The sequence below is a fragment of the Streptococcus mitis genome (genome assembly GCA_001560895.1).
In the GTDB taxonomy this organism is placed as follows: Bacteria; Bacillota; Bacilli; order Lactobacillales; family Streptococcaceae; genus Streptococcus; species Streptococcus mitis_Q.
In genome coordinates, this window is record CP014326.1 from 1,182,743 (window position 1) to 2,105,488 (window position 922,746).

796 protein-coding genes, 1 tRNA gene, 1 other RNA gene, 18 pseudogenes and 5 other annotated features (2 of these 821 only partly in view) are annotated in these 922,746 nt (G+C 40.4%); of the genes and pseudogenes, 148 read left to right on the forward strand and 668 right to left on the reverse strand.

Annotation, left to right across the window (positions count from 1 at the left end; translation table 11 throughout):
• From AXK38_05720 to AXK38_05760, 9 genes are all read right to left on the reverse strand, one after another.
• On the reverse strand, positions 1-203 hold the beginning of the coding sequence (locus tag AXK38_05720; protein ID AMH88767.1) for a glycogen synthase. It extends 1,231 nt beyond the left edge of the window; 203 of the gene's 1,434 nt are visible here — the first part of the coding sequence; it begins with the start codon at positions 201-203; its stop codon lies off the left edge, out of view.
• Positions 200-1,339 (reverse strand): glucose-1-phosphate adenylyltransferase, encoded by a 1,140-nt coding sequence (locus tag AXK38_05725; protein ID AMH88768.1) that lies wholly within the window; start codon positions 1,337-1,339, stop codon positions 200-202. Before AXK38_05725 ends, AXK38_05720 begins: the two co-directional genes overlap by 4 nt.
• Positions 1,329-2,471: a glucose-1-phosphate adenylyltransferase gene (glgC, locus tag AXK38_05730; protein ID AMH88769.1), complete on the reverse strand. Its 1,143-nt coding sequence runs from the start codon at positions 2,469-2,471 to the stop codon at positions 1,329-1,331. Before glgC ends, AXK38_05725 begins: the two co-directional genes overlap by 11 nt.
• Positions 2,461-4,389, reverse strand: coding sequence for a glycogen-branching enzyme (locus AXK38_05735; protein AMH88770.1), 1,929 nt, complete (start codon positions 4,387-4,389; stop codon positions 2,461-2,463). Before AXK38_05735 ends, glgC begins: the two co-directional genes overlap by 11 nt.
• A 313-nt stretch (positions 4,390-4,702) precedes the next feature.
• Positions 4,703-6,982 (reverse strand): pullulanase, encoded by a 2,280-nt coding sequence (locus tag AXK38_05740; GenBank protein AMH88771.1) that lies wholly within the window; start codon positions 6,980-6,982, stop codon positions 4,703-4,705.
• A gap of 118 nt (positions 6,983-7,100) precedes the next feature.
• A complete protein-coding gene (gene ligA, locus AXK38_05745; GenBank protein AMH88772.1) occupies positions 7,101-9,059 on the reverse strand; it encodes a DNA ligase (NAD(+)) LigA in 1,959 nt (652 codons plus the stop codon).
• A gap of 92 nt (positions 9,060-9,151) precedes the next feature.
• Positions 9,152-10,330 carry an FMN adenylyltransferase gene (locus AXK38_05750; GenBank protein AMH88773.1) on the reverse strand — a complete coding sequence of 393 codons (1,179 nt, stop codon included), beginning with the start codon at positions 10,328-10,330 and terminating at the stop codon, positions 9,152-9,154.
• 79 nt (positions 10,331-10,409) lie between these two features.
• Positions 10,410-11,273 carry a MutR family transcriptional regulator gene (locus tag AXK38_05755; protein AMH88774.1) on the reverse strand — a complete coding sequence of 288 codons (864 nt, stop codon included), beginning with the start codon at positions 11,271-11,273 and terminating at the stop codon, positions 10,410-10,412.
• A 2-nt stretch (positions 11,274-11,275) separates the two neighbouring features.
• Positions 11,276-13,177 (reverse strand): multidrug ABC transporter ATP-binding protein, encoded by a 1,902-nt coding sequence (locus AXK38_05760; protein AMH88775.1) that lies wholly within the window; start codon positions 13,175-13,177, stop codon positions 11,276-11,278.
• 153 nt (positions 13,178-13,330) lie between these two features.
• On the opposite strand from AXK38_05760, the gene AXK38_05765 reads away from it, so the two are divergent.
• The 3 genes from AXK38_05765 (at position 13,331) to AXK38_05775 (ending at position 16,902) form a co-directional block, all read left to right on the forward strand.
• Positions 13,331-15,049, forward strand: coding sequence for a phosphoglucomutase (locus AXK38_05765; GenBank protein AMH88776.1), 1,719 nt, complete (start codon positions 13,331-13,333; stop codon positions 15,047-15,049).
• A 110-nt stretch (positions 15,050-15,159) separates the two neighbouring features.
• Positions 15,160-15,507 carry a bacterocin transport accessory protein gene (locus AXK38_05770; GenBank protein ID AMH88777.1) on the forward strand — a complete coding sequence of 116 codons (348 nt, stop codon included), beginning with the start codon at positions 15,160-15,162 and terminating at the stop codon, positions 15,505-15,507.
• Positions 15,508-15,645: 138 nt separating this feature from the next.
• Positions 15,646-16,902: a transposase gene (locus AXK38_05775; GenBank protein AMH89645.1), complete on the forward strand. Its 1,257-nt coding sequence runs from the start codon at positions 15,646-15,648 to the stop codon at positions 16,900-16,902.
• Positions 16,903-16,962: 60 nt separating this feature from the next.
• On the opposite strand, the gene AXK38_05780 is transcribed toward AXK38_05775, so the two are convergent.
• The 6 genes from AXK38_05780 to AXK38_05805 form a co-directional block, all read right to left on the reverse strand.
• Positions 16,963-17,772, reverse strand: coding sequence for a metallohydrolase (locus tag AXK38_05780; protein AMH88778.1), 810 nt, complete (start codon positions 17,770-17,772; stop codon positions 16,963-16,965).
• A gap of 1 nt (position 17,773) precedes the next feature.
• Positions 17,774-19,123 (reverse strand): PAS domain-containing sensor histidine kinase, encoded by a 1,350-nt coding sequence (locus tag AXK38_05785; GenBank protein AMH88779.1) that lies wholly within the window; start codon positions 19,121-19,123, stop codon positions 17,774-17,776.
• Entirely contained in the window at positions 19,116-19,823 is a 708-nt protein-coding gene (locus AXK38_05790; GenBank protein AMH88780.1) for a PhoP family transcriptional regulator, read from the reverse strand. The genes AXK38_05785 and AXK38_05790 overlap by 8 nt, the downstream gene beginning before the upstream one ends.
• 55 nt (positions 19,824-19,878) lie before the next feature.
• Positions 19,879-21,054, reverse strand: a complete 1,176-nt coding sequence (locus AXK38_05795) for an A/G-specific adenine glycosylase (protein ID AMH88781.1) — start codon at positions 21,052-21,054, stop codon at positions 19,879-19,881.
• Between the two features lie 376 nt (positions 21,055-21,430).
• Positions 21,431-21,706 carry a DNA-binding protein gene (locus tag AXK38_05800; GenBank protein ID AMH88782.1) on the reverse strand — a complete coding sequence of 92 codons (276 nt, stop codon included), beginning with the start codon at positions 21,704-21,706 and terminating at the stop codon, positions 21,431-21,433.
• Positions 21,707-21,813: 107 nt separating this feature from the next.
• Positions 21,814-22,653, reverse strand: a complete 840-nt coding sequence (locus tag AXK38_05805; protein AMH88783.1) for an EDD domain protein — start codon at positions 22,651-22,653, stop codon at positions 21,814-21,816.
• Between the two features lie 141 nt (positions 22,654-22,794).
• Between AXK38_05805 and AXK38_05810 the strand changes: the two genes are divergently transcribed.
• Complete coding sequence (locus AXK38_05810; protein ID AMH88784.1) at positions 22,795-23,643, forward strand: hypothetical protein; 849 nt, start codon at positions 22,795-22,797, stop codon at positions 23,641-23,643.
• Positions 23,644-23,730: 87 nt separating this feature from the next.
• On the opposite strand, the gene AXK38_05815 is transcribed toward AXK38_05810, so the two are convergent.
• The 7 genes from AXK38_05815 to AXK38_05845 form a co-directional block, all read right to left on the reverse strand.
• A complete protein-coding gene (locus tag AXK38_05815) occupies positions 23,731-24,648 on the reverse strand; it encodes a bifunctional riboflavin kinase/FMN adenylyltransferase (GenBank protein ID AMH88785.1) in 918 nt (305 codons plus the stop codon).
• A 349-nt stretch (positions 24,649-24,997) separates the two neighbouring features.
• Positions 24,998-28,174 carry a carbamoyl phosphate synthase large subunit gene (locus AXK38_05820; protein AMH88786.1) on the reverse strand — a complete coding sequence of 1,059 codons (3,177 nt, stop codon included), beginning with the start codon at positions 28,172-28,174 and terminating at the stop codon, positions 24,998-25,000.
• A gap of 447 nt (positions 28,175-28,621) precedes the next feature.
• Positions 28,622-29,701, reverse strand: coding sequence for a carbamoyl-phosphate synthase small subunit (locus AXK38_05825; GenBank protein AMH88787.1), 1,080 nt, complete (start codon positions 29,699-29,701; stop codon positions 28,622-28,624).
• A 49-nt stretch (positions 29,702-29,750) separates the two neighbouring features.
• Positions 29,751-30,674, reverse strand: coding sequence for an aspartate carbamoyltransferase catalytic subunit (locus AXK38_05830; GenBank protein ID AMH88788.1), 924 nt, complete (start codon positions 30,672-30,674; stop codon positions 29,751-29,753).
• Positions 30,675-30,692: 18 nt separating this feature from the next.
• Complete coding sequence (locus AXK38_05835; GenBank protein ID AMH88789.1) at positions 30,693-31,214, reverse strand: phosphoribosyl transferase; 522 nt, start codon at positions 31,212-31,214, stop codon at positions 30,693-30,695.
• Between the two features lie 210 nt (positions 31,215-31,424).
• On the reverse strand, positions 31,425-32,054 hold the full coding sequence (locus AXK38_05840) for an endonuclease III (protein ID AMH88790.1): 630 nt from the start codon (positions 32,052-32,054) through the stop codon (positions 31,425-31,427).
• The gene (locus AXK38_05845) at positions 32,054-32,596 is read right to left on the reverse strand and encodes a DNA-binding protein (GenBank protein ID AMH88791.1); all 543 of its coding nucleotides are present in this window, start codon (positions 32,594-32,596) and stop codon (positions 32,054-32,056) included. Before AXK38_05845 ends, AXK38_05840 begins: the two co-directional genes overlap by 1 nt.
• Before the next feature lie 166 nt (positions 32,597-32,762).
• Here AXK38_05845 and AXK38_05850 point away from each other — a divergent pair.
• Positions 32,763-32,876 (forward strand): annotated as a pseudogene (locus AXK38_05850) (helicase BlpT).
• A gap of 349 nt (positions 32,877-33,225) precedes the next feature.
• Positions 33,226-34,785 carry a multidrug ABC transporter ATP-binding protein gene (locus AXK38_05855; protein AMH88792.1) on the forward strand — a complete coding sequence of 520 codons (1,560 nt, stop codon included), beginning with the start codon at positions 33,226-33,228 and terminating at the stop codon, positions 34,783-34,785.
• 588 nt (positions 34,786-35,373) lie between these two features.
• Here the strand turns inward: AXK38_05855 and AXK38_05860 are convergent.
• The 3 genes from AXK38_05860 to AXK38_05870 all read right to left on the reverse strand — a co-directional run bounded on the left by AXK38_05860 (position 35,374) and on the right by AXK38_05870 (position 43,148).
• Positions 35,374-38,886: an HIT family hydrolase gene (locus AXK38_05860; protein ID AMH88793.1), complete on the reverse strand. Its 3,513-nt coding sequence runs from the start codon at positions 38,884-38,886 to the stop codon at positions 35,374-35,376.
• Between the two features lie 211 nt (positions 38,887-39,097).
• Positions 39,098-42,223: a pneumococcal histidine triad protein B gene (locus AXK38_05865; GenBank protein AMH88794.1), complete on the reverse strand. Its 3,126-nt coding sequence runs from the start codon at positions 42,221-42,223 to the stop codon at positions 39,098-39,100.
• A 7-nt stretch (positions 42,224-42,230) separates the two neighbouring features.
• Positions 42,231-43,148: an adhesion protein gene (locus AXK38_05870; GenBank protein ID AMH88795.1), complete on the reverse strand. Its 918-nt coding sequence runs from the start codon at positions 43,146-43,148 to the stop codon at positions 42,231-42,233.
• 151 nt (positions 43,149-43,299) lie between these two features.
• On the opposite strand from AXK38_05870, the gene AXK38_05875 reads away from it, so the two are divergent.
• Positions 43,300-43,515: a hypothetical protein gene (locus AXK38_05875; GenBank protein AMH88796.1), complete on the forward strand. Its 216-nt coding sequence runs from the start codon at positions 43,300-43,302 to the stop codon at positions 43,513-43,515.
• Here the strand turns inward: AXK38_05875 and AXK38_05880 are convergent.
• From AXK38_05880 to AXK38_05980, 21 genes are all read right to left on the reverse strand, one after another.
• Positions 43,488-44,879, reverse strand: coding sequence for an amino acid permease (locus tag AXK38_05880; GenBank protein ID AMH88797.1), 1,392 nt, complete (start codon positions 44,877-44,879; stop codon positions 43,488-43,490). The two genes, AXK38_05875 and AXK38_05880, sit on opposite strands and share 28 nt — an antisense overlap.
• Before the next feature lie 121 nt (positions 44,880-45,000).
• Positions 45,001-45,567, reverse strand: coding sequence for a thioredoxin (locus tag AXK38_05885; GenBank protein AMH88798.1), 567 nt, complete (start codon positions 45,565-45,567; stop codon positions 45,001-45,003).
• Positions 45,568-45,578: 11 nt separating this feature from the next.
• The gene (locus AXK38_05890; GenBank protein AMH88799.1) at positions 45,579-46,286 is read right to left on the reverse strand and encodes a cytochrome C biogenesis protein; all 708 of its coding nucleotides are present in this window, start codon (positions 46,284-46,286) and stop codon (positions 45,579-45,581) included.
• 267 nt (positions 46,287-46,553) lie between these two features.
• Positions 46,554-47,414, reverse strand: coding sequence for a methionine aminopeptidase (locus tag AXK38_05895; protein AMH88800.1), 861 nt, complete (start codon positions 47,412-47,414; stop codon positions 46,554-46,556).
• Positions 47,415-47,429: 15 nt separating this feature from the next.
• On the reverse strand, positions 47,430-48,707 hold the full coding sequence (locus AXK38_05900) for a hypothetical protein (protein AMH88801.1): 1,278 nt from the start codon (positions 48,705-48,707) through the stop codon (positions 47,430-47,432).
• A complete protein-coding gene (locus AXK38_05905) occupies positions 48,700-49,251 on the reverse strand; it encodes a GNAT family acetyltransferase (protein ID AMH88802.1) in 552 nt (183 codons plus the stop codon). Before AXK38_05905 ends, AXK38_05900 begins: the two co-directional genes overlap by 8 nt.
• Before the next feature lie 15 nt (positions 49,252-49,266).
• Positions 49,267-50,526: a UDP-N-acetylglucosamine 1-carboxyvinyltransferase gene (locus AXK38_05910; GenBank protein AMH88803.1), complete on the reverse strand. Its 1,260-nt coding sequence runs from the start codon at positions 50,524-50,526 to the stop codon at positions 49,267-49,269.
• A gap of 519 nt (positions 50,527-51,045) precedes the next feature.
• Positions 51,046-52,035 (reverse strand): lipoate--protein ligase, encoded by a 990-nt coding sequence (locus AXK38_05915; protein AMH88804.1) that lies wholly within the window; start codon positions 52,033-52,035, stop codon positions 51,046-51,048.
• 59 nt (positions 52,036-52,094) lie between these two features.
• Positions 52,095-53,798, reverse strand: coding sequence for a dihydrolipoyl dehydrogenase (locus tag AXK38_05920; GenBank protein ID AMH88805.1), 1,704 nt, complete (start codon positions 53,796-53,798; stop codon positions 52,095-52,097).
• A 45-nt stretch (positions 53,799-53,843) separates the two neighbouring features.
• The gene (locus AXK38_05925) at positions 53,844-54,887 is read right to left on the reverse strand and encodes a dihydrolipoamide acetyltransferase (GenBank protein AMH88806.1); all 1,044 of its coding nucleotides are present in this window, start codon (positions 54,885-54,887) and stop codon (positions 53,844-53,846) included.
• A gap of 560 nt (positions 54,888-55,447) precedes the next feature.
• Positions 55,448-56,440 carry a pyruvate dehydrogenase gene (locus AXK38_05930; GenBank protein ID AMH88807.1) on the reverse strand — a complete coding sequence of 331 codons (993 nt, stop codon included), beginning with the start codon at positions 56,438-56,440 and terminating at the stop codon, positions 55,448-55,450.
• A 15-nt stretch (positions 56,441-56,455) separates the two neighbouring features.
• A complete protein-coding gene (locus AXK38_05935; GenBank protein ID AMH88808.1) occupies positions 56,456-57,424 on the reverse strand; it encodes a pyruvate dehydrogenase in 969 nt (322 codons plus the stop codon).
• A 153-nt stretch (positions 57,425-57,577) separates the two neighbouring features.
• The gene (locus AXK38_05940) at positions 57,578-58,939 is read right to left on the reverse strand and encodes an MATE family efflux transporter (GenBank protein ID AMH88809.1); all 1,362 of its coding nucleotides are present in this window, start codon (positions 58,937-58,939) and stop codon (positions 57,578-57,580) included.
• Between the two features lie 41 nt (positions 58,940-58,980).
• A complete protein-coding gene (locus AXK38_05945) occupies positions 58,981-60,249 on the reverse strand; it encodes a dihydroorotase (protein ID AMH88810.1) in 1,269 nt (422 codons plus the stop codon).
• A 12-nt stretch (positions 60,250-60,261) separates the two neighbouring features.
• On the reverse strand, positions 60,262-60,726 hold the full coding sequence (locus tag AXK38_05950) for a DNA mismatch repair protein MutT (protein ID AMH88811.1): 465 nt from the start codon (positions 60,724-60,726) through the stop codon (positions 60,262-60,264).
• A gap of 9 nt (positions 60,727-60,735) precedes the next feature.
• Complete coding sequence (locus AXK38_05955) at positions 60,736-61,389, reverse strand: uracil-DNA glycosylase (protein AMH88812.1); 654 nt, start codon at positions 61,387-61,389, stop codon at positions 60,736-60,738.
• A gap of 61 nt (positions 61,390-61,450) precedes the next feature.
• Positions 61,451-62,143: an HAD family hydrolase gene (locus tag AXK38_05960; protein AMH88813.1), complete on the reverse strand. Its 693-nt coding sequence runs from the start codon at positions 62,141-62,143 to the stop codon at positions 61,451-61,453.
• Positions 62,144-62,478: 335 nt separating this feature from the next.
• Positions 62,479-63,024, reverse strand: coding sequence for a hypothetical protein (locus tag AXK38_05965; protein ID AMH88814.1), 546 nt, complete (start codon positions 63,022-63,024; stop codon positions 62,479-62,481).
• Positions 63,025-63,080: 56 nt separating this feature from the next.
• Complete coding sequence (locus AXK38_05970) at positions 63,081-63,575, reverse strand: Fe-S-oxidoreductase (protein AMH88815.1); 495 nt, start codon at positions 63,573-63,575, stop codon at positions 63,081-63,083.
• A 132-nt stretch (positions 63,576-63,707) separates the two neighbouring features.
• Entirely contained in the window at positions 63,708-65,441 is a 1,734-nt protein-coding gene (locus tag AXK38_05975) for a phosphoenolpyruvate--protein phosphotransferase (protein ID AMH88816.1), read from the reverse strand.
• A gap of 5 nt (positions 65,442-65,446) precedes the next feature.
• Positions 65,447-65,710, reverse strand: a complete 264-nt coding sequence (locus tag AXK38_05980; protein ID AMH88817.1) for a phosphocarrier protein HPr — start codon at positions 65,708-65,710, stop codon at positions 65,447-65,449.
• Between the two features lie 350 nt (positions 65,711-66,060).
• Between AXK38_05980 and AXK38_05985 the strand changes: the two genes are divergently transcribed.
• The 4 genes from AXK38_05985 to AXK38_06000 all read left to right on the forward strand — a co-directional run bounded on the left by AXK38_05985 (position 66,061) and on the right by AXK38_06000 (position 70,580).
• Positions 66,061-66,279: an NrdH-redoxin gene (locus tag AXK38_05985; protein AMH88818.1), complete on the forward strand. Its 219-nt coding sequence runs from the start codon at positions 66,061-66,063 to the stop codon at positions 66,277-66,279.
• Positions 66,280-66,359: 80 nt separating this feature from the next.
• A complete protein-coding gene (locus tag AXK38_05990) occupies positions 66,360-68,519 on the forward strand; it encodes a ribonucleotide-diphosphate reductase subunit alpha (GenBank protein AMH88819.1) in 2,160 nt (719 codons plus the stop codon).
• Positions 68,520-68,708: 189 nt separating this feature from the next.
• Entirely contained in the window at positions 68,709-69,671 is a 963-nt protein-coding gene (locus tag AXK38_05995; protein AMH88820.1) for a ribonucleotide-diphosphate reductase subunit beta, read from the forward strand.
• Between the two features lie 141 nt (positions 69,672-69,812).
• Positions 69,813-70,580, forward strand: a complete 768-nt coding sequence (locus AXK38_06000) for a DeoR family transcriptional regulator (protein AMH88821.1) — start codon at positions 69,813-69,815, stop codon at positions 70,578-70,580.
• A gap of 105 nt (positions 70,581-70,685) precedes the next feature.
• Here AXK38_06000 and AXK38_06005 read toward each other — a convergent pair whose 3' ends face one another.
• The 30 genes and pseudogenes from AXK38_06005 to AXK38_06150 form a co-directional block, all read right to left on the reverse strand.
• On the reverse strand, positions 70,686-70,865 hold the full coding sequence (locus tag AXK38_06005) for a tagatose-bisphosphate aldolase (protein ID AMH89646.1): 180 nt from the start codon (positions 70,863-70,865) through the stop codon (positions 70,686-70,688).
• Positions 70,806-70,943, reverse strand: a pseudogene (locus tag AXK38_06010) (tagatose-bisphosphate aldolase). Before AXK38_06010 ends, AXK38_06005 begins: the two are co-directional and overlap by 60 nt.
• Before the next feature lie 42 nt (positions 70,944-70,985).
• Positions 70,986-72,392: a 6-phospho-beta-galactosidase gene (locus AXK38_06015; protein AMH88822.1), complete on the reverse strand. Its 1,407-nt coding sequence runs from the start codon at positions 72,390-72,392 to the stop codon at positions 70,986-70,988.
• 339 nt (positions 72,393-72,731) lie between these two features.
• Entirely contained in the window at positions 72,732-74,423 is a 1,692-nt protein-coding gene (locus AXK38_06020; protein ID AMH88823.1) for a PTS lactose transporter subunit IIBC, read from the reverse strand.
• On the reverse strand, positions 74,423-74,740 hold the full coding sequence (locus tag AXK38_06025) for a PTS lactose transporter subunit IIA (GenBank protein AMH88824.1): 318 nt from the start codon (positions 74,738-74,740) through the stop codon (positions 74,423-74,425). The genes AXK38_06020 and AXK38_06025 overlap by 1 nt, the downstream gene beginning before the upstream one ends.
• 35 nt (positions 74,741-74,775) lie before the next feature.
• Positions 74,776-75,612 carry a transcription antiterminator lact gene (locus AXK38_06030; GenBank protein ID AMH88825.1) on the reverse strand — a complete coding sequence of 279 codons (837 nt, stop codon included), beginning with the start codon at positions 75,610-75,612 and terminating at the stop codon, positions 74,776-74,778.
• 233 nt (positions 75,613-75,845) lie between these two features.
• On the reverse strand, positions 75,846-76,826 hold the full coding sequence (locus AXK38_06035) for a tagatose-bisphosphate aldolase (protein AMH88826.1): 981 nt from the start codon (positions 76,824-76,826) through the stop codon (positions 75,846-75,848).
• Between the two features lies 1 nt (position 76,827).
• The gene (locus tag AXK38_06040) at positions 76,828-77,757 is read right to left on the reverse strand and encodes a 1-phosphofructokinase (GenBank protein AMH88827.1); all 930 of its coding nucleotides are present in this window, start codon (positions 77,755-77,757) and stop codon (positions 76,828-76,830) included.
• Between the two features lie 10 nt (positions 77,758-77,767).
• A complete protein-coding gene (locus AXK38_06045; protein AMH88828.1) occupies positions 77,768-78,283 on the reverse strand; it encodes a galactose-6-phosphate isomerase in 516 nt (171 codons plus the stop codon).
• Between the two features lie 30 nt (positions 78,284-78,313).
• A complete protein-coding gene (locus AXK38_06050) occupies positions 78,314-78,739 on the reverse strand; it encodes a galactose-6-phosphate isomerase (protein ID AMH88829.1) in 426 nt (141 codons plus the stop codon).
• Positions 78,740-79,023: 284 nt separating this feature from the next.
• Positions 79,024-79,368 carry an aldose epimerase gene (locus tag AXK38_06055; protein ID AMH89647.1) on the reverse strand — a complete coding sequence of 115 codons (345 nt, stop codon included), beginning with the start codon at positions 79,366-79,368 and terminating at the stop codon, positions 79,024-79,026.
• 650 nt (positions 79,369-80,018) lie between these two features.
• On the reverse strand, positions 80,019-81,494 hold the full coding sequence (locus AXK38_06060; GenBank protein AMH88830.1) for a PTS galactitol transporter subunit IIC: 1,476 nt from the start codon (positions 81,492-81,494) through the stop codon (positions 80,019-80,021).
• Between the two features lie 46 nt (positions 81,495-81,540).
• On the reverse strand, positions 81,541-81,846 hold the full coding sequence (locus tag AXK38_06065; GenBank protein ID AMH88831.1) for a PTS fructose transporter subunit IIB: 306 nt from the start codon (positions 81,844-81,846) through the stop codon (positions 81,541-81,543).
• 38 nt (positions 81,847-81,884) lie between these two features.
• Entirely contained in the window at positions 81,885-82,361 is a 477-nt protein-coding gene (locus tag AXK38_06070) for a PTS fructose transporter subunit IIA (protein AMH88832.1), read from the reverse strand.
• 262 nt (positions 82,362-82,623) lie between these two features.
• Positions 82,624-84,447, reverse strand: coding sequence for an elongation factor 4 (locus AXK38_06075; protein AMH88833.1), 1,824 nt, complete (start codon positions 84,445-84,447; stop codon positions 82,624-82,626).
• A gap of 78 nt (positions 84,448-84,525) precedes the next feature.
• Positions 84,526-85,254: a phosphoesterase gene (locus tag AXK38_06080; GenBank protein ID AMH88834.1), complete on the reverse strand. Its 729-nt coding sequence runs from the start codon at positions 85,252-85,254 to the stop codon at positions 84,526-84,528.
• A gap of 1 nt (position 85,255) precedes the next feature.
• The gene (locus AXK38_06085; GenBank protein AMH88835.1) at positions 85,256-86,923 is read right to left on the reverse strand and encodes a DNA repair protein RecN; all 1,668 of its coding nucleotides are present in this window, start codon (positions 86,921-86,923) and stop codon (positions 85,256-85,258) included.
• A gap of 6 nt (positions 86,924-86,929) precedes the next feature.
• A complete protein-coding gene (locus AXK38_06090) occupies positions 86,930-87,361 on the reverse strand; it encodes an arginine repressor (protein AMH88836.1) in 432 nt (143 codons plus the stop codon).
• Positions 87,354-88,169 carry a cell division protein FtsJ gene (locus AXK38_06095; protein AMH88837.1) on the reverse strand — a complete coding sequence of 272 codons (816 nt, stop codon included), beginning with the start codon at positions 88,167-88,169 and terminating at the stop codon, positions 87,354-87,356. The genes AXK38_06090 and AXK38_06095 overlap by 8 nt, the downstream gene beginning before the upstream one ends.
• Positions 88,162-89,037 carry a geranyl transferase gene (locus AXK38_06100; GenBank protein ID AMH88838.1) on the reverse strand — a complete coding sequence of 292 codons (876 nt, stop codon included), beginning with the start codon at positions 89,035-89,037 and terminating at the stop codon, positions 88,162-88,164. The genes AXK38_06095 and AXK38_06100 overlap by 8 nt, the downstream gene beginning before the upstream one ends.
• On the reverse strand, positions 89,034-89,246 hold the full coding sequence (locus AXK38_06105; GenBank protein ID AMH88839.1) for an exodeoxyribonuclease VII small subunit: 213 nt from the start codon (positions 89,244-89,246) through the stop codon (positions 89,034-89,036). The genes AXK38_06100 and AXK38_06105 overlap by 4 nt, the downstream gene beginning before the upstream one ends.
• Positions 89,224-90,564, reverse strand: coding sequence for an exodeoxyribonuclease VII large subunit (locus AXK38_06110; GenBank protein ID AMH88840.1), 1,341 nt, complete (start codon positions 90,562-90,564; stop codon positions 89,224-89,226). The genes AXK38_06105 and AXK38_06110 overlap by 23 nt, the downstream gene beginning before the upstream one ends.
• A 127-nt stretch (positions 90,565-90,691) precedes the next feature.
• A complete protein-coding gene (locus AXK38_06115; protein AMH88841.1) occupies positions 90,692-91,330 on the reverse strand; it encodes a uridine kinase in 639 nt (212 codons plus the stop codon).
• A 110-nt stretch (positions 91,331-91,440) separates the two neighbouring features.
• Positions 91,441-92,319, reverse strand: coding sequence for a tRNA pseudouridine synthase B (truB, locus tag AXK38_06120; protein ID AMH88842.1), 879 nt, complete (start codon positions 92,317-92,319; stop codon positions 91,441-91,443).
• Between the two features lie 9 nt (positions 92,320-92,328).
• Positions 92,329-93,603 carry a serine/threonine-protein kinase MRCK beta gene (locus AXK38_06125; GenBank protein AMH88843.1) on the reverse strand — a complete coding sequence of 425 codons (1,275 nt, stop codon included), beginning with the start codon at positions 93,601-93,603 and terminating at the stop codon, positions 92,329-92,331.
• Between the two features lie 94 nt (positions 93,604-93,697).
• Positions 93,698-94,978 carry an O-acetylhomoserine aminocarboxypropyltransferase gene (locus AXK38_06130; protein AMH88844.1) on the reverse strand — a complete coding sequence of 427 codons (1,281 nt, stop codon included), beginning with the start codon at positions 94,976-94,978 and terminating at the stop codon, positions 93,698-93,700.
• Between the two features lie 144 nt (positions 94,979-95,122).
• The gene (locus AXK38_06135; GenBank protein AMH88845.1) at positions 95,123-95,920 is read right to left on the reverse strand and encodes a formate-nitrite transporter; all 798 of its coding nucleotides are present in this window, start codon (positions 95,918-95,920) and stop codon (positions 95,123-95,125) included.
• 292 nt (positions 95,921-96,212) lie between these two features.
• Positions 96,213-97,010, reverse strand: coding sequence for a formate-nitrite transporter (locus tag AXK38_06140; GenBank protein AMH88846.1), 798 nt, complete (start codon positions 97,008-97,010; stop codon positions 96,213-96,215).
• A gap of 485 nt (positions 97,011-97,495) precedes the next feature.
• A complete protein-coding gene (locus AXK38_06145) occupies positions 97,496-98,239 on the reverse strand; it encodes a sortase (protein AMH88847.1) in 744 nt (247 codons plus the stop codon).
• On the reverse strand, positions 98,239-100,707 hold the full coding sequence (locus tag AXK38_06150) for a DNA gyrase subunit A (GenBank protein AMH88848.1): 2,469 nt from the start codon (positions 100,705-100,707) through the stop codon (positions 98,239-98,241). Before AXK38_06150 ends, AXK38_06145 begins: the two co-directional genes overlap by 1 nt.
• A gap of 193 nt (positions 100,708-100,900) precedes the next feature.
• Here AXK38_06150 and AXK38_06155 point away from each other — a divergent pair, with 193 nt between their 5' ends.
• Entirely contained in the window at positions 100,901-101,887 is a 987-nt protein-coding gene (locus tag AXK38_06155) for an L-lactate dehydrogenase (protein AMH88849.1), read from the forward strand.
• A gap of 279 nt (positions 101,888-102,166) precedes the next feature.
• On the opposite strand, the gene AXK38_06160 is transcribed toward AXK38_06155, so the two are convergent.
• The 3 genes from AXK38_06160 to dnaE form a co-directional block, all read right to left on the reverse strand.
• Entirely contained in the window at positions 102,167-103,672 is a 1,506-nt protein-coding gene (locus AXK38_06160) for a pyruvate kinase (protein ID AMH88850.1), read from the reverse strand.
• Positions 103,673-103,730: 58 nt separating this feature from the next.
• Complete coding sequence (locus tag AXK38_06165; GenBank protein ID AMH88851.1) at positions 103,731-104,738, reverse strand: ATP-dependent 6-phosphofructokinase; 1,008 nt, start codon at positions 104,736-104,738, stop codon at positions 103,731-103,733.
• An 81-nt stretch (positions 104,739-104,819) separates the two neighbouring features.
• A complete protein-coding gene (gene dnaE, locus AXK38_06170) occupies positions 104,820-107,921 on the reverse strand; it encodes a DNA polymerase III subunit alpha (protein AMH88852.1) in 3,102 nt (1,033 codons plus the stop codon).
• Positions 107,922-108,301: 380 nt separating this feature from the next.
• Here dnaE and AXK38_06175 point away from each other — a divergent pair, with 380 nt between their 5' ends.
• Both AXK38_06175 and AXK38_06180 read left to right on the forward strand, forming a co-directional pair.
• Positions 108,302-110,584 (forward strand): X-prolyl-dipeptidyl aminopeptidase, encoded by a 2,283-nt coding sequence (locus tag AXK38_06175; GenBank protein ID AMH88853.1) that lies wholly within the window; start codon positions 108,302-108,304, stop codon positions 110,582-110,584.
• Positions 110,585-111,106: 522 nt separating this feature from the next.
• Complete coding sequence (locus AXK38_06180) at positions 111,107-111,577, forward strand: arginine repressor (protein ID AMH88854.1); 471 nt, start codon at positions 111,107-111,109, stop codon at positions 111,575-111,577.
• Positions 111,578-112,203: 626 nt separating this feature from the next.
• Here the strand turns inward: AXK38_06180 and AXK38_06185 are convergent.
• The 4 genes from AXK38_06185 to AXK38_06200 form a co-directional block, all read right to left on the reverse strand.
• Positions 112,204-114,429: a cell division protein FtsK gene (locus AXK38_06185; GenBank protein ID AMH88855.1), complete on the reverse strand. Its 2,226-nt coding sequence runs from the start codon at positions 114,427-114,429 to the stop codon at positions 112,204-112,206.
• Between the two features lie 166 nt (positions 114,430-114,595).
• Positions 114,596-116,548 (reverse strand): PTS fructose transporter subunit IIC, encoded by a 1,953-nt coding sequence (locus AXK38_06190; GenBank protein ID AMH88856.1) that lies wholly within the window; start codon positions 116,546-116,548, stop codon positions 114,596-114,598.
• Positions 116,545-117,456 (reverse strand): 1-phosphofructokinase, encoded by a 912-nt coding sequence (locus tag AXK38_06195; protein AMH88857.1) that lies wholly within the window; start codon positions 117,454-117,456, stop codon positions 116,545-116,547. Before AXK38_06195 ends, AXK38_06190 begins: the two co-directional genes overlap by 4 nt.
• Positions 117,453-118,193: a DeoR family transcriptional regulator gene (locus AXK38_06200; GenBank protein AMH88858.1), complete on the reverse strand. Its 741-nt coding sequence runs from the start codon at positions 118,191-118,193 to the stop codon at positions 117,453-117,455. The genes AXK38_06195 and AXK38_06200 overlap by 4 nt, the downstream gene beginning before the upstream one ends.
• Positions 118,194-118,354: 161 nt before the next feature.
• Between AXK38_06200 and AXK38_06205 the strand changes: the two genes are divergently transcribed.
• A tRNA-Ser gene (locus tag AXK38_06205) sits at positions 118,355-118,442 on the forward strand.
• A gap of 134 nt (positions 118,443-118,576) precedes the next feature.
• On the opposite strand, the gene AXK38_06210 is transcribed toward AXK38_06205, so the two are convergent.
• Together AXK38_06210 and AXK38_06215 are read right to left on the reverse strand one after the other, a co-directional pair.
• Positions 118,577-119,416: an integrase gene (locus AXK38_06210; protein ID AMH88859.1), complete on the reverse strand. Its 840-nt coding sequence runs from the start codon at positions 119,414-119,416 to the stop codon at positions 118,577-118,579.
• Positions 119,392-119,928 carry a transposase gene (locus tag AXK38_06215; protein ID AMH88860.1) on the reverse strand — a complete coding sequence of 179 codons (537 nt, stop codon included), beginning with the start codon at positions 119,926-119,928 and terminating at the stop codon, positions 119,392-119,394. Before AXK38_06215 ends, AXK38_06210 begins: the two co-directional genes overlap by 25 nt.
• A gap of 164 nt (positions 119,929-120,092) precedes the next feature.
• On the opposite strand from AXK38_06215, the gene AXK38_06220 reads away from it, so the two are divergent.
• Complete coding sequence (locus tag AXK38_06220; protein ID AMH89648.1) at positions 120,093-120,224, forward strand: hypothetical protein; 132 nt, start codon at positions 120,093-120,095, stop codon at positions 120,222-120,224.
• 222 nt (positions 120,225-120,446) lie between these two features.
• On the opposite strand, the gene AXK38_06225 is transcribed toward AXK38_06220, so the two are convergent.
• From AXK38_06225 to AXK38_06235, 3 genes are all read right to left on the reverse strand, one after another.
• The gene (locus AXK38_06225) at positions 120,447-121,034 is read right to left on the reverse strand and encodes a glutamine amidotransferase (GenBank protein ID AMH88861.1); all 588 of its coding nucleotides are present in this window, start codon (positions 121,032-121,034) and stop codon (positions 120,447-120,449) included.
• The gene (locus AXK38_06230; protein ID AMH88862.1) at positions 121,035-121,910 is read right to left on the reverse strand and encodes a pyridoxal biosynthesis lyase PdxS; all 876 of its coding nucleotides are present in this window, start codon (positions 121,908-121,910) and stop codon (positions 121,035-121,037) included.
• Between the two features lie 151 nt (positions 121,911-122,061).
• Positions 122,062-123,441 (reverse strand): NADH oxidase, encoded by a 1,380-nt coding sequence (locus AXK38_06235; GenBank protein ID AMH88863.1) that lies wholly within the window; start codon positions 123,439-123,441, stop codon positions 122,062-122,064.
• 308 nt (positions 123,442-123,749) lie between these two features.
• Here AXK38_06235 and AXK38_06240 point away from each other — a divergent pair, with 308 nt between their 5' ends.
• Genes AXK38_06240 through AXK38_06250 form a run of 3 tightly spaced genes read left to right on the forward strand, consistent with a single transcriptional unit; the run spans position 123,750 to position 126,595 of the window.
• Entirely contained in the window at positions 123,750-124,673 is a 924-nt protein-coding gene (locus tag AXK38_06240; GenBank protein AMH88864.1) for a thiamine biosynthesis protein ApbE, read from the forward strand.
• A gap of 59 nt (positions 124,674-124,732) precedes the next feature.
• Positions 124,733-125,338 (forward strand): NADPH-dependent FMN reductase, encoded by a 606-nt coding sequence (locus AXK38_06245; GenBank protein AMH88865.1) that lies wholly within the window; start codon positions 124,733-124,735, stop codon positions 125,336-125,338.
• A gap of 18 nt (positions 125,339-125,356) precedes the next feature.
• Positions 125,357-126,595 carry an NADPH-dependent FMN reductase gene (locus AXK38_06250; protein ID AMH88866.1) on the forward strand — a complete coding sequence of 413 codons (1,239 nt, stop codon included), beginning with the start codon at positions 125,357-125,359 and terminating at the stop codon, positions 126,593-126,595.
• Positions 126,596-126,713: 118 nt separating this feature from the next.
• Here AXK38_06250 and AXK38_06255 read toward each other — a convergent pair whose 3' ends face one another.
• The 7 genes from AXK38_06255 to AXK38_06285 all read right to left on the reverse strand — a co-directional run bounded on the left by AXK38_06255 (position 126,714) and on the right by AXK38_06285 (position 134,596).
• Positions 126,714-126,971: a hypothetical protein gene (locus AXK38_06255; protein ID AMH88867.1), complete on the reverse strand. Its 258-nt coding sequence runs from the start codon at positions 126,969-126,971 to the stop codon at positions 126,714-126,716.
• 41 nt (positions 126,972-127,012) lie between these two features.
• On the reverse strand, positions 127,013-129,049 hold the full coding sequence (locus AXK38_06260) for a glycine--tRNA ligase subunit beta (GenBank protein ID AMH88868.1): 2,037 nt from the start codon (positions 129,047-129,049) through the stop codon (positions 127,013-127,015).
• Positions 129,050-129,414: 365 nt separating this feature from the next.
• A complete protein-coding gene (gene glyQ / locus AXK38_06265) occupies positions 129,415-130,332 on the reverse strand; it encodes a glycine--tRNA ligase subunit alpha (protein AMH88869.1) in 918 nt (305 codons plus the stop codon).
• 35 nt (positions 130,333-130,367) lie between these two features.
• Complete coding sequence (locus AXK38_06270) at positions 130,368-130,739, reverse strand: aldehyde-activating protein (GenBank protein ID AMH88870.1); 372 nt, start codon at positions 130,737-130,739, stop codon at positions 130,368-130,370.
• A 269-nt stretch (positions 130,740-131,008) separates the two neighbouring features.
• Positions 131,009-131,851, reverse strand: a complete 843-nt coding sequence (locus tag AXK38_06275; GenBank protein AMH88871.1) for a 2,5-diketo-D-gluconic acid reductase — start codon at positions 131,849-131,851, stop codon at positions 131,009-131,011.
• A 75-nt stretch (positions 131,852-131,926) separates the two neighbouring features.
• On the reverse strand, positions 131,927-133,318 hold the full coding sequence (locus AXK38_06280) for a peptidoglycan GlcNAc deacetylase (GenBank protein AMH88872.1): 1,392 nt from the start codon (positions 133,316-133,318) through the stop codon (positions 131,927-131,929).
• Positions 133,319-133,405: 87 nt separating this feature from the next.
• Positions 133,406-134,596 carry an S-adenosylmethionine synthetase gene (locus AXK38_06285; protein ID AMH88873.1) on the reverse strand — a complete coding sequence of 397 codons (1,191 nt, stop codon included), beginning with the start codon at positions 134,594-134,596 and terminating at the stop codon, positions 133,406-133,408.
• 540 nt (positions 134,597-135,136) lie between these two features.
• Between AXK38_06285 and AXK38_06290 the strand changes: the two genes are divergently transcribed.
• Both AXK38_06290 and AXK38_06295 read left to right on the forward strand, forming a co-directional pair.
• Entirely contained in the window at positions 135,137-135,673 is a 537-nt protein-coding gene (locus AXK38_06290) for a transposase (protein AMH88874.1), read from the forward strand.
• Positions 135,649-136,488, forward strand: coding sequence for an integrase (locus AXK38_06295; protein AMH88875.1), 840 nt, complete (start codon positions 135,649-135,651; stop codon positions 136,486-136,488). Before AXK38_06290 ends, AXK38_06295 begins: the two co-directional genes overlap by 25 nt.
• A 214-nt stretch (positions 136,489-136,702) precedes the next feature.
• Here the strand turns inward: AXK38_06295 and AXK38_06300 are convergent, their stop codons facing one another.
• Positions 136,703-137,389 (reverse strand): hemin ABC transporter ATP-binding protein, encoded by a 687-nt coding sequence (locus tag AXK38_06300; protein ID AMH88876.1) that lies wholly within the window; start codon positions 137,387-137,389, stop codon positions 136,703-136,705.
• Positions 137,390-137,402: 13 nt separating this feature from the next.
• Positions 137,403-138,458 carry a permease gene (locus AXK38_06305; GenBank protein ID AMH88877.1) on the reverse strand — a complete coding sequence of 352 codons (1,056 nt, stop codon included), beginning with the start codon at positions 138,456-138,458 and terminating at the stop codon, positions 137,403-137,405.
• 346 nt (positions 138,459-138,804) lie between these two features.
• On the opposite strand from AXK38_06305, the gene AXK38_06310 reads away from it, so the two are divergent.
• Positions 138,805-139,092 (forward strand): hypothetical protein, encoded by a 288-nt coding sequence (locus tag AXK38_06310; GenBank protein AMH88878.1) that lies wholly within the window; start codon positions 138,805-138,807, stop codon positions 139,090-139,092.
• Between the two features lie 33 nt (positions 139,093-139,125).
• Here the strand turns inward: AXK38_06310 and AXK38_06315 are convergent, their stop codons facing one another.
• The 10 genes and pseudogenes from AXK38_06315 to AXK38_06360 all read right to left on the reverse strand — a co-directional run bounded on the left by AXK38_06315 (position 139,126) and on the right by AXK38_06360 (position 149,436).
• Positions 139,126-140,460: a histidine kinase gene (locus tag AXK38_06315; GenBank protein AMH88879.1), complete on the reverse strand. Its 1,335-nt coding sequence runs from the start codon at positions 140,458-140,460 to the stop codon at positions 139,126-139,128.
• The gene (locus tag AXK38_06320) at positions 140,450-141,124 is read right to left on the reverse strand and encodes a two-component system response regulator (protein ID AMH88880.1); all 675 of its coding nucleotides are present in this window, start codon (positions 141,122-141,124) and stop codon (positions 140,450-140,452) included. The genes AXK38_06315 and AXK38_06320 overlap by 11 nt, the downstream gene beginning before the upstream one ends.
• 107 nt (positions 141,125-141,231) lie before the next feature.
• Entirely contained in the window at positions 141,232-143,778 is a 2,547-nt protein-coding gene (locus tag AXK38_06325) for an aminopeptidase (GenBank protein AMH88881.1), read from the reverse strand.
• Positions 143,779-143,899: 121 nt separating this feature from the next.
• Positions 143,900-144,340, reverse strand: coding sequence for an RNA-binding protein (locus AXK38_06330; protein AMH88882.1), 441 nt, complete (start codon positions 144,338-144,340; stop codon positions 143,900-143,902).
• The gene (locus AXK38_06335; protein ID AMH89649.1) at positions 144,315-145,184 is read right to left on the reverse strand and encodes a PEP-utilizing enzyme, TIM barrel domain protein; all 870 of its coding nucleotides are present in this window, start codon (positions 145,182-145,184) and stop codon (positions 144,315-144,317) included. The genes AXK38_06330 and AXK38_06335 overlap by 26 nt, the downstream gene beginning before the upstream one ends.
• A pseudogene (locus AXK38_06340) lies at positions 145,162-145,640 on the reverse strand (NUDIX hydrolase). Before AXK38_06340 ends, AXK38_06335 begins: the two are co-directional and overlap by 23 nt.
• Before the next feature lie 10 nt (positions 145,641-145,650).
• A complete protein-coding gene (fabG, locus tag AXK38_06345) occupies positions 145,651-146,349 on the reverse strand; it encodes a 3-ketoacyl-ACP reductase (GenBank protein AMH88883.1) in 699 nt (232 codons plus the stop codon).
• The gene (locus AXK38_06350) at positions 146,342-146,578 is read right to left on the reverse strand and encodes a hypothetical protein (protein ID AMH88884.1); all 237 of its coding nucleotides are present in this window, start codon (positions 146,576-146,578) and stop codon (positions 146,342-146,344) included. Before AXK38_06350 ends, fabG begins: the two co-directional genes overlap by 8 nt.
• A gap of 472 nt (positions 146,579-147,050) precedes the next feature.
• The gene (locus AXK38_06355) at positions 147,051-148,280 is read right to left on the reverse strand and encodes a hypothetical protein (GenBank protein ID AMH88885.1); all 1,230 of its coding nucleotides are present in this window, start codon (positions 148,278-148,280) and stop codon (positions 147,051-147,053) included.
• The gene (locus tag AXK38_06360; protein AMH88886.1) at positions 148,270-149,436 is read right to left on the reverse strand and encodes a hypothetical protein; all 1,167 of its coding nucleotides are present in this window, start codon (positions 149,434-149,436) and stop codon (positions 148,270-148,272) included. The genes AXK38_06355 and AXK38_06360 overlap by 11 nt, the downstream gene beginning before the upstream one ends.
• A gap of 218 nt (positions 149,437-149,654) precedes the next feature.
• On the opposite strand from AXK38_06360, the gene AXK38_06365 reads away from it, so the two are divergent.
• A complete protein-coding gene (locus tag AXK38_06365) occupies positions 149,655-150,911 on the forward strand; it encodes a transposase (protein AMH89650.1) in 1,257 nt (418 codons plus the stop codon).
• Between the two features lie 64 nt (positions 150,912-150,975).
• On the opposite strand, the gene AXK38_06370 is transcribed toward AXK38_06365, so the two are convergent.
• Positions 150,976-152,958 carry a peptide ABC transporter ATP-binding protein gene (locus tag AXK38_06370; GenBank protein ID AMH88887.1) on the reverse strand — a complete coding sequence of 661 codons (1,983 nt, stop codon included), beginning with the start codon at positions 152,956-152,958 and terminating at the stop codon, positions 150,976-150,978.
• Positions 152,959-153,118: 160 nt separating this feature from the next.
• Here AXK38_06370 and AXK38_06375 point away from each other — a divergent pair, with 160 nt between their 5' ends.
• Complete coding sequence (locus AXK38_06375) at positions 153,119-154,132, forward strand: 6-phosphogluconolactonase (protein AMH88888.1); 1,014 nt, start codon at positions 153,119-153,121, stop codon at positions 154,130-154,132.
• A gap of 43 nt (positions 154,133-154,175) precedes the next feature.
• Here the strand turns inward: AXK38_06375 and AXK38_06380 are convergent, their stop codons facing one another.
• The 10 genes from AXK38_06380 to AXK38_06425 form a co-directional block, all read right to left on the reverse strand.
• Positions 154,176-154,595: an ATP synthase F0F1 subunit epsilon gene (locus AXK38_06380; protein AMH88889.1), complete on the reverse strand. Its 420-nt coding sequence runs from the start codon at positions 154,593-154,595 to the stop codon at positions 154,176-154,178.
• Between the two features lie 10 nt (positions 154,596-154,605).
• Positions 154,606-156,012: an ATP synthase subunit beta gene (locus AXK38_06385; protein ID AMH88890.1), complete on the reverse strand. Its 1,407-nt coding sequence runs from the start codon at positions 156,010-156,012 to the stop codon at positions 154,606-154,608.
• Positions 156,013-156,203: 191 nt separating this feature from the next.
• Positions 156,204-157,082 (reverse strand): F0F1 ATP synthase subunit gamma, encoded by an 879-nt coding sequence (locus AXK38_06390; protein ID AMH88891.1) that lies wholly within the window; start codon positions 157,080-157,082, stop codon positions 156,204-156,206.
• 15 nt (positions 157,083-157,097) lie between these two features.
• Positions 157,098-158,603 (reverse strand): ATP synthase subunit alpha, encoded by a 1,506-nt coding sequence (locus tag AXK38_06395; protein AMH88892.1) that lies wholly within the window; start codon positions 158,601-158,603, stop codon positions 157,098-157,100.
• Between the two features lie 14 nt (positions 158,604-158,617).
• Positions 158,618-159,154, reverse strand: a complete 537-nt coding sequence (locus AXK38_06400) for an ATP synthase F0F1 subunit delta (GenBank protein ID AMH88893.1) — start codon at positions 159,152-159,154, stop codon at positions 158,618-158,620.
• Positions 159,154-159,648, reverse strand: a complete 495-nt coding sequence (locus tag AXK38_06405; GenBank protein ID AMH88894.1) for an ATP synthase F0F1 subunit B — start codon at positions 159,646-159,648, stop codon at positions 159,154-159,156. Before AXK38_06405 ends, AXK38_06400 begins: the two co-directional genes overlap by 1 nt.
• Positions 159,649-159,661: 13 nt before the next feature.
• Complete coding sequence (locus AXK38_06410) at positions 159,662-160,375, reverse strand: ATP synthase F0F1 subunit A (GenBank protein ID AMH88895.1); 714 nt, start codon at positions 160,373-160,375, stop codon at positions 159,662-159,664.
• 32 nt (positions 160,376-160,407) lie between these two features.
• Positions 160,408-160,608, reverse strand: coding sequence for an ATP F0F1 synthase subunit C (locus AXK38_06415; GenBank protein AMH88896.1), 201 nt, complete (start codon positions 160,606-160,608; stop codon positions 160,408-160,410).
• Between the two features lie 315 nt (positions 160,609-160,923).
• Positions 160,924-162,210, reverse strand: coding sequence for a protease (locus AXK38_06420; protein AMH88897.1), 1,287 nt, complete (start codon positions 162,208-162,210; stop codon positions 160,924-160,926).
• A 243-nt stretch (positions 162,211-162,453) separates the two neighbouring features.
• On the reverse strand, positions 162,454-164,016 hold the full coding sequence (locus AXK38_06425) for a GMP synthetase (protein AMH88898.1): 1,563 nt from the start codon (positions 164,014-164,016) through the stop codon (positions 162,454-162,456).
• A 246-nt stretch (positions 164,017-164,262) separates the two neighbouring features.
• Between AXK38_06425 and AXK38_06430 the strand changes: the two genes are divergently transcribed.
• Positions 164,263-164,961 carry a GntR family transcriptional regulator gene (locus AXK38_06430; GenBank protein ID AMH88899.1) on the forward strand — a complete coding sequence of 233 codons (699 nt, stop codon included), beginning with the start codon at positions 164,263-164,265 and terminating at the stop codon, positions 164,959-164,961.
• Here the strand turns inward: AXK38_06430 and AXK38_06435 are convergent.
• The 12 genes and pseudogenes from AXK38_06435 to gyrB form a co-directional block, all read right to left on the reverse strand.
• Positions 164,958-165,149: a hypothetical protein gene (locus tag AXK38_06435; protein ID AMH88900.1), complete on the reverse strand. Its 192-nt coding sequence runs from the start codon at positions 165,147-165,149 to the stop codon at positions 164,958-164,960. The genes AXK38_06430 and AXK38_06435 overlap by 4 nt on opposite strands.
• 54 nt (positions 165,150-165,203) lie before the next feature.
• Positions 165,204-166,100 (reverse strand): multidrug DMT transporter, encoded by an 897-nt coding sequence (locus AXK38_06440; protein ID AMH88901.1) that lies wholly within the window; start codon positions 166,098-166,100, stop codon positions 165,204-165,206.
• 11 nt (positions 166,101-166,111) lie between these two features.
• The gene (locus tag AXK38_06445; GenBank protein ID AMH88902.1) at positions 166,112-167,044 is read right to left on the reverse strand and encodes a serine hydrolase; all 933 of its coding nucleotides are present in this window, start codon (positions 167,042-167,044) and stop codon (positions 166,112-166,114) included.
• Positions 167,041-167,766: a proteinase gene (locus tag AXK38_06450; GenBank protein ID AMH88903.1), complete on the reverse strand. Its 726-nt coding sequence runs from the start codon at positions 167,764-167,766 to the stop codon at positions 167,041-167,043. Before AXK38_06450 ends, AXK38_06445 begins: the two co-directional genes overlap by 4 nt.
• Before the next feature lie 469 nt (positions 167,767-168,235).
• On the reverse strand, positions 168,236-169,615 hold the full coding sequence (locus tag AXK38_06455) for a thiol-activated cytolysin (GenBank protein ID AMH89651.1): 1,380 nt from the start codon (positions 169,613-169,615) through the stop codon (positions 168,236-168,238).
• Between the two features lie 981 nt (positions 169,616-170,596).
• Entirely contained in the window at positions 170,597-173,041 is a 2,445-nt protein-coding gene (locus AXK38_06460) for a DNA topoisomerase IV subunit A (GenBank protein AMH88904.1), read from the reverse strand.
• 131 nt (positions 173,042-173,172) lie between these two features.
• Positions 173,173-174,384 carry a hypothetical protein gene (locus tag AXK38_06465; GenBank protein AMH88905.1) on the reverse strand — a complete coding sequence of 404 codons (1,212 nt, stop codon included), beginning with the start codon at positions 174,382-174,384 and terminating at the stop codon, positions 173,173-173,175.
• Positions 174,385-174,437: 53 nt separating this feature from the next.
• Positions 174,438-174,998: a GTP pyrophosphokinase gene (locus AXK38_06470; GenBank protein AMH88906.1), complete on the reverse strand. Its 561-nt coding sequence runs from the start codon at positions 174,996-174,998 to the stop codon at positions 174,438-174,440.
• Positions 174,999-175,027: 29 nt separating this feature from the next.
• A complete protein-coding gene (locus AXK38_06475; GenBank protein AMH88907.1) occupies positions 175,028-175,891 on the reverse strand; it encodes an aminoglycoside adenylyltransferase in 864 nt (287 codons plus the stop codon).
• Positions 175,881-176,389: pseudogene (locus tag AXK38_06480) on the reverse strand (hypothetical protein). Before AXK38_06480 ends, AXK38_06475 begins: the two are co-directional and overlap by 11 nt.
• A 314-nt stretch (positions 176,390-176,703) precedes the next feature.
• Positions 176,704-177,867 (reverse strand): hypothetical protein, encoded by a 1,164-nt coding sequence (locus AXK38_06485; GenBank protein AMH88908.1) that lies wholly within the window; start codon positions 177,865-177,867, stop codon positions 176,704-176,706.
• Between the two features lie 18 nt (positions 177,868-177,885).
• Positions 177,886-179,835: a DNA topoisomerase IV subunit B gene (gene gyrB / locus AXK38_06490; GenBank protein AMH88909.1), complete on the reverse strand. Its 1,950-nt coding sequence runs from the start codon at positions 179,833-179,835 to the stop codon at positions 177,886-177,888.
• A gap of 135 nt (positions 179,836-179,970) precedes the next feature.
• On the opposite strand from gyrB, the gene AXK38_06495 reads away from it, so the two are divergent.
• The 4 genes from AXK38_06495 (at position 179,971) to AXK38_06510 (ending at position 183,370) form a co-directional block, all read left to right on the forward strand.
• On the forward strand, positions 179,971-180,612 hold the full coding sequence (locus AXK38_06495; GenBank protein ID AMH88910.1) for a glycerol-3-phosphate acyltransferase: 642 nt from the start codon (positions 179,971-179,973) through the stop codon (positions 180,610-180,612).
• Positions 180,613-180,679: 67 nt separating this feature from the next.
• A complete protein-coding gene (locus AXK38_06500; protein ID AMH88911.1) occupies positions 180,680-181,216 on the forward strand; it encodes a transposase in 537 nt (178 codons plus the stop codon).
• Positions 181,192-182,016: an integrase gene (locus AXK38_06505; GenBank protein ID AMH88912.1), complete on the forward strand. Its 825-nt coding sequence runs from the start codon at positions 181,192-181,194 to the stop codon at positions 182,014-182,016. The genes AXK38_06500 and AXK38_06505 overlap by 25 nt, the downstream gene beginning before the upstream one ends.
• A 97-nt stretch (positions 182,017-182,113) precedes the next feature.
• Entirely contained in the window at positions 182,114-183,370 is a 1,257-nt protein-coding gene (locus tag AXK38_06510; protein AMH89652.1) for a transposase, read from the forward strand.
• 143 nt (positions 183,371-183,513) lie between these two features.
• On the opposite strand, the gene AXK38_06515 is transcribed toward AXK38_06510, so the two are convergent.
• The 9 genes from AXK38_06515 to AXK38_06555 all read right to left on the reverse strand — a co-directional run bounded on the left by AXK38_06515 (position 183,514) and on the right by AXK38_06555 (position 191,877).
• Positions 183,514-184,470, reverse strand: coding sequence for a sugar ABC transporter permease (locus tag AXK38_06515; GenBank protein ID AMH88913.1), 957 nt, complete (start codon positions 184,468-184,470; stop codon positions 183,514-183,516).
• Between the two features lie 2 nt (positions 184,471-184,472).
• Positions 184,473-185,531 carry a branched-chain amino acid ABC transporter permease gene (locus tag AXK38_06520; protein AMH88914.1) on the reverse strand — a complete coding sequence of 353 codons (1,059 nt, stop codon included), beginning with the start codon at positions 185,529-185,531 and terminating at the stop codon, positions 184,473-184,475.
• A complete protein-coding gene (locus AXK38_06525; GenBank protein AMH88915.1) occupies positions 185,524-187,059 on the reverse strand; it encodes a heme ABC transporter ATP-binding protein in 1,536 nt (511 codons plus the stop codon). Before AXK38_06525 ends, AXK38_06520 begins: the two co-directional genes overlap by 8 nt.
• Before the next feature lie 143 nt (positions 187,060-187,202).
• Positions 187,203-188,255, reverse strand: a complete 1,053-nt coding sequence (locus AXK38_06530; protein AMH88916.1) for a hypothetical protein — start codon at positions 188,253-188,255, stop codon at positions 187,203-187,205.
• Between the two features lie 89 nt (positions 188,256-188,344).
• Positions 188,345-188,734 (reverse strand): cytidine deaminase, encoded by a 390-nt coding sequence (locus AXK38_06535; protein AMH88917.1) that lies wholly within the window; start codon positions 188,732-188,734, stop codon positions 188,345-188,347.
• Positions 188,721-189,383, reverse strand: a complete 663-nt coding sequence (locus AXK38_06540) for a 2-deoxyribose-5-phosphate aldolase (protein ID AMH88918.1) — start codon at positions 189,381-189,383, stop codon at positions 188,721-188,723. The genes AXK38_06535 and AXK38_06540 overlap by 14 nt, the downstream gene beginning before the upstream one ends.
• A gap of 19 nt (positions 189,384-189,402) precedes the next feature.
• A complete protein-coding gene (deoA, locus tag AXK38_06545; GenBank protein AMH88919.1) occupies positions 189,403-190,680 on the reverse strand; it encodes a thymidine phosphorylase in 1,278 nt (425 codons plus the stop codon).
• The gene (locus AXK38_06550) at positions 190,677-191,258 is read right to left on the reverse strand and encodes a 16S rRNA methyltransferase (GenBank protein ID AMH88920.1); all 582 of its coding nucleotides are present in this window, start codon (positions 191,256-191,258) and stop codon (positions 190,677-190,679) included. The genes deoA and AXK38_06550 overlap by 4 nt, the downstream gene beginning before the upstream one ends.
• A gap of 214 nt (positions 191,259-191,472) precedes the next feature.
• Positions 191,473-191,877 (reverse strand): hypothetical protein, encoded by a 405-nt coding sequence (locus AXK38_06555; GenBank protein AMH88921.1) that lies wholly within the window; start codon positions 191,875-191,877, stop codon positions 191,473-191,475.
• A gap of 200 nt (positions 191,878-192,077) precedes the next feature.
• Here AXK38_06555 and AXK38_06560 point away from each other — a divergent pair, with 200 nt between their 5' ends.
• From AXK38_06560 to AXK38_06570, 3 genes are all read left to right on the forward strand, one after another.
• On the forward strand, positions 192,078-192,998 hold the full coding sequence (locus tag AXK38_06560) for a pantothenate kinase (protein AMH88922.1): 921 nt from the start codon (positions 192,078-192,080) through the stop codon (positions 192,996-192,998).
• A 67-nt stretch (positions 192,999-193,065) separates the two neighbouring features.
• Entirely contained in the window at positions 193,066-193,302 is a 237-nt protein-coding gene (locus AXK38_06565; GenBank protein ID AMH88923.1) for a 30S ribosomal protein S20, read from the forward strand.
• Positions 193,303-193,354: 52 nt separating this feature from the next.
• On the forward strand, positions 193,355-193,867 hold the full coding sequence (locus AXK38_06570) for a topology modulation protein (protein ID AMH88924.1): 513 nt from the start codon (positions 193,355-193,357) through the stop codon (positions 193,865-193,867).
• Between the two features lie 230 nt (positions 193,868-194,097).
• On the opposite strand, the gene AXK38_06575 is transcribed toward AXK38_06570, so the two are convergent.
• From AXK38_06575 to AXK38_06615, 9 genes and pseudogenes are all read right to left on the reverse strand, one after another.
• Positions 194,098-194,829 (reverse strand): NAD-dependent deacetylase, encoded by a 732-nt coding sequence (locus AXK38_06575; protein ID AMH88925.1) that lies wholly within the window; start codon positions 194,827-194,829, stop codon positions 194,098-194,100.
• A gap of 229 nt (positions 194,830-195,058) precedes the next feature.
• Positions 195,059-195,769, reverse strand: a complete 711-nt coding sequence (locus tag AXK38_06580; protein AMH88926.1) for a purine-nucleoside phosphorylase — start codon at positions 195,767-195,769, stop codon at positions 195,059-195,061.
• 727 nt (positions 195,770-196,496) lie between these two features.
• The gene (locus AXK38_06585; GenBank protein AMH89653.1) at positions 196,497-196,991 is read right to left on the reverse strand and encodes a hemolysin; all 495 of its coding nucleotides are present in this window, start codon (positions 196,989-196,991) and stop codon (positions 196,497-196,499) included.
• 450 nt (positions 196,992-197,441) lie between these two features.
• Positions 197,442-198,050, reverse strand: a pseudogene (locus AXK38_06590) (hemolysin).
• A pseudogene (locus AXK38_06595) lies at positions 198,027-199,103 on the reverse strand (hemolysin). The pseudogenes AXK38_06590 and AXK38_06595 overlap by 24 nt, the downstream one beginning before the upstream one ends.
• 356 nt (positions 199,104-199,459) lie before the next feature.
• Positions 199,460-200,269, reverse strand: coding sequence for a purine-nucleoside phosphorylase (locus AXK38_06600; protein ID AMH88927.1), 810 nt, complete (start codon positions 200,267-200,269; stop codon positions 199,460-199,462).
• Positions 200,269-200,826 carry a phosphopentomutase gene (locus AXK38_06605; GenBank protein AMH88928.1) on the reverse strand — a complete coding sequence of 186 codons (558 nt, stop codon included), beginning with the start codon at positions 200,824-200,826 and terminating at the stop codon, positions 200,269-200,271. The genes AXK38_06600 and AXK38_06605 overlap by 1 nt, the downstream gene beginning before the upstream one ends.
• Before the next feature lies 1 nt (position 200,827).
• Positions 200,828-202,039: a phosphopentomutase gene (locus tag AXK38_06610; GenBank protein AMH88929.1), complete on the reverse strand. Its 1,212-nt coding sequence runs from the start codon at positions 202,037-202,039 to the stop codon at positions 200,828-200,830.
• 23 nt (positions 202,040-202,062) lie between these two features.
• Entirely contained in the window at positions 202,063-202,746 is a 684-nt protein-coding gene (locus AXK38_06615) for a ribose-5-phosphate isomerase (protein AMH88930.1), read from the reverse strand.
• A gap of 160 nt (positions 202,747-202,906) precedes the next feature.
• Here AXK38_06615 and AXK38_06620 point away from each other — a divergent pair, with 160 nt between their 5' ends.
• Positions 202,907-203,092 (forward strand): hypothetical protein, encoded by a 186-nt coding sequence (locus tag AXK38_06620; protein ID AMH88931.1) that lies wholly within the window; start codon positions 202,907-202,909, stop codon positions 203,090-203,092.
• A 112-nt stretch (positions 203,093-203,204) separates the two neighbouring features.
• Here the strand turns inward: AXK38_06620 and AXK38_06625 are convergent, their stop codons facing one another.
• The 7 genes from AXK38_06625 to AXK38_06655 all read right to left on the reverse strand — a co-directional run bounded on the left by AXK38_06625 (position 203,205) and on the right by AXK38_06655 (position 207,559).
• Entirely contained in the window at positions 203,205-204,116 is a 912-nt protein-coding gene (locus AXK38_06625) for a thioredoxin reductase (GenBank protein AMH88932.1), read from the reverse strand.
• A gap of 65 nt (positions 204,117-204,181) precedes the next feature.
• The gene (locus AXK38_06630) at positions 204,182-204,406 is read right to left on the reverse strand and encodes an amino acid ABC transporter (protein AMH88933.1); all 225 of its coding nucleotides are present in this window, start codon (positions 204,404-204,406) and stop codon (positions 204,182-204,184) included.
• A gap of 77 nt (positions 204,407-204,483) precedes the next feature.
• Positions 204,484-205,227 carry an amino acid ABC transporter ATP-binding protein gene (locus AXK38_06635; GenBank protein AMH88934.1) on the reverse strand — a complete coding sequence of 248 codons (744 nt, stop codon included), beginning with the start codon at positions 205,225-205,227 and terminating at the stop codon, positions 204,484-204,486.
• On the reverse strand, positions 205,227-206,027 hold the full coding sequence (locus tag AXK38_06640; GenBank protein ID AMH88935.1) for an amino acid ABC transporter permease: 801 nt from the start codon (positions 206,025-206,027) through the stop codon (positions 205,227-205,229). Before AXK38_06640 ends, AXK38_06635 begins: the two co-directional genes overlap by 1 nt.
• 157 nt (positions 206,028-206,184) lie before the next feature.
• On the reverse strand, positions 206,185-206,541 hold the full coding sequence (locus tag AXK38_06645) for an arsenate reductase (protein ID AMH88936.1): 357 nt from the start codon (positions 206,539-206,541) through the stop codon (positions 206,185-206,187).
• 5 nt (positions 206,542-206,546) lie between these two features.
• Positions 206,547-207,065: a cysteine methyltransferase gene (locus AXK38_06650; GenBank protein AMH88937.1), complete on the reverse strand. Its 519-nt coding sequence runs from the start codon at positions 207,063-207,065 to the stop codon at positions 206,547-206,549.
• Positions 207,065-207,559: a GNAT family acetyltransferase gene (locus tag AXK38_06655; GenBank protein ID AMH88938.1), complete on the reverse strand. Its 495-nt coding sequence runs from the start codon at positions 207,557-207,559 to the stop codon at positions 207,065-207,067. The genes AXK38_06650 and AXK38_06655 overlap by 1 nt, the downstream gene beginning before the upstream one ends.
• 134 nt (positions 207,560-207,693) lie before the next feature.
• Here AXK38_06655 and AXK38_06660 point away from each other — a divergent pair, with 134 nt between their 5' ends.
• Both AXK38_06660 and AXK38_06665 read left to right on the forward strand, forming a co-directional pair.
• The gene (locus AXK38_06660) at positions 207,694-208,140 is read left to right on the forward strand and encodes a hypothetical protein (protein AMH88939.1); all 447 of its coding nucleotides are present in this window, start codon (positions 207,694-207,696) and stop codon (positions 208,138-208,140) included.
• Entirely contained in the window at positions 208,137-208,784 is a 648-nt protein-coding gene (locus AXK38_06665) for a hemolysin III (protein AMH88940.1), read from the forward strand. The genes AXK38_06660 and AXK38_06665 overlap by 4 nt, the downstream gene beginning before the upstream one ends.
• Before the next feature lie 365 nt (positions 208,785-209,149).
• On the opposite strand, the gene AXK38_06670 is transcribed toward AXK38_06665, so the two are convergent.
• From AXK38_06670 to AXK38_06690, 5 genes are all read right to left on the reverse strand, one after another.
• The gene (locus AXK38_06670; protein AMH88941.1) at positions 209,150-210,076 is read right to left on the reverse strand and encodes an aldo/keto reductase; all 927 of its coding nucleotides are present in this window, start codon (positions 210,074-210,076) and stop codon (positions 209,150-209,152) included.
• Between the two features lie 101 nt (positions 210,077-210,177).
• Entirely contained in the window at positions 210,178-212,175 is a 1,998-nt protein-coding gene (locus AXK38_06675; protein AMH88942.1) for a methionine--tRNA ligase, read from the reverse strand.
• Between the two features lie 123 nt (positions 212,176-212,298).
• The gene (locus AXK38_06680) at positions 212,299-213,558 is read right to left on the reverse strand and encodes a hypothetical protein (protein ID AMH88943.1); all 1,260 of its coding nucleotides are present in this window, start codon (positions 213,556-213,558) and stop codon (positions 212,299-212,301) included.
• A 1-nt stretch (position 213,559) separates the two neighbouring features.
• A complete protein-coding gene (locus tag AXK38_06685) occupies positions 213,560-214,261 on the reverse strand; it encodes a macrolide ABC transporter ATP-binding protein (GenBank protein ID AMH88944.1) in 702 nt (233 codons plus the stop codon).
• A complete protein-coding gene (locus tag AXK38_06690; protein ID AMH89654.1) occupies positions 214,245-215,450 on the reverse strand; it encodes an efflux transporter periplasmic adaptor subunit in 1,206 nt (401 codons plus the stop codon). The genes AXK38_06685 and AXK38_06690 overlap by 17 nt, the downstream gene beginning before the upstream one ends.
• Positions 215,451-215,740: 290 nt before the next feature.
• On the opposite strand from AXK38_06690, the gene AXK38_06695 reads away from it, so the two are divergent.
• Together AXK38_06695 and AXK38_06700 are read left to right on the forward strand one after the other, a co-directional pair.
• Positions 215,741-217,087, forward strand: coding sequence for a glutathione reductase (locus AXK38_06695; GenBank protein AMH88945.1), 1,347 nt, complete (start codon positions 215,741-215,743; stop codon positions 217,085-217,087).
• A gap of 189 nt (positions 217,088-217,276) precedes the next feature.
• The gene (locus AXK38_06700) at positions 217,277-217,813 is read left to right on the forward strand and encodes a BioY family transporter (GenBank protein AMH88946.1); all 537 of its coding nucleotides are present in this window, start codon (positions 217,277-217,279) and stop codon (positions 217,811-217,813) included.
• A gap of 53 nt (positions 217,814-217,866) precedes the next feature.
• Here the strand turns inward: AXK38_06700 and AXK38_06705 are convergent, their stop codons facing one another.
• Positions 217,867-218,082, reverse strand: coding sequence for a hypothetical protein (locus tag AXK38_06705; protein ID AMH88947.1), 216 nt, complete (start codon positions 218,080-218,082; stop codon positions 217,867-217,869).
• A gap of 98 nt (positions 218,083-218,180) precedes the next feature.
• Between AXK38_06705 and AXK38_06710 the strand changes: the two genes are divergently transcribed.
• Positions 218,181-218,501, forward strand: coding sequence for a hypothetical protein (locus AXK38_06710; protein ID AMH88948.1), 321 nt, complete (start codon positions 218,181-218,183; stop codon positions 218,499-218,501).
• Positions 218,502-218,530: 29 nt separating this feature from the next.
• Here AXK38_06710 and AXK38_06715 read toward each other — a convergent pair whose 3' ends face one another.
• The 6 genes from AXK38_06715 to rpsP form a co-directional block, all read right to left on the reverse strand.
• Entirely contained in the window at positions 218,531-218,869 is a 339-nt protein-coding gene (locus AXK38_06715) for a hypothetical protein (GenBank protein ID AMH88949.1), read from the reverse strand.
• A gap of 11 nt (positions 218,870-218,880) precedes the next feature.
• Positions 218,881-219,600 carry a tRNA (guanine-N1)-methyltransferase gene (locus AXK38_06720; protein AMH88950.1) on the reverse strand — a complete coding sequence of 240 codons (720 nt, stop codon included), beginning with the start codon at positions 219,598-219,600 and terminating at the stop codon, positions 218,881-218,883.
• Positions 219,590-220,108, reverse strand: a complete 519-nt coding sequence (locus tag AXK38_06725; GenBank protein ID AMH88951.1) for a ribosome maturation factor RimM — start codon at positions 220,106-220,108, stop codon at positions 219,590-219,592. The genes AXK38_06720 and AXK38_06725 overlap by 11 nt, the downstream gene beginning before the upstream one ends.
• An 86-nt stretch (positions 220,109-220,194) precedes the next feature.
• Positions 220,195-220,746: a hypothetical protein gene (locus AXK38_06730; GenBank protein AMH88952.1), complete on the reverse strand. Its 552-nt coding sequence runs from the start codon at positions 220,744-220,746 to the stop codon at positions 220,195-220,197.
• A 112-nt stretch (positions 220,747-220,858) separates the two neighbouring features.
• On the reverse strand, positions 220,859-221,098 hold the full coding sequence (locus tag AXK38_06735) for an RNA-binding protein (GenBank protein AMH88953.1): 240 nt from the start codon (positions 221,096-221,098) through the stop codon (positions 220,859-220,861).
• A 19-nt stretch (positions 221,099-221,117) separates the two neighbouring features.
• A complete protein-coding gene (gene rpsP, locus AXK38_06740; GenBank protein AMH88954.1) occupies positions 221,118-221,390 on the reverse strand; it encodes a 30S ribosomal protein S16 in 273 nt (90 codons plus the stop codon).
• 176 nt (positions 221,391-221,566) lie between these two features.
• On the opposite strand from rpsP, the gene AXK38_06745 reads away from it, so the two are divergent.
• Together AXK38_06745 and AXK38_06750 are read left to right on the forward strand one after the other, a co-directional pair.
• Positions 221,567-222,100 carry a hypothetical protein gene (locus AXK38_06745; protein AMH88955.1) on the forward strand — a complete coding sequence of 178 codons (534 nt, stop codon included), beginning with the start codon at positions 221,567-221,569 and terminating at the stop codon, positions 222,098-222,100.
• Between the two features lie 108 nt (positions 222,101-222,208).
• Positions 222,209-223,012, forward strand: a complete 804-nt coding sequence (locus AXK38_06750) for a peptidylprolyl isomerase (protein AMH88956.1) — start codon at positions 222,209-222,211, stop codon at positions 223,010-223,012.
• A gap of 54 nt (positions 223,013-223,066) precedes the next feature.
• On the opposite strand, the gene AXK38_06755 is transcribed toward AXK38_06750, so the two are convergent.
• The 7 genes from AXK38_06755 to AXK38_06785 form a co-directional block, all read right to left on the reverse strand.
• On the reverse strand, positions 223,067-224,608 hold the full coding sequence (locus AXK38_06755; GenBank protein AMH88957.1) for a heme ABC transporter ATP-binding protein: 1,542 nt from the start codon (positions 224,606-224,608) through the stop codon (positions 223,067-223,069).
• A 1-nt stretch (position 224,609) separates the two neighbouring features.
• Positions 224,610-225,092, reverse strand: a complete 483-nt coding sequence (locus AXK38_06760; protein ID AMH88958.1) for an antibiotic resistance protein VanZ — start codon at positions 225,090-225,092, stop codon at positions 224,610-224,612.
• Positions 225,092-226,177, reverse strand: a complete 1,086-nt coding sequence (locus AXK38_06765) for a 23S rRNA (adenine(2503)-C2)-methyltransferase (protein AMH88959.1) — start codon at positions 226,175-226,177, stop codon at positions 225,092-225,094. Before AXK38_06765 ends, AXK38_06760 begins: the two co-directional genes overlap by 1 nt.
• Positions 226,178-226,197: 20 nt before the next feature.
• Complete coding sequence (locus AXK38_06770; GenBank protein AMH88960.1) at positions 226,198-226,728, reverse strand: transcriptional regulator; 531 nt, start codon at positions 226,726-226,728, stop codon at positions 226,198-226,200.
• Positions 226,729-226,884: 156 nt separating this feature from the next.
• The gene (locus AXK38_06775; GenBank protein AMH88961.1) at positions 226,885-227,490 is read right to left on the reverse strand and encodes a superoxide dismutase; all 606 of its coding nucleotides are present in this window, start codon (positions 227,488-227,490) and stop codon (positions 226,885-226,887) included.
• A gap of 173 nt (positions 227,491-227,663) precedes the next feature.
• On the reverse strand, positions 227,664-228,701 hold the full coding sequence (locus AXK38_06780; protein AMH88962.1) for a DNA polymerase III subunit delta: 1,038 nt from the start codon (positions 228,699-228,701) through the stop codon (positions 227,664-227,666).
• A gap of 33 nt (positions 228,702-228,734) precedes the next feature.
• Positions 228,735-229,670: a dihydroorotate dehydrogenase gene (locus AXK38_06785; GenBank protein ID AMH88963.1), complete on the reverse strand. Its 936-nt coding sequence runs from the start codon at positions 229,668-229,670 to the stop codon at positions 228,735-228,737.
• A gap of 228 nt (positions 229,671-229,898) precedes the next feature.
• Between AXK38_06785 and AXK38_06790 the strand changes: the two genes are divergently transcribed.
• Together AXK38_06790 and AXK38_06795 are read left to right on the forward strand one after the other, a co-directional pair.
• Positions 229,899-231,245: a glutamate dehydrogenase gene (locus tag AXK38_06790; GenBank protein AMH88964.1), complete on the forward strand. Its 1,347-nt coding sequence runs from the start codon at positions 229,899-229,901 to the stop codon at positions 231,243-231,245.
• 31 nt (positions 231,246-231,276) lie between these two features.
• Positions 231,277-231,762 carry an acetyltransferase gene (locus AXK38_06795; GenBank protein ID AMH88965.1) on the forward strand — a complete coding sequence of 162 codons (486 nt, stop codon included), beginning with the start codon at positions 231,277-231,279 and terminating at the stop codon, positions 231,760-231,762.
• Positions 231,763-231,907: 145 nt separating this feature from the next.
• Here AXK38_06795 and AXK38_06800 read toward each other — a convergent pair whose 3' ends face one another.
• The 12 genes from AXK38_06800 to AXK38_06855 all read right to left on the reverse strand — a co-directional run bounded on the left by AXK38_06800 (position 231,908) and on the right by AXK38_06855 (position 244,201).
• Complete coding sequence (locus tag AXK38_06800) at positions 231,908-232,552, reverse strand: TetR family transcriptional regulator (protein ID AMH88966.1); 645 nt, start codon at positions 232,550-232,552, stop codon at positions 231,908-231,910.
• Between the two features lie 16 nt (positions 232,553-232,568).
• A complete protein-coding gene (locus AXK38_06805) occupies positions 232,569-233,573 on the reverse strand; it encodes an oxidoreductase (protein AMH88967.1) in 1,005 nt (334 codons plus the stop codon).
• Between the two features lie 279 nt (positions 233,574-233,852).
• Entirely contained in the window at positions 233,853-234,221 is a 369-nt protein-coding gene (gene rplL / locus AXK38_06810; GenBank protein AMH88968.1) for a 50S ribosomal protein L7/L12, read from the reverse strand.
• Positions 234,222-234,295: 74 nt separating this feature from the next.
• Complete coding sequence (locus AXK38_06815; GenBank protein AMH88969.1) at positions 234,296-234,796, reverse strand: 50S ribosomal protein L10; 501 nt, start codon at positions 234,794-234,796, stop codon at positions 234,296-234,298.
• A gap of 251 nt (positions 234,797-235,047) precedes the next feature.
• On the reverse strand, positions 235,048-236,307 hold the full coding sequence (locus AXK38_06820; GenBank protein ID AMH88970.1) for a chlorohydrolase: 1,260 nt from the start codon (positions 236,305-236,307) through the stop codon (positions 235,048-235,050).
• 114 nt (positions 236,308-236,421) lie between these two features.
• Entirely contained in the window at positions 236,422-238,170 is a 1,749-nt protein-coding gene (locus AXK38_06825) for a multidrug ABC transporter permease (GenBank protein AMH88971.1), read from the reverse strand.
• A 1-nt stretch (position 238,171) separates the two neighbouring features.
• Positions 238,172-239,896, reverse strand: a complete 1,725-nt coding sequence (locus AXK38_06830; protein ID AMH88972.1) for a multidrug ABC transporter ATP-binding protein — start codon at positions 239,894-239,896, stop codon at positions 238,172-238,174.
• Positions 239,897-239,956: 60 nt separating this feature from the next.
• Positions 239,957-240,895, reverse strand: coding sequence for a peptide methionine sulfoxide reductase (locus AXK38_06835; protein AMH88973.1), 939 nt, complete (start codon positions 240,893-240,895; stop codon positions 239,957-239,959).
• Between the two features lie 60 nt (positions 240,896-240,955).
• Positions 240,956-241,138: a hypothetical protein gene (locus AXK38_06840; protein ID AMH88974.1), complete on the reverse strand. Its 183-nt coding sequence runs from the start codon at positions 241,136-241,138 to the stop codon at positions 240,956-240,958.
• A gap of 16 nt (positions 241,139-241,154) precedes the next feature.
• Complete coding sequence (locus tag AXK38_06845) at positions 241,155-242,024, reverse strand: homoserine kinase (GenBank protein ID AMH88975.1); 870 nt, start codon at positions 242,022-242,024, stop codon at positions 241,155-241,157.
• 1 nt (position 242,025) lies between these two features.
• Positions 242,026-243,312 (reverse strand): homoserine dehydrogenase, encoded by a 1,287-nt coding sequence (locus tag AXK38_06850; protein ID AMH88976.1) that lies wholly within the window; start codon positions 243,310-243,312, stop codon positions 242,026-242,028.
• A 151-nt stretch (positions 243,313-243,463) separates the two neighbouring features.
• A complete protein-coding gene (locus AXK38_06855) occupies positions 243,464-244,201 on the reverse strand; it encodes an adaptor protein MecA (GenBank protein AMH88977.1) in 738 nt (245 codons plus the stop codon).
• A gap of 124 nt (positions 244,202-244,325) precedes the next feature.
• Here AXK38_06855 and AXK38_06860 point away from each other — a divergent pair, with 124 nt between their 5' ends.
• A complete protein-coding gene (locus tag AXK38_06860; GenBank protein AMH88978.1) occupies positions 244,326-245,804 on the forward strand; it encodes a virulence factor MviN in 1,479 nt (492 codons plus the stop codon).
• A 47-nt stretch (positions 245,805-245,851) separates the two neighbouring features.
• A complete protein-coding gene (locus tag AXK38_06865; protein AMH88979.1) occupies positions 245,852-247,324 on the forward strand; it encodes an MBL fold metallo-hydrolase in 1,473 nt (490 codons plus the stop codon).
• A 54-nt stretch (positions 247,325-247,378) separates the two neighbouring features.
• Here AXK38_06865 and AXK38_06870 read toward each other — a convergent pair whose 3' ends face one another.
• The 15 genes from AXK38_06870 to AXK38_06940 all read right to left on the reverse strand — a co-directional run bounded on the left by AXK38_06870 (position 247,379) and on the right by AXK38_06940 (position 262,589).
• On the reverse strand, positions 247,379-248,101 hold the full coding sequence (locus tag AXK38_06870; GenBank protein ID AMH88980.1) for a phosphate ABC transporter permease: 723 nt from the start codon (positions 248,099-248,101) through the stop codon (positions 247,379-247,381).
• Between the two features lie 3 nt (positions 248,102-248,104).
• The gene (locus tag AXK38_06875; protein AMH88981.1) at positions 248,105-250,258 is read right to left on the reverse strand and encodes a lipopolysaccharide cholinephosphotransferase; all 2,154 of its coding nucleotides are present in this window, start codon (positions 250,256-250,258) and stop codon (positions 248,105-248,107) included.
• A gap of 8 nt (positions 250,259-250,266) precedes the next feature.
• The gene (locus AXK38_06880) at positions 250,267-251,232 is read right to left on the reverse strand and encodes a glycosyl transferase family 2 (GenBank protein AMH89656.1); all 966 of its coding nucleotides are present in this window, start codon (positions 251,230-251,232) and stop codon (positions 250,267-250,269) included.
• The gene (locus AXK38_06885) at positions 251,232-252,068 is read right to left on the reverse strand and encodes a 2-C-methyl-D-erythritol 4-phosphate cytidylyltransferase (GenBank protein ID AMH89655.1); all 837 of its coding nucleotides are present in this window, start codon (positions 252,066-252,068) and stop codon (positions 251,232-251,234) included. Before AXK38_06885 ends, AXK38_06880 begins: the two co-directional genes overlap by 1 nt.
• 134 nt (positions 252,069-252,202) lie before the next feature.
• Positions 252,203-253,498 (reverse strand): LytR family transcriptional regulator, encoded by a 1,296-nt coding sequence (locus AXK38_06890; GenBank protein ID AMH88982.1) that lies wholly within the window; start codon positions 253,496-253,498, stop codon positions 252,203-252,205.
• Entirely contained in the window at positions 253,495-254,343 is an 849-nt protein-coding gene (locus tag AXK38_06895) for a prephenate dehydratase (GenBank protein ID AMH88983.1), read from the reverse strand. The genes AXK38_06890 and AXK38_06895 overlap by 4 nt, the downstream gene beginning before the upstream one ends.
• Positions 254,340-254,816, reverse strand: a complete 477-nt coding sequence (locus AXK38_06900; GenBank protein ID AMH88984.1) for a shikimate kinase — start codon at positions 254,814-254,816, stop codon at positions 254,340-254,342. The genes AXK38_06895 and AXK38_06900 overlap by 4 nt, the downstream gene beginning before the upstream one ends.
• Entirely contained in the window at positions 254,809-256,092 is a 1,284-nt protein-coding gene (locus tag AXK38_06905) for a 3-phosphoshikimate 1-carboxyvinyltransferase (GenBank protein AMH88985.1), read from the reverse strand. The genes AXK38_06900 and AXK38_06905 overlap by 8 nt, the downstream gene beginning before the upstream one ends.
• Positions 256,093-256,183: 91 nt before the next feature.
• On the reverse strand, positions 256,184-256,522 hold the full coding sequence (locus tag AXK38_06910) for a hypothetical protein (protein ID AMH88986.1): 339 nt from the start codon (positions 256,520-256,522) through the stop codon (positions 256,184-256,186).
• A gap of 10 nt (positions 256,523-256,532) precedes the next feature.
• Positions 256,533-257,636 (reverse strand): prephenate dehydrogenase, encoded by a 1,104-nt coding sequence (locus AXK38_06915; GenBank protein AMH88987.1) that lies wholly within the window; start codon positions 257,634-257,636, stop codon positions 256,533-256,535.
• A 9-nt stretch (positions 257,637-257,645) separates the two neighbouring features.
• Positions 257,646-258,812 (reverse strand): chorismate synthase, encoded by a 1,167-nt coding sequence (locus AXK38_06920; GenBank protein AMH88988.1) that lies wholly within the window; start codon positions 258,810-258,812, stop codon positions 257,646-257,648.
• A 9-nt stretch (positions 258,813-258,821) separates the two neighbouring features.
• Entirely contained in the window at positions 258,822-259,889 is a 1,068-nt protein-coding gene (locus tag AXK38_06925) for a 3-dehydroquinate synthase (GenBank protein AMH88989.1), read from the reverse strand.
• Positions 259,890-259,907: 18 nt separating this feature from the next.
• Positions 259,908-260,762, reverse strand: coding sequence for a shikimate dehydrogenase (locus AXK38_06930; protein AMH88990.1), 855 nt, complete (start codon positions 260,760-260,762; stop codon positions 259,908-259,910).
• Positions 260,752-261,429, reverse strand: a complete 678-nt coding sequence (gene aroD / locus AXK38_06935; GenBank protein ID AMH88991.1) for a 3-dehydroquinate dehydratase — start codon at positions 261,427-261,429, stop codon at positions 260,752-260,754. Before aroD ends, AXK38_06930 begins: the two co-directional genes overlap by 11 nt.
• Entirely contained in the window at positions 261,426-262,589 is a 1,164-nt protein-coding gene (locus tag AXK38_06940; protein ID AMH89657.1) for an SAM-dependent methyltransferase, read from the reverse strand. Before AXK38_06940 ends, aroD begins: the two co-directional genes overlap by 4 nt.
• A gap of 149 nt (positions 262,590-262,738) precedes the next feature.
• On the opposite strand from AXK38_06940, the gene AXK38_06945 reads away from it, so the two are divergent.
• Positions 262,739-264,856, forward strand: coding sequence for an alkaline phosphatase (locus AXK38_06945; GenBank protein AMH89658.1), 2,118 nt, complete (start codon positions 262,739-262,741; stop codon positions 264,854-264,856).
• Between the two features lie 316 nt (positions 264,857-265,172).
• On the opposite strand, the gene AXK38_06950 is transcribed toward AXK38_06945, so the two are convergent.
• The 18 genes from AXK38_06950 to AXK38_07035 form a co-directional block, all read right to left on the reverse strand.
• Positions 265,173-265,391: a hypothetical protein gene (locus tag AXK38_06950; protein AMH88992.1), complete on the reverse strand. Its 219-nt coding sequence runs from the start codon at positions 265,389-265,391 to the stop codon at positions 265,173-265,175.
• Between the two features lie 536 nt (positions 265,392-265,927).
• Positions 265,928-267,271, reverse strand: a complete 1,344-nt coding sequence (locus tag AXK38_06955; GenBank protein AMH88993.1) for a DEAD/DEAH box helicase — start codon at positions 267,269-267,271, stop codon at positions 265,928-265,930.
• Between the two features lie 140 nt (positions 267,272-267,411).
• Entirely contained in the window at positions 267,412-268,227 is an 816-nt protein-coding gene (locus AXK38_06960) for a hydrolase (GenBank protein AMH88994.1), read from the reverse strand.
• 51 nt (positions 268,228-268,278) lie between these two features.
• Positions 268,279-270,456, reverse strand: a complete 2,178-nt coding sequence (locus AXK38_06965) for a PTS glucose/maltose transporter subunit IIBCA (GenBank protein AMH89659.1) — start codon at positions 270,454-270,456, stop codon at positions 268,279-268,281.
• 188 nt (positions 270,457-270,644) lie between these two features.
• On the reverse strand, positions 270,645-271,571 hold the full coding sequence (locus AXK38_06970) for a cell division protein FtsX (protein ID AMH88995.1): 927 nt from the start codon (positions 271,569-271,571) through the stop codon (positions 270,645-270,647).
• Positions 271,564-272,256: a cell division ATP-binding protein FtsE gene (locus AXK38_06975; protein AMH88996.1), complete on the reverse strand. Its 693-nt coding sequence runs from the start codon at positions 272,254-272,256 to the stop codon at positions 271,564-271,566. Before AXK38_06975 ends, AXK38_06970 begins: the two co-directional genes overlap by 8 nt.
• Positions 272,257-272,273: 17 nt before the next feature.
• The gene (locus tag AXK38_06980) at positions 272,274-273,251 is read right to left on the reverse strand and encodes a peptide chain release factor 2 (protein AMH88997.1); all 978 of its coding nucleotides are present in this window, start codon (positions 273,249-273,251) and stop codon (positions 272,274-272,276) included.
• 225 nt (positions 273,252-273,476) lie between these two features.
• Positions 273,477-274,133 carry an acetoin utilization protein gene (locus AXK38_06985; protein AMH88998.1) on the reverse strand — a complete coding sequence of 219 codons (657 nt, stop codon included), beginning with the start codon at positions 274,131-274,133 and terminating at the stop codon, positions 273,477-273,479.
• A gap of 303 nt (positions 274,134-274,436) precedes the next feature.
• Positions 274,437-275,147, reverse strand: a complete 711-nt coding sequence (locus AXK38_06990; protein ID AMH88999.1) for an ABC transporter ATP-binding protein — start codon at positions 275,145-275,147, stop codon at positions 274,437-274,439.
• Entirely contained in the window at positions 275,147-275,911 is a 765-nt protein-coding gene (locus tag AXK38_06995; protein AMH89000.1) for an ABC transporter ATP-binding protein, read from the reverse strand. The genes AXK38_06990 and AXK38_06995 overlap by 1 nt, the downstream gene beginning before the upstream one ends.
• On the reverse strand, positions 275,911-276,867 hold the full coding sequence (locus AXK38_07000) for a branched-chain amino acid ABC transporter permease (GenBank protein ID AMH89001.1): 957 nt from the start codon (positions 276,865-276,867) through the stop codon (positions 275,911-275,913). The genes AXK38_06995 and AXK38_07000 overlap by 1 nt, the downstream gene beginning before the upstream one ends.
• A 3-nt stretch (positions 276,868-276,870) precedes the next feature.
• Positions 276,871-277,740: an ABC transporter permease gene (locus tag AXK38_07005; protein ID AMH89002.1), complete on the reverse strand. Its 870-nt coding sequence runs from the start codon at positions 277,738-277,740 to the stop codon at positions 276,871-276,873.
• A gap of 116 nt (positions 277,741-277,856) precedes the next feature.
• The gene (locus tag AXK38_07010) at positions 277,857-279,017 is read right to left on the reverse strand and encodes a branched-chain amino acid ABC transporter substrate-binding protein (protein AMH89003.1); all 1,161 of its coding nucleotides are present in this window, start codon (positions 279,015-279,017) and stop codon (positions 277,857-277,859) included.
• Between the two features lie 65 nt (positions 279,018-279,082).
• A complete protein-coding gene (locus AXK38_07015; protein AMH89004.1) occupies positions 279,083-279,370 on the reverse strand; it encodes a hypothetical protein in 288 nt (95 codons plus the stop codon).
• A gap of 78 nt (positions 279,371-279,448) precedes the next feature.
• Entirely contained in the window at positions 279,449-280,039 is a 591-nt protein-coding gene (locus tag AXK38_07020) for an ATP-dependent Clp protease proteolytic subunit (protein AMH89005.1), read from the reverse strand.
• Positions 280,040-280,212: 173 nt separating this feature from the next.
• Positions 280,213-280,842: a uracil phosphoribosyltransferase gene (locus AXK38_07025; protein ID AMH89660.1), complete on the reverse strand. Its 630-nt coding sequence runs from the start codon at positions 280,840-280,842 to the stop codon at positions 280,213-280,215.
• Positions 280,843-280,930: 88 nt separating this feature from the next.
• Positions 280,931-281,398 (reverse strand): deoxycytidylate deaminase, encoded by a 468-nt coding sequence (locus tag AXK38_07030; protein ID AMH89006.1) that lies wholly within the window; start codon positions 281,396-281,398, stop codon positions 280,931-280,933.
• A gap of 18 nt (positions 281,399-281,416) precedes the next feature.
• Positions 281,417-281,974 carry a TetR family transcriptional regulator gene (locus tag AXK38_07035; protein ID AMH89007.1) on the reverse strand — a complete coding sequence of 186 codons (558 nt, stop codon included), beginning with the start codon at positions 281,972-281,974 and terminating at the stop codon, positions 281,417-281,419.
• 124 nt (positions 281,975-282,098) lie between these two features.
• Here AXK38_07035 and AXK38_07040 point away from each other — a divergent pair, with 124 nt between their 5' ends.
• The 3 genes from AXK38_07040 to AXK38_07050 are packed head-to-tail and all read left to right on the forward strand — an operon-like array spanning position 282,099 to position 284,746.
• On the forward strand, positions 282,099-282,944 hold the full coding sequence (locus tag AXK38_07040; GenBank protein ID AMH89008.1) for a fatty acid-binding protein DegV: 846 nt from the start codon (positions 282,099-282,101) through the stop codon (positions 282,942-282,944).
• A gap of 59 nt (positions 282,945-283,003) precedes the next feature.
• A complete protein-coding gene (locus tag AXK38_07045) occupies positions 283,004-284,176 on the forward strand; it encodes a hypothetical protein (protein AMH89661.1) in 1,173 nt (390 codons plus the stop codon).
• Between the two features lie 48 nt (positions 284,177-284,224).
• Positions 284,225-284,746, forward strand: coding sequence for a hypothetical protein (locus tag AXK38_07050; protein ID AMH89009.1), 522 nt, complete (start codon positions 284,225-284,227; stop codon positions 284,744-284,746).
• 41 nt (positions 284,747-284,787) lie between these two features.
• Here AXK38_07050 and AXK38_07055 read toward each other — a convergent pair whose 3' ends face one another.
• Complete coding sequence (locus AXK38_07055) at positions 284,788-285,528, reverse strand: MerR family transcriptional regulator (protein ID AMH89010.1); 741 nt, start codon at positions 285,526-285,528, stop codon at positions 284,788-284,790.
• Positions 285,529-285,775: 247 nt separating this feature from the next.
• On the opposite strand from AXK38_07055, the gene AXK38_07060 reads away from it, so the two are divergent.
• Positions 285,776-287,116, forward strand: coding sequence for a sodium-dependent transporter (locus AXK38_07060; protein AMH89011.1), 1,341 nt, complete (start codon positions 285,776-285,778; stop codon positions 287,114-287,116).
• Positions 287,117-287,157: 41 nt separating this feature from the next.
• Here the strand turns inward: AXK38_07060 and AXK38_07065 are convergent, their stop codons facing one another.
• Entirely contained in the window at positions 287,158-288,102 is a 945-nt protein-coding gene (locus tag AXK38_07065) for a mannose-6-phosphate isomerase (protein AMH89012.1), read from the reverse strand.
• 162 nt (positions 288,103-288,264) lie between these two features.
• Positions 288,265-288,612, reverse strand: coding sequence for a lactoylglutathione lyase (locus tag AXK38_07070; GenBank protein ID AMH89013.1), 348 nt, complete (start codon positions 288,610-288,612; stop codon positions 288,265-288,267).
• 142 nt (positions 288,613-288,754) lie between these two features.
• On the opposite strand from AXK38_07070, the gene AXK38_07075 reads away from it, so the two are divergent.
• The gene (locus AXK38_07075) at positions 288,755-290,011 is read left to right on the forward strand and encodes a transposase (protein AMH89662.1); all 1,257 of its coding nucleotides are present in this window, start codon (positions 288,755-288,757) and stop codon (positions 290,009-290,011) included.
• An 81-nt stretch (positions 290,012-290,092) separates the two neighbouring features.
• On the opposite strand, the gene AXK38_07080 is transcribed toward AXK38_07075, so the two are convergent.
• From AXK38_07080 to AXK38_07095, 4 genes are all read right to left on the reverse strand, one after another.
• Positions 290,093-291,868 carry a pyruvate oxidase gene (locus AXK38_07080; protein ID AMH89014.1) on the reverse strand — a complete coding sequence of 592 codons (1,776 nt, stop codon included), beginning with the start codon at positions 291,866-291,868 and terminating at the stop codon, positions 290,093-290,095.
• A 211-nt stretch (positions 291,869-292,079) separates the two neighbouring features.
• Entirely contained in the window at positions 292,080-294,323 is a 2,244-nt protein-coding gene (locus AXK38_07085) for an ATPase (GenBank protein AMH89015.1), read from the reverse strand.
• A gap of 9 nt (positions 294,324-294,332) precedes the next feature.
• Complete coding sequence (locus AXK38_07090) at positions 294,333-294,704, reverse strand: ATPase (protein ID AMH89016.1); 372 nt, start codon at positions 294,702-294,704, stop codon at positions 294,333-294,335.
• Between the two features lie 10 nt (positions 294,705-294,714).
• The gene (locus AXK38_07095; GenBank protein ID AMH89017.1) at positions 294,715-295,110 is read right to left on the reverse strand and encodes a uracil phosphoribosyltransferase; all 396 of its coding nucleotides are present in this window, start codon (positions 295,108-295,110) and stop codon (positions 294,715-294,717) included.
• Between the two features lie 183 nt (positions 295,111-295,293).
• Positions 295,294-295,391 (forward strand) — a binding site (TPP riboswitch).
• A gap of 82 nt (positions 295,392-295,473) precedes the next feature.
• Here AXK38_07095 and AXK38_07100 point away from each other — a divergent pair.
• Positions 295,474-296,252 (forward strand): annotated as a pseudogene (locus tag AXK38_07100) (hydroxymethylpyrimidine/phosphomethylpyrimidine kinase).
• Between the two features lie 45 nt (positions 296,253-296,297).
• Here the strand turns inward: AXK38_07100 and AXK38_07105 are convergent.
• The 11 genes from AXK38_07105 to AXK38_07155 all read right to left on the reverse strand — a co-directional run bounded on the left by AXK38_07105 (position 296,298) and on the right by AXK38_07155 (position 305,800).
• Positions 296,298-296,930, reverse strand: a complete 633-nt coding sequence (locus tag AXK38_07105) for a thiamine-phosphate diphosphorylase (protein ID AMH89018.1) — start codon at positions 296,928-296,930, stop codon at positions 296,298-296,300.
• Complete coding sequence (locus AXK38_07110) at positions 296,923-297,726, reverse strand: hydroxyethylthiazole kinase (protein ID AMH89019.1); 804 nt, start codon at positions 297,724-297,726, stop codon at positions 296,923-296,925. Before AXK38_07110 ends, AXK38_07105 begins: the two co-directional genes overlap by 8 nt.
• Positions 297,726-298,250 (reverse strand): energy coupling factor transporter S component ThiW, encoded by a 525-nt coding sequence (locus tag AXK38_07115; protein ID AMH89020.1) that lies wholly within the window; start codon positions 298,248-298,250, stop codon positions 297,726-297,728. The genes AXK38_07110 and AXK38_07115 overlap by 1 nt, the downstream gene beginning before the upstream one ends.
• Before the next feature lie 4 nt (positions 298,251-298,254).
• A complete protein-coding gene (locus AXK38_07120) occupies positions 298,255-298,947 on the reverse strand; it encodes a thiaminase II (protein ID AMH89021.1) in 693 nt (230 codons plus the stop codon).
• A 10-nt stretch (positions 298,948-298,957) separates the two neighbouring features.
• Complete coding sequence (locus AXK38_07125) at positions 298,958-299,608, reverse strand: cobalt ABC transporter permease (protein AMH89022.1); 651 nt, start codon at positions 299,606-299,608, stop codon at positions 298,958-298,960.
• A 1-nt stretch (position 299,609) separates the two neighbouring features.
• Positions 299,610-300,995: a sugar ABC transporter ATP-binding protein gene (locus AXK38_07130; protein AMH89023.1), complete on the reverse strand. Its 1,386-nt coding sequence runs from the start codon at positions 300,993-300,995 to the stop codon at positions 299,610-299,612.
• Positions 300,996-301,556 (reverse strand): cobalt ABC transporter permease, encoded by a 561-nt coding sequence (locus AXK38_07135; GenBank protein AMH89024.1) that lies wholly within the window; start codon positions 301,554-301,556, stop codon positions 300,996-300,998.
• 144 nt (positions 301,557-301,700) lie between these two features.
• Positions 301,701-301,789 (reverse strand) — a binding site (TPP riboswitch).
• A gap of 209 nt (positions 301,790-301,998) precedes the next feature.
• Complete coding sequence (gene thiE, locus AXK38_07140; GenBank protein ID AMH89025.1) at positions 301,999-302,628, reverse strand: thiamine-phosphate diphosphorylase; 630 nt, start codon at positions 302,626-302,628, stop codon at positions 301,999-302,001.
• A 1-nt stretch (position 302,629) separates the two neighbouring features.
• Positions 302,630-303,412 (reverse strand): hydroxyethylthiazole kinase, encoded by a 783-nt coding sequence (locus AXK38_07145; GenBank protein AMH89026.1) that lies wholly within the window; start codon positions 303,410-303,412, stop codon positions 302,630-302,632.
• A gap of 129 nt (positions 303,413-303,541) precedes the next feature.
• On the reverse strand, positions 303,542-304,210 hold the full coding sequence (locus AXK38_07150; GenBank protein AMH89027.1) for a transcriptional regulator: 669 nt from the start codon (positions 304,208-304,210) through the stop codon (positions 303,542-303,544).
• Between the two features lie 216 nt (positions 304,211-304,426).
• Positions 304,427-304,515 (reverse strand) — a binding site (TPP riboswitch).
• Positions 304,516-304,663: 148 nt separating this feature from the next.
• On the reverse strand, positions 304,664-305,800 hold the full coding sequence (locus AXK38_07155; GenBank protein AMH89028.1) for a lactate oxidase: 1,137 nt from the start codon (positions 305,798-305,800) through the stop codon (positions 304,664-304,666).
• Between the two features lie 215 nt (positions 305,801-306,015).
• On the opposite strand from AXK38_07155, the gene AXK38_07160 reads away from it, so the two are divergent.
• From AXK38_07160 to AXK38_07175, 4 genes are read left to right on the forward strand one after another with little or no spacing between them, the layout of a single operon-like run.
• Complete coding sequence (locus AXK38_07160; protein AMH89029.1) at positions 306,016-306,696, forward strand: polar amino acid ABC transporter permease; 681 nt, start codon at positions 306,016-306,018, stop codon at positions 306,694-306,696.
• Positions 306,656-307,333: an amino acid ABC transporter permease gene (locus AXK38_07165; protein ID AMH89030.1), complete on the forward strand. Its 678-nt coding sequence runs from the start codon at positions 306,656-306,658 to the stop codon at positions 307,331-307,333. Before AXK38_07160 ends, AXK38_07165 begins: the two co-directional genes overlap by 41 nt.
• Positions 307,334-308,092: a glutamine ABC transporter ATP-binding protein gene (locus AXK38_07170; GenBank protein ID AMH89031.1), complete on the forward strand. Its 759-nt coding sequence runs from the start codon at positions 307,334-307,336 to the stop codon at positions 308,090-308,092.
• Positions 308,093-308,109: 17 nt separating this feature from the next.
• Positions 308,110-308,976: an amino acid ABC transporter substrate-binding protein gene (locus AXK38_07175; protein AMH89032.1), complete on the forward strand. Its 867-nt coding sequence runs from the start codon at positions 308,110-308,112 to the stop codon at positions 308,974-308,976.
• Between the two features lie 61 nt (positions 308,977-309,037).
• Here the strand turns inward: AXK38_07175 and AXK38_07180 are convergent, their stop codons facing one another.
• From AXK38_07180 to AXK38_07210, 7 genes are all read right to left on the reverse strand, one after another.
• A complete protein-coding gene (locus AXK38_07180; GenBank protein AMH89033.1) occupies positions 309,038-309,670 on the reverse strand; it encodes an orotate phosphoribosyltransferase in 633 nt (210 codons plus the stop codon).
• A gap of 33 nt (positions 309,671-309,703) precedes the next feature.
• Positions 309,704-310,405, reverse strand: coding sequence for an orotidine 5'-phosphate decarboxylase (locus AXK38_07185; protein AMH89034.1), 702 nt, complete (start codon positions 310,403-310,405; stop codon positions 309,704-309,706).
• A 359-nt stretch (positions 310,406-310,764) separates the two neighbouring features.
• Positions 310,765-312,009 (reverse strand): cell division protein DivIB, encoded by a 1,245-nt coding sequence (locus AXK38_07190; GenBank protein ID AMH89035.1) that lies wholly within the window; start codon positions 312,007-312,009, stop codon positions 310,765-310,767.
• Between the two features lie 9 nt (positions 312,010-312,018).
• Positions 312,019-313,077 carry a UDP-N-acetylglucosamine--N-acetylmuramyl-(pentapeptide) pyrophosphoryl-undecaprenol N-acetylglucosamine transferase gene (locus tag AXK38_07195; GenBank protein ID AMH89036.1) on the reverse strand — a complete coding sequence of 353 codons (1,059 nt, stop codon included), beginning with the start codon at positions 313,075-313,077 and terminating at the stop codon, positions 312,019-312,021.
• Between the two features lies 1 nt (position 313,078).
• Positions 313,079-314,431 carry a UDP-N-acetylmuramoyl-L-alanine--D-glutamate ligase gene (gene murD / locus AXK38_07200; protein ID AMH89037.1) on the reverse strand — a complete coding sequence of 451 codons (1,353 nt, stop codon included), beginning with the start codon at positions 314,429-314,431 and terminating at the stop codon, positions 313,079-313,081.
• Positions 314,432-314,544: 113 nt separating this feature from the next.
• Positions 314,545-314,799: a hypothetical protein gene (locus AXK38_07205; GenBank protein AMH89038.1), complete on the reverse strand. Its 255-nt coding sequence runs from the start codon at positions 314,797-314,799 to the stop codon at positions 314,545-314,547.
• Between the two features lie 19 nt (positions 314,800-314,818).
• A complete protein-coding gene (locus AXK38_07210) occupies positions 314,819-316,660 on the reverse strand; it encodes a GTP-binding protein TypA (GenBank protein AMH89039.1) in 1,842 nt (613 codons plus the stop codon).
• A 161-nt stretch (positions 316,661-316,821) separates the two neighbouring features.
• Between AXK38_07210 and AXK38_07215 the strand changes: the two genes are divergently transcribed.
• A complete protein-coding gene (locus AXK38_07215) occupies positions 316,822-317,547 on the forward strand; it encodes a 16S rRNA pseudouridine(516) synthase (GenBank protein ID AMH89040.1) in 726 nt (241 codons plus the stop codon).
• A gap of 32 nt (positions 317,548-317,579) precedes the next feature.
• Here AXK38_07215 and AXK38_07220 read toward each other — a convergent pair whose 3' ends face one another.
• Both AXK38_07220 and AXK38_07225 read right to left on the reverse strand, forming a co-directional pair.
• Entirely contained in the window at positions 317,580-317,963 is a 384-nt protein-coding gene (locus AXK38_07220; GenBank protein AMH89041.1) for an NADH dehydrogenase, read from the reverse strand.
• A complete protein-coding gene (locus AXK38_07225; GenBank protein ID AMH89042.1) occupies positions 317,963-318,232 on the reverse strand; it encodes a hypothetical protein in 270 nt (89 codons plus the stop codon). Before AXK38_07225 ends, AXK38_07220 begins: the two co-directional genes overlap by 1 nt.
• Before the next feature lie 63 nt (positions 318,233-318,295).
• Here AXK38_07225 and AXK38_07230 point away from each other — a divergent pair, with 63 nt between their 5' ends.
• The gene (locus AXK38_07230) at positions 318,296-319,204 is read left to right on the forward strand and encodes a LysR family transcriptional regulator (GenBank protein ID AMH89663.1); all 909 of its coding nucleotides are present in this window, start codon (positions 318,296-318,298) and stop codon (positions 319,202-319,204) included.
• Between the two features lie 53 nt (positions 319,205-319,257).
• Here the strand turns inward: AXK38_07230 and AXK38_07235 are convergent, their stop codons facing one another.
• The 5 genes from AXK38_07235 to AXK38_07255 are packed head-to-tail and all read right to left on the reverse strand — an operon-like array spanning position 319,258 to position 323,709.
• Positions 319,258-320,013: a short-chain dehydrogenase gene (locus tag AXK38_07235; GenBank protein AMH89043.1), complete on the reverse strand. Its 756-nt coding sequence runs from the start codon at positions 320,011-320,013 to the stop codon at positions 319,258-319,260.
• A gap of 20 nt (positions 320,014-320,033) precedes the next feature.
• Positions 320,034-320,963 carry a ribonuclease Z gene (locus AXK38_07240; protein AMH89044.1) on the reverse strand — a complete coding sequence of 310 codons (930 nt, stop codon included), beginning with the start codon at positions 320,961-320,963 and terminating at the stop codon, positions 320,034-320,036.
• Between the two features lie 14 nt (positions 320,964-320,977).
• Positions 320,978-321,601, reverse strand: coding sequence for a cystathionine beta-lyase (locus AXK38_07245; protein ID AMH89045.1), 624 nt, complete (start codon positions 321,599-321,601; stop codon positions 320,978-320,980).
• On the reverse strand, positions 321,594-322,832 hold the full coding sequence (locus tag AXK38_07250) for a GTPase HflX (protein AMH89046.1): 1,239 nt from the start codon (positions 322,830-322,832) through the stop codon (positions 321,594-321,596). The genes AXK38_07245 and AXK38_07250 overlap by 8 nt, the downstream gene beginning before the upstream one ends.
• Complete coding sequence (locus AXK38_07255) at positions 322,825-323,709, reverse strand: tRNA dimethylallyltransferase (protein ID AMH89047.1); 885 nt, start codon at positions 323,707-323,709, stop codon at positions 322,825-322,827. The genes AXK38_07250 and AXK38_07255 overlap by 8 nt, the downstream gene beginning before the upstream one ends.
• 120 nt (positions 323,710-323,829) lie before the next feature.
• On the opposite strand from AXK38_07255, the gene AXK38_07260 reads away from it, so the two are divergent.
• Positions 323,830-324,000, forward strand: a complete 171-nt coding sequence (locus tag AXK38_07260; GenBank protein ID AMH89048.1) for a hypothetical protein — start codon at positions 323,830-323,832, stop codon at positions 323,998-324,000.
• Between the two features lie 50 nt (positions 324,001-324,050).
• On the opposite strand, the gene AXK38_07265 is transcribed toward AXK38_07260, so the two are convergent.
• The 28 genes and pseudogenes from AXK38_07265 to AXK38_07400 form a co-directional block, all read right to left on the reverse strand.
• Positions 324,051-324,890, reverse strand: a complete 840-nt coding sequence (locus AXK38_07265) for a thymidylate synthase (protein ID AMH89049.1) — start codon at positions 324,888-324,890, stop codon at positions 324,051-324,053.
• Positions 324,891-324,987: 97 nt separating this feature from the next.
• Positions 324,988-325,947 carry a glucokinase gene (locus tag AXK38_07270; GenBank protein AMH89050.1) on the reverse strand — a complete coding sequence of 320 codons (960 nt, stop codon included), beginning with the start codon at positions 325,945-325,947 and terminating at the stop codon, positions 324,988-324,990.
• Between the two features lie 116 nt (positions 325,948-326,063).
• A pseudogene (locus AXK38_07275) lies at positions 326,064-326,870 on the reverse strand (lysozyme).
• A 157-nt stretch (positions 326,871-327,027) separates the two neighbouring features.
• Entirely contained in the window at positions 327,028-328,749 is a 1,722-nt protein-coding gene (locus tag AXK38_07280; GenBank protein ID AMH89051.1) for an aminobenzoate synthetase, read from the reverse strand.
• Positions 328,750-328,809: 60 nt separating this feature from the next.
• Positions 328,810-335,319 (reverse strand): zinc metalloprotease, encoded by a 6,510-nt coding sequence (locus AXK38_07285; GenBank protein ID AMH89052.1) that lies wholly within the window; start codon positions 335,317-335,319, stop codon positions 328,810-328,812.
• Between the two features lie 2 nt (positions 335,320-335,321).
• Positions 335,322-335,885, reverse strand: coding sequence for a hypothetical protein (locus AXK38_07290; GenBank protein AMH89053.1), 564 nt, complete (start codon positions 335,883-335,885; stop codon positions 335,322-335,324).
• A gap of 114 nt (positions 335,886-335,999) precedes the next feature.
• Positions 336,000-337,691: a histidine kinase gene (locus AXK38_07295; GenBank protein AMH89054.1), complete on the reverse strand. Its 1,692-nt coding sequence runs from the start codon at positions 337,689-337,691 to the stop codon at positions 336,000-336,002.
• Entirely contained in the window at positions 337,688-338,425 is a 738-nt protein-coding gene (locus AXK38_07300) for an AraC family transcriptional regulator (GenBank protein ID AMH89055.1), read from the reverse strand. The genes AXK38_07295 and AXK38_07300 overlap by 4 nt, the downstream gene beginning before the upstream one ends.
• A 283-nt stretch (positions 338,426-338,708) precedes the next feature.
• Positions 338,709-339,821: a peptide methionine sulfoxide reductase gene (locus AXK38_07305; protein ID AMH89056.1), complete on the reverse strand. Its 1,113-nt coding sequence runs from the start codon at positions 339,819-339,821 to the stop codon at positions 338,709-338,711.
• A gap of 9 nt (positions 339,822-339,830) precedes the next feature.
• Positions 339,831-340,394, reverse strand: a complete 564-nt coding sequence (locus tag AXK38_07310) for a thioredoxin family protein (protein AMH89057.1) — start codon at positions 340,392-340,394, stop codon at positions 339,831-339,833.
• A gap of 13 nt (positions 340,395-340,407) precedes the next feature.
• Complete coding sequence (locus AXK38_07315) at positions 340,408-341,118, reverse strand: cytochrome C biogenesis protein (GenBank protein AMH89058.1); 711 nt, start codon at positions 341,116-341,118, stop codon at positions 340,408-340,410.
• A 318-nt stretch (positions 341,119-341,436) separates the two neighbouring features.
• A complete protein-coding gene (locus AXK38_07320; GenBank protein ID AMH89059.1) occupies positions 341,437-342,312 on the reverse strand; it encodes a damage-inducible protein CinA in 876 nt (291 codons plus the stop codon).
• Between the two features lie 237 nt (positions 342,313-342,549).
• Positions 342,550-343,101 (reverse strand): GNAT family acetyltransferase, encoded by a 552-nt coding sequence (locus AXK38_07325; protein AMH89060.1) that lies wholly within the window; start codon positions 343,099-343,101, stop codon positions 342,550-342,552.
• A gap of 445 nt (positions 343,102-343,546) precedes the next feature.
• On the reverse strand, positions 343,547-344,371 hold the full coding sequence (locus AXK38_07330; protein AMH89061.1) for an NAD(+) synthetase: 825 nt from the start codon (positions 344,369-344,371) through the stop codon (positions 343,547-343,549).
• Positions 344,368-345,828, reverse strand: a complete 1,461-nt coding sequence (locus AXK38_07335; protein AMH89062.1) for a nicotinate phosphoribosyltransferase — start codon at positions 345,826-345,828, stop codon at positions 344,368-344,370. Before AXK38_07335 ends, AXK38_07330 begins: the two co-directional genes overlap by 4 nt.
• Positions 345,829-346,291: 463 nt before the next feature.
• Positions 346,292-346,690 carry a GNAT family acetyltransferase gene (locus AXK38_07340; protein AMH89664.1) on the reverse strand — a complete coding sequence of 133 codons (399 nt, stop codon included), beginning with the start codon at positions 346,688-346,690 and terminating at the stop codon, positions 346,292-346,294.
• Positions 346,691-346,802: 112 nt separating this feature from the next.
• Complete coding sequence (locus AXK38_07345) at positions 346,803-348,167, reverse strand: amino acid transporter (GenBank protein ID AMH89063.1); 1,365 nt, start codon at positions 348,165-348,167, stop codon at positions 346,803-346,805.
• Between the two features lie 75 nt (positions 348,168-348,242).
• A complete protein-coding gene (locus AXK38_07350; protein ID AMH89064.1) occupies positions 348,243-348,725 on the reverse strand; it encodes a transcription elongation factor GreA in 483 nt (160 codons plus the stop codon).
• 61 nt (positions 348,726-348,786) lie between these two features.
• On the reverse strand, positions 348,787-350,547 hold the full coding sequence (locus tag AXK38_07355) for an aminodeoxychorismate lyase (GenBank protein AMH89065.1): 1,761 nt from the start codon (positions 350,545-350,547) through the stop codon (positions 348,787-348,789).
• A gap of 122 nt (positions 350,548-350,669) precedes the next feature.
• Positions 350,670-351,227, reverse strand: coding sequence for a GNAT family acetyltransferase (locus AXK38_07360; protein AMH89066.1), 558 nt, complete (start codon positions 351,225-351,227; stop codon positions 350,670-350,672).
• On the reverse strand, positions 351,224-351,685 hold the full coding sequence (locus AXK38_07365; protein AMH89067.1) for a GNAT family acetyltransferase: 462 nt from the start codon (positions 351,683-351,685) through the stop codon (positions 351,224-351,226). Before AXK38_07365 ends, AXK38_07360 begins: the two co-directional genes overlap by 4 nt.
• A gap of 9 nt (positions 351,686-351,694) precedes the next feature.
• Positions 351,695-353,029, reverse strand: coding sequence for a UDP-N-acetylmuramate--alanine ligase (locus AXK38_07370; protein ID AMH89068.1), 1,335 nt, complete (start codon positions 353,027-353,029; stop codon positions 351,695-351,697).
• A gap of 10 nt (positions 353,030-353,039) precedes the next feature.
• Positions 353,040-353,657 (reverse strand): cystathionine gamma-synthase, encoded by a 618-nt coding sequence (locus AXK38_07375; protein ID AMH89069.1) that lies wholly within the window; start codon positions 353,655-353,657, stop codon positions 353,040-353,042.
• Positions 353,658-353,704: 47 nt separating this feature from the next.
• Positions 353,705-356,803, reverse strand: coding sequence for an RNA helicase (locus AXK38_07380; protein AMH89070.1), 3,099 nt, complete (start codon positions 356,801-356,803; stop codon positions 353,705-353,707).
• An 89-nt stretch (positions 356,804-356,892) separates the two neighbouring features.
• Positions 356,893-358,059 carry a cysteine desulfurase gene (locus AXK38_07385; protein ID AMH89071.1) on the reverse strand — a complete coding sequence of 389 codons (1,167 nt, stop codon included), beginning with the start codon at positions 358,057-358,059 and terminating at the stop codon, positions 356,893-356,895.
• A gap of 7 nt (positions 358,060-358,066) precedes the next feature.
• The gene (locus tag AXK38_07390) at positions 358,067-359,161 is read right to left on the reverse strand and encodes a cystathionine gamma-synthase (GenBank protein AMH89072.1); all 1,095 of its coding nucleotides are present in this window, start codon (positions 359,159-359,161) and stop codon (positions 358,067-358,069) included.
• A gap of 141 nt (positions 359,162-359,302) precedes the next feature.
• A complete protein-coding gene (locus AXK38_07395) occupies positions 359,303-361,261 on the reverse strand; it encodes a peptide ABC transporter ATP-binding protein (protein AMH89073.1) in 1,959 nt (652 codons plus the stop codon).
• Between the two features lie 204 nt (positions 361,262-361,465).
• Positions 361,466-363,088 (reverse strand): polysaccharide biosynthesis protein, encoded by a 1,623-nt coding sequence (locus tag AXK38_07400; GenBank protein AMH89074.1) that lies wholly within the window; start codon positions 363,086-363,088, stop codon positions 361,466-361,468.
• Positions 363,089-363,193: 105 nt separating this feature from the next.
• Here AXK38_07400 and AXK38_07405 point away from each other — a divergent pair, with 105 nt between their 5' ends.
• Positions 363,194-364,639: a UDP-N-acetylmuramoyl-L-alanyl-D-glutamate--2,6-diaminopimelate ligase gene (locus AXK38_07405; protein ID AMH89075.1), complete on the forward strand. Its 1,446-nt coding sequence runs from the start codon at positions 363,194-363,196 to the stop codon at positions 364,637-364,639.
• Positions 364,640-364,684: 45 nt separating this feature from the next.
• Here AXK38_07405 and AXK38_07410 read toward each other — a convergent pair whose 3' ends face one another.
• The 19 genes from AXK38_07410 to AXK38_07500 all read right to left on the reverse strand — a co-directional run bounded on the left by AXK38_07410 (position 364,685) and on the right by AXK38_07500 (position 381,563).
• The gene (locus tag AXK38_07410; GenBank protein ID AMH89076.1) at positions 364,685-364,876 is read right to left on the reverse strand and encodes a hypothetical protein; all 192 of its coding nucleotides are present in this window, start codon (positions 364,874-364,876) and stop codon (positions 364,685-364,687) included.
• Positions 364,877-364,977: 101 nt separating this feature from the next.
• Positions 364,978-365,628 carry a hypothetical protein gene (locus tag AXK38_07415; protein AMH89077.1) on the reverse strand — a complete coding sequence of 217 codons (651 nt, stop codon included), beginning with the start codon at positions 365,626-365,628 and terminating at the stop codon, positions 364,978-364,980.
• Positions 365,612-366,124 carry a UDP-N-acetylmuramoylalanyl-D-glutamate--2,6-diaminopimelate ligase gene (locus tag AXK38_07420; protein AMH89078.1) on the reverse strand — a complete coding sequence of 171 codons (513 nt, stop codon included), beginning with the start codon at positions 366,122-366,124 and terminating at the stop codon, positions 365,612-365,614. Before AXK38_07420 ends, AXK38_07415 begins: the two co-directional genes overlap by 17 nt.
• 86 nt (positions 366,125-366,210) lie before the next feature.
• The gene (locus AXK38_07425) at positions 366,211-367,146 is read right to left on the reverse strand and encodes an inorganic pyrophosphatase (GenBank protein AMH89079.1); all 936 of its coding nucleotides are present in this window, start codon (positions 367,144-367,146) and stop codon (positions 366,211-366,213) included.
• Between the two features lie 239 nt (positions 367,147-367,385).
• Positions 367,386-368,615, reverse strand: a complete 1,230-nt coding sequence (locus AXK38_07430; GenBank protein ID AMH89080.1) for a transporter — start codon at positions 368,613-368,615, stop codon at positions 367,386-367,388.
• Positions 368,593-370,926 (reverse strand): oligoendopeptidase F, encoded by a 2,334-nt coding sequence (locus tag AXK38_07435; GenBank protein ID AMH89081.1) that lies wholly within the window; start codon positions 370,924-370,926, stop codon positions 368,593-368,595. Before AXK38_07435 ends, AXK38_07430 begins: the two co-directional genes overlap by 23 nt.
• A gap of 376 nt (positions 370,927-371,302) precedes the next feature.
• The gene (locus AXK38_07440; GenBank protein AMH89082.1) at positions 371,303-372,178 is read right to left on the reverse strand and encodes an XRE family transcriptional regulator; all 876 of its coding nucleotides are present in this window, start codon (positions 372,176-372,178) and stop codon (positions 371,303-371,305) included.
• A 197-nt stretch (positions 372,179-372,375) separates the two neighbouring features.
• Positions 372,376-372,648 carry a hypothetical protein gene (locus AXK38_07445; GenBank protein AMH89083.1) on the reverse strand — a complete coding sequence of 91 codons (273 nt, stop codon included), beginning with the start codon at positions 372,646-372,648 and terminating at the stop codon, positions 372,376-372,378.
• Positions 372,638-373,387, reverse strand: a complete 750-nt coding sequence (locus AXK38_07450) for a methyltransferase (GenBank protein AMH89084.1) — start codon at positions 373,385-373,387, stop codon at positions 372,638-372,640. Before AXK38_07450 ends, AXK38_07445 begins: the two co-directional genes overlap by 11 nt.
• A gap of 52 nt (positions 373,388-373,439) precedes the next feature.
• Positions 373,440-373,802, reverse strand: coding sequence for an RNA-binding protein (locus AXK38_07455; GenBank protein ID AMH89085.1), 363 nt, complete (start codon positions 373,800-373,802; stop codon positions 373,440-373,442).
• 1 nt (position 373,803) lies between these two features.
• Positions 373,804-375,204, reverse strand: coding sequence for a peptidylprolyl isomerase (locus AXK38_07460; protein AMH89086.1), 1,401 nt, complete (start codon positions 375,202-375,204; stop codon positions 373,804-373,806).
• Positions 375,205-375,285: 81 nt separating this feature from the next.
• Entirely contained in the window at positions 375,286-375,789 is a 504-nt protein-coding gene (locus AXK38_07465) for a GNAT family acetyltransferase (GenBank protein AMH89665.1), read from the reverse strand.
• A gap of 171 nt (positions 375,790-375,960) precedes the next feature.
• On the reverse strand, positions 375,961-376,200 hold the full coding sequence (locus AXK38_07470; GenBank protein ID AMH89087.1) for a 30S ribosomal protein S18: 240 nt from the start codon (positions 376,198-376,200) through the stop codon (positions 375,961-375,963).
• Between the two features lie 31 nt (positions 376,201-376,231).
• Positions 376,232-376,702, reverse strand: a complete 471-nt coding sequence (locus AXK38_07475) for a single-stranded DNA-binding protein (GenBank protein ID AMH89088.1) — start codon at positions 376,700-376,702, stop codon at positions 376,232-376,234.
• Between the two features lie 11 nt (positions 376,703-376,713).
• The gene (locus AXK38_07480) at positions 376,714-377,004 is read right to left on the reverse strand and encodes a 30S ribosomal protein S6 (GenBank protein ID AMH89089.1); all 291 of its coding nucleotides are present in this window, start codon (positions 377,002-377,004) and stop codon (positions 376,714-376,716) included.
• Between the two features lie 151 nt (positions 377,005-377,155).
• Entirely contained in the window at positions 377,156-378,499 is a 1,344-nt protein-coding gene (gene asnC, locus AXK38_07485; GenBank protein ID AMH89090.1) for an asparagine--tRNA ligase, read from the reverse strand.
• 16 nt (positions 378,500-378,515) lie between these two features.
• On the reverse strand, positions 378,516-379,694 hold the full coding sequence (locus AXK38_07490; GenBank protein ID AMH89091.1) for an aspartate aminotransferase: 1,179 nt from the start codon (positions 379,692-379,694) through the stop codon (positions 378,516-378,518).
• A complete protein-coding gene (locus AXK38_07495) occupies positions 379,691-380,179 on the reverse strand; it encodes a peptidase (protein AMH89092.1) in 489 nt (162 codons plus the stop codon). Before AXK38_07495 ends, AXK38_07490 begins: the two co-directional genes overlap by 4 nt.
• 187 nt (positions 380,180-380,366) lie before the next feature.
• The gene (locus AXK38_07500) at positions 380,367-381,563 is read right to left on the reverse strand and encodes an MFS transporter (protein ID AMH89093.1); all 1,197 of its coding nucleotides are present in this window, start codon (positions 381,561-381,563) and stop codon (positions 380,367-380,369) included.
• Between the two features lie 387 nt (positions 381,564-381,950).
• On the opposite strand from AXK38_07500, the gene AXK38_07505 reads away from it, so the two are divergent.
• Positions 381,951-382,499 carry an NADPH-dependent FMN reductase gene (locus tag AXK38_07505; GenBank protein ID AMH89094.1) on the forward strand — a complete coding sequence of 183 codons (549 nt, stop codon included), beginning with the start codon at positions 381,951-381,953 and terminating at the stop codon, positions 382,497-382,499.
• A 645-nt stretch (positions 382,500-383,144) separates the two neighbouring features.
• Here AXK38_07505 and AXK38_07510 read toward each other — a convergent pair.
• The 12 genes from AXK38_07510 to AXK38_07565 form a co-directional block, all read right to left on the reverse strand.
• The gene (locus AXK38_07510) at positions 383,145-390,371 is read right to left on the reverse strand and encodes a beta-galactosidase (protein ID AMH89095.1); all 7,227 of its coding nucleotides are present in this window, start codon (positions 390,369-390,371) and stop codon (positions 383,145-383,147) included.
• A gap of 356 nt (positions 390,372-390,727) precedes the next feature.
• A complete protein-coding gene (locus tag AXK38_07515; GenBank protein ID AMH89096.1) occupies positions 390,728-399,028 on the reverse strand; it encodes a hyaluronoglucosaminidase in 8,301 nt (2,766 codons plus the stop codon).
• A gap of 155 nt (positions 399,029-399,183) precedes the next feature.
• A complete protein-coding gene (locus tag AXK38_07520) occupies positions 399,184-404,649 on the reverse strand; it encodes an endo-alpha-N-acetylgalactosaminidase (GenBank protein AMH89666.1) in 5,466 nt (1,821 codons plus the stop codon).
• 1,825 nt (positions 404,650-406,474) lie between these two features.
• Positions 406,475-407,203 (reverse strand): hypothetical protein, encoded by a 729-nt coding sequence (locus AXK38_07525; protein AMH89097.1) that lies wholly within the window; start codon positions 407,201-407,203, stop codon positions 406,475-406,477.
• Positions 407,204-407,281: 78 nt separating this feature from the next.
• Complete coding sequence (locus AXK38_07530; protein AMH89667.1) at positions 407,282-407,446, reverse strand: hypothetical protein; 165 nt, start codon at positions 407,444-407,446, stop codon at positions 407,282-407,284.
• Between the two features lie 65 nt (positions 407,447-407,511).
• Positions 407,512-409,107, reverse strand: coding sequence for a hypothetical protein (locus tag AXK38_07535; GenBank protein ID AMH89098.1), 1,596 nt, complete (start codon positions 409,105-409,107; stop codon positions 407,512-407,514).
• 11 nt (positions 409,108-409,118) lie between these two features.
• Positions 409,119-409,529, reverse strand: a complete 411-nt coding sequence (locus tag AXK38_07540) for a peptide deformylase (GenBank protein ID AMH89099.1) — start codon at positions 409,527-409,529, stop codon at positions 409,119-409,121.
• A 114-nt stretch (positions 409,530-409,643) separates the two neighbouring features.
• On the reverse strand, positions 409,644-410,435 hold the full coding sequence (locus AXK38_07545; protein ID AMH89100.1) for a glutathione-dependent disulfide-bond oxidoreductase: 792 nt from the start codon (positions 410,433-410,435) through the stop codon (positions 409,644-409,646).
• 12 nt (positions 410,436-410,447) lie between these two features.
• Positions 410,448-413,144, reverse strand: a complete 2,697-nt coding sequence (locus tag AXK38_07550) for an ATPase (GenBank protein AMH89101.1) — start codon at positions 413,142-413,144, stop codon at positions 410,448-410,450.
• A 237-nt stretch (positions 413,145-413,381) separates the two neighbouring features.
• The gene (locus AXK38_07555) at positions 413,382-414,353 is read right to left on the reverse strand and encodes a bactoprenol glucosyl transferase (protein AMH89102.1); all 972 of its coding nucleotides are present in this window, start codon (positions 414,351-414,353) and stop codon (positions 413,382-413,384) included.
• Positions 414,353-415,378 (reverse strand): acyltransferase, encoded by a 1,026-nt coding sequence (locus tag AXK38_07560; protein ID AMH89103.1) that lies wholly within the window; start codon positions 415,376-415,378, stop codon positions 414,353-414,355. The genes AXK38_07555 and AXK38_07560 overlap by 1 nt, the downstream gene beginning before the upstream one ends.
• Before the next feature lies 1 nt (position 415,379).
• Positions 415,380-416,990 carry a hypothetical protein gene (locus tag AXK38_07565; protein ID AMH89104.1) on the reverse strand — a complete coding sequence of 537 codons (1,611 nt, stop codon included), beginning with the start codon at positions 416,988-416,990 and terminating at the stop codon, positions 415,380-415,382.
• A gap of 156 nt (positions 416,991-417,146) precedes the next feature.
• Here AXK38_07565 and AXK38_07570 point away from each other — a divergent pair, with 156 nt between their 5' ends.
• A complete protein-coding gene (locus tag AXK38_07570) occupies positions 417,147-418,331 on the forward strand; it encodes a cation transporter (GenBank protein ID AMH89105.1) in 1,185 nt (394 codons plus the stop codon).
• Between the two features lie 36 nt (positions 418,332-418,367).
• Here AXK38_07570 and AXK38_07575 read toward each other — a convergent pair whose 3' ends face one another.
• The 8 genes from AXK38_07575 to AXK38_07610 all read right to left on the reverse strand — a co-directional run bounded on the left by AXK38_07575 (position 418,368) and on the right by AXK38_07610 (position 426,638).
• Positions 418,368-420,239, reverse strand: coding sequence for an antibiotic ABC transporter ATP-binding protein (locus AXK38_07575; protein AMH89106.1), 1,872 nt, complete (start codon positions 420,237-420,239; stop codon positions 418,368-418,370).
• On the reverse strand, positions 420,236-421,420 hold the full coding sequence (locus tag AXK38_07580) for a tRNA CCA-pyrophosphorylase (GenBank protein ID AMH89107.1): 1,185 nt from the start codon (positions 421,418-421,420) through the stop codon (positions 420,236-420,238). Before AXK38_07580 ends, AXK38_07575 begins: the two co-directional genes overlap by 4 nt.
• Positions 421,421-421,431: 11 nt before the next feature.
• On the reverse strand, positions 421,432-422,199 hold the full coding sequence (locus AXK38_07585; GenBank protein AMH89108.1) for a 4-hydroxy-tetrahydrodipicolinate reductase: 768 nt from the start codon (positions 422,197-422,199) through the stop codon (positions 421,432-421,434).
• Between the two features lie 155 nt (positions 422,200-422,354).
• Positions 422,355-423,203, reverse strand: a complete 849-nt coding sequence (locus AXK38_07590; GenBank protein ID AMH89109.1) for an EDD domain protein — start codon at positions 423,201-423,203, stop codon at positions 422,355-422,357.
• Position 423,204: 1 nt separating this feature from the next.
• Positions 423,205-423,579, reverse strand: a complete 375-nt coding sequence (locus AXK38_07595; protein ID AMH89110.1) for a transposase — start codon at positions 423,577-423,579, stop codon at positions 423,205-423,207.
• Between the two features lie 73 nt (positions 423,580-423,652).
• Positions 423,653-425,005 (reverse strand): phosphoglucosamine mutase, encoded by a 1,353-nt coding sequence (glmM, locus tag AXK38_07600; GenBank protein ID AMH89111.1) that lies wholly within the window; start codon positions 425,003-425,005, stop codon positions 423,653-423,655.
• Positions 425,006-425,029: 24 nt separating this feature from the next.
• A complete protein-coding gene (locus AXK38_07605; protein ID AMH89112.1) occupies positions 425,030-425,794 on the reverse strand; it encodes a hypothetical protein in 765 nt (254 codons plus the stop codon).
• The gene (locus AXK38_07610; protein AMH89113.1) at positions 425,781-426,638 is read right to left on the reverse strand and encodes an ABC transporter permease; all 858 of its coding nucleotides are present in this window, start codon (positions 426,636-426,638) and stop codon (positions 425,781-425,783) included. The genes AXK38_07605 and AXK38_07610 overlap by 14 nt, the downstream gene beginning before the upstream one ends.
• Before the next feature lie 138 nt (positions 426,639-426,776).
• Here AXK38_07610 and AXK38_07615 point away from each other — a divergent pair, with 138 nt between their 5' ends.
• Complete coding sequence (locus tag AXK38_07615; GenBank protein ID AMH89114.1) at positions 426,777-427,745, forward strand: ferredoxin--NADP(+) reductase; 969 nt, start codon at positions 426,777-426,779, stop codon at positions 427,743-427,745.
• Positions 427,746-427,778: 33 nt separating this feature from the next.
• Here AXK38_07615 and AXK38_07620 read toward each other — a convergent pair whose 3' ends face one another.
• The 27 genes from AXK38_07620 to AXK38_07750 form a co-directional block, all read right to left on the reverse strand.
• The gene (locus AXK38_07620) at positions 427,779-428,690 is read right to left on the reverse strand and encodes a sporulation protein (protein ID AMH89115.1); all 912 of its coding nucleotides are present in this window, start codon (positions 428,688-428,690) and stop codon (positions 427,779-427,781) included.
• Complete coding sequence (locus AXK38_07625) at positions 428,687-429,664, reverse strand: hypothetical protein (protein ID AMH89116.1); 978 nt, start codon at positions 429,662-429,664, stop codon at positions 428,687-428,689. Before AXK38_07625 ends, AXK38_07620 begins: the two co-directional genes overlap by 4 nt.
• Positions 429,661-430,551 carry an ATPase P gene (locus tag AXK38_07630; GenBank protein ID AMH89117.1) on the reverse strand — a complete coding sequence of 297 codons (891 nt, stop codon included), beginning with the start codon at positions 430,549-430,551 and terminating at the stop codon, positions 429,661-429,663. Before AXK38_07630 ends, AXK38_07625 begins: the two co-directional genes overlap by 4 nt.
• Positions 430,552-430,602: 51 nt before the next feature.
• Positions 430,603-430,983, reverse strand: coding sequence for a regulator (locus tag AXK38_07635; protein AMH89118.1), 381 nt, complete (start codon positions 430,981-430,983; stop codon positions 430,603-430,605).
• A 9-nt stretch (positions 430,984-430,992) separates the two neighbouring features.
• Positions 430,993-431,580 (reverse strand): GTP-binding protein, encoded by a 588-nt coding sequence (gene engB / locus AXK38_07640; protein ID AMH89119.1) that lies wholly within the window; start codon positions 431,578-431,580, stop codon positions 430,993-430,995.
• A gap of 8 nt (positions 431,581-431,588) precedes the next feature.
• Complete coding sequence (locus AXK38_07645) at positions 431,589-432,821, reverse strand: ATP-dependent Clp protease ATP-binding subunit ClpX (protein ID AMH89120.1); 1,233 nt, start codon at positions 432,819-432,821, stop codon at positions 431,589-431,591.
• A 36-nt stretch (positions 432,822-432,857) separates the two neighbouring features.
• The gene (locus AXK38_07650) at positions 432,858-433,028 is read right to left on the reverse strand and encodes a hypothetical protein (protein AMH89121.1); all 171 of its coding nucleotides are present in this window, start codon (positions 433,026-433,028) and stop codon (positions 432,858-432,860) included.
• Entirely contained in the window at positions 433,028-433,534 is a 507-nt protein-coding gene (locus tag AXK38_07655; GenBank protein ID AMH89122.1) for a dihydrofolate reductase, read from the reverse strand. Before AXK38_07655 ends, AXK38_07650 begins: the two co-directional genes overlap by 1 nt.
• 129 nt (positions 433,535-433,663) lie before the next feature.
• Positions 433,664-434,182, reverse strand: coding sequence for a DNA starvation/stationary phase protection protein (locus AXK38_07660; protein AMH89123.1), 519 nt, complete (start codon positions 434,180-434,182; stop codon positions 433,664-433,666).
• 892 nt (positions 434,183-435,074) lie between these two features.
• On the reverse strand, positions 435,075-442,877 hold the full coding sequence (locus AXK38_07665; GenBank protein ID AMH89124.1) for a peptidase M26: 7,803 nt from the start codon (positions 442,875-442,877) through the stop codon (positions 435,075-435,077).
• Positions 442,878-443,315: 438 nt separating this feature from the next.
• Complete coding sequence (locus AXK38_07670) at positions 443,316-443,705, reverse strand: transposase (GenBank protein ID AMH89125.1); 390 nt, start codon at positions 443,703-443,705, stop codon at positions 443,316-443,318.
• Between the two features lie 1,404 nt (positions 443,706-445,109).
• Positions 445,110-446,864, reverse strand: a complete 1,755-nt coding sequence (locus tag AXK38_07675; protein ID AMH89126.1) for a 1,4-beta-N-acetylmuramidase — start codon at positions 446,862-446,864, stop codon at positions 445,110-445,112.
• Positions 446,865-446,934: 70 nt separating this feature from the next.
• Positions 446,935-447,693: a triose-phosphate isomerase gene (locus tag AXK38_07680; protein ID AMH89127.1), complete on the reverse strand. Its 759-nt coding sequence runs from the start codon at positions 447,691-447,693 to the stop codon at positions 446,935-446,937.
• A 97-nt stretch (positions 447,694-447,790) separates the two neighbouring features.
• The gene (locus tag AXK38_07685) at positions 447,791-448,468 is read right to left on the reverse strand and encodes a DNA replication protein DnaD (GenBank protein AMH89128.1); all 678 of its coding nucleotides are present in this window, start codon (positions 448,466-448,468) and stop codon (positions 447,791-447,793) included.
• An 8-nt stretch (positions 448,469-448,476) separates the two neighbouring features.
• On the reverse strand, positions 448,477-449,421 hold the full coding sequence (locus AXK38_07690; GenBank protein ID AMH89129.1) for a homoserine O-succinyltransferase: 945 nt from the start codon (positions 449,419-449,421) through the stop codon (positions 448,477-448,479).
• 182 nt (positions 449,422-449,603) lie between these two features.
• Entirely contained in the window at positions 449,604-450,116 is a 513-nt protein-coding gene (locus AXK38_07695) for an adenine phosphoribosyltransferase (GenBank protein ID AMH89130.1), read from the reverse strand.
• A gap of 186 nt (positions 450,117-450,302) precedes the next feature.
• Positions 450,303-450,992 (reverse strand): 50S ribosomal protein L1, encoded by a 690-nt coding sequence (locus AXK38_07700; GenBank protein AMH89131.1) that lies wholly within the window; start codon positions 450,990-450,992, stop codon positions 450,303-450,305.
• A gap of 97 nt (positions 450,993-451,089) precedes the next feature.
• Positions 451,090-451,515, reverse strand: coding sequence for a 50S ribosomal protein L11 (locus tag AXK38_07705; protein ID AMH89132.1), 426 nt, complete (start codon positions 451,513-451,515; stop codon positions 451,090-451,092).
• A gap of 122 nt (positions 451,516-451,637) precedes the next feature.
• Complete coding sequence (locus AXK38_07710) at positions 451,638-452,354, reverse strand: D-alanyl-D-alanine carboxypeptidase (GenBank protein AMH89133.1); 717 nt, start codon at positions 452,352-452,354, stop codon at positions 451,638-451,640.
• A 2-nt stretch (positions 452,355-452,356) separates the two neighbouring features.
• A complete protein-coding gene (locus tag AXK38_07715; GenBank protein ID AMH89134.1) occupies positions 452,357-452,827 on the reverse strand; it encodes a histidine triad protein in 471 nt (156 codons plus the stop codon).
• A gap of 1 nt (position 452,828) precedes the next feature.
• Complete coding sequence (locus AXK38_07720) at positions 452,829-453,866, reverse strand: peptidase M42 (GenBank protein AMH89135.1); 1,038 nt, start codon at positions 453,864-453,866, stop codon at positions 452,829-452,831.
• Positions 453,867-453,962: 96 nt separating this feature from the next.
• Positions 453,963-455,288 (reverse strand): branched-chain amino acid ABC transporter substrate-binding protein, encoded by a 1,326-nt coding sequence (locus tag AXK38_07725; protein ID AMH89136.1) that lies wholly within the window; start codon positions 455,286-455,288, stop codon positions 453,963-453,965.
• A gap of 170 nt (positions 455,289-455,458) precedes the next feature.
• Positions 455,459-455,746 (reverse strand): rhodanese, encoded by a 288-nt coding sequence (locus tag AXK38_07730; GenBank protein AMH89137.1) that lies wholly within the window; start codon positions 455,744-455,746, stop codon positions 455,459-455,461.
• Positions 455,743-456,333 (reverse strand): uracil-DNA glycosylase, encoded by a 591-nt coding sequence (locus AXK38_07735; GenBank protein ID AMH89138.1) that lies wholly within the window; start codon positions 456,331-456,333, stop codon positions 455,743-455,745. Before AXK38_07735 ends, AXK38_07730 begins: the two co-directional genes overlap by 4 nt.
• A 53-nt stretch (positions 456,334-456,386) precedes the next feature.
• Positions 456,387-457,787 carry a dipeptidase PepV gene (locus tag AXK38_07740; protein ID AMH89139.1) on the reverse strand — a complete coding sequence of 467 codons (1,401 nt, stop codon included), beginning with the start codon at positions 457,785-457,787 and terminating at the stop codon, positions 456,387-456,389.
• Between the two features lie 13 nt (positions 457,788-457,800).
• A complete protein-coding gene (locus AXK38_07745; protein AMH89140.1) occupies positions 457,801-458,406 on the reverse strand; it encodes an NAD(P)H nitroreductase in 606 nt (201 codons plus the stop codon).
• The gene (locus tag AXK38_07750; protein AMH89141.1) at positions 458,384-458,605 is read right to left on the reverse strand and encodes a hypothetical protein; all 222 of its coding nucleotides are present in this window, start codon (positions 458,603-458,605) and stop codon (positions 458,384-458,386) included. The genes AXK38_07745 and AXK38_07750 overlap by 23 nt, the downstream gene beginning before the upstream one ends.
• On the opposite strand from AXK38_07750, the gene AXK38_07755 reads away from it, so the two are divergent.
• A complete protein-coding gene (locus AXK38_07755) occupies positions 458,577-459,377 on the forward strand; it encodes a glutamine ABC transporter substrate-binding protein (protein ID AMH89142.1) in 801 nt (266 codons plus the stop codon). The genes AXK38_07750 and AXK38_07755 overlap by 29 nt on opposite strands.
• A gap of 179 nt (positions 459,378-459,556) precedes the next feature.
• Here the strand turns inward: AXK38_07755 and AXK38_07760 are convergent, their stop codons facing one another.
• The 8 genes from AXK38_07760 to AXK38_07795 all read right to left on the reverse strand — a co-directional run bounded on the left by AXK38_07760 (position 459,557) and on the right by AXK38_07795 (position 470,536).
• On the reverse strand, positions 459,557-460,390 hold the full coding sequence (locus AXK38_07760) for a serine/threonine protein phosphatase (GenBank protein ID AMH89143.1): 834 nt from the start codon (positions 460,388-460,390) through the stop codon (positions 459,557-459,559).
• Positions 460,380-462,227: an excinuclease ABC subunit C gene (locus AXK38_07765; protein AMH89144.1), complete on the reverse strand. Its 1,848-nt coding sequence runs from the start codon at positions 462,225-462,227 to the stop codon at positions 460,380-460,382. Before AXK38_07765 ends, AXK38_07760 begins: the two co-directional genes overlap by 11 nt.
• A gap of 38 nt (positions 462,228-462,265) precedes the next feature.
• Positions 462,266-462,967 carry a peptidase gene (locus tag AXK38_07770; GenBank protein ID AMH89145.1) on the reverse strand — a complete coding sequence of 234 codons (702 nt, stop codon included), beginning with the start codon at positions 462,965-462,967 and terminating at the stop codon, positions 462,266-462,268.
• A 78-nt stretch (positions 462,968-463,045) separates the two neighbouring features.
• Positions 463,046-464,278 (reverse strand): peptidoglycan branched peptide synthesis protein, encoded by a 1,233-nt coding sequence (locus AXK38_07775; GenBank protein ID AMH89146.1) that lies wholly within the window; start codon positions 464,276-464,278, stop codon positions 463,046-463,048.
• 4 nt (positions 464,279-464,282) lie between these two features.
• Entirely contained in the window at positions 464,283-465,503 is a 1,221-nt protein-coding gene (locus AXK38_07780) for a UDP-N-acetylmuramoylpentapeptide-lysine N(6)-alanyltransferase (GenBank protein ID AMH89147.1), read from the reverse strand.
• Between the two features lie 130 nt (positions 465,504-465,633).
• Complete coding sequence (locus AXK38_07785) at positions 465,634-466,413, reverse strand: acetylesterase (GenBank protein AMH89148.1); 780 nt, start codon at positions 466,411-466,413, stop codon at positions 465,634-465,636.
• 68 nt (positions 466,414-466,481) lie between these two features.
• Positions 466,482-468,143 (reverse strand): ribonuclease J, encoded by a 1,662-nt coding sequence (locus AXK38_07790; protein AMH89149.1) that lies wholly within the window; start codon positions 468,141-468,143, stop codon positions 466,482-466,484.
• A 170-nt stretch (positions 468,144-468,313) separates the two neighbouring features.
• Positions 468,314-470,536 (reverse strand): single-stranded-DNA-specific exonuclease RecJ, encoded by a 2,223-nt coding sequence (locus tag AXK38_07795; GenBank protein AMH89668.1) that lies wholly within the window; start codon positions 470,534-470,536, stop codon positions 468,314-468,316.
• Between the two features lie 176 nt (positions 470,537-470,712).
• On the opposite strand from AXK38_07795, the gene AXK38_07800 reads away from it, so the two are divergent.
• The 5 genes from AXK38_07800 to AXK38_07820 all read left to right on the forward strand — a co-directional run bounded on the left by AXK38_07800 (position 470,713) and on the right by AXK38_07820 (position 474,969).
• Complete coding sequence (locus AXK38_07800; GenBank protein ID AMH89150.1) at positions 470,713-471,471, forward strand: ABC transporter; 759 nt, start codon at positions 470,713-470,715, stop codon at positions 471,469-471,471.
• Between the two features lie 40 nt (positions 471,472-471,511).
• On the forward strand, positions 471,512-472,276 hold the full coding sequence (locus AXK38_07805) for a glutamine ABC transporter substrate-binding protein (GenBank protein ID AMH89669.1): 765 nt from the start codon (positions 471,512-471,514) through the stop codon (positions 472,274-472,276).
• Between the two features lie 12 nt (positions 472,277-472,288).
• The gene (locus AXK38_07810; protein AMH89151.1) at positions 472,289-472,966 is read left to right on the forward strand and encodes a glutamine ABC transporter permease; all 678 of its coding nucleotides are present in this window, start codon (positions 472,289-472,291) and stop codon (positions 472,964-472,966) included.
• Positions 472,967-472,975: 9 nt separating this feature from the next.
• A complete protein-coding gene (locus AXK38_07815; protein AMH89152.1) occupies positions 472,976-473,635 on the forward strand; it encodes a glutamine ABC transporter permease in 660 nt (219 codons plus the stop codon).
• Positions 473,636-473,778: 143 nt separating this feature from the next.
• On the forward strand, positions 473,779-474,969 hold the full coding sequence (locus AXK38_07820; protein ID AMH89153.1) for an oxidoreductase: 1,191 nt from the start codon (positions 473,779-473,781) through the stop codon (positions 474,967-474,969).
• Between the two features lie 99 nt (positions 474,970-475,068).
• On the opposite strand, the gene AXK38_07825 is transcribed toward AXK38_07820, so the two are convergent.
• The 19 genes and pseudogenes from AXK38_07825 to AXK38_07915 form a co-directional block, all read right to left on the reverse strand.
• Positions 475,069-476,199: a sugar ABC transporter ATP-binding protein gene (locus tag AXK38_07825; protein ID AMH89154.1), complete on the reverse strand. Its 1,131-nt coding sequence runs from the start codon at positions 476,197-476,199 to the stop codon at positions 475,069-475,071.
• A 112-nt stretch (positions 476,200-476,311) separates the two neighbouring features.
• Positions 476,312-477,181 carry a regulator gene (locus AXK38_07830; protein ID AMH89155.1) on the reverse strand — a complete coding sequence of 290 codons (870 nt, stop codon included), beginning with the start codon at positions 477,179-477,181 and terminating at the stop codon, positions 476,312-476,314.
• A 3-nt stretch (positions 477,182-477,184) separates the two neighbouring features.
• The gene (locus tag AXK38_07835) at positions 477,185-477,571 is read right to left on the reverse strand and encodes a Mini-ribonuclease 3 (GenBank protein ID AMH89156.1); all 387 of its coding nucleotides are present in this window, start codon (positions 477,569-477,571) and stop codon (positions 477,185-477,187) included.
• The gene (locus tag AXK38_07840; protein AMH89157.1) at positions 477,564-478,907 is read right to left on the reverse strand and encodes a cysteine--tRNA ligase; all 1,344 of its coding nucleotides are present in this window, start codon (positions 478,905-478,907) and stop codon (positions 477,564-477,566) included. Before AXK38_07840 ends, AXK38_07835 begins: the two co-directional genes overlap by 8 nt.
• A gap of 17 nt (positions 478,908-478,924) precedes the next feature.
• The gene (locus AXK38_07845; GenBank protein ID AMH89158.1) at positions 478,925-479,446 is read right to left on the reverse strand and encodes a diacylglycerol kinase; all 522 of its coding nucleotides are present in this window, start codon (positions 479,444-479,446) and stop codon (positions 478,925-478,927) included.
• A gap of 445 nt (positions 479,447-479,891) precedes the next feature.
• A complete protein-coding gene (locus tag AXK38_07850; protein ID AMH89159.1) occupies positions 479,892-480,509 on the reverse strand; it encodes a serine acetyltransferase in 618 nt (205 codons plus the stop codon).
• Between the two features lie 15 nt (positions 480,510-480,524).
• Complete coding sequence (locus AXK38_07855) at positions 480,525-482,738, reverse strand: polyribonucleotide nucleotidyltransferase (protein ID AMH89160.1); 2,214 nt, start codon at positions 482,736-482,738, stop codon at positions 480,525-480,527.
• Positions 482,739-483,299: 561 nt separating this feature from the next.
• Positions 483,300-484,166 (reverse strand): 5,10-methylenetetrahydrofolate reductase, encoded by an 867-nt coding sequence (locus AXK38_07860; GenBank protein ID AMH89670.1) that lies wholly within the window; start codon positions 484,164-484,166, stop codon positions 483,300-483,302.
• A 99-nt stretch (positions 484,167-484,265) separates the two neighbouring features.
• Positions 484,266-486,515 (reverse strand): 5-methyltetrahydropteroyltriglutamate--homocysteine methyltransferase, encoded by a 2,250-nt coding sequence (locus AXK38_07865; GenBank protein ID AMH89161.1) that lies wholly within the window; start codon positions 486,513-486,515, stop codon positions 484,266-484,268.
• A gap of 272 nt (positions 486,516-486,787) precedes the next feature.
• Positions 486,788-487,069 carry a transcriptional regulator gene (locus AXK38_07870; GenBank protein AMH89162.1) on the reverse strand — a complete coding sequence of 94 codons (282 nt, stop codon included), beginning with the start codon at positions 487,067-487,069 and terminating at the stop codon, positions 486,788-486,790.
• Positions 487,070-487,231: 162 nt separating this feature from the next.
• Positions 487,232-487,597, reverse strand: coding sequence for a hypothetical protein (locus AXK38_07875; protein AMH89163.1), 366 nt, complete (start codon positions 487,595-487,597; stop codon positions 487,232-487,234).
• Positions 487,581-487,985: a hypothetical protein gene (locus tag AXK38_07880; protein ID AMH89164.1), complete on the reverse strand. Its 405-nt coding sequence runs from the start codon at positions 487,983-487,985 to the stop codon at positions 487,581-487,583. Before AXK38_07880 ends, AXK38_07875 begins: the two co-directional genes overlap by 17 nt.
• Positions 487,986-488,107: 122 nt before the next feature.
• Positions 488,108-491,152, reverse strand: a complete 3,045-nt coding sequence (locus AXK38_07885; protein AMH89165.1) for a DEAD/DEAH box helicase — start codon at positions 491,150-491,152, stop codon at positions 488,108-488,110.
• Between the two features lie 55 nt (positions 491,153-491,207).
• Entirely contained in the window at positions 491,208-491,765 is a 558-nt protein-coding gene (locus AXK38_07890; protein AMH89166.1) for a restriction endonuclease subunit S, read from the reverse strand.
• 59 nt (positions 491,766-491,824) lie between these two features.
• A complete protein-coding gene (locus AXK38_07895; protein AMH89167.1) occupies positions 491,825-493,090 on the reverse strand; it encodes a hypothetical protein in 1,266 nt (421 codons plus the stop codon).
• A complete protein-coding gene (locus AXK38_07900; protein AMH89168.1) occupies positions 493,090-494,085 on the reverse strand; it encodes a cell filamentation protein Fic in 996 nt (331 codons plus the stop codon). Before AXK38_07900 ends, AXK38_07895 begins: the two co-directional genes overlap by 1 nt.
• A complete protein-coding gene (locus AXK38_07905; GenBank protein AMH89169.1) occupies positions 494,075-495,646 on the reverse strand; it encodes a restriction endonuclease in 1,572 nt (523 codons plus the stop codon). Before AXK38_07905 ends, AXK38_07900 begins: the two co-directional genes overlap by 11 nt.
• A 154-nt stretch (positions 495,647-495,800) precedes the next feature.
• Positions 495,801-496,952 carry a phage abortive infection protein gene (locus tag AXK38_07910; protein ID AMH89170.1) on the reverse strand — a complete coding sequence of 384 codons (1,152 nt, stop codon included), beginning with the start codon at positions 496,950-496,952 and terminating at the stop codon, positions 495,801-495,803.
• A 63-nt stretch (positions 496,953-497,015) separates the two neighbouring features.
• Positions 497,016-497,322 (reverse strand): annotated as a pseudogene (locus tag AXK38_07915) (hypothetical protein).
• A gap of 181 nt (positions 497,323-497,503) precedes the next feature.
• On the opposite strand from AXK38_07915, the gene AXK38_07920 reads away from it, so the two are divergent.
• Complete coding sequence (locus AXK38_07920; GenBank protein AMH89171.1) at positions 497,504-498,121, forward strand: hypothetical protein; 618 nt, start codon at positions 497,504-497,506, stop codon at positions 498,119-498,121.
• Between the two features lie 42 nt (positions 498,122-498,163).
• Here AXK38_07920 and AXK38_07925 read toward each other — a convergent pair whose 3' ends face one another.
• Together AXK38_07925 and AXK38_07930 are read right to left on the reverse strand one after the other, a co-directional pair.
• Positions 498,164-499,051 (reverse strand): fructokinase, encoded by an 888-nt coding sequence (locus AXK38_07925; GenBank protein AMH89172.1) that lies wholly within the window; start codon positions 499,049-499,051, stop codon positions 498,164-498,166.
• A 149-nt stretch (positions 499,052-499,200) separates the two neighbouring features.
• On the reverse strand, positions 499,201-501,087 hold the full coding sequence (locus AXK38_07930) for a PTS beta-glucoside transporter subunit EIIBCA (GenBank protein AMH89173.1): 1,887 nt from the start codon (positions 501,085-501,087) through the stop codon (positions 499,201-499,203).
• 378 nt (positions 501,088-501,465) lie between these two features.
• Here AXK38_07930 and AXK38_07935 point away from each other — a divergent pair, with 378 nt between their 5' ends.
• Together AXK38_07935 and AXK38_07940 are read left to right on the forward strand one after the other, a co-directional pair.
• Positions 501,466-502,920 carry a sucrose-6-phosphate hydrolase gene (locus tag AXK38_07935; protein ID AMH89174.1) on the forward strand — a complete coding sequence of 485 codons (1,455 nt, stop codon included), beginning with the start codon at positions 501,466-501,468 and terminating at the stop codon, positions 502,918-502,920.
• Positions 502,901-503,866 carry a LacI family transcriptional regulator gene (locus AXK38_07940; protein AMH89175.1) on the forward strand — a complete coding sequence of 322 codons (966 nt, stop codon included), beginning with the start codon at positions 502,901-502,903 and terminating at the stop codon, positions 503,864-503,866. The genes AXK38_07935 and AXK38_07940 overlap by 20 nt, the downstream gene beginning before the upstream one ends.
• Positions 503,867-504,098: 232 nt before the next feature.
• Here AXK38_07940 and AXK38_07945 read toward each other — a convergent pair whose 3' ends face one another.
• The 24 genes from AXK38_07945 to AXK38_08060 form a co-directional block, all read right to left on the reverse strand.
• Positions 504,099-505,373, reverse strand: a complete 1,275-nt coding sequence (locus tag AXK38_07945; protein AMH89176.1) for a 3-hydroxy-3-methylglutaryl-CoA reductase — start codon at positions 505,371-505,373, stop codon at positions 504,099-504,101.
• Complete coding sequence (locus AXK38_07950; protein ID AMH89177.1) at positions 505,373-506,545, reverse strand: hydroxymethylglutaryl-CoA synthase; 1,173 nt, start codon at positions 506,543-506,545, stop codon at positions 505,373-505,375. Before AXK38_07950 ends, AXK38_07945 begins: the two co-directional genes overlap by 1 nt.
• 112 nt (positions 506,546-506,657) lie before the next feature.
• Positions 506,658-507,107, reverse strand: a complete 450-nt coding sequence (locus tag AXK38_07955) for a hypothetical protein (GenBank protein AMH89178.1) — start codon at positions 507,105-507,107, stop codon at positions 506,658-506,660.
• Between the two features lies 1 nt (position 507,108).
• Positions 507,109-507,867 (reverse strand): hypothetical protein, encoded by a 759-nt coding sequence (locus tag AXK38_07960; protein AMH89179.1) that lies wholly within the window; start codon positions 507,865-507,867, stop codon positions 507,109-507,111.
• Positions 507,868-507,955: 88 nt separating this feature from the next.
• Positions 507,956-509,857: a serine/threonine protein kinase gene (locus tag AXK38_07965; GenBank protein AMH89180.1), complete on the reverse strand. Its 1,902-nt coding sequence runs from the start codon at positions 509,855-509,857 to the stop codon at positions 507,956-507,958.
• Positions 509,854-510,594, reverse strand: coding sequence for a protein phosphatase (locus AXK38_07970; protein ID AMH89181.1), 741 nt, complete (start codon positions 510,592-510,594; stop codon positions 509,854-509,856). The genes AXK38_07965 and AXK38_07970 overlap by 4 nt, the downstream gene beginning before the upstream one ends.
• 14 nt (positions 510,595-510,608) lie before the next feature.
• Complete coding sequence (locus AXK38_07975) at positions 510,609-511,922, reverse strand: 16S rRNA methyltransferase (protein ID AMH89671.1); 1,314 nt, start codon at positions 511,920-511,922, stop codon at positions 510,609-510,611.
• Positions 511,915-512,850 carry a methionyl-tRNA formyltransferase gene (locus AXK38_07980; protein AMH89182.1) on the reverse strand — a complete coding sequence of 312 codons (936 nt, stop codon included), beginning with the start codon at positions 512,848-512,850 and terminating at the stop codon, positions 511,915-511,917. The genes AXK38_07975 and AXK38_07980 overlap by 8 nt, the downstream gene beginning before the upstream one ends.
• Before the next feature lie 12 nt (positions 512,851-512,862).
• Positions 512,863-515,259, reverse strand: a complete 2,397-nt coding sequence (locus tag AXK38_07985) for a primosomal protein N' (GenBank protein ID AMH89183.1) — start codon at positions 515,257-515,259, stop codon at positions 512,863-512,865.
• A gap of 65 nt (positions 515,260-515,324) precedes the next feature.
• Positions 515,325-515,639 carry a DNA-directed RNA polymerase subunit omega gene (locus AXK38_07990; protein ID AMH89184.1) on the reverse strand — a complete coding sequence of 105 codons (315 nt, stop codon included), beginning with the start codon at positions 515,637-515,639 and terminating at the stop codon, positions 515,325-515,327.
• Between the two features lie 24 nt (positions 515,640-515,663).
• Positions 515,664-516,290: a guanylate kinase gene (locus AXK38_07995; protein AMH89185.1), complete on the reverse strand. Its 627-nt coding sequence runs from the start codon at positions 516,288-516,290 to the stop codon at positions 515,664-515,666.
• Positions 516,291-516,427: 137 nt separating this feature from the next.
• A complete protein-coding gene (locus AXK38_08000) occupies positions 516,428-518,041 on the reverse strand; it encodes a ribonuclease Y (GenBank protein ID AMH89186.1) in 1,614 nt (537 codons plus the stop codon).
• A 202-nt stretch (positions 518,042-518,243) separates the two neighbouring features.
• Positions 518,244-518,498, reverse strand: a complete 255-nt coding sequence (locus AXK38_08005; GenBank protein ID AMH89187.1) for a toxin YoeB — start codon at positions 518,496-518,498, stop codon at positions 518,244-518,246.
• A 3-nt stretch (positions 518,499-518,501) separates the two neighbouring features.
• Complete coding sequence (locus AXK38_08010; GenBank protein AMH89188.1) at positions 518,502-518,762, reverse strand: prevent-host-death protein; 261 nt, start codon at positions 518,760-518,762, stop codon at positions 518,502-518,504.
• 229 nt (positions 518,763-518,991) lie between these two features.
• Positions 518,992-520,089 carry a hypothetical protein gene (locus tag AXK38_08015; GenBank protein ID AMH89189.1) on the reverse strand — a complete coding sequence of 366 codons (1,098 nt, stop codon included), beginning with the start codon at positions 520,087-520,089 and terminating at the stop codon, positions 518,992-518,994.
• 9 nt (positions 520,090-520,098) lie between these two features.
• A complete protein-coding gene (locus AXK38_08020; GenBank protein ID AMH89672.1) occupies positions 520,099-520,839 on the reverse strand; it encodes an SAM-dependent methyltransferase in 741 nt (246 codons plus the stop codon).
• Positions 520,840-520,948: 109 nt separating this feature from the next.
• The gene (locus AXK38_08025; protein AMH89190.1) at positions 520,949-521,302 is read right to left on the reverse strand and encodes a ribosomal silencing factor RsfS; all 354 of its coding nucleotides are present in this window, start codon (positions 521,300-521,302) and stop codon (positions 520,949-520,951) included.
• Positions 521,303-521,896: an HAD family hydrolase gene (locus AXK38_08030; GenBank protein AMH89191.1), complete on the reverse strand. Its 594-nt coding sequence runs from the start codon at positions 521,894-521,896 to the stop codon at positions 521,303-521,305.
• Positions 521,896-522,525 carry a nicotinic acid mononucleotide adenylyltransferase gene (gene nadD, locus AXK38_08035; GenBank protein AMH89192.1) on the reverse strand — a complete coding sequence of 210 codons (630 nt, stop codon included), beginning with the start codon at positions 522,523-522,525 and terminating at the stop codon, positions 521,896-521,898. The genes AXK38_08030 and nadD overlap by 1 nt, the downstream gene beginning before the upstream one ends.
• Before the next feature lie 51 nt (positions 522,526-522,576).
• Positions 522,577-522,888, reverse strand: a complete 312-nt coding sequence (locus AXK38_08040; protein AMH89193.1) for an RNA-binding protein — start codon at positions 522,886-522,888, stop codon at positions 522,577-522,579.
• A 212-nt stretch (positions 522,889-523,100) separates the two neighbouring features.
• Complete coding sequence (locus AXK38_08045) at positions 523,101-524,207, reverse strand: ribosome biogenesis GTPase YqeH (protein AMH89194.1); 1,107 nt, start codon at positions 524,205-524,207, stop codon at positions 523,101-523,103.
• A 2-nt stretch (positions 524,208-524,209) separates the two neighbouring features.
• Positions 524,210-524,737, reverse strand: coding sequence for an HAD family hydrolase (locus AXK38_08050; protein ID AMH89195.1), 528 nt, complete (start codon positions 524,735-524,737; stop codon positions 524,210-524,212).
• Between the two features lie 14 nt (positions 524,738-524,751).
• A complete protein-coding gene (locus AXK38_08055) occupies positions 524,752-525,660 on the reverse strand; it encodes a magnesium transporter (GenBank protein AMH89196.1) in 909 nt (302 codons plus the stop codon).
• Positions 525,661-525,711: 51 nt separating this feature from the next.
• Entirely contained in the window at positions 525,712-526,278 is a 567-nt protein-coding gene (locus AXK38_08060; GenBank protein ID AMH89197.1) for a small conductance mechanosensitive ion channel protein, read from the reverse strand.
• A 151-nt stretch (positions 526,279-526,429) separates the two neighbouring features.
• Here AXK38_08060 and AXK38_08065 point away from each other — a divergent pair, with 151 nt between their 5' ends.
• Positions 526,430-527,635: a serine/threonine transporter SstT gene (locus tag AXK38_08065; GenBank protein ID AMH89198.1), complete on the forward strand. Its 1,206-nt coding sequence runs from the start codon at positions 526,430-526,432 to the stop codon at positions 527,633-527,635.
• Positions 527,636-527,701: 66 nt separating this feature from the next.
• Positions 527,702-528,655 carry a hypothetical protein gene (locus tag AXK38_08070; GenBank protein AMH89199.1) on the forward strand — a complete coding sequence of 318 codons (954 nt, stop codon included), beginning with the start codon at positions 527,702-527,704 and terminating at the stop codon, positions 528,653-528,655.
• A gap of 50 nt (positions 528,656-528,705) precedes the next feature.
• On the opposite strand, the gene AXK38_08075 is transcribed toward AXK38_08070, so the two are convergent.
• The 21 genes and pseudogenes from AXK38_08075 to AXK38_08175 all read right to left on the reverse strand — a co-directional run bounded on the left by AXK38_08075 (position 528,706) and on the right by AXK38_08175 (position 554,171).
• The gene (locus tag AXK38_08075) at positions 528,706-528,930 is read right to left on the reverse strand and encodes an accessory secretory protein Asp5 (protein AMH89200.1); all 225 of its coding nucleotides are present in this window, start codon (positions 528,928-528,930) and stop codon (positions 528,706-528,708) included.
• A gap of 4 nt (positions 528,931-528,934) precedes the next feature.
• On the reverse strand, positions 528,935-529,114 hold the full coding sequence (locus AXK38_08080; GenBank protein AMH89201.1) for an Accessory secretory protein Asp4: 180 nt from the start codon (positions 529,112-529,114) through the stop codon (positions 528,935-528,937).
• A 1-nt stretch (position 529,115) separates the two neighbouring features.
• Positions 529,116-530,453, reverse strand: coding sequence for an accessory Sec system glycosylation chaperone GtfB (locus AXK38_08085; protein ID AMH89202.1), 1,338 nt, complete (start codon positions 530,451-530,453; stop codon positions 529,116-529,118).
• The gene (locus tag AXK38_08090) at positions 530,446-531,957 is read right to left on the reverse strand and encodes an accessory Sec system glycosyltransferase GtfA (GenBank protein AMH89203.1); all 1,512 of its coding nucleotides are present in this window, start codon (positions 531,955-531,957) and stop codon (positions 530,446-530,448) included. The genes AXK38_08085 and AXK38_08090 overlap by 8 nt, the downstream gene beginning before the upstream one ends.
• A 12-nt stretch (positions 531,958-531,969) precedes the next feature.
• Entirely contained in the window at positions 531,970-534,342 is a 2,373-nt protein-coding gene (locus tag AXK38_08095) for an accessory Sec system translocase SecA2 (GenBank protein ID AMH89204.1), read from the reverse strand.
• On the reverse strand, positions 534,335-534,775 hold the full coding sequence (locus AXK38_08100; GenBank protein AMH89205.1) for an accessory Sec system protein Asp3: 441 nt from the start codon (positions 534,773-534,775) through the stop codon (positions 534,335-534,337). Before AXK38_08100 ends, AXK38_08095 begins: the two co-directional genes overlap by 8 nt.
• The gene (locus AXK38_08105; protein AMH89206.1) at positions 534,772-536,307 is read right to left on the reverse strand and encodes an accessory Sec system protein Asp2; all 1,536 of its coding nucleotides are present in this window, start codon (positions 536,305-536,307) and stop codon (positions 534,772-534,774) included. Before AXK38_08105 ends, AXK38_08100 begins: the two co-directional genes overlap by 4 nt.
• A complete protein-coding gene (locus AXK38_08110) occupies positions 536,291-537,871 on the reverse strand; it encodes an accessory Sec system protein Asp1 (protein AMH89207.1) in 1,581 nt (526 codons plus the stop codon). Before AXK38_08110 ends, AXK38_08105 begins: the two co-directional genes overlap by 17 nt.
• Positions 537,872-537,880: 9 nt before the next feature.
• The gene (locus tag AXK38_08115) at positions 537,881-539,098 is read right to left on the reverse strand and encodes an accessory Sec system protein translocase subunit SecY2 (protein AMH89208.1); all 1,218 of its coding nucleotides are present in this window, start codon (positions 539,096-539,098) and stop codon (positions 537,881-537,883) included.
• Positions 539,099-539,190: 92 nt separating this feature from the next.
• Positions 539,191-540,384 (reverse strand): glycosyl transferase, encoded by a 1,194-nt coding sequence (locus AXK38_08120; protein AMH89209.1) that lies wholly within the window; start codon positions 540,382-540,384, stop codon positions 539,191-539,193.
• Complete coding sequence (locus AXK38_08125; GenBank protein AMH89210.1) at positions 540,363-541,610, reverse strand: glycosyl hydrolase family 8; 1,248 nt, start codon at positions 541,608-541,610, stop codon at positions 540,363-540,365. The genes AXK38_08120 and AXK38_08125 overlap by 22 nt, the downstream gene beginning before the upstream one ends.
• A gap of 29 nt (positions 541,611-541,639) precedes the next feature.
• Positions 541,640-544,078: an exopolyphosphatase gene (locus AXK38_08130; protein ID AMH89211.1), complete on the reverse strand. Its 2,439-nt coding sequence runs from the start codon at positions 544,076-544,078 to the stop codon at positions 541,640-541,642.
• Between the two features lie 9 nt (positions 544,079-544,087).
• Entirely contained in the window at positions 544,088-545,098 is a 1,011-nt protein-coding gene (locus AXK38_08135) for a beta-1,6-galactofuranosyltransferase (protein ID AMH89212.1), read from the reverse strand.
• Positions 545,099-545,337: 239 nt separating this feature from the next.
• Complete coding sequence (locus tag AXK38_08140; protein ID AMH89213.1) at positions 545,338-546,549, reverse strand: glycosyl hydrolase family 8; 1,212 nt, start codon at positions 546,547-546,549, stop codon at positions 545,338-545,340.
• A gap of 12 nt (positions 546,550-546,561) precedes the next feature.
• Positions 546,562-547,782, reverse strand: coding sequence for a glycosyl hydrolase family 8 (locus AXK38_08145; GenBank protein ID AMH89214.1), 1,221 nt, complete (start codon positions 547,780-547,782; stop codon positions 546,562-546,564).
• 1 nt (position 547,783) lies between these two features.
• Positions 547,784-548,379, reverse strand: a pseudogene (locus AXK38_08150) (hypothetical protein).
• Positions 548,380-548,445: 66 nt separating this feature from the next.
• Positions 548,446-549,312: an exopolysaccharide biosynthesis protein gene (locus AXK38_08155; protein AMH89215.1), complete on the reverse strand. Its 867-nt coding sequence runs from the start codon at positions 549,310-549,312 to the stop codon at positions 548,446-548,448.
• A complete protein-coding gene (locus AXK38_08160) occupies positions 549,302-551,395 on the reverse strand; it encodes a glycosyl transferase (protein AMH89216.1) in 2,094 nt (697 codons plus the stop codon). Before AXK38_08160 ends, AXK38_08155 begins: the two co-directional genes overlap by 11 nt.
• Positions 551,396-551,873: 478 nt before the next feature.
• Entirely contained in the window at positions 551,874-552,758 is an 885-nt protein-coding gene (locus AXK38_08165; protein ID AMH89673.1) for a glycosyl transferase, read from the reverse strand.
• A 116-nt stretch (positions 552,759-552,874) separates the two neighbouring features.
• Entirely contained in the window at positions 552,875-553,576 is a 702-nt protein-coding gene (locus tag AXK38_08170; GenBank protein AMH89217.1) for a chloramphenicol acetyltransferase, read from the reverse strand.
• A 481-nt stretch (positions 553,577-554,057) separates the two neighbouring features.
• A complete protein-coding gene (locus tag AXK38_08175) occupies positions 554,058-554,171 on the reverse strand; it encodes a peptidase (GenBank protein AMH89218.1) in 114 nt (37 codons plus the stop codon).
• A gap of 61 nt (positions 554,172-554,232) precedes the next feature.
• Between AXK38_08175 and AXK38_08180 the strand changes: the two genes are divergently transcribed.
• The 8 genes and pseudogenes from AXK38_08180 (at position 554,233) to AXK38_08215 (ending at position 566,685) form a co-directional block, all read left to right on the forward strand.
• Positions 554,233-555,903 carry a hypothetical protein gene (locus AXK38_08180; GenBank protein ID AMH89219.1) on the forward strand — a complete coding sequence of 557 codons (1,671 nt, stop codon included), beginning with the start codon at positions 554,233-554,235 and terminating at the stop codon, positions 555,901-555,903.
• A 33-nt stretch (positions 555,904-555,936) separates the two neighbouring features.
• Positions 555,937-556,563: pseudogene (locus AXK38_08185) on the forward strand (hypothetical protein).
• Positions 556,564-556,620: 57 nt separating this feature from the next.
• Positions 556,621-560,451 (forward strand): annotated as a pseudogene (locus AXK38_08190) (hypothetical protein).
• Between the two features lie 33 nt (positions 560,452-560,484).
• A pseudogene (locus AXK38_08195) lies at positions 560,485-561,651 on the forward strand (hypothetical protein).
• Positions 561,652-561,876: 225 nt separating this feature from the next.
• A pseudogene (locus AXK38_08200) lies at positions 561,877-562,626 on the forward strand (hypothetical protein).
• A gap of 258 nt (positions 562,627-562,884) precedes the next feature.
• Positions 562,885-563,571 (forward strand): annotated as a pseudogene (locus AXK38_08205) (hypothetical protein).
• Positions 563,572-566,052: 2,481 nt separating this feature from the next.
• Entirely contained in the window at positions 566,053-566,295 is a 243-nt protein-coding gene (locus AXK38_08210) for a hypothetical protein (protein ID AMH89220.1), read from the forward strand.
• A gap of 120 nt (positions 566,296-566,415) precedes the next feature.
• The gene (locus AXK38_08215; protein AMH89221.1) at positions 566,416-566,685 is read left to right on the forward strand and encodes a hypothetical protein; all 270 of its coding nucleotides are present in this window, start codon (positions 566,416-566,418) and stop codon (positions 566,683-566,685) included.
• Positions 566,686-568,096: 1,411 nt separating this feature from the next.
• Here the strand turns inward: AXK38_08215 and AXK38_08220 are convergent.
• Positions 568,097-569,641, reverse strand: a complete 1,545-nt coding sequence (locus tag AXK38_08220; GenBank protein AMH89222.1) for a peptide chain release factor 3 — start codon at positions 569,639-569,641, stop codon at positions 568,097-568,099.
• Positions 569,642-570,415: 774 nt separating this feature from the next.
• On the opposite strand from AXK38_08220, the gene AXK38_08225 reads away from it, so the two are divergent.
• The 6 genes from AXK38_08225 (at position 570,416) to AXK38_08250 (ending at position 575,147) form a co-directional block, all read left to right on the forward strand.
• Entirely contained in the window at positions 570,416-570,718 is a 303-nt protein-coding gene (locus AXK38_08225; protein ID AMH89223.1) for an asparaginyl/glutamyl-tRNA amidotransferase subunit C, read from the forward strand.
• Positions 570,718-572,184, forward strand: coding sequence for an aspartyl/glutamyl-tRNA amidotransferase subunit A (gene gatA / locus AXK38_08230; protein AMH89224.1), 1,467 nt, complete (start codon positions 570,718-570,720; stop codon positions 572,182-572,184). Before AXK38_08225 ends, gatA begins: the two co-directional genes overlap by 1 nt.
• Positions 572,184-573,626, forward strand: coding sequence for a glutamyl-tRNA amidotransferase (locus AXK38_08235; protein AMH89225.1), 1,443 nt, complete (start codon positions 572,184-572,186; stop codon positions 573,624-573,626). Before gatA ends, AXK38_08235 begins: the two co-directional genes overlap by 1 nt.
• Positions 573,627-573,757: 131 nt before the next feature.
• Positions 573,758-574,318: an elongation factor P gene (locus AXK38_08240; protein AMH89226.1), complete on the forward strand. Its 561-nt coding sequence runs from the start codon at positions 573,758-573,760 to the stop codon at positions 574,316-574,318.
• Between the two features lie 21 nt (positions 574,319-574,339).
• Positions 574,340-574,729, forward strand: a complete 390-nt coding sequence (locus tag AXK38_08245; GenBank protein AMH89227.1) for a hypothetical protein — start codon at positions 574,340-574,342, stop codon at positions 574,727-574,729.
• Positions 574,722-575,147: an antitermination protein NusB gene (locus AXK38_08250; GenBank protein ID AMH89228.1), complete on the forward strand. Its 426-nt coding sequence runs from the start codon at positions 574,722-574,724 to the stop codon at positions 575,145-575,147. Before AXK38_08245 ends, AXK38_08250 begins: the two co-directional genes overlap by 8 nt.
• A 306-nt stretch (positions 575,148-575,453) precedes the next feature.
• Here AXK38_08250 and AXK38_08255 read toward each other — a convergent pair whose 3' ends face one another.
• From AXK38_08255 to AXK38_08315, 13 genes are all read right to left on the reverse strand, one after another.
• A complete protein-coding gene (locus AXK38_08255; GenBank protein ID AMH89229.1) occupies positions 575,454-576,221 on the reverse strand; it encodes an acetyl-CoA carboxylase carboxyl transferase subunit alpha in 768 nt (255 codons plus the stop codon).
• Positions 576,218-577,084, reverse strand: coding sequence for an acetyl-CoA carboxylase carboxyl transferase subunit beta (locus tag AXK38_08260; protein AMH89230.1), 867 nt, complete (start codon positions 577,082-577,084; stop codon positions 576,218-576,220). The genes AXK38_08255 and AXK38_08260 overlap by 4 nt, the downstream gene beginning before the upstream one ends.
• A gap of 36 nt (positions 577,085-577,120) precedes the next feature.
• The gene (locus AXK38_08265) at positions 577,121-578,488 is read right to left on the reverse strand and encodes an acetyl-CoA carboxylase biotin carboxylase subunit (protein ID AMH89231.1); all 1,368 of its coding nucleotides are present in this window, start codon (positions 578,486-578,488) and stop codon (positions 577,121-577,123) included.
• Positions 578,489-578,499: 11 nt separating this feature from the next.
• Positions 578,500-578,922, reverse strand: a complete 423-nt coding sequence (locus AXK38_08270) for a 3-hydroxyacyl-[acyl-carrier-protein] dehydratase FabZ (GenBank protein ID AMH89232.1) — start codon at positions 578,920-578,922, stop codon at positions 578,500-578,502.
• Entirely contained in the window at positions 578,919-579,404 is a 486-nt protein-coding gene (locus tag AXK38_08275; GenBank protein ID AMH89233.1) for an acetyl-CoA carboxylase biotin carboxyl carrier protein subunit, read from the reverse strand. The genes AXK38_08270 and AXK38_08275 overlap by 4 nt, the downstream gene beginning before the upstream one ends.
• Positions 579,405-579,406: 2 nt before the next feature.
• The gene (locus AXK38_08280; GenBank protein AMH89234.1) at positions 579,407-580,642 is read right to left on the reverse strand and encodes a beta-ketoacyl-[acyl-carrier-protein] synthase II; all 1,236 of its coding nucleotides are present in this window, start codon (positions 580,640-580,642) and stop codon (positions 579,407-579,409) included.
• A 21-nt stretch (positions 580,643-580,663) separates the two neighbouring features.
• Complete coding sequence (locus AXK38_08285) at positions 580,664-581,395, reverse strand: beta-ketoacyl-ACP reductase (GenBank protein ID AMH89235.1); 732 nt, start codon at positions 581,393-581,395, stop codon at positions 580,664-580,666.
• A gap of 42 nt (positions 581,396-581,437) precedes the next feature.
• The gene (locus AXK38_08290) at positions 581,438-582,358 is read right to left on the reverse strand and encodes an ACP S-malonyltransferase (protein AMH89236.1); all 921 of its coding nucleotides are present in this window, start codon (positions 582,356-582,358) and stop codon (positions 581,438-581,440) included.
• Positions 582,351-583,325 (reverse strand): 2-nitropropane dioxygenase, encoded by a 975-nt coding sequence (locus AXK38_08295; protein AMH89237.1) that lies wholly within the window; start codon positions 583,323-583,325, stop codon positions 582,351-582,353. The genes AXK38_08290 and AXK38_08295 overlap by 8 nt, the downstream gene beginning before the upstream one ends.
• Positions 583,326-583,555: 230 nt before the next feature.
• The gene (locus AXK38_08300) at positions 583,556-583,780 is read right to left on the reverse strand and encodes an acyl carrier protein (protein AMH89238.1); all 225 of its coding nucleotides are present in this window, start codon (positions 583,778-583,780) and stop codon (positions 583,556-583,558) included.
• Between the two features lie 58 nt (positions 583,781-583,838).
• Positions 583,839-584,813: a 3-oxoacyl-ACP synthase gene (locus tag AXK38_08305; protein ID AMH89239.1), complete on the reverse strand. Its 975-nt coding sequence runs from the start codon at positions 584,811-584,813 to the stop codon at positions 583,839-583,841.
• A complete protein-coding gene (locus AXK38_08310) occupies positions 584,813-585,247 on the reverse strand; it encodes a MarR family transcriptional regulator (GenBank protein ID AMH89240.1) in 435 nt (144 codons plus the stop codon). The genes AXK38_08305 and AXK38_08310 overlap by 1 nt, the downstream gene beginning before the upstream one ends.
• Before the next feature lie 91 nt (positions 585,248-585,338).
• Positions 585,339-586,124 (reverse strand): enoyl-CoA hydratase, encoded by a 786-nt coding sequence (locus tag AXK38_08315; GenBank protein ID AMH89241.1) that lies wholly within the window; start codon positions 586,122-586,124, stop codon positions 585,339-585,341.
• A gap of 209 nt (positions 586,125-586,333) precedes the next feature.
• Here AXK38_08315 and AXK38_08320 point away from each other — a divergent pair, with 209 nt between their 5' ends.
• The 3 genes from AXK38_08320 (at position 586,334) to AXK38_08330 (ending at position 589,559) form a co-directional block, all read left to right on the forward strand.
• A complete protein-coding gene (locus tag AXK38_08320; protein AMH89242.1) occupies positions 586,334-587,698 on the forward strand; it encodes an aspartate kinase in 1,365 nt (454 codons plus the stop codon).
• A gap of 2 nt (positions 587,699-587,700) precedes the next feature.
• Positions 587,701-588,072, forward strand: a complete 372-nt coding sequence (locus tag AXK38_08325; protein ID AMH89243.1) for a PTS mannose transporter accessory protein ManO — start codon at positions 587,701-587,703, stop codon at positions 588,070-588,072.
• Between the two features lie 212 nt (positions 588,073-588,284).
• The gene (locus AXK38_08330) at positions 588,285-589,559 is read left to right on the forward strand and encodes a serine--tRNA ligase (protein ID AMH89244.1); all 1,275 of its coding nucleotides are present in this window, start codon (positions 588,285-588,287) and stop codon (positions 589,557-589,559) included.
• Between the two features lie 24 nt (positions 589,560-589,583).
• Here the strand turns inward: AXK38_08330 and AXK38_08335 are convergent, their stop codons facing one another.
• From AXK38_08335 to AXK38_08360, 6 genes are all read right to left on the reverse strand, one after another.
• The gene (locus AXK38_08335; GenBank protein AMH89245.1) at positions 589,584-590,483 is read right to left on the reverse strand and encodes a C4-dicarboxylate ABC transporter; all 900 of its coding nucleotides are present in this window, start codon (positions 590,481-590,483) and stop codon (positions 589,584-589,586) included.
• A gap of 111 nt (positions 590,484-590,594) precedes the next feature.
• Positions 590,595-591,143: an alkylhydroperoxidase gene (locus AXK38_08340; GenBank protein AMH89674.1), complete on the reverse strand. Its 549-nt coding sequence runs from the start codon at positions 591,141-591,143 to the stop codon at positions 590,595-590,597.
• Positions 591,144-591,275: 132 nt separating this feature from the next.
• Positions 591,276-592,598 carry a sodium:alanine symporter gene (locus AXK38_08345; GenBank protein ID AMH89246.1) on the reverse strand — a complete coding sequence of 441 codons (1,323 nt, stop codon included), beginning with the start codon at positions 592,596-592,598 and terminating at the stop codon, positions 591,276-591,278.
• Positions 592,599-592,688: 90 nt separating this feature from the next.
• Positions 592,689-592,777, reverse strand: a binding site (glycine riboswitch).
• A gap of 163 nt (positions 592,778-592,940) precedes the next feature.
• Positions 592,941-595,277, reverse strand: coding sequence for a DNA mismatch repair protein MutS (locus AXK38_08350; protein AMH89247.1), 2,337 nt, complete (start codon positions 595,275-595,277; stop codon positions 592,941-592,943).
• 217 nt (positions 595,278-595,494) lie between these two features.
• Entirely contained in the window at positions 595,495-596,043 is a 549-nt protein-coding gene (locus AXK38_08355) for a colicin V production protein (GenBank protein ID AMH89248.1), read from the reverse strand.
• The gene (locus AXK38_08360; GenBank protein ID AMH89249.1) at positions 596,040-596,342 is read right to left on the reverse strand and encodes a hypothetical protein; all 303 of its coding nucleotides are present in this window, start codon (positions 596,340-596,342) and stop codon (positions 596,040-596,042) included. Before AXK38_08360 ends, AXK38_08355 begins: the two co-directional genes overlap by 4 nt.
• A gap of 86 nt (positions 596,343-596,428) precedes the next feature.
• Here AXK38_08360 and AXK38_08365 point away from each other — a divergent pair, with 86 nt between their 5' ends.
• From AXK38_08365 to AXK38_08375, 3 genes are all read left to right on the forward strand, one after another.
• A complete protein-coding gene (locus AXK38_08365; GenBank protein AMH89250.1) occupies positions 596,429-597,310 on the forward strand; it encodes a ribonuclease HIII in 882 nt (293 codons plus the stop codon).
• A 3-nt stretch (positions 597,311-597,313) separates the two neighbouring features.
• The gene (locus AXK38_08370; protein ID AMH89251.1) at positions 597,314-597,928 is read left to right on the forward strand and encodes a S26 family signal peptidase; all 615 of its coding nucleotides are present in this window, start codon (positions 597,314-597,316) and stop codon (positions 597,926-597,928) included.
• 118 nt (positions 597,929-598,046) lie between these two features.
• Positions 598,047-600,413, forward strand: coding sequence for an exodeoxyribonuclease V subunit alpha (locus tag AXK38_08375; protein ID AMH89252.1), 2,367 nt, complete (start codon positions 598,047-598,049; stop codon positions 600,411-600,413).
• Positions 600,414-600,460: 47 nt separating this feature from the next.
• Here the strand turns inward: AXK38_08375 and tig are convergent, their stop codons facing one another.
• The 19 genes from tig to AXK38_08470 form a co-directional block, all read right to left on the reverse strand.
• A complete protein-coding gene (tig, locus tag AXK38_08380; protein AMH89253.1) occupies positions 600,461-601,744 on the reverse strand; it encodes a trigger factor in 1,284 nt (427 codons plus the stop codon).
• 83 nt (positions 601,745-601,827) lie between these two features.
• Entirely contained in the window at positions 601,828-602,493 is a 666-nt protein-coding gene (locus AXK38_08385) for a DNA alkylation repair protein (GenBank protein AMH89254.1), read from the reverse strand.
• A complete protein-coding gene (locus AXK38_08390) occupies positions 602,494-603,126 on the reverse strand; it encodes a LuxR family transcriptional regulator (protein ID AMH89255.1) in 633 nt (210 codons plus the stop codon).
• Between the two features lie 13 nt (positions 603,127-603,139).
• On the reverse strand, positions 603,140-604,135 hold the full coding sequence (locus AXK38_08395; protein ID AMH89256.1) for a histidine kinase: 996 nt from the start codon (positions 604,133-604,135) through the stop codon (positions 603,140-603,142).
• On the reverse strand, positions 604,132-604,830 hold the full coding sequence (locus AXK38_08400) for a transporter (GenBank protein AMH89257.1): 699 nt from the start codon (positions 604,828-604,830) through the stop codon (positions 604,132-604,134). Before AXK38_08400 ends, AXK38_08395 begins: the two co-directional genes overlap by 4 nt.
• 76 nt (positions 604,831-604,906) lie before the next feature.
• Positions 604,907-605,917: a type 2 isopentenyl-diphosphate Delta-isomerase gene (locus AXK38_08405; protein AMH89258.1), complete on the reverse strand. Its 1,011-nt coding sequence runs from the start codon at positions 605,915-605,917 to the stop codon at positions 604,907-604,909.
• Positions 605,901-606,908: a phosphomevalonate kinase gene (locus tag AXK38_08410; protein AMH89259.1), complete on the reverse strand. Its 1,008-nt coding sequence runs from the start codon at positions 606,906-606,908 to the stop codon at positions 605,901-605,903. Before AXK38_08410 ends, AXK38_08405 begins: the two co-directional genes overlap by 17 nt.
• The gene (locus AXK38_08415) at positions 606,895-607,848 is read right to left on the reverse strand and encodes a diphosphomevalonate decarboxylase (protein ID AMH89260.1); all 954 of its coding nucleotides are present in this window, start codon (positions 607,846-607,848) and stop codon (positions 606,895-606,897) included. Before AXK38_08415 ends, AXK38_08410 begins: the two co-directional genes overlap by 14 nt.
• Entirely contained in the window at positions 607,830-608,708 is an 879-nt protein-coding gene (locus AXK38_08420) for a mevalonate kinase (protein AMH89261.1), read from the reverse strand. Before AXK38_08420 ends, AXK38_08415 begins: the two co-directional genes overlap by 19 nt.
• A gap of 227 nt (positions 608,709-608,935) precedes the next feature.
• Complete coding sequence (locus AXK38_08425) at positions 608,936-609,892, reverse strand: choline-binding protein (GenBank protein AMH89262.1); 957 nt, start codon at positions 609,890-609,892, stop codon at positions 608,936-608,938.
• Positions 609,893-609,909: 17 nt separating this feature from the next.
• On the reverse strand, positions 609,910-610,794 hold the full coding sequence (locus AXK38_08430; protein ID AMH89263.1) for a choline-binding protein: 885 nt from the start codon (positions 610,792-610,794) through the stop codon (positions 609,910-609,912).
• Positions 610,795-611,118: 324 nt separating this feature from the next.
• Positions 611,119-624,318, reverse strand: a complete 13,200-nt coding sequence (locus AXK38_08435; GenBank protein AMH89264.1) for a hypothetical protein — start codon at positions 624,316-624,318, stop codon at positions 611,119-611,121.
• Between the two features lie 680 nt (positions 624,319-624,998).
• The gene (locus tag AXK38_08440) at positions 624,999-625,688 is read right to left on the reverse strand and encodes a two-component system response regulator (protein AMH89265.1); all 690 of its coding nucleotides are present in this window, start codon (positions 625,686-625,688) and stop codon (positions 624,999-625,001) included.
• Positions 625,689-625,699: 11 nt separating this feature from the next.
• The gene (locus tag AXK38_08445) at positions 625,700-627,124 is read right to left on the reverse strand and encodes a phosphogluconate dehydrogenase (NADP(+)-dependent, decarboxylating) (protein ID AMH89266.1); all 1,425 of its coding nucleotides are present in this window, start codon (positions 627,122-627,124) and stop codon (positions 625,700-625,702) included.
• A 75-nt stretch (positions 627,125-627,199) separates the two neighbouring features.
• Positions 627,200-628,591 (reverse strand): Holliday junction resolvase, encoded by a 1,392-nt coding sequence (locus tag AXK38_08450; GenBank protein AMH89267.1) that lies wholly within the window; start codon positions 628,589-628,591, stop codon positions 627,200-627,202.
• A 12-nt stretch (positions 628,592-628,603) separates the two neighbouring features.
• Positions 628,604-629,761, reverse strand: a complete 1,158-nt coding sequence (locus tag AXK38_08455) for an N-6 DNA methylase (protein AMH89268.1) — start codon at positions 629,759-629,761, stop codon at positions 628,604-628,606.
• 84 nt (positions 629,762-629,845) lie between these two features.
• Positions 629,846-630,226, reverse strand: an RNA gene (gene rnpB, locus AXK38_08460) — RNase P RNA component class B.
• A 20-nt stretch (positions 630,227-630,246) separates the two neighbouring features.
• Positions 630,247-630,576 (reverse strand): cell division protein GpsB, encoded by a 330-nt coding sequence (locus tag AXK38_08465; protein ID AMH89269.1) that lies wholly within the window; start codon positions 630,574-630,576, stop codon positions 630,247-630,249.
• Positions 630,577-630,645: 69 nt separating this feature from the next.
• Positions 630,646-631,173 carry a hypothetical protein gene (locus tag AXK38_08470; GenBank protein AMH89270.1) on the reverse strand — a complete coding sequence of 176 codons (528 nt, stop codon included), beginning with the start codon at positions 631,171-631,173 and terminating at the stop codon, positions 630,646-630,648.
• A gap of 66 nt (positions 631,174-631,239) precedes the next feature.
• On the opposite strand from AXK38_08470, the gene AXK38_08475 reads away from it, so the two are divergent.
• Together AXK38_08475 and AXK38_08480 are read left to right on the forward strand one after the other, a co-directional pair.
• A complete protein-coding gene (locus AXK38_08475) occupies positions 631,240-631,839 on the forward strand; it encodes a Holliday junction resolvase RecU (protein ID AMH89271.1) in 600 nt (199 codons plus the stop codon).
• The gene (locus AXK38_08480; GenBank protein ID AMH89272.1) at positions 631,832-634,000 is read left to right on the forward strand and encodes a penicillin-binding protein; all 2,169 of its coding nucleotides are present in this window, start codon (positions 631,832-631,834) and stop codon (positions 633,998-634,000) included. The genes AXK38_08475 and AXK38_08480 overlap by 8 nt, the downstream gene beginning before the upstream one ends.
• 381 nt (positions 634,001-634,381) lie before the next feature.
• Here AXK38_08480 and AXK38_08485 read toward each other — a convergent pair whose 3' ends face one another.
• From AXK38_08485 to AXK38_08605, 25 genes are all read right to left on the reverse strand, one after another.
• The gene (locus AXK38_08485) at positions 634,382-636,361 is read right to left on the reverse strand and encodes a peptide ABC transporter ATP-binding protein (GenBank protein AMH89273.1); all 1,980 of its coding nucleotides are present in this window, start codon (positions 636,359-636,361) and stop codon (positions 634,382-634,384) included.
• 201 nt (positions 636,362-636,562) lie between these two features.
• The gene (locus AXK38_08490) at positions 636,563-637,666 is read right to left on the reverse strand and encodes a UDP-galactopyranose mutase (GenBank protein ID AMH89274.1); all 1,104 of its coding nucleotides are present in this window, start codon (positions 637,664-637,666) and stop codon (positions 636,563-636,565) included.
• Between the two features lie 63 nt (positions 637,667-637,729).
• Positions 637,730-638,581, reverse strand: a complete 852-nt coding sequence (locus AXK38_08495) for an NAD(P)-dependent oxidoreductase (GenBank protein ID AMH89275.1) — start codon at positions 638,579-638,581, stop codon at positions 637,730-637,732.
• A gap of 65 nt (positions 638,582-638,646) precedes the next feature.
• A complete protein-coding gene (locus tag AXK38_08500; protein ID AMH89276.1) occupies positions 638,647-639,696 on the reverse strand; it encodes a dTDP-glucose 4,6-dehydratase in 1,050 nt (349 codons plus the stop codon).
• 12 nt (positions 639,697-639,708) lie between these two features.
• Entirely contained in the window at positions 639,709-640,302 is a 594-nt protein-coding gene (locus AXK38_08505) for a dTDP-4-dehydrorhamnose 3,5-epimerase (GenBank protein AMH89277.1), read from the reverse strand.
• A complete protein-coding gene (locus AXK38_08510) occupies positions 640,303-641,172 on the reverse strand; it encodes a glucose-1-phosphate thymidylyltransferase (protein ID AMH89278.1) in 870 nt (289 codons plus the stop codon).
• Positions 641,173-641,921: 749 nt separating this feature from the next.
• Positions 641,922-643,106: a UDP-N-acetyl glucosamine 2-epimerase gene (locus AXK38_08515; GenBank protein ID AMH89279.1), complete on the reverse strand. Its 1,185-nt coding sequence runs from the start codon at positions 643,104-643,106 to the stop codon at positions 641,922-641,924.
• Positions 643,107-644,336, reverse strand: coding sequence for a capsular biosynthesis protein (locus AXK38_08520; GenBank protein AMH89280.1), 1,230 nt, complete (start codon positions 644,334-644,336; stop codon positions 643,107-643,109).
• Positions 644,337-644,435: 99 nt separating this feature from the next.
• Entirely contained in the window at positions 644,436-645,491 is a 1,056-nt protein-coding gene (locus AXK38_08525) for a UDP-glucose 4-epimerase (GenBank protein ID AMH89281.1), read from the reverse strand.
• 1 nt (position 645,492) lies between these two features.
• The gene (locus tag AXK38_08530; GenBank protein AMH89282.1) at positions 645,493-645,897 is read right to left on the reverse strand and encodes a glycerol-3-phosphate cytidylyltransferase; all 405 of its coding nucleotides are present in this window, start codon (positions 645,895-645,897) and stop codon (positions 645,493-645,495) included.
• Positions 645,894-646,748: a hypothetical protein gene (locus AXK38_08535; GenBank protein AMH89283.1), complete on the reverse strand. Its 855-nt coding sequence runs from the start codon at positions 646,746-646,748 to the stop codon at positions 645,894-645,896. The genes AXK38_08530 and AXK38_08535 overlap by 4 nt, the downstream gene beginning before the upstream one ends.
• A 107-nt stretch (positions 646,749-646,855) precedes the next feature.
• Positions 646,856-647,944 (reverse strand): hypothetical protein, encoded by a 1,089-nt coding sequence (locus AXK38_08540; GenBank protein ID AMH89284.1) that lies wholly within the window; start codon positions 647,942-647,944, stop codon positions 646,856-646,858.
• Entirely contained in the window at positions 647,941-649,380 is a 1,440-nt protein-coding gene (locus AXK38_08545; GenBank protein AMH89285.1) for a polysaccharide biosynthesis protein, read from the reverse strand. Before AXK38_08545 ends, AXK38_08540 begins: the two co-directional genes overlap by 4 nt.
• A gap of 15 nt (positions 649,381-649,395) precedes the next feature.
• A complete protein-coding gene (locus AXK38_08550; protein ID AMH89286.1) occupies positions 649,396-650,316 on the reverse strand; it encodes a glycosyl transferase family 2 in 921 nt (306 codons plus the stop codon).
• Complete coding sequence (locus tag AXK38_08555; GenBank protein ID AMH89287.1) at positions 650,313-651,422, reverse strand: glycosyl transferase family 1; 1,110 nt, start codon at positions 651,420-651,422, stop codon at positions 650,313-650,315. Before AXK38_08555 ends, AXK38_08550 begins: the two co-directional genes overlap by 4 nt.
• Complete coding sequence (locus AXK38_08560) at positions 651,419-652,513, reverse strand: glycosyl transferase family 1 (GenBank protein AMH89288.1); 1,095 nt, start codon at positions 652,511-652,513, stop codon at positions 651,419-651,421. Before AXK38_08560 ends, AXK38_08555 begins: the two co-directional genes overlap by 4 nt.
• Before the next feature lie 16 nt (positions 652,514-652,529).
• A complete protein-coding gene (locus AXK38_08565; GenBank protein ID AMH89289.1) occupies positions 652,530-653,699 on the reverse strand; it encodes a glycosyl transferase in 1,170 nt (389 codons plus the stop codon).
• On the reverse strand, positions 653,699-654,922 hold the full coding sequence (locus AXK38_08570; protein AMH89290.1) for a glycosyltransferase WbuB: 1,224 nt from the start codon (positions 654,920-654,922) through the stop codon (positions 653,699-653,701). Before AXK38_08570 ends, AXK38_08565 begins: the two co-directional genes overlap by 1 nt.
• A 9-nt stretch (positions 654,923-654,931) precedes the next feature.
• Positions 654,932-655,525 (reverse strand): capsular biosynthesis protein, encoded by a 594-nt coding sequence (locus AXK38_08575; protein ID AMH89291.1) that lies wholly within the window; start codon positions 655,523-655,525, stop codon positions 654,932-654,934.
• A gap of 385 nt (positions 655,526-655,910) precedes the next feature.
• On the reverse strand, positions 655,911-656,594 hold the full coding sequence (locus tag AXK38_08580; protein AMH89292.1) for a tyrosine protein kinase: 684 nt from the start codon (positions 656,592-656,594) through the stop codon (positions 655,911-655,913).
• A gap of 10 nt (positions 656,595-656,604) precedes the next feature.
• A complete protein-coding gene (locus AXK38_08585; GenBank protein ID AMH89293.1) occupies positions 656,605-657,297 on the reverse strand; it encodes a capsular biosynthesis protein CpsC in 693 nt (230 codons plus the stop codon).
• An 8-nt stretch (positions 657,298-657,305) separates the two neighbouring features.
• Positions 657,306-658,037, reverse strand: coding sequence for a tyrosine protein phosphatase (locus AXK38_08590; protein AMH89294.1), 732 nt, complete (start codon positions 658,035-658,037; stop codon positions 657,306-657,308).
• A 1-nt stretch (position 658,038) separates the two neighbouring features.
• A complete protein-coding gene (locus tag AXK38_08595) occupies positions 658,039-659,484 on the reverse strand; it encodes a LytR family transcriptional regulator (protein ID AMH89295.1) in 1,446 nt (481 codons plus the stop codon).
• A gap of 427 nt (positions 659,485-659,911) precedes the next feature.
• On the reverse strand, positions 659,912-661,870 hold the full coding sequence (locus tag AXK38_08600; protein AMH89296.1) for a peptide ABC transporter ATP-binding protein: 1,959 nt from the start codon (positions 661,868-661,870) through the stop codon (positions 659,912-659,914).
• A gap of 195 nt (positions 661,871-662,065) precedes the next feature.
• Positions 662,066-663,673, reverse strand: a complete 1,608-nt coding sequence (locus AXK38_08605; protein AMH89297.1) for a glucohydrolase — start codon at positions 663,671-663,673, stop codon at positions 662,066-662,068.
• Positions 663,674-663,825: 152 nt separating this feature from the next.
• On the opposite strand from AXK38_08605, the gene AXK38_08610 reads away from it, so the two are divergent.
• Both AXK38_08610 and AXK38_08615 read left to right on the forward strand, forming a co-directional pair.
• Positions 663,826-665,310 (forward strand): hypothetical protein, encoded by a 1,485-nt coding sequence (locus AXK38_08610; protein AMH89298.1) that lies wholly within the window; start codon positions 663,826-663,828, stop codon positions 665,308-665,310.
• A gap of 94 nt (positions 665,311-665,404) precedes the next feature.
• Positions 665,405-665,887, forward strand: coding sequence for an S-ribosylhomocysteinase (locus AXK38_08615; protein ID AMH89299.1), 483 nt, complete (start codon positions 665,405-665,407; stop codon positions 665,885-665,887).
• Positions 665,888-665,947: 60 nt separating this feature from the next.
• On the opposite strand, the gene AXK38_08620 is transcribed toward AXK38_08615, so the two are convergent.
• From AXK38_08620 to AXK38_08640, 5 genes are all read right to left on the reverse strand, one after another.
• On the reverse strand, positions 665,948-668,053 hold the full coding sequence (locus AXK38_08620; GenBank protein AMH89300.1) for an ATP-dependent Clp protease ATP-binding subunit: 2,106 nt from the start codon (positions 668,051-668,053) through the stop codon (positions 665,948-665,950).
• A gap of 452 nt (positions 668,054-668,505) precedes the next feature.
• Positions 668,506-669,486, reverse strand: a complete 981-nt coding sequence (locus AXK38_08625; GenBank protein AMH89301.1) for a phospho-N-acetylmuramoyl-pentapeptide-transferase — start codon at positions 669,484-669,486, stop codon at positions 668,506-668,508.
• A gap of 1 nt (position 669,487) precedes the next feature.
• Positions 669,488-671,740, reverse strand: coding sequence for a penicillin-binding protein (locus AXK38_08630; GenBank protein ID AMH89302.1), 2,253 nt, complete (start codon positions 671,738-671,740; stop codon positions 669,488-669,490).
• Between the two features lie 3 nt (positions 671,741-671,743).
• Complete coding sequence (locus AXK38_08635; protein ID AMH89303.1) at positions 671,744-672,061, reverse strand: cell division protein FtsL; 318 nt, start codon at positions 672,059-672,061, stop codon at positions 671,744-671,746.
• 9 nt (positions 672,062-672,070) lie between these two features.
• On the reverse strand, positions 672,071-673,021 hold the full coding sequence (locus tag AXK38_08640; GenBank protein ID AMH89304.1) for a ribosomal RNA small subunit methyltransferase H: 951 nt from the start codon (positions 673,019-673,021) through the stop codon (positions 672,071-672,073).
• 166 nt (positions 673,022-673,187) lie between these two features.
• Between AXK38_08640 and AXK38_08645 the strand changes: the two genes are divergently transcribed.
• From AXK38_08645 to AXK38_08660, 4 genes are all read left to right on the forward strand, one after another.
• Positions 673,188-673,382 (forward strand): DNA-binding protein, encoded by a 195-nt coding sequence (locus tag AXK38_08645; GenBank protein AMH89305.1) that lies wholly within the window; start codon positions 673,188-673,190, stop codon positions 673,380-673,382.
• A gap of 15 nt (positions 673,383-673,397) precedes the next feature.
• Positions 673,398-673,940: a hypothetical protein gene (locus AXK38_08650; GenBank protein AMH89306.1), complete on the forward strand. Its 543-nt coding sequence runs from the start codon at positions 673,398-673,400 to the stop codon at positions 673,938-673,940.
• Between the two features lie 363 nt (positions 673,941-674,303).
• Positions 674,304-674,882, forward strand: a complete 579-nt coding sequence (locus AXK38_08655) for a hypothetical protein (protein ID AMH89307.1) — start codon at positions 674,304-674,306, stop codon at positions 674,880-674,882.
• Positions 674,879-675,355, forward strand: coding sequence for a glutathione peroxidase (locus AXK38_08660; GenBank protein AMH89308.1), 477 nt, complete (start codon positions 674,879-674,881; stop codon positions 675,353-675,355). The genes AXK38_08655 and AXK38_08660 overlap by 4 nt, the downstream gene beginning before the upstream one ends.
• Positions 675,356-675,708: 353 nt before the next feature.
• On the opposite strand, the gene AXK38_08665 is transcribed toward AXK38_08660, so the two are convergent.
• A complete protein-coding gene (locus AXK38_08665) occupies positions 675,709-677,181 on the reverse strand; it encodes a peptide ABC transporter permease (GenBank protein ID AMH89309.1) in 1,473 nt (490 codons plus the stop codon).
• A 586-nt stretch (positions 677,182-677,767) separates the two neighbouring features.
• Here AXK38_08665 and AXK38_08670 point away from each other — a divergent pair.
• Positions 677,768-679,024: a transposase gene (locus AXK38_08670; protein AMH89675.1), complete on the forward strand. Its 1,257-nt coding sequence runs from the start codon at positions 677,768-677,770 to the stop codon at positions 679,022-679,024.
• Between the two features lie 618 nt (positions 679,025-679,642).
• Here AXK38_08670 and AXK38_08675 read toward each other — a convergent pair.
• The 5 genes from AXK38_08675 to AXK38_08695 form a co-directional block, all read right to left on the reverse strand.
• A complete protein-coding gene (locus AXK38_08675) occupies positions 679,643-680,650 on the reverse strand; it encodes a hypothetical protein (protein ID AMH89310.1) in 1,008 nt (335 codons plus the stop codon).
• Positions 680,651-680,880: 230 nt separating this feature from the next.
• Positions 680,881-681,435: a hypothetical protein gene (locus tag AXK38_08680; protein AMH89311.1), complete on the reverse strand. Its 555-nt coding sequence runs from the start codon at positions 681,433-681,435 to the stop codon at positions 680,881-680,883.
• A 44-nt stretch (positions 681,436-681,479) separates the two neighbouring features.
• On the reverse strand, positions 681,480-683,306 hold the full coding sequence (locus AXK38_08685; GenBank protein ID AMH89312.1) for a hypothetical protein: 1,827 nt from the start codon (positions 683,304-683,306) through the stop codon (positions 681,480-681,482).
• 8 nt (positions 683,307-683,314) lie between these two features.
• Positions 683,315-685,540, reverse strand: coding sequence for a helicase (locus AXK38_08690; protein AMH89313.1), 2,226 nt, complete (start codon positions 685,538-685,540; stop codon positions 683,315-683,317).
• Positions 685,537-687,216, reverse strand: coding sequence for an adenine methyltransferase (locus tag AXK38_08695; GenBank protein AMH89314.1), 1,680 nt, complete (start codon positions 687,214-687,216; stop codon positions 685,537-685,539). Before AXK38_08695 ends, AXK38_08690 begins: the two co-directional genes overlap by 4 nt.
• 428 nt (positions 687,217-687,644) lie before the next feature.
• Here AXK38_08695 and AXK38_08700 point away from each other — a divergent pair, with 428 nt between their 5' ends.
• The 6 genes from AXK38_08700 to AXK38_08725 all read left to right on the forward strand — a co-directional run bounded on the left by AXK38_08700 (position 687,645) and on the right by AXK38_08725 (position 691,919).
• Positions 687,645-687,965, forward strand: a complete 321-nt coding sequence (locus AXK38_08700; protein AMH89315.1) for a hypothetical protein — start codon at positions 687,645-687,647, stop codon at positions 687,963-687,965.
• Positions 687,965-689,050 (forward strand): cell division protein FtsK, encoded by a 1,086-nt coding sequence (locus AXK38_08705; protein AMH89316.1) that lies wholly within the window; start codon positions 687,965-687,967, stop codon positions 689,048-689,050. The genes AXK38_08700 and AXK38_08705 overlap by 1 nt, the downstream gene beginning before the upstream one ends.
• Positions 689,050-689,661, forward strand: a complete 612-nt coding sequence (locus tag AXK38_08710) for a hypothetical protein (GenBank protein ID AMH89317.1) — start codon at positions 689,050-689,052, stop codon at positions 689,659-689,661. Before AXK38_08705 ends, AXK38_08710 begins: the two co-directional genes overlap by 1 nt.
• Positions 689,662-689,782: 121 nt before the next feature.
• Positions 689,783-690,382, forward strand: a complete 600-nt coding sequence (locus AXK38_08715) for a Replication protein RepB (GenBank protein AMH89318.1) — start codon at positions 689,783-689,785, stop codon at positions 690,380-690,382.
• Complete coding sequence (locus AXK38_08720; GenBank protein AMH89319.1) at positions 690,373-690,636, forward strand: Fis family transcriptional regulator; 264 nt, start codon at positions 690,373-690,375, stop codon at positions 690,634-690,636. The genes AXK38_08715 and AXK38_08720 overlap by 10 nt, the downstream gene beginning before the upstream one ends.
• Before the next feature lie 65 nt (positions 690,637-690,701).
• A complete protein-coding gene (locus AXK38_08725; protein AMH89320.1) occupies positions 690,702-691,919 on the forward strand; it encodes an integrase in 1,218 nt (405 codons plus the stop codon).
• Positions 691,920-692,025: 106 nt separating this feature from the next.
• Here the strand turns inward: AXK38_08725 and AXK38_08730 are convergent, their stop codons facing one another.
• The 15 genes from AXK38_08730 to AXK38_08800 form a co-directional block, all read right to left on the reverse strand.
• Positions 692,026-692,418, reverse strand: coding sequence for a 30S ribosomal protein S9 (locus AXK38_08730; GenBank protein AMH89321.1), 393 nt, complete (start codon positions 692,416-692,418; stop codon positions 692,026-692,028).
• An 18-nt stretch (positions 692,419-692,436) separates the two neighbouring features.
• Positions 692,437-692,883 carry a 50S ribosomal protein L13 gene (locus AXK38_08735; protein ID AMH89322.1) on the reverse strand — a complete coding sequence of 149 codons (447 nt, stop codon included), beginning with the start codon at positions 692,881-692,883 and terminating at the stop codon, positions 692,437-692,439.
• Positions 692,884-693,098: 215 nt separating this feature from the next.
• Positions 693,099-694,298 carry a sodium ABC transporter permease gene (locus AXK38_08740; GenBank protein ID AMH89323.1) on the reverse strand — a complete coding sequence of 400 codons (1,200 nt, stop codon included), beginning with the start codon at positions 694,296-694,298 and terminating at the stop codon, positions 693,099-693,101.
• Positions 694,295-695,188 carry a sodium ABC transporter ATP-binding protein gene (locus AXK38_08745; GenBank protein ID AMH89324.1) on the reverse strand — a complete coding sequence of 298 codons (894 nt, stop codon included), beginning with the start codon at positions 695,186-695,188 and terminating at the stop codon, positions 694,295-694,297. Before AXK38_08745 ends, AXK38_08740 begins: the two co-directional genes overlap by 4 nt.
• Before the next feature lie 237 nt (positions 695,189-695,425).
• A complete protein-coding gene (locus AXK38_08750; GenBank protein AMH89325.1) occupies positions 695,426-697,831 on the reverse strand; it encodes a phenylalanine--tRNA ligase subunit beta in 2,406 nt (801 codons plus the stop codon).
• Positions 697,832-697,939: 108 nt separating this feature from the next.
• Positions 697,940-698,986 carry a phenylalanine--tRNA ligase subunit alpha gene (gene pheS / locus AXK38_08755; GenBank protein AMH89676.1) on the reverse strand — a complete coding sequence of 349 codons (1,047 nt, stop codon included), beginning with the start codon at positions 698,984-698,986 and terminating at the stop codon, positions 697,940-697,942.
• A 311-nt stretch (positions 698,987-699,297) separates the two neighbouring features.
• The gene (locus AXK38_08760) at positions 699,298-699,717 is read right to left on the reverse strand and encodes a chromosome partitioning protein ParB (protein AMH89326.1); all 420 of its coding nucleotides are present in this window, start codon (positions 699,715-699,717) and stop codon (positions 699,298-699,300) included.
• A 27-nt stretch (positions 699,718-699,744) separates the two neighbouring features.
• Positions 699,745-700,395 (reverse strand): phosphatase, encoded by a 651-nt coding sequence (locus tag AXK38_08765; GenBank protein AMH89327.1) that lies wholly within the window; start codon positions 700,393-700,395, stop codon positions 699,745-699,747.
• Complete coding sequence (locus AXK38_08770; GenBank protein AMH89328.1) at positions 700,385-700,948, reverse strand: hypothetical protein; 564 nt, start codon at positions 700,946-700,948, stop codon at positions 700,385-700,387. Before AXK38_08770 ends, AXK38_08765 begins: the two co-directional genes overlap by 11 nt.
• Positions 700,949-701,102: 154 nt before the next feature.
• Positions 701,103-701,240, reverse strand: a binding site (FMN riboswitch).
• A 53-nt stretch (positions 701,241-701,293) separates the two neighbouring features.
• Positions 701,294-701,797, reverse strand: coding sequence for an RNA methyltransferase (locus AXK38_08775; protein AMH89329.1), 504 nt, complete (start codon positions 701,795-701,797; stop codon positions 701,294-701,296).
• Between the two features lie 283 nt (positions 701,798-702,080).
• Positions 702,081-702,593: a GCN5 family acetyltransferase gene (locus AXK38_08780; GenBank protein AMH89677.1), complete on the reverse strand. Its 513-nt coding sequence runs from the start codon at positions 702,591-702,593 to the stop codon at positions 702,081-702,083.
• Positions 702,594-702,909: 316 nt separating this feature from the next.
• On the reverse strand, positions 702,910-703,740 hold the full coding sequence (locus AXK38_08785; GenBank protein AMH89330.1) for a cobalt ABC transporter permease: 831 nt from the start codon (positions 703,738-703,740) through the stop codon (positions 702,910-702,912).
• Entirely contained in the window at positions 703,725-705,407 is a 1,683-nt protein-coding gene (locus tag AXK38_08790; protein AMH89331.1) for a heme ABC transporter ATP-binding protein, read from the reverse strand. Before AXK38_08790 ends, AXK38_08785 begins: the two co-directional genes overlap by 16 nt.
• Before the next feature lie 168 nt (positions 705,408-705,575).
• Positions 705,576-706,121 carry a hypothetical protein gene (locus AXK38_08795; protein ID AMH89332.1) on the reverse strand — a complete coding sequence of 182 codons (546 nt, stop codon included), beginning with the start codon at positions 706,119-706,121 and terminating at the stop codon, positions 705,576-705,578.
• Positions 706,122-706,136: 15 nt separating this feature from the next.
• Positions 706,137-706,985 (reverse strand): DNA-directed RNA polymerase subunit delta, encoded by an 849-nt coding sequence (locus tag AXK38_08800; protein ID AMH89333.1) that lies wholly within the window; start codon positions 706,983-706,985, stop codon positions 706,137-706,139.
• Between the two features lie 187 nt (positions 706,986-707,172).
• Between AXK38_08800 and AXK38_08805 the strand changes: the two genes are divergently transcribed.
• Both AXK38_08805 and AXK38_08810 read left to right on the forward strand, forming a co-directional pair.
• Entirely contained in the window at positions 707,173-708,522 is a 1,350-nt protein-coding gene (locus AXK38_08805) for a potassium transporter TrkA (GenBank protein ID AMH89334.1), read from the forward strand.
• A gap of 3 nt (positions 708,523-708,525) precedes the next feature.
• Positions 708,526-709,965, forward strand: a complete 1,440-nt coding sequence (locus AXK38_08810) for a Trk system potassium transporter TrkH (GenBank protein ID AMH89335.1) — start codon at positions 708,526-708,528, stop codon at positions 709,963-709,965.
• A 273-nt stretch (positions 709,966-710,238) separates the two neighbouring features.
• Here the strand turns inward: AXK38_08810 and AXK38_08815 are convergent, their stop codons facing one another.
• Complete coding sequence (locus tag AXK38_08815; GenBank protein AMH89336.1) at positions 710,239-712,563, reverse strand: formate acetyltransferase; 2,325 nt, start codon at positions 712,561-712,563, stop codon at positions 710,239-710,241.
• 237 nt (positions 712,564-712,800) lie between these two features.
• On the opposite strand from AXK38_08815, the gene AXK38_08820 reads away from it, so the two are divergent.
• Positions 712,801-713,862 (forward strand): DNA polymerase IV, encoded by a 1,062-nt coding sequence (locus AXK38_08820; GenBank protein AMH89337.1) that lies wholly within the window; start codon positions 712,801-712,803, stop codon positions 713,860-713,862.
• A gap of 185 nt (positions 713,863-714,047) precedes the next feature.
• Here the strand turns inward: AXK38_08820 and AXK38_08825 are convergent, their stop codons facing one another.
• Together AXK38_08825 and AXK38_08830 are read right to left on the reverse strand one after the other, a co-directional pair.
• Complete coding sequence (locus AXK38_08825; protein AMH89338.1) at positions 714,048-714,893, reverse strand: undecaprenyl-diphosphatase; 846 nt, start codon at positions 714,891-714,893, stop codon at positions 714,048-714,050.
• Between the two features lie 61 nt (positions 714,894-714,954).
• A complete protein-coding gene (locus tag AXK38_08830) occupies positions 714,955-716,844 on the reverse strand; it encodes a threonine dehydratase (GenBank protein AMH89339.1) in 1,890 nt (629 codons plus the stop codon).
• Between the two features lie 138 nt (positions 716,845-716,982).
• Between AXK38_08830 and AXK38_08835 the strand changes: the two genes are divergently transcribed.
• Together AXK38_08835 and AXK38_08840 are read left to right on the forward strand one after the other, a co-directional pair.
• Positions 716,983-718,548, forward strand: a complete 1,566-nt coding sequence (locus AXK38_08835; protein AMH89340.1) for a glutamine ABC transporter substrate-binding protein — start codon at positions 716,983-716,985, stop codon at positions 718,546-718,548.
• Entirely contained in the window at positions 718,548-719,288 is a 741-nt protein-coding gene (locus AXK38_08840; GenBank protein ID AMH89341.1) for an ABC transporter, read from the forward strand. The genes AXK38_08835 and AXK38_08840 overlap by 1 nt, the downstream gene beginning before the upstream one ends.
• Before the next feature lie 89 nt (positions 719,289-719,377).
• Here AXK38_08840 and AXK38_08845 read toward each other — a convergent pair whose 3' ends face one another.
• From AXK38_08845 to AXK38_08910, 14 genes are all read right to left on the reverse strand, one after another.
• Positions 719,378-719,593 carry a hypothetical protein gene (locus AXK38_08845; protein AMH89342.1) on the reverse strand — a complete coding sequence of 72 codons (216 nt, stop codon included), beginning with the start codon at positions 719,591-719,593 and terminating at the stop codon, positions 719,378-719,380.
• An 822-nt stretch (positions 719,594-720,415) separates the two neighbouring features.
• Positions 720,416-721,666, reverse strand: coding sequence for a threonine dehydratase (locus AXK38_08850; protein AMH89343.1), 1,251 nt, complete (start codon positions 721,664-721,666; stop codon positions 720,416-720,418).
• Between the two features lie 113 nt (positions 721,667-721,779).
• Positions 721,780-722,802 carry a ketol-acid reductoisomerase gene (locus AXK38_08855; GenBank protein ID AMH89344.1) on the reverse strand — a complete coding sequence of 341 codons (1,023 nt, stop codon included), beginning with the start codon at positions 722,800-722,802 and terminating at the stop codon, positions 721,780-721,782.
• Between the two features lie 66 nt (positions 722,803-722,868).
• Positions 722,869-723,345 (reverse strand): acetolactate synthase small subunit, encoded by a 477-nt coding sequence (locus AXK38_08860; GenBank protein AMH89345.1) that lies wholly within the window; start codon positions 723,343-723,345, stop codon positions 722,869-722,871.
• Positions 723,338-725,038, reverse strand: coding sequence for an acetolactate synthase catalytic subunit (locus tag AXK38_08865; protein AMH89346.1), 1,701 nt, complete (start codon positions 725,036-725,038; stop codon positions 723,338-723,340). Before AXK38_08865 ends, AXK38_08860 begins: the two co-directional genes overlap by 8 nt.
• A 200-nt stretch (positions 725,039-725,238) precedes the next feature.
• Positions 725,239-726,906 carry a hypothetical protein gene (locus tag AXK38_08870; GenBank protein ID AMH89347.1) on the reverse strand — a complete coding sequence of 556 codons (1,668 nt, stop codon included), beginning with the start codon at positions 726,904-726,906 and terminating at the stop codon, positions 725,239-725,241.
• Positions 726,907-726,908: 2 nt separating this feature from the next.
• Positions 726,909-727,274, reverse strand: a complete 366-nt coding sequence (locus tag AXK38_08875; GenBank protein ID AMH89348.1) for a hypothetical protein — start codon at positions 727,272-727,274, stop codon at positions 726,909-726,911.
• A 155-nt stretch (positions 727,275-727,429) separates the two neighbouring features.
• Complete coding sequence (locus AXK38_08880) at positions 727,430-727,618, reverse strand: 50S ribosomal protein L28 (GenBank protein AMH89349.1); 189 nt, start codon at positions 727,616-727,618, stop codon at positions 727,430-727,432.
• 105 nt (positions 727,619-727,723) lie between these two features.
• A complete protein-coding gene (locus tag AXK38_08885) occupies positions 727,724-728,398 on the reverse strand; it encodes a hypothetical protein (GenBank protein AMH89350.1) in 675 nt (224 codons plus the stop codon).
• A 4-nt stretch (positions 728,399-728,402) separates the two neighbouring features.
• Positions 728,403-728,849: a DNA-binding protein gene (locus AXK38_08890; GenBank protein ID AMH89351.1), complete on the reverse strand. Its 447-nt coding sequence runs from the start codon at positions 728,847-728,849 to the stop codon at positions 728,403-728,405.
• Positions 728,850-728,962: 113 nt separating this feature from the next.
• A complete protein-coding gene (locus tag AXK38_08895) occupies positions 728,963-729,466 on the reverse strand; it encodes an acid phosphatase (protein AMH89352.1) in 504 nt (167 codons plus the stop codon).
• A gap of 95 nt (positions 729,467-729,561) precedes the next feature.
• Positions 729,562-731,322, reverse strand: coding sequence for an ABC transporter (locus tag AXK38_08900; protein AMH89353.1), 1,761 nt, complete (start codon positions 731,320-731,322; stop codon positions 729,562-729,564).
• On the reverse strand, positions 731,312-733,081 hold the full coding sequence (locus AXK38_08905) for a multidrug ABC transporter ATP-binding protein (GenBank protein ID AMH89354.1): 1,770 nt from the start codon (positions 733,079-733,081) through the stop codon (positions 731,312-731,314). The genes AXK38_08900 and AXK38_08905 overlap by 11 nt, the downstream gene beginning before the upstream one ends.
• On the reverse strand, positions 733,056-733,526 hold the full coding sequence (locus tag AXK38_08910) for a MarR family transcriptional regulator (protein AMH89355.1): 471 nt from the start codon (positions 733,524-733,526) through the stop codon (positions 733,056-733,058). Before AXK38_08910 ends, AXK38_08905 begins: the two co-directional genes overlap by 26 nt.
• 215 nt (positions 733,527-733,741) lie before the next feature.
• Between AXK38_08910 and AXK38_08915 the strand changes: the two genes are divergently transcribed.
• Positions 733,742-734,383, forward strand: coding sequence for a hypothetical protein (locus AXK38_08915; protein ID AMH89356.1), 642 nt, complete (start codon positions 733,742-733,744; stop codon positions 734,381-734,383).
• A 55-nt stretch (positions 734,384-734,438) separates the two neighbouring features.
• On the opposite strand, the gene AXK38_08920 is transcribed toward AXK38_08915, so the two are convergent.
• From AXK38_08920 to AXK38_08960, 9 genes are all read right to left on the reverse strand, one after another.
• Positions 734,439-735,155, reverse strand: coding sequence for a hypothetical protein (locus tag AXK38_08920; protein ID AMH89357.1), 717 nt, complete (start codon positions 735,153-735,155; stop codon positions 734,439-734,441).
• Between the two features lie 96 nt (positions 735,156-735,251).
• Positions 735,252-736,622, reverse strand: coding sequence for an MATE family efflux transporter (locus AXK38_08925; protein ID AMH89358.1), 1,371 nt, complete (start codon positions 736,620-736,622; stop codon positions 735,252-735,254).
• A 114-nt stretch (positions 736,623-736,736) separates the two neighbouring features.
• Positions 736,737-737,903, reverse strand: a complete 1,167-nt coding sequence (locus AXK38_08930) for a DNA recombination/repair protein RecA (GenBank protein ID AMH89359.1) — start codon at positions 737,901-737,903, stop codon at positions 736,737-736,739.
• 42 nt (positions 737,904-737,945) lie between these two features.
• Complete coding sequence (locus AXK38_08935; GenBank protein ID AMH89360.1) at positions 737,946-739,214, reverse strand: competence/damage-inducible protein A; 1,269 nt, start codon at positions 739,212-739,214, stop codon at positions 737,946-737,948.
• Between the two features lie 85 nt (positions 739,215-739,299).
• Positions 739,300-740,316 (reverse strand): LytR family transcriptional regulator, encoded by a 1,017-nt coding sequence (locus tag AXK38_08940; GenBank protein AMH89361.1) that lies wholly within the window; start codon positions 740,314-740,316, stop codon positions 739,300-739,302.
• A 7-nt stretch (positions 740,317-740,323) separates the two neighbouring features.
• The gene (locus AXK38_08945; GenBank protein AMH89362.1) at positions 740,324-740,842 is read right to left on the reverse strand and encodes a GNAT family acetyltransferase; all 519 of its coding nucleotides are present in this window, start codon (positions 740,840-740,842) and stop codon (positions 740,324-740,326) included.
• Positions 740,832-741,275, reverse strand: a complete 444-nt coding sequence (locus AXK38_08950) for a tRNA threonylcarbamoyladenosine biosynthesis protein TsaE (GenBank protein ID AMH89363.1) — start codon at positions 741,273-741,275, stop codon at positions 740,832-740,834. Before AXK38_08950 ends, AXK38_08945 begins: the two co-directional genes overlap by 11 nt.
• 84 nt (positions 741,276-741,359) lie before the next feature.
• Positions 741,360-741,980, reverse strand: a complete 621-nt coding sequence (locus AXK38_08955) for a hypothetical protein (protein ID AMH89364.1) — start codon at positions 741,978-741,980, stop codon at positions 741,360-741,362.
• A gap of 304 nt (positions 741,981-742,284) precedes the next feature.
• Positions 742,285-743,148: an XRE family transcriptional regulator gene (locus AXK38_08960; GenBank protein ID AMH89365.1), complete on the reverse strand. Its 864-nt coding sequence runs from the start codon at positions 743,146-743,148 to the stop codon at positions 742,285-742,287.
• Between the two features lie 191 nt (positions 743,149-743,339).
• Between AXK38_08960 and AXK38_08965 the strand changes: the two genes are divergently transcribed.
• Positions 743,340-743,510, forward strand: coding sequence for a hypothetical protein (locus AXK38_08965; protein ID AMH89366.1), 171 nt, complete (start codon positions 743,340-743,342; stop codon positions 743,508-743,510).
• Between the two features lie 154 nt (positions 743,511-743,664).
• On the opposite strand, the gene AXK38_08970 is transcribed toward AXK38_08965, so the two are convergent.
• Together AXK38_08970 and AXK38_08975 are read right to left on the reverse strand one after the other, a co-directional pair.
• Entirely contained in the window at positions 743,665-743,913 is a 249-nt protein-coding gene (locus AXK38_08970) for a hypothetical protein (GenBank protein ID AMH89678.1), read from the reverse strand.
• A gap of 623 nt (positions 743,914-744,536) precedes the next feature.
• Positions 744,537-744,911: pseudogene (locus AXK38_08975) on the reverse strand (transposase).
• 240 nt (positions 744,912-745,151) lie between these two features.
• Here AXK38_08975 and AXK38_08980 point away from each other — a divergent pair.
• Together AXK38_08980 and AXK38_08985 are read left to right on the forward strand one after the other, a co-directional pair.
• Positions 745,152-746,423: a choline-binding protein G gene (locus AXK38_08980; protein AMH89367.1), complete on the forward strand. Its 1,272-nt coding sequence runs from the start codon at positions 745,152-745,154 to the stop codon at positions 746,421-746,423.
• A gap of 18 nt (positions 746,424-746,441) precedes the next feature.
• Complete coding sequence (locus AXK38_08985; GenBank protein AMH89368.1) at positions 746,442-747,437, forward strand: choline-binding protein; 996 nt, start codon at positions 746,442-746,444, stop codon at positions 747,435-747,437.
• Positions 747,438-747,778: 341 nt separating this feature from the next.
• Here the strand turns inward: AXK38_08985 and AXK38_08990 are convergent, their stop codons facing one another.
• The 3 genes from AXK38_08990 to AXK38_09000 form a co-directional block, all read right to left on the reverse strand.
• A complete protein-coding gene (locus AXK38_08990; GenBank protein ID AMH89369.1) occupies positions 747,779-748,192 on the reverse strand; it encodes a nucleoside-diphosphate kinase in 414 nt (137 codons plus the stop codon).
• Between the two features lie 109 nt (positions 748,193-748,301).
• Entirely contained in the window at positions 748,302-751,979 is a 3,678-nt protein-coding gene (locus AXK38_08995; GenBank protein ID AMH89370.1) for a DNA-directed RNA polymerase subunit beta', read from the reverse strand.
• 38 nt (positions 751,980-752,017) lie between these two features.
• Positions 752,018-755,623, reverse strand: coding sequence for a DNA-directed RNA polymerase subunit beta (locus AXK38_09000; protein ID AMH89371.1), 3,606 nt, complete (start codon positions 755,621-755,623; stop codon positions 752,018-752,020).
• A 481-nt stretch (positions 755,624-756,104) separates the two neighbouring features.
• Between AXK38_09000 and AXK38_09005 the strand changes: the two genes are divergently transcribed.
• Both AXK38_09005 and AXK38_09010 read left to right on the forward strand, forming a co-directional pair.
• Positions 756,105-757,589 carry a hypothetical protein gene (locus AXK38_09005; protein AMH89372.1) on the forward strand — a complete coding sequence of 495 codons (1,485 nt, stop codon included), beginning with the start codon at positions 756,105-756,107 and terminating at the stop codon, positions 757,587-757,589.
• A 108-nt stretch (positions 757,590-757,697) separates the two neighbouring features.
• Positions 757,698-761,579 carry an amylopullulanase gene (locus AXK38_09010; protein ID AMH89373.1) on the forward strand — a complete coding sequence of 1,294 codons (3,882 nt, stop codon included), beginning with the start codon at positions 757,698-757,700 and terminating at the stop codon, positions 761,577-761,579.
• 99 nt (positions 761,580-761,678) lie between these two features.
• On the opposite strand, the gene AXK38_09015 is transcribed toward AXK38_09010, so the two are convergent.
• From AXK38_09015 to AXK38_09070, 12 genes are all read right to left on the reverse strand, one after another.
• Positions 761,679-762,728 (reverse strand): 5,10-methylene tetrahydromethanopterin reductase, encoded by a 1,050-nt coding sequence (locus AXK38_09015; GenBank protein ID AMH89374.1) that lies wholly within the window; start codon positions 762,726-762,728, stop codon positions 761,679-761,681.
• Between the two features lie 234 nt (positions 762,729-762,962).
• Positions 762,963-764,771 carry a glutamine--fructose-6-phosphate aminotransferase gene (locus AXK38_09020; GenBank protein AMH89375.1) on the reverse strand — a complete coding sequence of 603 codons (1,809 nt, stop codon included), beginning with the start codon at positions 764,769-764,771 and terminating at the stop codon, positions 762,963-762,965.
• A gap of 190 nt (positions 764,772-764,961) precedes the next feature.
• Positions 764,962-766,341: a 6-phospho-beta-glucosidase gene (locus tag AXK38_09025; protein AMH89376.1), complete on the reverse strand. Its 1,380-nt coding sequence runs from the start codon at positions 766,339-766,341 to the stop codon at positions 764,962-764,964.
• Positions 766,342-766,439: 98 nt separating this feature from the next.
• Positions 766,440-768,293, reverse strand: a complete 1,854-nt coding sequence (locus tag AXK38_09030; protein AMH89377.1) for a proline--tRNA ligase — start codon at positions 768,291-768,293, stop codon at positions 766,440-766,442.
• A 12-nt stretch (positions 768,294-768,305) separates the two neighbouring features.
• The gene (locus tag AXK38_09035) at positions 768,306-769,565 is read right to left on the reverse strand and encodes a metalloprotease RseP (GenBank protein AMH89378.1); all 1,260 of its coding nucleotides are present in this window, start codon (positions 769,563-769,565) and stop codon (positions 768,306-768,308) included.
• Positions 769,566-769,586: 21 nt separating this feature from the next.
• Positions 769,587-770,390: a phosphatidate cytidylyltransferase gene (locus AXK38_09040; protein ID AMH89379.1), complete on the reverse strand. Its 804-nt coding sequence runs from the start codon at positions 770,388-770,390 to the stop codon at positions 769,587-769,589.
• 8 nt (positions 770,391-770,398) lie between these two features.
• Positions 770,399-771,157 (reverse strand): isoprenyl transferase, encoded by a 759-nt coding sequence (locus AXK38_09045; protein AMH89380.1) that lies wholly within the window; start codon positions 771,155-771,157, stop codon positions 770,399-770,401.
• Positions 771,158-771,387: 230 nt separating this feature from the next.
• Entirely contained in the window at positions 771,388-771,960 is a 573-nt protein-coding gene (locus AXK38_09050) for a hypothetical protein (protein ID AMH89381.1), read from the reverse strand.
• Positions 771,941-772,912 (reverse strand): ATP-dependent DNA helicase RuvB, encoded by a 972-nt coding sequence (locus tag AXK38_09055; protein AMH89382.1) that lies wholly within the window; start codon positions 772,910-772,912, stop codon positions 771,941-771,943. Before AXK38_09055 ends, AXK38_09050 begins: the two co-directional genes overlap by 20 nt.
• Positions 772,913-773,998: 1,086 nt before the next feature.
• Positions 773,999-774,415 carry a GNAT family acetyltransferase gene (locus AXK38_09060; GenBank protein AMH89383.1) on the reverse strand — a complete coding sequence of 139 codons (417 nt, stop codon included), beginning with the start codon at positions 774,413-774,415 and terminating at the stop codon, positions 773,999-774,001.
• 11 nt (positions 774,416-774,426) lie between these two features.
• Complete coding sequence (locus tag AXK38_09065) at positions 774,427-775,122, reverse strand: GNAT family acetyltransferase (GenBank protein ID AMH89384.1); 696 nt, start codon at positions 775,120-775,122, stop codon at positions 774,427-774,429.
• A gap of 110 nt (positions 775,123-775,232) precedes the next feature.
• Positions 775,233-777,734 (reverse strand): leucine--tRNA ligase, encoded by a 2,502-nt coding sequence (locus AXK38_09070; protein AMH89385.1) that lies wholly within the window; start codon positions 777,732-777,734, stop codon positions 775,233-775,235.
• A gap of 319 nt (positions 777,735-778,053) precedes the next feature.
• On the opposite strand from AXK38_09070, the gene AXK38_09075 reads away from it, so the two are divergent.
• The 3 genes from AXK38_09075 to AXK38_09085 are packed head-to-tail and all read left to right on the forward strand — an operon-like array spanning position 778,054 to position 781,846.
• Positions 778,054-779,094, forward strand: coding sequence for an iron ABC transporter substrate-binding protein (locus AXK38_09075; GenBank protein AMH89386.1), 1,041 nt, complete (start codon positions 778,054-778,056; stop codon positions 779,092-779,094).
• 12 nt (positions 779,095-779,106) lie between these two features.
• A complete protein-coding gene (locus AXK38_09080) occupies positions 779,107-780,198 on the forward strand; it encodes a peptide ABC transporter substrate-binding protein (GenBank protein AMH89387.1) in 1,092 nt (363 codons plus the stop codon).
• Complete coding sequence (locus tag AXK38_09085; GenBank protein AMH89388.1) at positions 780,188-781,846, forward strand: iron ABC transporter permease; 1,659 nt, start codon at positions 780,188-780,190, stop codon at positions 781,844-781,846. Before AXK38_09080 ends, AXK38_09085 begins: the two co-directional genes overlap by 11 nt.
• 298 nt (positions 781,847-782,144) lie before the next feature.
• On the opposite strand, the gene AXK38_09090 is transcribed toward AXK38_09085, so the two are convergent.
• The 48 genes from AXK38_09090 to AXK38_09325 form a co-directional block, all read right to left on the reverse strand.
• Entirely contained in the window at positions 782,145-782,837 is a 693-nt protein-coding gene (locus AXK38_09090) for a phosphoglycerate mutase (GenBank protein AMH89389.1), read from the reverse strand.
• 244 nt (positions 782,838-783,081) lie between these two features.
• Positions 783,082-784,419: a hypothetical protein gene (locus tag AXK38_09095; GenBank protein ID AMH89390.1), complete on the reverse strand. Its 1,338-nt coding sequence runs from the start codon at positions 784,417-784,419 to the stop codon at positions 783,082-783,084.
• 9 nt (positions 784,420-784,428) lie between these two features.
• Positions 784,429-784,695 (reverse strand): hypothetical protein, encoded by a 267-nt coding sequence (locus AXK38_09100; GenBank protein AMH89391.1) that lies wholly within the window; start codon positions 784,693-784,695, stop codon positions 784,429-784,431.
• A gap of 264 nt (positions 784,696-784,959) precedes the next feature.
• Positions 784,960-785,346 (reverse strand): 50S ribosomal protein L17, encoded by a 387-nt coding sequence (locus AXK38_09105; protein ID AMH89392.1) that lies wholly within the window; start codon positions 785,344-785,346, stop codon positions 784,960-784,962.
• Between the two features lie 11 nt (positions 785,347-785,357).
• Positions 785,358-786,293, reverse strand: a complete 936-nt coding sequence (locus AXK38_09110; protein AMH89393.1) for a DNA-directed RNA polymerase subunit alpha — start codon at positions 786,291-786,293, stop codon at positions 785,358-785,360.
• Between the two features lie 42 nt (positions 786,294-786,335).
• A complete protein-coding gene (locus AXK38_09115; GenBank protein AMH89394.1) occupies positions 786,336-786,719 on the reverse strand; it encodes a 30S ribosomal protein S11 in 384 nt (127 codons plus the stop codon).
• A 17-nt stretch (positions 786,720-786,736) separates the two neighbouring features.
• The gene (locus tag AXK38_09120; GenBank protein ID AMH89395.1) at positions 786,737-787,102 is read right to left on the reverse strand and encodes a 30S ribosomal protein S13; all 366 of its coding nucleotides are present in this window, start codon (positions 787,100-787,102) and stop codon (positions 786,737-786,739) included.
• Positions 787,103-787,119: 17 nt separating this feature from the next.
• Positions 787,120-787,236, reverse strand: coding sequence for a 50S ribosomal protein L36 (locus AXK38_09125; protein AMH89396.1), 117 nt, complete (start codon positions 787,234-787,236; stop codon positions 787,120-787,122).
• A 24-nt stretch (positions 787,237-787,260) separates the two neighbouring features.
• Positions 787,261-787,479 carry a translation initiation factor IF-1 gene (locus AXK38_09130; protein AMH89397.1) on the reverse strand — a complete coding sequence of 73 codons (219 nt, stop codon included), beginning with the start codon at positions 787,477-787,479 and terminating at the stop codon, positions 787,261-787,263.
• 116 nt (positions 787,480-787,595) lie between these two features.
• Complete coding sequence (locus AXK38_09135) at positions 787,596-788,234, reverse strand: adenylate kinase (GenBank protein AMH89398.1); 639 nt, start codon at positions 788,232-788,234, stop codon at positions 787,596-787,598.
• Positions 788,235-788,384: 150 nt separating this feature from the next.
• On the reverse strand, positions 788,385-789,695 hold the full coding sequence (locus tag AXK38_09140; GenBank protein ID AMH89399.1) for a preprotein translocase subunit SecY: 1,311 nt from the start codon (positions 789,693-789,695) through the stop codon (positions 788,385-788,387).
• 12 nt (positions 789,696-789,707) lie between these two features.
• On the reverse strand, positions 789,708-790,148 hold the full coding sequence (locus AXK38_09145; GenBank protein ID AMH89400.1) for a 50S ribosomal protein L15: 441 nt from the start codon (positions 790,146-790,148) through the stop codon (positions 789,708-789,710).
• 144 nt (positions 790,149-790,292) lie between these two features.
• Positions 790,293-790,475, reverse strand: coding sequence for a 50S ribosomal protein L30 (locus AXK38_09150; protein AMH89401.1), 183 nt, complete (start codon positions 790,473-790,475; stop codon positions 790,293-790,295).
• 13 nt (positions 790,476-790,488) lie between these two features.
• Positions 790,489-790,983 carry a 30S ribosomal protein S5 gene (locus tag AXK38_09155; GenBank protein ID AMH89402.1) on the reverse strand — a complete coding sequence of 165 codons (495 nt, stop codon included), beginning with the start codon at positions 790,981-790,983 and terminating at the stop codon, positions 790,489-790,491.
• Positions 790,984-791,000: 17 nt separating this feature from the next.
• The gene (locus AXK38_09160; GenBank protein AMH89403.1) at positions 791,001-791,357 is read right to left on the reverse strand and encodes a 50S ribosomal protein L18; all 357 of its coding nucleotides are present in this window, start codon (positions 791,355-791,357) and stop codon (positions 791,001-791,003) included.
• A gap of 83 nt (positions 791,358-791,440) precedes the next feature.
• Positions 791,441-791,977 carry a 50S ribosomal protein L6 gene (locus AXK38_09165; protein ID AMH89404.1) on the reverse strand — a complete coding sequence of 179 codons (537 nt, stop codon included), beginning with the start codon at positions 791,975-791,977 and terminating at the stop codon, positions 791,441-791,443.
• Positions 791,978-792,164: 187 nt separating this feature from the next.
• Complete coding sequence (locus AXK38_09170; GenBank protein ID AMH89405.1) at positions 792,165-792,563, reverse strand: 30S ribosomal protein S8; 399 nt, start codon at positions 792,561-792,563, stop codon at positions 792,165-792,167.
• A 284-nt stretch (positions 792,564-792,847) separates the two neighbouring features.
• Complete coding sequence (gene rpsN, locus AXK38_09175) at positions 792,848-793,033, reverse strand: 30S ribosomal protein S14 (GenBank protein AMH89406.1); 186 nt, start codon at positions 793,031-793,033, stop codon at positions 792,848-792,850.
• 17 nt (positions 793,034-793,050) lie between these two features.
• A complete protein-coding gene (locus tag AXK38_09180; protein ID AMH89407.1) occupies positions 793,051-793,593 on the reverse strand; it encodes a 50S ribosomal protein L5 in 543 nt (180 codons plus the stop codon).
• A gap of 23 nt (positions 793,594-793,616) precedes the next feature.
• Complete coding sequence (locus AXK38_09185) at positions 793,617-793,922, reverse strand: 50S ribosomal protein L24 (GenBank protein AMH89408.1); 306 nt, start codon at positions 793,920-793,922, stop codon at positions 793,617-793,619.
• A gap of 77 nt (positions 793,923-793,999) precedes the next feature.
• Positions 794,000-794,368, reverse strand: coding sequence for a 50S ribosomal protein L14 (locus AXK38_09190; GenBank protein ID AMH89409.1), 369 nt, complete (start codon positions 794,366-794,368; stop codon positions 794,000-794,002).
• Between the two features lie 25 nt (positions 794,369-794,393).
• Positions 794,394-794,654, reverse strand: coding sequence for a 30S ribosomal protein S17 (locus AXK38_09195; GenBank protein AMH89410.1), 261 nt, complete (start codon positions 794,652-794,654; stop codon positions 794,394-794,396).
• A gap of 24 nt (positions 794,655-794,678) precedes the next feature.
• Positions 794,679-794,885, reverse strand: coding sequence for a 50S ribosomal protein L29 (locus AXK38_09200; protein AMH89411.1), 207 nt, complete (start codon positions 794,883-794,885; stop codon positions 794,679-794,681).
• 9 nt (positions 794,886-794,894) lie between these two features.
• Positions 794,895-795,308, reverse strand: coding sequence for a 50S ribosomal protein L16 (locus AXK38_09205; GenBank protein ID AMH89412.1), 414 nt, complete (start codon positions 795,306-795,308; stop codon positions 794,895-794,897).
• A 3-nt stretch (positions 795,309-795,311) separates the two neighbouring features.
• On the reverse strand, positions 795,312-795,965 hold the full coding sequence (locus tag AXK38_09210; GenBank protein AMH89413.1) for a 30S ribosomal protein S3: 654 nt from the start codon (positions 795,963-795,965) through the stop codon (positions 795,312-795,314).
• 12 nt (positions 795,966-795,977) lie between these two features.
• Positions 795,978-796,322 carry a 50S ribosomal protein L22 gene (locus AXK38_09215; GenBank protein ID AMH89414.1) on the reverse strand — a complete coding sequence of 115 codons (345 nt, stop codon included), beginning with the start codon at positions 796,320-796,322 and terminating at the stop codon, positions 795,978-795,980.
• Positions 796,323-796,333: 11 nt separating this feature from the next.
• A complete protein-coding gene (locus AXK38_09220; protein ID AMH89415.1) occupies positions 796,334-796,615 on the reverse strand; it encodes a 30S ribosomal protein S19 in 282 nt (93 codons plus the stop codon).
• A gap of 103 nt (positions 796,616-796,718) precedes the next feature.
• Positions 796,719-797,552, reverse strand: coding sequence for a 50S ribosomal protein L2 (gene rplB / locus AXK38_09225; protein ID AMH89416.1), 834 nt, complete (start codon positions 797,550-797,552; stop codon positions 796,719-796,721).
• 17 nt (positions 797,553-797,569) lie between these two features.
• On the reverse strand, positions 797,570-797,866 hold the full coding sequence (locus AXK38_09230; GenBank protein AMH89417.1) for a 50S ribosomal protein L23: 297 nt from the start codon (positions 797,864-797,866) through the stop codon (positions 797,570-797,572).
• Complete coding sequence (locus AXK38_09235) at positions 797,866-798,489, reverse strand: 50S ribosomal protein L4 (protein AMH89418.1); 624 nt, start codon at positions 798,487-798,489, stop codon at positions 797,866-797,868. The genes AXK38_09230 and AXK38_09235 overlap by 1 nt, the downstream gene beginning before the upstream one ends.
• Before the next feature lie 24 nt (positions 798,490-798,513).
• Positions 798,514-799,140 (reverse strand): 50S ribosomal protein L3, encoded by a 627-nt coding sequence (locus AXK38_09240; protein AMH89419.1) that lies wholly within the window; start codon positions 799,138-799,140, stop codon positions 798,514-798,516.
• An 82-nt stretch (positions 799,141-799,222) separates the two neighbouring features.
• Positions 799,223-799,531, reverse strand: a complete 309-nt coding sequence (locus AXK38_09245; GenBank protein AMH89420.1) for a 30S ribosomal protein S10 — start codon at positions 799,529-799,531, stop codon at positions 799,223-799,225.
• 253 nt (positions 799,532-799,784) lie between these two features.
• A complete protein-coding gene (locus AXK38_09250) occupies positions 799,785-800,375 on the reverse strand; it encodes a ribonucleoside-triphosphate reductase activating protein (GenBank protein ID AMH89421.1) in 591 nt (196 codons plus the stop codon).
• The gene (locus AXK38_09255; protein AMH89422.1) at positions 800,368-800,874 is read right to left on the reverse strand and encodes a GNAT family acetyltransferase; all 507 of its coding nucleotides are present in this window, start codon (positions 800,872-800,874) and stop codon (positions 800,368-800,370) included. The genes AXK38_09250 and AXK38_09255 overlap by 8 nt, the downstream gene beginning before the upstream one ends.
• A gap of 43 nt (positions 800,875-800,917) precedes the next feature.
• Positions 800,918-801,058 carry a hypothetical protein gene (locus AXK38_09260; protein ID AMH89423.1) on the reverse strand — a complete coding sequence of 47 codons (141 nt, stop codon included), beginning with the start codon at positions 801,056-801,058 and terminating at the stop codon, positions 800,918-800,920.
• 11 nt (positions 801,059-801,069) lie between these two features.
• Complete coding sequence (locus AXK38_09265) at positions 801,070-803,277, reverse strand: anaerobic ribonucleoside triphosphate reductase (GenBank protein AMH89679.1); 2,208 nt, start codon at positions 803,275-803,277, stop codon at positions 801,070-801,072.
• A gap of 119 nt (positions 803,278-803,396) precedes the next feature.
• Positions 803,397-804,950: a damage-inducible protein CinA gene (locus AXK38_09270; protein AMH89424.1), complete on the reverse strand. Its 1,554-nt coding sequence runs from the start codon at positions 804,948-804,950 to the stop codon at positions 803,397-803,399.
• Positions 804,951-804,986: 36 nt separating this feature from the next.
• Positions 804,987-805,130, reverse strand: a complete 144-nt coding sequence (locus AXK38_09275; protein AMH89425.1) for a hypothetical protein — start codon at positions 805,128-805,130, stop codon at positions 804,987-804,989.
• A 74-nt stretch (positions 805,131-805,204) separates the two neighbouring features.
• The gene (locus AXK38_09280; GenBank protein ID AMH89426.1) at positions 805,205-806,737 is read right to left on the reverse strand and encodes a cardiolipin synthase; all 1,533 of its coding nucleotides are present in this window, start codon (positions 806,735-806,737) and stop codon (positions 805,205-805,207) included.
• A gap of 139 nt (positions 806,738-806,876) precedes the next feature.
• Complete coding sequence (locus tag AXK38_09285; GenBank protein AMH89427.1) at positions 806,877-807,341, reverse strand: hypothetical protein; 465 nt, start codon at positions 807,339-807,341, stop codon at positions 806,877-806,879.
• 84 nt (positions 807,342-807,425) lie between these two features.
• Complete coding sequence (locus AXK38_09290; protein ID AMH89428.1) at positions 807,426-808,676, reverse strand: dihydrofolate synthase; 1,251 nt, start codon at positions 808,674-808,676, stop codon at positions 807,426-807,428.
• 353 nt (positions 808,677-809,029) lie between these two features.
• The gene (locus AXK38_09295; protein AMH89429.1) at positions 809,030-809,335 is read right to left on the reverse strand and encodes a hypothetical protein; all 306 of its coding nucleotides are present in this window, start codon (positions 809,333-809,335) and stop codon (positions 809,030-809,032) included.
• 15 nt (positions 809,336-809,350) lie between these two features.
• Positions 809,351-809,770 carry a crossover junction endodeoxyribonuclease RuvA gene (locus AXK38_09300; GenBank protein ID AMH89430.1) on the reverse strand — a complete coding sequence of 140 codons (420 nt, stop codon included), beginning with the start codon at positions 809,768-809,770 and terminating at the stop codon, positions 809,351-809,353.
• Between the two features lie 3 nt (positions 809,771-809,773).
• On the reverse strand, positions 809,774-810,040 hold the full coding sequence (locus AXK38_09305) for a hypothetical protein (GenBank protein ID AMH89431.1): 267 nt from the start codon (positions 810,038-810,040) through the stop codon (positions 809,774-809,776).
• 86 nt (positions 810,041-810,126) lie between these two features.
• Positions 810,127-810,696, reverse strand: a complete 570-nt coding sequence (locus AXK38_09310; GenBank protein AMH89432.1) for a transcriptional regulator — start codon at positions 810,694-810,696, stop codon at positions 810,127-810,129.
• 65 nt (positions 810,697-810,761) lie between these two features.
• Positions 810,762-811,160: an ArsR family transcriptional regulator gene (locus AXK38_09315; protein ID AMH89433.1), complete on the reverse strand. Its 399-nt coding sequence runs from the start codon at positions 811,158-811,160 to the stop codon at positions 810,762-810,764.
• A 131-nt stretch (positions 811,161-811,291) separates the two neighbouring features.
• Positions 811,292-812,353, reverse strand: a complete 1,062-nt coding sequence (locus AXK38_09320) for an X-Pro aminopeptidase (protein AMH89434.1) — start codon at positions 812,351-812,353, stop codon at positions 811,292-811,294.
• Complete coding sequence (locus tag AXK38_09325) at positions 812,346-815,177, reverse strand: ABC-ATPase UvrA (GenBank protein ID AMH89435.1); 2,832 nt, start codon at positions 815,175-815,177, stop codon at positions 812,346-812,348. Before AXK38_09325 ends, AXK38_09320 begins: the two co-directional genes overlap by 8 nt.
• Before the next feature lie 132 nt (positions 815,178-815,309).
• On the opposite strand from AXK38_09325, the gene AXK38_09330 reads away from it, so the two are divergent.
• From AXK38_09330 to AXK38_09350, 5 genes are all read left to right on the forward strand, one after another.
• Complete coding sequence (locus AXK38_09330; protein ID AMH89436.1) at positions 815,310-816,254, forward strand: magnesium transporter; 945 nt, start codon at positions 815,310-815,312, stop codon at positions 816,252-816,254.
• 11 nt (positions 816,255-816,265) lie between these two features.
• Positions 816,266-816,943: a hypothetical protein gene (locus tag AXK38_09335; GenBank protein ID AMH89437.1), complete on the forward strand. Its 678-nt coding sequence runs from the start codon at positions 816,266-816,268 to the stop codon at positions 816,941-816,943.
• A 15-nt stretch (positions 816,944-816,958) separates the two neighbouring features.
• The gene (locus tag AXK38_09340; GenBank protein AMH89438.1) at positions 816,959-817,306 is read left to right on the forward strand and encodes a hypothetical protein; all 348 of its coding nucleotides are present in this window, start codon (positions 816,959-816,961) and stop codon (positions 817,304-817,306) included.
• Positions 817,307-817,467: 161 nt separating this feature from the next.
• A complete protein-coding gene (locus AXK38_09345) occupies positions 817,468-818,502 on the forward strand; it encodes a carboxypeptidase (protein ID AMH89439.1) in 1,035 nt (344 codons plus the stop codon).
• A 105-nt stretch (positions 818,503-818,607) separates the two neighbouring features.
• A complete protein-coding gene (locus AXK38_09350) occupies positions 818,608-818,871 on the forward strand; it encodes a hypothetical protein (GenBank protein AMH89440.1) in 264 nt (87 codons plus the stop codon).
• A gap of 84 nt (positions 818,872-818,955) precedes the next feature.
• Here the strand turns inward: AXK38_09350 and AXK38_09355 are convergent, their stop codons facing one another.
• From AXK38_09355 to AXK38_09365, 3 genes are read right to left on the reverse strand one after another with little or no spacing between them, the layout of a single operon-like run.
• Positions 818,956-819,519: a 3-methyladenine DNA glycosylase gene (locus AXK38_09355; GenBank protein AMH89441.1), complete on the reverse strand. Its 564-nt coding sequence runs from the start codon at positions 819,517-819,519 to the stop codon at positions 818,956-818,958.
• Between the two features lie 9 nt (positions 819,520-819,528).
• Positions 819,529-820,122 carry a Holliday junction ATP-dependent DNA helicase RuvA gene (locus AXK38_09360; GenBank protein ID AMH89442.1) on the reverse strand — a complete coding sequence of 198 codons (594 nt, stop codon included), beginning with the start codon at positions 820,120-820,122 and terminating at the stop codon, positions 819,529-819,531.
• 15 nt (positions 820,123-820,137) lie between these two features.
• Entirely contained in the window at positions 820,138-822,087 is a 1,950-nt protein-coding gene (locus AXK38_09365; GenBank protein AMH89443.1) for a DNA mismatch repair protein MutL, read from the reverse strand.
• Positions 822,088-822,292: 205 nt separating this feature from the next.
• Between AXK38_09365 and AXK38_09370 the strand changes: the two genes are divergently transcribed.
• Together AXK38_09370 and AXK38_09375 are read left to right on the forward strand one after the other, a co-directional pair.
• Positions 822,293-822,733, forward strand: coding sequence for a DNA-binding protein (locus AXK38_09370; protein AMH89444.1), 441 nt, complete (start codon positions 822,293-822,295; stop codon positions 822,731-822,733).
• A complete protein-coding gene (locus AXK38_09375) occupies positions 822,730-823,188 on the forward strand; it encodes a hypothetical protein (protein AMH89445.1) in 459 nt (152 codons plus the stop codon). The genes AXK38_09370 and AXK38_09375 overlap by 4 nt, the downstream gene beginning before the upstream one ends.
• Positions 823,189-823,224: 36 nt before the next feature.
• Here the strand turns inward: AXK38_09375 and AXK38_09380 are convergent, their stop codons facing one another.
• The 5 genes from AXK38_09380 to AXK38_09400 all read right to left on the reverse strand — a co-directional run bounded on the left by AXK38_09380 (position 823,225) and on the right by AXK38_09400 (position 827,921).
• Positions 823,225-823,689, reverse strand: coding sequence for a flavoprotein (locus AXK38_09380; GenBank protein ID AMH89446.1), 465 nt, complete (start codon positions 823,687-823,689; stop codon positions 823,225-823,227).
• A 77-nt stretch (positions 823,690-823,766) separates the two neighbouring features.
• Positions 823,767-824,300, reverse strand: a complete 534-nt coding sequence (locus tag AXK38_09385; protein ID AMH89447.1) for an ABC transporter permease — start codon at positions 824,298-824,300, stop codon at positions 823,767-823,769.
• Between the two features lie 60 nt (positions 824,301-824,360).
• Positions 824,361-825,647 carry a two-component system response regulator gene (locus AXK38_09390; GenBank protein ID AMH89448.1) on the reverse strand — a complete coding sequence of 429 codons (1,287 nt, stop codon included), beginning with the start codon at positions 825,645-825,647 and terminating at the stop codon, positions 824,361-824,363.
• A gap of 11 nt (positions 825,648-825,658) precedes the next feature.
• Entirely contained in the window at positions 825,659-827,257 is a 1,599-nt protein-coding gene (locus tag AXK38_09395; protein ID AMH89680.1) for a histidine kinase, read from the reverse strand.
• A 49-nt stretch (positions 827,258-827,306) separates the two neighbouring features.
• A complete protein-coding gene (locus AXK38_09400; protein ID AMH89449.1) occupies positions 827,307-827,921 on the reverse strand; it encodes a hypothetical protein in 615 nt (204 codons plus the stop codon).
• A 134-nt stretch (positions 827,922-828,055) separates the two neighbouring features.
• Here AXK38_09400 and AXK38_09405 point away from each other — a divergent pair, with 134 nt between their 5' ends.
• Complete coding sequence (locus AXK38_09405; protein AMH89450.1) at positions 828,056-828,625, forward strand: hypothetical protein; 570 nt, start codon at positions 828,056-828,058, stop codon at positions 828,623-828,625.
• 28 nt (positions 828,626-828,653) lie between these two features.
• On the opposite strand, the gene AXK38_09410 is transcribed toward AXK38_09405, so the two are convergent.
• From AXK38_09410 to AXK38_09490, 17 genes and pseudogenes are all read right to left on the reverse strand, one after another.
• Positions 828,654-829,346, reverse strand: a complete 693-nt coding sequence (locus tag AXK38_09410; protein AMH89451.1) for a methionine ABC transporter permease — start codon at positions 829,344-829,346, stop codon at positions 828,654-828,656.
• Between the two features lies 1 nt (position 829,347).
• Complete coding sequence (locus tag AXK38_09415; protein AMH89452.1) at positions 829,348-830,409, reverse strand: methionine ABC transporter ATP-binding protein; 1,062 nt, start codon at positions 830,407-830,409, stop codon at positions 829,348-829,350.
• Positions 830,402-831,775, reverse strand: coding sequence for a peptidase M20 (locus tag AXK38_09420; GenBank protein ID AMH89453.1), 1,374 nt, complete (start codon positions 831,773-831,775; stop codon positions 830,402-830,404). Before AXK38_09420 ends, AXK38_09415 begins: the two co-directional genes overlap by 8 nt.
• A 96-nt stretch (positions 831,776-831,871) precedes the next feature.
• Positions 831,872-832,726, reverse strand: a complete 855-nt coding sequence (locus tag AXK38_09425) for an O-sialoglycoprotein endopeptidase (protein AMH89454.1) — start codon at positions 832,724-832,726, stop codon at positions 831,872-831,874.
• Between the two features lie 153 nt (positions 832,727-832,879).
• A complete protein-coding gene (locus tag AXK38_09430) occupies positions 832,880-833,710 on the reverse strand; it encodes an amino acid ABC transporter substrate-binding protein (protein ID AMH89455.1) in 831 nt (276 codons plus the stop codon).
• Between the two features lie 103 nt (positions 833,711-833,813).
• Positions 833,814-834,137, reverse strand: coding sequence for a branched-chain amino acid permease (locus AXK38_09435; GenBank protein AMH89456.1), 324 nt, complete (start codon positions 834,135-834,137; stop codon positions 833,814-833,816).
• A complete protein-coding gene (locus AXK38_09440) occupies positions 834,127-834,783 on the reverse strand; it encodes a branched-chain amino acid permease (protein AMH89681.1) in 657 nt (218 codons plus the stop codon). Before AXK38_09440 ends, AXK38_09435 begins: the two co-directional genes overlap by 11 nt.
• Positions 834,784-835,062: 279 nt before the next feature.
• The gene (locus tag AXK38_09445; GenBank protein ID AMH89457.1) at positions 835,063-835,575 is read right to left on the reverse strand and encodes a hypothetical protein; all 513 of its coding nucleotides are present in this window, start codon (positions 835,573-835,575) and stop codon (positions 835,063-835,065) included.
• A pseudogene (locus AXK38_09450) lies at positions 835,575-836,259 on the reverse strand (TetR family transcriptional regulator). Before AXK38_09450 ends, AXK38_09445 begins: the two are co-directional and overlap by 1 nt.
• A 143-nt stretch (positions 836,260-836,402) precedes the next feature.
• Positions 836,403-837,629: a hypothetical protein gene (locus tag AXK38_09455; protein ID AMH89458.1), complete on the reverse strand. Its 1,227-nt coding sequence runs from the start codon at positions 837,627-837,629 to the stop codon at positions 836,403-836,405.
• A gap of 71 nt (positions 837,630-837,700) precedes the next feature.
• Complete coding sequence (locus AXK38_09460) at positions 837,701-838,366, reverse strand: CAAX protease (protein AMH89459.1); 666 nt, start codon at positions 838,364-838,366, stop codon at positions 837,701-837,703.
• A gap of 66 nt (positions 838,367-838,432) precedes the next feature.
• Positions 838,433-838,621, reverse strand: coding sequence for a hypothetical protein (locus AXK38_09465; protein AMH89460.1), 189 nt, complete (start codon positions 838,619-838,621; stop codon positions 838,433-838,435).
• Between the two features lie 286 nt (positions 838,622-838,907).
• A complete protein-coding gene (locus AXK38_09470; GenBank protein ID AMH89461.1) occupies positions 838,908-839,771 on the reverse strand; it encodes a MutR family transcriptional regulator in 864 nt (287 codons plus the stop codon).
• A gap of 103 nt (positions 839,772-839,874) precedes the next feature.
• Positions 839,875-840,885, reverse strand: coding sequence for a tRNA threonylcarbamoyl adenosine modification protein TsaD (locus AXK38_09475; protein ID AMH89462.1), 1,011 nt, complete (start codon positions 840,883-840,885; stop codon positions 839,875-839,877).
• Complete coding sequence (locus tag AXK38_09480; protein ID AMH89463.1) at positions 840,875-841,312, reverse strand: ribosomal-protein-alanine acetyltransferase; 438 nt, start codon at positions 841,310-841,312, stop codon at positions 840,875-840,877. Before AXK38_09480 ends, AXK38_09475 begins: the two co-directional genes overlap by 11 nt.
• Positions 841,309-841,992 carry a tRNA threonylcarbamoyladenosine biosynthesis protein TsaB gene (locus AXK38_09485; GenBank protein AMH89464.1) on the reverse strand — a complete coding sequence of 228 codons (684 nt, stop codon included), beginning with the start codon at positions 841,990-841,992 and terminating at the stop codon, positions 841,309-841,311. Before AXK38_09485 ends, AXK38_09480 begins: the two co-directional genes overlap by 4 nt.
• Before the next feature lie 104 nt (positions 841,993-842,096).
• The gene (locus AXK38_09490) at positions 842,097-842,312 is read right to left on the reverse strand and encodes a hypothetical protein (protein AMH89465.1); all 216 of its coding nucleotides are present in this window, start codon (positions 842,310-842,312) and stop codon (positions 842,097-842,099) included.
• 279 nt (positions 842,313-842,591) lie between these two features.
• Here AXK38_09490 and AXK38_09495 point away from each other — a divergent pair, with 279 nt between their 5' ends.
• The 4 genes from AXK38_09495 to AXK38_09510 all read left to right on the forward strand — a co-directional run bounded on the left by AXK38_09495 (position 842,592) and on the right by AXK38_09510 (position 845,934).
• Entirely contained in the window at positions 842,592-842,825 is a 234-nt protein-coding gene (locus AXK38_09495; protein AMH89466.1) for a hypothetical protein, read from the forward strand.
• Between the two features lies 1 nt (position 842,826).
• Positions 842,827-844,506: a ribonuclease J gene (locus tag AXK38_09500; protein ID AMH89467.1), complete on the forward strand. Its 1,680-nt coding sequence runs from the start codon at positions 842,827-842,829 to the stop codon at positions 844,504-844,506.
• Between the two features lie 76 nt (positions 844,507-844,582).
• Complete coding sequence (locus tag AXK38_09505) at positions 844,583-845,119, forward strand: transposase (GenBank protein AMH89468.1); 537 nt, start codon at positions 844,583-844,585, stop codon at positions 845,117-845,119.
• On the forward strand, positions 845,095-845,934 hold the full coding sequence (locus AXK38_09510) for an integrase (protein AMH89469.1): 840 nt from the start codon (positions 845,095-845,097) through the stop codon (positions 845,932-845,934). The genes AXK38_09505 and AXK38_09510 overlap by 25 nt, the downstream gene beginning before the upstream one ends.
• Before the next feature lie 153 nt (positions 845,935-846,087).
• On the opposite strand, the gene AXK38_09515 is transcribed toward AXK38_09510, so the two are convergent.
• The 12 genes from AXK38_09515 to AXK38_09570 form a co-directional block, all read right to left on the reverse strand.
• Positions 846,088-848,001: a tRNA uridine 5-carboxymethylaminomethyl modification protein gene (locus AXK38_09515; GenBank protein AMH89470.1), complete on the reverse strand. Its 1,914-nt coding sequence runs from the start codon at positions 847,999-848,001 to the stop codon at positions 846,088-846,090.
• Positions 848,002-848,010: 9 nt separating this feature from the next.
• Positions 848,011-848,466 carry an NUDIX hydrolase gene (locus AXK38_09520; GenBank protein AMH89471.1) on the reverse strand — a complete coding sequence of 152 codons (456 nt, stop codon included), beginning with the start codon at positions 848,464-848,466 and terminating at the stop codon, positions 848,011-848,013.
• 140 nt (positions 848,467-848,606) lie between these two features.
• Positions 848,607-849,728 carry a tRNA(5-methylaminomethyl-2-thiouridylate)-methyltransferase gene (locus tag AXK38_09525; protein ID AMH89472.1) on the reverse strand — a complete coding sequence of 374 codons (1,122 nt, stop codon included), beginning with the start codon at positions 849,726-849,728 and terminating at the stop codon, positions 848,607-848,609.
• 455 nt (positions 849,729-850,183) lie between these two features.
• On the reverse strand, positions 850,184-850,375 hold the full coding sequence (locus tag AXK38_09530) for a hypothetical protein (protein ID AMH89473.1): 192 nt from the start codon (positions 850,373-850,375) through the stop codon (positions 850,184-850,186).
• A 2-nt stretch (positions 850,376-850,377) separates the two neighbouring features.
• A complete protein-coding gene (locus AXK38_09535) occupies positions 850,378-850,680 on the reverse strand; it encodes a hypothetical protein (protein AMH89474.1) in 303 nt (100 codons plus the stop codon).
• Positions 850,681-850,825: 145 nt separating this feature from the next.
• On the reverse strand, positions 850,826-851,554 hold the full coding sequence (locus tag AXK38_09540; GenBank protein ID AMH89475.1) for a hypothetical protein: 729 nt from the start codon (positions 851,552-851,554) through the stop codon (positions 850,826-850,828).
• A complete protein-coding gene (locus tag AXK38_09545) occupies positions 851,551-851,904 on the reverse strand; it encodes an argininosuccinate lyase (GenBank protein ID AMH89476.1) in 354 nt (117 codons plus the stop codon). The genes AXK38_09540 and AXK38_09545 overlap by 4 nt, the downstream gene beginning before the upstream one ends.
• 145 nt (positions 851,905-852,049) lie before the next feature.
• Positions 852,050-853,402: a secretion protein HlyD gene (locus tag AXK38_09550; protein ID AMH89477.1), complete on the reverse strand. Its 1,353-nt coding sequence runs from the start codon at positions 853,400-853,402 to the stop codon at positions 852,050-852,052.
• Positions 853,399-853,866 carry a hypothetical protein gene (locus tag AXK38_09555; GenBank protein ID AMH89478.1) on the reverse strand — a complete coding sequence of 156 codons (468 nt, stop codon included), beginning with the start codon at positions 853,864-853,866 and terminating at the stop codon, positions 853,399-853,401. The genes AXK38_09550 and AXK38_09555 overlap by 4 nt, the downstream gene beginning before the upstream one ends.
• Positions 853,859-856,078 carry an ABC transporter permease gene (locus tag AXK38_09560; protein AMH89479.1) on the reverse strand — a complete coding sequence of 740 codons (2,220 nt, stop codon included), beginning with the start codon at positions 856,076-856,078 and terminating at the stop codon, positions 853,859-853,861. Before AXK38_09560 ends, AXK38_09555 begins: the two co-directional genes overlap by 8 nt.
• A 689-nt stretch (positions 856,079-856,767) precedes the next feature.
• Positions 856,768-857,625, reverse strand: a complete 858-nt coding sequence (locus AXK38_09565; protein AMH89480.1) for a transcriptional regulator — start codon at positions 857,623-857,625, stop codon at positions 856,768-856,770.
• A gap of 137 nt (positions 857,626-857,762) precedes the next feature.
• On the reverse strand, positions 857,763-858,413 hold the full coding sequence (locus AXK38_09570; GenBank protein ID AMH89481.1) for a peptidoglycan-binding protein LysM: 651 nt from the start codon (positions 858,411-858,413) through the stop codon (positions 857,763-857,765).
• Between the two features lie 239 nt (positions 858,414-858,652).
• Here AXK38_09570 and AXK38_09575 point away from each other — a divergent pair, with 239 nt between their 5' ends.
• The 5 genes from AXK38_09575 to AXK38_09595 all read left to right on the forward strand — a co-directional run bounded on the left by AXK38_09575 (position 858,653) and on the right by AXK38_09595 (position 862,358).
• Positions 858,653-859,324: a serine dehydratase gene (locus AXK38_09575; GenBank protein ID AMH89482.1), complete on the forward strand. Its 672-nt coding sequence runs from the start codon at positions 858,653-858,655 to the stop codon at positions 859,322-859,324.
• A gap of 8 nt (positions 859,325-859,332) precedes the next feature.
• Positions 859,333-860,202 carry a serine dehydratase gene (locus AXK38_09580; protein ID AMH89483.1) on the forward strand — a complete coding sequence of 290 codons (870 nt, stop codon included), beginning with the start codon at positions 859,333-859,335 and terminating at the stop codon, positions 860,200-860,202.
• A gap of 24 nt (positions 860,203-860,226) precedes the next feature.
• The gene (locus AXK38_09585; GenBank protein ID AMH89484.1) at positions 860,227-860,859 is read left to right on the forward strand and encodes a phosphoglycolate phosphatase; all 633 of its coding nucleotides are present in this window, start codon (positions 860,227-860,229) and stop codon (positions 860,857-860,859) included.
• A gap of 147 nt (positions 860,860-861,006) precedes the next feature.
• Positions 861,007-861,543: a transposase gene (locus AXK38_09590; protein AMH89485.1), complete on the forward strand. Its 537-nt coding sequence runs from the start codon at positions 861,007-861,009 to the stop codon at positions 861,541-861,543.
• On the forward strand, positions 861,519-862,358 hold the full coding sequence (locus AXK38_09595) for an integrase (GenBank protein AMH89486.1): 840 nt from the start codon (positions 861,519-861,521) through the stop codon (positions 862,356-862,358). Before AXK38_09590 ends, AXK38_09595 begins: the two co-directional genes overlap by 25 nt.
• A 50-nt stretch (positions 862,359-862,408) precedes the next feature.
• Here AXK38_09595 and AXK38_09600 read toward each other — a convergent pair whose 3' ends face one another.
• Both AXK38_09600 and AXK38_09605 read right to left on the reverse strand, forming a co-directional pair.
• The gene (locus AXK38_09600; GenBank protein ID AMH89487.1) at positions 862,409-864,259 is read right to left on the reverse strand and encodes a short-chain dehydrogenase; all 1,851 of its coding nucleotides are present in this window, start codon (positions 864,257-864,259) and stop codon (positions 862,409-862,411) included.
• 85 nt (positions 864,260-864,344) lie between these two features.
• Complete coding sequence (locus AXK38_09605) at positions 864,345-865,175, reverse strand: amylovoran biosynthesis protein AmsE (GenBank protein AMH89488.1); 831 nt, start codon at positions 865,173-865,175, stop codon at positions 864,345-864,347.
• Between the two features lie 154 nt (positions 865,176-865,329).
• Between AXK38_09605 and AXK38_09610 the strand changes: the two genes are divergently transcribed.
• The 5 genes from AXK38_09610 to AXK38_09630 all read left to right on the forward strand — a co-directional run bounded on the left by AXK38_09610 (position 865,330) and on the right by AXK38_09630 (position 869,540).
• Entirely contained in the window at positions 865,330-866,496 is a 1,167-nt protein-coding gene (locus tag AXK38_09610) for an MFS transporter (protein AMH89489.1), read from the forward strand.
• Between the two features lie 138 nt (positions 866,497-866,634).
• Positions 866,635-866,961: a PadR family transcriptional regulator gene (locus AXK38_09615; protein ID AMH89490.1), complete on the forward strand. Its 327-nt coding sequence runs from the start codon at positions 866,635-866,637 to the stop codon at positions 866,959-866,961.
• On the forward strand, positions 866,948-867,541 hold the full coding sequence (locus AXK38_09620) for a hypothetical protein (GenBank protein ID AMH89491.1): 594 nt from the start codon (positions 866,948-866,950) through the stop codon (positions 867,539-867,541). Before AXK38_09615 ends, AXK38_09620 begins: the two co-directional genes overlap by 14 nt.
• The gene (locus AXK38_09625) at positions 867,534-868,445 is read left to right on the forward strand and encodes a hypothetical protein (protein ID AMH89492.1); all 912 of its coding nucleotides are present in this window, start codon (positions 867,534-867,536) and stop codon (positions 868,443-868,445) included. The genes AXK38_09620 and AXK38_09625 overlap by 8 nt, the downstream gene beginning before the upstream one ends.
• A gap of 57 nt (positions 868,446-868,502) precedes the next feature.
• Complete coding sequence (locus tag AXK38_09630; protein ID AMH89493.1) at positions 868,503-869,540, forward strand: hypothetical protein; 1,038 nt, start codon at positions 868,503-868,505, stop codon at positions 869,538-869,540.
• A gap of 224 nt (positions 869,541-869,764) precedes the next feature.
• Here AXK38_09630 and AXK38_09635 read toward each other — a convergent pair whose 3' ends face one another.
• From AXK38_09635 to AXK38_09685, 11 genes are all read right to left on the reverse strand, one after another.
• Positions 869,765-870,625 (reverse strand): tRNA (5-methylaminomethyl-2-thiouridylate)-methyltransferase, encoded by an 861-nt coding sequence (locus AXK38_09635; protein AMH89494.1) that lies wholly within the window; start codon positions 870,623-870,625, stop codon positions 869,765-869,767.
• A 121-nt stretch (positions 870,626-870,746) separates the two neighbouring features.
• On the reverse strand, positions 870,747-871,733 hold the full coding sequence (locus AXK38_09640) for a hypothetical protein (GenBank protein AMH89495.1): 987 nt from the start codon (positions 871,731-871,733) through the stop codon (positions 870,747-870,749).
• A gap of 131 nt (positions 871,734-871,864) precedes the next feature.
• A complete protein-coding gene (locus AXK38_09645; protein ID AMH89682.1) occupies positions 871,865-872,161 on the reverse strand; it encodes a bacteriocin immunity protein in 297 nt (98 codons plus the stop codon).
• A gap of 69 nt (positions 872,162-872,230) precedes the next feature.
• Positions 872,231-872,917 (reverse strand): CAAX protease, encoded by a 687-nt coding sequence (locus AXK38_09650; GenBank protein ID AMH89496.1) that lies wholly within the window; start codon positions 872,915-872,917, stop codon positions 872,231-872,233.
• Between the two features lie 235 nt (positions 872,918-873,152).
• Positions 873,153-874,634: a sugar ABC transporter substrate-binding protein gene (locus AXK38_09655; GenBank protein AMH89497.1), complete on the reverse strand. Its 1,482-nt coding sequence runs from the start codon at positions 874,632-874,634 to the stop codon at positions 873,153-873,155.
• 104 nt (positions 874,635-874,738) lie between these two features.
• On the reverse strand, positions 874,739-875,662 hold the full coding sequence (locus tag AXK38_09660) for a sugar ABC transporter permease (GenBank protein ID AMH89498.1): 924 nt from the start codon (positions 875,660-875,662) through the stop codon (positions 874,739-874,741).
• Between the two features lie 13 nt (positions 875,663-875,675).
• Complete coding sequence (locus AXK38_09665) at positions 875,676-876,605, reverse strand: sugar ABC transporter permease (protein ID AMH89499.1); 930 nt, start codon at positions 876,603-876,605, stop codon at positions 875,676-875,678.
• 207 nt (positions 876,606-876,812) lie between these two features.
• Positions 876,813-878,693 (reverse strand): N-acetyl-beta-D-glucosaminidase, encoded by a 1,881-nt coding sequence (locus AXK38_09670; GenBank protein ID AMH89500.1) that lies wholly within the window; start codon positions 878,691-878,693, stop codon positions 876,813-876,815.
• Positions 878,687-879,556 carry a sugar kinase gene (locus tag AXK38_09675; protein AMH89683.1) on the reverse strand — a complete coding sequence of 290 codons (870 nt, stop codon included), beginning with the start codon at positions 879,554-879,556 and terminating at the stop codon, positions 878,687-878,689. Before AXK38_09675 ends, AXK38_09670 begins: the two co-directional genes overlap by 7 nt.
• An 83-nt stretch (positions 879,557-879,639) precedes the next feature.
• Positions 879,640-882,285 carry an alpha-mannosidase gene (locus AXK38_09680; protein AMH89501.1) on the reverse strand — a complete coding sequence of 882 codons (2,646 nt, stop codon included), beginning with the start codon at positions 882,283-882,285 and terminating at the stop codon, positions 879,640-879,642.
• Positions 882,286-882,383: 98 nt separating this feature from the next.
• Positions 882,384-883,664, reverse strand: a complete 1,281-nt coding sequence (locus tag AXK38_09685) for a glycosyl hydrolase (protein ID AMH89502.1) — start codon at positions 883,662-883,664, stop codon at positions 882,384-882,386.
• Between the two features lie 170 nt (positions 883,665-883,834).
• Here AXK38_09685 and AXK38_09690 point away from each other — a divergent pair, with 170 nt between their 5' ends.
• Positions 883,835-885,931, forward strand: a complete 2,097-nt coding sequence (locus tag AXK38_09690) for an alpha-mannosidase (GenBank protein ID AMH89503.1) — start codon at positions 883,835-883,837, stop codon at positions 885,929-885,931.
• A 113-nt stretch (positions 885,932-886,044) separates the two neighbouring features.
• Here the strand turns inward: AXK38_09690 and AXK38_09695 are convergent, their stop codons facing one another.
• From AXK38_09695 to AXK38_09710, 4 genes are all read right to left on the reverse strand, one after another.
• Positions 886,045-899,733 carry a hypothetical protein gene (locus AXK38_09695; protein ID AMH89504.1) on the reverse strand — a complete coding sequence of 4,563 codons (13,689 nt, stop codon included), beginning with the start codon at positions 899,731-899,733 and terminating at the stop codon, positions 886,045-886,047.
• Between the two features lie 404 nt (positions 899,734-900,137).
• Entirely contained in the window at positions 900,138-900,539 is a 402-nt protein-coding gene (locus AXK38_09700; protein AMH89505.1) for a flagellar assembly protein, read from the reverse strand.
• A gap of 37 nt (positions 900,540-900,576) precedes the next feature.
• On the reverse strand, positions 900,577-901,464 hold the full coding sequence (locus AXK38_09705; GenBank protein AMH89506.1) for a damage-inducible protein CinA: 888 nt from the start codon (positions 901,462-901,464) through the stop codon (positions 900,577-900,579).
• A 1,248-nt stretch (positions 901,465-902,712) separates the two neighbouring features.
• Positions 902,713-903,597, reverse strand: a complete 885-nt coding sequence (locus AXK38_09710) for a protease (protein ID AMH89684.1) — start codon at positions 903,595-903,597, stop codon at positions 902,713-902,715.
• Between the two features lie 292 nt (positions 903,598-903,889).
• On the opposite strand from AXK38_09710, the gene AXK38_09715 reads away from it, so the two are divergent.
• The gene (locus tag AXK38_09715; protein AMH89507.1) at positions 903,890-904,747 is read left to right on the forward strand and encodes a 5'-nucleotidase; all 858 of its coding nucleotides are present in this window, start codon (positions 903,890-903,892) and stop codon (positions 904,745-904,747) included.
• A 474-nt stretch (positions 904,748-905,221) separates the two neighbouring features.
• Here the strand turns inward: AXK38_09715 and AXK38_09720 are convergent, their stop codons facing one another.
• From AXK38_09720 to AXK38_09785, 14 genes and pseudogenes are all read right to left on the reverse strand, one after another.
• Positions 905,222-906,478, reverse strand: coding sequence for a transposase (locus tag AXK38_09720; protein AMH89685.1), 1,257 nt, complete (start codon positions 906,476-906,478; stop codon positions 905,222-905,224).
• Between the two features lie 323 nt (positions 906,479-906,801).
• A pseudogene (locus AXK38_09725) lies at positions 906,802-908,307 on the reverse strand (zinc-binding protein).
• Positions 908,308-908,316: 9 nt separating this feature from the next.
• On the reverse strand, positions 908,317-909,123 hold the full coding sequence (locus AXK38_09730; GenBank protein AMH89508.1) for a zinc ABC transporter permease: 807 nt from the start codon (positions 909,121-909,123) through the stop codon (positions 908,317-908,319).
• Positions 909,116-909,820 (reverse strand): zinc ABC transporter ATP-binding protein, encoded by a 705-nt coding sequence (locus tag AXK38_09735; GenBank protein ID AMH89509.1) that lies wholly within the window; start codon positions 909,818-909,820, stop codon positions 909,116-909,118. Before AXK38_09735 ends, AXK38_09730 begins: the two co-directional genes overlap by 8 nt.
• Positions 909,820-910,260, reverse strand: a complete 441-nt coding sequence (locus AXK38_09740) for a MarR family transcriptional regulator (protein ID AMH89510.1) — start codon at positions 910,258-910,260, stop codon at positions 909,820-909,822. The genes AXK38_09735 and AXK38_09740 overlap by 1 nt, the downstream gene beginning before the upstream one ends.
• Before the next feature lie 153 nt (positions 910,261-910,413).
• Entirely contained in the window at positions 910,414-911,682 is a 1,269-nt protein-coding gene (locus tag AXK38_09745; protein ID AMH89511.1) for a D-alanyl-lipoteichoic acid biosynthesis protein DltD, read from the reverse strand.
• The gene (locus AXK38_09750) at positions 911,675-911,914 is read right to left on the reverse strand and encodes a D-alanine--poly(phosphoribitol) ligase subunit 2 (GenBank protein AMH89512.1); all 240 of its coding nucleotides are present in this window, start codon (positions 911,912-911,914) and stop codon (positions 911,675-911,677) included. Before AXK38_09750 ends, AXK38_09745 begins: the two co-directional genes overlap by 8 nt.
• A gap of 12 nt (positions 911,915-911,926) precedes the next feature.
• The gene (locus AXK38_09755; protein AMH89513.1) at positions 911,927-913,171 is read right to left on the reverse strand and encodes a D-alanyl-lipoteichoic acid biosynthesis protein DltB; all 1,245 of its coding nucleotides are present in this window, start codon (positions 913,169-913,171) and stop codon (positions 911,927-911,929) included.
• Positions 913,168-914,718, reverse strand: a complete 1,551-nt coding sequence (locus AXK38_09760; GenBank protein ID AMH89514.1) for a D-alanine--poly(phosphoribitol) ligase — start codon at positions 914,716-914,718, stop codon at positions 913,168-913,170. The genes AXK38_09755 and AXK38_09760 overlap by 4 nt, the downstream gene beginning before the upstream one ends.
• 20 nt (positions 914,719-914,738) lie before the next feature.
• Positions 914,739-914,870: a D-alanyl-lipoteichoic acid biosynthesis protein gene (locus AXK38_09765; protein AMH89515.1), complete on the reverse strand. Its 132-nt coding sequence runs from the start codon at positions 914,868-914,870 to the stop codon at positions 914,739-914,741.
• A 227-nt stretch (positions 914,871-915,097) separates the two neighbouring features.
• Positions 915,098-915,802, reverse strand: coding sequence for an aquaporin (locus tag AXK38_09770; protein AMH89516.1), 705 nt, complete (start codon positions 915,800-915,802; stop codon positions 915,098-915,100).
• Positions 915,803-915,871: 69 nt separating this feature from the next.
• Positions 915,872-917,698 (reverse strand): alpha-glycerophosphate oxidase, encoded by a 1,827-nt coding sequence (locus AXK38_09775; protein ID AMH89517.1) that lies wholly within the window; start codon positions 917,696-917,698, stop codon positions 915,872-915,874.
• 41 nt (positions 917,699-917,739) lie between these two features.
• Positions 917,740-919,248: a glycerol kinase gene (glpK, locus tag AXK38_09780; protein AMH89518.1), complete on the reverse strand. Its 1,509-nt coding sequence runs from the start codon at positions 919,246-919,248 to the stop codon at positions 917,740-917,742.
• 158 nt (positions 919,249-919,406) lie between these two features.
• Complete coding sequence (locus tag AXK38_09785; protein AMH89519.1) at positions 919,407-920,834, reverse strand: hypothetical protein; 1,428 nt, start codon at positions 920,832-920,834, stop codon at positions 919,407-919,409.
• Positions 920,835-920,998: 164 nt separating this feature from the next.
• Between AXK38_09785 and AXK38_09790 the strand changes: the two genes are divergently transcribed.
• A complete protein-coding gene (locus AXK38_09790) occupies positions 920,999-921,871 on the forward strand; it encodes a molecular chaperone Hsp33 (protein ID AMH89520.1) in 873 nt (290 codons plus the stop codon).
• On the forward strand, positions 921,858-922,746 hold the 5' portion of the coding sequence (locus AXK38_09795; protein ID AMH89521.1) for a nitrogen fixation protein NifR. It continues 92 nt past the right edge of the window; the window shows 889 of its 981 coding nt (coding positions 1-889); the start codon lies at positions 921,858-921,860; its stop codon lies beyond the right edge, outside the window. Before AXK38_09790 ends, AXK38_09795 begins: the two co-directional genes overlap by 14 nt.

Here is a 922,746-nt window from a genome sequence, read left to right on the forward strand (position 1 = left end):
CGCCAACCAACACTCACCTCAAAATGAAGAACATCTTCCATCTGATTTCCAAATTTAGCCTCTACCATGTCATAGTAGGGTAAAATCACTGCAACTTCGTGCCCAGCTTTTACCAGTGATTTGGGAAGAGCGCCAATAACGTCTCCCAACCCCCCTGTTTTTGAAAAGGGTGCACCCTCTGCTGCTACAAATAAAATTTTCATGAATGAATATCCTCTGTTACTTTGCTACCTTTCTTAACGACAACTGGATGTTCTGAAGTCCCTCGAATCACAACACCAGGCTCAACTTCAACACCCTTATCCAAGATAGCGTATTCGACCTGAGCACCTTCTCCAATAACAACACGAGGGAAGAGTAGGCTATCTTTAACCAGGCTATCCTTATGGACATGAATATTACGTGATAGAACGGAATTAGCCACTTGACCTTCAATGATACTACCAGAGGCAAACTGAGAAGTACTTACCTTAGATGTATTAGCATAGTAAGTTGGCTCTTCGTTTTTGACCTTTGTATAAATCTTTTGATTTGGTGAGAAGAGAGAGTAGAATTTTTGAGATTCAAGCATATCTTTGTTAGCTTGATAATACGACTCTACAGAGTGAATGTTTGCTAGGTATCCTGTGTATTCGTAGGCAAAAGCTCCTTCTTTTGCAGCCAAATCCCGTAAAACATAGCGCAATTTCTCTGGATGTTCTTTCTTAGCTTCTTCTTCCAAACGTTCAATCAACCAAGGTGTATCAACTACAAAGATATCTGTAGACATATTATAAACTTCATCTGTAGATTTGCTATCAAAGAGTTTATGAGAACGAACATGGTCTGTTTCATCCACTTCCAAGATTGCATTGACTTCTGAAATGTCTTTCTTAGGAAGTTTTTTATAAACAACTGTAATAGGTCCCTTCGTTGTGTTATGAAGGTGGAACACTTGGTTCAAATCAATATTAATTAAGACATCACAGTTGAGTGATACTGTTTGGTTTGACCCAGAGCGTTTCAAATAAGTAAGAAGCTGATGGTAGTATTCTTTTCCAACGGTACTACTTTCCACACGGGTATTGTAAATACCTAGATAATAGTGGCTAAGAAGGGTTGACAAGCCCCACTCACGCCCAGAACGGATATGGTCAAAGACGGAACTGATATTGTCTTGTTGGAAAATACCAAAGATACTACGGACACCTGCATTAGCAAGACTTGAAAGTGGGAAGTCGATTAAACGATATTTACCTCCAAATGGCAAGCTAGCTACTGGACGGTGGTCTGTCAGTGTTGACATATCATGAAAACCAACTGTGTTTCCTAAAATGGCAGAATATTTATCAATCTTCATCTGTTGCTACCCCCACTACTTCATCATATCCTACGACTTGTACTTCTTCTGTTCCATCAATTTCGACACCGTCAGAAATAACTGCACCTTCACCAATAATGGCACGTTTAATTTTAGCTCCCTGACCAACAATTGCACCACTCATGATAACTGAATCTACTACTTCTGCCCCTTCTCGAACTTGCGCCCCTGTTGAAAGGATAGAATGTTTAACAGTTCCATCAACAAAGCATCCATCTACAACTAAGGAGTCTTCCACATGAGCATTGGCACCAAGGAAGTTTGGTGGTGAAATCAAGTTTCTTGAATAAATCTTCCATTGACGGTTACGACTATCCAAGGCATTTTCTGGAGAAATATATTCCATATTAGCTTCCCAAAGTGACTCAATAGTACCAACGTCTTTCCAGTAACCATTAAATTCATAAGCATAGACACTTTCACCAGACTCAAGGTAATTTGGAATGACATTCTTACCAAAGTCTGACATATCGACATTGCTCTTTTCAGCAGCAACAAGCATATTGCGAAGACGTTGCCAATCAAAGATGTAAATACCCATAGAAGCTTTGGTAGATTTAGGTTGAGCTGGTTTTTCTTCAAATTCAACAATGCGGTTATTTGCATCTGTATTCATGATACCAAAACGGCTTGCTTCTTTAAGAGGGACATCTAGAACTGCTACTGTCAAACTGGCATTATTATCCTTGTGAGACTGGAGCATATCATCATAGTCCATTTTGTAGATGTGGTCTCCAGACAGAATCAAAACATACTCAGGATTTACACTGTCGATATAGTCGATATTTTGGTAAATAGCATGACTAGTCCCTTCAAACCAACGATTTCCTTCACTTGCTGAATACGGTTGAAGAATAGAGACACCAGAATTGATACCGTCTAATCCCCAGCTTGAACCATTCCCGATATGGTTGTTGAGAGCAAGTGGTTGGTACTGTGTAATGACTCCAACATTGTGAATCCCTGAGTTGGCACAATTTGAGAGAGCAAAGTCAATGATACGGTAGCGCCCACCAAATTGCACAGCTGGTTTTGCGATGCTTTGAGTGAGTTTACCGAGACGAGTTCCTTGCCCACCAGCAAGAATCAAAGCTAACATTTCATTCTTCATTTTCTACTCCTTTTTGGTTTTTACTTGTGACAGTTTTATCAGATTTCAAGCGACGTTTGATTTTCCATACACTTGCTCCCATAGCAGGTAGGGTAAAGGTCAGGGTCTGCTCATAATCTTTCCATAGTCCTTCTTGCGTTTGAACAGTTTGATTATGTTCTTTCCAGACACCGCCCCACTCTTCTAACTCAGTATTCCAGACTTCTTCGTAAATCCCTGCAACAGGAAGTCCGATTGTAAAATCTTTTCGTTCAACTGGTGCCATATTAAAGACACAGACTAACATGTCGTCCTTCTTCCCCTTACGGATGAAGGAAAGAACACTCTGATCTCTATTATCTGCATCTATAATTTCAATACCATCATAGCTGGTATCGATTTCCCACAGACAGCGATGGTCTTTGTAGAATTGATTAAGCTGAGAAGTGAAATACTTCATCTTAGCATTCATTGGGTCCTCTAGGTTAGACCATTCCAACTGTTCTTCAGATTTCCATTCTAGGAATTGACCGTATTCGCTACCCATGAAGAGCAATTTCTTACCCGGGTGACAAATTTGATAAGTGTAAAGATTGCGCAAGCCTGCGAATTGATTGTAACGATCTCCCCACATCTTATGCATCATACTCTTCTTACCATGAACCACTTCGTCATGTGAGAATGGTAGAAGATAATTCTCCTTGAAGACATACATAAAGCTGAAAGTCACCAGGTTAAAGTCGTATTTACGATAAATCGGATCTTCTTCATAGAAACGGAGAATATCATTCATCCAGCCCATATTCCACTTATAATCAAACCCAAGACCATCTGAATCCTTGGTGTCAGTAATCTGAGTAGCTGATGAACTTTCTTCGGCAATCATCATCACATCTGGATGAGCTTGTTTAATGACATCATTCAAACGTTGAAGGAAATAATAGCCCTCGTAGTTGAGATTTCCGCCATCTTTATTAGGCGTCCATGGTGCATCATCATAATCAAGATAGAGCATATTGCTAACTGCATCCACGCGAATACCGTCCAAATGGTAAAAGTCAATCCAAAACTTGATACTAGAAATCAAGAAGGACTGGACTTCATTTTTTCCAAGGTCAAAATTGAGAGCACCCCAACCGTAGTTATGAGCCTTATTATGGTCTTGGTATTCAAAAGTCGGAGTCCCATCATAATAAGCCAAGGCATCATCATTAATGGTGAAGTGACCAGGCACCCAGTCCACAATAACGCCTATATTGTTTAAATGGCATTCCTCAACAAAATCTTGAAACTCTTCAGGACGACCATAGGCATGCTCTAAAGCAAAGTACCCCATAAGCTGGTAACCCCAACTCAAACCTAGTGGGTGAGACATCAGGGGCATAAACTCAATGTGAGTATAGTTCATCTCAACCAAGTAAGGAATCAGCTCATCCTTCAGTTGAGCAAAACTATAAGGACTTCCATCTAGATTTCTCTTCCAAGAGCCAGCATGAACCTCGTAAATATTGACGGGACGCTCTTCAAAACTCAAGCGTTTTCTACGGGCTAGCCAGAGGCCATCCTTCCATTTCTTTTCTGGAATATCTGTTAAAATAGCACCAGTCCCAGGTCGTGCCTCATACCGTACAGCCAAAGGGTCAATCTTCATCAGCTGATGACCATTTGCACGTGTGATATGATACTTGTAAATTTGGCCTTCATGAGCAAGGCTGGTAAAGACTTCCCAGACCCCAAATTCATTTCGTTCCATTAGGATTTGATTTTCAACCCAATTGGTGAAATCCCCTACCAAGTGAACAGCCTGAGCATTAGGTGCCCACACACGGAAAGTATAGCCATACTCACCATCTTTTTCTTCCCTATGCGCTCCCAGATAATGCTGGAGGTGAAAATTTTCACCTGCTATAAAGGTTTCTAAAGCTTTTTTCTTATTCATACACCCTCCTATTTCTGTAAGCGTTTTCTATAGATTTATTATACTACCTTTTTAGGGAAGATTCAAGTAAATTACGGAATTTGCTAAAAATTCTTTTGAAAGTCTTCAACAAATTCACTTATGTGTTCACTTGTAAATCAAGAAATTTTCAAACAGATTATGAAAACCAATCATTTTATTTACAAGGATATCATAAAGTTCGTTATTTTTCTAATAAAAGTAGTATTTTTAGGTAAAAAACAAATCAGAAAACGAATTTCCTGATTTGTTTTTAAAATATTTATAAAAGAAATACCAAAAAATAAACTAACATTTATAGCACTTTAAAAATGCTAACACTGACACCACCAACTTTGTTTTCCTCATCAGAAGGACTATTGGTCACCAAGAGTTCTAAATTTCCTGCATTTTCAAACTGGAACGCATCTCCTTTTGCATTAAAGACGATCAATAGGTGTTCTTCCCCGTGGATTTCATATACAATCCAACCACTGTGCTCGTGAGCTGAATGAACAAAAACATGATGGTAAATCTCATCATAAGTAGGGTAAGAAAAGGCACTGGTTTCTGTCTTCAATAGAATAATTTGACGGATAAACTCAATACTACCTTGACGCTCATTGATCAAGTCCCAGTTCACTTGGTTCACACTGTCAGGAGCGTTATAGCTATTCATAGCACGCTCTCTATCATCATGAGTCAGCTCACCATTTTCACCTGTCGCAACAAGTTTGGTACGACCGAATTCTTGACCGATTTCCATAAAGGCCATCCCTTGCATGAGCAGATTCATGGCTGTGGCAGTTTCGACTTTACGCATGATTTGCTCTGAACTTTGGTCTGGATGAAGGGTTGCCAACAAATCGTGAAGATTGTAATTGTCATGGGCTTCTACATAGTTAAGCACTTGATTTGGATGTGTATAGGTTCCTAATTCACGACTACCAAGGATTGCTTTAGCAAGAATTGGCTCTGTCGCAGCACCACTGACAAAACCTGACTTGATAGTACCGTAAACTTCTCCACCTTTGACAGCATCACGCTGATTGTCATTAAAGAAACCAATATTTGGCATTTCGTAGGCGTTGTCTTTCTTGGCCTTATCATAAGGGGCAAGACCTGTTCCCATATCCCATCCTTCTCCATAGAGGATAATGTTAGGGTCAATTTCATCCAAACTCTGACGAATCATCTGCATAGTCTTGACATCATGAATCCCCATCAAGTCAAAACGGAAGCCGTCAATATTGTATTCTTGCACCCAGTATAGAAGAGAATCAATCATATACTTACGGAACATTTCATGTTCGCTGGCTGTTTCATTTCCAACACCCGTTCCATTCTGGAAGGTACCATCTGGATTCATACGATAATAGTAATCAGGGACAGTTGTTTGGAAAGGTGCATCAACAACTGAGAATGTATGGTTATAGACCACATCCATAATAACACCAATACCCGCATCATGGTAAGCTTGAACCATGGTCTTCAAATCACGAATAACCTGAGCTGGATCATCTGGGTTTGTTGAAAGGCTGGTTTCTGGTGCGTTATAGTTTTGTGGGTCATAACCCCAGTTGTAGGTTACATTCCCATCCGCATCATACTCTTTATGACGGTCTGCAATTGGTTGCAATTGAACATAATTATATCCTAGCTTCTTGATATAATCAAAACAAGTTGACTGGCCGTACTGGTTAACTGTCCCAGTCTGAGCCGCACCCAAGAAAGTTCCTCGAAGATGTTCATCTACACCTGAGCTCGGTGATTTGGTCAAATCACGAATGTGCATTTCACAGATGACTGCCTTACATGGATTTGTCAAACGCCAAGTAGCCTCTGAACCGTGCTTGACCTCGAAGTTTTCAACTTGCTTTTCTGCATGACTCAGAATAGCTGAACGTTTGCCATCAGGGCTGGTCGCGATGGTATAAGGATCGCGTGTCACCGTTTGGTGATGAGGGAATTGGACTTGATACTGATAAGCCTTACCAGTCAAATCTTCCTCAACATCCAAATTCCAAACACCGATTGTATTGTCTTTATGGTTATAAGAGTAGCTATTGCCTCTCTCCATATCAAAAGTTTTCCAAACAGGTGCATCATTAGTAGCTGATTCATAAACAATAACCTGCACTTCTGTCGCTGTTGGAGCCCAGAGGGCGAAATGAGCCTGATTGTTCTCTACACGGCACCCCAATTCCCCTTGGTAGCCCCAGTGGTGGTCAAAACTAGCACTGTTAATGGCCTTATCAAAGGCAAAAGGATTTTGATTTTTATAGAAAGGACTAGCAATAGCAGGATTTTCAGAGTAATAAATTCTATCATCCCCTTCCAAAATCCAGACCTCTGTTAAAAGAGGATAGTAATTAAAACGGATAGCATACTCTTTACTGGTTTGGCCCGTGTGAACTACAAAATTCAAACTTTCTAAGGCATAAGAACTTGGGTGTTCAAAGTTAAATAAGGCACCAAAATAATCTTCTTTGTAGGTCAGTAAATCAATTCGTTGATCCTGACTTTTTACAAAAGAGCAGGTATCGTATTCACCATTCTTGCGATGGTAATGAATGCGCATAGGGTAGTTATACATTGTTTTTATTTTTCCTTTTTACTTCTTGATTTGTTTCTATTTCACTAATAAATTCTTGACCGATTTTGTCCCGATTAACAAACTAGTTTACTGTCTAAACTCTGGTTTTAAACTATCATTACAGACTTTCTAACCAAGCTTCATCTCGAACTTCAATTCCAAGTTCCTGTGCTTTTTGAAGTTTACTTCCAGCATCTGCACCAGCAACGACAAGGTCGGTCTTTTTAGAAACACTGCCTGTTACCTTGGCACCCAGACTTTCGAGTTTGCTTTTAGCTTCTGAGCGCTTGAGACGTTCCAATTTTCCTGTCAATACAACGGTCAAACCTGACAAGGCTGCATCCGCAACTACTGTCTGTCCTTTATAGTCCAGATTAACCCCGGCTTCTTTCAATTCTCTGAGGAGAATCTCAGAGCCCTCTGTCGCAAAATAAGTCTGAAGACTCTTGGCAATCACACCACCCAAACTTTCAATACTAGCCACTTCCTCTGGATCTGCCTGAGCCAGATTTTCAATTGAGTGGAAATGTTGAAGTAAGAGCTGACTGGCTTTGCTGCCGACATGGCGAATTCCAAAACCAAACAAGAGTTTCTCGGCAGAATTTTCCTTAGATGCTTGGATGGCCTGATACAGTTTACCAGCTGACTTTTCCTTGACACCATCTAAAAGGAGAAAATCATCTTCTTTCAAGCGATAAATGTCCGCCACATCCTTAACCAGATTGGCAGCAAAAAGCTTTTCAACTACTGATGGACCAAGACCTGTAATATTCATGGCATCTCGAGAGGCAAAGTGAATCAAACCTTCCATGATTTGGGCAGGGCAACGTGGATTGATACAACGGAGGGCCACTTCATCTTCAAAGTGCAACAAGTCAGAATCACAACTTGGGCAGTTTTTTGGGATATCTAGTTTTTCTTCAGAAATCCGTTTGGACTCTACCACACGCAAGACTGCAGGGATGATATCTCCAGCCTTATAGACGATAACCGTATCGTCTTTGCGGATATCTTTTTCAGCAATATAATCTACATTGTGCAGAGTCGCACGACTAACTGTTGTCCCAGCAAGCTGAACGGGAGTCAGATTGGCAGTTGGAGTCACAACACCCGTTCGGCCAACTGTCCAGTCAACTGACAGGAGCTGAGCTTCTTTTTCCTCAGCAGGAAACTTGTAGGCTACAGCCCACTTTGGAGCCTTAACGGTAAAGCCAAGTTCTTCTTGACCTGCTAGGTCATTTACCTTGATCACCACCCCATCGATATCATAAGGCAGGTTTTCCCGTTCCTGTCCTACTTCTTGGATAAAATTCCAGATTTCATCTATGGTTTCAGCCAAGATTCGCTTAGGATTAACCACAAAACCTAGTTGTTCAAGGTGCTTCAACACTTTTTCTTGGCTGTCACGAGTTGAAGGACTGGCTTCTTGATATAAGAAAGTCGCAAGATTACGCTTGGCTACTACTGCTGTATCCAGCTGACGTAGTGTTCCTGCTGCCGCATTACGAGGATTGGCAAATTCAGGCTCTCCATTTTCTTGGCGAGTTTGATTAACCTGGTCAAAAGAAGCGCGTGGCATATAACATTCCCCACGAACCGTGATATCTAGTTCTTCTGGTAAAGTCAATGGAATGTCCTTAACACGCTTAAGATTTTCTGTGATATTCTCCCCAATAGAACCATCTCCACGTGTTGCCCCAGCAACCAAAATCCCCTTTTCATAAGTTAGTGAGATAGATAAGCCATCGATTTTCAGCTCACAAATATAGGTTGGATGAGCTAGTTCCTTACGAACACGCGCATCAAAAGCATCAAGCTCCTCACGTGAAAAAGCATCCTGCAAACTATAAAGAGGATACTGATGACTGTATTTTTCAAAACCATCTAAAACCTTGCCACCAACACGATGGGTCGGACTATCTGCTAATACTTTATGTGGATAGGCAGTTTCTAACTCAACCAACTCACGGTAAAGGCGGTCATACTCACTGTCTGAAACCGATGGTTTATCGCTGGTATAGTACTCAGTCGCATATCGATTGAGCAAGGCGACTAACTCATTCATTCTTTTATTCATAAGACCATTTTACCATAAACTAAGCCCTCCTCACAAACGAGAAGGGCGGAAAAAACATTTAGATTGGAATTATTTTTAAAACTCAAATAGACTTATATTTCTTTTTTAAAATGAGTTCGAACATAAATAAACGATATACAAGACAAGATGATAACACCACTCCCAATTATCAGGAAAGAAGAGAGATGGACACTTGGCAGGACTGTCATAAATCCTTTTGCAATAGGCATAAATAGAATAGCCAAGGTAAAAATTGTACTTAGTACTCTCCCAAGAAATTCGCTCTCCACCTTGGTTTGTACTTGAGTAAAAAAGTGAATATTAAAAATCGTCATAAACAATTCACAAACTAAATTTCCAGAAAAGGAAAGCAAATTTGGAAGTGGTAATCCCATTATAAAAACTCCGACACCTGTCAAAGCCAGTAAAATCAAAAGATTATAAACATTAGCTTTAATTTTACTAGCTAAAAGAGCCCCAATGATGGAACCAATAGCCCCCATAGTTAAAATACTTGCATAGGCTCCTTCTATCCCGTAAAGCTGATTTGAAAAGGGGAGTAGAAATTCAAAAGCTGCAAAAAAGAAATTAACGCTGGAAGCTACCAGCAAAAGGAAGAAAATTTCTTGCTGATGCCAGATATAGTGTAACCCATCCTTGATATCTACAAAAATATCTCTCCCAGTAAAAGCTTTTTTCTCTTGAACTTTTGCTTCCTCTTTTGGAAGGAAAGCAACTAGAACAAAAGCAATGAAAAAAGTCAGCGAGTCTAGCAGTAGCGTCATATGGAGACTTGCAAATTGTAAAACAAGGAAGGAAAGAACAGGAGAACTAACACCTACAACCTGCAAAACTAGTTCTAAGCGAGAGTTATAGATCACAATCTCATCTTTCTCCACCACTTCAGTTATAATAGCTTTATTGGCTGTACGAGAAAAGGCAAAAGCAATAGCCTGCACAATATTAGCAACAATCAAAGCCCCAATCATCCAACTGTCATTCCTTATGAACGAAATAGCCAGACAAAGAATCCCACAAACAAGGTCTGTCACCATTAAAATCTTACGACGAGAAAATCGGTCTGATATAACTCCACCAAAAGGATTTACGAGAATAGATGTGACGAGTTCAGAAATCTGATACATTCCTAAAACTGTCTGTCCGATAGTTCCCATGGAAGCCAACCAAACACTATTTCCATAATCATAGAGCATATTTCCTATCTTGTTAACAGCTCCACGACTAATCAACTGTACTGCATAGCGATTCATATAAAAACTCCTCTCAAATTTTGAAACTATTGTATCAAAACCGAAAGGAGCTTTTTTCTTTTTCCCTTATTTGGGAAAATTAATCTTTGACAAATTTTTCGTAGTGTTCTTGATAGTAGGCTACTTGCTCTGGGAGACCTAGCACGTCAAAAATATGCATGGCCTCTTGCATTTGCTTACAACCTTCTTTACACTGTCCTTTTTGGTACAAGGCAAAGCCTTTTAGGTAATGTAAAATATTTCGTTCATAAAGACTAATGTTTTTACCAATGATCTTCTCTGTATAAGTCTCAAAATAGCTTGCATTGTCAAAAGAAAGATGCTCTAAACAATGCTGGTAACAATTGAGGGCCAAAATCAACACCAATCTCTTATGGCGCCCAATTTCTTGGTAAAACTCCTCCCTCTCCATAACTTCTCTACCAATCCGAGTGACATAGTCCACATCGTAGAAACTATAGAGGTTCCCGAAAAGAATCAACTCATACATGGTCCATTCTTCTGTTTTGAAAAGATAATCTGCTACCTTATCCAAATCATCCTGCTTCATATCATAACTCGCATCTCTTTGACAAATCAGACCCTGTAACAAAATCCAGTTCAGCTCAAAATAAAGGGGATTTGTCGAACTCTTAGCCTTTTCAAGTTGTTCTCTTTGAAGCTTTTGAAAACCTGCAATATCATTTGAGTAGTAAAGTGGCACAATTTGTCCCATCATGGCAACATGTTCATGATTATGAAAATTCCTTGCCTTATCCATGAAATTTTCAATCGTTACATGAATGTTATCCAAAATCTCAAAGAAACGCGAGACTGCCAGGTCAGACTCCCCAAGCTCAAAGCGAGATAACTGAGAGGTTGAGCAGGACTCGCCTGCAGCCTCTTTTAAGGAATAATTTCCACTTGTCCGAAATTCACGAAATACTTTTCCAAGATGTTCCATCTTTACACCTGCTCTGATAATTCTTCCCACTCAAGCATAGCTTCTTCCTGACGGTGGATGATTTTGTCCAGTTCAGCCTGCAATTCCATCAGTTTTTCGGCATCGTTTGTTTCCAACATTTGTTCAGAAATGGCTTGGCTTTGACTTTCTAACTCTTCGATTTCAGCTTCTAGACTTTCAATTTGTCGCATAAGTTTACGAACCTCTTTTTGACTTTCTTTCTGAGCTTGATAATCATTAACTGGGCTCGGTTCTTTTGCTTGATTGCTGGTTGAAGCTTCCTCAGCCTGAGTCATTTCTACTTCTGCTTTCTTCTCAACATAGTAGTCATAATCTCCCAGGTAAAGAGTCGAACCATTCTCAGACAATTCCAGTACATGAGTTGCCACACGATTGATAAAGTAACGGTCGTGGCTGACGAATAGAAGAGTTCCATCGAAGTCAATCAAGGCATTTTCCAACACTTCCTTGCTATCAATATCCAAGTGGTTGGTTGGTTCGTCAAGAATCAGGAAGTTGTTGTTTTCCATAGACAATTTAGCCAAAAGCAAACGAGCTTTCTCGCCACCAGACAGCATGCCTACTGATTTTTTAACATCATCTCCTGAGAAAAGGAAGGCACCTAGACGGTTACGAATTTCAACTTCCGGTGTCAGTTTAAAATCATTCCAAAGTTCATCAAGTACCGTATTACTTGGTGTTAGCTTACTTTGGGTTTGGTCATAGTAACCAACCTCAACATTGGCACCAAAGCGTTTTTCTCCCTTGATAAAAGGAATCTGCTCCACGATAGATTTGATAAAGGTTGACTTTCCAATACCATTTGGACCAACAATAGCGACAGCATTCATCTTACGAAGGTCTAGATTGATAGGCTCTGACAATATTTCCCCATCATAGCCAATAGCCACGTTTTCAACAGTCAGAACAACATTGCCCGACGTTTTTTCAGACTGGAAGGTCATATTGGCTGATTTCTTACCAGCTTCAGGTTTGTCCAAACGCTCCATTTTTTCCAATTGTTTACGGCGAGATTGGGCACGTTTGGTCGTTGAAGCTCGGACTAGATTGCGGTTGACAAAATCTTCCAGAGCAGCGATTTCCTTCTGTTGCTTTTCATAGTTTTTTGCTTCAGTAGCTAGTTTTTGCTCCTTCAACTCAACAAAACGAGAGTAATTCCCCACATAGCGATCCAAGGAATGCTTGGTCAAATCCAGCGTAATCGTTGCAACCTTGTCCAAGAAATAACGGTCGTGGCTGACAATAATGAGGGCACCGCTATAGTTTACCAAGTAATTCTCTAGCCAGGCAATGGTTTCAATATCCAAGTGGTTGGTTGGCTCGTCCAAGACCAAGAGGTTTGGCTTTTCAAGGAGCATTTTGGCCAGCGCCAAACGAGTATTTTGACCACCAGAAAGCTCGGCAATTTTCATCTGCCACATAGACTCGTCAAACTTGAATCCATTTAAAATCGCTCGAATATCAGCTTCATAGGTAAAGCCGCCTGCTTGGCGAAAATTTTCAGATAAACGGTCGTAATCTGACATCAGTTTATCCAAATCCTCACCAGATTTTTCACCCATCTCCAACTCCATCTGACGAAGTTGTTTCTCAGTTTGACGCAGGTCATCAAAGACATGAAGCATCTCATCGTAGATGGTATTTTCAGACTCAAAACGGCTATCTTGAGCTAGGTAAGACATAGAAATATCCTTTTTCTTATTGATTTCTCCACTAGTTGGCTCCTCTTCTCCAACCAAAATCTTCAAAAGAGTAGACTTACCTGCTCCATTTTTCCCAACAAGAGCAATCCTGTCTCGTTCATCAACCTGCAGGTTGATATTATCAAAAAGAACCTCTCCAGCAAAAGATCGTTCAATTTTATTAGCTTGTAAAATAATCATACAAGTAGTATAGCATGTTTCTCTAAGGCATTCAAGACTTGATAAACAGGCATATGTCACTACTTTTCTGAAAATTATGCTACCATTTTACTAAAATACTAAAAAGTGCTATAATGTGAACGGTTAAAACAATTTACAAAAAGGAGAATTTTAATGTCTTACCAAAAAAATTACCAGAAATGGGTTGATTTTGCGGAACTTCCTGACTACCTTCGTCAAGATTTGGAAAATATGGACGAAAAAACTAAGGAAGATGCCTTCTATACAAATCTTGAATTTGGTACTGCAGGGATGCGTGGCTTGATTGGTGCTGGTACAAACCGCATCAACATCTACGTTGTTCGCCAAGCTACTGAAGGATTGGCTCGTTTGATTGAATCAAAAGGTGGAAATGAAAAAGAACGTGGTGTCGCAATCGCCTACGATAGCCGTCACTTCTCACCTGAGTTCGCCTTTGAATCTGCGGCAGTTCTTGCTAAACACGGTATCAAATCTTATGTATTTGAAAGCCTTCGTCCAACTCCAGAACTATCATTTGCAGTTCGTCACCTCAACTGTTTCGCTGGTATCATGGTCACAGCCAGCCACAACCCTGCACCATTTAACGGTTACAAGGTTTACGGTGAAGACGGTGGACAAATGCCTCCACACGATGCGGACGCGTTGACTACTTATATCCGTGCTATCGAAAACCCATTTGCAGTTGAAGTTGCTGATGTGGAAGCTGAAAAAGCTTCTGGCTTGATTGAAGTTATCGGCGAAGCTGTCGATGTAGAATACCTCAAAGAAGTCAAAGATGTAAACATCAACCCAGCCTTGATTGAAGAATTCGGTAAAGACATGAAAATTGTCTACACACCACTTCATGGTACTGGTGAAATGTTGGCTCGTCGTGCTCTTGCCCAAGCAGGATTTGACTCTGTTCAAGTCGTTGAAGCGCAAGCAACTGCTGACCCAGACTTCTCAACTGTAAAATCTCCAAACCCAGAAAGCCAAGCAGCCTTTGCACTTGCTGAAGAACTTGGTCGTCAAGTTGGTGCAGATGTTCTTGTCGCAACTGACCCTGATGCTGACCGTGTTGGTGTTGAAGTTCTTCAAAAAGATGGTAGCTACCTCAACCTTTCAGGTAACCAAATCGGTGCTATCATGGCTAAATACATCTTGGAAGCCCACAAAAACGCTGGAACTCTTCCTGAAAATGCAGCCCTATGTAAATCTATCGTATCAACTGACTTGGTAACGAAGATTGCTGAAAGCTACGGCGCAACTATGTTCAACGTTTTGACAGGTTTCAAATTCATCGCTGAAAAAATTCAAGAATTCGAAGAAAAACACAACCACACTTACATGATGGGATTTGAAGAAAGCTTCGGTTACTTGATTAAACCATTCGTACGTGATAAAGATGCTATCCAAGCTGTTCTAGTCGTTGCTGAACTTGCTGCCTACTACCGTTCACGTGGTTTGACCCTTGCTGACGGTATCGAAGAAATCTACAAAGAGTATGGCTACTACGCAGAAAAGACTATCTCTGTAACTCTTTCTGGTGTCGATGGTGCTGAACAAATCAAAGCAATTATGGCTAAATTCCGCAACAATGCTCCAAAAGAATGGAACACAACAGCTATCACTGTCGTAGAGGACTTCAAGGCTCAAACTGCTACTACTGCTGACGGAACTGTTACAAACTTGACAACTCCTCCAAGCGATGTGTTGAAATACACGCTTGCTGATGGTTCATGGATTGCCGTTCGCCCTTCAGGTACAGAACCAAAAATCAAGTTCTACATTGCAGTTGTAGGTGAAACCAACGAAGAATCACAAGCTAAGATTGCTAATATCGAAGCAGAAATCAATGCTTTTGTAAAATAAGGTCCTATAAAAGATGAGACAAACCAATCTCATCTTTTTTCGTATCAAATCTAAGCAATTTTAGAAACTTTATGGCATACTAGACTTATCAACGAAAGCGAGGTAATCTCATGGAACAATTTTTAGATAATATCAAAGACCTTGAAGTCACTACAGTTGCGCGTGCGCAAGAAGCTCTTGATAAAAAAGAAACTGCAACCTTCTTTATCGGTCGTAAAACTTGCCCTTACTGCCGTAAATTTGCTGGTACATTGGCAGGTGTCGTAGCTGAAACCAAAGCCCACATCTACTTCATCAATAGTGAAGAACCAAGCCAACTCAATGAGTTGCAAGAATTCCGCTCACGCTACGGAATCCCAACTGTACCAGGCTTTGTTCACATCGCAGATGGACAAATCAATGTCCGTTGCGACTCGTCAATGTCAGCACAAGAAATCAAAGAATTTGCAGGATTGTAAAAGATATAAAAAAGAGGCTCTATAATATTTGTAGTGGGTAAATCCCCTATGGATATTATGGAGCCTATTTTGTTGTAGAAAAAAAGTCCCATAAGATCTATAATGAAAAGCAACCAAACCATCATTAGAAAGAATCCTATGGAACAATTACATTTTATCACAAAATTACTAGACATTAAAGACCCAAATATCCAAATTATGGATGTCATTAATAGGAATACCCACAAGGAAATCATCGCTAAACTGGACTACGACGCTCCATCTTGTCCTGAGTGTGGAAGTCAAATGAAGAAATATGACTTCCAAAAACCGTCTAAGGTTCCTTACCTTGAAACGACTGGTATGCCTACTAGAATTCTCCTTAGAAAACGTCGATTCAAGTGCTATCATTGCTCGAAAATGATGGTAGCTGAGACTTCTCTCGTCAAGAAGAATCACCAAATCCCTCGTATCATCAACCAAAAGATTGCCCAGAAGCTAATTGAGAAGACTTCTATGACCGATATTGCCCGTCAGCTGTCTATTTCAACTTCAACTGTTATTCGCAAGCTCAATGACTTCTGTTTTAAGTCTGATTTTTCTTACCTCCCTGAGATTATGTCCTGGGACGAATATGCCTTCACTAAGGGAAAGATGAGTTTCATTGCTCAAGATTTTGATAAGCTCAATATTATCACTGTTCTTGAGGGTAGAACACAAACTATCATAAGAAATCATTTTCTGCGCTACAATCGCTCTGTTCGTTGTCAGGTGAAAATCATTACTATGGATATGTTTAGTCCTTACTATGACTTGGCTAAACATCTTTTTCCGTATGCCAAAATCGTTCTAGATCGCTTCCACATTGTACAACATCTTAGCCGTGCTATGAGTCGTGTTCGTGTCCAAATCATGAAGCAATTTGAGCGAAAATCTCATGAATATAAGGCTATCAAGCGCTACTGGAAACTCATTCAACAGGATAGCCGTAAACTGAGTGATAAGCGATTTTATCGCCCTACTTTTCGCATGCACTTAACCAATAAAGAGATTATTGACAAGCTTTTGAGCTATTCAGAAGACTTGAAACACCACTATCATCTCTATCAACTCTTGCTTTTTCACTTTCAGAATAAGGAACCGGAGAAATTTTTCGGACTCATTGAGGAAAATCTAAAGAAAGTTCATCCTCTTTTTAAGACTGTCTTTAAAACCTTTCTAAAGGACAAAGAGAAAATCGTCAATGCCCTTCAGTTACCCTATTCTAATGCCAAATTAGAAGCAACCAATAATCTCATCAAACTTATCAAACGCAATGCCTTTGGTTTTCGGAACTTTGAAAACTTCAAAAAACGGATTTTTATCGCTCTGAATATCAAAAAAGAAAGGACGAAATTTGTCCTTTCTCGAGCTTAGCTTTTCTTCAACCCACTACAGTTGACAAAGAGCCAAAAAAGAAGGCACTCGCCTTCTTTTTTATATCTCTGTTAATGGTGTTGCGGTATCTGGTGAGGTATCATAAACCTTAAAGTCTACTCCAACTCCCAGATCAGCTTGTGCTAGCTGGTTGACCATGGTCATGTGAGCTAGCTCCTTGATATTATTCTCCTTGGACAAATGTCCTAGGTAGATTTTCTTAGTGCGATTTCCTAGCGTCCTAATCATAGCTTCAGCACCATCTTCATTAGAAAGGTGACCAAGATCCGATAGGATTCGTTGTTTGAGTCGCCAAGCGTAAGAACCTGCTCGCAAAATCTCTACATCGTGATTGGACTCAATGAGATAGCCATCCGCATTTTCGACAATTCCTGCCATACGGTCGCTAACATAACCTGTATCAGTCAGCATGACAAAACTCTTATCATCCTTCATAAAGCGATAGAACTGCGGTGCGACTGCATCATGACTTACACCAAAACTCTCAATATCAATATCTCCAAAAGTTTTGGTTTTTCCCATCTCAAAGATGTGCTTTTGCGAAGAATCCACCTTGCCAAGATATTTACTATTTTCCATAGCTTGCCAAGTTTTTTCATTGGCATACAAATCCATACCATACTTGCGAGCTAAAACACCTACTCCATGAATATGGTCAGAATGCTCATGGGTAATCAATATGGCATCTAGGTCTTCTGGTTTGCGGTTAATTTCAGCAAGTAGGCTGGTAATCTTTTTACCAGATAAGCCTGCATCCACTAAAAACTTCTTTTTTGGGGTTTCCAGATAAAAAGAATTTCCACTGGAACCCGACGCTAAAATACTGTATTTAAAGCCTGTTTCACTCATTCTAGTCCTCTACTTCATCCTCCCATACTTCTTCTTTCACTGCATCCTTATCATAAGGGAGCACAATGGTGAAGGTTGATCCCTTACCGTATTCACTCTTGGCCCAAATAAAGCCCTTATGTTGTTTAATAATTTCTTTGGCAATAGCCAGCCCCAGACCCGTACCACCTTGGGCACGACTTCTAGCACGGTCAACGCGATAGAAACGGTCAAAGATACGAGGTAAATCCTGCTTAGGAATACCCAAGCCTTGGTCTGAGATCGATAAAATCATCTGATCATCAGTTGTCTTCATGGTCACTGTGATTTTCCCACCATCTGGAGAATACTTGATGGCATTGTTGAGAATATTATCAATCACCTGCGTCATCTTATCTGTATCAATCTCAATCCAGACTGAAGTAATGGGGTAATCTCTGACTAATTCATATTTTTTCTCTTCATCTGGTCCCCTCATCTTATCAAAACGGTTGAGAATAAAGGTAATAAATGCAGTAAAATTAATCAATTCCACATCCAGGTGGCTGGTTGCATTATCAATTCGTGAAAGATGAAGAAGGTCTGTCACCATCCTCATCATACGGTTGGTTTCGTCTAGAGACACCTTGATAAAGTCTGGTGCAACAGGTTCTGACAAGGCTCCCTCATCCAAGGCTTCAAGATAGGATTTTACACTAGTCAGCGGCGTCCTTAACTCATGACTAACGTTAGAAACAAAGAGTCTCCGTTCCCGTTCTTCCTTCTCCTGCTCTGTCGTATCGTGTAAAACAGCAACCAAACCAGAAATAAAGCCAGACTCTCTACGGATTAAGGCAAAGCGTACACGAAGGCTCAGATACTCACCATTATCATCCTGAGAATCAATGATGAGCTCAGGAATTTGGGTAATCAAATCACGAAGTTCATACTCACCTTCAATCTTAAGCAACTCTAGAATACTTTTGTTGAGAACATCTTCTTTCTGAACACCTAACTGTTTCTTAGCCGTGTCATTAATCATGGTAATCTTCCCACGACGATTAGTCGCAAGAACTCCATCCGTCATGTAAGAGAGGATACTGTGTAACCGTTTACTCTCTTGTTCCAGATTTTCTTGAGTCAAGCGAATTACTTCTGATAAATCATTGAGATTATTGGTAATATTAGTGATTTCAGAGCTTCCCTGCATATCCAATACCTGAGAATAATCTCCTGCAATCAGGTCTTTTACCTTTTGATTGATTTGCTTCAATCGAATATTATCCCGACGATTTTCTAGTAAAAGCAAGGTCACGACTAAAATAAAGCCAAGTAAAATAAGGATAAAGATAAAATCACTGGTTAAAACTGTGTCTTTAATTAGTTTAATCATTATTTCGCATATAATAACCAACACCGCGGCGTGTTAGGATATACTCAGGACGACTTGGTGTGTCTTCAATCTTTTCACGCAAACGTCTGATAGTTACATCAACTGTTCGAACATCTCCAAAATAATCATAACCCCAGACCGTTTCAAGCAAGTGTTCACGCGTAATGACTTGACCGATATGAGAAGCCAAGTGATACAAAAGCTCAAATTCACGGTGAGTTAAGTCTAGTTCTTCACCATATTTTTTAGCCACGTAGGCATCTGGCACAATCTCCAAGTCCCCAATTTGCAAGGGTTGAGTTTTCTTTTCATCAGACTCTTGATTATCTACAGAAGTCAAATCTGTACGACGAAGAAGGGCTTTGACACGCGCCTGAAGCTCACGATTTGAGAAGGGTTTGGTTACATAGTCGTCCGCCCCAAGCTCTAAACCGATAACCTTATCAAATTCGCTATCCTTAGCTGAAAGCATGATAATAGGCACACTACTTGTCTTGCGAATAGTCTTCGCAACTTCTAAACCATCGATTTCTGGAAGCATCAAATCCAGAATAATAATATCTGGCTGCTCTGCTTCAAATTGTTCTAGTGCTTCACGACCATTAAAAGCAGTTACAACCTCGTAACCTTCCTTAGTCATATTAAACTTGATAATATCCGAGATTGGTTTTTCATCATCTACAATTAATATTTTTTTCATTTGTTCACCTTTTTCTCTACTATTATACCAAAAAAATAACAAGACGACACAATAGCTAGTCTTTGCTCCTGTCTAAGTTGGCTTGTGCATAAGCCTGCCAGATTTTTTGTTGGGGTTTGGCAAGTGGGTAATTCTTAAACTCTTCTGGTGAAAGCCAGCGAACTTCCCTATCTGAAAAATTATGGAAATCACTCACCTGACCTGCTACAATTTGAACATGCCATTTACGATGGCTAAAGACATGCTTGACAGTCTCAAAATAACTATCAAGCCAATCAACATCTAGGTCATAGTCCTGCTGGAAACTCTCTTCTGGACTGGGTCCAAAATTCACACTTTCTTCTGCAACCTGATGGAAGAGGTCAAACTGCTCTTCTTGCGAAAACTCATCTACTTCTATCAAGGGGAAATGCCAAAAACCTACCAATAACTTTTCACTTTCATTTTTTTCAAGTAAAAATTGCCCCTGAGCATTTTTCACAACTAGTGCTTTTAGATAAATGGGAACTGGCTTTTTCTTGGGAGCCTTGATTGGATAACGGTCCATTGTGCCATTCTGATATGCCGCACTAAAGTCCTTCACTGGACTGTCTTCTGGCCTAGGATTTACAGGAGCCTCAATATCTGAGCCCAAGTCCATCAAAGCTTGATTAAAGTCACCTGGCCGTTCTGGGTCAATCAAGATTTCCATCATTGCCTGAAAAATTTTGCGATTACTTGGAATGCCAATATCGTGGTTAACTTCAAATAGACGCGCCAAAACCCGCATGACATTACCATCGACCGCCGGCTCAGGCAAGTTAAAAGCAATACTGGAAATCGCTCCTGCAGTATAAGGTCCAATTCCTTTCAAGCTGGAAATTCCTTCATAGTCATTTGGAAATTGACCACCAAAATCAGTCATAATCTGCTGGGCTGCAGCCTGCATGTTGCGTACTCGAGAATAATATCCCAGTCCCTCCCAAGCCTTCAACAAACGCTCTTCAGGCGCAGCTGCCAAACTTTCCACTGTTGGAAACCAGTCCAAGAATCGTTCGTAGTATGGGATAACTGTATCCACCCTGGTCTGCTGGAGCATGATTTCAGATACCCAGATATGATAAGGATTTTTACTTCTACGCCAAGGTAAATCTCGTTTGTTTTCATCATACCAAGCGAGAAGTTTCTCACGGAAAGAACTAATCTTCTCCTCCGGCCACATGACGATACCGTATTCTTTCAAATCTAACATATCTCTAGTATAACACAGAAGATTTCACCTGTCTTTGTATCTGATTTATAATATTTTTAATAGATAGTATATAAGCTTTCTATCTACTTAAATATTTGACATGACTTCAACTGAAAATCAATAAAGTATCGGAGAATGTGATCATCCACTTTCAAGCTTTGATTGTAAAACAAACAAGCTAGAGATATAGGCTTATTTAAAATAGTTGATAATCCTACTAATCAACAATAAAAACTCATCACTCTCAGAAAATAACGAAAATACTGGTTGACATCATCCTAAAACAAGTGAAAAAATAGTGTTTTGCCCCAAAACCAAAAGAAAAGCCTGTCACACAAGCTCAAATGCTTGATATGATAGGCTTTTCAAAGGCTGATTATTTAACAGCGTCTTTAAGAGCTTTACCAGCTTTGAATGCTGGAACTTTAGAAGCTGCAATTGTGATTTCTTTACCAGTTTGTGGGTTGCGACCTTTACGTGCAGCACGCTCACGAACTTCAAAGTTACCAAAACCGATCAATTGAACTTTTTCACCAGCTGCAAGGTAATCAGTTACTGCTGCGAATACAGCTTCAACTGCTGCTGCTGAGTCTTTCTTAGTCAATTCTGTAGCTTCTGCTACTTTAGCGATCAAATCTTGTTTGTTTGCCATGTTAATGATTCCTCCAAATTAATTTCTAATTAACAAATATAATCATATCCTAAAATCCCTTATAGGTCAAGTTAAAAACGCTGTTTATTTGCATTTTCTTTATTTTTTTAGGAATGGTAACGTACCAAAATAGCCCACGCATTCTCGCCTGTATGAGTCTGAATAATAGAACCTGTTTCTAAAACAGAAATTGGTTTTTCAACATAGGCTTGTAAACTTTCTTTCATCTCTTTTGCCCAGTCAGCATTACCAGAATATGAAATTCCAATCTCTGCTACAGAACGTTCAGAGAGAGATGTTGTCAACTCATCTAACCATTTTTTAAAGGTTTTAGCTCCACGACCTTTAACAATTGGCTGTAATTCATGGTCTTTCATTTGCATGACAACACGGATATTGAGAAGGGAGCTCAACAATCCAGTTACACGGCCAATTCGTCCACCTTTTACTAGGTTTTCTAGAGTAGAAACACCAATATAGAGCTCCGTATGATTTTTTACCTCTTCAACGTGAGATAAAATTTCCGCCATATCTTTGCCTTCTTGTGCTAATTTCGCAGCCTCAACAACTTGGAATTTCAAGGCTTGGTCAGTGAAGGAACTATCGATAACTGTCACATCGGCAGTAGACAGGCTGGCACCTTGACGCGCTGCTTCTACAGTCCCTGAAAGAGCATGGGACATATGAATAGCAAGAATCTGGCTACCATCCTTGCATAGGTCTTCAAATACTTCAGCAAAGACACCTACAGGTGGTTGACTTGTTTTCGGAAGATTCTTACTTGCTTGCATCAACTGAAGAAATTTACCCTCTTCTTTCAAATCAGCATCCGAATAAACAACATTATCAATCATTACAGATAATGGAACAATTGTAATATCTAATTGTTTTACGAGTTCTGGTTCAATAGTAACAGATGAATCAGTTACAATCTTAATTTTTGTCATAGTATCAATCTTTCTATTTTAGGATTCAGATTGGTTTTCTTACTTCTAATTATATCAAAAAAAGATTAAAAATCCTAATGGAGTCAATCAAATTTTCCGTAAAAATTTGATATAATCAACTTATAAGAAAAGAGGTGTCCTATGATTAAAAAAATTTACCCCATTTTAACCATTTTACTAGGTGCTGCTATTTATGCTTTTGGCCTGACTTATTTTGTAGTTCCCCATCATCTCTTTGAAGGAGGGGCGACAGGTATTACCCTCATCACCTTTTATCTCTTTAAAATCCCTGTTTCTCTTATGAATTTACTGATTAATATTCCCCTTTTTATCCTAGCTTGGAAAATATTTGGAGCAAAATCCCTCTATTCTAGTTTGCTCGGAACCTTAGCCTTGTCCGCCTGGTTGGCCTTTTTTGAGCGTATTCCCCTTCATATCGATCTTCAAGGTGATTTACTGATTACTGCACTTATAGCGGGAATTCTATTGGGAATTGGCCTTGGAATTATCTTTAATGCTGGTGGTACAACTGGCGGAACTGATATTCTAGCTCGTATTATCAACAAATACACTCATATATCCATGGGGAAACTGCTCTTTATCTTAGATTTTTGTATTCTTATGCACATTCTCCTGATCTTCAAGGATTTGAGATTGGTTTCCTACACGCTTTTGTTTGATTTTATTGTTTCTCGTGTCATTGATTTGATTGGTGAAGGAGGATATGCTGGCAAAGGATTCATGATTATCACAAAACGTCCTGACCAGCTTGCTAAGGCAATCAATGATGACCTAGGAAGAGGTGTTACTTTTATTTCCGGTCAAGGCTACTATAGTCAAAAAGATTTGAAGATTATCTACTGTATTGTCGGCAGAAATGAGATTGTGAAAATGAAGGAAATGATTCATCGAATTGATCCTCAAGCCTTTATAACTATTACAGAAGCCCATGAAATCCTAGGAGAAGGATTCACCTTTGAAAAAGAATAAAAAGAGGTAGTGTAGTGACCTCAAAAGTTAGACTAAATCATCTATCTTTTGGATTACAAACAACCTCTTTTTTAATTACTCAAACTCTTAAGACCAATTCCGAGCTACTTCTTCATCAGTCTTTAACTGATCCACTAATTGGTCAACTGAGTCAAATTTGGTCATATCTCGAATGCGATCAAGCCAATAAACCATGACAGTTTCCCCATAAATATCTTGATTAAAATCAAAAATATTGACTTCAAAACGTGCTTCTTCTCCATCAAAGGTCACATTTTTCCCGACACTAGCCATAGCACGATACTTCTGTCTTTGAATCTCAACATCAACAACATAAACGCCATCTGCTGGCATATAAGTGCGGTCTAAAAGCACCAAATTAGCTGTTGGATAACCAATCGTACGACCACGAGCATTACCATGGACAACCATACCTCTTGATGGAAGCGGTGCCCCCAAAAGTTCTCCTGCTTCTTTCACATTTCCATCTACAATAGCTTGACGGATACGAGTTGAACTGATTTTTCCTTTCTCATCTTCCACAGGTGGAACAATGATAACTTCTCCATCAAAGTAATCCTTTAAATCTTCTGCTGTTTTTTTGTCAGAACCAAATGTATAATCAAAACCTGCAACAATAATTTTGGCATTCATAGCCTTGATATAAGTTGCAAAAAATTCTTCTGCCGTGAGACTAGCGAATCGGCTACTAAAATCAAGGAGATATAATTCTTCTACACCTTCGCGTTTTAATTTTCTTTCACGTTCAGCAGGGTTCAAAATATGTAAAAACAGATCCGGATGATAAGGCTCTAAAGCAATCTTTGGAGATTCATTAAAGGTCATAACGACGATAGGCAATAAATCCTTTCTCGCAGCCTTATTGGCAACACGAAACAATTCTTGATGCCCTTTATGTATACCATCAAAATAGCCGAGAACCACGACTGAATCAGATGGTGTGCCAATATCTTTTTGGTTTTTTATAGGAATAGTAATAATCATAAGATAATTATATCATAGCGATAGCTATTTCTGAACCAGAAAATCTGAAATGTCGTTTTTTTAACCTGAAGTGTAGCATTTTTACAAAAGTAAGTATCCTGCAACAAAAATGAGTGATGGATTATGGAATTAAAATTAATTTCTATAGTATCTTGAAACTGGAACAGTACACTATGGCTGCTAAAAAATTTTAGAAATTCATTTGGCCTTCCTGATCGTTTTGTTCATATTTTATTTCAATCTATTATAACATTTTTTAGAAAGCAAAGCGTATTATCCCAACTTCAATCCACTATAAAAGCCAGCGATTTCTGAGGCTGGCTTTTTAACTATGAAAATTCTTTCTCAACTAGATTGCTTCTGTGACAAAACTACGGCTTTCAAGTACCTTAAGCATGGCATTAGCTGTATCTAGGGCTGTGAAGAGTGGTACACCATGTTCAATGGCTGAACGACGAATTTGCTCACCATCTTCATCAGCAGTACGTTTGGTTCCAACTGTGTTAATGATAGCTTGGATTCTTCCTTTGCGAACAAAGCTTGGGATATCCTGATCATCATCACCTATCTTACCAACAGGTTGTGCTTGCAGGCCATGACTAGCAAAGAAGGTTGCTGTCCCTTCTGTCGCGAGGATTCCATAACCAATATTTTGGAAACGACGAGCCAAGTCCAAGGCTTCTTCTTTGGCATCATCAGCGATGGTAAATACAACGTTACCAAAAGTTGGCAAGTGTAAGTAAGAAGCTTCAAAAGCTTTATAGAGAGCTTTTTCTAGAGTCGTATCAGAGCCCATAACTTCACCTGTTGACTTCATTTCAGGACCGAGCAAGCTGTCTACCTTAGCTAGTTTCGTAAAGGAGAAGACAGGCGCCTTGATATGAACGCGAGTACTTTCAGGATAAAGTCCATCTTGGTAGCCAAGTTCTTCAAGTCTTTGCCCAAGAATGAGCTTGGTCGCTACTTGAGCCATAGGAATATTGGTCACCTTAGAAAGGAATGGAACCGTACGGCTAGCACGTGGATTGACCTCAATAACATAGACTTTTTCATCCTTGATGACAAACTGGATGTTCATCATTCCAAGGCAGTTGAGGCCGATTGCTAGGCGTTTGGTGTAGTCTGCGATGGTTTCTTGCACCTTTTGCGACAAGGTTTGTGGAGGATAAACGGCCATTGAGTCACCTGAGTGAACACCGGCACGTTCGATATGCTCCATGATACCAGGGATGAGAACATTTTCTCCATCTGAGATAGCATCAACTTCACACTCTTGCCCAACGATGTAAGAGTCAACAAGAACTGGGTGATCTGGACTAGCCTTAACAGCTGTACGCATGTAAGAGCGAAGGTCTTCCTCGTTTTCTACGATTTCCATGGCACGTCCACCCAAAACATACGAAGGACGAACGAGGACTGGGAAACCAATCTTGCGAGCTGCAAGCACTGCTTCTTCTTCATTGGTAGCCGTTTGTCCTGGTGGCTGTGGAATATCTAAGTCTTTGAGAGCTTGCTCAAAGAGGTCACGGTCTTCAGCTCGGTCTAAGTCAGCAACCTGTGTACCAAGGATGGTCACACCTGCTTTTGCCAATGGCTCCGCAAGGTTGATGGCTGTTTGACCACCGAACTGAACGATAACACCTTTTGGTTGCTCCAAGTCAATGACGTTCATGACATCTTCGAATGTCAATGGCTCAAAGTAAAGCTTGTCAGACACAGAGAAGTCTGTAGAAACGGTCTCTGGGTTTGAGTTCATGATGATAGCTTCGTAGCCAGCCGCCTGTATAGCCTTAACAGAGTGAACGGTTGCGTAGTCAAACTCAACCCCTTGACCGATACGGATTGGACCTGAACCTAGGACAAGTACAGATTCCTTATCAGACTTGATAGACTCATTTTCCCAGCCATAGGTTGAATAGAAATATGGTGTTTCAGAGTCGAACTCTGCCGCACAAGTATCAACCATCTTGTAAACTGGGACAATCTTATTTTCCAAACGAAGTTGGCGAACTTGGTCTGCTGTCGTTTCCCAAAGTTCCGCAATCTTACGGTCTGAGAAACCATTGAGTTTGGCAGTTTTCAAAACTTCTAGATCTTGTGGATGGGCACCTAACTCCTGCTCGATTTCAAAGATATGCAAGAGTTTATCAAGGTAAAAGATATCAATTTTTGTAAGCTCAGCGATTTCTTCTGGTGTGTAACCACGGCGAATTGCTTCTGACACATAGAAGAGACGATCATCTTGGGCCTTGACAACCTTTTCAATCAAGGAATCATCAGAAACTGCTGCAAGTTCAGGTATTTCATTGTGGTGCACACCAATTTCAAGGGAACGACAAGCTTTAAGAAGTGACTCTTCGATGTTACGACCTATCGCCATGACTTCTCCAGTCGCCTTCATCTGAGTACCCAGGCGGCGCTCACCCTTTTCAAACTTGTCAAATGGGAAACGTGGAATCTTGGCAACGACGTAGTCGAGGGCTGGCTCAAACATGGCATAGGTTGAACCTGTAACTGGGTTGATAACCTCATCCAAGGTCAAACCGACGGCAATCTTAGCAGCTAACTTAGCAATCGGATAACCTGTCGCCTTAGATGCCAGGGCTGACGAACGTGATACACGAGGGTTTACTTCGATGACATAGTACTTGAAGCTGTGGGGATCAAGCGCAAGCTGAACGTTACATCCGCCTTCAATCTTGAGAGCGCGGATAATGCTCAAACTAGCATCACGAAGCATTTGGTTTTCATAGTCGGACATGGTTTGCGCAGGGGCAAATACGATAGAATCTCCTGTGTGAATTCCAACTGGGTCAAAGTTTTCCATGTTACAAACAACCAAAGCATTGTCAGCTGAGTCACGCATCACTTCGTATTCGATTTCCTTGAAGCCAGCAATGGAACGTTCAATCAAACATTGGGTAACAGGTGACAATTTCAACCCATTTTCAGCGATTTCACGCAATTCTTCCTCGTTAGCACACATACCACCACCAGTCCCACCAAGGGTAAAGGCTGGACGAACGATGACTGGGTAACCAATAGTTGCTGCAAAGGCAACAGCTTCTTCAACCGTGTTGACAATTTCTGATTCTGGAATTGGTTGCTTGAGTTCTTCCATCAATTGTTTAAAGAGATCGCGGTCCTCCGCTTGGTCAATGGCAGATAATTTAGTCCCCAGAAGTTCGACACCAAGCTCATCAAGAATACCATTTTTAGACAATTCCATGGCCATATTGAGCCCTGTTTGCCCACCAAGAGTTGGAAGCAAGGCATCTGGACGTTCCTTACGAAGAATACGTGTCACAAACTCAAGTGTAATTGGTTCGATGTAAACCTTGTCTGCAATCTCCTTGTCCGTCATGATGGTGGCAGGGTTTGAGTTAACTAAGACAACCTCATAACCTTCCTCTTTCAACGACAAGCAGGCTTGGGTCCCAGCGTAGTCAAACTCAGCAGCCTGACCAATAATAATCGGACCAGAACCAATCACCATAATTTTTTGAATATCAGTACGTTTAGGCATAGTTTATGATACAAAGCCCGTAAAGAACACAGTGAAAATAGGAAACTCGGTGCCAACGCCTTCAGCGTCAAGACGATGTTTATCTTTTTCACACAGTTCTTAGGGCGTGTTCACTTCCGCGAACAATGTATCTTCTCCTTTCTATTCGGCAACTCTCGGGTTGCCATTAAATAAATTCTCCGACGATTTTTTAGAGAAACGATATTTTTCGATAAAAAATCTAGTGCAGGGAGTTTTTAGTTCGCCTGATAGCGACTAAAAGAAACGACCTGCCTTTCTATTCGTCGCCTCACAGAGCGACATTAAATAAGATACAAAGGACGAATAGAAAGCGATTGAATTTTAGGAAATCAAGGAAGGATTGACAATCCAAGTTGGTTTCTCTAAATTCCGAGCTTTCCGTCCGTGTTCAGTTACATAAATTCTCCGACGAGCTTTTACTCGTTCTTAGTTTGATTGTTTAAAAGCTTCCATCATCTCGATAAACTCGTCAAATAGGTAGCTAGCGTCGTGTGGACCAGGGGCTGCATCTGGATGGTATTGAACAGAGAAAGCAGGTTGGTATCTGTGACGCACACCTTCAACTGACTTGTCATTGATTTCTTCGTGGGTGATAATCAAGTGCTCTGGCAAGTCCTCACGGCTGACTGCATAACCGTGGTTCTGGCTAGTAAAGTCTACACGGCCTGTAGCAATCTCACGTACTGCATGGTTAAAGCCACGGTGACCAAACTTCATCTTGTAAGTCTTAGCTCCGTTTGCCATAGCAAAGAGTTGGTGTCCCATACAAATACCAAAGATTGGAATTTTCCCTTGCACACCGCGAATCATATCCAGTGCTTGTGGAACGTCTTCTGGGTTACCTGGACCATTTGACAACATAACTCCGTCAGGATTGAGATGGAGAATTTCTTCCGCCGTTGTTGAATAAGGAACAACCGTCACGTTACAGTTGCGCTTAGAAAGTTCACGTAGGATTGAGTGCTTGAGACCAAAGTCCACTAGCACTACGCTTAAACCAACTCCTGGAGCTGGATATGAAGTTTTAGTAGAAACCTGCTTGATATTATCTGTCGGCAAGACTGTTGCTTGGAGCTGGTCCGTCACGTGGTCCATACTGTCCCCAACATGGGTCAAGGTTGCACGCATAGTACCATGCTTACGGATAATCTTAGTAAGAGCACGCGTATCAATTCCTGAGATACCAGGAATTTTCTTGGCTTTCAAAAATTCATCCAGCGTCATTTGATTTCGCCAGTTGCTTGCTCTACGTGCTTCTTCGAAAACAACGACTCCCTTACAAGTTGGAATAATGGATTCGTAATCATCACGATTTATTCCATAATTCCCCACCAAAGGATAGGTAAAGGTCAAGATTTGTCCATTATAAGACTGGTCTGTAATGGATTCTTGGTAGCCGGTCATCCCTGTATTAAAGACGATTTCACCTGTTACATCAATATCTGCTCCGAAGGCCTTGCCTTCAAAAACTGTACCATCTTCTAATACTAGAAGTCTTTTTGTCATATTCTCACCTCTCGTGGACGCTCACTGGCGTCTTTTAACGTCTTGTGTTTTAATTGGCGTTTCTACTCGCCAGTACGGATTCTAAGATTGCCATTCGAACAAAGACACCATTGGTCATTTGTTGGACAATCCGTGATTTTGGTGCTTCAACCAAGTGATCTGCGATTTCTACATCACGATTGACTGGAGCTGGGTGCATTAGGATTGCTGTTTCTTTCAAGCGATCGTAACGTTCTTGAGTCAAGCCATGTTGCGCATGGTAGTCTTCTTTTGAAAAGACTGCTCCACTATCATGACGTTCATGTTGCACACGAAGAAACATCATGACATCCACCTGATCAATGATTTCATCAATGGTTACAAACTGTCCATAGTCTGCAAACTCTTGACTTCTCCATTCCTCAGGTCCTGCAAAGAACAGTTCAGCTCCCAAGCGTTTCAAAATCTGCATATTGGATTTGGCAACGCGTGAGTGGTCCAAGTCGCCTGCAATAGCAACCTTGAGACCCTCAAAGTGACCAAATTCCTCATAAATAGTCATCAAATCAAGCAAGCTCTGGCTAGGATGTTGACCCGAACCGTCTCCACCATTGATAATGGAAGTCGTAATCGTCGGACTTGCAATCAACTCTCTATAGTAGTCGACCTCTGGGTGACGAATCACACAGACATCCACTCCTAGTGCAGATATGGTCAAGATGGTATCATAAAGTGTTTCACCCTTATTGACCGAACTAGTCTTCACATCAAAGTCAAGTCGTTCCAGCCCCAGTTTAATCTCTGCTACTTCAAAGGACTTATGCGTCCGTGTAGAATCTTCAAAGAAAAGATTGGAAACAATCGGATGGTCTTCATAAGGAAGCTGGGCTCCGTTTTTAAACTCTATTCCTCGCTTGATCAATTTCATCACTTGATCAACAGTAATGTATTCCATGGACACCACATGGTTCAGTGCTTGTTGATTTTCTGACATGGCTACTCCTTTAGCTTTCTAAGCTTCTTCAGTAATCAGAACTCTGTCTTGGCCATCAAGTTCTGCCATCTCTACGATGATTTCTTCAGAACGACTGGTCGGGATATTTTTCCCAACGTAATCTGGACGGATTGGCAATTCTCTATGTCCACGATCGACTAGAACTGCTAAACTCACGCGCGCAGGACGACCATGACCTACAATATTATCAATAGCAGCGCGGATGGTACGGCCTGTATAAAGAACATCATCCACCAAGATAACTTCACGGTCTGTCACATCAACAGAAACCAAAGAAGTATCTTCTCCACTTTTAACATCGTCACGGAAAGGTTTCGTATCCAATTCCACAACAGGAACTGAAAGGTTTTCTAGCTGCTCCAAACGTTCTTGGATACGGTGGGCGATAAAGACACCACGAGTTTTAATACCAGCCAAGACGATTTTATTCAAATCTTTGTTACGTTCGATAATCTCATAGGTAATACGCGTAATCGCTCGTTTGACGGTCAATTCGTCTACAACTTCTTTTGTCTTCATGACAAACCTCCAAAAAGAAAAGTCTCCTTAAACAAGGAGACTTGAAATGTATAGCCAAGCGAGCCCTACTGCAAACAGTATAGACTTCACCCTTCTACTTTATCACGCTCCTTGCCTGCCTCACGGGACAGGTTTAAAGGAATATTTAATTATCAATTACTATAGCACAAATCATGCTTAAAATCAAGCAAAAACTTTCGATGTTCCATCTTACAAATTGCTAAAATCATATAATTGTGGGTACTGGTCACACTCTGGATTTTTAGGATGACAGATGGCTCTTCCAAAATAAATCATGGCCTGATGGGCTGCCAGCCACTGCTCCGGTGGCAAGATATCCATGACCCGCTTTTCCACCTCAAGTGGCGTAGCTGATTTTTTGACGATATCGTGGTGCTTACAAATACGCTCCACATGAGTATCAACTGCAAAGGCTGGAATCCCAAAGCCCACACTCATAACTACATTGGCTGTCTTGCGACCAACACCTGCTAGACTTTCTAATTCCTCACGTGTCTGAGGAACTTGACCATCAAAATCGTCTAATAGTTGTTGGGCACATTTTTTAAGGAATTTAGCTTTATTCCGATACAATCCCAAACGAGAAATGTGTGAAGCAATTTCACTCTCAGTTGCCACAGACATGGCTTGTGGCGTTGGAAAGGCGGCAAAGAGACCTGGTGTTGCCTTATTTACTGCTGCATCCGTCGTCTGGGCTGACAACATGACCGCAACCAGGAGTTCAAAATGATTGGTAAAGTCAAGACTAGGCTTGGCATCTGGGAAAAGAGCAATGATTTCTTCAAGCACCTTTCGTGCGCGTTTTTTTGACAAGACCATTATTCGTCTCCGTCAAATAGTCCTTGTAAGCCAGCAAAAGGACTGTTTTCTTCTTTCTTGACTGCTTGTTGGGCTTGGTATTCTTCCTCTGTCATGATTTGCCAGTCATTTCCTGACACAAAACCTTGACCCGCTTCTTCTTCAGCTGTCAAGACCTTAATAGGGATATTGAGCAGGATATTGTCTGATACGCTCTCAGCAAGATCTAGCTCTCCATTTTCAATAGGCAAGACCAAGTCATCATCTAAAACCTCTTGATCTAACTGGTTGGTTGCCCCTTCCATGAAAACTTCTGTGACTGGATAAGATTCAGCTAACTCAACTGGCTCCATACTACGACTTGAAGCAAGAACAATGGTGTAAGATAACTGATAATCTAAGAAATACATACGGTCTTCGTACTGTACTTTCCCAACAGCAAGGATATCTTTCACATCTAAAATTTCTTGATTACGTGCACGCAAGTCTGCGACTAGGTCTAAACTTTGTTCAAAGTGCAAGCCTTCAGACTGCTTGCGGATCTCTTGAATATTTAATTTCATACTTCCTCCATAAAGATTTACTCTCTTGATTATACCATGAAAAGGCTACAAATCAGCCCACCAAACTTTGTAATTAGAATTCGAATTACTCAACATATTTATGTTATTTTTGTTTTTTAGTGCTATACTATAGGAAAGAATACATCAGAGCAAGGAGGATGCTCACATGAAAGACAAAGAACTCATTACTAATGCAACCCAACTCCTATCCGAGTTAAATAAAAGTTTCCAAAGCTGCAAACAGGGTAGGGCTGATGATATTCGACTACAAGAGCTGCTTTGGGGATTTTAGAACTTGGAATTTCCAGTTTTCTATTGACAAAATATCCTGAAAGGTATAGGATAGAGGTACTAATACTCGGAGGTAAGGGAGACATGAACAACTAAGTCTATCAAATAAAGAACCTTTATTTAGTAGATCTTGTTTTTGTCTCTTTTTGTGTGCTCTTTTCATACTAGATTTTCTAGTATCTTATCCTCATTGAAAATCAAAAAACTAGAAAGCTAACCATCTGCTCCTCTTGAGTTGGATTAGGCAATCCTAAGCTAGTTTGACGAGCTTTTCAACGATGATAATAGAGTTTTTGATATAAACTTTGGCTCTACTAGGTAAAGTAGAGCTTTTTGTTATGCACAATCGACATTCTAGAAAGGGCAACAATATGATAAAAATCAATCATCTGACCATCACACAAAACAAAGATTTACGAGACCTTGTATCTGACCTAACCATGACTATCCAATACGGGGAAAAGGTTGCTATTATTGGTGAAGAAGGAAATGGTAAATCGACTTTACTACGAGCTTTAATGGGGGAAGCATTACCTGATTTTACTATCAAGGGCGACATCCAGTCTGACCTTCAATCACTGGCATATATTCCTCAAAAACTCCCTGAAATCCTGAAAAATAGAACTCTACACGACTACTTCTTTTTGGATTCTGCTGATTTAGACTACAGTATTCTTTATCGTTTGGCGGAGGAGCTGCACTTTGATAGCGACCGTTTTGCTAGCGACCAAGAAATTAGCAGCCTATCAGGGGGCGAAGCTTTGAAAATTCAGCTCATACACGAGTTAGCAAAACCTTTTGAGATTCTATTTTTAGATGAACCTTCAAATGACCTAGACCTTGAGACGGTTGATTGGCTAAAAAGTCAGATTCAAAAGATTAGACAAACTGTTATTTTCATTTCCCATGATGAAGACTTTCTTTCTCAAACGGCTGATACTATTGTCCACTTGCGACTGGTCAAGCATCGGAAAGAAGCGGAAACACTAGTCGAGCATTTAGACTATGATCGCTATAGCGAGCAGAGAAAGGTTCATTTTGCCAGACAAAGTCAGCAAGCTGCTAACGACCAAAGAGCCTATGATAAAACCATGGAAAAGCATCGCCGAGTCAAGCAAAATGTAGAAACTGCACTTCGAGCAACTAAAGACAGTACTGCCGGTCGCCTATTGGCTAAAAAGATGAAAACTGTTCTCTCTCAAGAAAAACGCTTTGAAAAGGAAGCTCAGTCCATGACCCAAATGCCACTTGAAGAGGAACAAATCCAACTTTTCTTTTCAGACATCCAACCATTACCATCTTCTAAAGTTTTAGTCCAACTGGAAAAAGAAAATTTGTCCATTGGCGAGCGTATTTTAGCTCAGGAGTTACAACTAACGGTCCGTGGCCAAGATAAAATCGGTATCATCGGGCCAAATGGTGTTGGAAAATCAACTCTGTTAGCCAAGTTTCAACAACTGCTCAGCGCCAAAAGAGAAATATCGCTTGGTTTTATGCCACAAGATTACCATAAAAAACTACAATTGGATCTATCTCCAGTAGCCTATCTCAGCAAAACTGGGGAAAAAGAGGAACTACAGAAAATCCAATCTCACCTAGCCAGTCTCAATTTCAGCTATCCAGAGATGCATCACCAAATCCGCTCCTTATCTGGCGGACAACAAGGTAAACTCCTGCTTTTGGATTTAGTGTTGCGCAAACCAAACTTTCTCCTTCTAGATGAACCCACACGAAACTTTTCTCCAACTTCTCAACCCCAAATCAGAAAACTCTTTACCACTTATCCAGGCGGTCTCGTCACTGTTTCGCATGACCGTTGTTTCTTAAAAGAGGTCTGTTCGACCATCTATCGCTTGACAGAACATGGTTTGGAGATAGTTAATTTAGAAGATTTATAAACAAAAAGAAACCTAAAGAATTGTTGGAAAAACAATCTTTAAAATACGACTACAATGTTTATTTTTAATAAATTGATTACTATAGATTAAGTTTGGGACAAATTTTATAATATTCATACTCATGAGGATAATTCTTTGCTTTGGAGCACTATTTAAACATTATAATCAGTGATAAATCTTATGTTCACAGTCAAGTCAATCATTTCTTTCACAGTCATTCATAAGCAACTCTAAGTAATACTCAATGAAAATCAAAGAGCAAACTAGGAAGCTAGCCGCAGGTTGCTCAAAGCACTGCTTTGAGGTTGTAGATAGAACTGACAAAGTCAGTTCAAAACATGTTTTTGAGGTTGCGGATGAAACTGACAAAGTCAGTAACCATATATACGGCAAGGTGAAGCTGACGTGGTTTTGAGAGATTTTCGAAGAGTATAACCAGATAAAAACTCACTTCAAAATAGAAAAAAACGAGCACTTCCTCTTTTGGAAATGCTCGTTTTCTTATGTTGCCACAGTTTATAATTACAATGAGAAATAGGAAACAGCCTTGAATGGCAAAATCTCCTAGATCTCCGACTACCAACTTTTTTACTCTACTGGTTTTTCTTGATTTCCAGTACTTGTTGTAGATTCTGTTGTTCCCTTTTCTGAAGTTGATTCAGCAGGTTTAGAATCTGTTGTGTTGCTTGGTTTGTTTTCGTCATTTGCAGTTTCACTGTTAGATTCCGCAGCTGCTAATATTTCAGTTTCAGTACTGGTCTTCTCAGACTTTGCTGCTGGAGTTGCTTCTTCAGTTACGCTTGATTTTGACTTGATTTCTTGATTCAAGACCAGAATAGCTTTTGTCAATTCAAGTAAAGCAGCCTTATCTTTACTCTTGGCAGAAAGTTGATCTAGTAAAGCATCTACCTTATCAAAGTCCTCATCAGAACCCTTATTGTTTTCTAAGTAAGCGTGAAGCGACATGAGGATATCGTAGAGTTTTTGATAGAGTACAAGTGTCTGAGGATCTTGCTCAGTATTTTCCTTCTCTTGTTGAAGGGTGCTAGCGATACGAGTCAAGACATCTTTTACCTGACTGTTTACTTCATCCAAGTCTGCATCAGCCTTGTTTGTGGCAGCTTTAAGATTTTCTACTTCTTCTGCCAAAGATTGTCTGATTCCTTCTTCTTGGATTTGTTCCAAGAGTTGAGTTGCCTTGTTCAAAAGACTTTCTACTTCTTCCTTGCTGACATGATTGACATGCTCCTCAGGCATAAAGTCTCCGTACAATTCTTTCAAGAAGCCATAAATAGCTGTCTTGGCACTTTGATTATCTACTTTTTCAGTATCTAGAACTGTCTTACTTGATTTCGCAGCAGTTGGTTGAGCTTTCAAAGCTTCTTCCACTTCTTGTTTTGCCTGATAGATACTTGGGAATAATTTGTTCAATTCTGCTGCCTTAAGGAAGGATTGAGATTGATACAAGGTCCAAGTTAACTGAGCTACTTTGTTTCGAAGTTCATCACTCAAACGACCGTCATTGACATGTTCGTAGAAATACTTGATGTATTCTACAGTTGTAACACCTGTTCGATCATTAAAGTCTTGAAGAGCTTGAAGTTGTGATTCAACCGCTGCTAAACCAGCCTCATCTTTAGCCAACTTAGCTTCCTGGAGTCGAACGAGAAGGTCTTTCTTAGGAAGTCCATAAGAATCTGTATCTAGTGTATTGATTTTATCAATCAAGGCCTGATATTTCTTATCTAGAGCGCTTGTTTTAACAGGCTTGACACTTTCATCAATATGGATATATTGCTTATCAAAGAGATCCAGTGTTGCAAGATAACCTGCTGTAGAGTTAGTTGCCAGTTTCTTCATGTTTTCAGTAAACTGACCTAAAGCTAACTCGATCTGTCTTTGTTCGATAGGTTTGTCTTTATAGATGTTTCTGCTTTCAGCTAGAAGTTGATCTACTTTTGCCAAAACTGCCTTCTCATCAAAAGCTCCAGGTTGGTAGTTGGATTGTAGAGCTGGAATTTTATTTTTCAAAGCCACTTCATAGCCCTTGGTTTGAACCTTGATGTAGTGATTGTGGTCACCATGAGGGATCACAAAACTACCATTTTCTACCTGCAAACTATAAGGAGACACACCATCACGTAAGGCAGTCGTATAGAGTTCATTTAGGAAATCAAGTTCTGGATTTCCAGTTTGAAGAGGAATCCGAACGTGTTCCTTACGAACAGCGTAAGGATGAATATGAGTTGGATCGTAGGCTTGGTCTGGATTTCCAAAGACAAAGAATCCGTTGGAAATTCTAATAGCTTCAAGTGGAACTCCGTATGTTTTAGAAATATAAGCAATTTTTTCTTCATCACTAGCATCTCTTGAGAAAGACTCTACCGTTTTAGCAAGAGGTTTTACAGGCTCTGCATCATGATGTGTTTTCAAATGATCCTGAGCTGCCTTAATTTGCTCCGCTGTCAAGTCCTTCTTGAAGAAATAATGATTGTGGTCTCCGTGACTCATGACAAATCCTTGCTCATCCTCACTAATGACGCGATCGGCATCAAATCCATGATCATGGCCTTCATCATGATGGTGTCCATGATGATCTTCGTCGTGATCGGCATCATGTGCTGGTGTTGTTGTATTTGCCCCTTTCAAGTGGTCTTGCGCAGCCTTAATTTGGTCTGCTGTCAAATCCTTCTTGAAGAAGTAATGATTGTGATCACCGTGACTCATGATAAAACCTTGCTCATCTTCAGCAATAATACGATTAGCGTCAAAGCCGTGACCATCTTCTTCATGTTCCTCATGTGAAGTTCCTGGATTGATTGGAAGTGATGGCGAAGGTGTTGCTAGACCGTTGCTCGGAAGAATCGGTTGACCAATTTGATTCGCCTTAAGGATGTAATGGAAATGATCACCATGTCTTACAATATAAGCTGTAGCCGTCTCTTCAACGATATCTTTTGGATTAAAAATATAACCATCAGATGCTGAAGAGAGTTCCTTACTTGTCGTTGAAGAAGAAGGATTACTTGAAAGACTTCCTAGACTAGACGCTACTTTATTAGGTTTTTCATTTGTAGAAACTGTAGAACCAGTTCCACCGATAGGCACCATTCTAGCAATCTTTTCTTCTAAAGCAGAGAGCTTGCTGTAAGGAATAAAATGATAATGGTCGCCATGCGGAATCGCAACTCCATTTGGTGTACGACTGATAATCTTAGCAGGGTCAAAGACTAAGCCATCTGATTCACTGTAACGTTGATCGCTAGGTGAATCGTAGAGTTCTTTCAATAGACTTTGGAGATTGTCAACTTTGCTTTCTGGCTTGCTAGTTGATTCTTTTCCTATAGCTTGATTAGTATTGTCACTAGCTGTTGAAGAATAGCTTAACTGGCTCGGTTTCGTATTTTTGCCTGCTAGATGAGCTTTTGCTGCTGCTAATTCACTGGCAGATAAATCACTTTTTGGAATGTAGTGATAGTGACCTCCATGAGGAACGATATAAGCATCACCCGTATCTTCAATAATATCAGCTGGATTAAAGACATAGCCATCATCTGTCGTATAGCGTCCCTGAGACCTTGCTACAGCAACATCAGAGCTGACCTTCTCCTTATCTTTGACATGTTCTTGTTTTTGACGGTTGATTTCATCTTTGGTTCGAACATTATCAGCATGAGCTACATCTTTCAAATAGACATAATATTTTCCATCGACCTTGATGATATAGCCACCCTTAACCTCGTTGACAATATCTCCATCCTTAAGTTGGTAGTTTGGATCCTTCATCAGAAGTTCTTCACTAAAGAGGGCATCATAAGGAACTTTCCCGTTATAGTAATGATAGTGATCACCGTGTGATGTCACATATCCCTGATCTGTAATCTTAATAACAATTTGCTCGGCCTGAATTCCTTCTTTTTGGCTGACCTGATCTGGTGTCAGGTTTTCAGTTTTCTGACTTGACTGACTGCCATCCACATAAGAGACACGATTATTGTCCTTATCTTCCTGCGAGCGATGCTGATTTAGCGCATAAGCACATAGACTCAAGGACACGATAACAGCTGATCCGACTGCTATATACTTTTTACTGAATTTCATAAATTCCTCATTTCAATAAATGATGAAGCTTTTTCTTAACTTCTTTTTCTCGGTTAAACAATTTTTTCTAAACTGGTTATTTAACCAATTAATTAACCAGTAAATAGTTTACCTTTTTTAAGCTTATCTGTCAAGATTTTTATATCATTTTAAAAAATAAAAGCCAGTATTGCTACTGACTCTTACATCATTTTGATTTAATAGGATAAACTTATGCTTCTGATTTCGTCGTTACTGACTCACTCCCTTTTAACAAAGCAAGTAATTTTTCTACTTCTGCCATGATACCATTATTATCCATGGTTTGGAGGCTCAAGTTATTTCGTAAACCAGATAGGCTCTCTGTCGCATTGGCTTTCAAACCAGCATCCGTTACTTTATCAAGTAAAGTTTCTACTTCTTTGAGCTTGGCTTCTACTTTTTCAGTCTCTACTTGAGGGACTTCATCTTCGTCTGTTTTATCTTTAGACTCCTCCGCTGTCTCTTCTTCATCAGTACTCGGTTTATAAAGATTATCTACTGAAGGATTTAAAGCAGCGTGATTCTCTTTTTCATCAGATTCAGGGCGAGTTGGCTCACTTACTTCATCATGTTCCTTATTTTCATTATGTTTACCGTCTTGGTCTGCCTTATTTTTACGAACATGGTCGCTGGCATTTCCCCAACCATTATCTGAGTGAGGACGTTCTTCAGGATGTTCAACATAATATTTTACAGTCGCAAAGAGATCCTCAAGGCTATAACCCTTAGGTGCTTCATAGAGTCCTTCGTCAAACCAACCAAATTTAATATTATGGTAATGGTCGTAATGAGGTATAATTAAGCTACCATTTTTAACTTCAACAGTATGTTGTAGATTGTAAGGAATATGATCAAGTGGGACCTTCTTAGCTGCTTTCACTTTATTATAGATTGCTTCTACTCCTTTAACCTCAGTATTTCCTGAACCCTTATTCTCTGTTGAAGGAGGTGTCAAACCTTTCTCTTTAGCATAAGCCTGAGCTGCCACTCTTTCAGCTTCAGACAAACTCTCTTTCTTAATCCAGTGACTATGGGTCATATGTGGAGTTACATAAGCATCTCCCTCATCACTGGTAATATCACGAATATCAAAGATATATCCATCTTCTGTTGTATACTTACCTGCTAATTTCGCTAATTTAATTTCATCGTCTGTATAAGCAATTTGAGCATTTGGTTTTCCAAGTCGCTCTGGATGGGTAATTGGTGCTAGGAATGCCAATAAGTCATCTACCAATTTTCCTTTATTAGAAGATTCATCATTCAAGCGTTCTGCTAACTTGTCCAAGGCTTGGAAATCAAAAGTACGACCCTTATTTTCAGACAAGGCTTTATGAGCCTCGGTCAACAATTTATATGCTTTATCATAAAATTCTTGATCACGAGGAGCGACATTTTCTTTCTTCGCAACTAGAGCGTGTGTCTCTTTAGTTTTCTTAGACAAGAGATTTTCAATAACATCAATCTTATCCTTGGTCAAATCTTTAGCTAGAACGTAACGACTGACTCCCTTATCCTCGAAAATATAACCGCCGCCAACTTTTCTAACAACCTGGTTGACATCAAGTTCAGTCTGTTTATTTTCCGCTGGTACTTGAGGTTTGGTAGTAGGGGCTGGCTTCAGAGGAGTAACACTTGGCAAGACACTGCCATTTTGTCCCTTAACAGCTATCATACGAGCCAATTTTTCTTCCAGCGGTGACATTTGCGAATAAGGAATAAAGTGATAATGGTCTCCATGAGGCACTGCGACACCGTTAGCTGTACGTTTGATAATTTGTGCCGGATCAAAGACTAGGCCATCCGATTCCACATGTCGTTCTGACAAAGGTTTGGCATACAATTCACGTAAAAGTGTTGGAATATCTTCCCCTTGATTTTGATGATAAGTTGGAGTGACAGTCAGATTAGGAGTCTCTGGCAAACTTGGTTGAGTTGGTTTAGCATTATCACTACTTGGTTTACTTGAACTTATAGCAGAATGTGAGCCCTGTTTACCATTCCAATAAGCTTGAGCAGCAGCTAATTCTCCTGCTGACAAATCACTCTTAGGAATATAGTGGAAATGATTGCCGTGAGGGACAACAAAAGCATCACCTGTATCTTCAATCACATCTGTCGGACTAAAGACATACCCATCATCCGTTGTATAGGCCCCTCCAGTTCCTCTATTTGGTGCCTGCGTATTGAGATTAAAGTTTGGTTTAATCGTTGAACTTGGTGTTGAACTTGTTTTCTCAGGACTGCTTGGTTTCGTATTGTCAGAATGACTTTGAACTGGCTGACCTCCAATTGGCAAATTTCGAGCCAATTTTTCTTCCAAAGCAGACATTTGTGAATAAGGAATGAAATGGAAATGATCCCCGTGAGGAACTGCCACACCATTGGCAGTTCGTTTTGTAATCTGTGCCGGGTCAAATACCAATCCATCAGACTCCACATGACGTTGGCTAAGTGGCAAAGCGTACAATTCTTGAAGGAGACTAGCTAAATCCTCATTTTGACTCTCAGGAGCTTGGGCAGAATCTTGAGAAGCCTCAGATGGACTCGTTCTCATACTAAATCTTGTTTCAGCTCTGCTTAAACGGTATTCAACCGTACTTAATTGACCGCCTTTTCCAGATAGGAAGGCTTGGGCAGCAGCTAATTCACTGGCAGACAAATCACTCTTAGGAATATAGTGGAAGTGATTACCATGAGGTACGATATAAGCATCACCAGTGTCCTCAATGATATCAGATGCATTAAAGATATAACCATCATCCGTTGTATAACGTCCTTGGGCTCTGGCTGCAACTACTGCCTGATCGTTAGAACCGCCCCCGTGATTACTACTGTGTTCCTGCTTCTGACGTTTAATCTCTTCTTTTGTCCGAATATTATCCGCATGAGCCGCATCCTTGAGGTAAACATAGTATTTTCCGTCTACCTTAATCACATAGCCACCCTTGATTTCATTGACGATGTCTGAATCCTTCAACTGATAATTCGGATCTTTCATGAGGAGTTCTTCACTGATAATAGCATCGTAAGGAACCTTGCCATTATAGTAATGATAATGGTCTCCATGAGAGGTCACATAACCTTGATCCGTAATCTTAATGACGATTTGCTCGGCATTGATCCCCTCTCTCTTACTGACTTCATCTGGTGTTAAATTTTCTGCCTTTTGACCAGCCTGATCAGCATCTATATAAGCAACTCGATTAGACTCTTTCTTAACTTGACCAGCTTGATAACGACCAAGTTCATAGGAACAAACACTTAGGGCAAGAACTGCCACTGAACTTGCTACATATTTTTTATTGATTTTCATTCTTTCCTCATTTCAATTCTTCTGCTAGAACACTCATATTTTCTTCAAGGTTTTCTAGATAAGTCTTGTCATTTTGTGGGTCTGCTTCTAAAGGATTTAGAGTTTTAAGACCCACACCTGTTGATTTGACAAGAGTTCCAGCTACTTTTGAAGAAGCGTTACTTTCTGTAAAAATCGTCTTAACCTTATAAGTTTTAACAAATTCCTGAATTTCAGTTAGTTGTCTTGGACTTGGTTCTTGTTCAGGAGAGATACCTGCAATACCCAATTGATTCAGTCCAAATCGCTTAGCTAGATAAGAAAAGGCTGTATGTTGTGTTACAAAGGTTTTCTGACTCGCTTTTTCAAATTTAGGTTGGAATTTCTTAGTCAATTCCTGAGCTTTTTTGATAAAGGCTTGCGCATTTTTCTGGTAAGTTTCTTTATGCTCACTGTCCACCTCTGAAAGTTTGTCAGCGATAATTTGCGCTTCTTCGCCAGCTTTTTCTGGATCTAGCCATGTGTGAGGGTCATAGAGCGTTTTTTCATCAACTCCATCCCCTGCTTCCACATCTTCTAGCCCTGGGACGCGGTCTAAAGTCATTCCCTCTGAAGCCTCTAAAACCTTGACTTTAGATTTTTTTAGATTGGGATCTAAACTTCCTGCCCAAGATTCGAGCGTATGAGAATGATAAACAAAGACGTCTGCATCATAGATGGCCGCGATGTCATTTGCTGAAGGTTCAAAGGAGTGAATCCCACTACTTGACTGAATCATCCGAACATCATTCAAATCACCAGATATCTCTTTAACCATAGAGTAGATAGGATAAAAACTGGTCACAATTTTCATCCCTTTTCCTGTTTGGCTTTCCTTTTGACCACAGGCCCCTAAACACAAAAGAAAGACACTTAACAATACTAAAAATAAACTTTGTTTTTTCATGGATAACCCCTTAACTATTTAATTAACTGGTAAACATTCTACTCCTAAAAATTTAATCTGTCAAGCTATTTTTAGAAAAATTTTGAAATTTCTTTCACATATAAAAATCTGCTGAGTTTCAACAACTCAACAGATTCTCACTTTATACTCAATGAAAATCAAAGAGCAAATTAGGAAGCTAGCCGTAGGTTGCTCAAAACACTGTTTTGAGGTTGTAGATAAGACTGACGAAGTCAGCTCAAAACATGTTTTTGAGGTTGTAGATGAAACTGACGAAGTCAATAACCATATATACGGCAAGGCGAAGCTGACGTGGTTTGAAGAGATTTTCGAAGAGTATTATTCTTCTATGGTAGAATGCTTATAGCCATAAGTGAAGTAAATCATACTTCCTACTAACAACGCAACTAGGAAAGCAATCCAAGTTTCCATATTATACTGCAACATAAAGGATAAACAAATGATGATTGATAAAATCGGTAACAGAGGTACCAATGGTGTTTTAAATTCGCCCGCTTTGGGCATTCCTTTTTCTTTCCGTAAACGAATCAAGCCGTAAGCAAGCATCATCAAGTAGGCCAAGGTACAAATGTTTAAGAAGGCTGCGATACTGGCTAGTGGGAATATTCCTGCAGCTACTGCTGAAGCTAGACCCGTCAAGATAGTAGCATTCTTGGGTACCTTGCTAGTCTTCGTTAGTTCTTTAAAGGCGGCAGGCATCAATCCGTCACGCGCTAAACTGTAAATCATACGCGATAGGGCATAGGTCATCGAAATACAAACTGTAATCAAGGTCAAGATAGCCACTAATGACACATAGTTGGCTGCCCAACTAATCCCAACACTACGAAGGGCAAAGGCAACGGCATCGTCGACATTTAGATGACTATAGTGAACCACACCAGTCAGGACAAGCGTCACCAAGGCATAGAGAATAGTTACGATAGAAAGCGATAAGACAATCCCTCTAGGAATATTTTTTTGAGGAGTCTTGACTTCATCTACAGCCATAGAGATGGATTCAAATCCCAAAAAACCGAAAAACATCAAGGATGCACCAGCCATAATACCAGTACTAGCACCATAGATTTGTCCAAAACCATAGGGAGCAAAATTACTCCAGTTATCAAGTTTGATATGCCAGATTCCTACTAAAACAAAGAGAGCTAAAGCGGAAAATTTCAAAATCACTAGAATAGAATTAAAGCGTAAGGCTGCTTTAGCATTGAGTAAAACAAGCGAGGTCACCAAGACCAAGACAAGAATAGGCAATAAATCAACAAATGTCCCTGCTTGAGGATTAAAGGTCCCATTTAAAGCCTGAGGAAGGGCTATCCCGTATTGAGAGAGCAAGCCTTTAAAATAAGCTGCCCACCCCGAAGCTACGCCTGATATGGCTGTCATGAACTCCATCATGGTTAACCAACCAGCCAACCAAGCAGGGAATTCTCCTAATATAGCATAGAGATAGCTGTAGGCACCACCTGTAGCAGGTACTCGCGAAGCAAATTCTGCAAAAAAGAGGGCTGATAATCCAACGCACAAGGCAGAAATGACGATTGAAATCACTAGGGCTGGACCAGCAAGCGTTGCAGCTGCAGTACCTGTAATTGTAAAAACACCTGTACCAACCATGGCTCCGATACCCAGCAAAATCAAATCCCATAACTTCAAATGCCTGTGCATCTCTGTTTTATCCAAACTAACATTCTTTGTTCTAAATATATTCATCTTTCTTCTCCAAATAAAATGATGATTCTATTTTACCATAAATATAGGATATTTGTGAATATTTATAAAATGTTTTTCTAAAAAAATCTGATTACATATTGTAATCAGATTTTTATCGATTCTAGTTCATTTCTTTAAAGGCTGCTTCCGCATCCGCATTGCTGATGACACCAAATTGAATCTTTCCAATCTTTCCTTGGCTATCAATTAAATATTCTGTAGGAATGCTTCGAATTTGATAAGCTTGGAAGGTGGTTGCTTTGGTATCATAAAGAACTGGGATATCCTTATAACCTTGATCTTGGAACCATTGTGGGAATTGCTCAACAGTTTTTTCACCTTGAATTCCTGGTGCAATGACACTAAGAATTTCGAAATCACGATCTGGTTTCGCAGCTAATTCCATCAACTCAGGCATACTTTTCTTACATGGACCACACCATGAAGCCCAAAATTTCAAGTAGACTTTTTTACCCTTATAATCAGATAACCTAACTTCTTTACCATCCATGGATTGCAAGGTGAAGTCTGGAGCTTCTTTTCCAACAGCAATTTGTTGTACAGGCGTTTGTTGCTGCTGTTTTGGGGCTTGTTCTGGTGCTTGAGTCTTTTTAGTTTCTTCCTCCCCGCAAGCTATTAAAACGACTAATGACAAGAGGCTTAAGCCAGCAAACATTGCTTTTTTCATCTTTTTCTCCTTTATTCAAAAATTCCAGCTAGAACATTTACTTGTCCTAGTATTAACAAAATTCCCATTAAAATAATGAGGAAACCACCAATTTTCTTCAGTAGCATCATATGACGCTTGATTTTACTAAAATAAGGCATCACTACACCTGAAGCTAGAGCCAAAACCAAGAAAGGAATGGCCATCCCTAGAGTGTAAATAAGAGTATAGATAGCACCTTGCCAAGCTCCATTACCACCAGAAGCCGCAAGAGCTAAAACCGAACTCAAAACTGGACCGATACATGGCGTCCAACCGAAGCTAAAGGTAATACCAAGTAAAAATGCCGACCAATAACGATTGGCTTCTGATTTCTTAAAAGTAAAGCTTTTTTGAACCTCTAATTTCTTAAAATGAAAAATTTCCATCTGGTGAAGGCCTAAAATGATAATAATCGTACCCATAGTATAGCGAAACCAATTGGCATAGAGAATATTACCAAAGTAACCAGCACCAAATCCTAGAATAAAGAAAATAAGAGAAATACCTGCAATAAAGCAAAGCGTTCGAATCAGACCCGACCAAAGAACCTTTCTCCCAAATAAGGAAAAACTTTTTGCACTTTCCTGATCATCCAGCAAAATTCCAGTGTAAACGGGTAACAGAGGAAAAATACAGGGAGAAAAGAAGGACAAGACCCCTGCTAGAAAAACGGAGATTGAAAATACTAGCGTTTCCAATAAAGAACCAACTTTCTTAAGAATTTAAACCTATTGTACTATAAATATTAAAATTTGTATCAAGTTTGCTACGGTTAACTGTTTTTATCATTATATTATATGGAATAAACTCTTTAATAGTACACTATGTTTTCTAAAACATTGTTAGAAATTGATTTGAATTTCTCAATCAAGTTGTTCGGTTTTTTCATTTCACTATAGATAAAAGAAAAAATTGAAGAAAATTGTCCAAAGAGCCACTTTTTCTTCAATCTGTTTTTAATTATTTTAATAAGTTCCTTCTTCACCTTGACTAGTCAAGATAACAGGACCATCTTTCGTAATCACGAATTGGTGTTCATACTGGCATGACAATCCACCGTCGATGGTTTTATGTGCCCAACCAGTTTTCATATCTGTATCGATTTCCCAGTCACCTGTATTGATCATTGGTTCAATTGTCAAGACCATCCCTTCACGGAGACGGAGTCCACGACCTGCAATACCATAGTTAGGAACCATTGGTTCTTCGTGCATAGTTGGTCCAACACCATGACCAACCAAATCACGCACTACCCCGTAACCACGACTTTCAGCGTATTCTTGAATAGCCGCACCGATATCACCGATACGATTTCCAACGACAGCTTGCTCGATTCCCTTGTACATGGCTTCTTTGGTTACATCCATCAAATTTTTCACTTCTTCGGACGGTGTACCTACAGCGTAAGCCCAACATGAGTCTGCTAGACCACCAGAATAGCTCTGAGTGTATTTTTTCATTTGCTCGACATTGTTGAAGTTTAATTTTGAGACATTCAAATCAGATTTGGCAATTGGACCTCCCAAAACCATATCCACTTTGAGCAAATCACCATCTTTCAAGATATAATGACGAGGGAAAGCGTGAGCAACTTCATCATTAAGAGAGCAGCAGGTAGCATAAGGATAATCCATCATGGCACCGTCAACCCCAATCTGAAGTGGAAGGAAATTTTCTTCCTTACAACGACGGCGAACATACTCTTCAACTTCCCACATATCTACGCCAGGCTTAATCAAATCACGTAAGCCGATATGAATACTTGCAAGGAAATCACCGGCTTTATCCATAGCTTCGATTTCACGAGCTGATTTTAATGTTATCATCTTTTCTCCTAGTTTCTAATTAATTTTAACGGTCACATTTGCTTTTGAAACAATCTGATGACCGTGATAAATATCGTAGTCAATAATAGCTGATCGTCTAGTATGATGGATAATGCGTGCTTGAATGCGCAGTATATCATCAATCTGAACAGCCTGCAAAAAGTAGATCAGCATCTGCTCGATAATGAGATTGCGCCCGCTATTCACAACTAAATCTTGGGTCATGTGAGTCAAAATTTCAGCTAATACACCATTAGCCAAAACACCGTTTTTTTCAAGCATAAAAGGTTCCACTGTAATGACTACTTCATCATGGTGATAAGAGAGTTTTTGTCCAATCTGCTCAGAAAAAGTTGGTAGAGCCGAAACTTGGGAACGACTCATTTTCTCCATGACATCTCGTCGTGTCACAACTCCAAGCAAGGTTTGATTATTCCGAACAACCGGTACCATTTCAAAGTCTTCAGCAATCATCCGTTGACTCACATTGGCAATATTTGTCGATAAACCAACTAAAAATAGACTACGCGACATGACCTTGTCAATTGTGGTACTTGGTGACTTATCACCAGCGTCTCTCATGGTTACAACTCCAACAACAACCTGATGTTGGTTAATCACTGGAAAACGACTGCTACGATTCTTACGAACTAAGTCCAAATAATCTTTAACGGTGTCAGTCTCTCTCAGAAAACCATACTCATGACTCGGACGATAAAGTTTCTCAACTGTCAGAATATCCGTCTTAATTTGAACATTTGACAAGGCTTTATTGATCATGGTCGCAACAGTGAAAGTATCATGCTTGCTTCTTAAAACAGGAATTCCTTTTTGATTTGCCAGTTTAAGAACATCATCATGAACATGGAAACCACCTGTAACCAAGACTGCATTTTCATTTTCAAGCGCTAATAATTGGATACGAGTACGATCTCCGACAATCAAGAGCCCCCCATCATGAAGGTAAGACAAGATGTTTTGTTCAGTCATGGCACCGATTGAAAACTTGCTAAATTCTCTCTCTAAACCTTCTTGACCAGCCAGAACCTCCGAAGAAGTCACTTCTGCAATTTCATCAAAAGTTAATCTTTCAATAGCAACTTTCTGGGATTTAACGCGAATAGTACCACTTCTTGGTCGAGTCTCCACAATTCCACGGTTTTCAGCTTCCTTGATAGCGCGATAAGCCGTTCCATCACTGACTCCCAGATGGTTGGAAATACTACGAACACTAACCCTCTTTCCGACAGGTAATTCTTCCAAATAGCTTAGAATTTCCTGATGCTTACTCATTGAATTCTCCTTTTACATACCGAAATTCAAGATAATCCCGCATTTTTCTTGTGTAGCGATCACTTCCCTTAAACTGACGGAACAAACTAAATCCAGCCTTAAGAGCAACCTTTTGACTTGCTTCATTTTCGAGATGGGTAATAATAGATAATTGTTTTAAGCCAAATTCCTCAAAAGAAAGCTGACAAATTTTTCTAACAACCTCTGTCATAAATCCTTGACACCATACATCTTTTCTCAAAAAATAGCCAAGTTCTGCTTCTTTTTTAATTTCATCTAGCTTCTCAAACTTAATTGAACCAATCATTTTTTCAGTTTTCTTATCACAAATAGCCCATACTCCTAAAGGAACCTTCATAAAATAATTGGCCAGTGCATATTGACTCTCTTCAGGACTAGCTTGACTTGGAAAAATGAATTGTAAATTTTCTGGATTTGAAGCTATCTCATGGAAGTCCTTACTATCACTAAAAAAGAAAGGACGCAAATACAAGCGATCCGTTTCAAAAAAAGAAAACATTGCTAATTTGGTCCAAATATTCATAAACACCTCTACGGTTTAATCCTCAACAAGTGTAATATCCGCTCCTAGATTACGTAATTTTTCGATAATATCAGAATAACCACGTAAGATAAACTCGATATTGGTAATTTCAGTTTGTCCCTCGGCCATCAAACCAGCAATAACTAAAGCTGCACCAGCTCTCAGGTCAGTTGCTTTAACACTTGCCCCACGCAAATCACGTCCACCTGTGTACAAAATATGACCATTTGTTGTCGAAATGTCCGCATCCATCTTTGCTAGTTCAAAAACATGATTTACACGTTTTTCGTAAATCGTATCGACAATTGTACCACGACCATTCGCTCTTAGTAAAAGTGGAGTAATCGGTTGTTGCAAGTCAGTAGCAAAACCTGGGTAAGGAGCCGTCTTAATATTGATTGCTTTCAAATTAGACTGCTCTTCGACAAAAATGCTGTCTTCAGATACAGTCATTCTCACTCCCATTTCTTCCAGCTTAGCAATAAATCCTTCTAGGTGTTCGTAAAGAACATTATTTATACGAATCCCCTTGCCGACTGCAGCAGCTAAAGAAATATATGTTCCAGCTTCGATACGGTCTGGAATCACCTGATGACGGGTTCCATGTAATCTTTCAACACCATCAATAATGATGATATTAGTTCCTGCACCGCGGATATGGGCTCCCATATTATTCAAGAGAGTAGCTACATCAATAATCTCAGGCTCACGGGCTGCATTTTCAATAATGGTACGACCATTTGCTTTAACTGCAGCAATCATCGTATTAATCGTCGCACCAACACTAACCGTATCCATGTAAATACTTGCACCATGAAGTCCTGTATCTTTAGCAGATAACTTCATGTTATCTCCCTCGTAGCTAACAGTGGCACCCATAGCTTCAAAAGCCTTAAGGTGTAGGTCAATCGGACGAGGACCAAGATCACATCCTCCCGGCAAACCAACTGTCGCTTCACCAAAGCGGCCTAAGAGGCTCCCATAAAAATAGTAAGATGCACGAAGACTGTTAATTTTACCATAAGGCATTGGAATATTTTGAACACCTCTTGGATCAATCTCCAAGACATCGTCATAACGCTTAACAGTAGCTCCCATCAATTCCATAATTTCGACAAGACTGGCTACATCCGAAATATCTGGAACACAATCCAAAGTCACCACATCATCAGCCAATATAATAGCTGGAATTAAGGCCACAACACTATTTTTAGCACCACTAATAGTGATTTCACCTTGCAGTGGTAATCCACCATTGATAACAATTTTTCTCATTATAAGTTTTTAATACTCTTTCAAGATTTCTAATAAGGTCTTTAAAATAAATTATATCATAAATGTAACCTTTTTTCCATCCTTTTCAATTTTATTGGATAGTAAGCAATAAATAGGATTAAGTTGAAAGGTTGAGTCCATATTTTATGAAACATCTTTTGATACTAAAAAATCCTGAATTAAAAATTATAAAATACCTCAAAAATTAGATTTTCTATGTCTAACTTTTGAGGTATCGTTCAACTATAGAAATAATAGTCTTTTGGTGGTGTCTATACTATATAGAAATCAAAAAGCAACTCGCGCCTGTGTCACCTTACAGTCAATCTAATACTAACTTTCTCATCTCAATATTCAATTGCAAATAGTCGTATTTACTTGACTCAGATCAAACTTCCAAGTTTTTTATTAAGCATTGGAAGTGAGTTCTTTTTGATTCTCGTTCAGCAGATTGCAAGACTTGTCCTATCCAGATAATATCTTTTCTGCAATCCACAATGACTAACCAATAGCTTTTCTTTACTCTACTACCGCTTCAGCGATTTCTTCACGGCTAATACCAGCGAAGTAGCGTGTAATATCAATAGTTTCCAGAGCTTTAAGAACATCTTCACGTTCGTATTTGACGCCACGAAGGACATCTTCTACAGCTGCAACGTCCTCGATACCAAAGAAGTCACCATAAATCTTGATGTCTTGAATTTTTGATTCGACGACATTCGCAAAGACTTCGACTTTACCACTGGTGAATTTTGTCCCACGACGGACGTTAAACTCAGGTGATTTACCATAGTTCCAATCCCAAGTTCCAAACTTAGTATCCTTGATGCGATTGATTTCAGCCAATTCTTCCTCAGAAAAGACGTATTCAGTCATCTCTGGGTACTCTTTTTTCATGTATTCCAATAGCAAATCACGGAATTCTTCAACTGTGATTTTTTCTGGTAGTTCATTGACAATATTGGTTACACGAGCACGAACCGATTTTACACCTTTTGATTCAAATTTATCTTTTGAAACCTTGAGGGCGTTAGCAAGGACTGACAAATCAACGTCAAAGAGCAAGCAGCCGTGGTGCATGATACGGCCATTGATATAGGCTTGGGCATTTCCACAGAATTTCTTGCCATCAATCTCTAGGTCATTACGGCCTGTGAACTCAGCTTTAACCCCAAGTTGAGCTAGTGTATTGATAACTGGAGTTGAGAAGCTCTTAAAGTCAAAAGCCTTGTTTTCATCTTCTTTTGAGATAATCGTGTAGTTGAGATTGTTTAAATCGTGGTAAACAGCTCCACCACCACTGATACGGCGGACTACCTCAATACCATTTTCACGAACATAATCACGGTTGATTTCTTCGATAGTATTCTGGTGACGACCAACAATGATAGATGGTTTGTTAATCCAAAGAAGGAAGATTTGATCCTCATCCAAAAGGTGTTTAAAGGCATATTCTTCCAAGGCAATATTAAAGGCAGTGTCGTTTGAATGATTGATAATATATTTCATGATATCCCTTTATACGATAGAAACTGGAAAGATATTTTCCAGTCTAGTCTATCTTCGTTTTATTTTTTCTTAGGTGAATGGATGGCCATTCCTAGAACATCCGCAAATGCTTCGTACATCACTTCAGAGTAGGTTGGGTGTCCGTGGATAGTCTTCAGCATTTCTTCAACAGTAATTTCCATTTCGATAATGCTTGACGCTTCGTTGATTAACTCTGCGGCTGCAGGACCGATAATGTGTACACCAAGGATTTCTCCGTATTTCTTATCTGCAATAACTTTTACGAAACCTTGAGCAGCATCTGAGGCAATGGCACGACCGTTAGCAGCAAAGTTGAACTTACCGATTTGGACATCGTATTTCTCACGAGCTTGTTCTTCTGTCAAACCTACTGCTGCTACTTCAGGAAGAGTGTAGATGGCTGCAGGAGTCAAGTTCAATTTGGCAACAGCATGATTTCCTTTAAGGGCATTTTCAGCGGCAACTTCACCCATGCGGAAAGCTGCGTGGGCCAACATCTTCGTACCGTTGATGTCACCTGGAGCGTAGATTCCAGGAACAGAAGTTTCCATGTATTCGTTGACCTTGATACGTCCACGATCCAGTTCAAACTCAACATCACCAATTCCTTCAAGGTCTGGCACACGACCGATTGAAAGAAGAGCTTTGCTTGCAATGATATCATCTTTTCCTTCAACCTTGATACGAAGTTGACCATTTTCCTCGATGATTTCTTGGAGCTTAGTGTCAGTTAAGATGGTCATACCTTTGCGCTCAAGGATCAAACGAAGGTTCTTAGAAACTTCAGCATCCATAGCTGGCACGATACGGTCCATCATTTCGATAACAGTTATCTTTGAACCAAATGTCATGAAAGCTTGGCCGAGTTCAATACCGACAACGCCACCACCGATGATAACAAGGCTTTCTGGTACTTCATTCATTTCAAGAATGTCGTCACTGGTCATGACAAGTGATGATTCCATACCAGGGACGTTAATCTTGCTGACTTTTGAACCACCAGCAAGGATAATTTTCTTAGTTTCAAGCAATTCAGAACCATTTACCAAGACATTCTTATCTTTAGTGATGGTACCGATACCCTTATGAACAGTAACTCCGTAGCTACGAAGAAGACCTGCAACACCGCCAACAAGAGTATTAACAACTTTAGATTTAGTTTCTAAAAGTTTTTCCATATCAACAGTGAAGTTAGGATTTTCAATTACGATACCACGATTTGCTGCATGACCGATATTCTCGATAATTTCAGCGTTATGGAGGTAAGTCTTAGTTGGAATACATCCGCGGTTCAAGCAAGTACCACCAAGTTCAGATTTCTCAACAAGAGCAACCTTACCACCTAATTGTGCAGCTTTAATAGCAGAAACATAACCAGCAGGTCCACCACCGATAACAACGATATCGTAAGCGTCATCGCTCTTACCATCATCGTTTGAAGCACTTGCTGTAGGTGCTGGGCTAGCTTCTGGCGCTACTACTCCAGCTGTTGGTATGTTTTCGCCTTCTTCACCGAGGTAACCGATAACTTCCGTTACAGGGACTGTTTCACCGTCCCCTTTAAGGATAGCGATCAAGTAACCGTCTTCTTCTGCTTCCAATTCCATGCTGACTTTGTCAGTCATGATTTCCAAAAGGATTTCTCCTTCTTTTACAAATTCTCCGACTTTTTTATTCCATTGGACAATTTGTCCTTCTGTCATATCCACGCCGGCTTTTGGCATAATTACTTCTAAGGCCATGTCTTCCTTCCTTTATCTATATCTTTAAAATGAATACTCTTGTTCTTAAATCAACATTGAGATTGGATTTTCAATCAATTCTTTCAAGTCTTTCATAAACTTAGCACCTGCCATACCATCTACAACACGGTGGTCAATTGTTAAGCCAAGACTCATGATTGGACGAATGACAATCTCACCATTGACGACAACTGGCTTCTCAATAGTCGAACTGACACCAAGAATAGCTGAGTTTGGTTGGTTGATGATAGGACCAAAGGACTGAACACCAAACATTCCCAGGTTACTGATTGTGAATGTTGAATTTTGCAGTTCACTTGGAGCCAATTTACCATCCAAGGTACGGCCAATAACATCCTTGAAGGCTACGACCAGCTCTGAAAGGCTCATCTTTTCAGCATTGTAAACAACAGGTGTCATCAAACCATTATCCATCCCAACTGCCATCGCAAGGTTGACGTAGTTATGAGTGATAATAGTCTTGCCGTCTTCTGTCAATGAAGCGTTGATGTAAGGGTGTTTCATAAGGGTCTTCACAACAGCAAGTGAAAGAAGGTCTGTTACAGTAGTCTTCTTCCCAGTTGCTTCCATGATTGGCTCAAGAACCTTCTTACGAAGAGCCAGCATTTCAGTCATATCAACTTCATAATTGAGTGTGAAAGTTGGCGCAGTTAGGTATGATTCAACCATACGTTGGGCAATAACCTTACGCATTGGTGTCATTGGAATACGTTCAATTTCACCGTATGGTGTTACGTTATCTGGAACTTCTTCCACTTTTTCAATCTGAGCAGGAGACTTGATAGTGTCGTTTTCGATATTTTCAGGAAGCAAGGCCAAAACATCCTTCTTCATGATTTTACCACGATGACCCGTTCCTTGAATTTCCTGCCAAGCAATGTTATGTTCGAGGGCAATTCGTTTTGCAAGTGGCGAAATGCGAACCACGTTTGTGTCTTTATAAGTTTCCACGTCTTCTTTGTGGACACGACCGTTTGCACCTGAGCCAGAAACATCGTAGAGGTTGATCCCTAAATCATCCGCTAACTTTCTAGCTGCAGGAGTCGCTCTTAGCTTGTCATCAGCCATGACCTCTCCAATTCTATTTATGATACTAAGGGCGTTTAAAAGCGATAGAAAAATAGGAAATCGACGATGGCTTCGATGAAGCCAAGGAGATTTATCTTTTTTCCGAGCTTTTAGCCCGTGTTCGAATATAAGATATTAAGGACGCAGAGGGCAATGAAAAAATAGGAGATTGACGATGTGTTCGATGAACACAAGGAAATCTATCTTTTTTTTCGCAGACCTCCGTCCGAATTCAATTAAATGATACTAAGGGCGTCAAAAGTCAAAGTGAAAATAGGAAACTTGACGAAGAAACTTTAGTTTCTAGGAAAGTTTATCTTTTTCACACAGACTTTAGCCCGTGTTCAACTCTACAAGTAACTTGGACACGAAACGCATCTCAAGTTACTACGGTTGCCGCTATCAGGCGGACAACCTAGTAGACTTACTAATTCATTCGTCGAATATTATCGATTCGACTCACTCATGTCGCAACTCTTCAAATCACTTGAATACAACACGTATCTCAAGTTACTAAAGTTAAAAAATCAAATATTTTACATAATTTAATTTATGTGATTTTATTCTTTGTTATATGTCTTACGGATTGCTTCTTTAATGCTTTCAATGGTTGGAATCATTGCATTCTCTAGGTTTTGTGCATAAGGCATTGGCACATCTTCTCCTGCGCAACGGCGGATTGGTGCATCTAGATAATCAAATGCTTCTGATTCTGAAATAATAGCTGAAATCTCTCCGATATAGCCGCTTGTTTTGTGGGCATCGTTGACCAGAACAACCTTACCAGTCTTCTTAACTGAGTTAATGATGATATCCTTATCAAGCGGAACAAGGGTACGTGGGTCAACAATTTCAACTGAAATGCCTTCTTCTGCTAATTCTTCAGCAGCTTGAACCACACGGCGAAGCATTTTTCCATAAGTAACAACTGTTACATCCGTACCTTCACGTTTGATTTCCCCAACTCCAAGTGGAATCGTGTAGTCTGGATCAACTGGCACTTCCCCTTTTTGGTTAAATTCTGACTTGTACTCAAGAATGATAACAGGGTTATTATCACGGATAGAAGACTTAAGCAATCCTTTCATATCCGCAGGTGTACCTGGTGCCACAACCTTAAGTCCTGGAATGTGAGTAAACCAAGACTCTAGTGATTGCGAGTGCTGGGCTGCAGAACCAACTCCGTTACCTGCTGCACAACGGACAGTCATTGGAACCTGACCTTTACCACCAAACATATAACGTGTTTTGGCAGCTTGGTTGACGATATTGTCCATGGCAATAACCGAGAAATCCATGAAGGTCATATCGACGATTGGACGAAGCCCTGTCATGGCTGCTCCTGCTGCTGCACCTGAGATAGCAGCCTCAGAAATTGGACAGTCACGAACACGTTCTGGACCAAATTCTTCAAGCATTCCAACAGATGTTCCGAAGTCTCCTCCGAAGACACCGACATCTTCTCCCATCAAGAACACATTTTTATCGCGACGCATTTCCTCAGACATAGCAAGGATAATGGTGTCACGGAACGACATTGTTTTTGTTTCCATTTTATCTCTTTCTCCTTAGTCTGCGTAAATATCTTCAAATGCTGATTCAAGCGGTGGGAATGGACTTTCTTCCGCAAATTTAACAGAAGCTTCTACTGCTTCCTTTACTTGCGCTTGGATTTCTTCCAATTCTTCAGCATTTGCAATGTTATTTTCAACAAGGCACTTGCGAAGATTTTCGATTGGATCTTTTTGTTTCCACAATTCCACTTCTTCACGTGTACGATATTTACCAGGGTCAGATGATGAGTGACCGAGCCAGCGATAAGTTACACTTTCAATCAAGACTGGACCATTGCCACCACGAACATGGTCTACAGCTTTCTTAAATCCTTCATAGACATCGATGACGTTGTTGCCATCTTCGATAAACATTCCAGGAATTCCGTAAGCAGCACTACGTTGATGAATGTGCTCTACATTAGTCATTTTCTTGATATCCGCAGAGATTCCATAACCATTGTTGATGCAGTAGAAAATGACTGGGAGTTTCCAGATAGAAGCCATGTTGACTGCTTCGTGGAAGACACCTTCGTTGGTCGCACCATCACCAAAGAAGCAGACGACAATTTTTCCAGTATGTTGCATCTGTTGACTAAGGGCTGCACCAACAGCGATTCCCATACCACCACCTACGATACCATTGGCACCAAGGTTACCAGCATCAAGGTCGGCGATATGCATAGAACCACCTTTCCCTTTACAGGTTCCAGTGTATTTCCCAAGGATTTCTGCCATCATTCCATTGAGATCAATTCCTTTGGCAATAGCTTGTCCGTGACCACGGTGGTTTGATGTGATCAGATCATCTGAATTGAGAGCTAACATAGCCCCCACGTTAGCTGCCTCTTCACCAACAGAAAAGTGCGTCATTCCTGGCACTTTTCCTTTCTTTACTAATTGCGCAATTTTTAAGTCCATACGACGGATTTCTTCCATCTTACGAAACATCTCTAGCAAAAGATTTTTATCTAAAGTTGACATCTTCTTGCCTTTCTAACTTTCTTCTTACCTTACTATTTTACCGTTTTTGGAAAATACTGTCAAAGTTTTTCTTGAGGAAATTTCACAAAATAAAAAAGAAACCCCAATGAGAACAAGGGATTTTCTTATCAAGAATATTTTTTCACAAACTTTTTATTGTTTAGATTTTGCTAAAGATTCAAATCTCTTTATAATCACAGTTAAACGCCAACGGTAGAGGGCCCCACTCACAATCAGACTAATAATCAAGCCAATCCAGTATGAATAAGCACCAAAATCTGTTAGAGTATCAAATACCATAGCGACTGGGATTGCTACACCCCAATAACCAACCAAACCAAGGTAAAAAGGAATAACTGTATCCTTATACCCCCGTAAAATTCCCTGAAGGGGGGCCGCAAAGGTATCTGCTAACTGGAAGAAAAGACTGTAAGTCAAAAAGCGCGCTGTCAAATCGATAAATTCTGGGTCGTTACCATAAAGACTAGCCACATTTCCCCTAAAAATGTAAAGGAAGGATAAGGTGAAGCCTGCAAAGATGAGGGCTGTCCATCTTCCTAAACCAATATAGGTTTTCGCATCATCAAATCGCTTAGCACCCACTTCATAGGAAACGACAATAGCCATAGCCGATGAGATACTCATAGGAAAGGCGTACATGAGACTTGAAAAGTTCATTGCTGATTGATGACTAGCAATAATCAAAGACGAGAACTTAGCCATAATCAAGCCAACCACAGAAAAGATAGCCACTTCCGCAAAGACAGTTCCCCCAATAGGCAGACCTAAGCGAACCCCTTCCTTGATTTTATCCATATTAAGCGGAATGCGTTTCTCAAGATGTAGGGATTTGAGCTTTTCCTGTTTAAATAAAACCAGAATAGAAATCCCCAGTAAGACCCAATAGGCCAAGGAAGTACCTAATCCAGAACCAGCACCTCCCAACTCTGGAACACCAAAGGCCCCGTAAATCAAGAGATAGTTAAATCCACTATTGAGAGGAAGTAACAAAAGCATGAGATACATGGACAGTTTGGTCAACCCCAGCGAATCCAGCAAGGAACGAATAACACTAAAGAGCAACAAGGGGATGATCCCGATAGATAAAAACCAAAGATAGCGAACTGCTACTGCTGCTACTGGCGCTTCTAACCCAATATGATTCAAAACAGGTGGTGCCAGGAAAAGTACCAGTCCCAGCAAGACCACGGATAGACCCAAGGCCAGATAGATGAACTGGTAAAAATCTGATGCCACTTCTTCCTTTTTACCTCGACCAAGATGGTGACCAATGATGGGCACCAAGGCTGAAACAATCCCAGTTAAGAATGTAAAGAAAGGATTCCAGATACTGGTCGCCATAGACACACCAGCCAAGTCTATAGTGCTGTATTGACCTGTCATAGTCGTATCAACAAAGGAGGCAGAATAATTGGCAAATTGATAAATCAGGATAGGGAAAAATATCTTTAAAAATAAGATAAACTTGTCTTTAAAATGATGGGTTTGGTACATATAGGCTCTCTATTCTTTTTATTTACAGAGCAGACTCCAACCTAGTTTTGATAGACAATTTGTCCCTTACAGATGGTATATTTAACCTGCCCTTTTAAGGTTTCACCGATGAATGGTGAATTAGCTGCTTTGGAAGCAAAATGGGAGTCCACAAGGCGGTCAGCCTTAGCATCAAAAATAGTAATATCCGCTGGACCATTCTCAGCCAAGTAACCTGCTTCAAAGTTATAAAGTTTAGCTGGGTTATAGGTCATTTTTTCAAGCAATTCCATCAAGCTCAACTCCCCAGCTTCCACCAAATAAGTCAAACCGAGAGACAGAGAGGTTTCTAAACCAGTCATACCAGATGGCGCTTTGGTAATATCCTCAACATTTTTCTCATCCGCATGGTGAGGCGCGTGGTCTGTCGCGATAACTGTAATGACACCTGATTTGAGACCTTCGATAACGGCACGACGGTCTGATTCCAAACGAAGCGGTGGATTCATCTTAGCATTGCTACCTTGTGTCAAAAGGAGCGCTTCGGTCTTAGAAAAATGCTGTGGTGCTACTTCTGCTGTTACTTGCGCTCCCAATCCTTGAGCAAACTCAACTACTTTGACACTTTCTTCCTTAGACAAATGCTGAATATGAACATGGGCCTTGGTTGCATAGGCAATCATGACATCACGCGCCATCATAGCATACTCAGCCACCCCAGTCGCACCGCATATATGGAAATGTTCTTTAGCGATATTTTCATTAAAGCCAAGAACACCGTTCAAACCTGGATCTTCCTCATGAAGACTAATAAAGGTATTGAGTTTTTTGGCTTCCTCCATGGCTTCCTTGACAACCTTACTGCTTTCAAGAGGAATACCGTCATCAGAAAAACCAACAGCACCTGCTTCTAAGAGTGCCTTAAAGTCAGTCAAATCTTGCCCATTAAAATTCTTAGTTATGGTCGCAACCGTCTTAACATTAATCTTCTCTTTGGCAGCTGACTGGAGAACTTCTTGCAAAGTCTCCACGTCTGAAATGGTTGGACTAGTATTAGCCATCATGACAACCGTTGTAAAACCACCTGCAGCGGCTGCTAGAGCACCTGTATGGATATCTTCCTTGTGGGTTTGACCAGGTTCACGGAAATGAACATGAATATCGACCAAGCCAGGAGCAACTACAAGACCAGTAGCATCTAAGATTTCTGCTCCTTCTTCTTTAATCTCAGGCGCAATTTTGATAATTTTCCCACCTTGAACTAAGACATCACACACTTGATCCAAACCAGACTTGGGATCCATTACACGACCATTTTTGATTAGTAGCATCTGCTTTCTCCTTTATTCATAGAAATCAACTTGAGTATCCAACAATTTATCCCCATCATAAACAAACTTGGCTGAAAAGAAGGGTTTATCTTCTAAAAGCCACCCAACAAAGGTATGATCCCCTTCCCAAGTCGGCTTACTCAAAACCTCATCATAGGGAACCCATTCTAGCGTCCCCTCATTGCAGTCAATCAAGTCCCCCTCAAACTCTGTCACCTTAAAAACATAGGTATACCAGTCTAAATCTGGCGTAAATTCAGGAAAAGTGATTACGCCTTTTAGAACTGGCTTGGCTTTAAGCCCTGTTTCTTCGAGGATTTCACGCGCAGCACATTCCTGAGGTGTCTCTCCTCGCTCTAGCTTACCACCCACACCAATCCATTTCCCTTCATGAACATCATTGGGTTTCTTATTACGGTGGAGCATGAGCAGTTCTTTCCCGTTATCAATGTAGCAAATCGTCGCTAACTGAGGCATATTCTCTCCTTATCTAAGCCAATCTACTGGCTCTTGTCCTGTTTCTGTTAAGAATGTATTAGCCTTGGAAAAAGGCTTGGAACTCCAGAATCCTCTATAAACCGACAAAGGACTGGGATGGGCTGATTCGATAATCAAGTGGTGAGGATTGGTAACCAAGACCTTCTTCTTGCGTGCATAGGCTCCCCAGAGTACAAAAACGACTGGTCTATCTAGATGATTGACCACCTGAATCACAGCATCTGTAAATGACTCCCATATCTGCCCAGCATGACCATTGGCATGACCGGCAGGAACAGTCAGACATGCATTGAGAAGTAAGACTCCTTGCTCAGCCCAAGCCGTCAAATCATGTGATTTCTTAACTCCGATATCATCTGACAATTCTTTCAAGATATTTTGCAAGGATGGCGGAGCTGGGATAGAGTCAGGAACAGAAAAACTCAAGCCCTGCGCCTGACCTGGTCCGTGATAAGGATCCTGCCCCAGAATCACCACCTTAACTTCTTCAAGCCGTGTTGTCAGGAGAGCCTGAAAAACCTTCTCCTTAGGTGGATAAACGGTTCCCTGAGAATAGACCTGGTTCATAAACTGATTGATTTTACCGAAATAACCTTCAGGTAATTGCTCCTTAATCAAAGCATGCCAAGACGAATGTTCCATAGCCAACTCCTTCGTTTTTACTGCCTCTATTATAGCAAAAAGTGGCTATCTAAACCACTTTTTACAGTTTATCTAAACAATCCAGCAAGTCTTGATAAGAATGGACTTCGTAAGTCGGCTGGGCTTGTGTATGATTTTCTAGGTGATGAGGGTTGTACCAAATCGTGTCAATTCCAGCATTATTGCCACCTTGAATGTCGGCGGTTAGGGAATCTCCAATCATCAGCGTCTTTTCTTTGCTAAAACCTTCAATCTGCTGACCAATTTTTTCATAAAAGAGAGCGTCAGGTTTTTGTGTTTGTAGCTGTTCAGAGATAAAGACTTGATTGAAATAAGGTGCCAGACCAGACTGAGCCAAACGCCCTGTCTGAATAGCAGTAATGCCATTTGTCGCAGCATACAAGTCATAATCACGCTCGATGAGACTGTCCAAGAGTTCATGAGCGCCTGAAAAAGTTTGTCCCTGTTGAGCTAAGTAAAATTGGTAACGCTGGGCTAGAAAGCTACCGTCTTTTTCCTGTCCAAAATGGGCAAATAAACGAGAAAAGCGCGTGTTAATCAGCTCTTGTTTACTGATTTTCTTTTGCTCCAAGTCCTTCCAGAGAGCCTTGTTCATAGGAACGTAATAGTCTTTATAAGCCTGAATATCTGCAACCCCTTCTTCCTTTAGAAGTTGCGTCAAAGCCACATTCTCAGCAGCATCGAAATCAAGAAGAGTGTGATCAAGGTCGAAGAGTAGAAATTTGTAGGACAATTTGAGAGTTTCCTTTCTGAAAATTCATTAAGAATATTATAACATAAAGCACCTCACACAATTAACTAATTTAATAACTTGAAAAAATTCGAACACTATCCTATACAATTGACATCCCAAATCTTTCAGAATAGAGCAATTCTAACTATCGAACACCTCGATTTCATAAATATATATGCAATTCTCGGCATAGAATTCCTATAAACTAAATGTTTTCGCACTCTTATAAGACATTGATTGCCTTAAATTTTAGTTTCTGAAGGATTCTAAAGCTAGAATAGCTCTAAAATCACGAGAACTAAGGTATTCGAAACCTAGAAGAACGTATCCACACCTCAACTACTACACTTACAATTCTTCCTATGCGCTTTGAGTTTTTTCAGAGCCCAATCATAGTGGCTTGACGTGCTACTAACAAAGTAGGAACCTAGACTTGTTCCTCCCGTCCACCTATAGATACCTTTGGCAAAGAGTTCGTCATTGCTAAAGCTTTCCATCAACTCTAACACTTCTTTATGTGATTGTTCCAAGAGTCTAGTCGCTTCTTCTAAGGACGTTTTCTGGTGCTTATTCCAAAAAACGACATTCATTTCTCCATAAGTTTTCCAATTATAAGGTTCAGGAAGAAAAGGTCTTTCGTGACCTTTTTGATTAGAATGAACCCAAGTCAAAAGTAACTGATGCCATTCATAGAGATGGATCAAAACATCCCGTAGATTCTTATCCCTTTTCCAGTGGGCTTCTTTTTTCTTTGGGTCTCTTGAAAAATCAAATGGAGTCTGTAGCTCATCTTCACTTAGTTGGGAGATGAAACGATTGAGCTTTTCATAGTTTTCCTTAGAGGCCAGTATTAGCTCCTCTTTTGTTTTTGGTCTAGGCACAGAGTTTCTCCCTTCATATTGCTAGTTATTATGAGAATTTTTTCTCCTTTAAATCTCTATAACTTATCCTTTAATTTCTCAACAAAGAGATAGGCTGCTGGACAGGTCAAGGTATTTTTAATCGTTAAATGGTTGATTTGATGAATTTTTTTACGGTCTGTATGGGGGAACTCTCGACAGGCCTTTGGACGAACGTCATAGATGGAACAGAGATTATCTCCTCCTAAAAAGGGACAGGGCATAGATTTGAAAACCTTGTCCCCATCTTCATCTACCTGCAAAAACTCTGCTTCAAAAGCAGGTAATTTCATCTTAAAATACTTGGCGATTCGTGTAATATCCGCTTCTTTAAAGTCAGGCCCCAATGTCTTGCAACAGTTAGCACAGGCCGTACAATCAATCTCCGCAAAGACTTCTTGGTGAATCTGTTGGGCTATCTTATCTAGATTTTTTGGTGGCTTTTTCTTTAAATTGGCTAAAACTTTTCGATGCTCCTTCTGCTTTTGTAAGGCTAGCTGGTGGTAATACTCAATATCAATTTCTTTAGACATGATTTCTCTCTTATTCTATTTATTTCTCCTATTATATCATGCCTCTGACTCATTGAAAAGTGGACTTTACAAGACTATACTATTCCCGAATGTAGCAAAAAACCTTGCAACTAGGTTACAAGGTTAATGACATTAATCGAAGTTAACGTATTCTTTTTGAAGTTCAAGAACTTCTTCCATTGTTGAACACTCTGTAAGGGCACGGTTAGCGTACTCTTCCATCTTAGCAGTATCCAATTTCTTCATCAAGCTACGTGTACGAAGTACTGATGTTGCTGACATAGAGAACTCATCCAAGCCCATTCCGACAAGAAGTGGAACAGCTTTTTGGTCACCAGCCATCTCACCACACATACCAGCCCATTTACCTTCAGCGTGAGCTGCCTTGATAACGTTGTTGATCAAGCGAAGGATTGATGGGTTATATGGTTGGTAAAGGTATGAAACTTGTTCGTTCATACGGTCTGCTGCCATTGAGTATTGGATCAAGTCGTTTGTACCAATTGACATGAAGTCTACTTCTTTTGCAAATTGGTCTGCAAGCATCGCTGCTGCAGGGATTTCAATCATGATACCAACTTGGATATCATCCGCAACTGCAACACCTTCAGCAAGAAGGTTTGCTTTTTCTTCTTCATAAACTGCTTTAGCTGCACGGAATTCTTTCAAAAGGGCAACCATTGGGAACATGATACGCAATTGACCATGAACAGAAGCACGAAGAAGGGCACGGATTTGTGTACGGAACATTGCATCTCCAGTTTCAGAAATAGAGATACGAAGGGCACGGAATCCAAGGAATGGGTTCATTTCATGTGGCATATCGAAGTAAGGAAGTTCCTTATCTCCACCGATATCCATTGTACGAACAACCACTGGTTTACCATTCATTCCCTCAAGTACAGCCTTATATGCTTCATACTGCTCATCTTCAGTTGGGAAGTCTTGAGAATCCATGTACAAGAATTCTGTACGGTAAAGTCCAACAGCTTCTGCACCGTTGTTGTTAACACCTTCAACGTCTTTTGGAGTACCGATGTTAGCAGCCAACTCGAAGTGTTTACCGTCAGCAGTCACTGTTTGAGCATCTTTCAAAAGTGCCCATTCAGCTTTTTGTTTAGCATAAGCTTCACCAGCTGCTTTAAATTCTGCCGCTTGTCCATCTGTTGGGTTGATAATCACTTCACCAGTAATTCCGTTAACGGCAAGGATATCACCGTCTTTCACTACTTCAGTGATGTTATTTGTTCCCAATACAGCTGCAATTTCAAGTGTACGTGCCATGATAGCTGAGTGGCTTGTACGTCCACCGATATTTGTTACAAAAGCTTTTACAAAGTTTTTGTCCAATTGAGCTGTATCAGATGGTGTCAAGTCATGTGCAATCACGATTACTTCTTCATTGATTGAAGCTGGGTTTGGCAATTTCTTACCAAGAAGGTTTGCCAACACACGTTTTGTCACGTCGCGGATATCCGCTGCACGTTCTTGCATGTATGGGTTGTCTTCCATGCCTTCAAAGATAGTGATGAACATGTCAGTCACTTCTTTAAGACCTGCTTCTGCATTGACTTTCTTGGCACGGATTGTTTCTTTAATCTGACCAATCAATTCTGGGTCAGAAAGAACCATCAAATGAGCGTCAAAAACTTGAGCCGCTTCTTCACCAAGCGTACCTACAGCTTTCTCACGGATAAGAGAAAGCTCGTTTTGGGAAGCTTCAAGAGCTACATCCAAACGAGCCTCTTCTGCGTTTGTATCTTCGACTGAAACAGTCTCGAATGACAAATCCGGTTGAACGAGTAGATATGCTTTTGCAACTGCAACACCGTCAGATGCCGCGATTCCTTTAAGCATTTCTGTCATTTTCCTTATGCCAATCCTTCTTTTTCCATTGTTTCTGAGATTGCAGCGATAGCGTCATCTGCATCTGCACCTTCAGCTGAGATAGTTACGTCAGCACCTTGGCCAACACCAAGACTCATAACACCCATGATTGATTTAAGGTTAACTGATTTACCTTTGTACTCAAGAGTGATATCTGAAGCAAATTTGCTAGCAGTTTGTACCAACAATGTTGCTGGACGTGCGTGAATACCTGTTTCTGCCACTACGTGGAAATCTTTAGAAGCCATAGTTTGACTCTCCTTTTGTTCTTTCTTTTTTGAGTTATATGTGATAACCCTTACAATTTGGTATTATATCATCTTCTCGGATTTTTTTCAAGCATTTTATGGGATTTATTCGATTTCCTTTCAGATAACTTCCTGAAAATCTTCTATTCTAGATAACAAAACACAGGATATAGTTTTCCAAAAAACTACTTGTAGGATAACTATCACTATTTCACAAAACAAACACTACATATTGTGTTTTGTGACCTCGAGTAGAAAAATAGACCACTATATTTAGTTTCAAATCATTGACAAAAATTTATTTTCTGATATACTAAGAAAGTAATCTATTTTGAAAGAGGAGTTACACAATGGTAACCGTTTATTCTAAAAACAACTGTGTCCAATGTAAGATGACCAAACGTTTCTTGGACAGTAATAATGTCGCTTATCGTGAAATCAATCTTGATGAGCAACCTGAGTACATCGATCAAGTTAAAGAGCTCGGTTTCAGCGCAGCTCCTGTTATCCAAACACCAACTGAAGTCTTTTCAGGTTTCCAACCAGGAAAATTGAAACAATTAGCATAATCTTAGTACATCATCCAGAAGAAACTGCTTCTAGGGCTAACTTAGAAGCCTTTCTTTTGTAATTAGATAAGGGAAATTTTATGGGATTAAAACATCTTGAAGACGTGACTTACTTCCGTCTCAATAACGAAATCAACCGTCCTGTTAATGGACAAATCATGCTTCATAAAGATAAGGAAGCCTTGGATGCTTTCTTTAAAGAAAATGTAGTTCCAAATACTATGGTTTTTGATTCAATCAAAGATAAAATCAACTACCTCATTGAACACAACTACATCGAAACAGCCTTTATCAAGAAATACCGTCCAGAATTTTTGGAAGAATTGCATCAATTTATCAAAGAACAAAACTTCCAATTCAAGTCTTTCATGGCAGCCTATAAGTTTTACAATCAATATGCCTTAAAGACTAACGACGGTGAATATTATCTTGAAAGTATGGAAGACCGCGTCTTCTTTAACGCCCTTTATTTCGCTGATGGCAATGAAGCTATTGCAATCGATATTGCCAATGAAATCATCCACCAACGCTACCAACCTGCTACTCCTTCCTTCTTGAATGCTGGACGTGCTCGTCGTGGAGAGTTGGTATCATGTTTTCTGATCCAAGTAACTGATGATATGAACTCTATCGGACGTTCTATCAACTCAGCTCTTCAACTGTCACGTATCGGTGGTGGTGTGGGGATTTCCCTCAGCAACCTTCGTGAAGCTGGTGCACCAATCAAAGGTTATGAAGGAGCAGCTTCTGGTGTCGTACCAGTCATGAAACTCTTCGAAGATAGCTTCTCTTACTCAAACCAATTGGGTCAACGTCAAGGTGCTGGTGTTGTCTACCTCAACGTCTTCCACCCAGATATCATCGCCTTCCTTTCAACTAAGAAAGAAAACGCCGATGAAAAAGTTCGTGTTAAGACCCTTTCACTTGGTGTTGTGGTGCCCGATAAATTCTACGAATTAGCACGTAAAAATGAAGAAATGTACCTCTTCAGCCCATACTCTGTAGAGCTTGAATACGGGGTACCATTCAACTACATCGACATCACTGAGAAATACGATGAACTAGTTGCAAATCCAAATATTCGCAAGACAAAAATCAAGGCGCGTGATTTGGAAACTGAAATCTCTAAATTGCAACAAGAATCTGGCTACCCTTATGTCGTCAACATTGATACGGCTAACCGTGCAAATCCTGTTGATGGTAAGATTATCATGAGTAACTTGTGTTCTGAGATTCTTCAAGTCCAAGAACCAAGCTTGATCAACGATGCTCAAGAATTCCTTCAAATGGGAACAGACGTTTCATGTAACCTTGGTTCAACCAACGTGGTCAACATGATGACTTCACCTGACTTTGGTCGTTCTATCCGTTCTATGGTTCGTGCCTTAACTTTCGTTACAGATAGTTCACACATCGTAGCTGTTCCTACCATCAATCACGGAAATAGCCAAGCCCACACCTTTGGTCTTGGTGCCATGGGACTTCACAGCTACCTTGCACAACAATTGATTGAATATGGATCGCCTGAGTCTGTTGAATTTACAAGCATCTACTTCATGCTCATGAACTACTGGACCTTGGTAGAATCAAACAATATCGCGCGTGAACGTGGTATTACCTTCCATAACTTTGAAAAATCAGACTATGCTAACGGAAGCTACTTCGACAAGTATGTAACTGGAGAATTTGTTCCAAAATCAGACCGTATTAAAGAACTCTTCAAAGATGTCTTTATCCCAAGTGCTGCTGACTGGGCTGAACTTCGCGACAAGGTTCAAGCAGATGGTCTTTACCACCAAAACCGCCTTGCTGTAGCGCCAAATGGTTCTATCAGCTACATCAACGACGTTTCTGCTTCTATCCACCCGATTACACAACGTATCGAAGAACGCCAAGAGAAGAAAATCGGTAAAATCTACTACCCTGCTGCTGGCTTGTCAACAGAAACCATTCCATACTACACTTCTGCCTACGACATGGATATGCGTAAGGTGATTGATGTTTACGCTGCTGCAACTGAGCACGTGGACCAAGGACTTTCACTCACCCTCTTCATGCGTAGTGATATTCCAAAAGGACTTTACGAATGGAAGAAGGAAAATAAACAAACAACACGTGACTTGTCTATTCTTCGTAACTATGCCTTTAACAAGGGTATCAAATCTATCTACTACGTCCGTACCTTTACAGATGATGGTGGAGAAGTCGGTGCTAACCAATGTGAAAGCTGTGTGATTTAATCTTTGCTTGAGGAAACTACATTTACTCAGGCTATCGATTCATTTACCAAGCTAAACTGGAATAAGCATCTACACTATGAAATATCAAAAAGTCGGGCTTCCGACTTTTTGTGCGATACTCCTCTAGATTTATGATAAAATAGAGGTAATTGTGAGTTCGCAATACTAAACACAGAAAGAGATTTCAAAATGGAAACTTACTACAAAGCCATTAACTGGAATGCCATCGAAGATGTCATCGACAAATCAACTTGGGAAAAACTGACGGAGCAATTCTGGCTTGATACACGTATTCCCTTATCAAATGACTTGGATGACTGGAGAAAGCTATCAAATGTAGAAAAAGACTTGGTAGGAAAAGTCTTTGGTGGTTTAACCCTTCTCGACACTATGCAATCTGAAACTGGGGTTCAAGCCCTTCGCGCAGACATCCGTACACCACATGAGGAAGCTGTTTTCAATAATATCCAATTTATGGAATCTGTCCACGCAAAATCTTACTCATCAATCTTTTCTACTTTGAATACTAAGGCTGAGATTGAAGAAATTTTCGAATGGACCAATACCAATCCTTACCTACAAAAGAAGGCTGAGATTGTCAACGAAATCTACCTCAACGGTAGCCCACTTGAAAAGAAAGTTGCCAGTGTCTTCCTCGAAACCTTCCTCTTCTACTCTGGTTTCTTCACGCCGCTCTACTACCTTGGTAATAACAAACTAGCCAACGTTGCGGAAATCATCAAATTAATTATTCGTGATGAGTCTGTTCACGGAACCTACATCGGTTACAAATTCCAACTTGGTTTCAATGAATTGCCTGAAGAAGAGCAAGAAAAACTCAAAGAATGGATGTACGACCTGCTCTACACTCTTTACGAGAACGAAGAAGGTTATACAGAGAGCCTCTATGATGGTGTTGGTTGGACGGAAGAAGTCAAAACCTTCCTTCGCTACAATGCTAACAAGGCACTCATGAACCTGGGGCAAGATCCACTCTTCCCAGATTCAGCAGATGATGTGAACCCAATCGTTATGAACGGTATTTCAACAGGGACATCTAACCACGACTTCTTCTCTCAAGTCGGAAATGGTTACCTTCTTGGTGAAGTTGAAGCCATGCAAGACGATGACTACAACTACGGTTTAGACTAAGTCAACAATTTCAGAAGTGATATAAATATCATGGTTTGTTTAAAACAACCATGATATTTTTGTTTTTGTTTTCTTTTGTTTTTTAAATTGATTGATTTAATACTTTATGATAAAATAGTAATAGAAATAGAGGTGATAACGATGCTAAAGCAGGAAAAACTAGATAATATTCTAGAAACAGTAAATACAAAGGGAACTATTACTGTAAAAGAAATCATGACTCGCTTGGATGTATCAGATATGACTGCTAGACGCTACTTGCAAGAGTTGGCAGACAAGGATCTACTTGTTCGAGTACACGGGGGAGCTGAGAAAATTCGCACAGGTTCTATTTTGAATAATGAACGTTCCAATATTGAAAAACAAAGCTTACAAATCGCAGAAAAACAAGAAATTAGCCGTTTTGCAGGCCATTTAATTGATGAGGGTGAAACTATTTTTATCGGCCCTGGTACGACCTTAGAATCTTTTGCCCGTGAACTTCCAATTGATAATATTCGTGTTGTAACAAACAGTTTACCAGTCTTTCTCATTCTAAACGAACGAAAACTAACAGATTTGATTTTAATCGGTGGAAACTATCGCTCTATCACTGGAGCTTTTGTGGGAACACTAACCTTGCAAAACTTAGCCAATCTCCAATTTTCTAAAGCTTTCGTGAGCTGTAATGGTATTAAGGACAATGCGATTGCGACCTTTAGTGAAGAGGAAGGTGAATCCCAACGCATCGCCCTCAATAATTCCAATAAAAAATACTTACTAGCTGACAATAGTAAGTTCAATAAGTTTGATTTTTACACCTTCTACAATATCTCAGATATTGATACCATCGTTTCAGACTCTAAACTGAGCAAAGAAACCTTTGAACAACTTTCAAAACAAACAAAAATTATTCTTTCTAAACCATAAAAATGAGGATTAATAAAAATATAAAATGCGTCACATCAAGAAAATAAGAATCTTGATATGACGCATTTTTTGATGAAGATTTTTACAAAGAGTTTCCTAGATTCTTTATGATTGTTGAAACGGCATAAAATCTGAATCAAAGGAGATATTATCCCGTTCTTCAGGACTGATAAAATTTAAAAAGATATTTTTAAATTCTTCCAGCTCATAGTCTGAATGGCAAATCCATTCTTTACCGGTAGAGACATACCATTTCCCAAGTTTTTTCAGCTCCTCATTAGTCAAACAAGGTATTTGAGAACATTTATCAAAATTGATAATATAAACTTTTTCATAAATAGATTGGATAAAATCTTTGAACATCTTTTTACCTCATTAGAATTCTATATCTAATTACTCATTCTACTAGTCTATAATCTGACTTTCTGCTACTTTCTTGTACCAGTAAGCTGATTTCTTAGGATAACGTTCTTGCGTTTCAAAGTCTACATAGAAGAGACCGTAACGTTTCTCATAACCATTTGACCATGAGAAGACGTCCATCAATGACCAGATGAAGTAACCTTTTACATTAGCGCCATCTGCAATAGCATCAGACAAGACTTCCAAGTGTTGTTTCACATAATCAATACGACCATCATCGTAAACAGTGTTATCGACAAACTCATCTTTATAACCAAGTCCATTTTCAGTGATGTAAATCTTCCTGTAGTTAGGATAATCTTTCTTCACTCGCATGATTTGGTCATACAAACCTTGAGGGTATATAATCCAATCCCAGTCCGTACGTGGTACATAATCAGGAGCTACACGACGACCAACACCTTTGATTTGGTATTTAGAGCTTCCTTTCTCACCCTTACCATTATGGATGATTTCAGTCTCTCCATCAAAGGCTTCCATCCAGTCACTCATATAGTAGTTAATTCCTAGGAAGTCATTCAAGTCTTTTGCAGCTTCTAATACTTCGAAATCTTCTTCACGAAGATCTAAGCTACCACCATTGGCAGCCAAGATAGCCTCTACCCCTGCCAGAGTCTTTTCAGAGTAGTGACCCAGATAAGTTGCATCCAAGATAAATTTGTTATGGATAATGTCCTCCAACTCTGCCGCAATAACATCTGCAGGATTTTCAGGATCAAGTGGGTACTTGGTTGGGAGAGCGTGCACGACACCGATTTCGCCTTTATAGCCTTTATCTTTGTACAATTTTACCGCGCGCGCATGAGACACCATCATATTGTGGTGCGATTGGAAGACTTTGGCAAGGTCATACTGAATACCTGGAGGGAATTTCCCAACCAAGTATTGACCATCACCGATTGGTCCGATTTCATTGAATGTTGTCCAATAGTTTACTTCTGGAAATTCTTCAAAACAGAAGGCAGCGTAATCTACAAAGTGTTCGATATTTTCACGGTTTAAGAAATCTCCATTTGAGTGGAGAGCTTCTGGCGTGTCAAAGTGATGAAGAGTTACAAATGGCTCAACATGGCGTTTGTGACACTCTGCAAATAAATTATGATAAAACTCGACACCTTTCTGATTTACTTGACCGTAACCAGTTGGGAAAATACGTGACCAAGCAATAGAAATTCGAATACCATTGACACCATACTCTTCTGCTAGCTTGAGGTCAACTGGATATCGATTGTAAAAATCACTGGCTGGTTCTGCAGTGTACCAATAGTTATCTTCAAGATATTTATCCCATGCTACTGGTCCTTTACCATCAGTATGTGTAGCACCTTCTGCTTGATAGGCAGCTGTTGCGCCACCGAAAATAAAGTCTTTTGGAAGTGTTTTTGTCATTTTTTTCACCTATTTCTTGATTTAAAATAAAGTAAAAGTGAGAGGAGAGGAGTCAGTGAGCCATCCTTCTCCATCTCACTTCTTGTACCAAGTCACCGAATTGTGACATGAGGAGGTAAAAACGATATCTTTTTACCGACGAATTAACAAGGCGATTAGGAAATTCGCTATAGCGATTTCCGTAACGATAGGAGACTGTTTTATAGTCCCTATTATTAATCGAATTGTGACATGAGGAGGTAAAAACGATATCTTTTTACCGACGAATTAACAAGGCGATTAGGAAAGTCGCCATAGCGATTTCCGTAACGAGAGGAGACTGTTTCACAGTCCCTATCGTTAATCGAATTGAGCTTGTACAAATGCAAGAGCACCTTTTCCATCACGGGTTAATTTGATGTATTGAGCGCCTTCTGTCTTGGCAAGTTTAATACCGAGTTTATCTGTTTCTGCTTTCATATCTTCAAAGTTTGAGGCAACTTGAGGGGCAAGGATAACTAAATCAAACTCTGGCAACATTTCACGGTGAGCTCCATAGCCACCTGCTGCTGCTTTCACAGGAACATTGTACTCTGCAGCTGCCTTGTTCAAAGCATTTGCAAGAAGTCCACTTGTCCCTCCACCTGCACAGAGAACGAGGACATTTGTTTCTTTTGTAATTGTATTTTGAGCTGCTTCTACACCCGCTTTTTCAAGAATAGCATCTGCTTTTGCAGTGTTGAAGTTTGCAGCAACTTTGTCTTTCAATTCATCATTAGACTTATCTAAACGTTCTTCTTCAAGAATTTGTTCATCATAAACTTTAAGGAATGGATAGTAAATGACTACGTCAACCACGATTAGAAGGGCAGCAAGAATGAATGATAGAACTTGGAAGTTCGTACCAAGAACTAGACCTAGTGGAGCTGGGGTTGTCCATGGTAGATTAGCAGTAAATGAATTCATTCCAAGAGTTTCAATGAAGAATTTAAAGATCCAAACGTTTGCGATAGGAGCAAAGATAAATGGAATGAAGAAGATTGGATTTAATACCAATGGAGCACCGAACAAGATAGGCTCATTTACACCAAAGAAAGTTGGAACTACTGAAGCACGTCCGATTGCACGGTTACGTTTTGATTTTGTTAACCACATGAACATGAATGGAACAACCAGTGTCGCACCAGTACCACCCATGGTAACGATAAACATTTGTGTACCAGAAGTAAGAATCTTGTCAGCGTGCATACCTTGTTGGAGAAGGTTCAAGTTGACTTCGGCATTGGCATAGGTAATAGCTGCGATAGCAGGTTCAACAATAGATGGACCGTGAATCCCAACAAACCAGAAGAAGGCAAAGGCACCAAAGATAATGGTAATACCAAGATAGCCATCAGCTGCAGAGAATAATGGTGCAAAGAATTTACCGATTGATTCAGCTACGCTTGTACCCACAAAATGACGAGCTAATAAATCAAGAGCATAAAGTGAAACAACTGAGAGAGTGAATGGAATCACATCTTTAAAGACTTGTGAGATATTTGGTGGAACTTCGTCAGGCATACGAATAGTGACGTTGTTCTTAACACAAACCTTATAGATGGCTACAGTAACAAAGGCAGCAAGGAAGGCTGAAAGCAAACCTTTTGTTCCAAGGAATCCTGTTGCAAAGCCACCTTCAATCGGATCAGCTGCCAACATTAACAAAGCAACAATCGCTGCTAACAGTGTTGACATATAGTTGATTTGATTTGTTTTCTCCATGCTACGGTTTACTGAGTCGGTCAATGACTTAGCCGTTGTACCAGCTACCAAGAGAGCCAGAATCCCCATTGAATAGCTGTAAGGTTTCATCAGAAAGGCTACAACTTCATCAGACCATTTAAAGCCCCATGAGTTTGGTACAAAGGCAATCAAGATAAAAATACTTGAGAAGAGAATAACAGGCATACCTGCAATGAAACCATCACGAATAGCACGAAGATAGATATTACGAGATAGTTTCTCAAAGAAAGGCTTTCCTTTCTCAATAAATGCAATTAATTTATTCATTATTTAACTCCTCTCTTGTAGAGTTCGATTAAGTGGTGCATCAAATCTTTTAACAAGATAGTTGTCATCAAGTGGTCTTGGCCATGCATCATAGTCACACTATAAGCTAAGTCCTCACCAGAAGCTTCCTTAGTCAATAGACTTGTTTGCGCGTGGTGAGCCTCTGCAATACAGCTACCAGCTTCCTCTACCAGAGCGTCCGCTTTTTCAAAATCACCAGCCTCAGCAGCCTTCAAGGCTTCCAATAGTTTTGAACGAGCATCGCCAGCATAGGCTACGATTTCAAAACCTAACAATGTTACTTCTTCTCTATTCATGATAGAATTCTCCTTATGTATTTTTAATTAAATTTTTATGACAATAAACGTTGGATATGTAGAACTAGATAAACTCGTTCACTTTTATACAAATCAAGACCCGTATGTTGCGTAATCACATCATAGATCTTGGAACCAATCTCGAACGCTTTTGGATAGGATTGTTTAATATGATCTTCCATATCCAGAAGTGATTGGTTATCATCTCTAGATCTGTCTAAATAATCCAAGAAATAATTCAAATGTATCATAAAGCGATCATAGAAATGGTTATTCTTTTTAGTTCGTTGAATTGCATAGTCCGTTAAAACTTCTTCAACATTCCTGAGAATTTCTTTCCTCTTATCAATCGACTCCACAAGTTCCACTTCATTTTCACCTTCGGCATTAATGAAATGATAAGCAATCCGAATAATTTCATCCTCAGGAAAATGATCTGCTAGCTTCTGACGGTAAATTTCAAATGCTTCATTTGCGATTTGAAAAGCGACAGGATACTTAGTGGAAATATCTGGCAGATTACTATCCTTGTACCTTCCTTGTGCTAGAGCTTGGTAAGAACAGTAAATATGATCTGTCAAGGTTACGTAGAGATACTCTTGAATCGGATAATGATATTTCTTTGATAGCTTATCAATGATTTCATAGGTCACTGTGATAAAATCAAGCGGAACATCTTTGAGAAGAGCCATAAAGTTTTCTCTGGACTCTTCGGTCTTCATCCGAAAAATTTTCTCAACCTGATGTTCAGCAATCAAATCCCCCTTCTTCTTTCCAAATGCAATCCCCTTACCAATTACAATCACCTCTTCTCCTTTATCATTTCTGACAAGCGAGACATTGTGATTCATTGGATTTAGAATTCGATACATGTCAACCTCCTTTTATATTTTAAAGGTATATGAGTATAAAAAATGACCACAAATGAACTAGAAAATCAGCCGATTTCTAATTCACCTGTGATCATGCCTAATATTACTTAGTAACACTCACCTTGTATTAACTTGTGATTTAAGTATAGCACAAGTAAGTTTTTTTGTAAACCTTTACATACAACTTTTTTTAAAAATTTTTAGATTCATGTTCCTAAACTAGGAGGACTTTCTTACACGCGTTCTTTCCATGAAGTCGCTGTTGTTTGAAGAACTTTATTGAGCTCATCAATGTTTTCAAATCCAGTTGTGCGAAGCCAGTCGCGAGCTGCTGCTTCACCATCTTTGATATATGCTTCAACTGATCCAGCCCATGTAGCACGGCCACAAAGAACTCCGTTAAAGTTTGCACCTGATTCATGAGCAAATACAAGAGTATCTTGGAAAAGTTTAGCTGATACACCAGCACTCAAGTAGATATATGGCAAGTTAGTTGCTTCATCTTGGGCTTTGAAGAAAGCTGCTGCTTCTTCACGTGTGTAAACCACTTCACCCTCAGCGAATCCTTCAACATATTTAATGTTAACAGGAACTTCTACTTTCAAGACATCAATGTTAAAGCGTGGGTCTGAGAAGACTTTCATAGCACCAATAACTTTGTGTGGTTTTACTTTAGCGTATTCTACAGAACCAGCGTCAGCAATTTTTTCATCGTAAGCAAGGATTTCAAGGAAGAATGGGATATCTTCAGCCACACATTCAGAACCGATACGTTCGATGTAAGCTTGTTTTTCTTGGTTGAGTTCGTCTGAGCTATCTACGTCATAGTAAAGCAAGAATTTAACTGCATCTGCACCTTCTTCTTTAATACGTTTTGCAGACCAAACATCCAAGCAGTCTGGCAAGCGTTTTGTACTTGTTGTGTCATAACCTGTTTTTTCATAAGCAAGGAGAAGACCAGCTTTTTCATCAAGAGCTTTAGTTGCTGGAAGTCCATACTCAGGGTCAAGAAGCATAGATGAAGCGTATTTGGTCAATTCATCTGCTACCAAGACTTTAAGTTCTTCCATTTGAGCCACTGTTGGTTCTTCTGTTTGGTGTTGAGCCATAAGGCGTTTCAAAGCACCACGTTGGTCAAATGCAAGAGCTGAGATGATACCATTTTCATCAGAAAGTTTTTCTAAGCGTGCACGTTTTTGTTCTGTTAAAGCCATTTTATACCTCTTTTACTATTAATTGATCATATAGAGCTTGATAGTTGGCCATGTTGACATGACCAGTCATTTTTTCTTGAGCATTGAGCATACCAAGGACATTTGCCTTGATGAGTAATGCTGCATCCGATTCTTTGTGAAGCAGTCCTGAAGAAATTCCTGCCACAGTAGAGTCTCCAGATCCGACAGGGTTGACCACCTGAATTCTAGGAATATCTACCTTGTAGAAAGTGTCACCATGTTTGGCAAAAGCACCGTTGGCACCAAGTGAAACGATAATCCATTCAATACCTGCAAACAAAGGTTCTTGAAGGACTTCTTTTAATTCATCCAAATCCTCAGAAACTTCTCTTCCTAGAAGTTGAGACAATTCTTCATTATTTGGTTTGATGACTGTTGGTTTATGTGGTGATTCAAGAACCGCCTGAAGTGCTGCACCAGAGCAGTCCAAGACAACAGGCTTGCCAGCTTGATTAGCAAGTTCTACCAAGCTCGCATAGTAATCAACTGGAAGGCCAGCTGGCAGACTACCTGAGATAGCGACTACTTCAACTGACTCCAAGAGTTTTTTGAAATGTTCCAAAAAGTCTTGACCTTCCTGTTCCAATACTTCAGGACCTTTTTCAAGAACTTCTGTTTGGTTATCTCCATGAAGAATAGCGATACAGTTACGAGTTTCCCCCTGAATTGAGAAGAAATCTTTTTTTACTTGATTATCGATATTTTCAACCAAAAACTCACCAAGTTTACCACCCACTAAACCAGTAGCAAGAACAGAATCCCCAAATTCTGAAAGTACTCGGGTAACATTGAGTCCTTTACCACCAGCCGTTTTGGTTACATCCACCACACGATTGACAGTATCAATCTTCAACTCATCCAAGGGATAGGAAATATCGATGGATGGGTTCATTGTGACTGTTAAAATCATAGGTCACCTCTTAGTCGTGGTATTCTCCGCGATCCCATTTTTCAAGGAATTCAGTGAAGAAGTTTGCGTCTGTTTGTTGAGCATTGTGACTTTCAACGTGTTCAATTTTCGCAATCAATTTCTTGTTTTCTTCAGATGGTTTGTATTCAGCATGGATGAAAGCTTCAATGATATCACACATGAGCAATTCTCCAGTAATCTTACCACCAAAACCGATAACGTTAGCATTCAATTGTTCTTTAGCATAAAGTGCTGTTGTCATATCACGAACCAAGGCAGAACGAACACCTGGAACTTTATTTACAGCGTTGTTAATACCAACACCAGTACCACAGATACATACTCCAAGATCAGCTTGACCGCTAGTTACAGCTTCCCCTACTTTTTTACCAAAGATTGGGTAGTGAGTACGTGTATGGTCATATGTACCAAAGTCAATGACTTCATATCCTTTTGATTTCAAAAATTCTGAAACCGCCATTTTTTCATCTGTTACGATGTGATCACATCCAATTGCAATTCTCATTTTTAACTTACCTTTCTTACTGTAATCTAATTAGCACATTTTGTTCAACATATCAACACGAATTTGGTGACGTCCACCATCGTATTTACCGTTAACAAATCCTTTAGCGATGTTTTTAGCTAATTCATCACCAACAAGTTGTGCACCCATAGTGATCATACGTGAGTTGTTGTGACCACGAGTCATATAAGCTGAACGTTCGTCAGATACTTCTGCAGCGACCATTCCTTTGATCTTAGTTGCAACCATAAATGGACCAGCTCCATAAGCATCAATCACGATACCAAGGTTTTGTTCTTCTTTGTTTACTTCTGCAGCAACAGCAAGAGTCACATCGACAAAGTCTTGACCTTCAGCTGTAACATCCACAACGTGGAAGTTTTCTTTTTCCAAGAAGTCTTTCACAACTTCTTTCAATCTCAAACCTGCAGCATCTGCACCGATAACAATAGACATATTGTATACTCCTTTTTATTTTTCTAGGCTAGTAAAACCTCTTATAGTTAGCAGTTTACCTACAAAAGCTTTCTAGCAGTTTATTGACAAATTGGATTGAATGAGATGAATGACACCTTATTCAAGTTTAGGAAACCAGTTCCCTAGAAATAATCTTTCTCCACGCAAGAGAATATAACAAGTGATTGTTTGTTTGTTACAAACATCATTTGTTGCTTACAAACATAATATACTCCTATTTCCTGAAAAAGTCAACAGTTAATGTTTGTTTTTGTGTTTTTTAACTAAAAAATTTCGATATCAAAACCAATTTGATCTACTTGACCAGGTTCTAGGAGACGAACATTCTTCTTATCTTCTAGATGATCTCCTTCTTCAAGAGATGTTGACAAGCCTGACCATGGTTCAAAAGCAATGAAAGGTCCCTTGTTCAAAGTTGACCAGACAATGAGGTTTGGAAACTCTGCAAAGTGCACTTTCAACCCTTTATCATATTTACGAGAACGAAGGGCAATTGTTCTAGATTGTAATTCATCTAAAGTAACTGCATCTGTGCTAAACAAATCATAGCTGAGGTCTACTTCTTTTTGACCTTCTAGCCATGGACTTCTGTCTTGGAAATCCAACATACCTGTTTCTGGGAAAGGACGTGGAACAGAACAAGTTTCTGCTTTCTCAAACTCTAAATAGTAATCTTCATAGTCTTCATCATCAAGTAGAGGACAATTAAAGCCTGGGTGCCCACCAATAAAGTAAGGCATGACCTTGCTACTTTCTTTGTTGAAAATCTTGTATTGAGTTCGTACTGTCTTACCAGTAAGAATATAAATGATTTCTAGGCGGAAATGATAAGGATAGTTTTGATAGCTATTCTCATCGTCTTCAATTGCAAAAGTTACACTCTTGTCTGTCTGTTCAACTAAGTCAAATTCTTTCTTGCGAACCAAACCATGACGAGGAATCTTTCCTTTACTTTCTGGCCCTTTCTCATCTATATAGAGGGCTGTATCCTCTCTCAAAGAACCACAAATGGGGAAGAGAACAGGAGCTTGTCCACTCCAATAAGTAGCATCTCCTTGCCACAAATACTCCAGACCTTCAGCATCTTTTATAGAAGAAAGAGCCCCGCCAAAACTGTTAAATTGAACACTTAATTGTTCTGATTTTAATTCAATTACCATTATTTTCTCCGATTTCTTGATAGTTTATAAAAAACTAGGCTGTCACTCCTAATGGTATGACAACCTAGTTTCAACAATTTACATTTTATAGGAGCGCATTATTTTGCTTTTGCTGCGTACTCTTCGTTACGTTTAATCATTTGTTTTCTGTACCAAGCAAAGATACCGATATAGAATACAAGGAAGACTACAGCACCAAGGATTGCTTTGATATCACCTGTTGTAGTGTTACCAATTGTCCAACCAAGAAGTTTTTCGATTGGTCCTTCAAGAGTTGAGTGAGTAATCAATTGAGTTTGGCTCACACCTTCTGGGAAGGCACCTACACCTTTAGCAAGTTCTGTTGCAAATGGTGCAATAAGTGTACCTGAAAGAAGGAAGAGTGGCAACAAGAGAGTTCCGAAGATAATCATACGGAGCAATTTACCACGTGTTACAACCAAGAGAGCTGGAGTAACACCCATAGCGATGATACCTGCAAGTGGCAAGATACCATTTCCGACTTTTGAAAGAAGTACTGCTTCAACCAACATGATTGGTGCAAGTACGTTGGCACAAGCCCAGATTTCAGCACGACCAGCGATGAATGGCCAGTCAAGACCGATGTTGAATTTACGTCCTTCCAAACGTTTAGTAGCGACGTTTGTAATACCTTGTGAAAGTGGTTCTACGGCAGCGATGAACCAAGAACCGATTAGTGAGAAGAGTTCCAAAGCTACACCGGCTGTCAAACCAAGAGACAACCAACCTTTGATAACTTCTTGCCAGTTTGCAGCATCTTTAAGTCCTTCAACAGGATGTGGAGTCCCCATCAAACCGATGACGATACCAAGGATGAAACCGATGAAGAATTTAGATCCCCAGAAACCGATTTTCTTGTTCAATTTAGCAGCATCAAAGTCATATTTATCAAGACCTGGGAAGAATTTTTCAAAAATCTTATCCAAAACCATGATAACTGGGTTCATCATGTAGTTCATGTGAGTTGAAGTCATTGGTGATGAACTTGGTGCGTTAAGAAGATCGTCGAATGTAGGTTTCATCAAGTCAGAGTTGATAATTTTAAGAACCCCAACAAGAACAACTGCTGCAGTCGCAATGAAGAGTGAAACTCCTTGGCTAACGCCATTGTTGTCTGCATACCATTTAATCAAAAGACCTGTGATAGACAAGTGCCAGATATCGAAGATATCAACGTCAAGTGTATCAGTTTTCTTCATAGCAAGCATCACTACGTTGACAATCAACATGATGAGCAAGAAGTAAAGTGTCCAAGCAGAGCCCCAAGTGATTGTAGCAAGTGGTGCCCAACCAACGTCGGTGATGTTCAATTGAATACCAGTATTTTCAACGAATTTTGCAAGTGATGCTGAGAAAGCACCATTTAGCATACCGATGATAGCACCGATACCAGTAAGAGCGATGGCAAGTTTGATACCACCTTCAAGCGCTTTGGAGAATTTCACTCCAAAAAGTAGAGCCAATACTGTCAAAATGATCAGCATGATGATTGGTCCACCCATGTCCAAGATAGGTTTGAACAGCTTATTGGCTAGTTCGATAATGACATCCATAATAGTTCCTCCCTTTTTATATTATATGAATGTTAACAAATTAGAATTAGCTTAACCCGTGTTCTTTAATGGCTGCTTCAATATTGTCAAATACTGGAGCACTCATAGCTGGGATACGGAATAAGATTGGTCCAGCTTCGATAACTGGAATACCTGGATCAAAACCAAGATCTGTAGCAGCAATTGGTGTGAAGATGTCATAACCTTTGATAAGATCTTCATTAACGTCTTTGACCATGACCGCATCACAGTGAACATCAAAACCGCGGTTTGAAAGTTCTTCTTCAAGAGCACTTTTAATTTGATGGCTTGAGTTAACACCTGCACCGCAGGCAGCAAGAATTTTAATCATATGGATTTCCTCCGATTTAATATTTTTAATAGACAAGATTAAGCGGTTGCTTCAGCTATATAAGCATAGAGAGCTTCTGGTTCTGAAATTTTTGATAGGTCTTCAAGATGACCATTTCCAGTAAAGAAGTCCATCAACTGAGCAAGAATGTTGGTTTGACTTGAACTTGAGTTATTAATGATAAAGAAGAGCAAGGATACCTCTACTTCCTTATCTGGTGCAATCATATTGTGGAAAGTCACCGGTTTCTCTAATCGAACAACCACAACTTTTTCGGCTAGGTTATGAACAATATCTGTGTGAGGAATAGCCACATTCGGCAAATCCTTACCCAAAAATTCCATATCTAAGCCAGTTGGAAATGACTTTTCACGCGTGATCAAGGCTTCACGATAGGTTGGAGTTACGATTTCTCGTTCTTCCAATAAGGTAGCTACCTGATCAAAGAGATGTTCTTGATTATCCGCTTCTAAGCAAAACACAAGGTTTTTGTCAAAGAAATGATCTAATCCCATAAGGTTCTCCCTTCTTTCCATTAACTTTATGCTATAAGTATAACACTATATGAAATCGTTGTCAATATTTTTCTGTTCTTTTTTTGTCTCTTTTTATATATTTTTGTTGTTTTTATAGTTTGTTATATAAAAACAAACATATAAACAAACATCCAAAACATTTCTTATGTGCCAGAATCGAAAAAAGCAGACCATTTTAGTCTGCTTTACTATTGATTCTTATATAAATTTCCTGTAAACAAGGAAAAGTAATTATGATAACTTATTCTTCATCCATACTCAAGACGCTAAGGAAGGCTTCTTGTGGTACTTCAACTGAACCGATAGCTTTCATGCGTTTCTTACCAGCTTTTTGTTTTTCAAGGAGTTTGCGTTTACGAGAAACGTCACCACCGTAACACTTGGCAAGTACATTCTTACGAAGGGCCTTGATATCAGTACGAGCCACGATCTTGTGTCCAATTGCTGCTTGAATTGGCACCTCAAATTGTTGACGAGGGATGATTTTCTTGAGCTTATCAACGATGAGTTTCCCACGTTCGTAGGCAAAGTCCTTGTGAACGATAAAGCTGAGGGCATCAACCTTGTCTCCATTGAGAAGGATATCCATTTTGACTAGTTTAGATGGGCGGTACTCTGACAATTCATAGTCAAAGCTTGCATAACCACGTGTCGAAGATTTAAGTTTATCAAAGAAGTCAAAGACGATTTCAGCAAGAGGAATTTGATAGATAACATTAACACGATTGTCATCAATATAATCCATAGTCACAAAGTCCCCACGCTTGCGCTGAGCCAATTCCATTACTGCTCCGACAAACTCCTGCGGTACCATGATTTGAGCTTTAACATAAGGCTCTTCAATGGTTGCAATCTTAGTTGGGTCTGGAAATTCAGATGGGTTAGAGACGTCCATAGACTCCCCGTCGGTCAAATTAACTTTGTAAATAACAGACGGAGCTGTCATGATGAGGTCGATGTTGAACTCACGCTCCAAACGTTCTTGAATTACATCCATATGGAGAAGCCCAAGGAAACCACAACGGAAACCAAATCCAAGTGCCTGAGATGTTTCTGGTTCAAACTGCAAGCTGGCATCATTCAGTTGCAATTTTTCAAGTGCTTCACGAAGGTCATTATACTTGTTTGATTCGATTGGGTAGAGACCCGCAAAGACCATAGGATTCATCTGCTTGTAACCATGTAATGGTTCTGCCGCAGGGTTGGTCGCCAAGGTAACGGTATCCCCCACACGAGTGTCCTGAACCGTCTTGATAGAAGCCGCAATATAACCAACGTCACCAGTCGCAAGGAAATCACGACCAACTGCTTTTGGTGTGAAAATACCAACTTCCGTAACATCAAAAGTCTTGCCATTGCTCATAAGCTGAATCTTATCACCAGGTTTAACCACTCCATCCATAACACGCACTTGGAGGATAACCCCACGGTAGGCATCGTAAACAGAGTCAAAAATCAAGGCTTTGAGTGGTGCCGTCACATCACCTGTTGGCGCTGGCACTTTTTCTACGATTTGCTCAAGAATTTCTTCGATACCGATACCAGCTTTTGCTGATGCTAAGACTGCTTCGCTGGCATCTAGACCAATGACATCTTCAATCTCTGTACGCACGCGCTCAGGATCCGCTGCTGGCAGGTCAATTTTATTAATGACTGGCATGATTTCCAAATCATTGTCCAAGGCTAGATAAACGTTGGCAAGGGTTTGAGCCTCAATTCCTTGGGCAGCATCAACCACCAAAATAGCACCCTCGCAGGCAGCTAGCGAACGTGAAACTTCATAGGTAAAGTCAACGTGCCCTGGCGTGTCAATCAAGTGGAAAATATAAGTTTCTCCATCTTTTGCAGTATAATTGAGCTCAATGGCATTGAGTTTAATGGTAATCCCACGTTCTCGCTCTAGATCCATGCTATCTAAAAGCTGGGCCTGCATTTCACGACTGGAGACTGTCTCTGTCTTTTCCAAAATGCGGTCTGCTAGAGTTGATTTCCCGTGGTCAATATGAGCGATAATAGAGAAGTTACGAATCTTCTCCTGTCGTTTTTTTAATTCTTCTAAGTTCATGATTCTCTTCCTTTCAGGGTATTTATTTATTATAAATTGTTTTTGATATTTTGACAAGACCATACCCTGCTAGGAGTACTAATCTTCAGCGACAAAGCCGTCATTTTCAATAAAGTGATGTTCTGTCATTCCTTGGTCAGTAAAGACAATCCCATGAAGGGCACCACCATAGACAGCTCCTCCGTCCATGCCAATCTTGCCATCTTCTGTAGTCCAAAGCTCAGCTGTACCACGCTCTTGCTTTAACAAACTATAGACTGGTGTATGACCAAAGACAATGATTTTTCCAGTATGATTTTCGGCTTCGTGGAATGGTTTTCTAAGCCATACTTTTTTATAATCTGTGGTTTCATGCCAGTCATCCAAGGTCAAGTCAATACCTGCGTGAACAAAGATATACTTATCTGTCTCTACCACAAATGGCATTTGACGAATAAATTCGACCAAATCTGCTGCTTCAGTGGCAACACGCTTGGCATCTTCTACTCCATCAACTGGGGCATCCAAGGGACGACCTAGGATAGAGTTAATAGTTGTATCTCCACCATTGCGACGATAGTGGTCATAGCTTTCTTCTGGGTCATCGAGCCAAGTCAAAAACATATACTCGTGATTTCCTGACAAACAGATTGCCCCTTTATTATCAACTAAGTCCTTAACCATCTCTAGAACACGGCGACTATCCTCACCTCGGTCAATCAAATCCCCTAGAAAGAGCAACTGAGTCTGACCGTCCCATGTTTTGAGAAGGTTTTCTAGCATCCCAGCTTTTCCATGAACATCTCCAATTACATAATAGTCTGTCATCTTATTTCTCCCTGTTTCTCAACAATTCTCTGGCTTGCGTTAGGGCTGCTTCCGTCACATCATCACCTGCCAACATCTTGGCAACTTCCTCCACTCGCTCTTCAACCGTCAAGAGTCGAACAGTCGAAACCGTTGAATGCTCATTGCTAATCTTCTCAATAAAGAATTGATAATCCGCAATCGCAATCACTTGTGGCAAATGGGAAATAGCAAGGACCTGGCCATGCTGGCCAATCTTGTGAATCTTCTGCGCAATAGCCTGAGCTACACGACCTGAAACTCCCGTATCCACCTCATCAAAGACAATGCTAGTCTTACCTTCTTTACGTGAAAAGGCAGATTTAATGGCTAGCATGAGACGAGATAATTCCCCACCAGATGCAACCTTGACCAAGGGTTTAAAGTCTTCGCCAGGGTTGGTTGAAATGTAAAACTCAACCGTTTCATTGCCCTCACGACTGAATTTGCTCTTGCTAAAACGAACCTGAAACTGGGCTTTTTCCATATAAAGGTCTTGCAGTTCTTGCTTAATCTCAGCTTCGAGTTGTTGGGCCAAATCATGACGAGCAGATGCAAGCTGACCTGCCAAGTCGACAAGATTGACTTCCAATTTCTTAAGCTCTGCTTCCATGTCTTCAGACGAAAGGTTATTGCCTGTCAAGAGATTGTATTCATCCGTAATCTTGGCAAAATACAGCAAAACATCATCTACAGTCCCACCATACTTACGGGTAATAGTATGAAGGAGATCCAAACGATTCTCGACCTGCATAAGGCGATTACCATCAAAATCAAGATCCTCAATAATAGTTTCCAAACGTTTGCTAATGTCTTCTAAGACATAGTAAGTCTCAGATAGAGAGCTTGAAATTTCACGGTATTCAGGGTCATACTCTTCAACACTTTCCATGTCATTCATAGCCGAACGAACATTGGCCAAACTTGAAAAGTCTTCATTGTCCAACATACTGTAGGCATTGGTCAGCGTATCTGCAATATTTTTATGGTTAAGGAGTTTATCTCGCTCTTGATTGAGAGCCAAGTCTTCTCCAGCCTGCAAGTTTGCTGCCTCAATCTCTGCCATTTGAAATTCCAACATTTCAATACGAGCCTTGTGTTCCTGTTGGTTTTTCTTGACTTCCAGAACCTGCTTGCGCATTTTTCGATAGGCATCAAAACTCGTCTGGTAGGTTTCTTTCAAGTCCCAAAAAGCTGCATCGCCAAATTCATCCAACATCTGGATGTGCAGTTGAGGACGCATTAATTCTTCTTGGTCATGCTGACCATGAATATCTACAAGATGTTGCCCAATAGCACGCAAAACCGACAGATTAACCATCTGACCATTCACACGGCTGATACTACGACCATTTTGCAGAATTTCCCGACGGATGATAATCTCATCACCCAATTCTAAACCTTGCTCATCAAAAATTTCCTGTAAAAGGCGACTATTTTCAACTGAGAAAAGCCCTTCAATCTCTGCCTTTGGTGCACCATGACGAATAACATCTGTCGTCGCACGAGCTCCCAACATCATATTCATGGCATCAATGATAATCGACTTCCCTGCGCCTGTTTCACCAGTCAGGACAGTCATTCCCTTTTCAAAATTGAGGGAAATAGCCTCAATAATGGCAAAGTTTTTTATCGAAATTTCAAGTAACATATAGACCTACCAATTTTTTACTTGTTCAAAGATTTCCTCAGCTAGACTTTCACTTCTGGCAATGACTAAAATCGAGCTATCATCAGCCAAACAGCTGAAAATCTTGTCCGCAAAAGTCTCGATTAACTGAGCTTTTACAAAAGCAGTATTTCCTGGGATAACCTGGAGATTGATCATCTTTTCCATCAATTCAGCAGATTCGATATTGTCTTCAGCCAATTGCAAACTTTTTACGATTGATTTAGGCAATTCATAGACATAAGTATTGTCTCTCAAAGGAATTTTGACAATACCTAGTTCTTTGATATCTCGTGATACCGTTGCCTGAGTGGCAGTGATGCCTGCCTCTTTCAAATGTTCTACGATTTCTTCCTGCGTACCGATTTGATAATCTGTCACAAATCGTCTAATGTTTTCAAGTCTCTCTTTTTTATTCATTTTTAAATTGACTATGCGCCCTCTCTACTACTTCTTCAATCTCAGCAAGAACCTGATTACTTGCTGACTCTTCTTTTTTCAAATACGCTAAAAACTCAATATTTCCATGACCTCCTTGGATAGGAGAAAAGTCCAAACCAAGGACTGCAAAACCTTCCTCTACTGCCATAGATGTGACAGATTCAAGGACATTCTGATGAACCTTAGCATCTCGAATAATTCCATTTTTTCCAATCTGCTCACGTCCTGCTTCAAACTGAGGCTTAACTAGAGCCACGACCTGACCTTGATCTGCCAAGACTCGATGCAAGACTGGCAGAATCAAACTGAGGGAAATGAAACTCACATCAATACTGGCAAAGCTCGGTTCCTTTTCGAAATCAGTCTTTTCGGCATAGCGGAAATTAAACTGCTCCATGCTGACCACTCGTGGGTCTTGGCGTAGTTTCCAAGCCAACTGATTGGTGCCGACATCGACTGCAAATACTAACTCAGCACCATTCTGCAACATGACATCGGTAAAGCCTCCAGTAGAGGCACCGATATCAATCGTTGTTGCCCCTTCTACTGACAAATCAAAGACCTGCAAGGCCTTTTCCAATTTCAAGCCACCACGGCTGACATACTTGAGTTTTTCACCCTTAAGTTTTAGCTCGGTATCGTCTGGGATTTTCTCTCCTGGTTTGTCAAACCGTTCTCCATTCAGGACTGCTACTACTAGTCCAGCCATGACACCGCGCTTGGCCTGTTCTCGCGTTTCAAACAAGCCCTGTTTATAAGCTAGTACATCCACTCTTTCCTTAGCCATTAATTCTCAAACTTTCTACTACACTTACAATCGATTCTATCTCAAAAGGAACCTGCTGGGCAATTTCTTCTAATTTGGCATTAGCTTGATCCAGAGTTTGGTTACAAAAGGCAACAGCCTCTTCCAAGCCCAACAAGGCTGGGTAGGTTGACTTTTCTGCCTGCAAGTCCTTTTGCGGTGTCTTGCCTATTTCCTCAAAACTAGCTGTCACATCTAGCACATCGTCTCTAACTTGAAAAGCCAGTCCAATCAATTCGCCAACAGTTTTCAGTTTTGCCTGTATTTCAGGAGCCAATTCAGCTATAATAGCAGCTGCTTGGAAAGGAAAGGCTAGTAATTTTCCAGTCTTATTGGCATGAATGGTCTGAAGTTCTTTCAAGGACAAATGTTGGTGTTCGCCTTCCATATCCAAAACCTGCCCTGCCACCATACCCAGACTACCTGAAGCAAGGGATAAGTTGGCAATCAAGTCCACCTTGATCTGACTTAGCAAATCTGCCTGCGCTATCAAGGCATAGGGATCTAGGAACAAGGCATCTCCAGCCAAAATCGCCATAGCTTCACCGAACTTCTTATGATTGGTCAAACGTCCCCGACGATAATCATCATCATCCATGGCAGGAAGGTCATCGTGAATCAAGCTCCCTGTATGAATCATTTCCAAGGCCGCAGCCACCTGCGCGTGAGCAGGTTTGATGGCAACTTGCAAGGCTTCCAAAACTTCCAACAAGAGAAAAGGGCGAATACGCTTACCACCAGCATGAATGGAATAGAGAACAGACTCTCGCAAACTAGAGGCAAATTGCTGGTCTCCATAAAAGTCTTCCAAAGCCGACTCAACAAGAGCTAATTTTTCTTGCTTCTTCATTCAAAATCACTTTCTGTTCCGTCTTCTTGCATGACCTTGACCAAGGTCTTTTCAGCCTTGTCCAGCGTCGCTTGGAGCTCCTTTGACAAGACCATTCCCTTTTGAAAGGCCGCAATCGCATCTTCCAAAGCAATTTCACCATTTTCCAAACTTTGGACAATGGTCTCCAGTTCTGCTAGATTTTCCTCAAATTTCTTTTGTTTTGACATCTTTAACCTCTAATTCTACTTGACCATCTCGCATCAAAAGCGTTACTTGGTCTTTCTTCTTCAAATTCTCAACCGAATCGACTACTGACTCTTCTTTTTTGACAATTGCATAACCACGCGCCACGATTCGACTGGTATCCAGCATCAGCAGGGCTTCTGAAAGTCGCTTAACCTCAGAAACCTTGGCATCATAAACCAGCGCCATTTGGCTACGTAAGAGCTTGTCCAACTGACCTAGGCGGTCTTGATAACGCTGGATTTTGGTAACAGGTGATAATTGGACCAGTTGATGCGTCCTTGATTGAACTAGTTGGTTGCTATCAAAAATCCGTGTTCGCAAACTTTGTTTTAAGCGCAGTTGTAGTTGGTCCAAACATTGCAAATAGCCATCATACAAGCGCTCTGGCTGTCTAAAGATGACTGACTGACTGCATTTTTTCAAAGCTTCTTGTTTCTTAGATAGGACATTTCGGACTGCTGTTGCCATCCGTTTTTCTTGATTTTGCAAATGGGCTAATAGATCCAACTTGGTCACTGGTGTTGCTAGTTCAGCTGCAGCTGTCGGCGTTGCAGCCCGTCTATCTGCCACAAAATCCGCCAAGGTCACATCCGTCTCATGCCCCACACTAGAAATAACTGACAGACGAGATTCAAAAATAGCTCGTACCACAATTTCTTCGTTAAAGGCCCAGAGATCCTCGATGGAACCACCACCACGACCAATAATCAGCAAATCCAAATCGTCACGTTGATTAGCACGCGCGATATTTCGAGCAATTTCCTCCGCAGAACCATCACCTTGCACCTTAGTCGGATAGAGGAGAATATCAACACCAGGAAAACGTCTGCTGACGGTCGTGATAATATCTCGAATAACGGCTCCACTACGACTTGTCACTACACCAATTCGCTTAGAAAATTGGGGAAGAGGTTGCTTGAAGCGTTCTTGAAACAGACCTTCTTCCGTCAATTTTTTCTTGAGTTGTTCAAACTGAATCGCAAGCGCCCCAACCCCATCAGGCTCAGCCTTTTCAATGATAATGGAGTAGCTACCACTTGGTTCATAGACCTGTACACGCCCAATCACATTGATCTTCATTCCTTCTTCAAGGTCAAACCCTAATTTCTGATAAATCCCAGACCAAATAGTCGCTTGAATGACTGCATGGTCATCCTTTAGGGAGAAATATTGGTGAGTAGGTCGTTTACGAAAGTTGGAAACTTGACCAGTTAAATAGACCCGTTCCAAGTAAGGGTCTTTATCGAATTTCATTTTCAGATACTTGGTCAAAGTTGTTACCGATAAATACTTTTCCATCTCCACCTACTACTCATTTCCTTGCTCTTTCATGGGTATTATTATACCAAAAATATGCCTAAAAATCTCCATTTATGTACCATTATGAGGGAAAAATAGAAAAAGGAGGCAAGACCTCCTCATCTGATTATTTGCTGTTTCGAGCTTCTTCCAAAATCTTTGCAATCTTGGTCGTCAAAAGGTCAATAGCAACTGTATTGCTGACTCCCTCAGGAATGACGATATCAGCATAACGCTTGGTTGGCTCGATAAACTGGTGATACATAGGTTTAACTACACCTAAGTACTGGTCAATAACGCTATCAAGGCTACGGCCACGCTCCTCCATATCACGCTTGATACGACGAATAATGCGCACATCATCATCCGTATCCACAAAAATCTTGATATCCATCAAATCGCGCAGGCGCTTGTCCTCTAAGACCAAAATCCCCTCAACGATAAAGACATCTTGAGGTTCCTGACGATAGGTCTTGCTGCTTCGTGTATGCTCTGTATAGTCATAAGTCGGAATATCCACCGGGCGCCCTGCCAACAATTCCTTAATTTGCTCAATCATTAAGTCTGTATCAAAGGCAAAAGGATGGTCGTAGTTGGTTTTGACACGCTCTTCAAAAGTCAAATGAGACTGATCCTTGTAGTATGAATCATGCTCAATCATGGAAATCTTTTCATCAGGGAAATGCGATAAAATGGCTCTTGAAACACTGGTTTTTCCTCCACCAGAACCACCTGTCACTCCGATAATGATTGGTCTATTTTGCATGCTATCCTCCGTTTTTTTATCCTCGTCTATTCTATCACAATTTTTGGGAAATTTATAGTCTGATTTGGATAGTCTAAGGAAAACATTTCCAATCCCTACACCCAGTTAGACTAGCTAAAAACCTTTCTTGGCTTATAGAGATTGTCCCGTTTTTCTAAAATTGCTAACAATTTATCGCCTTCAAAAGCAGCCAGTTCTTTGTCTGTTTTGTCTAGCTCTATAAAACGACCAAAGCGCACTTCTGTAGCCTCTTCTGGACTTAGGAAAACTTTGACAAGATCCCCCGTCCCAATCTCTAGAGGATGGAGAAAGTCAAGTTGACCATCCTCCACTTTTGAAGCAATTTCTTCCAATGTAAGAGCATCCTCTAGCTGTAAACCGGCTGCACTAGTACGAGTCAGATGTGACATATGAGCTGCATAACCAAGTTTCTCTCCCAAGTCAACTGACAAGGTACGAATATAAGTTCCTTTGCTACATTTCACACGAAAAGTGAAGCGTGCAAGATGGCTATCATAAGAAATCGGACTTGTTCGATCAAATTGATAAATGGTCACCTGACGTTCTGGACGCTCCACTTCCTGACCAGCACGCGCATACTCATAGAGCTTGCGACCATTGACCTTAACAGCCGAATACATAGGCGGAATCTGTTTGATAAGCCCAGTCAAGCTAGCAATCGCTTCATCGACAAGCCTTTCATCCAAGGGCGACAAAACAGGGGTCTCTGCGACCACTTCTCCACTGGCATCCTCAGTCGTTGTTGAATAGCCGAGAGTAATCTCCCCCTCATAGACCTTGCCCTCATCCTGCATAAACTCTACCATACGGGTCGCCTTGCCAACCGCAATGGGCAAAACACCCACTACAACCGGATCCAAGGTCCCACCATGTCCAATTTTCTTGGTTCCCAAAATCTTACGCAGTTTAAAAACCGCATCATGCGAGGTCATTCCCGCTTCTTTTTTTAAGTTAATAATACCGTTCATTCTTGCTTTCTACTCCCCCTTCAATGCTTCAAATTTTGCTTTCATGGTTGGATTTTTTCGGGTCAATTTTTTAACTGAAACATCTTCTAGTTTATTATTTGCAAGGCGAAGTTGGTTTTCGGATGTGGTTAGGAACTTTTTGACCTCTTCCATCCGTTTGATAGCCTTGTCAATTTCATCAATAGCTTTACCAAAGTTGGTCGAAGCTGAATTATAATTCTTAGCAAAGGCCTGTTTAAAGGCATCCAAATCTTCTTCAAAATGAGTGATATCAATATTTTGCTCCCGAACCAAGGCCAACTCCTGCTTATATTTTAGAGAATTAAGCGCGGCATTACGCAAGAGCCCGATCAACTGGATAAAGAACTGAGGGCGAACCACATACATCTTTTCATACTCGTGGCTGATGTCAACAATCCCTGTGTTAAAATAGTCGTTATCAGCCTCAAGCATGGTCACTAAAACCGCATACTCACAGTTCTTTTCACGACGGTCCTTGTCCAATTCCTTGTAAAAATCCGCGTTCTTATGCTTCTTCTCTGTCCCGTCCGCTTCGTTTTTCATCTCAAACATGATAGAAATGATTTCTACTCCATTTTCATCATTCTCACGGAAGATAAAGTCCCCCTTAGATCCACGCGCAGAGACCTTGTTATCCTTCTCAAAGTAAGCATTTGGAAAGGCAAAACTACGGACCTTGTTAAACTCACTCTCTGCATACTGTTCCAGACTTTCCCCAATCGCTTTTGTAGATTGTTGAGCCTTAAAGTTCTTGTAAAATTCGACTTGTTCACTGGCTGCTTTAAGTTGGGCTTCATAGTTTTGCTTAACAGAAGCTAAAGATAATTCATTTTCTTTTTCTTGCAAGAGGAGTTGATTTTTGACCTGATCTCGTTCTTTTTCAAGGTCAGAAAGGGTCTTTTGCAGTTGATTTTCATGTTCCAAACGCAAGGTCGCCAATTGGTTTTCCAAGGCCTGCACTTCCTTGTCCTTGGCCAAGAGAGCCTGATGGCTTGTCTGTTCAACTTCTTTCTTGGCCAATTCCTTCTCTGTATCAAAGTTTTGGATTTGACTCTGCAATTGCGCGATTTCTTGGTCTTTTTGAGCTAGTTTAGACTGTTGCTCATTCATAGCCTTTTGCTCAGCCAAGGCCAGTTCCTGCTTCATGCGGTCGTGTAATTCCTTGTCAAACTCTGCCGTTCTCACTTGGGACAAAAGTTCGGCATACTGGCTTTCATTTACTGTAAAGACTTCCCCACAATTGGGGCATTTGATTTCGTTCATATCGTTCCTCTTTCTAGACTTCTTTAACCATTATATCATGCCTGAGGGAAAATCAAAAACAGTGAGTCAAAACCCACTGTTTATATCTTTTACTTTAAATTTTTTCCAAGGCCAAGCGCAAGTCTTCAATCAAATCCTCTACATTTTCAAGACCGATTGACAAACGGATTTGGTTTGGTGTGACACCTGCTGCTTCTAGGTCTTTTTCTGACAATTGACCGTGAGTGGTTGTAGCTGGATGAACAACCAGAGACTTAGCGTCTGCCACGTTTGCAAGGTCAGAGAAGATTTCTAAATTATCAATTACCTTGCGTGCTTCTGCCTCCCCACCTTTGACATGGAAGGTAAAGATTGATCCCACACCTTTTGGTAAATATTTCTCAGCCAAGGCATGATAAGGACTATCAGCCAATTTTGGATAGTTAACTTTTTCTACCTTAGGATGATTTACAAGGAATTCAACAATTTTCTCTGCATTTTGTACATGACGTTCCACACGAAGTGAAAGGGTTTCCAGTCCTTGAAGCAAGAGGAAGGCATTAAATGGCGACAAGGCTGCACCTGTATCACGAAGCAATTGAACACGGACAGCGATAATAAAGGCTGCTGCCCCGACATCGCGAGTATAGCTCAAATTGTGGTAGCTTGGGTCTTCCTCAACAAATTGAGGGAATTTTCCTGAAGCCGCCCAGTCAAAACGACCGCTATCGACAATCACTCCACCAATAGTCGTACCATGCCCACCGATAAACTTAGTCGCAGAGTGAATAGCAATATCTACACCGTGAGAGAAGACGTTAATCAAGTATGGTGTAGCAAAAGTATTGTCAGAAACAAGTGGAATCTGGTGTTTATGCGCAATCTCAGCCAATTTTTCCAAGTCAGGAATGTTAATCAGGGGATTCCCCAAGGTTTCAATCAAGACAAGCTTGGTATTGTCATTGATAGCTGCTTCTACTTCCTCCAAATTATCAACATCGACAAAGGTTGTTGTGATCCCATAACGAGGAAGGGTTTCTTTCAAGAGATTGAAAGTCCCACCGTAAATAGTTGATGCTGCTACAACATGGTCACCTGCATGAGCAAGAGCCAAAATCGTATAAGTCACTGCTGCCATACCTGAGGCTGTTGCTAGCGCTCCGACACCACCTTCAAGAGCAGCGATTCTTTCTTCAAAGGCAGCCGTTGTAGGATTTGTAATACGAGTATAGATATTGCCTGGTTTTCTCAAGGCAAACAGATCAGCACCTTCCTGCGTATCGTCAAAAACGAAGGATGTTGTCTGATAAATTGGCACTGCACGAGACTTGGTAGCTGGATCCACAACTTGACCAGCATGTAGTTGCAAAGTTTCAAATTTAAAATCACGAGTCATAAGGCGACCTCCATATAGTTTCATTAAGGATATTGTAGCACTATCGACCTATCTTGACTAATACCTCTTTTCTATATTTTGATATAAGGAGTAGCTATTGCTTCTTACAAAACGAAAAAGCACGATTCAATCGTGCTCATTTCCTTAATCTACATAAGTATCTTCGTTTTTATTGAGGAAGGCATATGGAAGACCCATCAAGAGACCTCCTCCGATAAAGTTTCCGATAAAGGTTACTCCCCAATGACGAAGCATATTTCCAACACCGAAGTTAGCAATTGAATCAGCAGCAACACTGAATTTCACAATCGCGAAAGAAGCAAAGTTCGCCGCAATGTGCTCGTTTGTTAAGAATACAAACATGTAAATTGCTGACAACACAAGCCATAGTTTGGCACTACCATCTTTGACCAAAACAAATGAAAGAATCGCAATATTTACGAAAATATTTGCCAAAATAGCCTCAAGCAAGACTAATTCATTTGAACGGCCTAACTTCATCTCAACAACCCCTGAAATGAAACTATCGTGAGTCAGATGTGCATAGGCTGCCGAATGAGCAAAGCCCCAACCTGCTATCAAAGCCCCGATAAGGTTGAACAAGGTACAGTAAAGTAAAATCTCAGCCGTTTTTCTCCAAGAGATTTTTTTCAAGAAACTACCAGCAGTCAAGAACATCATGTTTGATGTTACCAACTCGGCATTCAAGAAAACAATGTAGGCCAAGCCCCAAGCAAAGACAAATGGGAAGAGGAAGCGTCCACTACCTGGTGCAATTTTATTAATCAAGTCAGCCCCAACTGCACCAGCAGCTGTACTGAAGGTTAAAAATGCACCTGCAAACATAGAACGAATCGCATACTTGAACTTACTTTGATTGAAAAGACTTTCTTTCTTCTTGCAAGCAAATTCAATCTTTGAGATAAATTCTGAAGAAATCATAATAAACTCCTAAAACTTTTATTTGTGATAATTATAACATAAAATAGATATAATGAAAAGCCTTTCCTAATTGTATTTTTTCTAAATTTTAAAATTTGAGAAATCGTTTACATTACTTTAATAACAAACTTTTAGAATTTTTAATTATCAGAATCTAGAGATTGAGTGGAATAACTTTTATCCTATTTAATATATTTTATTGTTACAATTTAAAAACGATTTTCTCTGCAAGCCTATTTTGTAAAAGAAAAAGAGAGAATTGTTCTGATTCTCCCTGATACACTAACTCTTCTTAATCAACATATGTATCTTCATTCTTATTTAGAAAGGCATATGGTAAACCAATCAGAAGTCCTCCACCTATAAAGTTAGCAATGAAGGTTACTCCCCAATGTCTAAGTATATTTACCAAATCAAAATGAGGTACTTGATCAGCAATCATGCTGAATTTCATAATACTAAAGGAAGCAAAATTGGCAGCGATATGCTCATTGGACAGGAAGACAAACATGGAAATAGCTGATAAAATAATCCATAGTTTGGCGGCACCATCTTTAACTAGTATAGATGAAAGAATGGCAATATTTACAAATACATTGGCAAGAATTCCCTCAATCAGGACTAAATCACTTGGACGCGCCAATTTCTTGGCTACAAGCTTAGGAAGGAAACTATCATGGGTCAGATGGGAAAAGGCTGACGAGTTGGCAAAGGCCCATCCAGCTACCAAGGCACCAATTAGATTAAATAGAGTACAGTATAGTAAAATGATTACTGCCTTTTTCCAATCCATCTTTTTTAAAAATGCGCCTGCTGTTAGGTACATCATGTTGGATGTAACTAACTCAGCATTTAGAAAAACGATATAAACAAGTCCCCAAGCAAAAACAAATGGGAAAAGAAAATACCCACTACTTGGAATAATACTGTTTAATAAATCCGCACCAATAGCTCCAGCTGCTGTACTAAAGGTTAAAAAAGCACCTGCAAACATGGAACGAATCGCATACTTGAACTTACTTTGATTGAAAAGACTTTCTTTCTTATGACAATAATAATCTATCTTCGAAATAAACTCTGAAGAACTCATAAACATCCCCTAACTCTTTATATTTGTTATTATAACATAAAAAGTAAAGAAATAATAATTTTTTTAAAATTTAACTATTTATATCTACTTTAAGATTACACACTTTGTATTATTAGTTATGGTATAAAAAGAGTCAACAACCTCCACCTTTGTTTCAATCTATCTTTAAAACATTTCTTAAGGATAAAGCTAAAATCATCACCATCCCTCAATGAGAGTATTCCAAAACCCAAGTAAGATTACTAGTAACATCATTAAACTTAATATTTTTGATTTTCAGAATATTATATTATATCGAATCTAGAATCGCACAATATCTCTTCTAAAATATTTATAGAAATTGCTTTAAATTCCTTAATCAATTTGTTCAGATTCTATTTCAATATACTATAACAACTGCAATAAACAAATTTTCATAGCTCTAAATATAAAATGGAGAAGACATGGATTATCCTCTCCAGATATTATCTTTTCACTGACTTATCTTAACTAAATTGTTTATATGGTTGATTGAAAGCTGTTAGAATTTCATCAGACGTTTGTGAATAATCTTTTGTTTCTTTCAAATCACCTTTTACAATAATACGTTCTGTAGCGGCAAGGTCTTCACAGGTTACCAATGTAATCTCATTGACCCCTTCTCTGTCATCAACCTCATCAACACGATCCGGTGTCACACGTTTGACTTCACGGATTTCATAGGTATAAACTTTATTTTTATCAGTTAGATAAATTTTCATACCATTTTTAGCGTTATCCAAAGGAGAGAATAACATTTTATTAGCATTATTAACACCAAAAATATGATGACTAGCTAGACTATAATTTCCTTCTCCCATCACTTGATCACGCTTCATAGTACCAGCACCATAATATAGATTTACGTTATTCAATCCTTTAAAAATCGGAAGATTCATTTCTAATTCAGGAATAGCAATTCCGCCGATAACTGGTAGTTTTTGAGCATCCCATTGAGAAGCTAGAACCGCTTCAGAAGAGATAGCTTTGACAGAATCAAAATCAAAATTTCCTTCTGTATCCTGATTTTCTTCTATTTTTTCTTTTGATACCTGGCTAACTTGGTACTTATTGGTATTCCAAACTATGAAAATATCACGAATTTTTGAATTGAAAATCAAAGCTACTGACAAAATGATTAAGAATCCTGCCAAAATATTGATTAGTAAATTCTTACGACTTGTTTTCTTTTTGTTCTTTTTATGAGACATTATGCTTCACCTTCTGTTTCGTTTTCTGTCCCAACTTCTTCTTTTTCTGCCGCTGCAACCGTTGTAAAGGTTACAATTTTGGCATCTTGATCCAGGCGCATCACTTTAACTCCCATAGTTGAGCGACCTGTTTGTGAAATATTGGCAACATTGGTTCGAATCATGACACCTGTATCAGTGATAATCATCAAATCTTCATCACCTTTAACTGTCAATAGACCTGATAGAGGACCATTTTTCTCAGCAACATTGGCCGTCTTCATTCCTTTACCACCACGACCTTTTGTTGGGTATTCAGTAGCGACGGTACGCTTACCAAATCCTTTTTCTGTGATGATAAGAACCTCATCTTGATCAGTAATTACGCTAGCACCAACTACTGTGTCTTCCTCACGGAGATTAACACCTTTCACACCAGTGGCGATACGACTCATGCCGCGAACGGCTGATTGATTAAAGCGAACTGCATAACCAAACTTGGTTCCAATGATAATATCCGTATCTTCTTCCGTCAACAAAACATTAATCAACTCATCTTCATCCTTGAGGTTCAGTGCTTTAAGTCCATTTTGACGAATGTTAGCAAATTCCTTGACGCTGGTTCTCTTCACAATACCATGACGGGTTGTGAAGAAGAGATAAGCATCATCACTACGTTCAGATTCAACATTGATGATAGTCTGAATACTTTCGCCTTCATCCAATTTCAAAAGATTGACAATCGGCAATCCCTTGGCAGTACGACCATATTCAGGAATTTCATATCCTTTCAGGCGATAGACACGGCCTTTATTTGTAAAGAAGAGTAGGTGATCATGGGTGCTAGTTGACACTAACTCTCGGACAAAATCATCATCCTTAACGCCAGTTCCTTGAACACCACGACCCCCGCGTTTTTGAGCGGTAAATTCAGCTTGGTCCAGACGTTTGATGTAGCCTTTGTTTGACAGTGTAATCAAGACATCCGATTCTTCAATCAAGTCCTCATCTTCAAGACTCAAGACTTCACCGACCATCAATTCCGTACGACGTTGGTCGCCAAACTTACGCTTAACTTCGTCCAATTCATCCTTGATGATTTGAGAAACACGCTCTGGCTTAGCAAGAATATCCGCCAAATCTGCAATCAAAGCCAAGAGATCATCATACTCAGACTGAATCTTATCGCGTTCCAAACCTGTCAAACGACGAAGACGCATGTCTAGGATAGCCTGACTTTGACGTTCAGAAAGCTTAAACTTACTCATCAACTCGGCTTGCGCTTCCGCATCAGTTTCACTAGCACGGATGATACGAATCACTTCGTCGATATGGTCGAGTGCGATTAAGAGACCTTCTAAGATATGCGCACGCGCTTCCGCTTTTTCCTTATCAAAACGTGTCCGACGAATAACCACTTCTTTTTGGTGTTCAATATAAGCATCCAAAATCTGACGAAGAGATAAAATCTTCGGAACCCCATTTTGAATCGCCAACATATTAAAACCAAAATTGGTTTGCATCTGGGTCATCTTGAAGAGGTTGTTAAGGATAACATTTGCTGAAGCATCTCGTTTAACTTCAATAACGAATCGAACACCTTCACGGTTGGACTCATCACGTACTGCTGTAATCCCCTCAATGCGTTTTTCCTGAACTAAGCGAACAATATGCTCATGCACCTTGGTTTTATTGACCATATAAGGAAATTCCGTTACAACAATGCGCTCACGTCCCGTCTTGGTCATTTCAATCTCTGTACGAGAACGGAGGACAATAGAACCTTTACCTGTTTCATAAGCCTTATGAATGCCTGATTTCCCCATGACAAGGGCACCTGTTGGAAAATCTGGACCAGGCAAGACTTCCATCAAGTCCTTGGTAGTCACTTCAGGATTGTCCATGACGAGCTTGACCGCATCAATGGTCTCACCTAGATTGTGAGGAGGAATGTTGGTAGCCATCCCAACGGCAATACCAGTTGCTCCATTGACCAAAAGATTTGGAAAACGTGCAGGCAAGACCAAGGGTTCACGTTCATTGGCATCATAGTTATCAACGAAATCAACCGTATTCTTATTGATATCTCGAAGCATTTCCAGAGCAATCTTGCTCATGCGTGCCTCAGTATAACGCTGGGCAGCAGCACCATCACCATCCATAGAACCAAAGTTTCCATGCCCATCTACAAGCATGTAACGGTAGCTCCACCATTGAGCCATACGAACCATAGCTTCATAGATAGAGAAATCCCCGTGTGGGTGGTATTTACCCATGACATCCCCTGTAATACGAGCAGATTTTTTATGAGGTTTGTCTGGGGTAACACCTAATTCATTCATTCCATAGAGAATCCGACGGTGAACAGGTTTCAAGCCATCTCGAACATCAGGAAGCGCCCGCGCCACGATAACACTCATGGCGTAATCGATAAAGCTCGTTTTCATCTCCTTTGTCAGATTGACATTCACTAAATTTTTATCCTGCATTAATAAATGCCTCGTTTCACAATTAGTAATCAGTTATATTATACCATATTGTATCCTATATTTCAGCCTTCTACCCCACTAAAACGTTTACATCAAGATCTGCAAGGCATATTCGTGACAAAGCTTTTTAAAAGTGATAGAATGAATTTATCTGGGAAAATCCCTAAATAAAATTAAGGAGATGTTTAGACAAATGACACTAACTAAACAACACAAAAAAGTTATCCTTGTTGGTGATGGTGCCGTAGGTTCATCTTACGCTTTCGCTCTTGTTACTCAAGGAATCGCACAAGAACTTGGTATTATTGAAATTCCTCAATTGTTTGAAAAAGCAGTTGGTGATGCTGAAGACCTTAGCCACGCGCTTGCATTTACTTCACCAAAGAAAATCTACGCTGCTAAGTACGAAGACTGTGCAGACGCTGACCTTGTTGTTATCACTGCTGGTGCTCCCCAAAAACCAGGTGAAACTCGTCTTGACCTTGTAGGTAAAAACCTTGCTATCAACAAATCAATCGTTGAACAAGTCGTTGCTTCAGGTTTCAATGGTATCTTCCTTGTTGCTGCTAACCCAGTAGATGTCTTGACTTATTCAACTTGGAAATTCTCTGGATTCCCTAAAGAACGCGTTATCGGTTCAGGTACTTCACTTGACTCAGCTCGTTTCCGTCAAGCACTTGCTGAAAAAATTGGTGTAGATGCACGTTCAGTTCACGCCTACATCATGGGTGAACACGGTGACTCTGAGTTTGCCGTTTGGTCACATGCTAACGTTGCCGGTGTAAAATTGGAACAATGGTTGCAAGCTAACCGTGACTTGGATGAAGCTGACCTTGTAGAACTCTTCATTTCTGTTCGCGACGCTGCATACTCAATCATTAACAAGAAAGGTGCTACATACTACGGTATCGCTGTAGCCCTTGCTCGTATTACAAAAGCTATCCTTGATGATGAAAATGCTGTTCTTCCACTTTCAGTATTCCAAGAAGGTCAATATGGAGTTGAGAACGTCTTTATCGGTCAACCTGCTATCGTTGGTGCCCACGGTATCGTTCGTCCAGTAAACATCCCATTGAACGACGCAGAAACTCAAAAAATGCAAGCATCTGCAAAAGAATTGCAAGCTATCATTGATGAAGCATGGAAAAATCCTGAATTCCAAGCAGCTTCAAAAAACTAATCTAGCTATAGACAACTCCTTGAATCATCAGGGGGTTGTTTTTTCTGTATTTAAACTTAATATCTGTTTTACGTTCGCTTCTACAAGACAGCGTATCTTGTGTAAGCCATAAAAAACAACTGTAATCTATACTCACATTACAAATGTCATGAAACAAGCAGTTATTGATTCACTTGATACTGTCTCATTAAATATCAAGTAAAAAGTTGTGCCCCATAGACAAAAAATAGCCCATCATACAGGCTATAAGCTTGATATGATAGGCTTTTTCAATTTTGATTAGCGGACTGTACGGATACGCATTGTATTTGTACGAACAGCTTCTCCTACTGGTACACCAGCAACGATAACGATATCATCACCTGATTCAACAAGACCTGCTTCTACCGCTTTACGTTCAGCAATTTCGAACATATCGTCAGTTGATGATGGAGCATCTGTCAACATTGGGATAACACCCCAGTTCAACATCAAGCCACGTTCTGTCAATTCGTCGAATGTCAATGCCAAGATATCAGCATTTGGACGGTATTTAGAAATCAAACGTGCAGTGTGTCCAGTCTTAGTAAGAGTTACAACCAATTTAATGTCCATTGAGTTAGTAGCATCTTTAACAGCTGAAGCCATTACTTCTGTCTTAGAGTTACGTTCGAATGAATCTGAGTTCAAACGTCCGTATTCGTTAAGAAGAGTTTGAGCATTCTTGTCGATAGTAGCCATTGTAGTTACTGACTCAAGTGGGTATTTACCGTTTGCAGACTCACCTGAAAGCATTGTAGCGTCAGTTCCATCGATAACAGCGTTAAATACGTCTGATACTTCTGAACGAGTTGCACGTGGTTTTTCAGTCATTGTTTCAAGCATGTTTGTTGCAGTGATAACAACTTTACCTGCAGCATTGACTTTCTTGATGATCATTTTTTGGTAAACTGGAACCATTTCAAATGGTACTTCGATACCCATGTCACCACGAGCGATCATGATACCATCAGCAGCTTCGATGATTTCATCCAAGTTGTCGATACCTTGTTGGTTTTCGATTTTAGCGAACAATTGAACGTGTCCGTTACCAGTTTCTTTACAGATTGCACGAACTTCGTTAACGTCTTTTGCAGTACGTACGAATGAAATCGCGATGAAGTTGATACCTTGTTCAAGACCAAAGCGGATGTCATCGTTATCACGTTCAGCAAGAGCTGGGAAAGGAATTTTAGTGTTAGGAATGTTAACACCTTTTTGTTTAGCAATTACGCCATCGTTTTCAACTTCAACTTCAAATTCACGAGCCGCATCATCTTTAGCAACCACACGAAGACCAAGTTTACCATCGTCAACCAAAACTTGACGCCCAACTTCAACATCATCATAGATATCAAGAGCACCAGCAACGTTCAATGCAATCACATCACGAGTTGATTTGATTCCTTGCTTAGTAGCAACACGGATTTTTTCACCAGTTGTGTAAGAGTACTCTTTTGCATCTCCTTCAAACAATTCAGTACGGATTTCTGGTCCTTTTGTATCAAGAAGGAAACCAACTTTTTTACCTGCAAGTTTTTCAGCAAGTTTAACAGTTGCCATACGGTCACCTTGCTCTTGGTGGTCACCGTGTGAGAAGTTGAAACGGAATGTGTTAGCACCAGCTTCAATCAATTTAGCAATGTTTTTAGCTGAAGCTTCAACATCAAGTTTTTCACCCCAGTATCCGTCATCACCGAATTTTTTACCACCACGGATTTCTACCGCAGGTCCCAAAGTTGCAACGATTTTTACACGTTTGTTCATGATTTTTGTGACTCCTTTATATATATGACCTTTTTGGTCTTATTAACTAAATTATAAATTATGACAAGCTCTTATTCAAGCTAGATAGTTCAAGATCAGCCTTGTGTGGGTTGTTAACCACAATCTTACCATCTGCAGTCAAGCTGAACAATGCTCCTTCTTCTGCAGTTCCAAGAATTGGGTTTTCAACCATTTTCTCATTACGGATACCAACCGCAACACCACCGATACCTTCTTTAAGAAGTTTAACGGCATGAGCACCCATACGTGATGCTAAAACACGGTCACGCGCAGTTGGAGAACCACCACGTTGAATATGTCCAAGTTCTGTCACACGAAGGTCGCTTGTATCTCCAGCTTCTTTCAGTTTTTGACCAAATTCAGCCGCTGACATCACACCTTCAGCCAAGACGATGATATTGTGTTTTTTACCACACTCATAACCAGCTTTGATACTTGCTACGATATCTTCCATCTTGAAGCCTTCTTCAGGGATGATAATTTCGTCAGCACCAGTTGCGATACCTGCCCAAAGAGCGATATCACCTGCGTTACGTCCCATAACTTCGATAACAAAAGTACGACGGTGACTTGATGATGTATCACGAATCTTATCGATAGCGTCCATAGCAGTAGTAACCGCAGTATCAAAGCCGATTGTGAAGTCAGTACCAACGATATCGTTATCGATTGTACCTGGAAGACCGATAGCTGGGAAGCCATGTTCAGTCAAACGCATAGCACCGTGGTAAGATCCGTCACCACCGATAACAACTACGCCTTCAATCCCGTGTTTTTTCAATTGCTCAATCCCTTTAAGTTGCCCTTCAAGTTGAGCAAACTCTGGGTAACGAGCTGAGTGAAGGAAAGTACCACCACGAGAAATGATGTCTCCTACTGAAGCAGCATCTAGGGGATGAATTTCACCAGCAACCATTCCAGCATATCCATCATAGATACCAAAAACTTCCATTCCTTCTGAAATTGCTTGACGAACAACTGCGCGGATGGCAGCGTTCATACCAGGGGCGTCTCCACCACTAGTCAAAACAGCAATACGTTTCATTTAGTTTATGCTCCTTTTTCTTTTAACATTCCTACTGATTATATCACATTTAAATGGAAAATTCTTCTATTTTCCGTAATTTTAGTGATAAATCGTTTTCATAGCAATTTTATCCAATTTCGCTTCTAATTCATTGGATTTAGTCACAAAATATTGGGAAGAAACAATTGTTTTCTGTTCCTCTTCATACCTTATGATGACTGGGATTGGGCCTTTATACTGGTCTAAGATGTTTGAAATTTCTTTATCATATTCATGATTTTTAACCTGAATCCAAAATCGTTCAGCCACTGCTTCTTTCAAATCTTGTGCAATCATTTGCAGACGGCCATCACGTGACTGGATTTTTCCTTTTATATAGTAGAAGGCTCCCTCTTTTATTTCCTGCCCCACCTGACGATATAAGTCTGAAAAGAGAGTGACATCCAATTTTTTCTTACTATCATCCACCTGTAAGAAAGCCATATTTTCACCCTTTTTGGTACGAATTACTTTTATCTTCTGAACTTCAACCAAAATAATAGCGTAGCTATTTTCTGACAAATTTCCGATTGGGGTAATCGGGTAAATAGCTTTACTTGCAATAGTTTGTAGGGGATGTTTGCTGACACCTATCCCTAAAAGCTCTTGTTCCATATAGAATTTTTCTTGTTCAGTCCAATCTTCCGATTCCTGCCAGCTATAAATTGTATCACCAAACAAGCTTCCCAACTCTTTCACAAATTCAAATAGATTATCTAAATTATTGAATACTTTTTGACGATTTTTTTCAAATGAATCGAAAAGACCAACTTTTACCAAAGGTTCCAGCAAAGGAAGTTTCAGATAATTATCAGGTAATTTAGCTACAAAATCTTCAATGTTCGAATAGGGTCTATTTTCAATTATCCAAAGCGCCAAATCTTTGCTGACTCCCTTAATCGATTTCAGACCTAGATAAATGGACTTATTCGCAATTTTATCGTGATAGGGAATAGTGTTGATGGACAGAGGAGCTACTTCAAAACCTGCTTCTAATGCATCTGTTAGGTAATCACTATTGGCAGAATTCAACATGATCTGATAAAAGATAGCTGGATAATGCGTTTTGAAATAGGCCAACTGGAAGGCCAAGGCTGAGTAAGCATAGGCGTGTGACCTGTTAAAACCATAACCAGCAAACTTCTCCATAACATCAAAGACCTGCTCTGCTTTTTCCACAGTATGACCAGCTTCTAATGCCCCTTGAATAAAGGATTCCCTCATCTCATGCATGGCAGAGGCATCCTTTTTCCCCATAGCACGACGCAAAATATCGGCTTTCCCAAGACTAAATCCAGCAAAACGCTGGGCAACCTGCATAACCTGCTCCTGATAGAGCATAATGCCGTAGGTTGGAGCCAAAATATCCTCCAGTACTTGATCCAGAACAGTCACTTCTTCCTGACCATGCTTTCTTGCCACAAAATTATTGATATAGTCACTTGCACCTGGTCGATTTAGGGAAGTAGTCGCTACGACATCTTCAAAACAGACTGGCTGCACACGCTTAAGCAGGCGAATAGCGCCAGGTTGTTCAAATTGAAAGATACCTTTTGTATTACCAGATGCAAATAAAGCCAGCGTTTCTTTGTCTTCCAAATCGATTTCTTCTATTTTCAGATGAATCCCTTCTGTTTCAGCAAGTAACTCTTGCATTTTTTGGACAAAGGTCAAATTTCGTAGTCCCAGAAAGTCCATTTTCAAAAGTCCACTAGCTTCAACTCCATGGGCATCATACTGAGTCAGTGGAATTTCATCACCATGCTTTAGAGGAATGTAGTCGGTCAAATCTTGGTCACTGATCACAACACCAGCCGCATGGACAGATGTTTGTCTTGGATATCCCTCTATCTTGCAAGCAATTTCAAAGGCTTTTTGGTATTCCAACTTACTATTGATTTGCTGACGAAACTGGAGGTTACCCTCATAGGCTGACTTGAGATTGTCCCGAAAACTGATTTTCTTAGTAATTGCGGATAATTCATACTCGGGCACACCAAAGCGTTTCAAAACATCACGCAGAGCCTGCTTGGCTCCAAAGGTTGAAAAAGTAACGATTTGAGCCGCATGTTTACTACCATATTTATTGCCAACATACCTGATAAAATCTGGACGATAAATATCAGGAATATCGATATCAATATCAGGCATGGTATAGCGTTCACGATTGAGGAAGCGTTCAAAAATCAGATTTTTCTCTACCGGGTCAATCCCTGTAATGTCTAAAGCATAGGAAACCAAGCTACCAACCGCGGAACCCCGTCCCATTCCCATATAGTAGCCATTCGAACGTCCGAAACGCAGCAAATCCCAGACAACCAAGAAATAATCATCAAAGCCCATATCATGAATAACAGCCAATTCTTGGTCTAGACGATCTTGATATTCTTTACTAGTCAACCCCTTCTGAGCAAGTCCCAGCTCAGCACGTTCTCTCAACTCTTCTACTGCTGGTCTCGCTGGATTAAAGCGAGGCAGTTTCAAACTAGTATCCAAATCATAATAAATACCTGAAATAAGTTTTTCTAAATTGTCCAAGGCTTGCGGAAAACGTTCTTGGAATAGTTTCTCTAAAGAACTTGCTGATATAAGGACATCTTGTCGTGAGCGTAAGGGAACTTCTCTGAGTGGTAGATTTTCTTTAATCGCTGTTAACACTTGTAGAACTTCTCTATCCCTGCTTTCAAAAGCATTGACCCGATAAAGGGGCAAGATTGGATGATGAAATTCACTTGCTACTGTTTCTGGATAAACCCCAATATAGTAATCACAGCCTAGTTCCAACGACTCAAATCCATCGAAATAAGGTACAATAACCGCGATATCCTCTAGGTATTGGGACAGGACAGACCAAGTTTTCTCACCCTGCATCTTGGCTGTTGAAAGTTTCATCAACTGCTGATAGCCCACACTAGATAGAGCTAAAAAGCGCAAATTCACTTCCTGCTCATCCACTAAAAGAGTCATTTCAAGCCCTAATAAAGGATGAATGCCGTATTTTTTTGTAACCTCTAGAAAGTCGAAAGCCCCATAAAGATTGTCAATATCCATCATAGCCAAATGAGTGTAGCCATATTCTTTAGCTGCTCTCACATACTTGTCTATTGAAATAACACTCTCCATAAAACTATAGACTGTTTTTGTATCTAGTTGTGCGATCAATTTACACTTCTCCTCTATCCTTCTCACTATATTATACCATTTTTCAAAAAGAGAAAGACAAAAGCATTGAATCCTGTCTATATTTTATCCTTAAAGTAAAATTTTTTGAACGAAAAAAGTAAAAATACATTTAAAGAATCAAATGCTCCGGTAATTTTTTTACTTTTTTATCCCAAGAAATGAATATATCTTTTAAAATAGAAATACATATCCAGTTAATCTATTCATTATGATAACTTGTTTTAGGCTATAGAGTTGTACCTATTTTTCATATAAATCATATTCATTATTATTGAATTAATTTCTTTCTCATTTAACGATTCCCTTTATCCTATTTTTTTGATATAATAACCTTAATTATTGTTTTATAAGGAGGTTATATGCGCTTTAATCAATTCAGCTATTTAGCACTTCCAAGAAATACTATTTTATATGAATTAAAAAAGTATGGATTTGATTTTCCATCTGATATGGCAGATAAAAAGATGTTAGAGGCTTTTTTAAGTCGTTTCTTTTTTACTTATAAAGATAGTACCTATCCTCTATCCAGTTTGGCAGTTGATAAAAAAAATGACTTGCTAACATTTTTTCAATCAGAAGATGAACTGACAGCAGATATTTTTTATACTGTTGCTTTTCAACTTTTAGGCTTTTCTTATTTGGTTGATTTCGAAGATAGTGACGTTTTCCGTAAAGAAACTGGATTTCCCATTATATATGGTGACTTGATTGAAAATCTCTATCAGTTACTCAATACTCGCACCAAAAAGGGAAATACTCTTATCGACCAACTAGTCAGTGACGGTCTTATTCCTGAGGATAATGACTATCACTACTTTAACGGCAAGAGTTTGGCTACTTTTTCTAGCCACGATGTCATTCGAGAAGTGGTCTACGTCGAGTCTCGTGTGGATACTGATCAAAAAGGGCTACCAGACCTAGTCAAGGTCAACATTATTCGTCCTCGTTATAACGGACAAATCCCCGCTGTCATGACAGCCAGTCCCTATCATCAGGGAACCAATGACAGGGCTAGTGACAAGGCTCTCTACAAGATGGAGGGCAAACTTGAAATTAAACCTGCTCATAAGATTGATCTAGAAGAACCTCAACTCAATCTAGTCCAGCCTCAAGGTCAAGCTGAGCTTGTATCAGAAGCGGAGGAAAAGCTAACTCACATCAACGCTAGCTATAGTCTCAACGACTACTTCCTTCCACGAGGTTTTGCTAATCTCTATGTTTCAGGTGTTGGTACCAAAAACTCTACTGGTTTCATGACTAATGGCGACTACCAACAAATTGAGGCTTATAAAAATGTCATCGATTGGCTTAATGGCCGTTGCCGTGCCTTTACCGACCATACGCGCCAGCGTCAAGTCAAGGCTGACTGGTCAAATGGAAAAGTAGCCACAACTGGACTTTCCTATCTAGGAACCATGTCAAATGGTCTTGCTACTACAGGTGTCGATGGCTTAGAGGTTATCATCGCCGAAGCTGGTATCTCCTCATGGTACAACTACTATCGTGAAAACGGTCTGGTGACCAGTCCAGGTGGCTATCCAGGTGAGGACTTTGACTCCCTTGCTGAACTAACCTACTCACGAAATCTCTTGGCTGGCGACTATATCCGAGGTAATGAAGCTCACCAAGCTGACTTAGAAAAAGTAAAGGAACAACTGGATCGCAAGACCGGCGACTATAACCAGTTTTGGCATGACCGCAACTATCTGCTCAATGCCCATAAAGTAAAGGCAGAGGTTGTCTTTACCCACGGTTCTCAGGATTGGAATGTCAAACCACTTCATGTTTACCAGATGTTCCATGCTCTTCCTACTCATATCAACAAGCACCTCTTTTTCCATAATGGTGCCCATGTTTATATGAACAACTGGCAGTCCATTGACTTCCGTGAGTCCATGAATGCCTTATTGACTAAGAAATTACTGGGACAGGAAACAGATTTCCAACTTCCTACTGTCATTTGGCAGGACAATACAACCCCTCAGACTTGGTTATCACTTGATAACTTAGGTGGGCAAGAAAACTTTGAAACCTTCTCACTTGGTCAAGAAGAGCAAGTGATTCAAAACCAGTACTCAGATAAGGATTTTGAGCGTTATGGCAAGACCTACCAGACCTTCAATACGGAACTTTATCAAGGAAAAGCCAATCAAATTACTATTGACCTTCCTGTGACCAAAGATCTCCACCTGAACGGTCGCGCTCTGCTCAATCTTCGTATCAAATCCAGTACAAACAAGGGGCTCTTATCTGCCCAACTGCTAGAATTTGGGCAAAAGAAATACCTACAACCTTATCCAGCTGTTTTAAGTGCTAGAACCATTGACAACGGTCGCTACCACATGTTGGAAAATCTCTGTGAACTGCCATTTAGACCAGATTCACAACGAGTCGTAACCAAGGGCTACCTCAATTTGCAAAATCGAAATAATTTGCTAATAGTTGAGAATATTAATGCAGATGAATGGATGGATATCCAGTTTGAACTGCAACCGACTATTTACAAGTTAAAAGAAGGAGATACTCTCCGTCTAGTCCTCTATACCACTGACTTTGAAATCACCATTCGTGACAATACCGCTTACCACCTGACTGTCGATCTTGAACAGTCTACACTTATCCTACCTTGCCAAAAGGTATAGGCTATCAGACTTTCAATATTGAAATTTTCCAAGGAAGGCTTAATTACGTGACCATTTGCCTTCCTATAATCAATCCCCTCACTTGAATAGACTAACGAAACATAAACTTGGTATCAAATCCTGTCCAAAGAACAGATTATTCTACCCCCGCTGCTGAACCTTGGACAAATGATACTAACACCCCTAACCAACATGTGTGACCCTCTATTATACACGCTACCACACCACATGTTGGACAATTTCTGTGAATTGCCGTTTAGCGTACATTCACAAGAAGCCGTGACAAAATGCTACCATAATTAAATGATTCACTGTCAGTAAAGAACAGTGATGCAGATGAACGGATAGATATCCAAGTCATCTGAACCCAACTAGTGACAAGTTAAAAGAGGGAGACGCTCTCCATCTAGTTCTTTATACTACTGACTTTGAAATCATCATACGTGACAATACCGCTTACCGCCCGACTGACGATTTCGATCAGTCCACGCTTTCTGTACTTTGTACAAGGAGTAACATTTTATGAATAAATCTGAACACCGACACCAACTCATACGAGCTCTTGTAACGAAAAATAAGATTCACACACAAGCTGAATTACAAGCTCTTCTTGCTGACAATGACATTCAAGTTACACAAGCTACACTTTCGAGAGATATTAAAAGCATGAACCTTTCAAAAGTACGTGAAGAAGATAACTCTTACTACGTGCTCAATACAGGTTCTATCTCAAAATGGGAGAAACGTCTCGAAATCTACATGGAAGATGCTCTCGTCTTGATGCGTCCAGTTCAGAACCAAGTTCTACTAAAAACCCTTCCTGGACTGGCTCAATCATTTGGTTCTATCATCGATGCTTTGAGTTTCCCTGACGCTATTGCTACCCTATGTGGTGATGATGTCTGCCTTGTCATCTGTGAAGATGCAGAGGCTGCCCAACATTGCTTTGAAGAATTGAAAAAATTCGCCCCACCATTTTTCTTTGGTGAGTAAACAGAAACTGAACTCAAAATCTGCAGAACTCTCAAATTTTTAAACAGCAGTATATTGATGTCGTACAATATCTGGCGAATACAACGTCTGATTTTACTGAAAAAGTAAGCTATGCAGTTTAATAAAATAAAAAAGAAAAATCTAGCCCATAATGAGTACAAAAACTCCCCTTATAGTGGACAGTGAAAAACAAACATTCACTAGAAACTATAGGGGAGTTTTTGTATATCTAAAAGAAATTCTAAACCTGTTTTAGCTTGATATATAGCAGATTGAAATAAGATGTGAACAAATCTGTTGAGGAATCCAAATCCATGTCATGCTTTAAAAATCATTTTGTACTATTCTAGATTCAATTAATTATACATCATAGATAAATACTCTTCAAACCGCGTCATCGTCGCCTTGCCGTACGTATGTTACTGACTTCGTCAGTTTTATCTGCAACCTCAAAGCTGTACTTTGAGCAACCTGCGACTAGTTTGCTATTTGATTTTTGTGCAGCATCAATCATCAATTTTAGTATAGAAAAAAGCCATCAAATGATGACCTTATAAGTAAACTCCAACGATTGTCCTCTCCAAGTTTGTCTTTTATTAAACTCACTATAGGTGACAGAGAGAAATTTATTGTTGTAACACTTTTCGAGGTTTGGTACCTTCAGCTGGACCGATGACACCTGCCATTTCCAGTTCTTCCATAAGGCGGGTCGCACGGTTAAAGCCAACTGATAAACGACGCTGAATCATGGACGCACTGGCTTTCTGGGTTTCGATAACCAAAGCCTTGGCTTCTTCAAAAAGCGGATCTCCACCAGATTCACCATCTGAAAATTCTCCGTCATTTTCAGAAACCTCACCTGGATCAAAACTCTCATCATAGTCCGCATCTGCCTGAGCCTTGATGAAGTTTACAATGCGTTCGACATCATCATCTGAGATAAAGGATCCTTGCAGACGAACTGGATGATTTTCATCAATCGGTTTAAAGAGCATATCCCCTCGGCCAAGCAGTTTTTCTGCTCCATTTTCATCCAAAATCGTACGAGAGTCTGTACCAGATGAAACTGCAAACGCCACACGAGATGGGACATTGGCCTTGATCAGACCAGAGATGACATCAACGGATGGACGCTGGGTTGCAAGAATCATGTGGATCCCGGCAGCACGCGCCTTCTGTCCAAGACGGATAATAGCATCTTCCACTTCCTTACTGGCTACCATCATGAGGTCAGCCAACTCATCCACAATCACAACAATGAGTGGCAGTGGAACCTGCTTGTATTCGGACTGAGCATTGAACTCTTCTACCTTGGCATTAAAGCCTGCAATATTACGAACCCCCACCTTGGCAAAGAGTTCATAACGGTTTTCCATTTCATCCACAACCTTTTGCAGAGCCTTGCTAGCCTTGCGTGGATTGGTCACAACTGGAATCAAGAGATGGGGAATATCATTGTAAACAGATAACTCAACCATCTTGGGATCGACCATCATAAATTTGACTTGATCTGGTCTCGCCTTCATGAGAATGCTAGCGATAATTCCGTTAACTGCTACTGACTTCCCTGAACCCGTTGAACCTGCGACGAGCAAGTGAGGCATTTTAGAAAGGTCAAAAGCTCTTGCTGTGCCATTAACCGCCTTTCCTAAAGGAATTTCCAAGAGATTTTCTGCTTTCGTTTGAGACTGTTCCCATAGTTCGCGGAAGGACACAGTCGCAATTTCAGAGTTAGGAACCTCGATTCCAACGAGAGATTTCCCTGGGATTGGAGCTTCAATCCGGACATCCTTAGCAGCCAAGGCTAGAGCGAGGTCATCTGCTAGATTGGAAATGCGGTTAACCCGTACACCAACTGCTGGCTTGACTTCATACTTGGTCACTGATGGGCCAATTTCAGCCCGTTCAACTGTCACCTTGATACCAAAGCTGGCAAAAGTTTCTTCTAGGATTTTGATATTTTCCCGGACAATTTTCTTCTCTTTAGACTGGTCTTTGGGTTTATCAGGTGCAAAGAGTTGTAAACTTGGAAGTTTGTATTCAAGAGCCTCCTTAGCTGAAAAATCAACCTGTACCTCTTCATCATCAGAGCTATCTTCCTGATTGGGGAATTCAAGTTCAGCTTGAGGCAGGATGATTTCTGGTTCCACCCACTCTTCTTCAGGCATAGGTGGAAAATCCTGAACGGCTTCCTCTATCAAAATTTCACCCGTTTCCATATCGACAGGAGGCAAATCGAGTAAGGTTTTCTCAGCGACTTCTTTTTCTAATCTAGCCTCTTCCTCAGCCTTTTGACGAGCTTTTTCTTCTTGTTTGACAAAGCGTTCCTCTTTTCGACGCTCATGCCCTTCCCGCCATTTGGCAAAGCCTCTACTGAAAAATTCAGCAATATCGTAAACAGACCAAGGGCTAACTAGGAGAGCACCTGCTAAAATCAAGATAACACCAATAAAGTAAGTACCGATATTTGAAAAGAGAAAGGCTGTTGGCACATAGAGTCCAACACCAATCAAGCCTCCACCAGCAAAACTGGTCGTTCGAAAACCAGTCAAATCAGTCACAACCTGAGCCATGGTTCCTTGTAGAACGGACTTGTCCAAACCATATTTCCAAACTAAATAGGCCTCAAAAATCAAGAGCAAGCCAGCAAATATGGTGAAAAATCCAGATAAGAGTCCTTCCTGTTTTCGTATCCACTTGAAAAAGAAGAGGTAGAGCAGGATACCAAATATTGCCAGATAAGCTAGGCTACCCACCAGCAAGCGAATTAAATTGTAAAGGGTGATACCTGCAGCCCCTAATTTAAAGGCTGCGAAAATCAATAAAATCGTGATTCCAAGCGAAATCAACATTCGTTGAATCGCTTCTTTTCTTTCGAGTTCTGCTTTAGACGGTCTCCGTCTTGTTTTACTTGTATTCTTGTTTGCCATTCTTCTATTATACCATATTTCAAATCCATTTCGGAAAGAGAAAAAGACTGCACCGAACGGTACAATCTTTTCATTTTACATCTAATTTTTATGCTTGTGGTTTGCGTAGGTAACCATAAACCACACCACTTACAATTGCTCCTACCAAGACAGAGGCAAGGTAAAGAAGGGCATTAGAAGTAAGGGCGATAACGAAGATTCCTCCGTGTGGAGCCATGAGTTTGATTCCAGTAAGACCAACGAGTCCGCCTGCTACTGCTGAACCAAGGATGAAGCTTGGAATCGCACGAGCTGGGTCAGCGGCACCAAATGGAATCGCTCCCTCAGTGATAAATGACAAGCCCATGATGATATTTGTCAAACCAGAGTTGCGTTCTTCCTTAGTAAATTTATCTTTGAAAAGAAGCGTTGCGACAAAGATTGCAAGCGGTGGCACCATTCCTCCAGCCATAACTGCTGCCATGGCTACAGAACCACCTGAAGAAACAGTCGCTGCAAGCGTACCTGTACCAAATACATAAGCCGCTTTGTTGACTGGTCCACCCATGTCAACAGCCATCATTCCACCAAGGACGATACCGAGAAGGACAGCTGAACCGCCTCCAAGACCGCCTAGGAAGTCATTCATAGCAGTGTTGATTGCTGCCATTGGAATGTTGACAGCTAGCATGACAAATCCTGTCAAGATTGTTCCAAGAAGTGGCAAGAGAAGGATTGACTTAGCACCTTCAAGGGAACGAGGAACCTTAACGTATTTCTTGATAGCAAGGATCAAGGCACCTGCGATAAATCCACCCACAAGGGCACCTAGGAAACCAGATGAGACACCTGCAAGAGTTGAAGTTGCTTCACCACCTGCAGCATAAGGGATTTTACCAAAGGCAAAGCCTTCTTTTGCAATAGCACCAGCCACGAAACCTGCTACCAAACCTGGTTTTTCAGCGATAGAGTAAGCAACATAACCTGCAAAGACTGGAAGCATCAAACCAAAGGCTGCACCACCGATTTTCATGAACATAGAAGCTAGTTCATGGTAAGAACCAAGATTGCCAAGATTTTCATTTGGAACACCCAAAGCCCCATCAATCAAGAAAGCAAGGGCAATCATGATACCACCACCGATAACGAATGGCAACATTTGAGATACACCACTCATCAAGTGTTTGTAGAAGGCACCACCAAGGCTTTGTTTTTCATTGCTTGCGGTTGTAGCTTTTGCTCCATTAGCAGCACGGTAAACTTCAGCATCCCCAGAAAGAGCCAAGTTGATCAACTCTTCTGTCTTACGGATACCATCAGCCACTGGACGATTGATCAATGGTTTGCCATCGAAGCGATCCATTTCAACAGCCTTGTCTGCTGCGATGATAACAGCTGTAGCCTTGCGGATATCTTCTGCTGTCAATTGGTTACCAACACCACTGGCACCGTTGGTTTCAACCTTGATCCCAACACCCATTTCAGCAGCCACTTTTTGAAGGGCTTCTTGGGCCATGTAAGTGTGGGCAATACCTGTCGTACAAGCTGTAACAGCTACGATAAAGTCACCAGTTTCATTGGCAGGCGCTTGAACAGCCTCCCCAGCTTTTTCTGAAGCTTGGTCAAAAAGTTCGATGACTTGATCAGCTGATGTTGCTTGGCGAAGTTTGTCAGCAAAACCGTCTTTCATCAAGTATTGAGACAATTCTGCCAAGGCAGCCAAGTGAGTGTCATTGGCACCTTCTGGAGCTACAATCATAAAGAAGAGGTCAGTTGCTTGCCCATCCAAGCTCTCATAGTCAACACCCTTGTTTGACTTAGCAAAGAGAACAGTCGCATCTTTGACAGCAGCATTTTTGCTGTGGGGCATAGCGATTCCATCACCCAAACCTGTAGAAGTCAAAGCTTCACGTGCCAAAATACCTTCTTTAAATGTTTCAAAATCTGTCACATAACCGTGATCTACCAAGCTTTTAATCATCTCTTCGATAACAGCTGTTTTTTCAGTTGCTTGCAAATCCAGCAACATGACTTCTTTTCTCAATAGGTCTTGAATTTTCATCGTTTTTCTACCTCAACTTTTTCATATGTTTCTTTAATAAATTCTGCCGTTGCCAAGTCATCTGAGAATGTCGTTGCTGTTCCACAAGCAACTCCCCATTTGAAGGCTTCTACTGCATCTTTGGATTTGACAAATTCACCTGTAAATCCAGCGACCATAGAATCACCAGCCCCAACTGAATTTTTGACTGTTCCTTTGATTGGTTTAGCGAAGTAAGCTCCCTCAGATGTAACAAGAAGGGCACCGTCACCAGCCATAGAGATAATGACGTTTTGAGCACCTTTAGCCAGTAACTCACGAGCGTATTTCTCAATTTCATCTAAACTTTCAAGTTTAACCCCAAAAATCGCTCCAAGTTCATGATTGTTCGGCTTGACCAAAAGTGGCTGGTAGTCCAAACTATCAATTAAGGTCTGTCCTTCAAAGTCACAAACCACTTGCGCATCCGTTTGACGCGTCAAGGCAATCAAATCCTTATAGATGACATTGCCTAGATTTTTAGCACTCGAACCCGCAAAGACAACTGTATCTTCTGCTGTTAAACTAGACAAAATAGCTTTCAACTCTTCTAACTGGGCTGGTTCGACATTTGGACCCGTTCCGTTGATCTCTGTTTCTTGGTTTGCTTTAATCTTGACATTGATGCGAGTATCTTCTGCTACTTGGACAAAACGTGTCTCGATTTCTTCCTCTGCCAGAGTATCTGTGATAAATTTACCAGTAAAACCACCGATAAATCCAGTTGCTGTATTGGGAACATCTAAGCGTTTCAAGACACGACTGACATTGATTCCTTTCCCACCAGCAAACTTATCATCACTATCCATTCGATTGACACTACCGACTTGGACTTGGTCCAAACGAACGATATAGTCAATGGATGGATTGAGTGTGACTGTATAAATCATACTTCTATTACCTCCGTTTTCTCCTTAATAACCTGCAAGAGCTCATGCCCTTGACTTGTGATAACAATAGCTCGTTTGAGTGGTGCCACCTTGGCAAAGCAAGTTTGTCCAATTTTAGACGAATCCACCAAGACATAGGTCTGTTTGGCATTCTCTAAAATAGCACGCTTAACAGCTCCCTCCTCCATATCAGGAGTCGTATAATAACCATCGTCCACACCATTCATCCCGATAAAGGCACGGTCAAAGTGCAATTGATTAATCTGGTTGAGAGCAACGCCACCGATGCTCGCATCTGTCGCCATCTTGACACTTCCTCCAACCATGACAGTTGGAATCTGCTTTTCAACCAGCTGAACCGCATGGTGAATAGAGTTGGTCACAACTGTAACATTCTTATTAACCAATTCATGAATCAAAAAAGCAGTCGTTGTTCCAGCATCGATAAAGATGACATCTTGTTCCTTGATGAGAGAGGCCGCCTTCTGAGCCAGCAACTTCTTCTCTTGAAGGTTTTTGACAGATTTTTCTTGAATGGTTTCTTCTTCCTGCAAAGAATGGGGTAATTCTGCTCCACCATGCACGCGACGAAGCTTGTTTTCTGCTTCCAACTCATCCAAGTCTCTTCGAACCGTTGATTCTGAGGTCTCTAGCAAACTAACTAATTTTTCTAGAGAAACTACATGATGTTGATTTAACTCCTCTAAAATCAGTTGCTTCCGCTCTGTTTTTAACACTGAATTACCTCCTGTTATCGTTTACACTATTCATTCTATCATACTTCCTTTCAAAGTCAAGCATTTTTTATCATTTTCTTTCAAAATCTATCATTTTTCTTATTTCTAGAATTTTTATTGCAAGATAAGAGCCTTTATGGTAGACTATTTGAGTAAGTATTGGAAGATTACTCAAGAGGCTTAAGAGGCCGTGTTGGAAACGCGGTAGGCGTGTAACAGCGTGCGTGGGTTCGAATCCCATGTCTTCCGTGGAAAATTACCAGAAACTGGGCAAAAACTCAATTTCAGTAGAAACTGAAGTAAATCTTCCCACAAAAAATGCATAGTATCAAGTTTTTTCAACACCTGATACTGTACTGACCCCCAAAAGTTAGACAATTAATTTAAGCAAAGGATTTAGTTCTGTATTGGACAGGACTAAGTCCTTTTAGTTTTACCTTAATTCGTTTGTTGTTGTAGTAATCGATATAGTCTATAATGGCTTGTTCCAATTGATTAAGTGATTTAAAGTTTTTCTCATGGCCATAAAACATTTCGGATTTTAAAATGCCAAAGAAAGATTCCATCATACCGTTGTCTGGGCTGTTGCCCTTACGTGACATGGATGCTTGAATTCCCTTACTCTCTAGGAACCGATGATAAGAATCGTGTTGGTATTGCCAACCTTGATCACTATGGAGAATCGTATTCTCGTAGTATTTCTCTGTGAAGGCCTGTTCCAACATCGTTTTTACTTGTTCTAAATTAGGAGAACAAGAAAGATTAAAAGCAATAATTTCGCTGTTAAAGCCATCTAAAACAGGCGATAAATACAATTTCTGCGTGCTATTTGGAATGGCAAACTCTGTCACATCCGTATAACACTTTTCCATTGGTCTCGATGCTTCAAACTGGCGTTGAATGAGATTCTCTGCTTTCTTGCCAATCTCTCCTTGGTAGGAAGAATACTTTCGTTTACGGCGAATTCGAGCACTTAAACCAAGGATTTTCATCAGACGTTGGACCTTCTTATGGTTTACTATATGACCACGATTCCTCAATTCAAGAGTTATTCGGCGATAGCCATAATTTCCTTTGTGCTCAGTAAAAATAGCTTGAATTTCAGCTTTAAGATCTTTATCTTTGTCAAGCCCATCTAGTTCCTTCAACTGATAATAGTAAGTTGAGCGAGGTAAACGAGCCACTTCAAGAAGTAAATCTAGTCGAAATCCTCCTGAAGCCATTTCTCTAATTGTCTCTGCCTTTCTCGCTGTATGGTTTCGTCCCTGTCTTCCAGCTCTTTTAACTTTTTTAAGTAAGCCACCTCAGTACGTAAGCGTTCATTCTCCTCTTGGAGTCGCTCTAGTTCTGTCATTTCATCCCAAGTTTTCTTCCGTTTACGTCCCATTTTAGTTGATCTCCCTCTTGTTTTCTCAACAATAGTATACCCGTTTTTCTTGTATTGTGCTAGCCAATTAAGAAGTATCGTACGACTTGGGAGGCCGTATTCAAGAGAAACTCTATCTTTAGTCCAGCCTTCATGTAAGACTTTATGAATCATTTCTTGCTTTAAATCAGGAGAATAGTAACGATTTTTTCCTTTTTTGACGAACTCTATTCCGTAACGATCAATCAATTTAATCATGTACCTAATATTAGAATTGTTGATCCCAAATTTATTTGAAAGCTTCTCTATGCTATATCCTTGTTTTCTAAGTTCATAGATCTGAACTTTATCATCATAAGTTAATTTCATAATAAAAACACCCCAAAAGTTAGATTTTTTCTGTCTAACTTTTGGGGTGCAGTTCAATACTATGCGTTTTTTTGATTTTAAAGACTTTTTCCAGCCCCGTTTTTTGCTATTTTCGAAGTGATCTTTTTGACCAGTCCTATACATCATTTTTATACTCAACGAAAATCAAAGAGCAAACTAGGAAACTAACCGCAGGTTGCTCAAAACACTGTTTTGAGGTTGTAGATGAAACTAACGAAGTCAGTAACCATACTTACGGCAAGGTGAAGCTGACGTGGTTTGAAGAGATTTTCTAAGAGTATTAAGGAGGATAGAATAGTATTTTAACTCCATCCTCTAAAGTGCCTTTCAATAAAAGACACTTGAACACCATATTCAGTATATAAGCTTTATACCCTAAGTCAAAACGATCATTCTTTTCTAATTTATCGTAAATAAATATAAATTCACAGAATGCTGTCAGATGACTTAAAAATGATTTTTTGGAAAAAGCGAATCGAAACTTGATTTATCACTTTTTATTCCACTATCTTTTCTTTACACATATTGATAAAGTACTGGTGCAAACGCACATCATCAGTCAATTCTGGATGAAAAGAAGTTACCAACATATTTTTTTCTTGGGCTGCAACGATTTGATCTTCAACTGTTGCTAGAATTTCTACACCCTCTCCAACACTGCTGATAATCGGACCACGAATAAAAGTCATTGGAATCTTACCAACTCCCTTACATTCTGCTTCCGTATAGAAACTCCCTAGTTGGCGCCCATAGGCATTGCGCTCGACCACCATATCCATAGTTCCAAGATGACTTTCTTTCTGAGAAATGATTTCCTTAGCCAGCAAAATCAAGCCAGCACAGGTTCCAAACACTGGTAAGCCAGATAGAATTTCTTCTCGGATAGGAATCAACATGTTCTGGTCACGTAAGAGCTTGCCCATGGTTGTAGATTCCCCACCAGGTAATATCAAACCCGACAAGTCACTCTGATCTTGCTGAAAATCATCTAGATTTCTGATTTCAACACTCTCGACACCTAATTGATCTAGTACTTTTGCATGTTCTGCAAAGGCACCTTGCAAAGCCAATATTCCGATTTTCATCTATTTTCCTCGCTCAGCCATGAGAATTTGGATTTCATTTTCATTGATACCAACCATGGCTTCTCCTAAATCTTCAGAGATTTGAGCTAGGATTTGAGGATTACGGAAGTTAGTCACAGCCTTAACAATAGCACTCGCTCGTTTAACAGGATCTCCTGACTTGAAAATACCTGAACCGACAAATACACCTTCTGCCCCTAATTGCATCATTAGCGCAGCATCTGCTGGCGTTGCAACACCTCCAGCCGCAAAGTTTACAACTGGCAATTTTCCATGTTCATGAACATATTGAACCAATTCTACAGGAACTTGCAAGTCCTTAGCAGCAACATAAAGTTCGTCCTCACGTAGATTTTGAATGCGGCGAATTTCCTGATTCATCATTCGCATATGGCGAACAGCTTGGACGATATCTCCTGTACCTGGTTCTCCTTTTGTACGAATCATAGAAGCACCTTCAGCGATACGACGCAAGGCTTCACCCAAATCCTTAGCACCACAGACAAAAGGAACTTGGAATTCTTTCTTGTCCACATGGAAACGGTCATCAGCTGGAGATAGAACTTCACTCTCATCGATATAGTCAATTTCAATAGCCTCTAAAATCTGAGCTTCCACAAAATGCCCGATTCTGACCTTGGCCATTACTGGAATGCTAACCGCTTCTTGGATTTCCTTAATCATCTTTGGATCACTCATACGAGAAACACCACCAGCTGCACGAATATCAGCCGGAATTCGTTCCAAGGCCATAACAGCTGCCGCACCAGCTGCCTCTGCAATACGGGCCTGTTCAGGATTTTGCACATCCATAATAACCCCGCCTTTAAGCATCTGTGCCAAGTTTTTATTTAGTTCATAACGATTTTCAGTCATTTGTTTTATCCTCATCATTTGTATTGGTAGCTACTATTTCATTTTAAGTCAGATTAGAAGGAATCACAAGATAAAAAAAGGATAATTGTGTGGGTACAGATTAGTTAAAAAACTATCTGACCGTTAATCAGGGCCAGATAGTTCATCATTTTTATTTTTCAGCTGTGAGGGCAGCCATTGTGATGTAGTTGTATGGTTTGTTGAAGTGTGGCAAGAAGAATAGGTCTGTCAATGCCAATTTATCAATTGTTACATGCTCTTGGATAGCAAGTGAGAACATGTGGATTCCCATACTGATTGCAGAATCGTGTGAAACCATTTGTGCACCAAGAATTTCACGGCTATCTTTATCAAAGACAATCTTGATTGCTACTTCATGGTTATCATGTTTCATGAATTCTGGTTTTTGAAGATCGTTAAAGCCTGTTTCAGTTGCATTGTAACCTGCTGCTTTAGCTTTTTCAAGAGTCAAACCAGTTGAAACCATGTGAAGACCGTAGATAGAGATACCGTTTGAACCTTGAACACCGATTCCTTCCAATTCATGTCCACAAGCGTTGTATGCACCAACGATACCAGTACGAACAGCATTTGAAGCAAGAGCGATGTAGCTTGTGTCTTTACGAGCGTTGTCATAAACAGTCGCACAGTCACCTACTGCGTAAACACCTGGGATAGATGTTTCTTGTTTCTTGTCTACAAGGAAGGCACCGTTACGGAAGAGTTCAATCTTACCATCAGCAAGGGCAGTGTTTGGACGGAAACCAACTGCAAGAACAACCATATCCACGTCAAAGCTTTCTTTGTCAGTAATCAAGCGTTCAACTTTACCGTCACCCTCGATTGCTTTAACAGTTTGACCAAGTGCCAAGCGGATGTTGTGGTCTTCCAAGTTCTTCGCCATCATTTGTGTGAAGTCTTTGTCATAGTAGCCGTTCAAGACAGTATCAACGATATCAACAAGGACAACTTCTTTTCCAAGACGCTCAAAGGCTTCAGCAAGTTCAACACCGATGTAACCACCACCAACAACGGCGATACGGTCAAGGTGCTTGCTCTTGTCAGCAAGCTTATTGATAACTTCTTCAGCGTTTTGGTACAATTTAACGAATTGTACGTTTTCAAGAGTTGCTTTAAATTCGCGGTTCCCTTTAACAATTTCAACACCTTCGATTGGTGGCAAGATTGGTGTAGAACCTGTAGCGAAAATCAATTTCTCGTATGATTCTTTGTGCTCTTTTCCTTCAACTTCTGCTGTAACTACTTTGTTATCGTAGTCGATTGAAAGAACAGGTGAGTTCATGTAAACTTTAGCACCTTTTGCTTCCAATTTTTCTTTATCAGAATAGAACAAGCCTTCAGCACCATCAATTTGTTCCCCAATCCAAAGGGCCATTCCACATCCTAGGAAAGAGATGTTAGAGTTTTGGTCAAATACAACGATTTCGTTCTCATTTCCAAAATTATCCAACATAGTATTAATACATGCTGTACCAGCGTGGTTAGCACCAACTACAACGATTTTACTCATAGAAAAATTCCTACCTTCAATTTTAAATTTACTCTTCTAGTATAACATTTACTGTTAGCGTTTACAAGAGTTTTGCTAATTTTCCCGATTTTTTTGTAAAAAAATGTAAATAATCTGTATTTTATCAGCCTTTCTTACAATTACTCTTTATTTTCTGAGCATATTTCTTGACATCTTTACAAATTTTATTTGTGAAAACGCTGACTTTATGGTATGCTAGTATCATGGAAAGAAAATGTAAGGGGTTAAATGTAATATAAATTTACTATATTTCAGCCTTCTTTTCACAAGAGAAAGGAGTTGGTAGCTTGCCTCTTAGTTCACATTCCGAACGGCTAATGGGGACTACTATCACTATTTCATTAGTAGATGAGCAAGCAGATAGCTTGCTCCAAAAATCCTTTGATTTGCTCAAAGAGTTAGAATACCGCTTCAATGCCAATAGCCAAGAGTCTGAGTTGATGGAAATCAATCATCAAGCTGGAATAGCTCCAGTCAAAGTTCATCCTGATTTGTTTGAATTGATTTCACTTGGATTAGATCATAGCTTAGCGCCCTCTAGCCACCTAAACATCAGTATTGGTCCACTAATTCAAACTTGGCGCATCGGTTTTTCAGATGCCAAAGTTGCCCAACCTCAGGAAATCGAAGAGGTTCTCCCTTTAATCAATCCTCATTATATCGAGTTAGATTCTTCTACTTCTACTGTGTTTCTAAAACAGAAAGGAATGAAGATAGACCTAGGTTGTTTAGCCAAGGGTTATAGTGCCGATAAGGTTGCCCAATTTCTTAGAGAAGAGGGAGTAACATCTGCCTTGATTAATCTGGGAGGGAATATCCTGACCATTGGAAAAAATCAGGCAAGAGGAAATCAACCTTGGCAAATCGGGATTCAAGACCCAGCTAATCCGAGGGGAAATCACTTAATGACCATCCCTGTTGTCGATAAATCTGTCGTGACTTCAGGCATTTATGAACGTCACCTGACTGTCGATGGAAAAGACTACCATCACATTTTTGACAGCCAAACAGGCTATCCTGTTGAAACGGAACTTGCTAGTCTAACAATCATCTCTGATAAATCAGTCGATGGTGAAATCTGGACAACTCGTCTCTTTGGAGAAAGACCCGCTTCTATCCTCTGGCAAGTCGAAAGTTTGGAGGGTATCGAAGCTATCCTCATCGATAAAGAAGGTCACCTAAGCTGCTCTTCAGGAATTCCTACTCTATAGAAACAAATATTTCAATGGAGTTTTAAAATCGTATTATGTAAAAAGAGAAAGGAAATCTCATGTTAAAACTTATTGCTATTGTTGGAACAAATTCAAAACGTTCTACAAACCGTCAATTGCTTCAATACATGCAAAAACACTTTGCTGACAAAGCTGAAATTGAACTTGTTGAAATCAAGGACATTCCTGTCTTTAACAAGCCAGCTGACAAGCAAGTACCTGCTGAAATTCTGGAAATTGCTGCTAAAATTGAAGAGGCCGATGGCGTTATTATCGGTACTCCTGAGTACGACCACTCTATCCCAGCTGTTTTGATGAGCGCTCTTGCTTGGCTGTCATATGGTATTTACCCACTTTTGAACAAACCAATCATGATTACAGGTGCTTCTTACGGTACACTTGGTTCATCACGCGCCCAATTACAACTTCGTCAAATCTTAAACGCACCAGAAATCAAAGCAAGTGTCCTTCCTGATGAATTCTTGCTTTCACACTCTCTTCAAGCCTTTAATCCAAGTGGAGATCTAGTAGATCTTGATGTTATTAAAAAACTGGATGCCACTTTTGACGACTTCCGTATCTTTGTAAAAATTACAGAAAAATTGCGTAACGCACAAGCACTACTTCGCAAAGATGCTGAAGAATTTGACTGGGAAAATTTGTAAGATAGGAGACCAAAAAGAATGAAATTTGTTGGACTTGTAGGATCAAACTACGATCAATCATACAACCGTAAACTCTTGGAATTCATCCGCCGTCACTTCAAACTCAAATTTGAATTAGAAGTCCTCGAAATTGACGAAGTTCCAATGTTTAACCAAGACGAAAAATGGGATGAAAGCTTCCAATTGCGTCTCTTGTATAACAGAATTACACGTGCTGATGGTGTCATTATTGCGACTCCTGAGCACAACCACACAATCTCAGCTTCTCTTAAATCTGTTCTTGAATGGCTTTCATACGAAGTTCATCCATTTGAAAACAAACCAGTCATGATTGTGGGTGCTTCTTACTACGACCAAGGTACTTCTCGTGCCCAAGTTCACCTTCGTAAGATTCTTGACGCTCCAGGTGTCAATGCCTACACTCTTCCAGGTAACGAATTCCTCCTTGGTAAAGCCAAAGAAGCTTTTGACGCTGAGGGCAATATCACAAATGAAGGAACTATTAATTTCCTTGAAACATGTTTAGACAACTTTGTAAAATATGTGGGAGTCGTTTCAAAATTGAAAAAACCAAAACCAATCGCACCAGAAGATTTATATTGTACAAATCCAATCGCAACTACCATTCAAGGAGTTGACCCTGATGATCCTGAATGGGTAGAAAAAGCAGCTGAGCTTGTTGGAGCTGTTTCCGGAGATACTTACGTTAAATTAGACCACGGTATCTTGACAGTTAACCAAATTGATATGTTCTTGAAGGCAATGCCATTTGAGTTGACATTTGCAGATGATAATAACCAATTCTTGTACTTTAATAACGCACATCAAGATCCAAATACAATGTTTGGTAAACGTGTACGTGCTCAATCAGGAAACCGTTTAGGAACTGTACACGGTTCATTGCCAGACTCTAGAATGAAAAACGTTGAATGGGTTGTCGGCGTATTGCGTAACGGGGATCAAGAATATGTCCGTACAATTGTGCCAGGAACACCAGAAGGCGTTATTAATACCCATAATTACCAAGCAATGTACTATCCAGATGGTTCATATGCCGGAATTAATGAAATCATCTTTAATTTCCAACCATGGCTTGACTGGTACCTCAATACAACTGGTCAACGTCTAGTTGGTGGAAATGCTGCAGCTCCTGCTGGAGGACATGGCGGAGCAGATGCTACATCTGGAGCTTCTGATGCAGGTGATGCTGGAAGTCACGGTGGTAGCGCAGACGCTACATCTGGAGCAAGTAACTAATACTTTTAGGAACCATCTTGGTTCCTTTTTAAGTGACAAAAGACTAGCAATTTGTGTTTGCTAGTCTTTTGGTTATTATTTCATCTATCTTTATTAAAGTTAGATGCAGAAAATTATATTATGAATTTGGGTCATCGAGACTACGACCGTGTAAACCTTTTTCACGTTGGACTTGGCGTAGTTTTTCTGGTGTAACATCGTTTCCTTCTTCGTCCACAATTTTGATTCCCTCAATGTGGTGACGAACAGAGCGACGATAACCTTCGATGTACTCCTCACGTAGTTTAGCTTGTTCCACTTTTTCTTCTGGTGTCAAGCCTTCTGCTTTTTTCTTTTTAGCAAGCTCATTGATACGATCAATTTTTTTCTGATCCATTTCTTCTCCTTTGTGATAAGATAAAGTCCGTTTATCAAATTTTATTTAGTGTTAATTTGGTTAAAACGTGCAAGTTTAGCTGCTTTTTGAGTTAAATGAGACAAGATAGCCAAGCGATTTTGACGAACAGCCTGATCTTCTGCCATTACCATGGTATTTTCAAAGAAAGCATCAATAATTGGGCTAAGCGCAAAGAGTTGTTCTAATTGCTGACTTACAGCACCTGACAAAACGAGTGATTCTACTGCTTCTGCCAAGGCTTTCTCTTCTTCATTTTCAAAGAGAGCTGGATCAACTGTAGCAACTCCTTCTGCCTTCTCAGCCAAATTAAAGGCACGAGAAAGTGATTCAACAGATGGTTTAAAGTCTGCTCCCTTGCTTGCTTCTACGAGAGCACTTGCTGCTTCCAACATATCTGCCACAACAAAGTTTGATCCTGCAAGAACGGCTTCCTTAATATCTTTTGGAGTAGAACCCATCATCTTATCAACACGAGCCTTGATAAAATCCATAACCTCTGCCTTATTTTCATAAGTCAAGCTGTCAAATTTCAATGCATAAAGGCTATCAATCAGCTCATCCATAGCAATATGCCAACCAAAGGCATCCAAGATACGAACTACACCTTGAGTTGCACGACGAAGGGCATAAGGGTCATTAGAACCTGATGGAATCAAACCTACTGAGAAGAAACTCAAAATCGTATCCAATTTATCTGCAATGGCAAGCACTGCACCGACCTTACTCTCTGGAAGTTCTCCTTCGGCTGATGTAGGCATGTAGTGTTCACGAATAGCAGTTGCCACCGCTGGAGTTTCACCAGCAAGAAGGGCATATTTTTCACCCATAATTCCTTGGAGTTCGTCAAACTCACCAACCATACCTGTCAACAAGTCAAACTTGTAAATAGCAGCTGCACGGGCTAGGTCAATCGTTTCATCAGCTGACAAACCAGCTTTTTCTGCCAAGAGAATAGCAATCTGACCCGTACGAATCATGTGTTCACGAAGGGAACCAATTTTCTCATGGAAGGTCACATTGTTTAATTTTTCAACAAGATCAGAAATAACTAATTTTTGATCTTCACGCCAGAAGAATTCACCGTCTTCCAAACGAGCTACCAAAACTTTTTCATTTCCTTTAATGACATTTTCCAAATGCTCTGCATTTCCGTTACGAACAGAAATGAAGTTTGGCAATAGTTTTCCATCTTGATCACGGACAACAAAGTAACGTTGGTGTTCTTTCATCGAAGTCACCAAGACTTCTTCTGGAACTTCAAGGTATTTAGCATCAAAACTTCCCATAAAGGCAGTTGGATATTCAACCAAGTTCAAGACTTCATTAAGCAAATCAGCATCAATTTCGATACGTACACCATGTTCAGCTTCGATTGCTTTGATTTGGTCAACAATCATTTGCTCACGTTCACGTGGATCTGCAATTACAAACTGAGCACGAAGGTCTTCTTCATAGCTCAATGCTGACTGAATCTTAGTTTCTTTCCCCAAGAAACGGTGACCACGGCTCACACGACCTCCCTTGATATCAAGGAAATCCAAATCAAACTCTTCTTCATCTAGAAGAACAGTCAAAGTGTGAACAGGACGAATGTATTCAAAACTATTTCCAGCCCAGTGCATGCTGACAGGGAAAGTCAATGACTTCAAGACATCTACAACACCAGGAACAATGGCTTCAACTGCTTGACCAATTTCTTCCTTGGTAACATAGACATATTCTTCACCCTTGATTTCACGGAATTCGATATCTTCAACCGTCAAGCCTTTTCCACGGACAAATCCTTGAGCTGCTTTAGTGAAGTTTCCATCACTATCCAAGGCAATTTTCTTGGCTGGCCCCTTAAAATCTTCTGTCAAATCAGACTGTTTGTCTGCAAGACCAGTTACACGAACAGCCAAACGACGTGGTGTTGAGAAGGTCTGAATAGCTTCAAAAGACAGGCGGTTTTCCTTGAGAAAGGCTGCCATTTTTTCGCCTAGTTGTTTTTCACTTGGTGTGACAACATAGGCTGGTAATTCTTCAAGACCGAGTTCTACTAATAAGTTTTTTGTCATGTTTTTTCCTTTACATTTTCTTCAATCTTTTTTGATATGCACCTTAGGTACTGGGGACGTCGCTAACTAACTTTGTAAGTCTGTATGGAAATCTAATGCAAAATTGATCAAGATTTCCAACAGTCTCATCAAAGTGGATTTAGCTGACTAATTTTTGAACCTAATGCTCAATGAAAATCAAAGAGCAAACTAGGAAGCTAGCCGCAGGCTGTACTTGAGTACGGCAAGGTGAAGCTGACGTGGTTTGAATTTGATTTTTGAAGAGTATAAGGTTTCAAAAATCCCCACATAACAGTACGGCGGTGCATATCCCTCTAGCAAGTCTACGACTTGCCTCTAACGATTTTAGAGCACAGTATTACTCACTATTCTGCGTCTTCTGCTAGGAGTTTAGCTCGTGTTGCTTCATCCAAAAGTGGGTAACCTAGGCGTTTGCGTTCTGCAACAAAGGTTTTGGCTACGACACGGGCTAAGTTACGGATACGGGCGATATAGCCTGCGCGCTCTGTTACAGATACGGCACCACGCGCATCAAGTAGGTTAAAGGTATGTGAACATTTGAGAACATAGTCATAGGCAGGGTGTACCAAGCCTTCTTCTAATGCACGACCAGCTTCTTTTTCAAACTTGTCAAAGTTTTCAAGCAACATTTCTTGGTCAGAAATTTCAAACGAATATTTTGAGTGTTCATACTCAGGCTGGATAAAGATTTCTCCGTATTTTACACCATCAGCCCACTCAATATCATAGACAGAGTCTACTTCTTGGATATAAGAAGCCAAGCGCTCCAAACCATAGGTAACTTCCGCAGTCACAGGGCCAGTTGCCAATCCACCAACTTGTTGGAAATAAGTGAACTGAGTAATTTCCATCCCATCAAGCCAAACTTCCCAACCAAGACCAGCTGAACCAGTTGATGGGTTTTCCCAGTTGTCCTCAACGAAACGAATATCGTGTTCCAAAGGATTGATTCCCAATTTTTCCAAAGACTCAAGGTAAAGTTCTTGGATATTTGATGGAGAAGGTTTCATGACCACTTGGAATTGGTGGTGTTGGTAGAGACGGTTAGGGTTTTCCCCGTAACGACCATCAGCAGGACGACGTGATGGCTCTACATAAGCCGCATTCCATGGCTCAGGTCCGATAGCGCGAAGGAAAGTGTAAGGACTCATTGTCCCCGCACCTTTTTCATTGTCATAAGCCTGCATGAGCATACAACCTTGGTCATTCCAAAATTGTTGCAAAGTAAGGATGATTTCCTGGAAAGTCAATTTTTTAGACATTATTTACTCCTTTAATTTATATTATCTTCTTAGATTTATTTATCAAGCAACCAAGAAAAGGCTGTGTCCTGAAAAATATGACGTTTGGGAACAGTTTGTAAATTCTGATCGCATTCATCTATTGTACCTAATTTCAAAGCACAGACTTCTGGTATATTTTCTTGAATAGTGAAAATTTGACTATGGCAGTTCTGGCAGTAGTAGCGTTGTTTTCCTGGAGATGAACTATAGGTAATCAACTGTTCTTTTCCATGCAATACTAGGTTTTTACTGCTAACTTTAGCATTAACTGTATAGGCAGACGCAGTTGCTTTCCGACAGAATGAGCAATGGCAAAACACTAATTCAGATAATTCCTCATCTAGAGTGTAGGTTATTGCTTTACATAAACAAGATCCTTTAAGCATTAGGCTCCTTTCTACTTAGGCATTAGACGAAATTCAAAAAGAACCGAATTCCAACACCCAAGCCTTGCGACTAGGGGCGTCAGAAACGCGGTTCCACCCTAATTTATTACTTCATTGTTTTTGAAAATACTACAGAAAGCGCCAGTTCCTTATCTTGCCCTACTTGGCTCCCACTATCCCAAGCTCGCTTGAAGAACGCCATAAGACTTTCTTTCCTGCTGACTATTATATCAAAAATTAGAACAATGTACAATTCTTTTTATGATTTTCTAAAAATCCATATCATCAACTCGTGGAGCACCAGACTGAACAGCAATCGTTTTTAGAGTTTCACGCTCCTCATGACTCAGTTCAATTCCGAAACAATCAAGATTAGCCTGAATACGAGATTCTGTGACAGATTTCGGCAGCGGTAAAAATCCTTCTGCTAAACTCCAGGACAAGGCTATCTGAGCAACAGACTTTCCGTGATTTGTTGCGATTTCTTGGACTTGCTTACTATCAAATAGTTCTCCCTGACCAAAAGGTCCCCAAGCTTCCAATAAAATTCCTTTTTCTCTACAGTAAGCTACGACTTCCTCTTGATACACACCTGGCGCCAAGCGAACTTGATTGACCGCAGGAACAATAGTTGCTGTTTCAAGCAAGGCATCCAAATGATGGGGAAGAAAATTACTAACCCCGATAGCACGTATTTTGCCTTCTTGATAAAGGTCCTCCATCGCTCTCCAGACTTCTGAATTTCGGACTTTCCATTGGTCATTTTCCCTAAGCGGTTTTGGATTTGGCCAATGAATCAAATACAAATCCAAATATTCCAAGCCCAGCTTCTCTAAAGACTCTTCAAAAGCCTGACGAGCTTGCTCATAGTTGTGGTTTGTATTCCAGAGTTTACTGGTAACAAAAATTTCCTCACGCGGAACGCCACTATCTTGAATAGCACAACCAACGCTTTCTTCATTTTTATAGATAGCTGCCGTATCGATATGGCGATAGCCTGCCTTTAAAGCCTCTAGGACAGCTTGGTAAGCAATCTCCCCATTTTCAGCTTTCCAAGTTCCAAAACCCAGAACTGGAATCGTAATGCCATTATTTAAAGTATAAAATTTCATTATTTTTCCTTTCTATGTGAAGAAAATCCAAAGAAACAAATTCTCAATGAAAACTTATCTCTTTAGATTTTTAAATTATTGGTCACGGTCGTAGTAAAGCTGGTGAGCTTTAAGACGAGAATCTAACAAGTCTGGTACGGTTACAAAGTCATAACCTTGCCCTTTCAAATAGTCAATAACCTTCGGTAGAGCATTTACCGTCTCAGCATGGATATCATGCATGAGAATAATAGAACCATTCTTAACTTCACGCTGAATTTCTGTCAAGATAGCTGCTTCATTATGACTCTTCCAGTCCAGACTGTCCACATCCCACATAATAAAACTCAAGTCGAGGCTATTGCGAATGTCGTCTGTAATGGCCCCATAAGGCGGACGCATGAGTTTTGAACTAGAACCTAGCACTTTAGTTAGCGCATCCTCTGTATCAGTAATCTGTTTTTTAGCGTCATCAAGCGAAAGCTTTGAAAGAACGGGATGGCTCCAACTATGGTTTCCAATGACATGACCATCTGCTTTCATGCGTTTCAAAATTTCTTCATTGCCAGAAACATTCTTACCTAAAACGAAGAAAGTTGCCTTAATACCATACTTAGAAAGTGTATCTAATGCTTGATTTGTAGTTGCAGGATTTGGTCCATCATCAAAAGTCAAGGCCACCACTTTACGATTTTTCTTTTCATAATAAGCCTTATATAGCTCGGCATCCTTATCTAATAAATAAGAGGACTGAATAACTTCAAAGAAACTAGATACTGGCAAGGCAATCTCATCCAGATTTTCAACCGCCTGACTTGGGTATAGGATAATTTGACTATCCTTGTAATCAAAGTTCCATGCAGACAAGTCTTGGTCAGACAAGCCTTTAACTATCTGATCAATCTTGTCTTGTTCTAATTTCTTATCTTGTAAGAAAGAGGTAATTTCTTTTAACAGCTTCTCTTTAGCCTTACTAGCATCTGAAAATAATTGATCGAGTGTAAAAGTTTTACCATCTTCTGTCAAATGGACTTTTGCCAGATTAGTTTTTTCAGTCTCTTCAACTTTTGAAGAAGCTAAATCATAGACTTGTTTCACCACACTTCGGTTGACAATCCCTTTTAAAGTCGAATCCTGTTTCTCCGTATAATAAAAAACCAGATTTTCCTTATCCTCTAGATTGTCTTTAATATCCTGTGTCATGATTTCTTTTACAGACGAAATCACTTGCTCCCCTTGGAGAGGATAATAGGCAATCACTTCGGATTGTCCCTTACGAAAATTATCTTTCTTATTTCCCTCACTCAATTGATCATCTTTCTCTTTTTTGAGCGATTCAATCTTTTGTTCAAAACTTTGCTTTGTGTATATTTTGTATCCAATTATTGATCCAAGGACACAAATACTTACTGAAAAGATAGCTACTAGGGCTATTAATCCGATTCTCTTTTTATCGTGCTCAACACGTTTTGCTCTACTTTTATCCATAAGACCATCATATCAAATTCAAGCTATAATTTCAATGATTTTGGAGGAAATAGTATATTAAAAGAGGGGCGAGCCCCTCTTAAGATTTTATTTGACAGCTTCCTTCAAGGATTCTACCTTATCCAAGCGTTCCCATGGAAGATCGATATCTGTACGTCCCATATGTCCATAAGCCGCTGTTTGACGGTAGATTGGACGTTTGAGATCCAGCATTTGGATGATTCCTGCTGGACGAAGATCAAAAATCTGACGTGCTGCAGCTTCCAATTTACTTTCAGCTACTGTTCCTGTACCAAAAGTATCAATACGAACAGATACAGGTTGCGCAACACCGATAGCATAGGCCAATTGTACTTCCGCCTTCTTAGCAAGACCTGCTGCAACAATGTTTTTAGCAATGTAGCGAGCTGCATAAGAAGCTGAACGGTCTACCTTAGTCGCATCCTTACCAGAAAAGGCACCACCACCGTGACGTGAGTAACCACCATAAGTATCTACAATAATCTTACGACCAGTCAAACCTGAGTCCCCTTGAGGACCACCGATTACAAAACGACCTGTCGGATTGATAAAGAATTTTGTCTCATCATCAAGATAAGATGCTGGAATCACTTCTTTGATAACCTTGTTAATCACATCTTCATGAATTTGTTCATTGCTAACTTCTGGATCATGCTGAGTAGAAATAACGACTGTATCCACGCGCACTGGCTGGTCATTTTCATCATATTCAACTGTAACTTGAGATTTAGAATCTGGACGAAGATAGCTGATTTCACCAGACTTACGAAGCTCTGCTAAACGACGAACCAACTTGTGACTGAGTGAGATTGGAAGTGGCATGAGTTCTTCTGTTTCATCTACCGCAAAACCAAACATGAGACCTTGGTCTCCAGCACCAATCAAATCAAGTGGATCTTGATCCGCATTTCCACGAACCTCCAATGCTTCGTTAACACCTTGAGCAATATCTGGCGATTGCTCCACCAAAGATGGGTGTACTCCCACCGTCTCAGCAGAAAATCCATATTCTGTATTGGTATAACCAATCTCTGCAATGGTATCACGAACCACACGGTTAATATCTACATAAGCTGTAGTTGAAATTTCACCAAATACATGAACTGAACCAGTATAAACAGCTGTCTCAGCAGCAACGTGTGCCTCTGGATCCTTTGCTAAAATAGCATCCAAGATAGCATCTGAAATTTGGTCTGCGATCTTATCCGGATGCCCCTCAGATACAGATTCAGACGTGAATAATTTACGTTCTGACATAAAAATGTCCCCCCTTAAAAATAGTGTTATAGAGTTACAAAGTACTGATAGGTATTTTCATTTTCTAAGAGTTACGACGCGAAAGAAATAAAAACGATACTTTTTTATTTCTGAAGCTAGTAAGGCGCATAGGGTGACCGCGTTATAGCGGCAACCGTAGAATGACGAGCGACTACTTTGGAGCCGTCATTCTTTGCGAGTTACAAAGTACTGATAGGTATTTCTTAGTGATAAATGCCTACCATCTTATCGGGACTATATAACTTCACCATTATATCATTTTTTAGCGCAATTTGCAGTCCATATACTCAATAAAAATCAAAGAACAAGCTAGAAAACTAGATGCAGATTGCTCAAAGTAGAGTTTTAAGGTTGGCAATAAAACTGATGAAGTCAGATCAAAACACCGTTTTGAAGTTAGAAATAAGGAGGCTGGGAAAAAGTCTTGAAAATTAAAAAACACATAGTCAAGTCTTGAAAAAACTGAACTGCACCCCAAAAGTTAGACAGAAAAAATCTAACTTTTGGGGTGTTTTTATTATGAAATTAACTTATGATGATAAAGTTCAGATCTATGAACTTAGAAAACAAGGATATAGCATAGAGAAGCTTTCAAATAAATTTGGGATCAACAATTCTAATATTAGGTACATGATTAAATTGATTGATCGTTACGGAATAGAGTTCGTCAAAAAAGGAAAAAATCGTTACTATTCTCCTGATTTAAAGCAAGAAATGATTCATAAAGTCTTACATGAAGGCTGGACTAAAGATAGAGTTTCTCTTGAATACGGCCTCCCAAGTCGTACGATACTTCTTAATTGGCTAGCACAATACAAGAAAAACGGGTATACTATTGTTGAGAAAACAAGAGGGAGATCAACTAAAATGGGACGTAAACGGAAGAAAACTTGGGATGAAATGACAGAACTAGAGCGACTCCAAGAGGAGAATGAACGCTTACGTACTGAGGTGGCTTACTTAAAAAAGTTAAAAGAGCTGGAAGACAGGGACGAAACCATACAGCGAGAAAGGCAGAGACAATTAGAGAAATGGCTTCAGGAGGATTTCAACTAGATTTACTTCTTGAAGTGGCTCGTTTACCTCGCTCAACTTACTATTATCAGTTGAAGGAACTAGATGGGCTTGACAAAGATAAAGATCTTAAAGCTGAAATTCAAGCTATTTTTACTGAGCACAAAGGAAATTATGGCTATCGCCGAATAACTCTTGAATTGAGGAATCGTGGTCATATAGTAAACCATAAGAAGGTCCAACGTCTGATGAAAATCCTTGGTTTAAGTGCTCGAATTCGCCGTAAACGAAAGTATTCTTCCTACCAAGGAGAGATTGGCAAGAAAGCAGAGAATCTCATTCAACGCCAGTTTGAAGCATCGAGACCAATGGAAAAGTGTTATACGGATGTGACAGAGTTTGCCATTCCAAATAGCACGCAGAAATTGTATTTATCGCCTGTTTTAGATGGCTTTAACAGCGAAATTATTGCTTTTAATCTTTCTTGTTCTCCTAATTTAGAACAAGTAAAAACGATGTTGGAACAGGCCTTCACAGAGAAATACTACGAGAATACGATTCTCCATAGTGACCAAGGTTGGCAATACCAACACGATTCTTATCATCGGTTCCTAGAGAGTAAGGGAATTCAAGCATCCATATCACGAAAGGGCAACAGCCCAGACAACGGTATGATGGAATCTTTCTTTGGCATTTTAAAATCCGAAATGTTTTATGGCCATGAGAAAAACTTTAAATCACTTAATCAATTGGAACAAGCCATTATAGACTATATCGATTACTACAACAACAAACGAATTAAGGTAAAACTAAAAGGACTTAGTCCTGTCCAATACAGAACTAAATCCTTTCAATAATTATTTGTCCAACTTTTTGGGGTCAGTACAGTATCAGGTGTTGAAAAAACTTGAGACTATACGTTTTATTGTGGGAATATTTACTTTATTTTTCTTAAAATTGAGTTTTAGTTCAACCTCATCAAAATCTATATAACTTATCAATTTACTACATAGAACCGATGCGTTTTTCAGGTCTAACGTTTTAGCAAAATATCTGTCAATTCACTATATTTTATATTTGTTTACATTTTTCTTCAACCAAGTTTCCATCACTCATTACATAAACTCGGTCAACCTTATCAAGAAGGCGTGTATCATGTGTAATCATGACAACACCTCTTCCTTGTTCATGGGCAATGGAAGCTAACAGTTCCGTTACTTGGTAAGCCCGCTCTGTATCAAGACTAGCTGTAGGCTCATCTGCCAGTACGATGCTAGGATTGTTGTAAAGCGCCCTAGCAATCGCAGCACGTTGACGTTCGCCACCAGATAGAGCCTTAGGATAATGACCTTGAACTTTGTCCAAATCCAACAAGTCAAACAGCTCTTTTCGATCACTTTTACTATTTTTTACCTTATCCAGTCTGTCAATCAAATCCAGCTGTTCCTTAACCGTTAGAAAAGGAATTAAGTTTGAAGCTTGGAGAATGAAGCCAAACTCTCTAAAACGGAGGTCCGTTTTCTCCTTCTCCGTCAGACTGCCTGTTTCCTTCCCCTTGACTAAAATCTTTCCACTCGATGCTTCCTGAAGTTGTCCTAGAGTAGTTAGAAAAGTCGTCTTTCCAGAACCTGAAGGCCCAACGATAGCTACGAACTCTCCCGCATTTAGCTGAAAATTCGTCTCATGCAGAGCTACGACTTTCATCTTTCCTTCCCCGTATGTTTTTGTCACTTGATTCATTTCTATCAATGCTGTCATACTATTCTCCTTATCATTCTGCAATCACAGTAATCGGGTCCACCTTTAGCAAACGTGGGAGGGAAATGATACCACCAAGAAGAGCCATCAAGCAAATAACCGAGCTTAGAATCGAGTAGGCTATCCAACTTGGGTAGAAAAAGAAGGTAGCTGGTAAGAGAAAAATCACTCCTCCGATAGCAAGCAAGGATAAAGCAATCCCCATACCAGATAGAAGCAAGATCTGACAGAACAGAGACCATACAATGGTTTTAATCTGTATCCTCTGAGCCCGCATAATTCCATAAAGTCCTAGCTTTTGTATGGTAATGATATAAACAAATATACCCACAATCAAGCCTGTTATAACAATCATAGCGATAATCATTCCTGAAAATACATTAACTTGAGGTGTGTAACCAGGAATTTTCGAAATCATTTTTGGGATAGAAATCTGTTTCAGTCCATCGCCAGTCACTTCTATGTCATTTTTCAAAACCAAGGCAGATATCGACTTATTAGAGTTCAAGGTTCCTTGCAAAATCCAATAAGTTGTCAAACTTGTAAAGACAACAGGCTCGGTGAAAAATTTATTTCCTTGAGTCAGACCTACAATCTTGTAACTTGCCTCGCTTCCATTAAGCTGAATGGCATCACCTAGCTTAATTCCATAGTTTTCAAAGGACTGATCTACGACAACCTCATCATCGCTTTCAGGATACCGTCCCTCTGTCAAACTAGGAGAGATAAAATCGTCCCACTCCTGAGCAAAGACGGAAACATTGACCTTTTCACTATCATCGACTAGATTGGTCACAGCGAACATATAACCCAGTGGAGCGGCCTCCTCAGATCTCTTTTCCTTATAATCCTTTTCAGGAATAAAAGATGCTGTCAAATTATCATTTGCGTAGTCAGATAAAACCACACCAGTCGCTTGCCAGTTATCAATTGCTGCTCTATTATTTCTAACAAGACCTAGAGCCAGACTCGTCATGAAAAAGACCATAAAAGAAATAAGAAAAATAGTGGTTAAAATCAAACTATATCGAAGTTTGTTACGTAATATTTCTTTGATAGCAAGATACATTGTTATCTCCTTTAACTTTTCCAAGAGGCATCAATTAGACACCCCACTACTATAAAAATAGGAGACAGAAAATCTGTCTCTGTGTGCAAAACAAATATCACTAATCAAATTAAATAAAATCAAGAAAATAAGTAAATATTTTTCGTAAAAATGAATTATTTACTTACAAATATAATTAATTATGAATATTAATAAGCGTTTAGGAATTTATCTATCGTATCATTTTCACAGTATGCTGTCAAGAAAATTGATTTTGAAAAAGCACTTTATTCTTTTTGTAACCTTTCTGTAATAATTCTCTGCTAAAAAAATGATAAAATAGGTATGTACTGTTAAGGAGAGAACCATGTCCGTAAAAAAATTACAATCATATGAGGTAGACTATCAAGACGAATTAAACCAGCAACTTCCTCGCTATCAGGATTATGCGCCCGAATCACAATCTGATACCAGTTTTCAAGAAATCCTATTTTTTGTTAATGTCGCTGTTTTTTGTATCTGTATTGCTATCTTTAGTTTTATCTTTTTGGCGTTAAAATTATCAACTGCTCTTGCTTTTATCGCAGCAATCGGATCCAGCTTACTTGTTCTAAAAATCCAACGCTCTATTATCAAACGAAAACTAAAAAGATAAATCCAAAATATCGCCCCAACTGGAGCGATATTTTTATTTTTTCTTTTTAGATGGTGTCTGAATGGCAATCTTCACTTCAAAGATTGTTCCTTTTGGTTTATTATCTTTAACAGTAATGGTTCCTTTTAAGGCATCTACAATCTGCTTGGCCAGTGATAATCCTAAACCAAAACCTCCTTTTTGACGAGTTCTAGCCTTGTCCACTCGATAAAAACGATCAAAAATTTTCTTCTTATCTTCTGCTGAAATACCGACTCCATTATCAGAAACAAGTAAATACAGATTACGGTCAGTCGCTGAAATCACAAAATCAATTTCACCATCTTCTTCAGTATACTTGACAGCATTATCAAATAGGATGGTCATCAGCTGTTTCAAAAGGAGCTGATCTGTGACAATCGTTCGATGGATACGATTTTCAAAACGGAAGACACGATCATTTTCCGAAGCAATCATCTCATAGTTTGTGAAAGTTGTATTAAAAAAGCTAGTTGGAACTTCTCCAAGTTCAGGCTTAAACCCATCATCTCTTCGAGCTAAATTCAACAAGTTCGTCGTCAAAAACCGCATATTTCGGACTTCTTCCAAACTCGATGCAATACTTTCGCTCACATCCATAATGGTAGCTTCAGGCTTACGGAAAAGGGTCTCTAAGCGATTTTGCAAAACTGCAAGTGGAGTTCGTAACTCATGACTGGCATTTTCCACAAAGGACTGTTGCTTCTGCATGCTCTCAAGCAGAGGACGAACACTGACTCTGGCTAGATAGAGACTGGCAAGTAAAGACAAAATCCAGAAACTAGCCATCACAACGACAATCAATTGCTCATGCTTTTGACTGGCCTGCTCCAACTGACTGGTATTAATCAAGACAGCAGCATACTTGATATTGGTTGAAACCGAACTGATATTCGTTTCCATCAAAATCATGCGATAGATTTCTTCCTGTCCATAGCTATTAAAAACCTGAATCTGATAGATATGGCCTAGTTCTTTTTTCTCTAACTTAATCTTATCCAATCCCAAAAATCGATTTCCAGAAAGGAGCTGGGTAAAATTCTTATCAAAAAGAATGACTTCTGTATTGGAACTGACATTGGGTTTTACATCAGTCTTGCTAGTATCTGTAGCAGCATTCTCCAAATCTTTAATCTCTTCCGTCGCCCTATTTACCGCCAACTGAATAACTGCCTGAGGATTGTTGCTCAAGCCATGAAGCTTATCATCCACCGAAGTATAGAGACTCGAGTGCATGACCTGCAAAATAATCAGAGTCATGGTGGAGAAAATCAGAGTGAAGACACCAAAGTTGCGAATAAAATAACTAAAGTCATCCGCATACCATGTTTTTTTTAGTTTACTGAACATCTTTTAAAATATACCCAACACTACGCAAGGTTTGCAAATTCTCTGCAAAAGTGGTTCCTTTTAATTTCTTACGGACTTTTGAAACATAGACTTCGACAACTGAAATCGTTGTGTCACTATCAAATCCCCATAGACGATCAAAAATCTGAGTCTTAGGCAAAATAACATTTTGATTTTGAAGGAAATAAACCAGTAAATCGAACTCTTTTCCAAGCAATTCGACAGGAGTATCTTCAACTTTAACGGTATTGGTTGACAAATTAACTACAATATTTCCATAAGTCAAGGTGTTTTCATTAAACTTACCTGAACGTTTGAGAAGGGCTTGAATACGCATTTTGAGTTCTTCTAGGTAGAAAGGTTTAGTCAGATAATCATCCGCTCCTAGTTCAAATCCATGCCCCTTGTCATCCAAGCTCTCCTTAGCAGTCATAATCAGAACTGGTGTCGTAATTCCCTTTTCACGCAATTCTTTCAAGACTTGGAAGCCATTTTTTTCAGGTAACATTAAATCGAGCAAAATCAAGTCATAGACGCCACTTTCAGCTTCGTAGAGACCTTCTTCCCCATCAAATACCTGCATGACATCTGCAAAATCGTCTAAAAAGTCAAATACTGAATTTGACAGGCCTAGGTCATCCTCAACCAATAAGATTTTTATCATGAGAAACTCCTCCTTATTAAAACCATTATACCAAATTTGCCTTAAAAAAAACTCAACTCCCTCTTACTTTAAGAGAGAAAGTTGAGTTTTTATTATTTTACGAATGTTTAAGCTTTCCCATATTGAAGAACGACTGCTTCCACTGCAGCTTTTTCACGGTTAATCAAGTCAACACGCGCTGCAATTTCCTTGATTCCCATACCGATATTACGGCTAAGAGCAAGGTCAGAAAGTTGCGATTCAAAGAATTCCTTGTACTCTGCCAAGCGTTGCTGAGTCTTAAATACGTGAGCAGGAAGGATAACAAAGCTATCAAAGCTCATATCTCCACCAAGAGCTGCCTTAATCCAAGCCCAGTTTTCACGCGCCCAAGACCAAGCTGTTTCCTGAGTTGATTGATGAGATAGGAAATGATTATACCAAGCTGACAAGTCTTGTGGTTTGACTACAAATTTGTCCTTCCAAGAAGCAATCAAGGTTTGGATATTGTCCGCATCTGTACTGTAGGCAAGAGCCGCAGCCAACTGACGTTTAAAGACAGCATCTGTTGCGTGAGTATAAGTATTAAGATAAAGTGCTAACAAGTCTTTGGTCTCATGATGTTTCATTTCATTGATGAGAACTTGTGAACGAATAGCTGCTGGAAGTCCTGCAAGCTGATCCTTGTTAGCTTCGAAGATTTGGCTAGCTTCTTGGCTAGCTTCTGAATCATTTGAGCGAATCATCATCGAAACAGCCAGCTGACGAACCAATTCATCCTCATCTGATTCTCCGTCTTTAGCTTCAAAACCAAGACGATCATAGTTATGACGAGCCAATTTAGCAACCAAGGCTTTGAAGTCTCTTTCAGTTTCTGTTCCTTCATCGATAAAGCGCTCAAGGGCAGAAATTACTTGAGAAACAGCTGAAACGACAAGGTAAGATTCTTCCTTAGCAAGTTTATTAAGGACAGGTAGCAAGTCTGCATAAGAAATGTGCCCTGCTTCAGCCAACAAACGACGTTCTTGGACGATTTGCAATTTGCTTGTGTTATCAAGCTCAACTAGGTCAGCAAGAACAGCTTCTAACAAATCTCCTTGGTAATCTGTAATGTAGTGGGCTGTATTTTCAGTGTTGAGACGAAGAGCTCCTTCATTTTCAGCAAGAAGAGCTGCGTAGCCAGGGATTTCGATACTTTCAGTTTCAAGTGTATCAGGCAAGCCTTTCCAGTTGCTATTCAGTGGCACAACCCATAGACGGTTCTTGTCTTCGTGCTCACCGATGAAGAATTGTTTTTGTGAAATCTTCAAAACATCATTTTCAACTTTGACAGTAAGAACTGGGTAACCAGGTTGTTCCAACCAAGAATCCATAAAGGCTGCGACATCACGTCCAGACGCTTGACCAAGAGCATCCCAAAGGTCACGACCAATGGTATTGCTGTATTGATGTTTTTCAAAGTAGGCATGCAAACCTTTGGCAAAATCGGCATCACCTAGCCAACGACGAAGCATGTGCATGAGGCGGCTTCCTTTGGCATAGACGATAGCACCGTCAAATAGTGTATTAATTTCATCTGGATGCTTAACTTCGACGTGAACAGATTGAACACCATCAGTCGCATCACGTTTCAAGGCAGACGGAACACCACCTGTTTGGAAATCTTCAAAGATATTCCAGCTTGGCTCAATGGCATCCACACAGACGTATTCCATCATGTTAGCGAAGCTTTCATTGAGCCAAAGGTCATCCCACCATTTCATAGTAACGAGGTTACCAAACCATTGGTGAGCCAACTCATGTGCCACAACAAGAGCAACTTGTTGACGACTGGCAAAAGTTGAGTTCTCATCCACAACCAAGTAAACTTCACGATAGGTCACAAGACCCCAGTTTTCCATAGCTCCAGCTGAGAAGTCAGGAAGGGCGATGTGGAGAGATTGAGGAATTGGGTACTTAACTCCATAGTAATCTTCGTAAAACTCGATAGAGCGAACAGCGATATCCAGTGAGAAATCAAGGTTTGATAGTGGATGAGCTTTGGTTGAGTAAACACCTACGAGGGTACCGTTTTTAGTTTTAGCCGTTACACCTTGCAAATCACCCGCAACAAAAGCCAACAAGTAAGAAGACATGCGAGGTGTTGTCTCAAACTTCCAGATACCTGTTTCCTTACGGTTTTCAACATCGATTTCTGGCATGTTAGACAAGGCCAATTCACCTTCTACTTGGTCAAAACGTAGAGAGAAGTCAAAAGTTGCTTTGGCTTCTGGCTCATCCACACATGGGAAGGCTTCGCGCGCAAAATGGCTCTCAAATTGAGTAGACAATACTTCCTTCTTGACTCCATCAACTGTGTAGTAAGATGGGTAAATCCCTGTCATGTTGTCTGTAATTTTTCCTGAGAAAGCGATAACCACTTCAACTTGACCTACTTCCGCAAGTTCAATATGAAGGGCTTCATTGTCATGATCAACTGTAAATGGACGAGCTTGACCTGCAACTTCTACAGAAGCGATTTCCAAGTCTTTTTGGTGGAGGGAGATGCGATCACTCTGTGCTTGACCACTAATAGTCACCTTTCCTGAAAAGGTCTTGGTCTCACGACTCAAGTCTAAAAATAAATCATAATGTTCAGGAACAAATTGCTTAATAAAATGTTCAACTGCTTGCATAGTTTTCTCCTATCTAAGTTTAAGAGCTAGAGCTCTTCTTCAAACAAACTTATTATATCATGTTTTGTCTAAGAAAAAAGGATTGGACAGCGATTTCCAAAACTTTCTTCCTTCTAGAAGTCTACAGTGGGTAAACCTTGCGAAATTCTTCTAAAACAACCTTGCTTTCATGTGTAAAAGTCAGTCCTGCTTCTCTCATCCACTCGGCGAAACAATCCTCATGAACCTGACGCCAATAGGCTAGGGATTTGTCACCTTCCCCTTCATTAAAGGCATGTTGCGCAGAAACTTGATTAAAGGGCTGAACGGAAACCCTTGTAATTTCGACAATGCAGACAGCCTGATTTTGACTGTCTAAAATGATGTCAAAGGTGCCTTCTTGCGGAAGAAATTCGCCTTCTAGTGCGTAAAGGTCGTAGGCTGACGCTGTTGCTGTCTTTTCGCCTTTAAACACCAAATCCGCTAAAAGGTCTGGTTCCACTCCAAAAGCCCAAGCATCGATTTCATCTCCGATAGAAGAATTGATTTGCTTGTATTTATTCCACATTTCTTGCGGTGTCATGGGTGCTCCTTTGTAATTTTTTACTTTCTTCTTTTATGTGTTTAAGATGGTCTGGATGGTCAATCTCTAAGTTAAAAATCTCTGGAATAGAACTATAGTGGATAATGCATTCGATACCCATCTGATTCATTTTTTGTAAGAAAGAAACATTCAGATATCCTGCTACAGCAAAGTCAATATTTTTAATCCTTGCTTTATCCTGCATCTGTCTCAGCATATCTAACATTATTGGACTTTCCATATCATGCCATTGACTGTTTCTCACAGTGGCAAAAACAAAGGAAGTCAAATCATTCATTCCAACTACAATCTTTGAAATGCCCGTTTCCATTATTCTGTCCAAGTCAAAATACGCTGACGGTAATTCAATCATAGTGCCGACTTTCCCAGTAAAACCATGCTGACGCAATACTCTAATAGCTTGCTTTAACTGTTCAGCATCATTGACAAAAGGAAAAATAAGAGACAGATTGGGATTATTTTGATAAACCTCTGTAACGACATTTGCCTCAGCCTGAAATTCATCCAGACACGCTAGTAAACGCCTAATTCCTCTATAACCAAACAAGGGATGATTTTCATCAAAATGCTCTTTAGTCCCCTCTAAATAATTGGCTTCTGTATTCGTTAATTCTGAAAAACGATACCAGACTTCTTCATCTGAGTACAGGGAGCAGATAGTCTCTAGATAATCTTTTACAAATTGCTGACAACTTGGTAATAGGATGTTTTGATTGAGCTCTCTCAGTAAGTATTCCCCACGAATCATACCGACGTGGTACAATAGTTGAGGATAAATTTTTTCAAGGATTTTTTCTCCACTAAGAGCCAGTTGATTTCTCATCATTCACCTTCCAATTCATATACAAGATCTTGTCCAATTCTGGAAATCCTAATAATTCTGCTTTGACCTTCAAGACTAATGGCGATGCATTTTCTTCTGTGATTTTTTGAATATCCATCCAAACATATCCAAGAGAATCATTCACACCATCAGAGACAGTTTCAGAAATATTCACTTGAGATGCCTTCTCGTTTATATCAACATCATACAATGCCATGATATGGTGAACTATAAAATTTTTTAACTCTTCCCTGACGAAAACATCGTAGATTCGAGGATTCGTGTATCTTCCAAAACTTCTCTCTTAAGGCTTTCTGTCAGTCCTTCACCAAGTCGCTGACTACCATCAGGAAGGTTTAACCTATTTTTGTAAGGACCAGTGATTTTTTGAATACATAGAAGGTAACCATGTTTATAGCAAACACCATAGACTCCAAAGTGATTTTTGATTTCCATCCAACTACTCCTACTTCAAAGACCAGCCACCATCAATAGTCAGGATTTGTCCTTGCATAGCGCTTGCTTTTCCACTTGCTAAGAAAAGACTAATTTCTGCTACTTCCTCTGGCTCAATCCAGCGCTTGATTGGCGTTTCACTAGCCACCCAGTCAGCCAATCCACCTGGCTCAAAGTCTACAGCGGTCATAGCTGTCTTGACGGCTCCTGGAGCAATTCCAAAGACCTGAATCCCAGCTTCTGCATAGTCTAGAGCCAACTGCTTGGTAAAGCCAGCCAAGGCGTGCTTAGAAGAAGTATAGGCGTGTCCACCGCCACCTGCTAGGCTCGAAGCTATGGAACACATATTGATAATGGTCCCTTTTTTATTCTCCAACATTTGAGTCAAATAATACCGAGTCAACTCAACAGGAGTCACGTAGTTAATTTCAAAAATTTCTTGAATTTCCTGCGCTGTCTGTTCCAAAAGTGGTTTATAATCATCCAAAACTCCCGCAGTATTGCACAAAACATCCACCTGAGGACACCAGTCAAAAATAGGCTCCAAGTCCAAGGTCAAATCTCTCTGTAAAAAGTGGAAATCACCCTGTAAGAGTGGATCTTCACCTTGGTCAACTCCATAAACTTGATAGCCCTTCTCTAAAAAGAGGCTAGCTTGAGCCAATCCAATGCCTGAACTAACGCCTGTAATGAGTACACATTTAGTCATGCACTTCTACCCAATCCGTCGCCAAAACATCACAAGGTGTCGGACTCCACATGGAAAAACCTTCTCCTTCTCCAGACACGTTGATTAGAAAATAGGGCGTAACTTCAAGTGCAATCCCGTTTTGTTCAATAGTATCAAAGAGTTGGACATAGTTTTCAGCGCCTCCCCAACCAGTTCGTACAAATTTTTTCTTAGCCTTTAACCCAGGCAGAATTTCTTCGAAAGTCATATTTTTTCTCCTTTTATATCAATAATTCTTCAATTAATTATAACAAAAAATGCTTTAAAATTCCTTTTGACTCATCCTAATTCAAAATCAATAAACTTTTTATTACCATTTCTAGCAACAATGACCTCAGGTTTTTTAGAGACAAAGTTTAAATCACTATCTGAAACTTATATAAGCTTTTTCTTTTTTAAAACAATTCAATAAAATCATATCTATAAAAAATGATAAGGTAATTTGAATCTAGAATCGTACAATATCGCTTCTGAAATATTTCTAGAATTGCTTTAAATTCCTTAATCAATTTGTTCAGTTTCTATTTCAATATACTATAAGATGAGACTGGATAAAAAGTCTTTGCGATCACAAAAACGCATAGTATCAGGTGTTCAAAAAAAACTTGATATTATGCGTTTTATTGTAGGAAAATTTACTTGATTTTCTATTGAAATTGAGTTTTCTCCCAGACTTAGTGTTATAATCTCTCAATCAATTCTTGCATTTGAACATCATCTGGAACCAGTTTTAAGTAAGATTGAGCATTGACTTTTGCTTCCTCAAAGTATCCCAATTCACGCAAGAGATAGATATAGTGTTCCAGAAACTCTGGATTATCCTTCAAATCTCCTGCCAACTCTTTGTAATGCTCGTAGGCAGTATCCAAATAGTCCATCTCTTGATAGGAACGGGCAATCATCCACTTGGTCAATAGGTTTTCTGGCTCATCACTTTGTAAGTCTAGAATATCCTCATAACGTTCCTGTTCTAGATAAATAGTAGCTAAACGGAGTAAGATTTCTTCCGTATCCTCAGCGTCTTCTTTTGCAGTAAGGAGGTAATTTTCTGCACCACTAGCATCATGCAATTCATAAGAAAATTGTGAAGCAGCCAGTAAGAGACGAGTTTCAAAGGGATTTTTCTCTAGACCTTGCTTAGCGATACGCAGGGCTTCTTGAACTTGATGTTCCTTATGTAAGGCCTGACTATACCCATACTCATATCCCTCAAAATCAGGTGAGATAGTATCGAGCTGCTTAAAGTAGAGGACAGCTTTTTGGTATTCTTCTTGATCAAAGTAAAGACTGGCTAACTCAAAAGCTGTTAGGTCATCATATTCTAACTCCAGGGCTTTTTCTAAAAACTCTGTGGCCGTTTCAAATTTCCCCAACTGGGCATAGGCAAAGCCAATTCGTTGATAGGTAGAAATGCCTGTTTGCTCATAAATAGTACGATTATCTAACTGGGCATAGCCTCGAATAGCTTCTTGGTAATTTTCCAACTCACTATCCAACTCTGCTAATCCCAATATCAAGAGAGGATCCTCTGAATAAGTCAATGCTTCTAACAATTTCTCACGCGCCACATCTGTCAAACCTTCCAGCTGGTAGAGGTCTGCTTTAAGAGCCAAAGACGAGACATACCAGTCACTGTCAGCTTGTATTTCCTCTAGATAAGCAAAGGCTTCTTCGATTTGACCATCCTCACTAGCAATAGCTGCTAGATTAAGATTAACCTCTGGAAATTCCTCTACGATTTTCAGGTAAATTTCCTTGGCCTGAGGATAGAAACCAATTCCTTCAAGATAAGTAGCTAACTCATACAGAAGGTCACTTGGATCATTTTCTAAAGCTTTAGCGAAATAATGCTCAGCCTTAGTTAAATCTTGCTCCTCCAAAGCATGTAACATCTGTTGACTATTGTTCACTCTTGACTTCCTCTCCCTCTAGTTCATATAGACCACTGACTACCTTATACCATTCAAAAATCGCCGAAATGACAACCTTTGCAGAGGCATAAACCGGAATACCGAGCAAGACTCCCCAAATACCAAACATAGATCCTGAAGTTAACAAGACAAAGAGAACATTAATGGGATGAATGTTTAATTGACTTCCCAAAATCAATGGAGAGACAAAACGACCTTCGATTGTTTGTTCTACGATAAAGACAATCACCACTTTTAAAAGCATAACTGGCCCTGCAATCAAGCCCAATACTAGAGCAGGAAGCATGGCTAAAAAGCTACCAAGATAAGGAACCAGATTTAGAATACCAGCAGTAACCCCCAGCGTAACCGCATAGCGTAGATCTATAATCTTAAAGAAGATGATAAACATTACTGCTACAATAATAGCCACTGTTACTTGCCCTCGAACATAGTTGGACAACTGTTGATTCACATCTGATAAAACTTGTCCAACAGGTTCTTTCAATTTCGTCGGCATGAATTGGGTCAAATAGTTACGCAAGCCTTTCCCATCACGCAAGAGATAAAAGAGCATGAAAGGAACGATAATCAAGGCAACAATCACTTGAGAAGTCCCGCTAATAAAGGCACTCACCCAGTTGACTGCCTGAGAAGAAACCTTACTTGCCCAAACTGTAGCCTGGCTAGAAAAATTGGTCAAAACTTGCTCTAATTGAGGTCTGAAATCATCTGGCAAACGCTTGGTGACCAAATCGTCAATAACTCGATCTGCATCTTCAAGGTAGACTGGTACATTTCTTGCAAAAGTTAAAACCTGACGTTGTAGATTTGGAATAGCTACTGCCAAGCCCCAAATTATAAAGAGGGCGATGATGACAAAGACAATACTAATAGCTATGACGCGATTGACTTTGTGTTTTTCCATCCAATCAACAATAGGATTTAACAAATAATATAGCAGGCCAGACAGAATGACTGGTAACATCACAACTGCCAAAAAGTCTAAAACAGGTGAAAATAAAAAACTAATCTTGCTTAAAATAAAAAGATTGAGTCCCAATAATAAGGTGACCAAAAATACCGTAATGGCCTTGTTATCCAAAAACCACTTGAAAAACCAAGATAGGCTAAAATGTTTCTCTTTTTGTTCCATATATAATTCCTTTCTGTCGTTCTCTCATTATACCATTTTTGAATCAAAATAACTCTTTTTTAAAGTGCTTACATAGAGACAGCGACATAAAAAATGGCTCTATAATATTTGTAGTGGGTAAATCCCCTATGGATATTATGGAGCCTATTTTGTTGTAGAAAAAAAGTCCCATAAGATCTATAATGAAAAGCAACCAAACCATCATTAGAAAGAATCCTATGGAACAATTACATTTTATCACAAAATTACTAGACATTAAAGACCCAAATATCCAAATTATGGATGTCATTAATAGGAATACCCACAAGGAAATCATCGCTAAACTGGACTACGACGCTCCATCTTGTCCTGAGTGTGGAAGTCAAATGAAGAAATATGACTTCCAAAAACCGTCTAAGGTTCCTTACCTTGAAACGACTGGTATGCCTACTAGAATTCTCCTTAGAAAACGTCGATTCAAGTGCTATCATTGCTCGAAAATGATGGTAGCTGAGACTTCTCTCGTCAAGAAGAATCACCAAATCCCTCGTATCATCAACCAAAAGATTGCCCAGAAGCTAATTGAGAAGACTTCTATGACCGATATTGCCCGTCAGCTGTCTATTTCAACTTCAACTGTTATTCGCAAGCTCAATGACTTCTGTTTTAAGTCTGATTTTTCTTACCTCCCTGAGATTATGTCCTGGGACGAATATGCCTTCACTAAGGGAAAGATGAGTTTCATTGCTCAAGATTTTGATAAGCTCAATATTATCACTGTTCTTGAGGGTAGAACACAAACTATCATAAGAAATCATTTTCTGCGCTACAATCGCTCTGTTCGTTGTCAGGTGAAAATCATTACTATGGATATGTTTAGTCCTTACTATGACTTGGCTAAACATCTTTTTCCGTATGCCAAAATCGTTCTAGATCGCTTCCACATTGTACAACATCTTAGCCGTGCTATGAGTCGTGTTCGTGTCCAAATCATGAAGCAATTTGAGCGAAAATCTCATGAATATAAGGCTATCAAGCGCTACTGGAAACTCATTCAACAGGATAGCCGTAAACTGAGTGATAAGCGATTTTATCGCCCTACTTTTCGCATGCACTTAACCAATAAAGAGATTATTGACAAGCTTTTGAGCTATTCAGAAGACTTGAAACACCACTATCATCTCTATCAACTCTTGCTTTTTCACTTTCAGAATAAGGAACCGGAGAAATTTTTCGGACTCATTGAGGAAAATCTAAAGAAAGTTCATCCTCTTTTTAAGACTGTCTTTAAAACCTTTCTAAAGGACAAAGAGAAAATCGTCAATGCCCTTCAGTTACCCTATTCTAATGCCAAATTAGAAGCAACCAATAATCTCATCAAACTTATCAAACGCAATGCCTTTGGTTTTCGGAACTTTGAAAACTTCAAAAAACGGATTTTTATCGCTCTGAATATCAAAAAAGAAAGGACGAAATTTGTCCTTTCTCGAGCTTAGCTTTTCTTCAACCCACTACAGTTGACAAAGAGCCTAAAAAATCCCCTCAAAAGAGGAGATTTGATTAGTCTTGAATATGACGGTCTAAGTTCTTCTGATAATCTGCGTTTGATTTGGCTTTTTCATCAGCAAATTTCTTGCGGAACTCATCCATTTCTTTTGTAGTGACAATCTTATCTTGGAGTTTAAGATATTTATAGCTATGTTCACTAGTCTTATCACCTACCCAGCCACCGGCACCAGTACCTAGAACTTTCTTCGTTACTAGCATTTGGGCACCATCTGAGTGTACAGGAATAACCAAGGCACTGTCTGTTAACCAAGCTTGAGCTTTTGCATATTTAGCATATCGTTTTTCAAGATTTGTTTTCTCACCACTAGCATCCGTAATTAACTCTTTAAACTTATCTAAACCAACCGCTTTAATTGCTGAGTTGTCTGTACCTGGTGCTACACCTAAGGAACCAAGAAGATTTGGTCCTGATGTTGGATCGAATATATCCAGGTAAGTTGATGGATCTGCGTAATCAGGTCCCCATCCACTATTTGCATTAATATCCCAGTCAGTATTAGTATTAGAAGTAGCTAGAATTGTCATACTTCCCAATTCATCATCAGAAACTTGTTGAATATCAACTACAACATTATCTGCTCCAAGAGTTTCTTCAACGGATTGTTTATAAGATTGAGCTTGACGCACAAACTCTGGACGAGTAGAAGATACTGGAATATCTAAATGAATAGGGAACTGTACTCCATCAGATTGAAGAGTTTTCTTAGCAGCTTCAAATTTAGCTTTAGCCTTATCTACATTATGAAGTGAATCCTGGGCATCATCAAGATTGACATCTTTCCATACACCATCTAACTTATCCAATTCTGCTTTAGCTACTTGCCCAAATGACTGTTCTCCTACTTGTACAAATGTTGGAGGGGTGAAACTTGTACGTAATTTACGCGGTGCTACTTCGTCCCCAAATACTTGAGAGAGAGCTGCTTTACGATCTGCAGCAAAAGCCAATGCTTGACGGAAATCTTTGTTCAGCAAGGCCTTCTTAGTAGATGTTTTTTCTGCATCACTTGTTTTAGCAGTGTGATTGTAGGCAACACGGTCAATATTTGTCGAAATATAGAAAGTAGTTCCTAATTGTTGACTATAGATAATGTTATCTTTGTATTTTTCTTTTAAGCGTTCATAGTTAGCAGAGTTTTTAAAGAGAGGTGCTGCTGGATAATGACCTTCATCAAAACCACGTCCAAGAGAGTCTGCATCCTGACCATCAAAGTAAGACAATTTAATATCATCAATAAAGACATTTTGTTTATCCCAATAATTTTGGTTTTTAGTCATTTCAATAGAAGACTTAGATGTAAGACCTTTTAGAAGATAAGCCCCATTGTAAAGAATGCTTGTTACATCAGTCGCCTTACCAAAGTCATCTCCTTTAGAAGCTAAAAAGTCTTCGCTAATAGGAGCAAGAACTCCCATTGTTGTCTTCGAATTCCAGAAAGATTCTGGATGATTTAAAGTATAGACTACAGTATAATCATCCGTTGCTTTTACACCAACAGTAGAAAAATCCGTTGTTTTCCCATTTACATAATCATCTAATCCTTTAATAGAATCCTGTACAAGATAAAGTGCCTGTGATTTCTTATCTGCTGCGTGTTTTAGACCAGTCACAAAGTCTTGAGCCTTAACTTCTCCATATTCTTCACCTTCATTGGTATACCACTTGATACCTTGACGAATTTTGTAGGTATAGGTCAAACCATCTTTGGAAACAGTCCAATCTTCTGCAACTGATGGTACTAGATTCCCATATTGATCATTTTCCAGTAGTCCATCAATGACATTACCAGTAATCTGTTTTGTACCCTTAGTCGAAGAAACGGTATAATCCAGAGTCGCGGGATCTGATGAAAATACATAGGCATAAGTAACTGGTTTAGTTGCTTCCTTATTCCCATTACCAGATGAACACGCTGCTAGAACGGCAGTAGACAAAACGGCAATTCCAGCCGCTAAAAAAACTCGTTTTTTCATAGTCAAACTCCTTTGATAATTTGATAGATTTATTATAGCACTTTTTAAAAGGAAATCAAGCTAAATTCAATATTTTATTATACTTATCTATGTGTTAGAGAGTTCCTCCAACTACAATTTTTGTGATATAATAGTCTTATCTTTATATAGAGGTAAAGTTATGAAAGAAACTGTTTATTTTGGAACTTATACACGTCGTACTTCCCAAGGGATTTACAAGGCAGACTTTGATACAGAAACTGGTCAGCTTGCTAATTTAGAACTTTTTGCAGCTGAGCCTAGTCCGACCTACCTTGCCTTTGACCAGCACCAACATTTATACACTGTTGGTAGCCAAGACGATAAGGGGGGGATTGCAGCCTATCAAACTGACGGGACTTTATTAAATCATGTCGTGGAAGAGGGAGCCCCTCACTGTTATGTTTCTGTTGATGAAAAGCGTGATTTGGTTTACGCAGCTAACTACCACAAAGGGCAGGTTCTTGTTTATAAACGTCAGGAAGATGGTCGTCTTATACTTAGTGATGTGGATCAACATAGTGGCCAAGGTCCACACGAAAATCAAGCTTCCCCCCATGTTCACTATACAGATTTAACACCTGACAACTATCTAGTGACCTGTGATTTGGGTACTGACCAAGTCATCACTTATGACCTTGATCAAGAAGGGAAATTATCTAAGCTCTATACCTATCACAGCCAGCCAGGAGCAGGTTCACGCCATATCATTTTCCATAACCACTATAAAATCGCTTATCTGATTTGTGAACTCAATAGTACTATCGAAGTTTTAATCTACGATGGTGTTGGCGAATTTGAACGCATGCAGGTCATTTCAACTCTACCAGAAGGTTACGAAGGTTTTAATGGTACTGCTGCTATTCGTCTCTCTAAAGACGGTAAATACCTCTATGCTTCTAACCGTGGCCATGATTCTATCGCAGTATATACAATCCTTGCGGACGGTAGTCTAGAATTGTTAGAAATCGTTCCTACTCATGGTCAGACTCCACGTGATTTTGATTTGACACCAAACCAAGAATTTGTCATTGCTGTCCATCAAGACTCTGACAATGCAACCGTCTTTAAACGTAATCCTGAAACTGGTCGTCTAGCAGAACTTTCTAACGACTTCCATGTACCAGAAGCAGTCTGCATCAGTTTTGCACCTTAAGAAAACATAAAAAATGAACTTGGTAACTCAAGTTCATTTTTTCTTATAGTCTTTTTCCGACATTGATACGATTAATAGCACGTTGCAAAGCAATCTTAGCACGACGTTCTTGATCAATCAAGTGTTTTTCGTGGGCTTCTTCGATTTCACGCTCTGCTCGAATCTTGGCACGTTCTGCACGGCTAACATCGATATCACGAGCACGTTCTGCAGAATCCGCAACGATTGTAATGATATCATTGGCAATTTCAATAACGCCTCCGTTTACTGCAATCCAGTTCACGTGATCTTCATCATCAATACGTTTTACCTTTACTTCATCAACTGCTAAAACCGCAATCATATTTTCATGTCGTGGCAAGATCCCCATCTCACCATCCAGAGTTCGAACTGATACATAGCTGGCATGGTGATCATAGACGAGACCATCTGGTGTCACGATCTGGACAGTTAACTGAGCCATAGATCACCTCTTAAAATCCCATTTTTTCAGCTTTTGCAATCACATCTTCGATAGAACCTACACCACGGAAGGCATCTTCTGGTAACTGGTCATGTTTACCATCAAGGATTTCCTTAAAGCCACGTACAGTTTCAGCAACTGGAACATAAGAACCTGGCTGACCAGTAAATTGTTCCGCAACGTTGAAGTTTTGTGACAAGAAGAACTGGATACGACGGGCACGTGCAACCAAGGTCTTTTCTTCATCAGAAAGCTCATCCATACCAAGGATAGCAATGATATCTTGCAACTCATGATAACGCTGAAGGACACGTTTTACTTCAGCAGCAACTGCATAGTGCTCTTCTCCAACGATTTCAGGTGCCAAGGCACGTGAGCTTGAAGCAAGTGGGTCAACGGCTGGGTAAATACCCAATTGTACCAACTTACGTTCCAAGTTAGTTGTTGAGTCTAAGTGAGCGAAGGCTGTTGCTGGCGCTGGGTCAGTATAGTCATCCGCTGGCACATAGATAGCCTGGATAGAGGTTACAGAACCCTTCTTAGTTGATGTGATACGCTCTTGCAATTGACCCATTTCCGTAGCAAGTGTTGGTTGGTAACCAACGGCTGATGGCATACGACCCAAAAGGGCAGATACTTCTGAACCGGCCTGAGTGAAACGGAAGATATTATCGATAAAGAGAAGCACGTCTTGGCCTTCCACATCACGGAAGTATTCAGCGATTGTCAAACCAGTAAGGGCAACACGCATACGTGCTCCTGGTGGCTCATTCATCTGACCAAATACCATAGCTGTTTTCTCGATAACGCCTGATTCTTTCATTTCCCAGTAAAGGTCGTTCCCCTCACGAGTACGTTCCCCAACACCAGTAAATACTGAAATACCACCGTGTTCTTGGGCAATGTTGTGAATCAATTCTTGGATCAAGACAGTTTTACCAACTCCGGCACCACCGAAAAGTCCAACTTTACCACCTTTAAGGTAAGGGGCAAGAAGGTCGATAACCTTAATCCCTGTTTCAAGGATTTCAGAAGAGGTAGACAACTCATCAAAAGTTGGAGCTTTTTTATGAATTGGCTGACGCTCTGCGTCTTCTGTAAAAGGAGCTTCCAAGTCAATGGTATCTCCCAAAACGTTGAAGACACGTCCCAAAGTTTCTTTACCTACTGGTACAGAGATTGGACGACCTGTGTCCAATACTTCCATTCCACGAGTCAACCCATCTGTTGATTCCATGGCGATAGTACGGACCATACCATCTCCCAACTCCAAGGCTACTTCAAGGACGATTTTTGTTTTTCTTTCGTCATTTTTGTAGACGACAAGTGCATTGTTAATCTCAGGAAGTTTTTCCCCTGCTGCAAACAAGACGTCTACAACAGGACCGATAACCTGAGCAATTTTACCTGAACTCATCTCCTTCTCCTATTCTATATAAGATACTGTCGGTTCCTAGCTCAACTAGGTCCTAATACTCTTCGAAAATCAAATTCAAACCACGTCAGCGTCGCCTTACCGTACTCAAGTACAGCCTGCGGCTAGCTTCCTACTTTGCTCTTTGATTTTCATTGAGTATAAGTTCATTTTCATACGAGCTGGACCAGAGCCTATTCTAAGGCACTAGCTCCTGCCACGATTTCTGTAATTTCTTGTGTAATCGCCGCCTGTCTGGCACGGTTATACTGAATTGTCAAATCATTGATGACTTTCTTAGCATTATCAGTCGCTGTTTGCATGGCTGTCATACCAGCAGCATTTTCAGCTGTCTTGGCATCGATAATAGCCCCGTAAATCATACTTTCTGCAAACTGAGGCAACAACTGCTCCAAAATTTCTTCTCGGCTGGTCTCCAATTCAAAAGTCAAGCTGTACTCTTCATCCGCTTCATTGGGATCCAAGTCAACAATCGGAAGCATTTGTTCCACACGCATTTGACTAGTTAGCGTGTTAACATGGTGGTTGTAGCAGACATAGAGCTCATCAAAAAGTTCATTTTGATACATTTCAACAGTTTTTGAAATAATCTTTCGAACTTCATCAAAGCTAGGCTGATCCGCCAAGCCACGTAGTTCATAAAGGGGTTGAATACCACGAGCCTTAAAGAAGTCAGCTCCCATCCCACCAATACAGATCATTTCAAAACCTGTACCGTCTGGATGGTATTCTTCCTTCAACTCCATAACGGCTTTCAGAATAGAGGAATTATAACCTCCCACCAAACCGCGGTCTGAAGTAATGACGATATAGCCTGTCTTCTTAACTGGACGGCTAATCAACATGGGATTGGTTGAACCACCAGCTCCATTACCATGAAGAATATCCGTCAAGAGCTTGCGAACCTTCTGAGCGTAAACTTGGAAGTTACGAGCAGCTTCTTCAGAGCGACCTAGCTTAGCAGCCGATACCATTTGCATGGCATTAGTGATTTGACTCGTATTTTTTGTTGAGGCGATTTTTGTTTTAATATCATTTAGAGATACTGCCATCTGACACCTCTATTCTTATTGGAAGCTGGTTTGATTGAGAAACTCTGTAATCGCAGCATCCAAGACTGCTTCTTCTGGCAAGTCTTTTGTATCACGAATGGTTTCCAAAATCTCTGGATGTTGAGCATCAAAGAAGGCATGGAACTCTTCCTCAAAACGAACAATATCATCTACTGGAACAGTATCCAAGAAACCATGTGTCAAAGCATAAAGAATGGTTACTTGTTTCTCAACAGGCAATGGTTTGTGAACAGGTTGTTTCAAGACTTCAACTGTACGACGTCCACGGTTCAACTTAGCCTGTGTTGCTGCATCCAAGTCAGAACCAAACTTAGTGAAGGCTTCCAACTCACGGTATGAAGCAAGGTCGATACGAAGTGTACCAGCAACCTTCTTCATAGCTTTGATTTGCGCAGAACCACCTACACGTGATACAGATGAACCCGCATCGATGGCTGGACGAATACCCGCATTGAAGAGACCATCACCAAGGAAGATTTGTCCATCAGTGATAGAAATCACGTTGGTTGCGATATAGGCAGAGATATCTCCTGCTTGTGTCTCGATAAATGGTAGGGCTGTAATTGATCCACCACCAAGTTCATCAGAAACTTTAGCTGAGCGCTCAAGCAAACGGCTGTGAAGGTAGAAAACATCCCCTGGGAAGGCTTCACGACCTGGAGGACGACGAAGCAAGAGAGACAATTCACGATAAGCTACCGCTTGTTTTGATAAATCATCATAAACGATCAAAACATGCTTACCTTGGTACATAAATTCTTCCGCCATGGCAACCCCAGCATAAGGAGCTAGGAAAAGCAATGGAGATGGTTGTGAAGCAGAGGCAGTCACAACGATTGTGTAGTCCAAGGCACCGTACTGACGAAGTGTTTCTACTTGCGTACGAACTGTTGATTCTTTTTGTCCAATCGCGACATAGATACAGATCATATCTTGACCTTTTTGGTTCAAGATTGTATCAATCGCAATAGTTGTTTTCCCTGTCTGACGGTCACCGATAATCAACTCACGTTGACCACGACCAATCGGTACAAGGGCGTCAATAGCTTTCAAACCAGTTTGCAATGGTTCTGAGACAGACTTACGTTGCATAACACCAGGAGCGGGCGCTTCAACTGGACGAGTTTTATCTGTGTGGATTTCTCCAAGACCGTCAACTGGACGACCAAGTGGGTCCACAACACGACCAATCAAACTTTCACCTACTGGGACTTCCATGATTTTACCTGTACGGCGGATTGTATCGCCTTCACGGATATCTGTAAAGTCACCAAGGATGATAATACCGACATCTGTTGACTCCAAGTTTTGAGCCATACCATAAGAGCCGTTTTCAAAAATCAACAACTCTCCACTCATGGCATTTTCAAGGCCGTGAGCACGCGCGATACCGTCCCCGATATAGGTTACAACACCTGTTTCAGTCACATCAAAATTGGGTTTGAAATTTTCAATTTGTTGCTTAATTAAAGCGCTGATTTCTTGTGCGTTAATTGCCAAAAGAACACCACTTTCTATTTCAAATTTTCTTTAACAACTTTAAGTTGTTGTTTAATACTCACATCAATTGTCTTGTGATTGGCAAAAATGACAAAACCACCAATGAGACTTTCATCGATTTGTTCTTTTACACTCCGCACTTTCAGAGACATTTTTTTCTCAATCAAAGGGAGCAAGCGACTCTTCTGTTCATCAGTTAGAGGATGAGCAGAAGTAATCGTCACTTCAAATCGATTTGTTTCTTTTTCAAGTCGGTTCAAACAATCTACAAGCACATCATAAAAAAGATTTGCTCTGTGATTGTAGATAAGAACCTGGATCAAGTTTTGCAATAAAGGTGACACAGAGTCTTGGAAGAACGCAATTGTTTTTTCTTTATCAGACTCGTCTACGGCCACTTTTTTTAAAAAAGAAGGTAAACCTGTTTCTTCAGCAACTTGCTTGATTTGAGTCAAGTCTGAAAAAATACGGTCTTCTTCTCCTTTTTCAAGTACCAATTGGACAAAAGGCATGCTGTATTTTTCAATTACCTTTACTATTTTCTTGTCCATTAAGCTTCTCCTAGCTGATCGATATACTGATCAATGAGTGCTTTATGGGCATGACCATCAAGGTTTTGTGAGATGATTTTACCAGCCAAGCTGATTGTCAAATCTGCTACCTCACCCTTAACGCTTTGTAAAGCTTCAGCTTTGTTTTGAGCAATTTCTTGGTTTGCTTTTTCTTTTAAGCGTCCTGCTTCTAGTTTAGCATCTGCTAAAATACTAGCCTTACTTTTCTCAGCTGTTTCTTTCGCATTCTCAATGATTGTCTTAGCTTCTTTACGGCTACCAGCCAATTCATCTTCGCGTTTTTGAGCCAATACTTCCGCTTTTTGACGTGCTTCTTCAGCTCTATCAATATCTGAAGCAATTTTTTCAGCTCTTTCTTCGAAAATGCCTGTAATATTAGACCATGCAAATTTTTTAATCAAGACTAGCAAAAGGATAAAAGAGCCAGCGATTAAAATAAAATTACCAATTAATTCACCTACTGTTACGTGCATCAGTTACTCCTTTCTACTCTTCATCATTAATTTTATTTCCTAGGTACATAGAGGATAATAGTGTAAAGACATAGGCCTGTACACAAGAAATGAACACGGAAAATGCAGTCCAAACTAAGTTTGCCCCAAATGCGACTGGATACCAAAAAATAGCCTGATGTGAAAGTAAGATAAGCAAGCTTGTCATTACTTCACCTGCAAAGATATTCCCAAAAATCCGCAAAGCAAGAGAAAGGAAATTCGTGAATTCTTCAAGTAGATTCATCGGTGTCATAAATGCAGGAGTTACAAAACCTTTTAGGTATTGTTTAATCCCACGACGACGAATCCCCTCAATATGCGCCATCACAATAATACAGAAAGACAAGACAAGGTCAAATGAAAGATTTGCAGTTGGCGATGTCCAAAGGTTTGTCCCATCTGTTGTTTGAAGTTTAGCCATCAAACCAAGATTATTGGCGATGACCATAAAAAGAAATAAACATAAGTAAAAGAGTGAGTAATCTTTTATGTAGTGGGAACCAAGGTTAGGTTCTGTAAATCCAATTACAAAATCATAGAGATACTCTAGTACATTTTGTTTACCTTTGGGTCTCAACGTCATATTACGACTTGCCCAATAGATAAATGCAAAAATCAGAAACACAGACAGCAAAGTCAAGGCTGTCAAAGTTAAATCAAAGGTAACAGGACCAATATTGATGGTTGGATTGATACTTTCTTCCATCTAACATTCTCCCTTCTCCAATTTATATTTCGTTATTTAATAATAAATGAGAAGACAAGAGTTATGAAGAAAGTCCCTTCAATAAAGGCAACCCCTAAAAACATCAGACTACGAAACTCAGCGATAATATCTGGTTGGCGAGCTACTGATTTAAGCAAACCGTTCATCAACATACCCTCACCAAGAGACACACCCATACAGGCAAGACATAGACCGAAAAATGTTAAATTCATGACGAATTCTCCTTTTAATTAAAATTTACTTACTTAGTTTAGTCCTAAAAATTGGATTTGTCAACTTTTTACTAACATTGAAAGCGTTTAATGAAAATTATTTACAATTTTACTATTTTTGAGTCTATTATATAGAAAACTTTGTAAAAAACTTGTAATAAATCCGACCATTATCTAGACCTTTCTGAAAAATATTGAAAAAATCCGAGATGTAATCTCGGATGGAAATTAATATATTTTCTTTAACCTAATGTTCTTTTAGTAAGTAGGATTAAAGGGAAAGCAACTAGAAAGCTTTCGTCTCCTACATGTTTATTAAGCACGAACTGTGACGCTGGTTCCATCTTCCTTATAAAGATTGATGAGTCCTTCTTTCAATGCACGAACCATGTCTCCTGCTTGAACGGGTTGAGGCACCTTAATAGTCAAGAGTTCCATTGGATTTGGAGCGCGGTCGATTTTATTGCCTTTGGCATCATGCAAATCTTCGATATACGTTTCAAAATGACGGAAACCTGGGCCGTAAAACTCAACTTGGTCTCCTTCGTTAATAACGTTCCGTTGACGAATAGTTGCTGTTTGTGTCGAATCATCATAAGAAACCACTTCAGCAACAAACTTGTACTCAGGAATTTTACGACGAGCACCAAACAACTGCTCATTTTCAGATGGTGTACCATAGTAGAAACCTGTTGCCAATTCACGTTGAGCAACCTTCCACATCTCATCAATCAAGTCTTGCTTGATTGCTTCAAACTTCTCTGGACTTTCTAGATAAGCATCAACCGCTGCCTTGTAGCAGTTGGTTACTGTTGATACGTAGTGAATAGACTTCATACGTCCTTCGATTTTTAGACTGTCCACACCATTTTCAATCATATCTGGAATATGGTCAATCATAGACATATCAACGGCTGACATTGAAAATTCTTCAGGAATTTCACCTTTGAGGCTCTTACGTTCTTTCCCAAATGGCATATCGTAAAGGTCATACTTCCAACGGCAAGACTGAGAACATCCACCACGGTTGGCATCACGCATACTCATGTGGTTTGAAAGAGTACAACGACCAGAGTAAGAAATACACATAGCTCCATGGACAAAGGCTTCAATCTCAACGTCTGTACGTTTACGAATTTCTGCTAATTCTTCCATGGAAACCTCACGCGCCAAAACAACGCGAGTTAAGCCCAGTTCTTTCCAGAACTCAAGAGTTTCATAGTTAGTCGCACTGGCTTGAGTAGAGAGGTGAATTTCAAGACCTGGTGCTTCTGTCGCTGCAATCATAATCAAGGCTGGGTCAGACACGATCACTGCTGCAATCCCAATATCACGCAGTTTACGGAACCACTCACCAGCTCCCTCTTCATTCCCTTCGTGCATAACCATATTAGCCGCTACATAGACCTTGGCACCGTACTTGGCAGCAAACTGGACGCCTTCTTCCATTTGTTCAAAGGTAAAGTTACCTGCACGGCTACGAAGACCATAGGCCTGACCACCGATAAAGACAGCATCTGCTCCATACTGAACAGCTACTTTTAGCTTCTCTAAAGTCCCTGCAGGTGATAAAACCTCAGGACGTTTTAATGTTTTTGTCATGTTTTCTCCTATTTGCAATATAAAAGTTTGACGTTTTTCCTTCTCATTTTATAGCAAATAAGTTATAAAATCAAGCCTAGACAGATTGTTTTGACAATTCTAATCTTTTAATCTTTACATAATAACTGTTAAACAGTCGAAAATTAACCCAGTTTTAAAAGGTAATCAAAAAGTCTAGGAAAGCAAAAACCAGTATCCAAAGATACTGGCTCGTTAAACTATATAAAATTAGTCCTTGGATGACTATTCCCACTCAACTGTTGCAGGTGGTTTACTTGTGATATCGTAGACGATACGGTTAACATGATCCACTTCATTTACGATACGTACTGAGATTTTTTGAAGTACTTCCCATGGAATTTTGGCAAAATCAGCAGTCATACCATCGATAGAAGTGATAGCGCGGATAGCAATTGTGTAGTCATATGTACGACCGTCACCCATAACTCCAACTGAACGAACGCCTGTATTAACAGTGAAGTATTGCCAGATATCGCGGTCAAGACCTGCTTTAGCAATTTCCTCACGAAGAATAGCGTCTGACTCACGAACTGTTTCTAGCTTTTCTTCAGTGATTTCTCCCATGACACGGATAGCAAGACCTGGACCTGGGAATGGTTGGCGCCATACGATGTGGTCTGGCATGCCAAGCTCTGTACCAAGGGCACGAACTTCATCCTTGTAAAGAGTATTGAGTGGTTCTATCAATTCAAACTGCATGTCTTCTGGAAGACCACCCACGTTGTGGTGTGACTTGATCGTCTGAGCGGTATCCGTACCAGACTCGATAACATCTGTATATAAGGTACCTTGAGCAAGGAATTTCACATCTTTGAGCTTGCTTGCTTCGTCATCAAAGACATAGACAAACTCATTACCGATGATTTTACGTTTTTGTTCAGGGTCAGAAACGCCAGCAAGTTTGTCAAGGAAACGCTTAGCTGCGTCTGCTTTAACAATATTCAAACCAAACTTACCGCCGAGCATGTCCATAACTTGATCCGCTTCTCCTTTACGAAGAAGACCGTGATCCACGAAGATACAGATTAATTGATCGCCAATTGCTTTTTGGAGAAGAACACCAACAACTGAAGAGTCAACTCCACCTGAAAGGCCAAGAAGGACACGTTTATCACCGACTGTTTCACGGATTTTTTGGATCTGCATGTCGATGAAGTTATCCATTGACCAGTCGCCTTTAGCCTTACAGATGTTAAGGGCAAAATTACGAAGGATATCATTACCGTATACAGAATGACGAACTTCTGGGTGAAATTGGATACCGTAAATGTGTTTATCTGGGTTTTCGATGGCCGCGTATGGGCAGTCAGCTGATGTACCTGTACGAACAAAGTCAGCAGGAATTTCAGTAACTGCATCACCATGGCTCATCAATACAGTTTGTTCATCAGGTGTTGATTCAAAAAGAGCTGATGGTGTGTGTGTAAGAGTTGATTGACCGTATTCACGATTTCCAGCGTCACCTGCAGGGACAACTTTTCCTCCAAGTTTATGGGTCAATAACTGCATACCGTAACAAATTCCCAAAATAGGAATTCCGAGTTCGAAGATTTCTGGGTCAATATCAAATGAACCATCTTCATATACAGAATTTGGACCACCTGATAGAATAATTCCTACAGGATTGATTTCACGAACTTCAGCAGCTGAAATTTTATGGCTTTTTAGTTCTGAAAAAACACCAATCTCACGGATACGGCGTGAAATCAGCTGGTTGTATTGGCTACCATAGTCCAATACGATGATTTTTTCTACATCTTGCAAATCAGTTGAAATGTTGCTCATCTTTTTCCTTTCTCAAAAGAAATATCTTTTTCCAATATTCTATCACAAATAAGGCCGAATTACCAACTAATACTCAATGAAAATCAAAGAGCAAATTAGGAAGCTAGCCGCAAGCTGTACTTGAGTACGGTAAGGCGACGCTGACGTGGTTTGAATTTGATTTTCGAAGAGTATAAACAAGGCGAAGTTTGACTTTTTCTTGTTTATTAGGGTACAATAGAGAAAAGATAGAAATGAAGTGAAAACATGCTACCAGCTTATATGAAAATCCATGATCAGATTAAAAAGGATATTGACGAGCACCGTTGGGCTATTGGGGAGAGACTTCCCAGTGAAAGAGATTTAGCAGAGCAGTTTGAGGTCAGTCGTATGACCCTTCGCCAAGCTGTATCTCTATTAGTCGAAGAAGGCGTCTTAGAGCGCCGTGTAGGAAGTGGCACCTTTGTTTCCAGTACTCGAGTACAAGAAAAGATGCGAGGGACAACCAGTTTTACTGAAATTGTTAAGTCTCAAGGCAAAATTCCCTCTAGCCAGCTCATTTCTTACAGAAAAACCATTCCCAATGAGCAAGAAGTTGCTAAGTTAGGAATTTCTCCAACCGAAAACATTATCCGAATGGAACGTGTTCGCTATGCCGACAATGTTCCTCTGGTTTATGAAGTTGCTTCTATTCCTGAAAAATTCATTAAGAACTTTAAAAAAGAAGAAATCACCAGTCACTTCTTCCAGACCCTGCAAAAATATGGCTACCGTATCGGTAAATCACAGCAGACTATTTATGCTCGTCTCGCTAAGGAAAAAATTGCCCACTACTTAGAGGTTGAAAAAGGACACGCTATTCTTGGGCTGACTCAGGTTTCTTACCTAGAAGATGGGACAGCTTTTGAATACGTAAAAAGTCAGTATGTAGGCGAACGTTTTGAATTTTATCTTGAAAACAATTAATACTCTTCGAAAATCTCTTCAAAACGTGTCAACGTCGCCTTGCCGTAGGTATGGTTACTGACTTCGTCAGTTCTATCCACAACCTCAAAACAGTGTTTTGAGCTGACTTCGTCAGCTCTATCTACAACCTTAAAGCAGTGCTTTGAGCAACCTGCGGCTAGTTTCCTATTTTGCTCTTTGATTTTCATTGAGTATAAAATACTACGCAAAAACTCTCTGTCACGGACGACAAAGAGTTTTTTTTATTTTTCTAAGAGTAAATCTTTCAAAGAAATCAGAGTTACAGCAACTAATATCATTGCCATACCAAGAAAATCAATGGGATAAAATTGTTCATTCATGATTAGAAAGGCAAAGAAAACCGCCGATATTGGCTCAATCGAAGCCAACAGGCTTGACTTAACTGGTCCAATCAAACTGGCTCCCTTTAAGAAGGCTGTATAGGCAAAGACAGTCCCGATAAGAATAATACCCGCAAAAGCGAGGAGAAAATCAAGACTAGTCGGGATATCAGCCTGTAGAACTCCTGTAAAAGGAAGGGCGACTAAACCAGATATGACCATTCCCACACCAATGACCAAGCTGCTCCCCCACTTCTTAATCAAGGCTATGGGCAAAATGATATAAAGTGCGTAAGTCAGAGCAGAAAAGAGACCCCAGAACAGACCAGAAGGTGTAATGGATAACTGGTCCAACTGCCCATGAGTGGCGATCAGAAAGGTCCCTCCAATGGCTAATATGATGGAAACAATCTCTCCAAGCGTCGGCGCCACCTTATCCTTGATACAGCTATAAATTAAAATTCCGACAGGACAAACATACTGAAGCACCGTCGCGGTTCCTGCATTAGTTTCCTGAATAGCAGTTAGATAGGCAAATTGATTGAGGAAGAGGCCAATTAGAGCAAAAATAAGAAGAGACAGCAAACTTTTTCTATCCTTTAAAAAGGTCAGCATTCTATCCTTTGCAGTAGCATAAGCCAAGAGCATGAGAATTCCACCAGCGATTAAAAGACGCAAGTTGGTCAAAACCAGAGCCGAAATTCCGTGTGCCATCAGGTATTGGCCACTCGTTCCTGACAAGCCCCAAGCAATACCAGCCACAACTGTTAATAGAGTCCCTTTTAAACTGTTTGACATGGCTCTCCTTACTATTCTTTACGAATCAAGTCCATCACTTGATTGCGGTCTACAATCCATTGAGCTCTCTCATCCTTTTCATAGGTACGATTCGATAGGAAAATAGCCGCTTCTTGCTTCTGACGATTCCACATGATAAAGGTACCTGTATAGCCCGTATGGTCTAGCCAATCTCCTTCCAAATTCCATGCCAAAGAACGTTCCTTGTCATCCAAAGGAGAAAAATTTTGACTCAAATCTCTTGCAAAATCATCTGCTAAATAGTGTTCTAAAAAGATTTGTAAATCCTTTACAGTCGAAAACAAACCAGCACTACCAGCATGTCTGCCCAGGAGACGAGCCTTGGGATCATGTACCAGACCTGCCTCGACACCTCTAACTGTTGGAACAGCAAGTTCAACAGGCCCAAACTGGGTTTCATTCATTCCCCAAGGATTAAAAACTTGTTCTTGTAAAATCACATCCAAGTCTTGATTAAAGATTCTTTCCAAGATAAAACCTAACAGCAAAAAATGGACATCCGAATAAAGAAAGGCTGGCTGACTTCGTCTCTTGAGATGAAACATCGTTTCCTTTAATTCTGAAGCTGTTAAAAGATCACGATTGGGAATAAAAGGATCAAGATCTGTAACATGGGTTAAGAGCTGGCGAATAGTGATGTCTGGATAATCACTCTCAGGTAAAAAATCTATTACCAGTCTATCAATATCTAATTGACCTTTTTCCCACAAGAAGGTACAAACTGTGCCAACTCCAACAACCTTGCTGACACTGGCTAGGTCATAAACTAGTCCTGCCTCAGTCTGCAGGCCATGTTCTGGGTCACTCTGGCCTAAATAGAACTCCGTCCATTGGTTATCCTTAAAATACGCAAAAGAGGCTCCAGGATAAATCCCTGCCTCGATTTGTTCTTCTATTTTTTTAATAATCTGGGTCCACTTCATACTTCTTCAAACCACAATTCAACATTATTTCTATCTTTACCAAGGAAGAATTTTTCAGACTTAGGAATAAAATATTCTGTAGAATCAAACTTCTGGCGAAGACTTGCTATGTCTAATTCATTGACCAAGAACTTGAGCATAGATAAGTCCCAGGTAACCGTATTGTCTACAGTCAAATCCTGCCCCTGTGCTGGGATAAAATCAAGTGATGTCCCAACTTCAGATACTTCCAAGAAACTTTCAATATCAGTTGGAAGATGTAATTCCATAGAAATCTCAAATTTACTCAAAGAAATTGATTCCAAATCTGTTTGAAATTCAGGCTTTTCTTCTACTTCTACTAGACTTGCTCTGTCATCTTCTGCGTGAATCAAAATCAAATCATCTTCTGGAGAGTAAATTTCAAAAGCGTAGCCATTTTGACCTTTATATAATCGATGGATCGAATCTGTTTTAGATAAGAGTCCTTCGATTTCCAAGGGATTTTCCACCTTGATAACCAATCTAGCTAGTTTTTTTCTTCCCTCTACCTTACGAGTACGCATGCTGGGAGCTTCTTCTAAAACCAGTTTTTCAAGACCTGTTTGGTCCCCTAGTGACAGAAAGGCTGACTCTTCTAACAAGGCTTTCATGCCAAGGGTTTCAATATAAAATGTTTCATTTAATTTTCTATTATTAACTTTTAAAGTAGGAATAATCCGTACAATTTGATTTACATTCATAAATTCCTCCGTCACTTTTTATTGTATAGGATTTTAGAATTTTTTACAAGATATTATACTCAAATTTAACAATTTTAACCTCATTAAACATCTTTTTGAAGAGCCTGAGTAAAAAGTCGATTTTATAGAAAAAGGAAACTAATGAGAATTACAAGAAGTTCATTCGGAGATGGTTGCCTAAAGAAACTAGAAAATGATTCCTAAAATAGAGCTCTTCATCGAGAATTAAATTCATATGAATAATTAATATATAGTATGTTGAGTATGGAATAGTACATTGTAGCTGTTCAAATATTTCTAGAAATAAATTTGACTTTCCTAATCAATTTGTTCATATCTTATTTCAATCTACTCTATATGCATCTTGTCTTCCTAAAACAAGACACAGAAAAATACCCCAAGAATTAGAATTGGAGCTAACTTTTGGGGTTCAGTTCATTAATATAACTAATTGTTTTACAATTGAGAATTAATTATTTTCAACTTTTTCTTCGTATTTTGGTCTGATTGTTGTACCTGAATTAATAATGGTACGTTTTTGGACTAGAGGAAGATCGGTACGATTGTAAACAGTACGCCATGGTTCCCAAGCAAGACCTGTTTTTTCTTGAATCTTCACTCGTATATTACGAACGTTTCCTTTAAATTGAAGTTCAGTTTGGAAGCCAGCAGTTCTGTTCTGACCGTTATGCTCCCACTGACGTGAACGAATACTTTCAATACCATCCTTATCGTAAGTCACTTCATCCCAGTAAACATAGTAACGAGCAATATAAGCTCCCTTATGTTGTAAATTGAGGTAACCATTTTTGTATGAAGTCACTTTTGTTTCAATGTAGTCTGTATTACTTTGAATTGTAGCTACTTGATTATCTTTCAAAAATGCAGTTTTGTAAGAAATTGGAACAGCAGGGTTTTGTGTACTAAAAGTAGCTCCTTCTTGAATCAATTTCTTCAAGTCTTCTACCGTACCTGTTACAACGCGTGCAGCACCATCAGCATTGCCACCTACAATTGAAACTGTTACTGTTGTATTTTTCAAGACACGCGCCCATTCAGATTCAGCTTTAATAGGTACTCCCTTGATTACAGCATTGATTGCTGCTTTCAATTCTGTACTCTTGCTTGTTGTTTCAAACTTAACATACATTTGACGTCCGTATGACACGCTTGATACATACACAGGAGGAGTATTTTCGTCAATTCCACGTTCTTTCAATTGATCAACTGTTACTCCTGGAGCAAATACATCTGATGGATTTTTTGGAGCATCAAAGTTTGCAGTATAGTAAATTTGTTTAAAATCAACTACCTCAATTTGTTTTTCACCTTTATTGACAGCTTCAAAGTCAATTTTTAAATTAACCCCAACTTTTTCAAAGTCACTTCCAAATTTCGCTTTCAATTGATTCATGCTGTAAGCAGAAGTTGATTCGTACTGCATACGTGCTGGAGCAGGATTTTTCGCAGCATATTTTTCATGCCAACGATTTAACAGGGTATTTACACCTTCCTGCATACCACTTGCAGTTGGATTAGCATCTACATAGCTATCTCCGCCTACCATTCCTGGTAAATCAACACTGATTCTACCTTTGCTACGATCTAAACTAATTTGTTGTGGTTTATTTTCTAGAAGGTCTTGATTGGCTTTAAACAAAGCACCTAGGAAGATATCTCCGTTGCCATTAATGGCAACATCAGCCGAACCGTTAGAAAGGCTTTTCTTCACTTTTTCTACGACCACAAATTCATTTCCTTGTTGTTTTGTGCTTGTATTCGTGTAATTTTCTATTGCCTCGCCTCTTCTAGTTAAAATATTTGTTTTATCATAATTCAAACCAAACAAATATTTATTTAGTTCTGCAGTATAATCTGTTTTAGCTTTGGTTTCTGTTTTCTTACTTTCTACTACTTTTTCTTCTTTCACAGAACGATATACTTCAACTTCTGCTAAACTAAGTGGAGTTTTAGATTTATTTAATTCAATTTTTACATATCGTGCATTAACTCCTGAGAATTGAACATCAATTGTTGGTTGATTATTTAAGCTATCAACATGTTGACGAGCCGCTTCCTTACCATCTTTATCCAACAAAATAACATCAAAATTAGATAAACGATTTGCTACATTCCCATCTCCACGATTGTAAATACGAACAGTTCCTACTGATTCTTCTTTCTCTAAATCAACTTTCCACCAAGAATGATCTTGAAAATCTGTATGAGTAACTGAACGATTGTTCCAGGCATTATCACGATTGCCGTCAACTGCTCTAGAAGCATCTCCTCCATAAGCAATTGAACTCTGACTCGCTGGTTTATGAGCAGCAATATTTTCACCAGCAACTGCAGCAACGCTTGGCTCTGTTGCTTTTACCACATTTGTTTGAAATACAAGGCCAGAAGCTAGCAAAAATGTTGCAATGGCAACACCACATACTCCAACACTACGTTTACGAATAGAAAAACGAAATCCTTTATCTTGTTTATTGTGAGACATAAAAAACTCCTTTTATATTTGAATAAACTATTTATAGAACGCGCTTTCTTTAAACAACAAAAGTATAACATAAAAATATTATAGATGCAATTGTTTTCTTAAAAATTATTATTTTTTATTAGGAAAACTTGTATAGTTGCTCATATGTTACTAATTTCACATTTAAATATCGGGTGGTCTATACCAATAAAAAACAAGAAAACGAGCAGGATAAGTCCCTATTAGTTGGGAAGTAGCACTGTTCGTTTTTGTATATATAATCAGATTTAACTCTTAAAATCTATAGATTGACAAATTTCTCAATGAAAAGCTTTTCATTGTTTTTTATCATTTCTTAGATTCAAATTCTGTATAAGTTTCCTGAAGATAAGCGTCAAAAACTTCTTCATCTGAAATCGTGTCAGAGATAAAGCTACCGTTGCTTGTGCGTTCTGATAGATTCAAGTCTTGCAATCGGCTTTCATAGATTGTTCCTTTATTGGATTGAACAAGCAGAATTTGATCGTTTTCTTCTACTTCTGTACTAAAGAGATCACCAACGAAACCTTGCTCTGCAACTGCTCCAGCCAAGAAGACACGATGCGGTTTGTTTTTCAACTCACGCAAGACTTGTAGCCCTCGTTTGGCACGGCTGGTTGCTGGAATTTCCTCAATAGAAACACGTTTCAAGCTTCCACGCTGAGTTAAGAGATAGAAGGAGGAGGTATTACAGATAAAGGCCGATTGGAGGACATCATCTTCTTTCAGATTCATAGCCTTGACACCTGCAGCCTTGGCACCGACAACCGGAACCTCTTCGATATTGAAACGAAGGGCATAACCATTTTGGCTAATCAAGAGAACATCATCTAGTTTAATCGGAGCCACTGCTACAATCTTGTCTGTCTCGTCTTTGAGCTTAGCATACTTAACGGACTTAGACTTGTAGGTCCGCCACGGAGTGAATTCTTTTCGTTCTACACGCTTGATTTGACCGAGACGAGTAGCTACAAAATAAGTTGTCGCATCATCAAACTGATCTACTACTTCCACATAAAGGATTTCTTCGTTAGTTTCAAAGTTTGTAATTGTTTGGCTCAGATGCTCTCCGATATCCTTCCAACGAATATCTGCCAATTCATGGATTGGTCGATAGATGACATTTCCCAGACTTGTGAACATCAAGAGGTGCTGGGTTGTCTTAGCAGCTTGAACAAAAATCAGACGGTCGTCATCACGTTTGCCAATTTCTTCTAGCGTTGAAGCCGCAAAGGAACGTGGGCTGGTACGCTTGATGTAACCTGCCTTGGTCACGCTGACGTAGGTATCTTCCTCGGAAATTAGACTAGATGTATCAATCTCGATTACTTTCGCAGTGTCTTCTAAGCTACTCAAACGCGGAGTTGCAAATTTCTTCTTAACCTCACGAAGCTCTTTCTTCATAAGATTGTACATAGTCCGTTCATCACCGATGATAGCCGCAAGCATGGCAATCTTTTCACGAAGTTCTGCTTCTTCCTCCTGCAAGACAACCACATCTGTATTGGTCAAACGGTAAAGTTGCAAGGTAACAATGGCCTCCGCCTGCTCTTCTGTAAAATCATAGCTGACCTTGAGGTTTTCCTTGGCATCAGCTTTATTCTCAGAAGCACGGATAAGGGCAATAACTTCGTCCAAAATCGAAATCACGCGAATCAAACCTTCAACGATATGGAGACGCTTTTCAGCCTTTTCCTTATCATAGCGGGAACGCGCCAAAATCACTTCACGACGGTGAGCAATATAGCTAGATAAGATTGGGACAATCCCAACCTGACGAGGCGTGAAATTGTCAATCGCCACCATGTTAAAATTGTAGTTAATTTGCAGGTCAGTGTATTTGAAGAGATAGTTAAGAACGAGCTCGGTGTTAGAATCTTTCTTGAGTTCGATAGCAATGCGAAGACCATCACGGTCAGACTCATCACGAACCTCAGCAATACCTGCCACCTTGTTATTGACACGAACATCATCAATCTTCTTGACCAGATTGGCCTTATTGATTTCATAAGGAATCTCAGTAACAACGATTTGTTCCTTACCACCTTTTAGCTTTTCAATATCAGTCTTGGAACGAACAACCACGCGCCCTTTCCCAGTTTCATAGGCCTTCTTGATTTCATCACGACCCTGGATAATCCCTCCAGTCGGGAAGTCTGGTCCAGGCAAGAATTCCATGAGTTTATCCACCTTGGCTGTTGGGTGGTCAATCATGTAAACCGCCGCATCGATGACCTCAGCTAAATTATGAGGTGGAATATCTGTCGCATAACCAGCCGAAATACCAGTCGATCCATTTACCAAGAGATTTGGAAATGCTGCTGGTAAAACCGTCGGCTCTTTCTCCGTGTCGTCAAAGTTCCAAGCAAAAGGAACGGTCTTTTTCTCGATATCCTGAAGAAGGTAGCCTGCAATCTCAGACAAACGCGCCTCAGTATAACGCATCGCCGCAGGTGGATCTCCGTCCATAGAACCGTTATTACCGTGCATTTCAACCAAAATCTCACGGTTTTTCCAGTCCTGTGACATACGAACCATGGCATCATAGATAGAAATGTCACCGTGTGGGTGGAAATTCCCCATGATGTTACCGACAGACTTGGCCGACTTACGGTAGCTCTTGTCAAAAGTATTGCCATCCTTATTCATAGAATAAAGGATACGACGCTGAACCGGCTTCAAGCCATCACGAATATCTGGCAAAGCCCGGTCTTGAATAATGTACTTGGAGTAGCGACCAAAGCGCTCTCCCATGATGTCCTCCAGGGACATGTTTTGAATGTTAGACATGGTTATAAACCTTCTTAATTTAATAATTAGAATTATTTTTTAAAATATAAATATACAGTAAATTTTTTTATTTCTAGCTAAAGTTCTTTCCAGTTCTATTGTATTATTGCATTTTCATCTAGTATTTTTTCCACCCTTAGAAAGAAACTTGTCAAATAGACTATAAAGAATATAATCAAAAAAATTATATTAAGACAATTAAGTTTTTCACTAACAAAAAGATAATAAACAATGAAAATGGAAAAAATTAAATATATTATAAAACAAATGATTGAGGGCCATTTTCTCTGGACTGGTACTAGCTTATATTGATATTTTTTAGAAAAATCACTTTTTTCATAAGTTATTCCCTCTGAGTACACATTCATTTGTGAATTAGAAAATAATATAAATAAAAGATAAATGATTACTGATAAAATTTTAATAAAAAGAATATTTATCATGTTAGTCTTTGGTTCTAAAGATAATAACCAAAGACTGCTTATCAGAAATATAGTTGGTAGTATAAAACCTAATAACCAGTCAAATGCACTAGATAAACAAGTAAATACAACCTCAATTTTTTTAAATATGAAAGCAAAATTATCAAAAACTGTTTCACCTACGGCTGCTTCCAACCGCTTATCAAAATTAGATTTTGAAAAATTTATTTTAGTATATACATACTCCTCAGTGTTTCCTTCCCTATGTTTTAACGCACCTTTAGTAGTAGAAATTTCCGTATTTTCTTTATATTCCCAAATTGATTCTAATCTTTTCAACAAAGGGTATCTTTGCCCCTCTTTATTCAAATTATCAAAATTACTGATTATGTACATTGCTCTTAGTGAAAGAATTAATAACAAAAGTATCAAAATAATATTAAATAGATATTCATATTCACTCACACTATTGACTATATTTTTAAACGATTTTTGAATTTGTTCCCAAGTAGTTTCTGGTAATATCTTTGAGATAAATGTATTTGTACTTAAAAAAGTTAGGATTCCTATAATTATGTCCTTAATTGAAAAAGTTAACTGATTACCTTTTTTCTCTACAAATTTAATATAATCTTCAAATTCTTCCTTCGTGATACCATAATCTAATAACTTGGAGCGTAATTCAAATAGAATTCTATCAATCTCAAAAACTGTAGTATATTTTTTGTTTAATATAGTACCATTCATTCTATGCCAGTTCCTGTATTGTTTCTCAATTATAATAAACAACGGTGAATCATTAAATTTTTTACTTCTACGTTTCCTAAATTCGATAAAAGTTAAAAAAGCAATTAAAAACAGAACCATCGTTATCGCTTCAGACATTGAATCCTCCTTTATCTAAACATCACGTTAGTTATTAGTGAGTTTAACTATTTTCATCCCACAAATCCTCGTTTATACTTGATATGACTGGCGATATTGCTATCTACATCTTTCTTATCCCAAAGTTGGAGTTCCCATGGGTAATAAAAATTACTTTTATTTTTAAAATAGATATGAATACCGACATAGCCATCTTTATCACGTAAATACCAGTTTTTTAGTCCGTACAGCTCTTGCCAATCATCTAGTTTCTCCATAACTTGAGCTATCTCTTTGGAACTTAAAATCATACGAGCACCAAAAATATCATTGAGAATGGAATTCACAGAATAGCCCTCTTGACGCTCGGAAAAACGTGTAATTTTATCTAAAATAGACTCCGAAGTTTTGACACGATAAACATAGGCAATATCTTGGACATCCGCTTTCATCAGATAGTCATTAATGGACTCATGTAAATTCAGACGGTAGGCCAAAATCGCTTTAGTCGGAACTTTTGAAAAGGTATGCTTGAGATTGATTTTTTCCACCTTACCCGTTTCAAAATAATCTTTAGAATATTCTCGATGAATACGATTAATCTCTGTAATGAGGCGTTCCACTTTTTCAATCATGAGTCTTCTCCTCTCGCTTTTTCATTTTTCTAGTTATTCCCAAACTTCTTCAATCTTTCCTCAGCATACTGAATCATCTTCTCAGCCACTTCCTTATCGTAGGCAAAGCCCAGCTTTTGAGCAAGAGATTGAGCTTCTTTGTGGAAAAGTTGCATCGTAGCAAACAAAGACTGATTGATTTTATCTATACTTGAAAAATCAATCAAATCTGAGAATTCCTTTTCTTTCTCAGTGGATAAATAGTTAAAAAGATACTTATAGTTCTTGCCGACGTCTACTGTTCCCATATCACTTGCTACCTGCCAAGCTAAGACTTTTAACAACTCTTGCTGACAAATACCATAGAGATGGTCCGTCGCATAGATGACTTGATGGCGACAAATTCCTTTGACCACGTAGGATGACACCCACCAAAATTCATTGCAGGCTTTTTCAAAATCCGTTTCAGTAGCTGGGGTTATCCAGAAAAGCTTTGGACTGGGAGAATAGGACTCAAATAAGCCCTTCTTATCTTCTAAAACTATGAATTCCGCTTCGCTATCTACCCACTCCTTGATATGCTCTTTAGGGCAGAGGGTTAAATCAATGCGGTTACCATCCTCAAAGAGCATGAGATAAAGATGTCGCTGGTCAAGTAGGACATGCTGTTCAATCAGGCGTTTGCCAAACTGGTCTAGCCAAGAAAGGTCACTCGTCAGATTATCTAAATCGTCCACGACATAGACCACGTCATAGTCTTGAAATTCATCTTTTAGGACATTTGGGCAAATCCGTGAACCAGACATGGCGACAGCTTTGACTTGTAAAGTTTTGGCTACCTGTAAAATCAATCTCAGCATTTGCTCTTGACTTCTATATTTTCTGCGCATATCTTTTATAGAGTTATTTTTCATAACTATCTTGCTCCACTTGTTTTTGGAGGATTCTTATTCTTTTCTTCTCTTCTCAAGCTCTCCTACTATCAATTGGATAGTTGAACAAATCCCAAAAACCAACAAAAACAGATAAATATCACTTTTTTGATATATTGTCAGTGCTCGCCATATCACAAATATATTTACTAATGAAAGAAGGAAAAGTAAAATAGCATTGAATCGAAGTATTATAGCGAACTTGCTCTTAAAATACCTATAATGTTTTCCAATCCTATAGAGCGTATATAGTGAGAAAACAATTATCAAAGGGGTGAAAGCAAGTGCATAAAATAAGATAAACCCTATTCCTGAGTATGGTTTACTTTCCATTGGTAAATCTAATAGACAGATACCAATAGTGAGGAGGTTCAATATAAATAAGGATACTGTGCGAGCACACTCTTTTCTACCTTTACTGGTCATTAAATCATATATAATTCCAAAAATGGCTAAGAGAATAAGGAAAAAAGGTATCATTAATAACGTAATCAATCCTGCACCTCCAAGATTATTGAAAGTAGTAAACTTGGAAATAGATTAGCAAACTTTACCTGTATAATTTTTGATACCTGTAATGTAATACCAAATCCAATATTGCTATTTTTTCCCACATTTCAATACCTGTTTAGTTACTATTTTTTTGAGTTTTGTAAAGAATATGTCTATAAAGTAGGCTATCTGCTGGAATTTTTTCATTATCAAATTCTTTAACAACCCCCATACTCAATTGTTGCCTTCCGTATAAGAAATTCTTTCTGTGAAATATTTTGTTTTAGGAAAGAGAGATAAATTCAATCCAAATAATCTAATTTAAACGCGTGTAATTTTGTTTCAGAGTCATACTGAACTACTGCAATCTTTTGATGAATTTTTTCTATATCCTCATTAGTGAGTTGTTCTTTTTTTGCGACATCAATAAATCGATTAATCGTATCTTCATCAGATTCTATAGTACTATTGTAATTATAAATTATCATTTCAGCATCGGTCTTTAAGATAGAATTGAGGATATTATTCCACCACCAAAAATCACTATCGCCGATTGATAAACCATATAATATAAATAGATCAGTATCATTGAAGTACGATTTATATCTTTTATCATTTTGGGCCCAATAAGGTTTTAAAAAATACTTTGCATAGGCTCTATTATAATTATTTGTTATTTGATTTGCGTTATCAAAGCCAAATAACATTGATTTTGGAACATTTTGATAACCATGGGGATGAGTGAGGTTGGTCATCAAATAACTGGAAAAATAAGTAGAACTATCCCAAGAACAATGATCGTTAGTAAAATTATTAGGATTTGCCGCAAAAAAAATTTGTCTATCAGCATGTGCCCAAGGGTGTGGATCATATTGTTCTTTATCCAATACTAAAATATTATCTAACATAGAAGTATAGTTGAAATTTAAAATTTCCCAATTAAATAATTTATAATGGTATAGCTTTGATGGAAAACTCAATTTTCGGAAATTGCTTTCATCTAAATCTGCCAAAAATTTTTGAAATGATGAAATTGCTAGCTCGCTTTTACTGCTATCATTTCCTATTTGAGCTAACATATTTGGACTTATTATATCATTTAGAAAATTAGAAAATTCAACCTGAAAGTGATTAAAATCATCAGTCAATCTCGCTTCATTGATATAATTATTCTCGTTGAAAATTTCAATTAAACTATTCTCAAAATCACTCCAATTTTGCTTAATATCAGGATTGTTTTCATTTTCTTTTTTATCTCTAGTCATTTTTTGAAAAATAATATTATCTTTACTAAAATTCTTATAGCATAGATAATTATAGAAATTTTGATAAGAAGTTCGGTACGGAGATTTAAGATATTCCATTAACTGAATATCTACACCATTTCCAAAGAGAGCCATGATATTAATTTGTCCATCATCAGCCAGTTTCTCAAATTCTTGTTTTGTATATTTTGTATAACTCATTTTTTCTTTATCATCCTTTCAAAACACCATCTCCCCACTCTCTTCCAACGTAAACTTGACATTGTCCTCAATCCACTTACGGCGTGGTTCAACCTTGTCACCCATGAGGACATTGACGCGACGTTCAGCGCGTGCTAGGTCTTCGATGGTGACACGTATGAGGGTACGGGTTTCTGGATTCATGGTTGTTTCCCAGAGCTGGTCGGCGTTCATCTCTCCAAGCCCTTTATAGCGTTGGAGGGTAGCACCTTTACCAAACTGCTTACGGAGTTCTTCTAACTCGCCATCTGTCCAAGCGTAGGCCACTTCTTCTTTCTTGCCCTTACCTTTGGACATCTTGTAAAGAGGCGGAAGGGCAATATAGACATGTCCTGCTTCGACAAGAGGACGCATATAGCGGTAAAAGAAGGTTAAGAGAAGTGTCTGAATGTGAGCACCATCTGTATCCGCATCTGTCATGATAATGATCTTGTCATAGTTGGCATCTTCAAGGGAGAAATCTGCTCCCACACCCGCACCGATGGTATAAATCATGGTGTTGATTTCCTCATTTTTGAGGATATCCGCCATCTTGGCCTTGGCTGTATTGATAACCTTACCACGAAGAGGTAGGATAGCCTGGAACTTGCGGTCACGGCCTTGTTTGGCAGAGCCACCGGCAGAGTCCCCCTCAACAAGATAGAGTTCATTCTTAGCAGGATTCTTAGATTGGGCTGGGGTCAATTTTCCAGACAATAAGCCCTTGTCTTTTTTATTTTTCTTACCATTCCGGCTCTCATAACGCGCTTTGCGAGCCGCCTCTCGAGCGTCACGCGCCTTGATAGCCTTGCGGATGAGGTTAGAAGCCAATTCCCCATTTTCCATAAGGAAGAAGGTCAACTTATCAGCTACAATCCCATCAACAACTGGGCGAGCTAGTGGACTGCCTAGTTTATCCTTAGTCTGACCTTCAAACTGGAGGTGTTCCTCAGGAACCAAGATAGAAAGAACAGCCGCTAGTCCCTCACGATAGTCTGAACCTTCAAGGTTTTTATCTTTTTCCTTGAGAAGCCCCGTCTTACGCGCGTAGTCATTCATAACCTTGGTAATAGCGGACTTGAGTCCTGTCTCGTGCGTTCCACCGTCCTTGGTACGAACGTTATTAACAAAGGATAGAATGTTATCTGAAAATCCATCGTTGTACTGGAGGGCAACTTCCACTTGGAAACCATTGTCTTCCCCTTCAAAGTAAAGGACTGGCGTCAAGGTCTCCTTGTCTTCGTTCAGATAAGAAACAAAGTCTTGTACCCCATTCTCATAGTGGAATTCAATCGCTTCATCTGTTCGCTTATCTGTCAAAGACAAGGTCACATTTTTTAAGAGAAAAGCTGATTCATTGAGCCGCTCTGAAATGGTATTGTACTTGAAGTCTGTCGTAGAAAAGATAGTCGAATCAGGCATAAAAGTAACCTTGGTACCTGTTTTAGACTTGGGCGCTGTACCGATTTTCTTTAAGGTCGTGACAGGTTTTCCACCATTTTCAAAACGTTGCTTGTAAACTGCGCCATCACGGGTAATTTCAACCTCCAGCCAACTAGATAGGGCATTAACAACGGAAGAACCCACCCCGTGAAGTCCACCTGATGTTTTGTAGCCACCTTGACCAAATTTTCCTCCGGCATGAAGGATGGTAAAGATAACCTCAACTGTTGGAATCCCCATAGCGTGCATTCCAGTCGGCATCCCACGACCATGGTCTTGCACAGTCAAACTCCCGTCTTTATTGATGGTGACATCAATACGGTCACCAAATCCAGACAAGGCCTCATCAACTGCATTGTCGACGATTTCCCAGACTAGGTGATGGAGACCTGCCCCATCAGTCGATCCGATATACATCCCTGGACGTTTTCGGACCGCATCCAACCCTTCTAGCACCTGAATGGCATCATCATTATAATTGTTAATATTGATTTCCTTTTTTGACACAAGGAACCTCCTATTCGTTCATCTTTACTATTCTACAAGTTTTCCAAGGATTTTGCAAAATTTTTCTTTCTCCGCTGTGACAATTTCAGAAGAGATTCTCTGCCTTTCTTCTCCATTTCATGATATAATAGGAGTATGATTACAATAGTTTTATTAATCCTAGCTTATCTGCTGGGTTCGATTCCGTCTGGTCTCTGGATTGGACAAGTATTCTTTCAAATCAATCTGCGCGAGCATGGTTCTGGTAACACAGGAACGACCAATACCTTCCGTATTTTAGGAAAAAAAGCGGGAATGGCAACCTTTGTGATTGATTTTTTCAAAGGAACCCTAGCAACGCTTCTTCCAATTATTTTTCATCTGCAAGGCGTTTCTCCTCTCATCTTTGGACTTTTGGCTGTTATTGGCCATACCTTCCCTATCTTTGCAGGATTTAAGGGTGGTAAGGCTGTCGCAACCAGTGCTGGTGTGATTTTCGGATTTGCGCCTATATTCTGCCTCTACCTTGCAGTTATTTTCTTTGGAACCCTCTATCTTGGTAGCATGATTTCACTGTCTAGTGTCACAGCATCTATCGCGGCTGTCATCGGGGTTCTACTCTTTCCGCTTTTTGGTTTTATCCTGAATCACTATGACCCTCTCTTCATAGCTATTATCCTAGCACTTGCTAGCTTGATTATCATTCGGCATAAGGATAATATCACACGCATCCAAAATAAAACTGAAAATCTTGTCCCTTGGGGACTGAACTTAACCCATCAAAATCCTAAAAAATAAAACGCCAGTTGTGAACTGCACCCCAAAAGTTAGACAGAAAAAATCTAACTTTTGGGGTGTTTTTATTATGAAATTAACTTATGATGATAAAGTTCAGATCTATGAACTTAGAAAACAAGGATATAGCATAGAGAAGCTTTCAAATAAATTTGGGATAAACAATTCTAATATTAGGTACATGATTAAATTGATTGATCGTTACGGAATAGAGTTCGTCAAAAAAGGAAAAAATCGTTACTATTCTCCTGATTTAAAGCAAGAAATGATTCATAAAGTCTTACATGAAGGCTGGACTAAAGATAGAGTTTCTCTTGAATACGGCCTCCCAAGTCGTACGATACTTCTTAATTGGCTAGCACAATACAAGAAAAACGGGTATACTATTGTTGAGAAAACAAGAGGGAGATCAACTAAAATGGGACGTAAACGGAAGAAAACTTGGGATGAAATGACAGAACTAGAGCGACTCCAAGAGGAGAATGAACGCTTACGTACTGAGGTGGCTTACTTAAAAAAGTTAAAAGAGCTGGAAGACAGGGACGAAACCATACAGCGAGAAAGGCAGAGACAATTAGAGAAATGGCTTCAGGAGGATTTCAACTAGATTTACTTCTTGAAGTGGCTCGTTTACCTCGCTCAACTTACTATTATCAGTTGAAGGAACTAGATGGGCTTGACAAAGATAAAGATCTTAAAGCTGAAATTCAAGCTATTTTTACTGAGCACAAAGGAAATTATGGCTATCGCCGAATAACTCTTGAATTGAGGAATCGTGGTCATATAGTAAACCATAAGAAGGTCCAACGTCTGATGAAAATCCTTGGTTTAAGTGCTCGAATTCGCCGTAAACGAAAGTATTCTTCCTACCAAGGAGAGATTGGCAAGAAAGCAGAGAATCTCATTCAACGCCAGTTTGAAGCATCGAGACCAATGGAAAAGTGTTATACGGATGTGACAGAGTTTGCCATTCCAAATAGCACGCAGAAATTGTATTTATCGCCTGTTTTAGATGGCTTTAACAGCGAAATTATTGCTTTTAATCTTTCTTGTTCTCCTAATTTAGAACAAGTAAAAACGATGTTGGAACAGGCCTTCACAGAGAAATACTACGAGAATACGATTCTCCATAGTGATCAAGGTTGGCAATACCAACACGATTCTTATCATCGGTTCCTAGAGAGTAAGGGAATTCAAGCATCCATGTCACGTAAGGGCAACAGCCCAGACAACGGTATGATGGAATCTTTCTTTGGCATTTTAAAATCCGAAATGTTTTATGGCCATGAGAAAAACTTTAAATCACTTAATCAATTGGAACAAGCCATTATAGACTATATCGATTACTACAACAACAAACGAATTAAGGTAAAACTAAAAGGGCTCTATAATATTTGTAGTGGGTAAATCCCCTATGGATATTATGGAGCCTATTTTGTTGTAGAAAAAAAGTCCCATAAGATCTATAATGAAAAGCAACCAAACCATCATTAGAAAGAATCCTATGGAACAATTACATTTTATCACAAAATTACTAGACATTAAAGACCCAAATATCCAAATTATGGATGTCATTAATAGGAATACCCACAAGGAAATCATCGCTAAACTGGACTACGACGCTCCATCTTGTCCTGAGTGTGGAAGTCAAATGAAGAAATATGACTTCCAAAAACCGTCTAAGGTTCCTTACCTTGAAACGACTGGTATGCCTACTAGAATTCTCCTTAGAAAACGTCGATTCAAGTGCTATCATTGCTCGAAAATGATGGTAGCTGAGACTTCTCTCGTCAAGAAGAATCACCAAATCCCTCGTATCATCAACCAAAAGATTGCCCAGAAGCTAATTGAGAAGACTTCTATGACCGATATTGCCCGTCAGCTGTCTATTTCAACTTCAACTGTTATTCGCAAGCTCAATGACTTCTGTTTTAAGTCTGATTTTTCTTACCTCCCTGAGATTATGTCCTGGGACGAATATGCCTTCACTAAGGGAAAGATGAGTTTCATTGCTCAAGATTTTGATAAGCTCAATATTATCACTGTTCTTGAGGGTAGAACACAAACTATCATAAGAAATCATTTTCTGCGCTACAATCGCTCTGTTCGTTGTCAGGTGAAAATCATTACTATGGATATGTTTAGTCCTTACTATGACTTGGCTAAACATCTTTTTCCGTATGCCAAAATCGTTCTAGATCGCTTCCACATTGTACAACATCTTAGCCGTGCTATGAGTCGTGTTCGTGTCCAAATCATGAAGCAATTTGAGCGAAAATCTCATGAATATAAGGCTATCAAGCGCTACTGGAAACTCATTCAACAGGATAGCCGTAAACTGAGTGATAAGCGATTTTATCGCCCTACTTTTCGCATGCACTTAACCAATAAAGAGATTATTGACAAGCTTTTGAGCTATTCAGAAGACTTGAAACACCACTATCATCTCTATCAACTCTTGCTTTTTCACTTTCAGAATAAGGAACCGGAGAAATTTTTCGGACTCATTGAGGAAAATCTAAAGAAAGTTCATCCTCTTTTTAAGACTGTCTTTAAAACCTTTCTAAAGGACAAAGAGAAAATCGTCAATGCCCTTCAGTTACCCTATTCTAATGCCAAATTAGAAGCAACCAATAATCTCATCAAACTTATCAAACGCAATGCCTTTGGTTTTCGGAACTTTGAAAACTTCAAAAAACGGATTTTTATCGCTCTGAATATCAAAAAAGAAAGGACGAAATTTGTCCTTTCTCGAGCTTAGCTTTTCTTCAACCCACTACAGTTGACAAAGAGCCACTAAAAGGACTTAGTCCTGTCCAATACAGAACTAAATCCTTTGCTTAAATTAATTGTCTAACTTTTGGGGGTCAGTACATTGAACAGAACTGACGTTTTTTTGTATGCTTATTTTGATTTGATATAGTTGATACCATCTGCTTTTGGTGCAACTGCTTTTCCAAAGAAGGCTGCCAAGACAAGAATTGTCAAGACATAAGGTGCGATTTGAAGATAAACCGCAGGCACTCCTTGTAGAAATGGCAATTGAGAACCGATAACAGCCAAACTTTGTGAAAGACCAAAGAAGAGACTAGAAAGCATGGCTCCGATTGGATTCCATTTTCCGAAGATCATCGCAGCAAGAGCGATAAATCCAGGTCCAACAATAGTTGTCACTGAGAAGTTAACTGAGATTGATTGAGCATAAATCGCTCCGCCAATCCCACCCAAGAAACCTGAAATGATAACCCCTAAATATCTCATCTTGTAGACATTGATTCCCAAGGTATCCGCTGCTTGAGGGTGTTCACCGACAGAGCGGAGACGAAGACCAAAGCGAGTCTTGAAGAGGATAAACCAAGCAAGGAATGAGAAGACAATGGCCAGATAACCAAGTAGACTAGTTGACTTGAAGAAGATATCTCCAATCACTGGGATATTTGCCAAGACTGGAAAGTCAAAGCGTCCAAAAGTCTGACTTAGGTTGTCGGTTTGCCCTTTGTTATAAAGAACTTTCACCAAGAAAACAGCCAAGGCAGGTGCCATCAAGTTCAATACCGTACCACTGACAACATGGTCTGCACGGAAATGAACCGTCGCCGCTGCGTGGATGATAGAGAAGACAGCACCAACCAATCCTGCTACAAGCAAGGATAACCATGGAGTTGCTGCTCCAAATTGTTCTGCAAATTCAAGGTTAAAGACAACTCCAGAAAAGGCACCCATAACCATAATGCCTTCAAGGCCGACGTTTACCACACCACCACGTTCAGAGAAAACACCACCGATACTTGTAAAGATGAGGGGTGCTGAGTAAATCAGCATAGAAGACACCAAGAGGGTGAGCAAGGTTGTAATAGACATCTTTACTTACCTCCTTTAACTTGTTTTTTCGGTTTGACAAAGCGTTCGATAAGGTAATGAACACTGACAAAGAAGATAATAGACGCTGTTACAATGCTGACAAGTTCAGACGGTACCTGCGCCGCATTCATACCTGGGGCTCCAACTTGGAGAACACCAAATAGGAAGGCTGCAAAGAGAATACCAATTGGTGAGTTTGCCGCAAGCAGACTAACCGCCATCCCGTTAAATCCAACAGCCAATGACGCCCCTTGAACATAGACGTTCTGGAAGGTTCCAAGTCCTTCAACAGCACCACCAAGACCAGCCAAGGCACCTGATATAATCATTGATAGGATAATCGTTCGTTTGGCAGAAATACCAGCATATTCTGAAGCATGTGGATTAAGACCAACTGCACGAATTTCAAAACCAAGAGTTGTTTTCTTGAGCAAGAACCAAATCACTGCAACTGCAATGATGGCAAAGAAAATACCAATATTCATCCGTGAATTACCAGTCAACTCAGCCAACCAAGGTGTCTGATAGGTTGCGTTAGCCCCAACACGAATCGTCGAATCTGTACTTTGCATGAAGTCTTTAGGAAAGGCATGGATAAAGGCATTCCCTACATACAAGACAATGTAGTTCATCATGATGGTTACGATAACCTCTGACGTCCCTAGATAGGCTCTAAGAATACCTGGAATCGCTCCAACAATTCCTCCTGCAATCAAGGCAATCACGATAGTTGCTAGAATCATCAAGGGACGTGGCATATCTGGATGCGACAAGGCAAACCAACCACTGAGAATCCAACCAGCCAAAGCCTGACCAGGAAGCCCAACGTTAAAGAAACCAGCACGACTGGCAACAGCAAAGCCAAGACCAATCAAGACCAAAGGCCCCATGGCACGGAAGATTTCCCCAATCCCACGCAGACTACCAAAGGCTGTATAGAACAATTCTTCGTAGCCCCAAATAGCATCATAACCGAAGATCCACATGACAATGGCTCCGAGTAAAATTCCTAGAAAGACAGAAATCAAGGGAACCGAAATTTGTTGTAATTTTTTAGACATCACTCTTCTCCTTTCCCAAGTTTCCACCAGCCATCAAGACACCAAGTTCTTGCTTATTGGTTGTTTCTGGTGACACAATACCTTGAATCTTCCCATCGTGGATAACGGCAATACGGTCTGAGACGTTTAAAATCTCATCCAATTCAAAGCTGACAACAAGGACAGCCTTCCCATTATCACGCTCTTCAATCAAGCGTTTGTGGATATATTCAATGGCACCGACATCCAAACCACGAGTTGGTTGGCTGACGATAAGGAGATCAGGATCTCGATCAATTTCACGAGCAATAATTGCTTTTTGTTGATTTCCTCCTGAGAGTGCAGCTGCAGGCACATATTCACTAGCAGCACGAACATCAAATTCTTCCATTAGCTTTTTAGCATAAGAAGTAATATTTGAATAGTTCAAAATCCCATTTTTACTATGTGGTTCTTTATAGTAGGTTTGAAGGGCAATATTTTCAGAAATCATCATTTCCAAAATCAAACCATCACGGTGACGGTCTTCTGGAACGTGTCCAACACTCAACTCTGTAATCTGACGTGGATGCAAGCCTACAATTGAATCTCCTTTTAGCTCAATGCTACCAGATTCAACCTTGCGAAGACCTGTGATTGCTTGAATGAGTTCAGACTGACCATTTCCATCAATCCCCGCAATACCAACAATCTCTCCGGCACGAACATCCAAGGATAGATTTTTTACAGCTGGGACACCACGGTTTTCATTGACCACCAAATCTTTGATTGACAAGACTACTTCTTTTGGTTGAGAGGCTTGCTTCTCTGTCTTAAAGGAAACAGAACGTCCTACCATCATTTCAGCCAAATCTGCATTGGTAGCTCCTGCAATTTCGACGGTTTCAATAGATTTCCCACGACGGATAACTGTAACGCGGTCAGAAACTGCACGAATCTCATCCAACTTGTGAGTGATCAAGATAATTGATTTTCCTTCTTTGACAAGATTTTTCATAATAGCCATCAACTCATCAATTTCTGATGGAGTCAAAACAGCCGTTGGTTCATCAAAGATCAGGATATCAGCCCCCCGATAAAGGGTTTTTAAAATTTCTACACGTTGTTGGGCTCCAACTGAGATATCTGCTACCTTGGCAGAAGGGTCAACAGCCAAGCCATAACGTTCAGAAAGAGCCTTAATTTCTTTGCTAGCTCCAGCGATATCTAGCACACCATTTTTAGTCAATTCACTACCTAAAATGATGTTTTCAGCCACTGTGAAGGCTTCTACCAACATAAAGTGCTGGTGAACCATTCCGATTCCCAAGCTAGCTGCTTTAGATGGTGAGTCGAGGTTAACAACTTGACCGTTGACCGCAATTTCACCACTGGTTGGTTCAAGAAGCCCTGCTAACATGTTCATTAGCGTGGACTTACCAGCCCCATTTTCTCCTAAAAGTGCATGAATTTCACCTTTTCGTAGGTGAAGGTTGATTTTGTCGTTGGCAACAAATTCACCAAACACCTTGGTAATATCACGCATCTCAATGACATTTTCGTGTGCCATGTGCTCTTCCTTTCAGAGTCTTATTTTATTTCAATAAAACTTGCTAGTTTGTCTAGTAGCAAGCTTTACTGAGACAAAATGACTTTGCCTCAACTCTTAAAAAAGCGGCCGAGGGCCGCTTCCTAAGAAATGACTTCCATCCATTATTTTTCAGGAACTTTTACGCTTCCATCAAGGATTTTAGCTTTAGCATCTTCAACAGCTTTTTTACCTTCTTCTGAAAGGTTTGTTACCGCTAAGTCAACCCCTTTATCTTTCAATGAGTAAACGATCACTTGACCGCCAGGGAATTCACCTTTTTCTGCCTTATTAGCAATATCTTTTACAGTTGTACCAACTTGTTTCAAAGTAGATACAAGAACAAAGTTTGATTCTTTTCCATCTTTAGAAGTGTATTTACCTTCTCCTACTTGGTCACGGTCAACACCGATAACCCAAACTTTTTCACTTTCAGGACGGCTTTCGTTGAGTGATTTAGCTTCTGCAAAGACACCTGCACCTGTTCCACCTGCTGCTTGGTAAACAACGTCTGCACCAGCTGCGTATTGTGCTGCTGCAATTGTTTTACCTTTAGCCGCATCACCAAATGAACCAGCGTAGTCAACTTGTACTTTGATAGATGGGTCTACTGACTCAACACCAGCTTTAAATCCAGCTGCAAAACGTGAGATAACTTCAGACTCGATACCACCTACAAAACCAACTTGTTTTGTTTTAGTTGTTTTAGCTGCTGCAACACCTGCAAGGTAAGCAGCTTCGTTATCAGCAAATGTTACGCTCGCAACATTCTTTTGATCTTTAATCACATCATCAATCAAGACATAGTTCAAGTCAGAGTGGTCTTTGGCTGCTTCTTCAACTGCATTGTGAAGGGCAAAACCAACTCCGAAGATTAGGTTGTAACTTCCAGCCGCTTGTTGCAAGTTGTTAGCGTAGTCAGCTTCACTTGTTGATTGGAAGTAAGTGAAACCTTTATCTTTTGAAAGATTGTGTTCTTTACCCCAGTATTGCAAACCTTCCCAAGCTGATTGGTTGAATGATTTGTCATCAACACCACCAGTATCAGTGACGATTGCTGCTTTTGTCTTCACATCAGAAGATGAAGCTGCGTTACGAGAAGAGCGGTTACCACATGCAGCAAGTCCAACTGCTGCCACTGCAACTAGACCAAGGCCTAGCCATTGTTTCTTGTTCATTACTGAACCTCCTAAATAAGATGTGCAACGATGTTGCAAGTATGGATTGGTTGGCCACAAGGACCGTGCCACTCAGAGAGCGACTCAGACTAGTTTAAGTCTGTAAAAGAGTATGGAAGTAACTCCCCGACCGTCATCTCGACCGTCGATTTATCTTTTGCGACTAAAGTCACTTTTAGATCTTGTTCAAAAAATTCAGCCATCACTTGGCGACAAGCACCACATGGCGAAATTGGTTTTTCAGTCTGTCCATAGATAATCAATTCTGAAAACTCTCTTTGGCCTTCGGAAACTGCTTTAAAAATCGCTGTACGCTCTCCACAGTTGGTCAAAGAATAGCTAGCATTCTCGATATTGACACCTGTATAAATGTTCCCATCTTTCGCCACCAGAACAGCGCTAACAGGAAAGTGAGAATAGGGGACATAGGCATGTTTGCTGGTTTCAATTGCTAGTTCAATCAACTCAGTAGTCGCCATCTGCCAATTCTCCTTTTAAAATGGCTACACCAGCTGACGTTCCGATACGGGTCGCACCTGCTTCAACAAAGGCAAGAGCATCTGCATAAGAACGAGCTCCACCAGCTGCCTTGACTCCCATATCAGGTCCAACAGTTTCACGCATTAATTTGACATCTGCTATCGTAGCTCCACCAGTTGAAAAGCCAGTAGATGTTTTGACAAAATCAGCTTCCGCTTTTTGGGCTAATTGACAAGCCACAACTTTTTCTTGGTCGGTCAATAAGCAAGCTTCAATGATGACTTTCACTAACTTGTCACCACTTGCTTCTACTACTGCGCGAATGTCAGACTCAACCAAATCAAGATTACCTGATTTGAGAGCTCCAACATTGATCACCATATCAATCTCATCTGCACCATTTTGGATAGCTTCTTTGGTTTCAAAAGCTTTCACTGCTGAAGTTGTTGCTCCCAAGGGAAAACCTATTACTGTACAAATCTTGACATCTGTACCTTCAAGCCCTTTTTTAGCATGTTCAACCCAGGTCGGATTGACACAAACACTGGCAAAATCATACTCTCTAGCCTCAGACAACAAACAATCAATTTGTTTTTCTGTCGCTTCCTGCTTCAAAAGCGTATGATCGATATATTTATTTAATTTCATATACGGATTCTCCTGTCGTTTATGAGATAATTTCTATAATTTCTCGTAAACTTCGCACCCTATCATTTATTTTAACATATTTTTGAAAATCTGTAACTAGCTGAGGAGAAATTTTTCCATTTGTGTATACTTTTGCAACAATTTCTCCCTTTTGAACGGAATCTCCAACTTTCTTTTCAAAAACAATTCCAGTTTCATAGTCCAAGTCATCGGACTTGACTGCACGGCCTGCCCCCAGTCTCATAGCATAAAGACCAAATTCCATTGCTGGAAGAGCTGAGATAATACCCGTTTCCTGGGCAGGGATTTCTACCACATGGGCAACATTGACAGGACGGTAGAGGTCTTCCAAGTCCCCACCTTGGGCTTGCACCATTTCCTCAAACTTAGCCAGTGCTTGGCCATTTTCAAGATGTTGGCGAACTTCCTCAACTGTCTTGTTTACATTTGCCAGACCAAGCATAATTTGAGCCAATTCACAAATAAAGTGGGTAATATCCTGACGGCCTTGTCCTTGTAAAATCTCCAGTGCTTCAAGGATTTCCAGACGATTTCCAATCGCTCGTCCCAAGGGCTGACTCATATCCGTAATCACTGCTACCGTCTTTCGACCAACTGCCTTACCAAGATCCACCATGGTTTGAGCCAGTTCACGCGCCTCATCAACAGTTTTCATGAAGGCACCCTCTCCGACAGTTACGTCTAGCAAAATAGCATCCGCTCCTGCCGCGATTTTCTTGCTCATCACCGAACTCGCAATCAGAGGAATCGTGTCAACAGTTGCAGTTACATCACGGAGAGCGTAGAGAAGCTTGTCAGCTTTAACCAGCTGGTCTGATTGCCCAATGACAGATACTCCAATGTCCTGCACCTGACGAATGAAATCTTCTTGACTGCGCTCGACTTGATAGCCCTTAATGGACTCCAATTTATCAATTGTTCCACCAGTATGACCGAGACCACGACCACTCATTTTGGCCACAGGCACACCAAAGCTAGCCACAAGAGGAGCCAAAATCAAGGTTACCTTATCACCAACACCACCCGTAGAATGCTTGTCAACCTTAACCCCATCAATAGCTGATAAATCAAACTCTTGTCCAGTCCTAACCATATTCATAGTTAGGTCAGAGATTTCTCGTGTCGTCATTCCTTTAAAATAAACAGCCATAGCAAAGGCAGACATCTGATAATCCGGAACAGTTCCTGACACATAGCCTTCAACTAGCCACTCAATTTCACTCGAAGTCAGTTCTTGACCATCTCGTTTCTTTTGGATTAAATCAACTGCTCTCATTCGTTCACACTTCTAAGGATATAGTATCCCTTATCTTTTTTGACGATTTCACAATTGCCAAACACTTCCTCCATCTTGGACTTAGCACTTGGGGCCCCTTGTTTTTTCTGAATAACGATTGTTAAATCTCCACCAGTTTCCAAGAAATCTTTACTTTTCTCAATGATTTCATGAACCACTTGCTTGCCTGCACGGATAGGAGGATTAGAAATGACGTGGTCAAAATTCCCTTCAACTTGTTCATAGATGTTAGACTGGAAAATCGTCGCTTCTATTTTATTTCGTTCAGCATTTTGTCGCGCTAAATCCAAGGCACGATTATTAATATCGACCATGGTCGCCTGAGCTCCATAAGCCTTAGCCAAAGACAAGCCCAAAGGCCCGTAACCACAGCCTACATCAAGGACAGTTTCTCCTTGGTTGACCTCTAGACACTTGAGCAAGAGTTGACTTCCAAAGTCAACCATTTTCTTGCTAAAAACACCCGCATCCGTTAAAAAGGTCATTTTTTCTCCCAACAACTCCACTCTCAACTCATGAATATCGTGAGCAGCGTCAGGATTTTCTGCATAATACATTTTACTCATGACACTATTTTACCATAATTTGCCTTAAATTGTAAATCGTTTACAAATTGATAATAAAACGAAAAAGAGTGAAGAAAGCTAGTCAAGAGAACCTTTTCTTCAATCTATTTCAACACTTATAAATAATAAGGAATTTAGAACTAAAAATATCATAGTCAGGATAAGACAATAAATTTAATGTCTATAATCAGTCGCATTTTCATTACTATTGCTTAACCTTAAAATACTTTATTATCAACAAAATTCCCAACAAAATGTTTAGATAAAAGCCCAACTGATAAGTTTGTGTCAGGAATTCCAAACTTGTCCAAAGTCGTATCAAATCTTCTAATGACATACGGAAGAGATACCCTTCTGTAGCAATCCACAAAATCAAAAATAGATAACTTCCAGCAGCAAGCCATTTCGTCCATCGTTTTTTTAGCAGCCAAGCAATCAAGAGCGAACAGATAAAGACAACTGTTACAATGGCATGTTCCATCAAAAAAGTAAAACCGTAATAGATTTCCACAAAGCGTCTACCATTATCCGCATTGACCCCTTTTATAAAAGGTAAGGCAAAACTTAAAATAAAACAGAGTTCCAATATATAAGGTTTTAAGATTTTCATGACACACCTCCTATAAGTTGTGAATCCCAAAGCCCCCTTTATTAGCTTATAAGTCAGGAGAAAGTAGCTCCTACTTCATCAATAAATTGGTCAACCTCTATCTACCTCTATTATACGATATTGGCTTACTATCATCAAGAAACCGCTTTATTTTTTTAGCTTTTTATGGTATGATAGACAAAATATCTAGGGGAAAATAAATGACCAACGAATTTTTACATTTTGAAAAAATCAGCCGCCAGACTTGGCAATCTTTACATCGAAAGACAACACCTCCTTTGACTGAAGAGGAATTAGAATCTATCAAAAGTTTTAATGACCAGATTAGCTTGCAGGATGTTACCGATGTCTATCTCCCCCTAGCTCATCTCATCCAGATTTACAAGCGTACCAAGGATGATTTGGCCTTTTCAAAAGGAATTTTCCTTCAACGTGAAAGTAAATCCCAACCTTTTATCATTGGTGTTTCTGGTAGTGTTGCCGTTGGAAAATCCACAACCAGTCGCCTACTTCAAATCCTACTGTCCCGTACCCTTACAGATGCTACGGTTGAATTGGTAACAACTGATGGTTTTCTCTATCCCAACCAGACCTTGATTGAACAAGGGATTTTAAATCGCAAGGGATTTCCTGAAAGCTATGATATGGAAGCTCTTCTTAACTTCTTGAACCGAATTAAAAATGGACAAGATGTAGATATTCCTGTCTATTCTCATGAAGTCTACGACATCGTACCTGAGGAAAAGCAAAGTGTCAAAGCTGCTGACTTTGTGATTGTCGAGGGGATCAATGTCTTTCAAAATCCACAAAACGAGCGTCTCTACATTACTGACTTCTTTGACTTTTCCATCTATGTTGATGCGGCAGTCGATGACATCGAGAGTTGGTATCTAGACCGTTTCTTGAAAATGCTGAGTCTAGCCCAAAACGACCCCGAAAGCTACTATTATCGTTTTACTCAAATGCCAATCGGGGAAGTGGAGTCCTTTGCCCATCAAGTCTGGACCAGTATCAATCTCACAAATCTACAAAATTACATTGAACCAACCAGAAACCGTGCGGAAGTGATTCTTCATAAAACAAAGAACCATGAAATCGATGAAATTTACTTAAAAAAGTAATTTTCCCTTGTCAAAACGTAAGTTTTCAGATATAATGGTATAGTTAGTAAATATGGAGGTAAGAACATTGGCAAACATTAAATCAGCTATCAAACGCGCTGAATTGAACGTTAAACAAAACGAAAAGAACTCAGCTCAAAAATCAGCTATGCGTACTGCTATCAAAGCTTTCGAAGCAAACCCATCTGAAGAACTTTTCCGTGCTGCTAGCTCAGCTATCGATAAAGCAGAAACTAAAGGTTTGATTCACAAAAACAAAGCAAGCCGCGACAAAGCTCGTCTTTCAGCTAAACTTGCTAAATAAGAAACAGTCCATAGAGGCTGTTTTTTTGTCCTCAAATAGGAAAAGGTAGAAAATGAAAATTGCAATTATCGGATATTCTGGTGCTGGTAAGTCAACTCTAGCAGAAAAGTTGTCTCACTACTACTCCATTCCAAAACTTCACATGGACACACTCCAATTTCAACCTGGTTGGCAAGACAGCGACCGCGAATGGATGTTGACCGAGATGAAAAACTTTCTTACAAAGAATGAATCTTGGGTTATCGATGGAAATTATTCTTGGTGTTTTTATGAGGAAAGAATGCAGGAAGCTGACCAAATCATCTTTCTCAATTTTTCCCCATTAACCTGTCTCTTTCGAGCCTTTAAACGGTATCTCAAATACCGAGGCAAGGTTAGAGAAAGTATGGCTAAGGGATGCCCCGAGCAATTCAACTGGGAATTTATTCGTTGGATTCTCTGGGATGGTCGAACAAAAAATGCTAAGGATAGATACCAATACTTAAACAATACTTACCCAGAAAAGATGTATATTCTCCATTCTCAAGCAGAGATTGATTGTTTTTTGCGATCTTTAAAAAAGTAAACAGTATAGTAGCATTTCATTAAAATCAGCATGCACTGATTGACTAAAAAAGGAAGTTTTTCATCCAGAAAGTCTTCCTTTTTTCCTTTTATTCAACAATTAAAAATAACTCGAGCAATTTATAAATCAACAATAAAATTCCCCTAGAAATGAAGAGAATCTTGTTCATAGTTTCTGAGTTCGTGATACAAAAAAACTGAAGGAAGTATAGTCCTACTTCTTTCAGTTTTTTATTGTCTCAATTTAGAAAAAACTTCTCCAATCTTACCTTCGATAACTAAATCAGCTTGGCTGTCTTGAGGAGTGCTGGACTTGTTGATAACGACAAGATTTGATCCTGAAAAATAATTGATTAGGCTAGCTGCAGGGTAAACAACTAAGGAAGTTCCACCAATGATCAACAAATCTGCTTGCTGAATGGCTCGAGCTGCGCGACTAAATACATCCATATCTAGCGCTTCCTCATAAAGGGTCACGTCAGGTTTGACCACCTTGCCACAATCTAAACAGTAGGGAACTGGACCTTCAAGTTCCAAAAAGGCAGTCAAATCATAAAAGCGATGACAGCCCAAACAATAATTACGATCTGCACTACCATGCAGTTTCAAAACTTTCTGAGATCCTGCTATTTCATGGAGACTATCGATATTTTGCGTCACAATCGCCTTTAATTTACCTGTTTTTTCCAACGACGTTAGATAATCATGTGCTAAATTCGGCTTGGCATCAGGATAGACCAGATACTTTTTGTAGAAATCAAAAAAATCCTCTGGATAGCGCTCAAACATAGTGCGTGAAACCAGTTGCTCGGCAGTAAAATGGCGACCTAGTTTCAGACTATATATACCATCTGAACTACGAAAATCTGGAATATTAGACTCTGTAGAAACCCCTGCACCACCGAAAAAGACAATGCTCTGACTTTGATCAATAATACCTTGTAATTGTTTAATCTTATCCATTTTGTACTCCTAGGAATTTTCAAGTTAAAAAGTTGAAAGTCTTGACTTCTTGTCAACTTGGCTTCCAACTTTATTTGATTATGATTTAGATATTAAACTGACTAGTCTCGGTCCTTTGACACAATTAGGCTTCCTTCAATTTCCTTATTCTTACCTATTTCAGGATTGATTCATTGTTGATAGTTATCATTTTGAGAACAAGAGAAATCATTCTAAATATAGCCTACCTTTAGTCTGCAATCAATGTTTCCAAACCTACCTTCATCATATCAGTGAAGGTGTTTTGACGTTCTTCTGCAGTTGTATCTTCATCTGGATTAACCAAACTATCTGAAATAGTCATAATAGCTAAAGCATCAACATGGTGTTGAGCAGCAAGATAGTAAAGAGCCGCTGCTTCCATTTCCACAGCCTTGACTCCCCATTTACCAAGTTCGATGTTCTTTTCAAAGTAGTTTGAGTAAAAGACATCAGATGATAAAACGTTCCCAACGTGGGTTGTCATACCGAGTTCTTTAGCGATATGGTAGGCCTTATCAAGCAAATCAAAGCTAGCGATTTGTGGAAAATCGTACTGTGGCCAGTCATTACGGACGATGTTTGAGTTAGTTGCAGCTGCCTGCGCCAAAACCAATTCACGGACGTGGACATCTTCATTCAAAGAACCCGCAGTTCCCACACGGATCAATTTCTTCACACCGTAGTCCACAATCAACTCACGCGCATAAATCGAAATCGATGGCATCCCCATCCCAGTTCCCATGACTGATACACGGTGACCTTTGTAAGTACCTGTGTAACCAAACATGTTACGAACTTCGTTAAAGCAAACAGCATCTTCAAGAAAATTCTCAGCGATAAATTTCGCACGAAGAGGATCCCCAGGAAGAAGAATTTTATCAGCAATTTCACCCTGCTTAGCAGCAATATGGATAGACATAATTTATGATACAAAGAGCGAGAAGAAAACGACTCAAAATTAGGAATCTGACAAGAAATCCTGATTTCTCAGTCAGATTATCTATTTTCCGAGTTTTCTGCTTGTGTTCAAATCAAAACACACGCTCTACCTTTCTTTTTTGTATATTTAGGATAACAACAGAGAACAAAGTAAAAATAGGAAATCCGACAAAGATGTAAGGCATCTAGGAGGATTTATCTTTTTTACAAAGCCTCTAGCCCGGGGGCAATTCAAACCCGAACTGCCCTTCCTTTCTGTGAGTATTTTTTTAGAAAAAATTTCCGCTCGTGTTCAAATCAAAACACACGCTCTACCTTTCTTTTTTGTATATTTAGGATAGCAACAGAGAACAAAGTAAAAATAGGAAATCCGACAAAGATATAAGGCATCTAGGAGGATTTATCTTTTTTACAAAGTTCTCCGCTCGTATTCAGTTCAATGAATACAGTTAACCCATCCTTTCTTTATTCTAAAATTTATAATCAGAAAGATACCAAACCCGTCAAAAAGCAAAGGGAAAATAGGAGTTGGGTGCAGTGAGCGATGCTTGCTAGACCAACTATCTTTTTCCCACTGCTTTTAGGGTGGGTTCAATTCCTTTCTTTCTTAATTTTGTTCTTTCACAGAGAGCTACCTAAGTTTCATTAAAACCCAGGTAATTCTTTTCTTATAAGCTAGACAACCTAACTGTCATTGTATCATCAGATTACAAGACATCATCATCACTCACCTTAGAATTCAATGTTGTTCCCCAGTGAGTAATTTTTCGATGTGGTTGGGCGAGAAGAGGTCTGTTGTCATAGATTGTTTGCCATCTATTCCAGATAAGACCGGTTCTCTTTTCGATCTTAATTCGAAGATTACGCATATTAGACTTAATTGGGAGATTGAGGATAGAACCTGCGGTCTGATTGCGCCCATTCCCTTCCCAAGAACGACTTCGGACAACTGATTGCCCATTTTTATCTACTGTAACTTCTTCCCACGATATTGAATAACGTGCAATATAAGCACCACTATGTTGAATAGTTAGGGTTTTATCTTTTACAGGAGTGTAGTTTAACAGTTGTACAGGCTTAGAAGCTTGAGTAGTTACATTATTTTTAGCTACAAATCGAAAAACTTCTACTTCTGCAAGGCTGAGAGCTTGATTTTTTTGACGCAATTGAATGCGAACACGGCGACCTGGTTTACCATTCAACTGGAGATCTAAACTGCTTCCTTCTAAGCGAGAAACATATTGTCTAGTAACTTCTTGCCCTTTTTCATCATATAAAATCACATCAAAGTCTGACAGACGTTTAGAAAGTTCTCCATCCCCACGGTTATGAAGGCGAACAAGCCCTACCTGTTCTGTACGACCTAAATCAACTTCCCACCAAGGCTGGTTTTCAAATTTTGTATGAGTAATTGATTGCTGACTATAACTACTATTGGTATTGCCATCCAAGGCACGACTAGCATCTCCACCAAAATCAGTAGAACTTTGCTGAGCTTGTTTTTTCCAAGCGATATTCTCAGCACGATACACTTGGACTTCTGCAAGACTGAGAGCGTTATATCCATCTAACTCGATGCGTACAAAACGAGCTTTCTTATAATCAATTGAAATCTGAGCGAAACTATCTCGTAAGTATGCAATGCGCTTTCTTTCAATTTCTTTTCCAGAACTATCCAAAAGAATCACATTAAAATTAGTCAGTCTATCTTGAGCAGCATCTGTTCGATTGTAAATATTAATCTGGCGAATCGTTTCTTCCTTATCTAAATCGACTTGCCACCAAGGTTTTGATTGAAAATCTGTATGAGTGACAGAATTATGTCCGTAATTTCCATCTAATTTCCCATCAACTGCTCTTCTAGCATCTCCTCCAAAAGCTGTCGAACTTTGAGTTACTCGTTTCCCTAGAGCTATATTTTCAAGAGGTTCAGGGCTTGGTTGACTAGATGACAGAGGGACTTGTTGTTTCTTAAAGAAATAAACTTTGTCCAATTTTTGATCACGATATCCCTGTTTATCAAGCGTATCACGTTTTCCAATATTAAAATTCGGGATAGCATTCATTCTACTTTCAAAATAACCACGCGAACGGTGTTTGAAACTAGAGTTACCTGTAAAAGTTACAATATCATTATCATTACGAATCAAAGATGTCACAACATTATCATTATCGACCACATAATGTTTTATTTTACCAGATAAAGCCAACTTACGACTTTCTAACCCTACATCCCAGAAACCATTTTTAGCATTCCAAATAGTTCTGGAAGTAATCACTTTAGGAGCACTGAAAGTCGTCACTTTCCTCAATACATGGTTATAAAAATCAGGATATTTTTGGTAAGCTTCAACCGCTGCAATCTGAGCTAGGTAGCCTCCAAGAGAATGACCTGTCATATACAGATTGGTAATGCTGGAATCCTGCGCCAGTTCTTTTACAACATTACGGATATCATCCGCTTGTGCAGGTTTATTTCCTCCAAACAAAACAAAATCTGTACTTAAATCTTTCGCATCATTCAGTCTTGTTCCACGTATAGCCAACATATGCACCGTTCCATCTTTGAGATAAGGGAGATCGCTCTTGGTCTCAAATAAGAAAGCATCCAAGCCACTTGCTGTATGATAAGCCTTTTTCATCTTCCAAAATGGTGCCAGTTCATTGTGCATCATTTTATATTCTTGACGATCAAGGTAAAGACTTGGAAAAGGATTTTTATGATCTAGAATTTTGTCAATGTAATCATCATTACGATAAGCCAACTCCATAAAAAGGAGGGAATCACGATCTGTGACATACCATTGTTTCTTGTTATCATCTTCCCCGTCTTCTAGTCCATCTCCATCACTATCTGCTAGTAAAGGATGGCTATGGTATCCTAAGTAGTCTTTCCCATCTTTATTGTAAATATACAATTCATCCTTATTTTTTATTCCATCATGATCATCATCTCCATCAGGATCTAAAAATTTTCCACCGTATAAAGAATTATCAACAAGTTCCTTCTCTACATGGAGCTCCCCTTTAGAAATTTTGACAAAGTCTGCCTCTGTTACTGGACGAGAATTTTTCGGCTCATCCTTTAGAATTTCCTCTTTCTTCAATTCCTCATGAGGCACAGCAGATTCTTTTTGATATAATTCTTCTCCTGCTTTTTCTTTCTGAGTTTTAACAACTTCTTTTGTTTCTAAAGTTGATTGAGCAGCTGTAGTTTTCTCCTCTGTAATAGATATTTCCTGTTTTTTATCAGGATTTTCTAGTTTTGTCGGACTATCCGTTGCATTTACTACTAAAGGAGTTTCATTTTTCACAACTGGACTTCCTTCATTGGCAGAAATTCCTGTCGGTGCTAAAAAAGCAAATCCAACTGCAACAGATACAACTCCGATACTTAATTTTTTTATACCAAAACGCATAATTCGTTGATCAATTCTCATTTATTCATATATCTTTCTATTATTTTCACCCTCTTTACCAACAATATTCTCCAATCAGCTAATCTCCTTTAGCATCAAGATTTCATTTTTATACTTTGTTAGCAAGAATTTGAAGAGGTTTATAAAAGTAAAGGAACCTCATTCATTTTTCATATCATAATTCTATATGGAAGTTAATTGTTTCATTTATCTTCCAGCTTACAGAAATACTTTCCTACTCATTTTCTTTCTCATAGCTCAGCAAGAATCGCTTTAAGCAATCCTTTAAAGTCGCCTTTAACACGCTCAGTCACTTCTACAACTTCCTCGTGGTTGAGTTCTTCTTGGAAACCAGCCGCAAAGTTAGTAATACATGAAATTCCCAAAACTTTCAAACCTGAGTGGGCTGCCACAATAACTTCAGGAACAGTAGACATACCAACTGCATCTGCCCCCAATGTCTTATAGGCACGAATCTCTGCTGGTGTCTCATAAGTCGGACCAGTTACACCGATATAGACACCTTCATCAAGCTTGATACCAAGTTTCTTAGCCACTTCATGGGCAGTTGCACGGTATTCTGGTGTGTAAGCCTTAGACATATCAGGGAAACGTGGACCAAAGTCATCCAAATTTTCACCCATCAATGGGTTTTGCCCCGTCATATTGATATGGTCTGAGATAGCCATCAAAGTACCAGGACCAAAGCCAATACCACCAGCTGCATTGGTAACAATGACACCTTCACATCCAAGAACTTTCATGACACGTACTGGGAAAGTCACGACTTCAAGAGGATTGCCTTCGTAGAAATGGAAACGACCTTGAAGAGCCAAGACCTTGCGACCTGCCAGTTCACCATATACCAATTTACCAGCGTGACCGACTACTGTTGAACGGCCCCAGTTTGGAATCTCAGCATAATCTACTATAACTGGATTTTCGATTTCTTCTGCCAATTCTCCAAGTCCTGATCCAAGGATTAGACCAAACTCAGGCGCTTGGATTCCCTTGTCTTTCAGGAAAGTAGCCGTTTCATTGATTTTATCTAAAAATGTCATTATACATCTCCTTTATTATTTTTTAGCATTTGACCGATTTTATCAAAGGTTTTTGCGTTGCGAATGGTGATGTTGCGATAAAAAGGCATCTTGAGTAAGTACTTATGATAGGCAGTTGCATAGTAGGATTCCTCAGTGAATTTCCCCCAGAAAATCCCAAGTATTCCAACATGAACCACTTCATCTTTCAGTTCTAAACTGCTCACTTTCTCGATGACTTGATCCACATCCAAGCTCTCCGTGTAAAAGAGGACATCCTTTCGTGCAAGGTCTTTGGTCCACCAATCTGGCAGATTCTTCAGCTCTGCCTCATAGTCTTCATGACTCAGCAAAGAAAAGCTCTGAATAAATGGATAATGGATTTCAAAGAAAGCCTCTAACTTTTCAACCAATTGGGCTTTGGGAGCTGTCGAAGTAAAGAAAATGTTGCCACTGTTGATGTAGGTTTCAACCTTTTCCAGTCCCAACTCTGTCAGTTCTTGACGAAGTTGCGCCATGACAACTTTATTCTTCCCACCGACATTAATGCCCCTAACCAGTAAAGCATAGTGTGTCATCTTATACCAATTTATCTAAGAAACTTTCCCCAATCATGGCAGTTTCCACACCAAAGTTATCCGCAACTGTCGCTGAGATATCTGCAAAATGTCCAACTGGAATGACACCATTTCCCTTAAAGCTAGGGCTGTAAGCTAAAAGTGGGATATATTCGCGAGTGTGGTCTGTTCCTGCGTAAGTTGGGTCATTTCCATGGTCCGCAGTAATCAAGAGAAGGTCGTTCTCTCTCATAGCTGCGATAATTTCAGGCAAGCGCTCATCAAACTCATGCAAGCAATCACGGTAACCGTGAGCATTACGACGGTGGCCGTAAAGGGCATCAAAGTCCACCAAGTTTGTGAAAGAGAATCCTTTTTCAAACTCAGCCAGTCCCATAGTCTTCAATAGTGTATCAATTCCGTGGCTGTTTGACTTGTTGTGTCCCATATCATGGTTGATACCAGCACCGTTAAAGATATCGTTTATTTTTCCAACGGCATAAGTATCGATACCAGCTTCGTTCAATTTATCCAAAACAGTTGGTGCAAATGGAGAAACGGCCAAGTCACGACGGTTAGCTGTACGGGTGAAGTTGCCTGGCTCACCAACATATGGACGAGCAATGATACGACCAAGGAGGGCAGGACGCTCAAGGGTGATCGAACGAGCGTATTCACAGATACGGTACAATTCATCCAAAGGAATGATGTCTTCGTGGGCAGCAATTTGCAAAACAGGGTCAGCTGAAGTATAGATAATCAACTCCCCAGTTTCCATCTGGCGTGGTCCAAAATCATCGATAACAGCTGTACCTGAGTAAGGTTTGTTGGCTTCACGAATGACCTTACGTCCTGAAAATTCTTCGATTTTTGTCAGGATTTCTTCTGGGAATCCGTTCCAGAAAGTATCGAAAGGCTCGGTAATGTTGAGTCCCATGATTTCCCAGTGACCAGTCATGGTATCCTTACCAAGGGAAACTTCTTCCAATTTTGTTGCATAACCTGTTGGATTGCTTTCAGCTGGAACAGTCTTCAGAGGCGTTTCACGAGGAATATTTCCTAGACCGATTTTAGCCATATTTGGCACATTTAAACCAACTGTTTTTGAAATGTGTCCCAGTGTATCAGAAGCGCCGTCTGGAACCCCTGCATTGACAAAGTTATTGGCATCTGGTGCAGCACCGATTCCTACAGAATCCAGTACAACCAAGTGAATACGATTAAATTTTGACATAGTGTATCTCCTTATTATTTTGATTAGTTTGCTTTTGTTGAAGTTAAAATCTGAACTCCATCTCGTCCAGCAACGATGACCTTATCCACCATTTGGTTGAATAAACCGTGCTCTACAACACCAACGATATGGTCCAATTCTTGTCCAAAGGCTATTGGATCTTCGATGACATCCAAGGCTAAGTCAATGATAAAGTTCTGCATATCGGTCACAAAACGTTGGCCATCTTTTTCACGGAAGCTTGGTTTGTAGCCAGCTCGTTCAAAACGACGAAAGACTTGTTCTGCACCATACTGAACCACTTCTACTGGCAATTTAAAAGCACCTAGTTTGTCGACCAGCTTGCTTTCATCCACCACCCAAATATATTCTTTTGAGGGCGTTGCCACAACCTTCTCCATGAGAAGGGCACCACCACCGCCTTTGATTCCGTTAAACTGACTATCCACTTCATCCGCCCCGTCAACCGTCACATCAACCAAATCTACTTGGTCAATAGACTTGAGTGGGATATTAAGACCTTCAGCCTGTTTACTAGTCACACTAGAAGTCGTTACAGCTGTAATCTGCAACCCTTCTTCCTTGATACGACGACCGATTTCTTCGACAAAATAATAGGCAGTAGACCCCGTTCCAAGTCCGACTACCATGCCATCCTTGACAAACTCAGCAGCCTTGATACCTGCCATTTTTTTCAGATTTTCCACTCAAACACCTCCATTAAAGAGCTATTTCTATTATACCATGTAAAGGCTTAATATTCATCTGAAAATTGAAACCGATAACCATTCTCTAAGAAATCTTACTAGAGTTGATTTTTTATCATAAAGATGGTTAAATATTTAAGTATAGAAAAGGAGAAATAAGATGAACCCATTAGATTTGTTTAATCAAGTAAAAGAGTTAATCGAAACAAAAGATTTCGAAGCTGCAAAAACATTTGTTGCAGAAAATCAAGAACAGCTTGGAGAATACTTCTCTCAAGCTCAGCAGTTGATTTCTGGTTCAGAAGGTCTAGATGGCCTCGTTAGCAAGATTAAAGGATTTTTCTAAAAATATAAGAGGCTGGCAAAACTCAATTTCAGTAGAAAATGAGATTAATTTTCCCACAATAAAACGCATAGTGTCAAATTTTTTGTAACTCTGATGCTATGCGTTTTTATGATTAACTATGTTCGGTGATAAACTTGTAGGCTTCTTGACCAGCGATAGCCCCATCTCCAACTGCTGTTGTCACTTGACGAAGGTCTTTCAAGCGAACATCTCCAACTGCAAAGATACCGTCAACTGCAGTCTTCATGTGGCTATCTGTCACAATCCAGCCTGCCTGATCTTGAATATTCAATTCTTTAACAAAATCGCTAAGAGGGTCCAATCCAACATAGATAAAGACGCCACCGAAGGCTTGTTCTGTCACTTGACCTGTTTTCACATTTTCAAATACGACAGATTCTACTCGATTTTCACCTTTGATTTCCTTAACTACAGAATCCCAGATAAAACTGATTTTCTCATTCGCAAAAGCGCGGTCTTGTAAAACCTTTTGGGCACGAAGTTGATCACGACGGTGAACAATGGTAACAGTCTTAGCAAAACGAGTCAAGAAGAGAGCTTCTTCAACAGCTGAATCTCCACCACCGACTACCAACAAATCTTGGTCACGGAAGAAAGCACCATCACACACAGCACAGTAAGAAACACCACGACTGTTCAGTTCTTCTTCTCCAGGCACTCCCAAAGGACGATGTTTAGAACCAGTTGCTACGATAACTGTACGTGTTTCATATGTTTGGTCATCAGTAATCACTTTCTTAAAATCACCATGGTCTTCTACATTTTCAACATAACCATAAATATGCTCAACACCAAGATTTTCAAGTGGTTCAAACATCTTTTCAGCCAATTCTGGGCCACTGATATTAGCGTACCCTGGATAATTTTCAATATCAGATGTATTATTCATCTGACCACCTGGCAGACCACCTTCAATCAAGGCTACTTTCAAATTGCTTCGAGCAGCGTATAAGGCCGCAGTCATCCCTGCAGGTCCAGCACCGATAATAATAGTATCGTACATATAGATTCCTTCTTTCTTGTTGTAACTATCTTTATTCTAACTCTTTCTTGTCAATCAAGCAAGGATTATGCCTTGAAAACAAGAATTAAACTCATAACCGCAAAGGATAATACTGGAACAACCAAGACCCCAATCATAATCATATCATAGAGATGGGCTTGGCGAGCCTTGGCTGTCTTATCAACTCCCGACATGGCTCTTAGTCCAATCCAAATTCCTAAAAAAATCAGGACAAGGATGGTGGTCAAGATCAAACTCTCGAAATATAAAGAAAATAGTTGCAGTAGCATGATTTCTCTCATTTCTATCTTTTTTAAAGAGTAAACTCAGCTAGTCCAGCTAACTGAGTTTTTCTTTATCTATTATATCAAATATAAGTTCGTTTGTAACTAGCGAAGAATTCTTTTGTCCGCTCTTCTTTCGGATGGTGGATAATCTCATCCGGTGTTCCAGACTCGATGATTTTCCCCTTATCTAAGAAGAGAATCTTATCAGCCACTTGGGCTACAAAGGACATATCATGACTGACCAAAATCATGGTCTGACCTGACTTAGCAGCATCTGCAATAGATTTTTCTACTTCACCGACCAATTCTGGGTCAAGAGCTGAAGTTGGTTCATCTAAGAGCAAGACATCTGGTTTCATGGCAAGAGCACGCGCTAGGGCAACCCGTTGCTTCTGACCACCTGATAAATGACGAGGGTAATGATTCTCACGGTCAGAAAGCCCAACCTTAGCCAACTCTTCCTTGGCAATCTTAGTCGCTTCTTGGTCAGATAATTTCTTAACCACAACCAAGCCTTCTTTCACATTATCAAGTGCTGTGCGACGTTCAAACAAATTAAACTGTTGAAAAACCATGGACAGCTTGCGGCGGAGGGCAAGGATTTCTTCCTGAGTAATTTTAGAAAAATCAACTGAGAAATCATCAATCTGAATCGAGCCACTATCAGGTGTTTCAAGATAATTAAGACTGCGAAGGAAGGTTGATTTTCCAGCTCCTGAAGAACCAATCAATGCTACAACTTCCCCTTTTTGAATATCCAAGTCCAGATGATCCAAGACAGTCTGTCCTGAAAATGATTTACTTAAATTCGAAATCTTAATCATTAACGAAGGTCTCCTTTCACATCTGTTTGCACTGTATCAGGTGCAGAAATAGCCATTTTTCTCTCGATGAAACGACCGAGGCTTTCAATTCCGATATTGACTACCCAATAAACAAGGGCAACGGAGATAAAGCGTTCAAAATAGCGGTAATCAGCTCCACCCAAAATCTGAGCTTGTGCAAAGACTTCCACAACACCCGCACTAAAGGCTAGAGAAGTTCCTTTGGTCAAGCCGATTAGGGAATTGATCAAGGTTGGAGTAGCCACAACGGCCGCATTGGGAATAATCACGCGACGATAAACTTGTGCTCGGGTCATACCCAGACTGCGTGCCGCCTCAATCTCACCAGGATTTACTGAGAGAATGGCTGCACGAATGGTTTCACTAGCATAAGCTGCCTCATTAAAGGCAAAGGCAACAATTGCAAAAGCAGCGGCTGGAATCGCATTGATATTGAGACCAGTTCCCCATTGCTGATTGAGGGCTTTCAAAGCTAAAGGAATTCCGTAGTAGGTCAACATGAGTTGCACTAAAATCGGTGTCCCTTTGAGGAAACTAACAAAGAAGGCCTGCAAGGGATATAAAATCTTGACACGATTGATTTTTACAATAGCAAAAAGAAGCGCCAAAACCAAGCCAAAAAGGGCACCACCAATTGTCAACATAATCGTTGTTGGAAGCTGTTGGACAATTCTTGGAATCCCATCAAAGACCGAACGTAGGCTAAACAGCTTACCATCCGGAATCAATTGCATCAAGTTTTGGTACCAATCTGATGCTAAAATCGTTGTAACATTCATAAAAACATCCTCTCCTGATAATGATTCATTCTACCATACTTCTGCCGTCAATGAAATTATTTGCTACGGTCAGATACAGACTTTGTCTACCTACTAGTTTATCATACTTTGAAACAGGGAGGTTATATATTTTATCTATCAAAGAGATAAGTAAAAACTATTTCAGTCCCAGTTCTTCGTAAGCTTTTCGATAACCGATTTGCTTAACAGTTCCATTCTCCACTAAAATCGGTCGTTTCAATAACATACCGTCGCTTGCTAGCAACTCAGCTGCTTCTTGATTTGATAAACTTCCTACCTTATCTTTCAGCCCTAATTCACGGTATTTTATTCCACTAGTGTTGAAAAATTGCTTCAATTCGAAACCTGAGGTTGCTAGCCAGTTTAAAATAACTTCTTGGCTGGGTGTTTCTTCGACGATATGAACGGCTTTATAGTCCACACCGAGTTGGTTTAATTCTTGCTTTGCTTTTTTACAAGTTGAACATTTTGGGTATTCGATAAATTCTAACATGTCTTTCACTTTCTATTGTTTATATCTTTAAAATCTACGCCTTCATGATCCAAGAGCCAAGCTTTCTTTTCCACTCCTGCAGCATAACCTGTCAAACGCTTTCCTGCTCCTAGCACACGATGACAAGGTACTAGAATAGACCACGGATTGCGTCCTACCGCTCCACCAATTGATTGAGCAGAAGCAACTTGCAGGTCTTGGGCTATTTGCCCATAGGTCACTGTCTGACCATAAGGAATTCCCTGTAAATAGGACCAAACTCGCTTTTCAAAATCCGTTCCGATTGGAGCCAAGGGCAAGTTGGATAAATCCTGAGACTTGCCTTTAAAGTAAGCATCTAAGCAAGCAATAACTGAGTCTAAAATGGGATGACTAACAACTACTTCTATCGTTTCAACTCCTATCCCTCTCTCAAAATGCTTCTGCTCCTGCACCCAAATGCCATACAAATACTGGTCATCAGCTACGAGAGAAAGGGAGCCAATTGGCGAAGAATAGAGCATTTTTGCGTACTTCTTTTGCATTATTTCTTCAATTTTTGATAGGCTAAGCGTTCCCCATCAACTGGAACCTTACCGACCTGTTCAAAACCGAGTTTTTCAAAAATATGTTGCATGGCCTTATTTTTAGTATGTGTATCCGAGCGAAAATCCAGATAATCAAAACCTTCAATCAAACCCCCTAAAAAAGTTTGAGCAACTCCCTGTCCCTGGACATCTGCTGCGACAGCAATACGGTGAAAGACCAGATATTCTGACTCTCCAGCTTGCCATCTTCCTTCATAAATGGCTTCATAGGCTGCCTCTGGACCCTTGGTCACAGCAGCATAGGCTAATAGTTCTCCATCCTCCAAGGCTACGTAGGCTTGACCTGAGATAATATCTTCAATAATAATATTAGCATTTGGATAACCATTTTGCCACTGGTCACTACCAGCATCCGCTAAACATTTTTTAGCATCCTCCATCACTTGCATGATGGCATCTACCTCATTTGGAAAAGCTAAACGAATCTCCATCTTTTCTCCTCATTTCTGACTAGTTTCTCCCATCATAGCATAATTTAAGCCTTTTCACAAGCAGTTAAAACTTGACTTTCTGTTTTTGTTATTTTATAATCTAGTTATCAAAACTAGATAAAAAGGAGTTGAAAATGAAAACTACCTTTTCCTACCCAAAATGGGCAGAAATTCCAAACATTGACCTCTATCTGGACCAGGTTTTGCTCTATGTCAATCAGGTCTGCGCCCCTATCTCTCCTGATAAAGACAAGGGTCTGACAGCATCTATGGTCAACAATTATGTCAAACATGGTTACCTGACAAAGCCTGACAAGAAAAAATACCAACGCCAACAGATTGCCCGTTTGATTGCTATCACAACCCTTAAGTCTGTATTTTCTATCCAAGAAATAGCCCAGACACTTAATACTCTACAAAGTCAAGCAAGTTCAGACCAACTCTACGATGCTTTTGTGGACTACATGAACCAAGGAATTGATCCAGCAAACTCTATCATCCAAACTAGCTGCCAAACCGTTAAACTCTATCATCAAACCCTAGCCTTAATCCATTATACACAAGAGGAGGTAATCCAATGAACACTAGTCTTAAACTTAGCAAACAACTCAGTTTTGGAGAGGAGATTGCTAATAGCGTGACCCATGCCGTAGGTGCAGTCATCATGCTCATCTTACTCCCCATTTCATCCACCTATAGCTATGAGGCACACGGATTTTTATCATCTATCGGCGTTTCCATGTTCGTTATCAGCCTCTTTCTCATGTTCCTCTCATCCACCATTTACCACTCTATGGCCTATGGTTCGACCCACAAATATGTCTTGCGAATCATTGACCATTCTATGATTTATGTTGCCATCGCTGGATCTTACACGCCCGTCGTCTTGACCTTAATGAATAACTGGTTTGGCTATCTGATCATTGCCATCCAGTGGGGAACGACCATCTTTGGCATTCTCTATAAAATCTTTGCTAAAAAGGTCAATGAGAAATTCAGCCTTGCTCTTTACCTGATTATGGGCTGGTTGGTTCTAGCTATCATTCCTGCCATTATCAGTCAAACGACACCAATTTTCTGGAGTCTCATGGTAACTGGTGGACTCTGTTATACAGTTGGAGCTGGATTTTATGCCAAGAAAAAACCTTATTTCCACATGATTTGGCATCTCTTTATCCTAGTTGCGTCTGCCCTACAATACATCGCTATTGTTTATTATATGTAAAAGAGGTCGGGACAAATCCTAACCTCGTTTTTATTCTCTATGATGTTTTATACCCAATCAAAAAATTACTCTAGCCCATTTTATAGTACCTACTATCGTGCCGTCAATTATGGGATACTGCTTCCCTGCTAGTATGTAAATCAGAATAGTTATACTAAATTCAAACCACGTCAGCGTCGCCTTACCGTACTCAAGTATAGCTTGCGGCTAGCTTACTGGCTTGCTTTTTGATTTTCATTGAGTATTAAATCATAATCATCCGTTAATAAACCGTACCTAGCGAATCAAGACAGACTAATGGTCACATAAGAAAAAACCATTTTCCAACGTTTTTTTGACTGTGATTTCTTTAGATGCATTTTCTCCTAAGGCAAATCATTCCCTGCAGCGATGTAAATTTCATACCATTCTTTTCGAGTCAAGTTGACTTTACTTGCTTGGCTTGCCTCTATCAAATGCTTAGGATTGGTTGTACCTACGACTGCCTGCATTTTGGCTGGGTAACGTAACACCCAAGCGATAGCAATAGCTGATGGGCTCACACTGTATTTTAATGCTAATCGATTTAGGACTTGGTTTAGTTGTTGGAACTTCTCATTACCAACAAAATTCCCTTTAAAATATCCGAACTGCAAGACTGACCAGGCCTGAATAACCATGTCGTTTAATTGGCAGTATTCAAAGACGCTTCCATCACGCACAGCTGCCTTGTTGCCTTCCATATTGACATGAAATCCTGATTCAAAACCAGGTGTGAAAGCTGCACTCAATTGTAGCTGATTAACAGCTAACGGCTGCTTGACATCTTTTTTAAGCAATTCCATCATCATAGGATTTTGGTTGGACACACCGAAGTCTCGAACTTTACCTGATGTATGTAGAATTTCAAAGGCTTCCGCCACTTGATCAGCTTCCATTAAAGCATCTGGTCGATGGAGAAGTAAGCTATCTAAATAATCAACCTGCAATCTTTTTAAAATTCCATCTACTGATTCTAGAATATACTCTTTTGAAAAATCAAAATAGGTAAATTCTTCTATGCGAATACCACATTTTGACTGAATCCACATCTTTTCTCTTAAATCTGGACGATTTTTTAGGACAAGACCTAACAGTTCTTCACAACGACCACGACCGTATATATCAGCCAAGTCGAAGGCATTGATTCCAACAGAAAGTGCTGTTTCTACAAGCTCTTCAACTTCTTTTACAGACTTATCTTCTATTCTCATCATTCCGAGAACAATTTCTGATAATTCTTTGTCATCTTGACCAAATGGAATGTATTTCATGGCAATTTCCTCCGTTTTTCTTCATTATAAAGCAGAATGACACTTTTATCAACTGCTACCTAAAAAAGAAAAGAACCAGTTCAAACTGGTCCTTTTAAATCTTAGCCAATCACGCTTCCATTTGGTACAGCTGGATCAACTGTGAGAAGGGTTAATTGTCCATCATGTTCAGCTGATAGGATCATACCTTGGCTGACATATTTTTTCATCATCTTACGAGGTTTGAGATTGGCAACGATTTGAACTTTCTTGCCGACCAATTCTTGTTCATTTGGATAGTATTTTGCAATCCCTGAGAGGATTTGACGATCTTCACCATCACCAGCATCCAAGCGGAATTGAAGCAACTTGTCAGAACCTTCTACTTTAGACACTTCTTTGACTTCTGCGACACGGATTTCGACCTTGTCAAAGTCCTCAAACTTGATTTCTTCTTTGTTAAGTTTGAGTTCTACTTCGTCTGGATTCCATTCTTTTGCAACTGCTGGTTTGTTGCCTTCCATTTGTTCCTTGATATAGGCAATCTCTTCTTCCATATCCAGACGTGGGAAAATTGGTGTTCCTTTAGCAACTACAGTCACACCTGCAGGGAAGTCAGCTAAGCTCAAGTTCTCAAGGCTTGCTACTTCTTCCAAGCCAAGTTGATTCAAGACTGCACGACTGGTTTCCATCATAAATGGCTCAATCAAGTGAGCAACGACACGAAGACTGGCTGCCAAGTGGCTCATGACACTTGCTAATTGGTCACGAAGAGCTTCATCCTTAGCCAAGACCCATGGAGCTGTCTCGTCGATGTATTTATTAGTACGAGAGATAAGGGTCCAGACTGCTTCTAAAGCACGTGGGTAGTCAACTGCTTCCATGTGTGTATGGTAGTCAGCGATTGATTGTTCTGCTACTTGAGCAAGAGCATGGTCAAACTCTGTTACACCCTCTACATAGGCTGGAATTTGTCCATCAAAATACTTGTTAATCATAGAAACCGTACGGTTGAGGAGGTTTCCAAGGTCATTGGCCAATTCGTAGTTGATACGGCCAACATAGTCTTCTGGAGTGAAGGTTCCGTCTGAACCAACAGGAAGGCTACGCATGAGGTAGTAGCGAAGTGGATCTAGACCATAGCGTTCTACCAACATTTCAGGGTAAACGACATTTCCTTTAGACTTGGACATCTTGCCGTCTTTCATGACAAACCAACCGTGGGCAATCAAGCGGTCAGGCAATTTAACATCCAACATCATGAGAAGGATTGGCCAGTAGATTGAGTGGAAACGAAGGATGTCTTTTCCTACCATATGGAAGACTGTTCCATTCCAGAATTTGTCAAAGCTACCATGTTCATCTTGACCGTAGCCAAGAGCTGTCGCATAGTTAAGAAGGGCATCAATCCAAACATAGACAACGTGTTTTGGATTTGACGGTACTGGTACTCCCCATGTAAAGGTTGTACGAGAAACTGCCAAATCCTCTAAACCTGGTTCGATGAAGTTGCGAAGCATTTCATTCAGACGACCATCTGGAGTGATAAATTCAGGATGGGACTTGAAAAATTCCACCAAACGATCTTGGTATTTGCTGAGACGAAGGAAGTATGATTCTTCAGAAACCCATTCTACTTCGTGACCTGATGGAGCAATACCCCCAGTTACATTTCCAGCTTCGTCACGGAAAACTTCCGCAAGCTGGCTTTCTGTAAAGAATTCCTCATCTGAGACTGAGTACCAACCAGAATATTCACCCAAATAGATGTCATCTTGAGCAAGTAAGCGTTCAAAGACTTGTGCGACAACTTTTTCATGGTAGTCATCAGTTGTACGGATAAATTTATCGTATGAGATATCTAGTAATTGCCAGAGTTCTTTAACTCCAACTGCCATTCCATCAACATAGGCTTGAGGTGTAATTCCAGCTTCTTCTGCTTTTTGTTGAATCTTTTGACCATGCTCATCAAGACCTGTCAGATAAAAGACATCGTAGCCCATCAAGCGTTTGTAACGTGCTAAGACATCACAGGCGATGGTTGTGTAGGCAGATCCGATATGAAGTTTTCCAGATGGATAGTAAATCGGCGTTGTAATATAAAAATTCTTTTCAGACATAATTTTTCCTTTCCAGGCAAATGAAACCTGTTTTTCTAACACTTCATTATATCACATTTTTAAGAATTTTCGATAGGGAAATCCATACAAAAACAAGATAGACAAGCGTCCATCTTGTTGATCTTATTCATATCGAAGGGCTTCAATTGGATCAAGTTTCGATGCCTTGTTGGCTGGCAAGACTCCAAAAATCATACCAACACTAGCCGAAACTGCAAGACTAAATAGGGCAACCGGGATTGACACTCCCACCTCTATACCCGCAATCAAACCTTGTAATAGTATACCAGCTATAGCGGTTAAGCCTGTCGCAATGGTTAAACCAATGACTCCGCCTAACAAGGTCAAAATCATGGATTCAATCAAAAATTGGATTAAAATATTAGCACGTGTCGCACCCAAAGCCTTACGGAGACCAATCTCACGAGTACGCTCCGTCACCGAAACCAGCATGATGTTCATAACACCAGTCCCTCCAACAAAAAGGGAAATTCCTGCAATGGCACTAATAATCGTAGTTATAAATCCAAAAAGTTGTTGTACTTCTTGGAAGGCTGCAGTCGCATCTGCCACCTGATACTCCCCTTGCTGAAGACCAGCAATCTCGGTCAATTTTCTAGCTAATTCTGGTCCCACAGTTGGTGTCAAACTGGTATCATTGACACGGAAGACAATATCAGAAATCTCATCCATATTGAAGTTGTTGGCAAGAGAAATATTAGTCGTAATCGGAAGTCCACCAATACCAAAAGTCTTGGCAGTCTTGGCCTCATCGCTGGTATAGACACCAATGACACGATAGCTAAAGCCACCAACATCTATAACCTGGTTAACAGCTTCTTGAGCAGATCCAAACAGACTATTAGCAAGTTCTTGGTCTAGTAAAATGACACTGGCAACATCTTTATAATCCTGAGCTATAAGACTTCGGCCTGCAACAATTTCATTTTCAACTGCCTTCATGTAAGTAATATTTCCACCTGTCAAGCTAGCGCGCTCCACTTTTTTGTCTTTATAAGACAAGGTGGTATTAGTCGAGTTGGTTACATAGTAACTGTCCACACCCTTAAGTTTTGCTGCCTCCTTGACCCAAGCTTCTTGCGGTTTTGGTGGTTCAACAGGAACTTCCTCTTCTTTCCCAGAGACTGTCAAAGCTGATTGTTTTTGGGTAAAAGAACCATCTTTACTTTTAATAGGCGAGAAAAAGACATGGATATTCTTCTGTGACTTGGTCATGTTTTTATTGACCTGACGAGACATGGAATCACCTAGAGCCATAATCACAACAACTGATGAAACACCAATGATAATCCCAATCATAGTGAGAAAAGAGCGCATCTTGTGGGCCATGATAGATGAAAAGGCAAATTTCAGATTCTGCATCTTAGTTTTCCTCCCTTTCTAATTGCGCACTGTCAGACGAAATAACTCCATCTCGAATGACAATCTGGCGTTTAGCATAAGCAGCGATTTCAGGCTCATGCGTTACCATGATAATGGTTTTTCCTTCTTTATTTAGTTCAACCAACAGTTGCATAATTTGATTCCCTGTTTTGGTATCCAAGGCTCCTGTCGGTTCATCCGCTAGGATAATAGAAGGATTGTTTACCAAGGCACGCGCGATAGCTACACGTTGCTTTTGACCTCCAGATAATTCCGAAGGTAAATGGTGACTACGTTCTGTCAATTCAACCTTATCTAAATATTCCTCAGCTAACTTGCGACGTTTTGAAGCCGAAACTCCTGCGTAAATCAAAGGCAATTCTACATTTTGCAGAGCATTGAGTTTAGATAGAAGAAAGAACTGCTGAAAGACAAATCCGATTTGTTGGTTACGGACCTTGGCTAACTGTTTTTCACCCAGTCCAGCTACTTCTTGACCTTCAAGATAATACTCTCCACTGCTTGGTGTATCCAACATGCCAATCGTATTCATGAGAGTAGATTTACCAGAACCAGATGGTCCCATGATGGCAACAAATTCACCCTCATTTACTTCTAGGTTGATATTTTTGAGAACCTGCAATTCTTGGTCACCGTTACGGTAGCTTCTGCAGATATTTTTTAGACTAATTAGTTTCTTCATCAGCCTTCACCTCTTTTCCTTCCTCTAGAGAAGACGTTGGGTTACTGATGACCTTGACTCCATTTGTCAGACCTGAAGTGATTTCTTGGTTGTCTGCATCAGCATTTCCCAAACCAACTTCCACTTTCTTGGCCTTTTTCTGCTCGTCAATTACCCAGACATAATTCTTATCATTTTCAGTCACAACACTTGTTAAAGGAACCAGAATAGCTTTACTCTTATTCTTAACCTCAACACTTACTGAGAATCCTTGTTTCAAGTCACCGATTTCACTTGTAACATCGATGGTATATGGATATTTAGAACCAGAGTTACCGCCTGTTGCTGCAGCTGCACTTGGTGCTTCACCATTGTTTTTAGGGTAGTCAGAAATGTAGCTAATCTTACCAGTCCAGCTCTTATCTTGGTAAACTTTAGAAGTAAAGGTTACTTCTTGTCCTACAGAGAGGTTGGCAAGGTTATATTCAGATAGTTCCCCCTTAACTTGCAAGTTTTCATTGCTAACGACATGAACTACCACCTGGCTAGCTCCTGTTGGAGATTTAGAAACATTGCGGTTGACTTCGACCACAGTTCCCTCTAGGGTACTGAGAACCGTCATTGCATCCAACTGACTTTGAGCCTTGCTTAATTGCGCAGCTGCATCTGCACGGGCATCACGGGCATCACCCAATTGAGCATCAATAGAGGATACTGAATTTCCTGCGACTGGAGCTGGAGTTTGCGCTGCAGCTCCTTCGCCTCCTGCTGGTGTTGGCAATTGTAAAGCCGGTGCTGAAGCGGCTTCATTGCGTGCTTGGTTGAGTTCGTTGATATGGCGATCTGCCTTCGCAACTGCTCGACTCGCTGAATCATAGGCCGCCCGTGCTTCTGAACTACTGTACTTAACTAAAGCCTGTCCTTCACTAACCTTATCGCCCACAGAAACAAGGATTTCATCTAAATCTCCTTTGCTAGCATCAAAATAAACATATTGTTCATTTTTTGCTGTTACTGTCCCTGATAACAAAACAGAGGATGCCACGCTTCCTTCCTTAGCAACAACCAGATGAGTAACCTCATCTTTTACAGCAGTCTGAGAAGGTTGTCTAAAGAGTAAAATCCCTCCAGCACCCAATACAACTACACTTGCAGCACCGATTGCTGCATACAATTGCCACTTTTTAGCTTTACCATTCTTTTTCATAATGAAACTCCTTTTTGATTTAAAGTCCTTAACAATATTATACAAAAATTCCCAAATATAAACAATAACAGTTGAGAACGAAATAATGACATTTCAGGATCCACTTATTGTTCGGAATTTATTTTTATTGTTATTGTACTAGATATATAATACACTTTATTTTCCCTTTTTGCAAGCCTTTTCTTTAATTTTTTTGAACGTAGCAGATTTTTGCAATCACATCAAAAAAAAGATAGAATATGACTATCAAAAAATGACACTCTACTATTTAAAAGAGTACAAAGGAGTTTTCAATGAGAGAATATGATATCATTGCTATCGGTGGAGGTAGCGGAGGAATTGCTACCATGAACCGTGCTGGTGAACACGGAGCCAAAGCAGCCGTTATTGAGGAAAAGAAATTAGGTGGAACCTGTGTCAACGTCGGTTGTGTTCCTAAGAAAATCATGTGGTACGGAGCACAAATTGCTGAGACTTTCCATCAATTTGGAGAAGACTACGGTTTTAAAACTACTGATCTTAACTTTGACTTTGCAACTCTACGTCGCAATCGTGAAGCCTACATTGATCGCGCTCGTTCTTCTTATGATGGCAGTTTTAAACGCAACGGTGTAGACTTGATTGAAGGCCATGCTGAATTTGTAGATTCTCATACTGTTAGCGTAAATGGTGAACTCATTCATGCCAAACATATCGTGATTGCGACTGGTGCCCATCCAAGTATTCCTAATATTCCTGGTGCAGAACTAGGTGGCTCTTCTGATGATGTATTTGCTTGGGAAGAACTTCCTGAGTCAGTTGCCATTCTAGGCGCTGGTTATATCGCTGTTGAATTAGCTGGCGTTCTCCACACTTTTGGTGTCAAGACAGACCTCTTTGTTCGCCGTGATCGTCCTTTACGTGGTTTTGATTCTTACATCGTTGAAGGTTTGGTCAAGGAAATGGAAAGAACAAACTTGCCCCTTCATACTCACAAAGTCCCTATCAAATTAGAGAAAACTGCTGAAGGCATTACCATTCATTTCGAAGATGGTACTAGTCACACAGCTAGTCAAGTTATCTGGGCTACGGGTCGCCGTCCAAACGTTAAAGGCTTGCAACTTGAAAAAGCTGGAGTAACTCTGAACGAACGTGGCTTTATCCAAGTGGATGAATACCAAAATACTGTTGTTGAGGGAATCTATGCTCTAGGTGATGTAACGGGTGAAAAAGAGCTGACTCCAGTTGCTATCAAGGCTGGACGTACTTTGTCTGAACGTCTCTTTAACGGCAAAACAACTGCTAAAATGGACTACTCAACTATTCCAACTGTTGTCTTTTCACACCCTGCTATCGGAACTGTTGGATTGACAGAAGAGCAAGCTATTAAAGAATACGGTCAAGACCAAATCAAGGTTTACAAATCAAGCTTTACTTCTATGTACTCTGCTTGCACTTGCAACCGTCAAGAAACACGTTTCAAACTGATTACAGCTGGTTCAGAAGAAAAAGTTGTTGGACTTCATGGAATTGGCTATGGTGTTGATGAAATGATTCAAGGATTTGCTGTTGCTATCAAAATGGGAGCAACCAAGGCTGACTTTGATGCAACTGTGGCGATTCACCCAACTGCATCTGAAGAATTTGTAACTATGCGTTAATCGAAACAAAAGAAGCTGATACAAATGTGTCTGCTTCTTTTTTGATGATTTACGAATAGATGAAAACAACTTACCCCGTCAGGAAAATCGGCTGTTACAGTTTTTGTTACCTTTGTTATAAAAATAGGTTGACAATAATATTAAATTAAGTACAATAGTTACTATACATTAGAAAAGAGGTTAACTATTTTGAAAAAAGCTCACGTTTATGCTATCCCTGCTATTGGGGCTGTTCTTATTGCTGTGTTGGCACAAATCAGTCTTCCAATTGGACCTGTTCCCTTCACTCTACAAAACTTTGCAATCGGCTTGATTGCTACTGTATTTAGACCGAGAGAGGCTGTACTTTCTGTTGGACTCTATCTTCTTCTAGGTGCCATCGGTCTTCCTGTCTTTGCAGGAGGTGGAGCTGGATTTCATGCTTTAGTTGGTCCTACTGCAGGCTATCTTTGGTTTTATCTTGTTTACTCTGGAGTTACTTCATCTCTAACTGACAGCGATAGTGGAGTTGTCAAGATTTTTCTTGCAAACCTCTTAGGAGATACACTTGTCTTTGTCGGAGGGATTCTCAGCTTGCATTTCCTAGCTGGAATGGCATTTGAAAAAGCTCTTATGGTGGGTGTTCTTCCCTTTATCATTCCAGACCTTGGTAAACTTCTTGCTATTAGTTTTATTAGCCGTCCACTACTTCAACGCCTTAAAAATCAGGCTTACTTTACTAACTAAAAAAGGATATCGAGTTGTCATAACTCAATATCCTTTTTTTCCATTTTGAAAACTTAGTTGCCTTTAAAGGCATCCACCATCATTTGAAATTCTTCATTTGAGAGAGTAATTCCCTTGCCCATTTTAGTATGGTCTGGACTCCAAGCACGAATATCAAACTTTGCAGGAGCACCATTAAAGCTCACGCGGTTGATTTCCTTGGTCCAACCTTTTTCGTTTTCAGAAAGAGTCAACAAATGCTCTTCGATTTCAAATGTAAATTCTGCCATTTTCTTCTCCTTTTTTAGCTTTCATTAGTTTATTCGTAAAATCTTGTAGATTTTAGGAAAATTTTATATAATATTGATATAAAAGAAGGGAGGCCAATATGAGACATAAATTCCAGCAAATACTAGATAAAATACATGACTTTTTAAATGGACATGACCAACCTGACCAGACTGAAACCAACTCCCTTACAGCCACTATTGAAGAGGCTGTCCAGAAACAAACTGCTGTTCATCTTATCTTGTCTGAGACAAGTTTTACAGGTGATATCATCAAATACGATCAGCAACGCCAGCAGATTATCGTGAAAAATTTTGCCAAAAATGTTAGCCGTATTATCCGTATAAGCGATATTCAACGCCTGAGATTTGTCCCTTCAACTGTCCAAACAGCCCAAAAAAATAGATTTAAGAAAGAGTGAGATGTAGTTGCTTCATCCCACTCTTTTTCTTAGCGAACTTGTTCAAAATGTAAATGAACGGCGATATGATCTCCATAGCCACTTCTTTCCAAATCACGTTGTAGACGATAGGAAATGTAGTGTTCAGCAATGGTAATGTAACCTGCACCCAATAAACGATGCTCAACCAAAGACTGAATCATGCTGATGGTAGCACGTTCCACCTTGGCTTCTTCCAAATCCAAAACCACTTTCTTAGTAACTTGTGCAAGGTTTTGACGCAAATCATCTGTCAATACATAGACAGTCTGAGCTGCCTTTAAGATAGCCTGGTAAATCTTATCTGGATTAAATTCAGCAATTTCTCCATCACGTTTGATTACTTGCATAGGTTTCTCCTTTATTCTTTGTTTTCTTTGATTTCTGCCAGCATTTTTTCTTCTTCTGCTGTCAGTTGATAATTTTCTAACAAATCTGGTCTGCGCTCGTAGGTTTTCTTTAAACTCTCATACAATCGCCACTGACGAATCTTTTCATGGTGTCCACTCATCAGTACATCTGGGACAACCATGCCTCGATAATCATAGGGACGTGTGTACTGGGGGTATTCAAGAAGGCCTGAAGAAAAACTATCATCTTGGTGGCTGGACTCCTTACCAATCACTTCTGGAATCAGGCGAACCGTCGCATCAATCATGGTCATGGCCGCCAATTCCCCACCAGTCAAGACATAGTCCCCCAAGGAAATCTCATCTGTCACCAAGGTCTTAATGCGCTCATCATAGCCCTCATAGTGACCACAGATAAAGATCAGTTCCTCTTCTTTGGCCAAATCCTCAGCATAGGCCTGATCAAACTGCTTTCCAGCTGGATCTAGGAGAATGACGCGAGGATTTTTCTTTTCAATAGCATCAAAGGCATCGAAAATAGGTTGGGCTCGGAGCAACATCCCCTGACCGCCTCCGTAGGGCTCATCGTCGACATGGCGGGCCTTTTCAGCATATTCTCGAAAATTATGATACTGGATATCCAAGAGCCCTTTTTCACGTGCCTTTCCAACGATTGAGTGCTCTAGCGGAGAAAACATCTCTGGAAAAAGGGTTAAAATATCAATCTTCATCGTCTAACCCTTCTAAGATTTCCACATCGACGCGGTTATTCGGAATATCAACATTGAGAATCACTGGTGGGATGTAAGGCAATAACAAATCACGCTTGCCTTTTCGTTTGACCACCCAGACATCGTTAGCACCTGGTTGCAGGATTTCTTTGATGGTTCCAATCAAGTTATCCCCCTCATAGACTTCCAAACCGATAATCTCATGATAGTAGAACTCACCATCATCTAAATCGTTTAAATCTTCCTCAGCAACCTTGAGACTGTATCCTTTGTACTTTTCGATAGCGTTGATATGGTACATATCTTTGAATTTAATGATGTCAAAGTTCTTCTGTTTACGGTGGCTAGCAATAGTCACTGTTTGAACAAACTGATCTTTTTCATCAAACAAGGCCAGCTCAGCCCCTTTTTTAAACCGTTCTTCTGCAAAATCCGTCACAGACAAGACTCGCATCTCACCCTGTAACCCCTGCGTATTGACGATTTTCCCAACATTAAAGTAGTTCATCTTGTCTCCTGTAGTCTATTTCTATCCTTTATTTTATCACGTTCCAGGGATTTTCTCAAGTTAGAGGAAGATACATAGAGGAGTCGCTATAGTCCAAAAAGTGCTAATAGTTTCCTCTTTAATGTTAATTTATATTTGAAAGATGAGATATTCACATTCCCATTATACATATTACTATAAAATGTATACTCGCCAATTTCACCCTGACTTGTTTTCCATTTCATTCTTAAACTAGGCATATTCTCTGGTAAATTTGTATGAATCAATAAGCATGTATAATTCTTTAAATTTTTAACTATATGCAGTTTATCATTATCAACTAAACGATTACTTTTTGAATCATAGATTAATGAATAAAATTCTATAATTTCAATATCAACTTCCTTTGGATAAAAAATCAAATGGTGATAATGTTTATCATTTTCATCATGTTTAAACTCATATATATGATGAAATCTCGTATGTAAGGAATCAAATTCGATTGGTTTAATTACCTGAATTTCGATATTATTGATATAGGCCTTATTCTGAAAACTAATTTTTAAAATTACACCTATAAAAGTCGAAATCTGTAAAATTCGCAATAACCAATCAATGTACATTGCCCAATCTATGTTTAAAATAAAATCAATGTTCATTCTTTTCCAGTCCCCCTTCAAACATCTTTCCAAATCCCGATTATGCTGTTACTTGATAGATGCTATTTTACACTTCTCCACACAAAAAAGCGAGACATTCATCCCGCCCTTCTTATTTTTCGTCAATAACGATTCTTACTTTTTTGTCTTCAGTTGGGACAGAGTAGACAATCGTTCTTATCGCAGAAATAGTGCGACCCTTACGACCGATTACACGACCCACATCACTTTGATCAAGATCCAAATGATATTCCAAAAATTCTGGTGTATCTTCAATCTTGATAGTTAAGGCATCTGGTTGTGAAATCAAGGGTTTCACAATCGCAATAATGAGATTTTCAATCGTATCCATCTGTCAACCTACTTTAAACTTATTTTGAGAATTTAGAATCGTGGAATTTTTTCAATACGCCTTCTTTTGAAAGGATGTTACGAACTGTATCTGAAGGTTGAGCTCCATCAGCCAACCATGCAAGAACACGGTCTTCTTTCAAAGTTACTTGGTTTTCAGCAACAAGTGGGTTGTAAGTTCCAACTGTTTCGATGAAACGTCCGTCACGTGGTGAACGTGAATCTGCTACGTTGATACGGTAGAAAGGTTTTTTCTTAGAACCCATACGAGTCAAACGGATTTTAACTGCCATTTTTAAAGTCTCTTTTCTTATTTTTTATTTCGGTGAAATAGCTGAGCTATTTAGCACATGTTCTATTATAGCAGATTTCTGACAGGTGTCAAGAAAAAAACTTGACAGACTATAAAATTTTTAAAGCTTTTAGAAATTTGTTAGAATAGAAAATAAAAGTTTGAAAGAGGCTATCCGTGAATACTATTTTAGAAAAATTTTATAAAGACCACCAAGTCAGCCCCTTCATCTCTCCTGAACGAGATTTGGATGCTTGGCTCCTAAATCCCAAGCCCGTTCCCAAACGAAACATGGAACTATTAGCAGATGATTTACTAGCAGGTGATATCATTTTACTATGGAGAATCCAGTTTGGCACTTTTACCACCGAAACCTGGTTTCCTAAATACTTCGAGTACACTTATGGCATTGATGCCCCTAAACATATAAAAACTCTAGTAGAAAAAGGTTATGCTGTCATTGAAACAGCTTTTGATTCACTTGACCATCTGAATGCTACAATGAAAAAGAATATTTTGAAAAGCAAGGGAATTACGGGTCTTTCTAAGATGAAGGCTGCAGATCTAGACCAAGCCCTTCATGACAACTTTTCAGAAGAAGAATTGGCAAGTCACTTTTCAATTCGTGGCTACAAATTGACTCCAAAGGGGGAGCAGCTACTAGAACAGTACCAGGAAATTATCGACCGTCATCCAAAGAAGAATCTCTAGTCAAGAGACATTTTGGTTACTTTACTGTAAAACTACCTTGTCACTAATATTTGAATTCCCCTTCCTTTTAGGGTACAATGGTAGAAATGAATTTTTGAGAGGAACAGAATGAAAAAACTAGCAACCCTTCTTTTACTGTCCACTGTAGCCCTAGCCGGATGTAGCAGCATCCAACGTAGTCTGCGTGGCGATGATTATGTGGATTCCAGCCTTGCTGCTGAAGAAAGTTCTAAGGCTGCCGCCCAATCTGCCAAGGACTTAAACGATGCTTTAACAAATGAGAATGCCAACTTCCCTCAACTTTCTAAGGAAATTTCCGAAGATGAAGCCGAAGTCATTCTCCACACAAGTCAGGGCGACATCCGCATTAAACTCTTTCCTAAACTTGCTCCTCTAGCAGTTGAAAACTTCCTCACTCATGCCAAAGAAGGCTACTATAACGGGATTACCTTCCACCGTGTCATCGATGGCTTTATGGTCCAAACTGGAGATCCAAAAGGAGATGGTACAGGTGGTCAGTCTATCTGGCATGACAAGGATAAGACAAAAGACAAGGGAACTGGTTTCAAAAATGAGATTACTCCTTATCTCTATAACATCCGTGGGGCTCTTGCGATGGCTAATACTGGTCAACCAAACACCAATGGTAGCCAGTTCTTCATCAACCAAAACTCTACAGATACCTCTGCTAAACTCCCTACAAGCAAGTATCCAAAGAAAATCATCGAAGCCTACAAAGAAGGTGGAAACCCTAGTCTAGATGGCAAGCACCCAGTCTTTGGCCAAGTCATTGACGGTATGGATGTTGTAGATAAGATTGCAAAAGCCGAAAAAAATGAGAAAGACAAACCAACTACTGCTATTACTATCGATAGCATCGAAGTGGTGAAAGACTACGATTTTAAATCTTAAAAATCTAAAAAATACAGTACCCACATTCGGTACTGTATTTCTTTTATATTCATTTTAAGTTAGCTTGTTAAAATCCCAGATTTGGTCCATCCAACCTTCATAAAAGTCTGGTTCGTGGCAGACCATAAGAATAGACCCCTTGTATTCTTTAAGAGCGCGTTTGAGTTCATCCTTGGCATCCACATCCAGGTGGTTAGTCGGCTCGTCCAGCACTAAAACGTTGTTTTCACGATTCATCAAGAGACAGAAACGAACCTTGGCTTGTTCCCCACCTGACAAGACCTGAATTTGGCTTTCAATATGCTTGGTTGTCAAACCACAACGGGCAAGGGCTGCACGAACTTCTGCTTGGTTAAGTGCAGGAAAGGCATTCCAGACAGCCTCTAGTGGTGTTTGACGATTGCCTCCTTCTACTTCCTGCTCAAAGTAGCCAAGTTCTAGGTAGTCACCGCGTTCAACTTCCCCAGCGATTGGCGGGATAATTCCCAAAAGAGACTTCAAGAGAGTTGTTTTCCCGATACCATTTGCTCCGATAATGGCAACCTTTTGATTGCGTTCGAAGGTAAGATTTAAAGGCTTAGTAAGAGGTCGGTCATAACCAATCTGCAAATCCTTAGCTTGGAAGATAAAGCGCCCAGGTGTACGAGCTGGTTTAAAATCAAAGGATGGTTTTGGTTTCTCACTTTGCAGTTCGATAATATCCATCTTGTCGAGTTTCTTCTGACGAGACATGGCCATATTTCTGGTTGCAACACGCGCTTTATTACGAGCGACAAAGTCCTTGAGATCTGCAATCTCTTTCTGCTGACGTTCATAAGCTGCCTCCAACTGAGATTTCTTCATGGCATAAACTTCTTGGAACTGGTAGTAGTCACCAGAGTAACGCGTCAACTGTTGATTTTCCACATGATAGACAATATTAATAACATCATTTAGGAATGGAATATCGTGTGAAATGAGGACAAAGGCATTTTCATAGTTTTGGAGATAGCGCTTGAGCCAGTCAATATGCTCAGCATCCAAGTAGTTAGTCGGCTCATCCAAAAGCAAGATATCGGGCTTTTCAAGGAGGAGTTTGGCCAAAAGAACCTTGGTTCTTTGCCCACCTGACAAAGAAGTTACATCCGTATCCATGCCAAAGTCCATGACACCAAGGGCACGCGCCACTTCATCAATCTTAGCATCTAAGGTATAGAAATCACGACTCTCCAGACGGTCTTGGAGTTCGCCAACTTCTTCCATGAGAGCATCAACATCCGCTCCGTCTTCAGCCATTTCCATATAGAGGTCATTGATACGGGCTTCAGCTTTGAATAGCTCATCAAAGGCTGTACGGAGAACATCACGAACAGATTGGCCTTCAGCAAGGACTGAGTGTTGGTCCAGATAGCCAGCAGCCACATATTTAGACCACTCTACCTTTCCTTCATCTGGCAACATCTTACCAGTCACAATACTCATAAAGGTTGATTTCCCTTCACCATTGGCACCGACTAGACCGATATGTTCTCCCTTGAGGAGACGGAAGGACACATCTTCAAAAATTGCACGGTCACCAAAACCGTGACTCAGATTTTTAACTTCTAAAATACTCATTTTAATTCCTTATCTTGTTTTTATGTAATTGTTTATAGAGGAGCCAAGCCAAATAGCCACCCAAGGTATTGGTCCACAAATCATCAATCTCAAAGACGCGATTGAAATCAAAGAAAAAATCTAAGACTAACTGCGTACACTCAATTCCAAGACTCACTAGAAAACTGAAAAAAAGAACTCTTTTTGTTTTCCTTAAATTTGGAAAGAGATAAAGGAGTTGGAAAATCAGAGGAAAAAGCAAGAAGACATTGAGGATATTTTGTAAAAAAATCCAATATAATTGTCCCATATCACCCACTTCACCCAGTTTCCAAAGAGAATTGAAAGGAGTCAAAAGAAAAACCAGGCGATCAAGATGCTGAATACCTGGAGTTTCCACTCCCACGGGAGAATGTTCTTGAGGAGTAAAACAAAAGTAGACGATACAAATGGTATAGAAAATGACTCCCAAGACCAAAATATGATTATGAGTTTTCTTCATCATTAAGGATTGACTGCTGCGACTGCTTTCTGGCGGTCACGTTTCATTGTATTAGAACGCAATTGTCCACAAGCTGCATCAATATCAGTTCCATGCTCTTGACGAACAACACAGTTAACCCCTTTTTTCTTAAGCGTATCATAGAAGGCCATGACGCGCTCTTTAGGACTACGGCTATATTGGTCATGCTCACTAACTGGGTTATAAGGAATCAAATTTACATAAGACAATTTCTTGATGTTTTTGAGCAATTCAGCCAATTCCAAGGCTTGTTCAACACCATCGTTAACTTCATTGAGCATGATATATTCAAAGGTTACACGACGGTTTGTTGTTTCTATATAATACTCAATAGCTGCAAAGAGTTTTTCAATCGGAAAGGCACGGTTAATCTTCATGATGCTTGAGCGCAATTCATTGTTTGGTGCGTGAAGGGAAACGGCAAGATTGACCTGAACTCCTTCATTAGCAAAATCACGAATTTTATGGGCCAAACCTGAAGTTGAAACCGTGATGTGACGAGCTCCGATTGCCATTCCCTTATCATCATTGATAGTACGAACGAAATTCAAGACATTGTTGTAGTTATCAAATGGTTCACCGATTCCCATGACAACAATATGGCTGACACGTTCGTCCTGACCACGCTCATCAAAGTATTTCTGAACCAACATGATTTGCGCTACGATTTCCCCATTATTGAGGTCGCGTTGTTTCTTGATCAAACCAGAGGCACAGAAGGTACAACCGATATTACAGCCGACCTGAGTGGTTACACAGACTGACAAACCATAGTGCTGACGCATGAGTACAGTCTCAATCAACATACCGTCAGGCAATTCAAAGAGATATTTGACAGTACCATCAGCAGACTCTTGAACGATTCGCTGTTTCAAGGGATTGACCACAAACTGGTCATTGAGCTTAGCAATCAAATCCTTGGAAAGGTTGGTCATTTCTTCAAATGACTGCACACGTTTACGGTAGAGCCATTCCCAGATTTGATCTGCACGGAATTTCTTTTCTCCCTGCTCCAATACCCATTCCTGCATGGTTTGACGTGTTAAACTATAAATTGACGGTTTCATTTCTTCTCCTTATTCTCTACTCACTTCTGACGAATGACAAAATGACGTTGTCCCTTGTCCTCTTTCTGAGAATACTGGTCTTTCTGACGACGTCTATTTTTCTTATCTGCATTCGGTTTTCGTTTGGTTTGGGCCTGTTTCTTCCCTTTTCTAGAAGGCGTTTCTTCTTCCTTCTTACGCATTTTCTTGTCAAATGATGCTCGCTTAGGGGCTTCATTTTCTAGAACAAAATAGGCACAACCATAACTACAATACTCTAAAAGATAGTCTTGTAAACGACTGATTTTTTCCAGATTTTCTTCTGTTCGGTCATCCTTGTAAAAACCTCGTAGGCGAAGCTGTTCATTACTCCAGTCCCCAACGATATAATCAAACTTGGTTAAGACTTCTGAAAAACGCTGATTAAAAGCCGTCTCATCAAAGGCATCCTTGATATTTTCAACCAAGGAAAAAGCTATCCCTTCCGTTTCGACCTTGTCCCCATGTAAATGAAACTCAGGACCAGGAAACTTGTTATAGTTGTATAATTCAGGTGCAATTTCTTTTCGCATAGATATCCTTTTTCCACGATTACTTAATACTTTATTCTACCATAATTTCTAGCACTTAGCACGTTTCTCATAAAAATGAAAAAAGTCTGACGATTTTGTCAGACTCGAATCATATAACCTAAAAAAGAGAAGAACAATTCTTCCCTCCATATACCATTATTTAGCAGCTGCGTACAATTCATCTACTTTGTTCCAGTTGATCACTGAGAAGAAAGCTTTGATGTAGTCAGGACGCACGTTGCGGTATTTCACATAGTAAGCATGTTCCCAAACATCCAAGCCCAAGATTGGTTTTTTACCTTCTGAGATTGGTGTGTCTTGGTTTGCTGTTGAAGTCACTTCAAGTTTACCTTCTTTGTTAACAACCAGCCATGCCCATCCAGAACCGAATCGAGTTGTTGCTGCTGCAGTGAAGGCTGCTTGGAAGTCTTCAAATGAACCAAATGTTGCATCGATTGCTGCTGCAAGTTCTGCTGATGGAGCTGTTTTTTCAGGAGTCATCAATTCCCAGAAAAGAGCGTGGTTCAAGTGTCCACCACCATTGTTGATAAGTGCTTGACGGATATCAGCTGGGATAGATTCTACATCAGCAAGCAAGGCTTCAAGGTCTTCACCGATTTCAGGGTGTTTTTCAAGAGCTGCATTAGCATTGTTGACATAAGTTTGATGGTGTTTGTCATGGTGCAAGTGCATTGTTTCTGCATCGATGTATGGTTCCAAAGCGTCGTATGCATATGGAAGATCTGGTAAGATAATAGCCATCTGTAATACCTCTTTTTCTTTCTATATGAAAATGATAACGCAAACATTCACTTTTTTCAAGTTTTTTGCTTATAGATGAAGAAATCACTGAGATACTTTCGAATAGAATAAGCAAATCAACAAGAAACCCACGACAAGATAATCCTGACGCGGGTTGTAGTTTCAAAAAAGTATCAATTGACCTGATTAGCAATCTGTAGGAGTGCCTTTTCAAAAAGGAAACCTTTTTCATAAAGACCTGTCTTAATCTGATAGTCTGTCTCAATCAAATAGGAAATAGCTTGCTTCAAAAAGCTCAAGGAAAGTCCTCGCGAATCTCTCAGCGCAAACTTGATTTGATAGGGATTGGGAGTGCGTCCCAGATAACTACCTAAACTACTTGCAATCTGCGCTTCTGTTTGGCCAGACTCCACCAAAATTTTCACCTGAGTAAAAGTCCGAAATTGTCCTAGCATGACTGCAATCAACTTGATTTCGTCTTCCCCTTGCAAGGTCAAGTCTCTAACCAAGTCGCGCGCCTGGTCCATCTTTTTAGTCAGAATAAACTGAGTTAAATCAAAAATATTGTCCTGCAAGGTCTTGGGAATAGCATTGACAATATCCTCTTCCTCGATAACAGAATCCGCCTTATAGGACTGTAAAAAGAGGAGATTTTTCTGGATTTCGCTAAATTGAAAACCAGATTTGATAAGTAGATTTTCAAAGGATTGCCCCAAAAACTGCAGACCTTGTTTCTGGCTCCACTTTTGGAAATACTGGCGCAGTTCTTGTTCTTTGGCTTCTACTGCATCAAAAACCTTGGCATCACGCTTAAGTAATTTAACCAACCGTCTCTTGCTATCCAGTTTTCCTTCCGCAAAGATCAACAACTTGGTTGTTGGCGAAGGATTGTCAAGGTATTCCTCAAACGACTTAAGCTCATCATCTGTTAAAAAGCGTTTCTTGGCTGTTGTCATATCGACAAAATGATCCAATATCACGATTTTCTCATCCGCAAAGAAAGGAAGACTGACTAACTCCAGCTCCACATCCTTGTAAACTACTTCTTTCATATCAAAGTAGGCAAAGTTGAGGTCAGCAGAATCATAACCAATCTGTTTCAACACTTGACTCTTCATCACTTCAAACTGGCCCTGATCTGTCCCTGTAAAAAGGCTCAGGTTCGATAAATTTGCTAAAGTCAACTTCTGACTTTCTTCAATGGCTAGCATCCTCTCTCCTTTCTTCTGATTTTTCGATTTAATTTAGTCAATATAGCGCAATTTCCCACGGAAATCTTCTAAGCTCTCGTACCCTTTTTCCGCCATGATTGCTTTCAGTTCATTGGTAATGCGGTCAAAAGCACCAACTCCTTCTTTGTGAAGGGTGGTTCCCACCTGCACCATACTTGCTCCACAGAGGATATGTTCAAAGGCATCACGACCAGTCAAAACGCCACCTGTTCCGATGATTTGGATTTGAGGATTTAAGCGTTGATAAAAGGCATGAACATTAGCTAGAGCAGTTGGTTTAATATACTCCCCACCAATGCCCCCAAAACCATTTTTAGGACGGATAACGACAGACTCATCTTCTATATAAAGGCCGTTTCCGATAGAGTTGACGCAGTTGACAAACTTGAGCGGATATTTGTTAAAAATAGTTGCCGCTTGGTCAAAGTGAACAATATCAAAATATGGTGGCAATTTAATTCCAAGAGGTTTGGTGAAGTAGGCAAATACTTCTGTCAAAATCCGGTCTGTTGTCTCAAAATCATAGGCAATCTGAGGTTTACCTGGAACATTGGGGCAGGAGAGGTTTAGCTCCGTCAGACCACGAAACTCACTCTCTTGGACTTTTTTCAAGATAGTATGGGTTTCCTCTGGAGACATGCCGACTAGAGATAAAAAGAAAGTTCGGTTTGGCTCTTTTTCCTGTAAATCCAAAAGGTAGTCCAAATAGTAGTCTAAACCATTATTCGGTAAGCCCATAGAGTTGATAGAACCAAGTGGAACATCCTGATAGCGTGGCTCAGGATTTCCCTGACGAAAGTCCAAGGTCGCTGTCTTAGTGACAAAGGTTCCTGCCGCTGAGTTTTTAACCCCCTCTAGCTCTTCTATCGTCATACAAGCCACACCTGCTGCATTCATCAAGCAGTTGTCAAACTCAAAACCAGCAATTTGTGTTTTCGTTGATACCATGATTCTGATCCTCCAGATTCCTTTTATTGCTAATATTATACCATATTTTCACAATTTCTCTTTTAGAAAGATATTTCAAAGAAAAACGTTCGTATTTTTATAGATTTTCAAAAAGTCCTAAAACTAAATTGATAGAATTTTTAGAAAATTTTTGTTTTTCTCTTTACAGTTAAAAAAAATTCTGCTATAATGACACACATAATTAAATTAGAATTTAAGGAGAACGATATGACATCTGCTAAAGAATATATCCAAAGCGTGTTTGAAACTGTAAAAGCTCGTAACGGGCACGAGGCTGAATTCCTCCAAGCTGTTGAAGAATTTTTCAATACTTTGGAACCTGTATTTGAAAAACACCCTGAGTATATCGAAGAAAATATCTTGGCACGTATCACTGAGCCAGAACGCGTGATTTCTTTCCGTGTTCCTTGGGTTGACCGTGATGGAAACATTCAAGTAAACCGTGGTTACCGTGTTCAATTCAACTCAGCTGTTGGACCATACAAAGGCGGACTTCGTTTCCACCCAACTGTAAACCAAGGGATTTTGAAATTCCTCGGATTTGAACAAATCTTCAAAAACGTCTTGACTGGACTTCCAATCGGTGGAGGTAAAGGTGGATCAGACTTCGATCCTAAAGGTAAAACAGATGCTGAAGTGATGCGCTTCTGCCAAAGCTTCATGACTGAATTACAAAAACACATCGGACCATCACTTGACGTACCTGCTGGTGATATCGGTGTTGGTGGACGTGAAATTGGTTACCTTTATGGTCAATACAAACGCCTTAACCAATTTGATGCTGGTGTCTTGACTGGTAAACCTCTTGGATTTGGTGGTAGCTTGATTCGTCCAGAAGCAACTGGTTACGGTTTGGTTTACTACACTGAAGAAATGCTCAAAGCAAACGGTAACAGCTTTGCTGGTAAGAAAGTGGTTATTTCAGGTTCTGGTAACGTTGCTCAATATGCTCTTCAAAAAGCAACTGAACTTGGTGCAACGGTTATCTCTGTATCTGACTCAAATGGTTATGTCATCGATGAAAACGGAATCGACTTCGATCTTTTAGTAGATGTTAAAGAAAAACGTCGTGCTCGCTTGACTGAGTATGCTGCTGAAAAAGCAACTGCAAGCTACCACGAAGGTTCTGTATGGACTTACGCTGGTAACTATGATATCGCTCTTCCATGTGCTACTCAAAACGAAATCAACGGTGAAGCAGCTAAACGCTTGGTTGCTCAAGGAGTTATCTGTGTATCTGAAGGTGCTAACATGCCAAGCGACCTTGATGCCATCAAAGTTTACAAAGAAAATGGTATCTTCTACGGACCTGCAAAAGCTGCCAACGCTGGTGGTGTAGCCGTTTCAGCCCTTGAAATGAGCCAAAACAGTCTTCGCCTCTCATGGACTCGTGAAGAAGTTGATGGACGTCTCAAAGACATCATGACAAACATCTTCAACACAGCTAAGACAACTTCAGAAACATATGGTCTTGATAAAGACTACCTTGCAGGAGCTAATATTGCTGCCTTTGAAAATGTAGCAAACGCTATGATTGCACAAGGTATTGTTTAATTAGTCGATACATCCTATCGGAGAACAAATGATGAACTTACGGCCGATGGAAGTAAGAGACAATTTAGCTGTAGCGCAGCTCATTCGAGCTAGCCTAGAAGAATTCGGGCTTGACAAACCAGGAACTGTCTACTTTGATTCTCATCTAGATCATTTGGTCGACTATTATCAACAGCAAGAGAGAGCGGCTTACTTTGTTCTGGAAGATGAAGGTCTGCTGGTTGGCTGCGGTGGCTTTGCACCTGTGTCCGATAAGATTGCTGAATTACAAAAACTGTATGTCACTAAAAATAGCCGTGGCAAAGGTTATTCCAGCAGGTTGATAAAGCGGATATTCCGGGAAGCCCACTTAGCTGGTTATGAACAGCTTTATCTAGAGACCTCTACTGAACTGGCTACGGCTGTGGCCATCTATCAACACTATGGTTTTACAGCATTGCAACAACCACTTTCTAACGCCGCCGGCCACCCAGCTATGAATATCTGGATGATAAAATCCCCCTTATCAGATGAATAGATGGCAGTATACTAATGTAGCAAACGCTATGATTGCACAAGGTATTGTTTAAGAGTCATTTGCTTAATCCTCAATCACTATGATTGGGGGTTTTTATGTTGAATTCAAAAAACTCACCATTAACAGTGAGTTTTAACATCAGAATTTATTTTACTTTCATTAGGGCAGATGACAAACATTCAACAATCTCATCAACTGCTTCATCTATGTTTATAGTTCCTTCATCATTCAACATCATGGGAATAAGATAAGAAAAACTCAATGCTAAAATGTATCGAACAATTCTTTCATTTGACCAATTTAGAATAAGTCTTTTTTCTTTAAATTGATTTAAAACAGGGCTAATTGGTTCTATTATAGATTGAACAATAATACTTCCTAACTGGATAGAAAGATTTTTATCAATAAAAGAACGCCCCAAGAGAATTTTAACATGCATTTGATTCTCCTGAATAAAAAAGAGCCTATCTCGAACAATACTTTTTAAAAAGAAGGGAAAAGTTTCTTGATCTACTGTGAATTTTTTTTCTGAGAAATCCGCAATTACTTCTGGAATAACCTGTTCTAGAAAAGTAGATAAAATGGCTTCTAAGATACCTTCCTTTGTTTTAAAGTAACTAAAAACCGTTCCTTCTGACACTCCAGCGCGTTCGGCAATAAGGCTGGACGTTGTATTCTCAAATCCAATTTCTGAGAATAATTTTAAACTTGATAATAATACTCGACGTTGTTTTAAGCTCAAGTTGCTAGCTTCTAACGTCTGAGCATACTTTTGTTCTAAACTTTCCATCGCTAGCACCTCTCTTCTAATCTCTTACTTTTACGACTTTTTTGCCTCGACTGTGTCCCATTTTCAGACTACGATAGGCTTCTCTAACTGACTTTAGAGAAAAGTCATACACTTGATCAATTTTCAGCTGAACATTCCCTTCTGAGACCATTTCAGATAAAGTGCTAAAATCATCGTATGTAGAATGTCTCGGACCAGTAAACTGAGCACCTTTTATCATAACATAGGGTGAAGGTACTAATGTCCCAATAGCTGTTCCCTTCAAACCTAAACTAAAAGCCAATCCAACATAATCAGATCCATAACAATCCAAAAATTTTGTAATAGGCGTTGGACTAGCTGATAGAAGAGCCTTCTTGATGTTCTCTTCGTAACTTACTGGTATGGCACCTAAAGACTTCAGATACTCTGTATTTTTCTTACTTGCTATTCCGATCACTGTCGCACCCTTAGCAACTGCATACTGTACTGCAATACTTCCAATACCTCCTGCTGCAGCTGAAATAACAACAGTATCTCTTGAATTTAAACCGATTCTTCTAAAAGCCCCACCCACAGTTAGAGAAGCTACTCCCATAGTAGCTGCGTGAGTCATGTCGATCATCTCTGGTTTCAATACAATTTCTGATTCATTGACACAAATTTCTGTTGCTAAAACTCCCCTCTTAGTTCCCAAACCAGGATCGCTAATCATTGTTCCAAACACCTTATCTCCTACTGAAAACCTAGTTACTTCATTTCCAACTTCTGTAATAACTCCAGAAAAATCTCTCCCCACACCTCTTGGAAATAAAGATGATTTAGATTCAAACCAACGACTTGGTTTCCTTAATTTCGTTATAAAAGATAGAAATCGAAGAGGTTTCGCTCCCTCAAAAGTTTTATAATCAATAGGATTTAAACCAACAGCATGAACTTCTACTCTCACCTGATTTACATCCAAGGCTGTAGAGTCGATCTTCAGCAAATCCAAGATCTCTTCGTTACCGAAACGACTGTACTCTATTGCTTCAACAACCATTTTCTTTACTCCTTAATTTCACAAAAATTGAGTAAACACTCATTTTTATAAATTATACTCTTAATTTGTAAAAAAATCAATATTATCGTTTGATAACGATTTATGACATGATATAAATATCCATCATTTGGGTTTACCAATATGATTCTTTCAATCTAACTCTCCTCACTTTTAAAGATTCCTTGCCCTTTTTTGCCCCTTCTCGAACAAAAAGAAAAACCGCTACTCCTAAGAATAGCGGTTTAATCATGTTTTTAAGCTACTAATGTAGTTGCCCTATTATTTAAGAGTAACTGAAGCTCCAGCTTCTTCCAATTTAGCTTTGATTTCTTCAGCTTCTGCAGTTGCAACGCCTTCTTTAACAAGTGCTGGTGCACCGTCAACAAGTTCTTTAGCTTCTTTAAGACCAAGACCAGTGATTTCACGTACAACTTTGATAACGCCAACTTTTTTGTCGCCTGCAGATGTCAATTCAACGTCGAATGAATCTTTAGCAGCACCAGCGTCAGCAGCACCAGCTGCAGCAACAGCTACAGGAGCAGCTGCAGTTACACCAAATTCTTCTTCGATAGCTTTTACAAGGTCGTTCAATTCAAGGATTGAAGCTTCTTTAATTTCAGCAATAATGTTTTCAATGTTCAATGCCATTGTTATTTCCTCCAAATATGTTTTTAAATTTATAATAGATTTTTCGTAGCTAGGCTACGCTGCGTAGCTTAAAATTAAGCTGCGTCTTCTTTGTTGTCTGCAACCGCTTTGACTGCAAGAGCAACGTTGCGCACTGGCGCTTGAAGTACAGAAAGGAGCATAGAAAGAAGTCCTTCGCGGTTTGGAAGAGTTGCAAGAGCAAGAATCTCTTCTTTAGATGCGACAGCGCCTTCGATTGCACCACCTTTGATTTCAAGTGCTTCAGCGTTTTTAGAAAAGTCGTTCAAGATTTTCGCTGGTGCGATAACATCTTCGTTAGAAAATGCTACTGCAGATGGTCCAACAAATACTGATGCAAGTTCTTCAAGACCAGCTTTTTCAGCTGCACGACGCAAGATTGAGTTTTTAATGACTTTATACTCAACTTCGTTTCCACGAAGCTCACGACGAAGAACTGTATCTTGCTCAACTGTTAAACCACGAGCGTCTACAACGACGATAGATGCAGCAGCTTTCATTTTCTCAGCTACTACGTCAACTAGTTCCGCTTTTTTAGCAATAATTGCTTCACTCATTAGTGTGTTCACCTCCGTAATTATTTTGCTTGGGGAAATTTTTCCAAAAGAAAAACGCGCCCAAACCTAGACACGAAAGTACAATACGCTTCTTTTTACATGATACGTTTTGTCCTCGGTAGGATACTTATGAGTCGAGCTCCCCTACTGTCTTAGGCAGTTTTTTCAAACCGTATATAAGTATAGCATAGTCAAAAAAAGAATGCAAGATTTTTGCAAACTTTTTTTAAAATTTTTTCGTGATTTTTCTTTTAAAGTTCTACTGTCAGTACTTGACCTTGCTTAACAACCTGTTCTCCGGCAATATAGACATCATCAACATCACTAGATTTGACTGCATAGACAAGGTGAGAAAGCATATTTTCCCGGGGTTGGAGATGGATTTTCCCTTGTGGTTGAATGACTAGGAAATCAGCCTGCTTGCCAACTTCTAGACTACCAATCTCTTCATCCATTCCCAACACCTTAGCTCCTTCGATTGTCAGAGCCTTGAGAACTGTTTCGATAGGAAATTGACTGGCATCTCCACTTTTCATCTTCTGAAGAAGGGCTGCAGTCCTTCCTTCCTCAAACATATCTAGATTGTTATTGGAAGCAACCGAGTCTGTCGCAATTCCGACTGCTACTCCTGCTTTTTGCAGTTGAATGATAGGAGCGATTCCTGAGGCCAGTTTGAGGTTACTGATAGGATTGTGGGCGATAGCCACTTGAGAGGTTGCCAAACGTTCAATTTCTCTCTCGTTTAATTCGACCCCGTGAGCAAAGACAGACGGATGATCTAAGTAACCCAATTCTTCTAGAAAGGCGAGGGGCCGTTTGCCGTAGCGTTTCAGTATAATTCCTGATTCTTCCTTGGTCTCCGCTACATGGATATGGATGGGAATATTCAGCTCTTTTGCCACATCTAAGCTATCTTCCAGCAAGTCTCTACTACAGCTGTAGGGAGAATGTGGGGCTACCATAACCTTGAAATTGGGATTTTCATATCCTATGATTGTCTCGATGATAGCTCGAGTTCTAGTAATAGTCTCAGCAGTCGTTTCTACCTCAGAAGAAAAGAGGGTCGGTGAGAAATAACAACGCATCTTGGAATCTTTCACTGCCTGATAAATTCTCTCAATATCCACTCCATTGGGATTATACATATCATTGAAGGTTGTTGTTCCTGACTGAAGCATTTCTGTCAGAGCTTCTTTGACCGCTTTGGTAGTCATGTCTGGAGTAAACTCAGCTTCTGCAGGCCAGATATAATCATTGAGCCATTCATGGAGATTACTGTCATCTCGGATTCCTCGCAAACCTGTCATGGCAGAATGGGTGTGGCAATTGACCAATCCAGGCATGATCCAGGCTCCCTGATAGTCTATAATCTGCTCAGCTTGCTCTAAAATCTCTGACTTCTCTTGACCGACATAGACGATTTGGGAATCATTAACTGCTAAGATTCCATCCAAATAAACATGGAAATCTTGGTCACAAGTCACGATATTTACATGCTGATAGACTTTCATTCTAGGCTCCTTTTCTATAAGACAATTTACAGTGAATAATTTTTCTAGCTATTGTAACAAAAAAGTCACCCGAAGGCAACTTTTTTCGTCAATAAGATTTTAAAATAAAAAGGCTTATTCTGAGCTAAAAGCTGCAGCTTGTTGCATTTGATAATACTTCCCCTTTCGAGCCATGAGTTCCTGATGATTACCATACTCAACGATGTCACCATCCACTAATACAAGGATTAAATCCGCATCCTGAATGGTTGACAAGCGGTGGGCGATGATAAAGCTAGTACGCCCCTTCATGAGTTTGGCAAAGGCATCCTGAACCAGCACTTCTGTCCGTGTATCGATTGAGGAAGTCGCCTCGTCTAAGATGAGAATCTTGGGAATAGCCAGAAAGACTCGGGCAATGGTCAAGAGCTGGGCTTGACCAACAGAGAGAGATTCTCCTGCATTTTCCAACTTGGTATCGTATCCCTGTGGCAACTGTTGGATGAAAAAGTCTGCATTGGCTGCTTTGGCAGCAGCAATCACTTGCTCCCGACTGGCTTCAGGATTTCCAAAGGCAATATTGTCATGAATAGTCCCTTGCTTGAGCCAGGTTTCTTGAAGCACCATCCCAAACTGCTGTCTCAATGATGTCCGAGTATAATCATAAATAGATTGCCCATCCAGCAAGATATCTCCCGAGTTAATAGGATAGAAACGCATAAGAAGATTGATAAGAGTTGATTTTCCAGCACCTGTCGGACCAACAATAGCTACCTTGCTACCGGCTGGGATATCGATAGATAAGTCCTTAATCAAAATCTTTTCAGGATTGTAGCCAAAAGATACATGTTTAAAGGAAATAGCTCCCTTGACTTGGTCACTGGTCAAGACTTCCTTGCCTGTTTCAGCCACCTCAGGACTTTCTAAGACAGCATAGATGCGCTCTGCACAAGCCAGAGCACTTTGCAACTCAGCTAGCACTGAAGAAATATCGTTAAAGGGCTTGGTATACTGCTGAACATAGTTCAAAAAAGTCACTAAGCGTCCAATGGTCAAGGTAGAGCCTATCATGATACGATAAGCTCCCACTCCAGCTAGAAGGGCATAAATGAGCGCATTTACAAAGCGAGTCGAAGGATTAACCGTTGAGGAATAAAAGATGGCTGACTGAGAATAACCTGCATAGTTATCATTAGCCTCACGCAGCCTTTGGATAAACTCTTCCTGAGCATTGAAAGATTGAATAATAGTCTGCTGGCTCAACGATTCTTCAATCAACTGAGTCTGAATTCCCCTCGTCTCTGTTTGCTTCTGGAAGAGATGATAAGATCTCTTGGCAATAAAGCGTGAGATTACCATAGACAGTGGCGTCAACAACAAGACCAAAAGAGTCATGAGGAGATGAATTTGAAGCATGGCTAGAATACTAACCAATATCATTAAGACGCCAATAAAAAATTGGTTAAAAATCATGGTCAAACCAGCTGCCAACTGTTCTATGTCTGTGGTCACACGACTGACCATCTCGCCACTGCCTTGCCGATCCACAAAAGCAATCGGTAAACGATGGAGCTTATGGATGATTCGCTCTCGCAAGTCTCTGGTATAAGAGAAGATTAGGCGATTATAAAGAAGAGGATTGGCACATTGTACCAGTGTATTTCCTATGACCACCAAAATCATCTGGATGAAAATCTGCCAAAAAACTGGTGAAGAGCCAGCCACTAGGACCTGGTCGATGACCTGCCCAATCAAGATAGGTAGGTAAATCGATAAGCCAACTTGGGCAATGGTTCCTAGAAAGGCTAGGAAAAGAAGGAAAGGATGGCTGGCTAAATCTATGGCCAAACGTTTGAGCGTCTGGTTTGCAGTTTGTCGTCTCATGCTAGTCCTCCTTTCCATGTTGCGATGCATTAATTTCGCGATAGATTTGACTAGTCTTCATCAAATCCTCGTGCTTGCCGATAGCTAGGAGCTCACCTTTTTCCAAGAGGAGAATCTGGTCAGCCATCTGGAGTGTCGAAGTCCGTTGAGAAATCAAGATTAAGTTCGTATTTGGTAGATTTTCTCGAATAGCTTTCAAGAGCTTGGACTCAGTAATGGTATCCAGTGCCGAGGTCGCATCATCTAGGACGAGAAATGGAGCTTGGTGCAAGACTGCACGTGCAATAGACAGCCTTTGTTTTTGTCCACCTGAGAAATTTCGCCCTCCTGCTTCAACTACAGCATCCAAGAGACCTTCCTTTTCACTGACAAAATCCTTGGCTTGCGCGATTTCTAAGGATTGCCAGAGTTCTTGATCAGTCACTACTTGATTGAAACCCAAAGTCAAGTTGGAACGAATAGTTCCTTTAAAGAGTTCGACTTTTTGAGGAACATAGGAAATCCAAGACCGCCACTGCTCAAGATTAAGAGGACTACGTCCATTTCGATAAAGGTCAATGCTCCCCTTGTCTGCTGGATAAAGTCCAAGTAAGACTTGCACCAAGCTTGATTTACCAGAACCCGTCCCTCCGATGATACCAAGGATTTGCCCTTGTTTCATAGCAAAAGAAATGTCTCTCAGAGAAGGCTGGGCCGCATCAGGATAGGTAAAGGTCAGTTCTTGGACTTGTAAAATCTGAGTACTGGTAGCTTGCTTTTGTTCTAACTCTGAATGGATATCCTCTGGAGATTCTGCAAAGACTTCTTCGATTCGCTTGGCTGAGATGTAGGACTGGTTGAGAGAATTGATCAGCATGGCGAGCTTGACTAATTCCACCAAAATCTGTAGGAGATAGTTGATAAGAGCAATCAAGGCTCCTTGACTGAGTACCCCTCCTTGAATTGAAAGATAGCCCTGCCAGATAATAACGAGGAGAGTTCCATTAACAATCAGATAGGTCAGAGGTGTTAATAAACTGGACCAGAAACCTGTTTTTTCTTGTAAACTAGCATAAACTTGATTAAGAGTTTGAAAAATCTGTAATTCTCGTTTTTCTTGTCCAAAAGCACGAACAACTCGCATTCCTTGCAATTGCTGGCGCGTTTCCTGAACCAGCTGATCCGTTTTCTTTCTGAGACTGCTGTAGAGAGGATTGACCAGTCGAGAGAGACCGACAATGACAATCGTCAAAATGACAACCATAACTAAGAACCAGAAAGTCAGCTCAGCTGAGATTCGATAGGCCATAAAAATGGCCCCAAAAACGATAATGGGCGCTCGTAAAAAGAGACGCAGGAATTGATTGATACCAGTCTGAATCTGGTAAGTATCCGAAGTCAAACGAGTCACCAAGCTAGAAGTTGTCAAACGGTCTCTGCTGTCCTTAGGTAAAGAAAGAATATGACGATAAAGGTCGTTTGTCAGTTCTTTGGCAAATCCAACCGCTGCCTTGGCTGAGTAAAACTGGGCCACCAAGGCCACTAAAACGCCAATCACTGCAAAGATAAGGAGCAGGACAATCTGCATCCAGAGGTGTCCTTGATCTCTCTGAGGCAAGGATTGGTCAACAATCCTAGCAATCACCATGGGAACAAGAAGCTCAAACACAGCTTCTAGTAGCTTGAACAGGGGAGCTAAAATCGATTCCTTGATGTAGGATTTAAAGTAAGATAATATGTTTTTCATAAATCCCTTCTATTCGTTTTCTAGAAATGAAGAAAGTGGGAAGCACCCACCCTCTCTGTTTTATTTGTTTAAGTAAGGCAGTAGATAGCCATATCCTTCCTCTTCCATCTCATCCTTGGCCACAAAGCATAAGGAAGCAGAATTGATACAGTAACGAAGTCCACCTAACTCCCGAGGTCCATCCGTGAAAACATGACCCAAGTGAGCATTGCCTGACCGAGAACGAACTTCGATTCGCTCCATTCCATGACTCAGGTCTTTGTAGTAGTGAATCAATTCCTTGGAAATTGGACGACTAAAGCTTGGCCAACCACATCCTGAGGCAAACTTATCCTTAGCAAAAAAGAGTGGCTCACCCGTCGTAATATCTACATAAATCCCTTCTTCAAAGGTTTGGTCATAGGCATTGGTAAATGGAGCCTCTGTAGCAGCTTCTTGGGTAACACGATAGGATTCTTCAGTTAAGCTTTCCTTTAACACCTCTTGACTAGGCTTTTCATAGTTAGAGGCATCAATCAATGGCTTCTCAGCATCGGTCACATCGATATGACAGTAACCGGAAGGATTTTTCTTAAGATAGTCTTGGTGGTAATCTTCAGCTAAAATATAGTGGCGAAGTTTCTCCACCTCCACTGCAATCTTTCGACCCAGCATACGTTCCTGCTCCTGCACTACTGTGTAGATAGCTGGCAAATCTGCTTCATCCTGATAATAAATCCCAGTTCGATATTGGCGACCACGGTCATTCCCTTGTTGATTGATGGATAGAGGATCAATAACACGGAAATAATAAAGTAAAATCTCTCTAAGTGACACTGTATTCTTATCATAAATCACTTGAACCGTCTCTGCATGGTCTGTTTCCTTGAGTAACTGATAATTAGTCGTTTCTACTTGCCCATTAGCGTAGCCAACACTGGTTTCTAACACTCCAGAAATACGTGAAAAATACTCCTCTAGACCCCAAAAACAACCACCTGCTAGATAAATTTCTGCCATCTTTATTTCTCCTTTATCAAGTTTTTAACTAATACTCTTCGAAAATCTCTTCAAACCACGTCACCTTACATCTGCAACCTCAAAACAGTATTTTGAGCTAACTTCGTCAGTTCTATCCACAACCTCAAAACACTGTTTTGAGCAGCCTGCGACTAGCTTCCTAGTTTGCTCTTTGATTTTCATTGAGTATAAACTTCTTTTCAAAAAAAGGATAGGAAGCCCTCTGGTCGAGAGTTTCCCCATCCTATCTCCTATTCTTTTATTTTGCTTGGACACGGACACCTTGGGTATCAACTTTCAAATCATGCAGTTTGCCTTTGAAGGATTGCTTTTCCAATTCTTCTTTAATCATTGGAATCTTGTCATGAGAGGCCAAGACCATCACTGTTGGTCCGGCACCAGAAAGGTAGGTTGCATAGGCACCATTTTCTTTGGCTACTTGCTTAATCGTCGCAAATTCTCTCACCAAGTCCTGACGATAGCGCTCGTGGAAGAGGTCTCCCTCGATTGCTTGCCCAGCTGTTACCATGTCTCCTGCTAACAAGGCTGCAACCGCCACATTGGCAATAGAACTGGCAGCGACAGCTTCTTTGTAGGACAATTTTTTAGGCAAGACACCGCGGCTATCGCGAGTGCGTAATTCATAGTTAGGAATGTAAGCTAGAAAATCACATTCTGGGAAGTCTGCCACAATCGCAGAGACTTGCCCTTCAACGGAACTTGCAATAACGAGATTTCCATAAATGGCTGGAGCCACATTGTCAGGATGCCCTTCAATCTTGGTCGCCAACTGCAATTTTTCATGGTCAGACAAGTTGAGCTGGCCCAATTGGTTGGCTAGTTCAATCCCAGCTACAATAACAGAGCTAGAAGAACCCAAACCACGCGCCAAGGGAACATCACTGGTCATTTTCAAGCGTCTAGGTTTCAAATCTGGTACAATCTGCAGGGCAATTTTGAGCAAGAGATTACGCTCGTCATGAGGAATCCATTTACCAATCTGGTGTTCAATCAGCCACTCATCTCGTTCTTCACAGATCTCAATTTGAAGATACTTGGTTACAGCTACACCGACCGAGTCAAAACCTGGCCCAATATTGGCACTGGTTGCAGGTACGATAATCTTCATCTTATTCTCCTAGCACCTTGAAAGTATTCAAGAGGTCGAATTCTGAAACCTTCTTCAATTCAGCTGAAACATTTTCAAGCTGGGCTTTATTAATCTTATGTGTGATGATAACGACACGTGCCTTATCACCTTCTTTACCATCTTGGAGGATTTGCTTGAAGGAAATATCTTGAGCATTGAAGATTTCAGCCAATTTCAAGACCTGACCTTTTGAGTCTGGAGCCAAGATTGAGAAATAGTAGTTTGCTTTGACATCTTCAGGATTTGCCAAGACCAAATCACGGCTATATTCGTTGAAATCTTTACCGATGGTACCATCATTCAAACGACGAACGATACGGACAATATCCGCCACAACACTTGTTGCTGTTGGTTTTTGACCCGCACCTGGTCCGTAGTACATAGACTCACCGATACCGATAGATTCCACAAAGACAGCGTTCATTACTCCATTCACACTAGCAAGTGGGTGCGCTTTTGGTAGGAAGGTTGGAGTTACTTCTGCAGCAATTCCTGAAGGAGTTTCCTCAATAGAACCAACCAATTTCACTACATAGCCAAGTTCTTGAGCTACAGCTACGTCTTCTGGTGTGATATTACGGATTCCCTTGTGGGCTACATCGTCGAAGGCAACCTTCATGCCAAAGGCAAATTGGCTCAAAATCACCATCTTGTAGGCTGCATCAATCCCATCTACGTCATTTGTAGGGTCGCTTTCTGCAAATCCAAGTCTTTGTGCTTCCGCCAGAGCATCATCGTAAGACCAGCCTTCTTCCACCATTTTGGTCATCATGAAGTTAGAAGTTCCGTTGACTACTCCAAGCACGCGAGTGATTTTATCAGAAGCTAATGAATTTGCTAGAGTACGAAGAATTGGAATCCCACCAGCTACTGCTGCTTCGTAGTAAAGTGCTACCTTGTTGGCTTTAGCAATTTCTAGCAATTCTGCACCATGGACAGCCAAAAGGTCCTTGTTGGCAGTAACAACGTGTTTCCCTGCTTCCAAGGCACGAGTGATAAAGGTTTTAGCAGGCTCGATACGCCCCATCAATTCCACTACGATCGTAATGTCTTGGTCTGCTAAAATATCATCCACATTGGTTACAAAGTTAAAGTCATTCCCTGCTGCAAGTAAGCGATTCTTTTCATCTTCATCTTTGACCAATACCTTAGCAACTTCAATCTCTGAATGTGCTGATTGATTGATTTTTTCTCCATTTTCCTTTAGGAGGAATGGCACGCCACTTGCAACGGTACCAAATCCTAATAAAGCAATTTTAACTGTCATGTTTGTCTCCTCGAAATTTTCTAATATAGCTATTATAACAGAATTTTGTGAAAATTCCTATTATAGTAAATCACTATTTCAATCTAGAAAAGAAAAAACGAATCAGACGATTCGCTCTCCTTAAAATCTAGAAATAGCTTTCCAGAAATGATTATCCAATCTTTTGCAGATTAAGCACTGCATCGTGATTCATCAAGACTTGGCCATACTCTTGCAAAACAGAGCGACTGATGTCACTATCGTCCGCAAACTCGCGCATACGAGCCAAAAGCCAAGCTGGATATGGACTTGGATGATTTTCAATATCCACTAAAATGGTCAAATAATAGCGCTCGTTCATTTTGTAGAGTTCAGAAGTTTCCATCTCAAAAGTCACTGTCTTGGCAAAAGCCACTAAATCAGCCAACTTAGCAAAAGAAAGGATGTAGTAGATGAAAGGCTCTTTCTTGTTCTCAACTTCTTGTTCAGCTTGCTCCTGCTCTTCTTCCCTGGCTTCTACTTGCTCTAGAGATTGAATCGCTTCGATATCATCCTTAGTCTTTTCTGCGATGCTTTTTTCCAAGGTTTTGATAAATTCATCTGGCGACATTTGAGCCAATTCTTCCATATCTGGCAAATCCGATAAGTCTTCAAAATCTAGATTTTGGTCAATCTTTGACTTGGTCACAAAGACGTCCACCTTATCAGGTTTTGGAGTCACACGGAAGCTCAACATGCCTGTATCTAGAAAGCTCTCAGGCATCTCTAACTCATCCAAGATGGCATAAAAGAACTCTTCTGTTTTTTCTTGAGGAACAAGAAAGTCAGCAATCTCCATTCCTCGATCCATCAAATCTTCTAAAGACATCGTGATTTTTAAAGTTGTATCACTAATTTGTTTCATTTTCATCGCTAGTAACCTCATACTTTCAGTTCTATCTATTATACTAGATTTTTACGATTTTATCAAAAGAATGAAGCGAGAATGTGATATAATACTAGAGACCATTTTACAATATAAGAAAGAAAGTACAATGAAAAATATAAAAGTTAATGCACTGGCTAGCTTGCTAGTCAATGTTCTCAATATCGTTTTTCCGCTGATAACTAATCCCTATCTGACGCGGATTCTCAGCAAATCCAACTACGGTTATTTCAATACTGCTAATACTTGGGCCAGCTTTGTCATTCCACTAGCTGCCTTTGGAATATACAACTACGGGATTCGAGCTATCAGTAAAGTCAAAGACGATAAGAATAAAATCAACTATGTTTTCTCTAAATTATTCTATATCTCCATTATTACATCTGTTCTAACAACAAGTATCTATTTCCTATTTATTTACCTGGATAACAGTATCGAAAATTTGAAAGAACTCTACTATATACTTGGTGTCCAGGCTCTCTTCCAATTCCTTTATATCGAGTGGATGAACGAGGCTTATGAAAACTATTCTTTCATCTTATACAAAACATTGGTTATTCGTATAGCTATGTTGGTCGCTATCTTCACCTTTGTAAAAACTCCAAATGATATCGTACCTTATGCAATCATCATGAGTGCAACGACGATTCTAAACTATTTACTCAGTTTTCTCTGGATTAAGCGAGAAGTTTCCTTTGTTAAGATTGGTCTTGTCGAATTAGTCAAAGCATCGAAACCGCTCTTGACTATGCTTCTCCTAGCAAACGCCAATATGCTCTACACATTACTTGATAGAATGTTTATCACCAAAGGGCCTGATGAAAACTATATTTCTTATTATACCATTGCTTCCAGCATCGTCATGTTGATTGCCAGTGTCTTGAGTGGAGCTATCAACGTCAGTATTCCACGTCTAGGTTACTATCTCGGTAAGAAAGACTACGAGTCTTATAAGAATCTTCTAAATCAAGGCGCTGCCCTCTTTTACTTCCTCATCATTCCAACCAGTATTGGGATTATGGTATTGGGGAACTACGCAACTGTCATCTACTCTTCTGAAAAATACCTTGAAGCTGGTATTTTGACTAGTATCTTCGCCTTTCGGACTATCATTTGGGCCATTGAGTTGATTCTCGGTAAGCAGATTATCTTCATCAACGACCACGAAAATCGTTTGACAGCCTTTTACTTTATTGGTGGCGGTGCCAATATCCTACTCAACAGTCTCTTGTATTTCAATAATATTTTTGCACCAGAGTATTACATTGCTACTACTATTATTGCAGAAACTATAGTTGTTCTACTAGAAATTTTCTTTATCAAGAAACATCATCTGCTTGACCTAAAAGAAATCTTTACTACTTTAATACGATATACTATTGTATCGCTCGGATTCATTCCGATCTATTTTGCCTTTAAATTCCTTTTCCAAATCAACTCTTATACAGTCAATCTCAATATGATCCTCATGGTTCTCTCGACTGTTGCAACTTGTGGAATCTACTATCTCCTGATACTTTTTATCACAAAAGATAAAACATTCCACTATGCACTCAATCTTGCTCTTGCTAAGATTAAAAGAAATTAAAAAACTATAATCTACTCATAAGGAGATAATATGATCAAAAAACCAACATATGCATATATATATATATATCGATCCTTATATTCCTTGCTACTTTAATAACACCAATTTTAGCAAATGATAGACTACATATTATAACCGTTGCTGATTGGTCCGATGCCATGATATTAGAAAGCAATGGGCATTTTGCAATGATAGATACTGGAGATGATTTTTCTTATCCAGACGGTTCTAATCCTAGATACCCCGATAGACCAGGAATTGAGAAAGATCCAAAAGCAATTACCGAAGATAGATTGCTGTCTCATATTGAACAATTAGGAATCAAAAGTTTTGATTTCATAATAATAACGCACGCACATTCTGATCATATTGGCGGAGCTCACGACATTCTAAAAACAATACCTACTCAAAAAATATATATTAAAAAATATAGTGATGATCGCCTCACAGATAAAACCGGTCTTTGGGATAATTTGTATGGGTATGAGCGAGCCCTACAAGCTGCTATCGAAACAAATACTACAATAATTCAAGATATATCTGAGGAAGATTCACACTTAACACTTGGAAATATTAAAATTGATTTATTAAATTATGAAAATGAATACGAAAATGATGGTTCATTAAAAAAAGTATATGACGATAATTTGAATTCAATTTTATCAATAGTAAATATTAATAATACAAAAATTTTCTTAGGAGGAGATTTAGAAAATACTGAAAGACATCTAGAAGAGAAATATGCGCCTTTGATTGGACATGTAGATGTCATGAAATTTAATCACCACGTAGAAACAACTAAATCTAATACGAAAGAATTTGTCGACAAACTTAATCCTAAGAAAATTATTAAAACAGGGATTAGACCAGTAGAAGAAAAATACGCTGAATATCTTAAACAAAAAAATATCAGCATTATAAATGCCGGACAACTAGATAGAGCAGCAATTTCTCTTGAATTCAATAATGGAAATGTTACTGATGTATCTGATAAATACCCACATTATGGATTTTATAACGATGGTGATATTCTAAAATTTAAAGATTGGAAAAATGAAGCTCCTGAAGATGGTTGGACACAACACAACGATAATTGGTATTATTTCTTTGATTCTGGTACAGTCGCAGTTGGTTGGAAATATATAGATAAAAACTGGTTTTATTTTAATCAAAACGGAGAACTTCAAACAGGGTTAGTTGATGATGGAAATAATCTATACTATATTGAAAAAAATACAGGTATGTTAACTAACACTTGGAAAGAGATTAACTCCAAAGAAACCTATTACTTTAAAGAAAATGGCAAAGCAGCTAAAGATGAGTGGATGAATCGTTATCATTTTGAAAATGATGGAACCCTTAGTAAAAATAAATGGATTGGTATTTTTCATCTGAATCGTTCTGGAAGAGTTAGTCTTACAGATTATAGAAACTATCTATTTATTATATTTACACTGGCTGTAGCTTTGATTTTTTTGAAACTTAAGAAAAAATATAATGGTAGAGTCATTAAAAAATAATTAAAGATAAAAGAAACGAACTGGATTTGATCTAGCTCGTTTCTTTTATTTATTTTAGTGTCCAAGGGATTTAGTCAAAAGGACTTTTGCCAATTTAGCATCTCTTTGTTTGTAAATTGGATTTTCTTTCCAGTTATAATGGGTATTAGGGATTTCAAAATCCTCCTCATACAAGTAACTGATGTATTCTCTTGTATTTTCTGGAACTTTTACTAGAATCTCTTTAAAACTGTATTCAGTTAATTCTGTAAAGGGCAATTCATAGTGGTAGACTTCATATCTTGTTGGATTTCCCAAGGCATTTGTCATGTAGAAAATAGTATCTGAGGAGATAATATCCTCTTTTTTATCATAGACAATAAAGTCAACATTGAGTCCCTTATAACTATAGGACAACTCTACAAGCTTATCATTGTAATAGAACTCTTTAGTTCTAACAAAGCCTTTCTCAAAAAGAACTTTCTCATCCCTTAAAAAGGCTTCATAGTCTGGGATAATAATCCCAAAATCCATATCTAAATCATGCGGGATCAAATCATTTTCTCTGTAGAAACCAAGTAAAGTCCCAAAATCTAACCAGATATCATAAGATTTTAGATTGGATTGATAGATGGCCTTTAGAATATCTTCAAAGTTTTCTTTGAGCAAATTGCTTCTCTTTGAATCCAAGTCAATATTTGCTTTTTGATTTAAGCTTTTGATAATAGGTAGATTTTTAACCAGATCTTTCTTATCTCCTAAAAGACTGGCTAAACTTCTTTTTAACCATTGTAACACGTCCTATCCCTCCTTTATGTATGCCTGGAAGTCGTCGTGCTTCACTCGTTTTTCCAGAGGAGGAATTTCCATAAAGTCATCCCCGTAGATGGCAGAAAGAATTTGCTGATAAGCCTCAGGAATTTTGTAAACTCTATCTTCAAATGGACTGTCAATCGTAGTATCCAAGAAGGACTTATCAAACTTCGTAGAAACTCTTTTGTTCTCCATGAGGTAGTCAATGAAGTCTCCATCTTTTTCTTTCATAGATAGATTGTTCATCTTTTGGTTCCAAGTTTTGACACGAGTTAGACGGAATACAAGGACAAGTAGATATCTGACAATATTCTTGAGTTTCGCATTCTTATTATGGATTCCATAAAGGGTATAGACTGATAAACGACGGTAAGTATCTAGTTTTAACATATCTTTGTTAACATCAGCATAATAGTCAAATGGGAAAACATCCACACAAATCCCTAAATCAATATCATTTTCGATATAGTTGTTGTCGTAGACTGTTCGCGCGTCATAAACTCGATAAAATGGGTAAGGATAACGTGCGTCATTTTCCCAAGAAACCACTTTGTAGACAGGGTCATTATCTCGCAAAATAGCTTGATACAATTTGTCATATTCATATCGTTTTAGAGAGATATCGATATCGTCATCCCAAGGAATGTAGCCTTTGTGTCTCACTGCTCCCAGCAAGGTTCCATAAGCTAGTGAATAGTTGATATTCTCTTTTTGGCAGAGATTGTGGATATAATCCATGACACCTAGTTCAACTTCTTTGATCTCTGCTTCGTCGAGCTTTCTGTAGCCATCTCTTTTTTTATAGAGAACAGAGAAATAGTAACCTGAAATCACAAACAAGATACAACCTTGTAGTGAAATTCCATAGAAGGTTGAACTCAAGAACAAGTTAGAGATGAGAATAACCACTGTCATCAATAGAATGGTAATCAATTCATGGTTGCGACGTCCTTCTTGAATATCTTTCTTATATTTCTTGAGACTGGAAATGATAAAAGAAAGCATAAAGATGGCCATCGGAATTAAACCAGTTAAACCATCATAAAAGAGTAATTCTAGATATCCATTATGAGTAAGATAATGCTGTTTGATTATATAAGCAGAAGCATCATACTCTTTCCCTAACTCATACCAGTTCCCACCTGAATATCCAAACAGTGGACGTTTAGGGATAAAAGAAGCTGTAGACTGCCAAATAGCAAAACGGTTATTAGAGATATTTTCTTCACTGGTGTCTGTTCTTTCAAGAGAAAAATTCTTGTCCCCTTTTTGAACATTAGCTAAATTCTTTTTAATCTCAGCAGAATTAGCTTTCAAGTAAATATCACTACTATACTTAATACCATTATAGCTAACAAATACTAAACCTACTGTCAGAACTACTGTCAAAATAGATTTCCCTTTTTTTGTCCAGTTAGCAGTCATCAAACTATAAAGCGAAGCAACTACTACTAAACAGATATAGGTTGTTCTTGAACCAGATAAAACAATATAAGCGAAATTAAGCACAATAGATGAAATGGCTAATATTTTAATGATTTTATTATAAAGAGACAGGCGCATCCATAAGTAAATAATCACCATCAAAGAAATAATAGAGAGGTAGTTGGGACTTGCCAAGATCCCGAACAAACGGGATTCTACAAACCCCTGTCGGATTAAAAGTCCTTTATAATCATATACACGGTAACCTTGTAACATTAAAAATTGACCAAGCGATACAAGTACACCTATAGTATTTGCAACAGTTATAATTGAGAAAAACACATCAAAAATAGCACGCGCTTTTTTCTCTGTGAAAGACTGAAAGACTGGATAAACTGCAAAAAAATAAATGAAGAAGACTACTAAATTTTTTATATTTGTTGAAAAACCATACTTGACAACTAGCGCAGCTGTTAGAATATTCATTAGAAAAAAGAGTATTAAATACTCAATTTTTCTGACTGTCAGATAAGCTTTTTTTATAAAAAAATTATAAAGTCCCAACAAAACTCCCATAAGGGTCATGCCAAGAGTAACAAATTTATTGGCTGAAATAGATTGAAGCGGAACAATCAAGCCAGCCATACAATAAAAAGATATAACTGATAAAAATAATAAATTAATCTTAAAATAGTTTTTTTCAATAAATGAAATCATTTTTTCTCCTAACGCTTAGTTTGTTCAAGCAAGATTTTCGTATACAATTTTCGACTCAGACACAATGCTAAAAAGCTCAATTTTCTTGCTCTTGTAAAACGACTATCTGAAAGAATGTTCTTTGTGTTTTTCTTTAGATATGCAATCAAACGGTCTTCTAATACCCTATCCTTAAAATCCGCATCGACCAAGAGCCTATCCAATACATAGAAGTAAGCCCAATTTAAACGCATAGTTGCAGTATCTACTAGATCAAGATAATTCTCTTTGATAATCTTCGCATTTTGTTCATAAGCTTCAATAACATTTAAAAATTTCAAGGAGAATTTTTGAGTCGTAATACTATTCTCACGGTGAACATAGTAGTATTTCTTCTCGTTTGTTGCAACAACTTTGCGACATTGATGAATCAAGGCAATCATGATAAAGGCATCCTCTGCTATTTTGCCAATTTCAAATCGTAGCTGTTCAAAGAGTGCTTTTTTGTACAGTTTATTAACAGCTGTGACGGAGAGGATTTTAGCTTCCATGACCATCTTAATGGCTTCTTGGGGTGTTAATTCCCAGGTCTGAATCATTGCAACCTGCTTTTCCGGAATTTGGTGATAAACATCATAATGTCCACACATAGAAAGATCAGCATTGGATTCTAGCATTTGATGGTAAAGGGTCTCATACATATCTTCATCAATGTAATCATCACTATCGATAAAACCGATCAAATCAGAACTTGCTTCTTCAATCCCTCTATTTCGAGCGTCAGACAAGCCACCATTTTCCTTATGAATGACACGAATCCGTTGATCTCTTTGTGCTAGTTGATCACACAGTTCTCCACTATTATCTGTTGAGCCATCATTGACAAGAAGAATTTCCAAATTGGTATAAGTCTGTTTTAAAATGGATTCTACACACTTCTCAAGATATGCTTCCACATTGTATACCGGAACGATAACGCTTATTTTTTCTCCCATCATGCTCCGTATTCTCCCTTGTATTCTGTATAAGACTTATCCATGTCTGCTATAATAGCATCATGATGCGGTACTTGCTTGTCCACTGGTGGCGGTGTCATATAGTCACCAAAAGCAGTGCTGAGATAAGCATCATAGCCAACTGGAATAGGCATCTCTGTACCTTCAAATGGCAAGAAGAGATTATCTTCAAAGGATGCGATTGGGTACTTGTTTCTCATGTAGCCAGGACCTGAGCATAATTCTGTAATACCATCGCTCTCAGCTAGACTATATTTGGTCATTTCTTTCTCAGATTTTTTCCAAATGCGATAACGGAGAGATTTTGGCGTCATGCCCAGTAAGATGCGACTTCCCCATTTCATAAGAGCACCATGCTTTTCTGGAATAGTTTGTGCACAAAAAAGTGAATAAATCAGGGCCCAGCGAACCTGTTTCTTCCGCTCAGCTGGATTTTTCGGATAATAATCCAAAGGCAAGACATCCAAGGCCAAACCATGTGGCAAATCCAAATCCTGCTGATAAGGTTTGATACAGGTCGTTTCCTTGTCACGAATGGTAATAAAAAGATTGCGGTCGACAAAATCCGCGTTACTCTTTGACAAGAAATAACGTTCATCTGCATAACGAGGCCATAATTCTGCCAATTTTTCATAGTCCTTACGGGGCATAAAAAAGTCTAGGTCATCGTCCCAAGGAATGAAACACTTGTTTCGAAGGGCACCAATAGCACCTCCACCACAAAGATAGCAAAGCAAATCATGTTCTTTACAAAAAGCCACAAAATATTCAGCCATCTCCAGACTACGAGCCTGAATTGCTTTTAAATCAGTCATATTGTTCATTATTCTTTCTATCGTATCGTTTCATTATACCACAAATTAGGACTGAAAATCTATTGCAGACTGTAAAAAATCAAAGCCTGACTACTATCCAAATAGCTATCAAACTTTGATTCTTCTGTATTATCTTATCTCAAACCCATCTGAGACAATTTATTCTGATATTTATTTTGATCGACCAGCAACCCCAAGCCTCCATAGACATCATAGGCATCTACCCAATCACCCAGTTCTGGAACTGTTAATCTCTCAATGCCGTTTTGTGCTCCATTTAGGAAGGATAAACCATTGGTCAATAAGAAACTATAAGGAACATTCGTTGAGGTCATTCCGAAGACCTTGCCAAGTGCCTCTGAGCCTGTAAAGAGCTTGGTTGGATCCTTGATTTGCTGAAGAACTGCTGTCAGCACTTGCTGCTGTCTCTTGGTACGACCATAATCGCCTTCATCATCATCACGGAAACGAGCATAATTAAGCAAAGTCGAACCATTCATCTGCTGTTTCCCGACTTTAATAGTCTGGGTCGGAGACTCTGTTTCCGTAGCATGTAAGTCATCTCCCACCGTAGCTTCAGTTAACGGTTGACCTTCCAAGGTTGAGAATTTAGCATCAATCATCACTCCATCTGGGAACAGCGTATCAATCGCTGTTGCAAAGGCTTGAAAATCAACCAAGGCATAGTACTTAATGTCCAAGTCAAAATTATCTTTCAATACTTGGCGAACCATTTCTGCCCCTTTTTGCCCCTCTTGTTCTCCTAACTCGTAGGCTACGTTTAACTTGTTATCTGTCTGTTTTCTACCGTTAATCACTTGACTATAACCATCTATATAGACCAAATTATCACGCATGAAACTGACCAGCTTCATTTTCTTATCCGAACCTCCGACATTTAATACCATAATAGAGTCCGTCCGCGTCTCAGCACTATTTTGACCGATTCGCCCATCCGTTCCCATGATCAAAATATTAACACCATCTCTGGTATCCTGACCATTAAAGACTTCTACTTGAGCGGCCTTAGCATTGGCAGTTTTGGTTGAATCAGCATTTGAATAACCTTTTAGGAACATAAAAATCATGCCAAGCGCTACACAAGCTAAGATAGCCAGTAAACCTGCGAAAATGTGGCCCCACCGTAGCTTCCGCTTTTTAGTTTTTTTCTTTGGAAGAGAATTGATCTTCTGGTATCTCTCAGAACGACTACGACTATTATAAGGAGGAATTGAAGCGTTAGCACTTGTCTTTCCATAATCCTCGGTCAATTCTTGACTTTCTGAGGTGGCGTCACTACTTTCCCCATTCAATTTATCTTGCAAGTAAGCAAACTCTTCTTTTTCTCGCTCATTGAGATAGTGAATATTCTTAAGTAGATAGTCATAGCGTAACTGCTCATGGTGACTTAAGGGATTTTCTTTACTCATCTTCTCTCCTTTCCATGGTCTGATATTGGATAAATAGGATAAGCTCCCAGAACTTTATACTGGATTCCAATCGCTTCTAATTCTTTTTGGGCAAAGTGGACCAGGTCCTTATCAGCGTAGTCCACATCGATAATGAAAAAGTATTCTCCCAGTGCTGTCTTGAGTGGCCGACTTTCAATTTTTGTTAAGTCAATTCCTCGCCAAGCAAAGGTCGATAGGGCCTTATAAAGTGCACCTGGAAGGTTGTCAGGTAAGGTCAAGGCCAAACTCATTTTCTCAGTTTGTGCTTGCAAGGGAATACTAGGCTTTTCAGCTCCTAAAACCCAGAAACGTGTGAAATTGGCCTCCATTTCCTGAATATCCTCGGCAATCAGTTCTAAGCCATATTCTTCAGCAGAACTTCTAGGTGCAATTGCTGCAAAGGGCTGGTCTGGATGTTCGGAAATAAAGCGGGCCGCATAGGCTGTACTAGCAGTCACCTCGATTTGAGCATCTGGATACTGTTCATCGATAAATTTCTTTCCTTGCGCCAAGGCCTGTGGATGTGAAAAAATCTTTTCAATCTTAGTGTGACCTGGAACCACCATCAACTGCTGATGAATAGGCTGAACGATTTCTGCCACTGCTTGAATGTGAGCCTGATGAAAAAGGTAGTCCAAGGTTTCATGAACACTACCCTCGATAGAATTTTCAACTGGCACCACAGAATAGTCCACCAAGCCTTGCTCATAGGCCTTGATGACATCTGTAATATTGGCAAAGGCCTGCAATTCCTCATGAGGAAAAGCTGTCTGCACAACGTGATGTGAAAATGATCCCTTGGGACCTAGATAAGCAATTTTCATCTCAGTTCCTCTATAATTTCCTCTGGGCTTAGCTTGGTCACATCCAAAATCCGACTAGCCACTTCCTCATACCAAGCCTGTCTTTCCTGGAAAATAGCTGCTAGTTTTTCTTTACTATTATTTAGAAAAAGCGGGCGCTGATTGTCCTTATCAGTTGATATGCGTTGGTAAAGGGTATCAAAATCTGCTTTCAGATAGATGTTATCAGGATTCGTCTTTAGTAAGTCACGATTTCGCTGAGAAATGACTACTCCTCCGCCAGTTGACACAACTTGGTCTCTTTGTAGTAACTCAGCTAGGACTTCTGACTCTATCTGACGAAAGGCCTCTTCTCCCTTTTCAGCGAAAAAATTGGCAATGGACATACCTAAGCGCTTCTCGATTAGAGCATCCATATCAAGGTAATTAGGGTCCAAGCCTCTTGCAATAGTCGATTTTCCAACTCCCATAAAGCCTAGTAACACCTTAGCCATGAATCAAGCTCTCCAAATCATCAAAGAAGCTAGGATAGCTGGTATTGATAGCTTCTGAACGGTCAAGCTCCACCTCTCCATCTGCAACTAAGAGGGCTGCGATGGCTGTCATCATACCGATACGGTGGTCTCCAAAAGTATTGACCCTAGCACCGTGAAGGGCTGATTTGCCTTTGATAATCATTCCATCTGCTGTAGGTGTGATATCTGCTCCCATACTATTCAAGGCGTCTGCCACCACCTGAATGCGATCTGTTTCCTTGACCTTGAGTTCCTCAGCATCCTTGATAACTGTTACACCTTGGGCTTGAGTCGCAAGCAGGGCAATAATAGGCAATTCATCAATCAAGCGTGGAATCAAAGCGCCACCAATCTCTGTTCCTTGCAAGTCAGAAGACTCAACAGTCAAAGTAGCAGATTTAGCGACTGGGTCAATTTCAGTAACTTCTAATTTTCCACCCATAGCGCGAATGACATCGATGATACCTGTACGCGTTTCGTTAATACCAACATTCTGCAATACGACACGAGAGTTTGGAACAATCAAACCTGCGACCAACCAAAAAGCTGCACTGGAAATATCTCCTGGAACAACCACCTTTTGTCCTATCAATTTTTGTGGTCCTTGGACTGTGATTTTCTTGCCGTCCATACTTAAATGACCACCAAATTGTTGCAACATATCTTCAGTATGGTTACGGGTGCACTCTTTTTCGATAATCACTGACTCCCCCTGAGCCTGCAAGGCAGCAAAGATCAAGGCGGACTTGACTTGAGCAGAGGCAATTGGCAACTCATACTGAATAGGTGTAAGATTTTTCGTTCCTTTTAAGTGAAGGGGAGGCAGGTCTCGCTCAGTTTGACCTGAAATGCTGACGCCCATTTTTTTCAATGGAATAGTCACACGGTCCATAGGACGTTTGGAAAGACTATCGTCTCCGAACATTTCTACTTCGAAGTCTGCGCCAGCAAGGACACCTGAAATCAGGCGAATCGAGGTTCCAGAATTTCCCATGTCCAGGGCATTTTGCGGAGCTTTTAAGCCATCCATGCCTACACCTTGAATGGTAATACTCCCATCTTTGTCCTCAATCTCAACACCAAGGTCACGAAAAACCTGCATGGTAGAAAGGACATCTTCACCCCGCAAAATATCATAAACCTTAGTCTCACCCTCGGCCAAACTTCCAAAAATAATGGAACGGTGGCTGATAGACTTATCACCTGGAACGCGGATACTGCCGTGTAAATGGCGAATGTTTGTTTTTAGTTTCATACTGGACCTCATACTTGCAATACTTTTACTTATTTTATCATAAAAAGCCAGAAATTCCTTAAAAATTCCTGACTTTATGATAGTTATTTTCTTATTTTAGCAATTCTGAAACTGGTTCGAAAACAATTTTTTCAATGTCAGAAAGGTAAATGGCCAATTGTTGTTGCTTGGTAAAGAATTCTGACAAGAGGCTGTTCCCTTGAATCTGCTTGCCAAAGCCTTCCATTTTAGCTTGGAAGGAAGCATCAGGTATTTGACCTGTCTGTGCTAGTCTTTGAATTTCCTCTTGGAAGGAAACATATTCTGTAAAGATTTTGCTTGCCTCAACATCTGCTGCAATCGCATCTTTAGCTGCTTTGACAGCCTTATATTCTGGTAATTCGCGTAGACCGCGACTTAGTTCATTTGCACTATCGTAAATATTTGACATGATTTTCTCCTTATTTGACAACGACTGTGTAATCGGTGTTTTCTGTTATGAGGTGCTCGGCTCGTTCTAAATCTTGAGCGTTTTTAAATGAAATTTGTAGAATCCCGTGAATATCCTCACGGTTTTCTTCGTTGATATGGATGTTAACCAAGGAAGTTCCACGTAGCAGTTCCAAAATTCGCAAGATGACATCTTCTTCATCGGGAACATCAACATAGAGGTCATAAGAACTATCCACACCGCCACGCTTATGAATTTCCATGGCCTGACGTTGCTCACGTGCCTGATTGAAAAAGTTCCAAATCTGCTCCTCATCTCCCTTATTGATAGCCTGCCCAATCGCTTCCAAACGGTCCTTGAAATCCTCAATTCGCTCTAGAATGGTCTCACGATTGGACAAGAGGATAGAAGTCCACATACCTGGTTCGCTTTCCGCAATTCGGGTCATATCTCGAAAACCACCGGCCGCAAAGCGTCTTGCCATCTCATGTTCTTGAGCATAGACCGCAGTCTGCTCCATGAGACTGGAAGCCAGAATATGTGGAAAATGGCTAATCTGAGCAGTCACACGATCATGCTCCTTAGCATCAATCTCGATAAAACGAGCATGAAGACCTGAAAGCAGATTCTTCATTTCCTCAAGTGTGTCAGGACTTGTCAGGCTCGAAGGTGTGAAGATATAATAGGCATTTTCAAAGAGATTGACATCTGCAGAGGCAGCCCCAGTCTTGTGACTACCAGCCATGGGATGGGCCCCGACAAAGCGAACAGGCTTACCAGCCAAATACTGCTCCGCCGCATCCACAATAGCTGACTTGGTCGAACCGGCATCTGAAATAATGACGCCTTCTTTTAAATCTATATTAGCCAACTCCTTAATAAAGGAAATGGTTTGTTTGATTGGCAAACTGAGAATAATGATATCTGCCAAAGGAGCAAAACTGGTAAAATCATCTGTTGCACGGTCAATCATGCCTTCCTTCAAGGCGATATCTCTCGAAGCTTGGCTACGATTATAACCCAAAATTTCGTAATCTGGATGATCGCGTTTGATACCAAGGGCCATAGAGGCACCAATCAATCCAAGGCCCGCGATATAGACTGTTTTTGCCATAGGAACTCCTTAATAGTTCTTTGTATAGTCTCGGTGTTTGGCCACTGCTTCTTTTAATTCCTCTAGATTGTCTGATGAGAATTTTTCAAGGATTTCTTGCGCCAGAACCGTTGCTACAACAGCTTCCATGACTACTCCTGCTGCTGGAAGAGCGGTCGGATCACTTCTCTCCACAGTTGCCTTGTAAGGTTCGTGGGTTTCGATATCCACACTCATAAGAGGCTTATAAAGAGTAGGAATAGGTTTCATAACTCCACGAACAACAATCGGTTGCCCATTGGTCATACCACCTTCGAAACCACCTAGATTATTGGTACGGCGAGTATAACCGTCTTCTTTAGACCAGAGAATTTCGTCCATAACTTGGCTGCCTTTGCGGTAACCAGCTTCAAAGCCGAGGCCAAATTCCACTCCTTTAAAGGCATTGATAGAGACGACAGCTTGGGCCAATCGCGCATCCAATTTTCTGTCCCATTGAACATAGGAACCAAGTCCTACTGGTACGCCTCCAACGACTGTCTCGACAACTCCACCGATGGTATCACCGTCACGTTTGATTTGGTCAATATAATCCTTGATCTCCTGTTCTCTTTCTTGGTTGACAATAGAAACTTCAGACTGGGCAGCTCGTTGCTTTATTTCAGCTACTGTCAGATTTTCAGGTACATCGATTTCCTTGCCACCAAAGACCACAACATGGCTGGCAATCTCCATATCCAATTCAGCCAAGAGTCGTTTAGCTACTGCCCCAACTGCCACCCGCATGGTGGTTTCACGAGCTGATGAACGTTCCAAGGAATTTCGCAAATCATCAAAACGGTACTTGATACCCCCAACCAAATCGGCATGACCTGGACGTGGATGGGTGATTTTTCGTTTGCTTTTAAGGCGGTCTTCAATGTCCTCCGCAGACATGATATCCAGCCATTTCTGGTGGTCCTTATTGATGACATCCATGGTAATAGGAGCCCCTGTCGTTTTCCCATGGCGAACGCCCGATGTAAAGACAACCTGGTCACTCTCAATCTTCATACGACCACCACGACCGTAGCCACCCTGACGGCGTTTAAGGTCTCCATTAATATCCTCAGCTGTCAAAGGAAGTCCAGCTGGAATTCCCTCAATGATAGCCGTTAGACGCGGGCCGTGTGATTCTCCTGCAGTTAAATATCTCATACACTCTCCTTATTTTACCAAGTAGTCTTTCATCTCTTCCAGAGAAACTGGGTGAATGGTCGCTGAACCGAGCTCTGGTACCAAGACCAATTTCAAGGTATTGCCACGCGCCTTCTTATCATGAGTCAAAGCCTGATAAAGCTTATCAACATCCCAGTTTTCATAGTCAACAGGTAGCCCAAATTTCTGACACATCTCTGTGATAGACTGGGTAATCCCAGCTGGCATAAGGCCTTTTTCCTCAGCAACCTTGGATATCTGCACCATTCCCATAGCCACAGCTTCACCATGCATGACCTTGCCATAACCGGCAGTCGCTTCAATAGCATGGCCAATAGTATGGCCAAAGTTGAGGTAAAGGCGAACACCGTTATCCAACTCATCCTCAACTACCATCTTACGCTTAACCTGACAAGAATGTTCAATCAAGGTCTCTGCATACTCCAAAATGCTCTCTACAGAACCATCTAGCTCCGTCAAGAGAGCCCACAGTTCTGGGGCCTCAATCAAGCCGTACTTGATAACCTCACCCATCCCTTCAATCAACTCTCTTTTTCCGAGTGTTTCAAGGACAAGCGGGTCAATCAGAACCCCATCTGGTTGGGCAAAGGTCCCCACCATATTCTTAGCAAATGGAGTATTGACGCCTGTCTTTCCACCGATAGAAGAATCCACCTGGGCTGTCAAGCTGGTCGGGATCTGAACAAAGTGAATGCCCCGCATATAGGTAGAGGCTACAAAACCAGCCAGGTCTCCAACGACACCGCCACCAAGAGCCACGATTCCATCGCTACGAGTCAGACCTTGCTTAACTAGAAATTCATAGACTTTCTGGACAGTGGTTAAATTCTTTCTTTCCTCACCCTCTAAAAAGTCAAATACCGCCACCTGAAAACCAGCATCTTCTAGGCTGAGCTTGACCTTCTCTGCATAAAGAGAAGCTACATGGTTGTCTGTTACAATGATCACTTTTTGAGGTTGCCAGAGTTCTCGCAACCATTGACCAGTCTGAGCCAAACAGCCTTTTTCAATCTGAATATCATAAGGATGATGAGGAATATCGATTCTGATTTTCATAGGAGAGTCTCCTTTTCTTTATTGGTATTTTTCTGTTAAAGACTGCCAAATCTCTTCTGTTGGCATTTCCTTTCCTGTCCACAGTTGAAAGGCTTCTGCAGCTTGATAGAGCAACATTCCCAGACCATTGACAGCTGGATTGCCCTGCCTCCTAGCCCATTTCAAAAATGGCGTCTCAAAGGGTTGGTAAATGATATCTGCGACCAAGAGAGTTTCTGGCAAATTAATGCTTTCAGGAACTGGGGATGATTTACCATCCATCCCTACACTGGTCGCATTGACAAGTAAATCCGACTCAGCAATCCTTGCTTGCAGTTCAGAAACATCTTCTAAAGCATACAAGTCCACTTTAAAACCTGTTTGCTCCTGTAACTTGTCTAGATAAGGTCTTGTTTTTTCCATAGAAACTGAACGAACAAAGACTGAAATCTGACTGACGCCATCCAAAATAGCCTGCGCCAAGATTGATTTAGCCGCACCACCTGCACCCAGTAAGGTCATCTTTTTACCTGTAATTGTAAAAGAAGGCAAGCTCTTAAAAAATCCCTTGCCATCTGTATTATATCCAATTAAAGTTCCATTATCATTGACAACCGTATTGACCGCACCGATCAAGCGCGCTTCGTCACTCAACTCATCCAAATAGGAAATCACTTGCTCCTTATAGGGCATGGACAGGTTGATACCAAACATCTGGTAGCGGCGAATATTGGCCACTGTTTCTGCCAAGTCACTCGCTTCAATCTCCCAAGCCACATAAACACCATTGGTAGCTGTAGCCTCAAAGGCCCTATTGTGGATGAAGGGAGAGATAGAATGCTTAATAGGATTGGCAACAACTGCAGCTAAACGTGTATAGCCATCAAGCTTCATCCAAAATCTCCCGAATTTTTTTCATGTTAGCTAAGGAAATTTGACCTGGGGCACTTGCCTCATCTAGACTAGCAAAGGACCAGCTTGAACCAGTCACATCTGCAGTGATACGAGAGACCTTGCCCACCTTGCCCATAGAAATAGTCACATATTCCTGTTCAGGATTAAGGGTTTTAAAACCTCGTGTATAGTTCATCAAGTCTAAAACATCTTGCTCCGTGTGAGCCATCACCGCAACCTTGACCAGTTTTGGATTTAGGCTCGTCAACTCTGACAAGATTTCCATCATATTTTCAGGTGTTTCTTGGAAATTGTGGTAACTTAAAACGAGATTTGGGAAGTCCAGCATTTCCTCAAAGACATCCTTGTAGCTATAGTACTCAAAATCAATATAGTCTGGTTGATAGAGTTGCGCCACTTCCTTGATTAGATGGATATATTCTTCCGGAGAAAGATCAATTTCTCCCCCTTCAGCGCGAGTTCGCAGAGTGAAAACCAACTCACGACCTGCGAATTTTTCAAAAATAGCTGGAGCCACCTGCAAAATCGCTTCTTTAGGCAGATAGTCGGCACGCCATTCAATGATATCAGCATCCTGATACCTCGTAGCATCCAGAGCCTGGGCCTCCTCTAAACTTCTTGGCATTACTGAAACTATTAATTTCATTTACTAACCTTCATACTAATCACCTTGAGGTAATTACTACTTTCATCTTTTTTATTATAGGCGAAATCTGCTGGAAGACCGTATTTATTTAAAATCTGGTAACTTCTTCCTGCAAAGCCTTTATCAATTTGTTCTGTAAATTTCTGGCGGGAAACATTGGCAGCATTGGTACTGGCAATGATAATCCCTCCCGGATTTAAAATCTCAAGACTCTGGGAAATCAACTTGTGATAATCCTTAGCCACAGAGAAAGTCTGTTTTTTGTTCCGAGCAAAGCTAGGCGGATCTAGAACAATCACATCGTAAGTCAAGCCTTTTCGTTTGGCATACTTGAAATACTCAAAGACGTCCATGACTATAAAACGATGGGCATCTGTGCTGAGCCCATTTGCCTGAAAATGCGCTTGAGACAATTCTCGTGAACGCTTGGCTAGGTCAACCGAAGTTGTCTGGCTTGCTCCTCCCATGGCCGCAGCTACTGAAAAAGCTGCTGTATAAGAAAACATATTGAGCAAGGATTTGCCCATAGCCAATCCATCAACCAGACTACCACGAACTTCATGCTGGTCTAGGAAAATCCCTGTCATCAAGCCATCGTTCATAAAGACTTGATACAGGACACCATTTTCCAGAACAGTGAAAAAGTCAGGTGCTTCTTGACCATAAACATGAGCAGATTCATAGTCCAAACCCTTAAAGCGGATCTTCTCATAAGCCCCTAAAACCTCAGGAAAAACCTGTCTAAAGGCTTCTGAGATGATCTGACGAATCTGATAAACATAAGAGTTATACCAAGAAAATACAGCATAGTCGCCATAAAGGTCCACTGTCAGACCGCCAAAGCCATCTCCCTCCTGGTTGAAGAGACGAAAGGCAGTTGTCAAATCATCTTGATAGTAGGCGCTTCTCTTTTCTTTAACTTGTCTAAACAGCATTTCAAAGAAAGCTTGATTGAAGGTCACCTTGTCTGTGCTAACAAACCAGCCCAAGCCCTTGTTTTGCTGAGAAAGGTAGGCAGTCCCAAGAAATTTTCCATCTTGACTATGGACTTCTACTTCCTGATCCTTAAGATTAACATTCTCAAGATCGCTGGCTTCTAGCAAAACTAGCCCTTTGGCAAGCTTTTTTTCAATCCTTTTACTGACTCTTATTCTATTCATGATTACCATTATAACAAACTTTTAGACAATTCTCAAAAAAGAAACTACCCTTGCTTTTTTACTCTAGTTTTAAAAAATGGTATACTAATACTAATAAAAACTTAGGAAGTAATTGTGTGAGAATCAATTTTAACAAAATCCAAAAAGTCATCGGTACCAGACTGGGTTTTGTCCTAACCCTTTTAATCCTCTATTGGATCAAAACCTTATTAGCCTATACCGTTGACTTTAATTTAGATATTCAAGTGGGCAAGTTACAAGGAAATTACCTTGCCTTTATCGCCTTTTTCAACCCCCTTCCTTTGGGACTCCTCCTACTGGCTCTTGCCCTCTATGCTCGATCAACCAAGTCCTTTTATAGTCTTAGTATAGCTATTTATAGCCTTTTATTCATTTGGCTCTACTCCAATGTCTTTTACTATCGAGAATTTAGTGACTTTATCACAGCTAATACCATGAAGGTGGTCAGCAAGGTGTCTGTTGGTACTGCGGAACTAGAGTTACTGCGTCCTTGGGATTTCATCTATTTTATGGATTTCCCACTGCTGGCTTTTCTTTTCTTTAAAAAATTCATCCATTTGGATAGGAGACCTTTCAAATTCCGCTCCAGTGTTGCTATCACTGCTCTCTCAGCCCTGCTCTTTTCAGCTAATCTTTTCTTGGCTGAAATTGAGCGTCCCGATCTCCTGTCACGAGGATTTTCGAATTATTATGTTGTTCGTGCCCTCAGTTTGCCAGCCTTTCTAGGTTATAGTGCCAACCAATCCTATAGCGCCAACAAAGAACGTGCTAAGGCCTCTGAGACTGACCTTCAACCTATTACAGATTATATTCAAGAACATTCGGCTAAGCCCAATCCAGACTATTTTGGCTTGGCCAAAGGAAAAAATGTGATTTATCTCCACTTGGAGAGTTTCCAACAATTCCTGCTTGACTATAAACTCAACCTAGATGGAACTGAGCATGAAGTCACTCCCTTCCTGAATTCCCTCTACCATTCGCAATCTACACTAGCCTTTTCGAATATCTTTAACCAAGTCAAGGCTGGAAAAACCTCAGATGCGGAAACCATGCTAGAAACCGGTTTATTTGGCCTTGATCAAGGTTCCTTCATGGTCAACTACGGAGGTACCAATACCCAGCAAGCTGCCCCTTTTATCCTATCAAAAAATGGCTATCAATCGAGTGCTGTCTTTCACGGTAATATCGGGACCTTCTGGAACCGAAATACGACCTACAAACAATGGGGCTACCAATACTTCTTTGATGCTTCCTATTTTACCAAGCAAGACAGTAGCAATTCTTTCCAATATGGTTTAAATGATAAAATCATGATGAAAGATTCTATCCAATATCTGGATCACTTACAGCAACCTTTTTATGCCAAGTATATCACGGTGTCCAATCACTATCCTTATGCTAGCAATCTGACTGGCGATGAGCTTGGTTTCCCCTTGGCCAAAACCAAAGATGAAACTATCAATGGCTACTTCCAAACCGCCAACTATCTGGACAGTGCCATCAAGGCTTTCTTTGACTATCTCAAAGAAAGTGGCCTCTATGAAAAATCCATCATCGTCATTTATGGAGACCATTATGGCATTTCCAATTCCCGCAACCCTGACCTGGCACCTTTGATTGGCAAGACTTCTGAGAACTGGTCGAATTACGATAATGCCATGTTGCAACGAGTGCCTTTTATGGTGGTCATACCTGGTTATGAAAAGGGACAAATTATCAATACCTACGGTGGACAAATCGATATCTTACCGACTCTCGAACACATCCTTGGTATTGAGTCCAATTCCTTCCTTCAAGTTGGACAAGACCTACTATCACCAGATCATCAAGAAATCGTTGCCTTTCGAACTGCCAATTCATTCGTCACACCTAAATACACCAGTTATGACGGACGAACCTACTATACTGAGAGCGGTCTTGAAATCAGTAATCTTGATGAACAAGCTCAGACTGAACTAGAAATCGTTCGTCAAGCAGCCAGTCAACAGCTGAAAATTAGCGATCAGATCCAAACTGGCGATTTGATACGTTTTTACCAAAAAGATCATCTTGGAGCAGTTGATACAGAAAGTATTTCTTACCTCAATTCTTTACCAATTCTGCAAAAGATTGAGCAGGAAAAAGGTAGTCAATCAACGAGCCTCTTTAGCCAACGACAAGGCAAAACCAGTACTGACCTCTTCAATGCACCAAGTTACCAAGAACTCCACCCAGAGTCGGCAGAAACCGAATCAAAATCACAATAAAAAATGCTCTTCCGTCTTGGAGGAGCATTTCTTTTATCAACGAAAACCAAAGAGCAAACTAAGAAACTAGCCACAGGCTATACTTGAGTACGGCAAGGCAAAGCTGATGTGGTTTGAAGAGATTTTCGAAGAGTATTAACTTTGAGATTGTAGGTAAAGAGGTTGTACCTGCAATATATGTCTGTCAAGTTTAGTGACGTAGATAGTAGAAGAAATATGAGGATATAAATCAGCTTCAGTAGGTATCTGGAAAATTTGATTCTATATAGAAGTCTATAAATCTTCCTAATTTTAAAGACTTTTACTCAGTCTAATGTTACAAACTCAATATACTATCAATAAATAATATTATAGAAGCAACAACAATTATAATTTCACCTATTTGCATAATACTATTACGAACTCTAAATATATGTTCTATCAAAAATACTTGGATCACACACATTATAGGAATTAACGTTTTTGAAATTGAAAAATATCCAAATAAATAAACTATAAACAACAATAATAGAACTATATTATATTTCTTATTCATGACATTTCCCTCTTTATTTTTTGATTACTAATCTTAATCATTTACAACTACATTATAACAAACGACAAAATTCTTGTTAACAAATATTGCCATTTTTTGTGATTCGAATGTGATAAACTACTTTGATATTAATTTTAGATAACATTTCGTCTATACTTAGGGGTGAACACAAAGTGATACTTTGTGTGTAATAAACTATGAGCCTTTTGCGCCATATTTTTCTCCTTTCACTTTACAATTGGCTTGAACACCTTTATTGTATCGCGTTTGGAGTTTTTTGCTATAGTAGATTGAAATAAGAGGTGAACAAATGGATTAGGAAAGTCAAATTAATTTCTAGAAATATTTTTAGCAGTTGTAACGTACTATTCTAGTTCCAATCTACTATATAACCTTCGACGCACGTGACTGAGGAAAAAGTCTTTAAAAGCAGAAAAACGCATAATATCAGATGTGCTAAAATCTTGATATTATACGTTTTATTGTGGAAAGATTTTTTCCGTTTTTTACTAAAATTGAGTTTTTCCCAACCTATTTTAAAATGTTTGGCGTTTTGCTTTACGCTCGGCACGACCGCGAGCGCGATTTTCAGCACGCTTGGTTTTGCGGCGTTTTTCATCAACCGCCCATTTGATTTTCTTCTTATAGCCCGGTTTAACTTTTTTCTTTTTCTTTTTGACCAGACCAATCATTTCAATATCAAGCTTATCTTGTTTTTTCTCACGGTTGGCACGACGATCACGGTCATAGGTATCTTGAAATTCTCCGTCTTTGACCATCTTAGGAGTAAACTTGATTCCCAATTTCTCCAACTCACGGATATCCGAGTCATCACTTGGCTGGTAAAGGGTAATAGCTGTACCAGCTAGGCCATTGCGCCCAGTTCGACCAACACGGTGCACAAAGAAAGATAAGTCTTGCGGAATGGCATCATTGATAACATGACTGACACCTTCAATGTCAATTCCACGCGCTGCCAAATCCGTTGCTACAATATACTCAAAATCTAGATTTTTCACCTGATTCATGATACGCTTGCGCTCACGAGGGGCAATATCTCCATGGATTTTTGCCACCTTCAAACCTTGAGCAGTCAGATATGAATGCAACTCATCAGCACGCGTTTTAGTGTTAACAAAAATCATTGCCAAATAAGGTTGCATCAACTGAGTCAATTGATAAATTTGAGCATTCTTGTCACGTCCCTTAGTAGAAATCAACCAATTATCAATGGTATCAGAAATGACAGTTTTAGTCTTAATTTTCTCCATAACAGGATTTGACAAGTATTTTTTCAAGAATGGTTGCAGTTTTTGTGGGATAGTCGCTGAGAAGACCATGAATTGCAAATCTTTTGGAAGGCTGCCAGCAATCTTATCAACAATTTCTAAGAATCCCATATCCAAGGTCATGTCTGCCTCATCAACCACAAAGGTCTTAGCCTTGTGAATAGCTAAATCACCAGATTTAACCAAGTCGTAGATACGACCTGGAGTACCGATAACAATATGAGGCTGATTGCTTGCCAATTTCTCAATCTGGCGAGCCTTATCCGTACCCCCTACATAATTAACCACACGAACTTCAACATCTGAATGGGCTGAAATTTGACGAGCTGCTTGGTAAATCTGAGTAGCTAATTCACGGCTCGGTGCAGTAATCACTGCCTGTACATTATCGCTAGCTTCATCTAATTGCTGGAAAATCGGTAACAAGAAAGTATGAGTCTTACCTGAACCTGTTTTTGATTCTCCTACTAGGTCACGACCTGCCAAAACAATCGGAATCAACTTATCTTGCACCTCTGTTGGAGTTGTAAATTTTAACTCCTCCAAGGCTTCTCTAATATAGTTTTTAAATTGAAATTTCGTAAATGACATAATATCCTCGATTCTATCTATCCTATCAATTATACCACATTTTATTCCATTTCAGTAGTCTCACTTATTTAGGCTATTTCCAGTACCTTTTCTAGTCAGAAAAAGGCTGGAATTTGAGAATCCCAACCTCTTTTCAGTCATTATTTCCAGTTTAAAGTAGCATTCAAGCCATAGTGATCACTAACTTGCGGACTCTTGTTACCATCAAATACGACATGTAAATTTTCCACCGCTAACTCTTTGGTAATAAAGACATAATCGATTCGAAGGGGTTCTGTGTTCCCTTTCCATCCATCAATTTCAGGTGGAACAGTATAGCTACCACTTTTCTCTTGAGCAACTTCAAATGCGTCTTGTAATCCTAATGGACTAGCTAAAATAGCTTGGTATCCTTCCTGACCAGCTGGGTTGTTGAAATCTCCAGCCAGCAAAAGTGGCTTATTCAATTCTTTCAAGACATCCTCAAATCGTGCCCATTCTTCTTGGAAACCTTTATCCCACCAAGAAAGGTGAACACTGGCAACAGCAAGCTCTTTGCCTTCAACTACTGTTTCTGCTAAAGCAACTCGACGAGTATGATAGTCTGTTGGATCATCCAAATCTGAAACCAAAATTTCTCTGGCTTCAATCGGTGTTTTAGACAAGATAGCCACACCTTCATGATAGCGGTCATAACCAATATGGTTATAGGCCCAAGTCCAATAGTAATTTTTTCCTTGCTCTGACAACTTTTCAACCAAGAGTCTAACATAGTGATCTTGGTGAATAGGCTCAGCTGCTGGCAAAGCTTGATAGAGATCATTAACCTCCACCACTGGCGAAGTGATCTCCTGATTGATTTCTTGGAAACAAATCAAATCATAGTCTTTATCAAGAATATCTTCAAGCAAGAGCTGGAATTTTTCCTCTGCTTCTTTCTCCATCCAACTGTGAGTATTGAGTGTTAAAAATTTCATGCTTTTCTCCCAAAATAAGAGGTTGGAATACAGCTTCCAACCTCAAGTATATTACAATTCTACTTTAGCAACTGCTGTTTTAGCTGCAAGAGAACCTGTTTGTTCTAATTTAACTGATTTAATAGCTTCAGCATTTGTGAAGACAACTACTGTAGAAGTTTCACGTCCTGCTGCACGGATAGCATCCAAGTCAGCTGTGACAAGAAGGTCACCTGCTGCAACTTTTTGTCCTTCAGCTACATGAACTGTAAATGGTTTTCCTTCAAGACTTACTGTGTCCAAACCAATGTGAACCAATACTTCAAGACCTGCTTCAGTCACAAGACCAAGAGCATGTTTTGTAGGGAAGATGCTTGATACAGTACCTGAAACTGGAGATACAATATTTCCATTTGCAGGTTCTACAGCAAATCCATCACCCATCATTTTTTGAGCAAATACTGGATCTTTTACTTGTTCCAAGGCAACAACTTGACCGTCAGCTACTGAGTAAACTTCCTCAGTAAGACCTTTGAATTGAACAGTGTTTTGTTGCGCTTCTGTCATTTGACTTGGAAGAGTTTCAGGAATAATTTCACCTGAATCAAGGATATCTTGGATATCAGATTTCAATACGTCTGCTTTTGGACCATAGATAGCTTGAACCCCTTGTCCTTTCATGACAAGACCCATAGCTCCTTCTGCTTTCCATTGTTCTGCATCACCGACTTTGTCTGCGTCTTTAACAGTTACACGAAGACGAGTCATACATGCATCCACATCAACGATGTTTGCACGTCCACCAAGAAGGTTGATAATGTTTACAGCTTGAGAACCTGCTGCAACTTTCACTGCGCTGCTAGCTTCTTCTGAACCTTCAGCAGTTTCGTAGTTTCCGTTACGTCCTGGGGTTGCGTAGTTGAATTTTTGAATCATGAAGTTTGCGATGAAGTACATGATTACAGCAAAGAGAACAGTTACCCAAATGAAGTTAATGATATCCATACCGATACCAGCACTGATTGCAATAGGTGTACGAGTCAAGAACTCGATTGAACCGAATGAGTGCATACGTAGGTTTACAACGTCAGCCATAGCGAAGGCAGCACCTTGAACAAGTGAGTAAACAAGATACATAGGTGTTGCTACAAACATGAACATGTATTCGATTGGTTCAGTAACCCCTGTCAAGAATGTTGCAAGAGCTGTCGCAATCATCATACCTTTATATTGATGTTTCTTATCAGCATCGACATTACGGTAGATAGCCACGATCACACCCATCAAGATACCGAATGAACCGATCATTTGTCCAACTTTGAAACGAGCTGGGTGAACAGTATCTAACAATTGTTGGTAGTGACTTGCATCTGTACCTTTAAGGTTAACAAGGTCTGTTACCCATGCAAGCCATAGTGGATCTTGACCAAATACTTGACTACCTTTAGCTGCACCAGTTAAGACCTCATAAGTACCACCAAGAGCTGTGTAGTTCATTGGGATAGTCAACATGTGGTGAAGACCAAATGGCAAGAGCAAACGTTCCAATGTACCATACAAGAATGGTGCAAGGATTGGAGCAGTTTCTTGTGAGTTAGCAATCCAGATACCAAAGCTATTGATACCAGTTTGCACAAGTGGCCAGAAAGCTGAAAGTACAATTGCAGCAATTATTGAACGAAGAATAACTACAAATGGTACAAAACGTTTTCCGTTAAAGAATGAAAGTGCATCAGGAAGCTTACGGAAGTTATAGTATTTATTGTAAGCAGTTGCTCCAATAAAACCAGAAATAATCCCTACGAAGACACCCATGTTAAGTGCTGGTGCTTCCATAACGCTAATAAAGTAATCAGCAACTTTGATTGAGCCACCAAAGAGAGTTGTTACCATAGCTTCAGGATTTTTCAACATATCGCCTGATACGCCAAAGATTGTACCAGTGATACGGTTGATTAGGATAAAGGCAAGACCTGCCGCAAACGCACCACCAGCGCGTTCCTTAGCCCAGCTTCCTCCAATAGCGAGGGCGAACAAGATATGAAGGTTAACTATAACTCCCCAACCGATTTGCTCTAGTACACCACCAGTAATGACCAGTGGAGCAAAGTTAGGGTTAATCATCACAAGCGACTTACCGATTGAAATCATCAAACCAGCAGCCGGCATAACGGCGATAACCACCATCAAAGCCTTACCGAATTTTTGCCAAAACTCGAAAGACAAGACATTTTTGAATGTATCTTTCATCATTCAAATCTCCTTTATTTTTATTTAGGCAAACGTTTTACGAAAACGTTTGCACTTAACTATGTATTAATTATACCACTTTAATTTTTTTTGTAAAGGCTTTTATAGAAAAAAGTAGACTTTTTTCTAAAATTTTTGTAGTAAAAGAGGAGATATTAAAATCTCCTCAAATATACATCTATTCAAATTTAAATTTTTAAGAATCGGCGCATTGAAATTCCTGATCCAATTGAACCAATAAAAATTCCAATAACAAACAAGAGGACAATCATCAGTGGACTAAATACTTCTGGTGAAATCATAGAAAGATTTTGACCTACTAATGACTTATTAACCGATTGGTAAACCATTTGATAAACAACGAATACTAAAGCTGATGGAATTGTTGCTCCAAGTAATCCGATGAAAGCACCCTCAAGGAGGAATGGTCCTCGGATATAGCTATTCTTAGCACCAACCAAGCGCATAATTTGAATTTCGCGACTGCGAGAAATAATGGTAATACGAATGGTATTAGAAATCAAGAAGACTGCAATGAAAATCAAGAGTCCTGCTATGACTAATCCCCAAACACGAATGAAGGAAGCAAGTTGGAACAGACGTTGTGTGTTGGCTCCACCATCTTGGACTTCTGACACACCTTCAATTTTCTTAGCTTCTTCAGCTACTTTTTGAACATCACTTGGTGTATTTGTATCAACGATATAGGCATCATAGAGAGGATTAGCGTCACCTTCAAAGATTTTCCAGTTGTCCCCCATTGTCTCGGTCAACTTTTCATATTGTTCTTCTTTACTTGAAAAAGTAACACTCTTAACTGTAGACATCCCCTTCAAGGCATTGTATACCTTGTGGTAGTCATTATTGGTAACAGTTTGACCTTCTTTTTCAATAGTCTCACTATTATCAGCTACGTCCTTACGAATGTAAACCATCACTCGGACATTATTTTCAATATCTGTAGCTAGTTTCGCTGTATTGAAAATAACAGAAGCAAATATTGCCACCAAGGTTAACGTAATCGTGACTGAGCTGACAGCAGCCACTGTCATCCAACCATTTCGTTTCAAACTTTTTAGTGATTCAAATAAATGGCGAAAAAATCTACTAATCATCGTATCCATACTCTCCTTTTGATTCGTCACGAACGACACGACCATTTTCAATGGCAATGACACGGTGGCGCAAGGTATTTACAATCTGGCTATTATGAGTCGCCATCAAAATAGTTGTTCCTTGTAGGTTAATCCGTTCCAAGAGATTCATAATTTCCCATGAATTATCCGGGTCCAAGTTTCCTGTTGGTTCATCGGCTATCAGTACTTTTGGATTGTTTACAATAGCACGCGCAATCGCAATCCGCTGTTGCTCCCCACCTGAGAGCTCATTTGGAAAAGAACGAACCTTATGCTTCAATCCAACCAAGTCCAAAACTTCCATCACCCGTTTTTTGATATTACGGCGATTTTCACCAATTACTTCCATAGCGTATGCAATATTCTCATAAACAGTTTTCTTAGGCAAGAGTTTATAATCCTGGAAGACAACCCCAACACTACGACGGAGAAGCGGGACATCTTTCTTTTTAATCTTAACCAAATTAAAACCAGCAACTGATAGGCTTCCTTTATCGATTTTTACTTCACGATATAGAGAACGAATAAAGGTTGATTTTCCTGCTCCTGAAGGACCTACGATGTAAGCAAATTCCCCCGGTTGAACGCTGACCGAAACACCGCGTAGGGCAGTCGTTCCATTGTCGTATTTTTTGACGACATCTCTCATTTCAATGATTGACATGTGAGTTCCTTTCTATCTTAACTGATGCGCCACTTGAGATAGGCATCGATAAAACCATCTAGGTCTCCATCCATAACCTTATCTACCTGAGCAACCTCAAAGCTAGTTCGGTGATCTTTTACCATAGTATATGGCGTGAAAACATAAGAACGGATTTGGCTTCCCCATGTGATTTCCTTTTTCTCACCCTTGAGAGAATCAACCTCCGCAGCTTTCTTTTCTTGCTCCATTTGATAGAGCTTAGCCTGCAACATCTTCATGGCACGATCTCTATTTCCATATTGGGTACGATCGACCGTTGACTGGACGACAGTTCCCGTAGGAATGTGTGTCAAACGCACACCTGTTGAAACTTTATTGACGTTCTGTCCACCAGCACCACCTGAACGGAAGGTGTCCATCTTGATATCATCTTCACGGATTTCCACTTCAATAGTATCATCCAATTCTGGCATCACTTCTACAGATGTAAAAGATGTATGGCGACGTTTGGCAGAGTCAAATGGTGAGATTCGTACCAAGCGATGAACACCCATTTCTGACTTAAGAAGACCATAGGCATTAGGCCCTTCAAATGATAAAGTTACCGACTTAATACCAGCTTCATCTCCTGCTTGGTAATCCAATACTTCCACTTTAAAGCCTTTAGCATTTCCATAGCGAGTGTACATACGAAGTAACATATCACCCCAGTCTTGAGCCTCTGTACCACCGGATCCTGGATGGATTTCCAAGATGGCATTATTATGGTCATAAGGTTCTGACAAGAGTAGAGTCATCTCATAGTTGGTCATCATCTTATCAAGTTCTGACAACTGCGTTACCAGTTCTTCTTGAACCGACTCGTCTTCTGCTAAGAAGTCCAATAAAATTTCGACTTCATCCTGCAACTCTTCCATTTTGTGGAAAGTGTTATAGGTGTTTTTTAATTCATTTAATTCTTGCGACGTTTTTTGGGCCGCGATATTATCGTTCCAAAAATCAGGTTCTGTCATCTTGTTTTCCAAGATGGCAATCTCTTCCTCTAGACCCTCTAGGTCAAAGAGACCCCCTGAAAGAAGCTAATTTTTCACGATTTGCGTCAATTTTCTGACGAATTACTGAAATGTCCATAAATACTCCTTTTTTGTATCGTTTTATTATACCATATTCTCTCATTTCTTTCCATCTTTTGCTCTAATCTCCCTTTCATGAAAAAAGAAGCCTTTCGGCTTCCATGCTTACAAAATTTTAGCAGAAGTACGACTAATCTCTTCTACTTGAATATTTTCAGCTTCAAATTTTTGCTTTAAGGCTGTCAAATCAACTGATCCATCGATTTGAACTTCGATAATCACCTTACCATCCTTGCGTGGAATATTTACGGTATGGGAGATATTCAAATTTTCTTCTACAATCAAAGAAACAATCTTTCCGAGAACACCAACTTCATCTTCTGTAACAAAGCGCACTCGAATTCCTTCTTCACCATAACCAGCAATTTCAAGAAAGGCTTGGAAAACATCACGGTCAGTAATAACTCCGTATACTTGATGGTTATCTACTACAGGAAGAATACCAATCTTGTTTTTCAGCATCAGATAAGTTGCATCTTCTAGACTAGCATAACCTGAAACAGTGACAACATCACGAATCATGACATCTTTTACTTTGGTCTTATTCAGAAGATAGTTCATCTCATAGATAGAAAGACTTGTGGCTTTTGATGGACTAGCTTGAGCAATGGTTCCCTCAGTTACCAAACCAACCAATTGATCATTTTCGATAACAGGCAAGCGGTGCAACCCTTGCTCTCTCATCAAATCTGCTGCATGAGATACTGTTGTATCTGGACTAATATACACTACCTTGCGGGTCATAAAATCTTTAACTGCCATGAGACTTCTCCTTTTCTATTCTTATCCCTATTATACAATCTTTTTGTAAATCTATCAAACGCTTACATTTCTTTTTCAAAATTCAGAAAAGTATGAATAAGCTAGCAAAAAGAGCTCTGAAATCGAGCTCTGTGAATGAAGATAAAATACCTTTCATTCGATTTTTCAATTATTATAAATTCATCTTTCAAAGTAGATGCAGATTTGTTTCCAATCTAAATATACCGACTAAAACAATCCACTGGATTCGGATGATTGCTTCGCAATCTCTATCCACCGATTAAAAAGGTCCCCCGGACCTTTTTAGCCACCTAGATATGCTTTTCTGACTTCTTCTGATGAGGCGAGTTCTTTTCCTGTTCCGGATAGGACGATTTTTCCTGTTTCCAGTACATAGCCTCGGTCAGAGATTGCGAGTGCTTTATTAGCGTTTTGTTCAATCAAGAGGACGGTCGTTCCTTGTTTCTGGATATCTTGAATGATATCAAAAATTTCTTGGATAAAGATTGGGGCAAGTCCCATTGATGGCTCATCTAAAAGAAGAAGTTTAGGTGTTGACATAAGGGCGCGTCCCATGGCAAGCATTTGTTGTTCCCCTCCTGAAAGAGTGGCTGCATCTTGGTTCTTCCGTTCTTCAAGACGAGGAAAGCGTGAGAAAACCTTCTTCAAGTTAGCTTGATTTTCTTCACGATTTTTCTTTAAGAAAGCTCCCATTTCAAGATTTTCCATCACAGTCAAGCCAGGGAAGACATGGCGTCCTTCTGGAACTTGTGAAAGTCCACCTGCCACGATTTTCTGAGCTGGCATTTTTTGGATTTCTTGACCTAAAAATTCAATTTTTCCTGAACTCGGTCTAACCAAACCAGACAAGGTACGGAGAATAGTTGTCTTACCTGCACCATTGGCACCGATAAGAGAAACAACCTCTCCTTCATTCACTTCAAAGCTTACATCACGGACTGCTTGGATCATACCGTAATGCACAGAAAGATTTTCAACTTTTAACATAGACATTAGGCTTCACCTCCTAGATAAGCTTCGATAACGCGTTTATTGGTCTTAATTTCGTCCGGAGTTCCCTGAGCAATCAAGCGACCGTATTCAAGTACGTAGATACGTTCTGTTACTTCCATGACCAGATTCATATCATGTTCAATCAACATAATCGTAATTTTAAATTCATCTTTGATGCGACGAATTAACTCAGTCAATTCAGCTGTTTCCTGTGGGTTCATACCTGCGGCTGGTTCATCCAAAAAGAGAATTTTAGGTTCCGTAGCGAGGGCACGAACAATTTCCAAACGACGTTGTTGTCCGTAGGCAAGGTTTTTAGCAAGAGTTTCTGCATCTCCATCTAAATCAAAGATTTTCAGCAATTCTAAAGCTTTAGCCTTTAATTCTTTTTCACTCTTGTAAAAAGCTGGTAGGCGTAAGAAACTAGCAAAAACATGTTGTTTATGATGGTTTCCAAAGGCAATCAAAACATTGTCCAAAACGGTTAAATCTTTAAAGAGACGGATATTTTGGAAAGTACGTCCAAGTCCCAAAGAAGCAATCTTATAAGGTGACTTCCCATTTAAAAGGTGACCATCAAGGGTAACAGTTCCCTCACTCGGTTCATAAACACCCGTCAAGAGGTTGAAAAGAGTGGTTTTCCCAGCTCCGTTTGGACCGATTAGTCCAACCAATTCCCCTTCGTTCAATTCAAGAGTCACATCTCCAACAGCTGTTAGACCGCCAAAATGTTTGGTTAACTGTTTTACTTCAAGTAATGCCATTAGTTTTGTTCCTCCTTCTTAGATTTTTTAAAGAAACGTGATAGGCTCAATTCCCATGTTCCAAGGAGTCCACCTGGTCTGAAAATCATTACCAATACCAAGGCCAAAGCGTAGATAATCATACGTACGCTAGCAACATCTTGGAGAAGCATATTCAAAATTCCAAGGACAATAGCTGAAACGATCGCACCCGTAATGGAACCAAGTCCACCAAATACAACAATAATCAAAACGTTGATCGAGTTGATGAAGGTGTAATCTTTCGGTACAACAGAGCCGATAAATCCTGCCTGAAGTGACCCTGCAATACTTGCAGTAATAGCACCAAAGACAAAAGCAATAATTTTAATTTTAGTCGTATTAACCCCAACTGACTCAGCAGCGATTTCATCCTCACGAACGGATAGGGTTGATCGACCAATCGGGCTACGCAAGAAGTTCAATGTTGCAATGGTTGTAATCACAACAAAGAAGTATACCATTTGCCAAGTTGTAAAGTTAGGAATTCCCAAGATACCTGCCGCACCATTTGTAAGGCTTCCGCCATTGATGATAAAGATACGAATAATTTCAGAAACACCTAGAGTCGCTACCGCAAGATAGTCACCCTTCAAACGCAAGGTTGGAATTCCGACAAGCAAGGCAACTGCTCCTGAAATCAAAGCCCCTACAAGCATAGCTCCAAAGAAGGCACCGTAGGTTGGTGATTTAGAACCAATAATAGCTGCTGCATAGGCACCAATCGCCATGAAACCAGCATGCCCAAGTGAAAATTGTCCAGAAAAACCAACGATTAAGTTAAGACCAACAGCCAGAATAATATTAATTCCAATTTGTTGTAAAATCTGTACATAGAATAGGTTGAGTACTCCGACTGAAACCAGTACACTAATCAAGCCATAGCCAGCTAACAAAAGGAGTAACCATAGAATATTAACTTTTAAATTTTCTTTCATCGTTTACACCTTCTCTTTCACATTTTTACCAAGGATACCAGCTGGGCGGACAATCAAGATCAACAACAAGATTCCATAAACAATGGCATCACGGAAATCTGACATTCCAAAAGCTGTCGCAAAGGTTTCCAATAGACCAATTACAAAGCCACCGAGAGCCGCACCAGGAATAATTCCGATACCACCAAGTACTGCGGCAACGAAAGACTTAAGACCTGGAGTAACCCCCATCAAAGGCTCAAGAGAGTTATAATAGAGGGCAATCAGAACACCAGCCGCACCCGCAAGAGCTGAACCCAAAGCGAAGGTAAAGCTGATAGTACGGTTCACATTAATCCCCATCAATTGCGCTGCATCGCTATCTACGGATACTGCACGCATGGCTTTCCCCATCTTAGTCTTTTGAACAATAACTTGTAACAAAATCATCAAGATCAAGGAAATGGCCAAAATCATTAACTGCACGTTTGTTAGGCTAACTGGTCCCAAATCATAGCGAACTGTTTGAATCGCTTGAGGGAAGGCACGGGTATTGGCACCAACCAGATAGACCATGCCATACTCAAGTAGGAAAGAAACCCCAATAGCTGTAATCAAAACAGCAATACGAGTAGAGTGGCGCAAAGGTCGGTAAGCAAGGAACTCAATCACGACACCAAGAATGGCTGTCGCTAGCATAGCTACAATAAGCGCTACAAAGAAATTCATTTGGAAAGAATTAATCAAGAAATAACCGATAAAGGCTCCCATCATATAAATATCACCGTGGGCGAAGTTGATGAGCTTGATAATTCCGTAAACCATGGTATATCCTAGGGCTAACAGCGCATAAACACTACCTAGAATCAAACCATTTACTAGTTGTTGGAGCATAAGATTCACTCTTTCTATTTATAATTTCGAGGGTTTTCCCTCACTTTTTGATAGGTTCTTAAACATCGAAACAGGGAGTGAGTCAACGGCTCATTCCCTATTTCAATATTTTTCTATTATGGTTTTACAACTTCTGCTGCTACAACCTTACCATTATTCATGGTCATCATGTAAGCTGTTTTGACTGTGTTGTGGTCTGCATCGAAGCTTGTTTGACCAGTTACACCTTCAAAATCTTTTGTTTTAGCAAGGTTATCCTTGATTTCACCAGAATTTTTAGCACCTTTTGCTGCGTTTGCTACAAGGTGAACTGAGTCATAAGCCAAGGCTGCAAATGTTGAAGGTTCTTCATTGTACTTAGCACGGTAAGCGTCAAGGAAGGCTTTGGTTTTAGCTGAAACTTCTACGGTAGTTGAGAAACCTGAGATAAAGTAGATATTTGATGCTTTTTCAGCAGTTGCTTGTTGTACAAACTCTTCACCGTTAAATCCATCACCACCAACGATTGGTTTGTCAATTCCCATACCACGCGCTTGGTTTACAATTTTACCAGCTTCAGTGTAGTAACCAGGAACAACGATAGCATCAAAATCTTTCCCTTTCATTTTTGTAAGAGCTGCTTGGAAGTCTGTGTCACCTGCTACGAAAGTTTCATCTGCAACGATTTCACCTTTATAAGCTTCACGGAAGGCTTTGGCAATACCTTTGGCATAGTCACTAGCATTGTCAGTGTAAAGAACAACTTTCTTAGCTTGCAATTTATCAGAAACATAGTTTGAGATAATTTTTCCTTGGAAGCTATCTTGGAAAGTTCCGATAAAGAGGTAATCTTGACCTTTAGTCAATCCATCTTGAGTCGCACTTGGCGAAATCAATGGAACACCTGCTTTTGTAGCGTTCGCTACCGCAGCTGCAGTTGCACCAGATGTCGCAGGTCCTACGATTGCTGATACTTTAGATTGGGTTACAAGGTTAGTTGTTACTGAAGCCGCCTCTGCTGTTTCTGACTTGTTATCTTTATCAACTACTTCGATTTGTTTTCCGTCGATACCACCTGCTGCATTGATTTCATCAACAGCAAGTTGGGCACCTTTTTGTTCAGATGTCCCATAGGCTGCTACAGCACCAGTTTCTTCAAAGTTAAATCCGATTTTGATTGTCTTTTCATCTACTGAGTTACCAGCAGCGTTTGATGCTCCAGACTTCACTTCTCCACAGGCTGCAAGAAGTGCTACACTTGCAAGTGCCACAAACGATAGGGCAAATTTTTTCTTCATTTTTTTGTCTCCTTATTTCTTAAATAAATAGCATGTTAAGAATATACCGAATTATCAGAAAATTGTCAACACTTTTCTTGAACTTTTTCGATGATAACGTTTTCCTCTCGATAAAGATTACCCACAAAGGGTGTTTCCAGCTCTTGAATATGACAAGCTCTAACTTTTTTGATAAATCTTTCCTTACCTAATCTCTCAACTACACCCTCTAGATTCTCTGTTGGAACATAGAGTTGTAAGTAACGATGTTTCTTGGAATGATAGGTAATATCTCCATAATCCTGCAGTTTTTTTGCATCACGATTATAGTAAAGATAGATAATCAAGCCAGATCGATTAACTTTTTCAAACATGATAAATCCTCTTTCTAAGAAATCTCTCCCTATTATACCAAAAAAAGCAAACCCAGTCGAGTTTGCCTTCTTTCATCATTAGTTCAATGAATTGTTGGCCATGATTTCATCAATAAAGCCATATTCAAGTGTTTCTTGGGCGCTCATCCAGTTATCACGTTCTGCATCTGCATGGACTTTTTCGATTGACTGACCTGAATTTTCAGCCAAGATTTTTTCCAAGGTATTACGGGTTTTAAGCAAGTGTTCTGCTGCGATAGCCATATCAGTTTGTTGGGTACCACCACCTGTACCACCCATTGGTTGGTGGATCATGTATTCAGCATTTGGAAGCATGAAACGTTTGCCTTTGGCTCCACTTGATGCGATGACCGTCCCCATAGATGCGGCCATACCCATAACGATGGTTTGGACATCAGCCTTGATAAAGTTCATGGTATCAACGATTGCCAAACCAGCTGAAACGGAACCACCTGGTGTATTGACATAAAGGTAAATATCTTTTGTACTATCTTGGGCATCCAAGAAAAGCAACTGGGCAATAACTGAGTTAGCCATGTTGTCTTCAACTGGACCTGTCAGCATAATGATGCGGTCTTTGAGAAGACGTGAGTAAATATCGTAAGAACGTTCTCCACGGCTTGTTTGTTCAATAACTACAGGAATCATTCATTTCTCCTTTTGAATTTTAATTTTGTTGGTCAAATGACTGAAGATAAGACTATTATAATATCTTGGTCAAAAAAGGTCAAATTTTTGCTCTGTTTTCATCAGACAGAAACAAAAACTCAACCTCCTTTCGTGACTGGAACTTCTTTTCCAAGTCAATCTTCTTTTCGATCTTATTTCGTACCGAACAAGCGGTCCCCAGCATCTCCAAGACCTGGAACGATATAACCGTGTTCGTTCAAGTGGTCATCCAAGGCTGCTGTAAAGATTTCTACATCTGGATGAGCTTCTTGAAGAGCTTTAACACCTTCTGGAGCAGATACAAGGCAGACAAATTTGATATTTGATGCGCCACGTTTTTTAAGGGAGTCAACAGCTAAGATTGCTGAGCCACCTGTTGCCAACATTGGGTCTACTACAAAAATTTGACGTTGGTCAATATCTTCAGGCAATTTCACCAAATACTCAACTGGTTGAAGTGTTTCTTCATCACGGTACATACCGATATGCCCAACTTTAGCGGCTGGAACCAAGCTCAAGAGCCCATCAACCATCCCGATACCTGCGCGCAAGATTGGAACGATGGCCAATTTCTTACCTGCCAATTGTTTTTGAACTGTTTTTGTAATTGGTGTTTCGATTTCCACATCTTCTAGTGGAAGATCACGAAGTACTTCATACCCCATCAACATTGCAATCTCATCTACTAGCTCACGGAAAGCTTTTGTAGAAGTATCTGTACGACGCAAGATTGACAATTTGTGCTGAATCAGTGGATGATTAATAACTTCAATTTTTCCCATTTTTGGAATTCCTTCTTTCAATTTATTCTTCTTATTATACCAAAAAACGGTTTAAAAATCTTTCTAAACCATTTGTTTTTGATAATTTTTACATTAGATCTGCCTCTTTAAGAGCTGTCTGTACTGTCTCAAGTGGTAAATGGGTCAATTCTGTCCCTTTTTCTTGATAAAGGTATTGGGCATAGTCGTCCATTCGATATTGGTTAATATAAACAACGCGCTTGCAGCCGACCTGAAGCAATTGTTTGGTACAGTTTAGACAAGGAAAGTGCGTCACATAGGCTGTAAAACCTTTAGGAACACCACGTTCAGCACCTTGAAGGATAGCATTGACCTCAGCGTGAAGGGTGCGAACACAGTGGCCTTCAATAACCAGACATTCGTGATCAATACAATGCTCGGTTCCTGACACCGAACCATTGTAACCAGTGGAAATCACCTTATTATCCTTTACCAGAATCGCACCCACTTTGGCACGTTTACAAGTGGAACGATTGGCAATTAGTAAGGCTTGGGCTGCAAAATACTCATCCCAGGCTAGTCTTTTTTCTGTCATCTCTTTTCTCCTATTTCTCTATTTTTTAAAAAATGGTAATCGTAAATCCGCAATCTTTTCAGCAGGTACCTTCATTCCATCCTTGATCCATTTTAGAAGGACAGAGACGATGGCTGAACTCCAGAAGGAATGAAGATAAGAGCTGACACCTTTTGATTTTCCATGGTATTTTTCCAAAAATTCCTGCATGGCTTGGACAAAGATTTTTTCCAGATGGTAATCCAAGGCCAATTGAATCACTCTGGCTTCCTTTCTTGCCTCGCGGAAAAGGTGAACCCATACCAGATAAAGGTCTGTCTTTAAATCATAATGATGCAGCTGTTCCATAATATTATGGACACTCCGTTTAAAGACACTCTCTAAAATTTCCTCTTTGGAATCATAATTACGGTAAAAGGCCGCACGCGAAACGCCTGCACGTTTGACCAATTCAGAAATACTAATCTTGGTCAAGTCCTTTTTTTCCAAGAGTTGTAAGAGGGCTGTTTCGATGGCTTCTCTAGTTAATAAATTGGATTCTTGGTTTGATTTTCTGAGATTTTCAAGAGATTTTTCAGAGATTCTACGTTCAGACATAACATTTTCTTTCTACTTGTCACAACAGACGGATGAGGCTTTTGTTTCAAGGGCTTTCATGATATAATTGTAAAAAAAGACAGAACCTTTGTCAATGTATAACTGACAAAGATGGAGAATTTCTATGACTTGGAAGATTATTGCTGACTCTGGTTGTGATTATCGTCAGCTGGCAAAACCAGCTATTGACACAACCTTTGTAAGCGTCCCCTTAACCATTCAAGTAGCTGATCAGGTCTTTGTTGATGATGCTAGTCTTAACATTGACCAAATGATGGAAACCATGTATGCAACCGCAGAAGCTTCAAAATCAGCTTGTCCAAGCCCAGATGATTATTTACGAGCATTTGAAGGAGCCAAAAACATTTTCCTAGTAACCATCACAGGTACTCTTTCTGGCAGTCACAATAGTGCTCAACTAGCAAAGAATATTTATCTGGGAGACCATCCTGACACTAAGATTCATGTGATTGATAGTTTGTCTGCTGGTGGGGAAGTTGACTTGCTCGTAGAAAAATTAAATGACTTGATTGACCAGGGCTTATCTTTTGAAGAAGTGGTTGAAGCCATCACTGCCTATCAAGAAAAAACCAAGTTGCTCTTTGTTCTGGCCAAGGTCGATAACTTGGTGAAGAACGGCCGTTTGAGCAAGCTTATCGGTACGGTCGTTGGCCTTCTCAATATCCGTATGGTCGGAGAAGCTAGTGAAACCGGAACCCTTGAACTACTACAAAAAGCACGAGGACCAAAGAAATCAGTTCAAGCTGCCTATGAAGAGTTGATGAAAGCTGGATATGCTGGTGGCCGTATTGTCATGGCTCAACGCAATAACGAGAAATGTTGCCAACAGCTTTCAGACCGAATCCGAGAAAATTTCCCACAGGCGGATATTAAAATTCTCCCAACATCTGGTCTCTGCAGTTTTTATGCAGAAGATGGTGGTTTGCTGATGGGATATGAAATTGATTAATTGCATTCTTGACAAGAGGTGACTATCATCTCTTGTTTTTTTTGTGGTACAATAGAGCTATGAAACATTTTGATACTATTGTCATCGGTGGAGGTCCTGCTGGTATGATGGCTACGATTTCGAGTAGCTTTTATGGACAGAAAACCCTCCTCATCGAAAAAAATCGGAAACTTGGAAAAAAATTGGCTGGGACTGGTGGGGGACGTTGCAATGTGACCAACAATGGTAGCTTGGACGACCTGCTAGCTGGAATCCCTGGGAACGGACGCTTTCTTTATAGTGTCTTCTCCCAGTTTGATAACCATGATATCATTAACTTTTTTACGGAAAATGGGGTCAAACTCAAGGTCGAGGATCACGGACGCGTCTTTCCTGCCAGCGACAAATCTCGGACCATTATCGAAGCCTTGGATAAGAAAATCGCTGAGCTAGGCGGACAAGTTCTCACTCAAACAGAAATTATTTCGGTTAAAAAGATAGATGACCAATTTGTCCTTAAGTCCGCAGACCAAAGCTTCACTTGTGAGAAACTCATTGTCACAACTGGTGGGAAATCCTATCCTTCTACTGGTTCGACTGGTTTTGGTCACGAGATTGCCCGCCATTTTAAGCATACCATTACCGAGCTTGAAGCAGCTGAAAGTCCTTTGTTGACAGATTTCCCTCACAAGGCCTTGCAGGGAATTTCATTGGATGATGTGACCCTAAGTTATGGCAAGCATGTCATCACTCACGATTTGCTCTTTACCCACTTTGGTTTGTCTGGCCCTGCTGCCCTACGTATGTCTAGCTTTGTCAAGGGTGGGGAGGTTCTCTCACTGGATGTTTTCCCTCAACTTTCTGAGAAGGACTTGGCTGCATTCCTAGAAGAAAATCGTGAAAAATCCTTGAAAAACGCTTTAAAAACTTTGCTTCCAGAACGCTTGGCAGAATTTTTTGTGCAAGCCTATCCAGAAAAAGTCAAACAACTGACTGAAAAGGAACGCGAACAACTTCTCCAGTCTATCAAAGTACTCAAAATCCCTGTGACCGGAAAAATGTCCCTTGCCAAGTCCTTTGTTACCAAAGGGGGCGTCAGTCTCAAGGAAATCAATCCCAAAACTCTAGAAAGTAAGCTGGTACCTGGACTCCACTTTGCTGGCGAGGTACTAGATATCAATGCCCACACTGGTGGCTTTAACATCACTTCTGCCCTCTGCACTGGTTGGGTGGCGGGATCAAACCCAATCTAAATCTGAATTATTTAATGGCTAAATCAACCCCAAAAGAAAGGAAGTCCTTTGGAACATATTATCTTGTTAAGGGGAGTTACTCCTAATGGAAAAAATGCTATCCCTAAAATGTCTTATCTAGTAGATATCTTGACAGAAGCTGGTTTTCAACAAGTTCGAACCTATATTCAAAGTGGGAATATCATTCTTGAAAGTAACTTAGCTCTCGAAGAAATACGAGAACAGGTTCATACTCTAATAAAGGAAAAGATTGGAGCCGATCTCAAAATAATCATTAAGAATAAGGATATTTTTAAAAACATTGTCCAAGAAAATCCGTTTGGAGAACACTATCTTTATGACCGTGTACACGTGATTTTTTATCAAGAACCTATTCAAAGCCTCCCTTTAGACAAATTGAAAATTGATTACGGCGAAGAAGAAATTTGTGTCGGTAACCACTGTCTCTACCTCTATCTCCCTAGAACTGCAAAACAAAAAAAGCTCAATACTAACTATCTTGAAAAGCTTTTTAATGTAGATTTGACCATGCGAAAACTAAATGTAGTAGAAAAATTATTAAGCAAGTAGTGCTTGAATTTAGTAAAAATCGGAAGATCACTCCTCCGATTTTATTTTGTCTGAGTTTGAACATAGTGGGCAATGACATCTGATGTGTACTGGGCTGTTCCAGGTCCAAATTTGTCAATGTTTTCCTTAAACTCTGGGTTATAAACGTAGCCTTTACCGATATAACCGAATACTTCAATAGTACAATCAAATCCATAAGTACGGATGGCTTGCAAGAGCTTGGCTGCTTGCTCTTGGTTTTCGGCTGCTGTTACAGGCAGGTCAGCTTGAAGATTTTGTGCCAAGGCTTGAAAGACTTGGTTAAAAGCAGCCGTAGCCTCATCTTCGTAACCTTTTTGGCGCTCCAGTGCTTGGTCCATCACTTCTTGTCCATACTTCTCTACCGCCTCTTGGTGGTATTTTTGATGGTCTTGGTAGTTAAATCCAGCGAATTTCTCTTGAATGCTCATTTCTCTTTCTCCTTTTTGTTCTTGAATGGTTTTTTGCAAGGTGGAAATCAAGGTATCTAGGTGTTGCCTTTCTCGAGTCAAATAGTCCAACTGCCTGGTCAAGTGAGACAACAAATCTGATCTATCTTCCTTTAACAGCTCTGCTATTTTTTCTAAAGAAAAGCCTAGATATTTATAGTAAAGAATGACCTGAAGTCGCTCCAAATCCTTTTGACTGTAAGTTCGATAACCGTTTTCCGACTTTAAAGGAACCAAAAGTCCTATCTTATCGTAGTGGTGCAGGGTCTTGACAGAGACACCCGAAAGCTGCGCAGCTTCTTTTATATGGTACATGATTTTCTCCTTACATTGATAGTATAACCCCTCCCCTTAGGTCAGAGTCAAGCGTTTTTGCGAAATTTTTAAAAATTTTTGAGAAAGGTGTGAAAACTTGAAAATGGTTTTCTTGACAGACCTTAGAAAACATGATAGGATAGTCAAGTCTATCAATCAAAAGAAAAGCTCATCTTGAGTAATGATGAGGCTATTTGCCAAGAGCAGTAGCTTTTTCTTTTGTAACACTAATTTTAGGAGTTTGACTATGTCTGAAAAATCGCAATGGGGTTCTAAACTGGGCTTTATCCTAGCATCTGCTGGTTCAGCCATCGGACTTGGTGCCGTTTGGAAATTCCCCTACATGACTGCTACTAACGGTGGAGGAGGCTTTTTATTAGTCTTTCTCATTTCCACTATTCTAATCGGTTTCCCCCTATTACTGGCTGAATTTGCCCTCGGCCGAAGTGCTGGTGTCTCTGGGATTAAAACCTTTGGAAAACTGGGCAAGAGTGGCAAGTACAACTTTATCGGTTGGATTGGTGCCTTTGCCCTCTTTATCCTCTTATCTTTCTATAGTGTTATTGGAGGATGGATTCTGGTTTATCTGGGTATTGAGTTTGGAAAATTGTTCCAACTTGGTGGAACGGGTGATTATGCTCAGTTATTTACTTCAATCATTTCCAATCCAGTCATTGCCCTAGGAGCTCAAGCTGCCTTTATCTTGTTGAATATCTTTATTGTATCACGTGGGGTTCAAAAAGGAATTGAAAGAGCTTCTAAGGTCATGATGCCCCTGCTCTTTATCATCTTTGTTGTCATCATTGGACGTTCTCTCAGTTTGCCAAATGCCATGGAAGGGGTTCTTTACTTCCTCAAACCAGACTTTTCTAAGCTGACAAGTGCTGGTCTCCTCTATGCTCTGGGACAATCTTTCTTTGCCCTCTCACTAGGGGTTACAGCCATGCTGACCTATGCTTCTTACTTGGATAAGAAAACCAATCTGGTCCAGTCAGGAATTTCCATCGTAGCAATGAACATCTCGGTATCCATCATGGCAGGTCTAGCCATTTTCCCAGCCATGTCAGCCTTCAATATCCAGTCTGAAGGGGGACCAAGCTTGCTCTTTATCGTCTTGCCTCAACTCTTTAACAAAATGCCTTTTGGAACCATTTTCTACATCCTCTTCCTCTTGCTCTTCCTCTTTGCGACGGTCACTTCTTCTGTCGTTATGTTGGAAATCAATGTAGGCAATATCACCAATCAGGACAATAGTCAGCGTGCTAAATGGAGTGTGATTTTGGGAATCTTGACCTTTGTCTTTGGAATTCCTTCAGCACTTTCTTACGGTGTTATGGCGGATGTTCATATCTTCGGTAAAACCTTCTTTGACGCTATGGACTTCTTGGTTTCCAATCTCCTCATGCCATTTGGAGCTCTCTGCCTTTCACTTTTTACAGGCTATATCTTTAAGAAGGCTCTTGCTATGGAGGAATTCCATCTTGATGAAACAGCATGGAAACAGGGACTGTTCCAAGTCTGGCTCTTCCTTCTTCGCTTTATTATTCCAATCATCATCATCGTGGTCTTTATCGCCCAATTTATGTAATTAAAAAGGACTTGAGTAGTGAACTCAGGCCCTTTCTTTTTTTATGGATGGCTAACAATTACTTCTAAACTTTGCCCTTCCAGAGTCCAAGCTTCAACATCACTTGGTAGGATAAAGTGGCTACCTTTTTGGATTGGATAGTTGTTCCCATCGACAGTCAGTTGACCTTGACCAGCTAAGACACTGAATAAGCTGTAGTCAGCTGTCTTTTCGAAGTCAACTTTTCCAGTAATTTCCCACTTGTAAACTGCAAAGAAATCATTGGATACAAGGAGAGTGGTACGCAAATCATCTGCTTTGACAGTCACAGGTCGGCTGTTAGCAGGCTCACCAATATTCAAAACATCGATGGATTTTTCAAGATGAAGCTCACGCAAGTTGCCATTATCATCCTTGCGGTCAAAGTCATAGACACGGTAGGTTGTATCACTAGACTGTTGGGTTTCAAGAATTAAGATGCCTGCCCCGATAGCGTGCATGGTTCCGCTTGGTACATAGAAGAAATCTCCAGCCTTAACAGGGACTTTGGTCAGCAAGGCATCCCAGTTTTTATCTTCAATTTGCTGACGGAGTTCTTCTTTTGACTTGGCATTGTGACCGTAAATAATCTCTGAGCCTTCATCTGCTGCAATGATGTACCAGCATTCTGTTTTTCCGAGTTCGCCTTCATGCTCCAGTCCATAAGCATCGTCTGGGTGAACTTGAACGCTGAGCCAGTCGTTGGCATCCAGAATTTTGGTCAACAGTGGAAATACAGGCTCAGGACGATTGCCAAACAATTCACGATGTTCCGCATACAAAGTAGCAAGGTCTGTTCCCTCAAAACGACCATTGGCCACCTTTGAAACGCCATTTGGATGGGCTGAGATGGCCCAGTATTCTCCGATTTTTTCACTTGGGATGTCGTAGCCAAACTCATCACGTAGCTTGGTTCCACCCCAGATTTTTTCTTGCATAACTGATTGTAAAAATAATGGTTCTGACATCTTGATCTCCTGTCTGATTTTTCTCCCCTCATTATAGCAAAAAAAGAGTTCCAGTTGAACTCTTTTTCACATCTTATAAAGTAGGGAGAAGATTTTATAAAAATAGTGAATAAATCCCTTCTTATGCTATAACTTTTGTTGGCGATCAAACTCTACTATGTCCTATTTCATACGATAAAAATCAATCACTAGACCAGCAGGGCCTTTAACTAATAAGGACTCTGTTCCCCAATCCGTTTCACAAGGACCGTGTAAAATCTCGACACCGATCTCTTTTAAACGTTGGTAATTCTGATTTAGATCCTCAACCTCAATATGAAGAATGATTCCTGACCGAAAGTTTTCCAAAGGAATCAAATGATTTTGGGACAACATCAGACAGTGACTGCCAATCGTAAACTGAGCAAAACTGTCATCAACATAATCTGACTTTTTATCCAAAATACGCTCCAAGTCAGCACAGACTTGGGGAACATCTGAAACGATAATATCTAATTGATTTAAATTCATTTACTATCCTCCATAAAAAGGCTCTATAATATTTGTAGTGGGTAAATCCCCTATGGATATTATGGAGCCTATTTTGTTGTAGAAAAAAAGTCCCATAAGATCTATAATGAAAAGCAACCAAACCATCATTAGAAAGAATCCTATGGAACAATTACATTTTATCACAAAATTACTAGACATTAAAGACCCAAATATCCAAATTATGGATGTCATTAATAGGAATACCCACAAGGAAATCATCGCTAAACTGGACTACGACGCTCCATCTTGTCCTGAGTGTGGAAGTCAAATGAAGAAATATGACTTCCAAAAACCGTCTAAGGTTCCTTACCTTGAAACGACTGGTATGCCTACTAGAATTCTCCTTAGAAAACGTCGATTCAAGTGCTATCATTGCTCGAAAATGATGGTAGCTGAGACTTCTCTCGTCAAGAAGAATCACCAAATCCCTCGTATCATCAACCAAAAGATTGCCCAGAAGCTAATTGAGAAGACTTCTATGACCGATATTGCCCGTCAGCTGTCTATTTCAACTTCAACTGTTATTCGCAAGCTCAATGACTTCTGTTTTAAGTCTGATTTTTCTTACCTCCCTGAGATTATGTCCTGGGACGAATATGCCTTCACTAAGGGAAAGATGAGTTTCATTGCTCAAGATTTTGATAAGCTCAATATTATCACTGTTCTTGAGGGTAGAACACAAACTATCATAAGAAATCATTTTCTGCGCTACAATCGCTCTGTTCGTTGTCAGGTGAAAATCATTACTATGGATATGTTTAGTCCTTACTATGACTTGGCTAAACATCTTTTTCCGTATGCCAAAATCGTTCTAGATCGCTTCCACATTGTACAACATCTTAGCCGTGCTATGAGTCGTGTTCGTGTCCAAATCATGAAGCAATTTGAGCGAAAATCTCATGAATATAAGGCTATCAAGCGCTACTGGAAACTCATTCAACAGGATAGCCGTAAACTGAGTGATAAGCGATTTTATCGCCCTACTTTTCGCATGCACTTAACCAATAAAGAGATTATTGACAAGCTTTTGAGCTATTCAGAAGACTTGAAACACCACTATCATCTCTATCAACTCTTGCTTTTTCACTTTCAGAATAAGGAACCGGAGAAATTTTTCGGACTCATTGAGGAAAATCTAAAGAAAGTTCATCCTCTTTTTAAGACTGTCTTTAAAACCTTTCTAAAGGACAAAGAGAAAATCGTCAATGCCCTTCAGTTACCCTATTCTAATGCCAAATTAGAAGCAACCAATAATCTCATCAAACTTATCAAACGCAATGCCTTTGGTTTTCGGAACTTTGAAAACTTCAAAAAACGGATTTTTATCGCTCTGAATATCAAAAAAGAAAGGACGAAATTTGTCCTTTCTCGAGCTTAGCTTTTCTTCAACCCACTACAGTTGACAAAGAGCCCATAAAAAGACCGGATTGCTCCGATCTTTTTAAGTTCCACGAAGGAATTATTTAATTGCGCGTGATTGCAATCCTTCTTCTTCCAAGAAGAGACGGAATGGTACGAGTTCTTCTGCTTCGTATTTTTCCTTGAAGGCTTTGATCGCTTCTTCTGAGTGTTGTTTTGGATCCAATTCAAGTACTTCTACTGGAAGTGGACGGTGATGAGTGATGCGAGCATCGATAACAACAGTTTTACCTTCTTTGTTCAATTTAACAGCTTCTGCAACAACTGCATCGATGTCTTCGATACGGTCAACTGTAAATCCAACAGCTCCTTGAGCTTCAGCGATTTTCGCATAGTCAGCATTAGGGAAGTCACAACCAAACAAGTGTTTGTTTGTGTCTTCGTATTTGTCCTTGATGAAGGCATATTTACCATTCGAAAAGACAACGTTGATAACTGGAAGGTCGTATTGAACGTTTGTGATAACGTCTGGGTAGCACATGTTGAATGCACCGTCACCCATGATGTTCCATACTTGGCGATCTGGATTGTCTTTCTTAGCAGCGATACCACCAGGAAGGGCAATACCCATTGTCGCAAAGAGTGGAGATGTACGCCACATGTTCTTAGGTGTCATGTGAAGGTGACGAGTAGATGTTTGAGTAGTGTCACCTACGTCGATTGAATAGATAGCGTCTTGATCAGCATGTTTGTTGATTGCATTGTAAACTTGATACAATTGCAATTCACCCTCAGTTTTACCTTCGAGTTTGTTCATGTAATCACGCCAGTTTTGGTTGTTCTTAACGTTTGCACGCCACCATGGAGTAGATTCAACTGGGTTCACTTTGTCAAGGATAGCTTTAGCTGCTTGACCTGCATCACCAAGGATTGAAGCGTCAAGGGCGTGACGTTTACCAAGTTTGTAAGGGTCGATATCAACTTGGATGAATTTTTCAGTATTCTTGAATGCTTCGTAAACTTCAGCAAATGGGAAGTTTGAACCAAGGAAAAGAACTGTGTCTGCTTCAAAGACCACTTCGTTGGCTGGTTTCCAACCAACACGGTAAGCAGAACCTGTCAAACCTTCATAGTTCCATTCGAAAGCTTCAAAGTTTTTACCAGTTGTGATGATTGGTGCTTTGATTTTACGTGACAATTCAGTAATCACTTCACCAGCTTTAACACCACCGTAACCAGCATAGATAACTGGACGTTCAGCATTGTTCAAGATTTCAACAGCTTTGTCGATTTCAACTTCGTTCAAAGCAGGAGCGATGAATGAACGCTCGTATGAACCTGATCCATAGTATGAGTTTTCGTCGATTTCTTGGAAACCGAAGTTTACTGGGATTTCAACGACAGCTGGACCTTTTTTAGAAACTGCAGCACGGCAAGCTTCGTCGATTACTTTTGGCAATTGCTCAGCGTAAGCTACACGTTTGTTGTATACAGCGATACCGTTGTACATTGGGTTTTGGTTAAGCTCTTGGAAAGCATCCATGTTGAGTTCGTTCACTGGACGTGATCCAAGGATTGCTAGGAATGGAGTGTTATCCATAGCTGCATCGTAAACACCGTTGATCAAGTGAGTCGCACCAGGTCCACCTGAACCAACTGCAACCCCGATTGAGCCGCCGAATTTAGCTTGCATAACCGCTGCAAGAGCACCTGTTTCTTCATGGCGAACTTGCAAGAAGCGGATATCTTTGTCTTCAGCCAAAGCATCCATCAATGAGCTGAGTGTTCCTGATGGGATACCGTAGATTGTGTCTACGCCCCATGTTTTCAATACATTAAGCATTGCTGCAGATGCAGTAATTTTCCCTTGAGTCATAATGATAACTCTCCTTCAAATATTTTTAAATCTACTAAAAAAGGTTTCATATAGCTTTTGAAAACGTTTCAGCAAATTTTTACTCTACTAATTTACCACATTTAGTTCGACTTTTCTAAGAATCTGCTCAGAAGTTTCTATTCTCTATTACAGTACAGTTTGAAAACGTTTTTAATATCTGTTTTATAATAAAAAGCGAGCAAGCCCGCTTTTAATCTATTTTACTAAAGTTTAGTAAGAGTGAACTAGTCAGAACGGATACAGAACTAAAGGCCATAGCTAGACCTGCCAGTTCTGGATTGAGGGCCAGTCCAACACCTGAAAAGACTCCTGCTGCAATCGGAATTCCGGCGACATTGTAGATAAAGGCCCAGAAAAGATTGAGCAAAATTCGATTAAAGGTTTTCTTACTCATGTCGAAGGCACGAACCACTCCTAAAAGATTATTGGTTGTCAAGACCAAATCTGCTGACTCGATAGCGATATCTGTTCCAGCTCCCATAGCAATCCCCACATCTGCTACACTAAGAGCAGGAGCATCATTGATGCCATCACCAACAAAGGCTACTTTTCCTGACTGTTGCAGTTTATGAATTTCATGGGCTTTTTCTTCTGGTAAGACACCTGCAATGACCTCTTCGATTCCAATCTGATCTGCAATAGCACGCGCCACACCTGCATTGTCTCCTGTCAGCATGACTGTTTTAAGACCTCGTTTTTTCAACTGACTGATGGCAAGCTTAGCATTTTCCTTAGGAATATCTTGCAAAGCAAGCAAGCCTTTGATTTCATTGTCAACAGCCAAGAAAACAACTGTCTTAGCTTCTGTTTCCAGTTCTTCTAGTTTTTCTTGATAAGTGCTAGAAATGTTCATGTCATCCAGCATTTTAGCATTTCCAAGCAAAACTTGTCTTCCATTGATTTGCCCTGAGACACCTTTTCCGTGCAAGGCTTGGAAATTTTCAACAGTTTGAAGCTCAAGTCCAGCTTCACTCGCTCGTTTCACAACGGCTTCAGCCAGTGGGTGTTGAGAAGCTTCTTCCAAGGAAGCTGCCAATCCAAGCACTTCTACTTCGTCGCCGATGATATCTGTGACCACAGGTTTCCCTTCAGTCAAAGTCCCGGTCTTATCAAAGACGATAGTTTGAACTTTCTGGATTTCCTGTAGAACCGTTCCATTTTTGAGGAGAACCCCCATCTTGGCACTACGACCTGTCCCTACCATAAGGGCTGTCGGTGTTGCAAGTCCCAAGGCACAAGGGCAGGCGATAATCAAAACCGCCACTCCATAGAGCAGAGAGGACACAAAGCTGGCACCAAGCACGACTACACTATCCCTGAGCAAGACAAACCAGACCCAAAAGGTCACGATTCCTAAAATGACAACTGCTGGGACAAAAATCCCTGAAATCTTATCTGTCAAATCCTGAATCGGTGCGCGACTGGTCTGAGCTTTCTTCACAAAATCCACAATCTGAGCCAAAACAGTCTCTGAACCAACTTTTTCTGCTCTAAAAACAAGTGTTCCACTATTATTGAGGGTTGAGCCAATGACGGTATCTCCAACTGTCTTGTCCACAGGCAGACTCTCACCTGTCACCATAGACTCATCAATACTAGAGATACCTTCTACTACGACACCATCAACCGCAATCTTTTCACCGGGACGCACTCGAATCAGATCACCTACCTTGACTTGCTCCAAAGGAACTTGAACATAGTTATCCTCACGCAAGACTTCTGCAGTTTTAGCCTGCAAGTCAAGTAATTTCTCCACAGCTTGGGAAGTATTTTTCCGCATTTTCTCCTCAAAAACAGCTCCCATAAGAACGAAGAAGAAGATAAATGCAGCACTTTCAAAGTAAACGGGGAGACCAGCGAAGAGGGCAACTAGACTATAGAAATAAGCTACTAGGGTTCCCAGAGCAACCAAGGTATCCATGTTGGCATTGTGCTTTTTAAAACTAGCCCAAGCACTTTGGATATAAGGACCACCTGCTACTAGCATAATCGGTGTTGTGGCTAAAAAGGTGCCCCAACGCATGACTTGGTGACTAATTCCTCCTGTCGACATCCCAATCATGAGGATCACAAGAGGCACAGTAAAGATACTGGTAATCCAAAAACGCTGTAAAAGTGATAGAGATTTTCGAGTCTTCTCAACAACTGTATAACTTCCTTTTTGCATCTTCATACCACAAGAAAATTCATGTTGACCTAATTCTTGAGGTGTAAAACGAATGACTTTCTCCTCATCTACGCCGATTGGTTCCAAGATGCCTTCTTCTTCAAACAGAATTTCCTTGTAACAGTTTGAAGGAGTTGCTCGATGAAAGGTGATCTCAGCTGGAATCCCTTTTTGAAGCTGTATATGAGCTGGATGGTAGCCTTTGTCTGCCGTGATACGGATTTTTTGAACACCATTTTCAAGACTTGCTTTTACAATTTCAGTCATATCATTCTCCTATTCTACAATCATCTTGCCGTGCATCATATTCATGCCACAAGAGAAACCATACTCTCCAGCCTGCTCAGGCGTGATTTCCACTATATACTCTTCCCCCATAGGCAGGTCCGCATGGACACCAAAGTCTGGAAAAACAATTTGGTCCAAACATGGTGAAGGATCCTTGCGGTCAAAGACAATGCGGGCTGGCACTGATTTCTTGAGGATAATCAACTCAGGCGTATAGCCCCCCATGACCTCCACTCGAATCTCTTGGTAGCCCTTTTTTTGCTGGGCTTTTTGTCCAGATTTTTCAGGCTTTTTGAAAAACCAAAACAAGATAAACGCGATAAGGGTAATACAAACAATGGTTACAATACTATTTAACATGACGTCTCCTTTACATACAATTACATCTTACTTCTGTTACAGCACTTGATTTCTTCTTAGAAATCGCAGCTTCCAAGTCAGCCAAGTCAGCCAGAGTAAAATCACATTCCATAATCAAATCAGCCAACAAGTTCTTAATCCTACGGGAACAAACCTTGTCTTTAATATCTTGGACAAGCAAGTCTCGGCTTTGATCTAGAGTTAAAAGGGCTGAATAGACAAAGGACTTGCCTTCTTTTTTCCTTGTCAGACATTCTTTCTCAACCAAACGAGCCAAAAGAGTTTGAATGGTCGACTTGGACCAGTCGAACCGCTCCGCCAGAACCCTGATCAAATCCGTACTGGTCTGTTCCCCCTGCATCCAAATAATCTTCATGACCTGCCATTCTGCATCTGAAATCTGCATAATCACACCTCCAAAATCTACATTTGTCAATTACAATTATCAGTATACTCTTAAAATCTACATTTGTCAACTATAAAATTAATCTTTTCTTTAAAAAATAGAATTTTAATCATTTGATAAAGGATTTCCAATCAAATCTTACTATATAAACTATAAAAATATGCTATACTAAAGAAAAAAGAAAACAACCACTAGGGGTGCGTAAAGCTGAGATTAACGACTGTTAGACCCTTTGACTCAATCTAGGTAATGCTAGCTGATGGAAGTGGAAATGATGATGAGGAATATCGTCTTCTATTATTTTCCTAAAACAGACTTGCTTGTTCTTAAGAATACAAACTTCAGTTGGTTGGGAGATTTTAGATGACTTATTTACCCGTTGCTCTAACCATTGCTGGGACAGATCCTAGTGGCGGTGCTGGCATTATGGCTGACTTAAAGTCTTTCCAAGCTAGAGATGTCTATGGAATGGCTGTTGTGACCAGTCTTGTCGCTCAAAATACCAGAGGCGTTCAATTGATCGAGCACGTTTCTCCTCAAATGTTGAAAGCCCAATTGGACAGTGTCTTTTCAGATATCAAGCCTCAGGCTGTAAAAACAGGGATGTTGGCAACTACTGAAATCATGGAAATCATCCAGCCCTATCTTAAAAATCTGGATTGTCCCTACGTCCTTGACCCTGTTATGGTCGCTACGAGCGGAGACACCCTGATTGATACCAGTGCCAGAACCTACCTAAAAACAAACCTGCTTCCCCTTGCAAGCATTATCACACCCAATCTTCCTGAGGCAGAAGAAATTGTTGGTTTTTCAATCCATGATCCTGAAGACATGCAGCGTGCTGGTCGCCTGATTTTAAAAGAATTTGGTCCTCAGTCTGTGGTCATCTCGAAGGCGGTGCCAAGGATTTCCTCTTTACCAAGGATGAACAATTTGTCTGGGAAAGTCCACGAATTCAAACCTGTCACACCCATGGTACTGGATGTACCTTTGCTGCAGTGATTACGGCTGAACTAGCCAAGGGCAAAAGCCTTTACCAGGCAGTTGATAAAGCCAAGGCCTTTATTACAAAAGCCATTCAAGATGCTCCTCAACTCGGTCATGGTTCTGGCCCAGTCAACCATACAAGCTTTAAAGATTAAAAAAACTCTCTAGTTCCCACTTTAAGGGAATTAGAGAGTTTTTAATTAGAAAATAATATCATCCAACTTTGTTAAAAAGACTTGCGTTTTTGCCTCAATATCTTCTGCCTGCATCAAATCACGCACTACAGCTACACCAGCTATGCCAGTTGCTGCAAGCTGGTCAATGTTCTCTGACGTCAAGCCCCCAATAGCAACTACTGGAATGGTAACCCTTTGGCAAATTGTTTTCAAGGTTGAAATCAGGGTGATAGGCGCATTTTCCTTAGTGGTAGTTGGAAAAATGGCCCCTGTCCCCAAGTAATCTGCTCCCCCTTCTTCTGCTTCGAAGGCTCTTTTTACTGTTTTAGCTGTGACACCGAGGATTTTTTCAGGACCTAGGATTTTGCGGACAACCGAAACGGGTAATTCATCGTCGCCAATATGCAGACCAGCAGCATCAACTGCAAGACAGACATCCAAACGATCATCGATGATCAAGGGTACCTGATAGGCATCTGTTATTTCCTTAACTTGTTTTGCCAGTTGATAATATTGATTGGTTGTGAGATTTTTTTCTCGTAATTGGACTATGGTAACCCCTGAACGGCAGGCCATCTCAACCTTTTCAAGAAATCTTTCCAAGGAATCTTGGTAGCGATTGGTTACCAGATACAGTCTAAGCGCCTCTCTATTCATAAACATCTCCTTTTATGGCTTCTAGCCAATTTTCATCTCTTTTTAGGAGCGAAAGCTGATTGAGTACTTGGTAGCGAAATTCTTCCAATCCCATTCCTTGGACAACTATTCTCTCAGCAGAGATATTGAGATAAGAAACCGCTAGGCAAGAAGCTTCAAAACCAGTCTTTCCTTGGCCGAGAAAAACTGCTGTCAAGGCTCCAACCAAGTCTCCTGTCCCTGTTATCCAGTCTAATTCTGCACAGCCATTCTCCAATACAGCAACCTGATTATCTGAAACGATGAGGTCTTTGGGGCCTGTGACTAAGAATGACATACCTGGATATGTCTGACACCAGTCTTTCAAGACTTGAAGCAAATCCTCAATTTCTTGATCTTTAGCACTCGCATCAACCCCAACTCCGTGGTGTTTTAAGCCAACAAGACTTCGGATTTCCGACATATTTCCTTTAAGGACCGTAGGGCTGTAGTCTAAAAGATCTTTAACTAAGCTCTTACGAATGGATGAAGCTGTTAAGCCAACCGCATCTACTACCATCGGGAGAGAAGATTGATTTGCATACGAAGCTGCCATACGGATTGCTTTTTCCTTCTCAGCAGACAAATGCCCCAAATTGATGAAGAGAGCCTGGCTCTGTTTGGTAAAATCAAGAACCTCACGGGGGTCATCTGCCATAACAGGTTTACATCCCAGAGCCAAAATCCCATTTGCCAGCATCTCACAAGAAATCTCATTGGTAATGCAGTGAATGAGGGAAGTCGTTTCCAGAGGAAAGGGATTTGTCAATTTCTGCATCAGTCTATCCTTTCAGCAAAGAAATATCCCTGCACTTTTTTAAAGAATTCCTGCTTGATTAAAAATCGAAAGGCAATAAAGGAAATCGCTGTACCAATCAAGGTTGCTCCGAAAAATCGAGGAGTGTAGATAAACCAGCTGAGCTTAGCAGCTGATCCTGTAAAAAGTACCATAACAGGATAAGAAACAATAGAACCAATAATACCTGTTCCCAAAATTTCTCCCAAGGCAGAAAAATAAAATTTTCGACCATACTTATAAAAGAGACCTGCAAGGAGGGCTCCAAAAGTCGCTCCTGTGAGAGCTAAAGGCGGAATCCCTTGAGTCGTCATGCGGATAAAGGCTGTGACTGTAGCCATAGCCAAAGCATAAACAGGTCCCATCATGATTCCTGCTAGAATATTGACTACACTGGACATCGGTGCCATTCCCTCAATCCGAAAGATAGGCGTAAGGACTACATCAAGGGCAATCATCATGGATAAAATGGTTAATTTGTGAACTTGCAATTGGTGCTTTCTCATGTTTCTATTCTTCTCCTTTTTCCAAAGAGTGTAAATCACTCTTCCATGTCTGGTGTTGGTAGGCCATTTGCCAAAACTTGGATTCCATGTGAACACTGATGTGGAAGGCATCTAGCATTTTTTTCTTGTCTGTCTCATCACTTTCGCGATAGAGTTGATTGACCAGGGCTCCCTCCTCTCTGATCTGCTGCTCTAACTCATCCGTAATATAAGTTTCAATCCATTGTTGATAGAGAGGATTTGGTGACGGTTTAAGATTAAGTGATTTGCCTATATCATGGTATAACCAAGGACAAGGCAACAAACTTGCAAAGGCAATGCCCAAGTTTGGCTCTGCAAATTGCCGATAAATGTGAGAAATGTAATGATAGCAGGTTGGAGCGATTGGATGTTGCTCCATTTCCTGATCGCTGATTTCCAATTCCTTGAAAAATTGTTGGCGGATAAATAACTCACCCTCCACTAGACTCTGAGCATTTTGTTTCAAGAGTCTTTTCATCTCTTGGTTTGAAGTCTTATCAGCCAAAAGGTGATAGATTTCTGAGAAAGCATTCAGATAGTAGGCATCCTGAATCAGGTAATAGCGGAAAATGGACGGGTCTAAATTTCCCTCTTGTAATTGTAAAATAAAGGGATGATGAAAAGAAGCCTGCCAAGCTTCCTTGGATAATTCCATCGCAATATCTGTAAATTCCATAATAACTCCTTTATAAAAATAGACTGGTTTGAAGCAATAAAAAGAAAAGCAGGTAGATGAATATTGTCCTTTTAGGAATATAAAAAGTCCGATAGCTATTCTTCAACTGTGCATGTTCGTCATATCCATGCGCCGACAGAGCTCTCAGATAAAGATGACGCCACCTAAAGACTGTCATCAGAATCTTGCTGTAAATCAAGGGAGACCAAATATGCAGTTCTTGACCGCGTAATAAGCACGCTTCCTTGAGGGACTTGATTTCTTGCTGAATAAGGGGGAAGGAATTGAATACCACAATCAAGGCATAGGCCCAAGAGCGTGATAACCCCTTTTGAGCCAAGTACAAGAGAAACTCTTTTAGGGAAATAGAGGAAACAAAGACAAGACCAATACAAACGGTCACAAAGGCCCTCGTTCCAAGCATGACTGCCTGCGAAGCATCTCCATGTAACTGAACTGCCCAGTAGTTGGCCAAAGATGGCAAAATGGCGAGTAGAATCATCCAAGCCAACATCTTAAATCGACGGTAATAGAGCATAAAGAGAATACAAAATGCAACTACTGAGAGATTAAGAGCAATAGAAGGAATAAAAGATGTTTCCAAGGATAAAATCAGCAAGAAGAGACTGATAATCGGTGTCTGGGTTGCTACTTTAACCATACTATCTCACCTCCCTTTGAGCATTGCTACTCTGAGATGTGAGTGGTTTGGTAATTGTCACTTCTTTCACATGACTGAGCCCCTGACTAGTCATCTCAATCCAATAATCAACCACAGAGATCAAAGGATCTAAACGATGGCTAATGATCATAAAACTTCTTCCTTGATTTCTCTCCTCCAGAATCCATTGACAAAAATAATAGCAAGCTCTATCATCCAAACCTGCAAAAGGTTCATCCAGCAAGATCACAGAAGCCTTGCTGGTCAAAATGGTCAAGAGCTGAAGAATCTTTTGCTGGCCACCACTTAATTGATAGGGACTCTTATCAAGCGCTTGCTCCAGATCAAAATACCGTAAAGCTTGAAGAATACGCTGATTTCTTTCAGAATCAGGTCCATCTAATTGAAGTTCCTCTCGCAGACTGACTCGAATAAACTGCTTCTCAGCTTCCTGAACAACACCCGTCAGGTCACTATACAAACTCTTTTTCTTTTTCAGGACTGTCCCCATCCAAGTAATTCGTCCTTTATACTTTTGAAATTGAAGAATGGAGCGAAAGAGGGTTGATTTCCCGACACCATTGTCACCCAAGATACAGGAAATTCCTTGGTAGAATGTGAAATCCGCAATCGAAAAGAGGGAGCGCTTATTCAGCTCACAAGTCGTTCTATCCATATGGAATAGTTCCGGGCTAGAAGCAACTTCCTTTGAAGCAACCTGTATCATCTCAGAGGAAGGGATTTGAAACACTTCTCTTAGCTGTCCGTCTCTTAACTCCACCATATGGTCGATATAGGCTTCATAATCAGATAAATCATGGTCGCACAAAATAACTGTCTTCCCATTAGAAGGCAACTCTTTTAGAATCTCCAATATCTCTATCCTACTCTTGCGGTCAATGGAAGCAAAAGGCTCATCCAATAGATAGACCCTAGGATTCATGGCAAAGAGAACAGCTAGCGCAGCCTTTTGCTTTTCCCCACCTGATAGGTGATGGATGGGACGGTGCAAGATCTTCTCACAGCGACATTGTCGAACCACATCTGCTATTTTTGAATCAATTTCCTGAACGGGATGGCCGATATTCTCCAAGGTAAAAATCAGCTCCTCAAACAAGCTCTCCATGGTAAATTGATGATTGGGATTTTGAAAGAGAATACCGACCGTCTGGATACGTTCAACAATTGAAAGCTGACTAACCTCACTCCCATCTATTAGTACTTGACCGCTATAGGGAAGAGAACTGACTTGAGCAATGATTTGAAAGAGGCTGGATTTTCCTGAACCACTGCTCCCAACTAACAAGGTAAATGCCTGCGCATGAAAAGTAAAGTCAATCGGCTCAGAGAAGATTGGGGACTGAATCGCTCGTAGTTCCAGCCCCATCTATGCCTTCCCTCCAGCTGCAAACTGATGATAAAGTTTGACAATGGCACGAACCAAGATAGTACAGAAGAAAAAGACGGAAATAAAACGTACCACTAGCAAGGAAAGTACAAAAGGCACTGAAAAGGCGTAGTAACCTAACTTAATGTATTCATAGACAAAGCTAACAAGCGTAATCCCAATACTATTGGCAGTTAGAGAGAGCCAACTTTCATAGCGATTCTTGGTTACGATAAAACCAAGTTCACTTCCCAAACCTTGAACCAAGCCAGACAAAAGGGCACCTAGACCGAATTGGCTACCATAAAGGACTTCAGCAAGCGCAGCTAGCACTTCTCCAATCGTTGCACTTCCTACTCTTGGAACAAAGATGGCCGCAATAGGCGCAGCCATACACCAGAGACCAAAGAGGATTTCATTGGCAAAGGCCTGTAAACCAAGAGGGGCTAAAATCAGAGTGAGGATATCAAACAGATAACCTGAACCCACAAAAACGCCACCAAAAAAGATAGACAAGAAAGCAAGTAAGATAACATCTTTTAAACGCCACTTTTCAAACATAAAAACTCCTTTTAGACAATTGGGCATTTAAGAGATACTACCATCATACTCTGCATCTAGTCTATCTAGTAAAAACAAAAACTCTAATCACACACAAGAATTAGAGTTTCGCTTACAAAATTAGATGGTTTTTTCTTTCTCAAGAAAAAACTATTCACATTTCCCTTCGCCAGTCTTAACTGTAGCAGGTTCAATGGGTATCATCTCAGCCTAAAGCACCCCAAATGTCTTTATTATTTAATTATATAATTATTTTAACAGACGATTTATTCTAGTTCAAGAAATTGAACTGGAAATACAGCCTTGTACTCAAAAAGACAGCAGATCTTTCTTTTGCAAAAAATAAATGACTTATTTGATGGATTAGCTATTTGAACTGAATCTGGACATATCTTTTTAGAAAAGGAAAACTTCCATTTACTTAGAATCCAAGGATAGATACCTATTGTTCACTCATTTCTAGAACAGTTTTTTCTATATTTTTTGCATACGATATTGCTGAAATGATTGAAACACCGTCAACATTGGTCTTCATAATGTCTTTAACATGTTGCGTCTGTATCCCACCAATTGCAACTAAAGGCATTTGTGGCAATAGTTTTCTCATCAATTTAAGACCTTCATAACCTATAGCACTACCAGCATCATCCTTTGACTGGGTATCAAATACAGGACCAACACCAACATAATCTACATATTCAACTTTTGATTGTTGAAATTCTTCCTCGTTTTTTATAGAAAGACCAATTATTTTATCTGGCATCAATTTTCTAATTTCATCAACTCCAAGGTCATCCTGTCCTACATGTACTCCGTCAGCATCTATCTCTAATGCTAACTCAATATCATCATTAACAATAAATGGAACATTGTATTTTCTACAAAGATCCTGTAGTTTAATTGCTAATTCGACTTTTTCTTTACCTTCTAAGGCTCCCTCACCTTTTTCACGAAATTGAAATAAGGTTATACCACCTTTTAAGGCTTCCTCGACGACTCTATATAAATCTTTTCCTTGGCAAGTAGTCGTTCCACAAATAAAATATAGTTTTAGTAATTCTTTATGAAACATCTTACTTCACTCTTTTGAATTCCTTTACATCTTCATCTGTAATCTCATATAAGGCATTTATAAATTCAACTTTAAATGTTCCAGGAAGATGCCCATTTGGACGTTTTTCTGCCATTTCTCCAGCGATATTGTAAACCAACATTGCTGTTTCTAATGATTTCAATTCTTGACCTTTTTCAAGTCCGATAAAGCTTGCTACTACAGCACCTAATAAACATCCAGTTCCAATAACTTTTGGCATCATGGCACTACCATTATGAATCGTTACCACTTCTCCATTTACCGCAATAGCATCCACTTCACCTGTTACTACTATTGGAATATTGAACTTCTCATTTGCTGCTAGAGCAATTTCGTCAATATTATCTACGCCTGCACTATCTACTCCTTTAGATGCCACATTTATTCCCACTAAAGAAGCAATCTCTCCAGCATTTCCTCTAATCGCTGCGAGTTTGTAATTGTTGATTAGATCATCTGCTACTTTTTTTCTATATTCTCCTGCTCCACAGGCTACAGGATCTAAAACTGCTGGGACATTATATTTCTCTGCAATTTTTAGTGCTTCTTGGTACAACTTCCAATTATCATCCGTTAAGGTCCCAATGTTAATCAATAATCCTCCAGCATACTTTAACAAATCCTCTAAATCTGCTGGAAACTCACTCATGGCTGGTGATGCACCCAGTGCTACTAATCCATTTGCTGTGAAATTTTTTACTACATCATTGGTTATGCAAATGACCAAAGGTGCTTTTTCTTTTAATAATTTTAAACTTGTCATATTGAAATCCTTCCTTTTCACTTTATACAATCTACTGATTTCGATTTATCTCTATCTTTTGTTAAGAAATTTTTTTCATTTACATTGAATGATTTACCTCGTCAAATTTGTCAGTATCCTGAACCTTCTCTAGGCATCATAACCAATATCAAAAAAGGCTAATTCTAAAGCGACTGCTTGATTCCAGCGTTGCTGAAGTTCTGTCAAATCTTCTCGACCTTTCCCAACACGATTAAGTTCGTCAACCAGAAATTGAACCCACTCTGCAAAGAAAGGACCTCTGTGGAGATTGATCCATTCCGAATGAATATAGGATTCAGGTAGAGCCAAATCTTTAGAACCCCAGTCTAAATAGAGGCCTTCTGCAATGACCAGCATGACCAAAAGATGCGCATAGTCTGATGAAGACACAGCAGAATACATAAGCTCCTGAAAGGCTTTTGTTACAGGATGCAAGGTCACTTCCAGATAGTCATTCTCAGATACTTTTAACTCTTTGAAAGCCTTTTGGAAATAACCGTCTTCATCTGCTTCAAGAAAGCCTAGTTGCTTGGCAAAACGAAGCTTGGATTCAAGCTGATCTGCGTGTGCTACGCAAGCACCCAGCATGGATAAGAAGGCATCAAAGAAGTGATAATCTTGAATTAGGTAGTCTTTTAAGACCTTATTCTCAATTGTCCCCGCAAAAAGTTCCTTAACAAAACGATGATTGATTGCAACCTGCCAATCCTTCTGACTGCTTTTTAATAATTCTCCAACAGTCAAACCTGGCTCAAATGCATAGTCTTGTGTTTCCATATTTACTTCTCCTCTCTTTACTCGTTCGTAATCAACAAAATACCAAGAAAATCCTAGTTTTACTTGACCTTTTTAAAGAAAATCAAGGGCGTTCAAGAAGAGCTATCTAAATGCTTTGTATCACATTCATCCAGCTTATATAAACAAAAAAACTCCAATTACAAACGAAAATTAGAGTTTAGGTTACAAGATTAGACGGTTCATTTCTGTATTTGAAAAAACCATTTCACATTTCCCTTCGCCAGTCTTAACTGTAGCAGGTTCAATGGGTATCATCTCAGCCTAAAGCACCCCAAATGTCTTTATTATTTAATTACTGCACCAGTATAGCAAAAAATGAAAGCCTTAGCAAGATATTTGATTAGAAAATATATTTATATAGTTTTTAATGGTGATTTATTCTTCCTATAGACGAAGAAAAACCTCCACATTCAGTGGAGGCAAGCTGTTTTATCAATACAATTTTAAGTCACGAGGATCAACTGGGAAGGTTGGATTATATGGGTTGTGACGGAGTTTGAAGTGTTTGACATCTTCAATAGTCTGAGTTCCAGACAATTGCATAACTGTCTTCAATTCCGCATTCAAGTGTTCAAAGACTTGGCGCACACCGACACTACCACCGAGGGCCAAGCCATAGATAACAGGGCGACCAATAGCTACCAAGTCTGCTCCTGAAGCCAAGGCTTTAAAGACGTGTTGACCACGACGAATACCAGAGTCAAAGACGATTGGCACACGTTTATCAACTGCTTCTGCTACTTCTTGAAGTGAGTCAAAGGCGGCTGGTCCACCGTCGATTTGACGGCCACCATGGTTGGTTACCCAGATACCAGAAGCTCCTGCAGCAAGCGAACGTTCAACGTCCTCACGGCATTGTGGTCCCTTGACATAAACAGGAAGTCCTGAGTATTCAGCGATAAATTCTACGTCACGTGGAGACAAGCGTTGTTTAGCTGATTTGTAAACAAAGTCCATTGATTTACCAGCACCTTCTGGCAGGTATTCTTCAACAATCGGCATGCCAACTGGGAAAACAAAACCATTACGCTTATCAACCTCACGATTACCCCCTACAGTAGCATCTGCTGTCAAGACAATCGCTTTGTAGCCTTCAGCCTTCACACGGTCCATGATGTGGCGGTTAATGCCATCATCTTTACTAAAGTAAAATTGGAACCAATGAGGTGTCCCTTGAAGGGCTTCCGTAATTTCTGGAAGGTCAACAGTAGAGTAAGAGCTGGTTGTATAAAGAGAACCAAACTCATGCACACCACGCGCAGTAGCTACTTCACCTTGTTCATTTGCCAATTTATGAGCTGCAACAGGCGCCATAATGATTGGTGAAGACAATTTTTCACCTGCAAATTCAATCTCTGTACTTGGATTTTCTACATTGCAAAGTGTATGCGGAACGATGAGTTTGTGGTTAAAGGCGCGGATATTCTCGCGTAAAGTGAAAGTATCTTCCGCTCCACTAGCGATATAGCCAAATGCTGCTTTCGGAATCACTTGTTGCGCCATTGGCTCCAAATCGTAGGTATTGATGAAATCTACATGGCCTTCTGCATTGCTTGTTTTGTATGACATAAAATGCCCTCCTTAATAAGTAAGCGTTTACTTTGTATATTACAAAAATATCTTAACTCTTTTTTCAAAACTTTTCAAATATTTTGTTTGGAAATTTCAGAAATTTTATTTCTATGATAAAAAATCCTTATAACGGCAATAAAAAATAGATATTATCCAAAGGAACTTTTCAGTGCTACAATAACTATATTATTTCTAGATGGGAGGTTCTATTTTTGGATTGGTCCATTGTTGAACAATATCTACCACTATATCAAAAGGCTTTTCTCCTAACCTTGCATATTGCAGCTTGGGGAATTTTGGGATCTTTTCTGCTCGGCTTAATCGTTAGTATCATCCGACATTACCGCATCCCTGTTTTGGCGCAAGTAGCGACAGCCTACATTGAATTGTCACGCAACACGCCCCTTTTGATTCAACTCTTCTTTCTCTACTTCGGGCTTCCCCGAATAGGGATTGTCCTATCTTCGGAAGTCTGTGCTACTCTGGGACTAGTCTTTTTAGGAGGCTCCTATATGGCAGAATCTTTCCGAAGTGGATTGGAAGCCGTCAGTCAAACCCAGCATGAGATTGGCCTCGCTATCGGTCTGACGCCTGTACAGGTATTTCGCTATGTGGTTCTTCCGCAAGCAACAGCGGTGGCCCTACCGTCTTTTAGTGCCAATGTCATTTTCCTCATCAAGGAAACCTCTGTTTTCTCAGCAGTGGCTTTGGCCGACCTCATGTACGTCGCCAAGGACTTGATTGGGCTCTACTATGAGACAGACATTGCACTGGCCATGTTGGTAATTGCTTACCTGATTATGCTTCTGCCCATCTCACTGGTCTTTAGCTGGATAGAAAGGAGGTTCCGCCATGCAGGATTCGGGAATCCAAGTACTCTTTCAGGGAAATAATCTCCTGCGTATCTTACAGGGATTGGGCGTTACGATTGGGATTTCGATCCTGTCTGTCATTTTATCCATGATTTTAGGAACAGTCATGGGAATCATCATGACCTCCCATTCTAGAATCGTACGATTTTTAACACGATTGTATCTGGAATTCATCCGTATCATGCCCCAACTGGTGCTACTCTTCATCGTTTATTTCGGATTAGCTCGAAACTTTAATATCAATATCTCTGGAGAGACTTCTGCTATTATCGTTTTTACCCTCTGGGGAACAGCTGAGATGGGGGACTTGGTTCGTGGAGCTATCACTTCCCTTCCTAAGCATCAGTTTGAAAGTGGACAAGCGCTTGGCTTGACCAATGTTCAACTTTACTACCACATCATCATCCCACAAGTCTTGAGAAGATTGCTACCACAAGCCATCAATCTTGTCACTCGGATGATTAAAACCACTTCCTTAGTCGTTTTGATTGGAGTTGTTGAAGTGACCAAGGTTGGACAGCAAATCATCGATAGCAATCGCTTGACTATCCCAACCGCTTCCTTTTGGATTTATGGAACCATTCTAGTCTTGTATTTCGCAGTCTGCTTTCCTATTTCCAAACTATCCACTCACTTAGAAAAACATTGGAGGAACTAAATGTCTGAAACTATTTTAGAAATCAAGGAACTAAAAAAATCCTTCGGAGACAATCCCATCCTCCAAGGTCTTTCCCTGCAAATCAAAAAAGGGGAAGTTGTGGTTATTCTTGGGCCATCTGGTTGTGGGAAAAGTACCCTGCTTCGTTGCCTCAATGGCTTAGAAAGTATTCAAGGTGGAGATATTCTTCTAGATGGCCAGTCCATTATTGGCAATCAGAAAGATTTTCACCTCGTTCGCCAAAAGATTGGCATGGTCTTTCAAAGTTATGAACTCTTTCCCCATCTAGATGTCCTACAAAACCTCATCCTAGGGCCTATCAAGGCTCAGGGAAGAGATAAGAAGGAAGTAACGGAAGAAGCTTTGCAATTACTGGAACGTGTCGGATTGCTGGATAAACAACATAGCTTTGCGCGTCAATTATCTGGTGGACAGAAGCAACGGGTTGCAATTGTCCGTGCCCTGCTCATGCATCCAGAAATCATCCTTTTTGATGAAGTGACTGCTTCGCTGGATCCAGAGATGGTGCGTGAAGTTCTTGAACTCATCAATGATTTGGCCCAAGAAGGTCGTACCATGATTTTAGTAACTCACGAAATGCAGTTTGCTCAAGCTATTGCGGACCGCATTATCTTCCTCGACCAAGGGAAAATTGCGGAAGAAGGAAGGGCTCAGGAATTCTTCACCAATCCACAAACCAAACGAGCACAGGAATTTTTAAACGTCTTTGACTTTAGCCAATTTGGCTCATACTTATAACGAAAAAGGAGATTCTTATGAAACTACTCAAACCACTTTTAACTGTTTTGGCACTTGCCTTTGCCCTTATCTTTGTCACAGCTTGTAGCTCAGGTGGAAATGCAGGTTCATCGTCTGGTAAAACCACTGCAAAGGCTCGCACAATCGATGAAATCAAAAAAAGCGGTGAACTACGAATCGCCGTATTTGGAGACAAAAAACCGTTTGGTTACGTTGACAATGACGGTTCTTACCAAGGTTACGATATTGAACTTGGGAACCAACTGGCACAAGACCTTGGTGTCAAGGTTAAATACGTTTCAGTAGATGCTGCCAACCGTGCTGAATACTTGATTTCAAACAAGGTGGATATCACTCTTGCCAACTTTACGGTGACTGACGAACGTAAGAAACAAGTTGATTTTGCCCTTCCTTACATGAAAGTTTCTCTTGGTGTCGTATCACCTAAGACTGGTCTTATTACAGATGTCAAACAATTAGAAGGTAAAACCTTGATTGTCACAAAAGGAACAACTGCTGAGACTTATTTTGAAAAGAATCATCCAGAAATCAAGCTCCAAAAATACGACCAATACAGTGACTCTTACCAAGCCCTTCTTGACGGACGTGGAGATGCCTTCTCTACTGACAATACGGAAGTCCTAGCTTGGGCGCTTGAAAACAAAGGATTTGAAGTCGGTATTACTTCCCTCGGTGATCCAGATACCATCGCAGCAGCAGTTCAAAAAGACAACCAAGAATTGCTAGACTTCATCAATAAAGATATTGAAAAATTAGGCAAGGAAAACTTCTTCCACAAAGCCTATGAAAAAACACTTCACCCAACCTACGGTGACGCTGCTAAAGCAGATGACCTAGTTGTTGAAGGTGGAAAAGTCAACTAATACTCAATGAAATCACAAAAAGAAATCAGGTAATCCTAGTGACTACCTGATTTTCTATGTCTTAAGCATTTTGCCAATTTTCTTGGTCTTCTTTAAAGCGTTTTAAGAGGTCCAATCCTTCTGGCGTGATGTAACCTTCTTCTTGCGCTAGGTGAATGAGTTCGCTATAGTTAGAAAGTGTCACCAATTTCACACCAGCATCCGCAAAGTTCTTATCTGCCTTTGGCAATTGATAGCTGAAAATCGCTACAACTCCAAGTACATCTGCTCCTTCTCGCTTAGCTGCTACTACGGCTTCAAGAACAGATCCACCAGTTGAAATAAGATCTTCAACCACTACCATTTTTTGACCTTGAGCCACGCGACCTTCGATTTGATTACCAGCTCCGTGGTCTTTTGGTTTGCTACGGATGTAGGCAAATGGCAGGTTCATCTTATCAGCAATAATGGCTCCGTGTGGAATCCCTGCTGTTGCAGTCCCTGCAATCACTTCTACTTCTGGAAATTCTGCTTTAATAGCTTCCACAAAACCATTTTCAATGAGGGTACGAGTTTCTGGATAGGCTAGTGTCACACGGTTATCTGTGTAAATCGGTGACTTGATTCCAGATGCCCAAGTAAAAGGCTCCTCTGGTTTGAGGTAAACTGCTTGAATTTTCAAGAGGTGGCTAGCGATATCTTTAGCAAGTGTCATGGTATTCTCCTTTTGTTTTTATAATCTATTTCCTTAATTCCAGTCCTGTGTCCATTCATCCTTGATGGCATGATAGGCTGCAACAGGATCCTCAGCTTGCGTAATGGGACGTCCCACTACGATATAGTCACTACCGATTTGATAGGCATCTGCTGGCGTCATCACGCGTTTTTGGTCTCCAACAGCAGCTCCCTGAGGGCGAATCCCCGGTGTCAGACAGATAAAATCTGGATTGGTGGCCTGCTTGATGAGTTGAACTTCCTGAGCCGAGCAAACGACACCATCCAAGCCAGCTTCAGCTGTCTTCTTGGCATAGTGAATCACAGACTCTTGTAGGCTTGTTTGGATATTTTGAAAATCCTGCATCTGAGCTTCTGACGTTGATGTCAGCTGAGTGACGGCAATCAATTTGGCTTGGCTTCCAAGACCTTCACGCGCAGCCTTCATCATCTCTACACCACCAGCCGCATGAACATTGGTCATATCGACACCAAGCTGAGACAAGACCTTCATGGCTGACTTGACTGTATTAGGAATGTCATGAAGTTTGAGATCCAAAAAGACACTATGACCCAAACCTTTTAAATAGGACACAATCTCAGGACCCGCTGCGTAATAGAGCTCCATCCCTACTTTTAAATAAAGACTTTCTTCTGCTGGAAAAAGAGCTAAGAATTCCTTGACTGCCTCAAAACTAGGAAAATCAAGAGCAATGACTGGACGATGTTCTCGCATAGGTTTCTCCTTTTACCTTTGCTAGTGAGAGAGTCTGGCCAACAGAAGCCACGAAAAAAGGAACCTGCCAACAGCAAGGTTCCACGAAAAATGGGTAGTCTCCACCCTTTCACCGTCTAACCTTAGCTGCCTCTCTGGACTGCTTTAAAGGTTTTTTACTATTCTATTATTTCTACTAGCACTTGTCAAGTAAAAACATGGCAACGTATGTGTCGCGATTTTTGAGAAACTTCAAAATCCCATATAAATAAATGTAGATACACGAAAGGGCTAAACATATAATTATATGCTTCCTGTATTTCTCAAAACTCTAGACACTTACCATGGTCACTAAAGAACTATAAGAGAAAAGGTAAAACCTAGCGACGCGATGAACGCTGGGGCGTTTGATTTCGGTTGCTTTCTTCCTCCAGCTTTTTCTTCTCTTCTTCCAATTTATTCTGCTGTTCTTCTAGCCTTTTCTTCTCTTCGTCTTTCTGTTTCTTCTCAGCTTCTTCGGCCTCTTTTTTAGCTTTTTCTTCTGCCTCCATAATTAATTTATCCGCTACAGTGTAACTGTAAATTCCAGCTTCCATGTCAATCACACTTGGCTCTGACAATTGAGGCTTAATCTTACTGTAATATGGCAGTTTCTTACTCATTTCAGATAGAGGAACCAAGACTTCGTCCGAATCATTCATGGTCAATCGAATTAAATCTGAGGTCACCTTGCTTGGGGCTAATTCCACCTTCTGGATAGCAGCCTTGAGTTCTGGGCTAATTTGAGAAAGTTCTGAGACAAAAGCCTTGATTTGTTCACTATCATTAAAGAGAACTGACAAATAAGTTTCTGGTAGACTGACCAAGCTCACAGCACTGGTCTCAAGCTGACCACTGGAAAGAATAGGATAATGATTTTCACCAGAAACATAGTAGGCAACAATATCATATTCCTTGACCTTGATAATAAACTTGGTTGGAAATTGATAGACAAGTTGAGCTGATTCAACCCAATAGTTAGACTTGATCTGCTTTTCATATTTTGTCTTGTCTAGCAGAAGGTTAATCGTATAATCCGAATCCTGAATGCCTGAAGCCTGTCGAATATCATCAGCTGTAGTTTGCACCGTTCCCTCAACACGGATATCCTTCATAGTCGCATAAGGACTGAGTAAGTAAACAGAGACAATCAATAAAAGCAGACTTGGAAATAAAATCGTTAAGGCTCGTAAGATATGGAGGCCAGGAATCTTGTCTTTAGCTGGTTTTTCTTTTGTAACCTTTTTAGCAAGCTTTTTATCCTGGTCCTCGTCCTCTTTAGCCCCTGATTCTTCTATCTCTTCTTCCTCTTTATCTCCCTCTGAGGATGCTACTTTTTCTTCAGACTCTTCCATGGCTGATTCTGAGTCTTCATAGTCTGCTTCACTCTCCTGGTCCTCCTTGTCCTCTGACTTCTCAGATTCTTCTCCCATTCGAGCTTGTCTTTCCTTTTCCTTCTCCTCAGCTAGGGCTGCCTCTTCTTCAGCCTTCTTTTTTAGGTATTCTTGGTTTCGTTTCTGCCATTCTGATAACTCTTTAAATTCTTCGAGGATTTCTTTGCCCTCATTTTTCTTATCTTTTGACATTTACTTTCCTTATGATAAATCTTTTTTCAACAATTGATAAAAATCTGCTAGAGATTTCAATTCCTTAGAAGCCTTCATCTTAGCTTGATAGTCTTCCTTGTGGCTTAGTAAGTAAGAAAGTTTCTCTTCCAAACTATCCAAGGTCAAATCGCTTTCTTGAAGCTCTTCTGCATATCCTTTTTTTACAAAGTAAGCTGCATTTTCAATCTGGTCACCACGACTAGCCTCACGACCAAGTGGCACAATGACATGTAATTTCGCCATGGCCAGGAGCTCAAAAATCGTATTGGCACCACCACGTGTCACAACAATATCAGCCAAACCCATCAAGGGTTGATAGAGATTGGTCACATAGTCAACACGAAAGAGATTTTGGCTCAACTCATTCAGGCTAGAATCTCCAGTTAGATTGATAATATTGTAGCGCTCTGTCAGTTCTTTCTTATGGTCTGTCACCAATTGGTTAAAGACACGAGCGCCTGCAGAACCACCGACAAACAATACCGTTGGCAATTTTGGATTAAAGTGGGTTTGAATATCCACCAATTCATCTGGTTCTAGAGTATTTTGGTCTGAAACCTTGGTCACTGCTCCCACATGCTCGACCTTAGCCAAACTTGAAGCTTGCTCAAAGGTTGAATACATCTTGGTCGCAAACTTATAAGCGATTTTATTGGCCAAGCCCATAGACAGGTCAGATTCGTGAATAAAGACAGGCACTCCTGACACACGCGCAGCGATCACAGGCGGTACTGAGACAAAACCTCCCTTTGAAAAAAGGGCCTGTGGACGAAGTCGCAACATGATAAAGAGCGATTGGACAATTCCCCAACCAACTTTGAAGACATCCATCATATTTTGCCAAGAGAAATAACGACGCAATTTTCCAGTCGCAATAGAATGGAAGGTAATATCTAGACCTGACTTGAGGATTTCTTGGTGTTCGATCCCACGCTTGTCCCCGATATAGTGGACTTCCCAGCCATCTTCGATGAACTTGGGCATTAACAAAAGATTGAGGGTGACGTGTCCAACCGTCCCCCCACCTGTAAAGACAATTTTTTTCATATTATTCCTTTAACTCCGCTACTGTGTCGATAAAGAGATCGCCACGTACTTCAAAGTTAGCATACATATCCCAGCTGGCATTGGCAGGACTGAGAAGAACCACATCTCCTTGAGTCGCAATCTCATAGGCCTTGCGGGTCGCATCTGCAATATCAGTCGCATCCACATATGCGACACCAGCCTTGTCTGCTGCCCGTTTGACACGTTCGGCAGACTGACCGAGGATGACCATCTTCTTGAGTCCAGTAATATCTGGAACCAATTCGTCAAACTCATTCCCACGGTCCAAACCACCTGCAATCAAGATGACCTTGCTGTTGTCAAATCCTGACAAGGCTTTTTGAGTAGCCAAGATATTGGTTGACTTGCTATCATTATAGAATTTGACACCCTTAATCTCATCCACAAATTGGAGACGGTGTTTCACCCCACCAAAGGCTGAAAGAGTTTCCTTGATGGTTTGATTGTCCACGCCACGGAGCTTGGCTACTGCAATAGTCGCAAGGGCATTTTCCACATTGTGGCTACCTGGAACTCCAATTTCATTCGCTGCCATGACCACTTCTCCACGGAAGTAGAGCTGATCATCTTCCAGATAAGCACCATCAACCTTTTCCAATGTTGAAAATGGAACAACAGTGGCTTGTGTTTTGCTAGCCAATTCTTTTGCCAAGTCTTGGTTAAAGTTCAAAACAAGGAAATCATCTGCTGTCATCTTGTTCTGGATATTCCACTTAGCTGCCACATACTCTTCAAAAGAACCATGGTAGTCAATATGAGTTGGCATGAGGTTAGTAATAACCGCAATCTCAGGATGGAATTCTTGAACGCCCATGAGTTGGAAAGAAGAAAGTTCCATAACAAGAGTATCCTTATCTGTAGCAGTTTGAGCCACTTGACTAGCTGGATAGCCGATATTTCCTGATAAGAGACCATGTTGACCAGCAGCAGTCAAAACTTCCCCGATCATCGTCGTTGTGGTTGTTTTACCATTTGAACCAGTAATACCAACAATCGGTGCTTCTGAAATCAAGTAAGCCAATTCCACCTCAGTCAAGACTGGAATACCCTTGGCCAAAGCCTTTTCAATCATGGGATTGCTGTAGGGGATACCTGGATTTTTCACCATAAGGGCAAACTCTTCATCCAAGAGTTCCAAAGGATGTCCACCTGTGATAACCTTGATCCCTTCTTCCAACAAACTTTGGGCAGCTGGATTGTCCTCGAAAGGTTTCCCATCATTTACTGTCACAATAGCGCCTAGCTTGTCCAACAAACGAGCTGCAGATTCACCAGACTTGGCCAAACCTAAAACAAGGACTTTCTTATTTTTAAATTGATCTATTACTTTCATGTCTCAAACTCCATTTCTACTCTTACTATTTTACCATTTTTATGGAAATAATTCTAAATGAAAATGCTCAGATTGGGCATTCTAACAAGCAAAAAGAGAGCCGAAACTCTCTTTTATCTTCTTTTACTTTTACTGACCGACATGAGGGTAATATCTCGCAAGCTAAAGTATGCTAGGAAGAGCATAGCGATTGCGATAAAGAATTCTGTCGGTAGCTGAAAAATTTGAAGGATAGACAACATAAGCAAAATCAAAAGTGCTACGAAAGCAAAGACGACAAGGACGATATTGACTGTCCCTTTAATGCTTTCTGGTGTCGCAAATACATAGAGTAGTAATAAGAGGAGTCCTATGATTAAATAAACCATCTTTATCTCTTTCTAGCTCTTATTCAGCTGATTTTTTCTTCTTGTTAGCTTTCTCACGCTCTGCCTTGTTAAGGATTTGTTTACGCAAACGGATAGACTCAGGCGTTACTTCCATGTACTCATCGTCGTTCAAGAACTCAAGAGACTCTTCAAGTGTCAAGATACGAGGCGTCTTGATAACAGCTGTTTGGTCCTTAGTAGCTGAACGAACGTTAGTCATTTGTTTGGCCTTAGTGATGTTAACTGTCAAGTCATTTTCACGAGAGTTTTCACCGATGATCATTCCTTCATAAACCTCAGTACCTGGGTTGACAAAGATTGTTCCACGTTCTTCGATAGACATGATTGAGTAAGTTGTAGCCTTACCAGCATCGATAGAAACAAGGGCACCACGGTGACGACCACCAATTTCACCTGGAATCAATGGCAAGTATTGGTCGAAGGTATGGTTCATGATACCGTAACCACGAGTCATTGACAAGAACTCAGTTGAGTATCCAATCAAACCACGCGCTGGAACAAGGAAGACCAAACGAGTTTGACCATTACCAGTTGAAATCATATCCAACATTTCACCCTTACGTTCAGAAAGGCTTTGGATAACAGATCCTTGGTATTCTTCTGGAGTGTCGATTTGAACACGTTCAAATGGCTCACATTTAACACCATCGATTTCTTTTACGATAACCTCTGGACGAGATACTTGAAGTTCATAACCCTCACGACGCATTGTTTCGATAAGGATTGACAAGTGCAATTCTCCACGTCCTGAAACCGTCCATTTATCTGGTGAATCAGTTGGGTCAACACGAAGGGAAACGTCTGTTTGCAATTCAGCCTGCAAGCGTTCTTCCACCTTACGAGAAGTTACCCATTTACCTTCTTTACCAGCAAATGGTGAGTTGTTTACCAAGAAAGTCATTTGAAGAGTTGGTTCATCGATGTGTAGGATTGGAAGAGCTTCAACTGCATCTGTCGGAGTAATTGTTTCACCGACAAAGATGTCTTCCATACCTGAAACGGCAATCAAGTCACCTGCTTTTGCTTCTTGGATTTCACGACGTTCCAAACCAAAGAAACCGAAGAGTTTTGTAACACGGAAGTTTTTTGTTGTGCCATCCAATTTAGAAAGAGTAACTTGATCCCCAACCTTAACAGTACCACGAAAGACACGACCGATACCGATACGTCCAACGAAGTCATTGTAGTCCAAAAGTGACACTTGGAACTGCAAAGGCTCATCTGAGTTATCTACTGGAGCTGGGATATGGTCGATAATTGTGTCAAAGATTGGTGCCATAGTAGTTTCTTGATCAGCTGGATCATCTGACAATGAAGAAGTTCCGTTGATCGCTGATGCATAGACCACTGGGAAGTCAAGCTGGTCGTCATCTGCACCAAGCTCGATGAAAAGTTCCAAGACTTCGTCCACTACTTCTGCTGGACGAGCTGATGGTTTATCGATTTTGTTAACAACCACGATTGGCACAAGGTCTTGTTCCAAGGCTTTTTTCAATACGAAACGAGTCTGTGGCATTGTTCCTTCGTAGGCATCTACGACCAAAACAACACCGTCAACCATTTTCATGATACGCTCAACTTCTCCACCGAAGTCCGCGTGTCCTGGTGTGTCCATGATGTTGATACGAGTTCCGTTGTAGGCAACGGCTGTATTTTTAGCAAGGATGGTAATTCCACGCTCTTTCTCGATATCATTTGAGTCCATGGCACGCTCTGCCAATTCAGTACGTGCATCAAGCGTTTCTGATTGTTTCAATAATTCGTCAACGAGGGTTGTTTTACCGTGGTCAACGTGGGCGATAATCGCAATGTTACGGATATCTTCTCTTAATTTTGTCATGATTTCCTCTATAATATTCAAAATTTATTTTCTAACTGAACGATTATACCATAATTTCAAGTAAATAACATAATTCAAGCAAGTGTAAATGTTTTCACTCTGCTTTTCTTTTCACGTCAAGTCTTTTCAAAGTAAGAGACTTATGATAAGATAGGCACAGTATGCGTTTAGATAATTTATTAGCTCAAGAAAAAATCAGCCGAAAGGCCATGAAGCAAGCCTTACTCAAAGGGGAAATTCTCGTCGATGGTTGCCCAGCCCGCTCCCTAGCCCAAAATATCGATACAGGACTACAGGAGCTCCTCTTTCGGGGCCGAATCATTCAAGGCTATGATCACACCTATCTTATGCTTCATAAACCTGCTGGTGTCGTTACAGCCAACAAAGACAAGGAACTTCCAACCGTCATGGACCTCCTTCCGCCTGACATCCAGTCTGACAAGCTCTATGCCATCGGTCGACTGGATCGAGATACGACAGGACTCCTCCTCTTGACTGACAATGGCCCCTTGGGCTTCCAGCTCCTCCATCCCCAATATCATGTCAATAAGACTTACCAAGTTGAGGTTAATGGACTTCTGACACCTGACCATATCCAAGCCTTTCAAAAAGGGATTGTCTTTTTAGATGGCACTATCTGTAAACCTGCAAGTCTAGAGATTCTATCTGCAAGTCCTTCCTACAGTCAAGCCTCTATCACCATTTCAGAAGGAAAATTTCATCAAGTCAAGAAAATGTTCCTCTCGGTTGGTGTCAAGGTGACCTCCCTCAAACGCACCCAATTTGGCCCTTGGAGCTTGGATGACAATCTTCAAGAAGGAGACTATCGCCCCCTAAACTCCCAAGAATTAGCAAACATTCGTGACTTTCTAAGAAAAAGTGGTTAAAAAATGAGCTCGGAACATCCAAGCTCGTTTTCTTATTTCTCGACTTTGATTTTCCCTTTCCAAGAATCCAAACCATAAGAAAGGATATAAATCTCAGAAAAACCTTGTTTTTTCAAGTAAAGGGCCGCATTTGTAACCCGTTGCGCACGTTGGTTTTCGTAGAGAAGGACAGGTTTATCCTTACGAAGGGCTGCAAGACTAGTCTTCAACTGACTTGAAGGAATATTGCGGGCACCAAGGATATGTTTTCTATGGAATTCTGCTGGATCGCGCAAATCAATCAATTGACCTGTACGAATCAAGGCTTCAAACTCCTCATTGTCTACAATTTTAGCCGCACGACGAATACGAAGATAGTTAAAGCCCATCCATGCCAACATTGCCAGTATAAGTGCCCACAAAATCCAAGTAACCATTAGTTCTTTTCTCCATTTTTCTCAATATAATCCAATTCTACTTTGTGCTCTCTGCGAAGAACCGCTTCTGCTTCTAGATAGTCTAATTTGTCCATCAACCCTGCATCGTAAATTCGAGAGAGCTCCAACTTCATCAGTTCAATATCATATAAGCGTTTTCCCATATAAACAATAATACCAAATCGTTTGAGGAATTGCTGCACATCATAGAATGTTTTCATAAGACTCATTCTAGCAAAATTTTGTGTTTTTTTCAAGAAGAGACTCACACAATGCTCCTGATTTTCCTATCTTCTTTGGCGATTCTGACGCAAGTGTGGTACAATAAAAACATGAGAATTCAACAATTACACTATATTATCAAAATCGTCGAAACTGGCTCCATGAATGAAGCAGCTAAGCAACTCTTTATCACTCAACCTAGTCTTTCCAATGCAGTGAGAGATTTGGAAAATGAAATGGGCATTGAAATCTTTATCCGCAATCCTAAGGGCATCACCTTGACCCGTGATGGGATGGAGTTCCTCTCTTATGCCCGTCAAGTTGTCGAGCAAACCCAGCTTCTGGAAGAACGCTATAAAAATCCTGTCGCCCACCGCGAACTTTTTAGCGTTTCCTCTCAACACTATGCCTTTGTGGTCAATGCCTTTGTCTCTTTGCTCAAGAAAAGTGATATGGAGAAATACGAGCTTTTCCTTCGTGAAACTCGGACTTGGGAGATTATCGACGATGTCAAGAACTTCCGTAGTGAGGTCGGTGTTCTCTTCTTAAACAGCTACAACCGTGATGTTTTAACAAAAATGCTGGATGACAACCACCTGCTGGCTCACCATCTCTTCACAGCCCAGCCTCATATCTTTGTCAGCAAGACCAATCCTCTGGCAAAGAAAGACAAGGTGAAACTGTCTGATTTGGAAAACTTCCCTTACCTCAGCTATGATCAAGGGACACACAACTCCTTCTACTTTTCAGAGGAAATCCTTTCCCAAGAGCATCACAAGAAATCCATCGTGGTTAGTGACCGTGCCACCCTCTTTAATCTCTTGATTGGTTTGGATGGTTACACCATTGCGACAGGTATTTTGAACAGTAATCTTAACGGAGACAATATTGTTTCCATCCCACTGGACATTGACGACCCCATAGAGCTGGTCTATATCCAGCATGAAAAAACCAGCCTGTCTAAGATGGGCGAACGCTTTATCGACTATCTACTAGAAGAAGTCCAGTTTGATAGTTGAGAAATAATAAGAACCAATATGTAGGCCAGCAACAACCTACGCATTGGTTCTTTTTATTTATAATTAAAAGTCTCCCCTGCCAACTTATCAGCTAGCTTGGGAAAGAGGGTATAAAACTTATGAGCTAGGTTCAACAAAATCGGAAGATTGAGTTCCCGTTTATTTTTTCCTATAATCTTGACAATCTTTTTAGCCACTGCATCTGGTTCTAGCAGGAAGCGGTCAACCGACTTGAGATAGGTTCCATCTGGGTCCGCTTGGTCAAAAAATCCTGTGCGGATTGGTCCTGGATTGACCGTCGTTACATAAACACCGTAGGACATGAGTTCGAGACGCAGAGCATTTGAAAACCCAATGGCCGCAAACTTGGTCGCTGAGTAAAGGCTGGACTTGCCAGTAGCGATCAAGCCTGCCATGCTGACGATATTGATGATATGGCCTTTTCGGCTTTCCTTCATTCGAGCCGCAAGGCGTCGAGATAGATTCATCAGGGCAAAGGTATTGACCTCAAACATCTGGTGAATATCTTGGTCGGAAATCTGCTCAAATTCCTCCAAAATCCCGTAACCAGCGTTGTTTATCAAGACATCAATCTTGCCATAGCGGAGATAGAGGTCTGCTACCAGAGTTTCTAGGGCTGAATCATCGGTAATATCAATTTCAATCCATTCTGCATGGGGATGATTTTCGTAGAGTTGAGCTAATTTTTCCTTATCTCGACCAAGCAAGATGAGTTGGTCATCTGGTAAAAGTTTGACCATTTCTTGAGCTAGACCACCGCTAGCTCCTGTAATAAGAATAGTAGGCATACTTATCCTTTCTCAATCTGTTAGATTTCCACTTCTTCCAAGTCTTTGACCACATGCACATTTTCAAAAATTGTGGCAGCGTCTTTTTTGAGTTTGCTGATATCTTTTGAGAGAAAACGGGCACTGATATGGTTGAGCAGGAGTCGTTTGGCACCTGCTTCTACTGCAACCTCCGCTGCCTGCATATTGGTTGAGTGGCCGTGATTACGGGCAATTTTTTCATCTCCTTTTCCATAAGTGGACTCATGGACAAGAACATCTGCGTTAACAGCTAGACGCACACTGGCATTGGTTTTTCGGGTATCACCAAGTATAGTGATAATCTTACCTGGACGGGGAGCTGAGATATAGTCAGCTGCCTTGATTTCAGTCCCATCTTCGAGAACAACGTTCTGACCGTTTTTGATTTTTCCAAAAAGAGGGCCAAATGGGACACCAGCTGCCTTGAGTTTTTCAGCATCTAGCGTTCCTTCCAAGTCCTTTTGCATGACACGGTAACCAACACAGAAAATAGTGTGATCCAGTTCTTCTGCATACACAGTGAATTTATCGGTCTCAAGGATTTTCCCTAGAGAATCTTGGTCAAACTCATGAAAATGAATCTTATAGGGCAGGCGTGAACCTGACACTCGTAGACTAGTCAATACAAAAGATTTGATTCCTTGAGGTCCATAGATTTCCAAATCTGTCTGCTCTTCATTGGCCTGAAAGGCACGGCTAGAAAGGAAACCTGGTAAGCCAAAAATGTGATCTCCATGCAGGTGGGTGATAAAGATTTTGCTGACCTTACGTGGTCGAATCGTGGTTTCCAAAATGCGATTTTGCGTTCCTTCTCCACAGTCAAAGAGCCAAACTTCGTTAATCTCATCCAAAAGTTTCAGGGCAAGACTTGAAACGTTACGGGCTTTAGAGGGCTGACCAGCCCCCGTTCCTAAAAATTGAATATCCATTCGATACTTTCTAATTAATCAATATATAACATGGCTGTGCGGTTTTCCGATCGGAAATAGCGCTTGCCAGAAAAAGCTGTAGCTTCTTGTAATAACTCCTCTTGGCTGTAACCTTTAAGACGCTTGCGACCATCAGCCAAGCTTTCCAAATCAGTCAAAGCTGTGAGACTCTCCACACTAACAACTTCTTCTTCCCCGACAGCCTTCATGTAAATCTTACCAGACTCCTCAAAGACCAGCTGATGGGGAAAAATTTGCGCAATTTCAAAGAGCAAGTCATCCGAAATCTTCTCCTCATTTTCAGAAAAAATTCGACCAAGACCCTGACTCTCATAGCAAAAACCAAAGGATTTACCAGACAGGTTTAGGCGAATAAAAGGTTTGTTTTCGAGAGTAAAACTTGGCTCAGTATTGTAAAGATTCAGTTCCTGACTGAGTTCCGCAAAATAATCCGTCGCTGCTTCAGGACTCTTTTTCTGGTAGAGCTCTGCAAAGTAGGCATTGACCACACTTGGCGGAGGAGTAATAAGAGCCAGTTGCTCCTGCTCTATTTTACCAGCTAGAAGTTGATCCAGATAGACCTTATCCAGACTTGTATAACCTCCATACTTTAGAGCCAAAGTTTTAATATCAGTCATAAAATTCTTCTAACCTCCATTTGTTTTTCTCAGAAATGTAGCCTGTAATCGCTTCGCCATCCTCCTGATAATCACGTTCTTCCAGAATCGCAACACTTTCCAAATCATGAATCTTGTAAGACTTAGAAAAAGGCACGCGCAGGGTAAATCTCTCAAAAATATCCTTGATTTTCTCTAAAAACAAAGCCTGCAAGTTCTCACGACTATCCTTAGACTTGGCAGAAATGAGAGCATAGGGCGTTTGGGTCGGCGTGAAATCCTCCACCAAATCCGCTTTATTATAAAGGGTTAGGCGAGGAATATCTTCCATATCCAAGTCTTTCATGATGGACAGGACTGTTTTTTCATGCTCCTCGTGGTAAGGATTGCTGGCATCGATAACATGAACCAGAAGATCCACATGCTTGCTTTCTTCCAAGGTTGACTTGAAACTAGACACCAACTCTGTCGGTAAATCTTGGATAAAGCCAACAGTATCTGTCAAAGTTACTTGGAGATTGCCCCCCAGATGAATACTCTTAGTCGTCGCATCTAGAGTCGCAAAGAGCTCGTCCGCCTCATACTGAGTCTTACTTGTCAAGGTGTTCATGATAGTTGATTTCCCAGCATTGGTGTAACCAATCAAACCAATCTTAAAGGTACTCGACTCCAGACGTTTTTCTCTGACAGTGGCCCGATTTTTCTCAACCACCTTGAGCTGGCGCTCGATATCTGTGATTTGATTGCGAACACTACGACGGTTCAACTCCAGCTGGCTTTCACCAGGTCCACGGGAACCAATTCCCCCTGCCTGACGGCTGAGCATAATCCCCTGACCAACCAAGCGAGGCAAGAGATACTTGAGCTGGGCTAGGTGCACTTGGAGTTTTCCTTCATGGCTTCGAGCCCGCATGGCAAAGATATCCAAAATCAACTGCATACGGTCAATGACCTTGACACCCAGAACTTCCTCCAGATTAACATTTTGTCGCGGAGTCAAGCGGTTGTTGACAATGACAGTGGTAATCTCTTCTGCATCCACCATGAGCGCAATTTCTTCCAACTTACCAGAGCCGACAAAGGTCTTGGAGTCATATTTTTCACGTTTTTGCCTGTAGCTATCTACAACGACTGCCCCAGCCGTCTTGGCTAGACTGGCCAATTCTTCCATAGAGAGGTCAAAATTGTCCATGCCCTGCAATTCCACACCGATGAGCAGGACGCGTTCCTCTTTTTTCTCCGTTTCAATCATCTAAAAACTCCTCTATCTGGCTTAAAATGCGGTCTTGCACACCAGATTCTCCAATCTGATAAAAGGTGACCTGCATGCGATTACGGAACCAGGTCAGCTGACGCTTGGCAAAACGACGGGTAGCCTGTTTGAGACTCTCACTAGCTTCCTCCAAGGACTGCTCTCCACGGAAATAAGGAAAGAGTTCCTTGTAGCCAATGCCTTTAGCAGCCTGCACATATGGATAATGGTCAAAGAGCCACTTAGCCTCATCCAAAAGCCCAGCCTCAAACATTAGATCTACTCGGCGATTGATACGCTCATAAAGCTGACTGCGCTCATCGTCCAAGCAGATAATCAGCGGTTCATACAAGGTCTCTCGATTTTCCAAATTCTGACCAAAATGGGCAATTTCCAAGGCACGCATAGCACGACGACGATTAAACTGGGGAATTTCAAGGCCTGCTTGCTCCAGAAGATAGGCTAATTCCTCATCTGTATAAGGCTCCAAACTAGCTCGATAAGCTAAAATCTCCTCATGAGGAGTCTCCCCACCTAGATGATATCCTTCAAGTAAGCTCTGGATATAAAGCCCAGTCCCACCAGCGATAATGGCTAGTTTCCCACGACTGTGAATGTCCTTAATAGCCATCTTAGCTTCTGAAACAAAATCAAAAGCCGAGTAAGACTCGGTTACCTCTCTAACATCGATTAAATGATGGGGAACAGCTGCCTGCTCCTCTGGACTAGCCTTAGCCGTCCCAATATCTAGACCTCGGTAAACTTGCTGGCTATCACCACTCACAACTTCCCCACCAAAGCGCTTAGCCACTTCAATAGCAAGAGCTGTCTTTCCAACTGCAGTCGGTCCAACAATCACAATTATTTTTGTTTTCATCTTTTTTCCTTGAAAAATTCCCATTTTTTCGTTACTATTATTATAACACAAAAAGGTCAGTCAGAAAAATGTGACCTCTTGAAGAGGCTGGCTGATTAAGAAGATAAAGGAGGAAGACTCATGGCTAAAGGATTCGCTAAAGGTCTTGTAACAGGTGTCGCAGGAACTGTCGCTGCACTTGCAGGTGCAGTATACGCATTTAAAAAGAAAGTAATCGAACCAGAAGAGCAAAAAGCAGCTTTCATCGAAGAAAACCGTAAAAAAGCAGCTCGTCGCCGCGTATCACGTTAAGAAACAAAAGAAGTTGGGATTCATTGTCTCAACTTCTTTTTTCTATTCTTTTAAATAGCTAGGTCAAACTTCAACTGCGGCTTAACAGGGTCATAATCCACCAACTCAAAATCTTCTGCTTTGATATCAAAGAAATTAGTCCCAGCAGGAGCATTCAGTACCAAACGAGGTTGGCAGTTTGACGGCTCACGACGAAGCAATTCCTGAGCTTGTTCAAATTGATTGTCATAGATATGGAGGTTGTTGATGAAGTAGAAGAACTTCCCAACCTTCCAGCCGAAATGCTTAGCAATCATCATTTGAAGAGCCACGTACTGCATAGCGTTGATATGGTGGGCTACTAGCATGTCGTTAGAACGCTGGGTCAAGGTCGCATCCAGATAGATTTCTCCATCTATACGACGGACATCAAACATGGTCTGAAAGGCACATGGGAGCAGCCCATCTGTTTCTTCGAAAGCTTGGTAATCCCAGAGCGAAATGATATTGCGGCGGTTCCAAGGGTTGGCTTCCAACTGCTTGAGAAGCTTATTGATGATGTCGTGTTTCTTAACAACAGCCCCATAGCGCTCACCGATGGTCCCTGTATCTCCCACTTCCCAGTCATTCCAATAGTGGACATTGTACTTGTCATTAAGAACTTCTAGGCTGTTGGACTGGTCTTGGTAGATCCAGAGCACTTCCTTGATGGCCGATTTGATAGCGATAGGGCGTAAAGTTGTAATGGGGAATTCCCCCTTGGCCAAGTCATACTCGGCAAAGGCACCCGTTACATATTTAGAGTTGGCAACTGTCCCATCCTTGTACTTAGGACGAGCCTGCTCTGAAAAGACACCGTCTTTGAGGATTCGTTCAATATTTTCTTTAAAAATTGTATCTGCTTTTGTCATTTCGTTTCACCTCATTCATTGTCCTAACTAGTATAGCATAAAAAAGAAAAGAGAAGCATTACTAACTCGAGGTTAGCATTGTTCCTCTTTTTTTATTTTATTGTAATACAAGTGATGCTGCTCCGATTACTCCAGCGTCATTTCCTAGAGTTGCAAGAGCCAATTTTGTTGATGTGCGTACTTGAGGGAAGGTGTTTTCGTCGTAGACTTTTTGAACACCTTGTAGAAGGAATTCTCCCGCAGCTGATACACCACCACCGATGACGATTGTTGATGGGTTTAGGATTGAACCGATGTTGGCACAAGCGATTCCCAAGTAACGTGAGAAGTTACGGTAAACGATCAAGGCAAGGTCGTCTCCTTCTTTTGCAAGGTCAAAGACTGTCTTAGCAGTTACTTCTTCTCCGTTATCAATCAAGCGTTTCAAGGCTGCATCGCCTTCGTACTCATCGGCATAGCGACGAGTCAAGTTGACAATACCTGTTGCTGAAGCAACTGTCTCAAGGCAACCTTTCTTACCGCAAGTACATGCGATTGGTTGATCAAAGTCAACAGTGATGTGACCGAGCTCACCTGCTGCACCAGCAACACCGTGAAGTAATTTGCCTTCTGCAACAATACCGCCACCAACACCTGTACCAAGTGTCATAAAGACAACATCTGGTTGGTTATCTCCAGCCCCCATCCAACGTTCACCAAGAGCTGCTACGTTGGCATCATTATCGATGAAGAATGGGATACCCAAGGCTTTTTCAATTTTCTCTTTAATTGGTTGAAGGGTTTTCCAGTTGAGGTTGTAGGCACCAATAACAGTCCCGTTTTCACGGTCAACCACACCTGGCGAACCCATTCCAATACCTTGGAAGTCTGCTGCTGCCAATCCAAGCAAGTCCAAACGGTGTTGAATAGACTCAATCATATCATCAACGATATGACTTCCCTCATCCAAAATATTGGTCTTGATAGACCATTTTTCTTGTATTTCTCCTGCTGTTGTTAAGATTGCAAATTTGATAGAAGTTCCACCAAGGTCAATCCCAATAATCTTTTGACTCATCATATTCTCCTTTTTCATTGTTTAGTAATTGAAAATGCTTACAGATATAGTATAACAAAAACCAATCGTTTATGCAAAGGTTTGCATTAACTTTCTAAATTTTATCTGATTTATGGTTTCCAGAGACCTGAGGCATCTACATAGTAACGTCCACCATCTACTCTCTCGTTCTTAGCCATTTTACCATCTGATTTCAAATAGTAATTTCCTTGCCATGCATTGCGAGCGTATGAACCATCTGATTTCAAGTAATACCAGGCTTGATAAGAAGAGTCATAAATCCACTCACCTTGTGCCATTTTACCATTTGACTTAAGGTAGTAATTTCCTTGCCATGCATTGCGAGCGTATGAACCATCTGATTTCAAGTAATACCAGGCTTGATAAGAAGAGTCATAAATCCACTCACCTTGTGCCATTTTACCATTTGACTTAAGGTAGTAAGTTCCTTGCCATGCATTCTTTGCATAAAATCCATCTGATTTCAAATAATACCAAGCTTGATAGGAAGAATCATAAATCCATTCGCTCTGTGCCATTTGACCATCTGCTTTCAGGTAATAGCTTCCCTGCCATGCATTTTTCACTGGATTGCCATTTCCATCAAAGTAATACCAAGCACCATCCTGCTTAACCCAGCCACTTGTTGTTGCTGAACTTGTATTGTTTTGAGCCGCAGTTGATTGTTTTGCTTTGAAGGCACCTTTTGGAGCATTTTTCAATTCACAAGCTACACCATCATGATCACGGTCTAACTTGGCAGAATAACCAGGTTCTCCCTCATGAATATCTGAGTATCCATTCGCCCAAGCTTCTTTACAACTAGAAAAATGAATGTTTTCTTCTGCTAACACAGGTTGTGAAAACAAGGCTAAAACTGGCAAGGTAGCCAGACTCATTTTTAAAAATAGACGTTTGTTCATTTCATTCTCCCATAATTATGATATCGATTTCACTATTATTTTATCAAACTTATTTCAGCAATTCAAGAGCTTCTGTGGGCTTATCCTTCAATTGATTCCGAACCTCTTTCCAAGACTCTGCTGACTGCCCTAACCCGTGTAAAAATACCAGCTTCATCTAGTTCTCCTCTAGGCTTAATTCATACAAGCCTCTCACTGCATTACAACCGTAAGTAGCTTCTGCTTGGGCCAAGTCTTTTAAGGTCAAGACTTTCTCTTCTACTTGTCCTGTTTCTAGTAAATACTGACGGTAAATTCCTGGTAAGATTCCAAGTCTGATAGGCGGTGTGTAGAGTTTCCCAGAGATTTTCAAAACCAAATTTCCAATAGATGTTTCAAGAAGTTCTCCAGACTTATTATGGTAAATCTTCTCTTGTTCCCCTAGGTTCAAATGTGGTCGGTGACTCGTTTTGAAGTAGGTAAAAGCTTGATTCAAATCCATTTCCTGCAGGCAAAGTTGAGCCTGACAGAAGCTCGGACTAAGAGGTGTTAATACTTGACGATCGACTTCTATCTCCCCAGATTTTCTAAGGCTAATTCGCAAACGGTAATCTTGATTAGCATCACAAGTCTGACACTCTGCTTCAATCTTTTGCCTCAAAATTTCTGGGTCAAAAGGATAAGCAAAATATCGACTAGCTTTTCTCAGTCTTTCCAAATGTTGATCTTCAAACATCAAGCTCTTCTGACTGATTTTTCCAGTTGTAATCAGTTGGAAACGAGCTTGTTTACGATAGAGAACAGCAGCCTTTTGATGAACCTCGCGGTATTCAGATTCCCATGTGCTATCCCATGTAATGCCACCACCAACTCCATAGATGGCTTTCCCTTGATGCAGTTGAATGGTCCGAATGGCAACATTAAAAATTCGTCGTCCATTTGGAAGCAAGAGACCAATCGTTCCACAGTAGACTCCACGCGGTTGGGGCTCCAAGTCCTTAATGATTTCCATGGTCGCAATTTTGGGTGCACCCGTTATGGAACCACAAGGAAAGAGAGAACGGAAGATTTCAACAAGGTCCACATCCTCTCGCAACTGACTCTTGATGGTCGAAGTCATCTGCCAAACCGTTGAATACTGTTCCACTTGGCACAGACGCTCCACATGCTCGCTCCCCACCTCAGAAATACGATTCATATCATTACGCAAGAGGTCCACAATCATCATGTTTTCAGAGCGATTTTTGGGATCCTGTTCCAACCAACTGGCCTGCTCCAAGTCTTCTTGGTCAGTCATACCACGCTGAGTCGTTCCCTTCATTGGTCGCGTTGTCAACTCGCGGTCATTTTGCTCAAAAAAGAGCTCTGGACTCATGGAAATCACTGCCATGTCATCATGTTCCACATAGGCATTGTAGCCTGCCTCCTGCTCTACTACCATACGATTGTAGATAGCAAAAGGATTGGCGGTTAAGTCCTGCTTGAGTTGGACAGTATAGTTGACCTGATAGGTATCTCCCTGCCGCAAATGATGGTGAATCTGAGCAATCGCCTTTTCATAGTCTGCAGCAGACGTTACTTCCTGCCAATTTGAGGGCAAATCAACCTCATCATAAGTCAGAGGAATAGGGGATGTTTCTACCCTATCATGAACAGTAAAATACAGTAGGTACTCTCCCAGTAGGGGAGTCTTGTGAACTGCTAATTTCTCCTCAAAAGCAGGTGCAGCCTCGTAGCTAACATAGCCCACCACATAATAGCCTTGCTCTTGGTAGCTTTCCACTTGTGCCAATAAGGCTGTTACTTCCGCTAAATCTCTCGTTTTCAACTCTTTGATAGACTGGGTAAAGGTGTATCTCTCCCCCAAAGCCCTAAAATCAATCACTGTTTTTCTATGCATACTTTAAGTATAGCATAAATTAAGAAAACCCTCATCTGCAAAGCAGATGAGAGATTTCGATTATTTAAAGATTGAAGTTTTAAAGCTGTTTGTTTGTTGAAGAAGTTTTTTGTATAGTTTTTCTTTAAGCGTAACAGTATTGTCAAATTTAACTGATCCATTTTTAAGAGTAGCTTTATCTTTTTCAACTGCTTCAGCAAATGCATTCTTCAAGTCATCGTAACTACTGTATGTAGTACCGTCGATTGTAACAGGGTTAAATCCTGCCTTAGCTTTATCCACAACTTCTTTGAAGTATTCTTTCTTCCACTCTTCCAGTGTACTGAATTTACCATCAGAAACTTTCTTAATGATGAAGTCATCACCTAGACTAGCATGACCAGCCTGTTTAGACTCATTTTTCAGCATGTTAGAAGCGTAGTTTAAGAAGCCTTTTTCATATCCAAAGTAACCCCACATACGGAAGGTGTTATGCTTGAATGACATTGCTCCTGGAGCCCCTTCACTTGTATTACCACCGTAAATACCTGCAGTGATAGGCACTGTTACATAGGCAGAGCCAAATCCAGTTGGGTCATAAGTACCATTACCAGGACCATGTTTGGTCATGAAGTTCTTGTCTACTAGATCGTTGACAGAAGTTAAGTTATACTCTTTTTCTTCTGCATTCAAATCACGAACCTCGTCATATTGGTTCTTCGTATTAGCGTTACGTAATTTCTTAGCAACTTTCTTGAACCAAGCGTTGTTTAGTTCTTTATTGTGTTTATCAAGAACAGCTTCACCTTCAAGGTAGTCAAGAAGCATTAGAGTATCGTTGAAACCTTTCATGTAATGATCGATTTCCGCACGAGATGTAAGGTCGTTTGGATTAGTGTTATACCATTGGTTTCCGTCATTTGGACGTTCGTAGGCCATGTTCAATCCTAGTGCTTTAAAATCACCGTTTGGACTTGTTTCAGCAGGAGATTGTAACATACCTTGTGCAAATGCTTCTAGGTCAGTACCTTCACGGTGTCTAGAACCACCTAAGTAAACCATACGGTCGTTTACGTGAGTCGTTTCGTGAGTAAAGGCTGAGATACCGAAGTCACTAATCATATTGGTAACCATGAAGAAGACTGAATCATCTTTATAAGGATTACCGTAGATACGAGCTACAGCTCCCATACGCCAGTCAGTAGCATGGTAACGACCTGTTGGTCCGTATAATTCACGAACTGGAGCGACATCTTTACCGCTATTAGTGCGACCGTATTTATCAGTACCTTCTTTGTAGTTTTGGTTATCAAGTACTGGTGTTGGCACCATGTTGTTGCTCTTAAGTAGTTGATTACGAACTTTATCCAATGATAAACGAGACCAGAAGTCTAGATAATTTTGTTGAGCTTTTGCCACTTTATCGATTTCAGGTTTGAATGCTTCACGCTCTGCTGCTGTGTTCTTACCGTATTTCTCAAATGAACTGTACGCTAGTGTATTGTATGTTGAGATTAGAATCATGTGAGCATCTTTTAAGTTAAGAAGTGGAAGGATCATCTTACCATGTACGTCGTTGTTTAATCCTTCGTATGCTCTGTGTTTCTTATCAGCAAACTCAGGAGTTGTTGTCTTCGGCTCAACGACATATACATTATCTTTAGTTGCTTTTATGAACCAATCGTTTAAGTCTGTGTCACTTGTGAAGAGTTCCATATTGTATTTCAAGAACTCATGTAAATTACCTTTACCAGTAGCACCGGCAATCACTTCACGATAAGCATCGTGAGTACGATCACCCTTAATATAACTTTCTTTAGATCCAATGTTGATGATTCGATCTAGGACACTAACGTTCTTACCGTAGAAGTCAGGTTTGAATAACATTAATTCTTTAATATTAAAGTCATCGAATTTAACTCCGTAGTAACGGTTGAGGTAAGACAAACCAAGAAGAACTGCAGCCTTATTGTCATCGATTTTCTTAATCAAGGCACGTTTTGCAGCTTCATCTGTGTTCAGTTGGTGATCTTCATTTTCCACTAACTTCGTAACAAATTTATTAAGGTTATCTTTAACATACTTGAAGCTTTCTTCTAAGTACAAATCCTTAATTGCATTGACTTTGTTGCCACCAGTTCTACCCAAGTGTTGGTAAATCGGGTCAGATTGTAATTCTACTGGACTCAATTTACTTTCGATAGCACTGATTAAGTCAGCACGATCTTTAACAAGCATGTTTGGCGTGTAAACGACTTCACCAAGTTCAGCTACACTATATTCTTTCACTTGTTTAACTTGAGAATCTTTTGGTGAAATTGTAAAGAATTCTTTTGTCTTATCTGCATAGTGAATCATAATATGGTCAGCATCTGTAAGGTCTGTGACAAAGTCATTTCCTTTCATCGCAGTAACAGACAATACTTCTTTCGTTAACAAGTTTGATCCAGCAGGAATCTTGTTACCTTGGTTAACAATCCACTCTTTATTATAGAACGGTTGAAGTTTTTCAATGTTACGGTAAGCAAGTTCACGAGATGCATCGTAGTCTTGAGTAGATTTGTAAGTGTCAGCTTTTGGCTTAACATTATTTAATGTATCTGAAACAAGAGGCTTGATAAGATAATCATTAGCTGTAATTCCTAATGTTGCAATTTTCTTGTCAGCTTCTTCTTGTGAGACTTCTTTAATTCGGTTGGAAATAGAGAATCTAAATGAACGATTACCTGTACTTACATCTTTTACAACGAAGTTACGTTCCAAAGCGTTATTTGAGAAGTATCCATCCTCAGCATCAATATCTTTAGAGCCATAGAACACTTCACCATTTTCAACTTTCATCATAGACACAGAGTCTGCAACTTTACCCCATGCCCAGTTCTTACTAAGGAAACCACCTACTTCAACAGGTGTATTTACCTTAATAGTTCCTTTCGTAACAGCGTTACGAACAGAACCATATTTACCGATTCCGTTAGGATCAGAACCGTTATCGGATCTAGCGACAAATCCACCGATACGAGCTTTATTAGCAACTATATCAGCTTCTACATATCCTTTATCAACATTACCTTTCCAGATTTCGCCAACCATGCCACCGAAATCCCAACCTCTATCACCTACACCAGTAAGTTTACCAATATAAGCAACATTAGTAAGTTGTCCGCCGTTATCTAATTTGTTAACAAGTCCGGCAATTCCATCTCTACCAGTTATGCTACCAGTTACTTTAATATTCTCAACAGTAGCATTCTTAACAGTTCTAGCAAGAGCAGAAATGTTATCAATCCAAGGCATATTAATATCGATATTAGCCAAGTTGACATCTTTAACCGAACCACCTTCAATACCACCAAATAATTGACGTGTCATATTGTGGATTGAATAACGTTGTCCCTCAACACTTGATAACTTACCTCTAAATGTACCAGGAACATACTCTTTATTTGGAGTTGGTACATTGGCTGCATTAAGGTCTGCACCAAGTTTGAACTCACCGCTAGGATTAGCTTTCATATCTTTTACAAGCTCATTGAAGTTGTAGTAAACATTACCTTCTTTTGCTTTTTGTTTTTCAAAGTAATGTACATACTCTTCGCTAAGTGTGTTATCAGCATTACGTTGAACTAAGTCCGGTGCTTTGGCAGTAACTTTGTATAAAGTTTTTCCATCTTTTTCTACTTCTTCAATCTTGTCAACAGCAAGTCGTGTAACTTTGTTGTCGTGAGTTGTAACTCGTAGGTAAAGTGGGGCAACATCGGCTGGTTTTTCTGTAAGCAAACTAGTATCTGTTTCATTACCGTCAGCGTCCACACTCATCAAGCTTGTTTCTTTGATATTTTTGATTTCAACTTTTTTGAGGTCAATTCTTAGAGGTTCTTCATTCAGAACTACTTCCTCATCGCCTTCACCACGGTCATAAACCATCTTAGTTTCAAGTTTATAATCCTTATAGTATTGCAGATCTGTCAGGCTAGCTGTCAAGTTGTCAGGTGAAACATTTAAAGTTTTCACAATCTCATCACCTTTTTTCAGAGTTAAGGTGATAGATTTAATGGCCGCCTTGCTTGGATTTTCTAGACTGTATTTAACATCTGAAGTCCGTTTCAAATCCTTAGGTTCAACTGCAGTGATGGTCAATACTGGTTTTTCAAAGCTCTTAGTACCACGTTTCAAAATTCGGTCTTGAGGGGCCTCAATAACTTCTTCTGTTACTTTTGGTGCATCCTCAGTCTTAACTCCTTTGATAGTATTAAAGGTCTTAGTGATTTTTTTCTGACCTTCTTTCCCTTCTTGAGCTACGACTTCTAAACCTTTTTTCAGTTGATTATCTTCTTCAATCTTTTCTTTGAATGGAATCTTTTCAAGGCTTTCCTCTACAAGAGTTCCTTCAATTGGTTTTGTACCACGGCTTACCTGTTGATTTACAGGCTCCTTAGTCACTTCCGTACTGGTTGAAAGAACTTGGTCAGTTTTGACACCTTCTACCGTTTTATAGGTTGTTTTGGTAACTTGACTTCCTTTTTCACCATTTCGTAGGACAGTTTCTTCGTCTGTATACTTAGTTGGATCCTCAGTCGTTTCAGTTTTGTAGTCAATTTCTGTAGTTGATTCTTCAACAAGGGTTCCCTCAGTCACCTTATACTCAGGTAACTGATCTTGAACAAGTGCTTGACCTTCCTTGCCTTCCTCTTGAGTTCCTTTTACTTCTACTTGAGCTTCTGGTAGTTCAGGTTGCGTTAAAGATTGGCCTTCCTTACCTTCCTCTTGAGTTCCTTTAGACTCTACTGTAGCCTCTGGTAGTTCTGGCTGTACTAAAGATTGACCTTCCTTACCTGACTCTTGAGTTCCTTTAGACTCTACTGTAGCCTCTGGTAGTTCTGGCTGTACTAAAGATTGACCTTCCTTACCTTCCTCCTGAGTTCCTTTAGACTCTACTGTAGCCTCTGGTAGTTCTGGCTGTACTAAAGATTGACCTTCTTTACCTGCCTCTTGAGTTCCTTTAACTGCGACTGTAGCTTCTGGTAATGCAGGTTGTGTTAAAGATTGGCCTTCCTTACCAAATTCTTGAGTTCCTTTAGACTCTACTGTAGCTTCTGGCAATTCGGGTTGCGTTAAGGATTGGCCTTCCTTACCAGATTCTTGAGTTCCTTTAGACTCTACTGTAGCTTCTGGCAATTCGGGTTGCGTTAAGGAGTGACCTTCCTTACCTACCTCTTGAGTTCCTTTAGACTCTACTGTAGCCTCTGGTAGTTCAGGTTGCGTTAAAGATTGACCTTCCTTACCTACCTCTTGAGTTCCTTTAGACTCTACTGTAGCCTCTGGTAGTTCCGGTTGCGTTAAAGATTGACCTTCCTTACCTACCTCTTGGGTTCCTTTAGATTCTACTATAGCTTCTGGTAGTTCAGGTTGTGTTAAGGATTGACCTTCCTTACCTACCTCTTGGGTTCCTTTAGATTCTACTATAGCTTCTGGTAGTTCAGGTTGTGTTAAGGATTGACCTTCCTTACCTACCTCTTGAGTTCCTTTAGCTACTTGGTGGCTCGGTTCAGTTTGTGGTACTGGAGTTGGGGCAGGTTGTACCTCTTTCTTAGTTCCAACCGCAATGACTTGCGATACAGGATTTTGAACCACTTGGTCTTCAATGACTTCTCTAACTTCTTGACCATTAACTATCGAAACTTTGGTTACAAGGCGACGCTGACCATTGACTCCAGCTGTGACGATACGAGTCTGTCCTTCTGCTAGATTCGCATCTGAACTTGTGACCGTTTCAAAAGGAATTTCTACCAAGCTCTCTTCCTGTTTAGCCTGAAACTTCTCAGAAACTGGTTTTTCTTCAACAGCAGGAGCAACTGAATTCTCTACTACAGGTTTTTCGATGACAGTCTCTGGAGTAACCGCAGCTCTTTCTTGAACAACTTCAGTTTTCTCATTTTCTTTTGAATTTTGCTTCTCTACTGGCAACTGAGGCTGTTCAGCTGAAGCTGGTCTTGATGGATGAAGATCTGCTTCCTTAAAGTATCCAATGTACTCATAACCATCAATGTGGATAATCCCTTCAGCCAAGCCTTCATGTGTAGAAGCTGAAATAGTTTGGTTATAAGAAAGTAATTCTTTATTTTCAAATGCAAATGTCCCATAAGGTACAAAGGTGCTAGCTCCTAAAGAACCAATCAAGAGAACACCTAGAACTTCTTTGCGACCTTTTTTAGACACTAAAAAGACTGCTAACGAGGCGGTTGCCAAGCCAAGGCCTGCTAGAGCTAGCTCCTTACTTCCTGTGTAAGGAAGTTGTTGACTGTTAGTTGCTTTCTTGCGATAAACTACATAAAGAATATCTTCATCTTGAAATTCTGTTGGAACCTCATGATGAATCAGGGCTTTTTCAGACTCGGTCAATTCCTGCTCCGCCAAATAACGGTAATGAACGCTATGAGCACCACCAACTTCATTGGCTTGAACTTTGTCTACTGAAAGGGGACTAGCACCAAAAAGGAAGGCCCCGATGGCTACAGGACCTACCCCAACAGTTAGCTTACGAATCGAATATTTTGTGATTTTTTCTAGTTGCTGTTTTGTTTTTCTCATTTTCACGACTTTCTAATAGAATCTTGCGGATAGTGCGCACGCGCACCTCCGATTAATTTTGGACGACTAGCCAACGCCGTTACGTGGGCATGACCAATCTCTCTCAAAAGAGGACGAATCGGAACCTGAACATGCTTGACATGCATGCCAATAGCAGTGTCTCCGATATCCAATCCAGCATGGGCCTTGATAAATTCAACCTCAACTGGATCCTGCATAAACTTGAAGGCTGCCAATTGACCCGAACCTCCTGCATGAAGGGTAGGAAGGACACTGACCATTTCCAGACTAAACTGCTCTGCAACCTGACGTTCAACAACGAGAGCCCGATTGACATGTTCACAGCCTTGAACAGCTAGATGAATTCCTTTTTCCTCTAGGATATCTAGAATGGTCTTCACAATGATTTCGCCAATTTCTTGGCTGGATTCCTTACCAATCTGGCCACCTATCACCTCACTAGAAGAAAGGCCCAAAACAAAGATAGATCCTTGCTTCAAATTGGCCTTTTCTAATACATCTTTTACAATCTGGCTTGTTTCTCTTTGAATGTCTTTTTCCTTCATACTTGATACCTCTTTTGTCATTATCTATCATATCGTTTTTTCTTGTTTTTAGCAAGATAGACAACCTAGAAAGCTTGCTCAATTACGCATAAAACTCCCAGAATTGACCGGGAGTTAGCTAGTTTCTATTCTATTTATGTATATTTCAACCGTCGTTCCTTTGTCGGGTGTAGAATCAATCTTCATCTGGTAATGTTCTCCAAAATGAAGTTTGAGCCGTTGGTCAACATTTTGAAGACCGACTCCCCCACGTTTGAGTTGACTTTGACTACTATCTCCAGCATCTTGGAAGCCAACTCCATCATCCTCAATACGGATGACCAATCCTGAATCCTGTTTCTGGACAGAAAGTTTAATATGGCCCTGACCTTCCTTTTCCTTAATGCCATGGTAAAGAGCATTTTCTACAAGGGGTTGTAGGACCAGCTTAGGCAAGACTAGATTAGCAAAGGCAGGATTTTCCTCAATCTCGTATTCCAGTTTATCTCCATAGCGTTGTTTCTGGATAAAGAGATACTGGCGGACATGATTGATTTCATCAGACAGGCAAATTAAATCCTTGCCTTGATTAAGTGCCAAGCGGAAATAGGTTGCCAAAGACTTTGTCACCTGCACCACTCGCTGACTATCCTGAAATTCAGCCATCCAAATGATGGTATCCAAGGTGTTATAGAGGAAATGTGGATTAATCTGGCTCGAAAGGGCTTGAAGTTGGTACTGACGGGTCGTTTCTTCCTGGCTACGAATATCTGCCATGAGCTGATCAATCTGATCCAACATGGCATTAAATTGGCGAGTCACTTCTCTCAGTTCATAGGCACCAACTTCCTTGGCACGAAGATTTTGAGCACCAGAAGCAATTTCCAGCATGGTTTCTCTCAAATCCTTCAAAGGAGCAATCCAACGCTTGAGACTGAACCACACCAAGCAGAGGCAGGTAAGAAGAGATGTGACACTAGCCCCAAGCAAGGTCCACAAGAGTTGACTCCGAACCTGGTCTAACTTTTCCAGCGAAGACACTCCTATAACCGTCCAATCAGTTCCAGCAATCTGTTCCTGACTGACGTAGGATTTGTAGCCAGGAGTATAACCCTGTCCCGTCTCAATGTAAGGTTTCATGGCCTCCATTTCGCTAGATGAACTATAAACTGTGTGTTGAGGATGGTAGACAAATTCATGGTTTTCATTGATGATAAAGGCAAAGCCCTGCTGACCCAACTGGAGCTGGTTGAGATAGGCTTCCAGAGTTTCGTAGGAAATATCCAAACGAAGAACGCCAAGATTGGCCCCCTTTGCATCAACCAGTTCTTGAGTGACAGAAATAACCCACTGACTATCCGATTTACGAGCCGGAGTCAAAACGGGCATAGCACCCTGATGAATGGCCTTTTGATACCAATCTTCAGCCATCATATCTGAGGAGGTTTTCATCTGCACACTATCATCTGTAGAAATGACCTGACCAGATTTGGTTACCAGTACCACCGTTTTCAAGTCCTGGTCTGCCTTCAAGATAGTCAAAAATAGATCTCGAATTCCCTTGACCTTGTCTTGACTAGGATTCTCAGCATAGGCTAAGAGATCCATCTGCTGGGTCAAACTGGTCGAGGTTGTTTCTAATTTTTTTATATAAGACTGAATAAAGTGACTAGTCTGGCTGATAGTCGTTTGACTATTGCCCTCAATAGTGGCCTCAATAGCTGATGAACTAGATTGATAGTAGAAAGTCCCAACCAGAGCTAGGAGAATGAGAAAAACCAGAAAGATGGAAATAACCATTCTGACTAGTAGAGAAGAACGCTTCATCGACCTTCCCCCTTCTTAAACTGACGAGGAGTCACACCTGCAATCTGTTTAAAACGTTGGGTAAAGTAGTTCATATCTTCAAAGCCAACCTTTTCGGCTATCTCATAAATCTTTAAATCTGTGGTCAGAAGCAAGAGTTTGGCTTGTTTGACACGCTCTCTTACCAAATAATCCTGAAAAGGCAGCCCCAACTCTTTCTTAATCAAGGAGCTCAGATAAGTCGGACTAAAGCCCAAGTCACTGGCCAAAGACTTTAAACTAAATTGGCTATCAGCCAGATGGGAGTGGATTTTCTGAGCCAGGTTTCCCTCAAACTTATCGGTCAATAAATCTTGTAACTGCTCTTCCTTTTCTTCCTTGTCTAGTTTTTGCTTGATTTTCCCCAACATCTCCTCAATGTCCTGACGGGAAAAGGGCTTGAGCAGGTAGTCATCCACACCGAGTTTGACAGCAGACAAGGCATAATCAAAATCATCGTAGCCTGTCAAAAAAACTAGATGCACCTGAGGATAGGTTTCTCGTACAAGACTGGCCAACTGGATGCCGTTTAGCTGAGGCATGTTGATATCGGTTAAAATGATATCTGGCACCTGCTTTTGAATCAAGTCCCAAGCCTGCCTTCCATTTTCAGCCTGACCGATGATTTCCATATCGTAGGCTGCTACATTGACTAAGTTGGTCAAGCCTTGTCTCACCAGATATTCATCTTCTACGATTAAGATTGTGTAGGTCATGCTCTGCTCCTTTGTCACTTACTAGTATCAGTATAGCAAAATTCTCCTCTAACTGCTTAGGAAAGCCCTCTTATACTCAATGAAAATCAAAAAGAAAACTAGGAAGTTAGCCGCAGTTTGCTCAAAGCACTGCTTTGAGGTTGTAGATAGAGATACTGGGCAAAAAGGCTTTTAAATTAGAAAATTTGCTTTATTTTCTCCTCAAATTGAGTTTTTGCCCAGTCTCAACCCTACCCACGGTAAGGCGACGCTGACGTGGTTTTAATTTGATTTTCGAAGAGTATTAATCGACATAATCTAGTAAATAAGCATAGCCTTTTTCTTCCATTTGATCTTTGGGAATAAATCGAATAGAGAGACTATTGATACAGTAACGTAAGCCACCTTTGTCCTGTGGTCCATCCGTAAAGACATGGCCAAGGTGAGAATCTCCAACTCGACTCCGCACTTCCATGCGTGTCATATTGTAGGACTTATCTTCCTTGTAGGTGGCAACATCTGGGCTGATGGGTTGAGTGAAACTAGGCCAGCCGCAACCAGACTCAAACTTGTCCTTTGATGAAAATAGGGGTTCGCCAGTTGCCACATCCACATAGATACCAGATTCAAATTTATCCCAGTAGCGGTTTGAGAAAGCTCGTTCTGTTTGATTTTTCTGGGTGACTGCATACTCCTCAGGTGACAAGGTCTTTTTCAATTCCTCATCGCTTGGTTTGGGATATTTGCTGGCATCGATGACGGGATAGGCTGCCTGATTAACATTGATATGGCAGTAGCCATTTGGATTTTTCTTGAGATAGTCTTGGTGGTAATCTTCTGCCACTACAAAATTCTTCAAGGTCTCCTTTTCAACTGCTAGAGGTTGATCGTATTTCTTAGCCACCTCATCAAAGACTTGGTTGATTACCTCTAAATCCTTGTCATCTGTGTAATAAACGCCGGTACGATACTGGGTCCCCACATCATTTCCTTGTTTATTTTTGCTAGTTGGATTGATAATGCGGAAGTAATGAAGCAGGATTTCTTTGAGGGAAATTTGCTTGGCATCATAGGTAACATGAACAGTCTCCGCATGACCTGTTTGGTTAATCAATTCGTACTTGGTTGTTTCCCCTCTACCATTTGCATAGCCTGATACGGCATCTGTCACACCGGGAACGCGTGAGAAATATTCCTCAACTCCCCAGAAACAACCTCCAGCCAGATAAATTTCGTGCAAGTCTGCATCTTTACTCACTTCTGTTTTTTTCACTGTTTTTCCTCCTTGGCTAACTGATGCTTTCTCAATTTGCGAGCTATCTGTCTGCCCTGCATTTCGCATCAATAGAAAATAGAAACCGCTTATGGCTAAGAAAAAGATTCCTGCCAAGACAAACAATTTTACTTTATCATTCATGACCTTTCTCTACCCCATTTCTTTCAATGTTTTTAAAATCATATCCTTATCCATAAAACCAGGTTGCGTTTTGACCAGCTTTCCTTCCTTGTCTATAAAGGCTTGAGTTGGGTAAGAACGGACACCATAACTTTCCAAAAGTTTTCCTGATGGGTCAATTAGAACTGGGAAATTTTTATAATCCAAGCCCTTGTACCAGTTCTTAAAGTCCGATTCTGCTTGTTCCCCCTTATGTCCAGGTGACACTACTGTCAAGACCACATAATCATCACCAGCATCCTTAGCAATTTCATCCGTATCTGGAAGACTGGCTAGACAGATGGAACACCAAGAAGCCCAGAATTTGAGATAAACTTTCTTGCCTTTGTAGTCAGATAAACGATAAGTCTTACCATCTACACCTGTCAGTTCAAAATCAGCAACCGCTTGACCTTTAGTAGCAGTTTGTGAACTGACTTGTTCTGTTTTTGTTTGCTCCTTCATAGTAGATTCGTCTGACATATTTTTAGCAGAACAAGCTGCCAAGCAACACATTGAGCCTACTCCAAGGAGACATGTTTGCCATTTTTTCATTTCTTTTTCCTCTCTATTCAAATAATGTAGTCAAAATAGAAGCATTTCCCAAAAGCACCAAGATTCCCATCACGATAATGAGGAAACCACCCACTTTTTTGAGTGTTCCGAGATAAGGATGGAGTTTTCGAAAATGTTTCAAAATATAGCTGGAGGCTAGAGCTAGAACCAAAAATGGTAGCGCCAAACCCAGCGTGTAAATCAACATGAGACCAGCTCCCTGCCAAGCACCTGAACCACCTGAAGCCGCCAAGGCCAAAACAGAACCAAGAACCGGCCCCACACAAGGCGTCCAAGCAAAACTAAAGGTCAACCCCAGTAAAAATGCCTGACTATAGCCGTTATCCTTTTGACCCTGTCTCTTTAATTGTAGCCTTCTTTCCTTGTAGAGTCCCTTCAAATGTAAGATTTCCATCTGGTGCAAGCCCAAGAGAATGATAACCGCACCCGTCATATACTGAAACCAAGAGGCATAAAGCAAATTACCTACAAAACCAGCTCCATAACCTAGTATGATAAAGATAAAAGAAATCCCCGCTATAAAGGCCAGAGTTCGTAACAGACTAACAACTGAGATTGAAAATTTGCCACTAGAAGCCTGAGAACTATCTTTGTCATCCAGTAAGACCCCTGCATAGACCGGTAACAAGGGTAAGATACAAGGAGAAAAGAAGGAAAGAATTCCAGCAAGAAAAACACTGATAAAAAAGATTACATTGTCCATTGCCTTCCTCCATTCTTTGATTTGATAGGACTATTATAGCCCCAAAACTCCAGAAAAAACAGGGACAATGATAGGGAAAAATAGGAATTTAATCAGGTAATACTTCAAAGAAATCAAAAAAACATGAGTAAAAGGGTAAGCTATCTTACGTTTTCGAGCTAACATCTAGTAAACTAAAAAACAGATTCTTCCATCTATCGCGGAAAAATCTGTCATTGATTTATTGATTTACAAAAACTCCAACCACGCTTTGCGAACCTCGTCTTTGCTGGTTTCTCTGTATTTTTTAGTTCCAAGAATGCCATTATTGTGAAGTTCTTACAATAGTGCCTCAAACTCAGCGACGGTCATGCCTAATTGCGCACTCGCAACCTCTGCTGTTAAAAGATGCTGGCGAACAAGATTTACTAACCCTTTTTTTAGTCCCTGTTCAACACCTTCTGCCCTAGCTGTTTCCAAGGCATAGTCCTGCGCTAACAAGGCTTGTTCTTCGCGTCTGCGTTGTTCACTAAACATTTTCCTGTCCTCCTCGGACCAGCTCTTATAGTCCAGCAGTTGGTCTGCTTGGCTGATGGCTCGCTCGGGTTCTTGAGTAAAGGGTTTATTCCCGAAAAACTCCAACCACGGCTTACGAACCTCGTCTTTGCTGGTTTCTCTATATTTTTTTAGTTCTAAGAACGCCATCTTGACTAGATGGTTTTCTTGTCCATTATTGGTGATGGTTAAGACCTCACCTGTCGTGTCCTCTCGCATGCTAAAGCTGTGAAAGGCTAAATCATCTGAAAAGTAATTACTGTCTACGATAGCGATAGCATATACTGGTGCAATATGTTTATAACTCTGGTGAGTATCACCTTCACGTTGACAAATTTTTTCTAGGTTTTGATTGACCTGACTGCAAAGGTAAGCCCACAGACGATTGATGAAAAAATTCTGATGATGGACTTGTATTTCGATAATAACCTGTGTCCCATTGTCCAACTCCGCTAAGACATCTATACTGGTATAGAAATCCTGAGCCGAGTACGGCAGGGAAGGCAAGACGTGAATGTTGCTTCCCTCCAAAATGGTTACATTTTTAGCTGGTAAGTCCAGCATATCGCGAATAAATTGACAAGTGATTTCCGGATTGCTGAAAATTTTCTTAGCTACCAAATCATTGGTCGGGCTAATGCCCGGATGTCTGAGAATCATCCTTTTCCTCCTTTTATTATACCACAGTTTTATACTCAATGAAAATCAAAGAGCAAACTAGGAAACTAGCCGCAGGCTGTACTTGAGTACGGCAAGGCGACGTTGACGTTGTTTGAATTTGATTTTCGAAGAGTATTAAATCTAGTTTTACTAGATTCACTGACTCTATCTATTTATTCGGAAAAGAAAGGATAAATGAAAAAAATAAGAACAGCGGATAAGCAATAAATTTTAAGCTTAACAGTCTTCCCTACTTACCTGATAATAAATAAGATCAGCAAGATAGCCTTTTCTCTCTACACCATTGGTAATAGTCTTGAGATAGGACATTCCAGCCTTCTCCATAACACGACCTGAAGCTGGATTGAGACTGGCATATCGTGCTCTAACTTTTTTAAAGCCTGCTTGAGTAAAACAAAAATCTAAGACAGCTTTTAAGGCCTCTATCATCATCCCAAGTCCCCAGTAAGCCTTGCCTAAAACATAGCCAATTTCACAAGAAGAATCGTTCTCATCCATTTCAACGATGCTGATATCTCCTATCACTTGCTCTGGGTTTTCTTTTAGGCAAATGGCCCATTTGTAATAGTTGGGATTGGTATAGGAGGCAACCCAATTACGAATCGAGTTTCGAGTCACCTCGACATCAGGATGAGGTTCCCAGGTGACGTAGGTTAGATTCTCAGCAGATGAAGCCCAATTCTGAAACATGGCTTCTGCATCACTTTCCACAAATCGTCTCAAAACCAAACGGTCTGTCTGCAAGATTTGCGTACCGATAGCTTTCATGTCACTACCTCGCTTTCTAATAGATGATTCTCTGTCCAGTCAGCATTGAAATTTGTTTTGCTTTTGAATTTCAAGGCTCAAGCTAAAAAGATCCACTGGACCTTCCTCGCTTACTTGTTTACATGCTCGGGGTAAAAATGTCCTCCAGACCTTCTCTCACTTTCTTATTTCAAGGTGAGAGGCTGAAAACCTCCACTGGAGGTTCCTCATTTTCTTATTTCTAAACTCGGGGTAAAAAGGTCCCCCGGACCTTCTTCGCTTTCTCATTTCTAGGCTCAGGGTAAAAAACTAAACTCATTAATAGCTAGAAAACAAGTTTTTCATCTAGTTCCTTAACGCAGTCGCTGTCTGGTTTGAAATGCGCTTTACCAAGCTTTTTCAAACCTAGTCATCGTTGCGGGGGTGAGACAACGAAATCGAACTCTTCGAGTTACCGATTTCTGTCTCACTCCCAAAAGTCATCAAATACGGTGATTGGTAGGTGGCGTTTGTGTTGGCCTTTGTGCCACCAGTTTTCAATTCTTGCTTGTGCTTCTGGGCTGATTGTTTTGCCTTCTAGGTAGTCGTCAATCTCTTCATAAGTGACTCCAAGTGCAACTTCGTCAGCCAGACCTGGTTTGTCTTCTTCTAGGTCTGCTGTTGGGATTTTTTCATAAAGGGCTGGGTCTGCACCAAGTTCCTTCAAAAGTTGTTTTCCCTGGCGTTTATTGAGGCGGAAAAGAGGTAAAATATCCGCACCACCGTCACCAAACTTGGTAAAGAAACCTGTGATATTTTCCGCAGCATGGTCTGTTCCAATGACCGCTCCGCTATGGGAACCTGCAAGGGCATATTGGGCAATCATACGGCAACGAGCCTTGATATTGCCCTTGTTGAAGTCTGAAACAGGGCTTTCTGTCGCTTCAACTGCAGCTGTCATAGCATCTGCAGACTCCTTAATATTCACCACTAAACTGACATCTGGCTGGATGAAGGCTAGTGCTTTTTGAGCATCTGCTTCATCAGCTTGCACTCCATATGGCAGGCGAACAGCGATAAATTTATAGCTGGCATCTCCTGTTTCAGCTCGCAGTTCTTCCATAGCCAGTTGGGTCAAGCGACCTGCCAAGGTTGAGTCCTGACCTCCAGAAATCCCTAGTACAAAGGTTTTTAGGAAGGGATGTTTTTTCAGGTATCTCTTTAAGAAATCAATGGAACGACGGATTTCTTCCTGGGCATCAATCACTGGTTTGACACCCAGTTGCTGAATAATAGTCTCTTGCAAACTCATTCTTCTTCTCCTTCACCAAGGGCTTCCTTGCGCATCTTGTCAATCAAGTCCATCTTGTCTTGCCATACATCACGCGCCAAATCCACTGGATAATGCTGCGGATTCAGCACACGCTTGTACTCATCCCACAACTTGTCAAATTCCTTACGGGCATAAGCCTGAATCTCAGTCAAACTAGGCAGCTTGTAGATCAACTTCCCGTCTTTGAAAATATCCACCAATAGAGGAACAGCGTCAAAATTACGAACGGTCTTCTTGATGTAAGTATAGGTCGGATGGAACATCTTGATTTCTGTCATGTCGCTCACATCCACACCGTCATAAGTGATGTAGTCACCTTCTGACTTGCCTTTTTCACGACTGGTAATGCGCCACACCTGCTTCTTACCTGGCGTAGACACTTTTTCCGCATTATTAGACAGCTTGATGGTATTGCGCATGTTACCATTCTCATCTTCGATCGCCACAATCTTGTAAACTGCACCAAGAGCTGGTTGGTCATAGGCTGTAATCAGCTTGGTTCCCACACCCCAGACATCAATCTTGGCCTTTTGCATCTTGAGGTTGAGGATAGTATTTTCATCTAGGTCATTTGAAGCATAAATCTTAGCCTCTGTAAAGCCAGCCTCGTCCAGTTGCTGACGGACTTTCTTAGAAATATAGGCAATATCCCCAGAGTCAATCCGCACACCCATAAAGTTAATCTTGTCACCCAGCTCACGCGCCACCTGAATGGCAGCTGGCACACCGATACGAAGGGTGTCATAGGTATCCACAAGAAAGACGCAATTTTTATGGGTTGCAGCGTAAGCCTTGAAAGCCTCATAGTCGTTACCATAAACCTGTACCAAAGAATGGGCATGGGTCCCCAAAACAGGAATATTAAAGAGTTTACCAGCACGCACGTTGCTAGTTCCATTGGCACCACCAATCACCGCTGCGCGTGTTCCCCAGATAGCCGCATCCATCTCTTGAGCCCGACGTGTCCCAAACTCCATTAAAGGTTCATCTTCGATGACCGAACGAATACGAGCTGCCTTAGTCGCCACCAAGGTCTGGTAGTTGACGATGTTCAAAAGGGCTGTTTCAACCAACTGGCATTGGGCTAGAGGGCCTTCTACCTGCACAATAGGCTCATTAGCAAAAACCAAATCCCCTTCTTGGGCAGAACGAACCGTCAACTCCAACTTGAAATTGCGGAGATAGTCCAAGAATGCCCCATGATAGCCCAACGACTCCAAATAGGCAATATCACTATCTGAAAAACGCAAATCTTCAAGATAGTTCACAATTCTTTCCAAACCAGCAAAAACCGCATAGCCGTTTTTAAAAGGCTGTTGGCGGAAATAAACCTCAAAAACTGCCTTCTTATTGTGAATCCCTTGGTCAAAGTAAACCTGCATCATGTTAATCTGGTACAAGTCCGTGTGCAATGTCAAACTATCATCTGGATACATACTTTTCCTACTTTCTTAGCTAGAAACACATGAAATTTTTCAAAAACTTTCATGTATTCCAATAAATTAGTACTATTATATCACATTTAGCTGGATTGAGAAAAGAGTAACAAGCTATTCACCACTCTCCAGTTCATCCATATCTTGTTCAAACTTTTTCTGAGCCCATTCGACATAACTTAATGCAATATATAAATGTCATTTTGTAATATTTTGTTAACAAAAAACTCTCTACCACAAAAAATAGAGAGTGTTGAGTTTAAATATAGGATTTTAAAATATCGACGACATCACTTCTTTTCTTAATCTGATAGGACTTAATTCCCAATTTCTCAGCTGCCATTTTATTGTCCTCAATATCGTCTAGAAAGACACAATTTTTAGAATTTAACTGGTATTTATCGAGAATCTCCTTCATACTTATGTCAAGAACCCCTCTCTGCCTTATACTTTCATATTCTCCTTACAAATCCTTTTGGTAATAAAATCTTTTCCCTATGTAGGGATAGTCTTGCAAAGCAAAGACTTCCTTGTATCCATGTTTCTGATAAAAGTCTGGCGCCTGAAACTGGTAAGTATTGACAAAGGCAAAACGACAGTTTCGATTCTTAGCTTCACTTTCTACCTGCCTCAATAGTTTTGAACCGATTCCTTGCCCTCTCAGTTCCTCTTTTACAAATAAATACTCAATTTCTAGCCAATTTCCAAAAGTCTCTGCTATCAAACCTGCCAGGAGATTGCCCTTTTCATCTTCGACATAAAGATTAAGTGGCTCACTTTCAGCCTCTTCTCTTTTTGAACGGTTATAAGCACGAATCAGATTCCCTATTTCTTGTGATTTATGGGATTCCTTATTTTCCAATCTAAAATACATCTAAACCTCCTAAAACACTATTACAGCTTGATTATAGTCTTATTTCAATAGACTGTCAAACTAGCAAAAACCCACCAACCTGAGTTGATGAGTTTTTAATCTATTTTCTAAATTTCCACTGGCTATAAATACCGAAACCGATAATCCAGATAGCTGAGCCGATTGCTCCTACAAATGTAGACTCTTGTAAAAAGAGGGTTACAAAGACAAAGGCAAAGAAGAGCATTGTTAAAGGATTTAAGAAACGATAGTGGGGCATGAGATAGCCATCCGCCATAAAGTCTGCTGACTTGCGGTATTTAAGGTGAGCCACCATAATCAAGATGTAAATGGCGATATAAACACCTGATGATGATGCTGTAATCAAGGCAAAGGCATCCGAAACACCTGGCAAGACATTAATAAAGGCTGCTAGGGCAATCAAGATTGCTGAAGCGATGATGGCATTTTGTGGCACATTGTGGCGAGAAAGAGTATCCGCCTTGATAGCCTTCAAGAATGGATTTGGCGAATCATGGGCAATCTGGTACAAATGACGTCCTGTTGAATAAAGGGTTGAGTTAAGAGCAGATGCTGCTGAGGTCAAAACAACGAAGTTAATCAAGGCTGCTGCCCATTTGATACCTGCCAATTCAAATACTGTAACAAAAGGAGAATCAGCCGATGCAAGTTCACGCCAGGGAATAATAGACATAATGGCCAAGAGAGCTCCACCGTAGAAAAAGACGATTCGCAAAGGAATTTCCTTAACGGCTTTTGGCAAGACCTGGCGTGGATTTTTTGTTTCAGAAGTCGTTACCCCGATAAACTCAATCATGAGGTAGGCAAAGAAAACCATCTGGAAGGCCATGACAAAGTTCACTCCACCATTTGGGAAGAGAGAGAAATTGTCGGCAATATTAGCTAAACTTGCTACTCCATGAGGCGTTTTAAAGCCTGTCAAGACCATAAAGACTCCTGTGGCGATCATGGCTAAAATAGCCACAATCTTGACCATAGCAAACCAAAATTCAACTTCCCCAAAGAGCTTCACCGCAATCAAATTGACCAAGGCTAGAATGGTCAAAAATCCAATCTCAATCATCCAACTTGGCCAGCTAGGGAACCAGAACTGAACATAGTGAGCGATAGCTGTGATTTCCGCCATACCGATAAAGACAACGGATAGCCAGTAAGACCAGACTGAAAAATATCCCCAGCCCTTACCCAAATGGCGCGTGATAAAGTTGATAAAGGTGTGTTGCTCAGGGTCTTGGTAGAGCATTTCCCCAACCGCACGCATCATGAGGAACATAAAAGCCCCAGTAATCATATAAATCAGTACAATGGAAGGACCTGTTAGGCTGATAGAGCGACCTGCTCCCAAAAAGAGCCCTGTTCCGATTGTTCCAGCAATGGCCATAACCTGCACGTGACGATTAGTCAGACCACGCTCCATCTTATTTTTTTTCTTCTTTGAACTCATAACGTCTCCAATTCAATTTAAAATGGAAAAAGGAGTGAGTGAAGCGCATCGCCTCCCCACTCCTTTTTTTTGTTTTTAGGCTGTTTTTTCAACCTTTAAGATTTTTACATCATAGCTACCAACAGGTGTTTCAATGGTTGCTGTATCACCTGTTTTCTTGCCAATCAAGGCTTGTCCAATTGGGCTTTCATTTGAAACTTTACCTGCAAAGGCATCCGCACCAGCTGAACCTACGATAATATAAACTTCTTCTTCATCCTCACCAATTTCTTGGATAGTGACTGTTTTACCAATCGCTACTTCGTCTTGAGCAACTGAATCGCTATTGACGATTTCAGCATAGCGAATTTTTGTTTCCAAGCTAGAGATTTGTCCTTCGACAAAGGCTTGTTCATCCTTAGCTGCTTCATATTCACTGTTTTCAGAAAGGTCACCGTATGAACGGGCAATCTTAATGCGTTCTACCACTTCTGGACGGCGGACCAATTTCAATTCTTCTAATTCTTTTTCAAGTTTTTCCTTTTCCGCTAGGGTCATAGGATATGTTTTTTCTGCCATTTTTCTCAACTTTCTTCTAATGATATTCTCTAAAGAAAATTATGTGAAGCATCACATAATTTTAGTTTGTTTGGTTTAACTTGCTATTGACATGTTCAGCGACATTACGATCATGCTCCTCCTGAGTAGCAGCATAATAGACCTTGCCATCTGTAACATTAGCTACAAAGTATAAGTTATCACTCTTAGTCTGATTAATACTTGCCTCAATGGCATCCAAACTTGGACTATCTACTGGACCTGGCATCAAACCAGCTTTCGTATAAACATTATACGGTGAATTAATTGTCGTATCAATTCCAGCATCATCAGCAAGACTAATCTTCTGACCAAGTTTTCCTTGGGCATACAAGATGGCAATATTGCTTTGAAGTGGCATACCAAGATTCAAGCGATTGTAGAATACACCTGCAATCAACTTACGATCTTCAGTCTTAGCACCTTCTTTTTCAACAAGTGACGCAATTGTTAGCAATTCATTGACTGTCAAATTTTTAGACTTGATTGCACTATAATGAGGTGCCAAAGTCTTATCCATAGCTGCCAGCATCTCATCAATCAAGCTTTCAATAGTTGTGCTTTCCTTGATAGAGTATGTAGCTGGGAAGAGGAAACCTTCTAAACGGTAACGAACGCCACTTTCCTTTGTAGGCAAGCTTTCAAGTAGACTAGGATATTTGGCAACTTCTTGGCTGATAAAGTTCTCATCTTGAACTTTAGCTAGAAAGGCATCAGCTGTCAAAGGCTCTTTGAAGTCACCTTGCAATTGACCTACCGCTTGTGCAATTTGATCAATCGTATAACCTTCTGGAATTGTTAAATTCGCAAGAGCAGGTTCTTGAGCTTCAGCTGTTCCACCTTTTTGTAGTTCGTGGATGATGTCTTCTGTACTCATGCTCTTTTGCAAATTGTAATAGCCAGACTTCAAATCTGAATAATTTTTATATTTCGCATAAAAAGCAAAAATCACTCCATGTTTAATCAAGCCAGACTTTTCAAGAGTTGAACCAATTGTTTGAACATTGGCTCCTTCTGGGATTTGCACTGTCACATATTGTTTAGATGAAGCATCCACAGGCTGTAAAGACGACTGAACATACTGATAACCGAAGTAACCACCTGCTGAAATCAAGCCTAGGAAAATTAGTAAAGAAATAAAGAAGGCCTTGAATCCTGATTTTTTCTTCTTAGTAGGCTGAACTGTCTCACGACGGCTACGACGTGGAGTTACAGGCGTTTCTTCTACAGCTTTCTTTTCCACTACTTTCTTTTCCACTACTGGTTGTGAAGTAGGAACTTCTTTTTTTACTACTTCTTTCTGCCCTTCTGTCTTATAAGAAACAGCTACCCTTGTTGGAATTTCATTAAATTCCTTTTCTACTTTTCTAGGACTAACAGGTCCTGAAACTGGTCTTGATACTCCCTCAGCTGACGGAGCAGAAGGTCCTTCTTGACTCGGATGACTAGGAGCAAGTGGAGCTTGTCTTACAGCCTCTTCTGCGGGAGAAGAAGGAACATCTTGACTTGGATGGCTTGGAGCAGTAAGAGTTTCTCTTTTTATCTCATTTGATGGAGATGCTGATAAATCTTGGCTGGGGTGAGTCGGCACGGTAGGAGCGTTTCTCATAATATCCTCTACAGCTGATAGAGAATCTTCCATCAAATCTTCTATTGACTGATCATTTTTAGAAGAAAGTTGGGGTTTTATTGAAGCTAAATTAACTTCTTCCTGATCTTCTTCATATTTTTTGACGCGTTCTAAATCACGTAAAATCTGCTCTTTAAAGCTTAATTTTTCGTCTTCTCTTGGCTTTTCACTCAAAAGTTTATCCTCCTCGTTGACAATCCATAATATTATATCTTAAAAACGAAAGAAAAGCAACCTAGCATGCTTTTCTAGCTTATTTTTTATACTCAATGAAAATCAAAGAACAAACTAGGAAGCTAGCCGCCAGCTGTACTTGAGTACGGTAAGGCGACGCTGACGTGGTTTGAATTTGATTTTCGAAGAGTATTAGCTTCCCAGACCATATCATACCAAGTTTCCCCTGCAAAGGTTGACTGGGACAGGCCTTCATTGACAAATCCATGTTTTTCATAGTAAGCGATGAGATAGTCATGACAGGTTAGATTAATGCCTTCTCTTTCGTGTTCAAGAGCCAACTCTTTCAAAGCTGTTAGTAATTTCTGACCAAGTCCAAGTCCCTGTGCTTCCTTTGCAATAGACAGACAGGTCACAGAGATATAGCCACCAGGATTATGACTATAATCTTCTATCTCTTCTGTAAAGGACTGGTCTTGCAGATGGCGATGGGGGCCAACTGGCCCTTCTATATAACCTATGATTCTACCCTCTTTTTCTGCAACCAGAAAAGAGGTCTGAATTTCTCGCAAATGCGCTTCAAAAACAGAGTGAGGAATGGCTTCTTCAACCGAGAAATTTTCTAGTTCAATCTCGACAATCCGATCCAAATCTTCTAATCTTGCTTGTCTAATTTTCATTGTGCCTCCAGATAAAAAGGATTAAACCAAATCATACTATAACCCTGACTAGTTGCATAAAGGGAAGTTTCTTCATCAATGAAACCGTTCATTTCAAAATAAGAAAGCAACTCATCAGGACTCTCCAAACGGAGCCCTTTGTAATCCAGCTCAACTGCCACCTCTTTCAAGGCTGCAAGAAGAAGTGTTCCCAAGCCCTGTCTCTGATGGTCAGACTCGATGACTAAAGAATGTATTTTTAGACATTGCGGATTGTCTGACTGAGGCCTTGATAGAATATAGCCTAAAAGTTGATTTTCATCCCTAGCTAGAAGAAAGGTATCCGCACACTTACGGATACTTTCTTCTAAAATATGGGAAGGTTGCTGCTTTTCAGCTGGAAAAGACGAAGTTTGAATTGCCTCTATCTCAGCCAAATCAGACTTACTTGCCTGAATGATCTTAATTGGAATTTCCATGGGAACTTCCTATTGAACATTACTTGTCAGGTTAGACAAGAGACGCTCAAATGAGTATTCATAGGTTTGGATATCTCCTGCTCCCATAAAGACATAAACAGCATTGTCATGGTCTAGGAGTGGAGATACATTTTCAACAGTGATCACTTGATGTTTCTTGTCAATCTTATTGGCTAGGTCTTCTACCTTGACATCACCATGGTCCACTTCACGAGCTGACCCATAAATCTGTGCTAGGTAAACAGCATCTGCTTGGTTTAAAGCATGAGCAAAGTCGTCCAACAAGGCAATGGTTCTTGTAAAGGTATGCGGTTGGAAGATTGCTACGATTTCCTTGCTTGGGTATTTTTGACGAGCCGCATCCAAGGTCGCAATGATTTCTGTTGGATGGTGGGCAAAATCATCGATAATCACTGTGTCATTGACAATTTTCTCAGTGAAACGACGCTTAACACCGGCAAATGTTTTCAAGTGCTCACGCACCAAGTTCAAATCAAATCCTGCTGTGTAAAGAAGACCAATAACTGCTGTCGCATTCATGATATTGTGACGACCAAAGGTTGGAATGTGGAATTGACCCAATTCTTGTCCACGGAAGTGAACTGTGAAGGTTGAACCAGTTGTTGAACGAAGGAGATCGCTAGCTACAAAGTCATTGCCTTCAGCTTCAAAACCATAATAATAAATCGGAGCATCAGACGTAATTTTACGCAATTCCGCATCTTCACCATAGACAAAAAGACCCTTAGTAATTTGTTTGGCATAGTCATTAAAGGCATTGAAAACATCCTCTAGACTTGTGAAATAGTCTGGATGGTCAAAGTCAATGTTAGTGATAATAGAGTATTCTGGATGGTAAGGCATAAAGTGACGCTCATATTCGTCAGATTCAAAGACAAAATATTTGGCATTGGCCGAACCACGACCTGTTCCATCTCCAATCAAGAAGCTGGTGTCTGTGATGTGAGACAAGACGTGAGACAACATGCCTGTCGTTGAAGTTTTTCCATGTGCTCCTGCTACCCCCATGCTAACAAAGTCACGCATAAAGCTACCTAGGAACTCATGGTAACGTTTGTAACTGATGCCATTTTGGTCCGCATAGGCAATTTCGACGTTATTATCTGGACGGAAGGCATTTCCAGCGATAATTTCCATATCACCGTCTAGATTCTTTTCATCAAAAGGAAGAATGGTAATTCCTGCCTGCTCAAGACCACGTTGAGTAAAGTAGTACTTTTCAACATCTGATCCCTGTACCTTATGACCCATTTGGTGCAACATCAAGGCCAAGGCACTCATCCCTGATCCCTTAATTCCGATAAAATGATATGTCTTTGACATGTTTCCTCCCCTATTCTGTAATTCTGGTCAGATTCAACTCTTGGGCAACCCGACGTTCTTGTTCTGTTTGTTTACTTTTTTTATTGTAGATTTGGCTCTTCTTTAGAAAATCATAATTATTTTTCTTTGGGCCTGAAGTTTCTTTTGGCTCAGCTTGAGTCGAAATATTGCTCACTTCTTCCGCCAAGATGTAATGAGACTGGGTCAATTTTTGACTATATTTGACAAATTCACCAGGATTTTCCTTTTGGAAAGGCGCGGTAGGTTGATTGCCCTTTCTAACTAGACTTGGCTGAGAATGGCGTCTTGTAGGAGTGATGTCCTTAGTAAGATAACTTGCTGAGCGTTTCTTCTTCAAATCCGCACGCGCTTCTTCACGCGCCACCTCCGCATAGCTCTTTCCTTCTTTTCTTACCCCTAAAGGAGCCTTTTTAGTTTTCTCTACTTGCTTTTCAATCGGTTTGACTGGTGTTTCTTCAGCAATAGGAGCCCATTCTAAATAATTTTTATCTCGATACTCACCCTTGATATTACTGATCAGATCAGACTCATCATAGAGATTCATGACTGGCATTTCAGTCAACATGACCTCGTCATCTGACACCAATGGAAATCGTTCTTGTTTCATTTTCTATTTCCTTTCAACACTTCATTATAGCGTATTGTCTTGATTTTTCAAGTGCTGACTTCAGAAATTCCCAAAATTTCTCTAATTTCTGCTAGGGTCATGCTGCCACGTGACTCTGTTCCGTCCAATACTTGTGACACCAGATGTTTCTTTTGTTCTTGTAGTTCCTGAATTTTTTCTTCGATAGTTCCTTTAGTTACCAAGCGATAGACCTCAACCATTTCCTCTTGTCCCATCCGATGGGCACGGCCAATGGCTTGCGCTTCCACCGCAGGATTCCACCAAAGGTCAACCAAAATAACCGTATCAGCACCTGTCAGGTTCAGACCGACCCCACCTGCCTTGAGGGAAATCAGAAAGGCATCTCGTTCCCCTTGGTTAAAGGCCTTGGTCATATCTTGTCTTTCCTTGGCTGGGGTCGAACCTGTAATTTTAAAGGAAGTCAAGCCCAAGCCTGGCAATTCTTGTTCAATTTTCTCCAGCATTCCCTTAAACTGGGAGAAAATCAAAACACGGTGTCCGCCGTCTGCCACCTGGACCAGCAGGTCTCGGAGACTATCTAGTTTGCCGCTAGCTCCCTGATAATCTTCCATAAATAGGGCAGGAGTGTCACAGATTTGACGCAAGCGCATCAGACCAGACAAGATTTCCACTCGACTACGCTGAAATTCCTGATCTGACACCTGAGCTAAACGGTCTCGCATCTGTTGCAACTGGGCTAGGTAGATAGCCTTTTGCTGGTCTTCCAGTTCATTCTTATAAACCACTTCAATCAAGTCTGGCAATTCAGTCAGAACTTCATCTTTCTTGCGTCGCATCACGAAAGGCTTGATAAACTGAGCCACTCGCTCTGCTGGCAATTTCATAAATTCTTTCTTGCTTGGCAAAAGTCCTGGCATGACGATTTGGAAAATAGACCACAGCTCACCTAGATGGTTTTCAATAGGAGTCCCTGACAGGGCAAAAACTGACGGCACCACAAACTGTCTCAAGGTCTGAGCAATCTTGGTCTGGGCGTTCTTCATTACCTGAGCCTCATCTAAGAAAAGGAAGTCAAAGGCCATCCCCTGATAAAGATCACTGTCCTGACGGAAGGTAGCATAACTAGTCACATAGATTTGATGGCTCTCGACAAGAATCTCTTCTCGACCAGATTTCAAACCATGAACAACAGCCACATCCAACTGTGGAGCAAATTTCTGAAATTCATCTGCCCAGTTGTAGATTAAACCTGACGGTGCTAAAATCAAAACTCGACTTTCTTTTGTCACTTGACTGGTCAAAAAAGCAATAGTCTGCAGGGTTTTACCAAGTCCCATATCATCAGCCAAAATTCCACCAAAACCATAATGATGGAGCATTTGCAGCCAGCCGATTCCCTTTTCCTGATAATCTCGTAAATCAGCCTGAACCTGAGTTGCCTGTCGAGGAAAATCCTCTGGATGCGTCAAATCCTGGGCCAGATTCTGGAATTCTTGTGAAAAAGAAACACGGTCACGCCCTTCAAAGAGATGAGCTAAACTGTAGGCCAAGGATTTTCGAGCCTGCAAAGCCCCATCTTTTAATTCAAGCTGCCCCAGTTCCTGTAGATTTTGGCGAATTTTCTTAGTTTCTTCATCAAAAAAGTAAACTTGATTGGACGAGTCAATGTAAAAATCCTTGTTGGCAACCAAGGCCTGCATGGCTTGGTCAATTTCCTCTTGGGCAATATCTTGAAAATCAAACTGGATTTCCAAGAGGCCTCCCTTGGAAGCAATCTGCACTTGAGGGCTTGCTAGGCTATAGAGTTCTTCTAACTTGTCTGATAGGTCAACATTCCCGAGTTTTTCAAATACTGGAATGATTTCGTGGAAGAAATGATAAACAGACTCCGCTTTTAGGGCCTGACGCCAAGATTGAAAGTCTGCTTCAAAACCTGCAACCAAACAGACTTGGAAAACTCTTTCTTCTAAATCAGCATCACTCGAAAATGGTAATTCTTCTAGCTCTTGTCTGCTAGATACCTGTCTATTTCCATAATCAAATTGAATTTCTAAACGAATCCGATTATCCTCTTCCCTATCAAAGTAAAAAGAGGGCGCAAAAGTTTTGATTTGTAAGCGTTCTGGAGCTGAAACGGTCCCCATTTGGCTAAAAAGAGTTAAACAAGAAGCTAACTTATCTCGATCACTACTATCAAATTGTAGATACTTCTTTCCATGCTGATCCAAAGGCAGTGCTTTGATTTCCTGGAGAAGACGCGTCTGCTGATCTGTTAGAAAATAAACCTGTCCTTTATGAAACAGCACAGCTCCCTGATAAAAGGCATTGACCCGTGGACTCTCGCTGATTTCCATTTCAAAATAATCCGAGTATTCTGTTACTGTAAAGGCAAATAAATTAGCATCAGCATGCATATCCTGAAAAAAGAAAACCTGATAGCTATCCACTTGGTGGTCAAATTGAAAATGGGACAAGGTCATCAGTAAATTCACACCCTGCTCAAAAAAGGTCAGAGGGAAAAAGAGGTGCCGACCTTGATTTTGGAAAAAGAGGTCTGGAGCCTGTCCTTCCTCCATCAGTCCTCGCAAGAAAGTCAGAAGCTCTTGGCTGGCCTCATCAAAGGATTCCCAAGACAAGGACTCCTCATAGACCTTGCCAATCATATACGACTTTCTCTGCTCGACAACTTTTAAAAAGAGTGGGATATCCCGAATGACATAGTATTTTTGACTATTGATTTGCCCGATTCTCAAGGTCCACAAGATATGATTGGTTCCTGCTTCCACCTGCCCCACAGCCGATAATTCATATGCTCGGTCTGGGCTTGGAGACAAGATTCGATCTAAAAATTTGCCACCCAAGGTCACCTTGGTTTCAACGGCTTCTTTTTCCTCATGACCTTCTTCCAGACTCTGCAAGATTTCCTGACCACGCTCATCATTTTTAAGAAAATGCTCCAACGCTGCCAAATGCACACAGTAGCCCCTCTTTTGGAAAAAATCGCAAGCACAAAAAACCAAATCATCCTCTAAACTATAGCGCAGTTCTTCTTCTGCAACGCGAGCGTAGAGCCGATTATTCTTTTCCTTGATGATGTCAACTTTACCAGTTTCATAAAGGGCAACGCCTTCGATACGGATTTTCCCCGGAATCAATTTAGCCATATTTTTACCTGTACCTTATCTTTTCATTATACCATATTCCCTACGAAAATAGCCTCCTAGGAAGACTTTTCTCCTAGAAGGCTGGATTTTTAAAGTTTAGCAAAAGTTGTCACAATCCGCTGACAAACTTCTTGCAGCAGAGATTTAGGCATAGCTACATTGAGGCGGGCATGGAGACTTCCTTCCTCCCCAAAATCCAAACCACGGTTGAGGATAACCTTAGCTTCATTTCTCAACAGCTCTTGCAATCTTTCATCAGTCAGATCATAGGCTGAAAAATCAAGCCAAATCAAGTAGGTTCCTTGCGGTTTCATGACCTTGATTTTAGTCTCTTTTCCAAATAAATCTACCACATAATTGATATGGTCTTCAAAGACTTGCTTGAGTTCCTCTAACCAATCTTTACCGTATCGATAGGCAGCTTCTGTCGCCAAATAACCCAAGCCTGAAATTTCATGCTGGTTATTGGCCAACTGGCGTTTCTGGTAAGCCAGTCTCAACTTAGGATTTTCAATGACTGCATAGGAATTTTTTGTCCCAGCAATATTAAATGTTTTAGTGGCACTACTCAAGACGATAGCCAATTCTTTAAAGTCAGGATTGATGGTATTGAAGGAATGGTGCTTATGACCAAAGAGGGCCAAATCTTGGTGAATTTCATCTGAAACTAGCAAAACACCGTGTTTTTGGCAGAGTTGACCAATCTTCTCCAAGACTTCTTTTTCCCACACACGTCCACCAGGATTGTGAGGATTGCATAGGATATAAAGTTTAACATTCTCTTCCACCAAATCCTTCTCCAGTTGATCAAAGTCAATCTCAAACAGACCATCCTTTTCCACCAAAGAATTAGTAATCAATCTACGATTATTCAACTTGACACTGCGAGCAAAAGGTGGATAGACAGGTGTGTTAATCAGAACCGCTTCGCCTTCTTTTGTAAAGGCTTGAATAGCTGTTGAGATGGCTGGTACCACACCCTCGATGAAGACAAGGGCCTCTTTATCAAAGTGGTAACCGTGTTGTGTAGCTTCCCACTTTTGAACTTCCTTGATTAACTCTTCACTGGCATAAGTATAACCATAAACCAGTTGATCAGCGTAAGTTTGCACGGCTTGGCGGATTTCAGGCAAGACTACAAAGTCCATATCCGCTATCCAAGCTGGCAAGACTTCACTATCCGTTTCTGCCTCTTTCCATTTATAGGTATGGTGCCCTAAACGATTGGGCAGGCTTGTAAAATCATATTTTCCCATCTTTGTCTTATCCTTCCAAGGCTTGGCGCAAATCTGCAATCAAATCTCTAGCATCCTCAATACCAATAGACAAGCGCAAGAGGTCATCTGTCAAACCATAAGAATGGCGCACTTCTGCTGGAATATCAGCATGAGTTTGCGTCGTTGGATAAGTAATGAGACTTTCTACCCCACCCAAACTTTCCGCAAAAGAGAAGACCTTGAGGCTGTTCAAAATGTGAGGAATGCGTGTTTCATCCGCTACTTTAAAGGAAATCATCCCCCCTCGACCAGTGTAGAGAACTTCCTTGACTGCTGGAGAATCCTTCAAAAAGGCGACCACTTCTTGAGCATTGGCTGTTGAGCGCTCCATACGAAGAGACAAGGTCTTGAGACCACGAATCAATTGATAACTGTCAAATGGAGACAAGACTGCCCCTGTCGTATTGAGATTGTAGAAAAGCTTCTCGTATAGTTCCAAACTATTGGTCACAACCACACCAGCCAAGACATCATTGTGACCTGCTAGATATTTGGTTGCTGAATGAAGAACGATATCCGCTCCATCTTCAATCGGGCGTTGGTAGATAGGGCTGTAGAAGGTATTGTCCACCACCACTTTGGCACCCTTAGCATGAGCCAATTTTGCTAGTTTTTCTATGTCAAATTCCAACATCAAGGGGTTGGTTGGGGTTTCGATATAGAGAACATCCACATCATTTTCCAGCTCAGCAATCAACTCTTCTTCTGTATTGGCATAGGTAAAATGGAAACGGCCTTCCTGCTCCACTTGATTGAACCAGCGGAAAGAACCTCCATAAAGGTCACGGACCGCCAAGACCTTACTTCCTACCGGAAAGACGCTAAAGGCCAGTACAATAGCTGACATACCTGAGCTAGTCGCTAGAGCATAGTCTGCTGACTCAATAGCCGCCAAGACTTCTTCCGCCTTACTGCGAGTTGGGTTTTTAGTGCGCGTATAGTCAAACCCAGTAGATTGACCAAACTCTGGATGCTGATAGGTCGTTGAAAAATGAAGCGGTGTCACCAAAGCTCCTGTCGCTTCATCTGACTTGATACCCGCCTGGGCCAAAATTGTGTTAATGTGTAATTCCTTGCTCATACAATTCCTCCAAATCTATAGTAACTATTGTACCACTTATTTTCATCAACTCATTTTCTTCTTTTCAAGAGCTAGTTATAGTTTCAAACTATATAAAAAACGACAGCTTCTTTCGAAACCATCGTTTTTCTGGAAAAATCCTTATTTGACGTGTTTTGCTAATTCTTCTTGAGCTTTTTTATTAGATTCTTCTTTTTCTTTTAGCCATTTTTCTTTGGCTTTTTCATATTCGTCTTTTGTGACTGTCTTATCTTGTACTTTGAGGTATTTATATGATTCAATACCTTTATTACCAGCTAATGAATATGGTTCTGAGAAAGGAACAGTTTTTCTCAATACTGGTGTTCCACCCTTAGAAACATTTGGAATTGCTAAAGCGCTATCTACCAACCATGCTTGGATCTCAGCATACTTTTCATAGCGTTTTACAAGATCTTGTTCCTTATTAGCTTCCTCCAACATTTGAGTGTAGACATCCAATCCAACAGCCTTGGCCTTGTCATTGGCTTCACCTGGCTCTAAACCTAGATTTTGCAACAAACCACCAGAATTAATGTTTAAGACATCAAGGTAGGTTGAAGGATCTTGATAATCAGGACCCCAACCACCGTTGTAAAGATCATAATCCTTCTGAGCTGCGGTCTGAGCCAAATAGCTTGTATTGTCATAATCTTCAGTAGTGAGTTGTTGAATATCAATTACAACGTTCTCTGCACCTAAGGCTGCTTCAATAGATTGCTTCATAGAATTTGCCTCTTGAACACCCTTTTTAGCAGCTTGGTCAACTGTCATATCCAAGTGGATAGGGAATTGGACTCCTTTTGTTTGGAGTTCTTTCTTAGCTTCTGCAAATTTAGCCTTGGCTTTTTCTGGATTGTAGTATGGATCCTGGGCATCTGCAAAGTTGATTCCTTGCCATTCCTTGCCATAATTCACCATCTTAGAAGCCACTACTTCACCAAAGTCTTTTCCATTGATACTTACGAAGTTTGGAGGAACGACTAGGTTACGTAAAATCTTAGTTGCACCATCCTCTCCTTGAGATTGAGCCCCGTAAGCTGTACGATCATAGGCAAAGTTAATAGCTTGACGGAAGTTTTTATTAAGAACCGCTTCCTGAGTCGATTTCTTTTCAGCATCACTTGTTTTTGAAGTGAATTTATAAGATTTTCTATCCAGGTTAAAGTTTAAGAAGTAAGAAGTAGCATCTTGCAAGCTATAGATGATATTATCCTTATTCTTCTCTTTAATCCCTTCAAAACTTGAACTATTTGGATAGAGACGAGCGTAACTATAGGCTCCCTCTACATAGTTACGAGCCAGTGCATCTTGGTCACTACCATCATAATAGGCCAATTTCACATCATCTACAAAGACATTTTTAGCATCCCAGTAGTTAGGATTTTTCTTGAATTCGATGACAGATTTTGAAACAAAGGATTTCATCAAGAAAGGTCCATTGTACAAAATGCTAGATGGGTCTACCTTACCAAAATCATCCCCTTTTGATTTCAAGAAATCTGCATTGACTGGGAAGAGAATAGTTGATGTTGTTTTTGAGTTCCAGTAAGATTCTGGTCGTGTCAAGGTATATTGAACTGTCTGGTCATCGAGAGCCTTAACTCCGACAGTTGAAAAGTCTGTTGTTTTACCAGTGATATAGTCATCTAAACCAGCAACGGATTCTTGCACTAAGTACAAGGCTTCTGATTTTTTATCAGCCGCATATTTCAAACCAGTGACAAAATCTTGGGCAGTTACAGGTGCGTATTCTTCCCCATCTGCAGTGTACCATTTAGCATCTTTACGTAGTTTGTAGGTATAGGTCAAACCATCTTGAGAAACACTCCAATCCTCTGCCAAGGATGGGATATAGTTCCCATACTGGTCATTTTCCATTAGACCATCTACTAAATTAACCACGATATCATTGGTTGTTGCACGGTTTTCTGCTAGATAGTTCAAACTTGATGGATCACTTACGTAAACATAGTTATATGTTTTTGACCCTGTGCTAGAATTTCCACACGCGCTCAATAAAATACCTGCACTTAACACGACACCTGCAAGTGCTGCATACTTGGCTTTAGACTTTTTCATCTCCAGAACCTCCTGATTTAAATATTTGTCTTATTATACAACTTGAGTTTTATTTAGTCAATAGTTTTTTAAGTAAAAATTAAGAAAAATTAAATTACTATCTACAAACTTTAGTTATTATTCTACAAATTAATAAAAAAGAGAATAATTCAAGCATTTCATGGTAGAAATGTTCAAATTATCCCTTTTATTTATAAATGTTTTTTAAGTTAACTTTAATTTGATTCGTAAGCGATCTGCTTGGGCTTTTCCAATCACCTTATCCAACAAATGGGTACGGAGACTCAAGAATCCATAAACACCGCCACCCATGGCACCAACAAGGGCTACGTATAGGAAACTCCACAAACGTCCACTTGGTTGGAAGACAAATCCTAAAATCCACTGCAATGTCCCAACTACTAGAAACATGAAAAGAGTTAACAAACTGATTAAAATGATTCGCTTCACAATCACCTTGCGCTTAACACCTGTTACCTTACAAATATCCCGATACATCAAGACATTAGGAATGATGAGACCGATAGTTGTGGAAATCAAAGGACCATAACTGTGGAAAAGAGCAATAGTTGGAATTTGCAATACCAACTTGGCAATCGAACCATAGATAAAGTAGAGAACGGCCTTTCGGTTGCGGAACATGGCCTGAAGCATTGGTGACAAAACCATGTACAGGCCTAAAATAGTAGACTGCAAAACTGCAAAGACAAACAAGCCCATGGCCAAACTATCTGGTTTGCCATAGAAGACTGTATAAAGAGGTTCTCCTACCATGACTACTCCAACCGTTGCTGGTAGCAAGAATAGGAAAAACATAGTGATGCTGTCCTGAACTAGACGAGAAGCCGCCTTCAAGTCCCCCTTAACATAGTTTTCAGTCAAAAGCGGCAAGCCGACGCTCCCAATTGAAACTCCAACAGAAATCAAAATCATAGTGATTTTATTAGGATTGGCTGAGAAATAAGAAAACATGACAATTAAGTCTTCATTACTATAGTTGGTAAACCACTTCATGCTATTGATAAAGGTATTTTGGTCCAAGATTTGGAAAAGCTGAATAGCCGAACCAGTCAAGATAAAAGGAATGGCTTCCTTAATGGTGTCGACCAAAAGACGCTTGCTGTTAATCTTATCCCCTGTTTCAAGGACTCTTTTAAGTAAACCTTCTTTGGCAAGGAAATAGATCAAAACTGCAAAACTGGCTACCATGCCGACAAAGGCAGCAAAGGTAGACTGGGTAACTGCTGATAGATAATCTTTTGAACCCAGCTTCATGATGATAAAGGTAGCCAAGAGCATCCAGATAACACGAATGACCTGTTCAGCAATTTGACTCATGGCATAAGGTTTCAGGTTATTCATTCCTTGGAAGAAACCTCGGATAACACTCATAGATGGGAAAATCAAGACCGCCCAAGCCAAGCTTTGCATGATTGGGATCAGGTCTTTGCCCACGCCAGATAAGTCTGCTAGCCAAGGAGCAAAGACATACAAGATTAGGGCAAAAACGAGGCCTAGTCCTGTCATAAAGCCTAAAAAGCTCCGAATCAGGGCAAAGCTATGCTCCTCTTCTCGCATGGTATTGTACTTGGCCACTTGCTTGGCCACCGCAACTGGAATTCCCGCTGTTGAAACCAGCAAGAACCAGGCATAGATATTGTAGCCCATGGTAAAGAGACCATTGGCTGTAGCTGCATAAGATCCCATCCAGATATACCAGGGGATGATGTAAATAGCCCCGAGTAGGCGACTGATAAAGTTACTAGCCGTTAGCCAAGCAGTCCCCCGTAACATCTGGGCCTGCTGGTGATTGTTTTCGTGCGACATAGATTCCTCATTCAATTTTGATAACTAGGAAAAACTCCTCATCTTCCATTATAAACTTTTCCTTGTCACTTGTAAATTTACGACTTTCGGTTTAAAATAGAAAGTATGATAAAGATTGAAACCGTATTAGATATTTTAAAGAAAGATAATCTCTTCCGTGAGATTATCGACCAAGGACATTATCACTACAACTACAGCAAAGTTGTTTTTGATAGCATTAGTTACGACAGCCGAAAAGTAAAAGAAGACACTCTTTTTTTTGCAAAAGGTGCTGCCTTTAAGAAGGAATTTTTGATTTCTGCCGTCTCTCAAGGCCTCGGTTGGTATGTGGCTGAAAAGGACTACGAAGTCGGCATCCCTGTCATCATTGTGAACGATATAAAGAAAGCCATGAGTTTGATTGCCATGGAGTTCTATGGCAATCCACAGGAAAAACTCAAACTCCTTGCCTTTACTGGTACTAAGGGTAAGACAACAGCAGCCTACTTCGCCTATAACATTTTATCTCAAAGTCACCGACCTGCAATGTTGTCAACTATGAACACAACTCTAGATGGCAAGACTTTCTTTAAGTCTGCATTGACAACTCCTGAGAGCATTGACCTCTTTGACATGATGAATCAAGCTGTGCAAAATAACCGCACCCACCTCATCATGGAGGTATCTAGTCAAGCCTATCTTGTCAAACGTGTTTATGGTCTAACCTTTGATGTAGGAGTTTTCCTCAATATCAGCCCAGACCATATTGGCCCGATTGAACACCCTAGCTTTGAAGACTACTTCTACCACAAGCGTCTTTTGATGGAAAATAGCCGAGCAGTCATCATTAACAGTGACATGGACCACTTCTCAGTCTTGAAAGAACAGGTGGAAGATCAAGACCATGATTTCTATGGTAGTCAGTCAAGTAACCAAATCGAGAATTCCAAAGCCTTTAGCTTTTCAGCTACAGGTAAACTCGCTGGTAATTATGATATCCAACTGATTGGTCACTTCAACCAAGAAAATGCCGTTGCTGCTGGACTTGCTTGTCTCCGTCTCGGAGCAAGTCTTGAGGACATCAAAAAAGGAATCGCTGCAACCCGTGTTCCAGGTCGTATGGAAGTCCTCACTCAGAAAAACGGGGCCAAGGTCTTCATCGACTATGCCCACAATGGTGATAGTCTGAAAAAACTCATCAATGTTGTAGAAACTCATCAAACTGGAAAGATTGCACTGGTTCTGGGTTCGACAGGAAACAAGGGAGAAAGCCGTCGTAAGGACTTTGGCCTCCTCCTCAATCAACACCCTGAGATTCAAGTCTTTCTGACTGCTGATGACCCCAACTATGAAGACCCAATGGCCATTGCGGATGAAATTAGTAGCTATATTAGCCATCCTGTTGAAAAGATTGCGGATCGCCAAGAAGCCATCAAAGCAGCTATGGCTATCACAAATCACGAATTAGATGCAGTTATTATTGCTGGTAAGGGAGCCGATTGCTACCAAATCGTCCAAGGAAAAAAAGAAGCCTATCCTGGAGATGCCGCCGTAGCAGAAAATTATTTATAAGATAGTAAAAAATCAAGGGAAATGAATCCCTTGATTTTTTTATCTTTATTTAAAAGCGTTTTTCAAACCTTCAACGGCACCTTCTACAGCACCTTTAGCATCTTCAACTACTTCTTTTGCCTTAGCAACTGTCTTTTCTACAGCGCCTTCTGCTTCAGTCTTGCTATCCCCAGTAACTTTACCAAATCCTTCTTTGATAGCGCCTGTTGCTTGTTCCAATTTGTTTTCAAGTGACATATGATTGTCTCCTTTAGTTTTATTCCGATATGTGTTACCGGTTACATATAGTTTATACCGAATACTAAGGAAAGTCAAACAATGTGCTCAGAAACAAGAAATCATGCCAAGTAGAAAGTTAATCTGTCCTTATCCAAATCGACGGCCAACTCATACTTTCCATCTTCATTTTGGACAATATAACCTAAGACAACTAAACTGTCCACAAAGATATCACGTCGTTTCTGCATCAGTTGATCTTTTTTGAGAAATTTTAGCAAAAAAGTCGTCATATATTTGAGAGCATACTCAGGATTGACATCTCCCAAAATGTCATAGAGTTCCTGCTGTTTTTCTGTCAAAGGATACTGATGTTTGACCTTGTAGAAATAATTGGAAAGGGTCATTTTAGTCCGCGCAAAGTCCGTCTTTTCAACTAAAATAGCTGCATTGGTTTGATTTCGTAATTCCGTCTCAAAAGTCTGCTCCAATAAGGCTTGATAGATCAGACTATCTTCGCTAACAAAAATCTCTTGATCCAGTTCGAGACTATCGAGCGACTCAAGCAAAGGAAGATTGAGATAATAGCGCTTATTTTCCCGTAGAATCAAGCCAGCCTTTATATACTCTTCCATGAGTTTGTCAACTGCTACATCTGGAAATTGAGCCTTGATTTCCCTTAAAATCACATCATCATGCTGGTCCAGATAGCGGATCAATTCTCCAAAAAATGGCTGTCTCGTCAAACGAGATGGATTAAAAATCTGAATCATGAAGATTCCTTTCTTTACATTCTAACAGAGGCGATGCTGCCAACTGACTAGGATTGGTCCCAGCTTGGTTTAGAGGAACAGGCAAACCTAGTTCGCTATAATACTCTCTCCAAAAATCACTAATGTCCTGCTTCCCATCACCAAATTTCATGGGAATGGTTTCAAAAATCGGTAGGGTTTCTGCCATATACTGGGAACAGTAAAAACCAGCTCCATCTGGATAGAAAGAAGCATTGTAGGGTGCCCCAAGATATTTGCAAGCTCTTTCCTTCACAGACTGGATATCCATTTCTGGGTAAACATAGAGGTCGTACAAGTGATTGGACTCAAAGAAGTCTGCAGGTTCTTGACAGACCACACCAGCCTGTCCACTAGCATGGTAAATCATCCCATCCAAATAAATGGCAACATGGTTATAGTTGCCTGTGGAAGTCTGGATAGCCTGTCCCATGTCCGACTCATCTCTCACAAAAATCAAATCGCCATTTTCTAACATACTTCACTCCTAGAAAAAAAGGAGCCGAAACTCCTTTCGATATAAGTCAAACTAGACTTTCCTATTTTGAACTGAAACCCAAAATCTTAAGCATTAAAGCTTTCAGTCAATTGAGGTACCACTTGTTTCTTACGTGAAACAGCACCAGCAAGGAAAGCATGATTGTTGTCAAGTTTGAAGTTGAAGGCTGCTTCAACCTTGTCCATGTTAGCACCAAGTGCTAGGATTTCTGAGTTTGAGTTGACGATATCTGTAATCATCAAGACAAAGTCAGAATAACCATTTGCTGCGTTAGCAGCTTGCATTGCAGCTTCGATTTCTGCTTGACGCTCCAAAACTTCAGCGATATCAACTGTGTTTACTTGAGCAACACGGACATTATTTCCGTTCAATTCAAAAGTTTTAGCATCGATGTCAATCAATTCTTCAGCAGATTTGCTAGCCAAGTTTGTACCAGCTTTCAACATAGCCAAACCATATTCTTCCAAGTTGACACCAGCCAATTCAGCTAATTCTGGAGCAATGACTTTATCTGTTGGGTGTGTTGTTGGTGATTTCAAAAGAAGGGTATCTGAAATCAAACCTGAAAGCATCAAACCAGCAATCTCTTTAGGCACAGTCACACCATGTTCTTTGAACATACGGTAAACGATTGAAGACGCTGAACCAACTGGCTCCAAACGCATGTAGAGTGGGCTTGCAGTTTCAAAGTTAGCCACACGGTGGTGATCTACAACACCATAAACTTCTACTTCAGCGATATCTGATACAGATTGTTGGAATTCATTGTGGTCAGTTAGGATAACTTGCTCTGCGCCTTCAGCTTTAGCAGAAGTGATAACACGCGGTGCTTCCACACCAAAATAGTTCAAGACAAAGGCTGTTTCTTCATTTGGAGTTCCAAGGGCAACAGCTTCCGTATCCAAACCGTAAGCTTCTTTTGCAAGGTAGGCAAAGGCTACAGATGACCCGATGGCATCTGAGTCTGGATTTTGGTGACCAAATACTAGAATCTTAGACATGATAATACCTCATTTTGTTTATTCTCTTTATTGTAGCATTTTTTTCACTTTTTGACAAAAGTAAGAGGAGTCACTTTGGATTAACGTATTTCTATACAATTGTCAAAGAAAACTTAACTCGTTTTGAGTTCTCTTTGACAGGGGAAACCAGTGTTCCATAAGGTGGAATAACAGTGCATGATGAGATTCGCGAGGCACTTTCTAAATCGAATTTGAAATCTAATAAGTAAGGAGTAAATCTATTTTTTCTCATTGGTCAATTTAAATGTTAATAATAAAACTACAAAAGCGCAGATTGAGTATAAAAGCCAAGCTGATTGAATAGCAAATAAACTAAAAATAGTAAAAATAATATTTCCAATTGGCATAGCCAACATGAAAAGCAAAGATAACAATGCACCACTCCTTGCTAAAAGATCGCTAGGAAGTGAAGACATCAAGAGACTATTTATTTTGGGATTAATTTTGCCGCTCAAGTAAAATAAAAACGCTAGTCCAATCATAGATAAAACTTGGGGCCCACCAAGACTATTATTCAGAGATATAGCAAAAATGATAATTGAATCTAAAAATATTATTGAAATGAGACGTAATTTTGAAAAATAATCATGAGGACTTATGGTGCCTATAATACTAAAAAGTATCATTATAATCTGTAATATAAATACTGACTGACTAAATGTTAATCCCAAAAGAGGTACTTTTAAAAAAGATATATTATATATAGCTGAAAAACCACTACCTAAAGCATTAATAAGTAAAATAGATAGTAACATTAATGTGAAATTTGTCTTTTCAGACTTTTGAAAAACTTCTTTTAAACCTAAATAAGTTTCTTTAATTTTTAAAACAAATGATTTTTGATATATCTCCACATTAGTGTGCAATAAAAACTTTTTGTATTTAATTAGTATAAATGATGATGCAAAGAACGATAAAGCATTAAAAACTGCGACAAGGCCAAAATTATCATTTGAAATTGTCAACACATATACGCCTAAGGCTTGACCAGAAAAATTACAAACATATGAGATAAACTGATTTACAGAATGCGCTTCTATTAGATTTTCTTGTTTAACTGTATGTTGAAAAATAGGGAGCTCTAGCCCACCTCTATAGTCACTAATAATATCTGAGACTATATTAATTAAACATATTATAGAAAATGCCAACCAAGTTGTAGTCTGAGTCAATAATCCAACTAATATGAACAAAATAGATTGAACAAATCCCAGTAAAATCAACCACCTCCTTTTTAATTTTGTCTCATCAGCCTTAATTCCTATAAATAATGTAAAAAATACAGGAATTAAGACAATAATATTAGCAATACCTACAGCTAATTTGTTATTAGGCATAGTAGCAGCAAAAGATACAAAAACTAGATTATACATAGATGAACCCAATTTATTAAAAAATGCAGATATAGCTAAAGCTCTAAAAGATTTATTTTCCCTTAAAATATTCATCTTTCATTTCCTCCAAAAAAGAATTATTTAAAAAATTATTTATTTCAGATACATAGGATTCTATTAAACTCTCAATTTCTATATTAAACTCATCCTTTATTGAGTCAATAGTGAATGTTGAAATGGACGCTATAATAGAAATTATTTCTCCAAATGAATAATTAAGTTTTTTGGAATATTTATAAATACCTAAAGCAATAATATCCGAAAACACTGCATCATAAGCATAAAAATGCTTTGAATACAGCATGCTATAGTCAATGAAGTTGTACTGTGTGTATTCTAGTAATTCTGGAAGTAAACCAATTGAGTTAAAAAACTCTGACTTAATCTTCAAAATATCCTCTATAGAAGAATTTTTACTTAAACTCAAAACGTTATAATCAATTTGACAAAATACATATTGGTAAAAAGATTTTCTAAAAAATACTGATAATTTTCCCTGACTATCGGCAACAAATAACTCACCTAATTTTGCAAAAATTTCCCAAAAGCTTTTAGGAATTTTATATAATTCATCTAAATGTAATCGTTCTTTAAACAAATCATAAGAATACGCATGCATCAGCTCATGGGATAATCTCATTACCCCCATAAAATTTTCTTGATATGTCATTATTATTTTCGATGTCTTTGTATATGGGTTATAGAGAGTAAAATTCTTATGAGTTTTATCTGATCTTTTTTCACAATCGATAAATCCATTGTTACGATAATTTTCAACAAAATTGAAAAATTCTTTATCGTCTATAGCTCTTAAAATCATCTCAAAAGCATCAGTAGCTACTATCTTTTCCGATTCTAAAAATTCAAATTCCAAAAAATCATATTTATCAAGATTCTTAGTATTAATAGAAACTCTAAGATTTTTAGAAATCAACTCAATAAAGTCGAAACCGTATCGTGTTTTTAATTGCCGTGATATATTTTCTATAAATATTTTTCTCTTATCTAAGAGACTGTTATATACATCTTTGAATTTAGGAGAGAAGACAAAATTTTTATAATCCAATAAAATATCATCGAATATAGGGATATTACGTCTAAACTTAGAGTAATTTACAATTGGAATCCCATTTTTCTTATAGTAATCAGCTTTTAATGTTTCTAGTTGCAGAATTTCCGACCTAAAGTGGTCTTCAATAGAATCTCCATAAATTCTATTAAAAAGAAAATCTAGATGATTATTGAGATATTTATAATTTTGATTAGTAATATCTGTACAGAAAGTCAGATATGTATAGTAATTAAACTCGAAGACTCTTTTTATTATTTCTTCTTTATCGAAATCTGTTGTATGCTGTAAAATATACTCTATCTTCAATATTTCTTGTTCTATATTCCTAAATATATATCTTTTTTCAAATTCATTAAGATTTAAATATCTCAAATTTTGAGTATAGATAGTGTTTAATCTAAAATTAAAAAATAATATGTCATCAACTTTAAGATAAAAACTTTTAATGAGGGTATTAAAGGCTAAAGATGCACTCATGAGCCCTTTTGCTATCGTTCCTGTATTATGGGATATAAACTGTGTTTCCAAGAGATAAGGTTGTTCATTAAAATAACTCAAAAATACTTGTTGATTCTCTTTAGTTATATGATATACAATTAATTCTTCTTGAGAATATCCTGTCAAAAACAGAGTATAATTATATTTAGATATTTTAGAGATTAATAATTTTATTAAATTACCAGTTGAATCATCAGCACAACTAAATATAATATCTGGTTTTATATCATACAGAATTGTTTCAATATTATCAACCGAAAGATAATCATCAATCGTTTCTTTTATACTACTAATTTTTTCTCGAATTGCCTTAGTTTTTAATTGTCCTACATCAGATGTAGAATACCCTAGTTGTGCAGTAATATTCTTTAATTCAACACTATCACCATCAATAACTACAATATTTTTAAAACCAAATTTATCTAATTCATAAACAAGAGGTGCCCCGACAGTTCCAAGACCAATTATTAATATTTTCTTATCAATTATAGATTTATACTGTAAATTAGGTTCAATATCGTTATGTAATGATAAAAATTGTACATTCCTAGATAATCGTTGATAATCATCCCATTCATCTTCATTAATTTCAAAAACAAGAGAGTTTTCTTTCAGAAGGTTATACATATCAATGTTATTATATGAAAAATTTTTATCTAAATATTTCATTTCCTCCCACAATTCTTTTATACAAGGAGAATGAATCACTTTCTCTCCTCCTTTACATGCAGGATACATAATTATATCTTTTTCTCGCTTGACGAAACCTCTTCCAGATTTTAGTATATATTTCATTTTAAATCAACTGAACACATATGCGAAAATTAAGAAAAAAGTGGTAATAGTTCTATACCACTTTTTTCTTGTTCTTAGATTAACAAGCAATAAAGCAACCGCCATTACATACTTGTTCTTCTACTTCGATATCTTCGATAAACATATGCCTGTTCTCCTTCCGTTATGATATATCAATTATAACTTACTTTTGTCACAAAATTAAAAAATTGAAGATAGGAAATTTTTTTATAAATTAATTTCCTATCTTCAATTTTGTTGAATTGATAAAATTTTATGTTAGTATAACAGTCAAACTATAAATTAGGAGGATACAGCATGAAAAAAGTAATAGCCCTTTTTCTCTCTATACAAGCTGTGGCGGTAATAGATATTATTATCTTCCCCCCTTTTGGTTAGTGCTTAAATATTGTAATAGTCTCCGTTCTAATATCTTAGAGAGACCTGATTGTTCTATTTTAGAAACTTTTAAAATATATTGCTCAACTTCTTCAAGATTAACACTATTTTCTATTAAGTAGGAGTATACTAAGACTAAAAAATTTAACAAAATTATTTCAAACGTATCAAATACATCAAGAATCATTCTTAACTGATTGACAAAAAAGTTGAAATGAGTTGTTAATCTCCGTTCTACTAACTCAGAAATTAAGTTTAAATATGTATACTTTAAAGCCTTTCTAAAATCTAACAAGGGACTATAAATTTCTGAGCGTGATACCAGTTCTTTTCCTAAAAATAACAAATCTGTGTCAGATAGGAAAGGCATAGTATTCCCAAAAAGATGGATTTCATAAGCAGTCCAATCTTCAATATCAAATAAATAATTCGATAAAAATTTGCTATCATCTATAGATAAAGTGAAATCTTTATCAATTAGATGAATGGCATTTTTTATCACTAAAGTATTTAATTTATCATATAACAATTGACTTTCTTTGTATTTGTCAAGTAGCTTAAGCAAGGATTGTTTATCGTTTTCTGCTGATAGCTTCGAAATTTTATTCATAAGTAACTGATGTTGAGTAGGTTTGTAATCTCTAAGAGCAAATCCAAATTCTGAAAATGTTAAATTAATACCTTCAATTACTTCTAACATCTTATCAGCAGAAAGCATAGTTTGGCCAGATTCAAATTTTGATAATTGAGAAACTGATAATTTATTTTTTGCAACATCCTTTTGTTTAACTTTTCTAGCAATTCTCAACTCCTTATAGAATTCACCTAATTTTAATAATTCATTAGAATCCATGTCATTATTCCTCCTTAGCAAATTTCGTATTACAAAATATTATTATTCCTAAAAAGTATATTATTTGTGATTATATCTCAAATTTTAAGATGGATATTTATTAACGACTTTTAGTTTCGTATTATAGGAACCCGATAATTCTTAGAAGTGTTTATATTTTTATAATATTGATCTTTTTTATCCTCTTCAATCTCAAACTACCTTAGTAAATTTTTCTCTCGATTATCATTTAGATAGTCGACCTTTTTCATACGTGTCTTGCGCTTGAAAAGGGCTTCAGCCGACATGGCTTCTTCCTTACTGGCAAAGCCTTGAGCATAGATAAGTTTGACTGGCAAGCGTGCTCGCGTATATTTGGCTCCCTTCCCACTATTGTGGACAGCGAGGCGTTTTCTCACGTCAGTCGTATAACCCGTATAGTAGGAACCATCACGACACTCCAGCACATACATATAAGCCTTATAATCCATAATAAATCTCTTCGAGTTCAGGCGTATAAGAGCCATCATCATTGTGGACAATGAGAGGTGGCAAGACCTTAAAGCCACTTGTCGAGCCATCCTTGATAGCCTCAATCAAAAGCATATTGGCTTCTTTTTCCCGCTTTGGATAAACAAACTGCAGGCGCTTAGGAGCTAGATTATGCCGTTGTAAGCTGTCCAAGATATCTAAAAGTCGATCAGGACGATGAACCATAGCCAAACGCCCATTAGATTTGAGAATACTCTGGGCACTGCGACAGATTTCCTGCAAGTTGGTCGTAATTTCATGGCGCGCCAAGAGATAATGTTCGCTCTCGTTCAGGTTTGAATGAGGATCCACCTTGAAATAGGGCGGATTACACAAAATCATATCCACCTTACTTCCCTGGATGTAAGCAGGCATATTTTTCAAATCGTCGCAGATGACCTCCATCTGCTCTTCCAAACCATTCAAACGGACAGAGCGTTCAGCCATATCTGCCAAACGCTCCTGAATCTCAACAGCCAAAATCTGTGCCTGAGTCCGAGTACTAGCAAATAGCCCAACTGCTCCATTTCCAGCGCAAAAATCCACTATCAAGCCCTTTTTAGGAAAACGCGGAAAACGTGACAAGAGAACACTATCCACCGAATAGCTAAAAACCTCTCTATTTTGAATGATTTTAATATCTGTCGAAAAGAGCTGGTTAATGCGCTCTCCTGATTTTAATAATTGTTCTTCTTCCATGGTCCTATTATAGCAAATTTATATTAACATTACAAAGAATATAGATTTCTAACTAATTCTTCTGCTTCTTCAAATGTTGAAGGGCTTCCTTGGTCCAAATTGGCATCATTCGTTTAAGAGGCGCAAAGCCGTAGTTAAAACGGTCGCTTGAAAAGCGTCTCCGTCTCGGAAACTGGTGTTTTTCTTCCTCCAAAGTGCGAATAGATAGACTAGCTTTCCCTGTAAATTCATCTAAATCCACTACCTGAACCTGAACCTCTTCATCGACTTTCAAGGCGTCATGAATATTTTCAATAAATCCTGTCCGAATCTCTGAAATGTGAATCAGCCCCGTATCACCCGTCTCTAGCTCAACAAAGGCACCATAGGGCTGAATACCTGTAATACGCCCCTTTAGCTTATCACCGATTTTCATCTTAGTCCTCAATTTCAATAGTTTCAATCACAACATCTTCAACTGGCTTGTCCATAGCCCCTGTCTCAACAGCAGCAATGGCATCCAAGACAACGTAAGAAGCTTCATCAGCTAGCTGACCAAAAACAGTATGACGGCGGTCTAGGTGAGGGGTCCCACCTTGGTTGGCATAGATTTCCGCAATCGGTTCTGGCCAACCACCACGAGCAATTTCTTTCTTAGAATAAGGCAGGTGTTGATTTTGAACGATAAAGAACTGGCTGCCGTTGGTATTTGGACCAGCATTAGCCATAGAAAGGGCACCACGGATATTGTAAAGTTCTTCTGAAAACTCATCCTCAAATGATTCGCCGTAGATTGACTCGCCACCCATACCAGTTCCAGTTGGGTCTCCACCTTGAATCATAAAGTCCTTGATAATACGATGGAAAATGACACCATCATAGTAACCATCTTTTGAAAGAGCTACAAAGTTAGCCACTGTTTTAGGAGCATGTTCAGGGAAGAGCTTGATACGCAAGTCTCCGTGATTGGTCTTAATAGTCGCGATAGGACCTTCTACTGTTTCAATGTCTACTTGTGGGAAATGCAATTCTTTTTCTACCATACCAAATCCTTCTAAGGCATCAAAAATGCCATCTTCTTCTAATGTTTTTGTAATGTAATCTGCTTTTTCTTTGATGTTATCATGAGAAATTCCCATTGCAACGCTGATTCCAGCATAATCAAAGAGTTCCAAGTCATTCAGCCCATCTCCAAAAACCATGACGTTCTCTGGTTTCAAGCCAAGGTATTCCACAACCTTTTCCACACCCGTCGCTTTGGAGCCTGAAATCGGCACAATATCAGACGAATGTTGATGCCAACGAACCATGCGAAGTTTGTCTGAGAGACTGTCAGGCAAGTGCAAGTCATCTCCTTTATCTTCAAAAGTCCACATCTGATAGATATTTTCTTTTTCATGGAAATCTGGATCCATATCCAAATCGGGGTAGATTGGATTGATAGCTTCACTAATCATATCGGTGCGAGTCGACAACTTGGCATCATGACTCCCAACCAAGCCATACTCAATTCCTTCTTTCTTGGCCCAAGAGATATATTCCTCAACATCTGACTTCTCGATCTGATGTTGATAAATGATTTGACCTTTTTTATCTTCGATATAAGCTCCATTTAAGGTCACAAAAAAGTCAGGCTTGAGATCACGAATCTCTGGCACGACACCAAAAATCCCTCGTCCAGAAGCAATACCTGTCAAAATTCCTTTCTCACGTAATTGCTTAAAAACAGTTGGGATTGAAGCTGGAATAAAACCTGTCTTTGAATTCCTCAATGTATCATCAATATCAAAAAAGACAATCTTGATTTTCTTTGCCTTGTATCTTAATTTGGCATCCATCTCACTACCTCTTTCAATCTAACTCTTTCCATTATACCATAAAGTATCTAAATCCCACATCCCCAATAAAATCCTTGTCTCTTATCCGAATTCCTTTACTAGATACAAAACCAAATCATCATTATTTTGGCTAGTTGCATTCATTTCCAAGGGTTGATTTCGATACCAGACACCTGTACCATCTGGAATGTAGCCCCGTCTGATATACAATCTCTGGGCAGGGCCATAGCCTAAGTGCAAACCTACACCAAGAGTGATCTTACTCGAAACAAATTTGACTCGTTTTTCTGCTTCTTCTAGCAGTTGATTCCCAATCCCTTGATTTCGAAAAGGCTCAAACACATTAAAATCTGATAATTCTGGATAGACTTCTGCAAAAGGACCATGTTTAGCAGAGGGCAAAATGGTAACGTAGCCCGCTACAGCACCATCAATCTCTGCAACTAAGACTTCTCTCTCCCCACTTTCCTGTTCCAGAAAATATCTAGCCAAAATTTCCTCTCTACCAGGCCAACCTTGATTCATAAATCCATGAGATAAGGATTCAATATCAGACTTAATCATATTTCTAATCGTACAATTCATCTTTGACTTACCCACCTTTACTCTTTCTATTACCATTATAGCACTCCAAGGTCAGAAAAAAACTATCTCGTGAAAAAAGACCCAACCGGGTCTTAATTCGCTTTCTTGTTTTAAAGCTCATGAAAAAGAGGTTCACTGAACCTGAAAAAAAGACCCAACCGGGTCTTTTCTTTAATCTTCGTTTACGAAAGGCATCAAAGCCATTACGCGAGCGCGTTTGATAGCTGTTGTTACTTTACGTTGATTTTTAGCTGAAGTTCCTGTTACACGACGAGGAAGGATTTTCCCACGTTCTGAAACGAAACGGCTAAGAAGCTCAGTATCTTTGTAATCAACATATTCAATTTTGTTTGCTGCGATGTAATCAACTTTTTTACGGCGTTTGAATCCGCCACGACGTTGTTGAGCCATGTTTTTTCTCCTTTATAATCTTAGTTGTCCATTAGAATGGTAAATCATCATCTGAAATATCCAATGGATTTGTTGCTCCAAATGGATTTTCATCACGTGAAAAGTCTGGTACTGAATTTGTAGGTGCTGAATAATTTGCAGTTGGTGCAGAGTAAGCTCCACCTGTATGACCTTCACGCACGCTACGGCTTTCCAACATTTGGAAATTCTCAGCCACGACCTCTGTCACGTAGACACGTTGTCCTTGCTGGTTATCGTAACTACGAGTCTGGATACGACCTGTCACACCTATAAGTGAGCCTTTTTTAGCCCAGTTAGCAAGGTTTTCAGCCTGTTGGCGCCACATAACGACATTGATAAAATCAGCCTCACGTTCGCCATTTTGACTCTTAAATGTACGGTTTACTGCAAGAGTAAAAGTCGCAACTGCTACATTTGATGGGGTATAACGCAACTCCGCGTCACGTGTCATACGCCCTACAAGTACAACATTGTTAATCATAGTTTACCTTCTTACGCGTCAGTTTTGACGATCATGTGACGAAGAATGTCAGCGTTGATTTTTGAAAGACGGTCAAACTCTTTAAGAGCAGCGTCGTCGTTTGCTTCAACGTTAACGATGTGGTAAAGTCCTTCACGGAAATCTTTGATTTCGTATGCAAGACGACGTTTTTCCCAAGTTTTTGATTCAACAACAGTTGCACCGTTGTCAGTCAAAATAGAGTCAAAACGTGCTACCAAAGCGTTTTTAGCTTCTTCTTCAATGTTTGGACGAATGATATAAAGAATTTCGTATTTAGCCATTGATATGTTCCTCCTTTTGGTCTAATGACCCCAAGACTTTGCAAGGGGTAAGTGAGGTTCGCTCACAATAAACTATTATACTAGAAAATAATTTTTTACGCAAGTAAAAACTCTGGAATTCGAAAAACGCCACATGGGCGTTTTCCTATTCTTACGGTTTAATACGGTGCAACATACGTGGGAATGGAATGGCTTCACGGATGTGTTTTGTTCCAGCTGCGAAGGTTACCATACGTTCGATACCGATACCAAATCCTCCGTGTGGAACTGTACCGTATTTACGAAGGTCAAGGTAGAATTCATATTCTGTACGATCCATACCAAGTTCATCCATCTTAGCTACAAGAGCATCGTAGTCTTCCTCACGCATAGAACCACCGATGATTTCTCCATAGCCTTCTGGAGCAAGCAAGTCTGCACAAAGCACGCGCTCTGGATTTCCAGGAACTGGCTTCATGTAGAAGGCCTTGATGGCTGCTGGATAGTTCATGACAAATGTTGGCACACCAAAGTGGTTCGAAATCCAAGTTTCATGTGGTGAACCAAAGTCATCACCATGCTCAAGATGTTCGTAGTCAGCGTCTTCATCATTTTCATGCTCTTGCAAGAGGTCAATAGCTTGATCGTAAGTGATTCGTTTGAATGGCTCTGCAATGTAGCGTTTCAAGAGTTCTGTATCACGTTCCAAGGTTTCCAAGGCTTGAGGCGCACGGTCAAGAACACCTTGTAGAAGAGCTTTTACATAAGCCTCTTGCAAGTCAAGTGACTCATCGTGTGTCAAGTATGAGTACTCTGCATCCATCATCCAGAACTCAGTCAAGTGACGGCGCGTTTTTGATTTTTCAGCACGGAATACGGGACCAAAGTCAAAGACACGACCAAGAGCCATAGCACCTGCTTCAAGGTAAAGCTGACCTGATTGGCTCAAGTAGGCTGGAGTTCCGAAGTAGTCCGTTTCAAAGAGCTCTGTTGAATCTTCAGCCGCATTCCCTGACAAAATTGGGCTATCAAATTTCATGAAGCCGTTCTTGTCAAAGAACTCATAAGTTGCATAGATGATTGCGTTACGGATTTGCATCACAGCTACTTGCTTACGAGAACGAAGCCACAAGTGACGGTTGTCCATCAAGAAGTCTGTCCCGTGTTCTTTTGGTGTGATTGGGTAGTCTTGAGATTCACCGATCACTTCGATGTCTGTAATGTCCAATTCATAGCCAAACTTAGAACGTTCATCTTCTTTGACAATACCTGTCACATAGACAGACGTTTCTTGGCTCAAGCGTTTGATGACATCAAACTTCTCAAGTCCCACTTCTTCACCAAATTTTTCTACAAAGTTTGGTTTAAAGGCCACACCTTGGAAGAAGGCTGTTCCATCACGCAATTGCAAGAAGGCGATTTTCCCTTTTCCTGATTTGTTGGCAACCCAAGCGCCAATCGTCACTTCCTGACCAACATAGTCTTTTACATCAATAATCGTTACACGTTTTGTCATTATTTTTCCTTTTCTTTTATTTTTCCATAAATACTTTCAAGCGTTTAACTGCTTCTTTAAGCGTGTCTAGGTCTGTCGCATAGCTGAGGCGCACATTTTCTGGCGCTCCGAATCCTGCTCCTGTTACCAAGGCCACTTCAGCTTCTTCAAGGATAGCAGTTGTAAAGTCTGTCACATCCATATAGCCTTTCATCTCCATGGCCTTTTTGACATTTGGGAAGAGGTAGAAGGCTCCTTGCGGTTTGACCACTTCAAATCCTGGCACCTCAGCAAGTAGGGGATAGATAGTATTGAGTCGTTCCTCAAAAGCCTGACGCATGCTTTCTACAGTATCTTGCTCACCTGATAGAGCCTCAACTGCTGCATACTGGGCTACTGCTGAAGGGTTGGAGGTTGTTTGACCTGCAATCTTGGACATGGCAGCGATAATGTCTGTTTCTCCGACGGCATAGCCAATCCGCCAACCTGTCATAGCATAGGTTTTAGACACACCATTGATGACCACTGTTTGCTTGCGAATCGCTTCCGATAGGCTAGAAATGGGTGTAAACTCATGACCATTATAGACCAAGCGCCCATATATATCATCTGCTAGGATGAAAATATCCTTTTCTACAGCCCAGTTTCCGATTGCCAAAAGTTCCTCACGGGTATAAATCATACCTGTCGGATTGGATGGTGAATTCAGCACCAAAACCTTGGTCTTGTCTGTTCGAGCTGCTTCTAACTGCTCTACAGTTACCTTAAAGTCATTGTCCTCTTTAGCAGGAACAAAAACTGGAATACCCTCTGCCATCTTGACCTGGTCTCCATAGCTGACCCAGTAGGGTGTTGGGATGATAACTTCATCACCTGGATTGACCACAGCCATAAAGAAGGTATAGAGAGAATATTTAGCTCCAGCAGCGACTGTCACTTGATTCGGCGCTACAGAATAGCCGTAAAAGCGCTCAAAATAGGCATTGACCGCCGCTTTGAGCTCTGGCAGACCTGAGGTTACTGTATAAAAAGAAGCACGCCCATCTTGAATCGATGCAATGGCGGCATCTTGAATATTTTTTGGAGTAGTGAAATCTGGCTCACCCAAAGTTAGAGATAGGATATCCCTTCCCTCAGCCTTCAGTGCTTTGGCACGGGCTCCAGCAGCCAAGGTCACACTTTCTTCCATTTCTAAAACACGGTTGGATAGTTTCATAGGCCCTCCTTATTGACCAATGCTCCTGTTTCAAAATCTACTAGATAAAAATCAGAACCTGACTTAACTTCCCAGATTGGCTTGTCTTGATAGCGACCAAAGGTAATCTTGTCAATCTCGCCAGCTCCTTTTTCCTTAGAAAGAGCTTCAGCTTTTTCTTGTGAAATACCCTGATTTAGCTGATAAACGTAAATCTTATGGTCATCTTTTCCGATCAGGACAGCAAGTGCTTCTTGCTGTTTATTACGACCAAGAACGCTGTAATAGGATTCCAAGCCATTGTATAAATCAACCTGATCAGCCTGCTCTAATCCTGCGTACTGCTGAGCTAATTTTTCTCCTTCACTTTTAGCTATTTGATAGGGTTTCATACTCAGAAACACTAGATACAGAAAGGAAGCACTGATAACCACAAACAAAATCGTCATCCCTAGACCATACTGCCACAGTAGATTATTTTTTGCTTTGTTTTGTCTTTTTTTCACTCGTCTATTTTACCATCTATTGGGCTTTATTACAAGTGAATGCAAAAACAAACCTATATTATTTCTTCCTTCAAACAAAACCGATTTTTCTTGTTTAAAACCGAGCAATAAAAGTAAAGACACAAGCGAAATCACCGTATTAAAAAAACCTGAGTCTGACACTCAAGTTTTTAGAAGTTCTTTTAATCTATGGTATTATTTTATTATCCATTCTTTTAGCCATTTTTCCTAAAAAGACAGGCAGTAGAAGGCTAATCAAGACTAAAAATAATCCTAGATAAAGAAATGTTAGCACAAAGCCTAAATTGTCAATCAACCACCCTGTCAGTGGGAAGAACACAATCATACTTAGGCTAAACATCATAGAGTAAACACTTAGCATGGTTGCCCTTACTTCACTTGGAAGGCGCCCTTGCAAATCATTGTCAAAAATCGGCTGAAAAAGAGCATATAGAGCATTACTAATCAAATAAATCAAAATATAGATTAGAGGTGTTCCAAAGTAGGACAGCAGGTAGGTAATTCCAGTCAGCATGACGAGAATAGGGAAAATCTTCAAGGTGGCATATTTCTTTCCAATCTTACTCGCTAGATAGACTGCGACGATATTCAAGAGACTACCAAGTAGCATAACTGCTGAAATTTGCCAACTACTTAAATCTGGTAACTGATTTTGATAGTAAAAATAAAACATGCACATGATTGTTCCGACAATCTGAGATAAAATCATCCAGTTGAAGAGCATGGGATTTCGCTCCAACTCTTCCTTAACGGTCCAAATAATCTGTTTCATGGTCACACTATCAGTTTTTTCTAGCTTGACAGTGGGTTCTTTCAGCATCCAAATCAGGAAAAGAACTATAATAGAAGCGGCAATCATGATATAGTAGGTCAGATGCAATTGACCATGGACAAAAAATCCCGCCAACACTGTCCCCAAAGACCGAGTTCCTTCTGCTACTCCTGACATAAAACTTGAAATAGATAAGTAACGCTCCTTTAGTCCAGCCTCTACAGCCGAGTCATAGACCATTGCTGCGCTTGTGCCTGAATCAAAATTATAAGACAAGGCACTTACCGCCATCGCTAAGGCATAAATCCAAAAATTTCCCTGCCCAGCCAACATAAAAATAGAAGACACAATCCCTGCTATACGACTTAAATAAAGGTTGGTCTTATAGGAATAGCGGTCAGCTAACATTCCAGATGGAATTTCACAGATAAGACTGGTCGTATGAAAGATACTTTCCAGAAGTCCAATCTGCCAAAGAGACATGCCGTTTTGACTGAGAAAGAGAATCCAAAAACTGGTAATCCCTAAAAATGCAAAAAACTCAACTCCGGCCATCAGACCAATATTTTTCCGATAATTTCTTATTAACATCTTTTCTCCTTAACAAGTGTATTATTATTTCTTTTGTCCGTCACTTGTTAATCTATGCCTTACATGATCTCCACTCCTTTTAGAAGCATTCTTCAATGCCATTATTTTCGTTTAATTGTTTATGAAATGATACCGAAAAAACTGTTCTGTAGTTTCTATTGCAAATTTTCTCGTTTATTTTAACACTTATGTCATCATATTACAAGAGAATATAGGAATGCTCTGCGAAAACCAAGTGCATTCCAGTCACAAGTGGCTTGAGTTTCTGCAATTTTATAGTTTTCAAATAATCTTTGAGCAAATTTCTTGCAAGTTGTTTTGTTTTGTTGTAATATATTTTATAACAACGAGAGAATTCTCGAAAATTTAAGAAAAAGGAGACACATCATGTCTAAAAAAGTTTTATTTATCGTCGGATCCCTACGCCAAGGTTCTTTCAACCACCAAATGGCCCTCGCAGCTGAGAAAGCACTTGCTGGTAAAGCAGAAGTTAGCTACCTCGATTATTCAGCTATTCCTCTCTTCAGCCAAGATTTGGAAGTTCCAACTCACCCAGCTGTAGCTGCTGCTCGTGAAGCGGTTCTAGCTGCTGATGCTATCTGGATTTTCTCTCCAGTCTACAACTTCTCTATCCCTGGTACAGTGAAAAACTTGCTTGACTGGCTATCTCGCGCTCTTGACTTATCTGATACACGTGGCGCTTCTGCCCTTCAAGACAAATTTATCACAGTATCATCTGTAGCCAATGCAGGTCACGATCAACTCTTCGCTATTTACAAAGACCTCTTGCCATTTATCCGTACACAAGTCGTTGGTGATTTCACTGCTGCACGTGTTAATGACTCTGCTTGGGCAGACGGAAAATTGGTTCTTGAAGAAACAGTCCTAAATTCACTTGAAAAACAAGCGGAAGACTTGGTTAATGCTATCAAATAAAGATATTTTATGACTCATTGCCACCCATTTGGGTGGTTTTTTTTCATACCTAATACTCTTCGAAAATCTCTTCAAACCACGTCAGCATCGCCTTACCGTACTCAAGTAAAGCTTGCGTCTAGCTTCCTAGTTTGCTTTGTGATTTTCATTGAGTATAACTTAACAGTCCTGTCTAAAGCATGGAATTCTGGAAGGTCCTTTATAAGATATTTAATCTAGAATAGTACAATGTTGCCTCTAAAACATTTTTATAAATTATAATAGATTAAAACTAGAATAGTGCACTACAACTCCTAAAATATTTATAGAAATTAATTTAATCATGTACCTAATATTAGAATTATTTATCCCAAATTTATTTGAAAGCTTCTCTAAGCTATATCCTTGTTTTCTAAGTTCATAGATCTGAACTTTACCATCATAAGTTAATTTCATAATAAAAACACCCCAAAAGTTAGATTTTTTCTGTCTAACTTTTGGGGTGCAGTTCAATCAAAACTCTAATACGATGCGTTTTATCATGCAGGGATCTACTGTATTTCTCCTCAAATTGAGGTTCTATATCATAGCAGCTCTACTTACTTATAGATTCAAGTTTTAATCCTCGATTAATTTATAAAAATCAGAATGCTTTAGAGATAAAGTCTAATCTTCTTTACGTTTTGCAGTCAATAGTGCTGCTGACAAGGCCAAGCTAACACCTGCTAAGAAGATAGCTGTATCAGATTCTCTCTCACCAGTTTCTGGTAAGCTATTTTGATCTTCTTTGACTGCTGAAGCCTTTCTTTCTGTAGTCTGGTTATTAGCTAAGTTCTGTACTGGATGCTCTGCTTTCTCACGAACTGGTGCTTCATGATTTCCTACTGTTTCTGGAATAGCTTTATCCCCTGGAAGTTTGCTATCTTGAGGAGTTCCTGTGTTTACCTCGTCTTTAAAGTCAGGTTTCTCATCGACTGGTGCTACCTGATTACCAACAGTCGATTGTTTCCCTTTGTATTCTGAAATGTCGTTAACTGCTCCTTCAACAAAGTTAGCACCTCCCTTGAATTCAGGGACTTCGTTGACTGCTGCTTCTACAAAGTTAGCACTGCCTTTAAATTCTGGAACTTCGTTGACTGCTGCTTCTACAAAGTTAGCACCGCCTTTGAATTCTGGAACTTCGTTGACTGGCGCATGTTCCTCACCTTTACTATTTGAAATAGATGGTTTTACTCCTACCTCAATAATGCGATCTTGAGCCTTTCTTTGTTCAGTATGAACCAGAGTTCTAGTAGCTCCTGATACTTGAATATAGTCAACTTTTTCTCCATTTTGTCCTTCAGAAACTACACGACGTTGACCTTGAGCAAGTTCAGGATTTTCACGAATAACTTCTTTAAATGGTAGCGGAGTCTTTTCAATTTCTAAGCTTGGAGTTTCTGCTACTAAGTTCTTAACTCCTTCTGTCGGAGTTGTTTGGAAGGTTGTCTTAAAGCGTAAACGATACTCTTTCACAAGATTTCCATCTTTAGAAACAAGACGTACGAGTGTTGGAAGATTGGTATTTCCAGGATTCACAACTGTAACTACTCCATGTCCACTAGTTGTCGCAGTGACTTTTGGTTGGGAACTCATTGCTGTTAGTGTATAATCTGTCACATTTGGATCAAAGTTTTCCAGTGCTTTTCCATCGATCGAAATAGTCGCTGATGGTGTCTCCACTTCTGCTCCCTTGCCTGCAGAGTAGGCTGTAAATTCTACAACTGCCAAACCATTAGTAGTAGCCTTACGAGTCATACGGGCACGAATAGCTGTCGTTTGAATCGGATCAAAGTTAAACTCTATTGGTTTACCAGCTACGATTTCTCCAGATGCCTTGTAAGGAATTTCTTGCCAGTTTTCTGCCTTGTTAAATGGATGGTCGGCATTTTCCTCGTAACGAGAAATCGTACTTGGTTCTGTAAAGGCAGGACCAATATATCTTTCTAGAACCATTTTCTCTGGAGCATCTGTTCCACTATCTTTAAAGAACTGAATAGCTACTTTTCCAATGGATTGAGAGGCAATTTTTCCATCCTTCTTAAAGAGTAGGCCAACAGAAGTTTCTTGATTTTTCGGAGTACGAGACCAGTTTGTCCAACGTCCATCTTCATTGTATTTTCCATCATTGATATAGAAAATTCTATCATGTGAAGCTGCTTGTGTATCGTTCGTTGTCGAAGCAAAGGCTTTAGAATCCGTTTCATTGTTGCTTGGATTTTCTGACAGAGCTTGGTTACCTTTAGAAACAACTGTTACCTGCATTTTGGTACTTAGATTTGTACCAATGACATGACCAGTTACCTCAAAACTTCCCTCATGTTCCGTTGCATGTTCAGGGACCGCATCCCATTGGACAGCAAGGTTAGATTTAACCCAACCAGCTTGTGAAGGATAGTAAACTGTCACTTCAGCAGGCAATTGAAGTTGATCACCTACATTCAAAGTCTTAGCACTATTTTCTGCAGCTACTGGTTGTGTTGACTCTTTTTCATCATCACGGAAGATGCGATATTCTTTCAGAACAGTTCCATCCTCAGCTTTTAAGATAAGACTTGTCGCACCTTTTTCACTTGTTGCAGGCACAACTGTTACCAGACCATTATTGCTAGCTGTTGCAGTGATTTCCTTGCTAGATTGAGGAATATAATAGTCTGTCTTAGATGGATTGAAATGTTCAAGCTTCTTGCCATCTACTTGGATAGAAATTTCTGAGCTTGTAGAGCTCATTACCTTATTTCCAAGGACAGTTAGCTCTGTCAAACCAACACCAGCAGTTCCATCTGCTTTCTTCATGCGCATACGAACAGCATAGGTTTCTACCTTATCAAATGTAAAGTGGTTGGTTTTACCTGCAGATAATTGTCCTGGAGCTTTGAGGTGTTCCACCTCTTTCCAGTTAGCTGCATTATTGAATGGATGATTGCTATCACGTTGGGCATTATTGACATCATTTGGAAGATCTGGGACTTCTTGACCGACATAGTATTCAATAACATATTCTTTTGGAAGACCAATCGCTCCATCAGTATAGAAATCAACTGAAAGATTATCAACAAAGCGTTTTGTCAAGTCTCCTGAATTACCAAACAAGATAGAAGCCCAGTCATTATCAGTATCTGTTCTCCAAGTAGTCCATCTATTTTTAGTATCTGTCGACGTTCTTGACACAGTCAGGTCGTTCAAGGAATTAGCTGAGTCATCTCCTCCTGTATTGGATACAATGGCAGCTGGCAATTGGGAACCTGTCCATTGTTTAGAGATATTATTTCCAGCAACCACTTGACTAGAAACACGGACATGAGCCTTGGTGGTCAGATTGCTACCAGCTAAATGACCATTGATTTCATACACCCCTTCAGTTTGACTAAAGTTAGCTGGAACCTTATCCCAAACCACATCTTTGTAGATAGTGGTTCCATTAGAATGGTAAGCACGTACACTAGCTGGCAATTGAACTGTCTCACCCTTAGGAAGAGTAAGGCTGATTTCCTCTGCAACTTGTAAGCCTTCTACCGTCACCGTTGCTTGAGCCTCAATATCTGTACCTTCTACATGTCCTTTAAGGGTAAAGCTATGATAGTAGCTCAAATCTTTTGCATCTACCTTGTCCCAAGTTACAGCTACCTTACGAGGCAAGCCTTTATCAAATTCTGCTCCAACTTGACTAGGCAAATTCGGTTGCTGATTGATATCTGTAGAGATAGAAACAGGATGAAGTTTGACAATTTTCTTCTCTACTTTATTTTCTTTAATCACCAATTCAGTTGCGACAGATTGCGTTTTTTCTGTTTGATTGTCAATATGAGGAGTTAAAGTAACACGACCCTTAGTATAGAGCAACAAGTTCTGTCCATTTACTTCAAGATGACCACCATCAGCTGACTTGGCTTCCAAGTGGACATCTGACGCTGCAAATTCTGTCTGTGAACCATCCTCATAATGCCCAATCACATGATAAGGGAGAACTTGATCTTCTGTTGCTTTCTCTTTTCCTTCAACGCTTACTTCCAAACGAGTCAAAGCAGGTGCTTCCTTCACGAATTGAATCAAATAAGTTTGAACCAAGTCACCCTTTTGGTCACTCAAAAAGACAGAAGCCTGATAACCATTATCAGCAGAAGCTTGCTGAACAGTCACTTGATAACCAGTAGTTCGAGCTCCAACACTTGGGATTTTAGCGGTGTAAGGAAGGGATACTCGGTAATAAGTCTTTCCAGGCTCAAAGTTTTCAAGAGTCTTATCTCCAACCGTGAGACCTGTAACAGTACTTTCTGTTTCCTTGTCGCTTGCGATAAAGGTTGCAGTTACTTCACGATCGTCATCTGCCAATTTACCAGTTGCTTCAGTTCGTCCACCTTCTTTAGTCAAGGCGGTAGGATCTTTCAAAGTCCAAGAAACGACATCGGTATCAATTAAGCTACCATCTGACAAAACAGCCGTAACCGTTTTATCCAAATCAGCTGCCGTTGTACCAACTGGAACTGTTGCTACCTTAGGCAACCACTTATCAAGTGCAACTACCTTGATAAGGGCTTCAGCCTTAGCTTCGAGACCTTCGACATTACCAAATACTTTTTTCTCACCTGCACTTGTAAGCAAGTCAGATGGCACTTTCCAAGTCACAGCTTTTTCCTCAACACTGCCGTCGCTATAAATCGCTGTTACTGTTTGTGGTAATTCCGGAGTGGTACTCACATCAGTTGTGGCCTTCACAGGAGCATAGGCTATAAAGTGACGGTTTTCTTTCTTACCAGACACGGTTGCAACTGTTGCACTATCAGATGTTAAACCAGCAGAATCTGCATAAAGAGTAAATTTACCTTCTTTTTCTGTTGATTTTACAATGACAACCCCTTTACCATTGAAGGCTTTTCTTTGCCATGTTCCATCTGCTTGAGCTTTGTAACGCTCACGGCTAGCTTGTTCTCCATTATCCACACCAACAATCTGTCCCTGACCATGAAGATTGAAATGAACAAGATTATTCGCTGTCGGAACAACATTCCCTTCGCCATCAACAATTTCGTAATGGATGTAAGATAAATCTTTACCATCTGCTGTGATAACATGCTCTTCTTTAGTCAGACGAACTCTTGCTGGCTCCCCAGCAGTTGTCACACTATCACGCGCAATTTCGTTGCCATTTTCATCTCGAGCAATCGCAGTCAGTGTACCTGGTTGGTATTTTACAAGCCACTCAAGATACAATTCACTTGGTTTAGCTCCCTCATGATATGGACGCCCATCCTCTGTTCTCTTCTTAGTAAATTCCTTTTTACCAAGCGACTGACCGTTTAAGAATAATTCGACATTTGCTGCATTTGAGAAGGTACGAACTGGAACCTTTCCATCAACCAGCATCTTACGCTCCTTAAGGGTCTCATCAGTCCAGTTCCAATGTGGTAAAATGCGAACAGTTGGCTTTTCTTTAGCACTATACCACTCACTACGGTAAAGGTAAAAATCATTCTTCGGTAAACCAGCCGTATCGATGATACCAAAGTAAGAACTTTTTACAGGTGTATTATCTTGGTTATGCCATGGAGTTGGTTCACCGATATAGTCAATTCCTGTCCAGATAAATTGACCAGCATAGCCAGCATGATCACGGTCAAAAGTCCATGACTCAGTAGCTGTTCTTCCCCATCCAACACGGTCATTACCATAGTCAGATTGTTCATAATGACGATTTGGACGGTTATCGTGTCCAAGGATTTGAGCAGGATTGTAATAAGAATCACGCGTTCTAGTAGCTGAAGAAGTTTCAGAACCATAGATGAGCCAGTCTGGATGAGCTCTACGAACAGCTTCATAATTACGCTCTCCATAGTTCATACCCACAGCATCCATGATTTCTGCAACTTTTAAGAAATCACCTGTCGCTGCACGACTAAATTTATTCTCACCCATAGTAACATAACGCTCGGTATCAATCGCTTTAATGACAGCCTTCAAACGTTTAGCAGTTTCGATAGAACGAGGACTACCATTTGCTTCCTCTACCTCATTTCCAAGAGACCACATCACAATAGACGGATTGTTCTTATCACGCTCTACCATTGTTCTAAGATCAAAATCAGACCATTTCTCTCCCTTCTTAGCCTCTGGATGAGTTGCATCTTGATCAAAGAAGCGTCCATAGTCGTAAGTCTTCTTGCCACCATACCAGGTATCAAAAGCCTCCTCCTGAACCAAAAGTCCTAGACTCGCCGCAGCATCTAGCAATTGAGGGCTCGCTGGGTTGTGGGTTGTACGAATGGAGTTCACTCCCATATCTTTCAGAAGTTTTAATTTACGATAAGTAGCCTTATAATTTTCTTCTGCACCCAAAGCTCCGTTATCATGGTGAATACTTACTCCGTGGAATTTCATGCGTTCACCATTCAGAGAGAAACCATCCTTAGCTGTCCAGTTGAAATAACGGTAACCGAATGTATCTTCTGTTACATCAACTAACTGGCCTTCTTTATAGACTTTTGTTTTAAGAACATAAAGTTGAGGATGGTAACTTTTCATTGTCCAAAGAGTTGGCTGATTGACCAAGATATTCTGATTAAAATGTGCTGTTTCATTTTCTGCCAAACTCTTAGTTGCAGAACGAACTAATTCTGAAACAGGCTTACCTTCCTTGGTGAAAATTTGTTGCTCCACAAAGACATTCGCAGCCTTTTTATCTGTATTTTTAATCTTACTTTGAACTTGTGTTTCAACATTGCTATTTTTTTGTTCAGCTAATTTTGGTGTTGTAATGTGGTTCCCATTTTCCGCAACATGGACTTTATCACGATAACTAAGGGTTACATCACGATAAATCCCACTTCCAGAATACCAACGACTACTTGGTTGCTTATTAGTCACTTGAACGGTAATGGAATTTTCACTGCCATCCTTGTTCAAAAATTCTGTAATATCATAAGAAAAATGATTATAACCACTTGGATAATGGCCTACAAATTTACCATTTACATAAACCTTAGAATCCATGTAAACACCATCAAAATTGATACGAACATCCTTGTTCTTGTCTGCTTCATTCAATGTAAAAGTCTTACGATACCAAGCTGTTCCACCATTTAACTGTCCACCTTCATTACGAGCAGGAGACTTGTGATCGAAGTCAAAATAAATACTCCAATCGTGTGGAAGATTCAATTTAGACCAATCATGAACATCCACATCTTTTTTTGAAAAATCTCCTTGGGCATTTAGTTTAAAATACCAATCTTTATTAAAATCTTGTTTTCGCTCCGATAATAGCTGCTTCTCTTTTTCAACATCCGCTTCACTTAAGTCTTTAGAAAGCGCTTGCGTTTTTTCAGACGAAGGTTTGAGATCTGCAGTCGGTTTTACCTGATCCTTTTCTGAAGTTTTTTTAGCATCCTCTTTTACATCTGTTTCAACTGCTGCTGTAGACTTCGGAGCATCTTCCACAGTCTTTGGATTTATCTCTTCAACTTTTTGCTTCTCTTCAACTTCGTTTTCTTCTCCTACCTTATTTGGAGTTTCAACTTTAGGACTAACCAATTCATGGTTACCTTCATTAACAGGTTTAGCAGACTCTGTATCCTTACTTTCATTGTTTTCTGTTGTCTCAACTTTTGGTTTTACGAACTCACGTCCACCATTCTCATCAGCCTTTGCGATAGCAGCTGCCACATCATCAGGAAGCTTATCTAAAGGTTGGGCTTGATGAATCGTTGTTCCTTCTGTTTGAGTATTGGATGAAGCCACCTCCTCAGCTTGTACAGCTGAAATACCAAATATACTAGCCCCAATCATTACAGATGCCGCACCTATAGCAAATTTACGAATGCTATAATGACAACGTTTGTCGAAAAGTCTTTTGTTCATTAAAATCCTCATTTCTTTTTCTTGATACTAAGTAAGCGTTTACTTTTTAGAAAAAATAACCTCCTTCAGAATACACAACTAAGCATCAAGTTTGTTTTTATATATATTGAATATATCAAAATGAGCAAAAAATTGCAATCTTTTTTATGATTTTAATATAACAAAAAAATATTGAGGCCGCATCCTATAACGAGAAGCTTAACAATGGATAAAGAATCTGGTCCGAAACTATCAACTATTCAAAAACCACACAGTATTGCTTTCAGCTTGATGATTCTCAATACTGAAATCACTGTGTGGTTTTATTGTGACATTAATGTTTATCTAGGATTATTGAATAACTCTTTTTCGAATTCTTAATCCTTTTTCCCTTTTTTGACAAACACGGCAGAGAGAACTAGCCCAAGACCACCTAACAAGGCTAAAGTAGCTGATTCTTCTCCACCTGTTGCTGGAAGTTGATCTTTAACTTTAGCAACCGATGTTTGTGGTTGTTCTTGTTTTTGTGCTTGATCTGTTTTCACTGATGCACTTGCAAATTCATCGAACTTTTCAACAGTAGTTTCAACATCACTATTGCCACTGCTCATCTTATCTCCATCGACTTTATCAACCGAATCTTTCAAGTTTTCCTCTGTTGGAGTGGCTTGAGGGCTTGCTGTTTCTTTATATTCTGGGACTTCATGGACAGCTGCTTCAGTGCCATTTACGCCACCCTTGAAGTCTGGGACTTCTACTACTGGTGATGGTAGCTTGCTTGAGTCTCCCATAGATTCAGTATACTCTGGAACTTCATGGGTAGCTGCCTCAACTGCGTTTACTCCGCCTTTGAATTCTAGCCCTTCTACTACTGGAACCACATCATCACCTGCTGTTCCAATGACTTGAGTATATTCTGGAACTTCATGAACAGCTGCTTCGACACCATTTACGCCACCAGTAAATTCTGGGACTTCTACTACTGGTGATGGTTCGTCACCCTTACTTGTAGTTGGAGCCGGTTTGGCTGGTTCCTCTGGAAGTTCTTGGTGGAATGTCGTCATTTCGTAGAACTCTGGTTTACCTCCTTCCCAAACAAGTTTCACATCCAATAATGGAGATTTATCTCGGACAGCAAATGTTTGGAAGCTTGAGGTAATCTCACCTATTTCTGACCAAGAATCTCTTTTATCTGATTTAAGAGTTCGAGCCAATACTCGAGCCTTCACTCCTTGCGGAAGACTTGAAACAAGTCGGATATGGTTCACATCTGTCGGTTCTGACAAGTGGTAAACAAGCTCACCTTGGTCTTTCTCAGCCTTGTAGCTGGTCAAGACTTTACCATCTACGAGGTTGCTGTAGAGGTTACCTTGGCTTTCACCACTGTTTCCTTGAACAGTTGGATCATTAATCGGTTTCACGAATTCGCCATCATTGATAACCAACTCAGTGAAGCCTACAAAACGAGCATCATAGTTAGCTGTAAATAGAACACGGAGATAATTGGCTTTAACTGGACTTGCAAGTTCACCCTCGATGTAGCGGTTTCCTGGCATCTTAGAATCATGTGTCCAACCATCTGTCAAGGAATCATCACGTGTCTCATTGGCAACACCATCACCAACTGTCACAAGATCTGTCCAAGTCTTGCCATCTTGACTGACTTGAATCTTACCATCACGGAGATAGTTTTGAGTGCCGTCTTGAATGTAAGCTCTAATTTTCTTAATTGCACGTTCACTACCGAGCTTCAAGGTGATATGACCATCTTTACGCGCATAGTCTGAAAACTCTACAAAGTTATTGTAAACTCCGTCGAACAATTGATCCAAGTTCTTAATCTTACGTACATCATTTCTACCGTATGTTGGATGGATGCCCATTGATGTCGAATCAAGTGTGGTTGGTTGAACTTCTTTTGTCTGAACAAGTAGAGAGGTTGCTGTCACTGCTTGTTCTTGGTCAGTCTTGTTGACCAAACGAACATAACGTACCAAAGACTTATCTGTCACTTGATCAGCTGGATACCATTCTTGGGCATTTGGAGAGTATTCCAAATTGAGGGATGGATTTTCTGCACCAACTGCTTGAATGAGTTCAGCTTGGTGAAGACGATCAAGTTTCATACCCAAATAACTCTTAGCTGGAAGTTTTGTTCCGCTCGGAATTTGCATATTATAACGGCCTAGGCTATCATCAACTGGAGTTGACTTCAAGCTTTCAACGTTTGTATCAGTCAATTGGCTATTGCCTGTACGTGTTTCAACTGAGAAGTCAGCGATACGCCACCATAGGTTGATGTTCTTAGTATTGCGAATACGAACATAGCGAGCTGAAATTGGAGTTTCGATTTCTTTGGTTTGTTCACCAGTCAAGCGATCCAATTCTTGCCATGAGTTACCATCTGCAGAATATTCAAGAACACCTTCTGCTAATTTATCTCCTGAACCTTGGTGGAGACGAACCTTAGTCACAGGTTTGACTTCGCCTAAGTCTAGTTGTACCCAACTATTTACTGGAGTTGTATCAGTTCGATCAGCATTCGCAAGCATGGCTTCAGTATTGTCACGACCGTCTGTAATCTGACCAACTGTCGTATTGTACTTGTACATAAGATTTGGACTAATCGTCACAGTAGCTGCCTGTTTAGCACGAGTAACTTCTACAGGGCGGTTAACAGCAATTTCTCTTACAGCAAACCAAGTATTATCACGATCTGAAGTCGCAATCATTCGAACAGCCTTGGCACGAATATTGAGTTTTTCATATTTAATAAGAGATTCATTTCCAGTGTAGCTTGGTTCTGAAAGTGTTACCCACTCATCATTTTCATTAAGATACTCAACCTTAGCATTGTTAAAGGTATCACGAGGATTTGCTTGAGTTCCCATTGCAAAGGTCAAGTTTTGGAGTGGAACAGCTTTGTTAAATTTCAAACCAATGTAATCACCAGTCTTGATACTGTTTGGCGATTTGATTAATGCATGAGTTCCCAAATCTCCATCAGTTACCTCAGCAAGTCCGCCTTCTACACCTGTACGGTTTGTGATAAAGGTACTAATCACTTGATCAGGATGCAAGGCTTTTTGAACTTCTGTTGCCAAGATTTCACGCAGTCCAAGCAAGAATGGACGGATGTGTTGAACACCTAACTCAGCTTTTTCATCATGATCTACATAATGGAAAGTATAAGTTTGTGATTGTTCGTAGAGTTTCAAGCCCTTGTAGTAACTATCCCAAAGTTTTGCAGAATCGTTCTTTTCGATAGCTTCTGTACCATCAAGGAGAGCGCTCAAGGCATCCATTTGGTCAATGGTATTATCCAACCAGTAGTGGATTTGAGCACGCATCTTTTCATCACCAGAGGCTTTATAAAGTTGAGCTGCAGCTTTTAGTTTCGCAAATTCTGCACGCAATCCTTCACGCTCTGCACCAACATCTTGACCAGCTTTCAACTTAGACATGAAGGCCGCCAATTTCGGTGCAAGTTCAACAGACTCTTCCAACTTCACAACACGACCATCCATGTTTTGGTTGATCATATGTTTACCAAGCTCACGGAAGGCAAGAGATGCTTCGCTATCTGTAAACTTACCATTTTCAACAAAGTTGAAGGCAATATCGTTTACTTTCTTAGCTTCTTCTTCTGATTTCCATTGTTTCCATGCATATTGAGCTGCAGAGAAGAGGGCAATCTTAGAAGGCTCAGATTGTTGCATTGGATTCAACATGATACCTGAAAGAAGACTAGGATCAACATTTGGATGAAGGAATTTCTCACCACCACCTAAGATTAAGTGTTGTTTAGAATTATCTGTAACAGGCCAATTGACCCATAGAGAAACTGGACGATAGGTCTTACCACCTGCAGTCAGATTGTTCTTAAGGTTAGAGAGGAAGCTTTCGGATACTTCACCCCATATCTTACCACCAGTAAGGGTCATAGAGGTTGAAGTTGGAAGATTTTCATTGAGTGCTTTCAACTCATCTTCACGGCCATTACCCCAATATTGACCTGGGACAAAGATCATTTCCTTACGAAGGCCACCATAAGTTGCTTGTTTTTCAGTCAACCAGTCTGTCATGTCCTTCATCAAGCGGTTGTAGCTATTGTAGCCACCAACTGGACTTGGTGCATCATCGGCCAAAATACCGAACTCACGAACACCGACATCCATCAATTGAGTGAATTTAGCTTTAATAGTTTCAAGGTCTTTTTGGTAGTCAGCATCGTTGCCAAAACGGATACGGTTATTCATGAATGGGTGGATGGTCCATACATAACGAGTCTTATTTTGATTTCCGACACGCGCCAATTCACGGATTTCAGCTAGTTTTTCTTCTGGATAAAGTTCACGCCATTTCTTGTTGTGATATGGATCATCTTTTGGTGCAAAGAAGTATTGGGTCAACTTCAAGTCACCACCATAACGCATCAACTCAGCACGATCAGCATTGCTCCAAGGGTTACCATAGTATCCTTCGATAAAGCCACGGTTCTTAATTTCAGCATAGTCTTCAACTGTTACGTTACGCAAGACTGGAGCTTCACTTTCATTCAGCATGTGTTTAAGAGTTGTCAAACCGTAGAAGACAGCATCTGTATCTTTACCGACGATAGAGATTGTATTGTTCTTGATTGACAAGGCATAGGCATCAATCTTATCAAAGAGTCCTTGAGAAATTCCAGACACTTCTTTTTCAGCCTGGGAATTTTGACCATGAACACCAAGGTAGATATTGGTAGCACCTGCTACTGCTGATTGACTGCTTGTGTATGAGATTTGATGATCTTGTAAAACACTCTTCAAGCGGTTACGAGTATAGATATCCAAATTATCCCCCATAACAAGATTAACTTGTTTATGGAGTTTTGTAACACCTTCATCGTAAGTTACTTTTTGTGGCGTTGGGAAGACCTTGTACTCTTTCTTAAGGTAATCTTGACTTTTCGATGCTGCAGCAACCGCCTCGTCACTTGTAGGTTTCGTAGCTACAAAGTTATCCGCAAGTTCAGTTGTACCATCGCTTACTTCTTCAACTTTAGGTTTTTCTGGAGTCACAGGTTTCTCTGGACTAACTGGCTTTTCTGCATTGGTAGTAGAAACTGGTTTCAGAAGTTGAATTTCTGCAGCACTACCAAATCCTGCAACACCTGCTAGAACTTTTAACTCTACCTTATCCGTTTCAACTGCATCAAAGTTCACTGTTTTCTCTTTGGCATTGTTTTCCCAAGTTCCTGAAGCAACTTTAACCATTTGACCATCTTTTTGAGCATAGATTTCATAAGATGTCACGACACCATTACCACCACCTGGACGTGGAAGATAAGTCAAACCATTGACTTTTTCACTTGCTTTCAAGTTCATAGCAACTGTGAATGGTGCTTGATGTCCAGACCATTTTGAATGCCAGAAGGTGTTTGGATCATTGTCGAAGGCTTTTTCTACTGGACCTTCTGCATTGGTACCTGGTAATTCTTGACTAGTTGCAGAAACTGTAAAATGATCATTTGGAATCAAACGTGGATTTACAAATGGTTCATTTGACAACTCAGCACTATGCAAGATTCCTTTGAAACCACCGATCGTTTCAAGTGGTAGAACCAAGCTATTATGAGCAAAACGAGGATTAGCTGGATTTGCAATACGTTCAACCTTTTCACCATCTACATAAACTTCTGTAGATTGTGGTTTCGTTACAACAGAGATTTGATAACGTTTGTTCTTTTCAAGTTTCTTGTTGAATTGAATATGGAATTGTTCAAAAGTATAGGCAAGATAGCCATCCTTATCTGCAAGATAAAGTTGATTATTGCCACTTGTTGAGAAGGTTTGTTCACCGTCACCAGTTACAGTAACATCCATTTTCAAGACATGACTTGGTCCTGCGTCACCAACTAGACCTTCGATTGTACTGTCTTTATCGAAATTCAATCCTTTTTCACTTGTCTTCACTTTCTTAGCAAGGTAATCTTTAACAGTATCAGGATTGATCTTAAACAAATCTTCTTCAGCTACGGTCTTATCTGGATTAGATTGTGGTGCATAGACACTTGCTGGTTGAATACGGTCTGCATAGGTCTTAGCTGCACGGTCTGAACCCCAAGTGCGTTCTGCAGTAGACTGCATACTCTTGAAGAAACGTTTAAAGATATCATAAGAAGTAAGTCCAGTTTCATGGAGGTCAATATTATCATTCCAAACCGCATGACCACCACCAATGATATTAGGATTAGAAGCTTCTAGACGTGGGCCACCACCTGTTGAGAAGTCATTTGGTGCCCAACGGTTGTACTGAGTTTCATAGTTAGCATAATCTCCATAAGCAGCTTGACTATTGCTACCACTTGGGACACTATAGGTTGGAACATCTGTGATATTGATAATCTTGGCGCCTTGAGCAATTGCAGCTGCTGGACGTTGCCATCCAAGGCTCCAGATATCCACTTCTACATCTTTCCAATCAACTAGCGTTTTTCCTTGTTTGGCGCTGAGTGATCCCCAAATACGTGGTGTATAACCTTTTCCTTTGATATACTTGATGAGGTCATTGACATAGCGACGATAGCTTTCTGGACTTCCATAATACTCATCTGTACCGATATGAACGGTAGAAACGCCATGAAGGGGTGCATCTGGACCATCAAGAAGTTTATCATAGACTGATTTAACAAAAGCAAGTGTTTCTTCGTACTTGTTATCCAAGTCCAACATAGCTACACGTTCTACATTGTGTTTTCTCGCACTAAGTTGACCCTTGTACATCAAGTCTGGACGAACTTTAACGAATGAAAGGGCGTGACCTGGTGTGTCAATTTCAGGAACAAGGTTAATATGCAAAGCTTTTGCTAACTTGATGATTTCTTGCATTTCTTCCTTGGTATAGTGCTCATCTGATGTTAATTTTTGACCATCCTTACCAACAATATCTGTCTCCACACGGAAGCCTGTCTTGGCATGCTCTAGAACATACTTCAGTTCTTCTTCTGGACTTAAGTTCTTACCTGCCAAGTGCTCTTTTAGGAAGATATAGTTATCATTTAGGTGCAACTGAAGATCGTTCATCTTGTAGTAGGCCATGTTTAGCATGATGTCTACAAGCGTATCATAAGGGATAAACTTACGACCTGTGTCTAGCATAAAGCCACGGTGGCTGAAGCTTGGGAAGTCACGGATCTCACCGTTCTGTAGATCTTTTTCTCCCATTTGAAGAAGTGTACGTGTAGCATAAAAGGCACCTGCATTTGTTGCAGCTTCTACAGTGATAACACCATCTTTTACAGTGATACCATAGCCTTCCTTGCCATATCCCTTGTCTTCAACCTTCTTAAATTCAATTCGTTTTTGAGCTGTCTGATTGCCTGTTGCAATTTCTAAGCCACGACTTTCAAGGTCAGTCTGATAGAATTTGGCTTCTTGACCAAATCCAGAATCTCCGACTGAAATAACAGTAGATGATGTAATAGAAGTTTTTCCTTCAGTTCCATACCATTGTTGAACTGCTGGAGCAACTGCTGGCTTAGTTCCAACACCTTCGTCTGCATGCAAGCCTTTAATAAGAACTTCAAATTCTTTTGTGAAGGTATGAGTATCTTTGACTTGTTGGACCATGACCTTAACAGTTTGATCTGTTAAAGGTTTGTAGATTTTGTTATTGAGATCAACAACACCCTGTTTGTTGCTACCAATTAAGCTTACTTGACCTGGTAATTTAGGTAATACTAGAGATTTTCCATCTTTAGCAACTTCTAGTTCTGTCACCTGACGAATATCTGTTGGTTTGCTTGCATCCGGAATGTTTGAATAGGCACGAATTTCTTGAATACCAACATTTTTCCAGTTCATAGTACCAGCTTGGTAATCTGTGATTTCAAGTTTAAGGTACTTGGCTTGAATAGCCTCTTTCAAATCAACTTTTTCACCAAGAAGTGGAGTGCCTGTTCTTTGATAAGCTAACTTCCATTCTTTAACTCCCGAACCATTCACATCATCCTGGCCAGCGTAATAAAGATTCCATGACTTGATATTTGGATCATTTTTTTCACCACGAACACGGCGATCCCAATCAATCTCCACATGCTTAATCACTGTTGTCTTTTCAAGTGTAAATTCGATGGTTGGTTTTTCAACATTTTGATCAGTAGCCCAGCGAGTATCAGGTTTTCCGTCAATTGCCTTTTCTGCTGTGTACTGTGTGTTTGCTTCATGGTTTGATGCTGTAGCAGAAGCTTTTTCTAAATGATTGACATCTGGAGTTTCGACCAAATCTTTGGCCACTGGCTTTTCAGCAGGTTTAGCTGCTGGAGCTACTTCTTCTTTGGGAGTTTCTGCTGGTTTTGGAGTTGTTTCTTCCTTAGGAGCAGGAGTTTCAGTTGGTTTTGTAACTGTTTCTCCAGTATTTTCAGGCTGACTTTCTGTCTCACTTGGTTGAATTTCAGTATCCTCCGTCGTAGTAGCAGTTTCTACTTTTTCAATTGCTGCTGCTATATCTGCTGGCAGTTTATCCAGAGGATGAGCCTGTGTTATTGTTCCTTCTGTCTCAGCAGGTCCTTCTGTTTCAGCTGCTTGAACCATGCCAGCACCAAAGATACTGGCACCAATCATAACAGAAGCTGCACCAATCGTAAATTTACGAATACTATAATGACACCGTTTCTCAAAAAAATGTTTTCCCATTTTTTCCTATTTCCTTTCATACGCTCACAATCGTAAACGTTCTCATTTCCCTTTAGAAAAAGAGAGGACCTAGAGGTCCTCTCTGGGTATTCTTTTTTCTCCACTAGAACAAGCAGAGAGTTTGAGCTCCCTTTTAATGAAAACTCTTGTATATTCTAATCTTCTTTTCTCTTTGCAAGAAGTAGAGCAGACATTGCTAGACTTAGGCTGGCAAGGAAGAAGAGCTTATCTGACTGACTAGTACCAGTTTCTGGAAGTTTAGCCTTCATTTCTTCTTTTGCTTCTTCTATCTTCATTCCTGGTTTAGAGCCATCAACCGATTGATATTCAAATGCCTGTACTGCTGGATCCTGCTGCTTCTGATTGAATTGATCTGTCGATGGAGTTTGTGCCTTACCTCCAACTTCCTCAGTTGATGAAGTCTGTACCTCACCTCTTGCTTCCCCAGTAGATGAAGTCTGCGCCTTAGCTCCAGGTTCTTCAGTTGATGGTGACTCTTGTTTAGAAACTGGTTTATAAACTACTGCATAATGTCCTAGTTGACTAGTTGTGAATTCAATTGTTCCTTGACCATTTGTAAAGTTTACTGACTCACCTGATGCAGTATAGTATACCCCGGCCACTTCACCAGAAACCGGTAATCTAACAAGGACTGCACCTTTCGGCTGAACTTTATGATTATCCTTATCTACCAAATGAAGAGCATAAGCATCAAATTCCATACCTTGTAGACTTTGGTCTCTTACTTTTTGAACTTGAAGGTGCATATCCTTTGTCAAATCTCTTGATAACCCTGCAACTACAACTCCTGTAGCCTTATCTGATAGGATACGAACATCCTCAGTTGGCTTGTCTACCGTAGGTGCTACTTGGTCACCTGCTGTTCCTATTACACCTGTATACTCTGGAACTTCATGTACAGCTGATTCTACCGCATTTACACTTCCAGTGAACTCTGGAACCTCTTTTACAGCCACTTCATCTCCTGCTGTACCGATTGGTTCTGTATACTCTGGAACTTCATGGATAGCTGATTCGCCACCGTTTACACCACCTGTGAATTCCGGAGTTTCAACGACTGGTGCTACTTGGTCACCCTTGCTTGATGTTGGAGTTTCAGGTTTCGGTTCTGGAGCTGGAGTAGGTGTTTGGTCTTTCAATTGATCAAGATAATCTGCAAAGTATTTAATCATTCTATTTGTTAAGAGATGGTTATCTGTTGCAAATTTCATGCTGGCAACAACACTTGCTACTTCTTCTTGATTGCTCTTATCAGTCAATTTCTGAGCTTTAGCTAAGGCAGCTTCATAGACTGTAGTATCAAGACCTGCTTCAGTCACTTGTGGACGAGTAAAGACCAATTCTGCAGCTGATTGATATTGATTACCACCATCTCCGTAAGTTCGTGTTCCTGTTAGAACAATCTTCTTAGCTTTGATCGTCTTGCCAAAGTTGATATCTTTAGGTTTGTTATTGTCAGCCCAATTTGTTGCATTGAAGGTATGTTCCTTACCTGTTTCATCAGTTACGACAAGAGTCACATCTCTCAAATTACCGTTTGAACCAGAACCACGTGGAACATAATGGAGACCAGTAATTTCAGTCGGTTCTTTCAAGACCATTGTAGCTGGTTTACCAACATCTCCTCCGCCCCATGATGTATGCCATAGACTTGACACGTTGCCATCAAAGGCATTTGCAAGACCTTCACCAGCCTGAGCAGGAGCACTTAGGCTTGCAAAGTCATCCGCCACTAGAGCTGTTTTCTTCATCACTAAAGCATCTTTAAGAGCATTGACCTTAGCGATCTCTGCTTTAGCTTCTTCCACACTAATATCATCGTCTGCTTGACTAAGGTTAAAGACAGCCTCTTTCAAAGCATCCATTGTTTCTTTGGTGTAGTTGGTCATAGCAACAGTTGGAAGATAGTTCTTGACAGCATTTTCTGCCATCATCTTACCTGTCAAGACAATTTCTTCGATTTGAAGTCTGTCCATGATGAAGTCATTGTAGCCACGGAAGTTCGCATTACCACCAGAGTCTCCGCGAGTGTTACTTGCATTGCCTGTAGAGTAGATACCTACCCATGTATCGCCAGTTTCAGCCCCTGTCACAAGGAAGGTTGCTCGTTTCGCTTTCTTAGAATCTGTCCAAGTATTTGGCAATTCATGCACTTCCATATTGCTCGTTTGACCAGATTGGAATTCTCCCTTACCGACTACAAAGGCATAAGTGTTGTCAGAACCAGCTTCATAGTCAAATGTAATACGGTAGGTCTTGCCTGCTTCAAAGCGGAAGTTTTGTGGAATTGTTTGGTAAACCAAGTTTCGACGACTTACGAGACCATTTGTCTTGAGTGACCAATTTCCTTCGATAACGTCATCAACTTTCTTGCCATTCCAATCACGTTGTGTGTATGGACCATGTTTTTCAGACAAGTGAGTACGGTTGTCTTCAACACCTTCGATACCACCGATGACAAATGGGAAGATACCTTGGCCGACATTTTCAAAGTCTTGTTTAAAGACACCTGTTGCAGTGTCGTGACCATCACCATACATGTTTGATTCATTTTCAAAGGTACGAATTTCATCGAAGTAAGTTGCTTCATTGCCTGCTTCACGACTCAAGGTCAAGGTTACATTTGATACATCTGAACCTGTTGTGAAGAATGCATACATGTTTTGGAAGTAACTTGTGTTATCAACTGTTGCATTGCTTCGACGAGTATTGTGAGCATAGGCTTTTACATAGTTAAGTGCTAGTGACTTGTTAGTGTAGTTGGTTACTTCTTTTTCACCAGTATTAACAGTAATACTTGCTTTAGCATTACTACGGTTGTCTACACCGACATAGACTGCGTATTTAGTATTTGGCTTCAAGCCAGTCAATTTTTGAGTGAGACTAACTTTTTCTTTATTACCTTGGATGCGGAGCATTTGGTTTGCACCTTGAGACTTCACGATTTCAGCCTTGGAAGCATCTCCTGAAATCTTCCAATGATCCAAAGATTCACTGTTAAATCCTTGGTCATAGATATGCATTCCTTCACTCCATGACATTTCTGGATTTGTTTGTTTAGAACGATAGAGAACATATGGCTGATTTGCAGTAAGATCAAGGGTAATCTTACCGTCTTTCACGGCAACTTCTTTTTCCTCAGTCTTACCTTGGTCAGTTAGTTTATAAAGGTAAACCTTACCATTTGCCCAGTCGCTAGGAAGTGTCCAAGTTGTTGCACCTGCTTCAGTATTGAAGTAGTACATTTTTTCCTTGTCACTTTCAAGCTTATTACCATTTGCATCCCAGTTCCAAGGAGTCAAGTAAGCTGAACCGTCTTGGATGACACGTCCGTTGAGCGTTACTGTACGTTCACGATATTGTGGACTGTTGACATCATTGGATTTACGAGTTACCACGACCTTGTTATTTGCAGCATCGACCAATTCGACTTTCATTTCTGGAGTCCATTTATAGGTACTACCATTGTCAGTCATGGTTACTGGTTTGCCATCTTCCCATTTGCTGACTGTAAAGTGTTGGAAGTACTTAGTCATAACGTCATGAGCAAACAAGTTTGTTACATAACCGTTATAATCACTACGTCCTTGCCATCCTTCGAAGTCCTTCATGCTATAACCGCCTAGAAGTGGATAGTCAGCTGCACCACCGTAACTTCTGTAGTCACCAACCCAAGAATCTTTTTGGTGGTTACGGATAAAGCGAGTGATGGCACTGTTAATACCTTTATTTGTATAGCCACCGTAGGTCAAGTCAGCTGCCCAGTGTTGGAAGGTAGAATCATATTCACCACCATGGCCCCACTCAATAGCAAATCGCCAACCTTGTTTGTTAATTTCTTTCGCAATAACGTGAGTTGCCCAGGCACCATTGTCACCTGATTGACCGTTACCCCAAACGTCGACGTAGATGAAGTCTAGACCTTCACCCAACTCTTTCTTCAACTCTTCCCAACGAGCTAGACGCCCATGAGCCAAGTCATAACCAGCATCAATATTGATACCTTGATCAAGCCAGTTCCAACCGTAGCTGTAGCTACCATCTGCATTTTTACGAAGAATACTTTCATTAAAATATTTAGACTCAGGATAGGTTTCTGAAGCGTTAACGTGGATACCGAGGTGAGCACCATATTTCTTAGCTTTCGCAATAAGAGTCTTAAAGTCTTCAACACCACCGATACGTTTACCGATGTCTGCATAGTTCAAGTGTCCAGAGTCATGTCCTTCACTTCCGTATCCCTTGAGAAGTACACCTTGACCAAGACCATCTGTATGGAGGTTAATCTTCTTGATACCATCTAAGGTCATAAGGAATGGGTTTTGTGCTTGAGAACCAAAGTTCATCGCAATACGATATGCTGTGATATCCTTAACCTTTTCCCAACCTTGAGGGTTGTTCATGATGCTACGGTATGCGATCGCACCATCTTGCCAGTCTACTTTATTATCAGCATTGGCATCTTCAGTGATGACAACTTTTGCACTTGGAAGTTCCTTTGTATATTCTGGGAAGACAACTCCATTGTGGGCTTTTTCCCATTGCCATTCAGAGCTATGAATTTCCACATAGTTGGCATTGCCAATCGTATTCTTGTAAGCTGTCAAACGTGTCCAGTCGTAAGAACCACCACCGTAGCTGTTTTGTGAGTTGCTCCATACACCTGCTGCAAGCTTATCTGTTGAAACAAATCCGTACATATAACCTTTGGCTAATTCTTTCATTGGATTTGTTACTTCGATATGGTCATCACCACTGACGTGAGTATTGTTTGACATGGTTGCCCCATCAAACTTAGCTCCTGCTTGGTCACTGGAAACAGATACCAAGGCATTTCCTAGGAAGCTGATTGAAGAAAGTAATTTACGTTCATCATCAATCTTCTGTCCTGGTGTTACCTGGTTATGGTTGACAATCTTAGTCACATCAAAGTGAAGTTGGTTATCCACTACTTGCAAACGAACAGTCATATCCGCATTGATGAGATTTTTCTCATCACGGAGTTTCATCTCATATTCAGCAGTCGTTGCATTAACCTTTTTATAGGTAACTTCAGGAGTCACAGCGTGCTTGTTAATCACCACTTGATTAATTGGTTGCACTTGTCCTGAGAGCTTGTTCCCATTTAGAACATATTCTTTCACACGTGGGAAGGCTTGGTCGATAACTGCTTTCAATACTGTGGATTGAATAGTGTCATATTTTACATTGCTATCATCTACTGTATCGCCCTTTTCTTTTTTAGTGGATTCTTGATCGCTTTTAACTCCTTCTTGGTTGTCAGTTTTGACATTGACAATTGTTCTTTCACTACTATTGTAGGTTCCAGCTTTAAGAACAATTTTCTTTTCATCTTTTAATTTGTCATTTACTGCAGATGGCAAGGTCACTGTGTCAAAAAGTTTCACATCATTATTAGTTGCATTCAGTTGTCCATCTGATTTGAGACTAATCGTCAAGTGGTTGGTTGAGCCATTAACAGGAGCTGCAACACGATTACCTTGGTACCAAAGTCCACTTCCACTTGTCTTGTATTCCCAGAACCATCCACCTTGGTCATATCCTACAAAAACGTTGTTATCTGTGTCTTTAAATTTCATGAAGACACCGAAGCGAGACTTACCTGTTTCAGATTCTTCTTTAAAGGTCAAATCAACTGTAGCATTTCCATTAGCATCAACTGTCAAACCATCTTTTTCGAACAAGGCTGGTTTTTTACCATTGTCATTTTGGGCAGTTGAAGCTAGTTGGTTGTAACGAACTCCTTTTTCTTCACGGACAGTTACTGTTCCCTGTTGTTCTTTCTTTTCAACTGTTTTCCATTCTGGAGTGACTTCTTTTGATTCACTCGGTTTAGTTTCTGCTGGCTTGTTTTCTGCTGGTTTGTTTTCTGCCGGCTTATTGTCAGCTGGTTTTTCTTCTTGAGGTTTGTCCTCTTTTGGTTTTTCTTCCTTGCTTTCCACTTGTTTATCGAGAGCATCTAGACCAGCTGGTTTCCTTGTTTCAATACCCTTGATATAGTTTTGAATCCATTCTAGCTGAGCAGGTGAGAAGAGTATACCACCACTACGTTTACCAGAGACACCATTTTGGTGGATACCAATCAATTTCCCATTTTCATCGAAAATACCGCCACCACTGGCACCTGGTTCACTTCCTTGATAGCTAATTCCACGGACACCTTCTCCGTGATTATTAATATCCTCAACGGTAGTATTCAAAATTGGATCAAGCTCTCCTTTTGGATATCCAAATACATGAACCTTATCTCCTACCTTAGTTGTTGCAGGCTTCTCAGTCACTTCAACAGGTGCATTTGCAAGAGGTGTACGAAGCTTAACAATTGCCAGATCATTTTTATATCCTTTGAGGAACCCTTCACGATCCCAGTGTTTCACATCATTCTTACTGAATTTGACGTCCGGTGCCCCTTTGTAAGAAACTGTATAGACATCTCCATCACTCTCAACATTATCAGCTACCTTACGATTATTACCATCTGGAACATCTTTGATAAAGTTATGAGAAACAGATAAAACGAGATTTTCCCCAATAACGATACCACTACCAAGCCCTGCAGCACTTTTAATTTCGACAGTCGCACCGTAGTTTAATACCCCATTTTTTGTTTTAGCAACATCTTCTGGGACTAGGCTTTTATCTTCTTTTTCTAGTTCTTCTTTTGAGGCAGTGTGCCCATTTTCTTCAGCCTTATCAAGTTTTCCACGTAGTTCTTCAGGAAGAGTATCTGAAACTGCTGAGCTTGTTGCAGTTTCTTTTTCTTTTGCCAGCAATTCTTCTTCAGTCTTTGGGCCTTCAGTTACTTCAGGAGAACCTTGGTCTTCACCAGGTTTTGGTGCTTCAAAGTCGCGCCCACCGTCCTCTTTAGCATTAGCAAGAGCGGCTGCCAAATCTTTTGGCATATTTGCTGTAGAACCAGCCTGAGCAGAATCTGCGAGAACAGTACTAGTTCCAAAGAAAGCTGCACCAATCATGACAGAAGCAACCCCTAATGAAAATTTTCGAATACTATATTTACAACGTTTTTCAAACAATCCTTTATCCATTAAGTCCTAAATCCTTTCACTATATACGTAAGCGTTTACATCTGATGTTCAAAAAAATACTCCTTTCTGTCTAAAAAGTGTAACACTTACGTCATTAAATAAAAAATAATTACACTTTTAATATAACAAATGATAACCGATAAAGCAATAGAAAAGATAGGAAATGACTAATTTTTTCTTTCAATCCTAGTAAAATTAAAGTATAAAATCTCCAAAATACTCTAGAAAAATAAAATGCATATCATCAAATTTTTTCAATATCTGATAATATGCATTTTTCTGATTTTAAAGACTCTTTATCCAACCTCATGCGTTTTAGAAACAAAGAAGTTGAGCCTCAATTTGAATTTTTCTCTTTTCATACTTCCTTAACAAAAACCAATTCCTGTTGCTGGGATAGGTCTTCTCGGTAGACAAATTCTGCAAAGTTTAAGTGGCGAGCTTCCTCCACCGTCTGTACTTGATTTTCTATCAGAGCTGTTAGAAAGGCACCACGCGCTTTCTTGGAAATGGTTGAATGAATCTTCAACTGACCGCCTCTATCCTCCATGAATTTAAAGGTCACCATCTTTTCTCTGATTTCCTTAGAAAATACGGTCTCAAACTCTGACGACAGGAGAGAGAAAATCACTTCTTCCTGCGTCACAGCCTCATCATAAGCTGACTTCCAATGGCTCTTCAAAGTCTTACCAGCAACTTTTAACTTCATCAAAAAATCCAAACGGTGAGGAGCCATAGGCGACAAGGCTGGCACAACACCGTACAAAGCCGAGGTAATGAAGACATGATTTTCAAGATAGACTTGTTCTGCCTCGGTCAATTTATCTCGCTTGATATGGCGATACATAAGCCCATCAAAAAGTTTCAGAGCTGGATAGTGTTGAGCAGTTTGGCTTGTTAAAGCTTGGATATTTTGAAATTCTTCCGTAGCCTTCTCGGCTGATACCTTATAAAAACTCTCCAATTGACTAGCAGAATAGAGGGCCAAGGCATCCAGCACAGCCTGACTTTCTGGTTTTAAAGGGGCTACTTCAATACTTGGCAAATCTGTGTTCATTTCTTTTGCTGTTGGGATTAAAATTTTCATATTGATAGTGTAGCATATTTTTTAGTCACAACCAAGAAATTCATCTGAAAAACCTCGGCTTGACCGAGGCTTCTCTATTTATTTTGGCCATCCTAACCAGATAGCCACGAGAACAAGGGCTGTGCCAGCCAAGCTTGTTAAGATAGATAAGAATTTATCTTTTTTCTCCTTGAACTGAGAAAAACCTATCTTCAAATCAAACAATCCAAGTAGCATTGAAGTAAGCATCACATAAAAACCTATTTCTTTGTCCTCCATTAGTCTTAATTTACCTTATTATAACATACACTTCTTAAATAAAACTGTTTTTACTGTAGCTTAAAGGTCTTGAGATAATTGTCTTTTCCTACTTGACCCTCGAAGGTTTTCCCATTTTCGAGGTAAGGCAGGTCATCTGATACAGAGGCCTTAACCTTGTAAATCTTACCATCAACTTTAAAGAAGTAGACGGTGTCTCCCTTGATTACAGCTGATTTGAGGTCTGCTACCACACCCTTGATGCTTTCTGTTGTTGCATTGTCAATTTCAAGGTCATTTTTATTGGCATATTTGCTGAGCAGCTCTTCCACTGTAGTAGCTACAATAACGTTTTGGTACTCAACTGCGTCTACCAGAGCATACTCTTTGACCAGGCCAGCATTGTCCTTCAAGCCCATGATGTAGAGAGGCTTGTCATTGAGGTTGATGAGGATTGGGAAGGTTGCCTTGTAGGATTTCTCCTGAACAGCACCTTCTGCTGACTCACGGGCTGATTCTTCGGTTGCTGAAGCCAAGCTGTACTTAGTGATTTCTCCTGTTCGCATGTTTTCAAGGATGAAACCAAGATTACTCTCATCTGCATTGGCCGACGTCACACCTGTGTAGAGATAAATGTCATTTCCGATAGACAAGTAATTATAGCCCTTGGTAGTCTGGGTCACGTTTTTCTTAGAAATCATGGCATTCCAGAAACCGTCCTTGTACTTGCCATTATAATTGATTTGCTCGATGGTTTCCTCAGCTGGATAAACTCTGTCCACCCATTCTGGAACATCTGCCAAGCTGTATTCTTTGGTTTCTCCATTTGTGGCATCCAAGATAATGACTGAAACAGGACGAGGAACCGCTAAACCAAATTGCTTTTGGTAAACTGTTGCCACATAGAAAGGATTGCCCTCATCGTCCACCTCGAAGGATGGAGTCTTGAATATTTTGGTTGGGTACTTCAAGCGCAGGTGGCGTTTGACATCACGGTTAAAATACTCCGAATCCGAATACTTGATTGGTGTCTTCAAATCCACCAAATCCGCATTTCCAGTTACCATGTCCACCTTGATATACTCGCCGATTCCCTTGGCTTGATTGTTAAACCATTTGATAGGATCTGCATATTCTAGCGGCGTCACTCGATAAGGTTTCCCATCAATCGTCAATTGAGTATAGGTATCTGCCGCCACGTACTGTGACACCTTATCTGTTAGTGAACCCAAGTAGCGGTCCCCAATTTTCTCAGCAGTACTTCTATCTAAGATGGGAACCTTACTGGTGTCACTCTTAGGAAATTCAGTAAAGTCTTTTTCCGTAACCGTAACTACATTGGCATAATTTTTAGCCTGAAAAATGCTGGAAGTCACTAAGGAAACCAAAGCTGCCAGGAGCAGAATTCCTCCAATAAAAGCTACAAGGATTTTCCCTAACCGATTGATTTTGAAACCCTCTAGATTTAAGGCAGCTTCCGCCTTACCGTGACGCACATGAACTGTTTTGACCAGATTGATTCCCTTGCCAAAGCCAAATAAGACTGCCACAACCAGCAAATGTCCACAGAGGAAAAAGAGAAATTCCCAGCTGGTCAGATTAAGAGGCGGTAAAAAGATATACCAGGTCGTTGCGATAAAAATAAGTTCAAAGATTATCCGTTTCATTTACTTTCCTCCTAAATGATTCGTCCTTCCAAATGATCCAGTTCATGCTGGCAAATCTGAGCTGGGAAGCCTGTCAAGGTAATGGTCTGTTCCTGCCATTTGCTGTCACGATAGGAAACAGTTATAGTTTCATAACGCTTAGTTGGTCTCACACCTACCAAGGACAAACAGCCTTCTTCTGTCTCATAATGTCCTGAAAAAGACTTGAGAACAGGATTAAACATAACCACAGGAACCAAGCCCAGATTAAAGATAATCACGCGCTTCTGCACCCCAATCATATTGGCAGCCAGACCAACACAGGTCTCACGATTTGCTAAGAGCGTATCCTGTAAATCTCTAGCAAGATACAGATCTTCCTGACTTGCCGGCTGAGACACCTGAGATAAAAACAAAACATCCTTCACAATTTGCTTTTCCACTTCCTCGCACTCCCCTTACTTTTTACTATATTATAGCAATTATAGCACAAAAGCCGATAACTGCAAGCCCTTTCCCTCAACTGTAGCAAAAAGCCATCCGAAGATGACTTTTTACTACTTAATTTCTTTATAAGTTACTTCCATACCGCGCTTAACAGCTGGACGGTTGGCAATTTTTTCTGCCCAGTTTACTAGATTTTGATAACTTGAGGCATCTAAGAATTTTGCAGAACCTTGATAAAGTTTTCCTTGAACTAACTGTCCATACCAAGACCAGATAGCAATATCTGCAATCGTATAGTCATTGCCTGCAATATAAGGCTTCTTAGCCAATTCCTTATCTAATAAATCCAACTGGCGTTTCACTTCCATCGTAAAACGATTAATTGGATATTCCAATTTTTCAGGGGCATAATTAAAGAAATGTCCAAATCCTCCACCTAGAAAAGGTGCTGCACCTGCTTGCCAGAATAGCCAATTCAAAACTTCTACCTTTTCCACAGGATTGCTTGGTAAAAAGGCTCCAAATTTCTCAGAAAGGTACAGAAGAATATGAGCAGACTCAAAGACTCTTACTTCTTCAGTACCTGACTGGTCCAACAAGGCTGGAATCTTTGAATTTGGATTGAGCTTTACAAAGTCGGAACCGAATTGATCCCCATCCATGATAGCAATCTTATACAAGTCGTAAACCGCTTGCTCAAAACCAGCTTCTAGTAATTCTTCCAATAAGATAGTGACCTTCACACCATTTGGTGTTCCCAGTGAATAAAGCTGAAAAGGTTGTTCTCCTTTTGGTAAGTCTTGTTCGAAACGGGCACCTGCTGTTGGTCTATTTAATCCTGTAAAAGCTCCTTGATTACTAGCTTCATCCTGCCATACGGTCGGTAATTGATAAGCTGACATCAGAAACCTCCCTTAAATCGCATTCTTATCAAAACCGAGTTTGCGTTGAACAAACTTAACAATTTCGACGATAATAATCATTGAGAAACTTCCTGCCATAACAATTGCCCATTGTGATAAGTCTAGTTTGGTTACGTGGAAGATTCCTTCAAGCGGTTCTACAACGATTGTTGCCATGAGAAGGATAAAGGATACCAAGATGGACCAGTTGAAGGTCTTAGACTTGAATGGGCCAACTGTCAAGATGGATTGGTAAACAGATTTGACATTGTAGGCATGGAAGAGCTGAATCAAACCAAGGGTTGCAAAGGCCATAGTAAGGGCATCTGCATGAATGGCATGATTGTCACCCACATGAACTGGGTAAGCAATCGCAAGACCATAAACACTCATAACAATAGCTGCTTGGAGTACTCCTTGATAGATGATAGAACTGAAAACACCACCTGAGAAGAAGCTAGCCTTGCGTCCACGCGGTTTGTGGGTCATAACACCTGGCTCAGCAGGTTCAACACCTAGAGCGATAGCTGGGAAAGTATCCGTTACCAAGTTGATCCACAAAAGATGAACTGGCTGCAAAACGTCCCAACCAAACAAGGTTGATAGGAAGATAGTTAATACTTCAGCAGTATTGGCAGAAAGTAGGTACTGAATAGTCTTTTGAATATTTGAGAAGACCTTACGTCCTTCTTCCACTGCAACGATAATAGTCGCAAAGTTATCATCTGCAAGAATCATGTCAGAAGCCCCCTTAGAAACCTCTGTACCAGTGATCCCCATACCGATACCGATATCTGCTGTTTTCAGAGCTGGGGCGTCATTGACCCCGTCACCTGTCATGGCAACGACCTTACCTTGTTTTTGCCATGCCTTGACAATACGAACCTTGTGTTCTGGAGACACACGGGCATAAACAGAGTATTGACCAACTACTTTTTCAAAGTCTTCATCTGACAGTTCATTGAGTTCAGCACCAGTTAAAACGTGACCTTCTGTATCGTTTGCATCAATAATGCCCAAACGTTTGGCAATAGCTTCTGCTGTGTCTTGGTGGTCACCTGTAATCATGATCGGACGAATTCCCGCTTCCTTGGCCACTCGAACAGCTTCAGCAGCTTCAGGACGTTCAGGGTCAATCATTCCAATCAAACCAGTGAAGATTAAATCATTTTCAAGCTCCTCAGAAGTAAGATTTTCTGGAATGCTATCGATAATCTTATAAGCACCTGCAAGGACACGCAAGGCTTGGTGGGCCATTTCAGAATTGTTGGTATGAATGAGGTTTGTAACCTTCTCATCAATCGGAGCGATATCCCCAGCCTTATCACGAAGAACACAACGTTTCAAAAGTTGGTCTGGAGCACCCTTGACCGCTACAAGGAATTTACCATCTGGCAATGGGTGAACCGTTGACATGAGCTTACGATCAGAGTCAAATGGCAACTCAGCCACACGTGGATATTTCTCTAAGAAACCTTTGACATCGTAACCCTTGTCCAAGGCATACTGGATAAAGGCTGTTTCAGTTGGGTCCCCAATCAGGTTACCTTCCACATCAATTTTCGTATCATTGGCCAAGACAACTGAACGAAGAAGAGGCATTTCAAGACCTAGTTCAATGTCATCAGCTGAGTCATGTAGAACCGCATCGTAGAAGACTTTTTCGACTGTCATCTTGTTCATGGTCAGTGTACCAGTCTTATCAGAAGCGATGATTTCTGTTGAACCGAGGGTTTCAACTGCTGGCAACTTACGAACGATAGAGTTTCGTTTAGCCAAAACTTGAGTACCAAGGGCAAGAACGATGGTTACGATAGCTGGAAGTCCTTCTGGAATGGCTGCAACGGCAAGCGCAACAGAGGTCATCAACTCACCAAGTGGATCTTTACCTTGGATAAAGACACCCACTACAAAAGTAACAAGAGCAATAACCAAGATAGCATAAGTCAAGACCTTAGAAAGGTTGTTCAAGTTTTGTTTGAGGGGTGTATCTGTCTCATCAGCGTCTTGAAGCATACCAGCAATGTGACCGACTTCAGTATACATACCTGTATTGACAACAACACCCATTCCACGACCATAGGTCACGTTTGAGTTTTGGAAGGCCATGTTGACACGGTCACCAATACCAGCATATGCAGCAAGCTCGACTGTCAAGTCTTTTTCGACTGGCACAGACTCGCCTGTCAAGGCAGCTTCTTCAATTTTAAGAGAGTTGGCTTCTAGCAAACGTAGGTCCGCTGGTACCACATCACCTGCTTCAAGAGCAACAATATCTCCAGGCACCAATTCTTTTGAATCAATCTCTGCCATGTGGCCATCACGAAGAACGCGAGCAGCTGGACTTGACATAGATTTAAGGGCTTCGATGGCTTCTTCTGCTTTTCCTTCTTGGTAAACACCAAAGGCAGCGTTGATAATAACCACTGCTAGGATAATAATGGCATCTGCAATATCTTCCCCACCAGAGGTCACGACTGACAAGATAGCTGCCGCAACTAGGATGATAATCATCAAATCCTTAAACTGTTCGATGAATTTGACCAGGATTGATCGTTTCTCGCCTTCTTCGAGTTCATTGTGGCCAAATTCAGCAAGGCGTTTTTCTGCCTCGCTTGATGACAAACCTTGCTCGGTCGCATCCACAGCCTTCAAGACCTCTTCAGGACTTTGAGTGTAAAACGCTTGGCGTTTTTGTTCTTTTGACATGTGTCTCCTCCTTGACATTGTGTGCAAAACAGACTCTCTTTTCCTCATCGTATCTTTTCACGACAAACAAAAAGAGACCTGTTAATCATAACAAGTCTCGCTGTTTAAGATAGGGCCGGAAAGCATACTTTTCAGTATAAAATTCGGAATGACGACACTATCACAGGTTTCTGCCAGCTACTCCCTTGAGTAGTACTATTATACCAAATTTTGAAAAGTTTTCAAAGAGTAAAGATTCTATAAAGTGCTATCCTTATCAAAAGTACGTTCACTAATAATATATCTAGGACGATGTTTCGTTTCTAGGTAAATCTTTCCAATATACTCACCAATTACTCCCAAACTAATCAATTGTACTCCGCCAAGTAAACTAACTATTGCATAGGTGCTTGCCCAACCAGCCACAACCGTACCAGCAAACTTACTCCATATAACCCAAATAATTAACAGAAAACTAAAGAGTGACGTCAAAACACCAAGACTTGTAATCAAACGAATCGGTTTGATTGATAAACTGGTAATACCATCCATAGCTAAACCAAGCATTTTAGATAGTGGATAATGACTCTCACCAGCAATTCGTTCATGGCGCTTATATAAAACGTAAGAATATTTAAAACCAACTAAAGGCATTAAACCACGAAGAAATAGATTCACTTCAGTGAATTTTTCTAATTCCTTCAAAAATCTTTTAGAAACCAAGCGATAATCAGCATGATTAAAAACAACTTCTGCTCCAAATAGGTGTAACACTTTATAAAAACCTTCGGCTGTAATTCGTTTAAAAGCAGAGTCCGTATCACGGTTATCACGTACACCGTATACAATTTCAGAACCACTTTTATATTCTTCAATCATCTTATCCATGCAGTTAATATCATCCTGTCCATCGACATCAATGGTAATGACAATATCAGCAAACTGAATAGCTTCATACATCCCTGCAAGGACACTACTTTGATGACCCCTATTACGACTTTGTGATACACCAACCACAGAAGAGATGGATTTAGCATAACTTTCTATCAGTTCCCAAGTCCGATCCTTACTTCCATCATTTACATACATGATTTTACTATGGGGATGTATTTCTTCTTTCTTTACTAATTGTTCAATTTTTTCAACGAACATTGGATTAGTATGTGGTAGGACCTGCTCTTCGTTGTAACACGGAATAACTATATATAAAATTGGATTATTTCTACTCATCATTCTTCTCCTAATCTTTTTACCCCAAAAGGAAAGTTGGTTCCCCTAAATATCCTGACTATCAATTCACAACCCAAAATTGTTAATATAACTACAAAAACTGTCGTTATATATTGGTTGACAAAAATTCCAGTATATCTAAAAGACAATTCTTTGAGTAATTTTTCTACTAATACCAGAACTATCGGAGAATGCACTCCATAATAAATTAATGTTTTTTGTCCGATTGATTTCATAATGGAACTCTCTGGAAGTGTTTTAAAAAATATGAGAACGCTCCAAATTCCTGAAATAGCTGCCAAGTAAAATAAGAAATGATTCCCAATTTGCTGATAATACAAATCAACAATTTGATAGCCACTCACTCGATAGTTTAGTTTACTACTATAATTGGTAAGAATAAGTCCAACCGGTAAAAAGTAAATTGAAAAATACTTTTCTAATTGGTGTAAATGATTCTTAGTGCATACTCCCAGCAAGATGAAAATCAGAGCAACAGGAACTAAATCAATATTCCAAATTACATAGTACTCCCTCTCATATACCTTCTGTCCGAGATAGACTAAAACCAAGAGAGATAGGATTATTATCATCCACTGGCTCAAATTCCATCTTCTCTTTAAAATAAAGTAACTGAAAACATGAGCCAAAAACATCACATTCAAAAACCATAATTGAAAATAAATATGCAAACGATCTGAAATCAGTAACTGTTTTATAAAATGAAGAATATCAAAACTCAGAACCTGATCAGGGTACATGACAAAAAGTTGAAATAGAAAAACAAAACCATTTAGCAAGAAAAAAGGAATAACTAAACTCTTTACCTTATTTAAACAATAGCCTGAGAAGGTTTCGTATTTTCTAACATTCAAAGTAAAACCAGATAAGAAAAAGAACAACGGTATGTGGAATGAATAGAGAAGCAACTTTGCATTATTTGGAACGAAGCTACTATGTCCAATGATAACTAATATAATTGCTAAACCTTTAGACATATCTATGTAACCAATTCGGTTCTTCATACTATCCTCCTGTTCCTAATTTTAAACGATAAATGCTCATATCTGAAGTGACAGATTCAACTTCCTCAAAGTAAACATCCTTCTGATAATGTTCTTTCATAATTTTTTTAACACTATACATATTCCCTGAGGAAGTGGACCAAAAGAAGAGAATATTCTGATTATTGATTGCGGAAGACAACAGATTTTCAGATTCTTCAACTCCGTATCGCTTCATTTGTTGATAATAATGAGGAGAAAAAGTTTGCCAATTTCCTAATGTAGTTGTATTTGTCACTAACTGATTGGGTCTTAATTTAAAAGTTGACAATGTAGGCTGTGAAGAAACCAAAGTGCCATATCCACCGAAAACAATAAGTTTATCCGAATTACTCTGTACAAGATTTTGGTACTCTGAGACTACTGACGATTGAATATAGGGAAACCAATACAGTTCTTGTCCAAGCTGATTTATCCATACTGCTCCTCCTATCATTCCCATTATTTGTAAGCTAAGGAACACCTTCCTCTTATCAAATAAACGTCTTTTTTCATAAAATGATCGAGCATAAAAAATAAATACTAATAAGAAACATACTATTAGAGGGATATATACGCGCTCTACTACCCTCTGTCTAACAAAGAGAGCTCCAATTAAAAGTAATGGGGAAATCGGTACAAACCATCCGTATAGCTTCTTCGGCTTAAAAATCAAAAACCAACTAATCAGTATTAAAGAGAAGGTTGTCAGAATACTATTCTTAAAAAAATCTGATATCATCTGAGGCAGATTAAACGAGTATTTCTCTGAAAGTGAACGAACAGATTGGATGTTTGTTAAAAGAGTATTGCTTAAGGCTTTTTTTTCAGCAAATAACCAATAGGTGGAGACATTCAAATCATTCTCACTTACTCCCAAAGCTTCAAATTCATTCGCATGTCTTTGATAATCAATAGCAGGATAATCTCTCAAATTCGTACTTAGAGCATTCCATGTCAAATACTCCTGTACATCAGCTTTCCCTAGTATATATAGTTTATTGGAAGCAAAAATCAGTAAAATGACGCTAAATAATAAAACAATTTCTTTTCTTTTTTTAGAAGATATCCACTCGAAGAGCAGAAACGGTAATAAAAGTAAGATAAAACTAGATATTATTTGTGGTCTAATTGATAAACCAATGAACAATAATAATAGTCCTGAAATGTACTTTTTATCAAATAGTAAAAAAGTAGCCGCTGTAGCTGACAAATATGCAATAACAGAAAAAGAAAAATATTTAATAAGTATCAATTGAGCTATAAACACTATTGGAATCAAAAAATACATTTTTTTCTTATAAAAAAAGATTGCATAGACACCAAAACTAATACAGTAAATACTAACTAAAAAACAAAAATAAATATTCCAATTTGTAAAAATTTGTTGCAATAAAACTAAACTGGAAGATAACAGAATTCCCATATAAGGTAATAACATATTTTCCCCAGATAATATGGTTTGATTTACCATGATATCATCTACAACAGGATATTCAAAACCTCTCATTGATATATATAAATAAAAAAATAAAAATGGCAAAAATAAAAAACTTAAGTTAAGTAGCCTACTGACCATATTATTATTTATCATTACAAGCTCTCTTTCGAATAAACATTACCCTTCAATTCTACCACATTTCCTTATAAAAAACTAGCTCACCTCCAACCTTGTAAGCCTATATCGTTTGAATTTTCCCTTGAAAACCAGTATAATGGTAGAATGCTATGTGACTAGAAAGGAAGTTGAATGAAGCAATCTATCTCAAATCTCAAGTTAGCTGAACGTGGGGCCATTATCAGTATTTCGACCTACCTAATTTTGTCTGCAGCAAAATTGGCAACTGGCCACCTCCTTCATTCATCCAGTTTGGTGGCCGATGGTTTTAACAACGTGTCGGACATCATTGGAAATGTTGCCCTCTTGATTGGGATTCGAATGGCGCGCCAGCCTGCCGACCGTGACCACCGTTTTGGCCACTGGAAGATTGAGGATTTGGCTAGCTTAATCACTTCCATCATCATGTTTTATGTTGGCTTTGATGTGCTGAGGGATACCATTCAAAAAATTCTCAGTCGTGAAGAAACGATCATTGATCCTCTGGGTGCAACTATAGGAATCATTTCTGCAGTGATTATGTTTGTGGTCTATCTCTACAATACTCGCCTCAGTAAGAAATCCAACTCCAAGGCACTCAAGGCTGCTGCTAAGGACAATCTTTCTGATGCTGTTACTTCACTTGGTACTACAATTGCCATCCTGGCTAGCAGTTTCAATTATCCTATTGTAGATAAACTGGTCGCCATTATCATTACTTTCTTTATCTTGAAAACTGCTTATGATATCTTCATTGAGTCTTCCTTTAGCCTTTCTGATGGCTTTGACGATCGTCTGCTTGAGGACTACCAAAAGGCTATCATGGAAATTCCCAAAATCAGCAAGGTCAAATCGCAAAGAGGTCGCACCTACGGTAGCAACATCTACCTGGATATCACGCTGGAAATGAATCCTGACTTGTCTGTTTTTGAGAGTCACGAGATTGCGGATCAAGTCGAGTCTATGCTGGAGGAACGTTTTGGCGTCTTTGATACCGATGTCCATATCGAGCCCGCACCTATCCCTGAAGATGAAATTTTAGACAATGTCTATAAAAAATTGCTCATGCGTGAACAATTGATTGACCAAGGAAATCAACTGGAAGAACTCTTGGCTGATGATTTTGTCTATATTCGACAAGATGGAGAGCAGATGGATAAAGAGGCCTATAAGGACGAAAAAGAGTTGAATTCAGCTATCAAGGACATTCAGATTACTTCTATCAGTCAGAAAACCAAACTCATCTGCTATGAATTGGATGGAATTGTCCATACCAGTATCTGGCGTCGCCATGAAACTTGGCAAAATATCTTTCATCAAGAAACCAAAAAAGAATAGAGAAATCCTGTCATGAGACGGGATTTTTCTATTCTTCTAGCTATCAAAGTCACTTAGATACTCATAGCGTTCGTATTTTTCAAGGAGTGCTTCGTTCTTCTCATCCAGTTCTTTTTGGAGAGTAGCCAGCTTACCAAAGTCAGAGCCGTTGGTCTGCATTTCCTCTTCAATAGCAGCGATACGATTTTCCAAGGCTTCAATATCGTCTTCAATGCTTGCCCACTCCTGCTTTTCTTGGTAGGTCATGCGTTTCTTGTCTTCTCGAACTTTGACTACTTTTTCCTTTTCAGCCTTTTGCACTTGATTGGCCATCTCTGTTTCAAAGGCTTTTTCATCAAGATAGTCCGTGTAATGACCAAAGAAAGGACGAATCTTGCCATCCTCAAAAGCGAGAATTTTGGTCGCTACCTTATCCAAGAAATAGCGGTCGTGGCTAACTGTCAAGACAGGTCCTGCAAAGCCTTGCAAGAAATTCTCCAATACTGTCAAGGTCGCAATATCTAAGTCATTTGTCGGTTCGTCCAAGAGAAGAACATTTGGTTTTTCCAAGAGCAGTTTGAGGAGATAAAGACGTTTTTTCTCTCCCCCAGACAATTTCTCAATCAAGGTTCCATGCGTCGAACGTGGGAAAAGGAACTGCTCCAGCAGCTCTGCAATCGAAGTCGTAGAACCAACGCTGGTCTTGACTTCTTCTGCCACTTCCTGCAGATAATTGATAACTCGCTTGCTCTCATCCAATCCCTCAATTTGCTGAGAGAAATAGGCGATGCGAACTGTTTCCCCAATCACAACTTGTCCTGCTGTCGGCTCAAGACTTCCTGCAATCAGATTAAGCAGGGTTGATTTTCCAACACCGTTGTCCCCAACGATTCCGATACGGTCTTTGGCCTGCACCAAGAGATTAAAATTTTGTAAAATTAGCTTGTTTTCATAGGCAAAGGAAACATCCTGAAACTCGATGACCTTCTTGCCAATCCGACTGGTTTCAAAGTTCATGGTCAAGTCCGTCTCAGCAACTCCGCCTGAAACTTCTTTCTTCAAGTCATGGAAACGATTGATACGAGCTTGTTGCTTAGTCGCACGCGCCTGCGGTTGTCTGCGCATCCAGGCCAATTCTTGCTTATAAAGTTGTTCTTTTTTATGAAGTAGAGCTGCATCGCGCTCATCCTGTTCAGCCTTAAGGCGAACATAGTCCTGATAATTCCCTTGATACTCTGTCAAGCCTGCGCGATCTAACTCGAAAATACGTGTTGATAAAGCGTCTAGGAAATAGCGATCGTGGGTGATAAAAAGGACGGTCTTCTTGGAATTTTTTAAAAAGAGGGTCAGCCACTCAATAGTCGCAATATCTAGATGGTTGGTCGGCTCGTCCAGCAGCAAGAGGTCGTGGTTGCCAAGAAGAACTTGCGCCAACTGGACCCGTCTTCTTAGACCGCCTGACAATTCTCCAACTGGAGTAGATAAGTCCTGAATCCCCAGCTTGCTAAGAACCGTCTTGACCTGACTCTCAATTTCCCAAGCTTGGAGAGAGTCCATTTCTGCCATGACCCGTTCCAAACGTGCCTGCTTATCCTCACTATAGTTGAGCATGAGGAGTTCATACTCACGAATGAGCTGGATTTCCTTGAGGTCGCTAGATAAAACCGTATCTAAGACCGTCTTGCTATCATCAAAATCAGGATTTTGGGTCAAGTAACCAATCTGGTAATCATTTTTCGCTGAAAAGGGACTGACATCCCCATCAAAGCCAGAAACGCCAGAAAGGACATCCAAAAGGGTGGTTTTACCCGTTCCATTGACACCGATTAGACCGATTCTGTCTAGATCATGGATAATAAAGGAAATATCCTTAAAAACGGTCTTGTCACCGACGGACTTACTTAGTTTTTCAACGATAAAATCACTCATTTTTTCTCCCTCAGATAAGCATGGATGGCTTGACGGTCATTTTCCAATTCTCCATCGACAATAGCATATTCAATCTCTGTTAAAATCTCTCCCAAGTCTGGTCCCGGCTGATAGCCATATTCCTTAATCAAAATACCACCGTTGATTTGGATTTCTTTCTTGTCATGAATGGTCAGACTTTGGTAGGTTTCTGTGATAGCTTGTGGGTTGACTGATTTCCTTTGAGCTTGACGAAGATTTTCAGCCTGTAAAAGTAAATCCAAGTCAAAGCGGTAACAATCGCGCTTGCTCAACTCTCCCTTTTCACGCAAGGCTAAAATAGTCAGTACATCCTGAACTTGCTTAGCAAACTGGCGTGAGGTCTTCCAAGCCTTCAAAAAGGGCTGCGCATTCTCAATTTCCAAAGCCCACAATAGAGCCGCCCAGGCTTGTTCAGAGGATTCAAAGGTGAAATCAGTCTCCAAATCAAACAGTCTATTAAGCTTGTCTTGGCTAGATTCCATATCAGGGAGATAGTCATAAGCTTGACTCTCAATCATGGAAGCCAAGCCCCTTCTCCAAAAGGGAGCCAGCAAGAGTTTATCAAACTCGACGAAGGTACGCTCTACAGAAATTTTCTCCAAAAGTGGCGTCAAGGTCTTCATAGCTTTAAATGTTTCTGGCTCAAGTTCAAAGCCAAGGCTGGCCTGAAAACGGAAACCACGCATAATCCGCAAAGCGTCTTCATTGAAACGCTCACTTGCCACTCCAACCGCTCGTAAGACTTGCTTTTCCAAATCTTCTAAACCATGGAACAAGTCAATGATTTCCCCTGCCTCGTCCAAAGCAAAGGCATTGACTGTGAAATCACGGCGTTTGAGGTCTTCTTCTAGCGAGCGCACAAAGGAGACCGCACTGGGTCTGCGATAGTCTACATAGACATCCTCTGTCCGAAAGGTGGTTACCTCATACTCCTCATCCCCATCTAAGACCAAGACAGTTCCATGCTCAATTCCGATATCGGCTGTTCGCGGAAAAATCTGCTTGGTCTCTTCTGGATAAGAAGACGTCGCAATATCCACATCATGGATAGGGCGATTGAGAAGGGCATCTCGAACAGAACCTCCAACAAAATAGGCCTCAAAACCTGCTTCTTTAATTTTTTCTAATACTGGTAAAGCCTTCTGAAATTCAGAAGGCATTTGCGTTAATCTCATAATAAGTGTTCTAATCCATAGACAAGCTCATGACGCTTGACAACTTCTTTAATTCCCAAATTGACCCCTGTCATGAAGGAGCTGCGATCATAGGAGTCATGACGGAGTGTCAATCCTTCTCCCTGATTGCCAAAAATGACTTCCTGATGTGCTACCAAGCCTGGCAAACGAACTGAGTGGATGCGCATGCCATCAAAGTCAGCACCACGGGCACCTGCAATCAATTCTTCCTCATCAGGCGCACCTTGCTGAATGGACTCTCGAACTTCCGCCATCAACTCAGCTGTTTTAATAGCTGTTCCACTCGGAGCATCCTTTTTCTTGTCATGATGGAGCTCGATAATCTCCACATTTGGGAAATATTTGGCAGCCTGCGTCGCAAATTGCATGAGCAAGACAGCACCCAAGGCAAAGTTAGGGGCGATCAAGCCACCCAGATCTTGAGCACGAGAAAATTCTTTTAGCTCTGCAATTTCTTCACTAGTAAAGCCTGTTGTTCCAACTACTGGAGCAAAGCCATTTTCAAGAGCAAAGCGTGTATTTTCATAGGCAACAGTTGGAGTAGTAAAATCTACCCAGACATCCGCTTCAAAGCCTGCTAAATCAGCCTTATTCTTGAAAACAGGAATTCCTTGCCATTCTGATTCAGACTCAAAGGGATCCAAAACTGCTACCAAGTCCAAATCTGGATCAGCCAAGACCATCTGACAAGCAGCCTGGCCCATCTTTCCCTTAAAACCAGCAATAATTACTCGAATACTCATCTCTACTCCTATTTAAGATACAAAGCCTGTAGGAACACAAAGTGAAAATAGGAGTTCTGATCAAGGAGCGTCTACTCCTTGGAAGAACTATCTTTTTCACACGGGGTTCCAGGCGTGTTCAACTGCTAACTTCTTAACTAGTCTAAAAGTGCCAACTAAATCACTGGAATATAACCCAGAGCAATACTTCCTGCTCCTAGGTGAGTTCCAATGACACTACCAAATGTAGCTAGTGAAATATCCGTACCCACTCCAGATTCAAGCAAGTGTTGACGCAATTCTTCAGCCTTTTCAGGAGCATTTCCATGAATGACAATGACCCGATATTGGCCTGAAGCTGTTGTTTCCTTGATAATCTCAATTAAGCGCTTGGTTGCTTTCTTTTCAGTACGAACTTTTTCGTAAACCTCAATCACACCTTGGTCATTGAAATAAAGGATTGGCTTAATGCTAAGCAAATTGCCCAAAATAGCAGCCCCATTTGAAAGGCGTCCACCTTTCACCAAATGGTCCAAGTCATCTACCATGATAAAGGCTGACGTACGGCTGATTTGAATGGCTAGCTTATCCTGAATAATGGCAAAATCATCGCCCTGGTCTCGCCAGTTAAAGACACTTTCAACCATAATACCCAGCGGAGCACTTGTAATCAAGGTGTCTGGGAAAGCAATGGTCAAGCCCTCATAATCATCCACCATATACTGGATATTTTGGTAAAAACCTGAAATTCCAGAAGATAGGAAAAGCCCCAAGGCATGGGTATAGCCTTGTTCTTTGAGCGAAGTTAAGATTTCATCTAACTTGGCAATGCTTGGTTGACTGGTCTTAGGCAATTCAGAAGCCTGAGCCATTTTTTGATAAAATTCCTCGGCAGTCAGATTGATGCCTTCAACATACTCCTCACCATCAATATTGACAGGAATATCCAAGACAAACAAATCTTCTCTCTGCAAGGTCTCTGTACTGAGAAAGGCAGAGGAATCTGTAATAACAGCTAGTTTCATATTAGAACTCCAAATTGATTCCTGGTAAGTCTAATGCAATTTCAGTCACTTCATAAGTCAAACGATTGAGCATATTCAAACATGGACGAGCCAAAGTTTCCACTTCTTCTTGGCTCAATTCACTTGGTTCATTGACAATACGACCATCGATATGGTTCACCTGTGAAATGGTTCCACTAATGACAAACTTATCAAATACAATCATAAAACTCAAGACGACAATTAAGGAAGTCACTTGATTTTCTTGGTCATGTTGAAGCAATTGGAAGTTCACATCTACCTTGGTTTCAGGAGCTCCATTTTCATTTTCCCATTCAAAATTACGCGCATCAAAATGATACTGACTAACAAATTCTTGTTCACGTTTAAGATTCATGTCTCTCTCCCTTAGCTACAATATTATAAGCTATTGTACCATAAATTTTTATTTTCATCTAGTTTTCTAGGATTTAGTCAATCCCAATTTCAGCTCGAACTACATCAGCGATGGTATCAACATAGTAGTCCACTTCTTCTGTTGTAGGCGCTTCTGCCATAACACGTAAGAGGGGCTCTGTTCCACTTGGGCGAACAAGGATACGGCCATTTCCTGCCATTTCTTCTTCCATCTTCTCAATGATGGCCTTGATAGCTGGCACTTCCATGGCATTTTCCTTCATGGCATTTTCCACTCGGATGTTGACTAATTTTTGTGGATAGATGGTTACTTCTGCGGCCAGCTCTGACAAGCTCTTACCAGTTTCTTTCATGATTTTCGTCAATTGGACTGCAGATAATTGACCATCACCTGTGGTATTGTAATCCATCAAGATAACGTGACCAGATTGTTCACCACCAAGATTGTAGCCTGATTTTCTCATTTCTTCAACAACATAGCGGTCGCCAACTGCAGTGACTGCCTTGTTAATGCCTTCGCGGTCCAAGGCTTTGTGGAAACCAAGGTTAGACATAACGGTTGTCACAATTGTATTTTGGGCCAATTGTCCTTTTTCAGAAAGGTATTTCCCAATGATGTACATAATCTTGTCACCATCAACGATGTCGCCATTCTCATCAACCGCAATCAAACGGTCACTGTCTCCGTCAAAGGCCAAACCGATAGCTGCACCGCTTTCTTTGACCACTTCTTGAAGGGCTTCTGGGTGTGTAGAACCAACATTGAGGTTAATGTTAAGACCATCTGGTGTTTCCCCGATAACCGTCAATTGGGCACCAAGGGCTGCAAAGATTTGACGGGCACTTGTAGACGCTGCACCATTGGCTGTATCCAAGGCAACCTTCATTCCTTCAAGGGGAGTTCCAGTTGAAACCAGATAGCTTTCATACTTACGCAAACCTTCTGGATAATCTACCAAAGTTCCCAAACCTTCTGCACTTGGACGAGGAAGAGTATCTTCCGCAGCATCTAGCAAGGCTTCAATTTCCGCTTCTTTTTCATCATCTAGTTTGAAGCCATCACCACCAAAGAACTTGATTCCATTATCAAGGGCTGGATTATGGCTAGCAGAAATCATGACACCTGCACTTGCTCCTTCAGTTTTGACCAAGTAAGCTACTGCTGGTGTTGCCAGAACGCCTAGTTTGTATACGTGAATCCCAACTGAAAGAAGACCAGCTACCAAGGCAGATTCTAGCATTTCTCCTGAAATACGTGTATCACGTCCTACAAAGACTTTCGGCGCTTCCGTTTCATGTTGACTAAGAACATAGCCTCCAAAACGTCCTAATTTAAAAGCCAATTCTGGCGTTAGTTCTACGTTAGCTTCTCCACGGACTCCATCAGTCCCAAAATATTTACCCATTTTTATAAAATCCTTTTTCTATTTTTAATTCGTTTTTGAACTAGTTGCTTTCGTTGACGAAGACGTCTCCGACGAACTGCTTGTGCTTGAACTTGGTGATACTGGTTTTGTAGTCACCTTCATTGTTGTATCAAACGGAGTGATTACTACTGGTAAGACAACCCCGTTGCGGTCGATTGCCTGCAAAGGTACTGAACCACTATAATTACCTGTTATGCGTTCGCTGGTTGGTAAAAGCGCAATAACTTTGTCAATCTTAGCTAATGTTTCCTGGTCAGTCGTAACCGAAACTCGTTCATTTGATACGGTTACACTATCAATTTGTAGCTTGGGATCAACCTGGCTTTGGTCAACTTGTGGCACAACAAGCATCCCATCTCGTTTAACCTTCTTCCCAACTTTCACTGTTATCTTTTGAGGCGTTGCCACAGCGGTCAATCCACTAGGAAGATTTTCAATGTTTAAAGGAACTTCAATCGTTCCAATACTAACATCTGTCAAATCCGCTGTCACCTTGAACTTACGAGTACTTTCCTGCATTTCGCTTGCCAAGGTCACACGATTGGCTCCTGTCAGCACAACAGAAACCTCTGATGCAAATCCGCTAATAAAATACTGGTCATCATCATAGTGAATATCGATGGGAATATTTGCTATCGTATTGGTGTAGGTTTCCGATTTTACCTGCCTTGCGGTATTGCTATTTTGAAAGTTGGTCGACGTTGCATAAATGAATAAGACACAAGCAAAAAAGAGAGATGAAATGATATATAGACTATTTTTTCTCATATTTCCAACCTCCTAGCAAACGGTCCTTGAAACTGACTTTTTCCTCAACTGCTGGCAAAAGAAGAGTTCGTAGCTCTGCTTCAAATTCTTCAAGAGTCAAATCATGCTTGAAGACACCATTGTAGGTAATAGAGATACCACCTGTTTCCTCTGAGACGATGAAAGTCAAGGCATCGGATACTTCTGATAAACCGATAGCCGCCCGGTGTCTGGTTCCAAATTCCTTGGAAATCCCTGTACTTTCTGTCAAGGGCAAATAGGCAGAAGTCACCGCAATCCGATTTTCTCTGATAATCACAGCTCCATCATGTAGGGGGGTGTTGGGAATAAAAATATTGATGAGGAGTTCTGCCGAAATTTTGGCATCCAAAGGAATTCCTGTCGCAATATATTCTTGCAAGGTCCGAACCCGTTGAATGGCAACCAGAGCACCAATCTTACGAGGACTCATATATTCAACTGACTTAACAAAAGCACGAATCATTTTCTCTTCCGCACTAATTTGACTAGTAGAAAAAAAATCTGTCGCCCTTCCCAAGCGTTCCAAACCAGTCCGAATCTCTGGAGAGAAGATAACAACCGCAGCAATAACTCCATAGGTGATAATCTGATTAATCAACCAAGAAATCGTTGTTAAACCAAGAATATTGGCCACAACCTGGGCTAATACAAAGATCAGGACCCCACGCACCAAAATCATAATCTTGGTACCAGCTATCGCTTTTGTAAAACGATACAAAACATAGGTCACAATCAAAATATCAAACAGATTGACGGCAATACTCCAAGGACTAGAAAACAAGCTAGTCCAATATTGCAGGTTGGATAATTGTTGAAAGTTCATCTGCTGTCTCCTCTCTGTCCAAACACGTTCCTTTCTATTATACCATTTTTCTAGCATTTTTTTCCCTATCCTACTTCATTTTAAATTAAAGAAAAAATATGATAAAATAAACTGACTAGAAAAAACAAAGGAGAAACCATGTCTCAACTCTATGATATTACCATTGTAGGTGGTGGTCCCGTCGGGCTTTTTGCAGCCTTCTATGCCCACCTACGCCAAGCTAAGGTCCAAATCATCGACTCTCTTCCACAACTAGGTGGACAACCTGCTATTCTCTACCCTGAAAAGGAAATCCTAGACGTACCAGGTTTCCCAAATTTGACTGGAGAAGAGTTGACCAACCGCTTGATTGAACAACTAAACGGCTTTGATACCCCTATTCATCTCAATGAAACGGTTCTTGAGATTGAAAAACAAGAAGAAGGATTTGCCATTACAACTTCTAAAGGTAGTCACCTGACTAAAACAGTTATCATCGCTATGGGTGGCGGTGCCTTCAAACCACGTCCTCTGGAACTAGAAGGCGTTGAAGGCTATGAAAATATCCACTACCACGTTTCCAACATTCAGCAATACGCTGGTAAGAAAGTGACGATTCTTGGTGGAGGAGACTCAGCTGTGGATTGGGCTTTGGCTTTTGAAAAAATTGCGCCAACTACCCTTGTTCACCGCAGAGATAATTTCCGTGCCTTGGAACACAGTGTGCAAGCTTTGCAAGAATCATCTGTGACCATCAAGACACCATTCGTCCCTAGCCAACTCCTTGGAGATCGAACAACGCTTGATAAACTTGAAATCACAAAAGTTAAATCTGATGAAACCGAAACGATTGACCTAGATCACCTCTTTGTCAACTATGGTTTCAAATCTTCTGTCGGTAACCTCAAAAACTGGGGTCTGGACCTCAACCGCCACAAGATTATCGTCAACAGCAAACAGGAATCTAGCCAAGCAGGTATCTATGCTATCGGTGACTGTTGCTACTATGACGGAAAAATTGATCTGATTGCGACAGGACTGGGAGAAGCTCCAACTGCTGTCAACAATGCCATCAACTACATCGACCCTGAGCAAAAAGTACAGCCAAAACACTCAACCAGTTTATAAAAAAGAACCACGAGTCACATAGGATTCGTGGTTTTATAGTTCATCGGCTAATTTATTTATCTTTCTGAGTCTGTGGTTGACACCACTTTTGGTCAGAGGGTTGCTGAGGCTATCTGCTAACTGCTGGATTGAGTAGTCTGGATGCTGAATCCGCAGCTGCGCCACTTCCTGCAAATTCACTGGCAGATTTTCTAAGCCCATAATATCTTTGATTTTACTGATATTGTTGATGGTCTTCATGCTGGCAGAAACTGTCCGAGCAATATTAGCTGTCTCGGCATTGTTGGCCCGATTGAGGTCATTACGAGTTTCCCGCAAAATCTTTACTCTCTCAAAATCATCACGCGCCTGCATGGCTCCGATGACAATCAAGAAGTCCATAATATCTTCGGCACGCTGGAGATAGGTCACAACCCCCTTTTTGCGCTCAAGCACCTTGGCATCCAGCAAAAACTGCTGGAGAAGAGAGGCAATCCCTTGCGCGTGGTCTAGATAAACAGAACTGATTTCCAACTGGTACTTGCCTGACTCAGGGTCACGAATACTCCCATTTGCCAAGAAAGCGCCACAGAGATAAGCACGGCCTGCTTCCTCATCCGATAAAATCGCCTCGTCAATACCTGTTTCCAGGCCAAAGAAAGAGTCTGCCAAGTGCAAATCACTCAACAAGCTCTGCACCTTTTCATCTGTAAAAACGGTATAGACCCGATTCTTGCGAAGATTGCTCCGTTGGTGGTGGCGAATTTCCGATTTAATTTCATAAAAATGGAGAAAGGACTCATAGAGGTGACGAGCCAGCTTGGCATTTTCTGTCACGACAGACAAGGTCAAACCCGAAGTCGAAAGACCGATACTGCCAGACATTTTGATAATGGCAGATAATTCATGTCGGCTCAGATGGTGCTGACCTAGGATTTCTTCTTTTACTGCTACTGTGAAACTCATTTTCTCACCTGTATGATGCGCATCAATTCGTCCACAATCAAATCCCCATCGTGGAAGGCACCTCCATTTTCCAGACGAAGGAAGTTAGATGAAATCACACGCGGAACTTGCTTACAAAGACCAGCAAAATCATGTTCCACCTGCACCAAGTATTCATCAAAACGGTTGGAATTCATGTATTCCTGAGGCACTTTTTCGATATTCACCAAGACAGTATCGATAAAAGGTCGGCCAAGGTGACGATGCAAGACCTCCACGTGGTCACTATCTGTAAAGTGTTCCGTCTCCCCACGTTGGGTCATGATATTGCAGACATAGGCGATTTCTGCCTTGGTTTCCAAAAGCGCCTGCCCGATTTCCTTAATCACGATATTAGGTAAAATAGAGGTAAATAGAGAACCAGGTCCGAGGACAATCATGTCACTTTCAAGAATAGTCTGCACTACTCGACGGCTGGCCAGAGGCGTATCATCGTTAAGGGTATTGGTCACATAGACATGGTCAATCATACCTGGATGGTCTGCTATATGACTCTCTCCAGCTACTTCTGTCCCATCCTGAAAAACTGCATGCAAGGTCAAAGGATGGTCACTGGAAGGATAGATCTTCCCAGTTGTATGGAAAAATTTGCTCAGTAACTGCATGGCATTATAGGTCGAACCCTGCATTTCTGACAGGCCAGCTATAATGAGATTACCCAATGGATGACCAGCAAAAGCTCCTGCATCCTCAGAAAAGCGGTACTGAAAGACTTTCTCATAAAACTTAGGCATATCTGACATGGCTACCAGGACATTACGAAGATCACCTGGCGGTGTCAATTGTTGCATATTTTTTCGAAGTTCACCTGATGAACCACCGTCATCTGCCACCGTTACGATAGCAGCGATTTCCACATCTTTTTCACGCAGACTTTTAAGAATAACAGGGATCCCAGTCCCTCCACCAATCACCGTTATCTTTGGTTTTCTCATGAACGGTTTACCGTTTCCTTTCTTCGGTCTTTGTCACGATGTCCTTCATTGACAGGCCAATTCTTGGATAAGTCCTGCGCCAAGCGTTTAGCAAAGGCCACACTACGGTGTTGTCCACCTGTACAACCCATGGCAATGGTCAAAACGGACTTACCTTCCTTTTGGTAACTTGGCAGAATCGGCTCAATCAAGGCCAATAAATGTTGATAAAAATCTTCTGACTCAGGATGATTCATAACATAGTCATAAACTGGTTCATCCACACCCGTTTGATTACGCAGTTCTGGTAGGTAGTAGGGATTTGGCAAGAAACGGACATCAAAGACCAAGTCTGCATCAATCGGGATTCCATATTTAAAGCCAAAAGACATGACCTCGATACGGAAAGACTGGGCTTGCTCTTGGTCTGAAAACTGCTCTGCAAGGGTTTTACGCAGCTCACGTGGAGTAAGTTCAGTCGTATCCACCACATTTTGACTCATATTTTTCAAAGGTGCCAAGAGCTCACGTTCCAGCTTAATTCCATCCAAAATACGACCGTCTGCTGCTAGCGGGTGACTTCGTCTGGTTTCCTTGTAACGAGCGACCAATTCCTTATCTGCTGCATCCAAAAAGAGAATTTTAAAGTCCAGTTCTTCCTTGTTTTCCAACTCATCCAAAACAGCTTGAATCTCTGAGAAGAAAGAACGGCTACGCATATCTACTACCAAGGCCAACTTATGGTCGTCTTCCTTTGTTTCCACCAACTGCAAAAACTTAGGCAAGAGGGCTGGTGGCATATTATCAATAGTGAAATATCCCAAGTCCTCGAAGGACTGAATGGCTACAGTTTTTCCTGCCCCACTCATCCCGGTCACAATCACCAAGTGAAGTTGTTTCTTTGTCATCTTTTTCTCCTTATATCAAAAGAAGTTTGGCAACACCAAACTTCAACTAGCTTATCCAATCTCTGCGATGACTTCGATTTCGACTTTTACATCACGAGGAAGACGAGCTACCTCTACTGCTGAACGAGCTGGAAATTCCTCTTTAAAGGCCGTTTGGTAAACCTCATTAAAAGGAACAAAGTCGTTCATATCGCTCAAGAAGCAAGTTGTTTTGACAACATGGTCAAAATCTGTTCCTGCTTCAGCCAAAATAGCACCGATGTTTTTCAAGACTTGTTCTGTCTGTTCTTGGATAGTCTCTCCTACAATTTCCCCAGTTTCAGGAGATAGGGGAACTTGACCGCTAGCAAACAAAAGATTGCCAACGATTTTTCCTTGAACATAAGGTCCGATAGCCTTTGGAGCTTTATCTGTATGAATTATTTTTGCCATTTCTTTTCCTCACAATTTTTCTAAGATTGCATCCCAAGCTTGATCCATCCCTGCCTTGCTGACAGATGAAAAGAGGATAAAGTCGTCACTTGGGTCAAAGTTTAATTTCTTTTTGATTGCTGATTCATGCTTGTTCCACTTACCACGAGGAATCTTGTCTGCCTTAGTCGCAACGATGATAACCGGAATCTCATAATACTTGAGAAATTCGTACATCTGCACATCATCTGCTGACGGATCATGACGAAGGTCAACTAAACTGACAACTGCACGGAGATTTTCCCGAGTTGTTAGGTACTCCTCAATCATGCGCCCCCACTTTTCACGTTCCTTTTTGGAAACGCGGGCATAGCCATAACCAGGCACATCCACAAAGCGCATCTTGTCGTCGATATTGAAGAAGTTGAGAAGCTGAGTTTTCCCAGGTTTACCTGATGTACGAGCCAGATTCTTACGGTTGAGCATGGTATTGATAAAGCTAGATTTACCAACATTAGAACGCCCTGCTAGGGCAATCTCTGGCAGTTCATCCTGCGGATAGTGGGATTTATTCGCCGCACTGAGTAAGATTTCAGCATTGTGTGTATTGATTTCCATAGTCACCTCTAGGCTGTTTCCAAGATTGGTTTATCCGTTCCATCGACAGCTTCTTTAGTGATGCGGACCAATTTCACATTTTCCTGACTCGGTACTTCAAACATAACATCCAGCATGGTTTCTTCGATAATCGAGCGTAGTCCACGCGCTCCTGTCTTGCGTTCGATAGCTTTATTAGCAATTTCTTGAAGGGCTTCATCATCAAATTCCAACTCAACATCATCATAAGACAGCAAGGTCTGGTATTGTTTGACCAAGGCATTTCTTGGCTCTTTCAAGATACGAACCAAGTCATCGACCGTCAATTGCTCAAGAGCTGCAAAGACAGGCAAGCGTCCAATCAACTCAGGAATAATCCCGAATTTTTGAATATCTTCTGCGATGATTTCCTGCATGTAAGAGCTGTTTTCGTCAATTGCCTTGTTATTTTGACCAAATCCGATGACTTTTTCACCCAGACGCTGTTTGACAATTTCTTCAATACCATCAAAGGCACCACCCACGATGAAGAGGATATTTTTGGTATCCACTTGAATCATCTCTTGTTGTGGATGCTTGCGTCCACCTTGAGGCGGTACGCTGGCAACAGTTCCCTCGATAATCTTAAGAAGGGCTTGTTGCACTCCTTCACCAGAAACGTCACGTGTGATAGACACGTTCTCGCTCTTCTTAGCAATCTTGTCAATTTCATCCACGTAGATAATCCCACGTTCTGCACGTTCGATGTTAAAGTCAGCAGCCTGCAAGAGTTTAAGGAGGATATTTTCCACGTCCTCGCCCACATAACCAGCCTCCGTAAGAGCTGTCGCGTCCGCAATCGCAAAAGGCACGTTCAAACTCTTCGCCAAGGTCTGGGCAAGGAAAGTTTTCCCTGAACCAGTTGGGCCAATCATCAAGATGTTTGATTTCTGCAAATCCACATCATCTGACTCTTCACGCGTATCGTGAAAATTGATGCGTTTGTAGTGGTTGTAAACTGCCACTGCCAAGGCACGTTTGGCACGATCTTGACCGATTACATAATGGTTCAAGATATGGAGGAGTTCGATTGGTTTTGGTACCTCAGACAAGTCTGCCAAGACTTCCTCAGCCAACTCCTCTCGAATGATTTCCTGGGCTAACTCCACACATTCATTACAGATAAAGGCGTTGTTCCCAGCGATTATTTTTTGTACTTCTTCTTGGCTTTTGCCACAAAATGAGCAATAAACCATCATATCATTATTCCTAGTTGTAGGCATGATTTCCTTCCGTTCTATTCTATACTGTCATTCTATCTAAAATAAGGTCATGTAAAAAGCATGGACACTATTGACCAAATTGGTAAAGGCATTTAACCAGAGCAGGACAGAAAGTCCATAACGCTTTTTACGAAAAGCCTGTGCTCCTGCAAGCAAGCAGACCAAACACAGCATGGCTGTGAAAAAACCAAATATACTACGTTCCATTAGACTTCCTTTCTCTTGCGGTATTGGATGGTAAAATCATAAGGATTTTTCTCATCTTTGGCATAGGATTTGCTTGAAACTGTCTCAAAAAGAGATAAGTCAAACTCCTCAGGGAAATAGGTATCTCCCTCCACCCGAGCATGAATTTGAGTCACAATTACTTCGTCCAAATAGGGTTCAAAAGCCTGAAAAATCTGCTTTCCACCAAGAATATAGAGATTCTTTTCTTGAGCCTGATACCAGTCCAAGACAGACTGGACATCATGAAAAGTAGCAACTCCATCTATCTTTTCTTCCGGGTTACGTGTCAAAATCAAGATTTCACGTTTTGGAAGCAAGCGGCGTTCCATCCCATCAAAGGTCACACGCCCCATCAAGATAGCATGATTCAGAGTTGTTTCTTTAAAGTGTTGCAGTTCTGCTGGCAAATGCCAAGGCAGACGATTGTCCTTACCAATCACACCCTCTTCATCCTGGGCCCAAATAGCTACGATTTTTTTAGTCATGCTTCCATCCTTTTCACTGATAGTACTATTTTATCAAAAAACTCAAAAAAAGACTGGTTTGGAATAGCTTACAGAATAGAAAAAATCTGTAAGAAATTTCCTACAGATTTATATATTTTCTATTGTTTCTTACAAACCAGGTGCTTGTCCTAATTCTGCCGCAAGCATCCAGACTGTTTTTTCAAGGTCAGCCTTAGCTCCAACAAAGATATCATTGGTTACATCATCGCCTTCTTTATCTGTCACATCCAAAGCTTCTTGGAAAAGCGTGATGAGGTAACGATAAATTTCAAGGACACGTTCCAAACTTTCTTCTACATTGCGGAACTCTCCAACTTCTTCTTCGATTTCACTGTTTTGAAGGAACTCTGTCAATGTAGAGAATGGGCTACCTCCGAGTGTAATCAATCGTTCGCTGATTTCATCTAAATGACCATCAAGAGCATCCATGTACTCATCCATTTTTGGATGCCATACAAGGAAACCACGACCACGCATGTACCAGTGCACTTGGTGCAATGCCACATGGGCTACATACAAATCAGCAACAGCTTGATTCAATACTTCCTTTGTTTTTGCCAATGCTACTGGCGCTGTTTTTGTTAATGATGCTACATCTTTTACTGCTTCTTTTTTCAATTCTACCATTTTCTTTACCTCATTCATTATTTTTTGTAACCACTTCTTAATGATTACTACCTTAGTATACTACTAAGGAAAACAAATAGCAAGTCAAATGAACCACATGAGAAAAGTTGCAATAGACTGATAATTTAAGAATTTTTTTAGAATAAAACACAGTCCCTTTACACATTTCTTAACTGCGACAAAATAAAGAAAAAAGAGAATACAAATTTATTGAAGACTGAAAATATAAGCTCTTTTGAGGCAACAAGTTTCTGTACAAATTTATAAAGTGTATGGATTGAATTCCACCGATATCATTATAATGATTAATACTACCATGACTCTTATAAAAGTATCTGATACGCAAAATAAAAAAGAACATAAATTCCTATTTCGTTATAGATTGTGGTAAAAACTCTTTCACTACTTTCCTAAAATACAGTCGCATCCATAAGAGCTATTAAATTGTAAAGTGCATTCTTGAACTACGATATTTCTTAAATAAACTATCAACAAAAAATGTATTTTTATTTTATAGTAGATTGAAATAAAATGTGAACAAGTTGATTGAGAAATTCAAACTGATTTTTCATAATATTTTATAAACTAATTTGTCCCGCTATTGATTCAACTAACTATACTACCAAAATTTCAAACAACACAAGAACGACCTTCCCCCTCTTGAAATGAGGAACAAGGCCGTTGCTTAATTTTTTATTATTTCATCATTCGCTTTATAGAAAACTGTTTTCTTCTAGAGATTTCATTTTTAGGAAACTTTTTAGCTAATGCTTTTTCTCATCAGTCATTCCATGGCGCTCTTATCCATCACAGTCTCGATAGATCTCAGATACTCATCACTTAAAAACTGAGAAAACTACCATAAAATTTAATTGAAGAAACATAAGATTCCTTATTTCTTAAATATAGACTGTCTGAAATCATCTGTCTCACGAAGATAAGCATTATATATCTTCTTCTTGAGCAGGTTGACCCAGCTAGCATCAACGCGGCTGGTAGCATTGGTAATGTTACCTACATCCTCTGCTACTGCTTCATCCATCAGTTTCTGCATCTGTGCGTAAGAACGAATAGTTACTTTCTTAGTACTATTTGGATTTCTAAGTTCGTACTCAATAGTGATCGGCTTGAGCTTGGTCAGCTGATCAATCCGCTCCTTATACATAGCCTTCTTGAAAGCTACCCAAGAGTCATATTCGCCTTTAAATACATTTTCCAGGACTTTTTGGTCTGTCACTAGACCTACATCCCTTCCGGACCATCCATCCCACGTTTTCTTACCTTCATCAAAGGCTTCCTTAGAGTACTTACCAGAAACATAAGGAACAAATCCTTCATGATATCCCTTGGCTGCCAGTAACTCATAAGCCGTGCGGCGGAACATGACATCACCCGGCGCTCCATTTGGATTGCTCAAAGCTGAGTAGATTGGTGAGAAGAGGCTGAGACTGAGGTAGCCATTCCGTCCATATTTACCATTGTCCTTGTTCTCTCGACGTGTGATTATATCATTCTCAATCAAAGAATAGAAACTAGTTAGCTGCTTAATTTCCTCTGCAGTGAAGGTTCGTGTCTGGTTACCAGCATGGGTCTCATTACCATACTTATCTGTAATATAGTAATTTTCCATCTTTCTGAACCACTGAAGCTTAGCATCATCACTCTGCTTAAGCATAGAAGTACCTTCTAAGTAATCGAGTGTATAGATCATATCAAACATACCATGAACATAGTGTTGCAAGTCTGCTGCATTTTGAACACGCTCTTTGAAATTATACGTATGCATCCGTGTCTTAGAATCTTTATCCACCTTGAAGAGGGTATTAAGAGTAATAGTTGGCTCGTCAGGAGTTGGAGTAGATTGCAAGAGTCCTCGAGCATAGAGTTCAGCTCCCAGACCTTCACGACGACCATTTCCCTCAAAGTAGATGCCGCCGTCAGAGTTATGGGTCATTTCATGCGTATAAACAGAGTTACCATAGTCTTCCAATAAACGAGCGGCGTCAAAGTGGGTTACACTTCCTGTAGCATAGGCATTGTAGCCCTTGCTTGGATACCACTTGCCTGCTGGTCCAAAGAACTCCTGCATAGCTAGCGATTTCTTATCATTAGCTGGAGCCCAATATCTTTGACCAGTCCTATCTTTCATTAGGAATCCATCGTAAACTAGTACGGAACGGAAAAGCTTGTCCCTGCTTTCTGGACTTAGAATCTTGTACCAGAAATCATAATGATCGCGCTGATACTCAGCTGATTTTCTAACTCTATCTTCTACGTATTCTACCAACTCTGCATCTGTCCTTACCTTACCATCGACAACATCTCGGTAACGATCATAAGCACCCATGGAGATGGTGGACATATTGGAGATAACATAGACACCCTTCTCACTCATAGTCAAGAGTGGTAGAAGCATGCCCTTATATTCCCAATTATCAGCAGTGATCTTATCATAAACGCCGACAGAATACTTACTCTTGCCTTCAGCTGTATCCTGAAGTTTTCTAGCCTCTGCTATATCTGACTTAGACTCTACGATATAAGCTTTTGTATTGGTCTTGAGCCATTCATTATTTGTCTTGTATGGCAAGAAGATTTGACGGTAATTTTCCAAATAATTGAAAAGTCCACGCTTACCAGTCGCTTCAGAGAGCGAAGCATCATAAGCTAAATGATTGTTCTTAGCTTTAAGATTATTCATTCCTGACTGACCTAGTGAAATAATGGTATCTATCGTTGAAGCACTATGATTGCCAAAGAAATCAAACTTATAAGCAGATAAATCTTTGACATTAATATTATCATAATTAATATTATACCAACGGTTAAGATAGGTAAGCCCAAGCAAGAAGGCTTCCTTATTGGCTGTAATCTTATGAGCTACATAGTCAGCCACAACATTGCCTTCAGTATTGATTGACTTATCCATAGCCAGAACTTTGCGTAACTCTTCTGAGAGCTTGGTCTTGACTTGTTCAAAGGATGTATCAAGATAAAGATCATCCAAGGAAGTGTCAGCATTTACACCTAAAACAGTTCGCATGGCTGGTGAGTCAAGAACTACCTTATTCAACTCTGGCAGTACTTGATTCAGAACTCTGCTATAGTCTGATAAGAAAGCTTCAGGTGTATAAAGGAGATCTAAGCCATTTACACTGTATTCTGCAATTGCTTGGTTCTTAAACTCTCCTTTATAAGTCAAATTCAGGTAATCAACCGTATTATCCTCGAAGTGTAACATCAAACGGTCAATAGATGCCTTATTGCTATTAATATCAGTGATAATCTGGTCACCTTTCATCGGAACAACATCCAACAAATATTCTGTATTGAGCTTATGATGATCTGGGAGTTTATTTCCATAGCTAATGATTGTCTCCTTGTTATAGAACGGAAGGAGTTTTTCCATATTGGAATAAGCTATTAAACGATTTTCTCGAGCATTCTTCTCTTGAGCATAGTTAACAGAATAAAGGTTAAGATTCGTATCCTCTAGATTTGTCGTAATATCTAAACTAGCTAGCTTCTCTTCTGCCTCGTTCAGAGTCAGTGTTGAAGTGACAAACTTGTCATTTTCCAGTGTTTGATTTCCTTCAACAGCATAAGCTTCTGTAATACGATCATTATTGTAAGCTTGATCTCCAGAAATACTATAAACATTCGTACCACTAATATTACTGATAACATTGTCAACCAAGCCATTGAAGTAATTGGATCCTACGATACCGCCAATCTGACCATTCTTAGTAGTATTTTGAATCTTTCCAGTTACATAAGAACGACTGATACGGGCATTGTTCTCCAAACGACCGACCAAACCGCCGAATCGTTGGTTGTTGGCTCTAGCGCCTGCTAAGATGGTCACATCTGCTCTGCTTTGACTGAGCAAGGAATCTCCTCCCTTAAGGTTAGCAACCAAACCACCAACATTATATTCTTTGCCCTGTTTCTCGTTTGCCTGGATGACACCAGTGAAGGAACTGTTGGAAATTTGTGTGTTTGTAGCACTAACAACCAGTCCTGCCACATTAGAAGCATTGCCTATCACCGATACTTTACCTTGGACAGAAACATCTGTAATTCGAGCATTTTCTGCACTCCGAGCTAAGGCAGCAGAGTCATAGCTACCCACAATATTGACATCCTTCAAATCTATACCAGAAACAGAAGAACCACTCTTGAGGTTTTCGAACAAAGGCTTAGCTAGATTATAGATAGCATACTGCTTACCATTATGATTTCCAGTCAGACTGCCTGTGAAGTTCCCTCTGAGATAGACATAATCCGCAGGTGCCAGACTAACCTCACTAGCATCCAAATCAGCTCCCAAAACATAATTACTAGCCATATTTTTCTTCATAGCATCTATCAATCCAGAAAAGCTAGTGTAAACATTTTGCTGACTAGAAACTGATTTACTAATATAGAAGTCGTAGCCAGACTTGTAGCCTGTCTCACCTTCTTGAACAAGCTCAGGCAACGAGACTGTTACCCTATAAACATCTTTTCCGTCTTTTTGGATTTCAGAAATACTATGAACTGGGAGAAGCATTTCCTTAGCTTCACTTGATTTGACTTTGACAAAGTAGTTTGACAGATCTTTAGGCATGGAACTCATTGATACCAATCGCTTATATTGGCCATTATCTTTACTGTAAAACTCAACTGAATCAACATCTCGGAAAGAGATCTTCTTATATTCTAACTCAAAGTCACGACTGTCTGTTTCAAACTCAGTGAAACTACCATTGTCCAGTTCATAGGTCAGCTTGGTTTTCAAAGTATAAGCTGTGTAGTAATCCAACTCTCCAATTTTTAGACTATCATCGAAATTAGTGATTGGAAGAGTACGAACAAGCTTATCCCCCTGATATAATTCTGCAATAGCTGAACGGAAGGACTTTGTTTGGTCTTCCAATCTATATTGGACCGTAACCGACTTATCATCTGCATTTTCAGTCAGACTTAGAATCGAAACTGTTGGCTTGACTTTCGGCACTCCATTGAGTGCTTCTTTAGCGGCTTGCAGACTAGCAAGAACTTGGTTGACTTGTACTTGTGTAGCCGTTTGACTATTTAGAACTATTTCTGACTTAGCCAATTGCTCTATATAAACTGTCTTCTTATCTGAATCAGCATTCTTATATTTAGCAGAAGTTTTAACAGTGACATTTAAATCGTACTCAGTCTGAAGAGCCGTTTTGACAACCTCAAGACCGCTTAATTGCGCCTTAGCCTGTTTGATTTGTTCCACCAGTTGATTGATTTCTGCTTGACTGGCTTGGGATTGAGTAAGAATCGCCTGAGCTGCCATCAATGCAGAATCATAGTTAGATTGATGACTTTGATCATCATTGAAATAACGTGCCTCTGCTTTAATTTGAGTTGCTTCTGTCAATAAATTATGCAGTGTAATTAAGTCGAACTCTTCTAAAGAAGCTGCTTGCGGTGCATCATTCGGAACCATAGCCGGCTTAGCTGTTCCAACTTTAACAACCTGGGTAACTGGGGATAAGGTCTCCTCATTTGACAACTCTTGACGGTCAATTTCCTGGCCATTAGAGCTGTAGATACGGGTCTTAATCCTACGTTCACCTTGAACTCCTGGTGTTACAATATTACGACTGCCTTGAACAAGTTCGTCCGTTTCTTCTTCACGAACTGCGAAGTTGATTTTATCTACTCGAATTTCGTCAGTGAAGGTTAACGGGTACTCTAGAAGAGATTCTGCTGTCGGTGATTCATTCGGAATCATAGTCGGCTTAGCTGTTCCAACTTTAACAACCTGGGTAACTGGGGATAAGGTCTCCTCATTTGACAACTCTTGACGGTCAATTTCCTGACCATTAGAGCTGTAGATACGGGTCTTAATCCTACGCTCACCTGGAACTCCCGGGGTTACAATATTACGAGCGCCTTGAACCAGTTCGTCCGTTTCTTCTTCACGAACTGTGAAGTTGATTTTATCTACCCGAACTTCGTCGGTGAAGGTTAACGGGTACTCTGGAAGAGATTCTGCTATCGGTGATTCATTCGGAATCATAGTCGGCTTAGCTGTTCCAACTTTAACAACCTGGGTAACTGGGGATAAGGTCTCCTCATTTGACAACTCTTGACGGTCAATTTCCTGACCATTAGAACTGTAGATACGGGTCTTAATCCTACGCTCACCTGGAACTCCCGGGGTTACGATGTTACGACTGCCTTGAACAAGTTCATCCGTTTCTTCTTCACGAACTGCGAAGTTGATTTGCTCTACCCGAACTTCGTCGGTGAAGGTTAACGGGTACTCTGGAAGAGATCCTACTTTCGGTGCATCATTCGGAACCATGGTCGGCTTAGCTGTTCCAACTTTAACAACCTGGGTAACTGGGGATAAGGTCTCCTCATTTGACAACTCCTGACGGTCAATTTCCTGGCCATTAGAGCTGTAGATACGGGTCTTAATCCTACGCTCACCTGGAACTCCCGGGGTTACAATATTACGACTGCCTTGAACAAGTTCGTCCGTTTCTTCTTCACGAACTGTGAAGTTGATTTTCTCTACCCGAACTTCGTCGGTGAAGGTTAACGGGTACTCTGGAAGAGATTCTGCTGTCGGTGATTCATTCGGAATCATAGTCGGCTTAGCTGTTCCAACTTTAACAACCTGGGTAACTGGGGATAAGGTCTCCTCATTTGACAACTCTTGACGGTCAATTTCCTGACCATTAGAGCTGTAGATACGGGTCTTAATCGTACGCTCGCCTTGAACTCCCGGGGTTGCGATGTTACGAGTGCCTTCTGTAATCTCATCTGTATACAGCTCGACGATAGAAAAATCTATCTTTTCCATTCTGATAATGTCATTTATACTGAATTTCAACTCTGGAACTTCGTGAACTGGAGCTGTGTCTGGACTTGTGCCATACTCATCTAACTCTGGAAGTTCGTAAACTGGAGCTGTAGACGGACTCGTGCCATACTCATCTAACTCTGGAACTTCGTGAACTGGGGCTGTAGACGGACTCATGCCATAGTCTACTAGCTCTGGAACTTCGTGAACTGGAGCTGTAGACGGACTCGTGCCATACTCATCTAACTCTGGAACTTCGTAAACTGGAGCTGTAGACGGACTCGTGCCATACTCATCTAACTCTGGAACTTCGTGAACTGGGGCTGTAGACAGACTCGTGCCATACTCATCTAACTCTGGAACTTCGTGAACTGGAGCTGTAGACGGACTCGTGCCATACTCATCTAACTCTGGAGCTTCGTGAACTGGAGACATGGAAGGATTGGTACCATAGCCTACTAACTCTGGAACTTCGTGAACTGGAGCTGTAGACGGACTCATGCCATACTCATCTAACTCTGGAACTTCGTGAACTGGAGATGTATCTGGATTGGTGCCATAGTCTACTAACTCTGGAATTTCGTGAACTGGAGCTGTAGACGGACTTGTGCCATACTCATCTAACTCTGGAACTTCGTGAACTGGAGCTGTAGCTGGACTTGTACCATAGTCTACTAACTCTGGAACTTCGTGAACTGGAGCTGTATCTGGACTTGTGCCATACTCATCTAACTCTGGAGCTTCGTGAACTGGAGATGTAGACGGACTCGTGCCATACTCATCTAACTCTGGAGCTTCGTGAACTGGAGACGTTGAAGGATTGGTACCATAGTCTACTAACTCTGGAACTTCGTGAACTGGAGCTGTAGACGGACTTGTGCCATACTCATCTAACTCTGGAATTTCATGAACTGGAGCTGTAGACGGACTTGTGCCATACTCATCTAACTCTGGAACTTCGTGAACTGGAGCTGTAGACGGACTTGTGCCATACTCATCTAACTCTGGAACTTCGTGAACTGGAGCTGTGTCTGGACTTGTACCATACTCTACTAACTCTGGAACGTCGTGAACTGGAGCTGTAGACGGACTCGTGCCATAGTCTACTAACTCTGGAACTTCGTGAACTGAGGCTTTAGCCGGACTCGTGCCATACTCATCTAACTCTAGAACTTCATGAACTGGAGCTGTATCTGGATTGGTGCCATAGTCTACTAATGATTTATCCTTATGAGAAGAATAAAGGATATTTCTCTTGTTATCCTCATTCTTTAGATAACCAATATATTCAAAGCCATCAATCTGCAAAGGTTTTGGAAGAGATTCTCCAACACCTAAATTTATACTTTGATTATACGCAGCAAGCTCAAGGTTGGTCACAGCCAAGGCAGTCGGAGATAGTAACACAGACCCCATTCCTGTCACCAATAAGATAGACGATAAATATCTCTTGCCACTCTTAGCCCTAGCAAATATTAACACCAAGAATGTAAAACCCGCAACTGCAAAAATTGACTCCCAGACCCCAGAGTAGCCGGTCTGAGGTAATGCTCCATATCCTAATTTTTGATCTTTGGGACGATAAACTAAGTAATAGCTTTCTGATATCTCTTCAACATGCTTGGGAATATCTCTGATCAAGATAGACTTCTCTGCTTCAGTTAATTCAGATTCCATTACATAATAGTAGCTCACTTGAGCTGACTGTCCATGTGAAATCTCTGTAGCTTTAACAGGGGATAAATCTCCAGCTATTAGACTGCTAAAAAAGAAGCTTCCAATAGTAGCCGAGACTAATCCAACTGACAATTTTCTAAAAGAAAAACGCTGACGTTTTTCTCCATAAAACCATTGTTTCATTTTAATTTTTTCCTCTTAAATATAATATGCCATACTATCTATTTTACCCAATTATAGTTAATTATTCAAATTTTTGGTCAATTTTTTCAGTTTGAAAATACTTTTAAACAACATAATACCAAGTTACAAGCTTTTTAAATTTTCTTAATGCAATTGTGAAAATATACAAAATAATGACCACCCGTCTAACGGGTGGTTTGAACCAGAGCTATAAGCCCAAATTACCAGCCAGCGCCTAAAGACGCTGGCTTTCACATTGTTCAAGCCTCATTGCTCTTGACTCGTCACTTGCCTCTTAAAGAGGCTTTAGTATTACTTACCATTATCCCTAAAGGGATCCTCATATTCTTTTATACTTAATTTATCTAGTTCTATATCATGCTTTACTCGTTCTCAAATTTTCATACTCGTGAAGAAATCATCCACTGGATAATTTCTTTACTCTTGGATATATTTCTTAATTGTGGCTTCATTGAGTCCAACCGTACTCACATAATAACCTTCCGCCCAAAAATGACGATTCCCAAACTTGTACTTGAGATTGGCGTGTTCGTCAAACATCATGAATGCACTTTTACCTTTTAAATACCCCATGAAACTTGAAACACTTATCCTTGGTGGAATATTGACTAACATATGTACATGGTCTGGCATTAAGTGACCCTCGATAATTTCAACTCCTTTATAACTACACAAACGATGAAATATTTCTCCTAAACTACTTCGATATTGATTATAGATTATTTTTCGTCTATACTTAGGGGTGAACACAATGTGATACTTACAGTGGCACTTTGTGTGCGATAAACTATGTGCCTTTTGTGCCATATTTTTCTCCTTTCGCTTTACAATTGGCTTGAACACCTTTATTGTATCGCGTTTGGAGTTTTTTGGGTATAACCTTCGACGCGCACCCGCATAGCGGGTGGTTTTTTTGTCTCGCACCTAACTGAGCGATACGGACTAATAGTCACATAATAATGAACTTCGCCACATTGTACAATTTACACTGAATAAACAGAAAAACAAAAGCACGTTATATTAAAACAAGAAAATATAATACCTTTTTAAAAGATGTTTCCTAATCTAAATTTCATCAACAGCTTCAAATTCTACCCTTTCCGTTCCAAAAAGAAGAGCTCAAAAGAAATGATAGAACTCTTGAATTTTAACCCAAGTACGATTACTAGAACTTTGTCTAAGTTTCAAAAAGAAGGATCATCTATTCTTCTTTTTGAAACACGAGGAAGTATAAATCATGCTTATGTAATATTTGAAAACGAGCAGGAATTGTTAAAAGAGAGTTTGAAGGAGAGTATGTAACAATTGACCATCTCTACAGAGTTTATAAGAAGCTAATTGGAAAAAGGACCACTCGTGAAGAATTTTATGATTTTCTGGCTCGCTACGGTTGACCAAAGGTCACCCCACATCTAGAATATCTAAAAATCTAGTCAATACTTTCAGAACGTACGTATAATATAACAAGAGCAAGCTAGTTTTGGGAGAATTAATAAGAATGAGAAATGTTGAACATAGAAAAAATTCGCCCTCCGGTTGAGAGTCACTATATTCAAGAATTTAGGTATGATTATAATACAGTGGATTCCCATACTGGTGATTATTTTTCTTAATATCTGGTGTCTGTAATACAGAGTGGATGGATAAATAAATTTTTAAAGAAATTGTCCTAAGCTTATCCGAATAACTACATTGTATTTGTGTAACTATTAATACGTCTCACTCCGTAAAGTGCGCTTAAACAATGGATAGTTATTACTAATGATAGATAATACTATTTTACACAAGGCCACAGCTTTAGGTATCCCAATAATATTAAATTGATACTCAATGAAAATCAAAGAGCAAACTAGGAAGCAAGCCGTAGGTTGCTCAAAGCACTGCTTTGAGGTTGTAGATAAGACGGACGAAGTCAGTCACATATATAATCCAAGGTGAAACCAACGTGGTTTAAAGAGATTTTCGAAGAGTATCACCTATATCTCTCTTATGAATATGATATTAGAAAACGAGCATCTCCAATCGTGGAGATGCTCGCTTGTTTTATGTCTGGAGGCCAGTTTTTCCCAGCTTCCAATACTTTTACAGTTGACAAAGATCTCTATATCGAAATCTCCATCATAAAAAATTGTATCAATAGGTAGCATAAAAATATTTAGACTACAAATCGGTGGTAGAATTTCTTTTAGCTAGCTTTCTTAAACCTACATCTTAATACCAAACGCTGACATCAACATGACCACGAATTCCTTTTAAATATTCAGATGAAGTATATTGCCATCCTTTTTCACCTGAATAGTGAGGATTATTCCAATCAAGCGCATCCGTATAGGCTGCTACCCAGTTAACGTGTTGCAAAATATCGGGATGATTCAAACGAGTTTGCAAAAGTTGACGATAGCTATAAACTTTCACATTTTGATAACCAGCCTTCTTCATTGTTGCCATATACTTATTGATGATTTTGACCCAGATTCCAGTATCACTTGGAGCTCTCTTGGTCTTATTGACATATTCCCAGTTCTCAACATCATAATAGATAGGGTAAGACAAGTTCATCTTGTATTTTTTCAAGAGTTCAATGGTCTGATTGGCATCATTCTCAGCATCAGTCTCATTTTCAGCATAAGTATAGAGGTAAACCCCATAAGGAATTCCAAGACGGTTTAACTCCTTGATATTATAAGCCAATTCCTTGTCCTCAGTTCCACTATAGCCCAAACGAACAATAACTCCATCAACGCCATTATCGTCGATGACTTTTTTCCAGTCACTAATACGACCATTGTGCTCACTGACATCGATGACCTTTTTAACTTGATCAGTCCCAACTTGTTCTTCACGCTGGTTAAAGAAGTAACGGTGGCCATTTCGGTGAACCCAGCCAACATTCAAGCCTTTCTTTTCTTTTAACTCACCTGAGTCAGAAAAAATATAGCGAGCATCATTCATGACTAATTCACCAGTCGCCATAGCACCACTTCCTGTCAAATAGTAGTTACCCTGCCACTCATCTTTAGCCATATAACCCCACTTCTTGAAATAATACCACTTGCCGTCTACCTTTTGCCACTCTTGATTTGCATAAGAACCATCAGATTTCAGGTAAAACCAACTCTTATAATTGTTATCGTAAACCCATTCACTCTTGGCCATGTAGCCACCCGCTTTGAGGTAATATTTACCATACCACTCTTGATTCGCATAAGAACCATCAGATTTCAGGTAAAACCAACTCTTATAATTGCTATCATAAACCCATTCACTCTTGGCCATGTAGCCACCCGTTTTGAGGTAGTATTTGCCATACCATCCTTGATTTGTATAAGAACCATCAGATTTCAGGTAAAACCAACTCTTATAATTGTTATCGTAAACCCATTCACTCTTGGCCATGTAGCCACCCACTTTGAGGTAGTAGTTTCCATGCCATTCTTGATTTGCATAAGAACCATCAGCCTTGAGGTAGAACCAGCTCTTATAATGATTATCGTAAACCCATTCATTTGTAGCCATGTAACCACCCGCTTTGAGGTAGTAGTTTCCATGCCATTCTTTTTGGGCATAACGACCATCTGCTTTTATATAGAACCAGCTATTGTAGCTAGTATCGAAGATCCACTCACTCTTAGCTTTTGACCCATCTGCCTTCACATAGAAGTCGCCTTCCCAGTGTGCTGATGTGGAAGTTGGTTTACTTTCCGATTTTTGACTACTAGCGCGCGTCTCTTTCACTTCTTCCTTTTTCTCTGCCTGTTGACTAGAAGAGACCTCAACCTTTTTCTCTTCCTCTTTTTGACTTGCCGTCGTTTCTGATTTCTTTTCCTCTGCCTTACTAGAAGAAGTCTGGATGCCACTTCCTTCCGAAGATGCTTTCACTTCAGTTTCATTTGCAGCAATATGACTAACTGACAATCCTAGTAAAAAGATACTTGCTAATCCGATTTTTCCAATCTTTGTTTTCAATCTTTCCTCTCCTATAAAAAATGGAACAGACATCTCAATGCTGTTCCACCTAGCTTTTGCTACTTACTAATTATTTTACAAAGTCAAGCAAAGCCAAGAAGCTTTCTGCTTCAAGTGACGCACCACCAACAAGGGCGCCGTCAACGTCTGGACAAGCCATGTATGAAGCAACGTTTTCAGGTTTAACAGAACCACCGTATTGAACACGAACTTTGTCTGCAACTTCTTGACCGAAGTCAGCAGCTACAACGTCACGAACAACTTTACACATTTTTTGTGCGTCGTCTTGTGAAGCTGATTTACCAGTACCGATAGCCCAGATTGGCTCGTAAGCGATAACTGATGCAGCAACTTGTTCAGCAGTCAATCCAGCCAATGCAGCAGATACTTGAGCACCTACGAATTCAGCTGCTTTACCAGCTTCGTAAGTTTCAAGTGACTCACCACAACAGATGATTGGAAGCATACCATTTGCAAAGATTGCTTTTGCTTTTTTGTTGATATCTTCGTCAGTTTCATGGAAGTAGTCACGGCGTTCTGAGTGACCGATAACAACGTAGTCAGTACCGATTTCTTTCAAAACTTGTGGGCTAGTTTCACCAGTGAAAGCACCTGCATTTTCAAAGTAGCAGTTTTGAGCAGCAACTTTAAGGTTTGAACCTTTAGCAGCAGCAAGAACAGCTGTCAAATCAAGAGCTGGAGCAGCGATACCTGCTTCAACAAGATCTGATGAAGGAAGTTTTGATGCAACTGCTTCAACAAATGCTTTAGCTTCTTCTGGATTTTTGTTCATTTTCCAGTTACCCGCGATAAATGGTTTACGTGACATTTCACATACCTCTTTTTTCAATTTATTTTCTATTTATTTTATCACAATTAAACACAGCTTGCAAATCTTACTCGGATTTCAAGCCTGCTTGCATGGATTAATCCTTCCAGAGATCCATGGCATTTTGGAAATCCGCAGATACCTGTGTCAACTGAGGATTGTTGGCTTCTCTTTCAGCTCGCTTGGCCTCGATTTGAGCCACACTTTTGATACCTTCATGGCGCCAGTTTCTCAAAATCGCCTGAATGTACTTCCAGTTTGGTTTTCCATTCAAAACAGCTTCGCGAAGAGCTTCCTTAATCAAGTCAGCACTAGTCCCATCTTCCTTAAGGGTCTTAGTCAAATCCTCGATTTCAAAAGGCGTCAACAAGCGTCCCAGCTCCTGCTGGAAGGTTTCCACCAAATCCTTAAGCTGGTTTTGAGGGGTCAACTGGTCTGAACTCGAAGAGCTAGCTCCAAGCAAGTCATCCAAACGTTCCAAGGCTAGACTAGCATCAAATAGCAATTCAATTTCGCCATTTAATTCAATAGTACGATACTGAAGGAGTCCCCTCTCCGTCAGATTGGAAATAGCTTGATTGACATCTGAAATTTCCTTGCCAATCCTATCAGCAATCTGGCTTGGCGACATTTCTTCCAAACCTGTCGTATTTTGCAAATAGAAAAATTGCCAGACCAGAAAATCGTCGCTGGAAGGAAAGAGTTCCTTAAAATGCAAGAGCAGGGCACTCGGTAAAACCAAGTTCCCTGATTTAAAAGCGTCTAAATATGTCATAATTCCTCTTATAAATACCCATATGCAGATGCATCATCTTCTATCTTTCTCCAGTCAAAAGGCGTCTCCTGATAGACAGCATAGTTTACCCAGTTACTGAAAAATAGGGCTGCTGATGAAGACCAACAAAGACAAGGTGTCTGGTTGACATCATTATCCTTAAAGTAATTTTCTGGAATATGAGGATCCAAACCTGCATCACGATCTCGGAAATACTCTTTTGCTAAGGTATCACGGTCATATTCCAAATGCCCAAAACTATAAATTTCACGTAAATCACGACTGGCCAAAATCGAAACCCCAACCTGAGGTCCTTCTGATAAAATCTCGAGATTGGTTTTGTTTAAGATCTCTTCCTTAGAAATCTCCGTATGCCGAGAATGAGGAGATACGTAACTATCGTCAAAGCCCCTAAAGAGAAGATGACCTTCCTTTAAGGTGTCCTGAGGATAGATACCCGATAACTTACTGTCCATCTGGTATTTTTCAACCCCATAACGCAGATAAAGCCCAGCCTGAGCCCCCCAACAGATATGAAGGGTCGAATAGACATGGGTCTTGGACCACTCAAGCACCTGACTGAATTCCTCCCAATAGTCCACTTCCTCAAATGGTAAATGCTCAACTGGAGCCCCTGTGATAATCATCCCGTCAAAATACTCATCCTTGACTTCAGGAAAAGTTTTATAGAAAGTCTCCATGTGCTCTGAGCGAGTTGTTTTAGAACGGTGGCTTTCCATATAGAGGAAATCAATATCCAGTTGCAGGGGTGTATTGGCCAAATGGCGCAACAATTGAGTCTCTGTGACCATTTTTTGTGGCATGAGATTTAAGATTAAAATCTTCAAGGGACGGATATCTTGGTGGGCAGCACGTTGATCATCCATGACAAAGATATTCTCTGTCCGTAAAATCTCAACAGCTGGCAATTTTTTATCAATTCGAATCGGCATAACCCTCTCCTAACTGTACTCTTTCAGGAATCATTGCATATGTTTGAAGTCAAAACTCAAACACTTAGTCCTTTTATTATACTGCAAGAAGATATAGTTTTCAATTATAGTTTTTCTCTAACTAGCTATAGTCTATTTTTATATCCTAATGTAGAGAAAACAGCCCTAGGGACTGTTTTTCATTAATAATGCATGAGAACTTTGTAATCGTAGTCACCGATTTTTTCACGGCCGTTCAATTCATCCAATTCAACAAGGAAGGCACAACCTGCCACAACACCGCCAAGTTTTTCAATCATCTCGATGGTCGCCTTAACAGTTCCACCTGTCGCCAAGAGGTCGTCTACGATAAGAACACGTTGACCTGGCTTGATGGCATCCGCGTGCATAGTCAAGGTATCAACACCGTACTCTTTTTCATAGTCAGCAGAAATGACTTCGCGTGGCAATTTTCCTGGCTTACGAACAGGAGCAAAACCAATTCCCAACTCAAAGGCAACAGGACAGCCTACGATAAAACCACGAGCCTCAGGACCTACAATCATGTCGATTTTCTTGTCAGTAGCATACTGAACAATTTCACGAACAGCGTAGCTATAAGCATTTCCATCAGCCATCAAAGGACTGATATCACGGAAGGTGATGCCTTCCTTTGGATAATTTTCAATTGTTGCAATATAATCTTTTAAATTCATCTTTTTCTTTCTTTCAAAATTTTTACTCTCTATTATACCATATTTTCTAGCAAAGAAGGAAGAGAAAACAGCATTTCATTTGCTACTCACTCTATGAGCTAAATGAAGATAACTATTTTTATCTAAACTATAACTCACATACAAAAACGAGCACTTTCGTACTCGCCTTTGTGTATAAACAACTGATTAAAGTGAGTTTACGTCAACTTTGATACCAACACCTTGAGTAGTTGTGATAGTCAAGTTTGTTACGTAAGTTCCTTTAGCTGTAGCTGGTTTTGCTTTTTGGATTGTTTCGTTGAAAGCTTTGAAGTTTTCAACCAATTTTTCAGCTTCAAATGATACTTTACCGATGATTGCTTGAACGTTACCTGCACGGTCAGCACGGTAAGTGATTTTACCACCTTTAGACTCTTCAACTGCTTTAGCAACATCCATTGTTACAGTACCAGTTTTAGGGTTTGGCATCAAGTTACGTGGTCCAAGGACACGTCCAAGACGTCCAACAAGAGCCATCATGTCAGGCGTAGCGATAACTACGTCGAAGTCCAACCAACCGTCGTTGATTTTAGCAACAAGGTCATCTTCGCCAACAAAGTCTGCACCAGCAGCTTTTGCTTCTTCAGCTTTTGCACCACGTGCAAAAACAAGAACGCGTGAAGTTTTACCAGTCCCGTTTGGCAATACCATTGCTCCACGGATTTGTTGGTCAGCTTTTTTAACGTCGATGTTCAAGTTGTAAGCAACTTCTACAGTTGCGTCAAATTTTGCAAAGTTAGTTTCTTTTGCAAGTGCTACAGCTTCTTCTACGCTGTATGCTTTTGTGCTGTCGATTTTCTCAAGAGCAGCACGAAGTTGTTTGCTTTTTTTAGCCATTTTCTATTCTCCTTGTAAGTGGTTCAATCGATTTTCATCTCCCACGTCACTTCTCGAAATGATGAAGTCTTGCGGGTTATATTGGGGGTGTTATTGATTAGTCAACAACAGTGAATCCCATAGAACGAGCAGTACCTTCGATCATACGCATTGCAGACTCTACGTTTGCTGCGTTCAAATCTGGCATCTTAGTTTCTGCAATTTCTTGTACTTGTGCACGAGTAACTGTAGCAACTTTAGTTTTGTTAGGTGTACCTGATCCTTTTTCAACACCTGCAGCTTTTTTCAAAAGAACAGCAGCTGGTGGTGTTTTAGTGATGAAAGTAAATGATTTATCTTCGTAAACTGAGATAACAACTGGAATAATCATACCAGCTTGGTCAGCTGTACGAGCGTTGAACTCTTTTGTGAATCCCATGATGTTGATACCAGCTTGACCAAGAGCAGGTCCAACCGGTGGAGCTGGTGTAGCTTTACCAGCAGGGATTTGCAATTTTACAAGTTTTTCGACTTTTTTAGCCATTTTTAAATCCTCCTTTGTGGTTTTGGCGGTAATTAGAGATTTTTACCTCCCACAAGTATGCTTTTCACATACCCATCTATTATACACTATTTATCTGGAATTGCAAGAGAAAAGTTTATTTTTTAATCGACGTAATCTCCGCCTTCAAAGCCATAGTATTCTTCCAAACTGAGACCACTCTCAGCAATTTCTTTAGCTTCTTTTCCAACATAACGAAGGTGCCATTCCTCAGCCATATAGCCTGTTTCCTTTTCCTTACCTTTAAGATAACGAACAACAAAGCCATAATCAGCTGCATGGTCCAAGAGCCATTGGGCTGCTTTTTCTTCTGTCACCAATTCTCCATTTGTGCTAATCACATCAAAGGCCAAACCTGTTTGGTGTTCACTATAGCCAGGTCGAGCAGAGTAACGGTCAGCTGCTGCTTTCCCATCTTGATTAACATAATCTTGGTAGAGCTTGGTCTGAGTTTCATAACTTCTAAAGCCACTGTAATGGTCACTGATCGGGAAACCTGCCTCTTGCATCGCTTTGATGAGTTTGACCAACTCAGCCTTGGCTGTTGGATTTTCCCCTGGATTGTAGTCTTTAGACAAGGGATAGTGTTTATTGGCTACGATGATTTCATCGTATTTCCCTTGGATGCTGTAGTAGTCTCCTTTGTTAACCACTTCTGCTTTTTTCTGGGCAGCCCCTTGAGACTTACTTCCGACTGTCCCATCAGCCTTGGCTGTTTGCTCTGTCTTAGCTGCTCCGTCTTCATTTTTTGCTTTTTCTTGTGAACAAGCTGCTAGACTCAAGGCTAGCAAGGCTGTCAAGACAAGGTATCTTTTTTTCATTTCTACTCCTTTATTTCTAATAGTTTATCTACTTCTGACGATAAACATTCGACTAATCTTTTAATCTCTTCCGGTTTTACTTGGCAAGTTTCTGCTGTCATTTCTTCAAAGGGAACCCACCAAACTGGCCCACGACCTTTAAGACCGTGGCCATTCATATCACCTGTCCGTCGTGGAAACAGATGCCAATGAAGATGGGCATCGCCATTTCCTAGCAGCTCGATATTCATTTTCTCAGCAGTAAAGGCCTTGGCAACTGCCTCTTGGACTAGACTCATTTCTTCGAGAAAACGGAGTCTTGTTTCCTTTTTCAAATGGTGTAATTCGGTGACATGTTCCTTGGCTAGAAAAAGACTATAGCCTGCAAAATACTGGTGATCTCCAATCACAAGATAGCCTGTTTCCAACTCTTTGACAAAATAGGGATTTTCTCCCTTCTTGATGAGATCAATTCTCTGGCAAATCAGACACATATCAATCTACCAACGCGCTCTTAAGGTAAGCATCAACCATACGCTCGGTTGCGACCACCGAGTCAATATGAGTACGCTCATAAGAATGACTAGACTCGATACCAGCACCAAGCAGAGCGTGTTTGACTTCTGCACCTGCGGACATAGCCGCTGAAGCATCCGAACCATAAAATGGATAGATGTCCAGCTTAAATGGAATATCTTGCTCTTTCGCCAAGGCAACCAAATGTTGACGGAAGTCATAGTGATAAGGTCCAGAAGCATCCTTGACACAGATGGACACTGTGTACTCATCTGTCTGCTGGTCATCTCCCATAGCTCCCATATCCACAGCCAGATATTCTACTACCTGAGCAGGAATATTAGAGTTAGCACCGTGGCCTACTTCTTCAAAGACTGAAAAAGCAAAATGAGTTGTTACTGGTAATTCAATCTTCTCTTCCTTATAAATACGAAGAAGATTAAGTAAAATCGCTGCACTGACCTTATCGTCCAAATGACGAGACTTGATAAAACCCGTCTCTGTCACGACGGTTCGTGGATCAAAGCTGATAAAATCACCGACCTCAATACCAAGAGCACGAGTTTCTTTTTCACTGGTTACTTTTGCATCCAAACGCACTTCCATATTTTCCTGCGTGCGTTCTGCAGTTCCTGCATCCTTATAGACATGACAAGAAGTTTGGTGGATGAGGATGGTTCCTGATACTTTTTCACCTGTGCTAGCCACATGAACGGTACAGTTTTCACCTTCAATCATGTTCCAAGGAAAACCACCGATACGGTCCATTTTGAGACGGCCATCTGGTTTGACAGCACGGACAATAGCACCAAGCGTATCTACATGGGCAGTCACATAACGTTGTTGCTCATCATTTTGACCTTTAATAGTTACATTGACACCGCCCTTGGCCGTGCGAACCGGTTGGTAACCAAAACCTTCTAGAGTCTTGACTAAATAGTCCGAAATCTCCCGAGTGAAGCCCGTTGGCGACGCAATGGCTGTCAGTTCTTTGATATATTCTACTGTTTGATTCATTTCTTCACCTCTTTTGCTACCTATTATAACACATTTATCATCGGATAAAAAAGAAAATCACCCCTGTAGACTTAGCTACAAAAGTGATTTTAATGATTATTCCATTTCAAAAACATCGCTTTCTTGCTTATTTGGTAGAACCAATGAGAGCAAGATTCCGACAACGGCTGGTACTAACCATGGGAGAGATGCCTTGGCAAAAGGAAGAGCGTTGACAAGATTTGCAAGAAACTCAACTTTAAATGAGCTTCCTAGTACGCTTGCAATGGCAATAGCTGTAACAACAGCAATTGTCAACTGCATACCTGGTTTTGAAAGAGCCACAAATTTGTTGACAATGACAATCATAACGATAGCAATCGTGATTGGGTACAAGATAACCAGTACTGGAATTGAGTACTTGATAATCGCATCAAGACCTAAATTAGCAATGGCAAATCCAATCAAGGTAAAGGCTGTCGCATAAACCTTGTAGCTGATTTGTGGGAAGCGTTCATTAAAGAACTCAGCTGTTGACACAATCAGACCAACTGTTGTTGTGAAGCAGGTTACGGTCACCATAGCTGCAAGGAAGAGTTGAGCTGTTGAGCCAAAGATTTCTTGAGTGGCTTGTGACAAGATGTAAACACCTGGTGTTCCACCCTTCATCGCTTCAGCTGGTACTGGGAAATGATTTCCAAGGAAACCTAAACCGATGTAAAGAGCGCTGAAGGCAAGGGCAACAACGATACCAACGACCCAAATAGTTGAAATGTATTCTTTCTTACTTGAAAATCCAAGTTGTTTCAAGGTTTGAACTGCGATTACGCTAAAGGCAACTGAAGCAAGGGCATCCAAAGTATTATAACCTTCTAGGAAACCTGTACCAAAGGCAGAAGCTTGATAAGCAGCTGACGCAGCTTGAGGACTTGTTCCACCATATTTGATAGCTCCTAGAACAACCAAGATAACAATCAAAATCGCAAAGACTGGCGTTAAGATACGGCCGATACGGTCTAAGATTTTTGATGGATTAAGCGAAATTAGATAGGCTGCTGCAAAATACAGAACCGTAAAGACAATCAAGCCAAAACCTTTATTTGCATCCGACAAAAGGGGGCTAATCCCTACTTCGTAAGCTGTTGTAGCAGTACGTGGGATAGCAAAGAATGGACCGATTGACAAGTAAAGAACTGAGAGGTAAAGAGTCGCAAACCAAGGCGCTATCTTTGTTGAAATCTCGTAAATATATCCTTTAGGATTTAGCGTTCCAATAATAAGAGTCAAGACGGCGATACCGACACCTGAAAAAACAAAACCTGCGATGGCAGGAAGAAAATGTTCTCCAGATAGAGCACCTAGAGAAGGCGGAAAAATCAAGTTCCCCGCACCAAAAAATATTCCAAACAGGAGCAAACCTGTTAGGGCACCTTTTTTAGCCATGAAAATCTCCTTCATATTTATAAAATACTGACCTAGTATATCATGAATAAGAGTATGAAAAAAGTATCACGAAGTAAATATTGAATGTTTTCAAGATTCTTAAAAATAAGAATTGTCTAAAAATAAAATCCCCTACCGAGATCACACCAAGTAGGAGAAAATTATAATGTTTAAAGTTCTTCAAAGGCCATCATGCCACCTTGGACATTGATAACCTCATAACCTTGTTCTGATAAGAATTGGCAAGCACGCGCCGATCTCATTCCAGATTTACAAATAACATAATGTAACTGTTCCTTGTCCAATTGATCATAAGTATCAGCTAATTGACTCAGAGGAAGATTCTGAGCACCTTCTAAATGAAGAGCTTCAAACTCATCCACTTCTCTCACGTCCACTAAAGAAAGTTGGTCATTTTGGTAAAGCTGGTAAAATGCGTCAAAGGCTATTTCTTTCATTCTTTTTCTCCTAAAATAGTTTTAATTCTTTTTTTCAAATCCGGCACCACTTCTGCCTCAAACCAAGGATTTTTGGCCATCCAGATTTGATTTCGCGGTGAGGGGTGAACTAAAGGAAAATACTCTGGCAAGTAATTCTGATAATATTTTACCCGTTCTGTCACCTTGCCACTGACTTTCTCCTGTAAATAGTAGGCTTGGGCATATTGGCCGATCAAGAGGGTCAACTGAATATCGGGCAATTCTTGCAAGATCTGCGGATGCCATTTTTCTGCAAAGCCAGTTCTCGGTGGCAGGTCACCTGACTTGCCATGCCCTGGAAAGTAGAAATCCATGGGCAAAACAGCAAAATAGCCTGAATTGTAAAAGGTATCTTCATCCACACCGAGCCAATCTCGCAAGCGGTCACCACTTTTGTCCTTCCAGTAAAGGCCTGCTTCTTGAGTTTTAAGTCCTGGTGCCTGACCGATGATATTGATGCGAGCAGTCTTTGGCGCTGCAAAGAGAGGCTCGATGCCACGCTTTGTATAGGTAGCATTCTGCGGATCTGCCATAATAGCCTGTTTGATTCTTTCAATTTGAGACATCTACTTTCCCTCCAAAAAGAAGTCTAAGCATACAATCTCAGACTTCTATCGTTTTATTTGATCAATTCATAAATAGCTTCGGCATAGATTGCTGCAGCTCGGAAGAGATCATCTAAGGCGATGAATTCATTGGCTTGGTGCATGGTGTCAATTGAGTCTGGGAACATGGCACCATAGGCAACACCTCGTTCAAGCAAGCGACCAAAGGTTCCACCACCGATGACTTGCTCGTGACCTTTAAGACCAGTTTGTTTTTCATAAACATTCAACAAGGTTTGCACAAGTGGATCTTCCATTGGCACATAGTGAGGGGTGTGACCGTGCTCAGAAAGGCTAACAGAAGCAACTGGCAAGTTTTCAAGGATTGACTTGATTTGTTCTGGACTTGTTCCTTTTGGATAGCGGATGTTAAGGGCAATGGTATTATCAGCGCTTGTTTCGTCAAAGCGGAAGACACCGGCATTCATAGAAAGGGCACCCATCTTTTCATCCACATGAGCAATCTTGAGATTTTCACCCTCATGATCGTTCAAGAGAATCTTACCAGCGATGTCAAGGTAGTCTTTGGCTGGACCAGCAAAGTCAAACTGGCTGAGGAAGAGGGCTAGGTAAGTCGCACCATTGACACCTGAAGCAGGCATAGCACCGTGGGCTGATTTACCAATGATCGTCACCTTGTATTGGCCAGCTTCTTCTTGGAGTTCTCCTCTAAGTTTGTGTTCTGCAACAAAGGCATCTAGTTTCCCTTGCAAGTCAGCCAAGTCACCTGAAACAACTGCTGTTGCTGATTCTGGTACCATGTTTTCACGCAAACCACCTGCAAAGCTGTGAAGACGGGCTACACCTGTATTTTCACCTGCAAAGTGGAGGTATTCTGTGATATTTCCTTTTTCACCATTGATGATAGGGAACTCAGCATCTGGAGAGAAACCGAAGTCTGGTTTTGAAAGTCCTACGTGCTCGAAATAGTAGTCCATGTCTGCCCAGCCTGATTCTTCGTCTGTTCCAACGATGAAGCGAACTTTCTTAGAAGTTGGAAGACCCAATTCTTTGATGATTTTCAAACCATAGTAACAAGCTGTTGTAGGACCCTTGTCATCCGAAGCACCACGCGCATAAAGACGACCATCTTTGATAGTTGGTGTGTAGGGATCTGTGTCCCAACCGCTACCAGCAGGCACTACATCCATGTGGGCAAAGATTCCGAGAACTTCTTCTCCATCACCAAACTCAAAATGTCCTGCGTAATTGTCAACATTCTTAGTTGGATAGCCATCACGGTCTGCGATTTCAAGGAATTTTTCCAAGGCTTTTACCGGCCCAGGTCCAAATGGATGCTCAGCATCAACCTTGCTATCATCACGTTCTGAGTTGATTTCCAAAAGGCTAAACAAGTCAGCCAAGAGGTCTTCTTTGCGTTTTTCTACTTCTGCTGTAAAATCAATTGCTGTCATTTTTTTCTTCTTTCTATCTTTTCTCGATGATTTCATCTACTGGCAAGCGGTAGCTTGGTTCCAATTTTTCGTCTGTGTAACCCACTGTAATCAAAAGTTCTGGACGGAAACGGTCTTCAATTTCCAAAACCTCATTGACTTTTGATTTGTCAAATCCAAGGATCAAATTTGATCCGATTCCTTGGTCTGTAAGAGCCAAAACCAAGTTCATAGCAACCAAACCTGCATTGAGGGCTAGGTAGTCACTAACCTGTTGTTCATTGTAACGGGCAAATTCAGCAGGCAAATTTTTCATGAAGTATTGAAGTTGCTCTTCAGAAAAGTTATGAGCACCACCAACTCGGGCAATCTTACGAGCACGTTTAGCCAGATCTGTGTCTGTAAACAAGGCAATGGTCACAGGCGCTGATGATACCTGTTCAAAGTTTGAACCATAAGCCAATTTTGCTAGTTCGGCATTTTTCTCACGAACGACCACAAATTTCCAAGGCTGGCTATTGTGGGCACTTGGAGCCAAGGTTGCGATTTCGATAGCCGTACGCACATCTTTGGGATCAACCGGCTTATCAGTGAAATGCTTAGTCGCATGACGTTTTTTATTTAATTCGAGAAATTTCATGATCGATTTCCTTTTCTAATTCTACTGCTTCCATTCTACCATAATTTGAAAGAGCTTGCAGGGATTTTTCATGATTAAGATTTTTTATGGCAGCCATAAAAAATATATATTGGTTCATCGGGACAGTTTCTGATAAACTAACAAGTACTTTACATTTGAATGGAGACATTATGAAAAAATTTAGCCTATTATTAGCCATCCTACCATTTTTGGTTGCCTGTGGGAATCAAGCTACACCTAAAGAGACTAACTCTCAAAAGACCATCGTCGTTGCTACAGCTGGTGATGTGCCGCCATTTGACTACGAAGACAAGGGCAATCTGACCGGCTTCGACATCGAAGTTCTAAAAGCAGTAGATGAAAAACTCAGCGACTACGAGATTCAATTCCAAAGAACTGCCTGGGAAAGTATCTTCCCAGGACTTGATTCTGGTCACTATCAGGCTGCAGCCAATAACTTGAGTTATACAAAAGAACGTGCTGAGAAATACCTCTACTCACTTCCGATTTCGAACAACCCCCTCGTTTTAGTCAGTAACAAGAAAAATCCTCTGACTTCACTTGACCAAATCGCTGGCAAAACAACTCAAGAGGATACCGGAACTTCAAACGCTCAATTCATCAATAACTGGAATCAAAAACACACTGACAATCCCGCTACTATCGATTTTTCTGGAGAGGATATCGGTAAACGAATCTTAGACCTCTCTAACGGTGAATTTGATTTCCTAGTTTTTGACAAGGTATCGGTTCAAAAGATTATCAAGGACCGTGGCTTAGACCTCTCAGTCGTTGATTTACCTTCTGCCGATAGCCCCAACAACTATATCGTTTTCTCAAACGACCAAAAAGAGTTTAAAGAGAAATTTGATAAAGCACTCAAAGAACTCTATCAAGACGGAACACTTGAAAAACTTAGCAATACTTATCTAGGTGGTTCTTACCTTCCAGATCAATCTCAATTACAATAATACTCTTCGAAAATCTCTTCAAACCACGTCAGCTTTATCTGCAACCTCAAAGCTGTGCTTTGAGCAACCTACGGCTAGCTTCCTAGTTTGCTCTCTGATTTTCATTGAGTATAAGATATACTAAAAGCGATTGGACCAGCCAATCGTTTTTAATTTGCATTGATTATCTTAGGGAACTCTTACAAAAAATCAAAAAAATTCTTCACATCTTCTACATACCCATACTTTTCTATTAAGCTTGCTAATAGTTCCAGATTGTGCCCCTGATAATTATCTTCACGACGTAGTTCTTCATACATTTCGATAAAGGGAAGACCCTGGGACTTGGCCAATTCTAACTCCACTTCATAAGCATAAGCGACTTTACGAAATTGGATATTTACCAATTCCCCATCTTCAATCTCTATCACGGCATACTGGGCACGGTGATTTTTTAACGCCTCCCAATTAAAATAGGGCATGCCAATCGACCCTGGATTGATGATTTGTTGCCCTTGACTGCCATAACGAAGCAACTGCTTGTGAACATGACCATAGACTGCCACGTCGGTTTCAGCATCTAGGAGTTGATCAAATTTCTCCGTATCATTATCAACCAGTAAGTCACTCCCATAGTTTTTGTCAGGTAAATTATGAGAGAGAGAAAAGCGCAGTCCGTCAACTTCTTTCTTTTCTAGCAAAGGCAAGCTTCGTAGCCAGACAATCGTTGCAGGATCCATTCGCTCCATCAAAAACTGGGTCAATCGCATGAGCTGGATTTCTTGTGGATGTTCCAAACCATATTCGCCATCCAAGGCCTCAAGGACACAATCATCCCAATTACCTCGAACACTTGCCGTTATAGGAAGTCCCTTCAGCAGAGCGACCAGATCATTTGTGCCTGGACCAGGAAGAAAAATATCTCCCAGAAGCCAGTATTCACTGACTCCTTGATTTTTAGCATCTGCAATCACTGCTTCTAGCGCCGTCGCATTGCCATGAATGTCTGATAAAATTGCGATTTTATGTTTCATAATGGTCTCCTTCTGTTTGGTAATTTACACTCTTTTCCGCTACTTGAGACAACTCCACTTCTTCCTGCGGATTCAACTTCCTCTGAACTGCTTCTGCGACCGCTCTTGGCACCCCAACTTCGACAATTTCATCCACACTGGCTTCCTTGATCTTAGTCAAAGACTTGAAATGCTTCATGAGATTCTGCTTGCGTTTAGGTCCCAGACCGTCAATCCCATCCAGTTGTGAAGAAAAGGAGTTTTTGGAGCGCAATTGGCGGTGGAAGGTGATGGCAAAGCGGTGGACCTCATCTTGGATGCGTTGGAGGAGGAAAAATTCTTGAGAATTGCGAGACAGCTCCACCATCTCAAGCGGATCTCCAAAGAGCAATTCATGGGTTTGGTGCTTATCATTCTTTTGCAGACCTGCAATTGGAATATCCAAACCCAGTTCTTCTTGGATGACCTGTTTGGCAATATTAACTTGACCTTGTCCCCCATCAATGACAATCAAATCTGGCGGAGTCAAAGACTCACGTTGAACTCGACCATAGCGTCTGCGGATAACCTCACGCATACTCGCATAGTCGTCCGGTCCAACCACAGTCTTGATTTTGTATTTACGATAATCTTTTTTACTTGGTTTGCCGTTGACAAAGACCACCATGGCTGAAACAGGACTGGTGCCCATGATATTGGAGTTATCGAAGGACTCGATACGAACTGGAGTCGGAATATGGAGCAAGCGTCCTAGATTTTCAATAGCCCCTTGGGTCTTTTCGACAGATTTCTCTAGCAAATTGAACTTCTGCTCCAGACTAACACGAGCATTTTTTATGGCTAGATTGACCAGTTGTTTTTTCTCTCCACGCTGGGGTTTGAGAATCTTGGTATCCACCAAGGCCTTGACTGCTTCTTCATCGATATCCTGCGGAATCAGCACCTCATTGGGAACCAGGTGAGATTTTTCTTGATAGAATTGTCCCACATAGGTCAAGAAATCCTCATCTGGATCATTGTAGTAAGGGAAGAGATTGACATCTCGCTCAATGAGCTTGCCCTGACGAACAAAGAAAACCTGAACACACATCCAGCCCTTATCCACATAGTAACCAAAGACATCCCGATTTTGGAGATCCTTGGCCATAACCCTTTGCTTGGTCCGAAGCGTTCCAATGGCCTGAATCAGATCACGGTATTCCGCAGCACGTTCAAATTCCATAGTCTGAGCTGCCGCTGCCATTTTCCCCTTGAGGGCATCGATGATTTTGTTATCCTGTCCTTTTAGGAAATCAGAAACCTCCTGAGCCATAGACTTGAAATAGGCCTCATCCTTCTTACAGATGGTGTGGGCCATACATTGACCGATATGGTAGTAAAAACAGACCTTAGAAGGAGGATTAGTACACTTACGAAAAGGGAAAATTCGATCCAAAAGTCGCTTGATTTCATTGGCTGCCCCCACATCTGGATAAGGACCAAAATAAAGACCACCATCCTTCTTGACCTGACGGGTGATAATCAAACGAGGATAACGTTCATTGGTAATCTTGATGAAAGGATAAGACTTATCATCCTTGAGCATAATATTGTATTTAGGCTTATTTTCCTTGATCAGGTTGATTTCTAGGAGAAGGGCCTCAATATTGGACTCCGTAACGATAAATTCAAAATCCACAATTTCAGATACCAGAGCCTCTGTCTTGGTATCGTGACTTCCACGGAAATAGGACCGCACACGGTTGCGCAGATTTTTAGCCTTTCCTACATAGATAATGGTGCCATTTTTATCCTTGTGAATGTAGCAACCAGGGCTGGTCGGCAAGAGCTCTAGTTTTGATTTAATCAAGTTATTCATAGTTCCATTATAGCAAAAAAGTAGGGAAAGATAGTCCCCTACTCATTGCTCTCATATAATTTTCGAAGGTTTGCAACATCCTCTTCCTGAATACCATAAAAGGAACCTGCAGGTTGCATCACAGACTTCTCATCTGTATGGTCCAAGCCAATCGCATGCCCCAACTCATGTTCTGCCGTATGGACAACACGCTCATAGGAATAGCCATAGTCAGGATTGGACAGATAATAATGATTCAGACGCACCGTTACAGACAAGAATTGCCCCGTCAAGAGATTGGTCTGACTTTCCGTCTCTCCTGCCACAGGAGTGTTTCCGTCGTTCATCTCCGTAGCCAAGATATCCGCCTTGCTGGACTCAGTCACAAGTTCAAAGTTAAAAGCACCAGTTTGATTCCAGTTCTGAATTGCTTCTACATAAGCCTCTTGAAAGCGTGAATCCATCTGAGGATCTAGATAAATACGAGCAGAAGCCTGTGGCCACCTTCCTTCAGAATGCTGGTGGCTATCTGTCTGGCTCAACTTAGGCAGTTGCCCTGTTTTTTCCCATTGGTCAATGCTTTGTTGACCAATCTTTACCGACCGCTCTGCCTGCTTCAGCGCTCCTTGGAAATCCCCGTTCAGATACCAGAGAAATCCAAAAGCAAGAGTGCATAAAAACAAAACAATCCAAACCAAGCGCCAAAACAAACGCCAAACAAAAGAAAAGAAAACCCCTATCAAACGAAAAAGCCAGCGCATGTCTCTCTACCTTTCTAGCAAATAAAGACTATTTTACTAAAACAAGCTGAAAGAAAGCTAAATACTGGCTTGTTCATCTTAACGTCCTAATATTTTTTTGACTAACTGAATAGCTTTGTATTTTAAAGGCGATGGATGATAACGGAAAGTTCCTGCTTTACGTACAATATAGCCATTAAAATTTTGTTTAAAACGCAAAACGCCATCACTACCATCAAAAATCCCTTGAATCCCTAGGAAGTTGTATTTAGGTATTCCACGTTTTATACTTTCCAACATAATATATTTTTGAAGTAGCGCAGGGGCATAGAACTTATTAAATTCAGTGTAGGAACCACTAAAAAGATAAGTCGTTTCCTGAGGCATATAAACAAATAAACTCCCGGCTAAAACAATATCTTCTTCTCCATATTTTTCAATCAAGTCTCTCGCTTCTGCTTTTCGAACTTCAAAAGTTTCAAATTGACTAGAATATTCTCTCAGTTGATTTTGTTTTTTCTCAGAATGAGGATTTTTACTCAAATCAAGTCGCAACTTGTCTAAGACTTCTTCTAGTTTACTTTGTTCACCTTGCAATTTGCTCATATACTCCGAAAAATTTAAGCTTGCTATGAGAAACTCCGCTTGTTCTCCAAATGAATCATAAAAGTGCTCATAATATTCTAAACTTTTATCACTATATTCTCTACGTTCAGAGGTTTCTTTTGTTATATTCTTAAAAATCGATAGTTCTTCACGTTTTAACTTTTTCAACCGAATGCCAAACGTTTCAGCCTTTTTCACCAAGGGTTTACCCTTTTTGCTAAAACTTTTAAGCAAATTCTTTTCAGTTAATTCAGTCAAATCTTTATAGTATAACCAATCTGGTTCTCCACCTGGATAACCTGTTGTCAATCCATCAAATTGATAACCTAAATTAGTCAAATCTTGAATAATACTTTTTTTCTCAGCATCTATTGGATCACCTTCACTATCAAAAGTTTGATAAGTTTCATAAGGTTTTACAAGCAACTCTAATACACCATTCTGCTTAGCATATGCTTTTAACTCCGCATAAAAAATAGGAAGGGCTTCTTTTTTCGTATAAATAGGCCCCGAATTGAGCTCCATATGCAGACCACCTAGCATGGGCAAGCTATAAACCAGAGCTGCAACTTGAATTTCTCCTTCTTGTTTCAAAGCAAGGTAAACAATTCGAGCCCCTCTTTTTTCTAATAAGTCCCCCATCTGGACAGATTGCATAAAGGAACGAGAAGAAACCTGATCAGAATAAGTACGAAACTCTTCTTTCGTGAGTGTAGTTAGTGCCATATACTTACTTTCTATGTTTTTTTCTTAATGTTTTACGGAAATCAAGAGCAAGTCTTAACAGAGGATAGAGAGGATGAGTGGGCATTGTAAATTCACCCAAATATTCTTCAATCGTTGGATTAAATTTTTCCTTAAAATGATAAAGTCCACCATTGAAAGAGTTTTCAACACCACCTAAATTTTGCCACACCATACCTCGCTCAAAGGCATAGCGAGCCGTTTCATACCAAGTTAAAATTGGTGCATTGTAACGTTTAAAATCATCATCCATACCAGCATATAGATTGACAGAGGTATTACCAAATTCCAAACTCAAAGTAGCCGCTAAAGGAATGTTTGATTTTCCCATGTTCATATATCCCTGCAAGAAATCTATTTCCTCTTCTAAACGTTCTTTTTCTTTTATATTTTCCTGAACTTTTGAAGGTTTGGTTGCATCATTAAATTTTTCTGCAACTACTCTATTTTTTTCTAATTGTTCTTCTAATTCTCTTAAACGCTTAGAAACATCCAAACTTGTTAGCGTGATATAGGAATCTTCTTTGAAGTTATCTAATAATTTTTTATAATAAGCTTCGTTTCTTAAATGAATCTCTTTTCGCTTCTCAGTTTTTTTCATCAACTCCGAAAATGAATCTAATAGTTCCAGTCCACCATATTGAATCTCAAGCCCTTTGTTTCGTGCTGTTCGAATAGCTTGCCTCGTTGATTTAGAAAGTTTATCTTCTTCAAAATTTTCCTTATATATTTTCGCCTGAATACGAGGCTGAATGGTGTCATCCATCTCGATTGTCTGCCCAGACCATTCCACTCCTAATTGCCCTAAAATATCAACAATAGCAAGATTTTCAGGATATTCTCTTTTATCTTGATTAACCAAATGTTGAGATAGACAAATGCTTGGATCGAAAGTCACAAAAACCGCTCTCTTACTGCGAGCATAAGACTTAATAGACTGCAGGACAAACTTTAAAAGTTCTGTATCCCTGTAATCCAATATAGGACCTCTTGGGATGTAAAACATTTTATACCCCAAAGGGAGGGACTTTATGAGAATACTAGCCACAGCCAGTAACTTCCCTTCTTCATAGACACCAAGCCTCTCATGATTCCAATCAGATTTCACTTTTTCCCAAGCACTGCTTTGTAATAGATTAACCATGGGATGTTCTTTTACAAAACCATCATACTCTGATAGTGGTATCCCAAGCTGATAACGATACATATTTTTCTCTCTTTCAACTAGTATCTCTCTACTATTTTACTATTTTCGATTAAAAAGTCTAGTGAAAATAGACTTCCATCAATGTTTTTAAGCCAAGAATAACTATAAATGGTGGTTTATTTATAAAAACTTAGCTCAATCTCTCTTCTAATTTGAAATCGATTGGAAGAGTTGCTAAAAATCTTTCCAATTGTTTTTCCCAGTAGTACCATTCGTGAGTTCCAGCACTATGGCTATAGGTCACATCAAAGCCCAGTTTTTTGAGATTTTTCACTGCGAGATTATTGGCTTCGTACAAGAAATCTTGCTCGCCACACCAAGCCCAAAGTTTGGTCTTTTTATCCGATTTTTTAGCCAGACTTTCAAGAGAATAGGGGCTAGCTGTCCAATCCTTAATCTCCCCAAACACGCCTCTCCAATAAGCTGGCGTTCCCAGATCTTGGCTTTCAGGAGAAAAATCTTGAAAGCTAAGAGCGCCTGAAAAACTAGCTGCGTGAGAAAAACGATTTGTTGCAAGAGCCAATTTGAAACAGCCATAACCTCCCATAGAAAGACCAGCGATAAAGGTCTTTTCACGCTTGCTAGTCATATTAGGGAAGAAACGTTTCAAAACCTGTGGCAATTCCTCTGCTAGAGCTGTGTAGTAATCAAAACCATACTTAGTATCAGTGTACCAACCATTGCTGGTATTAGGCATGACAACGATGAGATTGGTTCCTCGAAGCAAGCGTTCTACGTTGGTTCGCTTGAGCCAACTGTTATGATTGCCAGACATCCCGTGTAAAAGATACAAAACAGGGATATCTTCGCAATCTGGTTCTTCCACTCGATTGGCATCGGGGTAAAGAACATTCACCCCCCACTCCATATCTAATACCTGTGAGTAATACTCGATTTTCATTACTGCCATGATTTTCTCCTTCTATTTTCCGATAAGAAAAAGCCGAAATTCGACTTTCTCTCTGTTTATTTCAACGATTATTTTGCTTCCATGACTACTGGTAAAATAGCTGGACGACGCTTGGTTTGATCAAAGAGATACTTGGTCAGAGTATCACGAACCTTCCCTTTAAGATCTGCCCAATCAAAGTCATCTCCTTGAAGATAGTCTTCTACCGTCTGGTTAATCAATTCTGAACTTTCACGGAGAATATCGCGGCTCTTCTTGAGATAAACAAATCCGCGCGTATGAACACGAGCCTTGGACACAATTTTCTTCTCACGACGGTTAACGGTGATTGCGACGATGAAAATGCCATCTTCTGACAAGACCTTACGGTCACGAAGAACTACATTTCCAACATCACCAATGGCATTCCCGTCAATCAAGACATCCCCTGCTGAAACCGCGCCAGCTGGGACAAAGTCCCCATTCTCATAAGCCATGCTGGTTCCCTTTTTAGGGATGAAAATGCGTTCTGGCAACATCCCGACGGCCATAGCAGCCTTAGCATGAGCATCCAACTCACGGTATTCCCCCTGAATCGGGAAGAGATACTTGGGTTGCAAGAGATTGATCATCAACTGCAAATCACGCGCATTTCCGTGCCCTGACACACGCAAGCTTTGAGTGATCAGTTTGACAACCCCGCCAGCTTGGTAAATCATGTTTTCCACACGCGCCATAACTGCTTCTTTAGCGATAGACGGAGTGGTTACGATATAGACCAAGTCACCGTCCTTGATTTCCACATAACGGTGGCGACCAATCGACATCTTGCGAAGACCGTTGATAGGCTCACCCATACGACCTGTCTCAAGGATAATCAACTCATGGTCTTCAAAGCGAGACATATCTTTTGGCTTAATCAAAAGACTCTCGTTAGCTAGAGACAATTTCTTAAGGCGAATAGCAGTGCGGACGATATTTTCAATATCAAATCCTGTCAAAACCACACGACGGCCTGTTGCATCCGCAGCGTCAAACACCTGCTGGATACGAGAGAGGTTGCTGGCTACTGCTGCAACGATGATACGACCATCCCAATCAGAAATAGTTTGAGTGATTTCGTCCCCAACTTCACTTTCGCTAGCCACTTGGATATTGCTATCTGCATTAGCTGAATCACTAAGCAGAGCTAGAACTCCATCACGACCGATTTCTGCCAAACGAGCGAAGTCTGTCGCATAGGATTCACTAGCTGTCTGGTCAAATTTGAAGTCGCCTGTATAAACAATGCTACCTTCAACTGTCTTCAAGACAATACCCAGACTTTCTGGGATAGAGTGGGTCGTACGGAAGAAGGAAACCACAGTTCCTCCAAAATCAATCTCTGAATCCTCATCAATGACATGGAAATCATTGAATTTCTTAACCGTATCATTTCCTTTAACAAAGAGTTTGGCCAACTCAATGGTCAACTCAGAGCCAAATACAGGTACCTTGGCTTCAGCCAAGAGATAAGGAAGAGCACCAATGGCATCCGCATGCCCGTGAGTTAGGAAGACCCCAGCGATACGATCGCTATTTTCAAAAAGGTAGTCCATATTGGGAATGACCACATCCACCCCTAGTTGTTCATTTTCAGGGTATTTCAGACCTGCATCCAAAACGAAAATAGACCCATCGATTTCAGCGATATACATATTTTTCCCATTTTCACGCACACCACCAAGTGTTGTTAAACTGATATTACTCATTTTTCCTCCGAAAGCTTAGTTTATCTTGATTATAGGGTTACTTGCCCTTTTATTCTAAAAGCACTACTTTTAGCCGAATCTTTTCCTACCATTATACCATTTTTTTGATGATTTTCAAAATGAAGATTTGTTTTCAAAAAAGAGCTGGTTGCCCAACTCTTTCCTAGCTTCTATTCTTTTTCCATCAAAAAGTCATAGATTTCTTGCACCGTACCCAGCGCCATCATTTCTTGGTCTTTAACGGTTTGTTTGAGATTTTGGTAAATCTGACTTTCTCCTATCTCTCTCTTTGGTGCTTCTTTATTGACTGTCATCACACCATCTTTAATCATCACAAAACCTAATTCTTCAAATACTTGAATCATCTTGACCAGCAAGATTTGTTGAATATTAAGATAAGTTGCCAAGTCTTTCAGCTTGTAGCGAATATCAAACTCTGGAAACTGATAAATGGTCTTGTACAATTTGGCAAACTGCTCTCTAGTTCCATAACCTGTTAGGTAGTAGGCCTTGTCGATGTCGTTTTTGAAATAGACGGCTGAGAAATGTTGCTCCTGAAAAATGGTTTTCAGCAGGGTAATATCCTCAGGAACGGTTTTTACGACAACAGCTTCACTAGTCACTAAATCTGGCACTTCTCCAGCAAAATCCAAGACTGGAACTCCCTCTGGCAAGGTGGCATTCTTCCCACGAATGTTAAAGAGTTGAACACCCTCCACACGCGCATCCACCATCATCAACTGAAGGGCAGTTTGGCCATTCCATTGGTTGACAGACAATTTGACTGCTAACTCTAGATTCTTGGTTTGAGCAAACTCCGTTGCCCATCTGCCTTGTCTAAATGCCACCACTTCAAAACTGGCTTCACCCTTAGAGATTTTCAGCTTGAGATGGGCATTGCCTGCCCCCATAGTACGAGCACTTTCGACCTGAAAATCCTTGATATAAAAGACTGGTTTCTGATTGTCCATTCCAAAGGGAGCTAAACGTTCAAAGTTCTTGACTGTTTCAAGACTCAAAGTCTCCAAATCCAGCTCTTCATCTAGGTTTAACTTATTCTTGCCACCAGCATCTGCTCCTTTTTCACGGACATAATCTTCCAAGATCTGAGATAAATCTGAAAGTTTCTCAACTTCTAGCGTCATTCCTGCTGCGCCAGCATGACCGCCAAATGCGATAAAGAGGTCACGATGGGGATCTAGGGCTTCAAAAATATCGACTGCTTCCACACTACGAGCACTTCCCTTGGCACGACCGTCTTCTATATTAAGAACGATGACTGTCTGTCCCAATTCTTCCAACAAACGACCAGCTACAATTCCTAGAACCCCAGGATTCCAGCCTTCCTTGGCCAAGACCTGGACCTTCTTCTCAGGCTCCACCATGGTCTTAGCTTCTTCATAGATAGACTGAACGATTTCTTTACGCTCTTCGTTTTTCTGATGAATCATAAGGGCAATCTCGTGTGCTTCCTCATCATCAAACCCAGTCAACAAATCAATAGCTGGATTGGGATCATCCAAGCGCCCCAAGGCATTTAAACGAGGAGCAATCTGGAAGCCAATCGTTTCTTCTGTTACTTCATTTGTAGCAATTCCAGCCATGTCTAGCATTTCTTGTAGACCAATGCGCTGAGTATGCCCCAACATTTCCAGACCATATTGCACCAAGATACGATTTTCATCCGTTAGACTTACCATATCAGCAATGGTTCCGATAGCAACCAAGTCAAGCAGTTCCACTTGGACTTCCTCTAAAAGGGCACAAGCTAACTTGAAAGCTACTCCGCAACCAGCCAAATATTTGAAAGGATAATCCGCATCTGGATGCTCAGGATGAACGATGGCATAGGCATCTGGCAAGGTTTCTGGCATGGAATGGTGGTCAGTCACAATGACATCTACTCCCATAGACTGGGCCAATTCAATGGCTTCATGACCCGCAACCCCATTATCCACCGTCACAATCAAGGAAATCCCTTCTTGCTCGATAAAGTATTTATAAACACTAGCATTGGGACCATATCCATCAGTAAAACGATTAGGCAAGTAAACACGGCACTCGGCACCAAGTTGTTCCAAACTTTCCTTCACAATCGAAGCCGAAGTCATGCCATCCGCATCGTAATCTCCATAAACGAGAATATTTTCCCCTTCTTCAATGGCCTGACGAATCCGAGCCACTGCCTTGTCCATATCATGGAGTAAATAAGGGTCATGCAAGTCCTCCAAAGAAGGTTCTAAAAACTTCTTCAGACTTTCTTGATCCTGAATCCCTCTCTCAAACAATAACCGAGCCACCTCAGGACCCAGTCCAGCCTTCTTGGCTATCTTTGTAAAATCCGCATCTTCTACCTGCGGGGCAAACTGCCATTCATAAGTAGGTGTTATCAAAAAGACATCCACTCTTTCTAAGAATTCTATTGCTTCATTATAACATGATTTAGGCTTTTTCTCTATCCAGATTGCTTTCTACAAAAATTTTACTAACTTTTTTCTGATATGATTTGACAAGAAAAATCTTTTGGTGTAGAATCATGTTATAAAATCTAACACAAAGGAGATTCCTTATGACTTTAGTAGAATTTGAACACGTCGAAAAATATTACGGAGATTACCATGCACTCCGTGACATCAATCTCCGTTTTGAAAAAGGGCAAGTCGTTGTCCTACTCGGACCATCTGGTTCTGGGAAGTCAACTCTTATCCGTACGATTAATGGTTTAGAGGCTGTTGATAAGGGAAGTCTTCTAGTAAATGGTCACCAGGTTGCTGGTGCCAGCCAGAAAGATTTGGTTCCTCTTCGCAAGGAAGTCGGCATGGTTTTCCAACATTTCAACCTCTACCCACACAAAACAGTGTTAGAAAACGTAACACTCGCACCCGTAAAAGTTCTAGGAATTGATAAAAAAGAAGCTGAAAAAACAGCCCAAAAATATTTGGAATTTGTAAATATGTGGGACAAGAAAGATTCTTATCCAGCCATGCTTTCTGGTGGACAAAAACAACGAATCGCCATTGCTCGTGGCCTCGCTATGCATCCTGAACTCCTCCTCTTTGATGAGCCAACATCTGCTCTTGACCCTGAAACTATCGGCGATGTTCTAGCAGTTATGCAAAAATTGGCCCACGATGGTATGAATATGATTGTCGTTACCCACGAAATGGGCTTTGCCCGTGAAGTTGCTGACCGTATCATCTTTATGGCTGACGGAGAAGTCTTGGTGGATACGACAGATGTTGATGACTTTTTCGACAATCCAAGCGAACCTCGTGCCCAACAATTCCTCAGCAAAATCATCAACCACGAAAGTGACAAAGTCAAATAAGGAGGTGCCTATGAAAAAGAAACTCTTTTTATCCGCATTATTGATTAGCCTTTTCGGCCTTGCTACTGCAAAACCAGTTCAAGCCGATACCAGTGTGGTAGACATTCAAAAAAGAGGCGAACTAGTTGTCGGTGTCAAACAAGACGTTCCCAATTTCGGTTACAAGGATCCCAAGACAGGGACCTATTCTGGTATCGAAACGGACTTAGCCAAGATGGTAGCTGATGAGCTTAAGGTCAAAGTTCGCTATGTGCCTGTTACTGCGCAAACCCGTGGCCCCCTTCTAGACAACGAACAGGTCGACATGGATATCGCGACCTTTACCATCACAGATGAACGCAAAAAACTCTATAACTTCACCAGCCCTTACTACACGGACGCTTCTGGCTTTTTGGTCAATAAGTCTGCCAAAATCAAAAGCATTGAGGACCTAAGCGGCAAAACCATCGGAGTCGCCCAAGGTTCCATCACCCAACGCCTGATTACTGAACTGGGTAAAAAGAAAGGTCTGAAGTTTAAATTCGTCGAACTTGGTTCCTACCCAGAATTGATTACTTCCCTTCATGCTCACCGTATTGATGCCTTTTCCGTTGACCGCTCGATTCTATCTGGCTATATCAGCAAACGCACAGAACTGCTAAATGATAGTTTCAAGCCATCTGACTACGGTATTGTTACCAAGAAATCAAATACCGAACTCAACGACTATCTTGATAACTTGGTCACTAAATGGAGCAAGGATGGTAGTTTACAAAAACTCTATGACCGATACAAGCTCAAACCATCTAGCCATACTGCAGATTAAGGAGGATACCCCATGACAGATTTATCATCTTGGACAGCCTATTTTCAGGATTTTGGACAATTTTTCAATGGTTTCCTCTTCACTCTTGCCCTAGCGATTGGATCCTTTATCCTAGCCATGGTTTTAGGCATCTTCTTTGGAGCCATGTCAACCAGCAAACGTCCGATATTGAGAATTTTGGCTCGCATCTTTGTTGAATTTTACCAAAACACTCCCCTCTTGGTGCAGTTTGTTATCGTTTTTTATGGCCTACCTCTTATCAGTGACCATATCATCATGATTCCGATTTATTGGACGGCTGTTCTCTGCGTGGGACTCTATCACGGAGCCTATATCGCCGAGGTTATTCGCTCAGGAATTCAGTCTATTCCTAGCGGTCAGATGGAGGCTGCCTTGTCGCAAGGTTTTACCTATATCAGTGCTATGCGCTTGATTATCTTGCCTCAAGCCTTCCGTATCATTCTCCCTCCTTTGACCAACCAAATCGTCAACCTCATCAAGAACACCTCAACAGTCGCTATCATCTCTGGAGTAGACTTGATGTTTGTGACCAAATCTTGGTCAGCTCTTAACGGAAACTACATTCCAGCATTTTTAGGCGCTGCCCTTCTCTACTTTTCTCTATGCTTCCCTGTTGCCCAGTTTGGTCGCAGGATGGAGCAAGCCAACAAAAAAGCCTATTCACTTTAGGAGGTTACTATGGAATCTATTTTAGAAGTTTTGACCCCAGATAACCTAATCTTTATCTTTAAAGGATTTGGCTTGACCCTCTACATTTCTCTGATTGCCATCATCCTCTCCACCCTCATTGGAACTGTGCTTGCTGTCATGAGAAATGGGAAAAATCCCGTTTTACGGATTATCTCCAGCATTTACATCGAGTTTGTACGTAACGTTCCCAATCTTCTCTGGATTTTCACTATCTTTTTGGTGTTCAAGATGAAATCCACACCAGCAGGTATCACTGCCTTCACCCTCTTTACCTCAGCAGCCCTGGCTGAGATTATCCGAGGTGGTCTCAACGCTGTGGACAAGGGGCAATACGAAGCGGGAATGTCGCAAGGATTTACCTCAACCCAAATCCTCTATCACATCATTCTTCCACAAGCTATTCGTAAAATGCTGCCAGCCATCATTTCTCAGTTTGTAACCGTGATTAAGGATACCAGTCTTCTCTACTCTGTTATCGCCCTACAAGAGCTCTTTGGAGCCAGCCAAATTCTCATGGGCCGTTATTTCGAACCAGAGCAAGTCTTCAGTCTTTATATCCTGATTGCCCTCATCTACTTCAGCTTTAACCTAGCAATTTCTAGTCTGTCACATATGCTAGCAAAACGTTGGCAACAAGCAGCAGAATAATAAATTAGCTCTCCAAGTACATGGAGAGTTTTTTTGATGAGAGTAGATACTTATAAAGCTCTATTTGACACCATACTTTTTCTATGATAAAATGTAACAAATTTATTTACAACAAATCAAATCTAAATGAAATGGAATTTTTTATGAAATCACTCAAAGGACTACTTTTTATCATAACTAGTTTTGTCTTGACTATTTTGACTTGGATGAACACTTCTCCCCAATTCATGATTCCAGGACTAGCTTTAACAAGCCTATCTCTAACTTTTATCCTAGCTACTCGTATCCCGATAATAGAAAGCTGGTTTCACGGTTTGGAGAAGGTCTACACCGTCCACAAATTCACTGCCTTTCTCTCCATCATCCTACTAATCTTTCATAACTTTAGTATGGGCGGTTTGTGGGGCTCTCGATTAGCTACTCAGTTTGGAAATCTTACAATCTATATTTTTGTCAGCATCATCCTTGTCGCCTATTTAGGCAAATACATCCAATACGAAGCTTGGCGATGGATTCACCGTCTAGTTTACCTAGCTTATATTTTCGGACTCTTTCACGTATACATGATCATGGGCAATCGTCTCCTTACATTTAATCTCCTAAGTTTTCTTGTTGGTAGCTATGCCCTTTTAGGCTTACTAGCTGGTTTTTATATCATTTTTCTATATCAAAAGATTGGCTTCCCCTATCTAGGGAAAATCACCAATCTCAAACGCTTGAATCACGATACTATAGAAATTCAAATCCATCTTAGCAGACCTTTCAACTATCAATCAGGCCAATTTGCCTTTCTAAAGATTTTCCAAGAAGGCTTTGAAAGTGCTCCACATCCTTTTTCTATCTCAGGAGGTCACGGCCAAACTCTTTACCTTACTGTCAAAAATTCAGGCGACCATACCAAGAATATCTATGACAATCTTCACGTCGGCAGCAAAGTAAGCGTAGATAGAGCTTACGGATACATGATCATAGAAGAAGGACGAGAAAATCAGGTTTGGATTGCTGGAGGCATTGGGATTACCCCCTTCATCTCTTACATCCGTGAACATCCTATTTTAAATAAACAGGTTCACTTCTACTATAGCTTCCGTGGAGAGGAAAATGCAGTCTATCTGGATTTGCTCCGTGACTATGCTCAGAAAAATCCTAATTTTGAACTCCATCTAGTAGACAGTAGGAAAGGCGGCTATCTTAATTTTGATCAAGAAGAAGTACCCGAACATGCAACCGTCTATATGTGCGGCCCTCTTTCTATGATGAAGTCACTTGCCAAACAGATTAAGAAACAAAATCCAAAAGCAGAGCTTATTTACGAAGGATTCAAGTTCAAATAATCAATCACATTCTCCTGGAATTTCCCAGGAGTTTTTTTCTACGCAAATACTTAAAAACACTGCCAGATTTCTCTAGCAGTGTTTTGAGTTTCATTTATCTTAGTAAACTGTTCTTTCAGTTTCTACATCGAAGAAGTGTGCTTTGTTCAAGTCAAATCCAAGTTCAACTGTTGCACCTGTTTGCAAGTAGTCACGAGCATCTACTTTGGCAACAAATTCGTCTTTACCAACTTGGCAGTAAAGGTGAGATTCTGAACCAAGCAATTCAGATACAGAAATAGTCGCTTTCACAACTGATTCTGGGAATGTTTCAAGGAAAGCAGGCTCTGCATTTACGTCTTCTGGACGGATACCGAAGATCAATTCTTTACCTTCATAGCCTTTTTCACGAAGAACTTTCAATGCTCCTTCTGGAACTTTCAAACGGAAACCGTCAGAAACAATTTCGCTACCAACCAATTTCACATTGATGAAGTTCATAGCTGGGCTTCCGATGAATCCTGCTACGAATTTGTTAACTGGGTTTTTGTAAACTTCTTGAGGAGTACCGATTTGTTCAACACGTCCGATAGTACCTGTACCAGCAGGATTCTTAGTTGCTGACATGATAACGATACGGTCCGCAAGTGTCATCGCTTCTGTTTGGTCGTGAGTTACGTAGATAGTTGTAGCTCCGATACGGCGGTGGATTTTCGCAATTTCAGCACGCATAGATACACGAAGTTTTGCATCCAAGTTTGACAAAGGCTCGTCCATCAAGAATACTTTTGCGTCACGGACGATGGCACGACCCATGGCAACACGTTGACGTTGACCACCAGAAAGGTCAGCGGGTTTACGTTCCAAGAACTCTTTCAATCCAAGGATTTCAGCTGCTTCTTGCACACGTTTGTCGATGTCTTCCTTGCTATATTTACGCAATTTCAAACCGAAAGCCATGTTGTCATAAACAGTCATGTGTGGGTAAAGAGCGTAGTTTTGGAATACCATGGCGATGTCACGGTCTTTTGGAGCTACGTCGTTGACAACCACGCCATCGATAGATGCAGTACCTTCTGTGATGTCTTCAAGACCTGCAATCATACGGAGAGTAGTTGATTTACCACATCCTGAAGGTCCTACGAAAACGATGAACTCTTTGTCTTTGATGTCCAAGTTGAAGTCTTCAACTGAGTAGTGTTCGCTGTTTGGATATTTTTTGTAAATATTTTTAAGATTCAATTCTACCATGAGGTGAACTCCTTTTGTCTTTTGATAGTTTTATTATATATGAAAACGCTTTACATTTCTATGGCAAGGTGACCAAAAAAATAAAAAAGTTCTGTGCAACTTGCACAAAACTTTAGAGAATATCTGGTAAAATCAATTGATAACACAGGGTCAGGTCAGTCAATTCCTTCAACTGAAGCCCTGTCAATTCTTCCCATTTATCAATCTTGTACTGGAGAGAATTTCGGTGCAGATAGAGTTGCTGGGCTGTTTTAGTCAGAACGGCACTATTTTCCCAAAGAGAGAGAATGATTTCCTGAATCTGGTCCTGATCCAAAATCATCTGATGTAAACATTCTTTAATGACTCTCAGGTCCACAATCCTTTCTCCCATACTCCAAAGATAGAGTTGTGAAAAGGTATGAACACCTTGGTGACCCTGACGCCACCAAGTCTTAAACAAATCCCGCTCCGCTTTGATCAAGTCGGATAGGGCTTGATGACCTGTTTGAGACCAGACCTGACCTAACATGATGGATAAACGTACTCCAAAGTCATATTCTACGGCTTCCAAGGTATCCATCAAGATAGATCGAACGGATGTGTACTTATCCTGTTGGAGAACAAAAATGTAATCCTGCGCTCCCACCTGAAGCACTGTTTGACAGTTAGGAAAAAGAGTCCGCATCATATCCAGCCAAGAAGCTAGATTTTCCTGCTGAAAATAGGAAAGATGACAATAAACCAACTGAATCTTTTTAAAAGCTTGCGGTGCCTGTCCTTTGCCTTCAATGAGATAAAAATACCAAGGATTGAAGGAAATGGTTTGCTCCTGTTTGGTTAAGAGAGCCACCAGTTGTTTTTCACGCTCGCTAAGACTAGCTTCCTCCAGCAAAAGCCACTGCTGAGAAGCCAAAGGAAGAGTAAGATAGCCCTCTTTCTCTACTGATTGGTCTGAAATCTGAGCCTCAGGAAACCAGTCTTGTAGTTCTTTTACCATCATATCCTAGCCCTCCACTTTTTGGATGCACCATGAAATCAAGCTCTCAAGACGTTCCAGATTTTCAGTCATATGGAGATAACCCATGACTGCTTCAAAACCTGTGGACATACGGTAAGTCACCACATCAGCATTTTTAGCCTTGGTATGACTATTGGTATTGCGACCACGTTTATAGATTTCTTCTTCTTTTTCGGTTAAGACTTGCTCCTCCAACATGAGGGCAATCAGGCGAGCTTGAGCCTTGGCAGATACATACTTAGTCGCCTCTTGGTGGAGTTTATTAGGCTTTGTCATGCCTTTGAGAATAAGGTGGCGACGAATATACATGGAATACACCGCATCTCCCTCAAAAGCCAGCGCTATCCCGTTAATGAGATTGACATCAATCACGAGTCCACCTCACTCCATCCTTGGTGTCAAGTAGCTTAATTCCTTGAGCCGCCAATTGGTCACGGATTTGGTCCGCTGTCGCAAAGTCACGATTTGCACGCGCTTCTTGGCGTTTTTGAATCAAAACTTCAATCTCTGCGTCCAAAACTTCCTCAATAAAGACAATTCCAAAGACTTCTAACATATCCGCAAGAGCTTCCTTAACACTTGCATCATAGTTGCCAGAGTTGATCCATTTGGCCATTTCAAAGACAACTGTGATACCATTAGCAGAGTTGAAATCCTCATCCATAGATGCTACAAACTTATCTTTAAAGGCCTGTAACTCTTGAGCATCTACAGTCCCAGAAAATGGTTGCTCGTAAGTGTTCTTTAGATACTTAAGATTGGTCTCTGCATCACGCACTGCTTTTTCCGTAAAGTTGATAGGCTTGCGATAATGTTGAGTCGCAAAGAAGAAACGAAGCACTTGCCCATCAAGAGTTTTAAGGGCATCGTGTACGGTGATAAAGTTGCCCAAGGACTTAGACATCTTGACATTGTCGATATTGACAAAGCCATTGTGCATCCAGTAGTTAGCGAAGGTCTTGCCTGTTTTGGCTTCTGACTGGGCAATTTCGTTGGTGTGGTGCGGAAACTCAAGGTCAGCTCCACCACCGTGAATATCAATGGTATCTCCTAAAATCTCAGTTGACATGACTGAACACTCGATATGCCAGCCCGGACGACCAGGTCCCCAAGGACTGTCCCAAGAAATCTCGCCTGGTTTAGCAGCTTTCCATAGAGCAAAGTCTATCGGATTTTCCTTGCGAGCCGTTTCTTCATCGGTACGACCTGAAGCACCCAACTCCAAATCTTCTAAGGTTTTATTAGCCAATTTAGCATAGTTGTGGGATTTTTCCACACGGAAATAGACATCTCCTTGGCTCTCATAGGCATAACCCTTTTCAATCAATTCTTCCACAAAGCGGATGATATCCGCCATAAACTCGACTACACGAGGATGACGAGTTGCAGGTTTGACACCCAAGGCCGTCACATCCTCACGAAAGGCAGCGATGTACTTGTCCGCAACCTCCTGAGGCGTGATACCTTCTTCCTTGGCACGGTTGATAATCTTATCATCCACATCCGTAAAATTGGAAATATAGGCAACCCCATAACCACGATACTCAAAATAGCGACGAATGGTATCAAAGGCTACCGTCGAACGGGCATTCCCCACGTGGATATAGTTGTATACCGTAGGCCCACAAACATACATCTTGACTTTGCCGTCCTCAATCGGGACAAATTCTCGCAAATCACGAGACATGGTGTCGTAAATTTTAATCATGCGGTCCACTCCCTTCTCTATTTCTGACTTTTTCGGCTGAAAACCAGCTCTGCAAAAGGACCAAATTGTCTGAGGCTATCTAGTTGGTAAAAACGCTGTCCTTCCTCTTGGGTAAAGAGGGGAACCCCCTTTCCTAGGATAAGGGGCGCTATCTGAATAATGAGATGGTCGAAAAGATCCGCATCCAAGAGCGGTCCTACCAAGGAATTACCACCAATCACAAAGACATTTTTGCCTTTGTCAATCTGGCGAACAAAGTCCACCACATCCCCAGCTACTGGCTGGTAATTGCTGACAGGCAGGTGCCTATCATGCGTAAAGACATAGTTTTCCGTAGCTTGATAAAAACTTTCTACATCTTGCAAATCTTGGATTTCCTCAAAGGTCCGCTTGCCCATGATGGTGATATCCATTTGCCTGTAAAAGTCATCATAGCCTGTATCCTCTACAGAACCAAGCTGATGCAGCCAGTCTATCCTGTGCTGGCTGTCTGCCAAGTAGCCATCCATGGTGATACAGCCGTAAAAATATACTGCCATTCTTGTAGTTTCCTTTCTAGTTCTACTTTGCCTTCACTTAGCGGGATAGACCCAGATGGTTAGACCTAAGCTAATCAAAGTATTCAGCAAAATCCTTGCTGGACAAGAAAAATAAGCCAGAAAACAGCAATTCCAATCTGTAGCAGAACGGTTCATTCTTAAACATTCAAGCGCCTCTCCTGTCTACTTCCAGCTCAAATGGTAAAGGTAGGCAGAGAGCAGGACCAGAAGACTGAAAATCAGATTTCCTGCACGAAACAAACTGAAAACAGAAATAAGACTTCCTGCCAAATAGAGCGCAAAATACTTATTGTCCTTGAAAAAATCTTTCATTAAAAGTTCCTCAGTTATCGTCCAAAAGCAGTATAGCTGAGCTTGTTCTTCCAAGAATTTATAATTTTGAAGAATAGTAACTCGCTTCTTGCTTGAATCATATAGATATCCTCTACAAACCAGACGATCTGTGACTAGCTTCTTTAGCCTGCTCTAGTTTATTGACGTAATACTCTCGTTTTTCTTCAACTTCGTGAATGACTGGCTCATCCTTCTTACCATGAACACGGACGATCTTGGCAGGAATACCAACAACCGTCACATCACTAGGTACGTCTGCTACAACAACTGCTGCAGCACCGACCTTGGCATTTTCACCGATTTCTACAGGTCCGATAACTTGGGCATGGGCTGATATGAGAGCTCCCTTTCGAACGGTCGGATGGCGTTTGCCACAGTCTTTCCCTGTTCCCCCAAGAGTCACCCCGTGATAAAGAAGAACACCTTTTTCAACGATCGCTGTTTCCCCAATCACCAAACCAGAACCATGGTCGATAAAGACACCTGAATCAATCTGGGCACCTGGATGAATCTCAATCTGAGTCCAAAAGCGCCAGAACTGACTGTGCATACGAGCCAGGAGTTTGAAGCCATGCTTCCAGAGAAAATGCGAGAGACGGTGGGCCGCCAAGGCCTTGACACCTGGATAAGTCAGCAAAACCTCCAAAGTGGTGCGGGCCGCTGGATCATTTTCTTTTACGATATCAATGGTTTCGCGCCACCATCCCATACATTTCTCCTTTTCTTATTCTGAATCTTTTGGTGTTTCTGTAAATTCTTTCTTAGGTTTGTGGTCCTTATGATGACGTGGGCGGTGAGGTCTCTCAGACTTTTCACCCTTTTCATCATGCTCAGGTTTTGGCGGACGAGGAAGAAGAGCCTTCATAGAAGCATCGATACGACCTTTTTCATCAATCTTGATAACCTTAACATCGACTTCATCTCCGATTTCGACCAAGTCTTCTACACGGTTGGTACGAGTCCAAGCCATTTCAGAGATGTGTACGAGGGCATCTGTCTTGTCAAAGAGGTTAACAAAGGCACCAAATTTCTCGATACGAACAACCTTAGCGTGGTAAACTTCATCCACTTTAGCTTCACGAACCAAACCAGCAATGATTTCTTTAGCACGGTTAATTGCATCTTGGTCACTTGAGTAGATAGACACATTTCCTTCTTCGTCGATATCAATCTTAACGCCTGTTTCAGCGATAATCTTGTCGATGGTTTCTCCACCTTTACCGATGACAATCTTGATCTTGTCCACATCAATCTTGATGGTATCAATTTTCGGAGCAGTAGGAGCCAATTCTGGACGAACTTCTGGAATCGTTGCTTCAATCACATCAAGGATTTCAAAACGCGCTTTCTTGGCTTGGGCAAGGGCCTCAGTCAAGATTTCTGCAGTAATCCCTTGGATCTTGATATCCATTTGAAGAGCTGTAATCCCGTCACGAGTACCGGCAACCTTGAAGTCCATGTCTCCAAAGTGGTCTTCCAAACCTTGAATATCTGTCAATACTGTATAGTTATTTCCATCTGAGATAAGACCCATAGCAATACCAGCTACTGGCGCCTTGATTGGCACACCACCAGCCATAAGAGCAAGAGTTCCCGCACAGATAGAAGCTTGAGAGGAAGAACCGTTTGATTCCAAGACCTCTGCTACCAAGCGGATCGCATATGGGAATTCTTCTAAACTTGGCAAAACTTGAGCAAGGGCACGCTCACCGAGAGCACCGTGACCAATTTCACGACGACCTGGCGCACCATAACGACCAGTTTCCCCTACAGAGTATTGAGGGAAGTTATAGTGGTGCATAAAGCGTTTCTTGTACTCTGGATCCAATCCATCGATGATTTGAGTTTCACCCATTGGAGCCAAGGTCAAGACAGAAAGGGCCTGAGTTTGGCCACGAGTGAAGAGACCTGAACCGTGTACACGAGGAAGGAAGTCAACAACCGCATCCAAAGGACGGATTTCATCGACCTTACGACCGTCAGGACGTACCTTATCTTCTGTGATCAAACGGCGCACTTCAGCGTGTTCCATTTGTTCCAAAATTTCAGCCACATCACGCATGATACGGTCAAATTCTTCGTGGTCTGCATATTTTTCTTCATACACTGCAGTCACTTGGTCTTTAACAGCTTGAGTTGCAGCTTCACGAGCCAATTTTTCTTCTACTTGAACCGCTTTTTGGAGGTCGCTGTTGTAGGCTGCAATGATTTCAGCCTGTAATTCAGCGTCTACATGAAGCAATTCTACTTCTGCTTTTTCTTTCCCAACAGCCGCAACGATTTCTTCTTGGAAGGCAATCAATTCTTTAACTGCTTCGTGCCCTTTAAGAAGGGCTTCCAACATGATTTCTTCTGACAATTCTTTAGCACCAGATTCCACCATGTTGATGGCGTGTTTGGTACCAGCTACTGTCAATTCAAGGAGAGATTGCTCTGCTTGTTCTTGACTTGGGTTGATGATGATTTGACCATCTACATAACCCACCTGTACCCCAGCGATTGGTCCGTCAAATGGAATATCTGAGATAGAGAGCGCCAAGGATGAACCAAACATAGCAGCCATTGGTGCAGAAGCATTTTCATCATAAGAAAGCACAGTGTTGATGACTTGGACTTCATTACGGAAACCTTCCGCAAACATAGGACGGATTGGACGGTCAATCAAACGCGCTGTCAAAGTCGCATCCGTTGAAGGACGTCCTTCACGTTTCATAAAGCCACCAGGAAACTTCCCAGCCGCATACATTTTTTCTTCGTAGTTGACTTGGAGTGGGAAGAAATCCCCAGTTGCCATCTTCTTAGACATCACGGCAGCAGTCAAGACAGTTGACTCACCGTAACGTACAACAACAGAGCCATTTGCCTGCTTAGCAACCTGACCAGTCTCTACGATTAACTCACGACCTGCAAAAGTCGTTTGAAACACTTGTTTTGTCATTTTAATCCCCTTTGGATTGATGAAATTATACGCCTTGCCTACAAAAATCAAGATACTAAGCCGTCAAGCAGCTCAAAGGAAAATCGGAAATCGAACGACAGAGCGACTGCTCCTAGGCAGATTTATCTTTTTCCAAAGAGTTGTAGGCGTGTTCAATTCTCAAGATACTAAGCCGTCAAGCAACTCAAAGGAAAATAGGAAATCGAACAACGGAGCGACTGCTCCTAGGCAGATTTATCTTTTTCCAAAGAGTTGTAGGCGTGTTCAATTCTCAAGATACAAATCATTAGAAAGATTTGATGCTAAAGCATCTAATCCTTTCACGCTAATCGCTATCAGGCAATTAGCTAAATGCTTTACTAACTCTCTCGTCAAATAACATCGTTTTGACTCGTTCGTGTCTCTAAACCTTACAGTTTAAATGCATTGTATTTTTTAATACCCTCATCTTTGTATCAAGTACGTACAGAGTCTATTTTATCATATTTTTCTTAAAAAGTGCGGTCTTTACCATTAAAAAGGAACCATTCCCCTCACCTGAGAAGAATGGTTTGCTTTTTATTATCCTAGAGACTGATGATTAAACAAGGCATGGGTTGCTTGGTGGATGTATTTTGCTGTTTCAGCATTGTTCATGGTGTAGAGATGCACACCAGCAACATCCTGAGTTACCAAGTCCACGATTTGGTCCACTGCATAGGCAAGTCCTGCTGCTCTGAGCGACTCAGGGTCATGCTCATACTTGTCTAAGATGGCTTTAAATTTGCGTGGAAGGTGGATATTCTCACAAGTCTTCAAGAGGCGGAGAGCCTGATTTCGATTCAGAATTGGCATAATCCCTGCATGAATGGGAACATCAATCCCAGCCAAGATACACTTGTCTTGGAAATCATAGAAGCGCTCATTGTCAAAGAAAAGCTGAGTTACAAGGCTCGAACAGCCTGCATCCACTTTCTTCTTAAGATTTTGAATATCTGAAATCTGATTTGGCGAATCTGGATGCCCTTCTGGATAACAAGCTCCGACAATATCAAAGTGAGGGGCTTGTTCCTTGATGAACTCAATTAAGTCAGTTGCGTAGCGGAAATCCTTTTGTGGTTCCACATCTGGAATAATATCCCCACGAAGAGCCAAGATTTTCTGCACTCCAACCTTGTCCAAATCAGCAATGGTTTCAGCAACCTTGTCCTTGGTCAAATAGATGGCTGGCAAGTGGGCAATAGTCGGAATCGCCAAGTCATTTTGGATAAAGTCGGCCAAACGGACCGTCGTTTCCTTGATATTAAATTTATTATTGCTGGCAGTCACACTGATAAAGTGGGGAGCCAACTCCTGCATATCTTGAAGAGCAGAAATAATGTTATCATTACCCACTGCTGGGTTTGGAGGGAACACTTCAAATGAGAGTGACGGTGTTTGGCGTGACATAGTCATTATCCTTTTCTAGTTGATTTTTAGTTAGCTGAACTCTGGAATCCAAGTGAAACAGGCAGATTAACCAAACAGCGCTTCTTGAGAAATCCTATCTTACAATTTCTCACGCGCAGCTTTAGCTGCTTCAACAAGGCGGATCAAGCTTTCTTTTGTTTCTGGAATACCACGTGTTTTCAGACCACAGTCTGGGTTAATCCAAACTTTCTTGCTTGGCACTTTAGCAAGGATGGCTTCGATTGTGTGGTCGATTTCGCCTTCATTTGGCACACGAGGTGAGTGGATATCATAAACCCCAGGTCCCACTTCTGTTTGGAAGTTTTTCGCTTTGAGTTCGTCCAAGATTTCAAGGTTTGAACGACTAGCCTCAAATGAGATAACGTCCGCATCCAAGTTGTCAATAGCTGGGATGATATCTGTAAATTCTGAGTAACACATGTGAGTGTGGATTTGTGTGTCTGGCGCTACTGTTGAGTGTACCAAGCGGAAGGCAGGAATTGCCCAGTCAAGGTAGTCTTCGTACCAGTCGCTACGACGGAGTGGCAATTTTTCACGAAGAGCAGCCTCATCGATTTGGATGATTTTCACACCAGCAGCTTCAAGGTCAAGTACTTCATCCTTGATAGCAAGGGCGATTTGAAGAGTTGAATCCTTGATAGAGATGTCTTCACGTGGGAATGACCAGTTGAGGATGGTAACAGGTCCAGTCAACATACCTTTAACAGGTTTGTTTGTACGGCTTTGTGCATAGCTAGACCATTTAACAGTGATAGGGTTAAGCCGAGTGACATCACCCCAGATGATTGGTGGTTTCACCCCACGCATACCGTATGATTGTACCCAACCATTTTTAGAGAAGAGGTAACCTGACAAATTTTGACCGAAGTACTCAACCATGTCATTACGCTCAAATTCACCGTGCACAAGGACATCAAAGTCAATATCTTCTTGCCATTTGATCCATTCGTCGATCGTTTCAGCAAGGAAAGCATCGTACTCTTCTTGAGACAATTCACCTTTACGGTAAGCCAAACGTTTAGCACGAACTTCCTTAGTTTGAGGGAATGAACCGATAGTTGTTGTTGGAAGAGCTGGAAGTTTGAAAGCTTCTTCTTGGATGGCTTCACGTTCTGCAAAGGCTGGCAAACGAGTGTAGTCAGCATCTGTCAAACCAGCGATACGCGCACGAAGTTCCGCATTTTCACCCACACGCTCAGTCGCAAAGAGTTCTTTATTTGCTGCAAGAGATTCTGCTCCTTGACCATTGCGGATAGCATCCAAATCACGGATTTCGTCTAATTTTTCAACTGCAAAAGCAAAGTGGTTCAAGATAGCTGGTTCAAATTCTTCATTAGCTGTTGTAAATGGCACATGAAGAAGTGAGCATGAGCTTGTCAAGACAATGTTTTCAGCTGGAATTTGTTCAAGAACTGCCAAGCTCTTTTCGTAGTTGTTACGCCAGATGTTTTTACCATTGACAATACCTGCATAAAGAGTCTTGTCAGCTGGGAATCCACCTTTAACGAGTTCAAAAGTTTTCTTACCTTCAACGAAGTCAAGACCGATTGCATCTACTGGCAATTTCACAAGGTCAGCATAAACGTCACGAACGTCACCGAAGTAAGTTTGAAGCAAGACTTCAAGACCTTTTTTATCAGCCAAGAGTTTGTTGTAGATGTTCAAGAAGAGAGCTTTTTCTTCTTCTGTCAAGTCTTTGACAAGAGCAGCTTCGTCGAGTTGGATACGAGTTGCACCAAGTTCTGCCAATTTAGCAAAAACTTCTTGGTAAGCAGCCACTAAGCTATCTACGAAGTCTTCTGCTTTCACGCCTTCTTCAAAGTCTGACAATTGAAGGAAAGTGAAGGGACCTACAAGAACAGGACGAGTGTTCAATCCAAGTTCTTTAGCTTCTTGGAATTCATCAAAAATCTTGTGACCTGCCAATTTAACTTGAGTGTCTTTTTCAAATTTAGGAACGATGTAGTGGTAGTTGGTGTTGAACCATTTCTTCATTGGAAGGGCACGAACATCCCCTTTTTCTCCTTGGTATCCACGACCCAAAGCAAAGTAGCGCTCAAGGTCAGACAAGTCCAAGTTTTGAACAGATGCAGGTACCACGTTGAAAAGGAATGCTGCATCTAGGAAGTTGTCATAGTGAGAAAAGTCATTTGATGGAATTTCAGTGATGCCTTTTTCTTTGACGATGTTCCAGTGTTTAGCGCGCAATTCTTTTGCTGCTGCCAAAAGTTCTTCTTCTGAGATTTCTTTTCTAAAGTATTTTTCAGTTGTAAATTTTAATTCGCGGAATTCACCCAAACGAGGGAAACCGATGATTGTAGTTGACATGATGTGTCCTCCAAAATTTGTTGTTGAAACTATCTTAACAGAAAAGAAATCATCTGTATAATTGTAAAAAATTAGGCTTTGATATAGTTTGAAACTATATCTCCGTTTTAGACAAAAGAAAAAGACTTGAGACAAATGCCTCAAATCCTTTGTGTAGCTTGTTCTATAGCTGTATTTTAGTTAGACTGGTAAAACATGTTATTAGTAATTCTTATAAGTGACTATGACTTGTTATTAGAAAAGACTATTACTGATTCTAGTCAACTTTTCCCCTATTCAAGTGGAACGACTGCTAGTGTCTTTCCTAAACTAGCTAAAACTTTCAAGACTGTATCCAACTGAGGACTAGTCTTTCCTGTTTCCATTCTAGCTATGACAGGCTGGCTTACTCCACTAAGTTCTTCTAGCTTTTTCTGGCTGATTCCTTGCTCATGTCTGGCTTCAATCAACTCACTCATGATAGCCACTCGCATATCACTTTCAAGAATTTCCTCCTTGGTAAAGAGTTCAGATCGGACATCCTTCCAATTACTACCAATAGCACTAGTCTTCATCACTTAACCTTCTTTCTTTCTAATTTAATTAGAACTCAAAAGTTATTAAAAGTAAATCCTAACATTCATAAAAAGAAGACCTTAGAAAAATTCCAAAGGTCTCATCTTTATTATTCGAAAAAAATTACGGGAAGAGTTATAAATCGAAGACAATTCTTACTATTATTCCAACTCTATCCCCTTCTCTCGGAGATTAGCCAGACACTCCTCATGGTAGGCATCGTCATGTTCGCTGTATATAGGGCAAGTCAACTTCTCCTCAGCTAAATCTTCATATAAAGGGCAAGTCTTACCACGGTAGTTCTTATCGAGCCACTCTGGACTGACATTGTAGCCACGGTTAGCCATTTCCTCCATGATCAAGCGATGATAGGCATAGAGACGATAGGGCGAGTGAGTAAAGACATAGTCCACCGTCGCATGCTTTCTGCCCCAGCCATTACCACGTAGGGCGCAACACTCTCGATGTTGCCCCAAAAGTTGAGGACGCGGAAGCTGTGAAATCAAAGCCTCATGCCAAAGTCTCATGGAAGTCTCCTTTCAGTAAAGTCGAATGCTGCAAGTAGGTATTTGGATAGCGTTTAAGCAAGTCTCGAGTCTTAGCGATTACATCTTCCTTAGAAGCATGACCATAGCGGTAGCGATCCAGCAAGAGCATATAGTCCTTACGCTCAGTATCTGTCGCTTTCTTTTTGAAATAGCCCCAAATATGCTGAAAAGCATTGCAAACCTGACCCCTATGCTCTGGAATCTGGCAGGCACGATCAATCATCTCTTGAACCTTACTCACCTCCACCGCTTCTTGCTTGAGATACTGACGAATCTCATTGTAAATATTGCTGGAATGACTCAACACGAGGTATTTGTTTCTAGCCCAGAGTTGTTGGCACTGGGATTTTTGATTAGTTTGTTCCATGTTTCTCCTTGTTTTCTATCAGTTTCCAGGAAATATGGAAACAAAGTTGTGTCTAAAAAATGAGCGAATCAATAATTTTTTTGTAATTCCTGATTTTTCTAATAAACCTTGTTTGACAATCCTTAAATACCTGAATATGTCTCTACTAACAACTGAATCTTACGTAAAACTTCTTGCTTTTTCCGTTCACGCGCTCCCTGTCTACGAGAAGTTGGTGGAATAATCGAATCTAAATCAGTCCCACTGTTTTCAGCATAACCTCGTTGAATTGATTTGTCTATGAATAATTGGTAATCAGCTACAAGGTTCTCAGACTCAGCTAGGTCATGGATTGCGATTTTCTTGCGTTCCTTGCCATATTCGTAGAAAGCATTGATAATCCCATCATGGTCTTTCAATTTTTGCAAATCAGTGTCATTGATAAAGCCGATAACCAACTCTTCTTTGGCACGAATATCGATACTAGAACGAATCACACGACTAACTTCTGCTTTCATTGCTTCTTTGGACTCAGAATTCTTCGTTTTTTCAACAATCAATGCAAGAATGTAGTCCAGATTAATCTCATCTGTTTTTAAGAGTTCGATTTCAAATTCAACATCTGAAAGGTCAACACCTAAGTCTTTTGTTCTTTCATAATTTTTAAGGTTTAAGAATTCATCTCGAATTTCTACATAAGTGCTTCTTAAATCCTGAAGATAACCTTCAGAGATAGGCTTATCGATTTCTTGAAACTCATCATAATTTCGAAGGACGTTATCAAGCTTCAGTAACTCACCAAATAACTTAACAAATTCTTTTTTATCATGTTCTGTTTCAATTTCTTGTGGATTAGGAAATCTTTCCAAAATTTCCTGACAAACCGCAGTATAGCCTTTGACCTCTATACCCGTTACTTGATCCACGAAACCATCCATGTATTCACTAAAGCTTTTTTCTAAGATGATTTCAAGCTTATTTGTGTCTCCAAAAGTCTTAATAGCTTCCTGCGTAGCCTTTTCTAAATCACGGAAACAAACAATATTCCCAAAACGTTTAACCTTATTAAAAATTCGATTAGTTCTCGAGAAAGCCTGAATCAAACCATGATAACGTAGGTTTTTATCGACAAAGAGAGTATTCATACTTGGAGCATCAAATCCCGTCAAGAACATACCAACTACAATCAGCAAATCCACTTCTTTGGATTTAACTCTTTTAGAAAGGTCACGATAGTAATTTTGGAACTCCTTCCCATCAGCTGAGAAGTTGGTCTTGAACATGTGATTATAGTCGTCAATCGCTCTAGAAAGAAACTCTTTAGAAGATAGAGGCAGGGCTGTATCTTGAGGCTCTAGCTCTTCATCTTGAATTTCTCCATAAGCTGACTGTTCTTCGTTAGGTGCAAAACTAAAGATAGTTGCAACTTTCAATCGTTTAGCTTCTGGTAAAGCTGCTTGCTGTCGTTGGAGTTCTTCATAGTATAATTTTGCTGCTTCAATACTCTGTACAGCTAGCATGGCATTAAATCCAAACAGTTGTTTTTGCTTATGAGTATAGTGTTGATTTCGATGCGTCTTGTCATCATAAACTCTCAACAGGTACTCAGTGATGGTTGCTATCCGTTCTGGATGTAGAAGTAATTCCTTCTCTATCTTTTTGAGTTTCTTCTCATCAATCTCTCGACCAACTGCTTTTTCAGCTTCTCTATACTTATTGATTTCAGGTTTGATATAGTTATAGTCAACCTTGAACTTCAACACTTTTTCATCTCGAATAGCATCCGTGATAACGTAGTTATGAAGTTGTTCTCCAAAAACTTCTTGTGTCGTTTCACCCGTCAAGCTATTTTCTGGGAAAATCGGTGTCCCTGTAAATCCAAATAGAGCATACTGTTTAAAAGCCTTCTTAATACGCTTTTGAGCCTTCCCAAACTGGGAGCGGTGACATTCATCAAAGATTAAAACACATTTTTTACTATAGATTTCATGATTTGGATTCGCTGTTATAAATTTGTTTAACTTTTGAATTGTTGTGACAATGATTCGATCATCATTTTCTTCGATACTTCGTTGGAGCTCTTTGGTATTGTTGCTACCATTGACTGAATTTGGCTGGAACTTTTTATATTCATTCATAGTTTGGTCATCTAGGTCTTTTCTATCAACCACAAAAATCACTTTATCAATATAGTCCAACCCTGTTGCCAAACGGGCAGTCTTAAAGCTTGTCAAAGTTTTTCCTGAACCCGTTGTATGCCAGATATAGCCACAAGCATTGATTGTGCCAAAGTTCTTCATCTCATTAGACGAATGAATCTTGCGTATGATACTCTCAGTAGCTGCTATCTGATAAGGGCGCATGATGAGCAAGGTGTTATTAGTATCAAAAACACAATACTTAGTCAAAACTTCCAAGAGGACACGCTTACTTAAGAAGGTAACGGTAAAATCTTCCAATTCGTGAATAGTCTTGTTCTTACGGTCTGCCCATTCACAGGTGAACTCATAATGATTTTTATTTTGAGCTGTTGTATTGGCAAAATAGCGTGTAAAAGTGCCATTCGAAATGACAAAAATCTGAATGTATTTGTATAAAGAATTCTCGCTATTGAAGCTTTCCTTACTATAACGGTGAACCTGATTAAAGGCTTCTTGCAGACTAACACCACGTCTTTTCAATTCAATCTGAACTAGAGGGAGACCATTTACCAAGATAGTGACATCGTAACGATTAGTATGACTACCCACCTGGGTCACTTGATTGATGACCTGCATACTGTTGTTGTGAATGTTTTTCTTATCAAGGATAAAAATATTTTTAATCCGTCCATCATCAAATACAAAGTCATAAATATGATTCTCTTGTATTTTTCGAGTTTTTTCAACTAGCCCCTCATTAGGACAATCCAGATATTCCATTACAAAGCGATTCCACTCAGCATTCGAAAAAGTCACCTTATTAAGTTTTTCTATTTGCACCTTGGTATTTGCTAAAATCTCTGCAGGAGTATGAATATTTAGGCGTTCATAGTTGAGATGATTTACCAAATCAGAAATCAGCTGATTTTCTAAATCTGCTTCTGACTGGTATTCTCTATCCGTGCGATACTCTGGTTGATACTCAGCCAAGAGAATCCCTTCATTTGTTTCCGCAACTACTTCATGTACTTTTGAATAATCAACCATAGTATGTTCCTTTTTTGTTTTAATTGAGATCCTATCTCAAAATGATTAAAGAATTTTATCTAGTAAAGTTTAATAATTGTTCTCTCCAGTATTCATACTGTTTCTGTCTTAGTTCAATTTCCTTCGGGAGGCCCTCAGAAAGAGAGTTGGTTAGGGTGTTAAAATTGTCAAGAACGGAGACAATTCTTTTTTGTTCAGTAAGGGATGGTAAGATAAACTTATATTGCATAATAGCCTGCTTATCTCCTCGGGGCATCTTAGAACCTTTTGAATATTGCACATTATAATAAAAGAATCGATCATCTGACAAAATATAATATAAATATTTGTTTTCCATACAAGGGATTATAGAATTTTGAATTGTCAAGACATCTCCACTTGTCCCACCAACTTGATTCGAAAACCAAATTTTTTTGAGATAAGGTCTGATATTACCAATCAGTATATCACCCTGATTATAGGTTGTAACACTTCCTTGATCAGGTAAAAATGTAGCAACTGCTTTCCCTTTTCTATCTTGCAACAAATTATCAACTCCAACATAAGTTTCAGGAGTTAAATCTGTCACACTAATCCTCTTTTGACTATATTCTGCAACTGCTCTCAACTTCACTCGAATTGGTCCAAATACCCACTGTAAAAGCTTGATAATAGCGGAGTTATCCCACTCCTCTACTCTACTCTACTCTCAGTGTACTCGCCTTCGGCGACGAATGTCAAGAGTTTTTCTCTAAAATATTCATACTGTTTTTGGCGTAGTGCAATCTCCTTGGGAAGTCCGATATTTAAGTCGTTACAAACCGTATCAAAGTTGTCTAAAACTTGAACAATACGAGACTGGATTTCAAGGGAAGGGACTGGGATTTTCAGTTTCGAAAGTGCACTACCATTCGTTAAAGCTCTTGTTGTATAAGTACTATACCGCACAATATCCTTTCGAAAGCTAGTTGATTCAAAGCAATATGCACAGTATTCAGGAAGCAATAATTTCGTAATCGGTCTAGCTCTCAAAACAAATCCGCTAAAAACTCCGTCTTTAACTTCATCTAATAATACGGAACTTTTTCCAATTTCTTCTTGTGTCTCAGAAGTTCGTGTAAAAAAGACATCCCCTCTTTGAATACTATAACGCTCTTTTTCCTCAGGACTTACTCTAACTTTTCCTCCCAAAACATTCGCTGATAATTTATTGTTTCTGTATACATCAGTATAATTAACTATAGGTGTTCCAATTCCAAAAAATTCTTTTCCTTTGTTCAATCCATTTTTAAAAACAAATAATTCCCCCAAAGTCTTCCACTCAACCTGATAAACCTCATCCTCAAATGACAAAAGTTTATCTCGATAAAAAGAATATTGCTTTTTACGTGAGGTCAATTCTGAGGTCAATTCTGAGGTCAATTCTGTAACATACTCAGTCATTTTGTCAAGTATTTGCACAATTTTTTCTTGAATTTCTAGAGGAGGAATTGGGATTTTAAAACTCCTCATTTTCGATAAAGAAACAATTGGAAAGCTACCCTCATTTATTCCTTTCTTCATATCATTACTTAGAATATGTAAGTAATAAAACAAAAACTTCATATCTATATCTTTATCATATTTCTGTTTTTTCATAACAGCGGTTATCTGCTGATTACATAAAAAAGGAACAGTAATCAAAGCAATTTCTCCTATCGTAGCCGTTGTAGAAATAATTATTGAATTAGGAGTAAAAACTTTACCCCCCTTAACTGCATTTCTGGAGACATGCTGTAGTGAATTAGACAATACCCGTCCATTTTTACGTATATCCTCTAATCTAAACCAAGGTATAGTTCCATTTTCCCAAAATTCTTTATTAGTTTTTGAGGGTGTGTATCCATTTTTTAATTCACACACCTCCCCCAACTCTTTCCACTCAACGTGACAGTTTTGGATTTCTTCTAGGATATTCATCAGTTACCTCCTTCCTTGGCTAGATTTTCAATACTTTTGATTTCCCTGAGATAATCTTTTTCAACTTGACTAAGGGTCTTGGTTTGATAGCTCTTATATTCCTTATCTACCTTCTGCTTCATCTGTTCACGAGAGATAGAACCACCATTGTCCAGCAAGTCTTCTCCAGTAGCCTGAAGGATACGATCTACGTGAACCACCCAGTCAGCCATAGTCATGACTTCTTCTCGCTCTGCCTGCCTTTCAGCAAAGTCTAGATATCCCGATACAAGCTGATTAAGCCCACGAAGCTCCTTCTCTGTCAGATAGTTCTTGGCAACTTTTGCTTCAGATAGAGTAGGGAGGTCGCCCTTAAAAGTGGTCAAGCCCATAAACTCCTTTTCGCTATCGACACGGTTATAAATGAGTTCACTGGCAGTATTGTGGTGGATGGCATAATGCATCTTGTTTTGAACCGTCGCAAAGAATTTCTTTGCCTCTGGTGAGTTTGCATTGTAATCACTTGATGTCGCGAAAAGATCTAAAACCTGACGGTAAAAGACTTTTTCACTCGAGCGAATATCTCGGATTCTTTCCAAGAGTTCTTTAAAGTAAGAGCCTCCACCCAAGTTTTTCAAACGCTCATCATCCATAGCAAAGCCCTTGATCAGATACTCTTTCAAGACTGTCGAAGCATAGTGTCTGAACTGGATTCCACGAGGGGAACGAACACGATAACCAATCGCCAAAATCATATCCAGATTATAGTAGGCAACATTCCGCTGAACACTTCTATTACCCTCATTTTGAACTGTCAACTTATAGTTGACAGTTGCCTCTTCCGCTAATTCACCATCTTCAAAAATAGCCTTGATATGTTTACTAATGTTTTGCTTGGAAGTTTGAAAGAGCTCAGCTAATTCCTGTTGGGTCAACCAGACTGTTCCATTATCCAAGTGGAGTTCAATAGCTGACTTACCGTCATCTGTCCTATAGAGAATCACATCATTTGCCATGGCTCAATTCCTCTACAATCTTATCTATCTCTGCACGCAAGTGGTCAATCTTGGCAACAGTATCAGCGATTTCTTTATTAAGCACATCAATATCAATCTTCTCACGAGTATCTTCTTGTTCAACATAGGTTGAAACAGACAGGTTATAATCCTGCTCTGAACCAATCACATCATTATCAACAAGAGCAGATTTATAGTCAACATTTTGATAATTAGAGAATAATTCAACTATGTGCTCAATATTGTCATCCGTCAAGACATTGTTATTGGTTTCTTTTTTGAATTCTTTACTCGCATCAATAAAGAGGGTTTTATTTTCTAGTTTATTTTTCGCTAGAACCAAAATCGTAGTTGCTATAGAAGTCCCAAAGAAGAGATTATCAGGAAGGGAAATGACTGCTTCAACAAAGTTATTATCTACCAGATACTGACGAATGGTCTTTTCAGCACCTCCACGATAGAAAATCCCTGGGAAACAAACAATAGCTGCTCGACCTTTATTAGACAAGTGGTTGAGACTATGCATGATAAAGGCAAAGTCAGCTTTTGACTTAGGAGCTAACTTACCAGCTGGCGCAAAGCGGTCATCATTTATCAGAGTTGGGTCTCCATCTCCCACCCATTTAACAGAATACGGAGGGTTAGAAACGATAGCATCAAATGGCTTTTCTTCTAAATGCTGAGGATTTAAAAGGGTATCTCCTCGCTTAATATCAAAGTTATTATAGTTGATATTGTGCAAGAACATATTCATACGAGCCAAGTTATAGTTGGTCATGTTAATTTCTTGACCAAAGAATCCATCCTCTAGAATATGGTCTTCGTATTGTTTTTTCATTTGAAGAAGGAGTGACCCTGAGCCACATGTCGGGTCATAGACCTTATTAATCTTGTCTTTTCCAACCATCACTAGCTGAGCCAATAGTTTCGAGACTGTCTGGGGTGTGAAAAATTCACCTCCACTTTTTCCTGCATTACTGGCATAGTTGGAAATCAAGAACTCATAGGCATCCCCAAAGGCATCGATGTCATTTTCCTCAAAGTTACCAAAGTTAATGCTATTGATACCATTTAGGATATCAGATAGGCGCTTATTTTTTTCTGGAACAGTCCCACCAAGGATGTTGCTTCGTGTATCCAAGTTATCAAACAGACCTTTGATATCATCTTCTGATTTGAAGCCAATTGCTGACTTCTCAATAGCTTGAAAAATATTGGCTAATTCTTCGTTTAAATTTTCATTTTGCGAGGCATTCTCGACAACATTTTCAAATAGTTGACTCGGAAGGATAAAGAATCCCTTATCCTCAACTGTCCCTGGTTTAAAATCTTGCTCAGCTTCTTGGTCACTCAATTCAGCATAACGGAATTCTAGATCTCCAGCCTCATGCTCAGCACGGTCAAAATAGTCTGCCATATGCTCTGAAATAAAGCGATAGAAAAGGATCCCTAGGATATACTGCTTAAAATCCCAACCATCTACAGCTCCACGAACATCGTCCGCAATCGCCCAAATTTTACGATGCAGTTCCTTGCGTTCTGCATTTTCTTTACTTGCCATTTTTACTTCCCTTATTAAATAAATGTATTATCTCTTCTATTTTATCATATTTTAAGAAAACCCACTCGAACTAGGAAGGATGAGTGGGATAGAAATGTTTTTAGATTAAGATTTTAGAATTTGATTATATAAGTTCAATTATTTTTTGATTTTATTAAGGTAGTAGAACATCTTTCATACCATCCTTATCATCACTCTTTATAAATACAACATTTCGTTTTCCTGTTAACTCTACCAATTTTTCTTTACCAAGAATGATTGCAAGATTCTTAATAATCGAACGTTTAGCTGGTTCATCAAAATAAGTGAAAATAAATCGATATAGATACTCACCTTTCTCTGCTAATTCAAAACATTTTTGAAATATCTCTTTATCCAAGGGATCAACAGAGTGACCAAAAATAATTATATTTTTGGATATCAATATTGATACTTCCTCATCTGAATCCTTGTACCTTGGTTGGAAAAATTCTTCAAATTCATTTCCTGTCTCTTTAACGACCCTTTGGTAATACTTCTGATAAGGAATTAAATCACTGTTAACATCATTTTCTTTATCTTCAATTCCAAAGACCATAGTATTGATGCGACCGAAAGTTCTCTCTAAATCAATTCGACCATGTATAAAATGAGTTAGCGTATCAAAAGTTCCAAATAGATATTCTGAAGTATTGGTATAATTAAAATTTAAAATATAGGCATGTGATAAATAACGTATTGCATCCAAAGCTGTTAGCTTGGATTTAATATTCCTAACTTCAAAATCAAGAAAGTCTCTATAAGATAAATATATTTCTAATAATTCAATCAATAGATCAAGTTGCCTGATAAATTCGTTATTTAATTCATCCAATGCAACTTCTCTTTCTAAAAAACTCCAGCCTTTTTCATCGAATAGGGAGAGGAAAGTATATGCAATATATAATTTTGAACTGTAATTAGCACTCATACGCCAATCAATCTTATGTTGCTCTATAATACTTTTTAACGGTCTATTAAGTTGATTAGAGTATAGCAAGCTACTGTTTTCTTTAAAATACATTATTGCATCTGCTAGTTGCGAAATCATGAGTTCAATATTCGACCAATTTTTCCCGAGTGTCTCTTCGTTTCCATTAATAAATCTCAAATACAAATTATTCTTGTATTTCTCAATACTAATATTTTTAGCTTTTAGAAACTCCAGTAATTTCTCATCTGAATTGGAAAATAATTGTTTTTCAAACTCAATAAAATCGGTATACTTTGTTTTTCGCCCCATAGCGATATCAAAGCCATTACCCAGAATGAGAATAGTATTTGCCATGAATTTTTCTCCTACACATTATAGATAATTACTTAAATTATAGCACGAATCTACTAAAAAATTTTATCCTGCTACTTGTATCGCTTCTTCTACTTTCACTTTTTTCTCCTTCTTACTTAGACCACTCAAGCATCGCTTACTGTCTCGGATTGTATTGAGGTCCTTGAGAAGTTTGGCTAGGTGTTCTTTTTCAGGATAGACTTCTGCACTGGCTGCGGTATAGCGTATAAAAAGGTCCATAGATAGTTGAAAGTTCGGTACGGAGTTGTCTAGTCTTGCCAACTTCCTTGGCAGACTTAGAAGCACGCGCCTTACTCTCCACTTGATTATATTCCTCTTGAGCATTGACCACCGCCGTCAGCAGCAGAATACTTTTAAATTTATGGAAACACGGTTGTTCTAAACCTAGAATGCATGTAAATTTTAGAGAATAGACCTATTATAAGTTTCGAAAGCCTATCTTCCTATCCATTCCTCATCAAAAAGACTCATTCGCCCTTTCTCCTCCAAAATATGGTATAGTAGAGTTATACTATCTATGAGGAGTTCACATGTCACAGGATAAACAAATGAAAGCTGTTTCTCCCCTTTTGCAGCAAGTTATCAACATCTCATCAATTGTCGGTGGGGTTGGGAGTTTGATTTTCTGTATTTGGGCTTATCAGGCTGGGGTTTTACAGTCTAAGGAAACCCTCTCTGCCTTTATCCAGCAGGCAGGTATCTGGGGGCCACCTCTCTTTATCTTTTTACAGATTTTACAGACGGTCGTCCCTATCATTCCAGGAGCCTTGACCTCAGTAGCTGGGGTCTTTATCTATGGTCACATCATCGGGACTATCTACAACTATATCGGCATCGTGATTGGCTGTGCCATTATCTTTTATCTGGTGCGCCTCTACGGAGCTGCCTTTGTCCAGTCTGTCGTCAGCAAGCGCACCTATGACAAGTATATCGGTTGGTTGGATAAGGGCAATCGTTTTGACCGTTTCTTTATCTTTATGATGATTTGGCCCATTAGTCCAGCTGACTTTCTCTGTATGCTGGCTGCCTTGACCAAGATGAGCTTCAAGCGCTATATGACCATCATCATTCTGACCAAGCCCTTTACTCTCGTGGTTTATACCTACGGTCTGACCTATATTATCGACTTTTTCTGGCAAATGCTTTGACATGTAAAAAATCCGTTTGGTTTCCCAAGCGGATTTTGTGCTTTATTTTGAAACTTCTTTTGCAAGAACAAAGTTCCCAAGTGTAGCAGAACCATTTCCTGCGACTGCTGGTGTCACGATGTATTCACGCACATCTGGTACTGGTAGGTAACCATTGAGAAGAGATGTAAATTTCTCACGGACACGATCCAGCATGTGTTGTTGAGCCATGACTCCTCCACCAAAGACAATCACGTCTGGGCGGAAAGTCACTGTCGCATTAACCGCAGCTTGAGCGATATAGTAGGCTTGAACATCCCAAACAGGGTTATTGAGTTCAATATTTTCCCCACGAACACCTGTACGAGCTTCCAAACTTGGACCAGCTGCATAGCCTTCCAAACATCCCTTATGGAAAGGACAAACGCCCTTAAACTCTTTTTCAATATCCATTGGGTGTCTAGCCACATAGTAGTGACCCATCTCAGGGTGACCCACACCACCGATAAACTCGCCACGTTGGATGACACCTGCACCGATACCTGTACCGATTGTGTAATAAACCAAGTTTTCGATACGGCCACCAGCATTGTTACGGGCAACCACTTCACCATAAGCAGAGCTGTTTACGTCTGTAGTGAAGTACATTGGCACGTTTAGAGCGCGACGAAGGGCACCAAGCAAGTCCACATTTGCCCAGTTTGGTTTTGGAGTCGTCGTGATAAAGCCATAAGTTTTTGAGTTTTTATCAATATCAATCGGACCAAATGAACCAACTGCAAGACCAGCAAGGTTATCGAATTTTGAGAAGAACTCGATGGTTTTATCGATTGTTTCGATTGGAGTTGTTGTTGGAAATTGTGTTTTTTCCACAACGTTAAAGTTTTCATCACCGACAGCACAAACAAACTTTGTACCGCCCGCTTCCAAGCTTCCATATAATTTTGTCATGATAAACCTCTTGTTTTTATTTTCTTTATTATAGCATATTTCGAAAGGCTAAATTTCTCTATTTTTTAGATTTTCCTCTGTAAATCTTACCATTCAAGCAAAAACGAACAAACATGTCATTTGTTCGTTTTCACATTAGAGAGGATTGATTAGATTTTCACTTCGATCACAGCATCCCCCTTCGCAACTGAACCTGTTGCGACTGGAGCTACTGAAGCGTAGTCAGCTGTATTTGTAACGATAACCATTGTTGTATCATCAAGTCCAGCTGCAGCAATTTTATTTGAGTCAAAGGTTCCAAGAACATCGCCCGCTTTAACCTTATCACCTTGTGCAACTTTTGCTTCAAAACCTTCGCCATTCATAGATACAGTGTCAATACCAACGTGGATCAAAACTTCAGCACCATCAGTTGTTTTCAAACCAAAAGCGTGTCCTGTTGGAAAGGCAATTGAGACTTCAGCATCAGCTGGTGCATATACTACACCTTGACTTGGTTTCACAGCGATACCTTGTCCCATAGCTCCACTTGAGAAGACTGGGTCATTAACATCGGCAAGAGCGACAACGTCACCAACAATAGGGGTTACAAGTGTTTCATTTTGAAGAGCTGCTGGAATGTTACCAGTTGTTTCTTCTTGGACCAAACGTTCTGTCTCTACTTCAGTAGCAACTTCTTTTTCATCCTCATAACCAAACATATAAGTAAGAGCGAAACCAAGAACGAATGATACAGCTACCATAAGAAGGTATTGGGCAAGTTGTCCGTTACCGATGTAAAGCATTGTACCTGGGATAATTGTGATACCATTACCAGTACCAGCAAGTCCAAGGATAGAAGCCAATCCACCACCGATTGCACCAGCAATCAATGAAAGGAAGAATGGCTTACGGAAGCGCAAGTTCACCCCGAAGATAGCAGGCTCTGTAATACCGAGGAAGGCAGAAAGAGCAGCTGGGAAAGCAAGTGTTTTTAGTTTTGGATTTTTAGTTTTAACACCAACCGCAACTGTTGCAGCACCTTGAGCTGTCATAGCCGCAGTGATGATAGCGTTGAATGGGTTAGCATGGTCAGCAGCAAGCAATTGAACTTCAAGCAAGTTGAAGATATGGTGCACACCTGACACGACGATCAATTGGTGAACCCCACCAATCAAGAAACCACCAAGACCAAATGGCATGCTGAGGATCGCTTTTGTAGCGATAAGAATGTAGTTTTCAACAACGTGGAAGACTGGTCCGATGACAAAGAGTCCAAGGATAGACATAACCAAAAGTGTCACGAATGGTGTTACCAAGAGGTCAATCACATCTGGAACAACCTTGCGGACAGCTTTTTCAAATTTAGCTCCGACAACCCCGATGATGAAGGCTGGAAGAACAGAACCTTGCAAACCAACAACAGGAATGAAACCAAAGAAGTTCATAGCTGTTACTTCACCACCTGAAGCGACTGCCCAAGCGTTTGGAAGTGAGCCAGAAACAAGCATCATACCAAGAACGATACCAACGGCTGGATTTCCACCGAATACACGGAAGGTTGACCACACAACCAAACCTGGCAAGATGATGAAGGCTGTATCTGTCAAGATTTGAGTATAAGTTGTCACGTCAGCTGGAAGTGTCATTCCAAGAGCAGTCAAGAGACCACGCACACCCATGAAGAGACCTGTCGCTACGATAACTGGGATGATTGGAACGAAAACGTCACCGAAAGTACGGATAGCACGTTGGAACCAGTTCCCTTGTTTAGCAGCTTCTGCTTTCATGTCATCTTTAGATGATGTTGGCAAACCAAGTGCAACAACTTCATCGTACATTTTATTAACTGTACCTGTACCAAAGATGATTTGGTATTGACCTGAGTTAAAGAAAGCACCTTGAACTTTTTCCAAGTTCTCAATCACTTCTTTATTAATTTTTCCTTCATCTTTGACCATGACACGAAGACGAGTCGCACAGTGAGCTACACTGTTGACATTTTCACGTCCGCCCAAGGCATCGATGACTTTTTTTGCAATTTCCTGATTGTTCATTTGCAAAAATCTCCTTATATAAAATTTTGTTCTTGTTTGAAAGCGATTTTATTCGCCCTACGACTATTATTTTATCATGTTTTAGAAATATGTCAAGCGTTTTGCAGAAAAAATATTCTATCAACTTAGTTGGCTCGCTTTAGATTGATTGTTTTTGACTGTTTTATCAGGTATTCCTTAAAAAACAAGTTTAAAATCTTGGTTAAAAGGGTTTTATTTCATTATCTTTCATATTTCCGTGAAAATTCGATTGATTTTCTGATTTTATTTTATGACAATCGTTTGACAGTTTTTTCTCTTTTTTAACATAAAAGACTTGCTTTTTTAACCGAAAACGGTTACTATTAAAAGTGATAAGATTTTTGGAGGAATGAATGAATGGAATGGACAACTGAGCGTCGTTACAGACTTTATCAAGATTGGACGCAAGAAGAAATTCAACATATAGAAGAAAATATGGCACAATCTCCATGGCATACTCATTACCATGTTGAGCCAAAAACAGGACTTCTCAACGACCCAAATGGCTTTTCTTACTTTGATGGAAAGTGGATTGTTTTTTATCAGAACTTTCCTTTTGGTGCAGCCCACGGTTTGAAATCTTGGGTGCAATTGGAAAGTGAGGACTTGGTTCACTTCACAGAAACCGGAGTCAAAGTTTTGCCTGATACTCCATTAGACAGCCACGGTGCCTACTCTGGTTCTGCCATGCAGTTTGGCGATAACTTGTTCCTATTTTATACGGGAAATGTTCGTGATGAAAACTGGATCCGTCACCCATATCAGATTGGGGCTTTGATGGATAAAGAAGGCAAGATTACCAAGATTGACGAAATCTTGATTGACCAGCCAGCTGATTCTACTGACCACTTCCGCGATCCGCAAATTTTCAACTTCAAAGGTCAATACTATGCTATCGTCGGTGGACAGGACTTGGAGAAAAAAGGCTTCGTCCGTCTCTACAAGGCTGTAGATAATGACTATACAAACTGGCAAGAGGTGGGTGACCTTGACTTTGCTAACGACCGTACTGCCTACATGATGGAATGCCCAAATCTTGTCTTTGTCGGGGAGCAACCTGTCCTTCTCTACTGCCCACAAGGTTTAGATAAGAAAGTTCTAGACTACGATAATATCTATCCAAATATGTATAAGATTGGGGCTTCCTTTGACCCTGAAAATGCCAAAATGGTAGATGTGTCTAAACTTCAAAACATGGACTATGGTTTCGAAGCCTATGCAACTCAAGCCTTCAACTCTCCTGATGGGCGTGCTCTAGCAGTTAGCTGGCTTGGTTTACCAGATGTTTCTTATCCATCTGACCGTTTTGACCACCAAGGAACCTTCTCTTTGGTCAAAGAACTCACTATCAAAGACGGTAAACTCTACCAATACCCAGTCTCAGCGATCAAGGACCTTCGTGCGTCTGAAGAAGCCTTCTCAAACCGTGCTCAAACAAAGAACACCTATGAACTTGAACTCAACTTGGAAGCCAATAGCCAGAGCGAGATTGTCTTACTAGCTGATCAAGAAGGCAAGGGACTTGCAATCAACTTTGACCTTGTAAATGGTCAAGTGACAGTGGATCGTAGCCAGGCTGGTGAACAGTACGCTCAAGAATTTGGGACAACGCGTTCTTGTCCAATCGATAACCAGGCTACTACTGCTACAATTTTCATCGATAACTCTGTCTTTGAAATTTTCATCAATAAAGGAGAAAAAGTATTTTCTGGTCGTGTCTTCCCACATGCAGGCCAAAATGGTATCCTGATCAAATCTGGAAACCCAACTGGAACTTACTATGAATTAGATTATGGTCGCAAAACTAACTGATGTCGCAAAACTTGCAGGTGTCAGCCCTACTACCGTTTCTAGGGTTATCAATAAAAAAGGCTATCTCTCTGAGAAAACCATTCAAAAGGTAAATGAAGCCATGCGAGAATTGGGCTATAAGCCCAACAACCTGGCTCGTAGTCTGCAAGGAAAATCAGCTAAGTTAATCGGCTTGATTTTCCCAAATATTTCCAATGTTTTCTATGCAGAATTGATTGATAAGTTGGAACACCAACTCTTTAAGAATGGTTACAAGACCATCATATGTAACAGCGAGCACGATTCTGAAAAGGAACGGGAGTACATCGAAATGCTGGAGGCCAATCAGGTCGACGGTATCATTTCTGGTAGTCATAACTTGGGAATCGAAGACTACAATCGTGTGACCGCACCGATTATTTCCTTTGACCGAAACTTATCACCAGACATCCCTGTCGTTTCCTCTGACAACTATGCTGGCGGGGTCCTTGCTGCCCAGACCTTGGTTAAGACAGGCGCCCAGTCTATCATCATGATTACAGGAAATGACAATTCTAATTCGCCAACTGGACTGCGCCACGCTGGTTTTGCATCCGTACTCCCAAAAGCTCCTATTATCAATGTTTCCAGTGACTTTTCTCCTGTCAGAAAAGAAATGGAAATCAAGAATATCTTGACCCGACAAAAGCCTGATGCCATCTTTGCTTCGGATGATTTGACTGCCATTCTGGTCATTAAAATTGCTCAAGAACTGGGAATCTCTGTCCCAGAAGATCTCAAAGTCATCGGCTATGATGGGACTTACTTTATCGAGAATTACTACCCTCATTTAACAACGATTAAGCAACCTATGCAAGAGATTGCTCAACTCACCGTTGACCTCCTATTACAAAAGATCGAAGGCAAGGAAGTCGCAACAACCGGTTACTTCTTACCAGTCACCCTATTACCAGGAAAAAGTATTTGATACTCAATGAAAATCTCTTCAAACCACTTCAGCGTCGCCTTACCGTAGATATGGTTACTGACTTCGTCAGTTCTATCCACAACCTCAAAACAGTGTTTTGAGCTGGCTTCGTCAGTCTTATCTACAACCTCAAAGCAGTGCTTTGAGCAGCTTGCGGCTAGCTTCCTAGTTTGCTCTTTGATTTTCATTGAGTATAAGCACAAGAAAACTCAGACCGATCCGTCTGAGTTTTTTATGATCTTAAATTTTCTAGGTAGCGCTGGGCTATCTCTAGGTTAAAGGTTTTATCTGCGATGAGGCGCTCGACTAGGGGAGCAACCTCGGATTCACTAGCACCTGCTAGGAGAGCCAAGGATTTGGCCTGCAATTTCATGTGACCTTGCTGAATTCCTGTACTCACCAAGGCTTTGAGGGCCGCAAAGTTTTGGGCGAGACCGATAGACACGATAATCTGAGCTAATTCTTTAGCAGAAGGATTTCCTAGTAATTCATGACTGAGGGCTACACGAGGGTTGAGGCCGATAGAGCCGCCTTTGGTCGCTACAGGCATGGGCAGGGTCACCTCACCGACCAATTCTTCTCTTTCAAGGTCCAGTGTCCATTGACTAAGACCTTGATAGTGTCCTTCTCTACTAGCAAAGGCATGGGCTCCTGCCTCAATAGCACGCCAGTCATTACCAGTTGCAATCAAAACGGCATCAATACCATTAAAAATCCCTTTATTGTGGGTAGCTGCTCGATAAGGATCAGCTTGCGCAAATTGGCTCGCCAAAGCAATTTTCTCTGCAATTTCTCGTCCTTGATCCTTTTGACGGCTCAAATAGCGAAAGGCGATGCGACAACTTGCAGTAACCAAAGAATCGGTCGCGTAGTTAGACAGAATACCCATGAGACTCTGTCCCTGACTGAGTTCTTCTACGACTGGCTTCAAGGCTTCCAGCATGGTATTGAGCATATTTGCTCCCATGGCTTCCTGCGTATCGACATGGAGATAAACAACGAGGAAGTCTGTTTCGCCTTTAATCTGCTCTACATGCAAATCACGCGCCCCGCCTCCGCGTTTAACGATAGAAGGATAGGCTTGATTAGCAAGTTCTAAGAGTTCTGCTTTCTTGCTGGTGATCTTCTCCTGCGCTTGTTCAGGATCAGCAACTTGATAAAGAGCTACCTGACCAATCATCTGACGCTCATGGACTTGTGCAGTAAAACCGCCTGCACGCTTGATGATTTTACTTGCATAGCTGGCCGCAGCAACCACTGACGGCTCTTCCGTCACATAGGGAATTGTGTATTCCTGACCATTGACAAGAACCTCTGGAACCAGCGAATAAGGCAGAGAAAAAGTTCCTACTACATTCTCACTCAGCTGGTCTGCGACAGTCACACTAATTTGTTCATCCTGCTCCAAACTAGCTTGTCTCTCAGGACTAAGGAGCGCCTGAGCTTGTAACAGCTCGAGGCGCTCTTGGTATGATTTTTTAGAAAATCCATTCCAACTTATCTTCATTATTTTTCAACCTTGCTATAACGGCGTTGGTGGTCCACAATTTCAACCAAGGCAAACTCTTGATTTTCATAACCAGCAAACTGGGCAGAGTTTGTTTCATCCAAGTCCACTTCCTCAAAGAAGACTTTTTCATAGTCAGCTACGGATAGGGCAGTTCGTTGGTTGAGCTTGTTCAAGCGGTCTTTATCCAGATAAGCTTCATATCCTTCAACCAATTCACCACTGAAGAACTCAGCAACAGCACCACTTCCGTAACTATAAAGGGCAATTTTATCCCCAGCCTTCAAGCTATCTGTATTTTCCAAGAGAGACAAGAGTCCTAGGAAGAGGGAACCTGTATAGATATTCCCCACTTTTTGACTGTAGAGAATAGACTGGTCAAAATGCTTTTGCAAGAGGTCTTTTTTCTCTTGGGGCAGGCTCTTATCCATGATTTTTTTCAAGCCTTTTAGTGCTAATTTCGGATAAGGCAAATGGAAGCATACAGCCGCAAAATCATCCAAAGTAAGCTGGTAGCGTTTTTGGTATTCAAGCCAAGTTGTTTTCAAACTATCCAAATATTGTTGGGTAGAATAAACACCATTCACATAAGGGGTTGTTGAGTAATTTGGACGCCAAAAATCCATGATGTCACGAGTCTGAGCTACATTGTCATTATTAAAGGCCATAATGCGTGGATTTTGTGTAATCAACATTGCCACACTTCCGGCACCCTGAGTTGGTTCTCCCGGAGTTTCAATACCATATTTGGCAATATCACTGGCAATAACCAAAACTTTGGACTCTGGAGAATTTTCCACATGCAATTTGGCATAATGAAGGGCAGCTGTCGCTCCATAGCAGGCTTCTTTAATCTCGAAACTACGAGCAAAGGGCTGGATACCCAGCAAGCCATGCACAAAGACGGCCGCAGCCTTACTCTGGTCAATTCCTGACTCGGTAGCCACAATGACCATGTCAATTTCTGCTCTCTCTTGCTCAGTTAAAATAGAGTCACTTGCACCGGCCGCCAAGGTCACGATGTCCTCAGTTAGGGGAGCAATACTCAATTCCTTGAGCAAGAGTCCTTTGCTTAATTTTTCAGGGTCAATTCCCCTCGCTTCTGCTAAGTCTTGTAATTTCAAGACATATTGACTGGTTGCAAAACCAATCTTATCAATACCGATTGTCATATTTACCTCTGTTTTATCATTCATGTAAAAAATCGTTCTATACTATTTTATCACAAATGGCAGTAAAAGAGAGAAAAAAGACTTGATTCACCAAATCAAGTCTCTTGTTAGTCTAACGATTTTGCTGTTTTCGTAAGTAGGAATACAGTCTGAGAATCACTGTTCCGCTAGCCATTCCAATGGAAATTACCAAAGCCAACATGACAACTAAGGTTGCACTAGCAATGGCGTGACTGTAATCACCTGTCACAAAAAAGGCAGTTGTCCGATAAGAAAGGTATCCCGGAACCAGGGGTGCCAAAATGGCCAAGATAAAGACCACAGCAGGGGTCTTGTAAAGAATACTTAAAATCTGACTAACACAAGAACCGATAATGGCGGCAATGAAGGTAGCTACAATAACATTGGTTGGTTCCTTAAGCAAGAGATAAATTAGCCAGACAGCCATGCCCAAAATCCCTCCTGGTAAGAGCATAGACCGCTGAACATTGAGTACGATTAAAAAAGTGATGATAGCAAGAAGACTTGCTACTGCTTGTAGTAAAAAGGTTGTTAGTGTCATATTAGTTCATCAATACCAAGGCGACAGAAGTTCCTGCACCTAAAGCAAGGGTAATGAGCAGAGATTCAAACATCTTACTCATACCAGAGTTTATGTGGTTGGTCATAATATCCCGAACCGCATTGGTCAAGGCAATACCTGGTACAAAAGGCATGACCGCACCGGCTATAATCAAATCTGCCGTTGAAGGAAATCCTGTATAGCGAGCCCAAAACTGGGCAATCATCCCAAAGACGAAGGCCCCAGCAAAGGCTGTCACAAAAGGAATTCGGATAAACTTCTCCACATAGAGGGAAAAGGCAAAACCAAATAAGGTGGCCACTCCTGCCCCAAGTGCGTCGTAGATATTTCCACTAAACATAATTGAAAAGAAAGGAGCACTAAAGGTCGCAGCTAAAGTTACCTGCAACTTAGTATAAGGAAGGGGCTGGGCTTGCAAGGCCTTCAATTGCTTGAAGGCTGTCTCTAAATCAAGATTTCCTCCTACCAACTGACGAGAAATCTGGTTCACATCACAGACTTTTTCAATATTATAAGAAGAGGAAGTCACGCGTTTCATTCGCGAAATATTGGTATTTTCAATGGAGAAAAAGATAGCGGCAGGCATGGCAAGGACATTGCAATCCACAATCCCCTGCGAATGCGCGATTCGAATCATGGTATCTTCTACACGATGGATTTCTGAACCACTTTTAAGGAGAATGGTCCCCGCTAGCATAATCACATCGATGACGGCATTTAATTCTCTTGATTCTTCCATGCTTGCCTCCTTTTATCAACTCCCTCTATTCTATCACAAATCCGGACTCAAAAAAAATCTTTGCCATGAAATCATGACAAAGATTCGTTTAATCACGAGAATTTTCGTGGTTGCCTTCACTACTTGATTGAGTCGTAGCAGGTGCATTCCCTCGTTGATTTCCTTGTTGGTTCCCCTGACTTGGTGTTGTAGTAGAACCTTGGTTTCCACGTTGAGCTGGTGCTGATGATGACGTTGACGGCGGTGTTTTTGGTTTATAGATTGAAATCTTGACACGCGTCTTAGTCAAATCAACCTTTTCACCCGCTTTTGGACTCTGTTCAACGACTGTACCCTCAGCAGTTCCATCAGGAGCTGTCGACACTTCTACAACTTCAATATTGGCTTCTTTAATACCGACAATTTGAACGAGATTGTTTTTAGTAAATTCAAGACTAGATCCTATATAACTTGGCATGGCAACGCTGGTTACTTTCTTAGCAACGGTTAGGGTAATCGTTGAGGCCTTGCTCAAATCATAGGTTGTTCCGGCAGCTGGACTCTGTCTGAGAACAGTTCCTGCTTCACTCTCACTTGATTCTTCTTCCTCAATCTTGATGAGATTTTCAGGAACCTTCTTCTGCTTGAGTTCTGCGATAACATCTGTCGATTTACGGCCAATATAGTTACTCAATTGGAAGGATTGCTTGCCTGATGAGACAACCAAATTGATTTTCGAACCTTCTTTTCGAGTCTTTCCAGCTTCAGGATCTGTACGGATAATCCGCCCTTCTTCCACCTTTTCACTAGCCTCTGATTTCTCCTCGCCAATCTCAAAATTGGCTTTCTTGAGCGTTTCCTTGGCCTCCGCAACTGTCTGACCTGCCACATCTGGAATGGTAATGGTTGCAGGAGTTCTGGATAATATCCAAACAAGAGAAGCTGCCACCAATACAATGCTGGCCAACAAAATCATATAACGAACTCTAAATTTCCGTTTCTTAACAGGCTTGCTTGCGTAATTGTCTTCTGAAGCCTGCTGACTCGGCTTCGCAGTCTGTGGCTTCGGACTTTGTGTTTGCACCTTAGGAATCGAGGTCAAGGTACTCTGGGATACCTTTGGTAGAGTCTTGGTGTCTGCCTTAGTAGTATCATTAAATACCAGTTTAGGCTCATTTCGACGATTGTAAGACAAACTACTAGACAAGTCCACATACATCTCTGCAACTGACTGATAACGATCTGTCAATTTCTTGGCAGTTGCCTTGATAACAACATTCTCCAAAGCCTGAGGCACAGACGGATTTTCATCAATAACTGACGGCAGTGGTTTCTGGAAATGCTGAAGGGCAATAGTCACCGCACTATCCCCATCATAAGGGATATGGCCTGTCAGCATCTCATAGAAAATAATCCCCATGGCATAGATATCACTCTGTACAGTCGCCTTCGAACCACGCGCCTGCTCTGGTGACAAGTAATGAACCGAACCCAGCATAGAGTTAGTCTGGGTCAGACTCGTCTCTGCAAAGGCGACCGCAATCCCAAAGTCTGTGACCTTGGCAGTCCCATCTGGTGTCAAGAGGATATTTTGCGGTTTCAAGTCCCTGTGAACAATTCCTCTGGTATGGGCCAAACGCATAGCCAATAGGATTTGTCCCATGATACGGACGGCTTCTTCATTAGAAAGAGGATAGTGTTCCTTGATATAGCGTTTAAGGTCCAGTCCAGCAACATACTCCATTGCAAGATACTGTTGACCGTCTTCCTCACCAATATCTGTTATCCGAACGATATGAGGATGGTCTAGATCTGCCATAGCTCTCGCTTCACGCTGAAAACGAGCTACAGCTATCGGGTCCGTCTGGTAGTTGGTCCTCAGGACCTTCACTGCCACTTCTTCTCCGTCTAGAATTAAATCCTTGGCCAAATAGACATCTGCCATGCCTCCTCGGCCAATCTGTTTCACAATCCGATAGCGTCCGGCAAAAATCTTGCCGATTTGGATCATTCTGCATCCTCCTCGTTCATAGAAACAAGGGCAACCGTAATGTTGTCTAAACCTCCTGCATTGTTAGCAAAACGCACGAGCGTCGCTGTTTTATCTGCCAAAGGAATATCACTGGTTACAATATCACAAATCTCACTGCCTGAAATCATGTTAGTCAAACCATCACTATTGAGCAAGAGATAGTCACCTGGCTCAAGGGTAATCATTCCAAAATCAGGTTGAACTTCATCTTTTTGACCGATAGATTGAGTAATAATATTTTTCTGTGGATGGCTAGCAGCTTCTTCTGGTGTCAATTGACCTGCCTTAAGCAATTCATTGACCAAAGAATGGTCACTCGTTAACTGGTGGTATTCTTCCCCACGAATCAAACCGATACGAGAATCTCCAATATGAGCATAGATAGCCTGATTGCCAATAATAGCAACAGCTTCTAGAGTTGTTCCCATTCCTTTATAGGCATCATCTTGTCCGAGTTGATGAATCTTTTGATTTTCAATTTCTAGGTAATTGGCGAACCATTCACGCACTTCATTGACTGTATCGATCTGGGTATCGACCCAAGCTATACCTAGGTCTGTTACCGCCATTTCACTAGCGATATTCCCTGCGCGATGACCTCCCATCCCATCAGCTAAAATAATCATGGTACGCCCAGCTCTATTGACATAGTGGTTGACATAGTCTTGGTTATTTGTTCGTTTCTGACCAACATCTGTTAATAATGAAATTTCCATGTGTCAGTTCCTTCCTAATCCGATATCTTGCGAAATTGACTGATGAAGAATCCATCACTTCCATACAATTCAGGTGTAATGAGGATACAGCCGTCTTTCATGATATCCTTACATTCATGTTCTAGTTTTACCTGCTCGAACTCGGGATGACTTTCTAGAAACGCCTCAACGACTTGAAAATTCTCCTCTGAGACAATAGTACAGGTACTATAAGTTATTATACCACCTTTGCGTAGTGTTTGACAAACACTACCTAATATTTCTAGCTGAATTTCCTGTAAGGACGCGAAATCTGATGTTTCTTTGTTGTATTTGATATCTGGTTTGCGACGCAGAAGACCGATTCCTGAACAGGGAGCATCCACTAAAATCTTGTCAAAGGAATTCTGACCAAAAAACTCATGCACCTTTCTGGCATCCAATTTTTGCGTTTGAACCCGTCCTGCGACCCTCAAACGTTGGGCATTTTCTTGGATTAAGTCCAACTTATGGTCATACAAGTCCAGAGCAGTAACCTGACCTGTCGTAAGATAAGAGGCTATATGGGCTGTTTTCCCACCCGGAGCCGCACAAGCATCAAGCACTCGCTCATCTCCCTGCAAATTCAAAGTTGGCGCAACCAGTTGACTAGACTCGTCTTGGATGGTTATAGCCCCTTCTGCAAACAAATCATGGCCTGCAAAGTGCCCCTGCTCCTTAACCAGACCAGAAGGAGACAAGGATGAATCACTGGCCTCCAACAAGGCTTGGATTTCCTCTTTTCGTCCTAGATCTGTTACACGAATGCTGGCCTTGTTACGCACCAAGAGACTTTCAAAAATAGCCTTCGCTCGCTCCTCTCCGTATTCTTCCTTGAGTTTGGCAACTAGCCAAACTGGGAGAGAATAGGCAAGGGAATCACGCTTGTTTTTTCGCTTGATGCTGGCAATATCTGGCCAGCCTTCACGCAGAATACGACGAAGAACAGCGTTGACTAATTTTTCACTGCCTTTTTTACGGACTTTGGCCAATTCCACTGCTTCATTGACCACAGCATGGTCTGGAATCTTATCCAAATAGCGAAGTTGGTAGGCACTCATGAGGAGCAGGACATAAAGCCAACTGTCTAACTGGTCTCTGTCCTCAATAAAGTGGGATAGGTACCATTCCAGAGTCAGTTTACGGGCTACCGTTCCATAGACCAGCTCGGTCACCAAGCCCTTGTCTGCTGCTGAAAGTTGACTTCCTTTGAGATGCTTATTTAAGGCGATATTTGAGTATGCTTGATTGATAAAAACATCCTCTAATACCGCTAGGGCTAAACTTCTAGCCGTTTCTACTTTAGTCACCAAATCGTTCTCCTACAGTTAATGTACGACCAACTCCGTTGAGGAAGGAAGCAATGTCCATCTTAGGCTTACCAGCAGGCTGAACTTGTTTGAGAGACAAAGCTCCTTGAGCCGTTGCGACAATCAATTCTTTCTTGCTAATAGAGAGAATCTCACCTGGATTTCCCTGACCTTCTACTGGTAGTGCTTCATAAATCTTAAAGCGGTCGCCCTTAAGGAAAGTATGGGCAACAGGCCAGGGGTTCATCCCACGGATTTGGTTAAAGAGTTGACGATTGCTTTTAGTCCAATCTAGTTTTTCTTCTTCTGGCTTGATATTTGGCGAGAAAGTAACCTGACTTGGATCCTGTGGTTCAGGTTTGATGTCACCAGCAATGTAGGCAGGCAAAGTATCCAAAAGCAAATCACGACCAACTAGCGCCAATTTCTCAAACAAGGTGCCGACATTGTCCTCATCCGTAATCGGAATGCTGCGACGAGAAATCATATCTCCTGCATCCATTTCCTTAACCATTTCCATAATGGTCACACCAGCTTCCTCATCATCTTGAATCAAGGCATAATGGATTGGCGCTCCACCACGATGTTTAGGAAGAAGAGAAGCATGAACATTGACCGCAAAGTCCATGCTATCAAGGAGTTTACTTGGAAGAAATTGCCCAAATGCAGCAGTCACAATTCCATCTGCTCCTAGCTGCATAATAGTTTCCATCTCTGGACTTCCAGATAGTTTTTCAGGTTGGTAGATAGGAAGTCCTGCCTCTTTGGCAGCTTGTTTAACTGGGGTTTCTTGGATAACTTTTTTACGCCCAACAGCACGGTCTGGCTGGGTTACAACAGCTAGAATTTCGTAACGATCATCTGTCAAAAGTCCTTTTAAGACTGTTGCTGAAAAGTCGGGTGTCCCCATAAAGATTAATTTTGTCATATCTTCTCCTTCTTATAAAAATTGCTGTGGCTCATGATCAATGCTGAGACGGAGCTCACTATTTTCTCGTTCTTGAGTCAAGGCCAGAACCTTATTGAGGGTCGGACCAAGCTCATCTTCTAAACGATATTTAATCAAAATCTGGTAATGATAGAGGTTGTGGGTACGGGCGATGGGTTTGGGCGTCGGCCCAAGGATATTACTGGTTTCAGACAAACCTGACCGCAAAATGTTCATAACTTCATAGGCACGTTTAACCACCTCTTCTTCTTTCTTGTGAGAAAGGGTAATACCAATGGTGAAATAGTAAGGCGGATAGCCTAGTTGTCGTCTGATTCCCATTTCATAGGCATAAAAGCCTTCGTAGTCCTGTTCCTTGGCAAATCGAATAGCATAGTGCTGCGGATTGTAAGACTGGATCAAAACCTGACCAGCTTTTTCAGCACGGCCTGCCCGGCCTGCCACCTGAGTCAAGAGCTGGAAGGTTCTCTCAGAAGAACGGAAATCAGGCAGATTCAAAGCTGTATCCGCATTGAGAACCCCGACCAAAGTCACATTGGGAAAATCCAAACCCTTGGCAATCATCTGAGTACCTAGTAAAATATCCGCTTCCCCTCGACCAAACTGGTCAAGCAGAGCTTGGTGACTACCTTTCTTGCGCGTCGTATCCACATCCATGCGCAGAATACGTGCCTGGGGAAAGAGTTCTGCTAGCTCGTCATAAGCCTTTTGAGTCCCTGTTCCATAGTAGCGAATACTGCGACTCTTACAGTTAGGACAGGCCTGAGGAATGTCCTTTAAAAAACCACAATAATGGCAATTCATTGTCTTGGTGTCCATGTGCAAGGTCAGAGAAATATCACAGTTGGGACAAGTATCCACCGTCCCACATTCCCGACACATGACAAAGCTAGAATAACCACGGCGATTGAGCATGAGAACCACCTGCTCTTTTTTAGCCAGACGGTCTTGGATGGCTTCTAGCAAAGGGGGCGTAAAGTTTGACGTCTCGTTTTGTCCGATATAGTCCCGAAAATCAATCACTTGAACCTCAGGAATGGTAGCCAAAGGATTGGCACGTTGGGTCAGACGTAAGTGTTGATAGACGCCTTTTCCAGCTCGCGCACGGCTTTCCAGACTTGGTGTCGCTGAACCAAGCACCAAAGCTGCTTGATTATACTGAGCCCGTAAAATGGCCACCTCTCTGGCATGGTAACGGGGATTGCTGTCCTGCTTATAAGTCGCTTCATGCTCCTCATCGATAATCATTACACCCAGATTTTTCAGCGGAGCAAAGATGGCGGATCTGGCACCAACAACAACTTGAGCATCGCCACGTTCTACCTTGCGCCATTCATCATACTTTTCACCATTGGACAGGCCTGAGTGGAGAATGGCCACTTTCTCACCAAAACGAGCTATAAAGCGCTCCGTCATCTGTGGAGTCAAAGAAATCTCAGGTACCAGCAAAATAGCTGTCTTGCCCTTGTCCAAGGCCCCTTGGATAATCTGCAAGTAAACCTCCGTCTTCCCACTTCCTGTAATCCCTTGAAGGAGGAAGGGAGGCTTATGACTACCAATAGCACTGACAACCTCATCACGCGCCTGTCTTTGCTCTGGATTCAATTCCAAAGGCTGACTTGCCTCAATCCCTTCAAAATAAGCAGCCGAACGTTGCACTTCCTTTTGGACTATGGTCACAGCACCTTGTTCCACAAAGAAGTTGACTTGCTCCCGCGAGTAGAACTCTAACAAACTAGCCAAGGAAGAACTCTCAGGATGAGAAAGCAAATAGTCTCTCAGTGCCAACTTTTTCTTGGCACGAGAGGAAATCTCAACATCTTCTAATTGAGCAAGATCAACCTCATACCAGGACTGGGTCTTGACCTTCTTTTGATCAATCGCCTGATATTCTAGACCAAGCAGGCCTTTTCTAGTCAAACGCATCATTTCGGCTTGTTTGGCAAGGTCTAGTGAAGAAAAGGCAAGCGAATCTTCTGAACCAAACAGACTCTCTCGATCTTCCTGACTCAGACCTTCCAAAGGATAGAGAATCTTGTCATAGCTGGAGTTCAGAAATCCTGGTAGCATAGCCTTGAGGATGGAAATTTTGTAAGAAAAGACGGACTTGCGTAACTCCTCAGCCAGCCAGAGTTGTTCTTGTGTGAGAACAGGTGAAAAATCCAACACCTCAGCGATATCTTTTAAATCTTGCTCCATCTCTTCCTCATCTGATTGGGACTCCACACCAAGAACAATCCCTTGAATCAGGCGATTTCCCTTACCAAAAGGCACATGAACCCGCATCCCAACTTCCAGCATTCCCTCAAATTCCTCAGGAATCCTGTAACTATAGGGCTGGTCTGTCTGCATCAAGGGCACATCTACGATAATCTTGGCTATGGCCATCTTCTCACCTCCTCCTTGTCCGTACATTCTTGCAATAGAAAAAATAAGATTGAGTCCCCCCAACCTTAAATTTTTTCACCATCTTCTTTTTCTTTAGCGATTTGCTCTTTAATTTTCTTTTCTTCTTCTTCTTTACGACGTTTTTCTTCTTCGATACGGCGACGCACTGCTTCACGTTTTCCTTCTGGATCTGGGTGAATGGTAACGTTTCCTGATTCGATTTCTTCTAAGGCGCGAAGAGTTGATTTTTCAGACTTGAAACCTTGAGTTGCTGGCGCACCTGCTTCCAATTCGTGGGCACGTTTTGCTTCCAAGATTACGAGTGAATATTTTGAAGGAACCTTGTCGAGCAAGGTATCAATAGAGGGTTTTAACATCATTTGCTTGTACCTATTTTCTAAATTTTATCGGGTAGTTGGAGATTTTGGTAACATCTCCTGATAGTGACCAATGACACGATCCACACGGAAGTGTTCTGCTTCAATCACACGTTTGACACGCTCAGCAGCTAGGGGCACCTGATCGTTGACAATCGCATAATCATACTCACGCATGAGGGCAATTTCTTCCTTGGCTTTTTCGATTCGTTGGGCAATCACTTCTGCACTGTCTGTTCCACGACCTACCAAACGATCTTGCAATTCATCCAAATCTGGTGGTGTCAGGAAGATAAAGACAGCATCTGGAACCTTTTTCTTGACCTGAAGAGCGCCCTGAACTTCAATTTCAAGGAAAACATCGATTCCCTTGTCCAAGGTTTCATTGACATAGGTCAGAGGAGTTCCATAGTAGTTGCCGACATATTCTGCGTATTCCAACATCTGTCCTTGACGAATCAGCTCTTCAAACTCTTCACGAGTACGGAAGAAATAGTCAACACCGTCCACTTCTCCAGGACGTTGTGCGCGTGTCGTCATCGATACAGAGTATTGAAATTGGTTTTCAGAACTCTCAAAAATCTCTCTTCTAACCGTTCCTTTTCCAACCCCTGAAGGACCAGAAAAAACGATTAGTAAGCCTCGGTCTGCCATTGTGTCTCCTTTAGTCAGTCTGTGAAAATAAAATAAGATTTCCCTTCAGATAGTAGCAATTTTCGCAAACTATCCTTCTACAGTCTTTCTATCTAGTGTAACAAAAAAGCAGTAATTTTTCAACTGCTCTTTCTTATTTATTTAGCATAATCTACTGCACGAAGCTCGCGGATCACGGTTACCTTGATATTTCCTGGGTAATCGAGATTATTTTCAATTTTCTCACGAACTTTGTGAGCCAAGATTGTGACTTTGTCGTCCTTGATTTGTCCTGGATTGACCATGATGCGAATTTCACGTCCTGCTTGAAGGGCAAAGCTAGTTTGTACTCCTTCAAAGCCATTGGCAATTTCTTCCAAATCATGAAGACGCTTGATATAGCTCTCAAGAGACTCACTACGAGCACCCGGACGGGCAGCGCTCAAGGCATCTGCTGCAGCAACAATCACTGCAATCACACTTTCAGCTTCAACATCGCCATGGTGACTAGCAATCGTATTGACCACAACTGGATGTTCCTTGTACTTACGTGCCAATTCCATACCGATTTCAACGTGGCTACCTTCAACCTCACGGTCAATAGCTTTACCAATGTCGTGAAGGAAGCCAGCACGACGGGCAAGAGCCGCATTTTCACCAAGTTCGCTCGCCATGATACCAGCCAACTTAGCAACCTCAATCGAATGGCGCAAGACATTTTGTCCATATGAAGTACGGAACTGCAAACGTCCCATAATCTTCATCAAGTCTGGATGGAGGTTCGGCGCACCGATCTCATAGGCAGCGGCCTCACCGTATTCACGGATTTTATTGTCAATCTCTTGACGGTTTTTCTCAACCAACTCTTCGATGCGAGCTGGATGAATACGACCATCCTTGAGCAACATTTCCATAGTCATACGAGCAATCTCACGACGAATCGGATCAAATCCTGACAAGGTCACCACTTCTGGCGTATCGTCGATAATGACATCAACCCCTGTCAAACTTTCAAAGGTACGAATGTTACGACCTTCACGACCAATAATGCGTCCCTTCATGGTATCATCTGGTAGATGAACCGTTGAGTTTGTTGACTCCGCTACATATTCACCAGCGATACGTTGCATGGCTTGAACCAAGATGTCCTTGGCCATTTTGTCAGAACGTTCCTTGATCTCTTGCTCAGCTTCACGAATACGACTGGCAATCTCCTTGGTCAAGTTTTCCTCTGTCTGTGCCAAGATAATATCTCGTGCTTCTGCCTGAGACAGGGCACCAATACGCTCTAACTCTGCTTCTTTTTGTCTTTCGACTTCCTCTAATTGCTCTTCACGCGCATCAAGGTTTTTCGCTCTATCAGAAATACTTTGTTCTTTTTGTTCAAGTGTTTGTTCTTTACTCGTCAAATTGTCGTCCTTACGATCGAGGCTAGTAGCTCTCTCTGTCAAACGACTTTCGATTTGTTTGAGTTCTTGACGTTCTGATTTGAATTCAGCGTCCACTTCTTCACGGTATTTTCTGGCTTCTTCTTTGGCCTCCAATAGTGCTTCTTTTTTAAGAGACTTGCTTTCACGCTTGGCTTCATTAACAAGTAAATCTGCTTCGCGTTCAGCTTGTCCACGTAAATTAGTTGCTTCTTGTTCAGCATTTAAAAGCATCAACTCTGCAGCTTCCTGAGATGATTTCATCTTGGCTGAGATGCTGACATATCCAATGACTAAACCAATGATGACGGCAAAAACAGCAATCGCAAGCGACATGATTTCCATGTTTTTACCTCATTTTATTGTTATTCCGAATGACATACATTCTTTTACATTCTACCATAAAAAAGTGATTTTCACAAACCTAAAATAGAATATGTTTTGGGGAAATTGGAGTTTAATTACCTATAATTTATTAGCGTAATCTCTATTTCTGAGAAGTTATAGCTGAGTAAAAATTATAGAAAAAGCCCACCTTTCGGTAGACTTAGTAATGATCTTTGAAAGACAAGAAAGCCACGCTATCTCCATCCATCATATAAATCAAGCGATTTTCTGAGTCAATGCGACGAGACCAGGCTCCTTGGTAGTCATACTTGAGTGGTTCTGGTTTACCAATTCCTACAAAAGGATCGCGTTGAATATCCTTGATTAGCATGTTAATTCTTTTTAACGTTTTCTTGTCTTGAGTTTGCCAGTAGCAATAATCCACCCAGGCATCCTCTGTAAACTTGAGCAACATCCATTACTCCTCAATCATATGTACCTGAGTGCTTCCAGCACGGACTTGAGCCATTCCTCGCAAAACCTTATCAGAAAGTTCTTTATTTTGAGCAATTCTCAGGGTTTCTTGAATACTATCCCACTCACTCTTTGAAAGGACTACAATGTCCTCGTCTGGATTTTTATTGACCACCGTCAAAGGCTCAAATTCATCATTTACCTTCTTCATGTAGTCTTTTAAATGATTTCGGAATGTTGAGTAAAGAACTGCTTCCATAACCATACCCCATTTTACCTCTTTTCTACTATTATACACGAAAAGAAAGAAATTGTCAGAAACTTGTACAAGATTTTCTTTTCTATCTATTTATAGTTAATGAAAATCAAAGAGCAAACTAGGAAACTAGCCGCAGGCTGTACTTGAGTACGGCAAGGCGACGTTGACGCGGTTTGAAGAGATTTTCGAAGAGTATTATTCGTAAAAATCTCAAAAAGCCTACCTTTCAGTAGACTTAGTTTGTTTCTATTCTAATCGGCACTCTGCCAAAATTCTGCTCTTCTATACTTGGATTTCCTAGTTGGTAAATCTTGTCTGCCTTTTGAGTCATGCTATCCCATGGTTCTTTGCCAATTCGGCTGACTAGACTGAGCTGCCCTTTCAGAGATTTAAGATGTTGTCTGCCTTTTTCAGTAAATCCAAGGATATGAATGGCTTCTGGCAAGTCATTTTCTCTGGCCTGCACCAAGATATAGGTCAAGAGGCGTCTGACACGCGCCTTGGTGTAACGTTTGGTCGCAACCGCCTCTACCAATTCGTCAACAGACTGAGCTGTTTTAATAGCATCCTTAATGCGCACTGCCATTTCCTGATTGACCTGATAAATAGTGGTTAGGTCTGGATTGGACAAGATTTGATAGCCGAGCATAGGAAAATAGTCTTCCCAGCTCACCCTACTAACCTGCTCAAAGAGGGCAACAGAAGGCATAAAGCGTTCTAAGAAATCTTGGTCTGACTGATGCTGACGGAGAGCTGTCGCCGAGGCGTAGTCCACATCCTTATCCACAGAATGATAGCCAGCCCCCTGACGCTGAATCGGATGCAACTTGATGTTTCGTCCCGCAACTGCCTTGGCATAAGCCAGAGCAAGGACATGATTAGGCGTATTGCCAGAAAAATCAAGCCCTGCAAATTCCTTCCACATGGCCTGGGTCTTCTGAGGATAAGAGAGGGAATCAGGCAGATTTTCCACAAATTTCTCCATCTCAGCACCTTGCTCTGTGTATAAGTCAGCAATTTTCTGGTAATCCATAGCTTCTTCTGTCCCAAAGGATAGAGTATCAATGCCCAAGCGAGCCAAGATATCCACAGCTCCTTGGCCAAAAAAATCCGCAGCCTGAACACTGACTAAAAAGGGCAATTCCACTACCAGATCCGCTCCATTTTCCAGTGCCATCTGGGCCCTTGTCCACTTATCCACAATAGCAGGCTCGCCTCTCTGCATGAAATTCCCAGACATGGCTACGATTTTCAATCCCTCAGCCTGCTCCAGCAGGTATTTGTGTCCATTATGAAAAGGATTAAACTCCGCGATAATACCTGTGATGGTCATGCTAATCTCCTACTTCTGCGCCACAAAAAACCAACGAGTACTTGTTTCTGTTGGCTCCTTGTCCTCAAAGTCCGCATAAAGTTTGAAAGACTTGAATCCAGCCTGTTCCAGCAAGACATCATAGGTCAAGATTTCATAGGTCCGCTCCTCATGCACTTCATCGTGGCGACTAAAGGAACCGTCCGCCTCCTTGATAAAGAAGGTCAACTCATGCACGATGGAGTGAGGCGCCGCATCCTCGTAGGTATCCCAGAGCATGGCGAAATCTTCCGCATTTTCATGATAGGAATAGCCTGGAAAAACTTCATCTGTCTGGTAAGTCGAATGTACATCAAAGATGAAAACTCCGTCTTCATTAAGAGCATTATACACTTCCTTAAAGACGTCCCCTACTTCCACCTCATCCTGCATGTAGCAGATCGAGTCCGAGTAACACGTGACAAAGTCGTATTGACCTGCCTTGGACAAATCCAGCATATTACCTTCTATAAAAGCAATTTTTTGCTTGGCTGAAGTCGCTCTCTTCTCCGCAATCTTCAACATATCCGCACTCAAGTCAAGTCCAGTCACATCAAAACCAGCTTGAGAAAAGCGCACAGACTGGATGCCTGTCCCACAAGCCAATTCCAAGAGTTTCTTTCTCTCCTTGGTCTTAGGCAAATGACGCAGAGAAAAATCCGTCCATTTATCATATAAATTATCGTCCATGACCGCATCATAGACCGCCGCAAAAGTTTCATAAGTTGCCATAATCATGATACCAAGAGCCTCCATGGCAAACACCACTCGCCCTTTACCTTTCTATCAATTTTTTTAAATAAGCAAATAAAACCCAGTTGACTACAACTGAGTTCATCTTCTAAGCAAGAGATTCTGAAATATCTACTGAATTTGCCTCATGCCATAGTTTTTCTAGGTTATAGTGGGCACGCATTTCTTCTGAGAAGATATGCACAACGACAGCGCCTAGGTCCAGCAAGACCCAACCTCCAGCTGCATCTCCTTCGACATGACTGCCTTTAAAGCCTGCATCGGCTACTTTTTCACGGATATTATCAGCGATAGCATCCAACTGACGGCTATTCATCGAGCTAGTGATAACAAAGTAATCCGTCACGCTAGTCAAATCTTGTACGTCAAGTGCGAGAATATCCTCCGCACGTTTCTCATCAGCCGCTTTCACGACTAGTTCTAGTAATTCTTTTTCGTTCATTTAGTCCTCTTTCAAATAGTGCACAAAGGCGTTATAGGTTTCAAGGGTTTGGGGATAGATGGGAAATCCCTGATGAGCTAGATGCTCTACGGTACGAGCTGTTTCGTAGGCCACCGCCTTATCAAGCGATAGCTCAACAATCTCACGCGCCACATCCACACCTGGAAAGGTACGATTGTGCTCGATATAGTCTGCGACGTAGATGACCTTGTCTAAGTCTGTCATCTGACCAGCACCGACTGTATGGATTTCAATGGATCGCAGGATTTCTGAATCATGCAAATCCAAATCTTCCTGAATTTTGTATATTCCGACCATACCATGCCAGACATTATTGCCCCAGTTTTTGAGGTCAGGGTCTAATTGGTAACGGTCAATCAAATCCAGAAATTCCTGATCTGATAGCTTTTTAGCATAGTCATGAAGGAGCCCTGCTAGACCTGCTTTCTCGGCATCGACTCCAAATCTCTCTGCTAGCTCTATGGCTGCACTCTCTACACCTAGACAATGGGTTAAACGTTTTTCAGGTAGAAGCTCTGCCATTTTTTCCAACAAAGCCTCACGGGAGCAGTTGATATAGTCTTGATAAGCCATCAGTAGAGCCCCTCCTTCTCGATGTAGTCTAGCACAGGCTGAGGTAGGAGAAAGTTGGGTTTCCGACCTTGGGCAAGGAAGTCACGCACCATGCTGGACGAGATATCCATGAGAGGCACATCCACCCAGATAACTGGATAGGAAGTCCCAGCCTTGTAGCGTGGACGCTGAACCCCCACAAACTGAACCATGTCAACCAGCTCATTAATTCGGTACCACTTAGGCAGATAGTCCACCATGTCGGCACCGATGATAAAGTAATAATCCGTATCTGGATTCTTCTCTGTCAAAATCTTCATGGTGTCGTAGGTATAGGAAATGCCCTTGCGCTCCAACTCAATAGTTTCAATGTCCAGACCTTCAATCCCCTCAATCGCCAATTCAAGCATCTTGAGACGATGGTGCTCAGGGATGGTTTCTTTTTTGTCCACATGAGGGGGTTGATATTCAGGCATGAGCAGAACCTGGTCCAATCCCAACTGTTGCCGGACTTGGTCCGCAACAATGAGATGGGCATTGTGAACAGGGTTAAAATTCCCCCCTAAAATCCCGACTTGTTTGCGTTTTTTCTCCTTGATTTCCGGCTCCAACTCTACCTTGGTAAAGGGAGTCAATAGTTCGATTGCCATAGGCTAGTCTCCTTTATTTCTCTGTAAAAACAGTTATTTGGAGTAGTTTTTTTAGATTTCCTTGACTTTTTTAGAAATCTTGCGATTTTCTTTCTTGCTAGATTGTTTAAACAAAATCAAGATGCGTCCGATTTTTTGGACTGTATCCACACCGATTTCTTCTTCCAAGATTTCAGCTACTTCGTGGATGTTTTCATCAGTGTTTTGCAAGAGAGTAACTTTAATCAATTCACGAGCGTCAAGAGCTTGACGAACGCTGGTTTTGATTTGGTCGTTAAGTCCATTTTTCCCAATTTGGATGATGGGTTTGAGGGTGTGTGCCTGGCTGTTGAGGAAGGCACGTTGTTTTGATGTTAATGACATAATTTTCTTCCTTGTTTTTTGATAGTTATTTTAGGTGGTGAGGGACGGTCGGAACTAATTTTCCAAAGATCTCATCTTTGAAAAATGGATTTCCTGACCTAACAATTGAGCCTTGGTCTCAATTGTGCCCCTTGCCAATCTACAGATTGGCAAGACACCACGGCAATAACTATCGCTATATGAGCTCACTTTGTTCGCTCAGCGATTTTGTTTTATATAATTGCTTTTCGTGTGACGACTGCGACGCCTTCTGGTGCCCAGACGGCGACTTTGGCGGTGCCTGTTACGCGGATCCAGCCGAGTCCTGAGATGACTAGGTCTGTCTTGTCCTTGATGTTAAATACATGCTGGACTAGTTTTGGGAAATCTTCTTTTTCCTTGCTATTTGGTGGTGTCAGAAGTGTTCCAAGGTGCTTGTCATAAAAGGCACTAGCGCCTTCTAGCTTGGTACGGTGGAGTTTGAGTTCATTATCAAAGAAGGCTGTAAATCCTTGCTTCTCACCTGCAATGAAGTCAAAGCGTCCAAGACCACCTAAAAACAGGGTTTGCTCAGGGTTAAGCTGATAGGTTTTGGGCTTGATTTCCTTTTTAGGGCTGACATACTTGAGATTTTTAGCAGTCAAGTAATGTGCCATCTGGTGACGGTGGATAATTCCCGGCGTATCGTAGATATAAGATCCGTCATCAAGCGGAATCTCAATCTTGTCCAAGGTTGTTCCTGGGAAACGCGAAGTCGTGATGACATTCTGGTCACCAGTGATTTCTTGGATAATGGCATTGATAAGAGTTGATTTTCCAACGTTGGTCACACCGACTACATAGACATCGCGGCCCTTTCGGTAGTGCTCGATTTTGTCAATGACTTCCTTGATGGCATGTTTGTTTTGTGCCGAAGTTAGGACGACATCGACTGGACGAAGACCTTCTTCGTGGGCACGTTCCATGAGCCATTGGCTAATCTTGCTCGACTTAACTGACTTGGGCAGGATATCCTTTTTATTTCCAACCAAGAGGACATCATTACCCGATACAAAACGTGGTAAGCCTGGGATGACAGAGCCATTAAAGTCAAAGATATCAATGACATTGACTACCAAGGCATCACTATCTCCCACTTCGTGCAAGAGCTTGAGGAAATCATCGTCCGTCAACTGGACATCTGTGATTTCATTGTAGTGACGGAGACGGAAACAGCGTTGGCAATAGACTTCTCCAGTCTCCAATCCTTTTTCAAGCGCTGACTGAGGAGTAAATCCAAGACCAGCCTTGTCTGTCGTCTGAATGGTTGCTCCACAACCAATACAGAGAATTTCTTCCATAGTTAAATTCCTTTTTTATATGTAATCGGTCCGTACTTTTCAGTGATTTTTCGCATGACACGACGCTCACGAGCTCGGTTAATCTGCGTTTTGATTGAGTCATGTTGGACCAAGGGTTTGACTAAAATCGAGCGAATGCCAGCACGGTGAGCTGCTCGAATATCCGTCATGAGCTGGTCACCGACCATAACCACTTCACTTTTCTCATAGTGAAATTCCTTCATGGCACAGTCAATCCCAAATGTGAAGGGTTTCAAGGCCCAATAAACGTAATCAATCCCAAACTTTTCAACTGCGCGTTGAACTCGTTTTTTGGTATTATTTGAGACCACAATGATGCGAATACCCGCGTCCCGAAGGTCATGTAGCCATTGCTTCATCTCTGGCGTCCCATCAGGGTTGTTCCAAGCAATGAGGGTATTGTCCAAATCGACCAAAACAGCCTTGATTCCCTGCGCCTGCAGGCTTGGGACTGTCAGATCATAGACTGCTTCCACAGCAAAATCTGGCATATAATTTTCAATTGCCATTCTGGCTCCTTTTCTTAACTTTTTTTCGCAATTTTCCTTAGTAATAATGACAGGATAATCCACAAACCTGCACTAGCCAAGCTGATATAGAGCCAAGCATGGGGTTCATCTGTTAAAGGGAGCGGAACATTCATTCCGAAAAAGCCTGTCACTACTGCCAAAACGGCTAGCAAGACTGAAATGATAGTCAAGGTTGTCAAATTATCATTCAGATTATTGTTTAGGATGTTGTTGTAAGATGCTGATAGTTGTTGGAGAACTTGAGAAATCAAGTCTGTCATGGACACCAGCTGATGAGCCTCAATCATGGCATCATCAAACTGTTCTCTCTCAATCTCGTTAAAACTGCGATAGAGGGCATGCCCTTGAATATGTTCCAGCAACATGCGATTTTGCTTGGCAGCCGCAGTAAGATAAACCATACCGGTCTCCAAGTCGGAAAGGGCAAAAAGGTTTTTCTTAGTCGTCCGCTGGCGCAAGAGCCCATTGACCTCGTCCTTACTCTTGTCCATCTGCTCGATGACAGGATAGTAGGCATTGCTGATGATTTCCAGACTGGCAAAGAGAAACTTGTAAATCGAAAGCGTGTCATGACTGTCCAGATAACGGGTCATCTGTTCAATGACATAGGCGTTCTTGGTATTACTAATGGTAATCAGGCGACGATGTTCCACGATAAAGGTCATGGGAAAGGCTTCGTAGTAGGCCTTATCCTTTTTCAAGTTCAAGACATTGTAGATAAAGGTCACAGTCCCATTTTCACGGTGATAATCCATGTGGGCACGCTCATTTCTATCCAGTGCGTATTCAATGGTTTCCTTGTCCAAACCGTAGATTTCAGAAAGGTCCTCTAGTTTTTTCAACTTGTCCAAATCTAGGTTAATCCAGGTACAACCATTGCCCAACTGTTTTTCTAAAAACATCTTCTCTCCTTTACCAAACTCTTTCTATTGTACCATAAATCTGCTAAAATTTCAGGCCTGGTCTGTCCGAGAGAAATTGCTGACGACGGTGATATTCCGATTGGGAACGAAGTGCAGAACCTGGTCTTCTCCTCTGAGTTGCGTTGTTCGAATGCCGACACTAACCACCTTGCCCGATACTGTAATAGGACCATTTGTCAAAACAACTTCATCTCCTACATCCAGTTGACGTTCAAAGAGGATGAAAAAGCCATTGATGACATCAGACAGAAAACCTTGGGCTCCCATCCCAATAGCCACCCCAGCAATTCCAGCCCCTGCCAGCAAACTCGAAACTGGTAAACCTAAAATCGACAAAATGCAGTAGAGCAAAAAGAAATAAAGGGTATAATTAAACACATTTTCTAACAGACGTGAGATGGTTTTCTGACGCCCGACATCGTGGCGAGACATTTTTAGAGAAGGTTTAACAATTCTCTGCACCATGGTATGGAGCAGTTTCTTAGCTATATAAAAGAGTAAAAATAAGAATAAAAGAGAAAGTAGCTTGGTTAAGATATTCTCGATAATCGTTGTTATATCAAGCTTATTGAGATAGGTTTGAATAAATTCTTGCATAGAAAACTCCTTTCATTTATTATACCATACTTTCATAAAGTGTCATTCTCCATAAATATTCAAAAATAATTTCAAAAATAGACAGAAAATTCTTGATTTTAGTTCATATTTATACTATAATCATAAACATTACACAACAAAGGAGATTGTTATGAAAAAATTCATTCATGCTTGGAATAAGGCAAGCCTGATCAAACGTATCTTGATTGGCATGCTTGTCGGAGGAATCCTTGGACTGACACTTCCTAACATTTCAGGAATTGGCCTGCTCGGAGATCTCTTTGTTGGTGGCCTCAAAGCCATCGCACCGATTCTGGTCTTTGCCCTCGTTGCCAATGCCCTTTCCCAACATCAAAAGGGGCAAGACAGCAATATGAAAACCGTTATCTTCCTTTACTTGGTGGGAACCTTCGCCGCTGCCCTTATCGCTGTACTAGCAAGTTTCATTGTCCCTGTTGAAATTACCTTGAATAGTGCTAATACCGATATTGCTCCACCAGATGGAATTGGACAGGTCCTCAGCAACCTCTTGCTCAAACTGGTTGACAATCCAGTTAATGCCCTCATTACTGCCAACTACATCGGTATCTTATCTTGGGCAGTTGTTTTCGGGATTGCTATGAGAGAGGCAAGTAAAAACAGTAAAGAATTGCTGAAAACTATGGCTGATGTGACTTCTAAGATTGTCGAATGGATCATTAACCTAGCTCCATTTGGTATCCTTGGTCTTGTCTTCAAAACCATCTCTGATAAGGGAATCGGAAGCCTAGCCAACTACGGAATCTTACTTGCCCTCTTGGTGACAACCATGTTCTTTGTGGCCTTAGTAGTCAATCCATTGATTGCTTTCCTCTTTATGAAGAGAAACCCTTATCCCCTCGTTTGGAAATGTTTGCGTGTCAGCGGTGTGACAGCCTTCTTTACTCGTAGTTCTGCTGCCAACATCCCTGTCAACATGAAACTTTGCCACGACCTTGGACTGGATCCAGATACCTATTCTGTTTCTATCCCACTTGGTTCTACTATCAACATGGCCGGAGCAGCGATTACTATTAACGTTTTGACTCTTGCTGCAGTTAACACTCTTGGAATTCCTGTTGACTTTGCGACAGCCTTTGTCCTTAGTGTAGTTGCCGCAATCTCAGCCTGTGGTGCTTCTGGTATTGCCGGTGGTTCCCTCCTTCTTATCCCAGTTGCTTGTAGCCTTTTCGGTATTTCTAACGATATTGCCATGCAAGTTGTTGGGGTTGGATTTGTGATTGGTGTCATCCAAGACTCATGTGAAACAGCCCTTAACTCTTCTACAGATGTCCTCTTTACCGCCGTTGCCGAATACGCAGCAGCCCGTAAAAAATAACTCATAAAGGCAAGCCTCTCAGGTCTTGTCTTTTACGCTTTTATTCTAACTTATTAGGAAATTCTTATGTCTATTAGCCAACGTACGGCCAAGCTCATCTTAGCTACCTGTCTTGCCTGCCTTCTTGCTTATTTTCTCAATCTATCCTCAGCTGTCTCGGCTGGAATCATCGCCCTCTTGAGCCTATCTGATACACGTAGAAGTACCTTAAAACTAGCCCGCAATCGTCTTTTTTCTATGCTTCTAGCTCTGTCTATTGGGGGTTTGGCCTTTCACTTGACCGGATTTCATATCTGGAGCCTTGGCCTCTATCTGGCTCTTTATGTGCCCATAGCCTACGAGATGGGCTGGGAAATTGGTATCACACCAAGCACTGTTTTGGTGAGCCATCTCTTAGTACAAGAGTCAACCTCTCCATATCTTCTAGTCAATGAATTTCTTCTCTTTGCTATCGGTACAGGATTTGCTTTACTGGTCAATCTCTACATGCCTTCCCGAGAAGAGGAAATCCAGCACTACCACACGCTGGTAGAAGAAAAGTTAAAAGATATCCTCCAACGCTTCAAATATTATTTATCCAGAGGAGATGGACGCAACCGAGCACAGCTGGTTGAAGAATTGGATACCCTTTTAGAAGAAGCACTCAGACTGGTCTATTTGGACCACTCTGACCACCTCTTTCACCAGACCGACTACCATATCCACTACTTTGAGATGAGACAGCGACAAAGTCGTATCCTGCGAAACATGGCCCAGCAAATCAACACCTGTCATCTAGCTGCCAGTGAGAGCCTGATTTTAGCCCAACTCTTTTCAAAAATTGCAGGTCAACTGAGCCAGACCAATCCTGCTTCTGATTTGCTAGATGAAATTGAACGTTATCTGGAAGTCTTCCGAAACCGCAGTCTACCCAAGACAAGAGAAGAATTTGAAACCCGTGCCACCCTTCTTCAACTTCTACGCGAAGCCAAAACCTTCATCCAAGTAAAAGTTGACTTTTACCAAAAATATGGACAGTAAAAAAGAAAACTTCAGACCAATCACAAAAAGTGAATCTCTGAAGTTTTCTTTTATTTGTAAGTTATTACCATAAAGGTTAATAGTAAAACGAATAGGGCCAAACTCACTAATAAAGTGAGAACCTTTACCAAGGTGTTGCTCTGCCAGTAACTTGGTTTACCAATATTACTAGTGGCATCCATGGAAAAGAGTTGATTTTGACGGGGTTGTATAGTTACCAATACAATCAAAGCAAGAGATAGGATAATAGCTAAAACAATCAGTATTTCAATCATAGGCCTACCTCAAAATCCCCAGCAAAGTAAATAGTAAACCAATCAGAATCATCAAACCTAGTAAGAGTGAAAAAGTCTTACTAATCTTTTCCCCTCGGGTTTCTTTTTCCTTCTTGATGGGTTTTTGTTTCAACTCTTCCATGCGACCTTCAACGTCTTTGTAAAACAAATCTTCCTCTGACATATTAGCCTCCTAAAACAGTTTGCATAGTTTCCTGAAATCGTACCAAGTCAACATAGTTGGCATGTTGGCCTTGTTTGCCAAGTGCCTGACGCATTTGTTCAACATCTGAAAGGGACAGTTTAATGGTCTCAACCAAAGCAGTAACTTCACTACTTTCAAATAGATGGTCTGGAGCGATGTAAAGTCTATTGTGAACCGTCTGATTGAAGCCCAGAATCAAGAGATTGTGCTCAAAGGCCTGACGCACTGCCTGCAACAACTCATTGCTGTGGTTTATATCCAAGTAAATATCCGACAATTGATAGAGCTCCTGAATCTTCTGTGGGCTAGCATTCTGGTAAAGGACCACATTAGGGTAGCGAAGCATGTCTAATAACTTAGAAGACATCTCTGTCACCGCTGCGATACGGAAAGTGACATCAGGCAAGACTTCTACAATTGCTTCTACTTGCTCAATCTGATCGGAATTGGTCAAGATTAAGGCATCTCGTCTTAGGAAATTATCACGTTTGAACTGGTAATGGTAACCCAAGTGCACAAACTGAGCATGGTATTTCTCGTCAGTTAACTCTAAAGCGCGCTCATAAGTCGCCTTGTTAGGAATGATAATCTTCTTAGTACGCACATCATCATTTTCCAAAATCAACTGCATATTGCCTGGAATAGCATCATAGAGAGGTTCCTGCCAAACCAAAACATCTGAGCCAGATTGATCTGGATGATGGAAGGAAACCAAGAAAGGAATCGCTAGAGTATTAAAGATAAGCTGACTTGTATCTATTTCCAAATCTTGCAAAAAGAAGGTGATAAATTCAACCTTATTTGCAAAGTAACGCATGGACTGACCAGGCAAAGTCAATAAGATATCACCCGTCACATGATTTTCCAGCAAGACTTCCTGACCATTGACATCTTGGTAAACCGTCATAATCTGCTCACTATCTGCACTATAGGTCGTTGTAGCAAAGCAAGCTCCGAAGCGATTATAATGATCAACCTGACGTACTCGACCTTCTAGGTCTTTCCAGTCTACCTGTTTAACCAAGCGAGCCTGCATTCCATCTGCATAATGAATGACAGCCCTCTCCTGTGTCATATCCTCAATACGAGCAGACTGATTATTGCCTGAAATTTCCCAAAAAGCTGGAACAGGGACTTGGTTGAAATAGAGAGGTTTTCCATCCTCGTAACCTAGATAATAGGTAAAAGGAGAAACCAGACCATCAGGCAGAAAACCATCTGCATCGATGACCACTCCAAGTTGAGAAAGACCAGTAGATACTAGACTTTCATGTAAATCTCGACTTTCCTGACTATAACGATCATAAAGTTCAATCATGGAGCACCTCCTCTACTGTTTTTTTCCACTTTTCTAAAATTTCTTCGGTTAAGAAGCTTTCTGCAATCTGGTAAGAATGGGCACGCATAGCTTCCAAACGATTTTCTTGATACAATTGACAAATCTTAGCTGCGTAAGCTTGCTTGATTTGGTCTTCTACGTGGTCTGATGAACTTGGAATCAAATAACCATTTTTTCCATCTTCTATAAAGGTCTGATTGCCATAAGGTACATCAAAACCGATTAGGGGCAGACCTGAGCCAATAGCTTCCATCAAGGTCAAACCAAAACCTTCACTGGTTGAAGCAGTCAAGTAAACCTCATACTGGCTATAAATCTGTGAAAGTTCCGCATGCCCCTTGAGCTGGATATAATTCTCAGCCTGATGATTTGCAATAATGTCTCTAAGCAGAGAATCTTCTCCACCGCTACCATAAATATCAAAGGTTAATTCAGGGATTTCCTCACGAGCCTCGATAACCGCCTTGACCAACCAATCAATATGTTTTTCTTTGGCAAGACGCGAAGCCGTAATCAAAGAAAATGGCTTACGTCCTTGACTTGACTCAGTTAAAGCATCAATACTTCCTACAGGAATGGTAACAATCTTTGGACGATGCTGAGTATATTTGGCAAATTGCTCTTGCAACACTTCATTCTGTCTGTCAGTTGATACGATAAAGAAATCAACCTTATCTGCATTGGTAAACTGGTAGTCATAATAGTTGTTCCAAAGGATATAGTCCTCATTTGTAGCATTTTCACTATAATGCTCCGCATGAACAACTACAGCTAAATGCGCTACCTGTGCTTCCTCAAAAACAACCTGTCCAATGCCTGTCTCTCTATCAAGAATGACCAAATCAGACTTGTTCAAATTCAAGGATTTCATAAAGGCACGCATAAAGGCTTGCTTCCCATAGAAAATCTTGTCCTCGAAACGATAAACTTCTTCCTTTCCTTGATTCATCAAGATATCATAGGCTGGAGTTCCGTCTTCATTATAGAAAGTTCTTTGGTATAGGACTGCAACATTGTCCTTGGGAGCAAAATACTCGCTACAATAACGCGTGTAAGAAAAGTAATCCTTTCGAATCAATTTTCCTTTAAAAACATACTCTGCATGTTGAACCAAGTCCTTATGCTCATCCACCAAATAACAGGTAACAAACTTATCTTGATCAGAAAAGAAGACACGTAAAACCTTGCCATTCTTTTCTCTACGACTTTCAATGCCACCAAAGTAAGCCAAGACATCATCCACTGTCACGCTAGTCGGTGCAATCTTGATGTCTGTAAAATGATTATAAAGCCAAATCACTTGATCATCATCAAAACCAATATTAGCTGTTAAGTGCTGAATATTATCGGCTAAAATCATATCTGTAAAGATAAACTTAGAGGACAGATTTAATTTCCGAAAAACACCAGCACGGTAGGCTTGGGCGTATTCAACACCGCTACTAGCCCATCCAATTCCTAAATTTATATTGTAAATTGTCATATTTTCCTCTTTTTATGGGAAATGAGTCATAATCTCACCCTTAGGAGTGACTTCAACTAAGCCCATCAGGAGATTACGCACCATATCCGCACGGATTTGTTCTTTCATAGCTTCAAAGCCCGCATAAGCTTCTTGATAGTATTCTACAATAGGATTTTTCTGATCAGCTGGTTGTCCACCGATTGCCATAGTTAACTGTTGTAGATAGTCTACCTGCTCTACCCAGTTGTCATCAATAGCCTTGAGCATAGAAAGTCGTAAAAACTGTTCATATAAACCATGTTGATCAAGCAATTCTTTCTTTTCAGAAAGTTCTTTATCAATCACCTGCTTCATAAAGCTACGAACTGCAGTTTTATCAGTTACATCTATATAATCTGGAACCTCTTTAATATGAAAACTAATATTGGTCACAATAAAGTGGAAAAGTAACTCTCGGCTTTCATATTCTGAAGAAGTCACTTGATCTATGTAACTAGCAATTATTTCTTCCACAACATCCTCTAAGTCACGAGAACCATCTATTAGACGATTACGCTCCTTGTAAATCATATCCCGTTGAATATTCATACTTTCAGCATATTCTAGAGTCTGACGACGTGCCGAACGTCCAGCACTATCACTAGCATGCTGAGCCTTTTCGACTAGCCTTCGGTATTTACGACCTTTCAATACTTCTGGTTGAGTCATATCTTGAACCTGATAATCTTTATATTTTTTATGAACCCAAGAAGGACCAAATTTCTTAATAACATCGTCCTCTAAGGATACAAAGAACTTACTCATCCCAGGATCTCCCTGACGACCAGAGCGTCCACGAATTTGCAAGTCAATCCGCTGACTTTCCATCCTCTCAGTCCCAATAACAATCAAGCCACCAAGTTCTGCAACTCCTTTACCAAGCTTGATATCTGTCCCACGTCCTGCCATAGAGGTTGCCACTGTTACAGCTCCCATCTGACCTGATTCTGCGATGATTTGGGCCTCACGCGCCGCATTATTGGCATTGAGAACGTTATGTGCAATCCCTTCACGGAGCAAGAGTGATGAATAAAGCTGAGACATTTCAACTGAACCTACAAAAACGAGTAAGGGATTTCCCTTAGCATGGTATTCCTTGATGTACTCCAAGGATGCATACACTTTTTCAGGTAAAGTGATATAGAGATTATCTGGATAGTCAATCCGTTGTCTAGGACGATTGGTTGGAATGCGCACTACAGACATATTGTAGGTTTCAATAAACTCTTTTTCCGCGACCTTACCTGTCCCTGTCATACCAGATATCTTATTAAACATTTTAAAAAGACTCTGATAGGTGATGGAAGCCATGGCCCTCGTTTCTGGAGATAATTTGACATGTTCCTTAGCTTCAATGGCCTGATGGAGGCCTCCCTGTAGTTTGGTCATCTCCATTAGACGCCCTGTTCCCTTATCTACTAGTACCATTTCATCCCCTCGAATGACATAGTCTTTGTCTTTTGTAAAGAGTTTATGGGCTCGAATCGCATACACTAAATGGCGAGCAAAAACAGCATGTTCTTCCTTGTAAAAATGATCTATGCCTAAGAAGCTTTCAGCAGCCTTAGCCCCCTTGGTAGTGAGCCAAACCTCATCCTTTTCCTCTTTAAAGATATAGTCCTCTCCTTCTACCAAAGTCGTTACCAGCGTATCAATAATACCATAATGATTAGACTGAACCCGAGGGGCCCCTGCAATGATCAGTGGAGTCTGAGCACTATCTAGTAAGATATCATCAATCTCATCAATAATAACGTAATCAAAGGGACGTAAAAATTTCCCTTCCTCATTTGAGGCCAGATTATCATTTAAATAATCAAAACCTAAATTGCTATTAGTTGTATAGATGATGTCTGATGCATAAATTCTTTTTTTCTCTTCTGGCGTCAATTCCTCTTTTGGATCATCTGTTAAAGGTACCCCAATTGTCAATCCTAAGAAGCGATACACTTGTCCCATCTCTTCAGCATCACGTTTAGCTAGATAGTCATTAGTGGTAATCAGCATGGTACCTTTACCTGTCAGGGCATTGAGATAAACAGGCATAGTGGCTGTCAAGGTTTTCCCCTCACCAGTATTCATCTCAGCGACATTTCCCTGATGGATAACAATTCCTCCCATGACTTGGACATCATAGGGAAACATGCCCAATACACGTTTATCCGCTTCACGAACAACTGCAAACGCTTCCACCAATAGGTCGTCAAGAGTTTCACCCTCAGCAAGACGTTGACGAAACTCCACTGTTTTTGCCGCTAGTTCTTGGTCTGATAAAGACTTCATCGTTCCTTTAAGGGCATTAATCTTCTTTAAAATTCTTTTGACTTTACGAAGTTGGAAATCTTGATATAAACCTTTAAACACGATTCATCTCCTTAATAGAAAAAGAATAGAAATCCAAGGACTCAAAACCAGCACTTAGAAGGGAAACTTGGTAGGTATAGGTATCATCAGGATAAGTAAAATCAAAGACTTTCATTTTTTCAATTTTCTCTTCAATCACATCTCCGTATCTATCAAAAAAGGCAATCTTTGTATAAACTCCATTTGTAGGTTGGCATTCAAAATTCATGCATAATTGATAATCGTGATTTCTTTTTAACAAAGGGAGGCTAGGCTGAGTACGAGCAGCCTGGTAATTGACATCAGAAAACCATGTTTTTAAGATTTCTCCTGATGTCACTAAGGGATTATATAGACTAATATGTTTGTCTTCATAATAGGTTACCTTACTACCATACATAAATGTCCCCCCTACTTCTCCCCACTTAATGTCTGTTCTCTGATTGATAATCATTTGTCCAACCTTCCAAAATCTGATTCCAAAATCATACGATAAAAATGTAGAAACCAAGCAACATTGGTATCTGTATCATCATTATGTCGTCCATCTGTGCCTTTAGACAAAATCTTAGCCCCTGTATGGCAAAGATGTTCTACTAACTGATCGTAGGCTTTGCTGTCCATATCTTCATCCTTCATATAGGACAAACCAAAAATTGTCTGGGTGAAATCAGCCTTTTTAAAAGCATTCCAAAAAGTTTGATCCAGATCTTCCATATGCTGGGGACTAACTCCGCCCGTCTGATGTCTCAGTACATCAAATCCTGTATTAAATACTCCTGGTGCCTCTAAACGCCCTCGTCTTGCAATAGTCCCAATGTTAGCTAGTGGCTTCCCGACAATAACTGCACGCGGTTCAAAAGTGGCTCCATAGTAGAGCGATGGAAAAGTTCCCATTGATAAGCCTGATAAAATTAAATCTTTAGATGTCAAACCAAGATAATCCAAATAATATTGAATGGTTTCCTTAATCTTATTCTCTAATCCTTCACTACCTAAGTAAAAGGCTCCACCCACAAGACGAGGATCCGAAAATAGAAGAAATGGACATCCTAAATTTTTCATCATAAAATATCCTTCAAATCCCTCAGCTGGACGAAAACCTGAAAAGTAAACAGCTAAAGGTGGCTTAAAATCACCTGGATGGAAAAAGTAATTAATTTCATCTCGATTTTCGTCATGTAATATGTTACCACCAAGGACAAATTTCCCAAACTGTTTTCGGCTCCAACGTTGGTGAAGATTCCCTAACTGGAGTTTCCCATTCCCACATGCCTCAATTGATATAAATAACAAGTAATTACTATCTTTACTATTCATAATAATAGATTTTTCTAAATCAGCTTCTGAATAAACTTCCTCTTCAAAAAATTCATCCACTGAACCATTCCATATCTTGCGAATCACCAACCTAAACTCAAAATTTCCTTGTTTTTTGTACTCTAACCATAGTTCTATGGGTAAGTTTTTATCGACCATAAAATTATAGGACCAGTAAGCTAGTTGTTGGAAATCCTCTCCAAAATTCCCTTCTAGAGTCACGTGTTCAAATCCTTGATAAGAAATAGAACCTTTAAAGGAGGGATGAATTTGGATACCAGATGGAAATAGTTTATCACCGTAACCTCCACCAAAGAGAGAAGTGGACAAATCATTGACTAATTGCTGAGGATCTGAGAAGTCTATAGCCTGAGCACACCGCTTTTTTAAGCAATCAAGAATGCCCAAATCTGTCGTTTGAAAATCGTGGCTATAAAGTAGAGTATAGGGTTCGATATGGTGCACAAAAGGCAATAAATCTCTTATATATTGACCATCTTCTATCAAAATTGCATGAAAATTTGTGATGCTATCCATTTCCATCATTTTACGAAGGGCTAGCGGTGAGTTGGGGCAGAAATAGTACCAATCCATATTTTCAGGAATATCGTAATGGTGAGCCCAATTATCAATCCCTATCTGTAGGATTTTATAGTCCTTTGACATCAGTAACCTCCTCAATCCAGTGATGCAATTTATCTAAGAAACGTTGGCCAGTATGTTCTTTGATCTTATCAATAGAATATACTAGAGCTTGATTCCACTCTTTTAGTTTATCCGTATAGTAATGTGTAGCCTTGGAAAATTCTGTCACATCTGAAATCAGATAACCATTTTTCAAATGTTCCACATAGACGGTTTCAACCCGATTAATCTGAGGAATTCCCGCACTGATACCTGCTATTTGAGTATAGAGGTGTGGTTGTTTATTGAGATCCACAATCAAACGAACAAACTCGAGTGTCTTAATCAAATCCAATTCATCATTCATATTGACAAATTGAAAACGCAGCTCTTGCTCCTGGTTTTCTTCTAAAGGATTTTCTGCCCCACCATAGTCTAGACCTTTTTCTAAACTATCAGTACGGATTTGTTCCTGAATGATTTCATTGACAAGTGATTCCACTTCTTCCATTTGGTTCTGACTAGCAGAAAAGGCCCCAAAAATGACTTCTGTATTTTTAGTTTCAGCAATAAATGATAAGACCTGAAATAAGGCTTGTCTATCAATTCCTTCTGAAAAATCTAATTGATAGTAAAGTATCGATTCTTTTCTAGTCTGACTTCTTCCTAGTCGTAAACGTGTATCAAAAGGAGAGAGATGATGAAATTTATCCGATAGGTTAGGATATAGTTCCTGCAAGAGTTGTAAACTATCTTCTCTATCTACTAAGACTAGATTCGCCTGTTCAAATGATGGAGCTAAATCTTTAAAACTAGCTTGAGCATTCCGATTAATGAAAAGACTCAAAATTTTAGCAGTATCACCTGGTAAACAACTGAAGAGAAATTGGTCATGATGAGGATGAGAAGGAATGATGAAAATATCCTGTTTTTTCTGTTGCTTTTGCAGATATTTATCAAAATATTCTGCGATCAATTGACTTATATCCGCGTAGTGAAGCTGTTTAAAACGATAGCCAAATATTGGATTTACCTCTACTCGTCCTCCCTCGTTTAAATGCTCTCTAAAACGCCAGATGCCTTTTGGATCTAAATAGTCTTGATATGTAGGCTGTCCATTATCAAAATAAATGACACTTGATACAAACCCACGATCATCCATAATATAGTGCTGACTTATCTGACCATCGTGATCAAAATATTGGATATCACTGATAAATCCTTCTACGCCATGTTCTACCTTTGCATACTTTTTACCATTTTTTTGAACTACTATCGCAAAAGGACTATAAAGAAATTGACAATCACTATCCCACTCTATATCTCTTATATTGAGAACCTGAGTGTGGGGGTCTTGCAAGTCTTGCATGTCATCAAAGATAGAATAGACTTCTGTCTCTAAGACACCATGTCTATGTAAAAAATAACGCAAATGTGGCTGATAGGCTAATACGAGTAGTCGAGATGGTATCCCTTGCCTTTGAAACAGCCTAATTTGATTAAAAGTATCATCAAATTCAAGCTTAAAGTGAGAATAATACCATGGAGTCAAATCAGCGTGCCATTGGCGGTTTGAACCATACCAAGCTGGTATAAAATAATACATAAAAGCCTCCTAAATCAAGGGTTTATAGGTTTCATTTAGTCTCAAAGCCTTCATTTCATCTTTGATTGTAAAAATCATACCACCAAACATCATAAATAAACCTGGAATCATGGCAATCCTCAACAACTTTTCATCAGATAAAACAAATAACATTGGAGTACCCGCCATCAACACATTAAAAGTTCCCCCTATAATCGAAAAGCGCAAGATCAATCGATTAATAAAACGACTTGTTTCCTCACCTGGATAAACTCCATATATATACTCCCCAGATTTCTTCATACGATCTGATAGTTGATCACCACTCATATTGACAAAAGCAAAAGCAATACTAAATAAAAAAATCATGGTAATATATGAGTAAATCCATAATGGTTTTCCAATTCCATACTGAGCCGACATTTCAGAGAAGACTGAAGTCTGAGGAAAAAGGGTCTGCAATAGTAAAAATACATAGGTCGGTAAACTTAAAAAACTCATGACATACATAAATGGCATCCCACCGGCAGGATTCAACATTATTTCAAAATAAGAATAACTCTTAAATCGACTACGTAAGCCAATCTTATGAACTGGTATACGATAACGCGCTCTATACATAAGTACCATCATATAGGTTAATACAATGCTACTCAACACAATAAGTAGTATAATTCCCGTTGAAATTCGAACAAGCTGAAGTGTACTTAAAATATCTTGTGGAATATTTAAAATAATACTAGCTAATAAAATAACTATAGAACCACCTACTCCAAGCCGAGCATTTAAATCTGATAACCATATGAGAAAAAAGGCTCCTGCTATTAATAACAAGGTATTCAATATAGTCACCAATAGCGGTGAATAATAATCTTGAATCGGTAGATTTAATGAGAGCGCCAAAGATTGAATCAAAGCAATAACCAGTGTTAAATACATCTTCCTTCTATCTTGAACTTCTACTGCACCCGAAGAAATATTCAATTTCTTAGAAAAGGAAAGTAGTTGCCATAAAATCATTGATGACATCCAGGGTGAGAGACCTATCGAAAATAGAGATAAACTTCTCAGATTTCCTCCTAGAAGTGCGGTTGAAAAGGCCAAATATGCCGTTGATCCACCTAAAAAATCTCTACTATTCAAATTAACAAAAGGAAGAGTAAGTCGACTTCCCAATACATAGATAAATAACAGAAACAAGGTTGCTAAGCCTTTTTTTACCGCTATTGATGAGTAAATTTTGTTCACTTAATACTCCTTTATTACTAATTATATTATCCCTCATATTTAACTCTACTACCTATACAGCCATATATCGTTATCCAATACTTAATCCAATTCTACATTGATAATTTTTTTATGGCTTCAACCATTTGTTCAGGGTTGTTTATAGAAAATATTCCATCGTATAGACTGTCATCTTGCGACTTTCTTGTAGTGTCAAACGTAAAAATCTTTTTACTTCTCTCCTTCACTCTACTAAGAATATCCATCGTCTCTACATAATGATTAATATCTAGATAAACTGTCGAATCATCCAACAACCAGTCTATTCTGCTATGTAAAATATTCTGATATACCGTTACATTACTATACTGCGAAAGAGATGTCAATGGTTCAGAGCAAAAACATGGAGCTGCTAAATGAAAGTGCCAATCCGATAACGAGGTAATAAGATAGTGAATATGCTCTATTTCTGCGGCTAGTGTTAAAATAAAAATTTGTTTTTTTGACTGATTAACTCGCTTGTAGTAATTTAAATTAGGAGATTCTGATAAAACTTCAAGCCAATCCAAATCTCTATAAGCCCACCAAAGTTCTCTGAGTCTAGTACTACTATAGGTATACCATGGCTTATGAGTTCCTGCAAAATGGATAACCTTAGGAAGCGAATGTTCTAATTTGGGTAATTCTGAACCACGATAATTATAATCTAATCCAACAAGATTATTATATGTACTATCTATCTCTTTCCAATTATGCTGAAAGAAAATATTTAAGATACTTTGGTCTGCCATCGCAACTTCAGCTTGCTTTTCTTCTGTTAATTTTAAAAGTTGTGAAATATAGGAATTTGATCGCCACATCCTATTATCAATCAATAATACACCAGCATTGAAACCATATGGATCACTTTCCCATGCATAGGGACTGGCAACAGCAGCCACTGGTTTTTCTTCCATGTCCATATTAAATAACTCAGATAAATCACCTGTTACCAGCAAATCACAATCTAAATACAGAGTCCTATCCGAAGTTACTAAGTCTGGAATTAGATACCGAAAGAAAGTTGTATAATTAATCGTATCACCTGTTTTATAACTCGTAAACATATTCTTATCCACACGAATATTAATAATTTGTGAATTTGAACTTGCTAACTTAACATTCAATAACTTAAACCATTCGGGAGCTATATCATTATTAAAAACATAAATACATACATCTGTATTGTGAGCCAAAATAGATTTAATTGTTGTCTCAGCTTGTACTAAATAGGAATTATCTGTAGCTAAAACGATTGATTTTTGCATAATCTTTTCTCCATAAATTCTTTTATTGCGCTGACCATATTCTCCGGTCTTTCATGTGAGTATATTCCCTGATAAATATCCTCTCCTAAATGATGATATCGAGTATTATCAAAAGCAAGCATAGGTTTAGAATATTTCTTAACTAAATCATAAATATAAATTAATTTATCATCATGGTTTACATCTAAATAAAGATCAGATTTCTTTAGAATTTTCTCTATCAACATTGGGAATGAATTAGGATATAAAGTAACATTTTGAAATCTAGACAACACCTTTAATTCATTGGCCATAAAGGTATGGGCTGCTATATAAAAGTGTACTTCTGGTAAAGCTTGAACTAAAAATTCTATTTTCTCAACACACCAGGAATTGGTTAAATTCATACAAGTTAATTTTGGAGAATATATCTTGGGTGGATAAACAACTCCCTTTTCTTTCCAAAGAGCTGTTAGATAAGTCCATTCCATAAATGAGTAATGCCACCACTGTTCTCGAAGACGACCAACTGAAAATTGATTCCATGGTTTATCATTAGAGATGTAATGCAAAACCTTTGGAAGAGGATTAATTTCCTTTTCCAAAATCCAAGCATGTCCTTGTTCTGCAGCTCCCCTATCAAAACCAATTTGATAATTATAAGTTTCATCTATTTGAATATAGGTGTCTGAAAACATCATATTCAAAATTGACTGATCTCCCTCAGCAACATTTTCATGTTCCTTTTCAGTTAAATCGATTAATTTTTGACGAATATTTTCAGATTTCCATTTTTTATTGTTAATCAATAAAACTCCTGCATTAAATCCTATTCCCATACTAAAACATGAACGGACAGCTCCTAAATAATAACTCTCTATATTCATATCAAATAATTTTGTCAAGTCACCAGTCACCAATAAATCACTATCCAAATAAAGAACCGTATCCTCTTCAACAAAATCTGGTATAAAATATCTAGCATAGGTCATATGATTAATGTGAGGTAATTTATTAATCCAATTCATTTGGTATTGGTCTCCTATTAACTTACAATCTATTAAATCACCACCCATTTCCTGTAAATATATTTTTAAATTATTAAACCATTCTTGAGGAATATCTTGATTTAAAATATATATCTTTAAGTGGCTATTATGGCGACAAAGAGACTTCATGGCAGTTTCAATTTGTCTAATATACCCATAATCTCCTGCAAAAACTACAGCTTTTTTTTCTTGTAACATTTTATCTCCTTTAAGTTTAAGGTAATTCATTACGGTAAGACAGTAACCACTTGACTATTATATGTTTCATCCTCTATAAATTCAATATCTTGATCAAAATTATGTTCTGCAGTATGCTTGTGATGCAATTTAACCTTTGTCTCAACTCCCATTTTCATCCATTCATACTCTGAATCAATATGACCAATATCTAGAACCCGATAACCTTTCTTAAAAAGATTATAGGATAAAATTTTAGCTGTAGGGCCAAGCATACATAAAATAAGGCGATTTTCAACATACTGTAATACAGCTTCTTGAATCTCTTCTATACGCGCATAAGCATTATGGGATGGACAGATAATTCGCTTAATTGAATTTGCTCCATCAAATAAATCATTACCTACACCTGAACGAGAAGTTACTCCTTCTACAATCAGAATGTCCTCATTCTTCCAAATTTGTTTTAATTTTTCAAATTGACTAAACGATTGAGATTTATCCATATAATCAATGTATGGTCTAGATACAAATGTAGTCCCATACCAATCTGCTCTAGCTAATTCTACATAATCTTTTAAATGATGTTCTAAATGTCCCTTCCAGAAGGCTTCCGCTGCTGGTGTAAAATTAGAACGATCAGCAAATACATTTGGTAATCCGATAACTAATTTTTCATCACTTTGAAGAGAAATAATCTCTTTCAACTGACTTGCAAGATTCTCATCATAGACTTGATAAGGAATAGATTTCCCTAACATTAAATCCATCTCTCCATCTCCAAAACGAATAATAGAAGATTGGTTTTCTATTATATAATCTAGAGTTTGATCAATATCCTTAACCATAATCGCTGGTCTTCTTGCTTGGAATGTTCCAGAAATAAGATTTTCAATGTCTTCCACCATACGTTCGGGTACTTTTGAAGAGTATATATATTGTCCAAAAGAGCCATGTTGGGTACTCTCAAAAGAGAAAATGATTTTATTCATTTCATGAGCTGACTTCACAATATCATGTGTTGAATGACTGCAGCTAATATCTAAATACAATCCCATTCTTACTTTTAATTGTTCTAATTTTTCTATAGTTATAGCTGGATGTAAACGAATATTTCGATAGTTATTTTGTAGTTCATATAACTTAGGCCCCATATCTGTCCAGGCTGCGACATCAAAAATAACATGTGGAAGATATTGAGCTAAATAGTCTAATTGTTCAATGTCTTGTGTATCAGTAAATATTAAGCAATGAAATTTCTCCTGATTATAATCTTTTAAAAACCGAGAATGACCAGCATAGTCTTTGATAGCTTCTATCATTAAATTGATATTTTCTTTGTCAAATACTATTTGCTCATACATTCCATGCTGTGTATTAGAAAAACTTAAGATAGGAATTCCAAAGTTACGAACATCTCTCAATATGCTTTCAACTTCCACTCCCTGATGGATATCCAGATAAATATCTACTTTTCTTTTCAGTTTTTCCAGTACAGGAGGAACAATCTGTGGATGTAATCTCACATTATCATATACAGCTAATTTTATCAGCTTATCCCCCATATCCGTCCAAGCCGCGATATGAAATACCATCTCTGGTAGAGCTGTAACTAGCTCTCCTATCCCTTCTAAATCTTGAGAGTTAGTTAAAGTTAAACACGAAAATTCTCTATCTAGACGAGGTAGAAGTTCAAACTCTCCTATATGGTGTTGTAAAATCTGACTCCATTCCAAATCATGGATTTCCCACCATAAATCACGATAACGATTGGCTATCAAGGTAGTCCATGGTTTTCTGTAGGTCGTAAAATGAATCACCACTGGTTTGTCATTAAAAGTTAGATGTTCCTGCCAATTATTATACAAAGCCACAACATCATGCCCTACTTGTAAATTGTAAGCTCGACCTAGCTCTAACCAATCATCTTGCAAGACTTGATTGAAAATCGTTTGATTTCCATTAAAATGTTCAAAACGACCTTCTTCAACTTCCTTTGTTGTTAGGATAGACTGTTCAATTAGTCGTTCTTTTAGTTTCTCTTGACGCCATTTTTCATTATTGATTAGTAGAACACCAGTATTAAAACCTTGACCATTTGCATCTCTAATCGCTGCGAGATAACGTTCTTTTATATCCTGCTCAAATAGATTGTCTAATTTATCATTGATAATTAAATCACAATCCAAATACAAAACCGTATCTTCTTGTATATAATCTGGGATAAAATATCTAGCATAAGCAATCGAACTAATGTGAGCTTGTTTTTTCCAATTCTGAAATACAGTCTGTTCAGGTAGTTTAACATCGATAATCTCACTACCTAACATGCGAGCTATTTTGCGTGGCTTGCGAAACCAATCTGGCATAATATCTTGATTTAAAATATAAATCTTAACATCTGAATTGTGGTATAGAATAGATTTTATAGTTGTTTCTAACTGCGTGGTGTAATTACGATCACCAGCTAATACAATTGTTTTAATCATCTTGTTCTCTTAATCAATTCCTAAGTGATAGATTGCATCTACCAATAACTTTTTAGTGAAATAACCTTCTTTTAGCAGATAGCTAAATGTCTTGATACGATTCGTCATTTCTTGATATTCTTGTAGATTCATTTTATCAACTATCTCATGAACTTCTTCTAGGCTATCTGCCACAAAGCCCAAGCCTTGGTCTACTATAAATTTAGCAGTTGATAAGCTACTCGGTACAATGACTGGGATACCAGCGGTTAGATAAGTACTAACCTTATGAGATATATTCAGAGTATAATATTGGTTACTTTCTCCATCATTTTGATGAGTTCCCCAGACAAGACCAAAGCCACCCTTTGATAATTCTAGCAATAGTTCCTCGTCTTTTTTCCATCCTTCAATGCTGAGATTTCTGGCATTGGAACTAGCTTCTCCTTTATTTGAAAATACTCTCAAAGGCGTATCTTGAGACCAATTTTGTAAGTCTGGAAAACGTTCTAAACTTCCAGCAAAAAAGAGTTCTTTTTTAAAAGCTGGGGTGTATAAGGATAAATCATGAGGATGATCCCACATACCTTGAACGAGAACCTTCTTAGTTGTCAGACCTTCTTCCATCAGGCGTTCTTTCATCCTCTCTGATGGAACGATCAAAACATCTGATAGATTATACATATACATGTATTCTTTCATGAGATAATAGTTACTATCAAACATGAGGGGAACAACATCATGGATAAAGCAAATAATTTTCACCTGCATATCCTTCAACTTATCAAACAAGACTCGATCAAACTCAAAGCCATTCCAAGTAGGAGACTGAAAGACTAAGATATCACCAATAGAAATACTGGCCATAATTCCATCCAGACGCTTATTCATTTCAGAAGGACTATCTGAAGCAATGTTGTAAAAATAGATACCAACCTCTCTAAACCCCAGTTTACTGGCTATTTTTTGTACAGCATTTTGAGCTAGAATAACAGTACTATCGCCAGCCATGCCATATAAATTTGTTAAATGTAGTTTCATATTGTATTATCTCATCTTTTATTAGTATCTACGGAAGTAAAGACAATTTTTCCATCATTCTTCTATAAATCTCCGTAAGTTGCATATTTTGTTCTTCTTCAACACTATCTAATTGATTTCTGTCAATCAAAATATGGTTTATTAAATCATAACCCAAACTAATTAGAATAGACCGCCTTTGAAACTCTTAGAAGTATCTTCCAGGTCCAGTAAGTGTCAATTCTTTAACTGCCTATATTTTAGTATCTATCACTATTCAATAATTCTTTAATCGTATCTACCATTTTTTCCGGTCTCTTAGATTCACAGATAAAACTTGCTTTTTCTACATTATGGCAAGTATTATCAAATGAAAGAATAGGTTTTCCAATTTGATACACCTCTTCAATAATATTAGCAATTTCATTTTCATGATTAATATCCAAATAGAAATCAATCTTTTCTAATACCTTTATGAAATTCATCGGATTAAATGAAGGAAGTATTTGTACATTTAAATATCGTTGTAAATCAACAATTTCAGATGCAAATCCTGTATTAGCCAGAATTGAAAAGTGAACCTGCGGTAATTCTCTAATCAAGTATTCCAGATGCTCTATATGACAAGTATTTGTAAAAATAGCTGTATGATAGAGTGGTGCTTCTATGAGTGAGTTTAATCCCTTCTTAAAATCAGCCTTTCTCATCACAATATCAGACCATTCCAAAGAATAATAGAACCACCACTCTTCTCTAAAGCGATTTAAATTCACTTGATACCATGGCTTCTCTCCTGTAAAATGAATAATTTTAGCAGTCTCTTCTAGTTTCAATGAATCGATATACCAATTTTCAATCTGATAATTTCTTGCAACTGTATCCATTCCAACCATAAAATTATAAGAAGAGTTCAAATTCTGCCAACGGTTTTCAAATAATCTGTTTAAAATTCCTTGATCACCAAAAGAACTATCATGAAATTCATTTGTTAATACAATAAGTTTATCTGTTACTCCTTCTGTTCTCCATAATTCAACGTTGATTAACATTACTCCAGCATTAAATGTGCTTGGAACCAACTCATCTTGAACAGCTTTTATAGGAATATCCGTCATGTCAGTCAAAAATAATTCTTCGATATCCCCTCTTACTATAATATCCGAATCTAAATAAAGAGCCTTTTCCTCTTTTACAAATTGAGGAATAAAATAACGAAAAAATGTTGCATAGCTTAAATGAGGTAACGGAAGATGGTAATCTCTCAAACTATTACCACTTATTTTCACATTAACGATTTCAGATAATAAAGGTTCCAGTCGTTTAGACATTAGTTGAAACCATTCTGAGGAGATATCATCATTAAAAACATAAAATTTTAAACCACGATTATGGGCACAAATTGACTTAATTGTCGTTTCTAGCTTATCTTGATAACCATTATCTGCACCTAAAACGATAACTTTCTTCTCCATGTAATTCTCCTCTTAATCTATATACTTTCTTATTTCCTGAACCATTTTTTCTGGTTCGGTAGGAGAAAATATCTTTGCACCTTCTTTACAATGATTTGTATTTGAAAAAGAAAATACTGGTTTCCCCATGTTCATTACTACATTTGTAATATCATCAATCTCATCATGATGGTTTATATCTAAATAAAAATCCAATTTTTTCATTACTTTATCATAAGAAAAACGGTTATACTGATGATAAACTGTTACATTTGGGTATCTCATTAAATCAATAATATTAGAGGCAACCCAAGTATGAGCAAATATAGAAAAATGAACATCTGGTAAGCTTTCCATTAAATACTCTACTTGCTCCAGTTCACAACTATTGGTAAAAACAGCTGTGTATGCCTTAGGAATAACTGTCAGATCTTGATAGGTCTGAAATACCCTTTCCTTACGTAACAAAATATCAGACCATTCCAAGCCTTGATAAAACCACCAAATATCTCTATAGCGATTTTGACTCATATGTAACCAAGGTTTCTCTCCTGTATAGTGGATGATGTAAGGCAAAATACCATCAGGAAGGGCTGAATTATACCAAGCTGATAGTGCTTCTGGAGTTGTCTCAACAGCGATATGAATTAAACTATCTAAACCAACCATAAAATTGTATTTACGATCCAATTTTTTCCAGTTTTCCCCAAAAACCATATTGAGAATACCTTGGTCTCCAAAAACATCTTGATGGTGTTGATTTGTTAGTTCAATTAATTTCACAGAAATATTTTCTCGTCTCCATTTACTAACATTAATCAACATCATTCCTGAATTAAAGCAATCTTCGTAACCTTTTACAAAAACATCACGAACTCCAGCAATCCAATAATCTCCTAATTCTTCCTGGAATAGTTCATCCAGCGAGTGAGTCACTACTATATCCGAATCTAAATACAGGGCTTTTTCTTCAACTACAAAATCTGCTATAAAATATCTAAAAAATGCCGCATAAGAGAGATAAGCAATCGGAAGATGATAACCTTTTAATTGATGATTCGAAATCTTAACATTGACAATTTCTGAATCAATTACTTTTAACCGCCTATTCATAACTTGAAACCATTCGCTCGGAAGATCATCATTAAAAATATAAAATTTTAAATTTTTATTATGCGTACATACCGACTTAATTGTAGTCTCTAGCTTATTTAAATAACCATTATCTGCTCCAAGAACGATTGCTTTTTTCACTTTATTTCTCCTCGTAGATTTTCCCTGTTAATAAAAAATCTAACTCCTCTAACCTCTTTGTTTCAATACTATTTTCTAGTCCTTTTTCATTTGCGATTCGACGCCAATAGTCTAGATAAAATTTATGTTGTTGAACGTACTGACTTATATCGTAACCTTTTAAAGCTACCATCGCAATCCGTTCCAATCTCAAATCAACCAATTCATTAATTAGTTCTATGTTCGTAAAAACTCTTCTATCACATATTTACCCTGAAAGGAATGAAAATACCACCAATTATCCGAAATATTAATTTTTTTGTAGGTAGATATCGCTATATCTGCTTGTTCTTCTATAAGGGCACTATAAAGAACTTCTAAATAATCGGAATCCACCCAATCATCCGAATCAACAAAAGTAATATAAGCTCCCTCTGAAGGTTCAATTCCTAGATTACGCGCTGATGATCCCCCCATTTTCCTTTTCAAAATAACAAAAACGTGTATCTTTAGCAACATACTCTCTACAAATATCTACTGAATTGTCTGGTGAACCATCATTGATTAATAAAACCTCAAACTTTGATACGTCTGATTCTGAATACTGTCCAAGTACATTCGTAAATAATTCTCAACGTTATAGACTGGATCTGCGATACTGATTAATTCATTTCCATACTATAATTACTTTTCTCCTAAAATTTTTTGTATTTCTGTCACCATTCCATCTGCATCTTCTTGTCGAAAAACTTTACTAAATCCACTTGAATCATGATTAGTATTCTCAAAAGCATAAACAGGCTTATTCTGTTCTATTGCTCTATTAACAATACCATCCACCTCTCCCCAATGGTTAATATCTAAATAAATATCTGATTTCTTCAACAAGTCCTCAATAATATCATCATGATGAACATTTGTGTATATATTCACGTTCTCATAACGATTGAAACTTTCCAGATAATCCGAAATATTTGTTTTAGCTGCTATATGAAAAGATACCTCTGGCAGATTCTGAACAAGATAGTCTAAATTTTCTAAAGTGTCTGAAGCTGTTAAAGTGAAAACATGAAACTGGTGTTGTTTCCTTGGAATGATTTTCAAATCCTCTTGAGAAGTAACGATAGAATTAGCTGGTATATCTTTATAAATTAAGGCATTTGCTCCAATAATGACATTATCTCCAATCGTCACTCCTTTTAAAATGACAACATTAGTTCCAATCCAACAATTGTTTCCTATCGTTATTTTGTCAGCAGTAAATTGAATTTTTTCGATATGGTAATTTGAGTATTTATGATTATGGTCAAAAATCCTTACCCCATCTCCAAACATGGTATCCTTACCAATTTCAATTTCTTTGCCACAACGAATCGTACAATGGTCATTAAAGAAAACCCTATTTCCTAGTGTTAATTTAGCATTATTAGCTACTTCTAAACTTACAAATGAACGAAATATAACATCTGTTCCTAATTCAATAGTACTAGTAGGAGAAATCTCTATATGATGAAAATCTCCTAATAACTTTACCGAATCTTTAAAATCCATGTTTATCTTCCACTTCTCTTAATTTCTCAATCATTTCTTGAACTTGTTCTACTTTGTAGGTTATCTGTCCAACTTCACGATATTTTGTATTCTCAAAAGCTAAAATCAACTTTCTTCTTTCTGAAAATTGATCTAACATTTCCTCTGTTTTTTCACCATGATTAATATCTAAAAGTACCTGACTAGTTTCAATTAATTCTTGATCTAGTTCTGCTAAATAATTAATTCCAGCATAAACAGTTACATTTGGATAGACCAACAATTGTTTCAAACGATCACTGACCATCACTCTAGCCGCAATCTTAAATTGAATATTAGGCAAAGATTGAATCAATGTCTCAATTTGTTCAATCTGATCTGAAGACGTATAAATTAAACAAGTAAGCGGTTCTCTGATAGGATAGATATGTGATTTTTGTAGTGGATGTAAATGATGATTTTGGCCCAACTCTGTCCATTCCAGACTATGATAATACCACCAAACATCACGATAGGTCTGAGATGCTAAATCAAACCACGGCTTTCTATGTGAAAGATAGTGGATAATACCAGGATAATCTTGACCTGCTGGTAACTCATAGTCTGTGAATTGCTTATGAATCACAACATGGTTATTGTCAAATTCCATTTCTATCCATCTATTTTCAAAGAGCATATTTAAAATACTCTGATCTGCTTGATCTACCTTATCATGCCACTCATTTGTTAAATCTATCAAACGTTGGGACATATTTTCTTGTTTCCACAAACGATTGTTGATTAGTAAAACACCCGCATTGAACATTTCCCTACCATAGTATACTCTTCCTCCATAATCTCTAACAGCTGCTAATGGATATTCTTGCAAATCTGTTTCGAACAAGTTATCCAAATTTTTAGTTACGACCAAGTCGCAGTCTAAATAGAGAGCCTTATCTTCTTGCACAAAGTCAGATACAAAATAACGCAAAAATACTGTGTAACTAATATCTGTTTTATAACGCGAAATTTGTTCAGAGGTTACCCGACAATTGATAATCTCTGAGTCAAACTTTTCTAAGCGATTATTTAATTGTTTAATCCATTCATTTGGAAAATCACTATTAATCAGATAAAAACGAATCGAGCGATTATGGTAACAGATAGACTTAATAGTCGTCACGACCTTCTCTGCATAGGCATAGTTAGCTGCGAGGACAATAGCTTTCTTAAATTCCTGATTTTGAGTCTGAAGCAAATCTAATAACATCTTCTTCTCTTTTATCTGATTTAACACATGAGATTCTGATATTCCTCTGTTATTACTTTCAGAAGTTATATGATTTAAAATAAATTTATAAGCACGTATATGTTCTGACATTGGATAACCTAATGTTGATAACAATGCCAATCTATCTTCTATAGCATATATGTAATCTCTAATCCATTTTTCATCCCAAGTATTTGAAACACTTCCACTCCTAACTCTGTAAATATAAGAAGCTTTATTGATATAAACAATATTTTTAGAAGCTAATAATGCTCTCAAATTAAATATTGTATCTTCAGTCACTACTCCTACTGGAAAACGAAAATTAGAAACAATTTCTTTTCTATAAATTTTCCCCCAAGCAACTATCAATGCTGAATTAAATAACTTATTAGAGTCATTTAAACAATCCACTATAGACACATTGTCATAAAGTTTCTCAAAATAATTTCCAGATATATGAAAATAGAAATTTGAATCAGACTCATTAAACTTACAATAGTTTCCAACTGCAATATCAGCCTGATATTCCGTTATTTTTTGGTACAGAGTTTCTACATAATCCGACTCAACCCAATCATCTGAATCAACAAAGGTCACATAAGATCCTGTCATTCGATCCAAGCCCATATTTCGTGCTTCAGATTGACCACCATTTTCTTTTTCAATGTAAATAATTCGATTATCTTTTTGTGCATACTCTTGACAAATTTTACCCGAATTATCTGTAGAACCATCATTTATGACAATAATTTCAAGATTTTTGTAAGTTTGATTAATCAGACTATCCAGACATTTATTTAGGTAATTTTCAACATTGTAAACTGGTACAATTACCGTAATTTTTTCAGTCATGAAGCTATTCTCCTTTCCTAATATTATAACATTTTTTTGCTATTTTTTAAGCTATTAAGGAATTTCCAAGTTAAAAAAATATATTTATTTCATTGATAGAATCGTTCATACCGCACTAAATTATAATTACTCCCTGAATTCAATAATCATGCAAAACACAAGTTAAATAACTTAAAATATTTAGCGTTATAATCTTACTGCAGTTACACAATAACATTTTCGAATGATCAACCCTAAAGATAAATTTTTAATTCGTCTCAGACATCTAAAAAATAACTCGTCTATCTGCATACCAAGTATCTTTTAGGAATTTATTGATATAACTAGCCTTATTATTTTAGAATAGCTATCTAATAAACGTAAAAAAGCGACCCACATCAAAAATTAGATAACATTCTAATTTTTGAGTATAGGTCACTTTTTATATCTAAAAACATCCACCAAAATAGAGAAAAATCAATTTATAAAATGTGTTTTACTAACCTTCAAAATATTTAGCTACAATTGCTTTTTTGACCAAAATTTGTTGATAAGATTCCACATCTCCATGTTTAAGAGTTTCTTCTTCATGAATAGATAATCGCCATTTATAAGCTTGAATTTCTCTATCTAATAACTCCTGAGGAGCTCCAATTAATTGGAGAATAGTCATACGTTCTTCAATACTCTTTAAGGGATATACATCTGCAAGATTGACTGTCCTTGTAACACTTGTAGAACGTTTTCTATGGATATAAATAGCCTTATTCATAAAAGCAATTTTATCTGCCTGAAGATAAACTTTATAAGTTGTGAAATCATCCTCTACACTTTTATCTGTTGGATATACAATATCCTTAAACAGCTCTGTCTTGTATAACTTCGCCCACGGAACTGTGAAGCATTGACTCAAATTATACTTACTGTCATATTGATGGTTAAACCATTCAAATGGCGTATAAGTCTGTTCAAAATAACCATCTGCTCCTACATGAATCAAAAAACTAGCTTGATCATCCAAAAATTGAGTAAAGTTTCCGATTGCAATATCTGCATCTGTTTTTTTCAATAAATCATAAAGATTTTGGATATGATCCAACTCCAACCAGTCATCATTATCTACAAAAACGATATAATCCCCAGTTACAACTTCCAAGGCACGATTGCGGCTAGAAGAAACTCCACCGTTTCTTTTATGATAGACTTTAACACGTTCATCTTGATTTTGATAACGTTGACAGATTGCTGCTGAACCATCTGTTGAGCCATCATTAATCAAAATAATTTCAAGATTTTGATAGTTTTGTTGAACGATACTATCCAAACATTTTTCAAGATATAGTTCTGACATATAAACAGGAACGATAACACTAATTTTTTCCATCATTTCAATCATATACTCCTTTTCTGATGCATTATATAAAAAACAAAGTCAATTCTAGTACAGTGCGCATTATTTAAGATATATCCTAAATCAATTCTAATATTTCTGATAACAGATTAATCACATTTAACTTCCCCAGCATTTGGTAAGTATTCTTTTATAAATCCTGATATATCCTTGGTCACCAGAGCCCCTGCTGCTATGACTGCACCATCTCCAATAGTTACCCCAGCCATGATTTGAGCATTGTTTCCAATCCAAACATCATTACCAACTCGAGTTGGACTTTTCAAAATATGATCATCAGTCATCTGCAATGACTCATCCGTGTAAAATACCTCTAAACTCTTGAATGGATAGGTTGTAATCAACTCTAAATCATGATTTGCAGTTATAAATTGAACATTATGCCCAATAGAACAATAATCACCAATTATAACCTGACCTCCGTGGTCATAGTCAATTAATTGTGGAATGCCATACGTATGCTTCCCAACCATTAAGGCTCCGTAATCAATCAAATAACGACAAGTATATTTTGTCAAGTAATCAAATAAATCTGGACGCGAATCATATATTCGTATTTCTAAGGGAATAGTTTCCTGATGTAAACCTTCCCAGTAGGAATGGCCTACTTCTTCATAGCAACACTCAAAAACTGCTGTTAGTTGCTCTGATTTAGAATATAATTTAAGTTTTTGATCTTCTAATTTCCAAAATCGCTCATTATCATGACCTGCTCCACCAATATCTCTAATCTTACCATCAGATAAGAATTGAAAATAACGTTGGTGTTGCTTATTTTTATGTGAAAACAAACAAAATTTTCCAGATAGCAATTAAAACTCTCTCCCTTCAACTAAATTGACTATATCTATCAGTGTGTCTACAATATGAATAACTTGTCATCCAACTAAAACTTTTATACAAATTTAATGTTACTAACCATTAATATAGATGTACTATATAGCGTTCTATTATTATATACATCTTACCACAAATAGCCTTATAATAAAAGCAACTTACATACAATTAACAACTCGGAAATATAATCATACACAATTCAAGGTCATGCCAATGGAGTTTTATTTCTTCAAGGATATTAATCAACAAGTAAAATGAGATCTTAAAGTCTTGTTTACCATAGGCTACAATCGTACAGGAAAAATGCGAATACAACTATCGATCATTAGTAGACATTTACGACGAAATAATGCAAAAAATCCCCTGGATGAGTTTCCATCCAAGGGATTTTGCATAAATCGAAATAATAATACTTTTTATGTATTTTTAACCCGATTACTCTTCATCATCACGTTTACGGCGTTTCGCGATCAGACCTAGACCAGTCACAGCTGCCAAGGCTCCAAGGAGTACAGATGTCTTAGAAGCTTCTGTACCTGTATTTGGCAATTGCTGTCTTGACTTACCTGCTGACTCTGACGCACTTGTTGATGCTGACTCAGAGGCGCTTGTGCTTGCTGATTCTGACGCACTTGTTGATGCTGACTCAGATGCACTTGTTGATGCCGATTCAGAAGCTGATGTACTTGCTGATTGGCTCGCACTTGTTGATGCTGACTCAGAAGCGCTTGTGCTTGCTGATTCTGACGCACTTGTTGATGCTGACTCAGATGCACTTGTGCTTGCTGATTCTGACGCACTTGTTGACGCTGATTCAGAAGCGCTTGTACTTGCTGATTCTGACGCACTTGTTGATGCTGATTCAGAAGCTGATGTACTTGCTGATTCTGACGCACTTGTTGACGCTGATTCAGAAGCTGATGTACTTGCTGATTCTGACGCACTTGTTGACGCTGATTCAGAAGCCGATGTACTTGCTGACTCAGAAGCCGATGTACTTGCTGATTCTGACGCACTTGTTGATGCTGATTCAGAAGCTGATGTGCTTGCTGATTCTGACGCACTTGTTGATGCTGACTCAGAAGCTGATGTACTTGCTGATTCTGACGCACTTGTTGACGCTGATTCAGAAGCTGATGTGCTTGCTGATTCTGATGCGCTTGTTGATGCTGACTCAGAGGCGCTTGTGCTTGCTGATTCTGATGCGCTTGTTGATGCTGACTCAGAAGCGCTTGTGCTTGCTGATTCTGACGCACTTGTTGACGCTGATTCTGACGCACTTGTTGATGCCGATTCAGAAGCCGATGTACTTGCTGACTCTGACGCGCTTGTTGATGCCGATTCAGAAGCTGATGTGCTTGCTGACTCTGACGCGCTTGTTGATGCCGATTCAGAAGCTGATGTGCTTGCTGACTCTGACGCGCTTGTTGACGCTGATTCAGAAGCTGATGTGCTTGCTGATTGGCTCGCACTTGTTGACGCTGACTCAGAAGCTGATGTACTTGCTGATTCTGACGCACTTGTTGATGCTGATTCAGAAGCCGATGTGCTTGCTGATTCTGATGCGCTTGTTGATGCTGATTCTGACGCACTTGTTGATGCTGATTCAGAAGCTGATGTGCTTGCTGACTCAGAAGCCGATGTACTTGCTGATTCTGACGCACTTGTTGACGCTGATTCAGAAGCTGATGTGCTTGCTGATTCTGATGCGCTTGTTGATGCTGACTCAGAGGCGCTTGTGCTTGCTGATTCTGATGCGCTTGTTGATGCTGACTCAGAGGCGCTTGTGCTTGCTGATTCTGATGCGCTTGTTGATGCTGACTCAGAAGCGCTTGTGCTTGCTGATTCTGATGCGCTTGTTGATGCTGACTCAGAGGCGCTTGTGCTTGCTGATTCTGATGCGCTTGTTGATGCTGACTCAGAGGCGCTTGTGCTTGCTGATTCTGATGCGCTTGTTGATGCTGACTCAGAAGCGCTTGTGCTTGCTGATTCTGATGCGCTTGTTGATGCTGACTCAGAGGCGCTTGTGCTTGCTGATTCTGATGCGCTTGTTGATGCTGACTCAGAAGCTGATGTGCTTGCTGATTCTGACGCACTTGTTGACGCTGACTCAGAAGCTGATGTGCTTGCTGACTCAGAAGCGCTTGTTGACGCTGACTCAGAAGCTGATGTGCTTGCTGATTCTGATGCACTTGTTGATGCTGATTCAGAAGCCGATGTGCTTGCTGATTCTGATGCACTTGTTGATGCTGATTCAGAAGCTGATGTGCTTGCTGATTGACTTGCACTTGTTGATGCAGACTCAGAGGCACTTGTGCTTGCTGATTGACTTGCGCTTGTTGATGCTGATTCAGAAGCTGATGTGCTTGCTGATTGGCTTGCACTTGTTGATGCTGACTCAGAAGCGCTTGTTGACGCTGACTCAGAAGCTGATGTACTTGCTGATTCTGACGCACTTGTTGATGCTGATTCAGAAGCCGATGTGCTTGCTGACTCTGACGCACTTGTTGACGCTGATTCTGACGCACTTGTTGATGCCGATTCAGAAGCCGATGTACTTGCTGACTCTGACGCGCTTGTTGATGCCGATTCAGAAGCTGATGTGCTTGCTGACTCTGACGCGCTTGTTGATGCCGATTCAGAAGCTGATGTGCTTGCTGACTCTGACGCGCTTGTTGATGCCGATTCAGAAGCTGATGTGCTTGCTGACTCTGACGCTGACTCAGAAGCTGATGTACTTGCTGATTCTGACGCACTTGTTGATGCTGATTCAGAAGCCGATGTGCTTGCTGATTGACTTGCGCTTGTTGATGCTGACTCAGAAGCTGATGTACTTGCTGATTCTGACGCACTTGTTGACGCTGACTCAGAAGCTGATGTACTTGCTGATTCTGACGCACTTGTTGATGCTGATTCAGAAGCCGATGTGCTTGCTGATTGACTTGCGCTTGTTGATGCTGACTCAGAAGCGCTTGTTGACGCTGATTCAGAAGCCGATGTGCTTGCTGATTCTGACGCACTTGTTGATGCTGATTCAGAAGCCGATGTGCTTGCTGATTGGCTTGCACTTGTTGATGCTGATTCTGAAGCTGATGTGCTTGCTGATTGACTTGCGCTTGTTGATGCCGATTCAGAAGCCGATGTACTTGCTGACTCTGACGCGCTTGTTGATGCCGATTCAGAAGCTGATGTGCTTGCTGATTGACTCGCGCTTGTTGATGCTGACTCAGAGGCACTTGTGCTTGCTGATTGGCTTGCACTTGTTGATGCTGATTCAGAAGCTGATGTGCTTGCTGACTCTGACGCACTTGTTGATGCTGACTCAGAAGCGCTTGTTGACGCTGACTCAGAAGCTGATGTACTTGCTGATTCTGACGCACTTGTTGATGCTGACTCAGAAGCGCTTGTTGACGCTGATTCAGAAGCCGATGTGCTTGCTGATTCTGATGCACTTGTTGATGCTGACTCAGAAGCTGATGTGCTTGCTGATTCTGACGCACTTGTTGACGCTGATTCAGATGCTGATGTACTTGCTGACTCTGACGCGCTTGTTGATGCCGATTCAGAAGCTGATGTGCTTGCTGACTCTGACGCGCTTGTTGACGCTGATTCAGAAGCTGATGTGCTTGCTGACTCTGACGCACTTGTTGATGCTGACTCAGAAGCGCTTGTTGACGCTGACTCAGAAGCTGATGTACTTGCTGATTCTGACGCACTTGTTGATGCTGACTCAGAAGCGCTTGTTGACGCTGATTCAGAAGCCGATGTGCTTGCTGATTCTGATGCACTTGTTGATGCTGACTCAGAAGCTGATGTGCTTGCTGATTCTGACGCACTTGTTGACGCTGATTCAGATGCTGATGTACTTGCTGACTCTGACGCACTTGTTGATGCTGACTCAGAAGCGCTTGTTGACGCTGATTCAGAAGCCGATGTGCTTGCTGATTCTGATGCACTTGTTGATGCTGACTCAGAAGCTGATGTGCTTGCTGATTCTGACGCACTTGTTGATGCTGACTCAGAGGCGCTTGTGCTTGCTGACTCTGACGCACTTGTTGATGCTGACTCTGACGCGCTTGTTGACGCTGACTCTGACGCACTTGTTGATGCTGATTCAGAAGCTGATGTGCTTGCTGACTCTGACGCACTTGTTGATGCTGACTCAGAGGCGCTTGTGCTTGCTGATTCAGAAGCTGATGTGCTTGCTGACTCTGACGCACTTGTTGATGCTGACTCAGAAGCGCTTGTTGACGCTGATTCTGACGCACTTGTTGATGCCGATTCAGAAGCCGATGTACTTGCTGACTCTGACGCGCTTGTTGATGCCGATTCAGAAGCTGATGTGCTTGCTGACTCTGACGCGCTTGTTGATGCCGATTCAGAAGCTGATGTGCTTGCTGACTCTGACGCGCTTGTTGACGCTGATTCAGAAGCTGATGTGCTTGCTGATTGGCTCGCACTTGTTGACGCTGACTCAGAAGCTGATGTACTTGCTGACTCTGACGCACTTGTTGATGCTGACTCAGAGGCGCTTGTGCTTGCTGACTCTGACGCACTTGTTGATGCTGACTCAGAAGCTGATGTGCTTGCTGATTCTGACGCACTTGTTGACGCTGACTCTGACGCACTTGTTGATGCTGATTCAGAAGCTGATGTGCTTGCTGACTCAGAGGCGCTTGTGCTTGCTGATTCAGAAGCTGATGTGCTTGCTGACTCTGACGCACTTGTTGATGCTGACTCAGAAGCGCTTGTTGACGCTGACTCAGAAGCTGATGTACTTGCTGATTCTGACGCACTTGTTGATGCTGACTCAGAAGCGCTTGTTGACGCTGATTCAGAAGCCGATGTGCTTGCTGATTCTGATGCACTTGTTGATGCTGACTCAGAAGCTGATGTGCTTGCTGATTCTGACGCACTTGTTGACGCTGATTCAGATGCTGATGTACTTGCTGACTCTGACGCGCTTGTTGATGCCGATTCAGAAGCTGATGTGCTTGCTGACTCTGACGCGCTTGTTGACGCTGATTCAGAAGCTGATGTGCTTGCTGACTCTGACGCACTTGTTGATGCTGACTCAGAAGCGCTTGTTGACGCTGACTCAGAAGCTGATGTACTTGCTGATTCTGACGCACTTGTTGATGCTGACTCAGAAGCGCTTGTTGACGCTGATTCAGAAGCCGATGTGCTTGCTGATTCTGATGCACTTGTTGATGCTGACTCAGAAGCTGATGTGCTTGCTGATTCTGACGCACTTGTTGACGCTGATTCAGATGCTGATGTACTTGCTGACTCTGACGCACTTGTTGATGCTGACTCAGAAGCGCTTGTTGACGCTGATTCAGAAGCCGATGTGCTTGCTGATTCTGATGCACTTGTTGATGCTGACTCAGAAGCTGATGTGCTTGCTGATTCTGACGCACTTGTTGATGCTGACTCAGAGGCGCTTGTGCTTGCTGACTCTGACGCACTTGTTGATGCTGACTCTGACGCGCTTGTTGACGCTGACTCTGACGCACTTGTTGATGCTGATTCAGAAGCTGATGTGCTTGCTGACTCTGACGCACTTGTTGATGCTGACTCAGAGGCGCTTGTGCTTGCTGATTCAGAAGCTGATGTGCTTGCTGACTCTGACGCACTTGTTGATGCTGACTCAGAAGCGCTTGTTGACGCTGATTCTGACGCACTTGTTGATGCCGATTCAGAAGCCGATGTACTTGCTGACTCTGACGCGCTTGTTGATGCCGATTCAGAAGCTGATGTGCTTGCTGACTCTGACGCGCTTGTTGATGCCGATTCAGAAGCTGATGTGCTTGCTGACTCTGACGCGCTTGTTGACGCTGATTCAGAAGCTGATGTGCTTGCTGATTGGCTCGCACTTGTTGACGCTGACTCAGAAGCTGATGTACTTGCTGACTCTGACGCACTTGTTGATGCTGACTCAGAGGCGCTTGTGCTTGCTGACTCTGACGCACTTGTTGATGCTGACTCAGAAGCTGATGTGCTTGCTGATTCTGACGCACTTGTTGACGCTGACTCTGACGCACTTGTTGATGCTGATTCAGAAGCTGATGTGCTTGCTGACTCAGAGGCGCTTGTGCTTGCTGATTCAGAAGCTGATGTGCTTGCTGACTCTGACGCACTTGTTGATGCTGACTCAGAAGCGCTTGTTGACGCTGACTCAGAAGCTGATGTACTTGCTGATTCTGACGCACTTGTTGACGCTGATTCTGACGCACTTGTTGATGCCGATTCAGAAGCCGATGTACTTGCTGACTCTGACGCGCTTGTTGATGCCGATTCAGAAGCTGATGTGCTTGCTGACTCTGACGCGCTTGTTGATGCCGATTCAGAAGCTGATGTGCTTGCTGACTCTGACGCGCTTGTTGACGCTGATTCAGAAGCTGATGTGCTTGCTGATTGGCTCGCACTTGTTGACGCTGACTCAGAAGCTGATGTACTTGCTGACTCTGACGCGCTTGTTGATGCCGATTCAGAAGCTGATGTGCTTGCTGACTCTGACGCGCTTGTTGACGCTGATTCAGAAGCTGATGTGCTTGCTGATTGGCTCGCACTTGTTGACGCTGACTCAGAAGCTGATGTACTTGCTGATTCTGACGCACTTGTTGATGCTGATTCAGAAGCCGATGTGCTTGCTGATTGACTTGCGCTTGTTGATGCTGACTCTGACGCGCTTGTTGACGCTGACTCAGAAGCTGATGTACTTGCTGATTCTGACGCACTTGTTGATGCTGATTCAGAAGCCGATGTGCTTGCTGATTGGCTTGCACTTGTTGATGCTGATTCTGAAGCTGATGTGCTTGCTGATTGACTTGCGCTTGTTGATGCTGACTCAGAGGCACTTGTGCTTGCTGATTGGCTTGCACTTGTTGATGCCGATTCTGAAGCTGATGTGCTTGCTGATTGACTCGCGCTTGTTGATGCTGACTCAGAGGCACTTGTGCTTGCTGATTGGCTTGCACTTGTTGATGCTGATTCAGAAGCTGATGTGCTTGCTGATTGACTTGCACTTGTTGATGCAGACTCAGAGGCACTTGTGCTTGCTGATTGACTTGCGCTTGTTGATGCTGATTCAGAAGCTGATGTGCTTGCTGATTGGCTTGCACTTGTTGATGCTGACTCAGAGGCACTTGTGCTTGCTGATTGGCTTGCACTTGTTGATGCCGATTCTGAAGCCGATGTGCTTGCTGATTGGCTCGCACTTGTTGATGCCGATTCTGAAGCCGATGTGCTTGCTGATTGGCTTGCACTTGTTGATGCTGATTCAGAAGCCGATGTGCTTGCTGACTCTGACGCACTTGTTGATGCTGATTCAGAAGCCGATGTGCTTGCTGACTCTGACGCACTTGTTGACGCTGATTCTGACGCACTTGTTGATGCCGATTCAGAAGCCGATGTACTTGCTGACTCTGACGCGCTTGTTGATGCCGATTCAGAAGCTGATGTGCTTGCTGACTCTGACGCGCTTGTTGATGCCGATTCAGAAGCTGATGTGCTTGCTGACTCTGACGCGCTTGTTGATGCCGATTCAGAAGCTGATGTGCTTGCTGACTCTGACGCGCTTGTTGACGCTGATTCAGAAGCTGATGTGCTTGCTGATTGGCTCGCACTTGTTGACGCTGACTCAGAAGCTGATGTACTTGCTGATTCTGACGCACTTGTTGATGCTGATTCAGAAGCCGATGTGCTTGCTGATTGACTTGCGCTTGTTGATGCTGACTCAGAAGCTGATGTACTTGCTGATTCTGACGCACTTGTTGACGCTGACTCAGAAGCTGATGTACTTGCTGATTCTGACGCACTTGTTGATGCTGATTCAGAAGCCGATGCGCTTGCTGATTGACTTGCGCTTGTTGATGCTGACTCAGAAGCGCTTGTTGACGCTGATTCAGAAGCCGATGTGCTTGCTGATTCTGACGCACTTGTTGATGCTGATTCAGAAGCCGATGTGCTTGCTGATTGGCTTGCACTTGTTGATGCTGATTCTGAAGCTGATGTGCTTGCTGATTGACTTGCGCTTGTTGATGCCGATTCAGAAGCCGATGTACTTGCTGACTCTGACGCGCTTGTTGATGCCGATTCAGAAGCTGATGTGCTTGCTGATTGACTCGCGCTTGTTGATGCTGACTCAGAGGCACTTGTGCTTGCTGATTGGCTTGCACTTGTTGATGCTGATTCAGAAGCTGATGTGCTTGCTGATTGACTTGCACTTGTTGATGCTGACTCAGAGGCACTTGTGCTTGCTGATTGACTTGCGCTTGTTGATGCTGATTCAGAAGCTGATGTGCTTGCTGATTGGCTTGCACTTGTTGATGCTGACTCAGAGGCACTTGTGCTTGCTGATTGGCTTGCACTTGTTGATGCCGATTCTGAAGCCGATGTGCTTGCTGATTGGCTCGCACTTGTTGATGCTGATTCAGAAGCCGATGTGCTTGCTGACTCTGACGCACTTGTTGATGCTGATTCAGAAGCTGATGTGCTTGCTGATTGGCTCGCACTTGTTGATGCCGATTCAGAAGCTGACGTGCTTGCTGATTGGCTCGCACTTGTTGATGCTGACTCAGAGGCACTTGTGCTTGCTGATTGGCTTGCACTTGTTGATGCTGATTCAGAAGCCGATGTGCTTGCTGATTGGCTCGCACTTGTTGATGCACTTTGGCTTGCTGACGTGCTTGCTGATTGACTTGCACTTGTCGATGCGGACTGGCTAGCTGACGTGCTTGCTGATTGGCTCGCACTTGTCGATGCTGACTGACTAGCTGATGTGCTGGCTGATTGGCTCGCACTTGTTGACGCTGATTCAGAGGCACTTGTGCTTGCTGATTGGCTTGCACTTGTCGATGCTGACTGGCTAGCTGACGTGCTTGCTGATTGGCTCGCACTTGTTGATGCTGATTCAGAAGCCGATGTGCTTGCTGATTGGCTTGCACTTGTTGATGCTGATTGGCTAGCTGACGTGCTTGCTGATTGGCTTGCACTTGTCGATGCGGACTGGCTAGCTGACGTGCTTGCTGATTGGCTTGCACTTGTCGATGCGGACTGGCTAGCTGACGTGCTTGCTGATTGGCTTGCACTTATCGATGCGGACTGGCTAGCTGACGTGCTTGCTGATTGGCTTGCACTTGTCGATGCTGACTGGCTAGCTGACGTGCTTGCTGATTGGCTCGCACTTGTCGATGCTGACTGACTAGCTGATGTGCTTGCTGATTGGCTTGCACTTGTTGATGCCGATTGACTAGCCGATGTGCTCGCTGATTGGCTCGCACTTGTTGATGCCGATTGGCTAGCTGATGTGCTTGCTGATTGGCTTGCTGACGTGCTGGCTGATTGGCTTGCACTTGTCGACGCGGACTTAGATGCGCTCGTTGAGGCACTTTGGCTCGCACTTGTCGACGCGGACTTAGACGCGCTTGTTGAGGCACTTTGACTTGCACTTGTCGACGCGGACTTAGATGCGCTTGTTGAGGCACTTTGGCTCGCACTTGTCGACGCGGACTTAGACGCGCTTGTTGAGGCACTTTGACTTGCACTTGTCGACGCGGACTTAGATGCGCTTGTTGAGGCACTTTGACTTGCACTTGTCGACGCAGACTTAGACGCGCTTGTTGATGCACTTTGGCTTGCACTTGTCGACGCAGACTTAGACGCGCTTGTTGATGCACTTTGGCTTGCACTTGTCGACGCGGACTTAGATGCGCTCGTTGAGGCACTTTGGCTTGCACTTGTCGACGCAGACTTAGATGCGCTCGTTGAGGCACTTTGGCTTGCACTTGTCGACGCAGACTTAGATGCGCTCGTTGAGGCACTTTGGCTTGCACTTGTCGATGCGGACTGACTTGCTTTCGTCGACAATGACTTAGATGCACTTGTTGATGCACTTTGACTTGCACTTGTCGACGCGGACTTAGATGCGCTCGTTGATGCACTTTGACTTGCACTTGTTGACGCTGACAAGGAAGCCTGTTGCGATCTATACTCTGAATCATCTACCGTAATAGTAACTGGAACTTCATCTGTCGAACCATCTGGATAAGTTACTATAACTGTTCGTGTTAATTTACCATTTGTAACCGTTGAGTTCTCGCCACTCTTCCATGTATAAGTCGTTCTTGTATTAGGCGTTGTTCCTGTAGTTGGCAAGTCAGACTTGTTGGCAATATAAGTCTCTGGTGATCCCAAATTTGGAACAGTTCCATTTGAAGTCACCTTGACTGTAGGATTTGTTGCTCTAGGAGTATACTTATCAGACTGCTTACGGAACTCAATAATGATGTTAGCATTATTGACACTACCATTTTGTCCGCTATTATTCGTTAGGGTAGATTGATCATATCCAGAGATATAACGATTCCAAACGTTAAGACTAGCATTATCATTGACGGGCTGACCCTTACCTACATGACCTGAGATAGTCACTTTATACGGATTAGCATCTGTCGCATTGCCATCTTTTCCTAAATTACTTGTCTTATCTGTAAAGGTAATATTTGTTCCACTCGCAGAACTCTCTAGACGACCACCATTCGTAACTTCAAAATTACCTGATGGAGCATCATTATAGGCATTATCATGAACCTTAATCTTGTCCAAGCGACCATGGTCATCAGTCAAGTTCACATCTACACTGAATTCTTCTTCACGATAAACGATTATCTTACGCGGATTCGCAGGATCAATTTTTGCATTAGTTCCAGGAGTTAAGTTTTTAATTGTTGGTCGCTCATTGACTGTAGCTGACTGCGGAATTGGAGTACTACGTGTTCCGTCATTGTAGACAATCGTTGCTGTACCATCTGCCTGGACTTCAATATCGTCGATACGGTGATCTACTTTAGCATTTTTGGCATAGATGGCATTCTTGACAGCAGTCTTTTCCTCTTCTGTCAAACTGTTTTTATTTGTAACAGTTGTCAATTCAGGATTTGTCACTGGAAGACGATCCTTGAGCTGACCTTGAATAAAACCAAACCAAGAACTAGTTGCAGGATTCCCTGAAGGATCGACTGCTTTAACTACACGAGAAAATTTATTACCAGACGACCACTGCATATTATCATTGACAGTAACATCCACTGTCCGTGTAGCTGGAGCGGTAGTTAGACTTGTAATATTATCTACTGCACCACTCCCCCATTTAGTAGAGTTCCCTTCAAAGAAGTCATTCAGAGGCTCTAATGTTTTATTTGAACCTTGCTTATTCAAGGTCAATTCTGTTAATTGTCCAAAATTGTCATTACCAGTGAAAGTAATCTGGATCTTATCTCCAGCATAAAAAATAGAACGCCCATCACTATCTGTTTTAGGTGTTTGATTATTTACTTTCACAGTGTAATCAACAGTTGGCGCAGTTGCATCTCTCACATTCGCTTGAACTGTATCAACAGTATTATCACGATAAGTAAGAGTGATAAGACCTGTATCAGATACCGTAATTTCTTTATTGCCTTCAGAGCCCTTCACATAGTCAGTACCTGAGAGGATAGCGGCATTTTTACTCTTGAAGTTAGCAAGGATTTGGGCTTTCTCAGTTGCACTCAAAGATGCAGGGTTGTTAACTGCAACAGGGTCGCCACTTACAGGGTTGTTACGTTCGTCGAAACCTTTGATAGTCAGATTTAAACTTCCAGGGGTACGTTGCCCTGCAGTATCAACCACTTCGAAGTTAAGAGTATAAGTACGCGGAGTCATTGGAACCCAATTATCAGATTTGCGACCAACAACACCTGTGATTTCCGATATATGTTGTGTAGGGTTGCGTCTGTCAGGATAGTATGGCCTAAATCCTTGATTACCAACAGGGGTGTTACTCATAGTCAAGCCCCTGATTTCAGTATTACTAGGATCAGATAGTAACGATAAAAGCCCTTTATCATCATTCATAGTAAAACGAATTCCAGTTTTAGGGACTCCTGGTGCGTTCTCTATTGCTTCATCGTTATATACTTCTACAGAAGAAGGAGAAATCGAAAGAGTAGGTTTTTTATCTGCTGCACGGTCCTGACCTCCCGCACTTCTATACTGACCTGTCCCACTAGTTGGAACAGTTGAACTGATTGAACCGCTATAATTTCCAGAAGTATCCGCACTTGTAAACGGTTGACTACTTGTAGCAACTTTTGCGTTCAAGCTTGCAGCTTTCGACTGCTTATTTACAGTGGCGTGAACTTCAAGCGTTGCTTCTAGGTTTCTTTGTTTATCATGGCGGATATCATAGACATACTCATTTCTTGAACCACCACGTTTCGCCATCTCTTGTCCATTACGGCCATCACGTTGACCTGAAGTAGCACGCAAAACTGCATTAGCAATAGAGTTACGAGCTGAAGTTGCCGTTTTAATAACGCTACCAAGATCAGCAGTTGGATCCTTTAATGCTGACTCAATCTCAGTTATAGCAGATTCTACCTTAAGGATGGCTGCACTTGTATCTGGAAGATCTGCCGCCTTAGCTAAATATTCACCCATTTCAGCTGAAATTTTAGCTAGTTTTTTACGATCTTCTTCATTTTTCTTTGTAGACACTTCTACCGATGACAAGGCACCAGCAGTCACTCCTGCCAAACTTGTTAATTCGGAAGTTTTCTCTATCAAACCTGTTGCTGACTTAGCAGAGTCCAAGACAGGTGCAGACAAATTAGAGTTTGGCAAACCTTGACTAACTACTTGATTTTCAGCTGAAGCAGATTCGGATTGTCCAGCAGTTTCAACACTAGCAGTGCTAGTCGCAACCGAACTGTCCTCTGAATGAACCATCAACTGACTAGAACTTACAGAAGTGCTTGCTGATACACTTGCAGAAGTACTTGTAGATGCACTAACAGAAGCAGAAGTACTTGCTGACATACTTGCAGAAGTGCTAGCGCTCACTGATTGGCTGGCAGAAGTCGATTCTGAACTAGACAGACTCTCGCTTTCTGAGTGTGACAAACTTGCCGATTCTTCTGGATTTGCTTTCGAAACAGATCCAAGAACGACTGAGTCATTTGTAGCTAAAACATCCGATGACTCTAATGTCTTTTCAAGAGCAACCGCATCATTGGCATGAACAGTAGTTTGTGTTGCCACTGCTCCGCCTAATACAGCTCCTGTAGCTGCAAGTCCCCTTATAATATCGAGGCCTGTAATTGTATTGTTTGTTTGGTTCTCAACCACTTCGGTCATAACTTGAGTAGTGTCGACACTACCACGGAAAACCTTAAACAAACCAAATAAAGAAGTGGAAGCCCGTAGCCAATGCTTACCGGATTTCACTAACTTATAGCGGGTCACACGATCAGTTTCACGATATTGACCCTCTTGACGTCTGAAAAACATGCTATCTCCTTTTCTAAACTTAGGTTAAGGGTACAATTCACCCAATTCTAAGTTAATCTTTAATATTATAAAAAAAATCTATTTAAAAATCAATAGAAATTAAAAAAAAGAATAATACTATATAATAACGTTTTATGTTTAAAACAAATCTTTTTATAGACAGACTAAACACATACTTAATATATATATATATATATATATTGCACCGTTTTTTGTATACTTCTAATTTATTTTACATTGGATAAAAATATAAAATTTTCTATATTCAAACATTCTATTTCATTAATCAATCATACTATTGCCGAATCACAGCGCTAGCTAGAGTTCACTGTTAAATTTCAATATATATTATTTCACTAAGATATTACGTGAGGAAATTGGCAAGAAAAGCCCGCAAACAATAACATTCGTGAACTTGTTCTAATGCCGAGGGAGAGATAACATTATATAGCGTTTACTTTTTCACATTACGACACAATCTTTTTTGTCGATATATTGGTGTAGTAGATAGCTAGTCCACTTTCTTTCCATTACGACGGAAAAAAGGCTGAGCAAAAAAACAATTTCAGGAGAAAATGAAGTCAATCATCCCACAATAAAACGCATAATATCAAGATCAGTACATTCAATACCTGATATTATGCGCTTTTTAATTTTAAAGACTTTTCCCCCACACTCTTTGCCTAGTGAAGTACTTAGGTAAACCGATTGTTACATTACAACACGGAGTTTAGCAAATCGATCATATTTGCCAAACGAAGTTAGTGAGATAGGCAGACACTTTGCTTCCTTGCCATTACAACGGAAAAATCCACGAATCAAAACCATTCGCGGATTTTTCCTAATGAAGCGTTTAGGTAAACAGCAATAGCAGTTACCGATTATTAGATTACGACACTGAGTTTTACGAATCGATAATATTCGTAAAACTTTACTAGTGGAGCGCCTAGCCAAGTTCCATAGAAACTTGGCATTAGTTACTTAGATTGTTACACAATCAAATAAATTTCCTGAACTACGAAACTGAGTTTTACAAATCGATTTCATTTGTAAAACTCAGTTAGTGAGGCAGTTAGCTAGTTCGCCAAATAGCGACTAGCGTCCAACAATTTGGAACTTTAGTTCCAATTGTTGGTACTGAGTCACATCTTCTCCTCCAACTCTACGTCTGGATACTTATCCGCAAACCAGCGGAGGGCAAAGTCATTCTCAAAGAGGAAGACTGGTTGGTCAAAACGGTCCTTGGCCAAGATATTTCGGCTTGATGACATCCGTTCATCCAAATCTTCAGGCTTGATCCAACGAACGGTCTTTTTACCCATTGGGCTCATAACGACTTCAGCGTTGTACTCGCCTTCCATACGGTGCTTAAAGACTTCAAACTGGAGTTGCCCCACAGCCCCTAGCATGTACTCACCTGTTTGGTAATTCTTATAAAGCTGAATGGCTCCTTCTTGCACCAATTGCTCAATCCCTTTGTGGAAGGATTTTTGCTTCATGACATTCTTAGCAGAAACTTTCATGAAAATTTCAGGAGTAAAGGTTGGTAGCGGTTCAAATTCAAACTTGTTTTTTCCAACCGTCAAGGTATCCCCAACTTGATAAGTACCGGTATCGTAAACCCCGATAATATCACCTGCCACGGCATTGGTCACATTCTCACGACTTTCCGCCATAAACTGAGTCACATTCGACAGTTTAGCCCCTTTACCAGTACGAGGCAGATTGACACTCATGACGCGCTCAAATTCACCCGATACGATACGGACAAAGGCAATACGGTCACGGTGACGAGGGTCCATGTTGGCTTGGATTTTAAAGACAAATCCTGAGAAATCCTTGTCGTAAGGATCCACAATTTCGCCATCTGTTTTCTTATGCCCATGTGGTTCTGGAGCAAACTTGAGGAAGGTTTCAAGGAAGGTCTGCACACCAAAGTTTGTCAGGGCTGAACCGAAGAAGACAGGCGTCAATTCTCCAGCAAGGATTGCTTCCTCTGAAAACTCATTTCCAGCTTCATTTAAAAGTTCAATATCATCCTTGACTTGCTCGTAGAAAGGATTGCTACCAAAGAGTTTGTCTCCATCTTCTAGACTAGCAAAACGCTCATCCCCCTTGTAAAGTTCCAAGCGTTGGTTATAGAGATCATACAAGCCTTCAAAGGCTTTCCCCATCCCGATCGGCCAGTTCATCGGATAGCTCGCAATACCCAAGACTTCTTCCAATTCTTGCAAGAGGTCCAGCGGCTCACGACCATCACGGTCTAGCTTGTTCATAAAGGTAAAGACTGGAATACCACGATGTTTCACAACCTCAAACAATTTCTTTGTCTGCGCCTCGATACCCTTGGCAGAGTCCACGACCATAACCGCAGCATCCACCGCCATCAAGGTACGATAGGTATCTTCTGAGAAGTCCTCGTGCCCTGGTGTATCTAAGATATTCACGCGCTTACCATCGTAGTCAAACTGCATAACAGATGAAGTAACAGAAATCCCACGTTGCTTCTCAATATCCATCCAGTCAGACTTGGCAAAAGTCCCAGTTTTCTTTCCTTTTACGGTACCAGCCTCACGAATCTCGCCCCCAAAGTAGAGCAACTGCTCAGTAATGGTTGTTTTCCCCGCGTCAGGGTGAGAGATGATGGCAAAGGTACGACGTTTCTTAATTTCTTCTTGAATATTCATAAGTTCTCTTTCTTTGATTCTCTATTTTTCTTGTTTCAATAGCTAAGAATGATTTCTACATTGGATTTTACCATTCCTTTCAACACTCCATTATATCGGATTTTAGCATTTTTTTCAATTTCTATTTTATGTTAGACACTGCTAAAGTAGAACAATTCCCCTTGCAATTTTTAAAATAAATGTTACAATAAATATAGAAAAAGGTGTTGCATCAACAACACCCCACAGAGCCGTTTAAGACGGTGGCTGTAATTACATAACTAAAAAATAGCTCGTTAACTCGCCAAAGTTAGGACGGCTATTTTTTTGTCTCTTTTACCAATTCAAGGATGAACTTCAGGAGCGTGATAACAAAGTTACCAGCTACAAACATGAGTGTCAAAGCCTCAAAAGGGGGGCAAATCTGGTTACTACTTTCTACTAAATACTCTTCGAAAATCAAATTCAAACTACGTCAGCTTCGCCTTGCCGTACTCAAGTACAGTCTGCGGCTAGCTTCCTAGTTTACTCTTTGATTTTCATTGAGTATAAGATTTTACAGGATCTGCACATAAGCATCACCATCCTTTCGATTTCGTAACCACCGTCTTCACTTCTCTGTCAAACTATTGTACCATATAATTTCCTCTTTGAAATCCTCTTTTCAAACAAATCATCATTAAAACCCGTTCTCCATCCTCTACCTGTCTTTTTTCACCTTTCCCTCCCTTATTTATAGGAAAATATGGTAAAATAGAACAGACTAAAAATCATCATTTCATGAAAGGATGCAAGATGAAAATTACGCAAGAAGAGGTAACACACGTTGCCAATCTTTCAAAATTAAGATTCTCTGAAGAAGAAACTGCTACCTTTGCGACTACCTTGTCTAAAATTGTTGACATGGTTGAATTGCTGGGCGAAGTCGACACAACTGGTGTCGTACCTACTACGACCATGGCTGACCGCAAAACTGTACTCCGCCCTGATGTGGCCGAAGAAGGAACAGACCGTGATCGCTTGTTTAAAAACGTACCTGAAAAAGACAACTACTATATCAAGGTACCAGCTATCCTAGACGATGGAGGAGATGCCTAATGACTTTTAATAACAAAACTATTGAAGACTTGCACAATCTCCTTGTTTCTAAGGAAATTTCTGCAACTGAATTGACCCAAGCAACGCTTGAAGATATCAAATCTCGCGAGACAGCTATCAACGCTTTTGTTACTATCGCTGAGGAGCAAGCCCTTGCTCAAGCTAAGGCTATTGATGAAGCTGGAATTGACGCTGACAATGTCCTTTCAGGAATTCCGCTTGCTGTTAAGGATAATATCTCTACAGATGGTATCCTCACAACTGCAGCCTCAAAAATGCTCTACAACTACGAGCCAATCTTTGATGCGACTGCGGTTGCTAATGCAAAAGCTAAAGGCATGATTGTTGTCGGAAAAACCAACATGGACGAATTTGCCATGGGTGGTTCAGGTGAAACTTCACACTACGGAGCAACTAAAAACGCTTGGGACCACAGCAAGGTTCCTGGTGGATCATCAAGTGGTTCTGCTGCAGCTGTAGCTTCAGGGCAAGTCCGCTTGTCACTTGGTTCTGATACTGGTGGTTCTATCCGCCAACCTGCTGCCTTCAACGGGATCGTTGGTCTCAAACCAACCTACGGAACAGTTTCTCGTTTCGGTCTTATTGCCTTTGGTAGCTCATTAGACCAGATCGGACCTTTTGCGCCAACTGTTAAGGAAAATGCCCTCTTACTCAACGCTATTGCTAGCGAAGATGCTAAAGACTCTACTTCTGCTCCTGTCCGCATTGCCGACTTTACTTCAAAAATCGGCCAAGACATCAAGGGCATGAAAATCGCTTTGCCTAAGGAATACCTTGGTGAAGGGATTGCCCCAGAGGTTAAGGAAACTATTCTAAATGCTGCTAAGCACTTTGAAAAACTTGGCGCTATCGTTGAAGAAGTCAGCCTCCCTCACTCTAAATATGGTGTGGCAGTATACTACATTATCGCTTCATCTGAAGCTTCATCAAACTTGCAACGCTTTGACGGTATTCGTTATGGCTACCGTGCAGAGGATGCGACAAACCTTGATGAAATCTATGTAAATAGCCGTAGCCAAGGATTCGGTGAAGAGGTTAAACGCCGTATCATGCTTGGTACTTTCAGTCTTTCATCAGGTTACTATGATGCTTACTACAAGAAAGCTGGACAGGTTCGTACCCTCATCATCCAAGATTTCGAAAAAGTCTTTGCGGATTACGACTTGATTTTGGGTCCAACTGCTCCAAGCGTTGCCTATGACTTAAATTCTCTCAACCACGACCCAGTTGCCATGTACTTAGCTGACCTCTTGACCATCCCAGTTAACTTAGCTGGTCTTCCAGGGATTTCGATTCCTGCTGGATTCTCTCAAGGTCTCCCTGTCGGACTCCAATTGATTGGTCCTAAGTACTCTGAGGAAACCATTTACCAAGCTGCTGCTGCCTTTGAAGCAACAACAGACTACCACAAACAACAACCCGTGATTTTTGGAGGTGACAACTAATGAACTTTGAAACAGTCATTGGACTTGAAGTCCACGTAGAGCTCAACACCAATTCAAAAATCTTCTCACCTACTTCTGCCCACTTTGGAAATGACCAAAATGCCAACACTAACGTGATTGACTGGTCCTTCCCAGGAGTTCTGCCAGTTCTCAATAAAGGTGTTGTTGATGCCGGTATCAAGGCAGCTCTTGCCCTCAACATGGACATCCATAAAAAGATGCACTTTGACCGCAAGAACTACTTCTATCCTGATAATCCCAAAGCCTACCAAATTTCTCAATTTGATGAGCCAATTGGTTACAATGGATGGATTGAAGTTGAGCTAGAAGACGGTACGACCAAGAAAATCGGTATCGAACGCGCCCACCTAGAGGAAGACGCTGGTAAAAACACCCACGGTACAGATGGCTACTCTTATGTTGACCTCAACCGCCAAGGTGTTCCATTGATTGAGATCGTATCTGAGGCTGACATGCGTTCGCCAGAAGAAGCCTATGCTTATCTGACAGCCCTCAAGGAAGTTATCCAGTATGCTGGTATTTCTGACGTTAAGATGGAAGAAGGTTCTATGCGTGTGGATGCCAACATCTCCCTTCGTCCTTATGGTCAAGAAAAATTCGGTACCAAGACAGAGTTGAAGAACCTCAACTCCTTCTCAAACGTTCGCAAGGGGCTTGAATACGAAGTCCAACGTCAGGCTGAAATCCTTCGCTCAGGTGGTCAAATTCGCCAAGAAACACGCCGTTACGATGAAGCTAACAAGGCAACTATCCTCATGCGTGTCAAGGAAGGTGCTGCAGACTACCGCTACTTCCCAGAACCAGACCTACCTCTCTTTGAAATTTCAGATGAGTGGATTGAGGAAATGCGAACTGAATTGCCAGAGTTTCCAAAAGAACGCCGTGCACGCTACGTGGCTGACCTTGGCTTGTCAGACTACGATGCTAGCCAGTTGACTGCAAACAAGGTCACTTCTGATTTCTTTGAAAAAGCTGTTGCTCTCGGTGGCGATGCTAAACAAGTCTCTAACTGGCTCCAAGGTGAGGTTGCTCAGTTCTTGAACGCTGAAGGCAAGACACTGGAACAAATCGAATTGACACCAGAAAACTTGGTTGAAATGATTGCCATCATCGAAGACGGCACTATCTCTTCTAAGATTGCTAAGAAAGTCTTTGTCCACCTGGCGAAAAATGGCGGTGGAGCGCGTGAATACGTGGAAAAAGCAGGCATGGTCCAAATCTCAGATCCAGCTGTCTTGATTCCAATTATCCACCAAGTCTTTGCGGATAACGAAGCAGCCGTTGCCGACTTCAAGTCAGGCAAACGTAATGCAGATAAGGCCTTCACAGGATTCCTTATGAAAGCAACCAAAGGCCAAGCCAATCCACAAGTCGCCCTTAAACTCCTTGCACAGGAATTGGCGAAGTTGAAAGAAGACTAATATGTAAAAGAAACCAGCCCTGAGGTTGGTTTTTTTCGATCCTACCATCTCCCAATAACTATTTTGGCTTTATTTCCAGAAGATTTTATGGTAAAATGAAGAGTAATAATATTTATTAAAGAGGTAAAAACATGATTGAAGCAAGCAAATTGAAAGCTGGTATGACATTTGAAACTGCAGACGGAAAATTGATCCGCGTTTTGGAAGCTAGCCACCACAAACCAGGTAAAGGGAACACGATCATGCGTATGAAACTGCGTGATGTCCGTACTGGTTCTACATTTGACACAAGCTACCGTCCAGAAGAAAAATTCGAACAAGCTATTATCGAGACTGTTCCAGCTCAATACTTGTACAAAATGGATGAAACTGCCTACTTCATGAACACTGAAACTTACGACCAATACGAAATTCCAGTCGTAAACGTTGAAAATGAATTGCTTTACATCCTTGAAAACTCTGATGTGAAAATCCAATTCTATGGAACTGAAGTAATCGGTGTAACTGTACCAACTACTGTTGAATTGACAGTTGCTGAAACACAACCATCTATCAAAGGTGCTACTGTTACAGGTTCTGGTAAACCAGCAACTATGGAAACTGGACTTGTTGTCAACGTTCCTGACTTCATCGAAGCTGGACAAAAATTGATCATCAACACTGCAGAAGGAACTTACGTTTCTCGTGCCTAATCTCTAGAAAGAGGTCATTCTATGGGAACTGAAGAACAATTTGGCGAAATCGTTATCGCTCCACGTGTACTTGAAAAAATCATTGCCATCGCAACTGCTAAAGTTGATGGTGTCCATTCATTTTCAAATAAATCCGTATCTGATACCCTATCAAAACTCTCTCTTGGTCGTGGCGTCTACTTAAAAGAAAGCAACGAAGAACTAACTGCTGACATCTACCTCTACCTTGAGTACGGTGTGAAAGTACCAAAAGTGGCTCTTGCTATTCAAAAAGCGGTCAAAGATGCTGTCCATGATATGGCAGATGTGGAACTTGCTGCTGTCAATATCCATGTTACAGGAATTGTTCCAGACAAAACACCAAAACCTGAGTTGAAAGATCTATTTAACGAGGACTTCCTCAATGACTAGTCCATTATTAGAATCTAGACGCGAACTTCGTAAATGCGCTTTTCAAGCTCTCATGAGCCTTGAATTTGGCACAGACATGGAAACAGCTTGTCGCTTTGCCTACACACATGACCGTGAAGATGAAGATGTACAAATTCCAGCCTTTCTTCTGAACTTGGTTTCTGGTGTTCAAGCTCAAAAAGACGAGTTGGATAAACAAATCAACCAGTACCTCAAGTCCGGCTGGACAGTTGAACGCTTGACCTTGGTCGAAAAAAACTTACTACGCTTGGGTATCTTTGAAATCATTTCATTTGATACACCTCAGCTGGTAGCAGTCAATGAAGCCATTGAACTTGCCAAGAATTTTTCAGATCAAAAATCAGCCCGCTTTATTAACGGACTGCTCAGTCAATTTGTAACTGAAGAAAATGAATAATCAAAAAGGTGTTTGGTCTTCCAAGCACCTTTTTGTTGTTCCCTCGACACAAAGAACCACATAAAAACTAGAACTGACTGCCAGTTCTAGTTTTTGCGTATTCTGAAGAATTATACTCAATGAAAATCAAAGAGCAAACCAGGAAGCTAGCCGTAGGCTGCTCAAAGCACTGCTTTGAGGTTACAGATAAAACTGACGAAGTCAGCTCAAAACATGGTTTTGAGGTTGTGGATAGAACTGACGAAGTCAGTAACATATATACGGCAAGGCGAAGCTGACGTGGTTTGAAGAGATTTTCGAAGAGTATTAGTATTTTCTAAATCGTTGATAACGTTCTTCCAACAACTCTTCTAGCGATTTTTGTGAGAGTATAGCTAGCTCATCTTGAAGTTCTTTTTTGACAGTCTTAATCAGTTCTTTACTAGAAAGTCCTGCTTCAGAAATCACCTTGTCCACCACGTCCATTTCTAACAACTCATGTGAAGTGATTTTCATCAACTCTGCTGCTTCCATGGCACGACTGCCATCCTTCCATAGAATGGAAGCAAAGCCTTCTGGGCTGAGAATCGCATAGATAGAATTTTCCAACATCCAGACACGGTCTGCGACTGCTAGAGCCAGAGCCCCACCTGAACCACCTTCACCAATAATGATAGCAATAATCGGAACTTTCAGGTCACTCATTTCCATGAGATTGCGAGCAATAGCTTCTCCCTGTCCACGTTCTTCCGCCCCCACACCAGGATAGGCACCTGCAGTATTGATAAAGGTCACAACTGGACGGCCAAACTTTTCAGCCTGTTTCATCAAACGTAAGGCCTTACGGTAACCTTCTGGATGCGGTTGGCCAAAATTCCGTTTGAGGTTGTCTTGTAAACTCTTGCCTTTTTGGATGCCAACCACTGTTACAGCTTGGTCTTCAAGCCAGCCTATACCACCCACAACTGCACCATCATCTCGGAAAGAACGGTCACCATGTAACTGGATAAATTCATCAAAAATGCCTGTCGCCAAGTCCAAGGTTGTCAAGCGACTCTGCTCACGCGCTTCTCTGACTATTTTTGCAATATTCATCTAGGACTCCTTCCGTGCAATCTGACTAGGCTAGCAATAGTATCTGGCAAGTCTCTTCGTTTGACAATAGCATCCACAAAGCCATGCTCCAATAGGAATTCTGCCTTTTGGAAATCCTCAGGCAAGCTTTCACGAACCGTATTTTCAATGACACGACGCCCAGCAAAACCAACCAAACTCTGTGGTTCAGCCAGAATGATATCGCCTTCCATAGCGAAAGAAGCTGTCACACCACCAGTCGTTGGATCTGTCAAAATGGTCAGGTAAAAGAGGCCTGCATTTGAATGACGTTTAACTGCTGCAGAAATCTTGGCCATCTGCATGAGACTCATGATTCCTTCCTGCATACGGGCTCCACCAGAGGCTGTGAAGAGAACAACTGGCAATTGTTCGACAGTCGCATACTCAAACAAACGAGTGATTTTTTCACCTACAACCGTACCCATAGAAGCCATGATAAAGTTGGAATCCATAATCCCAAGAGCCACAGTCTGACCTTTAATAAGAGCAGTTCCTGTCACAACAGCTTCATCCAGACCTGTTTTTTCACGCATGGTTGCCAGTTTCTTTTGGTAACCAGGGAATTGCAAGGGATCCTTACTTTCAATCCCTGTAAACAATTCCTTGAAGGTTCCCATATCAATCGTCAAAGCCAAGCGTTCTTGGGCAGAAATACGAAAGGTATAGCTACAGTGCGGACAGATACGCTCACTTCCCAGATCCTTCTGATAGATGGTATGCTTACAACTCGGACACTGGGAGAATAGTTCATCTGGAACCTCTGGCTTGGCTTGAGGTTTTTCCCTAACCGAACGATTGGGATTGATTCGAATATACTTATCTTTTTTACTAAATAGAGCCATTGATTCCCCTTTTCGGTTTAAACTCTTAAAGTCATTTTATTCTTTTTCTTGATATTTGGGTAAGAAGGTTTCCATCAAGAAGGAAGTATCGTAATCCCCAGCAATGACATTGCGATCTGAAATGAGGTCAAGCTGGAAATCAGCATTGGTCTGCACCCCCTCTATCTCTAGTTCATAGAGGGCACGTTGCATTTTCATCAAGGCATCAAAACGATTTTCGCCGTGAACGATGACTTTGGCAATCATACTATCATAATAAGGCGGAATGGTGTAGCCTGGATAAACTGCTGAATCCACGCGCAAGCCAACTCCCCCACTTGGCAGATAGAGATTGGTAATCTTACCTGGACTTGGAGCAAAGTTGAAGGCTGGATTTTCTGCATTGATACGACATTCAATAGCATGACCACGTAGGACAATATCCTCTTGCTTAACAGACAGAGGTTGACCTGTCGCAATGCGAATTTGTTCCTTAACGATATCCACACCTGAAACAAATTCTGTTACTGGATGTTCTACTTGTACACGAGTATTCATCTCCATGAAATAGAAATTGCCACTAGCTTCATCAAGAAGAAACTCAATGGTCCCTGCATTCTCATAACCAACAGACTCTGCCGCTCGAACAGCCGCAGCACCAATTTCATTGCGTAGCGTTTTCCCAATTGCAATCGAAGGACTTTCTTCTAAAACTTTTTGGTTATTCCGTTGAAGAGAGCAATCTCGTTCCCCCAAATGGATTACATTTCCATGTTCATCTCCTAGGATTTGAACCTCGATGTGACGAGCTGGATAGATAACCCGTTCTATGTACATGGCACCATTGCCATAATTGGCCTTGGCTTCACTTGAGGCTGTTTCAAAGGCTGAAACAAGGTCTTCTGGTTTTTCAACCTTGCGAATCCCTTTCCCACCACCACCTGCTGAAGCCTTGAGCATAACAGGGTAGCCAATTTTTTCAGCAACAATCAAGGCTTCCTCAGAGTTATGCACTTCTCCATCCGAACCCGGAATGACGGGCACGCCTGCTTTAATCATCTGAGCACGTGCATTAATCTTGTCCCCCATCATATCCATAACATGGCCAGATGGACCGATAAACTTGATGCCAACCTCTTCACACATGGTTGCAAATTTGGAGTTTTCACTGAGAAATCCAAAACCAGGGTGAATCGCTTCTGCTTCAGTCAAGACTGCAGCTGATAGAACCGCATTAATGTTAAGATAAGACTCAGTTGCCTTACCAGGGCCAATACAAACCGCCTCATCTGCTAAAAGCGTATGAAGGGCTTCCTTATCGGCAGTTGAATAGACCGCTACCGTCGCAATCCCCAATTCACGCGCCGCACGAATAATACGAACCGCAATTTCACCGCGATTGGCAATTAAAATTTTTCGAAACATGGAGAACCTCCTTAGTTCCCTATTGCAAAGGTGAGAGTACCACTAGCTGCAAGCTTGCCATCCACTTCAGCCTTTGCTTCAACCACAGCGATGGTACCGCGACGTTTTACAAAAGTCGCCGTCATAACCAATTGGTCGCCTGGTACAACTTGCTTCTTGAATTTAACCTTGTCCATACCAGCGTAAAAGACCAGTTTTCCTTTATTTTCAGGTTTTGACAACTCCAAGACACCAGCTGTTTGCGCCAAGGCTTCCATGATCAGAACACCTGGCATAACTGGGTATTGAGGAAAATGACCGTTAAAGAAAGGCTCATTGATGGTCACATTTTTGATGGCAACAATGGTGTCTTCGCTCACTTCCAAGACACGGTCTACTAGGAGCATGGGATAACGATGGGGTAGAGCTTCTTTGATTCCTTGAATATCGATCATTTGATGCGTACCAATCCTTTACCAAACTCAACCATTTCTTCGTTAGAAATGAGAATTTCTGTTACCACACCATCCTTAGGTGCTGGAATTTCATTCATGACTTTCATGGCTTCGATAATCACCAATGTTTGGCCTTTTTTGACACTATCACCAACTGAAACGAAGGCAGGTTTATCTGGACCAGCAGACAAGTAAGCCACCCCAACAAGTGGGCTCTCTACAAGATCTCCCTCAGCATCCACACTTGCTTCGGCTGGTACCGAAGTTTCTTCCACTACAGTCTCTGCTGAAGCAGATGAAGGAGCCACTGGACTCGGTGTTGCTGGAACGGGTGCTGGAGCAACTTGAGGTGCAACTTCAGGCACAAGTCTAGCTTCATTTTTGCTAAACTGCAACTCATCCGTCCCATTCTTATAAGAAAATTCTCTCAAACTTGACTGATCAAATTGAGCCATCAAGTCTTTAATATCGTTTAAATTCATAGTTATTTATTCTCCCAACGTTTGAAAGCAAGAACTGCATTGTGACCACCAAAACCAAAGGTATTTGAAATAGCGTATGGAATTTCTTGCTCCAAGCCTTGTCCATAAACGACATTGGCTTCGATATAATCTGATACTTCACTTGTTCCAGCTGTCATTGGTACAAAGTTATGACGCATAGCTTCAATTGTGACGATAGCTTCTACCGCACCTGCAGCACCCAGCAAATGTCCTGTGAATGACTTGGTTGATGACACAGGTACGTCCTTACCAAGAACAGCTACGATAGCACCACTTTCTCCTTTTTCATTAGCAGGAGTTGACGTTCCATGAGCATTGACATAGGCTACTTGCTCTGGAGAAATCTCAGCTTCTTCCAAGGCTAGTTTGATGGCCTTGATGGCTCCCTGACCTTCTGGATGTGGAGAAGTCATATGATAGGCATCACAAGTATTACCGTAACCAACCACTTCAGCCAGGATAGTAGCGCCACGTTTTTCGGCGTGTTCAAGACTTTCAAGAACCAACATCCCAGAACCCTCACCCATGACAAAACCATTGCGGTCCTTATCGAATGGAATAGAGGCACGACTTGGGTCTTCTGTAGTAGAGAGAGCTGTTAGGGCTTGGAAACCAGCGATAGCAAAAGGTGTGATAGAGGCTTCTGAACCACCTACCAACATAACATCTTGGAAACCAAACTTGATTGAGCGGAAGGCATCTCCAATCGCGTCATTTGATGAAGCGCAGGCAGTATTGATGGATTTACAAACACCGTTTGCTCCAAAACGCATGGCAACATTTCCTGAAGCCATATTTGGCAAGGCTTTTGGAAGGGTCAATGGTTTCACACGTTTTGGTCCTTTATCATAGAGGCGAAGCACTTGATCTTCAATTTCTTTGATTCCACCAATACCAGATGCAACGATAACACCAAAACGATCCTTGTCAATAGCCTCTACATCCAGCTTAGCGTGGTTGACAGCTTCTTGGGCTGCATACAAGGCATACAAAGAATAGTTATCAAAACGGTTGGTATCTTTCTTTACAAAGTATTTATCAAAAGGAAAATCTTGGATTTCTGCTGCATTATGCACATCAAAGTTACTATGATCAAATTTTGTAATTGGACCAATTCCGATTTTTCCAGTTGTCAAACTATTCCAAAATTCTTCTGGTGTATTTCCGATTGGAGATGTCACTCCATAACCTGTTACTACTACACGATTTAGTTTCATCTTTTTTACCTCTAGCTTCTGCTACATACTGAGGCCACCATCAATGGCAACCACTTGACCAGTTAGATAATCTTGGCCTGCTAAAAATACTGTTAAATCTGCAACTTGTTCTGCTTGCCCAAATTCTTTCATAGGAATTTGCGCCAACATGGCATCTTTTACCTTGTCTGATAGGACTGCTGTCATATCGGACTCAATCATTCCAGGTGCGATAGCATTAACCCTGATATTGCGATTGGCCACTTCACGCGCCACAGACTTGGTAAAACCAATCAAACCAGCCTTAGAAGCAGCATAATTAGCTTGACCGATATTTCCCATCAAACCAACAACACTAGACATATTAATGATAGCACCTTTTCTGGCTTTCATCATCGGTTTCAAGACTGATTGTGTCATGTTAAAGGCGCCAGTCAGGTTAACCTTGAGCACTTTTTCAAAATCTGCTTCTGTCATCTTGAGCATCAGGGTATCTTGGGTAATTCCTGCATTGTTAACCAAAACATCTACTGAACCCAGCTCTGCAATAGCTTGCTCAACCATACGCTTAGCGTCTGCAAAATCAGACACATCACCTGAAATAGGAACTACCTTGACACCGTAGTCTGAAAATTCAGCGAGCAATTCTTCTGAGATAGGCCCACGACTGTTTAAGACGATGTTGGCCCCTACTTGAGCAAACTTGTGGGCAATAGCAAGACCAATTCCACGACTCGAACCTGTAACAAAGATATTCTTATTTTTTAGTTGCATTCTTTTCTCCTGTTTCCTCTTGTATTTATGGGAGAAGGATTACTAGTTTCCTAGAAGAGCTTCCAAGCTCGCCTGATCTTCAACAGTGGCTAGTTTAGCCCTTTTATCAATTTTTTTCACAAAGCCTGACAAAACTTTCCCGGGTCCAATCTCGATAAAGTTGGTTACTCCTGCTTCTTGCATAACTGCAATACTCTCATAGAAACGAACCGGTTCCTTGATCTGACGCGTCAAGAGTGGAGCAATGTCTTCTTTTTTCATGACCGTAGCTTCTGTATTGCCAACTAGGGGACAAGTAAAATCTGAAAAACTTACTTGAGCTAGAGTTTCAGCTAGTTTTTGGCTAGCAGGCTCAAGGAGAGCGGTATGAAAGGGACCTGACACCTTGAGAGGAATCAAGCGCTTGGCACCAGCTTCCTGCAAGAGTTCAACAGCTCTGTCAACCGCAACCACTTCTCCACCAATCACGATTTGTGCAGGTGTGTTATAGTTGGCTGGGGTAACCACTCCAAGTTCAGAAGCTTTTTGACAGGCTTCCTCAATGACCTCTACTGGCGTATTGAGAACTGCGACCATCTTGCCAGAACCAGCAGGAGCCGCTTCTTCCATATAGGCTCCACGCTTAGCTACCAAGGCAACCGCATCTTCAAACTCCAAGGCACCGCTGGCCACCAAGGCAGAATATTCTCCAAGGGACAAACCAGCAACCATATCAGGCTGATAGCCCTTCTCTTGCAATAAACGGTAGATAGCAACTGAAGTCGCTAAAATAGCTGGTTGGGTATAGCGGGTCTGATTGAGTTTTTCTGCTTCTGTATCGATGAGATGACGCAAATCATAACCGAGTACCTGACTGGCTTGATCAATCGTTTCTTTGACAATCGGATACTGATCATAAAGATTCCGTCCCATCCCTAGATACTGGGTACCTTGACCAGCAAATAAAAAAGCTGTTTTAGTCATTTCTTACAACTCCTGCCCAACGAGAGGCTTCTTCTTGAATTTTCTTAGCTGCTCCATAGTACAAATCTTTTAGGATTTCTTCAGCTGTTTCTTCTTTAGAAACAAGCCCTGCAATTTGACCTGCCATGACTGATCCACCATCCACATCTCCGTGAACAACTGCTTTGGCTAGGGCACCTGCTCCCATTTGTTCAAAGATTTCTAAATCAGGATTTTCCTGTTTAAAGGCATCTTTCTCAGCTTTTTCAAAATCACGAGTCAATTGATTTTTAATCGCACGAACAGCATGTCCAAAGTGTTGAGCTGAAATCGTAGTATCAATATCTCTAGCTTTTAAAATTTTCGCCTTATAATTTGGATGGGCATTAGACTCTTTTGCAACGACAAAACGCGTTCCAACCTGAACAGCCTCTGCACCTAGCATAAAGCCAGCTGCAGCACCTTCACCATCCGCAATCCCTCCTGCAGCAATAACAGGAATAGATACAGCTGCGGCTACCTGGCGCACCAAGGTCATGGTTGTTAATTTACCGATATGCCCCCCAGCTTCCATTCCTTCTGCAATAACAGCATCCGCACCAATTTTCTCCATGCGTTTAGCTAGGGCAACACTAGGTACAACAGGAATAACTGTAATACCAGCTTCATGGAAGCGTTCCATGTATTTACCAGGATTTCCTGCCCCTGTTGTAACCACCTTAACACCTTCCTCGATAACAAGATCTACAATATCTTCCACAAAAGGAGATAAAAGCATGATGTTGACACCAAAGGGTTTATCCGTCAATGATTTGATCTTATCAATATTAGCTTTGACAACTTCTTTAGGGGCATTTCCCCCACCGATAATGCCTAGCCCTCCAGCCTTGGAAACAGCCCCTGCCAAATCACCATAAGCAACCCAAGCCATTCCTCCTTGAAAGATAGGATAATCAATGTTCAATAATTCTGTAATACGCGTTTTCATAGTGCCTCCATCGTTTCTTGCTTACGTAATAGTTCGATACTGTCATAATTTGAAAATCAAACTATTGCCTAAACAAGAGGGAGCGGGTTTCCCTACTCCTTCTATTTGTATTCTGCTTATACTCTTCGAAAATCTCTTCAAACAACATCAGCTCTATTTGCAACCTCAAAACAGTGTTTTGAGCAGTCTGCGACTAGCTTCCTAGTTTGCTCTTTGATTTTCATTGAGTATTATTTTGTTTGCTCTTCAACGTAGGCAACCAAGTCACCAACTGTTTTCAAGTCATCTTCTGCTTCGATTTGGATATCAAAAGCATCTTCGATTTCTGAGATTACTTGGAACAAGTCCAATGAATCTGCGTCCAAATCATCAAAAGTTGATTCAAGTGTTACTTCTGATGCGTCTTTCCCAAGTTCTTCAACGATAATTTCTTGTACTTTTTCAAATACTGCCATGATAGGACTCCTTTAAAATAAATAGTTTTTTATAACAATGTGTTCACCACATGATTACCTAAATTGTAAGAATGAGCGTGCCCCAGGTCAAGCCTCCACCGAAGCCTGATAAAAGAACAGTCTGGCTACCGTCTAAACGGATGAGGCCTTGTTCTACACACTCTGAAAGTAAAATCGGGATACTTGCTGCACTGGTATTGCCATATTCCATCATATTGGCTGGAAGTTTGTCTCGGTCGACACCGATTTTTCTAGCCATCTTATCCAAAATACGGTCATTAGCCTGATGAAGTAGCAGATAATCCAAGTCTGTCGCCTCTACAGGAGATTCTTCAATAGTTTGTTTGATAGACTTAGCTACATCTCGAATGGTAAAATCAAAGACCGCGCGCCCATCCATCTTCAAAAATGAATCTGCATTTTCTCGATCTGAAAATGGAGATTGCAAGCCTGAATATCCATAAGTTAGACACTCGCTACGACTCCCATCACTATTAAGACTCTCAGCTAAGAAATGCTCTTGCTCGCTAGCTTCTAGCAAGACTCCACCAGCACCATCTCCAAACAAGACAGCTGTTGATCGGTCCGACCAATCGACTGCCTTAGAGAGGGTTTCACTACCAATCACTAAGCCTTTTTGAAAGCGACCAGAAGCGATAAACTTTTCAGCAGTTGATAAAGCAAATACAAATCCACTGCAAGCAGCTGTTAGGTCAAAAGCAAAAGCTTTTTTGGCACCAATATTAGCTTGGACACGAGCAGCTGTAGAGGGCATCATCGAATCTGGAGTGATGGTAGCTAGGATGATAAAATCCAGCTCTTCTCCTGTGATTCCAGCTTTTTTCATCAGTTTCTTCGCAACCTCTGTAGCCAAATCACTGGTAGATTCTGTTCTTGAAATATGCCTTTGTCGTATTCCCGTCCGACTTGAAATCCACTCATCATTGGTATCCATAATCTGAGCCAAATCATGATTTGTAACCACTTGCTCTGGCACATAATGAGCAACCTGGCTTATTTTTGCAAAAGCCATTATTTCAAATCCTCCAAAAATTGATAAAGTTTCGTCAAACCTTTGCCCATAACCTCAGTTTCTTCCTTGCTCATACCGTCGATAATATTTTCAACCATGGCCTTATGGAAGCGTTTATGTAGTCTATGAACCAAGCGACCCTTCTTTGTCAAATGCAGATGCACCACACGACGATCCTGCTCTGAACGAATGCGTTCAATGTACCCCTTACGTTCGAGATTATTTAAACTCGTCGTAACAGTCCCAAGAGTCACCATCAACTCTTTTGACACTTGACTTGGCGTCACGTCTGGGAATTTTCCAATTACATCGATTGTATGGACTTCTTTGATGGAGATATCTTTGAAACGACTACCCCTCAAGCTAACTTCCTCGATGACGAGGACATTGTTAAATATAGATGTTAAATATTCATTAATTCGTTGGTAGTCCAATCTCTTTTCCCTCCTTTTCAAAAAACTTTCACAATCAAAACATTTGACAAAGGAATTATATCAAACTTCAAAGAATGGTGCAAGTATTTTCTTATTTTCCAGTAAATTTCGGTCTTCTTCTCTCCGAATGGGCCCGAACTCCTTCTTTGAAATCTTCTGTTTGGGCCAAGGAGTCCTGTAGGTTCAGTTCTAAAGCAGCATAATCTTGCCAATCTTTAAATTGGCTCTCCCATACCAACTTCTTGATGGCTGCATAAGAATTAGCCGATCCGCGTCTCAATTTTTTAAGAAGCTGTTCTCTCGTCTTTTCAAGTTTATCAGCTTCACAGATGCGGTAAACAAGCCCCCACTCCAGAGCTTTTTCTGCTGTCAGAGCCTCTCCTGTCATGGCTAATTGAGCAGCACGCGTCACACCAATACTTCGACTCAAGAGATGAATCCCACCTGCATCTGGAGCCAAACCAACGCCAACAAATGCTTGGATAAACTTAGCCTTATCCGTCGCCAGACAGAAGTCTGCAGCAACAGCCATATTCGCTGCGGCACCTGCAACAGCCCCATCAACCTCCATCAAGACAGGTTTAGCAATTTGCTTGATTTTATGAGAAATCGTATTGACCAATTCTGCGATTTTCGTCAATGATGGAATATTATCCTCATCCACTGCTCGCTTCATCTCTACCAAATCTCCTCCAACGGAGAAGACCTTTCCATTGGCATTAATTAAGATAAAATGCACAGCTGGATCCTTTTCTGCCAAAGTTAGTGCTTCTAAAATTTCCTCACACATAGGAATATGAAAACCATTTGCAACCTCAGGACGGTTTAAGGTAAGAATTGCCAAATCCTCTTCAAGCTGATAAATAATGTGCTCCATCAGGACTCCTTTTTGTTTACTAAGAGTTTTAAATTATTTTATTTCAAAAGTATATCTTTTTTAAAACTTGAAAGCAAGAAAAAATCGGCTAAAAGTGTCTCAGCCGATAAGAAAGACTCGCTTTATCCTAGAAAGCATCTCATTTTCTTCATTGAAAAAAGGTTTTCTTTCTGCTATAATCGTATAAAATACTTACTTTAGGAGTTCTTATGAAAGTTGTTAAATTTGGAGGTAGCTCTCTTGCCTCTGCTGGTCAATTAGAAAAAGTTTTAAAGATCGTTAAAAGCGATCCAGAACGCCGTTTTGTAGTTGTTTCTGCACCTGGGAAACGCAATGCTGAAGATACCAAGGTTACGGATGCCTTGATTAAATACTACCGCGACTATGTTGCTGGTAATGATATTAGCAAGAGTCAAAGCTGGATTATAGATCGCTATGCTGCCATGGTTAGTGAATTGGGACTGAAACCAGCTGTTCTAGAGAAAATTTCAAAAAGCATTCGTGCCTTGGCCACTCTTCCTATTGAAGAAAATGAATTTCTCTACGATACTTTCCTAGCAGCGGGTGAAAACAACAATGCCAAATTGATTGCTGCCTATTTTAACCAAAACGGTATCGATGCACGCTATGTTCACCCTCGAGAAGCTGGGATTGTGGTAACAAGTGAACCTGGCAACGCTCGCATCGTGCCATCAAGTTATGACAAGATTGAAGAATTGACAAATGCAAATGAAGTACTTGTCATTCCTGGTTTCTTTGGTGTTACTAAGGAAAATCAAATCTGTACCTTCTCACGTGGAGGATCAGACATTACAGGCTCTATCATTGCTGCAGGAGTTAAAGCTGACCTCTATGAAAACTTTACGGATGTTGATGGTATCTTTGCAGCTCATCCAGGAATTATCCACCAACCACACTCAATTCCTGAGTTAACCTACCGTGAAATGCGTGAGTTGGCCTATGCAGGATTCTCAGTCCTTCATGACGAAGCCCTTCTTCCTGCCTACCGTGGAAAAATTCCTCTGGTTATCAAGAATACCAATAACCCTGACCACCCAGGTACTCGTATCGTTCTAAAACATAGTAGTGATGAATTCCCAGTAGTAGGAATTGCTGGTGACTCTGGTTTTGTCAGCATTAACATGTCTAAATACCTCATGAACCGTGAGGTTGGATTTGGTCGCAAGGTTCTGCAAATCCTTGAAGATCTCAACATCGGTTGGGAACATATGCCAACTGGTATCGACGATCTTTCAATCATTCTCCGTTCTCGCGAGCTAACTCCTATCAAGGAAGAAGAAATCCTACGTCAATTGGTTCAAAAAGCTGAAGTAGACCATGCAGAAATCGAACACGACCTTTCAATCATTATGATTGTTGGAGAAAAGATGAAGAGTCACATCGGAGTAACTGCTACTGCGACACGTGCTCTATCTGAAAACAAAATCAACATCCAGATGATGTCTCAAGGTTCTAGTGAAGTTTCTATTATGTTCGTTGTCAATAAGGACCAAGAAAAAGCAGCTATTAAAGCCCTTTACAGTGCCTTTTTTGGCGAAAGTAAGGAAGACTAGACATGGCCCAATCTCTTAACAAAACAGTGCTTCTCAATACAACAGGCACCTCCTACCTCTCTATAGCTGGAAAAGTTGGGAAATTTCTTGTCGGAGATCAAGCTCTGGAATTTTACCCAGATGTCAATGTTGAACAATTTATCCAGATTCCTTGGAGCCATATCAACCAAATTGGAGCTAATGTTACTGGTCGCAAAATCAGTCGCCACTTCGAAGTCTTTACAGACAGAGGAAAATTCCTCTTTGCCTCAAAAGACTCAGGTGCCATTCTTAAAATTGCTCGCGAAAAACTGGGCAATGACAAGGTCGTCAAACTTCCTACCCTGATTCAGACAATTAGCCAAAAATTTAAGAATCTATTTGCAAAAAAGTAGAAACTTTAGTATAATCATAGCAACGGATAAGTAGGTTATCTTCTTCTTTCAGAAAGTCTGCGGGTGCTGCGAGCAGATAGGAGGGATAGGTGAAATTCTACCGTTAGTAACAATTACATACACAATCAAGTGCACACCTGTGAAGTTGGATGGAACCGTGGCCCTGCCACTCCAACGCTTTGTCAGGTGTGTTTTTTCATAAAGGAGTTCTTATGTTAGATATCAAACGCATTCGTACAGACTTTGATGCTGTCGCAGAAAAATTGGCTACACGTGGTGTAGATGCTGCTGTCTTAAATGAGATGAAAGAAATCGATGCTAAACGTCGTGACATCTTGGTCAAGGTTGAAACTCTCAAAGCAGAACGAAACACAGTTTCTGCTGAGATTGCCCAAGCCAAACGCAACAAGGAAAATGCAGATGACAAGATTGCTGCCATGCAAAATCTATCTGCTGAAGTCAAAGCCTTGGATGCTGAATTGGCAGAAATCGATGCTAAATTGACAGAATTTACCACTACTCTTCCAAATATCCCAGCTGACAGCGTTCCTATTGGAGCTGATGAAGACGACAATGTGGAAGTTCGCCGTTGGGGGATTCCGCGCGAGTTTGACTTCGAACCAAAAGCCCACTGGGATCTTGGTGAAGACCTTGGCATTCTTGACTGGGAACGCGGTGGTAAAGTTACGGGCGCTCGTTTCCTCTTCTATAAAGGCCTCGGTGCTCGTTTGGAACGTGCTATCTACAACTTTATGTTGGATGAGCATGGAAAAGAAGGCTATACTGAAGTCATCACGCCTTACATGGTTAACCATGATTCTATGTTTGGTACTGGTCAATATCCAAAATTCAAGGAAGACACTTTTGAACTCAGCGACAGCAATTACGTCCTAATTCCTACAGCTGAAGTCCCTCTAACAAACTACTACCGTAATGAAATCCTTGACGGTAAAGACCTGCCGATTTACTTCACTGCTATGAGCCCATCATTCCGTTCTGAGGCTGGTTCTGCTGGTCGTGATACTCGCGGCTTGATTCGTCTGCACCAATTCCACAAGGTTGAAATGGTTAAATTTGCCAAACCAGAAGAATCTTACGAAGAATTGGAAAAAATGACAGCCAACGCTGAAAATATCCTTCAAAAACTCAACCTTCCATACCGTGTCGTTGCCCTCTCTACTGGAGATATGGGCTTCTCAGCTGCGAAAACTTACGACTTGGAAGTTTGGATTCCAGCGCAAAACAATTACCGTGAAATCTCAAGCTGTTCAAACACAGAAGATTTCCAAGCCCGTCGTGCCCAAATCCGTTACCGTGATGAAGCCGATGGCAAGGTGAAACTCCTTCACACCTTGAACGGTTCTGGACTTGCAGTTGGACGTACAGTGGCTGCAATTCTTGAAAACTACCAAAATGAAGATGGTTCTGTAACCATTCCAGAAGCACTTCGTCCATACATGGGTGGAGCTGAAGTTATCAAACCATAAAAAATAAGGTTTAGCTATTTCTAGCTAGACCTTTTTTCGTAACCAAATCAAGTAAACGCCTAATACAAAGAATAAAATAGTTAGGCATATAACAGTTTCAGCCAATACCAGATAATCCAGAAATGGAAGTTTCAAGATTCCCTGAGCCATCTTGAGCGAGGTAGCCGTGATAATGGTTGGGAAGGTGAGGGCTGAGAAGGCTGGTTGAAAGCCTTGTTTTAAAATATTGGGCAGGCGAGTTAAAACAAAGAAAAAGAAGGATTGAGAAGCCAAAATCATGGCAATCAAGAGCCAAGTCGGTAGGCTGGCTCCTCCAACTCGAACCAGGGAAGCCAAGAGCAGAGAGAAAGGAGCACAGTAGATTCCTTCTTGCCCAAGCAAGGCTACTGGTAGTGGATGTTGCTTTAAATCACTATAAATAAGGGGATAGAGATAGAAGGTCAAGACAAAACCAAAACTCAAGGTCGCATAGGCAATCTCGATAATGCCTACCAGAGGATAAGTCAAGGCAGCCACTGCTATCCCCACATAGAGAACCGTCCAGCTAGGAGTCGCATGAACCCTCCGACCCGGACAAGCAAATTTGACGGTAAAAGCAGCAATCAAGGCCAAATCCAAGAGAAATGAAAACCACCAGAGCCCATGCGCTACCAGAGGAAGATGAGGAAAAACGCGAAAGACATAGGTCGATAAAATCATTCCAGCCATAGGAAAAGTGGCCATTCCTGACAAAAGAGGAGGCTTGGTCAATTCTTGCTTGGTTTCTTTCCAATTAAACAGATGCAGAATTAAAAAGTAAACCCACAAAATCAAACCTGACAAACTCAGTATATGTGACAGAACTGGCAACATATCTAAAACGAGATTCCCAGCTCCTGCCAAACCTAACAAACAACCAGAAAATACTAAGGGGAGTTTTTTCATCCTAACCTCCAATAATCATGTTAGTTTCAGTATAGCATAAAAGCGCTTAAATGAGGACTTAAAAAAACGAAGTCCGTGGATTTCAGACTTCATTTTTTGATCAGATATAAATTAAGCATAAGGTTGCAATTCTGGGTTAATTGGGGTATTGGCTAGATTGTTAGCATAGTTACAGAGGCTTGCTAGGCTGACACCAAGAACCACATCCAAGGCATTTTGTTGGCTGTAGCCAGCTTCTAAAAACTCAGCTAAGGCTTCATCTCCTACACGCCCCTTGGTATTGATAACTGCCAAGGTAAACTTAGCTAGGGTGTCCAATTTGGGATCTGTTTCAATCGGAGTACGATTGCGAAGGGCTTGAAGCAGGTCATCATTCATCTGGATTTGTTTGATGGAAAAAGCTGTGTGACCTGCGACGCAGAAGGCACAACCATTAGTTACGGCTGCCGTGATTTGCACCACTTCGCGCTCAACAGGTGTCAGGCTATTGCGACGGTTGATAGCTCCGACAGTTCTGTAAGCTTCTAAGGCAGTTGGGGCATTTGCCAAGAGACCGATTAGGTTGGGAATATAGCCATTGTTATCTTTTTGCACCGTTTCAAGAACTTCTTTTACTTCTGCTGGTGCTGATTCTACTGTATGGATTGTAAATGTTGTCATCATAAAACCTCTTTTCATTTTGTTGAAACCTAGTCTATCACAGATTCTATACCTTGTATAATATATATTTTAAATTGCACTGATAAAAATTCTTTATGAAAGTAAAAAAACCACACAATCTGTGTGATTTCATTATTTATCAAAATACTTTTTAGTCTCAGCAATGACGACTGGTGATAAAACTAAGAGGGCAATCAAGTTTGGCAGAGCCATCAAGGCATTGACGATATCTGCGATAATCCAAACCATATCCAACTCGATAAATCCTCCCAACAAGACCATGAGCACAAAGACCACACGGTAGAGCCAGATGAAACGAACACCAAAGAGGAACTCGAAACAGCGTTCTCCATAGTAGTTCCAACCTAGAATCGTTGTAAAGGCAAAGAGTACAAGGAAAATGGTCAAGAGGGCAGGCCCAAAGTGTGAAAAGACTGTTGAAAAGGCTGACTGAGTCAAGGCAACCCCATTTAAGTCACCACTCCAAACTCCAGTCACCAAGATGGTCAAACCAGTCAGAGTACAGATGATGAGGGTATCAATAAAGGTTCCTGTCATGGAAATCAAGCCTTGCTCTACTGGTTCATTTGTCTTAGCCGCAGCAGCTGCAATGGGAGCAGAACCTAGACCAGATTCGTTTGAGAAGACACCACGCGCCACACCATTTTGGATAGCCATCCGAATGCTAGCACCAGCAAATCCACCTACCGCAGCAACAGGACTAAAGGCTGATGTCAATATTAAAGCGATTGTAGCTGGGAGTTTCCCGATATTAAAGAAAATAACTGTAAGAGTTCCTAGAATATAGATGATAGCCATAAAAGGAACAACGGTAGTTGAAACCTTAGAGATGGACTTGAGTCCACCAAAGACTGCAATCGCTACAAATACAGACAAAATAAGAGCTGTGATGGCTGGAGAAATAGCCGTTGTATTTTGGATAGACTCTGTAATCGAGTTGACTTGGGTGAAGGTTCCGATTCCCAACAAAGCTACTAAGACACCTGCGATAGCAAAGAAGATAGCAAGTGGTCGCCACTTTTCTCCCATCCCTAGAAGGATATAATGCATTGGTCCTCCCGCTACTGCACCATGGTCGTCCTTAGTGCGGTATTTGATTGCCAAGAGTCCTTCCGCATACTTGGTAGCCATGCCAAAGAAAGCGGCCATCCACATCCAAAAAAGGGCTCCTGGGCCACCAACCTTGATAGCCGTTGCCACCCCGATAATATTTCCCGTACCAACTGTGGCTGCTAGAGCTGTGCATAGTGCCGCAAAACTGGATACATCCCCATGCCCCTTGTCCTTGGTAAAAATAAGCTGGAAGGCTTTGGACAGACGCAAAACTTGCAAGAGTCCTAGACGAGCAGTGAGGTAAATCCCTGTTCCGACCAATAAAATCAAGAGGGGAGGTCCCCAAGCAAAAGCATCGATTGATTTAAGCAATTCTAACATTCTATTCTCCTATCTTTTCAACCCCAAAAGAAAGAGCACATGCAAGATACATGTACTCTGGAATGCTTAGATAAATGCTAAAAAGCGGTCTATCCTAGCTCTGTCCTTTTACCTGAGAGTTTGAGCAGTTGCCTGCCTTGCCCCTTCGGTGCCTTTACGGTCTCTCCAGAGTTCCGTCCATTTACAGTCATGGAAAATCAAACGATTCACCACTTCTATTAAACTTCATTCGGTGTTGGTATTTAATTGATTCTTATTCTACAAAAAATGTTGGCTTTTGTCAATGTGTTTATTAGTAAAAATTAGTTCAACAGTTTTTACTGTATAAAGCCCGTAATACTTCTATCCTTTAAAAGTCACAATAGTTGCCCCGCTACCTCCAGCATTTTGTGGGGCATAGCCAAAACTCTTGACATGCTTGTTTCTTTGTAGGTATTTGGTAACACCTTCACGGATAACACCTGTTCCGATACCATGGATGATATCAACTTGAGCCATATTGTTAAGCAAAGCTTGGTCGATAAAGGCATCTAGCTCGTTCATAGCTTCTTCATAGCGCTTGCCTCGAAGATCCAGTCTGGCTTGTGGGCCACGACCAGAAGTTCGTTTTACGACATTGACTTGTTTCTTCTTGACTTGCTTTTCTTGCTGGGCTTGAACGAGGTCAAATTCTTTCTCTTCTAAGGTCATCTTAATTAAGCCAACTTGGGCTTCCCAGCGACCATCCTTAAGTTGACTGGTCAAGGTACCACGCTGACCATAACTGAGAACCACGATATCATCTCCCACCTTTGGAGCTCGTTTTTTCTTGGCCTTTTGAAGGACCTTGTTTTTAGACAAATCTACTTTTTCAGGAGCCAATTTTTTCAACTTGGCCTTGGCTTCAATGATTTCGTGGGGTTTAAGTTGGGATTTGCTGTGGAGATTCTTGAGAATCTGGTCACTTTCACTGAGAGCCATGTCTACAATCTCAGCAGCTTGTTCACGCGCCTTGTTAAGCTCGGTTTCCTTTTCACGATTTAACTCATTGTAAAGTTTTTTGAGAGCACGGTTCATCTTGAGATTTTCTTGCTCCACCTCACGGATATTATCCAAACGTTTACGGCTTTCCAGCGTCTGCTCTTCCAGTTGCTCAATAATCCGATTGACATCATTGTCCTGATCGACCTGCTGACTGGCATCCCCTACGATAACTTCAGATAGTCCTAGACGTTTAGCAATTTCAAAGGCATTGCTTCGGCCAGGAACTCCCTGCATAAAGCGATAGGTCGGGCGTAAAGTTGCAGTATCAAACTCCATGCTAGCATTTTGCACAAAGGTTGTCTCAATACCGTAGGCCTTGAGTTCTGGATAGTGGGTGGTCGCCATGGTTTTGACTTGACGCAGGCGAAGGTCTTCCAGAATAGCCATGGCAAGGGCAGCTCCCTCTTGGGGATCTGTACCAGCCCCCAACTCATCCAAGAGCAAGAGCGAATGTTGATTGACCTTGCCAAGAATATCCACAATATTGGTCATGTGGCTAGAGAAGGTAGACAAGCTCTGCTCAATAGACTGCTCATCGCCAATATCGGCAAAGATTTCTTCAAAAATACCAACACGACTTCCCTTGTCTGCTAAAATCGGCAAACCAGACTGGGCCATAACCTGCGTCAAGCCTAGGGTTTTGAGCATGATGGTCTTACCACCTGTATTGGGACCTGTAATGACAATGGCTGTTAAATCTTGACCAAAATGGACATCATTTGCAACGGCATTTTTGACCAAAGGATGGCAGACATGGAGCAGTTGAATCTCTTGATTTTCTGACAGCTGGGGAACGACTGCTTGCTTCTCTTGGATAAAGCGAACCTTGGCACGAATTAAGTCCAAATGACCGATAATCCAAGCGTCGTTGGCGATCTCAGCCGCATGAGGGCGAACACGCTCAGAAATTTCTTGGAGTATTCGAAGCATTTCATAGCGCTCATCTGCTCGCAGACTAGCAATTTCTTCGCTTAGTTTGACCACCTCACGGGGTTCGATATAGATGGTATTTCCACTAGCAGAAATATCATGCACGACACCTGCAATCTTGTTACGATAGGTATTTTTGACCGGTAAAACTTGACGGCCATTTCTGCTAGCAACAATCCCTTCCGTCAACATCTGCGCTTTTTGCTTGAGCAAGTTCTGTAAAACATCTCGTACCTGACTCTCGCTGTCATGGATTTTTCGACGGATTCGCGCCAATTCTTCACTGGCGAAATTTTCAATGAAGCCTGCATCATTAAAGGCCTGAAGATTTCCTTGTAATTGCGGAAAATCATGTAATTTCTCAAACCAAAGGGCTAATTCTTCCAAGCTGACATTTTCCAGATTGGCATAAAAACTTTGCAGCTCTCGGCTAGAAAGAAGCACGCGCTTCAAGAGTAGGAACTCCTCAATATTGAGGTCTGCACCCATCTCCAAACGCTTGCAGACTCCTGCAATTTCCTTAGTTGCGAGAATGGTAAAATGCGGTTGCTCGACAAAGAGAACCTGCATTTCCTTCATCTCAGCAAAAGCCTGTTTGATTTTATCTGCTTTGGCAGTCGGAGCCAGCTGTCTCAATTGCTCCAAGCCCTGCTCTGTCAACAAATGAGGTTCAAACAAGGCCTTGACCTTATTGAACTCTAATGTTTCTAATATTTTCTTGTTCATCGTTATTTCCTTGTCTTTGAATGTCTAGGTGTATTATACTCAATGAAAATCAAAGAGCAAACTAGGAAGCTAGCCGCAGGTCGCTCAAAACAGTGTTTTGAGGTTGCAGATAGAATCTGGCGTGGTTTGAAGAGATTTTCGAAGAGTATTAGCTTTTTACATTCTGATAGATTCTAGTCAATCTGTAAACAAAGGGCTAGGAAAACTCCTGCCCTTTTTATCCGATTAAATTTGTCACCCAGATTTGTTTAAGCCAACTAGTTGTTACTGGTATGCTCTGGATGATGTGTTTTGCGACGATACTCTTTTCAAGAGGATTTTGTATAGCTGCCATGGGAATGGTCGCCAAGATGGTCAAGGCCATTTGCAAGACAAATAAGGTCACCAACATGGACAAGATACCTGCTGAAACTTGGAACAACTTGCCACCCAGTTTTTTACTAGGAAGTAAGTGTAACAAGAGACCAAGTAAACGACCGATGCTATAGACAATCCCAAATACAAGCAAGTAGCCGATACCAGCATAAAAGACCTTATCCAACTGGAAAAGTTGATCCGATGGGAAGAAGAAGGTTCCCTGACCTTCCTGCGGATTTGCATAAGGAAGCAATAAATGGAATTGCTCTCCCAGCCCCTTGTAAAACTGACCAGCCATAAAAGCCGATGCCATGGCTGAAATCAGGTAATAAACCTGTAAGAGCAGGCCTCTCCGATAGCCGATATAAAATCCCCAAGCCAAAACCAATAGAAGAAGGAGTGAAATCATAAGGAATCCTCAATCTTGCTCTGTTCTTGCTTGCAAGTCACGAGTTTGTGACGGAGTTCTTCGAGTTCTTGCTCCTTATCGTCAAATTCAATCTCACGGCTGAGTTGAGTTGACAAACAGTTGACTGCCAACAAAAGAGCGATCGTTTCATCGTCTGCACTAGGCATTTGTTCTTTAATTGCTTGGTATTTTTCTGTCGCAACCTTAGCGATTTCCTCCATAAAAAGGTTATCATGTTCGCTTGTCAAGGTTAATGATTTTTTCCCGAATGTAAATTTGAATCGATTTAGATTTGCCATAAAATTCACCTCACGATATTATACCAAAATTCGCTAACTTTGTCAGTTTTTACAAATTTGCCTGCTTTTATGGTACAATAGAAACTATGGCAAGTATAACACTCACACCAAGCGAAAAGGAGATCCAGGCTTTCCTTGAACACTATCAAACCAGTCTGGCTCCTAGTAAGAATCCCTATATCCGCTATTTTTTGAGACTGCCTCAGGCAACGGTTTCTATCTATACTTCTGGAAAGGTCTTACTTCAGGGTGAAGGGGCTGAGAAATACGCCAGTTTCTTTGGCTATCAGCTTGCAGAGGAAATCATCGGACAAAATCTTCCTTTGATTGGGACAGATGAGGTAGGAAATGGTTCCTACTTTGGTGGACTTGCAGTTGTGGCTTCCTTTGTCACACCTGACCAGCATGATTTCTTACGAAAACTCGGTGTGGGGGATTCCAAGACTCTGACCGACCAAAAGATCCGTCAGATTGCTCCTATTCTCAAGAAAAAAATCCAGCACCAGGCACTGCTTCTCTCACCAAGCAAGTACAACGAAGTCATTGGAGACCGCTACAATGCTGTTTCGGTTAAGGTTGCCCTCCATAATCAGGCTATCTATCTCCTCCTTCAAAAAGGTGTTCAGCCTGAGAAAATTGTGATTGATGCCTTTACCAGTGCTAAAAATTATGACAAATACTTGGCACAAGAGGCCAATCGTTTCAGCAATCCTATCAGCTTAGAAGAAAAGGCTGAGGGCAAATACTTGGCTGTAGCAGTTTCTTCTATCATTGCGCGTGATCTCTTTCTGGAAAATCTTGAAAATCTAGGACGAGAACTGGGCTATCAGCTTCCAAGTGGAGCTGGAACAGCTTCTGACAAGGTGGCTAGCCAGATTTTGCAGGCCTACGGTATACAGGGACTCAACTTCTGCGCCAAACTGCACTTTAAAAATACTGAAAAAGCGAAAAAACACTTAGAAAGGTAAGTTATGAATTCATTTAAAAATTTCTTAAAAGAGTGGGGATTATTCCTCCTGATTCTGTCATTATTAGCTTTAAGCCGTATCTTTTTCTGGAGTAATGTCCGCGTAGAAGGACATTCCATGGATCCTACCCTAGCGGATGGTGAAATCCTCTTTGTTGTCAAACACCTCCCTATTGACCGTTTTGATATCGTGGTGGCTCATGAGGAAGATGGCAATAAGGACATCGTCAAGCGCGTGATTGGAATGCCTGGCGACACCATCCGTTACGAAAACGATAAACTTTATATCAATGATAAAGAGACGGACGAGCCTTACCTAGCAGACTACATCAAACGTTTCAAGGATGATAAACTCCAAAGCACCTACTCAGGCAAGGGATTTGAAGGAAATAAAGGAACTTTCTTTAGAAGTATCGCTCAAAAAGCTCAAGCCTTCACAGTTGATGTCAACTACAATACCAACTTCAGCTTTACTGTTCCAGAAGGAGAATACCTTCTCCTCGGAGATGACCGCTTGGTTTCGAGCGACAGCCGCCATGTAGGTACCTTTAAAGCAAAAGATATTACAGGGGAAGCTAAATTCCGCTTCTGGCCAATCACCCGTATCGGAACATTTTAAGAAATCGAAGAGGCCGAGAATCAGCAATCTCAGCCTCTTCTTCTATCGTGAGAAGTGATCGTTTATTGGCTATAGTAAAAACAACCCCAACTCTCACCTATTCATGCAAAGGAATTTTATGGAAGTTTATTTTTCAGGAACTATTGAACGGATTATTTTTGAAAATCCCAGCAATTTTTATCGCATCCTCCTCCTAGAAATCGAAGATACGGACGCAGAAGATTTTGATGATTTTGAAATCATTGTCACCGGTACCATGGCTGATGTAATTGAGGGCGAAGACTACACTTTTTGGGGGCAAATTGTCCAGCACTCCAAGTATGGGGAGCAACTGCAGATCAACCGGTATGAACGCGCAAAACCAACTAGCAAGGGGCTGGTTAAGTACTTTTCAAGTAGCCATTTCAAGGGGATTGGTCTCAAGACAGCTCAGAAAATCGTGGATACCTATGGCGACAATACCATTGACGAAATTCTGCAACACCCCGAAAAGCTAGAAGGCATCTCAGGGCTCTCTGCCAAAAATCGTGAGGCTTTCGTGTCCACTCTTCGTCTCAACTATGGAACAGAGATGGTTTTAGCCAAACTAGCCAACTACGGCATTCCCAATAAATTAGCCTTTCAGATTCAAGACTTTTACAAGGAAGAAACCCTTGATGTGGTTGAAAATTATCCCTACCAGCTGGTTGAGGATATCAAAGGATTGGGATTTACCATTGCTGACCAACTAGCGGAGGAACTTGGCATCGAAAGTCAGGCTCCTGAACGCTTCCGTGCTGGTCTAGTTCACAGTCTTTTTCAAGCCTGTATGGAAACAGGGGATACCTATGTTGAAGCACGAGATTTGCTAGAACAAACTCTCACTCTCCTTGAGTCTTCCCGTCCCGTAGAACTGGACCCCAGCCAAGTAGCTCAAGAACTCTCCTACCTGATCGAAGAAGACAAGGTTCAGCAGATTGACACCAAAATCTTTGACAATAGTCTCTTTTTCGCGGAGGAAGGTATTCGCAGTCACTTGGTTCGTATCCTTGAAAAAGGAAAACAGAAGAGTCAGGATTTAGAAACCATTCAAAAACATATCGCTACTGTCGAAGAAGATCTGGAGATTGAGTATGATAACATTCAAAAACAGGCGATCTGCGACGCTATCCAGAACAAGGTCTTTATCCTGACAGGTGGACCTGGTACTGGTAAGACAACTGTTATCAATGGGATCATCGCTGTTTATGCCCTTTTAGAAGGACTTGATCTCAGGAAAAAAAGCAATTTGCCCATTCTTCTTGCTGCTCCAACTGGTCGAGCCGCCCGGCGCATGAATGAATTGACAGGCCTGCCTAGCGCGACCATACACCGTCATTTAGGAATGACAGGTGACGATGATACCAGTCATCTGGAAGATTATCTAGATGCCGACTTTATTATCGTGGATGAATTCTCCATGGTGGACACTTGGCTGGCCAATCAACTCTTTTCCAACATCTCTTCTAACAGTAAAATCCTCATCGTGGGCGATAGCGATCAGCTACCGTCTGTCAGTCCCGGTCAAGTTCTAGCTGACCTGCTCCATATTCCTTCGATTCCTCAGACCCGCTTGGAAAAAATCTACCGGCAAAGCGAAGAATCAACTATCGTTACCTTAGCTAGTCAGATTCGACAGGGTATATTGCCAGCTGATTTCACCCAGAAAAAAGCAGACCGTTCCTACTTTGAAATTGCTAGTGGCCATATTCCTGCCACCATTGAGAAAATCTTAGGTGCTGCCCTCAGAAGTGGCATACCTGCTCGTGATATCCAAGTGCTGGCTCCCATGTACCGAGGGACCGCAGGGATTGATGCCATCAACCAGCTCATGCAAGAACTCCTTAATCCACCACAAAAAGACCAACTCAGTTTTGAAGCTCCCCAGTGCCACTATCGTAAGGGCGACAAGGTCATTCATTTGGTCAACGATGCTGAAATCAATGTCTTTAATGGAGATTTAGGAGTCATCACAGACCTGATTCCTGGTAAATACACCGAGTCTAAACAAGATGAGATTGTCATTGATTTTGATGGCAACGAGGTCTCTTACCCACGTAACGAATGGTACAAGATTCGCCTGGCCTATGCCATGAGCATCCATAAATCACAGGGAAGTGAGTTCCCTGTTGTCATCCTACCTATCACTAGTGCTAGTAGGCGTATGCTGGAGCGCAATCTCATCTATACAGCCATTACACGCGCCAAAAGCAAGCTTATCTTACTAGGCGAATTACAGGCCTTCGACTATGCTACCCAGCACATCGGAACTGCCCGAAAAACCTATCTGATTAAACGCTTCAGTGATTTATTGGAGAATGTTGAAGAAAAGCAACCAGCGGTCTCTGAAACAGTCACATCAAGTACCTCTGAACAATCCTACATCCTAACCGAAGAAAACTGGGACAGCATCCCCGCCATGATTGGGATTACAGAAGCAGATCTCAAAGAGATTTTTGGAAAATAGTGCACAAGAAAACCCACCTAATCAGGTGGGTTTTTATCTTATTAAAATTATTTAACTGTTGCTGTGCTTGTAATCAACTCAACAGCTTTTTTGATTGTGATGTCGTGTTTCAACATATCAGCTGAAAGCAAGCTTTGTACTTGTGCAACTTCCATGTTGTAGTCTGCAGCCAATTGCTCGATTTCTTTTTGGATTTCTTCTTCTGAAGCGTCAAATCCTTCAGCTTTGGCAACCGCTTCGATAACAAGATTAGTCTTAGTACGTGACTCAGCTTCTCCCTCATATTGTTTGTGAAGGTCTTCCTGAGTAGTTCCAGTGATTTGGAAGTACATGTCAGGGTTGATACCTTGGCGTTGCAAGTTTCCAAGGAATTCGTTTACTGAGCGGTGAACTTCTTCGTGGATCATTTCTTCTGGAAGTTCTACGATTTCAGCGTTTTCTACAGCTTTATCAATTGCTGCACCTTCAACTGCATCTTTGTAAGCTTCTTCTTTAGCAGCAGCCAATTCCTTGCGATATTTTTCTTTCAATTCAGCAAGCGTTTCAACTTCTTCATCAATGTCTTTTGCAAGTTCATCGTCAAGAGCTGGAACTTCTTTAGCTTTTACTTCGTGAATAGTTGTCACGAATTTAGCTTCTTTGCCTGCAAGGTCTTCTGCTTGGTAGTCTTCTGGGAATGTTACGATAACATCAACAGTTTCGCCAGCTGAGTGACCTACCAATTGGTCTTCGAAACCAGGGATGAATTGACCTGAACCAAGTCCAAGTGAGAAGTTTTCACCTTTTCCGCCGTCGAACTCAACACCGTCGATAGAACCAACGAAGTCAATGACAACAGTGTCGCCGTTTTCAGCAGCAGCTTCCTTGATAACCAATTCAGCCAAGTTGTTGCGTTCACGTTCGATACGCTCTTCAACGTCAGCGTCAGTTACTTCTTTTTCTACATCAACTGATACTTCAAGGTTTTTGTAGTCACCCAATTTTACTTCAGGTTTTGTAACGACTTCAGCAGTGATAACCCAGTCTTGACCTTTTTCCATTGAAGTTACGTCAATTTTTGGTTGAGCAACCACTTCAAGGCCAGCTTCTTTTACAGCTGCTTCATAAGCATTTGGCAAAAGAGCGTTCATAACGTCTTGGTAAAGTGACTCTTCACCAAATTTTTTGTCGAAGATAGGGCGTGGAAGGTGACCTTTACGGAAACCTGGAACATTAAGAGATTTCTTCACTGAGTTGAAGACACGGTCCAATTCTGGTTTGATTTGGTCTTGAGAGATAGTGAAAGTCAAGACACCACGGTTTGTTTCTTTGTTTTCAAATGATACAGACATTCTGTCATTTCTCCTTAAAATTTTTTAAATACAGCCTATTATAACATAAACGAGCGACTTTTTTCAAGTAATGACTGCGCTTTTCAACGATGGGAGAGGTACTTGCTCGCTTCTTTGATACTAAGATCAGCCATTCTTTCCTTGTTTTTCTCAATGAAAGTTTCTACCCAAGCTGGATTCGTTTTGGAGTAGTCTCGCAGAGCCCAGCCAATGGATTTATTAATAAAGAATTCTGTTTGATTCAGATTATTTTGCAGGATCTTTTCCATCAGTTGGACATTGGTCTTCTCTTTTCTTAACAACTGGTGGTCAATAGCGACTCGTCTCAACCAGATATTGTCTGACAGGCTCCATTGGAGGATTATTTTTTCCAGTTCCGGCTTGTCATACACCAAACTCCCTACTACTCGATCTAGGATATCTACGGTATCCCACCAGGATTTTGTGACGACTAACCGCTCAAGCTTAGGTAAATCGTTCTCCGTTAGATAAGACTGCATGGCTTTCAAATAATTGGCCGCCACATACTGGAATTCTCTAGATTCTTTTTCCCAGCAAGTATCTACAAAATCCCAATCGATAATCTTTGTTTTTTTCGCTTCTGGAAAGTATTTTTTATAGAGTTTATTTCTTTCTGGCGCCGCAACCCCTAGAAAGGAAAATTGATGGCGCATATAGGCCTCCATGGACCCTGCTTTTTTAGGATCTTTTGCTGCTTCTAGCTCCTCAAGTAAATCTGTTAGACTCATCTAAAACTCCTCATGCCCCACCAAGTGATGCTGAAAGGCATAGACTGCTGCCTGAGTGCGATCGCTAACCTCAAGCTTGGCAAGAATGTTGGACACGTGGGTCTTGACCGTCTTGAGAGAGATAAAGAGTTCATCTGCGATGCGCTGATTTTCGTAACCCTTGGCAATCAGTTGGAGAACATCTCGCTCACGCGCAGTCAATTCTTCATGAAGTTCCATATGGTTGCGGTGGTATTCGACCTTCTTGCTGACCTCTTGCTCAATGGCCAACTCACCAGCAGCCACCTTTCGGACAGCGTGGAGCAGTTCGTCTGCACTAGAAGTCTTGAGCATATAGCCCCTAGCACCTGCGTTTAAGACAGGCATGATTTTTTCATTGTCCAAGTAAGATGTGACAATTAATATCTTGGCTTCAGGCCATTCTTTAAGGATAGCTAAGGTCGCGTCAATCCCATTCATCTCAGGCATAACAATATCCATGACAATGACATCTGGACGCAGTTCCAAGGCCAAGTCAATACCTTGAGACCCATTTGCAGCCTCGCCCACAACTTCTACATCGTCTTGGAGGTCAAAGTAGCTTTTCAAGCCCAAGCGGACCATTTCATGGTCATCTACTAGTAAAATTCTCATCTTTACTCCTTTATCATTCCTTATCGAGCAAGGGAATGCGGATATCAACTGCCAGCCCTTGCTTGGGAGCTGTTAATAACTGAACCGTACCTGCCATATCTTCAACCCGCTCCTTGATATTACGGAGTCCATAACTCAAGTCATCTAAACTCCCCAACTGGAAACCAATCCCATTGTCCACCACCTTCAGTTGCAATTCAACATTCGTCTGATAGAGATAGACATCCAGACAAGAGGCCTGGGCATGGCGGAGAGTATTGCTAATCAACTCCTGCAAGATTCGGAAAATATGCTCCTCAATCTTCTTGGGCAATTTCGTCACATTTTGCTTGAAACTAACCTTTAGATCACTCTTGTCCTCAAGCTCTTTTAAGAGGATTTGAATTCCCTCAACCAGACTCTTCTGCTCCAGTTCAACTGGTCTCAAATGCAAGAGCAAGACTCGCAAATCCTTCTGGGCAGTTTCTAAAATAGCTGTGACACTCTGCAACTGGGTCTGCATCTTTTCTCTATCCAATTTCAAAGCCTGCTGACTGATACCCGATAAAATCATGTGGGCCGCAAACAACTCCTGACTGACTGTATCGTGCAAATCCCGAGCAATCCGCTTCCGTTCCTTCTCGATGATTTCCTCTTCCTGAGCAAGGCTGTGATTTTCAGCCTTTTGAAGCGCTTCTGTCAAAAGGTTAAGTTTACCTGACAAGGACTTGAAACTGGCATCCAAATCTGGATCTGCAAGCTGAACCACTTCCTGACCAGCCAATAAACGCTTGAGATTAGCCTGCACTTTTCTTAGAGATAGCTCTTCAACACCTCGCCAAAACAGGGCCCAGAGAAAGGTCATGGACATGCTGAACACCAACAACAAAAAGACAAATTTTTCTGTTTTTTCGACATCATGCAGGAAAATAGACCAGTCAAAGTCAAGGATTTCCAGCAAGCTGTGGGAGAAAAATAAGACAAACAGGAAGGAGGTGAGAGCAATAATTACATAGGCTTGTTTTTTCATCCTCTAATCACCTCAACATCCCCAATCATAGTGGTCAAGAAAATCTTGACACTCTTGTTACTCTTAAGATAGTCTTTCGTTTCCTGATGATAGTGTTCATTGCGGAGGGCTCGCTTGGGTTGATTGAAAAAAGTCAAATCACCATAGAGACAGTTAACGCTAAGACTGACTTCCACATCTACAGGTACAATGATTTTGGTCGTGCCTATCATCTTTCTGAGGATAATGACATTGTCATGATTGGTTAGGATAACCCTCTCCAGATGAATGGTATCCTTGCCCATGAGACGAAAGAGATTGATATCATCAAACTGGCAAGTCTGGTAGCTTGAAAAATGATGGAGATTTCCAAACCAACGATTTTTCTCCTTCTTAACCGTTACCACCTCTTCAAATACCAAATCGGTCTGCTCTTTTTCCTGGTTCATCATCGGATAAAAAAGAAAAAGGCTATAGATGACCGCAACAAAAATAGCTAGAATCACAAAAGGATTGAGCATAACGATGAAAAAGAAAAGAATGGTTGCCACTACTAAGAGAAGGTTATTACCCTCTTTACCAGTGTAATAGCGAATCAAAAGCAAAAAGAGGAATAAAATCAGCAGAAAACGTGAAAAATGCTCTGATACCATCAAAATCAGAGCTCCTGTCAAAAGACAGGCTTCGATAAATAAAAAGATTTTAAATTTTCTCATAGGTTGATCCTCTCCCTTCTATTTTATCACAATTCAAAAAAGTCACCTCGGTCTGAAGATGGAAAAAAGGCGATGGTTACGCCTTTTTCATCTGATCTTTTGCTTCTTTTAATTTTCCATAAAGAATGTAATCTACGCTTTGCAAATCTGCTATGGTAGCACAATTAAGAGCACACATAATTAAGCGTAGATCTTCTTTCCAACCTTGGACAATGCCAATCACTTCTTCAACTGAATAGGTTTCAACCAATTCCAGAACGGTTCGTGACAATCCTACAGCCTTAGCACCAAAGACCAAGCACTTAATCATATCCAGCGGATTCCGAACGCCACCACTGACCAAGAGTTCAACCTTGTCTTTCCAGTCTTGGGCATTGAGAAGGGCTTGCATGGTAGACTGGCCCCATTGATTGAGGTAATCACGCTGACCACTGCGACGGTTTTCGATATAAGCAAAGCTTGTACCGCCACGACCTGATAAGTCCACTGTACGAACACCCAGTTCATAGGCTCTTTCAATAGTCTTCACATCCATCCCAAAGCCCACTTCCTTAAGGACAATCGGAACGGGGATTTGCTTGCTATAGTCTGCCAGATGCGATTGCCAGCTTCTGAACTTCCTTTCTCCCTCGGGCATGAGCAATTCCTGCATGACATTGACATGCACTTGTAGGAGAAGAGGATTCATTTCTTCTACAGTCTGAAGTCCTAACTCGACAGGCTTGTCCAATCCAATATTGGTTCCAAGAAAGAGATTTGGATGACTAGACTTAACAGAAAAAGAGTCATCTGTTGGATCTTTGAGGGCTGCGCTATAAGAGCCCGTTACAAACAAAATACCACAGGCTTCTGCCACCTGAGCTAGTTTTTGATTGATTTCTTTACCTTTTTCACTCCCACCTGTCATGGCATTGATATAAAAAGGAAAGTCCCACTTTCGACCAGCAAACTCTGTCGACAGATCGATTTCATCCAGGTCGTAAATAGGCAAGGAAGAATGAATCAACTCAACCTCATCAAAGCTATTATAGGAACTATTCTGCTCAAGGGCATAGCGGATATGCTCATCCTTACGATTTGTCGTCATGTCCTATCCTTTCTTGATATAAGAGCTCAATCCCCAGATCGGCCCAACGGTTTTTTAAGATTTCAGTTGATTGCTCATCAAAACTCAAGGCAATACCACAGTCACCGCCACCAGCACCGCTACTCTTGGCAACAGCCTGCAAATCTTGACTGGCTTCTTTCAACTGTCTAAGCGAAGGCGTGTAAATATCTGTGCTCAAGCCTTCTAAAAGCTGACTGGCTATTTCCACCTGCTCGATAATTTTTTCTGCTTTCCCCTGTTCCAAGGCTTCTACCAAAGTAGCCACTGTTTCTTTTGAGGAACTTAAAAAACTCTGATTGATATTTTGCTTGATTTGTTGAACCATGTCACTAGATACAGCCACTTCCTTGGTCCATCCCACTAGGAAATCACATTCTAAAGTTGGTTTCACTTGCGAAATTGAAAAGCCCCAATCACGCTCTAAAACTGTCGCCAAATTTTCTTCTTCCAACCAAGCAGCTACCTGCTGGCGATCAAATGACTGGTAGAGAACCAAATCTTCTGCCACAATACAGGCAAGGTCTCCCATAGAGCCATTGTCTCCTCGCTTGAGCAAGACAGCACTAGCCAGCTTGAACAAGAGCTCCTGATCAACCGAAAGCTTATACAGAGCTAGCAGAGCCTTGATGACCAAAACAACGACGCTACCGCTAGAACCCAGACCAAACTTTTTCCCTTCTCTTTCCATTTTGCCACGGATTTCGAGAGAAAAAGGTTGCAAGGTCTGCCCATGAGAAGTCAGGAAATCTTCCACTAAAGCAATCGTTTCTTGAATCAAGTTGTAGTCAGGATTTGGCGTCAAGTCCACTACGAAATCAAACATATCCGAATAAATACGGTAACTATCAGAAAAAGTAATCTCGCCCTTCATATAGATGGGGATGGCCTTTATCAAGGCCAACTGTCCTGGCTCTAAAATAGCATACTCACCCGCCCAATAGAGTTTCCCGCAAGTTTTAACAGCAATCATCTTGACTTAAATCCTTTGTTTTTGACACGATCAAGCGATAACGTTGACCGAAGATTTCTGATAAATGCTCCAAGTCTTTCTCTTGACAGAGGACTTTGACATTGGGACCAGCATCCATAGTAAAGTAGCAGGCTTCCCCTTGTCCACGAAGCTGGCGGACAAAGTCCATGGCTTCATAGCTTGCATCCGTCAGATAAGAAAAGGCTGGTGATGCTGTTTTGGTCGTAGCGTGCATAGCCAGGGCATTTTTTTCAGTCAATTCCCCAATCTTGGTAAAGTCATTTTCCTTGAGATAAACCAGCATATCCTGATAGTCTTTCTCAGACTGACGGACCCAGTCATCAAAGGTCGTCGAAGTTTCCACACAGAGTTTCATCCCGTCACGGCTAGAGATTGGTTTTTTCTTGTCCTCTAGAACCAACATAATCATAGCTAGCTTCAAGTCTGTCTCTACAGGGTAAATTTCTCCACTATCCTTATCCCAGGCACCGAGTGGTCCATAAAAACTCCGCGAAGAAGAGCCTGAGGCAAACTTAGCCTCCTGTGCCAACTGACTTCTATCCAATCCAAGCTTGAAATAAGCATTGCAAGCCTTGACCAGGGCGGACAAACCACTAGAACTGGAGGACAGGCCCGCTGCGGTAGGCATATTGTTTTGGGTATCGATACGGACAAAGCCCTCACCCTCTGGACGGTAACGGTCAATAATCTTACTCATCTTAGCATGCTCCGCCTCATTTTGTAACTGACCATTGATATAAAAGGCATCAGCCGTCGCATCCGTCGGTAAAGGCGACAAGGTCGTCTCCGTGTACATATTTTCCAAAGTCAGAGAGATACTACTAGTAGCAGGTACCATCTCTTTCTCTTTTTTCTTTCCCCAATATTTGATAATAGCAATATTTGCGTAGGAACGTACTGTTACAGGCTCTCGATCCATGTCTGAACAGCTCCTTTCTCTTCTAATCTTTCTGCTAGTTCTTGTGCGTGTGTCAAATCGACTGCCAAGGCTATGATACAGCCTCCTAGCCCACCACCGCTCATCTTTGCACCCAGAGCACCATGACTAAGCGCCGTTTCTACCAGATGGTCTGCCTCAGGGCTACTGACACCAATTTCTTTTAAATGTAAATGCGCTTGACTGAGGATTTGTCCCAGTCTTTCAGCATCTTTTTGTGAAATCGCATCTTCTGCCTGCTGGGTCAATTCCCCCAAGGCATGTAAAAACGGTAGGGCGTCTTTCCCCTTACTTTGAACCACTTGGATGGCTTCACGGGTGTGACCATAAACGCCCGTATCTGCAATGACCAAATAGGCTGATAAATCCATCTCAAGCTCTGTAAATCCTACATTCTTAATAAAGCGAATAGGCTGGTCACTTAGACAGGTCTTGGCATCCAAACCACTAGGATTCATATGGGCAATCATCTCAGCCCGATTGACCAAGATTTCTAATACATAATGAGGCAGTTCTGCCTGATAGTAGTCAAATACCGCACGAATGGCCGCTATGCTGATAGCCGCTGACGAACCCATCCCCCGTTTCTCAGGAATAGCCGAGTCAATCTCACAGCGAATGCAAGCCTCTGTGATATCCAAATACTCTAGCGAAGCATAAACTGCCATGGACAAGGTATCCTCCTCATAGAGGCGCCAAGGACTCGCCGCAGGAACCACCTTACAAGTCACCTCCACCTCCAAAAGAGGTAAGGAAATGGCAGGATAACCGTAAACGACCGCATGCTCCCCTATTAAAATAATCTTACTATGCGCCTGACCGACACCAAGTTTTTTTGTCATATTTTCCTTTTACTAGACGAAAAACCGTCTCATACTCAATGAAAATCAAAAAGCAAACTAGGAAGCTAGCCGCAGGCTGTACTTGAGTACGGTAAGGCGACGCTGACGTGGTTTGAATTTGATTTTCGAAGAGTATTATTTTTTCCTACAAGTATTTATTCTCTCCTATCTATTTTATTATATTTTCACAAAAAAAGCGATTGTTTCCTTCACAATCGCCTCTTTCATTATTGAACCCATTCGCCATTATAATTGACAGAATAGCCATCTACGGTCGTATTCACTGCCAAAGCACCTGAGCTATAAGCATAGTACCATTTGCCATTGACCTGGAACCAACCAGTTGCCATGACTCCTGATGAACGGAGGTAGTACCACTTGCTACCAAGGTATTGCCAGCCTGTTTTCATATCACCATTTTCAGCATCTAGATAATACCAAGTCGATCCTTCTTGATACCAGCCAGTTGCCATAGCTCCTGATGAACGGAGATAGTACCAGTTATTGCCAAGTTGTTTCCAACCAGTTTGCATGATTCCAGTTTTTGGATCCAAGTAGTACCATGGAGCAGGTTTGCTTCTATCAATGTCAATAGTAACATGAAAATCTTGAGTCCAACCCTTAGCAACTTCACCAATTGGTAGTGGATTGTAAGAATCATCGCCAAAATTTCCTAGCTTATTTAAATAATACCAATTGCCGTCTTCATAAATCCAGCCTGTCTTTACAGCATAATTATTATCAAAATAATAAGTTCTCTTTTCAGGAGATGGAGTATATTGTTCACCATATACTTTTCCTGTATTTTCAGACGTTTTTGCCTCTAGTACTTGTTTATCTGTTTGTTCTAGCAAAGCTCCATCTGAGCTAAAATAATACCATTTTTGTTGGAGTCCAATTTCATTAATTGGTTGGTTATCTAATAAATTATCACGATAACCTGTTCCAGGAATTTCTAAGTATTGCCATCCAACTACCATTTCTCCTTTATCACCAAAATAGTAAGTTTTACCGTCTATTTTATGCCAATAGATTGCTTTATGATCATCTTTTATATAATATTTTCTATTATCCTTATCAACAAATTGGCCACCTGTGGTATCCGCAAATACAGTATTTGTAGCTAGCAAACCAAAGAAAAATGTTGTTAGTCCAAATTGCATAGTTTTTTTAAAAAGTTTCATTTATATGTCCTCCAATATTAAATCCACTCACCAGATGAGGCGAAATTATAAACTTTACCATCGATAGTCTGGCTACCTGTAACCATTGCTCCATTTGAATTGAGATAATACCAGTTTCCATTTACTTTGGTCCAACCTGTCTTCATATCTCCATTACTTGCATTTAGGTAGTACCAAGTTGAACCATCTTTCACCCAACCAGTTGCCATAGCTCCTGATGAACGGAGGTAGTACCACTTATTGCCAATTTGCTTCCAACCAGCTTGCATGATACCAGTTTCTGAATCTAGATAGTACCAAGCTGAACCATCATTTATCCAACCTGCACGTCTTTCACCACCAATATAGTTTTCTCCATTAATTTCCGTTTTAGCTAGATAATACCAATTAGACTGGTCATAAAGCCAACCTGTCTCTAAAGAATGATTTTGATTAAAGTAATAGTTCGTGTAAAAACTCTTCTCTTCTTTATCTTCCGGGTTTGTACGTTTTTCCCCATACTTTCTTCCAACACTGTCTTTAGTTTTAACCTCTAATGCTTTCCAACCAACAAACTCTTGTAGCACTCCATTTTTGTCAAAGTAGTACCATTCTGGCATTGGGGAACCTTCTAATCTTATACCATTAGGGTAAGGACCAATTGTATATCCTTTAACTGGCATTGGAATGTACTGCCAACCAACAACCATTTCACCATTATAATCAAAATAATAGGTCTTGCCATCAATCACTCGCCAGTCCGTTTCTTTGATGTCACCCTTCTTGTAGTAGGTTCTACCATTTTCTTGGACAAATTGCCAACCTTCTGAATCAGCATCATCCGCCAATACTGCACTTGTTGCTAGCAAACCAAAGAAAAAGACTGCTAATGCGATTTGCATCAATTTTTTTATTGTTTTCATTAGATATATCCTCCTGCAAGGATTATAGTAAAAATTAAATTGTATGTCAATATGACGGCCTTAAAACAATGCATAGTATATTGATACAAGGTGTAAACAAATCGATTAGAATAGACAAATTAATTTATAGAAATATTTTAAGAGTCATAGTGTCCTGCTCTAGTTGCAAATAGATATATTATGCGCTTACAGTCAGCCTGCGATTTCCTGAAATGCAAAAATCTCCTAGCAGGCTTTCCTGCTAGGAGACTTTCTTATGAGAGGTACTTGTTCAAGCTTTAAAAATCGGATTTATCATCTGATAATTATCAAACAATCTACCAATTAAGCTTCTTCGTCTTCTTTACGACGACGGCCTGCAAGACCAAGACCAAGTAACGCACTTGCGGCAGCTGCTACCATAGCTACAGTAGAATCTGCTGTACCAGTATTTGGCAACTCTTTCGCTCCTGCTTTCTTAGCTGGTGTTGTTGCATGTGAGCCTTGTTCAGCAGATGTAACTGCTTTAGCAGCTGGTGCTACTGCATGTGAACCTTGTTCAGCAGATGTAACTGCTTTAGCAGCTGGGATTACAGCTGTGCTGCCATCTGGGAAGGTTACTGTAGTTGTACCATCTTTGCCAACTTTAACATCTGTTGCTGTTGGGTTAGCTTTCTTAACTGCTTCTGCTACCTTAGCTTTTTCCGCATCAGTCAAGTTGCTTGGATCTACAACTGGTGTTACTGATGGATCTTTAACACCATCTGCATCCTTAGACATATCATCTGCTTTAGCAGCTGGGATTACGGCTGTTGTGCCATTTTTACCTACGTTAACATCTGTTGCTGTTGGATTAGATTTCTTAACTGTATCACCTGATGGAATAACGGCTGTGCTACCATCTGGGAAGGTTACTGTGGTTGTGCCATCTTTGCCAACTTTAACATCTGTTACTGTTGGGTTAGCTTTCTTAACTGCGTCTGCTACCTTAGCTTTTTCTGCTTCAGTCAAGTTGCTTGGATCTACAACTGGTGTTACCGCTGGATCCTTAACTGCGTTATCTGATGATTTCTTAACTGTATCACCTGATGGAATAACGGCTGTGCTACCATCTGGGAAGGTTACTGTGGTTGTACCATCTTTGCCAACTTTAACATCTGTTACTGTTGGGTTAGCTTTCTTAACTGCGTCTGCTACCTTAGCTTTTTCTGCTTCAGTCAAGTTGCTTGGATCTACAACTGGTGTTACCGCTGGATCCTTAACTACGTTATCTGATGATTTCTTAACTGCATCACCTGATGGAATAACGGCTGTGCTGCCATCTGGGAAGGTTACTATAGTTGTGCCATCTTTGCCAACTTTAACATCTGTTACTGTTGGGTTAGCTTTCTTAACTTCGTCTGCTACCTTAGCTTTTTCTGCTTCAGTCAAGTTGCTTGGATCTACAACTGGTGTTACCGCTGGATCCTTAACTACGTTATCTGATGATTTCTTAACTGCATCACCTGATGGAATAACGGCTGTGCTGCCATCTGGGAAGGTTACTGTAGTTGTGCCATCTTTGCCAACTTTAACATCTGTTACTGTTGGGTTTGATTTCTTAACTTCGTCTGCTACCTTAGCTTTTTCTGCTTCAGTCAAGTTGCTTGGATCTACAACTGGTGTTACCGCTGGATCCTTAACTACGTTATCTGATGATTTCTTAACTGCATCACCTGATGGAATAACGGCTGTGCTGCCATCTGGGAAGGTTACTGTAGTTGTGCCATCTTTGCCAACTTTAACATCTGTTACTGTTGGGTTAGCTTTCTTAACTTCGTCTGCTACCTTAGCTTTTTCTGCTTCAGTCAAGTTGCTTGGATCTACAACTGGTGTTACCGCTGGATCCTTAACTACGTTATCTGATGATTTCTTAACTGCATCACCTGATGGAATAACGGCTGTGCTGCCATCTGGGAAGGTTACTGTAGTTGTGCCATCTTTGCCAACTTTAACATCTGTTACTGTTGGGTTTGATTTCTTAACTTCATCTGCTACCTTAGCTTTTTCTGCTTCAGTCAAGTTGCTTGGATCTACAACTGGTGTTACCGCTGGGTCCTTAACTGCGTTATCTGATGATTTCTTAACTGCATCACCTGATGGAATAACGGCTGTGCTGCCATCTGGGAAGGTTACTGTAGTTGTGCCATCTTTGCCAACTTTAACATCTGTTACTGTTGGGTTAGCTTTCTTAACTTCGTCTGCTACCTTAGCTTTTTCTGCTTCAGTCAAGTTGCTTGGATCTACAACTGGTGTTACCGCTGGTTTAGCTGGAGCTTTTGTATCCTTAGTTGCGGTTGCTGGAACACTTGGTTCTGATACATTGCCTGCTGGATCTGTTGCTTTCGCTGTTACGTCTCCTGCTGGAAGCTCTTTCGTTGGTGTGATTGTAGCTTTTCCGTTTTCGTCCGCTACGCCTTCACCAAGCTTGTGACCATCTTTGTCGAACAACTCAACCTTAGATCCTGGTTCTGCTGTCACTTCAACTGGTGTCTTAGTTCCTGCTTTATCTGTTAGATCTGTCTTAACTTCTGGTTTAGCTGGAGCTTTTGTATCCTTAGTTGCGGTTGCTGGAGCACTTGGTTCTGATACATTGCCTGCTGGATCTGTTGCTTTCGCTGTTACGTCTCCTGCTGGAAGCTCTTTCGTTGGTGTGATTGTAGCTTTTCCGTTTTCGTCCGCTACGCCTTCACCAAGCTTGTGACCATCTTTGTCGAACAACTCAACTTTAGATCCTGGTTCTGCTGTCACTTCAACTGGTGTCTTAGTTCCTGCTTTATCTGTTAGATCTGTCTTAACTTCTGGTTTAGCTGGAGCTTTTGTATCCTTAGTTGCGGTTGCTGGAACACTTGGTTCTGATACATTGCCTGCTGGATCTGTTGCTTTCGCTGTTACGTCTCCTGCTGGAAGCTCTTTCGTTGGTGTGATTGTAGCTTTTCCGTTTTCGTCCGCTACGCCTTCACCAAGCTTGTGACCATCTTTGTCGAACAACTCAACCTTAGATCCTGGTTCTGCTGTCACTTCAACTGGTGTCTTAGTTCCTGCTTTATCTGTTAGATCTGTCTTAACTTCTGGTTTAGCTGGAGCTTTTGTATCCTTAGTTGCGGTTGCTGGAACACTTGGTTCTGATACATTGCCTGCTGGATCTGTTGCTTTCGCTGTTACGTCTCCTGCTGGAAGCTCTTTCGTTGGTGTGATTGTAGCTTTTCCGTTTTCGTCCGCTACGCCTTCACCAAGCTTATTACCGTCTTTGTCGAACAACTCAACTTTAGATCCTGGTTCTGCTGTCACTTCAACTGGTGTCTTAGTTCCTGCTTTATCTGTTAGATCTGTCTTAACTTCTGGTTTAGCTGGAGCTTTTGTATCCTTAGTTGCGGTTGCTGGAACACTTGGTTCTGATACATTGCCTGCTGGATCTGTTGCTTTCGCTGTTACGTCTCCTGCTGGAAGCTCTTTCGTTGGTGTGATGGTAGCTTTTCCGTTTTCGTCCGCTACGCCTTCACCAAGCTTGTGACCATCTTTATCGAACAACTCAACCTTAGATCCTGGTTCTGCTGTCACTTCAACTGGTGTCTTAGTTCCTGCTTTATCTGTTAGATCTGTCTTAACTTCTGGTTTAGCTGGAGCTTTTGTATCCTTAGTTGCGGTTGCTGGAGCACTTGGTTCTGATACATTGCCTGCTGGATCTGTTGCTTTCGCTGTTACGTCTCCTGCTGGAAGCTCTTTCGTTGGTGTGATGGTAGCTTTTCCGTTTTCGTCCGCTACGCCTTCACCAAGCTTGTGACCATCTTTATCGAACAACTCAACCTTAGATCCTGGTTCTGCTGTCACTTCAACTGGTGTCTTAGTTCCTGCTTTATCTGTTAGATCTGTCTTAACTTCTGGTTTAGCTGGAGCTTTTGTATCCTTAGTTGCGGTTGCTGGAGCACTTGGTTCTGATACATTGCCTGCTGGATCTGTTGCTTTCGCTGTTACGTCTCCTGCTGGAAGCTCTTTCGTTGGTGTGATGGTAGCTTTTCCGTTTTCGTCCGCTACGCCTTCACCAAGCTTGTGACCATCTTTATCGAACAACTCAACCTTAGATCCTGGTTCTGCACTTACTTCAACTGGTGTCTTAGTTCCTGCTTTATCTGTTAGATCTGTTTTGATTTCTGGTTTAGCTGGAGCTTTTGTATCTGCTGTTGCTTTTTCTGGTGTGCTTGGTTCTGACACATTTCCTGCTGGATCTGTTGCTTTCGCTGTTACGTCTCCTGCTGGAAGCTCTTTCGTTGGTGTGATGGTAGCTTTTCCGTTTTCGTCTGCTACGCCTTCACCAAGCTTGTTACCATCTTTGTCGAATAATTCAACTTTAGATCCTGGTTCTGCTGTCACTTCAACTGGTGTCTTAGTGCCTGCTTTATCTGTTAGATCTGTTTTGATTTCTGGTTTAGCTGGAGCTTTTGTATCTGCTGTTGCTTTTTCTGGTGTGCTTGGTTCTGACACATTGCCTGCTGGATCTGTTGCTTTCGCTGTTACGTCTCCTGCTGGAAGCTCTTTCGTTGGTGTGATGGTAGCTTTTCCGTTTTCGTCCGCTACGCCTTCACCAAGCTTATTACCGTCTTTGTCGAACAACTCAACCTTAGATCCTGGTTCTGCACTTACTTCAACTGGTGTCTTAGTTCCTGCTTTATCTGTTAGATCTGTTTTGATTTCTGGTTTAGCTGGAGCTTTTGTATCTGCTGTTGCTTTTTCTGGTGTGCTTGGTTCTGACACATTGCCTGCTGGATCTGTTGCTTTCGCTGTTACGTCTCCTGCTGGAAGCTCTTTCGTTGGTGTGATGGTAGCTTTTCCGTTTTCGTCCGCTACGCCTTCACCAAGCTTATTACCGTCTTTGTCGAACAACTCAACTTTAGATCCTGGTTCTGCTGTCACTTCAACTGGTGTCTTAGTTCCTGCTTTATCTGTTAGATCTGTTTTAATTTCTGGTTTAGCTGGAGCTTTTGTATCTGCTGTTGCTTTTTCTGGTGTGCTTGGTTCTGATACATTTCCTGCTGGATCTGTTGCTTTCGCTGTTACGTCTCCTGCTGGAAGCTCTTTCGTTGGTGTGATGGTAGCTTTTCCGTTTTCGTCTGCTACGCCTTCACCAAGCTTGTTACCATCTTTGTCGAATAATTCAACTTTAGATCCTGGTTCTGCTGTCACTTCAACTGGTGTCTTAGTGCCTGCTTTATCTGTTAGATCTGTTTTGATTTCTGGTTTAGCTGGAGCTTTTGTATCTGCTGTTGCTTTTTCTGGTGTGCTTGGTTCTGATACATTTCCTGCTGGATCTGTTGCTTTCGCTGTTACGTCTCCTGCTGGAAGCTCTTTCGTTGGTGTGATGGTAGCTTTTCCGTTTTCGTCTGCTACGCCTTCACCAAGCTTGTTACCATCTTTGTCGAATAATTCAACTTTAGATCCTGGTTCTGCTGTCACTTCAACTGGTGTCTTAGTGCCTGCTTTATCTGTTAGATCTGTTTTGATTTCTGGTTTAGCTGGAGCTTTTGTATCTGCTGTTGCTTTTTCTGGTGTGCTTGGTTCTGACACATTGCCTGCTGGATCTGTTGCTTTCGCTGTTACGTCTCCTGCTGGAAGCTCTTTCGTTGGTGTGATGGTAGCTTTTCCGTTTTCGTCCGCTACGCCTTCACCAAGCTTATTACCGTCTTTGTCGAACAACTCAACCTTAGATCCTGGTTCTGCACTTACTTCAACTGGTGTCTTAGTTCCTGCTTTATCTGTTAGATCTGTTTTGATTTCTGGTTTAGCTGGAGCTTTTGTATCTGCTGTTGCTTTTTCTGGTGTGCTTGGTTCTGATACATTTCCTGCTGGATCTGTTGCTTTCGCTGTTACGTCTCCTGCTGGAAGCTCTTTCGTTGGTGTGATGGTAGCTTTTCCGTTTTCGTCTGCTACGCCTTCACCAAGCTTGTTACCATCTTTGTCGAATAATTCAACTTTAGATCCTGGTTCTGCTGTCACTTCAACTGGTGTCTTAGTGCCTGCTTTATCTGTTAGATCTGTTTTGATTTCTGGTTTAGCTGGAGCTTTTGTATCTGGTGTTGCTGGATCTTCTGGTTTAGAGTTTGGATCTTTTGGATCTGTTCCCTTAGCGACTTCTTCTTTATCTGTGAAGCCATCACCATCTGTATCAGCTTTCTTAGGATCTGTTCCTTTGTCTGCTTCCTCTTTATCAGTCAAGCCATCGCCGTCTGTATCAGCTTTCTTAGGATCTGTTCCTTTGTCTGCTTCCTCTTTATCAGTCAAGCCATCGCCGTCTGTATCAGCTTTCTTAGGATCTGTTCCTTTGTCTGCTTCTTCCTTATCAGTCAAGCCATCGCCATCTGTATCAGCTTTCTTAGGATCTGTTCCTTTGTCTGCTTCTTCCTTATCAGTCAAGCCATCGCCGTCTGTATCAGCTTTCTTAGGATCTGTTCCTTTGTCTGCTTCCTCTTTATCAGTCAAGCCATCGCCGTCTGTATCAGCTTTCTTAGGATCTGTTCCTTTGTCTGCTTCTTCCTTATCAGTCAAGCCATCGCCATCTGTATCAGCTTTCTTAGGATCTGTTCCTTTGTCTGCTTCTTCCTTATCAGTCAAGCCATCGCCGTCTGTATCCTTAGTTGTTGGATCTTCAGGTGAACTTGGGTCTGTAACAGTTACTTTAACTGGAACTTCTTCCTTAGAACCATCTGGGTAAGTTACAACTACTGTCGCAGGTTTTTCACCTGGTGTTGTTGTGTCTACTGGATCCTTGAAGGCTACTGTTGTACCCTTAGGAAGATCTTTCAAGTTACCGATTGAATCTTCTGCTTTTGGTTCAGTTCCTTTATCTACAGTTTGAGCTTTTGGTGTTGGCTCGTTCTTATCTGCATCTGTTGGTTTTGAACTTGGGTCTGTAACAGTTACTTTAACTGGAACTTCTTCCTTAGAACCATCTGGGTAAGTTACAACTACTGTCGCAGGTTTTTCACCTGGTGTTGTTGTGTCTACTGGATCCTTGAACGCTACTGTTGTACCCTTAGGAAGATCTTTAACATTTCCAATTGAATCTTCTGCTTTTGGTGTTGTTCCTTTGTCTACAGTTTGAGCTTTTGGTGTTGGCTCGTTCTTATCTGCATCTGTTGGTGCTGAACTTGGTTCTTTTACAGTTACTTTAACTGGAACTTCTTCCTTAGAACCATCTGGGTAAGTTACAACTACTGTCGCAGGTTTTTCACCTGGTGTTGTTGTGTCTACTGGATCCTTGAACGCTACTGTTGTACCCTTAGGAAGATCTTTAACATTTCCAATTGAATCTTCTGCTTTTGGTGTTGTTCCTTTGTCTACAGTTTGAGCTTTTGGTGTTGGCTCGTTCTTATCTGCATCTGTTGGTGCTGAACTTGGTTCTTTTACAGTTACTTTAACTGGAACTTCTTCCTTAGAACCATCTGGGTAAGTTACAACTACTGTCGCAGGTTTTTCACCTGGTGTTGTTGTGTCTACTGGATCCTTGAACGCTACTGTTGTACCCTTAGGAAGATCTTTCAAGTTACCGATTGAATCTTCTGCTTTTGGTTCAGTTCCTTTATCTACAGTTTGAGCTTTTGGTGTTGGCTCGTTCTTATCTGCATCTGTTGGTGCTGAACTTGGTTCTTTTACAGTTACTTTAACTGGAACTTCTTCCTTAGAACCATCTGGGTAAGTTACAACTACTGTCGCAGGTTTTTCACCTGGTGTTGTTGTGTCTACTGGATCCTTGAAGGCTACTGTTGTACCCTTAGGAAGATCTTTCAAGTTACCGATTGAATCTTCTGCTTTTGGTTCAGTTCCTTTATCTACAGTTTGAGCTTTTGGTGTTGGCTCGTTCTTATCTGCATCTGTTGGTTTTGAACTTGGGTCTGTAACAGTTACTTTAACTGGAACTTCTTCCTTAGAACCATCTGGGTAAGTTACAACTACTGTCGCAGGTTTTTCACCTGGTGTTGTTGTGTCTACTGGATCCTTGAACGCTACTGTTGTACCCTTAGGAAGATCTTTAACATTTCCAATTGAATCTTCTGCTTTTGGTGTTGTTCCTTTGTCTACAGTTTGAGCTTTTGGTGTTGGCTCGTTCTTATCTGCATCTGTTGGTGCTGATGGATTTTCTGGTTTAGAGTTAGGATCTTTTGGATCTGTGCCTTTCTCTACTTCTTCTTTATCAGTGACGCCATCGCCATCTGTATCAGCTTTAGTAGGATCTGTGCCTTTTTCAGCTTCTTCTTTATCAGTTAAGCCGTCGCCATCTGTATCCTTAGTTGCTGGATCTTCAGGTGAACTTGGTTCTTTAACTGTTACCTTAACTGGAACTTCTTCCTTAGAACCATCTGGGTAAGTCACTACTACTGTCGCGTCTTTTTCACCTGGAGTTGTTGTATCTACTGGTTCCTTGTAGGCTACTGTTGTGCCCTTAGGAAGATCTTTAACATTTCCAATTGAATCTTCTGCTTTTGGTGTTGTTCCTTTATCAACAGTTTGTGGTTTAGCTGTTGGTTCGTTCTTATCTGCATCTGTTGGTTTTTTAGTTACAAATTCTGATAATGGTTTTTTATCTTGAGAACCATCTTTATAAGTTACAACAAGATTTCCATCAGCATCCTTTTCGATTGATTTAATCTTAGCATCTTTATCAGTTACAGCTTGACCTTTTTTGTCTGCTAAGTTAGCATCATCGTTATTTTGAGAGTACTCAAGTTGGACTTTTTCTTTGATTTTAGCCAACTCAGCTTCTGTTACGTTGGCTGGATCTGCTACAGTAACTTTTTCAGTTGGAGTTGCAATATCATATTTTTGAGTTTGTCCCTTAAGCATAACACGGAATGCACCTGGATCAGTTGCAGTTGAGCTACCTACGGCTTTATTCTCAATGAATGCACCATCTTTATCCGTTGCAGTTGCATAACGCCATCCTAAAGCCATACCTTCTGGATTTTCTCCTTTAGTTGCGGCCTCTAGTTTGTCTTTTGCTAAACCATCTGTTGCTGCTGGAGTACCTGAGTAAGTAATGACTGCTGGGGCTTCTGCTGTCGCTGGTGTCTCAGCATTGATAACATTTGCTTTAAATCCATATTGAGTGTTGATAGTATTTGCTTCACCTGCAACATCAGCAAACGCTTTGTTACCACCTTGTTTTACAGTAGCACTTGCAATTTTTCCACTATCATCTTTGAATTTGATATCGAATGAGTTTTCTTCCCCACCGTATACATAAACTTCTTTAGTAGCTTTGTTAGAGTAAGGAATCTCTACTGTTGGAGCTACTGCTGTTGTTTCTTTAGTTACAAATTCTGACAATGGTTTTTTATCTTGAGAACCATCTTTATAGGTTACTACAAGATTTCCTTTGTCATCTTTTGTTACTGATTGGATCTTAGCATCTTTATCAGCTACAGCTTGACCTTTTTTGTCTGCTAAGTTAGCATCATCATTGTTTTGAGAGTACTCAAGTTGAAGCTTCTCTTTGATTTTAGCCAAGTCAGCATCTGTTACGTTAGCTGGATCTGCTACAGTAACTTTTTCAGTTGGAGTTGCAATGTCATATTTTTGAGTTTGTCCCTTAAGCATGACACGGAATGCACCTGGGTCAGTTGCAGTTGAGCTACCTACGGCTTTATTCTCAATCAATGCACCATCTGTATCCGTTGCAGTCGCATAACGCCATCCTAAAGCCATACCCTCTGGATTTTCTCCTTTAGTTGCTGCTTCTAGTTTGTCTTTTGCTAAACCATCTGTCGCTGCTGGAGTACCTGAATAAGTAATAACTGCTGGGGCTTTTTCTGTCGCTGGTGTCTCAGCATTGATAACATTTGCTTTAAATCCATATTGTGTATTGATAGTATTTGCTTCACCTGCAACATCAGCAAACGCTTTGTTACCACCTTGTCTTACAGTAGCACTTGCAATTTTTCCGCTATCATCTTTGAATTTGATATCGAATGAGTTTTCTTCTCCAGCATATACATAAACTTCTTTAGTATCTTTATTAGAGTAAGGAATTTCTACTGTTGGAGCTACTGCTGTTGTTTCTTTAGTTACAAATTCTGACAATGGTTTTTTATCTTGAGAACCATCTTTATAGGTTACTACAAGATTTCCATCTGCATCTTTTTCGACTGATTTAATCTTAGAATCTTTATCAGCTACAGCTTGACCCTTTTTGTCTGCTAAGTTAGCGTCATCGTTGTTTTGAGAGTACTCAAGTTGAAGCTTCTCTTTGATTTTAGCCAAGTCAGCATCTGTTACGTTAGCTGGATCTGCTACAGTAACTTTTTCAGTTGGAGTTGCAATGTCATATTTTTGAGTTTGTCCCTTAAGCATGACACGGAATGCACCTGGGTCAGTTGCATTTGTACCACCTACTGCTCCATTCTCAATATATGCACCATCTGTATCCGTTGCAGTTGCATAACGCCATCCTAAAGCCATACCTTCTGGATTTTCTCCTTTAGTTGCTGCATCTAGTCTATCTTGTGACAAACCATCTGTCGCTGCTGGAGTACCTGAATAAGTAATGACTGCTGGGGCTTTTTCTGTCGCTGGAGTCTCAGCATTGATAACATTTGCTTTAAATCCATATTGTGTATTGATAGTATTTGCTTCACCTGCAACATCAGCAAACGCTTTGTTACCACCTTGTTTTACAGTAGCACTTGCAATTTTTCCACTATCATCTTTAAATTTGATATCGAATGAGTTTTCTTCCCCACCGTATACATAAACTTCTTTAGTAGCTTTATTAGAATATGGAATCTCTACTGTTGGAGCTACTGCTGGAGTTGTTGGGTTAACAAGATATGCTGCTGCAATCTTATCTTTTGATCCATCAGGATAAGTGATAGTAAGGTTTCCTTTTTCATCCACACTGTATTGTGAATCTGCTGGAAGACTTGGGTTAGCAGATTTCACTGCTTCGATAATCTTGTTCTTTTCAGTTTCACTAACACCGTTAGAATCTGCAATATCTACTTTCGTACCTGCAACTGGCTCATATTTCTTAGCAGTCTCAAGAACATTTACTATAAGTGCTCTGTATAGCGTTGTTGGTTTATCTCTATTCCTTGCATGGAAAACAACTTCGGTAGTTCCTGCTGGCTGGTTCATTGCAACAGTACCACTATATTTAGCATCACGTTGCTTAATCGTAGCCCCACGTGATTTATCTAAGAAGCCTCCCGTTGGAAGCACTCCGCTTATAGCTGTTGGATTTTTTTCAACTGAAAATTTCTCTAACGCTGTAGCTTGAGCTATAACATCAACATCAATTTTATCACCAGGATATACTGTAATAATATCTTTACTTACTAATAGCCTAGTGTCATTATTACCAGTTACACCACCATCTTTAATAGTTAATGGTGTTTTTGTAACCGTAATCGGTGCACTCTTAGCTGACTCTTTACCACCTGCTGGTGTTGAAGTAGCTGTAATTTCTCCTTCTGGAAGACTGTTAGTAGGGTGAATAGTTGCTACACCTTGGTCGTTAGCTACAGCTTCACCAATCACAACGCCATCTTTGTTGTACAATTTGACAGTTGAACCTGCTGGTGCTTTAACTGTCACATCAGCTGGCGTACTTGCTTTACCTGCCAAATCATTGACAATTTCTGGACCACTAGTTGTTGGTGTTGCTGCTGGATTGTTAGTCGCTGCACCTGCCGCTGGTTTGTTAGTTGCTGCATCTGGCGCTGGCGCGCTTGGTTTTGGTGCTTCTGGTTTTGGAGTAACTGGCTTAGCTGGTGCTACTGCTTCTTTTTCTTTTTCAACAATTACTTTTACAGGAACTTCTTTTGTAGATGTATCCGGGTAAGTTACAACTGCTGTTGCTCGTTTTTCACCTGGAGTTTGTGTATCTACTGCATCCTTGTACTTAACTGTTGTTCCTTTTGGAAGAGTGTCTAAGTTTCCAATTGATTTTGTCGCATCTGGTTTTTGACCAACTTTTACAGTTTGATCTTTCGCTGTTGGTGTCGAAACATCAGACTGCCACATCTTTATAGGGTTAGTTGCAATGTTGGCGAAACCTGCATTGGCACCAGCAGTGGCGCTACGCATCATACCAAACACAACCTTCATATCTTTCAACTGTTCGTTAGATGTTGTTGCAGGAACTTCAGTTCTAAAACTCCATGCATAGCCATCATAACCTGAACCACCCGTAGTCGAACGATCCACAATCAAACGTTTGTCATTCAAGGCAACATTATCCAATAACTCTTTAGTTCTCGGAGAAGAATTAGATGCCGCACTCTTGAAATATCTGTCCTCCTGACCGGCAAGTTTTTCTATAGAACGACCATAGATACCACTTTCCCAACCAGAAGCCAGAGAAAAGGTATCTTTTTTGTCTAATGGTAATCCAGCAGCTGTAGCTGGTGCTGGATTTTCAAACGTTACAGAACTACTCAATGCTGAACCATCAGGTTTTGTACGTTCAAGTTTTTTAGTTTTAGGATTTAATTTACCTTGGATTGGAGAGTTATATTTTGCACGTGTAATGCTAGTTGGCATATTAACTTCTGCAGGAATTTGGATGAAATTTCGATATACATCTCCTCCATCTGTCTTATACGTATTAGCTAGATTTTCTGCATGATCATTATAAAAGACAAGCCAATCTAATGAAGTAATCTTCCCACTAGCGTCTTTATTATATTTAACTTTATAATTTGTAACTCTAGAAACTACATTAACAGCGTCATCTGTAGACGTGTATTTATTAACATCATTAAGGATATAGGCATCACTATGACCATTTGCGGCTGCATTTGTACCTTCTGAATAGGCAACTTCCGCTCTAAAAGCATTATTCTTATCTAATGCTTTACCGTTACGTGAGTCGTTAGATCCTGTGTTTTCGATTGAGTTAGATTCTGATTTTTTCTCAGTGTTTTCTGCTTTTTTACCTACAGTTGGTTGTCCGTTAGTAGTGTCTACTGCTGGAGTTTCTTTTTTCTCTACAGGTTTGTTTTTTAATTTAGTGTTCGCTGTAGTTACAAGTTTATTGTAAGCTTTTGTGATTTCATCTTGAGTTGTTGCGTTTGCTAATGTAGCTTTTGCAGCTTCTAAGTCAGCTTTTAATACCGCAACACTCTCTTCTGTTTTGCTTTCGTATGTTCCGTTAGCTAATTTTGCTTCGATTTCTGCAATGTAGTTTTCAAGTTTAGTTTTGTCTAAAGCTTTAACTTCTTTTGCAGTTTCTCCATCAAGTTTTGCTGCTACAGCTGGTGTTGTAGCAACTTCTGACTTGATTTCTGCTACAGCAGCAGGTGCCTCATAAGTCTTGCCATCTCCGTTCGGTGTAGGGGTAACATTCCCAGTAGTCGAGTTGCTTTCTACAGTAGTTTCTGCTGTGTTTGCATGGACCACTTGAGTAGCTAAGCTAGCTCCGACCGCAAAAACAAGAGAACAACCGAATAGGAAGTGCTTCCCTTTTTTGATCATTCTCCAGTTCTTTTGCTCTGCATTTTTACGATTAAAATACATTACATTTTCTCCTTTTGATTTCTAAAAAATAGCATGTAGTACACATACACATACACATACACATACACATACACATACACATACACATACACATACACATACACATACACATACACATACATTCAACATTATAATTTATATAAGCAGATTTGTCAATTATATTAATTATTTTTTATTTTTTTCCAGTATTTTCAGAAAATTTCAGGATTTGAACTATTTATTATATTATAATATTGCAATAAAAATAAAATCCCCCTTTTCTTCAAAACTATGATAAATGCCATTTTTTGAATACTTATAAATAATATATTGATTTTGCCTACAGCTAGCTCATCCCTTTTGAGTGTCAAAAAGTAGAGAACTATGAAAGTAAAGCTTATCAGATAGCAATACTCTTCGAAAATCTCTTCAAACTACGTCAGCTTGGATCTGCAACCTCAAAACTAGTGTTTTGAGCAACCTGCAGCTAGCTTCCTAGTTTGCTCTTTCATTTTCATTGAGTATAAACTATGGTCAAGAAGAAATCATTTTCTCTGACCATCTCTTTGAAGCCTTACAAGACATCTAGGGACCTGTATTTTTGCCTCTTCAAAAAAAGCCCCATACTATCTGGGGTTCAGGAATTCCTGTTACAGATAGTATAGAGCTCAAACAGCAGTTACACGAGGATGACTGCCTTTCTATTCTTGCATGGCATAACCAACACCACGCACGGTTTTAATGTAGCTTTTTTGACCTTTTACATCAAGCTTGCTACGTAGATAACGGATATAGACATCCACGATATTAGTTTCGGTCGCACTTTCATACTTCCAGACACTTTCCAACAACTGCTCACGAGTCAGGACTTTCTTGCTTCCCATAAGAGTAGCCAAAAGATCATACTCACGACGCGTCAGAGCAATCATCTCTTCGCCACGATAAACAGTATGATGTTCTACATCCATACGCAGATTTCGGTAAGACGTTGGAACCTTCATCTGACTACAGTGTTGGTCGATAAAGTCCCGACCTCGGAAAATCGCTGAAATACGAGCTACCAGATTCTCAATAATAACTGGCTTATAGATGTAAGAAACGGCAAAGCGTTGGATTGCCTCAAGCTGATCTTGCAATTCTTCTCGATGGTCCAAGACCATGATGACTGAAGCTGGCTTAGTCCGACTCAGCTTATCTGCAAAATCCTGGGCTGTCATATCCCCCAGTTGAGCATTCAATAAAATCAAGTCATAGTCTGTCTGAAGAGCCATGGAGAGGGCTTTTTGCCCCTCCTCAACCTGATCAACTCGGTATTGCTCTTTTTGGAGTTCCAAACTTAAAAAGTGAGCTAGATTTCGTTCTTTCTCAAGTAATAAAATCCGTTTCCCCATGGCAGACCTACTTATTTTTCATCATACCAAGAGTAGTGGAATGTTCCTTCTTTGTCTTTACGTTGGTAAGTGTGGGCACCAAAGTAGTCACGTTGCGCTTGGATCAAGTTAGCTGGAAGGTCAGCTGAACGGTAGCTATCAAAGTAAGTAATAGCTGCTGAGAAAGTTGGTACTGGCACACCAGCTTGAACCGCAAGAGCTACGATATCACGCACTGCTTGTTGGTACTTAGCAGTAACATCCAAGAAGTATTCATCCAAAAGAAGGTTCGCAAGGTCTGCATCACGGTTGTAAGCATCTGTAATCTTTTGCAAGAAACGAGAACGGATGATACAGCCATCACGCCAGATAGATGCGATATCTGCAAATGGCAAGTTCCAGTTGTTTTCTTTAGAAGCTACACGCAATTGAGCAAAACCTTGTGCGTATGAAATGATTTTTGAGAAGTAAAGAGCTTGACGGATTTTTTCAATCAACTCAGCCTTGTCTCCTTCAAATGTGAAGGTAGCTGGTTTTGGAAGCACCTTGCTAGCATGTACACGTTCTTCTTTGTAAGTTGAAATGTAACGTGCAAATACTGACTCAGTGATGAGTGACAATGGTACACCAAGGTCAAGTGATGATTGGCTAGTCCATTTACCAGTTCCCTTGTTACCTGCAGCATCAAGGATGTAGTCTACGATTGGCCCATCTTGACCTTCATCGTCTTTACGGCTCAAGATATCAGCTGTGATTTCGATCAAGTAGCTGTCCAATTCACCCTTGTTCCACTCAGTAAAGATTTCAGCCATATCCTCTGCAGAAAGGCCTAGCAAGTGTTGCATCAAGTCATAGCTTTCTGCGATCAATTGCATGTCACCATACTCAATACCGTTGTGAACCATTTTCACATAGTGACCAGCTCCATCAGGACCGATGTAAGTCACACATGGTTTGCCATCTTCTGGTGCTTTAGCTGAGATTTCTTCAAGAACATCCGCAACCAATTCGTAGGCTTCTTTTTGTCCACCAGGCATGATAGAAGGACCTTCAAGGGCACCTTTTTCACCACCAGAAACCCCAGTGCCGATAAAGTTGATACCTGAGTTTGCCAATTCTTCATTACGACGGATGGTATCTTTGTAGAAAGTATTTCCTCCGTCAATCAAGATATCACCCTTGTCAAGGTGTGGAAGAAGGGCTTGGATAGTAGCATCTGTACCAGGTCCAGCTTGAACCATCAACATGATACGACGAGGTTTTTCGATTGAGTTTACAAAACTTTCAACGTCATAGCTTGGTACAAAGTTCTTTTCAGGATGGCAAGCAATTACATCTTCAGTTTTTTCTTTACTACGGTTGTAAATAGCAACTGTGTAACCACGAGATTCAATATTTAGGGCAAGGTTACGGCCCATTACGGCCATACCTACGACACCAAAGTTAGCTTTTGTCATTTGACACTCCTCTTGTTTAATTTGTTTTATTTTATCATTTTTACTTTTGAAAAGAAAGAATTTTGTAACGACTGCTTAGTAGTCCAAGTCATCCGCATGGCCAGAACCATTTCCAACAAAGTATCCTGTCTTACAGTTAAGGGTAAAGAGATAGGTTCCGTCTGGCTTGTAGAGGTTGTAATAACCATTGCCATTAACGATATTAACACGTTCAAGGATATATTGGTTGCCAGTGATATAGCCACGTGAACGTGAAGTCGCTAAAATTTGTTCCAAGACACCATCCGCAAAATCCCAGGCAGAGTTGTTACTATCATCAATAGCAGACTGATTATAGGCAACACGACTAGCACTTCTTTGAACAGCAACCCCTGCACTCGAGAGACCCATATTGACTTCACTTCGACTACTTCTAGTCTCATTTGAACTACTTGGTTTTGTCTCACTAGTCGTATTTGAACTTGCTTGACTAGAACTGCTAGTTTGGCTTGAACTTGAGCTTGAAGCACTTGTTTGCTGGCTCTTACCAAGGCTAATAGCCTTATCTAGCACTTTGTCAATCTCAGTATTGCCAGTTTTAATATCCGTAAATTTAGCATCCGATTTGACTTTGGCATTGGTATCCAAAACACCATCCACAATAGCTGGTTTTTCAAATTGAGCATTGACTTCTTGGATGGCCTTGATTTGCGTTTCTAAGCTGTCATATTTCGATTTAGCAAGTGCATGTTCGCGACTACCTTCCAGTTTATCAAGCAAGGTTTTGAGTTGACTCAGTTTATCAAACTGGCTATTCTTCAAAGCTGTTTTATTGCTATCAGTGTAGAAGGCATCGTATAAATTATTAAATTCTTCTACTTCTGCCTGCGTATTTGTGGTTGATTGAGAAGTCTGAATTTCCTTGGTCGAACGCGCTACTTGACGATAGACATAATAAGCAGTTCCAAGGATAAGAACCGATACGGCTGCTAGAATCCCGTAAATCAACCATTTCTTCTTACTTTCTCCATCTTCACTATCCGTAACTCGAGAAAATGTTGGGACTTCTTCCCCTTCAAACAATTGTACTTCTTCAGTCTCCAATTCTTCGACAAGAGGAGCTTCTGAAACTCGTGTTAATTCTAAATCATCAAACTGACCCAATTCATCTTCTGGGGCTATAGAAGTTACTCCTGTTTCCTCACGAAGCTCTTGAAGCAAATTATCCAGAGTCTGAGGCTCCTCTACCTCTTCTTTTTCAACTAAATCATCCTTACTAAACTGACGCGTTTCAAACTTATCTGCCTCAATTTCATCTTTATGTTGCTTTACATACTTGTCTAAGATAGAATCTCCAGGCAATACACCTGCTTCCACCTCTTCGTTTTTACGCATGGCTTGTCCAACCGTTAGCTCTTTGGCATCTTCAAAATCAAATTGAGGTTCTTGATGTTCTGCCTTATGACGATTCCGTCTTATCTTACTCATGAGTATCCCTTTCTATTTTAACTCTTGGCGTTTAACACGCTGACCAAAATATTGATACAGATCTACTTTCAAGGTTCCGTTGTATAACTTACGTTTCTTATCCGCCTGACTACCGTATTTGCTTTCAAATGCTTCATCACTAGTTAGGATAAACTTACTCCAAGTTTTCAATGGTGCGAATACTTGCCCCATCTCAGCATAGAGCTTGGTAACTCCTACATAATCTGATAAACGTTCTCCATATGGCGGATTGGAGATAATCACGCCATTGATTTTATCAGAACGTAAATCCTGCACGCGCATCTGCTTAAAAGTAACGTCTCCTGCAACACCAGCTGCCTGAGCATTAGCTTTAGCAATTTCCACCATGCGAGCATCAATATCACAGCCCATAATATCCAGTTCAAGATCACTGTCTACTTTTTTAGCCGCTTCTGTACGCACTTCCTGAATCAAGCGATCGCTGACCCAGTTCCACTCCTCAAATGCAAAAGAGCGACGAAGTCCTGGTGCCATCTTTCGAGCAATCATGACAGCCTCGATACAGAAAGTCCCCGAACCACAGGTCGGATCAATCAAAGGCTTGTCTGGATACCAGTTAGAAAGTTGTAAAATAGCTGCCGCCATGTTTTCCTTGATAGGTGCTCCCCCTTTTTCGGTACGATAACCACGTTTAAAGAGGCTAGACCCTGTCGTATCAATCATGACAGTTGCCACATCTTTGAGAATAGAGACCTCAATCTTAAACTCTGGGCCATTCTCCATTAGTGGAATACCTTCTGGGCGAGCATAGTGTTTCTGCAATTTCTTGACAACAGCTTTCTTAGAAATAGCCTGTACACTTGGCTCATTGTGAAGTTTAGATTTAACACATTTGGCCTTGGAAATCGGAAACCGAGCTCCGAGTGGTAAATAATTTTCCCAATCTAAAGCGAAAACTCCCTGAAACAGCTCTTCAAAAGTCTTAGCTGGGAAAGTTCCTACGATGATCTTGATACGATCTGCTGCCCGAAGCCAAAGGTTGGTTTCAATAATAGCTCTCACGTCTCCTTGAAAACGAACACGTCCATTTTCAACCTGACAATCGTAGCCCAACTCTCGCACTTCTCGTCCCACAACAGCTTCAAGACCTGCTGCAGCAGTTGCAATTAAATTAAATTCTTTTTTCATGTTACAGTCTTGCAAGACCTTTCTATATGTCCACTTTAAAAAATGAGGTTGAGAAAATTTCTCAGCCCCAACCTATATGCAATTTTCTATAAGCCATGTTTTGTTCCAGAAGTGACTAGGACCACTTCCTTCGATAATCATCTGTCTACCACTAACAGCTCTAGCTGATAGCAGTCAGAATACTACGTTCGTTTCCGCGTACTCCATGCCCCGACCAAAATTTGGGTTGCTAGCTTGAGGGGTTTACCGCGTTCCACTCTCTCCGTTTCCAGAAAGACTCCGTCACTGTGGCACTTTCAAGCCTACTCTGGCCTATCCAAGGACTTAGCCATTTCAACTGCCGTAACGATTTCTCGTCCCTAGGCTTATGGTTTCGCCTAGCACAAACACTACAGGCATCACAGCCTGTGCTAGCATGGACTTTCCTCATGAGAAGCAACTCTCCTCACGCGATTATCCAAAAATTGCACACCTCAAATAACTACTTAGAAATCTGAGTTATCTAAAATTTGTTTACCAAAAACTTCTTTTTCCAATCGATTCAGGCGTTTCAAAATATCAAAATTCGTCATAGAACTTGTAGTTGCCGCTTCAAGGGGTTCTGTTTGAACTGGTGAAGGTTTTGGTTTACGAGCTAATTCTTCCTTCAAATCCGCAATTTCCTGACGAAGTGACTTGACCAAGGCCGCATAGGTTTCATAGTCCTTGATGACATCGTCTAAAAACTCATCAACTTCTACTTTACTATAGCCACGGACTTCACGTCCAAACTCTTGTTCAAAAATATCTTTCGCTGAAAAAATAATACTTGCCATGTCTCTCTCCATTCTCGCTTGCTAGTATTATTATATAAAAAAAGCCAAACAAAAATCAAGGTCAAAGCTTCAATTTTCGGAAAAATTTTCAGCAAGTTCATTTAACTGATCAAATGTTAATCTCTTTATAAAATAGTCCTCTTGATTTTTCATCTTTTGGTAAAAATAAGCTAGTCTCGTTTCATTTTCCTCATCATAAAAAAGATAAGAACTATTCGTATTTTCCAATAAAAACTGCTGGTAATCTCTTAACTGACCTTTGTGTTCATAACGAGGATAGGCATATTTGACAAAGTCTACCTGCTTAAAGCGGCTCAGTTTCATCTGATTACCTTCATTCCAATTTTCCCCATGTGTTTCAAAAGCAAAAATGGTAGCCAAGTGGAAACCGTATTCGGTCTTCATTTCCTGAGCAACCTCTAAAACCCAATATTCAAAACCCAAAGTTCCGGTAAATACAAGCCAAGTCACCCCATCTTCTGCCATAGCTTCTAAATCCCTACGTATCGCTTTTTTAATCAATTTAAGACGAGGATCCTTGTCAGAAAACAAACCCAAATCAAAAGCAGAATAGCCTAAAACCAAAGCTGTAGTCATTTTTAACCCTTCCTGTGCAAATTTATGATATAATAGAGTGATGTTATTGTACCAATAAGGAGAATTATGGTCAACTATCCTCATAAAATTTCATCAAAAAAAAGACAAACATCTCTTTCTCAACCAAAAAATTTCGCAAATCGAGGAATGTCTTTTGAAAAGATGATCAATGCTACCAACGACTACTATTTGTCTCAGGGATTGGCAGTTATACACAAAAAACCGACTCCTATTCAAATCGTACGAGTGGACTATCCACAACGAAGTCGTGCCAAGATTGTTGAAGCCTATTTTCGACAAGCTTCAACGACAGACTATTCTGGCGTTTATAAAGGATATTACATCGACTTTGAAGCCAAGGAAACAAAACAAAAACGTGCGATTCCGATGAAAAATTTCCATCCACATCAGATTCAGCATATGGAACAAGTCCTTGCCCAACAAGGAATCTGCTTTGTCCTTCTTCACTTTTCTTCTCAGCAAGAAACCTACTTATTACCGGCACATGATTTGATTCGCTTCTATCATCAAGATAAGGGGCAAAAATCAATGCCACTTGGATACATACGAGAATACGGTTACCAGATAAAACTAGGGGCATTTCCGCAAATTCCCTATCTCGATGTCATCAAAGAACATTTACTAGGTGGTAAACAAGATGAATAAATACATTCTTATGCGAATAGTAAAGTATACTGGGATTTTTTTCCTAACTCTCTTTATCGCATTATTTCTATTGGGTGGAGGAGTTTTCCTCTATTTTGTGAGCAAAGCTCCAGCCCTATCAGATAGTAAATTAGTTGCGACAACTTCTAGCAAAATTTACGACAATAATAACGAACTCATTGCCGACCTGGGCTCTGAACGCCGAGTGAACGCTCAGGCCAATGAAATTCCTACTGATTTAGTCAAAGCCATCGTGTCTATCGAAGACCATCGCTTCTTTGACCACAGAGGGATAGACACAATTCGTATTATGGGAGCCTTCTTACGTAACTTACAAAGTAATTCTTTACAAGGTGGATCAACCCTAACCCAGCAGTTGATTAAGTTAACCTATTTCTCAACATCAACTTCGGATCAAAACATCTCTCGAAAAGCACAAGAGGCTTGGCTCGCTATCCAATTGGAACAAAAAGCTACCAAACAAGAAATCCTTACCTACTACATCAATAAGGTCTATATGTCAAATGGTAACTATGGTATGCAGACAGCAGCCCAAAATTACTACGGAAAAGACTTAAAAGACCTCTCTCTACCTCAATTAGCTTTGCTAGCAGGTATGCCACAGGCACCCAACCAATACGATCCTTACTCTCATCCAGATGCAGCGTTGGACCGTCGTAATTTGGTTCTTTCAGAAATGAGAGGACAAGATTACATTAGTGCTGAACAATATGAAAAAGCTATCAACACACCTATCACTGATGGTTTACAAAGTCTTAAGTCAGCTGCTACTTATCCAGCGTATATGGATAACTATCTAAAAGAGGTTATTGAACAAGTAGAGCACGAAACGGGATATAATCTTCTTACTACTGGAATGGAAGTCTACACCAATGTAGACAAGGACATTCAACAAAGACTTTGGGATATTTACAATACAGATGAATATGTCTCTTATCCAGATGATGACCTTCAAGTAGCCTCAACTATCGTAGATACTTCCAATGGTAAAGTCATCGCCCAACTTGGAGCTCGTCACCAAGCAAGCAACGTTTCATTTGGTACCAACCAAGCTGTGGAAACCAACCGTGACTGGGGATCAACCATGAAGCCAATCACTGATTATGCCCCAGCCTTAGAATACGGTGTATATGATTCAACTGCAGCTACTGTCCACGATATTCCTTATAACTATCCTGGAACAAGTACCCCTCTCTACAACTGGGATAGAGCATATTTTGGTAACATTACTCTGCAATATGCCCTTCAACAATCTCGTAACGTACCTGCTGTTGAAACACTAAACAAGGTTGGTTTAGATAGAGCTAAAAACTTCCTAAATGGTTTAGGCATCGACTATCCTGTAATGCACTATTCAAATGCTATTTCAAGTAATACAACTGAATCTGGTAAACAGTACGGTGCAAGCAGTGAGAAAATGGCTGCGGCTTACGCTGCATTCGCTAATGGCGGTATCTACCACAAACCAATGTACATCAATAAAATCGTCTTTAGTGATGGTAGTGAAAAAGAATTTTCTGACGCTGGTACAAGAGCTATGAAAGAGTCTACTGCCTACATGATGACAGAAATGATGAAAACAGTCTTGACATCTGGAATAGGTTACAACGCCTATCTGCCTGGAATTCCTCAAGCAGGTAAAACAGGTACTTCTAACTACACAGATGATGAAATTGAAAAACACATCAAGAACACTGGCTATGTAGCTCCAGATGAAATGTTTGTTGGTTATACTCGTAAGTATTCTATGGCCGTTTGGACAGGTTATACCAACCGTCTCACTCCTATTGTAGGTGATGGTCTCACAGTTGCTGCTAGAGTTTATCGTAGCATGATGAGCTACCTTACTCAAAATAACCATCCTGGAGATTGGACAATGCCTGAGGGACTATATAGAAACGGGCAGTTCGTATTCCTAAACGGAGCAAGAAATACATGGAGTACTCCTGATACACAACAAACACAATCAGATGTAGAGAATCCCTCTACAACAACTGAAAGTTCAACTACCCAAGTAACACCTACTCCTGGTCAACAATCAAATAATCCTGCTCCAACAAATCCAAATCAGGGACAACCTGGCCAACAAATCCAACAGCAACCACAGGCCCCTCAAGTTCAACAACAACCACAACAGTAAACGAAAATCCTGAGAACTAGAAATTCTCAGGATTTTTATATAGTAGATTGAAATAAAATGTGAACAAATTGATTAGGAAATTCAAACTCTACTCTTCGAAAATCTCTTCAAACCACGTCAGCTTCACCTTGCTATATATATATATATATATATATGTGAGTGACTTCGTCAGTCTTATCTACAACCTCAAAACAGTTTTTTGAGCAGTCTGCGACTGGATTTCTAGTTTGCTCTTTGATTTTCATTGAGTATAATTTCTAACAATGTTCTAGAAACAATGGTGTAGTATTGTAGACTCAATAGGCTGTATTATTCTAGATTCAACTCCCTCTACTAGAAAGACATATAAAGGAGTCGGCTACAAACCAAACTCCCTTACCTTTATTTCACATGTTTCACAAGGTCTTCTTGCGCTTTTTTATTGGATTCTTCTTTTTCTTTCATCCATTTTTCTTGGGCTTTTTGGTATTCCTCTACAGTGACTGCCTTGTCTTGAAGTTCCAAGTATTTGTATAGGAGCGGATCGCTTGTCCCCTTGTTACCAGAGAAGGCAAACGGCATCGTAAATGGTACCATCTTAGACAAGATTGGGCGACCAGTAAGTGTTGTTGTTGGGATAATCAAGGCACTATCTGTCAACCAAGCTTGTGCAGCTGCGTATTTATCATAACGTTTTGCTACGTCTGTTGTCTCATTTCCAGCTTCAGTTACTAATTTCTCATAGTCGTTTAGACCAACAGTTTTAGCTGCAGCATTATCTGTACCAGCATCAAAGCCAAGGTAGGTTTTAGTGTTTTCACCAGCTGATGGTTTGATAATATCGAGGTAAGTTGATGGATCGGCAAAGTCAGGACTCCAACCAACATTATCTGAAATATCCCAATCTTCCCCAGCTGCTGTCTCAGCAAAGTAGGTAATATTCAAGACTTCATCTTTTTGTAATTGTTGAATATCAATTACGACATTATCTGCACCCAAGGTTTCTTCAACCGATTGTTTAAAAGACTGTACGCGTTGAACTTTTGTAGTTGCTGTCTGGTCAACTGGCATATCCAAATGAATTGGGAAGGTCACGCCTTCTGCCTGTAAAGCTGACTTAGCCTTCGCAAATTCAGCCTTAGCCTTGTCTGGATTGTAAAGACCATCTTGGGCATCGGCAAGATTAACATCCTTCCATTCATCTCCATAAGTTACTAATTTTTCCTTGACCATATCGCCAAAGTTTTTACCATCTGATTGAACAAATGTTGGTGGAACAAAGAGATTACGCAAGATTTTGCTGGCACCACTAGCACCGTTCACTTGTGAAGCATAGGCTGTACGGTCAAAACCAAAGGCAATAGCCTGACGGAAATCCTTGTTTAAGAGAGCCTTTTTGGTAGAAGTCTTTTGTTCGTCGCTGGTCTTAGATGTGTGTTTATAAGATTGACGGTCAATATTTGTCCCTACTAAATAAGTCGTAGAGTCTTGTTGAGTATAAACGATATTGTCTTTCATACTCTTCTCAAGCTCTGCAAAACTTGCATTTGTTGGATAAAGTCTAGCTGCTGTAAAGCTTCCATCCTTAAAATTCTCTGCTGGTTTGCTGGTGTCTTGACCATCCCAGAATGACAATTTGATCTTGTCAACATGAACATTGTCCTTATCCCAGTAGTTAGGATTTTTCGCAAATTCAACGGAAGATTTAGCCACAAGAGATTTTAACAAATAAGGACCATTATACAAGATACTGCTTGGATCCGTAGCTTTGGCAAAATCATCCCCTTTTGAGTTCAAAAACTCTTCATTGACTGGCGCAAGTACACCCATAGTTGTTTTAGAATTCCAAAAAGTTTCAGGTTTGTTCAAGGTGTATTGGACTGTTTGATCGTCAAGGGCTTTAATCCCAACTTGAGCAAAGTCTGTAGTCTCACCTTTTGCATAGGCATCTAGACCTTTGATTGAATCTTGTACCAAGTAAAGGGCTTGTGATTTCTTATCTGTTGCATATTTAAGACCTGTCACAAAGTCCTGTGCCTTAACAGGAGCATACTCTTCACCTTCTGCAGTATACCACTTGGCATCCTGACGAATCTTATAAGTATAAGTCAAGCCATCCTTAGAAACTGTCCAGTCTTCTGCCATAGAGGGAATAAGATTCCCATAGCGGTCATTTTCAAGTAATCCATCAATGACATTACTAGTAATGTTTGAAGTAGCTGCCTTACTGGTTGTTAAATAGTTGAGATTATCTGGATCTGTCTCGTATGTAAATGCAAAGGTCTGTTCACCTTTAGCGCCTGAGCCCCCTGAACAAGCAGCTAAAACACCCGCTGCTAATAAAGTCACTCCCGCAAGAGCCAATACTTTTCTTGTTTTCATAGTCTTCTCCTTTGTTTTTTTATTCATTATAGACCCTTTTTCAAGTCCTGTCAATACAATTTTCTGAATTTTTGAAAATTATTTTTTAAACAATAAGTTTGCAAAAATATGAATAATATCAAAAAATCCCTCAACTACATTACATAGTCAAGAAATTTTTAATACTTTTATAAATGAGAACTGGTGGTCAATTTTACTTATTTAATCTAACTCATTTCTCACACACTGCAAGGCTGCTCCAATTACTTGGTGCATATCGTAATAACGATAGTGTCCTAAACGACCACCAAAGATAACATTCCCTTGCTCATCGGCCAATTTTTTATACGATTTATACAAATGATTATTACGATCATTATTAACTGGATAATAAGGCTCATCACCTTTTTCCCATGTTTTGGAATGTTCTTTAGTAATGATAGTCTTTGCTTGACTCCCAAACTCAAAATGTTTGTGTTCAATAATGCGAGTATATGGGGTATCAGCATCCGTATAGTTCACAACTGCATTTCCTTGGTAATTTTCCATATCCAGGGTCTCATTTTCAAAACGAAGACTACGATACTCTAGTTCACCCAACTTATAATCGAAGAATTCATCAATCATACCGGTAAAGACAATCTTAGGGAAGTCCTTCATATATTGCTCTTTATTGGCAAAGAAATCAACATTTGTTTCTACATCAATGTTTTCATGATCCAACATTTTTTCAACTATCTGAGTATAACCACCAATTGGAATTCCTTGATAGGTATCGTTAAAATAGTTGTTATCATAGGTCAGGCGTACTGGCAAACGGCGAATGATAAAGGCTGGAAGTTCCGTAGTTGGCTTGCCCCACTGTTTCTCTGTATAGTCCTTGATTAATTTTTCGTAGATGTCTGTACCTACAAGAGATATCGCCTGTTCTTCCAAATTTTCAGGAGTTTTACCATTTAAAACCGCACGTTGCTCATCAATCTTAGCTTGTGCTTCTGCTGGCGTTACAACTCCCCAAAGTTTATTGAAAGTATTCATATTGAAAGGAAGGTTATAAATCTCTCCCTTATAGTTTGCAACTGGAGAGTTTGTGTAACGGTTAAACTCTGCAAACTGATTTACATAATCCCAAATCTCCTTATCAGAAGTATGGAAAATATGAGCACCATACTGATGAACTTGAATTCCTTCCTCTTCACGAGTATGGATATTACCCGCGATATGATTTCGTTTTTCAATGACTTTTACTTTTTTTCCTTTTAAGGCTGCTTCATGGGCAAAGACTGCACCAAAAAGACCAGCACCAACGATAAGATAATCGTACATCTTAAGCTCCTTTGGAGTTTATTACCTGCCTCTTTTATTAGACTAGAAAAATCATTCTATTGCTTATCTTACTTCTTGTTTGTAAAATTCTTTCAAGGCATCTTTCCAGGTTGGAATGACAAATCCAGTAGCTTTAGCTTTAGAAAGGCTCATTGTTGAGTTTAGCGGACGTTTAGCTTTTGCTGGAAATTGGCTTGAATCTACTGGCTTGATTTCCACATCTGTATCTTTCAAAATTTCAACTGCAAAATCATACCAAGTTGTGTCTTCTGTAGCATCATTTGACAAATGATAATAACCAAATTCCTTGCGGTTTTCAGCCAGGTAGGTCATGAACTCAGCCAAGGTACGAGTCCAAGTCGGACGACCGTGCTGGTCATTTACAACTGTTAAAGTCTTATGATTTTTCGCAAGATTTTGCATGGTAAAAACGAAATTTTTGCCATAATTTCCAAATACCCAGGCAGTACGGATAATATAGAAATTAGACACATGCTTCTCAACTAACTCTTCCCCCATACGCTTAGTGCGTCCATATTCTGTCTGTGGATCTGGTCGGTCATCAACTTCCCACTCTTGTCCAACTGGTTTCTTACCGTCAAAGACATAGTCGGTAGAAATATAAACTAGAGTTGCACCATGCTTTTCAGATGCTTTTGCGACATTCTCTGTCCCTGTAACATTGATGGCAAAGTCCAATTCTTTTCCTTCATCCTCTGCTGCATCAACAGCGGTGTAGGCTGCACAGTGGTAGACTAAAGTTGGTTTCACCTCTTCAAAAACTTTCTCAACCATTTCTGCATTGGTAATGTCCATTTCAGCCACATCTACTGCTACGTATTCTTCATTACGCTCATCCAATAAATAACGAAGTTCAGTTCCTAATTGGCCTTTTGCTCCTGTAATTAAAATCATCTATAGACCTTTCTAATATGTAACTCTTTCCACTATAGCAATAAAAAGCAGTTATTTCCTGCTTTTTATAATGTAATAATCTCCTGAGTCTTAGCATAATTAGCTTCAACAGCTTCTTTCTCTGCTTTCCACCATTCTTGATTATCTGTATACCACTTGATTGTTTCCTTGAGCCCAGCTTCAAAGTTGGTGAATTCTGGTTTCCAGCCCAACTCATCACGGAGTTTACTTGCATCAATCGCATAACGAAGATCATGTCCTGCACGGTCAGTCACATGATCATAGGCATCCGCAGCTTGTCCCATTTCCTTAAGGATAAGTTCCAAAACTTCCTTGTTGTTCTTCTCGCCATCAGCCCCAATCAAGTAGGTTTCACCGATTTGACCTTTTGTTAAGATTGTCCAAACGCCTGAAGAATGGTCATTGGTATGAATCCAATCACGAACGTTCTTTCCTTCACCGTAAAGTTTTGGCTTAATTCCACTTAGGATGTTGGTAATCTGACGTGGGATAAATTTTTCAATGTGTTGATAAGGACCGTAGTTATTTGAACAGTTGGAAATCGTTGCTTTGACTCCAAAAGAACGCACCCAGGCTTTGACAATCAAGTCTGAAGCAGCCTTGGTTGATGAATACGGAGAGCTTGGGTTGTATTTTGTTTCAGCAGTAAATTTCTCACCTGGACCTTCACCATGACCTGGCAAATCCTCGCGTAGAGGGAGATCACCATAAACCTCGTCTGTAGATACATGGTGGAAACGAAGATCGTATTTACGTGCTGCTTCTAAAAGAGTATAGGTTCCGATGAAATTTGTATGGATAAATGGTGATGGATCATTCAGCGAATTGTCATTGTGGCTTTCCGCTGCATAATGAACGATAGCATCTGCTTGAGCAGCCAACTTGTCTACCAACTCTGCATCCGCAATGTCCCCAACAACTAACTCAACACGATCACCTAAAATTGCCTCAATATTAGCGCGGTTCCCAGCATAAGTCAACTTGTCTAATACTGTCACATGAACATCTGGAAAATTCTTGTAAACATAGTGGACAAAGTTGGAACCGATAAAACCAGCTCCACCTGTCACGATAATTTTTTTGTATTCAGTCATATTCTTTCCTTTTTACAAATCTTCTTTTTTCAAAGGTTTTACATCCTTAAGTAGTGGATGATTTTTATCTGCATCTGAAACCTCTGCTTCTGCAAGATTTTCCCATTCAATGCCAAGGCTTGGATCAGCATAATTCACAAAGGCATACTTGGGTTTGAGTTCAAGAGCCCAGTAGTCATTGACCAAATAACTATAAGAAACTGTATCTGATAGGACTTGGAAACCATTGGCCACGCCTCGAGGAACAAAGATTCCCTTACTTGCATCAATTACTGTCTGATAGGTATTTCCAAAGTTTTCGCCCTCGCGTAGATCAACCCAAGAACCCAGAACTTTCCCACCATCTGCTACAGAGATGTACTTATCCCAAGGTTCTGCGTGGAGGCCACGGAGAACATTTTTACGTGAGAAGGATACATTGTTTTGCAATTTTCCTTCTGCAAAGAAAGACTCTGGAAATCCAAGTGGGAGCATTTTTTCCTTTTGGAAATTTTCTTTAAACCAGCCACGATTATCACCATGAACAGGGATATCAAACTCCAACATACCTGGAATTGCATCAACCTTGCGTGCTGCAAGCGTCTTTCCGAAAAAATTATCTGTCATCTATGCTTCTCCAATCAAACGGAGCAGATACTGCCCGTATTCATTTTTCTTAAGTGGTTGGGCTAAGGCCAATACATCTTCGCGACTGATATAGCCCATACGGTAAGCAATTTCTTCTAAGTTTGCTACCTGAACATTTTGCATCCGTTGGACTGTTTCGATGTACTGTGAAGCCTCTAGTAAACTTTCATGAGTGCCAGTATCCAACCAAGCAAAGCCACGTCCCATAACCTCAACCGATAAATCTCCACGATCTAGGTAAGCCTTGTTGACATCTGTAATTTCCAATTCACCACGCGGGCTTGGTTTTATATTTTTGGCAATCTCTACTACATCATTATCGTAGAAATAGAGGCCTGTAACTGCATAATTTGAACGAGGATGTTCTGGCTTTTCTTCGATAGAAATGGCGTTCATGTCTTTGTCAAACTCAACAACACCAAAGCGTTCTGGATCCTTCACGTGATAGCCAAAGACAGTCGCTCCTGAATCCTTGTTTGCTGCCTTTTGTAACATCTTAGAAAGACCAGGACCGTGATAGATATTGTCACCTAAGATCAGAGCAACGCTATCATCACCAATAAATTCTTCACCAATAATAAAGGCTTGTGCCAAACCATCTGGACTTGGTTGCTCTGCATAAGACAATTGAATCCCAAACTCAGAGCCATCTTGAAGAAGCTCTTTGAATCGATGCAAATCCTGTGGAGTGGAAATAATCAAAATATTCCTAATCCCAGCCAACATCAATGTTGAAAGTGGGTAGTAAATCATCGGTTTATCATAAACCGGCATAAGTTGTTTTGATGCAGCGCGAGTCAAAGGATATAAACGTGTCCCCGAACCACCTGCTAGAATAATACCTTTCATAGTAGGGTACCTTTCTTTGTTGTTTTAGATTCAATTCCTATTAATTGTATACTGCTCTAAAATCAAAATAATCGTCACAGTTTTTCAAATTATTATCTAAAAACACAGAAAAACTCTTCTTTATCTATAAAAATTCACTTATTTCATATTATATTTAGCATAAAATGAAATAAGCGAATTCTACTTTGTTTGCATACAATTAAAAATCAATTCCTAAGGATGTTTCAAATAACTGTGTAAGAGGCATAATTCCACCATTTCTTAGTTTTTCAATGCTAAATTACATAGTAATCAGAGATTCATTAAAAATCTCTAACTTCCTCATCGTAAAAAATGACAATGAGATACTTATTGATTTCAATTAATTAACAGAATACGAACTAGACAAGTGAGTGCGTCTACTTGCTAAACACTTTCAAGCGTTTACTTTCCTCATTCAGTCATCTTAATCTACGACTTACATCATCAGATAAGTCATACTCACCATTTAAACTAGATAAAATATGTTGTTCTTCTTCATCAGTCTTCTCTTCAATAAGTACATCTTTAAAAATTAGTGCCATGATTATCACCTCACTGTAATTGTTAAAGTGTTGTTACTTTATTCTATCAAACATAAGACGCAAAAACAAGCCATAATCCGATAGAATATCAATCCCCTCTACTATCAAAGAAGTCATTTCTATCAAATTCGTTCCATTTTATTCCTGTTCTATTAAGAATTGATTATTTTATTAAAAATATACAATTCAGTTTTTCCGCCAAACTATTTTATCCACTATCCCTGTATAGCTCTGTATTATCTTAACAACTTTAGTAGAGACATTTTCCTCAACATAGTCTGGTACAGGTAAGCCAAAATCCTCATCTTCTGCCAAGCTAACAGCAGTTTCAACTGCTTGAAGAAGAGAATTTTCATCAATACCTGCCAAAATAAATCCTGCCTTATCTAGGGACTCAGGGCGTTCTGTACTTGTACGAATACATACAGCTGGGAAAGGATAACCTTGACTAGTAAAGAAACTACTTTCTTCTGGTAAAGTTCCCGAATCAGATACTACAACAAACGCATTCATCTGTAAACAATTATAATCATGGAATCCTAGTGGCTCATGCTGAATCACACGTTTATCTAGTTCAAAACCGCTCTCTTGTAGCCTTTTCTTTGATCTAGGATGGCAAGAATATAAGATTGGCATATTATACTTTTCAGCTAATTGATTAATTGCCGTAAAGAGAGAGAGAAAATTTTTATCTGTATCAATATTTTCCTCACGGTGAGCTGAAAGTAGGATATAACCTCCTTTTTTCAATCCCAAACGTTCATGGATATCTGAAGACTCAATGGCAGATAAATTTTTATGTAACACTTCTGCCATAGGAGAACCAGTTACGTACGTGCGCTCTTTAGGTAAACCACACTCATGTAAATACTTACGAGCATGTTCAGAATATGCCAAGTTAACATCTGAAATAATATCAACAATCCTACGATTAGTCTCTTCCGGTAAACACTCATCCTTACAGCGATTGCCAGCCTCCATATGAAAAATTGGAATATGTAAACGCTTGGCAGCTATAGCTGATAGACAAGAATTTGTATCCCCTAAAATCAATAAAGCATCTGGTTTAATTTGGTTCATCAATTTGTATGAAGTATTAATAATATTCCCTACAGTAGCACCAAGATCATCTCCAACAGCATCCATGTATACATCTGGAGTGTCTAAACCTAAATCATCGAAGAAAATACCATTTAAATTATAATCATAGTTTTGTCCAGTATGTGCCAAAACAACATCAAAATACTTTCGACATTTAGTGATAACACTACTTAGACGTATAATCTCTGGACGTGTTCCCACAATAATCAATAACTTAAGTTTGCCATTATCTTTAAAGCGAATATCACTATAATCCGTCTTAATTTTCATTTATTTCTCCACTTGTTCAAAAAAAGTATCTGGATGGCTAGGATCAAATGACTCATTAGCCCACATTACAGTAACTAGATTTTCTGTATCAGAAAGATTAATAATATTATGTGCATAGCCCGGTATCATATGTATAGCTTCAATCTTATCGCCTGACACTTCAAAGTTCAGAATAGGATATTCTTGCCCGTTTTCATCCAGTCCTATCCTACGCTCTTGTATTAAAGCACGACCAGAAACAACCATGAAGAATTCCCACTTAGAATGATGCCAATGTTGCCCTTTAGTAATGCCAGGTTTAGAAATATTGACAGAAAATTGACCCGCATTTTCCGTTTTTAATAGTTCCGTGAAACTACCTCGTTCATCTATATTCATTTTTAGAGGGAACTTAAACTTATCTACTGGTAGATAAGATAGATAGGTAGAATACAATTTCTTTTCAAAAGATCCTTGAGGAATTTCAGGCATAACTAAACTATCTGGCTGTTTTTTAAATGTTTCTAACAGAGTAACAATCTTTCCTAAAGTTACATGATAAGTCGTTGGTACATAACAGTAGTTTCCTGATGGGTTAGGTAAGATTTGTAATCCATCTAAACTGCAACGATGAGGATTTCCTTCTAATGCAGTTAGACACTCTTGTATCAAATCATCAATATACAGCAACTCCAATTCTACACTTGGATCATTTACTTGAATAGGTAAATCATGGGCTAGATTATGACAGAAAGTTGCTACAGCAGAATTGTAGTTAGGACGGCACCACTTCCCATAAAGATTCGGGAAACGATAAACTAAGACAGGTGCTCCCGTTTTCTTTCCATATTCAAAGAAGAGTTCTTCCCCTGCTAGCTTAGATTGCCCATATACAGAGTTCGCAAATCGGCCTTCTAAACTAGCTTGAGTAGAACTCGAGAGTAGAACAGGACAAGTGTTTTCATACTTTTCTAAAATCTCCAATAATCTACTGGAAAAACCATAATTTCCCTCCATGAATTCATCAGGATTCTGTGGACGATTGACACCAGCTAAATGGAATACGAAATCGGCCTTCTTACAATATTCTTCTAATAAAATTGGATCTGTATCACGATCATACTGAAAAATCTCTCCAATCTCTAAATTAGGACGAGTTCTATCTCGTCCATCTTTCAAAGCTTCCAGAGTACAGATAAGATTTTTTCCTACAAATCCTTTCGCTCCTGTGATTAAAATATTTTTAATCATGCCCCCTCCTTGTTTTATATGCTATTTTAATAGTCAACTCTCTCGACAATACATGATACATTATATATCCTTGATAATTTTAATATATCTTAAAAGATTTTACATCTCTTCATCTGCTACCATATCACGAATTGCTGTCTGTATTTCATCTAATTCTAGCAACTTTCTTTTAACTTGCTCTACATCCATCAAATCAGTATTATTACTATTGAATTCTGTCAACAAATTTCTATTCGTACTACCATCTTTGAAATATTTATCATAGTTAAGATTACGATTATCACTAGGAACTCTATAAAAATCACCCAAATCAATTGCATTTGCGCACTCTTCATTAGTTAATAATGTTTCATAAATTTTTTCTCCGTGTCTAATACCTATAATCTTAATATCTTGTTCTGAGGCAAAAATTTCTGATACAGCCTTAGCCAACACTTCAATCGTACATGCTGGTGCTTTCTGAACTAGTATATCTCCAGATTTTCCTTCTTTAAATGCAAATAAAACTAAATCTACTGCTTCTTCCAATGTCATGACAAAACGTGTCATGCTAGGTTCAGTAATTGTAAGAGCATTTCCTTGCTTAATTTGCTCAATCCAAAGAGGAACTACAGATCCTCGGCTACATAGAACATTCCCATAGCGAGTCACACATATCTTTGTATGCTCAGGATTTACCGTCCGGGACTTAGCAACAGCAATCTTTTCCATCATAGCCTTAGATGTTCCCATAGCATTAACAGGATAAGCTGCCTTATCTGTAGAAAGACAGATAACTTGCTTTACACCAGCTTCGATAGATGCAGTAAGAACATTCTCAGTTCCCAAAATATTAGTTTTTACCGCTTCTATAGGGAAAAATTCACAAGAAGGTACCTGTTTCAGAGCAGCAGCATGAAAAACATAATCCACACCATGCATAGCATTTTTTACCGAAGCTAAGTCACGCACATCTCCGAGATAAAAACGGATTTTCCCAGCCACTTCTGGTGCTTTTACCTGAAACTCATGACGCATATCATCTTGTTTTTTTTCATCTCGCGAAAAGATACGAATCTCTGAGATATCTGTTTCTAAAAAACGCTTGAGAACTGCATTCCCAAATGAACCTGTCCCTCCTGTAATTAGAAGAGTTTTTCCTGTAAATTGTGACATATTATTTTCCACCTTTGGTCTTGTTTAAATCTTCTTTAATCTGTGTAGTAGAAATTTCTTCAGTACGAGGTAAATATACTACTTCTACGCCCTCATCTTTCAAAAAATCAAACTTACCTTCCCAATCATCACCAATAACAAAGATATCAGCATAATACTTCTTTACATCTTCTCGTTTTTGTTCCCATGAAATCTCAGGAATTACCAGATCTACATAACGAATAGATTCAAGCAAAATTTTACGTTGTTGATAATCAAAATATGAAATCTTATCTTTTTGAAGATTAAATTCATCAGTAGATAGACCTACTATTAAATAATCTCCCAAATCTTTAGCACGCTTCAATAAATTGATATGACCGTAATGAAGCAAATCAAAAGTCCCGTAAGTAATCACTCTCTTCATTTTTCTTCCTTTCCATATATTCCTAAATCAATCAAATATGGTCTATGCCCAACACGTTCTTCTAAAGGTGGCAACTTCATGTACTCACCATAATGTGTAGTCAAGTATTGATGAAAATCACCAGGTAATAAAATTGTGATTTCTTCAAATTTATGTTCAACTAGGGGATATAGTGTTGTTTTTAGAACATACTCTACATTTCTTACCGGAAAATCTAAACAAGCAAATGCAGATTGATTTGTTCCATTATATAATCTAGAAAATTGATCAATTTTTTTGAGTATTAAACTTTTAGGAATTAATTTTAAGCTATAATGAATACATCTCCTTAGCATAGCTTTTAAACCTTGAATCAAGTTCTCAGGAGCCTTAGAAACAGTAGGTAGCATCCTCATCACATATAACTTTTTATAAAACTGTACAGCTTTAAATTGTCTCTCATTTTCTATCTCATTGTCTGGAACCTCGTCAAATGGAAAAATATCTACATAAATACCACTTTGTGTTTTTAAATTTCTTTGGGCATACTCTAAGAACAAAGTCCCTTTTAACATTAGTTTACTGTAAGAATAGGGTGATCTTCTATCAGAGGAGGGTGATTGTAAATAAAACTCTTCTCCTAAATACTGTTCAGCTACTCTCAAAAAGTTATCATAATTCTCACGTGTCATACCAATATCAATATCGTCATCCCATGGTATAAATCCTTCATGACGTATTGCTCCAAGAGCACTTCCACCAATTAAAAAATACTCTATATTTTCTTTTTTACATATTCGAATAATTTCTTTTAATATTTTGAGTTCAAGCTTCTGAATCATATCTAATTCATCTGCGCTGTAATTAATCATTTAAATTTCCACTTTCTAAAGAAATAGCTATACCGTATTTCTTTATATTTTTATATTATAAACCACTCTTATAGTGTTTGCAAAGTACAGACATAAAGAATATAAAATCAGTTAAATAAATTTGGCAAAAGTGCCTCATAAAAATAAAGGACATTTTCTCTTAGATACCACCAAAAACAAGTAGCACCTAAAACTCCGAAAATAATATAAAGTCCACTCTTTAATTTTATAAATGATCGTTGCATAAATGGTTGTAAAGCTGCAATGGCTATAAAATTTAAAACAACAGTAAAAATTAAATAGCGAGTAAATGCTGTACTAAACATAATTAGGGGTAAAAAAATTGTACTAAAAAAACTATGTTGATACACCAAGTTTATAAAATTGGTCACTTCCTGAGGGAGATTTGAAACTGTTTTTGCAATCTTTTTGAGGTTAATACTAATTAGTAGGTTGAAAACATAGTAACTATCATACAATATAAAACCAAGACGAGTCGATTTCGCTGTATAATACATAACACGACTTTTAGTTGCCTCGCTCCCTAACAGTTCAAATATTTTAGTCAAGTAGCTAGAATTATTACCTACCAATAGATTTGTCACAATTAAGACCGTAGATATAAATACCAATACCCATAGCATCTTACTAGTATTTTTTTGTCTATAAAAAATAACAAATGGTAAGAAATAAATGATAGATCCATGAAACAGAAACGCTATGAACATCAATCCTATGAATATGAATCGATGATTTTGTGAAAGATAATAATGCGCTATAAGTGCTACACTAGCTGCTAAAAAGAATCTTAGAACTTCTAAAGTATAAAAGAAATAAAAAAGAGATAGCAATAAAATTAGAAGATTATAATTACAATGCAATTTTTTAGCAACAAAATAGAAACATGCTGAGGAGAATAGAAAAATACATGCTAAAAAAACTTGAAAAGAGATGGAGTGATGTGAAAACCAATCTGCAAAAAAATTATACGCATGGTCTGAAAAATACAGACTACTTTTTCCTACAGCATATCTTGCACGATAATGAGTTAAATCTGAAAATCCTTCTCGGATATTTCCTGCATAGATAAAAAACAAAACTAACCAAGATAAAAATGCTAGAAAATTTATACGTATCCTATTGACTACGACTAATAGATTTGTTAAAAAACTTATATAAAATAAAGCTGAAATCATCTACTTTTTTTGAATCCTTTCTTTACAAAATCTAATGCTTGAAAAACAAATACATCTCGCGTCAACAAGCTCAAGCCAAAGTAAACTACTATCCCAAGAACGATTTGCTTAATAGTTGTTCCATAATTTGCTGGATATCCTCTGAAGGGAACAATAATAATTATCCCCATTATCATAGAATAAATAAGATATTTAAATAATGACTTCAAAATAGGTATAATAGGTATATCCTTTGACATTATATAGTATTGCACTATAACAGAAGAGGTAAGTGATACTATAGTTGCTAAACAAACACCTACTACTCCAAACATTGGAGCAAGTAACAAATCTAATAGAATATTTAAAATTGCAGCTAAAGTATTAGAAAAGAATAAGACTTTTGTTTTATTAACTGCAACAAAATACTGACTACCTGAAACTCCTAGCAAAGCATTACCAACAGCAATAGGAGCAAGCCATTTAAGAGCATCCATAGATGGAATAAAACTTTCACCTAAAAACCACGGAACAAAAGTATCTGCAATAGCATAAAGGCCAATCGACAATGGAACAGCTAAGAACAAAGAAAATTCAGCTGCAGTTGTCAGATACTTTTTCATATTTTCTAACCGTCTATTACGAAATTCATTTGCTATTCGTGGCATCATAACAGAATTTAATACTACTATTAAAGAGAGTGGTATCTGTATAATCTTCTCTGCATTACTATAGTAAGAAACATTGCTGATTCCAGAACTTAAAGATCCTAGAACAATTTTATCAGCAGATAACATAATTTGCATGATGATGCTTGGTAAAAATAGTTTGAGACTCCCTAAAATAATCTCCGTAAAACGATGAATATTTATCTTTGGTCTACTAATAAACATCCTTAATTGACTGTAGGCTGATACATTTGCTACTAAAACAGAGAGTCCATATATGAGCACATATAGAGTTAGATCTGTTTCGCTTTTTACAAATAAGAAGGTCGCTATCGTAAATAATAACTTAGCAATAATGTTTTTTAATACAACATACTGCATTTCCTCTAAGCCACGATAGAACCACGTACAATCAAGAATAGACCCAAAAAGCCAAATGGAAAAAAGTTGAAAATAAACTTGATAATTTGAATTTATGTTAGAAAAAATGTATAAGCAGAATAGTGAAAAAAATCCTAAAATAATCTGAATAGCCAAAATACTCCAAAATGTCTCTGATAGTTCCTCTTTATCATCTCTAGTATAGGCACATTCGCGATTTCCATAGTGACCGATACCTAGTAAACCTAAAGTATAAATCAAAGTAACGATTGAATTGGCATAATCGTAAATTCCCAACTGGTGTGCGCCCAATACTCTAGCAACATATGGAGTAATCAATAGTGGTAATATTAAAACTACCACTTGATAAATTAAGTTATATAGATAATTTTTAGAAATTTTACTCAAAACTCTTCTCTCTCATTATTTTTTTAAAAACACTAATATATCTGATATTAAATTGCGGAATGTAGGATAATAAGCATAATACTTCAATTGGAAATGAACTATTTGCATAAGAGTACCATCTTTTAAAATCTCTCTACGTCTCTCAAGAACCATTGCCATATTTTCAAGTTGAGAAATTATTTTTATGTCTAAATGTTCTTTACGAGCCACATCAAGTAAGAAAACTGCAATTTGATAACTCGTATCCACTTCAACAACTCGCCGTTCACGATTAAGAGATTGCTTAGGAGCAGAAGCACTTGTTTCGTGGCGACGAAAATGTATTAAGCGTTTTAAGTATAGATATAGAGTTCCTCTTACCATAGCTAGATTCCATAAAATATTATCATGGCCAAATCTATCTATATCATACTTTTCTAACAGAACTATCAACTCACGCTTAACTGCAAAAGTACATCCTGGTCTCATAACAGAAATACTCTTGTTTTTTAACGAAAACGGGACTACAGCACCATTATCTAACTCAACATCCTTAATCTTGATTTTATCATTTCTACCAAAATCGAGAATCTCATAGTTACTAGCTAATAGTTCTATTGACGGCGATTTATGAAACTCTTTTACCATCAGTGAAATTTTATCTTTATTCCAAATATCATCTTGATCACAAAGAAAAACTACATCTCCTGTTGTCTTTTGAAGCGCTTTTCTAAAGTTTTTTCTCCAACCTATATTAGATGAGTTTTTTATCAATACCCAATTATCAAGATGATACTTCTGAATATACATATTAAGTAAATCAACTGTATTATCTGTTGAACAGTCATCAACAATAATAACTTCATCAGCCATTAAACTCTGAGTACGAAGCGATTCTAGCTGCTCTAGCAAATAATCTGCTCCATTATAGGTTGTCATTGCAATAGATATCCTCATTTTTCCTCCATAAATTTCAAATGCTCTTCAACCATTGTTTCAATAGTATAGTGTTTAATAGTAGATAAAGCGTTTTGAGATAATTGAACTCGTAATGAGTCATCTTGTAATACTTGGCTTAACTTTTGAAAAATAGCTTTCCAGTCATCGACCCTATCAATAACATATCCATTATAACCATTCGAAACAAGTTCAATTGCAGCAACACATGCAGATGTAGAAATAACAGGAAGTCCGTGCGACATTGCCTCGTTTACAACAAGTCCCCAAACATCAGACTTTGTTGGTAAAACAAATATATCAGATAGCTTGTAGTATTGTTTCAGTTCAGATGTCTGTAAAAAATCAATAAAATGAAAACGGCTATCTTGTCCAATAAGATCAAGTAAGTATTGTTTGTATTCACTATCAGGACTTGGTCCTACAATCAAACATTGTACATTGTCTGATAGATTCTGAACAGCCTTGATTAAAACATCCACACCTTTACCAGGGATGATTCTACCAACAAATAAAATTGTTTTTTTAGTTGGACTGAATCCCAGTTTCTTTCTTAAAAATTGTTTTTCTTCCTCATTGACAATTTGATGTCGTATGTCTTTCTCTGATAAGGAAGTAAATGAATACCGATAAATATTTTCTTTATTCACATGATAATGCGCTAAGAAATCATCACTGGACTGACTTGGGCTAAAATAATAGCAGGGTTTCGTAAGAATAAATTTTTTAAACTGGTATTTTAAAAAGTTCTCGCTTTCTGGTATCTTACCGCCATCAATTTCTAATATAAACGGTATCTTAGAAAAAACACACTTTAAATAACCAAATAATTCTGTTCGATAAGAATAGTTAGTCAAAAAAATATAGTCATACTTTTCAGGAATTAAATACTGGAATATAGCTGAATTTAATTTCTTCTCATCAATATTACCTTCACTTAAAAAAATGGCGGTAAAATTTTTAAAAGTCTCACGGTAATCAAATCTAATATCTTGAGCTCCTGTTGCTTCGAAAATAACAGTTAAATCCACAAATTTCCCAAGTTGATTATAGAAATCCACACGATAAGGCGATGGAATATTAGTTACAAATAATACTTTTTTCATGATTTATCTACAATTCTTTCATAAGTTTTTGTTAACTTATTAACCATATCAGACAGGTTATAACCCTTAGCAATAATTTTATCAACTGCCCCAGTATCCCGTCCTTTGGTCTCCAAAATCGTTTCACACCAATATTTAACTGTTTCATCCAATGATAAAAAACGTATATTATCAGTTAAATTAATCTCACTGGGAAAATTATCAGAAACTACTAATGGTAAACCGTTGATTTGCATCTCTAGCACAGCTATACCAAAACCTTCAAAAAGAGATGGGAAAACACCTACATCAAATACATTAATCAATTTGTTTACATTAGAAGACTCACCTAAAAAACTAATCTTATCCAATATTCCTAATTGATTTGCTTGCTTTTTAATAACCTCTTCCAATTCTCCCTTACCTATGAGAACAAGATGAGCATCTTCTCTTTCATTGATAACTTCCGCAAAAACTTTAAGAAGAAAATCATGATTTTTCTGATAATCAAATCGTCCTACATGACCAATAACAAACTTATTTTCTAAATTTAATTCCTTACGCAAATCTTTAGATAATTGTGGACTATAGATGAACTTTTGAACATCAATAGCATTAGGAATAACTTCAAAAGAGTGATTACCATACAACCACTCTCCTGCTTTTTCCGAACAAGCCCATAGATGAGTAGCATATTTCGGAATTTGCTTCTTGAATTGGTCATTCAAAAACCTCTTCAATAAACTTTTGTTTGTATAGTTTGTATTATGGCAATGTGAAATACGAATAGGAATATTACACTCTTTTGCAATAGATAAAATTGTACTATTTCCTGCATCAGCATGCGCATGAACTACATCATATTTTCCATTCAGCATAATTTGCTTAATTTGACGATAATTTTTTAAAGGATTCCTTCCTCTGGCAGGAACTCTAAAGATTTTACCTCCAAGATTTAAAATATCTTCATCGCGTACACCTTTGGACAATGTATGGACTAAAAAATCAATTTGAATGTTTTCAGAATGCATTTTTTCATAAACATTCATCATAAAGGTAGATACACCGCCTCTATCCATAGTCCCGCCGTTAACGTATAAAATCTTTATCATATCAACTCCAGTTCCACTAGTATAAATTGAGTATATTTTCTACAAAATACTCTTTTGACAAATTAAAATTAGGATTCCTTTTACATTGACTCACTTCTTTTAGGGATCCTAGTATAGAAGTAACAGTTCTATCACTACACACTATACCGTACATATGTGTACTTTCTATACTCCCCCCAGTTGGGTAGCTCACAACTGGTGTCCCACAGGCAATAGCTTCTAAATTAGTTGTCGGATAATTATCCTGTGTTGTCGGGTTGATAAATACATCTGCCAACGTGTACCAAGCAGAAAGTTCTTCCACACTATCTGTTGTGGTCAGACCAATAATCTCTTTAGGAAGTTTATTCAATTGTTCTTTTGATAATCCTATCAAAACTAATTGTTGATAAGATTTTAGCTGTGTAGATAATTCTAATAGATCATCCAAGCCTTTACGCTGATCCCAGATAGAAGCCACACCAAGCAGTACCTGTTTGCCTTCTAAGCTAAATTTTTTTCTCAATTCCTGAGCCTCAAATAGCCTTGGTTTAAATATAGTAGTATCAATACCGTTATGAATAACTGTTACGGGATATTCTTTCAAAAATGAATTTCTTACCAAATTTGCCAACCACTCTGATGGTGTAATAAGTGTCAAGTTTGGAACACCTGTAAACAAATTTTTTTTACGTTTAAAATTTCTAGATGAAAAATCAATTAATGACTTTGGATAATCGTTTTTTTGACTCGAATGATGGCACTGTCCAATTTTTTCACATTCTAAAGTATCAAAGTAAGCACCATGTCCAGTAAAAGCCCAACAATCATGTAAAGTCCATAAAATTTTCTTTCCGCAAGTTTTCAAATAGGAAAATAATTCTCCTACATGAATATAGTATCCATGTAAATTATGCAGATGAATAATATCAGGATCATATTCTTTCATCCAAGTGATAAATTTTCTAGTTGCCGCTTTACTTCCAAAACCAGCATTATCAAAAATTCGAGCTTGTAAGACATGTCTATTTACATCCACTCTAGAGCCTATTTTAACTGCGTAATCTCGATACTGTGTCGGCACATGCTCACGTCCATATGCAATCTTAACTTCATGCCCCTGCTTTGTTAAAGCGGTTGCGATATCCGTACAAATTCTACCTGTACTCCTAATACCACAAACAGTATTAATCATCAAAATTTTCATTAGGAAAATTCCTCTCTCAAATACTTTTCCAACTGTGTCATAAACTGCTCTTTAGAAAAGTGCTTTTCATAGTAATAACGAGCTTGCTTCCCTAACTCCTTTTGTTCCTCTATAGATAACATACTGAATTCACAAATATTTTGTACTAATTGTTCCACATCTTGTTCAGAACTAACATAACCACAATTTGCTTCCTCTACGATTGCTTTAGTATCTCCTGAAATTGCACCTATAATTGGTTTTCCTGCTGCCATATAAGATTGTACCTTTCCAGGTATAGTACGAGAAACTATCGAGTCTCCTATTAAAGAAACTAACATAGCATCTGATTTTTTATAGAATGTTGGCATTTCTTCCAAAGAACGTCTTCCATAAAAGGAAACATTCTTCAACTCCAATTCATGAGCTAAGGCTTTCATACTTAGCAATTCCGTACCATCTCCAACAAAATGAAAATGAATTTTCTTGGGTAAATCGGTATTCTTTTCTATCAAACTGGCAGCTTTCAAAATAGTTTCCAAATTTTGTGCTTTACCAATATTACCAGCAAAAGTTAGGTCAACACTTTCTTTATTAACTCTCGATTCATCAGGGATAAAAAGATCTTCTGCATATTGTGGCAAATAAGTAATCTTTTGTTCTAATATATCAAATTGTTGCACAAAATAATTCTTAAATGATGGACTAGTGACAAATATATAATCGCTAGCTCGATAAACTCTTTTTGAGATAAATTTAAACAACTTGAAAATCAAGCCATCTTGTTTCACTCCCCCTACAGTTAAACTATCTGGCCAAACATCCATACAATATAGAAACAGGGGCTTCTTATACTTATTTTTATAAACCATACCAGCCCATGCCATCATAACTGGAGATGATTGATTTACAAAAACACAATCAAATTCTGATCCATCTTTTGCTTTATACTGTCCTAGTAAAACTCCCATCGATGAACTGATAGCAAAACTAAAATAATTTAATATCCTATGTAAAGTACTTTTTCCCCTTGGAATTGTATAGGAACGAAAAACAGTAACTCCTTCTATAGTCTCTCGTCTATTTTGGTTATTCAGATAATCTGCATATATTTCACCTTCAGGATAATTAGGAATTCCTGTTAAAACAGTAACTTCATGACCTCTCTCAACAAGATCTTCACAAATATCTGATAATCTAAAAGGTTCTGGTCTATAATGTTGACTAACAAATAAAATTTTCATTTCACTATCTTAACTCTCTCGTTTACTCCCCTCTACAATTCCTTTTCGTTTCAATACGTAAGGTATTGTTCTTACTATACATTTTATGTCCATTATTAATGATCTATGTTTTACATAATAACCATCCAATTTTGCTTTCATATCTGTAGACAGATTGTCTCGACCATTAATTTGTGCCCATCCCGTTAATCCTGGTAAAACATCATTTGCACCATATTTATCTCTTGCTTCTACTACATCCAATTCGTTTATTGCTACCGGTCTAGGGCCCACAATACTCATATTACCAACAAGAATATTACATAGTTGAGGCAACTCATCTAAAGATGTTTTTCTTAAAACACTTCCTACTCTGGTAATCCACTGCTCTGAATTGTGTAAATCTCGAGTAGCTACATATTTGGGAGATTCTACTTTCATTGTTCTAAATTTTAAAACATAAAAAGATTTCTTATGAAGCCCAAAACGTTTCTGCTTAAATATCGCTGGTCCTTCTGAATCCAGTTTAATCGCGATTATAATTATAATAAAAATCGGACACAGTACTATTATGCCTATTAAAGATAGAGTTATATCCCCTAATCGTTTTATTACACTGTACATAAACTATTTCTCACTATAAATTCAAATTCTATCTTATTCCCATCTTTCAAATTAAATCGTTCAGTTCATGCAACTACAAAAACTCAGTATATCTTTGGTAATTCAATGATTTATGGGAATATAATCCTTTTATCTGCTATAACAAATAATTTTTTCTCATCTAAACAAAATTTATTTGTTTCATTAATATATGACTTCTCAATAATGGATTAGAAAGTTCAGTTCAATTGTTCTTACAAATAGACCGAGTATTTCTTGAAGAAATATCAGTTTCTGAAATTGCAATCAGTATATAAGCTAGTAAACTAACAGATATATTCTATAAGATTAGCAGAGTTACATTATAGAAACTCCTTCCTTCTATGCTGGACTCCCTAACCTCATTTTATCTTTTACCATAAGAACCATAACCACCGTAAGAACCATATTTTTCACGTTGAACATCAAATTTATTGAGAACGACCCCTAAAAATGGTTTTCCTGTTTGTTCTAACTGGCTTTTAGCTTTTTGCACTTCTCTTCGTTTTGCAACTCCGGCTTCTACAACTAAAATGGATGCATCGCATTTTTGCACAATAATAGCTGCATCGATTACAACTCCAATTGGTGCCGTATCAACGATAATATAGTCAAAATATTTACGTAGGGTTTCAATCATAATTCCAAAGTTGTCACTTTGAAGAAGAGCTGTTGGATTAGGAGAAGCCACTCCTGACTCAATGACAAACAAATTGTCAACATTTGTCTCACAAAGTCCATTTGACAAATCCTGAGTTCCAGCTAGATAGTCTGTCAAGCCTGTAATTCTTTCTCTTGACTTAAAGACTCCAGACATCACTGAGTTCCGGATATCTGCATCAATCAAAAGAGTCTTATATCCTGCACGTGCAAAAGCCCAAGCAATATTAGTAGAAGTTGTAGATTTTCCTTCACTAGGATCAACTGAAGTGACTGCAATAACTTTTAAGTTATTGCCACTCAATTGTACATTTGTTCGTAAAGCATTGTAGTACTCTTCTGCTTTTTTAACAGTATTAAGTTTCTGTTGTGATAATTCTAACTTTGCCATCTCTTCTCCCTTACTTTACTTTATCCAGCTTTGGAATGACTCCAAGGAGCGAAATTTCCATAACCTCTTCTATATCTTCTGGACGTTTTACACGGTTATCAAATAGTTCAATCAATAGCACTACTACAATCACTAGGCCTACTCCAAGACCTGCTCCCATCACAGTATTACGACGAATATTTGGTGATGATGGAGCAATTGCTGGACGTGCCTCCTCAAGGGTTGTTACATCTGAAACTCTGGTAACTGTAATAATTTTTTGGGCTGCAACTTCTCGTAAAGCATTTGCAATACGACTGGCCTCATCAGGTTTATAATCACTGACCGAAATAGATACGATACGTGTATCTGCAGGAACTGTTACCTGAATCTTTTTAGCTAACGCTTTAGCATTGATGGTCAAACCAAGATCAGTGACTACCTTCTCTAGAACGTCTTGTGAGAGAATGATTTCACGATAGTCCTTAACCAAATATGTTCCAGCTTGTAAATCCTGATTCGTCAAACCTGGTTGGTCACTTTGGTTTCGATTGACTACATAAATTCGCGTCGTGCTTTTATATACTGGTTTCAGAATAAAACTACTGTATGCAAATGAAGCTCCTCCAATCACAATTGCTGCAAGAAGGATTACTAATTTCTTTACCCATAGTGCCTTTAGCAACTGAACAACGTTCACTTCAATAATATCTTTTTCTTTCATATTTTCTCCTAAATTAATTGATCCATTATAATTTTTCTGGGATTTTCTACAAAAAGTTCTTTCGCTTTTTTCGCTCCATATTTCTTAGCAATGATATCATATGCCTGTTCCATATATGGAGGTCTACTGTCTAAATTGTGCATGTCACTTGCAACTACATGAACTAAGTCACGTTCTAAAAAATACCGAGCTCTCTTTTTCATGAATTTATATCTTTCACCAAAGAGCTTAGGTTTTAAAACATGATAACTATTTATCTGAGTATAGCAACCCATATCAATCAGTTCGCGAACGCGTTTTTCATTATTCTCTAAAGCATCATAACGTTCAATATGAGCAATTACTGGTGTGATCCCCAACATCAAAATATTACTCAATCCCGTATGAATCTCACGATAGGGAGTATGCATGCTAAACTCAATCAAAGCATAACGACTATCATTAAGAGTAGGAATTTCTTTTCTTTCTAGCTTTTCTAGAACATCCAGAGTATAGTATATCTCTGCGCCATAAGCAATGACTAAATCATCTGCTACTTCTCTTGCAATTTCACGAACCTTAATAAAATTTGCTGCAATTTTTTCTTCTGGAGTTTCAAACATCCCTTTTCGACGATGCGAAGTAGACACAATCATTCGAACTCCTTGATTGTAAGCTTCTCTTAAAAGTGCTTTGCTATCCTCTATCGACTTTGGCCCATCATCTACATCAAAAACGATATGCGAATGGATGTCTATCATTTTATCTACCCTCCATCACATCCTGTATAGCTGCTTTGACTGTAGCTAAACTACTCTCATCTATTTCCATCATATAGAGGTTACTATCTGGCATTGCATAAGAAGGAAGATCCATCCGACCTGTCCCTTTTAAATCTTGAGAATTTACTTTATAATTCCCTCCACTTTCCAATTGAGTATTCACTAGATCCATCATAGTCTCAATCGGCATATTTGTTTGAAGAGAATCCTGCAATCCTTGAAGAATACTACTATAGTTCTTCAAGGCCTCTGTAGAAGTTAACTTCTGAATAATTGCTACAATGACCTTTTGTTGGTTGCGACCACGGTCACGGTCTCCATCGGCTAGCGAGTAGCGTTCACGTACAAAACCTAGAGCTTGCTCAGAGTCTAGATGTACATTCCCCACTGGGAAATGGAACTTCCCATGTAGAGCTGAAAACTCTTGATCGTTATGAACATCTACCCCTCCCAATAGGTCAATCAGTTTCAAAAATGAGGTGAAATTCAAACGAACATAATAATTAATATCTACACCATAAAGGTTCTCTAGGGTATGAATAGATGAGTCAACCCCATATATACCAGCATGAGTCAATTTATCCTTTTGATTGTTTCCACCATCGGCAATAGGAACATATGAATCTCGTGGAGTTGTTGTAAGAAGGATTCTCTTCGTATCCCTATTGACCGTCATTAGAATATTGACATCTGAACGAGAAACTGAACTAATGGCACCGTAAGTATCAATCCCACTGACATAGATATTGAAAAAGCGATCTTTAGATACCTTAGGAGTCTCAACCTCTTTAGTCATTTTTTTAGTGTAAATTTTCTTGATTTTAGAAGCATAATCCGGATACTCTGCCTCAATAATATTCTCAAATACACTATTTAAGACAATGGCTTTGGCCTCTCCAGAAATCAAACTTTTATAAGTTGATAAGTAAGAATTACTTTTTTCAACCGTCAAATCCTTATTTTGACTCGTCTTAATATCAGAGATTAGCTTTTGAATATTCTCATTATCCGTACCTGTTGGCCCCATAACACTAGATAATTGGGTAACATGATTGATATCACTATCCTTTAAAACAACGACGCTGAGAGAATACTCTGAATAATTTGAAGTTGCATTAATATGACTTGTGAATCCCACAAATTGTTGCAGAGCAAACAAAGAAACCGAACTCACTAAAACAGCTAGTGTCAAAAAGAAAATCGTGAACTTTTCGGCTTTTCTATAGATTATTAGTAGTGTAGCACTAATAGCAACCATAAAGGTAAAAACTGCAACTACAACATTCAAGTTTCTAAAAGCAAGTATATTATACTTAAAGATTAAGAACAATAAAAACCCGCTCAACAATGAATAAACAAGCGCCAAGAATATGTTAATATTCTGTTTTGTTTTCTGTGAGCGTGATTTTTTAAAACGTCTACTCATGATTATCACCTATATATTTAATAGTCCTATTATATCACTTTTTTAATTTAAATTCTACAATTAATACTTTTATAGATAATCTTTGATCCAGGTTTTTCGTGTCTCATAAAATTTTAATTCCTACTCGAAAGTAGAAGCACTATAGTATTTTTGTAGTAGTATTATTTGATATCAACATCATATATCAGTGTTTCTAAACTCTTTTCTATAAATAAAAAAGTATAATCACACAAGAGTCTGATACTCAATGAAAATCAAAGAACAAACTAGGAAGCTAGCTTCATGTTACTCAAAACACTGTTTTAAGGTTGCAGATAGAGCTGACGCACTTTGGAGAGATTTTCGAAGAGTATGAACTTACAATATACAAAAAAAACAGCCCTATCAAGATGGCTTTATAAAAACCATCCAATAGAACTGCTCGTTATTATTTAACATGCTTTTCTGCTTCTTTTTGAGCTTTTTCAATTGCTTTTTTGCTCTCTTGCTCCCATTTAGTCTTGGCTTCTTCATACTGTTTAGTCGTAACTGTATCTTTTTGCAGTTTCATGTACTTATAATTATTTCCATCACCCTTGATACCAACCAATGAATAACCTCTTGTAAATGGTGTCACTTTAGTTACAGAAGCTGTCCCACCATTTGACATAGCTGACATAATGAGAGAGTTATCGATCATCCAAGCTTGAGCTTCAGCGTATTTTTCATAACGCTTCGCTACATCTTTGTTTTCACTATCCGCTCCCTTAAGCATTTTAGTGTAAGTATCCAAACCTAAGCTAGCAATTTTTGCTTTATCTTCCTTGGCATCTAGACCAAAAATCTTTAGGTAGAATCCATCCTCTGCATTGAAAGGATTGAGATAAGTTGATGGATCTTGGTAATCACCTACCCAGCCATCAAAGTTCAAATCGTAGTCTCGATCAGCTGGCGTTGGTGCTAAGAAGGCTACGTTATTAAAATCATCTGTTGACAGTTGCTGAACATCAATGACAATATTATCAGCACCCAAAACTGATTCAAGAGTCTGTTTAACAGAGTTCATACCTGTCACAGCATTTTTATTCGTCTGATCAACCGCCACATCCAAGTGAATAGGGAAGGTCGCACCTTGACTTGCCAATTCTTTTTTAGCTTCCGCAAATTTTGCTTGGGCTTTTTCTTTGTTGAAATAAGCATCCTGCGCATCTGCTAGGTTCATACCCGCCCACTCTGTTCCATAGTTGACCAATTTAGAAGCGACTACTTCTCCAAAGGTCTTGTCTCCAACTTGGACAAATGTTGGAGGCACCAAGGTGTTACGAAGAGTCTTGCTAGCTGCTTCTTCCCCATTTGACTGGGCAGAATAGGCTGTGCGGTCCAGGGCAAAGTTCACTGCTTGGCGGAAGTTTTTGTTCAAGACAGCTGTTTCAGTTGATTTCTTCTGCTCATCTGTCGTTTTAGACGTATGGTTGTAAGCCTTACGGTTGACGTTGAAATTGAAATACCAAGAAGTCTTGTCCTGCAAACTGTAAATGATATTATTCTTATATTTTTCCTTTGTCTTAGCAAAGTTTGAACTATTTGGATAAACACCAGCGATTGAATAAGCTCCGCTTTCAAAGTTACGGATGGTCAATTCTTGGTCTGAGCCATCAAAATAAGCCAATTTCACGCGCTCAATCGATACCTTATCGTGATCGTAATAATGAGGATTTTTCACATACTCAATAGATGATTTTGATGTGAAGTCTTTTAACAAATAAGGTCCGCTGTAAAGAATGCTATCTGGAGATAGAGTCCCAAAATCTTTCCCTTTTGAATTTAAAAACTCTTCGTTGACTGGGAAAAGAATACTGTTGGTTGTTTTTGAATTCCAGTAAGGCTCTGGGCGTACCAAAGTATACTCAACCGTCTGGTCGTCAATGGCCTTCACACCAACCTTAGAAAAGTCAGAATCCACTCCTGTAATATAATCATTCAATCCCTTAATCGAGTTTTGAATCAAGTCAATGGCCTGTGATTTATTATCCACTGCGTACTTAATACCTGTCACAAAATCCTGTGCCTTGACTGGAGCGTACTCTTCACCGTCAGCTGTGAACCATTTGGCATCTTTTCTCAATTTATAGGTATAAGTCAGACCATCGCTCGAAACAGACCAGTCTTCTGCCAAAGATGGAACTAGGTTCCCGTGGTTGTCATTTTCAAGCAAGCCATCAACTAGGTTGGTAATGATGGCTGTATTATCAGCGTAGTAGTCTAATAGATAGTTAAATGTAGTTGGATTTCCACTAAAGGTTGATGAGTAAGTTTTTGTATCTGAACCTGATTGTCCGCAGGCAGCCAAAAGCAAGGCAGCCGCAAAGGTCAGGCCTGCGCTAAGAACACGCTTCTTTGTATTCATCTTCTTTCTCCTTTATGTTAGTTTTTATAACATAAACTTATTTTACCAAAATAGCCAGAATTTGTAAAGTTAATTGAATTTTTAGAATGAAAATTTATAAATGTAGGCATAAAAAAACAAAGGATTTCTGTCTTTCATACAGTCCTCCCTTGTTTTTATACTATTTCAATTTTAGATTTTTCTGTTCAGAAATATTTAGCCCAACTCCACACAGAAAGCATCCCATGGAGCCAAGATTTGTTTTTCAAAGACTTCTTGAGCCACAGTATTTTCAATCAAGACAGATTTAACTTTTCCTTCTACTACCAAGCCTTGCTCTTTATTGGACAAGTTAGCTACGACTAGGAATCGACGGTCACCATCTTTACGGATATAAGCAAAGACCTTGTCAGCTGTTTCCAATAGTTCAAAGTCAGCTCGAATCAGCCAGCTATTCTCCTTACGGATTTGAACCAGTTTCTGATAGGTATAGAAAATAGAATCTGGATTTCCTAGCGCTTCTTGAACATTGATTGCTTGATAGTTTGAATTGACTGCTAACCAAGGTTGACCTGTTGAGAAACCAGCATTTTGGCTCTCATCCCATTGCATAGGGGTACGGGCATTGTCACGACCAATGACACGGATACTGTCCATGATTTCTTCCATCGGAACGCCTTTTTCAAGCGCTTCACGTGCATAATTGAGGGACTCAATATCTTCTACTTGGTCCAGTGTTTCAAATGGATAGTTGGTCATCCCAATCTCCTCACCCTGGTAGATATAAGGTGTCCCTCTCATGAGATGAAGCAAGATTGCAAAGGCTTTGGCAGATTTTTCACGATATTCTTGGTCATTTCCCCAAATAGAGACGATACGTGGGAGGTCATGATTGTTCCAGAAAAGCGAATTCCAACCGTCCTCAACTCCTAACTCTGTCTGCCATTTGTTGAAAATTTCTTTTAACTTAGCGATGTTCAGCTCTTTTTGGTAATGCCACTTAGGTTGCCCTTCCTGATACTGAAGACAGATATGCTCAAACTGGAAGACCATAGACAATTCTTGCCCCTTTGGATCAGAGTAGAGTTTGGCAATCTCTGGCGTTGCACCCCAGGTCTCTCCCACTGTCAAGAGATTCTTATCTCCAAAGGTCGCCTGATTCATTTCCTTGAGATAGGGGTGGAGCATAGGACCATTATTGACTACTTTCTCGTCAGGAATTTTCCCAATCATGTCAATAACATCCATGCGGAAACCACCAATCCCTTTATCAATCCAGAAGTTCATCATCTCATAGATTTTCTGGCGAAGGTTTTCATTTTCCCAGTTGAGATCAGGCTGTTTCTTGCTGAAAAAGTGGAGATAGTATTGACCTGACTTTTCATCGTATTCCCAAGCTGATCCACTAAAAATAGAATCAAGATCGTTTGGTTCATCTCGCCAGATATAGTAGTCTCGCTCAGGACTGTCAGGATTTTCACAGGCTTCGACAAACCAAGCATGTTCATCCGAGGTATGATTGACCACCAAGTCCATGATGATACGAATATCACGCTTATTGGCTTCCGCGATCAGTTGATCCATATCCTCCATGGTCCCAAAAATAGCTGCAATCGCTTGATAATCAGCAATATCGTAGCCATTATCATCCATAGGGCTGTCATAAACGGGAGAAAGCCAAATTGCTGTAATTCCTAACTTGGCTAGATAGTCTAACTTACTAGTAATTCCTGGCAAATCGCCAATTCCATCTCCGTTGCTATCCATAAAGCTCTTAGGATAGACTTGATAGACTACGGCATTGTGCCACCATTTTTCTTGCATCTTCTTACCTCATTATTTTAATAATCTGTAGTCTATGATAGCGCTTTTTAAAATTTTATGCAAGCGTTTGCCTAATCTTTTTGATTCCTTTTTTAACTCCATAGTTTCCTAACTTCCAATTTTTTATTATAATAGAGGTCAGAGGTAAAAAAATGAAAAAACAAGCTTTTAGTTCTGAACAATATTTGAATCTACAGCGCGACCACATCTTGGAGCGCATTAACCAATTTGACGGCAAGCTCTACTTGGAGTTTGGTGGCAAAATGTTAGAAGATTTCCACGCTGCTCGTGTCCTTCCTGGTTATGAGCCTGACAACAAAATCAAGCTCTTGCAAGAATTGAAAGAGCAGGTTGAGGTTGTGATTGCCATTAACGCTAGCAACATCGAGCACTCTAAAGCACGTGGCGACCTGGGCATTTCTTATGACCAAGAAGTTCTTCGTTTGATTGACAAATTTAATGAATTAGGGATTTTTGTTGGTTCCGTTGTCATCACACAGTACGCTGGCCAACCAGCCGCAGATGCCTTCCGCAACCAGCTCGAGAAAAATGGAATTGATTCTTATCTTCATTATCCAATCAAAGGATATCCGACGGATATGGACCACATCATTTCTCCAGAAGGCATGGGGAAAAACGACTACATCAAAACCAGTCGCAACTTGATTGTCGTAACTGCTCCTGGACCTGGTTCTGGAAAATTGGCAACTTGTATGTCAAACATGTACCACGACCAAATCAATGGTATCAAGTCTGGTTACGCTAAATTTGAAACCTTCCCAGTTTGGAATCTTCCCCTTCATCACCCAGTCAACTTGGCTTATGAGGCTGCCACAGCAGACCTTGATGATGTCAACATGATTGACCCTTTCCATCTCCAAACTTACGGAGAAACCACTGTCAACTACAACCGTGATATTGAAATTTTCCCAGTTCTCAAACGCATGCTAGAACGTATCCTTGGTGAATCTCCATACGCTTCACCGACAGACATGGGTGTCAACATGGTTGGCTTCGCTATTACTGATGACGAGGCTGCTGTCGAAGCTTCTAAACAAGAAATCATCCGCCGTTACTATCAAACTGTTCTTGATTTTAAAGCCGAAAAAGTTAGCGAATCTGCTGTTAAGAAAATCGAGTTGCTCATGAACGACCTCGGCATCACACCTGCAGACCGCAAGGTTGCTGTCGTTGCTCGTCAAAAGGCAGAAGAAACTGGCGGACCAGCCCTAGCCCTTGAATTGCCAAGTGGGGAAATCGTGACTGGTAAGAACTCCGAACTCTTTGGTCCTACAGCCGCTGCCTTGATCAACGCCATCAAGAAATCAGCTGACATTGCTAAAGAAGTAAAACTCATCGAGCCTGAACTTGTCAAACCAATCCAAGGTCTTAAAATCGATCATCTAGGTAGCCGTAATCCACGCCTTCATTCAAATGAAATCCTGATTGCACTTGCCATCACAGCTACAGAAAATCCTGACGCTGCTCGTGCTATGGAAGAGCTTGGCAATCTCAAAGGAAGCGAAGCCCACTCAACCATCATCTTGACAGATGAAGACAAGAATGTCCTTCGTAAATTGGGTATCAATGTAACCTTTGACCCTTATTACCAATACGATCGCTTGTATCGTAAGTAAAGATTTGAACCTCTCCACTATCGGAGAGGTTTTCTCTCTGTCTCAGGAGCCGGCTTTATGTTATAATGAAAGAAGAAAACTGAAAGGATTTACCATGTCAAAAGAAGTTATTGTTGAAAGTTTTGAACTTGACCACACTATTGTTAAAGCACCATATGTCCGCTTGATTGGGGAAGAAACAGGGCCAAAGGGAGACATCATCTCCAATTATGATATTCGCTTGGTGCAACCAAACGAAGACTCTATCCCTACTGCTGGCCTTCACACTATTGAGCACCTCTTAGCCAAACTCATCCGTACCCGCATTGACGGTATGATTGACTGTTCGCCGTTTGGTTGCCGTACAGGTTTCCACATGATTATGTGGGGACGCCATACCAGCGCTGAGATTGCAGCTGTTATCAAGGATTCGCTCAAGGAAATTGCTGAGACCACTACTTGGGAAGATGTCCCTGGAACAACCATCGAATCTTGCGGAAACTACAAGGATCACAGCCTCTTCTCTGCTAAAGAATGGGCGAAACTCATCTTGGAACAAGGAATCTCAGATGATGCCTTTGAGCGTCATGTGATTTAGACACAAAAGGAACCAGTTTTTTCAGCTGGCTCCTTCTTTTTTTATTCTCAAAATTTTGTCTTAGGCTTTTTCACGAATAACTAAACCACCATCTTCCATATCTGCTTCTAGGTGTTTGGCATCCAGGTGATCCAAATGGAAGTCTGTCACCTTATCCCGAATTTCTTGTTCAACCACGCGACGGAGAGGACGAACACCCATGACTTCGTCATAACCTTCTTCTGTGATATAGTCCTTAGCTGCTTGACTGACTACCAAATCAATGTCTTTCTTAGCCAAGGTTTGGTTAACTTCAGCCAACATCAAGTCCACAATCTTAGAAAGGTCTTCCTTCGTCAAGTGTGAGAACTCGATAACTGCGTTAAAGCGGTTAAGGAATTCTGGGCGGAAGAATGGTTTCAAACGATCCATCAACTCTGGTTTATCCGCATCTTCTGTCAAGTTGGCTTCATAGCCAAATCCAGCATTTGATGTCGCAATAATGACAGTGTTCTTGAAGTTCACTGTATTTCCTTGACCATCTGTCAAACGACCGTCATCCAATACTTGGAGGAGAAGAGTGATCACTTGAGGATCAGCCTTTTCAATTTCATCCAAGAGAATGATAGAGTACGGATTGCGACGAACACGTTCTGTTAAGGTATTGCTATTGTCATCATAGCCCACATAACCAGCTGTTGTACCGATTAGCTTAGATACGGCTGTACGATCACTGTATTCAGACATATCCAAACGAATGATGGCCTCTTTGGTACCAAACATATCGAGCGCCAATTGCTTAGCAAGTTCTGTCTTACCAACTCCAGTTGGACCTACAAAGAGGAAACTACCGATTGGGCGATTGCCCTCATCGAAACCAGCACGGTTACGACGGATGGCACGAGCTACAGCTTCAACTGCCTTGTCTTGGCCGATTACCTTGTCTTGCAGACGATGAGCCATATCCTTGAGGCGTTCGATGTCTGATGCTCCCATTTGTGAAACTGGAATACCAGTCATACGTTCCACAGATTCAGCCACATCGTTGACACTTGCAGTCACCTTCATATCTTCTGTGTGGTTTTCGATTTTCTTTTCCAATTCTGCAATGCGTGTTTTATAGTTTAGAGCTGCTTCAAAATCTTCTGCCTCAACTGCTTTTTCTTGCTTGTCTTTTTCTACCTCTATTTCACGTTCAACAGCATGAACATCTGTTACAGGATGTTGTGCTGCCAAATGAGCTGCCGTTACGTCCACAAGGTCGATAGCCTTATCTGGCAAGCTACGTTGTGGAATGTATTGGACAGAATAATCCACCGCTGCTTTCAAGACTTCATCTGGCAAGATAACATTGTGGTGTTGTTGATAAAGGTCACGAATCCCTTGAAGGATTTTAAAAGTATCTTCTGCTGAAGGAGCGTTGACCTTGACTTCGTTGAAACGACGAGCAAGAGCCGCATTCTTCAAGATGGTGTTACGGTATTCGTCTTGAGTTGTCGCTCCAATAACGGTTAATTCACCACGAGAGAGAGCTGGCTTGAGAATATCCGCAAGTCCTTTAGAACCACTGTCTCCACCAGTGCTACCAGCGCCAAGAATTTGGTGAATTTCATCAAAGAAGAGGATAATATTCCCTGCTTCTTTCACTTCATTGACTAAGTTTTGAACGTTTTCTTCAAAACTACCACGGTATTGAGTACCAGCCTCAAGACCTGAGATGTCAATGGAAATAATTTCCTTGTTCTTGATAGCAGCTGGAACATCGCCATTCACAATGGCTTGCGCTAGGCCTTCGACAACAGCTGTCTTACCAACCCCTGCATCTCCAACAAGGACAGGATTATTTTTGGTACGGCGTGAAAGGATTTCAGATGTTTCTTGAATTTCCTTATTTCGTCCGATAACAGGATCCAACTTGCCCTCACGAGCTTCCGCTGTCAAGTTTCGACCTAGTTTAGCAAGGACACCGTCTTGTTTCATACCTGAAACCTGTTGTTGCATTTGTCCATCAACTTCTGCATTTCCTGGCAATTGACCAGTTGCACGATAGTGAGCGAATTCCTCAGGTGTCACTTCACGTCCATTAATCAAGTAACGACGATTTTCAGAACTATATCCTCGCATACCACCCATCAATTGGTTAAATAAATCATCCATGTTGTTAAAATTATTAAAGTTGTTGTTCATATTCTTTACCTCTTTTTGTTTACTTAGTTATGATTACTGATATTGACTATCTTTGACCTTTATTTTAAAAAATTTAGACTAGCTAAATCGCTACTCTACGTACTATTTCTGGTTTTTCTTTTTCAAGCAGGAGTAGACTATCTTTACTTCTGAAGATTTCTAGATTAAACATAGACACACCTCTTTCTACTTTACTTTAAATAATACTCTTCGAAAATCTCTTCAAACTACGTCAGCTCTATCTGCAACCTCAAAACAGTGTTTTGAGCAACCTGCAGCTAGCTTCCTAGTTTGCTCTTTGATTTTCATTGAGTATAAGTGTTCGAGTAAGGCTTTCATTTACCTTACGTTCATAATATACTACATTAGTCAGAAAAGGTCAAGAGATTTGACTTTAATTGACCAATATTTTTTAGAATGCAAAAACACCCTGAAACGTCAGGGTGCCATTCTTACATCAAATACAAAATTGCTAGCGTCAGGAGACTTGCTAGAAGTCCCATTCCCCAAAAGAAGAAGTCAACCTTCCACTCGCTCCAAGGATTTCCTTTACCAGACAATCCTCCAAGCTCAAAATGGTGATGCACAGGCGTCATACGAAAAATACGTTTGCCACCAGTCATTTTGAAATAACTTACTTGCATCATAACCGAAGTTGTTTCAAAAACATAAACAATTCCGATAATCAAGAGAGTCCATTCTTGGTGGAGGGCCATAGAGATAGCTGCCAACATTCCACCGAGAGCCAAACTTCCCACATCCCCCATAAAGACCTTGGCAGGCTTATGGTTAAAGACGAAGAAACCGAGTAAACCACCAATCATGGCCAGAATCACCAGAAGAATATCCATCTGACCTTGCACATAGGCAATAATTCCATAAGCAGACAAACTAATCACCACTGAAACACTAGCTAGACCGTCAATACCGTCTGTCAAGTTGACTGCATTTGAAAAACCAACTAGCCAGAAAAGGGCGAAAAGAATATAGAAAATCCCTAGATGTACTTGGTAACCAAAGACTGAAAGCATATCGCCACCGCGATCATAGAAAAGGTAGAAAACGACCCCTCCTAGGAGCTGAAGAGCCAATTTTTGCTTAGGATTCAGCCCCTCATTGATTTTACGAAAGACCTTGAGAAAGTCATCTAAAAATCCGACAAGTCCATAAAGGACCAAGATGAACAAAATCATTCCCACATTATTGGTCAATTGTTTTGAAAAAAGAGCAACGAGGAAACTCACCACAACTGTAGCAATAAGGAAAACAAGTCCCCCCATAGTTGGCGTCCCAGCTTTTGCCTGATGCTGTTTGACATCCTCATGCATCTGCTGGCCTGTAATTTGCGCCTTTCTATAAAATTGGATAAAGGCCGGAATTCCTACCAAAGTTAGTAAAAATGTCACAATTCCAGCACTGATGGAAATAAACATATTAGTCTCCTAAAGTTAATGTAATTTTTTTAATGTCCTTGATAGCTGTGTTAGCACGAACATCTTGCTTCTGCACAGTAGAACCTGAACCTTCAAATACAAGTTCTATATTTAACCACTTAGAAAAAGCTTCTGCGGTTGCTTTTGTCCAACCATACATATCTGGAACTTCCTCTGCTTTATCAGATAAGAGGAGAACTTGCTGGTTAGGAGCAAGATTGGTTCCTTCTTCTACAGATGATTCTTTAATCTTTGTTCCTGTTCCTACAACGATTGGTTGCACAATATTGCGACGTAAGGCTTCCGCCAAATCGCCAGGTGAAATGTCCTTGATGCTAGGCATGGCATAGGCGCTTTGATTGGTTACCTGATCTAACGTTTTAGCGGTAGATTGCAGGTTAAGGGAATCTTTCATAGCCACCGCTCTTTCCAAGATAGGGTTGGCAAATTCTCCCAACTGGATACCTGAATAATGTTCAGGTTGCTGTACCGTTACATACAAGATAAAATCAGGATTTTCAGCAGGATTCATAGTCACAACTGAGAAAATATAATTGGTAGAACCAACCAAGTATCCTCCATTTTTCTCATCAGCGATTTGAGCCGTACCGGATTTAACTGCTACATTTTGTCCAGGAACTGTTATAATTGGCTTTCCTGTGTAGTGATTATACATAGTTCCATATAGAGGGTCCGTCCCAACTAAGATCATGTGATTTCGAGTTGTGCTTGCTGCCTCTTTGGAAACAGGATTTCCTACTATTTCTTTTTGTGACTTACGTACAGACTGATTGTTAGTATCATAAATAGCACTTATAAATTTTGGCTCCAGCATAACTCCATCATTAGCAATAGCTGTAAAGGCACGAAGCATTTGTGTTTGTGTCACTGAAATTCCTTGCCCAAATGAGCTTTGAGCAATATTAACAATATTATCAGCTGGAAGTTGACCAGCGTATTCATCTGTCAAGCCAAAGCGAGTTGGAACCCCAAATTTAAAGCGTTTTAGATAATCCAACCAAGTAGCATCTCCCATTTTTTGTTCAAGTAGACTCATTCCAACATTACTGGAGTGAGCGAAACCTTGTAAGAAAGTCATCATCCCACCAGTAGTCAAACCACCATTAACATCCCAATCTCGAGTCGTCACATCCGCCATTTTAAATTCACTGCTATTGAAGTATTCTCCACTTGGGAAGGTATTATTATCAATAGAAGAAGCTAACGTCATAACCTTCATGGCTGATCCTGGTTCATAGTTACTTTGATAAAGAATATCACGCCAAACAAAATCCTTAGTGATTCCTTCTTTAGTATCTGCATTAAATGTCGGTCGTTGGGTGGTAGCAAGGATTTCACCAGTCTTTGCACTGACCAAGGTCGCGGTCATATACTTACCTTTTACTTTTTCTAGAAAGGCATCCATCTGAGTTTCCATGAAAGATTGGAGCGGACTAGACAATGTTGTATAAACATCCTTGCCATCCACAGTTTGTTGCGATACCAGTTCTGTACCTGGTACGATATTTCCTACACGGTCTTTTTCATAGGTAATAATACCGTCTGTCCCAGCAAGAATGGTATTTAAAGAACTCTCCAAACCAGAAGTCCCTAACAAACTCTTACTACCATCCTCATTTTCATGAAGTTGGGCTAAGCCAATAAAGCTAGAAGCAAATTGTCCATTTGGATAGCTTCTGTTAGGGCTAGTTGTAAAGTCAATCCCTTCCACACTAGCATCTTTCAAATCTTTTTTAATAGCCATCATATTGGCATAGGTAATCCCATTTCCTTTTGCACCAAAGGAAACTTGGGTCAGATTTGGTTGAGCTAATTGCTCTTTCACATAAGCTTCATCCATGTCTAAATACTTATGGAAGACTTCAGCTACCTTATTAAACTGCGAATCCTCTACATAAAGAATTTTTCCAGTTGCTGATTTGTATTTTTTATCAATGACAGCATAGACATTATAGGAGGTTGCATCCTCAGCAATCGGGACTCCATTTCGGTCATAAATAGTCCCACGTTTGGCAGGGACTGTACGGGTTATTTGGTGAACTTTCTTAGCCTCTTTGACTAGATCCGTTCCAAATTTACTACCACTCCCGATAATAACAGCAAAATTAACCAAAAAGACAGCGAAAAGTACGACAGCTAACAAGCTGATGTACTTCCCTACTATTTTACGGTTTTCTGCTGGAGATTTACGGTTTCTAATCGCAAATCGGGTTATTCTTTTTGTCCACTTCATATCTTACTCCGCTGATCGAATATTCTCATTATTCAATTTTAAGTCCTTAGAATTGGCGATTTCTTTCAAGCGTTCTGAACGAATCAATTCATTCACTTCCTGCTTAGCATCATCGAGCTCTGTCTTCTTCTCTTCTATCTGTGCATTGATTTTTGTCAAATCACTTTGCACTTGCAAGAGTCGTGTCTGCATAAAGATAATACTTACTGCTAGGACGAGAGCCGTAAACGCAATGGAAAGATAAAAAGCCTTCTCCACACGTGAGAATTTTTTTATACGATTCTGCAAGAATTGACTGGTTGTTTCTTTCTTATCTACCATTTTTTCCTCTTACTTGTGAATTTTTCTGGCCACGCGCAACTTGGCTGAATGCGAGCGGTTGTTGGCTTCTAACTCCTCTGCACTTGGCAAGATTGGCTTACGGGATACCAATTCCATCTTGGGCTTGAGATCATCTGGGATGAAAGGCAAACCTTTGGGAACTTCCACTGTTGAAGCCTCCTTGAACAATTGCTTGGTCAAGCGGTCTTCCAAGGAATGAAAGGTAATCACTGAAATTCTACCATCCAGAGCCAACATCTCCATAGCCTGCTGGATAGACTCATCTGCCGCTCCCAGTTCATCATTAACTTCAATTCGAATAGCCTGGAAAATCTGCTTGGCAGGATGACCCTTCTTCTTGAGTTCCTTAGCAGGTTTGGCCGACTTGATAATCTCTGCCAGCTCCGTCGTTGTCTCGATTGGCTTGACTTCACGTGCTTGTTCAATCTTACGGGCAATCTGTTTAGAGAATTTGTCCTCGCCATATTTGAAGAAAATACGAACCAAGTCATGATAGTCATAGTGGTTCACCACTTCATAGGCTGTCAGACTAGCTTCCTGATTCATCCGCATATCCAGTGGCGCATCCTTTTTATAAGAAAAACCACGCTCACGCTGGTCCAGCTGAGGACTAGACACTCCCAAGTCATAACAAATTCCATCAATTTCCTGAACACCAGCTTCGCGCAAACGTGCCTGTAAATGACGGAAGTTATCCTTGATAAAAGTCACCATCTCCTTCTCAATGTAGGAAGCCAAGCGTTTTTGCGCATTGTTAATGGCATTCTGGTCCTGGTCAAAGGCATAGAGATGGCCTTTTTCACTTAATTTACTTAATAAATATTCGCTATGGCCCGCTCCACCCAAAGTCGCATCAACGTAGATACCGTCAGGCTTTACGTCGAGCATATCAATCGTTTCGTGGAGTAAGACCGTTACATGATGAAATTCTTTTGTCATATCTTATCTATTTTACCACAAATCTGACTAGCTTGCACTAGTCAGACAAATAGGCCAAAAACAAGTAAGATTTCTTTAAGAAATATGTCAAATATGCTTGACATTCACTCCATAGAAGAATATAATGTAGTCAAATATATACGACATAAATCAGAAAGGAGTCCAGATGAATCGTGTGAAAGAATTTCGCAAGGAACTGGGCATTTCCCAGCTCGAACTCGCCAAGGATATCGGTGTCTCGAGACAAACCATCAATATGATTGAAAACGACAAGTACAATCCAACTCTGGAACTCTGTCTCAATCTCGCCCGCAGCCTCCAAACTGACCTCAACAGTCTCTTTTGGGAGGATGATTTTTAAAAAAGGAGCAAACTCATGAAAAAAGAAACCTTTACTGAAAAACTCATCAAACGCACATACGGTATTTCTGATCCACTTGACGAATACAAACGACGCGAGGCTGATCGTATCGGCAATCAAGTCTTTATCTTCCTCTTTTATCTGATGATTTTCGGAAATCTTATTCCACTCCTTCTGGCCTATAAATATCCTCAAGAAGTGGCTCTAATCTATCCTCCTCTGATTTTAGTGATTGCCCTCATCGCTGCTGGATATCTCACCTATCAAATGCAAAAAACAGGGATTACAACTATTGAACCAGATATGCTGAGCGAGAAAGTAAGTAAGCAACTACACTACCCAGGTTTTAAAGCAGGTTTGTTCTTTGGTCTATGGATGTTTTTTATAACTCCTCTTCTCGGTATACTCATAGGTGAAGGTCAGGACTATTTTCAGTCTCTTCTCACTATAAGAAATGGTGTATCAAGCATTCTCGGTTCTATTTTCTTCGGAGCGAGCATACAGTTCCTCATCTCCCGTCGCATTGCAAAAACTAAGAAAAATCAAGATGAGGATTAGGAGGTACCTTATGAAATCACTACTAACTTTACTTACCTATCATCTTTTGTTCAGTTCTCTGCTCATCTTCATCATCGTTTCAGGGAACTTGCCAATCAGCTAGATATTCCTCGGGCTAGTCTTTATTCCAGCACTTAACAAAGGACTGACTTATCTAAAGATTGACTCCCCAAAAACACGCATACTCAACTTAGCACTATACTTTATAATTCTATCTTTTCCACAACTGATGCTCATCTCAAGCGGTTGGAAATATTATTTACTGCTGACTATCGCTATCCTTTCTTCTATTACTTATCTTTATTATCTCTATCAATTCGTAAAAGAAACAAAATAACATCGTTCATTTAGGAGAAATCACCCATGAAAAAAGAAGACTTAACAACTCGCCTACTTCGAAATTTCTTTCATATCCAAGGGCCTTTTGATGAATGCCGTCAAGAGGTTATCTACAAGGCTTGCGCCCGTTCCATGATCCAAATCTTTTACTCTTCCTTCATTCTCTTCCTATTCTATATTTTGTTCGGAAGCTTTATAGAAATTGTTCGAAATGTTATGCCCTACATCTATTTTGGACTCATTTTGTTCATGAGTATAAAAGCTCAAAAAGCCGTCCAAGAACTCCATCTAGAAAAAGATGACAAGTCAGAAATCATCCTCAAAACCTACAGCAAAGCCCAAATCAAATTTCGAAGCTGGGTTGTGTTTATCGGTCTTCAGATTGGCCTCTTTACCCTACTCATCTTTCATAAAGTCTTCGTTCAGCAAATATCCTTTTCAGATTTTGGGAAGTTGCTCATGCAATTCGATAAAAGTGGTCCTTTCCTGATGTATGGCCTGATCATCGGTAGTATTTTTGGAACTCTGACCTACGGATTTCTATCACTACAGGAGGAGAAAACTCCTAAAAATACCAAACAGAAGGAGAAAAGCAAGCAATGACTTCACTATACGATTTTTCAGTCTTGAACCAAGACAATCAAGAAACTCCACTAGATGCCTATTGTGGGAAGGTTCTTTTGATTATCAACACTGCTACTGGATGTGGTTTAACGCCCCAGTACCAAGGTCTCCAAGAACTCTATGATCGCTATCAAGAACAAGGTTTTGAGATTTTAGACTTCCCTTGCAATCAGTTTATGGGACAAGCACCAGGTAGCGCAGAGGAAATCAACGCCTTCTGTAGTCTACACTATCAAACCACCTTCCCACGTTTTGCCAAAATCAAGGTCAACGGTAAGGAGGCAAATCCCCTCTATGTTTGGTTGAAAGACCAGAAATCTGGTCCACTAGGAAAACGAATCGAATGGAATTTCGCTAAGTTTCTCATCGGTCGAGATGGGCAAGTCTTTGAACGCTTCTCTTCCAAAACAGACCCACAACAAATTGAAGAGGCGATACAAAAATTACTATAATTAATAATCTCACTATGATTAAATCTCCTTTAGCCTATTGAATAGTGGGATTTTTTGATTGGCTTTGACTTACACTCTTCGAAAAACTCTTCAAACCGCGTCAACGTCGCCTTGCCGTATATATGCAACCTCAAAACAATGTTTTGAGCAGCCTGCGGCTAGTTTCCTAGTTTGCTCTTTGATTTTCATTGAGTATTAAATAAAAAAAGTGTACAAATGTCTACTAGGAATATCAGAAACATCGTGAGTTGTAATCAAACTAAAAGGACTTAGCTCTATACAATACAGAACTAAATCCCATGAGTAAATAATTATCCTAACTTTAGCATCCCTACAGAAATTTCAATTTTTCTCTATTTGATACCAGACATTAATTTTTCAATACGTGGAACGTAGAAGAGTAAGATAATACTGAATACAATCGTAATTCCTCCAACAATTCCATAGTAAGCAACTTCAGTTTCGCTTGTATAAAATTTTACAATTTGAGCATTGATAGCTTGGGCAGCAGCATCACTCAAGAACCAGATAGACATCATTTGTGCTTGGAAGGACTTTGGTGCTAGCTTGTTAGTGACTGATAGACCAATCGGCGAAATCAACATTTCACCCACAATCACAATAGCCCAACTCATAATCAACCAGAAAGGACTGACCTTAACATCTGTCCCAAAAATCATCCCTGGCAACATCATCCACAAGAAGGATAAACCCGCCGCAAATAAGCCATAAGCAAATTTCTTAGAAGAGGACGGTTGCTTTTTACCCATTTTCCCCCACAACCATGCAAAAATCGGCACATAAATCATAATAAAAAGTGGATTAATACTTTGGAAAAAGCTAGATGGGAAATGAATCTGATTCCCAAATACATTAAAGTAAAGTCGAGTTTGATCATCCGCAAATAGAGCGAGAACAACAGACCCCTGCTCCTCAATAGACCAGAAGAGTACTCCAGCGATAAATAAAGGAATGTAGGCAAACACTCGAGATCTCTCAGTAGCAGTTATTTTCTGACTAGATAAAATTTTGAAGAAATAGTAGATTGGAATAATTACCGCAATTATTGTAAAGATATTAACAATCATATCCACGTTAAACTGGTGAGTAAAGACTAAAACTATAACCACGAGAATAACCATGACAAGTGTAATCAGCAAACGTTTAATCAAGGTCTGCCGCTCCTTCTGTGAAAGTGGATCAGTGGGGTAAAGACTTGATTCAGGCAGGTATTTCTTCCCATCTAAAACATACTTCACCAGACCAAAGAACATCCCAATGGCAGCTAATGAGAAACCTAGATGGAAATTGACTTCCTGACCTAGATAACCCACTAGATAAGGGGCAACGAAGGCACCTAAGTTAATACCAAAGACAAAGATACTAAAACCTGCATCCTGTCTATCATCCTCTTTCTCATAAATTCCCCCAACCATATCTGAGATATTGGGTTTTAAAAATCCAGTTCCAAAGATAATCAAGGCAATAGAAAGATAGAGAGCCACTTGTCCAAAAGGTGTTGCCAAAGCAATATGACCTAGCATAATCAGAATCCCACCGTAAAAGACGGTCTTACGGCTTCCTAAAATGCGGTCACTGACAAAACCACCGATAACCGAGGACAAAAATACCAGTGAGCCATAAATCGCCATAACCGATGCGGCTGTGGTCTTATCCATCCCCAATCCACCATCTTGCACACTATAGTACATGTAGTAAAGTAGGATAGCTCGCATCCCATAGTAAGAAAAACGCTCCCACATCTCTGTAAAGAAGAGGGTGGACAAGCCAATAGGATGTCCAAAAAATGTTTTCTGTTTTTCCATATATATTCTCCTTAAAAATATAATAACTCATTTTACAGAATTTTCAAACAAATGTTAAACAAATTCTGTTTATTTTAGAAAATTTTTTGGAAAAATCTATTTAGATTAGTTTACGCTTTATCTTCAATTAAAAAATATCAAACTTATCTATAAAATTATTAATGTGTAAAACTAAAATTATATTATCAAACAATCAACATTCCATTCTTGAATACATTCAAAAGCAAAAGAAGGAGAACTCTTGATTTTTAGACCAAAAAAGACATCCAAGAGAAAATTCTTGAATGTCTGTAAACGTTGATATAATCGTATTGATTAACGTTTTGAGGCAACTGACCTTGTCAGGTTGCAGCCACATTTGTAAGCGACTAAAGTCGCAACAACTGTGTCAATTGCACCAATTTAGTAAAAAAGTACAAAAAAGAACACCCCGAAAGGTGCTCTTTGTAAGTATAGTAATTCTGGCTCTATAATATTTGTAGTGGGTAAATCCCCTATGGATATTATGGAGCCTATTTTGTTGTAGAAAAAAAGTCCCATAAGATCTATAATGAAAAGCAACCAAACCATCATTAGAAAGAATCCTATGGAACAATTACATTTTATCACAAAATTACTAGACATTAAAGACCCAAATATCCAAATTATGGATGTCATTAATAGGAATACCCACAAGGAAATCATCGCTAAACTGGACTACGACGCTCCATCTTGTCCTGAGTGTGGAAGTCAAATGAAGAAATATGACTTCCAAAAACCGTCTAAGGTTCCTTACCTTGAAACGACTGGTATGCCTACTAGAATTCTCCTTAGAAAACGTCGATTCAAGTGCTATCATTGCTCGAAAATGATGGTAGCTGAGACTTCTCTCGTCAAGAAGAATCACCAAATCCCTCGTATCATCAACCAAAAGATTGCCCAGAAGCTAATTGAGAAGACTTCTATGACCGATATTGCCCGTCAGCTGTCTATTTCAACTTCAACTGTTATTCGCAAGCTCAATGACTTCTGTTTTAAGTCTGATTTTTCTTACCTCCCTGAGATTATGTCCTGGGACGAATATGCCTTCACTAAGGGAAAGATGAGTTTCATTGCTCAAGATTTTGATAAGCTCAATATTATCACTGTTCTTGAGGGTAGAACACAAACTATCATAAGAAATCATTTTCTGCGCTACAATCGCTCTGTTCGTTGTCAGGTGAAAATCATTACTATGGATATGTTTAGTCCTTACTATGACTTGGCTAAACATCTTTTTCCGTATGCCAAAATCGTTCTAGATCGCTTCCACATTGTACAACATCTTAGCCGTGCTATGAGTCGTGTTCGTGTCCAAATCATGAAGCAATTTGAGCGAAAATCTCATGAATATAAGGCTATCAAGCGCTACTGGAAACTCATTCAACAGGATAGCCGTAAACTGAGTGATAAGCGATTTTATCGCCCTACTTTTCGCATGCACTTAACCAATAAAGAGATTATTGACAAGCTTTTGAGCTATTCAGAAGACTTGAAACACCACTATCATCTCTATCAACTCTTGCTTTTTCACTTTCAGAATAAGGAACCGGAGAAATTTTTCGGACTCATTGAGGAAAATCTAAAGAAAGTTCATCCTCTTTTTAAGACTGTCTTTAAAACCTTTCTAAAGGACAAAGAGAAAATCGTCAATGCCCTTCAGTTACCCTATTCTAATGCCAAATTAGAAGCAACCAATAATCTCATCAAACTTATCAAACGCAATGCCTTTGGTTTTCGGAACTTTGAAAACTTCAAAAAACGGATTTTTATCGCTCTGAATATCAAAAAAGAAAGGACGAAATTTGTCCTTTCTCGAGCTTAGCTTTTCTTCAACCCACTACAGTTGACAAAGAGCCAAAATTTAGAAGAGGTTATCAGAAGGTTATCACAAAGCTATTCAAGCTCAAAAATCGACAAAAAAGCACTTTGCAAAATCTTTGCAAAGTGCTTTGAAACGTTGATATAATCGTATTGATTAACGTTTTGAGAATTGTGATGCTTTACGAGCTTTCTTAAGACCTGGTTGGGGCATCACTTATTTTATCTAATTGCAAAATGCTTTAAAATCAATGTTTTCATTAGTTTTCGGAAAATAAAACTTCAACCAATTTCAATCAATTTCATCAAAATAAGGTAAACTTTCATCAAAAATAAGTACAAATCGAACCAGAATATCAAAGGTTTACCTTATTTATTTTTTTAAAAACTCTCTATTTTCATTCCTCTAAACTTTTAAAATAATAACGATTTTTCAAACAAATAGAGCAATCTGAAGGAGACTTAAATAAAGCAACAACTAAGTCGATGACCGTTACTTTTTATGGACTATAAATAAAGATGACTTAATGAGATACCCAATAGATTTCTATACAATCAGGAGCATATAACTATATCTAAATTTATTTAGTTTAATTATATTCAGACTTTTACGACAAGCACTTTATTTTAAATATTTATTTCTGTCTTCAAACTCTAATTGACTCAAATGCCCTAAAAATAACTCTACTAATGCATTATTTAATTTTCCGTCAATACTATAAGGATTGCGTAACTTATTTTTTAAAAGTTTAATACGTGAGCTTCTATCTGATTCACCTAGAGATTCCAATTCAGAATAAAATTCTAGATAAAACTTTTGAACAGGAATCATGTCTATATACTCCCTTTTATTACAAGCTACTAAAAATTTACTTGTAATAGTAGCAATCTCTAATTTGTTAAGATACTCCAAATCAGAACTATCCCAAGTATATATGGAAATCATTTCATGGAAAAATATAAGATTATCATCACTCGATAAAAGTCGATAAATAAAATCACGCTTATTGATACTCTGGTTTGTTCCTGTATCTAAATAATTCTCCTCAAGTAGATACACAACTATGCCAAGTATAACATCTAGCATCTGAATTATTCTTGATTCTTCAGAATCGATTCCTTCGACAGAGTTAACATGATAACTCTTCCCTCTGTACAATGAATGTGCATTCATTTGGTCGTATATTTGTTCAAAAACACCAAGAGTTTGATATTCTGTACTATTATCCATGATAATATCCAAACCATCAATTTGATTATCATCCCTAACTAAACCATAAAATAGACGTTCCGGTATTTTTACATAAAAATATTTTCTCAAATCTTGGTCTGAGAATCCTAATGTTCGCCCTAATTGAAAATAATGTTCATTATTCAGGCGATATATATTAAATTTGATACACGAGCAAGTAAGAAAAAAATTGAGCACCTGAAAATATTTCTTAATATCAGCTCCTTGATAGTCCACGAAATGTAACTCTGATGTTCTTTCCAACTTACTCAGTATTTCTTCAATTTGTGACTCAATTCTGTCCAATTCTGTTTCTTCAATCGAAATAGCCCCATAGTACGAGTATTTTGATTCACGGTCTATTTTCATTGATTCATCGAAATAAATTTTATATTTCATACAATATCCTTTACTTTATAGTCTTATTTTATCATATATTTGCACAAATTACTTGACATTTTTCATAAAAGATATTAGAATAATTCTACTAGCAATTTTTCAATTGTTTGACTGACAACTTTCTTCCCCGCTGTTGGGAGGCTGGCTAGCAGTCATTATTAAAAGCTTTCTTCCCCGCTGTTGGGAGGCTGGCTAAAAAATAAAGAGGGGCAAGTTTAACTTGCCTCTCTTTATTTTTTTATTTTACCTGCTAATTCCGTTTGAAGGAATGGTTTAATTGAACCAAGAATAATTGCTGTGGCCTTCTTATTCTGTTTATCAGTTCTTGTTCTTTTATTAAACATATCAAGCATGAATCTATAATCATTTTCAGGATTATAATTATTCCATTGATTTGGCTCAAACGCTCCGATATCCAACAAATATCGTAATAGTTTACGGCTAAAAAATTCAGATGATAACTGAAGATACTGATTATCCTCTACAGCATGCAATAACTTAAACAATTGCTCTTTAACATCTACTAGATGTTTCAAATCATCACGCTCAAACTTCTTAATGCAGGAACTACCAATAGGGTATAGCTCATTCCCATTCAGTTGGTTTTTAATTGTAAAAAGGTAACGAAGATGCTCTTTACCACATATACATGACTCCTCCAAACGCTCATCTTCTTCAACATCTACAATTTCCCACTCTGTAACAGCATCCTCCCAATATTCCGACTCGGAATTATCCATCACATCCTTAATAAGAGTTTGAAAATAATTACTTCTGTCTATCATATGACTTAACTCCTTCCCAACATTTCATTCATTACTACAATTGATTATTCATATCTATCATGTACAAGTTCCTTGAATCCCTTGCCCACTAAAAATGCATTACATTTTCCAACATCCCAATTCCCTGTTGAACAAATAAATAGTTCATAAAGAAATTCTTGTTCATTTCCTAAACGAAGCACTTTGCCCGATAGTTCAACTAACTTCTTACTAACAACAGGGGGTAATTTCATCGCAACACAAATTGCAATAACACTTTCAAGTTTAGGTTCTGTTTTCCCATTTCTTAAATTAGAGATTGCCTTCAAACCTAGATAACTCGTATCAGCCAATTCCTGATTCCTAACATCACGCCATTTCATCACCTCAGTCAAAGCAGAACAAAAACTATTTAACCCTTGTAGTTTTAACATGATTTCCATTGTATCAGCTACGTGGGCATCGACTTTCTCAAGCCACTCATTCTTATCTTCAGGATAGCTAATAGTGAATTGAATATCAGAATCTGCATCTCTGTTAAGTAATAAAGTTAAAGAGGTGGAACTTCCTGATTGAGTTCTTGAAACAATATCAAACACTACACAACATTCTTCCATATGATGTCTTGCATAATCTGTTAAAAAAGGATTGCCTGCAAGGTCATATGAAACAAACTTATTATCATTTATGCAAAGATGGGATTCTACATAAATCAATGCTCCAGTTTCAACAAGACTCTTTAAGTTTGGTTGTGCTAACAATTGCAAACCAAGTTGAATTAAGTTTATTGAGAAAGTCTGAGTATTTTCTAAATAACCATCTTTCCATTTGTGAGTTGGAACATATTTATCATCAATATAAATGAATGCCCCCTTCACTATATCAAATCCACATTCTGCCAATCTAACTTTAGCAGAAAGACGTGATACCCCAAAGAACAGAGCTAATTCATCAATCCATTTCTCAACAATATCAAGTTCATCTTTCGTTTCACTATGTTCAATGAGTCTTTTATGTCTCACTCGTGCTTCTTGGATGAACATCCCCTTAGGCATCAGTATTTTGGGAGCAATAGATTCGGCATGCCATTCCATCCACCCTAGAATATCAGACAGATTCTGTTCTCCGACATTACTAGTAGTAGATAGAACTGATAACTTTTCTTTTTTCACTCGAGCCAATTCCAAAGCATAGCGATGCAGTTCCCAATGAACACATTCATGAAGGATTGTATTTCTTACAACTCCAATATTTCGTAGTTGAAGAAGTTTTTCCTCTATGACTATTGTACCTGAGGAAATTCCTTTTTCAGGTACATCTTGAAAATAGACTTGACCAAAAATAGAAGCATCTTTAGTAATGTTTTCATATTTTAGTTGTAGCCCCATTTGTTGGGCTATAGTTTCAGGTTCAATTCTAGTCGGGGTCAGTAAAGCATCTGGTTCATATTTCTTCAATATCAATTCAGCAAATTTATCCAAATCATCTTTCCAAATAAAAGGAATAAGCTTATCCGAAAGAGGTTTCTCAAAAATGCTATAAGTTCCTTTTTCGTAAGAATCAACCTTCTTAATTCTAAAATTTTTGATTCCTGTATCAGGTTTCCCAATACATGATATACGAAGCCAACGATTTTTTTCATAAGATGAATCACGATTATAGTTATACCTGAAAACAGTTGCATAGACATTGGTTAGAATATCTATGTCAATTTCATCATCTTCACGCTTTCCAGCATAAACATACATCACTTCAATATCGGTGACTTCAACTTCATCATCATCATTGTCGATAACCCCTAAATCTTCAAGATGCTCTAAGAAGTAATCTTCACTCACCTTATAAATATCATTGTAGAAAGTGTTTTTAATATAACTAGTAAAAGAAATCAAAGTTCCTCCTAAAATCCAAATAATTCATCAATTGGACGCCATTCTGACATATTATCTTTCCATTCACCCTCGTTTAAATATCGAAGAGTTCCAGCGATATCACGAACAAAAGCTCCTTTCAAGCCATATTTATCAAGGTACACTTTTAGAGCTTCATATTTCAACGGTGCATAATCATCAATATTTTTATCTTCACCCTTTGCATTTACTCCACCTTTAGTTTCAATGATATAGATATCACCATTCTTTATTTTTACAATGTAATCAGGATAGAAATGATGAGATGAACTTGCTGTGTTATAAACTAATGAGAAGTATTCAGTTCCCTTATCTCCATTCTTATAAACAAAGTCAACCACATCCTTATCTTGTTCGATATAATCCTCAAATAAGCGTTCCGCTTCACTACCCTTGATAATCCTACTCTCGTATCCCTCGTATACATTGGTTTCTACAACAGTTTTTTCCAATTTTGGATTGTAAATATAACGTACGTTCTTAGGGATGGAAAACTCATCTTCCTTAACTTCTACAAGTCCCATACTGATTGTTGGATAAATGTCTACTTTTCTAAACACTTCGCGAAGTTCTCGCCAATTATTCAAAATAAAGGCTGTCCACTCATTCGCTTCTAATTTTAAGAGCTTATGTTTATTAGGCCTTTTATCATCCATAAAAAATCGTCTTAATAAGGCTTCGACCTGACTCACTTTTAAATGAGTGACACGGTCAAGTTCATGATAAGCATGAAGTAAATCCAGTCGGTTTGCTCTGAAATTCGCTTCAACTTTTCTTTCTCTATCTTGCAAACGGTCTGAATGTTCAAGTGTATCGAATCTTCCTTGTTTATAACTGTTCACAATAGAAGTACCAAATTTAATGCTTTGATTCTCTAGTTTTTGTTTGTTCGATGCCACATCATCTGTCAAATTCCATTCTCTAACCAATCCCTGATAAAGATTTTCACGTACGGCCTTTTCATCCTGTCCTGCATGTAAATCAAGAGCTCTCTCTCTAACCAATTTAAAATCTTTGGCAATATCCTTCCGTTCTAAAGGAGGTGTCGGGATTCCTACCCCTTTTTGCCCATATGCTCCATTTAGAAAGTCATTATCAAATGTATAAATGTAAGAATTATCCAATACATCTACATCATAGTGACCTTTTAAGGGTTCAGGCATTCTACGGATACGACCAATCGTCTGAATAGTAAAGGTATCCCCCATTTGTTCACGTATCTTTATTAAGATTTTAGCACGAGGAGCGTCCCACCCAGTAGCGATTGCCTGTTTGATAATGAGATATTCAACCTCATTATCAAGGTCTTGAACATCGAGATAATTTCGTTTCTGTTCTGCCAACCAAATACCTAGTTTGCCATCTTCGTATGTCTTATATAACTTATTTTGAATATAATCCTCAATACGACTAACTAATTCGGGTTCAGAATCAGATTTGTCAGGTAATTGAACCAGCACTAATGGATTTATACCTGCAATGTTATTTTTAGTGTACTCTTGTACTATCTCTTTTCGTTTTAGCTCAGCGCTCTTAAACAGCAATTCAAATTCTCTACTGATGTCAGGATTAGCATCTATAAACTCCTCAATCCCTTCATTGACAACTACTGATTTTGTAATCAAACCTGATTCGATAACTTCCTCTTCAGTAACTTCATAGAACTCTATCTTATCAGGAACCCTAGGGTCTTCAATAGTTGCTGAAACCCTAACTGTTTTAGAAGCTTTAAAACGTGAAATGATATCTCTTGCCTTCTTAGTATCATTTCGATGTGCTTCGTCAATAACAAGAATAAAATGACGACCAGATTCAAAAGCTTTTTCAATCTTGTATTCAAGATTTTCTCTCTCATTGTCCGTCAACATAGCATTTTTGTTTTTACCTACAACCGATTCATAGTTAATAAAAGTTGCTGTATCCTTACCAAATCCTTGAAGAAGAGCACCTGCAAGTGATTGCGCCTTGATGGAAGAAAAGTTTTTCGCTTTGTCCTGACTTTGTTCTTCAAGTTCTCCTGCACCAGGAGTAAACCATACAAAAGCAACATTATCATGGGTACTCGCGATATAAGTATCCATCCATTCAAGAAGTGTAATTGTTTTACCTGAACCTGTTGGTGACTTAATAACCATCTCATCAACACGATATTCAGGCGCTGTAAATTTCAAAAGCTTATCAACTAGCTTTTGTTGGAAATTTTTTAATTCAATCATGACCACATGTCCTTTCCGAAGTAATAGTTTGGAATTTCTTGTTTCGTGATGTTCTTGTCACGAAGGATTCGTTCTTGTTCAGCATCAAAGAAAATTTCAGGATGAATAAAAAGCGTAGAATTTTCTAAAAAATCTGATTCATTCATCTCATCTAGCTGGTCTTCTGACAAGATGACCTGTACTTTTGGATTTGAAATATCTACTCCAAACTCCAACTCAACAAGAGGTGTAACATAGTTTAGTAATTCATATTCAAGGGAGACATCAGGAAATTCTTCCTTAACGACAAAATCTGTTTTAAAATATTTTAGATTATGAGGTAGTTCTTCTTGAATATTGGCCAGACGTTTGTAGGTAACCTCTTCACAAATATTGTTTTCATTATTGGTACAGAGGATATATTTCCGATTTCCACCATCTTCTCCATTCAGTTGAGATACTGCATGTCCTGTTGTTCCTGAACCAGCAAAAAAATCAAGAACAACCGCGTCTTTTTCTCCTGAAATTGTAAGTAATAGCCTTAAAAACTCCAGCGGTTTTGGATAATCAAATAATTTTTTTGCTCCGAGACTATTTCTCAAATCAATTGAAGCTTTTTTATTCCCTTCAATATCAACGAGCAGGTTTGATACCTGTTTTGTTCGTCCTGTTGCATAATATTTTACATATGGAACCCATTTTGAATTTGTAATCCCATCAATCGTTTGAGATTGAAAATTTTTTTTCTCTTTCCAAACAATCATATCATCTTCAACTAATTGATTAAAAGAATTTTGAGCAACTCGCCATCTGCTCAAATACTCGTGTGGACCGAAAGGATAGACTTCTTCTCCATCTGGAGAAATAATAGGATAAAACATATTCGGTCTGTCCTCTCGTCTATCCTCATTTCCGGTTTTTCTCAATTGTAACACTGAGTATTTTCCTTTTTCATCTTCTTCTTTGAATCTAGATAAATCTTTTTCTGAAAGTGGAACACCTTTTAAAATGAATTTATCTGTTTTTCGGTAAGTTAAACAATAATCAAAAGAACTCCCAATTTTGTTTGCATCCTGCCCTGTTGTTGTCCCAGTTGCACGAACAAAGTTTCCAACGAAATTTTCGGCACCAAAAATTGAATCACAAAGCAATTTCAATTGTGCTTGTTCATTATCATCAATCGATATAAAGATAACTCCTGTCTCTCTCAATAATTCTCTAGCTAAATTCAATCGAATACTCATAAAACTTAGCCACTTAGAATGGGAATAACCATCATTTTTATCAACAATTTTATCATTGTATACAAAATCTTTATTCCCTGTATTGTATGGAGGGTCAATATAAATAACATCAATCCTTCCTGAGTGGGTTTTTTCCAAAAGGTGTAAACTATGAAGATTGTCACCCTCTAGTAGGAAGTTATAATCTTCAGAGTCTGGCTCCCCCACAATCATTTTAGTTTCATCTTCAACGAAGACAGGAATTTTGGTCTTCATCTCCTCTTCAACCCACTCAGCATGTTCCTCCCAAACAAGACCATACTTCTTAGTATTAAGTAGACGAACAAGATTTTCTAATTTATCAACATCTTCACTTCGTCTATCCTCACGAGCCTGTTTTAGCAATTCCTGAACATATGCAATTGCTCCCTCTTTCTCATTCTTATAGGGGCGTTCAATAAAGTTTTCACGCATTAGAAAACACCTCCTTTGCATACAGAAGGTGTTTTTTTACATACTGAAAAAAGGTAAAAACTACCTTGTTGCTTGTTGCTTGTTGCTTGTCGCTTGTCGCTTGTCGCTTGTCGCTAATGGTATCAAGTTCATAGCCTCCTTGTAAATGTTTTCAACAAGTCTATTATACCATGAACAGTTGCATAAAAAAATTTAATACATTAAAAATTAAAAAATAACCTATCAAGTCATTTTTGAAGTCATTTTGAAACATGATTCTTAGGAAATTATTTCAAACCCCTTGTCTCATCAAATCTAATCATAGTGACTTATCAAGTTATATATTTATATCCCAATACAGATTAAAATGAAAATGTCCTTAGCTAAGACGGTCACGCTCACGACTTAAAACGGGTAACAATCTAAACATCCATTCGGAGGAATTAAATATGACAATTAAAACCAAACATAGACAGGGTGGATACTCTGTCGCAACTGCATCACAATATGTGAATCCTACAAAACCTATTCATAGTTTGAGTACAGAACTTGAACCACAGCAACTTTTTGAGGATGGAAAGCCTACTGGCGAAATCATCGCTTATAAGGCAACCTTCATCCAAGAAGGACTCGAACCGTTCCAAGTTAAGTTTGAAGACAAAATTAAGCTACCTGATTTCATGAGTTTGATTCAATTCGATAACCTTCAAGCCGTTGAAGTACGCTATAACGTTTACTTTAAAGCTGATGGCATTAAGGAGGTTAAATAATGGTATCTAAAACAGATGCCGTCTTGCAATCATACTTGCTCCAGAGCCTTAATATGGCTCTTGGAGCCTTGATGCAAGGCGAAACAAGTTATACAAACAGTTTTAACATCGTCATTCAAGAAAACGGTTTCATCTTCATCCCACGGCTTCCCTGTGCCTATATTTTAGATGATGAACTCTATAATAAAATTTTCTTGATTGCTAACGCATCCCTATACCCACATTATACTTTATTGAAGCAAAATGCAACATACTTTGTCCCTCTAAAAACGGATGATATTCATGTTCAGCGAGGACTCTTCTTTCCGTGGAAGATGGGAATTTCAAAACGATTGGTCATTCCTGACCTTGATAGATATACAACAAGTTTACCCAAAAATCAAATTCCAATTATGGAAAATTTTGCGCTTAATCTTGATAAGGTCAATCACATTGCAATCTGTGGAAATAGTGGTTCGGGTAAATCTTATGCTCTTACTTATCTACTAAGTGTACTCAAAAATCAATCTGATTTAATTATCGTGGACCCAAAATTTGACACGCCTAGTCGTTGGGCTCGTGAACATCAAATTGCCGTGATTCATCCCGTTGAAAATCGTTCTAAGTCCGATTTTGTATCAGAAATCAATGAGAAATTAAGTCAATGTCTGGAACTGATTCAAAAACGTCAAGCAATCCTATACGAGAATCCACGTCATGAGTTCACTCATATGACAATTGTGATTGATGAAGTTCTTGCATTATCCGAAGGAGTCAATAAGACGATTAAAGAATCGTTTTTCTCACTCTTGTCTTCTATCGCACTTCTTGGACGTGCTACAAGGATTCATTTACTATTGGTTAGCCAAAGGTTCGACCATACTACCATTCCCATTTCTGTTCGTGAACAACTTAATGTCCTCATCCAGATTGGCAACATTAACAAGAAGACGACACAATTTCTATTTCCCGACCTCGACCCAGAAGGTATCGTTATCCCTATTGGGCATGGAACAGGTCTGATTCAAGTGATTGATAACGAACATCCTTATCAGGTACTTCCACTACTATGCCCAACATATTACACAAAGAAAGGAATTCTTTAATGGTGAAAAAATCTTACTTTATGAGGACATTCAACCTCAATATCAATCTAATTCTAGTTTCATTTCTAGCAGGATTTATAGGATGGTCTCTGGAATTTCTATCAAATCAGTTTAAACTAAATCCTCTCAGTTTTTTCGACCTCTCCCAGTTCAATAGCTATTTAGAATTAGGAAGCAAATATTCTTATACAGCAATGTCCATCCTTCTATTTATACTATTTGTCTCTGTAATGTTTGAAATTCTAAATCGATTTCGATTTGATAGTCTATTCAACTATTTTAAGTCCGTATACTTTACATTCAAACTTCGTCAGTTTTTAACGCAACGTGAAAAATCAGAAAAAGTAACAACGATTGACAATCAGAATATAACTACCTTCAATCCCATAAATAGTAGTTTTAATCACTGTGCACATAAGAGTATCGTAGACATACGAAAAGATGATGTGACGGTTTTCGTCAAAGTCCCTAGAGACCAGCAGGGGCAAAAAATTTTGGCTGACATGACCTCTCAACTGAAAGAAGAGGTTTCGAGTCAACATCCTGACTACTACTTTTCAGCACCTAATCGGATCCGTAATAAGCTATGGTTAGTTGGTAAAAAACGATAAAAAGGGGCTATGGCTTGCGTTAAGCAGTAGCCAGATAGCCCCTTCTAGCATTTTCCAAGATAATTTGGGTTACTACGACCCCCAATTATCCTATAATCAGTAATCAGAAAGGCGTATCAAAATGACAAAAGAACAACGCTCTAGCAAGTGGACATTCCTTTTTTACAAAGAAAGTGCCCCTGCTGACTACCTTGAAGTTCTTGAAGAACTACACATCCCCTTCGTCCTGAGTCCTTGGCACGATAAGGATATTAATCGACAAACTGGGGAACTGAAAAAATCTCACAAACACGGAGCTTTCTTCTTTGATTCTCTCAAAAGTTATAAACAAGTTTCTGATCTAATCAAGGACAAGTTGAATGGCCCTGCTCATGTAGAAATCGTACAATCACCCAAAGGACTTTTTGACTACTTCATTCATGCCGAAAATAAGGAGAAAACTCAATATGATATAGATGATATTGAAGTTGGATGTGGTTTTAATCTTGATAAATTTCTTGTAGAAAATAACTCACATGATTTCATGCATGAAGTTGTGGATATTATTGAGCAGAATGACTTCACAGAGTTTGAAGAACTCGTCTGGTATGCACGAGCTAATCACACACCACTTCTTGGACTTATCATTGAGCGTACCTACTTTTTTGCTAAGTATTTGGATTCACGTCGATGCAATCCAATGAGAAACCAAGATAAGAAGGAGGATAATAAATGCAAGTGATTCTTCCTGATGAACAGATTCATCAGATTCAACTATTGCTATCAAACCTTATCCAAAAAGAAATTGAACAGCAAATAGAAAAAAATGCTTTAAGTTGTCCCTATTTGAACAAACAACAGACTTGCGACTATTTAGGAATTTCCAACAATACTCTTGATTCATGGATTCAAAGGGGGCTTCCATCAATCAAAATTGGAAAAACAATTCGATTCCACAAAGACGCTATTGACCGCTGGCTAAACAGTAACAACTAGAAAAATCAAGATTTTTATTTTATAATGGTCATGATATTTTCTGGTTCGATATAAAGGAGAATATCATGACTATCAGTAAGACAAAAAACGGAACTTACCGCTTAAAAGTCTATATACCATTAGAAGCACGAATGCCTCTTGGTATCGTTAACAATAACTATTATGATAAGAGATTTAAAACAAGAAAGGAGGCACGACAAGCAGAGATAGACCTACTGACGAAGCTAAACCAAATTGAAGATAACGTCTTTTCGGGACTAGGAAAAGAAGATATTCTTTTCTCGGACTTCTATAATAATATTTGGTGGGAATCCTACAAAGCAGGACAAACTACATCTACTTCGAAGCCACCAAGCAGGTCAACAATTGCTAATACCAAAACATGTTTTAAAAAGCATATACTACCACTTCTTGGCAACTATACGATTCAATTTTTAAACCAAAATAAACAGGTTATTCTAAATTTGATGACGGCAAAAGCCAACGAATATGCCAACTTCAAAACTTTACGAAGTTACGTTATTTCTATTTTTGATTGGGCAGAAGAACTTGAATATATTGAAGCAAATAGAATTGCAAAAACTTTAAGACGAATTAAGGCTGTTAAAAAAATTCAACTTGCAGAATCAAAACGTGATGAAGATTTATATTTAACTCATGAGCAACTCCAAGAATGGTTCTCAGCTTTTAAAGAAGATTTAGAAAACGATAAAATATCACTCAAAGATTACGTCCTTTTCTATCTCACTTTTTTCCTTGGAGATAGAAAATCAGAAACATATGCTCTCCAGTGGAAACATATCGACTTTTCAAAATCTCAGATTCAGTTAATTCAGGCTTTAGATAGATATGGACAAGTAAAATCTACCAAAGGAAATAAAAAAACTATCTTTTCTATTTCTAGCGACTTGCTTCAACTTCTAACCTTATGGAAAAAACAACAAAAATATGAACTAGCAAAGTTTGGTATCATCACTAATCCAGAACAATTCATCTTCACTTACATAGATACCAGAGGAAATATCAATAAACCTTTACACTCTGACTATCTCAATAATAAGATGAAAACTATCAGAAAGCGACACCCAGAGCTTACACACGCTACACCACATAAACTACGTCATACGGGAGCAACACTCGCTAAACAGGCAGGAATGAGCTTAGAAGCTATTTCCGAAGCTCTAACACATAGCGACACAGGTACAACACAGATTTATGTCAATACTTCTAATGTAGTCCCTATGGCAGTCGGTGAATTTGCCTTAAAGTCTCTAAAACAATAAGGTTAAAATAAGGTAAACTTTGAGGTGAACTTTTTCAAAAAACATAAAAAAAGCACCCCTGAGGTAAACTCTTGAGTGCTTTGAAACGTTGATATAATCGTATTGATTAACGTTTTGAGAATTGTGATGCTTTACGAGCTTTCTTAAGACCTGGTTTTTTACGTTCAACTTTACGTGAGTCACGTGTAAGAAGTCCTGCGCGTTTCAATGAATCGCGGAAGTCTGGGTCTACTTGAAGAAGGGCACGAGCGATACCGTGACGGATAGCTCCTGATTGACCAGCGTATCCACCACCTACAACGTTAACGAAAACGTCGTATGAACCTACAGTTGAAGTAACTGCGAATGGTTGGTTGATGACAAGACGAAGGTCAGCGTGTGGGATGTACTCTTCAACATCTTTTTTGTTAACAGTGATTTTACCAGTTCCTGGAACAAGGCGAACGCGTGCAACAGCGTTTTTACGACGTCCAGTACCTGCATATTGTGCTTGTGACATACTTTATTGTTCCTTTCCTTAGATAAGTCCTGAAATATCAAGAACTTCTGGTTGTTGTGCAGCGTGAGTGTGCTCAGCTCCAACAAATACTTTCAACTTCATACCTTGAGCGCGTCCAAGAGTATTGTGTGGAAGCATACCTTTAACTGATTTCTCGATCAAACGTACTGCATTTTTAGAACGAAGTTCACCTGCAGAGATTTGTTTCAATCCACCTGGGTGGTTTGAGTGAGTGTAGTAGATTTTATCAGTTGCTTTTTTACCAGTCAATTTAACTTTTTCAGCATTGATAACAATTACAAAGTCACCTGTATCAGTGTGTGGTGTAAATGTTGGTTTGTTTTTTCCGCGAAGTACGCTAGCAACTACTGCAGAAAGACGTCCAAGTGGTACATCAGTTGCGTCAACTACGTACCATTTACGTTCAACTTGGCCTGGTTTAGCCATAAATGTTGTTTTGTTCATGATTTCTCCTATATATAGTTCGATTTTTGTTTACGGTGATGGGTGTTCCTTCCCATCGAAAAGTATTTGGAAGGTTCCGGGGCCTTTCAAATGGGGTAAACAATACCGCCTACTATAATACCAAATTTCACCCCTAAAAGTCAATAGATATGAAAAATATTTTTCTGAATTCTACTCTTTTTATCTGTAGAAAACCTCGCTTTCGCGAGGCTCTTCTATTTATAAGATAAGGCACGTCTAAAGGTTTTCCAAATCCCTAAATCATCCGTTTGAAGGACTAGGCTGGCATACATGCGTCCGATAAATCCTGTTGCTACCACCGCAAAAATTACTGTAATAGCTAGCGAAATCCATGCTTCTACTCCCCCTGCATAGCCATTAATGGTTCTAAATGGCATAAAGAAGGTCGAAATAAAGGGAATATAAGAACCAATCTTCAAGATGAGATTGTCACCAGCTGCACCCAGAGCTGTCACTCCAAAAAAACCACCCATAATCAAAATCATCAAAGGAGATAAGGCTTTTCCTGCGTCCTCAGGACGAGAAACCATAGAACCTAGGAAGGCTGCTAAAACAACGTACATAAAGAGGCTAACCAAGACAAACAATAAGGTGTTGAGCGAGAAAGCCTCTCCTATATGGTTTAAAATACCAGATTGTGCCAAGATTGGTAGGTCTTTAAAGAGAAGAATGGCAGCAAGTCCACCCACGACGTAAATGCCAATATGGGTCAAAATCACAAGAAGCAGAGCCAGCATGCGAGCGTAGAAATAATGACTAGCTCGGATACTAGAGAAGACCACCTCCATAATTTTGGTGCCTTTTTCACTGGCAACTTCCTGAGCCGTCACACCCGCATAGGTAATCAGAATCATATAAAGAAAGAATCCTAAAGCGCCTGCTGCAATTGTTTGAATAAACTTTTTATTTTCCTTGGCTTCATCAATCTTTTCTGTGAATTGAATTGTCTGCGCTAAGCGTTTTTCCTGCTCTTGAGACAAGGAAGCAGTTGAACGATTAAGCTGATTTTGCAGTTCGTTGAGTGTACCTGTAACTGCAAATTTAATTCCGTTTTCAAGCGATGTTTCGCCATGATAAACAGCCTTTAAGACACTATCCTCTTGGTCAATGGTCAGATAGCCTTTTAATTTTTCATCTTTAATCGCTTCTTTGGCACTTGCTTCGTCTTTATAGTCAAAGTTAACACCATTTACATTCTTCAGTCCTTCTGCTACAGACGGCACTGTTGTCACTACTGCCACTTTATCATTTTTAGCCATTGAGGAGCCTTGGAGATAAGCAATTCCTCCAGAGATTCCTAAAAAGAGGAACGGCGAAATCACCATAAAGAAGAAACTCCACGATTTGACATGTCGAAGATAGGTTTCCTTGATTACAACCCACATATTTCTCATACTTCCACCCCTGATTCTAGTTTAAAGATTTCATCGATTGTTGGCGCTTGCTGGTCAAAAGTTGCGATATATTGACCTTGAGTCAAGATTGGGAAGAGTTCCCTACCAGCACTTTCATTCTCCAAGATCAATTTCCAACTGCCTTGTTTGGTCAAGCTCACCTGTTTGACATGAGGAAGAGTTTCCAATTCTTCCTTGCTTCGTTCACTTGAAACAAAGAGACGCGTTTTCCCGTATTGATTCCGGACATCCTGGACTGGTCCATGCAAGACCACACGGCCATCTCGAATCATCAGAATATCATCACAAAGTTCCTCGACATTGGTCATGACATGGTCAGAGAAGATAATGGTTGCTCCGCGCTCTTTTTCTTGAAAAATGACTTGCTTGAGCAATTCTGTATTGACTGGGTCCAAACCACTAAAAGGCTCATCCAAGATAATCAAGTCTGGTTCATGAATCAGAGTAATAATGAGCTGAATCTTCTGCTGATTTCCTTTTGACAGACTCTTGATTTTATCAGTCAGCTTCCCTTTCACTTCCAACCTCTTCATCCATTGAGGGAGTTTTTCCTTGACCTCCTTGCCATCCATACCTTTTAGAGTCGCCAAGTAACGAACTTGCTCAAGGACTGTCAATTTAGGCATGAGACTGCGTTCTTCAGGCAGATAGCCAATCCGAGCGTAGGTCTCCTGACGAATATCCTGGCCATCCAGACTGATTTCTCCTTGGTATTCTAAAAACTTCAAAATACTGTGGAAAATCGTTGTCTTCCCAGCACCGTTTTTCCCGACTAATCCCAAAATACGACCTGGTCGCGCTTGAAAGTCAATACCAAACAAAACTTGCTTGGGTCCAAAACTTTTCTCTAGACTTCTTACTTCTAGCATCTTTCACCTCCGAAATTTCTTTCACTCATTATACTCTTTTTTGATAGCCTTTACAATGATTTCTGTCCGTTTTTAGAAGATTATTGCTATGTAAAATATAGCTTGGAGCACTTTTAGTGATAAATTCATTATACAGTACAAACTCCAATTTATCTTCTCTGTTCCTCAACTGTCCATTTTTGATCCTGAATTGTTATTTAAAAAGCAAAAATCCACCCTGGAGGATGGATTGATGAGTTAACGCACTTCTGCATTGACTTTTTCTTCAAGCGATGCTTGGATTTTTTCCATATAGCGTGCGACTTCTTCGTCCGTTAAGCTGTCTTCTGGATTTTGGAAGGTCAAGCTATAAGCCATTGACTTCATACCAAATCCCAATTTTTCGCCTGAGAAGACGTCAAAGAGTTTGATATCTGTCAAACGTTTCACACCGGCAGCTTGGATAGCATCTACAACTTCTTGGTGAGTCACTTCTGCCTTGAGAAGGAGGGCAACGTCACGGCTAACTGCTGGGAATTTCGTGATTTCCACAAATGGAGCAGCTGGTTGAAGGGCAGCTTCGATGACTGAAAGGTTAAGCTCAGCTACATACGTTTCTGGAATATCGTAGGCCTTAGCAGTGACTGGGTGTACTTGACCAAGGAAACCAAGAACTTGGTCACCAAGTGAAATGACTGCTGTACGACCTGGGTGGAGGCTAGCAATTTCAGCTGTAGCTGTATAGGTCACTTCTAGTCCCAAACGAGCAAAGAGGGCTTCAAGGATTCCCTTAGCATAGAAGAAGTCAACTGGAACTGCTGCCGTTTGGAAGTCTTTTTCTGCAACCAAGCCTGTCAAGGCAAAGGCAAAGCTGTTGATCTCATTTGGAAGTTCTTCTTTTGGATTACCTGTTTGTTCAAATACTTTTCCAATCTCGTAAAGGGCCAAGTTTTTATTCTTACGAGCAACGTTGTAAGCAACAGTATCAAGGATTCCAGAAATCATATTTTGACGGAGTACAGAACGGTCCACGGTCATTGGCCACATGAGTTCCGTGAGGTTACTTGGTTGAGCTGTAAACTCGACTGCCTTTTCAGGAGTTGTTAGAGCGTAGGTGATAATTTCTGTCAAACCTGCTCCTTCAGCAATGGTACGAACTTGACGGCGGAGTTTTTGTGTCGCAGTCAATTCACCAGCTGTACCATCATCTTTTGGAAGGCTGGTTGGCAAGCGGTCATAACCATAGATACGAGCGATTTCTTCAAAGAGGTCTGCTTCGATAGTGATATCCCAACGACGACGTGGTACGCTAACTGTGAAGCTATCTGCATTGCCAGAAAGGCCAAAGCCAAGACGACGGAAGACGTCTTCTACATCAGCATAAGAAAGTTCAGTTCCAAGAACACGGTTAACATCGGCAAGAGTTGAAGAAACTTCCACATCATAAGTATCCAGTTCACCCGCTGAAACGATACCTTTACGCACCGTCGCACCTGCAAGTTCAGCAATCATGCTAGCTGCCGCATCAAGGGCTTCGTTAACTGTTGCCACGTTGATGCCTTTTTCAAAGCGAGAAGATGATTCTGAACGAAGGTTGAGGCGACCGCTGGTCTTACGAATTGATTTGCCATTGAAAACAGCAGCTTCAAGGACAACACGACTAGATTTTTCAGAGATTTCTGTTGCTTGACCACCCATGACACCGGCAAGGGCTACTGGCTTGTCAGCCACAGTGATGACTAAATCATTTGTTTCCAAGTCACGTTCTTCACCGTCCAAGGTCACTAATTTTTCATCAGCACGTGCTTCACGCACACGGATGTCATTTCCTTCAAAGGTATCCAAGTCAAAGGCATGCATTGGTTGACCAAAGTAGAGCAGGATATAGTTGGTCACGTCCACTACGTTATTGATTGGACGGATGCCTTCATTCATAAGAAGGTTTTGCAACCATTGTGGACTTGGTGCGATAGTCACATTGTCCAAGATACGGGCCGCATAGTAAGGCGCCTTGTCTGTCTCAATGCCCACAGAAAGAGCATCTGCTGCAGCTTGGTCAGTTTCTGAAAGAGTAAATTCTTTAAAGTTGACCGCCTTGTCATAGATGGCTGCAACTTCGTGAGCTACTCCACGCATAGAAAGAGCGTCCGCACGGTTGGGTGTGATAGACAGTTCGATGATTTCATCATCCAAGTCTAGATATGAGAAGACTTCCTCACCTGGAACGGCATTTTCTGGCAAGATTTGGATGCCATCTGCGAATTCCTTTGGCACAACTGAGTCAGAAATTCCCAATTCACCAAGTGAACAGATCATCCCAAGTGACTCAAGACCGCGGATTTTCCCTTTTTTGATCTTGTAATTGTCAGCGATGCGAGCTCCTGGAAGAGCCACCATAACCTTGATGCCAGCACGCACATTTGGGGCACCACAAACGATTTGACGGGCTTCTTCTTCGCCAACGTTAACCTGACAAACATGGAGGTGAGTTTCTGGCACATCTTCGCAAGACAAGACCTCACCGACGACAATTTTCGAGAGACCGGCAGCAGGTGATTCGACACCTTCTACCTCGATCCCTGTAGTTGACATTTTTTCAGCCAACTCTTGTGATGGCACATCAATGTCCACCAATTCTTTTAACCATTTATAAGATACAAGCATAATTCTGATTGTAAGATCCCACCAAGTAAGACCTTTTCAATTCCTTTCTTTTTCTTCGAGTCAGCCCTTACCATTTACCTGACTAGGACTGTATTACATGTTTCAATCTTATTTAAACTGTTCTGAGAAGCGGACATCTCCTTGGTAGAATCCACGGATATCGTTGATTCCGTAACGGAGCATAGCTACACGCTCTTGTCCAAGACCAAAGGCAAATCCAGAGTAAACAGTCGCATCGATACCACTCATCTCAAGGACACGTGGGTGAACCATACCGGCACCCATAATCTCGATCCAACCAGTTTTCTTACATACGTTACAGCCATCTCCACCACACTTGAAGCAAGAAACATCCACCTCAACAGATGGCTCTGTGAATGGGAAATAAGATGGACGCAAACGAATTTGACGCTCTTCGCCGAACATCTTTTGCACAATCAATTGAAGGGTTCCTTGAAGATCTGCCATAGAGATATTTTTCCCTACAACCAAACCTTCGATTTGGTGGAATTGGTGACTGTGGGTTGCATCGTCCGTATCACGACGGAACACACGCCCTGGTGAGATCATTTTCAAAGGACCTTTAGAAAAATCATGAGCATCCATAGCACGCGCCTGAACTGGAGACGTGTGGGTACGAAGCAAGATTTCTTCTGTGATGTAGAAAGTGTCCTGCATATCACGGGCTGGGTGATCTTTTGGAAGATTCATACGCTCAAAGTTGTAGTAGTCTTGCTCCACTTCAAAACCATCCACGACTTGGTAACCCATCCCAATGAAAATATCTTCGATTTCCTCACTGGTTTGTGTGAGGACATGACGGTGACCAGTCGCAACTGGACGACCTGGAAGCGTCACATCGATGCTCTCGCTAGCCAGTTGAGCTGCAACTTTCTTTTCTTCCAAAAGCTTAGCTGTTTCTTCAAAGGCTGCGGTCAATACATCACGAGCTTCATTGACGTGTTTCCCGATGATTGGACGCATCTCAGCAGAGACATCTTTCATCCCTTTGAGAATTTCAGTAAGCGAACCCTTTTTACCAAGGACAGAGACACGCAATTCTTGCATCTCTTTTTCATTTTCAGCAGTAATCTGCTTCAAGCTAGCCAGCGTTTCTTCACGAAGCGCTTTTAATTGTTCTTCAATAGTTGACATAATTCCTCCATCAGTCGCTCGTAGATAAAAAGAAAACCACATGCCAAAAACTCCACTCGGAGCGTTGACACGCGGTACCATCCGTTTTTATCTGACAAGTCAGACCTTCATTTCTAAATCCATGCGCAAGTGAATTCACCCAGCTTTCATATAGAGAGCTTGCAGTCACGGCTCTCCTCCCTGATATACTTCCCTTGAGTTACTAGTCTTGCAGATTTCTATTCAATTACTACATAGTTTATCAGATTTTTAGTTAAAAAACAAGTTAGATTAGACTAATTTCAGTATAAAAAGGAACAAGACACAATGCACTACCTATTTGTAGGGCCTATTTCATCTGCTTTCCTTTTCAACAAAAGAGTTACTGCTTGATTAAAACCATCACACCAGTTATACCATTTTGCTTCATACTCATCTTGAGCTAAGATATGATTTTTTAAATCTAGAACAGAGTAAATTTTTCTTTCTTCGCAGGCTTGCACATAGAGATGATATAGTTCATCACCACCATCTCTATCCCACTCAGCAGAAATCGTATCCCGACCTGCCAATAAAGCCTGATAAGCCCTGTGATGCCCATCTGTAATCAACAAGCAATCTCCGAACGCAAGAATACTGATTGGATCGACTTGGATTTTTTCTGCCGACTGGTAAAGCATCTGAATATCTTGCAACTTCTTTTCTGATAAGTATAGTTGAGTCGGATGAAGATCTGCTATATTGACTTTCATTTCTTTCTCCTCAAGGGAATTTGATACTCACTTCTGCTTGCCTTTAAATCGCCATTGGAAGCGGAGCTTGTCATAGAAGGGAAACTCGATAAACAGGACTCCCAAACCCACACAGAGACTGGCAAGGACGTCTGATGGATAGTGAACTCCTAGATAGACCCTTGATACCAGCACACTGACTAGGTAGAGAGCAAGGACGATTTGCACGATTTTTCTCCAGACTGGATTTTTAATCCGTTGACTGAGAATGACAATCAGAGAGCCAATCATCAAGGTTACAGCCAGAGAATGCCCACTTGGGAAGGAAAATCCTTTCTCCTCAACCAAGTGTAAAATAGCTGGTCGTGAGCGCTGGTAGATATTTTTAAAGGTCACGATTGAAAGACCTGCTAAAGCCAAATTCGCCAGCATAAGTAGGCTTTCAATCTTCCATCGCTTACGATAAAAGATAAAAGCTGTAATGACAACCCAAGTGATAATCACCGGAATATCAATCAAGCGTGTGATGGCCCTAAAAAGAATAGTCAAATAATCTGGTAAGTCTCCTCGAACGGCAGTCTGAATCGGTTGGTCAAAACCGACCAGCGTTTCAGGGTAAAATTTGACAATATAGCCAAGAATAACGAAAAGTAAAAGGGCAAAACTGCCCTTCATTAAAAATGTTTGTTTATCTTTCATAATGTTTTAAGGTTGGTTTCAAGAGAACATACAACAACCAGAATGAAACGGAAAAGATTACACCCTCAATCAAGTTAAAAGGCAATACCATAGTCATTAGGTAGTTGGACAGTCCCAAAATTTTTCCAATATCAAAGTTAGCAAACTTAGCGTACAAAGGAACAGCGTAAACATAGTTGAGAACCAACATAGCTACGGTCAAACCAATAGTTCCAGCTAGAGAGCCTAGTAGGAAACGAAGGGTTGTCCGTTCCTTTTTCCAAATCAAAGCAAATACGATGACAAAAACTCCCAAAGCCACGATATTCATCGGCAAACCAATGTAAGTATTCACTCCCTGACTGTTAAGAAGCAGTTTCAAGAGTGAGCGAAGCAAGAGAACTCCTAAAGCAGCAGGCAAATCCATGACCACCAAACCCACAAGGACTGGCAAGATACTAAATTCGATCTTGAGGAAGGATGCCGCTGGCAAGAGCGGAAAGTCAAAGTACATCAGCACAAATGAGATGGCTGATAGAATTGCAATGGTCGAAAGTCGACGTGTGTTTGTCATAACAGGTTCCTCCAATTTTCTATAAAATCAGAAGAAGTTGGAAAGGATTCCTCTATCTATTCTCACTTTTTATATCCCAAAAGTTCCCTCTCACTCTATTAAAGCAAGCGGTTACAATCCGGCTATAAATCTATCAGAACAGACAAAGCCATTCTTTCGTCTTCTCCCATCCAGACTATACTGTCGGTTGTGGAATCTCACCACATCAGCTTGCGCTCGCGGACTTATTTGGCTAAAATAGCTAGTCAAATTTACCGCCGGTCGGGAATTTCACCCTGCCCTGAAGACTCTTTTATCATAACAAAAAACGCTTGCAAGCGCAAGCATTTTGTTCATTTTCATTATTTATTTCAATTTATCCACTTCATAGGTATGAACAAGCTCAAGACCTGCAAAGTTCTGCTGGCGAAGGGCTTCGTAAACAATCATGCATACTGTATTAGAGACATTGAGGCTACGGACGTGTTCATCATTCATAGGAATACGGAGAGCTTTCTCAGGATATTCCCGCATAAAATCCTCAGGTAAGCCCTTGTCTTCACGCCCAAAGAGGAAATAATGCTCCTCATCAGTCGATAAATCCACCTCAGAATACACCTTCTCAGCGAATTTTGAAATCAGATAGAGTTTTCCCTTCATCTGAGACAGGAAATCCTCTAAACTCTCGTAAAAATAAATCTCTAGCTTATCCCAATAATCCAAACCAGCCCGCTTCATCTTGCGGTCATCAATAGGAAAGCCCATAGGTTTGATGATGTGGAGGGGAGAATTGGTCGCAGCGCAAGTACGCGCGATATTGCCTGTATTTTGTGGAATTTGAGGTTCAAATAATACAATGTGATTTGTCATGACTTGCTTCCTTTCACCATTGCAAAAAAATAGCCACACTGCCCGGAGTCAAGCTCAGCAAACAGCGTGGTTAAGGCATCGTTAACTTACCTCACAACAGGTTTGAAGTAAATCAGCGAAACTACTTTCTTAGTATAACACTTTCAGAATCATTGTCAATAGAAACGACTTGATTTTTTCAATTTTTTCAAGCTATTTCCAAGGGTTTCTAGGAGAAAATTCTTAAATATCTGCAAAAATTGCTTACTCTTTTATACCTATCTGTGGACTGGGAATGATGATATTATGACCTCGTTATCTCAAATACTGCTGTATGAACCCACTCATTATGAATTTGTAAGTCATTTTCTATAACCCTACTAAAGGTGAAGCCATTTTTTAAAAGCACTCTCTGAGAAGCTAGATTACCTATTGCCGTTCCTGCAATGATTCTATTGAAACCATAAGTCGTGAAGGCTTTTTCTAAAACGAGTTTAACCGCTTCGCTTGCATATCCTAAATTGCTAACATTTTCCCCAATCCTATACCCAAGCTCTGCTGTTTTTCTATCCTTCCCTAAAACACTTAAATTGATTCTTCCAACCATAACGCCTTGTGCATCTCTAATAAGATGCATGTAGACATCATGATTCTCTTGTTCCCTTAACAATTCCCTCGTAATTTCTTTAAAAGCTTCTAACTCAAAATAGTTAGCTGGTCTAGGAGGTAAATTCCGCTCAAAATACTCTCGATTTTCTTTTTCAAAAGAATAGACGTCTAAACTATTTTCTTCAGATAACAGCTCTAAACTGATCATTACAAATCCTCTCCCATCATTATCTACATTCAAATTTTCTCATGTTTATACAAAGTGAAATTAACACGATTTAAATTAAGTACTTTTACTATTTTATATCGTCTCTACATTATGACACTGAACTTAGTTGAAAATGATTATATTTGAATAACTTTGATTTTGTAGTGTAAATTCTACTATCAAAGTAGATAAACTAATTCATATTTTATCAAAAAGTTTCAAGCATACAATTATTAACTTTATTTCTCATAACATCTATCAATAAAAAGTTATAGAATAATTTCTCTTTACTTATCTAATGAAAACTTTGACAATACTATTTCCAAGGGTTGTAAAATCGTCCCTGATTCTGCAAGATAAGTAGTAAACTAGCTACTAAAAATAAGGTTGCCAAAAGCAAAGTAAGATAATCTCCTTTTTTCAAGGCCTGGTAACTATACCAAGTCCGCTTTTTATCTTTTCCAAAACGGCGAAGCTCCATAGCGGTCGCGATAGTATCAATGCGTTCTAGAGAGCTAAAAATCAAAGGAGTAATAATGCGCAGATTGCCTTTGATTCGTTGCATGAGAGAAGCTTTCTTGGATAATTCCATCCCACGCGCTTCCTGTGACATCTTGATGGTAAAGAATTCTTCCTGCAAATCTGGAATATAGCGCAAGGTCAGGCTAACTGAATATGCAATCTTGTAAGGCACACCAATTTGATTTAAACTGGAAGCAAACTGACTAGGATGAGTTGTCATCAAAAAGATAATAGCCAGAGGAATGGTGCAAAGGTACTTAATGGCCAGATTTAGCAGGTAAAAGAGCTCTTGACTGGTCAGAGTGTAGGCTCCGATTCCCTGCCAAATCACACTTCTCTCTCCGTAAAGTCCAACCCCATATTCAGGAGAAAAGAGATAGACCATCAAGATGTTTAAAACGGCAAATACCGTCGCAAAAACGGCTACAAAGGAAACATCTTTAAAGCGAATTTCTGACAAATAGAGGAGAAAGACCGAAAAAATAGCAATCAGAACAAGCAGTCTGGTATCATAGCTAATCATGGCAGCCAATGACACGAGAATGAAAAAGAGAAGTTTCCCAGCTCCTGACAAGCGATGAATCACAGTATCTCTATGCTGGTAACCAATTAATTTTGCTTGCATCCTTCTCTCCTTTCTTTGTAAAATGCCGTCAAAGCAAGTGGATCCACGTCGAGTTTCTTAGCCAAGTTGAAGATAGAAGTTTCTTTTAGATTGGCTTTTACTAATAACTCAGGATTGCTCAACAGACTAGCTGGATCAGTATCAGCAATCAATTCCCCGTCCACCATAACAAGAGCCCGATCTGAATAATCCAGCATCAATTGCATATCATGAGTAATCATGACAATCGTATGCCCTTTTTGATGCAGCTCTTCGAGAAATTCCATAATCTCAGTATAGTTCTTCTGGTCTTGACCAGCTGTCGGTTCATCTAGGAGGATAATTTCAGCTCCTAAAACCAAAATCGAAGCAATGGTGACACGTTTTTTCTGTCCAAATGATAGGGCAGAAATGGGCCAATTACGAAATTCATAAAGTCCACAGATTTTCAAGGTTTCATAGACTCTCGTTTCAATTTCCTGCTCGTCCACACCTCGCAAACGTAGTCCCAGAGCCACCTCATCAAAAATCATATTGGTTGAAATCATTTGATTGGGATTTTGCAGCACATAGCCTACTCGTTCTGCCCGCTCTGCAACAGAATCTCCTTTGATATCCTGTCCTTCCCAAAGATAGCGGCCCTCCGTCTGAATAAAGCTACTTAAGGCCTTGGCTAGAGTTGATTTCCCAGCTCCATTTTTTCCAACAATGGCAATATTTTCGCCCTTTTTAATATCCAGATAAATGGATTTTAAAATCAGTCTATCATCATAAGAAAAAGACACATCCTCTAATCTAAAGAGTGACTGCAATTCTTGGGTTTCTTCTGCCAGCTCCGTCTGTAACTGAATCTGGCCTTTTGAGATAGACAAGTTATCCAGATTTGCTAATTGTTCTTCCTTGACTAAATCCACACCCAATTGACGGAGAGTAGTTAGATAAAGGGGTTCTCGAATTCCATTTTGAGTCAACAGATCAGTCGCCAGTAGCTGGTTAGGGCTCCCATTAAAGAGGATGCGACCATCATTTATCAAGACAATTCGATCCACAGGGCGATGCAGAACATCCTCCAAACGGTGCTCAATAATAAGGGTCGTCGTCCCCTCCTCCTTATGAATATGGTCAATCAATTCGATAATATCCTGACCTGACTTGGGATCTAGATTGGCGAGTGGCTCATCAAACAAAAGGATCGGACTCTCATCAATCAAGACACCAGCTAGACTAACTCGCTGCTTTTGTCCACCAGACAAATCCTGAGGACGATGATTCAGCAAAGAAAGAAGGTCCAGCTTTTCAGCCCATTTATGAACACGACTTTTCATCTCTTCTAAAGCTGTCACATCATTTTCCAGAGCAAAAGCCAAATCCTCTGCTACGGATAAACCGATAAACTGCCCATCTGTATCCTGCAAAACTGTGCTGACCAGATGAGATTTATCATAGATGCTCATATCAAAGGCTACTTGCCCCTTGATCAAAAATTCTCCAGACTTCTGCCCCTTGTAAATATTGGGAATAATCCCATTCAAACACTGACCCAAGGTAGACTTACCTGACCCAGATGGACCAACAATTAAGACTTTCTCTCCCTTGTAAATGGTCAAATTCACCCCTTGCAAGGTCGGTTCTTGTTGCGTTTCATACTGGAAAGAGAAATCCTTCCACTCAATTATAGCTTCTTTCATCTTACTCTCTTCATTCGCTTCTTAGACTTCTATTTTATCATAAATCGAACTCTTCTTGCAGTCTCTTCTCTTAAAATCTTAGCGCCAAAAAGATTCCCAGCCTAGCTAGCTTGCTTGACTAGTCTATAAGTAGTGAAAAAGACCGGTTGCCCAGCCTTTTCCCTTATGTTAATCCTTTTTCAAACTTCCTGAACGAGTCTGCGTACGTGAATAAGCTATCAAAAGAAGAGTTCCTGCAATAGCAATAGTCACAGCGTTAGCAATTCCCGCAACAATCCCTTGGGCAAATACTTTTTCTGCCGCTTCTTGATAAATCACAACATCTCCAAGTGGTGCCAAGACTCCCCAAACAAGAGCATTTGCAACAATCTGAATGAGGTTAAAGAAGACAATATCTTTCAACCCAAAAATACCCTGTGTTACTCGAATGTATTTTCTAAAGAGACCTACAGCTAGACCAAAGAGACCGCTAGCAATAATCCAAGTCCACCAAAGACCGTAGCCAGCAAGAGAGTCCTTCACTGCATGCCCAATTAAACCAACAAGTAATCCCACTAGAGGGCCAAAAATGATAGACAAGAGGCTCTGTACCGCATACTGAAGCTGGATGCTTGTATTTGGAACAGGCGTCGGAATGCTGATCATCCCGATGACAACAAAGAGCGCAGCTCCAACACCGATAGCAACAACTTGTTTAATTGATTGATTTTTCATCTATATTCTCCTATTTTATGATTCTATTTTCTTTATTTCAATGGTCCAAGATGAACCGACACCTACATTATAAGCCTTGGCAAAAGAACCTTGGTTAATAGCCAGACCTAAACGATAGAGAGAATTAATGTAAAGGATTGGTTGCCCAATTCTCACATCCGCAAATGATTTGCCATAAACAACCTGATTTTGATAGACCAGCATATCTGCATGATAGATAGTCACTTCAAAACGATCACCGAATTCTGGTTCCAGCTTGTAAAATTCTCCTCGCGTGATAGAGGTCCAAAGCGAACCGAAACGCACATCCAGAATGTCGATTGCTCCCTTCACCAGATGATCCTCAATGATTGTCTCTACGACTGGAAGCTCTACAATCTGGTCCACACTGAGTTCTGGCCCCACTTCCTCAAAAGTAATGTGACCACTGGCTAGTTTAGCACCAGTATAGGCATAAACATCACGACCGTGGAAGGTATAAGAATGCTCTGTATTTTGACGTCTATTGGCTACTTCAGAAATCTCACGAATAGCTACAATGCCAACGTGTTTTTTGATAAAAGAAAGCGTCCCATTGTCTGGCGTGACAATGTATTGATTTTTTGCAGTCTTGGCAACCACGCTCTTACGTTTCGAACCGACACCTGGATCGACAACCGATACAAAAGTCGTTCCCTCAGGCCAGTAATCCACCGTCTGAAAGAGACGATAGCTCCCCTCAAAAATATTATAAGGCGTGATATCGTGCGTCAAGTGATGGATTTTTAAGGTTGGGGACTCTTCTAAAGCCACTCCAATCATAGCCGATACCGCACCATCAACCAGACCAAAGTCTGATTGTAATACCAGTAAATTATTATTCATTTTGTCTCCTTGTATACCCTTTATCATACCATATTTCAGAGAAAGGTGCTAATAGCTATTTTAAATGATTGGGATATAGTTTTACCTTATAACAAAATTCCATTAAAAGCTCTGGTTATTAGCTAGTAGGTGCATTTTTTCTTGAAAAAGGGTATGATAGTTACATCATGAAAAAGTAGGTTTTATTATGAAAATTATCCTTGTCGGAGGGGGAAAAGTTGGTTTTGCCCTCTGTCGCTCCTTGGTTGCAGAAAAGCATGATGTTTTGCTGATTGAGCAAGACGAAGCTGTTCTCAATCATATTGTTAATCGCTTTGATATCATGGGTATCCTTGGTAACGGGGCCGATTTCACCATCCTTGAGCAAGCCAGTGTTCAGGATTGTGATATCTTTATCGCCTTGACTGAATACGATGAAGTGAACATGATTGCAGCAGTTCTAGCCAAAAAAATGGGAGCTAAAGAAACCATCGTTCGGGTGCGCAATCCTGAATATTCTAACTCTTATTTCAAAGAAAAGAATATTCTCGGTTTTTCTCTTATCGTTAACCCTGAACTCTTAGCTGCCCGCGCTATCGCCAATATCATTGACTTCCCCAACGCCCTATCTGTCGAACGCTTTGCTGGTGGACGCGTTAGCCTGATGGAATTTGTCGTCAAATCAACTAGCAGTCTTTGCCAAATGCCCATTTCTGATTTTCGGAAAAAATTTGGCAATGTCATTGTCTGCGCTATAGAAAGGGATCATCAAATTATCATCCCAAGTGGTGATATGACCATACAGGATAAAGATAGAATCTTTGTCACTGGTAACCGTGTTGATATGATGCTCTTCCATAATTATTTCAAATCTCGTGCTGTGAAGAGCCTTCTCATCGTTGGAGCAGGTAGAATTGCCTATTATCTACTAGGTATCCTCAAAGACAGTCGTATTGATACAAAAGTCATCGAGATTAATCCTGAAAGGGCACGTTTCTTTAGTGAGAAATTCCCTAATCTGTATATTGTCCAAGGAGATGGTACCGCAAAAGATATCTTACTAGAAGAAAGTGCTCAAAACTATGATGCAGTAGCAACCCTAACAGGAGTTGACGAAGAGAATATTATTACTTCTATGTTCCTGGATAGTGTCGGGGTGCAAAAAAATATTAGCAAGGTTAACAGAACTAGTCTCCTTGAAATTATTCATGCGCCTGATTTCTCAAGCATTATCACTCCGAAAATCATCGCTGTAGATACAATCATGCACTTTATTCGTGGTCGTGTTAATGCTCAGTATTCAGACCTTCAAGCCATGCACCATCTAGCCAATGGCCAAATCGAAACCCTGCAATTCCATATCAAGGAAGCCAATAAAATGACTGCCAAACCTCTTTCTCAACTAAAATTGAAAAAAGGAGTTCTTATTGCAGCCATCATTCGAAAAGGCAAAACGATTTTCCCTACTGGAGAGGATATGCTTGAAGTCGGTGACAAACTTCTAGTAACGACCTTACTGCCGAATATCACTAAGATTTATGACTTAATCGCGAGGTAAGAGATGAATAAAAGTATGATTCGTTACCTCCTTTCAAAGTTACTTCTGATTGAAGCTGTTCTTCTTTTGGTTCCTGTGGCTGTTGCTATCTATTACCATGAATCTAGCCAAGTTTTTACAGCCCTCTTTTCAACAATAGGGATTCTCGTATTGCTAGGCGGTTCAGGGAGTTTGCAAAAACCAAAAAATCAACGGATTTATGCCAAGGAGGGAATCTTGATTGTGGCCCTCTGTTGGATCCTATGGTCTTTCTTTGGCGGTCTCCCCTTTGTCTTTTCTGGGCAAATTCCCAGCGTTATCGATGCCTTTTTTGAGATTAGTTCTGGCTTTACAACTACTGGAGCAACTATTCTGAACGACGTTTCAGTTCTAAGTCGTTCCCTTCTCTTCTGGCGAAGTTTTACCCACTTGATTGGAGGAATGGGAGTGCTTGTTTTTGCACTTGCTATTATGGATAATGCCAAGAATAGCCACCTAGAGGTGATGAAAGCTGAGGTTCCTGGCCCTGTTTTTGGTAAGGTTGTATCCAAGCTCAAAAATACTGCCCAAATTCTCTATCTCCTTTATCTAGCTCTCTTTTCCCTCTTTGTCATTATCTATTATCTAGCTGGCATGCCCCTATTTGATAGTTTTGTCATCGCTATGGGGACAGCAGGTACAGGAGGTTTTACAGTCTATAACGATGGAATTGCTCACTATGGCAGCTCACTAATTACCTATCTGGTTAGTATCGGAGTTCTGGTTTTTGGGGTAAATTTCAACCTCTACTACTACCTCATGCTCCGTCGCGTCAAAGCCTTCTTAGGAGATGAAGAACTTCGGGCTTACTTGGTCATCGTACTGGTTTCTACAGGCTTGATTAGTCTTAATACCCTCTATCTCTATCCAGGATTTTCTAAGAGCTTTGAAATGGCCTTCTTCCAGGTTTCCAACATCATTACAACAACTGGTTTTGGATATGGAGACATTACCAACTGGCCCCTCTTCTCTCAGTTTATCCTTCTCTTCCTCATGGGAATCGGTGGTTCTGCTGGTTCAACCGCAGGTGGACTCAAGGTTATTCGAGGCCTCATCCTTTCAAAAATTGCCAAAAACCAGATTTTGTCAATCCTATCCCCCCACCGTGTTTTGACCCTCCATGTTAATAAAACAGTGATTGATAAGGATACCCAGCATAAGATTCTCAAGTACTTTGTCATCTATGCTATGATTTTGCTAGCACTTATCTTTATTGTCAGCCTAGATAGCAATGATTTTCTAGTTGTGACCAGCACTGTCTTCAGCTGTTTCAATAATATCGGGCCTATTCTAGGAACAACTTCTAGCTTCTCAATCTTTAGTCCTATCTCAAAAATTCTCCTCTCCTTTGCAATGATTGCAGGTCGTTTGGAGATTTATCCAATCCTACTTCTCTTTATGAAGAGGACTTGGTCTAAGAGATAAAATACAACCACACCTTGTGTCTTACAAAGTGTGGTGTTTTTATACTATTCAAATCACGTCAACGTCACCTTGCCGTACTCATGTACAGCCTGCGGCTAGCTTCCTAGTTTGCTCTTTGATTTTCATTGAGTATCAAATACCTACCGCAACTCAACAAGTATCTTTGAATCCCGGTCAGATATTTCAGTGCCTGACTTAAGGAATTTAATAATCCAAAAAACAACCCTCAGTCGACTGACCGAGGGTTACTTATTTCATTATTAAAGAACTTGATTAGCTCAATGCATCCAAGGCATCATCCATTGAAAGAACTTCGTGGAAGACACGTTGTGTCAATTCAGTTTTTTGTTCTGGAGTGAGGTATTTAGTGTTTACACAGTATCCAGAGATACGTACGATAACGTCTTCACCAGACATGATCTTTTCGTAAACATCGTTCAAGTCCATAACGTTCAAGTTAACGTGTTGTCCACCGTTTTCGAAGTAACCATCAAGGATTGTTACCAAGTTATCAACTTGTTCGTCACGAGTCTTACCAAGAGCGCGAGGTGAAACTTGAGTTGTCAATGAGATACCGTCAGCTGCATAACTAAAGTCAAGGCTAGAAAGTGAGTTCAAGTTTTGCAACCATCCACCTTTAGCTTTGTTAGATGGGTTAGCACCTGGTGAGAAGAATTCAAGTTTAGACAAGTTCACAGAACCATCTTCGTTGAGGTATACACCTTTGTGAACTGGTGAGTTACCAGTTTGTTTAGAGTAAGCAACGTTAGATGTGATAGTCAAAAGTGAAACTGTAGCTTCTGCGTCTTTGTAAAGTTTGTGGCTACGTAGACGAGTAGTGTAAGCTTCGATCAACCATTCTGCCAATTCGTTTGAACGTGGGTCATCTTCACCCCAACGTGGGTATTCACCGATTGTTTCGTAATCGTAGATGTAGCCATTTTCGTCACGGATTGGTTTAACTGTAGCGTATTTGATAGCTGACAATGTATCAACAGTGTTAGCAAATCCACAGATACCGAATCCCATGTTCGCACGTTGTTTAGTTGGCAAGAAGGCCATTTGAACAGCTTCGTAGTTGTACTTATCAGTCATGTAGTGGATGATGTTCAAAGCATCTACGTAAGTGTCAGTCAACCAGTCAAGAGATTTTTCAAAGTTAGCTTTAACTGATTCGAATTCAAGAACTTCGTCACGGATTGGTTCGATGTCAAATACTTTGTAGTCTTTGTGTACATCGTCGTAACCACCGTTCAAACCAGTAAGAAGGGCTTTCAATACGTTTACACGCGCACCGAAGTACTGGATGTTGTGGCGTTGTTCTTCATTTTCTGGGTCAAGTGGAGATACACAGCATGAGATACAGCTCATTTCACCATATCCGTCTTTAGCCATTGTTGTTACACCTTCGTATTGGATAGAAGAGTGTTTGTGGCTCATGTGCATACAGTAGCGACGGAAGTTGTATGGCAATTTATCAGTCCAAAGAACTGTCAAGTTTGGCTCAGGAGAGTTACCGATATTGTCAAGAGTGTTCAAGAAACGGTAGTCCATCTTAGTAACACGGTGACGACCGTCGTTACCCATACCAGCCATAGAAGTTGTGATGAAAGTTGGGTCACCTGAGTACAATTGGTCATAAGCTTTTGTACGAGCAAATTTAACTGTACGAAGTTTCATAACGAAATCATCAACGAATTCTTGGATTTCTGATTCAGTAAATGTACCACGAGCAAGGTCACGTTCTGCAAAGATATCCAATACGATTGGTACACGTCCTAGAGATGTAGCAGCACCGTTGATAACACGGCAGACAGACATGAAGGCGATGTTAACCCATTGGATTGCTTCTTTAACGTTCATCGCTGGTTTGCGAACGTCAACTCCGTAAAGGTCACCCAAGCGAACAACTTGTTGCAATGCTTGGTATTGAAGGTTGATTTCTTCACGAAGACGGATTGTTTCTTCATCAATTTCTTCGATTGCATTCCAGTCGTTTACTTTTTCTTGCATCAAGTAGTCTGCACCGTAAAGAGCAAGACGTGCGTAAACACCGATGATACGTCCGCGTGAGTATGCATCTGGAAGACCAGTTACAGTGTGTGCGTGACGAGCGCGACGGATATTTGAAGTGTAGGCACGGAAGATACCGTCGTTAACTGTTGTTACGTATTTAGTAAAGATTTCGTGAACAGCTGGGTCTGGTTCGTATCCATTTTCTTTCAAAGTAGTTTCAGCCATACGGATACCACCTTTTGGCATGAAGTTCAATTTGAAGAGTTCGTCATTTTGGATACCAAAGATAACTTCGTTTTCTTTATCGATAAATCCAGCAGGGATATCAGCGATAGATGTTGGACGAGTGTCCATTGGGAAACGAGTTTCTTCGTAGTGAGCCTTAGTTTCTTCTACAATTTTTTTGATGTGAAGTGAACGTTCTGTTGGTCCTGCAAGGAAGCTTTCGTCTCCATCATAAGGTGTGTAGTTAGCTTGTACGAAGCGTGATACACTTGCTTTTTCTTTCCAATCTACGCCTTTGAAGCCTTCCCAAGCTTTATCAAAAATATCTTGTGCTTCAACAACTGTCTTAACAACCATGTTAATGTCCTCTTTTTTCTTTCTAGTAACAACTATCTGTTACATTCATGAGACAAGTATACCACACAGTAATCGTTTTCAACAAGTGGAAAACCCCTATTTTTACACTTTCTTTTCTAAAACAGTCTATATTTCATTCCAAACTGTATTATATTTTTGAAAAAACAAAGTCCTTTTTTCTTTTTTTCAGAAAAAAGGGTATAATAAAAGAAAATAAGCAGTAAAAAGGTGCTAGACATGTTAATTTTCCCTTTATTAAATGATTTGTCAAGAAAAATCATCCATATTGACATGGATGCCTTTTTTGCTGCGGTAGAAATCAGAGACAATCCTAAACTCAGAGGAAAACCTGTCATTATCGGCAGCGACCCTCGGCAAACAGGTGGGCGGGGAGTCGTTTCTACTTGTAGCTATGAGGCGCGAGCTTTTGGTGTCCATTCTGCTATGAGTTCCAAGGAAGCTTATGAACGATGTCCCCAGGCCGTCTTTATCTCAGGAAATTATGAAAAATATAAAGCTGTGGGACTCCAAGTTCGAACTATCTTTAAGCGTTATACAGATTTGATTGAACCCATGAGCATTGACGAAGCCTATTTGGATGTGACAGAAAACAAACTTGGTATCAAGTCAGCGGTCAAAATTGCTCGCCTCATTCAAGAGGATATCTGGCAAGAACTCCATCTAACTGCTTCTGCTGGCGTTTCCTACAACAAATTCTTAGCTAAAATGGCCAGCGATTATCAAAAGCCACATGGTTTGACAGTGATTCTACCTGAACAAGCTGAGGATTTTCTCAAACAAATGGATATTTCCAAGTTTCATGGAGTAGGAAAAAAGACGGTGGAAAGACTTCATCAAATGGGAGTTTTTACCGGTGCTGATCTACTTGAAATCCCTGAAGTGACCCTAATAGACCGTTTTGGCAGACTGGGCTATGACCTCTATCGAAAGGCTCGTGGTATTCACAATTCCCCGGTCAAATCCAATCGCATCCGTAAATCAATCGGCAAGGAAAAAACCTATGGAAAGATTCTCCGTGCCGAAGAAGATATCAAAAAAGAGCTGACTCTTCTATCAGAAAGAGTCGCTCTCAATCTCAGTCAACAAGAAAAAGCTGGAAAAATTGTCATTTTAAAAATCCGCTACGAGGACTTTTCAACTCTTACTAAACGAAAAAGTCTGATTCAAAAAACACAGGATGCTAGCCAGATAAGCCAAATAGCCCTGCAACTCTATGAAGAATTAAACGAGAAAGAAAGAGGTGTCCGCCTGCTGGGGATTACCGTGACTGGATTTTAATACTCTTCGAAAATATCTTCAAACCACGTCAGCGTCGCCTTACCGTAGGTATATGTTACTGACTCTGTCAGTCTTATTTACAACCTCAAAGCAGTGCTTTGAGCAGCCTGCGGCTAGCTTCCTAGTTTGCTTTTTGATTTTCATGGAGTATAAAACCTTGAAGAGCTGACCCTTCAAGGTTTTTCTTATACAAATAAACGAACAAAGCTGTAAAGTAGCAAGACACCACCAAGCACGATGCGGTATTTACCAAAAAGAGTAAAGTCGTGTTTTTTCACATAGCTCGTCAAGAAACGAATAGCGACCATGCTAACTGCAAAGGCTACTCCCATCGCAACCAATAGCAGGAACAATTGCCCAAAGCTCAAGAGTTGTCCTGCTTTCACAAATTTGAAAATCTTTAAGGCACTAGCTCCAAACATAACAGGAATTCCAAGATAGAAGGTAAATTCTGTCACAACAGAACGACTGGTTCCATTCAATAAACCACCGACGATTGTGGCCCCAGAACGGCTAGTTCCTGGCAAAAGGGCAAGAACTTGGAAGAGTCCGATATAGAAAGCTGTCGTATAAGGAAGCTTGTCCAACTCTGTCACACTTGGCTCGATAGCACGCGCTTTATTGCGCTTTTCCAAATAGATAAAGGCAATCCCATAGATAATCAACATAAGAGCAACAGAAACCATATTATGGAAGTGGGTATCAAACCAATCGTCAAATTTAAAGACACCAAGCAAAGGTAAAGTAGCAACTAAGACCTTCAACCACAGTCTCCAAGTCTTACGAACTTCCTGCTTGTCCTTAGTCGGTTTGAAAGGATTGAGCTTGTTAAAATAAATCACCATGACTGCTAAAATAGCACCAAGCTGAATCACGACATTAAACATGGACATAAAGGCTTCGTTTTGATTTTGATATTGGATAAATTCCTCTGCTAAAATCAAGTGACCTGTACTGGAAATGGGCAACCATTCCGTAATTCCTTCAACAATCCCGAAGAAGATAGATTTTAAAATTTCAATAAGATACATAGATTACTCCTTTTTTCTATCTTCCATTATAGCATACTTTTTCAGTCTATGGCAGTTCTCTTTAAAAGGCGCCGATACTGCCACCGCCTCCGCCTCCAGAGAAGCCACCGCCAGAACTTCCACTTCCAGAAGATACAGAATAGGTACTTGCTGTATTTGCGACACTGGCATAATGGCTCATTTGCGCGCTTGAATGATAAAACATACTGTGCCAGCCATAAGCTACATAGAGATTGATATCTGGATTTTCCACTTGGATATGATGAACCTTCATCAAATGACTAACCTTATCCGCATAGCCAAATAAGGTTGCATAGACCAAGAGGCGATTCCAGACCACAATACTTTCCAATTCAGCCTGATCCAGTCGTGCAATCTCACGCAACATATTTTCAAAACTGGTCCAGAGATAGTAGACCTCAGCTCCCGCTTCATTTAGAACACCATCACGATTATCTAGTCGAAGTTTCCAATAATAGAAAACAGCCAAAACCAAACCTAGAAAACCAAGTATTGGCAAGGGGAGGTAAAGATAGCCATGAACGTCTAAACTGTACAAGAACAAACCAAATCCGATAAATAAGGGCAAGATAGTGGAAATACCCATACCCACCTGCAAGGCCTTTTCTCCACCAGTCAAGGAACGATAATAATCTGGGAGGCCCCAGAAGGAAACTCGATTTCTCACTCCTTCTTGCATCTCTTTCAATACTTCTTCAAAAGACGATTTGAGCTGACGCCCCTTTGCTTGAATCCGTTTTTCATCAGAGACTTTTGCTCTACGATAAAGACTATCAGATACCTTATAATCTGCAAACAAATTGGAAAGAGTTTCTTCTTTTTTGCCTGAAAAAGCCAGATTTAGACAGTCTATCTCAAAACTTGACAAAGCATCTTCTCTTACCAGCCTCAAGCCAACTGCATCTCCTTCTGAAATGATAGAGACATTCCCACGGTCTATTACATCTAACAAAGTAGCTTGAATGAGTTGATCAAAGGTGAATTTGCCAGCCCCCTTGACTAAGGGACTCACTTCCTCCAAGGAGGTCGAGTAGACAGCCTCTGATAAAACCATAGGCTCTAATTCCATTGGTGGTTCATAGAGACGATGATTTTTGGCATATTTGACTGAAGAAGTGGTCTTTCTTCTATAAATCAAATAGAAGCAGACACTCAATAACAATGATATGGAAAGTATGGAAGGGAAGACCCAAGTAACAAGTTGTTTACTTTGCTCTTTTTCTTTAACAATCGAGTCTTCTATCTTATTAAACTCTTCTAAACGATTCCCTTTCAAGCCCTGATCCCTAGCACTAGCAAAATCGGTCCGAGGCCAGTAGGCATGCAACTCAACTCCACGCTTAGCCGGAAGATTGTCTAAACGAATAGTATAATCAAGGTTACTCTTTTCAATCGTTCCCTCTCTAAAAAGTTTCCCTGTATGGAAAAAGAGTTTTTCAGCCCCCTTATCTCCCCTTACATGAAATTCAAACTTTCCAATAGCCCCTGAACTATCTGTTAAAGGTTGCCAATTTAATTCAGCAATGTCATCATATAGGAAAAGCAAATTCTTTAAGTTCCAGACAAGGTCAACTTCAACTGTGTCACCTTCCTGACCTGGATTATAAACTTTAACAGTATAACCATCTGCTCCTTCTATCACTTCGCTAGTAACGTCTGTCAATTCAGCACCATTTTTCGCGGCCTGAACCTTTGGATGAGGATCAATGTCAAATCCACTAGGCATCTTGCCAGCACGTCCAAGTCCCACGATTTGGCCTTTAAAGTCCTCCTCAAACTGGTAAACTATCTTTTGTCTAAATTCTGCCGTATTGTCTGCATGAATATACAAATCACCTTGATAAGAGTTTATCTTAAAATCAATGGCAAAAACAGAAAGTGGCAGAAGGCAAAACAAGCCTAACACCAGTAAGAAAAAAGTTTTTTTCATCAACTAAGCCCCCTTTTTATCTTTGCTATCATTATATCATTTTTTCTCAAGTAAGGGCTTACCCATATTGAAAAATAAAGTTTTTTTCGATAAAATAGGAGACAGTTATTTTTTAATAGATTAGAAATAGGAGAAATCATGAGAAAAATATACTTATCTATTTTCACAAGTCTCTTGCTGATGCTAGGACTTGTCAATGTTGCTCAAGCTGATGAATATTTACGCATCGGGATGGAAGCAGCATATGCTCCCTTTAACTGGACCCAAGATGATGATAGCAATGGAGCTGTCAAAATCGATGGAACCAACCAGTATGCCAATGGATACGATGTCCAAATTGCCAAGAAAATCGCTAAAGACTTAGGTAAAGAACCTTTGGTTGTTAAGACCAAGTGGGAAGGTCTAGTCCCTGCCCTTACTTCTGGTAAAATTGATATGATTATCGCAGGTATGAGTCCTACTGCTGAACGCAAACAAGAAATTGCCTTTTCAAGCAGTTACTACACTAGCGAACCAGTTTTACTTGTCAAAAAAGATTCTGCCTATGCAAATGCCAAATCTTTGGATGACTTTAATGGTGCAAAAATTACTTCTCAACAAGGTGTTTACCTTTATGACTTGATTTCACAAATCCCAGGTGCTAAAAAAGAAACAGCCATGGGAGACTTCGCTCAAATGCGCCAAGCTCTTGAGGCTGGTGTCATCGATGCCTATGTTTCTGAACGTCCAGAAGCACTAACTGCTGAAGCTGCGAACTCTAAGTTTAAAATGATTCAAGTAGAACCTGGTTTCAAAACTGGAGAAGAAGATACGGCTATCGCTATCGGGCTTCGTAAAGATGATAATCGTATTAGCCAAATCAATGCCAGCATTGAAACCATTTCAAAAGACGACCAAGTTGCCTTGATGGATCGTATGATCAAGGAACAACCCGCCGAAGCAACAACAACTGAGGAGACTAGCAGTAGTTTCTTTAGCCAAGTCGCTAAAATTCTTTCTGAGAACTGGCAACAACTCTTGCGTGGTGCTGGTGTCACTCTTTTAATCTCTATCGTCGGAACCATCATAGGTCTCATTATCGGTCTTGCCATTGGTGTTTTCCGTACTGCTCCTCTCTCTGAGAATAAAGCCATTTATGGATTACAAAAACTAATCGGCTGGATACTCAATGTCTACATTGAAATTTTCCGTGGTACCCCAATGATCGTTCAATCGATGGTTATCTACTATGGAACTGCCCAAGCTTTCGGTATCAACCTTGATCGTACACTGGCCGCTATCTTCATCGTTTCAATCAACACTGGTGCCTACATGACTGAAATCGTCCGTGGTGGTATCCTAGCAGTTGATAAGGGACAATTTGAAGCAGCGACTGCTCTTGGTATGACCCATAACCAAACCATGCGTAAGATTGTGCTACCTCAGGTTGTCCGCAATATCCTACCAGCAACTGGTAATGAGTTTGTCATCAATATCAAAGATACATCTGTATTGAACGTTATCTCTGTTGTTGAACTTTATTTCTCAGGAAATACCGTGGCAACTCAAACCTATCAATACTTCCAGACATTTACAATCATCGCCGTGATTTACTTTGTCCTCACCTTTACCGTAACACGTATCCTACGCTTCATCGAACGCCGAATGGATATGGATACCTATACTACAGGTGCTAATCAAATGCAAACGGAGGATTTGAAATAATGACACAAGCAATCCTTGAAATTAAACACCTCAAAAAATCCTATGGACAAAACGAAGTGCTAAAAGACATTTCTCTCACTGTCCACAAGGGAGAAGTTATCTCTATCATCGGAAGCTCTGGAAGCGGAAAATCGACCTTCCTCCGCTCCATTAACCTACTCGAAACGCCAACTGATGGACAAATCCTTTATCATGGGCAAAACATCCTCGAAAAAGGTTATGACCTCACACAATACCGTGAAAAGTTGGGAATGGTGTTCCAATCCTTTAATCTCTTTGAAAATCTCAACGTTCTTGAAAATACAATCGTCGCTCAGACAACTGTCCTTAAACGTGAACGTACAGAAGCTGAAAAGATTGCCAAAGAAAACCTAGAAAAGGTCGGTATGGGGGAACGCTACTGGCAAGCGAAACCAAAACAACTCTCAGGTGGTCAAAAACAACGTGTGGCCATTGCTCGTGCCCTTTCAATGAATCCTGATGCTATTCTCTTTGATGAACCAACATCAGCTCTCGATCCAGAAATGGTTGGAGAAGTACTTAAAATCATGCAGGAACTTGCCCAAGAAGGCTTGACTATGATTGTCGTAACCCACGAAATGGAATTCGCCCGTGATGTCTCCCACCGTGTGATCTTTATGGATAAGGGAGTAATCGCTGAAGAAGGCAAACCAGAAGATCTCTTCACCAATCCTAAAGAAGACCGTACAAAAGAATTCCTTCAACGTTATCTCAAATAAAAAGAAAAGGCTGCATCAATCGTGCAGTCTTTTTGCTTGGTCAAAATGAAAAGGCAGACCCAATTCAAGAATCCGCCATTATCCAAAGATTAATCTTCAAATTTTTCATGATTTTTTTCATAGAAATCAATTAAACCTAGAGCTGTTTCAAATGAAATATTTTTTACTTTTGCACGACCCTGCGCTAGAGCAATGATAGACATTTCACGCGCATTCGTTTCTTTAGAGATACGGTAGCCTGTGATTTTCTTATCACGAACCCAGCCAACAACTGATTCTACTTTTTCAAAGTTTGACTTAGCCATGTCCTTCTCCTATTTTCTTCTTTACGATATATTATTCTATACGTTTTTATGTCTTTTGTCAATAAAAAAACATATATTCAATAAAATAAAAGATTTTTATTTTTCTTACTTCTTTTTTAAAGCCGATAATATATAGGTTTTTAGTTGCTATAACCCATTAGTAAGCACCAAAAAAATAATTGAATTATTAAACTTCAAATTTGCAAAAATATTCAATTAGGAAAAATACCAGCTTCTCAATAGGATAAACAGGAGTCATATTCTATATCTTCATTTTAATCTATAAGTTTGTCAAAGATAATCTTCCTTTTCGGACTACCTCATATCTATTTCATCCTTTCTATTTCCTTGGTTCCCTTCCTGTTACTATTTAACTTTTTCAACCGGTACAATTGACTTATCTCATCAAATTTTGCATATTCTTATAACACACCGCGATTACAATCAGCATTTAGAATAGCACTTCCTAATATTCCAACTGCTCTACTCACCTCATATCACTGCTGCCATATCCTTATTTTCAATCAACTCACCAAGTTTAGCTTATGAACATTGATTATTTTTTCTAATTCCTATTATATTTAGCCAAATTCGAAATTAGATATATATATAATATGGCATTCTAAAAAACATCCCTATATATAACAAGTCATTCTTCTTTATTATTATAAACTGAAACAAAAATAATAGGTACTATAATAAGTTGTAGTAGAAATAGTACGATAATTTTCCTAAGTTCATAGGAATCGCCCCCTTTCTTCACCCTCATTATAGCACCTATACATCTATTGTGCAAATAATATGATATTTTTTTATTAATCCTCAGACAAGCATATTATAGAGCGTTTCATTACCATTTAAGTTAATATAAGCTGGATCGAAACCTTCCATTCTACGAATCAAACCTGCATAATCATGCTTATCTGCCAAAGCGATCCCAATCAATACAGGCCCTGTCCCCTTACTAGCTCGTTTGATATACTCAAAGCGTGTGATATCATCATTTGGCCCCAGAATATCATTTACAAACTCACGCAGAGCACCTGGACGCTGTGGAAAATTGACCACAAAGTAATGCTTGATGCCATCATAAATCAAGGCACGCTCTTCCATTTCTGGCATACGGTTGATATCGTTATTTCCTCCAGAAATGATACAACAAATGGTTTTCCCCTTGATATATTCAGCCAAAACCTCTAAAGAGGCGATACTAGCTGCACCAGCAGGTTCCGCGACAATCCCTTGTTTAGAGTAGAGGTCAATCAAAGTTTCAGAAATCAATCCCTCATCGACACCTACCAAAGTTTGAACATGTTGACGAGTTGCCTCATAGGTCAATTGTCCCACCTTTTGCACAGCAATTCCATCCGCAAATTTATCAATTTCTTTTAGTTTGACAGGTCCACCAGCTTCAAAGGCAGCCTTCATAGAACGTGCTCCATTAGCCTCTACCCCAATGATTTCAATCTCTGGGCTTGTTTCCTTGATATAAGTAGAAACCCCAGCAATGAGACCTCCGCCGCCAACAGGGACCAAAACAGCATCAAAATCAATCGATTCTTTTCGAGCTTCTTCTAAAATCTCATAAGCAACTGTCCCTTGACCAGCTTGAACATGGGCATCATCAAAGGGATCAATAAAGGTACGGTTTTCAGAGAGTGTAAATTCTTGAGCTGCTTTAGCTGAGGCATCAAAAGTATCTCCAACTAGTTTAATGGTTACGAAGTCCCCACCAAAAAAGCGAACTTGACTAATCTTTTGTTGCGGTGTTGTAATAGGCATAAAAATAGTTGCAGGGATTTTCATTTCATTACAAGTATAGGCTACTCCCTGAGCATGATTTCCCGCAGAAGCGCAGACTACCCCACGCTCACGCTCTTCCTTGCTGAGCTGGGAAATGGCATAATAGGCACCACGAATTTTAAAGGAACGAACACGTTGAGCATTTTCCTTTTTCAAATAAATCTTAGCACCATACTTCTCCGATAAGTAATGGTCATAATCCAGCGGGGTATTCACAACCACACCGTTCAAGACCTTATGAGCCTTGATGATATCTTTTGAACTTAACATCATTTTCTCCTAGACTATTTCATACTATCACAATCCATCCTCTTAAAAGAAAGATGAATTGATTATAAAAGCGAGTTAGTCCCCCAACTCGCCTTCACCTTAATTTCTATAAATTAGTTATAGATTTTGAATGCATCGTCGTCATTTTTACCAACGAAAGGCATTGCTTTACGCAATTCTGCACCAACTTTTTCAATTTCAAGGTTAGCTGCTTGTTCACGGTAAGCAGTCAATTTTGGACGTCCAGCTTTATAGTCATTTACAAAGTCATTTGCAAATTTACCATTTTGGATGTCTGCCAAGACAGCTTTCATGTTTTCTTTCACTTGCTCAGTAATTACACGAGGACCTGATACATAGTCACCGTACTCAGCAGTATTTGAAATTGATTGACGCATTTTCTTGAATCCACCTTCGTAGATCAAGTCAACGATTAATTTCATTTCGTGAAGAACTTCAAAGTATGCCAATTCTGGAGCATAACCTGCTTCTGTCAAGACTTCGAAACCTGCTTCGATAAGGGCAGTCAAACCACCACAAAGTACAGCTTGTTCACCAAACAAATCTTCTTCAGTTTCTTCTTTGTAAGTTGTTTCAAGAAGACCTACACGAGCAGCTCCAACACCTTTACACCAGTCCATAGCAATGTTTTTCGCATTTCCTGTTGCATCTTGGTATACTGCGTAAAGAGCTGGAACACCAAATCCTTCTTCATAAGTACGACGTACCAAGTGTCCTGGTCCTTTAGGAGCACACATGAAGACATCTACATCTGCAGGAACTTTGATAAATTCAAAGTGAATGTTGAAACCATGAGCAAATCCAACTGCATTTCCAGCTTCCAAGTTTGGAGCGATTTCTGCTTCGTACAATTCTTGTTGGATTTCGTCTGGTGCCAAAATCATGATAACGTCAGCCAATTTAGTAGCTTCTGCTACTGTGTAAGTGTCAAATCCATCTTCTTTTGCTTTATCAAAAGATTTACCTGGACGTACACCGATGATGACATCGCGACCTGAATCACGCAAGTTTTGAGCATGCGCATGTCCTTGTGAACCATAACCGATAACGGCGATTTTTTTACCGTCAAGTGCTGCTACTTTAACATCTTTTTCGTATTCCATTTGAACTGCCATAGTTTTTTCTCTCTTTTCTATTATTTATTGCCTTTTAGGCTGGTTTAACAAATTTAAGTTGGATTTTTAATCGCGGGTAAATCCAGTTGCACCCGTACGAGCGATATTGCGAATACCGTATGGTCGAATGACTCGCAATAGAGCTTCACTCTTTTCAGCATTTCCTGTCATCTGAATGGTAATCGAGTTTGGCGCTACGTCTACCACCGTTGCACGGAAAGGTTGAATAATCGCTAGAATCTCAGCGCGCTTCTCAGCTGGCGCTGCCATCTTAACCAAAATCACCTCGCGCTCCAAGTGTGGTTTATCTGTAATATCTCTAATGCGAATCACATCAATCTGACGATTGAGTTGCTTAATGATTTGCTCCACTTCATCATGTGAAGCTACATCAATAATAATGGTGATACGCGATACATTCGGATCTTCTGTTGCTCCAACAGAGATGCTTTCGATATTAACCTGACGGCGAGACAGGACACCGGTAAAGCGATTGAGGACTCCTGAACGATTTTGTAGTTTTGCTGTTAACATTCTACGCATGGAACTTCACCCCCAACATCTCATGATTACTCTTACCAGCTGGTACCATTGGTAACACCTGTTCCTTACGAGAAATATCTACCTCGATTAGCATAGGAACATCCTCAGTGATGACTTCAAGGTCTTGATCCAAGGTCTCAGGATTGTCAAACTTATAGTTTTTAATACCGTAAGCTTGTGCCATCAATTGGAAATCTGGAAGGGTATCAAAGACTGACTCAGATGTTCTACCTTCATAGAAGGATTCCTGCCACTGACGAACCATTCCAAGCGAGTGGTTGTTCAGCATAACCACCTTGATTGGCACCTTGTAAATGTTCAAAATAGCCAATTCTTGGTTAGTCATTTGGAAACCACCATCCCCAACAAACAAGACTACTTCCTTATCTGGGTTGGCAATTTTAGCACCGATTGCTGCTGGAATTCCAAATCCCATGGTTCCTAAACCACCTGAAGTCACTAACTGACGTTCATTTTGGTAGGGATAATACTGGGCTGTCCACATTTGGTGTTGACCAACGTCTGTTACCACAATGGCATCTCCATTCGTCAATTCACCAATTCGTTCAATAACAGCTTGCGGCTGAACCACACGCTCTTTCTTATCATAAGAACGAACGCGGTTCTTGTCCTTGGTAACTTTTTCAATCCATTTTTCAGTATTGTTATGAACTGTCGGTTCAGCCAGCAACATTTGCAAGGCTTTCTTAGCATCTCCAACTACAGGAATATCTGCACTGATAATCTTGCCAATCTCGGCTGGGTCAATATCAATGTGAGCAACCTTAGCATTCTTAGCGAAAGTCTTAGGATTCCCAGTCAAGCGGTCATCGAAACGACAACCAATACTAATCATAAAGTCCGCTTCCGTCATGGCAATATTAGCTGCGAATGACCCGTGCATACCTCCCATTCCAAGGAAGAGTGGATGACTCGTTGCAATCGTACCTTGCCCCAAAAGACTGGTTACCACTGGAATTTGATATCGCTCTGCAAATTCATTTAGTTCCGCAGCAGCTTCAGCATAACTAATTCCACCACCAGCTAGCAAGACTGGCTTTTTAGCCTTGGATAATTGCTTCAAAATTTTCTTGATTTGCATATCATTTGGCTCAAGAGTCGGTTGATAGCTTGGTAGGTTCACTTCTGGTGAATAGATGAAGTCCGTTTCTAAAGCAGATACGTCTTTAGGTAGGTCAATGACAACTGGCCCTGGACGTCCTGTAGTTGCGATATGGACAGCTTCCGTAATGATTCGAGGGATATCAGCTGTCTCACGAACTTGGTAATTGTACTTAGTGATTGGCATGGTAATTCCAACAATGTCTGCCTCCTGAAAGGCATCTTTCCCAATTCCTGCTCGCGCCACCTGACCTGTAAAGACCAAAAGGGGAACACTGTCGCTCATGGCATCCGCAATCCCTGTAATGGCATTTGTTGCTCCTGGTCCGCTAGTGACGACGGCAACACCCAACTTTCCAGTTGATTTGGCATAACCTTCAGCTTCATGCAGACAACCTTGCTCATGGCGTCCTAGAATGTGGCGAATGCCTTTAAAATTATATATCGCATCATAAAAAGGCAAGACTGCACCACCAGGATAACCAAAGATGGTATCAATTCCTAAATCACGAAGTGTTTCCAAAACTAGGTCAGACCCCGTCTTAGGAGATTCTAAACTGATTTTCTCCATTGTTCCCCTTTCTTTCCTCTTAAAAATAACTTGTTACTATCATACCACTTTTTCAAAATTTTTCAAGACAAAAGAAGAAATTTTCTGAATTTTCTATTTTAACGTTTATTTATGAATGTTATTTTAGTTTTTATTTAAAAGATACCGATTTCATTATTTAAAAAGAAAAAAAGAACCGATTTCTCAGTTCTTCATTAATCTTATTCTACACTAAATAGGTATGGGTAAACAGGTTGTTGACCTTGATGAATCTCGACTTCAACATCTTCGAATTCTTCTGCGATTTCTTGGGCAATTTCATTGGCAAGTTCTTCGCTTCCGTCTTCACCGACATAGAAGGTTACGATTTCACTATCTTCATCCAACATATGTTTCAATGTTTCAGTCAATGTTTGGTGCATGTCAGGATTTGACACAAGGATTTTCCCATCCACCATACCAAGATTATCATTTTCATGGATTTCTAAGCCATCAATGGTTGTATCACGAACAGCTGTTGTGACGCTTCCGCTAACGACATCGCTAAGAGCTGCAGTCATACGCTCTTGGTTTTCTTCGATGGACTTGCTTGGATCAAAGGCGAGAAGACTTGTCAAACCTTGTGGCAAAGTACGAGCTTCCACCACTACTGCTGGTTGCTCCAAAACTTCTGCTGCAGATTGAGCTGCCATGAAGATATTTTTGTTGTTTGGTAGAAAGATAATGTTACGAGCATTGACCTGTTCAACAGCCTTGATAAAGTCTTCTGTTGAAGGGTTCATGGTTTGACCGCCTTCGATAACATAATCCACACCTTGAGAACGGAAGATATCTGCTAGACCTTTACCAGCCACTACAGCAATCAAAGCATACTCTTTTTCTTCAGCCGGCTTGCTAACTTGAGCAGCTTCTTTTTCAACCTGTGCTTCGTGTTGGTTACGCATATTGTCAACTTTTACCTTGACCAAGCTACCATATTTGAGACCTTCTTGCATAACAAGTCCTGGATCTTCTGTATGGACATGGACTTTGACGATTTCATCATCATTGACAACAAGGAGAGAATCCCCGAGTTCATTCAAGTAGTTACGGAACTCGTCGTAGTCAAAATCTTTGGCATAGGTTGGACCTTGCTTAAGAGCTACCATAATTTCAGTACAGTAACCAAAGGTAATGTCCTCAGTCGCCACATGACCAGCCACAGACTTATGGTGCTCTGCATTGATCATTTCGCTCATGTTGGCAGGAGTGGCTACAAAGTCCTCAGATGCAATATATTCGCCAGTAAGGGCTGAAAGGAAACCTTCGTAGATAAAGACCAATCCTTGACCACCTGAGTCCACAACGCCAACTTCCTTCAATACTGGAAGCATGTCTGGCGTTTTAGCTAGAGCAGTTTTAGCACCTTCCAAGGCTGCGCGCATGACTTCAACAGCGTCATCTGTTTGCTCAGCTTTTTTCTTAGCACCGATAGCAGCCCCACGAGAAACTGTCAAAATCGTTCCTTCAACTGGTTTCATAACTGCCTTGTAGGCAACTTCCACACCTGATTGGAAAGCAAGGGCCAAGTCTTGACCTGTTAACTCGTCTTTATCCTTGATAGCTTGTGAAAATCCACGGAAAAGCTGAGACGTAATAACTCCTGAGTTCCCACGCGCACCCATCAAAAGACCTTTGGCAAGAATGCTCGCTACCTCTCCAACTGTAGAAGCTGGCTTGTCTGCAACTTCTTTAGCTCCATTTTCAATGGTCATTCCCATGTTTGTTCCTGTATCTCCATCTGGAACTGGAAAGACGTTTAATGAATTGACATATTCAGCTTGCTTATTCAAGCGAGTTGATGCAGCCTGCACCATTTCTTGAAATAAGCTAGTAGTAATTTTTGACACGGTTATTCTCCTACAACTTTGATATTTTGAATGTAGACATTTACAGTCTGAGCAGTAATTCCAAGCTGGTTTTCCAAACTAAAACGAACACGCTCTTGAATGTTTTTTGACACTTCGCTAATCTTTGTTCCGTAGCTCAACACGGTATATACATCAACTGCAATACTGCCATCTTCGGCTGCCTTTACGACAACACCTTTAGAATAATTTTCCTTACCTAGCAGGGCTTGGAAATTATCTTTGAGGGCATTTTTACTAGCCATACCGACCACACCAAAAATCTCAGTTGTTGCACCACCTACGACGGTTGCAATCACTTCATCTGTTAGTTCGATTTGACCATCTTTTGTATTAATTTTTACAGTCATCCTTTTTACCTCAACTAGTTGATACTCTATTTTATCATATTTCAGCCCAAGTGTAAAAGCAGAATACTGTATCAGCGGATATTTACTCCGTTTTTCAAATGATTTTATACCCACAACAAAAGAAAAAAGACCCTAAGGTCTCCTTACTTTCATTATTAAACGCGTTCAACTTTACCTGATTTCAAAGCACGAGCTGAAGCCCAAACTTTTTTAGGTTTACCATCGATAAGAACAGTAACTTTTTGAAGGTTTGGTTTTACGGCACGTTTTGTTTGGTTCATCGCGTGTGAACGGTTGTTTCCTGATACAGTCTTACGACCTGTAAAGTAACATACTTTAGCCATTGTGTTTTCCTCCTATTAGATCTAATATAGCGGATGTGCTAGCACCACATACCGTACTATGTTATCACACTTTCTTCATTTTTGCAAGGGAATTGGAAGATTTTTTTATTTAACGTAGACAATTCCCAACTTCCCAAAGGCCACATCTCCACGGATAATCAAGGTTTTGCTGGTTGGGGCTAGAGGAGTATCTGCCTTGGCTACGCCACAGAAAGTTTCTACCTTTAAATCAACTCCCCAATGTTGAGGAACATAGATAACTGCATTGCCAAAACCGACTTCTATCTTCAAGGTTGCGCTATCTCCCAACATCTCTGCATTGTCATAATATATCTTGGCATTGCCAAAACCAACTTCTACTTGATCTTCTACCAATTCTTGCTCTTGCTTGTAGAAAGTCCCAGTCCCAAAAGCAACTTCCTTATCTGTAAGAATGGTCTTTTTACCATCATACCACCATTTTTTCCCATTCCAAGTTCTGTTAGAATGAGTGAGTGCGCTGACACCCATTACGATTAAAATACTTGCCCAGAACAATGACTGATTGGGAATTGGTAAAATGCCATAAAAGTGGTTAGCAATCATTAAGGCTACTAAAGCTGTAAAAGAAGCTGAAGTTAAGTGGCGACGCAACAAAGCTCCAACTGATTGATAAGCAAAAAATCCAATACCGATCAAGGGCCAAATTTGCCCACCGAATGAAGGGATTCCAAAATTCCCTTGTAATAATATTAAAGCCGCCAAAATAAGCAACACAATACCAAATGCTTTCTTTTTCATGTTCTTACCTCATGTTTCTTAGATTTTCTTTTAGGAGGGATTGGTAATGTCGTGAGACATGAACCTCCTTGTGGGTCTGATAAAAGGAAATGGTGCCCGTTCCTGAAAAGGACTTGTCCACCGAGTAAACCTGACGGATATTTGCAATAGTCGACTTGGATACCCGACTAAAATAACGAGGAAGGATAGCCTCTAACTCATAGAGTTTAAGCCGAACCTCGTAGGCATCTTTCTGGGTATGGGCGTAAATCTTGCTACCTTCCGTCTCAAAGAAGAGAATTTCCGATAAGTCCAGATAATATTCACCTGTTCCCTTGTAAAAAATCAACCGAGGAGACTTGGACTCTTGCAAGAGCCACTGTAAATCCGCAATCTCATCTGTCAAAGCCGCTGCCTTGATGACAATTTCAGTTTCCTCTAAATTGCTGTCAATTTCGATTCGTAACTTCATTCCATCTCCTTTCTGACTCTACTATATCAAAGGAAAAATAAGAAAACAAGAGCAAAAAAGCAAGTGGTTACTTTAGACTCGTAAGTGGTTGTAGGACCACCTTAACTTACAATTCAAAATAGAAAGAAAATCACACCCCACACAAGACCACAAATATAACCAACTACTACATCCTTGGGATAATGCACGCCACCTAGGACTCGCACAAGTCCGAGGAGGGCTGACAAGACCAACAAGATAACCCCTACAGATAGACTAGCGTGTAAGCAAGCCATGGAGATAATGGTTGCTGAAAAGACATGACGACTAGGCATAGACTGACCAGGACTATCTCTGTCTAGTAGCGGTACAATTTCCCAAACTTCATAAGGCCTAGGGGCATTGAGTTTCTTACGGAGAAGGGACAAAATCACAAAACCTGACGCAGGGACAAACACATACATCAAGACCTGCTTCCCAAGTCCTTCTTGGAGATAGGTAATTACTAACAAGGTTAAATAAACTATAGGCATGACTACTGTCATGAACCGATTGAAAACTCTTAACAATCTCAGAAAGAGAGGATTATTTTTAATCTTACCAGCAATGTGGTCATACCATTCTTGATAATTTTTCATATATTTTCTCATCACTTACTCAAATTTTGCTTATAGGGAAGCACTTGTCTTCTAGTATAGTGCAGAAAAAGAAGGCCGTCAAGCCTTCTTTGGTTTTATTCTTCTGCTTCGTCTTCTGTAAACTGACTGTTGTAGAGGTCAGCGTAGAAGCCTGCTTGCGCCATTAGCTCATCATGATTGCCTTGCTCGATGATATTGCCATCCTTCATAACAAGAATCAAGTCGGCATTTCGGATAGTAGACAAGCGGTGGGCGATGACAAAGGAAGTTCTGCCTTCCATCAAACGGTCCATGGCTTTCTGGATCAATTCCTCTGTCCGTGTATCAACCGAAGAAGTCGCTTCATCTAGGATTAAGAGTGGCGCATCTTTCAGCAAAGCACGAGCGATGGTCAAGAGTTGTTTTTGTCCGACAGACAAGGTCACTGTATCGTCCAAGACAGTATCGTAACCATCTGGTAGAGTCATAATAAAGTGGTGAATTCCTACAGCCTTGCTGGCTTCAATCACGCGCTCATCACTAATACCCTTTTGGTTATAAATGAGATTGTCTCGGATAGTGCCTTCAAAGAGCCAAGTATCCTGCAAGACCATTGAAAAGGCATCGTGTACTTCCGAACGCTTCATCTCCTTGGTATCTATATCATCAATGCGGATGCTTCCCTTATCAATTTCATAGAACTTCATCAAAAGATTAACAATGGTTGTCTTACCAGCTCCGGTTGGCCCGACAATGGCAACCTTTTGACCTGCATGAGCCGTCGCAGAAAAATCATGGATAATTGTTCGCTCTGGTGTGTAACCAAAAGAAACTCGATCAAAGACAACTTGCCCTTTCATATCGCTCAATTGTCTTTCTTTATGAGATTCATCTTCCATTTCCTCTTCACCTAAGAATTCGAAGACACGTCCCATAGCTGCACTAGCCTGCTGAAGACTGGTAATCCCTTGGGCGATTTGTGAAAGGGGCTGAGAAAAGATACGAACATAGGCCATAAAGGCAACGATAATCCCGATACTAATCTGCCCATTCAGAGCTAAGGCTGCACCAACGATAATCACTAGGGCGTAGCTAAAGTTCCCAATAAACATCATAATCGGCATCATAATCCCTGAAATAAACTGAGATTTCCAGATACTGTCATACAGACGATGGTTTAATTTCGCAAACTCTTCTTTCGTGCTCTCGATAGCATTATAGCTGGTCACTACATTATGGCCAGAGTACATTTCTTCCACATAGCCATTGACAGCTGCCAAATCCTGTTGTTGACTCTTAAAGAAGCCCTGGGATTTGCCCATAAAGACAGACACGAAAGCAAAACCGATAAAGGTAGAAACAACCGTCACCAAGGCTAAAATCCAGTTCATCCCAAACATGGTTACTAAGACTGCTAAAACTAATAAACTAGATGAAAGAACTGTTCCCAGACTTTGATTAAGGGATTGGGCTGCAGTGTCAACGTCATTGGTTACACGAGACAAGGTATCCCCCTGAGAGTGTCCATCAAAATACCCTAATGGTAGGCGATTGATTTTCTCTGCAATGGCTGTTCTCAAACGCTCTGAAAAACGTTGAATGGCTGTTGTAAACAGAAAGGCCTGCAAATAATTTGATAAAAGTCCAATCACATAAATCACGGCCAAAAAACCACCAATAGCTGCAACCGCCGCGACATCCACACTTGTTTCCAAACCACTAGCAATAATATTAGTCATTTCCTTGATGCGGGTTGGACCATATACAGTAACGATATTAGATAAGATTGTTGCTAGAAAGGCAATCAGAAGGGCAAACTGGAGACCTGCAAGATAGGGTTTACTCTGTTTCCAGAGAGACATTTTTTTATTTTCCATGTTCCAATTCCTCCTTCGATAGTTGTGAATAGGCAATTTCTTGGTAAACTTCGTTATTAGCTAGAAGTTCCTTGTGGGTGCCTTGGCCCACGACTTTACCTTGATCCAAGACCAAAATCAAATCAGCATCCATAATCGTTGAAATACGCTGTGCGACGATAAGCTTGGTCATAGATTTTGTTTTCTCTGCTAAATCTTGACGTAAAACTCGGTCTGTCTTGTAGTCCAAGGCTGAGAAAGAGTCATCAAAGATGAGGATTTCCGGCTTCCGAGCTAAGGCACGCGCAATGGCCAGACGCTGTCTTTGACCACCTGAGAAGTTGGTTCCTCCTTGGGCTACTTCTGACTCTAAGCCCGCTTCCTTGTCTTCGATAAAGTTCTTAGACTGAGCCAACTCCAAAGCTTGCCACATAGCTTGTTCACTAAGCGGTGTTTCTTGACTGTGTCCAAAGTCTAGATTGCCCTTGACATCACCTGAAAAGAGAACAGCTTTTTGTGGAATATAGCCGACCTTATTTCTCAACTCTTCCAAGTCATAGTCTTGAACATTGACACCATCCACTAGGATTTCTCCATCTGAAACATCGTAAAAACGTGGAATCAGATTGACCAGAGTTGATTTACCAGAACCTGTTGAACCAATAAAGGCTACTGTTTGACCAGTTTCTGCTTTAAAGCTAACATGTTCAACAACCGCCTCCGAATTTGCCGCATAGCGGAAGGTCACATCCTTAAACTCGACCTGACCTTTGAGATTTTCATCAGCCAGCTGCGCTTGAGCAGGATTTTGGATAGAAGAATGCAAATCTAAAACTTGATTGATCCGCTTGGCAGAAACCATGGTTCGAGGAAGAACGATGAAGAGCGCCCCCGTGAGAAGGAAGCCCATGACAACCTGCATAGCATAAGACATGAAAACAACCATGTCACTAAAGAGAGGCAGACGCTCCGTCGGAGCAGCATCGTTGATTACATAGGCCCCAATCCAGTAAATCGCAACACTCAAACCACTTGAAATCCCCATCATGATGGGATTCAAAATGGCCATGAGACGGTTGACAAACAAATTCAAGCGTGTCAATTCATCATTTGCTGCTGCAAATTTTTCATTTTGGTAATCCTCTGCATTGTAGGCACGAACGACGCGAATACCTGTTAAACTTTCACGAGTGATACTGTTCAGTTTATCTGTCAGCCCCTGAATCAAGGACTGTTTTGGAAAGGCTAGCGTCACCAAAACGATCGTCATCAAAACGTTGACAATCACTGCCACAAGAATGGCCCAGAGCCAGTATTCTGAATGGCCTAAAATCTTCCCGATGGCCCAGATAGCCATAATCGGACCACGCGTAACCACTTGCAAGCCCATGGTAATCAACATCTGAACTTGGGTAATATCATTGGTCGTACGAGTTAAGAGACTAGGGATAGAGAATTTCTTAATCTCTGTCTGCGAGTAGTCTAAAACTCGGTTAAAAATATCACTTCTCAGCCTACTAGTATAAGAAGCAGCCACTCTAGACGCAAAAAATCCAACTGCAACTGCGGACAAGAAGGCCAGAAAGGACATTCCCACCATCATGCTTGCTGGCTGCCATAACTCATCTAAGTTGCTACCCTGAGTTCCTAGTAAATCCGTAATTTTCGAGATATAGGTTGGCACTTCCAACTCTAGATAAACTTGAAAGCAGGTAAAGAGAATGGCTAGGAAAACAATCCCCCATTCTTTTCCACTAATTCGTTTTGCTAATTTCTTCATTCTCTCCTCCTATTCTCTTGATATTTTTCTGTAGTTGAGCAAGGACCTTCTCAAAGATCAGTAATTCATCTTCATCTACGTCTTCTATCAACTGCTTGTCAATGCGCTCAAAGAAGGCCTTAACCTGCTGCATTTGAGAGCGCGATTTGTCCGTCAAACGAACAAATTTTGCCCGCTTATCGCTAGGACTCGCCTCCAATTCCACCAAACCATTTTGCACCATACGCTTGACCAAATTACTAGCAACAGACTTGGTAATATTGAGTTCCTGCTCGATATCTTTAATCAAGACCAAGTCTTGGTTTTTCTCACGATTATCCAAAAAACGTACAACCTGACCTTGAGGTCCACCCATAAATTCAATGCCACTACGTTTGGCTTCCTTTTGCACCATCAAATGAATCTGGTGACCAAAACGCTTAAAGACCAACATCGGTTTATCCATGCTATCTCCTTTCTAACCATCACATTTAGTTCTCCTAGGAACTAATTAAGTTTTCATGAGAACTATTTTACCACTTTGAAAAGAGATGTCAAGAAAAAAAGTTTCCATGAGAACTATCTTGGTTTAAATTGACATTAGGCAAGAGTTTTTATATAATAAGTACTCACTACTGTGGGTAGAAATCCATTCACTTAATGAGGAGAGAAAACTTTCAAATGAAACCAGAAGAACAAAGAGTTTTAGGAATCTTAGCAACCATTTTTGGAGCCATCGCACTTTTAGGATCCTGGATCCCGTTTATTAACTATCTATCGTTGTTCATCGCCATCGTCGCATTTATCTTGGGGATTATCGACCTTATCGTCAACCACAAAAAACGGAAAATAATGGCTATTATCGGAACATCCCTGGCAGTTGCCTCTGTTGTACTTTTCTTTACGACTCAGGTACTATACGCTGATGTCTACAAAGAGTATGCCAGAGAGTTTAACCGTTCCTACATAGATACGAGTGCCTCAATGGAACGCGAAGAAGAAAGCGGCTCGACAGACGATACCTTCACCTGGACCCAAGAACAGTTCGACGCCTTAATCGAAGGTGACCGTGACAACAAAGGAAAAGGTGGTACCGACTACAAGGATATTATCGACAAACACGGACAGCCAGATTCCGAGTTTGACTTCACTCTTGGGGGTTACAATACGAAAAAAATCACCTATATCTCCATTGGAGACAAGATCAAGACTGTTACCTTAACTTTTGCAAAACAGGACGATGGACAGCTCTTGCTCGTCCAAAAACATGCAGTCGGTCTAGGTCTAGAAAAAAGCAAGCAACAAAACGATTCTGAAACCTGAGTCTAAGTTCAAATATCAAAAAAACGAACAGCTAGTAAAACTGTTCGTTTTTCTATTAGAATCCGTCTACGTTTGTGTAGATTTTTTGTACGTCTTCGTCGTCCTCAAGAACGCTGTAAAGTTTTTCAAAGGTTTCAAGGTCATCGCCTGACAATTCCACTTCTGACTGAGGAATCATTTCCAATTCAGTCACTTGGAATTCTTCGATACCTGACTCACGAAGGGCAACGATAGCCTTATGAAGGTCAGTTGGAGCTGTGTAAACTGTGATTGTACCTTCTTCTGCTTCTACATCGTCCACATCCACATCTGCTTCAAGCAATTGCTCAAAGACTGCATCGGCATCTTCACCTGCAAATACGATAACTCCCTTGTTGTCAAAGAGGTATGAAACCGAACCTGAAGCGCCCATGTTTCCGCCGTTTTTACCAAAGGCTGCACGGACGTTGGCCGCTGTACGGTTGACATTTGAAGTCAAAGTATCCACGATCAACATAGAACCATTTGGTCCAAAACCTTCGTAACGTCCTTCTGTAAAGGTTTCGTCTGTGTTTCCTTTAGCCTTGTCCAAAGCCTTATCGATAACGTGTTTTGGCACTTGGGCTTGTTTAGCACGGTCGATAACGAATTTCAAAGCTGAGTTTGATTCTGGATCTGGATCACCTTTTTTAGCTGCTACATAGATTTCTACACCAAATTTTGCATATACTTTAGAGTTAGCTCCATCTTTAGCCGTTTTCTTGGCTACGATATTGGCCCATTTACGTCCCATTAGGAATCTCCTTTTTTCACATTTTAATCTTTCTTATTATAACACAAGTTTTTTCGATTTTCACTAGAGGAAATAGATTTTATTTAGCAAATACAGCTAGGAGAGCACTTTAGTTGCCAAGATTGCCTTGCCTTCTTTTATCAAGGGGTGACGGAATAATGAGAAGTACAGTTGAATGGTCATGGCAACCCAGATTAGGGGTTCGCAAAGAATAACTCCCTTATAGCCTGCCCAAGGGATAATCAAGACCACAAAAGCGATTTTCCCGATTAGTTCGATAAAGCTAGAAACCAGAGGAAGGATTTTTTGCCCCAAGCCCTGCAAACAATTGCGATAAATCAACAAGAGACTCAAAATAGGATAAAAAGCCGAGCTGATTTGCAAGTACAGACTACCATTTTCTACCAAATAGCTATCCGTCGAACTAGCCAAGAAGGAAACCAAGGCTGGACTGGCAAAAAAGAGGAAGATACAAACAAAAACTGCCCAGGATATACTTAAACGACTGCCGATTCGAAGACCTTGAACAATGCGGTCTGGTCGCTTAGCTCCTAGATTCTGAGAAGCAAAGGTCGTCATCGAGGCAGAAATAGCGGTCATAGGAAGAAGGGCGAAGGCCATAATACGGCGAGCTGCCGTCTGGGCACTAATAATCACTGCCCCAAAGGTATTAACAGAAGACTGTAAAATCACACTGCCGATAGATACAATTGAACTCATCAAGCCCATAGCCAAACCTTGCTCCAAGAGATCGGCGTATAAGGCCTTGTCCCATTTAAAATGCTTGAGTTGAGGCAAAAGTTCAGGCACACTCTTACGGATATAATAAAAGCAAAGAACCGCTGATAAGCCTTGCGAAATAATGGTAGCAAGACCCGCAGACTGAACTCCCAGATGCAATTGCGTAATGAAATAGAGATCCAGAACCACATTAACCAGAGCAGAGAAAATCAGAAAACCAAGCGCAGCTAGACTGTCCCCAATAGACCGCAACAAACCTGCAAAGAGATTATAGGCAAAACTGACACCAACACAGGTCACAATCATAGAAATATATTGATAGGACTGAGGGAGGATTTCAGCAGGGGTATCTAGGTATTGCAAGAGTGGATACAATCCAAGAAAGCCCAGCAGCATCACTACAACACTCAAAAGAACACCTAAAATCCAGGTAGCTGCTACTGCTTCCTTGATTTTAGTGAAATTCCGAGCTCCATAATAGCGGGCAATGACAATTCCCATGCCATTGCCAACACCAAGAGTAAAACCTACAATCAGGTCAAAAATTGCTGTCGTCGCCCCTACTGAAGCCAAGGAATCTTGACCCAGAAATCGCCCAACAATCAAGACATCAGCAGTATTATAGAGCTGTTGAAAAATATTAGACAGCAAGATTGGGAAGGCAAAACTCAAGAGCGAGGGAAGAATAGGACCATGTATCAGGTCCACTGTTCGTTTTTTATTCATAAGGCTATTATATCAGCTTTCGAAAGGAGCGACAAGAAACAGCAAACTGTAGGCAATCTGAAATCTTGAACAAAGAATCGAGAAAGCAGTGAATTTCTCCACTACTTTGACAGCTTATTCTTCAATTTCGATTTCAAGTTCATCACCTAGGTCAAGTGTGACTTCTTCATTCACAGAATCTGCTTGAACTGCTTCATCTTTTTTAGTTTCAACACCTTCTACAGAAGCTTCTTCTCCGTCAACCAAACCAAATTGAACACGGACTTGATGGTCAATTTCATCAAAGACTTCTGGGTGATCTGCCAAGTATTTCTTAGCATTTTCAGAACCTTGCCCAATTTTCTCATCCTTGTAAGAGTACCAAGCTCCTGCTTTTTTGATGATATCCAAATCACTTGCGATCTTCAAAAGCTCACCAGTCTTAGAAATCCCTTCTCCGTACATGATTTCAACGAAGGCTTCCTTAAATGGTGGAGCCACCTTGTTTTTCACGACCTTAATCTTGGTTTCCTTACCAACATTGGTATCTTTTTGGTCACCAGTTCCCTTGATTTGCGTACTTCCACGAACATCCAAACGCACTGATGCGTAGAATTTCAAAGCACGTCCACCAGGAGTTGTTTCTGGATTTCCAAACATGACCCCAACTTTTTCACGCAATTGGTTGATAAAGATGGCAATTGTTTTGGTTTTATTAATAGAAGCACCAAGTTTACGCATGGCCTGGCTCATCATACGAGCCTGCAAACCAACGTGACTATCACCGATATCTCCATCAATTTCCGCACGAGGTACAAGGGCAGCAACTGAGTCGACTACGACAAGATCCACAGCACCTGAGTCAATCAATTTTCCTGCAATCTCAAGACCTTGCTCTCCTGAGTCTGGTTGGGACAAGAGCAATTCGTCAATGTTGACACCAAGGGCTGCAGCATAAGCTGGATCGAGGGCATGTTCCGCATCGATAAAGGCTGCAATCCCACCTTCTTTTTGCGCTTGCGCAACTGCATGAAGGGCAACCGTTGTCTTACCAGATGACTCTGGTCCATAGATTTCGATGATACGTCCCTTAGGATAACCACCTGAACCAAGGGCAATGTCAAGCGCCAAGGAGCCTGAGCTCATCACTTGCACCTTTTGCTCCGCACGTTCACCCAAACGCATGATTGATCCTTTACCAAAGTCTTTCTCAATCAATTTGAGAGCGTCATTCAAGGCCTTTTCACGTTCTGCCCCAAATTTTTTTGAAATTTCTTCTAATTTTTTTGGTTTTTTCGCCATTCTATTCTCCTACATTCTAATGGTCCTCAGACCTATCTACTATTATATCAAAAGTTGGTTACTTAATAAAGCCTTGCGAACTAGGTTAAAGGCATGCATAACCGCAATGTGACGTACATCTGCTCGACTTCTGCCTCCAATATTCACCTTGATGACCTCAGTTCCTTTCTCTTGCGCCAATCCTATGTAAACTGTCCCAGCTGGGTGCCCTTCTAGGCTATCTGGTCCTGCCACTCCAGTCAAACTAAGGCCAAAATCAGACTGGGTCTTGATTCGTGCCTGCTCAGCCATCTTCTGAGCTGTAAATTCAGACACTACACCATGTTCTTCCAAATCCTTGGCAGGAATATCCAACATCTTTGATTTTTCCTCCAAGCTATAGGTCACGAAACCACCCTTAAATATACTTGAAGCACCCGAAAAATCAGCTACAGTGGCTTGGAAAAGTCCTGCCGTCAAACTCTCTGCTGCCGTAATGGTTTTCCCTTGCTTTTTCAGTTCTTCTACCACAATGCTAGCTAAACTAGTTTCTTCCCCATAACCATAGCAAAGTTCTCGTAAACAAATTCCTTCAAAGGTCTGATACTCCAAGATTTGGTTTTCTAAGATATCCAGCGCTTGATTCGCCTCTTCTTGACTGCTAACCTTTGTTGACAGACGTAGAGTGACTTCTCCTGTCTTGGCATAAGGGGCCAAGGTCGGATCGGTTTGATTATCAATTAAATCAGCCAAAATGGTCACCAACTGACTTTCGCCAATTCCAAAGAAACGAAGAACTCGGGAATACAGCTTGCTCCCTGTCATCAACTTAGGTAGAAGTTGATTTAAGACCATGGGTTTCAATTCACTTGGTGGACCTGGAAGGACGACGTAGGTCACTCCTTCGGCCTCTAACATCCCCCCCACAGCCAGTCCTGTTTCGTTTGGCAGTGGAGTCGCTCCATCTACAATTTGGGCTTGTCTTTCGTTATTCGGTGTTCGGGCATAGTCTGGTCGCTGGGCAAAAAAGACATCTAACTTCTCCTGCGCCTGAGGATCAAAGACTAATTCTTTCCCTAAAAATTTAGCCAGAGTTTGTTTAGTTAAGTCGTCCTCAGTTGGCCCCAAACCACCTGTCAAAATCACCAGACTACTACGTTGACTGGCAATCTCAAGCAAAGACAAGAGACGAGCTTCATTATCTCCTACAGCCATCTGAAAATATACGTCTACCCCAATCTCTGCTAGTTTTTCTGATAAAAACCGGGCATTGGTATTGACAATCTGTCCTGTCAAAATCTCTGTTCCAACAGCAATGATTTCTGCTTTCATGTTTCCTCCTACCTATCTATTCGTATTTTTTTGAAAAAATCGCAGGAAATTTCCCACGATTAATTTTTTATTTGTATCAAGAAAGTTAATTGTCTTCGTCACCAACAGGTGTTCGTCCAAATAAATCTTCAAATAAGACAACATTTGTTTCAAGTTGAGTGACTTCTTCTTGTCCCAAAGAACGTCTCAAAAGATTCTGCATTTCCAACATATGGCTTCTCGTAACAATTTGATAAGAAACGCCTTGTAGCATCTCCCCTTCACCCTTCAACTGTTGTGTTTCAATGGTTTTAAATGAATCTTTATAGCCCAACAAGCTTGGAATACTTTTCGCAGATAAATCGATATTAGTCTGCATATTAGTACTTAGGGCTTTTAAAATAGATTGGTAGTGACTGACACTATTCAAGCTAAGAACTTTTTCAACAACTTTTTGAATGACTTCACGCTGACGCTTCTGACGTCCGTAATCTCCTTCTGGGTCTTGATAACGCATTCGTGAATAAACAAGCGCTTCTTCTCCATTTATTGTTTGTTCCCCAACGCCAATAGAAATGGTGTTGAATTCTTCTTGGTCACTGATAGAAATCGGGAAACCTAGCGTGTTATTGACGGTAATGCCTCCTACTGCATCGACTAATTGTTGCAATCCTTGCATGTTGACCATAATATAGCGGTCAATATGGATATTCATCATCTTTTGAATAGTTGAAATAGCTAATTCTGCACCACCACCAGCATAGGCAGCATTTAACTTCGCTTCTTCAATACCTCCATCTTTATGCTGAATTTTAGTCAGAATGTCACGTTCCAAACTCAACATCATGGTTTTCTTTGTGTGAGGATTAACGGTCAGCAAAATCATACTGTCACTATTTCCAGCCCATTGATCTGTACGCTCTACATTCCCAGTATCAACCCCCATTAACAGAATGGTCAAAGGCTCTGTTGCTTCAATAACCTTGGTTTCTTCCCCTATTTTTTTATAGGTCTTTGATAAGGTTTGTGTGCCTTGCTGATAAATAGTATACGCAAAAACACCGACACCTAAAACTGTCACAGCTAGAAAAGCTAGCACCATTCCAATAATTTTTTTAACCATATTTCTACTAATCTATCAGTTTACCCATCAAGTAAACATCGATAAATTTCCCTTCTTCTATATATGCTCCACGCTCTTGGCGACCTTCAATTACAAAGCCATGCTTTTGATAAAGATGAACTGCTGCTTGATTACGAGTTTGGACAGTCAGCTGGAGACGACGCAGAATGCCACTTGCTTGTGCCCACTCTATCGCTTCTTCTAGCAACAAACTTCCCAATCCATTATTCCAATATCTTTTTCCAATCACAATGAAGAGATCTCCAATATGACGGACTCTCTTGCGCTGGTCAGCTGTAATATTTATAATACCAGCAATTTTATCATTTAAGAATGCAAGTAAGGTTATCTGATTGTCCGAACTAGCTTGCTTGTTGAGGAATATTTCCATCTCCTCACTAGTCAAGAGAATACCATCTCCGTCTAAGCTGGTAAAATCTGTCTCCAAACTCACACGATTTAAAAAAGCCACTAATTCAGCTGCATCTTTAGGCTCTGCTTCCCTAATGAGCAATTCATACTCCATGTTGAAGCTCCTCTAAGAGTTTTTCTGCACGCAAACCCTTTGCTTGGAAATGTAATCTGCGACCGTCCTCTTCTTTTAGAATTTCCAACTCTAAATAAGTATCTGGCAAGGCATCTCCTAAGAGATTGCCCCACTCAATAGCAGTCACTCCACCACCAAAGAGAAACTCATCTAAATCAATAGAATCAGCATCCCCCTCTATACGATAAACATCTAGGTGGTAAAGCGGAAGACGACCTTCATACTCTCTTACGATAGTGTAGGTTGGACTTTTAATCATTTGAGAAATCTGTAAACCTTTAGCAAGTCCCTTAGTAAAGGTCGTTTTACCTGCACCCAGCTCTCCAGTTAAGATTAAAACATCATTCTTTTCTAATAGATGGCCCAAGCGTTCCCCTAAGGCTTGTAGCTCTTCTTCATTTTTTGTGTACATACTCTTATTATACCAAAAACTTTTCTTTTGTGTCTATTTTCCTGCTAAACTTACCATCATAACATCCATAAAAACAAGCTTTCTCTAAAAGAAAATGAGCGTAGCAATGACCAATACAAGATCTCGGAAAATATGACCATAAAAGGAAACTTCCTTTTTAACCGAATTTGGGACAAGATAGGCTGCAAAAAACAAACCCAGTCCAATATAAATCAAAAGAGAGACAATGGTCATTGGATTTCTTAAGAAAAGAAGTGTTGCTAAAATAGTCACCAACACTGTCTTTTTTCTGTCTAGAATAGCAAGAAAATCGCGCATGTATTTTTTCAAGGGTAAAAAAATCAGCAAATCTAGCCCAAATAGAAAGAAAAAGGATGGCAATAAAAAGTCAACTAATTCTTGCTGCAGCGTATTTTTGATGAACAAGTTATCTGACAGGACAAGAACAGCTCCTAACAAATTAATTAAGAGCAGGATACCGTAAAGAAGCTTCACTGACTTCTTACTAGCTAGGACACTATGAACTTCTTGCTTACGGGTATAAAGATAATTTACTCCAGCACAGATTCCTGAAACGAAGACCATGCTTCCGATGAAAAAAGCTGTACTTTGTTTAAAGGACAAGATGCATTCCTTCCATAGGAAACAGCTACTCAAACTGATTTGAATTAAAGCTAACAAAAATAAGATTCTCATTGATTTCATCTTTTCTCTCCCCTCCTACCAATCATTATACTCGGAGAAAAGAGAGAACTGTTTTCAATCTTCTCAAATGTCTCTTTTAGACGCTAAACAAACACGAAAGGCTAATACTCAATAAAAATCAAAGAGCAAACTAGGAAGCTAGCCGCAGGTTGCTCAAAACACTGTTTTGAGGTTGCAGATAGAGCTGACGTGGTTTGAAGAGATTTTGGAAGAATATAAATTGAAATAAGGCTGATAGTATTAATTTCACTATCAGCCTTACAGGTTATTTAACGTTTCAGAAAAACTATAATGTCAAGATTAACTAAACAGTATCCAATTCCTTCAAATAATTTTCTATCTTCATCAACATTAAAGGATTGTTATAAATCTTACATAACTCTCTTGCTTCTATATAATAATTTTTGACTTGTTCTTTGTCTAGAAACTTGGCTCCAGCATTTCCTACAAGAATAAGTAGGGGAGCCAGTTGGTAGCTTGTCTGTCTTTGTTTACAGAGTTCAATCGTCTCAAGAGCTTCTTGGATGGCCTCGTTATATTTTTCCTTTGACACTAGGTAGTGAGCGTAGTTGTAACGAACTCTGATGTAGCCAAATAAAAACTCTTGATGCTCAAAATTTTTTGTCTGATATAACTCCATTAAATGAGAGTAGTTTGCCTCATATTCTTGTTCACGACCCACTAAGGAATAGAAATTAGATAGAGTATTCAATACCTGTAAATAAATCAGAGTATTTGAAGAGACTTTTAATAATATATTTTCCAATGAAGAAATAGCCTCACACTTACTGTCATATTGATAGAAGTCAATAATAGCTTTAATCCATTCAAGGTAAGTTCGGTCTTCTAGTGTTAGAAAAGTACTTCGTTCAATCTCTATTCTATAAATATATTCCAAATTGTCATAATTTCTGTCATCTAATAGTCGAGCAGATAATTGCTTGAAATTAGAGAGGTTAGATTTAATTTCAATTTGTTCATTAAAAAAATAATCTAATGGTACTTCAAGTCGTTGGGAGAGTTTGAACAAAAGGTCTGCGGAGGGAATGAAATGTCCTCTCTCAATTTTACTAATCTGGCTTTGTTCACAAATTCCTTCTGCAAGAGTTTGTTGGGAGAGTCTCAACTCTTTTCTTTTCAATCTGAATTTCTCTGCGAGTGTATTCATTAAAGATAATAATCCTTCCTATTTGCTTAATTTCATTATAAAATTTTTAGTTCAAAATAGCAAGTTAAAGGAATAAATAATTCTCTATGGTAATAATAAGAAAAAAAAGTTCAAAACATAATAAAAACAATTGACTAAATAAAATATATCTGTTAGAATAAAAACAAGGAAACAGAAAGGGGTTTCATTGTATGAGAAAAAAACGTGGAATTAAAAAATTAGTTACATTTGCATTGCTAGGTGTTTTTATGTTTAGTAATACAATTCCTTACCAACAGTTTATTCAGAAGAATAAACAATTGGAGATTCGAGTGCAATCGCAAAAGAAGTCCAATGGTCTTGATGTTGGGAAGGCTGATTAAAGAATAATGGAATAGAATTAGTCTCTAGTATATTCGCTTTTATTATTCATTAAAAATTGTAGGGGCAAGTTTGAAAAAATAAAAGTTAGTTGATTGATTACTTCTCTAAATTTTGGGCACACTAAAAAGAGGTCTTGATACCCAACCTTTAAAATTAAAGCACCTTGAATCCGTGCTGTTGTGCAAAACGAACAGCATCTTGGACAGACATTGTCTGATCTGAATTTCTTATTTCTGTAAGACCTTGTAATCTTGGATTATAACTCTCCTGTTTTAAAAGTACGTGGTAGATGGTAATGAATAATCTGCGACAGATAGCGATGGTAGCTTTTCGATGCCCCCGTCGTTTCTTGAGTTTGAGATATTTATTTCGTAATTCAGGGTGCTTCTCTGATTTAACCACGGCGTTAGCTATTTGAACAAGAAAAGGTTTGAGATAGTGACCACCTTTCGAAATACAAGTAGAAAATTTCTTTCCTGCACTTTCATTGTTGGCAGGAACTAATCCAGACCAAGAACAGAGTTTACCCGCAGTGTTAAAAACAGTCATATCAGCTCCGATTTCAGAGATAATTCTGAGGGCAGATAGCTCTTCTTTGAAACCAGGCACGGTTTGGATTAGCTTGACCTGTTCTTGGTATTCTTGTCCGAGCTTCCGAATCATGGTTTCTAAATCTTCTTTACAGACGGCAAGTGCATCATAGTGTTCTTTGATGATTCTGATTTTCTCAGCTTATTCAGGTGTCACATTCCCCTCAATAGCGATTTTCAAGTCTTGCACCTTATCCTTCATTCGCTTGTGAACCAACTGTTCAATGTTTGGTTTCTCCTCTTGATGTGTTCGGAAACGACACTTGCAATCTGAAGATTAGACCAAGTCAGACAGTTCTGGTAACGATTCTTCTCGCTAACTTGAAGTTGTGTTAATTTCATGCGTTAGCGAAACAGATCTCGGAGTTGTCTGATTTTAAGAGGTGGGATAAAGCTAGAAGCAACCAAGTCATGCTTGAAGAGGTCGGCTATCCACTGCGCATCTTTCTTGTCGGTCTTCTTTCCTCTGATAGCCTTGACATACTTGGAGTGAGCCAAGCAAATGTTGCAGGATTTTTCAAGGATATTGAAGACAGGAATCCAATATTTACCGGTGGATCCCATACAGACATCAAAGCAAGAATAGTATTCTAACCAATCTCGTAGCTGTACTAAACCATTTGTAAAAGTTGAGAAACGTTTACGATGGTAGGTTGTGATTCCTTGCTTATCGGTGATAGCAATAACCGCTACAACAAAGGTTTTATGCACATCAATGCCACAACAATTAGGATAAATGATTTTTAACACGAGGGGTCTCCCTTCACCAAATTTGAGTCTGCCTATCCCTTGACTATTCTTTCCCTTCACAAACGAGTCACTTATTCAATTATAAGTTTACGTGCTCCTAGTCACAGTTAGTTGTGCTTGATGGAAAGAATGACACCTATAAAAATGCGAGGTAGTGGCTATACCACTCACTTATTCACCTCCCCGTGATTTGTAGTAGTGATAGGCTTTCTCACTATTATTATAAAACAAAATAAAGAGCACAACACTTTTTCATTCTGTGTTGTGCCTTGAGTGAAACGAAAGGAATAAATTATAAAAATGAAGAAAACATTTTATCGCAAATTCGGTATTTCAATTATTGCTAGTATTTTATTGGCTAGTCAGCTATCTACAGTATCTGCTTTGACTGTTATTTCTAATACAGGTGAAGAATATGAGGTAAGTGAAACTTTACAAGAGAGTCCAGGAAGTAATAATTTTTCCCTTCCAGATATTTCACCGACTTACGGTCAATTTTTTACAAGTCAGCCGGAAGCAATTATTGGGAGTAATGACTTAGTTTCTATTGAGAATACTTTACAATATCCTTATTCTACATCAGTCTATGTAGAGTCTGTATTTCATGGTGTAGAAAATGGTAAAAACAAAACTTATAGGGGGAGTGCTAATTTTATAAAGGACAATATTCTTATTACTGCAGCTCATAATATCTATAAACATGAGTTTGGAAAAGATGCTGAAGAATTATATGTTACTCCTGCTGCCACACCCAATAATGCTCCATTTGGTACAGTAAAAGTAAAGAAATATTACTATCTAAAAAATTATGTGTCAGACAATCCAAGTACGCATTCAAAGAATGATTTAGCGTTATTAGTTTTAGAAGAGCCTATTGGGACTAAAACAGGGACACTTGGTCTCTCATCTTTATCTACAAATCTTTCTGGTTTGAATGTAACTGTTACAGGTTATTCAGCGCTCTCTGAAGCTGTACAGATGTATACAGATACTAGAAACGTAATACGTGATACAGGTGATTTCTTATATTATGATGTAGATACATATGGTGGCGCTAGTGGTGCTGCTGTCTATGATGCTTCACATCGTGTCGTAGGTGTACACATAGGAAATGAATCAAGAGGATCAGATATTGTTAATTTGGCAGTAAAATTAAATGAACAAAACCTATCCTTTATTTATTCCATCCTTGAGGGACATTCTATTGATGGTTGGAAATTGATTAGTGGTACGTGGTATTACTATAAGAATAGTACGAAACAAACAGGTTGGCAAAGTATAAATGGCAAATGGTATTATCTTGAAACCTCTGGTTCAATGTCCACAGGTTGGAAATATGTACGAGGAAGATGGTATTATTTAGATAAGACCAATGGTGATATGAAGACTGGTTGGTATAAAGATGGTTCAACGTGGTACTATCTAGATCCTACTAATGGAGATATGAAGACTGGTTGGATAAAAGTAGGAGGAAACTGGTATTATCTCAATTCCTCTGGAGCAATGGTTACAGGTAGCCAAACTATCGATGGTAAAGTTTATAATTTCGCTTCATCTGGTGAGTGGATTTAATATTGGAGGTATATATAAATGAAACTTTTGAAAAAAACTATGCAAGTTGGACTAACAGCAATTTTCTTTGGTTTGCTAGCTACCAATACAGTATTTGCAGATGATTCTGAAGGTTGGCAATTTGTCCAAGAAAATGGTAGAACCTACTACAAGAAGGGTGACATCAAAGAAACGGACTGGCGAGTGATTGATGGCAAGACCTATTATTTTGATTATAATGGTGAAATGGTTGTTGGTTGGCAATACATTCCAATGCCAGTTAAAGGATATACCATTGGTCCTTACCCTAATGGTATAAGATTAGAAGGTTCCCCAATGCCAGAATGGTACTACTTTGACAAAAGTGGAGTGCTACAAGAGTTTGTTGGTTGGAAAGCATTAGAGGTTAAAACTAAAGACAGTGTTGGAAGAAAGTATGGGGAAAAACGTACAAAACCGGAAGATAAACAAGAGAAGAGTTTTTACACGAACTATTACTTTAATCAAAATCATTCTTTAGAGACAGGTTGGCTTTATGACCAGTCTAATTGGTATTATCTAGCTAAAACGGAAATTAATGGAGAAAACTATATTGGTGGTGAAAGACGTGCAGGTTGGATAAATGATGGTTCAGCTTGGTACTATCTAGATTCAGAAACTGGTATCATGCAAACTGGTTGGAAGGAACTTGGCAATAAGTGGTACTACCTCCGTTCATCAGGAGCAATGGCAACTGGCTGGTATCAGGAAGGTACCACTTGGTATTATTTAGACCAGCCAAATGGCGATATGAAAACAGGTTGGCAAAACCTTGGTAACAAGTGGTACTACCTCCGTTCATCAGGAGCAATGGCAACTGGCTGGTATCAGGAAGGCTCAACTTGGTACTATCTAAATGCAAGTAATGGAGATATGAAAACAGGCTGGTTCCAAGTCAATGGTAAATGGTACTATGCGTATGGTTCAGGTGCTCTAGCTGTTAATACCACAGTAGATGGTTACTACGTAAACTATAATGGTGAGTGGGTTAAGTAACGAATACTAATCGTAACTGTAGTTGATACTTAACTTAGTAAAAAGGGCTTTTTTCTACCATTTGTCAACGCTATCAATTTTTAAGAATTAAGGCTCTTTGTTAACTGTAGTGGGTTGAAGAAAAGCTAAGAATGAGAAAGGACGAAGTTAGTCCTTTCTTTTTTATGTGACTATTAGTCCGTCTCGCACCTAACGGAGCGAGATGAACTAATAGTCACTTAATCAAAAAACGCACCATATCAAAAACTAAAAAGTTTGATATCATGCGTCATGTCTTAAACTAATTGACTATACTTTCTATTCAAATGAGCTTTTAACCAATTGATTGAACCAATCCACTCTTAAAACCAAAGAGCAATTTCTCGCTTAGCTGACTCTTCTGAATCTGAACCATGTACAACATTTTGAATAGCTTGGTTTTCACTAGCAGCTTTTGCAAAATCACCTCGAATCGTTCCTGGTAAAGCTTCTTCTGGACGAGTCGCACCCATCATAGTCCGCCAAGTTTCGATTACTTTGGGACCAGAAATGATACCTACAAGAACCGGTCCTGAAGTCATAAATTCACGAATCGGCGGGTAAAAACTCTGACCAACTAAATCCTGATAGTGCTGGTCAATCAACTCTTCTGAAACCTGTGAACGCAACTCCAATTTTTCGATTGTAAATCCACGTTGTTCGATGCGTTTCAACACTTGACCCACTAGTCCCCTTTTTACACCGTCTGGTTTAATGATAAAAAATGTTTGTTCCATACCCGTCTCCTTTGTCAGCTTCTTTCTTTTATTTTACCACATTTCATGGAAAAATGGAGAAAGTTTTCAGAAAAAGAGAAAGAGAACCCGAAGGCTCTCTCATTCTCTCTTATTCTACTGTTTCTTCCACAGTTTCAACGGCAGTATCCATAACTACTTCTGTTGTTTCTTCATTCCCTTCTTCCTCTACTGGAGGATTAAGGTATTCTTCTTCGTTGATAGCATGTGGTTCAAGGTTACGGTAACGGGCCATACCAGTACCTGCTGGGATGATCTTACCGATGATAACATTTTCTTTAAGTCCAAGGAGATGGTCTTTCTTACCACGGATAGCTGCATCCGTAAGGACACGAGTTGTTTCCTGGAAGGAAGCCGCTGACAAGAAACTGTTGGTTTCAAGTGAGGCTTTGGTAATTCCCATAAGGACTGGACGACCAGTCGCTGGCACTCCACCTGCGATAAGGACATCTTTGTTAGCGTCTGTAAAGTCATTGATATCCATGAGGGTACCCATGAGAAGATCTGTGTCACCTGGATCCATGACACGGACTTTACGGATCATTTGACGAACCATTACCTCGATGTGTTTGTCACCGATTTCTACCCCTTGGCTACGGTAAACTTTTTGTACTTCACCGAGAAGGTAAGTTTCAACTGACAAGACATCACGAACTGCAAGGAGACGTTTTGGTTGGATAGAACCTTCTGTAAGAGCAGCACCACGCGCTACTTGGTCACCAACTTCAACACGCATACGAGCGGTAAATGGAACGACGTACTCACCTTCACCAGTTTCACCCTTAACAAAAACTTTCTTAGTACGAGTTGATGCATCTTCTTCGATAGCGGTAACTTGTCCTTTAACCTCTGTGATAACCGCTTCCCCTTTAGGATTGCGGGCTTCAAAGATTTCTTGGACACGAGGAAGACCCTGAGTGATATCGGTATTTGAGGCAACCCCACCCGTGTGGAAGGTACGCATTGTAAGTTGTGTACCAGGTTCCCCGATAGATTGGGCAGCGATTGTACCAACTGCTTCACCAACTTCAACCGCATCACCAGTCGCCAAGTTGATACCGTAACAGTGACGGCAGACACCGTGACGAGTGTTACATGTAAATACAGAGCGGATAGTCACTTCTTCCACACCAGCATTAACAATTTCACGCGCCTTGTCTTCTGTAATCAACTCATTTGGACCGATGATAACTGCACCAGTTTCTGGATGTTTAACGGTTTTCTTAGTGTAACGACCATTGAGACGCTCTTCTAGAGACTCGATCATCTCTTTTCCTTCCGCGATAGAACGGATCAAGAGACCACGGTCTGTTCCACAGTCATCCTCACGGATGATAACGTCTTGGGCAACGTCAACCAAACGACGAGTCAAGTAACCTGAGTCGGCTGTCTTAAGGGCCGTATCGGTCATACCTTTACGCGCACCGTGAGTTGAGAAGAACATTTCCAATACCGACAAACCTTCGCGGAAGTTTGAAAGGATTGGCAATTCCATGATACGTCCGTTCGGAGCTGCCATCAGACCACGCATACCGGCAAGCTGTGAGAAGTTTGAGATGTTACCACGGGCTCCAGAGTCCATCATCATAACGATTGGGTTCTTAGGATCTTGGTTGGCAATCAAGCGTTTCTCTAGTTTTTCACGGGCTGCACGCCATTCAGCTGTAACAGCATTGTAACGCTCGTCGTCTGTAATCATACCACGACGGAATTGTTTGGTGATTTGTTCTACACGTTTGTGTGATTCTTCAATGATTTCAGCCTTGTCATCAACGACTGGGATATCGGCAATACCCACTGTCAATCCTGCAAGAGTTGAGTGGTGGTAACCGAGGTTCTTCATACGGTCAAGTAGGGCAGAAGTTTCTGTCGTACGGAAACGTTTGAAGATTTCAGCGATGATATTTCCAAGATTTTTCTTCTTGAATGGAGGGTTGAGTTCAAGTTTGCTGATTGCTTCCTTGATATCTCCACCAAGTGGCAAGAAGTATTTAGCTGGAACGCCTTCTGTCAAGTTGGCATTGTTTGGTTCTTGCAAGTATGGTAGACCCTCTGGCATGATGTCATTGAAGAGGATTTTACCAACTGTTGTAAGCAAGACCTTGTGTTTTTGCTCTTCTGTCCATGGTTTGTTGAGGCTGTCTGTTGCAATACCAACACGTGAGTGAAGGTGAACATAACCATTACGGTAAGCCATAACCGCTTCGTCACGGTCTTTGAAGACCATTCCTTCACCTTCGCGACCAGCTTCTTCCATGGTCAAGTAGTAGTTACCCAAAACCATATCCTGAGATGGAGTAACAACTGGTTTACCATCTTTCGGGTTCAAGATATGCTCAGCAGCTAGCATCAAGATACGAGCTTCTGCTTGGGCTTCTTCTGAAAGTGGTACGTGGATGGCCATTTGGTCCCCGTCAAAGTCGGCATTGTAGGCTTCACAGACAAGTGGGTGCAAGCGAAGGGCCTTACCATCAATCAAGACTGGCTCGAAGGCTTGGATACCCAAACGGTGAAGGGTCGGTGCGCGGTTCAAAAGCACTGGGTGTTCTTTGATCACTTCTTCAAGAATATCCCAGATACGCTCATCTCCACGTTCGACCAAGCGTTTAGCCGCTTTGACGTTTTGTACGATATCACGTGCAACAATTTCACGCATCACGAATGGTTTAAAGAGCTCGATTGCCATTTCACGTGGCACACCACATTGGTACATCTTAAGAGTTGGACCAACGGCGATAACGGAACGTCCTGAGAAGTCAACACGTTTACCGAGCAAGTTTTGACGGAAGCGTCCTTGTTTCCCTTTAAGCATGTGGCTCAATGATTTCAGTGGACGGCTACCTGGTCCTGTGATTGGACGACCACGACGACCATTGTCAATCAAAGCGTCAACCGCTTCTTGAAGCATACGCTTCTCATTTTGAACGATGATACCTGGTGCATTCAACTCAAGCAAGCGAGCCAAGCGGTTGTTACGGTTGATAACACGGCGGTAAAGGTCGTTCAAGTCAGATGAGGCAAAACGGCCACCATCCAACTGCAACATTGGACGAAGATCTGGTGGAATAACTGGAAGGATGTTGAGAATCATCCATTCAGGTTTGTTTCCAGACTTGTAAAAGGCATCCAAAACATCCAAACGACGGATAGCTTTGACACGTTTTTGTCCAGTCGCTGTTTTCAACTCTTCTTTGAGTTCAGCAATTTCTTTTTCAAGATCTACTTGTTTTAAAAGGTCTTGGATAGCTTCGGCACCCATCTTGGCAACGAATGATCCATAACCATATTCACGCAAGCGCTCACGGTATTCGCGCTCTGTCATGATAGACTTGTGCTCAAGTGGTGTATCCTTAGGATCAATCACCACATAAGCTGCAAAGTAGATTACTTCCTCGAGGGCACGAGGGCTCATATCAAGGGTCAAGCCCATACGGCTTGGAATTCCCTTGAAGTACCAGATGTGAGATACAGGAGCTTTCAATTCGATATGCCCCATACGCTCACGACGAACTTTTGTACGCGTTACTTCAACCCCACAACGGTCACAAACAATCCCTCTATAACGAATGCGTTTGTACTTACCACAAGCACATTCCCAGTCTTTTGTAGGACCAAAGATAACTTCATCAAAGAGTCCTTCACGTTCTGGTTTCAAGGTACGGTAATTGATTGTTTCAGGTTTTTTGACTTCTCCATAAGACCATGAACGGACTTTACTTGGAGAAGCTAGGGTGATTTGCATACTTTTAAAACGATTTACATCAACCACTATTTCTTCCCTTTCTATTCTAAGTGAACTGCTTTTTCTTACTCAGCAGCTTCTTCTGTTGCTTCCGCTTTTGTTGCTTTTTCAGCTTCTTCAGCTTCAAAGGCTGCTTTAGCCTCTTGGGCTGCTTTTTCGCGGGCTTTTTCAAGGTCATCTACGTGGATGACATCTTCGTCCATTCCTTCATCCAAGTCGCGAAGTTCCACTTCTTGGTCATCTTCGTCTAGGACACGCATGTCAAGACCAAGAGATTGCAATTCTTTGACAAGAACTCGGAAGGATTCTGGAACACCTGGTTTTGGAATTGGTTTTCCTTTTGTAATGGCTTCATAAGCTTTCAAACGTCCGTTGATATCGTCAGACTTGTAAGTCAAGATTTCTTGAAGGACATTTGATGCACCGTAGGCTTCAAGAGCCCAAACCTCCATCTCACCGAAACGTTGTCCACCAAACTGAGCTTTACCTCCGAGTGGTTGTTGGGTAACGGTTGAGTAAGGTCCGACTGAACGCGCGTGCAATTTATCATCAACCATGTGGTGGAGTTTGATCATGTACATGACTCCGACAGAAACACGGTTATCAAACGGTTCCCCAGTACGTCCATCGTAAAGGATCGTTTTGGCATCGCTATCCATACCAGCTTCTTTAACAGTTGACCAAAGGTCTTCAGAACTTGCTCCGTCAAAGACTGGTGTTGCGATGTGAATACCAAGAGTACGAGCAGCCATACCAAGGTGAAGCTCCATAACCTGACCGATATTCATACGTGATGGTACCCCAAGTGGGTTCAACATGATATCGACTGGAGTTCCATCTGGAAGGTAAGGCATGTCTTCTACAGGAACGATACGAGAGACAACTCCTTTATTTCCGTGACGTCCGGCCATCTTATCTCCGACCTTGATCTTACGTTTTTGAGCGATGTAGACGCGAACCAGCATGTTGACACCTGATTGCAACTCATCTCCATTTGCACGTGTAAAGATCTTAACATCACGAACGACACCATCGGCACCGTGTGGTACACGAAGAGAAGTATCACGCACTTCACGAGATTTATCTCCGAAGATAGCGTGCAAGAGACGTTCTTCAGCTGAAAGGTCTTTCTCACCCTTAGGTGTTACTTTACCTACAAGGATATCACCCTCTTTAACCTCAGCACCGATACGGATAATACCCATTTCGTCAAGGTCTTTAAGGGCATCTTCACCAACGTTTGGAATTTCGCGAGTGATTTCTTCAGGCCCAAGCTTTGTATCGCGTGTTTCTGATTCGTATTCTTCAAGGTGAACAGATGTGTAGACATCGTCTTTAACCAAGCGTTCGCTCATGATAACAGCATCCTCGAAGTTGTAACCTTCCCAAGTCATGTAGGCAACGATTGGGTTTTGTCCAAGCGCCATTTCTCCATTTTCCATGGAAGGTCCGTCAGCGATGAAATCGCCTTTTTCAACGACATCGCCAACTTTTACGAGAGTGCGTTGGTTGTAAGCAGTACCTGAGTTTGAACGACGGAATTTTTGGATGTGGTAAACATCTAGCGAACCATCCTCACGACGAACCTCTACCTTGTCTGCATCTGCGTAAGTAACTTTACCATCATACTGAGCAATCACAGCCGCTCCAGAGTCGTGGGCTGCCTGGTATTCCATACCAGTACCAACGTAAGGTGCTTGAGGATTGATCAACGGCACAGCCTGACGTTGCATGTTGGCTCCCATGAGGGCACGGTTGGAGTCATCGTTTTCCAAGAAAGGAATACATGCTGTCGCAACGGCAACTACCTGTTTTGGTGAAACATCCATGTAGTCAACAACATTAGCTGGATACTCTTGGTTGACCCCTTGGTGACGTCCCATGACAACTTTCTCAGCAAAGGTTCCATCTTCATTTAGACGAGAATTAGCCTGTGCTACAGTAAATTCATCTTCTTCATCGGCTGTCAACCAAACGATTTCGTTCGTGACAACACCTGTTTCGCGGTCAACCTTACGGTATGGTGTTTGAACAAAACCATATTTGTTCAAGTGTCCATAAGATGACAAGTTATTAATCAAACCGATGTTAGGTCCTTCAGGTGTCTCGATTGGACACATACGACCGTAGTGAGTGTAATGCACGTCACGAACTTCATATCCAGCGCGGTCACGTGTCAAACCACCAGGACCTAAGGCTGACAAACGGCGTTTGTGAGACAACTCAGAAAGCGGATTGTGTTGGTCCATGAACTGTGACAACTGTGATGAACCAAAGAATTCTTTAACTGCAGCTGTTACAGGACGGATATTGATGATTTGTTGTGGTGTCAAGACTTCGTTATCCTGAACAGACATACGTTCACGGACATTACGTTCCATACGAGAAAGTCCCAGACGTACTTGGTTAGCAAGCAATTCACCGACCGCACGGATACGACGGTTTCCAAGGTGGTCGATATCATCTACACGGCCAAGTCCTTCAGCCAAGTTGAGGAAGTAGCTCATCTCAGCAAGGATATCTGCAGGAGTGACGATACGAACCTTGTCATCTGGATTGGCATTACCGATGATCGTTACAACACGGTCTGGATCAGTTGGAGCAACAACCTTGAATTTTTGAAGAACAACTGGCTCTGTTACTACGGCAGCATCATTTGGAATGTAGACAATCTTGTTCAAGTCGCCATCCAAATAGCTTTCAATGCTTTCAATCACGCTACGAGTCATGATTGTACCAGCTTCTACCAAGATTTCTCCAGTTTCAGGATCTACCAATGGCTCTGCAATGGTTTGGTTTAGCAAACGTGTTTTAACATTGAGTTTTTTATTGATCTTATAGCGACCAACTGCTGCCAAGTCATAGCGACGTGGGTCAAAGAAACGAGCTACAAGCAAGCTACGTGAGCTTTCAGCAGTCTTAGGTTCACCTGGACGAAGGCGTTCGTAAATTTCTTTCAAGGCTTCGTCGGTACGAGAGTCCATTGGGTTCTTGTGGATATCTTTTTCAACAGTGTTGCGAACCAATTCGCTGTCACCAAAGATATCAAAGATTTCATCATCACCTGAGAAACCAAGCGCACGAACCAATGTTGTAAATGGAATCTTACGAGTACGGTCGATACGAGTGTAGGCGATATCTTTTGAGTCGCTTTCAAGTTCCAACCAAGCTCCACGGTTAGGGATAACAGTTGAACCGTAGCCCACTTTACCGTTTTTGTCTACTTTATCATTAAAGTAAACACCTGGTGAGCGGACCAACTGAGATACGATGATACGTTCACCACCATTGATGATGAAGGTACCCATTTCTGTCATGATTGGGAAATCACCAAAGAAAACTTCTTGGGTTTTAATTTCGCCTGTTTCTTTATTGATCAAGCGGAAGGTTACAAAAATTGGTGCTGAGTAGCTAGCATCGTGGATACGAGCTTCTTCTAGCGTGTATTTTGGTTCCTTGATTTCATATCCAACAAATTCCAACTCCATTGTGTCTGTGAAGTTTGAAATTGGCAATACATCTTCAAACACTTCCTTAAGACCGTGGTCTAGGAAAGCTTTGAATGAGTCAGTTTGAATTTCAATCAAATTTGGTAAGTCAAGAACTTCTTTAATTCTTGAAAAACTACGACGGGTACGATGTTTCCCGTATTGAACGTCATGTCCTGCCAAGATGATTCTCCTTTGTAAATAAGTTCCAAGCCTTGTCAATCAGGCTTTCTAATCGTCATATGGTTGTAAAACCCTTATCACCGTGTCCTCTTGACGAATTTTCAGAATCTTTAAGTCTTTGTTACAAATACTCAAAATCCTGAAAAAAAGCACAAAAAGAGCAGCTAAATCTGACTTTTTCAGAAGATTTAACTGCTGTGAGCCTTGTCTGGACAATATTTCAGACAAAACCTACGACAAATGATTACTCATATTATACCCTATTTAGCTAGATTTTTCAAGGGGATTGACGATTTTTTGACAAAATCTTTTCCTATGAGAATTGGCATTCTACTGTCACTTTGCAAACTTCATTTTCAGTTTAATAGCCCAAGAAAAATATAGTAAATTTAGATTTTCCTATTTTATCCTAGCCTATTTTTCTTGACTTTACTCGCTTTTTCTTTTAATATATATGTATAAATATATAAGGAGGTTTGTTATGGATATTTTGCTTTCTGAAACAGAACAAAATTTGCTAATGTTATTGGAAGAACTAGCCAAACACCAGGATTGGATACAAGATTCATCTTTATCAGAAAATCTGAATCTATCAGTAGAAGAATTGCAAGAACACCTTTTTAAACTTGAGCAATTATTTCCAAACCTCCTTATTCGATCAAGAAAAAAAGGCATCCAATTACAGTTTGACCTCCAAAATAGCTTGGATCCTCAGATTGCAATCTTTGAACAATCTGCAACCTACTCTTTTTTGAACTGTCTGTTTTTCAAAGAGGGGCAATCACTTGACCAAATGTGCCAGACGCTTTCGACTAATCCAGAGCAGATTGAGGAAATCATCCATTGTCTCAACACTAAACTTCCACAACACTATGGCGTCAGTATCCAACCTTCCCCTTTGGTCTTGGGAGGAGCAGAAGAAGACATCCGCGCCTTTTATCTAGACTACTTTAGCCAAAGTTACAGTTTTCTTGATTGGCCCTTCCCTTCTATTTCTGAAGAGGTACTCACTCACCTGATTCAGCTATTTTTAAACGCCCAACAAGTTTCACCTAACCTCAGTAGCTTACGGCAAATCAAATATACCCTGGCTATCAATCTAGAGCGGTTAAATAGGGGACGTTTCATCGAAAATCCTACTCCTCTTTTAACCAGTCACTACAGCTCTCTTATGCAGATTCCCCAGTTTGAACAAGATATCAAAAAGCTGGCTAAAAAGCTTCATTTCGAACCGAAAAAGGAAACACTGGAACAGCTATTTTCAAACCCAATCAAATCTCCTCAAAGCACAAACAATCCTAACAATGGAGCACTGGGTGATATCCATCACATTCAAAAATCCTACCGTCTATTGAGTCAAATTCTAGAAGAGCTGGCTAAAGAATTTCACCTACAGATTGAAAATAGAGAAGAATTGATTTGGCTCCTCCACTACACTGCCCAAGCTGATTTCTTCCATTTACTCAACAATCAGTCTCTCGACAAACAGAAATCCCAGATTTTAAGCAATTATCAAGCAGAACTTCCAAAACTATTTGAAGTAAGTCAACACAAATTTCAATCTTATCTGACTGAGATGGGACTAAACAGTAAGCCAAGTAAGCAACAAGAGATGGTCTACACCTTCACTATCCAAGGGCATCGAATTTTAGTCCAACTGCTTCAAAAACTTCCCAAAATACGTGTTTTGGTCATTAGTCATCTGGATAACCATCACGCACAAAGCCTAATCGACACCCTAACTCACTACGGCAACAATCTCTATCTATTTGATTCTTGGGAAGAATCTACGATTTCTTTCTCGATTCTCAATCAAATTCCGCACGATATTGTTATCACTACCTTTCCTGTCACTAACTCTCCTAAACCAATTATCTACAATCGTAACTTCTCTACTTCAGAATTATTCCTCCATCTCCACCTTCTGGCTTCTCAAATTCATAAAGAAAGACTAGCTGAGTCGTAACAGAAAATCTGTTGCGATTTTTCTTTTGTTCCAATTTTAAGAAAACGCTTGCATATTGTTTTACTACATGCTATACTGATATAGAAATTTATTGATTGGAGAATGATTATGAGAAAAACACCATCTCACACTGAGAAAAAAATGGTTTACAGCATCCGTTCCCTCAAGAATGGAACTGGTTCTGTCCTTATCGGCGCAAGCCTTGTCCTACTTGCTATGGCTACACCAACTATCTCAGCCAACGAAAATACTACAACTAGTACAGAAGCTTCGAACACTATTGTTCAACCAACTACTGGTACAGCTGACAGCTCTGGTAAGAACGAAAGCGATTTTTCTTCACCTAACAATGCAAACGCTTCCCTAAAAAAAGAAGAAGCTCCTGCAACAGAGACACTTAGTCCTGCTGCAAGCCCAGCTGATGCAGCACCACAAACCGGGCAAGATCGTTCAAGTGAGGCAACTACTTCTACGAGTCCAGTAACAACTGAAACTAAGGCCGAAGAGCCAATCGAAGACAATTACTTCCGTATCCACGTCAAAAAACTTCCTGAAGAAAACAAGGATGCTCAAGGACTATGGACTTGGGACGATGTTGAAAAACCTTCTGAAAACTGGCCTAACGGAGCTTTGTCCTTTAAGGATGCCAAAAAAGATGACTACGGCTACTACCTAGATGTCAAATTAAAGGGAGAACAAGCCAAAAAAATTAGCTTCCTCATCAATAATACAGCCGGAAAAAATCTAACCGGCGATAAATCGGTAGAAAAACTGGCACCAAAGATGAATGAGGCTTGGTTGGACCAAGATCACAAGGTTTTCTCTTACGAGCCACAACCTGCAGGAACTATTCGCGTCAACTACTACCGTACAGATGGCAACTATGACAAGAAATCTCTCTGGTACTGGGGAGATGTGAAAAATCCAAGTAGTGGTGAATGGCCTAACGGAACAGACTTTACGGCTACAGGCAAATATGGTCGCTATATCGATATTCCACTCAAAGATGCAGCTAAAGATCTTGGATTTTTATTACTAGACAGAAAGAAACAAGGAGACGATGTGAAAATCCGTAAAGAAGATTATAAGTTCACAGATTTAAAAAACCATAGCCAAATTTTCCTAAAAGATGATGACGAAACCATCTACACCAACCCCTACTATGTGCACGATATCCGCATGACAGGAGCTCAACACGTAGGAACTTCTAGCATTGAAAGTAGTTTTTCAACACTTGTCGGTGCTAAAAAAGAAGATATCCTCAGACACTCCAACATCACTAATCATCTAGGAAACAAAGTAACTATCACTGATGTTGCAATAGATGAAGCTGGTAAGAAAGTGACCTACAGCGGAGATTTCTCTGACACAAAACATCCTTATACCGTTAGCTACAACTCTGACAAATTCACTACCAAAACAAGCTGGCGCCTGAAAGATGAGACTTACAGCTATGATGGTAAACTCGGAGCTGAACTCAAAGAAGAAGGAAAACAGGTTGATTTAACTCTCTGGTCACCAAGTGCTGATAAGGTTTCTGTTGTTGTCTACGACAAGAATGACCCTGAAAAAGTAGTTGGAACTGTCGCTCTTGAAAAAGGGGAAAGAGGAACTTGGAAACAAACTCTAGATAGCACAAACAAACTAGGCATCACAGATTTCACTGGCTACTATTATCAATACCAAATCGAGCGTCAAGGTAAAACTGTTCTTGCACTCGATCCTTACGCTAAATCCCTCGCTGCTTGGAATAGTGACGATGCTAAGATTGACGATGCCCATAAAGTGGCTAAAGCTGCCTTTGTAGATCCAGCTAAACTAGGACCTCAAGACTTGACTTATGGTAAGATTCGCAACTTCAAATCGCGCGAAGATGCTGTCATCTATGAAGCTCATGTGCGTGACTTCACTTCAGATCCTGCCATCGCAAAAGATTTGACTAAGCCATTTGGTACTTTTGAAGCCTTTATCGAAAAACTAGACTACCTCAAAAACTTGGGTGTAACCCACATCCAGCTCCTTCCAGTCTTGTCTTACTATTTTGTCAATGAGTTGAAGAATCACGAACGCTTATCTGACTATGCTTCAAGCAACAGCAACTACAACTGGGGATATGACCCTCAAAACTACTTCTCATTGACTGGTATGTACTCAAGCGATCCTAAGAATCCAGAAAAACGAATCGCAGAATTCAAAAACCTCATCAACGAAATCCACAAACGTGGCATGGGAGCTATCCTAGATGTCGTTTATAACCACACAGCCAAAGTCGATATCTTTGAAGACCTAGAGCCAAACTACTACCACTTTATGGATGCAGATGGTACACCTCGAACTAGCTTTGGTGGTGGACGTTTGGGGACAACTCACTATATGACCAAACGCCTACTAGTTGATTCTATCAAGTATCTAGTTGATACCTACAAAGTTGATGGATTCCGTTTCGATATGATGGGAGACCATGATGCCGCTTCTATCGAAGAAGCTTACAAGGCTGCACGCGCCCTCAATCCAAACCTAATCATGCTGGGTGAAGGTTGGAGAACCTATGCTGGTGATGAAAATATGCCTACTAAAGCTGCTGACCAAGATTGGATGAAACATACCGATACTGTCGCTGTCTTCTCAGATGACATCCGCAACAACCTCAAATCTGGTTATCCAAACGAAGGTCAACCTGCCTTTATCACAGGTGGCAAACGTGATGTAAACACTATCTTTAAAAATCTGATTGCTCAACCAACTAACTTTGAAGCAGACAGTCCTGGAGATGTCATCCAATACATCGCAGCCCATGATAACTTGACCCTCTTTGATATCATTGCCCAGTCTATCAAAAAAGACCCAAGCAAGGCTGAGAACTATGCTGAAATCCATCGTCGTTTGCGACTTGGAAACCTCATGGTCTTGACAGCTCAAGGAACTCCATTTATCCACTCTGGTCAGGAATACGGACGCACCAAACAATTCCGTGACCCAGCCTACAAGACTCCAGTAGCAGAGGACAAACAACCAAACAAATCTCACTTGTTGCGTGATAAGGACGGTAATCCATTTGACTATCCTTACTTCATCCATGACTCTTACGATTCGAGTGATGCTATTAACAAGTTTGACTGGACTAAGGCTACAGATGGCAAAGCATATCCTGAAAATGTCAAGAGCCGTGACTATATGAAAGGGTTGATTGCCCTTCGTCAATCTACAGATGCCTTCCGACTTAAGAGTCTTAAAGATATCAAAGATCGTGTCCACCTCATCACTGTTCCAGGTCAAAATGGTGTGGAAAAAGAAGATGTAGTAATTGGCTACCAAATCACTGCTCCAAACGGTGATATCTATGCAGTCTTTGTCAATGCGGACGAAAAAGCTCGTGAATTTAATTTGGGAACTGCCTTTGCACATCTAAGAAATGCTGAAGTTTTAGCAGATGAAAACCAAGCAGGACCAGTCGGAATTGCCAACCCGAAAGGGATTGAATGGACTGAAAAAGGCTTGAAATTAAATGCCCTTACAGCCACTGTTCTTCGAATCTCTCAAGGCGGTGCCATCGTTGCCCCAGCTGTGGAAGAAAAAACAGAATTTGATCTTTCTAGCTTAACACAAGAGCAAGGTCAAAATAACGGCCAAGACAATATTCCAAACCGAGTAGTCAAACCGGAGCAGCAAACTCCAGCTCCACAAACTAAACCTGATTCTACAAAACCAGATGCAAAAGTAGCGGATGAGGATCATAAACCTAGCCAAGCTACAGCTGATTCACAAGCTGAACAACCAGCACAAGAAGCACAAGCATCATCTGTAAAAGAAGCTGTTCAAAACGAAGCTGTAGATAACTCTAGCAAGGAAAATACACCTGCACCCCTAGCTAAACAAGCTGAACTTCCAAATACAGGAACCAAAAACGATCACAAACTCCTGTTTGCAGGAATTAGTCTCCTCGCCCTTCTAGGTCTCGGTTTCTTACTAAAAAACAAAAAAGAGAACTAAACTAGCCCTCCTATAGAAAAATCCCCCAAGCATTATAGCTCGGGGGATTAATTTTTGTACAATATTTGTCGTCCTAATAAGCTTGATTAGGATTTTTTATTAAGCCTCTTTCATGGCAAAATAAGCCCGTACTTTTGGAGCCACTTGCGTGCCGAAGAGTTCAATAGCTCTTAGAACTTGTTCATGAGGCATAGAACCAAGCGGTAGATGGAGCATGAAGCGGTCCAAACCTAAATCCTCTATCATGCGAATCAATTTTTCTGCCACCTGATCTGGATTACCCACAAACATAGCACCATTTGGCCCAACTTGTTCAAGGTATTGCTCATAACTCAATTCTTGCCAATGAGGACGGTCTTTGGAAATAGCATCCACCACTTGCTTGGTCGGATGGAAATAATCTTTCACAGCCTGATCGCCATCCTCAGCAATCCAACCCCAAGAATGGGCTCCGACCTTCAGCTCATGATTGGCATGACCCGCTTCGCTCCCAATCTCACGATAAGCCTGAATCAACTTTTTAAAATAACGAGGATTGCCACCAATAATGGCATAGACAATCGGCATGCCTGCCTGAGCAATCTTCACTGTTGATTCAACATGACCACCTGTCGCTATCCACAAGGGCAATTTGTCTTGAACTGGACGAGGATAAACTTCTTTGCCAGAGATTGTTTGGGTCAATCTACCTTTCCAGTCTATCTTGGTCTTTTCATTAACTAACTGAAGCAAGTCTAATTTCTCATCAAAGAGGGCTTCGTAGTCTTTCAAATCATAGCCAAACAAGGGAAATGATTCTGTAAAAGAGCCTCTCCCAGCCATAATCTCCGCTCGTCCATTTGACAAAGCATCGATAGTGGCATACTGTTGGAACAAACGAATCGGGTCCATGCTTGACAAAATGCTGACTGCACTGGTCAAACGGATTTTTTTGGTATTGACTGCCCCAGCTGCCAAAATAATCTCTGGAGCTGATACTGCAAAATCCGTTCGATGATGCTCACCAATCCCATATACATCCAAACCAACCTTGTCAGCCAGTTCAATCTCTGCCAGCAACTGGCGAATGCGTTCAGCATGACTGTAAGCCTTTCCAGTTCCCTCAAGCTCCGTTGTTTCCCCAAATGTTGAAATTCCCAATTCTACCACAGTGATTCTCCTTGTCTATTTCGGTCCTTCAATTTGAAAAATTATTCTAATACTCAATGAAAATCAAAGAGCAAACTAGGAAGCTAGCCGCAGGCTGCTCAAAACAGTGTTTTGAGGTTGCAGATGGAAGCTGACATAGTTTGAAGAGACTTTCGAAGAGTATAACACGAATCATGAGTACAAGCAACCAATTTGCTCACAAGAAAAAGCCTAGATAAACTAGACTTTTTTAGCTTATTCTACCGTTACTGATTTAGCAAGGTTACGTGGTTTATCAACATCCAGACCACGGTGTAGGGTTGCAAAGTAAGCGACCAATTGCGTTGGTACGACCATTGAGATTGGTGAGAGGTAAGTGTGTACGGTCGTAAGAACGATGTCGTCTGTCTCTTTGGCAACATTTTCTTCTGCGATAGTGAGAACCTTGGCACCACGGGCTGCGACCTCTTGGATATTTCCACGAGTGTGGTTGGCAAGGACCGGATCTGACAAGAGGGCCAAAACAGGCGTTCCTTCTTCAATCAAGGCAATGGTTCCGTGCTTGAGTTCTCCTGCCGCAAAGCCTTCACACTGGATGTAAGAAATCTCTTTGAGTTTGAGACTTGCTTCCATGGCTACATAGTAATCTTGACCACGTCCGATGTAAAAGGCGTTACGAGTTGTTTCAAGAAGCTCGCGAACCTTGGCTTCAATGGTTTCTTTCTCAGAAAGAGTTGATTCGATAGACTGAGCTACGATTGACAATTCATGAACCAGATCAAAGTCTTGCGCTTTAGCATTACCGTTTGCTTCACCGACTGCTTTTGCAAGGAAAGCAAGGGCTGCGATTTGTGCTGTATAGGCCTTGGTTGAAGCCACGGCAATTTCAGGCCCTGCATGAAGGAGCATGGTATGGTTGGCTTCACGTGAAAGAGTTGAACCTGGGACATTTGTCACTGTCAAGCTCGGAATCCCTATTTCATTAGCCTTGACCAAAACCTGACGGCTATCCGCTGTTTCACCAGACTGGCTAATAAAGATGAAAAGTGGTTTTTTGCTAAGAAGTGGCATACCATAGCCCCACTCAGATGAGATTCCAAGCTCCACTGGTGTATCCGTCAATTCTTCTAACATCTTCTTAGAAGCAAATCCTGCGTGGTAAGATGTTCCAGCTGCAAGGATATAGATGCGGTCTGCATCTTGAACAGCCTTAATGATAGCTGGATCTACCACTACTTGACCCGCCTCATCTGTGTAGGCTTGGATGAGTTTACGCATAACAGTTGGTTGCTCATCAATTTCCTTAAGCATGTAGTAAGGGTAAGTTCCCTTACCGATATCTGACAAGTCAAGTTCTGCAGTGTAGCTAGCACGCTCACGACTGTTACCATCATAGTCTTGAACTTCCACGCTATCCGCCTTGACGATTACCAACTCTTGGTCATGGATTTCCATGTATTGGTTGGTCTCACGAATCATAGCCATAGCATCTGAGCAGACCATGTTATAGCCTTCTCCAAGACCAATCAAAAGTGGTGATTTATTCTTAGCTACGTAGATAACTTCAGGATCTTGTGAGTCAACCAAGGCAAAAGCATAAGAACCACGGATGATGTGAAGAGCTTTTTTGAAGGCTTCAAGAACTGAGAGACCTTCTTCTTCCGCAAATTTCCCAATCAAGTGAACAGCGATTTCTGTATCTGTTTGCCCCTTGAAGTGGTGACCTGCAAGGTATTCTTCCTTGATTTCAAGATAGTTCTCAATCACCCCGTTGTGCACCAAGACAAAACGTTCAGTCTCAGAGCGGTGTGGGTGAGCATTGTCCTCAGTTGGTTTCCCGTGAGTTGCCCAACGAGTATGTCCGATACCAGTCGTTCCCTCAACACCAACTGTCTTGGCAGACAATTCTGCGATACGGCCTACAGCCTTAACTAGATGATTTTCAGCACCACCTAAGACAAAAATTCCCGCAGAATCATAGCCACGGTATTCGAGCTTTTCAAGCCCTTGAATCAAAATATCAGTTGCATTTGTGTTTCCAACAACACCAACAATTCCACACATAGTATATACTACACAGACCAGCTGTGCTTTCTCCTTAAAATTGGTATAGTCTGATTCCTCTTTTATAGAATCAGCAAAAACAGTATATACTTGTTTCTTTCACTTGTCAAGAATAAAAATTGGTATAGTTGAAATTAAACTCCTGTAAGTAAAAGCTCTGACCAATTAGGACAATCAGTCAGAGTCTTTTTTAAAATCCATTATTGTCGCTTAGTTCCTTGAACCAGTGGCCTGATTTCTTCAGACGGCGTTCTTGCGTTTCCAAGTCTAGTTCGACCAAACCATAGCGATTTTTATAGCTGTTGAGCCATGACCAACAGTCAATAAAGGTCCAGATTAAGTATCCTTTACAGTTGGCTCCATTTTCAATAGCACGGTGTAGTTCACGAAGATGACCTTTTACAAAGTCAATACGGTAATCATCTTGAATCATTCCATCTTGACGGAATTTTTCTTCCCCTTCAACACCCATACCATTCTCAGTCAACATCCACTCGATATTGCCATAGTTTTCCTTGATATTTTGGGCGATGTCATAAATCCCTTGCTCATAAATTTCCCAGCCACGGTGAGGATTGATTTTACGTCCAGGCATAACATAAGGCTCGTAAAAATGTTCTGGTAAGAGTGGACTATCTGGATGCTTAGCAAATCGAGGTGCCATAACACGCAAAGGTTGATAGTAGTTGACACCAAGGAAGTCTACCGTATTATCACGAATGATCTCCAACTCTTCCTCTGTAGCATCAGGCAAGAGACCGTGTTCATGCAAGATTTCTACCAACTCCTGTGGATAAGTCCCCAAAACAGACGGATCTAAGAAAGATTGGGCTTGAAAAAGGGCCGCAATACGAGCAGCTTTGACATCAGCAGGATGCTGGCTACGTGGATAAGCCGGTGTCAAGTTGAGGACAATCCCAATTTTGGAATCAGGTAAGAGTTCATGACAGGCCTTGACCGCTAGACTGCTAGCTAATTGTGTGTGGTAGGCTACTTTAACCGCCGCTTCTGCATCCACCTTATGTGGATAATGTGCATCGTAAAAATAGCCAAATTCTACAGGAACGATGGGCTCATTAAAGGTAATCCATTGATCCACTAAATCTCCATAAGTCTCAAAACAGAAACGAGCATAGTCTTCATAGGCTGAGACAGTCGCCTTATTTTCCCAACCATCACCAGCTTCTTGAAGAGCAAAAGGCAAATCAAAGTGGTAGAGATTGACTAACAGACGAATCCCCTTAGCCTTAATAGCCTCAAAGACCTTACGATAGAAATCCACACCTTGAGGATTGACTTTTCCACAGCCTTGTGGAAAAATCCGTGACCACTGGATAGAAGTCCGAAAGGCCGTGTGACCAGTCTCTAACAAAAGCTCAATATCCTGTTCCCAATTTTCATAAAAAGTCGATGTCTTATCTGGACCAATCCCATTATAGTAACGATTTGGCTCCACCTGATACCAATAATCCCAGAGATTATCTCCCTTACCGTCACCAGCTACACGCCCTTCTGTCTGCGGCCCAGAAGTAGAGGATCCCCAGACAAAATCCTTTGGAAATCTTAGCATATATTTACCTCTTTATCTAGTCATTTTTCCCATTATACAGAAAAAACAAGGTAAAAACTAGTTACATTTTTTCCTTGTTTTTCTTCTGATTATAGTTTTTATTTCTTGCTGAGGATTTCAAGCGTTTCAAGCACATTATCTGCATGAACTTCGATAGTGTCACCAGTCGCTTTAATCTTAACTTCTACGATACCATCGGCTGCTTTTTTACCAACAGTGATGCGGATTGGCAATCCAATCAAGTCGCTATCGCTGAATTTGACTCCGACACGTTCGTTGCGGTCATCTGTCAAGACTTCGTAACCAGCTCCCATCAAGCTTGCTTCAAGTTTTTCTGTCAAGGCTTGCGCTTCTTCATCCTTGACATTGACAGTAATCAAGTGCACATCAAATGGTGCCAATTCTTTAGGGAAGTTGATTCCCCAAGCGTAACGGTATTCACCTTTTGGCGTTTTATTAACAAAGAGACGAGCGTGTTGCTCCATAACTGCTGAGAGGAGACGGCTGACACCGATACCGTAACAGCCCATGATAATTGGCACAGCACGGCCATTTTCATCCAAGACATCTGCTCCCATGCTTGCTGAGTAACGAGTACCGAGTTTGAAGATGTGCCCAATTTCGATACCACGCGCAAAGTTAAGGACACCTTGTCCGTCTGGAGAAATTTCACCCTCACGAACTTCACGGATATCCACATATTCTGCAGTAAAGTCACGACCTGGGTTCACACCAGTCAAGTGGTAGCCATCTTCGTTAGCACCCACAACTGCATTGCGAACATCTTGCACCTTACGGTCTGCAATGATTTTAACATTCTCTGGCAAACCAACTGGGCCAAGTGAACCAAATCCTGCTTGAACAACGTTTGCAACTTCTTCTTCGCTAGCAACGTCAAAGAAATCTGCTCCCAAGTGGTTTTTCAACTTAACTTCATTGAGCTGGTCATTTCCAACTAGAAGGGCTGCAACAAGCTCACCATCTGCCATGTAGAAGAGAGTTTTAATTGTTTGTTCTTCTGGAACGTTTAGGAAGGCTGCAACTTCATCGATTGATTTAACATCTGGTGTTGCAACACGAGTCACTTCTTCTTCAGCGACAACACGGTTACTTGGTTTGTACTCGTTTGTTGCCATTTCTAAGTTAGCTGCATAGCTAGACTCACTTGAGTAGGCGATGGTATCTTCACCAGAAACCATCCATTTAAGCAATTCTGCCTTGATTTCTTCTTGCACTTCTGCAGGAATTTCGTCAAATGAGGCAACTGACTTGTCCAAGACAACCCAGCGGTCAAGATCTGTACGAGCAGGTGTAATGGCCATAAATTCTTGGCTGTCCTTACCACCCATGGCTCCACCGTCACCGATGATAGCCTTAAAGTCTAAGCCACTACGAGTGAAAATACGCTCATAGGCAGCCTTGTACTCATCATAAACACTGTCCAAACTATCATAGTTAGCATGGAAGCTATAAGCATCTTTCATGATAAACTCACGTGTACGAAGAAGTCCATTGCGTGGGCGTTTTTCATCACGATACTTAGGCTGGATTTGGTAAAGGTTGAGTGGCAATTGCTTGTAAGACTTAACAGAATCACGGACAATAGCTGTAAAGGTTTCTTCGTGAGTTGGGCCTAGGATAAAGTCTGATTTTTCACGGTTTTTTAGCTTGTAAAGGTCTTCACCATAAGTTTCATAACGACCTGATTCGCGCCACAACTCTGCACTGAGAAGTGCAGGAGCCAACATCTCAACAGCACCAATCTTATCAAATTCTTGGCGCATGATGTTTTTGGCTTTTTCAATCACACGATTGGCAAGTGGCAAGTAAGAATAAACACCTGCAGATACTTGACGAACATAACCAGCTCGCAACATAAGAGCATGGCTGATAACTTGAGCATCGCTTGGCATTTCGCGAAGCGTTGGGATAGGCATTTTACTTTGTTTCATAATATTCCTCGATTATCTAAAAAAGAGTCGCATAATGTCATTCCAGGTCACAGCAATCATCAAGACAACCATGATGACCACTCCGGCCAAGGTGACATAGGTTTCAATTTCTTGTTTTAATGGTTTACGGCGGATAGCTTCTAGGATATTGAGAACAATCTTACCACCATCCAGAGCTGGAATCGGAATAAGATTAAAAATCCCGATATTAATGGAAATCATTGCCAAGAAGTACAAGACGTTTTCAATTCCATTTTTAGCAGCATCACTACTTTCCTTAAAGATGGCAACAGGTCCACCTAGCTTGTTCAAATCCGGTTGTAAAATCAGATTTTTCAAAGCCGATAGAATTCGGAGAGCTGAGTCAGCAGCGGTTGTGAAACCACCCACAAACATGGATAGAAAGTCCGACTTAATTCCCGGTTGAACACCTAGAAGGTAACGACCTTGATTTTCTTCAGGAGTAACAGTGACTTGCTTGTCTCTACCCTTTTCAGAAATAGTCACATCCAAGGTTGGGGCCGTCTTATCTTTAGTTTCTGCTTCCACAGCCTGGATCAAACTTTCCCAGTTGCTAATCTCATGTGAACCAATCTTGGTAATCTGAGCTGTCTCTGGTACTCCCACCTTAGCCAAGGCCCCTTGGGGCATAATATGGAACTGGTTGGTATCGACATCTCTGACACCACCCTGCATAAAGATTAAAATCCAAAAAACAACGACACCTAAGATAAAGTTGTTCATAGGACCTGCAAAGTTGGTAATCAGTTTGCCCCAGATAGTTGCATTTTGATATTGTACATCCAAGGGAGCAATCCGAACCTCAGTTCCATCTGCTTCCACAACCGTTGCATCGTGATTCACTGCAAATGTTTTTTCTTCTTCCAGAACCAAGCCCTTGATAAAGAGCTTGTCTTCAAAGTCAAACTGGGTCACCTGCATAGGGAGGGCCGTTTGATCCAATTTTTTACCTGAGAGATTGATGCGTTTAACCTTACCGTCATCAGTAAGCGTCAAACTGACAGGAGTCCCTGTCTTGATTTCAGTCGTATCATCACCCCAACCGGCCATACGAACATAGCCACCCAAAGGCAAGATTCGAATGGTATAGGCCGTCCCGTCCTTGCCAATATGAGCAAAGATTTTGGGTCCCATACCAATGGCAAATTCACGCACTAGAATTCCTGATTTCTTGGCAAAGTAGAAGTGCCCGAACTCGTGCACCACCACAATAATCCCGAAAACCAGAATAAAGGTTAAAATTCCGAGCATAGTATTTCCTCCGTCTTTTGATTAAAAGAGTCCAAATAAGTGCATGATTGGAAATACAAGCAACATACTATCGAAACGATCCAAAACACCACCATGTCCAGGGATAAATTTCCCAGAATCCTTAATACCAAAGTGACGCTTAATCGAACTTTCTAGTAAATCACCAAATTGTCCAGCTATGCTAAAGAAAATAGCAAAGACTGACATCTTGTAAATTCCATACGGAAGAGCAACTGTACTGTCAACTATCATAAAGATAATGGTTACTAAAATTGCTCCTAAAACACCGCCAAAGGCACCCTCAAGTGTTTTATTAGGCGATACCCTTGGTGCTAATTTTCGTTTCCCATAGTTCATCCCAGCAAGATAGGCACCACTGTCGGTCGCCCAGACGATACACAAAGCTAAGAGAGCCTTGTCCAAACCTGCAACACGAGCATCTAGTAAGGCATTAAATCCAAAGCCCACATAGAAACTCATAGCAAGAGGGAAAACAGCATCCTCAATCGTATAAGACTTGCTAAAAACAGTCGTTCCTAACATAATTGAAATCAACACACTATAGGCAACCACATTCCCATCAACTGGCAAAAAAGTCAGGTAATTCTCCAAGGGAATGGTCAGGGCAAAGGTTGCAAAGAGGGTCAAGAGCCCCTCCATAGTCATGGTCTCTAAACCTCTCATCTTCAAAAGTTCATGCATGGCTAGCATGGCTATAATTCCAATTGCTATCTGAAGCAAGAGTCCCCCAATCATCAAAATCGGTAGGAAAATAGCCAGGGCAATCCCTGCGAACAAGGTTCTTTTTTGTAAATCCTTTGTCATATCTCCTCCTAAACTCCTCCAAATCGGCGATGACGACGATTGTAGGCAAGAATGGCTTCCTGCAAGGCTACTTCGTCAAAGTCAGGCCACAAGGTATCTGTAAAATAGAGTTCACTATAGGCCCCCTGCCATGGAAGGAAATTACTCAAACGTAATTCTCCACTAGTACGGATAATCAAGTCCGGATCTCGTACATTCTTAGGCAAATGCTGGGTAAAGAGATAGTTGCCAATCAAGTCCTCTGTGATGTCACCTGGGTTGATTTTGGCATCTAAAACATCCTGGGAAATCAACTTAAGCGCCTGTGTAATCTCAGCACGTCCACCATAGTTGAGGGCAAAATTAAGAATCAATCCTGTGTTGTTCTTAGTCAATTCCTCAGCCTTGGTTAAAGCTTCAAAGGTTTGCTTAGGCAGGCGGTCCGTCTCCCCAATCATCTGAATCTTAACATTATTTGCGTGCAATTCTGGGACATAATTGTCATAAAACTCTACCGGCAAGTTCATGATAAACTTGACTTCCTGATCGGGGCGGGTCCAATTTTCCGTAGAGAAAGCATAAACTGTAATAACCTTAACTCCCAGTTTGTTGGCTGCCTTGGTCACAGTTTGCAATGCTTCCATGCCCGCCTTGTGTCCAAAGACTCGCGGTTGCATACGTTTTTTAGCCCAACGGCCATTTCCATCCATGATGATGCCGATATGAGCAGGAACCTGTGTCGGAACCTCTACTTCCACAGCCTTATCTTTCTTAAAAAATCCAAACATGATCTTATTCCTATTCAAAAATCTATCGTTTCATTATACCATATTTCCCCATTTTCTTCTATCACTAAGCTATTTATTCTCAGGCACAAAGCCCATTTTTCAAAAAAATAAGTCGCCTGATTGGGCGACTCTATTTTTATAGGGAGATTATTATGAAAAAGTTTTAGGAGTTTAAGTTAAGGTCTTCTTAACTTATGTACTTAGTATACACTTCCTAGCTTAAAGTTTCCTTAAGTATTTTTAAAAATCAAATTTTTCCATTTTTCTTGCCAATTTTTCTTGGATAATCGTGTTTGATAGAGCTTCATTCGGTCTTCATTTTCTAAAAAATGAGGAGTTGGGCGAACTTGGAAATTCAAAATATCCTCAAGTCCATAAGGAGTAAAGAATTCTAAAGCGGAGTCTTCATTCAATCGGAGCCCAATCGCCGTACACCGTTCTGGATACTTACTCATAGCATCACAAGAACTGCTATAGGGAGCAGTGTGAGGGCTATGCTGGTGCATATAGACCTGATTTTTCAACTCCCACTGGTACTGAGGAAAATCCGCTCTCAACTTTTTCTCTAGGGACAAGGTTTCCTCATAAGAAATATCTGGATCAAAGAAAATGACATCAACATCTGTTTCACAGTCAAAAGGTGGTTTCTCTGACAAGAGATTCCATATGAAATTTCGTACCGAACCTGCTGCCAACCACGAGTCTTTCAGACCAAGATCTCGGATGATGGTCAGAATAGCCATCATATCCGGATTTTCTCTAAAAACTTCTAGTATTTCTTGATCATTTTTCACTGTATTCATAACCTAAATGTTCGTAGGCCTTAGCCGTTGCAACCCGTCCAGACCGTGTTCGCATGATAAAACCTTTTTGAATCAAGTAAGGCTCGTACATGTCTTCCACCGTCTCGCGCTCCTCAGCAATATTGACGGAAAGAGTGCCTAACCCGACAGGGCCACCACCGTACATCTCAATCATGGTACGAAGGATTTTTTGGTCCACATAGTCCAAACCTTCATGGTCAACATCTAGCATGGTCAAAGCCTTATCAGTAATAAGATCATCGATAACCCCGTTCCCCATAATCTGGGCAAAATCGCGCACGCGCTTGAGGAGACGATTGGCAATACGAGGGGTTCCACGACTACGCAAGGCCAGCTCGGATGCTGCCTCATGAGTTATTTCCATCTCAAAAATATCTGCTGTCCGCTCAACAATTTCTGTCAAGTCAGCATGGGCATAGTATTCCATATGACCTGTAATCCCAAAACGTGCCCGTAGAGGATTTGAGAGCATACCAGCCCGAGTCGTCGCACCAATCAAAGTGAAAGGTGGCAACTCCAAATGAACACTGCGACTGCCTTCACCAGCACCAATCATAATATCGATGTAGAAGTCCTCCATGGCACTGTAAAGTACCTCTTCCACCGACATGGGCAAACGATGAATCTCGTCAATAAAAAGGACGTCCCCAGGCTCTAAGTCATTCAAAATCGCTACCAAATCACCGGCTTTTTCAATGACAGGACCCGAAGTCTGCTTGAGATTTACTCCCAATTCATTGGCAATAACAAAGGCCATGGTCGTTTTTCCCAAACCTGGAGGGCCAAATAAGAGCACATGATCCAGCGCTTCATCCCGCATTTTGGCAGCCTCGATAAAGATTTGGAGCTGGTCCTTGACCTTGTCCTGACCGATATATTCACGTAAATACTGAGGACGGAGCGTGCGTTCTACTAACTCCTCGTCCCCCATTATCTCATTATCTAAAATTCTACTCATGGCTCTATTATATCAAAAAACAAAGCCACAAACAAAAAAGCCACCCGATTGGGTGACTCCCGACTTTAGCACTTATTCGGTGTCGTTCTTCGATTAGTCGATAAATGGCTAAACAAGGACAAATAGTGTCAAAAAAGACCTCAAGCTTAATGTGGAAGTTAGCTTGAGGTCTTTTCTAGTCCATGATATAGAACTAGTACTCAATTCCTTTTTATTATCCCACAGTTCACAAAATTTGTCAAAGGTTTATATCCTCAGCTTCTCAAGCTTTAACCGTTTTACAACAAGACTTTCAAGTTTAAGAGAAAGTTAGGGATTCTATCAATTTCATAGAAATTTTGATTTAGTAAATGAAGAGACAATCTTACATGTCACTCCTCATTTAATACGCCACTACTGGACAAGCAAAATCATTATTACAACAGTTCCAGTCCTTCAATTAACAGTCACTTACAATCAAATTGAGTTTGAAGTAGCCGAAGCAACAACAGACCTATTTCTTAGTCATATTTCCTAAAAAAGTCCCCTCCAATTCCCCGACCAAAATCAGAAAAATACCGAAAAATATCGAAAAATGATTTTTAGAATAGTCCCCAAAAGCCTGAAATAGAGCCAAAAAACTCCACCTGATTGGGTGGAGTTAAGGGAGATTATTATGAAAAAGAAAAGTTTAGGATTTTATTAAATAAAGTTAGGAGGTCTTTATTTAATAAAGATATAATACAATACGAAGCTTAAAACTAGCTTAACTTTTCTCAAATTTTACTATTTTATACTCAATGAAAATCAAAGAGCAAACTAGGAAACTAGCCGCAGGCTGTACTTGAGTACGGCAAGGTGACGTTGACGTGGTTTGAATTTGATTTTCAAAGAGTATTACAAAAAAATTCTATCACCATCACCTACCCATGAAAAAAGCCACCTGATTGGGTGACTTCATTAGGAGATTATGATGAAAAAAGTTTTAGGATTTCATTAAATAAAGTTAGGAGGTCTTTATTTAATGACTATATAATACTAGACTAGCCTTAAACTTTGCTTAAGAACAAACAAGTTTTATTATTTTTCTCTGTTTATCCAAGTCATTCCTATACAATCATAGGTAGATAAGGCTTCAAAACCCAAAGAACGATAAAATCCCACGTTTTTTTCTGTCTGGTCTGTCACCAGCTGGACTTGATAGGCATCTTTGTAATCCTCTAAAGCCTCTTTCATCAAGGCGCTACCAATCCCTTGACGCTGATAGATTGGTAAAACAATTAAATCCTGAAGCAATACTGATGAGAATCCATCTCCAACCAAACGAATCAAGCCCACCACAGCATCGCCATCAAGTGCCACATAAATCGCTAATGAATGAGATAAGGCCTGCTCCAGCATCTCTGATTGATGGGTATAATTTGTCCAACCGACAGCCTGATAGAGATGCAAAACATCCTCTAGCTTGACAATTTCTTGCTTTTTAATAGTAATCATCTCAACACCTCTTAAAGCTCTCTCAAGCTCTTGTACTGCTGTCCATCTTTATCAAAATTTTCAGGACGCAACCATTTTTCCAATCGAGCTTTGACTTGAGGCCAGTCCTTATCAATCATAGACAACCAATCCGTATCCCTCGTCCGTCCCTTATAAACCACTGCCTGACGGAAGGTTCCTTCATAAATAAAGCCCAAACGTTCCGCTGCTCGTCTGGATGGCAGATTTAAGGCATCGCATTTCCACTCATAGCGACGATAGTTAAGCTCCTCAAAGACATAGCAAGCCAAGAGATACTGGGCTTCTGTTCCTATCCGTGTCCCCCTGAGTTTTGGAGAAAAAGTGACAGCTCCCACTTCTATTACTCGGTTATTCTGGTCAATACGCATGAGAGAAAAAGTTCCCAAAGACTTACCAGTTGCCTTGTCTATGATTGCATAGTAAAAACGGTCCTTACGAGCTAACATCTGATTTAAAAGGGTAACCAGCTCCTCCATATCTACCACTGGCTCCTGAAAAAGGTAGGTCCACATCTCCTGAGGCGTATCAGGGCCATAAACAGCTAGCAAATCCCTCGCATGTTTTTCTACCGAGAGAGCCTCTATCCGAGCATAACGCCCTTCTAAGAAATCAATAGAAGGCAGTTTACCTGGTGTATAACCTTCCATTGACTCACCAATCATCTGACCATATTCATTTACTGGCATAGTATTCTCCTTATTTCGCTTTTCAAACTTTATAGTTGCCCATAGTATATCATACTTTCATAAGAAGATACAAAAAATCCCCCAGATTCTAACTCTGAAGGATTCATTTCTTATTTTACAACAATATTAACCAATTTATTCGGTACCGCAATCACTTTCACGATTTCCTTACCGTCAATTTCTGCTTTAACTTTTTCATCCGCTAAAGCGATTTCTTGTAATTCTTCACGTGAAAGGTCTTTAGCGACCATGAGTTTGGCACGAACTTTTCCTTTGATTTGGACAACGATTTCGATTTCGTCTTCAACCAATTTGCTTTCATCCCATGTTGGCCAAGCCACGTAAGAGATTGACTCACCTGTTGCCGCAACAGTTTGCCAGAGTTCTTCTGCCAAGTGAGGCGCAAATGGGGCAATCAATTGGATAAAGCCTTTAGCGTAGTCCACATAGAGCTTGTCTTCCTTGTTAGCCGCGTTGACAAAGACCATAAGTTGTGCAATAGCTGTGTTGAATTTGAGGGACTCGATTTGCTCAGTAACAGCTTTGACTGTTTCATTGTAGACCTTGTCAAGAGCGCCATTGTTTTCCGCAAGGATTTCTTTACTTGTAATCAAACGGTAAACACGGTCCAAGAATTTACGGCTTCCTTCCAGACCTTCTTCTGACCAAGCAATCGAAGCATCAAGTGGTCCCATGAACATTTCATAGACACGAAGGGTATCGGCACCGTATTGTTCCACTACGTCGTCTGGGTTGACAACGTTCTTAAGCGATTTAGACATCTTGGCTGGTGCTTGCTCCAACTCTTCCCCTGTTTCCACATGGAAGAAAGAACCGTCACGTTTTTCAACCTTGTCGGTTGCTACAAGAGCGCCACGGTGGTCACGGTAGCTTGTTCCCAAAATCATTCCTTGGTTAAAGAGTTTTTGGAATGGTTCCTTAGTCGGAACAACACCGAGGTCATAGAGGAATTTATGCCAGAAACGAGCGTAGAGCAAGTGAAGAACGGCATGCTCTGCTCCACCAACGTAGATATCTACTGGCAACCATTGTTTGAGGAGGTCCTCGTCAGCCAATTTCTCAGTATTGTGTGGGTCAATATAGCGGAGGTAGTACCAGCTTGAACCTGCCCATTGTGGCATGGTGTTGGTTTCACGACGACCTTTGACACCATCTGCACGAGTCACTTCAAGCCAATCTGTCAAGTTAGCTAGTGGACTTTCTCCAGTACCTGAAGGACGGATATCCTTGGTTACAGGCAAGACAAGTGGCAATTCACTTTCAGGAACAGGTGTTGAAGTTCCATCTTCCCAATGAATGATAGGAATTGGCTCACCCCAGTAACGTTGACGGCTAAAGAGCCAGTCGCGGAGGCGGTAGGTAACTTTCTCTTGTCCACAACCTTTCTCTTCCAACCAAGCCACAATCTTAGCAATTGCGTCTTCTTTATTCAATCCATCTAGGAAGTCTGAATTAACATGAAGACCATCTTCTGTGTAGGCAGCTTCTTCAACGTTTCCACCTTCAAGTACTTCGACGATTGGAAGGTCAAATTGTTTGGCAAATTCCCAGTCACGTTGGTCGTGAGCTGGAACGGCCATAACGGCACCTGTTCCGTAACTAGCAAGAACATAGTCGGCAATCCAGATTGGAATTTCCTTACCATTGACAGGGTTGATGGCATAAGCACCAGTCCAAACACCAGTTTTTTCTTTGGCAAGATCTGTACGAGCCAAGTCAGATTTGAGGCTAGCTTGATGTTTATAGTTTGCTACAGCCTCTGCTTGCTCTGAACTTGTGATAGCGTCTACTAATTCATGTTCAGGAGCCAAGACAGTGAAAGTCGCACCGAAAAGAGTATCAGGACGAGTGGTAAAGACTGTGAATTCCTTGTCCGTTCCCTTAACTTTAAAGGTTACATTAGCACCAGTTGATTTACCAATCCAGTTGCGTTGCATGTCCTTGATAGGGTCTGGCCAATCAAGTTCATCTAAGTCATTGAGTAAGCGCTCTGCGTAAGCCGTGATTTTGAGCATCCATTGGCGCATTGGCTTGCGGACAACTGGATAGCCTCCACGCTCAGATGTTCCGTCAGGAAGAACCTCTTCGTTGGCGATGGCAGTTCCCAATTCTTCCACCCAGTTTACTGGCACTTCAGCTTCATAGGCCAATCCTTTTTCGTAAAGCTTAGTAAAAATCCATTGCGTCCACTTGTAGTAGTTTGGATCTGTTGTGTTGACTTCACGATCCCAGTCGTAAGAGAAGCCAAGCGCATTAATTTGGCGTTTGAAGTTGGCAATGTTCTCAGCTGTAAATTCTGCTGGATCATTACCAGTATCCATAGCATATTGCTCTGCAGGCAAACCAAAAGCATCCCAACCCATTGGGTGAAGGACGTTGTATCCTTGCGCACGTTTGTAACGGCTGAGGATATCGGTTGCTGTATAACCTTCTGGGTGTCCTACGTGCAGACCCGCTCCAGATGGATAAGGGAACATGTCAAGCGCATAAAACTTCGGTTTTGATGCATCTGTTCCTGTCTTAAATGTATGATGTTCTGCCCAGTAGCCCTGCCACTTAGGCTCAATTTCTTTATGATTGTAAAAACTCATGGTCTCTCTCCAATTTTGTGATGTTACTATTATACCATTTTTGGGGAAATTTGAAAGACGAGAAATGTTCTTTTGGTCTTGGATGGTAAGAAAGTTCGAATAGCAAATCCAACTTATTTAGCAGTATAAAAAATTAGCTAGCACTTGAAATTAACTTATATCGATTATTTGTCTCTTCCATCTTTTCCCCCTAGCGTCTTTGACTCATATTCCCAGTTTTAGATTTCTTTAAGGTTTTTATTATATCCTATAGAACTCTGCAAATTATAAATGTTGACCAAATTGTAGAGTGAAAACGTTCGTAAAAAAGGAGATTCTTATGAAAAAACTACTATTCTTTCTCTCTTGTGGATGGATATTTCTTACTTTATCTGGATGTTCTTCAACAACAGATTCGGAAACTAACACTAAGACAGATTCGGATAATGCTTTGGTTATCTACTCGCCTAACCCTGAAGACCTTATCGAAGAGACAATCCCTGCCTTCGAAGAAAAATATGGTATTAAGGTTGATTTAGTACAAGCCAGTACGGGTGAATTGTTCAAAAAAGCTGAGGCCGAAAAAGAATCCCCAGTAGCCGATGTCATTTTCGGAGGCTCCTACGCTCTCTTCTCTTCTAACGAAAAACTTTTTGAACCTTATATTTCTCAAGAGAACGACCAGATAATCCCTGAATATCAAAATAAAACAGGATTCTACACGCCTTATACACTTGATGTCAGTGTCATCATTGCCAATTCAGCTCTTACAAAAGATATTAAAATTGAAGGTTACAATGATTTACTCAATCCTAAATTAAAAGGAAAAATCGCTACTGCTGATCCAAGTAATGCTTCTAGCGCCTTTGCACAACTAACAAACATGCTTGTAGACCAAGGTGGATACGAAAATGAACAAGCTTGGACCTATGTGAAAAATCTATTTACCCTAGTAGATGGAAAAATTGCATCTAGCTCTTCAAATGTTTACAAAGCTGTCGCCGATGGGGAAATGGCTGTTGGACTCACCTATGAAGACCCTGCCTTAAAACTCTTAAATGATGGAGTTGATGTAAAAGTCATTTATCCAAAAGAAGGTACCGTCTTTTTACCTGGTAACGCGGCCATCGTCAAAAATGCCAAACACATGGAAAACGCTAAGAAATTTATCGATTTCATCCTTTCTCAAGAAATCCAAGATAAGCTAGGAACTGAAACTACAATCAGACCTATTCGTAAAAATGCTAAAACCAATAAAAATATGAAGGCTATGACAGAAATCAAAATTGCCACCGAAGATTCAGATTATGTCATTAAAAATAAATCCACTATTCTTAAAAAGTACAATGACATTTTTACAGATATCCAATCTAAACAGTAAAAGAGGTTCACTATGAGTGAGATCAAAATTATTAACGCCAAAAAAATCTACCACGATATTCCTGTTATTGATAATTTAAATATTACAGTTCCCAAAGGAAGTCTCTTTACCATCCTTGGACCTTCAGGGTGTGGGAAAACGACTCTTCTTCGTATGATTGCAGGTTTCAACAATATCGAAGGCGGAGAATTTTACTTCGATGATACAAAAATTAATAATATGGAACCCAGCAAACGCAATATCGGGATGGTTTTCCAAAACTACGCTATTTTCCCACATTTGACTGTCCGAGATAATGTTGCTTTTGGTCTTAAGCAAAAGAAGGTTCCAAAAGAAGAATTGATTCAACAAACCAATAAGTATCTTGAACTCATGCAAATTGCTCAATATGCGGATCGAAAACCTGATAAACTCAGTGGTGGACAACAACAACGTGTCGCCTTGGCACGTGCCTTAGCGGTTAATCCAAGTGTTCTCCTCATGGACGAGCCACTTAGTAATCTGGATGCCAAACTTCGCTTGGATATGCGTCAAGCCATTCGAGAAATCCAACACAAAGTGGGAATTACAACCGTCTATGTGACCCACGACCAAGAAGAAGCCATGGCGATTTCAGACCAAATTGCTGTTATGAAAGATGGGGTGATCCAACAAATAGGCCGACCAAAAGAACTCTATCATAAACCAGCTAATGAGTTTGTAGCAACCTTTATCGGACGTACAAATATTATCCCTGCCAATCTTGAAAAACGGAGCGACGGCGCTTATATCGTCTTTTCAGATGCCTATGCTCTTAGAATGCCAGCCCTTGATCAGGCTGATGCACAAGCTATTCATGTAAGCATTCGTCCTGAAGAGTTTATCAAAGATGAATCTGGAGATATTGAAGGAACTATTAGCGATAGCGTCTATCTTGGACTGAATACTGAATACTTCATCGAGACAGGCTTTGCCTCAAAAATTCAGGTTAGCGAAGAATCAACTTTTGAAGAAGATCTACAAAAAGGCGATCGTATTCGTCTACGAATCAATACTCAAAAATTAAATGTCTTTTCTGCGGATGGTTCCCAAAACCTGATAAAAGGAGTCAACCATGGAACGTAAAAAACTAAATATTTGGACAGTCTCCTCTTTATTCATCTTTCTTACCTATCTTGTCTTTCTCGTTTATCCTATCGTTACCGTGCTCAAGCAAGCACTCATACATGAAGGACAATTTTCACTAGCTAATTTTGTCACTTTCTTTAGTAAAGCCTACTACTCTGAGACACTCGTCAACAGTTTCAAGGTTTCCATTACCGCTACTGTCACTTCCTTAGTCGTAGGAACCTTATTAGCTTATCTCTTCTCTATGTATGACTTCAAGGGAAAGAAATTTCTACAAATATTAATTATCATTGCTTCCATGTCAGCTCCTTTCGTGGGAGCCTACTCCTGGATTCTCTTGCTGGGACGAAATGGGGTCATTACTAAATTCCTGACAAATACCCTTCATCTTCCAGCTATCGATATTTATGGATTCAAAGGAATTGTACTTGTCTTTACACTACAATTATTCCCACTAGTATTTCTATACGTTGCTGGGACAATGAAAAGTATTGACAATTCTCTACTTGAAGCCGCTGAAAGTATGGGGTCCTTCGGATTTAAGCGTATCGTAACGGTTGTTTTACCTCTTCTAGTTCCAACCTTACTAGCTGCTGCCCTGCTTGTATTTATGAGAGCATTCTCAGACTTTGGAACACCTATGTTAATTGGTGAAGGATATCGGACTTTCCCTGTCCTGATTTATACCCAATTTATTAGCGAGGTTGGAGGAAATTCTGCTTTTGCATCTGCTTTAGCAGTTATGGCGATTATCATTGCCTTGGCGATTTTCCTTATCCAAAAATACATTTCAAACCGCTACAGTTTCAGCATGAATTCGCTCCATCCAATTGAGCCTAAAAAAACTACAAAAGGAAAAATGGCTGCCATTTATGCAACAGTCTACGGAATTATCTTGTTCTCTGTTCTACCTCAAGTCTACTTGATTTATACTTCTTTCCTAAAAACATCAGGTATGATATTTGTCAAAGGTTATTCTCTAAACAGTTACAAGGTAGCTTTCAATCGTATGGGCTCTGCTATTTTCAATACTATTCGTATCCCTTTGATTGCCTTAGTTCTAGTTGTCCTATTCGCAACATTTATCTCCTACCTAGCCGTTAGAAAACGGAATTTGTTTACAAACTTAATTGACAGCCTCAGTATGGTTCCTTATATTGTACCAGGAACTGTTCTAGGGATTGCCTTCATTTCTTCCTTCAATACTGGTCTATTTGGAAGTGGATTTCTTATGATTACAGGGACAGCTTTCATCTTGATTATGTCTCTATCTGTCAGAAGATTGCCTTATACTATTCGCTCATCTGTTGCTAGCTTACAACAAATAGCCCCAAGTATTGAAGAAGCTGCTGAAAGCTTAGGAAGTAGCCGTCTCAATACCTTTGCCAAGATTACAACTCCAATGATGCTATCTGGTATTATTTCTGGAGCTATCCTATCTTGGGTCACAATGATTTCAGAGCTCTCTACTTCTATCCTCCTCTACAATGTCAAAACAAGAACAATGACTGTAGCCATTTATACAGAGGTTCTCAGAGGAAATTACGGTGTAGCCGCAGCCTTGTCAACTATCCTGACTGTTCTAACAGTAGGTTCCTTGCTCTTGTTTATGAAAATTTCTAAAAGCAACAGCATTACACTTTAGTTTTCCCAATCAAAAACAGCCGAAAGGATTATCCTCGGCTGTTTTTCTTATCTTGATATTCCTACTAGATTCCTAGTTCATTGCAAGCAAGTCTAGACTGATTATACTCAATTAAAATCAAAGAGCAAACGAGGAAACTAGCCGCAGATTGCTCAAAGTACTGCTTTGAGGTTGTAGATAAGACTGACGAAGTCAGCTCAAAACACTGTTTTGAAGTTGTGGATAGAACTGACGAAGTCAGTAACCATATCTACGGCAAGACGACGTTGACGCGGTTTGAAGAGATTTTCGAAGAGTATTAAATAGAGGCTTCCTCCATATTCTCCCGTCCTAGTTCTCGGTAACTATGGTCGCCGACAACTTCTACGCTAAACTGGCCGTCCTCATATTCAAGAATCGTCACGCTACCATTATCGAGACCATGCGGATGCATGCCATTAATCAGATAAACAATGGTTCCAATGGTCATTCCGTGGCTGACAACAAGGGCGTTACCTCCACCTTGCTCTTCCATTTCTTTGGCAATCGCTTCAAAGCCTTCCTTGATTCGGCCACTGAGTTTTTCCCAGCCTTCAGCCCAACCAGCTGTATCGACCTCTACCAAACCCTCAGCCAGTTCAGCATAAGACAATTGGTGAACGTGGTCCACATTAAAGATACGAGGAATAATGCCCATGAAAAGATCACCATCATAAGCTCCGTCAAAGCTACCAAAACACCATTCTCTGATACGCTTGTCCATGCGATAAGGGATTTTTCCCTGCAAGCCAAGTTCATCAAGGATAATTCCCATTGTCTGAATAGTGCGACCAGAATCACTCGAATAAGCACGCTCAAACTGCAGACCAGATTCTCGCAAACCGATTCCTAATTCTTGAATCCCTCTCTCACCTTCAGCTGTTAAGGGAGTATCGCTCCAACCTTGTGCGCGACCAATCGTGTTAAACATGGTCTTGCCATGACGTACCAAATACAATCGTACTTTTACCATTTTCCGTCCTCCGTTTGCTTCTATTATATCATGGATGATAAAACAAAAGCCACCCATACAGGCGACTTTTGCAGGAGATTATTATGAAAAAGTTTAGGAGTTCTATTAAATAAAGATATTAGATGAAAATCAAATTCAAACTAAATCAGTATTATCTGTTTCAAATAATATTAGGAGGTCTTTATTTAATGATTACAGTATACACACCTAACCTTAAACAGAACTTAAAATTTCTCCTATTTTCTTAATTTTTAAAACTATGAATTGGTGCTGGGATTTGACCTCCACGAGAGATGAAATCAACAGACGAAGCCCCATTAACCTTCATAACAGGTGCAGTTCCTAATAGGCCACCAAACTCAATCATATCGCCTTCTTTTCCTTTTGGAATGATACGAACAGCCGTTGTTTTCATGTTAATGACACCAATTGCAGCCTCATCCGCAATCATGGCAGCAATGGTTTCAGCAGGCGTATCTTCTGGTATGGCAATCATATCCAAACCAACTGAACAGATAGCCGTCATGGCTTCTAGTTTTTCCAAATTAAGAGAGCCATTTTGCACTGCAGCAATCATCCCCTCATCCTCAGAGACGGGGATAAAGGCACCAGACAAACCACCGACTTGGTTGCAGGCCATCACTCCGCCCTTCTTAACTTGGTCGTTCAAGAGAGCCAAGGCAGCCGTCGTTCCATGCGTGCCAACTGTCTCTAGTCCCATTTCCTCAAGGACACGTGCTACAGAATCTCCAACCGCAGGAGTTGGCGCCAAGCTCAAATCTACAATACCAAACTCCACACCCAGTCTCTCACTGGCCATCTGACCAACCAATTGACCGATACGAGTGATTTTAAAGGCAGTTTTCTTAACTGTTTCGGCTACTACATCAAAGCTCTGTCCACGAACTTTTTCCAAGGCACGTTTCACCACACCAGGACCAGAAACTCCGACATTGATGATAACATCTGCCTCCCCAACACCATGGAAGGCACCCGCCATAAATGGATTGTCCTCAACAGCATTAGCGAATACAACCAACTTAGCTGCCCCCATATCAGATAGAGTTGCCGTTTCCTTGATAACTCGTCCCATATCTGCGACAGCCGTCATATTGATACCAGACTTGGTTGAGCCGATATTGACTGACGAGCAGACCTTGTCCGTTTCAGCCAAAGCACGAGGAATAGAATTGATGAGAATCTCATCTCCCTTTTGATAACCTTTTTGTACCAAGGCAGAGAAACCACCGATAAAGTCCACTCCAATCTCTTTCGCAGCCTTATCAAGCGCTTTTGCCAAAACTACATAGTCTGTTGCATCTGTCGCTGCACCAATCAGAGAAATAGGAGTCACCGATACACGCTTATTAACGATTGGAATTCCCAACTCAGCTGCAATTTCGTCGCCAACAGCCACTAAATTAGCTGCCTTGGTCGTAATCTTTTGATAAATTTTCTCCGCAGCACGATTGATATCTGGATCTATACAGTCCAATAGGGAAATCCCCATGGTAATAGTTCTGATATCAAAGTTTTGCTCCTCAATCATGGCGATGGTTTCAGTAACTTGTCTAATATCCATGTGCACCTCCTAGATATTATACATAGCTTCGAAAATCGCAGCGCTTTGAATATTGATTTTCACATTCAAAGTTTGCCCAAAAGCTTCAAATTCATTACGAAGATAAGTGAAATCTTGTTTTTTATCACTAGAGACGACAGCCATCATCGTGAAATATTCATCCAAGACAGTTTGAGAGATATCATCAATATTCAAACCTAATTCTGCAATTTTACCAGAAACACCTGCAACAATTCCAGATTTATCTTTACCAACAACAGTTATAATCGCTTTCATAAGCAAACTCCAATTCTTCTTAAAATAGGAAACCTGAACATTTAGCAGATTTCTTCTTAAATAGTATAGCATAATTCTAACTAAAATACTCAAAAACGCCTGCTTACGAAGTTGTTCTTAGGAAAAAAACAATTTCGTAAACAAGCGTCTACTATCTCAACTTATGATGAGTGTTCCCGCTAGGACCGAGGTCCTAGCGGTAGACCAGAGCTAGACTAAGAGCACAAGACTCCATCATCATAACACTCAACAAAATTGATGATTTTATACTAATTCGATGATCGCCATTGGCGCTGCATCACCACGACGTGGTTCAGTTTTAAGGATACGAGTGTATCCACCGTTACGTTCAGCATAACGAGGTGCGATTTCTGAGAACAATTTTTGAAGTGCTGTAGTAGAAGTGTACTTGTCAGTTGCTTCATCATAGTTTTCAGATGCGATTTCATTACGTACGAAAGCAGCTGCTTGACGACGTGCATGCAAATCACCACGTTTACCTAGAGTAATCATTTTTTCAACAGTTTTACGGATTTCTTTAGCACGAGCTTCAGTTGTCACGATTGATTCGTTGATCAAAAGGTCAGTTGTCAAATCGCGAAGCATTGCTTTACGTTGTGAGCTAGTGCGTCCTAGTTTACGGTAAGCCATGTATTCCTCCTTTATTTATCTTTTAATCCAAGACCCAAATCAATGAGTTTGAGTTTCACTTCTTCCAAACTCTTGCGTCCAAGATTTCGTACTTTCATCATCTCTGCTTCAGATTTTTCTGTCAAATCATGCACAGTATTGATACCGGCACGTTTCAAACAGTTGTATGAACGCACAGACAAGTCCAGTTCCTCAATCGTACGATCCAAAATACGGTCGTCAGATTCAGTATCAGCTTCTTTCATCACTTCAGTTGACTTAGCAATCTCAGTAAGATTTGTAAACAAATCAAGATGTTCTGTCAAAATACGTGCTGAAAGCCCTAAAGCATCTTCTGGAATAATTGTTCCATTTGTCAAGATTTCAAGGGTTAGTTTGTCAAATCCATCATTGCTACCTACACGAGCAGGTTCAACTTGATAGTTGACTTTGGTAACTGGTGTATAAATAGAATCTACAGCAAGTGTCCCAACTGGTGCATTATCCTTTTTATTTTCATCTGCAGGTACATATCCACGACCACTGTTAACAGTCATAGTCGCTTTTAGAGAAGAACCTTCACCGATTGTAAAGAGATAATGATCTGGATTTACAATTTCAATATCGCTATCTGTCAAAATGTCACCAGCTGTTACTTCAGCAGGACCTTCAACATCCAGTTCGATGATTTTTTCGTCTTCAACGTACGATTTCACTGCAATTCCTTTAATGTTCAGAATGATTTGCATCACGTCTTCACGAACACCTGGAACTGTGTCAAACTCATGTAACACACCATCAATGTTAATAGATGTCACAGCTGCTCCTGGTAGAGAAGCTAGAAGTACACGACGAAGAGAGTTACCAAGAGTTGTACCGTAGCCACGTTCAAGTGGTTCGATTACAAACTTGCCATAATCTTTATTTTCATCAATTTTTGTTATATTTGGTTTTTCAAACTCGATCATTTAGTTACTCCCTCTTAAACGAAAAGCAGTGTAATGCGATGATTATACACGGCGACGTTTTGGAGGACGAGCACCATTGTGTGGCACTGGAGTCACATCACGAATTGCTGTTACTTCAAGACCAGCGGCAGCAAGCGCACGAATAGCTGACTCACGACCAGAACCTGGACCTTTTACAGTAACTTCAACTGATTTAAGACCGTGTTCTTGTGCAGATTTAGCAGCAGCTTCAGAAGCCATTTGAGCAGCGAATGGTGTAGATTTACGAGAACCTTTGAAACCAAGAGCACCAGCTGATGACCAAGCAATTGCATTACCATGCACATCAGTAATCATAACAATAGTGTTATTAAATGTAGCGTGAATATGAGCAATACCAGATTCGATATTCTTTTTCACACGACGTTTACGTGTTGGTTTAGCCAAGACTTTTACCTCCTATATTATTTTTTCTTACCAGCGATCGCAACAGCTTTACCTTTACGAGTGCGAGCGTTGTTTTTAGTGTTTTGTCCACGGACAGGAAGTCCACGACGGTGACGGATACCACGGTATGAACCGATTTCCATCAAACGTTTGATGTTCAAGTTTACTTCACGACGAAGGTCACCTTCAACTTTGATTGCATCCACTTCACGACGGATAGCATCTTCTTGATCTGATGTAAGATCACGTACACGAACATCTTCTGAGATTCCAGCAGCAGCCAAAATTTTCTTAGATGTTGCAAGTCCGATACCATAAACATAAGTCAATGAGATTACTACGCGTTTGTCATTTGGAATGTCAACTCCAGCAATACGAGCCATGTTTTCTCCTTTCTATCTTATCCTTGACGTTGTTTGTGTTTTGGATTTGCTGGGCAAATTACCATAACACGACCATTACGACGAATAACTTTACAGTATTCGCAAATTGGTTTGACCGATGGTCTTACTTTCATTTCTTATCCCTCCAAGTTTTTCGATTATTTAAAGCGGTAAGTGATACGTCCACGTGTCAAGTCATATGGACTCATTTCGACAGTAACACGATCTCCCGCTAAAATACGAATATAGTTTTTACGAATTTTACCAGAAACTGTTGCTAAAATCTGATGTCCATTTTCAAGTTCAACCGTAAACATTGCATTCGGCATTGTATCAACTACTTTGCCTTCAACTTCAATCACATCGTCTTTTGCCACGCAAAAGCACCTCCATAAATTTCGATTCGATGCCTCTAGACACAGAGACAACAATTATAAGTCAGACTATCTCAGTATAACATTTGTAGCTGATTTTTGCAAGTGTGAAAAGCGCTTTATTTCAAATTTGTCAATACTTTTTCGATATCTGAGAATACATCATTGATATCTTGATTACCTTCGATGTCATGAACCAAACCTTTGGCACGGTAGTGAGCAATGATTGGTTCCCCTTGAGCAATATTCACATCCAAACGACGTTTTACTGTCTCAGGCTTATCATCTTCACGTTGGTAGTAATCTTCTTCTTTATAGTCAACTGGTGGGTTAAAGACCTTGTGGAAAGTTTCTCCAGTTACGCGGTGGATGATACGACCACTCAAACGTTCCAAGAGGCTGTCTGGATTTACTTCAATGTTGATGACACCTTCTAGTTCAATACCAAGTTCAGCCAATGTTTTGTCCAAGGCATGAGCTTGTTCGATTGTACGTGGGTAACCATCCAACAAGAATCCTGTTTCTTTAATATCATCTTGTGAAAGACGTTCTTTTACGATTCCATTTGTAACTTCATCAGGAACCAATTCACCCTTGTCAATGTATGACTTAGCAAGAACACCCATTTCAGTTTGATTTGCCATAGCAGCGCGGAACATATCACCTGTTGAGATATGTGCAACATGGAATTGTTCTACGATTTTTGCTGCTTGAGTTCCCTTACCTGCACCAGGTAAGCCCATAATCAAAAGATTCATGATTTGATCTCCTTATTTTATTTTTAAATAGAAGCAAAAAATCTTTTCACCCCTATTTAAAAACAAAATAGAAGAGGGGAGACCAAACTCTCACAAATGTCAGAGTTTAAACCTCCACTCCCTCAGCATTTACTGATTCCGTAAATGCTTTTATTCTGTTCTATCCATGAAACCAACATACTTACGTTTCAATAAGTATCCTTCCAATTGTTTGATTCCTTCAATACCTGTAGAGATAATGATCAAAAGACTGGTTCCTCCAAAAGCAACTGCTTCTGAAAGCCCGAAAACATCTTTTGCTACAATCGGTAAAATAGAAATCACACCAAGGAAGAGGGAACCAACAGTTGCAAGACGACGAAGAAGTTTAGACATATATTCTTCTGTACCTTTACCAGGACGAACTCCGTGGATATAGGCACCACTCTTTTGTAGGTTCTCTGCCGCTTTTTCAGGATTAATCTGTACAAACGTATAGAAGAATGTAAAGAGAATGATCAATAAAGCATACATGGCGATACCAGTTGGTGAAGTTGTTGCCAGCATTTCTTGTGCTGTTCTTACCCAAGCCCAATCATGACCTGTAGCGCTTAAAAACTGTAGAATAGCTGCTGGCGCCGCAGTAATCGAACTTGCGAAGATAACAGGGATAACTCCAGCAGGGTTGACCTTCAAAGGAAGGTAAGAGCTAGATGGAGCACCTTGTGCAACCTTAGTATATTGGATTGGAATTTTGTATTCTGCTTGTTGAACATAAGTTGTAAAGTAAATGATCAACAATACAGTAATAATCAAAATGATTACAAAAATAATAGATGAGTTGATACGGTCACTTGGGACGTTCACAAAGTAGTCCACATAGATGCCCTGAATCATCTCTGGGATTGAGGAAACAATCCCGGCAAAGATAATCATAGAAACACCATTTCCGTATCCCTTATCTGTAATTTGCTCTCCCAACCAAGTAACAATCATGCTACCAGCTGTTAAGATGATACCAATCATGATAAAGACTTGTGGAGTAAGAGCTGTTTTCAACAATTGAGCTCCAGCCAAAGTATTAAAACCAGCTGTAATCCCGATAGATTGCACAAAAGCTAAAACAAGAGCAATATAACGAGTAGCTTGATTCAATTTTCTTCGACCTACTTCCCCTTGTTTACCCCACTCTACAAATTTGGGTAAAATATCCATTTGCAAGAGTTGTACAACGATAGAGGCCGTAATGTAGGGACTGACACCAAGAGCAAAAACTGAAAAGTTTTTCATGGCATTCCCTGACACCAAGCTCAACATGTTTAAGAAGGATAATCCACTTAAAGCATTCAAGCTATTGGCATTCACACCGGGAACTGTAATGCTAGTTCCGATACGAAAGACCAAAACGATAAAAATTGTAAATAAAATTTTTGATCGAACCTGCTTGACTTTAAGAGCTTCTCTTAATAATTTAAAAAACATAGGTCACCTCTCTTAGATGACTTCTACTGAACCACCTTTAGCAGTGATAGCTTCTTCAGCTGATTTAGAGAATTTAGCTGCTTTTACAGTCAATTTCTTAGTCAACTCACCGTTACCAAGAATTTTAATACCTGATTTTTCAGCTTTAACAATTCCTGCTTCGATAAGAACAACTGGAGTTACTTCAGCACCATCTTCAAAGACGTTCAATTGGTCAAGGTTCACAATTGCGTATTCTTTAGCGTTGATGTTAGTGAATCCACGTTTTGGAAGACGACGGAACAATGGAGTTTGTCCACCTTCAAAACCAAGGCGAACTCCGCCACCGCTACGAGCTTTTTGACCTTTTTGACCACGACCAGATGTTTTACCGTTACCTGATGAAGTACCACGACCAACGCGGTTACGTACTTTACGAGAACCTTCTGCAGGTTTCAATTCATGAAGTTTCATTTTTGTTTTCTCCTCTTTTGTAAAATGCTAGCGCCGATAAGGGAGAAAAGGTTGTCTCCCCCATCAACTCGCCTATACGACGTCATCATAGATGACTATATCTAGTTTTAGGGGATGGTATAGTGCACATCCCCTAAAAATTCATTAGTTTACTTCTTCAACTGTTACCAAGTGAGATACTGCTGTGATCATACCACGGATAGCAGCGTTATCTTCTTTAATAACAGAGCTGTTCAATTTGCCAAGTCCAAGTGCTACAACAGTTTTACGTTGTGATGGAATGCGTCCGATTGGAGACTTAGTCAAAGTAATTTTAATTTGAGCCATTTTATCCCCTTTCTTATGCCAAATCAGAAACTGAAATACCACGAAGGGCAGCAACTTCTTCAGCGCGTTTCAATTGTTTCAAACCTTCAACAGTTGCACGAACAATGTTGATTGGAGTGTTAGAACCAAGTGATTTAGATGTAATATCTGCCACACCTGCCAATTCCACAACGGCACGAACTGCACCACCAGCGGCAACTCCAGAACCTTCTACAGCAGGTTTCAACAATACTTTAGCTCCACCGAATTCTGAAAGAACTTCGTGTGGGATTGTTGTTCCAACCATAGGAACTTCAATCAAGTTTTTCTTAGCATCATCTACTGCTTTACGGATTGCTTCTGGAACTTCTTGAGCTTTACCAGTACCAAATCCTACGCGACCGTTGTGGTCACCAACAACAACAAGAGCTGCGAAACGAAGACGACGTCCACCTTTAACAACTTTTGTAACACGGTTGACAGCAACTACGCGTTCTTCTAATTCAACTGCATTGTCTTTAAATGCCATTTTCTAGTGTCCTCCTATTAGAATTTCAATCCGTTTTCACGAGCTGCATCAGCCAAAGCTTTCACACGTCCGTGATATAGATATCCACCGCGGTCGAACACCACTTCTGAAATACCTTTAGCGTTTGCACGTTCTGCAACGAGTTTACCGACAGCAACGGCTTGTTCAGTTTTAGTTCCTTTTGAAACTTCTTTGTCAAGAGTTGAAGCACTTGCGAGCGTTACACCCGCTACGTCATCAATCACTTGAGCGTAGATGCCTGTATTAGAACGGAATACGTTCAAACGTGGGCGATCAGCAGTTCCAGAGAGTTTTCCGCGAACGCGACGGTGGCGTTTTTGGCGGAGTTTGTTTTTATCTGGTTTTGAAATCACAGTTTTCACCTCTTTAGTTTTAAATCGTGTGCTATGCACAAAGTTGGAAAATAGGTTGGTGGTTGAGATTCAACCACTCAACATTATTTACCAGTTTTACCTTCTTTACGGCGAACGAATTCACCAACGTAACGGATACCTTTACCTTTATATGGTTCTGGTGAACGAAGGCTACGTACGTAAGCAGCTGTTTGACCAACTACTTCTTTTGAAATTCCGCTAACAACGATTGTTGTTGGGTTTGGAAGTTCAAAAGTAATTCCTTCTGGAGCTTCAACTTCGTCTGGATGAGATTTACCAACAGCCAAAACAAGTTTAGATCCTTGAAGTTGTGCACGGTAACCAACCCCGCGCATTTCAAGTTCTTTCTTGAATCCTTCTGATACACCAACAACCATGTTGTTCAAAAGGGCACGAGTAGTTCCGTGGATAGTTTTCATTTCTTTTGAATCGTTTGGACGGTGAAGAGTTACTTCAGTACCTTCCACACGGATTTCAATATCTTTTGAGAACTCACGAGTAAGTTCTCCTTTAGGTCCTTTTACAGTTACAACGTTGTCATTGTTAGTGAGTTCAACACCAGCAGGCAACACGATAACTTTATTACCAATACGTGACATGTTTATTTTCTCCTGTTAAATTGTCAGGCCAGAACGGCCAGTTTTCACGGGGTTCAATCGATTTCTCGATTTAAAGGAACATTTAGGTTTCAATTTCAAAGTGAATCTAGGCATCGTCTCGCAGGCTTAACTTTGGGTTAGGCAAGAGAAGATAACGAAGAGTCACAAAGAAATTGGGAGCTAAATATTACCAAACGTAAGCGATAACTTCCCCACCAACATTCTTTTGGCGTGCTTCTTTATCAGTAAGCAAACCTTCAGAAGTTGAAAGGATAGCAATTCCAAGTCCGTTAAGAACTTTTGGAAGGTCTTCACGTTTTTTGTAGACACGAAGTCCTGGTTTAGAAACACGTTTCAAGTTAGTGATAACTTTTTCACCGTTTGGTCCGTATTTAAGGAATACACGGATGATGCCTTGTTTGTCATCTTCGATGATTTCAACGTTTTTTACAAAACCTTCGCGTTTAAGGATTTCAGCAATCCCTTTTTTGATGTTTGATGCAGGTACTTCAAGTACTTCGTGTTTAGCTTGGTTAGCGTTACGAATACGAGTTAGGAAGTCTGCGATTGGGTCAGTCATAACCATTTTGTTTTTCTCCTCTTACTAGTAGTTTGCAAGTTGCACTTGCTAGTTAATACATGATACAAAGAGCGTAACAGCACGAGCAAAAATAGGCAATTTGATGCAGGAGCGATGCTCCAAAGCAAATTGGTCTTTTTTGCCAAAGCTGTAGCTCGTGTTCAAATTGGAAACCCCAACTGAACCCGGGCTAAACTCTGTGTGAAAAAGATAAACTTTCCTAGAAACTTCAGTTTCTTCGTCAAGTTTCCTATTTTCACTTAGAGTTTTGACGCCCTTGATATCTTAAATTACCAAGATGCTTTTGTTACACCAGGGATTTGTCCTTTGTAAGCTAATTCACGGAAGCAAACACGGCAAAGTTTAAATTTGCGGTAAACTGAATGCGGACGACCACATTTTTCACAACGAGTATAAGCTTGAGTAGAGAACTTCGCTGGACGTTTGTTCTTAGCAATCATTGATTTTTTAGCCATTAGATTTACCTCCTATATTATTTTGCAAAAGGCATTCCAAGGCCTGTAAGCAATGCACGTGACTCTTCGTCAGTGTTAGCAGTTGTTACGATAACGATGTCAAGACCACGAGTTTTGTCAACGTCATCAAAGTTGATTTCTGGGAAGATCAATTGTTCTTTCACACCAAGTGTGTAGTTTCCGCGTCCATCAAATGATTTCGTTGGAACACCATGGAAGTCACGTACACGTGGAAGTGAAACTGATACCAATTTATCTAAGAATTCGTACATACGTTCACCACGAAGGGTAACTTTTGCACCGATCGCAACACCTTCACGAAGACGGAAGCCGGCGATTGATTTTTTAGCTTTAGTGATAAGTGGTTTTTGACCTGAGATAAGTGCCAATTCTTCAGCAGCTTTTTCAAGGCTTTTAGCGTTTGATACAGCTTCACCAACACCCATGTTCAAAACGATCTTATCTACTTTAGGCACAGCCATCACTGATGAGTAGTTGAATTGTTCTGTCAAAGCAGGAACTACTTCATTAAGATATTTTTCTTTTAAACGATTTGCCATTATACTTCTCCTTTCCTTCGTGATTAATCAAGCACTTCGCCTGATTTTTTGTTGTAGCGAACTTTTTTACCGTCTACAAATTTGTAACCAACACGACCAGCTACACCATTTTTGTCCAATACTTGAACGTTTGATACGTGGATAGCTGCTTCTTTCTCGATGATACCACCTTGAGGAAGTTCGTTAGTTGGACGTTGGTGTTTCTTAACGATGTTAACACCTTCAACGATAACTTTGTTTACTTTTGGAAGGGCAGTAAGGACAACAGCTTCTGTTCCCTTATCTTTACCAGCGATTACGCGAACTTTGTCGCCTTTTTTTACAAACATTAGATTTCTCCTTGATTTTTCTTACGCCCATAAGGGCACCCTAGCTTGAAGCTAGGGGACTAGTTTGTTTCTAAAAATTAAAGTACTTCTGGAGCAAGTGACACGATCTTCATGAAGCCACCTTCACGCAATTCACGTGCAACTGGTCCAAAGATACGTGTTCCGCGAGGAGTTTTGTCTTCACGGATGATAACTGCTGCATTTTCGTCAAATTTGATGTATGAACCATCAGCACGACGAGCACCTGATTTAGTACGAACGATAACTGCTTTAACAACGTCACCTTTTTTAACCGCACCACCAGGAGTAGCTTGTTTTACAGATGCCACGATAACATCACCGATGTTTGCAAATTTACGTCCTGAACCACCAAGAACTTTGATAGTCAAGATTTCGCGAGCACCGCTGTTGTCTGCGACTTTCAAACGAGTTTCTGTTTGAATCATTTCAGTTTTCTCCTTTCAGGTTTGATTAGATGATGACCGCTTCTTCAACAACTTCTACAAGACGGAAACGTTTTGTAGCTGAAAGCGGGCGAGTTTCCATGATACGTACGATATCGCCTTCTTTGGCAACATTGTTTTCATCATGAGCTTTGTATTTTTTAGAGTAGTTAATACGTTTACCATAGACTGGGTGGTTACGTTTTGTTTCAACTACAACTGTGATTGTCTTGTCCATTTTGTCAGATACAACACGTCCAACAAGAACTTTACGATTATTGCGTTCCATTGAAATTTCTCCTTCCCTAGTCTATTATTTCGCTTCAGATTGAACTGTTTTAATACGAGCGATTTGTTTTTTAACTTCTTTCAAGCGAGCTGTTTGTTCCAATTGACCAGTAGCAGCTTGGAAACGAAGTTCAAACAATTCTTTTTTCAATTCGTTTTCGCGCTTCGCGAGTTCTTCTTGAGAAAGACCACGAAGTTCTTTAACAAATTCTTTTACTTCATTAAGTTTCATGCCTTCTCCTTATTCTGCTTCACGTTTTACGAATTTACATTTAACTGGCAATTTGTGGCTAGCAAGACGAAGCGCTTCGCGAGCGATCTCTTCAGATACACCAGCGATTTCGAACATCACTTTACCACGTTTAACTGGTGCTACCCAACCTTCAGGTGCCCCTTTACCAGATCCCATACGCACACCGATAGCTTTAGCAGTGTATGATTTGTGTGGGAAGATTTTAATCCAAACTTTACCACCACGTTTCATGTAACGAGTCATGGCGATACGAGCAGCTTCGATTTGGCGGTTAGTGATCCAGTGGCTAGTTGTAGCTTGAAGACCGTATTCACCGAATGCTACTTCTTTTCCACCTTTTGCTTCACCGCGCATTTTTCCACGGAATTCACGACGGTGTTTAACACGTTTAGGTACTAACATTGGTTATTTACCTCCTTTAGTGTTTTTGCGAGCTGGAAGAACTTCACCACGGTAGATCCATACTTTAACACCAAGTTTACCGTATGTAGTATCTGCTTCTTCCCAAGCGTAATCGATATCTGCACGAAGTGTGTGAAGTGGAACAGTTCCTTCAGAGTATCCTTCAGCACGGGCGATATCTGCTCCGTTCAAACGACCTGATACTTGAGTTTTGATTCCTTTAGCTCCAGCACGCATTGCACGTTGGATTGCTTGTTTTTGTGCACGACGGAAAGCAACACGTTGCTCCAATTGACGAGCAATTCCTTCACCTACAAGGTGAGCATCCAAATCAGGTTGTTTGATTTCGATGATGTTGATGTGTACTTGTTTTCCAGTCAATTTGTTAAGTTTCGCACGGAGTGCATCAACATTAGCACCACCTTTACCGATAACCATACCTGGTTTAGCAGTGTGAAGTGAAACGTTAACTTTGTTTACTGCGCGTTCGATTTCGATAGTTGAAACTGCTGCGTCAGCAAGTTCTTTTTGAACGAATTTACGGATTGCAAGATCTTCATGAAGGTAATCCGCGTATTCTTTTTCAGCATACCATTTGGCATCCCAATCACGGATGATGCCGACACGCATACCAATTGGATGTACTTTTTGACCCACGATTTTACCTCCTTATTTTTCTGCAACAGCTACAGTGATGTGAGCTGTACGTTTGTTGATTGGTGAAGCTGAACCTTTCGCACGTGGACGGAAACGTTTCATAGTTGGTCCTTCGTTTGCGAATGCTTCAGATACTACCAAGTTAGCTTTATCCAAACCAAAGTTGTTTTCAGCGTTAGCTACAGCTGAGTTCAAAACTTTCAAGATGATTTCAGCAGCTTTGTTTGGAGTGAATGTCAAAATTGCGATTGCATCGGCTACGCTTTTACCACGGATGTTATCAAGAACAAGACGTGATTTACGAGGTGAAACACGTACTGTACGAGCCATTGCTTTAGCTGAAGTAATTTCTGCCATTTATGTTCTCCTTATTTTCTACGTGTTTTCTTGTCGTCTGCAGCGTGACCTTTGTAAGTACGAGTTGGTGCAAATTCACCAAGTTTGTGACCTACCATGTCTTCTTGGATGTAAACAGGTACGTGTTTACGTCCGTCATAAACTGCGATAGTGTAACCAATGAAACTTGGGAAGATCGTTGAACGACGTGACCAAGTTTTAATAACTTTTTTCTTTTCGTCGTTAGCTTGAGCTTCAACTTTTTTCATCAAATGCTCATCGACGAAAGGTCCTTTTTTAAGACTGCGTCCCATTTTTATATTTTCTCCTTTAAATGTTGTACCACAGCGGCTTGCGCTCCTATGGAGCGCTACCGAGCTGGCGGATTTACTAGTTGCTTAAGCGACTAGTTTAATATTATTTCTCGTTGCGACGACGAACGATAAGTTTGTCAGATTTCGCTTTCTTGTTACGAGTTTTAAGACCAAGAGCAGGTTTGCCCCATGGAGTAGATGGCGCTTTACGACCAACTGGTGCTTTACCTTCACCACCACCGTGTGGGTGATCGTTAGGGTTCATTACAGAACCACGAACTGTTGGGCGGATACCTTTCCAACGGCTACGTCCTGCTTTACCAAGGTTTACAAGTCCATGTTGTTCGTTTCCGACAACACCAACTGTAGCACGGCAAGTTCCAAGAATCATACGAACTTCACCTGATTGAAGACGAACAAGAACGTATTTACCTTCAGAACCCAATACTTGAGCAGATGCTCCAGCAGCACGTACCAATTCACCACCACGACCTGGTTTCAACTCGATGTTGTGGATCAAAGTACCAACTGGGATGTTAGCAAGTGGAAGAGCGTTTCCGACTTTGATATCTGCTTCTGGACCTGAAACGATACGTTGACCTACTTCAAGACCTTTTGGAGCGATGATGTATGCTTTCACACCGTCAGTGTAGTGTACAAGAGCGATGTTTGCAGAACGATTTGGATCGTACTCGATTGTTTTAACAACCGCTTCAACGTTGTCTTTGTTACGTTTGAAGTCAACCAAACGGTAGAAACGTTTGTGTCCACCACCTTGGTGACGAACTGTGATACGACCGTTGTTGTTACGACCAGCCTTGCTCTTCAATGCAACAAGCAATGATTTTTCAGGAGTGCTTGTTGTGATTTCAGCGAAATCCAAAGAAGTCATATTACGGCGACCGTTTGTTGTTGGTTTATAAACACGAATTCCCACGATATTTCCTCCTTAGATTATTCAGCTTCAGCAGCAAACAACTCGATTGCTTTTGAATCAGCTGTAAGTGTGATGATAGCTTTTTTAGTTTTGTTAGTAAAACCAGTGTAACGTCCAACACGTTTAGCTTTAGGTTTTACGTTGATTGTGTTAACGTTGGCAACTTTAACACCTTCGAAAGCAGCTTCAACAGCTTGCTTGATCAAAAGTTTGTGTGCACGAGTGTCAACTTCAAATACATATTTCCCTGCTTCAAGTTGAGCCATTGAGCTTTCAGTGATGACAGGTTTTTTGATAACATCATACAAATTCATTATGCAAGAACCTCCTCGATTTTAGAGATAGCTGCTTGTGTGACAAGAAGTTTGTCGCTATTTGCGATGTCAAGAACACTTGCAGTTGTAGCAGTTGCAACTTTCACGTTTGGAAGGTTACGAGCTGAAAGAGCTGCGAATTCATTTCCTTCTTCAAGGATAACAAGAACTTTAGAATCGATGCTCAATGCTGCAAGAACTTTTGCAAATTCAGCAGTTTTTGGAGCTGTAAATGAAAGAGCGTCTACAGCTACGAATTTGTTTTCAGCAACTTTTTCAGAGTAAACTGATTTAAGAGCTAGGCGACGAACTTTTTGTGGAAGTTTGTAGCCGTATGAACGTTGAGTTGGTCCGAAGACAACACCACCACCACGCCATTGTGGTGAGCGGATAGAACCTTGACGAGCACGTCCAGTCCCTTTTTGACGCCATGGTTTGCGTCCACCACCTGATACTGCAGAGCGGTTTTTAACAGCGTGTGTTCCTTGACGAAGGCTTGCGCGTTGGCTGATGATCACATCAAACACAACTGATTCATTTGGTTCAATACCAAATACTGCATCGTTAAGAACAACTTGGCCAGCTTCTTTACCAGTTTGGTCAAATAATGTTACGTTTGCCATTGTGACTGATTTCCCCTTTCTTTATTATTTACCAGCTTTAACTGCTGATTTGATAGTGATAAGAGATTTCTTAGCACCTGGTACGTTACCTTTGATAAGGATAACGTTCTTTTCTGGAACAACTTGTACAACTTCAAGGTTTTGAATTGTTACGCGGTCGCCACCCATACGTCCTGCAAGGTTTTTACCTTTGAATACGCGGTTAGGTGCAACAGGTCCCATAGAACCTGGACGACGGTGGTAACGAGAACCGTGAGCCATTGGTCCACGTGATTGTCCGTGGCGCTTGATAACACCTTGGAAACCTTTACCTTTAGAAGTACCAGTTACGTCAACAACGTCTCCAGCTGCGAATGTTTCAACTGTGATTTCAGCACCAACTTCCAAGCCTTCAACGTTTTTGAATTCACGAATGAAGCGCTTAGGAGCCGTGTTAGCTTTCGCTACATGTCCTTTAGCAGGTTTGTTGCTCAATACTTCGCGTTTGTCATCGAAACCAACTTGGATAGCGTTGTATCCGTCTGTCTCAACAGTTTTAACTTGAAGAACAACGTTTGGAGTTGCTTCAATAACTGTTACAGGGATCAATTCGCCAGCTTCAGTGAAGATTTGAGTCATTCCCACTTTTTTCCCTAAGATTCCTTTTGTCATGAGAAAATAGTTCCTTTTCTATATTTTTTATTCAAAAAGTTTTTAACGAGCGTTTTTTATGCTCAAGGTATCAAGCTTTAGATTAAAGTTTGATTTCTACGTTTACACCACTTGGAAGATCCAATTTCATCAAAGCATCAACTGTTTTTTGAGTTGGGTTAACGATATCGATCAAACGTTTGTGTGTACGCATTTCAAATTGTTCGCGAGAGTCTTTGTATTTGTGAGTCGCACGAATAATTGTGTAGAGGCTACGTTCAGTTGGAAGTGGGATTGGACCCGCAACTTGAGCACCTGTACGAGTAGCTGATTCTACGATTTTTGCAGCCGCTGTGTCAAGCGTACGGTGTTCGTAAGCTTTCAAACGGATACGGATTTTTTTGTTTGCCATCTTTTTCTCCTTTTCGTCTATTTAAGATAATAGGCTAGCTCCACAAGAAAACCGACGCGGTGTTGCGTGGCAATGCAACCGAGCGTGTCGCAACCTCTTGCATCAAAGCTAAAGCTGTAATTTACAGCACCATAATATAATAACACAAAGCCCCTGCGATTGCAAGGGATTTGTTGCTGTTTTTTAAATTTTTTAACATGAAAATGTTTTCTTTTTTGACAGATCATTTATTTAAGTGTTTTATGGAAGAAAGTTACTCTCTCTTCACCTGTTCATAGCTTTCTTTTCCGTCATTAAGCTTGTCCCAAGTCACTACTTGCCCACTTTTGAGGGATTTTTGCACATCGATAATTCGTTGGTTGGACGAACCTCGAAACTGGAGCATGAGATTTCTCTTAGTTCGATCATACCGTCCATCGACAAGAATGTCAATCAGTGATAAAAGTTCCAGTTTATCTTGTGTCTCCAACATCATTTCTTCCCAAGTGTAGCCCGTCCAGGACCAGATGTCTTTGTCTGGCAATTCCTTCCGGATACGTTTCACAAGTGGCAAGAGAATGCCCGTATTGAGAAAGGGCTCTCCTCCTAACAAAGTCAAGCCTTGAACATAGGGCTGAGCAAGATCTGCCATGATTTGTTCTTCTAATTCTGCTGTATAGGGAATGCCAGCATTAAAAGACCAAGTCGCAACATTATAACATCCCTCGCAGTGAAACATGCAACCTGATACATAGAGAGAGTTACGCACGCCTTCGCCATCAACAAAGTTAAAGGCCTTGTAGTCAATGATACGACCTTGACTAAGTTCCTCGCTTTTCCATTCTTGTGGTTTTGGATTATTCATTCGCTACCTCTATCCAATAACGCTCAACTCCATTACGAACATCTTCAAGAATCCCTCCATTTGCTAGAATGACTGATCTGCTAGCAGGATTATTCACGCTACAGGTCACCAGAGCTTTCTTGATGTTCTTTTCCTTAGCAACTTGCAAACCCTGACGGAGAGTCACTTTAGCATAACCCTTGCCTCTTTCAGATGGTCGGATGGAGTATCCAATGTGGCCACCTTTTTCTAGTAGGAAGTTATTGAGGCGCAATCGGAGGTTAAGAAATCCAAGTGCTTGACCTTTCCCGGAAAAAGCTACTAGTTGAATTGCTGGAACCCATCCTTCAGACAGATTAATTCCCATTTCCTGATTCTGATTGTTTTCTAACCAGTCTTCATAAGAAAAATTCTCTGTATCCCAAAAACCACCGTCGTGAGGCGACTGATATTTTTCAAATTCCGCCATCATGTCTATAACAGCTGTCTTATCTGCTAATCTTGGTCTGCGTAGTTCCATCCTTACCTCCCACTAAGAGAAAAGCGAGAGCTGACTCTCACTTTTATTTTTTCTTATTCTTGTTTAAAAATTGTTCTCTGAGGCTGAGTAAGCGTTCTTTTTTACCAGCTCCACCTTTAGAGTGTTTCTCGTGATAACGGGCCACTTGTGCGCGCCCCTTATCATCTAATTGATATTTTCCCATTTCATTTCTTTCTAATTTATTACTTGATGCCCAGCTATTTTAATCGTTGAACCATTCATATGTTTGACACGCGCAGCTATTTCCTTGTGACGGCCGTTGACCATAGGTCTCGCTTGAGGATTACCTAAGTAGCCACAAGTTCGTTTGACCACATCTACGGTTTTAGGATCACTATTGCCACAGTTTGGACAAGCAAATCCTCTTTCAGTTGGTTCAAAATCCCCTTCAAAGTCACACTTGTAGCAATGGTCAATCGGAGTATTGGTTCCTAGATAGCCCACGCGGTCATAGGCATAGTCCCAGACAGCTTCCAAGGCTTTTGGATTTTGCTGGAGGACTGGATACTCACAATAATGGATAAAACCACCTGACGCACCTGCTTCTGGATAGACTTTCTCAAAATCTAATTTTTCAAACGGTGTTGGATTTTTACGAACATCATAATGGAAAGAATTGGTGTAGTATTCTTTATCTGTAATATCCGGAATAGAGCCAAACTTCTCTGTATCTAGTCGGCAGAAACGGTCTGTCAGACTTTCAGATGGTGTTGAATAAATTGAGAAATGGTAACCATATTGATCCGACCACTCTTCTACACGGCGTTTCATATCACGAATGATATCCAGCGTAAATTCCTTGGCGTCTGGATTGTGTTCCCAGCTATTTCCAAAGAAGACAGTAGCCACTTCGTATAAACCGATGTAGCCCAGCGAAACGGTTGCGCGACGATTCTTAAAGAGCTGATCAACACTTTCTTCTTTACCCAGACGATGGCCAAAAGCGCCGTACTGATAAAGGATAGGAGCATTGGCTGGTGTCGCCTCTTTAGTACGTTCGACACGATAAACCAGAGCATCTTCTGCGATATTCATACGCTCGTTGAAGATTTCCCAGAACTTATTCATGTCTCCTTCAGACTCAAGAGCAATACGAGGAAGATTGACCGTCACAACACCTAGATTCATCCGACCCGAATTGACTTCTACACCATTTTCATCCTTCCATCCTTGGAGGAAAGAACGACAACCCATAGGAACCTTGAAAGAACCTGTCAAGTCAACAATCTTATCATAGGACAAAACATCTGGGTACATCCGCTTGGTTGCACACTCGAGGGCCAACTGTTTGATGTCATAGTTTGGAGTCCCTTCTTCCAAGTTGAGGTCTCTTTTCAGAGTAAAAATCAGTTTAGGGAAGATAGCCGTACGATGTTCTGAACCAAGACCCTTGATACGAATGGTCAAGATAGCTTTTTGAATTTCTCGTTCAAAACGACTGGTTCCCAGACCAAAACCTAGTGAAGTAAAAGGTGTTTGACCATTTGAAGTGAAGAGAGTATTGATTTCATACTCAAGAGATTGCATGGCATCGTAGATGTCTTTTTGGGTTTTCTTCCAAGCGTAATCTTCCCGTTTGTCAGGCAAGACCCATTCTTCTGCATCTTTGAGATGTTTTTGATAATTCTTCTCTGCGTAAGGCGCCAAGACCTCATCGATACGGTCAGCTGAACAGCCTCCGTACTGGCTAGAAGCAACGTTGGCAATGATTTGGGAAATCTGAGCTGTCGCAGTCTGAATAGACTTAGGACTCTCTACCTCTGCATTTCCAATCTTAAAACCATTTTCCAACATCCCTTTAAAATCAATCAAACAGCAGTTGGTCATAGGGGTATAGGGGCTGTAGTCCAAATCGTGATAGTGGATATCCCCTTTTTGATGGGCATTGGCTACATGCTTAGGAAGCATTTGCAGTCCGATTGACTTTCCAACAATCCCTGCTGTCAAATCACGCTGGGTGTTAAAGACATCACTGTCTTTATTAGCATTTTCATTGACAACTGCTTGATCTTTGTTGAGAAGTTTGTGGATACTAAAGTTGATATCTGTCGCTTTTGAGCGCTCAAAATCCCTCTGTGTCCGATAAGTAATATACTCTTCAGCCAAGGCGTATTCTTTGGCTTCAAGGAGTTCATGTTCTACGATATTTTGGATTTCATAAATCTTAACTCCCTGCGGAAAACGACTATGAATTTCTGTGACAATTCGCTCAGTCAGAGCATTGAGGCGTTTTTCGACTAAGGGTGTCACGTCCATAACCTTGTCTGCCCCCTTGTGGAGAGCTTTATCAATCTTGTCCACATCAAATACAACACGTCTTCCATCTCGTTTCTCGACGAAGAGAGTTGGCAAAATTGTAATTTTTTCTTCTAGTGCAATCATATGCATGCTCTTTTCTAAAATGTTCTTTCTAAAAAGTATTATACCACTCTAAAAAGAAAAATCAATATCTTGTGTTAAAAATCCTAAAATTTTTAAAAATACACAAGATATTGATTTTGTTATTTAATTTTATAGACTTTGAATTCTGAGTAATCAGTCTTTACTTGTTGGTAATTTTCTTTCAAGAGTGTTTCTACTTCAGACCAGACTGGCACCTTGTCATTCACCACAATCAATTTAGGTTGATTTTCTTTCAAATCATTGATCAAACTAGTTTTATTTTCTTCTGTATTCGTGTAGAAAAGAGGTGATGAGAACATGGATCCAGCCAAACGCTGGCTTTCTTTATAGATCTGAACATGAGAATCCCAGATATAGATTTGGTCTCCCTCACTCGTCTCTTGTTTTATTCTATCCACTACTTGATGTTGCTCACTATAAGAAGCTGGATGCAAGACAAAACGAGCTACAAAAGGAACTGCAATTAGATAAACCACTACTAGAATCGGTAAGTAGAGATTTCCCCTCATAAATTTTTTCCATAAAGTTGGAACTTCCTCTCTTCTCCGACGACGTGCTATCCTTCCCGAGTGTTCCCCACGAATACTGGTCATCAAAAGAAGGAGCAAAAATAGAAGAATCAGAATTAAATGTGAACCGTGGAGAGGTTCTCGAGACAAGAGCAGTAAGGCTAGGACAAATAATAAAACAAAGCTAGCTGGTACTGAGATGACATATAATCTAGATGCTTTAGATTGGAACAAGCCCAGAAAAACAAGGATGAAGCTTCCTAATCCAAAAGTTAATAGACCATAGAATAAAGCATTTTCTGCTAACTGCGGATTAGTAAAAGCCACCATAGAAGTAAATGGATACAAAAATCTACTTAAAGCCTCTTCAAAACCTCCTGAAATGATGACATAGTAGCCTAAAGGATAAAATAGGAGAGAGAAACCAAGTGCTGTCGTAAAAAATTGGTAAATTCCATGTATAAAGCGTCCATGTCCAATATTAAAGACCAATAAACCTACAGTTATCGCTACAATAAATAGAAGACTAGTTAGGGGTTCTATGAAAAATGATAGGGCTAAGAAAATCCCCAAACGTAGAAATCCCTTGTCATGGTTAGGATTTGATAGATAACGCGCTACTAAAGAAAAGCCTGCAAATAAGAATGGAAGAGCTACAATCGTAGCATAGCCTCCGCCAAAACCGAGACCAGACACCAAAATATAAAATATTGTTAGGAGTTGTTTGGCTTGATCCCTCTGTCCCGTCAGATAGTCAGTTGCAGAAAAAAGGAAATACCCCCCTCCTAAGAGGGCTAGCCATTCTACCAAGGCAAAAAGGATACCTCCTTGGGTAATGTAAAGTAGTAAGTAATAGAGAAGACCTTGACCAGCATAATAGCTACTGTAGAGCTGTCCTCCCTGATGCAAAGCCCACCCTATATACAAATCCTGAGCCTGAGAAGGACTTACCATATCTAAAAGTAAAGGAAGCACCACAGAAAAAACCGTCGCAATCGTACTTCCAATGATGAGTCTAAAAAACGGGAAAGCTAGGCGCTCTTCTTTTTCCAGGTTCGATTCAAGATTCCTATCCAATCTATTTTCTATTTCATTACTCTGTATCGTTTCGGATACTTCTTCGATTCTGCCATATACAGCCATATCGTTTCTCCTATTCAATTTATCTGTCTTAGTATATCAAAAAGTCCTAGGATTGTCAGCTTGCGATGGCTGTTTGAGTGATTTTTTGCATAGTTTCACAAAGGTTTCAATTTCCCGAAATCGATGTAAATTCGTCTGTTTAAATGTCCTGATATAATCCAATTCTTTCTGAGTCAGCATCGTCCCCCCTATATCTTCTTATTCGTAAAAGGCAAGAAAAATAGGACTGGTTTGTGTCCTCAGTCCTAGATTTCTTATAAGATTGGGGCAAATAACTGGGCAATTTCCTTAATCAATTTTTGATACCAGCTATTTTTTATCGTATGAGGGAAAATTTCTTGCGATACTGAAAAAATCTCTTGAAAATCTTTTTGAATCTCTGTGATTGATTCTGTTTTATATAGCAAGACTGCATTTTCATAATGGTGAAGCAAACTTCTATAATCTAAGTTAATGGTTCCAACTGTAGCAAAATCCTTATCCACTAGGATTTGTTTACTGTGGATAAAGCCTGGACTATACTCAAAAATCCTTACTCCTGTTGACAACAAATCCGGATAGGCCCCTCTCGTGATGAGTTGGATTAATTTTTTATCCGGAATGAAAGGTGTTACAATGCGGACATCAACACCCCTCATGGCCGCATTTTTAATACTCTCTGTTAAGTCATAGTCAATAATCAAATAGGGGGTTGTGATATAGACTAAATCAGTAGCCTGATTAATCAAACTTTGATAAACTTTTTTCCCTACCTGGGTACGGAAGATGGGCTTGGGTCCACTACCGTAAGGAATGCAGAGCCCTTGGCCAGAACAAGGCTGATTTTCCAAGTGATACTGGTCAAAATCGCTGATTTCCCCACGATTGATATACCAGGTCATCAAAAAGAGACGGGTGAGAGCCTTGACACCAGGACCATCTAAGCGAATCCCACTATCCTTCCAATAACCAAAGCGTTCTACATGATTGATGTACTCATCGGCTAAGTTAATCCCTCCTGTATAGGCTATCTGACCATCTATGACAAGGATTTTCCGATGGTCTCGATTATTATAAGCTACTGTCAAACGAGGAATCACCTTGTTAAATTTGTGGGCTTCAATGCCTCGACTACGAAGTTGAATAGTATAGTCTCCAGGTAAAGTCGCCATACAGCCGATATCATCATAGAGCATCTTGACCTCTACACCTTGAGCTGCCTTTTGCTCTAGTATGTCTAGTATGCTATTCCACATCAGACCTTCTTCGACAATATAGTACTCTAGAAAGATAAACTTTTCAGCTTTCTTGAGGTCTTCCAGCATATGTTGCCACATGCTTTCACCTGAAGGAAAGAATTGTGAGGCCGTTCGATCATATACATCGGCATTGTTATCCATACTCAACAAAGATTTAATAACCCCGTAAGCCGCCTTATCCTCTTCCTTCAATTTCTGGCGGAGTGCTTTACTGTTATCTTCCCGAAAATGCATCGAACCAAGTTTGTCCAACTGTTTGATTTCTTTTTTGGACAATCGCCTTTCTCCGAACATCAGATAGAGCAGGGGGCCAATGATAGGAACAAAAGTTACCACTAACCACATTACTTTGCTTTCAGGTGTCATAGAACGATTGACAATCGCGACAATAGTCGCCATACTCATAATGATTAAGAGAATCACCCAAAGAATAGGGGCCATGCGCCCTAAATAAAGAAAGAGACCAAAAACAAGAGAAAGCTCAAGTAGCATAATCAAAAGACTAAAGCCATACTTGGACATCAATAATTGAAATTTCCTATATTTCATATCCCCTCCTTGATATTTTGAATGCTAAAAACAGGTAACTGATACTAGTATAACTCAGGTATTCGACAGAAGGCAAGTATTTATGATTATTTTTCTGAGTAATCATAAAAGAGACCGAAAAATCCAGTCTCCTACTAGTCTATTTTGATAAAACGATGCGATCAGACGCTTCTCTATCCATATCGTCGATAATCATCTGGTTACCATTGATTGTATAAATCTTGGCATCATCACCAATAATCATGCGTTGATTGGCTGGATCGAAGCTGACCTGTTTGATTTCTTGATCTCCGTCAGTTTCTACCTGTGTCCATGTACCAGTTGTTCCAGTTACCACTAAAGTGATGCGGTCTCCTTCATCCTGACCAGTATAAGTTCCATCAATATTGGTTGGTTGAGCTGTAACTGTATTTTGTGAAGAACTTGTTGCTGCCTGGTTTGTATTTTCTGTAGAAGATGAAGTAGCAGGTTGTGATTGCTGAGTTTGTTGTGTTTGCGGTTGAGCTGCTGGTTGTTGAACCTGTTGAGTTCTTTGTGAACAAGCTACTAAGAGACTAAGACTTGCTAAAGAAGCAAGAGAAAGTGTGAATGTTTTTAATTTCATGATGAATTTCCTTTCTTCTACCAATTTAGAGCAATTTTCTTCTAACTGGCAGTTCCCCTAGTATAACAAGTTCAAAAAAGGAGGTCAATTTATCTGCTCATGCTCCTGTAGGTGACTCCGTACTTCTGATATAAAATAGAGAGACCCTGTGACGAACAATAAGTCCTGCGCGTCGCTTCTTTCTTCAAAACTACTAATAAATTCTCGGTAAGAAGGAATTACATCATAACCTAACACATCCTTTTCGTCCAAAGCACCCTGATAGTCAAAGCCAGCCACCTTGAGTTCCACTTGAGGTAAATTTTCAGTCAGATAACCCAACATCCCTTGATAATCCTTACGTTTCAAGGCTCCAAATAAGATTTGAGGACGATAGCCTTCCTGCTCTTTTTCTTTGATAAACTCAACCAAGCGAGTCAAGGCAGGGAGGTTATGAGCACCATCCAAGTATATCTGCGGACGAATACGCTCCAAACGACCAGCCCAATGGGTCTTCGCTAAAGCCTGTCTTACAGCCTGCTCATCAACAACTTCCTTTCCTTCTCTCATAAAGAGAAGAAATACTTGCAACGCCAAGGCCGCATTTTCCTGCTGATAGGCTCCTTCCAAGCCTATTTTCAACTGTGAGAGGGTTCCTAAAGAACTTGAAAAATCACCATTCAGCATTGAAAAATCCTGGCCTGCCTGATAAAGGTCAGCAGCTAAAGATTCCGCTTTTTCCTGACAAACAAGACTAGCTTCTGGAGGCAATTTGGCAATCACTGCCTTCTTGCCAGCCTTGAAAATGCCAGCTTTTTGCTCTGCAATTGCTTCTAGACTATCACCCAAGGTCTCCTGATGATCAAGGCCGATGGAGGTGATGACAGCAATCTCTCCAGTTACCACATTGGTCGTGTCAAGTAATCCACCAATTCCCACTTCTAGTAAAACCAAATCCACCTCTTGCTCCCTAAAATAAAGAAAAGCAATCAAGGTCAGCAATTCAAAAAAAGACAATTGATCATGGGTTTGCAGAAGCGTCTTTTCCATCTCCTTGACCTGCTCAGCTAAACGGATAAAGTCTGCATCAGCTATTGGTTGCCCATTAATGCAGATTCGGTCATTGATAGAGACGATATGAGGAGAGGTAAAGGTCGCAACTTTCTTTCCATGCCCCATAAATAATTCCTTCATAAAAGCAATGGTAGAACCTTTTCCATTAGTTCCTGTTACGTGGATAATAGGGTAAGACTTCTCGGGATTTCCTAACAAATCCACCGCTTCTTGCATTCGGCCCAAACCTGATCGAAAATTCAAACCAATACGACTATGGAGCCATTCTTCGACTTCAAACATACACATCTCCTTGACAAAAGTCCAATTAATTACCTAGCAAAATTCCGTAGATAACAAAAAATGAGGTCAGGATTTTCGTCCCAACCTCTTACCTGGTTAACTAATAACTAGCCACTATAAATTTTAATGTGGGGTGAAAATATCCACCGGACGTTCCAACTCTTCTAATTTTCAGGAGTTGGGGTGATACAGTCTCCCAGACTTACTGACGGTTTTTATTTTTAGCGTCAGGCTAAAAACATCCCCCGGACGTTCCAACTCTTCCAATTTCTAGGAGTTGGGGTAAAAATATCCACTGGACTGCCTGCATTTCTAATTTCTAGCGCAGGGCTAAACACGTCCACAGGACGTGTTTACTCCTCCATAAAGCTGTTGAAGACTTCTTCAATCATGTTCCATTCGTCTTCTGAGTCTTCTGGGATTGGTTGCAATTCGCCTTCTGTTCCATCTTCGTTTTCAATGAATGAGTAAGCTTGGATTTCAACTTGTCCGTCTTCGTCTTCTTCTGCGTTAACTGGTACTAGAAGAACATAGTTTTTACCAAATTCTTCTTTTCCGTCAATCGTCAAAAGGATTTCAAACAAGGTTTCATTTCCTTGCTCATCTACTAGTGTAATTAATTCACGTTCTTCGTGGTCGTGGTTATGATCGTGTGACATAGCCTCTCCTTTATATTAAAATTTTCTATCTAAATAATTTTGTAAAATCAGCTGAGCTGCTAACTTATCAATGACTTTCTTTCGCTTATTGCGACTGATATCTGCTTGTTCAATCAACATGCGCTCTGCAGCAACTGTTGTCAAGCGTTCATCTTGATAGTCTACTGGTAAACCAAAAAGCTCTTCTAGCTTTGCTCCGTATGCTTGACTAGCTTCCACGCGCGGTCCGCTTGTATTGTTCATGTTTTTAGGCAGGCCCACTACAAATCGTTCCACCTTGTAAGTATCAACCAACTCCTTAACGCGGTCAAAACCAAATTGGCCTTGCTCCTCATTGATTTGGATGATTTCAAGTCCTTGAGCTGTAAAACCGAGCGGATCACTAATCGCCACCCCTACCGTTTTTGAACCGACGTCCAATCCCATAATTCTCATAGGTTACAGATTGACTCCTTGTCCTTTTAGGTAGTAGCGAACCAACTCCTCAACGATTTCATCACGCTCATACTTACGGATTTGATTTCGTGCATTATTATAACGAGGAACGTAGGCAGGGTCTCCACTCAATACGTAACCTACGATTTGGTTAATTGGGTTGTAGCCCTTATCGTTCAACGAAGCATAGACATCAGTCAAAGTTTCGCTAATTTCTTTTTTATTGGAATCGTCCAATTTAAAACGTACTGTTTCTTCAGTAAATCCCATTCTAACACCCTCTTTCCTTAGAATAGTACCATTATAGCATAATTCCTTACCTTCTACAATTCAGGCAGTCTATTTATTTGGATTTTCTATTGTTCTGTCGCGCCATTTGCCAATCTGTCTGAAATATATTTGCTTGGTTCATTCTTCAAGAGATTTTCTAAACCAATGTTCTTCAAATATTCTAACTGAGAAGCCTTCTTGACATCCAAAACTTGAAAATCATAACTAGTCGTTGTTTGAAGTTCTGTTGCACTTAATAATTTGGTTTCAAGCTTAAAGCCTGCCAATTTACGAGCTTCTATGATGGATTCGTCTTTCTCTTCCGCCTCGAGAAGAGCTTTTTGAGTTTCTTCCACTCCATGTTGGTCAATATAAGTCTTCAGCTCATCTGAGACTGGACGCTTTTGTTGAATCGTTAAGCTCAAAAAAGTTTTGTCTTTATAAATAATGATTTGGGTTTGCTGGCTACCATCACCTGACTTGGGCAAGACCAAAGTCTTGGTGACAACTGTATTCTTCTCAGCATTTTCAATAACTGGCAATGCCGACTGAAGCGTATCTTTTTCTGTTTTTGTAGCTGTTCCAGTTTCTTTTTTCTGTCCACAACCAGCCAGGACAAAAAGGAAAGCTAGACTAACAAGAACAATTTTTTTCATTTCTCTCTTCTTTCTTTTTCAGATTAAAACAGAACAAGACTGAGAATTGCTCCCAGCCTTGATGTTTATAGAGCTGCACGCAAACGTGCTTCTGCATTTTCTACATTACGGACAGAGCGTGGTAGGAAGGCACGAATATCGTCTTCCTTGTAGCCAACTTGTAGGCGTTTTTCATCTACAAGGATTGGGCTCTTTAAAATTCTCGGTGTTTCCATAATCAGATTGAGGACTTCATTGACACTCAAATCTTCAATATCCACTCCAAGGGCTTTGGCATAGCGATTTTTAGATGAGACGATGCTGGCTATTCCGTTATCTGTTTTTGTCAGAATATCCAATAATTCTTCTCTCGTAATTCCTTCTTTACCAAGATTTTGTTCTTTATAACTTAACTGGTGGGCATTGAGCCAGGTTTTTGCTTTTTTACAGCTAGTGCAACTTGAGACTGTATAAATTTTAATCATGTACCTACCCCTTTCGCTACATGTTACTATCAGTTTAGTCTATTATACCATAAAAAACATCCGACTTGCGACCTATTTTAAAATTTTTTTGACTTTTTCCGTCATTTTCGTACTTTTTTCTTGACAAATAACTAAATGACTATCAACTCTTTTGGAGCTAGGGTCAACAATTCACAACCTGTCTCTGTAATCAGGATATCATCCTCAATACGAACGCCATATTTGCCTTCGATATAGATACCTGGTTCATCTGTCAAGGCCATACCTGCCTTAATAGTTTCTGTAGAAGTCTGGCTAAAGTATGGTTCCTCATGGATATCCAGTCCAATACCGTGTCCTATACCGTGGGTAAAGTAGTCGCCATAGCCTGCCTCGATGATAATATCTCGAGGAATTTTGTCAAAGTCACGGAAACCTAAGCCAGCCTTAGATTGGTCAATCAGAGCTTGGTTGGCTTTGAGGACCGTATTGTAAATCTCTGCTTGCTCGTCGCTAACATGCCCTAGATAGATAGTCCGTGTCATATCACTGACATAGTGGTCATAAAGGCAACCGAAGTCCATAGTAATGGCTTCTCCTAGCTCCACTGGTTTGTGCATAGGATGGGCATGGGGTTTGGAAGAGTTGATACCACTAGCTAGAATCGTATCAAAAGATAAGCCAGATGCTCCCAACTCACGCATGCGGAAGTCAAGGAAGTTGGCAATCTCAATTTCAGTCTTTCCTGGCTTAATAAAGTCAAGCGCATCGCCGAAAGCTTGGTCTGAGATAGAACAAGCCTTGCGAATAGCTGCAATCTCCGCTTCATCCTTAATCATACGAAGACCTTCAACAAACTGAGTTTGTGGAAGTAAGTCAATTCCTTCAAAAGTTGCCTGCATACGGTGATAATAAGAGACCGAAATCTCGTCCTCAAAACCAATTCGAGACAAGCCCATGTCCTTGACAATTCCTGCAATGATAGCCAATTCATCACGGTCAGCCACAATCTCAAAACCACTGGTTTCTTGCTTGGCTGCAATGATATAGCGAGAGTCTGTCACCAAGACCTGACGGTCACGGCTGATGAAGACTGTTCCGTTTGAGCCCCAAAAACCAGTCAAATAATAGACGTTTTTAAGGTTATTGATGATGATGCCATCTAGTTCTTTTTCTTGCATTTTAGCGAGAAATGCTTGTACACGTTTATTCATGATGTAACTTTCCTTTCAAATAATGTCCTGTGTAGCTGGCTTCATTGGCAGCTACTTCTTCTGGAGTTCCCGTTGCGATGATGGTTCCACCACCGACACCGCCCTCAGGTCCCAAGTCGATGATATGGTCTGCTGTCTTGATAACGTCTAGATTGTGCTCAATGACGAGGACTGTATTGCCATCGTCGACAAAGCGAGCTAAAACCTTGAGCAAGCGAGCAATGTCCTCAGTATGAAGACCTGTCGTCGGCTCATCCAGAATGTAGAAAGATTTTCCCGTCGAGCGTTTGTGAAGTTCGCTAGCCAACTTCATACGCTGGGCTTCTCCCCCTGAAAGGGTGGTAGCTGGTTGCCCTAGCGTTACATATCCCAGTCCCACATCCTTGATTGTCTGAAGTTTGCGTTGAATTTTCGGAATGTGTTGGAAGAATTCCACCGCATCATTAACCGTCATATCCAAGACCTGCGAGATATTCTTTTCCTTGTAGTGAACTTCTAGGGTTTCACTGTTGTAGCGGGTACCATGGCAGACTTCACAAGCCACGTATACATCTGGCAAGAAGTGCATCTCAATCTTGATAATCCCGTCACCTGAACAGGCTTCACAGCGACCACCCTTGACGTTGAAACTGAAACGACCCTTCTTGTAGCCTCGAATCTTAGCTTCATTTGTCTGGGCAAAGAGGTCACGTATATCGTCAAAAACTCCCGTATAGGTAGCTGGATTAGACCTCGGCGTTCGTCCAATCGGGCTCTGGTCAATATCAATCAAGCGGTCTACATGCTCAATCCCTGTAATAGTTTTAAACTTACCAGGTTTGTCTGAATTGCGGTTGAGCTTCTGGGCAATGGCTTTTTTGAGGATACTATTGATCAAGGTCGACTTGCCTGAGCCCGACACCCCTGTCACCGCAATGAATTTTCCGAGAGGGAAGCGAGCAGTGATATTTTGTAGGTTGTTTTCACACGCTCCTGTCACTTCGATAAAACGACCATTTCCTACACGGCGCTCGTCTGGTACTGGAATGGCACGTTTGCCTGACAAGTACTGGCCTGTGATAGACTTACTGTTACGAGCTACCTGTTTAGGCGTACCTGCCGCAACAATTTCCCCACCAAAAACACCAGCACCAGGACCAACGTCAATCAAATAGTCCGCTTCGCGCATGGTATCTTCATCGTGTTCCACCACGATGAGTGTATTACCCAAATCGCGCATCTTTTTGAGACTGGCGATCAAACGATCATTGTCCCTCTGGTGAAGACCAATTGACGGCTCATCTAGGATATAGAGGACACCAGATAGGTTGGAACCAATCTGGGTTGCCAAACGAATACGCTGACTTTCCCCACCTGAAAGGGTTCCTGCTGAGCGTGACAGGGTTAGATAGTTAAGACCCACATTATTAAGGAAGGTCAAACGGTCCTTGATTTCCTTGAGAATGGGACGAGCAATGATGGCTTCATTTTCCGACAAGGTTAACTGGCTCACCAACTCCAAGTGGTCTGCGATAGACAGGTCTGAAATTTCTCCGATATGTGGTCCTTGCTCACCACCTACACGGACAGACAAGGCCTGGTCATTGAGGCGATAACCATGACAAGTTCCGCAGGTCAGCTCATTCATGTAGAGACGCATCTGGGTGCGGGTGTAATCGCTGTTTGTCTCGTGATAGCGACGTTTGATATTATTGACAACTCCTTCAAACGGAATGTCTATATCGCGCACACCACCAAATTCATTCTCATAGTGGAAATGGAATTCCTTGCCATCTGAGCCGTAGAGAATCAAGTTCTTATCCTCTTCTAACAAGTCCTCAAAAGGCTTATCCATATCCACTCCAAAAGCTGTCATAGCCTGCTCTAGCATGTTTGGATAGTAGTTGGATGAGATAGGATTCCAAGGTGCCAAGGCTCCCTCACGTAGCGTTTTGCTAGCATCTGGCACTACCAAATCAGTATCCACCTCTAGCTTAATACCCAAACCATCACACTCACTACAAGAACCAAAAGGAGCATTGAAGGAGAAGAGACGAGGCTCTAACTCTGGTACGGTAAAACCACAAACTGGACAGGCATAATGCTCAGAGAAGAGCAACTCAGAGTCGTCCATGGTGTCGATAATGACATAACCTTCTGCAATACGAAGGGCAGCCTCAATGGAATCAAAGAGACGACTACGGATGCCCTCCTTGATAACAATACGGTCAACCACGACATCGATATTGTGTTGCTTGCTCTTGGATAACTCTGGCACTTCGGTCACATCATAGACTTCCCCATCCACTCGGACGCGGACATATCCATCTTTCTGAACCTTTTCAATAACACTCTTATGTTGGCCTTTTTTCTTGCGGATGACAGGGGCCAAGATCTGCAAGCGCTGGCGTTCAGGTAACTCCAAAACCCCATCAACGATTTGCTCTACAGAAGAAGCCTTGATAGCTCCATGCCCGTTGATACAGTAAGGCGTCCCCACACGCGCATAGAGGAGACGCAGATAGTCATTGATTTCAGTCGTTGTTCCCACCGTCGAGCGAGGATTTTTACTAGTCGTTTTCTGGTCGATGGAAATAGCTGGGCTGAGACCATCAATGGCATCTACATCAGGCTTCTCCATATTTCCCAAGAATTGACGAGCGTAGGCTGACAAACTCTCCACATAGCGACGTTGTCCCTCCGCATAGAGGGTATCAAAGGCCAGACTGGATTTCCCTGAACCTGACAAACCTGTCACAACAACTAGCTTGTCTCGTGGAATCTCCACATCAATATTTTTTAAATTATGGGCACGCGCCCCATGAATGACAATTTTATCTTGCATCTTTGTTCTTTCTAGTCCATTATTGCTTACCATTATACCAAAAAAAGTGAGATTCTATTACCCAAAAGACTGAATTTGTAGTATAATAGTACGGTGTGAAAAAAATCTGAAAAATGAGAAAGGATAAGGGATATGAAACAAGTTTTTCTCTCTACAACAACTGAATTTAAAGAGATCGATACACTTGAACCGGGTACTTGGATCAATCTCGTCAATCCAACTCAAAATGAATCACTCGAAATCGCCAACGCCTTCGATATCGATATTGCCGATCTTCGAGCACCGCTCGATGCGGAAGAAATGTCTCGTATTACCATTGAAGACGAGTATACCCTGATTATCGTAGACGTACCGGTCACAGAGGAAAGAAATAACCGCACCTACTACGTAACCATCCCACTTGGTATTATCATCACCGAGGAAACCATTATCACTACGTGTTTGGAACCATTACCAGTCCTTGATGTCTTTATCAACCGTCGTTTGCGTAATTTCTACACTTTCATGCGTTCGCGTTTTATCTTTCAGATTCTTTATCGCAATGCAGAGCTCTACCTAACAGCCCTTCGTTCGATTGACCGTAAGAGTGAACAAATCGAAAGTCAACTGCATCAATCAACTCGTAATGAAGAATTGATTGAGCTCATGGAATTGGAAAAAACTATCGTCTATTTCAAGGCTTCCCTCAAAACAAATGAGCGTGTGATTAAGAAATTGACCAGCTCAACCAGTAATATCAAGAAATACCTTGAGGACGAAGACCTGCTTGAAGACACCCTGATTGAAACCCAACAGGCTATCGAGATGGCAGACATTTATGGAAACGTCTTGCATTCTATGACAGAGACCTTCGCCTCTATCATTTCCAACAACCAGAACAACATCATGAAAACCTTGGCCCTTGTGACCATCGTCATGTCCATCCCAACCATGGTCTTTTCTGCCTACGGGATGAACTTTAAGGATAATGAAATCCCTCTAAACGGTGAGCCAAATGCCTTCTGGTTAATCGTCTTTATCGCCTTTGCTATGAGTGTCTCGCTCACTCTCTATCTCATCCATAAAAAATGGTTCTAAGAGGAGTTCCTATGTCTCAGATTGATCTACAAAAATTAACCAAGAAAAACCAAGAGTTTATCCACATCGCTACCCAACAATTCATCAAAGATGGGAAAACAGACGCTGAAATCAAGACTATTTTTGAGGAAGTTATTCCCCAAATCCTTGAGGAGCAAGCCAAAGGTACGACTGCTCGCTCACTCTATGGCGCACCAACTCACTGGGCTCATAGCTTCACTGTCAAAGAGCAGTACGAAAAAGAGCATCCAAAAGAAAATGATGATCCAAAACTCATGATTATGGATTCAGCCCTTTTCATCACTAGCCTCTTTGCTCTCGTCAGCGCCCTCACAACCTTCTTCTCAGCAGATCAAGCTATCGGTTACGGTTTGATTACCCTCCTATTAGTTGGACTTGTTGGTGGATTTGCCTTCTACTTGATGTACTACTTTGTTTACCAATACTATGGACCAGATATGGACCGCAGTCAACGTCCACCTTTCTGGAAATCTGTACTAGTTATCCTAGCTTCTATGTTCCTTTGGCTGCTTGTCTTCTTTGCAACAAGCTTCCTACCAGCTAGCCTTAACCCCGTACTTGCTCCATTGCCGCTAGCTATTATCGGAGCAGCTCTCCTAGCCCTTCGATTCTATCTCAAGAAACGCTTGAACATCCGAAGCGCAAGTGCAGGACCAACACGTTACTAAGAAAAAGAAAGAGCTATGGCATATAGTCAATCTTTAGCTCAGCAGATTCGAAAAATTCTAGCGCTCAAACTTCCTCCCCAAATTTTCGAAGAAGAGCTAGAAGAAAAGAAGCTGTTTGGTGGCCTGGCCTTTATGATTCGTGGTAAAATGGTCCTTACTGTCAGTTCCAGAAAGGATGAACTGGTTATGGTCAGAATTGGCAAGGAAATGGAGAAGCAAGTTCTACCCCGAACAGGAGCTCATACTACATTGATGAGGGGGCGCCTTTATCATGGGTATATAGACTTAGATATAGAAGGCCAAAAAGAATTGCCTTACTGGATTGATTTGGCTCTCTCCTATAATCAAGAGTTGACCAAGTAACTCATATCTAGCGAGATTACTGATTAGAAAACGAAAAGCAACTGCAACAGCGGTTGCTTTTTCACTTGCTTGCCTACAAGCTTCCCTCTACCCTTTTCCCTATAGTTTTCTCCCATCTTTTATGATAAAATAGGCTCAATCTATTTCTAGGGGGATAAAATATGATTTCTACTATTGGTATTGTTAGTTTATCTAGTGGCATTATCGGAGAGGACTTTGTCAAACACGAAGTGGACTTGGGTGTCCAACGTCTCAAGAACCTGGAAGTCAATCCTATCTTTTTGCCCCATTCGTTAAAAGGCTTAGACTTTATCAAGAACCATCCTGAAGCTCGTGCAGAGGATTTGATTCATGCCTTTTCTGATGATAGCATCGACATGATCCTATGTGCCATCGGTGGAGACGATACCTATCGCTTACTACCTTATCTTTTTGAAAATGACCAACTACAAAAGGTTATCAAACAAAAAATATTTCTTGGCTTCTCGGATACAACCATGAATCATCTCATGTTGCATAAACTAGGAATCAAGACTTTTTATGGTCAATCCTTTTTAGCAGACATTTGTGAATTAGACAAGGAAATGTTAGCCTATAGCCTTCACTACTTTAAAGAATTGATTGAGACGGGAAGAATCTCAGAAATCCGCCCTAGTGACGTTTGGTATGAGGAACGAACTGATTTTAGTCCCAAGGCTCTGGGGATACCTCGTGTCAGTCATGCAAATACCGGTTTTGAATTATTGCAAGGAAATACCCAGTTTGAGGGAAAAATCCTCGGTGGTTGCCTCGAATCCCTCTACGATATCTTTGACAACTCTCGATACGCAGACAGCACGGAGCTCTGCCAAAAATACAAACTTTTCCCTGACTTGTCAGACTGGGAAGGAAAAATTCTCTTGCTAGAGACAAGCGAAGAAAAGCCTGAGCCAGAAGACTTCAAAAAGATGTTGCGGGCTTTGAAAGACACTGGGATATTCGAAGTCATCAGCGGACTCTTGGTCGGGAAACCTATGGATGAAACTTTCTATGATGACTATAAAGACGCACTATTGGATATCATTGATAGCAATATCCCGATTGTCTATAATTTGAATGTCGGCCACGCAACTCCAAGAGCAATTGTCCCCTTTGGGGTCCATGCTCATGTAGATGCACAGGAACAAGTCATTCGCTTTGACTATAACAAAAAATAAATAGTTTCTCTATTTTTGTGCTTTTGTATTGGTTTTCGTTACAATTTGTATCTGAATTTATTGCATTTCGCTAATTTCTATGGTATCCTTTTAAAGGAGGTGTATATGACAAAACAAAAAATTAATCGAATCGTAGGTTCTATTGGTGCCTTTATTGGAATTATAGTATTTATTGCCTACATACCTCAAATTATCGCTAATTTACAAGGAAATAAAGCTCAACCATTTCAACCTTTATCAGCTGCAATATCTTGCTTAATCTGGGTTATTTATGGATGGACAAAGGAACCTAAGAAGGATTGGATACTAATCATTCCAAATTCAGCTGGTGTTATTTTAGGTGGAATCACTTTTCTGACTTCACTCTAACAAATATACTAGTATATATAAAAAGCTGGGAAGAGTTTCTCAGCTTTTTTCTATATTCTCAAATATTCTAGTTACCTATACTCGCTAATTGCTGCTTTTCCACTCACAATCATTCTCGTGGTCATCAACTAGGCCTGCAGCCTGTAGAAAAGACAAGACGGCGACTGGGCCTGTGAACTTGAAGCCTCGTTTTTTGAGATCTTTGGCTAATTTTTCAGACAAAGGTGTTTTAGCTGGGGTTTGGCGGTAATCGGGAACATCGTTAACGATCGTTTTCCCCTCAACAAAAGACCAAAGATAGGCATCAAAAGAGCCGTACTCTGTCTGTAGTCGTAGAAATGCTTGGGCGTTAACGCGTGTAGCAAAAATCTTGGCTCTATTTCGGATGATGGCTGGATTCTCCAGCAAGTCTTCCAGTTCGGTGTCGGTCATCTCTGCGACAGCTTGAATTTGATAGGCATGAAAGGCTTCTCGGAAAGCTTGGCGTTTGTTGAGCACCGTTTCCCAAGACAGGCCCGCTTGATAGGTTTCCATACACAACAACTCAAACAATGCTAGGTCATCATGGAGGGGCTGGCCCCACTCTTCATCATGATAGGCGATGTAGAGCGGATTGGTCACTTTGACCCACGAACAACGTTTTGTCATGCTCTGCTCCTATTTGACCAACATTTTAAGGGCCGACTTGATATAGTTCTCAGCTGTATCTGTCGTTCCTTCAAAGAATTTTTTGATTTTCTTGAGCTCAGTTGCCTTGTAGCCCAGTGCCAACATGGCTTCCATGGCTTCTTCCAGTTCTTGGTTTTCAGCGCTTGCTTGCACTGTCACCTTAGCAGGAAGGTCATCTCCAGCAACTACTACCTTGCCTTCCAAGTCCAGCACCATCTGCTGGGCTGTTTTCTTGCCAATTTTAGGGAACTTGGTCAAATAAGTGATGTTCTTGGTTTCTATGGCTTGAACCAAGCCAGCATTGTCATCGGCAGCGATAATGGCCAGAGCTGATACAGGACCAATCCCAGAGACCGATATCAGACTGAGAAAAAGCTTCTTTTCGTCTTCTGAGCGAAATCCATAAAGCAAATGGGCGTCCTCACGCACAACCTGGTGCACATAAATCTGAACTTCTTGGTTAACCTGACCTGAATAAGCATAGGGATTGGCCACATGCAGGATATAACCGATGCCATTAGTTTCAAGAACAATGTATTTAGCAGTGATTTTGGTAATGATTCCTTTTAAATATTCGTACATAGTTTTCCTTTTAGTTTAATATTTCCCCAACTCACGGAGACTGGTGTGATTTTCCTGAATGCGACGGAACATCTTTTCCATATCCGATTTGGTAAAATGCACCAAAACAGGACGTCCATGGGGACAGTTATAGGGATTGTCACATTGAGAGAGCTGATAGAGGAGTTGTCTAGCTGAATGATCATCGATACGATGGTTGGCCTTGATAGATCGCTTGCAAGACATCATGATAGCCAGCTCTGCTCGGTATTTCTTGATAGAAACTTCCTTGGTCAAGAGTAGCATATCACACATTTCATAGATGCCTGACTCAATCTCTTCTTCTGCCATCCAAATAGGATGTTCGCGTAGAATAAATTGATTTTCCCCGTACTCTGCTAGAAAGACCCCAACTTCCTCCAAAAGTGCCATTCTTTCCTTGAGACGAAGGGCATCATCCGCAGGAAATTCAAAGATATAGGGCACTAGTAGTTGCTGCTGGCTCTGGTCAACATTGCCAATGCTTTCACGGTACTCCTCGTACTTAACCCGTTCCTGCGCCGCGTGCTGGTCTATGATGTAAAGTCCATCTCTACCTTGGGCAAAGAGATAGGTTCCATGCATTTGCCCAAAAAATTCCAACTCTGGGAAGCTTGATGATTCTTCTCGTTCTAGCTTGTCATAGACCTTATCCAGACTAGCTAAATCTAACTCAGGATGGTCTAATTGGTCATAATTAGTAGGCTTTCTCTCTGCAAAATGCAGTTTTGCTGGCTTGGTCAATTGGTTCAAGGTTTCCTTGGCAAACAAAGTCAAGTCTTGAACTTCCTCAGTTAATTCTACCTGATAATCAGCCACCTCGGCTTGACTAGGTCTTGACAGCTCACTTTTCTCATAGTAGAGCGTATTTTCTTTGAGTGGGAGAATAGTTTGCTCCACCTTCTCACGATTGCGCACGGTCGATTTGGCAAGATTTTCCAAGGCATCTGGTATCAAGGTTTGTTCCTTGAGACTGTTTGCAATAGCTTCTGAAACCAGCGTCATCAGTTCTTTTTCCTTAGAAATCCGCACCTCTTGCTTGGTCGGATGCACATTGACATCCGCTAGATAAGGGTCGATATGGATGTGAATGACAGCCAGTGGAAAGCGACCCACCATGAGCTTGCTGCCGTAACCATCTAAAATAGCACGATTAAGCAGGAAGTTCTTGATATAACGGCCATTGATGAAGAGGCTGATATAGTTGCGATTAGCCCGAGTTAACTCAGGCAGAGACACAAAACCTGAAATTTCGAAATCTAGGTCAGAGTTCTCAATTTCAATCATCTTCTTGGCACTCGCCAAACCATAAATTCCTGCGATAGCTTGGCGCAGTTGACCAGTCCCTGCTGTCCGCGTCATTTCCTTGCCATCACTAATCAAACTAAAAGAAATCTCAGGATGGGCCAAGCCCAGACGGTTGACGATATCAATGATATGAGACAACTCTGCTTGCTGGCTCTTCATATACTTGAGGCGGGCAGGCGTGTTGAAAAAGAGGTCCTCCACACAAACCTTGGTCCCCACAGGACTAGTCGCTGGGATGACTTCCTCAACTTCTCCTCCACGCGCTACTAGCTTAGTCCCATGACTTGCACCATCCACCGCCGTCAACAGAGTCAGTACACTAACAGAAGCGATAGAAGGCAGAGCTTCACCACGAAAACCAAGTGTCCGAATTCGAAAGAGATCTGACTGATTTTTTATCTTACTGGTCGCATGACGACGCAGAGCCAGCTCTACCTCATCATGGGCAATTCCATGACCATTATCTGTGATCTGAATTTTCTTGAGACCAGCTTCCTCAATCTCAATGATAATCTGGCTAGAACCAGCATCAATGGCATTTTCTACCAACTCTTTAACCACGCTGGCAGGACGTTCGATAACCTCTCCTGCCGCGATCTGGTTTGCCAGCACCTCTGGTAATTCAATAATATGAGACATTTTTCAGCCCCTTTCTGTATCTATTTTCCTAGAAATTGATTAGTGCTATTATACCATATTTCAGATAGGACAGAAAAGCTCCACCACATAGGATACAAATCCCTCCACATCGACAAAGTCCCTTGCCAGGTGTCGTAAAATAGTGTTTAATAAAGGTGTACAAGAAGTGATCACAATTTTGTATGAAAAACAAGGAGAGAAATTTATGAAAGTAGAACTACAGATTAGTGAAACTTACGAAGAGGAAAAGCTGATTGTTCAAGCACCTCAGCCGACAGATAAAGTCCAGAAAGTCATCGAGTTCGCAGAAAATCTGGATCTAACAGAAAAAATCAAAGGTAAAATCGATAATCAGGTCTATCTCGTTAAGATTGGCAAGATTCAACGCTTCTATATCGAAAATCGGAAGGTTCTAGCAGAAACCGCGAGTCAGACCTACAACATTGATTTGCGACTCTATCAGGTCCTTGAAATTCTGCCAACCAATTTTATCCAAATTTCCCAATCAGAAATCATCAATATCGATTCCATCTCTCACCTCAAGCTGACCCCCAACGGTCTGGTAGAAATCTTTCTCAAAAACCAAAGCTTCACCTACTCTTCACGCCGTTACCTAAAAACCATCAAGGAGAAATTAGAACTATGAAAAAACAAATCTTCCACGACGCAGCTACTGGTGTCCTCATCGGTCTCATCCTCTCTATCATCTTTTCACTCATTTATGCACCAAGTACCTACGCCCCGTTAAGTCCCGACTCTCTCATCGGACAAATGATGACTCAACATCAAGTTCACGGTGCCTTGGTCTTGCTCTACTGCACACTTATCTGGGCAGCCATCGGTATTCTCTTCAACTTTGGTAAACGATTATTCAGCCGTGACTGGAGCATGCTTCGTGCGACTCTGACTCATTTTTTCCTCATGCTAGTAGGCTTTGTCCCACTAGCAACTCTGGCAGGTTGGTTCCCCTTCCACTGGAATTTCTACCTCCAGCTCATTATCGAGTTTGCGATTGTCTACCTCATCATTTGGACTATTTCCTATAAAAGAGCATCAAAAAAAGTAGACCATATCAATCAACTCTTGGAGCATAGAAAATAGGAACTACCTAGGATAAATAAAAAGCCAAGCCGAAGCTCAACTTTCCAACTCATACAAATCCGCAATAATGGCTGCGACACGTTTGATATCTCCCAGCATACCTCGCATTTCAAAGTCAGCCAAGACAGGGAAACCAAAACGTTGACTGTATTGCTTGGCTGTCAGGCAGTATTGGTTATTAAAGTTACGATTTCCTGAACCAACCACACCAAAACACTTACTAGCATTGTCACCATAGGCGATAAAATCTCCCACTGGTGTCGTCAATATCTCGACATCTCCGTTATCCACGCCATTTCCACCTTCGAGGTAGGTCGGCAAAAAAGCAACATAAGGATGGTCCATTTCATAGAAATCGTGACCTTCCTTGACCAAATCCTTAATATGAATCTTTTGAACCTCAATTCCCTCGTACTGGGACAAGAGATAGTCTTTCAAGCGCGTCACAAAACTCTCAGTATTGCCGCTCAGACTAATATAGACTAAAGAAATTGTCTTCATATTTACCTCCATGATTTTATCTATAATCGAAAAATAACTACCAAGATTGTATCTTGATAGTTATTTTTTGTCAATACTTAGGCAAATTCTTCTGTTTCCTCTTCTTCTGCCAAGGCTTTCTGTTGACGCCACATCTTATAGAAGACGAGGGCTAGGAAAAGAACATTGATGACGATATAGAAAATACTAACAGCTTGTGAAATAACACTTATCCCTAAACGCATGGTCTCATCGTGAACTAACTGCACAGCGTCTTGTAAAGTCACATAGCTATAAATCGAACCAATAATGGCTAGCAAAACATAGCCGACATAAGTATAGTTTGCATATTGCAAATTCTTACGAACAAGGAAGACAATCGCTACTCCCACTAAAATAGCAGATAGCACAATCAAGGCCATATTAAAAATAGAATGAGTTGATTCTGCTACTCTATAGGTGTAATTAAGCTGGTCTTCTAATTGCTGAGCACTAACCCCTGCAACTTGTTTTTGAGCGGCACGAAGAGCTTCTTTGCTAGGCAAGGGACTCAACATTCCAAATAGAGACGTAGCTGAAATAAGAGCAGACAAGATTAGCAAGACCCATAGATAAATCGGTTTCTTTTTCATGATAGAACCTCCTGATATTATTATTGATATTATAGCACCTTTTGTAAGGGAATACAAATCTTATAGTATAGTTTCTACCTGTTTTCGGTAGGCTTTTGGCGATTTTCCGCACAATTTTCGGAACACTTTATAGAAATATCCCACGTTACTGTAACCAACAGCATAACAAATATCTTCGATACTGTCACTAGTCGAAAGCAAGAGCTGTTGGGCAGCCTTAATGCGTTGTTTGTTTAGTAATTCTGCGAAGGTCGAATTGGTTTCTCGCTTAATCAACTGCCCCAGATAAACAGGATTGATAAAGAGATCCTTACTGATATCCTTGAGCGAAAGTTCTTTCTGATAATCACGCCCAATGACTTCTAGCACACTAACCACATTTTCATTCATTCGATATTGCCCAAAAAAGCGGGTCAGAGTTTCCTTAATATAAGGAACCAATTCATCAAAGGATTGAATAGCATGAATCGTTTTGACAATATCCGTTAAATCATCAGCTTTTAGATGTTCAAACAAGTGAAAGACATCCATGACAAATTGGATAAAAAGCTGCTTGGTAATCGGAACACGAGGTGTATTTTCAAGAACTACCTTCTCCAAGAGGTTCAACTCTTCTACGATTTGGTTGAGATCCCCCTGAATGATAACCCTATAAATCGGTTCGTAATAGGCAAAGAGACTCTGAGACTGTTTTAAATTTACAGAACCGTAAAAGAGGGCTTTCTCAGCATTCAGCTTCCAGCGTTCAAAGTGTTCTTGATAGGGAGCTTCAAAGGGAGTAACGACTAAACCATCTAGGGGTTGATCAGAAATGAAAATCTGCCAATCTTGTCCTAACACATAGTAGGGAATGGCGAAAGAGCCTTGTTTTTCCTTGGATAAGCCTATCCACCAATTCTCCTTACCACCTAAATAACTAACAAATCCAGCCTCATCTAAATCTTGACTGAGGGTCTGACTTTTCTTTCCTCTCTCGCCGAGCTGACCTGCAATCTTCTCCAGCAGATTTCCCAACTCTACCTTATCAACAGGCTTGACCAAATAGTCCACCACACTAAGGTTCATTGCTCTTTTTACATAATCAAACTCCTGATAACCTGAGAGCAGGATATAGGCAGCATCTGGTAAGATTTCTTTCATCTCCCGAATCATATCAAGCCCTATTTTGTCAGGCATATTGACATCGGAAATGACCACATCGACAGGATTTTCCTGAACATATTCTAGGGCTTCATCGGCATGACTGGCTGTTGCGACAACCTCCATATCCCACTTATCAAAGGGAATCAAACGTTTCAGACCTTCTGTAACCATGTACTCATCATCTACTAATAATACTTTATACATTTTCTCCCTTTCTACTCATCTTGAATTGTAATACGATACTGAACACCTGCTTGCTCTGCAGACTCTATAGCAATAGCATAGCGGTCCCCAAAATAGAGCACAAAACGCTCATGAACATTGACAATCCCGATAGATTGCTTTTGATCACTATAGCTGGCTTGGTGTTCAAAATGTCTCTGCCTTAATTTTTCTCGAATACTTGCCAGCTTTTCAGACGACATACCACGACCATTATCTACCACTAAAATTTCTACAAAACCATCCTGTTTAAGCGCCTTGATGCTAATCACATTATCTGTCCGTCTGTGGTCAACACCATGAGCGAAATAATTTTCTACCAGCGGTTGTAGGGTAAATTTGGGAATCTTCATATTCTCTAGTTCTGGGTCTATCTTGAAACCATAGGCAATAGATTTAGGATAGCGAACCATGCAGAGATAGCTGTATTTACGGCAAAATTCTAATTCCTGTTTGAGAAGAGTTTCTCTTTCGTCAGAAATATTGTTACGCAAGAGACTACTGAACTCATAAATGATATCTGCCAACTCATCTTGACTCTGCATGACTGCGTACATACGCAAGAACTCCAGCGTATTATACATAAAATGAGGATTAATCTGAGCCTGCAGGGCTCGCATATTGGCATCTTTTTGACTAAGCTCTAACTGGTAAATATCATGGATGTTCTTTTCCAATCGATCCAACATATCATTGGTCGTCTCAGCAATTAGGAGCAATTCCTGATCCTTTTCTAGCGTATCAATGCGAAGACCTTCCTCTCCTTGGGCAATAGCTTGGATGGAATCCACCAAATCAACTACCTGCTTTTGGTAATTAGCAAAGGTCTGCCTCAAAGTCAGATAAAGAATAACAATAAAGAGAAGGCTCAAGCCCACAATCAAAGAAGAGCTAGTCACTGTTCCTTGTAAAACAAAGTTTTTGGGAACTGCCACCTGAACCTGATAGCCATGAGAGGTCACACCAACAAACCAGTTCTCATGCTCCCTATTGACCCTCTCACCAATATGAAAAATCTCCGTATCAAAAGGCGATGTCACAGTCACAGCCATCGGGATATGACCTCGGGTATTGTCTACAGCATGATATAAGATGTCTGGGTCCAAGGAGATATAAACAACCCCTATGGATTGATCCGTCGCTGGGTCTAAAATAGGCACTCCAAAACTATTGGCCTCCGGTTTAAAGTCTTCCGCAAGTACCGTATGACCACCTCTCTCGTTTCTACTTGAAACATAAACATCTTTGAAATCCTGTAAGACAATTGCAACACCCGTTATATAATCATTTTGGACATAAAGATCGTCAATATTTTCATACAGAGAAATAGAAGTTGACGAAGCTGCTTGATGCTCCAACAACCAATAAAAATACTCAGAAGTTGACAGGCTAAAGTACTTATAAACCCCTTGTATCCGGTCTTGATTGGCTACTAAATCTTGAGCTAGCTGAGCTGACTCGCGATAATAATATTCCACCTCTTCGACTGTTCGAGTAGTTACACGCTGGGCTACTCTTTGAGCTTCCTTTTCCCGTGAATCCCAGTCAGCGTAAGAAAGTAAGATTGCAAAACTCGCAATAATAATGATCATAACTGAACTGTAGGTTCGCAGAAGCGTATGTAGCCAAAACTGCTTCATTCTATTTTGTCGCCAATTTTTCATGGATGCTTTCATAGACCGGTTCCAACATATCACTGATAAAGAAATGCCACATCCCAATTCCTACAAAGAAGAGAAGAGCAGGCATATAATAACCAATTGCCACAAGTAGTACTGTCCCAAGGAGAACCTTGGCCACAGCCACTAAGCTCATAAAGATACCAATCAAGGATAGTTTGAGACTGTTTCGATAAGACAAGTCAAAATAAACTTGTAATTTCAAAGACACTGTATAGGCCAAAAAGATCAGGGCAACTACTAGGACATTCAAAAAGGTCGCAATCAGATGAACAATAGTCTGATGAGGCAATTGCACCAAGAGATACAAACCATAGACCAAAACTAAATCCACTCCTAAAAAGCTATAGAAAATCAGGTTGCTTGAGACGAAATTTTGCTTATAAAGAGACCACGCCTCCTTCAAACTGTATTCCCGAAAGCTATAACCATGTTCTGCATATAAGCTCATCAAGGTGGCACTAGCCGGCGCTAGACCAAGGATAATCCCTCCTGCCAATGTTAATAGCCAAAAGAAGGCTGTCGCAATCATCCCTAAAAAGAAACGATTAAAGACAAAGTCTAAAAATCTCCCCATGATATCCTCCTAAAAATAACTATGAAACTATTATAGCATATTTCAAGCGTTTTCAAACACATAGACTATCCATTTACAATCCCACCAAACCGTGGTACAATGAGAATTGTGAGAAAATTATCAGGAGACAATTCATGAAAAAATCTATCTTAACCACACTTCTTTTTGCAGTTCTTTACTTCCTCTGCATGGGGATTGGTGTCCTTTTGGGCAATCTCTTTGACCAAACTGGAAACATGTTTTATGCGCCTGCCTTTACTGCCCTTGTAGGCGGCAGCGTCTATATGATCCTAGTCGCAAAAGTTCCGCGCTTTGGTGCCATTACCACTATCGGCCTTGTCATGGCCCTCTTTTTCTTGGGATCTAAACACGGTGCTGGTGCCTTCCTTCCTGGAATTATCTGTGGCCTCCTAGCAGATGGAGTAGCTAACCTCGGAAAATACAAGGACCAAACAAAGAACCTCCTTTCTTTCCTTATTTTTGCCTTTAGCTCAACTGGCCCAATCTTACTTATGTGGATTGCTCCCAAAGCCTATATGGCTACCCTTCTGGCAAGAGGAAAATCGCAAGAATATATCGACCGTATCATGGTCGCACCAAATTCTGGAACCGTCCTTCTATTTATCGCAAGTATTGTCATCGGAGCCCTAGTGGGTGCTTTGATTGGACAAGCCTTGAGTAAAAAATTTGCGCAGAAAATCTAGTCACTAAAAAAGAGCCACACGGCTCTTTTTATTTATGACTCAATTTCTTAGTCAAGAAGTCTCCCAAGAATTGGATTGCAAAGATAATCAAAATGATAATGATGGTTGCCAAGATGGTCACATCGTGATTGTAGCGGTTAAATCCATAGGCGATGGCTACGTTACCGATACCACCAGCTCCAACTGCACCGGCCATAGCTGTTTCCCCAACAAGGGAAATCAAGGTCACAGTCGTCACACGGATCAAATCTGGAAGACCTTCTGATAGGTAAACACCCACGATATCCCAGAAGGTCGCTCCGCTCGCTTGAGCCGCCTCAATGACACCGCCATCTAACTCAGCCAAGACCACTTGCACCTGACGAGCAAAGAAGGCAAAGACTGCAAAAGATAGGGGTACGATAGCCGCATTTGGTCCGATACTTGTTCCTACGATTAGATGAGAGAAGGGTGACAAGACTGCCAAGAGGATGATGAAAGGAACTGCACGGAAAATAGAGGTAATCTTATCTAAAATCCAGAAGACGACCTTATTTTCCAAGACACCACCTGGCGCTGTCAAGACAAGGAAGAGACCTGCCACTAGCCCCAAGAACCCTCCGATGATGAAGGAAAGAACTGTCATATAAAGAGTTAGGTAGATGGCTGTTCCCCAGCCTGCTTGACCAGCCCAGCCCATTTTATAGACATTTGGTAAATAGGTTTGAATCAATGATTCCATCTTACTGTCCTCCCTTCAATACTTTTAGCTGCACGCCTGCTTGACGAATGGCTTCTTGGGCACCTGCCAACGCTGCTTTTTCACCTGACAAGACTACAACCAATTCTCCAACAGGAGTGCCATCTAGGATTTCGATATTTCCATAGAGGATATTAGCCGTTACTTGGTAATTCTTGTACAATTCATTCAAAAGTGGCTCATCTGTTGAAGCCCCTGCATACTTGAGTTGCACCAAGAGACTGTTTTCAGACAAGTGTTCCACGATTTCTTGCTTCTCGATTTTGACCATGGCTTCGTCAATTCCTGTTGCTGTTGAGATAAAGTCTTGTGTCAAAGGTTGTTTAGGGTCTGAGAAGATTTCAAGGACACTGCCCTCTTCAATCAAATGCCCATCCTGCATAACTGCCACACGGTTGGCAATATCTTTGACAATCTGCATTTCATGCGTAATCAAGACAACCGTCAAGCCTAATTTTTGGTTCAAATCTTGCAACAAGGCCAAAATCTGCTTGGTTGTCTTAGGATCAAGGGCAGAAGTTGACTCGTCCGAAATCAAGATTTTTGGATCATTTGCCAAGGCACGCGCAATGGCCACACGCTGTTTTTGCCCCCCAGATAGTTGTGAAGGATAATTTTCAGCACGATCTGCCAAACCAACCAAGTCCAACAACTTAGCAACTTTAGCCTTCTTTTCTTCCTTGCTGAGCCCAGAGTGTTTAAGTGCAAAGGCTACATTCTCCTCTGCCGTCTTTTGGCTCATCAGATTGAAATGTTGGAAAATCATCCCGATATCCTGACGTTTACGACGCAACTGCTCTGCCGTCAAGGTCACCTTGCCATCAAAAATCACATCATCGTCAATGGTAATTTTCCCTGCAGATGGTTTTTGCAAGAGGTTAATCACCCGTACAAGGGTTGATTTCCCTGCTCCAGAATATCCAACGATTCCGTAGATATCCCCTTCTTGGATGTGAATGGTCACATCCTTAACCGCTGTGATGCTTCTCTTCTTTTGGTGAAAAGTCACATCGATCTGATCTAACTTGATAATATCTCTACTCATAGCTTCTAATCAGCTCCTCTACTAATTCAATATGGGTGTAATAATCGGCGATTCGCACGTTTTCATCTCCACCGTGATCTCGGCTATTGGCATTTCCTAGACCGAAGGCTACCATAGGCACCTCTAGGGCATCAAAGACCGTATGCATAGGCCCTGTCCCCGCTGTGGTCGGCAAGACTGAAACGCCCTGTGGATAGAATTTCTTGGCCAACTCAATCACATTGAGAATAGATGGTGCGCTCATATCGCTTCGATAGCTCATCTCTCCCAAGGTATAGTATAATTCTACCTTATCAAAGCCATTTTTGTCTAGCTGTTTCCGAATTTTTTCCAGAACATCATGCGGTTCTAGGCCAGGAACCAAACGAACTTCTAACTTAGCACTGGCTTCTGCAGGCAAAATCGTTTTGACTCCTTGCCCTTGGTAGCCTGACTGAATTCCTTCGATATTAAGGGCTGGCTCGAAAAAGAAACGTTTTAGAAAGGCTGCGCGGTCCTCTTGTAAGAGAGGCAATTCCAAACCATAAATCTGGCTAATTTCCCCTGGATTTCGTTGAGCGTAGGTATCCACCAAGGCCAACTCCCGTTCGTTTGGTTCTTGCACCTCTTCGTACAAGCCTTCAACCAAGATACGGCCATCTGCAGCGCGAAGAGACTGTAAGGCTTGAAGGAGATACCAGGGAGCTGATTCCACAACCCCACCATAACTAGAGTGGATATCCACATCGGCACTTTTTACCTTGGCATCAAAGGTCACAATTCCTTTGTTTCCACCAGAAATTTCCAACTGTTCCAAGGCATTTTTAGTCCCTTGTTCCCAGACCAACAAATCCGCTCCACGGAGTTTATCCGCATGTTTTTCCAGATACTTATCTAGGTCTGTCGAGGCAGATTCCTCTGCTCCCTCCATGATAAAACTAATGTTGACAGGCAGATCATCATGGTGTTGCATATACTTTCTCAAAGCACTCAAACGAGCTGTGATATGACCCTTGTCGTCGTCAACCCCACGCCCATACATAAAACCATTACGGACCGAAAGCGTAAAGGGATCCTCTGTCCAGACCTGATCCCCATCCGCTGGCACAGTGTCATAGTGGTTATAGAAAATCAAGGTCTTGGCATCTGGACGCGAACTCTTGAAATGCGCCATGACAAAGGGCGCCGTATAAGTCTCATCAATCTCCACTTCAGCCCCAACACGCTTGAAAATCTCACCCAGATAGTTTGCGACTTCCTTAAGTCCGACCTGCTGGGCAAAGACTGATTTCTTAGAAATCAAGGTACGCAAAACCTCAAAATAATGCTGTGCTACATGATCCTTTTCAAATTTTTCAATCTGTTCTTGTTCGCTAGGAAAAACCATATTCTCTCTACCTTTCTATGAACTACTCTTCCTGACAATCCATGCTCTATACAAAAGCAAGAGGTGGAATTTTCTCTCCCACCTCCCTGTTTCTTATTACCAAACTGGTTGATCCAAACCGTCTGATGTTTCTTCGATAACTTTTTTCACTTCATCTGTGTGGTAAGCTGCGATTACTTTCTTGATAGCATCAGCCTTAGGTGATGTTTCCCAATCTTTTTTCGCAACGATGATGTTGTACCATTGTTTTGAGTTTTCATCAGCTTGTTCTTTGAAAAGTGCTTTCTTGTAGTCCAATTTTGCTTCTGTAACGAAGGTATTGTTTACAACGGCAGCGTCAACTGATGACAATGAACGAGCTGTTTGGCTAGCGTCCAATTCAGTGATTTTCAAGTTCTTTGGATTTTCTTTGATGTTAGCAACTGTTGCAAGAGCAGTTCCTGAAACATCCAATTTAATCAAGCCAGCTGATTGAAGCAAGTAAAGCGCACGGCTTTCGTTTGTAGCATCGTTTGGTACAGCGATTTCTCCGTTTGCTGGGATATCTTCTACTTTAGTGTACTTGTTGTCACTTCCATTCAAACCTGAGTAAAGGCGGATTGGAGAGATGTAAGTATCTGCAATCGCTACAAGGTCTTTTCCGTTTTCTTTGTTCCAGTTGTTCAAGAAGTTATAGTGTTGGAAAGCGTTCAAGTCTACTTCACCATCAGCAGTTGCCTTGTTTGGTTGTGAGTAGTCTGTGAACTCTGTAAATTCCAAAGTAATACCGTCTTTTTTAACCAATTCTTGAATTTTGTCCCAACGTTTTTCTTCAGAACCGCTACGGTTAACAGTTGCGATTTTAACAGTTGTTGCATTGTCTGCTTTCTTTTCTGAGTTTCCGCAAGCTGCAAGAGCCAAACCTGCGACTGTAGCAAGAGCTGCCACACCAAGCCATTTTTTAATTTTCATGATTCTTTCTCCTTAAAAATAATACCGTACTAGTATCTCACAATTTGTTTAATTTCACAAATTGTTATTAGATAGTCAGATATATAGTTTAAAACTATATCCCTAAAAACTGAGAAATCACCCACCTTACTCAGAATGGATGATTTCAAGAAATTATTTAATATCAGCTTCTGCTGGTAAATAAGTGTCTCCAAAGAATTGTTTAGACAACTTTTCAAGAGTTCCGTCTTTGTAGAGTTCTTGGATACGTTTGTCTACAAATGATTTCAACTCATCTTGACCTTTAGCAAGAAGTGGGTAAACGTAAGGCTGTTGGTCGCTTGGAAGTTCGATAACTTTCAAGTTGTCCAAACCTTGGTCCTTAATGACTGTTTCAACACCGATTTTATCAAAAATCTTGTAGTCAAACTGGCCATCGCTCAAGCGTCCCATGATTTGTTGGAAGTCCGCTTTAGTATACTTTAGGACAGTTGGATTATCTGAGTGTTGTTTGTTGTAATCTTCTAGCTGTTTAGCAGATGTTGTCCCTTGAACAACTTCTGTTGATTTTCCACCGATATTATCAAGCGATTTGATGCTAGGGTCATCTTTTTTCACTACAAGAACGTTAGGGTTTTTAGCAGTTGGAGCTGCATAAAGGTATTTTTCAGCACGTTCTTTAGTGTAGCTGATGTTGCTAACAGCCATATTGTAACGGTCAGCATCAAGTCCTGCAAAGACTCCTGACCACTCTGTCTTCTCGAACTTGACATCATACTTGTCAGAGTCTTTAAAGATAGCGCGAACCACTTCAATTTCGTAACCAGTCAATTCGCCATTTTCTTCATAGTTGAATGGTTTTGGTGTAGCATTAGTTGCAACGATAATTTCTTTCTTGCTAGCTGCTTCTCCTTCTTTTTTCGCACCACCTGAGCAAGCCGCAAGCACACCTGCAGCAACAAGCCCTAGGGCAGCAAGAGATGAGTATTTAACGATTTTTTTCATGTCATTTCCTCCAAAATAGAATACCTTATTATCTTATCAGAAAAAAAGTAATTATGCCATTATATGATATCTATCTCTGTGATAGATTTTCTTTATAGCCCATTTAAAATAGTAAACGTAGGACGGCAATCAAGACAACTCCAAAGAGAACTGTTCCGACTAGATTGCGGTAGCGAAAGGCTACCCAAGCTGTTGGAAAGACTGCTAAGAAGTCCAGCCATTTGATTTGAGGAAGACTCCCAACCTTGCCTGTCACTACGCTTGAAAGAATCAAGGCAAAGATAATAGAAACGGGCAAGAATTTCAAAAAACGCTCAACGATTGCAGGCAAGCCCTTATACTTGACCAAGATGAAGGGAATCATACGGGGAATCCAAGTCACCAAGCCAGAGAAAATAACTGCTAATAAAAGATACTTACTGACCATCTAAAACCACCCCCATTGTACAACCTAGCAAGGTCGCAAACAGAACAGCTAGCGACTGAGACACCACTGTTAAGAGTAAAAAGAAGGACACCGCAACAACTGCTAGGATAATGAGCAGATTGCGGACAGGAATCCGTCTTTGCATAATCTGGAATTGCGAAGCAAAAATTCCAATGAACATCCCAACCAGGGCAAAATCCAAGCCAAAGATTTCTGGATTTGGCAGCAGACCACCCAGAGCCGTTCCGACAACTGTTCCCACAAACCAAGCCACATAGCTGTTGAGATTGTTTCCGTGCATCCACATAGGATTGACCTTGTCTGTATGGGCTAACTCGCCCATCAAAACGCCATAAGTCTCATCCGTCAAGAGACTAGACATACCGATATTTTGCCAGAGACTGGTATGACGGAAATAGGTTGACGCATGCAAACTCAACAAAAAGAGACGCAAATTAATCAAAAAGACCGTCATAGCAATAGCTGCCACAGGTGCTTGAACCGCAATCAGTGCCAACATGGCAAACTGGGCACTCCCAGCATAAACAAAGAGGCTCATCAAGCCCATCTCAACAGGTGTCACATAGGGCGCACCAATAATCCCACAGGCCAAGCCAATACTGACATAACCAAGGGCCGTTGGCATGGCCGCCTGCGCCCCCTCCCAAAATCCTTTTTCTTTCATCTTTCTCCTCATATTGTCTTAATAATACTCAATGAAAATCAAAGAGCAAACTAGAAAGCTGGCCACAGGTTGCTCAAAACATTGTTTTGAGGTTGCAGATAGAAGCTGACGCAGTTTGAAGAGATTTTCGAAGAGTATAAGTAGGCTGAAAAGGCTCCAGCCATAGCATGGACTATTATAACACATTCAGGAAAGAGAAAAAAGTCTGCTGATTGTAATCAGACAGACTCCATTTTATTCTTATTTAATCTTGAAGAATTGAACAATTGCCACAATACCTTGATAAATAAAGACAAAGGCAATGGTGTAACTAATATAGAGACCGGTCATCAATGGGTGTCCCATCATGATTAAACCTGCTACGATTCCTAAAATCCCCATCCAAACTAGAGGGGTACCTACCGATTTATCCGTCTTACGAACCTTGAAACCAACGATAGTTTTTGTAATACCATTTGTCAAGGCCCATAAAGAAATGATAAATGGTACAAATGTTACCATTTCAATAAAGCTACCTGAGAACAAGGTAAGAGCGAGGATGAGGGTAACAATTCCTCCAAATAAATTCCAGCCATGCTTTTCTTCTGATTTGAAGTATTGTACAATCTCAGAAATCCCTTGAACTGCAAATACAAGTGCAAACCAGAAAGTCATGGAAGCCAAGCTAATAAGAGGATGTGCAAACATATTAAAACCTGCAAAAACTGCAAAAATACCCGCAATTAGTAACAACCATTTCCAAATTTTCGACATTATTTTTCTCCTTTTTTAGAGGAATCTTCCTCTAGTATTCCATAAATCATCATATCCAAAACCTGTGATAATTGATGTTCATATCCTGAAACCAAGTCAGGCAAACTGCTATCTGACGAAACAGTTAAATAATAGGAACGAAACATATCCTGAATCAATCGCAGATAGTCCATAGCTCGTTTCTCATCAATATGCTCTTTCAGTTTGGATTCTGATATAAGTTTTTGACAAACTTGTTCATTCAAGTCCAAAAAGATAGCTTTTGGATTCTGATATAAGTTTTTGACAAACTTGTTCATTCAAGTCCAAAAAGATAGCTTTCTGTGGTGCAATGTCTGCTTCCAATTCTTCTGGTGTCGCAATCATTGCCTCAAAGAAAATGTGGCTATGTTCTGGGTATTGCTGATAAAATTGGTGACGTCTTTCCATATAATCAGCTAAGGAGGGCACTTGACCTTCCACCCCCAGAAACACTGCCAAAGCTTTCTCAAAACTCTCCTGAAAACAAGTTAGATAGAGGTCTGATTTCCCTGAAAAATTATGATACAAAACTCCTTTGGAAATACCATCCACTTTACAAAGTTCATTGATGACAAAACCTTGATAGCCTTTTGTAGCAAATTCAAACAAAGCAGCGGTAATGATTTTCTCTCTTCGTAGTCTTGTTTTTTCTTCTTTTCTCATGTATTTATCTCTACATTTTTTAATTATAAACCGATTGGTCTGAAGTGTCAAGCAACTTTCTCAAAAATTTAACAGTCTGCTGATTGTAGCCATCATAAACAGACTGGAATCCAGTCTCAAACATATAATATACACATTCTTCGCTAAATGTTTTCACGGATATTCAAGAGTATGATAAAGGCAGCTAGAAGAAATAGCAATAAAACAAAGCTAACTGCCAGAGTTCCAAAGCTAGTAGCAATGGTTACCAAAGCTATTGTAAATAAGCTAGGTAAAACAACTGTAATGGCACCGATAGAGGATTGAACTGCTCCCATTGACTCCTCAGGTATTTGTTTAAAAATGAGTTCCTGTAATCGAGGAGAGAGGATACCTGCGAAAAAGGCATCCAAGGCACTAAAGATAAGAATCCAGTCAAAACGAACTGCCACAAAGCCAACTAAAAGGAGTAATTGGATAATAAGCGAGGCATATAGGGCTAGTTTTATGGAGATTGTATTCTTCAGATAGCCACTCACAAGGCTTCCGACAATAAGGGCTGACAATTCAAGGGTGGATAACAAGGCAAGAGATTGACCTGTTTGTAAATTCAAAAAGGGCTGATTCCTCAAAAACAGAGTAGAAACAGGAACTGTAACATTTATCACTGCTTGACTAATAGAGATAATAAACAAAACCAAGAGCACCTTATTCATATTCCATATCAATTTTGATGATTGGAGCAGATGCTGGCAAAAGGATTTTACAGAGAGTCCTTCTTGATAGCTAATCGTTTTTTCTACTTTCAAGAGGTCTGTTTTTATGAAAAGAATACCTAAAAATGCGATTAAAAAGGTCAGAGCATTCAGTAAGGAAATAGACTGGATAGATAGAATACCTAGTAAGACTCCTCCTAGAATATTACTGATTGTTTTCACTAAACTAACAGTTGACTGTTTAAATCCAATAGCTTCTGCCAGATGGTCTTGCCCAATAATTCTAATGAAAATCGGAGTGAGCATGGCGCCTGAAAAATAACTCAATGTGTCAGATAAGAGGTTAATCAGACAAATAAATGCTACTAATAACAAGGAAAAGGACTGCCCTGAAAGTGATAAAGAAACGATAGAGTAAAGCAAAAATTTTGCAAAACTAATCATTGTATATTTTAGGACACGATGATGTTGAAAATCCGCCAAAACTCCCAGAAAGATTTGCAGAACTTGAGGAAGGGTTTCTGAAATCGTGATCAGTAAAATCGCCAAAGGGGCAAAAGATGCATCTGCCACATAATTCAAAAAGGCCAGATAAAAAATCGTATCCCCAACCGTTGAAATCCACTGGTTGATAGTTAATTGCCTAAAATCTCTATTTTGAAGAAATACTTTCATCACAACTCCTTTTTAAGTTCAAATGGGAATCTTTCCCCAAGGATAGACCGCGATACTACTAACAACCAAAATTACAGTAACATCAAAAGCTGACCAATACCATTGTAGACTATATGCAGTCCAATAGGCCAATAAATTGACTTTGTCATTCTAAATAAGACTGCAAATATAAGACCTCCACCCATATAGAAGACAAAGTCTGTCAATACCCAACCATGATTACTAATATGCAATATTCCAAACAAAGCAGCAGAACCAAGTACATCTAGCCCCCATTTCTTTCCTTTTTCCAGAGCAGTCATCACTAATCCACGATAAATCATGTCTTCAAAAATGGGACCTGCAATCACAGGATAAAAAAAATACATCAAAAATGCCGTAGCTCCTGTAAAAGTAGGAGCAGCATGTTGATAAGAAATTTCATTTCGAGTAGGTGGGAAAAGAAAAAAGGTGACAAAATTCCAAGCAACAAAAGCAAGCAGAGCTAGGAAGGAATAGAAAAGATAGGATCTTTTAAACTTTCTATTGTTGATTTTCTGCCATTTCCCCGACCAAATCATAACAATAAGAGCAAATAAAACCACAAGAAAATTCAACATCATATCCGACAGATAATAGGTAAAGTCAGATAGACCAAGAGCAAAGTCGCTAGATAAAACCAGACCACTGAACTTCTGGTCAGCAATAACTAGTAGAGCAGCTATAATAAAGTAGTAGCGTGAGATTATCTTTTTCATCCTATTTTCTCCTATATTACGAAATAAAGAAAGCCCTAACCCAAACAAAGGCAAGGGCTTTAAATATCAATGACGACGATTAACAGTGGAAGAATCATGGTTAAAATATTTCTTCCAGAAATTAGTGATTGACCAAGGTGCTCCTAAACCTACTCCAATTCCACCGCCTGGGTTAACCACAGTGTTGCCTCCTCTAACATCTTGCAACTCAGCTTCTGTCAATTCCATTGTTTCTGCAAATTGTAAATTTAACATTTTTTACACTCCTTCAATTATTTTCATTTGTAAACCACTTCTGCGACCTAGGATTTGCTTCAAGTGCTTTACAAAAACACTATAACACGAAAATTAGCTTATTGTAGAAAATCGCATATTTGATATTTTTTCTTATAGAAATTTCAGATTTGCGATTTTGGTAGATTTGATTATTTCACTGGTATAATAAAGTTATTACTAATGAGGAGTGGAGGAACTATGAAAAAACAAATTTTAACATTATTGACAATCGTTGCTGAGATTATTATCATTTTCCCGTTTCTAACTAATCGATAAGTTCTTTGTATTGCTGAAAACGCAATTCGAAGAGGGCTATCAATTGTGGATTTTCTAATACTTGCAGAGATTGGATAAAGTGTTCAATCTCTTTTTGATTGTTTCCTTTGGTTTGAAGGAAAATACTCATTTTCTTTAAAAATTGCCACAATACTTTTTCAAAAACATCGTATGGACGAAGCATACTCTCCAGCTCAGCTTCAAAGATTGGGATGTAAGAGAAAAGTTTGCGCTCCATGAGCTCTGATATAATATTCAGAAAGCCACTTTTCATATATAGTCTATTATGTACCAACTCTTTAAATTCCTTAGATTTCTCAAGTAAAGTGGTTGATAAAAATATCAAATCTTGATTGCTCAAGAAAGGCATGGTATTACAGAATATATAGAGTTCAAACCAGGTCCAAGACTCAATAGCGTAGAGGTAGGTAGTTAAAAACTCGCTATCCTCCTCTGCTAGCGGATAGCTTTTATCTAAGGAATGGATAGCATCTTTAATCACAATGGCATTCAAACGACGATAGGTCTCTGCCATCTGTTCTCGCTCGACTTCCTCCAACAGTTGCTCTAAGCCAGCGATATCTTGGTGGGCAAAGCGATCCACAACCTTTCTGCCAAATCGCATATGTGGAGATTCTTGATAATTGTTGAGCTTATGACCAAACTCATCGAAGGTCACATTGATTCCTTGGATGGCTAAGATCAGTTTGTCCGCAGATAGCATAGACTGTCCTAGTTCAAACTTGGACAACTGAGAAGCTGTTAGACCCTCACAGGCCACATCTGACTGCTTGAGTTTTCTCGCCAAGCGCAATTCCTTGTAAAATTCTCCCAATTCCATTCTCTCAATCATCTGACCACCTCCTATTTTTTATATAGTATATCATTATTTTTATGGTTTTGTCAAAATATTCTGACATTTAAGAGAGCAAAAAAGCCAGCCTTAAGCTGACTCCTTATTCCATAGTATCAAAGGCGAGACTTGGTTTGGCATTGAGGTCCAAGTTTGCAAAGTTTTCTTTGTTCCACTCGCTGACGCTGGCATAAGCAATCATACCTGCATTGTCTCCGCAGAGGCGCAGAGGTGGAATGATGACATTGACATCTGTGATTTCAGTTGCTAGGCGTTCTCTGAGACCTTTATTGGCTGCCACACCTCCTGCCACAACTAGGGTTTTAACAGGATATTTCTCCAAAGCCTTCTTAGTTTTTGCCATAAGAATATCCAGTACAGCTGCTTGGAAGGAAGCACACAAATCCTCTGTGGACAAGCTTTCTCCCTTTTGCTCGGCATTGTGATGAAGATTGATAAAGGCCGATTTCAAACCTGAGAATGAAAACTCCAGATTATCTTCCTTAATCATGGCACGAGGAAAATCATAAATATCCTGCCCTTGATGAGCTAGCTCATCAATCTCACGACCTGCAGGATAGGTCAAACCCATGACACGGCCGACCTTATCATAAGCCTCACCAACCGCGTCATCTCGCGTTTCCCCAACAATCTTGTAGTCACCAGCCTCAGAAACATAAACCAACTCTGTGTGTCCACCGCTGACCAAGAGGGCTAGTAAGGGAAACTCCAAAGGCTCCACGCTCTGAGCTGCCATGAGGTGACCAGCCATGTGGTTAACAGGGATAAGTGGAAGTCCATGTGCCCAAGCAAAGGCCTTAGCAGCTGATAAGCCAACTAGCAAGGCTCCGACCAAGCCCGGTCCATAAGTAACCGCAACAGCTGTCACGTCCTCTTCGGTAATCCCTGCTTCTGCCAACGCCTCCTCGATACAGGCTGTAATGACCTCGACATGGTGACGACTGGCTACTTCAGGCACTACGCCACCAAAACGTTTGTGACTCTCAATTTGACTAGCAATGACATTGGACAAGAGCTGGTCGTCGTTTTTTAAGACAGCGACACTGGTCTCATCACAGGATGTTTCAAATGCTAAAATATATCTATCCTTCATCTATTTCTCTCTTCATGATAATGGCGTCCTCGACTGGGTCATGGTAGTAGGCCTTTCGCTCAGCGATGACCGCCATCTTTTCTTTCTTGTAAAATGCTTGCGCTCGTTGGTTTGACTTTCTGACTTCTAGGAAAATCTCCTTGTCTGTCGGCAATTGAGCAAACAAGGCCGAGGCAATCCCCTGACCCTGATAGACTCCTTTAATAGCGATTTGCAAGACTTCTGCCTCAAAAAGATTCTCCTGAACAGCTAGAAAGCCAATCACTTCGGCCCCATCATAAGCCAAAGCATACCAAGTTTGGTCTTGGGACAGGTCTGCTTGGATTTGTTCCAGCGTCCAAGGACTGACTGAGTAAACAGCTATCATAACAGCGTAGATGGCTTGAGCCAGATCAGGTTGCTGTTGAGTTCGTTTGATTTCTATCATAGGCGTTTAATGTAAGACTCACCAGACTCGGTGTGATTCTTGAGCCAGTTTTCCTCAGCCTCAACACGTTTGAGGTAGTTCGGCACAAAATCATGCAAGGAGTCTGCTTCCTTGTCCCAAGCCCAAAGTGCTAGATTAGCTGCATTTGGCAAGGTTTCTTTGAAATTAGTCCTTGGCAAGTGTTCTTGAATCTGCTCCACAAAAGGACCAACTTCTCCGACAAAGGTTACCTGACTAGCACCCTTGATTAGCTCAATCACTCGCTCAAAAGGCAGGTGTGCTTCTGGCATGACAGGTTTGGCATTTTCATAAAATCCTGCGTAAACATTGTTGCGACGCGCATCCATCAAGGGAACGAACAAGCCTTCTTGTTGGTAGGGCACCAGAGCCAAGAGGCTAGACATACCAACTAATTCAATGTTCAGAGTATGAGCCAACGTCTTAGCAGTTGCTACCGCAATTCGCAAGCCTGTGTAGCTACCTGGCCCTTCTGCCACCACGATTCGGTCCAAATCCTTGGGCGTCCAATCCAAACTTGCCATCAAAAAATCGATGGCAGGCATGAGGGTAATACTGTGATTTTTCTTGATATTAATCATCGTCTCGGCAAGAACCTGCTTGTCCTCTAAAATAGCGAGAGAAAGAGCCTTGCTGGACGTATCAAAAGCTAATACTTTCATAACACATTCCTATCTTTTTGTCTGCTTACTATTATACTACAAAAGCTGGCACATGGGAATTTTCTTTATCCCAAAACAAAAATGCCCTAGCATGAGCAGGGCATCTAAGCATTTAATCCAAAGTAAAATACAAACCAAACTACATAGGTTACGAGGAGGAGAAAAAGCGAGTAGAGAGTCACAAAGGTAATTTTCCACAAGAACTTGGTTTGTCGTTGTTCCAGTTTGGCAAATAGAAGATTCCCTCCATAAACGCAAGCAACAAAAACAATAAAAGCTACCAAGCGAGCTCCGATAGCAAAAGCAAATAAGTTATACATAGGGCAACCTCCTTGACTTAAAATCTATATGGAATTATGACAAGCAATAAATTTCACTTCCGTTATCAATATAACACATTTTCTTTATTTTTGCAAGCGCTTACTAAAGAAACCGAGCTGTGACTTTCTCGTTTCCGTCTTTTACTAATTTTTCATTTTGTGGTATAATTGAAATAATTGTAACGAATCAAGGTCAATCTAGACAAAAAATGGAATGAAATCAAGCAATTCTCTGCTAAAAGTTTGGAATAAGCTGACCTGTAAATAGAAAGGAACTATATGATTTACAAAGTTTTTTATCAAGAAACAAAAGAACGTAGCCCACGCCGTGAAACTACACGCGCACTTTACCTAGACATCGATGCCAGCTCAGAACTTGAGGGCCGTATCGCTGCTCGCCAACTTGTCGAAGAAAATCGCCCAGAGTACAATATCGAGTATATCGAACTCTTGTCTGACAAATTGCTAGATTACGAAAAAGAAACTGGCGCCTTCGAAATCACGGAGTTCTAATATGGCCTATACTCTTAAACCTGAAGAAGTCGGCGTTTTTGCCATCGGTGGTCTGGGAGAAATCGGGAAAAACACTTACGGAATTGAATACCAAGATGAGATTATCATCGTCGATGCTGGGATTAAATTCCCAGAAGACGACTTGCTGGGTATCGACTACGTCATTCCTGATTACTCTTACATCGTGGACAATATCGACCGAGTCAAGGCTGTCTTAATCACACATGGACACGAGGACCACATAGGTGGCATTCCTTTCCTGCTCAAGCAAGCAAATGTCCCTATCTACGCTGGACCACTTGCCTTGGCTTTGATCCGTGGGAAACTCGAAGAACACGGCCTCTTGCGCAACGCCAAACTTTACGAAATCAACCATAATACTGAGTTGACCTTTAAAAATCTCAAGGCAACTTTCTTTAGAACGACTCACTCTATTCCAGAGCCTTTGGGGATTGTCATTCATACACCTCAAGGAAAAATCGTTTGTACGGGTGACTTCAAGTTCGACTTTACTCCAGTTGGAGAACCAGCGGACTTGCACCGTATGGCTGCTCTTGGTGAAGAAGGCGTTCTCTGTCTCCTATCTGACTCGACAAATGCGGAAGTACCAACCTTTACCAACTCTGAAAAAGTCGTTGGTCAGTCCATCATGAAGATTATCCAAGGCATTGAAGGACGTATCATCTTTGCATCCTTTGCCTCAAATATCTTCCGTCTCCAGCAAGCAACAGAGGCTGCTGTTAAGACTGGACGCAAGATTGCAGTCTTTGGCCGTTCTATGGAGAAGGCCATTGTCAACGGAATCGAGCTTGGCTACATCAAAGCTCCTAAGGGAACCTTTATCGAGCCAAATGAAATCAAAGACTACCCTGCAGGAGAAATTCTGATCCTCTGTACAGGTAGTCAAGGCGAGCCGATGGCAGCCCTCTCTCGTATCGCCAACGGAACCCACCGTCAGGTACAACTCCAACCAGGCGATACGGTCATCTTCTCTTCAAGTCCAATCCCTGGAAATACGACTAGCGTCAACAAGCTGATTAACATCATTTCTGAAGCTGGTGTCGAAGTTATCCACGGTAAGGTTAACAATATCCATACATCTGGACACGGTGGTCAGCAAGAGCAAAAACTCATGCTCCGCTTGATTAAACCAAAATACTTCATGCCTGTCCACGGTGAATACCGCATGCAAAAAGTCCATGCTGGATTAGCGGTAGATACTGGTGTTGAGAAAGACAATATCTTTATCATGAGCAATGGTGATGTGCTTGCCCTTACTGCTGACTCAGCTCGTATCGCAGGTCATTTCAACGCCCAAGACATCTATGTCGATGGAAATCGTATCGGTGAAATCGGTGCTGCCGTCCTCAAAGATCGTCGTGATCTATCTGAAGACGGTGTCGTTCTGGCAGTCGCAACTGTCGACTTCAAATCGCAGATGATTCTATCTGGTCCAGATATCCTCAGCCGAGGTTTTGTCTACATGAGAGAGTCTGGAGATTTGATTCGCCAAAGCCAGCGTATCCTCTTCAATGCCATTCGTATCGCACTGAAAAACAAGGATGCTAGCGTGCAATCAGTCAATGGTGCCATTGTCAACGCTATTCGCCCCTTCCTTTATGAAAATACAGAACGTGAACCGATCATTATCCCAATGATCCTCACACCAGATGAAGAATAAATCATAAAACAGCCCCGATTTGAACTGCACCCCAAAAGTTAGACAGAAAAAATCTAACTTTTGGGGTGTTTTTATTATGAAATTAACTTATGATGATAAAGTTCAGATCTATGAACTTAGAAAACAAGGATATAGCATAGAGAAGCTTTCAAATAAATTTGGGATAAACAATTCTAATATTAGGTACATGATTAAATTGATTGATCGTTACGGAATAGAGTTCGTCAAAAAAGGAAAAAATCGTTACTATTCTCCTGATTTAAAGCAAGAAATGATTCATAAAGTCTTACATGAAGGCTGGACTAAAGATAGAGTTTCTCTTGAATACGGCCTCCCAAGTCGTACGATACTTCTTAATTGGCTAGCACAATACAAGAAAAACGGGTATACTATTGTTGAGAAAACAAGAGGGAGATCAACTAAAATGGGACGTAAACGGAAGAAAACTTGGGATGAAATGACAGAACTAGAGCGACTCCAAGAGGAGAATGAACGCTTACGTACTGAGGTGGCTTACTTAAAAAAGTTAAAAGAGCTGGAAGACAGGGACGAAACCATACAGCGAGAAAGGCAGAGACAATTAGAGAAATGGCTTCAGGAGGATTTCGACTAGATTTACTTCTTGAAGTGGCTCGTTTACCTCGCTCAACTTACTATTATCAGTTGAAGGAACTAGATGGGCTTGACAAAGATAAAGATCTTAAAGCTGAAATTCAAGCTATTTTTACTGAGCACAAAGGAAATTATGGCTATCGCCGAATAACTCTTGAATTGAGGAATCGTGGTCATATAGTAAACCATAAGAAGGTCCAACGTCTGATGAAAATCCTTGGTTTAAGTGCTCGAATTCGCCGTAAACGAAAGTATTCTTCCTACCAAGGAGAGATTGGCAAGAAAGCAGAGAATCTCATTCAACGCCAGTTTGAAGCATCGAGACCAATGGAAAAGTGTTATACGGATGTGACAGAGTTTGCCATTCCAAATAGCACGCAGAAATTGTATTTATCGCCTGTTTTAGATGGCTTTAACAGCGAAATTATTGCTTTTAATCTTTCTTGTTCTCCTAATTTAGAACAAGTAAAAACGATGTTGGAACAGGCCTTCACAGAGAAATACTACGAGAATACGATTCTCCATAGTGATCAAGGTTGGCAATACCAACACGATTCTTATCATCGGTTCCTAGAGAGTAAGGGAATTCAAGCATCCATGTCACGTAAGGGCAACAGCCCAGACAACGGTATGATGGAATCTTTCTTTGGCATTTTAAAATCCGAAATGTTTTATGGCCATGAGAAAAACTTTAAATCACTTAATCAATTGGAACAAGCCATTATAGACTATATCGATTACTACAACAACAAACGAATTAAGGTAAAACTAAAAGGACTTAGTCCTGTCCAATACAGAACTAAATCCTTTGCTTAAATTAATTGTCTAACTTTTGGGGGTCAGTACAATTTTCGGAGCTGTTTTTCTCTATGCTTTCTTTTGAGATTGAAACTCAATAAAAATCGAAATCAGACTAGAAGGCTAGGCGAAAGCATAACTTGAGTTAGGTGAGCCGAAGCCGACGACGTATTATTTTGATTTTTGAAGAGTTTTAGAAATACTACGATTTTTACCTTCCAAATACACCATCAAAATAGAAATATCTGCTGGGTTTACTCCCGAAATACGGCTGGCTTGGCCGATGGTTTCTGGATTGATAAGTTTGAACTTCTGACGGGCTTCCGTCGCAATAGAATCAATGTCATCCCAATCAATATTGGCTGGAATGCGTTTTTCTTCCATGCGTTTCATCTTAGCTACTTGATCCATAGCTTTTGAGATGTAACCCTCGTATTTGATTTCTGTTTCAATCAATTCGATAATCTTGTCATCCAAGTCCTCTGCAGCTGGTCCGATGAAAGCCACCACATCTTGATAAGAAACTTCTGGACGGCGAAGGAATTCCTTGGCTGTCACTGCATCGGTCAACGGCTTGAAGCCCATCTCCTCAATCTTGGCATTGGTTTCCTTGACTGGTTTGAGTTTGATGCTGTCTAGGCGTTTCATCTCATTATCAAATTGATTTTTCTTGATTTCAAAACGAGCCCAGCGTTCATCATCCACAAGGCCAATCTCACGTCCCATCTCAGTCAAACGCATATCGGCATTGTCATGACGGAGAATGAGACGGTATTCGGCACGACTGGTCAATAGACGGTAAGGTTCAATCGTTCCCTTGGTTACCAAGTCATCAATCATTACCCCGATATAACCGTCACTGCGCTTCAAAATCAACTCAGGCTTGCCTTGGATTTTCAGAGCCGCATTGATACCAGCGATAATCCCTTGACCAGCAGCTTCTTCATAACCTGAAGTTCCATTGGTCTGACCAGCAGTGAAAAGTCCGGAGATTTTCTTTGTTTCCAGAGTCGCACGCAACTGGTGAGGCAAGACCATGTCATACTCAATGGCATAACCTGTTCGCATCATCTCTGCATTTTCCAAACCTTTGATGGAATGAACCAAGTCACGCTGGACATCCTCAGGCAGACTGGTTGAAAGTCCTTGAACATAGACTTCCTCAGTATTGCGCCCCTCTGGCTCAAGGAAAAGTTGGTGGCGCTCCTTGTCCGCAAAGCGCACAATCTTGTCCTCAATCGATGGGCAGTAACGAGGTCCCACTCCCTTGACCACACCTGTAAACATAGGCGCACGGTGGAGGTTGTTTTGGATAATCTCATGACTGGTACCATTGGTGTAGGTCAACCAGCATGGCACTTGATCTTTGACATAATCCTCATCACGTGACGTGTATGAGAAGTGATTAGGTGCTTCATCTCCTGGCTGAATCTCGGTCACATCGTAGTTGATAGAGGAAGCCTTGACACGTGGAGGAGTTCCTGTCTTGAAACGACCAATTTCGAGGCCCAATTCCTTGAGATTGTCAGCAAGGTTAATAGAAGCTAGGCTGTGGTTAGGGCCTGACGAGTACTTGAGGTCTCCGATGATAATTTCCCCACGAAGGGCAGTCCCTGTCGTCACAATAACAGCCTTAGCAGCATACTCTTGATGGGTCGCTGTACGAACACCGACAACCTTGCCATCTTCCACCAAAATCTCATCAATCATGGTCTGACGAAGGGTCAGATTTTCTTGATTTTCAACTGTCTTGCGCATCTCCTTAGAGTAAAGTTCCTTATCAGCCTGCGCACGGAGGGCACGGACAGCTGGACCTTTCCCAGTGTTGAGCATCTTCATCTGGATGTAAGTCTTGTCAATGGTTTTGGCCATCTCGCCACCGAGGGCATCAACTTCACGCACGACAATTCCCTTGGCAGAACCACCGATAGAGGGGTTACAAGGCATGAAAGCCAGCATTTCAATGTTGATAGTCGCAAGCAAGACCTTACAGCCCATACGGCTAGCGGCCAAGGAAGCCTCGACCCCAGCGTGTCCCGCACCAATTACAATAATATCGTATTCTTCTGTAAAATTATATGTCATATTTCTCTCCTATTCCTCAAGATGGATGTGTCTTAGTTGGCCGTCCCAATCTGGTAGGGCTGTTTTTAAAAAGGCTGGAACTAGCTGGAAATCCTCAAGTTTATCCAAATCAATCCATTCACAGGGTTGCCTTTTCTCATCTTCCTGCATGATCAACGGGGCATCTTCAAGCAAATCCACCAGATAATGAAACTCGATATTGTGATAGGAAACACCGTCCTGTTCAAAATGATTTTCAACAACAAAAGCTAGTTGCCCAGCTTGAGCTTTGACACCCAGTTCTTCCCTCACTTCACGGACTACCGCTTCTTCCGTGCCTTCATTGACTTGGATGGCACCGCCAATAGTGTAATACTTGCCCTTATCTTTGGTAACTAGGAGCTGGCAATTTTGGAGAATCAAGGCTGTCGCCCGAACGCCAAAAACAGTATTCCCCACTTTTGTCCGAAAGTCTTGTTGAGTCATTTTTGTCCTTTCCTCTAAACGACACAAAAACAGTCAAAACTCCAAAGAAGTGCAGGACAAAAAAGCCTGCAACATCCATGAGCTTTGACCATCATTTCTATTGCTTTTATTATTGTAGCAAATTGAGAAAATTTGTCAATCTAAATGTACTGACAAACTTGTCCATCGCGGTAAGCATTGTCAATCAAACCACCACCGAGACACTCTTCGCCATCGTAAAAGACAACTGCCTGTCCTGGTGTAATCGCACGCTGTGGCTCCGCAAAGATAACCTCTGCCTTATCTCCTTTGACATGGACGGTCACCTTAGAATCAGGCTGACGGTAGCGGAATTTAGCCGTACATTCGAGCGTAAACTCCTCTGGCATATCACGAGTAAAGTGGACTTGACTAGCCTCTAGGCTGGTTGACATGAGCGAATCATGGTAGAAACCTTGGCCTACATAGAGAATATTCTTGCTTAGGTCTTTTCCGACAACGAACCAAGGTGCATTGTCACCGCCGTGTTGCCCACCGATACCCAGACCGCCACGCTGACCAATCGTATAGTACATAAGACCTGCATGCTCACCCATATCGCGTCCATCCACTGTCATCATGCGACCAGGCTGAGCTGGCAGGTAGTTGCTGAGGAAGTTTTTAAAGTTCTTTTCTCCGATAAAGCAAATCCCTGTCGAATCTTTCTTCTTAGCAGTCGCAAGTCCTGCTTCTTCTGCTAGTCTGCGAACTTCAGGCTTTTCCAAATGTCCCAGAGGGAACATGGTTTTTTGAAGTTGTTCTTGCGAAAGTTGGCTGAGGAAATAAGTCTGATCCTTGCCATTGTCCACGCCACGAAGCATATGAACAGTACCATCTTCATCACGCGCCACTCGGGCATAGTGCCCAGTCGCTACATAGTCTGCTCCCAAGGTCATGGCATAGTCCAGAAAGGCCTTGAACTTGATTTCCTTGTTACACATAACATCTGGATTTGGCGTGCGCCCTGCACGGTATTCTGCTAGGAAATACTCAAAGACGCGGTCCCAGTACTCTTTTTCAAAGTTGACAGAGTAGTAGGGAATGCCGATCTGGTCTGCCACCGCAGCCACATCCTTGTAATCTTCGGTCGCCGTACAGACGCCGTTTTCATCTGTGTCATCCCAGTTCTTCATGAAGATACCGATCACATCGTAGCCCTGCTCCTTGAGCAAGAGAGCCGTCACCGACGAATCAACACCACCACTCATCCCCACGACAACACGTGTTTTAGAGTTATCACTCATGGTAAGTCTCCCATCTATTCGTTTATTTGTACCCCTCAACATTCTATTTACTATGACTTTCAATAGAATTTATTTGAGTATAGTCATTTCGTTTGCTTTTAGTACTAGGCAACGAGTCGCAGGCATAACTTGAGTTCGCTCAATCAGTCTGGTAGACTGATTGAGGTTATAAATCAGACAAGCTCAGCTTGCATCTCATTTCGAGTTAACGACGTAATAAAAGATAAACGAAATGACTAGTTCACGATTGAAGGTCGTGTGTGCTTCACGATTGAAGGTCGCTTGAGCAGTATTCATTATAACATGCTTGGTTAGAGAAGACAAGAAAGGAGCCAATCTTGACTCCTTTGTTGAAAAAATTGTTTTAACCTTGTCCTTTCTTTTCTAAACCGAAAATGAAACGGTAATCGATAAAGAGGCCCATGATTGAATAGGCACATAAAAATATCCTACACTTACTTTGCATTATTCCGTGATTGAATATATTTAACAACAATATAGATAAGAAAGGCAAGCATGATTGCCAGATAGCTCACTATAAGGAAAACATGCTTAAAAGTACTAGTATCAAATAAACTCACGATAGCTAATAATAGATTTATAATAAATACTATCACCGCAAATAGTTGTACTTTTTTATCTTTCATAACTAGCTCCAACCTAAATTACTTTCCAATATCTTACCGAAATTATAGCCAGTAATATAGCCTGACATATAACCTGTTGCTGCACCACAAGTAGCTAAAATAAATGAATAGCTAACTGTACCAATAACTGGTAAGGTTATTGTCCCTAGTGCCGCACCAGCTGCCGCACCAGTTATGGCTCCTGCTATTCCGCCTGCGACACCACCTACACCTCCACAAAGCATGGCAAGCCACCCTTCGCCATCAAGATACATCATCTCCTCTTGCTCAATAGCAACATAATTATTTGGTAATACGAGTTCCATTTATTTTCTCCTTTTTTATTAAGCATGGTTAGGATAGTTTCCTAACAAGTGATTGTCGACTGTGTTTATAGCACTTAGTTACCTAGATAGCTTTCCTTTATCATGTCTGATTTTAAGCCGTTCTAAGATTTAATCCATATTTCTATTACTTGCTATTTTTAAATAATTCGTATTCCTTTTCTTTGATAAATGGAACTGAAAAATTAGAAAAAATTAGTAGAATCGAAAACAGATATCCGTCTTTTTGTATCACTAAAACATAACTTAAAAATATATAGACCATCAAATCTAGTGCAAAAAGAGAAAATATCCTCCTTTTCATCATCTCACTTGAATTAAAGATTCTGTTTAATAGAAGCTTTATCGTAGTATCTACACAAATTTTTATCAAAAAGATAAGAGCCAATACACGATTATCAACTGTACCATGAAGAATAAATGGAAATATAGTTAATATAAAACTAGAAATCTCTAAATTTTTTATCCAAGGAGATTGAGACATCTTACTTTTAAACTGACTGATTTTCCTATATTCACTAGCTAATCTAGTATCAAAATCTCTACCAATTTTATTAAAGATTAAGAACTCCAGAATAAAAATACTTATTAATACGATATAAGTAGAAACGTTTCCTGGGAAAAATTTATTGATTAAAATTGGAAAACTCATTAACAGAATCAAATTTATGGCTAGACAGATAGATACTATTTTATTTTTTACAGAATATAGAGGTAGTGATACTATTGAGTAGATAAATGCTAAAAAAATAAGCAAAAAATACTCCGTGTTACTTATAATCGGATTAAATGATAAAAATATATACACCCAACACACGATAATATGTATTTTTCGAATGTTATCTACATTACTCATCTTACTGTCGCAGATATGAATCCATCCCAAGGATAGGGGTTTCCGTTAATATCACAACCTCTATTAAGAGCACCATATCCAATACAGTAAGCTATTCTTCCTGCAGCCCCAGCCAATACACCTGCTGCTGCACCAATAAGCCAACCTCCAAGGCCTCCAACTTTAATATAGTTTATTAGTTTTTTGGTTAAAACTGCAGCTCCAGCTAATGCTATAAAAGTCCCTGGGCTCATAGCTAAAGCTGCACAAATTCCTTGACAATCACTCTTGCTTAAATAAGCCCCCCCATCAAGATACATCATCTCTTCTTGCTCAAGAGCAACATAATTATTTGGTAATACGAGTTCCATTTATTTTCTCCTTTTTTATCAAGCATGGTTAGGATAGCTTCCTAACAAGTAATCGTTGACTTTGTTTATAGCACTTAGTTACCTAGATAAGATATCTTTCCTTCATCTTACTTTATTTTATAGGTGACTTAATGTTTAAAACCAATTATTGCTTGAAACTTAACATTTCCAAAATCCAATCAAGATAGGTTTCTTTATCATAGACAATCCGCACTTCAACTGGCATATCCTTTTGGAGGACGACTGTCTCACTTCCATGTTTTAGAGTTAAGGTTTCTAATTCTATCATGACTTTATAAAGGCTAATATTCCCCTCTTTCGTTTCTTGGGAAATTGTTCCTGAATCAATCTGTCTGACTTGTCCCTTCAGTGTTCCATATTTTTGACTATTTACACCAGTAATAGCAACATCAACTTTTGCTCCTTTTGAAACACGAGAAATATCTCTCGCAAGTACAAAAGCTTCTACATAGTAACCTTTTTCTTTCCCTGAAACTTCTGCTATCGTTTGCCCCTGCTGAATAGACATTCCTTGTTTCAAAGGTACCAGATAATGCAGAGTACCTTCATTTGGCGCTAATATACTATGTGCTTTATCTTGACCTGTTGCCACTCCAAGATTAGCCTCAAGCTCTGTAATACTTTTATTGTTGTTTGAACGAGCAGTCCCTAACTCACTAATTAATTGAGCATAAATATTATAAGCCTGAGAAGTTGGGTTATTATAGGTACGGTTCATATCCTTAATATTGCTTTGTTGACTATCAATCTCGCTATTCTTAGAAGTAATATTTGTTTTTAATGCTTCGATTTTTGTTGTTATTTCTGATATCTTAGTTTCTAACTTAGCTTTATCATCAGCTGATGTCTTATCTGATAAGGAGGATGAGTCTCCTTGCTGTTGAAGTTGAATCAATTCATTTTGTAGAGTTTGCAAGTCGGCATCTAACTGATTTCTTTCAGCTGTTATTTTATTCAACTTCGTATATTCATCCTGAATCTTTGAATACTGGGTACCATTATTATAATTTTCCGAGTTTAACTGAGACAGATAGTATTCAACTTTCCCATAATATTCCTGTTCTTCACCAGAATTAGATAAATAATTGTATTTCTCATTTAATGATTGTTCAAATTTTTGAAAAATAGCTTCTTTTGCGCGTAACTTCTCCAATTGTTTATTTAAAGAGCTCGCTTGTAAACCTTCTTGTCCACTTGATAACGAAATAATGACATCTCCAGCATTTACCATATCTCCTTCTGACTTATGTAAAGTAACTACCTTCCCTGAACTAATTGCTGATAGGAACTCTGTACCTGTTATAACTGAATTCCCATTCGCTTTTACAATATAGTTTTTGGGTATATAAGCTGCACCAATCAATGCACCGCTTAAGACAATAGCAGTTGAAATAATGAGAATAAACGCAAAAGCTGGTGGTCTCTTATCAAAGAAAATACGAGAATAACGTAATTCTGATTTATTATATAATTTCATAGGCTTACAATAGGTCTAAAAATATCTACTACCATTTTTTCAGGAGAAGAATTAACATAAACTGTATAGACAATCCCATCCGTTTGAATATCATTTTCATAGACATATAGGTCCAATTTAGAATACGCATACTGCAGATACTCAGGGCTATCTTCAAAACGAACATATAAACAATATGCAACAGAGATGGAATCCTGTACATCATAAATGTTACTGTACTGTTGAGCATTATGAGCTTGAATATAAAAATCAAAATCAGTCGTTATTAATCCATCATCATGAATGGTTGTACCACAACTTTTTACAATTAATGGACCAAAAATTTGTGCTTTTAACAACTGCAAATGTTGATAAAACTTTTCAATCTCTTGATTTATATTTTCTACTTTTATATCATACAACTTTTTACAGATAACTGACTTTAGTACTAGTTTTTTATTGTCTTGAATCTCTAGTTTAGCCATAAGTAACCTCCTCTGCATCTAACATAATCGACGGTTCTACTTGTTGCTTCATATAAAAACTCTGTAACTCGACCATTCTAGCATATTTTCCATTTTTAGCCATTAATTCCTCATGAGTCCCATATTCTACAATGGAACCATTCTCCAAAAAACATATCTTATCACATCGAAGAATTGTAGACAGCCTGTGGGCTACTACAATTGTTGTCTTATCTATTATTTTATTAAAGATTAAATCCTGAATAATCTGTTCACTAAATGAATCTAAGTTAGAGGTTGCCTCATCAAATATATACAAGTCAGCTTTACTCAGTAGTGCTCTTGCAATAGCCAATCGTTGTTTCTCTCCACCCGAGAAATTTTGACCGCCTTCTTCTACGAAGGAGCCATAACGATTTTGAAGGCGCTGAATCGTATCATGAATACCAACAATACGACAAACTCTCACCATATCCTCATATGTGACAGAAGGATTACCAATTTTTAGATTATCAATAATTGTCCCTGTAAAAAGTTCTATGGTCTGAGGAATGTAGGAAATTTTCTTACGTAATTTACCATAGTCAAGGTCTGATAAGTCATTTGCTCCTATACAAATTTTCCCATCACTAGGATTTATAAATCGTAATAATAAACGAACTATCGTACTTTTTCCTGCTCCACTTTCTCCAACAAAAGCTATTTTTTCTCCTTGTTTAATTCGCAAATTAAAGTTCTTAATAACAGGTGGGCGCGAACCATAGGCAAATGTTACATCTTTAAACTCAATATCATCACACAAGGTGAAGTCTCTAATACTATAATCCAAGGCAATGTCTTCACGATCTACTTCCATCAATTCTTGAAGTCGACTAACTGCAACCTGTACCTCTTGAAAGGTTAACTGCAAACCAACTAGATTCTGAATAGGTTCTGTAAAATATTGACTTAATGTCTGAAAAACCAAGAGGTCCCCAATAGTCATTTTTCCATCAATGATAAATAAGGCGCCCACTCCCATAAATAATAACCCACCCATGGTTGAGGTCATTGAGGATATTGTAGACTGAATATTCTTCAAAACACCCTCTTTATAACCAATTTCTAAAGTATGAACAAATTTTTCTTCAATTTTGTTTAAACGTTGTTCCTCGTCATGCTGAGACTTAATGGTAGCAATGTTACGAATGGATTCAATTAACTGTGAATTAAGAAGTCCATTTGCTTCCATTTGTTCATGATTAATTTTTTTATAAGGCTTTTTAAAACAGTATATAAGAATGATGTTAACAATAACCATAAAAACTAATATCAGAAATAAAGATTGATTAATAGTCCAAAGGACAACCGCACTAATAACTGACAAGGTGATATCCATGACTAATGAAATAGAGACTGACGTAAACACATTCTTTATCGTCATCGCATCTTGAAATCTTGTTAAAACATCACCAACTCTACGACTTCCAAAAAAAATATAAGGAAGATGAATAATATGGTCATAATATCCCATTAAAACTGGTATATCAATTTTTCGAGATAGAAACAAAAGAACGTGCTGACGAAATGCAGATAGAAGAGTCTGTAAGAACGACACTATTCCAAATACTATCAAGAACATATACAGACTATTTTTTAAAGCATATGGAATCACCTCGTCCATGATAACTTTTGAAAAGAGACTCGATAAAATACCAATGATACTTAAAACAAAGGAAGCTAATATGACTGTACTAATCAAGCCTTTTTGATTAAAAATTAACCTTCCAAATAAATCAAGAAGTCCTTTTCCCTTTAGTTTCCCTCTTTCAAAATCCGAATTTGGAACCATAAAAAGAGTAATACCTTGATAAATTTCTCCCAGTTCGTCACTTGACATCTTGCGTATGCCACTAGCAGGGTCTGCTACGTAAAATTTACTATTCCTTTTGATACTATGTAATACTACAAAATGATTTTGACCTAAATCGTTCTTAACTTGAAGAATCGCAGGAAATGTTAATTTCGGAGTCAAACCTTCCAGTGCTACTCGAACAGCTTTTACTGTAAAATTCAACTTATTCAGACCTGAAACAATACCACTGACAGTCGTTCCATACATGTCTGTACCAATAATTTCCCGAATCTTCATGATTGATAGTTCCTTTTTGTAAGATAAAAGAACTGTTGAAACAACTGCCGCAGCACAATCTGACTGATCATGTTGCATCGTACAAGGATATTTTTTTAACATAGAAATACTCAATTCTTTAGAATTAATCTAACTTTTATACCATATATGCTAAATAGCTACAATATTAAGCATTTTTGAATCATGCATATTATGATATCTGTTACGGTGATATGATTTATAAAAGGTTAATTTTTATAATTAATTCAAATTTATCGAATAACTACTTTAAAAACGATATTAGCATTCACAGAAAATCTTATGTGACCACTAAATAGCTCATTGGATTCGCCTTCCTTCTATCTCATTTCATTTTAAACAACGAACTTACTCTTAACTGGGAGAATAGTATGCTCCTGTATCAATACCTTGAGTAATTAGAGTAGTACTAATAAAACTTCGACTATTACTCAGTAGAATTAGCACAATAAGCAATAGAGATAGCGCTTTCAAATATTCGAATTTTAATTTTCCCATCTTGCCACCTTCTTTCACCTATATTATAAATCAACATATATAAACTGTCAAGTAATTAAAGTAAAAAATCATATATTTTTTAAAAAAAGAATTATAGTTATTTTGTGTATGAAGAGGATAATCTAAAACTCAATTTCAGGATAAAATGAAGTAAATATCCCCATAATAAAAACAACCCAAAAGTTAGATTTTTTCTGTCTAACTTTTGGGGTGCAGTTCATATTATGCGTTTTTTTATTTTAAAGACTTTTTTCCCAGCCTCATACATTCTCTGACTACTTATCCATCAGATATTGTTCTACCTTGAGTGCCATGACTTCATTATTTTCAATTAGATAGAGCACCTTAGCTTTCATATAATAGTCCTTAGCAACAGAGATATCAAGATCCTCTGTTACATTTCCCAACAAGCAATATAAATCTGCTAGCCTAAAGCTACTATGATACTTGTTACAAAATTCAATCATCTCCAATAATAGCACTCTGGACTTATCCATCTCCTCCTGTTTCCAAAGGTGGTAACAATAATTGTATTTTATTTTGATATACAACTCAATTTGTTCACGCACACTGGTATCGATTTTTGAAAGAGCTACGGAAACCTGTTCATATAGTTGCTCAAATTTCTCCTTATCCTCATCATAGCCTAAGAAAATCAGTAGGGTATTCAAAATATACAAATAATCCACTTTATCAATGCTAATCCTACTGAGGATGTCCTCTATTTTTGAAATAGCTAGTTTTAATTGATGTTCACATTGATAGGTTAGAATGGCATCTATCCAATCCAGATAAATCTTTTCATCAAAAGATAAGGAAATCTGTTGCTTTCTTTCTCCCTCAAAAGCATATTGCAAAGAGGCATAATCTTGATTTTCCAACAATGTTTCAGACAACCTCTTGAAAGCAAACAAGCCTATAAACTCTTTCGAAATTTCTCCTGAAAAGAAATAATCCATATTTAAGCCCATTTTTTCAGATAATTTATATAACAAATCTGCTCCTGGCATATATTTGCCTTGTTCCATTCGACTTATCTGAGTTTGTTGGCAAATTCCTTCTGCCAATTCTTTTTGCGACCAGCCCAACTCTTTTCGCTTATTTTTTAATCTTGTTGCTAATAATGCATGCATGCTAACCACCACTATTTATATTCTATAAAAACATTATACTACTTTTTTGAGAAGATTATGTCATATTGTCTACAAAGAGTGAACAAGCTTCTCAAAATGTAAGAAAAAAGAGCTATTCAAAGCTCTTCCCCTATTTCTTAATACCAGCCGTTGTTAAGCCAGAAGTTTTTAGCGGCTGACCATGAACCGTAACGTCCTGCAACGTAGGCATCTGCTACACGTTCTTGGTTTTCAGCTGAGTAGTCACCGTTCAAGTATGAATCTGTCAATTGGTAACGTCCGATGTAACGTCCGTTTGTAGCTGTGTAGCTACCGCCTGATTCTTTTTGAGCAATCCATTCTTTAGCTTCTGCTTCAGATCCGCTTACAGATGAAGCTGGTGCTGAAGCTTCTGTTGTAGCAACCGTTTCTTCTGCTACAGGAGCGCTTGCAGCTGGTGCTGCTTCTTCTACTACTTCTGTAGTTTCTGCTGCTGGAGCTGAAACAGTTTCATCTTGAGCTGCTGGTGCTGCATAAGTAGCTGACGCTGGTGTTGCAACAGGCGCTACAGGACCATCGATAACCAACTCTTGTCCAACATAAATCAAATGAATGTTGTCGATGTGGTTGTTTTCTGCCAATCTCTCAACAGTTGTGTTGTGAGTTTCAGCGATTTCTGAAAGTGTATCACCTTCTTTAACAGTGTAAGTTGATGATTCTTGAGCAGATACAAATGATGGAGCAAATACTGCAAACAAGGCAGCTACTCCTGCAAGAGTTGTTTTAATCTTTTTAGTTGTTGATTTCATATTTGAAAATTCTCCTTCTTTCTATAGTTCTATCATACCCTTTAAATATTACCGTTTCTTGACACTTTTATGTAGAAATATTACAAAATTATTTTTTATTTCCCTAAATAAGCTATTTTTTGTTACAAAAGATGCTTTTTTATGCTATTTGTAGTGTAAAAAGGTTTTCATCCACAATTAAAGCCAAGACCTTCATTCTTTGATATAATAGAGATAAGAATTTTTATAAGGGGAAACTGATGAAATCACTTCGTTTTCAATCTGTCTTTGATATCATCGGACCAGTTATGATTGGCCCATCTAGTAGCCATACAGCTGGTGCTGTTCGTATTGGGAAGATTGTCTCTTCCATTTTTGATGATACTCCGACAGAAGTCGAATTCCAACTATTTAACTCATTTGCCAAAACCTATCGTGGTCACGGAACAGACCTAGCCCTTGTTGCAGGTATTTTAGGCATGGATACAGATGATCCTGAAATCCCAAATAGTCTGGAGATTGCCCACAAGCGTGGCATCAAGATTGTCTGGACTATTCAGAAAGACAGCAATGCTCCTCACCCAAACACCACTAAAATTACCGTCAAAAATGCCCACAAGACCATCAGCGTAACTGGTATTTCTATCGGTGGAGGAAATATTCAGGTCACCGAACTCAATGGCTTTGCCGTCTCTCTCAATATGAATACACCGACTATCATTATCGTTCATCAAGATATTCCAGGTATGATTGCCCTCGTAACAGAGGCTCTTTCACGCTATGGTATCAATATCGCCCAGATGAATGTTACTCGTGAAAAAGCTGGTGAAAAAGCCATTATGATTATCGAAGTCGATAGTCGCAACTGTGATGAGGCCATCGAGGAAATTCGAGAAATCCCTCATCTCCACAATGTCAATTTCTTTAAATAGGAGGAAGCATGTTTTATTCTATCAAAGAATTGGTTGAGCAGGCAGAACTGGACTTTCAAGGAAATGTCGCAGAACTCATGATTGCAACGGAGTTTGAATTGACAGGTCGTGAACGTGAAGAGGTTCTCCTTCTCATGGAACGCAATCTGGAAGTCATGAAAGCCTCTGTCCAACTTGGCCTCAATGAAAATAAATCTCGTAGTGGCCTGACAGGTGGAGATGCTGCCAAGCTGGACCACTACATCAAAAACGGAAAAACTCTGTCGGATTACACGATTCTCTCTGCTGCCCGAAATGCCATCGCAGTCAATGAACACAATGCCAAAATGGGCTTGGTCTGCGCTACTCCGACCGCAGGAAGTGCTGGCTGTCTGCCATCCGTTCTCACTGCTGCTATTGAAAAATTGGACCTCAGCCACGAGCAACAGCTGGATTTCCTCTTTGCTGCGGGTGCCTTTGGACTAGTCATCGCAAATAATGCCTCTATCTCAGGAGCTGAGGGTGGGTGTCAAGCTGAAGTTGGTTCGGCCTCTGCCATGAGCGCTGCCGCCTTGACTCTAGCTGCAGGTGGGACACCCTACCAAGCCAGTCAAGCTATTGCCTTTGTCATTAAAAATATGCTAGGCCTTATCTGTGACCCTGTTGCCGGCTTGGTCGAAGTTCCTTGTGTCAAACGCAATGCCATGGGAGCCAGCTTTGCCTTCATCGCAGCAGATATGGCCTTGGCAGGTATCGAATCTAAAATCCCTGTGGATGAGGTTATCGATGCCATGTACCAAGTAGGGGCAAGCATGCCAACTGCCTTTCGTGAAACAGCTGAAGGTGGACTCGCTGCCACCCCTACTGGTCGTCGTCTCCAAAAAGAAATTTTCGGATAATAAGCTTATCAAATAGGAGAAACCATGACCTCTATTACCGCTATCTTTTTCGACCTGGATGGAACCCTCGTCGACAGTTCTATCGGGATTCACAATGCCTTTACCCATACCTTTAAGGAGTTAGGGGTGCCTAGCCCTGATGCCAAAACGATTCGTGGTTTTATGGGGCCGCCCCTCGAAAGTAGTTTTGCGACCTGCCTTCCCAAAGAACAAATCGCTGAGGCTGTCCAGATATACCGTTCTTACTACAAGGCAAAAGGCATCCATGAAGCTCAACTCTTTCCTCAGATTGTAGACTTGCTTGAGGAGCTATCGAGCAGTTATCCACTCTACATCACCACGACAAAAAATACTCCAACCGCTCAAGACATGGCTAAAAATTTGGGAATCTATCATTTCTTTGATGGCATTTATGGTTCCAGCCCTGAAGCACCCCATAAGGCAGATGTCATTCGCCAAGCCTTGCAGACACATCAACTAAGCCCTGAACAAGTCATCATCATCGGAGATACCAAGTTTGATATGCAGGGGGCTCAAGAAACAGGCATTCAGAAATTGGCCGTCACTTGGGGATTTGGAGAGCAAGCAGATCTACTAAACTATCAACCTGATTATATCGCCCACAAACCCTTAGAAGTTTTGGAGTATTTTCAATAACATAGACTGGGCAACGACTCTATTTCAGAAGAAAATGAAGCAAGTTTCTACATAACAAAACGCATATTACCAAGGTTTCAAGCCCTGATAATGAACTGCACCCCAAAAGTTAGACAGAAAAAATCTAACTTTTGGGGTGTTTTTATTATGAAATTAACTTATGATGATAAAGTTCAGATCTATGAACTTAGAAAACAAGGATATAGCATAGAGAAGCTTTCAAATAAATTTGGGATAAACAATTCTAATATTAGGTACATGATTAAATTGATTGATCGTTACGGAATAGAGTTCGTCAAAAAAGGAAAAAATCGTTACTATTCTCCTGATTTAAAGCAAGAAATGATTCATAAAGTCTTACATGAAGGCTGGACTAAAGATAGAGTTTCTCTTGAATACGGCCTCCCAAGTCGTACGATACTTCTTAATTGGCTAGCACAATACAAGAAAAACGGGTATACTATTGTTGAGAAAACAAGAGGGAGATCAACTAAAATGGGACGTAAACGGAAGAAAACTTGGGATGAAATGACAGAACTAGAGCGACTCCAAGAGGAGAATGAACGCTTACGTACTGAGGTGGCTTACTTAAAAAAGTTAAAAGAGCTGGAAGACAGGGACGAAACCATACAGCGAGAAAGGCAGAGACAATTAGAGAAATGGCTTCAGGAGGATTTCGACTAGATTTACTTCTTGAAGTGGCTCGTTTACCTCGCTCAACTTACTATTATCAGTTGAAGGAACTAGATGGGCTTGACAAAGATAAAGATCTTAAAGCTGAAATTCAAGCTATTTTTACTGAGCACAAAGGAAATTATGGCTATCGCCGAATAACTCTTGAATTGAGGAATCGTGGTCATATAGTAAACCATAAGAAGGTCCAACGTCTGATGAAAATCCTTGGTTTAAGTGCTCGAATTCGCCGTAAACGAAAGTATTCTTCCTACCAAGGAGAGATTGGCAAGAAAGCAGAGAATCTCATTCAACGCCAGTTTGAAGCATCGAGACCAATGGAAAAGTGTTATACGGATGTGACAGAGTTTGCCATTCCAAATAGCACGCAGAAATTGTATTTATCGCCTGTTTTAGATGGCTTTAACAGCGAAATTATTGCTTTTAATCTTTCTTGTTCTCCTAATTTAGAACAAGTAAAAACGATGTTGGAACAGGCCTTCACAGAGAAATACTACGAGAATACGATTCTCCATAGTGATCAAGGTTGGCAATACCAACACGATTCTTATCATCGGTTCCTAGAGAGTAAGGGAATTCAAGCATCCATGTCACGTAAGGGCAACAGCCCAGACAACGGTATGATGGAATCTTTCTTTGGCATTTTAAAATCCGAAATGTTTTATGGCCATGAGAAAAACTTTAAATCACTTAATCAATTGGAACAAGCCATTATAGACTATATCGATTACTACAACAACAAACGAATTAAGGTAAAACTAAAAGGACTTAGTCCTGTCCAATACAGAACTAAATCCTTTGCTTAAATTAATTGTCTAACTTTTGGGGGTCAGTACATAATATGCGTTTTTCTTTTTTATTCAACGTGGGTGGTTTGATTAGCAAAGGCGATAATGGCTTGCTTCAATTCATCTCCTCTGAGAGTTCGGAACTCTTCAATCTTTTGATCGATGGCTTCTAGAGGCATGACATTAACCTTACCAACGAAAATCTTATCCATAACTTGGTTATCAACAAGTTCGGTTGATACCAAGAGTTCTTCGTAAAGTTTTTCACCTGGGCGGATTCCAACTTCAACGATTGGAATTTCGCTTTCGGTGTGCCCACTTAGAAGCACCATTTTCTTGGCTAAATCATAAATCTTGACTGGTTTGCCCATATCAAGGATAAAGACTTCCCCATCTTTGGCATAAGCGCCAGCATGGATAACCAAACGGCTAGCTTCTGGAATGGTCATAAAGTAACGGGTCATGCGGAAGTCTGTCACCGTTACAGGCCCACCTTCAGCAATCTGACGTTCAAAGACTGGAATCACACTACCACGGCTACCAAGAACATTCCCAAACCGAACTGCACAGTAGGTAGATTGGCTACGTTGGTTAAAGCCAGTGACAATCAACTCCGCCACGCGCTTGGTTGCTCCCATAACATTTGGTGGATTAACTGCCTTATCTGTCGAAATCATAACCATCTTAGGTACTTTCGCTTCATCAACAGCCTTAGCAACATTGTAAGTTCCACGAATATTGTTTTTGAAGGCTTCTTTTGGATTGCGCTCCATCATAGGAACATGCTTGTGAGCAGCCGCATGATAAACAATAGCTGGCTTGTACTGCTCAAAGACTTGCAACAAACGGTCATAGTCTTGAATGTCTGCGATAACTGGCACATAATCAATCCCTTGGAACTTACGAATCAGCTCATGATAAACAAGGTAGATTGAGTTTTCCCCATGACCGAGCAAGACGATGCGTTCAGGATTGAAGCGACTAACTTGGCGACAGATTTCAGAACCGATTGAACCACCAGCCCCTGTGACTAATATGGTCTTACCTGTCAGTTCTGCGCCCAGACGCGATTCGTCAAGACGAATTTCCTGACGGCCCAAAAGGTCTATGATATCAATTTTTTGGAACCCAGTACCTGCTTGGTGAAGTCCTTGAACAACAGTTTCAACATTAGGCATCTTGTAACATTTGATATCCAGCTTATTACACATCTGCAAGATACGCTCATATTCTGACGGATCAAGTGACGGAATCGCAACGATAACACGCTCGATTTGATGGCGTTTAGCCAATTCAGGCAGATTGTCATAAGAGCCCAAAACAGGGATTCCACCAAGTTTTTGGCCCTTTTTCTTAGCATCCTTATCCAAAATACCGACAAGTTCCAAATCACTGGTTGGATGTTGGTAGCTATCCATAAAGAGGGCCCCACCATCACCAGCACCAATCAAGAAGGTTCGACGATGTTCTCCATCACCACTACCTTTTTTGCGTCTGGAATAGATTAACTGCCAAGTAATCCGTGGCAATAAAATCAAGAAGGTACTCAACAAGATAAAGAGAATGATGAAACGGATGGAGAAGAGTGGCAAGAAGGCATAGCAGATACTATATGACAAGACGCTGCTCGCAGTCACACCAAAAAAGATTTTCATGAAATCCGTAATCTTGCTGTAACGACTAATACTAGCGTTCAAGCCCCAAAATGCAATCATAAATTGATAAAACAAGAAGGCCAAACTCGTATAGATAATGTAGTCAACAGGTGCTGGATTAATCAAGCCGTAGAATAAGATATAAGATACAATGATGGAAACCACCATACTCAAAATATCAAATACTCCCCAGAAAACCTGTTTTTGTTGTTTATTTAAAATTTCCACCAGATCAATCACATAATCTGTGAGTTTTTTATTCATAGAAATTTACTCCTCCTTAAAAGAGCTGAATAGTTATATTGTTATTATAACACTTTTTCTCTAGTTTACGATTTGCTACAATCTTTTACTTGCTTTTTCGTAACAGTTTCATAAAAATAAACTGTCTGACAAATCCTGGACAAAGAGCAACAACCATCTGAATCGCAACACTCTTGGCATATTCCAGATAAGAAATTTGTCCTCTCTTCAGCATGCGCTGACGAGCTTGACGATAAAGTTTGAGGTAACGCAGTCCCCCGCGACGCTCAAACATCCCTGCTCCGACACGAACCTGACACAAGATTTGATCCAGATTCCCAGTCTTGGCTCCTGCAGCAATCATATTGAGCCAGAGGAGGTCATCCTCCATATAAAGCCCATCTTCATAATTGCCTGCCTTGAGAACCATGTCCTTCTTAAACATAACAGTCATGTGGTTAAAGGCACTTCTCATCCTTTGATAAGCTACAATATCTGCATGCTGGGTTGGAACACGACGGTAAGAAACGATCTCATCAGGATTGTCAATAAATTCTGCAATATGTCCACCTAATAGGTCGAGCTTGTCCTTCTCCATTAGCTGAACCTGTTTCTCAAAACGGTCTGGAACAGCTATATCATCCGTATCCATACGAGCGATGATATCGTACTGACACTGCAAAATACCCTGTCGAAGAGCCAGACCCAAACCTTGATTCTGCTCAAGAGGATAGCGTTTCACTGGAATATCAGACTCAGCTTCAAGCTGGTCTAATACTTGATAGAGCTCAGGTGTCAAAGGCCCATCCTCAACCAGAACCAACTCACTCGGTTTTAAGGTTTGATTTTGAATACTATTAATGGCATCTCTCAAAAATGTCGGATTTTCCTTTACATAGACCGACATCAAGACGCTGATTTTTTGCTTTTCAAGCACATTTTTTCTCCAATATATAGATTTCCTTCCACTATTTTATCATAATTTTCAAGACTTTCCTATTTTTATCTTGAAAGCCCAAAACCTTACTTGACATTATAGGGAAAAAGCCTTAAAATAAGCTGTTATTAAAATCAGCTAGAAGAGGTATTATATGAAAAAGCAATCACTCTTTTTTGTTCCAGGAATTATCCTGATTGGTGTTTCCTTGCGGACTCCTTTTACTGTTTTACCCATTATTTTGGGAGATATTTCGCAAGGTCTAGGAGTAGAAGTTAGTTCGCTTGGTATCTTGACCAGCCTTCCTCTCCTTATGTTTACCCTCTTCTCTCTATTTTCTACCCGACTGGCTCAGAAAATTGGCTTAGAACATCTCTTTACCTACAGCCTCTTCTTCTTGACTATCGGTTCTCTGATTCGACTAATCAATCTGCCCCTGCTCTATCTAGGAACCTTGATGGTTGGGGCAAGTATCGCAGTCATCAATGTTCTGCTTCCTAGTCTCATCCAAGCCAATCAACCAAAGAAGATTGGTTTTCTGACCACCTTATATGTAACTTCTATGGGGATTGCAACTGCTCTGGCTTCCTATCTGGCTGTGCCTATTACACAAGCCAGTTCTTGGAAAGGGCTTATCATCCTCCTCACCCTGCTCTGTCTAGCAACTTTTTTGGTCTGGCTTCCAAATCACCGCTATAATCACAGACTGGCTCCACAAACCAAACAAAAAAGCCAAACAAAGGTCATGCATAACAAACAGGTCTGGGCAGTTATTGTCTTTGCAGGTTTTCAATCCTTGCTCTTTTACACCGCTATGACTTGGTTACCTACCATGGCCATCCATGCAGGCCTATCCAGTCACGAAGCGGGCTTGCTGACCTCTATCTTCTCTCTGATTAGTATTCCTTTTTCAATGACCATCCCAAGCCTGACAACCAGCTTGTCAACTCGCAACCGTCAGCTCATGCTCACTCTGGTTTCACTGGCTGGTGTAGTCGGCATTTCCATGCTCTTTTTCCCAGTCGGTAATTTCTTTTACTGGCTTGCCATCCATCTCCTCATCGGAACCGCAACTAGCGCCCTCTTCCCTTATCTCATGGTCAACTTTTCACTCAAGACAAGCGCCCCTGAAAAGACTGCTCAATTGTCTGGTTTGTCTCAAACAGGAGGCTATATCCTAGCAGCCTTTGGGCCAACCCTCTTTGGTTACAGTTTTGACCTGTTCCACTCTTGGGTACCAGCTGTAGCTACCCTCTTGCTCGTCGATATCCTGATGACTGTGGCCCTCTTTACAGTGGACAAAGCCGATAAAATCCTCTAAACTTCTAGTTTTTCCTAGAAGTTTTTTATATATAAAAATTTTACACATTTCTCTTGACAGGGCTTTCTTTTAGATGTACAATGTATGTGTAGAAAAATTATATATAAAAATCTTACACATTAGAAAAGGAGGTTCCCCATGTACTTTCCAACATCCTCTGCCTTGATTGAATTTCTCATCTTGGCCGTACTGGAGCAGGATGATTCTTATGGTTATGAGATTAGCCAAACCATTAAGCTGATCGCTAATATCAAAGAATCTACACTCTATCCTATCCTAAAAAAATTGGAAGGCAATAGCTTTCTGACAACCTATTCTAGAGAGTTCCAAGGTCGCATGCGCAAATACTACTCCTTGACAAATGGTGGTATAGAACAGCTCGTGACCCTAAAAGATGAATGGGCACTCTATACAGACACCATTAATGGCATCATAGAAGGGAGTATCCGCCATGACAAGAACTGAATACCTGACTCAGCTAGAACTCTATCTCAAAAAACTGCCTCAGGCTGACCAAATTGAAGCCATGGACTATTTCAGGGAACTCTTTGACGATGCTGGAGTCGAAGGAGAAGAAGAACTCATCGCTAGCTTGGGAACTCCTAAGGAAGCAGCTCACGAAGTCCTATCTAATCTTCTCGATAAAAAAATCAATGAGGCACCCGCTCAAAAAAATAACCGACAAATTTTGCATATCGCCTTGTTAGCTCTCCTTGCAGCACCCATCGGTATTCCTCTGGGAATCGCCATCCTCGTGGCCCTGTTCGGAATCCTTGTGGCAGCTTTGACTGTCATTCTGGCTTTCTTTGCGATTTCCATACTTGGTATCATTGGCGGATTCCTATTTTTAGTTGAAAGTTTTACTATCTTAGCCCAAGCCAAATCAGCCTTTATCTTGATTTTTGGTTCTGGTTTACTAGCTATCGGTGCTTCTTCGCTGGTTTTATTAGGTATTTCCTATGTAGCTCGCTTCTTCGGCCTACTCATTGTTCGCCTGGTGCAATTTGTTCTTAAAAAAGGAAAGAGAGGTGACCAGCATGCGTAAATTGACAAGAGGATTTCTCATTTTTGGTGTGGTGACTACCGTTGTCGGATTTATCCTGCTCTTTGTAGGTATCCAATCTGACGGGATCAAGAGCCTACTTGCTATGTCCAAGGAGCCTGTCTATGATAGTCGGATGGAAGAGTTGACCTTTGGCAAGGAAGTCGAAAATTTAGAGATCACTCTCCACCAGCACGCTCTGACCATCACAGACTCTTTCGATGATCAAATCCACATTTCTTACCATCCATCTCTTTCTGCTCACCATGATCTTATCACAAATCAAAACGACAAAACTCTGAGCCTCACTGATAAGAAACTTTCTGAAACTCCATTTCTCTCTTCTGGAATTGGCGGTATTCTCCATATCGCAAGTAGCTACTCTCGTCGTTTTGAAGAAGTTATTCTACAAGTTCCAAAAGGAAGAAGTCTAAAAGGAATCAACGTCTCAACCAATCGCGGTCAAACCAGTATCACTAATGCCACTCTTGAAAATGCGACCCTCAATACAAACAGCTATATCCTCCGAATTGAAGGAAGTCGTATCAAAAACAGCAAATTCACGACACCCAATATCATTAATATCTTTGATACAGACCTTACAGATAGTCAGCTAGAGTCAACAGAGAATCACTTCCACGCTGAAAATATTAAAGTATATGGTAAAGTAGAACTATCTTCTAAAAATGCGCTGAGTATCATGCTAACTCAAAAAGAAAGCCAAGAAATTAACTTAGACCTCTCGAGTCACCATGGTCCTATTTATCAGTTATCGAGAGATGAGAGTCAACGCCACCCCAACGAATTAAGCAACCCTTACAAAACTGAAAAAACTGATGCAAAAGGTCAACTCATCGCTAAGGCTGATGATTATATTAGTCTTGAAACTACAGCTAACAGACCTTAATGAACCTATTTATATCGACCACTATGACACATAACCCACTAAAAAGGAGGTTCTACCATGAAACAAGAATGGTTTGAAAGTAATGATTTTGTAAAAACAACAAGCAAGAACAAGCCTGATGAACAAGTCCAAGATGTTGCAGACAAGGCTGAAGAAACTATAGCCGATCTCGATACGCCAATTGAAAAAAATACTCAGTTAGAGAAGGAAGTTTCTCAAGCTGAAGTCGAATTGGAAAGCCAGCAAGAAGAGAAAATTGAAACTCCTGAAGACGGTGAAGCGAAAACAGAAATAGAAGAAAAGCAAGACCTTTCTAAAGAAACAGAAAAAGTCACCATAGCTGAAGAGAACCAAGAAGCACTTCCTCAGCAAAACACAACCACGAAAGAGCCACTTCTTATCAGTCAATCCTTAGAAAGTCCCTATATCCCCGACCAAGCTCCAAAATCTACGGATAGATGGAAAGAGCAAGCGCTTGATTTTTGGTCTTGGCTGGTGGAAGCAATCAAATCTCCTACGAGCAATCTTGAAACAAGTAGCACACACAGTTACACAGCCTTTCTCTTGCTCATTCTGTTTTCTGCGTCTTCCTTTTTCTTTAGTATCTACCACATCAAACATGCTTACTATGGACATATAGCAACTATGCATAATCACTTCCCTGAACAATTTGCTTCATTGAATCTCTTTTCGATCATCTCTATCCTAGTAGCGACAACACTCTTCTTCTTTTCATTCCTCTTGGGTAGTTTCGTTGTGAAACGATTTATCCACCAGGAAAAAGACTGGACGCTAGAAAAGGTTCTCCAACAATATAGTCAACTCTTGGCAATTCCAATCTTCCTCACTGCTATTGCTAGTTTCTTTGCCTTCTTTGATAGCCTGCGATTTACAGCCCTCTTGTGTGTGATTAGCATTGGAATCATTCTACTTGCTAGCCTCCATATCATTACGAGGCCTAGTCAATCAAGTGAAACCGACTCCTTCTATCAGTTATTCTTATCTGTCCTTGTGAATGGGGTTATCATCCTCCTCTTCTTTGTAGCTGAAGTGGCACTGATTGGGGATTACCTTCGTATCTTGGCCTTTCTTTAAACTTCGTACTCTTCGAAAATCCCTTCAAACCACGTCAGCTTCGCCTTACCGTAGATATATGTTCCTGACTTTGTCAGTCTTATCTACAACCTCAAAACAGTGTTTTGAGCAGCCTGCGGCTAGCTTCCTAGTTTGCTCTTTGATTTTCATTGAGTAGCAATCCTGTCTTTCATGGCAGGATTTTTTCTATGTCAAAAAAGCAAGTCGATTGACCTGCTTCTGCTTTACTTTTCTTGTGCTAATGTTTTAAAATCTTTGTCTAAGATGGGTTTCACTTCTAATTGATTGGCATCTAGTTGGTGGTAAGATGCTGATGGTAGTGACTCTAGGAATTTTGCATAGTTCAAGCGGGCAATGGCTTCATAGTCTTCTGGTTTAGAGCCGTCTCCTGTGATTTGCACCAAGTCAATCTCCCATTGGACTTCCTTATCCACCAATTGCTCAATATAGGCTGCAGGCACAAATGGTTCTCTCGGTAAAACAGTCTTGACCCCTTGAGCCAGATGGTAAACACCGTGCACTTGGTCTTCTCCATCCTGATAGAAGGAAACTCTTGCGAAGTAGGCATCTGTCTCTTGAACCGCACGCACACGCGCTTCAAACTGAACCAAGCCGTCTTCCTCTAAAAAGCTTTTCAAGTCCTCACGACTAAAGAAAACAGGATTAAAAATTCCTTGACAAATCGTAAAGCGAGCTGCAGTGTCTGCTAGATAGGCTTGAATACTTGCTTGGAAATAAGCTTCAAAATCAAAACCATCTAGTCCTTCAATCTCAGTTCCTGTATAAGCAAGCAGAGCATCTAAAAATGACTTGATAATCTGCCAGTCTGTCTTCGTTAGTAGGTCAGGAAGATCGACACGGTAAGCCTTTTGATTATCAGCATAACTGACCTTAAAAAGAAATTGTGATTGCCCCACTATCGCACACTCGATATACTCCAGACGGTTAAGAGGCTGACGGAGATAGACGGCATCATAGCTATGTGACTCCAAACCATCTACCAAGGCCAAGATAGACTTAGCAGTCAAAATTTCCTGTTCTCCTAAAATGCTCTGTTTATTTGGAATAAAAAATGTTTTCGTCATAACTGGACTCCTTTGAAATCGTTTACATATAGTATACCCTATTTTTCTGAAAGATACAGAAATAAACTTTAGATTTTTGAGTAAAAAGCATAGAAAAACAGCCCCTAAGGACTGTTTAATCTTATACAGTAGCTGCTTGATCCAAGCTTTCACCGATAGCGGCTAGGCGCTCAATCACTTCAGCTTGTGTCAATTCATTTTCTGAAACATAGCGGTTACGTGGGTGAACACGGCACTCGTGTGAGCATCCACGAAGGTACTTGTCTTCATTTTCTTCTGATGTCAAGATACGACGGTTACAGAATGGATTTCCACAGTTGACATAACGTTCACATGGTGTTCCATCAAACCAGTCTTTCCCTACGATGGTTGGGTTGACATGGTTAACATCTACGGCGATACGCTCGTCAAAGACATACATTTTCCCATCCCAAAGCTCACCTTGAACTTCTGGGTCTTTACCGTAAGTTGCGATTCCTCCGTGCAATTGGCCAACATCTTTGTAGCCTTCACGGACCATCCAGCCTGAGAATTTCTCACAGCGAACGCCACCTGTACAGTAAACCACGACACGCTTGTCCATGAATTTTTCTTTGTTATCACGAACCCACTGTGGCAACTCACGGAAGTTGCGGATATCTGGGCGGATAGCCCCACGGAAATGTCCTAGGTCGTACTCGTAATCGTTACGTGTGTCAAGGACAACCGTATCTTCGTCAAGAAGGGCTTCTTTGAACTCTTTTGGAGACAAGTAAGCACCTGTTGTTTCAAGTGGGTTGATGTCATTGTCAAAGTCGTTATCTTCCAAACCAAGGTGGACAATTTCCTTTTTATAGCGAACAAACATCTTCTTGAAGGCTTGTTCACTTTCTTCGTCAATCTTGAACCAGAGGTTTTCCATACCTGGGAGGCTGTGAACGTAGTCCATGTATTTTTGAGTTGTTTCATAGTCACCTGAAACTGTTCCGTTAATTCCCTCGTCAGCGACTAGGATACGGCCTTTAAGGCCGATTGATTTACAGAAAGCCAAGTGATCTGCAGCAAATTGCTCTGCATTTTCAATTGGAGTATAAAGGTAGTAAAGTAAGACACGAATATCTTTTGCCATAAGATTTGTTCTCTTTTCTATTCTTAAATTTTCAGAATTTTTTATCTAACTATACTAGTATACCTGCTTAAGAAAACGAATGCAATTTATTTGACTGGAAATTTTAGAAGGTGGCCTGTCCCTGCACTTCATCAGTAACCATAGCGAATCGCCGACAATTCTCTCAATTTTTTGATTTGCTCAGCTTGACTTTCTGACAAAGTCAGCTTATTGTCAATCAACACACGTGAGATGTCAACATTCATTTGACTCAAAATAAATGGAGTCGAGGTCCCATCGTCCTTTAATCGTCTTTTATAAATCACTAATTGATTTTTCAAGGGGGTCAATTGAGGCGCATCCTTTATATCTTCCAATAGATGATTTATAATCGTCATTGCTTCACAACGTCTTTCGCTTCCTCCAGCAAACCATTTTAATGGTGTCATTGTCATTTTCCTCCTGAAATTCACTTAATAAATTGAAAAACGATCATTCCTAACGCTCGTGCCAGTATTTTACCACACCCTATGTAAAAAAGTCAGCAAAAATGGTAATGTCGCGAAAATATTATTAATCACATGCACCGCATAGGAAGGATAAATGCTCTTGGTATAGCGGGTCAAACTAGCAAAGATGATGCCAGATGTTGCAAAGACGAAGATATCTAACAAACTAGGCAGGCTTGAAAAATGAGGAAGAGCAAATAAAATTGACGGAAGAAGCAAATCAAGGCCAAATCTCGAATGCTTAAAAAAGGCGTGTTGCAGCAATCCTCTATAGATTAGCTCTTCCATAAGTGGAGTCAGAAAGAACAAAGTTATATAGATACCTAGCTCAGCAAAGTTGGTCCCACTATAACCGATCAATACAGCCCAACCTTCAGCAGTTGACTGAACATGTTTAGCTGTCTGAACGTTAAAAGAAATCTGGAGCACTACCACTAATACTGTCAAAATCGAATACCAAAGCCATTTTTTTCTTGGAATGTGAAAGAGATAACCATGACCTGTCTTAACCAGAATCCAAATCATGACTCCGCTAAATAGCAAACTCAAGAGATTTTGAATCCAGACGAAATTGCCAATCTGGGAAGAAAATTGCCAATAATTTTGAACAATAAGCGTCAGCTGAGAAAGACCAAATACAAAAAATAGATAAGACAAGACTGCACTTATTTTGAAGAGAAGCTGATACTTTTTCATGTGATCCTCCTTTGTAAACCCGGAACATCCCTAATATAAACCATATTTCCCCAAATTCTTACTCTAAATCTTAAATAGTGCTTAAGATTTCCTGAATGGTTAAAATAAGGGAAATGAGGAAACAGGAATATCTATGTCTTTATTTCAAAAAATCACTGCCTTCCCCAAATAAACCTGAGGAAAACAGTGATTCAGTTTTTAGGAATTAGGAATGAATACACGAAATCAATTGATCTTATGATTTTTTGTTTTTCAAGAATTCATCGTATTGTTTTTGCATTTCGTTCAATACTTTATCGTAGGCACCTTCAGATTTCAATTTTTCCATTAATTCTGGAATAGCTTTATCTGGGTCTACAGTACCAGTGTTGATAGCTGTATCGAATTGTTGCATTGTGTTAGAGATAGCTGAGATTTCAGATTTCACATTGTCAGTGTTAAAGATGAATCCAAGCGCTGGAGATTCTTTAGCTTCTGCCAATTGTTTCTTAGAATCTGCAATTTGTTGATCTGTAACGTTTTCGTTGATGTAAAGGATCCAGTTGTTACCAGTGTTCCATCCACCCATGTGAGTGTTTCCTTTGTAGCCATCAAGGACACGAACACGGTTTTCTTTACCTTCAATTTTTTCCCAGTTCTTGCCTTCTGGACCATATACAAGACCATTCAAGAGTTCTGGGTTAGTGTTCAATAGGTTCAACACTTCCATTGATTTTTCTTTGTTCTTAGAGTTGTTTGAGATAACAAAGTTAGCAACTTGTGTTGTTTGGTTTTTCTTGATGAAGTTAGTGATTGGTTTGATTTGGATATCTTTGTTCGCAACACGTGAAAGCAAGCTATTACCGTAGTCAGCTGGTCCTACTGTTTCTTCACGAACGAACCAAGTATCTTGTTGAAGGTCAAATGAAGTATCGCTTGTTGCTACGTCTTTTGGAATGTATCCAGCTTCATAGAATTTGTGAAGAGTCTTCAAGTGTTCTTTGAAACGAGGTACTTCGTAACGGTTTACAATCTTAGTAGTGTCTCCTTCAAGGTCGATAACGAAAGGAAGTCCATTTGGAACTGGGTAGTCAAAGTTATCAGATGGGATGAAGTTCTTAGTAACCGCAAATGGCACTACATCTGGAGCTTTTTCTTTGATTTGTTTCAAGACTGGTTCAAGTGTTTCATATGAAGTGACACCTGAAATATCGATACCGTATTTAGCAAGAAGCGTTCCGTTGAAGGCGAAGTTTTGAGATGATGCAACGTTGGCTGCAACTGGAACTGCGTAAATTTTACCGTTAATGCTGTTACCTTTGATGTAAGCTGGGTCAAGTGCTTTGTAAAGTTCTGCCCCTTCTTTCTTATACAAGTCAGTCAAGTCAGCATAGGCACCTTTTTGAGCATTTACAACATAGTTAGATGCAAAGGCGATATCGTAGTTTTCACCAGATGATGTGATAACTGACATTTTCTTATCATAGTCACCCCATCCAAGATATTGGATATCCAATTTAGCACCAACTTTTTCACCGATGATTTTGTTGGCATTTTCTAGCAATTCATCCAAGTTATCTGGTTTGTCACCGATTTGGTACATTTTGATAACAGTCTTATCACCTGAAGCTGAGTCAGCAGCTTTCTTGTTACCTGAAAGGTTTCCACAAGCAGCGAGACCAGCAGCCAAAGCGACTACGCTAGCAGATGCAAAAGCATATTTTTTCCAGTTTTTCATGACAAAAACTCCTTTTTTTTATTTTTAAACTTATAAACAATGTAATGATCTTAACTTCACGCAAGGGAAGTTTGGAAATGAGAAATGATTTTTCTCAACAAGCACTATTCTTTCACACCACCGATAGTCAAACCTTTTACAAAGTAGCGTTGGAAGAATGGATACAAAATCGCGATTGGAAGTGTTGCAACCACAACCATGGCCATACGTCCTGTTTCTTTTGGAAGAGCAACTCCCAGTTGACCAGACAGGCCGACTGCTTTGGCGATGTAGTCCATATTTTGTTGGATTTGCATGAGCAAATATTGCAATGGATACAAGTTGTCACTCTTGATATAAAGAAGGGCGTTGAACCAGTCATTCCAGAAACCAAGAGCTGTCAAGAGCGTGATGGTTGCGATACCTGGTAGTGACAATGGCAAACAGATTTGGAAGAAGATCCGGGCCTCACTAGCACCATCGATACGAGCGGATTCTAGAATAGCTTCTGGAATGGTCTTCTTGAAGAAGGAACGCATCAAGATGATGTTAAATGGTGAGAGAAGCATTGGAACAATCAAGGCCCAAACTGTATCACCAAGTTGAAGTAAACGAGTCACCACGATATAGCCCGGTACCAAACCAGCGTTAAACAACATACTAAGAAGGGCAAAAATCGTAAAGAATCTGCGATACTTAAAGGTTGTCCGTGAAATAGCGTAGGCATAAGTTGTTGTGATAAAAACGTTTGTGATAGTTCCCACCACTGTTACAAAGACTGAGATGAAGAGGGCTTGTAGGATTTTATCCTTAAACTGTGCCAAAAATTCAAAACCATCTAATCCAAATTGGGATGGGAAGAAGCTATATCCATTTTGGAGGATGCTCTTTTCATCTGTCACCGAAATAACAATAACGAATACGAAGGGTAGGATACAAGAGAGGGCGATCAAACCAGAAATGGTACTGAAGAAGATATCTGCTTTCTTACTGAAGGAGTGAATGCCGACATTATCAATTTTTTCTTTTTTAATTTTCTTTTCTGCCATATTCTCCTCCTTTCTAGAACAAGGCTGAGTTTGAATCAACTCGTCTTGCAAGTAAGTTTGATAGGATAACCAAAAGCAAACCGACTACTGATTGGTAGAGACCTGCCGCTGAAGCCATCCCGATATCCGCTGTCTGAGTCAAACCGTTATAAACATATACGTCCAAGACGTTGGTTACGTTATAAAGCTGACCAGCATTGTGGGGGATTTGATAGAAGAGACCAAAGTCTGCCCGGAAGATATTTCCGACTGCCAGGATGGTCAATACGGTTACCAATGGTGTCAACTGCGGAATGGTTACATTGCGAATTCGTTGCCATTTGCTGGCTCCATCCACTGTCGCTGCTTCGTAGTAGGTTGGATCAATTCCCATGATTGTCGCATAGTACATGACACTGCTATATCCAAAACCTTTCCAAATACCTAGGAAAAGTAGGAGATATGGCCAGATACCTAAGTCAGCGTAGAAATTGATTTCCTTCATTCCGATAGACTCTAGGAAATGGTTGAACACCCCTTTATCAATGTTTAGGAAGGCATCTGTAAAGAAACTGATGATAACCCAAGACAAGAAGTAAGGGAACAACATAGAAGTTTGGAAAATCTTCACCATTCTCTTAGAACGAAGTTCACTGAGGATAATGGCAATCCCTACTGATACAATCAAACCGATAAAGATAAAGCCGAGATTGTAGAGGACAGTATTTCGTGTGATAATAAAGGCGTCTTTTGAACTAAATAAGAATCTGAAATTATCGAGTCCGACCCATTTACTATTCATGATACTATCTATGAAACCATTACTGGTCATGTGGTAGTCTTTGAAGGCAACCACGTTCCCAAATACTGGAATGTAGAAGAATAGAATTAACCAGAGCGCCCCTGGCAAAACCATCAAGAGAAAGATCCAGTTATCTCTCAAGGTTTTTGAAAACTTATTCATAATTTCCTCCCTTTTTTATTTTGATACCCATCTAAAAATTCCTTTTTAGACTTTTGATAACGATTACATTATTAGTATACTCCTATTTGAAGGTTAGGTTAAACTACTAATTATAGAAAAAACTCCACAAATTATTTTATGTGGAGTACTTTTGAAGAAAGGAATGTTTCACGAGAAACACTCTGCATAAGCCACAGTATTCTTGTTCTAAGTCGTGTAAATCGTTGAGGCTGTCGCGATGGTATGCCACTGGTTGGCTGTTGTAGCTGCGAAATCCTTATCTGCGTAGAAGTCAGTAAATGGCAGGATTTCCACTTCTAACTCGTCAATACGGTCAAGCTGACCTGCCAGATAAGCCTCAATACGACTTTCTGCTCGCTTGATGCGTTGCAAGAGTCCGCCCATACGGATGTCAACTGTATCCAAGCCAAAGACCTTGTTTTCTTTCAGCCATTGGTGGCTAAAGAGAGCATGGAAGTGTTCGATTTGGCTTCTGAGTTCTGGTAATTCTTGTCTTGCGATTTCTTGCAGATTGTCCTTATCATCCGTTTGGTAAGCCTGACGAATGCGTCGTCCCACATCGACTTTGCTACTTAAAATATGGTTCAACTGGGCCTGAGTTTCAAAAAGATAGGCATAGTTTCCAGCTTTTTCTTTAATGTCAGCAAGCGTCTCAGAAGCTTGAGCGAAGTGGGGTTTATCCTGTTCAGGTGTCATGTGTCGGTCAAGGATCGGACAAAGAACATCCTGATAAAAGACATAGCGGTTGGGATTGATACCGCTGAGATTGCCTGGTAGATCTGGCAAGAGGTTAGCTAGATCAATCTGCATGAAATCCTCAACCGAAAGACCTGTATTGGTCTTGAAGTGAGCTGACAAACGGTCTAGATCATTGCGATAGCTGAGTTCTGCCCAGATTTGCAAACTTGGTAGGACAGAGAATTGGGCTGTTTCCCCACCATTATCCCCCCAACCCGTCACGATGACTTCTTTGATATCATTGACACGGCAGGCTTTATTGGCCTCGATAGCCACTAGACGGCTGAAATGGTTATTGGGTGTGAAACCAATCCACTTCCAAGCACCTCCTGCAAAGGCAAGGTCATGGCTAATCTTGTGATGGTTGCGGAAGTTGCGGTTATATTTTTCCTCGCTATCCTGGTAGTAATCCCAGTAAACCAAGGTTACACGATCTTTGAGACGGTCTAAGTAAACACGAGTTTCCTCTGGAATTTCAACATCACGGTCGTACTGGCCATCTGCCGACATGAGTTTGAAGAACATATCGCTCCACATCTGGCAGTGGAATCCATATTTGTCTGCAATATCCAGCACACGCTCCAAGTGTTGGCACATGAGGAGACTACGATCCACAACACCGTTCAGAATCAAGTAGCGTCCCAAACCAACCAAGTGGGCTTCGTCCATCCCGATATTGACCTTGCGAGTTTGCAGTTTAGACAGAGTCGCAAACATGCCATCAATCAGGTCATAAACCTTTTCTTCGCCGATAAGGAGGATATCCTCCACATCACGGAGCTCCTGCACTTCCTTGACACCCCATTTAACGAAGGCCGACAAGTGGGCCAAGGTCTGGATGCAAGGCACAAAGGTCATGTCAAACTGTTGGGCATAGGCTTCGATTTCCTGCAACTCCTCAGCCGAATAAGCCCCGCGGAAATAGCCAAAGTAAGGTTGTCCTTCAATCTGGTAGGTGTCTTCCATATAGAGCTCAAAGGTTGAGTAACCCATGAGAGCCAAGACCTCAATCATCTGCTTGGCAGAAGCCACATTCAGCACCGCATTTCGTGAACAGTCAGCCATATAGGCTAAATCTTCATAAGCCGCCTGTTCCTCAATCTCTACTTTGTTACCTTCTACTAGAGCTACTGCCAACAAGGACAAGGAGCGATAGAGTTGATGAGGTTTACGGTAGGTCAATTGATAATGACCACCCTCACCCTTGATAGAGATAGAAGCTTGGTCAGACTGAGCGACTGCAACTTCCACATCTGGCAGGGAAATGTGATTTTTTAATACTTCAATAGCTTGCGCCTGTTTGGGACTAAGTCCTGTAAATCTTACCATTGATTTTCCTCCTGTAGCCAGTTGACAAGGGCACCGTAGAGATTGGCATCTGCATGATAAGTACAGGCTTGGATAACGGGTGCAACCGTGTATTCTTCGTAAGTTTCTACAAAATCATCGACAGCTTTTTTGACCCCTTGGATGAAGTCTGGATTTTGACTTATAGAGCCTCCCAGACTAATGACATCTGGATCAATAAGATATTGGATATTGAGCAAGCCTTGAGCCAGATTGCGGTTCATGCGCTCAATGGCTTCTTGACAAAGGGCATTTCCTGCTTCGGCCTCTTGGTAAATCTTGCGACCGTCCCAGTCAGTCTGACCAGATTTTTCAATCACGTATCGCACCATATTTCCAGTTGACGCTAGTTGCGACCAGTTGTTGAGTTTTTCAGCAGGGGCAAGGGTTGTCATGTAGCCAAATTCTCCACCTAGGCCGTGGCGACCTCGGTGAAGTCTACCATTAATAATCATGGCTCCACCAATCCCTGTCCCAATCACGACACAGGCTGCATTTTCAAGCTCTGGATGAGCTAGCAATTCACTGAGCCCAACGCAGTTGGCATCATTCTCTAGATGGACAGGCAGCTGATGATGGGCAAGGGCTTCATACCAAGAAAAGCCGTGGATGTAGGGCACCGCACTGAAGCCATCAATCACACCTGTTTCTTGATTGACCGCACCTGGAACGCTCATAGCAATCCCGCTATAATCCTGCTCTGACAAGCGCTGGTCTAGCCAAGCTAATAAATCCTCCAAGCTTTCTGGCGTTGGAATGCTTGTCTTATCCAATATTTTCCCATCAGGAGTCAGACTAGCAAACTTAATACCAGTCCCTCCGATATCAATCGTTGCAATGGTCATTGTTTTTACCATAAAAAGGGGCGAATCAGTAGTTAGTTCTTACCTTTTCGCCCCTCCTTTCTCTTTATGTTTACTTTTTGAAATTAAATTTCTTCTTTTTTGATGAATTCTGTACGAATCTCTTGCGGTGCAATGAGGCCTCTATGAACTGGGTATGGTCGTTCAAGTAGGTCAAGGAAGAGATGTTGACTTTCCGGTACACGCACATTTTCACTACACATATTGTAGTAGCGAAGAACATAGCCTTCTTCATTTTCAGCTACCTTAAAGGCTGTCGGACAAATTTGCGGTACGCTGAGAACAGAATGACTCAAGAGGCTACCAGTCGCAGCCACGCTTCCTTCTTGTTTAGCAATCTGAAGGCTTGTAAATGGTGTCTGCAAGGCTTTAGCGCGACGATAGGCTGAAAAGCGTTCTTGGGCTTGGTGGCATTCAATCGCAAATTCGACTTCAAACTCACGCAAACATTGTGCTTCTGGTGTTGGGAAGTAGCCCCAGTCACCCAACTCACCTGATGCACGCAAAATAGTCACGGCAATGGTGTCGTCTCCAAGGATTTCGTATTCATTCAATCCCTTGTTAGATACAGTCACACCTTTTTCATCGTCATACAGGCTGACAAAGGCTTGTTGGTGTTGAGGATTTTCAGGATTTTCCCATGAAGCCGCTGGTTTGTTTGGTCGTGTCACCACTTCATAGATGCTTTCAGAATCATTGCTTGGACGCGTGTTATGAGTCTTGACCAAGAGACGGATACGGTGATCCTTGGCAGTGTTAGTAAAGCGAGTCTTGCAACGGATTTGTGGATTGTCAACAAAGACAGTCAACTCAGTTTCAAGAGGAATGTTTGTCAACTCTTCTGACCGTCCAGCTTCACGCTTCATAAACTCGATGATGCCTTTTTGCTCTTCTTCTAGCTTCTCATCCGCGCTGACAGGCACGATCAATTCATGTTTGAGCAAGATTTTAGCGTAGCGAGCTGTGTTTTCCAAGACCTCGTAGCCCTTAAGCTCTGCATAGATTGGCTCTGTTCCTTTTGGTTGGAAATAGATATACTCGTTTCCGATGTCACCACGATCTTCGAAGCGGATAAAATCTTCATAGGCTTCGTGAGTTGTCTTGTCATAAACTGTGATATTGTCATCCACACTCACCGTTACAAATGGTGTATCAATCACTCCGTTTTGGTAAATGCCTTCACGGTATTCTTGTTCTCCTTCCAACAATTGGAAAGTGGTCCAAGAAAGCGGTGCTAGGTGAACTGGAATAGTCACGCGCACTTGGCGAGCGATACGAGCTTGGCGGAACTTGTCTTTTGGTAAATCATACTCAAAATTAGCCCCAAGGTCTTCGATTTTAGCCTCTACAGGACGACCATCCAAGTCCTCCACACGGTAGCTTGGCAAGGTAAGAGTAGCCATCTTCTTGTAGCCTTCTGTTGGATGCAATTCCTTGAAATCACAAGTCGCCACATCAATCACTGTGCTGACAGTATCAACCTTATCATGCAAGCCTGTGTTAATGACAGTAAAGAGATAGTCACTTTGAGCCTTAGCTGTAGCTACTTTGCTCTTCCACTCATTCAGAAGATTGCTCTTCACAAAGTTTCCAACTTGGTTAACCTTGGCAAAACGAGTTTCCATCTCACGGTGAACTTCGTCCACGCTACAGCCACAGATGCTATCATGCGGCGCATTTTGCAAAAGAGTTTTCCAAGCATAGGTCAACTGGTCCTTGTGGTTATAGCCCCCAGTGATAATAGTCAGTGGTTCTACAACTTGCTCTAGGAGGTTGCTATTTTCTTGGAAGGCTTGTTTGAGGTAAATGCGGGATGAAGAAGTGTTGGCAAGTGTGTACCAACCATCTGTTTCCTGACTGGTCAACTCACCTGTAACCGTTGATAACTGCTCTGGTAGAGCACTTTCCACGGCTTGAACATATTCATCAAAAGAACTATGAACAAAGGTCACATCCGGGAAGAGTTCATTTGCCACACGAATGGCTTCACTCAAATTTTTCTGGACAGGCTGATGGTCACAGCCGTTCATCATCAACCATTGGTTGGTCGAAGCATAGTCACGCACGTCTGCCAGTTTTTGTTTCCAAAAGGTCAAGGCCTCGTCTTTATCAACTGGAATTTCATTCCCATTACTGTACCAGTTGGCAAAGAGAATCCCGAGGACACGACTTCCGTCCGCACCCTGCCAGTACATTTCTGAAAACTGGGAAGTAAACTGCTCATCTTCGAGAACTTGGTTGTCAAATCCAATCGGCTTCACACCACGACCAAAGGCTGCCACGTGAATGCCTGATTTTTGAAGAATTTGAGGCGCTTGTCCCATATTTCCAAAGGTATCTGGGAAGTAACCAATCTGAGTAGATTTGCCCCATTTTGCAGCCTCCTGCTGACCGATAAGAGTGTTGCGGACATTGGCTTCACTTGAAATCAAGTAGTCATCTTGCAAGATGTAAAAAGGACCAATTTTAAGTTTGCCTTCGTCGATGTATCGTTGGACTTTGTCGCGATTTTCAGGGCGAATCTCCAAGTAGTCATCAAGGACAATAGTTTGTCCATCCAAGTGGAAGCTCTTGAACTCAGGGTCATTTTCAAAGAGATCAAAGAGATTGTCAAATAATTCCACCAACTGCATACGGTGGCTTTCAAAAGGCAAGTACCACTCACGGTCCCAGTGACTATGTGAGATAATATGTACGACAACATTTTCCATGAAGTAAAACCTCATTCTAAATTTAAATTTTTATTGTTAACGTTTTAAATGTAAATTTGTGATTCTTTCCAAAAATCAGTTGCGCTAAAGCGTGTTCCTTAGCGGATATCCAAGTAATCCAAGACCAATTCACAGAACATCATGTTAGCCCAAGAGAACCATTCACGAGAGTAGAGAGTTGGGTCGTCCACGTGGAAGCTTTCATGCATGACACCTGTGCCCCCATCGCAAGCAACCAGCTGATCCAGCAAGAATTTCTTCTCTGCCTTATCTCTTGTTGTCAATCCTTGGATAGATAGGGCAATGGGCCAGATATAGCGATAGAAGGTATGAGAACTTCCGAGACCACTAGCGTATTCTCCTTGGTAGAAGTATGGATTTTCCGGGCTCAGAATGGTACGACGAGTGGCTTGATACACTTCGTCTTCAATCTCGCAGTAGCCCAGATAAGGCGCCGCCAACAAACTTGGTACGTTTGGATCATCCATAATACTAGCATTTCCTAGGCCATCCACTTCAAATGCATAAATCTTTTCGCCCTTGCTGTTGGTGGTGTAGGCGTAGTTTTCGATTCCTTCTTGGATTTCAGACTGGAGACACTTAGCATCAGCAATAATACTCTCGCTATCAGCTAGGTCTAGTTCGGCAAAGATTTCTTGCACGTAACCCAAGACTACTACGGCAAACATATTGGACGGAATCAAGTAGCTATACTGGCAACAATCATCACTTGGACGGAAGGCTGACCAAGTCATACCAGTCACTGCAAAATCAGGTCCAAAGCCATCATTTACTAAGGTGTCTTCCTTGCGGTCCGTATCCCGAACAAAACGATAAGGAGAGTTCTTGTGGTCTTGTTCTACCGTCCACAGATGGAGAATTTCCTTAGTCGCTGCGACAAAAGTCTCATCAAACTGACTAGTCTCACCAGTCTCTTTCCAGAGGAGATAAGCCAACTGCAACGGATAGCAAAGCGAGTCCACCTCGTACTTGCGTTCCCAAATCCAGCCGTTAAGGTCTGTGTGGTCAGTCTCATGGTGCCCCTTCCAGTTTTCCTCAATATTGAAGGAATTGGCATAAGGATCCTTGAGCACCAAGGTCATCTGACGTTTGACCAAACCTGCAATGGTCTGACGCAAGAGAGGATCTCTTTTAGCCACATGTAGGTAGGGTCTGAGTTGGGCTGTCGAATCCCGAAGCCACATAGCAGGAATATCCCCAGTCAAGACAAAAGTTGAACCATCTTCTAGGATTTCAACCGTATTGTCCAAGGTGTCGGTGTAGCAACGCTCGAAAACATCCACCCACTCTGGATGGTCCTTAGCCCGCTCTGCTACTTCATCTAGCCACTCTCTAACAATTTCTTTTGAATAAATCATCGTGCACTTTCCTCTTTCAAACAAGTTTCATTTTCAGTATATAGCTTTTGAGGCAGAAAATACATACACAAATGATAGTCATTTTTCTACAAAATAGTTATCTTTAAAACTCCTTTTCTAAAGGCCCTCTTTTTCTGATATAATGTAGAAAAACAGCTAAAGGAAAGACTATGAAACCACTACTTGAAACCATCGATACCCGCTTTGGAACTGCTAGCAAGCATGCCTTCTCTCGGGGAAATACCCTGCCCTACACAGGCGTACCTTTCGGGATGAATTATTTTGTGCCCCAAACCAGTGACCAGGAGGGCTCTTGGTTTTTCGATCCGCATCTGCCCATCTTTCAGGGGATTCGATTAACCCACCAGCCCAGTCCTTGGATTGGGGACTACTCTTGGCTCCTCCTGACACCCGTCACAGGTCAACTAGGTGGAGACAGCCTCTTCCACCGCCAGTCTTCCTATGATAGGGATAAGGCCTCTTTCCAACCTCATTATTTGAAGATTTTCTCCCTGCGCTATCAGATTGAAACCCAGCTCACACCGACTTGCTACGGTGCTTCTATTCGTTTGGAGCAAAAGCAAGACAAAGCCCTCTCCCTCTATCTTCACACAGCAGATGAACTGACCGTGGAGCAAGTAGATAAGCGGACTCTTGCCCTGCGACAAGAAGGTAAAACTGAGACCAATAAAAATCCGCTAATAATGTTCACTGCCCTGCAAATGAACACGGATATTCTTGCTGTCAGCCAAGAAGACGGAGACTGGCGAATTGACTTAGCAAGTAGCCATGCTGAGATTCAGCTAGCGACTTCTTTCATCTCGCCTTCTCAAGCACTGCTTAATCTACCTCAAAAGGACTTTGATAGCTGTAAATCAAGTGCCCAAGCCGACTGGGAAAATCTCCTCCATCGTTTTGACGTTATCGATACAGGAGAGACTGACCGAACCTTCTTTGACCACTGCCTTTACAGACTCTTCCTCTTCCCACAGACTTTTTATGAGGTTAATAAATCAGGGCAAGCCATCCACATGGATCTGGCAACTGGTACTGTCAAACCCGGTGTACTCTTTAGCAACAATGGCTTCTGGGATACCTTCCGCACCACCTTCCCCCTCTTTGCCCTTATCATACCAGAGCATTATCGTCTCCTTTTAGAAGGTTTTCTCAATAGCTACCGCGATACTGGTTTCCTTCCAAAATGGCTAGCTCCAGATGAACGTGGCATGATGCCTGGTACCCTTTTAGACGGTATTATCGCAGATAGCGCCTGCAAGGACATGGCTCCTGACTTGGAAGAAGAACTCCTTCAAGCCATGCTTGAAACAGCCACCAAGTCCGACCCTCTTGGCATCAATGGTCGCCACGGACTAGCCCAATACCAAGAACTAGGCTACCTCTCTACCGACCACCACGAAAGCGTCAGCCATACCCTAGACTATGCCTATAGTGATTTTTGCATCGCCAGCTGTGCCGAAAAACTTGGTCAGAATGACATCGCGGAAACCTATAGGACTGCTTCACAAAATTACCGCCATCTATTTGATGCTGAAACAGGTTACATGCGAGCGCGTGATGCTCAAGGCAACTTCCGTCCTGACTTCTCTCCCTATAGCTGGGGACGTGATTATGCCGAATGCTCTGCCATCCAAGCAACTTTAGGCGTCCTCCACGATATCCCAGGCTCGATCCAGCTTATGGGTGGAAAAGAAGCCTTTAGCAACTATCTTTTGAAAATCTGTCAGGATGCTCCCCTCTTTGAGACGACTGGCTATGGTTACGAGATTCATGAAATGAGCGAGATGGCTACTGCTCCTTTTGGACAAATAGGCATTTCCAACCAGCCGAGCTTCCACATTCCTTATCTCTTCCGCTACAGCAATTACCCTGACTACACTGCCCTTCTCATCAAGACCTTGCGTCAGAAAGCCTTTCACCCAAGCTGGCAAGCCTATCCTGGCGATGAGGATAACGGCAGTCTCTCGGCCTGGTACATCTGGTCAGCTCTCGGATTTTATCCGACCTGTCCAGGAAAACCAAGCTATGACCTCGGAATCCCTATCTTTGACCACCTCCGTATCTACCTAGCTAAAGAAGGTAAATGGTTGAATATCCATGCCGAGCAAAACCACAGCCACTTCAACTTTGTAAAAGAATGCCGACTGGATAAGGTGCCAATATCTAGCATTCAACATCAAGACCTTTTAAAAGCTGAACAGCTAACCTTCACCCTTAGCTGGTTACCAAGTCAGCTGTCCACTTCCTGAAATGCAAAAATCTCCTAGCAGGCTTTCCTGCTAGGAGATTTTCTTGTGAGAGGTACTTGTTTAAGCTTTAAAAATCGGATTTATCATCTGATAAGTATCAAACAATCTACCAATTAAGCTTCTTCGTCATCTTTACGACGACGACCTGCAAGACCAAGACCAAGTAATGCACTTGCGGCTGCTGCTACCATAGCTACAGTAGAATCTGCTGTACCTGTATTTGGCAATTCTTTAGCTGCTTTACGCGCATTTGCTTGTGCTGATGCTGCTTGAGTAGTAGCTGTATCTACAGCTGGTGTTTGAGCAGCTTGGTCGTTAGCTGGAGTTGCATGATCAGTTGATGAAGCAACTTTCGCCATAAAGCCTTCGATACGTTTAACCATTGCATCCACTTCTGCTTGACTTGCGTCTGCATTGGCAAATACTTTCTTAGCATCTGCTAATAATGCATTCGCTTCTTTTGCAGTTTCTGCATCAAGCTTAGCTGATTCTTTAACGATTAATTCATCTAATTGACGAATAGCACCTTCTAACTTCGCTTTATCCACTTTTGCATCAGTGTTAGTTGCTCCGTTATTGCCAGAAGTTCCGTTACCGTTACCACTGTTATTGCCGCCACCATTTGATGGTACATATGGACGTTGTTTGAAGATATCTTTAGCTACGATTGTGTAAACTTTACCATCTTTAGTAATTACAGTTGCATTTCCTGCTTTGTCGAAGATAACTTCTACTACATCAGCATTTGCTCCTTTAATCTTAGCTTTTGCAGCTTCTTTTTCTGCATCCGTTAAGTTATTGAAGTCTGCTACTGTTTCTTTTTCGAAGTCAACATTGATGTTTTCACCATTGTTCTTAGCTGCAACATCTTTAGCATCTTTAACTAATTGAGCTGCTGGAATTGTTGCTGTCTTACCTTCTGGGGTTGTAACTGTTGCGTTTCCTTTATCGTCTACTACTACAGTTGATCCTGGGTTGACTGCTTTAATTGATTCTTTAACTTTTTCAATTTCATCAGCTGTTAATTTAGCTTTATCTCCAACTAACACTCTAGTTGCTGGTGTGTTCACACCATTTTGTTGAGTTGGATCAGTTAATTTATCTTCTGGAATTACTAAGTCAAGTTCTGGGATTACTAATACTGTTCCATCACCTTTAGTAACGATTACATCACCTTTATCATTTACTACTACAGTTGATCCTGGGTTTACATCCTCTACTGCTTTCTTAACTTTTGCTTTTTCTTCATCTGTTAACTTAGCTGGATCTTTTACTACTGTCTTAGTTGCTGGTGTGTTTGCTCCATTTCCTGCATTTGCTTTACCTGCGTCTGCTGCTGACTTAGTTACATCTGCTGCTGGAATGGTTGCTGTTTTACCTTCTGGAGTTGTAACTGTTACGTTTCCTTTATCGTCTACTACAACTTTAGATCCTGGATTTACAGCTTTAACTTTGTCTTCGATTGCTTTCTTCTCAGCGTCTGTTAAGTTAGCTGGATCTTTAACTTCTACCTTAGCTGCTGGTGTGTTTACTGCATTTCCTGCATTTGCTTTACCTGCATCTGCTGCTGACTTAGTTACATCTGCTGCTGGAATGGTTGCTGTCTTACCTTCTGAGGTTGTGACTGTTGTGTTTCCTTTATCGTCTACTACAACTTTAGATCCTGGGTTTACATCCTCTACTGCTTTCTTAACTTTAGCTTTTTCTTCATCTGTTAATTTGGCTGGATCTTTAACTTCTACCTTAGCTGCTGGTGTGTTTACTGCATTTCCTGCATTTGCTTTACCTGCGTCTGCTGGTGATTTAGTTAAGTCTGTTGTTGGAATTACTACTACATCACCTTCTGAGGTTGTGACTGTTGCGTTTCCTTTATCGTCTACTACAACTTTAGATCCTGGGTTTACTGCCTCAATTGCTTCCTTAACTTTAGCTTTTTCTTCATCTGTTAATTTGGCTGGATCTTTAACTTCTACCTTAGCTGCTGGTGTGTTTACTGTATTTCCTGCATTTGCTTTAGCTGCGTCTGCTGGTGACTTAGTCAAGTCTGTTGCTGGAATTACGGCTGTCTTACCTTCTGGAGTTGTAACTGTCGCATTTCCTTTATCATCTACAACTACTGTTGCACCTGGGTTTACAGCTTTAACTTTATCTTCGATCGCTTTCTTCTCTTCTGGAGTTAAGTTAGCTGGATCTTTAACTGCTGTCTTATCTGCTGGTTTAACGATGTCGTTACCTGCATTTGGTTTAGTTGCAGTTTCTGGATCTTTCGTCAAGTCTGCTGCTGGAATTACGGCTGTCTTACCTTCTGGGGTTGTGACTGTCGCATTTCCTTTATCATCTACAACTACTGTTGCACCTGGGTTTACAGCTTTAACTTTATCTTCGATCGCTTTCTTCTCTTCTGGAGTTAAGTTAGCTGGATCTTTAACTGCTGTCTTATCTGCTGGTTTAACGATGTCGTTACCTGCATTTGGTTTAGTTGCAGTTTCTGGATCTTTCGTCAAGTCTGCTGCTGGAATTACGGCTGTCTTACCTTCTGGGGTTGTGACTGTCGTATTTCCTTTATCATCTACAACTACTGTTGCACCTGGGTTTACAGCTTTAACTTTATCTTCGATCGCTTTCTTCTCTTCTGGAGTTAAGTTAGCTGGATCTTTAACTGCTGTCTTATCTGCTGGTTTAACGATGTCGTTGCCTGCATTTGGTTTAGTTGCAGCTTCTGGATCTTTCGTCAAGTCTGCTGCTGGAATTACGGCTGTCTTACCTTCTGGGGTTGTAACTGTCGCATTTCCTTTATCATCTACAACTACTGTTGCACCTGGGTTTACAGCTTTAACTTTATCTTCGATCGCTTTCTTCTCTTCTGGAGTTAAGTTAGCTGGATTTTTAACTGCTGTCTTATCTGCTGGTTTAACGATGTCGTTGCCTGCATTTGGTTTAGTTGCAGCTTCTGAATCTTTTGTCAAATCTGTTGCTGGAATTACGGCTGTCTTACCTTCTGGGGTTGTAACTGTCGCATTTCCTTTATCATCTACAACTACTGTTGCACCTGGGTTTACAGCTTTAACTTTATCTTCGATTGCTTTCTTCTCTTCTGGAGTTAAGTTAGCTGGATCTTTAACTGCTGTCTTATCTGCTGGTTTAACGATGTCGTTACCTGCATTTGGTTTCTTAGTATCTTCAACAGTACGTACTAATTCTTCTACAGGAATAACTTGTGTTTGACCATCTGGAGTTGAAACTTTAGCATTTCCTTTGTCATCAACTACGACAATTGAGTTTGGATTTACAGCTTCAACTGCTGCTTTAATTTTCTCCTTCTCAGCATCTGTCAACTTAGCTGGATCATTTACAACTACTTTATCCGCTGGTTTAACGATATCGTTTCCTGCTTTTGGATCATTTGCTGTAGCTGCAGTTTTCACTACTTGCTCAGGAGTGATGATTTCTTTGTGCCCATCTGGAGTTGTAACAGTAACATTTCCATCTGCGTCTTGAGTAATTTCTTTAGCATCTGGATTTACTTTCTTAACAGCTTCTAAGACCTTAGCTTTTTCATCATCTGTTAAAGCACTTGGATTATTTACAAGAACTTTATCAGCCGGAATATTCACTTCACCTACAGCTTTAATAGCCGCTTTATCTGACTCTTCAATTCCATCAACAGCTTCTGATGTTTTAGCTGCATCTACAGATTTCTTAGCTTGATCTGCGATTGCATCTACTTGAGCTTTAAGATCTTCTTTAGCTTTAGGAGTTAAGTCTGTACGTGCATCAATTGCTTCTTTCTTAGCTTTTGCTTCATCTTCAATTGCTTTACGTGCATTTGGCTTATCTTCTACAACAGGTACAGATTTTTCGATTTCACCTTCAGCTTCTTCTTGAAGTTGCTTAACTTCTGCATCTGTTCCAGCTTTATCGATTTCTTTCTTAGCTCCTTCTGCTAGAGCTTTAGCTGCATCTGCTGCAACTTTCTTCTCGTCATCTGTAGCATCTGGAGTGTTAGCAATGTCTTCCAATTGTTTTGCTAATTTATCTTCGATGGCTTTCTTAGCTGCTGGTTTAGCTTTGGCTTCTGGATCTACAGCTTTAACATCTGCTACACCTTTATCTTTAGCACCATCTACTGCTGTTTGAGCTTCTGCTGCTTTCTCTGGTGTTTCTGCGTTGCTTGGTTGAGCATCGATTGCATCTGTTGCTTCCTTAGCTTTCGCTTGAGCTTCTTCTTTGGCTTTAGCTTTCTCTTCATCTGTGAGGTCGTTACGGCCAGCGATTTCTGCTTCTTTCTTAGCTAATTCATCCGCTACTGCTTTCTTAGCTGCTTCTTTAGCTACTGGGTTAACTTTGGCGATTTCACCAGTACCAGCTTCCTTAGCTTTATCTACTTCCGCATTGCTTGGTGCTGCATCAATTGCTTCTTTAGCCTTATCTGCTGCATCTTTAGCTGCATCTTTAGCTGCTTTCTTCTCGTCATCTGTCAAGTCTGTACGAGCGTCAATTGCTGCTTCCTTAGCTTTAAGAGCGTCATCGATTGCTTTCTTAGCTGCTGGTTTAACTTTGGCTTCTGGATTGATTGCTTCAACTGCTCCAGTACCAGCTTCTTTAGCTTTATCTACTTCTGCATTGCTTGGTGCTGCATCAATTGCTTCTTTAGCCTTATCTGCTGCATCTTTAGCTGCATCTTTAGCTGCTTTCTTCTCGTCATCTGTCAAGTCTGTACGAGCGTCAATTGCTGCTTCCTTAGCTTTAAGAGCGTCATCGATTGATTGCTTAGCTTCTGGTTTCTTAGCCGCTGCTGGATTTACTGCTGTAACGTCTGCTACACCTTTATCTTTAGCACCATCTACTGCTGTTTGAGCTTCTGCTGCTTTCTCTGGTGTTTCTGCGTTGCTTGGTTGAGCATCGATTGCATCTGTTGCTTCCTTAGCTTTCGCTTGAGCTTCTTCTTTGGCTTTAGCTTTCTCTTCATCTGTGAGGTCGTTACGGCCAGCGATTTCTGCTTCTTTCTTAGCTAATTCATCCGCTACTGCTTTCTTAGCTGCTTCTTTAGCTACTGGGTTAACTTTGGCGATTTCACCAGTACCAGCTTCTTTAGCTTTATCTACTTCTGCATTGCTTGGTGCTGCATCAATTGCTTCTTTAGCCTTATCTGCTGCATCTTTAGCTGCATCTTTAGCTACTTTCTTCTCGTCATCTGTCAAGTCTGTACGAGCGTCAATTGCTGCTTCCTTAGCTTTAAGAGCGTCATCGATTGCTTTCTTAGCTTCTGGTTTAGCTTTGGCTTCTGGATTGATTGCTTCAACTGCTCCAGTACCAGCTTCTTTAGCTTTATCTACTTCCGCATCACTTGGTGCTGCATCAATTGCTTCTTTAGCTTTATCCGCTGCATCTTTAGCTGCATCTTTAGCTGCTTTCTTCTCGTCATCTGTCAAGTCTGTACGAGCGTCAATTGCTGCTTCCTTAGCTTTAAGAGCGTCATCGATTGCTTGCTTAGCTTCTGGTTTAGCTTTGGCTTCTGGATTGATTGCTTCAACTGCGCCAGTACCAGCTTCTTTAGCTTTATCTACTTCTGCATTGCTTGGTGCTGCATCAATTGCTTCTTTAGCTTTATCTGCTGCATCTTTAGCTGCATCTTTAGCTGCTTTCTTCTCGTCATCTGTCAAGTCTGTACGAGCGTCAATTGCTGCTTCCTTAGCTTTAAGAGCGTCATCGATTGCTTTCTTAGCTTCTGGTTTAACTTTGGCTTCTGGATTGATTGCTTCAACTGCTCCAGTACCAGCTTCTTTAGCTTTATCTACTTCCGCATCACTTGGTGCTGCATCAATTGCTTCTTTAGCTTTATCTGCTGCATCTTTAGCTGCATCTTTAGTTGCTTTCTTCTCGTCATCTGTCAAGTCTGTACGAGCGTCAATTGCTGCTTCCTTAGCTTTAAGAGCGTCATCGATTGCTTGCTTAGCTTCTGGTTTAGCTTTGGCTTCTGGATTTACTGCTGTAACGTCTGCTACACCTTTATCTTTAGCACCATCTACTGCTGTTTGAGCTTCTGCTGCTTTCTCTGGTGTTTCTGCGTTGCTTGGTTGAGCATCGATTGCATCTGTTGCTTCCTTAGCTTTCGCTTGAGCTTCTTCTTTGGCTTTAGCTTTCTCTTCATCTGTGAGGTCGTTACGGCCAGCGATTTCTGCTTCTTTCTTAGCTAATTCATCCGCAACTGCTTTCTTAGCTGCTTCTTTAGCTACTGGGTTAACTTTGGCGATTTCACCAGTTCCTGCTTCTTTAGCTTTATCCAATGCTGCATCGTCTGTTGCTGCATCAATTGCTTCTTTAGCCTTATCTGCTGCATCTTTAGCTGCATCTTTAGCTGCTTTCTTCTCGTCATCTGTCAAGTCTGTACGAGCGTCAATTGCTGCTTCCTTAGCTTTAAGAGCGTCATCGATTGCTTTCTTAGCTTCTGGTTTAACTTTGGCTTCTGGATTGATTGCTTCAACTGCTCCAGTACCAGCTTCTTTAGCTTTATCTACTTCTGCATTGCTTGGTGCTGCATCAATTGCTTCTTTAGCTTTATCTGCTGCATCTTTAGCTGCATCTTTAGCTGCTTTCTTCTCGTCATCTGTCAAGTCTGTACGAGCGTCAATTGCTGCTTCCTTAGCTTTAAGAGCGTCATCGATTGCTTTCTTAGCTTCTGGTTTAACTTTGGCTTCTGGATTGATTGCTTCAACTGCGCCAGTACCAGCTTCCTTAGCTTTATCTACTTCCGCATCACTTGGTGCTGCATCAATTGCTTCTTTAGCCTTATCTGCTGCATCTTTAGCTGCATCTTTAGCTGCTTTCTTCTCGTCATCTGTCAAGTCTGTACGAGCGTCAATTGCTGCTTCCTTAGCTTTAAGAGCGTCATCGATTGCTTTCTTAGCTTCTGGTTTAGCTTTGGCTTCTGGATTGATTGCTTCAACTGCTCCAGTACCAGCTTCCTTAGCTTTATCTACTTCCGCATCACTTGGTGCTGCATCAATTGCTTCTTTAGCTTTATCTGCTGCATCTTTAGCTGCATCTTTAGCTGCTTTCTTCTCGTCATCTGTCAAGTCTGTACGAGCGTCAATTGCTGCTTCCTTAGCTTTAAGAGCGTCATCGATTGCTTTCTTAGCTTCTGGTTTCTTAGCCGCTGCTGGATTTACTGCTGTAACATCTGCTACACCTTTATCTTTAGCACCATCTACTGCTGTTTGAGCTTCTGCTGCTTTCTCTGGTGTTTCTGCGTTGCTTGGTTGAGCATCGATTGCATCTGTTGCTTCCTTAGCTTTCGCTTGAGCTTCTTCTTTGGCTTTAGCTTTCTCTTCATCTGTGAGGTCGTTACGGCCAGCGATTTCTGCTTCTTTAGCTTTCAATTCATCCGCAACTGCTTTCTTAGCTGCTTCTTTAGCTACTGGGTTAACTTTGGCGATTTCACCAGTACCAGCTTCTTTAGCTTTATCTACTTCTGCATTGCTTGGTGCTGCATCAATTGCTTCTTTAGCCTTATCTGCTGCATCTTTAGCTGCATCTTTAGCTGCTTTCTTCTCGTCATCTGTCAAGTCTGTACGAGCGTCAATTGCTGCTTCCTTAGCTTTAAGAGCGTCATCGATTGCTTTCTTAGCTTCTGGTTTAACTTTGGCTTCTGGATTGATTGCTTCAACTGCGCCAGTACCAGCTTCCTTAGCTTTATCTACTTCTGCATTGCTTGGTGCTGCATCAATTGCTTCTTTAGCCTTATCTGCTGCATCTTTAGCTGCATCTTTAGCTGCTTTCTTCTCGTCATCTGTCAAGTCTGTACGAGCGTCAATTGCTGCTTCCTTAGCTTTAAGAGCGTCATCGATTGCTTTCTTAGCTTCTGGTTTAGCTTTGGCTTCTGGATTGATTGCTTCAACTGCGCCAGTACCAGCTTCCTTAGCTTTATCTACTTCCGCATTGCTTGGTGCTGCATCAATTGCTTCTTTAGCTTTATCTGCTGCATCTTTAGCTGCATCTTTAGCTACTTTCTTCTCGTCATCTGTCAAGTCTGTACGAGCGTCAATTGCTGCTTCCTTAGCTTTAAGAGCGTCATCGATTGCTTTCTTAGCTTCTGGTTTAACTTTGGCTTCTGGATTGATTGCTTCAACTGCGCCAGTACCAGCTTCCTTAGCTTTATCTACTTCCGCATCACTTGGTGCTGCATCAATTGCTTCTTTAGCTTTATCCGCTGCTTCTTTAGCTGCATCTTTAGCTGCTTTCTTCTCGTCATCTGTCAAGTCTGTACGAGCGTCAATTGCTGCTTCCTTAGCTTTAAGAGCGTCATCGATTGCTTTCTTAGCTTCTGGTTTCTTAGCCGCTGCTGGATTTACTGCTGTAACGTCTGCTACACCTTTATCTTTAGCACCATCTACTGCTGTTTGAGCTTCTGCTGCTTTCTCTGGTGTTGCTGCTACATCTGGTTGTTTTGCAATCTCTGCTAATTGTGCATCTGCAAGTTTCTTAGCTTCTGCTTTAGCTGCATCTTTCTCTTCATTTGTGAGATCGTCACGGCCAGCGATTTCTGCTTCTTTAGCTTTCAATGCATCAGCAATTGCTTTCTTAGCTTCTGCTTTCGCTACTGGAGTTACTGCTTCAACTGCTCCAGTACCAGCTTCTTTAGCTTTATCTACTTCTGCATTGCTTGGTGCTGCATCAATTGCTTCTTTAGCTTTATCCGCTGCATCTTTAGCTGCATCTTTAGCTGCTTTCTTCTCGTCATCTGTCAAGTCTGTACGAGCGTCAATTGCTGCTTCCTTAGCTTTAAGAGCGTCATCGATTGCTTTCTTAGCTTCTGGTTTAGCTTTGGCTTCTGGATTGATTGCTTCAACTGCGCCAGTACCAGCTTCTTTAGCTTTATCTACTTCTGCATTGCTTGGTGCTACATCAATTGCTTCTTTAGCCTTATCTGCTGCATCTTTAGCTGCATCTTTAGCTGCTTTCTTCTCGTCATCTGTCAAGTCTGTACGAGCGTCAATTGCTGCTTCCTTAGCTTTAAGAGCGTCATCGATTGCTTTCTTAGCTTCTGGTTTAGCTTTGGCTTCTGGATTGATTGCTTCAACTGCTCCAGTACCAGCTTCCTTAGCTTTATCTACTTCTGCATCACTTGGTGCTGCATCAATTGCTTCTTTAGCCTTATCCGCTGCATCTTTAGCTGCATCTTTAGCTGCTTTCTTCTCGTCATCTGTCAAGTCTGTACGAGCGTCAATTGCTGCTTCCTTAGCTTTAAGAGCGTCATCGATTGCTTTCTTAGCTTCTGGTTTCTTAGCCGCTGCTGGATTTACTGCTGTAACATCTGCTACACCTTTATCTTTAGCACCATCTACTGCTGTTTGAGCTGTTGCTGCTGCTTCTGGTGTTGCTGCTACATCTGGTTGTTTTGCAATCTCTGCTAATTGGGCATCTGCCAATTTCTTAGCTTCTGCTTTAGCTGCATCTTTCTCTTCATTTGTGAGATCGTCACGGCCAGCGATTTCTGCTTCTTTAGCTTTCAATGCATCAGCAATTGCTTTCTTAGCTTCTGCTTTCGCTACTGGAGTTACTGCTTCAACTGCTCCAGTACCAGCTTCTTTAGCTTTATCTACTTCTGCATTGCTTGGTGCTGCATCAATTGCTTCTTTAGCTTTATCCGCTACATCTTTAGCTGCATCTTTAGCTGCTTTCTTCTCGTCATCTGTCAAGTCTGTACGAGCGTCAATTGCTGCTTCCTTAGCTTTAAGAGCATCATCGATTGCTTTCTTAGCTTCTGGTTTAACTTTGGCTTCTGGATTGATTGCTTCAACTGCGCCAGTACCAGCTTCCTTAGCTTTATCTACTTCCGCATCACTTGGTGCTGCATCAATTGCTTCTTTAGCTTTATCTGCTGCATCTTTAGCTGCATCTTTAGCTGCTTTCTTCTCGTCATCTGTCAAGTCTGTACGAGCGTCAATTGCTGCTTCCTTAGCTTTAAGAGCGTCATCGATTGCTTTCTTAGCTTCTGGTTTCTTAGCCGCTGTTGGATTTACTGCTGTAACGTCTGCTACACCTTTATCTTTAGCTTTATCTACTGCTGTTTGAGCTGTTGCTGCTGCTTCTGGTGTTGCTGCTACATCTGGTTGTTTTGCAATCTCTGCTAATTGGGCATCTGCCAATTTCTTAGCTTCTGCTTTAGCTGCATCTTTCTCTTCATTTGTGAGATCGTCACGGCCAGCGATTTCTGCTTCTTTAGCTTTCAATGCATCAGCAATTGCTTTCTTAGCTTCTGCTTTAGCTACTGGAGTTACAGCTTCAACTGCTCCAGTACCAGCATTTTTCGCTGTGTCTACTGCTGCGTCTGTTGTTGCTGCATCAATTGCTGCTTTAGCCTTATCTGCTTCTGCTTTCGCTAGGTCTTTCGCTGCTTTCTTCTCGTCATCTGTCAAGTCTGTACGAGCGTCAATTGCATCTTCCTTAGCTTTAAGTGCTGCATCTACTGCTTTCTTCGCTTCTGGTTTCTTAGCCGCTGCTGGATTTACTGCTGTAACGTCTGCTACACCTTTATCTTTTGCACCATCTACTGCTGTTTGAGCTGTTGCTGCTGCTTCTGGTGTTGCTGCTACATCTGGTTGTTTAGCAATTTCTGCTAATTGGGCATCTGCAAGTTTCTTAGCTTCTGCTTTAGCTGCATCTTTCTCTTCATTTGTGAGATCGTCACGGCCAGCGATTTCTGCTTCTTTAGCTTTCAATGCATCGTCAATTGCTTTCTTAGCTGCTTCTTTCGCTACTGGGTTTACTTTCGCAATTTCTCCAGTACCTGCAGTTTTAGCTGCATCTACTGCTGCTTTTGTTGTAACTTCAGGTTTTGCAATTTCAGCAAGAGCTTTTTCTTTATCAGCATTTACTTTTGCGATTGCTGCTGTTTTTTCAGCATCAGTAGCATTTGGAGTGTTATTGATGGCAGCAATTTGGGCTTCTGCTGCTTTTTCTACTGCATCGATAGCAGGTTGTTTATCAAGAGTTACAAAGTCTGACAATGGTTTTTTATCTGTAGATCCATCTGTATATGTTACTACAAGATTTCCAGCGTTATCTTTTTCTACTGATTTAATCTTAGTCTTAGCATCTGCAGCATCTACAGTCTTACCTTTTTTGTCAGCTAAGTTAGCATCATCATTGTTATTAGAGTACTCAATTTGTAGTTTTTCTTTGATTTTATCTAATTCTGCTTCTGTAACGTTAGCTGGGTCTGCTACAGCAACTTTTTCAGTTGGAGCTGCAATGTCATATTTAGATGTTTGATTTTTAACTACGAATCGAGCATACCCTGGTTTTTCTTTCGCGTTTTTATCTACATCTAGCGCTCTATAATCAGTGTTTGAAAGTTTACCATCGTTGTCTTTAGAAACGATAAAACTTGTCCACGCTTTTCCAGCTGTAAGGTTTGTAGTGCCAGTCATCTTGATAGTAGCTGTTCTTTTATCTTCAGATACTGAACCTTCTCCTGTAACCACACCATCTTCAACTTTACCTGTTGTCAATTTGAATCCATTCGCGTTATTCCATGTAACATCTCCAGGTCCACGTAGATAAAGATCTTTAACTTCATTTTCATCTGAACCTTTGAATGTTAAATCAGTGTTTTCACCTGAATAAACATAGATTTCTTTGTTGGTTTGATTTGAGTATGGAAGTTCTACTGTTGGAGCTACGTTTACAAAATCTGCTAATGCTTTTGTATCTTTAGAACCATCTTTATAGGTTACTACAACATTATTTCCTTCTCTAGTAATGCTTTCAATACGATCAGTTTGGTTTTCAACGTCTTTTCCTTGTTTATCAAGAAGATTTTTATCTGGGTTTGTAGTAGAGTATTGAATCTTAATACTGTCTTTAATCTGGTTAAACTCGTCTTCTGTGATATTATTAGCATTTGCTACAGTAACTTTTGTCTCTGGATCTTTAATATCATATTTTGCTGTTTGAGCTTTTAAGACAATTCTGAATGAACCTGGATCATTTGCATATGAAGATCCAGTCGCAGTGTTGTTAATATATGCTCCATCTGTATCTGTTGCAGTTGCATAACGAGTTACAACTGGAAGTTCAGCACTTTCTGTTGTAGGAAGTGTTATTTTCTTAACTGGTGATCCACCTTCTGTATCTTTTGTGATTTTACCTCTAATATGAACAACTGCAGGATTATCTGCTGTTGCTTGTGTTTCTGTAGAGATTTTCTCGACTACTGTGTCATATTCGTTATCCAATATATTTGGATTTGATGCATCTTTAGCTGGTGATACCTTATTTCCACCACGTACAATTTCTGCAGATGCTATTTTTCCTGAGTCATCTGTAAATTTAATAGGAATATCGAAATCTTCATTTGCATATACAAATACGTCTTTTCTGCCTTCTACTGAGTATGGAATCTGTACTGTTGGTGCCGCATTTACACGTGCAACACTTGAAACAGCTATAGAATCAGTTGAACCATCTTTATAGGTTACAGTCAAATTACTGCCAGATTGTGCCACACTTGAAACTACAGTTTTAGCATCATCAAGTAAAGTTCCTTTTTTACTTGCTAACTGTGCATCGTCATTTGTTTTTGAATATTCAACCTTAAGGGCGTTTTTAATATTATTTAAATCTGTCTCTGTTAATTGAGCAAGATCCGCGACCAAAACTTTATTTGCAGTCTCCAACGCAACCGGATCGTATTTAAATGTTTGTGGTTTTGCGATAACGTTAAATGAACCTGGGTCAGTAGCATTCGATGAACCTACTGCTCTATTTTCAATAAAATTCCCTGCTTCATCAGTCGCTGTTACATAACGCCAACCCAAAGTCAGCCCTTCAGTTCTGATTTTTTCCAACTGTACTGCGCTCAGTTCACCACCTGGGACTCCTCTATAATGAATAACCGCAGGAGAAGCATCTGATGCAGGTGTCTTAGTAGTGATTTCATTAATAGTGTATCCGTATTGAACATCTCGTTTATCAGTTTCACCAGCTACTGAGTTAAAGTTTCGATTTCCACCTTGTTTAACTGTTGCACTAGTAATAAACCCTGAGTTATCCTTAATTTTAATGTCGAAACCTTCAGCTTCCCCACTATAAACATAGACATTTTTACCATTTGCAAATGGAATTTCTACAGTTGGCTTTTCTGTATCAGTCTCCGCACGGAAAGCATTATTTTTATCTAATTCTTTACCATTACGTGGGTCGTTGGATCCTGTATTTTCGATTGAGTTAGAGTCTGATTTTTTCTCAGTGTTTTCTGCTTTTTTACCTACAGTTTCTTTTCCGTTAGTAGTGTCTACTGCTGGAGTTTCTTTTTTCTCTACAGGTTTGTTTCTTAATCCAGCGTTAGCTGTAGTGACAAGTTTGCTGTAAGCTTTTTTTAGTTCAGCTTGAGTAGTTGCATTCGCTAATGTAGCTTTTGCAGCTTCTAAGTCAGCTTTTAATACTGCAACACTTTCTTCTGTTTTGTTATCGTAAGAACCGTTAGAAAGTTTTGTTTCAATTTCTGAAATTAAATTTGTCAACTCTGACTTGTCCAAAGTTGGAGTTGTTGCTTCTACTGGTTTAGCAGTAGCCTCTTCCGAAGTTGGTTTGTCTTCAGTGGCTTTCGCTGGAGCTTCTACAGATGGTGTATCTTGTTTGCTTAGCTCATTAGCTGATACAGCTCCATTACCTAAGAACATGAAAAGAGCAGCGACTGCTACACTAGCCGCTCCAAAGCTATATTTACGAATCGAATAACGCGTGACCTTTTCACGGTGCAAACGTTCAACACGACTCATAGAGTTTTTGTGTTCCATTTTTTTCTCCTTTTGGAATTAGTTGATTTAGCTTCTACATAACAAAATTTATTACTTTAAAAGAATAAGCAACATCTCTTATGCATGCAGAAACCTACACTCATATTCTACCCTATTTTCAATATATATGCAAACTTTTTAACTTCAAAATTTCGCAAAAAAAAAAAGCGTTTTGGGAAAGTAGGGAATTTTCAGAAAGTTTAATTTGTATTTTTTTTACGTTTGAATATATATTTAATCGCTATATTATACTGATGTATTTTAGTGCGATTTATACTTGATTGTAGAAGATATTGCATATATATAATTATAATTCGAGTAAGTTTAAAAAACGAAAACAGACATTAACTATTGGCCAAAAATAAAACATGCTACCTACTTCGATAACATGTCCCCATTCTCATTTATAGCAAGGCCTCAAACTCTGCGACAGTCATGCCCAATTGCTCACTCGCAACCTCAGGTGTTAGAATACCTTGGCTGACTAGATTTACTAACATAGTGAAACTACCTTCAACTTTCCCACGCTCTAATCCTTTTTCAATACCTTGTTCAATACCTTCGGCCCTAGCTGTTTCCAAGGCGTAGTCCTGTGCTAACAAGGCTTGTTCTTCGCGCATACGTAGTTGACTAAACATCTTCCTGTCCTCCTCGGACCAGCTCTTATAGTCTAGCAGTTGGTCTGCCTGACTGATGGCTCGCTCGGGTTCTTGGGTAAAGGGTTTATTCCCGAAAAACTCCAACCACGGCTTGCGAACCTTATCTTTGCTGGTTTCTCTGTATTTTTTTAGTTCCAAGAATGCCATTTTGACTAGATGATTTTCTTGTCCATTAGTGCTGATCTTACAACAAGGCCTCAAACTCTGCGATAGTCATGCCCAATTGCTCACTCGCAACATCAGGTGTTAGAAGACCTTGACGTACTAGATTTAGTAGCATAGACAAACTTCCTTCAACTTTCCCACGCTCTAATCCTTTTTCTTCGGCTCGTTCCAAGGCATAGTCCTGTGCTAACAAGGCTTGTTCTTCGCGCATACGTAGTTGACTAAACATCTTCCTGTCCTCCTCGGACCAGCTTTTATAGTCCAGCAGTTGGTCTGCCTGGCTGATGGCTCGCTCGGGTTGTTGAGTAAAAGGTTTGTTACCAAAAAACTCCAACCATGGCTTGCGAATCTTGTCTTTGCTGGTTTCTCTGTATTTTTTTAGTTCCAAGAATGCCATCTTGACTAGATGATTTTCCTGCCCATTATTTGTGATAGTTAAGACCTCACCTGTCGTGTCCTCGCGCATGCTAAAACTATGAAAAGCCAAGTCATCTGAGAAATAATTACTATCCACAATTGCGATAGCGTAAACAGGTGCGATGTGTTTGTAACTCTGGTGTGTATCACCTTCTCGCTGACGAATTTTTTCTAGGTTTTGATTGACCTGACTGCACAAGTAAGCCCACAGGCGATTGATGAAAAAATTCTGATGATGTACCTGAATTTCAATAATAACCTGTGTCCCATTGTCCAACTCCGCTAAGACGTCTATACTGGTATAGAAATCCTGGGCCGAGTAAGGCATTGAAGGTAAGACATGAATATTGCTTCCCTCCAAAATGGTCACATTTTTGGTTGGTAAGTCCAGCATATCGCGGATAAATTGACAAGTGATTTCTGGATTGCTAAAAATCTTCTTAGCAACCAAGTCATTGGTCGGGCTGATGCCCGGATGTCTGAGAATCATTCTTCCTCTCCTTTCATTATAGCACATTTTTAAATCTAAGCTCATTAGATTCACCGCCACTATCTATTTATTCGGAAAAGAATTCAATTGTTAAGATGTTTTATCTCCGTTTCAACTGAAATATGGACTTTAGCAAGCAGTTGTCCATCCACAATCAGATTTAGATAGAAATTCAAGGTTCTATTCAGTAGCAAAGTACAGAGTTAGTATGATTTAGATCTTTTTGGTTCCCTCAGCTTGAAACTGACGGACTAATACTCAATGAAAATCAAAGAGACAACTAGGAAACTAGCCACAGGCTGTACTTGAGTAGAGTAAGGCGACTCTGACGTGGTTTGAAGAGATTTTCGAAGAGTATAAGCTCATCCTGATGAATAACACCATATCCACCTATAGCCAGTTAAGCTCAAATCTTCGTTTCTAAAGAAGTACTAGTAGATTGAACTATACCATCTTATTAACAGCTTTATCCACAACTGTGGATAAAGCTGTTAATAACTAAAAATCCTTTCCTACATCCTCAAAAGTTTTTATTACAATATGAAATGTCTAAACTTTTCTGACTAACTACTGTTCTCTACCAAGCTCCCTCTCCTCCTAGTTAATAAGTAACATTCAAATTCTCTCCGCGTCAACAAGTGATACTCAATGAAAATCAAAGAGCAAACTAGGAAACTAGCTACAGGCTATACTTGAGTAGAGTAAGGCGACGCTGATGTGGTTTGAAGAGATTTTCGAAAAGTATGAAACAGTATTGTTTACAAAGATTATCGTACTTCACCCTTGATATTTACTACATAGACTATCATTTCAAAAAGAAAAATCCATAAACTCCAAATAGCAATAATTAATCATATCTATCCCCAGCTTGTCCACAATCTGTGGATAACTTCTGTGAATTACCTAATTTTTCGGAACTGCTTCACTCTCAGTTGTCTATTATCTCTAAGGTTAATGAGATTTTCCCACTCTTATAAACCTGTGGAAAAGTCTGAAAATAACTCCATTGTCAAAAAATAATACAAAGCTTACAAAAGAACCAAAAAACACCCCTCTGAATGTTCATTCCAGAGAGATGTTCCTTTTGTCTTATACTCAATGAAAATCAAAGAGCAAACTAAGAAGCTAGCCGCAGACTGCTCAAAACACTGTTTTGAGGTTGTAGATAAGACTGACAAAGTCAGTCACATATATACTGCAAGGCGAAGCTGACGCGGTTTGAAGAGATTTTCGAAGAGTATTAGTCTATTATTTCTTCTCAGCACGGAGGGCTGACAAGATTTGTGTACGGATATCATCCACACCATTTGGCGTATTTGGTAAAAAGATAGTTTGATTTCCTTTAGAAGCAAATGTATTCAAGGTATCCAAATATTGGTTGGTCAAGAGGATGGACATGATTTGCTCTTCTGTCATGCCAACATTAGCTTCCTTGAGTTCTGTGATAGACTCTGCCAATCCATCCACAATCGCCTTACGTTGTTGGGCAATCCCCACACCATGAAGGCGGTCTTTTTCTGCTTCGGCTTCAGCTGCAGTGACAATTTTAATCTTGTCGGCTTCTGCCAATTCTTGCGCTGCGACCCGCTTGCGTTGCGCCGCATTGATTTCATTCATGGATTGCTTAACTTCTGCATCTGGTTCGACCTTGGTAATCAAGGTTTTCACAATAATGTAGCCGTAAGTTGTCATTTCTTCCGCCACTTGGTGCTGGACTTCAAGGGCAATCTCGTCTTTTTTCTCAAACAATTCATCCAAAGTTAATTTTGGAACAGAAGAACGAAGGGCATCTTCGATATAAGATTTAATCTGAGATTCTGGACGCATGAGTTTATAGTAAGCATCTGTCACGCTCTGTTCATTGACACGGTACTGAGTCGCCACATTCATCATAACGAACACATTGTCCTTGGTCTTAGTCTCAACTACAATATCGCTTTGCAACAAGCGCAACTGAATCCGCGCTGCAATCGAGTCAATCCCAAAAGGCAAGCGAATATGAATGCCGCTATTGGCAACCTTTTGGTATTTCCCAAAGCGTTCAATAATCGCCACCGACTGCTGACGAACCACATAAACTGTACTCAATGTGACTATCACCAATAGGAGCACACAAACCATCACAAAAATCATCAAAAATGTTGCCATTATCGTGACCTCCATTATTATTTTTTCCTGTATTATAGCACATTTAAAGAAGGCTGTGCAGTTTTTGCTGCGATTTTTCCTGAAATGTCAATAATTAGAGGTGAATTGTCACATTGTCGTCTAATACCTAACTAAAACAACTCTTTATAAAATGTAATCGTTTCTTTTTCATTACATTAACTTCTATAGAATCTACATCAATAGTCAGGGAATAACTTGCCTTAACTTTTCCCTCGTGCTATACTAGTGATTGAAATTAATAAATAGGAGATATTTCATGAAAACAGCAAAAACTACTGTTACAATCCTTTCTGCACTTGCTTCTGTCGTCTTATTGGCTAGTTGTGCAACAAAGTCCACAGAAACACAGACAAGCAATAATAGCTCATCTGATAATCAAATTACAATGACATATGACCAACTACGGTCAAGAGAAAATACTATGTCAACTCTTTGGTATCAAAAATCAGCTGAAACTAAAGCTTTATACATACAGGGTTATAACGTTGCAACAAAGCACCTAAAGGAATTACTCAAAACAGAATCAGACAAACCTTACTCTATCGTTTTAGACTTGGATGAAACTGTCCTAGATAATAGCCCTTATCAAGTACAAAATGTCAAAGATGGTACAGCATTCACACCCGAAAATTGGGATGTTTGGGTTCAAAAAGCTTCAGCAAAAGCTGTCCCAGGTGCCAAGGATTTTCTTCAGTTTGCTGATCAAAACGGTGTCCAAATCTACTATATTTCTGACCGCTCAGCTAATCAAGTAGATGCTACCATTAAAAATCTTGAAAGTGAAGGAATTCCTATTCAAGGACGTGATCATCTCATGTTCTTAGAAAGTGGTGTAAAATCCAAAGAAGGTCGTCGCCAAAAAGTTCAAGAAAACACAAATCTTATCTTATTGTTTGGTGATAACCTCGTAGACTTTGCAGATTTTTCTAAGACTTCTGAATCTGACCGTGATAAACAACTTGAAGAATTGCAAAAAGAATTCGGTGAAAAATTCATCATCTTCCCAAATCCAATGTACGGATCATGGGAATCAGCTGTATACGCTGGTAATAAACTAGATGCTAAAGGTCAAGTAGAAGAACGCCAAAAAGCCTTGCAAGGTTTTGATAAATAAAACAAATAAGCTGATTCTACATAAAATTAAGCTAACTTACAATCTTCAAAAAGTGGATAGGAAGGAATTCTGATAATCAGAAAACTTTCCTATCCACTTTTATGATTGATATAACATCAAGATTTTATACATCTGATACTATACGTTTTCTAACTTTAAAGACTTTTTACCTATCCCCGATATTTCAAGAATTAATCAATGTTGATAATCTAAATTTGTTGTGATCTACTATTTTTGTCATCGATTATCGATTACGTTCCTTACGGTTCGTGAGAGGAGGTGAAACTAATGAATCTTGCCCCAGAGCTCGTTCTTACTATTGTAGCGGACGTCATAGCAGGAATTATCTTATATTTCGTCTGCAAATGGCTAGATGGTAAGAAGTAGACCGAATGACTAACCTACCAACACCCATTAAATCGTTAAGATACGTCAAAAAAGGCTCTTTGTCAACTGTAGTGGGTTGAAGAAAAGCTAAGCTCGAGAAAGGACAAATTTCGTCCTTTCTTTTTTGATATTCAGAGCGATAAAAATCCGTTTTTTGAAGTTTTCAAAGTTCCGAAAACCAAAGGCATTGCGTTTGATAAGTTTGATGAGATTATTGGTTGCTTCTAATTTGGCATTAGAATAGGGTAACTGAAGGGCATTGACGATTTTCTCTTTGTCCTTTAGAAAGGTTTTAAAGACAGTCTTAAAAAGAGGATGAACTTTCTTTAGATTTTCCTCAATGAGTCCGAAAAATTTCTCCGGTTCCTTATTCTGAAAGTGAAAAAGCAAGAGTTGATAGAGATGATAGTGGTGTTTCAAGTCTTCTGAATAGCTCAAAAGCTTGTCAATAATCTCTTTATTGGTTAAGTGCATGCGAAAAGTAGGGCGATAAAATCGCTTATCACTCAGTTTACGGCTATCCTGTTGAATGAGTTTCCAGTAGCGCTTGATAGCCTTATATTCATGAGATTTTCGCTCAAATTGCTTCATGATTTGGACACGAACACGACTCATAGCACGGCTAAGATGTTGTACAATGTGGAAGCGATCTAGAACGATTTTGGCATACGGAAAAAGATGTTTAGCCAAGTCATAGTAAGGACTAAACATATCCATAGTAATGATTTTCACCTGACAACGAACAGAGCGATTGTAGCGCAGAAAATGATTTCTTATGATAGTTTGTGTTCTACCCTCAAGAACAGTGATAATATTGAGCTTATCAAAATCTTGAGCAATGAAACTCATCTTTCCCTTAGTGAAGGCATATTCGTCCCAGGACATAATCTCAGGGAGGTAAGAAAAATCAGACTTAAAACAGAAGTCATTGAGCTTGCGAATAACAGTTGAAGTTGAAATAGACAGCTGACGGGCAATATCGGTCATAGAAGTCTTCTCAATTAGCTTCTGGGCAATCTTTTGGTTGATGATACGAGGGATTTGGTGATTCTTCTTGACGAGAGAAGTCTCAGCTACCATCATTTTCGAGCAATGATAGCACTTGAATCGACGTTTTCTAAGGAGAATTCTAGTAGGCATACCAGTCGTTTCAAGGTAAGGAACCTTAGACGGTTTTTGGAAGTCATATTTCTTCATTTGACTTCCACACTCAGGACAAGATGGAGCGTCGTAGTCCAGTTTAGCGATGATTTCCTTGTGGGTATTCCTATTAATGACATCCATAATTTGGATATTTGGGTCTTTAATGTCTAGTAATTTTGTGATAAAATGTAATTGTTCCATAGGATTCTTTCTAATGATGGTTTGGTTGCTTTTCATTATAGATCTTATGGGACTTTTTTTCTACAACAAAATAGGCTCCATAATATCCATAGGGGATTTACCCACTACAAATATTATAGAGCCTCAAAAAATCCCTTAACTACTGCAATAGTTAAGGGATTTGGTGTTCTAATGAACCTTACCCATTAAATTTATTCTAACACACAAGCGCTAAGATTTCAAGAGTTTTATTTATTGTTTAAAGTTCTGAAAGGTCTATAATGAGAAGTTAGACATCTAGTATCCAAAAACCGACCAGCTCTTATGAACTAGTCGGTTTCTCATCAATGTGCCAACATTTCTTGGGCGATTTCTTGGCCAGATAGGTTATCTGGATAATAGGTTGGCCAGTTGTCCATTTCTTCAAAGAGGGCTTCTTGGCTTGTGCCTCCAAAGAAGATATGGAAATGTTCTGCCTTGACTGGAGCGATATTGTGGTCACTAAATTGAACATACTTAAACTGTCCAGCATTAGCATCTGTGGCTTCAAAAAGGAAGCGCACGCCTCGATTGCCTTTCTTATAAGTCAAGATTTTCTTGCCAACATACTTGTAGGTGAATTTCTTACTTTGGCCACCTTGAACAAATTCCATAGTGTTATCAGTGATATTGATCTTAGTGACATCTGTCTGATAACCTTTTGTATAGTAGGCCTTATACTCAGCTTGGGTCATCTTACCAGTCAACTTAGCCTTGTAGTCAAAGACTTGATCAAACGTACCATCTTAGAGGAAAGGATAAACTGATTGCCAGTTACCTACATAGTCACTCAAGGTGCGGTCCTTGACATCGGCATCCTCAAAGTAACCATTTTGAACTGTCTTGGTATCCTCTGCCTTTTCAGGTTCGATAGCTGGACCTTCTTGGTCTGTTGTTTGTTTCAAAGCCTTGAGATTTTTCTTCATGATAGAGATGTAATTTTCTCCAGCCTTGGTATCCTCTTCTGTCAGACTTTCTAAAGGATTCAGGACATCAGTTTTGACACCTGCCTCTTTTGAAAGTGTATTAGCAAGAGCTTGTGAGGCATTTTCTTCAAAGTAAATGTAGGCAATTTTATTTTTCTTGACATACTCTGTCAATTCTGCCAGACGTGCAGCTGATGGCTCTGCATCTGGAGAGAGGCCTGAGATTGCGACTTGTTTGAGTCCATAGTCCAAGGCAAGGTAGTTAAAGGCTGCGTGTTGAGTCACAAAGCTCTTTTGTTTGGCTTGAGACAAGCCTTCTGCATAAGCCTTATCCAAGGCTTGCAATTTTTCGATATAGGCAGCAGCATTCTTCTCAAAGGTCTCTTTTTTATCAGGATAATCTGCTGACAAGCTATCACGGATGTACTCTACAAGTTTGATGGCACGGACTGGTGACAACCAAACATGGGGGTCAAACTCATGGTGATGGCCTTCTTCTCCATGGTCATGGTCGCCCTCTTCTTCCTCACCACCTGGCAAGAGCAACATATCACCAGTAGCCTTGATGGTTTTCACCTTTTTCTTATCCAAAGTATCTAGCAATTTAAGGACCCATGTTTCCATGTTTTCATTTTCATAAACGAAGGTATCTGCGTCTTGGATTTTGGCAACTGCCTTGGCAGAAGGTTCATATTCATGGGGTTCTGTACCAGCACCGATGAGGAGTTCTACATTAGCAGTATCTCCTGCGACTTGCTTGGTAAATTCATAGACAGGGTAAAAGGTTGTTACGATATTTAGTTTGCCATCTGCCTGATTTTGATTGGAACAAGACACTAAAAACAAGGCACATAGACTGGCTAGCAATAAGCTAATTTTTTTCACGTTCGTCTCCTATTTGATAAAACGTCTTACTAAACTGATGAGTAAAAAGACAGTTACAAAAATAATGGTAATACTTGCACTTGCAGGTGTTTCTGCATAGTAGGAAATGTAGAGTCCTGCTACCATTCCCAAAAATCCAATAGTACTGGCTAGCAGCATAACCGATTTAAAGTTTTTCCCCAGACGTAGGGCAATACTAGCTGGCAAGACCATAATGGTCGATACCAGAAGAGCTCCTGCTGCAGGAATCATAAGGGCAATAGCCACCCCTGTCACCATGTTAAAAAGAATAGACATGGTACGAACGGGCAAGCCATCCACAAAGGCCGTATCCTCATCAAAGGTCAAGATATACATAGGACGAAGGAAGAGGAAGGTCAAAATCAAAACAACCGCCGCAATGACAAAGAGGGAAATGACCTGCTCTTCACTGATAGTCACAATCGAACCAAAAAGATACTGGTCCAAACTCATAGAACTCGAGCTTTTACCCTTGCTCATGACAATCAGAGAAACAGCCAGACCTGTTGACATGAGGATAGCTGTCCCGATTTCCATAAAGCTCTTGTAAACCGTACGGAGATACTCCAAAAAGACCGCCGCAATCAAGACAATGGCAATAGTGGAAATAGTCGGAGAAATCCCCAAAACCAGCCCAAAGGCTACACCCGAAAGCGAGACGTGGCTGAGGGTATCACTCATCAAACTCTGACGACGTAAGATAAGGAAGGTTCCCAATACCGGCGAGAAAAGACTCATGGCAATAACAGCCAGAAAGGCGCGTTGCATAAAGTCATAAGATAATAAACTAAGCATGGCCCACCTCCTGGTCATTCTCATGAACATTGAAACAACGCCATGGCGAGTCTTGGTTACGGACTAGATGAATATTGCGGTCCGCATAATCTTTAACTTCTTCAGGATCATGAGTAATCATCAAAACAGCCTTGCCATGATGATGGGCGCTATGGTGCATGAGTTCGTAAAATTCATTTTTACTTCCTGCATCCATCCCCGTTGTCGGCTCATCTAGGATAAACACATCAGGGTCAGAAGCAAACATACGTGCAATCACCGCTCGCTGCTTTTGTCCTCCAGAAAGAGAACCCAAGCGTTTGTCTCTGTGTTCCCACATGCCCACTGAGTCTAGACTGGCCTTGATATGCTCCTCATCATGAGCATTCAAACGACGGAACCAGCCTTTTCGTGGGTATCGTCCCGACTTGACAAATTCATAAACCGTACTTGGAAAACCTGCATTAAAACTGGCAATCTGTTGGGGAAGATAGGCTATTCTCAATTTCTTGCCTTGCGTATTTGTCTTTGAAATGGTCACCTTACCAATGCGTGGTTGGAGGATACCAAGACTGGCCTTTATGAGCGTCGTCTTAGCCGCGCCATTTTCCCCTGTCAAAGTCACAAATTCCCCACTATCAACACTATAATTGATATGCTCAAGAACAGGCTCCTTATCATAATAGAAGGACAAATCCTCTACCGTAATATATCTCATTATTTGATTTCTCCTACTAAAGCAGTCAAAAACCGCTGAATCACTTTTTGCTCATTTGGAGTAAACTGAGTCGCCACTTGTTCATAGGTTAAAAGTGTATGCTCATGGTGATAATGATGCTCCTCAGCAATTGGACGAGCCAAATCAGTCAACTGATAAAAAATCACACGCGCATCCTTAGGATCTTTAGATGTTTCCAACATTCCTTCCTTGACCAAAGACTTAATGGCCTTGGTAACTGCCGCCTGACTGACATTGAGACGACGAGCCAATTCCGAATTTGTTAAAGATTCCTCTGACAAAAGCATGAGGATATGCTCCTGGGTATTAGTCAGAGCTACCTCGCTAGTACAATGACCTATTAGGATTTCATGCTGATTTTCTGCCTGCAAAATCACCTCATTCAAAAAAGCATCGATAGCCTTCGCTAGCTGTCTCATATCTGACTCCTTTCCTTCTAGATTTCTCCATTTTTAAGAGAAAAATACTATTCTTTAGAATTTTATTTACCAGTTAATTATATCACAAGCAAAAAAAGAGTCAAGAAAAAACGTGAAAACCAGTTTCATTCTTGAACTCTTCCATACTATTATCTATTGAAATTCCTTGACATCTCCATCATACGTCGCCCAATCTTTGCTGAAAAAGCGCTCATTTAGATGGTAAGTCGGAGCTGGTGTAGGATTGGATAGGAAAGGATCAACTGCCTTGTCAAAAGCCAACCAACCCAACCAACCAAGGTGGATAGTATCCTTCATAAAGAAAGGCTCCCCACCGTCCTTAGAAAAATCTGCTATATTGGTAAAGCCTTGACTTTCTAACTGGTAGCGAATCTTTTGCACCGTTTGTTGATACATATCCTCTCGTAGACCAGCGTAGTCCATCCATTTTTTATTAACAGGTGGAATGATAAAAATCGGGTTTACCTTAGATTTGGAAAACTGTGTTAAAACCAACTGCAAGTCGTTGTATTCAGATGATTTAAGGTAATTATAACTAGTCTGTGATCCTTTTAACTTTTTCAAATAGTCTCTGATTTGTGTATCATAGAAATGATTATCTATACCAAATTCATTATTAGAAGTATTTTTTTCTGCATCTGCTTTAACAACATCTTCTATTTCTTGATAAGAAAACTGGTCTGGAATAGTATTCAAATATTTATCAACATGTTCTTTATATTTCAACCACTGTCTGATTGTGAACTGTCCAAAAAAATTGGCTTGTTTCTGATTAATTAGAGCACCAATTTCTATACGTATATGATCGAACTCTGAAAGAGATTCATTATTAGCAATTTTTTGTACTATATCTTTCATTGATACATTTGAAAACTGTTTTAATAATCTCTTAGATGCATGCTGACTACTAATATCTCCTGATTGATTTTCTAAAAAAGAAGTTAGTTGGTCACTATTAAAATACTCTTGAAAGACTGCAGGTTCATAATCATTTTCTGTAAACCATTGGGGAGATATAACAAATACGGCTTGCTTATCCTCTATTTCTGGTAACATCTGTTGCATTCCAAAATACTGGTTAAGCGATGCAGCTCCCCTCTGTCCTAAAAGATAAGGACGGTAGGAACGATTGTATTTCTCGGCCAATACCGCAGGATGAGCACCGTCAAAACGAAGCCATTCACTGGAGCCAAAGAAAGGTATAAATCGGATAGAAGTATCAGATAAAGCTTTTGATTTTTGATTTCGTTCTCTAAAACTTTCTGCAGTAACGGAAGCTGCCGAATGCTTTTCAGACACAATGTCATATCTAACACTTTCAGGATAACAGCATATAACCAAAGCAACCAACAAACCAGCTATCAAGACCGGCCCGAAGATCATCCATAAGCGTTTAAGCATTTTGTAGCTCCACAATACCAGCTATAATTTTATTAGCTGTATTCCAGTCATCACGACCAAACTCTGTTACAGGGACACGAATGTCAAAACGGTTTTCAATCTCCACAATCAACTCAACCGTGCCCATGCTATCCAAGACACCTGCATCAAAAAGATCTTCATCCATCATGTCAGAAACATCTTCCATAAACAACTCATCAATAATTTCGATAACTTCTGATTTGATATCCATATTTTATTTCCTTTATTTTTTAAACCATAAATCATTCAAAAATCCAGAAAAGATTAAGAATGACAGCATGACGACATGGAAGGTCACAACCATGCCAAGCAACTGAATCCAGCGATTCTCAGGTAGAGCAGCTTTCCCTGCTTTTTTCCGTTCCTTATTGAGCGTTTTTTTCTTGCGAACCCAGGCGTCATTGATGACCAAGCCTAGTCCATGAAAGAGTCCATAGGCGATATAGTACCAAGTCACTCCATGCCAAAATCCCATAATCAGCATATTTACAATGTAGGCCACACTTGAAGTTACATTGCGATTCTTAAAGACCTTCTTTCTGGTCAATACCATCACCATCCGCATAAAGACAAAGTCACGGAACCAGAAAGAGAGACTCATGTGCCAGCGATTCCAAAACTCCTTCAAATCCCTTGATAAAAAAGGTTTGTTAAAGTTGATAGGGCTACGGATTCCCATCAAATTTGAAATGGCTAAGGCAAACATAGAGTAACCTGCAAAGTCAAAGAAAAGCTCCAGACCAAAGGTATACATAACCGCTAAAGTATAGAGATTAAAGAAGCCACCTGACTGCAAGGCTAAATTCTTCAGAGGAGGTAGTAAGGTCTCTCCTAAAACATGAGCTAGGATAAACTTATACAAAAAGCCCCACATAATATAGCGAACAGATTCATCCAGCATATCCATCAACTCATCCCGCTCAGGAATGGTCTGATAATTTTCATTAAAACGCTTAAAGCGATCAATTGGACCACTCGAGAAAGTCGGCATGAAGAAAAGAAAACGTAGGAATTCCCAGAGGGTAAAATCCTTAATCACTCCATCTCTCAGCTCGATGATAATCCCAACCGAACGAAAGGTCAGGTAAGAAATTCCCAAGAATCCTAGCAAAGACTGCGTTCCATTGATAGCTGGTTGCACCTTGACAAAGATAATCGGAAGTAGGGACAGAAAACTAACTAAGTAGAAGACCCACTTGCCATCCTTGCTTTTTCGATAATGCTTGTAGAAAAGCAGAAGCAATATTTCCCAGCAAAGGTAAATACCCAAGGCAGCCAATTGATTGGTCTTCCCACCTACCAACATGGTGACGATAAAGAAGAGGCTAACCAGCACTTCATACCAGGCAAAGCGTTTCTTGAAAAAGAGGCCTATAAAGATGGGCAAGGTTGCAACAATCACATAGACAAAGTACTGAGGATTGCCGTATGGCTCTAAATGAGGAAGCTGTTGAAAGAACTCCATCATCTATTATTCACCTCGTTAATCAATCCTTTTATGTCAATTTTCCCATTTGGAGTCAGTGGCAAGCTGTCTCGGTAAAGGAATTTAGACGGCATCATATAAGACATCATAATATCTGTCAAGTCTTCCTTAATAGACTTGGTAATATCGATATCACGCTCAAACTGCTCACGAACACCATCTTTTAAGATGACATAGGCCAGTAGATTTTGTACCTTGTGGTCCTTGTTATAACGTGGTACTGCGACAGCAGACTCGATATAACGAGACTTGTTGAGATTTTGAGAGACATCTTCTAACTCAATGCGGTAACCATTAAACTTAATCTGGAAGTCCATGCGTCCGCCGTAGAGAAGCAAGCCTTCATCTGTCATTGTTCCCACATCACCTGTGTGATAGGCTGGTAATCCTTCAAATTCAAAGAAGGCTTCCGCTGTTTTTTCAGGATTGTTCATATAGCCTTTTGACACAGCTGGCCCAGAAACAATGATTTCTCCCTGTTCACCATTTGGCAGTTTATTGCCTTCCTCGTCAATGATGAAGGTTGGAGAATCAGCCTTGGTATAGCCGATTGGTAGACGTTTGAGAGTCGCTAGCATCTCGTCTGTCACAGCAACAGCTGATAGGGCTACTGTCGCTTCTGTTGGGCCATAGGCATTGATAATACGGGCATTTGGGAAACGTTCACGTAGTTTTTGAGCCGTTTTGACCGTCAATTCTTCTCCATCAAAGTAGAAATGCGTGATGCCAGACATTTTCTTGCTGTTGAAGTCTTCAGACAACATGGCCATATCCGCAAAAGACGGTGTAGAAGTCCAGATAGCGATTGGCAATGAAAAGATGGTCGCAAAGAGTTGCTTAAAGTCCTGAGTGATGGCTGCAGGAAGAGCGAAAAGTGTACCTCCAAGTGCCAAGGTTGGCGCCCAATACATGACAGACAGATCAAAAGAATAAGGTGGCTGAGCCAGCATTTGCGGACGACTTGGCGTCGCAAATTCCTTATCCGTAATCATCCAGTTGGTAAAGCTGAGGAGGTTATCATGGGAAATCTGCACTCCCTTAGGCTTACCAGTTGTACCAGAAGTAAAGATGATGTAGTAATTATCATCTCCCTTGACTGGATGCGTGATTTCGTAGTTATTCCCTTGGGCAAAGGCTTCTTGAACCTGAGCTAGATTCATTATCGGTGTAGAAACCTGCTCTAATGGAAAATCTGAAATGGCAATAATCAAGCTTGGCTCTGCCACTTCTAAAATAGCTGAAACTCGCTCCAAAGCCGAATGGCTGTCAATTGGAATGTAGGCATGACCTGACTTAGTCAAGGCTACAAAAGTTGCCAACATTTCATACTCTTGGCCACCAAAAACGACTACAGGAGACTTCTCAGGCAATCCTAGTTGGTCGATGGCTGCAGCTAAACTATCCGAATCAGCCTTTAAATCACCATAAGTATGTTCCTGCCCTAAAACATTATAGACAGGATAGCTAGGCTGGGTCTGAGCAAAATGCTCAATGGTTTCAATCATATCTACTATTGGTTTGTTTGACACAATAGGGGTTCTCCTTCAAGTTAAAATTCATTATAGATAAAGCTTCCTTGACCCTGACCAAGATAGCTAAAGAAGTAAAGCAGCCCTAAAAAGATAAGAAAATACAAGGCTGTCCGACCAAGAAAGAGGTACAATTCTTTTCTCTGTTTCATCAAGAAAAACCATTCATTTCTGTAATTTTTGTTAAATAAGATAAACTCTTACTATAGTATTTTTCTACCATTGTACCATTTTTTAGGGTAATTTTTCAATTGTTTACCGTACATTTTCACTGCATTTAAGCTAATTTTAAAGATTATGCGGTTTTTCTATGAATATTTTAAAAGAAAAAAACCTGAGATTTTCATCTCAAGCTCTATCAACATAATTGTTTTCTAGATTAGAAAAGTGAGAATACAAGTACGGCCAAGGCTGCACCGATAACAGGTCCTACAACTGGAATCCAAGCATAAGACCAGTCTCCATCTCCCTTATTTGGAATTGGCAAAAGGCTGTGCATGATACGAGGTCCAAGATCACGCGCAGGATTCAAGGCATAACCTGTTGTCCCACCTAGTGATAGACCGATACCGACAATCAAAGTTCCTACTGCAAAGGTTCCGATACCTGCCTGAAAATCGTAAAGACCCAAAGCAAAGATTGTTAATACCAATACAAAAGTTCCTAGGATTTCACTAATCAAGTTTGATACAGTATCCTTGATGGCTGGCCCGGTACTGAAGGTTGCCAGGATATTACCTGCATTTTCTTCTGCCTCATAATGCGGTTTGAATTGCAACCAAACCAAAATCTGACCCAGCATAGCCCCTGCGAACTGGGCTAAGATATAAGGCAAAACGGAAGCCCAAGGCAGACCACCTTTTAAAGCCACACCAATTGTCACAGCTGGGTTTAAATGAGCTGGACTAAGTTTTCCAGATACAAATACTGCAACCGCAACTGCAATCCCCCAACCCATAGTAATCACAATCCAACCTGAGCTATTGCTCTTGGTTTTAGGAAGAACTACACCTGCTACAACACCATTTCCTAGAAGAATCAGGATTAAAGTCCCCAAAAATTCTCCAAATAATTCATTCATCATCTTTATGTCTCCATTAAAAAGAAGGGGCGGGCGACAAGGATTGTTGCCCGCCACCTCTTTTATTTTTTCTTAATTTTTTAATTCTGCTAAATCATTGTTAGCAAGAGCTGCTTCGACATCCGCACGGTAGCCTGCTTTTTCATCTTCTGACCAGTCATAGAATCGTCCCATTTCATCCAAAACTGGCTCAACGATACTATCCAAACTATCACGCATAAAGAGCATGTGGTTGGTACGACGAAGGAAGAAGTCAACTGGGCTGATAGCCAACTCATTGCGCATTGCATAGTGAAGGGACAAGGTGTCCGCCAAGCTGAGTCCTGGCGCTTGTTCCAAGCTGTGAGCAAGTGCAAAGACCTTCGGTGCATTTGAACCGTAAAGATTTGCCAGATAGTGAGCTTCCTTGCTATCCAATCCACGTGAAACTCCAAGTTGCGCAAAGGCTTCGATTTCTGAATCCACATTTGCTGGGTTCAATTCTCCACCTGAAACAGGATAAGTCTTAGAATTGATCAGTTTAAAGCTGCGATCAAATTCTGCTTTAAGGATATCAACCACACGCTCCATAGCTCCTTCAGCCATCTTACGGTAGTCTGTGATTTTACCACCAGCAAGGGTCAAAAGGCCATTGTCATCACGATCCAAGCTCGAACCACGTGAAACTGCAGATGGATCCAAATGTTTCTCAGAGGTACTGCTTTCAAGCTTGCTGACAGCAGACTCAACATCTTCACGCGTTTTTTCTTTCGATAGATAAGCTTCGACAGTCGCAATCAAGTTGTTAAAGCTTTCGTCACTAATAGTTCCGTTATTTCCTCCATTGTAGTCAGAAGCGCTATTGCCTGCAATCAATGGACGAAGACCTGCCCAGCTACTTTCAATGTCAGCAACAGTAATATTTGCTTCTGGGAAGCGGTTGTTGACAATGCCAAGTAGATAATCTACATCTTCCTGAGTCACTTTTGGATGTTCCAAATCACCTGTGTAGTCTGTATCCGTTGTACCAAAGTAAGTCTTGTTTTCACGTGGGAGAACAAAGACCATACGACCGTCACCCAAACCTGTATCAAAGTAAACCGGCTGTGAAACCTTGATCTTGCTTGAATCCACTACCAAGTGAACTCCCTTAGTTGGACGCATTTGTGAAAATTGTGTTCCCTTATTAGACAAATTGCGCACCTTGTCGCTCCAAGGACCTGTTGTGTTGATCACCAGACGGGCCTTGATTTCAAATACTTGGTCTGTCAACAAATCACGAGCTACAACACCTGTAATCTTGCCACTTTCGTCAAAGAGGAAGCCTTCTGCCTTCACGTGGTTGGCAATGAGGGCACCGTCTTGGTTGGCACGTTTGATATTTTCAATCACGAGACGCGCATCGTTGTTACGGAAGTCAAGGTAAACCCCACCTCCTACCAAGCCTTCTTTCTTCAAGTTTGGCTGGCGTTCCAAGACTTCTTCCTTGCTCAAAACCTTGTTTGCAGCTGGTGTGTTGTTAACTCCGGCCAAAAGATCGTACAAGTCCATAGCTACTTTAAGACGGAAGAGGCTAAAGGTCGCTCCATCTTCATCGTAAACTGGCAAGAGCATTGGGTCTGGTTTTGGAATATGTGGTGCGATTTGTTGAACTACTGCACGTTCAGAAACCGTATCTGACACCACTTCCACGTCGAATTGTTTGAGGTAACGAAGACCTCCGTGAACCAATTTTGTTGAACGGCTAGATGTTCCTTCTGCGAAGTCCTGCATTTCAATCAAACCAGTCTCAAGACCGCTAGCTGCCGCTTGCAAGGCTACACCAGCCCCTGTGATCCCCCCACCGATAATCAAGAGGTCCAGGGTACGTTCCTGCATTTTTTTAATTGATAATTCACGTGTTTTCTTTGAAAATTCCATATTTACACACTTTCTAACTGAGTCGCTTTATTCTTTCAGTATTAGTCATCGATTTCCGCAAAGACTTGAGTCGCTTTCACAGCCTTCTTCCAGCCCTTGTAGAGTTGTTCCTTGCGAGATTCGTTCATAGATGGCTCAAAAAGTTCCCCAGTCTCATTCAAGAGCTTCAACTCATCCAAGTCTTTCCAGTAACCAACTGCCAAACCAGCTAGGAAGGCTGCACCTAGAGCTGTGGTTTCCAAGTTTTTAGCGCGTGCAATGTCGATTCCTAAAATATCAGCTTGGAACTGCATGAGGAAGTTATTCATGGCTGCACCTCCATCCACTTTCAATACTTGAATAGCTGTTTGAGCATCCACCTGCATTGTGTCAATGATATCACGTACTTGATAAGCAATTGATTGAAGAGTTGCCTTGATAAAGTCTTCCTTACTTGTTCCACGAGTCAAACCAAAGACAGAACCGCGAGCATTTTGGTTCCAGTACGGTGCTCCTAATCCTGTAAAGGCTGGAACGACATAAACTTCATCATCATTGTGAGAATCACGAGCATATTTTTCAGATTCTGGTGAGTTCTCTACCATACGAAGTCCATCACGAAGCCATTGAATCGCACTTCCTGCGATGAAGATAGAACCTTCTAAGGCATAGTAAACCTTGCCATTGATTCCGTAACCAATCGTTGTCAAGAGGTTATTTTCAGACAGCTGCATCTCTTCACCAGTATTCATGATGATGAAAGATCCTGTTCCATAAGTATTCTTGACCATACCTGGTTCAAAGGCCAACTGTCCAAATAGGGCTGCTTGTTGGTCCCCAGCCATACCTGAGATTGGCACTTGTCCACCATAGAAATGGAATGGCGCTGTCTTACCGTAAATTTCAGAGTTAGAACGAACTTCTGGAAGCATAGCCTTAGGAATGTTGAGAATTTCCAAAATCTCATCATCCCATTTGAGTTCTTTAATGTTATAAAGCATGGTACGGGCTGCATTTGAGTAGTCCGTCACGTGAGCCGCACCGTCTGTCAATTTCCAAACCAACCAAGTATCGATAGTACCAAAGAGCAATTCTCCCTTTTCTGCTCGCTCTTGAGCGCCTTCTACATGGTCCAAAATCCAACGAACCTTAGTTGCTGAGAAGTAAGCGTCAATAATCAAACCAGTCTTTTCATGGAATTTTTCCACATAGCCTTTGCTTTTTAGTTGCTCAGCCAAAGATGCTGTCTGACGAGATTGCCAAACGATGGCATTGTAGATTGGAAGTCCTGTTTTCTTATCCCAGACGACAGTTGTTTCACGTTGGTTAGTAATCCCGATTGCTTCTATTTGACTTGGCTTGACACCACTTTCGATGAAAGCACCCGCAATAACTGACTGAACAGAGTTCCAAATTTCATTGGCATTGTGTTCTACCCAACCTGCCTGAGGGAAAATTTGAGTGAACTCTTTTTGACTAGAGCTAACCTTTTCCCCTTTTTTGTTGAAAATGATGGCACGAGAACTTGTTGTTCCCTGGTCAATAGCCATGATGTATTTTTCTTGTGACATGTGCTGTCCTCCTCATAAAGATCTCGAGGATGTTTCCTCTTTACACTTACTAGTATACAAAATAAAGCGCTTTCTTGTTTATCAACTTTTTTTAATTTTTAAAAAAATGTGAGGAGATTGTGTAAATTTCACAAAAAGACCTGGAAGCACCAAGCCTTTTAGCTAAATAATAACTGACGAATCGCTGCCAAATCCTCCATATCCAAGTCGTTTTTTAAATAATAAACTTGTGTCTGTTCCTTCTTATGAATCGGGTTATTGGTAACCAGCAAATCATAATGCCGAGTTCGGTCATAAGCTTCAATGGTAATGAAACGATTGTATTCCAAATACCGTTTCAAAATGGCCGCCATCCTTGAAAAAACAAGAAAACCAGATGTCAAATCCAGACCAATCCGCATATGCTGGCCACCATTTTCAGCCATATATTCGATTAACTGCAGCCATTCCCAGAGAATTTTCTTATCCAAATCCGTCCCCTGCTGAAAGGCAGGTAAGGCATGAAAAATCTCCGCCGCCGTCTCCTTAAAATCATGTTCCATCAACAAATAAGGATGACGATTCTCTGTCTGGTATCTGTACTGATCTTGTAAAATATAGCCCTTGTATAGATAAACTTGACCACAAAGCTGACTGAGTTCATAGGTGACATGGTCCTCTGTATAATCACCCAGCAACTCCTCTTTCTTCATTTCTTGAATCAATTGCGTCAGCAAATCTGCCAACTGCCCTCCAAAACCAAGAATATACTCCATAGTATGGAGGGGAAGAATGCGATGAGATAGGAGGAAAGAGAAAAATATCATCATCTCACCATCCTCAGTTCCTAGAGGAAGGTGTTGCCCAGCAAAAAAGGACGGAGCCTTTCTGAGCAAACGAAGGTAGAAAATATTGTCAAAATACCCTCGCATTTTCTCTTCTATCACTTGAAACTGACAGGCATTGACCCGAAGACGTTGTTGACTGATGTGAGACCAAAGAACCAAGTCCAGTTTCTGGCCCGAAGACAAACTTGCACCGCAGATTTCTTCTAAAGTGGCAATCTCCTGTTTTCTCTCTGGCTTCTGCATGTGTCCTTCCCATTCCTGACTCGACCAGACCTTGCGGAAAAGACAGAAATAGAAATAGCGAATCTGATGCTCTGGACCTCGCCACCGTCCATTTTGGATGGATAAATCAAATTCTGACAAAATCTGATTTAAACCAGCCAAGTGGCGACCAAGCGTAGCCTCACTAATCATCAATTCTTGAGCCAGCTGATGGGCTAGAAACTGTTGGTGGTAGAGGAGATAAACAAGAATCTGATATTTAACAGCATTCTCCAAAAACAGTCTCCTAATATCTCTCCCCTTGGTAGCTGCACCGATTGAAAGACGCAGATTTTCATCTTCTAAGGAGATGTTCAGCTCCAAACCACTGTCCAAAGCCTTGTCATTGAGCAGGGTGACATATTTGGTTAGGGTTGCTTTTGAAAATCCTGTTTCCTCCATTACAGCCTTGACGGTCGTCTGAGACTCTTGTAATAGAAAGGAAAGGATTGAAAATTGGCCAGATTCAGCCTTTTCCATCAAGTCTCCTAAATACATTTGTTACCCCTTTCATTTTCTATCTTAAGCATAGCATAAATCTTACAAATGCTGAAATAATCTGTTTCTCTTTTTATTTTCATGCAGATTTCCTAGTCCATTATCCTGAAAATCAGCAAACACACGGCTCCCCCTTTGGGCATTTTTATGCTAAAATAGTAGTTATGGATAAAATTATTAAAACTATATCAGAAAGTGGCGCCTTTCGTGCTTTTGTCCTTGATAGTACGGAAACCGTCCGCACTGCTCAAGAAAAACACCAAACCCAAGCTAGCTCAACTGTAGCGCTTGGTCGAACTCTTATCGCCAGCCAGATTCTCGCAGCCAATGAAAAAGGAAATACTAAACTAACAGTTAAGGTGCTGGGATCTAGCTCCCTAGGTGCCATCATCACCGTCGCTGATACCAAGGGGAATGTCAAAGGATACGCTCAAAATCCTGGTGTCGACATCAAAAAGACTGCAACTGGTGAAGTCCTCGTCGGACCTTTTGTTGGAAATGGTCAATTCCTCGTTATCACAGACTACGGTACTGGAAATCCTTACAACTCTATGACTCCCCTCATCTCTGGAGAAATCGGTGAAGACCTTGCCTTTTACCTGACTGAAAGTCAACAGACCCCTTCAGCAGTCGGTCTCAATGTCCTTTTAGACGAGGAAGACAAGGTCAAGGTTGCAGGTGGTTTCCTAGTCCAAGTCTTGCCAGGAGCCAAGGAAGAGGAGATTGCTCGCTTTGAAAAACGCATCCAAGCAATGCCAGCTATCTCTACTCTTCTGGAAAGCGACGACCATATTGAAGCCCTCCTCAAGGCTATCTACGGGGACGAGGCTTACAAGCGTCTTTCTGAAGAAGAAATCCGTTTCCAATGTGACTGTAGCCATGAACGTTTTATGAATGCTCTTGCCAGCCTTCCAAGCTCAGACTTACAGGAAATGAAAGAGGAAGACCACGGAGCAGAAATCACTTGTCAATTCTGCCAAACAACTTACAACTTTGATGAAAACGACCTGGAGGAACTCATTCGTGACAAATCTTAATACACCTTTTATGATTGGCAATGTTGAGATTCCCAATCGTACCGTTTTAGCACCTATGGCTGGTGTGACCAACTCAGCCTTTCGTACCATCGCAAAAGAGCTCGGAGCTGGACTCGTTGTAATGGAAATGGTCTCTGACAAGGGAATCCAATACAACAACGAAAAAACCCTGCATATGCTTCATATCGATGAAGGCGAAAACCCTGTCTCTATCCAACTTTTTGGTAGTGATGAAGACAGCCTAGCACGCGCAGCAGAATTCATCCAAGAAAACACCAAAACTGATATCGTCGATATCAACATGGGCTGCCCAGTTAACAAAATCGTGAAGAACGAAGCTGGAGCTATGTGGCTCAAGGACCCCGATAAGATTTACTCTATCATCAACAAGGTCCAGTCTGTCCTTGATATCCCACTTACTGTCAAAATGCGTACCGGCTGGGCTGATCCATCTCTGGCAGTTGAAAATGCCCTCGCTGCTGAAGCAGCAGGTGTTTCTGCCCTTGCTATGCATGGCCGTACCCGTGAACAAATGTATACAGGTCACGCAGACCTCGAGACCCTTCACAAGGTCGCTCAAGCTTTGACCAAGATTCCATTCATCGCCAACGGTGACATCCGTACGGTCCAAGAAGCCAAACAACGTATCGAAGAAGTCGGTGCTGACGCAGTCATGATTGGCCGCGCTGCCATGGGAAATCCCTACCTCTTTAACCAAATCAACCATTACTTTGAAACAGGAGAAATCCTCCCTGATTTGACCTTTGAAGATAAGATGAAAATCGCTTATGAACACTTGAAACGCTTGATTAACCTCAAAGGGGAAAATGTCGCAGTTCGTGAATTCCGTGGCCTCGCTCCTCACTACCTCCGTG

Excerpts from the sequence above, each read along its gene's own strand:
- AXK38_08300 (AMH89238.1), bottom strand. The coding sequence starts at position 583,780 with ATGGCAGTATTTGAAAAAGTACAAGAAATTATCGTTGAAGAACTTGGG.
- AXK38_08595 (AMH89295.1), bottom strand. The coding sequence starts at position 659,484 with ATGAGTAGACGTTTTAAAAAATCACGCTCACAGAAAACAAAACAGAAT.
- AXK38_07755 (AMH89142.1), top strand. The coding sequence starts at position 458,577 with ATGAAAAAATTTAGCCTATTATTAGCCATCCTACCATTTTTGGTTGCC.
- AXK38_08500 (AMH89276.1), bottom strand. The coding sequence starts at position 639,696 with ATGACTGAATACAAAAAAATTATCGTGACAGGTGGAGCTGGTTTTATC.
- AXK38_08875 (AMH89348.1), bottom strand. The coding sequence starts at position 727,274 with ATGACTGTAAAAATTAATACAAAAGATGGTCAAATCGAACTAACAGAT.
- AXK38_07020 (AMH89005.1), bottom strand. The coding sequence starts at position 280,039 with ATGATTCCTGTAGTTATTGAACAAACAAGCCGTGGAGAACGTTCTTAC.
- AXK38_07335 (AMH89062.1), bottom strand. The coding sequence starts at position 345,828 with ATGTATCCAGATGATAGTTTGACATTGCACACGGACTTGTACCAGATT.
- AXK38_08535 (AMH89283.1), bottom strand. The coding sequence starts at position 646,748 with ATGATTAATTACAGCGCAGATGAATTAGATATGATTCAGAAGCTTGAA.
- AXK38_07190 (AMH89035.1), bottom strand. The coding sequence starts at position 312,009 with ATGTCAAAAGATAAGAAAAATGAGGGCAAAGAAATCCTCGAAGAATTT.
- AXK38_09060 (AMH89383.1), bottom strand. The coding sequence starts at position 774,415 with ATGATTACTATTAAAAAGCAAGAAATTGTCAAGCTAGAGGATGTTTTG.
- AXK38_08610 (AMH89298.1), top strand. The coding sequence starts at position 663,826 with ATGAAAAAACAAGCTTTTAGTTCTGAACAATATTTGAATCTACAGCGC.
- ligA (AMH88772.1), bottom strand. The coding sequence starts at position 9,059 with ATGAATAAAAGAATGAATGAGTTAGTCGCCTTGCTCAATCGATATGCG.
- AXK38_06430 (AMH88899.1), top strand. The coding sequence starts at position 164,263 with ATGCTACCAGCTTATATGAAAATCCATGATCAGATTAAAAAGGATATT.
- AXK38_08615 (AMH89299.1), top strand. The coding sequence starts at position 665,405 with ATGTCAAAAGAAGTTATTGTTGAAAGTTTTGAACTTGACCACACTATT.
- AXK38_09455 (AMH89458.1), bottom strand. The coding sequence starts at position 837,629 with ATGAAAGTATTTCTTCAAAATAGAGATTTTAGGCAATTAACTATCAAC.
- AXK38_07745 (AMH89140.1), bottom strand. The coding sequence starts at position 458,406 with ATGAAATTTCTCGAATTAAATAAAAAACGTCATGCGACTAAGCATTTC.
- AXK38_09550 (AMH89477.1), bottom strand. The coding sequence starts at position 853,402 with ATGAAATTATATAATAAATCAGAATTACGTTATTCTCGTATTTTCTTT.
- AXK38_09555 (AMH89478.1), bottom strand. The coding sequence starts at position 853,866 with ATGGCTAAACTAGAGATTCAAGACAATAAAAAACTAGTACTAAAGTCA.
- AXK38_05825 (AMH88787.1), bottom strand. The coding sequence starts at position 29,701 with ATGACAAAAAGACTTCTAGTATTAGAAGATGGTACAGTTTTTGAAGGC.
- AXK38_07165 (AMH89030.1), top strand. The coding sequence starts at position 306,656 with ATGCAGGATTCGGGAATCCAAGTACTCTTTCAGGGAAATAATCTCCTG.
- AXK38_07480 (AMH89089.1), bottom strand. The coding sequence starts at position 377,004 with ATGGCTAAATACGAAATTCTTTATATCATTCGTCCAAACATTGAAGAA.
- AXK38_07855 (AMH89160.1), bottom strand. The coding sequence starts at position 482,738 with ATGACAAAACAAGTGTTTCAAACGACTTTTGCAGGTCGTGAGTTAATC.
- AXK38_08890 (AMH89351.1), bottom strand. The coding sequence starts at position 728,849 with ATGAAGTTACGAATCGAAATTGACAGCAATTTAGAGGAAACTGAAATT.
- AXK38_09230 (AMH89417.1), bottom strand. The coding sequence starts at position 797,866 with ATGAATTTGTATGATGTTATCAAAAAACCTGTCATCACTGAAAGCTCA.
- AXK38_08450 (AMH89267.1), bottom strand. The coding sequence starts at position 628,591 with ATGAGTAAGATAAGACGGAATCGTCATAAGGCAGAACATCAAGAACCT.
- AXK38_08105 (AMH89206.1), bottom strand. The coding sequence starts at position 536,307 with ATGTCAAAGGACTATAAAATCCTACAGATAGGGATTGATAATTGGGCT.
- AXK38_08670 (AMH89675.1), top strand. The coding sequence starts at position 677,768 with ATGGAACAATTACATTTTATCACAAAATTACTAGACATTAAAGACCCA.
- AXK38_09445 (AMH89457.1), bottom strand. The coding sequence starts at position 835,575 with ATGTCGAAAATTTGGAAATGGTTGTTACTAATTGCGGGTATTTTTGCA.
- AXK38_06940 (AMH89657.1), bottom strand. The coding sequence starts at position 262,589 with ATGAATAGAATAAGAGTCAGTAAAAGGATTGAAAAAAAGCTTGCCAAA.
- AXK38_08745 (AMH89324.1), bottom strand. The coding sequence starts at position 695,188 with ATGCTAGAAGTAAGAAGTCTAGAGAAAAGTTTTGGACCCAAGCAAGTT.
- AXK38_07395 (AMH89073.1), bottom strand. The coding sequence starts at position 361,261 with ATGAAAAAGTCTAAAGCCAAGTATGCAGCACTTGCAGGTGTCGTGTTA.
- AXK38_08955 (AMH89364.1), bottom strand. The coding sequence starts at position 741,980 with ATGAAATCAATGAGAATCTTATTTTTGTTAGCTTTAATTCAAATCAGT.
- AXK38_06735 (AMH88953.1), bottom strand. The coding sequence starts at position 221,098 with ATGGATACGATTGAAAATCTCATTATTGCGATTGTGAAACCCTTGATT.
- AXK38_08515 (AMH89279.1), bottom strand. The coding sequence starts at position 643,106 with ATGAAAATTAAGACGGATTATAGTGATATTCGCTTTAAAGATAATGGC.
- AXK38_05735 (AMH88770.1), bottom strand. The coding sequence starts at position 4,389 with ATGAATAAGAAAAAAGCTTTAGAAACCTTTATAGCAGGTGAAAATTTT.
- AXK38_06650 (AMH88937.1), bottom strand. The coding sequence starts at position 207,065 with ATGCAAAAGAAGTACGCAAAAATGCTCTATTCTTCGCCAATTGGCTCC.
- AXK38_08620 (AMH89300.1), bottom strand. The coding sequence starts at position 668,053 with ATGAACAACAACTTTAATAATTTTAACAACATGGATGATTTATTTAAC.
- AXK38_09320 (AMH89434.1), bottom strand. The coding sequence starts at position 812,353 with ATGAATAAACGTGTACAAGCATTTCTCGCTAAAATGCAAGAAAAAGAA.
- AXK38_06730 (AMH88952.1), bottom strand. The coding sequence starts at position 220,746 with ATGAACATTGATTTTATTTTAAACATAGATTGGGCAATGTACATTGAT.
- rplL (AMH88968.1), bottom strand. The coding sequence starts at position 234,221 with ATGGCATTGAACATTGAAAACATTATTGCTGAAATTAAAGAAGCTTCA.
- AXK38_08350 (AMH89247.1), bottom strand. The coding sequence starts at position 595,277 with ATGAACAAGAAAATATTAGAAACATTAGAGTTCAATAAGGTCAAGGCC.
- AXK38_08045 (AMH89194.1), bottom strand. The coding sequence starts at position 524,207 with ATGGAAGAAATTCTCTGTATTGGTTGTGGAGCAACCATTCAGACGACA.
- AXK38_08770 (AMH89328.1), bottom strand. The coding sequence starts at position 700,948 with ATGACAAACACACGTCGACTTTCGACCATTGCAATTCTATCAGCCATC.
- AXK38_09070 (AMH89385.1), bottom strand. The coding sequence starts at position 777,734 with ATGAGTTTTTACAATCATAAAGAAATTGAGCCTAAGTGGCAGGGCTAC.
- AXK38_05830 (AMH88788.1), bottom strand. The coding sequence starts at position 30,674 with ATGTCAGAAAATCAACAAGCACTGAACCATGTGGTGTCCATGGAATAC.
- AXK38_08470 (AMH89270.1), bottom strand. The coding sequence starts at position 631,173 with ATGACTACAGCTTTGGTTTTAGGCTATTCTGCTTTTGATTTGGGTTTG.
- AXK38_06910 (AMH88986.1), bottom strand. The coding sequence starts at position 256,522 with ATGTCAAATATTTACGATAGTGCAAATGAACTAAGTCGCGGTCTACGC.
- AXK38_06885 (AMH89655.1), bottom strand. The coding sequence starts at position 252,068 with ATGACTGATTTAAAAGCAATTCAGGCTCGTAGTCTGGAGATGGCTGAA.
- AXK38_06280 (AMH88872.1), bottom strand. The coding sequence starts at position 133,318 with ATGGATAAAAGTAGAGCAAAACGTGTTGAGCACGATAAAAAGAGAATC.
- AXK38_07280 (AMH89051.1), bottom strand. The coding sequence starts at position 328,749 with ATGCATAGAAAAACAGTGATTGATTTTAGGGCTTTGGGGGAGAGATAC.
- AXK38_08040 (AMH89193.1), bottom strand. The coding sequence starts at position 522,888 with ATGTCATTAACATCAAAACAACGTGCCTTCCTCAACAGCCAGGCACAC.
- AXK38_05990 (AMH88819.1), top strand. The coding sequence starts at position 66,360 with ATGGGATTAAAACATCTTGAAGACGTGACTTACTTCCGTCTCAATAAC.
- AXK38_06320 (AMH88880.1), bottom strand. The coding sequence starts at position 141,124 with ATGATAAAAATCTTATTGGTTGAGGATGACCTAGGCCTGTCAAATTCA.
- AXK38_07360 (AMH89066.1), bottom strand. The coding sequence starts at position 351,227 with ATGAAAATTAGACAAGCAAGATTAGAAGATTTGGATCGGATTGTCGAG.
- AXK38_09690 (AMH89503.1), top strand. The coding sequence starts at position 883,835 with ATGAAACCACTACTTGAAACCATCGATACCCGCTTTGGAACTGCTAGC.
- AXK38_06620 (AMH88931.1), top strand. The coding sequence starts at position 202,907 with ATGAACCCATTAGATTTGTTTAATCAAGTAAAAGAGTTAATCGAAACA.
- AXK38_09490 (AMH89465.1), bottom strand. The coding sequence starts at position 842,312 with ATGTATAACTTATTTGCTTTTGCTATCGGAGCTCGCTTGGTAGCTTTT.
- AXK38_06915 (AMH88987.1), bottom strand. The coding sequence starts at position 257,636 with ATGGCAAAAACAGTCTATATCGCGGGCCTTGGATTGATTGGTGCCTCT.
- AXK38_08025 (AMH89190.1), bottom strand. The coding sequence starts at position 521,302 with ATGAACGAAAAAGAATTACTAGAACTAGTCGTGAAAGCGGCTGATGAG.
- AXK38_08250 (AMH89228.1), top strand. The coding sequence starts at position 574,722 with ATGACTAGTCCATTATTAGAATCTAGACGCGAACTTCGTAAATGCGCT.
- AXK38_09685 (AMH89502.1), bottom strand. The coding sequence starts at position 883,664 with ATGATTTATTCAAAAGAAATTGTTAGAGAGTGGCTAGATGAAGTAGCA.
- AXK38_09395 (AMH89680.1), bottom strand. The coding sequence starts at position 827,257 with ATGATCATTATTATTGCGAGTTTTGCAATCTTACTTTCTTACGCTGAC.
- AXK38_07780 (AMH89147.1), bottom strand. The coding sequence starts at position 465,503 with ATGTATCGTTATCAGCTTGGGATACCACTATCAGAGTATGATGGTTTT.
- AXK38_08465 (AMH89269.1), bottom strand. The coding sequence starts at position 630,576 with ATGGCAAGTATTATTTTTTCAGCGAAAGATATTTTTGAACAAGAGTTT.
- AXK38_07180 (AMH89033.1), bottom strand. The coding sequence starts at position 309,670 with ATGACACTTGCTAAAGATATCGCTAGCCACCTCTTGAAAATTCAAGCA.
- AXK38_06440 (AMH88901.1), bottom strand. The coding sequence starts at position 166,100 with ATGTCAAACAGTTTAAAAGGGACTCTATTAACAGTTGTGGCTGGTATT.
- AXK38_08915 (AMH89356.1), top strand. The coding sequence starts at position 733,742 with ATGAAACCAGAAGAACAAAGAGTTTTAGGAATCTTAGCAACCATTTTT.
- AXK38_07895 (AMH89167.1), bottom strand. The coding sequence starts at position 493,090 with ATGAATATCCTAGAAGAAATCCAAAACTGTCACGTTGAGTGGAAAGAG.
- AXK38_09265 (AMH89679.1), bottom strand. The coding sequence starts at position 803,277 with ATGATTGCACTAGAAGAAAAAATTACAATTTTGCCAACTCTCTTCGTC.
- AXK38_06420 (AMH88897.1), bottom strand. The coding sequence starts at position 162,210 with ATGACAAAAACATTAAAACGTCCTGAGGTTTTATCACCTGCAGGGACT.
- AXK38_07445 (AMH89083.1), bottom strand. The coding sequence starts at position 372,648 with ATGGATTATAAGGCTTATATGTATGTGCTGGAGTGTCGTGATGGTTCC.
- AXK38_08655 (AMH89307.1), top strand. The coding sequence starts at position 674,304 with ATGAAAAAAGAAGACTTAACAACTCGCCTACTTCGAAATTTCTTTCAT.
- AXK38_06020 (AMH88823.1), bottom strand. The coding sequence starts at position 74,423 with ATGAATAAATTAATTGCATTTATTGAGAAAGGAAAGCCTTTCTTTGAG.
- AXK38_07765 (AMH89144.1), bottom strand. The coding sequence starts at position 462,227 with ATGAATAACTTGATTAAATCAAAACTAGAGCTCTTGCCGACCAGCCCT.
- AXK38_07630 (AMH89117.1), bottom strand. The coding sequence starts at position 430,551 with ATGACAAAGAAACAACTTCACTTGGTGATTGTGACCGGGATGAGTGGG.
- AXK38_09245 (AMH89420.1), bottom strand. The coding sequence starts at position 799,531 with ATGGCAAACAAAAAAATCCGTATCCGTTTGAAAGCTTACGAACACCGT.
- AXK38_07215 (AMH89040.1), top strand. The coding sequence starts at position 316,822 with ATGCGTTTAGATAATTTATTAGCTCAAGAAAAAATCAGCCGAAAGGCC.
- AXK38_07535 (AMH89098.1), bottom strand. The coding sequence starts at position 409,107 with ATGAAACGGATAATCTTTGAACTTATTTTTATCGCAACGACCTGGTAT.
- AXK38_08260 (AMH89230.1), bottom strand. The coding sequence starts at position 577,084 with ATGGCTCTATTTAGTAAAAAAGATAAGTATATTCGAATCAATCCCAAT.
- AXK38_08935 (AMH89360.1), bottom strand. The coding sequence starts at position 739,214 with ATGAAAGCAGAAATCATTGCTGTTGGAACAGAGATTTTGACAGGACAG.
- AXK38_08440 (AMH89265.1), bottom strand. The coding sequence starts at position 625,688 with ATGGGGAAACGGATTTTATTACTTGAGAAAGAACGAAATCTAGCTCAC.
- AXK38_06825 (AMH88971.1), bottom strand. The coding sequence starts at position 238,170 with ATGAGACGACAAACTGCAAACCAGACGCTCAAACGTTTGGCCATAGAT.
- AXK38_05885 (AMH88798.1), bottom strand. The coding sequence starts at position 45,567 with ATGAAAAAAGCAATGTTTGCTGGCTTAAGCCTCTTGTCATTAGTCGTT.
- AXK38_07515 (AMH89096.1), bottom strand. The coding sequence starts at position 399,028 with ATGGGAAAACATTTTTTTGAGAAACGGTGTCATTATAGTATTCGTAAA.
- AXK38_06460 (AMH88904.1), bottom strand. The coding sequence starts at position 173,041 with ATGGGAGAGCGCTTTGGTCGCTACTCCAAGTACATTATTCAAGACCGG.
- AXK38_07960 (AMH89179.1), bottom strand. The coding sequence starts at position 507,867 with ATGGAAGAATCAAGAGAATTAAATGCCGTCATCGATGTGATTATGCTA.
- AXK38_07270 (AMH89050.1), bottom strand. The coding sequence starts at position 325,947 with ATGAGTCAAAAGATTATTGGGATTGACCTTGGTGGAACTTCTATCAAA.
- AXK38_09335 (AMH89437.1), top strand. The coding sequence starts at position 816,266 with ATGTCTCAGATTGATCTACAAAAATTAACCAAGAAAAACCAAGAGTTT.
- AXK38_09680 (AMH89501.1), bottom strand. The coding sequence starts at position 882,285 with ATGGAAAATGTTGTCGTACATATTATCTCACATAGTCACTGGGACCGT.
- AXK38_08010 (AMH89188.1), bottom strand. The coding sequence starts at position 518,762 with ATGGTTATGGAAGCAGTTCTTTACTCAACATTCCGAAATCATTTAAAA.
- AXK38_09035 (AMH89378.1), bottom strand. The coding sequence starts at position 769,565 with ATGCTCGGAATTTTAACCTTTATTCTGGTTTTCGGGATTATTGTGGTG.
- AXK38_06760 (AMH88958.1), bottom strand. The coding sequence starts at position 225,092 with ATGATGAAGAAAACTCATAATCATATTTTGGTCTTGGGAGTCATTTTC.
- AXK38_07240 (AMH89044.1), bottom strand. The coding sequence starts at position 320,963 with ATGGATATTCAATTTTTAGGAACGGGGGCTGGTCAGCCCTCTAAAGCC.
- AXK38_09730 (AMH89508.1), bottom strand. The coding sequence starts at position 909,123 with ATGCTTAGTTTATTATCTTATGACTTTATGCAACGCGCCTTTCTGGCT.
- AXK38_06260 (AMH88868.1), bottom strand. The coding sequence starts at position 129,049 with ATGACAAAAAACTTATTAGTAGAACTCGGTCTTGAAGAATTACCAGCC.
- AXK38_07735 (AMH89138.1), bottom strand. The coding sequence starts at position 456,333 with ATGTCTCAAATTGAAAGAATCAAACAGGCTATTATGGCAGATCCGCAG.
- AXK38_09125 (AMH89396.1), bottom strand. The coding sequence starts at position 787,236 with ATGAAAGTAAGACCATCGGTCAAACCAATTTGCGAATACTGTAAAGTT.
- AXK38_07035 (AMH89007.1), bottom strand. The coding sequence starts at position 281,974 with ATGTCTGAACGTAGAATCTCTGAAAAATCTCTTGAAAATCTCAGAAAA.
- AXK38_06805 (AMH88967.1), bottom strand. The coding sequence starts at position 233,573 with ATGGTTGTTGAAGCAATAGAGTACAGTCGTTTCGGTAACGAAGAGATC.
- AXK38_07060 (AMH89011.1), top strand. The coding sequence starts at position 285,776 with ATGTCTGAAAAATCGCAATGGGGTTCTAAACTGGGCTTTATCCTAGCA.
- AXK38_05935 (AMH88808.1), bottom strand. The coding sequence starts at position 57,424 with ATGTCAACTTTAGATAAAAATCTTTTGCTAGAGATGTTTCGTAAGATG.
- AXK38_08315 (AMH89241.1), bottom strand. The coding sequence starts at position 586,124 with ATGGAGCACATTATTTATCAGCTTGAAGAGGATTTGGCAATTCTTACC.
- AXK38_08050 (AMH89195.1), bottom strand. The coding sequence starts at position 524,737 with ATGGCAATTGAAAATTATATGCCAGATTTTGCTGTGGAAGCAGTCTAT.
- AXK38_09415 (AMH89452.1), bottom strand. The coding sequence starts at position 830,409 with ATGAGTAGAGATATTATCAAGTTAGATCAGATCGATGTGACTTTTCAC.
- AXK38_07400 (AMH89074.1), bottom strand. The coding sequence starts at position 363,088 with ATGTCGCACGAAAACAATCACCAGCAGGCCCAGATGTTACGGGGGACT.
- AXK38_06390 (AMH88891.1), bottom strand. The coding sequence starts at position 157,082 with ATGGCAGTATCTCTAAATGATATTAAAACAAAAATCGCCTCAACAAAA.
- AXK38_08645 (AMH89305.1), top strand. The coding sequence starts at position 673,188 with ATGAATCGTGTGAAAGAATTTCGCAAGGAACTGGGCATTTCCCAGCTC.
- AXK38_08375 (AMH89252.1), top strand. The coding sequence starts at position 598,047 with ATGGAAGTTTATTTTTCAGGAACTATTGAACGGATTATTTTTGAAAAT.
- AXK38_09250 (AMH89421.1), bottom strand. The coding sequence starts at position 800,375 with ATGAATAATCCAAAACCACAAGAATGGAAAAGCGAGGAACTTAGTCAA.
- AXK38_08280 (AMH89234.1), bottom strand. The coding sequence starts at position 580,642 with ATGAAACTAAATCGTGTAGTAGTAACAGGTTATGGAGTGACATCTCCA.
- AXK38_08080 (AMH89201.1), bottom strand. The coding sequence starts at position 529,114 with ATGTCAGAGGAAGATTTGTTTTACAAAGACGTTGAAGGTCGCATGGAA.
- AXK38_08055 (AMH89196.1), bottom strand. The coding sequence starts at position 525,660 with ATGTTTTTAGAAAAACAGTTGGGCAATGGTTGTACCTGGATTAACCTA.
- AXK38_08795 (AMH89332.1), bottom strand. The coding sequence starts at position 706,121 with ATGAAAAATCAATCAATTAAACAAGTTGTTGCTATCGGTGTTGGAGCT.
- AXK38_09155 (AMH89402.1), bottom strand. The coding sequence starts at position 790,983 with ATGGCATTTAAAGACAATGCAGTTGAATTAGAAGAACGCGTAGTTGCT.
- AXK38_09055 (AMH89382.1), bottom strand. The coding sequence starts at position 772,912 with ATGGGGGACGAGGAGTTAGTAGAACGCACGCTCCGTCCTCAGTATTTA.
- tig (AMH89253.1), bottom strand. The coding sequence starts at position 601,744 with ATGTCTGTATCATTTGAAAACAAAGAAACAAACCGTGGTGTCTTGACT.
- AXK38_06315 (AMH88879.1), bottom strand. The coding sequence starts at position 140,460 with ATGTTCAGTAAACTAAAAAAAACATGGTATGCGGATGACTTTAGTTAT.
- AXK38_08580 (AMH89292.1), bottom strand. The coding sequence starts at position 656,594 with ATGGCAAAGTTAGAATTATCACAACAGAAACTTAATACTGTTAAAAAA.
- AXK38_06030 (AMH88825.1), bottom strand. The coding sequence starts at position 75,612 with ATGTATCGAATTCTAAATCCAATGAATCACAATGTCTCGCTTGTCAGA.
- AXK38_08060 (AMH89197.1), bottom strand. The coding sequence starts at position 526,278 with ATGCAAGAATTTATTCAAACCTATCTCAATAAGCTTGATATAACAACG.
- AXK38_06535 (AMH88917.1), bottom strand. The coding sequence starts at position 188,734 with ATGGCGACTACTGAGTTGATTGAACTAGCAATTGAAACCAGCAAACAT.
- AXK38_07440 (AMH89082.1), bottom strand. The coding sequence starts at position 372,178 with ATGGATTCTAATGAATTATTAAAATTAGGTGAATTCTATAAGGAGTTG.
- AXK38_08270 (AMH89232.1), bottom strand. The coding sequence starts at position 578,922 with ATGATCGATATTCAAGGAATCAAAGAAGCTCTACCCCATCGTTATCCC.
- AXK38_09545 (AMH89476.1), bottom strand. The coding sequence starts at position 851,904 with ATGGAACTCGTATTACCAAATAATTATGTTGCTCTTGAGCAAGAAGAG.
- AXK38_09065 (AMH89384.1), bottom strand. The coding sequence starts at position 775,122 with ATGCCAGTAAATGAATATGGTCAGATGATTGGTGAGTCAATGGAAGGT.
- AXK38_08480 (AMH89272.1), top strand. The coding sequence starts at position 631,832 with ATGAATAAATACATTCTTATGCGAATAGTAAAGTATACTGGGATTTTT.
- AXK38_07410 (AMH89076.1), bottom strand. The coding sequence starts at position 364,876 with ATGTCACTTGAAAACAAATTGGAACAAGCAACAGGCGCTATCAAAGAA.
- AXK38_07415 (AMH89077.1), bottom strand. The coding sequence starts at position 365,628 with ATGATTCAGATTTTTAATCCATCTCGTTTGACGAGACAGCCATTTTTT.
- AXK38_08475 (AMH89271.1), top strand. The coding sequence starts at position 631,240 with ATGGTCAACTATCCTCATAAAATTTCATCAAAAAAAAGACAAACATCT.
- AXK38_08550 (AMH89286.1), bottom strand. The coding sequence starts at position 650,316 with ATGAGGATATCTATTGCAATGACAACCTATAATGGAGCAGATTATTTG.
- AXK38_06400 (AMH88893.1), bottom strand. The coding sequence starts at position 159,154 with ATGGACAAGAAAATAGTAAAGGTAATTGAAAAATACAGCATGCCTTTT.
- AXK38_08925 (AMH89358.1), bottom strand. The coding sequence starts at position 736,622 with ATGAATAAAAAACGAACAGTGGACCTGATACATGGTCCTATTCTTCCC.
- glyQ (AMH88869.1), bottom strand. The coding sequence starts at position 130,332 with ATGTCTAAAAAATTGACTTTCCAGGAAATCATCCTTACTTTGCAACAA.
- AXK38_09475 (AMH89462.1), bottom strand. The coding sequence starts at position 840,885 with ATGAAGGATAGATATATTTTAGCATTTGAAACATCCTGTGATGAGACC.
- AXK38_05795 (AMH88781.1), bottom strand. The coding sequence starts at position 21,054 with ATGTTAGATTTGAAAGAATACGGTATCGTCATGTGGCCGGAGGAGAAG.
- AXK38_05845 (AMH88791.1), bottom strand. The coding sequence starts at position 32,596 with ATGAAATTAAATATTCAAGAGATCCGCAAGCAGTCTGAAGGCTTGCAC.
- AXK38_09180 (AMH89407.1), bottom strand. The coding sequence starts at position 793,593 with ATGGCAAATCGTTTAAAAGAAAAATATCTTAATGAAGTAGTTCCTGCT.
- AXK38_06515 (AMH88913.1), bottom strand. The coding sequence starts at position 184,470 with ATGTCTATTACAACCTTGCTCACCCTCTTGGTGTCTTCTATGCTGATT.
- AXK38_08085 (AMH89202.1), bottom strand. The coding sequence starts at position 530,453 with ATGATTGAACTTTATGATCGTTATAGTCAGGAAAGTCGAGATTTACAT.
- AXK38_09525 (AMH89472.1), bottom strand. The coding sequence starts at position 849,728 with ATGAGTGATAACTCTAAAACACGTGTTGTCGTGGGGATGAGTGGTGGT.
- AXK38_09460 (AMH89459.1), bottom strand. The coding sequence starts at position 838,366 with ATGAAAAAGATAATCTCACGCTACTACTTTATTATAGCTGCTCTACTA.
- AXK38_07045 (AMH89661.1), top strand. The coding sequence starts at position 283,004 with ATGAAACATTTTGATACTATTGTCATCGGTGGAGGTCCTGCTGGTATG.
- AXK38_09580 (AMH89483.1), top strand. The coding sequence starts at position 859,333 with ATGTTTTATTCTATCAAAGAATTGGTTGAGCAGGCAGAACTGGACTTT.
- AXK38_09275 (AMH89425.1), bottom strand. The coding sequence starts at position 805,130 with ATGCTGACTCAGAAAGAATTGGATTATATCAGGACATTTAAACAGACG.
- AXK38_06580 (AMH88926.1), bottom strand. The coding sequence starts at position 195,769 with ATGTCTATCCATATTGCTGCTAAGCAGGGTGAAATTGCTGATAAAATT.
- AXK38_06875 (AMH88981.1), bottom strand. The coding sequence starts at position 250,258 with ATGATTTCATTTATTGAAAAAAACTATTTTAAGATTAATTTATTATTT.
- AXK38_08505 (AMH89277.1), bottom strand. The coding sequence starts at position 640,302 with ATGACAGATAATTTTTTCGGAAAGACGCTTGCAGCACGCAAGGTTGAT.
- AXK38_07980 (AMH89182.1), bottom strand. The coding sequence starts at position 512,850 with ATGACAAAATTAATCTTTATGGGGACACCCGACTTTTCAGCAACAGTC.
- AXK38_06530 (AMH88916.1), bottom strand. The coding sequence starts at position 188,255 with ATGAACAAGAAACAATGGCTAGGCCTTGGTCTAGTTGCAGTGGCAGCA.
- AXK38_08395 (AMH89256.1), bottom strand. The coding sequence starts at position 604,135 with ATGAAAAAACAAGCCTATGTAATTATTGCTCTCACCTCCTTCCTGTTT.
- AXK38_08775 (AMH89329.1), bottom strand. The coding sequence starts at position 701,797 with ATGACAAATCACATTGTATTATTTGAACCTCAAATTCCACAAAATACA.
- AXK38_05810 (AMH88784.1), top strand. The coding sequence starts at position 22,795 with ATGATTAAAAAAATTTACCCCATTTTAACCATTTTACTAGGTGCTGCT.
- AXK38_07720 (AMH89135.1), bottom strand. The coding sequence starts at position 453,866 with ATGAATCAAACAGTAGAATATATCAAAGAACTGACAGCCATTGCGTCG.
- AXK38_08090 (AMH89203.1), bottom strand. The coding sequence starts at position 531,957 with ATGACAATTTACAATATAAATTTAGGAATTGGATGGGCTAGTAGCGGT.
- AXK38_08665 (AMH89309.1), bottom strand. The coding sequence starts at position 677,181 with ATGGAAAAACAGAAAACATTTTTTGGACATCCTATTGGCTTGTCCACC.
- AXK38_09520 (AMH89471.1), bottom strand. The coding sequence starts at position 848,466 with ATGACTCAACAAGACTTTCGGACAAAAGTGGGGAATACTGTTTTTGGC.
- AXK38_09515 (AMH89470.1), bottom strand. The coding sequence starts at position 848,001 with ATGACATATAATTTTACAGAAGAATACGATATTATTGTAATTGGTGCG.
- AXK38_07850 (AMH89159.1), bottom strand. The coding sequence starts at position 480,509 with ATGGGATGGTGGCGCGAAACCATTGATATCGTAAAAGAAAATGATCCA.
- AXK38_05775 (AMH89645.1), top strand. The coding sequence starts at position 15,646 with ATGGAACAATTACATTTTATCACAAAATTACTAGACATTAAAGACCCA.
- AXK38_06375 (AMH88888.1), top strand. The coding sequence starts at position 153,119 with ATGAAAGAAACTGTTTATTTTGGAACTTATACACGTCGTACTTCCCAA.
- AXK38_09505 (AMH89468.1), top strand. The coding sequence starts at position 844,583 with ATGAAATTAACTTATGATGATAAAGTTCAGATCTATGAACTTAGAAAA.
- AXK38_08640 (AMH89304.1), bottom strand. The coding sequence starts at position 673,021 with ATGACAAAAGAATTTCATCATGTAACGGTCTTACTCCACGAAACGATT.
- AXK38_09380 (AMH89446.1), bottom strand. The coding sequence starts at position 823,689 with ATGAAGACAATTTCTTTAGTCTATATTAGTCTGAGCGGCAATACTGAG.
- AXK38_06605 (AMH88928.1), bottom strand. The coding sequence starts at position 200,826 with ATGACACACTATGCTTTACTGGTTAGGGGCATTAATGTCGGTGGGAAG.
- fabG (AMH88883.1), bottom strand. The coding sequence starts at position 146,349 with ATGACTAAATGTGTACTCATTACAGGCGTTAGTTCAGGCATTGGATTG.
- AXK38_06015 (AMH88822.1), bottom strand. The coding sequence starts at position 72,392 with ATGACAAAAACACTTCCAAAAGACTTTATTTTCGGTGGCGCAACAGCT.
- AXK38_07015 (AMH89004.1), bottom strand. The coding sequence starts at position 279,370 with ATGTTTGAAAAAGTTAATCGATCTGGCTTGATTATCTATCTTTACTAT.
- AXK38_06310 (AMH88878.1), top strand. The coding sequence starts at position 138,805 with ATGTCCGTAAAAAAATTACAATCATATGAGGTAGACTATCAAGACGAA.
- AXK38_09205 (AMH89412.1), bottom strand. The coding sequence starts at position 795,308 with ATGTTAGTACCTAAACGTGTTAAACACCGTCGTGAATTCCGTGGAAAA.
- AXK38_09575 (AMH89482.1), top strand. The coding sequence starts at position 858,653 with ATGAAATCACTTCGTTTTCAATCTGTCTTTGATATCATCGGACCAGTT.
- AXK38_06570 (AMH88924.1), top strand. The coding sequence starts at position 193,355 with ATGAAAATTGCAATTATCGGATATTCTGGTGCTGGTAAGTCAACTCTA.
- AXK38_06290 (AMH88874.1), top strand. The coding sequence starts at position 135,137 with ATGAAATTAACTTATGATGATAAAGTTCAGATCTATGAACTTAGAAAA.
- AXK38_09005 (AMH89372.1), top strand. The coding sequence starts at position 756,105 with ATGGATATTTTGCTTTCTGAAACAGAACAAAATTTGCTAATGTTATTG.
- AXK38_08720 (AMH89319.1), top strand. The coding sequence starts at position 690,373 with ATGCAAGTGATTCTTCCTGATGAACAGATTCATCAGATTCAACTATTG.
- AXK38_08435 (AMH89264.1), bottom strand. The coding sequence starts at position 624,318 with ATGTATTTTAATCGTAAAAATGCAGAGCAAAAGAACTGGAGAATGATC.
- AXK38_07460 (AMH89086.1), bottom strand. The coding sequence starts at position 375,204 with ATGGATGCCAAATTAAGATACAAGGCAAAGAAAATCAAGATTGTCTTT.
- AXK38_06085 (AMH88835.1), bottom strand. The coding sequence starts at position 86,923 with ATGTTACTTGAAATTTCGATAAAAAACTTTGCCATTATTGAGGCTATT.
- AXK38_06125 (AMH88843.1), bottom strand. The coding sequence starts at position 93,603 with ATGAACGAAATCAAATGCCCCAATTGTGGGGAAGTCTTTACAGTAAAT.
- AXK38_06775 (AMH88961.1), bottom strand. The coding sequence starts at position 227,490 with ATGGCTATTATCTTACCAGATCTTCCATATGCATACGACGCTTTGGAA.
- AXK38_06055 (AMH89647.1), bottom strand. The coding sequence starts at position 79,368 with ATGTTGGATTTCCAAGACAGAAGTCCATGGCTAGAAGGTCAAAAAGAA.
- AXK38_07965 (AMH89180.1), bottom strand. The coding sequence starts at position 509,857 with ATGATCCAAATCGGCAAGATTTTTGCCGGACGCTATCGGATTGTGAAA.
- AXK38_08865 (AMH89346.1), bottom strand. The coding sequence starts at position 725,038 with ATGGAGAAAATCAGTTTAGAATCTCCTAAGACGGGGTCTGACCTAGTT.
- AXK38_07670 (AMH89125.1), bottom strand. The coding sequence starts at position 443,705 with ATGGCACAAAAGGCACATAGTTTATCGCACACAAAGTGCCACTGTAAG.
- AXK38_09310 (AMH89432.1), bottom strand. The coding sequence starts at position 810,696 with ATGAAAAAAATTGTTCTTGTTAGTCTAGCTTTCCTTTTTGTCCTGGCT.
- AXK38_06780 (AMH88962.1), bottom strand. The coding sequence starts at position 228,701 with ATGCTAGCCATTGAAGAAAGTCAGAAGTTGACTTTAGCAAATTTATCG.
- AXK38_08900 (AMH89353.1), bottom strand. The coding sequence starts at position 731,322 with ATGGAAAATAAAAAAATGTCTCTCTGGAAACAGAGTAAACCCTATCTT.
- AXK38_08710 (AMH89317.1), top strand. The coding sequence starts at position 689,050 with ATGGTGAAAAAATCTTACTTTATGAGGACATTCAACCTCAATATCAAT.
- AXK38_08430 (AMH89263.1), bottom strand. The coding sequence starts at position 610,794 with ATGAAAACAATAAAAAAATTGATGCAAATCGCATTAGCAGTCTTTTTC.
- AXK38_07830 (AMH89155.1), bottom strand. The coding sequence starts at position 477,181 with ATGATGGTAAAAGAACTACAAGACTGGTTTCCTGAGGCTCAGATTTCA.
- AXK38_07055 (AMH89010.1), bottom strand. The coding sequence starts at position 285,528 with ATGTACCATATAAAAGAAGCTGCGCAGCTTTCGGGTGTCTCTGTCAAG.
- AXK38_08140 (AMH89213.1), bottom strand. The coding sequence starts at position 546,549 with ATGGAGAAGAAAGTTATCGTTTTAGGTGCAGATAATGGTTATCAAGAT.
- AXK38_09565 (AMH89480.1), bottom strand. The coding sequence starts at position 857,625 with ATGCATGCATTATTAGCAACAAGATTAAAAAATAAGCGAAAAGAGTTG.
- AXK38_06325 (AMH88881.1), bottom strand. The coding sequence starts at position 143,778 with ATGCAAGCAGTTGAACATTTTATTAAGCAATTTGTTCCTGAACATTAT.
- AXK38_06630 (AMH88933.1), bottom strand. The coding sequence starts at position 204,406 with ATGCTACTGCAACTATTTTCTTTATATTTCGAGAGTTTGATCTTGACC.
- AXK38_08400 (AMH89257.1), bottom strand. The coding sequence starts at position 604,830 with ATGAGAAAATTTAAAATCTTTTTATTTATCGAAGCCTGTCTTTTGACA.
- AXK38_09330 (AMH89436.1), top strand. The coding sequence starts at position 815,310 with ATGAAACAAGTTTTTCTCTCTACAACAACTGAATTTAAAGAGATCGAT.
- AXK38_07150 (AMH89027.1), bottom strand. The coding sequence starts at position 304,210 with ATGGAAACACAAGACTATGCATTTGAGCCAGGTTTGACTGTTGGAGAA.
- AXK38_08555 (AMH89287.1), bottom strand. The coding sequence starts at position 651,422 with ATGAAAAAAGTATTATTTGTAACTAATATTCCATCGCCTTATCGTGTG.
- AXK38_07125 (AMH89022.1), bottom strand. The coding sequence starts at position 299,608 with ATGGTTAAAGTAGCAACCCAGACACCGATTATCAGTCTCTTCTTGCTG.
- AXK38_06435 (AMH88900.1), bottom strand. The coding sequence starts at position 165,149 with ATGAAAATCAAAGAGCAAAATAGGAAACTAGCCGCAGGTTGCTCAAAG.
- AXK38_09355 (AMH89441.1), bottom strand. The coding sequence starts at position 819,519 with ATGACAAAACGTTGTTCGTGGGTCAAAGTGACCAATCCGCTCTACATC.
- AXK38_06230 (AMH88862.1), bottom strand. The coding sequence starts at position 121,910 with ATGACTGAAAATCGTTATGAACTAAATAAAAACTTGGCACAGATGCTT.
- AXK38_06115 (AMH88841.1), bottom strand. The coding sequence starts at position 91,330 with ATGCAAAATAGACCAATCATTATCGGAGTGACAGGTGGTTCTGGTGGA.
- AXK38_06425 (AMH88898.1), bottom strand. The coding sequence starts at position 164,016 with ATGAGCAACATTTCAACTGATTTGCAAGATGTAGAAAAAATCATCGTA.
- AXK38_06485 (AMH88908.1), bottom strand. The coding sequence starts at position 177,867 with ATGAGTTATACAAAATATACAAAACAAGAATTTGAGAAACTGGCTGAT.
- AXK38_08705 (AMH89316.1), top strand. The coding sequence starts at position 687,965 with ATGGTATCTAAAACAGATGCCGTCTTGCAATCATACTTGCTCCAGAGC.
- AXK38_09085 (AMH89388.1), top strand. The coding sequence starts at position 780,188 with ATGGAACGTAAAAAACTAAATATTTGGACAGTCTCCTCTTTATTCATC.
- AXK38_06385 (AMH88890.1), bottom strand. The coding sequence starts at position 156,012 with ATGAGTTCAGGTAAAATTGCTCAGGTTATCGGTCCTGTTGTAGACGTC.
- AXK38_09280 (AMH89426.1), bottom strand. The coding sequence starts at position 806,737 with ATGAAATATAGGAAATTTCAATTATTGATGTCCAAGTATGGCTTTAGT.
- AXK38_09110 (AMH89393.1), bottom strand. The coding sequence starts at position 786,293 with ATGATCGAGTTTGAAAAACCAAATATAACAAAAATTGATGAAAATAAA.
- AXK38_07260 (AMH89048.1), top strand. The coding sequence starts at position 323,830 with ATGGCTAAAGGATTCGCTAAAGGTCTTGTAACAGGTGTCGCAGGAACT.
- AXK38_09470 (AMH89461.1), bottom strand. The coding sequence starts at position 839,771 with ATGATTGAGAGAATGGAATTGGGAGAATTTTACAAGGAATTGCGCTTG.
- AXK38_08590 (AMH89294.1), bottom strand. The coding sequence starts at position 658,037 with ATGATAGACATCCATTCGCATATCGTTTTTGATGTAGATGATGGGCCA.
- AXK38_06820 (AMH88970.1), bottom strand. The coding sequence starts at position 236,307 with ATGAAAGTCTATCAGCATGTAAATATCGTGACTTGTGACCAAGATTTC.
- AXK38_06670 (AMH88941.1), bottom strand. The coding sequence starts at position 210,076 with ATGAAATACATTCCATTTGGTCAAGATGACAAAGAATTATCAGAAATT.
- AXK38_09425 (AMH89454.1), bottom strand. The coding sequence starts at position 832,726 with ATGAAAATTAAAAAATGGCTTGGTGTGGCAGCTCTTGCTACAGTCGCA.
- AXK38_06090 (AMH88836.1), bottom strand. The coding sequence starts at position 87,361 with ATGAATAAAAAAGAGAGACTTGAAAACATTAGACGATTTGTGACAGAT.
- AXK38_07945 (AMH89176.1), bottom strand. The coding sequence starts at position 505,373 with ATGAAGATAAGTTGGAATGGATTTTCTAAAAAATCATACCAAGAGCGC.
- AXK38_07650 (AMH89121.1), bottom strand. The coding sequence starts at position 433,028 with ATGGAACGTAGTATATTTGGTTTTTTCACAGCCATGCTGTGTTTGGTC.
- AXK38_06675 (AMH88942.1), bottom strand. The coding sequence starts at position 212,175 with ATGTCTGAAAAGAATTTTTATATTACAACGCCGATTTACTATCCATCT.
- AXK38_08490 (AMH89274.1), bottom strand. The coding sequence starts at position 637,666 with ATGTACGATTATCTTATCGTTGGTGCTGGTCTTTTTGGTGCAGTCTTT.
- AXK38_09040 (AMH89379.1), bottom strand. The coding sequence starts at position 770,390 with ATGACAAAGGATTTACAAAAAAGAACCTTGTTCGCAGGGATTGCCCTG.
- AXK38_09560 (AMH89479.1), bottom strand. The coding sequence starts at position 856,078 with ATGTTAAAAAAATATCCTTGTACGATGCAACATGATCAGTCAGATTGT.
- AXK38_07715 (AMH89134.1), bottom strand. The coding sequence starts at position 452,827 with ATGTGTCTGATTTGCCAGAGAATTGATCTCATCAAGAAGGGAGAAAAT.
- AXK38_08385 (AMH89254.1), bottom strand. The coding sequence starts at position 602,493 with ATGAGTCTAACAGATTTACTTGAGGAGCTAGAAGCAGCAAAAGATCCT.
- AXK38_07560 (AMH89103.1), bottom strand. The coding sequence starts at position 415,378 with ATGAAGAACCGAATTGGTTACATAGATATGTCTAAAGGTTTAGCAATT.
- AXK38_05750 (AMH88773.1), bottom strand. The coding sequence starts at position 10,330 with ATGAATCGCTATGCAGTACAGTTGATTAGTCGTGGAGCTGTTAACAAG.
- AXK38_06665 (AMH88940.1), top strand. The coding sequence starts at position 208,137 with ATGAACACTAGTCTTAAACTTAGCAAACAACTCAGTTTTGGAGAGGAG.
- AXK38_06445 (AMH88902.1), bottom strand. The coding sequence starts at position 167,044 with ATGAAGTGGACCCAGATTATTAAAAAAATAGAAGAACAAATCGAGGCA.
- AXK38_06470 (AMH88906.1), bottom strand. The coding sequence starts at position 174,998 with ATGATTGAAAAAGTGGAACGCCTCATTACAGAGATTAATCGTATTCAT.
- AXK38_07110 (AMH89019.1), bottom strand. The coding sequence starts at position 297,726 with ATGCAGAAATTGACAAATCCCTTTCCTCTGGAAACGACTTCCCTCATT.
- AXK38_09745 (AMH89511.1), bottom strand. The coding sequence starts at position 911,682 with ATGCTTAAACGCTTATGGATGATCTTCGGGCCGGTCTTGATAGCTGGT.
- AXK38_05880 (AMH88797.1), bottom strand. The coding sequence starts at position 44,879 with ATGAATATATTTAGAACAAAGAATGTTAGTTTGGATAAAACAGAGATG.
- AXK38_08000 (AMH89186.1), bottom strand. The coding sequence starts at position 518,041 with ATGGAAATCATGTCGCTTGCGATTGCTGTTTTTGCCGTCATCATTGGT.
- AXK38_09295 (AMH89429.1), bottom strand. The coding sequence starts at position 809,335 with ATGTCACACGATCATAACCACGACCACGAAGAACGTGAATTAATTACA.
- AXK38_07785 (AMH89148.1), bottom strand. The coding sequence starts at position 466,413 with ATGGCAGTAATGAAAATCGAGTATTACTCACAGGTATTAGATATGGAG.
- AXK38_09440 (AMH89681.1), bottom strand. The coding sequence starts at position 834,783 with ATGCCAACGGCCCTTGGTTATGTCAGTATTGGCTTGGCCTGTGGGATT.
- AXK38_06045 (AMH88828.1), bottom strand. The coding sequence starts at position 78,283 with ATGAGAATTGCAATTGGATGTGATCACATCGTAACAGATGAAAAAATG.
- AXK38_08765 (AMH89327.1), bottom strand. The coding sequence starts at position 700,395 with ATGAAAGATAAACAAACATTTTTAATGAAGGGCAGTTTTGCCCTTTTA.
- AXK38_07570 (AMH89105.1), top strand. The coding sequence starts at position 417,147 with ATGAAGCAATCTATCTCAAATCTCAAGTTAGCTGAACGTGGGGCCATT.
- AXK38_09620 (AMH89491.1), top strand. The coding sequence starts at position 866,948 with ATGACAAGAACTGAATACCTGACTCAGCTAGAACTCTATCTCAAAAAA.
- glgC (AMH88769.1), bottom strand. The coding sequence starts at position 2,471 with ATGAAGAATGAAATGTTAGCTTTGATTCTTGCTGGTGGGCAAGGAACT.
- AXK38_08235 (AMH89225.1), top strand. The coding sequence starts at position 572,184 with ATGAACTTTGAAACAGTCATTGGACTTGAAGTCCACGTAGAGCTCAAC.
- AXK38_07825 (AMH89154.1), bottom strand. The coding sequence starts at position 476,199 with ATGGTAGAATTGAATCTTAAAAATATTTACAAAAAATATCCAAACAGC.
- AXK38_09195 (AMH89410.1), bottom strand. The coding sequence starts at position 794,654 with ATGGAACGCAATAATCGTAAAGTTCTTGTTGGACGTGTTGTATCTGAC.
- thiE (AMH89025.1), bottom strand. The coding sequence starts at position 302,628 with ATGTTTCATAAAGAATTACTAAAACTATATTTTATTTGTGGAACGACT.
- AXK38_06600 (AMH88927.1), bottom strand. The coding sequence starts at position 200,269 with ATGACATTTTTAGATAAAATCAATGAAACGGCTACTTTCCTGAAAGAC.
- AXK38_09030 (AMH89377.1), bottom strand. The coding sequence starts at position 768,293 with ATGAAACAAAGTAAAATGCCTATCCCAACGCTTCGCGAAATGCCAAGC.
- AXK38_08445 (AMH89266.1), bottom strand. The coding sequence starts at position 627,124 with ATGACAAAAGCTAACTTTGGTGTCGTAGGTATGGCCGTAATGGGCCGT.
- AXK38_05975 (AMH88816.1), bottom strand. The coding sequence starts at position 65,441 with ATGACAGAAATGCTTAAAGGAATCGCGGCATCTGACGGTGTTGCAGTT.
- AXK38_09790 (AMH89520.1), top strand. The coding sequence starts at position 920,999 with ATGGATAAAATTATTAAAACTATATCAGAAAGTGGCGCCTTTCGTGCT.
- AXK38_09050 (AMH89381.1), bottom strand. The coding sequence starts at position 771,960 with ATGAATACAGTGAAAAATGATCAAGAAATACTAGAAGTTTTTAGAGAA.
- AXK38_06990 (AMH88999.1), bottom strand. The coding sequence starts at position 275,147 with ATGTCTATGTTAAAAGTTGAAAATCTTTCTGTGCATTACGGTATGATC.
- AXK38_05760 (AMH88775.1), bottom strand. The coding sequence starts at position 13,177 with ATGATTATTTTACAAGCTAATAAAATTGAACGATCTTTTGCTGGAGAG.
- AXK38_08715 (AMH89318.1), top strand. The coding sequence starts at position 689,783 with ATGACAAAAGAACAACGCTCTAGCAAGTGGACATTCCTTTTTTACAAA.
- AXK38_07925 (AMH89172.1), bottom strand. The coding sequence starts at position 499,051 with ATGACAAAATTATATGGAAGCTTGGAAGCGGGCGGTACAAAGTTTGTT.
- AXK38_06800 (AMH88966.1), bottom strand. The coding sequence starts at position 232,552 with ATGGAAAGTTTAGAACAAAAGTATGCTCAGACGTTAGAAGCTAGCAAC.
- AXK38_06840 (AMH88974.1), bottom strand. The coding sequence starts at position 241,138 with ATGGGGAAACTCTCGACCAGAGGGCTTCCTATCCTTTTTTTGAAAAGA.
- AXK38_09750 (AMH89512.1), bottom strand. The coding sequence starts at position 911,914 with ATGGATATCAAATCAGAAGTTATCGAAATTATTGATGAGTTGTTTATG.
- AXK38_07405 (AMH89075.1), top strand. The coding sequence starts at position 363,194 with ATGATAAAGATTGAAACCGTATTAGATATTTTAAAGAAAGATAATCTC.
- gatA (AMH89224.1), top strand. The coding sequence starts at position 570,718 with ATGACTTTTAATAACAAAACTATTGAAGACTTGCACAATCTCCTTGTT.
- AXK38_07985 (AMH89183.1), bottom strand. The coding sequence starts at position 515,259 with ATGGCCATAGCCAAGATTATCGTAGATGTGCCCTTGATGCAGACAGAC.
- AXK38_07000 (AMH89001.1), bottom strand. The coding sequence starts at position 276,867 with ATGAAAGAAAATTTAAAAGTTAATATTCTATGGTTACTCCTTTTGTTA.
- AXK38_07665 (AMH89124.1), bottom strand. The coding sequence starts at position 442,877 with ATGAAACAATGGTTTTATGGAGAAAAACGTCAGCGTTTTTCTTTTAGA.
- AXK38_07310 (AMH89057.1), bottom strand. The coding sequence starts at position 340,394 with ATGAAAAAATGGCAAACATGTCTCCTTGGAGTAGGCTCAATGTGTTGC.
- AXK38_09365 (AMH89443.1), bottom strand. The coding sequence starts at position 822,087 with ATGTCTCATATTATTGAATTACCAGAGGTGCTGGCAAACCAGATCGCG.
- AXK38_06185 (AMH88855.1), bottom strand. The coding sequence starts at position 114,429 with ATGTTGATTTCGCTTGGAATCACGATTTTATTGATTTTCGCAGCCTTT.
- AXK38_06645 (AMH88936.1), bottom strand. The coding sequence starts at position 206,541 with ATGTTAGAATTTATCGAATACCCAAAATGTTCAACTTGTAAAAAAGCA.
- AXK38_06335 (AMH89649.1), bottom strand. The coding sequence starts at position 145,184 with ATGAGAAATCAACTGGCTCTTAGTGGAGAAAAAATCCTTGAAAAAATT.
- AXK38_06060 (AMH88830.1), bottom strand. The coding sequence starts at position 81,494 with ATGGATGTCATTATCGAACTAGCCAATAAGCTGTTCAAACCTATCTTG.
- AXK38_07005 (AMH89002.1), bottom strand. The coding sequence starts at position 277,740 with ATGCTCCAACAACTAGTAAATGGTTTGATTCTAGGTAGTGTTTATGCG.
- AXK38_05915 (AMH88804.1), bottom strand. The coding sequence starts at position 52,035 with ATGAAATATATTATCAATCATTCAAACGACACTGCCTTTAATATTGCC.
- AXK38_05840 (AMH88790.1), bottom strand. The coding sequence starts at position 32,054 with ATGGTCTTGTCAAAAAAACGCGCACGAAAGGTGCTTGAAGAAATCATT.
- AXK38_09185 (AMH89408.1), bottom strand. The coding sequence starts at position 793,922 with ATGTTTGTAAAAAAAGGCGACAAAGTTCGCGTAATCGCTGGTAAAGAT.
- AXK38_09120 (AMH89395.1), bottom strand. The coding sequence starts at position 787,102 with ATGGCTCGTATTGCTGGAGTTGACATTCCAAATGACAAACGCGTAGTA.
- AXK38_07625 (AMH89116.1), bottom strand. The coding sequence starts at position 429,664 with ATGAGAAAACCAAAGATAACGGTGATTGGTGGAGGGACTGGGATCCCT.
- AXK38_06715 (AMH88949.1), bottom strand. The coding sequence starts at position 218,869 with ATGCAAGTAATCAAACGTGATGGAGAAATTGCTGAATTTAATCCAGAT.
- AXK38_09100 (AMH89391.1), bottom strand. The coding sequence starts at position 784,695 with ATGAAAGCGATTATAACTGTTGTTGGTAAAGATAAATCTGGAATTGTT.
- AXK38_06275 (AMH88871.1), bottom strand. The coding sequence starts at position 131,851 with ATGAAATTTTATACTTTAAATAATGGCATTACGATTCCAGTTCTGGGT.
- AXK38_07885 (AMH89165.1), bottom strand. The coding sequence starts at position 491,152 with ATGGTTGATTATTCAAAAGTACATGAAGTAGTTGCGGAAACAAATGAA.
- AXK38_07635 (AMH89118.1), bottom strand. The coding sequence starts at position 430,983 with ATGGCAAAAATAATTCATACAGATAAAGCTCCAAAGGCTATCGGACCT.
- AXK38_08415 (AMH89260.1), bottom strand. The coding sequence starts at position 607,848 with ATGGATCGAGAGCCTGTAACAGTACGTTCCTACGCAAATATTGCTATT.
- AXK38_08265 (AMH89231.1), bottom strand. The coding sequence starts at position 578,488 with ATGTTTCGAAAAATTTTAATTGCCAATCGCGGTGAAATTGCGGTTCGT.
- AXK38_08075 (AMH89200.1), bottom strand. The coding sequence starts at position 528,930 with ATGATTGAAATACTGATTGTTTTAGCTATTATCCTATCTCTTGCTTTG.
- AXK38_05815 (AMH88785.1), bottom strand. The coding sequence starts at position 24,648 with ATGATTATTACTATTCCTATAAAAAACCAAAAAGATATTGGCACACCA.
- AXK38_06110 (AMH88840.1), bottom strand. The coding sequence starts at position 90,564 with ATGGAAAAGTATTTATCGGTAACAACTTTGACCAAGTATCTGAAAATG.
- AXK38_08825 (AMH89338.1), bottom strand. The coding sequence starts at position 714,893 with ATGTATCTTATTGAAATTTTAAAATCTATCTTCTTCGGGATTGTTGAA.
- AXK38_06415 (AMH88896.1), bottom strand. The coding sequence starts at position 160,608 with ATGAATTTAACATTTTTCGGTCTATGTCTTGCCTGTATGGGTGTGTCT.
- AXK38_09080 (AMH89387.1), top strand. The coding sequence starts at position 779,107 with ATGAGTGAGATCAAAATTATTAACGCCAAAAAAATCTACCACGATATT.
- AXK38_07800 (AMH89150.1), top strand. The coding sequence starts at position 470,713 with ATGACTTTAGTAGAATTTGAACACGTCGAAAAATATTACGGAGATTAC.
- AXK38_07490 (AMH89091.1), bottom strand. The coding sequence starts at position 379,694 with ATGAAACTATCCAACCGTGTTTTAGAAATGGAAGAAAGTGTGACCTTG.
- AXK38_08100 (AMH89205.1), bottom strand. The coding sequence starts at position 534,775 with ATGATTATCAATCAGAGAACAGACATTAAGTGGGGAGAAGTAGGGGGG.
- AXK38_05995 (AMH88820.1), top strand. The coding sequence starts at position 68,709 with ATGGAAACTTACTACAAAGCCATTAACTGGAATGCCATCGAAGATGTC.
- AXK38_08785 (AMH89330.1), bottom strand. The coding sequence starts at position 703,740 with ATGCAAGCAAAATTAATTGGTTACCAGCATAGAGATACTGTGATTCAT.
- AXK38_05860 (AMH88793.1), bottom strand. The coding sequence starts at position 38,886 with ATGAAATTCAGTAAAAAGTATATAGCAGTCGGATCAGCTGTTATCGTG.
- AXK38_07085 (AMH89015.1), bottom strand. The coding sequence starts at position 294,323 with ATGACTGAAATTGTAAAAGCAAGTCTTGAAAATGGTGTTCAAAAAATC.
- AXK38_07550 (AMH89101.1), bottom strand. The coding sequence starts at position 413,144 with ATGTCAAAAGAACAAAAACGCCAAGCGTTTTACACTCAAAGTCCTGAA.
- AXK38_07470 (AMH89087.1), bottom strand. The coding sequence starts at position 376,200 with ATGGCTCAACAACGTCGTGGCGGATTCAAACGCCGTAAAAAAGTTGAT.
- AXK38_06100 (AMH88838.1), bottom strand. The coding sequence starts at position 89,037 with ATGAAGAAGCAAGAAAAATTAGCTCTTGTTGAGTCGGCTTTGGAAGAC.
- AXK38_07520 (AMH89666.1), bottom strand. The coding sequence starts at position 404,649 with ATGAAATTTAAAGACACAGATAACAACGTTTTTGTAGGATATGACCAA.
- AXK38_09710 (AMH89684.1), bottom strand. The coding sequence starts at position 903,597 with ATGATTTTTGTGATGGTTTGTGTGCTCCTATTGGTGATAGTCACATTG.
- AXK38_08330 (AMH89244.1), top strand. The coding sequence starts at position 588,285 with ATGTTAGATATCAAACGCATTCGTACAGACTTTGATGCTGTCGCAGAA.
- AXK38_08405 (AMH89258.1), bottom strand. The coding sequence starts at position 605,917 with ATGACGACAAATCGTAAGGATGAGCATATCCGCTATGCCCTTGAGCAG.
- AXK38_09610 (AMH89489.1), top strand. The coding sequence starts at position 865,330 with ATGAAAAAGCAATCACTCTTTTTTGTTCCAGGAATTATCCTGATTGGT.
- AXK38_06705 (AMH88947.1), bottom strand. The coding sequence starts at position 218,082 with ATGGCAGAATTTACATTTGAAATCGAAGAGCATTTGTTGACTCTTTCT.
- AXK38_07810 (AMH89151.1), top strand. The coding sequence starts at position 472,289 with ATGACAGATTTATCATCTTGGACAGCCTATTTTCAGGATTTTGGACAA.
- AXK38_06635 (AMH88934.1), bottom strand. The coding sequence starts at position 205,227 with ATGATTAAGATTTCGAATTTAAGTAAATCATTTTCAGGACAGACTGTC.
- AXK38_09615 (AMH89490.1), top strand. The coding sequence starts at position 866,635 with ATGTACTTTCCAACATCCTCTGCCTTGATTGAATTTCTCATCTTGGCC.
- AXK38_08930 (AMH89359.1), bottom strand. The coding sequence starts at position 737,903 with ATGGCGAAAAAACCAAAAAAATTAGAAGAAATTTCAAAAAAATTTGGG.
- AXK38_08485 (AMH89273.1), bottom strand. The coding sequence starts at position 636,361 with ATGAAAACAAGAAAAGTATTGGCTCTTGCGGGAGTGACTTTATTAGCA.
- AXK38_09025 (AMH89376.1), bottom strand. The coding sequence starts at position 766,341 with ATGCTAAGATTTCCAAAGGATTTTGTCTGGGGATCCTCTACTTCTGGG.
- AXK38_07655 (AMH89122.1), bottom strand. The coding sequence starts at position 433,534 with ATGACTAAAAAAATCGTAGCTATTTGGGCCCAGGATGAAGAGGGTGTG.
- AXK38_09590 (AMH89485.1), top strand. The coding sequence starts at position 861,007 with ATGAAATTAACTTATGATGATAAAGTTCAGATCTATGAACTTAGAAAA.
- AXK38_05870 (AMH88795.1), bottom strand. The coding sequence starts at position 43,148 with ATGAAAAAACAAAGTTTATTTTTAGTATTGTTAAGTGTCTTTCTTTTG.
- AXK38_09315 (AMH89433.1), bottom strand. The coding sequence starts at position 811,160 with ATGATTAAAATTTATACAGTCTCAAGTTGCACTAGCTGTAAAAAAGCA.
- AXK38_09530 (AMH89473.1), bottom strand. The coding sequence starts at position 850,375 with ATGAAAGATAAAAAAGTACAACTATTTGCGGTGATAGTATTTATTATA.
- AXK38_06130 (AMH88844.1), bottom strand. The coding sequence starts at position 94,978 with ATGACTCGTGATTTTAAATTTGAAACTTTGCAACTACATGCTGGTCAA.
- AXK38_07350 (AMH89064.1), bottom strand. The coding sequence starts at position 348,725 with ATGGCAGAAAAAACATATCCTATGACCCTAGCGGAAAAGGAAAAACTT.
- AXK38_09485 (AMH89464.1), bottom strand. The coding sequence starts at position 841,992 with ATGAAAGTATTAGCTTTTGATACGTCCAGCAAGGCTCTTTCTCTCGCT.
- AXK38_07750 (AMH89141.1), bottom strand. The coding sequence starts at position 458,605 with ATGGCTAATAATAGGCTAAATTTTTTCATAATGTCTCCATTCAAATGT.
- AXK38_06625 (AMH88932.1), bottom strand. The coding sequence starts at position 204,116 with ATGTACGATACTATTATTATCGGTGCTGGACCTGCAGGGATGACTGCG.
- AXK38_06475 (AMH88907.1), bottom strand. The coding sequence starts at position 175,891 with ATGAAAAATAACTCTATAAAAGATATGCGCAGAAAATATAGAAGTCAA.
- AXK38_05855 (AMH88792.1), top strand. The coding sequence starts at position 33,226 with ATGCACAATCGACATTCTAGAAAGGGCAACAATATGATAAAAATCAAT.
- AXK38_07420 (AMH89078.1), bottom strand. The coding sequence starts at position 366,124 with ATGTTAGAAAATGGCGATTTGATTTTTGTGAGAGATGAGTCGGACATG.
- AXK38_07130 (AMH89023.1), bottom strand. The coding sequence starts at position 300,995 with ATGGGGCTGGAACTACGAGCGATTCAGTCCCCAATCTTCTCTGAGCCG.
- AXK38_08735 (AMH89322.1), bottom strand. The coding sequence starts at position 692,883 with ATGAACAAAACAACATTTATGGCTAAACCAGGCCAAGTTGAACGTAAA.
- AXK38_06380 (AMH88889.1), bottom strand. The coding sequence starts at position 154,595 with ATGGCTCAGTTAACTGTCCAGATCGTGACACCAGATGGTCTCGTCTAT.
- AXK38_08220 (AMH89222.1), bottom strand. The coding sequence starts at position 569,641 with ATGAATATTCAAGAAGAAATTAAGAAACGTCGTACCTTTGCCATCATC.
- AXK38_06510 (AMH89652.1), top strand. The coding sequence starts at position 182,114 with ATGGAACAATTACATTTTATCACAAAATTACTAGACATTAAAGACCCA.
- AXK38_07475 (AMH89088.1), bottom strand. The coding sequence starts at position 376,702 with ATGATTAACAATGTTGTACTTGTAGGGCGTATGACACGTGACGCGGAG.
- AXK38_08920 (AMH89357.1), bottom strand. The coding sequence starts at position 735,155 with ATGGGACGTAAATGGGCCAATATCGTAGCCAAGAAAACGGCTAAAGAT.
- AXK38_08790 (AMH89331.1), bottom strand. The coding sequence starts at position 705,407 with ATGAAAGAAGCTATAATTGAGTGGAAGGATTTCTCTTTCCAGTATGAA.
- AXK38_06285 (AMH88873.1), bottom strand. The coding sequence starts at position 134,596 with ATGTCAGAACGTAAATTATTCACGTCTGAATCTGTATCTGAGGGGCAT.
- AXK38_08800 (AMH89333.1), bottom strand. The coding sequence starts at position 706,985 with ATGAATAATAATTTACTGGTATTACAATCAGACTTTGGTCTGGTTGAT.
- AXK38_05905 (AMH88802.1), bottom strand. The coding sequence starts at position 49,251 with ATGAATATTTGGACCAAATTAGCAATGTTTTCTTTTTTTGAAACGGAT.
- AXK38_08725 (AMH89320.1), top strand. The coding sequence starts at position 690,702 with ATGACTATCAGTAAGACAAAAAACGGAACTTACCGCTTAAAAGTCTAT.
- AXK38_05950 (AMH88811.1), bottom strand. The coding sequence starts at position 60,726 with ATGCCTCAGTTAGCGACGATTTGCTACATTGATAACGGGAAAGAACTG.
- AXK38_07865 (AMH89161.1), bottom strand. The coding sequence starts at position 486,515 with ATGTCAACTACAATCATCGGTTTCCCTCGTTTGGGTGAATTCCGCGAA.
- AXK38_06900 (AMH88984.1), bottom strand. The coding sequence starts at position 254,816 with ATGGCTAAGGTGTTACTAGGCTTTATGGGAGTTGGAAAATCGACTATT.
- AXK38_06190 (AMH88856.1), bottom strand. The coding sequence starts at position 116,548 with ATGAAAATTCAAGACCTATTGAGAAAAGAAGTCATGTTGCTGGATTTG.
- AXK38_09090 (AMH89389.1), bottom strand. The coding sequence starts at position 782,837 with ATGGTAAAAGTACGATTGTATTTGGTACGTCATGGCAAGACCATGTTT.
- murD (AMH89037.1), bottom strand. The coding sequence starts at position 314,431 with ATGAAAGTAATAGATCAATTTAAAAATAAGAAAGTCCTTGTTTTAGGT.
- AXK38_06790 (AMH88964.1), top strand. The coding sequence starts at position 229,899 with ATGACATCTGCTAAAGAATATATCCAAAGCGTGTTTGAAACTGTAAAA.
- AXK38_09340 (AMH89438.1), top strand. The coding sequence starts at position 816,959 with ATGGCATATAGTCAATCTTTAGCTCAGCAGATTCGAAAAATTCTAGCG.
- AXK38_08275 (AMH89233.1), bottom strand. The coding sequence starts at position 579,404 with ATGAATTTAAACGATATTAAAGACTTGATGGCTCAATTTGATCAGTCA.
- AXK38_08005 (AMH89187.1), bottom strand. The coding sequence starts at position 518,498 with ATGTTGCTCAAGTTTACAGAGGATGCCTGGGTGGATTATTGCTACTGG.
- AXK38_06195 (AMH88857.1), bottom strand. The coding sequence starts at position 117,456 with ATGATTTATACAGTCACACTCAATCCATCCATTGACTATATCGTTCGT.
- AXK38_08805 (AMH89334.1), top strand. The coding sequence starts at position 707,173 with ATGAAAATTATCCTTGTCGGAGGGGGAAAAGTTGGTTTTGCCCTCTGT.
- AXK38_07680 (AMH89127.1), bottom strand. The coding sequence starts at position 447,693 with ATGTCACGTAAACCATTTATCGCGGGTAACTGGAAAATGAACAAAAAT.
- AXK38_05930 (AMH88807.1), bottom strand. The coding sequence starts at position 56,440 with ATGGAAACAAAAACAATGTCGTTCCGTGACACCATTATCCTTGCTATG.
- AXK38_08120 (AMH89209.1), bottom strand. The coding sequence starts at position 540,384 with ATGCAAAAATCAATCGTTTTAGCTACAGATAATTCCTATTTAGTACAA.
- AXK38_06955 (AMH88993.1), bottom strand. The coding sequence starts at position 267,271 with ATGTCATTTACGAAATTTCAATTTAAAAACTATATTAGAGAAGCCTTG.
- AXK38_09570 (AMH89481.1), bottom strand. The coding sequence starts at position 858,413 with ATGAAATCAACAACTAAAAAGATTAAAACAACTCTTGCAGGAGTAGCT.
- AXK38_09645 (AMH89682.1), bottom strand. The coding sequence starts at position 872,161 with ATGACACCATTAAAATGGTTTGCTGGAGGAAGCGAAAGACGTTGTGAA.
- nadD (AMH89192.1), bottom strand. The coding sequence starts at position 522,525 with ATGGCAATCGAACTATTGACTCCCTTTACCAAGGTAGAGTTGGAGCCG.
- AXK38_09150 (AMH89401.1), bottom strand. The coding sequence starts at position 790,475 with ATGGCTCAAATTAAAATTACTTTGACTAAGTCTCCAATCGGACGCATT.
- AXK38_07065 (AMH89012.1), bottom strand. The coding sequence starts at position 288,102 with ATGTCAGAACCATTATTTTTACAATCAGTTATGCAAGAAAAAATCTGG.
- AXK38_07845 (AMH89158.1), bottom strand. The coding sequence starts at position 479,446 with ATGGCAGTATATTTTTACGGCTGTATCACCATGGATGGCTACTTGGCA.
- AXK38_06365 (AMH89650.1), top strand. The coding sequence starts at position 149,655 with ATGGAACAATTACATTTTATCACAAAATTACTAGACATTAAAGACCCA.
- AXK38_07080 (AMH89014.1), bottom strand. The coding sequence starts at position 291,868 with ATGACTCAAGGGAAAATTACTGCATCTGCAGCAATGCTTAATGTATTG.
- AXK38_08860 (AMH89345.1), bottom strand. The coding sequence starts at position 723,345 with ATGCGTAGAATGTTAACAGCAAAACTACAAAATCGTTCAGGAGTCCTC.
- AXK38_07940 (AMH89175.1), top strand. The coding sequence starts at position 502,901 with ATGGTCGCAAAACTAACTGATGTCGCAAAACTTGCAGGTGTCAGCCCT.
- AXK38_09375 (AMH89445.1), top strand. The coding sequence starts at position 822,730 with ATGAAAAAACAAATCTTCCACGACGCAGCTACTGGTGTCCTCATCGGT.
- AXK38_08750 (AMH89325.1), bottom strand. The coding sequence starts at position 697,831 with ATGCTTGTATCTTATAAATGGTTAAAAGAATTGGTGGACATTGATGTG.
- AXK38_09650 (AMH89496.1), bottom strand. The coding sequence starts at position 872,917 with ATGAAAAAGTATCAGCTTCTCTTCAAAATAAGTGCAGTCTTGTCTTAT.
- AXK38_06035 (AMH88826.1), bottom strand. The coding sequence starts at position 76,826 with ATGGCTTTAACAGAACAAAAACGTGCACGCTTAGAAAAACTTTCTGAT.
- AXK38_08690 (AMH89313.1), bottom strand. The coding sequence starts at position 685,540 with ATGATTGAATTAAAAAATTTCCAACAAAAGCTAGTTGATAAGCTTTTG.
- AXK38_09305 (AMH89431.1), bottom strand. The coding sequence starts at position 810,040 with ATGGGATTTACTGAAGAAACAGTACGTTTTAAATTGGACGATTCCAAT.
- AXK38_08565 (AMH89289.1), bottom strand. The coding sequence starts at position 653,699 with ATGAAAATTTTGATGATTAATACTGTTTGTGGTATTAGGAGTACAGGT.
- AXK38_09140 (AMH89399.1), bottom strand. The coding sequence starts at position 789,695 with ATGTTTTTTAAATTATTAAGAGAAGCTCTTAAAGTCAAGCAGGTTCGA.
- AXK38_06555 (AMH88921.1), bottom strand. The coding sequence starts at position 191,877 with ATGAAAATCTTAAAACCTTATATATTGGAACTCTGTTTTATTTTAAGT.
- AXK38_05910 (AMH88803.1), bottom strand. The coding sequence starts at position 50,526 with ATGAGAAAAATTGTTATCAATGGTGGATTACCACTGCAAGGTGAAATC.
- AXK38_07235 (AMH89043.1), bottom strand. The coding sequence starts at position 320,013 with ATGCCTACTATTCTTATTACAGGAGCTAGCGGTGGTCTAGCTCAAGAA.
- AXK38_09465 (AMH89460.1), bottom strand. The coding sequence starts at position 838,621 with ATGTTAAATTTACAATTTGCAGAAACAATGGAATTGACAGAAGCTGAG.
- AXK38_07840 (AMH89157.1), bottom strand. The coding sequence starts at position 478,907 with ATGATTAAAATTTACGACACCATGTCTCGTGATTTGCGAGAATTTGTC.
- AXK38_06835 (AMH88973.1), bottom strand. The coding sequence starts at position 240,895 with ATGGCAGAAATTTATCTAGCAGGTGGTTGTTTTTGGGGTCTAGAGGAG.
- AXK38_09390 (AMH89448.1), bottom strand. The coding sequence starts at position 825,647 with ATGTATAAAGTATTATTAGTAGATGATGAGTACATGGTTACAGAAGGT.
- AXK38_06150 (AMH88848.1), bottom strand. The coding sequence starts at position 100,707 with ATGCAGGATAAAAATTTAGTGAATGTCAATCTGACAAAGGAGATGAAA.
- AXK38_08410 (AMH89259.1), bottom strand. The coding sequence starts at position 606,908 with ATGATTGCTGTTAAAACTTGCGGGAAACTCTATTGGGCGGGTGAGTAT.
- AXK38_09785 (AMH89519.1), bottom strand. The coding sequence starts at position 920,834 with ATGTATTTAGGAGACTTGATGGAAAAGGCTGAATCTGGCCAATTTTCA.
- AXK38_09290 (AMH89428.1), bottom strand. The coding sequence starts at position 808,676 with ATGTTTGAAGTCGAAGAATGGCTCCATAGTCGTATTGGTTTGAATTTT.
- AXK38_06245 (AMH88865.1), top strand. The coding sequence starts at position 124,733 with ATGTTAAAACTTATTGCTATTGTTGGAACAAATTCAAAACGTTCTACA.
- AXK38_06750 (AMH88956.1), top strand. The coding sequence starts at position 222,209 with ATGAAAAAACTAGCAACCCTTCTTTTACTGTCCACTGTAGCCCTAGCC.
- AXK38_06655 (AMH88938.1), bottom strand. The coding sequence starts at position 207,559 with ATGGAGATTCGTTTAGCTTTTCCAAATGAGGTAGATGCCATCATGCAA.
- AXK38_09630 (AMH89493.1), top strand. The coding sequence starts at position 868,503 with ATGAAACAAGAATGGTTTGAAAGTAATGATTTTGTAAAAACAACAAGC.
- AXK38_09495 (AMH89466.1), top strand. The coding sequence starts at position 842,592 with ATGATTTACAAAGTTTTTTATCAAGAAACAAAAGAACGTAGCCCACGC.
- AXK38_09720 (AMH89685.1), bottom strand. The coding sequence starts at position 906,478 with ATGGAACAATTACATTTTATCACAAAATTACTAGACATTAAAGACCCA.
- AXK38_06680 (AMH88943.1), bottom strand. The coding sequence starts at position 213,558 with ATGCAGAATCTGAAATTTGCCTTTTCATCTATCATGGCCCACAAGATG.
- AXK38_08950 (AMH89363.1), bottom strand. The coding sequence starts at position 741,275 with ATGTACACAAAAAATGAAGAAGAGCTACAAGCCTTAGGGGAACGCTTG.
- AXK38_08320 (AMH89242.1), top strand. The coding sequence starts at position 586,334 with ATGAAAGTTGTTAAATTTGGAGGTAGCTCTCTTGCCTCTGCTGGTCAA.
- AXK38_06140 (AMH88846.1), bottom strand. The coding sequence starts at position 97,010 with ATGAGTTCTTCAGAGTTTATTTCGAAGATAGATTATTATTGTCATAAG.
- AXK38_08425 (AMH89262.1), bottom strand. The coding sequence starts at position 609,892 with ATGAAACTTTTTAAAAAAACTATGCAATTTGGACTAACAACATTTTTC.
- AXK38_06525 (AMH88915.1), bottom strand. The coding sequence starts at position 187,059 with ATGGCACACGAAAATGTCATTGAGATGCGTGATATTACCAAGGTGTTT.
- AXK38_06930 (AMH88990.1), bottom strand. The coding sequence starts at position 260,762 with ATGAAGCTTGATGGCTATACACGTTTAGCTGCAGTTGTTGCCAATCCT.
- AXK38_07030 (AMH89006.1), bottom strand. The coding sequence starts at position 281,398 with ATGACAGAAAAAAGACTAGCCTGGGATGAGTATTTTGCAGCCCAAGCC.
- AXK38_06255 (AMH88867.1), bottom strand. The coding sequence starts at position 126,971 with ATGGATCAGAAAAAAATTGATCGTATCAATGAGCTTGCTAAAAAGAAA.
- AXK38_06075 (AMH88833.1), bottom strand. The coding sequence starts at position 84,447 with ATGAACTTAGAAGAATTAAAAAAACGACAGGAGAAGATTCGTAACTTC.
- AXK38_08960 (AMH89365.1), bottom strand. The coding sequence starts at position 743,148 with ATGAATACACTCGCAGAGAAATTCAGATTGAAAAGAAAAGAGTTGAGA.
- AXK38_07025 (AMH89660.1), bottom strand. The coding sequence starts at position 280,842 with ATGGGAAAAATTGAAGTTATTAATCATCCACTGATTCAGCACAAATTG.
- AXK38_07120 (AMH89021.1), bottom strand. The coding sequence starts at position 298,947 with ATGGAATTTACAGATATTGCGATGGAATTATCCAAGGAAGCTTGGCAG.
- AXK38_08880 (AMH89349.1), bottom strand. The coding sequence starts at position 727,618 with ATGGCTAAAGTATGTTACTTTACAGGTCGTAAGACTGTATCAGGAAAC.
- AXK38_09105 (AMH89392.1), bottom strand. The coding sequence starts at position 785,346 with ATGGCTTACCGTAAACTAGGACGCACTAGCTCACAACGTAAAGCAATG.
- AXK38_08695 (AMH89314.1), bottom strand. The coding sequence starts at position 687,216 with ATGCGTGAAAACTTTATTGAACGCCCCTATAAGAATGAGAAAGAGGGA.
- AXK38_05955 (AMH88812.1), bottom strand. The coding sequence starts at position 61,389 with ATGGAACATTCGTCTTGGCATGCTTTGATTAAGGAGCAATTACCTGAA.
- AXK38_07770 (AMH89145.1), bottom strand. The coding sequence starts at position 462,967 with ATGCGCTGGCTTTTTCGTTTGATAGGGGTTTTCTTTTCTTTTGTTTGG.
- AXK38_06210 (AMH88859.1), bottom strand. The coding sequence starts at position 119,416 with ATGGCTTCAGGAGGATTTCGACTAGATTTACTTCTTGAAGTGGCTCGT.
- AXK38_08570 (AMH89290.1), bottom strand. The coding sequence starts at position 654,922 with ATGAAAATTTTATTTGTTAGTCAACATTATAGACCAGAACCTTTTAGA.
- AXK38_07385 (AMH89071.1), bottom strand. The coding sequence starts at position 358,059 with ATGGGAAAATATGATTTTACAAGCCTGCCCAATCGTTTAGGGCACCAT.
- AXK38_09405 (AMH89450.1), top strand. The coding sequence starts at position 828,056 with ATGAAAAAATCTATCTTAACCACACTTCTTTTTGCAGTTCTTTACTTC.
- AXK38_07145 (AMH89026.1), bottom strand. The coding sequence starts at position 303,412 with ATGACAAGTTTAAAATTATTAAAAGAAAAAGCACCTTTGGTCATTTGC.
- AXK38_06685 (AMH88944.1), bottom strand. The coding sequence starts at position 214,261 with ATGAAGAAACTAATTAGTCTAAAAAATATCTGCAGAAGCTACCGTAAC.
- AXK38_06725 (AMH88951.1), bottom strand. The coding sequence starts at position 220,108 with ATGAACTACTTTAATGTTGGGAAAATCGTCAATACGCAGGGGTTACAG.
- AXK38_07610 (AMH89113.1), bottom strand. The coding sequence starts at position 426,638 with ATGAACTTTCAACAATTATCCAACCTGCAATATTGGACTAGCTTGTTT.
- AXK38_06860 (AMH88978.1), top strand. The coding sequence starts at position 244,326 with ATGAAAAATATAAAAGTTAATGCACTGGCTAGCTTGCTAGTCAATGTT.
- AXK38_09240 (AMH89419.1), bottom strand. The coding sequence starts at position 799,140 with ATGACAAAAGGAATCTTAGGGAAAAAAGTGGGAATGACTCAAATCTTC.
- AXK38_06500 (AMH88911.1), top strand. The coding sequence starts at position 180,680 with ATGAAATTAACTTATGATGATAAAGTTCAGATCTATGAACTTAGAAAA.
- AXK38_07725 (AMH89136.1), bottom strand. The coding sequence starts at position 455,288 with ATGGCTAAAAAAGGTGCCCTAACAGGTTTGCTCCTGTTTGGAATATTT.
- AXK38_08600 (AMH89296.1), bottom strand. The coding sequence starts at position 661,870 with ATGAATACAAAGAAGCGTGTTCTTAGCGCAGGCCTGACCTTTGCGGCT.
- AXK38_08985 (AMH89368.1), top strand. The coding sequence starts at position 746,442 with ATGAAACTTTTGAAAAAAACTATGCAAGTTGGACTAACAGCAATTTTC.
- AXK38_09410 (AMH89451.1), bottom strand. The coding sequence starts at position 829,346 with ATGGAATCATTGATTCAAACCTATTTACCAAATGTCTATAAAATGGGC.
- AXK38_07685 (AMH89128.1), bottom strand. The coding sequence starts at position 448,468 with ATGACATATTTAGACGCTTTTAAATCAGGGAACTTGGTTTTACCGAGT.
- AXK38_07740 (AMH89139.1), bottom strand. The coding sequence starts at position 457,787 with ATGACAGCAATTGATTTTACAGCAGAAGTAGAAAAACGCAAAGAAGAC.
- AXK38_07330 (AMH89061.1), bottom strand. The coding sequence starts at position 344,371 with ATGAGTTTGCAAGAGACTATTATTCAGCAACTGGGTGTCAAACCAGTG.
- truB (AMH88842.1), bottom strand. The coding sequence starts at position 92,319 with ATGAACGGTATTATTAACTTAAAAAAAGAAGCGGGAATGACCTCGCAT.
- AXK38_06980 (AMH88997.1), bottom strand. The coding sequence starts at position 273,251 with ATGACAGAACCTGATTTTTGGAACGATAATATCGCGGCCCAAAAAACG.
- AXK38_09260 (AMH89423.1), bottom strand. The coding sequence starts at position 801,058 with ATGGGAAAATATCAATTAGATGATAAGGGGCGCGCACAAGTGGCCCGT.
- AXK38_08365 (AMH89250.1), top strand. The coding sequence starts at position 596,429 with ATGGCAAGTATAACACTCACACCAAGCGAAAAGGAGATCCAGGCTTTC.
- AXK38_07860 (AMH89670.1), bottom strand. The coding sequence starts at position 484,166 with ATGTCACGCCAAACACCGTCACTCTCATTTGAAGTGTTCCCTCCAAAC.
- AXK38_06080 (AMH88834.1), bottom strand. The coding sequence starts at position 85,254 with ATGACAGACTATTATGTAATTGGAGATGTTCATGGAAAAGCTGGGATG.
- AXK38_06830 (AMH88972.1), bottom strand. The coding sequence starts at position 239,896 with ATGAAAAACATATTATCTTACTTTAAATCCTACATCAAGGAATCGATT.
- AXK38_08510 (AMH89278.1), bottom strand. The coding sequence starts at position 641,172 with ATGAAAGGTATTATTCTAGCAGGTGGTTCGGGGACACGTTTATATCCT.
- AXK38_07875 (AMH89163.1), bottom strand. The coding sequence starts at position 487,597 with ATGAGACTTTGGCATGAGGCTTTGATTTCACAGCTTCCGCGTCCTCAA.
- AXK38_08675 (AMH89310.1), bottom strand. The coding sequence starts at position 680,650 with ATGAAATATAAAATTTATTTCGATGAATCAATGAAAATAGACCGTGAA.
- AXK38_06495 (AMH88910.1), top strand. The coding sequence starts at position 179,971 with ATGATTACAATAGTTTTATTAATCCTAGCTTATCTGCTGGGTTCGATT.
- AXK38_07425 (AMH89079.1), bottom strand. The coding sequence starts at position 367,146 with ATGTCTAAGATTCTAGTATTTGGTCACCAAAATCCAGACTCAGATGCC.
- AXK38_07870 (AMH89162.1), bottom strand. The coding sequence starts at position 487,069 with ATGAAGACTAGTGCTATTGGTAGTAATTGGAAGGATGTCCGATCTGAA.
- AXK38_07595 (AMH89110.1), bottom strand. The coding sequence starts at position 423,579 with ATGAATCTTAAACGTGAACAAGAATTTGTTAGTCAGTATCATTTTGAT.
- AXK38_05865 (AMH88794.1), bottom strand. The coding sequence starts at position 42,223 with ATGAAAATCAATAAAAAATATGTAGCAAGTTCAGTGGCAGTTCTTGCC.
- AXK38_08125 (AMH89210.1), bottom strand. The coding sequence starts at position 541,610 with ATGTTACAAGAAAAAAAAGCTGTAGTTTTTGCAGGAGATTATGGGTAT.
- AXK38_06975 (AMH88996.1), bottom strand. The coding sequence starts at position 272,256 with ATGTCAATCATTGAAATGAGAGATGTCGTCAAAAAATACGACAATGGA.
- AXK38_09705 (AMH89506.1), bottom strand. The coding sequence starts at position 901,464 with ATGATTCTCAGACATCCGGGCATCAGCCCGACCAATGACTTGGTTGCT.
- AXK38_07900 (AMH89168.1), bottom strand. The coding sequence starts at position 494,085 with ATGGCAAATGATGTGATTCTCTATAGGACAGATGACGGTAAGTCAGCT.
- AXK38_08070 (AMH89199.1), top strand. The coding sequence starts at position 527,702 with ATGTCTATTAGCCAACGTACGGCCAAGCTCATCTTAGCTACCTGTCTT.
- AXK38_08135 (AMH89212.1), bottom strand. The coding sequence starts at position 545,098 with ATGAAACTACATTTAACAAATTTATATGGCATGGCTGGCGATAGTACT.
- AXK38_07115 (AMH89020.1), bottom strand. The coding sequence starts at position 298,250 with ATGAGAAAGCACCAATTGCAAGTTCACAAATTAACCATTTTATCCATG.
- AXK38_08495 (AMH89275.1), bottom strand. The coding sequence starts at position 638,581 with ATGATTTTAATTACAGGAGCAAAAGGCCAATTAGGAACTGAACTTCGT.
- AXK38_09435 (AMH89456.1), bottom strand. The coding sequence starts at position 834,137 with ATGGTCAGTAAGTATCTTTTATTAGCAGTTATTTTCTCTGGCTTGGTG.
- AXK38_07205 (AMH89038.1), bottom strand. The coding sequence starts at position 314,799 with ATGGTTTATTTAATCATAGGACTCCTCTTATTACTACTCTATGTATTT.
- glpK (AMH89518.1), bottom strand. The coding sequence starts at position 919,248 with ATGTCACAAGAAAAATACATCATGGCTATTGACCAGGGAACAACAAGT.
- AXK38_08240 (AMH89226.1), top strand. The coding sequence starts at position 573,758 with ATGATTGAAGCAAGCAAATTGAAAGCTGGTATGACATTTGAAACTGCA.
- AXK38_07295 (AMH89054.1), bottom strand. The coding sequence starts at position 337,691 with ATGAAGCGTTCTTCTCTACTAGTCAGAATGGTTATTTCCATCTTTCTG.
- rpsN (AMH89406.1), bottom strand. The coding sequence starts at position 793,033 with ATGGCTAAAAAATCAATGATTGCTAAGAACAAACGTCCAGCGAAGTTC.
- AXK38_07920 (AMH89171.1), top strand. The coding sequence starts at position 497,504 with ATGTCACAGGATAAACAAATGAAAGCTGTTTCTCCCCTTTTGCAGCAA.
- AXK38_07315 (AMH89058.1), bottom strand. The coding sequence starts at position 341,118 with ATGGACAATGTAATCTTTTTTATCAGTGTTTTTCTTGCTGGAATTCTT.
- AXK38_08585 (AMH89293.1), bottom strand. The coding sequence starts at position 657,297 with ATGAAAGAAAAAGATATTATTGAAGTGAACGTTGTTCAGTTGCTAAAG.
- AXK38_08285 (AMH89235.1), bottom strand. The coding sequence starts at position 581,395 with ATGCAACTAAAAAATAAGAATATCTTTGTTACAGGTTCGAGTCGTGGA.
- AXK38_09640 (AMH89495.1), bottom strand. The coding sequence starts at position 871,733 with ATGGCAAAAGATATTCGTGTCTTACTTTACTACCTTTATACTCCAATT.
- AXK38_08520 (AMH89280.1), bottom strand. The coding sequence starts at position 644,336 with ATGATTAAAAATATTTTAATCACAGGAGCGAAAGGATTTGTAGGAAAA.
- AXK38_09540 (AMH89475.1), bottom strand. The coding sequence starts at position 851,554 with ATGAGTAATGTAGATAACATTCGAAAAATACATATTATCGTGTGTTGG.
- AXK38_09350 (AMH89440.1), top strand. The coding sequence starts at position 818,608 with ATGACAAAACAAAAAATTAATCGAATCGTAGGTTCTATTGGTGCCTTT.
- AXK38_06770 (AMH88960.1), bottom strand. The coding sequence starts at position 226,728 with ATGCGAAAAGAAATTGCACCTGAATTATACAACTATAACAAGTTTCCT.
- AXK38_06145 (AMH88847.1), bottom strand. The coding sequence starts at position 98,239 with ATGTCTCATAAAAAGAACAAAAAGAAAACAAGTCGTAAGAATTTACTA.
- AXK38_07255 (AMH89047.1), bottom strand. The coding sequence starts at position 323,709 with ATGAAAACAAAAATAATTGTGATTGTTGGACCGACTGCAGTTGGAAAG.
- AXK38_08630 (AMH89302.1), bottom strand. The coding sequence starts at position 671,740 with ATGAAGTGGACAAAAAGAATAACCCGATTTGCGATTAGAAACCGTAAA.
- AXK38_09755 (AMH89513.1), bottom strand. The coding sequence starts at position 913,171 with ATGATGGAGTTCTTTCAACAGCTTCCTCATTTAGAGCCATACGGCAAT.
- AXK38_09735 (AMH89509.1), bottom strand. The coding sequence starts at position 909,820 with ATGAGATATATTACGGTAGAGGATTTGTCCTTCTATTATGATAAGGAG.
- AXK38_07565 (AMH89104.1), bottom strand. The coding sequence starts at position 416,990 with ATGATAAATAATAATATGGTCAGTAGGCTACTTAACTTAAGTTTTTTA.
- AXK38_06465 (AMH88905.1), bottom strand. The coding sequence starts at position 174,384 with ATGTCTGAAGCGATAACGATGGTTCTGTTTTTAATTGCTTTTTTAACT.
- AXK38_08130 (AMH89211.1), bottom strand. The coding sequence starts at position 544,078 with ATGATTAAAACAATTGTATTAGCTGGTGATCGTAATTACACCACGCAG.
- AXK38_07930 (AMH89173.1), bottom strand. The coding sequence starts at position 501,087 with ATGAACAATCAGGAAATTGCAAAAAAAGTCATCGATGCCTTGGGCGGA.
- AXK38_06095 (AMH88837.1), bottom strand. The coding sequence starts at position 88,169 with ATGGCTAAGGAAAGAGTGGATGTACTAGCTTATAAACAGGGCTTGTTT.
- AXK38_07290 (AMH89053.1), bottom strand. The coding sequence starts at position 335,885 with ATGAAGGAAAAAGACATTCAAAGAGAAACAAGCCAGATTGTAAAAGAT.
- AXK38_09660 (AMH89498.1), bottom strand. The coding sequence starts at position 875,662 with ATGGCAGAAAAGAAAATTAAAAAAGAAAAAATTGATAATGTCGGCATT.
- AXK38_08360 (AMH89249.1), bottom strand. The coding sequence starts at position 596,342 with ATGGCAAATCTAAATCGATTCAAATTTACATTCGGGAAAAAATCATTA.
- AXK38_06960 (AMH88994.1), bottom strand. The coding sequence starts at position 268,227 with ATGAAATTTTTAACACTCAATACTCACAGTTGGATGGAGAAAGAAGCA.
- AXK38_09020 (AMH89375.1), bottom strand. The coding sequence starts at position 764,771 with ATGTGTGGAATTGTTGGTGTTGTTGGAAACACAAATGCAACTGATATT.
- AXK38_09235 (AMH89418.1), bottom strand. The coding sequence starts at position 798,489 with ATGGCAAACGTAACATTATTTGACCAAACTGGTAAAGAAGCTGGCCAA.
- AXK38_08340 (AMH89674.1), bottom strand. The coding sequence starts at position 591,143 with ATGACAACATTTACAATCCATACAGTAGAATCAGCACCAGCAGAAGTA.
- AXK38_06970 (AMH88995.1), bottom strand. The coding sequence starts at position 271,571 with ATGATTAGTAGATTTTTTCGCCATTTATTTGAATCACTAAAAAGTTTG.
- AXK38_09635 (AMH89494.1), bottom strand. The coding sequence starts at position 870,625 with ATGACGAAAACATTTTTTATTCCAAATAAACAGAGCATTTTAGGAGAA.
- AXK38_05835 (AMH88789.1), bottom strand. The coding sequence starts at position 31,214 with ATGAAGACAAAAGAAGTTGTAGACGAATTGACCGTCAAACGAGCGATT.
- AXK38_09045 (AMH89380.1), bottom strand. The coding sequence starts at position 771,157 with ATGTTTGGATTTTTTAAGAAAGATAAGGCTGTGGAAGTAGAGGTTCCG.
- AXK38_07545 (AMH89100.1), bottom strand. The coding sequence starts at position 410,435 with ATGTCAGCTTATCAATTACCGACCGTATGGCAGGATGAAGCTAGTAAT.
- AXK38_06640 (AMH88935.1), bottom strand. The coding sequence starts at position 206,027 with ATGAATGTTACAACGATTTTAGCATCAGATTGGTACCAAAACTTGATG.
- AXK38_08325 (AMH89243.1), top strand. The coding sequence starts at position 587,701 with ATGGCCCAATCTCTTAACAAAACAGTGCTTCTCAATACAACAGGCACC.
- AXK38_09345 (AMH89439.1), top strand. The coding sequence starts at position 817,468 with ATGATTTCTACTATTGGTATTGTTAGTTTATCTAGTGGCATTATCGGA.
- AXK38_07700 (AMH89131.1), bottom strand. The coding sequence starts at position 450,992 with ATGGCTAAAAAAAGCAAACAACTTCGTGCTGCTCTTGAGAAAATCGAC.
- AXK38_08605 (AMH89297.1), bottom strand. The coding sequence starts at position 663,673 with ATGCAAGAAAAATGGTGGCACAATGCCGTAGTCTATCAAGTCTATCCT.
- engB (AMH89119.1), bottom strand. The coding sequence starts at position 431,580 with ATGGAAATCAATACACACAATGCTGAAATCTTACTCAGTGCGGCGAAT.
- AXK38_07555 (AMH89102.1), bottom strand. The coding sequence starts at position 414,353 with ATGAGTAGAAATAATCCAATTTTATATATAGTTATTCCGTGTTACAAC.
- AXK38_07245 (AMH89045.1), bottom strand. The coding sequence starts at position 321,601 with ATGACTGATATTAAAACTTTGGCTCTAAAGTATGGAGGTTATACAAGT.
- AXK38_07250 (AMH89046.1), bottom strand. The coding sequence starts at position 322,832 with ATGATTGAAACGGAGAAAAAAGAGGAACGCGTCCTGCTCATCGGTGTG.
- AXK38_08160 (AMH89216.1), bottom strand. The coding sequence starts at position 551,395 with ATGACTGAAAAAATTACGGTAATTGTACCAGTTTACAATGTTGAAAAT.
- pheS (AMH89676.1), bottom strand. The coding sequence starts at position 698,986 with ATGTCAACTATTGAAGAACAATTAAAAGCGCTTCGTGAAGAAACGCTG.
- AXK38_07195 (AMH89036.1), bottom strand. The coding sequence starts at position 313,077 with ATGAAAAAAATTGTCTTTACAGGTGGGGGGACGGTTGGACACGTCACC.
- AXK38_07455 (AMH89085.1), bottom strand. The coding sequence starts at position 373,802 with ATGAAAATCGGTGATAAGCTAAAGGGGCGTATTACAGGTATTCAGCCC.
- AXK38_08575 (AMH89291.1), bottom strand. The coding sequence starts at position 655,525 with ATGTACAGTGTAATAAAACGATTAGGGGATATAACTCTATCTTTAATA.
- AXK38_08255 (AMH89229.1), bottom strand. The coding sequence starts at position 576,221 with ATGAATATTGCAAAAATAGTCAGAGAAGCGCGTGAGCAGAGTCGCTTG.
- AXK38_08020 (AMH89672.1), bottom strand. The coding sequence starts at position 520,839 with ATGGCAACTTATGAAACTTTTGCGGCGGTCTATGATGCGGTCATGGAC.
- AXK38_07325 (AMH89060.1), bottom strand. The coding sequence starts at position 343,101 with ATGAAAGCTATCGGTACGCAAATCTTGCAGACAGACCGTTTGGTTTTG.
- AXK38_05725 (AMH88768.1), bottom strand. The coding sequence starts at position 1,339 with ATGAAGATTGATAAATATTCTGCCATTTTAGGAAACACAGTTGGTTTT.
- AXK38_08910 (AMH89355.1), bottom strand. The coding sequence starts at position 733,526 with ATGGATAAACCGATGTTGGTCTTTAAGCGTTTTGGTCACCAGATTCAT.
- AXK38_06235 (AMH88863.1), bottom strand. The coding sequence starts at position 123,441 with ATGAGTAAAATCGTTGTAGTTGGTGCTAACCACGCTGGTACAGCATGT.
- AXK38_05800 (AMH88782.1), bottom strand. The coding sequence starts at position 21,706 with ATGGCAAACAAACAAGATTTGATCGCTAAAGTAGCAGAAGCTACAGAA.
- AXK38_07105 (AMH89018.1), bottom strand. The coding sequence starts at position 296,930 with ATGAATAGAGAGGCGCTTAGACTGTATCTGGTAACCAATCGCTACCAA.
- AXK38_05970 (AMH88815.1), bottom strand. The coding sequence starts at position 63,575 with ATGTCTAAAGAAATTGATATTGAGTATTACCACCAGCTAGCCTTACAA.
- AXK38_08760 (AMH89326.1), bottom strand. The coding sequence starts at position 699,717 with ATGAAAGTCAATATAGCAGATCTTCATCCGACTCAACTATACTTATCA.
- AXK38_06250 (AMH88866.1), top strand. The coding sequence starts at position 125,357 with ATGAAATTTGTTGGACTTGTAGGATCAAACTACGATCAATCATACAAC.
- AXK38_09625 (AMH89492.1), top strand. The coding sequence starts at position 867,534 with ATGCGTAAATTGACAAGAGGATTTCTCATTTTTGGTGTGGTGACTACC.
- AXK38_06880 (AMH89656.1), bottom strand. The coding sequence starts at position 251,232 with ATGGGAGAAAAAATAAGCGTTATCGTTCCGGTATACAATGTGGAAGCA.
- AXK38_08455 (AMH89268.1), bottom strand. The coding sequence starts at position 629,761 with ATGAAAAAAGAATTTAATTTAATTGCAACTGCTGCAGCAGGTCTTGAA.
- AXK38_08245 (AMH89227.1), top strand. The coding sequence starts at position 574,340 with ATGGGAACTGAAGAACAATTTGGCGAAATCGTTATCGCTCCACGTGTA.
- AXK38_06755 (AMH88957.1), bottom strand. The coding sequence starts at position 224,608 with ATGAGTATTTTAGAAGTTAAAAATCTGAGTCACGGTTTTGGTGACCGT.
- AXK38_05785 (AMH88779.1), bottom strand. The coding sequence starts at position 19,123 with ATGATTAAACTAATTAAAGACACAGTTTTAACCAGTGATTTTATCTTT.
- AXK38_07300 (AMH89055.1), bottom strand. The coding sequence starts at position 338,425 with ATGACCTACACAATCTTAATCGTAGAAGATGAATATCTGGTGAGACAA.
- AXK38_05770 (AMH88777.1), top strand. The coding sequence starts at position 15,160 with ATGGAACAATTTTTAGATAATATCAAAGACCTTGAAGTCACTACAGTT.
- AXK38_06360 (AMH88886.1), bottom strand. The coding sequence starts at position 149,436 with ATGGAACAAAAAGAGAAACATTTTAGCCTATCTTGGTTTTTCAAGTGG.
- AXK38_09775 (AMH89517.1), bottom strand. The coding sequence starts at position 917,698 with ATGGAATTTTCAAAGAAAACACGTGAATTATCAATTAAAAAAATGCAG.
- AXK38_09770 (AMH89516.1), bottom strand. The coding sequence starts at position 915,802 with ATGATGAATGAATTATTTGGAGAATTTTTGGGGACTTTAATCCTGATT.
- AXK38_07775 (AMH89146.1), bottom strand. The coding sequence starts at position 464,278 with ATGGCACTAACTACACTCACGAAAGAAGAGTTTCGTACTTATTCTGAT.
- AXK38_05740 (AMH88771.1), bottom strand. The coding sequence starts at position 6,982 with ATGTATAACTACCCTATGCGCATTCATTACCATCGCAAGAATGGTGAA.
- AXK38_07580 (AMH89107.1), bottom strand. The coding sequence starts at position 421,420 with ATGCCTTCTGAATTTCAGAAGGCTTTACCAGTATTAGAAAAAATTAAA.
- AXK38_06925 (AMH88989.1), bottom strand. The coding sequence starts at position 259,889 with ATGAAAATCAGAATCGATATTCCTCATCATCCTTATGATATTCAGATT.
- AXK38_07905 (AMH89169.1), bottom strand. The coding sequence starts at position 495,646 with ATGGCAAGTAAAGAAAATGCAGAACGCAAGGAACTGCATCGTAAAATT.
- AXK38_09430 (AMH89455.1), bottom strand. The coding sequence starts at position 833,710 with ATGAAAAAAATCGTTAAATACTCATCTCTTGCTGCCCTAGGGCTTGTT.
- AXK38_05985 (AMH88818.1), top strand. The coding sequence starts at position 66,061 with ATGGTAACCGTTTATTCTAAAAACAACTGTGTCCAATGTAAGATGACC.
- AXK38_06905 (AMH88985.1), bottom strand. The coding sequence starts at position 256,092 with ATGAAACTAAAAACAAACATTCGCCATTTACACGGCAGTATCCGCGTT.
- AXK38_07320 (AMH89059.1), bottom strand. The coding sequence starts at position 342,312 with ATGATTCTCAGACATCCGGGCATTAGCCCGACCAATGATTTGGTAGCT.
- AXK38_06610 (AMH88929.1), bottom strand. The coding sequence starts at position 202,039 with ATGTCAAAATTTAATCGTATTCACTTGGTTGTACTGGATTCTGTAGGA.
- AXK38_08635 (AMH89303.1), bottom strand. The coding sequence starts at position 672,061 with ATGGTAGATAAGAAAGAAACAACCAGTCAATTCTTGCAGAATCGTATA.
- AXK38_05805 (AMH88783.1), bottom strand. The coding sequence starts at position 22,653 with ATGACAAAAATTAAGATTGTAACTGATTCATCTGTTACTATTGAACCA.
- deoA (AMH88919.1), bottom strand. The coding sequence starts at position 190,680 with ATGAGAGCAGTTGATTTAATCCAAAAGAAACGAGATGGTCAAGAACTG.
- AXK38_07880 (AMH89164.1), bottom strand. The coding sequence starts at position 487,985 with ATGGAACAAACTAATCAAAAATCCCAGTGCCAACAACTCTGGGCTAGA.
- AXK38_08155 (AMH89215.1), bottom strand. The coding sequence starts at position 549,312 with ATGGATTTTAAAGATTCGGTAAAGTTATTAGGAGATTTTCATCATATA.
- AXK38_08525 (AMH89281.1), bottom strand. The coding sequence starts at position 645,491 with ATGTCACAATTTACAGGAAAAACTCTTCTAATTACAGGAGGGACAGGT.
- AXK38_06710 (AMH88948.1), top strand. The coding sequence starts at position 218,181 with ATGAGACATAAATTCCAGCAAATACTAGATAAAATACATGACTTTTTA.
- AXK38_08945 (AMH89362.1), bottom strand. The coding sequence starts at position 740,842 with ATGGAGTATGAATTGCTCATTAGGGAAGCAGAGCCTAAAGATGCAGCT.
- AXK38_09270 (AMH89424.1), bottom strand. The coding sequence starts at position 804,950 with ATGGCTGTATATGGCAGAATCGAAGAAGTATCCGAAACGATACAGAGT.
- AXK38_08225 (AMH89223.1), top strand. The coding sequence starts at position 570,416 with ATGAAAATTACGCAAGAAGAGGTAACACACGTTGCCAATCTTTCAAAA.
- AXK38_06155 (AMH88849.1), top strand. The coding sequence starts at position 100,901 with ATGACACTAACTAAACAACACAAAAAAGTTATCCTTGTTGGTGATGGT.
- AXK38_07935 (AMH89174.1), top strand. The coding sequence starts at position 501,466 with ATGGAATGGACAACTGAGCGTCGTTACAGACTTTATCAAGATTGGACG.
- AXK38_08650 (AMH89306.1), top strand. The coding sequence starts at position 673,398 with ATGAAAAAAGAAACCTTTACTGAAAAACTCATCAAACGCACATACGGT.
- AXK38_08530 (AMH89282.1), bottom strand. The coding sequence starts at position 645,897 with ATGAAGAGAGTGATTACTTACGGGACTTTTGATTTGCTTCATTACGGT.
- AXK38_06765 (AMH88959.1), bottom strand. The coding sequence starts at position 226,177 with ATGAAACCGTCAATTTATAGTTTAACACGTCAAACCATGCAGGAATGG.
- AXK38_08420 (AMH89261.1), bottom strand. The coding sequence starts at position 608,708 with ATGACAAAAAAACTTGGTGTCGGTCAGGCGCATAGTAAGATTATTTTA.
- AXK38_09215 (AMH89414.1), bottom strand. The coding sequence starts at position 796,322 with ATGGCAGAAATTACTTCAGCTAAAGCAATGGCTCGTACAGTACGTGTT.
- AXK38_09075 (AMH89386.1), top strand. The coding sequence starts at position 778,054 with ATGAAAAAACTACTATTCTTTCTCTCTTGTGGATGGATATTTCTTACT.
- AXK38_06105 (AMH88839.1), bottom strand. The coding sequence starts at position 89,246 with ATGTCAAAACAAAAGAAATTTGAGGAAAATCTAGCAGAACTGGAGACC.
- AXK38_06560 (AMH88922.1), top strand. The coding sequence starts at position 192,078 with ATGACCAACGAATTTTTACATTTTGAAAAAATCAGCCGCCAGACTTGG.
- AXK38_07285 (AMH89052.1), bottom strand. The coding sequence starts at position 335,319 with ATGAGAAAAACAAAACAGCAACTAGAAAAAATCACAAAATATTCGATT.
- rpsP (AMH88954.1), bottom strand. The coding sequence starts at position 221,390 with ATGGCAGTTAAAATCCGTTTGACTCGTATGGGTTCTAAGAAAAAACCT.
- AXK38_08895 (AMH89352.1), bottom strand. The coding sequence starts at position 729,466 with ATGAAAAATTATCAAGAATGGTATGACCACATTGCTGGTAAGATTAAA.
- AXK38_07605 (AMH89112.1), bottom strand. The coding sequence starts at position 425,794 with ATGAGAAAAAATAGTCTATATATCATTTCATCTCTCTTTTTTGCTTGT.
- AXK38_07430 (AMH89080.1), bottom strand. The coding sequence starts at position 368,615 with ATGAATATTTTAAGGGAAAATAAATCTTTTAGAGCTTTAGCTATATCT.
- AXK38_05920 (AMH88805.1), bottom strand. The coding sequence starts at position 53,798 with ATGGCCTTAGAAGTAATTATGCCAAAAGCCGGCGTGGATATGACAGAA.
- AXK38_09165 (AMH89404.1), bottom strand. The coding sequence starts at position 791,977 with ATGTCACGTATTGGTAATAAAGTTATCGTGTTGCCTGCTGGTGTTGAA.
- AXK38_06270 (AMH88870.1), bottom strand. The coding sequence starts at position 130,739 with ATGCTTAAAGGATCTTGTTTATGTAAAGCAATAACCTACACTCTAGAT.
- AXK38_06175 (AMH88853.1), top strand. The coding sequence starts at position 108,302 with ATGCGCTTTAATCAATTCAGCTATTTAGCACTTCCAAGAAATACTATT.
- AXK38_07465 (AMH89665.1), bottom strand. The coding sequence starts at position 375,789 with ATGAATTGTACGATTAGAAATATGATTAAGTCTGATATTGAATCCTTA.
- AXK38_06025 (AMH88824.1), bottom strand. The coding sequence starts at position 74,740 with ATGAATAGAGAAGAAGTAACATTGTTAGGTTTTGAAATCGTAGCCTAT.
- AXK38_09715 (AMH89507.1), top strand. The coding sequence starts at position 903,890 with ATGAAAACAGCAAAAACTACTGTTACAATCCTTTCTGCACTTGCTTCT.
- AXK38_08700 (AMH89315.1), top strand. The coding sequence starts at position 687,645 with ATGACAATTAAAACCAAACATAGACAGGGTGGATACTCTGTCGCAACT.
- AXK38_06000 (AMH88821.1), top strand. The coding sequence starts at position 69,813 with ATGCTAAAGCAGGAAAAACTAGATAATATTCTAGAAACAGTAAATACA.
- AXK38_05780 (AMH88778.1), bottom strand. The coding sequence starts at position 17,772 with ATGAGTGAAACAGGCTTTAAATACAGTATTTTAGCGTCGGGTTCCAGT.
- AXK38_06305 (AMH88877.1), bottom strand. The coding sequence starts at position 138,458 with ATGTATCTTGCTATCAAAGAAATATTACGTAACAAACTTCGATATAGT.
- AXK38_07955 (AMH89178.1), bottom strand. The coding sequence starts at position 507,107 with ATGACACTAACAACCTTTTTACTACAAGCAGTAGCAAGTCTTCTTGCT.
- AXK38_08990 (AMH89369.1), bottom strand. The coding sequence starts at position 748,192 with ATGGAACAAACATTTTTTATCATTAAACCAGACGGTGTAAAAAGGGGA.
- AXK38_08210 (AMH89220.1), top strand. The coding sequence starts at position 566,053 with ATGGCTGCACTTGTATCTGGAAGATCTGCCGCCTTAGCTAAATATTCA.
- AXK38_06660 (AMH88939.1), top strand. The coding sequence starts at position 207,694 with ATGAAAACTACCTTTTCCTACCCAAAATGGGCAGAAATTCCAAACATT.
- AXK38_09600 (AMH89487.1), bottom strand. The coding sequence starts at position 864,259 with ATGAATAAAAAACTCACAGATTATGTGATTGATCTGGTGGAAATTTTA.
- aroD (AMH88991.1), bottom strand. The coding sequence starts at position 261,429 with ATGAAATTAATAGTTTCAGTAATGCCAAGAAGTTTAGAGGAGGCCCAG.
- AXK38_09585 (AMH89484.1), top strand. The coding sequence starts at position 860,227 with ATGACCTCTATTACCGCTATCTTTTTCGACCTGGATGGAACCCTCGTC.
- AXK38_08820 (AMH89337.1), top strand. The coding sequence starts at position 712,801 with ATGTTAATTTTCCCTTTATTAAATGATTTGTCAAGAAAAATCATCCAT.
- AXK38_06370 (AMH88887.1), bottom strand. The coding sequence starts at position 152,958 with ATGAAAAAACGAGTTTTTTTAGCGGCTGGAATTGCCGTTTTGTCTACT.
- AXK38_06890 (AMH88982.1), bottom strand. The coding sequence starts at position 253,498 with ATGAGTAAAGAAAATCCCTTAAGTCACCATGAGCAGTTACGCTATGAC.
- AXK38_06815 (AMH88969.1), bottom strand. The coding sequence starts at position 234,796 with ATGAGTGAAGCAATTATTGCTAAAAAAGCGGAACTAGTTGACGTAGTA.
- AXK38_07010 (AMH89003.1), bottom strand. The coding sequence starts at position 279,017 with ATGAAGAAAAAATTTGCCCTATCGTTTGTGGCACTTGCAAGTGTAGCA.
- AXK38_06895 (AMH88983.1), bottom strand. The coding sequence starts at position 254,343 with ATGAAAATTGCTTATCTAGGTCCCAAGGGATCATTTTCACATCACGTT.
- AXK38_08660 (AMH89308.1), top strand. The coding sequence starts at position 674,879 with ATGACTTCACTATACGATTTTTCAGTCTTGAACCAAGACAATCAAGAA.
- AXK38_06950 (AMH88992.1), bottom strand. The coding sequence starts at position 265,391 with ATGAATAAGAAATATAATATAGTTCTATTATTGTTGTTTATAGTTTAT.
- AXK38_09220 (AMH89415.1), bottom strand. The coding sequence starts at position 796,615 with ATGGGACGCAGTCTTAAAAAAGGACCTTTCGTCGATGAGCATTTGATG.
- AXK38_09360 (AMH89442.1), bottom strand. The coding sequence starts at position 820,122 with ATGTACGAATATTTAAAAGGAATCATTACCAAAATCACTGCTAAATAC.
- AXK38_06965 (AMH89659.1), bottom strand. The coding sequence starts at position 270,456 with ATGAAAGATACATTCAAAAATGTCTTGTCTTTCGAGTTTTGGCAAAAA.
- AXK38_07185 (AMH89034.1), bottom strand. The coding sequence starts at position 310,405 with ATGCGAGAACATCGTCCAGTCATTGCTCTTGATTTTCCTAGTTTTGAG.
- AXK38_09655 (AMH89497.1), bottom strand. The coding sequence starts at position 874,634 with ATGAAAAACTGGAAAAAATATGCTTTTGCATCTGCTAGCGTAGTCGCT.
- AXK38_09765 (AMH89515.1), bottom strand. The coding sequence starts at position 914,870 with ATGAAACAGAGAAAAGAATTGTACCTCTTTCTTGGTCGGACAGCCTTG.
- AXK38_08560 (AMH89288.1), bottom strand. The coding sequence starts at position 652,513 with ATGATAAAGATTTTATACGTTAACGGCGGGACTATGGATAGAGGCGGT.
- AXK38_06550 (AMH88920.1), bottom strand. The coding sequence starts at position 191,258 with ATGTATTATGCAGAAAATCCTGACGCTGCTCACGATATTCATGAGTTG.
- AXK38_09145 (AMH89400.1), bottom strand. The coding sequence starts at position 790,148 with ATGAAACTTCATGAATTGAAACCTGCAGAAGGTTCTCGTAAAGTACGT.
- AXK38_06065 (AMH88831.1), bottom strand. The coding sequence starts at position 81,846 with ATGATTAAAATTCTTGCTGCCTGCGGTGCAGGTGTTAACTCAAGCCAT.
- AXK38_06410 (AMH88895.1), bottom strand. The coding sequence starts at position 160,375 with ATGGAAGAAAGTATCAATCCAACCATCAATATTGGTCCTGTTACCTTT.
- AXK38_09010 (AMH89373.1), top strand. The coding sequence starts at position 757,698 with ATGAGAAAAACACCATCTCACACTGAGAAAAAAATGGTTTACAGCATC.
- AXK38_08165 (AMH89673.1), bottom strand. The coding sequence starts at position 552,758 with ATGGAAAAAATTAGTGTTATCGTTCCTGTTTATATGTCAGAACTATAT.
- AXK38_07695 (AMH89130.1), bottom strand. The coding sequence starts at position 450,116 with ATGAATTTAAAAGATTATATTGCAACAATTGAAAATTATCCAAAGGAA.
- AXK38_07135 (AMH89024.1), bottom strand. The coding sequence starts at position 301,556 with ATGTTTGAAAAGTGGCGTTTAAAAGATGTTATCTTACTTGCTTTCTTG.
- AXK38_07155 (AMH89028.1), bottom strand. The coding sequence starts at position 305,800 with ATGTCATACAAAACAAGCAATGCAGAAGGCCATGTAGATTTCATCAAT.
- glmM (AMH89111.1), bottom strand. The coding sequence starts at position 425,005 with ATGGGTAAATATTTTGGGACTGATGGAGTCCGTGGAGAAGCTAACGTA.
- AXK38_06300 (AMH88876.1), bottom strand. The coding sequence starts at position 137,389 with ATGACAGCATTGATAGAAATGAATCAAGTGACAAAAACATACGGGGAA.
- AXK38_06225 (AMH88861.1), bottom strand. The coding sequence starts at position 121,034 with ATGAAAATCGGAATATTGGCTTTGCAAGGTGCCTTTGCAGAACATGCA.
- AXK38_05925 (AMH88806.1), bottom strand. The coding sequence starts at position 54,887 with ATGGCTGATGACAAGCTAAGAGCGACTCCTGCAGCTAGAAAGTTAGCG.
- AXK38_08885 (AMH89350.1), bottom strand. The coding sequence starts at position 728,398 with ATGAAAAAGAAAGCATTTGGTATTGTGTTGCTTATTTTGGCGGCTTTA.
- AXK38_07370 (AMH89068.1), bottom strand. The coding sequence starts at position 353,029 with ATGTCAAAGACATATCATTTTATCGGAATTAAGGGATCAGGGATGAGT.
- AXK38_08625 (AMH89301.1), bottom strand. The coding sequence starts at position 669,486 with ATGTTTATTTCCATCAGTGCTGGAATTGTGACATTTTTACTAACTTTG.
- AXK38_05790 (AMH88780.1), bottom strand. The coding sequence starts at position 19,823 with ATGAAAAAAATATTAATTGTAGATGATGAAAAACCAATCTCGGATATT.
- AXK38_06920 (AMH88988.1), bottom strand. The coding sequence starts at position 258,812 with ATGAGATATTTAACTGCAGGAGAATCACACGGCCCGCGTCTAACGGCT.
- AXK38_09695 (AMH89504.1), bottom strand. The coding sequence starts at position 899,733 with ATGGAACACAAAAACTCTATGAGTCGTGTTGAACGTTTGCACCGTGAA.
- AXK38_07040 (AMH89008.1), top strand. The coding sequence starts at position 282,099 with ATGACTTGGAAGATTATTGCTGACTCTGGTTGTGATTATCGTCAGCTG.
- AXK38_08540 (AMH89284.1), bottom strand. The coding sequence starts at position 647,944 with ATGATTTCAGCTTTATTTTATATAAGTTTTTTAACAAATCTATTAGTC.
- AXK38_07435 (AMH89081.1), bottom strand. The coding sequence starts at position 370,926 with ATGAAATATATACTAAAATCTGGAAGAGGTTTCGTCAAGCGAGAAAAA.
- AXK38_06985 (AMH88998.1), bottom strand. The coding sequence starts at position 274,133 with ATGGCAGTTAAAGATTTTATGACCCGCAAGGTAGTGTATATTAGTCCA.
- AXK38_06785 (AMH88963.1), bottom strand. The coding sequence starts at position 229,670 with ATGGTATCAACGAAAACACAAATTGCTGGTTTTGAGTTTGACAACTGC.
- AXK38_07760 (AMH89143.1), bottom strand. The coding sequence starts at position 460,390 with ATGAAACATAAAATCGCAATTTTATCAGACATTCATGGCAATGCGACG.
- AXK38_07970 (AMH89181.1), bottom strand. The coding sequence starts at position 510,594 with ATGGAAATTTCATTATTAACAGATGTTGGTCAGAAACGAACAAATAAC.
- AXK38_05875 (AMH88796.1), top strand. The coding sequence starts at position 43,300 with ATGAAAATCAAAGAGCAAATTAGGAAGCTAGCCGTAGGTTGCTCAAAA.
- AXK38_07450 (AMH89084.1), bottom strand. The coding sequence starts at position 373,387 with ATGGAAGAAGAACAATTATTAAAATCAGGAGAGCGCATTAACCAGCTC.
- AXK38_09370 (AMH89444.1), top strand. The coding sequence starts at position 822,293 with ATGAAAGTAGAACTACAGATTAGTGAAACTTACGAAGAGGAAAAGCTG.
- AXK38_07620 (AMH89115.1), bottom strand. The coding sequence starts at position 428,690 with ATGAGTTTCACAGTAGCAGTAAAAGAAGAAATCCTAGGTCAGCACCAT.
- AXK38_09325 (AMH89435.1), bottom strand. The coding sequence starts at position 815,177 with ATGCAAGATAAAATTGTCATTCATGGGGCGCGTGCCCATAATTTAAAA.
- AXK38_06050 (AMH88829.1), bottom strand. The coding sequence starts at position 78,739 with ATGTCTATTGTTATCGGTGCAGATGCTGCAGGTTTGAGATTGAAAGAA.
- AXK38_06520 (AMH88914.1), bottom strand. The coding sequence starts at position 185,531 with ATGTCTAAAAAATTACAACAAATTTCGGTTCCCTTGATTTCTGTCTTT.
- AXK38_09255 (AMH89422.1), bottom strand. The coding sequence starts at position 800,874 with ATGGAACTACGCAGACCAAGATTAGCAGATAAGACAGCTGTTATAGAC.
- AXK38_07380 (AMH89070.1), bottom strand. The coding sequence starts at position 356,803 with ATGGCTAAATTGATTCCGGGGAAAATCCGTATCGAAGGCGTTGCCCTT.
- AXK38_09400 (AMH89449.1), bottom strand. The coding sequence starts at position 827,921 with ATGGGGAGATTTTTAGACTTTGTCTTTAATCGTTTCTTTTTAGGGATG.
- AXK38_08015 (AMH89189.1), bottom strand. The coding sequence starts at position 520,089 with ATGACCATCACAGGTATTATCGCGGAGTTTAATCCTTTTCATAATGGA.
- AXK38_09200 (AMH89411.1), bottom strand. The coding sequence starts at position 794,885 with ATGAAACTTAATGAAGTAAAAGAATTTGTTAAAGAACTTCGTGGTCTT.
- AXK38_09700 (AMH89505.1), bottom strand. The coding sequence starts at position 900,539 with ATGGCATTCTTGGAACTAAAAAAATACAGAGAAACCAGCAAAGATAAG.
- AXK38_08730 (AMH89321.1), bottom strand. The coding sequence starts at position 692,418 with ATGTCACAAGCACAATATGCAGGTACTGGACGTCGTAAAAACGCTGTT.
- AXK38_05755 (AMH88774.1), bottom strand. The coding sequence starts at position 11,273 with ATGGAACATCTTGGAAAAGTATTTCGTGAATTTCGGACAAGTGGAAAT.
- AXK38_07305 (AMH89056.1), bottom strand. The coding sequence starts at position 339,821 with ATGAATGATAAAGTAAAATTGTTTGTCTTGGCAGGAATCTTTTTCTTA.
- AXK38_09675 (AMH89683.1), bottom strand. The coding sequence starts at position 879,556 with ATGACCATTGCAACGATTGATATCGGAGGGACTGGTATTAAGTTTGCT.
- AXK38_06720 (AMH88950.1), bottom strand. The coding sequence starts at position 219,600 with ATGAAGATTGATATTTTAACCCTTTTTCCAGAGATGTTTTCTCCGCTA.
- AXK38_06215 (AMH88860.1), bottom strand. The coding sequence starts at position 119,928 with ATGAAATTAACTTATGATGATAAAGTTCAGATCTATGAACTTAGAAAA.
- AXK38_07525 (AMH89097.1), bottom strand. The coding sequence starts at position 407,203 with ATGAAAATTTTAATCCCAACAGCAAAAGAAATGAACACAGATTTGCCA.
- AXK38_07510 (AMH89095.1), bottom strand. The coding sequence starts at position 390,371 with ATGAACAAAAGACTTTTCGACAAACGTTGTCATTATAGCATTCGTAAA.
- AXK38_06795 (AMH88965.1), top strand. The coding sequence starts at position 231,277 with ATGAACTTACGGCCGATGGAAGTAAGAGACAATTTAGCTGTAGCGCAG.
- AXK38_08370 (AMH89251.1), top strand. The coding sequence starts at position 597,314 with ATGAATTCATTTAAAAATTTCTTAAAAGAGTGGGGATTATTCCTCCTG.
- AXK38_08680 (AMH89311.1), bottom strand. The coding sequence starts at position 681,435 with ATGATAGACAGAAGTAATTATTTTCAAACTCTTATTAAGGATGTGATG.
- AXK38_09300 (AMH89430.1), bottom strand. The coding sequence starts at position 809,770 with ATGAGAATTATGGGATTGGACGTCGGTTCAAAAACGGTAGGGGTGGCG.
- AXK38_07265 (AMH89049.1), bottom strand. The coding sequence starts at position 324,890 with ATGACAAAAGCAGATACAATTTTTAAAGAAAATATTGAACGAATCCTC.
- AXK38_07990 (AMH89184.1), bottom strand. The coding sequence starts at position 515,639 with ATGATGTTAAAACCCTCTATTGATACCTTGCTCGACAAGGTTCCTTCA.
- AXK38_06070 (AMH88832.1), bottom strand. The coding sequence starts at position 82,361 with ATGGGATTAGATCATTTCTTTGACAAAAACCTTGTGTTTTGCTTAGAA.
- AXK38_08295 (AMH89237.1), bottom strand. The coding sequence starts at position 583,325 with ATGAAAACGCGTATTACAGAATTATTGAACATTGATTATCCTATCTTT.
- AXK38_07390 (AMH89072.1), bottom strand. The coding sequence starts at position 359,161 with ATGAGCAAGGAATTACACATTAACACAATTTTGGCCCAGGCGGGTATC.
- AXK38_09190 (AMH89409.1), bottom strand. The coding sequence starts at position 794,368 with ATGATTCAAACAGAAACTCGTTTGAAAGTCGCAGACAACAGCGGTGCT.
- AXK38_08305 (AMH89239.1), bottom strand. The coding sequence starts at position 584,813 with ATGGCTTTTGCAAAAATAAGCCAGGTTGCTCATTATGTGCCAGAGCAA.
- AXK38_08905 (AMH89354.1), bottom strand. The coding sequence starts at position 733,081 with ATGAAGAAATTAGCAAAACGAATTAGTGGAAAAGAATGGGGGATTGTT.
- AXK38_09670 (AMH89500.1), bottom strand. The coding sequence starts at position 878,693 with ATGGTAAGATTTACAGGACTTAGTCCCAAACAGGCGCAAGCTATTGAA.
- AXK38_06855 (AMH88977.1), bottom strand. The coding sequence starts at position 244,201 with ATGAAAATGAAACAAATTAGTGATACAACTTTAAAAATCACGATGTCT.
- AXK38_06330 (AMH88882.1), bottom strand. The coding sequence starts at position 144,340 with ATGACACCGCAAGAAATGTGGAATAAATACAAGCAAATCAATTCTTCT.
- AXK38_06450 (AMH88903.1), bottom strand. The coding sequence starts at position 167,766 with ATGAATGTAAATCAAATTGTACGGATTATTCCTACTTTAAAAGTTAAT.
- AXK38_08030 (AMH89191.1), bottom strand. The coding sequence starts at position 521,896 with ATGGCTTATCAAGACTATATCAACTGCTCCCGTGAGGCTTTGTTGGAA.
- AXK38_05980 (AMH88817.1), bottom strand. The coding sequence starts at position 65,710 with ATGGCTTCTAAAGATTTCCACGTAGTGGCAGAAACAGGTATTCACGCA.
- AXK38_08965 (AMH89366.1), top strand. The coding sequence starts at position 743,340 with ATGAGAAAAAAACGTGGAATTAAAAAATTAGTTACATTTGCATTGCTA.
- AXK38_07090 (AMH89016.1), bottom strand. The coding sequence starts at position 294,704 with ATGTTAAATAGTATTGTAACCATTGTTTGTATTACCCTTATCGCGTTT.
- AXK38_08940 (AMH89361.1), bottom strand. The coding sequence starts at position 740,316 with ATGGTTAAAAAAATTATTGGAATGGTGCTAGCTTTTCTAGCTGTGACA.
- AXK38_09285 (AMH89427.1), bottom strand. The coding sequence starts at position 807,341 with ATGAAATTAAAAACATTCACACTTTCTCTTGCTTCTTTAGCAAGTCTT.
- AXK38_09500 (AMH89467.1), top strand. The coding sequence starts at position 842,827 with ATGGCCTATACTCTTAAACCTGAAGAAGTCGGCGTTTTTGCCATCGGT.
- AXK38_07210 (AMH89039.1), bottom strand. The coding sequence starts at position 316,660 with ATGACAAAATTAAGAGAAGATATCCGTAACATTGCGATTATCGCCCAC.
- AXK38_07070 (AMH89013.1), bottom strand. The coding sequence starts at position 288,612 with ATGAATTTAAATCAATTAGATATTATCGTTTCAGATGTTCCCCAAGTC.
- AXK38_08065 (AMH89198.1), top strand. The coding sequence starts at position 526,430 with ATGAAAAAATTCATTCATGCTTGGAATAAGGCAAGCCTGATCAAACGT.
- AXK38_09665 (AMH89499.1), bottom strand. The coding sequence starts at position 876,605 with ATGAATAAGTTTTCAAAAACCTTGAGAGATAACTGGATCTTTCTCTTG.
- AXK38_08740 (AMH89323.1), bottom strand. The coding sequence starts at position 694,298 with ATGAGAAATATGTGGGTTGTAATCAAGGAAACCTATCTTCGACATGTC.
- AXK38_05900 (AMH88801.1), bottom strand. The coding sequence starts at position 48,707 with ATGAGTAAGCATCAGGAAATTCTAAGCTATTTGGAAGAATTACCTGTC.
- AXK38_08850 (AMH89343.1), bottom strand. The coding sequence starts at position 721,666 with ATGTTAAGTTCAAAAGATATCATCAAGGCTCATAAGGTCTTGAACGGT.
- AXK38_07585 (AMH89108.1), bottom strand. The coding sequence starts at position 422,199 with ATGAGTATTCGAGTAATTATTGCTGGTTTTAAGGGAAAGATGGGCCAG.
- AXK38_08390 (AMH89255.1), bottom strand. The coding sequence starts at position 603,126 with ATGAGAATTTTACTAGTAGATGACCATGAAATGGTCCGCTTGGGCTTG.
- AXK38_06995 (AMH89000.1), bottom strand. The coding sequence starts at position 275,911 with ATGGCATTACTTGAAGTAAAACAGTTAACCAAACATTTTGGCGGTCTA.
- AXK38_06040 (AMH88827.1), bottom strand. The coding sequence starts at position 77,757 with ATGATTTTAACAGTCACAATGAACCCATCCATCGATATTTCCTATCCC.
- AXK38_09095 (AMH89390.1), bottom strand. The coding sequence starts at position 784,419 with ATGGATATTAGACAAGTTACTGAAACCATCGCCATGATTGAGGAGCAA.
- AXK38_07075 (AMH89662.1), top strand. The coding sequence starts at position 288,755 with ATGGAACAATTACATTTTATCACAAAATTACTAGACATTAAAGACCCA.
- AXK38_08290 (AMH89236.1), bottom strand. The coding sequence starts at position 582,358 with ATGACTAAAACAGCTTTTTTATTTGCTGGTCAAGGTACCCAGTATCTA.
- AXK38_06160 (AMH88850.1), bottom strand. The coding sequence starts at position 103,672 with ATGAACAAACGTGTAAAAATCGTTGCAACTTTGGGACCTGCGGTAGAA.
- AXK38_05895 (AMH88800.1), bottom strand. The coding sequence starts at position 47,414 with ATGATAACATTAAAATCAGCTCGTGAAATCGAAGCTATGGATAAAGCC.
- AXK38_08110 (AMH89207.1), bottom strand. The coding sequence starts at position 537,871 with ATGTATTATTTTATACCAGCTTGGTATGGTTCAAACCGCCAATGGCAC.
- AXK38_08830 (AMH89339.1), bottom strand. The coding sequence starts at position 716,844 with ATGAAAAAAACTTTTTTCTTACTGGTGTTAGGCTTGTTTTGCCTTCTG.
- AXK38_07790 (AMH89149.1), bottom strand. The coding sequence starts at position 468,143 with ATGAGTAATATCAGTTTAACAACACTTGGTGGTGTGCGTGAAAATGGG.
- AXK38_09740 (AMH89510.1), bottom strand. The coding sequence starts at position 910,260 with ATGAGACAGCTAGCGAAGGCTATCGATGCTTTTTTGAATGAGGTGATT.
- AXK38_07660 (AMH89123.1), bottom strand. The coding sequence starts at position 434,182 with ATGGTAGAATTGAAAAAAGAAGCAGTAAAAGATGTAGCATCATTAACA.
- AXK38_08345 (AMH89246.1), bottom strand. The coding sequence starts at position 592,598 with ATGTTAGAATTGCTTAAATCAATCGATGCTTTTGCTTGGGGACCTCCC.
- AXK38_06165 (AMH88851.1), bottom strand. The coding sequence starts at position 104,738 with ATGAAACGTATTGCTGTTTTGACTAGTGGTGGAGACGCCCCTGGTATG.
- AXK38_08355 (AMH89248.1), bottom strand. The coding sequence starts at position 596,043 with ATGATTTCACTCCTTCTTCTATTGGTTTTGGCTTGGGGATTTTATATC.
- AXK38_06405 (AMH88894.1), bottom strand. The coding sequence starts at position 159,648 with ATGCACGTAACAGTAGGTGAATTAATTGGTAATTTTATTTTAATCGCT.
- AXK38_09510 (AMH89469.1), top strand. The coding sequence starts at position 845,095 with ATGGCTTCAGGAGGATTTCGACTAGATTTACTTCTTGAAGTGGCTCGT.
- AXK38_07175 (AMH89032.1), top strand. The coding sequence starts at position 308,110 with ATGAAACTACTCAAACCACTTTTAACTGTTTTGGCACTTGCCTTTGCC.
- AXK38_07365 (AMH89067.1), bottom strand. The coding sequence starts at position 351,685 with ATGGAAATTCCAATTAAGATCATTCAGGCAAGTAAGTCTGATTTGGCT.
- AXK38_07590 (AMH89109.1), bottom strand. The coding sequence starts at position 423,203 with ATGAAACTAGCTGTTATTACAGATTCCTCTGCCTTTCTCAGTACAGAG.
- AXK38_06575 (AMH88925.1), bottom strand. The coding sequence starts at position 194,829 with ATGGATAAGATTAAACAATTACAAGGTATTATTGATCAAAGTCAGAGC.
- AXK38_06695 (AMH88945.1), top strand. The coding sequence starts at position 215,741 with ATGAGAGAATATGATATCATTGCTATCGGTGGAGGTAGCGGAGGAATT.
- AXK38_07500 (AMH89093.1), bottom strand. The coding sequence starts at position 381,563 with ATGTTAATAAGAAATTATCGGAAAAATATTGGTCTGATGGCCGGAGTT.
- AXK38_09135 (AMH89398.1), bottom strand. The coding sequence starts at position 788,234 with ATGAATCTTTTGATTATGGGCTTACCTGGTGCAGGTAAGGGAACTCAA.
- AXK38_05765 (AMH88776.1), top strand. The coding sequence starts at position 13,331 with ATGTCTTACCAAAAAAATTACCAGAAATGGGTTGATTTTGCGGAACTT.
- AXK38_07095 (AMH89017.1), bottom strand. The coding sequence starts at position 295,110 with ATGCAGATTTCAGATGCAGAATGGCAGGTCATGAAGATTATTTGGATG.
- AXK38_08780 (AMH89677.1), bottom strand. The coding sequence starts at position 702,593 with ATGATCAGTTTAGAGCTGTTATCTGAAGAAAATAGTTTAGACGTCTAT.
- AXK38_07220 (AMH89041.1), bottom strand. The coding sequence starts at position 317,963 with ATGGTTACTTGGATTTTGTGGGCACTTATACTGGCAATGTTGGCATGG.
- AXK38_08845 (AMH89342.1), bottom strand. The coding sequence starts at position 719,593 with ATGGCTAAGTCAAACTTTGAAAAAGTAGAATCAGTTGTTGGCTGGGTT.
- AXK38_07170 (AMH89031.1), top strand. The coding sequence starts at position 307,334 with ATGTCTGAAACTATTTTAGAAATCAAGGAACTAAAAAAATCCTTCGGA.
- AXK38_07950 (AMH89177.1), bottom strand. The coding sequence starts at position 506,545 with ATGACAATCGGTATTGATAAGATTGGTTTTGCAACCAGTCAATATGTC.
- AXK38_08855 (AMH89344.1), bottom strand. The coding sequence starts at position 722,802 with ATGGCAGTTCAAATGGAATACGAAAAAGATGTTAAAGTAGCAGCACTT.
- AXK38_08835 (AMH89340.1), top strand. The coding sequence starts at position 716,983 with ATGAGAAAAATATACTTATCTATTTTCACAAGTCTCTTGCTGATGCTA.
- AXK38_05940 (AMH88809.1), bottom strand. The coding sequence starts at position 58,939 with ATGTACCAAACCCATCATTTTAAAGACAAGTTTATCTTATTTTTAAAG.
- asnC (AMH89090.1), bottom strand. The coding sequence starts at position 378,499 with ATGACAAAACGTGTAACGATTATTGATGTAAAAGACTATGTTGGTCAG.
- AXK38_07615 (AMH89114.1), top strand. The coding sequence starts at position 426,777 with ATGTCTCAACTCTATGATATTACCATTGTAGGTGGTGGTCCCGTCGGG.
- AXK38_07345 (AMH89063.1), bottom strand. The coding sequence starts at position 348,167 with ATGAGTTCAAAGAAGAAAAAAAATAAGATGGAGCGTGGTCTGACTAAT.
- AXK38_09595 (AMH89486.1), top strand. The coding sequence starts at position 861,519 with ATGGCTTCAGGAGGATTTCGACTAGATTTACTTCTTGAAGTGGCTCGT.
- AXK38_07645 (AMH89120.1), bottom strand. The coding sequence starts at position 432,821 with ATGCCTACAACTAGGAATAATGATATGATGGTTTATTGCTCATTTTGT.
- AXK38_07705 (AMH89132.1), bottom strand. The coding sequence starts at position 451,515 with ATGGCTAAAAAAGTCGAAAAACTTGTAAAATTGCAAATCCCTGCTGGT.
- AXK38_07710 (AMH89133.1), bottom strand. The coding sequence starts at position 452,354 with ATGAAAAAAAGATACCTTGTCTTGACAGCCTTGCTAGCCTTGAGTCTA.
- AXK38_05945 (AMH88810.1), bottom strand. The coding sequence starts at position 60,249 with ATGCTACTAATCAAAAATGGTCGTGTAATGGATCCCAAGTCTGGTTTG.
- AXK38_07730 (AMH89137.1), bottom strand. The coding sequence starts at position 455,746 with ATGAAAGAAATAGCCTTTGACGCATTTTACCAGCTTTACCAAAATGAC.
- AXK38_08840 (AMH89341.1), top strand. The coding sequence starts at position 718,548 with ATGACACAAGCAATCCTTGAAATTAAACACCTCAAAAAATCCTATGGA.
- AXK38_06135 (AMH88845.1), bottom strand. The coding sequence starts at position 95,920 with ATGATTTCTTCAGAATTTATCTCAAAGATTGAATTTGCTTGCAAGAAG.
- AXK38_08810 (AMH89335.1), top strand. The coding sequence starts at position 708,526 with ATGAATAAAAGTATGATTCGTTACCTCCTTTCAAAGTTACTTCTGATT.
- AXK38_07995 (AMH89185.1), bottom strand. The coding sequence starts at position 516,290 with ATGGCAGACCGAGGCTTACTAATCGTTTTTTCTGGTCCTTCAGGGGTT.
- AXK38_07575 (AMH89106.1), bottom strand. The coding sequence starts at position 420,239 with ATGAGTGATTTTATCGTTGAAAAACTAAGTAAGTCCGTCGGTGACAAG.
- AXK38_05820 (AMH88786.1), bottom strand. The coding sequence starts at position 28,174 with ATGCCTAAACGTACTGATATTCAAAAAATTATGGTGATTGGTTCTGGT.
- AXK38_06180 (AMH88854.1), top strand. The coding sequence starts at position 111,107 with ATGAATAAATCTGAACACCGACACCAACTCATACGAGCTCTTGTAACG.
- AXK38_06540 (AMH88918.1), bottom strand. The coding sequence starts at position 189,383 with ATGAAATTAAATAAATATATCGATCATACGCTTTTGAAGCAGGAAGCG.
- AXK38_07910 (AMH89170.1), bottom strand. The coding sequence starts at position 496,952 with ATGGCAAATACTATTCTCATTCTGGGTAATGGCTTTGATATCGCTATG.
- AXK38_09385 (AMH89447.1), bottom strand. The coding sequence starts at position 824,300 with ATGAAAAAGAAACCGATTTATCTATGGGTCTTGCTAATCTTGTCTGCT.
- AXK38_06505 (AMH88912.1), top strand. The coding sequence starts at position 181,192 with ATGGCTTCAGGAGGATTTCAACTAGATTTACTTCTTGAAGTGGCTCGT.
- AXK38_07690 (AMH89129.1), bottom strand. The coding sequence starts at position 449,421 with ATGCCGATTCGAATTGATAAAAAATTGCCAGCTGTTGAGATTTTACGG.
- AXK38_08815 (AMH89336.1), bottom strand. The coding sequence starts at position 712,563 with ATGGTTGTTAAGACAGTTGTTGAAGCACAAGATATTTTTGATAAAGCT.
- AXK38_06850 (AMH88976.1), bottom strand. The coding sequence starts at position 243,312 with ATGACAGTTAAAATTGCTTTATTAGGATTTGGTACCGTTGCAAGTGGC.
- AXK38_07820 (AMH89153.1), top strand. The coding sequence starts at position 473,779 with ATGAAATCACTCAAAGGACTACTTTTTATCATAACTAGTTTTGTCTTG.
- AXK38_06295 (AMH88875.1), top strand. The coding sequence starts at position 135,649 with ATGGCTTCAGGAGGATTTCAACTAGATTTACTTCTTGAAGTGGCTCGT.
- AXK38_09480 (AMH89463.1), bottom strand. The coding sequence starts at position 841,312 with ATGATAGAAATCAAACGAACTCAACAGCAACCTGATCTGGCTCAAGCC.
- AXK38_06350 (AMH88884.1), bottom strand. The coding sequence starts at position 146,578 with ATGACTTTCGAAGAAATTCTGCCTGGGTTAAAGGCTAAGAAAAAATTT.
- AXK38_07375 (AMH89069.1), bottom strand. The coding sequence starts at position 353,657 with ATGAAACAAGAACGATTTCCATTGGTGTCAGATGACGAGGTCATGTTG.
- AXK38_09170 (AMH89405.1), bottom strand. The coding sequence starts at position 792,563 with ATGGTTATGACTGACCCAATCGCAGACTTCCTAACTCGTATTCGTAAC.
- AXK38_06845 (AMH88975.1), bottom strand. The coding sequence starts at position 242,024 with ATGAAGATTATCGTACCTGCAACCAGTGCCAATATTGGGCCAGGTTTT.
- AXK38_09420 (AMH89453.1), bottom strand. The coding sequence starts at position 831,775 with ATGGTTTTTCCTAGCGAACAAGAACAGATTGAAAAATTTGAAAAGGAT.
- AXK38_09535 (AMH89474.1), bottom strand. The coding sequence starts at position 850,680 with ATGGAACTCGTATTACCAAATAATTATGTTGCTATTGAGCAAGAGGAG.
- AXK38_08980 (AMH89367.1), top strand. The coding sequence starts at position 745,152 with ATGAAGAAAACATTTTATCGCAAATTCGGTATTTCAATTATTGCTAGT.
- AXK38_07505 (AMH89094.1), top strand. The coding sequence starts at position 381,951 with ATGTCTAAAAAAGTTTTATTTATCGTCGGATCCCTACGCCAAGGTTCT.
- AXK38_08335 (AMH89245.1), bottom strand. The coding sequence starts at position 590,483 with ATGAAAAAACTCCCCTTAGTATTTTCTGGTTGTTTGTTAGGTTTGGCA.
- AXK38_07230 (AMH89663.1), top strand. The coding sequence starts at position 318,296 with ATGAGAATTCAACAATTACACTATATTATCAAAATCGTCGAAACTGGC.
- AXK38_07815 (AMH89152.1), top strand. The coding sequence starts at position 472,976 with ATGGAATCTATTTTAGAAGTTTTGACCCCAGATAACCTAATCTTTATC.